The 661,243-nt window shown below is 42.4% G+C and carries 609 protein-coding genes, 13 tRNA genes, 1 other RNA gene, 6 pseudogenes and 1 riboswitch (1 of these 630 cut by a window edge); of the genes and pseudogenes, 288 read left to right on the top strand and 341 right to left on the bottom strand.

Annotated features, from left to right (window positions below; translation table 11 throughout):
* Together NAF17_RS13320 and NAF17_RS13315 are read right to left on the bottom strand one after the other, a co-directional pair.
* Nucleotides 1-297: pseudogene (locus NAF17_RS13320) on the bottom strand (acetate/propionate family kinase); the annotation flags it as partial.
* Between the two features lie 182 nt (nt 298-479).
* Entirely contained in the window at nt 480-1,169 is a 690-nt protein-coding gene (locus NAF17_RS13315; protein ID WP_252758482.1) for a VIT1/CCC1 transporter family protein, read from the bottom strand.
* 304 nt (nt 1,170-1,473) lie between these two features.
* Here NAF17_RS13315 and NAF17_RS13310 point away from each other — a divergent pair, with 304 nt between their 5' ends.
* The 5 genes from NAF17_RS13310 (at nt 1,474) to NAF17_RS13290 (ending at nt 7,613) form a co-directional block, all read left to right on the top strand.
* Nucleotides 1,474-4,110, top strand: a complete 2,637-nt coding sequence (locus tag NAF17_RS13310; RefSeq protein ID WP_252758481.1) for a sensor histidine kinase — start codon at nt 1,474-1,476, stop codon at nt 4,108-4,110.
* Between the two features lie 5 nt (nt 4,111-4,115).
* A complete protein-coding gene (locus tag NAF17_RS13305; RefSeq protein ID WP_252758480.1) occupies nt 4,116-4,532 on the top strand; it encodes a response regulator in 417 nt (138 codons plus the stop codon).
* Between the two features lie 10 nt (nt 4,533-4,542).
* The gene (locus NAF17_RS13300; protein ID WP_252758479.1) at nt 4,543-6,081 is read left to right on the top strand and encodes an ATP-binding protein; all 1,539 of its coding nucleotides are present in this window, start codon (nt 4,543-4,545) and stop codon (nt 6,079-6,081) included.
* Between the two features lie 620 nt (nt 6,082-6,701).
* Entirely contained in the window at nt 6,702-7,238 is a 537-nt protein-coding gene (locus tag NAF17_RS13295) for an MFS transporter (RefSeq protein ID WP_370341175.1), read from the top strand.
* 234 nt (nt 7,239-7,472) lie between these two features.
* The gene (locus NAF17_RS13290; protein WP_252758477.1) at nt 7,473-7,613 is read left to right on the top strand and encodes a hypothetical protein; all 141 of its coding nucleotides are present in this window, start codon (nt 7,473-7,475) and stop codon (nt 7,611-7,613) included.
* On the opposite strand, the pseudogene NAF17_RS13285 reads toward NAF17_RS13290, so the two are convergent.
* The 8 genes and pseudogenes from NAF17_RS13285 to NAF17_RS13250 all read right to left on the bottom strand — a co-directional run.
* Nucleotides 7,596-8,033, bottom strand: a pseudogene (locus tag NAF17_RS13285) (Fic family protein); the annotation flags it as partial. The gene NAF17_RS13290 and the pseudogene NAF17_RS13285 overlap by 18 nt on opposite strands.
* 674 nt (nt 8,034-8,707) lie before the next feature.
* Nucleotides 8,708-10,009 (bottom strand): TolC family protein, encoded by a 1,302-nt coding sequence (locus NAF17_RS13280; RefSeq protein ID WP_252758476.1) that lies wholly within the window; start codon nt 10,007-10,009, stop codon nt 8,708-8,710.
* An 89-nt stretch (nt 10,010-10,098) separates the two neighbouring features.
* Complete coding sequence (locus NAF17_RS13275) at nt 10,099-11,448, bottom strand: HlyD family secretion protein (protein ID WP_252758475.1); 1,350 nt, start codon at nt 11,446-11,448, stop codon at nt 10,099-10,101.
* Nucleotide 11,449: 1 nt separating this feature from the next.
* Nucleotides 11,450-13,126, bottom strand: a complete 1,677-nt coding sequence (locus tag NAF17_RS13270) for a peptidase domain-containing ABC transporter (RefSeq protein WP_252758474.1) — start codon at nt 13,124-13,126, stop codon at nt 11,450-11,452.
* A complete protein-coding gene (locus NAF17_RS13265) occupies nt 13,119-13,409 on the bottom strand; it encodes a hypothetical protein (RefSeq protein ID WP_252758473.1) in 291 nt (96 codons plus the stop codon). Before NAF17_RS13265 ends, NAF17_RS13270 begins: the two co-directional genes overlap by 8 nt.
* A 101-nt stretch (nt 13,410-13,510) precedes the next feature.
* Nucleotides 13,511-14,353, bottom strand: a complete 843-nt coding sequence (locus NAF17_RS13260) for a DUF6671 family protein (protein ID WP_252758472.1) — start codon at nt 14,351-14,353, stop codon at nt 13,511-13,513.
* Between the two features lie 7 nt (nt 14,354-14,360).
* Complete coding sequence (locus tag NAF17_RS13255; RefSeq protein ID WP_252758471.1) at nt 14,361-14,615, bottom strand: hypothetical protein; 255 nt, start codon at nt 14,613-14,615, stop codon at nt 14,361-14,363.
* Entirely contained in the window at nt 14,615-16,051 is a 1,437-nt protein-coding gene (locus NAF17_RS13250; protein WP_252758470.1) for an NADP-dependent isocitrate dehydrogenase, read from the bottom strand. The genes NAF17_RS13255 and NAF17_RS13250 overlap by 1 nt, the downstream gene beginning before the upstream one ends.
* A 1,013-nt stretch (nt 16,052-17,064) precedes the next feature.
* On the opposite strand from NAF17_RS13250, the gene NAF17_RS13245 reads away from it, so the two are divergent.
* The 3 genes from NAF17_RS13245 (at nt 17,065) to NAF17_RS13235 (ending at nt 22,306) form a co-directional block, all read left to right on the top strand.
* Complete coding sequence (locus NAF17_RS13245; protein ID WP_252758469.1) at nt 17,065-18,528, top strand: proton-conducting transporter transmembrane domain-containing protein; 1,464 nt, start codon at nt 17,065-17,067, stop codon at nt 18,526-18,528.
* A gap of 6 nt (nt 18,529-18,534) precedes the next feature.
* On the top strand, nt 18,535-20,889 hold the full coding sequence (locus NAF17_RS13240; protein ID WP_252758468.1) for a DUF2309 domain-containing protein: 2,355 nt from the start codon (nt 18,535-18,537) through the stop codon (nt 20,887-20,889).
* A gap of 70 nt (nt 20,890-20,959) precedes the next feature.
* Nucleotides 20,960-22,306, top strand: a complete 1,347-nt coding sequence (locus tag NAF17_RS13235) for a dihydroorotase (RefSeq protein WP_252758467.1) — start codon at nt 20,960-20,962, stop codon at nt 22,304-22,306.
* A gap of 4 nt (nt 22,307-22,310) precedes the next feature.
* Here NAF17_RS13235 and NAF17_RS13230 read toward each other — a convergent pair whose 3' ends face one another.
* From NAF17_RS13230 to NAF17_RS13215, 4 genes are all read right to left on the bottom strand, one after another.
* Nucleotides 22,311-23,252, bottom strand: a complete 942-nt coding sequence (locus NAF17_RS13230) for a LysR family transcriptional regulator (RefSeq protein WP_256474507.1) — start codon at nt 23,250-23,252, stop codon at nt 22,311-22,313.
* Nucleotides 23,253-23,613: 361 nt separating this feature from the next.
* The gene (locus NAF17_RS13225; protein ID WP_252758465.1) at nt 23,614-23,856 is read right to left on the bottom strand and encodes a hypothetical protein; all 243 of its coding nucleotides are present in this window, start codon (nt 23,854-23,856) and stop codon (nt 23,614-23,616) included.
* 441 nt (nt 23,857-24,297) lie between these two features.
* A complete protein-coding gene (locus NAF17_RS13220) occupies nt 24,298-24,603 on the bottom strand; it encodes a DUF6799 domain-containing protein (RefSeq protein ID WP_252758464.1) in 306 nt (101 codons plus the stop codon).
* Between the two features lie 150 nt (nt 24,604-24,753).
* Nucleotides 24,754-25,098: a four-helix bundle copper-binding protein gene (locus NAF17_RS13215; RefSeq protein WP_252758463.1), complete on the bottom strand. Its 345-nt coding sequence runs from the start codon at nt 25,096-25,098 to the stop codon at nt 24,754-24,756.
* Between the two features lie 649 nt (nt 25,099-25,747).
* Here NAF17_RS13215 and NAF17_RS13210 point away from each other — a divergent pair.
* Nucleotides 25,748-29,284 carry a chemotaxis protein CheB gene (locus NAF17_RS13210; RefSeq protein WP_252758462.1) on the top strand — a complete coding sequence of 1,179 codons (3,537 nt, stop codon included), beginning with the start codon at nt 25,748-25,750 and terminating at the stop codon, nt 29,282-29,284.
* 97 nt (nt 29,285-29,381) lie between these two features.
* Nucleotides 29,382-29,747: a response regulator gene (locus tag NAF17_RS13205; RefSeq protein ID WP_252758461.1), complete on the top strand. Its 366-nt coding sequence runs from the start codon at nt 29,382-29,384 to the stop codon at nt 29,745-29,747.
* Between the two features lie 89 nt (nt 29,748-29,836).
* On the opposite strand, the gene NAF17_RS13200 is transcribed toward NAF17_RS13205, so the two are convergent.
* The 7 genes from NAF17_RS13200 to NAF17_RS13170 all read right to left on the bottom strand — a co-directional run bounded on the left by NAF17_RS13200 (nt 29,837) and on the right by NAF17_RS13170 (nt 39,724).
* Nucleotides 29,837-30,439 (bottom strand): chemotaxis protein CheB, encoded by a 603-nt coding sequence (locus tag NAF17_RS13200; RefSeq protein WP_252758460.1) that lies wholly within the window; start codon nt 30,437-30,439, stop codon nt 29,837-29,839.
* Nucleotides 30,436-31,962, bottom strand: a complete 1,527-nt coding sequence (kaiC, locus tag NAF17_RS13195) for a circadian clock protein KaiC (protein ID WP_252758459.1) — start codon at nt 31,960-31,962, stop codon at nt 30,436-30,438. The genes NAF17_RS13200 and kaiC overlap by 4 nt, the downstream gene beginning before the upstream one ends.
* Nucleotides 31,963-32,316: 354 nt before the next feature.
* Complete coding sequence (dnaE, locus tag NAF17_RS13190) at nt 32,317-35,259, bottom strand: DNA polymerase III subunit alpha (protein ID WP_252758458.1); 2,943 nt, start codon at nt 35,257-35,259, stop codon at nt 32,317-32,319.
* 4 nt (nt 35,260-35,263) lie between these two features.
* Entirely contained in the window at nt 35,264-36,421 is a 1,158-nt protein-coding gene (gene dinB / locus NAF17_RS13185) for a DNA polymerase IV (protein WP_256474506.1), read from the bottom strand.
* Between the two features lie 717 nt (nt 36,422-37,138).
* Nucleotides 37,139-37,384 (bottom strand): hypothetical protein, encoded by a 246-nt coding sequence (locus tag NAF17_RS13180; protein WP_252758456.1) that lies wholly within the window; start codon nt 37,382-37,384, stop codon nt 37,139-37,141.
* A gap of 206 nt (nt 37,385-37,590) precedes the next feature.
* Nucleotides 37,591-37,833, bottom strand: coding sequence for a HigA family addiction module antitoxin (locus NAF17_RS13175; protein WP_252758455.1), 243 nt, complete (start codon nt 37,831-37,833; stop codon nt 37,591-37,593).
* Between the two features lie 988 nt (nt 37,834-38,821).
* The gene (locus NAF17_RS13170; protein ID WP_252758454.1) at nt 38,822-39,724 is read right to left on the bottom strand and encodes an AraC family transcriptional regulator; all 903 of its coding nucleotides are present in this window, start codon (nt 39,722-39,724) and stop codon (nt 38,822-38,824) included.
* 405 nt (nt 39,725-40,129) lie between these two features.
* Between NAF17_RS13170 and NAF17_RS13165 the strand changes: the two genes are divergently transcribed.
* The 8 genes from NAF17_RS13165 to NAF17_RS13130 all read left to right on the top strand — a co-directional run bounded on the left by NAF17_RS13165 (nt 40,130) and on the right by NAF17_RS13130 (nt 55,888).
* Nucleotides 40,130-41,476 (top strand): sugar porter family MFS transporter, encoded by a 1,347-nt coding sequence (locus NAF17_RS13165; RefSeq protein ID WP_252758453.1) that lies wholly within the window; start codon nt 40,130-40,132, stop codon nt 41,474-41,476.
* A gap of 11 nt (nt 41,477-41,487) precedes the next feature.
* Entirely contained in the window at nt 41,488-44,850 is a 3,363-nt protein-coding gene (locus NAF17_RS13160) for a DUF5107 domain-containing protein (RefSeq protein WP_252758452.1), read from the top strand.
* Nucleotides 44,851-45,090: 240 nt separating this feature from the next.
* Nucleotides 45,091-48,207: a SusC/RagA family TonB-linked outer membrane protein gene (locus tag NAF17_RS13155; RefSeq protein ID WP_252758451.1), complete on the top strand. Its 3,117-nt coding sequence runs from the start codon at nt 45,091-45,093 to the stop codon at nt 48,205-48,207.
* 18 nt (nt 48,208-48,225) lie between these two features.
* Complete coding sequence (locus NAF17_RS13150) at nt 48,226-49,791, top strand: RagB/SusD family nutrient uptake outer membrane protein (protein ID WP_252758450.1); 1,566 nt, start codon at nt 48,226-48,228, stop codon at nt 49,789-49,791.
* A 46-nt stretch (nt 49,792-49,837) separates the two neighbouring features.
* Nucleotides 49,838-51,481: a glycoside hydrolase gene (locus NAF17_RS13145; protein ID WP_252758449.1), complete on the top strand. Its 1,644-nt coding sequence runs from the start codon at nt 49,838-49,840 to the stop codon at nt 51,479-51,481.
* Between the two features lie 9 nt (nt 51,482-51,490).
* A complete protein-coding gene (locus tag NAF17_RS13140; RefSeq protein ID WP_252758448.1) occupies nt 51,491-54,223 on the top strand; it encodes a DUF8487 domain-containing protein in 2,733 nt (910 codons plus the stop codon).
* Between the two features lie 1,165 nt (nt 54,224-55,388).
* Entirely contained in the window at nt 55,389-55,565 is a 177-nt protein-coding gene (locus NAF17_RS13135) for a hypothetical protein (RefSeq protein ID WP_252758447.1), read from the top strand.
* 92 nt (nt 55,566-55,657) lie between these two features.
* Nucleotides 55,658-55,888: a hypothetical protein gene (locus NAF17_RS13130; protein ID WP_252758446.1), complete on the top strand. Its 231-nt coding sequence runs from the start codon at nt 55,658-55,660 to the stop codon at nt 55,886-55,888.
* 199 nt (nt 55,889-56,087) lie between these two features.
* On the opposite strand, the gene NAF17_RS13125 is transcribed toward NAF17_RS13130, so the two are convergent.
* A complete protein-coding gene (locus NAF17_RS13125; protein WP_252758445.1) occupies nt 56,088-58,541 on the bottom strand; it encodes a glycosyl hydrolase family 95 catalytic domain-containing protein in 2,454 nt (817 codons plus the stop codon).
* A 681-nt stretch (nt 58,542-59,222) separates the two neighbouring features.
* On the opposite strand from NAF17_RS13125, the gene NAF17_RS18325 reads away from it, so the two are divergent.
* Nucleotides 59,223-59,450 (top strand): transposase, encoded by a 228-nt coding sequence (locus NAF17_RS18325; RefSeq protein ID WP_370341139.1) that lies wholly within the window; start codon nt 59,223-59,225, stop codon nt 59,448-59,450.
* Nucleotides 59,451-59,569: 119 nt separating this feature from the next.
* Here NAF17_RS18325 and NAF17_RS13120 read toward each other — a convergent pair whose 3' ends face one another.
* The 6 genes from NAF17_RS13120 to NAF17_RS13100 all read right to left on the bottom strand — a co-directional run bounded on the left by NAF17_RS13120 (nt 59,570) and on the right by NAF17_RS13100 (nt 63,873).
* A complete protein-coding gene (locus NAF17_RS13120; protein WP_252758444.1) occupies nt 59,570-61,318 on the bottom strand; it encodes a DUF2779 domain-containing protein in 1,749 nt (582 codons plus the stop codon).
* A gap of 240 nt (nt 61,319-61,558) precedes the next feature.
* Nucleotides 61,559-61,756 carry a hypothetical protein gene (locus NAF17_RS13115; RefSeq protein ID WP_252758443.1) on the bottom strand — a complete coding sequence of 66 codons (198 nt, stop codon included), beginning with the start codon at nt 61,754-61,756 and terminating at the stop codon, nt 61,559-61,561.
* 38 nt (nt 61,757-61,794) lie between these two features.
* On the bottom strand, nt 61,795-62,862 hold the full coding sequence (locus tag NAF17_RS13110) for a DUF932 domain-containing protein (protein WP_252758442.1): 1,068 nt from the start codon (nt 62,860-62,862) through the stop codon (nt 61,795-61,797).
* A gap of 11 nt (nt 62,863-62,873) precedes the next feature.
* Nucleotides 62,874-63,044: a hypothetical protein gene (locus NAF17_RS13105; protein WP_252758441.1), complete on the bottom strand. Its 171-nt coding sequence runs from the start codon at nt 63,042-63,044 to the stop codon at nt 62,874-62,876.
* 4 nt (nt 63,045-63,048) lie between these two features.
* A complete protein-coding gene (locus tag NAF17_RS18145) occupies nt 63,049-63,177 on the bottom strand; it encodes a hypothetical protein (protein WP_256474505.1) in 129 nt (42 codons plus the stop codon).
* Nucleotides 63,178-63,246: 69 nt separating this feature from the next.
* Nucleotides 63,247-63,873 (bottom strand): hypothetical protein, encoded by a 627-nt coding sequence (locus NAF17_RS13100; protein WP_252758440.1) that lies wholly within the window; start codon nt 63,871-63,873, stop codon nt 63,247-63,249.
* Between the two features lie 726 nt (nt 63,874-64,599).
* Here NAF17_RS13100 and NAF17_RS13095 point away from each other — a divergent pair.
* Together NAF17_RS13095 and NAF17_RS13090 are read left to right on the top strand one after the other, a co-directional pair.
* On the top strand, nt 64,600-64,947 hold the full coding sequence (locus NAF17_RS13095; protein WP_252758439.1) for a helix-turn-helix transcriptional regulator: 348 nt from the start codon (nt 64,600-64,602) through the stop codon (nt 64,945-64,947).
* Nucleotides 64,947-66,245 carry a type II toxin-antitoxin system HipA family toxin gene (locus tag NAF17_RS13090; protein ID WP_252758438.1) on the top strand — a complete coding sequence of 433 codons (1,299 nt, stop codon included), beginning with the start codon at nt 64,947-64,949 and terminating at the stop codon, nt 66,243-66,245. The genes NAF17_RS13095 and NAF17_RS13090 overlap by 1 nt, the downstream gene beginning before the upstream one ends.
* A gap of 231 nt (nt 66,246-66,476) precedes the next feature.
* Here the strand turns inward: NAF17_RS13090 and NAF17_RS13085 are convergent, their stop codons facing one another.
* The gene (locus tag NAF17_RS13085) at nt 66,477-67,187 is read right to left on the bottom strand and encodes a Crp/Fnr family transcriptional regulator (protein ID WP_252758437.1); all 711 of its coding nucleotides are present in this window, start codon (nt 67,185-67,187) and stop codon (nt 66,477-66,479) included.
* A 95-nt stretch (nt 67,188-67,282) separates the two neighbouring features.
* Here NAF17_RS13085 and NAF17_RS13080 point away from each other — a divergent pair, with 95 nt between their 5' ends.
* The 4 genes from NAF17_RS13080 to NAF17_RS13065 all read left to right on the top strand — a co-directional run bounded on the left by NAF17_RS13080 (nt 67,283) and on the right by NAF17_RS13065 (nt 70,321).
* On the top strand, nt 67,283-67,588 hold the full coding sequence (locus NAF17_RS13080) for a hypothetical protein (protein ID WP_252758436.1): 306 nt from the start codon (nt 67,283-67,285) through the stop codon (nt 67,586-67,588).
* Complete coding sequence (locus tag NAF17_RS13075; RefSeq protein WP_252758435.1) at nt 67,542-67,943, top strand: hypothetical protein; 402 nt, start codon at nt 67,542-67,544, stop codon at nt 67,941-67,943. The genes NAF17_RS13080 and NAF17_RS13075 overlap by 47 nt, the downstream gene beginning before the upstream one ends.
* 70 nt (nt 67,944-68,013) lie before the next feature.
* Complete coding sequence (locus tag NAF17_RS13070; protein WP_252758434.1) at nt 68,014-68,607, top strand: class I SAM-dependent methyltransferase; 594 nt, start codon at nt 68,014-68,016, stop codon at nt 68,605-68,607.
* A gap of 55 nt (nt 68,608-68,662) precedes the next feature.
* A complete protein-coding gene (locus NAF17_RS13065) occupies nt 68,663-70,321 on the top strand; it encodes a SulP family inorganic anion transporter (protein WP_252758433.1) in 1,659 nt (552 codons plus the stop codon).
* A gap of 890 nt (nt 70,322-71,211) precedes the next feature.
* Here the strand turns inward: NAF17_RS13065 and NAF17_RS13060 are convergent.
* Nucleotides 71,212-73,074 carry a chloride channel protein gene (locus NAF17_RS13060; protein WP_252758432.1) on the bottom strand — a complete coding sequence of 621 codons (1,863 nt, stop codon included), beginning with the start codon at nt 73,072-73,074 and terminating at the stop codon, nt 71,212-71,214.
* 242 nt (nt 73,075-73,316) lie between these two features.
* On the opposite strand from NAF17_RS13060, the gene NAF17_RS13055 reads away from it, so the two are divergent.
* Both NAF17_RS13055 and NAF17_RS13050 read left to right on the top strand, forming a co-directional pair.
* Entirely contained in the window at nt 73,317-74,012 is a 696-nt protein-coding gene (locus NAF17_RS13055) for a Crp/Fnr family transcriptional regulator (RefSeq protein WP_252758431.1), read from the top strand.
* Nucleotides 74,013-74,256: 244 nt separating this feature from the next.
* Nucleotides 74,257-74,604 carry a response regulator transcription factor gene (locus tag NAF17_RS13050; RefSeq protein WP_252758430.1) on the top strand — a complete coding sequence of 116 codons (348 nt, stop codon included), beginning with the start codon at nt 74,257-74,259 and terminating at the stop codon, nt 74,602-74,604.
* A gap of 310 nt (nt 74,605-74,914) precedes the next feature.
* Here NAF17_RS13050 and NAF17_RS13045 read toward each other — a convergent pair whose 3' ends face one another.
* From NAF17_RS13045 to NAF17_RS13025, 5 genes are all read right to left on the bottom strand, one after another.
* A complete protein-coding gene (locus NAF17_RS13045) occupies nt 74,915-75,553 on the bottom strand; it encodes a hypothetical protein (protein WP_252758429.1) in 639 nt (212 codons plus the stop codon).
* Nucleotides 75,554-75,727: 174 nt separating this feature from the next.
* Complete coding sequence (locus NAF17_RS13040; protein WP_252758428.1) at nt 75,728-76,489, bottom strand: hypothetical protein; 762 nt, start codon at nt 76,487-76,489, stop codon at nt 75,728-75,730.
* Nucleotides 76,490-76,506: 17 nt separating this feature from the next.
* Nucleotides 76,507-77,349, bottom strand: a complete 843-nt coding sequence (locus NAF17_RS13035; RefSeq protein WP_252758427.1) for a DUF4138 domain-containing protein — start codon at nt 77,347-77,349, stop codon at nt 76,507-76,509.
* Between the two features lie 10 nt (nt 77,350-77,359).
* Nucleotides 77,360-78,631: a conjugative transposon protein TraM gene (gene traM / locus NAF17_RS13030; RefSeq protein ID WP_252758426.1), complete on the bottom strand. Its 1,272-nt coding sequence runs from the start codon at nt 78,629-78,631 to the stop codon at nt 77,360-77,362.
* Between the two features lie 294 nt (nt 78,632-78,925).
* Nucleotides 78,926-78,999: transfer RNA gene (locus NAF17_RS13025), tRNA-Ile, on the bottom strand.
* A gap of 65 nt (nt 79,000-79,064) precedes the next feature.
* Here NAF17_RS13025 and NAF17_RS13020 point away from each other — a divergent pair.
* Nucleotides 79,065-79,730, top strand: a complete 666-nt coding sequence (locus tag NAF17_RS13020) for an HAD family hydrolase (RefSeq protein WP_252758425.1) — start codon at nt 79,065-79,067, stop codon at nt 79,728-79,730.
* An 82-nt stretch (nt 79,731-79,812) separates the two neighbouring features.
* Here NAF17_RS13020 and NAF17_RS13015 read toward each other — a convergent pair whose 3' ends face one another.
* The gene (locus NAF17_RS13015; protein ID WP_252758424.1) at nt 79,813-80,991 is read right to left on the bottom strand and encodes a proline dehydrogenase family protein; all 1,179 of its coding nucleotides are present in this window, start codon (nt 80,989-80,991) and stop codon (nt 79,813-79,815) included.
* A gap of 168 nt (nt 80,992-81,159) precedes the next feature.
* Here NAF17_RS13015 and NAF17_RS13010 point away from each other — a divergent pair, with 168 nt between their 5' ends.
* From NAF17_RS13010 to NAF17_RS12955, 12 genes are all read left to right on the top strand, one after another.
* Nucleotides 81,160-81,366: an RNA-binding S4 domain-containing protein gene (locus NAF17_RS13010; RefSeq protein ID WP_252758423.1), complete on the top strand. Its 207-nt coding sequence runs from the start codon at nt 81,160-81,162 to the stop codon at nt 81,364-81,366.
* The gene (aroB, locus tag NAF17_RS13005; protein ID WP_252758422.1) at nt 81,366-82,424 is read left to right on the top strand and encodes a 3-dehydroquinate synthase; all 1,059 of its coding nucleotides are present in this window, start codon (nt 81,366-81,368) and stop codon (nt 82,422-82,424) included. The genes NAF17_RS13010 and aroB overlap by 1 nt, the downstream gene beginning before the upstream one ends.
* A gap of 48 nt (nt 82,425-82,472) precedes the next feature.
* Nucleotides 82,473-82,655: a hypothetical protein gene (locus tag NAF17_RS13000; protein ID WP_252758421.1), complete on the top strand. Its 183-nt coding sequence runs from the start codon at nt 82,473-82,475 to the stop codon at nt 82,653-82,655.
* A 39-nt stretch (nt 82,656-82,694) separates the two neighbouring features.
* Nucleotides 82,695-83,312 (top strand): hypothetical protein, encoded by a 618-nt coding sequence (locus tag NAF17_RS12995; protein ID WP_252758420.1) that lies wholly within the window; start codon nt 82,695-82,697, stop codon nt 83,310-83,312.
* Nucleotides 83,313-83,642: 330 nt separating this feature from the next.
* On the top strand, nt 83,643-84,020 hold the full coding sequence (locus NAF17_RS12990; protein ID WP_252758419.1) for a nuclear transport factor 2 family protein: 378 nt from the start codon (nt 83,643-83,645) through the stop codon (nt 84,018-84,020).
* Nucleotides 84,021-84,074: 54 nt separating this feature from the next.
* A complete protein-coding gene (locus tag NAF17_RS12985; protein ID WP_252758418.1) occupies nt 84,075-84,992 on the top strand; it encodes a prephenate dehydratase in 918 nt (305 codons plus the stop codon).
* A 139-nt stretch (nt 84,993-85,131) separates the two neighbouring features.
* Nucleotides 85,132-86,262 (top strand): chorismate mutase, encoded by a 1,131-nt coding sequence (locus NAF17_RS12980; RefSeq protein WP_252758417.1) that lies wholly within the window; start codon nt 85,132-85,134, stop codon nt 86,260-86,262.
* A gap of 121 nt (nt 86,263-86,383) precedes the next feature.
* A complete protein-coding gene (gene aroA / locus NAF17_RS12975) occupies nt 86,384-87,697 on the top strand; it encodes a 3-phosphoshikimate 1-carboxyvinyltransferase (RefSeq protein WP_252758416.1) in 1,314 nt (437 codons plus the stop codon).
* Between the two features lie 70 nt (nt 87,698-87,767).
* Nucleotides 87,768-88,859, top strand: coding sequence for a chorismate synthase (gene aroC / locus NAF17_RS12970; protein ID WP_252758415.1), 1,092 nt, complete (start codon nt 87,768-87,770; stop codon nt 88,857-88,859).
* Nucleotides 88,860-88,953: 94 nt separating this feature from the next.
* Complete coding sequence (locus NAF17_RS12965) at nt 88,954-89,421, top strand: hypothetical protein (protein WP_252758414.1); 468 nt, start codon at nt 88,954-88,956, stop codon at nt 89,419-89,421.
* Nucleotides 89,422-89,568: 147 nt separating this feature from the next.
* Entirely contained in the window at nt 89,569-90,822 is a 1,254-nt protein-coding gene (locus tag NAF17_RS12960) for an MFS transporter (RefSeq protein ID WP_252758413.1), read from the top strand.
* 9 nt (nt 90,823-90,831) lie between these two features.
* The gene (locus NAF17_RS12955) at nt 90,832-91,461 is read left to right on the top strand and encodes an HAD family hydrolase (protein WP_252758412.1); all 630 of its coding nucleotides are present in this window, start codon (nt 90,832-90,834) and stop codon (nt 91,459-91,461) included.
* A 91-nt stretch (nt 91,462-91,552) separates the two neighbouring features.
* Here NAF17_RS12955 and NAF17_RS12950 read toward each other — a convergent pair whose 3' ends face one another.
* Nucleotides 91,553-92,068: a DinB family protein gene (locus tag NAF17_RS12950; protein ID WP_252758411.1), complete on the bottom strand. Its 516-nt coding sequence runs from the start codon at nt 92,066-92,068 to the stop codon at nt 91,553-91,555.
* A gap of 119 nt (nt 92,069-92,187) precedes the next feature.
* Between NAF17_RS12950 and NAF17_RS12945 the strand changes: the two genes are divergently transcribed.
* Nucleotides 92,188-93,747: a L,D-transpeptidase family protein gene (locus NAF17_RS12945; protein ID WP_252758410.1), complete on the top strand. Its 1,560-nt coding sequence runs from the start codon at nt 92,188-92,190 to the stop codon at nt 93,745-93,747.
* A 163-nt stretch (nt 93,748-93,910) separates the two neighbouring features.
* On the opposite strand, the gene NAF17_RS12940 is transcribed toward NAF17_RS12945, so the two are convergent.
* Nucleotides 93,911-94,699: a murein L,D-transpeptidase catalytic domain family protein gene (locus NAF17_RS12940; RefSeq protein ID WP_252758409.1), complete on the bottom strand. Its 789-nt coding sequence runs from the start codon at nt 94,697-94,699 to the stop codon at nt 93,911-93,913.
* A 196-nt stretch (nt 94,700-94,895) separates the two neighbouring features.
* On the bottom strand, nt 94,896-95,474 hold the full coding sequence (locus NAF17_RS12935; RefSeq protein WP_252758408.1) for a nitroreductase family protein: 579 nt from the start codon (nt 95,472-95,474) through the stop codon (nt 94,896-94,898).
* A 131-nt stretch (nt 95,475-95,605) separates the two neighbouring features.
* Between NAF17_RS12935 and NAF17_RS12930 the strand changes: the two genes are divergently transcribed.
* A complete protein-coding gene (locus NAF17_RS12930; RefSeq protein ID WP_252758407.1) occupies nt 95,606-96,832 on the top strand; it encodes a dicarboxylate/amino acid:cation symporter in 1,227 nt (408 codons plus the stop codon).
* A gap of 1 nt (nt 96,833) precedes the next feature.
* Here NAF17_RS12930 and NAF17_RS12925 read toward each other — a convergent pair whose 3' ends face one another.
* Nucleotides 96,834-97,367, bottom strand: a complete 534-nt coding sequence (locus tag NAF17_RS12925) for a hypothetical protein (RefSeq protein ID WP_252758406.1) — start codon at nt 97,365-97,367, stop codon at nt 96,834-96,836.
* Nucleotides 97,368-97,379: 12 nt separating this feature from the next.
* On the bottom strand, nt 97,380-99,812 hold the full coding sequence (locus NAF17_RS12920) for an alpha-ketoacid dehydrogenase subunit alpha/beta (RefSeq protein WP_252758405.1): 2,433 nt from the start codon (nt 99,810-99,812) through the stop codon (nt 97,380-97,382).
* Nucleotides 99,813-99,949: 137 nt separating this feature from the next.
* On the opposite strand from NAF17_RS12920, the gene NAF17_RS12915 reads away from it, so the two are divergent.
* The 6 genes from NAF17_RS12915 to NAF17_RS12895 all read left to right on the top strand — a co-directional run bounded on the left by NAF17_RS12915 (nt 99,950) and on the right by NAF17_RS12895 (nt 104,184).
* Nucleotides 99,950-100,351: a DUF1573 domain-containing protein gene (locus tag NAF17_RS12915; RefSeq protein ID WP_252758404.1), complete on the top strand. Its 402-nt coding sequence runs from the start codon at nt 99,950-99,952 to the stop codon at nt 100,349-100,351.
* A 187-nt stretch (nt 100,352-100,538) separates the two neighbouring features.
* Nucleotides 100,539-101,735, top strand: a complete 1,197-nt coding sequence (locus tag NAF17_RS12910) for a pyridoxal phosphate-dependent aminotransferase (RefSeq protein WP_252758403.1) — start codon at nt 100,539-100,541, stop codon at nt 101,733-101,735.
* A gap of 123 nt (nt 101,736-101,858) precedes the next feature.
* On the top strand, nt 101,859-102,920 hold the full coding sequence (locus NAF17_RS12905) for an acyltransferase (RefSeq protein ID WP_252758402.1): 1,062 nt from the start codon (nt 101,859-101,861) through the stop codon (nt 102,918-102,920).
* A 121-nt stretch (nt 102,921-103,041) separates the two neighbouring features.
* Nucleotides 103,042-103,412, top strand: a transfer-messenger RNA (tmRNA) gene (gene ssrA / locus NAF17_RS12900).
* A gap of 398 nt (nt 103,413-103,810) precedes the next feature.
* Nucleotides 103,811-104,029: a hypothetical protein gene (locus tag NAF17_RS18405; RefSeq protein WP_502212830.1), complete on the top strand. Its 219-nt coding sequence runs from the start codon at nt 103,811-103,813 to the stop codon at nt 104,027-104,029.
* Nucleotides 103,981-104,184: a phage integrase SAM-like domain-containing protein gene (locus tag NAF17_RS12895; RefSeq protein WP_252758401.1), complete on the top strand. Its 204-nt coding sequence runs from the start codon at nt 103,981-103,983 to the stop codon at nt 104,182-104,184. Before NAF17_RS18405 ends, NAF17_RS12895 begins: the two co-directional genes overlap by 49 nt.
* A gap of 731 nt (nt 104,185-104,915) precedes the next feature.
* Here NAF17_RS12895 and NAF17_RS12890 read toward each other — a convergent pair.
* Nucleotides 104,916-107,120: a tetratricopeptide repeat-containing sensor histidine kinase gene (locus NAF17_RS12890; RefSeq protein WP_252758400.1), complete on the bottom strand. Its 2,205-nt coding sequence runs from the start codon at nt 107,118-107,120 to the stop codon at nt 104,916-104,918.
* Between the two features lie 797 nt (nt 107,121-107,917).
* Between NAF17_RS12890 and NAF17_RS18140 the strand changes: the two genes are divergently transcribed.
* The 3 genes from NAF17_RS18140 to NAF17_RS12875 all read left to right on the top strand — a co-directional run bounded on the left by NAF17_RS18140 (nt 107,918) and on the right by NAF17_RS12875 (nt 110,223).
* Nucleotides 107,918-108,046: a hypothetical protein gene (locus NAF17_RS18140; protein ID WP_256474504.1), complete on the top strand. Its 129-nt coding sequence runs from the start codon at nt 107,918-107,920 to the stop codon at nt 108,044-108,046.
* Between the two features lie 134 nt (nt 108,047-108,180).
* The gene (locus tag NAF17_RS12885; protein ID WP_252758399.1) at nt 108,181-108,555 is read left to right on the top strand and encodes a hypothetical protein; all 375 of its coding nucleotides are present in this window, start codon (nt 108,181-108,183) and stop codon (nt 108,553-108,555) included.
* A 933-nt stretch (nt 108,556-109,488) separates the two neighbouring features.
* Nucleotides 109,489-110,223 (top strand): hypothetical protein, encoded by a 735-nt coding sequence (locus NAF17_RS12875; protein ID WP_252758398.1) that lies wholly within the window; start codon nt 109,489-109,491, stop codon nt 110,221-110,223.
* 190 nt (nt 110,224-110,413) lie between these two features.
* Here NAF17_RS12875 and NAF17_RS12870 read toward each other — a convergent pair whose 3' ends face one another.
* Nucleotides 110,414-110,698 (bottom strand): hypothetical protein, encoded by a 285-nt coding sequence (locus tag NAF17_RS12870; protein WP_252758397.1) that lies wholly within the window; start codon nt 110,696-110,698, stop codon nt 110,414-110,416.
* A 1,533-nt stretch (nt 110,699-112,231) separates the two neighbouring features.
* Entirely contained in the window at nt 112,232-113,095 is an 864-nt protein-coding gene (locus tag NAF17_RS12865; RefSeq protein WP_252758396.1) for an AraC family transcriptional regulator, read from the bottom strand.
* 201 nt (nt 113,096-113,296) lie between these two features.
* Here NAF17_RS12865 and hxlB point away from each other — a divergent pair, with 201 nt between their 5' ends.
* Nucleotides 113,297-113,887, top strand: a complete 591-nt coding sequence (gene hxlB / locus NAF17_RS12860) for a 6-phospho-3-hexuloisomerase (RefSeq protein WP_252758395.1) — start codon at nt 113,297-113,299, stop codon at nt 113,885-113,887.
* A gap of 45 nt (nt 113,888-113,932) precedes the next feature.
* Nucleotides 113,933-114,565: a 3-hexulose-6-phosphate synthase gene (gene hxlA, locus NAF17_RS12855; RefSeq protein WP_252758394.1), complete on the top strand. Its 633-nt coding sequence runs from the start codon at nt 113,933-113,935 to the stop codon at nt 114,563-114,565.
* Nucleotides 114,566-115,033: 468 nt separating this feature from the next.
* Here the strand turns inward: hxlA and NAF17_RS12850 are convergent.
* Nucleotides 115,034-115,318: pseudogene (locus tag NAF17_RS12850) on the bottom strand (carboxypeptidase-like regulatory domain-containing protein); the annotation flags it as partial.
* 134 nt (nt 115,319-115,452) lie between these two features.
* Nucleotides 115,453-115,561, top strand: a riboswitch (SAM riboswitch).
* Between the two features lie 94 nt (nt 115,562-115,655).
* Between NAF17_RS12850 and NAF17_RS12845 the strand changes: the two are divergent.
* From NAF17_RS12845 to NAF17_RS12825, 5 genes are all read left to right on the top strand, one after another.
* Nucleotides 115,656-116,225, top strand: a complete 570-nt coding sequence (locus NAF17_RS12845) for a TlpA disulfide reductase family protein (protein WP_252758392.1) — start codon at nt 115,656-115,658, stop codon at nt 116,223-116,225.
* 310 nt (nt 116,226-116,535) lie between these two features.
* Nucleotides 116,536-119,724: a SusC/RagA family TonB-linked outer membrane protein gene (locus NAF17_RS12840; RefSeq protein WP_252758391.1), complete on the top strand. Its 3,189-nt coding sequence runs from the start codon at nt 116,536-116,538 to the stop codon at nt 119,722-119,724.
* 5 nt (nt 119,725-119,729) lie between these two features.
* Nucleotides 119,730-121,169 carry a SusD/RagB family nutrient-binding outer membrane lipoprotein gene (locus NAF17_RS12835; protein ID WP_252758390.1) on the top strand — a complete coding sequence of 480 codons (1,440 nt, stop codon included), beginning with the start codon at nt 119,730-119,732 and terminating at the stop codon, nt 121,167-121,169.
* A 43-nt stretch (nt 121,170-121,212) separates the two neighbouring features.
* Nucleotides 121,213-121,284 (top strand) — tRNA-Cys (locus NAF17_RS12830).
* Nucleotides 121,285-121,432: 148 nt separating this feature from the next.
* Complete coding sequence (locus tag NAF17_RS12825; RefSeq protein WP_252758389.1) at nt 121,433-121,756, top strand: hypothetical protein; 324 nt, start codon at nt 121,433-121,435, stop codon at nt 121,754-121,756.
* 160 nt (nt 121,757-121,916) lie between these two features.
* On the opposite strand, the gene katG is transcribed toward NAF17_RS12825, so the two are convergent.
* Nucleotides 121,917-124,181, bottom strand: coding sequence for a catalase/peroxidase HPI (gene katG, locus NAF17_RS12820; RefSeq protein WP_256474503.1), 2,265 nt, complete (start codon nt 124,179-124,181; stop codon nt 121,917-121,919).
* A 168-nt stretch (nt 124,182-124,349) separates the two neighbouring features.
* On the opposite strand from katG, the gene NAF17_RS12815 reads away from it, so the two are divergent.
* From NAF17_RS12815 to NAF17_RS12805, 3 genes are read left to right on the top strand one after another with little or no spacing between them, the layout of a single operon-like run.
* Nucleotides 124,350-126,038 carry an RluA family pseudouridine synthase gene (locus tag NAF17_RS12815; protein WP_252758388.1) on the top strand — a complete coding sequence of 563 codons (1,689 nt, stop codon included), beginning with the start codon at nt 124,350-124,352 and terminating at the stop codon, nt 126,036-126,038.
* 58 nt (nt 126,039-126,096) lie between these two features.
* Nucleotides 126,097-128,079: an HRDC domain-containing protein gene (locus tag NAF17_RS12810; protein ID WP_252758387.1), complete on the top strand. Its 1,983-nt coding sequence runs from the start codon at nt 126,097-126,099 to the stop codon at nt 128,077-128,079.
* A gap of 55 nt (nt 128,080-128,134) precedes the next feature.
* The gene (locus NAF17_RS12805) at nt 128,135-128,692 is read left to right on the top strand and encodes a PAS domain S-box protein (RefSeq protein ID WP_252758386.1); all 558 of its coding nucleotides are present in this window, start codon (nt 128,135-128,137) and stop codon (nt 128,690-128,692) included.
* An 18-nt stretch (nt 128,693-128,710) separates the two neighbouring features.
* Here NAF17_RS12805 and NAF17_RS12800 read toward each other — a convergent pair whose 3' ends face one another.
* Together NAF17_RS12800 and NAF17_RS12795 are read right to left on the bottom strand one after the other, a co-directional pair.
* Nucleotides 128,711-128,944 carry a hypothetical protein gene (locus NAF17_RS12800; RefSeq protein ID WP_252758385.1) on the bottom strand — a complete coding sequence of 78 codons (234 nt, stop codon included), beginning with the start codon at nt 128,942-128,944 and terminating at the stop codon, nt 128,711-128,713.
* A gap of 148 nt (nt 128,945-129,092) precedes the next feature.
* Entirely contained in the window at nt 129,093-129,350 is a 258-nt protein-coding gene (locus NAF17_RS12795; RefSeq protein WP_252758384.1) for an FAD-dependent oxidoreductase, read from the bottom strand.
* 541 nt (nt 129,351-129,891) lie between these two features.
* On the opposite strand from NAF17_RS12795, the gene NAF17_RS12790 reads away from it, so the two are divergent.
* Complete coding sequence (locus tag NAF17_RS12790; RefSeq protein ID WP_252758383.1) at nt 129,892-133,008, top strand: AsmA family protein; 3,117 nt, start codon at nt 129,892-129,894, stop codon at nt 133,006-133,008.
* A gap of 82 nt (nt 133,009-133,090) precedes the next feature.
* On the opposite strand, the gene NAF17_RS12785 is transcribed toward NAF17_RS12790, so the two are convergent.
* Both NAF17_RS12785 and NAF17_RS12780 read right to left on the bottom strand, forming a co-directional pair.
* Nucleotides 133,091-133,675: a fasciclin domain-containing protein gene (locus NAF17_RS12785; RefSeq protein ID WP_252758382.1), complete on the bottom strand. Its 585-nt coding sequence runs from the start codon at nt 133,673-133,675 to the stop codon at nt 133,091-133,093.
* Nucleotides 133,676-133,881: 206 nt separating this feature from the next.
* Nucleotides 133,882-134,322, bottom strand: a complete 441-nt coding sequence (locus NAF17_RS12780) for a winged helix-turn-helix transcriptional regulator (RefSeq protein ID WP_252758381.1) — start codon at nt 134,320-134,322, stop codon at nt 133,882-133,884.
* Between NAF17_RS12780 and NAF17_RS12775 the strand changes: the two genes are divergently transcribed.
* Nucleotides 134,321-135,202 carry an NAD(P)H-binding protein gene (locus NAF17_RS12775; RefSeq protein WP_252758380.1) on the top strand — a complete coding sequence of 294 codons (882 nt, stop codon included), beginning with the start codon at nt 134,321-134,323 and terminating at the stop codon, nt 135,200-135,202. The genes NAF17_RS12780 and NAF17_RS12775 overlap by 2 nt on opposite strands.
* Nucleotides 135,203-135,265: 63 nt before the next feature.
* Here NAF17_RS12775 and msrB read toward each other — a convergent pair whose 3' ends face one another.
* Both msrB and msrA read right to left on the bottom strand, forming a co-directional pair.
* Nucleotides 135,266-135,781 carry a peptide-methionine (R)-S-oxide reductase MsrB gene (gene msrB / locus NAF17_RS12770; RefSeq protein ID WP_252758379.1) on the bottom strand — a complete coding sequence of 172 codons (516 nt, stop codon included), beginning with the start codon at nt 135,779-135,781 and terminating at the stop codon, nt 135,266-135,268.
* A 2-nt stretch (nt 135,782-135,783) separates the two neighbouring features.
* Complete coding sequence (gene msrA / locus NAF17_RS12765; protein ID WP_252758378.1) at nt 135,784-136,410, bottom strand: peptide-methionine (S)-S-oxide reductase MsrA; 627 nt, start codon at nt 136,408-136,410, stop codon at nt 135,784-135,786.
* Nucleotides 136,411-136,694: 284 nt separating this feature from the next.
* On the opposite strand from msrA, the gene NAF17_RS12760 reads away from it, so the two are divergent.
* The 3 genes from NAF17_RS12760 to NAF17_RS12750 all read left to right on the top strand — a co-directional run bounded on the left by NAF17_RS12760 (nt 136,695) and on the right by NAF17_RS12750 (nt 139,386).
* A complete protein-coding gene (locus tag NAF17_RS12760) occupies nt 136,695-136,886 on the top strand; it encodes a cold-shock protein (protein ID WP_129875592.1) in 192 nt (63 codons plus the stop codon).
* Nucleotides 136,887-137,036: 150 nt separating this feature from the next.
* A complete protein-coding gene (locus NAF17_RS12755) occupies nt 137,037-137,894 on the top strand; it encodes a sigma-70 family RNA polymerase sigma factor (protein WP_252758377.1) in 858 nt (285 codons plus the stop codon).
* Between the two features lie 187 nt (nt 137,895-138,081).
* Entirely contained in the window at nt 138,082-139,386 is a 1,305-nt protein-coding gene (locus NAF17_RS12750) for an NAD(P)/FAD-dependent oxidoreductase (RefSeq protein ID WP_252758376.1), read from the top strand.
* 217 nt (nt 139,387-139,603) lie between these two features.
* On the opposite strand, the gene NAF17_RS12745 is transcribed toward NAF17_RS12750, so the two are convergent.
* The 5 genes from NAF17_RS12745 to NAF17_RS12725 all read right to left on the bottom strand — a co-directional run bounded on the left by NAF17_RS12745 (nt 139,604) and on the right by NAF17_RS12725 (nt 147,490).
* Nucleotides 139,604-142,741, bottom strand: a complete 3,138-nt coding sequence (locus tag NAF17_RS12745; protein ID WP_252758375.1) for an efflux RND transporter permease subunit — start codon at nt 142,739-142,741, stop codon at nt 139,604-139,606.
* 127 nt (nt 142,742-142,868) lie between these two features.
* Nucleotides 142,869-143,963 carry an efflux RND transporter periplasmic adaptor subunit gene (locus NAF17_RS12740; protein ID WP_252758374.1) on the bottom strand — a complete coding sequence of 365 codons (1,095 nt, stop codon included), beginning with the start codon at nt 143,961-143,963 and terminating at the stop codon, nt 142,869-142,871.
* A 28-nt stretch (nt 143,964-143,991) separates the two neighbouring features.
* Nucleotides 143,992-145,236: a TolC family protein gene (locus NAF17_RS12735; RefSeq protein WP_252758373.1), complete on the bottom strand. Its 1,245-nt coding sequence runs from the start codon at nt 145,234-145,236 to the stop codon at nt 143,992-143,994.
* Between the two features lie 106 nt (nt 145,237-145,342).
* Nucleotides 145,343-146,716 (bottom strand): sensor histidine kinase, encoded by a 1,374-nt coding sequence (locus NAF17_RS12730; protein ID WP_252758372.1) that lies wholly within the window; start codon nt 146,714-146,716, stop codon nt 145,343-145,345.
* A gap of 96 nt (nt 146,717-146,812) precedes the next feature.
* Nucleotides 146,813-147,490, bottom strand: a complete 678-nt coding sequence (locus NAF17_RS12725; protein ID WP_252758371.1) for a response regulator transcription factor — start codon at nt 147,488-147,490, stop codon at nt 146,813-146,815.
* A gap of 138 nt (nt 147,491-147,628) precedes the next feature.
* On the opposite strand from NAF17_RS12725, the gene NAF17_RS12720 reads away from it, so the two are divergent.
* On the top strand, nt 147,629-148,822 hold the full coding sequence (locus NAF17_RS12720) for an MFS transporter (protein WP_252758370.1): 1,194 nt from the start codon (nt 147,629-147,631) through the stop codon (nt 148,820-148,822).
* Between the two features lie 96 nt (nt 148,823-148,918).
* Here NAF17_RS12720 and NAF17_RS12715 read toward each other — a convergent pair whose 3' ends face one another.
* Genes NAF17_RS12715 through NAF17_RS12700 form a run of 4 tightly spaced genes read right to left on the bottom strand, consistent with a single transcriptional unit; the run spans nt 148,919 to nt 152,939 of the window.
* Nucleotides 148,919-150,451: an FAD-dependent oxidoreductase gene (locus NAF17_RS12715; protein WP_252758369.1), complete on the bottom strand. Its 1,533-nt coding sequence runs from the start codon at nt 150,449-150,451 to the stop codon at nt 148,919-148,921.
* Nucleotides 150,452-150,454: 3 nt separating this feature from the next.
* Nucleotides 150,455-150,841, bottom strand: coding sequence for a hypothetical protein (locus NAF17_RS12710; RefSeq protein ID WP_252758368.1), 387 nt, complete (start codon nt 150,839-150,841; stop codon nt 150,455-150,457).
* Between the two features lie 2 nt (nt 150,842-150,843).
* Nucleotides 150,844-151,770 carry a ChbG/HpnK family deacetylase gene (locus NAF17_RS12705; RefSeq protein WP_252758367.1) on the bottom strand — a complete coding sequence of 309 codons (927 nt, stop codon included), beginning with the start codon at nt 151,768-151,770 and terminating at the stop codon, nt 150,844-150,846.
* 11 nt (nt 151,771-151,781) lie between these two features.
* The gene (locus NAF17_RS12700) at nt 151,782-152,939 is read right to left on the bottom strand and encodes an acyltransferase family protein (RefSeq protein ID WP_252758366.1); all 1,158 of its coding nucleotides are present in this window, start codon (nt 152,937-152,939) and stop codon (nt 151,782-151,784) included.
* A 139-nt stretch (nt 152,940-153,078) separates the two neighbouring features.
* Here NAF17_RS12700 and NAF17_RS12695 point away from each other — a divergent pair, with 139 nt between their 5' ends.
* Both NAF17_RS12695 and NAF17_RS18135 read left to right on the top strand, forming a co-directional pair.
* Nucleotides 153,079-153,357, top strand: coding sequence for a hypothetical protein (locus NAF17_RS12695; RefSeq protein WP_252758365.1), 279 nt, complete (start codon nt 153,079-153,081; stop codon nt 153,355-153,357).
* A 41-nt stretch (nt 153,358-153,398) separates the two neighbouring features.
* Complete coding sequence (locus NAF17_RS18135; protein ID WP_256474502.1) at nt 153,399-153,527, top strand: hypothetical protein; 129 nt, start codon at nt 153,399-153,401, stop codon at nt 153,525-153,527.
* On the opposite strand, the gene uxaC is transcribed toward NAF17_RS18135, so the two are convergent.
* The 8 genes from uxaC to NAF17_RS12655 all read right to left on the bottom strand — a co-directional run bounded on the left by uxaC (nt 153,517) and on the right by NAF17_RS12655 (nt 160,182).
* Nucleotides 153,517-154,923 carry a glucuronate isomerase gene (gene uxaC, locus NAF17_RS12690; protein WP_252758364.1) on the bottom strand — a complete coding sequence of 469 codons (1,407 nt, stop codon included), beginning with the start codon at nt 154,921-154,923 and terminating at the stop codon, nt 153,517-153,519. The two genes, NAF17_RS18135 and uxaC, sit on opposite strands and share 11 nt — an antisense overlap.
* 73 nt (nt 154,924-154,996) lie before the next feature.
* A complete protein-coding gene (locus NAF17_RS12685) occupies nt 154,997-156,046 on the bottom strand; it encodes a glycoside hydrolase family 130 protein (protein WP_252758363.1) in 1,050 nt (349 codons plus the stop codon).
* 162 nt (nt 156,047-156,208) lie between these two features.
* On the bottom strand, nt 156,209-156,712 hold the full coding sequence (locus tag NAF17_RS12680) for a hypothetical protein (protein WP_252758362.1): 504 nt from the start codon (nt 156,710-156,712) through the stop codon (nt 156,209-156,211).
* A 128-nt stretch (nt 156,713-156,840) separates the two neighbouring features.
* Nucleotides 156,841-157,677 carry an oxidoreductase gene (locus tag NAF17_RS12675; protein WP_252758361.1) on the bottom strand — a complete coding sequence of 279 codons (837 nt, stop codon included), beginning with the start codon at nt 157,675-157,677 and terminating at the stop codon, nt 156,841-156,843.
* 70 nt (nt 157,678-157,747) lie between these two features.
* The gene (gene arsB, locus NAF17_RS12670) at nt 157,748-158,806 is read right to left on the bottom strand and encodes an ACR3 family arsenite efflux transporter (protein ID WP_252758360.1); all 1,059 of its coding nucleotides are present in this window, start codon (nt 158,804-158,806) and stop codon (nt 157,748-157,750) included.
* Nucleotides 158,807-158,810: 4 nt separating this feature from the next.
* Nucleotides 158,811-159,227, bottom strand: a complete 417-nt coding sequence (locus NAF17_RS12665; protein WP_252758359.1) for an arsenate reductase ArsC — start codon at nt 159,225-159,227, stop codon at nt 158,811-158,813.
* Nucleotides 159,228-159,238: 11 nt separating this feature from the next.
* A complete protein-coding gene (locus tag NAF17_RS12660) occupies nt 159,239-159,796 on the bottom strand; it encodes a DUF6428 family protein (RefSeq protein WP_252758358.1) in 558 nt (185 codons plus the stop codon).
* Between the two features lie 56 nt (nt 159,797-159,852).
* A complete protein-coding gene (locus NAF17_RS12655) occupies nt 159,853-160,182 on the bottom strand; it encodes an ArsR/SmtB family transcription factor (protein WP_252758357.1) in 330 nt (109 codons plus the stop codon).
* A gap of 96 nt (nt 160,183-160,278) precedes the next feature.
* Between NAF17_RS12655 and NAF17_RS12650 the strand changes: the two genes are divergently transcribed.
* Nucleotides 160,279-160,665 carry a HigA family addiction module antitoxin gene (locus NAF17_RS12650; RefSeq protein ID WP_252758356.1) on the top strand — a complete coding sequence of 129 codons (387 nt, stop codon included), beginning with the start codon at nt 160,279-160,281 and terminating at the stop codon, nt 160,663-160,665.
* Here NAF17_RS12650 and NAF17_RS12645 read toward each other — a convergent pair.
* Nucleotides 160,579-161,523, bottom strand: a complete 945-nt coding sequence (locus NAF17_RS12645; RefSeq protein WP_252758355.1) for a Smr/MutS family protein — start codon at nt 161,521-161,523, stop codon at nt 160,579-160,581. The two genes, NAF17_RS12650 and NAF17_RS12645, sit on opposite strands and share 87 nt — an antisense overlap.
* A gap of 851 nt (nt 161,524-162,374) precedes the next feature.
* Between NAF17_RS12645 and NAF17_RS12640 the strand changes: the two genes are divergently transcribed.
* Nucleotides 162,375-164,267 (top strand): M1 family metallopeptidase, encoded by a 1,893-nt coding sequence (locus tag NAF17_RS12640; protein WP_252758354.1) that lies wholly within the window; start codon nt 162,375-162,377, stop codon nt 164,265-164,267.
* A 371-nt stretch (nt 164,268-164,638) separates the two neighbouring features.
* Here NAF17_RS12640 and NAF17_RS12635 read toward each other — a convergent pair whose 3' ends face one another.
* Entirely contained in the window at nt 164,639-165,004 is a 366-nt protein-coding gene (locus NAF17_RS12635; protein ID WP_252758353.1) for a YtxH domain-containing protein, read from the bottom strand.
* A gap of 141 nt (nt 165,005-165,145) precedes the next feature.
* Here NAF17_RS12635 and NAF17_RS12630 point away from each other — a divergent pair, with 141 nt between their 5' ends.
* Together NAF17_RS12630 and NAF17_RS12625 are read left to right on the top strand one after the other, a co-directional pair.
* Nucleotides 165,146-165,388, top strand: coding sequence for a hypothetical protein (locus tag NAF17_RS12630; RefSeq protein WP_252758352.1), 243 nt, complete (start codon nt 165,146-165,148; stop codon nt 165,386-165,388).
* A 131-nt stretch (nt 165,389-165,519) separates the two neighbouring features.
* Nucleotides 165,520-166,206: a GDSL-type esterase/lipase family protein gene (locus NAF17_RS12625; protein WP_252758351.1), complete on the top strand. Its 687-nt coding sequence runs from the start codon at nt 165,520-165,522 to the stop codon at nt 166,204-166,206.
* 130 nt (nt 166,207-166,336) lie between these two features.
* Here the strand turns inward: NAF17_RS12625 and NAF17_RS12620 are convergent, their stop codons facing one another.
* The 4 genes from NAF17_RS12620 to NAF17_RS12605 form a co-directional block, all read right to left on the bottom strand.
* Nucleotides 166,337-166,531: a cold-shock protein gene (locus NAF17_RS12620; RefSeq protein WP_067057762.1), complete on the bottom strand. Its 195-nt coding sequence runs from the start codon at nt 166,529-166,531 to the stop codon at nt 166,337-166,339.
* Nucleotides 166,532-166,626: 95 nt separating this feature from the next.
* A complete protein-coding gene (locus NAF17_RS12615) occupies nt 166,627-167,766 on the bottom strand; it encodes a GAF domain-containing protein (RefSeq protein ID WP_252758350.1) in 1,140 nt (379 codons plus the stop codon).
* A 359-nt stretch (nt 167,767-168,125) separates the two neighbouring features.
* Nucleotides 168,126-169,337: a diaminopimelate decarboxylase gene (gene lysA, locus NAF17_RS12610; RefSeq protein WP_252758349.1), complete on the bottom strand. Its 1,212-nt coding sequence runs from the start codon at nt 169,335-169,337 to the stop codon at nt 168,126-168,128.
* A 194-nt stretch (nt 169,338-169,531) separates the two neighbouring features.
* Nucleotides 169,532-170,842: an aspartate kinase gene (locus NAF17_RS12605; protein WP_252758348.1), complete on the bottom strand. Its 1,311-nt coding sequence runs from the start codon at nt 170,840-170,842 to the stop codon at nt 169,532-169,534.
* An 87-nt stretch (nt 170,843-170,929) separates the two neighbouring features.
* Between NAF17_RS12605 and NAF17_RS12600 the strand changes: the two genes are divergently transcribed.
* The 3 genes from NAF17_RS12600 to NAF17_RS12590 all read left to right on the top strand — a co-directional run bounded on the left by NAF17_RS12600 (nt 170,930) and on the right by NAF17_RS12590 (nt 175,488).
* Entirely contained in the window at nt 170,930-172,339 is a 1,410-nt protein-coding gene (locus tag NAF17_RS12600) for a phosphohexomutase domain-containing protein (RefSeq protein ID WP_252758347.1), read from the top strand.
* A gap of 234 nt (nt 172,340-172,573) precedes the next feature.
* Entirely contained in the window at nt 172,574-173,974 is a 1,401-nt protein-coding gene (locus NAF17_RS12595; RefSeq protein ID WP_252758346.1) for an alpha-L-fucosidase, read from the top strand.
* Nucleotides 173,975-174,216: 242 nt separating this feature from the next.
* Nucleotides 174,217-175,488, top strand: a complete 1,272-nt coding sequence (locus NAF17_RS12590) for a zinc dependent phospholipase C family protein (RefSeq protein WP_252758345.1) — start codon at nt 174,217-174,219, stop codon at nt 175,486-175,488.
* Between the two features lie 24 nt (nt 175,489-175,512).
* Here NAF17_RS12590 and NAF17_RS12585 read toward each other — a convergent pair whose 3' ends face one another.
* The 5 genes from NAF17_RS12585 to NAF17_RS12565 all read right to left on the bottom strand — a co-directional run bounded on the left by NAF17_RS12585 (nt 175,513) and on the right by NAF17_RS12565 (nt 179,736).
* Nucleotides 175,513-176,250: a 4'-phosphopantetheinyl transferase family protein gene (locus NAF17_RS12585; RefSeq protein ID WP_252758344.1), complete on the bottom strand. Its 738-nt coding sequence runs from the start codon at nt 176,248-176,250 to the stop codon at nt 175,513-175,515.
* 10 nt (nt 176,251-176,260) lie between these two features.
* Nucleotides 176,261-177,019, bottom strand: a complete 759-nt coding sequence (locus NAF17_RS12580) for a thioesterase domain-containing protein (RefSeq protein ID WP_252758343.1) — start codon at nt 177,017-177,019, stop codon at nt 176,261-176,263.
* A 152-nt stretch (nt 177,020-177,171) separates the two neighbouring features.
* Nucleotides 177,172-177,459: a hypothetical protein gene (locus tag NAF17_RS12575; RefSeq protein WP_252758342.1), complete on the bottom strand. Its 288-nt coding sequence runs from the start codon at nt 177,457-177,459 to the stop codon at nt 177,172-177,174.
* 20 nt (nt 177,460-177,479) lie between these two features.
* Nucleotides 177,480-177,770, bottom strand: a complete 291-nt coding sequence (locus NAF17_RS12570; protein WP_252758341.1) for a PH domain-containing protein — start codon at nt 177,768-177,770, stop codon at nt 177,480-177,482.
* Nucleotides 177,771-177,861: 91 nt separating this feature from the next.
* A complete protein-coding gene (locus NAF17_RS12565; protein WP_252758340.1) occupies nt 177,862-179,736 on the bottom strand; it encodes a sensor histidine kinase in 1,875 nt (624 codons plus the stop codon).
* Between the two features lie 558 nt (nt 179,737-180,294).
* On the opposite strand from NAF17_RS12565, the gene NAF17_RS12560 reads away from it, so the two are divergent.
* A complete protein-coding gene (locus tag NAF17_RS12560; protein WP_252758339.1) occupies nt 180,295-180,636 on the top strand; it encodes an LLM class flavin-dependent oxidoreductase in 342 nt (113 codons plus the stop codon).
* Nucleotides 180,637-180,645: 9 nt separating this feature from the next.
* On the top strand, nt 180,646-180,843 hold the full coding sequence (locus tag NAF17_RS12555; protein WP_252758338.1) for a hypothetical protein: 198 nt from the start codon (nt 180,646-180,648) through the stop codon (nt 180,841-180,843).
* 51 nt (nt 180,844-180,894) lie between these two features.
* Here NAF17_RS12555 and NAF17_RS12550 read toward each other — a convergent pair whose 3' ends face one another.
* Nucleotides 180,895-181,764 (bottom strand): glycoside hydrolase family 25 protein, encoded by an 870-nt coding sequence (locus tag NAF17_RS12550; protein WP_252758337.1) that lies wholly within the window; start codon nt 181,762-181,764, stop codon nt 180,895-180,897.
* Between the two features lie 77 nt (nt 181,765-181,841).
* On the opposite strand from NAF17_RS12550, the gene NAF17_RS12545 reads away from it, so the two are divergent.
* The gene (locus tag NAF17_RS12545) at nt 181,842-182,012 is read left to right on the top strand and encodes a hypothetical protein (RefSeq protein WP_252758336.1); all 171 of its coding nucleotides are present in this window, start codon (nt 181,842-181,844) and stop codon (nt 182,010-182,012) included.
* A gap of 130 nt (nt 182,013-182,142) precedes the next feature.
* Here NAF17_RS12545 and NAF17_RS12540 read toward each other — a convergent pair whose 3' ends face one another.
* Nucleotides 182,143-182,283: a hypothetical protein gene (locus tag NAF17_RS12540; protein WP_252758335.1), complete on the bottom strand. Its 141-nt coding sequence runs from the start codon at nt 182,281-182,283 to the stop codon at nt 182,143-182,145.
* 81 nt (nt 182,284-182,364) lie between these two features.
* On the opposite strand from NAF17_RS12540, the gene NAF17_RS12535 reads away from it, so the two are divergent.
* Nucleotides 182,365-182,601: a hypothetical protein gene (locus NAF17_RS12535; RefSeq protein WP_252758334.1), complete on the top strand. Its 237-nt coding sequence runs from the start codon at nt 182,365-182,367 to the stop codon at nt 182,599-182,601.
* A gap of 210 nt (nt 182,602-182,811) precedes the next feature.
* Here the strand turns inward: NAF17_RS12535 and NAF17_RS12530 are convergent, their stop codons facing one another.
* From NAF17_RS12530 to NAF17_RS12520, 3 genes are all read right to left on the bottom strand, one after another.
* Nucleotides 182,812-183,309, bottom strand: a complete 498-nt coding sequence (locus NAF17_RS12530; RefSeq protein WP_252758333.1) for an Arm DNA-binding domain-containing protein — start codon at nt 183,307-183,309, stop codon at nt 182,812-182,814.
* A 135-nt stretch (nt 183,310-183,444) separates the two neighbouring features.
* A tRNA-Arg gene (locus NAF17_RS12525) sits at nt 183,445-183,521 on the bottom strand.
* 60 nt (nt 183,522-183,581) lie between these two features.
* Nucleotides 183,582-183,947, bottom strand: a complete 366-nt coding sequence (locus NAF17_RS12520; protein ID WP_370341173.1) for a BLUF domain-containing protein — start codon at nt 183,945-183,947, stop codon at nt 183,582-183,584.
* A gap of 486 nt (nt 183,948-184,433) precedes the next feature.
* Here NAF17_RS12520 and NAF17_RS12515 point away from each other — a divergent pair, with 486 nt between their 5' ends.
* Entirely contained in the window at nt 184,434-185,294 is an 861-nt protein-coding gene (locus NAF17_RS12515) for an N-acetylglucosamine kinase (protein ID WP_252758331.1), read from the top strand.
* A gap of 146 nt (nt 185,295-185,440) precedes the next feature.
* On the opposite strand, the gene NAF17_RS12510 is transcribed toward NAF17_RS12515, so the two are convergent.
* Nucleotides 185,441-186,136 carry an NUDIX hydrolase gene (locus NAF17_RS12510; RefSeq protein ID WP_252758330.1) on the bottom strand — a complete coding sequence of 232 codons (696 nt, stop codon included), beginning with the start codon at nt 186,134-186,136 and terminating at the stop codon, nt 185,441-185,443.
* A 128-nt stretch (nt 186,137-186,264) separates the two neighbouring features.
* Here NAF17_RS12510 and pfkA point away from each other — a divergent pair, with 128 nt between their 5' ends.
* From pfkA to NAF17_RS12485, 5 genes are all read left to right on the top strand, one after another.
* Entirely contained in the window at nt 186,265-187,251 is a 987-nt protein-coding gene (gene pfkA / locus NAF17_RS12505; protein ID WP_252758329.1) for a 6-phosphofructokinase, read from the top strand.
* Nucleotides 187,251-188,099 (top strand): hypothetical protein, encoded by an 849-nt coding sequence (locus NAF17_RS12500; protein ID WP_252758328.1) that lies wholly within the window; start codon nt 187,251-187,253, stop codon nt 188,097-188,099. The genes pfkA and NAF17_RS12500 overlap by 1 nt, the downstream gene beginning before the upstream one ends.
* 5 nt (nt 188,100-188,104) lie before the next feature.
* Nucleotides 188,105-189,100, top strand: a complete 996-nt coding sequence (gene gap / locus NAF17_RS12495) for a type I glyceraldehyde-3-phosphate dehydrogenase (RefSeq protein ID WP_252758327.1) — start codon at nt 188,105-188,107, stop codon at nt 189,098-189,100.
* Between the two features lie 141 nt (nt 189,101-189,241).
* On the top strand, nt 189,242-191,260 hold the full coding sequence (locus NAF17_RS12490; protein WP_252758326.1) for a M13 family metallopeptidase: 2,019 nt from the start codon (nt 189,242-189,244) through the stop codon (nt 191,258-191,260).
* A 117-nt stretch (nt 191,261-191,377) separates the two neighbouring features.
* Nucleotides 191,378-192,256: a polyphosphate kinase 2 family protein gene (locus NAF17_RS12485; RefSeq protein WP_252758325.1), complete on the top strand. Its 879-nt coding sequence runs from the start codon at nt 191,378-191,380 to the stop codon at nt 192,254-192,256.
* Between the two features lie 140 nt (nt 192,257-192,396).
* On the opposite strand, the gene NAF17_RS18130 is transcribed toward NAF17_RS12485, so the two are convergent.
* The 7 genes from NAF17_RS18130 to NAF17_RS12455 all read right to left on the bottom strand — a co-directional run bounded on the left by NAF17_RS18130 (nt 192,397) and on the right by NAF17_RS12455 (nt 202,315).
* Entirely contained in the window at nt 192,397-192,531 is a 135-nt protein-coding gene (locus NAF17_RS18130; protein WP_256474501.1) for a hypothetical protein, read from the bottom strand.
* A 12-nt stretch (nt 192,532-192,543) separates the two neighbouring features.
* Nucleotides 192,544-192,846 (bottom strand): SDR family NAD(P)-dependent oxidoreductase, encoded by a 303-nt coding sequence (locus NAF17_RS12480; protein WP_252758324.1) that lies wholly within the window; start codon nt 192,844-192,846, stop codon nt 192,544-192,546.
* Between the two features lie 60 nt (nt 192,847-192,906).
* Nucleotides 192,907-193,098 carry a hypothetical protein gene (locus NAF17_RS12475; RefSeq protein WP_252758323.1) on the bottom strand — a complete coding sequence of 64 codons (192 nt, stop codon included), beginning with the start codon at nt 193,096-193,098 and terminating at the stop codon, nt 192,907-192,909.
* Between the two features lies 1 nt (nt 193,099).
* Nucleotides 193,100-195,256, bottom strand: a complete 2,157-nt coding sequence (gene glgB, locus NAF17_RS12470; protein WP_252758322.1) for a 1,4-alpha-glucan branching protein GlgB — start codon at nt 195,254-195,256, stop codon at nt 193,100-193,102.
* Between the two features lie 252 nt (nt 195,257-195,508).
* Nucleotides 195,509-197,989: a glycoside hydrolase family 31 protein gene (locus tag NAF17_RS12465; RefSeq protein ID WP_252758321.1), complete on the bottom strand. Its 2,481-nt coding sequence runs from the start codon at nt 197,987-197,989 to the stop codon at nt 195,509-195,511.
* Nucleotides 197,990-198,148: 159 nt separating this feature from the next.
* Nucleotides 198,149-199,858, bottom strand: a complete 1,710-nt coding sequence (locus NAF17_RS12460) for an alpha-amylase family protein (protein WP_252758320.1) — start codon at nt 199,856-199,858, stop codon at nt 198,149-198,151.
* A 129-nt stretch (nt 199,859-199,987) separates the two neighbouring features.
* Nucleotides 199,988-202,315 carry a family 65 glycosyl hydrolase domain-containing protein gene (locus tag NAF17_RS12455; RefSeq protein ID WP_252758319.1) on the bottom strand — a complete coding sequence of 776 codons (2,328 nt, stop codon included), beginning with the start codon at nt 202,313-202,315 and terminating at the stop codon, nt 199,988-199,990.
* A 292-nt stretch (nt 202,316-202,607) separates the two neighbouring features.
* On the opposite strand from NAF17_RS12455, the gene NAF17_RS12450 reads away from it, so the two are divergent.
* Complete coding sequence (locus tag NAF17_RS12450; RefSeq protein WP_252758318.1) at nt 202,608-203,912, top strand: flavin monoamine oxidase family protein; 1,305 nt, start codon at nt 202,608-202,610, stop codon at nt 203,910-203,912.
* Nucleotides 203,913-204,054: 142 nt separating this feature from the next.
* Here NAF17_RS12450 and NAF17_RS12445 read toward each other — a convergent pair whose 3' ends face one another.
* From NAF17_RS12445 to NAF17_RS12430, 4 genes are all read right to left on the bottom strand, one after another.
* Nucleotides 204,055-204,978, bottom strand: coding sequence for an aspartate carbamoyltransferase catalytic subunit (locus tag NAF17_RS12445; protein WP_252758317.1), 924 nt, complete (start codon nt 204,976-204,978; stop codon nt 204,055-204,057).
* 95 nt (nt 204,979-205,073) lie between these two features.
* The gene (pyrR, locus tag NAF17_RS12440) at nt 205,074-205,619 is read right to left on the bottom strand and encodes a bifunctional pyr operon transcriptional regulator/uracil phosphoribosyltransferase PyrR (RefSeq protein WP_252758316.1); all 546 of its coding nucleotides are present in this window, start codon (nt 205,617-205,619) and stop codon (nt 205,074-205,076) included.
* 152 nt (nt 205,620-205,771) lie between these two features.
* Nucleotides 205,772-207,787, bottom strand: a complete 2,016-nt coding sequence (rpsA, locus tag NAF17_RS12435; protein ID WP_252758315.1) for a 30S ribosomal protein S1 — start codon at nt 207,785-207,787, stop codon at nt 205,772-205,774.
* 212 nt (nt 207,788-207,999) lie between these two features.
* On the bottom strand, nt 208,000-208,677 hold the full coding sequence (locus NAF17_RS12430) for a hypothetical protein (RefSeq protein ID WP_252758314.1): 678 nt from the start codon (nt 208,675-208,677) through the stop codon (nt 208,000-208,002).
* A 228-nt stretch (nt 208,678-208,905) separates the two neighbouring features.
* Here NAF17_RS12430 and tyrS point away from each other — a divergent pair, with 228 nt between their 5' ends.
* Nucleotides 208,906-210,189 carry a tyrosine--tRNA ligase gene (gene tyrS / locus NAF17_RS12425; RefSeq protein ID WP_252758313.1) on the top strand — a complete coding sequence of 428 codons (1,284 nt, stop codon included), beginning with the start codon at nt 208,906-208,908 and terminating at the stop codon, nt 210,187-210,189.
* Between the two features lie 23 nt (nt 210,190-210,212).
* Here tyrS and NAF17_RS12420 read toward each other — a convergent pair whose 3' ends face one another.
* Nucleotides 210,213-210,866, bottom strand: coding sequence for a PH domain-containing protein (locus tag NAF17_RS12420; protein ID WP_252758312.1), 654 nt, complete (start codon nt 210,864-210,866; stop codon nt 210,213-210,215).
* 64 nt (nt 210,867-210,930) lie between these two features.
* Nucleotides 210,931-211,917 (bottom strand): LuxE/PaaK family acyltransferase, encoded by a 987-nt coding sequence (locus NAF17_RS12415; RefSeq protein WP_252758311.1) that lies wholly within the window; start codon nt 211,915-211,917, stop codon nt 210,931-210,933.
* A gap of 145 nt (nt 211,918-212,062) precedes the next feature.
* On the opposite strand from NAF17_RS12415, the gene NAF17_RS12410 reads away from it, so the two are divergent.
* Nucleotides 212,063-212,737, top strand: a complete 675-nt coding sequence (locus NAF17_RS12410) for a lipid-binding SYLF domain-containing protein (protein WP_252758310.1) — start codon at nt 212,063-212,065, stop codon at nt 212,735-212,737.
* A 119-nt stretch (nt 212,738-212,856) separates the two neighbouring features.
* On the opposite strand, the gene NAF17_RS12405 is transcribed toward NAF17_RS12410, so the two are convergent.
* Genes NAF17_RS12405 through NAF17_RS12390 form a run of 4 tightly spaced genes read right to left on the bottom strand, consistent with a single transcriptional unit; the run spans nt 212,857 to nt 216,838 of the window.
* Nucleotides 212,857-213,453: a hypothetical protein gene (locus tag NAF17_RS12405; RefSeq protein ID WP_252758309.1), complete on the bottom strand. Its 597-nt coding sequence runs from the start codon at nt 213,451-213,453 to the stop codon at nt 212,857-212,859.
* A 1-nt stretch (nt 213,454) separates the two neighbouring features.
* Nucleotides 213,455-213,793 (bottom strand): hypothetical protein, encoded by a 339-nt coding sequence (locus NAF17_RS12400; RefSeq protein ID WP_252758308.1) that lies wholly within the window; start codon nt 213,791-213,793, stop codon nt 213,455-213,457.
* Between the two features lie 3 nt (nt 213,794-213,796).
* Entirely contained in the window at nt 213,797-216,229 is a 2,433-nt protein-coding gene (locus NAF17_RS12395; protein ID WP_252758307.1) for a penicillin acylase family protein, read from the bottom strand.
* A gap of 45 nt (nt 216,230-216,274) precedes the next feature.
* Nucleotides 216,275-216,838 (bottom strand): thermonuclease family protein, encoded by a 564-nt coding sequence (locus NAF17_RS12390; RefSeq protein ID WP_252758306.1) that lies wholly within the window; start codon nt 216,836-216,838, stop codon nt 216,275-216,277.
* 186 nt (nt 216,839-217,024) lie between these two features.
* On the opposite strand from NAF17_RS12390, the gene NAF17_RS12385 reads away from it, so the two are divergent.
* Nucleotides 217,025-217,279 (top strand): (2Fe-2S) ferredoxin domain-containing protein, encoded by a 255-nt coding sequence (locus NAF17_RS12385; protein WP_252758305.1) that lies wholly within the window; start codon nt 217,025-217,027, stop codon nt 217,277-217,279.
* Here NAF17_RS12385 and NAF17_RS12380 read toward each other — a convergent pair.
* On the bottom strand, nt 217,276-217,806 hold the full coding sequence (locus tag NAF17_RS12380; RefSeq protein ID WP_252758304.1) for a ferritin: 531 nt from the start codon (nt 217,804-217,806) through the stop codon (nt 217,276-217,278). The genes NAF17_RS12385 and NAF17_RS12380 overlap by 4 nt on opposite strands.
* 124 nt (nt 217,807-217,930) lie before the next feature.
* The gene (locus NAF17_RS12375; protein WP_252758303.1) at nt 217,931-218,296 is read right to left on the bottom strand and encodes a hypothetical protein; all 366 of its coding nucleotides are present in this window, start codon (nt 218,294-218,296) and stop codon (nt 217,931-217,933) included.
* 99 nt (nt 218,297-218,395) lie between these two features.
* On the opposite strand from NAF17_RS12375, the gene pgmB reads away from it, so the two are divergent.
* Nucleotides 218,396-219,046: a beta-phosphoglucomutase gene (pgmB, locus tag NAF17_RS12370; protein ID WP_252758302.1), complete on the top strand. Its 651-nt coding sequence runs from the start codon at nt 218,396-218,398 to the stop codon at nt 219,044-219,046.
* 28 nt (nt 219,047-219,074) lie between these two features.
* Nucleotides 219,075-219,773 (top strand): subclass B1 metallo-beta-lactamase, encoded by a 699-nt coding sequence (gene bla, locus NAF17_RS12365; RefSeq protein WP_252758301.1) that lies wholly within the window; start codon nt 219,075-219,077, stop codon nt 219,771-219,773.
* 296 nt (nt 219,774-220,069) lie between these two features.
* On the opposite strand, the gene NAF17_RS12360 is transcribed toward bla, so the two are convergent.
* The 6 genes from NAF17_RS12360 to bglX form a co-directional block, all read right to left on the bottom strand.
* Entirely contained in the window at nt 220,070-221,632 is a 1,563-nt protein-coding gene (locus NAF17_RS12360) for an FG-GAP repeat domain-containing protein (protein ID WP_252758300.1), read from the bottom strand.
* A gap of 23 nt (nt 221,633-221,655) precedes the next feature.
* Complete coding sequence (locus NAF17_RS12355) at nt 221,656-222,975, bottom strand: vanadium-dependent haloperoxidase (RefSeq protein WP_252758299.1); 1,320 nt, start codon at nt 222,973-222,975, stop codon at nt 221,656-221,658.
* 17 nt (nt 222,976-222,992) lie between these two features.
* The gene (locus NAF17_RS12350; protein WP_252758298.1) at nt 222,993-226,568 is read right to left on the bottom strand and encodes a VCBS repeat-containing protein; all 3,576 of its coding nucleotides are present in this window, start codon (nt 226,566-226,568) and stop codon (nt 222,993-222,995) included.
* 79 nt (nt 226,569-226,647) lie between these two features.
* A complete protein-coding gene (locus tag NAF17_RS12345; protein WP_252758297.1) occupies nt 226,648-228,483 on the bottom strand; it encodes a RagB/SusD family nutrient uptake outer membrane protein in 1,836 nt (611 codons plus the stop codon).
* A gap of 33 nt (nt 228,484-228,516) precedes the next feature.
* On the bottom strand, nt 228,517-231,774 hold the full coding sequence (locus tag NAF17_RS12340; RefSeq protein ID WP_252758296.1) for a SusC/RagA family TonB-linked outer membrane protein: 3,258 nt from the start codon (nt 231,772-231,774) through the stop codon (nt 228,517-228,519).
* A gap of 799 nt (nt 231,775-232,573) precedes the next feature.
* On the bottom strand, nt 232,574-234,883 hold the full coding sequence (gene bglX / locus NAF17_RS12335; RefSeq protein WP_305884170.1) for a beta-glucosidase BglX: 2,310 nt from the start codon (nt 234,881-234,883) through the stop codon (nt 232,574-232,576).
* Between the two features lie 185 nt (nt 234,884-235,068).
* Between bglX and NAF17_RS12330 the strand changes: the two genes are divergently transcribed.
* Nucleotides 235,069-235,830: an NUDIX hydrolase gene (locus NAF17_RS12330; protein ID WP_252758295.1), complete on the top strand. Its 762-nt coding sequence runs from the start codon at nt 235,069-235,071 to the stop codon at nt 235,828-235,830.
* Nucleotides 235,831-236,004: 174 nt separating this feature from the next.
* Entirely contained in the window at nt 236,005-236,865 is an 861-nt protein-coding gene (locus NAF17_RS12325; RefSeq protein WP_252758294.1) for a YitT family protein, read from the top strand.
* On the opposite strand, the gene NAF17_RS12320 is transcribed toward NAF17_RS12325, so the two are convergent.
* Nucleotides 236,862-237,068 (bottom strand): hypothetical protein, encoded by a 207-nt coding sequence (locus NAF17_RS12320; protein WP_252758293.1) that lies wholly within the window; start codon nt 237,066-237,068, stop codon nt 236,862-236,864. The two genes, NAF17_RS12325 and NAF17_RS12320, sit on opposite strands and share 4 nt — an antisense overlap.
* A gap of 216 nt (nt 237,069-237,284) precedes the next feature.
* Here NAF17_RS12320 and NAF17_RS12315 point away from each other — a divergent pair, with 216 nt between their 5' ends.
* Nucleotides 237,285-238,019 (top strand): DNA-formamidopyrimidine glycosylase family protein, encoded by a 735-nt coding sequence (locus NAF17_RS12315; protein WP_252758292.1) that lies wholly within the window; start codon nt 237,285-237,287, stop codon nt 238,017-238,019.
* Nucleotides 238,020-238,138: 119 nt separating this feature from the next.
* Entirely contained in the window at nt 238,139-238,324 is a 186-nt protein-coding gene (locus NAF17_RS12310; RefSeq protein ID WP_252758291.1) for a hypothetical protein, read from the top strand.
* Nucleotides 238,325-238,450: 126 nt separating this feature from the next.
* On the opposite strand, the gene NAF17_RS12305 is transcribed toward NAF17_RS12310, so the two are convergent.
* From NAF17_RS12305 to NAF17_RS12295, 3 genes are all read right to left on the bottom strand, one after another.
* Nucleotides 238,451-239,560 (bottom strand): serine hydrolase domain-containing protein, encoded by a 1,110-nt coding sequence (locus tag NAF17_RS12305; protein ID WP_370341169.1) that lies wholly within the window; start codon nt 239,558-239,560, stop codon nt 238,451-238,453.
* Nucleotides 239,561-239,599: 39 nt separating this feature from the next.
* Nucleotides 239,600-239,770, bottom strand: coding sequence for a hypothetical protein (locus tag NAF17_RS12300; protein WP_252758289.1), 171 nt, complete (start codon nt 239,768-239,770; stop codon nt 239,600-239,602).
* 86 nt (nt 239,771-239,856) lie between these two features.
* On the bottom strand, nt 239,857-240,504 hold the full coding sequence (locus NAF17_RS12295; RefSeq protein WP_252758288.1) for an ankyrin repeat domain-containing protein: 648 nt from the start codon (nt 240,502-240,504) through the stop codon (nt 239,857-239,859).
* Between the two features lie 83 nt (nt 240,505-240,587).
* Between NAF17_RS12295 and NAF17_RS12290 the strand changes: the two genes are divergently transcribed.
* Together NAF17_RS12290 and lolA1 are read left to right on the top strand one after the other, a co-directional pair.
* The gene (locus tag NAF17_RS12290; RefSeq protein WP_252758287.1) at nt 240,588-243,197 is read left to right on the top strand and encodes an FtsK/SpoIIIE family DNA translocase; all 2,610 of its coding nucleotides are present in this window, start codon (nt 240,588-240,590) and stop codon (nt 243,195-243,197) included.
* An 80-nt stretch (nt 243,198-243,277) separates the two neighbouring features.
* Nucleotides 243,278-243,949: an outer membrane lipoprotein periplasmic chaperone LolA1 gene (lolA1, locus tag NAF17_RS12285; RefSeq protein WP_252758286.1), complete on the top strand. Its 672-nt coding sequence runs from the start codon at nt 243,278-243,280 to the stop codon at nt 243,947-243,949.
* A 157-nt stretch (nt 243,950-244,106) separates the two neighbouring features.
* On the opposite strand, the gene NAF17_RS12280 is transcribed toward lolA1, so the two are convergent.
* Nucleotides 244,107-245,168 (bottom strand): polysaccharide deacetylase family protein, encoded by a 1,062-nt coding sequence (locus NAF17_RS12280; RefSeq protein ID WP_252758285.1) that lies wholly within the window; start codon nt 245,166-245,168, stop codon nt 244,107-244,109.
* 112 nt (nt 245,169-245,280) lie between these two features.
* On the bottom strand, nt 245,281-246,414 hold the full coding sequence (locus NAF17_RS12275) for an acyltransferase family protein (RefSeq protein WP_252758284.1): 1,134 nt from the start codon (nt 246,412-246,414) through the stop codon (nt 245,281-245,283).
* Nucleotides 246,415-246,609: 195 nt separating this feature from the next.
* Here NAF17_RS12275 and NAF17_RS12270 point away from each other — a divergent pair, with 195 nt between their 5' ends.
* The 3 genes from NAF17_RS12270 to NAF17_RS12260 all read left to right on the top strand — a co-directional run bounded on the left by NAF17_RS12270 (nt 246,610) and on the right by NAF17_RS12260 (nt 248,129).
* Nucleotides 246,610-246,873, top strand: a complete 264-nt coding sequence (locus NAF17_RS12270) for a hypothetical protein (RefSeq protein ID WP_370341099.1) — start codon at nt 246,610-246,612, stop codon at nt 246,871-246,873.
* On the top strand, nt 246,870-247,631 hold the full coding sequence (locus tag NAF17_RS12265; protein ID WP_252758282.1) for an MBL fold metallo-hydrolase: 762 nt from the start codon (nt 246,870-246,872) through the stop codon (nt 247,629-247,631). The genes NAF17_RS12270 and NAF17_RS12265 overlap by 4 nt, the downstream gene beginning before the upstream one ends.
* A gap of 345 nt (nt 247,632-247,976) precedes the next feature.
* Nucleotides 247,977-248,129 (top strand): hypothetical protein, encoded by a 153-nt coding sequence (locus tag NAF17_RS12260; protein ID WP_252758281.1) that lies wholly within the window; start codon nt 247,977-247,979, stop codon nt 248,127-248,129.
* On the opposite strand, the gene NAF17_RS12255 is transcribed toward NAF17_RS12260, so the two are convergent.
* On the bottom strand, nt 248,126-248,545 hold the full coding sequence (locus NAF17_RS12255) for a hypothetical protein (RefSeq protein WP_252758280.1): 420 nt from the start codon (nt 248,543-248,545) through the stop codon (nt 248,126-248,128). The two genes, NAF17_RS12260 and NAF17_RS12255, sit on opposite strands and share 4 nt — an antisense overlap.
* Before the next feature lie 167 nt (nt 248,546-248,712).
* Between NAF17_RS12255 and NAF17_RS12250 the strand changes: the two genes are divergently transcribed.
* The 6 genes from NAF17_RS12250 (at nt 248,713) to NAF17_RS12225 (ending at nt 254,585) form a co-directional block, all read left to right on the top strand.
* Nucleotides 248,713-250,005 (top strand): alkaline phosphatase family protein, encoded by a 1,293-nt coding sequence (locus NAF17_RS12250; RefSeq protein ID WP_252758279.1) that lies wholly within the window; start codon nt 248,713-248,715, stop codon nt 250,003-250,005.
* Nucleotides 250,002-250,508 (top strand): hypothetical protein, encoded by a 507-nt coding sequence (locus tag NAF17_RS12245; protein ID WP_252758278.1) that lies wholly within the window; start codon nt 250,002-250,004, stop codon nt 250,506-250,508. Before NAF17_RS12250 ends, NAF17_RS12245 begins: the two co-directional genes overlap by 4 nt.
* Before the next feature lie 81 nt (nt 250,509-250,589).
* Nucleotides 250,590-251,081: a hypothetical protein gene (locus NAF17_RS12240; protein WP_252758277.1), complete on the top strand. Its 492-nt coding sequence runs from the start codon at nt 250,590-250,592 to the stop codon at nt 251,079-251,081.
* 52 nt (nt 251,082-251,133) lie between these two features.
* Entirely contained in the window at nt 251,134-252,750 is a 1,617-nt protein-coding gene (locus NAF17_RS12235) for an amidase (protein WP_252758276.1), read from the top strand.
* 227 nt (nt 252,751-252,977) lie between these two features.
* A complete protein-coding gene (locus NAF17_RS12230) occupies nt 252,978-253,328 on the top strand; it encodes a DUF6843 domain-containing protein (RefSeq protein WP_252758275.1) in 351 nt (116 codons plus the stop codon).
* A gap of 339 nt (nt 253,329-253,667) precedes the next feature.
* Nucleotides 253,668-254,585, top strand: a complete 918-nt coding sequence (locus tag NAF17_RS12225; protein ID WP_252758274.1) for a DUF72 domain-containing protein — start codon at nt 253,668-253,670, stop codon at nt 254,583-254,585.
* A 76-nt stretch (nt 254,586-254,661) separates the two neighbouring features.
* Here the strand turns inward: NAF17_RS12225 and NAF17_RS12220 are convergent, their stop codons facing one another.
* Both NAF17_RS12220 and NAF17_RS12215 read right to left on the bottom strand, forming a co-directional pair.
* A complete protein-coding gene (locus NAF17_RS12220) occupies nt 254,662-254,883 on the bottom strand; it encodes a PspC domain-containing protein (RefSeq protein ID WP_252758273.1) in 222 nt (73 codons plus the stop codon).
* A gap of 1 nt (nt 254,884) precedes the next feature.
* Complete coding sequence (locus tag NAF17_RS12215; protein WP_252758272.1) at nt 254,885-256,171, bottom strand: DUF2851 family protein; 1,287 nt, start codon at nt 256,169-256,171, stop codon at nt 254,885-254,887.
* Nucleotides 256,172-256,340: 169 nt separating this feature from the next.
* On the opposite strand from NAF17_RS12215, the gene NAF17_RS12210 reads away from it, so the two are divergent.
* On the top strand, nt 256,341-257,645 hold the full coding sequence (locus tag NAF17_RS12210; RefSeq protein WP_252758271.1) for an MFS transporter: 1,305 nt from the start codon (nt 256,341-256,343) through the stop codon (nt 257,643-257,645).
* A 127-nt stretch (nt 257,646-257,772) separates the two neighbouring features.
* Here NAF17_RS12210 and NAF17_RS12205 read toward each other — a convergent pair whose 3' ends face one another.
* From NAF17_RS12205 to NAF17_RS12175, 7 genes are all read right to left on the bottom strand, one after another.
* On the bottom strand, nt 257,773-258,462 hold the full coding sequence (locus NAF17_RS12205; RefSeq protein ID WP_252758270.1) for a DUF1345 domain-containing protein: 690 nt from the start codon (nt 258,460-258,462) through the stop codon (nt 257,773-257,775).
* Between the two features lie 125 nt (nt 258,463-258,587).
* On the bottom strand, nt 258,588-258,788 hold the full coding sequence (locus NAF17_RS12200; RefSeq protein WP_252758269.1) for a YwbE family protein: 201 nt from the start codon (nt 258,786-258,788) through the stop codon (nt 258,588-258,590).
* Between the two features lie 5 nt (nt 258,789-258,793).
* Complete coding sequence (gene argH / locus NAF17_RS12195; protein ID WP_252758268.1) at nt 258,794-260,128, bottom strand: argininosuccinate lyase; 1,335 nt, start codon at nt 260,126-260,128, stop codon at nt 258,794-258,796.
* Between the two features lie 274 nt (nt 260,129-260,402).
* Nucleotides 260,403-261,467 carry a M20 family metallo-hydrolase gene (locus NAF17_RS12190; protein ID WP_252758267.1) on the bottom strand — a complete coding sequence of 355 codons (1,065 nt, stop codon included), beginning with the start codon at nt 261,465-261,467 and terminating at the stop codon, nt 260,403-260,405.
* 599 nt (nt 261,468-262,066) lie between these two features.
* Entirely contained in the window at nt 262,067-262,240 is a 174-nt protein-coding gene (locus tag NAF17_RS12185; protein ID WP_252758266.1) for a MalT transcriptional regulator family protein, read from the bottom strand.
* Nucleotides 262,241-262,728: 488 nt separating this feature from the next.
* Nucleotides 262,729-263,979, bottom strand: a complete 1,251-nt coding sequence (locus NAF17_RS12180) for a DUF2130 domain-containing protein (protein ID WP_252758265.1) — start codon at nt 263,977-263,979, stop codon at nt 262,729-262,731.
* 223 nt (nt 263,980-264,202) lie between these two features.
* Nucleotides 264,203-265,855 carry a capsule assembly Wzi family protein gene (locus NAF17_RS12175; protein ID WP_252758264.1) on the bottom strand — a complete coding sequence of 551 codons (1,653 nt, stop codon included), beginning with the start codon at nt 265,853-265,855 and terminating at the stop codon, nt 264,203-264,205.
* A gap of 241 nt (nt 265,856-266,096) precedes the next feature.
* On the opposite strand from NAF17_RS12175, the gene NAF17_RS12170 reads away from it, so the two are divergent.
* Complete coding sequence (locus tag NAF17_RS12170; protein ID WP_252758263.1) at nt 266,097-269,117, top strand: DUF2723 domain-containing protein; 3,021 nt, start codon at nt 266,097-266,099, stop codon at nt 269,115-269,117.
* A 30-nt stretch (nt 269,118-269,147) separates the two neighbouring features.
* On the opposite strand, the gene NAF17_RS18125 is transcribed toward NAF17_RS12170, so the two are convergent.
* Genes NAF17_RS18125 through NAF17_RS12160 form a run of 3 tightly spaced genes read right to left on the bottom strand, consistent with a single transcriptional unit; the run spans nt 269,148 to nt 270,889 of the window.
* On the bottom strand, nt 269,148-269,279 hold the full coding sequence (locus NAF17_RS18125) for a hypothetical protein (RefSeq protein WP_256474500.1): 132 nt from the start codon (nt 269,277-269,279) through the stop codon (nt 269,148-269,150).
* Nucleotides 269,280-269,334: 55 nt separating this feature from the next.
* A complete protein-coding gene (locus NAF17_RS12165) occupies nt 269,335-269,826 on the bottom strand; it encodes an isoprenylcysteine carboxyl methyltransferase family protein (RefSeq protein WP_252758262.1) in 492 nt (163 codons plus the stop codon).
* A 4-nt stretch (nt 269,827-269,830) separates the two neighbouring features.
* Nucleotides 269,831-270,889, bottom strand: a complete 1,059-nt coding sequence (locus NAF17_RS12160; RefSeq protein WP_252758261.1) for a type III polyketide synthase — start codon at nt 270,887-270,889, stop codon at nt 269,831-269,833.
* Nucleotides 270,890-271,019: 130 nt separating this feature from the next.
* On the opposite strand from NAF17_RS12160, the gene NAF17_RS12155 reads away from it, so the two are divergent.
* From NAF17_RS12155 to NAF17_RS12145, 3 genes are all read left to right on the top strand, one after another.
* Nucleotides 271,020-271,796 carry a DNA-formamidopyrimidine glycosylase family protein gene (locus tag NAF17_RS12155; RefSeq protein ID WP_252758260.1) on the top strand — a complete coding sequence of 259 codons (777 nt, stop codon included), beginning with the start codon at nt 271,020-271,022 and terminating at the stop codon, nt 271,794-271,796.
* A 146-nt stretch (nt 271,797-271,942) separates the two neighbouring features.
* The gene (locus NAF17_RS12150; RefSeq protein ID WP_252758259.1) at nt 271,943-272,419 is read left to right on the top strand and encodes a ferritin-like domain-containing protein; all 477 of its coding nucleotides are present in this window, start codon (nt 271,943-271,945) and stop codon (nt 272,417-272,419) included.
* Nucleotides 272,420-272,421: 2 nt separating this feature from the next.
* Nucleotides 272,422-272,742, top strand: a complete 321-nt coding sequence (locus tag NAF17_RS12145; RefSeq protein WP_252758258.1) for a hypothetical protein — start codon at nt 272,422-272,424, stop codon at nt 272,740-272,742.
* Nucleotides 272,743-272,805: 63 nt separating this feature from the next.
* Here NAF17_RS12145 and NAF17_RS12140 read toward each other — a convergent pair whose 3' ends face one another.
* Both NAF17_RS12140 and NAF17_RS12135 read right to left on the bottom strand, forming a co-directional pair.
* Nucleotides 272,806-273,186 carry a hypothetical protein gene (locus NAF17_RS12140; protein ID WP_252758257.1) on the bottom strand — a complete coding sequence of 127 codons (381 nt, stop codon included), beginning with the start codon at nt 273,184-273,186 and terminating at the stop codon, nt 272,806-272,808.
* Between the two features lie 38 nt (nt 273,187-273,224).
* Nucleotides 273,225-273,857: an HAD family hydrolase gene (locus NAF17_RS12135; RefSeq protein WP_252758256.1), complete on the bottom strand. Its 633-nt coding sequence runs from the start codon at nt 273,855-273,857 to the stop codon at nt 273,225-273,227.
* A gap of 231 nt (nt 273,858-274,088) precedes the next feature.
* Here NAF17_RS12135 and NAF17_RS12130 point away from each other — a divergent pair, with 231 nt between their 5' ends.
* Together NAF17_RS12130 and NAF17_RS12125 are read left to right on the top strand one after the other, a co-directional pair.
* Complete coding sequence (locus NAF17_RS12130; protein WP_252758255.1) at nt 274,089-274,955, top strand: AraC family transcriptional regulator; 867 nt, start codon at nt 274,089-274,091, stop codon at nt 274,953-274,955.
* A 4-nt stretch (nt 274,956-274,959) separates the two neighbouring features.
* Nucleotides 274,960-275,430, top strand: a complete 471-nt coding sequence (locus NAF17_RS12125) for a DUF983 domain-containing protein (RefSeq protein WP_252758254.1) — start codon at nt 274,960-274,962, stop codon at nt 275,428-275,430.
* Nucleotides 275,431-275,554: 124 nt separating this feature from the next.
* On the opposite strand, the gene NAF17_RS12120 is transcribed toward NAF17_RS12125, so the two are convergent.
* The 3 genes from NAF17_RS12120 to NAF17_RS12110 form a co-directional block, all read right to left on the bottom strand.
* Nucleotides 275,555-275,911 carry a response regulator gene (locus NAF17_RS12120; protein ID WP_252758253.1) on the bottom strand — a complete coding sequence of 119 codons (357 nt, stop codon included), beginning with the start codon at nt 275,909-275,911 and terminating at the stop codon, nt 275,555-275,557.
* 64 nt (nt 275,912-275,975) lie between these two features.
* On the bottom strand, nt 275,976-278,600 hold the full coding sequence (locus NAF17_RS12115) for a PAS domain S-box protein (RefSeq protein ID WP_252758252.1): 2,625 nt from the start codon (nt 278,598-278,600) through the stop codon (nt 275,976-275,978).
* A gap of 435 nt (nt 278,601-279,035) precedes the next feature.
* Nucleotides 279,036-279,416 carry a winged helix-turn-helix transcriptional regulator gene (locus tag NAF17_RS12110; RefSeq protein WP_252758251.1) on the bottom strand — a complete coding sequence of 127 codons (381 nt, stop codon included), beginning with the start codon at nt 279,414-279,416 and terminating at the stop codon, nt 279,036-279,038.
* Between the two features lie 155 nt (nt 279,417-279,571).
* On the opposite strand from NAF17_RS12110, the gene NAF17_RS12105 reads away from it, so the two are divergent.
* The 4 genes from NAF17_RS12105 to NAF17_RS12090 all read left to right on the top strand — a co-directional run bounded on the left by NAF17_RS12105 (nt 279,572) and on the right by NAF17_RS12090 (nt 282,447).
* Complete coding sequence (locus NAF17_RS12105; RefSeq protein WP_252758250.1) at nt 279,572-280,588, top strand: zinc-dependent alcohol dehydrogenase family protein; 1,017 nt, start codon at nt 279,572-279,574, stop codon at nt 280,586-280,588.
* Between the two features lie 334 nt (nt 280,589-280,922).
* Nucleotides 280,923-281,201, top strand: a complete 279-nt coding sequence (locus tag NAF17_RS12100) for an MBL fold metallo-hydrolase (RefSeq protein ID WP_252758249.1) — start codon at nt 280,923-280,925, stop codon at nt 281,199-281,201.
* Between the two features lie 170 nt (nt 281,202-281,371).
* A complete protein-coding gene (locus tag NAF17_RS12095) occupies nt 281,372-281,560 on the top strand; it encodes a sensor histidine kinase (protein ID WP_252758248.1) in 189 nt (62 codons plus the stop codon).
* Between the two features lie 110 nt (nt 281,561-281,670).
* Nucleotides 281,671-282,447 (top strand): enoyl-CoA hydratase/isomerase family protein, encoded by a 777-nt coding sequence (locus tag NAF17_RS12090; RefSeq protein ID WP_252758247.1) that lies wholly within the window; start codon nt 281,671-281,673, stop codon nt 282,445-282,447.
* Nucleotides 282,448-282,564: 117 nt separating this feature from the next.
* Here NAF17_RS12090 and NAF17_RS12085 read toward each other — a convergent pair whose 3' ends face one another.
* The 3 genes from NAF17_RS12085 to NAF17_RS12075 form a co-directional block, all read right to left on the bottom strand.
* Nucleotides 282,565-282,909: a hypothetical protein gene (locus NAF17_RS12085; protein ID WP_252758246.1), complete on the bottom strand. Its 345-nt coding sequence runs from the start codon at nt 282,907-282,909 to the stop codon at nt 282,565-282,567.
* Between the two features lie 93 nt (nt 282,910-283,002).
* Nucleotides 283,003-283,296: a chaperone modulator CbpM gene (locus tag NAF17_RS12080; RefSeq protein WP_252758245.1), complete on the bottom strand. Its 294-nt coding sequence runs from the start codon at nt 283,294-283,296 to the stop codon at nt 283,003-283,005.
* Between the two features lie 5 nt (nt 283,297-283,301).
* Nucleotides 283,302-284,198: a DnaJ C-terminal domain-containing protein gene (locus NAF17_RS12075; protein WP_252758244.1), complete on the bottom strand. Its 897-nt coding sequence runs from the start codon at nt 284,196-284,198 to the stop codon at nt 283,302-283,304.
* A gap of 105 nt (nt 284,199-284,303) precedes the next feature.
* Between NAF17_RS12075 and NAF17_RS12070 the strand changes: the two genes are divergently transcribed.
* The 3 genes from NAF17_RS12070 (at nt 284,304) to NAF17_RS12060 (ending at nt 286,417) form a co-directional block, all read left to right on the top strand.
* Complete coding sequence (locus NAF17_RS12070; protein WP_252758243.1) at nt 284,304-285,389, top strand: acyltransferase; 1,086 nt, start codon at nt 284,304-284,306, stop codon at nt 285,387-285,389.
* Between the two features lie 78 nt (nt 285,390-285,467).
* Nucleotides 285,468-285,803: a cupin domain-containing protein gene (locus NAF17_RS12065; RefSeq protein WP_252758242.1), complete on the top strand. Its 336-nt coding sequence runs from the start codon at nt 285,468-285,470 to the stop codon at nt 285,801-285,803.
* A gap of 104 nt (nt 285,804-285,907) precedes the next feature.
* Nucleotides 285,908-286,417, top strand: coding sequence for a GNAT family N-acetyltransferase (locus NAF17_RS12060; RefSeq protein WP_252758241.1), 510 nt, complete (start codon nt 285,908-285,910; stop codon nt 286,415-286,417).
* Between the two features lie 15 nt (nt 286,418-286,432).
* On the opposite strand, the gene NAF17_RS12055 is transcribed toward NAF17_RS12060, so the two are convergent.
* Nucleotides 286,433-288,454, bottom strand: coding sequence for a PAS domain-containing sensor histidine kinase (locus tag NAF17_RS12055; RefSeq protein ID WP_252758240.1), 2,022 nt, complete (start codon nt 288,452-288,454; stop codon nt 286,433-286,435).
* A gap of 204 nt (nt 288,455-288,658) precedes the next feature.
* Between NAF17_RS12055 and NAF17_RS12050 the strand changes: the two genes are divergently transcribed.
* Complete coding sequence (locus tag NAF17_RS12050) at nt 288,659-289,018, top strand: DUF1493 family protein (protein ID WP_252758239.1); 360 nt, start codon at nt 288,659-288,661, stop codon at nt 289,016-289,018.
* Between the two features lie 313 nt (nt 289,019-289,331).
* On the opposite strand, the gene NAF17_RS12045 is transcribed toward NAF17_RS12050, so the two are convergent.
* Entirely contained in the window at nt 289,332-289,544 is a 213-nt protein-coding gene (locus tag NAF17_RS12045; protein WP_252758238.1) for a hypothetical protein, read from the bottom strand.
* 178 nt (nt 289,545-289,722) lie between these two features.
* Here NAF17_RS12045 and NAF17_RS12040 point away from each other — a divergent pair, with 178 nt between their 5' ends.
* A complete protein-coding gene (locus tag NAF17_RS12040; RefSeq protein ID WP_252758237.1) occupies nt 289,723-290,736 on the top strand; it encodes an ABC transporter ATP-binding protein in 1,014 nt (337 codons plus the stop codon).
* A 158-nt stretch (nt 290,737-290,894) separates the two neighbouring features.
* Here NAF17_RS12040 and NAF17_RS12035 read toward each other — a convergent pair whose 3' ends face one another.
* Entirely contained in the window at nt 290,895-292,160 is a 1,266-nt protein-coding gene (locus NAF17_RS12035) for a metallophosphoesterase (protein WP_252758236.1), read from the bottom strand.
* 441 nt (nt 292,161-292,601) lie between these two features.
* Entirely contained in the window at nt 292,602-293,255 is a 654-nt protein-coding gene (locus NAF17_RS12030; RefSeq protein ID WP_252758235.1) for a Pr6Pr family membrane protein, read from the bottom strand.
* Between the two features lie 134 nt (nt 293,256-293,389).
* Between NAF17_RS12030 and NAF17_RS12025 the strand changes: the two genes are divergently transcribed.
* The 5 genes from NAF17_RS12025 to NAF17_RS12005 all read left to right on the top strand — a co-directional run bounded on the left by NAF17_RS12025 (nt 293,390) and on the right by NAF17_RS12005 (nt 295,618).
* Nucleotides 293,390-293,851, top strand: a complete 462-nt coding sequence (locus tag NAF17_RS12025) for a VOC family protein (RefSeq protein WP_252758234.1) — start codon at nt 293,390-293,392, stop codon at nt 293,849-293,851.
* Between the two features lie 81 nt (nt 293,852-293,932).
* On the top strand, nt 293,933-294,136 hold the full coding sequence (locus NAF17_RS12020) for a hypothetical protein (protein WP_252758233.1): 204 nt from the start codon (nt 293,933-293,935) through the stop codon (nt 294,134-294,136).
* Nucleotides 294,137-294,447: 311 nt separating this feature from the next.
* A complete protein-coding gene (locus tag NAF17_RS12015) occupies nt 294,448-294,600 on the top strand; it encodes a hypothetical protein (RefSeq protein ID WP_252758232.1) in 153 nt (50 codons plus the stop codon).
* A 61-nt stretch (nt 294,601-294,661) separates the two neighbouring features.
* Nucleotides 294,662-295,306, top strand: coding sequence for an HAD family hydrolase (locus tag NAF17_RS12010; protein ID WP_252758231.1), 645 nt, complete (start codon nt 294,662-294,664; stop codon nt 295,304-295,306).
* Between the two features lie 75 nt (nt 295,307-295,381).
* A complete protein-coding gene (locus tag NAF17_RS12005) occupies nt 295,382-295,618 on the top strand; it encodes a hypothetical protein (protein WP_252758230.1) in 237 nt (78 codons plus the stop codon).
* 14 nt (nt 295,619-295,632) lie between these two features.
* Here NAF17_RS12005 and NAF17_RS12000 read toward each other — a convergent pair whose 3' ends face one another.
* The 5 genes from NAF17_RS12000 to NAF17_RS11980 form a co-directional block, all read right to left on the bottom strand.
* Nucleotides 295,633-296,211, bottom strand: a complete 579-nt coding sequence (locus tag NAF17_RS12000) for a YdeI/OmpD-associated family protein (protein ID WP_252758229.1) — start codon at nt 296,209-296,211, stop codon at nt 295,633-295,635.
* 125 nt (nt 296,212-296,336) lie between these two features.
* The gene (locus NAF17_RS11995) at nt 296,337-296,987 is read right to left on the bottom strand and encodes an NAD(P)-dependent oxidoreductase (RefSeq protein WP_252758228.1); all 651 of its coding nucleotides are present in this window, start codon (nt 296,985-296,987) and stop codon (nt 296,337-296,339) included.
* Between the two features lie 21 nt (nt 296,988-297,008).
* A complete protein-coding gene (locus NAF17_RS11990; RefSeq protein WP_252758227.1) occupies nt 297,009-298,208 on the bottom strand; it encodes an ROK family protein in 1,200 nt (399 codons plus the stop codon).
* Between the two features lie 124 nt (nt 298,209-298,332).
* On the bottom strand, nt 298,333-298,836 hold the full coding sequence (locus tag NAF17_RS11985) for a GNAT family N-acetyltransferase (RefSeq protein WP_252758226.1): 504 nt from the start codon (nt 298,834-298,836) through the stop codon (nt 298,333-298,335).
* A gap of 133 nt (nt 298,837-298,969) precedes the next feature.
* On the bottom strand, nt 298,970-301,366 hold the full coding sequence (locus NAF17_RS11980; RefSeq protein ID WP_252758225.1) for a glycoside hydrolase family 3 N-terminal domain-containing protein: 2,397 nt from the start codon (nt 301,364-301,366) through the stop codon (nt 298,970-298,972).
* A gap of 170 nt (nt 301,367-301,536) precedes the next feature.
* Here NAF17_RS11980 and NAF17_RS11975 point away from each other — a divergent pair, with 170 nt between their 5' ends.
* Nucleotides 301,537-301,992 carry a DUF2147 domain-containing protein gene (locus NAF17_RS11975; protein ID WP_252758224.1) on the top strand — a complete coding sequence of 152 codons (456 nt, stop codon included), beginning with the start codon at nt 301,537-301,539 and terminating at the stop codon, nt 301,990-301,992.
* Nucleotides 301,993-302,072: 80 nt separating this feature from the next.
* A complete protein-coding gene (locus NAF17_RS11970) occupies nt 302,073-302,549 on the top strand; it encodes a DUF2147 domain-containing protein (RefSeq protein ID WP_252758223.1) in 477 nt (158 codons plus the stop codon).
* Between the two features lie 70 nt (nt 302,550-302,619).
* Here NAF17_RS11970 and NAF17_RS11965 read toward each other — a convergent pair whose 3' ends face one another.
* The 4 genes from NAF17_RS11965 to NAF17_RS11950 all read right to left on the bottom strand — a co-directional run bounded on the left by NAF17_RS11965 (nt 302,620) and on the right by NAF17_RS11950 (nt 306,476).
* Nucleotides 302,620-303,192 carry a YceI family protein gene (locus NAF17_RS11965; protein ID WP_252758222.1) on the bottom strand — a complete coding sequence of 191 codons (573 nt, stop codon included), beginning with the start codon at nt 303,190-303,192 and terminating at the stop codon, nt 302,620-302,622.
* A gap of 113 nt (nt 303,193-303,305) precedes the next feature.
* Nucleotides 303,306-304,094, bottom strand: a complete 789-nt coding sequence (locus NAF17_RS11960) for an alpha/beta fold hydrolase (protein ID WP_252758221.1) — start codon at nt 304,092-304,094, stop codon at nt 303,306-303,308.
* Between the two features lie 382 nt (nt 304,095-304,476).
* A complete protein-coding gene (locus NAF17_RS11955) occupies nt 304,477-305,580 on the bottom strand; it encodes a Gfo/Idh/MocA family protein (protein ID WP_252758220.1) in 1,104 nt (367 codons plus the stop codon).
* 59 nt (nt 305,581-305,639) lie between these two features.
* Entirely contained in the window at nt 305,640-306,476 is an 837-nt protein-coding gene (locus tag NAF17_RS11950) for an N-acetylmuramoyl-L-alanine amidase family protein (protein WP_252758219.1), read from the bottom strand.
* Nucleotides 306,477-306,684: 208 nt separating this feature from the next.
* Between NAF17_RS11950 and NAF17_RS11945 the strand changes: the two genes are divergently transcribed.
* The 8 genes from NAF17_RS11945 (at nt 306,685) to NAF17_RS11910 (ending at nt 313,330) form a co-directional block, all read left to right on the top strand.
* Nucleotides 306,685-307,017, top strand: a complete 333-nt coding sequence (locus NAF17_RS11945) for a hypothetical protein (protein ID WP_252758218.1) — start codon at nt 306,685-306,687, stop codon at nt 307,015-307,017.
* A gap of 258 nt (nt 307,018-307,275) precedes the next feature.
* The gene (gene mnmC2 / locus NAF17_RS11940) at nt 307,276-307,977 is read left to right on the top strand and encodes a tRNA (5-methylaminomethyl-2-thiouridine)(34)-methyltransferase MnmC2 (protein WP_252758217.1); all 702 of its coding nucleotides are present in this window, start codon (nt 307,276-307,278) and stop codon (nt 307,975-307,977) included.
* A 118-nt stretch (nt 307,978-308,095) separates the two neighbouring features.
* Complete coding sequence (mazG, locus tag NAF17_RS11935; RefSeq protein ID WP_252758216.1) at nt 308,096-308,899, top strand: nucleoside triphosphate pyrophosphohydrolase; 804 nt, start codon at nt 308,096-308,098, stop codon at nt 308,897-308,899.
* Between the two features lie 65 nt (nt 308,900-308,964).
* Nucleotides 308,965-309,390, top strand: coding sequence for a hypothetical protein (locus NAF17_RS11930; protein ID WP_252758215.1), 426 nt, complete (start codon nt 308,965-308,967; stop codon nt 309,388-309,390).
* Between the two features lie 88 nt (nt 309,391-309,478).
* A complete protein-coding gene (locus NAF17_RS11925; protein WP_252758214.1) occupies nt 309,479-310,033 on the top strand; it encodes an RNA polymerase sigma factor in 555 nt (184 codons plus the stop codon).
* A complete protein-coding gene (locus NAF17_RS11920) occupies nt 310,026-311,441 on the top strand; it encodes a hypothetical protein (RefSeq protein ID WP_252758213.1) in 1,416 nt (471 codons plus the stop codon). Before NAF17_RS11925 ends, NAF17_RS11920 begins: the two co-directional genes overlap by 8 nt.
* 66 nt (nt 311,442-311,507) lie before the next feature.
* Nucleotides 311,508-312,314, top strand: coding sequence for a helix-turn-helix domain-containing protein (locus NAF17_RS11915; protein WP_252758212.1), 807 nt, complete (start codon nt 311,508-311,510; stop codon nt 312,312-312,314).
* A gap of 71 nt (nt 312,315-312,385) precedes the next feature.
* Complete coding sequence (locus NAF17_RS11910) at nt 312,386-313,330, top strand: nitrilase family protein (RefSeq protein ID WP_252758211.1); 945 nt, start codon at nt 312,386-312,388, stop codon at nt 313,328-313,330.
* Nucleotides 313,331-313,332: 2 nt separating this feature from the next.
* Here the strand turns inward: NAF17_RS11910 and NAF17_RS11905 are convergent, their stop codons facing one another.
* Nucleotides 313,333-314,553: an ABC transporter permease gene (locus NAF17_RS11905; protein ID WP_252758210.1), complete on the bottom strand. Its 1,221-nt coding sequence runs from the start codon at nt 314,551-314,553 to the stop codon at nt 313,333-313,335.
* Between the two features lie 87 nt (nt 314,554-314,640).
* On the opposite strand from NAF17_RS11905, the gene NAF17_RS11900 reads away from it, so the two are divergent.
* The 4 genes from NAF17_RS11900 to NAF17_RS11885 all read left to right on the top strand — a co-directional run bounded on the left by NAF17_RS11900 (nt 314,641) and on the right by NAF17_RS11885 (nt 318,105).
* Nucleotides 314,641-315,885 carry an exo-beta-N-acetylmuramidase NamZ family protein gene (locus NAF17_RS11900; RefSeq protein ID WP_252758209.1) on the top strand — a complete coding sequence of 415 codons (1,245 nt, stop codon included), beginning with the start codon at nt 314,641-314,643 and terminating at the stop codon, nt 315,883-315,885.
* 40 nt (nt 315,886-315,925) lie between these two features.
* Nucleotides 315,926-316,843: a methionyl-tRNA formyltransferase gene (fmt, locus tag NAF17_RS11895; RefSeq protein ID WP_252758208.1), complete on the top strand. Its 918-nt coding sequence runs from the start codon at nt 315,926-315,928 to the stop codon at nt 316,841-316,843.
* Between the two features lie 4 nt (nt 316,844-316,847).
* Nucleotides 316,848-317,639 (top strand): DUF3050 domain-containing protein, encoded by a 792-nt coding sequence (locus tag NAF17_RS11890; RefSeq protein ID WP_252758207.1) that lies wholly within the window; start codon nt 316,848-316,850, stop codon nt 317,637-317,639.
* Between the two features lie 139 nt (nt 317,640-317,778).
* Nucleotides 317,779-318,105 (top strand): transposase, encoded by a 327-nt coding sequence (locus tag NAF17_RS11885; protein WP_252758206.1) that lies wholly within the window; start codon nt 317,779-317,781, stop codon nt 318,103-318,105.
* Nucleotides 318,106-318,303: 198 nt separating this feature from the next.
* On the opposite strand, the gene NAF17_RS11880 is transcribed toward NAF17_RS11885, so the two are convergent.
* The gene (locus tag NAF17_RS11880) at nt 318,304-319,137 is read right to left on the bottom strand and encodes an aminotransferase class IV (protein WP_252758205.1); all 834 of its coding nucleotides are present in this window, start codon (nt 319,135-319,137) and stop codon (nt 318,304-318,306) included.
* A gap of 172 nt (nt 319,138-319,309) precedes the next feature.
* Complete coding sequence (locus tag NAF17_RS11875) at nt 319,310-320,353, bottom strand: RluA family pseudouridine synthase (RefSeq protein WP_252758204.1); 1,044 nt, start codon at nt 320,351-320,353, stop codon at nt 319,310-319,312.
* A gap of 124 nt (nt 320,354-320,477) precedes the next feature.
* Between NAF17_RS11875 and NAF17_RS11870 the strand changes: the two genes are divergently transcribed.
* The 3 genes from NAF17_RS11870 to NAF17_RS11860 all read left to right on the top strand — a co-directional run bounded on the left by NAF17_RS11870 (nt 320,478) and on the right by NAF17_RS11860 (nt 323,582).
* A complete protein-coding gene (locus NAF17_RS11870) occupies nt 320,478-321,368 on the top strand; it encodes a 1-aminocyclopropane-1-carboxylate deaminase/D-cysteine desulfhydrase (protein ID WP_252758203.1) in 891 nt (296 codons plus the stop codon).
* Nucleotides 321,369-321,585: 217 nt separating this feature from the next.
* Nucleotides 321,586-322,917 (top strand): L-lysine 6-transaminase, encoded by a 1,332-nt coding sequence (gene lat / locus NAF17_RS11865; RefSeq protein WP_252758202.1) that lies wholly within the window; start codon nt 321,586-321,588, stop codon nt 322,915-322,917.
* A gap of 227 nt (nt 322,918-323,144) precedes the next feature.
* Nucleotides 323,145-323,582: a hypothetical protein gene (locus tag NAF17_RS11860; RefSeq protein ID WP_252758201.1), complete on the top strand. Its 438-nt coding sequence runs from the start codon at nt 323,145-323,147 to the stop codon at nt 323,580-323,582.
* Nucleotides 323,583-323,788: 206 nt separating this feature from the next.
* Here NAF17_RS11860 and bshB1 read toward each other — a convergent pair whose 3' ends face one another.
* The 3 genes from bshB1 to NAF17_RS11845 are packed head-to-tail and all read right to left on the bottom strand — an operon-like array spanning nt 323,789 to nt 325,625.
* Nucleotides 323,789-324,514: a bacillithiol biosynthesis deacetylase BshB1 gene (gene bshB1 / locus NAF17_RS11855; protein WP_252758200.1), complete on the bottom strand. Its 726-nt coding sequence runs from the start codon at nt 324,512-324,514 to the stop codon at nt 323,789-323,791.
* A 10-nt stretch (nt 324,515-324,524) separates the two neighbouring features.
* Nucleotides 324,525-325,007, bottom strand: coding sequence for a glutathione peroxidase (locus tag NAF17_RS11850; protein ID WP_252758199.1), 483 nt, complete (start codon nt 325,005-325,007; stop codon nt 324,525-324,527).
* Complete coding sequence (locus NAF17_RS11845; protein ID WP_252758198.1) at nt 325,008-325,625, bottom strand: DUF4294 domain-containing protein; 618 nt, start codon at nt 325,623-325,625, stop codon at nt 325,008-325,010.
* 107 nt (nt 325,626-325,732) lie between these two features.
* On the opposite strand from NAF17_RS11845, the gene NAF17_RS11840 reads away from it, so the two are divergent.
* From NAF17_RS11840 to NAF17_RS11820, 5 genes are all read left to right on the top strand, one after another.
* Nucleotides 325,733-327,955 carry a RelA/SpoT family protein gene (locus tag NAF17_RS11840; protein WP_252758197.1) on the top strand — a complete coding sequence of 741 codons (2,223 nt, stop codon included), beginning with the start codon at nt 325,733-325,735 and terminating at the stop codon, nt 327,953-327,955.
* Between the two features lie 113 nt (nt 327,956-328,068).
* Entirely contained in the window at nt 328,069-328,485 is a 417-nt protein-coding gene (locus NAF17_RS11835; RefSeq protein WP_252758196.1) for a hypothetical protein, read from the top strand.
* 131 nt (nt 328,486-328,616) lie between these two features.
* Nucleotides 328,617-329,087, top strand: a complete 471-nt coding sequence (locus NAF17_RS11830; protein ID WP_252758195.1) for a Fur family transcriptional regulator — start codon at nt 328,617-328,619, stop codon at nt 329,085-329,087.
* Nucleotides 329,088-329,131: 44 nt separating this feature from the next.
* Complete coding sequence (locus NAF17_RS11825) at nt 329,132-330,409, top strand: adenylosuccinate synthase (RefSeq protein ID WP_252758194.1); 1,278 nt, start codon at nt 329,132-329,134, stop codon at nt 330,407-330,409.
* A gap of 75 nt (nt 330,410-330,484) precedes the next feature.
* Nucleotides 330,485-331,765: an anthranilate synthase component I family protein gene (locus NAF17_RS11820; RefSeq protein WP_252758193.1), complete on the top strand. Its 1,281-nt coding sequence runs from the start codon at nt 330,485-330,487 to the stop codon at nt 331,763-331,765.
* A 91-nt stretch (nt 331,766-331,856) separates the two neighbouring features.
* Here the strand turns inward: NAF17_RS11820 and NAF17_RS11815 are convergent, their stop codons facing one another.
* From NAF17_RS11815 to NAF17_RS11795, 5 genes are all read right to left on the bottom strand, one after another.
* Complete coding sequence (locus tag NAF17_RS11815) at nt 331,857-332,597, bottom strand: YqjF family protein (protein ID WP_252758192.1); 741 nt, start codon at nt 332,595-332,597, stop codon at nt 331,857-331,859.
* 116 nt (nt 332,598-332,713) lie between these two features.
* Entirely contained in the window at nt 332,714-333,517 is an 804-nt protein-coding gene (locus NAF17_RS11810; protein ID WP_252758191.1) for a M48 family metallopeptidase, read from the bottom strand.
* Nucleotides 333,518-333,523: 6 nt separating this feature from the next.
* A complete protein-coding gene (plsY, locus tag NAF17_RS11805) occupies nt 333,524-334,174 on the bottom strand; it encodes a glycerol-3-phosphate 1-O-acyltransferase PlsY (protein ID WP_252758190.1) in 651 nt (216 codons plus the stop codon).
* Nucleotides 334,175-334,221: 47 nt separating this feature from the next.
* Nucleotides 334,222-335,070 (bottom strand): carboxylating nicotinate-nucleotide diphosphorylase, encoded by an 849-nt coding sequence (nadC, locus tag NAF17_RS11800; RefSeq protein WP_252758189.1) that lies wholly within the window; start codon nt 335,068-335,070, stop codon nt 334,222-334,224.
* Nucleotides 335,071-335,112: 42 nt separating this feature from the next.
* Nucleotides 335,113-335,511 carry a DUF4783 domain-containing protein gene (locus NAF17_RS11795; RefSeq protein WP_252758188.1) on the bottom strand — a complete coding sequence of 133 codons (399 nt, stop codon included), beginning with the start codon at nt 335,509-335,511 and terminating at the stop codon, nt 335,113-335,115.
* 94 nt (nt 335,512-335,605) lie between these two features.
* Between NAF17_RS11795 and gpmI the strand changes: the two genes are divergently transcribed.
* Both gpmI and NAF17_RS11785 read left to right on the top strand, forming a co-directional pair.
* Nucleotides 335,606-337,129, top strand: a complete 1,524-nt coding sequence (gene gpmI / locus NAF17_RS11790; RefSeq protein ID WP_370341073.1) for a 2,3-bisphosphoglycerate-independent phosphoglycerate mutase — start codon at nt 335,606-335,608, stop codon at nt 337,127-337,129.
* 31 nt (nt 337,130-337,160) lie between these two features.
* Complete coding sequence (locus tag NAF17_RS11785; RefSeq protein ID WP_252758187.1) at nt 337,161-337,676, top strand: hypothetical protein; 516 nt, start codon at nt 337,161-337,163, stop codon at nt 337,674-337,676.
* On the opposite strand, the gene NAF17_RS11780 is transcribed toward NAF17_RS11785, so the two are convergent.
* Nucleotides 337,673-338,296, bottom strand: coding sequence for a tetratricopeptide repeat protein (locus NAF17_RS11780; protein WP_252758186.1), 624 nt, complete (start codon nt 338,294-338,296; stop codon nt 337,673-337,675). The two genes, NAF17_RS11785 and NAF17_RS11780, sit on opposite strands and share 4 nt — an antisense overlap.
* Nucleotides 338,297-339,088: 792 nt before the next feature.
* Between NAF17_RS11780 and lon the strand changes: the two genes are divergently transcribed.
* From lon to NAF17_RS11765, 3 genes are all read left to right on the top strand, one after another.
* Nucleotides 339,089-341,566: an endopeptidase La gene (gene lon / locus NAF17_RS11775; RefSeq protein WP_370341070.1), complete on the top strand. Its 2,478-nt coding sequence runs from the start codon at nt 339,089-339,091 to the stop codon at nt 341,564-341,566.
* A gap of 178 nt (nt 341,567-341,744) precedes the next feature.
* Nucleotides 341,745-342,707 (top strand): lipid A deacylase LpxR family protein, encoded by a 963-nt coding sequence (locus NAF17_RS11770; RefSeq protein ID WP_252758184.1) that lies wholly within the window; start codon nt 341,745-341,747, stop codon nt 342,705-342,707.
* 6 nt (nt 342,708-342,713) lie between these two features.
* The gene (locus tag NAF17_RS11765) at nt 342,714-343,343 is read left to right on the top strand and encodes a hypothetical protein (protein ID WP_252758183.1); all 630 of its coding nucleotides are present in this window, start codon (nt 342,714-342,716) and stop codon (nt 343,341-343,343) included.
* Here the strand turns inward: NAF17_RS11765 and arfB are convergent, their stop codons facing one another.
* Nucleotides 343,344-343,754: an alternative ribosome rescue aminoacyl-tRNA hydrolase ArfB gene (arfB, locus tag NAF17_RS11760; protein WP_252758182.1), complete on the bottom strand. Its 411-nt coding sequence runs from the start codon at nt 343,752-343,754 to the stop codon at nt 343,344-343,346. It lies immediately after the preceding gene.
* 159 nt (nt 343,755-343,913) lie between these two features.
* On the opposite strand from arfB, the gene cmk reads away from it, so the two are divergent.
* Nucleotides 343,914-344,588, top strand: a complete 675-nt coding sequence (gene cmk / locus NAF17_RS11755) for a (d)CMP kinase (RefSeq protein WP_252758181.1) — start codon at nt 343,914-343,916, stop codon at nt 344,586-344,588.
* 32 nt (nt 344,589-344,620) lie between these two features.
* On the opposite strand, the gene NAF17_RS11750 is transcribed toward cmk, so the two are convergent.
* Nucleotides 344,621-345,094 carry a deoxycytidylate deaminase gene (locus NAF17_RS11750; RefSeq protein ID WP_252758180.1) on the bottom strand — a complete coding sequence of 158 codons (474 nt, stop codon included), beginning with the start codon at nt 345,092-345,094 and terminating at the stop codon, nt 344,621-344,623.
* A 104-nt stretch (nt 345,095-345,198) separates the two neighbouring features.
* Nucleotides 345,199-346,809 (bottom strand): MFS transporter, encoded by a 1,611-nt coding sequence (locus NAF17_RS11745; protein WP_252758179.1) that lies wholly within the window; start codon nt 346,807-346,809, stop codon nt 345,199-345,201.
* A 190-nt stretch (nt 346,810-346,999) separates the two neighbouring features.
* On the opposite strand from NAF17_RS11745, the gene NAF17_RS11740 reads away from it, so the two are divergent.
* Entirely contained in the window at nt 347,000-347,656 is a 657-nt protein-coding gene (locus NAF17_RS11740; protein ID WP_252758178.1) for a LysE family translocator, read from the top strand.
* Between the two features lie 155 nt (nt 347,657-347,811).
* Here NAF17_RS11740 and NAF17_RS11735 read toward each other — a convergent pair whose 3' ends face one another.
* A complete protein-coding gene (locus NAF17_RS11735) occupies nt 347,812-349,719 on the bottom strand; it encodes an amidophosphoribosyltransferase (RefSeq protein ID WP_252758177.1) in 1,908 nt (635 codons plus the stop codon).
* A 643-nt stretch (nt 349,720-350,362) separates the two neighbouring features.
* Between NAF17_RS11735 and NAF17_RS11730 the strand changes: the two genes are divergently transcribed.
* On the top strand, nt 350,363-351,151 hold the full coding sequence (locus NAF17_RS11730) for a carbon-nitrogen hydrolase family protein (RefSeq protein WP_252758176.1): 789 nt from the start codon (nt 350,363-350,365) through the stop codon (nt 351,149-351,151).
* Between the two features lie 346 nt (nt 351,152-351,497).
* Here NAF17_RS11730 and NAF17_RS11725 read toward each other — a convergent pair whose 3' ends face one another.
* From NAF17_RS11725 to NAF17_RS11615, 23 genes are all read right to left on the bottom strand, one after another.
* Nucleotides 351,498-352,805, bottom strand: a complete 1,308-nt coding sequence (locus NAF17_RS11725) for an ammonium transporter (protein WP_252758175.1) — start codon at nt 352,803-352,805, stop codon at nt 351,498-351,500.
* 75 nt (nt 352,806-352,880) lie between these two features.
* Complete coding sequence (locus NAF17_RS11720) at nt 352,881-354,395, bottom strand: NADH-quinone oxidoreductase subunit N (RefSeq protein ID WP_252758174.1); 1,515 nt, start codon at nt 354,393-354,395, stop codon at nt 352,881-352,883.
* A 5-nt stretch (nt 354,396-354,400) separates the two neighbouring features.
* On the bottom strand, nt 354,401-356,302 hold the full coding sequence (locus NAF17_RS11715) for a mucoidy inhibitor MuiA family protein (protein WP_252758173.1): 1,902 nt from the start codon (nt 356,300-356,302) through the stop codon (nt 354,401-354,403).
* A gap of 72 nt (nt 356,303-356,374) precedes the next feature.
* Complete coding sequence (locus NAF17_RS11710) at nt 356,375-357,979, bottom strand: complex I subunit 4 family protein (protein WP_252758172.1); 1,605 nt, start codon at nt 357,977-357,979, stop codon at nt 356,375-356,377.
* A complete protein-coding gene (locus tag NAF17_RS11705; RefSeq protein WP_252758171.1) occupies nt 357,979-360,042 on the bottom strand; it encodes an NADH-quinone oxidoreductase subunit 5 family protein in 2,064 nt (687 codons plus the stop codon). Before NAF17_RS11705 ends, NAF17_RS11710 begins: the two co-directional genes overlap by 1 nt.
* Nucleotides 360,043-360,203: 161 nt before the next feature.
* Nucleotides 360,204-361,088 carry a hypothetical protein gene (locus NAF17_RS11700; protein WP_252758170.1) on the bottom strand — a complete coding sequence of 295 codons (885 nt, stop codon included), beginning with the start codon at nt 361,086-361,088 and terminating at the stop codon, nt 360,204-360,206.
* A 1-nt stretch (nt 361,089) separates the two neighbouring features.
* On the bottom strand, nt 361,090-361,641 hold the full coding sequence (locus tag NAF17_RS11695; RefSeq protein WP_252758169.1) for a TonB-dependent receptor plug domain-containing protein: 552 nt from the start codon (nt 361,639-361,641) through the stop codon (nt 361,090-361,092).
* Nucleotides 361,642-361,644: 3 nt separating this feature from the next.
* Nucleotides 361,645-361,950 carry an NADH-quinone oxidoreductase subunit NuoK gene (nuoK, locus tag NAF17_RS11690; protein ID WP_252758168.1) on the bottom strand — a complete coding sequence of 102 codons (306 nt, stop codon included), beginning with the start codon at nt 361,948-361,950 and terminating at the stop codon, nt 361,645-361,647.
* Nucleotides 361,947-362,498: an NADH-quinone oxidoreductase subunit J family protein gene (locus NAF17_RS11685; RefSeq protein WP_252758167.1), complete on the bottom strand. Its 552-nt coding sequence runs from the start codon at nt 362,496-362,498 to the stop codon at nt 361,947-361,949. Before NAF17_RS11685 ends, nuoK begins: the two co-directional genes overlap by 4 nt.
* On the bottom strand, nt 362,495-363,085 hold the full coding sequence (locus NAF17_RS11680; RefSeq protein ID WP_252758166.1) for a NuoI/complex I 23 kDa subunit family protein: 591 nt from the start codon (nt 363,083-363,085) through the stop codon (nt 362,495-362,497). Before NAF17_RS11680 ends, NAF17_RS11685 begins: the two co-directional genes overlap by 4 nt.
* Nucleotides 363,086-363,141: 56 nt before the next feature.
* On the bottom strand, nt 363,142-364,212 hold the full coding sequence (nuoH, locus tag NAF17_RS11675; RefSeq protein ID WP_252758165.1) for an NADH-quinone oxidoreductase subunit NuoH: 1,071 nt from the start codon (nt 364,210-364,212) through the stop codon (nt 363,142-363,144).
* 471 nt (nt 364,213-364,683) lie between these two features.
* A complete protein-coding gene (gene murI / locus NAF17_RS11670; protein ID WP_252758164.1) occupies nt 364,684-365,523 on the bottom strand; it encodes a glutamate racemase in 840 nt (279 codons plus the stop codon).
* A gap of 63 nt (nt 365,524-365,586) precedes the next feature.
* The gene (locus NAF17_RS11665; protein ID WP_252758163.1) at nt 365,587-366,099 is read right to left on the bottom strand and encodes an OmpH/Skp family outer membrane protein; all 513 of its coding nucleotides are present in this window, start codon (nt 366,097-366,099) and stop codon (nt 365,587-365,589) included.
* Nucleotides 366,100-366,152: 53 nt separating this feature from the next.
* Nucleotides 366,153-366,683: an OmpH/Skp family outer membrane protein gene (locus tag NAF17_RS11660; RefSeq protein ID WP_252758162.1), complete on the bottom strand. Its 531-nt coding sequence runs from the start codon at nt 366,681-366,683 to the stop codon at nt 366,153-366,155.
* 21 nt (nt 366,684-366,704) lie between these two features.
* Nucleotides 366,705-369,260, bottom strand: coding sequence for an outer membrane protein assembly factor BamA (gene bamA, locus NAF17_RS11655; RefSeq protein ID WP_252758161.1), 2,556 nt, complete (start codon nt 369,258-369,260; stop codon nt 366,705-366,707).
* Between the two features lie 63 nt (nt 369,261-369,323).
* Nucleotides 369,324-370,064 (bottom strand): undecaprenyl pyrophosphate synthase, encoded by a 741-nt coding sequence (uppS, locus tag NAF17_RS11650; RefSeq protein WP_252758160.1) that lies wholly within the window; start codon nt 370,062-370,064, stop codon nt 369,324-369,326.
* Nucleotides 370,065-370,408: 344 nt separating this feature from the next.
* Complete coding sequence (locus tag NAF17_RS11645) at nt 370,409-370,930, bottom strand: ExbD/TolR family protein (RefSeq protein ID WP_252758159.1); 522 nt, start codon at nt 370,928-370,930, stop codon at nt 370,409-370,411.
* A 136-nt stretch (nt 370,931-371,066) separates the two neighbouring features.
* Nucleotides 371,067-371,855 carry a type IX secretion system protein PorG gene (porG, locus tag NAF17_RS11640; RefSeq protein WP_252758158.1) on the bottom strand — a complete coding sequence of 263 codons (789 nt, stop codon included), beginning with the start codon at nt 371,853-371,855 and terminating at the stop codon, nt 371,067-371,069.
* An 11-nt stretch (nt 371,856-371,866) separates the two neighbouring features.
* Nucleotides 371,867-372,748 carry an NAD kinase gene (locus tag NAF17_RS11635; protein WP_252758157.1) on the bottom strand — a complete coding sequence of 294 codons (882 nt, stop codon included), beginning with the start codon at nt 372,746-372,748 and terminating at the stop codon, nt 371,867-371,869.
* A gap of 9 nt (nt 372,749-372,757) precedes the next feature.
* On the bottom strand, nt 372,758-373,420 hold the full coding sequence (locus NAF17_RS11630; RefSeq protein ID WP_252758156.1) for a CBS domain-containing protein: 663 nt from the start codon (nt 373,418-373,420) through the stop codon (nt 372,758-372,760).
* A gap of 64 nt (nt 373,421-373,484) precedes the next feature.
* Complete coding sequence (locus tag NAF17_RS11625) at nt 373,485-374,246, bottom strand: alpha/beta fold hydrolase (protein WP_252758155.1); 762 nt, start codon at nt 374,244-374,246, stop codon at nt 373,485-373,487.
* 126 nt (nt 374,247-374,372) lie between these two features.
* Nucleotides 374,373-374,822: a GatB/YqeY domain-containing protein gene (locus NAF17_RS11620; protein ID WP_252758154.1), complete on the bottom strand. Its 450-nt coding sequence runs from the start codon at nt 374,820-374,822 to the stop codon at nt 374,373-374,375.
* 121 nt (nt 374,823-374,943) lie between these two features.
* The gene (locus tag NAF17_RS11615) at nt 374,944-375,708 is read right to left on the bottom strand and encodes an SDR family oxidoreductase (protein WP_252758153.1); all 765 of its coding nucleotides are present in this window, start codon (nt 375,706-375,708) and stop codon (nt 374,944-374,946) included.
* Between the two features lie 489 nt (nt 375,709-376,197).
* Here NAF17_RS11615 and NAF17_RS11610 point away from each other — a divergent pair, with 489 nt between their 5' ends.
* Nucleotides 376,198-377,229 carry an aldo/keto reductase gene (locus NAF17_RS11610; RefSeq protein ID WP_252758152.1) on the top strand — a complete coding sequence of 344 codons (1,032 nt, stop codon included), beginning with the start codon at nt 376,198-376,200 and terminating at the stop codon, nt 377,227-377,229.
* A gap of 92 nt (nt 377,230-377,321) precedes the next feature.
* On the opposite strand, the gene NAF17_RS11605 is transcribed toward NAF17_RS11610, so the two are convergent.
* Nucleotides 377,322-378,689 carry a Gfo/Idh/MocA family protein gene (locus tag NAF17_RS11605; RefSeq protein WP_252758151.1) on the bottom strand — a complete coding sequence of 456 codons (1,368 nt, stop codon included), beginning with the start codon at nt 378,687-378,689 and terminating at the stop codon, nt 377,322-377,324.
* 231 nt (nt 378,690-378,920) lie between these two features.
* On the opposite strand from NAF17_RS11605, the gene ubiE reads away from it, so the two are divergent.
* Complete coding sequence (gene ubiE / locus NAF17_RS11600; RefSeq protein ID WP_252758150.1) at nt 378,921-379,652, top strand: bifunctional demethylmenaquinone methyltransferase/2-methoxy-6-polyprenyl-1,4-benzoquinol methylase UbiE; 732 nt, start codon at nt 378,921-378,923, stop codon at nt 379,650-379,652.
* Nucleotides 379,649-380,374, top strand: a complete 726-nt coding sequence (porT, locus tag NAF17_RS11595) for a type IX secretion/gliding motility protein PorT/SprT (protein ID WP_252758149.1) — start codon at nt 379,649-379,651, stop codon at nt 380,372-380,374. Before ubiE ends, porT begins: the two co-directional genes overlap by 4 nt.
* 14 nt (nt 380,375-380,388) lie before the next feature.
* On the opposite strand, the gene NAF17_RS11590 is transcribed toward porT, so the two are convergent.
* From NAF17_RS11590 to NAF17_RS11580, 3 genes are all read right to left on the bottom strand, one after another.
* Nucleotides 380,389-380,862, bottom strand: a complete 474-nt coding sequence (locus tag NAF17_RS11590) for a peptidase associated/transthyretin-like domain-containing protein (RefSeq protein ID WP_252758148.1) — start codon at nt 380,860-380,862, stop codon at nt 380,389-380,391.
* Between the two features lie 65 nt (nt 380,863-380,927).
* Nucleotides 380,928-381,428, bottom strand: coding sequence for a GNAT family N-acetyltransferase (locus NAF17_RS11585; protein ID WP_252758147.1), 501 nt, complete (start codon nt 381,426-381,428; stop codon nt 380,928-380,930).
* A 206-nt stretch (nt 381,429-381,634) separates the two neighbouring features.
* Nucleotides 381,635-382,330: a S24 family peptidase gene (locus NAF17_RS11580; protein WP_252758146.1), complete on the bottom strand. Its 696-nt coding sequence runs from the start codon at nt 382,328-382,330 to the stop codon at nt 381,635-381,637.
* Nucleotides 382,331-382,549: 219 nt separating this feature from the next.
* Between NAF17_RS11580 and NAF17_RS11575 the strand changes: the two genes are divergently transcribed.
* Nucleotides 382,550-382,732, top strand: coding sequence for a hypothetical protein (locus NAF17_RS11575; RefSeq protein ID WP_252758145.1), 183 nt, complete (start codon nt 382,550-382,552; stop codon nt 382,730-382,732).
* A gap of 111 nt (nt 382,733-382,843) precedes the next feature.
* Nucleotides 382,844-383,260, top strand: coding sequence for a hypothetical protein (locus NAF17_RS11570; protein WP_252758144.1), 417 nt, complete (start codon nt 382,844-382,846; stop codon nt 383,258-383,260).
* A 182-nt stretch (nt 383,261-383,442) separates the two neighbouring features.
* Here the strand turns inward: NAF17_RS11570 and NAF17_RS11565 are convergent, their stop codons facing one another.
* The 5 genes from NAF17_RS11565 to NAF17_RS11545 form a co-directional block, all read right to left on the bottom strand.
* Entirely contained in the window at nt 383,443-384,132 is a 690-nt protein-coding gene (locus NAF17_RS11565; RefSeq protein WP_252758143.1) for a VIT1/CCC1 transporter family protein, read from the bottom strand.
* A gap of 262 nt (nt 384,133-384,394) precedes the next feature.
* On the bottom strand, nt 384,395-384,733 hold the full coding sequence (locus tag NAF17_RS11560) for a hypothetical protein (protein ID WP_252758142.1): 339 nt from the start codon (nt 384,731-384,733) through the stop codon (nt 384,395-384,397).
* 100 nt (nt 384,734-384,833) lie between these two features.
* Complete coding sequence (locus NAF17_RS11555) at nt 384,834-385,094, bottom strand: ATP-binding protein (RefSeq protein WP_370341167.1); 261 nt, start codon at nt 385,092-385,094, stop codon at nt 384,834-384,836.
* Nucleotides 385,095-385,115: 21 nt separating this feature from the next.
* On the bottom strand, nt 385,116-385,310 hold the full coding sequence (locus tag NAF17_RS11550; RefSeq protein ID WP_252758141.1) for a hypothetical protein: 195 nt from the start codon (nt 385,308-385,310) through the stop codon (nt 385,116-385,118).
* The gene (locus tag NAF17_RS11545; protein WP_252758140.1) at nt 385,311-385,508 is read right to left on the bottom strand and encodes a hypothetical protein; all 198 of its coding nucleotides are present in this window, start codon (nt 385,506-385,508) and stop codon (nt 385,311-385,313) included. It lies immediately after the preceding gene.
* Nucleotides 385,509-385,595: 87 nt separating this feature from the next.
* Between NAF17_RS11545 and NAF17_RS18120 the strand changes: the two genes are divergently transcribed.
* Nucleotides 385,596-385,724: a hypothetical protein gene (locus tag NAF17_RS18120; RefSeq protein ID WP_256474499.1), complete on the top strand. Its 129-nt coding sequence runs from the start codon at nt 385,596-385,598 to the stop codon at nt 385,722-385,724.
* 457 nt (nt 385,725-386,181) lie between these two features.
* Here the strand turns inward: NAF17_RS18120 and NAF17_RS11540 are convergent, their stop codons facing one another.
* The 6 genes from NAF17_RS11540 to NAF17_RS11515 form a co-directional block, all read right to left on the bottom strand.
* Nucleotides 386,182-386,475, bottom strand: coding sequence for an RNA recognition motif domain-containing protein (locus NAF17_RS11540; protein ID WP_252758139.1), 294 nt, complete (start codon nt 386,473-386,475; stop codon nt 386,182-386,184).
* A 124-nt stretch (nt 386,476-386,599) separates the two neighbouring features.
* Entirely contained in the window at nt 386,600-387,190 is a 591-nt protein-coding gene (locus tag NAF17_RS11535) for a hypothetical protein (RefSeq protein ID WP_252758138.1), read from the bottom strand.
* A gap of 182 nt (nt 387,191-387,372) precedes the next feature.
* On the bottom strand, nt 387,373-388,620 hold the full coding sequence (locus tag NAF17_RS11530) for a BamA/TamA family outer membrane protein (RefSeq protein WP_252758137.1): 1,248 nt from the start codon (nt 388,618-388,620) through the stop codon (nt 387,373-387,375).
* A gap of 208 nt (nt 388,621-388,828) precedes the next feature.
* Nucleotides 388,829-389,332: a hypothetical protein gene (locus tag NAF17_RS11525; RefSeq protein WP_252758136.1), complete on the bottom strand. Its 504-nt coding sequence runs from the start codon at nt 389,330-389,332 to the stop codon at nt 388,829-388,831.
* A 1-nt stretch (nt 389,333) separates the two neighbouring features.
* A complete protein-coding gene (locus tag NAF17_RS11520; RefSeq protein WP_252758135.1) occupies nt 389,334-390,494 on the bottom strand; it encodes a chromate transporter in 1,161 nt (386 codons plus the stop codon).
* Between the two features lie 46 nt (nt 390,495-390,540).
* The gene (locus NAF17_RS11515) at nt 390,541-391,401 is read right to left on the bottom strand and encodes a chromate resistance protein ChrB domain-containing protein (protein WP_252758134.1); all 861 of its coding nucleotides are present in this window, start codon (nt 391,399-391,401) and stop codon (nt 390,541-390,543) included.
* Nucleotides 391,402-391,581: 180 nt separating this feature from the next.
* Between NAF17_RS11515 and NAF17_RS11510 the strand changes: the two genes are divergently transcribed.
* The 6 genes from NAF17_RS11510 (at nt 391,582) to NAF17_RS11485 (ending at nt 396,983) form a co-directional block, all read left to right on the top strand.
* Nucleotides 391,582-392,043 (top strand): DNA-packaging protein, encoded by a 462-nt coding sequence (locus NAF17_RS11510; RefSeq protein ID WP_252758133.1) that lies wholly within the window; start codon nt 391,582-391,584, stop codon nt 392,041-392,043.
* Between the two features lie 68 nt (nt 392,044-392,111).
* Nucleotides 392,112-393,326, top strand: coding sequence for a PBSX family phage terminase large subunit (locus NAF17_RS11505; protein ID WP_252758132.1), 1,215 nt, complete (start codon nt 392,112-392,114; stop codon nt 393,324-393,326).
* A gap of 92 nt (nt 393,327-393,418) precedes the next feature.
* Complete coding sequence (locus NAF17_RS11500) at nt 393,419-394,120, top strand: hypothetical protein (protein ID WP_252758131.1); 702 nt, start codon at nt 393,419-393,421, stop codon at nt 394,118-394,120.
* Nucleotides 394,063-394,251 carry a hypothetical protein gene (locus tag NAF17_RS11495; RefSeq protein WP_252758130.1) on the top strand — a complete coding sequence of 63 codons (189 nt, stop codon included), beginning with the start codon at nt 394,063-394,065 and terminating at the stop codon, nt 394,249-394,251. The genes NAF17_RS11500 and NAF17_RS11495 overlap by 58 nt, the downstream gene beginning before the upstream one ends.
* 163 nt (nt 394,252-394,414) lie before the next feature.
* Nucleotides 394,415-394,855, top strand: coding sequence for a hypothetical protein (locus NAF17_RS11490; RefSeq protein WP_252758129.1), 441 nt, complete (start codon nt 394,415-394,417; stop codon nt 394,853-394,855).
* Between the two features lie 34 nt (nt 394,856-394,889).
* Nucleotides 394,890-396,983 (top strand): hypothetical protein, encoded by a 2,094-nt coding sequence (locus NAF17_RS11485; protein WP_252758128.1) that lies wholly within the window; start codon nt 394,890-394,892, stop codon nt 396,981-396,983.
* 9 nt (nt 396,984-396,992) lie between these two features.
* Here the strand turns inward: NAF17_RS11485 and NAF17_RS18315 are convergent, their stop codons facing one another.
* Together NAF17_RS18315 and NAF17_RS11480 are read right to left on the bottom strand one after the other, a co-directional pair.
* Nucleotides 396,993-397,442 (bottom strand): lipocalin family protein, encoded by a 450-nt coding sequence (locus tag NAF17_RS18315; protein WP_370341055.1) that lies wholly within the window; start codon nt 397,440-397,442, stop codon nt 396,993-396,995.
* Between the two features lie 156 nt (nt 397,443-397,598).
* Nucleotides 397,599-398,090: a hypothetical protein gene (locus NAF17_RS11480; RefSeq protein ID WP_252758127.1), complete on the bottom strand. Its 492-nt coding sequence runs from the start codon at nt 398,088-398,090 to the stop codon at nt 397,599-397,601.
* 35 nt (nt 398,091-398,125) lie between these two features.
* On the opposite strand from NAF17_RS11480, the gene NAF17_RS11475 reads away from it, so the two are divergent.
* Nucleotides 398,126-400,162 (top strand): hypothetical protein, encoded by a 2,037-nt coding sequence (locus tag NAF17_RS11475; RefSeq protein WP_252758126.1) that lies wholly within the window; start codon nt 398,126-398,128, stop codon nt 400,160-400,162.
* A 121-nt stretch (nt 400,163-400,283) separates the two neighbouring features.
* Here NAF17_RS11475 and NAF17_RS11470 read toward each other — a convergent pair whose 3' ends face one another.
* Nucleotides 400,284-400,460, bottom strand: coding sequence for a hypothetical protein (locus NAF17_RS11470; protein ID WP_252758125.1), 177 nt, complete (start codon nt 400,458-400,460; stop codon nt 400,284-400,286).
* 142 nt (nt 400,461-400,602) lie between these two features.
* Between NAF17_RS11470 and NAF17_RS11465 the strand changes: the two genes are divergently transcribed.
* The 17 genes from NAF17_RS11465 (at nt 400,603) to NAF17_RS11385 (ending at nt 415,928) form a co-directional block, all read left to right on the top strand.
* Nucleotides 400,603-401,139, top strand: coding sequence for a hypothetical protein (locus NAF17_RS11465; RefSeq protein ID WP_252758124.1), 537 nt, complete (start codon nt 400,603-400,605; stop codon nt 401,137-401,139).
* Nucleotides 401,140-401,261: 122 nt separating this feature from the next.
* Nucleotides 401,262-401,405, top strand: a complete 144-nt coding sequence (locus tag NAF17_RS11460) for a hypothetical protein (protein WP_252758123.1) — start codon at nt 401,262-401,264, stop codon at nt 401,403-401,405.
* A 249-nt stretch (nt 401,406-401,654) separates the two neighbouring features.
* Complete coding sequence (locus NAF17_RS11455; protein WP_252758122.1) at nt 401,655-402,275, top strand: hypothetical protein; 621 nt, start codon at nt 401,655-401,657, stop codon at nt 402,273-402,275.
* A gap of 103 nt (nt 402,276-402,378) precedes the next feature.
* On the top strand, nt 402,379-404,895 hold the full coding sequence (locus NAF17_RS11450) for a hypothetical protein (RefSeq protein ID WP_252758121.1): 2,517 nt from the start codon (nt 402,379-402,381) through the stop codon (nt 404,893-404,895).
* A gap of 64 nt (nt 404,896-404,959) precedes the next feature.
* Nucleotides 404,960-405,190 (top strand): hypothetical protein, encoded by a 231-nt coding sequence (locus NAF17_RS11445; RefSeq protein ID WP_252758120.1) that lies wholly within the window; start codon nt 404,960-404,962, stop codon nt 405,188-405,190.
* 435 nt (nt 405,191-405,625) lie between these two features.
* Nucleotides 405,626-406,804, top strand: a complete 1,179-nt coding sequence (locus tag NAF17_RS11440; RefSeq protein WP_252758119.1) for a head maturation protease, ClpP-related — start codon at nt 405,626-405,628, stop codon at nt 406,802-406,804.
* A 124-nt stretch (nt 406,805-406,928) separates the two neighbouring features.
* Nucleotides 406,929-408,137: a hypothetical protein gene (locus NAF17_RS11435; protein WP_252758118.1), complete on the top strand. Its 1,209-nt coding sequence runs from the start codon at nt 406,929-406,931 to the stop codon at nt 408,135-408,137.
* Between the two features lie 125 nt (nt 408,138-408,262).
* Nucleotides 408,263-408,847 carry a hypothetical protein gene (locus tag NAF17_RS11430; RefSeq protein WP_252758117.1) on the top strand — a complete coding sequence of 195 codons (585 nt, stop codon included), beginning with the start codon at nt 408,263-408,265 and terminating at the stop codon, nt 408,845-408,847.
* 143 nt (nt 408,848-408,990) lie between these two features.
* The gene (locus tag NAF17_RS11425) at nt 408,991-409,245 is read left to right on the top strand and encodes a hypothetical protein (RefSeq protein ID WP_252758116.1); all 255 of its coding nucleotides are present in this window, start codon (nt 408,991-408,993) and stop codon (nt 409,243-409,245) included.
* A 2-nt stretch (nt 409,246-409,247) separates the two neighbouring features.
* Complete coding sequence (locus tag NAF17_RS11420) at nt 409,248-410,519, top strand: hypothetical protein (protein ID WP_252758115.1); 1,272 nt, start codon at nt 409,248-409,250, stop codon at nt 410,517-410,519.
* An 89-nt stretch (nt 410,520-410,608) separates the two neighbouring features.
* Nucleotides 410,609-411,223 (top strand): DUF6712 family protein, encoded by a 615-nt coding sequence (locus NAF17_RS11415; RefSeq protein ID WP_252758114.1) that lies wholly within the window; start codon nt 410,609-410,611, stop codon nt 411,221-411,223.
* Nucleotides 411,223-413,628 carry an SGNH/GDSL hydrolase family protein gene (locus NAF17_RS11410; protein WP_252758113.1) on the top strand — a complete coding sequence of 802 codons (2,406 nt, stop codon included), beginning with the start codon at nt 411,223-411,225 and terminating at the stop codon, nt 413,626-413,628. The genes NAF17_RS11415 and NAF17_RS11410 overlap by 1 nt, the downstream gene beginning before the upstream one ends.
* A 23-nt stretch (nt 413,629-413,651) precedes the next feature.
* Nucleotides 413,652-414,329, top strand: coding sequence for a GDSL-type esterase/lipase family protein (locus NAF17_RS11405; protein ID WP_252758112.1), 678 nt, complete (start codon nt 413,652-413,654; stop codon nt 414,327-414,329).
* A 200-nt stretch (nt 414,330-414,529) separates the two neighbouring features.
* The gene (locus NAF17_RS11400; protein ID WP_252758111.1) at nt 414,530-414,772 is read left to right on the top strand and encodes a hypothetical protein; all 243 of its coding nucleotides are present in this window, start codon (nt 414,530-414,532) and stop codon (nt 414,770-414,772) included.
* Nucleotides 414,759-415,223 (top strand): lysozyme, encoded by a 465-nt coding sequence (locus NAF17_RS11395; RefSeq protein WP_252758110.1) that lies wholly within the window; start codon nt 414,759-414,761, stop codon nt 415,221-415,223. Before NAF17_RS11400 ends, NAF17_RS11395 begins: the two co-directional genes overlap by 14 nt.
* Nucleotides 415,220-415,471: a hypothetical protein gene (locus NAF17_RS11390; RefSeq protein ID WP_129876519.1), complete on the top strand. Its 252-nt coding sequence runs from the start codon at nt 415,220-415,222 to the stop codon at nt 415,469-415,471. The genes NAF17_RS11395 and NAF17_RS11390 overlap by 4 nt, the downstream gene beginning before the upstream one ends.
* Before the next feature lies 1 nt (nt 415,472).
* The gene (locus tag NAF17_RS11385) at nt 415,473-415,928 is read left to right on the top strand and encodes a hypothetical protein (protein ID WP_252758109.1); all 456 of its coding nucleotides are present in this window, start codon (nt 415,473-415,475) and stop codon (nt 415,926-415,928) included.
* Between the two features lie 13 nt (nt 415,929-415,941).
* Here NAF17_RS11385 and NAF17_RS11380 read toward each other — a convergent pair.
* Both NAF17_RS11380 and NAF17_RS11375 read right to left on the bottom strand, forming a co-directional pair.
* Nucleotides 415,942-416,025 (bottom strand) — tRNA-Leu (locus NAF17_RS11380).
* Between the two features lie 135 nt (nt 416,026-416,160).
* Nucleotides 416,161-416,244, bottom strand: a tRNA-Leu gene (locus NAF17_RS11375).
* 119 nt (nt 416,245-416,363) lie between these two features.
* On the opposite strand from NAF17_RS11375, the gene NAF17_RS11370 reads away from it, so the two are divergent.
* The 4 genes from NAF17_RS11370 (at nt 416,364) to NAF17_RS11355 (ending at nt 418,974) form a co-directional block, all read left to right on the top strand.
* Nucleotides 416,364-416,798: a DUF2147 domain-containing protein gene (locus NAF17_RS11370; RefSeq protein WP_252758108.1), complete on the top strand. Its 435-nt coding sequence runs from the start codon at nt 416,364-416,366 to the stop codon at nt 416,796-416,798.
* Nucleotides 416,798-417,805 (top strand): WD40/YVTN/BNR-like repeat-containing protein, encoded by a 1,008-nt coding sequence (locus NAF17_RS11365; RefSeq protein ID WP_252758107.1) that lies wholly within the window; start codon nt 416,798-416,800, stop codon nt 417,803-417,805. Before NAF17_RS11370 ends, NAF17_RS11365 begins: the two co-directional genes overlap by 1 nt.
* A 131-nt stretch (nt 417,806-417,936) precedes the next feature.
* Nucleotides 417,937-418,009 (top strand) — tRNA-Lys (locus NAF17_RS11360).
* Nucleotides 418,010-418,089: 80 nt separating this feature from the next.
* Nucleotides 418,090-418,974, top strand: coding sequence for a hypothetical protein (locus tag NAF17_RS11355; protein WP_252758106.1), 885 nt, complete (start codon nt 418,090-418,092; stop codon nt 418,972-418,974).
* A gap of 90 nt (nt 418,975-419,064) precedes the next feature.
* Here the strand turns inward: NAF17_RS11355 and NAF17_RS11350 are convergent, their stop codons facing one another.
* Nucleotides 419,065-420,249, bottom strand: a complete 1,185-nt coding sequence (locus tag NAF17_RS11350) for a hypothetical protein (RefSeq protein WP_252758105.1) — start codon at nt 420,247-420,249, stop codon at nt 419,065-419,067.
* Between the two features lie 501 nt (nt 420,250-420,750).
* Between NAF17_RS11350 and NAF17_RS11345 the strand changes: the two genes are divergently transcribed.
* Both NAF17_RS11345 and NAF17_RS11340 read left to right on the top strand, forming a co-directional pair.
* Nucleotides 420,751-421,287: a helix-turn-helix transcriptional regulator gene (locus NAF17_RS11345; protein ID WP_252758104.1), complete on the top strand. Its 537-nt coding sequence runs from the start codon at nt 420,751-420,753 to the stop codon at nt 421,285-421,287.
* Nucleotides 421,287-421,970 (top strand): nucleotidyl transferase AbiEii/AbiGii toxin family protein, encoded by a 684-nt coding sequence (locus NAF17_RS11340; protein WP_252758103.1) that lies wholly within the window; start codon nt 421,287-421,289, stop codon nt 421,968-421,970. Before NAF17_RS11345 ends, NAF17_RS11340 begins: the two co-directional genes overlap by 1 nt.
* Nucleotides 421,971-421,997: 27 nt before the next feature.
* On the opposite strand, the gene NAF17_RS11335 is transcribed toward NAF17_RS11340, so the two are convergent.
* The gene (locus tag NAF17_RS11335; RefSeq protein WP_252758102.1) at nt 421,998-422,402 is read right to left on the bottom strand and encodes a RipA family octameric membrane protein; all 405 of its coding nucleotides are present in this window, start codon (nt 422,400-422,402) and stop codon (nt 421,998-422,000) included.
* 157 nt (nt 422,403-422,559) lie between these two features.
* Between NAF17_RS11335 and NAF17_RS11330 the strand changes: the two genes are divergently transcribed.
* Nucleotides 422,560-422,964 carry a hypothetical protein gene (locus NAF17_RS11330; RefSeq protein ID WP_252758101.1) on the top strand — a complete coding sequence of 135 codons (405 nt, stop codon included), beginning with the start codon at nt 422,560-422,562 and terminating at the stop codon, nt 422,962-422,964.
* Nucleotides 422,965-422,966: 2 nt separating this feature from the next.
* Nucleotides 422,967-423,887 carry an IS3 family transposase gene (locus NAF17_RS11325; protein ID WP_252758100.1) on the top strand — a complete coding sequence of 307 codons (921 nt, stop codon included), beginning with the start codon at nt 422,967-422,969 and terminating at the stop codon, nt 423,885-423,887.
* A 641-nt stretch (nt 423,888-424,528) separates the two neighbouring features.
* On the opposite strand, the gene NAF17_RS11320 is transcribed toward NAF17_RS11325, so the two are convergent.
* The 3 genes from NAF17_RS11320 to NAF17_RS11310 form a co-directional block, all read right to left on the bottom strand.
* Nucleotides 424,529-426,052, bottom strand: coding sequence for a glycoside hydrolase family 53 protein (locus tag NAF17_RS11320; RefSeq protein WP_252758099.1), 1,524 nt, complete (start codon nt 426,050-426,052; stop codon nt 424,529-424,531).
* 478 nt (nt 426,053-426,530) lie between these two features.
* Nucleotides 426,531-426,719 carry a hypothetical protein gene (locus NAF17_RS11315; RefSeq protein WP_252758098.1) on the bottom strand — a complete coding sequence of 63 codons (189 nt, stop codon included), beginning with the start codon at nt 426,717-426,719 and terminating at the stop codon, nt 426,531-426,533.
* Nucleotides 426,706-427,458, bottom strand: a complete 753-nt coding sequence (locus tag NAF17_RS11310; RefSeq protein ID WP_252758097.1) for an MTBMA_p00010-related P-loop-containing protein — start codon at nt 427,456-427,458, stop codon at nt 426,706-426,708. The genes NAF17_RS11315 and NAF17_RS11310 overlap by 14 nt, the downstream gene beginning before the upstream one ends.
* Nucleotides 427,459-427,527: 69 nt before the next feature.
* Here NAF17_RS11310 and NAF17_RS11305 point away from each other — a divergent pair, with 69 nt between their 5' ends.
* Nucleotides 427,528-427,920, top strand: coding sequence for a helix-turn-helix domain-containing protein (locus tag NAF17_RS11305; protein WP_252758495.1), 393 nt, complete (start codon nt 427,528-427,530; stop codon nt 427,918-427,920).
* A 140-nt stretch (nt 427,921-428,060) separates the two neighbouring features.
* Here the strand turns inward: NAF17_RS11305 and NAF17_RS11300 are convergent, their stop codons facing one another.
* The 4 genes from NAF17_RS11300 to NAF17_RS11285 all read right to left on the bottom strand — a co-directional run bounded on the left by NAF17_RS11300 (nt 428,061) and on the right by NAF17_RS11285 (nt 431,087).
* Nucleotides 428,061-428,291, bottom strand: a complete 231-nt coding sequence (locus NAF17_RS11300; RefSeq protein ID WP_252758096.1) for a hypothetical protein — start codon at nt 428,289-428,291, stop codon at nt 428,061-428,063.
* 356 nt (nt 428,292-428,647) lie between these two features.
* Nucleotides 428,648-429,268 carry a hypothetical protein gene (locus NAF17_RS11295; protein ID WP_252758095.1) on the bottom strand — a complete coding sequence of 207 codons (621 nt, stop codon included), beginning with the start codon at nt 429,266-429,268 and terminating at the stop codon, nt 428,648-428,650.
* A 199-nt stretch (nt 429,269-429,467) separates the two neighbouring features.
* Nucleotides 429,468-429,941 (bottom strand): hypothetical protein, encoded by a 474-nt coding sequence (locus NAF17_RS11290; protein WP_252758094.1) that lies wholly within the window; start codon nt 429,939-429,941, stop codon nt 429,468-429,470.
* A 120-nt stretch (nt 429,942-430,061) separates the two neighbouring features.
* Nucleotides 430,062-431,087 (bottom strand): LacI family DNA-binding transcriptional regulator, encoded by a 1,026-nt coding sequence (locus NAF17_RS11285; RefSeq protein WP_252758093.1) that lies wholly within the window; start codon nt 431,085-431,087, stop codon nt 430,062-430,064.
* Between the two features lie 382 nt (nt 431,088-431,469).
* Between NAF17_RS11285 and NAF17_RS11280 the strand changes: the two genes are divergently transcribed.
* The 5 genes from NAF17_RS11280 (at nt 431,470) to NAF17_RS11260 (ending at nt 438,126) form a co-directional block, all read left to right on the top strand.
* Nucleotides 431,470-433,944 carry a glycoside hydrolase family 95 protein gene (locus NAF17_RS11280; RefSeq protein WP_252758092.1) on the top strand — a complete coding sequence of 825 codons (2,475 nt, stop codon included), beginning with the start codon at nt 431,470-431,472 and terminating at the stop codon, nt 433,942-433,944.
* Nucleotides 433,945-434,307: 363 nt separating this feature from the next.
* Nucleotides 434,308-435,288, top strand: coding sequence for a helix-turn-helix domain-containing protein (locus tag NAF17_RS11275; protein WP_252758091.1), 981 nt, complete (start codon nt 434,308-434,310; stop codon nt 435,286-435,288).
* Entirely contained in the window at nt 435,285-436,277 is a 993-nt protein-coding gene (locus NAF17_RS11270; protein WP_252758090.1) for a helix-turn-helix transcriptional regulator, read from the top strand. The genes NAF17_RS11275 and NAF17_RS11270 overlap by 4 nt, the downstream gene beginning before the upstream one ends.
* A 130-nt stretch (nt 436,278-436,407) precedes the next feature.
* A complete protein-coding gene (locus tag NAF17_RS11265; RefSeq protein WP_252758089.1) occupies nt 436,408-436,887 on the top strand; it encodes a hypothetical protein in 480 nt (159 codons plus the stop codon).
* 117 nt (nt 436,888-437,004) lie between these two features.
* Complete coding sequence (locus tag NAF17_RS11260; protein WP_252758088.1) at nt 437,005-438,126, top strand: hypothetical protein; 1,122 nt, start codon at nt 437,005-437,007, stop codon at nt 438,124-438,126.
* 109 nt (nt 438,127-438,235) lie between these two features.
* Here the strand turns inward: NAF17_RS11260 and NAF17_RS11255 are convergent.
* The 8 genes and pseudogenes from NAF17_RS11255 to NAF17_RS11220 form a co-directional block, all read right to left on the bottom strand.
* Nucleotides 438,236-438,559: pseudogene (locus tag NAF17_RS11255) on the bottom strand (transposase family protein); the annotation flags it as partial.
* A gap of 171 nt (nt 438,560-438,730) precedes the next feature.
* Nucleotides 438,731-439,525: pseudogene (locus NAF17_RS11250) on the bottom strand (phospholipase A).
* Between the two features lie 327 nt (nt 439,526-439,852).
* The gene (locus NAF17_RS11245; protein ID WP_252758086.1) at nt 439,853-440,626 is read right to left on the bottom strand and encodes a bestrophin-like domain; all 774 of its coding nucleotides are present in this window, start codon (nt 440,624-440,626) and stop codon (nt 439,853-439,855) included.
* Between the two features lie 826 nt (nt 440,627-441,452).
* Nucleotides 441,453-441,785, bottom strand: a complete 333-nt coding sequence (locus NAF17_RS11240; protein ID WP_252758085.1) for a hypothetical protein — start codon at nt 441,783-441,785, stop codon at nt 441,453-441,455.
* 164 nt (nt 441,786-441,949) lie between these two features.
* Nucleotides 441,950-442,735, bottom strand: coding sequence for an META domain-containing protein (locus NAF17_RS11235; protein WP_252758084.1), 786 nt, complete (start codon nt 442,733-442,735; stop codon nt 441,950-441,952).
* Between the two features lie 16 nt (nt 442,736-442,751).
* The gene (locus tag NAF17_RS11230; protein ID WP_252758083.1) at nt 442,752-443,186 is read right to left on the bottom strand and encodes an META domain-containing protein; all 435 of its coding nucleotides are present in this window, start codon (nt 443,184-443,186) and stop codon (nt 442,752-442,754) included.
* A gap of 743 nt (nt 443,187-443,929) precedes the next feature.
* Nucleotides 443,930-444,775, bottom strand: a complete 846-nt coding sequence (locus NAF17_RS11225; protein ID WP_252758082.1) for an oxidoreductase — start codon at nt 444,773-444,775, stop codon at nt 443,930-443,932.
* A 272-nt stretch (nt 444,776-445,047) separates the two neighbouring features.
* Entirely contained in the window at nt 445,048-447,675 is a 2,628-nt protein-coding gene (locus tag NAF17_RS11220; RefSeq protein WP_252758081.1) for a non-ribosomal peptide synthetase, read from the bottom strand.
* 96 nt (nt 447,676-447,771) lie between these two features.
* Here NAF17_RS11220 and NAF17_RS11215 point away from each other — a divergent pair, with 96 nt between their 5' ends.
* Nucleotides 447,772-447,978, top strand: coding sequence for a hypothetical protein (locus NAF17_RS11215; RefSeq protein ID WP_252758080.1), 207 nt, complete (start codon nt 447,772-447,774; stop codon nt 447,976-447,978).
* Nucleotides 447,979-448,246: 268 nt separating this feature from the next.
* On the opposite strand, the gene NAF17_RS11210 is transcribed toward NAF17_RS11215, so the two are convergent.
* Together NAF17_RS11210 and NAF17_RS11205 are read right to left on the bottom strand one after the other, a co-directional pair.
* Nucleotides 448,247-449,590 carry an outer membrane protein assembly factor BamB family protein gene (locus tag NAF17_RS11210; protein ID WP_252758079.1) on the bottom strand — a complete coding sequence of 448 codons (1,344 nt, stop codon included), beginning with the start codon at nt 449,588-449,590 and terminating at the stop codon, nt 448,247-448,249.
* 86 nt (nt 449,591-449,676) lie between these two features.
* Entirely contained in the window at nt 449,677-450,045 is a 369-nt protein-coding gene (locus NAF17_RS11205) for a plastocyanin/azurin family copper-binding protein (RefSeq protein WP_252758078.1), read from the bottom strand.
* Between the two features lie 201 nt (nt 450,046-450,246).
* Between NAF17_RS11205 and dapA the strand changes: the two genes are divergently transcribed.
* The gene (gene dapA, locus NAF17_RS11200) at nt 450,247-451,125 is read left to right on the top strand and encodes a 4-hydroxy-tetrahydrodipicolinate synthase (RefSeq protein WP_252758077.1); all 879 of its coding nucleotides are present in this window, start codon (nt 450,247-450,249) and stop codon (nt 451,123-451,125) included.
* A 198-nt stretch (nt 451,126-451,323) separates the two neighbouring features.
* Here dapA and NAF17_RS11195 read toward each other — a convergent pair whose 3' ends face one another.
* From NAF17_RS11195 to mraZ, 16 genes are all read right to left on the bottom strand, one after another.
* Nucleotides 451,324-451,500 carry a BF3379 family histone-like protein gene (locus NAF17_RS11195; RefSeq protein ID WP_067190612.1) on the bottom strand — a complete coding sequence of 59 codons (177 nt, stop codon included), beginning with the start codon at nt 451,498-451,500 and terminating at the stop codon, nt 451,324-451,326.
* A gap of 356 nt (nt 451,501-451,856) precedes the next feature.
* Nucleotides 451,857-453,092: an aminotransferase class I/II-fold pyridoxal phosphate-dependent enzyme gene (locus NAF17_RS11190; RefSeq protein ID WP_252758076.1), complete on the bottom strand. Its 1,236-nt coding sequence runs from the start codon at nt 453,090-453,092 to the stop codon at nt 451,857-451,859.
* 118 nt (nt 453,093-453,210) lie between these two features.
* Entirely contained in the window at nt 453,211-454,812 is a 1,602-nt protein-coding gene (ftsZ, locus tag NAF17_RS11185) for a cell division protein FtsZ (RefSeq protein WP_252758075.1), read from the bottom strand.
* A gap of 219 nt (nt 454,813-455,031) precedes the next feature.
* Complete coding sequence (gene ftsA / locus NAF17_RS11180) at nt 455,032-456,384, bottom strand: cell division protein FtsA (protein WP_252758074.1); 1,353 nt, start codon at nt 456,382-456,384, stop codon at nt 455,032-455,034.
* Between the two features lie 4 nt (nt 456,385-456,388).
* Complete coding sequence (locus NAF17_RS11175; RefSeq protein WP_252758073.1) at nt 456,389-457,312, bottom strand: cell division protein FtsQ/DivIB; 924 nt, start codon at nt 457,310-457,312, stop codon at nt 456,389-456,391.
* Complete coding sequence (gene murC / locus NAF17_RS11170) at nt 457,305-458,660, bottom strand: UDP-N-acetylmuramate--L-alanine ligase (protein ID WP_252758072.1); 1,356 nt, start codon at nt 458,658-458,660, stop codon at nt 457,305-457,307. The genes NAF17_RS11175 and murC overlap by 8 nt, the downstream gene beginning before the upstream one ends.
* 198 nt (nt 458,661-458,858) lie before the next feature.
* Nucleotides 458,859-459,968 carry an undecaprenyldiphospho-muramoylpentapeptide beta-N-acetylglucosaminyltransferase gene (gene murG, locus NAF17_RS11165; RefSeq protein ID WP_252758071.1) on the bottom strand — a complete coding sequence of 370 codons (1,110 nt, stop codon included), beginning with the start codon at nt 459,966-459,968 and terminating at the stop codon, nt 458,859-458,861.
* Nucleotides 459,969-460,050: 82 nt separating this feature from the next.
* Nucleotides 460,051-461,196 (bottom strand): FtsW/RodA/SpoVE family cell cycle protein, encoded by a 1,146-nt coding sequence (locus tag NAF17_RS11160; RefSeq protein ID WP_252758070.1) that lies wholly within the window; start codon nt 461,194-461,196, stop codon nt 460,051-460,053.
* A 114-nt stretch (nt 461,197-461,310) separates the two neighbouring features.
* The gene (locus tag NAF17_RS11155; protein ID WP_252758069.1) at nt 461,311-461,589 is read right to left on the bottom strand and encodes a four helix bundle protein; all 279 of its coding nucleotides are present in this window, start codon (nt 461,587-461,589) and stop codon (nt 461,311-461,313) included.
* 49 nt (nt 461,590-461,638) lie between these two features.
* Nucleotides 461,639-462,979: a UDP-N-acetylmuramoyl-L-alanine--D-glutamate ligase gene (gene murD / locus NAF17_RS11150; protein WP_252758494.1), complete on the bottom strand. Its 1,341-nt coding sequence runs from the start codon at nt 462,977-462,979 to the stop codon at nt 461,639-461,641.
* A gap of 62 nt (nt 462,980-463,041) precedes the next feature.
* Complete coding sequence (gene mraY, locus NAF17_RS11145) at nt 463,042-464,283, bottom strand: phospho-N-acetylmuramoyl-pentapeptide-transferase (protein ID WP_252758068.1); 1,242 nt, start codon at nt 464,281-464,283, stop codon at nt 463,042-463,044.
* Between the two features lie 11 nt (nt 464,284-464,294).
* Nucleotides 464,295-465,755 carry a UDP-N-acetylmuramoyl-L-alanyl-D-glutamate--2,6-diaminopimelate ligase gene (locus tag NAF17_RS11140; protein WP_252758067.1) on the bottom strand — a complete coding sequence of 487 codons (1,461 nt, stop codon included), beginning with the start codon at nt 465,753-465,755 and terminating at the stop codon, nt 464,295-464,297.
* Complete coding sequence (locus NAF17_RS11135) at nt 465,752-467,842, bottom strand: PASTA domain-containing penicillin-binding protein (RefSeq protein ID WP_252758066.1); 2,091 nt, start codon at nt 467,840-467,842, stop codon at nt 465,752-465,754. The genes NAF17_RS11140 and NAF17_RS11135 overlap by 4 nt, the downstream gene beginning before the upstream one ends.
* Complete coding sequence (locus NAF17_RS11130) at nt 467,839-468,252, bottom strand: FtsL-like putative cell division protein (protein WP_252758065.1); 414 nt, start codon at nt 468,250-468,252, stop codon at nt 467,839-467,841. Before NAF17_RS11130 ends, NAF17_RS11135 begins: the two co-directional genes overlap by 4 nt.
* The gene (rsmH, locus tag NAF17_RS11125; RefSeq protein WP_252758064.1) at nt 468,249-469,151 is read right to left on the bottom strand and encodes a 16S rRNA (cytosine(1402)-N(4))-methyltransferase RsmH; all 903 of its coding nucleotides are present in this window, start codon (nt 469,149-469,151) and stop codon (nt 468,249-468,251) included. The genes NAF17_RS11130 and rsmH overlap by 4 nt, the downstream gene beginning before the upstream one ends.
* Nucleotides 469,144-469,608 carry a division/cell wall cluster transcriptional repressor MraZ gene (gene mraZ / locus NAF17_RS11120; protein WP_252758063.1) on the bottom strand — a complete coding sequence of 155 codons (465 nt, stop codon included), beginning with the start codon at nt 469,606-469,608 and terminating at the stop codon, nt 469,144-469,146. The genes rsmH and mraZ overlap by 8 nt, the downstream gene beginning before the upstream one ends.
* Before the next feature lie 158 nt (nt 469,609-469,766).
* Here mraZ and purU point away from each other — a divergent pair, with 158 nt between their 5' ends.
* Nucleotides 469,767-470,591 carry a formyltetrahydrofolate deformylase gene (gene purU / locus NAF17_RS11115; protein ID WP_252758062.1) on the top strand — a complete coding sequence of 275 codons (825 nt, stop codon included), beginning with the start codon at nt 469,767-469,769 and terminating at the stop codon, nt 470,589-470,591.
* A 274-nt stretch (nt 470,592-470,865) separates the two neighbouring features.
* Here the strand turns inward: purU and NAF17_RS11110 are convergent, their stop codons facing one another.
* The 6 genes from NAF17_RS11110 to NAF17_RS11085 form a co-directional block, all read right to left on the bottom strand.
* A complete protein-coding gene (locus NAF17_RS11110; RefSeq protein WP_252758061.1) occupies nt 470,866-472,386 on the bottom strand; it encodes a glycoside hydrolase family 32 protein in 1,521 nt (506 codons plus the stop codon).
* A gap of 99 nt (nt 472,387-472,485) precedes the next feature.
* On the bottom strand, nt 472,486-472,908 hold the full coding sequence (locus tag NAF17_RS11105; protein WP_252758060.1) for a hypothetical protein: 423 nt from the start codon (nt 472,906-472,908) through the stop codon (nt 472,486-472,488).
* A gap of 100 nt (nt 472,909-473,008) precedes the next feature.
* Nucleotides 473,009-473,434, bottom strand: coding sequence for a tail fiber domain-containing protein (locus tag NAF17_RS11100; protein ID WP_252758059.1), 426 nt, complete (start codon nt 473,432-473,434; stop codon nt 473,009-473,011).
* 72 nt (nt 473,435-473,506) lie between these two features.
* Nucleotides 473,507-473,824, bottom strand: coding sequence for a hypothetical protein (locus NAF17_RS11095; RefSeq protein WP_252758058.1), 318 nt, complete (start codon nt 473,822-473,824; stop codon nt 473,507-473,509).
* A 43-nt stretch (nt 473,825-473,867) separates the two neighbouring features.
* Nucleotides 473,868-474,281, bottom strand: coding sequence for a VOC family protein (locus tag NAF17_RS11090; protein ID WP_252758057.1), 414 nt, complete (start codon nt 474,279-474,281; stop codon nt 473,868-473,870).
* 213 nt (nt 474,282-474,494) lie between these two features.
* A complete protein-coding gene (locus NAF17_RS11085) occupies nt 474,495-476,351 on the bottom strand; it encodes a CocE/NonD family hydrolase (RefSeq protein ID WP_252758056.1) in 1,857 nt (618 codons plus the stop codon).
* Between the two features lie 228 nt (nt 476,352-476,579).
* Here NAF17_RS11085 and NAF17_RS11080 point away from each other — a divergent pair, with 228 nt between their 5' ends.
* Entirely contained in the window at nt 476,580-476,819 is a 240-nt protein-coding gene (locus NAF17_RS11080) for a hypothetical protein (protein ID WP_252758055.1), read from the top strand.
* A 58-nt stretch (nt 476,820-476,877) separates the two neighbouring features.
* Here NAF17_RS11080 and NAF17_RS11075 read toward each other — a convergent pair whose 3' ends face one another.
* From NAF17_RS11075 to NAF17_RS11055, 5 genes are all read right to left on the bottom strand, one after another.
* Nucleotides 476,878-478,071: a phosphoglycerate kinase gene (locus NAF17_RS11075; protein WP_252758054.1), complete on the bottom strand. Its 1,194-nt coding sequence runs from the start codon at nt 478,069-478,071 to the stop codon at nt 476,878-476,880.
* A gap of 96 nt (nt 478,072-478,167) precedes the next feature.
* Entirely contained in the window at nt 478,168-478,602 is a 435-nt protein-coding gene (locus NAF17_RS11070) for a GNAT family N-acetyltransferase (RefSeq protein WP_252758053.1), read from the bottom strand.
* Nucleotides 478,599-479,597 carry a type I glyceraldehyde-3-phosphate dehydrogenase gene (gene gap / locus NAF17_RS11065; protein ID WP_252758052.1) on the bottom strand — a complete coding sequence of 333 codons (999 nt, stop codon included), beginning with the start codon at nt 479,595-479,597 and terminating at the stop codon, nt 478,599-478,601. The genes NAF17_RS11070 and gap (NAF17_RS11065) overlap by 4 nt, the downstream gene beginning before the upstream one ends.
* 54 nt (nt 479,598-479,651) lie before the next feature.
* Nucleotides 479,652-480,758, bottom strand: coding sequence for an MraY family glycosyltransferase (locus NAF17_RS11060; RefSeq protein ID WP_252758051.1), 1,107 nt, complete (start codon nt 480,756-480,758; stop codon nt 479,652-479,654).
* Nucleotides 480,759-480,814: 56 nt separating this feature from the next.
* The gene (locus NAF17_RS11055) at nt 480,815-481,561 is read right to left on the bottom strand and encodes a glycosyltransferase family 2 protein (protein WP_252758050.1); all 747 of its coding nucleotides are present in this window, start codon (nt 481,559-481,561) and stop codon (nt 480,815-480,817) included.
* 90 nt (nt 481,562-481,651) lie between these two features.
* Between NAF17_RS11055 and NAF17_RS11050 the strand changes: the two genes are divergently transcribed.
* The 32 genes and pseudogenes from NAF17_RS11050 to NAF17_RS10895 all read left to right on the top strand — a co-directional run bounded on the left by NAF17_RS11050 (nt 481,652) and on the right by NAF17_RS10895 (nt 513,876).
* On the top strand, nt 481,652-482,425 hold the full coding sequence (locus NAF17_RS11050; protein WP_252758049.1) for a polysaccharide biosynthesis/export family protein: 774 nt from the start codon (nt 481,652-481,654) through the stop codon (nt 482,423-482,425).
* Nucleotides 482,425-484,845, top strand: a complete 2,421-nt coding sequence (locus NAF17_RS11045) for a GumC family protein (protein WP_252758048.1) — start codon at nt 482,425-482,427, stop codon at nt 484,843-484,845. Before NAF17_RS11050 ends, NAF17_RS11045 begins: the two co-directional genes overlap by 1 nt.
* Nucleotides 484,846-484,860: 15 nt before the next feature.
* Complete coding sequence (locus NAF17_RS11040) at nt 484,861-485,376, top strand: UpxY family transcription antiterminator (RefSeq protein ID WP_252758047.1); 516 nt, start codon at nt 484,861-484,863, stop codon at nt 485,374-485,376.
* Between the two features lie 128 nt (nt 485,377-485,504).
* On the top strand, nt 485,505-487,286 hold the full coding sequence (gene asnB / locus NAF17_RS11035; protein WP_252758046.1) for an asparagine synthase (glutamine-hydrolyzing): 1,782 nt from the start codon (nt 485,505-485,507) through the stop codon (nt 487,284-487,286).
* Nucleotides 487,279-488,400: a glycosyltransferase family 4 protein gene (locus tag NAF17_RS11030; protein WP_252758045.1), complete on the top strand. Its 1,122-nt coding sequence runs from the start codon at nt 487,279-487,281 to the stop codon at nt 488,398-488,400. Before asnB ends, NAF17_RS11030 begins: the two co-directional genes overlap by 8 nt.
* Nucleotides 488,393-489,253 (top strand): ABC transporter permease, encoded by an 861-nt coding sequence (locus NAF17_RS11025; RefSeq protein ID WP_252758044.1) that lies wholly within the window; start codon nt 488,393-488,395, stop codon nt 489,251-489,253. The genes NAF17_RS11030 and NAF17_RS11025 overlap by 8 nt, the downstream gene beginning before the upstream one ends.
* The gene (locus tag NAF17_RS11020; protein ID WP_252758043.1) at nt 489,253-490,500 is read left to right on the top strand and encodes an ABC transporter ATP-binding protein; all 1,248 of its coding nucleotides are present in this window, start codon (nt 489,253-489,255) and stop codon (nt 490,498-490,500) included. The genes NAF17_RS11025 and NAF17_RS11020 overlap by 1 nt, the downstream gene beginning before the upstream one ends.
* A gap of 5 nt (nt 490,501-490,505) precedes the next feature.
* Entirely contained in the window at nt 490,506-491,165 is a 660-nt protein-coding gene (locus NAF17_RS11015; protein WP_252758042.1) for a class I SAM-dependent methyltransferase, read from the top strand.
* The gene (locus NAF17_RS11010) at nt 491,165-491,908 is read left to right on the top strand and encodes a glycosyltransferase family 2 protein (RefSeq protein ID WP_252758041.1); all 744 of its coding nucleotides are present in this window, start codon (nt 491,165-491,167) and stop codon (nt 491,906-491,908) included. The genes NAF17_RS11015 and NAF17_RS11010 overlap by 1 nt, the downstream gene beginning before the upstream one ends.
* The gene (locus NAF17_RS11005) at nt 491,905-492,612 is read left to right on the top strand and encodes a class I SAM-dependent methyltransferase (RefSeq protein ID WP_252758040.1); all 708 of its coding nucleotides are present in this window, start codon (nt 491,905-491,907) and stop codon (nt 492,610-492,612) included. Before NAF17_RS11010 ends, NAF17_RS11005 begins: the two co-directional genes overlap by 4 nt.
* 19 nt (nt 492,613-492,631) lie before the next feature.
* A complete protein-coding gene (locus NAF17_RS11000; RefSeq protein WP_252758039.1) occupies nt 492,632-493,573 on the top strand; it encodes a hypothetical protein in 942 nt (313 codons plus the stop codon).
* A 284-nt stretch (nt 493,574-493,857) separates the two neighbouring features.
* Nucleotides 493,858-494,007, top strand: a pseudogene (locus NAF17_RS18310) (DapH/DapD/GlmU-related protein); the annotation flags it as partial.
* A gap of 8 nt (nt 494,008-494,015) precedes the next feature.
* On the top strand, nt 494,016-494,912 hold the full coding sequence (locus NAF17_RS10990; RefSeq protein WP_252758038.1) for a glycosyltransferase: 897 nt from the start codon (nt 494,016-494,018) through the stop codon (nt 494,910-494,912).
* Nucleotides 494,913-495,923 (top strand): glycosyltransferase family 10 domain-containing protein, encoded by a 1,011-nt coding sequence (locus NAF17_RS10985; RefSeq protein ID WP_252758037.1) that lies wholly within the window; start codon nt 494,913-494,915, stop codon nt 495,921-495,923.
* Between the two features lie 6 nt (nt 495,924-495,929).
* Entirely contained in the window at nt 495,930-496,916 is a 987-nt protein-coding gene (locus NAF17_RS10980) for a glycosyltransferase family 2 protein (RefSeq protein WP_252758036.1), read from the top strand.
* Between the two features lie 13 nt (nt 496,917-496,929).
* Nucleotides 496,930-497,631, top strand: coding sequence for a hypothetical protein (locus tag NAF17_RS10975; RefSeq protein WP_252758035.1), 702 nt, complete (start codon nt 496,930-496,932; stop codon nt 497,629-497,631).
* Complete coding sequence (locus tag NAF17_RS10970) at nt 497,628-498,776, top strand: glycosyltransferase family protein (RefSeq protein ID WP_252758034.1); 1,149 nt, start codon at nt 497,628-497,630, stop codon at nt 498,774-498,776. The genes NAF17_RS10975 and NAF17_RS10970 overlap by 4 nt, the downstream gene beginning before the upstream one ends.
* On the top strand, nt 498,758-499,987 hold the full coding sequence (locus tag NAF17_RS10965; protein WP_252758033.1) for an acyltransferase family protein: 1,230 nt from the start codon (nt 498,758-498,760) through the stop codon (nt 499,985-499,987). Before NAF17_RS10970 ends, NAF17_RS10965 begins: the two co-directional genes overlap by 19 nt.
* Complete coding sequence (locus NAF17_RS10960) at nt 499,984-500,967, top strand: glycosyltransferase family 1 protein (protein ID WP_252758032.1); 984 nt, start codon at nt 499,984-499,986, stop codon at nt 500,965-500,967. Before NAF17_RS10965 ends, NAF17_RS10960 begins: the two co-directional genes overlap by 4 nt.
* Nucleotides 500,964-501,986 carry a glycosyltransferase family 4 protein gene (locus tag NAF17_RS10955; RefSeq protein ID WP_252758031.1) on the top strand — a complete coding sequence of 341 codons (1,023 nt, stop codon included), beginning with the start codon at nt 500,964-500,966 and terminating at the stop codon, nt 501,984-501,986. Before NAF17_RS10960 ends, NAF17_RS10955 begins: the two co-directional genes overlap by 4 nt.
* A 5-nt stretch (nt 501,987-501,991) precedes the next feature.
* Nucleotides 501,992-502,711, top strand: coding sequence for a class I SAM-dependent methyltransferase (locus NAF17_RS10950; protein ID WP_252758030.1), 720 nt, complete (start codon nt 501,992-501,994; stop codon nt 502,709-502,711).
* Between the two features lies 1 nt (nt 502,712).
* Complete coding sequence (locus NAF17_RS10945) at nt 502,713-503,930, top strand: glycosyltransferase family protein (RefSeq protein ID WP_252758029.1); 1,218 nt, start codon at nt 502,713-502,715, stop codon at nt 503,928-503,930.
* The gene (locus NAF17_RS10940; protein WP_252758028.1) at nt 503,927-505,198 is read left to right on the top strand and encodes a glycosyltransferase; all 1,272 of its coding nucleotides are present in this window, start codon (nt 503,927-503,929) and stop codon (nt 505,196-505,198) included. The genes NAF17_RS10945 and NAF17_RS10940 overlap by 4 nt, the downstream gene beginning before the upstream one ends.
* The gene (locus NAF17_RS10935) at nt 505,195-506,346 is read left to right on the top strand and encodes a glycosyltransferase family 4 protein (protein WP_252758027.1); all 1,152 of its coding nucleotides are present in this window, start codon (nt 505,195-505,197) and stop codon (nt 506,344-506,346) included. The genes NAF17_RS10940 and NAF17_RS10935 overlap by 4 nt, the downstream gene beginning before the upstream one ends.
* On the top strand, nt 506,333-507,181 hold the full coding sequence (locus NAF17_RS10930; protein WP_252758026.1) for an FkbM family methyltransferase: 849 nt from the start codon (nt 506,333-506,335) through the stop codon (nt 507,179-507,181). The genes NAF17_RS10935 and NAF17_RS10930 overlap by 14 nt, the downstream gene beginning before the upstream one ends.
* A complete protein-coding gene (locus NAF17_RS10925) occupies nt 507,181-508,581 on the top strand; it encodes an exosortase Y-associated Wzy-like protein (protein ID WP_252758025.1) in 1,401 nt (466 codons plus the stop codon). The genes NAF17_RS10930 and NAF17_RS10925 overlap by 1 nt, the downstream gene beginning before the upstream one ends.
* Nucleotides 508,578-509,723 (top strand): XrtY-associated glycosyltransferase XYAG1, encoded by a 1,146-nt coding sequence (locus NAF17_RS10920; RefSeq protein ID WP_252758024.1) that lies wholly within the window; start codon nt 508,578-508,580, stop codon nt 509,721-509,723. The genes NAF17_RS10925 and NAF17_RS10920 overlap by 4 nt, the downstream gene beginning before the upstream one ends.
* Complete coding sequence (locus NAF17_RS10915) at nt 509,710-510,330, top strand: class I SAM-dependent methyltransferase (protein ID WP_252758023.1); 621 nt, start codon at nt 509,710-509,712, stop codon at nt 510,328-510,330. The genes NAF17_RS10920 and NAF17_RS10915 overlap by 14 nt, the downstream gene beginning before the upstream one ends.
* Nucleotides 510,327-511,193 carry a glycosyltransferase family 2 protein gene (locus tag NAF17_RS10910; protein ID WP_252758022.1) on the top strand — a complete coding sequence of 289 codons (867 nt, stop codon included), beginning with the start codon at nt 510,327-510,329 and terminating at the stop codon, nt 511,191-511,193. Before NAF17_RS10915 ends, NAF17_RS10910 begins: the two co-directional genes overlap by 4 nt.
* On the top strand, nt 511,183-511,764 hold the full coding sequence (gene xrtY, locus NAF17_RS10905; RefSeq protein WP_252758021.1) for an exosortase Y: 582 nt from the start codon (nt 511,183-511,185) through the stop codon (nt 511,762-511,764). The genes NAF17_RS10910 and xrtY overlap by 11 nt, the downstream gene beginning before the upstream one ends.
* Complete coding sequence (locus NAF17_RS10900; protein WP_252758020.1) at nt 511,736-512,287, top strand: WcaF family extracellular polysaccharide biosynthesis acetyltransferase; 552 nt, start codon at nt 511,736-511,738, stop codon at nt 512,285-512,287. Before xrtY ends, NAF17_RS10900 begins: the two co-directional genes overlap by 29 nt.
* An 8-nt stretch (nt 512,288-512,295) precedes the next feature.
* Nucleotides 512,296-513,876: a hypothetical protein gene (locus NAF17_RS10895; RefSeq protein WP_252758019.1), complete on the top strand. Its 1,581-nt coding sequence runs from the start codon at nt 512,296-512,298 to the stop codon at nt 513,874-513,876.
* Here the strand turns inward: NAF17_RS10895 and obgE are convergent.
* The 4 genes from obgE to NAF17_RS10875 form a co-directional block, all read right to left on the bottom strand.
* Complete coding sequence (gene obgE / locus NAF17_RS10890) at nt 513,860-514,876, bottom strand: GTPase ObgE (protein WP_252758018.1); 1,017 nt, start codon at nt 514,874-514,876, stop codon at nt 513,860-513,862. The genes NAF17_RS10895 and obgE overlap by 17 nt on opposite strands.
* Nucleotides 514,877-514,989: 113 nt before the next feature.
* Nucleotides 514,990-515,562: an adenylate kinase gene (locus tag NAF17_RS10885; RefSeq protein ID WP_252758017.1), complete on the bottom strand. Its 573-nt coding sequence runs from the start codon at nt 515,560-515,562 to the stop codon at nt 514,990-514,992.
* A gap of 62 nt (nt 515,563-515,624) precedes the next feature.
* Nucleotides 515,625-515,698: transfer RNA gene (locus NAF17_RS10880), tRNA-Arg, on the bottom strand.
* Between the two features lie 100 nt (nt 515,699-515,798).
* Nucleotides 515,799-516,260, bottom strand: coding sequence for a redoxin domain-containing protein (locus NAF17_RS10875; protein WP_252758016.1), 462 nt, complete (start codon nt 516,258-516,260; stop codon nt 515,799-515,801).
* A 147-nt stretch (nt 516,261-516,407) separates the two neighbouring features.
* Between NAF17_RS10875 and NAF17_RS10870 the strand changes: the two genes are divergently transcribed.
* The 5 genes from NAF17_RS10870 to NAF17_RS10850 are packed head-to-tail and all read left to right on the top strand — an operon-like array spanning nt 516,408 to nt 520,214.
* A complete protein-coding gene (locus NAF17_RS10870) occupies nt 516,408-517,247 on the top strand; it encodes an ABC transporter ATP-binding protein (RefSeq protein WP_252758015.1) in 840 nt (279 codons plus the stop codon).
* Between the two features lie 8 nt (nt 517,248-517,255).
* Nucleotides 517,256-518,053 (top strand): hypothetical protein, encoded by a 798-nt coding sequence (locus NAF17_RS10865; RefSeq protein ID WP_252758014.1) that lies wholly within the window; start codon nt 517,256-517,258, stop codon nt 518,051-518,053.
* Between the two features lies 1 nt (nt 518,054).
* Nucleotides 518,055-518,444, top strand: a complete 390-nt coding sequence (locus NAF17_RS10860; RefSeq protein WP_252758013.1) for a GntR family transcriptional regulator — start codon at nt 518,055-518,057, stop codon at nt 518,442-518,444.
* Complete coding sequence (locus NAF17_RS10855; RefSeq protein ID WP_252758012.1) at nt 518,434-519,174, top strand: hypothetical protein; 741 nt, start codon at nt 518,434-518,436, stop codon at nt 519,172-519,174. The genes NAF17_RS10860 and NAF17_RS10855 overlap by 11 nt, the downstream gene beginning before the upstream one ends.
* A gap of 47 nt (nt 519,175-519,221) precedes the next feature.
* Nucleotides 519,222-520,214, top strand: a complete 993-nt coding sequence (locus NAF17_RS10850; protein ID WP_252758011.1) for an NAD(P)H-quinone oxidoreductase — start codon at nt 519,222-519,224, stop codon at nt 520,212-520,214.
* 42 nt (nt 520,215-520,256) lie between these two features.
* On the opposite strand, the gene NAF17_RS10845 is transcribed toward NAF17_RS10850, so the two are convergent.
* Together NAF17_RS10845 and NAF17_RS10840 are read right to left on the bottom strand one after the other, a co-directional pair.
* Complete coding sequence (locus tag NAF17_RS10845; RefSeq protein WP_252758010.1) at nt 520,257-521,591, bottom strand: SGNH/GDSL hydrolase family protein; 1,335 nt, start codon at nt 521,589-521,591, stop codon at nt 520,257-520,259.
* Nucleotides 521,592-521,604: 13 nt separating this feature from the next.
* A complete protein-coding gene (locus tag NAF17_RS10840; RefSeq protein WP_252758009.1) occupies nt 521,605-522,828 on the bottom strand; it encodes an OmpP1/FadL family transporter in 1,224 nt (407 codons plus the stop codon).
* Nucleotides 522,829-523,031: 203 nt separating this feature from the next.
* Here NAF17_RS10840 and atpD point away from each other — a divergent pair, with 203 nt between their 5' ends.
* Together atpD and atpC are read left to right on the top strand one after the other, a co-directional pair.
* Nucleotides 523,032-524,537 (top strand): F0F1 ATP synthase subunit beta, encoded by a 1,506-nt coding sequence (gene atpD, locus NAF17_RS10835; RefSeq protein WP_252758008.1) that lies wholly within the window; start codon nt 523,032-523,034, stop codon nt 524,535-524,537.
* 95 nt (nt 524,538-524,632) lie between these two features.
* Nucleotides 524,633-524,887 (top strand): ATP synthase F1 subunit epsilon, encoded by a 255-nt coding sequence (gene atpC / locus NAF17_RS10830; RefSeq protein ID WP_252758007.1) that lies wholly within the window; start codon nt 524,633-524,635, stop codon nt 524,885-524,887.
* Between the two features lie 80 nt (nt 524,888-524,967).
* Here the strand turns inward: atpC and NAF17_RS10825 are convergent, their stop codons facing one another.
* Entirely contained in the window at nt 524,968-525,675 is a 708-nt protein-coding gene (locus NAF17_RS10825; RefSeq protein ID WP_252758006.1) for an ankyrin repeat domain-containing protein, read from the bottom strand.
* Between the two features lie 339 nt (nt 525,676-526,014).
* Between NAF17_RS10825 and ilvD the strand changes: the two genes are divergently transcribed.
* From ilvD to ilvA, 11 genes are all read left to right on the top strand, one after another.
* Nucleotides 526,015-527,727 (top strand): dihydroxy-acid dehydratase, encoded by a 1,713-nt coding sequence (gene ilvD / locus NAF17_RS10820; protein ID WP_252758005.1) that lies wholly within the window; start codon nt 526,015-526,017, stop codon nt 527,725-527,727.
* Nucleotides 527,728-527,812: 85 nt separating this feature from the next.
* The gene (ilvB, locus tag NAF17_RS10815) at nt 527,813-529,567 is read left to right on the top strand and encodes a biosynthetic-type acetolactate synthase large subunit (protein ID WP_252758004.1); all 1,755 of its coding nucleotides are present in this window, start codon (nt 527,813-527,815) and stop codon (nt 529,565-529,567) included.
* Nucleotides 529,568-529,618: 51 nt separating this feature from the next.
* The gene (gene ilvN, locus NAF17_RS10810) at nt 529,619-530,269 is read left to right on the top strand and encodes an acetolactate synthase small subunit (RefSeq protein ID WP_252758003.1); all 651 of its coding nucleotides are present in this window, start codon (nt 529,619-529,621) and stop codon (nt 530,267-530,269) included.
* A gap of 111 nt (nt 530,270-530,380) precedes the next feature.
* Nucleotides 530,381-531,439, top strand: coding sequence for a ketol-acid reductoisomerase (gene ilvC, locus NAF17_RS10805; protein WP_252758002.1), 1,059 nt, complete (start codon nt 530,381-530,383; stop codon nt 531,437-531,439).
* A 141-nt stretch (nt 531,440-531,580) separates the two neighbouring features.
* On the top strand, nt 531,581-532,996 hold the full coding sequence (gene leuC, locus NAF17_RS10800; protein WP_252758001.1) for a 3-isopropylmalate dehydratase large subunit: 1,416 nt from the start codon (nt 531,581-531,583) through the stop codon (nt 532,994-532,996).
* Nucleotides 532,997-533,101: 105 nt separating this feature from the next.
* Nucleotides 533,102-533,692, top strand: coding sequence for a 3-isopropylmalate dehydratase small subunit (gene leuD / locus NAF17_RS10795; RefSeq protein WP_252758000.1), 591 nt, complete (start codon nt 533,102-533,104; stop codon nt 533,690-533,692).
* Nucleotides 533,693-533,750: 58 nt separating this feature from the next.
* Nucleotides 533,751-534,539: a class I SAM-dependent methyltransferase gene (locus NAF17_RS10790; RefSeq protein ID WP_252757999.1), complete on the top strand. Its 789-nt coding sequence runs from the start codon at nt 533,751-533,753 to the stop codon at nt 534,537-534,539.
* A 6-nt stretch (nt 534,540-534,545) separates the two neighbouring features.
* The gene (gene leuB / locus NAF17_RS10785; protein WP_252757998.1) at nt 534,546-535,622 is read left to right on the top strand and encodes a 3-isopropylmalate dehydrogenase; all 1,077 of its coding nucleotides are present in this window, start codon (nt 534,546-534,548) and stop codon (nt 535,620-535,622) included.
* A 94-nt stretch (nt 535,623-535,716) separates the two neighbouring features.
* Nucleotides 535,717-536,475, top strand: coding sequence for a class I SAM-dependent methyltransferase (locus NAF17_RS10780; protein ID WP_252757997.1), 759 nt, complete (start codon nt 535,717-535,719; stop codon nt 536,473-536,475).
* A gap of 126 nt (nt 536,476-536,601) precedes the next feature.
* A complete protein-coding gene (locus tag NAF17_RS10775; RefSeq protein ID WP_252757996.1) occupies nt 536,602-537,768 on the top strand; it encodes a 2-isopropylmalate synthase in 1,167 nt (388 codons plus the stop codon).
* Between the two features lie 3 nt (nt 537,769-537,771).
* On the top strand, nt 537,772-539,022 hold the full coding sequence (gene ilvA / locus NAF17_RS10770; protein ID WP_252757995.1) for a threonine ammonia-lyase IlvA: 1,251 nt from the start codon (nt 537,772-537,774) through the stop codon (nt 539,020-539,022).
* Nucleotides 539,023-539,156: 134 nt separating this feature from the next.
* Here the strand turns inward: ilvA and crtID are convergent, their stop codons facing one another.
* Complete coding sequence (gene crtID, locus NAF17_RS10765; protein ID WP_252757994.1) at nt 539,157-540,644, bottom strand: bifunctional phytoene desaturase/3,4-desaturase; 1,488 nt, start codon at nt 540,642-540,644, stop codon at nt 539,157-539,159.
* A 187-nt stretch (nt 540,645-540,831) separates the two neighbouring features.
* On the opposite strand from crtID, the gene NAF17_RS10760 reads away from it, so the two are divergent.
* From NAF17_RS10760 to NAF17_RS10745, 4 genes are read left to right on the top strand one after another with little or no spacing between them, the layout of a single operon-like run.
* Nucleotides 540,832-541,665 carry a phytoene/squalene synthase family protein gene (locus NAF17_RS10760; RefSeq protein ID WP_252757993.1) on the top strand — a complete coding sequence of 278 codons (834 nt, stop codon included), beginning with the start codon at nt 540,832-540,834 and terminating at the stop codon, nt 541,663-541,665.
* Between the two features lie 27 nt (nt 541,666-541,692).
* Complete coding sequence (locus tag NAF17_RS10755) at nt 541,693-542,262, top strand: hypothetical protein (protein ID WP_252757992.1); 570 nt, start codon at nt 541,693-541,695, stop codon at nt 542,260-542,262.
* Nucleotides 542,263-542,946: a lycopene cyclase domain-containing protein gene (locus tag NAF17_RS10750; protein WP_252757991.1), complete on the top strand. Its 684-nt coding sequence runs from the start codon at nt 542,263-542,265 to the stop codon at nt 542,944-542,946.
* Nucleotides 542,946-543,182, top strand: a complete 237-nt coding sequence (locus NAF17_RS10745) for a cytochrome b5 domain-containing protein (RefSeq protein WP_252757990.1) — start codon at nt 542,946-542,948, stop codon at nt 543,180-543,182. Before NAF17_RS10750 ends, NAF17_RS10745 begins: the two co-directional genes overlap by 1 nt.
* A 188-nt stretch (nt 543,183-543,370) precedes the next feature.
* On the opposite strand, the gene NAF17_RS10740 is transcribed toward NAF17_RS10745, so the two are convergent.
* Together NAF17_RS10740 and murB are read right to left on the bottom strand one after the other, a co-directional pair.
* Nucleotides 543,371-543,907, bottom strand: coding sequence for an RNA polymerase sigma factor (locus NAF17_RS10740; RefSeq protein WP_252757989.1), 537 nt, complete (start codon nt 543,905-543,907; stop codon nt 543,371-543,373).
* Between the two features lie 268 nt (nt 543,908-544,175).
* Nucleotides 544,176-545,198 (bottom strand): UDP-N-acetylmuramate dehydrogenase, encoded by a 1,023-nt coding sequence (murB, locus tag NAF17_RS10735; RefSeq protein WP_252757988.1) that lies wholly within the window; start codon nt 545,196-545,198, stop codon nt 544,176-544,178.
* Nucleotides 545,199-545,316: 118 nt separating this feature from the next.
* Between murB and NAF17_RS10730 the strand changes: the two genes are divergently transcribed.
* Nucleotides 545,317-546,285 carry an SRPBCC family protein gene (locus NAF17_RS10730; RefSeq protein ID WP_252757987.1) on the top strand — a complete coding sequence of 323 codons (969 nt, stop codon included), beginning with the start codon at nt 545,317-545,319 and terminating at the stop codon, nt 546,283-546,285.
* Between the two features lie 15 nt (nt 546,286-546,300).
* On the opposite strand, the gene NAF17_RS10725 is transcribed toward NAF17_RS10730, so the two are convergent.
* Complete coding sequence (locus tag NAF17_RS10725; RefSeq protein ID WP_370341021.1) at nt 546,301-546,741, bottom strand: sterol desaturase family protein; 441 nt, start codon at nt 546,739-546,741, stop codon at nt 546,301-546,303.
* A 73-nt stretch (nt 546,742-546,814) separates the two neighbouring features.
* Nucleotides 546,815-548,218, bottom strand: a complete 1,404-nt coding sequence (lpdA, locus tag NAF17_RS10720) for a dihydrolipoyl dehydrogenase (protein ID WP_252757985.1) — start codon at nt 548,216-548,218, stop codon at nt 546,815-546,817.
* Nucleotides 548,219-548,435: 217 nt separating this feature from the next.
* Here lpdA and NAF17_RS10715 point away from each other — a divergent pair, with 217 nt between their 5' ends.
* The 3 genes from NAF17_RS10715 to NAF17_RS10705 all read left to right on the top strand — a co-directional run bounded on the left by NAF17_RS10715 (nt 548,436) and on the right by NAF17_RS10705 (nt 552,973).
* Nucleotides 548,436-550,301 carry a CocE/NonD family hydrolase gene (locus tag NAF17_RS10715; protein ID WP_252757984.1) on the top strand — a complete coding sequence of 622 codons (1,866 nt, stop codon included), beginning with the start codon at nt 548,436-548,438 and terminating at the stop codon, nt 550,299-550,301.
* 134 nt (nt 550,302-550,435) lie between these two features.
* Nucleotides 550,436-552,085: a M1 family metallopeptidase gene (locus NAF17_RS10710; RefSeq protein WP_252757983.1), complete on the top strand. Its 1,650-nt coding sequence runs from the start codon at nt 550,436-550,438 to the stop codon at nt 552,083-552,085.
* Between the two features lie 189 nt (nt 552,086-552,274).
* A complete protein-coding gene (locus NAF17_RS10705; RefSeq protein ID WP_252757982.1) occupies nt 552,275-552,973 on the top strand; it encodes a head GIN domain-containing protein in 699 nt (232 codons plus the stop codon).
* Between the two features lie 105 nt (nt 552,974-553,078).
* Here the strand turns inward: NAF17_RS10705 and trxA are convergent, their stop codons facing one another.
* Together trxA and dnaE (NAF17_RS10695) are read right to left on the bottom strand one after the other, a co-directional pair.
* Nucleotides 553,079-553,399, bottom strand: a complete 321-nt coding sequence (trxA, locus tag NAF17_RS10700) for a thioredoxin (RefSeq protein WP_252757981.1) — start codon at nt 553,397-553,399, stop codon at nt 553,079-553,081.
* A gap of 302 nt (nt 553,400-553,701) precedes the next feature.
* Nucleotides 553,702-557,286: a DNA polymerase III subunit alpha gene (gene dnaE, locus NAF17_RS10695; protein ID WP_252757980.1), complete on the bottom strand. Its 3,585-nt coding sequence runs from the start codon at nt 557,284-557,286 to the stop codon at nt 553,702-553,704.
* 305 nt (nt 557,287-557,591) lie between these two features.
* On the opposite strand from dnaE (NAF17_RS10695), the gene NAF17_RS10690 reads away from it, so the two are divergent.
* From NAF17_RS10690 to NAF17_RS10680, 3 genes are all read left to right on the top strand, one after another.
* Nucleotides 557,592-562,706, top strand: a complete 5,115-nt coding sequence (locus tag NAF17_RS10690) for a translocation/assembly module TamB domain-containing protein (RefSeq protein WP_252757979.1) — start codon at nt 557,592-557,594, stop codon at nt 562,704-562,706.
* Nucleotides 562,703-564,964 carry a translocation and assembly module lipoprotein TamL gene (gene tamL / locus NAF17_RS10685; protein ID WP_252757978.1) on the top strand — a complete coding sequence of 754 codons (2,262 nt, stop codon included), beginning with the start codon at nt 562,703-562,705 and terminating at the stop codon, nt 564,962-564,964. Before NAF17_RS10690 ends, tamL begins: the two co-directional genes overlap by 4 nt.
* Before the next feature lie 71 nt (nt 564,965-565,035).
* Nucleotides 565,036-565,467, top strand: coding sequence for an aspartyl protease family protein (locus tag NAF17_RS10680; protein ID WP_252757977.1), 432 nt, complete (start codon nt 565,036-565,038; stop codon nt 565,465-565,467).
* Nucleotides 565,468-565,469: 2 nt separating this feature from the next.
* Here the strand turns inward: NAF17_RS10680 and NAF17_RS10675 are convergent, their stop codons facing one another.
* The 4 genes from NAF17_RS10675 to gyrB all read right to left on the bottom strand — a co-directional run bounded on the left by NAF17_RS10675 (nt 565,470) and on the right by gyrB (nt 569,041).
* Nucleotides 565,470-565,676, bottom strand: a complete 207-nt coding sequence (locus NAF17_RS10675; RefSeq protein WP_252757976.1) for a hypothetical protein — start codon at nt 565,674-565,676, stop codon at nt 565,470-565,472.
* Nucleotides 565,677-565,688: 12 nt separating this feature from the next.
* Nucleotides 565,689-565,850 (bottom strand): hypothetical protein, encoded by a 162-nt coding sequence (locus tag NAF17_RS10670; protein WP_252757975.1) that lies wholly within the window; start codon nt 565,848-565,850, stop codon nt 565,689-565,691.
* A 651-nt stretch (nt 565,851-566,501) separates the two neighbouring features.
* The gene (locus NAF17_RS10665) at nt 566,502-566,840 is read right to left on the bottom strand and encodes a PadR family transcriptional regulator (protein ID WP_252757974.1); all 339 of its coding nucleotides are present in this window, start codon (nt 566,838-566,840) and stop codon (nt 566,502-566,504) included.
* 242 nt (nt 566,841-567,082) lie between these two features.
* A complete protein-coding gene (gyrB, locus tag NAF17_RS10660; RefSeq protein ID WP_252757973.1) occupies nt 567,083-569,041 on the bottom strand; it encodes a DNA topoisomerase (ATP-hydrolyzing) subunit B in 1,959 nt (652 codons plus the stop codon).
* Nucleotides 569,042-569,223: 182 nt separating this feature from the next.
* Here gyrB and NAF17_RS10655 point away from each other — a divergent pair, with 182 nt between their 5' ends.
* Nucleotides 569,224-569,811 (top strand): OmpH/Skp family outer membrane protein, encoded by a 588-nt coding sequence (locus NAF17_RS10655; RefSeq protein WP_252757972.1) that lies wholly within the window; start codon nt 569,224-569,226, stop codon nt 569,809-569,811.
* Nucleotides 569,812-569,886: 75 nt separating this feature from the next.
* Complete coding sequence (locus NAF17_RS10650; RefSeq protein WP_252757971.1) at nt 569,887-570,366, top strand: nucleoside deaminase; 480 nt, start codon at nt 569,887-569,889, stop codon at nt 570,364-570,366.
* A 105-nt stretch (nt 570,367-570,471) separates the two neighbouring features.
* Here the strand turns inward: NAF17_RS10650 and kdsA are convergent, their stop codons facing one another.
* The 22 genes from kdsA to NAF17_RS10540 all read right to left on the bottom strand — a co-directional run bounded on the left by kdsA (nt 570,472) and on the right by NAF17_RS10540 (nt 595,745).
* The gene (kdsA, locus tag NAF17_RS10645; protein ID WP_252757970.1) at nt 570,472-571,251 is read right to left on the bottom strand and encodes a 3-deoxy-8-phosphooctulonate synthase; all 780 of its coding nucleotides are present in this window, start codon (nt 571,249-571,251) and stop codon (nt 570,472-570,474) included.
* On the bottom strand, nt 571,238-571,978 hold the full coding sequence (kdsB, locus tag NAF17_RS10640) for a 3-deoxy-manno-octulosonate cytidylyltransferase (protein WP_252757969.1): 741 nt from the start codon (nt 571,976-571,978) through the stop codon (nt 571,238-571,240). The genes kdsA and kdsB overlap by 14 nt, the downstream gene beginning before the upstream one ends.
* Nucleotides 571,979-571,982: 4 nt before the next feature.
* The gene (locus NAF17_RS10635) at nt 571,983-572,918 is read right to left on the bottom strand and encodes a KpsF/GutQ family sugar-phosphate isomerase (protein WP_252757968.1); all 936 of its coding nucleotides are present in this window, start codon (nt 572,916-572,918) and stop codon (nt 571,983-571,985) included.
* A 105-nt stretch (nt 572,919-573,023) separates the two neighbouring features.
* Nucleotides 573,024-574,970 carry a polysaccharide biosynthesis protein gene (locus tag NAF17_RS10630; protein WP_252757967.1) on the bottom strand — a complete coding sequence of 649 codons (1,947 nt, stop codon included), beginning with the start codon at nt 574,968-574,970 and terminating at the stop codon, nt 573,024-573,026.
* A 348-nt stretch (nt 574,971-575,318) separates the two neighbouring features.
* Nucleotides 575,319-576,275: an MraY family glycosyltransferase gene (locus NAF17_RS10625; RefSeq protein ID WP_252757966.1), complete on the bottom strand. Its 957-nt coding sequence runs from the start codon at nt 576,273-576,275 to the stop codon at nt 575,319-575,321.
* The gene (locus NAF17_RS10620; protein WP_252757965.1) at nt 576,272-577,204 is read right to left on the bottom strand and encodes an NAD-dependent epimerase/dehydratase family protein; all 933 of its coding nucleotides are present in this window, start codon (nt 577,202-577,204) and stop codon (nt 576,272-576,274) included. Before NAF17_RS10620 ends, NAF17_RS10625 begins: the two co-directional genes overlap by 4 nt.
* Complete coding sequence (locus NAF17_RS10615; RefSeq protein ID WP_252757964.1) at nt 577,204-578,361, bottom strand: glycosyltransferase family 4 protein; 1,158 nt, start codon at nt 578,359-578,361, stop codon at nt 577,204-577,206. Before NAF17_RS10615 ends, NAF17_RS10620 begins: the two co-directional genes overlap by 1 nt.
* A gap of 12 nt (nt 578,362-578,373) precedes the next feature.
* Nucleotides 578,374-579,570: a right-handed parallel beta-helix repeat-containing protein gene (locus NAF17_RS10610; RefSeq protein ID WP_252757963.1), complete on the bottom strand. Its 1,197-nt coding sequence runs from the start codon at nt 579,568-579,570 to the stop codon at nt 578,374-578,376.
* A gap of 3 nt (nt 579,571-579,573) precedes the next feature.
* Nucleotides 579,574-580,713, bottom strand: coding sequence for a non-hydrolyzing UDP-N-acetylglucosamine 2-epimerase (gene wecB / locus NAF17_RS10605; RefSeq protein WP_252757962.1), 1,140 nt, complete (start codon nt 580,711-580,713; stop codon nt 579,574-579,576).
* 28 nt (nt 580,714-580,741) lie between these two features.
* Nucleotides 580,742-581,884: a polysaccharide biosynthesis C-terminal domain-containing protein gene (locus NAF17_RS10600; RefSeq protein ID WP_252757961.1), complete on the bottom strand. Its 1,143-nt coding sequence runs from the start codon at nt 581,882-581,884 to the stop codon at nt 580,742-580,744.
* A complete protein-coding gene (locus NAF17_RS10595) occupies nt 581,853-582,299 on the bottom strand; it encodes a cupin domain-containing protein (protein ID WP_252757960.1) in 447 nt (148 codons plus the stop codon). Before NAF17_RS10595 ends, NAF17_RS10600 begins: the two co-directional genes overlap by 32 nt.
* The gene (locus tag NAF17_RS10590; RefSeq protein WP_252757959.1) at nt 582,299-583,336 is read right to left on the bottom strand and encodes a polysaccharide biosynthesis protein; all 1,038 of its coding nucleotides are present in this window, start codon (nt 583,334-583,336) and stop codon (nt 582,299-582,301) included. The genes NAF17_RS10595 and NAF17_RS10590 overlap by 1 nt, the downstream gene beginning before the upstream one ends.
* Nucleotides 583,337-583,339: 3 nt before the next feature.
* Entirely contained in the window at nt 583,340-584,551 is a 1,212-nt protein-coding gene (locus NAF17_RS10585) for a glycosyltransferase (protein WP_252757958.1), read from the bottom strand.
* 2 nt (nt 584,552-584,553) lie between these two features.
* Nucleotides 584,554-585,750, bottom strand: coding sequence for a glycosyltransferase (locus tag NAF17_RS10580; RefSeq protein ID WP_252757957.1), 1,197 nt, complete (start codon nt 585,748-585,750; stop codon nt 584,554-584,556).
* Nucleotides 585,743-586,942 carry a glycosyltransferase family 4 protein gene (locus tag NAF17_RS18305; RefSeq protein WP_252757956.1) on the bottom strand — a complete coding sequence of 400 codons (1,200 nt, stop codon included), beginning with the start codon at nt 586,940-586,942 and terminating at the stop codon, nt 585,743-585,745. Before NAF17_RS18305 ends, NAF17_RS10580 begins: the two co-directional genes overlap by 8 nt.
* Nucleotides 586,929-588,188 carry an O-antigen ligase family protein gene (locus NAF17_RS10570; protein WP_252757955.1) on the bottom strand — a complete coding sequence of 420 codons (1,260 nt, stop codon included), beginning with the start codon at nt 588,186-588,188 and terminating at the stop codon, nt 586,929-586,931. Before NAF17_RS10570 ends, NAF17_RS18305 begins: the two co-directional genes overlap by 14 nt.
* Entirely contained in the window at nt 588,188-589,540 is a 1,353-nt protein-coding gene (locus NAF17_RS10565; RefSeq protein ID WP_252757954.1) for a lipopolysaccharide biosynthesis protein, read from the bottom strand. Before NAF17_RS10565 ends, NAF17_RS10570 begins: the two co-directional genes overlap by 1 nt.
* A 38-nt stretch (nt 589,541-589,578) precedes the next feature.
* Nucleotides 589,579-590,556, bottom strand: coding sequence for an SDR family oxidoreductase (locus NAF17_RS10560; protein WP_252757953.1), 978 nt, complete (start codon nt 590,554-590,556; stop codon nt 589,579-589,581).
* Between the two features lie 20 nt (nt 590,557-590,576).
* Nucleotides 590,577-591,887 (bottom strand): nucleotide sugar dehydrogenase, encoded by a 1,311-nt coding sequence (locus tag NAF17_RS10555; protein WP_256474495.1) that lies wholly within the window; start codon nt 591,885-591,887, stop codon nt 590,577-590,579.
* A gap of 84 nt (nt 591,888-591,971) precedes the next feature.
* Complete coding sequence (locus tag NAF17_RS10550) at nt 591,972-594,293, bottom strand: GumC family protein (protein ID WP_252757952.1); 2,322 nt, start codon at nt 594,291-594,293, stop codon at nt 591,972-591,974.
* Nucleotides 594,294-594,312: 19 nt separating this feature from the next.
* Entirely contained in the window at nt 594,313-595,131 is an 819-nt protein-coding gene (locus NAF17_RS10545) for a polysaccharide biosynthesis/export family protein (RefSeq protein WP_252757951.1), read from the bottom strand.
* Between the two features lie 221 nt (nt 595,132-595,352).
* The gene (locus NAF17_RS10540; RefSeq protein ID WP_252757950.1) at nt 595,353-595,745 is read right to left on the bottom strand and encodes an RNA-binding S4 domain-containing protein; all 393 of its coding nucleotides are present in this window, start codon (nt 595,743-595,745) and stop codon (nt 595,353-595,355) included.
* Nucleotides 595,746-595,825: 80 nt separating this feature from the next.
* Here NAF17_RS10540 and NAF17_RS10535 point away from each other — a divergent pair, with 80 nt between their 5' ends.
* From NAF17_RS10535 to NAF17_RS10505, 7 genes are all read left to right on the top strand, one after another.
* Nucleotides 595,826-596,641, top strand: coding sequence for a 2,3,4,5-tetrahydropyridine-2,6-dicarboxylate N-succinyltransferase (locus NAF17_RS10535; protein ID WP_252757949.1), 816 nt, complete (start codon nt 595,826-595,828; stop codon nt 596,639-596,641).
* Nucleotides 596,642-596,735: 94 nt separating this feature from the next.
* On the top strand, nt 596,736-597,722 hold the full coding sequence (locus NAF17_RS10530; RefSeq protein ID WP_252757948.1) for a glycosyltransferase family 9 protein: 987 nt from the start codon (nt 596,736-596,738) through the stop codon (nt 597,720-597,722).
* Nucleotides 597,715-598,281 (top strand): L-threonylcarbamoyladenylate synthase, encoded by a 567-nt coding sequence (locus NAF17_RS10525; RefSeq protein WP_252757947.1) that lies wholly within the window; start codon nt 597,715-597,717, stop codon nt 598,279-598,281. Before NAF17_RS10530 ends, NAF17_RS10525 begins: the two co-directional genes overlap by 8 nt.
* Before the next feature lie 55 nt (nt 598,282-598,336).
* Nucleotides 598,337-599,749, top strand: a complete 1,413-nt coding sequence (locus NAF17_RS10520; RefSeq protein ID WP_252757946.1) for a CCA tRNA nucleotidyltransferase — start codon at nt 598,337-598,339, stop codon at nt 599,747-599,749.
* Between the two features lie 35 nt (nt 599,750-599,784).
* A complete protein-coding gene (locus NAF17_RS10515; RefSeq protein WP_252757945.1) occupies nt 599,785-600,432 on the top strand; it encodes an IS1096 element passenger TnpR family protein in 648 nt (215 codons plus the stop codon).
* Nucleotides 600,433-600,485: 53 nt separating this feature from the next.
* Complete coding sequence (miaA, locus tag NAF17_RS10510) at nt 600,486-601,415, top strand: tRNA (adenosine(37)-N6)-dimethylallyltransferase MiaA (protein WP_252757944.1); 930 nt, start codon at nt 600,486-600,488, stop codon at nt 601,413-601,415.
* Between the two features lie 97 nt (nt 601,416-601,512).
* Nucleotides 601,513-602,994 carry a N,N-dimethylformamidase beta subunit family domain-containing protein gene (locus NAF17_RS10505; RefSeq protein ID WP_252757943.1) on the top strand — a complete coding sequence of 494 codons (1,482 nt, stop codon included), beginning with the start codon at nt 601,513-601,515 and terminating at the stop codon, nt 602,992-602,994.
* Nucleotides 602,995-603,046: 52 nt separating this feature from the next.
* Here NAF17_RS10505 and rfbA read toward each other — a convergent pair whose 3' ends face one another.
* The 28 genes from rfbA to NAF17_RS10365 all read right to left on the bottom strand — a co-directional run bounded on the left by rfbA (nt 603,047) and on the right by NAF17_RS10365 (nt 627,728).
* Entirely contained in the window at nt 603,047-603,904 is an 858-nt protein-coding gene (gene rfbA / locus NAF17_RS10500) for a glucose-1-phosphate thymidylyltransferase RfbA (protein WP_252757942.1), read from the bottom strand.
* Nucleotides 603,905-604,009: 105 nt separating this feature from the next.
* Nucleotides 604,010-604,873: a dTDP-4-dehydrorhamnose reductase gene (gene rfbD, locus NAF17_RS10495; RefSeq protein ID WP_252757941.1), complete on the bottom strand. Its 864-nt coding sequence runs from the start codon at nt 604,871-604,873 to the stop codon at nt 604,010-604,012.
* Between the two features lie 32 nt (nt 604,874-604,905).
* Entirely contained in the window at nt 604,906-605,841 is a 936-nt protein-coding gene (gene fcl, locus NAF17_RS10490; protein WP_252757940.1) for a GDP-L-fucose synthase, read from the bottom strand.
* A 152-nt stretch (nt 605,842-605,993) separates the two neighbouring features.
* Nucleotides 605,994-606,305 carry a DUF3467 domain-containing protein gene (locus NAF17_RS10485; RefSeq protein ID WP_252757939.1) on the bottom strand — a complete coding sequence of 104 codons (312 nt, stop codon included), beginning with the start codon at nt 606,303-606,305 and terminating at the stop codon, nt 605,994-605,996.
* Between the two features lie 69 nt (nt 606,306-606,374).
* Complete coding sequence (rpoC, locus tag NAF17_RS10480; protein WP_252757938.1) at nt 606,375-610,661, bottom strand: DNA-directed RNA polymerase subunit beta'; 4,287 nt, start codon at nt 610,659-610,661, stop codon at nt 606,375-606,377.
* Nucleotides 610,662-610,782: 121 nt separating this feature from the next.
* The gene (gene rpoB, locus NAF17_RS10475; protein ID WP_252757937.1) at nt 610,783-614,586 is read right to left on the bottom strand and encodes a DNA-directed RNA polymerase subunit beta; all 3,804 of its coding nucleotides are present in this window, start codon (nt 614,584-614,586) and stop codon (nt 610,783-610,785) included.
* Nucleotides 614,587-614,787: 201 nt separating this feature from the next.
* On the bottom strand, nt 614,788-615,171 hold the full coding sequence (gene rplL / locus NAF17_RS10470) for a 50S ribosomal protein L7/L12 (protein WP_252757936.1): 384 nt from the start codon (nt 615,169-615,171) through the stop codon (nt 614,788-614,790).
* A 58-nt stretch (nt 615,172-615,229) separates the two neighbouring features.
* Nucleotides 615,230-615,748 carry a 50S ribosomal protein L10 gene (gene rplJ / locus NAF17_RS10465; protein ID WP_252757935.1) on the bottom strand — a complete coding sequence of 173 codons (519 nt, stop codon included), beginning with the start codon at nt 615,746-615,748 and terminating at the stop codon, nt 615,230-615,232.
* A gap of 2 nt (nt 615,749-615,750) precedes the next feature.
* A complete protein-coding gene (gene rplA, locus NAF17_RS10460) occupies nt 615,751-616,449 on the bottom strand; it encodes a 50S ribosomal protein L1 (RefSeq protein WP_252757934.1) in 699 nt (232 codons plus the stop codon).
* A gap of 23 nt (nt 616,450-616,472) precedes the next feature.
* Nucleotides 616,473-616,916: a 50S ribosomal protein L11 gene (gene rplK / locus NAF17_RS10455; RefSeq protein ID WP_252757933.1), complete on the bottom strand. Its 444-nt coding sequence runs from the start codon at nt 616,914-616,916 to the stop codon at nt 616,473-616,475.
* Nucleotides 616,917-617,113: 197 nt separating this feature from the next.
* Nucleotides 617,114-617,656: a transcription termination/antitermination protein NusG gene (gene nusG, locus NAF17_RS10450; RefSeq protein WP_252757932.1), complete on the bottom strand. Its 543-nt coding sequence runs from the start codon at nt 617,654-617,656 to the stop codon at nt 617,114-617,116.
* 11 nt (nt 617,657-617,667) lie between these two features.
* Nucleotides 617,668-617,862 carry a preprotein translocase subunit SecE gene (gene secE / locus NAF17_RS10445; protein WP_252757931.1) on the bottom strand — a complete coding sequence of 65 codons (195 nt, stop codon included), beginning with the start codon at nt 617,860-617,862 and terminating at the stop codon, nt 617,668-617,670.
* A 17-nt stretch (nt 617,863-617,879) separates the two neighbouring features.
* Nucleotides 617,880-617,950 (bottom strand) — tRNA-Trp (locus NAF17_RS10440).
* A gap of 124 nt (nt 617,951-618,074) precedes the next feature.
* Nucleotides 618,075-619,262, bottom strand: a complete 1,188-nt coding sequence (tuf, locus tag NAF17_RS10435) for an elongation factor Tu (RefSeq protein ID WP_252757930.1) — start codon at nt 619,260-619,262, stop codon at nt 618,075-618,077.
* A 59-nt stretch (nt 619,263-619,321) separates the two neighbouring features.
* Nucleotides 619,322-619,393, bottom strand: a tRNA-Thr gene (locus NAF17_RS10430).
* Between the two features lie 18 nt (nt 619,394-619,411).
* Nucleotides 619,412-619,484 (bottom strand) — tRNA-Gly (locus NAF17_RS10425).
* Nucleotides 619,485-619,630: 146 nt separating this feature from the next.
* Nucleotides 619,631-619,711, bottom strand: a tRNA-Tyr gene (locus NAF17_RS10420).
* A gap of 64 nt (nt 619,712-619,775) precedes the next feature.
* Nucleotides 619,776-619,848, bottom strand: a tRNA-Thr gene (locus tag NAF17_RS10415).
* A gap of 242 nt (nt 619,849-620,090) precedes the next feature.
* Nucleotides 620,091-620,438 (bottom strand): ribosome hibernation-promoting factor, HPF/YfiA family, encoded by a 348-nt coding sequence (hpf, locus tag NAF17_RS10410; protein WP_252757929.1) that lies wholly within the window; start codon nt 620,436-620,438, stop codon nt 620,091-620,093.
* Nucleotides 620,439-620,450: 12 nt separating this feature from the next.
* The gene (locus NAF17_RS10405; protein ID WP_252757928.1) at nt 620,451-621,368 is read right to left on the bottom strand and encodes a phage lytic cycle repressor MrpR family protein; all 918 of its coding nucleotides are present in this window, start codon (nt 621,366-621,368) and stop codon (nt 620,451-620,453) included.
* An 88-nt stretch (nt 621,369-621,456) separates the two neighbouring features.
* Nucleotides 621,457-621,651 carry a 30S ribosomal protein S21 gene (gene rpsU / locus NAF17_RS10400; protein ID WP_067059690.1) on the bottom strand — a complete coding sequence of 65 codons (195 nt, stop codon included), beginning with the start codon at nt 621,649-621,651 and terminating at the stop codon, nt 621,457-621,459.
* Nucleotides 621,652-621,749: 98 nt separating this feature from the next.
* Nucleotides 621,750-622,430: a peptidase associated/transthyretin-like domain-containing protein gene (locus NAF17_RS10395; protein WP_252757927.1), complete on the bottom strand. Its 681-nt coding sequence runs from the start codon at nt 622,428-622,430 to the stop codon at nt 621,750-621,752.
* Nucleotides 622,431-622,537: 107 nt separating this feature from the next.
* On the bottom strand, nt 622,538-624,490 hold the full coding sequence (locus tag NAF17_RS10390; protein ID WP_252757926.1) for a M1 family metallopeptidase: 1,953 nt from the start codon (nt 624,488-624,490) through the stop codon (nt 622,538-622,540).
* 120 nt (nt 624,491-624,610) lie between these two features.
* Nucleotides 624,611-624,958 (bottom strand): Spx/MgsR family RNA polymerase-binding regulatory protein, encoded by a 348-nt coding sequence (locus NAF17_RS10385; protein ID WP_252757925.1) that lies wholly within the window; start codon nt 624,956-624,958, stop codon nt 624,611-624,613.
* A 214-nt stretch (nt 624,959-625,172) separates the two neighbouring features.
* A complete protein-coding gene (gene pth, locus NAF17_RS10380; RefSeq protein ID WP_252757924.1) occupies nt 625,173-625,733 on the bottom strand; it encodes an aminoacyl-tRNA hydrolase in 561 nt (186 codons plus the stop codon).
* 205 nt (nt 625,734-625,938) lie between these two features.
* Nucleotides 625,939-626,517 carry a 50S ribosomal protein L25/general stress protein Ctc gene (locus tag NAF17_RS10375; RefSeq protein WP_252757923.1) on the bottom strand — a complete coding sequence of 193 codons (579 nt, stop codon included), beginning with the start codon at nt 626,515-626,517 and terminating at the stop codon, nt 625,939-625,941.
* Between the two features lie 44 nt (nt 626,518-626,561).
* Nucleotides 626,562-627,506, bottom strand: a complete 945-nt coding sequence (locus tag NAF17_RS10370) for a ribose-phosphate pyrophosphokinase (protein ID WP_252757922.1) — start codon at nt 627,504-627,506, stop codon at nt 626,562-626,564.
* Between the two features lie 151 nt (nt 627,507-627,657).
* Nucleotides 627,658-627,728, bottom strand: a tRNA-Gln gene (locus NAF17_RS10365).
* A 213-nt stretch (nt 627,729-627,941) separates the two neighbouring features.
* Here NAF17_RS10365 and NAF17_RS10360 point away from each other — a divergent pair.
* Nucleotides 627,942-631,085, top strand: a complete 3,144-nt coding sequence (locus NAF17_RS10360) for a glycosyltransferase family 117 protein (RefSeq protein ID WP_252757921.1) — start codon at nt 627,942-627,944, stop codon at nt 631,083-631,085.
* Nucleotides 631,086-631,314: 229 nt separating this feature from the next.
* Here NAF17_RS10360 and NAF17_RS10355 read toward each other — a convergent pair whose 3' ends face one another.
* The 4 genes from NAF17_RS10355 to NAF17_RS10340 all read right to left on the bottom strand — a co-directional run bounded on the left by NAF17_RS10355 (nt 631,315) and on the right by NAF17_RS10340 (nt 636,243).
* Nucleotides 631,315-632,271, bottom strand: a complete 957-nt coding sequence (locus tag NAF17_RS10355) for an acetyl-CoA carboxylase carboxyltransferase subunit alpha (protein ID WP_252757920.1) — start codon at nt 632,269-632,271, stop codon at nt 631,315-631,317.
* 57 nt (nt 632,272-632,328) lie between these two features.
* A complete protein-coding gene (locus NAF17_RS10350) occupies nt 632,329-632,823 on the bottom strand; it encodes a hypothetical protein (RefSeq protein ID WP_252757919.1) in 495 nt (164 codons plus the stop codon).
* Between the two features lie 160 nt (nt 632,824-632,983).
* A complete protein-coding gene (locus NAF17_RS10345; protein WP_252757918.1) occupies nt 632,984-634,735 on the bottom strand; it encodes a family 43 glycosylhydrolase in 1,752 nt (583 codons plus the stop codon).
* 374 nt (nt 634,736-635,109) lie between these two features.
* Nucleotides 635,110-636,243 (bottom strand): alpha/beta hydrolase, encoded by a 1,134-nt coding sequence (locus NAF17_RS10340; RefSeq protein ID WP_252757917.1) that lies wholly within the window; start codon nt 636,241-636,243, stop codon nt 635,110-635,112.
* A gap of 275 nt (nt 636,244-636,518) precedes the next feature.
* Between NAF17_RS10340 and NAF17_RS10335 the strand changes: the two genes are divergently transcribed.
* Nucleotides 636,519-637,505: an aldo/keto reductase gene (locus NAF17_RS10335; RefSeq protein WP_252757916.1), complete on the top strand. Its 987-nt coding sequence runs from the start codon at nt 636,519-636,521 to the stop codon at nt 637,503-637,505.
* 70 nt (nt 637,506-637,575) lie between these two features.
* Nucleotides 637,576-638,028 carry a hypothetical protein gene (locus NAF17_RS10330; RefSeq protein WP_252757915.1) on the top strand — a complete coding sequence of 151 codons (453 nt, stop codon included), beginning with the start codon at nt 637,576-637,578 and terminating at the stop codon, nt 638,026-638,028.
* Between the two features lie 33 nt (nt 638,029-638,061).
* On the opposite strand, the gene NAF17_RS10325 is transcribed toward NAF17_RS10330, so the two are convergent.
* A complete protein-coding gene (locus tag NAF17_RS10325; RefSeq protein ID WP_252757914.1) occupies nt 638,062-640,491 on the bottom strand; it encodes an AsmA family protein in 2,430 nt (809 codons plus the stop codon).
* Nucleotides 640,492-640,889: 398 nt separating this feature from the next.
* Between NAF17_RS10325 and NAF17_RS10320 the strand changes: the two genes are divergently transcribed.
* The 4 genes from NAF17_RS10320 to NAF17_RS10305 all read left to right on the top strand — a co-directional run bounded on the left by NAF17_RS10320 (nt 640,890) and on the right by NAF17_RS10305 (nt 644,627).
* Nucleotides 640,890-641,684 (top strand): HipA family kinase, encoded by a 795-nt coding sequence (locus NAF17_RS10320; RefSeq protein WP_252757913.1) that lies wholly within the window; start codon nt 640,890-640,892, stop codon nt 641,682-641,684.
* Complete coding sequence (locus tag NAF17_RS10315; RefSeq protein ID WP_252757912.1) at nt 641,662-642,045, top strand: DUF3037 domain-containing protein; 384 nt, start codon at nt 641,662-641,664, stop codon at nt 642,043-642,045. Before NAF17_RS10320 ends, NAF17_RS10315 begins: the two co-directional genes overlap by 23 nt.
* A gap of 252 nt (nt 642,046-642,297) precedes the next feature.
* A complete protein-coding gene (locus NAF17_RS10310; RefSeq protein ID WP_252757911.1) occupies nt 642,298-643,140 on the top strand; it encodes a ThuA domain-containing protein in 843 nt (280 codons plus the stop codon).
* A gap of 26 nt (nt 643,141-643,166) precedes the next feature.
* Nucleotides 643,167-644,627 (top strand): glycoside hydrolase family 30 protein, encoded by a 1,461-nt coding sequence (locus tag NAF17_RS10305; protein ID WP_252757910.1) that lies wholly within the window; start codon nt 643,167-643,169, stop codon nt 644,625-644,627.
* A gap of 39 nt (nt 644,628-644,666) precedes the next feature.
* Here NAF17_RS10305 and NAF17_RS10300 read toward each other — a convergent pair whose 3' ends face one another.
* Both NAF17_RS10300 and NAF17_RS10295 read right to left on the bottom strand, forming a co-directional pair.
* Nucleotides 644,667-644,891 carry a DUF4287 domain-containing protein gene (locus NAF17_RS10300; RefSeq protein WP_252757909.1) on the bottom strand — a complete coding sequence of 75 codons (225 nt, stop codon included), beginning with the start codon at nt 644,889-644,891 and terminating at the stop codon, nt 644,667-644,669.
* A gap of 194 nt (nt 644,892-645,085) precedes the next feature.
* Nucleotides 645,086-645,778 carry a DUF4890 domain-containing protein gene (locus NAF17_RS10295; protein WP_252757908.1) on the bottom strand — a complete coding sequence of 231 codons (693 nt, stop codon included), beginning with the start codon at nt 645,776-645,778 and terminating at the stop codon, nt 645,086-645,088.
* 211 nt (nt 645,779-645,989) lie between these two features.
* Between NAF17_RS10295 and NAF17_RS18110 the strand changes: the two genes are divergently transcribed.
* Nucleotides 645,990-647,252 (top strand): PAS domain S-box protein, encoded by a 1,263-nt coding sequence (locus NAF17_RS18110; RefSeq protein WP_370341002.1) that lies wholly within the window; start codon nt 645,990-645,992, stop codon nt 647,250-647,252.
* Between the two features lie 95 nt (nt 647,253-647,347).
* Here the strand turns inward: NAF17_RS18110 and NAF17_RS10285 are convergent, their stop codons facing one another.
* The gene (locus tag NAF17_RS10285; RefSeq protein WP_252757907.1) at nt 647,348-647,500 is read right to left on the bottom strand and encodes a DUF72 domain-containing protein; all 153 of its coding nucleotides are present in this window, start codon (nt 647,498-647,500) and stop codon (nt 647,348-647,350) included.
* A gap of 47 nt (nt 647,501-647,547) precedes the next feature.
* Nucleotides 647,548-647,982: a DUF72 domain-containing protein gene (locus NAF17_RS10280; RefSeq protein WP_252757906.1), complete on the bottom strand. Its 435-nt coding sequence runs from the start codon at nt 647,980-647,982 to the stop codon at nt 647,548-647,550.
* 85 nt (nt 647,983-648,067) lie between these two features.
* Here NAF17_RS10280 and NAF17_RS10275 point away from each other — a divergent pair, with 85 nt between their 5' ends.
* On the top strand, nt 648,068-648,532 hold the full coding sequence (locus NAF17_RS10275; protein WP_252757905.1) for a hypothetical protein: 465 nt from the start codon (nt 648,068-648,070) through the stop codon (nt 648,530-648,532).
* An 89-nt stretch (nt 648,533-648,621) separates the two neighbouring features.
* On the top strand, nt 648,622-649,524 hold the full coding sequence (locus tag NAF17_RS10270) for a sugar phosphate isomerase/epimerase family protein (RefSeq protein ID WP_252757904.1): 903 nt from the start codon (nt 648,622-648,624) through the stop codon (nt 649,522-649,524).
* Between the two features lie 86 nt (nt 649,525-649,610).
* Here the strand turns inward: NAF17_RS10270 and NAF17_RS10265 are convergent, their stop codons facing one another.
* A complete protein-coding gene (locus NAF17_RS10265; RefSeq protein ID WP_252757903.1) occupies nt 649,611-650,537 on the bottom strand; it encodes an AraC family transcriptional regulator in 927 nt (308 codons plus the stop codon).
* 155 nt (nt 650,538-650,692) lie between these two features.
* Here NAF17_RS10265 and NAF17_RS10260 point away from each other — a divergent pair, with 155 nt between their 5' ends.
* Both NAF17_RS10260 and NAF17_RS10255 read left to right on the top strand, forming a co-directional pair.
* Nucleotides 650,693-652,195 carry an aldehyde dehydrogenase family protein gene (locus tag NAF17_RS10260; RefSeq protein ID WP_252757902.1) on the top strand — a complete coding sequence of 501 codons (1,503 nt, stop codon included), beginning with the start codon at nt 650,693-650,695 and terminating at the stop codon, nt 652,193-652,195.
* Between the two features lie 121 nt (nt 652,196-652,316).
* Nucleotides 652,317-652,691, top strand: coding sequence for a DUF779 domain-containing protein (locus NAF17_RS10255; protein WP_252757901.1), 375 nt, complete (start codon nt 652,317-652,319; stop codon nt 652,689-652,691).
* Between the two features lie 257 nt (nt 652,692-652,948).
* Here the strand turns inward: NAF17_RS10255 and nagB are convergent, their stop codons facing one another.
* The 7 genes from nagB to NAF17_RS10220 form a co-directional block, all read right to left on the bottom strand.
* Complete coding sequence (nagB, locus tag NAF17_RS10250) at nt 652,949-654,868, bottom strand: glucosamine-6-phosphate deaminase (RefSeq protein WP_252757900.1); 1,920 nt, start codon at nt 654,866-654,868, stop codon at nt 652,949-652,951.
* 113 nt (nt 654,869-654,981) lie between these two features.
* Nucleotides 654,982-656,331, bottom strand: a complete 1,350-nt coding sequence (locus NAF17_RS10245; protein WP_252757899.1) for a Gfo/Idh/MocA family protein — start codon at nt 656,329-656,331, stop codon at nt 654,982-654,984.
* A gap of 27 nt (nt 656,332-656,358) precedes the next feature.
* Nucleotides 656,359-657,654, bottom strand: coding sequence for a sugar MFS transporter (locus NAF17_RS10240; protein WP_252757898.1), 1,296 nt, complete (start codon nt 657,652-657,654; stop codon nt 656,359-656,361).
* A gap of 23 nt (nt 657,655-657,677) precedes the next feature.
* On the bottom strand, nt 657,678-658,337 hold the full coding sequence (locus tag NAF17_RS10235; protein WP_252757897.1) for a carbohydrate-binding family 9-like protein: 660 nt from the start codon (nt 658,335-658,337) through the stop codon (nt 657,678-657,680).
* Complete coding sequence (locus tag NAF17_RS10230; RefSeq protein ID WP_252757896.1) at nt 658,337-659,461, bottom strand: phosphotransferase enzyme family protein; 1,125 nt, start codon at nt 659,459-659,461, stop codon at nt 658,337-658,339. The genes NAF17_RS10235 and NAF17_RS10230 overlap by 1 nt, the downstream gene beginning before the upstream one ends.
* A gap of 75 nt (nt 659,462-659,536) precedes the next feature.
* Nucleotides 659,537-661,096: a right-handed parallel beta-helix repeat-containing protein gene (locus tag NAF17_RS10225; RefSeq protein WP_252757895.1), complete on the bottom strand. Its 1,560-nt coding sequence runs from the start codon at nt 661,094-661,096 to the stop codon at nt 659,537-659,539.
* Between the two features lie 24 nt (nt 661,097-661,120).
* A protein-coding gene (locus tag NAF17_RS10220) for a glycoside hydrolase family 31 protein (RefSeq protein ID WP_252757894.1) crosses the window boundary here: on the bottom strand, nt 661,121-661,243 show its 3' portion. It continues 1,482 nt past the right edge of the window; the window shows 123 of its 1,605 coding nt (coding positions 1,483-1,605); its start codon lies beyond the right edge, outside the window — the gene reads right to left on this strand; it ends in the stop codon at nt 661,121-661,123.

Genomic DNA, 661,243 nt, shown 5'->3' with positions numbered 1-661,243 from the left:
CATGCCATGGACTACCCGGTGCCCGATGACTTTTAATGATCCAAAATGATCCTGCTTTTCCAGCCAGTCCATCAAAACATCAACAACTTCCTGACGATCGGAAGTTTTTATACGAATTGTATGTTGTTTGCCCCCGATAGTATCAACGAAATTCAAATTTGTATTTAGCGTTCCGATATTTTCTACAGCACCTGACAATAAGGGCGTAAATGCCGTATCGGCGACGTATATGGCGAACTTAATACTGGAGGAACCGCCATTAATGCTCAATACAGTGCCCTTGTTTAATCTCGCCATAGCAGGTTTTAAATGATGATAATCATGATAGCAGTATTAGACAGGAAAATAGATAATTTAAAGGCCTTTTATGTTTGATTGTAGTTTTATGACCGTTAAACACTATTGACCATATAAGACATAAAAAGATTAAAAGTTTTATATTAAAAATTAATACTTGGCTTAAGCGTATCGTTTTGATCCTACGCGGTCTTTACGCCGAATAAATATCCAACCAAAGCGGTAATGCCCATGGCTATGGTTCCCCAAAAGCAAATCCTGATAATGCTTTTTAACATACTTGAACCCCCTGCTTTTGCAGCAATTGCTCCAGACAATGCAAGAAATACAATGGCTAAAGAATAAAGCAAAATAACCATCATACCAATGGAGGCAAATAAAGAAACCAAAAAGGGCAACAGCCCGCCGGATATAAATGATGCGCCGGAAGCTAAAGCTGCTTGCAATGGCTTTGGCTGCGAAAATTCATTAATACCTAATTCGTCCTTAGCATGTGCTTCCAAAGCATTGTAAATTGAAAGCTGTTTAGCTACCTGCAACGACAATTTACTCTCTAAACCGCGTTTTTCGTATATTTTCGCAAGTTCTTTTAGCTCAATATCTGGTATGGTTTCAAGCTCTTTTTTCTCCCTCTCTAAATCTGCAGTCTCAATATCAGACTGTGAACTGACAGAAACATATTCACCCGCTGCCATTGATAATGCACCTGCAACTAATCCGGCTAACGCTGCCAGAATGATCGGGCTTCTTGTGGTACTGGCCGCAGCTACTCCAATTGCTATACTTGTTGTTGAAAGGATACCATCGTTTGCACCTAAAACAGCCGCCCTAAGCCATCCACTTCTATTGGTATAATGCTTTTCCAGTTCCATTCTTTATTGTTTGACTTTCGTATTTGAATTAACCCATGAGCGAATACCTTTGTTTGATTATTTGGTTTTATCCCAACTAAAGATATTAGGATACTGCTTAACGGATTTTAATATTATGCGCCTTCATAAAAGCGAATTTTTACAAACTATATTGGAATTCTATCCCCCCTATTGGCAGCCATACTAATTAAAAACCAAAGAATTTGCTAATTTTTGGGTTTAAAGCGCTGAAATAAAACATTTTAGGTTTAAATTACTTATAACAATGACACCTTCCTCTTAGTTTCAAGATGCGCGCTTAAAAATGGAAATATCTAATCGCTTAAGCGAACCTTCATATGCTGATCTTATGTTTAATCATTCCGATCAGGGGTATATTGTATTGGAGGTTTTATATGATGCAAATGATCAGCCGGTAGATATTTATTATATAGAAGCTAACCCGGCTGCTAATCGCATGACCGGTTTAGAACTTGCCGGTAAGCGAACAAGTGAACTTGACCCCAATTACGAAAAGCACTGGTTTGAGATAATGGGCCGCATTGCCACAACCGGTGTTGCCGAAAAACACGAACTTTCAGCAAACCCACTTGGCGTTTGCTACCAAGTCCATGCTATTAAAGTTGGGACAACCGACGAGCGAAAAGTTGCGGTAATATATGAGGACGTTACTGAACGGAAACAAGTCGAAAAAACCGCAAGAGCCTTACGAAAGTCAGAAGAACAGTTTAGAATGTTTGTTACTGCCAGTTCAAACATGGTCTATAAAATGAGTACCGACTGGAAAAACATGTATGCCCTTAACGGTAAAAACATGCTGGCTGATACAGATCAGACCACCGGCAATTGGGTAGATAAATATATTCCCGAAGAACACCAGGCCTTAGTTTGGCAAAAAATCGCCGAAGCTATTGATTCCAAAGGAGTTTTTGAATTAGAGCACCAGGTCATACAGGCAGATGGTTCCATCGGCTGGGTGCTTTCACGGGCAGTGCCAGTGGTGGATAGTAAAGGAATGATTACTGAATGGCTAGGTTTGGGTAATGATATTACCGAACGGAAACAAACAGAAGAAGCCTTACGACAAAGTGAGGCTGCTTACCGTCTGCGGCTCGAACAGGAAGTAAGTGAGCGAACCGCTGAGCTCAAACAAGTGAAAGATCTATTGCAAAAAACGGTGGATAGTTCGCATGATATGATCCAGGTGTTCAACGCTGTAAGGGACGAGCACGGAAAAATAATAGATTTTATCTGGATACTAAACAATGCTACATCAGAAAAAATAAACGGAAGTACAACCGGTGAAAGCTTATTAGAACACAATCCAGGCGTAATACTTACAGGGATATTTGATCATTTTGTTCAAGTAACCGAAACTGGTATTCCGCAGCAATATGAAATAAATTATACCTATGAAAATTTCAATGCCTGGTATCAACAGTCGGTTGTCAAACTCAATGATGGGGTAGCTACCACATCATCTGAAATTTCTGGGCGTAAAAAAACGGAAATAGAATTAAATGAATCCCTAAACCTGCTGAAAACCATTTATGATACCACACTTATTGGAATGTTGGTATTTGCACCGGTAAGGAATGATCAAGGTGCGATCACGGATTTTAGATTCGTAACCGTCAATAAAGAGATTGGGCGTACTACTGGCCGTTTTGATCTGGCGGGTAAATTATATGCTGACCTATACCCAGGGATCCGGCAAATGGGCCTTTTTGATTTAATGGTCACAACTATGGAGACCGGCGAAACCGGCAAGATGGAATACCATTATACTTATGAAGGTATCGACAGCTGGTATTCTACCATGTTCGTAAGAGGTGATGATTTTCTGGTCTGTACTAATCTCGATATAACGGAGCGCATGCAAGCGGAGGACGAACGTTTCCGTAATTACACGTTGTTACAACAATCAGAAGGACTGGCAGAAATAGGCAGTTGGGACTATGACCTGTTAACGGGTAATTTTGTCTGGTCCGATGGTATGTACCGCTTGTTTGATCTGCAAAGAGGGATTGAGATACAGCCGGAAATCTACCTGGAATATGCAACGCCGGATAGCCTGACTGTGGCGGAACGGCTCGTTAGCCATATCCGAAACGGCGATCAGGATTTTGAAGAAACTATAACCTTGAATGTGAACAGCAAGGTTAAAATTGTACATATTAAAGCCGCCGTAGTTAAAAATAATGATGGGCAGCTAACCCGCGTATTAGGCGTAGACCTGGATATGACGGCCATTCATGAAGCGGAACGCCGACTTCGCGATCTCGAAGTACGGCAGCAGCAGGAAATCTTCCAAATCACGCTGAACACCCAGGAAGAAGAACGTCGACGGATTTCAGAAAGCCTGCACAACGGTGTTGGACAATTGCTGTATGGCACCCGAATAGCCATGAATTATCTGACCGTTAAAATGGCCACGGAAAATTCGGATAAGTTTAATAAATCTAAAGCATATACGGAGGGACTGTTGACCGATTCCATCAAGGACATTCGACGTATCTCGCATGAACTTATGCCAACGGTACTGGCCGAGTTTGGCCTGAGCGCGGCTATCAAGGAAGTGGGTGAGCAGTTACAGGATAGTATCCAATTTAATTGCCAGGTATCACTCGGCAACGTCAAGTTAGATAACTATGTGGAGTTAGCTGTCTTTCGCACAGTACAGGAGCTGATGACCAATGTAGTCAAACATTCAAAGGCTACCCAAGCAGAGGTAACGGTAGAAGCAAGTAGTACAGAGGTTCAAATTTTGGTGCATGATAATGGCATAGGAATGCAGGCTGCCGAGGGAAATAAACAAGGCATCGGCCTTTCATCTATTCGGAACAAGGTTGCCATGTTGGGAGGCAACATTGCTATGCAATCAGCACCGGCGGCAGGCACAACTATAACAATAAATTTACCACATCAATTAGAGGGATGAATTTAATGGAAACGAAAATGATCAAAATATTAGTGGTCGAAGATAACGCCATTGTGCGGGAACTTTTGACCGATATGGTAGGTATGCAAGATGATTTTGAGGTAGTCGGCACTGCTGAAAATGGATTGGCGGCATTGGGACTAATTAAAGACGACTTGGTGGTAGATATTGTACTGGCCGACCTCAATATGAAAGGAATGGATGGTATAGAACTGACCGAAAATGTAGCCGTGCTTTATGCTGATATCAAGGTGATTATTTTAACCATGCACGCTAAAGGTGCTTTTTTAAAACGGGCTTTAGCTGTCGGTGCCCGTGGTTACTTACTTAAAAACGGTGATATGGATGAGCTTTATAGGGCGATTAGAAAAGTGAATATCGGCGAGGTCGTGGTTGGTGTTGATACGAATATTGATTTATAAACTTTTAGCAATGGATCTTTCTTTTTACGCTTATTTACAGAACGCACCTCCAGCGATTGTTCTTTCACCTGACATACTAAGGTTTACGATCATTACAGCTAATCCCGCGTTTCTTGAAGCGACGAATACTAGACTGGACGAATTGACAGGAAAAAGTTTTTTTAATGTGTTTCCGGAAAATACGCTTGTCCTGCCACCAAAAAAGGTTCATTCTCTAATCGATTGTATGACCGATGCTATTCTTACTAAACAGCTGAAAATATTGGCAAGCCAACGCTATGATGTTCCGGTTTGGGGGACTAATCGCTTTAACACCCGTTATTGGCGGACATCCTGCTCACCGATAGTAAACGAATCTGGCGATGTGCAATGCATCGTCCTAACTATCTTGGATGTCACTGATGATGTAGCATGCTCGCTTAAAAAACGTTTTGTCCTTGAAGTTGCCGAAGAAAGAAGAGAGGCAACCCTGCAAATTGAAGAGAGACTTCGGTTGGCAATCGAATCAGCAGAGATGGGCACTTGGTATATGGATGTAGAAACACGAGGATTTGTCCCTTCGTCGCGCATGAAAGCGTTATTTGGATTCGATTCGCAAGAAGATATGTCTTATGAAGCTGCAATCGCCCAAATTCTACCGGAATATCGCGAAATAGTTACTAAATCGGTAGAAGCGGCTTTATTGAACTGCATACCTTACAACATGGAATACCCCATTATGGGCTATCATGATCATAAAATACGTTGGGTAAGGACAACAGGTAAACGATATGAAGCAGAGGTTGAAGGGGTAGCCCATTTTTCTGGCACCATCATGGATATTACAGAAAGAAAGCTTGAGGAAATTAGAAAGAATGATTTTCTAAGCATTGCCAGTCATGAGCTTAAAACCCCGCTAACCAGTTTGAAGGCGAGTTTACAATTATTGAGCAGGATGAAAGACAATCCTACAGCAGCAATGCTGCCAAAATTGATCAATCAGTCTAATAGAAGCATTGATAAAATTAGTAATCTTGTAAACGACCTACTTAATGTCGGACGTATCACGGAAAATCAGTTCGAATTGAATAAATCCGTATTTAGCATTTCCAGGCTGATTGATGGGTGCTGTGACCACGTGACAAGTGTAGGGACACATCAACTCCTTTTAGAAGGTGACCAAGATCTAAAAGTATGCGGCGACGAGCACCATATTGACCAGGTGTTGGTTAATCTGGTCAATAATGCGGTAAAATATGCCCACGGATCATTTAAAATAACTCTTAGAATAGAATCGGAGTATCCGATGGCAAAAATTTCTGTTCAGGACTTCGGGCCGGGCATCCCTAAAAATCACTTAGACCAACTCTTTAAACGGTATTACAGAGCGGACACAACAAGCATACAAAACTCCGGTTTAGGCTTAGGTTTATATATCAGTACAGAGATTGTAAAAAAGCATGGCGGTCAGATCGGTGTGATAAGTGAGTTAGGTAAGGGTAGTACGTTTTGGTTTACTATACCATTGGCAGAATTCCAAAACGATGGGAACACCAATGTACTGGCTTGATAATAGCTTCAATAATGACGGATTGCGAAAGTAAGTACAGTAAATGAACTGTCAACTTTGGAACGGGGCATAAGAAAAAAGTTAGAATAAATACCTGCAAGTGATTTGACAATAGCTTTTTATCACTTGACTATGCCGTTTGGTGATAGGAAATTTTTAGATATCATGCAAGGGACTTAAATTTATTTCAATAAATCCTTTAACCTCCACTAATTGATTTGTGTCAATACTTTCGACAAGAAGTTTCTTTATCGTTTGGCTTGTAAGGTTCAATTCTTTTATCTTTTGTTCGATCTAGCCGATATTACCATCATTGCTTTCCATCGCTCTTAGTAACTGATTATTATGATAAAGTATCTTATGATTATAAAAACTAAGAATTACAGACCTTGCTTCACTCCTATTGAATACCCCTGAGATAAGCTGACATGTGTTTTGTTTGGACATGATTTTGCTAATATTTTAGTAAAACTAAAATTTAAATGATAATCGTCTTTTTGATGTCCGCCCAATTCTATTTTTTGATTTTATCGTTCATTCTTTTAATTCAAGGGTTGCAGTGATCGCAATATTTAGGTAACCTTTTTTCATTTTTAAATTATTGGAAAGAAAGCCCTGCAATTTACCGGCAGGTAGTATCCGGACTTCTGTGTTTTGCGCTGGTCAATAGCTCAGATGTCTTTTTGCTGTTACTTTTAAAAGCGAGAGGTGTAAGCGATCTGCATTTAATTATGGTTTATATGTTTTATAACCTTTGTTATGCCGCGTTTGCTTTTCCGGCAGGTATTATCTCCGACCGCATCGGATTAAAGAATACATTTATAGCAGGATTGCTGCTCTTCGTTATCGTTTATGGGGGGATTTCATTTGTAAATACCTTACCGTTATTTTTGATATTATTCGGCGTTTATGGGTTATACGCTGCAATGACGGAAGGTGTTAGCAAAGCGATGATCAGTAATATTTCGGATAATAAAGATACAGCTACGGCAATTGGCACCTATTCCGCATTTAGCAGCATTATGGCTTTATTAGCCAGTTCCCTTGCAGGTTTTATATGGTTCACATTTGGAGCAAAACCTTTATTTATTTTTTCTGCAATTGGTGCGTCTTTAACAATCATTTATATGTTAATTGTCAAGATCAATAACCATTAAACCGCAGTTACTACGACTGATACAATCAACACTTTTAGCTGCCGTTAATTACAGTTCAAAGCGGCTATTTAGATTATGATTCTGTGAACGTTTTTTTTATTTTTTTTAGCCCCTGCTTGCGATGTATGCCACGCTTACCGCCCGGATATTACGTGGGTCAGCTACCAATCATTAAGCGTAAACGGCAAAAGACAGGGTATAGATCGTAAAGACCTATTAGAAGTTGCCAAACAAATGATTATAAAAAAACCTCATGAGATCATCAGGCAGATAGAAAGCATCATAAAACTGTGGCCGAATTATGCAAATCAATACGATATAGCAACTATTTTGCAAAAAGCGATAGACGAAACTTTCTTATTTCTGAAAGTTTAACTTTCCTAAAGCCGGTTCCTCAAACGCATCGCATTGCTTCAAATATAGTTCCATCTTATCCATATCTTTCTGATGAACGGTCGCACTAAATTCATAGGCACGTAGTAACATCCTAATGTACGCAGCCGATTCTCCCTGTTTAGTCAACTTCTTTAAAGCACCCATATAATCTTCCCGGTAAACGGTAGGGATAATAATTTTGGATAACCCTTTTGACGTTAGTTCGGCATTCATCATCACCCGGGCTATTCTTCCATTACCATCTAAAAATGGGTGAACTTCACTAATCAGGAACATGATATAGGCCGCTTTTGCAAACGGATTTAATAGGATAGAATACAACTCAAATCCTTTTTTTAGCGTCCCCTGAACTAGTTGCCAATCTACAAATTCCGTACTTCCGGCCCGGTTATTCTTATCTTTAAAATGACCTGGTTTTTTTTAAAGGACGGGCACTTAGCAAAATAGAGTGCCTATGCCGGAAATAACAATCTCTTTGACCCCTCTTCACCAATTTGTAAATCCCCAATAACAAATTGGTTATCAGCAACAAAAGCAATCAAATTAAAATTGGCGAAGAGGGGTCAATATAACGTGGTTTATCCACGCTGGCCCCTTTTGCAGCGGAATGGTGGTATACTTTCCCCGGAATAATCAGCGAGGGACGAGCTAATTCATTATGCCGTAGTCTTTTGCACATGTTTAAGAAGTCTTACAGCAGTGCGGGCAAAACCTTAGCTGCCTTTTTCTCCGTTTCGATCGGAAAATAGCTACTTAAAGTGTCTGATCTTTCAGCAATGAATTAAGTGCACCTTTCAGGCAAGCGCAGCTTTTCCCGGCGTAATGCAATGGAGCGGGTAAACAAGTGCAGTCCTGAATGATGCTCTTGATTGCACCTTCCGGCAGGTTATTGAAGCGGATGCTTTTGCAGCATAGAGAAAATGCAGTAGCGGAGTTAAGAGCAGGAAGTATCCGGGAAGTCACCTGGCAAGGATTAAAATGGCATCCTTTTCATTGAAAGATAAAGTGTAAATCCTGGTCGAAAGGACAAGTATCAAATAAGACGCAAATATAAGATTGTTCTTAAGTATTAATTACCAGTTATAGGCAAGCCATTTCAAGTATTGAATAGTTTTAATTCGTTTCGTGTATATTTCGTTAATTTTCTCTTGTATCTCCAGTAGTTTTTGTTCCCGTGAATTCACCAGGAACAATGAACTTTCACCCATTCTAAATTTCTTCTCTTCTCCATCTAATAGAAGTTTGTTATTATCAATCATACTGGTATGTAGGAGTACCTGTTTATCCAAATTTATCAAATCGTTACGGTAGTTAGTATATTTTACTGACACCATGTTGGTTTTCTCCGCCAAAGCAAACTGAGCTTCCTGAATTTTTATTTTAGTTAAACTATAGGCCGCGCGTTGTTTGGTGAAAGTGAGCGGCATGGCAATGGTAAATCCAATTTTATGATTGCCTTGAAACCAATCGGGATTGATATTATTAAAAATACTCCTTCCCGGGTTTAGCAGCCCCACGTTAAAATTCAAAGTGGGCTTAATTTCTTCCAGTTTCAACCGACGTTCTATATCCAATTGATTCAATTTTAAGCTGTAGCCAGTAACCTCAGGGTTTTGTTTAGCGATTGTTTGCGGGTCGCGGTTAATTAAGCTAACGGGCGGCATGATGTCCAAAAGCGTGGTATCGGGTTTAACATTAAGTTTTTCAGGGGCTACGGGGGTTAAATCATCAAGCCATAAGTAAGCGGCCAATTCATTTTTTTTATTTTGCAACACCGTTTCGTAATCATTTAGCTTTTGCTGGCGGCTTTGAAGCAGGGTCAATGCTTCCAATGTATCGATGGCGGCCTTATCACCGTTTTTGTACAGCAAAGTTGTACTCCTTAGCCTTATTTCGGCCAATATCACCGCTTTTTTATATATCTGTGTATTTAGCCACACATTTAGCCATTCCGCATAACTTTGTGTCGCGTTGATGAACAGATCATTCAATATTTGCTGTTGCTCTGCAACTGCTATGTTTTGATAAATTGCAGCTTGTTTTAATGCCGCTCTGCGTTCGTCCATCAACAGACCCCGGCCAACGGGTACACTTATGCCAAAGTAACCCAATCCCGATTTCGGCGTTTTATTTTCAGGATTTACGTAATCGCCCTGATAAGTAGTAAAGGCACCTTTTAAATCTAAACCGTACCATAGCGGCAATTTTATTTCTGATGTGACATAATCATAATATGTTTTACCTTCGAATATTTTTTTTTCGCCATTTACCTCCAATTTAGGGTCGAAACCACCCAATGCCTGCATGCGTACATACATGGCTTTTTTATTGGTTAAACCGGCTTGTAGTGCCAGTGGATGATAGCGTTTGACCATTGCGAGGTATTCATTTAAAGTAAGCAATTTCTCTTGCCCCTTAACTTGCAAAACTGTTAAACAAAATATAAAAGCTATAACTGATCGCATCATTTTTTCTTTACAGATTGATCTTTAGCCGATATGACCTTTTTATAAAAATCAGGCGGAAAACCATTTAGCTGCCTCCATAGCTCATACCCAACAGGTACGTTATTGAGCAGCGCGATTACCTGGCAACCGGTACCAAAGCGTACAGTTTCGGGCCACTTCCGGTAATCCTCTTTCGGTGTTACCCATACTTTAAACTTACCCGATGCATCGATACGATTATCAATAGCAGCTATTTTGCCGTTAAATAATCCATAAGAGGCTTTTGGCCACCCCGAAAATACAATAGCTGGGAAGCCATCAAATTGAATACGTACTAACTGGTCAGGATGGATCAGTGGTAAATCATTTGGATCGATATAAATTTCAATAGCTTTTTTAAATTGGATCGGAACGATGGTAAGCAGTTGTTCGCCATCTTTTACCGTTTCTCCTATACCTGCCTTAATATTTTGTAATACCTGTCCGCTTTGAGGCGCGATAATGTAATGGAAGCCCTGCCGGGCCTGGTAATTATATAGCTGGTTCCGAAGTTTGGAGACCTCGCCTTCGCCGATAGCTATCTGCGATAAAGCTACGAAACGCTCGCCCGATACCTTTGATATTTTTTCAGTATAATCCTGCGAAGCAGCCGATAATTCCAACTTAATATTAAGCAATTCGTTTTTGCTGGAATAAAATTTGTTTTCAGCACTGATGCGTTTAGCCATCGCGTCCTGATAATACTGCTGCCGCTGCTCATATTCCGTAAGTGATTTCAAACCGGAATTATATAATTCTTTTTGTCTTTTCAACTGCCCCTGGCTAATATTGAACAGATTAGCGGCAGCATTCATGCTGATACTATCTGATTGTACCTGGAGTGCATATTGCTTAACTTTGTTATTGATCTGCTTAAGCTTAAATTCCAAGCTTTGCTGCAGGGCTGCTAATTGCCGGTTTGTGGTAGCCGCCTTATCTTTGTAAAATAAAGTAGCGGCATTTTTTGAGTTTAATTGCTCGGCTGTGCGCTGGGTAAGTTGCGGGTCCAGATAGTCGTCTTTTATTTCAGTAATTTCTAATAAGGTATCGCCTTTTTGAACCATACTGCCGTCTTGCACATACCATTTAACTATACGGCCAGGAATCATCGTATTTACCTCTTGTGGCCGTTGCTGCGGATCGAGGGTTGATACGCTGCCTTTTGAGCGAATATTTTGTGTCCACGGCGCTAACAATGCGATACATATGATTACTAGTCCGGCAGATAGCCATCTTATTTTATGCGTATGATGCCCACCTTGCATCACGGTTTGGAAGGACTGAAAAGCCGAAAAACGTTGAATTTCTGTATTTTTTTCTAAAAACATTTTAGTTGTTTATTGCTCCTTTATCAAGTGATATTACCCTGTCACAGGCTATTGTAAATTCGTCCAGATCTGATATGGCTATCAGGGTAAAGCTTTTATCTTGTATCAACCTGTTGATGATAGGGGTGCGAAATTCTTGTTCAATATCCTGCCAGCCGTTTTCCATTAATAATAAACCGGGTTTCATTAAAAGGCAACGGGCAAGCAAAATCTTTTGAACAACATTGCCTGACAATTTTTGCCCCTGCGGATATAGTAGGGTTTGGTAGCCGTTTTCATGCATTTCTATAAAATGCAGCAATCCAACCAATTCGCAAATTTCAACTACAGCGGCTAAAGAAAGCTCATCATTACCCATGGTAAGATTTTCCCAAAGACTGCCGTTAAACAATTCTTCACGTGCAAAGAATACGCCTATTCGCGACCGCCACAATTTAACAGGTATATGCTGAAACGGCAGGCCATTAACTATGAATTGTCCTGTATACCCGCTATATAAGCCTGCTAAAATTCGCAGCAGGGTAGTTTTACCCGATCCCGATTTACCATTGATACATATCTTTTCGCCTGCGGCAAAATCGACAGATAGCTGATGAATAACTGGTTTATTGTTATTGAACGAAAAACTTAGCTGGCGTAACGACAAACTCAATGCTGCCGGTAATTCTGTTGCAAGTCCCGGCGTATCAAAACTTTGGTTATCCTGAGGTTTTTGAAGGACTTTATCCAGCTTTTCGATAGAGGTTAATACATCGTAAACGGTTTCAAGGCTGATGATCAATTTCTCCACCGAAATTAAAACCGCTATAATGATAATTTCTGCCGCAATAAACTGACCTAAATTAATTTGCTGATTTAGAAACAACAGGGTACCCATAATAAGCATGGCTGCTGTAATGATTACCTTAAAGGCTATCAGGGCACGGTATTGAAAAATCAATACCTTAAAATGTGCTGTGCGAGCGGTAAGATAGCCTACGTTTAGTTGATCGGTTTTTTTTAGGTGAAGCTGATGTTCCTGGGCAAATTTGAAAGTTTTAATAGCTCTTGCCAATTCTTCAAGCCAATGGGCTACCTGGTATTTATAATCGCTTTCCTCCATAGAGGTTGTAAAGCCCTTATGACTGCTGAAATAAAAAATCAAGCATATGATCAGCAATAAAAAAACGCCGAATACTATAAATATGGGGTGATAAAAACTGAGAAGCATTAAACCGAATAAAATTTGAATGGACGCGCCCGGAATATCTAATAATAACTTAGAAAGGCCTTTTTGCAGACTTGCTGTATCAAAAAAACGATTTACCAGTTCAGGCAAATAATAATCATCAACGCTTAACAAATCAATACGCGGTATACGGTAAGCATAAGCAAAGGTAAGCCGGTTAAAAAGGCGCTGCTGTATACTTTCGGTTACTCTCATCTGCATCACCTGTATCATTCCGCTCAATAAAACACCTGCTACCACAAAACTGATTAATACAACCAGCGAAGCCGATAAGGCACCGCCAAAAAGTAAGCCTATAATGGCCTGAATACCTAGTGGCAGCGATAATTGTATCAAACCTGCTATTACCGCGAAAAAGTATAACTCGCCGACTTCTTTTTTTTCGAGATGAATTAATTTGAATAATTTCGATCCAGCATTTCTGATGGAAACTTGGAATTTATCAGCCATTACCTAAGGGATCTAAATTTATCTCAATAAATCCTTTAACCTCTACCAATTGATCTGGTTCAATCCCGTCTGCCAGGAATTTCTTTATTGATTCACTGGTATGATTTAAATCCATTATCTTCTGTTCTATATGGCTCACATTGCCTTCATTACATTCAATTGCCCGGAGTAGCTGATTATTGTGGTAGTTTATTTTATGATTATAGAAGCTAACAATAATAGCTTTGGCCTCGCTGGAATTAAATATGCCGGAGATAAGTTGATACTTTTTTTGTTTAGACATAATTTTCTGATTAATGATTTATAAAATTGTTTAACGACTATTCTATAATTTTAAATGTTATTGATTAATTATGCTTGAATTCTACCTAACATTTTGCAGAATCAAGGATTACAGAAATCACAATATTGTGGATCTTCGGTTTGGATCTGATTAGGATATTGTTCTTCCTTTTCAAACTCACATTGCTGGCACCTATAAATATAGGCCAAGGATGATTGCGTTGGCAGCCCGCATAACCGGCAAGGCAAACCGGGTTTGGCGGCGATGACGCCAAACCCGGGTGCAGTACAATTGGGGCAGCGAGATAAAACTTTATCCACCAATTTCCTGGTCGCCTGCTTTATCACGGCCATTCGCTTAGGATTATGCATGGCCCGCATGTCGGTCTCCACATAGGCACTGCCATACTTTTCCCACAAGGCATCAAAAACGTAAAGCAATTTTTCAGGGGTATGAATTCCTTTAATGACCATTTCATGGTCATTTTTGGCTTTCCTGAGGATCAACCCATGTGAGGGGAAATTCGCTCTTTCGGCGAAATCCAACAAAGCCAGTTTGTCGTTGATTTCTGCCCCATTGAAATTGGTCTGTGTACTGATCATGACCGTGGCTATCTCCAGGTTGTTTTTTTGATCCACGAGTATGACGAGTTCTTCGTCCGCATAGCAAAAGAACGTGGCCGGATGCATTCCAAATGAACCCTCGCTGGCTACAGCCAGCTCACAATCAGACAAGCGCATCGCCAGCTGGCATTTTTTTCGGGCTGTCGTTAGCGGATCATCTTCGCGCTCTACCTCGCCGGAAAAGGTACCCAGCTGATCAGTATCGAGCTCGGTAATTACCAGGCAGTGGACCCCTAATGCTTCTTCCAGCAAAGGGGCCATAACCTGCTGTTTGGCATGTTTGGTAGCAATGATCAATGTTCGTCCCGCAAAGTCAATCATCGGTTGTTTATTGGATTTCGATAGTTGACCGCAGCGAAATAGACTTGCCTTTAGCAGTGATAAAATTTCGGACTTCATATAGATCTTTTTGCAGTTGTTTGATCCTCCGTTCACGGGACTTGATGTCTTCCTCAGTGCATTGGCCGCTGATCTTATTTTCGTGAAATTTGATTTTTACGTGAATCAGTTGGGTTAGCAGCTCCATAGCCTCGTTATTGCTGTATTGTCCTTCGATCAATTGTATTTCCATGTTATTTTTCATTATTGTCCCTGGCCTAATGAAAAAGCTGGCTTACCGTCAAAGGCGTACAGGTTTTCTGTTTTAATGGTATCTATTGCTAATCCGACCGCTCTTGTAAGCAGCCCAATAATATGTTCTTTAGTTAAAGGCTTACCTGCAGCCGATTTGAACCGGCAACGCCAATGATCCGTACAGAAAGTTTCTTCAAATCCTTCAGGCCATACCTTGATACCGCGATTAGTGATCATGGTTAATGAAACTTCTGAAGTTTCTAATCCGCGAACGATAGCTGCCAGTTCATCCGGGTTTGTGCCCTGCCAGTGAACAAATACATCCACTCCAAGCAACTCTTTTTTTGCAGCCGGTTTTCTTTTGTATTTAGGCAGGGTTAAGGCTGAATTTGCGGCATAAGAAACCTCTTTTAAAAGCGTTGGTTTGCTATTCAGGTTTTTAATTACTGCCAGGGCAAATTCCCTGGTTCCCACTTTTTCTTTGCTGTTGCCCTCTTTAAATATATCGTAAGTGTGGATACCGTCTTCTATCGTTTTCAGCCAGGCATTCTGTACTTTCTCAGCGACTTCAGTCTGCCCGATGTGGTTTAGCATCATTATGGCGCCTTGCAGCAATCCGGATGGATTGGCCAGATTTTGACCGGCCCTGCGCGGTGCAGAACCGTGTATAGCTTCAAACATCGCACACTGCTCTCCAATATTAGCCGATCCGGCAAGCCCTACTGAGCCCGCTATCTGGGCAGCAACATCGCTCAAAATATCTCCATATAAATTTGGCATCACTATCACGTCAAACGCTTCCGGTGTGTCGGCTAATTTGGCTGCTCCAATATCCACTATCCAGTGTTCATGTTCTATTTCCGGGTATTCTTTGGCTATCTCTTCAAACACCTGGTGAAACAACCCATCTGTTTGCTTCATGATATTATCTTTAGTAAAACAGGTGATCTTCTTTCTACCGTATTGTTTAGCGTACTCAAAAGCATAACGTACAATCTTTTCACATCCTGGCCGGCTGATCAATTTCAGACATTGTACCACCTCGTCCGTTTGCTGGTGTTCAATGCCTGCATACAGGTCTTCCTCATTTTCGCGGATGATCACTACATCCATCACCGGATGTTTTGTGCTAACAAAAGGGTGTAAACTTGCGCAGGGCCTTACATTGGAATATAGCCCGAGAAATTTACGAGTGGTTACATTAAGACTTTTGTAGCCGCCACCCTGCGGCGTAGTTATTGGTGCTTTAAGAAATACTTTGTTTTTCCGGATACTATCCCAGGATGTGCCGGCAATCCCGGAGGTATTCCCTGAAAGGTAAACTTTTTCACCAACCTCAATTTCTTCAATCTCTATTTTAGCGCCTGCTGCTAAAATAATAGATAAGGTTGCATCCATAATCTCTGGGCCTATGCCATCCCCTTTTGCTACAGTGATTTTTGTCATGTTTTGATTTGTTCGTTTATGTTCACCAAAACTCTACATACTAATGTATAAATTTTCATTTATATTTCTGATGATTAACATAAATAAAACTTATGAATAAAACTTTGCACCAGCTTCATATCTTTTTGAGGATCACGCAGAACAGAAGTCTTACAAAGGTAGCAAGAATTAGATCTTACACAGCCGACAGTGTCTATTCAAATAAAGAATTTCCAAGACCAGTTTGAAATTCTATTAACCGAAGTTATTGGCCGGCAATTGTATGTAACTGATATTGGTAAAGAAATTGCGGTTGCCTCCAAAAAAATATTGGCAGGGTATAGGCTAAAAATTATATAACCTTAGCGTATAAAGGGCCGTTGGCCGGACGCTTAAAACTTTCGGTAGTTTCTACCTATAAATATATTATACCCTATTTCCTTGCTGGTTTCTTAAAACAACACCCCGGTATTGAACTAATGCCTGACGTCACCATTTTCCACAAATCGATAAATTTCATCATCAATTGTTCTGCTTTTCTTGTCGGGGAACGACTCGAACAATTACGATCAACAGAACGTATTAGTAGCGAATCAAATAATGCCCCTGTCCCACTTTATCCACTACGCGAGTTAAAAGGATAAAGCTATCTTGTCATTTCTTCTATGTAAATAGGTTTTAAAAGCTCCTGGTAGTTAACGGTAGCTAATTGCGCGTGGTTTAATCAGGCTATAAGTAGTAACCACGCTAGTATTTTAAATTTCAAACACCCAAGTCCGGTTAATCGAAAAATAATTTTTCGTCTTGAATAAAAAATTATCCTTACGTATTTTTTAGAACAGAGTGAACTGTCTTTCAAGACCAAGTCAGCTTTGAAAATTGCCTCCCAAAATCATTATGTGATTTTTATTCGTACGAGAAATAAATTAATTTCATAAATTTTATTTATGTATTATATATATAATATAAATAAAAACTTATAACCCATTTTTCACAGCTTTGCGGCATCAAATATCCACCATATCCCCATCAATATGAATTTAAAAATAGATACCCCTCAATCTTACCTTCAAAAAACCAAAAAAAGATTTCCCGATGATTTTAGTACACTAATTACAATTTTATTTGCGCTGGTGTTCCTTGCTACGACCTTTATGATCACGTTGGGACCAACATATCCGAACTGGAAATTATGGGGGGTGTTTAGAATAAGCGGTTTTACATTACTGATATGGTGCGTGGTCAGTTTCTTCAGTGCGCTTGTAAGCGAATATGGTTCGACCTACCTTCAAGGATTCAGGCACCGAACACGTTTTGCTGGTCTTTGTCTTGGTTTTACGCTATCGGTTATGATCCTAGTATCAGGAGATCATGTACTGGTATTTTTAATCTCCTGGTTTTTGATGGGTTTTTTTATGGCAAGATTAATAGGAGTAGAATCTGATTGGGAAGCGGCCCGAGAAGCATCAAGCTATGCGCAAAAGTTTTTTCTATGTTCCGGTATTATGCTCAGCGCGGGAACCCTGTTACTTGCCTTTAGCTCGGATAAACTTACCCTTAGCGGGATTATGCCTGCGCTGAACAGTTTGCCGAAACCTATCCTTTTAACATCCGCTCTATTAATCATTATTGCTTCATTGCTACAATCGGCCATTTATCCATTTCATCGCTGGCTGCTCTCTGCAATGACTGCACCAACTCCTGCCTCGGCGCTTATGCACGCCGGATTTGTAAACGGTTCGGGCATCCTGCTTACCATCTTTGCTTCCCTGCTTGTAAATGCCCAGGCCCTATCCCTGCTGTTTGTTATCGGGGGCATCACATCGATAGTTGCCCAGTTCACTAAACTTCTACAAACAAGCATAAAGCAAAAACTGGCCTGTTCAACCATTGCCCAGATGGGTTTTATGATCATGCAGTGCGGGCTGGGGTTTTTCAATGCAGCCGTTACCCATTTGATCCTTCATGGATTTTATAAGGCCTACCTTTTTTTGTCCTCCGGAGAAAATATCCAGGCATCTGTACCTGAGAAACCCACATCCATCCAGATCAGGCCACTGCAAGCACTGATTGTAATCATAAGCGGAATCATGGGCGCTGTGGTCTTCGCCCAGCTGACCGGAAAGGGAACAGCTATGAACAGCGGTGTCTTTCTGACCCTGATTGTGGCGATTACCGTAGGACAGGCAACTTATAATATTGTTAAACAAAACTCGCTCTCGTTTGGACATAAACTGTTGCTTCCACTGCTATTGTTTCCCGCCGGAATAGGCAGCTATGCACTTATATATAACGGGGTGAGCTTTATCATGAAGGATATGCCCGCTGTGGGGACGTCAACTTCTATTTCGCTGATACAAATATTCTTTGGTGTAGTTTTTCTGCTCGGATTTTTCATTATCAAGCTGGGTATCTACAAAAAATTTCCATGGCTCTACGTGAAGCTATTAAACTTATCCCAACCCTATCATAAAACCATTCTAACCTTAAAAAAATAAGTCGATATGATCAATTCAGATTTTAATGCTGAGATTGAAGAGGCATCTTCAGTAATTGGGAAAACCTGGCCGCTTTATGGCTTCGTGACCTCTAATCCATTATCCGGCTATGAGGGTTTATCATTCGGGGACGCCATTCAAAAAGCTAAAAAATACTTTGGTGGTTCGGTGCTGCCCACTGCCTCCATGTTCCAACAGGCCTGGAGTTGTGGAGAAATCAAGGATGATATCCTAAAGGAAATATTAACGGAAGCAGGGCTTTACCAGCAGGCGGAATTTTATCTGAAAGAAATGGATATGGCTGGCGATAGCCATCCAATCAAAGGCAATCCTAAACTGGACAGGATCATGGCTAAATGGCTTGGTATGTTCATGGACGAGGGAATGGCTGAATGGGAAATGCCAGGAAGGTCGGAAGGTTTTTTTGTCTGCTGGCGAAGATTAGCAATTTATGACCAAGAGATCGGAATTATCACGGGTAATAAAATACCGGAAACAGCAGAACAGGCACTTTCGGCATCATTACAAAGTTATTCACCTAAAGAATGTGTAAGCATCTTTGGTCACCACCTCGCCGCTTTGCCGGGCTGGACCGGTTACATTAAATACCGGATGCAGGAAGGCTCCCTCTGGCAGCAGAAATATCCCATTACCCTGAAGGAGTACCTGGCCGTCCGTATGTGGATTGCAGGTCAAATCAATACGGAGATACATACAATAAAACCCGTAGATCACCATGAAACTGACTTGTTCAGCTTACAGCTTTTATGGCTAAGGGCATGGGAAAAGAGTTGGCAAAAGGGCTTGGGAAAGGCCATTAGTGAAAATTTGATACACCTCAAATCTGTACCTTTTATAAAAAAGAACCTTCTGGCCCAATTTGTCTTTTGTATCGACACCAGGTCAGAACTGATCAGAAGGCATATAGAAGCTAAAGGAGACTATGAAACTTTCGGCTATGCCGGTTTTTTTGGGCTTGCAGCAGATTACAGGGACCCCGCGAGCGGGCTGGTTCGCAAATCCTGCCCACCGATCCTGTCTTCGGCCTATACCATTTCAGAGGTTCCGCTACCGGGCAAAGCCTCAGATATGGCGCAGTACTTGAAAAGAAAAAATTATCAAAAATTTGCTGACTTTCTCGGTCAGCGCATGAAGAACATGCTTCCCTCGGCCTTTGGTTATGTTGAGGGGACGGGACTGTTCTACGGCCTCGCTCTACTGAGGAGGTCAATATTCGGTACCCGGCAATTCAATGGTAAAACTACGCATGAGAACAGCTGTACCACCCAAATGGGTTACCATGGCGATGAAAAAATAAACAGTGAAATAGAACTCATTGAAAAGGTGGCGATTGTAAAGTCTGCCTTTGAGCTTCTGGGCTGGAGAAATTTTGCGCCGCTCGTCATCTTTGCCGGACACGGAAGCCAATCTGTTAATAATCCCTTTGCGTCCAGCCTAGACTGCGGAGCCTGCGCTGCAAGCCCGGGCCGTCATAATGCCAGGATGCTGGCGGCGCTGGCCAATCTCCCCGAAGTAAGATCAGCACTCAAAGCGGAATTTGGGATAGACATTCCGCGAGGCACATTCTTTATGGGTGCCGAACACAATACGGCCACAGATGAGCTTGTTCTTTTCGATGCGGAAGTACCCGCATCCCAATCCTTAAGGATTACGCTGCTCAAGTCCGATCTGAAGGAGTTTCAGCAATCTGCAATCGCCGAACGGCAGCAGAAAAAAAACGGGCGGAATATAGCCCGCAGAAAAGTAGCAGACTGGGCGGAAACCAGGCCTGAATGGGGTCTGGCCGGGAATGCTGGTTTTATAGTGGCACCCCGCGTTCTGAGCCAGAATATGGATCTTAAAAGCAGGTGTTTTCTGCATTCTTATGATTGGGAGTTGGACAAAAAGGGACTTTACTTGGAAATGATCATGCAGGGCCCGATGGTTGTTACCCAGTGGATCAATAACCACTACTATTTTTCGACGGTAGATAATGACAGGTTTGGCGGGGGATCTAAGATAACCCATAATGTTACCGGGAGGTTTGGTGTAGTCAGCGGTAACGGTGGAGATCTTAAGGCCGGGCTGCCCTTGCAGTCTGTCAACAGTTCGGACAGCGTAATTTACCACCATCCCATCAGGCTATCTGTAATCATCCAGGCGCCATGTGAGCGGATTGAGCAAATACTTTTAAGAAACGATCAGTTAAAGCGATTGATTGTCAATGAGTGGATATATTTGTTAGTTATTGACCCCTTGGGAGATAATCAGATCAGCCGTTATCAAAAAGATGGCAGCTGGGCACTAATAGATAATGAAGAAATGGCCGCTTCGTCAATGTTGTCCTTTAATCTTGAATGATAGCGCATTGGAAACGGTCATTTAAAGGATTTGGTTCTGTCATCTGACATCATCGTAAATATAGTTCAGCATGGCAAAAAAAACAATTTTAAGAAATGTCCAGCTTATCAACGAGGGAAAGATATACACCTCTGACCTACTAATAGAAAATGGCCCCATTTCAAAAATTGCACCGGTTATAAATGCCGTAAATACTGCTGTCATTGATTGCGATGGAAAGTATCTGATACCCGGGATGATCGATGATCAGGTCCATTTCAGAGAACCCGGCTTCACTGACAAGGCAGATATTAATTCCGAGTCACGAGCTGCAGTTGCGGGGGGAATAACCTCTTTTATGGATATGCCCAACACGATGCCGGCAGTGCTCAGTAAAGAGCGCCTGGAGGAGAAGTTTAGAATTGCCGCAAAAAAATCATTGGCAAACTATTCCTTTTTTATGGGGGTCAGCCGGAGCAACTGGGAGGAAGCATTACGGACTGATCCTGAAACTGTCTGCGGGCTGAGCGATGATGGAATTTACCTCGATAATCAGGAAGTAAGACTTGCAAACGATCCTGAATTTTTGGACTTTTTGTTTTCCCGATGTGATACCCTGGTAGCCCTGCACTGCGAAGACCATGCCGTAATAGGACGTAATACGCAAAAATGGGGAACTGGTAGTGAAATCAATCCCTGTAAGCTGCACGCCTGTATCCGCAGCGAGCAAGCTTGCGTAGAAGCCACCACACGGGTATTAAAATCTGCTAAGCAATACGGAAACAAGGTTCATTTGCTACACATCTCTACCTTAGCGGAAGCAAGTCTATTGGACGCTAAACAGCCTGTCCGGGATAAGCGTATCACGGCCGAGGCCTGCTTGCCACATCTTTACTTTTCGGAGCAGGATTACGAAAAATTAGGCAATAGCATCAAATGGAACCCTGCCGTTAAGACATTAAGGGACAAACGCGGATTGTTGCGTTTGCTGCTAAGCGGACACCTGGACATTATTGCAACTGATCACGCTCCCCATCTTTTCATTGAAAAGCAAGGCAGCTATCTAAAAGCCAAACCCGGAGGCCCCCTGGTCCAGCATGCCCTATTGATGTTGCTGGAACTTTATCACCGGGGGCTGATCAGTTTGCAGCAGATTGTGGAAAAAACCAGCCATAATGTCGCCCAAGCATACCGTATCCAGCAAAGAGGCTATATCCGGGAGGGATATTACGCTGATCTGGTACTATTAGATCTCGACTTGGCAAGCGAGGTAAATCGGGAAAACCTAATTTACAAGTGCGGCTGGTCGCCGGTGATGGATCAAAAATTTCTAAGTGCGGTAACCCATACCTGGGTAAACGGCGAGTTGGTTTTCAATAAGGGCCAATTTGATCAAAGTGTAAAGGGCATGCGTCTTTCTTTCGAAAAGATCCGGTAAATGTTTAGCTGTTCTGGCTGGACACGTACTGTTCAAACCAGGAAAATTTTTCATTGATAATCCTGGCCTTTTCCTTTTGCAGATGCAGCAAAAAAGCAGCCGCTACCGGAGAGAAGGCCTTGTTTTTGAGCCAGATCATATTCCAGACCGAACTCAAAGGCAACCCTTTTACGGGGATAATACACAACTCTCCGTTAATGAGTTCGTTCTTAATGCCGATCAATGGCATGACCGAGTAGCCAAGGCCCGCAATAACGGCCTGTTTTACCGCTTCGTTCGAGGTAAGTTCCATTTTTTTTCTCACGTTTAGACTGTGCGCCGAGATGTATTTTTCCATGGTATACCGCGTACCTGATCCCTGCTCCCTGTAGATAATCGGAAGTTCTTCTAAGATTTGGTGGGTAATAGGTTTAATTGCGTGGGTTTCCCCTCCGGCGCCAACAAGATAGAGTTTGTTTTGCATTAGCTCTATGTTCTCTACAATAAGTTTTTCGGGCAGTACAGATACCAGGGAAAAATCAACTTCGTTTTTTTCAAGACTTTCAATGACCCGTGCCTTATTGGTTACATCAAGCACGAGCTCTATGCCTTGGTGCTGTTTTAAAAAATCGGAAAGAAAGTATGGAATAACATATTTGCCGGTAGAAACTACCGATAGCTTAAGCCTGCCGCTTAGCTGTCCCTTGTAGGCCAAGGTCCTGTAATTGATGGCGTAAACCTCCCCCAAAATCTTTTCTACGGCAATGGCGATTTCAGCACCGAAATCCGTTACATACAATTGTCTTCCAATTACCTCTGTCAGTGGTATTTCAAACTGGTCCTGTAGATTTTTTAATTGTATCGACACCGCAGGCTGGGTCAGGTGTAGTTCTTCCGCTGCCTTTGTAATGCTTTTGGTCTGTGAAATTTTCAAAAATATCTGGAGCTGATGTAAAGTATAATGCATAAATTAATTTTATGTTTTCTATCGTAAAGATAAATTAAAATATACAATAGAAGTTTGTGAAATTAACATCACATCATACATTAAACTTTATGACAAACATTTTGCCCATAATAACTAAAATTGATCACCTTAAAATGAGCTAATTTTAAGGTACAACCCAATATTTGGCATTAACACGTCTTGGGAACTTTATAAGGATTTATCTAACCTTTCAATTTGAGCCAAAGAGACCAAAAATGATAAAAGGCCGCCCGAAATGAAAGATGTGCAGATGCCAAAGCAGCTTTAACGGCTTTGGCTTTGAGAATTCGTTAATGCTTTAACATGAACTTTTAACGCATTATGTTTTGAACATATCTGTTTAGGTTGTTGTAATTTCTTTTTCTAAAATAATAGTATTAATACATTTACCAATGGTCTTTAAGGTATAATCATCCAGGTTATCTTCATTCCGTTGCATCCATTCGTCAGCTAATTTATAAAGCATAACCTCTGTTTTATCCTCAAAAATTATCCGCCACACTTTCCGAGTTTTATAAACGTCGGTGGTAATAAACATAAGCCGTGCAACTCCGTTGGTTTGTATAATTTTAAAAACCATCATTAATATTTAAATAAAACATAAATTGTATTCTTTTAATGAAAACTGTATGTTTTTTAGGCCGGTAAATTGCGTAACATTTATCAACTAACAAATTAATTCGTCTGTAAACAATTCCTTTTGCTCGGTTACTATCAAAGCGCCTAACTGATGGATATACTTACCGGTAAAATGTTTTCTACTATTAATTGTAATTATCCACGTATTGTTGGTTACTTTTTTAAGATCATCTAATTGCGGCCGTAGTTATTCAATTTTGAACGGGTTTGCATTGGGGTCTGTAAGCGTCACAATCAGGCCTAAATTCAACTATAAAACCGGAAGAGTCGCCGTAAAAGTTCCCATTGTCCATTTTGCTTTTGCATTTTGTGTAATACATATTTACAAAAAAAACACTAATAAGAAGCCCAGAAATAGGGCTATTCCGGGCTTTAATGAAGATAACTACATTTTGTTCATAGTGTCTTTCATCATGCTATTCTTCATAGGCATTTTCATTATTTTACCGTCCATCATTACACACTGCCCTTCTTTTAACGTCATAGTTCTGCCGCTTTTCATTTTGACAGTACCGTCGGTCATGACCATAGTGCCGTTTAACATGGTTTTAGTTTCTGTCATTGGCATACTTTTACCATTCATCATGGTCATCATTTTGCCATTCATCATCATGACACTGTTGTCCATTTTTTGCATGCCCATATGGTCCATTTTGTTCATGGATGTATCCGACATCTTTGTTTGTGCCATTGCGCTACAACTCAATGCAACTGCGAACATGGCCATTAGTATTTTTTTCATGGTTTTATAATTTAATGTATGTTATAATTTATAAATTTCGAGCCACAAATATTAATCGTGGCTGATAGCAGCATCTGACCTATCCTATTCAATAAGAGATTAATTCTGAGTAATTAGCTCGTGGTGGGCATGACAGGCATCGGCACAATCTTTACATGCCTGGGCACATTGCTTGCAATGTTCATGTGCATGTTTACCACATTCTGCGGCGCACATCCTGCAAATTTCTTCACATATCAACAGGTATTGATGACCTATTTCTGATTCACGTTTTAATAATCGTGCTGCCTGGATACAAATATCTGCACAATCCCGATCAAGGCTGATGCAACGGGCCATCATTTTAACATCTTCTTCTTTTAAGCAACCGGTAGCGCAGATTTCGCAAGACAAAGCGCAATTTAAAAGTTTTTGAATAAGCTCATGGTGATTTTGATGTAGCATAACTTTTTTTTTAAGTGATTAATATATCATTGTTTTTACTAAAGAAATCATAGTAAAACGGGTCTGTATTTAAAATCAGAAAAGCCGGTTAATTAGCTTCACCTTTTTCAAGTTTTGACTGCCATTTTTGGTAGATTAATTTTACCATTAATAGTATCTTTTATTAAATTTCTGGCGATAACAATCATCCAGGGCAGCAGCTTTCCATTTTGCCGGATGTAAACATTAAAGGAGTTCCAGACTTTAATAAAGGTTTGCTCAAGCACAGCTTCAGCTTATTTTTTTCCAGGGACAATGCGGATGATCACTAACGATAAGACCATAGTATACCTGTCATACAGCACTTCAGCGCCCGCTCTGCTTTTTAATGAAATTAGCCGGACTAACTCTGCATCATCAACTTTCGGTTTTCTAATGATCATTTCCTTGATACATATAATTAGTATATCGAAAATGATGCCGACATTAAAATTCTGATTTAAATTATACCATTTCCGAAAGCTGTAAGTGAAAGGTTTATCTGATAACACAATACGTTCACCAATAAAAACTTATTTACAGAATTATAGTTGTAAGTTAGATTATACCCGCTTTTGTGCTCTTTAAAAATTTTAAAAATTTCTAATACCGCTCTTTAAAATTCTGTCTTATGAAAGATAACCCCCATCATATTATTGCTATTGGTGCCTCTGCTGGCGGCATGGAAGAAATCAATTCCTTTTTTGACCACACACCTTTAGATGGCGTATCCTATATCATTGTACAGCATTTATCTTCTGATTTTAAAAGCAGGATGGTTGAATTGCTGGCCAAGCACAGCAAGCTTGTAGTTGAGGAAGCCAGAAATGGTATGCGGGTCAAAAGCAACCAGGTTTATCTTATCCCCAGCGATAAGTTCATGACCATAAGCGATGATACATTATTTTTAACAAGCAAGGAAAAGGCCCCAGGCCCTCACCTCACGATAAACACATTTTTTAACTCCCTGGCGGCAGATTGCGGTACCAAAGCTATTGCAGTAGTGCTATCGGGCTTAGGAAGTGATGGCACCCAGGGTATAAAGGCTATTAAAAAGGCAGGCGGAATGGTGATGGCCCGCAATCCGGAAACAGCAGAGTTTGCCAGTATGCCATCTAACGCCATAGCTACAGGTATGGTAGATTTTATTTTGGAACCTGAATTAATGCCGGGTGCTATTGAAGATTATGTAAAACACGAGCTGGAATTAATACCTGATACCGTTGACGACCAAAAAAATCTGGAGGCAATTATACATCTGATCAATGAACAGCTACCGCTTGATTTTTCGGATTATAAGCAAACTACTATACTAAGAAGAATTAAAAGAAGGGCGGCTTATAATAATTTTACCAGATTAGAAAATTACATTGACTTTTTGAAGGCCACACCCGTGGAAATAGCAGCATTGGCCAAGGATTTTTTAATTAGTGTCACTTCATTTTTTAGAGATAAAGAGGCCTTTAACTTTATTGAAAAAAAGGTATTGCCTGGCATATTAGAAAATCTTGCACTGGAGGAAGAATTAAAACTGTGGGTAGCGGGCTGCGCTACCGGCGAAGAAGCATATTCACTTGCCATATTAATAGCTGAGCAATTAACCGGCAAACTAAAAAATACCGTTGTAAAAATATTTGCTACTGATATTGATACTGCCGCGTTAGTGCAGGCTGGCAAAGGCATCTATAATTTAAGCATTGCAAAAGAGGTATCGGCAGAGCGGCTGGAAAGTTATTTTCTTAAAGAAGGAAATAATTACAGGATCAGCCCCGAAATCCGCAAAATGGTGATTTTTGCAAATCACGACCTGGTAAAAAACCCTCCCTATTGCAATATGCATTTTATCAGCTGTCGCAACCTGCTGATCTACATGACACCTGTATTGCAAAAAAAGATATTTACCATGTTGCTTTTTGGGCTAAAAAAGGATGGTTACCTGTTTTTAGGTTCCAGTGAAAACCCGATGCCCATCATCAAAAACCTGGAAGTCGCCCATAAAAAATATAAGATCTACAAGAATCTCGAAACAAAGCGGCTTTTACAATTTGATACATTTTCATTACCAGAGGTCGTTGATCCAAAACGTAAAACCTCCTCCTTGTCTTATGAGGATACTTCCCAAAGTGCAAATAATTCTCAGGCAGAAAAAATGTACGTTGGTTTAGCTGAAGACCTGGATTACCTGGCCGTTTGTATTGATGAAAACAATCAAGTGGTAAAATCTTACGGCGATACGACAAAATATTTTTTACAAAAGCATTATACTTCAAACCTGGAAGAGCTTTTGCCAAAGCCACTTGCCGTTGCGTTTAATACATTAAAAACCACCGCCTTAAAAACAAACCAAAAAAACACCCTTACAGGTATAAAAATTAAAAATAACCAATCGGTAATTAAAGTTAGCCTCTCTATACGCCCATTGAACGGAAAGAAGGGTGAGCAAACATTGTTAATGATAACTTTTACTGAGGATAAATTATTGAGCACAGAACATCGGGAAGACATGGTGTTTGATGAAAAAATATATCACGGTGAGTACACCATGAACCTGGAAGAAGAGTTGAAGGAACTAAAAGATAAGCTTCAGTCTGCTCATGAAAAGCTTGATGCTTCCAATGAAAACATGCAGTCTTTTAATGAAGAGCTTCTTTCGGCCAATGAAGAAATGCAAAGTACCAATGAAGAAATGCAATCGGTAAATGAAGAGCTGCATACCATTAATGCGGATTACCAGTTAAAAAACAAAGAACTGCTCGAAATTAATGACGATTTAAATAATTACTTCAGGAGTAACATCAACGGTCAGTTATTTATTGATAATGACCTTCGGTTAATGAAATTTTCGCCGGGTACAGTAAAGCAGTTCAACCTGCTGGAAACAGATGTGGGCAGGCCGCTTAGCAATATTTCTACCAATATCAAATTTGAAACCATTATTGAGGATGTTAAAAAAGTGCTTGCTAATGGCAGCATAATCACCAAAGAAATTGAAACCAATAATGGTAAATGGTACCAAATCATGACGATGCCTTACATACGACAGGCAGATAATAAAAGAGATGGTGCCATTCTTACGTTTAATGATATTACCGAATTAAAAAAGATACAGCGGGAATTAAATGTCAGTAATAAAATGCTGGGTATAGCCATAGATTCGGCAGCAATGGGAATGTGGTCTATAAACTTACAAACGCGCGAATTTATTCCATCCCAACGGCTTAAAGAGATATTTGGTTTTTACCCCCATGAGCAGATGAGTTATGAAGCGGCAATTGCACAAATTGATAGTAAATATCAAACGTTAGTGACCGGTGCAGTAGAAGCAAATATTAACCAGGGTGTGAAATGTGATATAGAATACCCCCTACACGGGTTTCACGACGGAAAGCTGCGCTGGGTGAGGGCCAATGGCGACCTTTCCTATGATCACGAAGATAAGCCGACGTATTTTACAGGGGTAGTACATGATATTACAATCCATAAACAGGATGAGATCCGGAAAAATGACTTTATAGCTATGGCAAGCCATGAACTCAGAACACCGCTAACCACACTGCAAGGCTATATACAAATGTTAAGCGTAAAGTCAAAGAAAACCGAAGACCCTTTTACAGTGGGTGCGCTGGATAAAGCGAATAGTCAGGTTAAGAAAATGACTGCCTTGGTCAATGGCTTTTTAAATCTTTCAAGTTTTGAGGCTGGCAAAATACATTTGAACGAGCAGACTTTCGAAATGAATGCCCTATTGAATGAAACAGTAGAAGAAGTAGTTATAATATCAAATAACCGCAATATAATATTACTGCCTAACCCTCCTATAGTAGTTAAGGCAGACCGGGATAAAATCGGACAGGTAATCAACAACTTTTTAAGTAACGCGTTAAAATATTGTTCTAAAGATAAAAACATAGAGGTTTCTTGCAAAGAATTGAACAATACTGTCCAAGTAAAAGTAAAAGATGAGGGAATGGGTATAAAATTACAGGACCAGGAAAAGTTATTTGATCGTTATTACCGGATAGATAGTATTCGCAATCAATCCATTTCAGGCTTTGGCCTTGGCCTTTACCTTTCTGCAGAAATAATCAAACGGCATAAAGGCAAGGTGTGGGTGGAAAGTGAAGAGGGCGTAGGCTCAACCTTTTGTTTCAGTTTACCGCTATCCTAGCGATTGTTTTCGGAGGTTACCAACTAATTTCAATAAAAAAAAACATAATCTGCTTCAGTGAGTTGAATTACATATAACCCGGATGTTTCTCCATATTATGAGCAAAAAAATATTGATTCTTGACGATGATGCTGATATTTTGGAAATGGTATCCATTCTTTTAGTTGATAATGGATATGCAGTTCGAGAATTATCATCCGGAGAAACTATATTTGAAAATATCAAAGAATTTCAACCAGACTTGATATTAATGGACGTAATGCTTGCCGGCATGGATGGCCGCTTAATTTGTAAGGAGATAAAGGAAAATCATTTGACTTATTTTCTGCCCGTTATTCTAATTTCGGGGACACATGATCTTGCTGAATCATTGCACTTGTCAGGTGCACCCAATGATTTTGTCGCGAAACCTTTTGATATTGATTATTTGCTCCAAGTGGTTGACAAGCAATTGGCAGCGTAAATTTGGATGATGGTTTAAAAACGTTGATAGAACTTATACTATCTCCAATATTTTCCTCTACAACTAAAATTAGTATTGCACTTTCATTTCTAAGTTTCAAGCGCATCTGCCAAACTTTTTAGTTTACCCGGAATTTTGTCGAGGGGGATAACGAAATCAATATTACCCGAATCCCGGGCACTAAGCGGCATAAATTCTACTTCGGCAGACATGTCCTGAGCAAAGGTTTTTCCTCCGTTTGCTTTGATTTGCTTGCATCCCTCGGTACCATCATGATCATATCCGGAAAGTACAATTCCAATCGCGCGCTCCCCCATTGCTTCCGCTAAAGAAATAAAAAACAAATCAACCTGCTTGTTCCTGCCAGAGCGGGGAAAGGTAACTTTAAAGGTATAATTCTCCATTAGCAGATCTGAGTCTGAAGGAATTACATAAACGTTATTTGCCTCAATTGGCATCGCCTCAGAAGCAACCTTTACAATCATTTTCGTATGACGCGACAGTATTTCAGCTAACTGACTATGCGCTGTGGGATTCATGTGAGAAATAATGACAAAGGCCATGCCTGTATTTGCCGGCATGGTATTCAAAAGTGCCTTATATCCGTTAAGCGCACCGGCTGAGCCGCCAATGCCAACAATGAATTTAGGGTGCAAGGCTCGCATATCTACGAAAGATACACCTTTTTTCATTTTCCACCTTTATCTTGTTTAATTAATTTTTGACCCTCAGAAACATTTTTACCGATCTTCCTTTTCTTATCCGCGACCGCTGTAGATTTATTATTCATTGGCACCAATTTAATTCCATCATCACTTAAAATTAATTTATGGACATCACTGTCGTGGCCTGAGCCACGAGACTTAACAATGAAAAGTCCGCGAATCCGTTTTTTACTGACGTCTTCTTCTAATTCTCTCACTACAATCCAAGTGTCTATTAGTGAAGATACCCCGATTTCACCGCTTGTGTCATTTTGTGCTGCGGAAGAAACAAGACTTGTAAAAAAGGTCGTGATGCCATTGGATTTTAAGAGATCAATCATGCGGGTAATCATTGACCGGACTTCACGTTGGTCTCCCTCTCCAATAAGACTTGTCAGTGGATCTATGACAACAGTTTTTGGTTTGAATTCAGCAATCAGTTTATATAAATCAAGTAAATGCATCTCCAAGCCAAAAAATGAAGGCCTGGTAGACACAATTTTTAAGAGCCCTTTTTTTATCATTGGTTCTAAATGAAAACCTATAGAACTCATATTTTGAGTGAGCTGCCCTGCAGATTCTTCATAAGACAAGAAAAGACAGCGTTCTTCACGTTTACAACTTGCTAAAGCGAATGCGGCAGCTAAGCTTGTTTTTCCGGTGCCTGCCGTACCGGAAGCAAGTATCGTACTCCCAGTGGTATAACCTGGTATCCCTCTAAACATTTTATCTAATGATGGTATTCCTGTCGAAACTTTCATAGCCGTGCCTGGTTGATCAAGCCCTGCTGAGGTGATTGGAATTACTGAAAGTCCATCTTTATCAATTACGAAAGGATATTCGTTTGTTCCATGTTTTGAACCGCGAAATTTAACTACACGGATTCTACGAATGGCAATTTGTTCCTTAACCCTGTTATCCAGAAGAATGATGCAATCGGAAATGTACTGCTCCAGGCCATGACGGGTATAAAATTCTTTTTCGGGCTCTCCGGTAACAATCGCTGTTACTTGTTTTTCCTTAAGCCATCTAAAAAGTCTTTTTATTTCTAAGCGAAGAATGCCAATATCAGTGATGCCTGCAAATAGAGATTCAATGGAATCTAAAACAACTCGTTTTGCACCAATAGAGTCAATGGCATGTTCCAAACGAACGAATAGCCCTTCCAGATTAAAGTCAAGCTCTTGTATATCTTTGCGCTCCAAATGAACATGTTCAATCAGGATTTTTTTTTGGGAAACAAGCCCATGTAAATCCAGGTTGAGAGAAGCCACGTCTTTATAAAGTTCATCTTCTGTTTCTTCAAAAGACATTAAGACGCCCGGCTCTTTGAATTTGGTCACACCATTGATTAAAAAATCAATCCCAAAAAGGGTTTTTCCTGAGCCGGTACTTCCACTAACTAAAGTAGTTCTGTTTTTCGGGAGTCCACCTTCCGTAATTTCGTCAAAGCCTTTAATACCGGTGAGACACTTTAGTAGTTGCTTAGGAAGATTAGTACTGGTTTTCATGTTTATATGTTTACAATTTTACTACACGCTTCAGCGGCCATATTTTAATTAAAAAACTTAATGAGATCATTAAATATAAATGAGCATACCTCAGTTTAAACAATTACAGCAAGGGTTTGTGTTAGTGGAGTTGATTAAAACCCAATTTTGTAAATGCACCTCCTGTATTCACCAAAGATCATCAAACAACAAGAAAACAGGGGGTGTTCTTCCGGGCGGCGTAGCCCGCCGCAGGGCAATTTTCACAACAAAGAGGATCGCTCCCCCTTTAAGTCTATTTAAAGAAAATGATGTGTGTAACAGGCTTATATCAATCACCTGTTCGTTATTATCATCAAGTAGGGCTATTTTATACTATCCCATAACCGGGTTACCGTATATTGGGAGTTTTGCAAATTTAAGAACTTCTAAACTTGCAAAACCAAATTCCTGAACAACCTTTCCCTGCATTAAATAACAACCAGCACCTCTAAACGGATAAGCAGAGGTAGCATTTGGAAAATGGACGGTATCAAAGAAATTGCCCTCAACATCTAAAAAGGTTCCGAACCACATTTTTTTGTTTGTTTTAGTGTGAACCGTTTTTTCACAAACATATAACCCAACCATTCTAACCAATTGTCCAACGTGGTTTATCAAATCACTTGCACAAACTTCGCCCCGGTATTCCGTTTCCAAAAGGTCAAACATGGACATGCTCAAGGAAAATCCTAATATTTCTAATTCATGATAGGCGTTTTCTAACTTGGTGTTTATCAACACCGGCAGGCTATAATTCTTTGCTTCCAGACAAAATAGTTCTATTTCATTATCAGGCTTTACTTTATTACCCATTAATAAATGAACGCCCCATAGCAATTCCTTTTTGCTTTTTCCAGTAAACCGCAAAGCACCAACGCGAATCAATATTATCGTCTGTTCCAATCCTAAACCAGTACGTTTTATCAAATCCTCCAGGCTTTGATAAATACCATTTTCGCGCCGTTCTTCGGGAATAAGCATTATAAAAGTATCATTTAAGCCGTGGACACCAACAAACCCCAAATACACATCTACTCCGGTGATGTTAACAATGCTATCGCTGTTATTCACACACGGTAACTGTATGTGGGCCCCTGCTTTCTGCAATTCAAGCACATATAACGCTCGGTTGTAGAAACCTCCATAATTGTTGAGTACGGCCACCATAAATTCCCTGGGATAATAGGTCTTTAAAAATAGGCTTTGGTAACTTTCGACCGCGAAACTGGCAGAATGTGCTTTAGAGAAACTGTAACCCGCAAATGAAGATACCTGTCGCCATACTTCTGCTACAACATCATCCGGTCTGCCTAACTTCTTTGCTTCTTCAAAAAATCGTTCTACCAATCGGTCAAATTCTTTTTTTGAGCGGTATTTGCCACTCATGCCCCTACGCAATATATCCGCATCCGTGCCATCCATGCCTGCAAAATGGATGCAAATTTTAATCACATCCTCCTGATAAACCATTACGCCATAGGTTTCTTTCAGTTGTTCCTCCATTACGGGATGGAGATAGTTAACTGTTTCAGGAGCATGATGGTATTTAATATATGCACCCATCATCCCTGAACTTGCAACACCGGGCCGGATAATGGAGCTGGCCGCAACCAATATCAAATAATTATCGCAGTCCAGTTTCCGGATCAATTGCCGCATGGCTGGCGATTCGATATAAAAACAGCCAATGGTATTTCCGGTTTTTAATTGTGCGTTCACTACCGGGTCTTTCATAAATGATTTTACCTGGTGAATATCAATTTTGCGCTGTTGGTTTTCTTCTACTAATTTAACCGCCATTTTAATATGCCCGATACCGCGTTGACTTAAAATATCATACTTGTCAAAACCTATTTTTTCAGCCTCATACATATCCCATTGCACGGTAGCCATGCCTTTAGGGGGTAAATCAAGGGCTGTGTAGTAGGTGATCGGGTCTTCCGATATAAGCACTCCACCCGCATGAATTGAACGCTGGTTAGGCATATTGGCCATGTGCTCGTAGATAGCTGTGATTTTTTTAAAGGTTTCATTATTTCGGTTGAGATCTGCCCGAGTTTGGTCTGTAAAACCATCAATTTCTGATTTAGGTAAACCCATTACTTTGCCGATTTCCCTAATTATACTGCGGTCTTTAAATGTTGACATTGTACCTAACAACGCTGTATGCTGGCTACCGTACCTTTTAAAAATATAGTCTTGCACATCTTCACGTTCATCCCAGGAATAGTCAATATCAAAGTCGGGTGGCGAAGTACGCTGCGCGTTTAAAAACCGTTCAAAATATAGGTTGAGTTCAATGGGGTCAACATCTGTAATTTTAAGACAATAAGCCACTATACTGTTGGCACCGGAACCGCGTCCTACATGATAATAGCCCTGCGAAGAAGAATACCGGATAATATCCCAGGTGATCAAGAAATAAGCGCAAAAGTCGAGTTCATATATAACTTTCAATTCGTACTTTACTTTTTTTAAAGCTTCTTTGTTGATTTTACCATAGCGGTATTCCATGCCGCTTAGTGCCAATTTTTCAAGCAACTCTTTGTCGTTTTTTTTATTGCCGGTAAATGTTTTACGGTTGAGATTGATACGACCTTTGGGGTAGTCCATTATGCAACGGTTCATCAGGTTGCGGGTGTTATCCAAAATAAAGGCGTAACGGGAAAATTTTGCCTCTAACTGACCGGGGGATAAAAACATATCTGTTGGCATACATTTATCTTCCGGCTTTACCATCGTCAATATCGCATTCAGGTCAATACCACGTAAATATTCATGTAAACGATATTCGATGCGATCTGATACAAATACTGGCTGTAAGGCCAACAACTTGTCTTTTATAGCTGAGATGTCTCTATTAAATAGTTGATTCAACTGATCGAACCGAATACCTAAGTATTCATTATTCTTTAATTCGCCGGGGTATCCATAAGGGTAAACCACAAAAGCGTATTTAAAATCAGGTGAAGTATTTGGTAACGGTTTTTTTTCCAGGTTATGCTCGGTGAGGAAATCATTCAGTTCTTTCATTCCTTCTCTATTCTGAGCAATACCAATATAAAGCAGTTTTTTCCCCCTCCTAAATTCCAATCCACCAATAGGCTTTAATCCTTTTTCGTCACACTCCCGCATAAATTCCATAATGCCGGTGGAATTATTAATATCAGTTAATGCCATTTGCGTTATACCGCGCGCCATTGCCTCATCCACTAATTTAGGGATAGACATTGTACCAAAGCGCAGGCTATATTGAGAATGGACATTGATGTACATGACATTACAAGTTTAAATCCATGCCGGAGGCCAGCTTAATGGAATGAGGGCCGAACCGGCGGCGTATCTTATCCATCGCCTGGCAAAGACTGTATTGTTCTTCGGATGCCGTATATAGATCAATTTGCTCAAATCCGTTCACCAAATTTGACAGCCTAACACCAACCAACCGGATTAAAATTCGCTTTTGATAAGCTTGCTTAAAAAGTTCTTTGGTCTTTTTGATCAATGTACCATCTAATGCAGTATAGGGTATGCTGGCTTGTTTGTTCACATCTTCGCGTGTGGAATAACGCACTGTCACGGTTATACAAGCGGTTTGTTTTTTCTTTTGACGAAGTTCAAACGCTAAATCCATCACCATTGAGGTGAGTAAATAATTAATGGCAACCAAGTCAATACTATCCTGTTTAAAAGTCATTTGGCTGCTGATCGTCTTTTGCTCCTGGTAAGGAATAACCGGTGAATCGTCTATTCCCTTTGCTTTTTGCAATAACCAAATTCCATTCTTGCCTAAGATACTGGTCATATATTCCGGATGCACTTGTGCCAACTCATGTATCCGTTTGATGCCCATATCACTTAATTTTATAAAGGTCTTTTCCCCAAGTCCGGGAATTTTACGGATTGATAGCGGATTCAAAAAGGGTTGTACCCCCATATATTCTATAGAAAGTTCTCCATTGGGCTTACATTCATTGGTCGCCATTTTAGAAACAGTTTTGTTTACCGATAACCCAAAAGAAATAGGTAATCCAGTTTCTTTGATAACTTTTAGCCGTAATTCTTTAGCACATTTCAGTGTGCCATAATGCTTATCCATCCCGGTCATATCAATATAATGCTCGTCGATACTGGCTTTTTCAATGAGCGGCACCTCCTGTTTTAATATTTCGGTGATCTCATGCGAGGCAGTCGTATATTCATCCATATTTCCCCTGATCCAAATGCCGTGCGGGCAAAGCATCCTTGCCATCCGTGCCGGCATGGCAGAATGAATACCGAATTTCCGGGCTTCATAACTACAGGAAGCTACAACACCACGGTCAGACAGACTGCCAATGATAACGGGCTTCCCGATCAATGACGGATTTTTACGTACTTCTACGGACACGAAAAAGGCATCCTGATCCATGTGTATGATTTGACGGTTCGTGTTCATGAGTTTGACAGTTAAAGGGCTATAAAATTATACTAATATTTTTAGCAATTCAATCGTTAACGACAAATAAATTTTCACACTTTTATTAATAGATTGTTATTCAGTAAATTAAAGTTATGGAAACAGAGAATTTTCAGATAGCCATTGGACAAGTCAACGTGCAAACTTTTGAGGTGCGGGACTATTTCCATCACGAAAAAGGTAAATACAAATTTAAAATTTACAAAAATGGGCTGGTTTTGAGCCTTGAGATAGTGTGCCTGTTTTTTAAAACATTGTGTTTTTAATCAGAAAAGGTATATTACATTATTTTAGTAAGCAACCCGCTTACTTGTGATAAGGTTTAGTTAAAGTCTGTTTTCCGCGAGGGCAAGCAGGCTTTCGTTTTTAATACCTTTTAAATTTAAAATTGAGTTTTATACAGAGCTGGCCATTGCAACCCTTAAACAACCACCCGGACTAAGCACAAAAAGCGTCAAGGGAGGGACAATCTATAAAAACAAAAACATAGCACCGTTTATGTACTCTTGACGGTTTTTGTGCGTGGCCCGCCTTTGTGATAGCGGTGCAATAAGAAGCTTGGGGTTGGTGTTGCTCCATCTTTAGAATGGGGTGCGGCATTACGAAACACGGTTGCCGGTGGCGCTTCAAGCGGGTGAAGTAGCTGGTTAAGGGTAGCGTATAAACGGACAAACTGGCTAAATACGCCTTTTTTTCTTACCGGTTAACGAGGGTCTTTATTAATGTTCTTTCACCGTTTACAACGCTGACCAAAACAAGTTCCATTTTGCCGCTCTCATATTCGTGGATGATAAGATTATCGGTTACACATAATTCGTTCCTGGAAGAAATTGGCTCACCGTGATAGAACGCACGTGCTTTGTCTTGCTCGGCTATCGGCTTGGCGAGGTCGGCTATTACCTGATCGGATAATAACCATATGTCTTTATGTTGGTCTTTCATTTATATTTAAAGTCAATACATAAATCTAACGTTATGCGTTAGTAGCCTGAAAGAAAATTAGCATAATTTGTCTTTTAAGACGGGAGCAAAGCGAACTCTGTAAGGGTATGGACATATGGCAACGCCCCCGCTTTATAGGCTTTACTTACTTATGCCAATTCAAAGTGGGTCAATTTAGGTGGGTTGATTAAAAATTTTATCTTTTCTTATATCAGGTCATAGTCCCTTTGCATCCTAAACCAAAAATCAGCATTACCGCCAAAAACGGTTTCAATACGTAAAGTGATATTGGATGTTATCGCTCCTTTGCCATTCGCTATTTTAGACAAGGTTAACCTGGATACAGCCAACAGATCGGTGTCCTCACCAATGCTTAACCCGTTCGCCTTAATTACGTCGTCCTTTAAAATTATACCCGGATGGAAATTTGTCTGGCTAGCTCTTTCCATTGTCATAATTATTAACGCGATTTTAAATAATCTAAATCATAGGCATGGCCGTCTTTAAACCTAAAAATGATACGACAGTTACCCGAAATGTTTAAAAATCAAAAACCTTTAAGTTTACCTTTTAACGGGATAGGTTATTATTTGGGGCTTATGTGAATGATTTGTGATCGTAGCAGAAATAAAAAAGCTATAAATCGTAAATTTAGAGTCTTTTTAAACAATTTGATATTGGTCTTAGCGGTGAGGGAGGGATTCAAATTTATTTAAGGTTGAATATCAGCGCCATAACTTAACTTTTTTTCACCACTTTACGAATTACGCAATGGGGGAAATAAATCTAATTGTTAAAGAATAATTTAAAGTTCCCATTTTCGTCTTTAACTCACGGATATTTCTCAGTGTTGTTTTTTACCCATTTTGGAACGTAACTTGAATAGCCGTTTTTTCTAGCTCCCAAACCATAAAATTACAAGATGAAGGCATTTTCTTCGGGCACCTAAGATCATTCTGTCGATTAATTTAAAGTGGAATTTGTCTTCCGTTGGTTCTAACAATTCCCAATGAACAAGTGCAAACACCGTATTTGCATGTCTTTTCATCATTTTATCTTAAAGCAGGGTTATATACGAGGCAGCGGAGGTGCTAAAGTTATAAAGTTCGCCTCAAAACATTAAAAAAAGTTTTCCCATTAATAATCAATTGCTGCTTAAGCCCTTTGTATTCGAGATGTGGTATGGCATTGTTTTGGAAAAGACTGTCGTTATCAATTATGTAAGAAGCGCGAAAATTAAAGATTTTATTAAATGTGGCGTTTATCGGAAGCTTATCATGCCCAAACTTATTACGTTCCTAAATGCTATGTTGCCAAATTAGAAAATGGTGCCTGTTTAATAGATGAAAATTAAAATTTAATAATCAATACTGTGCCTTAATAACTTAAATATATATTTCTGCAAGCTACTCTAATTAAAAATGGTCTATAGCAGTATCATTTTGGTATCTTGCTGGTTGAATATCTGGTCTCCCTATATTCACGGGGACCAAACCCCATGGTTTTAGTAAATAGCCTGGAGAAATAAAACGGATCGTCGATACCAATCATGAAAGCAATTTCCCGAACTCTCATCTGTGTGAATTGCAAATATTGACAAGCTTTCTGAATTTTTAGATGATTGAAATATTCAATCGGCGAAAAGCCGGTTTTCTTTTTGAAAACTGCTGAATAATGGCTGATTGACAAGTTTACAGATGAGGCTAGTTCAGCAAGGGAAAGACCCTTTCCTAAATTTTTTTGCATATAGATAATGGACTTTTCTAAAACCTCACCATTATTATCAGATACACCGGTAGCCATTCTGTCGCTAAAAATAAAGGAGCTTAAATATTGCAGCAATAATAGGTTAATATAAGTAAGATTCTCCAAGCTATATCCCTGTTCCAAGGAACGGTAAAGACGGTTGAATATTTCTATTCTATCCGGGAAAAAACTCACATTTGATTTGTATCCATCCGTTTTAGTATATAACATTTTTAACAGTGCATCTGATTGCTCTCCCTTAAAATGGCACCAGTATATCGTCCATGGATTATCTTCGCTTGCCCGGTAAGTATGGGTTTTACCCAAAGGTATGGTGAAAAAATCGCCGGATAAAATATTATATTTTATTCCGTCGACAGTTACTTCACCCTGTCCGTCAATGCAGTAGATTAAAATATTCTGTTCTGCACCCTGAGAACGAGTGCGTTTATGTAGCCTGGCTTTGGGATAGTAGCCAATATCTGTAAGATAAGTGCCATTAATCATCGTACCAGCAGCGCAAAACCGATTTAATACACTACGGGGAATAACGATTGCCTTTTGGCCGTCAAAACCATCTTTTTTAAAATTCATTTTTATCAGCTAATTTAAAATAGGGTGCGTTTACCGGAGATCTATCAGTCAGGGTGAATCAATTAAAAAGTGAAAATAGTAAAATAATCCATATAAAACCTAATTTTCTCCATTTCAAAAGGACTGTAATATTTCGAATATTACATCACCATTATAAGACCAATACACCCTTATGACTAACTACCGGTTTATGTACGTTGTTACAGCGATATTTGTTTTTATGCTTACCTTTTAAGATTGCGGATACTTCTGATAAATTTTTCGGTGATGCATATGCAGACAATTAACGATGTTTTTCGATTTTAGAGCAATCGTAAAGATAACGCGATTAATGCAAAATAATCGTTCAACAGACAGATGTTATCATATGTCCAATTCATTATTATTTGACCTATTAGTTATAAGATGCAGACTATAAAAGAAGAATACAATCACTCTTACATTCTTGTAATCTCATTCATATCTGCATTGGGCGGATATCTATTCGGATTTGATTTTGCAGTAATATCCGGCGCGTTGCCATTTTTAAAAGTTCAGTTTCATCTATCAGCTTTGGCTGAAGGATTTCTGACCGGATCACTTGCACTAGGTTGTATGGCCGGCAGTTTGATTGCCGGAAAACTTGCCGATAATTATGGTAGGCGGCCGGCCTTAATCGTGGCTGCATTAATATTTGCCTTATCATCAGTGGCGATGGCGTTATCCGGAACATTAAACATATTTATTTTATTTCGATTCGCCGCTGGTATTGGTGTAGGAATGTCCTCCATGTTAAGCCCGCTTTATATTTCAGAAATATCGCCTGCCGCCGTTCGCGGCAGAAATGTAGCAATCAATCAATTAACTGTCGTATTGGGCATTTTAATTACTAATCTGGTTAACTATTCACTCGCAGGCTGGGGTGAAGACGCCTGGCGATGGATGTTCGGGTTTGGGGTTGTACCATCGTTATGCTTTCTGCTGGGCATGCTGTTTTTGCCCGAAAGCCCTAGATGGCAGGTGGGCAAAGGCCGGATCGAAAAAGCATTAAAAACTTTTAAAAAAATAAGCTCTGAAGCTACCGCCGAGCAATTGGTAAACGAAATCCAAGCCAGGGAGCGCAGCTTTAAAGTGGACAAATCTTCCGGTTTATTTAGTAAGGCAGTTCGTCCCGCCTTGTTGATCGGCGTTACACTAGCTGTTTTCCAGCAACTCTGTGGAATAAATGTCGTTTTTAATTACACATCAGTAATTTTTAGTTCTGTAGGTGCCAGCCTGGATCATCAATTATTGGAAACGGTAATTATTGGCGTTGTAAATACCTTATTTACTTTGATAGCCATGTGGCAGATTGATAAGCTGGGAAGAAAACCTCTAATCATGTATGGATCAATGGCATTATGCGTGAGTTACCTGATCCTGGCTATTTTACTGCGCAATAATGCTGGCATAGTTTGGATTTCATTATTTGTACTGCTGCCCATTGCTGTTTATGCTACATCCCTTGCCCCGGTAACCTGGGTTATTATCTCCGAAATATTTCCAAATCATATCCGGGGCAAAGCTTCATCGTTTGCTATTTTATGTTTGTGGGCAGCTTATTTTATTTTAGTATTTACATTCCCTATACTGGCCCAATCTCTTGGTACTTACGGACCGTTTTATTTATACTCCGGTATCTGCTTACTTGGCTTCCTATTCATTAAATTCAAAGTGAAAGAGACAAAAGGTCAGAGTTTAGAGGAACTCGAATCAAATTTTTCAGCACATTAATACCATAAATCATGCAAGTAAAGGCCTGGATTGAAAAAGTTACTATACCAACCTATGAGGTAGGCACACCTGATAAGAACCCCATGTTTTTTGAAAAAAGGGTTTATCAGGGAAGTAGCGGTGTCGTTTATCCTAACCCCATCATAGAAAAAATATTTGACACCAAAGTGGATAGGGAGTACACCGGACTGTTCCTGGAAAACGCGTATCTGAAAATTATGATCTTTCCGGAATTAGGCGGTCGTGTTCAGATGGCTTTTGACAAGATCCGCAATCGTCATTTTATTTATTACAATCAAGTGATTAAACCGGCTTTGGTTGGTCTTTGCGGGCCCTGGATATCCGGTGGTATCGAGTTCAACTGGCCGCAACATCATAGGCCAAGCACATTTGATCCGGTTGATTATGAGATTGAGCAGAACAAGGATGGAAGCATAACTATTTGGGTAAACGAAGTTGAGCGTATGTTTCATACCAAGGGAATGGCCGGTTTTACTTTGCACCCGGACTTCGCATATTTGGAAATTAAAGCAAAATTAACCAATCCTACCGCTTTACCGCAAACATTTTTGTGGTGGGCTAATCCAGCGGTGAAGGTTAATGACCAATATCAATCGGTATTTCCACCAGATGTCAATGCGGTATTCGATCACGGAAAACGAGATGTATCTTCATTTCCTATAGCTACAGGCACGTACTACAAAGTAGATTACAGTCCGGGTACGGATATCTCCATGTATAAAAACATCCCTGTTCCCACTTCCTACATGGCTGTTAATTCGGCTTACGATTTCGTTGGCGGCTACGAGCACGACACAAATGCCGGTATGTTACATGTGGCTAATCATCATATTTCACCCGGTAAAAAACAATGGACCTGGGGAAATGGCGACTTTGGTGTTGCTTGGAACAGGAACCTGACAGATGAGGACGGCCCATATATCGAACTTATGACAGGAATGTTTACAGACAACCAACCTGACTTTACCTGGCTGATGCCTTTTGAGGAAAAATCTTTTACTCAGTATTTTATGCCTTACACAGAGTTGGGACTTGTCAAAAATGCAAGTAAAGACCTGCTTCTAAACATGGTGACCGAAGGTAATTCTATTACCGTCAAACTATATGCGACCACCATGTTTAAAAATATAACAGTAGTTGTATATAATAACCTCTCGAAGTTGTTTGATGTAGTAACAAACCTTGATGCAGCAAAAATATTTGAACATACCAGAATAATCTTAAAACAATTTGAGGAAGAAGACCTGGCAGTATACGTGACTACTGCCGACGGCATCGAAATACTGAATTATCGCGTAAAACAGCCTGTAAAGGAGATTCCCAGAGCTGCTTTACCTGCCCTTGATGTGGAAGATTTGAATAGTCCGGAAAAACTTTTTTTAACCGGTCAGCACCTCGAGCAATACCGTCATGCGACATTTGATCCGGTTCCTTATTATCAAAAGGCTCTCGAGATAGACCCTGCCGATATACGGAACAATAACGCACTTGGCGGATGGTACCTGCGTCGCGGACGTTTTGAAGATTCCACTGGCTATTTCCGCACAGCGATCAATACGTTGACGGAACGAAACCCAAATCCTTGTGATGGTGAAGCTTATTTTAACCTAGGGCTATCTTTATGGTATCAGGGGAAAATATCAGAAGCCTATGATGCTTTTTTTAAAGCGACATGGAACTCAGCATGGCAGGATGCAGCCTATTATTATGTTGCACTAATCGACTTGCGTCAAAATAATTACGAAAAAGCACTTGTCCATATTGAATGGGCGATCGACAGGAATGCCCGAAACGGCAAAAATTATATCATTAAATCACAAGCGTTGCGACGTGCAGGTAAATTTAAGGAGGCGTTTATGGCTGTAACTACTGCACTTGGCCGTGATCAATTTAATTATGCTGCGCTTTATGAACAATATTTGTGTTTTTCTGCTTTGCAGGACGAGGCACAAGCAGCGTTAACGATACAAATTTTAGTAAAGAGAAGCAGAGGAACTGCACATAATCTTATAGAGTGTGCTATAAGCTATCTGGAGGTCGGATTTTATGACGATGCCGCAGAGCTGCTTTTACTGGCAGAACAAAGTGAATACAATTCGCCACTGATTAATTATTACCTGGCTTATGCGTACGATATGGCAGGATATAAAAATGTGTCGGGCAATTATCTTATGGTAGCAGCTGCTGCTGACCCCGGATGGTGCTTCCCTAACCGCTTACAGGATATTATGATTTTGCAGTGGGCGGCAATCGCCAATCCGGCAGACGGGAAAGCGTTATATCTTTTGGGAAATCTTTACTATGATAAACGTCAATACCATTTAGCTATCAAAAATTGGAAATGCGCCTATGTGCTTAATCCCGACTTTGCAACGGTTAACCGAAACCTGGGTATCGCCTTGTTTAATAAAGTCGGAGATCCTGATAATGCGCTTTATCATTACGAAAAGGCTTTTGATTTGAATATGGCCGATGCTCGTGTACTTATGGAACTTGATCAACTATACAAACGGTTGAATAGGAAGCCTGAAGAAAGACTTGTTTTTTTAGAAACTAATCGGCAAACGGCCATTCAAAGAGACGATATTTACCTGGAAATGGCATCCTTATATCATCTATCAGGTAAGCCAAAAGTGGCATATGATATGTTATCTGACAGAATCTTCCATCCTTGGGAAGGAGGCGAAGGAAAAGTATCAGGCCTGTATGTAAGCAGTCTTACTGCACTGGCAAAAATAGAATTGAAAGCCGAACGTTTCTTATCCGCCATTTATTTGCTGCAGAAATGTTTCCATTATCCCGAAAATCTTGGCGAAGGAAAACTACCCGGGATTCGGGAGAACGAAGCTCATTACTGGCTTGGACTGTCACTACAAGCCAATGGGAGTGAAAATCGCGCATTTGCCGCGTTCCGGAAAGGTTTAAACGGTGACATGGAACCGCGGCAGGCGATATTTTATAATGATTCTCCTCCGGAGAAGATTTTTTATCAGGGGTTATCATTCCTGAAATTTGAAAAAAAACAAGAGGCGTATACAATATTTGAAAAATTGATAAGCTATGGGCACCATCACCTAAATGATGTGATCAAGATTGACTATTTCGCAGTGTCGCTCCCTGATCTAATGGTCTTTGACGGCGACCTTAACCTTAAAAATAAAATACACTGTCTTTATCTAATGGGCCTTGGCCATTTCGGCCTAAATAATAAAACGGAAGCGTCCTTTTATTTTAGGGAAGTTCTGGATAATGAAGCATCTCATGCCGGAGCGCGTAATCATCTTGATCTGCTCGGTGATGAACAACTCCTCCACCTGATCTTCCATACGGAACCGGTCAAAGAAGATCAATAAGGATTTTCAAATGGCAAAAAAAGAACGGAACATTCCGTTCTTTTTTTGCCCAGCAATTTTAAAATATTAATAAAAGTGTATCGCACTTCAGGTAAAAAAGGGGTGAAAATTATGGAATTTGAAAATGTTTTTCTAATGCGTGCTTATCAGGATATAATCCATGTTTTACAAAAGATAGTCTATTCCGTAATTCCATAATGCGCTTAGATTTGTTAAACCAATAATCCTAAAAACCAAATTATGAAAAGAAGATCTACATTAACACTGATGTTGTTGACGCTTTGCTGTAGCCTAGCGTTTTCTCAAAACAGGCTGATCAGAGGGCGAACAACGGATAATGCCAATCAAGCGCTTATCGGGGTAAGCATTAGCTTAAAAGGCACCACAACGGGGACGGTATCAGATACCTCCGGTAATTTCCGTATTAATGCGGCTGCCGGTAACATACTTATCATATCCTATCTGGGATATAAAACACGCGAATTAAGTATTACCGACCGTGACCAATACAATATACAATTATTGTCCGCAGGAAATATGCTTGATGAAACGGTGGTTATCGGTTATCAGTCAATTTCGAGACGGAGTGTCACCACTGCCGTATCGTCAGTTGGTATCAAAGATATTGCTCCCACAACAACCAGTAACGTAGCTGATGCGTTACAGGGAAAGGTACCGGGTTTGCAGGTATTTCAGGGAGGAGGCAATCCTGGAACGCAGCCCAAACTATTGATCAGGGGGTTTGCAACTATTACCGGTTCCAGTGATCCGCTGATTGTTGTAGACGGGGTGATTACCTCTTTCGGTAGCCTGAATGATATTAACCCTTCAGATATTGAGAAAGTCGACGTACTCAAAGACGCAGCTTCAACAGCCATATATGGATCAAGAGGAGGGTCCGGAGTCCTACTGATCACGACAAAACGTGGCAAAGAAAAAACACAAATCAATTTTAATGGAACTACCGGGATGAGCCAATGGGTTAATCCTAATCTTGCCGGAACAGATGAGTTTGTGAACCATTATCGTCAAATCTATGCTAATAATAATCAGACCTTACCTGCTAACGGGGCCGTAACTGGTACCAATACTGACTGGTGGAAAGCGTCTACTAGAAATGCTTACACACAGAATTATAATATAAGCGCGTCGGGATCAAAAAACGGGCTCACTTTTTACGGTAGTGCCGGTTACTTCAATCAGACAACCAATTTTCGTGCACAGCGAAATACCGGGGATTACCGAAAGATTACTACCAGGTTTAATGTTGATTATCAAATATCAAAAGCGGTGAAGATTGGCGTCAGCCTCGCTCCACGTATGGAGGATTATGGAAATGGAGGTGGAACAAGCCTGTTCAATGTGATGTCCATCGCGCCAAATATCGAAGTAATCAAAAGTGCGGCACAAACGCAAACCGATGTGAATGCTTATGCTGCCTCAAACCCAAGTTGGAGCTTCACTGCATATAATCCGGAGTATAGCCAGTTTACACGCTCAAATTTTAATAACATCAATAATCCGGTTGCAGCGATGGCCCGCAATTTCAACGTGACCAAGCTTTTTGGAACCCAGGGGTCCAGTTATATCGAAATTAAGCCCATCAGTGGCCTGACTTTAAGGAGTAGCCTATCCGGCTTTTATAATTCGCAAAATACAACCAACTACGCACCAAAATTCTTTATAGACCCCCAGGATCGTAACGACGTTTCCGGTGTATCACAAGCCTCTGTAACCGATTACCGCTGGCAAATTGATAATACAATCAACTATATTGGCAGCACTGGTAAACATCATTACAATATCCTGGCCGGGCAATCAGCAGATAATTACACTTACAACAACAGTTTTGTTTTCAGGCAGAATATTCCCTACGATGCCGAACCCTACCGGTATGTTGGCTCGGGTGCAACCATCGCTGACGCCAGCGGCACACATCAGCCGGGAGCTGGTCCTTTCGGTAAGATGACTTCTTACTTTTCAAGGGTATCTTACGATTTTAATAATACTTATTTCATCGCCGCCTCTTTCCGTGCAGACGGCTCCTCCCTGCTCTCACCTCAGAACCGGTGGGGCTATTTCCCAACTATTTCCGGTGCTTACGTGATTTCTAATGAACAATTTATGAAAGGCCTCAAGTGGTTGGATTACCTAAAATTAAGAGGCTCATATGGCCGTGTGGGTGGCAACCTTCCCGGTGCACCGGGTGCTTACCAAAGCACGTTAGGATTGTCAGACTATATCAATGGTGATCGGAGCAGGATCTATGGCTATGTACCATCTAACGTACCGGACCCCAACATTAAATGGGAAACTACGCAGGATGTAACCATCGGGTTAGATGCTGATTTCTTTAACAACAAGCTTTCGTTAACGGCAGACAAATACTGGCGTTCGCCCAAAGACATGCTCTTGTATCTTCCTGTGCAGCCCTCTTTGGGTTATCCTCAGGGATTTATCCCTACCGTTTACACCAATGTCGGTAGCATTCGAACAAGCGGATGGGAAATTGGCTTGAATTATAAAGATCGGGTAGGAAAAGTATCTTACGGCATCGGCCTTACCATGCAACATTTTATATCCAAAGCTGTTGACCTGCGTGGCCAGGTTCTATATGATGAAATTTCCAACGATGTGTTCCAGTCAACCCGAAGAACAAAAACCGAAGCGGGAGATATCCTTGGCGGCTATTATGGTTATAAAGTTTTAGGGGTTTTCCAGACAGCGCAGGAAGTACAGGGGTATCAAAGTACAAACGGTACAGTACTGCAGCCTAATGCAAGGCCCGGCGATTTTAAATACGCAAATGTTAATGGCGACAATACGATCGATCTTAATGACAGGACGAACATTGGTAATCCATACCCCAAAATATCATCCGGACTGACCTTGCAGGCATCTTACCACGGCTTCGATATCAGGACCGAGTTTTACGGCTCCTTTGGTAACAAGATCGCAGATGATTACCTGGTTAGAATGAATCCGGTATACGGCTACAACTTTATCAGTGGAAAGGAAAATCAATTTTGGACCGGGCCGGGCAGTACTAATTCCTATCCGATCCTCAGCCTATCCGATCCAAATGGTAATTTTTCAAAAAATTCAAGTTTCTTTATAAAAGACGGCACCTATGTAAGAAATAAGCTGATCCAGGTAGGTTATACGATCCCTTCCAAAACTTTTAGTGGCAAGGCGAACATCAGGGTTTATGCTTCTGCACAGAACCTTTTTACCATTACCAAATATGACGGTCTTAATCCAGAAGTTCCATTTGCCGGTATTTTAAGATATGGCATTGATAGCGGCCAAAATCCTATCCCTAAATTCTTTAACGTCGGCTTTAATGCCAATTTTTAATCTTTAGCATCAACGAAAATGAAATACGTAAAATATTTTTTTCTGGTACTGGTTATAACCGGTATGACAAATTGTAAGAAAGATTTCTTACAGCAAGAACCTTATGGTAACGCAATCCAGGCAAGTACTTTTTATAACAGTGTGGAAGAAGCGACAGGCGCAACGACTACCTGCTATAAATACATTGATTACGATGACTGGTGGCAAACACAATGGTTTAAGCAGGTTGGCGGCGAAGCGGCTTCGGATAACGCTTGGATAGGCATCAACGGCGGACAAGGCACCGCGGTACAAGCTGCACATTATACGTTAAACGCAGAGAATGACCGCATAGAAGCGCATTGGATTATGCTGTATAAAAGCATTTACCTGTTCAACGCTACCATCGAAGGGTTGCAAAACTCGAAAGTGGATGCGGCAGTGGTACAAAAACTTACCGCTGAACTCCGGTTTTTAAGGGCTTTTCAATACTTTGAACTGGTAAAAAACTGGGGAGCGGTGCCATTAATTACCAAAACGCTTTCACCCAAGCAAAATGATTACACAAGGACCAGCGCCGCTGAAGTTTATAATTTTCTTAAAACAGAGCTGGCTAATGCCATTCGGTTGCTTCCCGGTAAATCACAGTACAGCATTACGGATAAGTATCGTATCTCCAAAGGCGCAGCCCAGGCTTTGCTGGCAAAAGTAGATCTGTACACGGAAGATTGGTCAGGGGCACTTGATCAAAGCGGACAGATCCTCAATTCCGGTGAATATACGTTAGAACCTCAATTTGGTAATATCTGGCAAACCGCTAATTACAACGGAAGAGAGTCTTTATTCGAAACACAATTTCAATACTCTGCCCAGTATCCCAATCTAGGTAATATATTTCCGACAACCTCTATGGCTGGTTCTGAAGGTGGCTGGGGATATTTTACTCCGACAAGCGATCTGGAGAATGCCTTTAAGGCACAAGGCGATAGCGTAAGGCTCAATTGGACAATTATGCGTCATCGTTTCCCGGTGGTGGGTGACCCGGCCGTGACCTCGTTTAATGCTAATCCTGCCCAAGAAAAATCAGCCCGCTTTAACCGAAAGGTATACATTCCAAGAACTGAAAGGACACCAAACGGACGTTTTTCGAAGGATCATATCTACCTGAGGCTTGCCGATGTTTACCTGATGAATGCAGAAGCAGCGGCCATGCTGCAGCAAAGCCAACCGGCATTACAATCGTTACGCGTGGTTAGAAACCGGGTGAACCTGACTACCGACATGACACTGACCGGCTGGAACCTGATTAATGCGGTACGTACGGAGCGCCGCTTGGAAATGGCGCTGGAAGGTGACCGCTTATATGATATCCGGAGATGGAAAGATCAGGGCGGACAACCGGTAATTAACAGTATATTCGGACCGAACGGAAGTTTTGTACGGTATAATACCACGCAAAGTCGTGACCCTTATGAAACGACGAACCTGAACGAACCGCAGAATAAAGGGGCAAGCTTTAAGGCAGGTCAGCATAATCTCTGGCCGATACCATCTAAAGAAATCATAGCCTCGCAAGGTAAAATTACACAGAATACTGGTTACTAATATCACCAGCCGCCTGCGTTGAGCAGGTGGCATTTTTTTCCTATCTATGAAAAAATACACAAAATATCCCCTATTCTTTTTGGGTTTGGTTGTCGTAGCTACAGCATTTTGCTGCAGTAAAGTTAAAACAGAAACCACGCCTGATAAAGGATGTATCGTAAGCGGGGTTAATACCTGCCCGCAAGTTGATCCGAAGATTGTAGTTAATTTCTCAGAGGAAAAGCAAACCATTCACAGCTTTGGCGCATCAGATGCCTGGTCAACTAAGTTCATTGGCAAATGGTCCGATGCATCTAAGAAAAACCAAGTGGCGGATTATCTTTTTAGCCTCGAGAATGACAGTGAAGGAAACCCGAAAGGTATTGGCCTTTCTATGTGGCGTTTCAACATTGGAGCGGGAAGTTTTGAGCAAGGCACCGCCAGCGGGATCCCTGATGAATACCGGCGGGAAGAAAGTTTTTTAAAAGCTGATGGAAGCTATGACTGGAGCAAACAAGCCGGGCAGCAATGGTTTCTTACAGCGGCCAAGGCAAGAGGGGTTAATAAGTTCTTGGCTTTCCCCATATCGCCGCCTGTTCAGTTCACACTTAATAATAAGGCATCGGGGCTTCCTAACAGCCATTTAAATTTAAAAGGTGATCAAAAAGCCAACTTTGCAGATTTCCTGGTAAATGTATTGCAACATTTTTCAGCCACCGGAACAACTTTTAACTACCTCAGTCCTTTTAATGAACCGCAATGGAATTGGGGGGAAAACCCTAGCCAGGAAGGCACAGGAGCAACCAATTCGGAAATTGCCGATTTTATCCGGATATTAGGTCCAAAAATCAAATCAGCCGGCCTTTCCACAACTATCGCCCTAGGGGAAGCAAATCAATGGAATTCCCTGGATGCCAATAACAGCGACGGTAGAGGTGACCAGATTAACCAGTTTTTTAACAAAAGTTCAGCGAATTATATCGGCGATGTTCCTTCCATGGAACATCTCATCTCTGCACATAGTTATTTTACGACCTGTCCTAATACGGATATTATTAATTACCGGATGAACGCCCTAAACAAAAAAAATGCGGTAGATCCTTCCCTGCAATTATGGCAATCTGAATTCGGTATTCTTGGCGATATATGCGGACAGTTAAACGGTTTTCCAAAGAACGTCAGCATTGATTATGGGCTATACGTGGCCAAAGTGATTCATCACGATCTTACGGTTGCCAATGTGACCTCCTGGCAATGGTGGCTGGCTGTCGACCCTTATAATTACAGTGATGGCCTGGTCTATATCAATGATCCATCAGGAGGCTATGACCTTAATGCGATGAAAAACGACGGAATTGTCAGCGACTCCAAACAACTCTGGTCTTTCGGGAACTTTTCCCGGTTCATCAGGCCGGGTATGGTCCGGGTGGGCGCTAATCTAAGTGACATAAATGATCCTGTCACTTCTGCCGGAACCCAAATGATCTCTGCCTACAAAGACCCCGCTACCAAACAATTTGTAATCGTCATCATCAACATGGCCGGCAGTCAAAAAACTTATAAATTAGACCCCGGGTTAAAACTCGGCAAACCGGAAATTACATCCTATGTAACCAGCGCTTCGAAAAATCTAAAGAAAATGGTTAGCACCTCTACGGATATTGTACTTGAAACCCGCTCTGTTACCACTCTTACCGGAACCTATCTATAATCGACAAAAATGAAGTACATATATGTTTTTCTGATTTCCATTGCTTCGTTATCAGCAAAAGCACAGCATCGACCCGTTTCGCTGGCCGGAACCTGGAGCGTAAAGCTCGACTCCTCAGACAAAGGCCTGGCTGATAAATGGTTTTTAAAGAATTTAGATGGGCAGATTATACTTCCCGGAACCCTTGATGATGCCGGTTTAGGTATGCCTGTGAAAACGGATACATCGTTATTGTCAAAAGAGATCATGCTGCATTTAGCCCGGCGCTATCGCTATACAGGCGCCGCCTGGTATCAGAAAATAATCCATATAAATAAAGGAATGACCAATGCAGCTATCAGCTTGGAACGCGTCATCTGGAAAGCAGAATGCTGGATTGATGGCCGGCCGGCCGGTAGCCAGGAAAGTTTGATCGCTCCGCATACTTTTTCAATAGGAAAGCTTGCGCCAGGTAAGCATATCATTACGTTAAGGATTGATAACAGGAAACTTCATGATATTAGTTTTAATGACTTCGCCCATGCTTATACAGATGGCACTCAAATCATTTGGAACGGGGTGATCGGGCGTATGGAATTAGTAGATAATGGCCCTGTGGCTATACAATCGGTGATGGTTACGGGTAATCCGGATACCAAACAAATCAGCGCTTCCGTGAAACTGCATCCGGAAACCAATTATAGCCTGTATCTGCAAAGCAGAGTTATCCTCGCAAATCACACTGTTTTAAAGGGCGCGCCGCAACCCATTACAAAAGATTCCGTTCAGCACCTTACAATCAACTTTCCCCACGCTAAGCTATGGGATGAATTTAGTCCGAATGTTTACAAATTAGAGGTAGAAGTTACAGATCGTAAAGGAAAAGTTTTGAGTTCACAGACAGAACGGTTCGGGTTTAGAAAAATTGGCTCCAAGGGTAGCGAATTGCGTATCAACGGCAGGCCGCTATTCCTGCGCGGTACGCTGGAGTGTAACATTTTCCCACTGGAAGGGCATCCGCCGATGGACGCACCGGGCTGGATCAAAGTATTCTCCGCAGCTAAACTATACGGCCTGAACCACCTGCGATTTCATTCCTGGTGCCCCCCGGAAGCTGCTTTCAGGGTGGCTGACTCCCTGGGCTTTTATCTGCATGTAGAATTACCGCTCTGGAGCCTGAACGTCGGTAAGGACAAGCCAACCGTTCAATACCTGGAAGAAGAAGCAGAACTCATGATTAAAAATTATGGTAACCATCCTTCTTTTTGTTTCTGGAGCATGGGTAATGAACTGGAAGGTGATTTTTTATGGCTAGAAAGGCTCGTGCGAAAATTAAAAAAAGAAGATAGCCGGCACCTGTATACCACCACCACTTTTAGTTTTCAAAAAGGACACGGTAAATCACCGGAGCCAGCCGACGATTTTTTTATTACACAATATACGGATAAGGGATGGGTAAGAGGCCAAGGGATATTTAATACCAACACCCCTGATTTTAAAACCGACTATAGCCATGCCGTCAAGGGCACATCCGTACCCTTGATCATTCACGAGGTGGGGCAATACTCCGTGTTTCCCGATCTTACAGAGATTTCCAAATACACTGGAGTATTAGTCCCTGCGAATTTTTCTGCCGTTCATTATGATCTGCAAAAAAAAGGCATGCTGAAGCTCGCTGCATCTTACCTGAAAGCAAGTGGTAGCCTTTCTGCTAATTTGTATAAAGAAGAAATCGAGCGGGCACTCAAAACAAAGGGTGTCGGTGGGTTCCAACTTCTTGACTTGCATGATTTCCCTGGTCAGGGCACTGCGCTTGTTGGTATTCTTAATGCTTTTTGGGATAGTAAAGGTATCATCAGTCCTGCTGCATTCCGACAGTTCTGTGGCCCCGCTGTGCCCCTATTGCGTTTCGACAAAGCGGCCTATACCAACAATGAAATATTTTTAGCGGAAGGCGAATTCGCAAATTATACAGACGAGGCGCTGAACGGTGAACTAATTTGGACAATAAGTAACGACAACCGGAAAGTGCTTTTTAAAGGTAGCTTTGGTTCTAAACCTATCCCTATCGGTAATTCAGAGGTACTGGGTAAAATATCTGTGCCGCTTCATGGGATCAACCGCTCCCAACAACTTCAGGTAACTCTGCAGCTGGCAAAATCAAAATATGTAAACAGCTGGAAAATCTGGGTTTATCCGGATCAGGATAATCAATTACCGGCGAACGTACATTTCACAACTTCCTTAGATACTGCAGTTAAGCTTTTAAACTCAGGTGCATCTGTTATTTTAAATCCCGACACTGCATCTATTAACGGTATTGACGGACGTTTTGCCCCAGTGTTTTGGAGTCCGGTACATTTTCCGGATCAGCCGGGAAGTATGGGCCTGTTGATCGATAATCATCATCCTGCCCTGGCAGATTTTCCGACCAACTTTTATACTGACTGGCAATGGTGGGACTTGATTACCCGATCGCGATCAGTATCATTTGATCAATTAGACCATAAACCAGCCCCCATCGTACGCGTAATTGATAATTTTTTTAAAAACAGAAATCTGGGAAATTTAATCGAATTTCAGGTGGGTAAAGGTAAACTGATTTTTTGCACAATGGATTTGCACAGCGATCTTATTAAAAGACCTGCAGCAAGACAACTGAAAAAAAGTTTGATCTCCTACGCGGCTTCTAGCAAATTCTTACCGATTCAGACCATATCGATAAAAGAATTGGCTACGTTTATGAAAATTCTAAGAAATTAGGTTAAAAGTCCGCTCATAGTAAATATAACATAGCCTAATTGCTATGTCAAGTGTAGCGCCACCTATAAGTATCTTATGGCATGTTCTTCGGGCCGGGCTTAGCTGTATCTCTTCGCAGGATACCGCTGCTTTCTCTCTTGCGGCATATGTTTGATCTGCAGTCTACCTGTCAGTTGATGGGAGCCTTTTAAAACGAAGCCCCTTTGTGAGCTTTAGGTATCTTTTGTTTGTTTTAATAATGGCAAATAGCTCTCTTTTAGAGGTCCAAATAGATTGGTTCCCAAGTTTTATAGGTGATCACTTCTATCGGACGAAACCACTTTTTAATTTTAAGTTTTAAATATTCGACTGACTTTTATAAGTTTACCTTTTTCATCGATCGTATGGGAAATAATGATTTTGTCAGGTCTCATCGTCGCCGCAATCTCTAAAATATTTTAAGGTTTTTATTCAAATGGCTTTAAGTGTAGACGACGATACCTTGCTATACCATTTGCACAGGCATGATTATTCCAATTGATTCAAATTTTCTGTTAAGGATTTGGAACTGTCCGAGCGTTCGAAAACGATTGAAATGGACGAAAACAATCCGGTTTCGTCGCGAAAGGAAATTTTTAAAATAATTCTCAACAAGTACACAACGCCAAACTGGATTTCTACATAGTTTGCTTCTAAATCCTTCTTTTTAATAATTAAGATCAGATTAATTATTAAAAAGAAGGATTTAGAAGCAAACATTATATGATAAGCTTTTCATTAAAATATTTCGACAAAAAAACCTTACTTGTGATTAATGGTTTTTAGCCAGTGATTGTTACGGTAATTAATTAGAGCGTTTTTTCTTAGCATGGTTTTTGAAGAATAATAGATTTAATATAGATTAAACTTTTGAAAATAATCAAAATTAAAGATGCCGCACCCGTTATTACCTCCAGCAGGAGCCTTAAGTAGTTGAAGAGTTTGTTTCTCGGAAAGAAGAAAGTATCGTCCAGCTTAGACATTTGGATATTCAGTTAAGGCACATCATAATGGAGATATAGGCGTAAAAAAAATCAGGCACAGGCACGACATTTTAGTTTATCATTCCCCGATAGCCCTTAAATAATTTAATACACTGAAAAACAGAAATTATAAGCGCAATTAACTCACCATAAGTATCCCTAAAATGAGTAAAGATAAAAAAAATCCGAAAAAAAATAATAAAAAACTAGTTCCAAAACCTTCAAATGATGGAATGAATACGCCGGTGCCGGACCGAACGGCAACTCACGAACCCTCAGCAAGTGAAGCAGCTTTATTAAAACAAGCTGAAAATCCATTAGGTAATCCGAATAAGGTTTAATAGTTTGCCCTTTACAGCTGGGCAAAACATCTTCAGGATGTAAAACATACACAGAATCCAACAGTGTATCTTTTACTGCATTTTTTTAACTCATGTATGAAGCAAAACCCGATATAGTAAAAATTCCGGACTGGAGTAAAGAGCTTAAAGTGATTATCCAAGATCAAATAAACACCAATTTATCATTAAGCTTAACTGCAATCTATAGTGATTTAAACATCAATCCAGCCTATGTATCCAAAGAATTTACAAGTATTTCGATGACTTATCATTTGGTGAATACCTCCGGAAATTACGTATTAGTAAAACAATCTCCTGTTTAAAAAGCTCCAACTACTCGTTATCAAAAATCGGTTATTTAACGGGCTTTTCTAATCAAAGCCCCTTTAAACGGATTTTTTAAAAAGAACATGGAAAATAAAGCGCTCGGGTTATCGAAAATCGGTTGTAAAGGAAAGAGAAAACATTTAGGTTTCTTTACCGCAGAAGTTTACGAAGGCTTAGCAAAGGTCCGTCTTTAGTTTATTCCAAATCTACCACCACTTTTACCTCTTCGTCAGCGGGTAGCGATATCATATATCTTTCTGGATGAACGGGATATTTCATTTTTTTGATCTTTTCAACTGAAATGCTTTCAATGCTTCTTGGAAATTTTAGATCGACATTTTGTGCTACAGCGGATTTTAATACAACTTCAACATGCTTACCATTCCAGCTTAGACTTTTAACCAGAATATGGCCACGAAGCAATAAACCTTCAATTGTTCCTTTGCTCCATTCTTTTGGTAATGCGGGTATCAATGAAACTAAACCCTGTTCTGAGTAAGCCAACATTTGGATAATGACTGCTGGCAACCCACCGCTAATATCTGTGTTAAATAGATTCCCCACATTATGGTAGGAACCCATTCCGGTAGACCAATATTTGCCTGACAACCATTTTACAATTTGATTTGCCTTTTCTCCTTCGCCAATATGAGCAGCAGCCAAACCTAACTGAACCAAGCCGAAAGACATTTCACCCCCATCCTCTTCAATTCGGAATTTCATTTTTTCATCAATTGTACGATTTACGGCTTTTACCAAACGGGGATAATTGGTAATTAATGGATCCTTTTCATCAAACAGGGCATATAACTGAGATGAATGGCGGTGCTTATGGTTCTCCTCTAAATCTGGCCACAGCCATTCACGCAAGGTTCCGTCTGGTGCTACTTTGTATTCAGGAAGTTTTAAAAGCATTTTCTTCCATATCTCAATCTCCCCTTCATCTATCTTTAAAATTACGGCAGCCGCAATGCAATTTCGTAATAATTGTCTGGCTATCATTACGTCCATCGTGGCATTAATTGTTGCCTGCGATGTTCCGTTTGAGGGATTATTTTCCGGAGAATAAGATGGATTAAATACGAGTTTACCATCCTTGCCCGGCTTTAAAAAATCTTCATAAAATTGAGCAGACTCTTTCATAAATGGATAAGCATGTTCAGTTAAAAACTTTTGATCGCCCGTGTACAAATAATAATCATAAAAACTATTTGCTGTCCAACCAGCGCCGCCTGTCCATAATGAAAGGCACCATGTTTCACCGAAATCGGTATCCATACCTGTGTTACTTGTGCTCGCCGGCACGTGAATTCCTCTGGTTCCGAAAAGTAGGCGAGCATTATCGCGGTAGGTAGCTAAATTCCGTTCATGATAATTGTAATAAGCCGACATTAGTTCGGGCATATTACTGCTTAAAACACTGGCGATGGCAGTTTGTATATTTCCGTCATGAGTGAAGCCTGCCGACCATGGCGCTGTCCAAGTGCCGCTCCAAATTCCTTGTAAGTTTGGTGGATTCGTTCCCATCGCACTGATAATGTTATACCTACCGGCATCATATACTTTTTCAATAAGTGCAAATGAAACTTGCTTTTTTGCGTTCGAAAGTAAAGCCTCACTACTTAACACTTTATCAGAATCGGCACCGCCTAAATCAAGCTTGGATCTATTAAATAGTTCACCGTGGATTTGCGCGTGACGAGTCAGCAATTCATCGTAATTTGTTGATTTTGCCGATAACTCAGCTTTTAATAATGGGATTTGTGAAGTTTTATAATTATAGGATGGATTAATTTTTATTAAGAGTAAAACCTCGTCGGCTTGAGAGATAACAAGCTTTCCTTGCTCCACTTTTACCTTTCCTCCCTTTAATGTAATTTTCCCAACACCTTCGTAACCTTCTAACCCTCCAGTATATTTATTTTTAAATTCACTTCGATAGGTAAGCCATTGGCCACTTGCGTTGATTTGCATATTTGCAATTCCCTGACTTACAAATTGCGCCTGCTTGGCTTCAATTGGCCGCTGAGCGAACCGAATAGAACAATTGATTTTGCCGTTCCCTTTAATGGATAGCACAATTACACTGTCTGGCCTGGACACGAAAATAGTTCTTTTATAAGTACCCGAACTATCTTTCCAATTTACATTCGCCTCGCCTGTTTCATAATTCACAGTTCGTAAATAATTTTTTATAGGCAAAATTGGATGTTCAATCCGGATATCAAAAGCTGGAATAAATGGATCTATACCAATATTAAAACCTTCAATATCTCGTTGTTGGGCTGGTATTTTCGCAGCTTCCTTATACCTACCATCTAGTAATAAAGTCTGAATTTCTGTTAGGCGGCTTGCTTGATTGATAAGTTGCTTAGGCTTATTTAAGGGTATGTATAACTTAGCGTGACTTAAAATTATTGTCTCTTTGTAGGGTTGCCCCATTACGAGAGCGCCCATGGTGCCGTTTCCAGTGATTAAAGAATTTTCCCAAATAGTAGCCGGCAGTGAACTTGTAATACCACGCAAAGGTATTTTAAATAAAGTATTAGTTTGAGCATTTAAAGTTGCTGTGCTCATAAATATCAAAACTGGGACTAAAACACATGACAAGCGTTTTGTTTTTACTTGATATAAATTTTTGAAGTTCATTTTATACGATTGGAGCTTTATTAAATGATACATTTAAATGCCATGACTATTAAAATAAGGACATGAAAATTCTAAAGTAATGATAAAAACATAGATGCTTCAGTGTTATTTAAAAGTCCACGAAGTTGTTACATCTCTTAAGTCACGGGAGTTCAAATTTCCACATAAAATTAAATGATTAAACAGAAAAACTAATTAACACTTTATAATAAGGCATTTATACATACTAAAAATATTAGTATATTTTAGCCGAAGAGGTTGAAATATTAATAACAATGTTTAAAAGACTAAACATTATAGAATTTTCTGAAAGATTTGCAACAGATGATGCTTGCAGGAAATACCTTTTGGAATTTAAATGGGAAAATGGTTATCAGTGTGGCCATATACATTTCTATGAAATTAAGTGGTGGGCTCCCGCCAATGTGTTAATGGCAAATATGCAGAGTCGGCTACAGCCAGGACTTTATTTTATAAAGTGAAGTTCCCATTGTGCAAGGCATTTTACATTGTCTTTACAGTGTTAACGAACAAAAAAGGTATGTCAAGTTATGAACTATCCCGAAAATTGGGATGAAGGCAGAAAACATGTTGGTCATTTAGACAAAAAGTAATCGAAGCGATGAAAAGCGGAGGTAATAATCCATTGAAGGGAGATATAGAAGTGGATGAGTTTTATGTGTGTGCCCAGGGAAGGGCAAAACAAGTCGTGGCAATGAAACGAAGCAACGGGTAGTCATGGCTATCCAAGCCGACGGTTTCTGCATACACCGGTGCTATACAAAGGTGATACCCTCTGCCCATGGCGCTGAATTACAAGTGTTTTTTCTTAACCACATCGACACAGATGCCAATATCAGGACCGATAACTGGAAAGGATATACCCATTTAAAGAGAAATCAGGACTAATGAAATATTGGTGTTAACTGATTCCAGTATTACCACTCAAAAACGATAAGCAAAACCAGGACGAGACATAAAGACTTAACAGTAGTTTTCACCGTAATATCGGGTTAGTTTCATCTACTTCAACTAAAAGATCCACGTCGCTTTTGTCTATATCTGTTCCCCACGCTTACCTTTTCACTGAAATTTAAACTCTGATCTTTGGCCTTATAAATGGGACGGCTATACTTTTCCTGGAGAAATGAGCTGGTATTTAATATAGCTGGTAAAATATCTTTAATAGAATTTGATCCTTTGGTTAGTGGAGAATTATAAAATTTCTTAACACAATCCAATAAATCTATCATGTTACGGCTGCCTTCCCATTTTACGGTGCTGTCCCCTGTGGATTTGCTAATAGTTTCGATCCATGAACATAATTTGCTGGCATCCCTTTCGGAAAATTCTCTTAGCTGGCGGTGAATGGCATTAAGTATAGAATTTTCATGAGCAGCATACCGAAAAATATTGCCACTATCTCCATCAAGATCCGCTTTAAGTTTCCTGATAAATTCAAAATTGGGAAAGCTGCCCTCCTCCGTATTTAGCCACTGCCCTGTATGTTCAACAGTGCCGTCTTGATGAAGCACATGGTGTGAAAATTGAAAAGCGATCTGTTCATAAGGTCTGCGGTTCGCGTTAAAAGGGATAGCCACAGCAGAGGTTTCAAAATCTATGAAATGTAGCGGATAGGTAAGGCTTGAAGAAACCTGCTTAAACCCCTCATGATCGAAATAGTGAGATAAGTTATTGTCTTTTGATTTCTGCACCTGTAATTCCTGGCGGTCAACCCGGCTTAGGCCTGGTTCAATATTAACTTTGGGTTTCTGACCTTCCAAATCAATTCTACTTAATTGGGATTGAAAAAATACTTTATTATCCAGGTACTCATTTTTTTTCTTAAAGTCCCAAAGATTAAGAATAGAAGGTATTAAAAAGTCTTCCTCGGTAAAGCCATTCACGCTTTTCCAGCATTCCTTATACCCATTTTTTAAACCTAACGCTTCTTGCTCCGGGGTGGCCCGAAACTCGCAGGTCTTACAATACGCTCTTATTTTGCCCTGTATGCGTTCATCAGCCTTATATTTCTTTGCAAAAAAATGAATCCATTCTCTAAAAGATTTGGCATCATCGTTATACAAAGGGTCATCTTTTAGCAACATTTCTGCAAGTTCATCTATATTGACGCGACACAGGATTTCTTGTCCAATGGCTGCGGGTGAAACATCCCCAGATACCTTGACAGAAACTTTATTATCCTTATTCTTTTGAATACGAAAATGCTGATTTAGACCGTCAACCGATGCTTTTTTACTTTTATCTGCCAACATCAAAAATGCCTTAACCCTTAAATCAGGCCTGGAAAGGGAGATCACATACTTTTGGAAGGTAACATCATAAACGTAGGGTTGCCATTTTGGGGAAATTCCATTGGCATTTGAAATTGAAGCTTTTAAATTCGTCGGATCATATGATTTAGCTTTGACTGCAAATAATTTCAGGCTGTTCCCGTCTTTGACAATGATGTCTGTCCTGATAAAAAACGATTCAAAACAGAACGCAGCCTCATATATCGTTACTTGATCTAAAAGTAACAATTCATTGGTTTTTAGCAGTGCTTTTTCGTAATCAAGTTCGTCAATTTTAATACCGCCCGGAAAATAACATTTCGCAAGTTCACCGACCTGAAATCCACCGTTGGCCAACGCTTCCAAAAAAGTGTCCTGTATCTTTTTATCAGGATATTCTTTTTTTGAATTATAAAAAAGCTTAGTCGGACATTCTAATGCAAGTTTTAATTTGGATTTTGTTAAATACCGTTGACCTGACATTGATTTGGGTTTATATCCAAATTTAACATTAAGTTCAAAATTTAAAAATCCTTATTAAATGCGGTACTTTAAGTAGTCTGAGCACCTTTCAACATCTTTAAAGCACCCCCTGTTTTGACCAAAGATCATCAATAATGGGAAAACAGGGGGTGTTCTTCCGGGCGGGCGTAGCCCGCCGCCGGGCAATTTTCAAAACAAGAGGGATTGCTCCCCCCCGTAGTCGATTTAAAGAAAAATGATCTACGTAACCGGGTTTATGATTATCACCTGCTCGTTATTGTCAATCACGCTCTTTAGCCTATTTATGGCAAGACTAATTTCAAAATCATCCACCTTAGTAATCTTTAGATTTAGATCGTTTATTTCATCAAGCTGTTTAAGGCATTTTGATATAATTTTCAAAACCTTAAAGTCTGTTTTATCTGCTAAAATACTCATGCTATAAAAATTAAAGGGGGATCGCTCCCCCTTGGTTATCAATTATAAATCAACGCCTCGCCTCCGTGCTTTACAAATTCGTTACAAAGGTTAAAAGTAGTTTGCGCCCGTTGTTTGGCAGTTCCATCCATGATGGATTTAAACTTGGCTTCATCACTTTTAAAACTGCGCACATTTTGAAAGTAGCCCGTTACCGCATTGTAAGCACCAAACACCGTTCCGGCTGTAGTTTCTAATTGCTGGGTATGGCTTGCTAAAGCATATTCATACACGTTATCTACGATGTTGGTATAATGGGTAGATAACAATTCGGTTTTGCCTTCGGCTAAGTTGGTCAGCACTTCTTTATTAGGTGCCATTGCTATTTGTATTAATTTTTTCACTTCGGTATCGGTGATACGTGCTTTCGCCCATTGATTAAATAAGCCCTCCATTTCACCCGCTAAAACATGGCTGATCCCCATAAGCGTATGCGCCTGTTTTAAACGCTCCCCTGCGGATGCGGTATGCCGTATTTTAATGGCGTTGCTATTGCTCTGCATAGCAGCGTTTAACGTGTTGTTACAAACTACGCGTATCGGGGTAAAAGCGGCGGTTATGCTCCCTAAACCATCATGAGAGGTGGTTAAAAACAGGTATTGTTCGATCATATCTTTTCTTCCTACTTTGATATAATCGGGCAATTTAGCGGTGATAAATACACGTTCGCCATTGCCTAAAGCCCCGGCTGTTTCGTATAAAATACCTTCGCCACCGCCTACAATAGCATCAAAAAAAGAAAAAGCATCCCGGTTTTGTACCACTTCATAATCATTGCCTACTACACCCAAAACCTGTTCCGTGTCGGCCCTAACGGTCGCAAAGAAATTAGGTACTGTTATTTCAGGGATAATTATACTATCTGCTGTTTTGCCGATATGGTTTGTCGTATCGTAAGTAAACAAAGGTCGTTTTTCAACGATATAATCCAGTCCGGCGTGTTGTATGGCTTCGCTACTGGTCGGGTAACGGTCTATCACCTGCCCGAGATTGTGCCAGGCTTTTTCCTTTACGCTCATAAAGCTGTTTTTACCTGTTTTCTGATTGAAATTTATTTGATGTGCCATGATATATTAATTTAAAGGGTTTTAGTTTTTAACTGCATGATCTCGGTTTTCAAAACCTTAACTTTTTTGGTGCTGCTTACCGTTAATTGCGTTTTAGTTTGCAGTTCCTGTATTGCATCATGTATGTTTTTATGCGTGGTTTTGATGGTTATTTTCAGTAGTAAAAAGATCGTATCTTCCATTACCTTAATTTTGATAGGTGTTTATAAAATCGTTTAACTCGAATTGAAACCTTACCGGGTTTTCCTGTGCTAATTGCTCTGCGTAACCTTCCCAAAATATTTGGTTGGTTAACTCTATAAATTGCTCGTACATTGGATTAACTTTTAAGGTGAAATTTAAAAGTGCCCCGTCCGTTGGCTAACGGAGGGAGCATTAGGTTTATCAGGCATTTGGAAAAACGATATTGGCTTCAATTTCTGCCAGTTTGTCGCTACAAGCATCAAAAATGTATTGAGATACCAAACGGATCAAACCCGGTGTTGTGGTAATAAATTCCCGGTTCTTATCATCTTTGATGATGAGTTTGCAACCCTGATATGGGTTATCTTCCAATTCGTCATTTTCCTGCGCTAAGGCCACCTCAAAAGCGGTTAACTGGTTGATACGGGCAATCAGGTTTATCCGTTGGATGCTCCTGCGGTGCAAATCATCCACCACTTTTAAGGTACTTTCTAAGTTCAAAGCGAATTTTACGGGCTTTACTTCCGCTTTCGGTTCTTCTGCTTTAACCTGTTCGGCTTTGGGTGCTTCGCCTATCCCTTGTCCTGTTGTGTAAGGCGCAACGTGAGCGGGTTTGTGATCCACTGTAGCGGGGCTATCACCCTTAATTTCGACGTTGTGGGTTGCCTCAACTTTCGGAGTTTGGGCGGGTGTTTGATCTGTAGCTTTTGCATCTTCTTTGGCTTCCTTTTGGGTAAGGCTTGGGCGGTTTTGAATTTTGTTGGTTGCTTCGTTGTTTTTTGCTGCTGTACCTTGTACTGCGGTTGCATTTTTTTCTGCTGTTTCCATTTCTACTACTTTTAAAGGGTTAAAAAAATTGTTTTTTTGTTTCCCTCTTTTCCCGAAGACTTTCCTAAAAAGCTATTTTTCAAAAGAAAAAACGGAAAAAAAGAAAGCAATTAAAAGGTGCCTGCAGCAGGCAAAAGGAAACGGAATAATTGGAGGGGACCCTCTGGGGAGGAAACCGTTTATGCCGTAGTCTTTTGCGGATGTTTTAGTAAGTCTTTAAGAAATGCGGGCAAAACCTTAGCTGCCTTTTTCTCCGTTTCGATTGGAAAATAGCTGCTTAAAGTGTCTGATCTATTAGCAGTAAATTAAGTGCAGCGTTCAGGCAAGCGCAGCTTTTCCCGGCGCAATGCAATGGAGCGGGTAAACAAGTGCAGTCCTGAATGATGCTCTTAATTGCAACTTCCGGCAGGTTACCGAAGCGGATGCTTTTGCAGCATAGCGAAAATGCAGTAGCAGGATATTTAGACAGGCAACCTTTTAAAATCTCCTGTCAAGGATAGCAGCGGCATCCTTACCGGGAAAGATATAACTTATAGCCTGGCCGCAGGGACAGTATAAAAACGAATCAGAAGATACTAATGCTTAAAATATCCATCATTAAGCCCTATATTAACTATTAATGATGTAAAAAGCCATCATTATCACTCTTTAATTCGTATTGCTATTTAAAAATATTGTACTTTTGTTTAGAAAAGCAGGCATTAACTCCTATAAAATCATTTAGTGATGGAAAAAGCAAGCATAGATTGGTATTCCATGAGTGACAAGGGGGTTTTAAATCTCATTGGTCAATTCATACAGGAAACCCGTTTACAACAGAATAAAACCCAACAACAGGTGGCTGATTCAGCCGGCATCAACCGCTCTACCGTTGGGCAGATCGAAAAAGGGAACGGCGGTACGCTGCTTTCCTTATTGCAAATCTTGCGAGTATTGGAACAATTACCAGTACTACAATCATTTAAAACAGAACAAAAAATCAGCCCATTACAATTAGCTAAACTGGAACAACAGAAAAGGCAACGCGCCCGAAATAATGATACCTCCACCAACTCCCCTAAAGTAAACTGGTAATGATCAATAGCGCATTTATAAATCTTTGGGGTGAACGTGTCGGCGCGATAGCCTGGGATGCCGATAAGGGGGTTGCAGATTTTGAGTTTGAACCGGCCTTTTTACGCCAGCGATGGGATATTGCCCCGCTCAAAATGCCCGTTGGCGCAGCCAACGGAAGGATTTTTTCTTTTAATGAATTAAGAGGCAATCAAACCTTTAAGGGATTGCCTGGACTGTTAGCGGATGTTTTGCCTGACCGTTATGGTAACACGTTAATTAATACGTGGCTGGCACGGGTAGGCCGCCCTGCGGACAGCATGAACCCAGTAGAGATGTTATGTTTTATCGGGCAGCGGGGCATGGGTGCGTTAGAGTTTGAGCCTGTTGAACCCAAAGGAAAAAACACCTCAACTAAACTGGAAGTGGATAGCCTGGTTGAAATATCCGAAGCTATCCTGTCGGGAAGAAAGGACTTTCATACTGATCTGTCAAAAGATGAAGAAAAAGGATTGCTGGATATTTTAAAGATAGGCACCTCCGCAGGTGGTGCCCGTGCTAAAGCAGTGATCGCTTATAATCCTAAAACGGGTGAAGTGAGAAGCGGACAAGCCGAACCCCCGAAAGGTTTTACGCAATGGCTTATCAAGTTTGATGGGGTACATGATGCGCAATTCGGCACTTCAAGGGATTACGGGCGTGTTGAAATGGCTTATCACCTGATGGCGGTGGACTGCGGAATAGAAATGACCGAGTGCCGGTTATTGGAAGAACATGGCCGGGCACATTTTATGACCAGGCGTTTTGACCGTGTTCCCGAACAGGGCAAAGTTCACGTTCAAACCTTTTGCGCATTACAGCATTTTGATTTCAACAATGTCGGTTCATATAGTTATGAGCAACTCTTTCAAACGATGCGCTCCTTACGGCTGGACTATCCACAAGCCGAGCAAATGTACCGCCGGATGGTTTTTAATGTACTGGCGAGAAACTGTGATGACCATACGAAGAACTTTGCCTTTACAATGGATCAACAAGGAAAATGGGCAATATCCCCGGCTTATGATGTATGCCATGCTTACCGACCTGATAGCCCCTGGGTTAGTCAGCAATCATTAAGTATTAACGGCAAAAGACAGGGAATAGACCGGAAAGACCTACTGGAAGTGGCCAAACAAATGACCATAAAAAAGCCCAATGAGATCATCAGGCATATCGAAGGCATCCTTAAACTGTGGCCGGATTATGCAAATCAATGTGATGTTGAAACTGTTTTGCAAAAAGCGATAGCAGAAACATTTATTAAATTATTTGAATAGTTAAAGCTAAGGGTTCGATTCCCGTTCCGAGTATAAACCCTCGCAACTACCAGCGTATTTGCGAGGGTTTTTCATTTATATTTTTAATTTGCCAAAATTCTTCTTTTATTCAAAACAGGTTAGTGAATGGATATATTGAACACCTCCAGCTGCCAACCGGACGAACATTTTTCATGGATGTTGTTTAGGTGGCTTTTCTGATGAACCTTAACTGAGAAGTAACCAGTATTTTTATTTGTAATTTGATTTTTTGATCAGCAACTTGATGTCCTTGATCCGTATCTTCCGGCCATCCGTTTCCAAAATCCCCTCTGCTTTAAACTCCTTTAATAGCCGAATCACATTTTCCTGGGCGATCCCCGCCATACCAGCCAAGTCCATTCTGGAGATATTTAAAATAATTTCCTTTTCATCCGATCCTTCTTCTTTGTATTTTTCCCGGAGTACGATCAAGGAAATAGCAAGCCGTTCCAGTGCTGTTCGTTGCGCGATCACGGAAATACTGTTCGTTAATACCGTAAATTCATGGCTTAAAGCTTTTAATAACCGCTGTGTAAAAGCAGGGGAGCGGTGTAAAATACTTATAAAATCTTCTTTGGGTATGAAACTAATCAAACTGTCTTCTATAGCGGCCGCCGAATCAGGGTATCTTTCCTCAGATAAAACCGCATGATAACCGATCAGTTCTCCATGATTAGCCACGTAAATGATCTGTTCTTTCGCCAAATTGTCCACTTTGTACTTTTTGACTTTACCGCTTCTTATTAAAAAAATACCTGCGGGTACGGAACCTTCTCTAAAAACAACATCACCTTTCAGATATTTCTGGTCACTTTGATTAGCAACCAAATCTGCATATTCTTTTTCGGAAAGGACATTAAGGATCGATTGCGTAGTGAAATTCCATCGGTCGATAGGGAAAATTCCAGACAAACTCATCATATAAAGGTACGAATTTTTTAAAACTGATAAATATCAGCTTCTGCATTGATTTCTTACGGTAAATCGCTTTGCTGCAACGGCTAAATTTGTAGGTCATGAAAGCTTACCCATTTTCTTATTTCCCGCACGTCCCGGAAGACCATCAGGGCGGACATAGTATAAAACTAAAGAAGGATAATTTAAATACATCCTTATTTACAAATGATGCTGCATTCGACTGGTTGTACCCAGAACATTTCCAATTACTGTCCCTTAAACATTGGACACCACTGGCTATTGCCCGCAAAGCGGCTGAATTTCTGGCGGAACCAGGTGCGAGGGTGTTGGACATTGGCAGCGGTTGGGAAGTTTTGTTTGGCAACGGGCAATCACTTTCCCGAAACTTTTTTTTACGGTGTTGAACAAAGGCATGAATTAATTTACCTGGCCGAAGAGGCTAAAGGATATACAAAGCTATCCAATGTAACTTTTATTTACGCCAACATCACCCAGGTCAATTTTAAGGAGTTCGATCATTTCTACTTTTATAATTCTTTTCATGAGAACATTGACCCCGAAAATCAAATAGATGATAACATAGAATTGTCAGAAAGCCTTTATAACTACTATAATCAATATCCCTGTGCTGCACTAAATAAAAAGCCTTCAGAAACCCGGCTGGTTACCTTTCATAGTTTTGAGCAGGAAATACCACCCGGTTTTAAACTGGCAGATATTTCCTGTAATGGCTTGATGAAAATGTGGATCAAAACCTGACCAAATGAAAACAGTACAATTTTTACGTTCGCGATTTAGAAATTTTCAAACCCAAAGAAAAAACAGAAGAATGCTTAATGAGCTATTAAACCCTACGCTATTCCGTCATGATACCGCTTTTGATGATCTGTACCCCGAACATATCCAGGAACTGTCCCAGATGCATTGGACACCTGTGGACATCGCAAAAAAGGCAGGTGATTTTTTGTCTATTCCCAATAACAGTGTTTTGGATATTGGCAGCGGTGTAGGGAAATTCTGTATTACAGCAGGTTTTTTTCACCCCGAAACATTTTTCTGTGGAATTGAACAGCGGGAAGAATTATACACTTTCGCCGAAATAGCCAAAGCGGAAATTGAATTGCCTAATGTGAATTTTATACACGGGAACCTGACAGAACTGGACTTTAAAAATTACGATCATTTTTATTTTTACAATCCTTTCTATGAAAATATTGAGCCCGATAGCCGGATAGATTATACGGTAAGGACTTCGTTTGAACTATATAACTTGTACAGCAGGTTTGTTTTCCAAATGCTGGAGGAAAAACCTCCTGAAACGAGGCTGGTAACTTTTCATGCCCCGGAAACACAAGTTCCTCCGGGTTATCAATTGGTCAATAATTCCTATAGCAGGGTATTGAAAATGTGGATAAAGAAATAGGACGGGGTGGTTTCATGCCCTGTTATAGAAATAATGATAAGTTAAAATAAAAACCATGTTTAAACCAAAGTTAATTGATACTTTAAAAAACTATCACCGGGATCAGTTTTTTAAAGATGTAATTGCCGGGGTAATTGTCGGCATTGTTGCGCTGCCCTTAGCTATTGCATTTGCTATTGCTTCAGGTGTATCTCCTGAAAAGGGAATCTTTACGGCCATCATTGCGGGCTTGGTTATATCGGTTTTGGGAGGCAGCCGGGTACAGATCGGTGGGCCAACCGGGGCTTTTATCGTGGTGGTATATGGCATTGTCCAGCAATTCGGCATCAATGGTTTGATTATCGCCACTTTTATTGCGGGCATATTGCTGATTATTATGGGGCTAACCAAATTAGGGAGTGCCATCAAGTATATTCCTTATCCCCTCATTATTGGCTTTACCACCGGGATTGCAGTCATCATCCTTTCATCCGAAGTAAAGGACTTGTTGGGATTAAAAATGGGGAACGTCCCGGCTGATTTTATCAGCAAGTGGGTAGCGTATGGCCGGCACCTGTCTGCTGTAAATCTATATGCAGCCGGCATAGGGGGGTTTACCTTATTGATTGCCTTTCTATGGCCCAAAATCACCCATAAGGTTCCAGGATCATTAATTGCCATTGTCCTAACCACGCTGGCTGTTTATTTTTTTAAAATTCCGGTAGAAACCATCGGCAGCCGGTTTGGGGCTATTCCCACCTCCCTACCCAAGCCTGTCATACCCGGAGTGAGCTTCGCCACTTTACAGCAGCTGATCCGGCCAGCATTTACGATTACGCTGCTCGGCAGTATAGAATCGTTATTATCCGCGGTAGTAGCAGACGGTATGATCGGTGGAAATCACCGCTCCAATACAGAGTTAATTGCCCAGGGATTTGCCAATATCTGTTCTTCCATCTTTGGTGGAATTCCGGCAACCGGGGCCATTGCCAGGACTGCTACAAATGTAAAAAACGGGGGAAGAACACCAATTGCCGGTATTGTTCATGCAATTACCTTACTCATCATTTTACTTTTTGTTGGCAAGTGGGCCGCGCTCATCCCGATGGCAACGCTTGCGGGGATACTCATCGTAGTGGCCTGGAATATGAGTGAAACAGAAAATTTTATCGATGTATTTAAAGGGGCAAAAAGTGATGCAGCAGTGTTGATAACCACCTTTGCCCTGACAGTATTCGTGGACCTGACGGTAGCTATTGAAATAGGAATGATAATGGCAGCCTTCCTGTTTATGCGAAAAATGATGCAGGCGAGTTCTGTAAAACAAGCGGTTTCTTCGGCAGATAATACTGACGAAGTGCTTATGCCGGAAGATATTCCTACAGGCGTTGACGTTTTTGAGATCAATGGCCCTTTATTTTTTGGCGCGGCTTATAAGTTTAAGGATGCCATGAAAGTTTTGGAGAGGCCTGCCAGGGTATTGATCATCAGGATGAGGAATGTGCCCGTTATCGATGCCACTGGTATCAGGGTATTAAGTGAAGTAAATAAGGAAATGAAAAGGCAAGGAACGAAATTGATCATTTCAGAAGTGGCCAACGAACAAGTCATGGGCGAACTGAAGAAAGCGCGCTTATTATTTCAAATCGGGAAAGGAAATATCAAAGATACCTTTGATAACGCTTTAAAGCGAGCAAATGACATTTCTCAATCTCGAATTATCGGAAGCATCTAAAGTAGATTCAATAAGGGTAAGCATCCCCAATCTACAGGGGTTGATACGGCTTGGCTATGGGAAACCGAAACCTAATGGTGGCTGGTATGATTTTGGTCGAACATGCCAGTATGGGCAGAGCTATCAGTTAGGGATTAAAATACCCTGATGGATTTTGGCATACTACTTTAAGCACAAAAAGATTTTGGTAGGAAATCGAATTAAAAAACGTCCGAATATCCATCCCGCTACCTATCGCTCTTTATGCAATTAAACTCCTTAATGTCTGTATATCCTCTAAAAAGCGTCCGGTTATTGATACCTTTTGGAGTACGAAAACCTCGCAAGTACAAGGTACTTGCGAGGTTTTTTATTAAAATCTATATTGAATATTATTTACGAAGCCTTAAAATCAAGGATCACATAGCCACTATTTAGCATATAGCATATTAGAGAGTGTCGACAGACGATGATTTGCAGCTACTGTTATTATCCCTTTTATGCCAATATTTTACATGGGCAAACAACAATGAAAGCCCGGTTAAAAAATAAACAACAAACAACCTAATACCTTTAGGGGGCTCCGTAAAATATAAGTCCCGCCTTAAATATATTGAGCTTAAGCATACAGCCCATACAATGATGAATGTAATTTTATAAAGGATCTTTTCCATGCCGTAGCATTTGTAAAACATAAAATAATAAACGGGTAAGATCAGGCCAAATAGCCAGGTTTTATACAGAATGAAATATACAAGGTAACTTATCAGATGTTGTAACTGCATTGTCAATGGTGAGAAATGTAGAATATTATCAACCAGATAATTATAGAGGCTTAAAAAGCTTACCCCTATGTAAACAGCAATCAGATACTGGGCTACAATTTTCATTTCATATAAATTAGTACACCGTTAAGCTTTAGGTTTAAATAGTTCCCTGCCGCGCACGACGACTTTCAAGCGTTGTCTTTTTAATGAAATGTGAGTATTTACCCGGTCATTCTCTTCGTGATAAAATTTGTATGCATTGATAATGTCTTTACAACTGATCACACCGGTTACCTTATTTTGTGCTACAACCGGCAATACTTCAACATTTCTCTCTGCCATTAACTCTACCGCCTTTCGTAAATTATCATTGCTTTTTACTGACTGATTAGACGATTGCAGGATACTTTTCAAAGGGGCAGTACCATCCATGTCATGTTTATTGATATCTGCAGCACTTACGATCCCCGAATAATTTCCCTGATCATCAGCTGCGATAAAATACTGCGTCTCGTTATTTTCAGATTTTATAATATCCCTTACCTCGCGGATTTCCAACCCGATATTGAAAATAAGGTCGTTTGCATTGCTGATTTCCGCTACTGTTAATTTACCCAGTACATCAGGTTCAAAAGAATCGGGTGTCGAAACGCCACGACGAGCAATTTTTTCCGTCATTATCGTATTTTCCATTAAAAAAAAAGATACCAGGTAAGAAGCGGTACATGCACCCAAAAGCGGCAATAAAGCATGGAACTGTCCGGTTGATTCCAAAGCAAAGGTAATACTGGTCAGATAAGCCCTGGACGCGCCTGCGAACATAGCCGACATGCCGATCAGGGCGGCCATAGGTACACTGATACCAACGTTGGGGAAAACGTAAAGAATAATTGCCCCGATTAATGCCCCGCCTGCACCGCCAATTGTTAGTAATGGCGCTAAGGTGCCACCCGAAGTTCCGCTGCCTAAAGCAATAGCCCAAGACAAGAATTTAAAAAAGAATAACCGCAGTAACAGAATGATGGCAACTGACCCGGATAAGACACTGATAATATTGTCATATCCTACACCGAGTGTATGCGGTGCGAAATAGCCAATGAGGCCAACTGCCAATCCACCCAGAGCAGGCCACCACATCCAATGGATCGGAAGCTTTTCAAAAGCATCCTCGATGAAATAAACTATTTTGGTTACACCGATAGACAGAAATCCTATGAACAGACCTATGCCACTGTAAATGGCCAGCGCGCCGTTGGTAGGCGTATCTAAATTGGGCATCGGAAATACCGGCCCAGCTTCAAATAATAAATGATGTCCTGCCGCTCCTGTGATACAGGCCAAAGCAACCGGAAGTATCGATCTCGGGGAAAACTCAAAAAGCAATAGTTCTATCGCTAAAAAAACGGCAGCTATTGGTGTACCAAAAATGGCTGACATGCCCGCGGTTGCCCCGGCAGCCAGGATGATTTTCCGTTCATTGGAAGTGATTTTAAATAATTGCCCGAGCGTTGACCCGAGTGCGCCACCAGTAGCTATAATTGGCCCCTCCGCCCCAAAGGGCCCGCCTGTGCCAATGGCGATAGCAGAAGAAATGGGCTTTAATAAGGTAATTGATGGTTTGATCCGGCTCTGATTGGTTAAAATCTGCTCCATTGCCTCCGGTATACCATGCCCTCTAATCGCTTTTGAACCATACAACGCCATTAGTCCTACCAATACACCGCCGACAGCGGGCACAATGATGACCCAAAGCCCTAAGTGATTACCCGCTGGGCTATGATAAGCCACAGCCAATTTTCCGAAGAAGGAGAGATTGGTAACGATATTGATAAGCGTAATCAAAAATTTGGCGATCAAGCTAATAGCCGCCGCCACCAGGATAGATAGGGCGGATATGCGCAACAACCTGCTTTTAGAAAAATTTATGTTTGAGCCCGGTGAATCTGTACTTATACCGGACAATAATGGAGAAATAGGAATGCCACCTGATTGGTGTTGATTTTTCATGATTTGTAATATGGATACAATGCGAAAATATTTCGGGGCAAAAGTATGAATTATTTAAACCGATATCACAAGAAACAAAAGATTTATATTGCATGTGCAATGTTATTGTTATGAAAAAGGTTTAACTTTGCTTAATTATATTGCATATAAAATCATCATTAGAAAATCTCTCAACTAATAATTACCGTTAGGGAAAGGATTTATTATTTTAGCAATTAGTTATTAAGCCCCACAAAGATCGAATGGAAAAAGCTAAATATAAGTGTGACCTTGATACCTGTTTTTTATGTAAAACCTGTGTTGGTGACTGGAAACCTGCTATCGAATTGAATAAGCAAAACTACAGGGTTAAAAAGGGCCAGGATATTTTCAAGGAAGGCGACCCGGTAACGGGGATATATTTTGTTTATGAAGGATTTGTCAAGGTCCATAAAAAGTGGGATGATGAAAAGGATTTGATCATCAGGTTTGCCAAAAAGGGCGACATTTTAGGTCACCTCGGCTTAGAGGGTAATTTTATCTATCCCGTTACCGCAACCGCTCTGGATAAGGTAACCGTATGCTTCCTTCCGATGGATTTTTTTGAATCCTCCTTAAATATTAACCACGGGTTTGCTGTCAGGTTAATGCGTTTTTTTGCGGGTGAGCTCCAAAATTCAGAAAAGAGAATGCGTAATCTGGCCCATATGCCGGTTAAAGGTCGTGTTGCACAGGCTTTGATTACACTAAAAAAACAGTTTGGCGTAAATGAGGATAGGGTTATTAATATTGAATTGGCGAAACAAGATCTTGCTTCTTTTTCAGGTGCAGCCTATGAATCATTGTTTCGTACCATCAATGATCTGGTGGCCGATAATATCATATCAGTGGCAGGAAAAAGCATATCAATAAAAGATGATGGTAAGCTGTTACAATTGATTCAAAATAATGAGTATTAACTACATGCCATGCCATTAGGGAAAGGTAATATTAACTTAACATTAATCTATAAAGGCGAGAGTTATATCATCCATACTTATGCTAATGAATATTATAGCCTGATGACCCTGATTTCTGACCGGTTGGCAATCACGGGTTTTGGTTTATGCTGTGGCATGGGAAGTTGTGGTACTTGTAGTGTTGAGTTGGGCAATCAATACACTTCTATAACCAAACCTGTTTTATCTTGCGATATTCAAGTGAATGACGAGCTATCAAATAAGCATATCACAATCGCCGATCAGACTTATTGACAACGCCATTCAACTCCCGTTACCACAATACGAAGAAGAGGGTATTGAAATCATGGCCAAAAGCCGCAAGCACATTTTACTTGTAAAGGATAACCAGGAGCTGCGCACCTTCTTAAAACAGGCCTTTGAAAAACATTACCATGTATACGAGGCCGAAGACGGTAACGCTGGAATGCAAGTAGCGACCGAAAAGGTGCCAGACATTATCATTAGTGATGTAATGATGCCCGGGATGAATGGTATAGAGCTTTGTAAGCTTGTTAAAAATACTTTTGAAACAGTCACATCCCTTTTGTAATTCTATCTGCTAAAGACGCCTTAGATACCAAAATTGAAGAAATGGAATCGGGCGCCGACTTTTATTTTGCCAAACCTATAAGCGTAGACCTTTTGCTGCTTACTGTACACAATATTTTTGAGCAGGGCGAAAAGCTAAAACAACGGTACACTAACGATTACCTGGCCGAAGCTACCGAATTGGTACACTCCGAAAAGGACAAAGAGTTTTTTAATAAATTATTAAAAGTAATTGAAGATAACATTCAAGACCTGAACTTGGACGTCGATTTTCTATGCAAGCACCTGTATATAAGCCTTACCAAGCTCTATCAAAAAATAAAAGGTATATCAGCTAAGGCGGCTACGAGTTTGTTAAATTGCTCAAACTCTTTTTTCATATCGAGTTCGTCTGCAACAAGCCTTGCCTCGTCGCGCAAGCTGTTCAATCCATCTTCGCCCCTGATACGAACGATAGCATTCAATTTTTCTTCTATAGCTTCTTTAGATAGAACTTTTGAACTATCCTCTTTTTGTGTAGAAGATTGCATGTTTTCCAGATATGCCCTTGGTTCCTGGGAAACATATAATTCTTTGAAAAACGACGTATCACCATTAACAGGCCCTTTGCCTTTTAACGACCGGATCGTTATACCGGGCAATACCATATTTTTGGTGTATTTATAGGTGATGAAAATTTCGCCCGATAGCGAGGGCTTAAACTCTAACGCGCTGCGGTGGCTTAATAATGCCCCCGGATATTTATGGGCAAGTATTTTATACCAGTTTCTTTTGACCAGCACTTCGGGCTGTTCTGTCAGATTAGAAGTATAAATGCGTGGTGCTATCTTTTTGATCTTACCGGCTTTTTCCAGCCTGCTAATTTGTTGGGAAAGCGCCTTATCAGAACTTCCGAATAGGATCTCGTCTATGGTTGATTGTAGATTTTTTTCTATTAGCTGCTTTGACATATGCTGATGTGTAGATTTTTTTTTATTAAAACAAGATTTATGTAGAAAAAAATAGAATATATCATGTCTATGACCAACTAAACAAGTGCAGCAAGCAATGTTCGCCACTTATCAGTTATTCAAAAAAGAAACAGGTCTGTACAAGACCTGTTCCCGAAAGCTCAAATTAAACTTTCAGTTTCGGTTTACGCGACTGCTTTTTTTTAGCAACTCCTCCGTTGGCTGCTCCTTTTGTTTTAAACTTTTAGTGGCCTTCTGTTCTGGCTGCAAAACTCCTTCCCGTTTTATCTTTTTCATTTGATGGTCGTACAGGTCTACCGTTTTATATTGCGGATTGGCGGCCATAAAATACTTCTGCTCGGCGCCGTCACGGTCAACAGTAACCTGTTGGGCATTACCTTTTCTAAGGGAACGCATTAACTCCTCTTTACTTTTCGGGTCATCCAATTCCTTTATACCCTTGCCCGCAATTACTTTATCTATGTCATAGCCATAATTTTCATGGTAATGCTTGATCTTCTTATTGCCGTTATCGGTCAGATTCTTATCATCAAGCGTTAACCAGGCTTGGTATTTATGCCCTTCCAGGTTGTACAGTTGTTTGTGAACCGCCCTGCCTTCCATTAAATTAAAGGCTTCTTTAGCGGTGATCCCGCTACCTTTATTAATAAAAAATGATTGGTTCAAATCTTTGGCCGGATCATCCTTATGGCTGATCGACGCATCATATTTATTAAAGAAATACATATCATGATTATCCCCAGCCTTAAAATGAAGCGTATAATCAATGGTTTTCTGATTAAACTCATGTTGCATACCCAACTTAAATTCAGGTGTTTTCGCCTCCATTTCTTTGTCCAGATCGGCGTTTAATTTGTCGCCAAACCCCAGGTTCAGCAAGCTTTTTTTCAAAAATTCAGAATTTTGCTCGTTCATGATTACTTTGTTTTAAATTAATAACTACTGTTAATTGATTGGTTTGCAGCAAGAATATCCGCTGCTGCTGACGTAGCCGGATTGATCGTTTTTAGATCGTCCAGGTCTTTTTGTTTGATTTGAAGATAGAGGTGCCTATTACCGTTCCGCTCGTAGAGTTCAATATTCAATGCCTGATCTTCCGACAGGGAGAAACGATGGAAACCAAATACTTTAGCGACCTCCTTACTTTTTAATATGGTGGTGTGTTTATTCAGGTTTGAATAGATGGGAACTATTTCCTGCTCGTGGGTTGCCATCCGGGCAACCGTCTTTAAATCCCTGATATAAAAACGAATGAAATCGACATCGTAAGGCAGGTTTGAGCGGTTGCGAATATCCAGCCTGAAAAACACCTTGTTATTGGCAAGCGATAATTTGTTCACCCAGGCTTTAACACCTCCTGTTTTCTTATGGTCAACCACATCCAAGCGTTTGCCGGATGCAAGCAGGCTACCAATGGCCGCATAGTTACTCATTGGTGATCTGATAACGGTAATAACGGCACTGCTAACTCCAACTTCTATTCTCCGTCCAGCACGGCCAAAAGAATACTGTACTGCTACATGATAAACCTGATTGGTACTTTGATCTTGTATATTCAGCTTGACAGATTTAAAATCAGGGTTTAAGGCTTTTAGTGTTATTAAGCCGTCCTCAATTTGACGGATTTCAAAATCAGGTGGTGTTTTCCCAACGACTTTAACCGATGATTTGAAAAATAAGGCCGTTGTTTTATCCAGGCTAATATATGCGGTGTCCTGCGCATAGGAAACAGTCCCTATGGTGGCAAGAAATATACTGATGATTAATGTTTTCATGATGATCTGTTTAATTGTCTCTTTCGTTGCTATCCTTTAGCAATACTTCGTAACCTGCCTTAATTTTAACTTTGATCTGTTTTACTTTACGGCCAAAAAGCCCTTTAGCGGCTTCAATACCTACTCCGGCAGCTTGTGTGCCTACCGACTGATCCATTGACATCAATTGTACTGATTGGACTGCATCGCCCACACCGTTCTTAGCGGCATCCCTGCCAATAGAACCCGGCACGTATAAACCTTCCATGCCATCCAGGTCATATACGGACAGTGCAACCGGAAGAATACTGTTTAAGTAACGGATGCTCGCGATCTTAATGATCAGCCGTTCGTTATTCAATCCGCAAGTGCCATAAACAAAACTGCCTTTGGGGATCATCCGGCCATTAACATATATACCGTCCACTAAACGCAGTTTGACAACCGCGCCGCTTACCAATGTCTGATCTTGATGCACTACCGCCTGAATGGTATTTCCCGGTGCCTGCCCAGTATTTGCGGTATGATGTTTTTTACTTTTACCCCCACCGTCATAAGCAGCGTAGTTGACCGATGGCTGATCGTTTGATACTCCGTTATCATCTTCGTCCTCCTCTTTAGCGGCCATTACCGGATATGCCCGTTGACGATTTTTTAAAGATTGGCTACGTATACGGCTATTTTCATTCCCCGGATTTTGAATGTCATTGATCTGTTGCAACATTTGATTAAGCTGCCGCATTTCCGGGTCGTTGCCGCCGCTGTTCATTGTTTTCATCATCATTTCCAACCTTTTTACATCCGGCCCCGATTGCTGGTCATGTGTTCCGCCTCCAGTATATTGCGGTGCTTCCGGCTGGCTGATCTGACGGTTGATCTGCGCAAGCTTGGTTTGAATTTTTAACTCGTTGGCATCTGCCATATTTTGCGGGTCCGTAGTGGAAGTTTCGTTATGGTAGATAAAAAGGCGGCTGAGGGTATAAACTTCCTCTTCTGCTCCCAAATACAGATCTTTCACTGCTTTGGCGGAAAGCATTTTACCTTTAAGCTGTAGCTGCTTGTAGTTATTACTAATCGTATTACGGACCTCTCCCAAATAGTTGTTGATGGATTTAACTTCATCCTTATTGCCTTTAGCAGTTCCCTTCCCGCTATCCCAATTTTTGGGATCGACATTATGTTTGAGCGCAATGTAAGCCCTTTGCTTATTTACGGTTACGCATGCGTAAATGGGCTCTTTTCCGTCCCTGGCTTTGTCCGGGCGCGTGGTAAAATGGATACCGAATGACTGTGATGTTTGCATAAAATTTAATTTTTAAGTTTAAAATGCTCAATAAACACCCTGTTTTTAGGTAACAAAAAGGTAACACAGAATCGTCTAAAAAGACTGATTTAAAACAAACTTTTATCGCTGTAATTAACTGTATGTCAATTCATTGAATGGGTTTGTGTTACCTAAGTTAAATATTATAAACAGGTAGTCGGATAGGTAACGAGAACTTTGGCTTTCTTGACGGTTGTTGAGGGGAGAATAAATGAAAAAACCCTCTAAATCAGCGATTTAGAGGGTTTTCGAGGGTGGATAATTTCTACTTTGTGCGCCCACCTGGGCTCGAACCAGGGACCAAAAGATTATGAGTCTTCTACTCTAACCAACTGAGCTATAGGCGCAGAAAATATTTACTATTTTCGAGGCCGCAATATTACGTATTTGAATGCAATTACAAAAGCCAAAAATGAAAAATATTAAAAACTTTATATTCGATTACGGCAACGTTATCTTCACTATCGATTTCCGCAAGGCGCAGCAGGCCTTTAAGCAGTTGGGTATCAGCAACCCCGACGAATTTTTCGGCCATCGCCAGCAGGATCAGATTTTTGACAAGTTTGACCGCGGCGAAGTTAGTGCAGATGAGTTTAGGGCCTACGTAAAGGAAAAGATTGGTAATCCCGCCATTACCGACCAGCAAATTACCGACGCCTGGAACAGTCTTTTACTGGGCATCGCCCCTGGTAATCACGATCTGTTGTTGAAGTTCAAGGCTAAATATCGAACGTTTTTGCTGAGCAATATCAACGAAATTCATTATACATATATCATGAACTATCTAAAAACTGATTTTGGTTTTGATGATAACGAACACCTGTTCGAGCGTACCTATTACTCGCACCTGGTGGGCAAACGAAAACCGCAGATCGATTTTTTTAAGCAGGTACTGGCCGAGAATAATTTAAAGCCTGAAGAAACTTTGTTTATTGATGATAGTCCGCAACATTTAGAGGCCGCCAAAACCCTGGGCATCCAAACCTTTTTAATGACCGCGCCGGATACCTTAGCTGCATTTGCCAAGCGCGAACATTTAGTTTCGGTGGATACGGATGCGATAAGATATAAGTATTAAGTAAAAATATAACAGTCTGAAGTTGTCGAATACTTATTAGGATTGCAAATGGTTAGACAGGCTCACCATGAGACACTTTTTATTACTTACTTCTTCTCTTCTTCTCTTTAACAATTAAACTTAACTCCCTGCTCATTTGCCCGGCAATGGCGGTATTCTCCTGCGCACGGCGAAACAGGTATGGCAAAACGGCTTTGATAGGGCCGTAGGGAACGTATTTGGCAACGTTATAATTTGCGTTGGCAAGGTTAAAGCTAAGGTTATCGCTCATGCCCAGCAGCTGAGAGAAAAACACATGAGGGTTCTTGTGCTCAATTTGTTTCTCGTTCAGCAAGTTGGCAAGCAGGCGGCAGCTGTCTTCGTTATGGGTGCCGGCAACAATAGCAATATTGGCAATGTTATCGGCACAGTAAATAAGGGCGTCGTTATAGTCGCGGTCGGTAGCTTCTTTATTGAGTTGGATAGGCGACGGGTAACCTTTCTCTTCTGCACGTCGGCGTTCCTTTTCCATGTAAGCGCCACGTACAATTTTGGCACCCATTATAAAACCCTCGGTTTCGGCAACGGCATGGTCATGCACCAGTGAAGCCAGTTTATCGTGACGATACAACTGGTAGGTATTGTAAACAATAGCTTGTTCCTTATTAAAAAAGCGCATCATATTTAGCGCAAGGTTATCTATCGCTTTTTGGATCCAGCTTTCTTCGGCATCTATCATTACCGGTACACCCTCAGAATGGGCCATTTCGCAAATAGCCAATACCCTGTCCTGCATGGTTTGCCATTCAATCTGCTCATCAACACTTAGCTTTAGGCCATCATCCAGTTTCTCTAACAAGCCAAAACGGCCAACGCCGGTAATTTTAAATACCGTAAGCGGGATGCTTTTACTTTTTGATGCGGTGATGATGGTACGGATGATCTCGTCGCGGGTGTTATCGAACACCGATTCATCGTCTTCTCCCTCGATAGAATAATCGAGAATAGTACCTACGTCGCCATCAGCAAGGTTTTTAATGGTTTGGGTACACTCCGCAATGGTTTCGCCACCACAAAAATGTTTAAATATCGTCGCCTTGATCAGCCCTTTAATAGGCAAACCAATTTTAACCGCAAAATTGGTTATCGGCGGGCCTATCTTCACTAAAAAATTTACGTTGATAGCCTTAAACAGCCAGTAAGCGCGGTTAAGGTCGGTATTGGTAGAGTGGCTAAAAGCGATCTCGGTATTTTCGAAGGATAATTTATCGTTTGGAGTCATGTGTTTTTCAAGTTCATTATTAATAGTTCATCGCTCATAGCAGCTTCGTGCCGGGTGTAAAATCAAACACCATAAACCATCACCTATGAACTATCAACTCGTTAAAGTATTGTGCAAAATTATAAAATGATAACTCATTATCACACGAATAGTTTAATTTTGACGGCTATGATAGAATTTAAAGTTGAGGGCGACTATATCCCCATGATACAATTGCTAAAAGCGACAGGTTTGGTGCAAACCGGCGGCGAAGCGCAGATAGTTGTTGAACACGGCGAAGTTATCTACAACGGCGAGGTAGACTACCGCAAACGCCTTAAAGTAAAACAGGGCGACCTGGTTGAATTTAGAGGCCAAAAGATCAAGATCACGTAATGAATAACATACAGAGCGACGGATACGTCGTATATTTTAAAGATAGCCTTACCGAACTGCGTAACTTTGTAGAGCTGGGTAATTACTCCAGGGCTTTTATCCTTACCGACGAGCATACCACCGAATATTGCCTGCCCATAGTTAAAGAATACCTGGACGAACTGGATAACTTTGACCTGATTGAGGTTAACGCCGGCGAGGAAAGTAAAACCATTGATTTTTGCATAGGCATATGGAATACCCTGATCGATTTTGGTGCCGACCGCAAAGCGCTGATGATTAACCTTGGTGGCGGTGTAATTACCGATATGGGTGGCTTTGTGGCCTCTACCTACAAACGCGGGATAGATTTTGTACAGGTACCCACTACCCTGTTATCACAAGTTGATGCATCTGTTGGTGGTAAAACCGGTGTGGATATGGATGCGGTTAAAAATATTATCGGCACGTTCACCCAGCCAAAAGCGGTGTTTATGCACGTCAACTTTTTAGAAACCCTGCCCCCACGCCAGATCCTTTCCGGCTTGGCCGAAATGTTAAAGCACGGGCTGATCATAGATGCCAAGTACTGGGATCAGCTAAAAGTTAGCGACCTGAGCTTACCATCTGATGAGTTAGTGCATCGCTCGGTAGCCATAAAGAACGAAGTGGTTATTGAAGACCCGCAAGAAAAAGGCATCCGCAAAGCGCTAAACTTTGGGCATACTGTTGGGCATGCGGTGGAAACTTATTCGCTGATGAATGATAAAGATCCGCTGTCGCATGGCGAAGCAATTGCCATTGGGATGATCTGCGAAAGCTGGCTATCTAACAAAAAGATCGGTCTGCCGGATAGCGAATTATTGGAAATTACCAAAGTGCTTATTCACCTTTATCCGCGTTACAAAGTACAGGAAGATACCTTCCCTACTTTGTTAGAACACATGCAAAAGGACAAAAAGAACCAAAACGGGCAAATAAATTGCACTTTGCTGAAACATATTGGCGAATACAGTATTGATAATATCTGCACAGAGGACGAGCTTTGTGAAAGTTTAAGATATTACGCAACACTGTAAATGCCTTCTATAAATCCACGTTCCTAAGCTGTAATAATATTGGTGAGTTTGCTTGTGCTGCTCGCCCTTGCCGAAATGTGGTTTAGCTACCGCGAAAACAAGCATGACTACGAAAAGCGAGATACGCTTACCAATATTTATTTAACCACGCTTGCCTTTTTGCAAAACCTGGTAATTACCGGCAGCACATTCCTGATCCTCAACTACACTTATCAATTCAGGCTTTTTTAGATCCGCAACAGCTTTTTGTATTAGTTTGTGCTGGTTGTAATGCAGGTTTTTTTATACTGGGTGCTCCACTACACCAGGCACTATTGCCGCCTGTTTTGGGCGATGCACGTCCGCACTACTCTTCCCGGCATTTTAACTTTACAACAGCTTTCCGTTCCACAGTGTTTGAGCCGCATTACAGGCCTGGCAATTTTCATCCTCAAAGAAACTTACGAATTACCTAAAAGCCTGAGCAAGGAAGATGAAGTAAAAATGCCCCCCGCTATGGTTAAAAGGATGACGGCAGCCGCCCGCTTAAACTTGTACAATAAACAAACCGGCTTAATTGAAAGCGGCAAGGATAAACAGGTCTCGTACACGACGCGGATCTGGATGGTGCTTGGCGGTGTGCTCACCAAAACCGAAGGCCAAAAAGTATTGACTAAAGTAACCCGGACCAAAGGTGCAATATATCCCGGTGGCCCGTTTCAGTACCACTATAATATACAGGCGCTAATCAACACCGGGTTAAGGGGTAAAGCAAAAGAAACGGTAGCTACCTACAGGGGCGGCATGGTGAATAAAGGTGCTGATACCTTTTGGGATGTGTATGACTTCAACGACGAGTTTTTATCGCCTTACCCCTTTTACCCGATAAGTAGCTATTGCCACGCCTAAAGCTGTACGCCGGTTTACTTCATCCGCAAGTACCCAGAAATTTTCCAGACTGGCAAATAGCCGTTTTTACAAAATAAAATTCTGTTCGCTATATTTATTTTACAAAAAATAAAATTATCTATTGACAAAATGAATTTTACTTGTACATTTACAACATCAACAACAACATGAAATTACAAGCTACATATTTTTATGGTTTCTATTTTTACTTTAGCAGTAAGAACCGGGACTGATATGTACTAACAAAACATACAAAACTTTAAAAAGTCCCGGCCCTAAAAGCCGGGATTTTTTGCTTTATAACATTTAGCACATTTTATTAAATCTGTTATGAAAAAGACCGAGCAAATAATTAGGGATTACGTAAACGCCTATAATAACTTTGATATCGACGGTATGCTTAAAGATATTGATCCTTCTATATTATTTAAAAACATTTCGGGTGGAAAAACGGATATGACATTGAACGGGATTGACGAATTAAGGCAACAGGCCCTGCAAGCTAAAAATTTATTTAGCAGCCGTAATCAAACTATTACATCAATTAAATATGCTGATAACGAAGCTACTTTTGAAATTGATTATCATGCGGTTTTAGCTATAGACCTACCAAATGGATTGAAAAGTGGCAGCGAACTAAACCTGAAAGGCAGGTCAGAATTTAAGTTTGCAGGGGATAAAATTATTGAAATAACAGATATTAGCTAACAGCAAACAGACACATTTAAACTAATATCCCTTTTCAGAGATATATAACATTTTATGAAAACCGAGAAACCAAGAGTTGCCATACAAGGGATCCGCGCCTCGTTCCACGAAGAGGCTGCATTCAAATATTTTGGGGAAGAGATTGAGACCATTGAGTGCAACTCTTTTAAGCAAACGTTTGAAGCTTTGCAGAATAAAGAGGCCGATTACGTGGTGATGGCCATAGAAAACAGCATAGCCGGCAGCATCCTGCCAAACTACTCGCTAATGATGGGATACAGTTTCCCGGTTGTGGGCGAAGTTTATGTGCCGATACAACTACACCTAATGGCTTTGCCGGGCGTACGGTTCGAGAATATCAAATACGTAACCTCTCACCCTATCGCTATTCGCCAGTGTATTGATTTTTTTGACGAATACCCGCACCTCAAAATTGTGGAAAGCAACGATACCGCCGCCTGTGCAAAACGCATCCGCGATGAGCAGCTGACCGATACCGTTGCCATAGCCAATACTTTAGCCGCGCAGCTATACGGCCTGGATGTGTTAGAGCGCCGTATAGAATCGAACAAATTGAACTTTACCCGTTTCCTGATCCTCACCACGCATGAAAATGCCAAGAAAAAGGGCACACCAAATAAAGCGTCGCTATGCTTCCAGGTAACTAACCAGGTGGGTGCATTGGCAAAGGTGCTAAACATCTTTGCGCAGGAAGAGGTTAACATGAGCAAAATTCAAAGCATGCCGGTTTTAGGCAAGCGTAACGAATACAACTTTTATGTAGACATAGAGTGGGACGAAAGCAAACAATATGATAACGCCATTCGCCAGATCTTAAAATATACACACAACTTTAACATACTGGGCGAGTATCAGCGCTACGAGGAAGATACTACGCCAAAGCCATTAAAGGCCGAGCGACCAAGGCGATATATCAGCATAAAAAAACTAAATGAACAGAAGGATGAGTGATGTAAAGTCAGAAGTCTTTAGTCGGGAAGACCGAAAGACGAAAAAAACAGAAACAGAAATACAATATTAAAATAACAAATAAGTAAAATTTAAAAAGCATCTTCCGGACTTACCGACTTCCGGACTAACAAACAAGAACATGAAACACAATTTAAACATACAGCCCCTTAATACCTGGATCAATCAATCGGGTAAAGCACCTTTGGTTATTGCCGGCCCATGCAGCGCCGAAACCGAAGACCAGTTAGTAGCAACCGCGCATTTATTAGCCAAAACAGGCAAAGTAAGCGCCCTGCGTGCCGGTATCTGGAAACCACGTACCCGCCCCGGAGAGTTTGAAGGCATTGGCAGCATTGGTTTAGAGTGGTTAAAACGCGCTAAAGAAGAAACCGGCTTGCCAACCGCTGTAGAGGTTGCTACCGCTAAACACGTAGAAGAAGCTTTAAAAGCTGGTGTAGACATCCTTTGGGTTGGTGCGCGTTCCACAGTTAACCCTTTCACCGTACAGGAAATTGCTGATGCTTTGCGCGGTGTTGATGTACCCGTAATGGTTAAAAACCCGGTTAACCCCGATCTTTCTTTATGGGTTGGCGCGTTAGAGCGTATTAATAACGCGGGGATCACTAAATTGGCAGCTATTCACCGTGGTTTCTCATCTTACGAAAAATCAGCTTTCCGTAACGAACCGATGTGGGATATCGCGATAGCATTAAAAACATTGGCACCAAACCTGCCTATTATTAACGACCCTAGCCACATTACCGGTAACCGCGACCTGATTGGTTACATTTCTCAAAAAGCGCTTGACCTTGATATGCAGGGCCTGATGATAGAATCGCACATTGACCCTACCGTTGCCTGGACAGATGCTGCGCAACAGGTTACCCCTGCTGCTTTGTATGACATTATTGAACACTTAGCTTTACGTAAACCGGAAGTTAAAGGCGCTGAACTGAACGACAAATTAACCGAACTGCGTAACCAGATCGATAAAATTGACGACCTGGTGATCCAGAAAATGGCCGAGCGTATGAAAATTGTGGAGAAGATAGGTAACTACAAAAAAGACAACAACATCACCATTTTACAGGTAAACCGTTGGGACGAGATCTTACACAAACGTACCTCTTACGCGAAAGCTTTACAGTTAAGCACCGAGTTTACCGAGAAATTGCTTGAGCTAATGCACAGCGAATCTATCCGTAAACAAACCGAGATCATGAACGCGGGCCAGGAAACTGCACCGGCAGAAAAATTAACACACGCGTAGCCTCAAGCCCCACCCAAACCCCTCCGCTGGTTAGCGGAAGGGCTTTAGAACCTTTTTGAAGACTCCCCCTACCGGGAGAGATTTAGAAGGGGCTTATTTAGATGGGGCTACTTATATTATTATGGCAAAACATAACATCATACTTACCAAACAAGGCAAAACGGTAAAGGGTACGGTACAACTCACGGGTTCAAAAAGTGAGTGTAACCGCGCCTTAATTATCGGGGCGCTAAGCGAGGGTAAGGTTAAGGTCGAGAATATGTCGGATGCTGCGGATGCAGTGACGCTTGCCGGGATTCTTCGCGAGTTAGCAGACGGCAGTAAGCAGTTGGCAGTGGCCGGTGCGGATAAATCCGAAATCGAACATCCTAAATCCGAAATCAATATAGGACCTGCCGGTACAGCTATGCGTTTTTTAACGGCATATCTGCCGTTGCAAGGCAAAGAGATAACCCTTACCGGTTCCGTGAGGATGCAGCAGCGCCCAATTGGCATATTGGTAGATGCCATGCGTAAACTGGGTGCCGAGATCGATTACGTGAACAACGAAGGCTACCCTCCTATTAAAATTCACCGTGGGTTTCAGCAAAAAACAGATCGCATCAGCATTAAGGGAGATATCAGCAGTCAGTACATTACCGCGCTGTTGCTTATCGCGTCGAGCTTGCCGCAGGGTTTAAGTTTAGAGATCGAGGGCGAGTTAACCTCCCGCCCGTATGTAGAGATGACCTTAGCAATGCTAAAACAGGCGGGCATCCAGCATAGCTGGACCGATCATGTCATCAGCATCCAAAATCAACCTTTTGCAGAAACAGCGCTATTGGTTGAGCCTGACTGGAGCGCGGCATCGTACTGGTACGCCATTGCCGCTTTAAGCGACGAGGCGGAACTTTTCCTGCCGGGATTAACATCATACAGCCTGCAGGGCGATAGCGTAATTACCGAGCTGATGGCAAACTTTGGCATCACATCGGTATTCAAAGATGGCGGCGTGTATTTAACCAAAGAGCCCAAGCCGATCTTCCGTAAGATCTTTGATCTAAAGGAGTGTCCGGACCTGGCGCAAACCGTTATTGTGGTATGCGCGGCACTTGGCCACGATGCAAGCTTTACCGGCCTCGAAACTTTAAAAATTAAAGAAACCGACCGCATCCTGGCCCTGCAAACCGAACTGGCAAAAATTGGCGTTAAGCTCATAGAAAAAGGGCAGGTTTATAAACTGGATACCAGTGAAAAACAAATTCCGCAGCGTATGTTTGTAAACACGTACGACGATCACCGCATGGCGATGGCTTTTGCACCGCTGGCAATCCTAATTCCCGAACTGGAAATTGAGGATGCCGACGTGGTAGAAAAATCATACCCGGCGTTTTGGAAAGATCTGGTAAATGCGGGGTTTGAAGTGGTTCAACCCTCCCCGAAGGGAGGACTTTAAGAAATAACATTGATAAACAATTTAAATAAAGTTTCTCCGCTAACCAGCGGAGGAGATTTAGAGGGGGCTTATGGCAGGTAATTCATTCGGTCAATTATTCAGGATCACAACATTTGGCGAATCGCATGGCGTAGCTATAGGCGTAATTATCGACGGCTGCCCCGCCGGGCTCGATGTAGACCTGGAGTACATACAGGGCGAACTGGATAAGCGCAAACCGGGCCAGTCTAAGATCACCACGCAACGTAAAGAGAGCGATGTGGTGCAGATCCTGTCGGGCACGTTCGAGGGTAAAACCACGGGTACCCCTATCGCCATGATCATCCCTAACGAAGATCAGCGCTCTAAAGATTACGGCCACAATGTGGATGTTTTCCGCCCATCACATGCCGATTATACCTATGCCACCAAATACGGCATCCGCGATCATCGTGGGGGTGGCCGTTCATCGGCACGCGAAACCGCCGCAAGGGTAGCTGCGGGCGCCTTAGCCAAGCTTTTATTGAAGACGCAGGGCATAGAGGTGCTGGCGCATGTAAGCAGCGTAGGCACCATTAACGCGCCAAATGTGTTTATCGATAGCGCGGCAGAATTTTTAGAGACCCGCGAACAAAACATCGTGCGTTGTGCCGACCCGGCCACTGCCGTAGAAATGATAGAATTTATCGACAGCATCCGCAAGGAAGGCGACACCGTTGGTGGCAAAGTTAGCTGCCACATCATCGGTGCACCCGTTGGCCTTGGCGACCCGGTGTTCGACAAGCTACACGCCGACTTGGGCAAAGCCATGCTGAGCATCAACGCCGTACACGGTTTTGAATTTGGTTCGGGTTTCAGCGGCAGCGAAATGCGCGGATCAGAACATAACGACATTTTTGTAAAGGATGCGCAAGGCAAGGTTGGTACCCGCACTAATTTTTCGGGCGGCATCCAGGGGGGCATCAGCAATGGTATGCCCATAGAGTTTAAGGTAGCCTTTAAGCCCGTTGCCACCATTATGCATAACCAGCAAACCATTGATGGTGAAGGCAACGCCGCCGAAATTACCGGCAAAGGCCGCCACGACCCTTGTGTGGTGCCTCGTGCAGTACCCATTGTAGAAGCCATGGCAGCATTGGTTTTAGCAGATCATTGGCTGAGGAACAGGGTTTCAAAGTTGTAAAGGTGTGCCAATTACCGGTCTAAGTTTTCATGTTAAACCAGTGATATATTTTAAGAAGTGAACTCAAAGAAAAGGACACGCAATCAACTATAATATGCATTATCCAGTAAATCATGAGCAGTTTACAACCGATGTTGAATATTACTCCGAGGTTATTGATTTACATAAAAGAGCCGAAAATTACTTGTTAGGATTTAAATGGTGCAAAAAAATAAATAGCAGTAGTTTATACACTAACCTCGGATCGAAGCTATGTATATTTCTTTTTGAAATAGATAATTTGGCCAGTAGAGAAGATAATATGTTGTGGATAATTACTGGTGATATTCCTTCAATGTATTTAGATATATATGGGCCTAAATCGACGAGGGAAGTTTTAAGGACATATGTGGAATTAGCAGAAGCTTGGATAGAGCATATAAAATCAGGAAAGTCTGTTGATGAGTGCTATCCTTTTAATGCTGAGCCTACAAATCAAGTAGCGAACTTGTTAAAGAATAAAATAACTTTTGTAAAAAATGTAGTCATCGAAAATATTGAAGACGTTTACTTAAAGGTTTAATTATACCGTGTTATAAAAAAAGCGCTCCAAATCTAAGTTTTCAACTTAGACCAGTGTTAGCCCAGTGTTAGCTGTTTTTTACATTTAGTGCATACACCCTAAAACCCATAACACTATTTTTGTAAGTCAACCAACTAAACCTGTATCGTGTCAATAATCCACCTATACAAAAAAGCTTACAGCGGTTTATCGTTAAACAGCTGGTACTTAAGCGTGGTGATGTTCATTAACCGCAGCGGTACTATGGTTGTGCCATTCCTCAGTATTTACTGCATCAACCAGCTTGGTTTTAATGTGATTCAAGCGGGCTACGTAATGGCTTTATTTGGTGTGGGTGCTATACTCGGCGCATTCATCGGCGGCAAGCTTACCGATAGGTTTGGCTTTTACGACCTGCAGGTTTTTACCCTGATCAGCGGCGGAATCATGTTTATTATTTTAGGTTACCAGCGCACGTTTTTGTCGCTGGCAATTGGTACCTTTGTATTAAGCTTTTGCAGCGAGGCATTCCGCCCTGCAAACTCCACAGCAATAGCGCATTACAGCTCCCCCGAAAACAAGACCCGCTCTTATTCATTAAACCGACTGGCGGTAAACCTTGGCTGGGCGTTTGGCGGCGGGTTAGGCGGTTATTTAGCATCTATTAATTATCATTTACTGTTTTGGGTAGATGGCTGCACCAACATTTTGGCGGCGTTGATGCTATTAAAATTGATGCCCCGTGCGGCTATCAAAAGATCGGAAGTTAAACCCGTAGCCATCGGCCCGGTATCATCGGCTTATAAGGATACCACTTACCTTTGGTTTATTTTTCTGTCTACCCTATTTGGCTTGTGCTTTTTCCAGTTCTTTATAATGCAGCCTGTATTCTACAAGTTAAGCTGGCACCTTGATGAACGTTTGATAGGCGCGCTGCTGGCGCTAAATGGATTAATTATCGTGGCTATCGAGATGGTGCTCATCAATTACCTCGAAGGCAAAAGGCATGCCTTAACGTACATTGTTTGGGGGGTATTGATAACCGGTTTTGGTTTTGCATTGCTCAATATTTTACCACCGGGTGTAGCAACGGCTGTACTGGTGGTGGTACTGGTTACCTTGGGCGAGATCATGAGTATGCCCTTTATGAACAGCTTTTGGATAGCCCGTACCAATAACTATAACCGTGGCGAGTACGCTGCGTTGTATACCATGTCGTGGTCGGCGGCGCAGGTATTTGCCCCTGCATTGGGCAGCCAGGTGATCAATTATGGCGGCTTTGCATCCCTGTGGTGGTTGTTGGGCATTTTATCGGCTTTAGCGGCATTGGGTTACTATTTACTTTATCGCAATGGCAACAAAACCGCTATTGAAACAGTTCCTGCCCAAGATATTGCCGCACTGCCCGAACAATTACCTTAAATTACACCCATGAAACGCGTTTTAATTTTAGACCTCGATAATACCATCTATCCTGTCCTTTCCATTGCCGACCATCTTTTTGGCAAGCTATTTAAACTGATAGACGAGAACCTTGGCGAGGCCGACAGGCAAGCCGCCGAAAAGGCAAAGCACGAACTTACCCGCCGCCCCTACCAGCACGTGGCAAATGAATTTGGTTTTAGTAAAGAACTGAAAGAGCAGGGCATGCAAATGCTGCGCCAATGCACTTATGACGAGCCGATGTTTGCTTATGAGGAGTATAACCAGCTAAAGCAAATCCCGATTGATAAATACCTGGTAACAACCGGCTTTACCAAACTGCAAATGAGCAAAGTAAAAATGCTAAACATCGCCGCCGATTTTAAACAGGTTTATGTAGTCGACCCCGATCAATCCACTCTTACCAAGAAAGATATTTTCCAAAAAATAATGGATGAGAATGGTTATTCGGTTGAGGACGTATTAGTAATTGGCGACGATCCAAAATCCGAAATTAAGGCTGCCATCGAATTAGGCATCGACACCTTCCTTTTCGACCCGACAGACAAATACACCAACGAAAATGCAACCTACCACGCCCGCAATTACCATGATGTTGCCGAGATTGTGACGAAGTAAAGGAACGGTCGCCTAAAAACCATATTCAACCATTTGCGCGGTGATTAGGGGCCGTTTTTTGGTGAAAAAAAGTCGGTTTTAGGTCGTGATTTTACCGAGATTTCAACACCGCCACCGTTACAATCAATTGGCCCAAATGCCTCATGGTATGTTCGGCGCTATGGGTGTAAAGCCCGATGATTGTAGATGGCAATTGCGCCCTGCCAACCCCCCTAAAGTCGGTTAATGTAGTTTCATCAACATTACTTAATTGGGTCAGCGCTTCATCAACTTGTTTTTTAAAAACCTCCACTAATTCAATGGCATTGTATATCTTAGTAGTCGGTTTTCCTTCGGTGGATAGGTAGCTGAGTTGCTCTTCATTTAAAGCTTCGGCACGGGCATAAGTAAAAAGCCTATCCAAAACACCGGTCAAATGCTGCAAATGGAAACCCGGAGAGGCCATACCGGCAACTTTGTTCCACAATAGTTCGTCAGGGAAAGCTATCATTAAAGCATTCAATTCCTCCCGGGCCTGTAACAAAGCATATGCAACCGGCTGTAACAAAGCGGGTATATCACTTAACGGGCCTCGCAGCCAAAACTCGGGGAGCTTATTGTTCGCCATAAACAAATATAAATAAAGCTGTGCGGGCATTGCATCAGCCTAAAGTAAATCATCAAATAAATGTTTGCACGGCTTTGTGGTATAGCAATTGCATTGCAGCAATTAAACAATCATAAAATATGACCATATCTACTATAAAAAAATCGGCCATGCCGGTGTTCCTATCGTTACTTTTTGTGCTTGCCCTAACCTTTCAAAGCTGTAAGAAAAAAAGCCGCTCTGATCTGGGTGCAGCGCTTTTCAAAAAAACGCAAAACAAGGTATTTAAAGATGCCACCCCCGAGGGCCTGGCAGAAGTTTTTAAACAGGTTTTGGAAACCAACAAAGGCAAAATGGACAACCCTAAACTAATCACAGCATTTTATGAGAAAAACGATTACGACCCCGTATTTGTGATGGACCATATTTTTAACGGTGATGTAGATATCACAGCCAATTACTTTGAAAAGGCCAGTCAGCATGGTTTAGACCCTAAAATGTTTAAGGCCGACCGAATCAAACAATTGGTTGCCAAATTTAAAGATAAAAAGGGCATTAAAACCATTAATGAAGCTTACCACGATATTGCCGAATTAGAGATATCAATGGCAAACTCGCTTATCACCTATTCAAGCGCATTACAGTTTGGAATGATCAGCCCGCGGAAGATCTATTCACGCTACTTTACCGCCACAAAACGCGCCGATAGCATCTCGATGATGCAGGCTTTGAACACTGCAAACCTTAAAACTTACCTGGATAGCATCCAGCCAAAAGACCCGCAATACCTGATGCTTCAAAAAGCTTTAATAGCAGGTGGCACCGCACAAGGCATGACCAAAGAGGAAACTACCCGATATTTGGTAGTAAACATGGAACGCCTGCGTTGGAAAAACAAGCCAAGCCAGGCTAAATATATCATTGTTAACATTCCCGATTATCGTTTGGATGTAATGGATAATGGTGCATCTATCCTGAATATGAAAGTAGTTGTTGGCGAAGGCCGTAATACCGACAATACCAACACTTTGGTTGAGTATAATGACAGTGATAAAATAGATCGCCCGTTTAGCCGTGAAACGCCGCAATTGAACAGCATGATCCACAGTGTACAGGTTAACCCGGTTTGGAATATCCCGCAAAGCATCGCTAGTAAAGAGATAATGATGGAAGCCGCGCAAGATCCTTATTATCTGTCTAATAAAGGCATCGATGTATATGAAAATGGCAAAAAGGTTGAAGACCCTGAAACCATCAAATGGGGAAGTGTTTCCAAAGATAAATACGAGTTTAAACAACGCCCAAGTGATGATAACTCCTTAGGTAAAATTAAATTCCTGTTTAATAACAATAGCAGCGTTTATTTGCATGATACCCCTGCAAAAAGCGGCTTTGTCAAAACTATGCGTGCCCTAAGCCACGGATGTGTTCGCCTTGGCGACCCAAAGGCTTTAGCTAAAGCGATATTTGGAGAAGGCGCTACCTACGAAAAGATTGCTAAAGCGATGAGCGAGGATAACCCCGAGCCTACAACCATTAGCGTACCTAAGAAAATGCCGGTATATATTACTTATGTTACCTGCTGGGCAGATAGCACACACACATTACAATACCGCCCGGATGTTTACGGTTTAGATATTGTATTGTATGGCCACCTGCAAAAATTTTTAGCTAATACAGGTCAAATCGCTGCGTTGTAGTGATTGAAAATCATAGGTTAAAAATAGTTACTTCATCGATAAAATCAATTTCAATTTTTGAAATTATCTTTATCGATGAATCATAATAAATCGGTGAAATCCGTGTAATAGAGGAGCCCGTCGCATTGCTGCTGACGGGCTTTTTTATAGTTGGTTAGTTTGTTTAAAATTTGTCTGTAGTAACCGCAGCTGTTGTATCTGGCGTAATAGCATTAGCAGGGGCTGTATCATCTAATAATTTAGATGTATAGTTGCTATCATTACCGTTAATAAACAGCATAGAGCCGCCTTTAATGGCATTGATAACCTGATCGGATACCTCGGGAGATACCGCAGGGCAACCAAAACTACGGCCCAAACGGCCAATTTGGTTGATGGTATTCTGGCATACATAATCGGCAGCGTGTATAACAATACCACGTGCACGTGCCGCACTGTTTATGCCCGCATCCAAACCATCCAGCTTTAATGAACGGCCGTGTTTACCCATGTAAACCTCGCTTGCCAAATAAAAACCAAGGCTGCTTTGGTGCGAATCGTTATTATTGGAGAAATGACTTGCCCTATCATCACCGCTACCCTGCCCGTGGGCAACCCATGTGTTTAACAATACCGATTTGTTCAATACGTCGATAATCCACATACGTTTCTCGCGGCTCGATTTATTAAAATCGACAACTGTAATAATATTGCTGTTTGGGGCTAATTTATTAGCCAGTTTAAGGTTTAAATAACCGGTAATTGCTTTTTGGAATACGGCAACATCCATACCTGATTGCTGCAGGTTAGCTGTTGCGTAAATATTAGCCACATACTGTGCAAAGTATTCTTTAGCACCGAATGTTTTAGCCGAAATTTCATTTTTCTTGATCGCGCTTGTCGGTTTCCAACTTATAACCGTAATAGAAAATAACAATAAAGTGCCAATGATCCACCACAAGTGTTTCCTCATAAATATTGGTTTAATCGTTTAGTTAGTTTGGTACAACACACCTAATGATATACTATTAGTTGATATTGTTAAAACAAATATACGAAAAAATACCAAAAATATTGTCATGGTAATCTAATAATCCACTTTAAAGAAATATTGATACTTTAAAGTTAAGTAAAACTACTTTGCAGAAATAAAATTAAAGTCGGATATTCTATTTATTCCAGGTGATCTTTTCTTCTATCGCTGTCTTCCTTTTACCTTCTGGCTGTGCGTCTGTATAGCCCATAAACAAAACACCAAGTACGCTATCCTCAGCACCTAAACCAAAATGCTCGGCATAAGCAGGTTTTAAAACCATACCACCAGTGCTCCAGAAAGCGCCGATATTTAACGCTGTTGCACCTAATAAAAGGTTTTGAACGGCACATGATGCAGCTATCACTTCTTCAAACTGGGGGATCTTTGGCAGATCGCCGCGTTTTTGGTAAGCTACAATAACATGCGATGTATTGTTAGCCTGATTTTGAAAGTTGGTATAAACAGTTGGATTAAAGCTTTCGCCGGAGTTGGCGGCTTTGTACAGCTCGGCATGTTGCTCGCAGTAAACTTTAGGGTCTTCAAATACGATGAAGCGCCAAGGCTCGGTATTGCCGTGGTTAGGCGCCCAGTCGGCAAGTTCAAGTATTGAAGCTATGTGGCCATTCGGGATCTTGTTACCGTTCATGGTAGACGGTTTGATGGTACGGCGAGCCTTAATAATATCTGCTATTGCTGAAAATGTAGTATCCATAGTTGTAATATATAACAGCCTGTTTTAGGCATAAGCAAAAATAGAGAAATAACTTACATGAATAAATATTTTAAGAGGGATATTATTTACCTTTCAAAACGATTAGTTCGCACCAAAAAGTCAGGAAATAAATGAGTAACTGGATAAAAAATTATAGCGGGATGATATGGCTGATAACCGGTATTATAGCAGGTAGCATAGCCGGTATTGTACTTGGTGAACGGGCCGAGGTACTAAAACCAATTGGCGATATATTCCTGAACCTGCTATTTGTTGCCGTGATACCTTTGGTGTTTTTTGCTATTTCTTCGGCCATTGCCAATTTACATGGCTCGCAAAAGCTGGGGCGAATTATGGGTGTGATGTCGGGTGTGTTTTTGGGCACACTGATCATGGCTGCACTCCTCACTATTTTTGCTTTGTGGCTTTTCCCGATAGGGCAAACATCATTTACGGCAGTGGGTGTAACGCCTGCAGCAATAGGCAAGAACCTATCAGGCGATCAGATAACCCAGTTGTTTACCACCAGCGAATTTTTCAACCTGTTATCGCGTAAGAACATGCTGGCAATGATCATATTTGCCATTCTGGTTGGTTTTGGTGCACGCGGCGCGGCAGAAAAAGGACAAGCATTTGTACAATTTTTAAACGCGGGTAACGAGGTATTTAAGCAAGTATTCGGCATCATCATGAAAGCCGGCCCTATAGGCCTGGGCGCCTATTTTGCTTACCAGGTAGCTGTATTTGGGCCATCGCTATTTGGCACTTACGCCCATGTTTTGGGCATAGGTTATGGCGTAAGCTTATTTTACTATGCTGTATTCTACAGCCTCTACGCGTTTATTGCAGGTGGTGTAAAGGGTATTAAACGATACTGGGAAAACAACATCATCCCCTCCGCTATGGCGGTGGGTACCTGCAGTAGTATTGCCACCATACCTGCCAATTTAGACGCTGCCAAAAAAATGGGGATTACAGATGCTATTGCCGGGATAACCATTCCGCTGTTAGGCACTTTGCATAAAGATGGTTCCAGCATTTCCTCTATACTGAAAATGTCTGTTGTGTTTGCCATGTTTGGCCGAAGCTTTGACAGTGCCGAAGTGATCGTACTGGCGCTGGGCATGACGGTTTTGGTAAGTATTGTTGAAGGCGGCATCCCCAACGGTGGCTACATCGGCGAACTGCTCTTTATCTCGGCCTACGGCTTCCCGCCCGAAGCCCTGCCGCCTGCCATTATCATCGGCACATTGATTGACCCGGTAGCCACGCTTTTGAACGCCACAGGCGATACAGCTGCCGCGATGTTGATTAATAGGTTTGCCGGAGAGAAACAGGTTGTGTATAAAGCGAATTAATTTATGCGGCCTGGGTTATATCGTGTTTAGCATTCAATCGCCCTCTAAACAAAATTATAACCGCCCAATACGCCCCTTCAATAATTAATGTTAGTTCACGCTCATAATTGAAGGCTTCATTAACATAGTCCCGATGACTATCGGTCATATATATGACTATAGTTTCAAATAGCCACCCTATATTTATACAGATAGCGACTAATAAAAGAACGGCAATACTTTTTCCAAGTCTTTTAATAAATAATAATAGTGGAACTATGAATCCGCATGTAAGCATAAACCAGTACGAATACTTATAGAGGCCGGTTGCCCTATCGATAAAAAGTTTGTAGCCTACATCGCCTTGAAGTAACGTCAATAAAAAGAACAGGATTGATAAAACAGAAAATGCTATCAGTATCCATTTAATGATAGTGATAACATTTTCAAAATTGTATTTCTTTTTAAAAATCGCTCTTAAAACAATTACAACAAGAATAGTAATAATCAAAGGCCTAATTAAATGCGCTGTGATGAGCGTGATAATAGTCCCCACAATATCCACCTCTTAAAATATCGCAGGATACTTACCCGGGTTAGCTTCATTCATCATTTTGTAAACAGTTTCTATCACATCATCATGTGATGGTTTGCTAAAGTAGTCGCCATCTGAGCCATATGGTGGCCTGTGTTCGGCGCCGCAAAGGGTTTTGGGTTGCGAATCGAGCGAATAGTAGCCGTTTTGCGCCTCGATAACTTTTTGCAGGATGAATGCAGAACCACCACCAGGCAGGTCTTCATCAACCACCAAAAGCTTATTTGTTTTCTGTAGCGATTTACCACAAAGGTTTTCAGTATCGAATGGATAAAGTGTTTGCGGATCTATCACTTCTATATTGATCCCCATTTTGCTAAGCTCCTCGGCAGCCTCCATTACGATGCGCAGGGTAGAGCCGTAGGTAATTACGGTAACGTCTGTACCTTCTTTCAAAATCTCGGCCTTGCCTAACGGCACGGTAAACTCGCCAACGTTGGCAGGTAATTTTTCTTTTAAGCGGTAACCGTTAAGGCATTCAATAACCAGTGCAGGTTCATCGCCACGCAGCAGGGTGTTGTACATGCCGGCAGCCTGGGTCATATCGCGCGGAACGCAGATGTGCATACCACGCAACGCATTCAGTATAAAACCAAGCGGCGACCCCGAGTGCCAGATACCCTCTAAACGGTGGCCACGTGTACGCACAATAAGTGGTGCGCGTTGCCCTCCACGGGTACGGTAGCTTAAACTTGCCAGATCATCACTTAAAACGGTGATGGAATACAGCAGGTAATCCAGATACTGGATCTCCGCAATTGGGCGTAAGCCACGCATGGCTAAGCCCATTCCCTGTCCAATAATAGTCGCTTCGCGGATACCGGTATCGGTAATGCGCAGGTCGGTATATTTGGTTTGTAAACCGGCAAATCCCTGATTAACATCGCCTATGGCACCAACATCTTCACCGAAAGCAACAATAGATTTATCGCGTTCGAAGTTAGCATCAAAGCAGGCGTTCAAAACTTCGCGTCCATCCATTACTTTGGCATCGTCATCATAAGTCGGTGCAATAACAGGCACGTACAATGGCGATTTTGGGGTATCGGTAAATAGTTTTGAGTTAAAGCGTTCGGTATTTTTACCTTTTTCGGCAACCAAATAGTTTACCAGATTTTGGCGGGCATCGCTGTTTTCTTTAACCGTTAAGCGTAATACTTTACGGATGCAGGCAATAGTATCGCGGCGGCCCGGGTCAACACAAGTTTGCAGGCCCGACATTAATCCCATCAACACATCGCGTTGCGGAGATTGCTGCGCGATCTTGTCTATCAGGTCAACAGCCTCTGCCATTTCCGCTTTTATCTCATTCTCTAACTCGCTCCATGCCTCGCGCTGGCAGTTACGAACGTGTTTTTTAGCTTCTGCTTCAATCTCGTCTATCTTCTCGGCAGTGCCAATCGCCGTTTCTATCATCCATTTACGCATTTGCAGCAGAGAATCATGTTCTTCTTCCCAAGCCAGGCGGTCTTTAGACTTGTAACGTTCATGGCTGCCCGATGTTGAGTGGCCTTGCGGCTGGGTCATCTCCACTACGTGGATCAATACCGGCACATGCTCTTCGCGGCAAATTTTGATGGCGCGTTCGTAAGTTTCGCAAAGGGCGACGTAATCCCATCCGCGTACTTTAAATATCTCGTACCCGTTGCCTTTGGCATCCCTTTGGAAACCCTTAAGCACTTCGGATATATCTTCTTTTGTAGTTTGCAGCTTTGCCGGTACAGATATGGCGTAGGCATCATCCCAAACAGAAATAGCCATGGGCACCTGTAAAACACCTGCAGCATTAAACGTCTCAAAAAATAAACCTTCGGACGTTGAACCGTTGCCTATAGTGCCAAAAGCAACCTCGTTACCATTTACCGAAAAGTTCTTCAGGTACTCCAGTTCTTTATTTTGGCGGTATAGTTTTGAGGCATAAGCCAAACCAAGCAAACGCGGCATATGGCCGCCGGTGGTAGATATATCCGCGGCACAGTTCATGGTTTCGGCCTGGTTTGTCCAGTTACCGTCTGCATCAACATAGCGTGTAGCGTAGTGGCAATTCATTTGCCTTCCGGCAGATGCAGGATCTTTCTCAATATCGGGGTTGGCGTATAGCTGAGCAAAAAACTCCTTTAGGTTGCTCATACCGGTGGCAAACATAAAAGTTTGGTCGCGGTAGTATCCCGCGCGCCAGTCGCCCTTTTTAAAAGCTTTTGCCATAGCCAGCTGCGCGACTTCTTTGCCGTCGCCAAAAATACCAAACTTGGCCTTACCTGTTAGAACCTCGCGCCTGCCAATAATACTAGCCTGGCGGCTCTCGAAACCAACGCGGTAATCATCAATTACAATTTTTCTAAAATCGTCAAAACTGAGTTCGGCAGCATTTTCGGTGTTGCCTGTGTTCAATACAGTTTCGGGCATATAAAATTTTGTTTAGGCGGTAAAATTAGGAAATTCTATTTTGTTATTTGTATCGGTTAATGTAAAACATATTGTTTTTGCAATAGTTTTGTATTTAGGTTAAACCTTTTATATTTGTAATAATCAAACAGGTAACCATGAAAAAAATATTACTGATATGCGCGGTGGTTTTAGGCTTTGCCTTTAATGCATCTGCCCAAACCGACACAAAAGCCGAGTTTAAATTCAACGAAGAGAAACACGATTTTGGTAAAATTGCACAAGGAACCCCGGTAACCACTGTTTTTGAATTTACTAACGTTGGTAAAGAGCCCCTTATTTTAACAGAGGTAAAACCTACCTGCGGTTGTACCATTGCCGATTACACCAAAACACCTGTGTTAGCAGGCGCAAAAGGCTCGATCAAAATTACTTACAACGCAGCTGTAGCTTCGGCATTTAACAAAACCATTGTGGTAACATCAAACGCTAAAACTCCAACAAAATATTTAAATATTGTGGGTGAAGTAGTTGCAAAAGCACCGGTTAGCAGCAAATAAGAAGGCAGCCCCACTCAACCCCCCCGCGGAAGAGAGGGCTAAAAAAAAATTAAGGCACCAATAAATGGGTGCCTTTTTTATGACCTCAACCCGACTCATCTCCGAGAGAGAGGGGCTTAAAGAAAATTTTTAATTCTCCCCTCCCGGGGAAGATACGGAGGGGGCTTTTTTTTACTAATTTTGCCCCATGCCAAAAATATCTGAAAAAGGGCAGCGCATGCCCGCCTCTCCTATTCGAAAATTAACGCCCTTTGCCGATAAAGCTAAGCTTGAAGGTAAAAAAGTATATCACTTAAACATAGGCCAGCCGGATATTGAGACCCCGGAAGGTATGCTAAACGCGATCAAAAACATCGATTTTAAGGTGTGGGCGTACACGCCATCTGAAGGCACTTTAAGCTATCGCAAAAAACTAACCGAATACTATAACAAACTGGGCTACAATATTACGCCCGACAATATTATTGTTACCACCGGCGGATCTGAAGCCATTACTATTGGTATGATGGCCTGCCTTGACCCGGGCGACGAGGTAATTATTCCCGAACCATTTTACGCCAACTATAATGGTTTTGCAAACCAGAGTGATATTGTGGTAAAACCAATTTTATCATACATCAATAACGGTTTCGCGTTGCCGCCGATCAGCGATTTTGAGAAATTGATAACAGATAAAACCAAGGCGATCATCATTTGCAATCCCAATAACCCAACCGGCTATTTATACTCGCTGGAAGAACTAGACGCTTTGAAAAAACTTGCCCTGAAATATGACCTGTACCTGTTTAGTGACGAAGCATACCGCGAGTTTTGCTATGATGGCCGCAAGTTTATATCGCCCATGCACCTGGGCGGTTTGGATGAAAATGTGATTGTAATGGATACGGTAAGTAAGCGTTATAGCGCATGCGGCGCCCGTTTAGGTTGTTTGATCACTAAAAACAAAGCTGTATTGGCAGCGGGATTAAAATTCGCCCAGGCACGCTTGTCAGCAGGTATGGTTGAGCAAATTGCCGGGGAAGCCGCCGTTGACACCCCCGACGAATACTTTACCGCCGTAAATAAAGAATACACTAAACGACGCGATACGCTGGTTACCGCTCTTAATAAAATTGAAGGTGTGTACTGCCCCAATCCGGGCGGCGCGTTTTACGTGGTAGCAAAATTCCCGATAGATAACTCGGATAAGTTTTGCCAGTGGATGCTGGAAAGCTTTAGCCACAACAACCAAACGGTAATGATGGCACCTGCAACCGGCTTTTACAGCACAAAAGGCGCAGGGTTAAACGAAGTACGCATGGCTTACGTACTTAATAACGACGACCTGAACAAAGCCATGGAATGTTTAGCCGAAAGCTTAAAGCAATACCCTGGACGAATTTAGTTGGCAGTAAACAGTTGCAGTAGGCATAACAACTAATTATATATAAACGCTAAGCGAAATTTTATGCTGCTTAGCGTTTTGCTTTCATATCAATTATATTGCATTAATTAACTCAAACCTAACTTGAAATTCAGCGACAGCATAACGCAAAGCGGCACCCAAAACATCAGTTGGATAAACAACCTGCGGCTGATAGCCATGTTTGCGGTGATTGTACTGCATACCGCCTCGCCGCTGCTTTTTAAGTATGCTGATAGTCCGCTAAATTGGTGGATGGCAGCCGATATTTATAATGCCGCAGTCCGTTTTGCGGTGCCGGTTTTTGTGATGATAACGGGTGCGCTACTGCTCCATCGCAAATATGAACTGACGGATTTTCTGAAGAAGCGTATTAGCAGGCTCATTATCCCCTTCCTTTTCTGGAGCCTCATCTACATTGCCTACCGCTGGAATAACGAGGAGTTTTACTTCACCAAAGATGCATGGACAAACATCCGAATGGTTTTACATAACCTTAAATTGGGCAGCTACTACCATCTTTGGTATGTATATTTATTGTTTAGCTTGTACTTGTTCATCCCAATCCTAAGCAGTTTTGTGCGCAACGCTACAGAAAAAGAAATCCTGTATTTCCTGGCGATCTGGTTTATTACCATGCTCATCAATAAACCGTACTTTACCAGGTTTGATACCGCTATTGACCTGCATAATTTTGCAGGCTATATTGGCTACCTGGTACTGGGGCATTATCTGGCCTACAAACAATTTTGCATCCGCGGATTGCTGTTTATTACCGTGGTTTTGTTTGTGGCTTTTACGGCTATAATCGCCACGGGCACTTATTATCTTGAAGTTGAGGGTAAGGGCTTAAGCACTTTATTTTACGAACCTATCGGCCCGTTTGTACTGGTGCTATCTGCCAGTGCGTTCCTCATCGCAAAGCATACGGTTGTAAAACTTAACCCAACAGTTAACAAAGTGATGAATAATGCCAGTAAATATACCCTTGGCATTTACTTAAGCCATGCATTAGTACTCAATGGTTTTGAGCTGATGGATGTTCACTATACTATTCTTAATCCTGCTCTTAGCATCCCGCTTATAGCTTTGGTCTGCTTCGCGATAGCATGGCTTTTAATTTATATTTTAAGCAAACTACCTTTAATAAAATACGTTGTGGGATAAGTGTTTTTTGGTTGGCGGCCGGCAGCAAACAATATTTAAATGTGAACTGCAAGCTGCCTACTGCCAACAAAATACTGTATATTTGTGCTCTGCAAACTGTTACAGCAGGCTCAAAAAAAATGGGGTCGACCGGAATTGACAGGATGGAGATAACTAAGTAAGCATGTAGCGCGTTGTGTGAATTAGCGCTTAAAACTGAACGCTCAAACTTACAAATGGCGAAAATAACTACGCCTTAGCTGCCTAATTTAGAATTAGCATAGCTTTTGTCCCGCCGGTTTTCTGTTCTGTTGGATCGGCAACCGGGGCATCGAAAAACGGAAATAGCCTGCTTTAAGGTGTGGAAAGCAAGCGAAACAAAACACCTAAGGATTAAGGTACAGGTAAGCGGTTAACCTTCCATAGTCCCAACAATTAAATAACAGCTAAACATGTAGAAAGCTTTACTTATACCATGTTTGGACGAGGGTTCGAATCCCTCCGGCTCCACTTAATTCGGTATCAAAACCAAAGAAATGCCTGCAAATCAAAGGATTGCAGGCATTTCTTTTATAGTCAAATATTACTATTTACCCATCTTTTCGCATTTGCAAGGTGAGTAATTCGGTGAGTTGACTTTCTGAAAACCTTACTCACCAAAACGGCTTATCATTTAAATTATCAACCTGTTCAATAAATGAACATCTTGTATACAGCAGATTGCAAGCTTAATTTTGTTTCACTTTTAATGCTAAAACATTATGAAAACTAATTTCAGTTTGCTTTTCTATTTGAAAAAGCCAGAAAATTACGAAAATAGCCGTGTTCCAATCTATTTACGTTTAACCATAAACGGATAACGAGCCGAAACTACATCCGGGCGTGAATGTGAACCATCATTATGGAACAGCATTGCAGAACGATTTAAAGGTACTAAAGAAGAAATTAAATCTTTGAATGCTTATTTGTACAACCTGCAATCACAGGTTTGTGAAGCGCACCGTCAATTGACCGAAGTAAAAAGCAGTATTACTGCTGAAACTTTTAGGAATAAATTATTGGGTAAAGCGAAAAAACAAGAATGCTTATTGACATATTTAAGGAACACAATAAGAAAGTTGCCACATTAGTTGGTAAAGAATATGCCGCAGGTACGTCGATTCGCTATCAAACCTCACTAAAACACAACCAAGAATATTTGCAGTGGCAATACAAAGCGTCGGATATAGATACTAAAAAAATAGGCCATGATTTTATTACCAACTACGAGTTTTATCGCCGTTAAGAACGCAATTATGCTAATAACTCTGCTTTTAAATACATAAAGAACTTTAAAAAAATCGTTGGCATTTGCTTATCAAGCGGGTGGGCAGACAATGGTGTGCGAATTTAACAAAACTAAAAAAACCTAACATACAGCGGTAATTGTACTACAGCTAATTCAATTTGCAAACTTGGAAAAGCGACCTTAATTATAAAAATCCCTTATTAAATATTTAATTCATTTACTTGGTCAAACTAAACATATACGCATAATTTTAATTTCTGCAAACGGGGATGTCCAAGAAATAGCCACAAATGCAAATGCTGACGATTTCATTTGTAAACCTTTCGATATGGATGAGCTTTTATAAAAAGTTGAAAAATATTGTAATCTGTAGACAGTCTAATTTAATAGAAATCGTAATTGATTCTGACGCCTTTATTATAAATTAAAACACTTCGATATTTATAAGCTTTTACAAAAGGTAGCATTACCATAATAATTATGGTACATCTAACTAAAAATGGCATTAGATTGTCCCTCCTATTAAAGTAAAACAATGTGGCTAATAACGAAGAATTAAATTTAAATCTATTGTTTCATACAATTCATCATTAATTTGGATGATTTGGTCACCAAATCTAACTTGCCTGAAGCTTTGCCCAAACTACCCTAGCAATAGATTTGTTTATTCGTAATAATAAGTTTCATTGGCCAGCTTACTCAGTTAAATCTATAGTTTGGATGTCGGTTCAATAGATGTTTGCAACCATTTGCAACGGAATCACAAAAAAGAATTTGGTGCCAACGCCTTCTTCGCTGGTTACCCAAATGCGGCCATTACAGTTTTCGATCAGGTCTTTACAAAGCAACAGCCCCATGCCGGTACCAGATTCATTGAGTGTGCCTGATTTGCTGTCTACCTGACTTTTAAAAAGCTTGTTTACCCGCGCCGCCGACATACCCACGCCGGTATCTGTCACAGATACCATCGCATTTTCATCTTGCTCAATTACCGAGACTTCAATAACATCGCCTCCTCCCGAAAATTTGATGGCATTGGTAATTAAATTCCGAATCACTATCCTGATGGAATTAGGGTCGGCCAGCGCCCGTAATTCATAATTGCTGCCGCATACCATAGTTATATTTTTTAATAAAGCCTGTTCGGTCTGATCTCGAACTTCTGATTGGATTACATCGTAAATTAAAAAACTTTTGCCTGAGCTGTTGAAGTTTTCCAGCTGGCTATTTATCCAGAACAAAAGCGTATCTAAGAAATCGGATGTATAGTCAAGCTTTCGTATCACCGTTGGAATCATTTTCAGCATTTCCTGGTGACTGATGGATTCGTCGGACAGGAGATCGAATAAGCCGCGCAAAGTGCTTAACGGCGATCGCAGGTCATGCGCTAAAATGGATATCAGCTTATCTTTTAACTTATTAAGGTCATTTAACTTGTCGGCCTGCTGGTCTATATTGACCTTTTGTTCTAAAACCTCATTGTTTTTGTTCTTAAGCTGAGCATTTATCTGCAATTGCTGCTGCTTTTGCCGGTAATACATAAGAGCGATTAACAATGCCGCGGCTATAATGACAAAAAATATAATGTTTAACAAATCCTTATCATGCAGTTTTTGCTGATACAATAATGCGCTTGCCTTTTGCTGTAAGATTTGCTGCCGTTGTTTTTCGGCATAGTTATATTCGGTAATGTATAAGGTAAACTTCTGAATACTTTCGTCCTTTTTGAAAGTACGCTTCATTTTTTCGAAATCCTTTTGGGCCATAAACGCCTTCTCGTATAATTTCAACCCGCCAAGCGTTTCAATCAATTGAACAGCAGCATTAGTACGCAATAAAACACTGCCTATATGATCGGCAAGAATTTTGGCCTGCCGCGCAAAATTATATGCCTTGGAATAGTCGTGGTTTACGTTGTAATACAAGGCAATATTGATCAGCGTCGCTGCCTTGTTATAATCTATCTTATTATCTGATGATACTTTTAATGCCTGTTGTAGGTAACTTAATGCCTTTTGATTTTGCTTTTTGTAAATATAACATAAGCCCAAATCATTATAGCCCGAACTGATACCATCCTTGTCATCCTGTTTTTGATTAATAGCAAGTGCATCTGTGAGGTACTTAATCCCTTCATCATACTTTCCCTGGGCAATTAACACTTCGCCGATATTTTGTTTGGCTACAGAGATGCCACCATCGGAGTGCATTTTTGTCCATGTTTTTAAGGCCTGGGTAAAATAAGAAAGCGCCTGCGGATAGATCTCCATGTTTTGCAGCATAACGCCGATGTTATTATAATCTGCAGATATAGCTTTCTTGTTATGAAGCTTAGTATCGATATTAAGTGCCTTAAAATAGTAATCAAGCGCTGTGGATGGGTGTCCAAGGTTATCATAATTGTTGCCCATGCTTAAATATAAGCGGGATAAACCCGCCAAATCATTAATTTTAAGTTTTATTGATAGGGTCTTATTATAAAAGATTAAAGCTTTATCATAGGCACTTGACTGGTAATACAAATTGCCGTAAAGCTTATAACAATTGCTGATGCCCAATAAGTCATTTTCCTTGTTGTACAAGGTCATGCTTTCTTTCAGGTTTTTTATGACCGTAGCATATTTTGATTGGTTGATGTATACGGTGGTTGAGGCCAGTAAGCCATCCGCGATACCCTTGCTATAGCTTATATCGCGGGATAAACGGGTAGCCATTTGCCCGTAATAAATGGTACTATCAGGGTAGCTGGAGGTATAGGCGACGGCTAGTTTATTTAATGTGTTTACATGGGCAGTATCATTTAACTGTTTTTTACCAGCTATCGATTTAAGTAATTCGTTCCGCAGGCTATCCGGTTCAACCTTATAGTGATATGCCCAGCACCAATTACCAAAAAAAAGCGATAAAATACTTAGCCATATTTTTGTTTTCATTCAATAGAAAAATAGAATTAGGTTTTTTTGCCTTTGAATTTCCTGCCGTATCGTAACAACGGTACCGTTCCCTGATATTAACACCAATAGACTTTTACGAAAGAACTGACTTTATGTTATAAATTTAATTAAAAATATACTCCATATTATCAAAACGTTCATACATGAGGTTTAAAGATTGCACATTAAATCCTACTATTATTAGGGCAAGTTGGATATTCCGGAACCATTAATCACCTCGTTCCGAAATAGCGAACGGTTGGTTCAGAAACACTTTGACCATGTTAGTTCATTGATTATTAATTGCCATTTTCTAAAGTGGTTACACAAATCGGTGCTCTACATCCTACGGAATCGCCTAGTCAAGCCTTCCGGAATATCCGCACCGTCAATTGACCGAAGTAAAAAGCAGTATTACTGCTGAAACTTTTAGGAATAAATTATTGCGTAAAGCGAAAAAACAAGAATGCTTATTGACATATTTAAGGAACACAATAAGAAAGTTGCCACATTAGTTGGTAAAGAATATGCCGCATGTACGTCGATTCGCTATCAAACCTCACTAAAACACACCCAAGAATATTTGCAGTGGCAATAAAAAGCGTCGGATATAGAGACTAAAAAAATAGGCCATGATTTTATTACCAATTACGAGTTTTATCTCCGTTAAGAACGCAATTGTGCTAATAACTTTGCTTTTAAATACATAAAGAACTTTAAAAAATCGTTGGCATTTGCTTATCAAGCGGGTGGTTAGACAGACCCTTTTATCAATAACAAAATAAGGATTATGCAGGTTGAATAAGTACTCCAAACACTGGAATAAAAAATGGGAAGAGGTAGATAAAAAAGAACGCAAGATCGATGAAAAAGACTTAAAAAAGAAGATAGACAGTGGAAAAGCATCACAAACATGGTGTGATTAAGTAATAACTTCGGCTCTTTTAATTAACGGTATATTTTATCGCCTTCTTCACTAAAATAGTTTATTATCAAACAAAAAGTGCCATAATGCGTTTTAACATGGTTGGAATTAACAATATCTTAACATTATTCTATTATGAAAAAAATAATCGTATCATCGATGGTATTACTTTCTATTTATTCTTGTAAAAAAAGTGATAATAATAAAGGCACCTACAAAGTTAAATATGTTGTAAGCGGCACTGCTGTAGATCAGTTTAAAATAACTATAAATTCATCCGATAAATCAGTATCTACTCCATTTACCGGAACGCATGATACCACACTTTATGTGGCATCGGCCTCAAACATCAAATTGAATGCTAAAGGAAGTGGCACAAGTGTTTTAACCGGGACTATTTATGTTGACGACGCAATTGTTGCAACAGGATCTGATGCCGATGCTAATGGCGATAATAAAACGGAGGTTAAGCTGAATTATGACTTACCCGCCGCACCAGGTAAATACTAAAAATTTATCGCTTTACTTACTAAAAGTAGCGTATAACAACGAAGACCAGTTAAATAATTAACTGGTCTTCGTTGTTATATTTTTTTGCCAAAAATTCGCTCACATTTTAACTTAGTATTTATTTCATCGAAATAATAGTTGTGGCTTTTACAACATTTCACTTCTATAATAGAATTTTGACAAGGCCGACTATTATTGGTATCCTTAAAACGTCATTCTTCACAATTAAAGCCGTTTAAAATTCAATTATTCTGAAAGTTTTCCTCTAAATAGAATTTTATTTTTGCACTTTCAACAATTGGTTTTTTTCACGCTCAGTCTGCAACAGCCTTTCTAACAAAGCAACCTTTTAGTTATAAAGTTCGACGATTTTATCAATTGGATTAAATGAACATTGATAATTTAGCGGCGCTGAGTTATCAATTTATGTATGTATTACAAATAATATTAAATGCATCTTCCTCAACTTCCACACTCTGTTCAATTTTAAAAACAGCTTGCTGGCTTATTTCCAATTAACAATATATTTTCACTACAAGGCAAAAAACCGACACGGCACCCCGGTGTATCTATTAAAAGTGTAAATAACATGCTCGGTCATAAAAACATCAGGACAACGCAGCATTACGCCAAAATACTAGATTCAAAAGTGAGTGAGGATATGCAATTATTAAAGCTAAAACTGGCTAATTGAAGCAGTAAAATTACTTCGCTAAAAATGCTTGGCATGCGAGAAGCCAGATTCGAATCCGTTATTAAACACCTGACAATCAGTATTTTAGATTAAAATCTAAAACTTTATTTTTTTTAATCCAACGTTAGTCCAACACTTTCCTTGATTTTTATTGTGTTTTCATTACCGCAACTGCCTGAAAAAGAAAAACTAAAAATCTTTTTTTTGTTGAACTACGTATAAAAGAGTTTGAATAGCATATGAAAAAAAATAATCAAATCGGCAGTCTAAAAAATACTCCAACCCGGACGTTGCAATTAGGGTTGATTGGTTTAACGATAAGCATCGGCATCGCAATCTACTTCCACACCCTTGGTTTGAGTCTCTCTGCAATTATGGTAGGATGTTTTTCCATCAGCGTTGCCTCTATCCTTACGCTGCAGTTTTTTAAAATAATATTTAATACGCATGTCCTGATTATTGCCGCCGTTTGTATATTACTTATTATAAGTTCGTTCGTTGAGGGCTCATCAACAGGACAATATTTTTATTTTTTCCCCTTAACGGTTGTCATTCCGATTGTGGTTGATAATAAAACTGCAAGTCAATTGGAGTTTGTTTTACTTTTTTTCGCCGTTTTGACCTCATTTGCCATTTGTTTCTATGTGGGGCACACATTTTCTTCTATTGAAAACATTTCTACTCCTGTAGCTAAACAGATAATGTATTCAAACGTTGCATCGGCAATACTTTTAACCATAGTTTTTTCAATTTCAAATATTTTTTATGAGAAGCAATTGATTAATAAATTGAGTGCAATCGCTTATATGCAGTCGCACGAAATGAGAAAGCCGGTCGCCTCCATTATTGGACTTATGGATATTTGGAAAGACGAATCTTACGCTTATAATGAAGAAATTATTAGCATGTTAGAACTAACTGTAACTGAACTTGATAAAAAGATTCGTGTCATTGTAGAAAATAGCACTATTTAACGGAATTAATTTTAAAACACTTCTCTCAAATATTGCAACAGCTTTTTTTGTCTTAAAAATCTTCCCATGAATGGGAGCAGCAAATTTTAGTAACACCAAAACATAACCAGCTCCTACATAGGGGCTTAAGCCCATTGTGAGTCCCGGATAATTCGTTTCCGGGATTTGTACCTTGCCATCTTACCGCTTTTTACTTTATCCGGGCTTTAGCCCGGAGTCTTGCGGTACTACTTACCGCAAGACTTTTCAGGCATTTCTTAACTTCGCCCTGTCTTGGCTTATTAATTAGGTGGCTTTCTTCCACCATGACCTTTTGTTTGACTTCCAATTTGTTCAGTTCCTGTAATTGTTGCTGATATTCTGCAATCTGTTGTTGCTGCCGGGCAATGATTGCACCTTTTTCCGCTATGACGATCTGTGAGGGGCGAGCATTAAACTGGTCTACATTACCCAAATAGGCTACAAAAGTCCGCAAGTGCAGTTTTTGTTTATTAGTTCATTCGTGTTTGGTTTTGAATCGATTTTATCATCGTCAATCAGCTTGGCAATACCGTCTGGGATAATATCCCAAACATGCCTGAAAAACTCCGGTTCTTCGTCACCACGATTGAGTTTAGAAAATAGGACAGGTGGTAATGGTAGAATGCATCGAACTCACTTTCATTACGCTCATAAATTGTATTCAGGAAGTGGCAGTCGTAATGTCCGGGGCACCATGAAAAAGGCATACCGATGTCATAGGGGTGTTCCCGCCGCTTAAAACGTAAGAAAGATTTAAAGTATTCTTTGGATTTAAAGTTTTCTTCCAAGGCAGATAGAAGCTACTTAACTAAAAGTCAGGTATTAGAATTATGCCAAAAAAAACTTAAATATTATGAAAAATAAACAAAAAATTAGATAAGGGTGGTTTTAATAGAGTTGCAAAACTCAGCCATTTTTCTAAACCGCTCCGTTAATTCATTCATCCGGTTAATAAGTTCTTTAAAATCAACTGCCTTTCCATATATCATGCTGTTTCGCGTCAGTCTGTAATCTTCTTCCCTAATAAGCAATATGCCTTTAGGCGGGATAAAATTGATTTGTGATGGCCCAGGCAAATTAATAATCTATACCCCTAAGCATCCCGGCACTTCACGGTCAATGGAGATCAATATCTTCTGATAACCGTTCTATCAAATCTCATGACTTGCTTAAAGAGGTGCTACCCTTATAGACCATGCTGTAATGAACGCCGATTTTAATGCGAAGGTTACCCACCAGTCTTTTTCTATTGCATTTTCTGGTAACCCGGTTTGATTACTGGGTGCATTTAAAATTTAAATGTGCTTCTTTTCTGTTAATTGCAACCATTCAATCGTAGCTATTCATTTTATGGTTTATCGAAATAAGCAACTGCCCAATCCATGCCGGTACCAAATTTGCATCCTCTTATAGAAGATTCTAATCTTCCTTAGTAAACAAGGTAGTAATGCAATCAATTAATTCCGGTGTTGTACCTGTTACGCCCAAGGCTTCCAACGCCTTTATAACAAGGCTACTAATCTGCACTTTAGCAGCAAATTTATTTGTGGGCGGCGGTTTGAAAAAAAATCGTGCGTTTACCAGCTTATAGCGTTTTCGGTTTACCATCCGTCAGTAGGTGACCTATTCGGTGACCTCCGAAGATTATAAAAACTTAAAAATCTGATTAACAGATACAAATTTAACAATAGTGGTTCCCTCCGGCTTCACTTAAAGAAATAACCAAATCGGTTGTTCCCATTTTTTATTTACACCAGAAATTATTAATAGAGAATCAAATTAAAAAATAGTACTTGAAATAGAGTACGATATTTTATATGATTTTGCTTCCTACATCTTAATTATCCGACAAGCGCTTTTATTAAGTATAAATGAAGATTTTGAAATAAAATTTTAAAAAAAACCATCGCGCTTTATACTTTACAGGTACCGGTACATTAATTGCAACGTGTAAATTTTTTTGCATCCACGTTAGTTTAGTTTATGGCTAAATTAACGTATTAGATTTCAGTTTGAAATGATTTTTCGCCTGTTTTTGAAATTCGTCCGGCGTTTGCGCCGTTTGTTTTTTAAAGAACCTGCTAAAGTAGGGCCGGTCGGAAAATCCAAGTTCAAAGGCTATTTCTTTAATAGTATCCTCGCTGTGTATGATCAGCCGCTTAGCCTCCAATATAATGCGGTCATGGATGATCTGGGTACCTGTTTTGCCTAATTTATCCTTCAATATCTGATTAAGTCGCTTGGAACTAATATCCAGTTTGCCAGCATAGAAATCAATATTGCGAACCTGCAGATAGTTTCCTTCCAGCAGCATCAAAAACTCATACACCCTTTTCTGATGAATATCATGCGCAGTAAATTCTTGCTCTTTAACTTTGATCAGTTTTAAAAGAAATACTTTGAGCAAAGTTTTTAAGATCATCAGGTCATCGGACGACTTCTGGTATTCACCGATCAATAAATTGTAAATGCCGCTCAGATCATCTGCTGCAGCTTTGTCTAAACGCAGACATGAGAATTCGCCCTGAACATTAAAGATTTTGAATATATCCAGTAAAAACTCTTTATCCTCTTCTTCCAGGATCTCTCTTTTGAACGATATCAATTCTCCGTTTTTCCCGGCTTTATTCAACTGGTGTACCCGGTATGGCGGAATCAGATAGATCCAGTCTCCTTTAACCTCAAAATCATTAGTTTTTAATGCGTGCAGCGGATCTTCGTTTTTTAACCATACAATCTCAAAGAAGTCCTTTCTACCCGGATCATTCAAATAACTTGGTGGACAGTTATTTAAATTCCTGATGTAGATCATCGCGCTTTCCAGGCGATTGTCATTAGTATCATTCGTCATTACGTAAAGATAGCTACTTCAGCACTAACCTAGTGGATAATCAGATAATTATGGTAGACTATTCAGAAATTACACAATTAAAGCTTTGTATTTATGACTTTTAAGTGATCCTATTTCCAGATAGTCCACCCAATGGGGCTGTTTGTATAACCGTTTGCGCTGGCAGAGGCGATACTTTTGCCTAAGAATTAAACGCTTGAAATGGAGCTATCAAATCAATACAACGAAGATACTGCCGCTGCTGTAAAAGAAAACCTGATACAGGTGTTACACGAGAATAATAAACTGGCAGAAAAGATCGACTATCGCAATTTCGGAGAACTGATCAAAACAATAAATGAGGCGTCTGCCATCTTCCTGATTGCTTCCGGTCGTTCTGGCTTTTCTATGCGTTCAGTAGCGATGCGCTTAATGCACCTGGGACTGAAAGTTTTCTTCGTAGGCGAAACAACCACCCCGGCTATCAAAGCAGGTAACCTGTTATGGGCAGCATCTGGTTCAGGAACGACAAGTACTATCGTGAAAGCAGCCGAAAAGGCTAAACAGATGGGTGCCAAAGTAATCGCGATGACTACTAACGCGTCCTCTTTGCTGGCCGAAATGGCAGATGTGCACATCCTAATCCCGGCAGCTGAAAAAGAGGATCATAACGGAGCGAAATCAAAGCAATATGCGGGGAGCCTTTTTGAACAGGCAGTCCTTTTATTAGGCGACGCTGTATTTATGGAGTTATGGAAAATTGACGGGACGCCTGCTGAAGAGCTTTGGAAACGTCATGCGAACATGGAATAATTAAGTACTAATAAATCATATCAATTCAAATTAATAAATAAAACAATGGCAAAATTACAAGTAGCAATAGATTTATTGACAACAGAGGAAGCATTAGCGCTTGCCGCAAAAGTTGCACCTTATGTAGACATTATTGAACTGGGTACCCCGCTGATCAAAAACATGGGATCGGCTGTAATCACCGCAATGAAAAAAGCACATCCGGATAAACTGGTATTTGCTGATTTAAAAACGGCTGATGCCGGAGAGTTGGAAGCTGATATCGCATTCAAAGCAGGTGCAGATCTGGTTACCGTTATGGGAGCAGCAGGTAACGCCACCATCATTGGTGCAGTTAAAGCCGCTAAAGCGCATAGCAAAGGTGTGGTAGTAGATACAATTGGTTACCCGGACCGTGTGAAACGTGCACAAGAAGTAATTGAATTAGGCGTTGAATTTGTAGAACTACACGCCGGATTAGATGAACAGTGGACAGCAGGATACTCTATCCAGGTACTTATCGACGAAGCAGCCAGAGCAGGTGTACCTGTTTCTATTGCAGGAGGTGTAAATTTAAGCAACATTACCGCTGTTATTAAAGCCGGTGCCCAGGTAGCGGTTGCTGGTGCAGCCATTTACGGAGCTGAAGATCCTGCTGCTGCTGCTAAAGCATTACGCGAAGCTATAGACGCAGTATAGTATCGTTTATCCTATTAACCGCGACCAGGATAAACAAATGACTAATAAACGTGTAACCCCGGATGTTCGGGGTCACGTTTATTACTTCAACCCTATCAGGTAACTTAAACTAAGTTAAGTGTATTTCTTAACGTAAAAAAACTGTAAATGAGATATTTACAAGGTTTTTAAAATTGCATAAAATTCAAGAAGTTTGAATTAATGCAACTTATTTGCAAGGCAATCATTCCATTATTTAAGCAGTTCTGTTTGGTATAAAACCTTTCCCGAAGCATTACAGCTTTAACATTAATTTTTTTATTGTTTACTGCAAAGTATAAAAAGCCGTGGTCTGATGCCTGAAAGCGCCTATATGGCCCCCCGGGTACTAACATCCGTTAACTCCGACCCTGCACCGGAGGGGCCACGTAGTATTGTAGCAGCTTGTTTAATGGGGTCGCCGCTTTTGGTTATATTTAAACCTGCAACTTAACCCTGCAACAATTCGGCAGTGGTAGTTAAAACACCTGCATTAAACTCTTCTGCAACCGAGGTAATAGCACCGGTTACATCCTTTTTACTTGATGTGCCGTAACCTATAACCACAACATCTTTAAGTTGCCTGGCATCGGGCAATAAGTTAACGTTGATGGTATTGTCCGATCCTACTTTTACTTCTTTAGGCTGGTAACCTATAAAACTAAATCTTAAGGTAACGATGTTACCGGTAACCGTTAGGACAAATTTGCCTTTGCCGTCTGTCATTTTGCTTTTATTTGATCCTGAAAAAGCTTGATAACCTTGATAATCAACGAAAAAAACTCAGCAAAGCTGACGCACAAATATATTCTATAAAAACAGTAGACTTTATAGAATATATTATATATTTGCATCGAAATAGTTCTTAATAATTATCAAGAAAGACTGAGGGATAGGCCCGTTGATGTCTTAGCAACCTGTACGCCAAAGGTATAAAGGTGCTAATTCCTATCTGTAGCAATGCAGAAAAGATAATGTTCGCAAGTTATTGCATGCCCGTAAAGGCAATCATTAGATCATTTGGTACCTCTCTTCATTTCGTTGATAATTAAGCCGGCAATTGTTAATCAAAATGAAAAATAAATACTTATTCGTTACCTGCGCTTTACTACTTATGGCAGATGTTGCCGGTGCGCAAACCGTTAAACCAACCGCCCTCGCCAATCAAGATCGGGGTTATATTGTAAAAACGGGTTATGCAGCACCTTCTGATTTTGTACTGCAGCTTGCCGATGGTACTAAAACATCGCTAAATCAACTTGCGGGTAAAATAGTCATCCTACAATTCACGGCCAACTGGTGCAGTGTTTACCGCGAGGAAATGCCACACCTGGAACAAGAGGTTTGGCAGGCTTATAAAAACAAAGGCGTTTTACTTATAGGCGTTGACCGCGATGAGCCGCTGGAGAAAGTTGCCAGATTCCAGAAAGACATGAAGATAACTTACCCCCTCGCGCTTGACCCGGGTGCGGCCATTTTTGGCAGGTTTGCAAACAAAAAAAGCGGCGTAACCCGTAACGTTGTAATAGACCGCGACGGCCGGATAGCTAACCTTACCTGTTTGTATGACCCGCAGGAGTTTTCAGCCATGGTAAAAGCCATTGACGCGCTTGTAAACAAACCTATTGCCGCTCTTAACTAATCATTTTAATAAATTTTTGCTCTAATATTATTACATGAAAACGATCCCTACACTTACTAAACGAAGTCGCTTGAACGCTTTACCCTTCTACACCAATTTAAACCTAATTACCTGCATGCCTGCCATGTGTTGTTGCTTTTAATCTTACAGCAACGTTACCGGTGCAAGCATTCCTGCTAAACCCGGAGAAATTATTACCAATTCATTCTTTACACTTTATAAGCTCACTGGTTAGGTGCCATTCGCCGCAACCCTGCATAGGATTGCTATATTTTATATTGGCATTTTTTATAAAAAAAAAATAAACAACATGTTTAAAATTTACAAACCGATACTGGCAATTGTATTGCTATTACTAACCATACAACAGGCAAATGCCCAGGCTGTAAAAATAAGCGGTGTGGTAACCGCGGCGTCAGACGGGCAGCCGTTACCCGGTGTCAGCATTGGCGTTAAAGGGTCTGCCGCAGGTACCCAAACGGATATTCAGGGCAAATTTACAGTTAGCGCAAACGTAAACGATGTAGTAAAGGCATCTTACATTGGCTTTACCACACAAGAGGTAACGGTTACTAACGACGGCGCACCCCTGCGGATAATTTTACAGGAAGCTCCCAACTCCCTTAATGAGGTGGTAGTAACCGCGTTTAATATTTCTAAAGATAAAAAATCGCTGGGTTATTCTGTACAGGGCTTAAAATCAAAAGATTTTTCGGAAGCTAAAGAAACCAACCTGATCAACTCGTTCGCCGGAAAAATCGCGGGTGTGCAGGTAACCGGCAGCCAGGGCGATATGGGCTCATCCCGCATTATCATCAGAGGGGAAACTTCTATCGCCGGTGAAAACCAACCATTATTTGTTATTGACGGTATTATAGTTGACAATGCGCAACGCCTTGGCACCAATGGCTCACGCGATTTCGCAAACCCCCTGGCAGATATTAACCCCGATGATGTAGAAAGCGTAAGTGTGTTAAAGGGGCCTAATGCTGCCGCGTTATATGGCTCAAGTGCTGCAGCCGGTGTTGTACTCATAAAAACAAAAACCGGCAAAGGAACAGCCGGCCTGGGTATCACCATTAATTCTAACACTTCATTTGCAACCCTCAAGGTTTTTCCGGATTATCAAAACCAATATGGCCAGGGCTCGAACGGAAAATTTAGTTACGTTGATGGTAAAGGCGGAGGCGTAAATGATGGTGTGGACGAAAGTTGGGGGCCGCCTTTGGATGGCAGGCTGATATCTCAATTTAATTCTAACGGGCAACCTGTACCATTTGTAGCCTACCCTAATAACGTGCGCGATTTTTTTAAAACAGGTGTTACCTACAACAATGGCGTTGCATTGGCAGGTAGCGGCGAAAAATTCGACTACAGGATCTCGTATAACAACCTGCATCAAACAGGGGTAGTGCCAAATTCTTCACAGGGCCGTAACACATTTTCTTTTAATGGTACATTTAGGCCAACGCCCAAATTAACAGTTACTACAATAGCTAACTATATTAAAGACGATGCCGACAACCTGCCCGGCGCCTATGGCAGGCGGGCCACCAGTACCATGCTACAGTTTACCTGGTTTGGCCGCCAGGTTGATGTTAATCAACTCAAAAATTACCGCGATGCAAACGGCAACACATTCAACTGGAATAACAGCTATTACAGCAACCCCTATTTTATTGCATACGAAAATACTGTTGGTCAACATAAAAACCGCCTGATCGGTAGCGTGGAATTAAATTACAAAATTATTAGCGGGTTATCGGCCAACTTACGTATAGGTACCGATTATTCTAATGACCGCCGCAAAAGCCGCGTTGCTTATGGTACCAACGGTACGCCATTCGGTTCGTACGAAGAGGATGCTTACGGCGTTACACTAACCAATACCGAGGGCCGTTTACAATACACTAAAAAGCTGAATAAAGACTTCAGTATCGATCTACTGGCCGGTGGTAACATCGCTACTAATTTAAACGAACGCAACTACCAGCTTGCGCCAAAACTGGCGGTAGCCGGCTTATATACGCTAAGCAACTCGCGCGACCCGCTGGTATCATCAAACGAATACTACAAAACAAAAACGTACAGTTATTTTGCATCGGCGCAAATTGGTTTCAGGGATTACGCGTTCCTAAACTTTACCACCCGTAACGATTGGTCATCTACACTGCCGTTGAATAACTTGTCCTACTTTTATCCATCCGTTAACGGTAGCTTAATTTTATCTGAGGCCCTTGATATTAAAAGCGACTTTTTAAGCTATGCCAAACTAAGGGGGGGCTGGTCTCGTGTGGGTAAACCCGCAACAGCCTACCAGTTGATAAACACTTATAATTTTATTGCACCATTTGGCTCAAGCCCGCAACAAAATGCTTCAGGTATATATCTTAACCCCGATCTGAAACCGGAAATAACCACCTCTGGTGAAGCAGGTGTAGAATTAGGCTTTTTAAAGGACCGTGTTAAGCTTGATGTAAGTGTTTATAATACTAATAGCGTTAATCAAATCTTGAGCGTGCTGGTTAGCCCTACAACCGGCTACAGCCAAAAGCTTATTAATGGCGGCCGAATTAATAACAAAGGGCTGGAGGTACAATTAGGCCTTACACCTGTAAAAACAAAAGATTTTTCATGGGATATAAATGTGAATTACGCCCGTAACCGCAGTAAAGTTAATTCGCTTGATGACGAAGGCCGACTGCAAAATTATACCATAGGCACAAACCGTACTGTGCAAGTGCTGGCAGGTGTTGGTAAACCATATGGTACTTTGTTTGGCACCGCTTATCAGCGCGATGTATCTGGCAATATTATTATTGGTGCAAATGGCACACCTGTTATTAACCCCACCAAACAGGACCTTGGTAAATTTACACCAGATTGGCTGGGCGGCATTACCAACAGCTTTAGCTATAAAGGTATAAACCTAAGCTTTTTAGTAGATGCACGTATTGGTGGTTCAATTTATTCTAATACCAACCGTACCGGTACATATACAGGTGTGCTGGCTTCTACCCTTCCGGGCCGTGGTGAAGCAAATGGTGGTTTAAGTTACTACTACCCCGGCAATATCGCATCGGCAGGAGCTATACAGGTAAATACCGGTGCAAGCGCGCCTGCAGGCGAAACCGTTTACGATGACGGTATGATCTTTAAAGGCGTAAAAGCCGACGGTACAGCTAACGCCACTATTTTACCTGCACAGTCGTATTACAAAGGTTTTACCAATGTAGACGAAGCATTTGTTTACAGCGCATCTTACGTAAAACTTCGCGAAGTAAAAATGGGATACACCTTCCCGTCACAATGGGTTAAGGGTATAGGGTTACAATCTGCCACGGTATCATTAGTTGGCCGTAACCTTTGGATCATCCACAAAAACGTGCCCAACATCGACCCGGAAACTGCCTTTAATACCGGTAACGGCCAGGGCCTTGAGGACCTTACTCTGCCAACCGTACGTAACATTGGTTTTAACATTAACCTTAAATTCTAACGATCATGAAACTTAAATATACAACCCTACTATTATTTGGAACGCTTTTGCTAACGGCAGTATCGTGCAAGAAAAGCCTGGTAGAAATTAATCAGAACCCCAACGCGTCGCAAACCGCCCAGCCTGACTATTTGCTTACAGGTGCAATTAAAGCTACTGCCGACACCTACTGGGGCACCGCCAACAACATGGATGCCAGCCTGCTGTTTGTGCAATATTGGGCAAAAATACAGTATACTGACCCCGACAGGTATATTTACACTAACACTTCGTTCCAGGAGTTATGGACGGTGGGTTATGGACGAAGTGTGATCAACTTAAACCAGATCATTAAACTGGCAGACGCGCAGGCTAACCCTAATTATAAAGGTGTAGCGCTTGTACTACGGTCGTGGGTATTTGCATTGCTGACAGATAATTACGGAGATATCCCGTATACCCAAGCCGCAAACATCAGCGAGCACCTCACCCCTGCTTATGACAAACAAAAAGATGTTTATTTTGCCATACTTGACGATTTGAAAACCGCGCAGGCATCGTTAACAGCATCAGGAAAACCTATCCTTGGCGATGTGATCTATAATAATAACATCGCTCTTTGGAAAAAATTCGCTAATTCGCTGCGCCTGCGCATTGCCTTAAGAATTGCAGACCGCGAACCGGATAAAGCAAAACAGGTGCTGGCAGATATACAGGCCGAAAGCAGCGGGTACATCAGCACAAATACGGAGACAGCGCAATTGGTTTACCTGTCTTCTCCAAATCAAAACCCTATTAGCAATCTATTTGATACCCGCGATGATTACCGCATTAGTAAAAGCGTTGTTGATAAGCTTTTCGCTTTAAACGACCCTCGCTTGCCGGTTTACGCCAGCAAAACAAAGGATGCAACTACTAACACTTATGTGGGGATCCCTAATGGTTTATTAATGGGCGATGCCAGCAACCTGGGCTTTACCAAAACATCAAAACCGGGCACCTACTTTTTAGCGCCAAATGCCCCGGCGGTAATCATTAGCTATGCCGAAATATTGTTTGACCGTGCCGAAGCCGCGGCGCGTGGCTTTACTAGCGAAGATGCTGCTGACCTTTACAAGCAAGCGGTTACAGCATCTTTAAAACAGTATGGCATTGCCGATGCGGCTATATCCACTTACACCGCTTTACCTGCTGTACAGTACAATGCTGCAAACTATAAAAAATCTATAGGCGAACAAAAATGGCTGGCCCTGTTTGGGCAGGGATTAGAAGCCTTTGCCGAATGGCGCAGGTTAGATTACCCGCAATTGGCACCAGCAGTTGCAGGTACGCTTAACGGAAAGCTGCCGGTTAGGTTTATATACCCCGGAACAGAGCAATCATTAAATGGTGTAAACTACAAAGCAGCCGTTGCCAGCCAAGGTGCAGATGTGCTTACCACCAAACTTTGGTTTGATGTAAATTAATTAAAAACACAAGGCCATGTATTTAATTACATGGCCTTTATAAGGTGGAGTGGCCGAGTGGTTAGGCGGAGGTCTGCAAAACCTCAAACGACGGTTCGAATCCGTCCTCACACCTCTTAAGAAGTATTGAAAATATTAAAAAAAACGCCTCTGGAGTACAAATAAGGCACAAAACCGTCTGAAAAAAAATACAACGGATTATAAAATTTCATTCCATCGTAGCATGATGATTTAATGGCATGCCTTTTGGAATAACGTATGCGATGACAAAATTCAAAGCAAATGCCTCGGTGATTTTTACAGATAAAAACGGCATAAAAATAGACACCTTTGTAATATTTGATACTGATGAAGTAACCGGTTTAACTCATATAAACCACGAGAATGTGCGTGTTGGTGAGGAAAGTTTGTTACTTCATTCTAAAACAGTTGGGCTTTACCATATGCCACTGGCAGATGCGTTCAGTTTTCAAATGCTTAACAAGCTTAAGGCAAAATATGCCAAGATAGATGCTGAGCGTAAAACGCTACCTATTAAAACAGAAAGACAAAACAGCCTGATGTATCTTTTGGCAAATGCCTCCTGATTTGTGGGTCATAATGCGCTAACGTAATACCGGGCAAATTTACCTAATCAATATATAACTAAAGGCTTCTGTCCAACCGTTTTTTTGTTAACATTATTTACCGGAAACAAAAAGAGGCATCGTTTCCAATGCCTCTTAAAATTATAATTTTCGATCTTAGTTAATTTAGATCAAACCTATCCAGGTTCATCACTTTATCCCATGCGGCAATAAAGTCTTTAACAAACTTGTCTTGTGCATCGGCGCTTCCATAAACTTCGGCAACTGCGCGTAGTTCGGAGTTAGAACCGAAGACAAGGTCGGCGCGGGTGGCCGTCCATTTTGTGGCGCCTGTTGCGCGATCAATCCCTTCGTAAAGTTCACGATCGGCAGATGTTGCTTTCCAGGTGGTGCCCATATCCAACAGGTTCACAAAAAAGTCGTTAGTAAGCTGGCCGGGGCGCGATGTAAACACACCATGTTTAGATCCATCATAGTTTGTATCTAAAGCACGTAAACCACCAACCAACAACGCCAACTCGGGCGCGTTTAGGGTTAGCAGTTGCGCTTTATCTATCAGCAATTCCTCGGTAGCTACAGATCCTTTTACTTTGCGATAGTTACGGAAACCATCGGCAGCAGGCTCCAGGTAACCCATCGCAGCCACATCGGTTTGCTCCTGCGTGGCATCAGCACGGCCGGGTGTAAACGGAACAGCAACGTCATGCCCTGCATCTTTAGCAGCTTTTTCAACCCCTGTCGAACCGGCCAAAACAATCAAATCCGCGAGGGAAACATTTTTACCGCCGTTATTAAATTCTTTTTGAATATTCTCCAACACGCTTAATACTTCCTGCAATTTAGCAGGGTTATTAGCCTGCCAGTACCTTTGCGGTGCAAGGCGGATGCGTGCACCATTGGCACCACCACGTTTATCCGACCCGCGGAAGGTTGAGGCAGAAGCCCATGCAGTAGAAACCAACTGAGAAATGCTTAAACCCGAATCAAGGATATTTGCTTTTAACGTAGCTATATCTTCCTCATTTATCAACTCATTGTCAACAGCAGGGATAGGGTCTTGCCAAAGCAATACTTCCTCCGGTACATCGGGGCCAAGGTAACGGGCACGTGGGCCCATATCACGGTGGGTAAGTTTGAACCAGGCACGTGCAAAAGCATCGCCAAATGCTTCGTGGTCTTCCAAAAAGCGTCTCGATATTTTTTCATAAGCTGGGTCAGCACGTAAAGCGATATCGGTTGTCAACATGGTTGGCTTGTGCTTTTTCGAGCTATCGTACGCATCCGGGATAATATCTTCTGCATCTTTCGCTACCCATTGGTGCGCACCGGCAGGGCTTTTGGTAAGCTCCCACTCAAAACCAAAAAGGTTCTCGAAATAGTTATTACTCCATTGGGTTGGTGTTGTCGTCCAAATCACTTCCAGTCCGCTGGTAATGGTATCTGCACCCTTACCTGAACCATATTTATTAGTCCAGCCAAAGCCCTGCAACTCTATATCAGATGCTTCTGGCTCGTTACCTACGTTATCAGAAGAGGCAGCGCCGTGAGTTTTACCAAAGCTGTGCCCGCCGGCAATAAGGGCAACGGTTTCTTCATCGTTCATAGCCATGCGGCCAAAAGTATCGCGGATATCCCTGGCTGAAGCAATTGGATCAGGGTTACCATCCGGGCCTTCCGGGTTAACATAAATTAAGCCCATGTGTGCAGCCGCAAGCGGATTTTCGAGCGGGCGTGTGTGTTCGTCGCCATTGGCATCTTCGTCAGATACCAACACGCCATGCCCATCTACACCCGGCACCCCGTCTGCATAACGCTTATCGTTACCCAGCCAGGTAGTTTCGGCACCCCAGTAAACAGATTCATCGGCTTCCCAAACATCTGGACGGCCGCCGGCAAAGCCAAAAGTTTTAAAGCCCATAGATTCTAAGGCAATGTTACCGGCAAGGATGATAAGGTCGGCCCAGGAGATTTTGCGGCCATATTTTTGTTTGATAGGCCAAAGCAATCTACGGGCTTTATCAAGACTTACGTTATCGGGCCAGCTGTTAAGCGGCGCAAAACGTTGCAGGCCCGCGCCGCCACCACCACGGCCATCTGTAATACGATAAGTACCGGAACTGTGCCATGCCATCCTGATGAACAGACCGCCGTAATGCCCAAAATCTGCCGGCCACCAATCCTGCGAATCGGTCATAAGGGCATACAGGTCTGTTTTTACAGCTTCAAGATCAAGGCTATTAAAAGCTTCAGTGTAATTAAAATCGCCGCCCATTGGGTCAGATAAGGATGAGTTTTGACGCAGGATGCTGAGCTTTAACTGGTTTGGCCACCAATCGGTGTTACGGGTACCGCCGCCGCCAATGTTATGCTTCATTTCACCGTTTAAAAACGGGCATTTACTGATGTCGTTTGATTCGTTTTCCATTTTTTTTTAGAAGATTATATATTAAAATTGGCTTTAATATATTAATTCTGAAAAGGTATGAATTTAAGATGTGTTTATGTTTACCAACGTATATTTTTAACAAAGAGATGACGGAATGGTTGGCTAAATCCCATCTTCAGATTATATCTGCTATTTTTGTGCCCGTAAATGGATAACAAAGGTCAGTCTTATATTTCTTATTTTAACGAAGGCGAAATCAAAGTTATTGCCTTACCCGAAAAGTTCACCTTTCCGTTTTATTACGAGCCACATCCACTGACGATAGTAGCTGTAGCCGATCTGCAGCAGTACTTAGAAACACAAACCGACCTTGACCATAATTTCGGGTTAGATGATGAGCAGGATGGCCCTGTTATTGGAAAAATGTTTGGCGTTTTGGTGGTGCAGGATGCAGGGGGGAAATTAGGTTATTTATCCGCCTTCTCGGGTAAGATGGCCGGCTCTAACAATCACTCGAAATTTGTGCCCCCGGTTTTTGATATGCTGATAGAGGATAGTTTCTTTTTGAAAGGACAGGATATTATCAACAGTATCAACCAACAGGTGAAGGCTATTGAGAGGGATGAAAACTACAACAGCTTAAAACAAGAACTGGGGCAAGACACTACTCTATCCCAAACAGAAATTTCCGAATTTAAAAAGCTCCTTAAAAGCAACAAAAACGCCCGAAAAGCACTTCGCGAAGCACAAAAAAATGTTTTAAGCGAACAAAATCATGAAGTTTTTGAAACCGACCTGATCAAACAAAGCCTGCGCGATAAACATGAGTTTAATGTACTATCCAATAAATGGGAACAGCACCTGGCAGAACTAACATCGCGCATAGCGCAGTTTGAGGATGAGGTGGAAGAATTGAAAAAAGATCGCAGGGAAAGATCGTCCGCTTTACAACAGCAGCTTTTTGAACAATACGTTTTCCTGAATAAAGGCATGCAGGAGAAAAGCCTGCAGGAGATCTTTAGTGCCACGGTATTTGGCAAACCACCAGCCGCAGCCGGGGAATGTGCAACACCCAAACTTTTACAGTATGCTTTTAAGCATGGGCACAAACCGATTGCCATGGCAGAGTTTTGGTGGGGCACTGCACCCAAATCAGAGATAAGGAAGCACAAGCAATTTTACCCGGCCTGCACCGGCAAGTGCAAACCTATTTTGGCGCACATGCTGGAGGGGATGCCTGTTGATGATAACCCACTTTTAGAAAACTTTCGCGAGAGCTATGAGATAGATATTATTTACGAGGATGATTTTTTTGTGGTGGTCAACAAACCTGCCGAGCTGCGGTCTGTCCCCGGCGTAAACGTTCATGATTCGGTTTATAGTCGATTAAAGGTGAAATTTGGTGGTATTGAGCCACTGATTGTTCACCGATTGGACATGGGTACTTCGGGCTTGATCGTAGTTGCAAAAATCAAAGAAGCACACAAATTCATCCAGGCACAATTTTTAAAACGGACGGTAACTAAGCGCTACACCGCCTTGCTTTCTAAAGTAATCAGGGACTCTGAAGGCGAGATCAACCTACCCCTTCGCGCCGATCTGCTGAATAGGCCAAGGCAATTGGTTTGTTTTGAGGAAGGCAAAAAAGCAGTTACCAAATGGGAGGTAATCCAGCGTAATAAAGATACCACCAAAGTCCATTTCTGGCCACAAACGGGTCGTACGCATCAATTGAGGATGCATTCGGCACATTTGCAGGGGCTTAACGCGCCTATTGTTGGCGATGACCTGTATGGAACAAGCGACGACAGGATGTACCTGCATGCTGCCTACCTGCAGTTTGTACATCCCCAAACCAAACAAACTATTACCTTTGAAATACCCGAAGATTTTTAGTAAAATAATTCATATGCTTACAATTTTAGCAAAATAGAATTATATTTTTGCACCCGTAATGGCAGAGATGAACACGGTGATGCAGTTGGCTTATGATTATTTAGAAAGCACCAATACGGTGGTTTTTTTAACGGGCAAAGCCGGCACAGGTAAAACCACCTTTTTGCAAAACCTGCGGCAAACATCCCAAAAAAAGCTTGCCGTAGTTGCCCCAACGGGCGTTGCTGCCATTAATGCAGGCGGCATGACTATCCACTCCTTTTTTCAGCTTGGCTTTGGGCCGATAATCCCATCAGGCACTGAAAGGCCCGAAGTGCATTTCAACACCGAGAAAAAAGACCTGCTTGCCAACCTGGAACTTTTGGTTATAGATGAGGTAAGTATGGTGCGCCCCGATGTGCTCGACCAAATTGACCTGATACTGCGCAACATCAAAGGCTCGCAATACCCGTTCGGTGGTGTACAGTTGTTACTCATAGGTGATCTTTCGCAGCTTAGCCCAATCATAAAAGATGACGAATGGGGCATATTAAGGCCTTATTATAACACCCCTTATTTTTTTAGCAGCAGGGTGATGCAAAAAGCACCTTACGTACGTATAGAACTTAACCACGTTTTCCGCCAAAAAGAGCAAGCTTTTGTAGATATTTTAAATGAGGTGCGCAACAATACCATCAGCCCGGCAAGTTTGCAAACTTTAAACGACAGGCACGTGCCCGGCTTTAAGCCGACTACCGAAGAGCCTTACATTACCCTCACCACCCATAACAGTATCGCGCAAAAAATAAATAACGAATACCTGGAGGCACTTGACGCCCGCGAGGTTGAATATTCAGCTACGGTTAGTGGCGATTTCCCGAGGGATGCCTACCCTACCGACATCACCCTGAAACTAAAAATTGGTTCGCAGGTGATGTTTGTGAAGAACGATAGCTCAGCCGAAAAGCTCTATTATAATGGCAAAATAGGCACCGTTACCGCATTGGATGATAGCATGGTTTATGTACAATGCGGCATTAATGACATAGAAATTGCCGTAGAAGCCATGGAGTGGACCAACATCAATTACCAGATGGAGGGCGACGAGATCAACGAAACCAACTCGGGTAGTTTCGCGCAGATCCCCTTGAAGCTGGCCTGGTCTATCACCATTCATAAAAGCCAGGGGTTGAGTTTTGATAAGGCAATTATTGATGTGTCCGAATCCTTTGCGCATGGACAGGCTTATGTGGCTTTGAGCCGTTGCCGAAGTTTGGCAGGTATGGTTTTACGTAACCCAATCGCGGCACGCAACATTATTGGCGACCCGGCGGTTACGCGTTTTAACCAACAATCGGCACAAATAGCGCCAGATGAGAAACGACTTGAACAGGATAGGTACCTATACCAACAATACCTGCTAAGCGAGTTATTCAACTTTGGCCCATTACAAACCAAGCTTAAAGAGTTTACCAGCCTGCTGCCCAATTTTGAGCAAGACATCATCGGCGTTGCAGAAAAATTCAACAGGCAGCTAAAAGCCGAACGCAGTCAGCAGGCATCGGGTTATTTCCTGGAGAAACTAACCGAGGCAACCGAAACGCTGCATCTTAACCTTCCTTTCCTGATAGATAAGTCCAAAGAAAAAGCAGCCAAAGCCGACCAGCTAATTATATGGCTGACGAACCGGATACAGCTACTGCAATATTTTGCAGCGAATCAGTTTACTAAACAAACCTATTTGGAACAGGTTAAAAATAAGGCTACCACGCATAACCGTAGTTATCTGAAAGCATTGAACGCCCTGCCTAACGAGGAACTTTACAACGAGCTATTAACCTGGCGCGAAAAGTTGGCAACCTCACAAAAAATAATGCAGAGCATGGTATTCACCGAAAAAACGATGGCTGCCATTGCCGAAAAATTACCAGCAACCCTAAAAAACTTAAGCGGCATAAAAGGCGTTGGCCCACAAAAGGCCAATCAATACGGTACAGAAATTATTACGCTTATCCGCGCTTATCAGCAGGGGCCGGAGAATGACCAGGCGAGTTTGTTTTAATTTTAAACTACGTGCTGTCGGTATTTATTACCTGCAATTTTAAATATTAAGATAGATGAAGTTAGGGGCTTTTAAAATAGCAGCTATATATGTGATTGTAGGGGTGCTGTGGATTATGTTGAGCGACAAGCTTTTGTTTGCCATGCAAAATCATTTCGATCTGGAATTTGTGCTGTTTATTAGCAGCATTAAAGGCGTAACTTACGTACTGCTTACCGGCTTGCTGCTTTATCAACTCATAAAACTGCATACCCGCCGCATTTCCGAAAGTGAATTGCGTTACCGCAGTTATTTTGACGACAACCCCAACCCTATGTGGATCCTCGACCTGCGTACGTTTGCTTTTACTGCCGTGAACGAAGCAGCTATTGTATTTTATGGCTATAGCCGCGAAGAATTTCTCCACATGAATATGCTTGACATTTGCCCGCCTAAAGATGTTGCCGCGGTACACTCCGCCGCACGCGAATTACAGCCAGGCATGAATGACAACGGCGTATGGCGGCATATTAAAAAAGACGGCGATATTATCAGCGTTGCCATAACATCGCACCTCATCCGCAAGCAAAAAAGCGGAAATATTATGGCGATGATAAAAAAGGTTGAACCTTAATTCCTACCCGAAATATTCTTAGGCAAATGCTACTAACGTAGGATTAACCATTACTGGTTCAGATTCCAGTCCGCTTACCCAAAACTGTTCATCAAATTTCTTGAACGATGCCTGCGGAAGTAAAACATCATGCGCCGCTTCATGGTCAAAATGCATAAAGGTTTTACCATCGGCCAGCAACCAGCACCCACATTTAATACCCAGATGGTTTAACTGCTTTACCTCTTCCATAATGGCGGCGATATTAGCCAAGTTAACCAGCGAAAATGTTGTGCTGGTGGTGTATTGTACCCTGTTTACTCTTATAATAATTTATTGTTTATGAGTAAAGATAAGGTGTGCTTTCCAATATTAAAATACTCAATCACGACAGATTGCGGAGTGAATTGCGACAAAGTGTTTATTCCTTACCCTGCATCATATTCACCATAAACTTCACCGCACCTGCCGAATGCAGTAATTCGGTGTTCTTCAGCGTTTCCTCAGCTGTGGCTGATGCCCGCTTAAGCATTTGTGTTTCAAAAGCTTTAACGGCGTTTAGGGTGTCGGGATGGTTTCCGTTTAAAAGGTACTGACTTAATTCCGGCGCATCCGGCATAGCCATATTTACGCCTTCACCGGCGTACGGTGGCATCAGGTGAATGGCGGCGCCAAGCATAACGAGATTTGGTTTAGTTTCCCATATTTAATTGAGCGGCATGCAAAATTGCGGGCGTGGGATAAAATTACCGCTGGTGTTCTCGAATAGTTCATCCCAAGCGTCACTCCAATCGGCGTATTTGTTTTTGAACCATCTAAGCACTTCTGTTTTATTATTGAAATCGATCCCACTTTCTGTGGCCCAACTTTCGGCTGACCGTTCATCAGTAAAAGCCTTGCCAGGGTTAAACCGCCCGGTCCGGCGCCTACAATGGCTATATTTTAAGTTTAAATATTGTTCATTTATAATGAGAAGCTTTTATGTGCTCCCTATTATCGTATAGGAACGTGAGGCGGCTATCTTCTAAAAATATCAGAAGTTTCTTCTAAAATCAACTGTTTGATTTTCAAAGCGATCTTTACTGGATATACCCACCCCGTTAAAATAAATTTCCTACAAAGCACATTATTTAAATAAAGAAGTTCTTTTGGCTTATTCTATTTTCATTTTTAGGGTGATGTTTATTTTATGGCTACCTTCCGCCACCTATCCGTTATTTATGTCGTTTCCTGTCAAAAAGATTCTTCTCAAAACCATTAAAATAAGCGTAATTACCACCGTTTCTTTATTAGCGCTAATGTTTTTGCTCCCTTATTTATTCCCGCAAATGGTTACGCAAAAAATAAAGCAATGGGCAGGCGGCAGTATCAACGGTAAATTGGCATTTACAGATACGCGCCTTTCCTTTTTTAAGAAATTCCCGGCACTTACGCTTACGCTGGATGATTTTTTGTTAAGGGGCCGCGCGCCTTTTGATAACGACACACTGGTATCTGCCAAAGAAATTTCGCTGGCTATCGATCTTTCATCGTTACTAAAAAGCAAGATCAACATCAATAAAATATACCTTAACCAGGCCTATATTAATATCCGGGTAGATAGCGCGGGAAGGGCAAATTACAACGTTTATAAAGGTAAAACCGATAAAACGGCTACACCTGCCGATACTGCAAGCGCATCATTAGGCATCGAACAGATCCTGATAGAGAATAGCCGTTTGGTTTATAACGACCGCTCTATGCCCTTGCTGGTTAATGCCCGCGGGTTTAACTACAAAGGCAGCGGCGACCTAAGCAAAGACGTGTTTGATCTTTATAGCCATACCGATGCATCATCTGTTGATTTTTTCTACGGCAACAAGCCTTATGTGCTCAATAAAAAAGTAAATGCCAACCTGGTAACCAGTATCAACACCAAATCACTGGCCTTTTCATTTCAAAAAAACGACCTGCTTATCAACCGCCTGCCGGTACAGTTTAAAGGTAAGTTTGAGTTTTTGAAGGATGGTTATGATATGGATTTCAGGATCGTGTCCGAACAAAATAACCTGAACGATATTTTTACCGCCCTGCCGTCTGAATATGCTAAATACGTGGAAGGCACCAACTTGAAAGGCAAAGGTAAAATAGAACTGAACCTTATTGGCAAATACATCTCCGCCAAAAACATCATGCCCGATTTGAGCCTTAACCTAAAGGTGCGCAACGGATATGTAGCTAATAAAAATACACCTGCACCGGTTACTAACCTGTATGTGAATATGGATGCCAAAGTGCCGGGACTAAACCCCAATAACCTCAACCTGAATATTGATTCAATATATTTTAATATTGGCAAGGATTATTTCGGCTCGGTAATTAAAATTAAAGGCCTTAAATCGCCACAGGTTTTTGCTAAGATAAATACCGAGATAGACCTGGAGAAATGGTATAAGGCATTCGGTATAAAATCTTTCCAGGTTAAGGGCAGGTACAAGTTAAACCTGCTTGCCGAAGGCAAATACAGTACCGGCATAAAACATACGGGCATCAGGCAAAAGGTGGATACTGTTATCACCAGCATACCTAAATTTACGTTACGGTCATCATTTAGGGATGGCTATTTGAAATACACCCGCCTGCCCGAAGCCTTGAGGAATATTCGTTTTGACTTGAACGCCAATTGCCCCGATAATAACATTGCCCACGCCACCATGGATATGAGCAATATAAACGCCGAGGCCCTAAATAACTACATCAAAGGCCGCCTAAAAATGAGCAACGCAGCAGGATCTTTAATTGATGCCGTAATAAAAGCAAAGTTCCACTTGGCAGACATTAAGAAGTTTTACCCGATTAATAACCTTAACCTGAAAGGCGACCTGTTTGCCGACCTTGAAACTAAGGGCCGGTACATTCCGAAAAGCAGGATCTTCCCGCATACCAAAGCAACCATCAGCCTGCAAAATGGTGATATCCAAACCAAATACTACCCCCACCCGGTACAAAACATAAACGTACTGGTAAAAATTGTAAACAATACAGGTACACTTAAAGGGCTTAAGGTAGATATTAAACCTATCTCCTTTAATTTTGAGGACAAGCCTTTTACCCTGAAAGCCGATCTCAAAAACTTTGACGACCTGGACTATAATATCAGCTCGCGCGGTACTTTAGATATTGGCAAAATTTACAAGGTATTTGCGCTAAAAGGGTACGATGTAAAAGGCCTGGTGCGTACCAACTTTAATCTGAAAGGTAAGCAAAGCGATGCTACAGCAGGGCGATACGCGCAGTTAGCAAACTCGGGCACGTTAAAGGTTAAAGACATAAGCCTGCGAAGTGATCTGTTCCCAAAGCCCTTCTTTATCCGCACAGGCAACTTTAGCTTTAATCAGGACAAGATGAAATTCGAGCAGTTTAGAGCTGATTATGGCAGATCGATAATTTTGCTAAACGGGGCGCTATCCAACGTTTTCGACTACGCGCTTAAACCTAATACCCCGCTAAAAGGTGAGTTTAACTTAAACAGCGACCTGATTATAGCGGATGATTTTATGGCATTTGCCGGCACACCTGCAACAGCCAAACCCACCAAAGCATCGGGCGTAATATTGGTGCCCAACAACCTCGACCTAAGTTTTAACGCCAATGTTAAAAAAGTAAAATATAACGGGCTGAATATTAATGATGCCAAAGGGCAGATGAATATCAGCAACGGGCAGATCATATTGAAACAGGCCGGGTTTAATATCTTAGGCACACCGGTAGTTATGGATGCAACCTACGGCAGCATCAACCCGCAAAAAGCATTTTTTGATTACAGTATAGATGCCAAAGATTTTGACATACAACGCGCATATCGCGAGGTGAAACTATTTCATGATATGGCATCTTCGGCGGCGCATGTGCAAGGGATTATATCGTTAAATTACAAACTAAGCGGCAAACTAAGCGGCGATATGATGCCCATTTATTCTTCATTAAAAGGTGGCGGTATGCTCTCGGTTAAAAAAGTAAAAGTAAAGAACTTTAACCTATTCAGCGCAGTTGGTAAAGCAACCGGCAGGGATAGCCTCGGAGGTAAAAACCACCTATCTAAAGTAGATATAAAAACAACTATCGCCAATAATATCATCACCATAGAGCGCACTAAAATGCGTATGGCAGGGTTTAGGCCAAGGATAGAAGGCCAGGTAAGTTTTAGCGGTGCGCTTAACCTTAAATTTAGGTTGGGCTTACCACCGCTGGGTATTTTCGGCATACCAATGACCATTACCGGCACACAGGAAAAACCAAAAGTGCGCCTTGGCCGTGGCAAAAAACAAGACGAATTGAAAGAGGAAAAAGAAGAATAAAGACAGTCTTTCAAAAACTATAAAAATGCAAAAGCCCCCGATTTCTTCGTCGGGGAGCTTTTGCATTTTTATTTTGGTTATATTATTTAACGGGTGCCAAAACAGCATTTAAGCCATTTACCACACCGTTTGCGCCCACCAAGTCATATAAAACCACCTGGGCGGTATTACCCGCGGCGTTTGCCAACTGCAATTTCTTATCGGCAGTAACTGAAAGCGTTAGCGTTTGCCCGTCGATAGTGGTTAACGTCGCTTTACCTTTTCCGGCATTTAATGCTTTTATGATATCGGCCTTTGCATATTTACCGGTTACTACATGGCCTTTTAGCACGGTAGCCAGTTTAGCAGGGTCTTTACTTAAACTATCAAGCTTTGCAGGCGACAATGCGCTGAATGCGGCATTGTTTGGCGCGAAGATGGTATATGGCCCCCCTGTTTTAAGGGTAGCGTCAAGTCCCGCTGCTTTTACATCAGCAAGGGCGGTAGAGTAATCTGCGTTACTGGCTAATGCGCCAACCACATCAGTTGCACCATCTGCTGGTGCTGCTACAGTAGTAGTTGTTGTTGTCGTGGTTTTTTTGGTGGTATCCTGTACCTGTGCAAATACACGGCCAGCTGTTAAGTTTAAAACGACTAATGCGCCAACCATTAAAACGGATCTTTTCATGTTATTCATGTTTTTAATTCAATTAATTATTTGGTTAAAAGCGTATAAGTTTATCTATATCGTAGTATTAGTTTTAAGTGGGTAACTGCCTTCTATAACGTCCAAAAATCGAAAATTGTTTACAGACGCAATAAAACGCGTCTATAAACATTGCCTATACCCCCATAAAACGCTAAAGTACAAACATTTGCAAACGCTTATTTTTTTTAGTTTTTGTCGATGAATTTAAAGCCCCAGGTGGCTATAGCTTCCATAACCGGGGTTAAACTTTCGCCTGTTTTACTTAATTTATAAGTGACATGTGGTGGTACTACAGGCTCGGATTTACGGATAACCAGATCATCCTCCTGCAATTGTTTCAGGTGCTGTATTAGCATCTTTTCGGTAATGTTTGGGATGGCTTTATTTAATTCGTTATAGCGCTTTGGCCCGCTCATTAGCTGGTACAGGATAATGGGTTTCCAGTGCCCGCCTATTTTGTTCATCACATAACTTACCGGGCAGGCATTAATGGCTATTTCTTTGTTTTCGTTGCGGGTCGAGCTTTCTTTGATGGCGGTCATAGATACATACTTTAGGGTAAGTACTTGTAAAAAAGCAAGTATAAATATACCTTTGTTATCAACCAAAACAAAAAAAATTATCATGAAAATTACATTAACAGGCTCATTGGGCAACATTAGTAAACCACTGGCAACTGAATTGGTACAAGCAGGCCATACCGTAACGCTTATCAGCAGCAACGCGGATAAAGCCGCAGAAATTAAAAAGCTTGGCGCTATCCCGGCAATTGGTTCGGTAGATGATATTGCTTTCCTAACTAACGCATTTAAAGGCGCCGATACCATCTACACCATGATACCCAATAACTTTGCCGCAGCAAACTTACGCGCTTACATTGGCGGTGTTGGTAAAAACTATACAGAAGCGATAAAAGCATCGGGCATTAAAAAAGTGGTGAACCTAAGCAGTATTGGTGCGCACATCGATGGCGGTACCGGCCCTATCTCTGGCATTCATGATGTAGAGCAAACTTACAAGCAACTCGATGGCGTGGCGATAAAACACCTGCGCCCGGCTTTCTTCTACACCAACTTATTGGCGAACATCGAAATGATCAAACACCTTGGTTTTTTGGGTGCTAATTATGGCCATAACTCCCGCATCGTGTTTGTACATCCCAATGATATTGCCGAAGTGGCCTCCGCAGAATTACAAAGCGACTTTAGCGGGACCAGCATCCGCTACATTTCATCCGACGAAAGAACCACCAATGAGGTAGCGTCTATTTTAGGCGCAGCAATTGGTAAACCTGATTTAAAATGGGTTGACTTTACCGATGAGCAGAACCTACAGGGCCTTTTGCAGGCCGGATTACCACCAGAGATTGCCCGTAACTATGTAGAAATGGGTACTGCTGTACGCAACGGTATTTTATGGGAAGACTATGATAAGCATGAGCATACCCATGGTAAAACCAAATTAACAGATTTCGCGGTTGATTTTGCGAAGGTGTTTAATTCATAAAACTTGCTACAGCAAAAAGCCCGGACTGGTAATCAGTGCGGGCTTTTTGCTAACAATATATTTTCAAAATCCGTCGGGTTGAAAATCTAACGAAACAGAGTTCATGCAAAACCTTTTGTAGGTTGGCACAGGGCCGTCGTCAAATACATGCCCCAGATGCGAGCTGCAACGCGCGCAAATCACCTCGGTACGCTGCATCCCTACAGAATTATCCTGTTTGTAGATCACGCTGTTCTTCCTCACCGGCTCGTAAAAGCTTGGCCAGCCACAATCGCTTGCAAACTTGGCATCAGAACGGAATAACTTATTACCACAAACGGCGCAATAGTAAGTCCCCTTAGCACTTTTGTTCCAAAACTGGCCCGTAAAAGGGCGTTCGGTGGCTTGTTCGCGGGCTGTTGCGTACAAGGCTGGTTGCAGTATTTTTTTCCACTGGGCATCCGTAACCTTTAACGGTGTGGTATCGGTATTGGAATAGTATGGGTTATTTTCGTGCCCTTTATTACTCTTTAAATGTTGCGCAAATGTGCTGCAGGTAACACTCAGCAACAATACAGCGGTGATATATATCGCTTTCATTTTTAGCTTTTCAATTTATTTTTAAATACCTTTCTAAATTTTTCCAACTCTGGCTGTATCACATATTTGCAATACGGATTGCTTCCTTTGTTTTGATTAAAATAATCCTGGTGATAATCTTCGGCCTTGTAAAAAACTTTGTAAGGCGTTACCAGGGTAACAATATTGCTTTTGTAGGCTTTCTCGGCATTTAGCTTACCAATATAGTAATCGGCTTTTTGTTTTTGGGCGGCGTTATGGTAAAATATAGCCGAGCGGTATTGTGTGCCCACATCGTTACCCTGGCGATTAAGCTGGGTTGGGTCGTGTGCTACAAAAAACGCAGCGAGTAAATCATCATAGCTAATCTCTTTAGGGTCGTAAACAATGTTGCAGGCTTCGGCGTGGCCGGTGGTGCCGGTGCAAACCTGTTTGTAGGTTGGGTTGGCAACTGTACCCCCGCTAAAACCGGATACCACCTTTTTAACGCCCTTTAATTGCTGAAACTTAGCTTCGGTACACCAAAAGCAACCTGTGGCAAATGTAGCGGTGTCTAATTTAACCTTATCGGTAACAGCATTTTTAGGCGTACCTGCCAGGGCGCTGAAACCTGTAAACAATAGTGCAATTTGAATGATTATTTTCTTCATATAATTTTTGAGAGGTACACGATTTTAAACATGCTGATTAATTAACGTAAAAAACGGTTTTAAGTATTGCCGCTTGGCCGTAAAATATCACGCAAACTTACACGTTTTGTATAATTGTGATGTGCGGATGACAAACGCCCTTTATCGGTCAAATAACAAAAAACAATTCATTGTCATTTTACGTATAAATATTACGGTAAGCCTAACAAAAAGCATATCAATTAATTATTGATACCATTTAATGAATATTAAATGGTATATTTGTCACTATTTAAATCAATATAATGCAACAAGGAACAGTAAAATTTTTTAACGAAGAAAAGGGTTTTGGATTCATCACCCCAAGTAACGGTGGCAAAGAAGTGTTTGTTCACTCATCAGGTTTAGTTGATCGCATCCGCGAAAACGACACTGTACAGTATGAAGTAGAAGAAGGCAAAAAAGGCCCTAACGCGGTAAAAGTTAAAGTAGCTTAATACACTATAATAATAATCGTGAAGCATTCTCCCTAATCCGGAGAATGCTTTTTATGTTTTTTTCGGGCCATATAAAACGCCCGCTCCCGCTCTTTTAAAGTTTATTTATTATTTAATTGCCGGCAAACGTGGCCGCATTATTTCCATTAAATGAGACAACTTAAGATAAGTCAATCTATTACCAACCGCGAAACCCAATCGCTGGATAAATACTTAACAGAGATTGGTAAAGTAGACCTCATTAGCGCACAGGAAGAGGTTATCCTGGCACAAAAAATACGTGAAGGCGACCAGGCCGCTTTAGAGCGCCTTACAAAAGCCAACCTTCGTTTCGTAGTATCTGTCGCAAAACAATATCAAAACCAGGGCATTACCCTTGGCGACCTTATTAACGAAGGTAACCTTGGCCTTATAAAAGCCGCCCGCCGTTTTGATGAAACAAAAGGTTTCAAATTTATATCATACGCCGTTTGGTGGATTCGCCAATCTATTATCTCTGCTATATCAGACCAATCACGTTCGGTACGTTTACCGTTGAACCAGATAGGTACATTGAGCAAGATCCGCAAAACACAATCATCGCTTGAGCAACAGCTGGAACGCGAAGCAACCCCCGAAGAACTGGCTGAATGCCTGGAAACTACGGTTGAAAAGATTGCCGACTCGTTACGTAACTCGGGCCGCCAGGTATCTATGGATGCCCCTTTTCAACAAGGCGAAGAAGGCACATTGCTTGATGTAATGCACAATGATGACCCAACTACCGACAGTGGTTTAATCCACGATTCGTTAGCTACCGAGCTTGGCCGTTCCCTTTCTAAATTAGGTGAACGCGACCGCGAAGTACTGATGCTGTTTTACGGCTTGGGCGACAATCACACCCATACCTTAGAAGAAATAGGCGAAAAATTTGTCCTTACCCGCGAACGTGTTCGCCAAATTAAAGACAAAGCCTTGCAACGTATAAAGCAATCATCGCGTAGTGGCGCGCTACAATCTTACTTGTAACAGCACCATTTGCAGAAATACAAAAGCCGCTTTTAAATCACTTAAAAGCGGCTTTTTTTCGCCCTGAAAACGCCCTTCACAGCCATTATCAAGGCTATGTAAAATTAGATTGATTTTTTAGTGTGCTCTATACACTTTACGTACATTTACGTTGTTATTTATAATGGTGACTAACAAAAAAAAATAAATGAGCGATCTTTCTAACCCTGAAATTTTTACAGGCAGCGCACCTGCAACTATTAAAAAAATTGTGGTTATTGGAGGCGGTTTTGCCGGCATAAACTTTGCGCAAAACGTGGCAAAAAACAAAAACTACCAAGTTACCCTGGTAGATAAAAATAACTTTAACTACTTCCCTCCACTGCTTTACCAGGTGTCAACCAGTTTCCTGGAACCATCAAGCATCAGTTATCCTTTTCGTAAATTGTTCCGTAAGGATAACATCCGTTTCCGTTTGGGCGAACCCGTGAAGGTTGACCCTGCCACGCAAACCATCTACTTAAAGGATGGCGAACTGAACTACGATTACCTGGTGTTTGCATCTGGTGCCAAAACAAACTTTTTTGGGAATGCCAATATCGAGGCAAATGCCATCCCCATGAAAAGCATTGACGATGGCCTGCGCATGCGTAACGCCCTGCTGCAAACCCTTGAACGCGCCACCATTACCCAAGACCCTGCCGAGCGCAAAAAGCTACTCACTATTGTGGTAGCAGGTGGCGGGCCAACCGGCGTGGAGGTATCGGGCATGCTGGCCGAGATGAAGAACTATATCTTTAAAAAGGATTACCCCGAACTGGTTAACCAGCCTGGTGCTATCTATATTATTGATGGCAGCCCTAACCTTTTGGGCGCCATGAGCGAGAAAACGCATAAGGAAGCCTACAAGGTACTTACCAGCCTTGGTATAAAAGTAAAGCTAAACCTGCACGTTAACGATTATGTTGACGGCAAGATCATGCTCTCAAACGGCGAAGTGATTGAATCAAGCACGCTAATTTGGGCGGCGGGGATCACTGCCAATACATTTGACGGCATCCCAACAGCCAGCCTTGGCCCTGGACACAGGATGATAACCGACGGGAACAACAAAGTAATAGGTTTAGATAATATTTATGCTATTGGTGATGCCTGTATCCTAATGACGGATGAAGCTTACCCCAAAGGCCACCCGCAAATAGCACAGGTTGCCATACAGCAAGGCCGTACATTGGCTATCAATTTTATAGCCATGGTTAAAGGCCAGCCTTTAAAGCCATTTAAATACTTTGATAAGGGCGATATGGCTATTATAGGCCGCAACAGCGCGGTGGTAGATCTGTTTAAGCACACGGTACACTTCCGCGGGGTGTTAGCATTGTTAATGTGGCTATTCATCCACCTCATCTCCTTGGTAAATTTCCGCAACAAACTGCGTACCCTTTATAACTGGGCGGTTGCCTATTTAAGCCGAGATCAGTCGTTTAGGATGATATTTAAGTCGGGGGTGTAACAAGCCTGCCTACATGGAAGGCACCAATAGTATTACCCCATGTGCTTTGATTACTATAAAGGAGTATTAAGTTTTATAATAAAAAAGAGGCCGATCATTTCACCAATGATACGGCCTCTTATTTATTATAAGTTAAGCTCAGATCGAAAAATAACATTGCACTCTCTAAGATAATCCCTCGCGGCTCATCTTAGGGTGCAATGTTTCAAACAATAAACTAAGCACTAACCACACCTATCCTTTTTAATAGTTTCCGGTTTTCGCGCCTGTGGATCAACCTGTAAACCATAGCATAAATAACCGGTAATATTAAGAGGGTAAGAATAGTTGAGGTAACCAAGCCCCCTATCACCACAATGGCTAAGGGTTTTTGGGTTTCGGAGCCTATCCCGGTTGATAAGGCGGCAGGCATCAGGCCTATAGCGGCCATCAGGGCGGTCATCACTACCGGGCGCACACGTGATACCACACCCTCTAACAGGGCCGTGTTAAGCGGCATACGTGCCTCTATATTCTTGCGAAATACGGAGATGAGGATAACACCGTTTTGGATACACACCCCAAAAAGGGCTATGAAACCAATACCGGCCGAGATACTGAAGTTAACGTGCGTAATATGCAGCGCCAGGATCCCGCCCATCAGCGCGAACGGTACGTTCATAATTACCAGTACGGCATCTTTGGCGTTGCCAAAAGTAACGTACAGTATCAGGAAAATAACCAGCAAACATATAGGCACCACCCGTGCAAGGGTATTTGATGCACGGATCTGGTTCTCAAACTCACCGTTCCAGGTAAATGAGTACCCCTGGTCAAGCTTTACAGCTTTATCTACCTTTTCCTGGGCTTCTGCTATAGTACCGCCCAGGTCGCGCCCACGTACCGAGAACTTAACCGCTATGTAACGCATGTTGTTATCCCTGTAAATAAATGCAGGGCCGGTTTGTGAGGTAATGCTCGATATTTCTTTAATGGATATTTTAGAACCATTCATGGTAGGTACCATCAGGTTCTCTATTTTTTCCTGCGTATCGCGGAATTGCTTTTGGTAACGGATCCGGATATCAAACTTGCGTTCGCCTTCGTATAACTGGGTAGCCGCCTTACCACCTATCGCCATCTCTATTACCGAGTTCGCGTCAGCGGTTGATACGCCATAAACGGCCATTTTGCGCTGATCGAGCTCTATCCTAAACTCGGGTTGCCCAAGGTTACGCAATACGCCAAGGTCTTCAACCCCTTTTATATTTTTTAGCACCGCCATTACCTGGTCCGCCTTGACATCCAGTGTTTTAAAATCGGGCCCAAATACTTTTACGGCCATGGATGCGGGCACACCCGCCACGGCTTCGGCAACGTTATCAATAATAGGCTGCGAGTAATTGAAAATAATACCCGGGAACTGGCTTAGCTTTTTATCCATTTCGGCAATCAGCTCTTCCTGGGTTATTTTACTTTTCCATTCCTTTTTAGGCAAAAGATCCACCTGGATCTGTACGTTAAAAAAGCCTTTAGGGTCGGTACCATCATTGGTACGGCCTACTTGCGACAGCGTTTGTTTCACCTCGGGGAAGGTTGACAGCACCTGGCGCATTTTATTGGTTACGTTAACAGAATTTTCGAGCGAGGTGCTCATTGGCAGCTGTGCCGTAACCCAAAGCGCCCCTTCGTTTAATTGTGGTAAAAACTCGGTACCCAAAAACTTAGCCGATATAAAGGTAAGCATCATGAAAGATACCGATACGATAAGGCTTAATTTTTGATTACGATAGGTAAAATTGAACATGCGGCGAATGCCGTTCTCAAAAAACAGTACCACAGGGTTATGCTTTTCACGTACGTTTTTCTTAAGCAGGATGCTTGATAATGCAGGCACCAGCGTAAGCGTAAATATCAATGCACCCAACAAGGCAAAACCTAAGGTGTATGCCAGCGGTGAGAACATTTTACCCTCTACCTTTTGGAACGCGAAGATGGGGATCAAACAAGTGATGATGATTAGTTTGGAGAAGAAGATAGCTTTACCCATTTCGGCACCTACGTTCTTAAACAAACCAAGCTTGGCTATCTTGTTAAATTTCTCCATGCCCAGTTCTTTGGCGCGATGGTCGAGCGCTACGAAGATGCCCTCCACCATCACCACGGCACCATCTATGATGATACCAAAATCTATCGCCCCCATCGATAGCAGGTTGGCCGTCATCCCCTTAATGCGCATACAAATGAACGCGAAGAGCAGCGCCAGCGGGATAATAATGGCTACGGTTAGGGTTGTCCTCCAATCTGCCATAAACAGGAACACAATAACAGTTACCAGCACAATACCCTCTAACAGGTTATGGATCACCGTTTCGGTACAAAAATCCATCAGCGTGGTACGGTCATAAAACGTATCTAACTTTACATCTTTAGGGAGTATGTTGTTGTTCAGGTCCTGCACCTTAGCGCGGATGCGGGTCAGCACTTCGGCAGGGTTCTCGCCCTTACGCATTACTACAATACCTTCAATAACATCGCTGTTTTTATCGCGCCCTACCTGGCCTAAACGTGGCAAGCCACTTTCTTTAATTTCGGCAACATTACGCGCCAGTATAGGTACGTTTTTTACGTTTTTAACAATGATGTTCTCTATCTCGCTAATGTTGTTGATTAAACCAATACCACGCACCACAAAGGCCTGGTCGTTCTTTTCAATTACATCGCCCCCTACGTTTATATTACTGCGGCTTATAGCGTTGAATACATCAAGCGATGTCATCCCATATTTTTGCAGCAGCGCCGGGTTAACGCTTACTTCATACGTTTTTTCTTCGCCACCAAAGCTATTTACATCGGCAACACCTGGTACGGCTTTAAACTGCCTGTCAAGCACCCAATCTTGTATAGCGGTAAGCTCGTGTAACGATTTGGTTTTACTTTTTAGCGTGTAACGATAGATCTCGCCTGTTGGGCCATAAGGCGGCTCTACTTCCGGTTTTACACCGTCGGGCAGGTCGGAGTTACCTAAGCGGCTTAGTACCTGCTGGCGGGCAAAGGCATCGTCTACATCGTCATCAAAAATTATGCGGATGTATGATAAACCAAATGATGAGGTTGTACGCAGGTTAACCTTCTTTTGAACAGAGTTTAGTACAGTTTCCATTGGTACGGTCACCATTTTTTCTACCTCTTCGGCACTGCGGCCGGGCCATTGTGCAATAATGATTATTTGCGTGTTGGTAACGTCCGGAAACGTCTCTATAGGGGTATTTAAGTAGCTCCAAACGCCCAATACAGCCAGCACCGCTGTTAAAAAGAATACCATCGCCCGGTGCCTTAGCGAAAAGTATATGATATTTTTAATGAAATTGTTCATTTGTGTATTTTTTGAGAGTCAGGAATCAAAAGCCAAGAATCAAGAGGTCCTTATAAGTCTGATTTGACTACATGTATTAACTTGTTGTTTCTTATCTCGATAATTAATTCAAAATGTCTTGACTCAATTATTCCTGGATCAAGGCATTATAAAGCAACAGCTGATTTTTTGATATTACCTTCTCGCCCGGTTTTAAGCCCGATGAGATGTAAGTAATATCGTCAACCGTTTTTATCATGGTTACGGCACGCACCTGCAGGTCGCATTTGCTGTAATAAACCACCACAAAATATTTACTGTTATCAAACAGCACTGATGATGCCGGGATAGCTATCGAAGTTTGCATATCCTTGTTTGATACAAGCACATTGGTAAACATCTCCGGCTTTAAAAGCATCTCTTTATTCTCTAAAGCGATCCGCACTTTCATTACCTTATTGTCGGGATCAAGCACCGAGCTGATCTCGTCTATTTTGCCGCTAAAAACTTTATCGGGATAGGCCAGGGTTGTTATTTTGGCATCATACCCTTTTTTAACTTTAGAGATGTCAGATTCAAACACATTCGCCCAGATCCATACATCTTTCATATCAGATATGGTGAACAAGCTGCTGGCATTATCCGGGCGGATGAAGTTACCGGCAGAGATATTTTTCTCTACAATGTAACCGCTTCCCGGCGCTTTTATAATAAGCGAGCCGCTGGCGCTGGTATTACCACCGCCGTTAATAGCAATTTGGTCGCGGACTTTGCTATTCGCAGCTACTGCTTTATTATAATTCTCTTTTGCCTCGGTGTAATCACGCTCGCTGGAGATACCATTCTTGTACAGGTATTCGGCTTGTTCTAACTGGCGCTTGTTAATGGCCAGATCAGATTTTGTAGCGCTCAGGTCAGTATAGCTACCGGCAACATCCGCACTGCGGATGATGGCAAGCGTTTGCCCTTTAACCACCTTATCGCCAAGGGAAACCTTAACTTCCATAACCTGCCCGCTGGTGAACGGGAATACCTTTACTACTTTATTTTCATCGAATGATACCTCACCCGAAAGGGTAAGTTCATCCTTCATTGGTGTGCTTTTGGCGGTATCTATCTTGATCATTTTTTGCAACGAATCGCTTACGCAAACCTGTTTGGTTTCCATAGTGCCGGTCTTTTTTTCCTGGCAAGCGCTAAGGCCAATTAAACCCAGGCCTAAGTATATGATGTGCTTTTTCATTATATGTGTTAGTGCTATTGTTTGATTATTATAAAGGGGTTACTACTGTAGTGCCTACCGCGAAGTTGAGGTCGGCAATGGCTTTTTGCAGGTTTAACTGCTGCTGTAAAATTTTGATCTTGGTTTCGCGGTACGAGTCAAAAAAGTCTATATACTCCTGTAGGTTTATCTGTTTCAACTGGTAAGCTTTAGACATGCCTTTAAACAACTGATCGTACTTACTGTAAAAGTCGTTCTCGCGGTTGCCCAACAGTTGCTGGCTTAATTTATACTGTTGCACAGCCGAGTATACATCGTTCTTCACCTGTAGTTCACTATTCTTTAGGGTGTATTCCTGGCTTTGCGCGGCAAGCCTGGCGTTTTTAATATTACCCTGGTTGCGGTTGAAGACGGGCAGCGGCAAGCTGATCTCTAAACCCACAAAGTTGCGGGCGTAGCTGTTGTTTTGGTCAAACGTGCTACCAATGGTAACATCGGGCACGGCCAGCGCTTTTTGTAGCGACAAGTTGTGATTGTTTTGATCTAACAAATATTGGTTGGCTAAATAATCGCCGCGGTTTGCTTTTGCAAGGGCCGACAGATCATTCGCATTCAACGTGGTATCGGTATTATTAAAAGTAATTTGCGGTGCTATAAATTGCTCCTGGTTTGCAACTAACAGGGTTTTTAATTCGCTTTGCAGGCCGTTTATCTGGCGGTCTATCTCAACCAGATCATTCTGCAAACCAAATAACAGGGCCTTTAAACGGATAAGGTCTTTTAAGGAGTTGTTACCTGCCTGGTAAGATTTATCGGTAGCATTTACCATATAGGTAGCCGATATGATCTCGGTTTGGTAAACCTTGCGCTGGTCTATTAGGTTAGCCACCTGCGAAAAATCTAACAGCAGGTTGTAATGCAAGTTCCTTAACAAGTCGTTAAACTGGGCCTGCTGGATATTTACATCATCATTAGCCATTTGTACCTGCTTGCCACGTTTGCCGGCAGTTTTAAAAACCTGGCTTAGCTGAACCATTATCTGGCCGTTACCGTTGCTGTGGTCAAAAAACTTTTTGTTGGCGTCGGTAATATTTTGGTCGGTACTTAATACGGGGTTATCCCAAAGTTTGGCTTGTTTAACCAATGCCTGTGTGGCATCAACATTATACTTTTGAGCTATCAGGCTCAGGTTGTTTTGCAAGAAAAGTTTCTCTGCATCTTTAAAGTTTACCTTAAGGGTGTCGGACTGGGCCGAGGCTTGTTGCCCGCAAATAATTGCCAGGGCAAAAAGCATTAGAATTTTATAATAAGTGCGTAACATTAGTACTTTATTTGATAGTCGCAAAACTATCGCACCTGTATTAGAAGCACATTAAAACTTAATTAGATTAGCATTAGAATTAAAAAGGGGCATTGTTTTTCAAAAATTCAACCACAAAAGTGCTACCCGCGTGTCCTTCAGAAACTACCGTAATAGTGCCTTTAAACAGCTCGATTATTTTGCTGGTGATGTACAGGCCTATCCCGCTGCCGGCTATGTTTTTATCCCTGTTTGCACGGAAGAACGGGTTGAAGATCTTCTCCGCGTTTTCTTTACTGATGCCCGGCCCGTTATCGCTCACCGCAATTTTAATGTGCGATGCATTAGCTTCAAAACTCAAAGTTACCGGGTGCGGTTCTGAATATTTAAAGGCGTTATCGATGATGTTATTCAGGGCGATATACAGCATAGATTTATTGGCCGGGATGGTTAGTACTTCTTCATCTTCGGGCAGGGCAGCCAGCTGGATCTTCAGCATCCCCGCCCCTTTCCTGGCCGACCATTGTTCCTCCAGTTCCCAAACCAGTTCATCAACCCTAACCGGGCTTAGTTTGGCCTGGGTATAGTTAAGGTCTACCTGGGCCAGTTCCATCAAACTGGTAATGGTTTCCTGCAGGCGGGCACCATCAATAGCGATTGATAACAAGATGCGCTCGTATTCGGTTTTATCACGGTCTTTTTCCAGCGCCAATTCCACCTCGCCTATAATACTGGTAAGGGGTGTGCGCAACTCATGCGATGCATTGGCTACAAAGGTTTGCTGCAGCTCAAAAGCGTTTTGCAGGTGGGCAAGCAGGCTGTTAAAATTATCTATCAGCTCGGATATCTCATCCTTGCTTTTTACAGGGCTTACCCGCATATACAGGTTGTTCGAGCGGATATTTCTGATCTGGGAAATGACCTTATCTACCGGCGACAACGCCTTTTGCGCAAACATCCGCCCCGCGAAAAACAAACCCGTACCAAATATGATAAACAGCACCGAAGTGATCTGCAAAAGCAATAACAATCGCCGAGTGGAGTTTTCATCAACCGCGGATGCCAGGATCACAAAATCGCCCTGGTTATCTTTATAGAACTTGCCTACCACCTTGCGGTCGCCTTCCTCATATTCCATGTAACCATCTTTGCGCACCTGGTCTATTATCCCCCGATTCCAATAAATATTATGGTTCATTTTAAAGGCCGACAGGTTATCCCGGTCATAGATCCTTATTACCTCATCGGATAATTTCTCCAGGTATCGCTGCTGAATTTGCAACATACTGTCGGCCGCCAATTCATCAGCTTTTAAATAAAGTTGAGACGCCAGGTTGGTACGGTCGGTAAGGCGGCTATAAAAATCGGCTGTAAAAAAAGAATACACGGCAATATACAACGCCACCAAAACCAGTAGCAACGCCCCCGAACTGATGAGCGTAAAGTATAACGATAGCCGGGTTTTTATTTTCATTAGTAGCCCCCTTTAAATCTCCGCCGCAGGTTAGCGGAGAGAATTTTTTTAAATTTTATTAAAGCCTTCCCTTCCGGGGAGGGTTTGGGTAGGGCTTTAGTCCTTAAGAATATACCCCATACCAATCACCGTATGAATCAATTTTTTCTCGAAACCCTTCTGAATTTTATTACGCAGATAGTTTACATAAACATCAACCATATTGGTACCGGTATCAAAGCTTATCCCCCATACCCGCTCCATAATATACTCGCGCGAAAGTAGCTTGCCAGGGTTGTTCATCAGCAGTTCAAGCAAGCTGTATTCTTTAGCGGTAAGGTTTATTTGTTTGCCCTCGCGCTCGGCAGTTTTATCCCACGTATTTAGTTTTAATCCTCCAAAACTCAGAATATGGGTATCGTCATCGGCAAGTTTTTTACGGCGAAGCAGGGCTTCTATCCGCGCCAGCAATTCGTTAAAATGGAATGGCTTTACCAGGTAATCGTCCGCACCGGAATGCAAACCGTTCACCTTATCATCAATTGTCCCTAATGCGCTTAACATCAGCACGGGCAACTGGGGCTGGTGCTTGCGTACTTCCCGGCATATTTCTATGCCGCTCATATCGGGCAGCATTACATCCAGTATCAGCAGGTTATACTCCAACGCCTGCACCATCTCCAACGCGGTTTCACCAGTATCGGCAATATCCACTTCGTAATCGTGTTCGTTAAGGCCTTTTTTTATAAATGATGAAACCTTTTCTTCATCCTCTACAACACAAATCCTGATCATTATTTAGCGTTTGTTCAAATATGAAAATATTTGGCGGCTTTACGCCCGTTTGTCAACTTACTTTCACAAATATACATTGTAAGGCATATAAACTGTGTTTGCATTTGATAGCATAACCCATTTGCTTAGGTTTGCCGCATGACAGATACCGCTACCCCCAAACTGCACCCCGCAATTATTCCCCTAATGGCCGTTGCGGCCGGTGTTACGGTAGCCAACATCTATTACAACCAGCCTATTCTTAAAGACATTGGCCTGTCTGTACATGCTTCGGGTTCCGAAATTGGTAAGGTATCGATGTTTGCGCAACTGGGTTATGGCCTGGGGATGTTTTTTTTGATCCCCCTTGGCGATAAGGTAAACCGCAAAAACCTGATACTGTTGTTAAGTACCTTATTGATCATAGCCCTTGCCGGGTTTAGCTTTGCTACGCAATTATACCAGGTTTATGCATTGAGTTTATTAGTTGGTTTGCTTGCTACATCGGCCCAGATATTGATGCCTATGGCCGCCACATTAGATAGTGTTAACCGCGGCAAAACAGTTGGTAAAGTATTTAGTGGAATTTTAGTGGGGATATTAGGTGCGCGGGTTATTAGCGGGTTAATTGCCGGCTGGTTGGGATGGCGTTTTGTTTACGGCATCTCGGCTGGGATGGTATTTGTTGTTGCAATATTATTGAAATTATACCTGCCCAACGTACCGCCAAAATTTAAAGGTAATTATGTGGGCTTGCTAAAATCAGCCCTATCCTTAGTGGGTGAATTTAAAATATTGAGACAGGCGGCATTGCTTGGCTTCTTTACCTTCGGCATCTTCTGCTCCTTTTGGACCACCCTAACTTTCCACCTCAGTAACGCGCCGCTAAATTTTTCGGCAAGTGCCATTGGTTTGTTTGGCTTTATAGCCATTGGGGGCGCGCTGGTTGCCCCTTGGTTTGGCAAACTGGCCGACAAGGGCAATACACACCGTTCGTTATTAATTTCCGTTGGGATGATCATCGCCAGTGTGATCCTGCTGAAGATCTTTCCTTATTCGATTGTCGCGCTTATTGTAGCCATTTTCTTCTTAGATATTGGCGTACAGGCTACTCAGATAACTAATTTTGCCCGTATCTACGCGTTGGATGAACATGCTCACAGCCGACTGAATACTATTTACATGACCACCTATTTCATTGGTGGTTCGGCAGGTACCTACTTCGGCCTGCTATCCTGGAAACTTGGCGAGTGGGACATGAGCACCTGGCAAATGTTGCTTTGGGGTGTAATTGCGGTTGGAATTGTGATGTTGAGTAATACCAAAGAGGCCAAGACAAGCGTCCACGCTTAACCTTAAGAAATTTCCAGCATCCACGCTGGCTTTGTATCGCAAACGGGGCCGCTCACGGTTATCATCATTCAAGCGTGCATGCTTGAACGGGCGGTATTAAACCGCCTTTACCTTTTGTTTGATATGATCCGCCAATCGGATAGTCAGCGCTACCAATGTTAACGTTGGGTTTGGCGCGGCGGCAGTTGCATAGCACGATGCGCCGGCCATGTATAGGTTTGCTATGCCGTGCACTTTACAGTTGGCATCCACCACCCCTTTTTTAGGGTCGGCAGCCATGCGGGTTGTGCCCATATGGTGCCAGCCACCACCGGTAAATTCGGGCCAGGTGTTATCGTTTTCATCGCGCAGGTATTCCATTAGCCTAACGCGGCCTGCCTCGGTAATACCAATTTGCTCACCAATAATTTTGTGGATGCCGCGCAGGCTGTGTTTTTCCAGCGGGGTAAGTTCCCAATGCAGCATAGCACGCGGCACGCCTAAAGCATCCCTTTCAGTATCTAACGTAACGCGGCTATCAGGATTTGGCGCTTGTTCTACCCGGGTAAATAATTGATACGAGCTATGCCCCTCCTTTTTCGCGCCATCTTTTTCTGCTTTTTCAAACTTGGCAAAGTTTTTTTTGGTTTGGGCGGTATCTGCCGTCCATATATCTATAAAGGCGGCTTGTTGTTTGGCAATATCCAACGGAATAAGCGATGCAGTGCCGTTCAAGATCTTATGCTTGCGCTGCATTTCTTCGCTGATGGCTAATTCGGCGCGGGCTTTGGTTATCTCCCACTCCCAATGATAAAGTTTTAGCACATCGGGCTTTGCCAACCATAACTCTGCCGATTTAATCTCCAGGTGTTCCATAAAGTAACGGCCCACATTGTCATTTTGGTTACCCAGCCCTTTCGGCATTTGATTGTTTGAAGCCAACAGCAGGCGCGCGTTTTGAATAGAACAACAGGCGATTATAAACTGCTTTGCCTTAACCGTATGCTGTTTACCAGCCAAATTTTTAACCGTAACCTGTGTTATGGCCGATGCATTTTCATTACCGGTAATATCCGTTACGTTTGCATAAGTGTATAGATGGATGTTTGGCGCTTTTATAATGGTATCGCGGTATTTTGTACCGAAGCGGGTGGGCTTACTAAACTGCCACATTTTATTGTAAACGGCATCGCCCTTAAAGGGTAGCGATCTTAGTTCCGGGTCTTTGCCCTGCCAGTATTTTACGTCGTATTCGTACGGGCCAAGGTCGAGGTTTTTATGGGCACGAGGGTAATATGCGTCCAGATCCTGGCGGGTTATGGGCCATCCGCTATGCGGCACCCAGTCGCGTTCCTTAAAATCTATCGGGTCGAAAGTTGAACAAAAGCCCGACCAATGCCCTGTTGTACCGCCAAAGTAATGCAACCTTGCCGAATCTAGCGGGTAATAGCGCTGCCCGGTGGTTTTACCTTTGTACAGGTCTTGCATTTGCTTTTCGTATTCAAAGCCGCCGCCCTCCAGCAGTATCACTTTATAAGGCGTGTTCAAAAACTCGAGCGCTATGCTAATGCCAGCCGCGCCCGAGCCCACTATGCAGATATCGCCCTCTATCAGGCTGTTGTTCTCTATATTTCTTGCATCAATATGCATGGCTTAGGCTTTAAGTAATGAATATAGCGCGCATTGGCGTGCCTCTGTTTGCGACATTACCCAGCCGCTTATCGCTATTACTTTGCCTGCTATAAAGTCGGCTGTTACCTGTTCATCAAGCATCGCCCGGATCTCATCTTTACCTAATGCAGCAAGGTCTTTTCCGCCCAATAACAATTTCGAAAGCTTTTGTTGATCGTTTTCTACAGGGTGCTTTTTCAGGTAATCGGCACCGGCCTCTTTAATAGTTTTGGCATCCACTAAATGCGAGAACAGGAAAGGCTGCGCAACCGCTATTTCTTTTAAACTGCTATTGCAACTTTGCGCCAACGGTAGGGTTAGTACCAATGCCGTAAAGGCAGATAGTTTTACGAACAGCCTCCGTTCCATCGTTAGTTTTTTACGGTTTCCAGTTTCATGGCATCCAGCCCACGCTCTTTGATCAGTTCGGTATAATTAGTCAGTTCAAACTTTAAACCTACCAGCTTTTTAAACTCCGGCGATAACATCATATTCAGTTCTGTTTGGCGGTGCAGGGCGGTAAGTGGCTTACCTGCTTTGGTATTCATTATGCTGCTGTTCATATCAAACAGGGCGTTCATTTCCGGGTCTTGCAGGGCAACGTGTATCACCACCAGGTTGGGCCTGTTCTTGCTTAGTTTATTGGTTACATAAGCCAAAAACGCTATCTTTTTGGTGGCAACCGGTTCGCCCCACATCTCTTTATAGGTTTCACCAAGGTACACCTGCTCGCTAAGGGTTGATATAGCCAGTTTGTATTTGTGCGCCAGTTTTTCGGTCAATGCCCGCAATGCCGGGGTTGATAAAGCGATACCCATGTGCGGGTCTATATAAGAAATTTTTAGTCCGGATGCCAGCGCGCGTTCTATTTGTGCCGATAGCTCCTTTTCAACCTCTTCTATCTTGTAACCGCTTTTGGCAAAAGCGCCCGTGCTTTGCGGGAAATACCCAACCGCATCTACCAAACTCGGTACTGCTTCGCGGCCTGTTACCGGCCCCCAGCGGTAATTTTTCCATTCGGATGTTAGGGTAAGGTGCACGCCAACACTTATCTGAGGGTTTTTCTTTAAAATCTCTACCGCTTCCTGGTACCACGGGCAAGTGAACTGCACCGATGCCGAAAATGGCATCCTGGTGTCAGCCATTTTTTTCATGGCCATGTTTACGGAGTGGTTCATGCCAATATCGTCCAGCCGCAGCATCAATTTGGGCAAGATCTGGATGGACATTTGTGCCGATGCCGTTTGCATCAACCCAACACATAACATTATACAGAACAGGTATTTTATATTTTTCATGATAGATTAATTTACACTTTTAAAAAGGTTTTTTTACGGTATAAGAAGTACAGGAACATCCATTTTATCATCACAAAACAAATGGCCATTACCACAATATTGTAGGGCTCGCCAACCAGCTCGCCCAGCCATCCAAAGAAACCGTTGGTGGCGTAGTTCCAGTTGATGAATTTGCTGGAAATGTAGATGAGGATGGAGTTCATGCCGATGACCTTGAAATAGAACGCCCAGGCCTTGTAGCCCAACACATCTATCACGTAGTAAAACAGCGCCAATAACAGCAAACTTAAACCGCCTACATGCAGCACGAACGAGCTTGTCCACAGGTTTTTATTGATAGGGAAGTCCAGGTTCCAGATCTGCGCCAGCACTAAAAAAATTACGCCTACTGCGGCCAGTATAAATGCTTTGCGGCCTTTATGCTGATGCCCGGTTTTTAGCAATGTGCCTGCCAATACGCCTAATAAACCAGTGCTTATTGCAGGGATGGTAGAGAATAGCCCCTCGGGATCGTGGATGCCTAAGTAAAGTTTCCCCGGTAGTATCAGCCTATCCATATAAGAGGCAAAGTTGCCCGGCATGGTTAGGTCGCCCGGGGCAAAGCCGGGGGCAGCTGTAAATTTCAACAGTAAATAATACCCGATGATGAAAAACCAGAAAAAAGCTATCTGCCATTTACGGTTAGCATACAGGTAAATAATATTAGCGAACATGTAAGCGATACCAATGCGCCCCAATACGGATGCAAAGCGGATCTCCTCGAATGTTTTAAGCGTTTTTAAACCATTATTAACCAGCAAACCAAGCAACACCAAAATAGCCGCGCGTTTTACAACCCGTAAAACCAGCTGACCTTTAGTAGCGCCCTTTTCCAACTCGCGGCCTGTAGAGTATGGGGTTGCCACCCCCGCCAAAAACAAAAACAGCGGGAAGATGAGGTCATACAAATGAAAGCCGTTCCAATCCGGGTGTGTAAACTGGTTGGCGATGGTTTTCCAAAACGGCGAACCGGTTGCCTTGGCAAGGGTATGGAAAATTTCCTCGCCCCCTAAGATCCAGAACATATCAAACCCGCGCAGGGCATCAAGGGAATAAAGCCGCTCGTAAGTAAATGGCGAAGTGTTAACACCATCAGATGCGGGAATGTCATCGGCTTTTTGTACAGTCATTGGTAATGTTAATACGGTTTTAAACAGACCGGCAACAGCCACCGGCATTGGTTTATAGAATTGGTTTTAAATATAAGATACTTTTTAAAGGATTTACAAAAGTTTTTTTATCCTTCCTGTCGCCGCAGGGTCTCACATCGTGCGCCCTGCGGGTGAGGCTACGCAGGTAAAAATGCGTATTTTAAGGTATATGGGTTGCGCCTGCCATTGGTCACCTTTAGATTTTGTGAACAAGATAGATTTGCAGCACCTTAAGGTAAACCTTGAAGCTTACGGGTTGGATGAGCAGCAACTGGATAACAACGTAGAGATTGTACCCTACCGGGTGGTGCAGGAATGCGTTAACAACGAAATAAAACACGCTAAAGCCAACCGGCTGGACATTAATCTACCCCAGGGGAGGATAATATATCCCTAACCATCGAGGATAACGGCATCGGTTTTAACACCAACGGCAAGATGAAATTTGAAGGCATCGGCTTCAAAAATAGCATCGCCCGGGTAGAGTACCTGAAAGGCACGGTTGACACCTCATCCGACCAAAACAAGGGTACGATTATAGCGATCTATATCCCGATTAAAGCTTAAAGTTAAAGTAGCTTTTAGCGTTGTAGTAGCAAATATCCCTTATTACTTTACCTGTCCAATCTACATCATTTGGCAACTCGCCGTTCACAATATCATCTGCAAACAGGTTGCATAAAATACGCCTGAAATACTCATGACGGGGGAACGACAGGAAGCTGCGCGAATCGGTTAGCATACCTATAAAGCGGCTTAATAAGCCCATATTTGATAGCGCGTTGATCTGCCTGGTCATACCTTCCTTTTGATCCTGAAACCACCATGCCGAGCCGTACTGCACTTTGCCTGCGATAGAGCCGTCATTAAAGTTACCGATCATGGCAGCCATCATTTCGTTATCGGCCGGGTTTAAGTTGTAAATGATAGTTTTGGCAAGGCGCTCGTCCTTATCCAGCTTATTCAGAAACTTGGCAAGCGGCCTGGCCTGGCTAAAATCGCCAATAGAGTCGAAACCTGTATCCGGCCCAAGCTGACTAAGCAAGCGGCTGTTATTGTTCCGTAGTGCCCCTAAATGGAACTGTTGCACCCAATCCTTCTCCTGGTTCCACACCGCGAAATTATATAGCATGGCCGATTTAAATTTTACCTTTTCAGAATTGGTTACTTTTTTCTCGGTACGCACTTTTTCAAAAATCTCGCGCATTTCTTCATCGGTATATTCCTCGGCGTACATGTGCTCCACGCCATGGTCTGCCACGGTGCAACCATTGGCAGCGAAGTAATGATGACGGTTTTTTAGCGCGTACAGGTAATCTTCAAATGTATGGATGCTGATGTTTGATACCTCTTCGAGTTTGTTAACGTAAGCGTTTAGCGCTACCACGTCTTCGATATACATGGCCTTATCCGGTCTAAATGCCGGGAATACCTTTGCCGTTGCACCGTCGCGTTTTATCTGATCGTGGTGGCTCAGGTCATCCAGCGGGTCATCTGTAGTGCAAATCACCTCCACATTCATTTTTTTGATGAGCTGTTGTACCGAAAACTCCGGGCTTTGTAGCCTTGCCGAGCAATCCTGGTAGATAAATTCGGCAGTACCTTCTGTAAGTCGCGATGTGATGCCGAAATAACGCTGCAGTTCGAGGTGTGACCAGTGGTAAAGCGGGTTACGCAGTGTGTACGGAACGGTGCTTGCCCATTGCTGAAACTTTTCTTTATCAGGTTTGCTGCCTGTGATGTAGGCCTCATCTATTCCGTTGGCACGCATGGCGCGCCACTTGTAATGGTCGCCCTGTAACCAGGCCTGGGTTATGTTGATAAAGTTGATATCGCCTGCAATTTGGTTTGGCGGCAGGTGGCAGTGGTAATCTATAATGGGGAGGTCTTTTGCGTGGTTGTGATACAGATCGCGTGCGGTATCACTGTGCAGCAAAAAGTCCTCATCTAAAAAGCTCTTCATAATTGGTTAATAAAAAGGCAATGTATTAAACATTTCTGATACATTTTACCTGCAAAGCACGCAAACGTTTTAGTTACACACCCATAGCCGCCAAGATCTCCATAATTGAAAACTTAGCCCCGCAAACAAACTCATCGGCAGCGCCATAATATATGGTGATGTTATCGCCATCAACTATGTGGCCATTAGTAAATACTACGTGGCCAAAAAAGCCGGTGGTTTCATAAGCCTCAGTTGGTTCCATGATAGGGCCGGTGGTGCGGGCGATGACTTTTGAAGGATCATTCAAGTCGAGCAATACAGCACCTAAGCAATAACGGTGCGCTTTAGTAGCACCGTGATAAATCTCCAGCCAGCCTTTTTCGGTTTTGATAGGTGCCGCGCCTGCACCAACACGGCCGCTATCCCACATACCCTCGCGGGTTTTAACAATACATTTGTGGTTTCCCCAATGCTCGCCATCCGGCGATTCGGCTATCCAGATGTAATTACCGCCAATATCTACACTGCTTGGGCGGTGCAGGGTGTAAAACTTACCGTTTATTTTTTCTTCAAATATGGCTACGTCTTTGTTATGCGGAGGCAGGATCATACCATAGGTCTGGAAATTTTTCCAGTCGGTAGTGGTACGCATGCCTACGCCCACCCCGCTATCGCTTACCGCGGTAAAGGTGAGGTAGTATTTATTCTCGAGACGGGTTACCCGGCAATCCTCGATACCAAAGGTTTGCAGCGGGCCGCTTCCAAACAGCCTTCCATAACCTTCAGGTTCGTAAAACTTCACGCCATCATCGCTGCAAAGCAAGCGCAGGTGCGATAGCGTGGTGAGGTAATCTACCCCTTTGTATCTTACCACGCGGGCATCCGTAGCAATCAGGTCGCTATCGTCCAAAGCTATTTCCATAATGGTGGTTTCCCCCGTCGCTGTAAGGATCGGGAAAGACACCTTTACTTCGCTTTGCTCCGGGCGCTCAGCCACCCGCACCAGCAGCCAAACCTTTCCATCAAACCTGAACACGCCGGGGTTTAGCAGGCAGGCAATGTGCAGGCCTTCGGTGGTTGCTTTTAGGTCTTTGGGGGATAATAACGGGTTTTGCGGGAAACGCTTTGCGATATCTGCCATAATATATGTAGTGGTACGATGCTTTAACATCCTGCTTATACAATGGTTTCTGATAAAAATTCTTAAATAATTGATTAACCAAATAAATGCCGAATGTGTAAACAAAAAATGCCGGTGAAACTTTCGCTTCACCGGCATTTCTCACATTTATATTATATGTTATTATTTACCCGGACGCGGCACTACAGGTGCTGCAGGAGTTGTACCGGATGCCGGTGCTGCAGGCGAAGTTGTACGTGGCGCGGTTGGCGATGTACTGCTTGGTATTGCCGGGCTTTGCGTTGGCACAGCTGGTGTTTGTGTGGGCACAGTCGGGCTGGTTGGACTTGTTGATGGTACGGTCGGGTTCGGCATGGTTGGTACCGGCGCTGTTGGTACAGTAGGGTTAGTTGGGCTGGTTGGGGCCGTAGGGTTTGTTGGTGTTGTAGGATAACTTGGGTTAGTAGGGTTTGTTGGCGTCATTGGGCTGGTTGGGCTTGTTGGCGTAGTTGGAGTTGTACTCCTTGTTTTAGTTTTTTGTTTTTTAGGCACGGTATCCTGCTGGGCAGTTAAGTTACCTGTTAACAAAAATGCTTTATTAGCAGATGTGGTTGTGTGTGTTTTTGCAGCAGCGTTGATAGCAAATGCTGCAAAGGCCGTCGCCATTATTAAACTTATCTTTTTCATGGTATATATTATTTAATGGTTTATAACTATTAACTGTAATGCAATTACCATGCCGACAAAAGATAAATTATATTTAAAATAAAAAGGCCCCGCTTTTTCAGGCGGGGCTTGATATGATCTGTGCACAATTATTCCTGCGGGTAATCGGCACCTGTTGTAGTTTCTTCCCAGGCATCAAAATCCTTCTTTAGTACTTCCAGCTTATTGCGGCCGCCTTTTAATGCGGCTGCGCCTAACAGCAGGTGCAATGGTGGGTTAGCATCGTCAACAGCTTTAACAATTGCTTTTGCTGCGCGTACCGGGTCGCCGGGTTGTTTGCCGCTGTACCCTCGGATGGCATCCTTATTGGTACCTGCGGTTGCTTTGTAATCGTCTATCTCTATCGGGCTGTCATTAGCAGATCGGCCTGCCCAATCGGTACGGAAACCACTTGGTGCAACTACTGTAACTTTGATACCTAACGGTGCGATCTCCTTAGCCAAAGCTTCAGAATAACCATCTACCGCAAATTTGGTAGCATTATAAAAACCTACTCCGGGGAAACCAACCAAGCCTCCTATCGATGCAATATTCACTATATGCCCGCTCCTTTGCTTGCGCAAGGTTGGCAATACGGCTTTGGTAACGTTATTTAATCCCCAAAAATTGATTTCGAACATATTGCGAACGGCATCATCCTCGCTCTCTTCTATCGCGCCAAAATAGCCTATACCGGCATTGTTAACCAGTACATCTATGCGGCCAAATTTTTGGTTTACCTGCTTAACAGCGGCAGTAATTTCATCGGCCTTGGTTACATCCAGTTTTACCGCGACGGCGGTGTCGGGGTAATCGGCAATAATATCTTTAATATCGTTGGTATTACGCGATGCTACAGCGGCTTTATTACCTGCGGCCAGCACCTCTTTGGCTAACTCGCGCCCGAAACCGGTGGAGCAGCCTGTTATGAACCATACTTTACTCATTTGTTATAAATTTTATACAAGAGAAATAGCAAGGAGGCGAATTTTGTTTGTCAGGAGAGGTTCATGTTAGCTAATAATACTTATCCCGCAGCCAAATGGCCACTTTTACCAGGATGATCAAGGCAGGCACTTCTACCAGCGGACCAATAACCCCGGCGAAAGCTTCGCCTGAGTTTATACCGAAAACCCCAATTGCTACCGCTATAGCCAACTCAAAATTGTTACCCGCCGCGGTGAAGGCGATGGATGCATTTTTGGAATAATCGGCCCCCATACGCTTGCCGGCAAAAAAGCTCACCAAAAACATGATGGCGAAATAAATAACCAACGGTATAGCAATACGAACCACATCAAACGGGATCTGGACAATAAGTTGCCCTTTTAGGCTAAACATTACTACTATAGTAAACAATAATGCGATTAACGTTACAGGCGAAACTACCGGTAAGAACTTTTGATTGAACCACTCCTCCCCTTTTAGTTTGATTAGTATATACCTGCTAATGATCCCTGCTGCGAAAGGGATCCCAAGATAAATGCATACCGATTTTGCTATCTGGCCGATGGTGATGTTCACCACCTCGCTCTTCATACCAAATAAGGGCAACAGTATAGTAATAAATACATAAGCATAAACGCTGTAAAGCAATACCTGGAAGATGCTGTTTAATGCCACCAGCCCCGCGGCATATTCCCGGTTACCTTCGGCGAGTTCGTTCCAAACAATCACCATGGCTATACAGCGGGCAAGGCCTATCAAAATAAGGCCTATCATATAATCCGGTTTATCATGCAGAAAGATCAGGGCCAGCGCAAACATTAGTATCGGCCCTACTATCCAGTTCAGGAATAGAGACAGGCTTAAAACTTTGGTGTTACGAAACACTTCGCCCAGGTTTTCATACTTTACTTTAGCCAGGGGCGGATACATCATTAATATTAACCCAATAGCTAACGGAATATTAGTTGTACCGCTGGAGTATGAATTGATAAAAGCAGGCGCGGAAGGCACAAAATAACCTATGGCAACACCTATAGCCATCGCCATAAAAATCCATAAGGTGAGGTAGCGGTCTAAAAAGCCAAGTTGTTTTCGGTTGGCCGCCGGGGCGCAATTGTTAGCCGTCATAATTTTATTGGATGTGTTGTTTTACAAAATCTTGCGAGTACACCTTTATCATATCGCGTACGCGTGTAAATTCGGCCATTACCTCATCAGGGGTTCCCGTAGCCTTTGCCGGGTCGGGGAAATTGTGATGAAAGCGCTTAACATCCCCCGGGAAAAACGGGCAGGCTTCGTTTGCGTTGTCGCATACGGTTATCACGCAATCAAACGAGATGTTCAAATACTCATCCACATGGTTTGAGGTATGTGCCGATAGGTCAATCCCATCCGCAGCCATCACCGCGATAGCTTTAGGGTTAACGCCATGTGTTTCTATCCCGGCGCTATAAATAGTCGCATTAACGCCTGCGTAATGGCGCAGGTAACCTTCTGCTATTTGGCTGCGGCAGCTGTTGCCGGTGCATAGTACTAATATATTTTTCATAATAATTTTAATTAACAGCAACCCAATCCCGGCGCACAGCAAGAAGCATCGGCGGCAAGGTTTTGCATTTGTATCTTTGGTTTAACCGCGGCTGTTGGGGTGCAGCATTCCTCCCCTTTATCATTGGTACCACAGCTGCCGCCACGATCAATGGCTTTACATTGTACGGCATCGGGGCGTAGGTCTACCACCAGGTTATCGCCATCTATAAGCAAATTTATAGGCAGCATTTGGCGGGTATCAAATTGTTGGTTACCAAATTCAATTTTAACTATACCATCTGCATCTAAGGTTAAAGTTTTTTCAACCAAATTAATAATAGACAAAGCTTTGCTTACCTCCATTGCCCTCTCCTGCTGTTGATCTTCCGGTTCCCAAAGTTGTACGATGATTTCCGTCCACCTATTCATCACGCCGCCGCAGTCTACCGATGTGATGGGCGCCTGCTTAATTTCGGTGATGTGGTAGGATGCATCTACCCATTTATTTTCGGCATACCTAAACTGCAGTATTAGCTGCGGGTTTGCCTGTAGTTGTTCTTTAAAAGCGCTCCATTTTAAGTGTTCCATAATTATATATTTAATTTTATCTATCGTAATATTACGATAGATTTAAGCAAAAAAATCTAACAACAGGTATTTACATCTTTATAAGATGTAAACATGGTATTTATCTCGTTTTGTAAAGCTTTCCAGGCTTTTAGTTCGATGCAGTAGCATACGCTAACACCCTCTATTGTTCCCTGGATAAGGCCGGCATTTTTTAATTCTTTTAAATGCTGGGAAATGGTGGCCTGTGCCAAACCAAGTTCGTCTACCAAATCGCCGCAGATACAGGCATTAGCATTGATGATGTGCTGCAAAATGGCGATACGGGCCGGGTGTGCAATCGCTTTTAATTGCGTAGCCAATCTATTTTGCTCATCATTAAAATTATCTGTTTTAGTAACGCCCATACCAATCGCAATATTACGATTAATATTCGAGGTTTTTTTAATTTTACATTTAATTATTCAAACGCAAGCGAAGTTAAAATTTTAGTTTATCGTTAAATGGAAAAATTACCTAACATACACCCCGGCAAAATATTACTCGAAGAGTTTTTACTTCCGTTAGATGCAACCCCTTACAGGCTGGCAAAGGAAACGCATATTCCCCAAACACGCATTTACCAAATTATAAAGGGCAACCGAAGAATAGCCGCTGATACAGCATTGCGTTTTAGTCGCTTTTTTTGCAATAGCGCAAAGTTTTGGCTTGGCCTGCAGGATGATTTTGATATTGAAGACGCCATGATCAAGAAGCACGCGGAATTGATAATATCAAACAACTTAAAAGCGCTTAACTTCGTCCTACTTCAACACCACCTTTGTAGCGCCATATCCAAACTTCTCTTTACGGGCATCCATAAAGGTTTGCACCTTGGGGTGCTTGCTTAGCAGTTTATGCAGTTCGTGTTTCAGGATGCCGTTACCCGTACCGTGGATGAACGTGATATCGGGCATCTGGTGAACAATGGCGGCATCAAGCGCTTTTTTAAAATGATCTGTTTGAATATTTAGGATCTCGCTGCTGCTCAGGAACTGGTGGTCGTCGCGCAGTTTTTCAATATGCAGGTCAAGTTCGCTTACAGGCTTGGCTACGGTTTGGGCTTTTTCTTCGGCGGGTTTAAAAAAGCTTTCCTTTAATTTTTCAGCATCTATGATCAGTTCCGGTTCATCCAGTTGAATCATCCAGCCCAGTTGTTTAATATACGGAACAAGCTTTTTAGCGCCCGAAAAATCTTTTGCTTTAAATTGCTCGCTCACATTAAGGGGGCTAACCGACGGCTGGTTTTGCCTGGTATAAAACAACCCCTGGAAGATCAACTTAGGCCACAATTGCAGATCTGATAGTTTAGCCGAATATATTTTTGCTACACCGTTAGCTTCGATAATGCCAGAAAACTCACCTTTAAAATCCTTCTGCTGCTGAGCGGTAACCGAGGTAAGTAATTGATAAGATGTTTCGTTGATGATATACAAATGCACTAAAGCCTGGGCTTTGGCATCGGCCACTACAGCAATGTGCACGCCTTTGCTTTTAAACTCGCCTACAGGTTTTAATTCGGCAATGTATTCCTCATCGTGGCTTTCGGCACCGTGGCCGTGTACGTAGGTAACCTTGCTGGCTAAAACGGGAATCTCAAAATCGTCCTCAACGGTAACGCCTATCATCTGCTCGTCGATGATGCGGGTTACGTAGCCTTCCAATTTTTCGTCAACAAAGCGTACAAAATCACCTAACTTATATCTCATGTTGCAATAATAAGGAGCAATGCTTTAAAAATGATATTAATACTGTCAATTTAACTTCAAATGCGTATTAATCGTTTTTATATTAACTAAATTAAATTGATTTTTGTGTTTCCTTTTCATAGTAATTTAAGCAAGATAGCCCCTCATACCCCACCTGCTCCCGCTGCTGCATTTTTTAAAACAGATCATTTTACATCACCTTACCCGTATTTTCAACGGTAAACGTTTTTTACAGCAGCGTGCAGATGACCTTGTAAAACTGGCATCGTTTAAAGCGCTTAAACTTGCCGTAGGCGAATTTGGCGGCGACGTTGATAAGCAGGTGGAACGGATGGAAGAAATTTATAAACTAATAGGCGAAACTCAATCGCCCCGAGGGTTGCAACCCCATCAGATCTATAGTGAAAAATGGGTTTTATTTGGATGTTGGGCAAAATATACCATTGATTAATGATCTTGACCTAATGCTTTATTTTACAGATTTTAGAGCACATCAATATCACCGCATACCGCATGCTTTTTATGATAGCCAAGTTATTAAAGTATGATGAAATGAAGCAGTTGCTTACGGAGAACTTTGATGGGTAAGCAGATAACGACAAGTTATTTACGCTGATAGCAAAGGAATACATTACCGGTTAACATCAGCCAAAAAGCCCTTAAAATAACAAAACCGGACTATAAAGCCCGGCTTTGTATAGTTATTTAATACCCCTACTAAAATAACTTAATGCAAAGGAATATAAATAAAAGCCGCCAAACAAGCAAGTATTGTAACAATTCGCTTACCAAAATCATCAAAGGTTTATTCTACATTTGTTATGTGTTTTTACAAAAACTTATGATTTATTATGTTTAAAAAAGTCCTGTTTACCGCAATTTGCAGCATAGCGCTGTTACAATTGCAGGCCCAAAGCCTTTACATGCCGCGCGATATTAAAAAAGCGTATGACAACGAAACCCGTAGCCTTGATGGTAAACCCGGCGCCAAATACTGGCAAAACCGCGCGCGTTACAATATCTCGATAACTGCCGCGCCGCCGCTAAGTACCGTAAAAGGTACCGAAACCATTACTTACATTAACAACAGCCCCGACACCTTAAAAAGGCTGAACATGAAACTGATCCTAAACATCCACCGCCCGGGATCTGCCCGTATGGGAGATGCGGGGGCTGATTATTTAACATCCGGCATCCAGATAGATACTTTTTTAATTGCCGGCCAAAAAAAGCCTTGGAACAATGTGCAAAATGCATCTACCAACCAGGCTGTTGGTTTAGGCAAACCATTGATGCCGCATGATTCGGTTAAGATCAACATCTCGTGGCACTTTGATGCATCAAAACAAAGCGGCCGCGAAGGGCAGATAGACAGCACCAGCTATTACCTGGCTTACTTTTACCCACGCGTTTCTGTTTATGACGATTATAACGGCTGGGACCGCATAGCCTTTGTTGACGCGCAAGAGTTTTATAACGACTTTAATGATTATACCTTGAATGTAACCGTGCCTAAAAACTTTATTGTTTGGGCTACCGGTACACTGCAAAACCCAACCAAAGTTTTACAGAAAGAATATGCCGACCGCCTGCAAAGATCAATGACCAGCGACAGCACCATTAATGTGGCTACCATTGATGAAGTGACCGGTAACAAGGTAACCAACCAAAGCGCCAGCAACACCTGGACATGGACCGCAACCGACATCAGCGACGTAGCTGTTGGCCTAAGCAACCATTACATTTGGGATGCCGGCAGTGTTATTGTGGATAGCAAAACCGGAAGGCGATCAAGCATGCAGGCTGCTTACTCTGTAGCCGGTACCGATTTCAAAAAATCGGTACAATATGGCCGTAATGCTTTAGGCTGGTTTAGCCACAACTGGCCGGGCGTACCTTATCCGTTCCCTAAAATGACGGCGTTTCAGGGTTTTGCAGATATGGAGTACCCGATGATGGTGAACGACAGCCAAATGGGCGACCCTGGCTTTGCACAGCTTGTGCAGGACCATGAGATTGCACACACCTGGTTTCCTTTTTACATGGGCATTAACGAAACCCGTTACGCGTTTATGGATGAAGGCTGGGCCACCACTTTAGAATACCTGATAGGTAATGCCGAAAAAGGCAAAGCCAAAGCAGATGAATTTTACAAACAGTTCCGTATCAATGGGTGGATCAACAACCGCTCGAGCAACCAGGATATCCCGGTGATTACTCAGACCAGCGAACTGACCACCGGCTATGGCAACAACGCTTATGGCAAGCCATCATTAAGCTACCTTGCATTGAAAGATATGCTTGGCGATGAACTATTCAAAAAAGCATTGCACGGTTATATGGATAGGTGGCATGGCAAACACCCTATCCCATGGGATTATTTCAACTCGATGAGCAATGTATCAGGCCGTAACCTAAACTGGTTCTTTAACAATTGGTTCTTCACAAATTACTATAACGATTTGGCTATTAAAAACCCGGTAACAGGTAAAGATGGTTATACTTTAACCGTAGCTAACATCGGCGGTTTTGCAATCCCGTTTGATGTGGTTATAACGTATGCTGATGGCACAACAAAAACTATCCACAAAACCCCTGCGGTTTGGGAAGCCAACCAGAAACAAACACTGGTTACCTTTAAAGTTGAAAGAGGTAAAAGTTTAAAATCTATCACTTTGGATAACGGCATTTACATGGATGCTAACACCAAAGATAATACCTGGGCTCCTGCTGCTAAAAAGTAAGCAAGCTTAATTTTATACATTAAAATGCCCGACCAGATGTGGCCGGGCGTTTTAATGTATATGATGTCAGTAAATGCTTTAAAAGAGGCGGATCTGATTAAATTTTTTTTGATCACTATCCTATTGCCAAGCTTTTGCCTTATGCTTAAGATCCCCCCCTTGTCAAGCGGCTGCCAAAACCAACCTTCTTTGTTTTTAGTGTTAACCTTATTGACATAAGATTTATTTAAACTTAACTTGTTATGATAACAATTGTGCCTGTATCACTGCACTTTAGCGAACTATATGGATAATTTTGGATGGCAATATTAAACACAAAAAAGCCTCCCGACATTAGCCGGGAGGCTTTTAAACATTTTATCTTAAAATACTTATGCGTTCTGGATAGAATTATTCCAGTCGTTAGCGGTACTTTTTACTTTTGATTTTACGCTGTCTGCACCGTTTTCGGCATAAATGGTTGCTTTTGATTTTGCATCGTCATAAGCACCTTCGGCATCGTTAACAGCACCGTTAAATTTTGATTTTACCGAATCAACCGTATTACCGGCGTATTCTTTAACGTTATCTGCAGTGTTCTGCGCTTTGTTTTTTGCTTTGTCAACAAGGTCGTTCACATAATCAGCAATGTCGCCTCTTAATTCTTCACCTTTTTCAGGGGCCAATAGTAAACCTAATGCGGCGCCCGCTGCAGCACCCACTAAAAGTGCTGCTATAATTTTTGCTTGATCTTTCATTATTAATTACTTTTTAGTAGATGATTTGTACTTAGACCAACAAATACCATACCGCACTGTTTACTTTTTTTATATTAAGTTTAATTTGCAACCATAGGTGTACTATCCACACAAAGTAAGCACTTTGGCGTTTAGGGTATTATGACTTGGGAAACTTTAACAGACTTATTAAAGCCTGCACACTTTAGGAAAGTATTTTATTTAACAGCCGTTGTACTGGTAGCTATACTCATTGTACTTAAATATAAACTTTTCCCAACTTTCGACCGGAAAGAACATGTGGGCCACCGTATTGGGCGCCATATATTAGATACGCTAATCCCGGTAATTATGGCCATCATCGCGATTGCATCTATAGTTTTTTGGATAAGCGGGAATGATTAAGTAAATCGCCCTGTCTCGCTATTTATTATACAGCTTATTTATTCTTAAAACCCAGAGGGTATAAAGGTACTGTAGCAAATGGCAGTGCTTTAATCACAACGGCTGTTTAATGATATATTTGATCAATAATTATGAAAAGACATTTAATTGCAATTTCTGTTTTAGGTAATTTCATTTTTGCAGGCGCAATAATCAGGCATTTTGTTTTAGCCCCAACCGTAAACCCCAACCCGCCCTTAACATTTTTTTGCAATGGCGACAAGTTGCAAAGCGGCTTGCCGAAATCAACAAATGATGTGTTGTTTTTAGGCGACAGTCAATTTGCCGCGTATCCGGTTGTTGAGTTAAGTGGGATGCCTACGGTTAAAAACCGTGGCATATATTATGATTCGTCAAGGGGAGTATTAAAACGGGTTAAGGATATAGTTTCAGGGCATCCGGCCAAAATATTCATAGAATGCGGTATAAACGATCTTGAAAATTCGGTACCAATAGATCATACCTTTAACAATGTAAAGCTGGCGATCTATATTATTAAAATCAAAAGCCCATCAACCAAGGTTTATATTTTAAGTGTGTTGCCAACTGCTTTGAAATTCGGAGAAAATCCGCGTTCTATTGAAGCAGAAAGAGTTGCTTTAAACAATAAATACAAATCGCTGGCACATGCTACCGGAGGTATTTATATTAATCTGGATAGCACCTTTAAAAGCGGTGTAGCGTTAAATAAAATTTACGACGTGGGCGACCAAATACATTTAAACGCTTTGGGGTATATAAAAATGACTGAACTTCTTAAGCCGCACCTGATTGAATAACTCGTTAAGTAGTCATAATTTAATGGCTTGACAGGCTCACCAAAAAGTAAAAAAATCATAAAGCAAAAAAAAACATCCGCCCTTTTGGGGAGCGGATGTTTTCTGTAACATTTAGTGGATTAATATATAATTAAACAACTTTTACGTTTACTGCGTTTAAGCCTTTTCTTCCGTTTTCTACTTCGAACTCAACTTTATCGTTTTCACGAATTTCGTCGATCAGACCTGTTGAATGAACAAATACGTCGGCACCACCACCATCAGGTGTGATAAATCCAAAACCTTTTGTCTCATTGAAAAATTTTACTGTTCCTTCTTTTTGCATTATTTTATTTATTAAAGTGCGCAAGATAGGTATTTTTATCCATAAAGTGCAAAACCGTTGTAGAAGCGGGTTATGCCAACGCTAAAAATAGCAGTTTACGCTACAACAGCCAAGTGACGGCTGTGCAGGGTATTTTCCGAGTCTTTAACTATCCCGCGGATCTTCTCGTCGAGTTCGTTTACGGTAAGCTCCATAATTTCAAAATAGTTAAAATAAACATTTTCCATTTTTATCAGGTCCATAATGCCAAGCAACGATGCAACCGGCCTGCGTAACTCATGCGATTGGATTATGGCAATACGGTTAAGCGCATCATTTTGCAAGTTAATGTAAGCCTCCTGCTTTTTATGATGTGTAACATCTGTAGAGTTTAGCGCCACACCAATAACCGCTCCCTCTTTGTTCCTAACGGGGATAAAGGTGGTGTTCATCCAGCAGGAATACGGGGTACCGGCCATAATATGCCACTCAAGCTTTACAGATTTACCGCCCATGGCAGCCTTACAATACTTTTTCATTTGCCCTATGGTTTTAGGGTCGGAGTAATCGAGCAAATTATCGCCATTTAGTAAAGCATGGCCGTATACGGTATGTATAAATAATGATGCCGATTTATTAAAAGCCAGCACCTCAAAGTTTTTGCCAATAAGCAGGTGGCTATCTTTACTACTATCAAATATGGCTTTTAACTTTAATTCAGAATCGGTGATAGCTTCGGCCTGGGCTTTTTCTTTATCGCGCTGTTCGGCAAGTACCTTAATGCTCCAGTTAAGTTCCATCAGGTTCACCACCTGTTTAGACATAATTTGGAGGGCTTTCTGCTGATGGACGGTCAGGTCGCGCGGCTCCATATCCACCACGCATAAACTACCAATAGCATAACCATCTTTTGTAATTAACGGCGAACCGGCGTAAAAGCGCACATTTGGATCACCGGTAACAAGCGGGTTTTGATTATGGCGGTCGTCTTTCTGAAGATCGTATATAATATTTACACCTTCCTGCTCAATAGTGTTATTGCAAAAAGAAATGCTCCTGGGGGTGTCGGTAACATCGGTACCTACGGCTGCTTTAAACCATTGTATTTCGTTATCAAGTAAGGTAACAAGCGCGACAGGTGTTCCGCAAATTTCAGATACAAGGGCAACAATATCGTTAAGGTCCTTCGTGATACCGTCGTCGAGGTTTTTAAACCTGTCTACGGCGGAAAGGCGTTGTTGCTCGGTGTAATTCATCGGTAAGGTTAACTAAATTAAAAGTTAAATTAATAACTTCAATGCTTGCATTAATACGGTAAAATGTAAAAAAAGTTTACAAAAAAGCGATAATCAGTATTTATTTTAACAGGTTAAATATAAGTACGCTAAAACTAACTGTAGAGTTTTAATTTCACTCCAAATAGTTTATATAAAAAAGCCCCGAAAGTGTCAACCTGCGGGGCCTTACTAAATACCTTAACATCACTTATAACCACAAAAGCAATATTAATTACTTAGCCACATTGTATATAAGACAACCAACTTATAATCAACCTAAAGAAGCTATTTAATTAATATACGCTTAATAAGCGCCGATGGTTTGCAGTACCTTTAACTTATTCTGAATAAACCGATTGCACATGATCGCGCAGGTTGTAGTTTGATGCCATCACCTCGCCATAAGCACCCGCCGTGCGGATAGCGACCAGGTCGCCACGGTATGATTGCGGCAGGTCTACATCTTTCCTAAAGCAATCCGTACTCTCGCAGATTGGGCCTACCACGTCATATTTGATGGCCTCACCCCACCTTTCTCCAAAGGAGAGGGAGTTATCAGCTTCTGATTTTTCTTGATTCTTGGTTCTTGATTCTTGACTCAGGTTTTGAATAGAATGATACGCCTGGTAAAGCATTGGCCTCATCAGCTCTGTCATACCGGCATCCAGGATCAGGAAATTTTTCTTTTGACCATTCTTTACGTAAAGCACCCTGGAAATTAGCGATGCCGATTGTGCTACCATGGCCCTGCCCAATTCAAAATGCACCTCCTGCCCCGGTTTTACGCGCAGAAATTTGCTGAACACTTTAAAGTAAGCTTCAAAATCGGCAATGCTGTTGGTGTCGGGGTTGTAGTAATCTACGCCCAGGCCGCCACCTGTATTCAATATCTTTATCGCAAAGCCGTGGTCTTCAAACCAATCCTGCATTTCGTTAATGCGGGTACACAGGTTACGGTAAACCTCCATATCGGTAATTTGCGACCCGATGTGGAAGTGGATGCCTAAAAACTTCAGGTTGGCGCATTTGCGCAGCATCTCGGCCACATCATTTAGTTGCCATGTGTTAATACCAAATTTATTCTCATCAAGCCCGGTAGTTATAAAGTGGTGTGTGTGAGCATCCACATTTGGGTTGATACGGATAGCGATACCTGCTATCTTTCCTTTAGCAGCAGCCAGTTCGTTAATAATTTCCAACTCCTGTACCGACTCGACATTGAAGCAGAAGATATCCGCATCCAGCGCCAGGTTAATTTCCTTATCAGACTTACCTACGCCTGCAAAAACCACCTTACCTTTATCAAAGCCATGCTCCACGGCCGATTTTACCTCGTTACCGCTCACACAGTCGGCACCAAAGCCGTACAACTGTATAGTTTTAACCACCTTAGGGTTAAAGTTAGCCTTCATTGCATAATGCACATGGAAACCGTATTTTGATGATGCATCCCTGCAGGCATCAAGCGTGTTGCGCAAAACATCCATATCATAGTAATAAAATGGTGTTTCCGTATCGTTAAAGCGCTGTATCGTATTGTTGTTAAACATTGTTGTAAAGTCAAAATTAAAAAGTCAAAAGTCAAAATTGACTATTCTCTAAGCGTCATTGCGAGGAGCGATAGTGTCGTGGCAATCTTCGATATGCTTATCGCCAACTTGTCTATCAAAGATTGCCACGCTATGCTCGCAATGACGCGTGGTATGCTTTAAGCCCTCCCCTTCCGGGCAGGGTTGGGTAGTGCTTAAAAAAGCCTGCTATGCAAGCTCCTCAATACCTCTACCTTGTCTTCTGTTTTTACCAGTACAGACATATTGTGGTCGCTGCCACCGTATGATATCATCCTTACCGGTACGTGTTTAATCGCTTCCAGTACACGGGCTGCGTAGCCATGTTTCTCGGCAGCAAAATCGCCCACCACACATATAATAGAATGGTTCACGTCAATATCAACCGAACCATAAGCACCCAGCTCTGCAGTGATCTCGCCCAGGTAAGTGGTATCATCAATAGTTAAGGATACAGCCACCTCAGATGTGGTGATCATATCTATCGACGTGCGGTAACGCTCAAACACCTCAAACACACGGCGTAAAAAGCCATGTGCCAGCAGCATGCGGCTACTTTGGATCTTAATGGCGGTAATGCCATCCTTAGCAGCTATGGATTTAATTTTGTCCTTTTCGCTGGTGTTGGTTATCAGGGTCCCTGCAGCCTGCGGATCCATGGTGTTTAATAACCGTACCGGGATTTTATATTTTTGCGCCGGGAACACACTTTGCGGGTGTAAGATTTTGGCACCAAAGTAAGCCAGCTCGGCAGCCTCATCAAACGAAAGCTGGGCGATAGGTTTGGTATTACTTACAATACGCGGATCATTATTATGCATCCCGTCAATATCCGTCCAGATTTGTACTTCCTCGCTGCGGATGCCTGCACCAATTAATGACGCGGTGTAATCGCTGCCACCGCGGCGCAGGTTATCAATTTCGCCAAAAGCGTTACGGCAAATAAAACCCTGGGTGATGAACAAGTTCATATCCGGATATTTTTCCAGCAATGGCGTAAGTTCAGCCGTAATATGATCTACGATGGGCTCGTTGTCCTCATCCGTCTTCATAAACTCCAATGCCGGCAGTAATACCGATGGCACGCCGATCTCTTTCAGATATATATGGTATAACGTGGTCGACAGTAATTCGCCCTGCGCTAAAATAACTTTATCTTCTATGGGGGTAAACAGGTCGTTAGCAAAGCTGCTTAATAACCTAAAGTGATAATCAATAACCTCTTTACCCTGCTCAAATGTTTCGGGCTTCTTTAAAAGCTCCTTTATCACAGCTTCGTACTTTTCCTTTAATGTTGCGATCAAAGTGGCTGCCTTCGCCTTGTCATTTGTAAGGTAGGCCTGGCCTATTTCCACTAAATTATTAGTAGTGCCCGACATGGCCGATAACACTACAATTTGCCTTTCCTGGGGGTTTACGATGTCCAGTAGCTTCTGCATGCGGGCGGCACTACCAACCGATGTTCCGCCAAATTTTAAAACTTTCATTATTTGTTTCCGTTTACCATAAAACATTAATATTCTTGTATTATATTGAGGCGCTAAAAATAGGATTTTAAACCACTTATATCTAAAATGAGCAAAATAAAATTTGGAACAGATGGCTGGAGAGCGATCATTGCCGACGACTTTACTGTTGAGAACGTAAAACGAGTGGCCTATGCAACAGCATTGTGGCTAAAACAAAACTTTGAGAACCCAACTGCGCTTGTAGGCTGCGACCCGCGTTTTGCAGGGCCGATGTTTGCAGATGTGACCACTACGGTACTTGCATCACAGGGCGTTAAGGTATTCCGTGCCGAAAATACTTTCGTATCAACCCCCATGATCTCGTTGGGTACGGTACGTTTAAAAACGTCCGCAGGTATCATTATTACGGCCAGCCACAACCCTCCCGCTTATAACGGATATAAAATAAAAGCATTTTACGGTGGCCCGGCCACGCCGGATGATATTGAGAAAGTAGAATCGCAGATCCCGGATACCATCAGCCTCGAGCTAAAATCGGTTACCGATTATGTTACCGAAGGTTTGGTAGAATACGTTGATCTGGAAGATATGTATGTAGAGCATGCCGAAGCCAACTTTGATATCCCTGCCATCCGCGACAGCGGCTTGCAATGGGCCTATGATGCAATGTACGGTGCAGGCCAGAATGTTATGCGCCGCCTGTTCCCGGATATTACTTTTTTGCATGCCGATTACAACCCAAGCTTTGACGGCCAGGCACCTGAGCCTATCCAGCGTAACCTGCAGGAGTTTGAGCAACTGATCAAATTATCTGAAGGTGAAATTGCATCAGGTTTGGTTACCGATGGCGATGCAGACCGTATTGGTTTATATGATGGCGATGGCAACTTTGTAGATTCGCACCACATATTGTTGTTGCTTATCCATTACATGCATAAAGTTAAAGGCGAAACCGGCGAAGTATATTCTACCTTTTCGTGTACCAGCAAAATTCAAAAACTTTGTGATGCTTACGGCTTAAATAACACGGTTACCAAAATTGGCTTTAAATACATTTGCGACCTGATCGTGAACAGCGGCAAACCATTTATGGTAGGTGGAGAAGAATCAGGCGGTATAGCGGTTAACGGTCACATTCCGGAACGCGACGGCGTTTGGATAGGCTTGATGATATGGGAGTTTATGGTAAAAAGCGGCCGCAGCTTAAAAGACCTTGTACAGGAAATTTACGATGTGGTAGGCAAATTTGCAGTAGAACGTTATGATCTGCATGTTACCGAAGAGAAAAAACAAGCGATCATTAGCCGTTGTAAAGGTGATATCAGCGCGTTTGGCGACCTAAAAGTTACCCGTACCGAAGACCTGGATGGTTTCAAATTCTTCTTTGAAGACGAAACCTGGGTAATGATCCGCCCATCAGGCACCGAGCCAGTACTTCGCGTTTACGCCGAAGCACCAACTACAGCCGAATCATTTAGAATATTAGACACCGTGAAAGCGGACCTGTTGAAGTAATTTAGATTTGACAACTTTTGAAAAGTTGTCAAATCTAAATTATAAAGGCTTGCTTCGGCAAGCCTTTTTTTGGCCTTAATAATTTCCTCCCCTATTCCACCCCGTCAATTCGAGATACGAAGCAATGACGCTTTTTTATTTCATTCCAATTTTCCTGAATAACTTAACAATAACCCTTACTTTTTCGTGCTGATATAATTGCTTACTTTGGGTTAAACATCAAGCGTTCATCTCATGAAGAAATTACTGACAGCCGCATTCCTGTTATCATTCATTATTTTTAAAGCATCAGCACAAAACAATGAGGCGGCTACCACCACGGCCAATTATACCGCATTACAGCAAAAATTTGTCAACCTTAAATTCGGGATGTTCATCCACTTTAACATCCCCACCTACATGGATGCCGACTGGCCCGACCCGGAAGCGCCTGCATCTGCATTCAACCCAAAAAAATTAAACGCCGACCAGTGGGCCAAAGCCGCCAAAAGCGCTAACATGACCTACGGTTGCTTGACAACCAAGCACCACAGCGGTTTTTGTATATGGGATACCAAAACCACCGATTATAACGTAATGAACAGTCCGCTGAAGCGCGATGTGGTAAAAGAGTATGTGGACGCTTTCCGCAAGAACGACTTGAAGGTGATGCTTTATTACAGCATTTTGGATACCCACCATAAGCTTCGCCCGCATAACATCACCCAAAAACATTTTGAAATGGTGAAGGCTCAGCTTACCGAGTTATTAACTAAATATGGAAAGATAGAGGCTATTATTATTGATGGTTGGGATGCGCCATGGTCGCGTATTAGCTATGATGATATTAACTTTGAGGATGTATACCACCTGATCAAATCTATTCAGCCGAATTGTGTGCTGATGGACCTTAATGGCGCAAAATACCCTGCCGAAGGACTTTTTTACAGCGATATCAAAACCTACGAAATGGGTGCCGGTCAGCGTATTTCTAAAGAGAATAACATTATGCCGTCATTGGCCTGTTTGCCTTTACAACAAAACTGGTTCTGGAAAACCAGCTTCCCTACCATCCCGGTAAAGGATGCAGCCAAAATGGTTGCCGAATTAACCACCCTTAACAAGGCCGATTGTAACTTCATCTTAAACGTTGCCCCAAACCGCGATGGTTTATTTGATGATAATGCTTTAGTCGCGCTGAAAGAAATTGGAAAACTTTGGAAAAGCGACGGTCCTGCACCCAAACTGGCTGCAACCGGTGCGCCGATAATTTCAAGCAATATCGCTAAAAACAAACCCTCAAACTCCAGCTGGAGCGATGATTCTGAAATTATGGATTTTGCCAACGATGATGATTTTACAACCTCATGGACGTCCAGCAAAACCGTCGAGAAACCATGGTATGAAATTGATTTTGGATACGATACCGAATTTAACACTATTGCACTTACCGAGCGCAAACCAAATATCACGGCTTACCACTTAGAGTACCTGCAAAACGGCGTTTGGAAGCCCATTTTGAATGGCAACACCACATCCCGCGTAAAGATACACCGCTTTAACCGCGTTTGGGGAACAAAGATCCGGGTGAGCATTGATAAAGCTGAAGGCCAGGTTTCTATCGCGGAGTTTGGGGTTTATAATGAGAGAAGATAAATAGACCCGTACGGCTGTCGCCGCAGGGTATCACATCGTGAGCCCTACGGTTGCCTTGCATGCCTGTGCAGGGTTCTCGTCCCGAAGACCCCGCAAGGATTTTAATATATAAAATTTAAGACGCGAAGTATCGCGTCTCCGTTTGCCAAGCTTAAAGTATTAATTCCCTCAACAAAGGCATATTATAAAACCATTGGGGGTATATTACCGTTCTATGTAAGAATTTATCCAGAATTGAGTTTATGATGCCAGCCACTTTCCGTTCCGCTCTTAAATTTTCCCTCATCTCTGCGCTCCTTACCTTCGCAGGACTGACATCAAAAGCATACTCTATACTTGCGCACGAGGCCATTATCGATGCTTCTTGGAAGCCGGTGCTTATCCCCCTCCTTAAAGAAAAATACCCCGGTATTACCCGCGAGGAGATCCTGATGGCGCACTCCTACACTTATGGCGGCAGCATTATGGCCGATATGGGTTACATGCCTTTTGGCAATGTCTTTTTTACCGACCTGGTGCACTACGTACGCAGCGGCGATTTTATTAAAGCCCTGCTTGCAGACGCCAGAAACTTAAACGAATATGCCTTTGCGCTGGGCGCCCTGTCGCACTACATGTCCGATAAATACGGGCACTCCATGTCTACCAATTTAAATGTGCCCATCATCTACCCAAAACTTAAAAAGAAATTTGGCAACGTGGTTACCTATAATGACGACCATACTTCGCACAGCCGCATGGAATTTGCGTACGATGTAATGCAGATAGGCCAAAAGGGTTACACATCCGAAGGTTACCATGATTTTATCGGTTTTAACATTGCGGTACCTGTTTTAGAACGGGCCTTTTACGAAACTTACGGGCAGGAATTGGGATCGATATTTTCCAATATTAACTCATCCATCAATACCATGCGCTGGGGTGTGCGCAACCTGTTCCCGGTGCTTACCAAATCGGCCTATAAAGCCAACCAAACCGATATTGACAAGATGAACCCCGGCATTACAGCACGTAAATTTCAATACAAAATGAGCAACCGGGCCTTTAACCTGGAGTTTGGTAAACAAAGCCAGGAATCTAAATTCTTCGCGAAAGTGTCGGTATTTTTAATTAAGATCCTGCCTAAGATAGGCCCGCTGAAAACGCTAAAGTTTAAATCGCCGGGCGAGCAAGGACAAAAGCTTTTTGCACAAAGTTTTGAAGCGACATTGAAGAATTACCATATCGCTGTAGACCAGATTGGTAAAACCCAATTAGTACTGCCCAATATTGATTTTGATACCGGTAACCCTACCCGCTGGGGCGAGTACAAACTGGCCGACAATACCTATGATAAACTGCTTAAAGAACTACAGGAACAAAAATATAAAAACGTTACGCCGCAACTCCAAAAAAGCATCCTTAATTTTTACAGTACTGCCGATAGCACGACCCTTGGAAAAAAAGGGTTGAAGCAATGGAAAAAGAACAGCATCAGGATAAAGGAAATTGCCGCGCTAAAACCCGCGCCATAGGATACGCTAAAATCGTTGGTGGTATCAGAATAAATCAGCATCAAAAAACTGTAATTTCTGCCCGGTATTTTCTACCACAACGGTAGCTATATAGCCGGGGTGCAAAAGAAAACTATTAAGCTGCCAGTTTTTATTCGAACCTGTTAACAATGCATCAAGCAAATACGTTCCATCAAGCGCAGGGGTAATGCACAGATGCTCGCCCAATCCTTGTCCCGTGGCTTTCAAGATAGCTTCCTTGCGTGTCCAAAGGGTGAAGAATTTTTTAGATGACGTACCGATATACGCCGCCTCATGTTCACTAAAATTATCCTCTAAAATATCCCGGAAGGGGAATGCTGCGTCAATAAATTCCACATCGGCACCAATTGAGGATGTAGCAATAGCCAACACTACCCAATCCCCGGAGTGTGAAAGGTTATAACGGACGATGCTGCCATCTACTCCTATCAAATGGGGTTTGTTATTTTCACCTAAAACAAACTGCAATTCAACTGGTGGCTGATCTAAATATCGCCCTAAAATAATGCGCTGGGCACCACGGCTAACTATAAACCTGTAAGTGTCTTTAGGCTGTTTATACTTACCGGCGCGCAGTTTTTCATCTGCGGTAAGCAGGGCTTCAAATTTCTCTAAACGTTTTATGTTTTGGCTGATATTAAAGCGCCAGACGTGTACCTCGCTATCATTAATTACAGGTGAAATTGCCGCGGCTTTTTGCCACGTTACATCATTTAAATACCGGTTTATGATAACGCCCAAAACTGCCTGTTTAACAATTGATCTTATCGAGACAAGCCTGTAGTATGTGGGCAAATTCCCTATCATTAGGCTCTTTAAATATGGTATTATGTTCGCCCGGTATGTTGTAGATGTTCACCCCTTTTAAAACGTAAGGTTTCCAGCCCATATAAACATAATCGTCCGGGTAAAATGAGCGCGTTTCCGCGCGGAACAATTCTATCGCGATATCGTAAGGCATTATCCGGTATTGCTTTCGCGAATTGTTATTCATCTCGTCTATCTTATGCGAATAGCCAAAAAAGCCCGTCTGTTTTTGATCGGTGCCAAATTTAAGCTTCCATAAAAGTCTTACCGCGCCGCGTTCAACGGCCTTAGCGCGGGTGGTAATGGTTTTCATAAAGCCATCTTTAAACAACATGGCATGCCATATTTTACGGCCAAAATACATTTCGCGCTTAACATATTTAACCAATAATGGGTCGTAATGTGGTGTGCGGTAGGCATAAATATCAAACATGCCCAGCATGCGTGCTACAGGATCACGTTTAAACTTGGCAAGCTTTTCCAGCAAGTCGTCCCTGTCGGTAGCTAAAAAAAAATTAAGTTCCTTAAAAACGGCACGGGTGGTTTGCAGGGAATAAGCGACATCGGCAATATCAATATCCGGGTTATCCTGTAAATAATTTTTGCCCAGGTTGGCATTAAAATCTTCGGTAATAAAAGTTTGTGCCGGTGCTTTGAACGAGAAAGCCGCCGAAATAACAAAAAGAATTACCCGTTTTTTCATGCCTTAAGATATATTAATATTTACAAAGCAGGAAGAGGAAAGTTTGGCTTTTATGGAAACAACAGTAGTGTATGAATCACTTGTTTTGTCGGCTTAAATACGTAAAAAAGCTTTCCAAACTAATGTTAAAGGGGGGCTTTTGCTAAATATTGCTATAAGTTCTTCCAATAAATCAATAATCCGAAAAGAAAAATACCGCCCATAATAATAGGAGGCCATCCGGCTTTCTTCCAACTTGCAGCATAATAACCATTTTCTGCTTTAAGTATGTAATTCTCTTTTAATTTAAAAGCACTCAAATAATTAAGCCGCCTTACAATCCTCAAATTAAAGTTTGTAATTCTTTCAGGTGACTTTAATGCAAGAGCACCCAAAAAAGTTAAACCTGCACCAAATATAAAACCTAATACAGATGATAAGATAAACGCTAATGAGCCCATGTATTTTACTGGTTGTTACTTTACCCTCTCGCCCGGCTCCTTCCCTGCTCGATAAAGTTTTTAATTTCGTTCACATCGCTTTTTGAGAAGCCGTGGGCTTCTACCTTGTTACCGCTGTGGTAAAAACGAATAGTAGAGTAACCGACAATTGGTGTATCGATCTCCACTGCCGAAATGCTGTCGTAAGCAATGGTAGTGGTATCGCCGCTAAACAGGCCGGGGATTTTTATGGTAATGCCGTTATCTTCGGTTATGATCTCTGCCGGGAAAAGTTTATTACCTTCCGACAGGCGCGATGCTACATATTTCATATTATGGGTTTTAAATGTAAAATATTACAGTGCAAAATGACGCGACCGTTTGACAAAGATAGCGCCCATAAGCTTAACAAATAAAACTTTGTTATTCGCTTGCCCTAAGCGGGATAGCATATGAAAACTCGGCACCTTTACCTGCACTCTTCCCTACCCAAATGCGGCCGCCAAGCTTTTGGATAAACTCGGCGCAAATATTTAGGGCCAGCCCGGCACCCTGGGCACTGTCATTAATTTCAGAGATCTTGCCGGTAAACAGTTCTTTTAACAACTTTTCAGTCAGGCCTACACCTTCATCTTTAATAGTGATGATGATCTCCTTGTTCTTCACAACCGAGAGGGCAGTTATTTTACCCCCTATGGGCGAATACTTGATGGCATTATGTAACAGGTTGCGGTCGATAAAACGGATGATCTCTTGGTCGGTTAGTGGTGCGAGTGTGGCATCTATCTCGTTTACGATGGTGATTTGCCTGGCATTTGCCTGTTCGTGAAAAAAGCTGAATGCCTCGTTTATACTCTCCTTCAGGTTGACCTTAACCGGTTGCAGGATGTAGCCGGTTAGCTGCTTGTGGGTCCACTGCAATATATTATCGAAGGTTAAAAGCACCTCGTTAATATCCGTCTCAATAAGCCTATATAAACCGGCCAGTTCTTCGGGCTCCATCGCTTCATGATCCCTCAGCAACTGCACCATAGATATGGTTGAATTAAGCGGCGACCGGAAATCATGCGCCAGCATAGATAACAACCTGCCCTTAAAAACATCCGACTCTTTTAACGCTTCGTTTTGCACCGTAATGGTTAAATTTTGCTCGCTTAACTTTTTTGCCTGAGCAGTAACTTTCCAATAAAAAAGGATCAGCAATAGGATTACTAAACTACCCGCGCCACAGGCCACAAAAAGCCATACTATCTTTTTATGATTTAACCCTTCAGATAAGCCCAGCTTCTTCAGTTCTTCCTGTGTTTGGTTGTATTGGATGTAATCGCCCAAAAAACTATTATTGGCGGTGTTATCCTGCTCAAGCGCGACGATCAGCAGCTGTGCTGTAGCATACTCGTTGGCTTTATCATTTTTAAATTTATAACATTTGCTAATATCCTTTAAAACATCAATTTTCCAGTAAACGTAGTTATTGGCCTTAGCCTTTTTGTAGATCTCCAGGTAAGCGGCAAGGGCGCTATCTGTTTTGTTTACAGCCAGGTAATAACTCCCAAGGTTATTCAGGCTTTCCATCTCGTGGTAATCCCAATTATTAGCGCGCGTAATGGCCAGTGACCGCATAATAATGGGTAAAGCCATGGCTGGTTGCTTAGCATCAATAAAACGGTTGGCACGTATCTGCCCTATAAATACCAGTGTACGCTGATCATTAAATTTTATAGCTATTTTCTCAGCTCCACTCAAATACCACGCAACAGAATCTTTAGCAAGGCCGCTGTTCAGCTCCACGTAGTTTGCCATAAGCATACTGGCGGCGGAATCGCGCATCAGATATTTGTGGGTAAAATTATTAGCCCTGGTAGCAAACCGGATAGCCTTTGCACTATCGCCAATAAAACTGTAGGTAATGGCTTGGTTCATCAGCCCCTGGGCAATCTCGGGCTTGTTATTATTTGCCTGGTAAATATTGTATGCCTTGCCAAAGTATTGTAACGACTGGCTATATAAGCCCTTTAGGAGAAGCCCCGTGGCAATGTTAGACATGGCATGGGCTTTCTCTTTCGGCGCGTTCAACCTATCGGCTAAAGCGTTGCCTTGTATACCGTAATAAAAACTACTGTCGGCATTTTTGAGGTGGATAAGCAAACCTATTTTATTTAATTTACACAGGTAATCCAAGCTATCTTTAGGATGCTTTAATTGCTGCTGCAGTTGCCTGATCTCGGATAGTTGGGCAAAGCATAGGCAAGGCATTACTAAAACAAAAACGTAAAGTAAGATGAATTTACGGGTCATATAAAAAAAGCCTCTGCTCCGTTATACGATGTAACAACAATTATGTTTAATAAAGCTTAATCTATTCTCCATGCATGAGCAGACTTTATCTTCGCTAAACGGCGTGGTAACCTTTAGGTTAGCTTAACATAACTTATGGCTGACACAATTTTATTAGATTTTTAGCTTATTTGCACCTATAAAAATCAGCACTTTTGAAGAAGTTTACCCGGCAGGCGTTGCGTGTAACGACCGCGCTGCATATAAACGGGTACAGCAATTACTGGACGAGGTTAAACTGGCCTACGAGGTTGGCCTGGATGTTTTTGCCTTTGGCGAGTACCACCGCCCCGATTTTGTCATCTCATAGCCCGAAATTTTTATCGCGGCAGCAGGGGCTATCACTAAAAACATCCGCCTCTCCAGTTCGGTAACGGTACCAAGTTCTGCCGACCTCGTATGCGGCGGGCGGGCAGAAATGATCGCAGGCTGTGGCTCTTTCGTCGAATCGTACCCTTTGTTTGGGTATTACCTAAATGATTAGGAGGAGAGCTGCTTGAAGAAAAGCTTGACCTGCTGATGCAGATCAACAAAACTGTAAATCTTACCTGGAAAGGTAAATTCTGCGCGCCGATAAGCAACCAAGGCATTTACCCGAGGACATTGCAGGAACAGCTCCCCATTTGGATAGGCGTTGGCGGCACACCAAAATCGGCCATACGCGCGGGTAGGCTGGGCTTAACACTAATGATTGCCATACTTGGCAGCGCCCCAAAACATTTTGTGCCGTTTGTAGAGCTGTATCGCGAGACGTCAGAGAAGGCGGGGCATGATGTGGCTAAGCTACAGGTGGATATCTCGTCCCAGTTTTTGGCCGGCGATACTAATGAGGAAGCCAGGGATGCCTTCTGCCCATCGTAATAGGCCCTGATGAACCGTGCTGGCCGCGACAGGGGCTGGTCGCCCATGACTACCGACCAGTTTGAATACCTGCGCGCCCACGGCCCTTTAATTGTTGGCGACGCGCAGGAAACTATCGATAAAATAATGGCACAATACGAGCTGTTTGGCAAAACCCGTTTTTTGCACAGCTGGTTACCGGGCATGCGCCCTACCATAAAACACTAAAGGCTATTGAACTGCTGGGCACTAAAGTAGCGCCCGTGGTGCGTAAGGCAATTAACGGTTAGCGCCCGATATAAAGCGTTTAAACGCGAGGCTATCTCCCTTAAAAACGTCAAAATCTACGGTGTGGCCTATGCCGTTCACGTGGCCTGTTTCCGAGTGTTGCCAAAACTTCCAGTTTGTGCGTGCGCTAACGTTTAATTTATCTTGATTGTAATGGGCTATCCACAAAGGGTAATCGTCAAAATATCCCGCCAGGTAATCGCGGTAAAAGCTAATACCTGTATAAATAATAGGAGTTTCACCGGTTTTATTCTCTACGTAAAGCAGAAAATCGCGCAGTTCCTTTCGCATGGCGGCGGGTGTTTTGCCGTCCAGCCGCTCCACATCGGCAACGGGTGGCAGGCCGCCGCTTTCTATGGATGAATTTTGGACAAAAAACCTTCCCTGCCATAAACCACTCTTTTTAGGGCGAAAGAAATGGTAAGCGCCGCAGGCGATGCCTGCATTTTTAGCCTCTTTCCAGTTACGTTTAAAGTATGGGTCAACCGTAAGCAAGCCTTCCGTAGCTTTGATGAACGCGAAGCGGATGCGTACGCCATCCTCTTCCATTGCAACTACCTTTGGCCAGTAAATTTTACCCTGAGCGTACGATACGTCTATCCCGTGGATCTCGTAATTAGACGGAATTTTGATGCCGAAACTTTTGTAGGTACGATAGTTAGGATCCTGGCCAATGTCCCTTACCCACCGCCAGGTATAGGATGCAGTTTTGATGACATAACCATAATAAAACGGCGATAAAAGCAATGCAAATACAAGCGCTAAGAGGTAGTATTTTAAGCGCGCCGGGGCTTTGGCTTTCTTTTTCCTGCTAGTGGTTTTCCGTTTAACAGGCGACGTAGTTTTCTTTTTGACAGGCACATCCAAAAGTAAGTAATTTGAAGAAGCATGGCGAGGCCGAAACAAACAAACCTACCAAAAGGCATGTTCCATAATATATGAGCAAAAAACATCAAACCATTCCCAACGAACCTGAAGAAATGCTTATCCCAAAACCTCAACTTGAAATACAACAACCTGAAGACCCTAAATCGCCGGAAATACCAAAGGAAAGCCCTGATGAATTACCGAACGAGATACCGCCGGAGAGGGGTAATAATAACAGTTAAATATCTTTCGACAAACCCTTAGGATGATAACCCTCGATCTTATCAGCCAACAAATGTATGATGTCTTCGGCAATATGGCCGGGGTTTTGGCAGATGTGTAAAAGGTAATATTTATCCGGTTCAAAACTGGCTATATAAACGCCATTCTAAAATACACGGTATTTACAACGTCCGTCATCGTAGTGCGGTATTCCCTTACTTCAAACTGGTGCGTTTCGGTATCCCTGGTCACTGCTATCTGATAATTCTCCACATGTGTATAACTATTCAAAAACGCTATTGTTTATTTATAAACGGGGCACGGGTTTTGTATTACCCTGATCATGAACGGACTATAAAATATTTCGCCATTATGACCTCAAATGATTTTAACGCTTTAAAATACTACGAAAAAACAGAAGCTGTTTTAAATGGTACTTTTTTGGCCGACCGCCTTAACGATCATCATTACATTAAACTATACAATCTAAATAGTTTTTACGTGGAAGTTTTTTTTGACGACCGCAGCCACCTCATCACCCACTTACGCGCCTTTGACCACACATTTTTTGTGCTACCCTATTTAAACAACCTGCAGATTGCTGTTTAAGGCGTAAATTACACCAAAGCTTTATTTTTCAAGTCTGCTATAATTATCTACCGGTATTTTCTACCCCCAATCAGCAAGAATCTTAATTATGGTTTGCAATGTTAAAACCATCACCACGGGGGTATATAATATAGGTTTGTAGGCATTTTAGCGCGTTCACCGTTGTATTATAGTCTAACTTTTTACGAAGCCATGTTTGCTAACGCTGGATCAAACCGCTATTGATGTCAGACATGGCAAAGAAAGAGTCAGCACCGGAAATAATTTAAACCGGATAAGGTTTGTACGATGGCGCACCGCGGTATATTCAATAATAACGCCGTCTTTTAAAACTTGTATTATTTTCTCTTCCCAATAAAACAGGAAGTTTTCCCGGCTCTCAAACTGCTCAAATTCCTTTTTAAAAAGCGATATGCTTAAAAGCCGGGTTTCAGTAAAATAGCGGAGTTTTATTCGTGATGCACGTGCCTTGGCCTCGTTAAGTACCATATTAACGGCTTCAACTGCTATATCTTTAAAATGCCTGGGCTTAGCGATTTGCTTTTCATTATCGAAATTTTCAGCCGGCCAGTAAATATTTAATCCAATATCCTTTTTCTTGCGGTCGATGATTACCCGCATAAAAATCAAGTTTTTACCATCAGCGTTGGGCTTGGTATAGCACAATACGTTGTAAGATACCGACTGGTTAAATTGCGTACTCTTCATTTAATTTTTACCGAAACAATAGTACATATTTCCGAAACCAAGAAGAATTTTTACAGGTAAAAATATTCTGAATGAGCATTTTCCGAAACCTAAAAAAAGCCTCTACGATATCGTAAAGGCTTTTTTTTAGGTTGGTGGTGATCCCAATAGGATTCGAACCTATGGCCTACAGATTAGAAATCTGTTGCTCTATCCAGCTGAGCTATGGGACCATCGCTTTTTTTTCGCGGTGCAAATATGCTAAAAATGGTTGGAAAAGGCAATAGCTAAATTCAAATAGGCGGCCATGGTTTATGGCTGTTTAATAATGCTTTTAGCATAACTATGGGTTCGCGGCAATAGTTAGGGTCACAACTGATGTTATGCGGGCTTATAAATTCCTTAACTTGCGAGATCATACCCGAAACGGCAGCAAAAGCCATCGCCCAATCGGTAAAAATGCGCCTTTTCATAGTCTCCCCGGCAGTTTTGATTACGCAGGTATGCCGTTTATCTATCTCAAATTTGTGGTAAATTTGTTTAACAGGGTCTTCATATCCTTCTAAAACCTGCATAAATGCACCATCGTTATAAAGCAGCAAGCCGGTTATGTCCACCCGGATATTATTATCCCGGCTTTCTTTTAAAACATCTTTTATTTATTTGGTTGTAAAGGGGTTTACAGCCGCGCTTACATAAATAATGTAATGCATAACAATAGCATTTAGGCATCGGTAAATATTATCCAAACAAATTTATTGCAGGCTCAAAATCAAACGGATGCAACCCTTTCGTTTAAAACAGGGGTAACAAAACATCAGTAATAAAAATTTTTATCGTCACAAAAAACACCACCCATTATTTTTTGACAAAATATTACATATAATTGCATTCAATTATAAACCGGCGTTGTACAATTAACACAGTGCTTTATATGTAAAACTGACAAGTATTTTTTTATGATTTAACTTATTAATAAGGCCTTTTGCGCAAATTTATTTTTTGATATAAAGTTAAGTATTGTGCACATATCCACAGAATTAACCCTGGCTTTACAACGATTTTACTTTTTAAAGTAAGGAAGTGTTTTTTTTACAATAAGTTAATCATATTTTTAACCTAATTTTTTTTCTAAAACTTATTTTATGATCATAATTGCTGACGGTGGCTCCACCAAAACAAACTGGTGTTTGGTTACCGAAGAAGGTAAAAAGGTGTATTTTAACACCGAGGGTTACAACCCTTATTTTTCGGGCACTGAGTACATCATTCAATCGTTGAGCGAGAGCCTGCCTACCGATCTTGAGAAAGATAACATTACCGAGGTGAATTATTACGGCGCAGGCTGTTCTACCCCCGAGATGCGAAAGATCGTAGAGGATGCCATGTCGGCAGTTTTTACAAAATCTAAAGTTAATATTGGCCACGATCTGCTTGCTGCTGCCCGCGCTTTGCTTGGCAATAACGAGGGCTTTGCCGCTATTTTAGGCACAGGTACAAATACCTGCCTTTACGATGGTAAAGAAGTGATCAACAACATCGACTCGGGCGCATACATCCTTGGTGATGAAGGCAGCGGTTGCCATATTGGTAAAAAACTACTGGTTGATTACCTGCGCGGTTACATGCCCGAGGCTGTGCGTAAAAACTTTTGGGAAACCTTTAAGCTTACACCCGATGATATAAATGAGATTGTTTACACACAACCACGTGCAAACCGTTTTTGCGCAAGCTTTAGCAAATTTGTTTATGATAACATTGTAAATATCGAATACTCGCGCAACCTGGTACGTACCTCTTTCGAGGATTTCTTTAAAAACCTGGTTACGCATTATCCCGATTATCAAAAATACACGTTTAATTGTATAGGTTCTGTTGGTTACAACTTCCGCAACGTGTTAGAAGAAGTTTGTACCGAAAACGGCATGACGGTTGGTAACATCATCCGCTCGCCTATAGATAACCTGGTTAAATACCACTTAGAATTGGCACCAAGCCAGTTATAAGGTTAAAAGAATCAAGATTATTAGAATTAATAGTCAAGAATGATGAGTTAAGATAAAACAAAAGCCGCATCCATACAGATGCGGCTTTTTTATGAACAATATTTTTATTTCAATCTTGATTCCTGATCTCTTGACTCTCTCCCCTCCTATTTATCAAGATTCAGATCATTCTGGAAGATCTTTGTGTACTTGCGGCGATCGAACTTATAGAGTTTGGCGGCACGGTACGATACACCTTTCTGCTTCTCGTCCAGTTCCTTCAAAAAGCCGTAGCTCAACATTTTTTTGCGGAAGTTACGTTTGTCAAGCTTTTTATTTAACACCGCTTCGTAAAGCGATTGAAGTTGGGTCAGTGTAAATTTCTCAGGCAATAACTCAAACGCAATAGGCTGATAATTTAGCCTGCGACGGATCTTATTAAAGCCTGTCTCAAAAATCTCGGTGTGGTCAAAGGCAAGTTTGGGAAGTTCATTAACCGGGTGCCAGAAAGCGCTTTTTGCATATTGGGTAACCGGCTTAACTTCTTTTTGCCCGTTTATACGGATCAGCGCATAGTACGCCACGGTAATTACGCGGCCTTGCGGGTGGCGGTTAACTTCGCCAAAAGTATGAAACTGCTGCATGTGCAGGTCGCGCAGGCCGGTTAGCTCGTACAGGATCCGTTCGGCAGCGTCGTCTATACTCTCATCTTGTTCAACAATATATCCGGGCAGGGCGAGCCAATCCTTAAACGGTTCCTCGTTACGTTCTATAAGTAATATTTTAAGCTCACCAGCTTCAAAACCAAATATGACACAGTCTATAGAAAAAACCGAGTTAAATGTAGGTAACTTTACTTCCAAGGTAAAAATGTATTTAGGTTAATTGTGCTTAAATATATTGCTTAATTTTTAATGTAAAAATAAATAAATAAATTTAATGGTGTAAATTTGACACACTATATTCGCACTTAAATTTACCTAAGTAAATAATGCAAAAAATTTCAAAGATAGCAGTTCTTACTTCGGGCGGCGATGCACCAGGCATGAACCCGTGTATAAGGGCTGTTGTACGTACCGCTATATATAATGGCCTGCAGGTTGCAGGAATCCGCCAGGGATACCAGGGGCTTATCGAAAATAACATGTACGATATGAACACCCGGTCGGTAAGTAATATCTTAAACCTTGGTGGTACTATACTTAAAACTGCACGTTGTCTAGCCTTTCGCACCGATGAGGGTATGGAACTTGCCTACCAAAACCTAAAAGCTAACGGTATTGATGGCATTGTGGTAATTGGTGGCGATGGTACTTTTACCGGCGCGCTACGTTTCTCTAAAAAACACCCGGACATAGCCGTTATTGGCGTACCGGGCACAATTGACAATGACCTTTACGGATCTACCTATACCTTGGGGTTTGATACCGCTACCAATACCGTTATTGAGGCTATTGATAAGATTCGCGATACGGCTGATGCGCACGACCGGTTGTTCTTTATAGAAGTAATGGGCCGCGACTCGGGCGCTATTGCTCTGCGTGCAGGCATTTCTTGTGGTGCAGAAGCTATTTTATTGCCTGAACGTGATACCGCTATTGATATGCTGATAGAGAATTTGAAGGCTGGTCAGTACAATAAAAAATCATCAAGCATTGTAATTGTAGCTGAGGGAGATAAGAGTGGCGGTGCTTATGACCTTGCCGAAGTTGTTAGAAAACAAATCAAGTTTTACGACATAAAAGTTACTATATTAGGCCACTTGCAACGCGGTGGAAGCCCATCAGCATTTGACCGTATTTTGGGCAGCCGTTTAGGCTTTGCAGCTGTTAACGCCATGATAGATGGCTCGACACAAATGATGGTTGGACTTGAAGCCAACCACATAAAATTAACAAGTCTTGAAGAGGCCTTAACCCAGCATCAGTTTAAGTTAGAAGACGATCTGATGCTGATGGCAGATATATTATCAATTTAATGATTGCAGTTGTTTATAGTGGATCAAACAATGCCGGTTGGCGATTAGCCTACAAGGGAAGGACGGTTGCCTCGTTCAATACCAATGCCATTAACCCCTATTTTAACGACGAGAAATACATCGTCCAGCTCTTCAACAAAAACATAAATCTTATACACCACGCCGAAGAAATAAAACGGATCTATTTTTTTGGTGCAGGCGCATCATCAGATGAACTTAAACAGGTGGTATATAACGCCTTCGCAGCATTTTTTAAATTTGCCAAAATTACAGTTGGGCACGATATTGAAGCCGCTGCTATTGCCTGCTGCCGTAACGCCCCGGGCATTGTAAGCATCTGCGCAAGCGGAAGCAACGCCGCCTGGTACGATGGCAAAAAGGTAAAACCAAACAATTACGGCTTAGGTTATATATTGGCAGACGAAGGATCGGGAAACTGGTTGGGCAGGCAGCTCATAAAAGGTTTTATGAACGAAACTTTGCCAGCAGGCATCCGCAAAAAGTTTGTGCAGAAGTATGATGCCGACCGTAAAACTCTGCTTGAAAAAGTATATCGCCAAAAACAGCCGGCTTTGTTCCTGAGCTCGTTCAGCGATTTTTTCCTGGAGAATAAACAAGACCCTTACATAAAAAACGTTATCACTACAGGCTTTAGCAAACTGATACAAACTTACCTGGCACCTCTGAACAAACAGCACCCGGGAGCTTCTGTACATTTTGCGGGATCGGTAGCAGCCAACTTTCAGGATTACCTGTATGAGGCTGCCGAGGGTACCGGTATAACGATAACGGATATTATAAAAGAACCCATAAACCATTTATTGACGTATTATTCTAATAAAAATTAAAAATCATGAAAATAGGAATTAACGGCTTCGGCCGTATCGGTCGCTTAGCTTTTAGGGCCGCAATTGAAAGACCAGATGTTGAAGTTGTAGGTATCAACGATTTAGTTGAGCCCGACTACATGGCTTACATGTTGAAATACGACTCAACCCACGGCCAGTTCAAAGGCACTATCGCTGTAGAAGGCGGCCATTTGGTAGTAAACGGTAAAACCATCCGTGTAACTGCTGAAAAAGACCCTGCAAACCTTAAATGGAATGAAGTAGGTGCAGAAGTTATTATTGAGTCTACAGGCTTATTCTTAACCATAGATACTGCACAAAAACATATTGATGCCGGCGCTAAAAAAGTGGTTATGAGCGCACCTGCAAAGGATGATACCCCTACATTTGTAATGGGTGTAAACCACAAGCTTTTAAAAGCAGATCAAACTATTGTTTCAAACGCGTCATGTACTACCAACTGTTTAGCGCCTATCGCTAAAGTACTGGATGATAAATTTGGTATCGAAGAAGGTTTGATGACTACTGTACACGCGGTTACAGCTACTCAAAAAACAGTTGATGGCCCATCACATAAAGACTGGAGAGGCGGCCGTGGTGCTTATCAGAACATCATCCCTTCATCAACAGGTGCAGCTAAAGCGGTTGGTTTAGTTTTACCTCAGTTAAAAGGCAAATTAACAGGTATGTCGTTCCGTGTTCCGGTTGCTGATGTTTCTGTTGTTGACTTAGTTGTGCGTTTAAAAACTTCTGCAACTTACGAAGAGATTAAAACTGCAATGAAAGAAGCATCAGAAGGCGAACTTAAAGGCATTTTAGGTTACACCGAAGATGAGGTTGTATCTGAAGACTTTAAAGGTGATGCACGCACATCAATTTTTGATGCAAAAGCAGGTATCGCGCTTAACGATCGCTTTGTTAAGGTTGTATCCTGGTATGATAACGAGTGGGGTTACTCAAACAAATTGATCGATCTTGTTCAGGAAATTGGCAAACTATAAGTTTAGCTAACCCTAATATTAAGAAGCCCTCCCAACTAAATAGTTAGGAGGGCTTCTTTGCTTATAAGAATTGCTGTGCGGATTATGAGGATAGTATTTGAGACATCATCTACATTTATTACCTTTAAACAAATCTTATTTATGAAAAAATTATTTACGCTGTGTTTAATATTAGCGCTTTTTAGCGTAGGCCGTAATGCTGTTGCCCAACACAAAACGTTTGTAGATGTAGCCGGCCTAAATCCTGCTATTAAGCCTGGCGACAATTTCTTTAGATACGTTAACGCACGCTGGTATGACACTGTGAAGATAGCTAACGACCAGGCGGGTGTGGGTTCTTACTCATTTCTAAATATTCCGCAAAAACTTTTACTGCAAAACATCCTGGATAGTGTTTCAAAAGCTAAAAATACAACAGGTAGCATTGACCAAAAGGTAGGAGATTTTTACGCTTCGGGTATGGATATGGCAACCATTGACCGTAGGGGATACGAGCCTGTAAAAGCCATATTGGCGCGCATTGATGCAATAAATAGTGTACCGGCGCTACTTAAATTTGTAGCCGTTGAGATGGCATCGGGCAACCGGTCTGTGATCAGTTTCGGCATATCTCCCGATAATAAAAACAGCTCCATCAATATTGCACATTTGTACCAGGGCGGTACCGGCTTGCCGGAAAAGGGCTACTACTTCAAAACCGATTCGGCAACACTACAAGTTCAAAAGGCCTATAAAACTTACCTCAGTACATTATTTCAATTGACAGGAAGTTCGCGCGCTGTGGCAACCAAAAATGCAGATATCACTTATGGTATTGAAAAACAATTGGCCTATAGTAGTAAAACTAATGTCGAATTAAGAGATGTTAACGCTAATTTCAATAAGGTAGCCGTTGCTGCTATAGGCAAAAAGCAGGCTAATATAAACTGGAAGATGTTACTTGGCAATTTAGGAGCGGCCACAGATTCGATCGATATGGCCCAGCCCGCTTATTATGATAAGCTAAATGCAATGCTGAAAGCTGTTAGTATTACAAGTTGGAAAGCTTATTTAAAAGCCGCTACACTACAAAACTACGCCGACAGGCTTAACCAGCCGTTTGTTGATGCCTCGTTCACCTTCAACAAGGTTTTGTCCGGAGAGGACACGCAAAAGACCCGCAGGCAGATTATGACGGCAAATGTAGATAATATGTTGGGGCAAGCTTTGGGCCAACTATATGTAAAGCGATATTTTAATGAAGATGCCAAAAAGCGCGTACTGGCATTGGTCAACAATTTACAAAAAGCATTTGAGAACAGGATAAACCAGTTGAACTGGATGAGCGACAGTACAAAGCAAAAGGCTAAAGAGAAGTTGTATACTTTTACGAAGAAGATAGGTTACCCGGATAAGTGGCGCAACTACGACAAGGTACAGGTCAGCAGGACTAAATTTTTTGAAAATACCCTATCGCTTAACAAAAATGATTTTCAGTTTGAGCTGGCAAAGCTGAATAAGCCGGTTGATAAAACAGAATGGGGAACAACACCATCTACAGTAACAGCATATTATAATCCTCCTGTTAACGAAATTGTGTTTCCCGCGGGTATCTTGCAATATCCTTATTTTGATTTCTCGGCAGACGACGCTATCAATTACGGTGGTATCGGCATGGTGATCGGCCATGAGATGACCCACGCTTTTGACGATCAGGGTGCCCAGTATGATAAAGACGGCAACGTAAAAAACTGGTGGACAAAAGAAGACTTACGCAAGTTTAAAGAAAAAACAACGCAGCTTTCTAACCTGTATAGCTCATTCACCGTTTTAGATACGGTGCATATTAAAGGGCCGTTAACATTAGGAGAAAATACGGCAGACAATGGCGGTGTAGCCATCGCTTATGATGCGTTTAAAATGACTGAACAAGGTAAAAGCGATGACAAGATTGATAGCTTTACGCCCGATCAGCGCTTCTTTTTATCGATAGCCAGGATCTGGCGCGTGAAAACAAGGGATGCTTTTCTGCGCACCTACGTAAACACTAATCCGCATTCACCGGCTATGTGGCGGGTAAACGGCCCGTTGATGAATTTTGCTCCTTTTTACAAGGCTTTTAACATTCAACCTGGCGATAAAAACTATAAAGCCGAAAACGAAAGAGTACGTATCTGGTAAATTAAAGATCAAAAACCGTGCTTACCAAACCCTCAAAACAAATGTTTTGAGGGTTTGGTTTTAAAGGTTTATACTGGTTCAAACATTCTCCCCTTTTTCTAACTTATTACCCTATCTATGAAAGAGATCATCAATCGTTTTAAAATAACCAACACCAAAAACTTCAAATTAAAAGATTTTGATACCGATGACACCGCAGGTTATGAAAAGGATAACTCGGAAGAATTACTGGCCGAACTGATTGAAAAAACGGCTAAACTACAAAACGAGCTTTATGCGGCTAATAGTAAATCCCTGCTCATTATCTTCCAGGCGATGGATGCGGCAGGGAAGGATAGCGCGATAGCGCACACTATGACGGGACTGAACCCGCAGGGTTGCCAGGTTTATAGCTTTAAGCAGCCAACATCCGAAGATTATGAGCACGATTTTTTATGGCGACATTACAAGGCCCTGCCCGAGCGTGGCCGCATCGGGATCCATAACCGTTCGCATTACGAGAATGTACTGGTTACTAAGGTACACCCCGAGTTTATCCTGAAAGAGCATATCCCCGGCATCACAAAAGTAAAAGACATCGGCCAAAAATTCTGGGATCAACGTTACCAAAGCATCCGCGATTTTGAAAAACACCAAAGCGAAAATGGGACGGTGATCATCAAATTCTTTCTGCATCTATCTAAAGAGGAGCAAAAGAAACGCTTCCTGAAACGCGTTGAAGACCCGGAAAAGAACTGGAAGTTTGCATCCGGAGATGTTAAGGAGCGCACCTTATGGGACGATTATATGAATGCCTACGAAACAGCCATCAAAGAAACCAGCACCTACGATAACCCATGGTATGTGGTACCAGCCGATAAGAAATGGTTTACACGGGTAGCTATCTCAACCATAGTTGCGCAAACCTTAAAAGATATGAAGCCGCAGTTTCCAGTATTGCCTATGGAGGAAATGGACCAACTGGCAGAGACTAAGAGGATTTTGGAGGAGGAATAACCCTTTTGCGTCATTGAGGAGCGATAGCGACGTGGCAATCTTCGATAGGCTTGTCGCCGACTTTTCTATCAAAGATTGTCACGCTACGCTCGTAATGACTATTGGTGAATTACCAATGCAGTAACCCCATAATCACTACATTAGCCACCTATTGGGCCATCCTTGTCGATCATAGCGTATTTTACGATTGGTGCTGCAGCATCCTCAACCGTTTTGTAACCCTGGTTATTGTTACAATCTGTTTTGGTGTAACCCGGGTTTACAGCGTTTACCAAAAAAAAATCAACTTATAATACGCTTTTTGATGGGCCGTAAGCCGCGGTTTTAACATCAAAATGCCTCCAGGTCTTATCAGTGTGTAGGCCAAGAGAACCAAGGTCTGATGTATCGTTCACTATCCTTGGGTTTGGTGCCTTTTGCATCAATGGCACAAATGCCTTTGTTACACGGGCAACACCAATCACATTAGCCTCATATACTTCTTTAAAGGTTTCTACAGGGGTTTCTAAGACTAGCTGAGGGATGCTGCCGGGGATACCCGCGTTATTGATCAGCACATCTAAATGGTCATGTCGAGCTTCTCGAAGCACTATTCAAGAGCCTCGTGCACGCTTTTTGACAAGATGACCCACTTTATTTTAGATTTAGGCCTACATCAACTCCCCGTCATTCTTTACATGCCATGTTTTATAGGCCATATAATAAAGTAAAAGTGTTGGGATCACATAAAAAAAAGCGCCGCCGCGGTTAAAATCCGGATAGGCGGCTATGATGCTGTAAACCAATAAGGCAAGGGCAACGGTGCCTCCTATTAGATATAAATAAAAAAACTTACCAGCCATATTATTTAAGCTTTTTAGATTTTTTTGTTTCGGTTGATGCAGGCGCGGTAACGCGTTTAAATATAGCGGCACCCAATGGCGGCGTTTTTACGATGATCGAATTATCTTTTCCGTGCCAGTATTTTTCTTCGGTAGTTATCGGGTCGAAGTTGATCAAACCCGTACCCCAGAATCTTTCGGCATCTGAATTGAATACTTCCTGCCATTGGCCTGCTGCCGGTACGCCTATCCGATAGTCATGATGCACAACCGGGGTCATGTTCAGTACGATTACCAAATCGTTATCCCTGTCAACACCTTTACGCATGTACACAATCACAGAATCATCCATGTTAGCGGCGTCTATCCACTCAAAACCGTTCCAGTCGAACGCTTTCTCATACAGTGCAGGTTCGCTTTTATAAAGGTTGTTAATGGCTTTAACGGCTTCTTTGATGCCGTTATGGCTAGCATGCTCCAGCAAGTGCCAGTCTAACGATTTTTGATAATTCCATTCGGCAACCTGTCCAAATTCGCTGCCCATAAATAGCAGCTTGGTGCCGGGATGCGTGTACATAAAACTATATAACAAACGCAGGTTAGCAAACTTCTGCCAGTCGTCGCCAGGCATTTTGTTCAGCATAGATCCTTTGCCATAAACCACCTCATCGTGCGAGAATGGTAGCATAAAGTTCTCGGTAAAGGCATACACCATACTAAATGTTAGCTGGTTTTGGTGGTATTTGCGGTGGATAGGATCGTGCGCAAAATAATCCAGTGTATCGTGCATCCAGCCCATCATCCACTTCATCCCAAAGCCAAGCCCGCCGGTATAAACCGGGCGACTAACACCTGTAAAAGAAGTAGATTCCTCCGCGATTGTTTGCACATCGGGGAAGTTGCTGTAAACCGTCGCGTTAAATTCTTTCAGGAAAGATATGGCCTCCAGGTTCTCATTACCACCAAATTCGTTGGGGTCCCATTCGCCGTGGTTACGCGAGTAGTCCAGGTAAAGCATAGATGCTACGGCATCCACACGCAAACCATCTATGTGGTATCGCTCCAGCCAAAACAGGGCGTTGCTTATTAAAAATGCGCGAACTTCATTACGCCCGTAGTTAAATATGTATGATTTCCAATCCGGGTGGAAGCCTTTCTTCAGATCGGCGTGTTCGTAAAGGTGCGTACCATCAAAATTGTAAAGGCCGTGCGCATCGCCGGGGAAGTGCGAAGGCACCCAATCCAGTATCACGCCTATTCCGGCTTCGTGGAATTTCTCTATCAGAAACATCAGATCCTGCGGTGTACCATAACGGCACGATGCCGCGAAAAAACCGGTGATCTGGTAGCCCCAGCTTGGGTAGTACGGATGCTCCATCAAAGGCATAAATTCTACATGCGTAAAGCCCATTTCCTTAACGTAAGGCACCAAGGTATCTGCCAGTTGGCGATAGCTCAAAAACTCTTCAGGACTTTCGGGGCTGCGTGCCCATGAGCCCAGGTGCATTTCGTAAACCGAGTATGGTTTATCTAAAGCAGTGTACTGGTAGCGGTTAGCCATCCAGTCCTGGTCTTTCCATTCGTAAAAAGTATCGGCAACAATGGATGCGGTACGCGGAGGCAATTCCCAACGTAGGGCAAACGGGTCGCTTTTTTCCAGGTCTTCCCCTGTTGATGATTTGATGTAATATTTATAGGTTTCGCCAACGCCGATGTTTGGGATAAAACCTTCCCAGATGCCTGATGCATCCCAACGGTAATTCAGCGAGTGCGAACCTTTGTTCCAGCCGTTAAAGTTACCTATTACTGCTACGTACTGCGCGTTTGGCGCCCACACGGCAAAGTAAGTGCCCACAACGGCCTTATGCTCCACCACGTGCGAACCAAATTTCTCGTACAGCTTAAAGTGCTTGCCCGATTTAAACAGGTCGATATCAAAGTCAGTAAAACGGCTGTAGGCTTCAACCGATTTCAGTTCGTTGTTCTCGATGATCTCAAGTGGTTTTGATTTTTTAACGGTGGCAGTAGTTTTGGCAACAGCCGACTTTTTAGGAGCCTTTATCTCTTCTGTCTTCGACGTGGTTTCTTTGGTAACGGCTTTAGGCTTAGTTTCTTTTTTTGCATTTACAGGTACATGCCCTGTTTGTGCAGCATCGGGTTTAATTGTTTGCTTTGCCATAGTTACGGTAGCGACGTTGCGCGTAGGTTAGTTGATTTACAGGATGCATGCTCCTGATGTATCAAATATATAATTATTGAACAGACAATAGTAGCAGATATTTATTATTAAGGAAATATTTGAGTTTTTCAACCACAAAGTACACATAGAAAAACCACAAAGTACATAAAGCTTGAACATTGGTTAAGGGAAAATCCTTTTGACCTTTGTGCAAAAAACTTAGTGTTCTTTGTGGTTAACTATTTAAAAAACCTATTTAAAGATCTCTATTTGTTTAAAGTTCTTACTAAACTTAAACTCGTAGGTTTTATCAGGATTAGAATTAATAGTTGGGATCTCTTTGCCATCGGCCACAATTTTTGATGGCTTAAACGGCAGGCCATTCAGCTTAATATGGTAGCCCTCATAACGTGGAGTGTATAAACCTTCCATACTTTGTTTGATGGTCATCTTTTTTAAATCACCATTCACCACAAATTTTTTCTCGAGATAAATATCCTGCTCATAAGCAAAAGTTTCACCGTAATCTTCAAACAAAAACGAATTCACTTCGTAATCGCTGTAGTAGATATTCAGTTTTACTTCCTCAATTTCCTTTTCTCCGGTGTATTGCATTACAGGATATTCCGGGATCACCGAACCTGCTTTAACGAAGATCGGTATAATGTCAAGCGGCGTTGATACGTTCACCTCGCGGCCGCCGTCAACCATTTCCAGGCTCCAGAAATCGTACCATTTGCCTTTTGGCAGGTATACATTGCGGCTTTTTTGGCCAGGCTCCAATACCGGGCAAATCAGGATCTTGTCGCCATAAGTAAATTCGTCCTGGCGGAAATGGTTAGAAGCAACTTCCTGCTCCTGCATAACCACAGGCCTTAATATAGGGAAACCATAACGGTGGTGCTCCCAAAACGCCGAGTATAAGTATGGTAATAGCTTATAGCGCAGCTCTATAAATTTACGGTTAATGGAGGTGAACGGTTCGCCAAAGCTCCATGGCTCACGCTCTTTGGTATCACCTGCCGAGTGTGCACGCATAAACGGCGAGAAGGTACCCATCTGGATCCAGCGGGTAAACAGTTCACCATCCGGCTCGCCGCTAAAACCGCCAATGTCCGTTCCGCAAAAAGAGATGCCAGATACCGACAACCTTTGCAGCTGGATGTTACCCAATTTTAGGTGCTCCCACGATGCCACGTTATCGCCCGTCCAAACGGATGAATAGCGCTGAACGCCCGAGTAACCCGCGCGGGTAATGGTGAACGGGCGCTTATTTTTCATTTGCTTGCGCAAACCTTCGTAAGTGGCGCGTACCATTTGCATACCATAAACGTTGTGTGCCTTACGGTGCGACCCGCGGTAACCATCGTATTGGTGACGTACATCATCCGGAAAGGTACCCGAGCCAAATACTGCAGGCTCATTCATATCGTTCCAAACACCGGCAACGCCTACTTCAACCAATTCGTCAAACAAACCGCCCCACCAGGCACGTACCTCGGGGTTGGTAAAATCAGGAAACTGGCATCGGCCCGGCCAAACGTGGCCTTCCATAAAGTAATCGTCGCAACGGCGACAGAAATATTTGTTCTCTTTACCTTCTTTAAACACCGAGTAATTATCATCAACACGAATACCCGGATCAATAATCACAACAGTTTTAAACCCGTTGGCAGCCAGGTCGGCTATCATTTTTTTGGGGTTAGGGAAGTATTTAGGGCTCCATGTAAAACAGCGATAGCCGTCCATGTAGTCGATATCCAAATAAATACCATCGCATGGGATCCTGTTCTGGCGGAAACCATTTGCGATCACCCTTACTTTATTTTCGGGATAGTAGCTCCAACGGCATTGGTGATAACCCAAGGCCCAAAGTGGCGGCATTGGGTGTGTACCGGTTAGCAGGTGGTAGTTTTTCACCACGTCCATCATGTGCGGGCCGTGGATGTAGTAGTATTGTAGCTCGCCGCCATCTGCCCAAAAGCTGGTTTTGGTTGTGTCTTCGGCACCAAAGTCGAAGTGTGCTTTAAAGGTATTGTCGAAGAAAATTCCGTGAGCAATATTATCGCTCACGCTGATGTAGAACGGGATAGAGCGGTAAAGCGGATCTTGGTTAAAACCGAACGAATAAGCATCGGTGTTCCAGTTTTTTAAGCGTTTTCCGCGCAGGTTAAACTCGGTAGCCTTATCGCCAAGGCCGAAAAAGCTTTCGTCCTGCTCGCAGGTTTTGGTACAAAACACGTAGTAACCGCCAAACTGGGTGTTCTCCTCCCAGTGCATTGGCACCGCATCGGCGCTGGTCACATGGTCGTTCTTATCCGAAAACGAGATAAAGAAATCCTGCTTACGGATGTGGCAGTTTACAGATGGGGTTGATACCCTAAACTCCTGCTCGTTCTCCAGTAAAGTAAACTCGACTGCTTTTTGAGGCAACTCGGGTACCGCATAAGAAAACTCTTCCAGGAAAACGCTATGGGGCGCCAGGCGTACGCGGATAATCTCGCTGGTTACTATGGTAACCTCAACCTTAGCATTTCCATCGGTAAAAAATATTTTATTGCCTGCTTGTTCAGCATGATTGGGTATGCCCAGGTATTTTTTAACAATGGGCTTTATACCATCGGCGGGGTTATTTAAGTGGTGAAATTCTTCATCCTCTTCTATCAAATCCTCAACCTGCAGCAATTTCGCCGTTATCAGTTCCGGGTTTGGGTCAGGTACATTTTCTGCCATATTCAATTTATTTCAATAGGCCTTACCGGCAAAAGCCCTGTAAAGCAAGATTAATGTATCAGCTAATTAATTTTGTTAACAGCTAATAAACGATTATTTCCTGAAATTTCAAGCCATAATTACGCCAAAGTGCTGCCCTCGCGAGATTTTAAAGCAGAATTACAAATTTAGCAATAAACCACTGCTCGCCCCTACTACAACGGGGATGCCTGTATTGATATCAGCCGTAGAAAAGGTGTTCCCGCTTAACAGATCTGTAAAACTTGCCCCGCCGCCTAAGCCAAGTTGTGTAAGCAATTCCACAGGGATTTGGATATTAATGGCACGTTGGGTACGGTTAAAGTTGGCAATTACCAGTACTTTTTGGGTGGCTGTAAAGCGCAGAAAAATATACAGCATGGTATCAAAACCGGGCTGGTGCTCGTTGGCTATCATCAGCTCATAAAACTCGCCGTTGCTTAGCGCGTCGCTATTTTTTACCACATTCAATAACTTACTGTAAAAACCGCGCAATTCTTTTTGTGCCGACGTGAGGTTTGCGCCATCAAAAGCGCCGTTGTTCATCCATTGCTGGTGTGCAGGTACGCCCCAGTAATCAAAAATAGTGGTGCGGCCGTCATCGCTGCTAAAACCCATGGCACCTGCGGCAGATTCGCCTACCTCCTGCCCATTGTAGATCATAACCGGACCGGTTGCCAGCGTAGCGCTTACAATCATGCCGGGAATACCGTAATGGGCGTCGCCTGCAAAATCTCTGCTGGCTATGCGCTGCTCATCGTGGTTTTCCATAAAGCGGAGCATATGCTCGTCAATTCCGCGGCAATGGTCGTTCCATACTGCGTTTATTTCCCAGGTTGATGCGCCCGGCTCGGCGCAGGTTAATCGGCGAACGGCATCGTATAGCCCTACCTTATCATATAAATAATCGAAACCACCATTGTGGATATAGTTTTTGTACTGGGTTTTATCGTACGCTTCGCCAATGAATACTAACCCAGGGAATTTTTCTTTCAATTTAGGGATAAGCCATGCCCAAAACTCTACAGGCACCATTTCTATCATATCGCAACGGAACCCACCCACGCCCATATAGCCCCAGTACGTTAAAATATGCAGCATTTTATGCCACAGCGGCGGGATATGGTCGAAATAAGATTTTTTACCATCAAGGTAGTAAATCCCATAGTTTAGTTTTATGGTTTCGAACCAATCGTTTATGGAGGGCGCGGGGTTGAACACATCATTCCCCGTGGCTTTCGCCGGGAACTCATCAAATTTACCATCTTTTAAAAGCGAAGTAAATTCATCACCACCGGGATTATAACCGCCCGGCACCACAAACGGCTGACCGGGGATATAGTAATAGTCGTTATCGGGTGCAAAGTGCATGCTGTTGTCATCATGCTCGCCAAAATCATCCACGCCATCGGGCTTTACATCTGAGGCATAGGTACGGGCAACATGGTTGGGCACAAAGTCGATAATAACCTTTAATCCATTTTTATGCGAACGACCAATCAATTCTTTAAATTCCGAGATGCGGAACTCTATATCATCTGCAAGGTCGGTAGCGATATCATAGTAATCTTTGATGGCATAGGGCGACCCCGCACGACCTTTAACCACATCCGGATCGTCCGTTTTGATCCCATGGGCGGAATAATTCGTCATGGTGGCATGTTCGATAACACCCGTATACCAAACGTGACTAAAACCCATCGCTTTGATCTCCACCAAGGCTTTGTCGGTAATATCCTTCAGCTTCCCGGTGCCGTTCTCTTCCACCGAGCCGTAAAACTTATTGGTGGTATTTTTATTGCCAAACAATCGCGGCAGCAACTGGTATATAATTAATTTATGGTTGGGCATTTAGTTGACCGTGTTTGATTTATCTATACAATAATTTTATCGCCAAGTCAAGCGCCCAAGCTTGACTTTAGTGCTTTGGCAGCGTCCACGCTGCCGTATTTTCGTGAGCCTGGACGCTTACATCATCTTTCATTCAAGCGTGGACGCTTGAACGGGCGTTAGTTTTTCTGAATTTGATTTAATAAGCGTATCACTTCCGTAAATCTTTATTAAAATCTCTTTATCGGACAAGTTTTTAACCGTTACCCCATCTGCACTTACCCTTACATTCAGCAATGCGCCCCTAAACCCAACCTGGAAAGAAAACGCCTTCCATTGATGCGGCAATAACGGATTGAATGATAAAACATCATCCTTAACACGCATCCCGCCAAAGCCTTCTACTACGGCCATCCAGGTGCCTGCCATGGATGTGATGTGGCAGCCATCGTCGGTATCATCATTATAGTCATCTATGTCCAACCTTGAGGTGCGGAGGTAAAACTGGTAAGCCCGGTCAATATCGCCCAGCTTGGCGGCTAATATGGCGTGTACGCAAGGCGACAGCGACGATTCATGCACCGTCCGCGGCTCATAGAAGTCATAATTCCTGCGCATGGTATCAATGTCGTAATTATCCTCGAAGAAATACAGCCCCTGCAATACATCTGCCTGCTTAATATAAACCGAGCGCAGGATCCTGTCCCAGCTCCATTTTTTTACTAGTGGCTGTTCGGATGCGGGTAAGTCTTTTACTAAAATTTGTTCCTTGTCCAGGTAGCCGTCCTGCTGTAAAAAGATACCAATCTTATCATCATGCCCAAAATACATTTTGCCGATGATGTCCGCAAATTTCTCGCATTCCTGCTCCTCGCGGAAAGTTATTTTAGTAACCAAATCTTTGTATTTAGCCTGATTTGCTTCTTTTACCTTGCCAATTGCCTCGATGGTATATTTTAAACACCACACCGCGATGGTGCTGGTGTACCAGTTATTGTTAACGTTATTTTCGTACTCGTTTGGCCCGGTTACGCCCAGCATTACGTACTGCTGCCTTTCGGCCGACCAGGTAATCCGCTGCGCCCAAAAGCGGGAAATAGCGATCAAAACTTCTAAACCATAATCGGTGAGGTAGGCTTCGTCGCCCGTATATCGTACATAATTAAAAATGGCAAAAGCAATTGCCCCGTTACGGTGGATCTCTTCAAAGGTTATCTCCCACTCGTTATGGCATTCGGTGCCGTCCATAGTAACCATTGGGTAGAGCGCCGCGCCATCTTTAAAGCCTAATAGTTTGGCATTGTCTATAGCCTTTCCCAGTTGCTTATAGCGATATAACAGCAGGTTGCGTGCTACTTTCTGCTCGGCTGTCGCTAAATAGAATGGCACACAATACGCCTCGGTATCCCAATAGGTAGAACCGCCGTACTTTTCACCAGTAAACCCTTTGGGGCCGATATTAAGGCGATCGTCTTCACCGGTATAAGTTTGGTTAAGCTGAAATATGTTGAAGCGGATGCCCTGCTGCGCGGCGGCATCGCCTTCTATAATAATATCGTTGTGTTTCCATTTTTCGACCCATGCATTTGCTTGCTCCAGCAGCATAACAGCAAAGTATTTTTGGCTGATTTGGGTTACCTGGGCAATTGCTTTATCAGCAAGCTCTTGGGCTTTATAATTTTGTGAGGAAAGGTTTACTACATACTTGTAAAGCGTAAGCGGCTGCCCTGATACTGCATTTACAGTTATTTCGGCTCCTATATACTTTTCTTTTTGGATAGGTTTTGATGAAAACTCTTCAGGCTTACCTCCCCGATTAAGTAATACTTTCATGGCGGTTGCCACCTCGAAGCCGGTCTTTTTAGTTCGTAATTGCACAAAGCCGGTATCGTTGCCTACGTCTTTCTTAACCTCTTCCCAAAACTTCTCGCCATAGTTGGAATCTGCATTGATAATATCGCCATCGATAAACGGGGTGAGTTTGATATCGCCTGTAAAATTAATAGCAGTTACCGTATAAGAGATAGCCCCGGCCTCATCATCTACAATGCTGCAAAAGCGGGTACTCTCTATCCTTATTTCTTTACCCTTGGGACTTTTCACCAGCGTGTTACGCTGCAAATACCCTTCGCGCATATTCAGCTCACGCTTAAAATCAATCACCTCCCATTTGGCCAGGTCGAGTTGTTCGTCGCCTATCCAAACATCTATCCCTATCCAGTTGGCAGCATTCAAAACCTTGGCAAAGTATTCGGGGTAACCGTTCTTCCACCACCCCACGCGGGTTTTATCGGGATAGTAAACACCGGCAACATAGTTTCCCTGCAAGGTTTCGCCGCTGTAGGCTTCCTCAAAATTGGCACGCTGCCCCATGCGTCCGTTGCCCAGGCTAAAAACGCTTTCAGCAACCTTGTTATATGATGGGTCGAACCCTTCTTCGATGATTTTCCACTCGTCAACCTTAAAATATTGTTTCATGCTCTATGGGGTAAAATGTTTGCCGATAATAGTTTCGCTAAAATAGCAGAAACATGGATAAGTAGGTATAGAAATTACACGAGGAAGTTTACTCACCCCGGTCATTGCTACGCTCAACCACCCTCTCTCCGCAAGCGGAAAGAGGGTTAGAATATTATTCCTTTTCCCGTCACCCTCTTTGCAAAGCAGAGAGGGTCGCCAGCGAAGCGTAGTGGGATGAGTAAATCGCCTTGAGCAAAACGCTCTCTTGCATCTTCCACCCAATACTTTTACATTGCGTTACCTATCGTATATGAAAAACAACATTTTAATTATTGGGGCTGGGGCCGCCGGTTTAATGGCTGCGCGTACCCTTAGCAGCGCAGGCAAGCAAGTGACGGTGTTGGAAGCGCGTAACCGTACGGGCGGCCGCATCCATACGTTAAGCGACGAATTGGTTTTTAAGAACACCGAACTGGGTGCCGAGTTTGTACATGGCAACCTGCCCACTACCATCAATTTATTAAAAGAAGCGGGCATTGAATACCATAGTGCCAATGCCGAAATGTGGCGGTATCAAAATGGGGATTTCGAGGAGAATAGCATGGTGATCAAAGACTGGGACCTGCTCATTAAACGCCTCGACGAATTAAAGGAAGATACCAACATCTGGGATTTTTTGAATGAACAATTCCCGGGGGATAAATATGAGGAGCTGCGCAGCTCGGTATGGGCGTATGTATCCGGTTATGACACTGCCGACCCGCGCGATGCCAGTGCCTTTGCCCTGCGCAAGGAATGGGAACATGAAGAAATGGATGCCCAGCACAGGCTTAAGGGTGGTTATTGCAGCATGATAAATTATTTAAGCAACGAATGCAAAAGCAAAAGCGGGCAAATTTACCTGAACGCTGTGGTTAAGACAATCGAATGGAAAAATGGCAGCGTTAAAGCAATTACAAAAGATGGCTCTGTTTACGAAGCCGGACAATTATTGATAGCGATGCCTTTGGGCGTGCTAAAAGCCGCCGAGGGTGAAAGCGGCGTAATAACTTTTAACCCGCCGATACCTAAATATAGCAATGCCATACAACAAATGGGCTTTGGCTCGGTTATAAAACTACTATTTGAGTTTGATAACGCTTTTTGGCTGGATGCAAAAACGCAACAGATGGCGGGTAAAAACGTTGGTAAAATGGGATACCTGTTCAGCGATGAAGAGATACCAACCTGGTGGACACAGGTACCCGAGCACTCCACCGTACTAACCGGCTGGATAGGCGGCCCCGCGGCGGCAGATAAGATCAACACGCCCGATACCGAGGTATTGGAACAAGGCCTGCGATCGTTAGCTAATATTTTTAAGATAGATTTTGAAGAATTGAAAAACAAGTTGGTCGCCTACCGCATCATGAACTGGACGGCAGACCTTTTTACCCGCGGCTCTTACGCTTATGATACCGTTGATGCGCCCGAAGCACGCAAGGTATTAAATAGACCTGTTGAAGACACCATCTTTTTCACCGGGGAATATCTTTACGATGGCACGGCCATGGGCACTGTTGAAGCGGCTTTGACGAGTGGGCTGCAAGTAGCGGAGAGAATATTAAAGAATTAGATAGGTTTGCCCTAATTAGTAATAACATTTACAAGGTAAAAATTTGCTGAGCGATAGAGAAGCATCTAATCATCGCCATGTCGCCTACTTGTAGGTTGTAGATTAGATCCTTGGCTATCGCTCACAGGATGACAAAAACAGATTATGGCGTTTGCCCTGCCAATAAATATAGTACTGCCATACGGATGGCTACGCCGTTCTCCACCTGGTCGAGGATGATTGATTGCTTGCTATCGGCTACATCACTGGTAATTTCTACGCCGCGGTTTATAGGGCCGGGGTGCATTACGGTTATCGCTTTATCAAGGCTGTCCAAGATCTGTTTGTTTAGGCCAAACATCATGGTGTATTCACGCAGGCTCGGAAAATATTTTATATCCTGGCGCTCCAGCTGGATGCGCAGCATGTTGGCTACATCGCACCAGTTTAATGCTTTAATCAAGTTGTGCTCAACCTTAACGCCTAATGAGCCAATGTATTTGGGGATCAGCGTGGTAGGGCCGCAAACCATCACCTCGGCACCCAATTGTTTAAGGCAAAGGATGTTTGACAGCGCCACGCGCGAGTGCAGGATATCCCCTACTATCACTACTTTTTTACCGGCTACATCACCATAACGTTCGCGGATAGAGAAGGCATCAAGCAGGGCCTGTGTAGGGTGCTCATGCGCGCCATCACCGGCATTTACGATCTGGGCCTTTACATGTTTAGACAGGAAGATGCCCGCACCCGCGTAAGGGTGGCGCATTACAACCATATCCACTTTCATGGCCAGTATGTTATTTACAGTATCTATCAGGGTTTCGCCCTTGCTAACTGATGAGGAAGATGCAGAAAAATTCACCACATCGGCAGAAAGCCTTTTTTCAGCCAGTTCAAAAGAAAGGCGGGTACGTGTCGAGTTCTCGAAGAAGATGTTAGCGATAGTAACATCGCGCAGCGAAGGCACTTTCTTGATCGGCCTGTTCAGCACCGTTTTAAAATTATCGGCGGTTTCAAATATCAGTTCGATATCCGAGAGGTTCAAATCTTTAATTCCTAATAGGTGACGTGTGCTAAGAGCCATATTTTTATTTCGAATGTCGTCCCGATAGCTATCGGAATCGAATTTGCTTTTTCTTTATAAAAGTTGACTTCAAATCTGAAATCGTAAATCTAAAATCACTTCGCCTCCGATACCAACACAATCCTGTCCTCGCCGTCGGTTTCCTTCCAGCTTACTACTACTTTTTGTGATGCTATGGAATCCACCTCGATGCCTACATAATCTGCAGAAACCGGGATGTGTCGAGAGTATCTTCTGTCGACCAGTGCCAGCAGCTCCACTTTCTCCGGCCTGCCAAATGCCTGCATGGCATCCATAGCGGCGCGGATGGTGCGGCCTGTCCACAGAACGTCGTCCATCATAATTACCTTTTTGCCTTCGATTATAAAATCGATCTTGGTTTGGTTGGGCACCAGCGGCGAACCCTGGCGGCGAAAATCGTCGCGGTAAAAGGTTATGTCCAAATCGCCTTGTTCTATTTTACTGTCCGGTAAAATCTTTCTTAATTCGTCGGCTACGCGCTTAGCCAGGTATATGCCGCGTGGCTGTATCCCAATTAAAACAGAGCCTGAAAAATCGTTGTGATTTTCGATCAATTGACGACATAAACGCTGAATAGTGATTTGGAATTTTTGACCGTCGAGCAGCGTTAAGTTTTGCATCGTAAGGGTGGATTTGGGCAAAGGTAATTTTTTTTGCTGATTTGTAAAATAGCCAATACACATTACTTGAAAATCAAAACGCAAATACAAAGCTATCCACAAAAAAAGCCTCCCGATAAATCGGGAGGCTTTTGTATGTAAACTTTTAAAGATTAAACTTCTTCGGTTTCTTCAGCAGCAGGAGCTTCAGCTTCCGGTTCTACTTTTTTAGCAACAGGAGCAACAGGGGCTTTTTTAGCCGCTTTGCTTTCTGCACCTTCCATTTGCTCTTTTAACTGAGCAAGAACGCTAAGGTCACCTAAAGTTGATTTCTCTACTGATTCTTTCACTTTCTTAACCGCGTTGTTAGCAGATTTTGCTTCTTTTTTACGGTTTTCGAACTCCTGAACACGGGCATCAGTACGAGCTTCTTCCCAGATACGTGAGTGTGAAATAACGATACGTTTGTTCTCTTTGTTAAACTCGATGATTTTAAATTCAGCGGTTTCTTCAGCCTTTACAGATTTACCGTCTTCTCTTACAAGGTGTTTTGTTGGGCAGAAGCCTTCAACACCGTATGGTAAAGCTACGATAGCCCCTTTATCAGTTACTTTAATAACAGTACCTTCATGGATCGAATCGATAGTGAAGATAGTTTCAAAAGTATCCCAAGGGTTTTCTTCAAGCTGTTTGTGGCCTAAGCTTAATTTACGGTTTTCGATGTCAAGCTCAAGAACTATAACGTCTAATTTTTCGCCAACCTTAGTAAATTCGTTAGGGTGGTTTACTTTTTTAGACCATGATAGGTCAGAAATGTGGATCAAGCCGTCAATACCATCTTCCAGTTCAACAAACACACCAAAGTTAGTCATGTTTTTTACTGTAGCGATGTGTTTAGTGCTAATGGCGTATTTCTCGCCAGCGTTTTGCCATGGGTCAGGAGTCAATTGTTTGATACCTAAGCTCATTTTACGCTCGTCGCGGTCTAAGGTTAATACCTGTGCTTCAACTTCGTCGCCAACTTTAAGGAATTCCTGAGGGTTACGTAAGTTTTGAGACCATGACATTTCTGACACGTGGATCAAACCTTCAACACCCGGGATAATTTCTAAGAACGCGCCGTAATCAGCAACAGTTACAATTCTACCTTTAACCTTTGAACCAATAACTAAATCGGTATTAAGCGACTGCCAAGGGTGTGGGGTAAGTTGTTTTAAACCTAAAGCGATACGTTTTTTCTCGTCATCAAAATCAAGAACAACAACGTTGATCTTCTGATCCAATGCAAGAACTTCTCTCGGATGCTCGATACGGCCCCAAGATATATCTGTAATGTGTAGTAAACCGTCAACACCACCAAGGTCAATAAATACACCAAAATCGGTAATGTTTTTAACGGTACCTTCCAATACCTGGCCTTTTTCAAGTTTGGCCACAATCTCTGTTTTTTGGTTTTCCAAATCGTCTTCGATAAGCACTTTGTGCGATACCACAACGTTTTTGAATTCGTGGTTTATCTTAACAACTTTAAATTCCATTGTTTTGCCCACATAGATATCATAATCTCTGATAGGTTTGATATCAATTTGTGAACCTGGTAAAAAGGCTTCAACACCCATTATATCCACAATTAAACCACCTTTAGTTCTGCTCTTAACAAAACCGGTGATGATCTCATCATTATCCAGTGCCGAATTAATGCGCTCCCATGATTTTTGAGTTTTTGCACGTTTACGAGACAATACTAACTGACCATTAGCATCTTCCTGTGATTCTACAAATACTTCAACGCTATCACCAACCTTAAGGTCTGGTGTATCACGGAACTCAGAAACAGATACCAAACCGTCAGATTTAAATCCGATGTTTAATACCACATCTTTGTTGTTGATATTTACAACAATACCCGAGATAATTTCGCCTTTAGTGATAGAACTGAATGTTCCGTCGTAAAGTTTTTCTAACTGCTCGCGGTCGCTATCGCTGTAGTTACCAAATTTTTTGTCATCTGCATCCCAGTCGAAATCTTGATCTGGTGTAGGTGCAGCTGCAATTTGAGATTTGATCTCTTCGATTGATATTGAATCAGCTTCTGATTCAATTGTTTCTTTTTCTGCGGTTGCCGTAACTGTACCCAGTTCAGCTTCCTTAGCTTTTAATTCTTTTTCTGCTTCTTGTTTTTTTGCCATTAATAAATTTTACTCCTTTTTCCCAATACTTAATTGGGATTGCAAAGGTACGGATATATTTTTTACAGATAAAAATATTTTTAGTGTTAATTATTGAGTTTTAAGCACTTTTATTAAAAAGTTTAAGTTTTTGTGAAGACTTGGGCGCAGATATGAGCTAAGTACGTTAATTAGTTGAGAGATAACACTCTAAACTCGGGCTTTATAAAGGTTTATCCCTCCGGCGAATTTAGCTTGTCCCCTATCTCATTATAAATACTCATAAAGCTATCTATCAATCCAAGGCGGTAATCTAAAAGTATAGTGGTCATGTCGGCCTCTTGCTGCGGCGTAAAAGGGTTACGCCAAACACGCATACAAATTCGCTTTAGGGCATAAGTGATCTGCTCTATATTAACATAGGTATTAAGGTAACGACTACGCTTAAATTCGGTATAAAATTTAAAGAATACATCGGGATTATCCATCCCGGCAAAAACCAAAAACTTGCGGATAACATCATCTTCGCAATTATCCAAATGGTCATAAAAATCACTTACCGTAATTTCGCTGGTGGTGATGAGCAGGTTATCCAAAATCAATTCTATAGCGATATGTCCCAAAAAGAAGGGTTTAACCGGAGATTTGGTTATAACAGGGGACAGCAAATTTTTAAGCACATGCGAATGGGTAAGGAAAAAATCGGCTGAGTGAAAGTATTTGTCAACTAGTAAGTGCTTGTTCCAGCCCTCAATAATGGTATTAACTTTTGGATCTGCATGTATCAATTTCTCGGGGTGTAGAATAATGGATTTATCGGCATTTTTCAAAAGATCGGGCAATACGATACCCAAGATAAAGTAGCAGTTAATGGTACCCCGGTCAAAATAATAGTGCGATAAAAAATTCATAAAGGCGCTTGTACGTCTGTTGTATTTGAACAAAATACAAAAATAGGGCTAAAGCGTAAAGCCCAACTACAGATATTATAATATCACGACGGTTTGATAACTCTGTTTTAACAGGAGTTAGGATGTGCAAATATGCAAATGTGCGAATATGTAGATGTTCAATTTATCAGTTGGCACATGCCTGTTAATGTGCATATTTGTACATTCGCACATTTGCACATTTATAATATGAATTTTGTTGAAGAATTACGCTGGAGAGGCATGTTGCACGATATTATGCCCGGCACCGAAGAAGTATTAAATAAAGGTATGGCTTCGGGATATATAGGTTTTGACCCCACTGCCGATTCGTTGCATGTGGGCCACCTTACCCAGATCATGACGCTGATCCACTTTCAGCGCGCGGGCCATAAGCCTTATGCTTTAGTTGGCGGTGCTACCGGCATGGTGGGCGATCCATCGGGCAAATCGGCCGAGCGTAATTTACTCAGCGAGGATGTGCTGAACTACAATCTGAAATCGGTACAGGCGCAATTAGAGAAATTCCTTGATTTTAACAGCGGCGACAACAGTGCCCAAATGGTTAATAATTACGACTGGTTTAAGAACTTTACCTTCCTGGATTTTATCCGCGATGTGGGTAAGCATCTTACCGTTAATTATATGATGGCAAAAGATTCGGTTAAGAAACGCCTGGAGGGCGATACCGGCATGTCATTCACCGAATTTACTTACCAGTTGGTACAGGGCTACGATTTTTATTACCTGTGGAAGCATAACAACTGCGTATTGCAAATGGGGGGCAGTGATCAATGGGGAAACATTGTTACCGGTACAGAGTTAATCCGCCGTAAGGATCAGGGCGAGGCTTTTGCCTTAACCACGCAATTGATCAAAAAGGCAGATGGCACCAAATTTGGCAAAACAGAAAGCGGCACGGTTTGGCTTGACCCTGCCCGTACATCGCCATACCAGTTTTACCAGTTTTGGTTGAATACAACCGATGTTGACGCCAAGGCCTACATCCGCATCTTTACCTTGTTTGAGCGTGATATTATTGAAGCTATGCAAACCGAGCATGACGCAGCTCCACATACACGTGTGCTACAAAAAGCTCTCGCAAAAGACATCACTCTTCGCGTGCATGATGAAGCCGGTTTTGAGAAAGCTATTAAATCGACCGAGTTTTTGTTTGGCAATACCGGCATCGAGTTTTTGAGCGAACTGAACGACGAAGAGCTTTTAGCCATATTTAGCGGGGTACTAAACTTTACAATAGCTAAAAGCGAATTGGAAGCAGGTATAAATGTATCTGATCTGCTGGCTGTGAAAACTACTGTATTCCCATCAAAAGGCGAAGCCAAGAAAATGATACAGGGTGGCGGTGTTTCTATCAACAAAGAAAAAGTGAATACTGCTGATGATATTTACGGAATTGATAAACTCATCAATAACAAATATTTAGTAGCACAAAAAGGAAAGAAGAATTATTTTTTAATTAATGTAGAATAAATCTCTCACCTCTGATCACTATCTTAAAAATCGCTTAGCAACTCCAATTTCTTGTGGTTGTATTCTTCCTGAGAGATCAAACCACTCTCGAACAGGGTTTTTAGTCTTTTCAGTTTTTCGGTAAGTTCGTCTTTCTTTGGCTCTTCTACCGGGGCAATGGGTGCTGGTGGCGGGGAAGGCACAGCAACAGACTGTTGTGCTACCGGCTGGAAGGCTACCTGTGATGCGTGATCGATGTTTAACGAACCCGATTCGGCACGTTTTTCTTCCAGTTCGCGCAGGCGGCGGGCCTCGCGTTCGGCTTCTTTACGTTCCTGGGCGTATTGATAAAGTTTACGGGCCTGTACTTTGGGCAGGTAATCTACACCCATTTCGGTGCCGATGGTAGTTTTAGCACTAAACACCGCGCCTATAATTTCTTCTTTAGTATAAACGTCAATAATATCTTTCCATACAAAATCAATAAACTTAATAGACAGGCCAAGGTTTGTCGGTGTAAAGAAAAAAAGGCGTTTATTAGTAATGGCAATACAATCCGGAAAAAGGTTTACGATGGGCTTTTTCTGCACTGCTATGTATATGATTTCCTCGCCGGTAGTAAGCAGGTCAACCAAACGGCTGTATACTTTTTCTACGGCCTTGGGGTCTTGTTCGTCGCGTAAGAATTTATCTATCATGATATTGATGTTCTTGATTGGGGCAAAAGTAAGAATATTTATACAACCCTTTTTAAATTAAGATTTAGGCGATCAGCAAATTACAACCGCGGATATCTGAGTTATCAAAGCGGCCCAATACCTCAAAAGAACTATCTTCATAAACCCTCCCCAGATCCTGCGTAGCTATAAACGAGCAAGAATTGATATTAGCCAGGTCGATGATATTTACACCGCCGGTTTTGCCCGTACCAACCAACGTAAAAGGGTCATTGGTATCGCGGGTGATGATCTTCATCCAGGGCGGACAATTGAAGATGCCCCCTCCTTTTGAGTAAGCTTGGGACAAAAGTTCTGTCATCCCGTACTCGGAATGGATAGCGTTTACACCAAAACCTGCGCAAAGCGACGCATGTAGTTCCTCGCGGATCATTTCTTTGCGGCGGCCTTTCATGCCCCCGGTTTCCATTACGATAAGTTTCGGGAAATCCACCTTGTAGGTATCAATAAAATCCAATAAAGCGAAAGTCACACCTATCAATAAGGTTGGTTTACCTAAGGCATTCTGCTGTAGTATTTTAGTATGTAATTCTTCATGATTATACAGGTAAAAACCGCTATCCGCGTTATCCGACTGTGTGATCAGATCCTGCGCCATATAAATGAGTGATGAACCTTCACGTTCCAAATAAGCTGGTAATAAGGCCAATACGGTATAATTTTTTATATCGCCATAAAACAATTGGAATGCCCGGCGAAAGCTTTCCACATACCAGCTTACATCGGTTACATGGTGGCTGCTGGTGATCATCCCTGTGGTGCCAGAGCTGGTGAAAACCACATCGACGGGCTCCGCCGAGGTCACTACATTGTGTGCCTTGAAAAATTCTACGGGCAAAAAAGGGATATTTTCAAGGGATTTTACTACATCCGGATCCGCCTTTAAACCACCAATAAACGCCTTGTAAACGTCACAATTCGCCGCCTGGTATTGAAATACCTGCAAGGCCGTTTTTGTAAAACTTTCCTCGTTATTTATCGCGAATATTTGCTCTTGTCCGGGCTTGATCATGCTGTGGCAAAGATAAGGCGAATAAGCAGATGTGCAGATATGCAATGTGCAGATGAATGTAAATATAAACCGGCTACGTATAAATATCTACAACAATTATTCTGAATTGGAGTTATAACAACATTTATACACAACAAATACGACAATGAAAACATTAAAATTTTTTAGCTTACCATTACTGTTAAGCGCATTTTTTATACTGGCATCTGCCAAACCTGCCGACGAGAAAGGCGTAGCGAAGATCAACGACGCTACCAAGGTTATTAAGGAGTTTAGTAAGATGAAGGAAAGCATCCCGCATGAACTGATCGCCGAGTATGAGGGTATCGTCATTATCCCGAAACTGATCAACGCAGGCTTTGGTATTGGCGGCAAACGCGGGCAAGGCGTTGCTATGGTTAAACTGGCCAACGGCAAATGGAGCGACCCGGTATTCATCACCCTTACCGGGGGCAGTGTTGGTTTCCAAATAGGTGTACAATCGGTTGATATGGTTTTGGTGTTCCGCAACAAAGGCGTTTTAGCCAAGGTAGAAAGCGGCGACTTTACCATTGGTGGCGATGTATCTGCAGCAGCAGGCCCGGTTGGCCGCAGCAGTACCGCCAGCACTGATTATAAATTACAGGCCGAGGTGTACTCTTACTCGCGCAGTAAAGGTTTGTTTGCCGGTATCAGCATCAACGGTTCTAATCTCGCTATCAATAAAAGCGCTAATGAAGCTTACTATGGCGAGGCTACTGCTTCCGCAGATATTTTTGCAAGAGCGGCCGATAAAACGCCTGCCGTTACCGAGTTAAAAGCTGCTTTAAGCGCTTTGTAATTAGGCGACAATATTTATGATTAACAGCCCTGACCAGATAATGGTTGGGGCTTTTTTGTTGGTTAAGCTGAAACTTAACGCATTTTGGGACAAAGTTGAAAACTTCGATCATAGTATTGCTAACTCCCCTTCGTTTTATACCAATTAATATACGCAGGTAATTTTAAAATTGGAATTGCATTCTGTTCTGTAAATTCGTTATCGTTTGCTTTAATGGCCACCTTTTTCACATCTAATGCAAAAGATTTCTCACCTAACACCGTATCCAACATTTTAAACAAACCATTGAAATAATCATCTTCATATTCATAATTATATTTAGGAATATATACTATAATTCCCACGCCTGAATTATTTGAAGGATTAAAATATAAATTTTCAGTATTAAGCTTTATATCTCCCCACTTAGTTTCAAAATGCCCTTTCACCTGCGGTTTTAGAGGTATAAACAACCAATTTGAAATTACAGGAGCGTCATTAATTAAATTTTCTACTACATTAAAGTAATTTACATCTCCTTCGGCTGTAATTATTAACTCATTAACCTCTCCCGGCAAACCACCTATTTCAAAATATATTTTTTCGCAATATTTATGTAAATGCTCTTCAAAATCATCAAGTAGCGTATCGCGCAGTTCAGCATCAATTACATTTAATTCTTCATATTTTACAGCGTTTTGGCTAAACCAATTCCAAAATTCCTTGGTGTTATTCATATCACCCCTTCTCAAACGCCCTTCTCACCAACCATCCCGATAATGCCGACATCCCTCCTGCCAAGCCGCCTATTAAAGCGGTTACGGCCAGTAGCGACCCCCAATTTGGTAAATGGAAAACATGCGCTACGCGGATAGCCAGGATATGTTCGTTAGGGAAACTTTTAAGTAAGGCCAGGGCTATCCAGGCTAAGGCAATGCCGCAGAAACCCGACCAAAATGCCCAACTTGATCTTTTGCCGAAAATAATGGCCGCACCGAATGCCATAATGCAACCCACCCACCACGGGAACAGGTAACCGCAAATAAACGAGAGTAATAATATAACCGGGAATAACATAGCTTATTTGCTTAAGGTTAATGTTCTTTTTATTCTGTTGGAGTTTTGGGTGGCCGATTGCAAGAACAGCAGTTCTTGCAGCTTACCAGCTTGCCAGGTTTTTAGCATATCATCATAAAAGAAGCTGCCGGGGTTGCCCGATTGCCCACCCGGGATAATGCCATACCCCTTAACCTGCGGACCAAGCTGTACCACCATCCGCCATGACGGGCCGTGACCATCTATCAGCGCGTTTACTGTTGAGCCTGTGCCGCCGCTGGCAAAATTGCCAGAACCTAAACCCGGCACATTGCCCAAATGCTTCACTTCAAATTGCTTTACATTGCCCCACTGCCAGGTTTTGCCAATGCCGCCCTGCTCTTTCACCAGCTCGTTTATAGCAGCGGTATAAGATGCCATGATGATATCCGTAGCGGTTTCTTTTACCGGTGTAGCCTTGTTATTAAACCAGATGGAGTTTGGGTCTTTCATCAGCAGGGCTTCTGTCCTGTCCATGGTTGGGGAGTATAAAAGGATCTTATTGTCCTCGAAACTGTCCTGCCAGGTAAAGTTGTAAAATTTAACCCACCACTTGCCAAAGATGCTTGCCCCTACCGATTTGGCTCCACAATATTTATCCCATTTCTTTAGCGTATCTAACGCGGCCAATTGTGTTTCATCCAGTTTAGATGCATCTAAATATTTAATCATAGTTGGCAGAATATCCTGCGCGCGGATGCTGTAATCATCCGTTTGCAATAGGCGCATGCTATCCACCGTGGCCTTGCTCATGGCACCAAGTCTATCGTTTATGCGTTTACCGCGCTCGTAGCCTTCAAACTTCCAGTTGATATAGTACGGATAGGTTTGATCTGTAGACGATTGATTGGCCGAACTCACAAAGCCACGCTGCGGGTTCTTCACCGTTGGGTTTTGCTCGTACGGGATCCAGCCCTGCCAGTCGTTAGCGGGGTCGCCGCCATCCATAATAAATTTGCCCTGGTCTTTATATTTCAACGGTAGTTTACCGTTTGGCGTAATGGCAATATCGTTATCTGCAGATGCGAAAATAAAATTCTGCGCAGGGGCGGTGTAGTAAGTTAATGCTTTGCGATAATCGGCATAGTTGCTTGCCCTGTTTAGCAGGTAAAAGGTTTTAAACTCATCGCTTTCATCATGCGCTATCCACCGCAGGGCATTGCCTACCGGCACATTAATGCGGCCTTTTTTTGCCATATCGGCATTATCATAAACTACCGGGCCGTGGTGGGTGTACAACACGGTATCTATCAATGGTTTTTGGCCGAGGATCTTGATGGTTTCTATCTTGCGGATAACTTTGTTCCATTTCTTGTTATACCAGTATTCGGTGCGGTTGGCATCTTTAAACTTAACCTGGTACCAGTCTAAAATATCGGCATCTACATTGGTTACGCCCCAGCTTACTTTTTGATTGTAGCCGATAACCACACAAGGCGCTCCCGGCAGGGTTACGCCGTAAACATTTACACCCGGCGCGGTCATTTGCATTTGGTACCAAATGGATGGCAGCGTTAAATTCAAATGCGGATCGTTCGCCAATATCGGGTAACCACTCGCTGTCTTACTGCCGCTTACGGCCCAGTTATTACTGCCGATGCCTTCTATCTTTTCCTTATCTTTCATACTCGCCAGCATTTGTGCTTTAAAAGCTGCGGGGGGCCGAGGAACGGGCAATGGTTTAAAATCCCATTTTGTCCCTGCGGGGATAATGGGGTCTTCGTGCGTTGGGTAGTCGGGAAACAAGTCGTTGGTTATTTTCGCGCCGAATTTATTGAGCACATTAGTCATGGCCAACTCGTTGGAACCGCCTGCCAATGTCTCGCTCATCAGCTTTAACAGGTATGCCGAATTGATTGGTTTCCATTCCTCGGGCGCATAGTTCAATAACTTAAATTCTATTGGGTATCCGCCGGGTTTAAGCTGGTTGATGTATGCGTTCACCCCGTCGCTATAGGCGTTGATCACCTGGCTCATTATAGGGTCTTTTAGGATACCTTGCAGGGTATGCTCGGCGCCGTAGGTCATGCCCATTCGGCGGTGGTAACGGTCTATATCTAAAGCCTTGGCACCAACAATTTCTGAGAGCCTGCCTGCCGCACTGCGGGTTTGGATGTCCATTTCCCAAAGGCGGGCTTTGGCGGTTAGGTAACCTTGTACGTAGTAAAGATCGTGGTCGTTCTCTGCGAAAATATGGGGCACCATGTTCTCATCAAACTTAACGGTAACCTTGCCTTGCAGGCCCTTTAGTTTAAGGTATTCTGTGGGGATGATGTTCTTGCTCTCGGCATTTTGCCAAAACCCGGTAGATGGGTTCAGGAACTCACCAAGTGGCGGAATATCGCCAAATTTGGTTTGCAGCGCCCAGATCAGCGCGAGTGTAAATATGGTAGATAGAATGGCCTTAAATACTTTCATTCGGGTTGATGTATTTGTAGGCAAGTTACGTATTACTACGCTAATTTAAAACGCTATCGTATCGCGCTTTTTACGGGCCTTTCGCATTTTATAAGGTCGTTTGGCTTTAGTTGCTTTCTTTTCTACCCGCTGGGTTTTAGCTTCTTTCCTGAAATTCCAAGGCGGCGTTGGGTTGGTATCCTGCCACAGGCCAACACGAGCTTCATGCGCATGCTGTTCCAACATGGCCAGTTCCATGCTTTTGGAATAAGCGCGGTACTGCCAGGCAAAGCCCTGCTTTACTATTTCGTAGTTTACGTTGGTACCATTCTCCAGTTCTATCTGTGCTACGGTGCGGCCATAACGGTCTTTTTGGTTGCCTATCAGTTTTACCTTTTTACCAAAGCACAGGTCTGATGTAAATTGCTTGGCCGCCTGCCCAAAGGCCTGGCTTTTTTCGGGGCAATCTATTTCGGCAAGCCTCACCGTAATGCTTTGGTTATCGGGCGAGAGCAAAACCACCGTATCGCCATCCTTAACCCCTACTACCTTGTAAAGCGTTTCGGTTTTATTACAACCGAGTGTTAGCGCGAAGACAAAGAGGCAAAAGACAAAGGACTTTTTAAGCATAAAGCGAAGATAGAAATTTGGGTTATTTAACAATAACGTTTATAGGCGTAAAAGACGCGAGGGATCGCATCTCTACAGATTATTTTTTCTTGAGAGACGCGATACTTCGCGTCTCTCCGAAAAAATAGCGTCTCTCAAAAATAAAGCTGATATTTGTAAATTAATTATTTATAAAGAAAATACGCGATGGGAAAATTCACTGTACCAGATAAAGTGCTGTTTGTATGTACAGGAAGCAAGTGTGCTAAACGAGGCGGCAAAAGCATGTACAAAACTGCCGAAAAGTTTGCTAAGCACAGCAGCGGAGATATAGAAGTAATACGAATTGAATGTACAGACCGGTGCGATTGGGCGCCGGTCTGTACATTTTCTCCGGGTAACGTTTGGTTAAAAGAATACTCGGAAAAAGATGTTTTAAAGCTTTTGCTTAATAAGGATTAAGCTTCGCTGTCGTATTTTATTTTACCAACGTGCTTGTCAATTTCCCAGTTACCGGTACCTTCTTCTCCAATAACTTCAAATAGCTCAAGAGCACGGCGGGCTTTGTACTCTTCTTCGCGCTGTTCTTTCAAGAACCAGTTTAAAAATTCGTTGGTTACGTAATCCTGCTCGCTTAAGCAACGTGCGTATATATTTTTAATTGATTGGGTTACGCTAACTTCCTGGTCAAGCGCATCTTCAAATACCTCGCGGAACGAATTGTATTCTTGTTTAATGCCGGTTACATCAGGTGATATCGCGTTGCCGCCCATATCCAGGATGTATTTATAAAATTTAAGCTGGTGTTGTCTTTCCTCTTCGGCTTGTTTAAAAAAGTACTCAGACGAGTAATCGAACCCATTACGGTTACACCATGATGCCATGGCTAAATATATAGATGAAGATGTTGCTTCTTTTTTAACTTGCTGGTTTAAAAGCGACTCTACATCGGCAGAGATCAGGCTTCTGATACGGATTAGATCTTTCATGTTGATATTGTTTTAAAACCATCTAAGTAAAACAACAAGCGTGCCGACTTAAATAATTATACAATAATAGGTGTATATACCCGTGTGAAAGAAAATAAAAACAATATGAATTAAGTCTAAATCACTAAACTGCAATACGATACAGGCGATCTTGCAAAATACTGTTCAATTGCAGCATTACAAAGGTGCCTTCCAGTAGTTCTTTAAGGGCGATGATCTGTAGTAGGGTGAGGATGTAAGTGTGGTCGCAAGCGCAGATAAAGATGATTTCTACGTCCGGGTCTTTAACGTTTAAAAGTTTCGCTTCGATATTTACGTTGTAAACCGCTTTTTTTAGCTTAAGTAAACAACGATAATCAAATTTGGCAACCTTACCTGCAAAGTCAACATACCAGCAACGATCCGCATCGCTTTGATATACAGCGCCTTTTGCGGTGGCAAATACATCTGCCCAGGTATTGGTTTGCGGAGTTGTTAAAGTTGTAACCATTTGACCTTACAAAAGACGCCATTATTTATAATTAATCCAAATAATGTGGATGATTTATTTATAATGATTATTAACAAGGCAACTTATATCTTTACACCTATGAATATCAAAGCCTGCATTTTTGACCTGGACGGTGTAATTGTTGATACCGCTGTATACCATTACCAAGCCTGGAAACGCCTTGCCAACACCATGGGCTTTGATTTTACCGAGCATCAAAACGAGCAGCTTAAAGGCGTAAGCCGCATGGCATCGCTCAGCCTGATTCTGGGCTGGGGCAATATCACCAATAAAACCGAGGCTGAAAAAGAGGAATTAGCGGCACAAAAAAACACCTGGTATACCGAAATGATAGGCAAGATGACACCTGCAGAGATCCTGCCCGGCGCCCGCGAGTTTGTACAAACCTGCCGCGACGCGGGTTTAAAAACAGCCATCGGCTCTGCCAGTAAAAATACGCCTACCATCCTCAATAAACTAGAACTTACACACCTGTTTGATGCTATTGTAGACGGCAACAGCGTAAGCATCCCCAAACCCAATCCCGAAGTATTCCTGAAAGGTGCCGAAGCGATTGGTGTTGAACCTGCCCATTGCGTGGTTTTTGAAGATGCCGTTGCCGGGATAGAAGCTGCCATAAACGGTGGAATGAAAACGGTGGGTATCGGCTCGGCAGATACCTTGACCAAAGCACAGATCGTAGTAAGCGGGTTAGATAAAATAACGTTGGATATATTGGAGGAATTGTAAAATGAGATTGCGTACGCTAATAATTTGTTTGTTATTTACTGCCGGGGCTTTCGCTCAAAAAGCGGTTAAAAAAATTGAGATAAAACACCTTACCAAAAACTATTATGTTTGCATATCCTATGGTTACCCGCCGGGCAGCAATGAGCCTTTCCCGGCAAATAGTTTACTTGCGGTTACGCCTAAAGGGGTTGTACTGGTAAATACACCCTGGGGCGACGAGCAAACACAAGAACTGGTAGATAGCGTTAAACGTCGTTTTAATAAAAAGATCATCTTTTGTGTGGCTACCCATTTTCATGACGATTGCGTGGCCGGCTTTAACGTATTAAAAAAGCAGGGCGCAAAAACTTACGCCAGTAAAGAAACCTATGCCCTTGCTAAAAAAGAAAAAAACGAATTACCACAATACACTTTCGCCTGTGATACTACCTTTAATATTGGCGGCGTAAAGCTGCAAACCTATTATCCCGGTGCCGGCCATACGAGTGATAACATTGTAGTGTGGTTGCCACAGGGCAATGTGCTTTTTGGCGGCTGCCTGGTTAAAAGCTTAGACGCCAATACCAAAGGCTTTACCGGCGATGCCGACCTAAACCATTGGCCCGTAGCCATTAAAAATGTAAAAACTAAGTTCCCTACCGCGCAATACCTTGTACCTGGCCACCAGGGATGGCAGGGCGGTACCAAACAGCTGGCTCACACGCTAAAAATTGTAACGGCAAAATAGTTAGTTTTTTAGTTTGGCCCGCGCTTTAACAATCTTTGTTAAGGCTTCGGCTACAAATTCATTTTCATGGAGATCTAACTCGGTAACCGGGCTCGCGCCATCAAACTCGTAGCTGATTTTTCTGTAGCCGTTATCTTTCGCTTTAAACTTGCGGCCGTTCTGTTCAAACTCCAGGTAGCCACGGTCGAATATGCGCTCGATGTTTTTTCCGTTCTCGTCAAAAACCGCCTTGCCCGATGCTTACCCTACCCTGTTGAGTAGCATAAGCATCATCCAATAGTATTAAAGTCTATATTTTATTTCTTCATCTCGTTCTGCAATACAATAAATGGCTGGTGCTCGTCCCAGGTTGGCGTTAAGTTTGGCTGGAACAGGAAACCGCTTGCATAGTTGCCTAAAATTATATCTGGCTTGCCATCTTTGTTGACGTCGCTAACGTCCATATTCATCCAACGGCCATATTTGCTAACGGGCACCGCATGGGCTTTAAACTCCATAGGTTTGCTCTGCTCAAAGTAAATGAACTCTTCAGCAGGGTTATTCTTCATATCGGCAAAAAAGGCTATAGTGGCAATATCCAGGTCGCCATCCTTATCAAAATCTGCAGCGATGGCTTTGGTTGCACCATTTATAGGGTAAAACCAAGTTTGCTTAAATTTATAATCACCGGTGTTTTTGTAAATATACAGGCCGTGATAAGGCTTTAGGATGCGCGAATCGCGGAAGTTGTAGCCACAAGTGTAGATCAGATCGAGGTTACCGTCATGGTCAATATCCGCCAATTGGAAGCTTGTTGAACCGTATACCGGAGGGAAATGTAACAGCTCCCTGCTTTTAAAGCCGCCTTTTTTATCATTCAGAAACAAGGACAAACCTTCGTCGCCACTACCGAACAATACCATCAGGTCGGGGTAACCATCTTTGTTAAAATCCTCCGTTACAGCTTGTACTGCACCCGGCCTGTCGGTAATAGTGAATTGTTTTTGGGCTTTGCCGTTAGCGCCTAATTTGATTAGGAAAACACCGCCTTTTGTGAAACCCTGCCCTAAAACGATCAATTCATTTTTACCGTCTTTATCCAGATCGACACTTAGCGTTTGCACCGGCCTTGGCATATCAATAGCAATTTCTTCGGCGTTTAGCTTACCGGTAAGGTTTGCGCTGTAGATCTTGCCGCTGGCAAAGTCTACAGGGTCTATCCGGCCTATGCACGATAGTATGGCTTGGTCGGCACCACTTGCATCTTTGGTAAAATTAGCATGCACTGCCGGCGATGGCAGGCTGGTAACAGCTTTAACCTTTAACTGGCTATCCCATTCGGTAAGCGTATTTGCAACAACATCGCTGGTGTAAATATTACCTGTGGCCGGGTTAGCGGCAACCATGGTGGTAAAGGTGACATTATTATTTGCTGCCGATTTTTTCATGGTGAAACCTGCCCAATCATTTAGTAACGGGCTTGGCTTTTTAGCCGCCGTTAAGGTATCGGGCGCAATTTTCTGGTAATAATCAACCATTGCCTGCCACTCCACAATGCTTATTAAAGTGGTATCTTTAGTTTCGTTACTTGTTTGTTTATAAAACGACTGCCCGTAGGTACCTATACCAAAATAATGCGCCATCGATGGCATCGAGTGCATGCGCCAAACGTCTTTAGTAAGTGCATCGGCAGGTACAAGCGCGTGGCATTTTGTACAATGGATCTGTACAAGGTGTTCGCCATCGGCAATTACATTGCCGGTAAGGGTATATGCACCTGCTGGTTTACTTTTACACCCCTCTAATATGGTGCTTAATGATAGTAATGCAACCCCTGATAATATAAGAGATGCAAATACGAAGGTCTGCTTTATTTTCATGGATGTGTGGCTAATGCCGTTTCTTAGTTCTGTAATTTTAAATTATTCCAAATGTATTCGCCAATTTTTCGGCCTTGTACCGCGCCCTGGTCTACGCTATTTTTGTAGTGAATACCACCGTAAAAACGACTGATAGATGTTTCGTCCGCCGCTTTCAGGAACGAATCGAAATGGCGCTGCATGCCTATGTAACGCAGGTCGCTGGTATCCATGTAAGAAAAGTTATCGCCAAACAAATGCGTTAATATTACTGCCGATGCGCCGCTGATGTCGCTGTGCCCGCTTGGATATTCCGGAAATGGCGGGGTTTGCAGTAACGGCAACCAGGCATGGTCAATTTTATCGTTAATAACCGTAACAGGCCTTATGTATTCGGTAGTATATTTAACCTGCCAACCGCAAATAAAAGCATCGTACAAAGCAATTGATGTTAAAGCATACGCTTGCGCGGTTTTAACTGCATCAGCCTTTGTTTTTTTACAGGCGATAGCTGCGATACCAATCCAGTGGCCACCGGGCGTTATCTTTTTGTTTACGAACATCATGTGCCCGTTATGCTGTATCACAAAAGGGTTATCGTCCCAAAACTTGGCAATGGTTAGCTCCTCTTTTGTAAGGCTTTTGCTTTTCTCGTAAACGGCGAGGGTCTGTTTAAAGTACTCGCTGTTTTTGTCCTCGCTAAAAGGCGGCGGCGGCGGCAAAGTAAAATCCGATGATGATTTCACCATAAACGTTTCCATTGTGCCCCAGCAAAACTCAACACCATCTAAATAATCGGGTGCGGTTGGGTGCCATTTGCCGTTATCGCTGCTGCCCAAAAACCTTGGTTTACCACGTGTTTTGGCGTAGTTATCGGCTTTAGCACGTGCCAAAACCGCTTTACCAACGCTTTCGCCAAAGGCTACAGAACGGGCAAAGGTGCTGTCATCAAGGTTGCTGGCGTACATGGCAAATACTTTGTCCTCATATTTTTTTAGCGTATCTACAGAAAACGTCACCTTATGTGCCACCGTAAAAAACGCTTTTGTAGCGGCAAGTGCAAAGTTATAATTCAACCCTTTTTTAGGTTGAGGGATTGCTTTAAAACCATGTAGCTGCCCTGCTATTGAATTATATTTTGGGTTTTGAAAACGCATAGCCTCGTACTGCGCCAAACTGGTATAACCATAAATACGGCTTGCCACCGGCGGACTAAACACATCGTATATAATTACCTGGGTAAGCTGGTCTACATTCTCATGCAGTACATCCGCATCGCTTTTTAGGGCTATTTTTTGCTTTTGTTTACAGCTTACTGCCAAAAGGCAAAATACGGCTGCAATTAAAACTTTGTGGCTTCTCATGGGTTTTCGGCTATAAATTAATTTAGAGGTATATTCCTGCTTTGGCCGGTATTGTTGGTTACAGTAACCGACGCCATTGAAGCATCAATATTAAAAAATCTGCCGGATTGTGACAAGAAAGATCCTCCATTATAAAACTCCTGTTTTGCTGTTTTACCGTTTTTATATTTGATGATGGCAAACATATCTAAAGACTGCAGGCTAACTATGCGCACAGGTTTTTTCAGTTCAAACACCTTCATCGCGCCCTTGTACTGGCTGGCCGCAAGCAGATAGCCACCTTTAGCGCTGCGCAATTTAACCAGCGCCTTACCATCACCAGGAATGTAAAGGCCGCTTTGCATAATGGTTAGCGGTTTAAAGCCGCCTTTGCCGTCACCCTTTAACAGCAACCCGTTAAAGGCATCGTAGCGGCCGGTGCTTACTTCGGTACCGTAGTCGTTACCGCTTAGGGCTACATCAAGGTTACCGTCGCCGTCAAAATCATCTATAATAATACCCGCCAATTGCGACGTTTGCGCTTCTATCGGCAAAGGTATTACGGTAAATTTCCCGTGCCCGTCGTTCCGCAGGTAACACGATCTAAGTTCATTAACTTTTAAACGAAGCGCCCCCTTGCGCATTTCAGGTGTTATCACACTATCCATTGTAGCTACGGCGTAAGATTTAAAGTTTTGGAATTTAACCCTCATGCTGATGATCTGCTTCACCATATCCTCGCGCGTATTCGCCGGGAATTCCTTCATCACCCCGTCCCTGTCTTTCAGGAATACCGACGGGATAGCATCGTAACTATCATTATTGTCAAAATCTTTAGCGGTGATGTACGCCGGGTATTGCTCAGTAGCCTTGTAAAAAGTATTTAAACCCGTGTTGCCTACAATGTAATCAATATCTCCGTCGTGGTCAAAATCACCGCCGGCAATGGTATTCCACCAGCCTAATTTATCGGCAACGCCTGTACTTGCGGTTACGTTTTTAAATACGCCGTGGTCATTTTTCATAAATGTAACCGGCATCCATTCGCCGGTTATCACCAGGTCGGGCCAGCCATCGTTATCAAAATCGGTAAAGGATGCATCGCACACCAAACCTAAATTATTTAAGCCTTTAGCTGCTGTTGGTGTAACATCTGTAAACTTAATCTGGCCTTTTTTGCTGTCGTTTCGAAGGATCAAACTCGATACCGGTTTTGGATAATTCCATGGCTCTACCCTGCCGGATACAAACAGATCAAGCGCACCGTCTTTATTATAATCTACCGCTTTTACACATAATTTACTGGTAAAATTGGCAGGTAAAGCGCCAACCTGCAACGTAAAGTTGCCCTTACCATCGTTAGCATAGATCCTGTCCTGGTATGATTTTGAGCCGGGGGCATCTTCATAGCCACCACTGGTAGCGTAAAGGTCCAAATCGCCATCGCCATCGGCATCAAATAATAATAAACCTTCGTCTTTATACTTATCAGTTAAGTTTTGTGCCGATACTAAAAGGTTACGCTGAATAAACTTGCCACTCGCTTGCTGTAAAAACAGTTGCGCCGGATATTTTGATGTACCACCTACAACCATGTCGTCAAACCCGTTGCCGTCAACATCACCTACGGCAATAGCGGGCGCGTATTCAGATAGTTTATGCGGGATCAGTTTCTGCACGTTAAAATCGGCAAAGTCAACATCGTTATGTTTGTAGTTGATGCCTACCGCCCTGGTAACTTCGGTAAACAGCGATTGTGTATTTATCTTAGCCGTATTGAAGCTATAAGGCGATTTAGCGTTATTAATATCAACCTTTACGGTTTGGTCGGCTTTAACATTGGTTAGCGTTTGCTGCCTGCCGTTTTGCCATTTAATCACTACCGAATCCACCTTATCTATTTTACCTAAGCCAAAATGAGCTATATTTTGAATAGTAGACAAATACCCGCGGAACGGTGTATTCTCGTAAACCTGGTGTTTGCCATGGTCGTAATAAATATCAGCCCAGGCGCCTATTCCATCCTTATTCTGCGGGCCACCTTTAAACTGCACCTGCAAATAATGGTTGTTGGCATTATCGTTTGCACGAGAGTTGTTTTTGTACACAAAGGCTTCGTCATCAATATTGTTAATGATCATATCCAGCGTGCCATCGTTATCCAGATCGGCATAGGTTGCTCCGTTAGAAAACGATGGGATATCCATCCCCCATGATTTGGTCACATCCTCAAACTGCAGGTTGCCATTATTGCGGAACGCGTAGTTAGCTATTTTAACGACAGGAATCTGTTGCAGGATCTGCTTTTTAGTAGCAACCGCAAATGATTCGTTCCTGAAGGTGATAAAATCGTGATCGGTAACATCCCGTGGGTAACCATTGGTTATTACAATATCCCTAAAGCCATCGTTATCAAAATCGGTTATCATAGGCCCCCAGCTCCAGTCGGTTTGCGCCACGCCGCTCATAAAGGCAACCTCGGCAAACGCGGGCGCGCCAATAGAATCGTTTTGGCCTAAACGCGGCCCTTGGTTTAACTGTAAAGTGTTATGGTTATATTGGTATTGGTAGCCGTAAAAGTCAAAGTTTTGGTATAGCTGGTATGATGTGGCGGGCATAAACATTTTTTTCCGATAGTTATCCTCCGGATCCATATCCAGTTCAAAAACATCGGCAAGGCCATCATTATTAATATCCTGCACATCCTGGCCCATGGCGCTGGTGGCAGTATGTTTAAAGTATTCTTGTGTACGGTCGGTAAACGTACCGTTGTGGTTGTTTATGTACAGGATGTTGTTTGGTAAAAAGTCGTTGGTTACGTAAATATCTTTCCAGCCATCGCGGTTAATATCTACAATACTGGCCGCATGGCCATAGCCCTCGATCAGGATGCCTGCCTGTTTGGATACATTGGTATAAACCGGATGCTTCAAAGCAGTATTATAATCGTTACGGTAAAGCCTGCCGGTGCTGCGGCTGCTACCATCTTTCAAAAGCGGCCTAAAGGCGCTGGTGTTATCTGTTGATTGTGCCTCGTTAACGGTTAGGTACATATCAAGGTCGCCATCGTTATCATAATCAAAAAACGATGCCATGGTGGAGTGTACGTTTATGTTGAGGCCATACTCCTTTGCCTCTTCTTTAAATATCGGTACGCCGTTTTTATCGGGCCCCTGGTTAATGTATAATAAGTTTACCCTTTTAACGGAATCGTTCAGTAAGGTATTACATACGTATATGTCTTTAAGGCCATCGTTATTTATATCAACAACTGCCACGCCGCGGCCCCAGCCACCTTTGCCGCCTACGCCGGCTTTATCGGTCACGTCCTCAAATTTAAAATCGCCTTTGTTTAGGTATAATCGGTTTGATACCGCATTACCCACAAAGTAAATATCCTGCAAGCCATCGTTATTAAAATCGCCTATGCCAACACCACCTCCGTTATAAATATTTAGCTTATCAAGCGGGTTGATGGTATCATTTTCAACTATCTCATTATTAAATTTTATGCCCGAGTGCGACGAGGAGATCCGCTCGAACATGGTAGCCTTTTTACAAGAAAATACAAAAAGCAGCGCAATAATAAATAGCAGATATTTAAGGGCTTTCATATAGCGATATTAGGAATTTTATTCATAAAAAAAGAGGGAGGGATAAATAATCCCCCCCTCTTTTATAAGTTATTTACTATTAATAACCTTTGTTTTGTTTCAGAGTACCTTTAGAGATATCTATCTGGAACTGAGGTATTGGGTATTGTTCATTTTTGTTTGGAGTGAACTTAGCAACCTTCATAACCGCTGATGTAAAGGTTGGGCCAAAATCACGAGTGTTTTTCAGGAATTTCTCAATTTCTGTTGACATAAATGTACCTGCAGGGCCGCCATTAGTAGCATCCCAACGAGATAAATCAAAGAAACGGTGTCCTTCCATACCTAACTCAATCTTGCGCTCAAAGTAAACTGCTTTGCGGGCATAAACCTGTCCCATTTCAGCAAACTGGCCGGTGTATAAACCTACTTTGTAATTAGCAGCAAACTGCTCTTTATCAACAATTGGTTTAGTAGCATCGCCATCTGTGTAACCAGTTAACTTACCTTTAACCCAACCGCTTTGGTCAGCAGCACGGGCACGTACCTGGTTAACATAACCTTCTGCAACTGCAAGTTGGGTTGCTTCAACAGCACACTCAGCAGCCCATAATAATACGTCAGCAAAACGGATAGCGTTGTAGCTGTTAGAAGTTGCCTGGTTTGCAGCCCAACCACCGTAAGCATCAGAAGTAGTTGCTTGTGCAGCTTTGTAATAAACGTTTTTGATTGGCAAGTACGGACCACCGTTTGGCTGGTCACGTGCCCAGGCAGCACCAGGGCAAATTCCCCAATCTAAATATGGGATACCACGACGGCCTACTGACCAATCTAACCTTGCATCAAGCAATTCATCACTTGGTGTAAAAACTGTAGCTGCAGATACAGCCTGGTCATTTTTAAGGTAATTGTTTTGGTAAGTATCAATTAATGGTAAACCATTAGCGTCAACTTTAAACGAATTTACAAAATCAAACGTTGGCTGGAAGAAACCACAGCAACCTGCAGGGCCACCAGATGGGAAGTTCAATACAGAACCCGCGTTACCGTTTAAGCCATTTGCACCATCGTTTACAGCTGTTTGTACAACAAATACACCTTCGGGACCATTTTTGGTTGACGGGTTAAAGTTGTTTGCATATTTGCCTAAAGCGTAAGATGCTCCTGAGCTTGTTTTACCGTTAGTAATAACATCTTTTAAGATGGTAAAAGCATCCGGATATTTGTGATCGTACATTAGGGTTTTAGCCTGGAATGCCAAAGCAGCCCATTTGTTTGCACGCCCAATTTGAGGCTGGGTAGCAGGCAAGTCTGCTGCTGCCGCAGCAAAATCAGCTGCAATTTTATCCCAAATTGTTTTATCATTCGGCACTAAGTAATTATTAGCCGAGTAGGTAACTGTTTCAGCAACATAAGGAACCATTTTCCAAATTTTTGCAGCTTCCAGGTGATAAAAACCACGCAGGAAACGGGCTTCGGCAACGTATTGCTTTATCTGGTCCGGAGTGATAGAACCATCTTTAACAGCTGGTATCAACCTCAAAACGTCATTTGCACGTTGCACACCGGCGTAACAAATACGCCATTTGTGATCCAGGTAATCGTTTGAACCTGTTGCGCTGAAAGCCTCCAGATTGGCAGCAGCCGGTTGGTCACCAGGGTTAGAACCTTTAAAGGCATCACCAGCTACCACGCTACCGTATACCCAGTTGTCAGTACCGGTTTCCCAGGGGGCACCGCTTTGGCCATTAAAAACGCCATCAACAAGGGAGTACGCTCCAATTAATACACCATCAACACCTGTACGTGTTGCAAGTACCGAAGGGATCAAGGCGCTAATTGGTGCCTGATCAAGGTATTTTTTACATGAATAAGATCCACCAAGCAATACTAGTGTTGCCGGGATAAGGACTTTTAATTTAAAACTTTTTTTCATAACTATTTACTTTAAAAATTACGTTAGTTATTATTAGAAACTAAGGTTTACGCCGAAAATAAATCTGCGCTCATTGTTAGGGTAGTTACCTAAATCTACACCCTGGCTGTTACGGCCATCGGCTGCTTGTAACTCCGGATCAAGGCCACTGTATTTTGTAGCTGTGAACAGGTTGGTACCTTGTACATAAACACGAAGTTTATCAACACCAACACTCTTTAGCAAGTTTGGTGCAAAAGTGTAACCCACTATTACCGACTTTAATTTAAGGAATGAACCACTTTCTACGTAGTAAGAGTTGATCGCATCAGCTGTACTAAAATTCGTTGTTTTTTCAATAACTGGGGTTTTAGCATTTGCATTCTGAGCCGCGGTTTTTGTAGGATCCCAAGAGTTGTTTAACAGGTCTAAACTTTTGTTACCGGTTTGTGAACCGTAAAAGTTAGTCCAGTATTTAACTGTATTGTAGATATCGCCACCATGTGAACCATATAATATGGCACCTAAGTCAAAGCCTTTGTAAGCAACGTTTAAGTTAACACCATAGGTGAAATCTGGAGTTGGGTTACCAATTTTGGTACGGTCAGCATCAGTGATACGGCCATCACCGTTTACGTCATCATAGCGGAAACGGCCAGGGGCTGCATCTGTTTGATAAACCGGTACCGAACCAAAAAGATCTGGTTTTTGCTTTGCGTTAAGCGCGTCAATTTCGGCTTGGGTATTCCAGTAACCTTGTACTTTGTAACCGTAAAATTGACCAATGCTACCACCTACCTGGTTGTAAACTACGCTACCGTTACGAATGCCTGAGGTAAAGAAAGGCGCGCCCAGTTCTGTAATCTTGTTTTTTAATGTTGTTACGTTAGCACCAATTGAGTAAGTTACACCTGAAGTACTACCGTGGTAAGTAGCGCTCATGTCTAAACCGTTGTTAACCACAACACCGTTATTAACCGCAGGCCATGCGCCTTCATAACCACCTGCAAGCGCAGAAATTGGCACATTTACCAAAAGATTTGAAATGGTTTTTTTGTAATACTCGATACTCAGATCCAAATGATTAAATAATGACGCATCAAAACCAATGTTAAAAGTTTTATCAGTTTCCCAAGTCGTTTTATCGTTACCTAAAGAAGTCAAATAATAACCTGGTAATACCGCGCTTGATGAACCAGTAATTGGGTACGATGATGAACCTGGACCACCACCAAATGCGGTGTAGGCGCTATTTGCACCAACGTTACCATTGTAACCTGATGTACCGTAGCTACCGCGGATCTTTAGGTCGTTTAACCAGGTAGAACCTTTAGCAAATTCTTCCTGAGTTACGCGCCATGCAGCGGAAACTGCCGGAAATGTACCGTATTTTCTGCCGGAACTAAAAACTGAACTACCATCACGACGTACAGTTGCGCCAATGATGTACCTGTCATTAAAGGTATAATCTAAACGGCCAAATAATGACTGAATGGTGTTAAGACCATTGAACTGGCTATTTGCAGTAGTTTTGCTAGCCTGCCCGTTAGAAATATTTGCGTAGAATGGATCAAGAGAGAAAAGGTTTATAGCGTTCGCATTTATATTGCGGCCTGTGTAACCTCTTTGCTCGTAACCGGCTAACACGCTAATGCTGTGTTTGCCAAACACTTGTTTGTAATTAATAGTATTGCTCCAGTTAAAGCTGCTATTATATGATGAGCCTTCACTGTAGCTGTTATTACCACCGTGTGCCTCACCGCTATCGTACTGGCGGTAACCAATGTTATAATAGTAATTGTTAGAAATATCAGCACTGTAAGCAGTACGTGCAGTAAAGTGCTTTAGTATGTCGGCCTCTGCAAAAACAGTACCTTGTAAACCGTACTGGTTACTGTGCGTGGTTTTTTGACGCTCCTGTATACCTACCGGGTTAAGCGCGTTACCTAATGCGGCAGGGCCTGCATAAGTACCACCTAAATTACCGGCAATATCACGTACCGGGATGATAGGAAGCGTACGGTAAGTTTCAGAAATTGAGTTACCCTCATTTTGGTTACCACCATTGGGTAAACCACCAGCACCGTTAGGTGAAGCTATATAAGAATAGCTGATGTTTTCACCTAACCTGATGTGATCTTTCACACTAAAAGTAGTATTAACACGGGCCTGGTATCTTTTAAAGTAAGTACCAATAAGTGTACCTTGTTGGTTGGAGTAACCTAAAGATAAAAAGTAAGCGCTTTTGTCGCTCGCGCCGCTTGCGCTTAATGAGTGCTGCTGAATTGGCGCAGATTTGAAGATCTCGTGGAACCAATCTGTACCTGCACCTTTGGCAAATTTTTGGATCAGATAATCTCTCGAAGGATCGTTATCCAGGTGATAGTTTGGCAGGAACGTGCTTGCGTTTGCCTGGTTAAATACACCTTTAGACCCTCCGCCTGACTGGTAACCGTAATCGGCAATTTTACTACCAATTAGTAAAGCGTTACCCGGATCTGTTTTTACTAGCAATTGTTCAAACTGGTCGGCATTTAACGTATTGAATACGTTACCGCCTAATGGTTGAGTAGTGCCGTAAAACGCATCATACGAAATTGTTGCTTTACCTTGTTTACCTTTTTTGGTAGTTACTACAATAACACCGTTACCACCGCTAACACCATAAATAGCTGCAGCACCCGCATCCTTCAATACAGAGATAGACTCGATATCGTTAGGATTTACATTTGACATGCTGCCTGTTTGCAAACCATCAATTACATAAAGTGGAGATGAGCTACCGAAGTTACTTAAACCACGAATAGTAACCTGCGCACCAGCACCCGGTGCACCTTGTGTTACTACGTTAACACCGGCCGCCTGGCCTTGTAGCATAGTTTCTGAACTTACAGATGGTACAGATTTTGCAGCTGCGACGTTTACTGTAGTTACCGAACCGGAAATGTCTTTTTTACGTTGCGTAGTGTAGCCTGTTACTACTACTTCGTTCAACGAGTTATTGCCGGCTTGCAAAGCAACATTTACTGTTTCGCTTGCGCCTACCGTAACTTCATTTGATTGGTAACCCAAGTATGAGATGACCAATACGTCACCCGGGTTAACATTGATGCTAAACTGTCCGTTAACATCAGTTTGTGTACCGATAGTAGTGCCTTTAACGCGCACACTGGCTCCTACTACTGGCAACTTGTCGTCGCTACCGGTAACTTTACCTGTGTGTTTTGTTTGAGCATTAACTACCAATGAAGAAACTAAGCAGCATAGTAGCAGGCATAGTGTTCTTCCCTTAAGGAGTAAACTTTTAAACATGAGATTGAGATTTAGTTGATTAATATATTTGATTTAAGATCGTATAAATGAGGATGACCAAAATGCTTGGTTAGGTAACAATGGCAACCACCTCAAAAAAAAATTTGATTATGGTGCCCCCCTGGCCGGGCTGGGATTATTAGTACGTTGGGTTTGTAAAAGTTTTATCATATAGTTACACTATCCTGTTAAAAATATCATACCGTTTAATTGTTGCTGAACGATACTTAATGCTCATCAATTCTATTTATCCGTTAAATTGTGTTTGCCTGTCTGTAAAAAGAAAGCTTTATAATTGGTATGCCCTAATATAAACAGAGTGTATAGGTTACACAAGCAACTTAATACGAATTATAAATTATTTATTTTCCATTGCATAAATCATTGCAATATTTCAATTTAATAACCATTTGTTAAACACATCTTAATAATTCAATATTTAGTTTAACAAATTCGCAATGTAATATTTTTGTTATAAAGCGTTTATTTAGGTAAAATGCCACATTTACTTTTTATAAAAACCCAAAGAGTCCTTTTTTCAAAAATTTTTAAAAACTTCTTTTATTTTTTTAAGAAGTATACTGTTTAAATAAAGGCTTTGTTAAATTCCTGTTAATTTTACAGTTATTCTACTAAATCACTATACATTTTTTACATTGTTTTACACCAAGTAGTTTTTATAGCCTAATACAACCTTTGTATAAAAAAAATATGCCCTGGTAATATTACCAAGGCATATTGCATTAATTTTTATATAAATAAAATTTAGGCTAATTTATTTGGATACTAACCTTTTAAACTATTTGGCCCAAGCTACTTTCGCGGTTTTAACCTCGGCCGAACTGGTGCCCACCTGTATCACAAATTCGCCGGGCTCCCAGTCGTACTTCAACTGGCTGTTGTAAAATTTCAGTTGGTTCGTTGTGATGGGGAAGCTAACTTCTTTCTTCTCTCCATTTTGCAGGCTTATTTTCCTGAACCCTTTTAACTCCTTAACCGGTCGGCTAATGCTTGCGGCAGGGTCACCTATATATAACTGTACAACTTCTTCGCCGGCGTATGGGCCGTTATTGGTAACCGTTACAGTAGCGGTTAAGGTTTCGTTACCTTTTAGTTTAGTTTTGCTAAGCGTAAGGTTGCTGTAAGTAAATTTGCTGTAGCTTAAACCGTAACCAAACGGGTAAAGTGGGTCGTTGCTGATATCTAAATAGTTCGATTTAAACTTAGTTGGGCCCGATGAATAAGGGCGGCCTGTATTTAAGTGGTTATAATAAATAGGTATCTGTCCTACCGTACGCGGGAAGGTTGCCGTTATTTTACCTGATGGATTGTAATTACCAAACAACACTTCGGCAATGGCGTTACCTGCTTCAGTGCCCGGCGCCCATACATCTAATATAGCTGCGGCATGCTCATTCTCCCAGGTTAGGGTAAGCGGGCGGCCGTTAAATAAAACGATAACAATAGGTTTACCCAATTTGGCAAGCGCTTTAAGCATAAGTTGCTGACTCTCGGGAATGCTGATATCCGAACGGCTTGATGATTCGCCGCTCATGCTTTGCGATTCGCCAACCACAGCAACTATAATGTCCGATTTTTTTGCAGCTTTAACCGCATCCTCAATCATATCATCAGGCGATTGTTTATCTAACGATACCATACCCGGGCCAAAGTTAAGGCGTTTCATAAAGGTGGTATCATCAGTAATGTTACTGCCTTTTGCGTAGTTGATCTTTACGTCGTTACCCACAATATGCTTGATGCCTTCTATAACGCTAACTGATTTTTCCCACTCGCCCCCAATTACCCAAGTACCCAACATGTCGCGTTTGTTATCGGCCAACGGGCCAACCAATGCAATACTGCCGCCCGATTTTTTTAACGGTAAGATTTGGTTTGCATTTTTAAGCAATACAAAAGAATGCTCGGCAGTAACGCGGGCAGCCTTGCGGTTTGCGTCCGTCATTATTTCGGTTTTTTCGCGCTGCGGATCTAAAGATTTATAAGGGTTATCAAACAAGCCCAATTTGTATTTAGCCTCAAGCACACGGCGGCAAGCCAGGTCAATATCTGCCTGGGTTACTTTACCCTGCTGTAACGATTTTTTTAGCGTAAGTAAAAAGCCTTCGCCAACCATATCCATATCCAAACCCGCTTTTAATGCCAGGGCAGATACCGTTTGCAAATCGCCCATTCCATGCTGAGTAGTTTCGTTTAACGCGGTATAATCTGATACCACAAAACCGTTAAAGCCCCATTGCTTGCGCAACAAATCTGTAAGCAGCCATTTATTTGTAGTAGCAGGTACACCGTCAACCACGTTAAACGAGCTCATGAAACTTCCTGCACCTGCATCAACTGCTGCTTTGTACGGCGGCAGGTAATAATTATACATGGCTATACGGCTCATGTCAACCGTATTGTATTCGCGGCCGGCTTCGGCGCCGCCGTAAAGTGCAAAGTGTTTTACACAGGCCATTACGGCGTCAGCATTTTTCATGCTGGTACCCTGGTAGCCCCTTATCATAGCGGCGGCAATTTTGCCACCCAGGTAAGGATCTTCACCGCCACCTTCAGAAATGCGGCCCCAGCGTGCATCACGCGCTATATCAACCATTGGCGAAAATACCCAGTTCAACCCTTCGGCGGTAGCCTCTTTGGCGGCAATGCGCGCGGCATGCTCAACAATTGCCATATCCCACGTTGCCGACATCCCCAGCGGGATAGGGAATATAGTACGATGACCGTGGATAACATCTAAACCAAATATCAACGGAATATGCAGGCGCGATCCTTTTACAGCGGCTTCCTGCATTTTGCGAACACTCTCGGTTCCGTATAAACCAAAAATACCGCCGATGCGGCCTTTTTTAACACCATCGCCAATACCATTATTAGTAACCGAACCGGTGATAGCCATGCCACCTGTTACCAGATTAAGCTGCCCTATCTTTTCGTCAACGGTCATCTTTTTCATCAATGCGCTTACAAAAGCATTCATTTTTGCGGCCTCGGTTTGCTTTTGGGCCATGGCTTTATTTAACGGCATGCAAAACAATGCGGTAGCGCCAAGTATGGCAAAAGGCTTATTGTTAAAATATTTTTTCATTAAATGAGTTTTTTGGAGTGTGATTTTTATCACCATTTAATCAGGTTAATTTTCGCAATATTAAATTACTGTAAAACTTATTAGTTATAATTGGTTTTTAAAATACGATCAACACAAGGTGTAATTGATACACAATTGTAAATATTAAATTTAAACAATCAAAGTAATTTTTATCAACGCGTTAAATGTTTACTAAACAGCAGCTGGAAGATTTTTGGGCCGAGGCCGGCAAGATATATCTTAACCATATATCTATAGACTGCGTGGTATTTGGTTTTCATGAGGGGCAAATGAAGGTTTTAATGCTCAAGAGTTATAACGAGGAGGCCTGGTACCTGCCCGGTGGCTTTGTACGCAAGCGGGAACCTATTGAAAACGCTGCCGATCGTATCCTGAAAGAACGTACCGGCATTGATGAGATATTTTTACAGCAGTTCCACGTTTTTGGCGACCCCGACCGCTCTAAGATTCATAACGAAATGTATAAGAATATGCTGCCCGAAGAACAAAACTTTTTTGGACAGCGCTTTATATCTATAGGCTATTATGCTTTGGTAGATTTTTTTAATGTCACCCCCACGCCCGACGACTTCTCGGAAGTGTGTACCTGGCGCGATCTTAACGACCTGCCAAAGTTTCAACTGGACCATGAACTGATCTTTAGGAAGGCTTTAGATACCCTGCGCCTGCAATTAAACTATCAGCCCATTGGTTATAACCTGATGCCAAAGGAGTTTACCATGCCCGAGCTGCAAAAACTTTACGAAACCATCCTTGACAAAAAGCTTGACCGCCGCAACTTTCAGCGCCGTATGCTGGGCTTTGGCATCCTGAACAAGCTGGAAGAAACCCGCAAAGGCGGTGCCCACAAAGCCCCCTACCTTTATTCTTTCGACCTAGAGAATTACCAGGCGGCGTTAAAGGAAGGGTTGAAGAGTGGGTGGTAAAAGCCCCACCCAAACCCTCCCCGGAAGGGAGGGCTTAAAAAATATAAAGTCTCCCCTACCGGGGGAGATTTAGAGGGGCTCCATTTTGCGGAGGGTTTGGGGTGGGGCTTACCAGCGCCATTAAGTATTTTTTGCTATATTAAGCCCTCATCTATGGTTACTGTTTATAGCATTATGAAATTCAGAGGCGCACTTGTCGATACATTATTAATTATTTTAGGGATATTGGCTGCTGGTATGGGGCTAAAAGGGTTCTTATTATCCAGTCATTTTATTGACGGCGGAGTAACGGGTATTTCTATGCTATTAGCTGCCAGTACTGATACCCCACTGTCTGTGTTGATATTTGTTATCAATATACCTTTCCTTATTTTAGGCCATAGAAAATTAGGCTTGTTGTTTGCATTAAAAAGCGCGGCAGCGATAGCCGGTTTATCATTTTGCATAGCGTTTGTAGATTTTCCGGATGTTACACATGATAAGTTACTAACGGCCATTTTTGGTGGCGCGTTCATTGGTGCAGGTATAGGCATGGCAATACGTGGCGGTGCTGTATTAGATGGTACTGAAATAGCTGCATTACTTGTAAGTAAAAAAACCCAAATAGTACGTGTAAGTGATGTAATATTGATACTTAACGTAGTTATATTTACCGTTGCGGTATTTATATTAGGTGTTATACCGGGTTTATATTCTATATTAACCTACCTCTCGGCTTCTAAAATGATTGATCTGATTTTAAACGGTTTGGAGCAATATACCGGCATGACCATTGTATCTACCAAAGGCGAAGAGATCCGTTTGGCTATCACCCAAAAACTTGGCCGTGGTGTTACCGTTTACCAGGGTAAAAGCGGTTATGGAAAAGACGGGCACATCAATTCGCCCCGCGAAATCATTTTTACCGTGGCAACCCGTTTAGAGGTACCTTTACTTAAGAAAGAAGTGTTGAGGATAGACCCAGCGGCATTCATCGTACAGCAAAGCGTAGATGATACCACCGGTGGTTTGCTAAAAAAGAAGAAAGGGCATTAACCCCCTTTAATATTATTTTGAACCCAGGTTGGTACTTTATCGATTGACTTTTTTGTATAAACAGCTATGTAGTCATAAGATTGGCCGTCTTTTTCCAGCGTTACAAATACGTCAACATTTTTCTCGTTATCGTAATCATCTAAAGAATATAACAACTCCACTGTTTTATCGGCAACCTTAAATACCTGCTCATTTGTATGCATTTGGTAAATGTATGGTTAAATTAATGTAAAATTCAGGGAATCAATTTATTTACACCACCCTGTCATTTTAAACGAAATACGAGGGAAAATCTTGTATGACAACAAGTTGACCACTTATTATTAATAACAAAATTTCTCTTTATCGTTCGAAATGATACGGCTTTGAAATATACCGTTCGGCCTGATATTTGCATCCCTCCCCTAAAAACCAACACCATGCCTGAGGGGCCAAGCATACTGATATTAAAGGAAAAGGTACAGCAATTTAAAGGAGATAAAGTGATCTACGCCAGTTGTAACAACGGCACGCTGGATACCAACATTCTTACCGACCAAACCATTATGGATTTTAAAAACTGGGGTAAGCACTTTTTGATCTGCTTCCCAAAGTTCACCATCCGCATCCACATGATGATGTTTGGCACTTACCGCATCAACGGGCATAACGAAAAACCGCCTCGCTTGCACCTGCAATTTGAGGATGGCGAACTCAACTTTTACGCCTGCCGGCTAAAGCTGATAACCGAACCGCTTAACGACGTATACGACTGGAAAGCCGACATTATGAGCGAGGAATGGGATACCAAACACGCCATCAAAAAAATGAAAGCCGAACCCGAGCTGATGGCTTGCGACGCGCTGATGAACCAGCAGATCTTTTCGGGCGTGGGTAATATCATCAAGAATGAGGCCCTGTTCCGCGCCCGTATCCACCCCGAAAGCCTAGTAGCTGCCATGCCGCCAAAAAAAGTTAAAGAAATGATAAATGAAGCCATAAAATACAGCTTCGAGTTTTTTGAACAGCGAAAGGCAGGGACACTAAAAAAGCATTGGCAGGCATATCATAAAAAGGAATGCCCGCGTAACCATGCGCCATTCAAGAATAAAGATACCGGCAAATCGCGCCGGGCAAGTTTTTATTGTGAATTGTGCCAGGAGAAGTATGGGTAAGCGTTTCATGGTGAGCCTGTTGAACCATTAGCCATTGAATAAGTCTTCGACAAACTCAGACTGACAAATCAAACTTATTAGCTCTTGCCCTGTTCAACTTTTTATAAACCGATACAATTATGAAAACGATAAAAATTGACGGCAACCCTGCAGACCTTACATCTGTTATGGTGCCCCTCGAAGCCGAATATCAGGACCATGAAACCGTACGTTTGGAATCATCTATAGACGGTTCTTCTGTAGAAAAAACCATCTTCCGCGTGGTTGACGGCGGCGAGGATAAATGGGAATTGCAGTTTGAATAATATTCATAGCCACAGCGTCATTCCGAGGAGCGATAGCTACGTGGCAATCTCTTTAGGCAGGTTGGCCATACAGGCTTGTATAATTGCATTAAAGAGATTGCTTCGTAGCTCGCAATGGCGATCTGGTTATTTCTCTTCCCTCACGAATACATACTCCCCACCGCCTTGTTTCAAGGTAAACTCACCCTTATCCGGGCGAAATTCCATTATGATACCGGCACTCTCAAATTCAAAAGTATCAGCAGTTTTCGAGGCATCTAACGACAAAGCTGACTGCCCTGTAGCCTGCGCCAACAGTGTGCCTGCATCTTTAGTAATTGTAATTTTAATAGGGATCTGCTTGCTGGCATACACGCCAATATACTTATCAAGGCCTTTTACTTCCGCGAAATTGGGGATATTATAAGCCTCATTAAAGCAAATGCTAAACACGCCCTGCATTATTTTAGATGGGTCGTATCCACCGCCGTTTGATATATAGCTTATTGCCAGTTTTTGCTCAGGAAAGTAAGCCAATTCAGATCTGTAGGCATCTATCGCGCCACCGTGCCCATAGCTATTTTTGCCCTTTAATGGCAACATAGCCAGACCATAACCCTCCTTAATGGTTTTCATTAACTCCAAGGTAGTTGACTTAACCAGTTTACCGGCAAATAAAGCTTCGATAAATTTATCCAGATCGGCCGGGGTAGATACTATAGAACCTGCACCTGTCGGGATGCTCATATCGGTTTCCATAAACTTCTTCCACTTACCCTCGTAGGTGTAAGAAAGCGCCTCGTTATTGGCAGTATTTGTTTTAACGCCATAATAAGTATCCTTTAAACCTATCTTATTTACAACGCGCTGCCTAACCAGTTCGGGGTAGGTTTTATTGGTGATCTTTTCAATAATATAGCTTAACAGTACAAAGTTGGTATTACTATACTGGGCCTTGCTGCCCGGCTCAAAATCCGATTTCATGGCGGCAATTCTTCCCAGCATTTGCTCGTGCGTTTGCGGGGCAAGCATATAGGTCATAAATGTCGGGTCGTTGGTGAAATTGTGCAGGCTGCTGTGGTGATCTAACATCATGCCGATGTTTATTTTAGCTGCGTTTGGTACTTGCGGATAAAATTTGTTCAGCGTAGTTCCCAGAGTCAGCTTACCCTCCTCTACCAATTGCATCACCATTACCCCCGTAAACATTTTACTGATAGAGCCTATCCGATATTTGGTTTTTGCCGTTGCCGGGATGGTAGACAGGCTATCTATAGCCGCGTTACCGATACTTTTCTAATAAACCACCTTCCCGTTCTGCGAAATAGCAAGGCTGCCCATGCTTTTGTTATTAGCGGCAAGCACATTCTGTAAACTATCTAAACGGGGTTTATTTATCGTTTGCGCTTGTGTAGCTGTTGATAAACCAATTGCAATACATACTAACGCGTAGATCCCTTTTATCATGATGATGGGTTTGATAATTGGATAACCATTCCTGTAGGTTGTTACAAGGTATTTATTGATCTTGTTATGGAATTTAATATTTTCGTTTATTCCAATATCTCCGCTATTTCGTCAAAGCCTTTTTCGCGGGCCAGGTCGGCGGGGAGTTTGCCGCCTTCCATGCGAATATCTGTTTGGGCGCCTTTTTCCAGTAGTAATATCAGCAGTTCAAGGTTACCGTTTTGCGCTGCGGAATGCAGGGGCGTGGTGCCTTTTTGCTGTTTTACATTTACATCGGCGCCGTTCTCTATCAGCATGGTAGCCGTGCTGGTAAAATTACCGGCAGCGGCAGAGTGCAGCGGATAAACGTTAAAGCCGTTATCGCTTGGGCGGTTCACATCGGCGCCTTTTAATACCAAATATCTTGCAATATCATACCGGCCAAAGTAACAGGCCAGGCTTAAAGCGGTAAATCCGTCATCCGCATAAAAATCTATGCGTTCGGGATGGGTGGCAATGATGTAGGCCACATCATCAAAACGGTCGGCAGCGGCGGCTTCAAAAAGGGTAAGGTCGGTGGTGTATTTGAGCAATATGTTGGTTACCGCCGGTTTATGATAATAGCAGGAGAGCATCAATGGTGATACATTCAGGCTTGTTTTCGCTTGGGCAAGCTCGGGGTTGCGGGCAAGCAAAGTTTCTAAAGCTTCGGTATCGGCGTTGGCAATAAACTGTTCTAAGTCGGTTAGGCTCATTTAATTCAATATTACTAAAAAATTAAAAAATATCTGTTTAATCTAATAACTTTATATTTGCAATTAAACGTGTAATTTTCAGGATGCCGATCAAAGGAAACCAGTTCAAATCAAATAGTTTTAGGGAAGAGCCACAGGAAGGGCGATCTGGTTCAAAACCTTCGCAAGGCGGCGCAAAACCCAGTCGTGAAAGGCCTGTGAAACAGCAGACTGAGCGCATGCCGCTCTTCGACCTGCGCGACGGCCGCATCATCAAAATAGCCGGCTTGTTTTGCCTGGTGCTATCGGTATTTTTCCTCATTGCATTCACTTCCTACCTGTTCACCTGGCAGCAGGACCAAAGCTATGTATCTAAAGCCAACGGAGGCTGGGGCAACCTGTTTAAAACCACCAAGGAGCTGTTAGAAAACGGCGTTAACAATCCCTTGGTTGATAACTGGCTTGGCAAATTTGGCGCGTTGCTATCTAACCAATTCATCTTCGAGTGGTTTGGCGTGGCGTCGTTCTTGTTCGTGTTTGTATTCTTCATCATCGGCTACCGCCTGTTATTCAAAATAAAATTATTTTCGGTAAGCAAAATGCTGGCCTATACCCTGTTTGCTATCATATTCTTATCGGTAACACTGGGCTTTTTCCATGCCTTTATACTGGACTATCCCCACTTTTTAGAGGGTGAGTTCGGCTTTTGGACAAACCGCCTTTTAGCCGCGCAAATAGGCCAGTCGGGTACCGGATTTGTGCTGATTTTTTTGGCGCTGACAGTATTGATAATCGCTTACAACATCAACTTTAAGCTACCCGGGCGTAAAGAAAAACTTGCCCCAATGGCAGGTGTAGATGATGTATCACCCGAGCCGGTTGAATTGGTCGACGAAGAAATTTCGCTACCTGTTGAATGGCCGCGCAATGGCGGCAACCGCGTAAAAGATATCCTCACCGCGCAAGGTGCAGCCGCGGCTGCCGATCCTATGCAGCAGGAACGTTTGCAGCAGGAGCCTCTGCAACAGGCACCTGTTTTCCATCAGCCGGTAGTGCTAAAACCCGAGGTAAGCCACGAGCCGCATGAAGAAACCGAGATCCCGCTTACCATTGACGTGGAGCGCCCGATGCCTATCCTCAACATCGAAAAAAGCGACGATGATAAAGCCAAAAGCCTGGTAGATCAGTTTGGCATGTACGACCATAAGCTCGACCTGCCGACTTATAAATACCCAACTATCGACCTGTTGGAGAACTATGGTTCATCTAAAATTGCCGTAAATTCCGAAGAACTTGAAGCCAACAAAAACAAAATTGTTGAAACGCTTAACCACTATAATATCGAGATAGATAAAATAAAAGCCACCATTGGCCCTACGGTTACGCTATATGAAATTATCCCTGCGCCGGGTGTAAGAATCTCGAAGATTAAGAACCTGGAGGATGATATCGCGCTGAGCCTTGCCGCTTTGGGTATCCGTATCATTGCCCCTATGCCGGGCAAGGGTACCATCGGTATCGAGGTACCAAACCAGAACCCCGAGATGGTTTCTATGCGGTCAATACTGGCTACCGAGAAATGGCAAAACAACACCATGGATTTGCCAATCGCCCTTGGTAAAACTATTTCTAACGAAGTATTTATTGCCGATTTAGCCAAGATGCCCCACCTGCTTGTTGCGGGTGCTACAGGACAGGGTAAATCGGTTGGTATCAACGCCATATTGGTGTCGCTGCTTTACAAAAAGCATCCTGCCGAACTTAAATTTGTGCTTGTCGATCCCAAAAAGGTGGAGCTTACCTTGTTCCGCAAGATAGAAAGGCACTTTTTAGCGAAACTACCTGATGAGGCCGATGCCATTATCACCGATACCAAAAAGGTGGTAAACACGCTAAATTCACTTTGTATTGAGATGGACCAGCGTTACGACTTGCTGAAAGACGCGCAGGTACGTAACCTCAAAGAATATAACACCAAATTCGTCAACCGCAAAATAGCCGACCCCGAGAAACACCGTTATCTGCCATTCATTGTACTGGTAATTGACGAGTTTGCCGACTTGATGATGACTGCCGGTAAAGAAGTAGAGCAGCCAATAGCACGTATAGCGCAGCTTGCCCGTGCAGTAGGCATCCACCTGGTAATTGCAACGCAAAGGCCGTCGGTAAACGTTATTACGGGTACTATCAAGGCCAACTTCCCGGCGCGTTTGGCCTTTAGGGTATTGTCTAAGATCGACTCACGTACCATATTGGATGCGGGTGGTGCCGATCAGCTTATAGGTCGTGGTGATATGCTGCTTTCTACAGGCAGCGACCTCATCCGTTTGCAGTGTGCCTTTGTGGATACGCCGGAGGTTGAACGAATTTCTGACTTTATTGGTAACCAGCGCGGCTACCCATCGGCCATGTTCCTGCCGGAATATGTTGGTGAAGGTGAAGCCAACAGCAGTGCCAAAGATTTTGACCCGGACGATCGCGATCCGATGTTTGAGGATGCCGCACGACTGATCGTGTTGCATCAGCAAGGTTCTACGTCGCTTATTCAGCGTAAAATGAAGCTGGGTTATAACCGTGCGGGCCGAATTATCGACCAGTTGGAAGCCGCAGGTATTGTTGGCCCATTTGAAGGCAGCAAAGCCCGCGATGTGCTTTACCCTGACGAGTACAGCCTGGAGCGCCACCTGGAAGCATTGCAAAAACCACGCGATTAAACTAATTTAGTTTACATCACTCTAAACCATTATAAGCCATAATGGTTATTGCCTGTGAGCTTTAAATTGATCCAAAAAACATGAAAAGATTACTTTTATACCTAATATTATCTGCCACTACTATTGCTACCGCGTTCGCCCAAAAAGATGCGGATGCCAAGTTGATACTGAACAAACTTAGCAAGCAGTACCGCACCTACGATGCCGTTAAAACCGATTATTCGTTAACGATAGACAACCAGCAGGCCAACGTTAAGGAAACCTTTACAGGTACGCTGATAGCCAAATCAAAAACCAATAAATACAAGGTGATCTCCTACGCGGCAGGCACCAAAACCGTATCGCAGGATATCATCAGCGATGGTAAAAACCAGTGGACTTACCTTAAAGATGCCAACGAAGTGCAGCTAAGTGCCGCCGATAACAGCGAGGAGGGGTTTAACCCTGCCAAGATCTTCACCATGTACGAGAAAGGTTACAAATATATCTACACCGGCCAGCAGAAGATGGCAGGCAAGGTTTACATGGTTATTGACCTTACCCCCGAAGACAGCAAAAAGACTTTTTTTAAAGTGCGCCTGATGATAGACAAGGTAAAGAACCAACTCTACAGCGCGCAGATCTTTGATAAGAACGGAAGCAAATACACCTATACCCTGCGCACCTTTACCCCCAATTACAAAATAGCCGAAACCGCTTTTGTATTCGATAAAAAAACCTACCCTGGTGTTGAGGTGGTAGATTTGAGGTAATTGTAAGAGATTAGTGAATAGAGATTAGTTAAATAGCTGTCATTTCAAACTTAGAGTAAAATCTTATTAGATATGCACAGCGGACTTTGCTTAACGAACCAATCATCTGCGACGAGCTCCCTTTGGTTGGGTCCCCTCGCACCTCGCTCTTTTTTTATTACTCCTTCCCTATTTTCACCCTCCGCTCCATCACTTCCCGCCAGGTGGTTAAAATAAAGCCTTTTTGTTTGAGGAAAGCGCGTAGGCGTGGATCGGTCATGGCAAGTAGGTCTCCTTTACGTTTTTGGCCCGTGTCTGATATATATTTAAATGTTGCAGATGGCAGCGTGCAGTGCATAATAACCATAGTTAATCCCGGCGAAAGGCGGCCTATGCTTTCAATGTAATGATCGGTGTACCATTGTTGGATCTGTTTATCGGTTTTGTGCGCTATATCGGGCATATTCCAGTCGTAGCTGCTATTGTGCAGGTCGTCCAGTACGGGCAAGCCGTTTTTCCAGATCATTTCCCCTACTTGTTTAGCCTTTGCCAAAGCGGCCGGTTCGGGAATGTCCATACCTACGGTGTATTTGCCTTGTTTCTTTAGTTCTGCGATGATAGCGGCCTTAGCTTCAGCACGGTAAAACAGGTCTTCGCCCCCCGGAAACATCACCGGCACCTGCTTTTCTATCCCCAACTGAATGTATTTTTCCATAAAAGATTCTTTGGCGAACAATGTCCCCATGTGCGAATCAAGGTGCGTTGGTTTAAAACCCATAGCCAAAGCGCGGTCATATTGCGCGCGGATCTCTTTGTCCACCTCATCTGCCTTAGCGGTAAAATAAACGCCGCCAACGCCCGGCCACATCACGCCTTCTTTATCTACCAGGCCAGGCACATTGGCTTTGCCCGCAAGCGGCCCCCAGCGATAGTTTTCCCATTCAGATGTTAACGTCAAATGCAGGCCAGCATCAAGGGTTGGGTGCTTATCCAGGTGCTTTTTAAACTCGGATACCCACGGGCAGGGCATCATCACACTGGTGGAATTGGCAACGCCCTCGCTTGTCGCCATGATCACGCCGTCGTTAGAATCGTGCGACATGCCCGCATCATCCACATGCAGTATAATTACCCTCGCGCCCTTAGGATAGCCCAATTTTTCGGCATAGGTTGGGGGTTGCTGGGCGTTAGCAGCTAAGGCGAAAACGATGGCGAATGAAAGAAAGGTTAGTTTTTTCATGCAAAAGAATTTTGGGTTATCAAAAAAAGGCCGGTGAACATACCGACCTTTAGAATATTTTACCCCCTCCGTCCCGATAGCTATCGTGGCGGAGGGGGTTGGGGTAAGGCGATTAGACCCTAATATAGATCTTCTTATTATCCAGCACCTTACCCACACACCAGCATAGCAACATGTAAGTAATAGCAAAAAGCAGTGAGCCAAAGGCGCCTGGCGCTATTTTTTGGTAAAACACATCGTTTATCCAGCCAACAAAGTTTTTGTCGCCAATTTTTATCATCCAAAAAGAAATGATCAACACTTCCGAAAGGATGTAAATAGCCAGCGGGTTTTTACCTACGGTGGTGAAAAAGGACGTCCAGTTATATTTGTTCCAGGCGCGTACTTCTACTACATAAATAAAGGCAGCTATCATCACCATATCAATACCCGTGGTAAGCAAAGTGAACGGGCTGCTCCATAGTTTTTTACCAATAGGGAAGCTCATGTTCCAGGTAAGGGCTATAAAGATGAACACACAGCCCATTAATGCCAATCTGGCGATAGTTTCGTAACCCTTACCTTTTTCCTGTATAAATTTACCAGCATAATAACCTACAATAACGTTAACAATAGCAGGCAGTGTACTCAATATGCCTTCAGGGTCAAAAGCAACGCCTTCGCCGTGGTAAAGGTGGCTATCGCCCATTACAAATTTATCCAGATATGTACCGGCGTTGGTTAACATGCCGTATGGTGCAGTGGGGTCGCCAAAGCCAAGTAACAATAGTTGGTAACCTACCAAAAGCAATATGCTGATAACGATAACCCAGGTTTTATTTTTTACAAAATGAATAATTAGCGAAGCAAATATGTAACAAAGGCCAATGCGTTGTAAAACACCTAAAATGCGCGTGCCGCTAACAGGCCTAAACGCCCAGCCGTTTGCGCCGTGGTCTACAAACGGGAACCACGACATTAAATACCCAATTAAACAGATCAGTAACCCGCGTTTTAATATCTTATATAAAACGCTCCCGGTACTTTGCCCGTCAAACTTTTTCATGGTAAAGCTCATGGCGTTACCTACGGCAAAAAGGAACGATGGGAACACTAGGTCGGTAGGTGTAAAACCAAACCAGGCGGCATGTTCAAGCGGCGCGTAAGCTGCGGCACCGTTGCCAGGCGTGTTTACAATGATCATAAAACAAATAGTTAGTCCGCGGAAAACATCCAGCGAAAGAAACCGTTCGGGCTTTTGGCTCATAATGGGGGTACAATTGATTAAATTAATTCAGGAGATTTATTGCACCAATATAGTAATTAATTAAAGTGAATTGCAATAGGCAACACAGCTTTATAAATAATTTTAAGAAGTTATTTTACGGATGATCTGCCAATCTATTTGTAACATTTTATCGCCTTAACGTTAAATGTTACTATTTTTGAAGAGATGCTCACGATGACCAATCATACGCTCGAAAAACTGGAGCTGCTGCTTAAAACAGCGGGTTACCGTGTGAGGTATGAGAAGGGCAACTTTAAAACCGGGGCTTGTATGTTACTGAGCAGCCGCGTTATAGTGGTAAATAAATTTGCCAACCTGGAGAGCAAAATAGCCGCCGTTGCCGAATTGGCCCGTACCGTTGAAATTGACTATAACCTGCTTGACGATAAACAGGCTGCATTTTTGCATCAGCTTAAACAAACAACACTGCAGCTGTGACCATAACTTTTTTAGGAACCGGAACTTCGCAGGGTGTGCCTGTTATTGCATGCACCTGCCCTGTTTGCTTATCAACAGATAAGCACGACAAGCGGCTGCGTACGTCTATTTTAATAGAAGCCGAGGCTAAAGTTATCGCCATAGATTCGGGGCCCGATTTTAGGTACCAAATGCTGCGCGAAAAGGTGATGCACCTGGACGCTATTGTTTTTACCCACGAGCATAAGGACCACGTTGCCGGTATGGACGATATCCGCGCGTTTAACTACAAGCAGCAAATGCCTGTAGACATTTATGCCGACGATCGCGTACAGCTTGCCCTTCGCCGCGAGTTCCCTTACATTTTTGATAACAAAGGTTACCCGGGCATCCCACAGGTAAACCTGCACACTGTTACTTTAAAACCGTTTAATGTTGGCGACGTGCACTTTACCCCTATTGAGGTGATGCACTATAAGTTGCCGGTGAAAGGTTATCGCATAAAAGATTTCACGTATATCACCGATGCCAAAACGCTGTCTGAGGTAGAGAAGGATAAAATCCGCGGATCAAAAATACTGGTGATAAACGCATTGCAAAAAGAGAAGCATATCTCGCACTTTACACTGGATGAAGCCATTGCCTTTGCAAGAGATATTGGTGCCAAACAAACCTACCTTACCCACATTAGCCACCGCCTGGGCAAACATGCCGATGTATCTATAGAACTGCCAGCAGGGATCTATTTAGCCTACGATGGCCTGAAGCTGGAAATTTAGTATTCCCTTTTTGTTTATTTAAACATTTTTTTTATGCAAAGAAATTCGGCTACATTGCGGCTGTAGGCAATTGTATGAAAAATATCGTATACTTCAGTTCAGCAGTGAAATTATTAGCCGATGATTTGCTGATATATATCCGGAAAGCCGTGCATAAAAACAACAGTGAACGGAAGGTTACGGGTGTTTTCTATACAACCAAGATACATTTATACAGGTACTTGAAGGCGCCGGTACTGATGTCTATGCTATTTTTTTGCCAAAAAAAAGCATAGACCTTAGACATAAACAATCTTCACTTTTATTAATGAGCCTATAACCAACAGGAGCTTTGGCGATTGGGCCATGGGGTTCACAACCGCGAATGCAGATAACGTTGCCGACTTGCTTGGATACCAAAAATCTGTGGATGGCCTGCACGCTAAAAGCGATAATAACTCGGCCATCATCACCATAAAAACTTTTATAGAAAGTAACAACTTTACGGTTAGCTATTAATCCAGCACTAGGTAGCTTACCTCGTTTATAGTTGCCTTATAGGTGTTTTTATGCCCTTTTTTGGTAATTTCGATGCGGCCTCGGATTGTCATGTGCCGGTCGCTGATCTTGTTGTACTCCCCGTCTTCCGTCTCGAATAAACCTGTGTGTTTGCCCACCAGGTAAAGCGGGCAATCCTGCGTAAAATTCACCCAGAGCGAACTGCCGTTACCATGATTGGTAAAGGTACTGTCATTAACTAATGCAGATTGGTTTTTTCCCTCCACATACTTTCCGGATACTTCTATATATTGTTTATCATAGTATTTGGCACTATCTATCAAGTGCGTGTAGCTAACCTTCTTAAACTTAATATTTGTAGAGCATTCGCTGATGTAGATCTTGCGTTTATTGGTATTACAAGCCAGCAGAGCCATTATAATTAAGAATGTTATGTATGCCCTGCTTTGCGCCATATATAAATGTAGGTGTTTTAACACTCATATTGGTCATGACACAATAATTTTACTAAAAGGCGCCAAATGCAACATTAACGTTAACATCGCGATATCTTAACCTTAAATAGCTATTTTTATCCTCAAATATGAGGATAAAAAAATATAGCTTTTTACTGCTGGCATTGCTGGCTATATCGTTTAAAAGTTTTAGCCAGGATACCACCCAATACATTGTCGCTAACCGTAAAAACAGCTTAGCGCAGCAAAATAAGCCCTATGTGATCTTAATTTCTGCCGATGGTTTCAGGTATGATTTTGCCAAACGTTATAACGCCCAAAATTTACTAAGGCTGGGTAGCGAGGGCATTAGCACCCCTTATATGATGCCTTCGTATCCATCGGTAACGTTCCCAAACCATTATGCGATTGTAAGCGGATTATACCCTTCGCACTCGGGCTTGGTGAACAATACTTATTACGACCGCGCGCGCAAGGACAAATATTTGATGAGTAACAAGGCAAAGGTTGCAGATAGCAGCTGGTATGGAGGCGCACCGCTTTGGGTACGTGCCGAGCAGCAAAACATGCTTTCGGCTAGTTTTTACTGGGTAGCTTCAGAAGCTGCCATACAAGGCGTTCGCCCTACATATTATTACATCTACAACGAAAAGATAGACATGCACAACCGCATTGCCGCCGTTGTAAACTGGCTTAAACTCCCCCCTTCCCAACGCCCTCATTTGATCACTTTTTACTTACCGCAAGTAGACCACGCAGCACATTTAAACGGCCCTGAATCGCCCGAGGCAGAGAAAGAAGTGCACTTTGTAGATTCGGCAGTGAACGAATTGCAAAAAGTGGTTAAAACCACCAGGTTGAAAAACGTAAACTTTGTTTTTGTATCAGACCACGGCATGACCAAAGTTGACAATAAGAATCCTATAGGCATCCCTGCCGCGATTGACACCTCAAAATTTGTAATATCCGGCGATGGCATTTTGGTGGAGCTTTACGCCAAAAATAAAGGCGACATACAAGCCACTTACAACGAGCTTAAAAAGGAAGCTAAAGATTACGACGTATACCTTAAAAGCAACGTACCTGCCCGTTTACATTATGGCACTGCAGACGACTGGCACAACCACATTGGCGATATATTGCTGATACCACGCGCTCCAAAAGTATTTAACCTGTGGAACAACAAAAAAATAAATCCCGGATGGCACGGTTACGACCCAACCGTTGTACCGGATATGCGCGCCAGCTTTACTGCCTGGGGGCCGGCCTTTAAAAAGCATTTAGTTGTAACCCCATTTGAAAATGTTTCGGTTTTTAATTTAATTAGTGAGATATTGGGCCTTAAACATACCGACAAGATTGACGGTACAAACCAATTGGCCAACAAGGTCCTGATCAAAAAAGCATCCAAAAAGAAATGAAAAAAATAGCCCTTAAATTTATAGTACTTTTTATACTCCCTGTTTCGGTTTTTGCGCAGAACCCGGCGGTTGTAAAGCAACAAGCAACCGTGGTTGCCAATGCACTTTTTAAAAGCGATTATAAAACTATTGTAGACCACACCTACCCTAAAGCGGTTGCCATGGGCGGCGGTAAAGAAAAAATGCTACAAATGATGACCACGGGCATTAACCAGATGAAGGCTCAAGGTTTTGTGTTTGAAAAAGTGACCATAGGCGCAGCAGGCAAATTTTATAAAGCAGGTAACGAAATTCATTGTATAATACCGGAGTCACTGGTGATGAAAACACCTCAAGGGCGCTTTGCAACAACAAGCAGCCTGCTTTGCGTAAGCGGCGATGGCGGTAAAAACTGGAGCTTTCTGGATCTGAACCGTGGCACTATTAATTCGGTAAAAACAATTTTCCCAAATTTCAACAGTAACCTTGTTATCCCAACTCCGCAGGTGCCTAAAAAGTTGTAATTACAATTATTGGGATACAATTACGTTATTAAACACAAATAATCCTTTTATTTAATGCCCTGTTATAAGCGATTTATACTGTTGCTGTTTCTTATCCCGGTTTGTTCATTCGCGCAGGATACTACCATCGTAAAAAAACAAGCCAACTGTTTTGCCAAAGCCAGCTTTAACGGCGACTATAAAACGGTGCTCGATCTTACCTACCCAAAATTGATAGCTTATTCGGGCGGCAGGGATACCATGCAAAAATTGATCAGCACCCGCATCAACAGCCTTAAAGAGCAAGGTGTAATTGCATTTGACGGTTACGTGGATGCGCCCGGTAAATTACATAATGCAGGCGGGCAGATCCATTGTCTCATCCCCGAAATAGTAATTATGAAGATGTTTAACGGGCGGTATGTTAACCGTACCTACCTGCTGGGTATTAGTGATGACAAAGGCAAAAGCTGGACTTTTATGGATGTTGGCAAGATGCCTTCCGAAGTATTGCAGCGGCTCGTCCCCAATTATAATCCAGACCTTATTATCCCTACGCCGGTCAAGCCCATGTTTTTTACAGATAAGCTTTAAAAACAGCTATTTATTTTGTTACTTGTGGTGGGCAAAACCAACGCCCTTTACCATGCAACGAAGAAACTTTTTAAAAACCGGTTCATTAGCGGGATTAACCCTATCTACCCTTGTAGCGGCATCGTCGTGCAAGCCATCGGCAACAGATAAAAACCTGAAAGCCGATGAGGTTTTTACCGATGATTTTGAACTGAACGAAACCACTATTGACCAGTTGCAGAAACTAATGGCCGATGGCAAACATACTTCCCGCTCCATTACCGAGCTCTATTTAAAAAGAATTGACGCCATTGACAAAAACGGCCCTAAACTAAACGCCGTTATCGAGCTGAATAAAAGCGCTTTGGACATAGCAGATAACATGGACAAGGAACGCAAGGCGAAAAAAATACGCGGCCCGCTGCATGGCATCCCTGTACTAATAAAAGACAATATCGATACCGGCGACAATATGCATACCACGGCAGGATCCTTAGCCCTGGCTGACAATTTTGCAAAACAGGACGCGTTCATCGTACATAAACTCCGCGAAGCAGGCGCTGTAATCCTTGGTAAAACCAACCTTAGCGAGTGGGCAAACTTCCGGTCATCACGTTCAACCAGCGGGTGGAGCAGCCGTGGTTTGCAAACCAAAAACCCTTACGTACTAGACAGGAACCCAAGCGGCTCAAGCGCAGGCTCCGGCTCGGCAACAGCGGCTAATTTGTGCGCAATTTCTATCGGAACAGAAACGGATGGTTCTATCGTATCACCATCATCGGTAAACGGGCTGGTAGGCATTAAACCAACCGTTGGCCTGTGGAGCCGCAGCGGTATAATCCCAATCTCGAAAACGCAGGATACCGCCGGGCCAATGGCACGTACAGTTAAGGATGCCGCCATAATGCTTGGCATACTGGCAGCAGTAGATACAGCCGATGACGCGACGATCAAAAGCAAACCCGAAAAAGATTATACCAAATACCTGGATGCGAACGGATTGAAAGGCAAACGCCTTGGCCTGGTGAAAATTGAAAAGCTGCCTGCCGCTACTGATAAATTATTGAAAGCAGCTATCGAAACCCTAAAAAAGCAAGGCGCAGAAATTGTAGAAGTTGATCTGGACAGCCGTCTAAAGTCTATAGGTGATGCGGAGTTTAAAGTACTACTGTATGAATTTAAGGATGGCCTTAACCGATACCTAAGCAAGGCTAATTCGAAAGTTAAAACTTTGGCCGATGTGATTGCCTATAATAAGCAAAATGAAGAAAAAGCGATGCCATTCTTTAAACAGGAAACCGCCGAATTGGCCCAAACAAAAGGCGATTTGAAGAGCCCTGAATATTTGGAGGCTGTAGCCAAAACTACCAACATCAGTAGACAGGGGATTGACGGCTTATTGAAAGAAAACAAACTGGATGCTCTGATCGCGCCCACAAACGGCTTCTCGGTTTGTATCGACCTGATCAATGGCGATTATGATAATGGCTTCTCGTTCTCCGGCCCTGCCGCTATGGCCGGATACCCGCACGTTACCGTGCCCATGGGTGCCTGGCACGACCTGCCCATTGGCCTATCCTTTGTGGGTCCCGCCTGGGCTGAAGGAGAACTGATCAAGCTGGCATATGCATACGAGCAGGCATCGAAGAAAAGGCTTGCACCCAAGTTTAGGAAAGATTTGTTTGCGTAGATGATGGAAAGTTCTACTTACAAAAAAAAGACCTTAAATTTTTAGCCGGTGTCATTTTAATCATACTTGATTATTTAATTTGCCTTATGCCCTACTGGTGGATATTTGGAACACCGCTAATATTTTTCACAGGCCTATATTTTTCATGGTCTTCGACAGCTAAATGATTAACAAAGCAAAAATTTACATTTCTCCCTGTAATATTATAGTTGCCGGGTTTTTATGCTTTGATATATTTCGGCACACATCATGTAAAGCCAGCTACTTTTTTGATACCTAATAGCTTTCGCGGAAAGATCATTATTATTTATGGTGAGCCATACGGAATAAAAATCCCGGAAAAAGATGGCAGATATATTTTAAAAGTGCCCGCAAATGGCGTTATGATCGTAAAAAACCCTTTAGAAACAGGAATTATAGATGAACAATATTACTTTGAAGATGCGAGTTATAAAAAAAATAAAAAGATTGAAATATTAGAGCAACAAGACTTTAACGAAGATTATACATTAGAAAAAACAAATAAGAACCTTCAAGAAAAAAGTTGCTGTTTTTTTAGGTGGTACAGGAGGCTGTGAAGTTATAGCTCTTAAAAATAAACGTTATGCTTTTTCTGAAATTTACGTAAATTAATGGGATAGCTTATTCGTTAATAACGATTCAAAAGTCGACTTGACAGCAATAATTTGATTAAAAGTTTGTAGAAATCGTTAACAAATACCCACTCACTTCCTCCAAAAAAATTTACCCGAAGGCACGAGATCTTTGCCGACTTTTTGAAAGAAGTTGAGTGGTGAGTAATTTTTATCGCTTTAATAAATAAAAAGAAGATGGTTTTGATCGGGCCATCCTTTTTTGTAAACCAATTTTTATGGCGATTGTATTAATAGCTTATATTACTACCCTAAATTATTAATATGGAATTTGGCCGCGTTACCGAACATGAATTGCCCCTGGTAGATTTCACCCTACCACCCGACCCTGCCTTTACCCGCGAAACGCTTGCCGCTGCCGATAACGGCCAACCCCTGCAGGTACACGTAGGCTGCGCCAAATGGGGCCGTAAGGAATGGGTGGGCCAGATCTATCCGCCAAAAACTAAGGATGCTAACTTCCTGGATGAATACGTAAAGCATTTCGACTGTATTGAACTGAACGCTACATTTTACCAGGTTTACGGCCCGGATATCATTGACAAATGGAAGCAAAAAGCTGATACCAACCCTAACTTTAAATTTTGCCCAAAGTTTTCGCAAAGCATCAGCCACATCCGCAGGTTAAAAAACGCTGAAGAAATTACTACGACTTATTACGAGGGTATTTTGGCCTTCGGCGATAAACTGGGCCCACTGTTTTTGCAGCTGAGCGATAACTTTACGCCCAAAAGCCTGCCCGAGCTTACCGCTTACCTGGAACAGCTCCCAACAGATGTACCTGTTTATGTAGAACTAAGGCACAAAGATTGGTTTGCCGTGCCCGAAAACCTTAACGTGGTTTTTAGCCTGTTTAAGCGACTGAATATTGGATCGATACTCACAGACGCTACCGGCCGCCGCGATTGCTTACACATGATGCTGCCTACCCCACATGCCTTCATCCGCTTTGTGGGCAACGGCCTGCACCCCACCGACTACGCCCGCTGTGATGAATGGGTTGACCGCATTGCCGATTGGAAAGCCCAAGGCCTACAATCCGTATGGTTTTTTATGCACCAGCACGATGAACGCTACTCACCCGAGTTATGTGATTATGTGATAGATAAGCTAAATAAAAAGCTTGATCTGAAAATTCACCGCCCGCAGTTTATTGGTAAAGAAAAAGGGTTGTTTGATTAATTACTGGCGCAAACTGAAAGCTTGCAATATATTTTCACACAAGTTATGCCGCGCTAAACTTGCGCGAGTGTTTCGATTACATATCTACAGCACGTGTCCTGCTGCGTTTAACGTAGTTGCGGAAATCCAGCACGATACCGGCGAAGAAGTAAAATATCAGCGGGAAACCAACTGCGAGAAATGAAGAGTAAATAAAGAATAACCTGATTTTAGCGATAGAAATATTAAAACGCTCGCCCAGGTAGGTACATACCCCAAAGGAGTAGCGCTCAAAAAAGGTGATAATCCGTTGTAACATATCAGTTGGGTTTTAATATTTTAATACCAACGCCGCATTGCAGGCATTTCTTATAGTCGCAATAATTATTTTTTAGCTCCAACAGGGCCTGCGACTCAAACGCGGTTTTAATATCTACACCTAAGGTAGCAAAATCTGCCGTAATAGTATTATGTTCTGCCGGGATATTCTCCAACAATTTTAATGCACGGCTTACAAAGTGCTGCAATTTCATATGCCGACCGTAGCTGAACAAGAACAGCACTACTGTATTGAGCAATATAGTATCCACCGATCCTTGGCCCAAAGTTTTGCCCGCTGGCTTCGATTCTTTATCGAACCGGTAATGCGTTTCCCAGTAATCGTTTATTTTAATATTGCTGAATAGTTCACGCAAATCTTTCACCTCGCGAATCTCCAATATTTTAGAGAACAAATGATTTGATTGTACCACCAGCGCAGCAAATTGCGCCAACCTTACGGTTGGGAAGTTTTGTGGCCGCATTCGCAGGAATTTCCACAGGTGGTTTTCGATGGGTTGCAGGCTATATTTTTTGGCGAGGTAGTCGTACTCTTTTTTTAGGCTGAGGGGATAATCGTCTTGCAGGTAAACAGTTAGGAAACCTGCTTGCCCGAAGATCAGCGCCTCTATCTGCATGGCGTTATTTTTATTTTTGGCCAGGATGCTTTGAGGCAACGATTTCGCCATCAGCTCGAACGGGAGGGCATTGGTTTTAAAGCCAAAGTTAGCAGAAAGGAACTGGTAAAAAGTTTCTTCCCAATCGCCCCGGTTAAGTGCTAACGCCGCAATTACTGCTTCCGATCGTTTTTCCAATCGCTCCACCAAAATTCTTGTCAGCCAGTTTTGCATCGTGAGACCATCTACTGTGGCGATAGAGCCTTCGCAAGGAATAATTTGCTGGTTGCCAAAAACGAGGTTATGGTAGCGATTATACAACTCGGGCGAGATGCGGTCTTTCAACTCCAGGGTTGGCACAGGTTTACCATCTGTACGGATCAGCGGCTGGTCGTCACGGTAAACCACGTGCAGGATCACATTGTCGTAAGCGTTATCGGTAGTATGCCCATGTTTATGCCAGTCAGACGATGAAATATGCAGTTCCGCATTCCCGGCCCAGGTAGTTTCGCCCACACGGATGCGAGCGTTCTGGAAATCTGCCCCGGCATGGCTGTTATGCATCCCTACAGAATACACTTCCAGTTCTTCGCCACCGGTTGTGCGCAGGTTGAGCCTGTCGAACAGCCGGAACTTCCAGATGTAATGCAAAAAATCTTCGGTGAAAAGCATGAGGGAAGATAAGGATTTTGTCTGAACCTTACCAATCCAATTTAAACTTGTCATCTTAAACGTAGTGAAGGATCTGTTTGCATTATGCATATAAGCGATTAGATGCTTCACTACGTTCAGCATAACAAAAGGGATTTATTAATTATATTGCCTCTTCAAACTATACAATATGAACACCACTACCATTCCTGACTCAATAACTACCCAAAGCCGCGTTTGGTCAATCGTAGGTGGCTCATTGGGGAATTTGGTGGAATGGTACGATTGGTATGTTTATTCGGCATTCTCGCTGTACTTTGCAAGCTCATTTTTCCCAAAGGGCGATTTAACCGCGCAGCTTTTAAATACCGCCGGCATTTTTGCCATCGGCTTTTTAATGAGGCCTATTGGTGGCTGGTTAATGGGGACTTACGCCGATAAGCATGGGCGTAAAAAGGCGCTAACCTTTTCGGTTTTGCTGATGAGTGCGGGGTCGTTAATTATTGCTATAACGCCAAGCTATAAACACATTGGCATTGCAGCCCCTATCTTGTTAGTACTGGCACGCATAATACAGGGACTGAGCGTTGGCGGCGAGTATGGCACCAGCGCTGCTTACCTCAGCGAAATGGCTACCAAAAAAGACCGTGGCTTTTACTCCAGTTTTCAATATGTAACGTTAATTATGGGGCAATTGGTTGCGCTTGGGGTGCTGATACTATTACAACGCGTATTCCTTACCGAAGAGCAACTACACTCCTGGGGGTGGCGCGTACCTTTTGCCATTGGTGCTATGCTGGCCATTATTGTCATGTACTTAAGGCGCAGTTTGCAGGAATCTGTCACCCTTAATAAAAAAGCAGATAGCGTGAGCAAGCATGCCCGTGGTTCGCTTCGTGCATTGGCAGAACACCCAAAGGCTGTATTAACGGTTATTGGCCTTACCATGGGCGGCACGGTGGCATTCTACACGTTTACTACCTACATGCAAAAGTTTTTGGTGAACACCAACGGTTTCAGCAAAAACGAAGCTACGCTAATATCCAGCCTTACGCTTTTTGTTTTTATGCTGATACAGCCTTTATACGGTTTGGTGTCAGACAGGATTGGCCGCAAGCCGATGCTTACCGCATTTGGGGTTTTAGGCACGCTAACCACTATCCCTATATTCACTTATTTAAGTGCAACGCATAACTTTTGGGTAGCCTTCGGGCTGATCATGTTCGCGCTGCTTGTTGTAAGTAACTACACAGCAATTAACGCGGTAGTAAAGGCAGAACTTTTCCCGGCGCATATTCGTGCTTTGGGAGTTGGTTTCCCTTACGCTATTGCGGTGTCCATCTTCGGAGGCTCTGCCGAGTATATTGCCCTTAGCTTTAAGGAGCATGGCCACGAGAACTGGTTTTACTGGTATGTAACCGGTTGTATTTTGGTGTCACTGGTGGTGTACAGTACGATGAACGATACGAAGAAGCATTCGAAGATAGAAGAGTAAAACCTCCTCTAAACGGCGTAGCCCTCATGAACACCATAAAACACACTTCGTGAATAATCTCCCCGGTTGGGGAGACTTCTTAGCACTTTATTAAGCCTTCCCTTCCGGGGAGGCTTGGGTGGGGCTGCTATTTTGATACCAATCCCGATATCACATTAATGCTTAACGCTACAATAGCCGTATTAAATGCGAAAGATATCAAGCCGTGTGCCCACACCAGCCGGCGAATTTGTTTGGAGGATATCTCGACATCTGATACCTGGAAGGTCATCCCTATCACGAAGGAGAAATATATAAAGTCTAAATAATCCGGTTCTTTTTCGTCGCCGGGAAATTCAAGTCCGCCTATTGGGGTGGGTTTACCATCTGCTTTGTTATAGTATAAGTGCGCGTAACGCATGGTAAAAACTGTATGTACCAGCCACCAGGAAACAATAACCGCCGACATTGCTAAAATAATATAACCCGCAACTGCATCGTTCGATTGGTTTTTGGTTGATTTTAACAGCAGTAAAATAGCTATCAGGCTTACCAGTGACGCTACCATTACAAACAAAAAGATCATAAAACGGCTGCTATCTTCTAAATTGGCAATTTTGCGAATATCTTTTGGGTGGGCCCACAAAATGGTTATCCAGTCCAGCACAATAATACTGGCCGCAACGGCTATCCAGGTAATTAACGTAACTGCCGGCGCCGATGGGTTATGCCTCACAAATAAGAACGTGACCGCTCCTATCAGCAATGATATATACAGCCTATAATGCGCGTCAATGCGAAGCAGAAAATTCTTTTTGGGTTCGGTTACTGGCTCCATTAGTAATGGTTATTTCAGGTTCATGGTTGATGGTTCATTGATCATGGTAGATGCGGTTAGTTCATGGTTTATAGTCACTGCTTCTTAATATGAACCATTAACTATGATTCATATGTTGCGAATCCTTAATCCTCTTCAACAATTTCCGCAACACGGCCCACTTGCCCGTCTTCCAGGCGTACTTTTATGCCGCGGGAGTGGTAAGCTGAGCTGGTTAACAGGTCCTTCACCACGCCGCGCGTAAGCTTGCCGCTGCGCTGGTCATTTTTTAGGATGATGTGTACTTCAAGTCCGGGATATATATCTGCTCTATTTTGTCCGTTCATAATAATTATTTCACCAACCAGCTTATTGCTTTCTCAACCTTTTTAAAGCCGAAACTGCTGACCATTTTATCCATGGCCTTGGTAATCTCTTCGTTTTGCAGGTTACCTATACTGCCTTCGTGGGTATGGTTAACAGTTTTTTCGGGGTTAAAGTTTCCGGCCTCGATATCCAGCCCTATTTGTTTATAGGCATCGCGAAACGGTGTGCCATTCAGTACCGATTTGTTTACTTCCTCCACACTAAACAGGTAGGTGTATTTTGGATCGTCGAGTATATTTTTGTTTACGCTGATATTTTGCAGCATAAAGGTTGCCATTTGCAGGCAGTCTATCAGGTCTGTAAACGCCGGGAACAGCAATTCTTTCAGTAACTGCAGCTCCCGGTGGTAACCCGATGGCAGATTAGTGGTCATCAGCGCTACATCATTTGGCAGGGCTTGCAGGCGGTTACATTTACCCCGCATGATCTCCCAAACGTCCGGGTTTTTTTTGTGTGGCATAATGCTGCTGCCGGTGGTCAGGTTTTCGGGATAGCTTACAAACGCGAAGTTTTGGCTCAGGTATAAACATTGATCCATCGCCATTTTGGCTAAGGTTGCCGCTATGGATGATAATGCCTGCGCAATAACACGCTCGGTTTTGCCACGGCCCATTTGGGCGTAAACTACGTTATGGTTCAGGCTTTCGAAACCAAGCAGGTTGGTGGTCATCGTCCTGTTCAAAGGGAACGAAGACCCATAGCCCGCGGCCGAACCCAAAGGATTTTTATTGGTGATCTTCCAGGCGGCTAAAACCATTTCCAGGTCATCAACTAAACCCTCGGCGTAAGCACCAAACCACAACCCGAAAGATGATGGCATAGCCACCTGCAGATGCGTATAGCCCGGCAAAAGCACATCTTTATGTTGTTCGCTCAGTTGAATTAACTGGCGGAAAAGCGTATCAGTTTCAGTAACTACCGTTTGTAGCTGGTGGCGAAAGAATAGTTTTAGATCCACCAGAACCTGGTCGTTACGGGAGCGCCCGCTGTGGATCTTTTTGCCGGCCTCGCCAATGCGGCGGGTAAGCAGCATTTCTACTTGCGAATGTACGTCCTCCACATCAGGCTCGATCTCGAAATTATTATTCCCTATTTCGGTGTAAATGGCTTTCAGTTCCTGCTGTACCAGCGTTAGGTCGGCGGCATCCATTAAACCTATAGATTCGAGCATTTTGGTATGGGCAAGCGAGCCAAGAACATCAAAAGCGGCCATTTGCCTGTCCAGCTCGCGGTCGCGGCCAACGGTAAAATTTTCTACCAGCTTATTAACGTTAGTGGTTTTTTGCCAAAGCTTGCTCATGTTGCAAATATAGAATTAAATGCGTTTTGTCTTGAACCGGGATTACACAGATTTAAATGATTTATTGGATTTGTTATGCCGAACGATTTGAAGCATATAATCACCAACATGCATGGCGTACATTAGATCCTTCGCGATACTCAGGATGACAAAGCAGGTTTTCAATTCTCTCCTTGGGAGGGGTACGATGGATTGTGTAATACCAGGAAGGGGTTTCGCTGCCGAACTCGCGCAAAAACCCCTCCCTAACCCTCCCAAGGGAGGTAATTACTTTCTAAACAATCTTCGATAGCATCTCTATATACAACTCTATCCCCTCGCCTATTTCCTCCACATAAATAAACTCATCGGCCATGTGCGAACGGGCGGAATCACCGGGGCCAATTTTTATGGAGGAGATATCCAGCAATGATTGGTCTGATGTGGTTGGTGAGCCATAGGTGTTACGGCCTAAAAATATGCCTGCCTGTACAAATGGGTGGTTTTTATCTATAGACGATGGTTTTAGGCGAATGCTGCGCGGTTTTACTTCGCAGCTTACATGCCGGCGGATGATCTCAAGGACTTCCTCATTTTTGTAGGCATCCGTTACCCTAACATCCACTGTAAAGGTACAAGTAGCAGGCACTACGTTATGCTGCGAACCTGCGTTGATGATGGTAACCGACATTTTTATCGGCCCAAAAACTTCCGATTCTTTCTGGAACTTATAGTTGCGGAACCATTCAATATCGGCCAGTGCTTTGTAAATAGCGTTGTCTCCTTCTTCGCGGGCGGCGTGGCCGGCTTTGCCAAAGGCGGTGCAATCCAGTACCATCAGGCCGCGTTCGGCAATGGCAAGGTTCATTAGCGTGGGTTCGCCTACTATACCAAAGTCCAGTTTGCCAAGATCGGGGATAACGAGTTCTAAGCCGTTTACACCCGAGATCTCTTCTTCTGCAGTGGTGGCTAAGCAAAAGTTATATTTAAGGTTCTCCTGGTCGTGATAATAAAGAAATACGGCTATAAGCGACACCAGGCAACCGCCGGCATCGTTACTGCCAAGGCCGAATAATTTACCGTCTTCTATCTTGGCGTCGTATGGGTCGCGGGTGTAGCCGCTATTTGGTTTTACGGTATCGTGGTGCGAGTTGAGCAGGATAGTTGGTTTACGCTCATCAAAATGCCTGTTCCAAGCCCAGATATTATTGAGTTTACGATGTGTTTTAACACCGTGCTGCTGCAAAACCTGGTCTATTAAGTCGGCGGTGCGGTCTTCTTCTTTACTGAATGATTGTATAGAGATGAGTTGCTGCAACAGCTGTAATGCCAGTTGCGACAGTGTTGTTTTATCGGCCATATATGTTGCGGATGTTTACACAGATTGTGAACGGCAAAAGTAATGCTTTTTGGTTTATGTTAACAACGGAAGTATGATCAATTCGTGGTCTATTCAATCCAAGTGTCCCACTAAATTATATACAAAAGAGAAAAATATACAAGCAATTGATAATCAATAATATGAAAATTTGACTTACTATGATAAATAGTCAGTATAAAATATAATTAATTGATTATAAGATATTTATAAATTTAAAGGGTTGTCCCACTTTTTTCTGAATGAGACGGAATGGGACACCTTATTTTTGCGCTTTTTTTCGCCTTTTTTTCGCCTTTAAAACGCCAATTATGGTTCTGCTAACCCACTATAAAGAGATAAATTTAGACAAAAAAAAGCCGGTCCAGCCCGGCTTTTTTTTCCTTTTTTTTTTTAAGGTTGGGCTTGTTGGTTGTAATAAACTCGCTCATTATAAAATGAAATAAATCTTATTTCTTAAACCGCTACCGGTACAAGGCCAAGCACTTCAATTTTGTTGGCAATAACTTCCAGGTTGTAGCGCTTTATTCGCTGCTCATCAAAATATGATGTTGTTTAAATCTTCCCTTCAACAAAAACCGTCAGGCCTGGTTTGTGTAACCTTCGGAGATTAGGGTAAGCACTTCGCCCTCGCGTTTAGAGATCTCGATATCAGCAGCCTCCTCCTCAAAACTATTTTCGGGCACACGGATGAGTTTATCCGGTAGTTTAAGGGCATGCTCGATATAAATGTAGCGCTCATGGGTATTACACAAGCGGCGCAGGGCAAAGATCAGTTTATCGGCGTTCGCACTTTTTAGTACATAGCCGATGGCCCCCGCCTTAAAAGCTTGCAGAATAATGAATTTGTTCTGATCTAATATAGACAGTATGACAACTTTTACTGTGGGATAAGTTTGTTTAACGCGGATAACAGTTGGATACCGCTCATTTGGGGCATATTGATGGCAGTTAGCACAATATCGGGCTTGTTGCCATCTTTTATCAGTTACAGGGCTTATTAATCGTTGCTGGCTTCGGCAATTACTCCATATCCGCTTCTTTTAAAGAAGATACCTGGTGCCATTACGCAACACATTTTGGTTTTAGGCCAGTAAAATTTTGATCATTACAGAGAAATACTAAAACTTGGCGGTACGAAAATTAGAACCGGGAAGTATAACGGCTGAGTAGCAATTAAGCCATTATATTACATATAAAAGTTTAGATAGGTGTATTAACATTCTTAATGGTTGTATAAGTACTAATCTAACAATAAGGGTTCGTCGTCGTCGTCAAGGCTTAGGCGAATCACATCGTTACCGGCAATACCTTCTATATTTCCTTTAATACCAGCGGCGTTTAGTAACACTTTATCCAATTGCTTCTCGCGAGATTTCCATAGGCGTTCCATCGCGTCACGTTCTTTAACGATGGATAGCCGCATGCTCATATACCCCTCACGGATAGCCTTCCATTGCTCGGAAAATTCGCTGCTGGTTAGGTAATCATACAATAAATGCATTTTGTCGCCTTTGTTATCCTGGGCTTTGGCCATGTTAGCCAGCTTAATAACCCCATCGCGCAAGATGTAAGATACGGCCTTAACTTCGTCAAAGCTACAAATCCAAACGCCATCCTTTTCGCCGAAGCAATCCATACCTTTTGGGTAGCATTGGGTTACTATAACGGCAACATCAACGCCTTGCGCGCGCATATCTTTTTTAAGCTTATCTATCCAATCGCCGCCGAAAGCGGTGGTGCGTTTACTTTCGTAAATAATACGGCCACACTCCTGCCCAAACTGGTTACGCACGGTTTGCACACAATCTGCCCCGCGTACGCCTTTGCCTACCTCGCTAATTACATCAAACGGAAAATAGCTGCGCAACTGCTCTTCCAGGATCAGTTCCTGCACCTCGCCCTGTAGCTGCATCGAGCCCTGTTCGGCCTTACGTTTCATTTCGTCTACCATGCGTTTTTGATCTTCCAGCTTCATCTCCATTTCTTTCATTTGTAACAGATGCTGGGTATCTTTAGAGGCATATCTCTCGGCTTCCTGTTTACGTACTTGTTCAGAAACCTGTGCACGTTGTTCTTGCAGTTTACGTTCAATAGCTAACTCAAGTTCTTCTTCTTTTTGTTTGAGGGATTGCTCGCGCTGTAAAAACTCCAGTTCCTTTTGGCGCGATTCTTTCAATTTTCCTGCACTGGCGTTTACAGAATTTTGTAGCATCAGCAGCTGGTTCTCAAAATCGGATGCGATGGATTTGCGCAGATTTTCTTCCAACGTTAATTGCAGGGCTTTTTTTTCGCCGGCAAGGCGTTCTTCAAAAGCCTCGTGCTGCTTTTTCTCGCGACTGGTAAAATCCGCCTCTTTTTTTTGGAACTCTTCTTCTTTTTGGCGGGTATAATCCTGCATCTTCAGCCTTAGCTGCTGCTTATATTCCTCGGCCATAACTTCCTCAATAGGGAAACCATGTCCGCAGCTTGGGCACTTAACTTCTGTAGCCATAATAATTATTGTAGATCAAAGATAGGAGTTTTAGCCTCAGAATTTAACCACAGAGTACACATAGGAAAAAAGCACAAAAAACACAGAGGCATATTATTTCGACAGATGAGAAATTCATGTCGCCGCAGGGGCTCACATCGTGGACCCTGCGATGCCTTGCATACGTGCGCAGGGTCTCTTTCAGAAGACCCTGCGTGGACGAAGGTTAACCCAACCGCAAGGTCTAAAAATCGTGATACAGGTTCCTGAAGCTGCTTCTCAATCCGAAGGAAATAATGGTAGCGTTTTTGGTTGCCAGGGTGTTTGATTCTCTGCGATAGATACCGTTAAGTTCCAGGCGCATATTGTATTTGGGGTTTACCATAAATGATACTGTGCCCTCGGCATAATACAGGTTGGTGCCAATGCCCTGGCCTACCGTATTGGTGGTAAGGGTTGGCGCGTATGGTTTGGTAACATCCTTACCATTGTTATCCCCCGCGGCATCCAGGCCATATTTGGCGTACATCAGCTGGCCCTGAAAATCGAACCTGCCCGCGCTGTAGTTCATGATGCCTGTAAGCTCCCTAAAGTTAGCCCCAAACGGATCGCCCAGTGGCTGGCTGTAATAAGTATATGCACTTAAAGCGTTTGTGTTTGAATAGGTATATGGTTTAACGGTGTTGTACTCCAACAGGTAATTTAAATCCTTTACGCCTGCAAGATCCGCCCCGCGGATACCCAACTGGAAGCCGTTGGTGTTATCGGTATTGTTGCTTTTGAAAAAGTTATCGCCCTTAAACCTGTCGATAAGGAACTGGCCATAAATGGCGGTCTTATCAAATATCTTATACTTACCGGTAAACCCAACTAAGGCATTACCCGGCTGCGATGAGGGGCCTAAACTGCTCGAAAAAAGGATAGGGTTAATAAAGTTAACATCAAAACCGCGGCGGTTGCCTTTGGCATCTGCCTCCGGCGCTATGTAAGCGTTAAAGAAACCCAGCGACAGGCTCTTGTTAACGTTCCAATCTAAATAATGGAACAAGCCCCATTTGCGGCGGTTGTTGCCGAAGGTATCAAACTTGGGCAGGTTATGGTCTTGCATATATGTCCACATGATCATGTACTGTACGTTACCAACATTGGCTGTAACGCGTAACAAGGGGGCCGGGGCCGTATTGTCCGACAGTAATATCGACCGGTAACCATCGCCAATAAAGGTTTTATCCTGCCCAAGGGTAAAGTTGAGGTATTTAGATGGGGTGTATGACAGTATAGCGGTAGCATACGAATAATCGCGGTAGCTTTTTGCCGGTAAGCGGTCGTATGCCTGGCCCGGGATAAAGCTTATTTGTTTTACGTAATCGGTAAAATAATTAGGGAAGGCCGCCTGGTTCTCATAAGCGCTGGTGTAGAACGAGAATTTTGTACCCACTGTACCGCCAAATTGGAAACCACGGGTGTTTAAGCCGATCCTTGAATTTGGCCCAAAACCTATGGGCTTAAAGTTTACAGGTGTGGTAGTTTTGTCATTAAAATCGTGCCCGAAGGTGTTTTCTAAAAGGATGTCGCCGTAAAAAGTAAAATCTCTGGCTTTTACAGCTATCAGGTGTTCGTTAAATAATTTGCGCAGGAACCAGTTTTTGCGGCTGCTGTCAACCCCAACATTCATCAGTTGATCGTAACGGCCTTGCAGTGTGCTGTCAATTAAAAAAGGGCGCAGGGCAGTATGCATACTGCTGCCTTTCGAATAAACATCGGCATTAAACTTTTGATAAAACTGATAAGATTGCGGCAGGTAAACAGATTGGGCCTTAATTACCGTAACGGATAACATAATGATGCACAACAGTAAAGAAACTTTACCCGCCAGCCTTGTATAGTTTTTTTGCATACGCAACAAAATAAGTGTTATTTATTGTAACATTAAAATTTAAGGCATTATTAAATTAGCCTCACCCTGCCCTCACCAAAGGAAAGGGTTTTGTAAATTTTTAAAAGTCCTCTCCTTTGTAGAGCATTGGGTGTAGCCAAAGCGTTAATTTCTGTTAAATTTATAAGCTTAGCTATATTATATATCTGTCAAGCTACAAAAAATACTGATATTTGCCGCGCTTAACTATACCCGTTTAAGGATGCAATACAATAAAATTAATAACCTTTTTGGCTGGCTTTGCTTTGTTATCGCTTCAGCAACCTACATCTTAACATTAGAGCCATCAGTAAGTTTTTGGGATTGTGGCGAATTTATTTCGTGCGCATACAGGCTGCAGGTATCGCACCAGCCGGGCTACCCTTTATTTGCCATGCTGGGCAAGGTTTTCTCGTTATTATCCCTGGGCGATAATACCAAAGTGCCCTACTTTACCAATATGGGGTCGGCCATTGCCAGCGGGGCTTCGGTAATGTTTCTGTTTTGGACCATAACCGCTATAGCTAAAAAAATGTTTACCGGGCGCGAAAAGTCTTTCGGCGACGCACAAACCACCGTTATTATGGGCGCGGGCCTTGTGGGTGCGCTGGCCTTTACCTACACCGATACATTTTGGTTTTCGGCGGTAGAAACCATCGTGTTCGCGTTATCACAGCTTTGTATTGCTGTTGTTTTTTGGGCGATATTGAAATGGGATGCCCATGCAGATGAACCCGGTGCCGATAAATGGATCATTTTTATCGCCTACGTAATGGGGCTTTCTATAGGCATCCACCTGTTAAACTTGCTTACTATCCCGGCTATCGCGCTGGTATATTACTTCCGCAGGTATAAAAACGTGACTGCCAAAAGCGCCATTATCGCTTTTTTGGTAAGTATAGCCATACTTGGTTTTGTACAGTACGGCATCAGGGGCTATACTATTAAATTCGCCGCGTTTTTCGATCTGTTTTTTGTGAACACGCTTGGCCTTGGTTTTGGCAGCGGCGCATTGTTCTTTTTCGTGTTGCTTATCGCCGCCATTGTTTTCGGCATTATGTACAGCATCCGTAAAAACAAGCCGGTACTTAACCTAATATTTTTGTGTATCGCGTTCATTTATTTTGGTTATGGTTCATTCGCTTATATCCCTATCAGGGCAACGGCAAATACTAATTTAAATAATTCGCACCCGGATAATGCCTTCACCCTTTACGGGTACTTAAACCGCATCCAATACGGCGAAAACCCGCTATTAAGCGGCCCTTACTTTGACGCCCAGATCACCGACCAGCACGAAGGCAGCACCATTTACCGCAAGGGTGCCACCAAATATGAAATTGCCGGTAAACGGTCAACCTACGATTACGACCATACCACCCTTTTGCCGCGTATGTACAGCACCGACCCAAGCGACGTGCAGTTTTACCGTGGCTGGCTGCAACTGCCCGAAAGCGAAAAACCAACCTTTGCCGATAATGTTAAATGGATGGCCAGCTGGCAGGTTTACCAGATGTACTTCCGCTACTTTTTGTGGAACTACGTTGGCCGCTATAACGACCAGGATGGCCAACAAAGCACCGAAAGCATTGACGGTAACTGGACCAGCGGGATCTTAGACGGAGGCAGGCATTTACCAAAGTATATAGTGGATAGCCCTACTTACACCCCGCTTTACGCCCTGCCGTTTATTTTGGGTGTGATAGGGATGATCTACCATTTCGAACGTAAAAAGAAAGACGCATTGATCATTGCCCTGCTGTGGTTCTTTACAGGATTAGCAGTAGTGCTTTATGTGAACCAGCCCAGTGTACAGCCCCGCGAAAGGGATTATTCGTACGTAGGTTCGTTCTACGCGTTTGCCATTTGGATAGGCCTTGGCGTTATTGCCATTGCAGACGGGATAAGCCGCAAGGTTAATGCCCGCACAGCAGCGTATATTGCTACGGGCATTTGTTTACTGGCAGCGCCGGTGCTAATGGCCTTTAAAGAATGGCCTGGCCACGACCGCTCTACCAAGATGACCGCGCACGATATGGCGTATAACTACCTCATCTCGTGCCCGCCAAACGCTATTTTGTTCACCTATGGTGATAACGATACCTATTCGCTTTGGTACGACCAGGAAGTGGAAGGCATCCGCCCGGATGTACGCATTGTGAACCTGAGCCTGTTTAGCGGCGACTGGTACATCCGCCAGATGCAGAGGAAAATGAACAACTCCGAGCCATTGCCTATTACCATGCCTTTTGATAAATATAAGGATGGCGTTAGGGACGTGATCTATTTTAGCGATGGCAAGATCAACGGCCCGGTTGAACTTAAAGAGGTATTTGATTTCCTGACAAGCGACGATAAGAACGTGCAAGGCCAGAACCAGGCCGGCGAGAGCGCTAATTACCTGCCTACAAAAAGCTTCAAACTAACTATCAACCCCGATGATGTGATGAAGAACAAGGTGATAACGCCCGGGCAAAAAAGCCGGTTAGCTACCACCATGGAGTGGAAATATACTTCCAACTATGTAACTAAAGATAACCTTGCCCTGCTTGATATTTTGGCCCATAACGATTGGAAAAGGCCTATCTGTTTTACCACCACCATTGGTAACAGCAACCTGATAGGCTTACAGCCATACTTGTATAAAGAGGGCTTCACGTACCGTTTACTGCCACTTAAAGCCGATACTGCCAATAAAGATCAGCTGAGCAAAACCAACAGTTTGGTGATGTACGATAACGTGATGAACAAGTTTAAATTCGGCAAATTTAAAACGGCTAAGTATTTAGACCATGAGTCGACCAATATGTTTTACCCCGTAATGCTAACCACCTTTTTAGACCTCGCCCAAAACCTGATAAAAGAAGGCCAACCGGATATGGCACTAAAAGTTTTGCACAAGTGCGATGACGAATTACCGGAAGACCTGTACCCGTACATAGATGTTACCGCCCGTAAAATGTTCCTGGCGCAGTTAGCTTACCAGTTAGGTGATGCCAGGCTGGGCAACAAATTTGTAGCCAACGTAGATAAGTTTTTGGTTGACCAGTTGGATTATAACTACTACCTGCTAAAAGACAACGCCAACCGAGTAAACAGCCGCGATGTACAAATTGGCATGCAGGTTTTAAACGGCATGAGCGAGTACGCCAAAACCGCCAAACAAACCGCAGTTGGCAACAAGCTGGATGCACAATTAAAAGATTACGAAACCAAGTTTTCAGCGCTGTTAGGCCAGCAGTAGGCTTCAATGCTAAAGCAAAAGCCCTGCTGATCATAGTATCAGCAGGGCTTTTTTAGATGTTGTGGCGATGGTAAAAGCAGATAGCATAACAGTTGCTGCTACTGCGATGATCAGTTTTAGTTTGTGTTTGATTTGGATAGCCGCGTTACTGCTTTGATACACAAACAGATCAAAAATTTTGTGGTGGTTAAACTATTTTAATAAACGAAACATACCATCACATCGCCAAAACCTTGTTCTCCTTTTTAATGCGTACATAAAGCATGGCGGTATTCAGCAAAGTAAATACCACTGCCGTATAATATAAACCAAAGGCCAGCGGGATAATTGCTATCTCCAGTATCACAATAATATAGTTGGGGTGCTTAATGTATTTATAGATACCCGTGGCAACAGGGCGTGTGCCGGGAACTTTATAGATCTTGGTATTCCAGTAATGGCCGAGGGTAGATATTACGATGGTTTTGATCACGATCAGCACAAAAAACAACACAATGAGCGGGTAACTTACCACGGTATTATCCCGCCACATGTATTCGGCAATAACAGCAATGATAAACAGCGTATGCATGGTAACCATAAACGGGTAATGCTCTTTCCCATACTCTACAGCACCGTTCTTTAAAAGCCATTTCTCGTTTTTGGAAGAAACGTAAAGCTCGGCAAGGCGCTGAAAGATCAGGAACAGGATAAATACAATAAATATCATCGGTTTAGTTTTTCATATCCAGTAACACCATCTCGCTGCTAAAGCCGGGGCCCATAGCCAGCATCAGGCCGTAGCCATCGGCAAAGCCGGTTGCTACAAATTTTTCCAGCACGTATAGTACGGTAACGCTGCTCATGTTGCCGTTGTCATTCATCACCTCGCGGGTATTCTTTAAAAAATCGCCTTCTATCTGCAAGGCATCTACGTAAGCATCCAACACTTTTTTACCACCGGGATGGAAGATAAAATTCTTAATATCGCTCAGCTTAAGCCCTTGCTTCTCCAGGAAATCTTCAATATCCTGGCTGATGTTGGTGTGGATGAATGTCGGGATATCTTTGGAAAATACCACCTTAAAACCATCTTCCCTAAAATCCCAGCCCATTACATCAAGCGAATCATAATATAGCTTGCTGCTGGCTGCTTTTATGCTAAGCAGTTGTTTTGGTTGTTTGTGATTATCGCCTTTGATGATGCAGGCCACTATACCATCTGAAAATAAACTCGACCCTATGAAATTGCTCTTACTATAATCGCTTTTGATGAGCGTGAGCGAACATAATTCAACCGCTACCAAAAGCACAACCGCATCCGGATTTGCCTTTGCTGCCAAATTAGCTTTTGCCATGCCAGACACGCCGCCTGCGCATCCTAATCCCCAAACCGGCGTTCGGTTTATATGCGGGTTTAAGTGCATTTGGTTAATGATGAGCGCATCGATACTTGGTGTTGCAAGGCCGGTGGTAGAGATGAAGATAATATCCGTAATATCGTCTTTATCAATACCTGCTTTAGTTATTACGCCCTCAACCGCTTGTACCGAATATTGTAATGATAACCGGATGTACTCGTCGTTACGCTCTTTAAAAGTGGTGGTTTCCGCATAATAACTCAGTGGTTTTACAAAATTACGGGTTAAAATGCCTGTATTGTCAAACGCCGGCATCAGCCGGTCGGCCTGCGGGAAATCTTTACTGAACATTTCGCGCGCCTGGGCCTTTACGTCCTGCTGGTTGGTTTTATCAGGAAGGTCAATTTTAGAAACTGCTGCTATATGTGGCATTTTACGTGGTTATTAAATCTTCTATAACAATTACGTTATTATTATAGATTTAGTTTACAACTTTTAATAAAGGCTATTGTTTTATATACCATTAAGCTTTTACATTAGCATACCAATAATACTCAAAACCATGCCCGAACTACCCGATCTGCAAGTCTTCAGCCATAACCTCGATAAAAAACTGAACGGCAAAACCGTAAAGGAAGTTACCATACATAAAGCGCCGAAGCTAAACGTTACCCATAAAGAACTGCAGAACACCCTGCATGGCCAAAAGCTATCGTCGGTTTACCGCGATGGTAAGGAGCTGTTCTTTAAATTTAGCAAGGGCGATGTGCTTGGCCTGCACCTGATGCTGCACGGCAAACTATTTTTGTTTGAAGGCGAAAACGATAACAAATACCCCATCATCGAACTTTTATTTACTGATGACACCGGCTTGGTGCTAACAGATTTTCAAGGTATTGCCGCCCCCACCCTTAACCCCGAAGCTAAAGACGCGCCGGATGCATTATCTGAAAATGCCGGATTGGATTACCTGAAAGGCATTATCGGCAAAAAGAAAACCAACGTTAAAACCGTATTGCTTGATCAAAAGATAATCCGCGGCATTGGTAACGCCTACGCCGATGAGATCCTGTGGGATGCCCGCATTTCGCCTTTCTCGGTTAGTAACAAGATCCCTGCCGATAAGGTTAAAGACCTGGTAAGATCCATCCACGAAGTGCTGAAGAATGCCGAAAAGGAAATCATCAAAGCCAACCCCGATATTATTGCCGGCGAGATCCGAGATTTTATGCTGATCCACAACGCTAAGAAAAAACACAGCCCCAAAGGTGCGCCCATCCTCATCGATGAAAAATCGCGGAAGACTTATTATACAGAGGAGCAGAAGTTGTATGAGTAGAGGCCGCACCCGGCCTTCTTCAAAGGTGAGCCAAAAAACAATGTTATCGCTCCCAATGACGTGATTGAATATTAAGCTTAAATTTTCTACAAACTTAAAACATTTAACTTCCACAATATGTTCAGAAAGTATAAACAGATACTAACATGGGGACATTACAACACATACAACACCAGATTGGCGCACTGAACGATTTGATCAAAATAAATAACGACCGCGTTGAAGGCTATGAAAAAGCCGTTGATGGATTAGAAGATGCCTCGTTAAAATTGATTTTTGAGGGCTATATAGATCAAAGCCGTGGCTCCGTCAACGAGCTTAACGATTACATTCACTTGTTGGGGGGCTCACCTACAGATGGTACAACCCTTTCGGGGAAAGTGCATCATGCATGGATAGATATGAAATCAGCATTTGCCAAAAAAGATAACTACTCGATATTATCCGACTGTGAATTTGGCGAAGATGTTGCCAAAGCTGCTTACCGTAAAGCTTTAGATGATAAAGAACTGATATGGGAGGATGCTAAAGTATCTACCCTGCTTACCAACCACTTAAATGGTTTAAAAATAGCGCATGATGCCATTAAAGCCCTTCGCGATACCTATAAACAAGTAACTTAATTATGGATAGCCCCGATCAGGATTTTTTAAAAGTTTACAAGCCCCTGCACGTACCACATAAGTACGATGCAGGCGCTTCTTTGCAGGATAACGTGGTATTTGCCCTGGCTCACTTAGAATACGCCACCGCCCCGCAAGTAGCTGCCAAAATGGATGAGTTTGAACCCCAAACGGACAAAGCTACCCACTTGCAACAAACCCGAGAGGTATTGGAAGGGTTGTTTAACAAGGGCCGTATTAAAGGTGATGATGAAGCGGAAAGGCAGTATAATTTAAGCAAGATCATCACGCAAAACTCAGGGAAGGCAGATCCGTTGTTTTAGAAATAAAAGAAGCGTTATTGCAAGGCACGAAGCGATAACGGATTGGATTAAACACGTATCTGCTTACGGTGCAGTAGGCGTTGCCGACATCACACTATCAACCACAAAATTACTTACCCCGTGCCATGGCAGCGTGTGCAAATATTCTTTGTAATGAAGTTCCAGCATGGCGCCAGCGCTGTGGTTAAGTTTATCAGCAACTTTATCGTCGGTTACCGAAAACATAAATTCGTTTGAAGAGATATTACCCTGTGTTTGGCTACGGATACCGCTTTGGATCAACCGGCCTTCGTAGGTTTTAAACATATAGCCTTTTTTCACAAAATAATTCATGGTGCCGGCCTTGGTGCCTTCGCCAAAAACAAAATAATAGCGGTAGTAAACCACGCCGGTAATTACCACTGCAAAAACCAAAAATATAATTGTTAAAACGCGACCTTTCATGATATTTAAATTTGATATAAAGCTAACATATTGGCAGCTTATAAATTTATAAAATAGTTAACCAGCGATGTAAAATCGTCGAATTTCAGGTCGTAATCCTCCGTTGTACCAAAACCGTAGCTTACAAACACAAATGGAATGCCTGCCAGGCGGCTTTGCTGGCCGTCGCCTTCGGTATCGCCAACGTATACAGAGGTCTTCAATCCGTGTTTATCCATCAGCAATTTTATGTTGTGGTTTTTGGGCATAAAGTTTACACCGTGGGCCAGCTCGTCTTTAATCAGGTCGTCAATCCCTGCCCAGTCAATAAACTGGCGAATGATACCCTTAGCACAGTTACTCAATATAAACAGCGGGTACTTTTCGGCAAGCAGCTTCAGGCCGTCCTTAACACCATCGTATAAAATACCGCCTTTTTCTGCGATCAGGTTGTGGCGGCGGCCATTCACTAATCCGTAAATTTCAATGCGTTTATCGTGGTCAAACTCTGGCATCAATATCTCTATCACCTTTTTGCCTTCCATACCCACCATCCCGGCCAAAACATCGCGGGTGATGGTTTTGTCAATTCCCAGTTCGGCGAAAACAACATTCCAGGAGTGGGCGTATGTGTCAACGGCATCCCAAAGGGTACCGTCCATATCAAAAATAAGGCTATCGGGCTTTTGCATTTTGTTTTGTTAGAGATGGTGAAATTAATAAAGATTATCTATTTGCGATGATTAACAACAAAGGACACGAAGTTTTTTCACAAAAGGCACAAAGCTTTTCTCTGTGTGCTTTGTGGTTTCATGTTTTTTCCTTTGTGGTAAAAAAGTGATTGTTATCACAATCAGTAAAAAACACCACAACAACCACATCCAACACCATCGCCCAAGGTAATAGTTAAGTATCTTTGTAGCATGAAAAAGGTGTTCCCTGTTTATGATATATGTTCGTTAGCTGATCATCAGCACAACGACCTGCTTATGAGCCGGTTTGCGCCATATCTGCAAAAACATCAGAACCTGAGCCTGCCGCATAAGCATACCTTTTACCACGTGGTATTATTTACCGAAGGCGCCGGCAGCCATTTTATTGATTTCACCGGCTTCCCGGTTAAGCCTTATCAAATTTACTTTATGGTGCCCGGCCAGGTACACCGCTGGGATTTTGAGGGCCCGGTTGATGGCTACATTATCAATTTTTCGGCAGAGTTTTTCCAGTCATTTTTATTACGGCCCGATTATTTGGAAAGCCTGCCATTTTTTACCGGCAATGTAGACGATGAAGTAATAAACCTGAAACCCGAAGTACACCAGCAGACAGTAGCCCTGTTTGAGCAATTGATACAAGAGAGCAGCGAAATTAGCCGCATGGGGATGGATATGATCCGCACGCTGATGCTGCAATTGTTTATTTTAGTGGCAAGGCAAAGCGCGCATAGCAGCCAAAGTACTGCACCCACTTATAACTACACCTTGCTGCAAAGCTTCAGGAAGTTAACGGATAAAAACTTCGCCACCCTGCGTTTACCAAAAGATTATGCCGCCTTGTTGTACATCACCCCTAACCATTTAAATGCGTTGTGTAACGATATGCTGGGGATCTCGGCAGGCGAAGTGATTCGCAACCGCGTGATACTGGAGGCCAAAAGATTGCTTATAAACCTCGACCTCAACATTACCGAAATAGCCGCCAAACTTAACTTTGCCGATAACTCCTACTTTACCAAATTTTTTAAAAAACATAACGGACTTACCCCCGAGGATTTCCGCAAAACCCCATAGCTCAATGACACCATCTGATATAAAACCCGACAAAGAGGTACACGTTTTAGAAGCATTTATAAAGGCCAAATGCCCTCGCTGCCGCCGTGGCGATATTTACAGTACACCTACCTACAGTTTTGGAGGCCAAAAAATGCACGAGCGATGCTCGCACTGTGGCCTGCACTACGAGCGCGAACCTGGGTACTGGTACGTAGCCATGTTTGTAAGCTACGCCTTTAATGTTGCCGAAATGGTAACCTTTGCGGTAGGCCTGCACATGTTAACAGGCTCTAATTCTCCCTGGGTATATGTTGGGGTATTGTTGGGTGTGATATTTTTGTTATCTCCGTTTAATTATAGGTACTCAAGAGTGGCGTTGTTGTACTGGCTTACGCCGGGGCTAAATTACGAGGCTTGGAGAAGTGAGGATAAGTACAAAGCGCCCTCCCAACGCCCGTTAACTAACGGCGAAGATTTTAAAAAGCAGGATTAAGCATACCTCACGCGTCATTGGTACGAAGCAATCCCCGACTTACAGAGCCGCTCGTACCAAAGAGATTGATTCGTGCCTCGCAATGACGTGCTTTTTTAATATTATTCCATAAAAAAAGCTAACCTTAATGGGTTAGCTTTTCTATTTTCTGTAGCAGTACATCCATCTCAAATGGCTTGGCCAGGAAATCGTCGGCACCGGCGGCCATGGCCGATGAGGCAATGTCTCGGCTGGCAGAGATTATGATGACCGGTATATTTTTAGTAAGGGTTTCTGATTTTAGTTTGCGGCAAATGTCGCGGCCGTCCTCTCCGCTCATCCAAATGTCTAGCAGCAACAGGTCGGGCAGTTCTTCTTTCATATCAAGCACGGTGGCACCATCAACGGTAGTTGTTACGCTGTAGCCCTCAAACTCGAGCATCATCTCTATCGCGTCCACTATCCCCGGGTCGTCATCGGCTATCATTATCTTTTTGGGCATCTGGCTTATATCTGCGCAATTTTGAATCCAAAACTGCTCGCGCTTTTAACTTGTTATTAAATAATTATTTCGTTTCATTTATATCAACAGGTAACGAGAAGCAAAAAGTAGACCCTTTTCCTTCTGTGCTGTTTACCCACATCCTGCCGCCTTCGCGTGTTATTATCTCATTGGAGATGTACAATCCTAACCCCAAACCGGGGAAAGTATGTTGCTTGCTCCCGCTTACCCTGTAGAACTGTTCAAACACGAGCTCTTTCTTATCATCGGGTATGCCAATACCAAAATCCTCCACGCTAACAGTTACCATTTTGTCATCCCGCTCGGTACTGATGATAATAAGGTTGCTTTGCGGCGAGTATTTAATGGCGTTGGTAATAAGGTTAGTAATTACCTGCCCTATGCGTTCTGTGTCAGAATAGATCTCACCGGCGTCCTTAAAATCCATCACCAGGGTGTGTTTGTGGGTGGTATGTTGCATATCCTGCACGTTCTCCTGTATCACCTGGTTAAAATCGAACCAGGTTTTATTGAACAGGATCCTACCGGAGTTTATTTTGGTAACATCCAGCAGGTCGCCAATAAGGTTGGTGAGGCGGTTTAGCTGGGCGTCCATCTTCATTACCATGGCGGCTTTTTTCTCCTCGCCTTCTTTACTTAGCATGGCGCCAAGTACCTGCGCATAGGCTTTTATACTTGTAACGGGGGTTTTTAATTCGTGGCTGGCAATACCCAAAAAATCGTCTTTTTGGCGCTGCATTTGTTTTTGCTCGTCAATATCTGTATTGGTACCAAACCAGCGCACAATTTCGCCATCTAAACTAAACGGTAAAGCGCGCACCAGGTGCCATTTATAGTCGCCGTTCTTATCCAGTAACCTAAACTCGTATTGATAAAGGCTTAAACTCGTCAGGGCTTCCATCCATGCTGCAATGCAGCCGTCGCGGTCGTCCGGGTGTAAATTATTCGCCCATTTATCACCAATAATCTCTTCCATTGGCAAGCCGAAGAAATCGAGGGTTTGCTGGTTCACATAATCCAGTTCGCCGTTTGGTTTGGCCGTCCATAATTGCACGGGCATAAAATCGGTCACAAACTCAAACTGCTTTATCTGGTCGTTAAGCTCGCTGTTCTTTAACTGTAGTTCAATATCGGTAATGGTTTTCTCGGTAACATCGGTACAGGCACCAATGTATCCCCTAAAAACACCATTAATATTATATTGCGGGTTGCCCGTGGCGATACAACAGCGCACGCTGCCATCCTTATGCTTAATCCTAAAATCAACCTCGTAAGAGCATTGCGCTTTTAAATCTTCGAGGAATTTTTCGGCGGCGCGGTCGCGGTCTTCATCTAAAATACATTTCAGCCATCCTCTGCCTAAAACTTCTTCGTTAGATTGGCCTGTCCAGTCGGTCCAGGTTTTGTTGGCATAAGTAATATTGCCATGGTCGTCAGACATCCATAAGGCTGTAGGCGATGCACTGGTAATATTTTGCAGCAGGTGTTCGCTATCAATAAGAGCCTGTTTGCTTGCTATTTCTCCCCGAAGATCGCGGGCTATGGTAGCAAGGCCCCGGGCGTTACCGTTAGTATCGTATATAAACATCGACGTACCATGAACCGGGATAGCCTCGCCTGTTTTAAAATTGCGGTACAGCACCTCGCCGTTCCATTTACCTTGTTTGGTTAAAGCTACATTGATATTGTTTTTTAGCTTATCCAGTTCGCCCGGCATAATAAATTCCGAGTTATGGGGCAGCTTATCACCATCCTCCAAACCAACCATTTTACGGCCAACGGCGTTTACATAAGTAACATTACCGTCATTATCGCTCAGGCTAATAAAGTCGGATGTATTATCTATCAGTGTTATCAGCCGCTGTTGTTCTTCTTTATCACGGATCTCGGCACTAATGTCAAGCACGGTACCTGCAAAACGGGTGCACTTACCTTCGGCATCAAAATAGGCCTTACCTTTGCCACGCAGCCACCGTACCTGCTTATCAATTGCACTAACGGTCCTAAATTCGCAATCGTAATTACCGTCTCCTTTACAATCAAGCGCTTTATTAACTTTTCGTTCTATAGTGGCGCGGTCTTCCGGGTGGATGCTCTTTAGCACATCGTTGTATGCCAAAACCTCGCTGCTGGCATAACCATGTAGTTGGTTGCAGCGTTCATCCCAGGTAACCAATTCGTTAACCGGGTCCATATCCCAGGTACCCAGCTGTGCCGACCCGAGCGCGAAACGCACCCGTTCCTCATTCTCGGCCAGTTTTTTACGGGTGAGGACCAGTTCGGTAACATCATTGGCTGTATTTAATATGCCAAATACTTCGCCCTTTTCGTTTTTTAGCGGCTGATATATAAAGTTGAAGTAAAAAGTTTTAAGCTGCCCGCCAGATAGCAAGTCTACCCGCTCAGCTTTAGCTTCGTATGCAATACCGGTGGTGTAAACTTTGTCGAGAATGTCGAAGAAGGGTTGTCCCTCCAGTTCGGGCAGGGCCTGGCGAAAGGTTTTGCCAATTACAGTTCTGTCCTTATCCCATACCTTTAATATGGCATCGTTAGCGAGGGTGATGGTCATACCTTTCCCCACATACAGCCCTACGGGTGATGGCGATTGCTCTACAATGAGCTTAAAAATATTTTCGGTTTGCACGTTCTGGTCAGCGTTGTTTTCCATTTTTAATGTATAAAAAACAGTTTTAAATAGGCCAAGCAGGTATCGGCTAAAAAGGTTTGCCGGGCAATGTTATACAATATTAATTTTTTTGTTCCATTATAGCTAATCCACGATCATAATTTTCACGTAGCGGTATTAATTTTTCACCATTGCGGAATAGATAAATTATACACTGGAACATCAACAGGTGAACGGCCTGTTTGGCTTTGAAAATATGAAAGACTGGCGGCCAAGAATGCCGTTTATGTATGTGTTGCAGAGCTAATATGGTCTTAAACCATTCATTATTAAAACGTTTGAAAACAAGCTTATTAGAAAACTCACTTAGTGTAGTTTGCCCGAAACTTTGTCTTATCCTCTAAGCTTACCGGATTTATCCAAAACTAATGTTCTAGTTTTTTTAGGGTAAATACCTTAAAAAGGTAACGCTTCTCCTTAATTAAAACCAGGCTTCATACGAGTTACGTAAGGTATATGCACTTTACCCCAGGCACACAGTTGATGCATTATATCCGTCAGTTCCAGTCCACTTTCCGTAATTCGATATTCAACTCGTAGGGGTATCTGTTTTAATATTTCTTTTTCAATTAATTTACTATTAACTAACTCGTTTAATACAGATGAAAGTACGTTATCCGAAATTCCATTTAAACATTCTTTTAAGTTTGAAAACCGTGAAACATCCTGTTTTATTAATAGCAGGATTTCTGAAACCCACCTTTTCCCGACAATTTTTAATACCTTATTTAAGGTGCATCGTTCTTCAAGATAAAACTCATTTAAAGTGTTTGTTGAATTGATTTTTTTTTGGCTCATACTCACATTTTTATTAGTAACTCATAATGGGCAAAACATGGTACCCAAGCTTATTTTACAGATACATTTGTCTTTACAAATAAGGGAATAATTTTTAATCACAGGCATATAACTCCAATTATGTCAGCTTTTTTAAAACGGCAAATCATTAGAGTATGAAAACTTATCAAATTACAAAAGAATATAGCGTTGCAAGTTTAAGCTTGGTTGAAACAGATCGGCCGATAATTTTGGCAAATCAAGTTTTAATTAAAATCAATGCTGTGTCTTTGAATTACAGGGATCTTTTGGTAGTTAAAGGAATAGCAGACTGGAGGCCCCCTATTGGAAGGATACCAGTTTCTGATGGTGTCGGAACCATTATTGAAGTCGGGGAAAACGTAACGGCAGTAAATTTAAACGACCGGGTTGCCGGGCTTTTTTTCCCAAACTGGATAGATGGCCCAATGACCATGGAAAAGCTAGTTAATCCTTTGGGAGGGAGGGTCAGAGACGGCCTGCTACAGGAATATGTTGTTTTGAATGAAAACGAGGTCGTAACAGTCCCGGCATTTCTTACCGATGAAGAGGCTGCCACACTACCCTGCGCCGCACTTACTGCCTGGCATTCTTTAATGGAAAAGGGTAAGATACAGCCAGGCAATACTGTTCTTATCCAGGGAACCGGAGGTGTTTCTTTATTTTCAACTCAATTTGCATTAATGGCAGGTGCAAAAGTAATCCTACTATCCGGGAGCGATGACAAGCTGCAAATGGCCAGGCAAATGGGCGTACAGCATTTGATTAACTATAAGCATCTTCAAAACTGGCAGGATGAGGTATCGAATATTACCAATGGCAAAGGTGTAGATCACATTGTCGAAGTAGTGGGAGGCGACAATATTAATAAATCCATCGATGCCATTGCTTTGGATGGAACTATCTCGATAATAGGTTTAATTAACGGATTGAAGGGAAATTTGGATACAGCAAAGATTATGTCCAAGCAAATAAAGTTGCAAGGTATAAACGTAGGCTCAAAAGAAATGTTTGTAAGGATGAATAAAGCAATTGAAACCGCCAATTTACACCCGGTCATCGGAGGCATATTTGAATTTGCGAAAGTAAAGGAAGCACTAACCAAGATTGAACAGTCTTCCCACTATGGCAAAATTTGCATAAGCTATAAATAAAATATTGCAGGGTAAAAAGAAAATAGATCTTTTTGATGAAGGAGCTTATTTCTCTTTTTATATACCTAATAATCAGTTTAACTATGGTGTTGGTAAGTAGGGCGCTAAAAAGCACCTACTTGCCTTACCGGCAAGTGAAGATTAGTTTTAATAAAAATATCACTAAAATGAAAAGACGAGATGCCATCATAGGTGCGGGAGTAGCAGCCGCAACCATGGCCCTACCATTTGCAGCGATAGCGGAAACCTTGGGCACAGTACCGCATTAGAAGAATACAGGCCGAATACGATTTTTGGACAGGTACAAAACCTGATATGAGCAAAAGCCAGGGTGATGCAACTTCCAGCTGGCGGTTACGCTGCAAAATTTCTCGGGGTGATAAAAGACAGACTTAAATTCTTCGAGGATGGTGACACCTTATTTGATTTGTTTATGGTGGAGGTTTTGAAAGGCCGCACCCCCGGTAATACCTTAAGTAAATTTAGTAATAGCGGAGGTGACCTGATTTATATGGGTGATATTTCACATAACCATGCCTTATTATTGGAACATCCCGAATGGGGAGTAACTTTCGACACGGATTTTACACTTGCAGGTAAAGAACAACGGTAGACACCAGAAAAGTTGGCTAATAATAAAAGCCGGGTATTTTCCTGCCATTTACCGTGGCCGGGGATAAGACATATCCGCAAAAAGGGAAGCGCTTTTGAACTGGATAGCGGCACCGCATTGTGTATTATTATTACCGACCTATGCGTTCTCGTTAGAAGCTACGGTAAAGTGTGTCTGTAACCGATAACGGCATCGGCCTGCCTAAAGACCAAAGCAGCCGTATTTTTGAGCGATTTTACCCGGTAGAAGATAAAAAGAACATAACCAGCGGCCTGGGTATGGGCTTGTATATTTCGCACGAGATCATTACCAACCATAATGGTAGCATGGGTGTATATAGCGAACCGTGCAAGGGATAAATATTTTATTTTGAATTACCACTGGCTTAGGGCCTTAGCTATTTGTTTATTGCCTATAATTTGCAGGTTCGTTAAAATTGCGGATATTACCACGTATTTATATCAGCCGAATGATAACCGATAGCACTAACGGAAACGTAATTAGCAATATTGCCGCCAATGGCATAACCACCATTGGCTTTTACCATCCCGCTCAAAACTCACTCCCTGCGCTTTTACTGCAGGAACTAACCGACAAAATAAACCAGGCAAGCGCCGACCCGCAAACTAAAATAATTGTATTGCAAAGCGCCGGCGAACGCACCTTTTGCGCGGGCGCCAGTTTTGACGAACTGCTGCAGATAAAAGATAAAGAAGCAGGTGCCAAATTTTTTTCAGGATTTGCCAATGTGATCAACGCCTGCCGCAAATCGCCCAAGATCATCATAGCCCGTGTACAGGGCAAAGCCGTGGGTGGTGGCGTAGGCCTTGCCGCCGCTGCCGATTATTGTTTGGCTACCGAAGCTGCCTCCATAAAATTAAGCGAACTGGCTATAGGCATTGGCCCGTTTGTGATATCCCCCGCCGTTATCCGTAAAATAGGCTTACCGGCATTTTCGCAGTTAACCATCCGAGCGGTAGATTTTCAATCGGCGCAATGGGCTATGGAAAAGGGTTTATATAACGAAGTTTACGCCAACACTAAAGTATTAGACGAAGCATTATCCCTCTTAACCCAACGGCTTGCCTCCTACCACCCTAAAGCCCTCATAGGCCTCAAACAGATCCTTTGGGAGGGCACCGAAGATTGGGATAAGCTTTTGATAGAACGCGCCGCCATTAGCGGTGAGTTGGTGTTGTCTGAGTTTACTCAGGCTGCTTTAAATGGTTTTTTAAAAAAGCAGTAATAACCCCGCCTTATACTCGCGTCATTGCGAAATACGAAGCAATAACGGGTTGAAGATAAACCATTAAAAAAAAGCCCCTCGTTACCGAAAGGCTTTATAAATTATATCTTTTTAAGCTTAGTGCTTGCCGTGGCCTCTGCCACCGCCATGTCCGCGCCCCCAGCCATTACCACCACCGTGACCTTTGTTATAACCGTAGTCGCCGCGGTAAACTACGTTGCGGTAGACCGGGCGGCTGTAATAACGGCTGCGGTAAACCACCGGGCGGCTGTAATATCTATTGTAAACAACCGGGCGTTCGTAAACTATGGGTTCGTCGTAATCATCGTAAACTACCGGTCGTTCTATATAACGTACCGGTGTGCCCAAATTGATGCCTATGCCTACCCTTACCTGTGCTTTTGCAAGCTGTGCGCCAAGAGTTAATGCTAATGCCAATATTGAAATTTTAAGTGTTTTCATGGTAGTGAATTTTATACACAATTATTGTTTCGTTTACAGGTATGACACCATAATTGTACCATGGTTTAATAAAAATCTACTCTTTTTTAACGGTTACCCTTCGTAAAGGCGCAGTTTACTGCGTAAAACGCTCATTTCCTGTTCCATATCTTCCAACTTTTGCAACAAATTATTTATGGTTGCAATGCCCGGTTCGTTAATTTCTAACTCGTTATGCAGGCGCACCAGCTGTTCTAACTTTTGGATCTCGTCCAGCGGGATGCAATTGGTTTGATTAACGGTGGTCACTTTAACCATCCCTGCGTCAGCCAAATAGTCTACAAATGTATATTCCACATTGTGGTACACACAAAAATCGTTTACGGTTATTAAATTTTCGGTCCTCATATGGTTTATGATTTAGCCAGTTCTTCAAATAACTCTTTTTGCTTATCGGTTAGGTTGGTTGGCAGTTGCACGTTGTAAGTAAGGTACAAGTCGCCAAACTGGCCTTCATTTTTATAAACAGGTACGCCCTTACCTTTAAGCTTCACCTTATTGCCTATTTGCGTACCGGGTGCCACTTTTAGCTTCACTTTGCCCGTTAGGGTATCGGCGGTAATTTCACCCCCTAATACGGCTGTGTACAGGTCAAGGTTGATGTTACAGTACAAATCACTACCTACCCGTTTAAACTCGGCATCCTCGGGGATGTTGAACTTAAGGTAAAGGTCGCCGGCTGGTGCGCCATTGCTGCCTGCGCCGCCATGCCCTGCAATTTTTATAGTTTGGCCGTCGGCAATCCCCGCAGGAATGGTAAGCCGGATATTTTTGCCATTAACGGTAATGGTTTGCTTTTTACTTTCCAGGATCTCGCGCAGATCCAGGCTCAGGCTGGCATTCATATCCTGCCCGCGATAACGAGCCTGCTGCCTGCCGCCACCTCCCCCTGGAGGGCCGCCGCCAAACATCGAATTAAAGAACCCGGAGAAATCGCCGCCGCCACCGCCGAAATCAAAGCCACCGCCGCCGCCAGGGTTACGCTGCCGGCTTTGCTGCCTAGATTGCTGTTCATAGGCCTCGCTGTGCTGCCAGTTCTCGCCATATTTGTCATACTTTTTCCGTTTTTCAGGGTCGCTTAATACCTCGTTGGCCTCATTAACTTCCTTAAATTGTTTTTCGGCCTCGGCGTTGTTAGGGTTAAGGTCGGGGTGGTGCTTGCGGGCCATTTTGCGGTACGCGCTCTTGATCTCTTTATCAGTAGCGGTTTTGCTGATGCCCAGGATCTTATAATAATCAATAAATGCCATAGCTAAATACGATGTATTTGTAAAACGCCTAAATTGGGGCTAAGTTTTAACATATGTACATAATTACACGTGTTTTATATAAATTAGGCCGCCATACAATAAACTATGCCCACCATACAAGCCCCTGCCGTTTTTAAAAGTAGCCCAACTGCCTACCTTAACGTATTAAGAATTTTTGCCTGCTTTATGGTGCTCCTGGTACACTCGGGCGAGTTTTTTTACATCGGCGACAATAGTAGTATTGTGCGCGACAACCATGTTTGGGTAAACAATTACGGCAGTTTTATGAGGTCGTGCGTGCCATTGTTTGTGATGATCTCGGGCTATTTGCTGTTGCCTATAAAAGAAACCGGCAGCCAGTTTTACAAGCGCAGGTTTAGCCGCCTGCTTATCCCCTTTTTGTTTTGGAGCGTGATGTACGCCATAATACCCTTCCTGATGGGCAATACCAAACCCGACCAGATGTGGCACGATCTGTTCATGATTCCCATTAACTTTGCGCCAAGCGCAGGGCATTTGTGGTTTGTATATATGTTTATTGGCGTGTACCTGTTCATCCCCATATTTTCGCCGTGGGTACAAACGGCATCCAAGCGGTTTAAACAATTCTTTTTGCTGATATGGGTTATTACCTTGTGCTTCCCCTACATCAAAACCATCACACCCGAAGTTTGGGGCGAGTGCTTCTGGAACAAATACCATAGCGGGTATTATTTTTCGGGCTACATCGGCTACCTGCTACTTGGCAATTACATTAAGGGGCATGTTACTATCTCTAAATGGGGTGGCTTTGCAGTTGGGGCAGTGTTACTGGTTATAGGCTACATCATCACCCACGTGGTATTTGACCACCAGTTGCCATTCGCTAAAGATTTACCCGAACTGGAGTTGTCATGGGCATTCCCAACCATCAACGTGGCTATGATGGCAACGGGTATGTTCCTGATATTTCGCGTTATCAGCTTTAAAAGTGCCCCGATAGAAACCTTCATGGCTAAAGTATCCGGGCTTACTTATGGCATGTACCTTGCGCATATTTTAGTGCTGGTGCCGCTATTCCCCATCATTAACAATTGGCTGCACGATGTGGTGTTGGTGATACCGGTTCTGGCAATCAGCACGTTTTTGGTGACGTATCTCGGCATCAAGATATTATCGTACTTGCCCGTGAGCAAGTATATAGTTGGATAATACCGGGATTTGTAGGATTTTACTGATTGAAATATTTTTCTTCTCTTTTACTTACCACTTTTTTGTATTTTACCACCTATGAATACCACTTACTTTCGCCAATTTACTGATATCGACACTAAAGAAATCGCCCCGGGCTTTTTCTCAAAACTCATCCATACTGCCAACAATACGATCAATTTTATAGAGGTAAAGGCAGGCAATAGCGTGCCCGATCATCAGCATGTGCACGAGCAAATGTCTTTAGTGCTGGAGGGGCAGTTTCAGCTTACGGTTGATGGCGAGGTGCAGGTTTTGGATAACGGCATGTTTGCGGTGATCCCGTCAAACGTAAGGCACAGCGGCCTGGCTATTACCGATTGCCGGTTGATAGATGTGTTTAGCCCCGTGCGGGAAGATTACCGGAATTTGTAAAATACGCTTATCAGTTTGAGCCTATCGAAGACCTATACTTCCAAATATGGTTTGACAATCTCACCATGTCACTTTTTTTTGTTTCGATTTAATAGATTTGCCGCATGGCTATTACTCCTGCTACCCTTATTGATGTTCCCGAACTTGTTGTGTTGATAAATTCGGCCTACCGTGGCGAAACTTCCAAAAAAGGCTGGACCACCGAGGCTAACCTGATAGATGGGCAGCGCATAGACGCAGACGGCTTAATTGAGCAGATGGACGACCCGAAAGCCATCATCCTAAAAAACACGAATGAGGACAACCAAATAACAGGCTGTGTTTACCTGCAAAAACGTAGCGACAACCTTTACCTTGGCATGCTTACCGTATCGCCTACCCTGCAAGCCGGCGGGCTTGGCCGCAAACTTTTAGAAACTGCTGAAGATTATGCACGAAGCATCAATTACCACATCATCACCATGACGGTTATTACCACCCGCACCGAGCTGCTGGAATGGTACGAACGCCGCGGCTACGCCAAAACCGGCGAAATTATCCCGCTGAATATTACCGAGCGGAACGGCATTTTGAGGCAGCCTGTAGAAATGTATAAGTTGGAGAAGCTGGTTTAACTATAAAGACGTATCTTAATTAAAGGGGATACTGAAGCAAAACGTAGACCCTTTGCCAATTTCGCTTTTCGCCCAAATTTTGCCTTTGTGGCGGTTTATAATTTCGGCGCTCAGGTAAAGGCCAATACCAAAACCAGAAATATTGGTATTGTTATTTACCCGGTAGTAGCGATCAAATAATTTATCTATATCCTTTGCCGAGATCCCCATCCCTTCATCTTTAACGCATACTCGGGCGCATTTATCCGCCACTTGGCACGCTACATGGATAGTACTACCCTGGGGCGAATATTTTACCGCATTACTGATCAGGTTGTTAATAACCTGTCCTATTTTATCGCGGTCGGCATTTACAAATAACTCGTCGACGGGGGAAAATACTACCTTGTGGTTGGCAATGGTTGCTATCGATTCATCTTCAACCTCTTTAAAAAGGCCGGCCATATCAAAGCGCTGTATGCTGATATGGATCTTGCCAGATTCCAGGCGCGAAACATTCAGGAAACCATTGATCATGGTGGTCATTTTATTTACCTGGTTGTTAGATTTACCAAGGGCATTCATCACAAACGTATCATCGTTTTTTTGCGCCTTAATTTCTAAAACCTGCAGGTATGCCTTAAGTGATGTAAGCGGTGTTTTTAATTCGTGGCTTACCATACCTATAAAGTCATTCTTTCGCTGTTCGTCCTTCTTCTGCTCGGTAATATCTATAAACATCCCCGTAAACTGGGCCGACTTTCCGTACAACCCCGGGAATACCCTACCGGTAGCCCGCACCCATTTTTGTTCGTTAGTTTGTAAGTTCCGGATGGCATATTCAATATCGCATGCCTGATGGTTATCGGCAGCATCTTTTAGCGCATTGTTGATGTCGCTATGGTATTCCAGGTCAATGGCCTGCATTATCTTTTCCACCGTAGCCGGTTCATCCGCAGGGATACCCAACAGGTCCTTCACAAAATCAGACATCGTTATCTGCTTCGTATCCAATTCGATACTCCAGGTACCCATCCTGCCGGTCGCAATGGCAACTTTAAGTTTTTCTTCACTTTCCTCCAGCGCCTGGCGGGCAATAACCTGGGCGGTAACATCTATCGCTATCCCCAACACACCGGTAATTTTACTATCATAATACAACGCCCTGTAGCTTACATTATAATAGCCGTGTTCATCGTGCCCGTTACGGTGTATCATTACAGGCATTGCTGTGATATCCAGCTGTTCGCCAGTATGGTAAACATGGTACAGGCTATCTACTATGGGCTGGCCCATAATTTCGGGCACACCTTCAAACAGGGTTTTACCATTAATTTCGGCCGTTTTACCCAAAAACTGCAGCATGGCATCGTTGTTTATTTCGAAGGTCATGTCATCGCCCCGGTAAACCTGCATGGCTATGGGGTTTTGCATGATCAACGATTTAAACTTAGCCTCGCTAATAGCCAGTTCTTTTGTGCGGCTGTGCACTATTTCTTCCAGCCCGGCATTTAAAATGTGCAGGTTGCCCTGTGTTTGCCGTAGTTGATTATTGGCAGAAACCAGGGCTTCGTTAAGTTCCTTTACATGCGCTAATGATTCCTGCTCCTGCAAGCGGCTTTTTTCAAGGGCCTGTTCGGTAAGGACCTTATCGGTAACGTTAGCCGCAAGCTGTATAATGTAAGAAATATTGCCGCTATCGTCCAACACCGGCGTGTGGCTTGGGTCCCAGTATCGCTGTATAAATTTGCCGGGGTTGCTTATATCAGGCACATCATACCTTTGTATGCGCATGTAATGCGGCTTTTTGGTACGCAATACTTCCTGCAGCGATGCATTTATATTTTGCACGCCATCAGCATCCGGCAGATCGGGATTAGCGGGAAAGGCTTCAAAAATATGTTTACCAACTATAGCTTTGCGGGTGCTTTTAGTTGCCTTTAAATAAAGATCGCTGGCGGTAAGGATGTACAGACCGGGAGATAATACCAGGTAAATGTTTGGCGCTGTTTCCAGTGCCTTTAATATCTCTGCAGGTGGCTTTGTTGTTTCTAACATCTGGTTAAATCGCATTTAATGTTATACCGTAAATATAGGAAAGTAACTTTTAAGAATTTTATAGCACAACCAATTAATCAACTCTTTATTGATGTAAGATATGGCCAAAAATCCTACCGTGTTTTTTTTAATCGATTTTTTTTATTTTTAACATGCAACGCCGGCCAAAAAGCAGTGTCCTTTAGATAACTATTAAGGGATTTTATGGACCAAATTCAACCACAGTTAAAAGATTTTATCATCAACTACTGTAACCGGTACAAGTTAAGCCGGTTTGATACCTCGCAGCTGCACCCCAACACCAGTGTAGACCTCGACCTTGATATTTACGATATAGAAATAGACCTTTTCCTGGCAGAGTTTGCCGAACATTTCAACATCGACAATTCAAAATTTAGCTGGTACAAATATGGCTACCCAAAAGGGTCGGCAAGGGTGCGGATGCTTAAATCGGTGTTTGATTACCAGCGCCCGTGGGTTAAAAAAATGGCGGGTTATTGCTACAAGCCAAAATTTAAAGTCGCTGTTTTGCAGGATGCTATCGAGAATGGCAGGCTGATATAATATTGAAGATAACTGTCGTGCCTTCCACCGGCCGGAGGAGGGCATCTCACACTAAATACGGCTGTGACAGGTTAATATTTACGGTGTGGAGCCTGGTTTGGTAGCTAACAAACCGGGATGGCAGTCTTTTATTTATCATTAAACTGTATCCTGTCACCCCAAGCGATAGCGAAGGAATTTTTAGCGAACTTTGCACAAACGATTTGCATAGCGGCGAATAGATGTTTCAATACGTTTAGCATGACAATTTTTTTAGCGTAGCCTTAATTCTTCGACAAATGTTTGGTTCCATTACCGCTAATATACGGCAGGTTTAGGCTTTTTTAGAAGTGGCCACAATAACAATCCCGCCTACTAACAATATCCCGCCCATGTATGGAGGCCAGTTAACGGTTTTTTGCCTGTCGGCCGAGATTTGGATAGGCCCGGCATCTACAATTTTTTCTTTTTTGGTGTAAGTAAAGCCCGTCCAGATCAACATTGCCGCGCCAATAACAATAAGTACTATTCCGATGATTTTATTCATGATGATAGATTTTATATGTGAATGCCGGTTTAGGGCGAATTGTTTGCGAAGTTGGAAATTACTATACTATTGTACCCATCGTATCAACAAGGATTTTTGATTTCCACTTTTTTTTGGCTGATACCGTTTTATAGATTAGGTTTGAAAAAAGTTAACAATCATACGCCCGAGAATAATAATGAACGACGATCTGATACTGGAAACCATATCGGTTACCAAAAACTTTTTTGGCGATAAATCTTCCGGGGTTAATAATATCACCGTTTTTATACCTAAAGGTAAAATTACCGCCATTGTGGGCGAAAGCGGCAGCGGTAAAACCAGCCTGCTTAAACTGTTATCCGGCGCTATGAAACCCGATTCGGGCGATGTGTTCTTCCATGGCCAGCCCCTGCCCGTACGTACGGCCAATTTCACGGCCGCGCAGGTTGCCATTACCATGGTAAGCCAGGATAATACCGATATGGACATAGGCGCCAACGTGTGGGAAAACGTGGGCCGTGGCCTGCCTACCGAGGATGCCAATTACAAGATCCAAAAAACCACCCAGGCGCTAAACTTGCTGGGTATATACGAACTGCGCGACCAGCCCTTTGGTAAACTAAGCGGCGGCGAAAAGCAACGGGTCACCATCGCCAAAGCCCTCATCAACCGCCCGGAAGTGCTGATGCTGGACGAGCCCTTTAACCAGGTTGATGCTGCCTACCGCGAAAGCCTGCAGCACGATATCCGCCAGATCGTAAAAGAATGGGGCGTTACCGTGATCCTTGTATCGCATGACCCTGCGGAATTGCTCTCGATGGCAGATGAACTCATCGTAATAAAAGAGGGCGAAATTGTAGAATATGGCGCCCCCGAAACGCTTTATCACGACCCTAAATTACTTTATACTGCCAAAATTTTAGTCAGCTGCAGCGAACTAACCACAGCACAGGCAAAAGTTTGCGGTATCAAATCCAAACGTGGTACGGTGGTCATATATTCCGAGCATATCACCATAACCGCATTAGGCATGGGGCCAAAATGGGTGATAAAGCAGGTGCTCTTCAAAGGCTTTTTCGAAGAACTCATCATCGAACGCGAGGAGGTTAGCCTCCGCGTTATCAATTACGCCCGCCGCAAACATCCCGTTGGCAGCAAGGTGGGCATCAGCATTAAAAAGTTTTACGAGTTTGGGAAGTGGTTGAATTAAAGAAGCAGGACTTTTAGGGGTAAGAGACAAGATTAAAAAAAGTCCGTATTTGCGAGTTACGAAGCAATCTCTACATAGGCAGAGCCGCTCTGTATAGCAAAGAGATTGCTTCATACCTCGGAATGACACGCGGGTGAAGTGAAACTACTTACCAATCACTAAACGGAACGCTTCTTCTTCAAAGTTATAACTGTAATTTCCGGCCAAATACCGAGGCGGCCCGAGAATGCCAGGAAGCCGAAACCACGGTTCACGTACAGGTAGCGGTTTTTGTTATTGATAAGGCCTGCCCAATCCAGGTAACGGTATTTAACCGGGCTCCATTTCAGGCCGGCGGCTTCTATACCAAATTGCGCACCATGGGTATGGCCAGATAAGGTTAAATGTACATCCACCGGGTGGTAGCGTACTTTCTTTTCCCAGTGAGTGGGGTCGTGAGATAATAAGATCTTAAAGGCGTTCAAATCAGCGCCTTTAAGGGCACGGTCAAGGTCGCCCTTTTGCACGAAGCCTTCGCCCCAGTTCTCTACCCCGACAAGGGCAATTTTTTGTCCCCCTTTTTCAAGCACTACGTTCTCATCAAGTAGTAAACGGTAGCCTAATTCGGCGTGGTGTTGTTTTAGTTTGGCAAGGTTATCGTGCTTGGCTTGCTCACTCTCCCATGCAATGTAGTCGCCATAATCATGGTTGCCCAATATTGAGAACTGGCCGAAAGGCGCTTTTATCGCACCAAAACGGTCTATATATTGTTCAATTTCCCAGGCGGCATTGTTTACCAAATCGCCGGTAAAAACGAACAGGTCAGATTTTTGGGCTTTAGCCAGGTCGATACCGCGCTGCAAGGCTTTTACGTTATCAAAACTACCGGAATGGATATCAGATAACTGAGTGATGGTAAAGCCGTCAAAAGCTTCGGGCAACTCATCGTAAAATATGGTTTGGCGGTGTACCTTATAATCGTACTTGCCGCGCAGCATGGCGTAAAAGAACGCGGTAAACGGGATAGCGGCCAGCAGGATAGCTATCTCACTGATGAATTTACGACGTGATGGAAATACGAACTCGCCCGTTTTGCCATCCTTAGTAACGGCGTGTACAATCCCGGTTATAAATCGGCCCAGGTCCCCCAGTGATAATACTATTACAAATACCAGTTTGGTTATAAAAAAGGTAAGAAACAAGCTTAGCATCCACTCGTGGAAGGGGGTCATCCCTTTAGCACTACTCAGGCTATTTAAGCCTGCCAAAAACACTACGGTTACCCCAACAGATATCAGCAGGAAACCCCAGATGAGGATAAGCCGTACCGGGCGGCTCTGCCAGTCGGCGGTAAGGGTACGCAGTCCGTTAAAAACGTACCAATCCATCAACAAAGTAATGGCCGATATAACCAGGAAAACTTTAAGGAAACCGTCTCTGTGCATTTAAAATATTTGTTTGGCATGCAATATAGAAAAGGAAAGGTAATTAGGATGTAAAAAACATTGACAGCCAATTTTGTTTGGTTATAGCACATAAAAATCCCCCTTGAAAATTCAGGAGGGCTTAATTATTTTATGATTAATGCCTAACCACTACACGCCTGGTATATGCGCGGTAGTAATAAGGCCGGTTCACCACCACGGTGCGGCGGTAAGCCTGGCGTACATATACTTGGCAAACAACCACCGGGCGGCGGTAATATTAATAACGCTAACAATCTCACTATTTCCTTTTTCATAATTTCTATGTTTTTAATATGCTAAATCGTGTTTGTTATAAGTTAAACTACAGCGGCAATGCAAAGTTTAATTCACGGCAGGCAGTATCACTAAGTTAATACAAAGCAAGTTTCTGATGAATGAAGAAGTTTTTTGAGCGATAGGCTATGCAGCCCTGTGTTTAGCCATCAGCTTTGCCAGCCAAACGAACAGCATATCAAAGGCCAGGAAAACTACCATCAGCATCAGGCAGTTTAAGGCAACGCGCGGGTAACCAAAAATGGTAGCGTTCATAAAAAAATATGGATAAATCCAGTAGATGGCACCCCGTACCAGCACATAAACCATATAAAAAAACGGGAACCATAACCATGGCAACGCGCCTTTATAGGTGATGCCCTGTTTAGGCACACATACCAGCCAAAACAATATAAATAGCGGCGGGCAAATAGCATGTAAAAGCTCGTTCACCACCCTATCCCACCCTTGCGGGTTGTAGCCGCTGCGTAATACTAAGTTGTAAACCAGGCAAACAATAGTGATATAAACCGCCGTAGCCGTAAGTACGCTTGCCCGCGAGAAAAACCCTTTATTAAACCCGCCTAATGCCACCGCCGTGAGGCCAAATGCCACCAGTATATTGCTTTCTATCGTAAAAAAGCTAAAAAACTCAACCACTGCCCCACCTAATGTGCGGCCTTTTGCCATATAGGCGTTTATAGATAAGTAGAACTGCAGCCCTATAGCAAACCAGGTAAGCAATGCTAAAATCGCGCTCCAGGTAGTTATGGCTTTACTATTTACAGGTTGGGTGTTCATAGGGTATATATTGATAAAATAAATATACGAACCAATGCAAAAGTTTAGCTGTTGTTTTTACAATTAAATATCAGCAAACATTAATTTAGTATTACATAAGGTGTATATTTATCACCTGTTAACAATCCCTAAATATGTTAAACTACACCCAAATAAAAAACCGTGCCTTTAAAATAGCTGCAATGCTTTTGCTAAGCGCCCCACTTACAAGCAATGCACAAGCTGTGTTTAACCACGCCGCCCTATGCTCTGCCGATCTTAAAAAAAGCAATGCCTTTTACACCTCTGTTTTAGGCCTTAAAATAATTCCCAACCCGTTTAAAGATACCGTACACACCTGGTATAACATTGCGCCTAACGTTGCTATGCACATTATACAGGGCAATTGCTCAACCGCGCCAAAACTTATTGGCGATCATATTTGTTTCAGCGTGCCATCTATCACCAAATTTATTATCACGCTTAAAGAAAAAAAGATCACCTACAGCAACTGGAAAGGTGTTGCCAGCCAGGTAGAGCACCGTGTGGATGGCGTATCGCAAGTTTACATCCAGGACCCTGATGGTTATTGGATAGAAATAAACGACGCCAAATAACAACCTCAAATAAGTTTTTACAGGAATAAAAAAAAATACTAATTTCACAACTTTAAGGAATAAAACCTCCGTTTATTATATATGAAGGGCTATGTTACAATACCCAAATCTATTTATTGCAAACCCTGTAAACAATGCGGCGAACGCCCTATTATAACCCTTATTGGCAAGAGCGAATATGTAGTTAAATGCCCCGCTGATGATTTACACTATCAAACCCAACCGGGCTTGATAGATATTGAGGATTGGAATATCCATAATACGGTATTGTACGAGAATGGGTAGGTAAATCTTTTATCCGATGTCATTTTAAACGATAGTGAGAAATCTTGTTAGATACGATGAGCGAACTTTGCAGGTATAACAAAATTTATCTACGATGAGCTACTTTCGGTCGGTTCTCCTCGTACCTCGTTCGAAATGAAATTTTTTTTTGTTATTCTGAGCTTCTCGAAGACCTCTCTGCGTGACTAAAGGTTCAACCATTACCCCGCTTTCCGCTCTTTCTTTCATCTTTTAATTTTTTACTTCCCAATTAAACCCTACCTCCCCTCGCATAGTCATAATTACAGCAATCACAATTAACACTGTTTACCATGAAAAACGCGATCAACACTATATTAACCGACATTAACCACGTATTTGTAAAAGGCGAATCTGACAAGGTAGAACAGGCGAGGGTATTTTTCCTTTTAGCCGTTCCAATCATGTCTATCATTTTTGGTATTGGTGAGTTCCCCATTTACTAATTACATTTTTGCGACTGTCCGCTAAAAATAATCTGCTACTTTTGCGGCACAAAACGCAGCAATGGATAGCTTAAAAAACACATACGACAGCATCATATTTGATCTTGACGGCACCCTTTGGGATAGTACCGATACCATAACCGGCGCATGGCAGGCAGCCCTTAACCAGGCGCCCTATATGGCTAACGAGGTAATGACCCGCGAGCGGGTTCGTTCCATCACCGGGATGACCTATGATAAGATCTTCGAAAAACTGTTTCCGTTTTTAAGCCACGAACAGCGGGAGGAAGTTAAGCAGCTTTGCTCGGTTAGTGAGCTGGAGATCCTGCACAAACAAGGTGGCACGCTGTACCCAAATCTTGCTGATACGCTTACCTACCTGGGCAAAAATTACAAGCTTTACATTGTAAGCAACTGCCAAAGCGGATATATCGAACTCTTTCTTGATCTGCATAACATGCACTCCTATTTTTTGGCGCACCAATGCTACGGCACCAAGGGCAACCCCAAGGCAGATAACATAAGTGATATTGTTATAGACCACAACCTTAAAAAACCAGTTTATGTGGGCGATACCATGGGCGATTACGAAGCCGCAAGCAAAGCGGGCGTACCTTTCATATTTGCATCGTACGGTTTTGGTGTAGTGGAAAACGGGCAGGTTGCTACCATTAACAACTTTGATGAGTTAAAACAGCTGTTTTAAGCAAAAACCAAACTGATTTTGACAAAACAAACGTTACGATATATTTCATATCTTTAATACAGTAGAAATCCAAAAATGATTAAACTTGTTATTTACGCTATTGTTGTAGTTGGCCTTGTTATCTGGGTTAGAAGGGCCGGCAGGAACAAATCTAAATGGGGCATTAATTTAAACCGTGTAAACTGCCCGGTATGCCAAACCCTACAGCCTGTTGTGCGTGTACCCAAAAGCGGCAAGCAATTTTTATGGGGTGGCACAACCTGCCGAAATTGCCAAACACACCTGGATAAATACGGCGACATCGTATCTTGATAAACACCATCTAACTAATCGTTCAAGCCTTTACCATTCATAATTTGCGGGATGCATTTATCTACCCTTGCCTCGCGGGTTTTGGCTTGCTTGGGTGCCGCAAAATGCAGCAAATAGGCTTTTTGCCTGCCGGGTGTTAAAGCTTCAAAAGCTTTCCGTAATTCATCACTACCGTCCAGTTTGGTTTGAAATTCTTCGGCAAAGATAAAGTCGGCCGTCTTTTTCATTTCTACATGTAGCCCGGCTTTCTCCACTTCAATGGCTTCAAAAACATAGGTTTTTATAATAGCTTCCTGCTCAACAATTTGTTCAAGACCGGTGAACCTGATCTGTCGCGCAGCTTGTACATTCTCCGTTTGTTGAATCAGGATCCCGTGGGTATCGTTCAGCAAAACGCCTTTAAAAAATAGCAGCGCGCAGTATTCCTTAAAATCGTGGATCAGTACAATGTTATCATCCCGGTAGGTGTAGCACGGGCAGCCCCATTTCAACTCCTCGGTAAGCCCGCAATCCAGCATGATCGACCGCAGTTTATTTACCTCGGGTTGCCATTTTTTGTCCTTATTAAAATAAAAATCAACTTTTGGGTTCATGATGTTTATTTATTGGTTATGCCATGGCAAGATAACAAAACAGTTTTTAAAGAGAATGTTGGGTGTGGAATCACGTGGCATTAGTGCATACCCGAGTAAAGCATTATAATACGAAATAGGTAATTTCAATTAAAGATAACAGGCGATAATCCTATAAATTCCGCTTGTTCCAGGATGTCAACAGCAAAGGTGGCAACACTCTTTCTACTTATCAACAAACCAGGTTTAGGCTTATTGCCGATGCTTACTTTAACCTTTTTTGTGCTAAAATTGGTTAAGACTACCGGCCTGATAGCCGTCCAATAAAGGTCGGTTGCGGCAAGCGTGGCCTCTTGTAAGGCATGATCTGTATATGCAGGTGCAATATTACTATTGTCAATTATCAACCTAAACCATGCCGGTATATCTTTTCGGGTTTCGTTTACTCCCCAGGCTGAAATTATAATAACACGCTTTATTTCAAACTGACCGAGAAGCTTAATAACATTTTTCATGGTAGCCGATAGCAGGTTAGGTGGCGTGCGTAATGCAGACCATGGAAAATCATTTTTGCGCGATATATTAAGGGCACTTATAACTGCACAGCAGCCTTTCATTGCTGTGCCAAGTAGGTTTATATCAAGTGTAGAACCCTCAAAAACATTAACTGCCTCAGAATCCAACTTCACTTTTCGCCTATCTCTTACCAGTATGTTCACACTGTGCCCACGTTGAATGAGTTGCTCTAAAATAAGTATGCCTGTTCGGCCTGTAGCACCCAGCAAAAGTATTTTCATAGGCTGTAAACTTATTTTTTATTACCTCGCCTGCTCTTCTTTATCAAAGTTCTCCATCACTAATACGGCAGCGCCAATAAGTTCGGCGTCGAAACCTAATGAAGATATTAATAATTCGGTGCCTGAGGAGAGGCGGGGGATACAATATTTATGCAGGGCCTGTTGTATGGGCGCCATTAGAATCTTGCCAACTTTTGCACCGCGGCCACTTAACACGATGTTTGCCGGGTTCATGATATGAATCAGTATAGCCAGCGCCTTGCCAATTTTGTAACCTGCATCTGTCAACAATTCTATAGCAAACTGGTCGCCCTGGTTAGCGGCCTCCATCAGGTCCTCGCCCATTAATTTAGACTGGCCGTTATGTGGTTTAAGGCTGGTTATACGGCCTTTTTTAATGCCTTCTTCGGCTTTTTCAGCAACTACCAGCATAGATGCTTCGGCCTCTAAACAACCACGTTTACCGCACAAGCAAAGTGCGCCATTGTCTGAAAGCGGGATGTGGCTCAACTCACCCGCGAAGCCATTATAGCCGCGGAAGATCTTACCATCAATGATCATCCCTAAGCCTATACCCCAGCCCAGGTTTATCACCATTACTTCTTGCTGCGAGCGGGCAATGCCAAACTTTTGTTCGGCAAGGGCAATAAGGCTGCTATCGTTATCAATATAGGTGGTAATGCCTATTTCTTTGGTGATGTATTTACTCAGGCTCTCGCCCCCGGCATCAAGGTAGGTGTAGTTGATGCCCTCTACAGCGTTGATAAAGCCCGGCATGCCAATGCCAATACCGGCAATTTTCTTTTTAGAGATGCCGCTTTCTTCCACATAATTATTCAGGTGGCTAATCAGTTCAGCAAGGGCATTATCATTATTGTGGAGTTTCAACTCCACCGTAGCCATTTCGGCAACCGGGTTATTATTCAGGTCGATCAGTTGGATGCGGGCAGACAACTGATCCATAGCCACCGCCAATATAAACATGGCGTTGGTGTTGATGGCGTACATCAACGGCCTGCGGCCACCACTTGAAGGGGCGAAGCCTTGCTCTACCACAAAACCTTCTTTTATAAGTTCGTTTATTGCTTTCGCTATTGAGGGGATGCTCTTGTCAAAAAGCTGGCTTAACGCGGCACACGACATTGCCTTATCAAAATACAGCCGCTTAATGATCATATTTTTTAACCATCCGCTTTTTACGCCATTACTCTTAATTTCCATTCGGTATATGCTTGCCTTTAAATAGTTTAGGTTTGTATTCGGCTATAAATTTATAAATAAAGCACGAAACTACAATAAGTTACTAAACTTTTTAAAATTTTAATTATTGTTGTAGGCAAATGTCCTAAAGCCCCATGCGCATCTCTATCATGTGGCTGTTAAAACCTACTTTTTCGTAAGCCTTAATAGCAGCCACGTTCCCGAAATACACCTCCAATCTAAATTCGGTTATCCCTTGCTGCACCGACCATTCCTTTAGCGCATTAATAACCAATTTATTTATGCCCTTGCCACGGTGCTGGGGCAACACATACATAAAACCCAGGTAGGCATGCTGCGGATGTTGCAGGTAGATCTTAGAAGTTTCGATCCGGGCGTAGCCGCTGCCGATAATCTCGCCGTTAAGTTCGGCAACTACAAGTTGGATATGTGGGGCGATGATAAGCTCGTTAAGATCATAATAGTTAATATGCCCCTCCTTTAAAGTTGGGTCGAACGGCCGCTCGGAGCTGATCACGCCCTGCTCAAATTGAAGCAGCGTGTCCATATCAGCCACGGTAGCCCGGCGGGTGATAATGTTTTCCATAGTTGAATAAGCAGATGGTGTCCAGTCGAAACGTTTTGGCATGATAGCAAATATATGTAATGACACCCGCCGCTTCAAGCGTCATCCGCTTGAAGCAACAATTATTTAATCGTCCACGCTTAAATAATTATAAGCGTGGACACCTGAATGGGCGTTCTCTATCCCAAATTCATCCCTACTCTACCGTAAAACTCTTCTTCAGCTTAATATCCTGCGATGATGTGCCTATCCAAACCTGGAAGGTGCCGGGCTCAACCGTCCAGTTCATGTTTTTGTCCAGCAGGGCCAGGTCATCTGGGTGCAGGGTAAAAGTTACGGTTTTCTTTTCGCTGGGGTTAAGGGTTACACGGTCGAAGCCGCGCAGGTCGTATTCGTAGGTGGTAACGGTACTGATGTCGTCTTTCAGGTATAGCTGCACCACATCGTCACCTTTGCGCTGGCCGGTATTGGTTACATCTACCGTAACGGTTACATCGCCTTGCGACTGCCCTTTTTCGGGCGATACAGTAAGGTTGCTGTATTCAAATTTGGTATAACTTAAGCCGTAGCCAAACGGGTACAACGCACCATTCACGCTGGTATGCCCCCAGCTATTTTGGCCGCCTTGGCCCGCTTGCGAATTTGGTTTGAACGGAAAATTAAACTCCAGCTGACCGGTACTCTTAGGGAACGTAATAGGCAGTTTTCCGCCGGGATTATTATCGCCAAATAAGGTTTCGGCAATTACCTGCCCGCTTTGTACGCTGGGGAACCACGCCTCTAAAATGGCGGGCACATATTTATTTTCCCAGTTGATGGTGAGCGGCTGCCCGTTTATCATCACCATAACAACAGGCTTACCCGTAGCCTGCAAAGCCTGGATTAGCTTTAATTGGCGGCCCGGCAGGTTTAACCCGGTACGCGACAGGCTTTCGCCCACCCTATCGATATCCTCGCCCACAACGGCTATAATTACGTCACTTAGCTTTGCCTGCGCCACAGCCGAATCGATACCGGCCTGTTCTTGCGCGGTTAGCGGCGTTTCGATGATCTCGCTCTCCGGCCAGGTGGCATCCACCATATCGCAGCCTTTGGTGTAACTTACTTTGCCGGCGGTGCCTACATAGTTTTTAACGCCTTCCAGCACGCTGATGATCTTATTATGCGACGGGCCATATCTGCTAATGGTATAATTGCTCTCTACCGCCAGCGGGCCAGTCACCAGTATATTTTTGTATTTGCTTTTATCAAGAGGCAACAGGTTGTTTTCGTTCTTTAAAAGCACCATGCTTTCGCGGTTCATTTTCAGGCTCATTTCGGCATCGGCAGCGGTGTGTACCAGTTTGTCGGCCGCTTTTGGGTCTTTAACATAAGGGCTGTCAAACAAACCCAAACGGAACTTTACCCGCAAAACATCCGCTACGCGGGAGTCAATTACCTTCATCGAGATCTTGTTCTCTTTGATCAGCTCGCGCAGGGGTAAAATAAAAGTTTGAGGCGGGGTGAAATTGGTACGCACATTAAGCCCGGCCTCTACCGCCTGCCTCACGGCTTCTTTATAATTAATGGCTACTTTATGTTTCGAGAACAGGAACTCTACCGCCTCACTATCGCTCACCACATATCCCTGGAAACCAAACTTTTGGCGAAGCAATTCCGTCAGGAAATAATAACTACCGGTAACGGGTACGCCATCCCAATCATTGTAGCTGCTCATCACCCCCATCGGGTGTGCTTCCTGTATCACCCTGCGAAACGGGTAAAGATAGATCTGGTGCATCTCGCGCGGGGCAACATGCGGATCGGTACGGGCGCTACCGTCACGGCCGCCTTTGGGAACGCTGTAAACGGCATAATGTTTCAGGGTTGATGCCACGCCCTCTTCCTGGATGCCCAGTACCATTTGCTTGCCCATTTCGGCGATCAGGAAGGGGTTTTCGCCATAACATTCTACCACACGGCCCCAGCGCTGGTCGCGGGCGGGGTCAAGTATCGGCGCATAAACATTGGTATAGCCAAGGGCTTTTGCCTCCCGGCCTACGGTTTGGCCGGCTCGCCTAACTAAAGCTTTATCCCAGGTGCTGCCAATGCCTATTGGTGCCGGCAGCGGGGTAGCACGGTCGTGATTTAGGCCGTGGATTCCCTCGTTGGTAAAATCGACCGGGATGCCCATGCGGGTTTCTTCTACAAACCACTTTTGCACGGTGTTTATAGCCAATGCATGCTTGCTAAAGGGATACGAATATTGTGTAGGCGCATCGTCGGTTTTGGAGGTAAGGTTATTTAGCTCTTCGTCGATATTGGCGATGCCGTCCTTCCAAATCTCGTTCTTCCAATTAGCGGTGGGCATTTCGTCTTTTAGCACACGCTTGTAGCCATAAAGGGTAGCCATTTGGCAGGTTTTCTCCTCTACGGTCATCTGGCTTAACAGATCGTTAACGCGTTTCTCGATGTTTTGGGACGGGTCTTCGAATACATCCATGCGGCCGTTCTTATTAAAATCGACCCAGCCCTTGTGGTATATATTTTTTTGTTGTGCCGATGCAGACAAGGCAAGCCCAAGCAAAGGAAGCAGCAGTGGCAGTTTTTTCATACTGGTAGAAAAGTAATTATTGGTTTACATCTCAAATATATAAACTACATGGCAGATGCAGCTTTTAGCCTTCAATAATTCAACTATTACGTTTTCGTTGGGGCATTGCAAACAATTACGTATTTATGCGTTATTGTTAAAGCTATTTAAAATAGCAGTTAAATCCCCTTATGCGCTACGTTTTTATTTTACTGTTAACCGTTCTTTGTTCTTTTAAAACCATCAACCCCGATGAGGCCGCCAAAGCCAATCTCATCTGCGGCAAATGGCAATCCAGCGAAAAAAACTTAACGGTTGAGGTTTATCCATACAAAAATACTTTTAAAGCAAAAATCATCTGGTTTAGCGGCGGGGTTTCCAAAACCAAACCCATGGAAACCATTACCGATATTAAAAACCCCAACTCCGCCCTGCGCAATCGTAAGGTACTTGGGCTTAATGTGGTAGAGGACCTAAAATATGATGCATCGTCAAACTCATGGGAAGGCGGCAAGATCTACGAAGTACAAAGCGGTAAATACTGGAGTGCTGCCGCCGGTATCGACAAAACAGGTTTATTAAAAGTAAAAGGTTACTGGAAAATAAAGTTCTTAGGTAAAACCATGACTTTTAACAGGATACTATAAATTTGTTTAATTATTCTGAAAAATAATTTGTAAAGTTGGCATTACTATTGCCTATATTGTGTTGTTAAATTGACACCAATATGGCAAATGTGTTTTTGTGTAGTTTTGTGGCTTTAATGCTTGTTGGTAGTACAAATTACCATACACCTGTTGTAAAAATACCAGTAACATCTGCGGCAGCTGCTGAGAAAGTTTGCGGTAAATGGAAACTTGATGACGACAGGTTAATAGTGCAGGTTTATAAAGACGGCATGGAATTTAAAGCAAAAATTGTGTGGTTTGATGACCACGACGATAGCAGAGAGCTTGATTACTGGACAGACGAGAAAAACCCCGACCCTACCCTGCGTACCCGCAAACTTTTAGGCATGAATGTGCTGGAGAAACTTACCTACAACCAGCAAACCAACAGTTGGGAAGATGGAATGATATATGATGCAAAGCATGGCAAATTATGGAACTCATCTGCCTATATTGATAAAGAGGGCGCGCTTAAAGTAAAAGGGTACTGGCACTACAAATTTATTGGCAAAACGCTTACGTTTAAACGCATCTAAAAAATTTCACCCCATAAAAAAGGCGGCTTTCAATAGTGAAAGCCGCCTTTTCAATTTATTTAGGGGAGAATTATTGTTTCAAGAATTCGCCGCTTGCGTTAAGTTCAACTTCGTCGCTAAGCATTGGTGAGCCATATTTAGCACCGAAACCAAAATCAGAACGTTTGATTGTACCTGTAATTTTGAAACCGGCGTCAGGGCCTTTAGTCATTGGGTTGGTGATGGTACCACGGTAAACAACATCTAAAACAGCCGGTTTGGTAACACCGTGTAAAGTTAAATTACCGGTTACTTTGTATTTGTTTGTACCTGCAGCTTTAACGCTTGTGCTCTCAAAATTTAATTTCGGGAATTTAGCAACATCAAAAAAGTCTGGAGATTTCAAATGACCGTCGCGGTTGTCATTATCAGTACTTACAGATGCCGCGTTTGCAGAGAATGTGTATTTAGCATCGCTAAAATCAGGTTTTGCAGCAACGATGCTTGCGTCGAAATCTTTAAATGTACCGTCAACATCAGATACTGCAAGGTGGGTGATGGTAAATTTAACGTGTGAGTGTGCTTTGTCAGCTTTCCAGGTGCTTTGGGCAAATGCGGTTTGCATAAATAATGCAGTAGCAGCAAAGGTTAAGATTTTTTTCATGGTTTAAATTTTTTCAGTTTGATATTTTAATAAGTCAAATATAGATAAAGGTTTGATATGGGATAATAAAAAAGGTGTTTAAACATCTTTTTTGAATGGGAAATGACCAAGGCCTATTTATGCTGAAAAAACGCGTCGACTTTTTTATTGAACGTATCAGCATGTTCTATCAATGTACCATGGCCCGAATCCTTTACGATCCACAACTGCGAGCCTGGGATATTGGCCTGGATAAGGCGGGTATGTTTATCTGCTATCACATCATGATCGCCGGCTATAATTAGCGCGGGGCATTTAATTCTATGCAGTTCGGTTAGTTTAATATTGGGTTGTTCCCAATCCAGCATAAACATTTTCCAGGCATTTCTTTCTTTGGCGGTGCGCCATTTCCTATTCTTGTTTTGCTCGTAATAATTTTTGGAACCCGGCCAGCCATTAGGGTCGGCATAGCTGGATGCGTCTGGCGTAACGTTAGCCCCTGTGGATGCGAACTTTATTACCTTATCCGGGTGGCGCACGGCCATTAAAATAGCACTAATACCACCATCGCTCCAGCCTAATACATACGCTTTGCTAATATGCAGTACATGTAGTAATTCGGCAAAATCATCGGCCATTTGCTCAAAGGTGATGAATGGGTTAGTATCTACTGACTTACCTTGCGAACGGCTATCCACCAAAATCACACTGTACTTCTTGGCAAAGCAAGGCACATTCTCGCTAAAGGCACTCATATCGCCACCATTACCGTGTATCATCAGCAAAGGTTCACCGCTGCCGTATTCCTCCACATAAAGCTTTATACCGCGCACATCGTAATACTTACCCACAGCGGCATTTTTACCATATGGCACTTTTTGCGCGAAGCTAAACGCGGCTATCAGTTGTGGTATCAGCGCCATTAATATTATTCGTTTTAGGTACATGGGTTGTTTTAATGAGGTAAATATAGTAATCGTATAGCTTTCATTTACCTTTCGTTTTAGGTGATTATATCTGTCTAACCTATTACATGCATTTGTATGCGTACCATCTTCCTAACCTTATTTATTAATTTATTTTTTATTCAAATTTCTAAAGCGAAAAGCGGGTTTGTGATTGGCGTTAGGGACATAACACCATCAGTTAACTTCCTCGATTCCAAATATAACTTTGTTGCGTTTACCTCGGGTACGGCACTACTAATTTTGGCAAGGGGATAAATAAACTTCGCCCTAAATATTACGCGCCCCTAAATTATAGCTTTGGCGGGTTCTTTCTAGGGATGTCGTTCAGGCTTGGGCATTAAACAATATTCACCCATTGGCCACTATCTAAACTACGATAAATAGCATCAACAACCTTCATATCCATTAAACCTTCTTCGCCGGAAACGCGGCTTTGCTTTTTAAGCTGTACGCAGGTGGCAAAATCGTCCATCTGGGCAGCTTGTTGTATAATATTAGGGATATGCATGGGTTTACCGTTTACTTTGCCGTTTAAACCATTATACCCGTAGGCGGGCTGCAATTCAAAATTCCCTTTTTCGGCTTCAACCTGCAGGTAACTCCAATCATTATTATAACTGCTTTTGCCCGTAACTTTTTGTCCTCCGGCGAATTTTAATTCCCAAAAAACGGTCTCGTCAACCTCTTTAAAAAGCTGCGGCCTGGTTTTTTGCTGGGTGGCCTTAACGGCAATTGGTTCCTGCCCCAGCGTATAACGCGCACCCTGTATGGCGTAGATACCCATATCCATTAAACCGCCACCACCCGCCATAGCCTTTTTAAGTCGCCAGGCGTTGGGGTCGCCGTTGTAGGTAAAGCCATTCCCGGTATCAATTTTGGTTACTTTGCCAAATACCTGTTTTTGCCCAAGGCGCATTACCTCCAGCGTGTGCGGCTCGAAATGCAAGCGGTAACCTATTGACAGCAGACGGTTTGCCTTTTTGCAGGCGGCTATCATTTCGCGGCACTCAGCAGCATTAAGGGCCATAGGTTTTTCGCATATTACATGCTTGCCCGCTCGTGCCGCACGGATGGTGTACTCTTTATGCATCGAAACCGGCAGCACTACATAGATAATATCAATATCCGGGTTACGGGCAATGTTATCGAAATTTTGGTAATTGTAAATGTTCTTTTGCGGGATACTATATTTTGCCGCCCAGCTTTTGGCTTTGGCAGGCGTGCCGGTAACTATACCCGCCAGGTAACAGTTTTTAGTATGCTGCAACGCCGGGGCCAGTTGCCCGCTGCTGTAACCACCCAAACCTACCAAGGCAATACCCAGCCGTTTATCGGGTTTAGTTAAGGCAAGCGCAGAAAGAGCCGGGCCAAGCAGCAACGCGCTTGCGCCAATAGTACTGTTGAGGATAAAATCTCTGCGGGATAGTCTTTTGGTTTTCATAATGGCTTTAGTTTAAGGTATCATAATTTAACAGCAAATTTTATACCTGTAAAGGTCATTTACTCAAAACTCTCTTTATATTTCTTTATAGCAACCAAAATAGATTGTACAATATCATTTTGCCCTTTTTCGGAATTCAGGTATTTTTCGTCGGTTGGGTTGTTGATGAAACCAGTTTCCAGCAGCATGCCGGGCATGCTGCTTTGCTGTAGTACAAGCACACCCTGCTCGCGTACACCGAGGCTTTTGCGGCCGTTATTCACTTTAAGTTGGTGGTTTAGCAGGTTACCAAACTGCACGCTTTGCTTGCGGTAACGTTGCTGAAACGCAGCCAATACAATGGCGTTAAGCGCGGCATCATCGCCGTAGCCGTTGTATTTTTTCTTATAATCCTTCTCTATAAATATGGAAGCGTTCTCGCGCAGGGCTTCTAATTGCTCGCCTTTGCGGTGGAAACCATAAACTAACAGCAGCACGCCGCGGTTAGGGCTTACCCGCTCGGGCGATGAGTTGCAGTGAATCGAAATAAAAAGGTTGGCGTTATTCTCATTAGCGATGTTGGCGCGCCTGTGCAGTTCAATAAATTTATCGGTGCTGCGCGTCATGATCACGTTTACACCGCTGATGGCATTATTGATAGCCACTTTCAATTTTTTGCCGATGCTTAGCGCTATGGTTTTCTCGTTGGAGTAAGCGCCGTGCGCGCCGGGGTCTTTACCGCCATGGCCGGGGTCTATAACGATGGTTTTAAACTTGAATGAATGTTCGGGGGCACCCTCTTTTGCAGCTTCGGCCCTGGCCTTGCGTTTGGTTTGTGATACTGCCGGCAATGCAGCCAGCATCAACATAAAAAAAACAGAACTGTATAGGGTAACTTTTAAGTGCCTGGATAACATGCCGCAAAGGTATATAAAACCTAACACGCAGATAATATCCTGCAACCAAATTTTCTAAATAATTAAATATTAAACACTTCCAGTAAGTTGTTTATTAATTTTTTAAAAAACACGCAACCAATTTAAAAGAATATGCGTAATAATTAAAACCGAAGCACACCACTATAAATTGAAAACGAGAGATTAATAACGAAGACGAATAATTTATATGAACGAACTGTTTACTACTTCTACAGCTAACTTTTTTTACTTCCTCGTAATAGGATCTGTTTTGGTGTATTTGATACTAAAATTCGATAAGCAAAACCGTAAAAAACTTGATAAGATATTAATGCAGTCAAAAGATGTACAGCCAATGTACATGCGTAAATCGGCACAGCAAAAAGTGCAGTCGCTAAAAGTTGCCTGCGCCGAGCAAAAGGTTGACCGTGCCATAGTTGAAAAACAACTGGACGAACTGGTGAAAGAATACGACCAGGGCCACATTACCCTACCCGATTATTGTAACCAACTGAACCGACTACTGGCGATGACAGCGTAGCGGAGATTAAAGATTAATTTGCTTTAACATTGAATGTTTATAGAATAATAGAATAGTTTGTAATTAAAGCCCCTTTTTACCGAGGCGCTTTTAAGTTAGACAGGATTTTATTATACCCATTCTACTCATCACATATTTGCTTCGCACGACCACCCTCTTTGTGAAGCAGAGAGGGTCGACGAACGTGATAATGTCGGGGTGAGTAAATTATGCGGCGACCCAGGGTAAGTTATTTTCCCTAAATTTGTCCCGCTAACTATGACAGAAAACACCAATCCTTCCCATCTGCAAATAGTACCTACTGCCGATGGTTCAAATACCATTTACAACGCTCGGGTTGGTGAAAACTACCATTCGCACCACGGGGCCTTGCAGGAGAGCAGGCATGTGTTTTTACATTCGGGGTTGGAATATTTTTTGGCGAACACCGGCATTGGCAATACCGAAGTTTCTGTACTGGAAGTAGGTTTCGGTACCGGGCTAAACTTTTTGCTTACTGCCGATTTTTGCACAATGCAGCAAATAAAATTGCAATACACCGGCATTGAGGCCTACCCTCTCACCAACGAAATGATCAGCCAGACCGGCTATGATCAATATGTAGCCTCTTCTACTTGGGAAAGTTTTTTAGAGCGCTGTAAGGGCTCATTATCCGCAACTGTTAAAATGAATGGTTATGTCGATCTTCATGTAGCGGCATCTACGCTTCAAGATTTTACATCGGCACAAAAATTTGACGTTATTTACTTTGATGCTTTTGCGGCCACCTATCAACCCGAAATGTGGAGCGACGAGGCCATTGCCCATACCCTGCAGTTTTTAAAACCTGGCGGTGTGTTTGTAACCTATGCTATCACCGGCAACCTAAAACGCGCTGTAAAAGCACTGGGTTTAAAAGTGCAGAAAGCACCCGGCGCACCGGGTAAGCGGGAGATGCTGCGCGCTGTTAAAAGTTTATAGTGCAATAGCTGTAGCAGTAATAAATGCTGCCGTTACTACTTCAAATATTAAACTGCTCCTGCAACGGCCACTGCTACTAAAACCGAATACCTTATCTTTGATCATCTAATTTAACAAAATGCCAATTACTGCCCCTATTACCGCATATACCCCATCTGCGGCGTTTGACCGCTTGCTTACCATTATGGACGACCTGCGGATCAACTGTCCCTGGGATAAAAAGCAAACACTGGAAAGCCTTCGCCATTTAACCATCGAAGAAACTTACGAACTATCTGACGCCATCCTGAGCGGCGATACCGACGAGATCAAAAAAGAACTTGGCGATATTATGCTGCACCTGGTTTTTTACGCGCGCATCGCATCAGAAACCGAAAGCTTTAACATCACCGGCGTACTAAACGGCATTTGCGATAAACTGATAAACCGCCATCCGCATATCTACAGTGATACCGTTGTAAGCTGCGAGGAAGATGTAAAACGCAACTGGGAACAGATAAAGCTGAAAGAAGGTAATAAATCTGTGTTGGGTGGTGTGCCTGCATCATTACCAGCATTGGTAAAAGCATCGCGCATACAAGAGAAAGCCCGCGGTGTTGGGTTCGACTGGGATAGCAAGGACCAGGTTTGGGCCAAGGTAGAAGAAGAACTACAGGAGTTTAAAGATGAGTATAATGTGGCCGAAGAAAAGGACATAGACCATGATAAAGCCGAAGGCGAATTTGGCGACCTGCTGTTTTCGCTGATCAATTACGCGCGCTTTATAGGTATAAACCCCGAGGATGCTTTGGAGAAAACAAACCGGAAGTTTATTAAACGTTTCCAGTACCTGGAAAGTAAAGCCGAAGAACATGGCAAACAACTGAAAGACATGAACCTTGCCGAAATGGATGTATTTTGGAACGAGGCCAAAAAAGTTTAATAATTATTGCCTGCCTGTAGCGTTTCAGTATTTTGTACGTATTGATAGGTATAAACCCGAACAAGATGAGAAGATTAATTTATTTTTTACCAACGCTACTGATACTTGCTACAGGTTGTTTTAACAACGATAACTCGGTACCTATTCCTAATCCCGAAGGCACCTTTTCCGGCGAATTCAGGCTTTTAAGAAAATTACCCAATGTTACAAAAATTGATACCACCAAAGCCACTATTCAACTGATTTTAACACCCGGCGTAGGTTTTAAAGTTTTGGGCGATACCATTAAAGTGCATGCAGGCAGCAAAGGCCGTTACGGCATTGCGGGCAACGGCATCCGGTTTGTGGATAGTACCTTTGTAGTTGGTAAATACAATAAAAGACACCTGCAAGGCGATTATCTTTTTGTATACAACGGTACAAATTTGCAAATGGTATTTAACAGCGGCGACAGCTTAAGTTTACAATACGATCTTAAAAAGACCAATTAAAGCATTAATTTTTTAAAATTGGTTGTTATTGTAGCGTTTCGTGTTTTGAGGCGTATTGTAAATATTCAACTAAGCAGTATTACAATTAATGCATGTACTTCACGGCATTACTGAAGATGAAATAGTCAGTAAATGTAAATCTGGAAGCATAAAACATCAGGAGTTACTGTATAAACAGTTTTATGGCTATGCTATGGGTGTAAGTATGCGTTACAGCCTTAACCAGGATGATGCTTTAGAAGTTGTGAATGACGGGTTTATAAAAGTTTTTAATAATATCGGCACCTATAATGCCGATAAACCTTTTAGGGCATGGTTGCGTACAATTGTAGTAAATACCGCTATTGACAGGCGCCGAAAAGAGATTAAACACCAAGCTAACTTAGATATTGAAGACGCCTATAACGTTGGCAGCAACGCTACTGCTATAGATACTTTAAACGCACAGGATATTTTAAAGCTGATGAAGCAATTACCGCAGATACAGCTTACCATTTTTAACATGTACGAAATAGATGGCTATAACCACGATGAGATAGGCAAAATATTGAATTTGCCGGCAAGCTCGTCAAGGGTTTATTTAAGCAGGGCTAAAGATAAATTAAGGCAGCTGTTAACAACCGAAACACAAAACCATGGATGAGCAGTTTGATAAAAAACTAAGCAACCACATCAGGAAGGTGTTTGATAACTACGAACACCACGGCGCTGAGCATGGTTGGGAGCAGTTGAGAAAAAAATTCCCCGCCGAAGAAAAGTACAATAGAGCTGCCTGGCTTTGGTGGAGCAGTGCTGCGGCCGTAATTTTGGTTTTTGTAATTATTTTAGCATGGTACAATAACAACGGCACCCCTGTAAATAACATGGCGGTTAAGCCTATAAAACAACAGCAACAGCCTGTTATAAAAGACACTGCGGCAATTAATAATACTATCGCCCCTGATAAAACAGAATCTTCTATTGCCAATAATAACCCTGCACCTGTATTTAACAATAATATTATTATCCCTACCTATGTAGATCGTACCCGTGGCGCGTCGTCTGCTGACAATACCGGTAACAATCACGCAAGTCAAAATACAAGTACAATTGTGGGTCAGCAGCCTGTTTTAAATGGAGTTCAATCCATTATCATAGCGCAAACAAACCCGGTCGTAAATAATAACGCAAGGCCTGTTATTGATAGCCAAAAAAACATCAATAACATTGCTAACCAACCGCAACTGGCAAATAATAACCTACCTGTCGGAAATAAAGTTTTGCCGGCTGCTGCGGATAACTCGACTAATAGTTTGGCTAATCAACAAGCACCTGTAAGATCAATGGCTGCTATGTTTGAAAACGACAGGCTGAACCGAACCACTAAAACCAATAAACAGGCCGATAAGCAACCCATGAAAAAGGTGAACTTTAGCATATATGCCGCTACTTATTTTAACTATGCCGAGGGCAGCACCAACCAGGTTAACGCCGGCGCGGGTATAACGTCGGATTTTAGGCTGAGTAAAAACCTTAAACTATCTACCGGCGTATCCATTGCGCAAAATTCGTTAAGTTATAATACACAGGCACCGCAAGCGGCCAGCGCGCTGGCCGATGCCGCCCCTGCGTTAAGGTCCGAAAGCCTTTTTAGCACCACAGCTGTTTTACCGGTATTTAAAAATTACAATGCCCGCCTGGTAGGGTTAGATATTCCTATTAACATCAAATATGAGTTTAATCCTCAAAAAACGGATGCTTACATATCGGCAGGTTTAAGTTCGGGCACGTTCATTAACGAAACTTACACTTACCGCTATGGCTACAGTGGCGGCGCGGGTTTTGCAGCAAACGCCGCGCCCGAAGAGCAAACCTCACATAACAGTTTCAACAGCTTTTATTTCGCTAAAACATTGAACTTCTCATTTGGTGTAGGTTATCCCGTAGGCAGCAACAGGTTGGTTATAGAGCCATTTGTTAAATACCCGCTTAGTGGCTTAGGCGCGCAAGATATACGCTTTGGCGCAGGTGGCGTAAACCTAAAGTTTAGCTTTAGAACGCAGAAGAAATAAAAATCACATCTTAAACGTTTTAAAATCAGACCATCATGCTTATGTTTGTAAAACAAGCCCGGCTAAATGCAACTACCACCATCATACGAGTTACGATCTGTAGTTAAGCATTATTTGTTTGTTAATACAGCTTATAGCGATCAATCTTTTTACCGGTTTTTCTCTGACGGCAACCCCGGCATTGTTTTCCACCTTAATACACCTTTGAGCCAGGTAAACAATTTAAATTTAGCTACACAGTTACAGCCAAAAAGTTTTATTTACGGGCAGATCACCCATTACAATAACATCATACTTAACGGCGATCTATCTATGCTGATTGTTGTACTTCAGCCATATGGTATTAACTCACTATTGGGGCTGGCTGCATCCGAGCTGAATAACACTATTGTAAAACTTACTGATGTTTTTAAACAAGATGCCGCAGATCTTGAAGATCAACTTTTAAGCTCGTCCGTTTTGCCAAAATTAATTTCACTGATAGAAAGTTTTCTGTTAAAACAGTTAACCGCTGTTAGCCGGGTTGATAGCTATGTTAAACAAGCTGTAGATATAATTTACCAAAAACGTGGTATGGTGCAAATACAGTACCTTACGAAAGCGTTACTCATTACCGAGCGGCAGCTGGAACGTAAATTTAAACACGACATCGGTACATCGCCCAAAAAATTTGTGGATATTATCCGATTCCAGTTCTTTTTAAAATCACTTCAAAATAGCCCCTCCGATAAAGCTATTAACGATATTATTTACAGCTATGGCTTTTACGACCAGGCACATTTAAACAAGTGTTTTAAAATAAATACCGGTTTAACACCTCTGCAATACAAGGCAAAATTCAATCCGTCGGTGATCAATTTTATGCAGGTTTAGTAAAAAAAGATTGTCGGTTATTTACAATGCATAAGTTATTGGGCAAGATACTTTTGTTAAAAACAAACATCATGAAAGAGAACCTAAAAATAGCGACGGCTCAGTTTGAAAATAAAAACGGCGATAAAACTTATAATTTAAGTATAATAAGGCGATTGGCTGCAGATGCTGCCCGGCAAGGGGCGCACGTTATCGCTTTTCACGAATGTTCTGTAACCGGATACAGTTTTGCAAGGGGGCTATCTAAAGAACAGATGCTTGCTTTGGCAGAGGTTTTACCGCAGGGGCCAAGCATTAATGCACTAAAAGCCATCGCAAATGAACATAATATTGCCATACTGGCCGGGTTATTTGAAAAAGATGAGAACAACAATTTATATAAGGCCCAGGTTTTTGTAGATAAAACCGGGATGATCGCTAACCATAGGAAGCTACATCCGTTTATTAACCCCAATATTTTGCCTGGCAATTCGTATACCGTATTTGATCTGTATGGTTGGACATTTGGCATCCTGATCTGTTATGATAACAATGTAATAGAAAATGTTAGAGCCACCACCCTGCTGGGTGCCGAGGTGATTTTTATGCCGCATGTAACCATGTGTACGCCATCGCCAAGGCCGGGCGCAGGCTTTGTTGATGCTTCGCTTTGGTTGGATAAAGAAACGAACAGGGAAATGCTAAGAAATGAATTTGACGGGCCAAAGGGCAGGCAATGGTTAATGAAATGGCTGCCTGCACGCGCTTACGACAATGCCATTTATGCTGTGTTTTCTAACCCTATAGGCATGGATGACGACCAGCTAAAAAACGGATGTTCGATGATCTTAGACCCTTACGGCGAAGTTATGGCCGAATGCCGATCATTAGGAAATGAAATTGTTATTGCAGAAATATCGCCCGATAAGTTAATAAAAGCCGGCGGTTATAGATACATGAAAGCCCGCAGGCCTGCTCTTTACAAAGATATTATTGGTGCAGATCATCGGTCCGAACAAAAAGTAGCCTGGTTATGATCCTATTTAAACCTAATGGCCTTTACAGGTTGTATCCGCGTAACCAGCATAGATGGCACGATGAGCACCAAAAGGCATACTATTAACGTACCTGCATTTACCCATAAAACATCTGCCCATATAAATCTTATGGGCACAAAAGCCATGTAATATGATGCCTGGTCAAGTTTGAAGAAATTTGTTTGCTGCTGAAAGTATCCTACACCCAAACCCAAAGCATTACCCAATACCAGGCCTACCCCTATCAGATAGGTGGCATTGTACAAAAATATCTTTTGGATCATCCAGTTACCGGCCCCCATGGCTTTAAAAATACCTATCATGGAGGTGCGCTCCAGTATCATTATGAGCAGTGCCGAGATCATATTGATGACCGCGACAGCTATCATCAGCACCAGCATCACTATAATATTTACATCCAGCATATCCAGCCAGCCAAAAATGGTGGGGTAGTTCTGTAAAACAGTGTATGATTTTAGCTTGATAGGCAGCTTATCATCAATATTATTTGCGGTAGAGATGATCTTGTTAAAATCAGCAATACGTACCTCATAGCCACCTATTTCACCGTGGCTCCAATCGTTAAGGCGCTTAATTAGGGTAAGGTCGCCAATTACAAAGGTTTTGTCCACTTCATCAACCCCTATACTAAATATGCCTACAATTTTAAGCTTGCGTTTACGCAGAGGTTCCTGCACAAAATACATCATCACATCATCCCCGGTTTTTAACCGTAAGCGATTAGCGGTAAGCTGCGATATCATGATCTGGGTTTGCACCGCGGCAGTATCCGAATACTGAATAACCGTGCCGGCAACCAGCATCTTTTTAACGTAATCCCAGTTGTAGGTTTTGTCTACCCCTTTTAGCACCACGCCCTCAATTTCGTTATTTGCTTTGATGATGCCGGGCTTGGTAGCATATGGATATAAAGCCTCTACCTGGCTAACCGACTTTATATTTTTAACCACAGCGGCACTGTCGGTAAACGATGCACGGTCGAAAGAGGTATTGTTATCTGTCCGTACAATTTGGATATCTCCGGCAAAGCCTCTAACCTTTTGGCGGATCTCTTGTTTAAACCCGCGGATAACGGCCAGCGAAAGTATCATTACGCCAAGGCCCAGCATAATGCCAATAATGGCTATGCGGACAATTAATTTAGAGAAAGTACGCTTACTCTTAAACGTAATACGACTTGATATAAATCCGGCGAAATTCAATGCTGAAATGATTTTTTGTACCTTCGCAAAGATGCGTTTTTACACTTAAACATACTGCTTTTAAATTTGCTTTAACACCAAAAACTCATGACCGGTATTAAACTGTACACAGCCATAATTGCATTAAGCCTGCTATTTTTAAAATGCGACGACTTTGCGCAAGCACCAAAAGCATCAACCAAAACCATTAAAACGGTGGTGGTAAAAAAAACAACAGCACCCATACAACCCGCTGCCGACAGGTTGGACCTATACCTGCCATATCTTAAAGGCCGCAAAATAGGGGTGCTCATCAACCAAACATCCATCATTGGTACAAATAAAAAACCATTGGTAGATAGCTTGCTAAAACTTGGCGTGGATATTAAAAAGATCTACGGCCCCGAGCATGGTTTTAGGGGCAATGCCAGCGATGGCGCTACGATTGGCAATACCGTAGATGCGGTTACCGGCCTGCCCGCCATATCCCTTTATGGAAAACATTTTAAACCAACCCCCGAAGACCTGAAAGGCATCGACCTAATGATATTTGACGTTCAGGATGTAGGCACCAGGTTTTACACCTATGTATCTACCCTGCATTATGTAATGGAGGCCTGCGCCGAAAACAATATCGAGCTGATGGTATTGGACAGGCCAAACCCTAACGGCGTTTATGTGGATGGCCCGATATTGGACACTGCCGGGTTCCGCTCCTTCGTGGGGATGCACCCTATCCCGGTACTGCACGGGATGACCATTGCCGAATATGCCCAGATGATAAACGGCCAGGGTTGGTTAAAAAACAAAGTAAGGTGTAAGCTAAAAATTGTAAAAGTGGGCAACTATGCCCGTACTATGGATTATGTGCTGCCGGTTAACCCGTCGCCAAATTTGAACACCGCGCAATCCATACTGTTATATCCGCATATCTGCTTTTTTGAAGGGACAAAGCTAAGCCTTGGCCGAGGTACACTATTCCCCTTTCAGGTGGTGGGTAGCCCATGTCTGAAAGATAAGTACAACTTTAACTTTAAACCCGTGAGCATTCCGGGCATGAGCGATAAGCCACCCCTGCAAGATAGCGTTTGCTACGGTCTCGATCTTAAAAATTACAATATGCAAACCATTCGCAACAGCGGAAAACTTAATTTAGCGTGGTTAATTGATATGTATAAAATATACCCGGATAAGGCACATTTTTTTACACCCTATTTTAAAAGGCTTGCCGGTACCGATGAGTTGAGGAAACAAATTGTAGCAGGTAAAACCGAGGCGGAGATACGCCAGAGCTGGGAGCCGGGCTTAAGTAAGTTTAAGGCCATGAGGACTAAATACCTACTGTATAACTAATGCTATCTATCTTCAAAAACATAAAACCAGGAGCGCGCAAATGAGAATTATATTTATGGGTACCCCTCAATTTGCTGTTGCATCGCTTGATGCTTTGATAAAGGCCGGCAGCGATATTGTTGCTGTGATAACCGCGCCCGATAAACCAGCAGGTCGTGGCCAAAAGGTAAATCAATCGGCAGTGAAGCAGTATGCCGATGCCAACGGCATAAAAGTAATACAGCCCGAAAAACTGAAGAACCCGGAATTTTTGGCCGAACTGGAGGCGTTAAAAGCCGATCTGCAGGTGGTTGTAGCCTTTAGGATGTTACCTGAAGTTGTTTGGAATATGCCGCCAAAAGGCACTATTAACCTACATGCCTCTTTGCTGCCGCAATACCGCGGAGCCGCCCCTATCAACTGGGCTATCATTAACGGCGAAAAGGAAAGCGGTGTTACCACCTTCTTTTTAAAACATGATATTGATACCGGCGACATCCTTTTCACCGAAAAAGTGACCCTAAACGGTACTGAAACGGCCGGCGACCTGCACGACCGCCTAATGAATAAAGGCGCAGGCCTGCTGGTAAAAACCGTAAAAGGTATAGAAAGCGGCCGCTACCACGAACACCCGCAAGAAGAACTGGCCGAAAGCATGGAATTAAAACACGCCCCCAAGATCTTTAAAACCGATTGTCTCGTAGATTTCAATAACCCGGCAGAGCAGGTGTATAATTTGATAAGAGGGTTAAGCCCGTCTCCAACGGCATATACCGTATTGAACGATAAGGTATTGAAGATATACGGCGTAAATTTTGAGTCTGGCGAACCGGGGATTGCCGCGGGTGGTTTTGTAACCGATAATAAAACCACGCTGAAATTTGCCACCACAGATGGTTTCATCAGCGTAACGGACGTACAGATGGAGGGCAAAAAAAGAATGGGCATTGAAGAATTTTTGAGAGGGAATAAATTATAATTTGATGAATAGTACTGAAAGAATTGCTCAGCTAAAACAAGAGATTGAGCCGCTGCGTAAACAACTGATTAGCCACGAGCTATACCGCAATATTAACACCATAGATAGCCTGCATACCTTTATGCAGCATCACATATTTGCCGTTTGGGATTTTATGTCGCTGCTGAAAGCACTACAGAAAAACCTTACCTGCACCACCCTGCCGTGGATGCCGGTTGGCAGTGCCAATACCCGTTACCTTATTAATGAGATTGTAACCGGCGAAGAAAGCGACGTGGACCATACCTGTACACGCACCAGCCATTTCGAACTATACCTGAAAGCCATGGAGCAGGCAGGTGCTGATACATCAGCAATAGTTTCCCTATTCCAACAATTAAGCACGCAAAAAGATGTAAACATCGCGTTAGCAAAAGCAGAAATACCTGCCGCCGCACGCGAGTTTGTGAAGCATACTTTTGAGGTGATAGCCACCAACCAAAGCTTTTTGCAGGCAGCAGTATTTACGTTCGGGCGAGAGGATCTGATCCCCGGTATGTTTATAGAAATGGTGACGAGGCTGAATGGGCAGCTGCCCGGCAAAGTTGAGATATTACTTTACTACCTGGAGCGCCATATAGAAGTGGACGGCGACCACCACTCCCAGTTAGCCTACCAGATGACCGCCGAACTTTGCGGCGATGATGACAGCAAATGGGCGCAAGCAACCACCGCCGTTAAGCAAGCGCTGGAAGCACGTATTGCTTTATGGGATGGGATTTTGGCGGAGATAAAAGCGGAACAACTTGTAAATTAATTTACAATGCCTAATATATACACCCAGCTTTATGTATAAAGTTTTCGCAGTAAAAAACCGCGCTGCATTATTGGATATTGATTGGGACGAGCGATTGCGCTTATATATTAAAGCAACAGCTTAAAACAATGGCCATAAGATGTTAGCTATAAATAATATGTTCGACCATGTGCATATGTTTATTGGATTAAATCCTGAATATTCTGTTTCAGACCGGATGCTATTGGTAAAAGGCGACTCGTCCGAGTGGATCAACAAAGAAAAATTGACGCAATTTAAATTTCAATGGCAGGAAGGTTACGGTGCTTTTACATGCAGTAAATCGCAAATTGATAAGGTTGTTAAGTATATCAATAATCAGCAAGAGCATCACAAGAAAACTAATTTTTTAGATGAATACCGTCAGTTGCTTAAAAGCTTTGAAATAGCGTTTAATGAGAAGTATATATTTAAAGAGCCGGAATAAATTTTAGGTGTAAAGGTTAGCTCCTACGAAGCACAATTTTTTTATTATACGTTTTCTGCAAAGCGGTAGCCCCGATGGGGCGTTATACTTTTTACTGTTTATTAACCATGCAAATATATTCCGTTGGAACAACCGCTTTGTAGAAATTTCTACGAAAAGTAGTTTACTCCATAGGAATTACCCTTTCAATAGAAAAAATTACAACTTATTCAACTCATCCATCAGCGTTTTGCTGATGCGGTTAAAGTAGCGTTTTACGCCGTAGCCCATAACCCATTGGATGCCTTTGGTGGCATTGGTTAAAAACACCTCGTCGGCTTCGTTTAATATTTCGGGGTTTATCTGCGCCTCGGTAACGGGGATGTTGTTATCAAGTGCGAGTTGTATCACTACCTTGCGCATAACACCTTCTACACAACCTTCGCTTAGGGCAGGGGTGTATAAATGATTTTGATACCAAACAAATATGTTAGAACTGTTGGCCTCGCATAGGTACCTGTTTTGATTGATCAGGAACACATCATCCAGCTTATTTTGCTGTTTGTAGATGCCCGCCATTACGTATATAAGCGAGCTACAGGTTTTAATATTCGATAACCAGTTAAGCGGCTTTAGTAGTTCGGTGTAAACATCCATGATCAGGCCGCGCTCGTTCAGGAAATAGCGGGGTTCTTCAATCGGCTGGATCTCCAGGCAGTAGGCCATTTTATTTTGGGTAGGCGCATACAAGCCCTCCGCATCGCGAAAAACGGTTAAGCGCAAACGACCATGTTTTATCTTGTTACGACGGGCAAGCTCCTCTACCTTTTCTTTTAAAAACCAGCTATCGGCCTGCGAATAGCCATCAATCTTAAGCGCCTTCATTCCCTTTTGCAGGCGCTCGGCATGCAGCTCGGGGAATTTAAGTTTGCCTTTCATCACACGCATACTCTCAAACAAGCCGTCGCCATACCTGAATGCCCTGTTGGCAATAGTAAGCAACTGGCTATCTGCAGGTGTTATCTCTCCGTTAAAGTTGATATAAACAGGCATTTGTAGATATGAGATTTGAGATGTTAGATTCAAGAAATAACGTTTTTACAAACGTAGATAAAATCCTTAATCCCTACCTAACAACATTTAATAACTTAAAAAAAAATACTTAAGTATAATTTATTTTTTGATGAAACCCCGATAATAGCATTTTGTTCTTCTGTCTCAAATCTCATATTTCTTTTCCCACTTCTGTTTTGATATACTTTCGCCATTTATCTAAAACACCTTCAAAATCAGCAGGTAGCGAGGCTTCAAAGTAAATATCCTTTTTAAGCGAAGGATGCACAAAACCAAGCGATTGCGCATGCAGTGCCTGCCTTGGCATTATCTCAAAGCAATTCTCTACAAACTGGCGGTACTTGCTAAACACTGTTCCCTTTAAAATTTTGTCGCCGCCATACATGGCATCGCTAAACAAAGGGTGACCAATATGTTTCATATGCGCGCGGATCTGGTGGGTTTTGCCCGTTTCCAGTTTACACTCTATCAGGGTAACATAACCCATCCGCTCTAACACCTTATAATGCGTTACCGACCATTTTCCTTTCGCCGGGTCGTCGTATATCGACATCACCCTGCGGTCGTTCACACTGCGGCCTATGTAGCCGGTAACGGTGCCGTCATGCTCAATATCGCCCCAGGCAAGCGCTAAGTATTTCCGGTTGATGGTGTGGTCGTAAAACTGCTTGGCCAGGTAGCTCATGCTGCGCTCATTCTTGCTGATGAGCAGCAGGCCGGACGTATCCTTATCAATACGGTGCACCAATCCGGGGCGGCCATCGTTCCCCGGCAGGGTTGGCAATTGGTTAAAGTGATAAACCAGTGCGTTCACCAGCGTGCCCTCATAGTTATTAAAACCCGGATGCACCACCATACCGGCGGCTTTATTCACGATGAGTACATCGTTATCTTCATAAATAATTTCGATGGGCAGGTTTTCCGGATAAACCTCGGTATCGCGCGGCGGGTGCGGTAACACTACCGAGATCACATCCTGCGGTTTAACCCGATAGCTGGCTTTAATAATCTTATCATTCACCAATACGTTGCCGGCATCGATAGCATTCTGGATGCGGTTACGCGATGCATTCTCTACCCGGTGCATCAAAAATTTATCTATCCGCAACAGCGACTGCCCCTTATCAACAACCACGCGCAGGTGTTCAAACAAATCCTGCTCGTCGCTATCAATTATGGCGGTTTCATCAATCATGTGGCAAAAGTAAGAAAAAAGCCTCACCCCACCCTCGCCATAAGAGAGGGTGCAAATGCTTTTTAAAGTCCTCTCCTTTGGGGAGTACCAGGTGAGGCTCTTTTAATTTCCTTAAATTTACCCCATGCATCTTAACCTTGAAATATATAGCCCCGTACAGCCAATAGAAAACGAACTATTTACAGCCAAAGGCTTACAGGTATCCATCAAGCGCGACGATCTCATCCACCCCATCATCTCGGGTAATAAATGGCGAAAACTTAAATATGTGCTGCAACAAGCACAGGCACAAAACAAAACGCATTTGGTAACATTCGGCGGGGCGTACTCCAACCATTTACTGGCAACAGCGGCTGCTGCGGCAAAATTCGGTTTTAAAGCAACGGGCGTTGTGCGCGGCGAAGAGGTCGTAAATGACACTCTGTTTCTTTGCAAACTACACGGCATGCAACTGATCTTTACAGACCGGGAGGGCTACCGCGATAAACAAGCTCTATTCAAGAAGTTTTTTGCTAATGACAGGCAAGCCTTTTTTATCGACGAAGGTGGTGCATCTGCCGAAGGTGCCAAAGGCGTAAGCGAATTAGTTAACGAACTCTCCCAAACCTACGAAAATATCTTTTGCGCCTGTGGAACCGGAACCACCGCAGCAGGCATCATCAATGGCGTCACCGCTAAAGGCTTACCCACCCAGTTCAATGCTGTGACAGTGCTTAAAAATGGCGATTTCATGCGCGATGAAATTAACCGTTTTTTAACCTCCCCTGCACAATATGCGTTGCATACGGATTACCACTTTGGCGGCTATGGCAAAACCACGCCCGAGCTTATCGGGTTCATTAAGCAATTTGTAACCCAAACCGGCATCCTTATCGAACCCATCTACACCGGCAAAATGCTTTACGCTATTTACGACTTGGCAGCCAAAGACCACTTTGCCCCCGGCAGCAAGATCCTCGCCATACATAGTGGGGGTATCTGGGGGTTATTAGGGATGAAGGATAAATTCTTATAATATGCAGATTTGAATATTAAATTGAGCTATTCCCTTCATCTGCACATCTAAAATTTGCACATCTGCACATCAATTATTGGTATACCAATAATTGCTTTAGTTCAAAAAATAGGTTTAGTTCATTTAAAGTTACTTTTTTGGCAATTGGTATAAAAACCTTTAAAATATTGTTATTTAGGCGTTTTTGTTAGATTTGTATAACCAATAATTCTACTTTATGTACCAATTGCAAGTAACTCCGCAGAACGTTCAGGCTACCCTTAGCAAGCATATTTTGGCCGATGGTTTCGACCTTATCTTTGATATGGAAAAAAGCCAGGGCGTTCATATTTATGACTCCAAAAACAACCGCACCCTATTAGACTTTTTCACCTGCTTTGCATCGGTACCCCTGGGTTATAATCACCCAAAAATGCTAAACGACGAGGGCTTTAAAAAAAACCTGATGCTGGCCGCATTAACCAATCCATCCAACTCCGATATTTACACCGAGCAATACGCCCAGTTTGTAGATACGTTTAGTCGCGTTGGCATACCCGATTACTTGCCCCACGCCTTCTTTATTGCAGGTGGGTCGCTCGCTATTGAGAATGCGCTTAAGGTTGCTATGGATTGGAAAGTTCAAAAGAACTTCGCCAAGGGCCACAAATCCGAAAAAGGTTTTAAGGTGATCCACTTTGAAAACGCATTCCACGGCCGCTCGGGCTATACCCTAAGCTTAACCAATACCCAGCCCGTTAAAACCAAATGGTTCGCCAAGTTCGACTGGCCGAGGGTGTCGTTACCTGAGGTTCACTTCCCGCTTACGGATGCCAATATTGAAGACCTGAAAGATCGCGAAGCAAAATCCATCACCCAAATAAAACAAGCCTTTGCCGATAACCCGGATGACATTTGCGCCATTATCATCGAGCCTGTATTATCCGAGGGTGGCGACAAACACGTTCGCCAGGAGTTTTTAGAGCAATTGCGAGCCATTGCCGATGAGAACGTAGTGATGCTGATTTATGATGAAGTACAAACCGGAGTTGGCCTTAGCGGTAAGTTTTGGCTGCACCAGCATTTTGGCGAAAATGCCCGCCCTGATATTTTGGCCTTCGGTAAAAAAATGCAGGTATGCGGTATACTGGCTGGCAAAAAGGTTGACGAGGTGGAGAACAATGTTTTCAACGTATCATCGCGCATCAACTCTACCTGGGGCGGTAATTTGGTTGATATGGTTCGCTCATCCAAAATCCTGGAAATTATTGAAGAAGATAGCCTTTGCGCGCAAGCCGCCGCAACTGGCGAATACCTGCAAACCAGCTTAGAAAATATCGCAGCTAAAAACAATATCATAACTAACGTGCGTGGTAAAGGTTTGCTAACTGCCTTTGATTTCCCAGATGCTAACACCCGTAACACCTTTATTAATATTGGTTTAGAGAATAATATTATGTACCTGGGCTGTGGCGACAGAAGCATTCGCTTTAGGCCGGCCCTTATTATGGACAACGGCCATATTGACGAGGGTATGCACATGCTGGAAAAGATATTGCCGCAACTATAATACAACTGTAATAATATTGCTACAAGCGCCTGTTTTTACACAAACAGACGCTTTTTTTATTTATCAAATACTATAATTGCAAATTAGCGTTATTATAATATTAATTAATAATTGTGCCTTAATTGCTATTAATTAATAATTGTGACTTAATTGTTATTAATTGAGGTATAGATACGTAACATATAAAACGCATTATTTATATATATACATATAGGACTAGAAATAGAATGAACAGACAAATTGAAAAATTAAAAAAACAACTTACAGAGATTGCTGAAGTTGTTAATTCTTTCCAGTCTGAAGCTGTACAGGTGAGAGTGGTTGACAGGCTTTTAGACGAGATTATGGAAACAGAGCGTGGTGATACGGAAGGATCTGAAATTTTTAATAAAAGAGGACGCAGGCCATCAAGAGAAAATGAAGTGAACCAGGAGCATGGCCGTAAAAAACCGGGTGCCACCAAGGTGTTGAACCATTTGCTAAACAGCGATTATTTTAAAACACCACATTCTATATCATCCATTGCAGAGTACTGCAAAGAAAAATTCGATTCGGAATTTAAAACATCCGAGTTATCAGGCATCCTGCTAAAGCTTGCCAAAGAGAACAGGCTTAAACGCGAACGCAGCAACGAGAACAACCGTTTTGAATACGTAGGCATTTAAAGTTTAATGAATTTAACGAAAGAAAGCCACACAATTTGAATGGCCTTCTTTCGTTATCGGAAATTTTTGGTAACAACACCAACAAAAGCGGGAAATTGAGCGGCCTCTTCAAGTCCTCGCAGGGTCTTCTAAAAGATAGCCTGCGCGCACACACAAGGCATCGTAGGGTCTACGATGTGAGTCCCTACGACAACGAAATCTAATCCTTATCTCAATTCAAACAAATTATCTACCCCTAAGATCTTTCTCGATGTAAAGCCTTCGCCGTATTTGGTGTTGATGCTTTTGCCAAACTCGCGGCCGCGACCATTTATCTGCTCGATGAAATCGGGAGACGAGATGTAGGTTTGTGGCTCGTCCTCATTATAATCCGGGCTGTGGAACTGGGAGCTGTAGGCGTAAACGCTTTCTATCTTTTTACCCCAAAACTCGGTTACATCTACAATAATATCAGGCTTAATGTACCTGTCCTGTATAAAATGAAGTACCTGTGTTGGGCGCCATGGCTCTTGCGCTTTATCATCTGCATCAAAAGTTTCTATCCGTCGCAAGCCCGATAAAAATGCGGATGCTTCTACCAGTTCGTTCGCGCGGCCATGATCGGGGTGGCGGTCATGATAGGCATTGGTGATCACTATTTCGGGCCGAAACTTACGGATAGCTGCTATCACTTTCAGTTGGCACTCTTGCGTATTGGTAAAAAAGCCGTCTGGAATAGCCAGGTTTTCCCTCACGGATAAACCCAATATTTCGGCAGCCTTCGCGGCCTCTTCATCGCGAATCTCGGCAGAGCCACGGGTACCCAGCTCACCGCGGGTAAGGTCTACAATGCCTACTTTATGTCCAAGTTTTATATGTTTTAATATGGTGCCTGCACAGCCCAGTTCGGCATCGTCGGGGTGTACGGGTAAAACTAAAATATCTAATTTCATAAACAGAACGCTATTTAGGCACAGCAGCCAATAGCCGCTGTATCTTTTTCTTTATTTTAGATGATGTAGGTTTTGTGAAAGGGTAAAAGAAATCAACAATCTTGCCGTTTTTATTAATAAGATACTTGTGGAAATTCCAGCGCGGTTTTGATGTTCCTGCTAAATACTTATACAGTGGTATCGCAAACTCACCACGTACACGGGATTTCTCAAACAAGGTGAAGTTATCGCCATAATTATGACAAAAACTTGCAATTTCATCGCCGGCTAAAGGCTCCTGCCCCCCAAAATCATCAGACGGAAAAGCCAGGATCTCAAAATCTTTATCGGCAAATTCTTTTTTAAGGTCGGCAAGGTCTTGCAGTTGCGGGGTAAAACCGCATTGCGATGCTGTGTTTACTATCAGTAAAACTTTGCCGCGGTAGTCGGCAAGGCCTATATGCTCGCCATTCAGTTTCTCAACTGTGAATTGGTAGATGCTGTCGTTATCCATTTAGTTATAGCTGGAAACGTAACCGGCGTCGCGCAAGATCTGTTCAATATCGCGTTGTTCTATCGGGTCATACGTTTCTTTTAGGTTATGCCCAAATATACGGGCTACCGATTGGAAGAGGAAGGCGTTGAAACCGCCCTTAAGTTCTTTTGCTAATGCAAAGCTGGTGTTACCCGTTTCACGGCTAACCAGCTTTATCAGTACCTCACCCTGACTAATTGTCAGATTTTTAATATCGTGGTTAAACAAAGTTTTTATCTCTGTTTCACAGGCCTTCATCAACTCTTTTTGTTTCTTTTTATCGCTGGTAAGGGCAAGGTCGCGCTGTAGCTGGCGATAGCGCTGGCCCGCGAAGCGTGCATATGGCAACACTTTATTCACATTATAGCGTAAACGCATGTAATCAAGCCTATCCTGCTCGCTGGCAAAAATACGTGTATCAACAATGCGTACTTCGCGCCCAACTATCCAGGGCACCAACTCACCGTCAAGCTTGGTCATGTATACCTTTATGGTATCATTTTTGCCAAGAGTAACTGGTGGCGCGGGTTTCTCGTCCTGGGCTTTTAAGCTCCCAAGCGCGCAACAAAACAACAAAAGAGAAACAATAAATTTCATATTTTTACTTGATTCAAAATTAACGCATTTTATTTTGTTATTTTATATAAAACTGCAATAAAATTTAATGTTTTCGGGTTTAATTATAGTAATACCCCATCCCATACATGAAAGATTTAGTGATTGACCTGGAAGCCGAGAAAAAAGAGATCCTGAAAAGGTACCGGGCATTGCTGCGCGCCAGTAAATCTACCCTGCAAAAGGGCGATAAACGCATGATACGCAAGGCCTTTGAAATGGCTTTGGAGAGCCACAAAGATATGCGCCGCAAAAGCGGCGAGCCTTACATATACCACCCTATTGCGGTAGCGCAAATTGCTGCCGAAGAAATAGGCTTAGGTACAACATCCATCGTTTGTGCCCTGCTGCACGATGTGGTGGAAGATACCGATGTTACGCTGGAAGATATTGAACTGGAGTTTGGTAAAAAGGTTGCCAAAATCATTGACGGGCTTACCAAAATATCGGGTGTGTTTGATACCAACAGCTCGTTACAGGCCGAAAACTTTCGTAAGATGCTGCTTACCCTTGCCGATGATGTGAGGGTGATACTGATAAAACTGGCCGACAGGCTGCACAACATGCGTACCATGGAGTTTATGCCGCGTGATAAGCAACTTAAACTATCATCAGAAACAGTATACCTGTACGCCCCGCTTGCCCACCGGTTGGGTTTGTATGCCATAAAATCCGAACTGGAAGATCTGTCCATGAAATACATGGAGCGCGAAACTTACCAATTCATCAAAAATAAACTTAACGAGAAAAAAACCGAGCGCGAGAAATTCATCCGTGATTTTATTGAGCCTGTAAATAAGGTGTTGGAAAGCCAGGATGTGCATGGCGAGCTGTTTGGTCGCCCAAAATCCATCCACTCCATCTGGAATAAGATGAAGAAAAAGGCCATTCCGTTTGAAGAGGTGTACGATCTTTTTGCCATCAGGATCGTATTAGACAGTATACCTGAGAACGAGAAAGCCGATTGCTGGAAGGCCTACTCGATAGTTACCGACTTGTACAGGCCAAACCCCGACAGGCTGCGCGACTGGATCTCATCGCCAAAGGCAAACGGTTACGAGTCGTTGCACACCACAGTTATGGGTCCGCGCGGGCAATGGGTTGAGGTGCAGATCCGTACCAAACGAATGAACGAGATCGCCGAGAAAGGTTTCGCGGCACACTGGAAATACAAGGAATCATCTACGGATAGCGGGCTGGACCTGTGGGTGCAAAAAGTTAGGGATATGCTGAAGAACCCTGACTCCAACGCGCTCGACTTCCTGGATGATTTTAAGATGAACTTGTTTAGTGACGAGATCTTCATCTTTACCCCAAAAGGTGCCTTGATCCAGCTACCGCTAAACGCTACCGCGCTGGATTTCGCCTTTGAGATCCACACCGATGTGGGTGCAAGCTGTATTGGCGCCAAAGTGAACCATAAGTTAGTGCCGCTTAGCTATAAACTGCAAAACGGCGATCAGGTAGAGATCATTACCTCGGGCAAGCAAGTGCCAAAAGAGGACTGGTTAAACTTTGTGGTAACGGCCAAGGCCAAAGCCAAGATCAAATCGGCACTTAAGGAAGAGAAACGCAAGGTTGCCGACGATGGCAAAGAGATATTGGAGCGTAAGATGAAATCGATCAAGATCACTTACAACTCCGAAAATATCCATAAACTGAGCTACTACTTTAAGCTGCCATCCACCCAGGACCTTTTTTACAATGTGGCTAAAGGCCTTATTGATATGAAGGACCTGAAGGAGTACCAGGCATCTGAAAAAGTTATCGAGAATAAACCGCAGGATAAAATTGAGAGCGAGCAGCTGCAGAGCATCGTTCGTAATATAAAAACCAAGGATAGCGACGTATTGCTATTTGGCGAGGACCTGCAAAAGATAGACTATAAACTGGCTAACTGCTGTAACCCTATCCCGGGCGACGATGTTTTCGGCTTTGTAACCGTAAGCGATGGCATCAAAATTCACCGTACCAATTGCCCTAACGCGGCCAAATTGATGGCCAACTATGGCTACCGTATTGTAAAAGCCAAGTGGACCAAACAGCTGGAACTTGCCTTTTTAACTGGCTTGCGCATAAGGGGTATTGATGATGTTGGTTTGATAAACAAGCTTACTACTGTGATCTCAAATGATTTTAAAGTGAACATCCGTTCTATTACGGTTGATAGCGATAATGGTATTTTTGAAGGCGCGATTATGGTTTATGTGAACGATACCGAGCACCTGGATAACCTGATCAGGAAACTGAACCAGGTAAAAGGCATCACATCCGTGAATAGGTTTGATTCGGTGATAGAGAAAGCGTCTTAGGAGAGAGGCAAGACTTTTAGAGTTAAGAGCCAAGACAATTGGATCATTAGAATCGACTTAATTAAAATCCAGGCATCTTTCAATGAAACAAGTATTTGCTCATAATAATATTTTTGATTGCCTCTGTAAATCTTTACGGACAAGAAATAAGGGTAAATAATAGTTTTGTAATTCTTGTAAATGATAAGCTGATGAGGTCAGTATCCGGGGTCAAGTTTGTAACATTTGATGCTAATGGAAAAGAAGACCGGATAGATGGCGGCTACTATCCTGGTGTATTATACGTTTATAATACGCTAACCAAAAATTTACTGTATGCTGATAATTTAAATGGGCTAATCATGAAGTTTGATTATTACGAATATTCAGGTGGAAAACAAACAGTCAATAATTACAGCATTGAACTAAATAAAACATGGCTTAAAGAATCACTAATAATTGTGAAGATATTCGACGTAAATATAAAACGGGGAACTTATAATTATACTTTCGAAGTACCAGGGGTTTCCTTTGGAAAACTAATCAAATAATAAAAAAAGAAATTGGTAATCAAAAACACTACAATACAAGAACAAATCAACTCATTTCTTGGCTCTTGACTTCTTGATTCTGACTCTATTCTCCAAAATATTTAATACCTTTGCAACGTTAATTTAACATTATGCCTGTACAGGAAACCATTGCTTTGGTGAAAAAGATTTTTGAGGCATACCTCGAAAATAAAAGCCTCCGAAAAACCCCGGAACGTTTCGCCATACTTGAAGAGATCTATTCAAGGACAGACCATTTTGATGTGGAATCATTATACATCCACATGAAAAATAAGAAATACCGCGTAAGCCGCGCTACGGTTTATAACACCCTCGAATTACTGGTATCGTGTGATCTGGTAACCAAACACCAGTTTGGCAAAAATATGGCCCAGTTTGAAAAATCATACGGCTACAAACAGCACGACCACATTATTTGCATAGATTGTGGCAAGGTGGTTGAGTTTTGCGATCCGCGCATTCAGCAGATCCAGAGCATGATGGGCGATATTTTAAAGTTCGAAATCAAACACCACTCCCTAAACCTTTACGGTAACTGTACCAAACTGCGCGAAGGTTTTTGCGACAGGAAGGCGCAATAATTCATAATCATTCAAACTTATTTTCAAGATAAAGATATCATTTAATGGCTGTTGACGTATTATTAGGCCTCCAATGGGGCGACGAAGGTAAAGGTAAAATTGTTGATGTACTAAGCGCGGGTTACGACCTGATAGCACGTTTCCAGGGCGGCCCAAATGCCGGCCACACCCTAGAATTTGAAGGCAAAAAATTTGTACTGAACACCATTCCTTCGGGTATTTTCTTTGACAATACCATGAACCTGATCGGTAATGGTGTTGTGATTGACCCAATCACCCTTAAAAAAGAGCTTGATAAACTGAAAGATGCCGGCCACGACCTGCTTGGCAAAAAGAATTTGATGATAGCCAAAAAGGCGCACCTAATCCTGCCAACCCATCAGTTGCTGGATGCCGCGTCTGAAAAGAAAATGGGCGACGGTAAAATTGGTTCTACCCTGAAAGGTATCGGCCCAACTTATATGGATAAAACCGGCCGTAATGGTTTACGCATTGGCGACATCACCCTTCCCGATTTTAAAGAGCGCTACCAGAAACTGGTTGATAAACATACATCGATGCTACAGGCTATGTACGGCGAAGTAGCCGACTTTAGCGAACGTGAAGCAGCGTTTTTTGAAGCGATAGAGCTGATCAAAAAGTTTCCGCTGGTTGATAGCGAGCATTTGGTGAACAACTACATAAAAGAAGGTAAAAAAGTACTGGCAGAAGGCGCACAAGGTGCGATGCTGGATATTGATTTTGGTTCTTATCCTTTCGTTACCTCATCAAACACTACCGCTGCAGGCGCTTGTACCGGTTTAGGTATTGCCCCGCGCCAGATTGGTGATGTGATAGGTATTTTTAAAGCATACTGTACCCGCGTTGGCGGAGGCCCTTTCCCTACCGAATTGAACGACAAAATGGGCGAAGAACTTCGCCGTATAGGACACGAGTTTGGCGCAACCACAGGCAGGCCACGCCGTTGCGGCTGGATAGACCTACCGGCGCTTAAATATGCAATTATGCTGAACGGTGTTACCCAAATGGTAATGACCAAGGCTGATGTGCTAAGCGGTTTCGATAAGATCTACGCTTGCACCCATTACAACTACTTAGGCGAACAGATAGATTACATGCCGTATGATATTTGCTCGGTTGATGCTGTACCTGTTTTAAAGGAAATTGATGGCTGGAAAGAAGATATTACCGGCATTACCAAATTAAATGAGATCCCGGCAAAACTACAATCTTACATCGAGTTTTTAGAGGCCGAATTGGAAGTACCGATCAAATGGTTATCTGTAGGCCCAGATAGAAAGCAGACTTTGGTATTGCACTAAAAGATATTTTAATTAAAAATATAAAAGGCCTCAATTTATCGGGGCCTTTTATATTTAGTTAACTATTTTTGTGACGTGATAACCGAGGTAACCGACGTGAATTTATTTAAACAAAAGGTGCTTGCATGGGCATCAAAATTTGACACCCTGTGCTACCTCGACAGCAACAGCTTTAACGACCCCTACGGCAAGTTTGATACAGTGATAGCAATTGGTGCCAAAGCCGAAGTTACAGCCAATGCAGGAGATGCATTCGTGCAGCTATCCCAATTTAAAAACGCCACCCCCGGCTGGATAACAGGCTTCCTCGGGTACGACTTGAAGAATGAAGTGGAAAACCTGCGATCCAACAATTTAGACCATCTCAACTTTCCCGACCTTTACTTTTTTGCACCCGAGATCCTGATCAGCATCAAAGAAAATACGATTGAGATAATTGGGGAGAATGAAACAGAAATCCTAAAGCTAGTGGAGGCGGAGGGATTCGAACCCTCGTCCAATATACCTGTTAAAACCATCAATATACAACCCCGTTTCAGCAAGGCTGAGTACGTAGAAACGGTAGAAAAAATTCAAAAGCACATTGTACGCGGTGATATATATGTAACCAACTTTTGCCAGGAGTTTTATGCAGAGGATACGGAGATAGACCCACTATCCATCTTTCAAAACCTTAATAGCGTATCACCTACTCCCTTTTCTACCTTTTTTAAATGGAAAGGTAACTACATTATGTGCGCCTCTCCCGAGCGTTTTTTGGCTAAACGTGGTAGCAAACTCATTTCCCAACCCATCAAAGGTACCGCTAGGCGAGATGCGGACGAGGCCATAGATGAAACCATCATCGAAGAATTGCGCAACCACCCGAAGGAATTACAGGAAAACGTCATGATTGTAGACCTGGTACGTAACGATCTTACCCATTCAGCCAAGCCCGGCACGGTTAAAACAAAAGAACTATACGGCATCCAAAGTTTTAAGCAGGTACACCAAATGGTGTCAACCGTAGTTTGCGAACTGAGGGATGATGTATCGACCGTTGATGCTGTAAAAAACACCTTCCCCATGGGCAGCATGACGGGCGCGCCCAAAATAAGCGCCATGCAGCTTATGGAAGAATACGAACGCAGCAAACGCGGAGTATATTCCGGCGCGATAGGTTATTTTAGTCCTGATAGTGATTTTGATTTTAACGTAGTGATTCGCACGCTGCTGTACAACAGTACCAAAAAATATCTGTCGTTCCACGTAGGCGGCGCTATTACCTATCACGCCGACCCGGAACGGGAATACGAGGAATGTTTGTTGAAAGCAAAAGCTATTTTGGAGGTTTTGGGGTTAAGCAGCGAGATGTAAAATATTCCTGTCAGTCGGAGCTTATCGAAGACTTATGAAAGCGACGAATGGTTCGACAAGCTCGCCATGACATACTTTTATTTTATCTCGGCTACACCTCATCCAATACCAACTTATCCCCTATCCTCACCGCGATCTCTGAGCCATTGGCCCAAAAGGCAGAGTATGGTTTAACACTTAGGTACGGCACAAAGGCTTCGCCATATAACTCTTTAATATCTGCTTCAAAAACAAAGTCTTTAACCTCGGCAATTTGCCAGGAAACATGCTCTACCTGGTACTGCATGGTTTTACGATCGGTTAGCCGGTTATAGCCCCAGTAATGCTCAAATATAAATTCTTCGGGGGTGCCCGCCGGTATCGGTGTTAAACTATTGCGTACCGTAGCGCCAAGTTTGTTCCATTTCCCATTCACTTTCCATTCATATAAAAATTGCGTGTGGTTAGGGCCAGATTTCATGATCGAATGCCGCATCGGGCAGGTGCGGTAATGCTCTTTATAAAGCGTATTAGCAATAACCACGATGATACTTTTGGGGACAATCTCACTTACAAACACCGCTCCTCGTTTCCATTTCTTACCATCAAAATGGCGCACATAAAAGCGCAGGTTCACTTCCTCAAAATTGACATGGAATGGCCATTTGATGCCCAGCACCCGCGTATCCTGAAACATAAAACCTACCATACTAACCAATGCCTTTCCCTCCCAAAGATCGATCTCGGTAGCGGCGGGCAGGTAAGGTTTCAATATCTCGGGGTCAACCTCGTAATTAAGCATCACCAGGTTGCGCCATTGGGCAGTAAGAAAACGAGATTTAGAAGTAACCATTATACTAGAACTTATTATTTATTGTTGTGTTTTTGAGCATCTACTAATTTACCTTAAAACAACAAAAGGCCACAACTATATTGTTGCAGCCCTTTAAAACTTAGTCATAAATAACCCTATTTTCCTTTATAATACTTCATCGCCTCAGGTACTAACCTTTGGATATTGGCTATACGGGTAGCATCGCTTGGGTGAGTGCTTAAAAACTCAGGTGGGGCGCCCTGGTTTTGGGCGGCCATACGTTGCCAAAAGCTAACGGCCTGGCGTGGATCGTAACCAGCCATTGCCATAAAGGTTAGACCAAGCCTATCGGCCTCGTTCTCTTTATCGCGCGAATATTTTAGGGTAGCTAACTGGCCGCCTACACCGTAAAGTGTGCCAATAATAGCTTGTGTAGATTGTGATTTATTGCCTGTTGCTGCGCCAATTGCAGTACCGCCCGCCTGTACAGCCATTTGCTGTGAAAGCGCCTCGGCAGAGTGGTGGGCAATAGCATGGCCAATTTCGTGGCCCATAACGGTTGCAAGGCCTGCGTCTGTTTGGGTAACCGGTAGTATGCCACTGTATACGGCAACTTTACCACCCGGCATACACCACGCGTTAATTTCTTTGCTTTGGATCAGGTTAAATTCCCATTGGTAGTTATACTGGCTACCGTAACCGTTTGCTTTTAAATAAGCGTCGATAGCTATTGCAAGCTGGCTGCCTATACGTTTTACGCGCTGGGCATCGGTACCGGTGTTAATAACTTTGGTGCTGGGGTCTGTTAATAGCGTACGATAACTTTGCGCCGCGGCGGGGTTTATCTGGTCGTCGCTTACTAAACTAAGTTGTGAGCGGCCTGTAAGCGGAACGGTTGAACAGGCATAAACTGCAATAGCTATTATAGCCAGTGCCAGTAGGGGTTTCATTCTCTTCATGGTGAGTTAGGTAGTGATTTTCTTTTTAAATAAATTAACTTTCGACTCCTTGCCCTTCAACAATCGCTCTATATTTTTTTGATGCGTTACCAATACCAGTATAAATATACACATCCCATAAATAATGACCGATTTAATACTCACATGGAAAACAAACGTTATCCCGATAGGGTAAATAAACCCGGCTAATATTGATGAAAGTGATACATAACGCGTTATTAGCAACGTTGTAATAAATACAGCAACGCAAAGTAAGGCAGCCGGTAAATTTATAGCTAATATCATTCCAAAAAGTGTGGCAATACCTTTACCACCCCTAAAACCGGCGAATACCGGGAACAAATGGCCCATAACAGCAGCCACACCCAAGGCCAACTGCAAATTAACAAACGCTACCGAATTGAAAGGCCCGGTTACACTTGTACCAACAATATAAGCGAGGTTAGTGGCTGTCCACCCTTTTAAAATATCCAGCAGCATTACGGGGATACCCGCCTTTTTACCTAAAACCCTGAATGTGTTTGTAGCACCGGCGTTACCGCTGCCATATTCGCGTACGTCGATATGGTAGAATGCTTGCCCTATCCATACTGCAGTAGGAATTGATCCGAAAAGATAAGCCGCAATAAGAGCCGAAATCGAGTAGACTGATAGCATCTGCCTGCAATATTATTAAATTGATGTTATACTACCGCAATATATCATTATAATTTTACAGCTTTTAAGCTGAGGTCTAAACTTTTTATAGAATGCGTTAATGCCCCAACAGATACATAATCCACGCCGCAATCGGCATAATCGCGGATGTTATCAATGGTGATCCCTCCGGATGCTTCGGTAATGTAGCGCCCCTGTATCATGTTAACGGCCTGCCTCAAATCGTCAAAATTAAAATTGTCAATTAAAATACGGTTTACATTCCCTGTTTGCAAAACCTGTTCCAACTCTTCAATGTTCCGCACTTCAATTTCAATAGCCAGTTTTTTACCTGTATCGGCAAGGTATTTATTGGCGTTTTCAATAGCCTGGCGGATTCCCCCCGAATAATCTACATGGTTATCCTTGATCAGTATCATATCGTACAAACCAAAACGATGGTTAACTCCGCCGCCAATCCGCACAGCCCATTTCTCCAGATAGCGCATACCGGGTGTGGTTTTACGGGTATCTAAAACTTTGGTATTTGTACCTTTTAAAAGGTCTACAATTTGATGGGTGGTAGTGGCAATGCCGCTCATGCGCTGCATGCAGTTTAGCACCAGGCGCTCGGCCTTTAAAATGGCCTGCGCGGCGCCTTCTACTTCAAGGGCAATATCTTTTGGTTTAACTTCGGCGCCATCATTTAAAAACACGGTAACCTTCAGGTTTGGGTCAACCTCGCTAAAGATCTCTAAAGCCAACTCAACGCCTGCCAGTATCCCGGTATCCTTAACTAATAATTTTGCTTTACCTTGTGTACCTGCTTCAATGGTCGATAGTGATGTGTGGTCGCCGTCGCCAACATCTTCACTTAAAGCATTAACGATGAACTGGTGTACAATTTGTTTGTCCAAACCTTTGTTTTTTTGAATTTCAAAAGTAAGAACAATTGCGCATTAATTAGGCTTTTCTGTTTCAATTCGCAACTCCATTATCTCCATCACCTTATTAACTTCCTTAAACGTGCACGAGACCCTGAACTTACCTTTTTCGGTGGTTAAAACATACACGCCCAAGTTATAGTTAGGATTGGAGTTAACGCGATGTAACAGTTTGGCCGTGTGAGGTTTGTTATCTTTAAAAAACATATTCAATATCATTTCGGCCTGCGTTTTTGAATAGGAATTACTCGCTTTGGTGATACTGATATCTACATTTGGGGCAAAGTATTTGGCAATTTCCTGGGCGTTCCCTATTTTTAAAAGGTCGGTGATCTTATCAATAGTATCCGCTTTTACTACCATGGGCAGTAAAAAAAGCAAGATAAGCAATGGCAGATGTTTTAGTTTCATCATTTATATGACCAATAATTTAAAGAATTGTTGCAACTGTAAAAAATAAAGCGGTGCTTAAACTAAAATTTATAAACGTTGCTTTTATATTTGCATTGTGGAAAAAATAAAAAAAGTTGCTTTAATTATACTTGATGGCTGGGGTTACGGCCGCAACGACAGATCAAACGCTATTGTAGCGGCAAACACGCCGTTCTTCGATTCGATGATAACGCAGTATCCAAACTCCAAACTGGAGGCATCAGGCCTTGCCGTAGGTTTACCAGAAGGACAAATGGGTAACTCGGAAGTAGGGCACATGAACCTTGGCGCCGGCCGCGTGGTTTACCAGGAGCTGGGCCGTATAAACAAAGCCGTTATTGATAACGAGTTTATACAAAATGAAACCATACTTGATGCATTTAAATATGCTAAAGAAAACGATAAAGACCTGCACCTGATTGGCCTGGTGAGCGATGGCGGCGTACATGCCCACATTAATCACCTTAAAGGCTTAACAGATGCTACCAAGGCTTTAGGGCTCGAGAAAGTCTTTATCCATGCCTTTTTAGATGGCCGCGATACCGACCCGAATTCGGGATTAAAATTCATCACTGATCTGGAGAACCACATTGCCGATTCGCCGGCGCGTTTAGCATCAGCCATTGGCCGCTATTACGCTATGGACCGCGATAACCGCTGGGAACGCGTTAAACTGGCTTACGACCTAATGGTTAAGGGCGAAGGTACTGCTACCGACGATATTTTAGCGTCTATGCAAAAATCGTATGCGGATGGTGTTACCGATGAATTTTTAAGACCTATTGTTAAGGTTGACGAGAACGGCCAACCCATCGCAGTAATTAAAGATGGCGACGTGGTGATCTGCTTCAACTTCCGTACGGACAGGGGCCGCGAAATTTCACAGGCGCTTACCCAAAAGGAGTTCCCGGAGTATGATATGAAGCCGTTGGACATCCACTATGTGACCATGACATCGTACGATGAAACCTTTAAAAATGTGAAGGTAGTTTTCCGTAAGGATGACCTTAGCAAAACATTGGGTGAGGTTTTAGAAGGTGCCGGTAAAAAACAGATCCGCATTGCTGAAACCGAAAAATATCCGCACGTAACATTCTTCTTTTCGGGTGGCCGCGAAACGGAGTTTATTGATGAGAAACGCCTATTAGTACCATCGCCAAAGGTGGCAACGTACGATTTGCAACCCGAAATGAGTGCCGAAGGCATCCGTGATGCGATCATCCCCGAACTGGAAGCCGGCTGGCCCGATTTTGTTTGTCTGAACTTTGCCAATACAGACATGGTTGGCCACACAGGCGTTTTTAGCGCGGTGATGAAAGCTGCCGAAACTGCTGATGCCTGCTGTAAAGCGGTTGTTGAAGCCGGTTTAAAAACAGGCTACTCGTTCATCATTATTGCCGACCACGGTAATGCCGATTACATGATCAACGAAGATGGTTCGCCAAATACGGCCCACACTACTAACTTGGTACCTTGTATCATTATCGACAGCGATGTTAAACAGGTAAAAGATGGTAAACTGGGTGACATTGCCCCTACCGTACTGCAAATTTTGGGTGTAACCATTCCCGAAGAAATGACCGGTAATGTATTGGTATAAACCATTCCAAAAATATACTATTTATACAAGCGTGCTGCTGCTTTTATGCGGCAGCTACGCCTGTAATAAGCCCGAAATAAAGGAAACTGGCGCCGAGCTGCAGTACTTTGACCTGAAGGGCTATTTTGGCAAACAGGATACCCTGCTTACCAAACAAAACCCTGAGGTAAACAAATCCGTAGCCCATAACGGCGATACTGAAAGCAAAAAGGTACGCATTGCCAGCTGGAAAAAGGAGCTTAACCTGTTTACCGAAAGCGACATCAACAAACCCGCCTGGAAACAAAGCTACGATGTGCAAAGTAATGCCGACAGCACGGTTTACAAAGCCAAATTCCCGGAGTTAAAAACCCGTGAAATTGTAGTCCGCAAAAAAGCGGGGCAGGTTATTGAGATCGCTATCGTTAATAACACGCACAACATCCTGTACAACACCAGCGAGAAATTGGTTTACGTACCAAATGCCTATTACAGCATTGAAAAGAACCAGAAAGTGAAAGTGATGGGTGCGAACAACTATCGGATAAATGGCAGTCTTATAAATTAATGATGCCCGTTGGCGGTTGCCAGCTTTTCTTTGGATAACTCTATCAATGTAGAGATATCAGACCTTCCGGGGTTATCGGCCAATACTTTTTCCAGATCGGTAATAGATGCTCTTAGCGAGTTTACGCCACGCACTTTATCAAATGTAGCACCAGGCTGCAATTTAAATACGCCGTACTCACGGTAAGCAATACCACGGGTCTGGAAGCATTTACCATGGTCGTTTGGATCAATGGAAATGGCTTTGGTCAAATCGAATATTGCACCCAACAGGTGTTTCTCGCGCTCTTGCGGCGACAGGAAAGTGTCTTTCCCTAAATAACCCTTGGCACGCGCACGGTAATAATATGCTGTGGCATCTATCGGGTTGATAAAAATCACTTTGGTGTATGCCGCTATGGATTTGCGGTAGTTTTCGCTGTGATAATATGAATAACCCAGCATCCAATAGGCATTGGCATTGGTGCTATCTACAATACAGGCTTTCTCCAGCTGTTTTACGGCGGCTTTAAAATTGCCATCCATAAAAGCCTGCTGCCCCATTTTTACATAGGCATTTTGTGCCGATAGTGTCTCCACCGATGTAAACAGGATCAAAGAAATTATAGCCGACAGCCTCATATTTAATTAGCGGGTATTATCCATTAACAATACATAAACTAACAATGTGTTAAAATATTATATCGGGCGTGCAATTTGTTAATAATTTTAGACTTGCATACAACTTATTTGAATAAAAGGGGATTAGCCGAAGACTTTGGTTAAAGCCGGGAACATTTCAAGTTGCCATCCGCCCCATAAATGGGACGGCAATGAAGGGATCTTCAATATCATTGCCGTTGGCTTAAGCCAACGGATAAGCCAACTGTAAAAGCGGCTTTAGCCAAATTATTATCCACTTTCACTTTATGTGCTTTACAAAAACAGCATAGAAACCCCTCCCTCCCCAATGATGGAATTGAAAAACCTTTTTTACCCTCTTTGCGCAGCAGAGAGAATCGACCAGCGTAGCGTAGTAGGGGTGAGTAAAATAGGCGCGCGACCAAATTGCAAACCGCGTAGTCTACTCACCCCCCCAATAGCTATCGGGACTGTTGCTTCGCTCAACCACTCTCTCTACACTGCGCGGAAAGAGGATTTTGGAAAGTTTATCGTCCACAACCCCGCATGACTTTTTTTCCACTTTCCTCAAATCCCACCAAAAACTACCTGCATTTATTTTACCCTCACAAACACCAACAAATCAATCATTTACAAATGTGTGTCATTTACCCGGGGCAATTAACTTATATTGGCATAGCTCTTGAAACTGTATATTTGAATATATAACTATTGGCAATTAACCTGTATTTGCAAGACCGGACTTTCCGTGCCTGCCATTATGACGTTGTTACCAAACATAAAAGGTGATTGATGAGTTTTGATCCATTTGATTTTAAGAATACCATGCCCTCCATTAATGAAGATTCCGAGTTTTTCCCGCTGATGTCGTCAGAGGATGAGGCGGAAATGAATAATGAAGAGGTACCCGATATAATTTCTATACTTCCTTTGCGCAATACCGTATTGTTCCCGGGTGTTGTGATCCCTATTACCGTTGGCCGCGATAAGTCTATTAAACTCATCCGCGATGCTAATAAAGGCAGCCGCCTTATTGGTGTTGTTGCCCAGCAAGATGTTAGCATAGAAGACCCAACTTTTGACCAGCTAAACAAGGTGGGTACCATTGCCCTCATCATCAAAATGCTGCAAATGCCCGATGGTAACACCACCGTGATATTGCAGGGTAAAAAGCGTTTTACATTAAAGGAAGAGGTACAAACCGAGCCTTACATTAAAGCAAGCATCACTCCGTTTAAAGAGGTAAAGGCTAAAGAGGACAAAGAATTTAAAGCCATGGTATCGTCTGTTAAAGACATGGCCATGAACATTATACAGCTATCGCCAAACATCCCGAGCGAAGCAGGTATCGCTATCCGTAACATCGAAAGCACATCTTTCCTCATCAACTTCATATCATCAAATATGAATGCGGATATGGCAGCAAAACAAGCGCTATTACAAACTGCCAGCCTGCGCGACAGGATAAATATGGTGCTGGAACATTTGACGCTCGACTTGCAGATGCTGGAACTAAAGAACCAAATTCAGACCAAAGTACGTGTTGATTTGGACAAACAGCAGCGCGATTATTTTCTGAATCAGCAGCTAAAAACCATTCAGGAAGAGCTAGGTGGCACTTCTCCCGATCTGGAGATCGAGAACCTGCGCCAGCGTGCCCTTAAAAAGAAATGGGACAAAGAGGTTAAAACCCACTTTACCAAAGAACTTGAAAAACTGGTGCGTACCAATCCTGCAGCGGCAGATTACTCGGTGCAAATAAACTATTTAGAGCTGTTACTTGACCTGCCATGGAACGACTTTACAAAGGACAATTTCGACCTTAAAAGAGCCCAAAGGGTATTGGATAAGGATCACTTTGGCCTTGATAAGGTAAAACAGCGCATCATCGAATATTTAGCGGTGCTGAAGTTGAAACATAATATGAAAGCCCCAATCCTTTGTTTGGTTGGCCCTCCGGGAGTTGGTAAAACTTCATTGGGTAAATCTATTGCGAAAGCGTTAGGCCGCAAGTATGTGCGCATGGCTTTGGGTGGAGTGCGCGATGAAGCAGAGATCCGCGGGCACCGTAAAACATACATCGGCGCTATGCCGGGCAGGATCATCCAATCGGTAAAAAAAGCCGGTGCGGCTAACCCGGTATTTATACTGGATGAGATAGATAAGGTAAGCACCGATTTCCGTGGCGACCCGTCATCTGCGCTTTTAGAGGTGCTTGATCCTGAACAGAACAGCACTTTTTATGACAACTACGTGGAGATGGATTTTGACCTGTCTAACGTGATGTTTATCGCTACCGCAAACTCGCTGAGCAGCATACAGCCTGCCTTGTTAGACAGGATGGAGATTATTGAGGTGAACGGTTATACCATTGAAGAAAAGATTGAGATAGCCAAGAAACACCTATTACCAAAACAGCGTGAAGCCCACGGTTTAACGCTTAAGGATGTGGTAGTAAAGGCCGATGTGCTGGAGAAACTGATAGAAGACTATACCCGTGAATCGGGCGTGCGTACGCTGGAGAAGCGGATAGGATCGGTAATCCGCGGCGTGGCTAAAAACATCGCGATGGAAGAGCCTTACAATGTATTGGTCACCAAAAAAGAGGTGGAGAAGATATTGGGCGCACCATTCTACGATAAGGACCTTTACGAAAACAACGACACCGCAGGTGTGGTAACAGGTTTAGCCTGGACATCCGTTGGTGGCGATATATTGTTTATAGAAGCCAGTTTAAGTCCGGGCAATGGCAAGCTTACCCTAACCGGTAGCCTTGGCGATGTAATGAAGGAATCGGTAACCATTGCGTTAGCTTATTTGCGCGCGCATGCGGGTTACTTTAACATCAACCCAAAACTATTTGAGCAGTGGGATATCCACGTGCACGTACCGGCTGGCGCTACCCCTAAGGATGGCCCATCGGCAGGTGTAACGATGCTTACCGCATTGGTATCGGCATTTACGCAGCGTAAAATAAAACCGCATTTAGCTATGACGGGCGAGATAACCCTTCGGGGACGTGTATTACCTGTGGGTGGTATTAAAGAGAAGATATTAGCGGCTAAACGTGCCAATATCAAGGAGATCATCCTTTGTAAATCCAACCAGAAAGATATCCTGGAGATCAAAGAAGGTTACATCACCGACCTGAAATTCCACTACGTTACCGATATGCGCGAAGTTATAAACCTTGCCCTTTTAACCGACCTGGTAAGCGAACCGCTTGATTTGACGGTTAAAGAAAAGGACGTAAAGCCAGTAGTTGTTTAAAGTAAAAAATATAATTGATGGTGGTTTCTCCCTCAGAACGGGTTTTAGCCCTATAATTACATCAGACCGTTTTATTCCCTGGTGGCCTTATTTAAGTTTGGGTTACGTGTTTTAAATATTTGAAAAGCAGGGATAATTTCCCTGCTTTTTTTACATTAGCGCACCGTTAAATTCCACAATGAAAAATAAGCTTTTCCTGATAGCTATTTGCCTGTTCGCAGGCATCAGCACATATGCTCAAAACCGCGGCCACGAAATTGGTTTCCAGGCGGACAACGATTCTTTTTTGGGCCAGGGGTCCGACCGTTATTACACAAATGGATTTTTCCTGTACTATCGCCATGCGGCTGATGTTAAACGCCTTAAACCTAATATGGCTAATGCCGTTTTTGGTTTAGAGTTGGGACAAAAGATCTACAACGCGCAGTCGGGTCAGTTGCCTTCTGCAGATTTTGTGGACAGGCCTGTTGCGGGTTACTTATACCTGGGCTTATCGGGCAATGTGTTGTATAAAAATGAAACTACCGTAAAGCTATCTGCAAAAATTGGCATGGTTGGCCCGGCAGCAGGCGGTTACCTTATCCAAAAATTCATCCACAACACTTTTGGCTTTTACGAATTGAACACCTGGCAATACCAGGTGCGTAACGCCGCTCAGGTAAATGTAAATTTAGAAGTGAACAAATTACTTGCCCGTGCCTCTTGGGTAGATGTTACGGCAGCCGGTTATATTAATGCAGGTACCGGCTTTAATGCAGCTGGGTTTGGGCCGATGGTCCGCCTGGGTAATTTTAACCAGTTATTTAACTCGGTAAGTACGCAAAGTACCGTAAGCAAAAACACAAGTAATAACTTGCTTCATAACCAGGAACTTTTCTTTTACTATAAGCCGCAAATAAACGGAATATTGTATGATGCCACAGTGCAGGGCAATATTTTTAAAGACCACCCGGAACCGGGCACGCAAGAAATAGTTGGCGATATCAATCACTTCGTATTCAGTAACCAGCTGGGAGTAGCTTTTACCACCAGCCGCTTTGTGTTTGATATTGGGGCAGTAGTAAATACCCGCGAGGTGAAGCAGCAGGTTAAAAGTACACACCAGTGGGGATTAATAACGGTACTATATAGGTTTAATTAAAAATCGATGAAGAGTGGTGCGTTAGCTATACTTATGCTTAGTGCGCTATTTTCGTGTAAGCAAAAAGCACAAAATGATATTAAAATTGCAGTAGATACTGCTATTAAAACAGATACAGCGTCATTAAGAAAGCTCCTGGAAAACTCGCAAAAGCAGGACGTTGAAATTCCAGAAATGCTTTTTAATGCGGATACCCTAAAAATAGTAACAGGGATCTCTCACTTATATTACCCGTTTGGCAGACACGGAAATATTCAGGAGATTAAAAAAGCAATTACAAACAAAGTAGTAAAAGATATCCATTTGAGCAATATCGGCGCGCAAGATAGCACATCCATAACGCAAATCACAACTTCAAAAAGTATTGTCAAGTTCTATAAAAGTGATGAAACTAACTATCAGGAAATTATATCTGCCGATATCCGCGATAGCAACTTTCACTTTCTTAATAATATCAGGGTTGGAATGTCGAAAGATGAGTTATTGAAGATACTGTTTAATAAGCCTCCTGCGGTAACTGTAAATACCATCAAACTCATTTCTATTCTGGATGGCATTCAGCATTATTACATTTTTAAGGACGACAAGCTGATCGAAATTAAGATGGTTACCGATTATATGTTTGAGGGGAAATAATTAAAAATCAAAATTCTTTTTACGGTCAGCTTTTTTGATGGACTGGATCTTTTTATTGCCAAGCCGGGCCAGTTTTGCCGCGCGACTAACTTTACTTGGTTTGCGCGCTTTTGGCTTATGCAGAGCGTTGGTGATGAGTACGATCAGGCGTTTTACCGCTATCTCTTTATTTAGATATTGGCTGCGTTCTTCATCGCAAATCACTTGTACCAGGCCATCCTTATTAAAACGGGTTTGCAGCTTTTCGTTCAGCGTTAGTTTTTCTTCATCGATTAACAGGATACTGTCCTCAATGCTAAAAAGCAGTTCCACCTTGGTTGATACCTTGTTTACGTTTTGCCCGCCTTTGCCTCCGCTACGCGATGTTTTGTAAGAAATTTCTTTTTGCAGGTCGGCCTTAGTTAAATTCATGGGTGTAAATATAGTAAGTGGTTGATTGGGTTAAGTGGTGAGTGGTTGTTTTTTATCAACCACTATATTAATCAGCACCAATCCTACCACCCACTTTACCGATAGCTATCGGGACAAAACTACTCACCATTCACCAAAATATTGTAACTTCGCTACCTAATGAACAACAATATTATTGTAGCAATCGACGGCTACTCGTCATGCGGTAAAAGCACATTGGCCAAGGCATTAGCCAAAAAACTGCATTATATTTATGTGGATAGCGGCGCAATGTACCGTGCCGTGACCTTATATTTTTTACGGAACAATATTGATCTTACCAATCACGCCCAAATTGAGGAAGCCCTGAAAAACATCCACCTTAATTTCCACTCGCGCGATTACGAAACTCATATCACTTTAAACGACGAAGAGGTTTCTGAAGAGGTCCGCCAGATGCCGGTATCCGAAAAGGTAAGCGCGGTAGCCGCCCTGAAAGAGGTGCGCCGTGAGATGGTGAAACAGCAGCAACGCATGGGTAAATCAAAAAATATTGTGATGGATGGCCGCGATATTGGCACCGCGGTATTTCCGCATGCACCTCTAAAGATCTTCATGACTGCCGACCCAAAGATCCGTGCCGAGCGCCGTTATAACGAGATCCACGCTAAAAACCCCGAGGTTACTTTAGAGGATATATTTGAGAACATCGCCCACCGCGATTACCAGGACACCACCCGCGAGGAAAGCCCCCTTGTACGCGCCGATGATGCTATTATATTAGATAATACCAACATCACCCCCGAGCAGCAGCTGCAGTTCGCACTGGATAAGATTGAGGCGTTAAAAGGATAAAGCTGAAGGCTTAGTTTCATGCCTCTTGATTCCTAACCTCCTGTTTCTCTTCCCTCCCCTGTAAACTGCACCGCATTCACCCCAAACCTATTCAAAAAATCAACCCCTTCATCGCTGGTTAAGCCTTTATATTGGGCGTATGATTTATCGAAATAGACATGTTTGATGCCTGCAGAAAATATCAGCCTTGCGCAGGGCAGGCATGGCGATAGCGTGGTGTACAACGTAGCGCCTTCCAGGTTAGCACCGTTCTTTACAGCATATAGGATGGCGTTCTCTTCGGCGTGCAGGGCAAGCGAGCAGCTGCCTTTAGAGTCGCGGGCGCAGCCTTGCCCAGGCCACTCCTCGTCGCAGTTATGGGTACCTGCAGGCGGGCCGTTATACCCAATGGATATAATGCGCGTGTCTTTAGCTAAAACGGCACCGACCTGGGCCTTTACGCAGTGCGAGCGTTGGGCCAGGTCGGTTGCCAGATTCATAAAAATATGTTCGAAACTTGGTTTCATGTTGTGTCATTGGTAATCTGAAATCAAATTAATGAATAATTAAGCGAATTAACAGAATCCTAAAATTCAATTAATTCGCTTAATTCGAGTTCAGACAATAAAAATTAGTGTCCTCCGCCTGCTTCCAAGTTGTCAACGTCGATACCTTGTTTTTTAAGGATGGCGCCGGCTTTAAATGCAAAAAATGCAAGGTAAGCAAACCCAATAACCGGGATAATGTATGATTTGTGGATACCAATACCATCGGCAAGGATACCCTGTACCGGTGGAATAATTGAACCACCCAGGATCATCATGATCAAAAATGCCGAGCCCTGGCTGGTGTATTTACCCAAACCGGTAACCGATAATGAGAAGATGGATGGCCACATGATAGAGCAGCATAAGCCACCGCTAATAAATGCGAATACCGCAACCATGCCTGTAGTCATTAAGCCGATCACCATAAATACAGCACCCAGTATGCCGAAAATAGCCAGTGTACGTACCGGTTTTTGGTTACCCATCAGGAAGCCAATAACCAATAAAGCTACACAACCTGCGTATGGGTAAAGCATACTAACATCGGTACCGCTGATACGGTTAACAATAAGTACCACACCAAATGCTACAAATGGAATAACGATGGTTAAGATCAATTTAGTTGCTTTTGAAAGACTGAACGCCGCAATGGCACCCGTCCAGCGGCCTACCATTAAGCTACCCCAGTATAATGAGATAAACGGCGCTACCTGGTCGGTTTTAAAATTACCAAAGGCAGGAGTTTCTAATAACGCACCCATGTTACTTTGGATAGTAACCTCAACACCTACGTAAGTAAATATGGCAAGCATACCGTAAACCAACTGCGGGTATTGCATAGCGCCCCAACCCTGGCCGCCTTTACCGGCTGCAGATGATGTGCCTACAAGAGTGAATAAGATGATGGCTAAAGAAGCATAAACAAAATATTGTTTATGGATTCCTGTAGCTTGTGCAAGCGGGGTTGCAGCTAAAATAAGCAGGAACGCCACAAATATGATACCCAGCGGAGTGTTCGCTTTGTTGCTTGGTTCTATCTTTTCGTCGCTGGTTACGCTTGGTAGTTTTGATAGCCAGAAAAACAAAGCAACTGCCAGGAACAACACAGCAAGGATAATATATAAGGTATTTACCGATGCTATTTTAACCTCAGATGCCGGAATCTTTGCCGATGCCGAGCCAAACAGCACGAAACCCACAATTACCGGGCCCCAGATACTACCAAAGTTATTTACACCACCCGCAAAGTTTAAGCGGTGGGTACCGGTCTCGGGGCTACCAAGCGCCACCACAAACGGGTTGGCAGCTGTTTGCTGTAACGAGAAACCTAATGCGATAACAAAGAAAGTGAATAAGATGAATGCGAACGAACCCGAGTTGATAGCCGGAATCATGATCAGCGCGCCTACAGCCGAGATTAAAAGACCGTAAATGATACCGTTCTTATACCCTATCTTATTAAGTATATCTACTTTGGTTGCCGATGAAGCAAAGTAAAGTATTAACGAACCGATGAAATAGCCACCGTAAAAAGTAAAATCTATCAGTTGAGATTCGAACTGTGTTAAGCTGAAGTGTGCTTTACAAAAAGGGATAAAAATACCATTCGAAGCTGCTAAAAAGCCCCAAAAGAAAAACACGGTAATGATGGTATATAAAGCCGAACCATTACTCTTTGAGTTGTCTTGTGCCATTGTTTAATTAAGGTTAATACTAATTGGTGTGTTTGAAACACTAAACATAAATCAAATTTTATAATTATGGCTATAAAATTTTCAAAATATAAATCCAAGCATTAAGTTTTGTTGTTTAACAGATAAAAGTCGCATATTAGTGTCCTGATTTTTTACCTGTAGGGAAAAACAGGATATATAAGCCTACATAATGATAGAAGCCATTATTTCGGGAATTGGATTTGGATTAGTGCTCACGTTTATAACAGGCCCTGTCTTTTTTGCTCTCATAAAAACCAGTATTGAAAAAGGGTTTCATGCCGGTTTATCACTTGCCCTTGGCGTAGTAACCAGCGATATGGTTTTCGTGGGCGCCATCCTTTTTGGGTCGCAATACTTTGATGTATCTGCATATGATAAAACCATAGCGGGCATTGTTGGCAGTATCATTCTGTTCACCATCGGTATCTACTACATCTTTAAAAAGGCCGATGTTAATTACAACAATACCATCCCCACCAAAATAAACCACGCGGGCTATTTTTTTAAAGGCTTTGTGATGTGCATTTTTAACCCAACCGTGCTACTGCATTGGACGGTGGTTATCGGCGTAGCCAGTACCCAGTTTCACGCAGGCGTTCACCACCGGTCGGCCAAAATAGCGGTCATGTTCCTCACCATACTCATCATCCAATTTGGGCTTGATTCTGTAAAGGCCTTTTACGCCAACAAACTCCGCGAGAAGATCTCCCCTAAATTTGTACACCGCCTAAACGAAGTTGCCGGTATAGCATTGATCATTGCTTCCTTACTTTTGATTGACCGGTTGGTTACCCACTTTATATTTTCGGCACCGGCGGTTAGTTAAGCAACCATTCTGGGGCTTAGAAAAACGAAGTATCGCGTGTCTACGAAAAAACATTGTAAACAAAAAAGAGCAATAGAAATCTATCGCTCTTGATATTTTAAAGATTTGGCAACTAATCTCTTCCCGATAACTATCGGGACACCAACCACTAATCTTTACATATAAGCCCTTTGGTTATTACCTTCCATCCAGTTAACAAAGGCGCGGTTTACTACCTTGTTACCGCCCGGGGTTGGGTAATTGCCGCTAAAGTACCAGTCGCCGGCATGGTCAGGGCAAGCTATGTGCAGGTTATCAAGGGTTTGATAAATCACTTGTACCTTGGCAGTGATGTTTGGCGGAGTGATGATCTTGGCAATACGGTCAGAAATCTCCTGGTTCGTAAATGGCGCGTAGATGGCTTTTACATAGTTCTCTACATCCTCTTTAGCCAGTTTAGAGCTATCCTTACATTTCTGGTAAACCTCAACAATGATGTTCTCTTTGCCCTGCTCTTTTAACAGGCTAATTGCAGCCTCAAAAGCCACAAACTCGCCCATGCGCGACATATCTATACCGTAACAATCCGGGTAACGGATCTGCGGGGCAGATGATACCACCACAACTTTTTTAGGGCCAAGGCGGTCAAGTATCTTCAGGATGCTTTGTTTTAAAGTAGTACCACGTACGATGGAGTCATCCAATACCACCAACGTATCGGCGTCTTTGTTTATTAAACCGTAAGTGGTATCGTAAACGTGGGCAACCATTTCGCTGCGGTCGGCATCCTGGGTAATAAAGGTGCGGAGCTTAACATCTTTAATTGCAATCTTCTCCACACGTGGGGCAAGTGCCAAAACTTCTGTCAATTCTTCTTCGCTAATTTTATCGTCGCGGTTCAGGAGCCTGTCGCGCTGGTATTTTTTGATGTATTTGTGAATCCCCTCCACCATACCATAAAAGGCCACCTCAGCGGTATTTGGTATGTAGGAGAATACGGTGTTCTTAACGTCGTTCTCTACCGCATCCAATATCTGCGGACAAAGCAACCTGCCAAGCTGTTTACGCTCTTTATAGATAGAAGCATCGCTGCCACGAGAAAAATAGATGCGCTCGAAAGAACATGCTTTTTTTTCTAACGGCTCGCTAAACATATCCTCGGTTATCTTACCATCTTTTTTAACAATGAGGGCATGACCAGGTTTTATCTCCTTGATCTCCTCAATAGGGATGTTAAAGGCTGTCATGATAGCGGGGCGCTCAGAGGCGGCCACTACAATCTCGTCGTTATAATAATAGTAAGCCGGGCGGATGCCAACCGGGTCGCGCATTACAAATGCATCGCCGTGGCCCAATATGCCTGCAATCGTATAACCACCATCCCAGTTTTTGGCCGATTTTCTCAAGATCTTGGCAACATCCATATCGTTAGCAATCAACTTGCTAATTTGGGCGTTATCATCAAGACCTTCGCGTTTGTACTGGTCAAACAAGCCCTGTACCTCGGTGTCAATAAAGTGGCCCATTTTTTCAAGAACGGTCACCGTATCGGCCTTTTCTTTAGGGTGCTGGCCAAGGTCGTACAATTGCTGCAGCAGTTCATCAACATTAGTCATGTTGAAGTTACCGGCAATAACCAGGTTACGGGTCATCCAGTTATTTTGGCGCAGAAAGGGGTGGCAGTTTTCGATACTGTTTTTACCGTGGGTACCATAACGCAAATGGCCCAACAACACTTCGCCTGTAAAGCTTACGTGCTCTTTGAGCCATTCGGTATCAGCCATTTTTTCAGGCGTTTCTTTCTGTATCTCAGCAAACTTTTTCTGGATATATTCGAAGATATCAGCAACAGCGTTACTCGCCATTGACCGGTGCCTGCTTATGTACCGCTTCCCAGGCTCAATATCCAGTTTAATGGTAGCAACGCCCGCGCCATCTTGGCCGCGATTGTGCTGTTTTTCCATTAAAAGGTAAAGCTTGTTTAGTCCGTACAGGGCAGTCCCGTACTTTTTCTGATAAAAAGAGAGTGGCTTTAAAAGGCGGATAAATGCCACACCGCATTCATGTTTAATCTGATCGCTCATGATTTGGGATGAGGATGCAAAGGTAAAATTTTATCTTATATAGTGTTTAAACATATTGTCATTAGTTAGTATTTTTTATAGTGTGGAAAAGTAGACCGGGATAAGCGGATTTCAGGGATTGCCTGAACCGGAATTTATGGGATTGGGACGATTATTGTTTAAACCTGATTTACCCGTTAAAAAAATAATAGAGTTTTAAAGAGCGTTGGTCCTCCTGTCAGGGCGGGCGCAGGTGCAGGTATCCGCTCCTATCGGGTTTATGGATGAGCGGTTGTGCCGATAAGGATAACTCCTACGGAGCAAAAAACAAGAAAACGCTTCCTACAAAGCGGTAGCCCCGATGGGGCATTGATGCGTAAACATTAGTACACTCATTAACTAAGCAGATATGCCCCATCGGGGCTACCCAAAAACTGTTATTATGTTAAACAAGCCTTGCGGGTGTTTTTACTCACCCGGTCGTTTCTTCGCCCGGTTACCCATCTTCGCTGTTGGCGGAAAGAGGATAAAGCTTTTAGCGCCCTCTCCTCCGGAGGGGCTTTTTCCCTCACCCTCTTTGCTCAGCAGAAACGGTCGCGCACGAAGTGCAGCGGGGTGAGTAAATTCCGCAAACTATAAAAAACAATTCCTTAAATTCACCTGCATGAAAATAGCCCTTGCCTCTCCTACTTTTCCCACATCCATCCGGGATGGTTTAAACCAGGTTGATCATCTTTCAAGAGATGCAGCGCAGCAAGGCGCTGTAATTGTATGCTTCCCCGAATCATTTATTCCCGGCTACCCGCTTACCGACCATAAACCGGAGAAAGCCACACATCAGCAATTATTGGATGCGTTAAACAAAGTGTGCGAAATAGCGGCTGCTAATGCCATCGCCATTATCATCCCAATGGATTGTTACGAGGAAGACCGGTTTTTAAATACCGCGCATGTGATATCGCCAACGGGCGAGGTGCTGGGTTATCAAACCAAAAATCAGTTAGACCCAAGCGAAGATAATTTTTGGGTGCCTGGAACACAGCGCAGCCTTTTTGAAGTGAACGGCCTTAAATTCGGCATCACCATTTGCCACGAAGGTTTCCGCTACCCCGAATCTGTAAGATGGGCGGCACGTGAAGGCGCGCAGGTGGTTTTCCACCCGCACCTTACCGGCAGCGATGCAACCGGCAAACAAATAACCGACTGGGGCGACAGCCACAGCCCCTACTACGAAAAAGCCATGATGATGCGCGCGCTGGAAAACACCATTTACTTTGCCAGCGTGGGCTACGCCATGAAATTCCAGGAATCTACCAGTTCCATCATTGCGCCCGATGGCGTTTGCGTTGCACACCAGCCCTACGGCCATGCCGGTGTTGTGGTGGCAGATATCGATACCGAAAAAGCAACAGGCCTATTAGCGAAAAGGTTTAAACCTGAGTTATATAAGTAACCACAATTGTGATGGTGAGCCTGTCGAACCATTCGTCGCTATCTTTCCGCGGGTCATTGCGAGCGATAGCGTGGCAATCCTCGATAGAAAAGCCGTCGATTAAAGCTCTATTAGGAATGGCAATTCTAAGTATATAAGCCTATGGATGTTTATTTTTTTGTAATGTGTTTATTTTTGTTTTGGCACTCAAAAAGCTACGCCATTTCTTTGTTTTAGCCACAAAAACGAACCAAAAGTTTCGGCATGTTTAAAGACGCGAAGTATCGCGTTTCTACATTATCGATTTTTGTAGAAACGCGATACTTAACGTCTCCTTGCATAAAAATTTCCGATTGAGTTTTTTTCCTTACAATTTCTCCCCGTGCTGGCTGATATCCAATCCCAAAATTTCATCTTCTTTAGAAACCCGCAATGGCGAGATCATGTCGGTAACTTTTAACAATATTACCGACCCGAAGAACGAGAATATGGAAGTAGCTACCAGCGCGAATAGCTGAATGAAAAACAAATGGGTGTGACCAAAGAATAGCCCGTCGCCGGTTACGTTGGCTGGGTTTACGTTGTGGTTGGCAAATACGCCGGTTAGTAACATACCTACCATACCGCCCACACCATGGCAAGGAAATACGTCAAGCGTATCATCGATAGTGGTACGGGTGCGCCATTCTACAACCAGGTTACTTACCACGGCAGAGATGATACCGATGGCCAGCGAATGCGGAACGCTTACAAAACCTGCTGCCGGGGTTATGGCAACCAAACCCACCACTGCACCTATACAAGTACCCATGGCCGATGGCTTGCGGCCGCGCAGCATATCAAAAAAGATCCAGGTAACACCGGCCGCGGCAGATGCTGTAGTGCTTGTTGCCAATGCGGTTACCGCCAAATGGTTTGCGCCAAATGCAGAGCCCGCGTTAAAACCAAACCATCCGAACCATAGTAAACCCGTGCCTATCATTACATAAGTAATGCGCGCGGGTGCGTGGTTAGCTTCGTTACGGCGTTTTAGGAATAAGGCTGAGGCCAATGCCGCCCAACCTGCCGACATGTGTACTACCGTACCGCCTGCAAAATCCAGCACGCCCAGTTTGGCTAACACACCATCCGGGTGCCAGGTGGCGTGCGCCAATGGCGAGAAGATGAAGATGCTGAACAGCACCAAAAATATGATGTAAGAGTTAAAACGAATCCTTTCTGCAAAAGCACCTGTTATTAGCGCCGGGGTAATAATGGCGAATTTTAACTGGTACATGGCAAATAATAACAGCGGGATAGTTGGCGCAGCTTTCCAGCTGGCGTTGCCCAGCATGCCCTTCATCATAAAAAAGGTAGATGGATTGCCAATTACGCCGCCAATGCTATCGCCAAAGGCTAAACTAAAGCCAAATATGCCCCAAAGCACCGTAATAATCACCATACACACAATACTTTGCAGCATTGTAGATATAACATTCTTTTTATTCACCATTCCGCCGTAAAAAAAGGCAAGCCCGGGGGTCATAATTAAAACAAGGGCGGTAGACATTAACATCCAGGCGATATCGCCGGTATTAAAGTTAGATTTTACGTTTTTATCGTATTCTACGGATGGAAAAACAAACGTAAGTGATAAAATAACAAGAATTACAAAAAAGGGAAAGTAACGTTTCATATCAAATTAAAACCATTTATTAAAACGGGCTCAATTTATACAATTTTAGTAGACATTTTATAAAAAATGAAACAATTACAATAAATTAATCAATTTATCGGGGATAAGTCCAAAAATTATTAGCAATAACGCAACAACAGATGAAAAAATCACCAGGTTACGCGATTGCAAATTTTCGTTCGGGGTAATTTCAACGCGTTTTAAAAATAAGTTCAACGGGATCTTGATGTAGTAGAACAAACCAACAACGGTAGTAATCGCGCCGGTTATCAGCATGCCCATCAGCCAGATATCATGCGTTTGCTGGTATACGCCATACATTGCCGAAAATACCACAACCTTCCCTATAAATCCCGCGCTGATGGGAATCCCCGTTAGGGAGATCAATATTATTACAAATGCTACAGATGCCAGCGGGTATTTAAAGCCGAGGCCTTTATAATCACTTATGTTGGTGATGCCCTCGTTATTTTCAAAATAGTTGGCCAGCATAAGCGCGGCAATATTTGCCAGGCCGTAAACCAGCAGGTAATAAGTTAATGCGGTTAGCCCCTGCCCGCTAAAGGTAACCACGGCCATCAAGGCAAAACCGGTATGCGCTATGCCAGAGTAGGCCAGCATCCGTTTTACACTATTTTGCCAAACCGCTGCAAAATTACCCACCACCATGGTAGCGATACCCACTGCCGATAATACCAGCCTGAAGTTTAACCCCGCCCAGTTAATATACATGCCGCTGGAGGTGATGAATGGTGTGATAAAATTAATCAGTAAGGCAAAGGCTGCTATTTTTGGTAAGGTAGACAGGTAGGCCGTTACCGGAGTTGCCGCGCCCTCATAAACATCGGGCACATAAAAATGCGCCGGCACCAGCGAAAGTTTAAACCCAATTCCCAATAATATCAATGTTAGCGCGAAGGAAACGCTTACAGGATTTACCTGGATCAGCCCCGCCTGCATCTCGCGCGAGAAAATATCAAGCGAACCACAGAAGGCATAGACAAGCGAGATACCATACAGCATTACTGCCGACGCCGCCGCGCCGAAGAGTACATATTTCAAACCCGCCTCGGTGCTTTTGGCGTTATCGGTACGGTAGGCTGCCAACAGGTACGATGCAATGGAAACCATTTCGATAGCCAAATAAATGGACAGAAAATTTACCGCCATGGTCATTAAATGTAAGCCCAATACCGAGCCGATGACAATAGTGTACAAGTCCGACAACCCTTTTTTGTGCGATGCCAGTTTCTTATCCCACGCAAAGTAGAAGAGCAGGACAAGCGCCAGCACATCAATAATCAATTTAAATACAATGCCGGTATGATGCAGCAATAACATGCCGCTAAAAAACCGGGCGGTATCATTTGCGTTGAAGCTTAATTTTTGACTGATGACCTGTACGATCACAATCATCATACCCCCTGTTGCTACCGCGCGGCATAATTTTGCCGAACGTTTACCAAATAAAAGATCTGTTACCAGCACCAAAATAAACAAGGCGGTTAAATATAGCTCGGGCACAAAAAAGCGCAGGCCGCGTAATACTTCGTTTAACTGGGTGGTAACTTCGGGTAACAGATCCTTCATTTATTTTATTGTACTATAACTAACTGGTTTTTTGGATATTTAACCTGGTATTTTAAATGTAATTGTTTCTCTTCCTGCGGTTTCAGGTTCTGGCTCCACGATAATTTACCGGTAAGCTTATCCATCTGCGCACCGCTTACGTCTTGCGTTTCTACCTCAATGGCCGAGTTTTGCGATACCGGCACCTGGTCTTCCAACAATAAATTCACGGGCTGGTTCTTACGGTTCTTCACGGTTATGAGCCAGTCGCGGGTTTCTTTTTTGTTGGAGCCGAAGCCTTGCTTCTCTGTCAAATCTTTTTGCAAGGTACGGGTTACCACAATATTTCTATCGGTACCTAACGATAAATTTAAGGTATCGGCAGTGGCGTGGGTATCAATTAACGATTTACCAATAAACGTGCCCTCAAAAAACAGGTTGGCCTCGCCCGATAAAAAGTTGTATTTGTTCCAGTCGGTGATGCGCGCGGTCAGGAATACATCGGTGCTTAGCTTAGGCGCAACAAAGTATTGGTAGGTAGCATCGGTGTTTACTTCATTTATCTCCACCAGGTATTGTTTTCCGTCACTTGGAACAGAGTATGGGTTAGCGATGTTAAACTCTACGTTGGTTTGGTTCTCTACCTGCTGGACTTCTATCGGGGTGGATTGAATACTGGCAGCACCACGGATCCTTATTTCCGCAGCAGATCCCGGCGAGCTCTGAACATTTACCCCAGCGGCTTTTCCTTGCAAATAGCCTTCTATAGATGAATATCCAGTTACCACAACTTCATTCAATTGCTGCGAAGATGCTTTCAGGCCAATGTTTAACACCGGCACCGTTGCAGTGCGTTCCATTTTTTCGTAACCGATGAAGCTATACTCTAAAATAGCGCTGCTGTTGGGCACCTGTATCGAGTAGTTACCTGCCGCATCGGTTTGTGTACCGATGGACGTCCCCTTAATCCTTATAGCTACGCCGGGAAGTGGCAGGCGATCGTCCTGCCCAAACACCCTACCCGTTACCTTGGTAATTGCCGATTGCTGGCCTGAATAATACATGCCATAATTTAAATAATACGGCGATAGTTCGGGTTTACTGCCGCTAACGGTTGGGTTACCTGTCGATAGGGTAAGCTTTACATTTTTCCAGTCCTCGCCGCTTTGCTGGCTCACGTTGGCTTTATAGGAAATGGTGATCGGGCTGTTCACATTTTTGGCCCTGATATCGTAAGTTGGGTACCAGTTGGCGTTATTAACCAGATAGGTAAGCATAAACTGCGCTTGCGCCGCCACCTTTGATGAAACCGTCACCAATATATTGCTGGTTACGGCGCTGCTGCCACGCAATACGTCATTAATTTGTTTGGCGAAGCGTTGTTGCTGTACATTCAGGTCGGCAACCTGGTTGTTAATAGTTTGCTCTTTCTTTTTGATCTCGGTGAGGCGGATGGTCTGGTAATCCAGCGCTTGCTTTAATTTAAGCACATCCAAATTGCTGTTTTGACCGCTCACCACCTGGTTTTTAACCAGCATATTGTATTCTTCCTGGTTAATTGTTAAAGCGTAATTCAGGAGCGATATTTTGTCATTCAGGGCCTTTTGCTGGGTCTGTAATTCATCTACATGCTTTTGTTTAGCTTGCTCGTTCAAGTAATTCAATTCGTGCTTTACCGACAGGATGGTAAAATCGCCGGCGGCACGTACCTGGATGCTTTGCACATCGATACCAGGAGAAATATTTTCGAACACTAAAGTGGATGTGCCGGGAGCCAAGTTTACAGGCGATGTGCGGGTTACTTGCGCCCCGTTTAAAAACAGGGTAACCTTTTGCACCTTTGATACGATCTTTTGGGAATCATCGGCGTTTGCTACACGCGCAATGCTGATGAACAGGCAGGCAATAAATAATAACTTTTTAGTCATGATATTTAATTTTATCTGTATGATGCGCAAGCCTTAAGTTTTCCATAAACCGATGTAGAAATAAATGAAAATTTATTTCGCCTGGATAAATTGGATCAACGCCAGTACCGAATCGTTCACCTTGCCAAGCACCAGCGATGGCAGGATGCCTAATAGCAATGCGATCAAAGCCAGCGGCAACAAGGTGGCCGTTTCGCGGAAGTTGAGATCGGTTAGGGCTGTCTTCCAAACGTCGCCACCTTTTAGGGATACGGCGCCGAAGAACATGCGCTGCAAGGTCCACAGAAAATAGGCCGCGCTTAACAAAATACCTATTGAGCCGCAGATAGCCATCCAGTAAGGCAACAAGCCGTTAACCGAATGTGATTTAAAAGCACCAGCCAGCGTAAATGCTTCGGCCACAAAAGCCGAGAAACCGGGCAGACCTAAAGAAGCGAAAAATGCCACCATCACATAAACGGTATACCGCGGCATCAATGTACCTAATCCGCGGAAATTATAGATATCTCTGTCGTGTACCCTATTATAGATCACCCCTACCAGGAAGAACAGCATGGTTGATAAAAACCCGTGGCTTACCATTTGCAGTACAGCGCCGCTGATGCCCTCGGCTGTATTGGAGGCGATGCCCAAAAGCACAAAACCCATGTGCGATACAGATGAATAGGCGATCATGCGTTTCAGATCGCGCTGGGCAAGGGCGTTAAAAGCGCCATATAATATGGAGATCACTCCCAATAAGCCAAGCCAAAATGCGCCGGATAAAGCAACCTCAGGGAAGATGCCTATACAGATGCGGATAATACCGTAGCCGCCAATTTTTAGCAGGATGCCGGCAAGGATGATAGATACCGGGGTCGGTGCCTCTACGTGGGCATCAGGTAACCAGGTATGAAAGGGCACTACTGGCACTTTAATAGCAAAGGCAACAAACAGCACCACAAAACCAACGGTACGCGCAGGCATGCCCAAAATGGTAGCGTTGCTGAGTAAGGAGAATACCGATCCATCGATATAATTTGCCGGGTTCATCATGTGGATGATATTGAAGGTGTGGTTGCCCGTAACCGGATCTTTAACCGACAGGTATAAACCCACCATCACCAACAACATAAACACCGAACCGAACAGCGTGTACAGGAAAAATTTAATAGACGCGTACTCTCGCCTTGCGCCTCCCCACATGCCTATCATAAAGTATAATGGCAGCAGCATTAGTTCGTAAAAAGTGTAAAACAAAAAGAAATCCAGCGCGCAGAACACGCCGACTACAGCCATATCCAGCAACAGGAACAGGGCAAAAAAACCTTTCAGGTTGCTTTTTATTTCCCAGGATGCAATGGCGGCTATCACCATTACCAGCGAGGTCATCACCAATAGCGTTACTGAAATACCGTCTATCCCCACAAAATATTCTATCTGCATTTTGCCCATCGAACCAAGATCGAGGCTGATCCACGGGAGTTTTTGAACAAACTGGAACTGATCCTCGTGGTTGATGCCCGCGTGTGCCACCCCTGTCTGAAAGTGCAGGTAAATGTAAATGCTGAAACACAACTGTAAAAACGTAGCCGCCAGCGTAATGAACTTAAAACTCGCGCGCAGTGATGATGGCAGCAGCAGAATAACTAAGCCAAACAAAATTGGGGTAAAAATGAGCAGGGTTAATATATTCATCAGGTCCAGATCAGTTTTAAAATAAATACGGTGATCAGCACTAATAGCATGCTGTATAAATAATATTGAATTTTACCCCCTTGGAAACGGCGGGCAAAACTACCAATGCCGTGCACTACATCTGCAACCAAATGCAGGAAGCCATCCACAATGTTTTTATCAAACCAGGCGGCAATACCCGCAATGGCTAATCCAACTTTTTCGAGTGAATTTACAAAGCCATCCACCACTTTTTTCTCAAACCAATAAAAGGCGTTGCTCAGCCACATTACAAAACGTATGATGACGCGGTTGTAGAACCTGTCGATATACCACTCGTTAAATGAGATGCGATACAGCAGCCCCTTTTGCGGGAACGACCAGGTATTGCGTTTTACATAAATTACATATGCGCCATACATCACCACCACGCTTAAAATCACTACAATTAACGGAATGATGACATGGAAAAGGTTTTGGCGGACAAAAATATTGGTCAGCAAAAATCCTTTGTACAACCATGCATCTTCATAAAACACCGGGCTGTATGAGAACACCGGGAACAAACAGCAGATCGCTAAAAACACCAACGGCAGTTTGTATTGCCAGCCGCCATCGCCCATGTGGATTCGGATATGCGGATTCATCTTTTGAAGGCGGAACTCGCCAAAGAAAACTTTGGTAATAAGCCTTGCTACGTAAAAAGCCGTTAACCAGCTGGTGAGAAGGGCAAAATATGGGATTAATTTTAGTAAGCCTCCCTTATCATCGCTCCAGTCAAACGCCTGGATCAGGATGCCGTCTTTTGACAGGTAGCCAGAGGTGAGCGGCAAGCCGGTCAAGGCGATGCCCCCAATTAACGCTGCGATAAACGTTAGTGGTAATTTTTTGCGCAGGCCACCCATATGCAGGATGTTTTGCGGGTCGGTGTCCAGGTTGTTATCGTCCTTAATCTGTTTCATTTGATGGATGACAATACCCGCAACCAAAAAAAGTAAACATTTAAAGAACGCGTGAGTAGCCAAATGGAACAACGAGGAGGCGTAAGCACCCACCCCCATGGCCATTACCATAAAACCTAATTGCGATATGGTGGAGTATGCTAAAATCCGTTTCAGGTCGTTTTGCGTAAGGGCGATGGTAGCGGCCATAAACGCGGTAAAACAACCAATAACCGCCAGGATGGTTAGCTCGGTACCCGTAAACATTGGGTAAAACCTGCCCAGCAAAAATACCCCTGCCGCCACCATGGTTGCCGCGTGGATCAATGCCGAAACCGAGGTTGGCCCCTCCATCGCATCGGGCAGCCAGGTATGTAACGGGAACTGTGCCGACTTTGCTGCCACGGCCAAAAAGATCCCGCCGAAGGCAACGTATTGCCAGGTTGCCGGGATACTGCCTAAAGTGCTCGTCCATTCGCCATTGGCGATGATGGCATTTTCTATGAGGCCTTTTTCGGCAAAAAGTTGTTCCAGATCAAACGTATGGAACTGGGTGAACAGGATAATAATTGCCGAGAGCAGGCCAATATCCCCTATCCTGTTCATGATAAAGGCTTTTTTATTGGCGATGATGGCACTCTCGCGCGTGAACCAGAAACCTATTAAGAGGTAGGATGAAAAGCCCACCATCTCCCAAAAGGCGTAAAGCAGTATCAGGTTATCTACCACCACCAAAGCCAGCATGCTAAAACAAAACAGACTTAAATAACGGAAATAACGGCTGTAGCCGTCATCATCCTCCATGTAGGCGGTGGAGTAAATATGCACCGGCAAGGCGATCACCGGGACCAGCAACAACAGCAATACCGAAAGGTTATTGAGCAAAACCCCCGCCTGTACTTTAGTAGCGCCAATGGTAAACCAAACCTGTTGCGCATGAATGGTATGGCTGCCCCAAATTTTAAAGAACACATTAGCGGCAAGTACGGTACTTACCAATATTGCTAATGTAGATACCCAGCCCGATACCTTGCTTTTACCTAACAGTAAAAAGTTTACCAAAAAGGCAGCAAAAGGCAAAACCACTGCTATAATAGCAAGGGTTACGGTTTGCGCGTCGGTTTGTGGTAGGGTTGGGTTCAAATTATATCTAATATAAAATTAAGTATTTTTTGTTCCCCTCTTGAGAGGGGAGTGTTGGGCTGCGTTGTTGCAGGGGTGTGTTAGTCGCGCGACTAACACACCCCTTGCCCCTCTCAAGTGGGAAAGTTATCTCATAATATTTACCAAGGCCTACTTTCATCTTAATTTGCCGGTTGGTTTAGTTCAATAATAAGCTTTGCCGGTTTACGTTTCTTGCGAAGGCCGCTTGGGCCGGTGAAGGTGGCGGCTTTAATATCGGCTTTGCTGGCCAGTTCCCACAATTGCAGTTTGTCTTCGCCGGTTAATTCAATACCATCAGGCATCACGTAAGTAACAGCCAGATCTTTACCTCTGCGCGAGCGGATGTATAATTTATAGGCTTTAGACAACGTACCAAATTTCCATTGGTATAGCTTGGTGCCATACTTTTTGGTGGTGACGTTCACCGTGGTATCGTTCACAGTAGCGCCTACAAATTTCGGCTGGATCAGCGTATCAATTTTCAGGATAGTTTCCGGGTCGATATCTGATACTTTTCCAAACGTTGCCTCCTCATTCAGCACAAAGGCTTTTTGGTTTCCTTGTTGCTTTGGCAAAGGCAATAGCGTGCTTGGCAAATCGGCAGGCAAAGCTTGTTTGGTCTTCACGATCAGCGCACCCGCGGCAGCCTTTTGGCCGTACATCATTTTGGCGCCTTTCGGTTTTATAACGGATACATCCAAAATACTTTCAGGCTTCAGGTCCTGCAGGCGGCCGTGGTATTCGTTATCGTTCACCATTACAAACGGGCGGTCGCGTTCTTCGGGCGGGTCTTTCAGCACCAGTTTCTTGGTAACGCTATCCACCGAGAAGAACGGATAGGTTACCCTTTCTTCTTCCTCCACGTGCTCCTCTACACGGGCTCCCCCCCCGCTTGAGCGGTGCCTTGACGAACGTTTTTTTGTGTGCTTGGTAGTCTTGGCCTTCTTTTTTGTCGCATGCTTTTTCCGCTGCGCAAAAGCGCAAACAGAGATCAGCATCAGCAATATTAAAAGCAGTTTTTTCATTTTAGTTTTTCCCTTGTCTTTCGGTTTCGGCTTTTCTGGTAAAATGTTGCTTTTTATAGGCCTCGGTAACGATGATCACCACGCCATTTTTACCGGTATCGCCATATAGGGCAACAGATGAAGCATCTTTTAATACCGATATATTGTCAATATCATTAAAATTAAGAGCCTTCATACCCTCAGTGGTTGCCTTATTACCATCGATAATATAAAGCGCTTTTGCAGCGGTAGAATCGGCTTTAGCCGCAATGGCTACTTTAGTTAAAAGGTTAATTCCCTTACCTTCTTTAGTGGTAATTAAAATAACTCCGTTTAAACCCTCTGCACCGTATAACGATGTTGACGATGGCGTTTTTAAAACCTTTATCTTTTCGATATCATTTGGGTTGATGGTATTAATATCACCAATATATTTTACCCCATTAACCATTACCAAAGGGGGCAAACCATTGTGAGTTAAATTTAGTTTAGTCTCCTTTTTAGCAGTATCCGGCGTTTGCGCGAAAGCGCTTACCGACAAGAATAACGAGAAAACAACAAGTAGTTTTTTCATATCTTAATCTTTTAACTGGTTAATTTTATCAGGATCGATGGTTTTGTATCGGCGGTAAACGTTCAATATTATAGCCAGCGCAACAGCAGTTGTAGCGGCAGCCAAAACTATGGCAAACAGCGCGAATACCTGCCCCCCGTTATTGGTCTTATCGAATTTACCAAAAGCTACCAGGTTTAATATGGCGGCGTTCAGCATTAGCTCTATGCCTATCAAAATCTGAATCGCGTTCTTTTTGGATACGATGATGAATAGGCCGATGCAAAACAACACCACGCTCACCAGCATAAAATCGTTAAGGCCTATCACGCTTCTACCGGCTCCTTTCTGGACAGATGCGCTGCGCCAACCAAAGCTATCATCAGCAATACCGAAATCACCTCAAATGGCAGCAGGTAGCGTGTCATCAAACCTACGCCAATGTCGTTAATACCCGTCCCGTTTACCGGTACCACATTTTTTGTAGCGATGGCCGTTTTTATCCAAGGTAGATTGTTGATATCCGCTTTAAAAACCACATTTAACATCACCACCAAAAACAGAGCGGCCAATATAAATGCAGGTAAATTATGCAGACTGATGAATTTTGTTTTCTGTTGCTCTGCAGTAGCCAAAGCCTCCTTGCCCGAAAGCATAAAAGCGAACAGTATCAGCACCAAAATGCCGCCAACGTAAATTACAATTTGGGTAACGGCTACAAAATCGGCAAGTGCTAAAACGTATAACCCGGCCAGGCCAAACAGGGTAACAAAAAACAAAAAGATGCTGCGCACCAAATTCTTCCCCGCGGCTACAACCAAGGCCGAGCCCACGGTTACAAACGCCATCAGGTAAAACATTGCCTGCACTAAACTCATACCCCTCCCTCCCTTGCTTTCATGGCGGCTAATTTAGCGGCTTGCTTTTCGGCAGTCTGGCGTTCCAGCAGGTCGCGCTTTTCGGCAGCAAACTCGGGCGACATGTCCGAGAATTCGTAGTTCAGGTCTTTCAGTTCAAATACGGTTTTATCGTACTCGTTGGTCATTACAATACACTCCGTTGGGCACACAATAGTACACAGGCCGCAATACATGCACTTGGCCATATCAATATCGAACTGGGCGGCGTAAAGCAACTTTTTAGACCCGTCGGATGTTTCGCCGATGCTGCCTTCGGTCGATTTTATCGATTCGATGGTGATACAGTTTACCGGGCAAATTTTGGCGCAAAGGTCGCACACGATACAGTCGTCAATTTCCACATCCAACTGGTAGCGGCCCACCTCGGGCACAGGCAGTTCCTGCTTAGGGTACTGGATGGTATTAGTATTATTTTGCTGATGGAAGTAATTATCGTTGGCGATTGTCGTAACCTGCCTTTTGGCATTTGAAGCAAATAAGGCCCTGATGGTAAGAGAGAGCCCCTTCCATGCCGTTGTAAAACCGTTTAACGCTCTTCGTAGCAAATTCTAAATAATAAATAATAAATTCTAAACTCTAAAAGCTAAATCGTAAATCAAACTCACATAATCCATAGCCGCCATACGCCCGATATTAGCATGCAGGCAAAAGCCAGTGGGGTTAATACTTTCCAGCACAGGTTCATCAGCTGGTCTACCCGTAAACGGGGCAGTGTCCAGCGGATCCACATCTGTACGCCTATTAAAAGTAAGGTCTTTATCAAGATCCAGATGATGCCCCAGCCCGCGCCGGTTGTCCACGTTGCCAAATGTAGCGAACCTATGTTTGGTAAAGGCGTATTCCATGCGCCTAAAAATAATATTACGCCTACCATCGATACCAAAAACATCATGGAGTACTCGGCCAAAAACACCAGCGCGAATTGCAACCCCGTAAACTCGGTGTGGAAACCTGCTACCAATTCCGAATCCGCCTCGGGAATATCGAACGGTGCGCGGTTACTCTCTGCCAACGATGCGATGAAGTAGATCACAAAGGCCACCATCAAATGAGGCGCCTGGAAGATGTTCCACGACAGGATGCCCCCAATTTGCGATACATCCCAAAAGCCAAAGAACTTCGCCTTGTCTGCCGATAGGATACCCTGCTGCATGGCTATATCCTGCAGGTTAAGAGTCTGCGCTATCATCACAACAGAGATGAGCGCGAAACCCGCAGGAATCTCGTAAGAAATGATTTGCGCGGCAGAGCGCATTGCCCCCAGTATTGAATATTTATTGTTCGATCCCCAACCGGCCATTAGTATGCCCAGGGTTTCGATAGAGATAATAGCGAAAATGTAGTAAAGCCCAATATTGATGTTAGCAGGGATCAATCCCGGCCCCCAGGGCAAAGCGGCAAAGGCAAGGTACACCCCAATAAAAATAATAACGGGTGCGGCCAGGAACAAGATCTTATCGGCCGCTGCCGGGATAATAAGCTCCTTTTGCACCATCTTCATCATATCTGCCAGTACCTGCAGGGAACCGTATTTGCCCGTTTCTGTAGGGCCAAGGCGGTTTTGGATAAAGGCGCTTACCTTACGCTCGGCATATACGCCAAACATGGTAAACAGGCCCACAAAAGCAAATAAACCTGCTGCTACAATAAAATATGTAAGGTAATAATTCAAGGGCGATTGCTTTGGGTTGCAAACTTAATAAATGCTAAGGATAGTTGACTGTTTTGGTAGTTGTTTTTTGCGTTGCGCGATTGGATTGCACCGATGTGGTTTCACTATGGTAAATAAGTAATCTCTGTTCACAAATCACTATTATCTAAAATGGCCGTTGCCAGCGGCCCGGTCCGTTGGCTAACGGATCATACGCCTGCAAGCATTAGGCGCGAGTACGGTATCCGCTCCACTCCCTAACGCTATTGTCTTTACCGGGATTCGCTTGATTTAGGGATTAGTAGGATTTTAAAATGAATCTCCATTTATTATCTGCCCGTTCAAGCGTCTACGCTTGAACGTTGTACGTGGTAAGCGTCTACGCCTAAGTTCATTTTAAGCGTGGACGCTTAAAATAATAAATCTCCAAGCGTGGACGCTTGGAGATTTATTATTTACACATCTACATATTTGCACATCTGCACATCTATTTTAACATACTTCCCTTACATTAACAAACTCACTCTTTACATTATCTGCAAAAAAGAGCGACGCATGGCGGTCAAAATCGGGGGTGTCATCAATGGTGGTATAAAACTGGCGGTTGCCTTGTTTGCTGAGGCGATGCTCCATTTCGGGGTGGCGTTGCAGGTAATCTACCAGGCTGGTGGCTACAATATCGCCCTGTGCAACTACATTAACATTGGCCGGCAGGTGAGCTTTTATTTTCTCCTGCAAAAGGGGGTAATGGGTGCAGGCCAGTAAAATGGTATCAATATCAGGTGATTGTTGCATCAGTTGATCCAGATAAAGCTGCACGTAATAGTCGGCGCCGGGTTTGTTGTATTCGCCGTTCTCTATCAGGGGTACCCAAAGCGGGCAGGCCTGCTGGTAAACTTTAAGATCGGAGAAAAAGTGTTCAATCTCTAACAAGTACGAGCCGGATTGCACGGTGCCTTGGGTGCCCAGTACACCTATCTGTTTGGTTTTGGTATAATTGCCAATAACTTCTGCCGTGGGGCGAATTACGCCGAGCACACGTTTATCGGTATGGAGGCCGGGCATGTCCTGCTGCTGTATGGTGCGCAGGGCTTTTGCCGATGCGGTATTACAGGCTAATATTACTAACGGACAGCCTTGCTTAAACATCCATTGCACACATTCCCAAGTGTACTGGTGAATGGTTTTAAATGAGCGGTTGCCGTAAGGGGCGCGGCCGTTATCGCCTAGGTATAAATAATCGTAACCGGGCATCTGTTCTGCTATAGAACGGAACACCGTTAAACCACCTATACCCGAATCGAATACTCCTATGGGACTGCCTGCCGTCATATTATCAAAAATAAAAAAAGCGCCCCGTAATGGAGACGCTTTCTAAATAATTTAATTTTGAGATTACTTTAATCCTAATTTAAGCTTTACAGCCGGCATCAGGTCATCAGCGTCCGGAGATACTACTAAATACTCGCTGGTGGTATCTAATACGTACCCGTAACCTTTTTCTTTAGCTACCGCTGTAACTGCACCACGTGCTTTATCAATCAATGGTTTACCAAGCTCGCGTTGTTTAGCCTCAACTTGTTGCTGAGACGAAGTTTGGTAATCCTGTAAGCGTTTTGAAAAATCTTGCAATTCGGTTTCTGCTGCGCCACGCGCCGCATCAGTCATGCCTGTACGTTTTGTTTGGTAAGCCTGGCCTTTGGTTTGATACTCGTTATTCATTGAAGTTAATACATCAATGAATTGTTTCTGGTAAATTTCAAGCTGAGATTTTACAGTTTTGGTTTCGGGCATAAAATCGATCAACTGCTGAAAATTAATGTGGCCAATTTTTGATTGTGCCTGGGCAAAGTTGCCTGCAAATAACATTCCTGCTGCAACTAAAGCAACTTTAAATAGTTTTTTCATTTGTGTTCTTCTGTGTTTAAAAAAAAATAGTTCTAATTATAAATATACAATCTTTACTTAGCAAACACGCCCGGTTTTAAACCTAAACGGGTTACTACAGCATCGCTCTTGTTATAACGCGGGCTTGCGTACAACATTATCACTTCGCTGTTTTTATCAAATATCATATCCAGGTTTTCGCTTTCGGCTACACCCTGTACAGCTTTAGACACCCTATCCTGAATTGGTTTAATCAGCGCGTTGCTTTTTTTAGAAAGCTCGCCATCCGGCCCAAATATCTGGCGTTGGTAATCCTTCGCTTGTTTCTCTTTATCTACAATTTCGGCCTCGCGGCGTTTACGCATGTCCGGGGTCATCAACACCTGGTCGGCCTGGTAGGCTTTGTACAGGCGGTCAATTTCCTGGAAACGGACGTCAACATCCTTCTGCCACGATTCTGAAAGTGATGCCAGTTGTTTCTGCGATGAAGCATACTCCGGCATGTGTTTCAAAATATAATCCGAATCTACATAAGCAAAACGCTGGGCAACTGCAGCGGTACATGCTGCAAACGTAACAAATAGTATTAAAATTATCTTCTTCATAATAAATAATCGTTATGCAAATTAATTAAACCCGCCACTTAAGCTTTGCGAAATAGTAAAGTGGAAGTGACCTTTGTTGGCCTCGGGCTGGTTTGGGATCTTGTCGAAACCGTAGCCGTAATCTAAACCAAGCAAACCAAATATCGGTAAAAATATCCTTGCACCAACACCTACAGATTTCCTTATATTAAAAGGGTTAAATTGGCTAAAACCATTCCAAACATTACCACCCTCAGCAAAAGCTAACAAGAAAATGGTTGCAGACTGCCCAGTAATAACGGGATGCCTTAGCTCCATAGTATATTTATTGTAAATAGCACTACCCTGGTTGGTGTTTGCATTTAACATTGAACCCTCGGGCACTATAGAGAAGTTTTCGTAACCACGTAAACCTATAACATCTGTGCCTTGTAAGAACTGGTAGCTTTGCATACCATCGCCACCCAGTTTGAAACGCTCGAACGGAGAAGGCCCAACCAAAGCATTATACTGGCCCAGGTAACCAAAACGCACCTGCGACATTAATACCAGTTTACCGGTTATACGCTCAAACCACTGTGCATCAAACTTCCATTTGTAGTACTCTACAAAGTGGTATCTTTCTTCGGGCGTTGCCACTTTATAGTTCACGTTGTTAAAAAACGAATATGGCGGCGTTGCCTGTATGGTTAATTTTATGTTTGAACCCGATGTTGGGTACAAAGGCGCATCAACCGAGTTACGGCTAAGCTCCTGAGTTAGTTTAATATTGTATGATGTACCATTCTGGAACAGATAACCACCATAGTTATCCAGATCGTAGTGATCTACGTTTAACGAGTAGTTTAACTGGAAGTAGTTATCCGGCCAGTTTAATTTTTTACCTAACGTTACACCTATACCATTAATACGTAATTTGTTGTAGTAAGGGCTGCTTTTAGGATAATATTGGCCTGTTGAGCTACCTTGTGTATAAGCCGATAATGCGAAATAGATAGGTTTTTTACCACCTAACCACGGTTCGGAGAATGTGAACGAGAAGTTTTGGTAAGTACGCCCGCTCGATTGCCCCCTTAGGCTTAGTTTCTGCCCGTCGCCTTTTGGCAATGGTTTGTATGCTTTAAGGTTAAACAGGTTACGTAAGGCAAAGTTGTTAAAGGTTAAACCTAAGGTACCAACTAACTGCCCGCCGCCAAAACCGCCTGATAGCTCTATCTGATCGGATGGTTTTTCAACCACATTGTAAACCAGGTCCACAGTACCATCGGCGGGGTTAATGTTTGTAGGCCTTGGCTCGGTTTTTTGCTCATCAAAGTTACCTAACTGGCCAATCTCACGCGCACTACGTATCAATAGTTCTTTGTTGAATTTTTGCCCCGGTTTGGTACGGATCTCGCGCATTACCACTTTATCATTGGTAACATCATTACCTTTTAATATAACACGGTTAATGGTATACTGCGGGCCTTCATAGATACGGATATCCAAATCCACGGTATCATTATAAACCCTGGTTTGAACCGGGTCTGCATTAAAGGTTAAGTAACCATTGTTTAAGTATAACGATGATACGTCATCATTGCTTGGTGTTGGGCCGGTTAAACGTTTTGATAATTCAACCTCGCTAAATACCATTCCCTTTTCGATACGCAGAATCCTTTCTAATAACTCTGTAGGGTAAGTTGCATTACCCGAAAATTTTACATTACCAAAATAATACTTGGGGCCTTCGTAGATCTTGATTTTTACGTCGACGGTTTTTTCGTCATGTTTGGTTACGGTATCGCTCAATACTTCGGCATCGCGGTAACCTTTGCCTTGTAGTTTTTCAATAAGCGTTTCCTTGTCTTCTTCGTATTTGTCTTTCTTGAATTTTTTTGAACCGAAGATGTTATAGATTTTTTTCTCGCGGGTGTTTTTTAACAGCTTTCGCAACTTGGCATCAGAGAACGCCGTGTTACCCTCAAAATCAACACTGTTAATTTCAACCTTCGATTTTTTATCAACTGCAACATCCAGTATAACGCTGTTGGCATCGCCCGGGTCTTTGGTTTGGGTTATTTTAACGGTAGTATTAAGGTAGCCCTTTTCGTTAAAGTGCTTTTTAATGATGGCAGTTGTAGTACTCAGTAAGTTTTCGTTCACGATCTTACCGGTTTTATCTGCCAGTTTTTTATTTACGTCCTCTATCTCGCCCTTGCGGATGCCTGTAATGTGCAAACGCGATAAACGCGGGCGCTCTGATACTGCAATTTCCAAGTAAATGGTATCCATGTTGATGCGAGTAACATTTAGCTGTACATTATCAAAAAGGCCTTGTTTGTAAAGATCTTTAATAACATTTGCGTTAGCCTCACCAGGAAGGTTTATCTTGTCGCCTTTGTTTAGTTTAGATATAGTAAGCAACACATCCTTATCCAAATATTTTGCGCCGGATACGGTTACACCACCTATAATATAATCTTTAGGATTAAGGTAACTTAAACTATCGGCAGGGATAGAGCCGCCGGATAATGCTGATTGCCTTTGGCCGCCTACCTGAGCCATTGCTGCAGTGCTTATAACAGAGAAGAGTAGAGCAAAAAAAACTTTATTCATTCGAATATTTTAGTGGGCTAAAAATAATTTATACAGTTGTTAAAAAGTGTTAAAAGTAAAAATTTAGTTTACCTGCTCGCTTGTCATCCCAAATCGGCGTTCGCGTTTCTGGTAATCAAATATCGCTTCGTACAAATCCTCGCGCCTAAAGTCGGGCCATAGTTTGGTGGTAAAATATAGCTCGGCATAGGCAATTTGCCATAACAAATAATTACTTATGCGGTATTCCCCACTCGTTCTTATCAAAAGTTCGGGGTTGGGCATACCGCCGGTATATAAATTATCTTCAAACAATTGTTCATCAATATCGGCAGGGTTTAATTCGCCGCTTTGTACTTTGGCTATTATGTTTTTAGCAGCCTGTACTATTTCGCCGCGGCTGCTGTAGCTTAATGCAAGCGTAAGTACCAGCCCAGTATTACCGGCTGTTTTGCTTATGGCATTTTCTAACTCCTGGTGGCATTTGCCGGGTAGAGCCTTAAGATCGCCTATGGCGTTCAGGCGTACGTTATTTTTCATCAGCTTGGCAATCTCCTTGTTAAGAGTGCTGATGAGCAGTTCCATAATGGCGGTAACTTCAAATTTAGGGCGGTTCCAGTTCTCGGTGCTAAAAGTGTATAGGGTAAGGTATTCAATACCCAGCTCGCCGGCGGTTTCCACAATATCGCGTACAGATAGCACACCATTATGATGGCCAAACACCCTTAACTTGCCTTTACCCTTTGCCCAGCGGCCGTTACCATCCATAATAACAGCTATATGACGGGGTAATTTCTGAAGATCTATCTGGTCCTTATAACTCATTTCCCGAACGGTGTTAACAGTTGCTTATGAACCGTAGCGCCTGTAGCCTTGTTAAAATTTAAATCGTTTTTAGCAAAGCCCTCAACAACTTATGCCCTTTTTTTCAGGTGACAAATGTAAAACTTAATTGTATTTATTTTAGTATGCGATAAAAAAGAAATAATTATCAACGGGGGTAGTTTTGGATGGCAGGGATTTACTGTTTGCATAGTTACTCACCCCTACTGCGCTGCGCTGGCCAACCCTCGTTGCTGTGCAAAGAGGGTAAGGAGAATAAACCTTAGCTTCCGCATAAAAAAGCACCGTGGCTTGTACCATGGTGCTGCAATATAATTCAATTCATCTTAATACGCCTGCTGCGCTTTCAACAAACTGATATCCTTTGGGGCGATATCTGCAATGGCGTATTGCTGTGTGCTTGTTATTTTCATTTCATCAAGCGTGTTTACCAGATTGCCATAAACGGATGTTTCGGCGGGTTTTATAATTACCAGCATACTTTTGCCGGTGGTTTGCTGCACATGTTTGCTCATATCAAATATAGCCTTGCGCAAGCCGCTGCCGCTATAATTGGTAACAGTGGCAGGTATTAACGGTTTATCTGCTAAGCCGAGGTAGTACATGGCCTTGTTGTTTTTTCCCAGGCAGATGGTCATGGTGCGGGATTGGGCTACCGGTTCACTCTCCTCGCCTACCGGCATGGCTACGTCCATAGCGCTGGGTTTGCTTAAGGTTGTGGTAAGCATAAAAAAGGTAATGAGCAGGAAGGCAAGATCAACCATTGCAGTAAGATCTACCTTTAACGCGGCTTTTTTCGAGCGGGTTTTGATGCCTGATTTTTCCGGGGATGAATTTAATTCGGCCATAGCAATATAGTTTAAGGTGAAACAATTGGTTACATGTAATAATACATATAAATATAACTGTTAATTTACAATAAACAAAATTAAATTCTGTAATTTTAAAATATAAGATTTTATATTTTGAATTATGGCGTTTTAGTTAATAATAACAGGCCTGCGTTACAAAAGTATAAGATACGGTAAAGCCCACAAACATGTAAAAATCCCGTTGGCGGTAATCGCCACGCTGGGAGCCGGCGTTACCGATGTATACGTTGGTCTTTTCGCCTGAGCGATCTGACAAAGCCCTTGCTGTAGTATTACTGAATGACCCTTTAGCGGCGTAGTTTTTACTTACATCGTCCAAATAATCGGTATTGGTGAAGCGGTACCCAAGGTCAGCAGCAACAGTCCACTTGCCCGAAAAGTTATATTTAAACCCGGCGCCAAACGGCACTACTATGGCCGTGTTTGCGTAGGGGCTGGTTTGCCCTTCGGTTTTTAAGGGCCGCAAGCCAACAACGTTGCCTTTATACATCGCCCTTGGCGCGTACGAGGCTATGCCGGCACCCAGGTATATATAAGGTGTATATTTATTTTTGCCTGCATCGGGGATATAGCTCATAAAGTTGAGCTCGGCCATCAGGCATAATTCTTTTATAGGGGTTGTAAAGCTCAGGTTACGGTCGCGAAACTGCTGGATGCCCGATGTGCTGTCGGCGCCACTTATTTGCCCAAAGGTATAGTTTAGCTTTAGCCCCAGATAGCGGTTAAAGTTTCGTTTTACAAACAGACCCACCTGCCCGCCGCTTGGTTTAATAGGGTTATTGATATTGAGATCGCCGATATAGCCTGCCGCGCCTATATTACCGCCAATTTCCCAAGTTTGCTGGGCCTGTACATTTATGCTGATAAACAGTAAAATACAAAAGGCGTAAAATTTGGGCATCAAGGGATCAGTTAATAATTACGGGCGTCTAAACCCCATAATAGTTTTTTCCTTAACGTAGATAAGTAGCTTTCATTATTCAGGCGTACCAAATTAAGCTTAAAATCGGCTTTGTACACTTTAAAATGCATGGGTTTGTCTACAATTACAGTACGGCTATCGCACGATACAATGTAGTTATTGCCCCGGTAATCAACATCCAGTGTAAGCACGCTGGTATCAGGCAGTACTAGCGGCCTAACGTTTAAGTTATGCGGTGCCACAGGTGTAAGTGCTATACTGTTTGAGTTAGGGAAAATAATAGGCCCGTTACAACTTAACGAATACGCGGTTGAACCTGTTGGCGTCGACACGATGAGCCCATCGCCCCAGTACGAGTTCAAAAACTCGCCATCTAACGCTACATGTGTAGTGATCATGGCACTATCATCGCGTTTGTGGATGGTTACATCGTTAAGCGCGAAGTTGTTTTCGCCAAATATTTTATGTTCAGAATCTATCACCAGTAGTTCACGGGCATCCATTGTAAACTCCTGGTTTACTACAGCGTGTATAGCTGCCGCGATATCGCTTTTGTTGATGCTGGCCAAAAAGCCAAGCCTGCCAAAGTTGATACCGATAACCGGCACGCCCGAATCGCGCACAAGGGTAACCATATCCAGCAGGGTACCATCGCCCCCAAGGGTTATAAAAACATCTACATTACCTTTGATGGGTTCATTGCAGTTAAGGATTGCACAGGTACTTGTATCTACATTACCTTTTAGATTTTCGCTTAATATAGGGTGAACGTAAACCTCAACCTTGTGTTGCGCAAGGTTTTCAAACACCTGGCGGATGTACGGGAACACCGATGGGTCGTTAAACTGCCTGCCGTAAACTGCTATTTTCATATGCTGTGGTTACAGGTTCAGGTAATTCATGAACGAATCGAACCTGTCCATAGAGTTATCGTTATGGTCGGTGAAGTTAAAGGTGGCCTTTACGTCGTAATTGTAGCGTTGAAACGTGGCCAGTATAGTAGAGATGTCCTGTTTATTCACCTTTAGGGTAATCTCCATTTTGGTGCTATCCGGAAAAGTGCGGGTGTACGAACTCAGGATCTGTGCGTTATCTGACTCTACCACTTGCGACATGTGCGCCAGCGAATTATTCTTATTATCAACCTCCAAAACAATAATACCCCCCGGCTCGGATACCGAGGTAAGCTTGGCAAAGTACTCGTTCATGGTGTTGATACTGATGAGGCCCAGGTATTCTTTTTTGATATTAAGCACGGGAACCACGCTTAGCCGGCGCTCATAAAACAGGCGGATCACGTCGTAAATATGCTGCTCTTCCAACACATATGGGTTTACCAGCGATAAGGCTATCGAACCTATGGGCGCGTTGTAGTCTGTTTCTTCGATCAGGTCGTCCTCGCTTATCAGGCCCAGGAACTGTTCCTCATTCACAATTGGCATATGGCTTACGCGAAACTCGGCCATACGGTCAAACACCTTCTGTATACTATCAGAAGTATGTACCGGGGGCATCGCGTCAGATATAAGCTCAATTGCAAGCATAGTTATTATTTTTAAATAGCCCCACCTAAACTCTCCCCGGAAGAGAGAAACTTAGAGGGGGCTCCTATTTTTTTATCTTATCTAAAAACAGTTTTAAATACTCATTAAATTCTACGGGGCGCTCCATCATTGGGGCGTGGCCGCATTTATCAACCCAGTGCAACTCCGAGTTTGGCAACAACTCGTTAAACTCAATAGCCACCTCGGGCGGGGTGATCTTATCGTCCTTACCCCAAATTAACGATACCGGCATGGTAATTTTACGCAGCTCGGTTTTCATATTATGGCGGATAGCCGATTTTGCCATGGCCAATATCCTGATCACCTTATGCCTGTCGTTTATGGTTTGGAATATCTCCTGCACCATATCTTCTGTGGCCGTTGCCGGGTCGTAAAAGGTATATCTTACTTTCTCCCTTACAAAATCAATACTCTCGCGTTTGGGGAATGAACCACCAAAAGCGTTTTCGTACAAGCCCGAGCTCCCCGTTAAAACCAATGCTTTAACATAACCCGGGTGTGCAAGCACATAAACCAAACCAACATGCCCACCAAGCGAGTTACCTAAAAGTACAACATTACTAAGTTGTTTAAACTTGATGAACTTATGTATGAATTTTGACAACGCACGGACTCCCGTAGTTAACAAAGGCAGGTCATATATAGGTAAAACCGGAATTATAACCCTGTAATTAGGGCTAAACTCGCGGATAACATCGTCCCAATTGCTTAAAGCGCCCATTAACCCGTGAAGCAACAACAGCGGTTCGCCCTGCCCCTCCTCGATGTAACTGAAACCCTTTTCTTCTTTAAGCACAAAATCCATAATATAGCTGGTGTAAGTATTTTCGTAAATATATCAGACCGAAATCAATATTAGTCTGATTTGTTGTAAAATTATAATTATTAAGATAGTTTACCAGCTTTAGCTCCAATAATTATTACGCGGCAATTAGCCTAACAGTTGTTTTACCACTTCAGAAACCGTTTTGCCATCGGCACGGCCTGCAAGCTCTTTATTGGCAAGGCCTATAACCCGCCCCATATCTTTTACAGATGTAACACCCAGCCTTTCAATAACTTCCTGTATAAAACCTTCTATCTCAAATTTCGTCATTTGCTGCGGCAGGTATGGCTCTATCACATACATTTCGGCAATCTCAATATCGTACAGATCTTCTCGGCCTTGTGTTTTATAAATGTCGGCAGATTCTTTACGTTGCTTGATCAGTTTCTGTAACACCTTTATCTCGGCATCCTGCGTCAACTCGTCGGCAGCGCCTTTTTCGGTTTTGGCCAGCAGTAAAGCCGATTTTATAGCGCGCAACCCCCTAAGTCTGTCGGCCTGTTTGCTTAGCATCGCTTGTTTTATATCCTGATCTATTTGGGTAAGTAATGACATGATTTTAAGTATTTAGTCCGGAAGTCCGATAAGTCGGAAAGTGCGGAAGTATAATGTACTATAATTGTATATCTATTTTATTTCGTCTTTCGGACTTATCGGACTTTACCGACTTCCCGACTTAAATATTCTTCCGGAAAATATTTGTTGCCGTCGCTTGCGCGGTTGGCATAATTATCAGGTCGTTGATGTTTACGTGCGCGGGGCGCGATGCAATGAACCAGATGGTTTCGGCAACATCATCGGCCACCAGCGGCTCAAAACCATCGTACACTTTTTTAGCGCGTTCTTTATCGCCTTTAAAGCGCACTTCCGAAAATTCTGTTTCCACAGCGCCAGGGTGTACTGCCGATACACGGATGCCTTTATCATTCAAATCTATCCGCATCCCTTTATTTAAGGCATCAACCGCGTGCTTGGTAGCGCAATATACATTCCCGTTAGGATAAACCTCTTTCCCGGCTATCGACCCTAAGTTGATGATATGGCCGTAACCGTTGCCGATCATCCAGTTAGATACCACGCGGCTTACATAAAGCAGGCCTTTTATATTGGTATCTATCATGGTTTCCCAATCGTCGTAACTGCCGTTCTGGATCGGGTCGAGGCCCTGGCTAAGGCCGGCGTTGTTTACCAGCACATCAACCTTTTTCCAGTGCGCGGGCAGGCCTTCCAGGTTCTGGATCACCTGTTCGCGGTTGCGTACATCAAATGATGATACGGCTACCTCTACGTTATATTTGTCGTTTAAGTGGTTCGCGAGTTTCTCCAGCCTGTCCATACGGCGGCCGGTAAGGATCAGGTTATAACCTTCGCGTGCAAATGTGTGGGCACAGGCCTCGCCTATCCCTGCGGTAGCGCCTGTTATTAATGCGATTTTTGCCATAGATAAGTTAACTATCGGCAACTAAATTATGTTTTAATTTTGTCTTATTTTGTCTTTTTAAGGTAGTATTTGGTGAGGTTACTTATGGTTGATAGATCATAGTTGATATTAAACTCAACCACGCATCATTTAGGTACAAAGCAATCTCTTTAGCACAAGTCGCCTGTTAGTTTTCCGTTAGGAATGGCAGTATAAAGTTTAAGGGCCTATATGTCCATTTTTTTTTATATGTTTATTTTGACACTCAAGAGGGCTTTACCGTTCTTTTTTGTCGCAAAAAAGAAACGAACAAAAAAACACGCGGCTGTAAGCTCCCTATGGTCAGTTCTACTCGTACCTCGGTAGAGAATAACAATTTGGGAATGGATGTATTACAATGAATGCTACACCCCCTTTATTCCTTTTATGTTATTACCATGATACAAATCTTAAAACTATCCCCGAAATTTGGATTTCTACAGTTACATCACACCACAAAAACATAAATAAATGGAATACAGACAATTAGGCGGATCGGGATTAAACGTGCCGGTACTTAGTTTTGGTACGGCTACCTTTGGCGGCTCGGGCGAATTTTTTAAGGCCTGGGGCGATACTCAGCTTGATGACGCTAAAAAACTAATTCACCTTTGCCTTGATGCAGGAGTTAACTTGTTTGATACGGCCGACGTTTACTCGGGCGGCATTTCCGAAGAAATTTTGGGCCAGGCATTAGAAGGCCTGCGCGATAAAGTGTTGATTTCTACCAAAGCCACCTTTAAAATGGGCGATGGCCCAAACGATTTTGGTTCATCACGTTACCATTTGGTGAAATCGGCAGAGGATAGCCTGCGCCGCTTAAAAACCGACCATATTGACATATACCACATGCACGGCTTTGATGGTAACACCCCGGTTGAAGAAACCCTGCGCGCATTGGACGACCTGATCCGAAGCGGCAAGGTGCGTTATATCGCGGCTTCCAACTTTTCGGGATGGCATTTAATGAAATCACTTTCGGTTTCTGAACGTTACGGCTGGTCAAAATACGTTGGGCACCAGGCATACTATTCGCTATTAGACCGTGAATTTGAGTGGGAACTGATGCCCCTTGGTATCGACCAAAAGGTAAGCACCATTGTTTGGAGCCCGTTAGCTTCCGGTCAGCTGGGTGGTAAATTTCGTCGTGGGCAGCCTATTCCGCAGGATAATCGTCGCAGTCAGGGTGGCAGCCACGGCCCAGAAACTGACTTTGAACGCCTTTATACTATTGTAGAGGCTTTGGACGAAGTAGCCGAAGAAACCGGTAAATCGGTAGCGCAGGTGTCCATCAACTGGTTACTGCAACGCCCTACCGTTGCCAATGTTGTTATTGGTGCCCGAAACGAGGAGCAGTTAAAACAAAACCTTGCCGCCGTTGGGTGGAACCTTACCACCGATCAAATTAAAAAACTGGACACAGCCAGCGACCGCGACCCCATTTACCCCTATTGGCACCAACGCCAGGATACGAGGTTAAACCCGTTGCCAAAGTTTTATTAAATAGCAAAGGCCCCGAAATCGGGGCCTTTGTTTGTTTTAAACGAGCCCCCTCTCCGGGCGTAATTGCGAGGCACGAAGCAATTACGATTTTGCTACTTACTAACTATCTTCATTTTCTCCGGATCCCAAAACATAGGGGTGTTTTTATAGTAGCTGTCGTTACATAAAAGTGCCGGGGCTGCGGCGCGGTAACCAAAGATGGCATCTTCGGTAATTTTGCCGTTGGTGCGGATGGCCGTGATCCAGTTATTCATGTGATCGTACGGGCCGCCCAGGTAACCTTTTTCTGCATTGTAGATGATTTCTTCGGGAGGCAGAATGTGTTTACGGCCCGCGTCGGTTTGGCCCGCTTTGCGCATTTTTTCGATATAAAATGGATCGTCCGACTGAATAACCTTGTTCCTTTTCAGGGTAACACTATCCCAGGTAATATCCATAGAACCCTCGCTGCCTACCAGTTTAAGGTAAGTAGTACCGCTGGTGCCATCCACAAAATTACAACGTAACGATAGGTTAAACGCCGGGTGCGCAACCGTTTTGCCGTAATCGAAAGTACCTAATAAAACATCGGGCACTTCGCGGCCATCGTTCCAGTAACGTAACCCGCCCGAAGCATAAATTTTATTAGGCCCCATAGATTCGGTGATGAAGTGCAGGCTACTAAACAGGTGCACGAACAAGTCGCCGGCCATACCTGTACCATAATCGGTATAGTTTCTCCAGCGGAAAAACCTTTTGGAATCGTACGCTCGTTTTTGGGTGTTGGCAACATAAGTTTCCCAATCAACTGTTTGGGTTGATGCATCCTCCGGGATCGGATATTGCCAAACCTCTACAGGTGCGCGGCGTGCCCAAAAGCCTTCGGCATAATTAAGTTCGCCAATGGCACCGCTCTTTAACAATTCGTGTGCTTTTTCATTACCAAGCGATGATACGCCCTGGCTACCCACCTGGAAGATCTTACCGGTTTCCTTCTGCGCTTTTATCACCGCAGGGCCTTCGGCAACGGAATGTACCATGGGTTTTTCGCAATACACGTGCTTGCCGGCGTGCATGGCGTCAACAGAAATTTGCTGGTGCCAATGATCCGGCGTGGCTATGATAACCGCGTCTATATCTTTGCGGTTTAGGATCTCTTTATAAATTTTGGTGGTATAAATATCTGCCCCCCAACGAGTTTTGGCTTCTTTAAGGCGGCCGTCGTACAAGTCACACACGGCAACCAGTTTTACGCCGGGCACCTGTAGAGCAACAATGGCATCCTGCGTACCCATACCGCCCGCACCTATGAGGGCGATGTTCACCTGGTCGTTAGGTCCGTATTGGTTATACTTTTGTTTAAGGTAATGAAAGCTGTGCTTATCTGCAGCCAGTAAACTGCTGCCCACGGTTACCGTTGCTGCAGTGGCAGCCAGTTTTTTTATAAAGCCCCTGCGGGATGCTTCGGGATTTTCTTTCATGATGATGAGGTGTATTAGTTTTGTTATTTGTTGAAAAGTGAAGGTATTGTTTTTGTTTGAAAGTTCATAGCGGGAACAAATCTCCCCCCAAATATTAGTATGACTTAGGATTGGGGTTGGCTTAAACCAACGCCGGGTAAGCCTATTATCATAATTTTCACTATCCATGATGAACCATCAACTATGAACCATTAACTATCACCTCCAATACTTATCTTTGCCGCAACACACATGAGCAAAACTGTAAAACCATACCAAAACCAGCAGGGCACCAAAAAAGAGCAGGTGGCCGATATGTTTAACAACATCTCTAAAACTTACGATTTTTTGAACCATTTTTTGTCGCTGGGGATCGATATTATCTGGCGTAAAATGGCGATCAACGAGTTGAAGAACGACAAGCCCCAATTGATACTGGACGTGGCTACCGGCACCGGCGATTTCGCTTTTGAGGCCCTGAAGATCCTGAAACCAAAGAAAATAATTGGTGTGGATATCTCTCGTGGCATGCTGGACATTGCCGACCAAAAAATTGCCAAACGCGGCTTAAGCGATAAGTTTGAAGTTAAGCTTGGCGATTCGGAAAATTTACCTTTTGAGGCTGATGAATTTGACGCGGTTACTGTAGCTTATGGTGTACGCAATTTCGAGAATTTAGAGACCGGACTGGCCGATATTCACCGGGTGTTAAAACCGGGTGGCAAGGCAGTGGTACTGGAGTTTTCTAAACCAAAAGACTTCCCCATAAAACAGCTTTACGCTTTTTACTTTAATTACGTAACGCCCGGTATTGGCAAGCTATTTTCTAAAGACGCGAGGGCATACACTTACCTGCCCGAATCTGTAGCAGCTTTCCCGGATGGTGAGGCGTTTACCACGCTGATGAAAAAAGCAGGCTTTAAAAATACCAAACAGCGCCCTTTGGCGTTTGGTATCTGTTCGATTTATACCGGTATTAAATGATCAAAAACCGCCTCTTCATCACCATAATGTTATTGGGCTGCAGCAATTTGCTGCGTGCGCAGGCATGGGGTGGCGGTGCCGACCAAAACGACCTGAGTTTTGGCTTTTCCTTTTCATACGTACAAAGCAGTTTCAAAATTATTAAACAACCTAACTGGCAAACGCCCTTTGTTGACCCGGGAACGGGCGCAAATGTGAGCACACCGCTTAACGCCATTAATTCTAAAAATATGCCGGGTTTTGCTGTAGGCTTTTTAACTCGTTATCGTTTAACAGATCACCTGGAGGCCAGGATTACCCCGTCACTGGTATTTTCGGATAGGTCGGTTACATATAATTATGTGGACGCATCGCAGGATGTAGATAAGGCTGTGCAAACCACCACGGTTGATTTCCCACTGCAGCTGAAATTAAAATCGGACAGGTTGGGGAACGCTCGTGCTTACCTGATTGGCGGGTTGAAATATTCGGGTGCCATTGGTTCTAAAAAAGACCAGCCTAACACCGCCCCTACCGAGCGCCTGTTGCGCAACGTACGCGGCTACCCATCGTACGAGGCGGGCTTTGGGTTTGACATCTACTTTGAATACTTTAAACTTTCGCCAGAAATAAAACTGACCAACAGCATTGGCAATATGCTTGTTGCCGATAATACGCCTTTTGCTACGCCTATCAGCAAATTATCACTGCACACGTTTACGTTCAGTTTGTTTTTTGAGTAGGCAAGGGTGTGCCTTTAACGATTTGCATTACTTTTATCCTTTACATAAGGAGGTATAAATTCTTGTCTATAACAAGACTTATCCGTTTTAAATATACCTTTCTCAAATGCTTCCTTATGTAATTTTGGTAGTTTCTTGAATGTTTTCATTCGAAGTTTATCTACTCTCTTCAGATGTATAAAATCATAAGTACCGCTTAACATCATTACAACCTCTACTACATCACATTTATCTATAAGCCTTACAGTTGCTTGATCTAATCCGACAGACTCGAATGATATTTTTCTCACGGAAATAGGGATATCTATTTGGAAAAAACCATTTAAATCTGTTTTCCCAACTTTAACTGTGTCATTAATTATAATTGACACGTATGGCAAAGTTTCCAAGTCAGCATTTATAACCCTTCCATGAATTGTTTTATTCTGAGAATAAAGACAACTTGCTGAAACAGCAAGCATAAAACAAATTAATATTCTTTTCAGCATACGATCTTATGGTTTAAATTTAATCATACCCCTTGGGATTGCCTCGCCTACAGCAAGTGATGACTTTAATCCAACCGTTTTTCGAAACAAACAAAGCTTAGGCCGGGCCTAAATTCTAATGTAATTTCTCCTTTCAAACAATAACCCAATTTTGGGAAAAGTTGCTGCGTGGCATAGTTATGCGAATTGGTATCGATCCGCAGGATGCCTATGCCCCGGTCTATGGCTACTACCTCGGCCTGGTATAATAAATCGGCAGCAAAGCCCCTACCTCTAAAATGCGGACTTACCGCAAGGCGATGCGTTACAATAGCTTCTTCGCTGGTATCGAGGCCTACCTGCGCATACTCGGGGTATTGCTCGGTAGTGATGGCGGTTACGCCTGCAATTTGCCCGTCGGCTTCTACTACCCAAAGCTGCCCTGCTTTAATATCGTCTTCAAAAACCTGCGCGTTGGGGTACGTATCGTCCCACTGAAAATTACCTGCCGACCGCATAATGGGTACAACATCGTGTATTACCTGCATTACGGCAGGGATATCGTTTACTGTGGCAAGGCGAATCATTTTGGGTTTACGATTTTGGATTTATTTCTCTGTCATTTCGATGCGATAGCGAGAAATCTTGTTAGACATGAATTGCAGACTTTGCACATCTAACAAGATTTCTCCTCGTACCTCGTTCGAAATGAGATTTTATTTTTATTTCCTCATCTGCACATTTGCATATCTGCACACCTGCACATCTGCATATTCGCACACCTGCACATCTACTAATGATTATGCTTTTTATGGATATCCTTCACCAGGCATAGCTTTTTTATTTCATCTATGCGGATGGGGAAAGGTGCATATTTGAGGCGGCCGGCCACCATTTCTGTTACATTGTCCGAGTGGGCTATCACTTCCTCGGGGTTATCGCTGGCCAGCAGGCGTTTGTACATTCGGTAGTCGCCCCACTCAATATAATATACTTCGCCGGGCAATATCTTTTTATCGTTGATGGTTTTGAGGGCTACCCAGCAGCCGTTCTCCAGGTAAGGGTACATCGAGTGGCCCCAAACCGGCAGTGCGAAGTCGCACTCCTCTATTCCCGGGAAATTCATCCGTCCAACGGATTGCGAATCGTTAATGTCATTATAAACCTCCACGCCCGATGCGGTAGCAATAATATCATACATGGGTATACCTTCCTCGCGGTGTGCGGGTGCGGGTTTGTCCGCATTCCTTTTCGCGCCGCCAAGGTGCTCGGCGTATTTCTCTTTAAAGATCTTTAGTTTTTCAGGGTCGATGTTCTGGCGGCTCTTGATGATCTCGGTAATAGAACTTGCCGAATTAAAATTGAGCGCCTCGGCCAGCTCACTATTGTTATTAAAAGCGCGGCCACGCAACTGGTTGTAAAGGATAATAAATTCCAGTGTTTCAGGGCGTACCGTTTTAATTTTGTTCGGTTTTGATAGATCATCCATAGCAATAAAAAATAATTACAGATTTTTCTTTATTTAATTAAAGATATTTCTTTATATTTGTTCGTTCGATAATTGCTAATTTAAAACTAAAAATCAACAATCCAAATATTATGTATACAGAACTTAAAGAATATACTTTATAATCCCCCTCCAATTCCCCCCCCGGAAGGGGAAACTTTAAAGACAACCATAAATAAACGAAATTATCCATATACAACTATGCATATTGCCCACTACGCCCTGCGCACCAAACAAAAAAACGGCAAAGCCGAACTTAACAACCAGCACCTTACTGAGCGCTATCAGGCCTACCAAACCGCCTGTAATAAATACCGCGCAGAGATTGCCGCCATACAGCAATACATGCCCGGATGGATGCCGCCTTTTGAGCGGAAAGCTTAAAACAGAAAGCCAAAAAGGCTTCTGACTATAAACTATTAACCATCAACTATAAGCCCATTCCCTATGAAACATTAATTATCAACTCTATATCAACCATTAACCAATAACATTATGATAAAAATCGCACAAAAAATCAAAGACCAGCTGTGGTGGCTCATCATCACGGTAGATTACAATTACAGCCGTATCTGCATTGCAGACCACGACCTTACCGACGACCACCTAACCTTATGGCTGGAGGATAAGCAGGATTTCAAAAACTCGCTTGACGAATGCCTGCAATTGGACATCTCGTTGAAGAATTTTGCAAAATTAATCACTACCGAAAACCTGAACAGTTATGAAGGGCGGCGCCTGCACCCCAATAAGCAATTCGTTTACAAAACCCGCGTGCAAATCAACGAGGCTATTACCTGGTACCAGCAGGATGCCACCCTGATAGAACAGCAATGGGCACGTGAAGCGATGTTGAAAGCTATCCTAACGCAATTAGTGGAAACAGAGGCAGCAATAGATAAAAATTGGTAATAATTATGCCAAATAGCATTAAAAACATAAATCTGGGCTTTAAATAGCGGAAATTGTTCTTCGATAGGAATGCAGTGAGTTGTTCTAACCATGTGGGTGTTACTTTTCTTTGCCTTAGCCGCAAAGAAAAGTAACCGATGCTTCCGCCAGGGACGGCGGTGTAGTGATTTTGCAGAAACAACTTATGCTGTCTTCACCCCAAATATATAACCTACCAGCGCCGTAATCCCCATAGCTACTGTTCCCCAGAAGCAAATTCTTATGATACCTTTCGGTATGTTTGCCCCGCCGGCTTTTGCGGCAACCCCTCCTGATAATGCTAGGAAAACAGTTGCAGAACCGTATAAGAAATACACCATTAAACCCACCGGTGCAAACAGGGAAACTAAAAAGGGCAATAAACCTCCGGAAATAAAAGATGCACCCGAGGCTAACGAGGCCTGAAGTGGTTTTGGTGTTGAAAATTCATTAATGCCTAACTCGTCTTTCGCGTGGGCCTGCAGTGCGTCATGCTTGGTAAGCTGCTGAGCAACCCGGAGCGATAACTCGCTGTCCAATCCCCTTTTTTGGTAGATCTTGGCAAGTTCTTTCAGTTCAATTTCCGGCATGGTCTCCAATTCTTTTTTTTCTCTTTCCAGGTCCGCAGTTTCGATATCGGATTGTGAACTGACCGAAACATATTCACCCGCGGCCATAGACAATGCCCCTGCTACCAGTCCGGCTAATGCCGCAAGAATAATAGGGCCTCTGGTGGTGCTGGCAGCTGCAACACCGATAGCTATACTTGTTGTAGACAATATTCCATCGTTCGCGCCCAAAACGGCCGCACGCAACCATCCGCTTCTATTAGTGTAATGCTCCTCTAGTTCCATATGATTTATCTGTAATCTCAAATAACTACGTTAGTAAAATGAAAATGTTTAAATTATAAGCAATTGATAATTAGACCTTTTATTAATAATGATTTAATAAAGGTTAATGGCTGATCTTCAAAATTTAAATAGAATTGAGTGTTACAAAAGGATCTCAATAAAAAGAACTTTTAACGTCACTGTTAATGTTATGACTTACAATATTTAAGATAATCAAGCCGCTGTAGCAGGCTATTAATGACAATATCGAGACGTGAAGGTATTACTTCGTCTTAATTAAATGTTCCTGCTTCTCATCAACCCCTACTAACTCCTCAACCTTACTTACAGCTCCTGCAGGTGCAGCGGCATAATTAAGTTTACGGAAACGCCAGATAGCGAAGGCAGGTTCCTGGTACCGGTTGATAAGGGTGAAGAATTTGGGGAAATTATGTACCTCATCCAGCAGTACACCGGTTACGATGTTGTTGTTATCGAGGATCTCGCGGATGGTATACTCTTTATCTTTGATGATCCAGATCTCAAAATCGCGCCTTATTTCGGTGCTTTTATCCGCATCGATCTTATCATTTACACATATCACTTTATCGCCGACCTTCATAATAAGTCAAAAGTAAAAATTCAAAAGTAAAAAATCTGCTTATCGCATACATTATTACGTAAGTTAAACCAACTTAACATAATCCTGTTTGACTTTTGACTTAATCCCCCGCCGGCATAGATACAAAGCAGGCGATGCCCTCATTGGATACACTTTCGGCCCAGACGCGGCCACCCTGCAGTTCAGTAAACTCTTTACAAAGCAGCGGGCCAAGGCCTACGCCTTTCTCGTTATCGGTACCAAAGGTTGATTGTGCCTGCAGCGAGAACAGGTCGGCTTGCTTATCGGTACCCATGCCGATGCCGCTATCGAGGATGATAAGCCAGCACTCGCTGCCAATTTGTTTAGCCTTGAAGCTTATATGCCGCCTAACAGGGTTAACTTAATGACATTTACTAATGAGGTTGCGGATCACCAGCTGCAACATATCGCTAAAGGGCACGTTGCGGGTATCCCAATCTAACTCGTCGGTAAGGGTGATGTTTTTCTTGAGGGCGATGGCTTTCTCCAGTTCGATGGTGTTAAACAAGGCATTCCGCAGATTAACATAACCAAGTTTAACATTTACGCCGTCCATTTACGCTTTAGACCATACGCTATGATGAACATCAGCTTGTATTTTTTCGGAGTTGATGCGGGCAAGTTCTTTATTCTGCTCGGAAATATGCTTGTTTTGCTGGGAGATGGAATTTGCTTTATCGGCTACCGGGCGTTTTTCGTGATCGTAGTTACGCTTCAGGTAGGTAATGGTGTAATAGATTACAATTACCGCCACCACATAGGCCGGTAAAAGGATCTAAAAGCGACTCTCGCGGTTGTAATAACTATTAGGCACCCATTGGGGATGGTAATACGCTATTACATGCATTATAATAATGATAGCCATTTTGCGCCTATCCAAAACTTGCTGTTCTTTAGGCGCCACACAAGCACCAGCAGGATGGAAAGCCCCATCAGCAGGTCTGTTGGCGCCCAGGTGCCCGAGTTGTAAATAAAGTTTGTAGCAAAAAGCAGGTTACCAATAATGGTAAATATAGTTATGGTGGTTTTAACCTCGCCCAGGTAACCCGATCGGTAATAAAGGAACGAAAAACAAGCATTTTTACAAGGCTTATTAAAGCAATAAAAGGCAACCCTATCAAATAATTAAAAGGAACATTGCAGGCAAGCGCAAAAATGGCAATTAAGCAAAGGAAGTGGAATATCCTAAACTCTAAAGGCAACTCTGAGGTTGAGTCTGTAAGCCTGATCCAAAGGCGGTTGAAATTTCCAAAGGGGCGCAATTCGTTGTTCGTTTAGGGTTCTTTAAATTTTACAAAATAAAAAACTTCAAAACAACCCGCAGGGATGGTTTTTTTTGGAAAAAGAAAAATTTCACGACCGGGAATAATGGCATAAAAAAGCCCCGCATGGCAGGGCGAATTTTATACAAAGAAAAATATTATGGGTTAGTTGCGGCTAAAGCCACCTCTGTTACCACCAGCACCGCCAAAACCTGGACCTTTATCCTCAGCAATGTTAACTGTTATACGTTTACCATAATAGCTTTGACCATTCATGCAGCGGATAGCTTCTTTAGCTTCATCCTCATTTACCATCTCCACAAATCCAAAGCCTCTGCTCTCTTTTGTTTCACGGTCCTTAACGATCCTTAGACTCTTAACCGGCCCAAAATCACCAAAAACCGCATTTAGTTCGGCCTCGCTTACTTCTAACGGAAGGCCTCCAATAAATACTTTCATTAATCTCCTTTTGTTTTTTTGTAAATATACGAAAAATGGCCGGATTTCGGCAGCCGCGGGGCAAATGGGAAGGCCTGTCAGGTGTTTTTTACAATGAGGTGTCATTACGACACAGGGATGGCAATTACTGCTTTTTGAGCTTCAAATTAAAGGTGCCCTCTACTCTGTAAAGCGATGAATTAGGCTCATCGTCCTTCGACAAAAACGTAAAAAAAGTACCTTTTGCAAGCACATCCTTTTGGCGATATTGGTCGAGCATTATTTTGCCTGCATCGCCCGGCTCGGCATATTGAATAAGGGTAAACTGTTTGGTGTGGATCACATCGGCCATCATCAGCAGCTGGCCGCCTGCAACAGGCTTGATAAGGCTATCGGCAGCGGCGCCTTTAGAACTTACACCAAAGCTTAACGTATGGGCCTTGTTGATAGCAGTGATACCAAAGTAACGGTTATCGCCAACGCTCATGTTCACAAACGCTATCGAATCTTTTTGGGCATCAAATGTGTAAACACTATCCTGCATGGTAATGGTAAGCATACCCTCAGTTGCCAGAAAATTATCGGGTGATGTTGCCTTTAAGGTGCTATCGGCAGCAAGGGCTATTTTCTTTTGCTCTACCTGCTGGTCGCCGGTATCTTTTTGGCACGACACCAACAGCACCGAAAGGAGCAGTACAAGTGAAAAATACCAATTAGTAAACCGTTTTGAGCCCATAGGTTAATATATGCTTTAAAGTTAATAAAAATATTAACAATTACGCGTTTTTAATAGTTTCTAAGCCATTATTTAACACTTTTTAACTTTAGCAAGTATACGCATTAAACATACCAAAGATTAGCTAATTTCATTAAAATTTCATCATATATTTTTATTAGATATGGCCTGGTAAAAAAGGTTTAAAATATTTCGCCCACGGTTATAAATACGCCCTTAGAACCCTGGTTACCAAAGCCATAATCAATGGCGATATTTGTCTTGGATACCTTGTTCAGTTTAAGCCTCAAACCCGCGCCATAACCCGGTTGTACCTGTTGCAAACGGGTACCCGGCGCGCCCGAAAACGACTCGGCATTTAGGAACGCTACACCACCCAATAAACCATTTTTAGTGATGCGATAACGGTACTCGCTTTCGGCATAAACCATTTTCGCGCCACGAAAACGGCCCTGTATGTAACCCCTGCCCGTGCCGTTGTATAGGTCCCACGTAATGGCCGGCAGATCCAGGTATGGGGGCTTGCCGTTTAACACCAGCCAGTTGTAGCTCCAAAAGGCGATAACGTTATGCGATGACGCCGGGAAGCGGTAGTATTTGCGTACATCTATCACCAGCGAGGTCCACGGCGATGTGCTGCCCAAAAAGCTTTTGTTATCCCTAAACTGCACCCCGGCGTAAAAGCCACGGGTTGGGTTAATAGGATTATCGCGCATGTCTATCAGCGCGTTAAGCGTTATGCCTGCGGATGTGGTGCTGCTCTTATCTCCATACAAGGCATAGTCAGACACGCTGCCATCCGGGTTGCCCTTTTCAGACACGTTAAAATGATGATCGTATATAAAACCCGCCCCGGCATACAGGTTGCCCACTACCCTGGTCAGGATGGTTTCGTAAAAGCGCACCAGGGTATAATCTACCGGGTTCTCATTACTCGATCTAGAATCCGTACCCAAACCGAATGTGCTTTGCGGGTATTTGTAATATTTAAGGTCGCCGATGAAGTTGAACCTGTCGCCTGTCGTCCAGATGTTGGAGTGGATGGGGATGATGATCTGCTTGTTTTGTGTATAGGCCGTATTGGACGATATGGTAGATATACGCGAGTTGCCCAAAATGCGGAACGCGATATTACCCGACAGCGTTACCGCCAGTTTGGTTTGCAGCGTGTACCCTACAGCCGGCAAAACAGAAAATACGGGTTTTGTACCAAAAACCGTTGTGCCCTTGTTGGCTACCGTTCCTTTTTTGTTGAAGATGGACCTGATGACATCATATAGATCTTTTTGCGCGGAGGTATCCTGCTGGGCAACCACCAGGGTATCGTTAATGCGGGTACGGGTAAGTTTTACCGTACTGCTTTCTTCCTGCGCATGCAGGGCGGCAAAAGGAATAAGAAAAATTGCTATCAGCAATATAGCTAATTTCATTGTTAGGGATGTGAGGGTTAATCGCCGGAGGGGAAGCGCTGCAAAGATAATATATTTGTGATGGATAGACACCTGATTGCAACAGCCTGTTACACATCAAATGTTTTTTTTGATGGAGATTGCAAATAGCATAAGAAAATACCACACTTTCCCAAAGTTGATCTCACAAAATTTACCTCATACCCGAAGCATACAACTATTAGTATTGCTAAAATGATACGCCTAATTGGATTCCCGTACTTACTGATGCTGACTGATCGTTACCAAACCTAATTGGAAACGGTACAGAAACAAAAAGACTGGCATTCCTGCCTTTTTTTATGATCTGGTTAAACACCGGCGTTACCCCAAACCGGCCGCTGGTTTCAAAGGCCATACGGCCAATAAAGGTAAAGCCATGCTTAAAGCGAAACATCGCGCCGGGATGGAATAATACCGAACTCACTTTGGAGATGTTCTTTTCGGTACGGATTACCGGGGCCACTTCAAAGCTTATCCCGAAGTTATCGCTCTTTAAAATGTTCATACCAAACGGAAAACCGATTACGTATACATTACTAAAATTGCTATGGAAATTGCCGCCCGATAAAGTGGTTAATGGTTGCACTATGCTAAAATAGCCCGTTACCCTTGGATAAGTTGCAGGTTGCTGAGCAAAACTTATTTTGACAATTGCCAGTAATAAAACCGTTGTGTAAAAGTGTTTAAACATATTAAAGCGTTTTGATTAGAATGCCGATGATCGCGGCAATCATGATGATGTAAGGTTCTTGTAGTTTTTTAATATATATGAGGGCTAATACGGCAGCTATGCCTATTAGTGCAGTTGGGACATCGATGATGGATCGCAAACCGATGACGATCACCGAGCCAACCAAAGCGCCTATCACGGCGGCGGTTATACCTTCAACAAATGCTTTGATGCTGGTATTCTTCGCTATCTTTTTAAATGATGGCGCCAAAGCTACCGTAAACACATAGCAAGGCAAAAATGTAGCTAAAGCCGCCACGCATGCGCCGGGAAAACCGGCTACTAAATAACCGATAAAGCCCACAGTAATTACCACCGGCCCCGGGGTTATCATAGCCACCGCTACCGCATCTAAAAACTGGTGTTCGTTAAGCCAGCCAAACTCTTTAACTACCCCGCCATGCAAAAACGGAACGATAGCCAGGCCGCTGCCAAATACAAATGCCCCGGCTTTCAAAAAAAACCAGCCAATCTCTTGCAAGGCCTTGCCATCGTATTTCCAAAAGCCAGTGCTGATGAATATACCGGCCGGCATTACCGCGGAATTTTTAAGCCATTTAGGCGGCGCTTTGATCGCCATATATAAAAAACCGCAGGCCAGGAATAGAAGGATCTCTTCGCGTTCGGTAATAACGGTAATTACAATGCCGGCAGCGTAAAATAACCACAACAACCATTTGGCTTTCATGGCTGTTAATTGTAGCTTACTGATGGACTTTATGGTGAGTTTATAGCTACTCATGGCAATAATGCCTATCACTGCCGCCCCTACCCCGTAAAATACGGCCTGCATCCAGGCTAAACCGCCATACAATTGATAAGCCATGCCCAACAGTAATACCATAAAAAAGGATGGCAACACAAAAGCCAGCCCCGTTAAAGTAGCGCCTATCAGTCCATAGTGAACAAAGCCGATGTAAATGCCTAATTGCGCCGCCAACGGGCCGGGTGCCAGTTGCGCTAAGGCCAGGCCCTCTTTGTATTCTTCCTCTGTAAGCCAGCCTTTATCTTCTACAAGGTCGCGCTGCATATAACCTACCAAAGCCACCGGCCCGCCAAAACCCCATGCACCCAGCTTCAGAAAATAGCGTGTAATGTCCCACAAAGAATACAGCTTCGTCATTGTGCAACAATATTACCCAATAAAAAATTTAAAAACTTGTACGGAATTATCTATTTGTATCCGCTTTACTTTTGAGAATGCTTTTTTTGTAAAGAGACGGATTTTGGCCTGTTTGCTTTTTAAAGATGCGGTTGAAATGGCTCTGGTCAGAAAAGCCCGTGAGGTAAGCGATCTCTGTTAATAAATAATCCGTAGTTGCAATCAGGTACATAGCCTTATCAATACGGAGTTTGCGGATATAGTCGCCAAAGGATAGGTTATCAAAGTACTTGGAAAATTCGCGGGATAAATACGTCGGGTTGATCTCCAGTTCATCAGACACCTGCTGCAAACTTAGGGCCATATTGGTATCTAATTGATCCTGGATCATCTCTTTCAGCTCTTTAGCCCATTCAGGCGCTTTCTTTGAGTTGTTTTGTTTGATGTACTTATGGAACACTTCCAGCAACATCTGTTCAACCGGCCCTGCCTGCGTATGTTTTAATTGGTGCAGGTGTTTGGCCCAACTGTATAGCCCATCATAAATGGTCATCCCAAATTCCAGCAGCTCGTGGTCGTCTTTTATGTTATAAGCCAGGCCTGAAAAGATCGCTTCCAATCCGGCAGACTGCGGCGCAAAATCATGGCGGTCGGTATCCGCGCCACGCACAATGGCAGCTAACCGGTTTAGTGCCGCATCCTTCAGCCCGTACTTTTTAATAAAATAGTCGAAAGTGCATTGATCTTCGTAGTGCGTATATTCTATACCGGGCAGGTCAAAAGGTGTGGCGTTTATTTCCTTTGCTATTGCCAACACTTGGTCCAACGGTACAAAGATGATCTCCGCTTCAACATCAATAAACCGCCTGATCAGCCAGGGGCAGGCAATACGGTCAATCTTTGGGCGCTCACGGGTAATCCATTTCATCTTTGTATTATGAGATACAAATGTAATCAAGAAACCTAAAATCCACCTGTAACATCACCCTATGTTATTTACAAGATTATTCAAGAAATTTCTTTAAAAAATTTGTATTATTAAAGAATAAGTATTATCTTTGTATACAACAAATGTCAATCGGCATAATAATCATTAAACGCAAACTTCATGAAAAAACACTTAAGCACCATCAAAGCTTTCAGGGCGCGTATTGCAACATATTTTCGCTTTATAGAGGGAAAATATCATATCGAAAAAGTACCGTCGAAAACTGCTAAAGACAAAAATGATCTTATCGATCAAAAGGTATGGGACCGCCAGCCCGAGCCGGCTACCCTATCCGGCCTGACATTAGCCTTAGGCTTTATTAGTATAACCGAACTTGAGGCGTACGAAAAGGATGGCAAGTTTGCACACCTGGCAAAAAAGGCACGCTTAAGGGTAGAGGCCGAGTATGAAAAACGGCTCCATTTCCAGTCGTCAACCGGGGCGATATTCTTTTTAAAGAACCTGGGCTGGAACGAAAAGGCTGATGATCTTTTTAAGGATCTGCCTAAAACCCTAACTATCGAAATTTCTGATCCGGGGGTAAAAGTGGCATTTAACGAAAAAGAAGTATCGCTTAATTAAGCTTCATAAAAAAAGTTTGTAAAGGCATTATGTATTTGCACCCTTAACCCCCCCTACTAAATAACCTAATGAAAACATCTACCCTATTTAAACATAATTACGAGTCTGCCGCCAATGTGGTGATCAACCAGGGCGGTACAAGTTCGGGCAAAACCTACGCCATTGAACAGGTGCTTTTTTGCCTGGCTGTGGAAACCGAAAAGCTGGTGATAACCGTGGTTGGCCAGGATATCCCCAATCTAAAGTCGGGCGCTATCCGCGATGCGCAGCAGATCTACGATGGTTCGGACGTATTTAAACGCCTCATCAAAAACTACAACAAAACCGACCGGATCTTTGAGTTCCATAATGGCAGCCTCATTGAGTTTAAAAGCTATGCTAACGCGCAGGACGCCAAGAGTGGCAAGCGTGATTACCTGTTTGTGAACGAGGCCAACGGCATTGGCTGGGATGTTTATACCGAACTTGCCCTGCGTACCAAAAAACGGATCTATATTGACTACAACCCCAACAGCGGCTTTTGGGTGCACGAGAAGCTGATAGGCAAGCCCGGCGTGCAGCTTTTAATATCCGACCATCGGCACAACCCCTTTAATGATGAGCCGATGCGGAAAAAGATAGAAGCCCTGAAAAACGAAGACCTGGAACTGTGGAAGGTTTACGCCCGCGGCCTCACCGGCAAAATAACAGGCCTGGTGTTTAGCAACTGGCAGGTTTGCGAGGCCATCCCGCAGGATGCCAAACTAATTGCCGCCGGGCTGGATTTTGGTTACAGTATCGACGAAACCGGCTGCCTGCTGGTGTACAAGCAAAACGGCGAGCTTTGGGTGGATGAGTTGTTTTACGAAACCGGCCTCACCAATACCGATATATCGGGCAAGTTAAAGGAACAATTCATCAGCAAATCGACAGAGATTATTGCCGACAGCGCCGAACCAAAATCGATAGAGGAACTAAAGCGGAGGGGCTGGTTTGTAACCGGGGCCAAAAAGGGTGCCGATAGCATCAAGAACTCGATAGACATCCTGAAACGCTACAAAATAAATGTTACCCGCAACAGCGTAAACCTGCGTAAGGAACTGGGCAAATACAAATGGCGCACCGATAACAGCGGCCGCACCCTAAACCAACCCATTGATACCTGCAACCACCTGATAGACCCCCTGCGGTATGTAGCGTTGAACAAGTTGAATACTAAAGGAAACAGCCAGGTAAAAAGCAGGCTGCCCACCCAACAACACCCACCAGCCAACGGCGGTATCTTAGGCGAACTGATCGGCTAATCGGAAAGATCAATCCATCGGTATAATCAATATAATCGTTCAATCGGTGCAATCAACCTAATCATCTAAATCGGTGTAATCCCACAAATAATATGATAGAAAAAACGCTCATAACCACACATGGCAAGCTGCGGGTAGCCATCCCCTCGCAACTCAACGAAGTAACGCTTGGGCAAATGATGGCCCTGCAGGATAACCCAAACCTGGGCGATCTGGATGCCATCAGCATCCTCTCGGGCTTGCCTGTAGCAGATCTTAAAACGGTACGCGATGCCAACGATTTTATGGCTTTCGCCGATGCAGTGCTCAGCTTATCGCACCAGATAAAATACCTGTACAATAGCGATGAGATCCCGAAGAAGGTAAGCCTGGAAGTAGATCATAAACCTGTTACCGTAAAGGTGATCAGTAACCTGTCGGTAGAGCCCGCCGGTGCTTTTATGGCCGCGCGGGATGTTATTGCCGACGAGATAACCGAACACGTAAAAATTTACGGCGAAGAGAACTGGAAGGACTATTTTAACCCCTCCCTCACCGCCTGCTGCAAGGTGCTGGCCTATTACTTTTATTGCCTTGCCACGGGTAATGTGTATGATGAATATGCCGCCGCCGCCTTTACCGAAACCATTAAAAAACTAAGGGTAACGGAGGCACTGCCCATAGCCAAACATTTTTTTATGAGCTATCCCAACTTATCGAAACCGAGAACCGGCTTTTGGCATCGGCTGCAACGGCTATGGAAAAACGCGCGGGCATCCAGTCGTTCGAGAAGTTTAAATACATCAACACCATAAACGCCCTCGCCGGCGGCGACATCACCAAATGGAACCAGGTACTGGCCATGCCCTACGAACGCGTCCTCACCAAACTGCTCCTCAACAAAACCGAAGCGGAGTACCAGAAGCGGTATAGTGAGATGATGTAGGAGGCCTTTCCTTAGCCCTCTCCAAAGGAAAGGGAAATAAGACCCTTTACATAAAATATAAATTTAAAATTGTAAGTCTGCGCTTGTCGAATACCTGTTTGCCCGGCTAATGGTTCGGCAGGCTCACAATTGCAGGTTCATCCAACCTCTAATCACCAACCCCATGCGCAATCAAATAGAAACCATTACCCAAACCCTCAATGCCTCCCCTACCTTTTTATACGGTACCGAAAAAGAACTGAACACCCTGGCAGATGATACCGCCTTCCCTTGCGTGTTTATGTACCCTATGCAGCCTATTGTGGTGTCGCCACAGGTAAATGGCTCGGTAGATAATGTGTTTACCCTGTACCTCGAGTTTTTGTACAAGACTGAATTTGGTCAGTTCACTGCCGAAAATGAAACTTACATACAGCGGGCGCTGCGCATGGCTAACGAGTTTATGGTAAAGGCGGGTAAATACCGCGATGGCGAGGGCCGCTACTTCCGCATTAGGGCGGGCGAAAAGGCTAAATGCGTGCCGGTGTACAACAAGTTTGATGTAAACACTACCGGTGTTGGCCTAACCGTAACGCTCAACACTATGTATTACGATGTTTATTAAACCCATCACCTACCTAACCAAACAACCATAAAAAATGAGTTTAACAGCACACATAGAAAGCTATAACAAGCCGGCGGTAATTACCGATACCTATGGCAGCATGACGCTTTACGCCAAGGTTTACGCGGCCATATACGATGCCGTAACCGGGCAACCTGCAAACGGCGATTATGCCGCCGTTACCTATAAATTTATAAACGAAGATAATACCACAAGCTTTATAACAACCGAGCCCATCCCCGGGATGAAGCTGCTGATATGGGATGGCGAGATAGGGCATGTAACTTTTAACAGTAAACACAATGTGGTATCTGCCGCCAGTAAGGCATTTGCTTTCCATTCCCTTACCGCGGGTACGGGCACACCACCGCCCGTACCGGCTTACAGCGACCTCGAAATTACAAGCATCCATGTAGACAACCCCGAAACATCACCGGGTACCCGCGACGCGCAAATAACAATTAACGCCAAGGCATCGCAGTATCCAATAGGGTATAATATCGATGGGATATTGTCGCAGGTATCGCCCGTATTTGCAGGCCTGGCCAGTGGCAACCACACCGTTACGATAACCGATAGCGCGGGTAATACGGTAAGCAAACAGGTGTTTATCCCTACGGTAAACAACCTGCTGCAGTCAGACCCGTCGGTAACCTTGCCGGGCGGCAACATCTCCAGGTGGAACGCTGCTTTTAACCCGGTCGTGTTCACTTACCAGCGTAAAGACTTTATAGTTACCGACCTGCAGCTGCACACCGTAAACGGCCTCACCCTCGTATTTACAAATACTGATCTGGGTGCAGTTATACCGGGCGATATGGTTTACATAGAAACCCCCACCTGCACGGGCACTTTTAAAGTGATGGAGAAATATTTTTCTAACGATGTTGCAAACGCCATGGTTATTGATACACCTTTCCCGGGTTACAGCACGGGTTTCATCAATATAAATCGTTTAAGGCCTTACTATAAAGTTACCACCCGCATTACATTTTATGATAAGATAACCGGGCGCGAAAGCACCATTACATCCACCAACCGCCCAAATAACAAGGGCGTTACCCGTGCCGATATCTCCAACTTTTTGCAAAGCCTACTGCGCGCCCGTGATGAAAGCGATTACGCGCTAACCAACTACCGCGACCTAAACCTAAGCGCCAGCTACAAAATTGCCTACGCCGAAGAATGGGACGGGCACACGGCTGTTAACAACACCATCGAGCAACCATATTACGTGCTATACGCCGCCAAACAACTAGGCGAACGTTATGGCGGTAACCTGGCAACCTACGTACCTTTTGCATTGTTGCCAACCGGAGCCGAAAAAGCCGGCTGGATCACCGACTTCGCCGAACCGGCCTACAGCAACGGTTACCCGTTTGATATCGGTTTTATTTATGGCGATGAACTTACGGGCCGCAACTTGTTTGCCGAGTTTACCCCGCTGGATATTAACCGCAACCCATTGCCCGGCGGCCCGCAAACCGGTTATTTGTTAAACGATGATGGAGGGTGGTTACTTAACCGGGATGGCGGCAAACTGGTGATAGCCCGGCAAAGCCAAAGCATGGTGCCCGTGCCTGCGCAGTTGGGTTTAAACCGCTTGCTCATCAACACTAATTTTGCCAATGATGTTTATTACATTAATGTAGCCTTAAAGTATAGGGATGGCGATACCACGCATACGGTTACCAAAACACAAACCATCAGGATAGATGACGCGGTGGACGATCAGTCGGTTTACCTGCGCTGGATAGGCCTAAGCGGCAGCTGGAACTATTACCGCTTTGTGTATAACCAGGAAGTTAGCCTTGATGTGCAAAACGCCGTGATCATCAAAAACTACGTAAGCGATTGGGAACACCAGGACAGCATTGAGGAGGTGATCAGCAAAACGGCGGGCCAAAAAATAAGGGTAATGGCCGAGGACCTGGGCGTTGCAGATATAAAAGGCCTGCAAGCCATCAAGTACTCGCCCAAGGTGCAAATGCTGGTGAACAAAAACTCGGTGAAATGGCAAACCATCGTAATCAACACGGCCACCTACAGCGAGTACGAAACCCGCAACGGCCAGGCGCCATTCAGCTTAACTTTTAACCTGCCGGCAATAAATATCCAGGTGCAGTAAGTGGTTTCACTAATACCCGGCCGGCCTTGTTTGGCTCAACGTTAACACTATTAAGCTATATGATTTGTCCGCGTTAGTTATTTTTACGGTAAGCGTCATGTCACTATCCGACAATTTGTTTATCGTAAACTTGTTATGATTTACGATATGCAGTGATGGCTTAACCATTAATACCGAATTTGAGAGAGAATAAGTAAAGGGCATATAAGAAAAATAAGAGTCCGGGGAGTGTTCCACTCCGCTATTGTTATCGTCGAAAGTGAAATAATACTCGGCTTTAAACCCGTCGGATCTCGCGTCCGTTCCAACATACTCAACCCCATTTTTAAAGGTTGATAATTTGAGTGCTGTAAGATACCATTTACCTTCTATTGACACAGAAGCAGCCTTATCATCTTTTTTACAAGCTGCAAAGCAAACAGCAAAAAGCAATGCCAGTAATAATATTCTAAGGTTCATGTAGTTAGGCGTAAATAAGTTTGGTTGTTAAATAAACCTTTTTTAGGATTTAAATTGCTCGGAGATTATAATTTGGCCTCAGTTCAACCTCACAAAACCCACACTGATAGAGCCGGTTTGATTTTTTAAACGAGGTAAAATACTGGTAAGTCGTAATTAATTTTCCTTAACAATTTTAACATTGGTAACAATTTGGTCGTACTCTTTACCATTCTGTACCACGTGGTTGTAATTATAATCGTTTTGGGTAAAAACTATTTCCTGGCCGGTAAAACTGTTTATAAAAAACATAAAACTGTCAGTATGGATCCAATCTTTTCCATTGTAAGAGAACACGTTTGCAAAATGGATATCTGCATTGGTAAATGTGTATGTAAATTTCCTGATAACCACCCCGCTTACCGACATGTTGCCGGTTCCGTCTGCATTAAATTTAATGTGGTCAACATAGTCACTTATGGCAAGGGGATATTTTATCCCGGTGGTGTTATTTTTAAAAAAGAGTTCCCGGTTAACCGTAGCAGTTTTCCAATTAGCCACTAAACTAATTGCAGCAACTACTTCTTCTTTTTTATCCTCTTTTTTACAAGACGAAAAAGCAAGGCCAATAACTGAAAGGATCAAAATGAGGGAGTAAACGTTTTTCATATAAGGATATTCCAAAGATAATATAAAAAAAAACCATGAACCAACTACAACTATACCTAAACGACGAATTGGTTGACCTGGCAGACGATAGCCCCGTTGCCCTTACCTTCCAGATAAACAACCTGGCCGAGGTAAAAAACCAACAGGGCAATACCAGCAACCAGTTTAAACTGCCGCTTACACAGCGCAACCGCCAGATACTGGGCTTCCCCGATGATGTGGCCTTTACCACCGCCCTGCCATATAATAATTACCAGGCCAAAATAATACAGGACGGGCTGGAAATAGTACCCAGCGGGCTTGCTGTTTTAAATAGTGTTGAACAGGATAGCGCGGCCATTACCATCCTTAGCGGCAACGTTGATTTTTTTGACAGCCTGGATGTTAAGATCTACGACATGGGCGATAGCACCACCCCCATAGGCAAACAAGGCCTTTTTGCCCCGTTTGACCATACCTGGGATGTAGCCACAGTAGTTGCTTCGCAAAGCAATACATCGGGGTGGATATGGCCGGTGGTTGATTATGGCCGCATTGAGCCCTATTTTAGCAACAACCCGCAAGTTGATGTGCGCTACCTGCGCCCCGGCTTTTTCCTAAAAACCGCTATAGACCTTTTTGTAAAAAGCGCGGGGTACCGCATTAACCCCCATTCTTTTTTACTTAAACAGCCTTTGTATGATAAGCTGATAGTACAATTTGCGAATGATAATTTTGAACACGGCGGCAATACCCAAAACAAACCGGATGAGTACGGCATTACCGCCTTTGTGGGCGGCACCCGGGTTATTAACCATAACAACGTGGCCGATAACCGTGGTGTGCTACCCTTTACCGATACCACCACCTACCAGCACAGCCAATTTAACGGGTACGTTTACCGTGCTAAACAAATAACTACAGTTAATGTGGAGGTAAGATTCCAAAAATTTAGGTTATACGGGCGGGTTACGGGTTACCCGGCATATGTAGTTATCCGCATTGCGGTTAAAACAGCGTTGGGTACCGTAAGCGCAAACGAAACAAATTACGATTTTTCGGTATGGGACACGCGCGACAGGGAAAAAGGAAACGGCGGTAATATTTATGGCTGGCATGATTTTGAACCCCGCAACATGGCGGCAGATGTTGAACTTACCGTTGGCGACGAAATAAGCGTGGAGTACGAGTTTTTTGGTAACACCCATGCTAACTTTACGCTTTACAGCGGCTCCTCGCTCATCATTAAATCTAAGGATATAAATGTGCTTTACAAACAGCAGGTGCAATGCGAACGCATCTTCCCCGACATCACCCAAAAAGACCTCCTTAAAGATACGCTGCAGCGTTTCGGTATCATCTGCCAAACCGATAATACAAACCGGGTGGTAACCTTCGCATCGTTCAGGGATATTGTCAATAACATCCCGGCGGCCAAAAACTGGACCGCTAAATGCCTGGACCAGGGTAAAACCGTAGCTTTCCAGCTGGGTGGCTACGCGCAGGTAAACACCATGGAATATAAGCTGGATGAAGCCATACTGCCTAAAGCATTCGGCAACGCGCAAATAAACGTTGCAGATAAAACCTTGCCGGCAACCGCCACGCTTTTCGAGAGCCGGTTTGCCCCTACCCTTAACCGCCCCTACATTGGCGGCAGCATAGCCCAGATCCTAAAGGTTGATACCACGAGCGATATAAACGCCATTGATTTTAACATCGGCACACAGCCCCGGCTGCTTATAGATCAAAAGTTAAACCTGCTTAACCTAAGCAAACAGGTAACCTTTACCGATGGCACAACCAACATAGTAAATAACGATACTATAGCTGTACCGTACTTTTACAAGCCGGGCCAAACCGACAGCCTGCTATGGGAAAACCTGCGCCTCACCTACTACCCCGAACTGGAACTCATACTGCAGCAAACCAAAAAGGTAGAGCGTTATTTTATGCTGAATCCGCGCGATATCCTGGAGCTTGACCTGCTGATCCCTGTTTACCTGGAGCAGGACGGCGCCTACTACTACATTAACAAAATTGACAGCTGGCGCAAAGGCCAACCGGTAAAGGTAGAGTTGGTGAAGCTGTGATAAAGAGCCGGGACTTTTAGAAGCAAGAGTCAATACTTTAGAAACAATGCATATCGCGATAGATTATGCCGTCGCCCGCTTTGTCTTATCTTGATTCTTGACCCTATAATTCCTGATTCTATTACGAGAACATCCCATGCGTTATCTCCTGCACGGCATCATCCGCATAAAAAAATATGGTGAATGACCCTGGAGCCTGGGTAATAACCAATATATCCTCGCGCTTAATGTGGTTTTCATTGATGAAACGGATAAGGCGCTCATGAGCGCTAAAGTAATCGGATTTTAGAATGATCATGATCTTTGTGGTTTTAGGTAGGATTAAGGCGCTAAAATTTTGTTACAATAAATGGCTATTTTTTTTGCAATTAACAAAATGGTTAATTATATTTACCAATATTTTTAGCAAACTTAAACCAATATGGCCTCAGAAAAAAAACTTGACCGATACCGTAACCAACAACACTCCACCTAAAAAGAAACGGTTTAAAAGGACCATCTTAATTATTTTGGGCGTATTAATTATCCTGGCAATACCGGTATATATTTTTCGGGATGTTTTATATTTTGAATATTACAACTTAAGTAACAACCATGCCCATGCAAATGATAAACTTTATGCCGCTGAGTGGATGGGTAAAACAGATGGGAAATATACCATAACACTTTACCGAACTGCAGAACCCGTGAATGGTAATGGCAAAAAAATAGCAATTGACGGTGGCTGGGTGATCAATAGCGATAGCTTAGCTAAGCACAATAGCAACTTTATAGGTTATTACCAGGGCTACAAAATATTAGATACCGAATTTGGCACTAAGATGCTCTACTACCAATTTGGCACCAATAAATTAGGTTTAGAGCGCAGGTATTACGAAAGTGAGATTAAGTTGCCAACAGGATATAAATTTACTGACGAGCCTTTTTACGTACTTGGGTTCGAGGTTTCTACAAATAACCCGGCCGCGGCAAAATAAACGCTAACGTTTAGAGGCGCCCACCCATAGAACATACTTAACACAAATAATGTAGGCCTGATTATTTCAAGCATATTTTTAAACAATAAATTATGCCAAATGGCATATAAAACACAATTCATATGGCAAAGTATAACTCCGTTACCGAAAATGAAATTGAGCAGGCAAAAAAATACAAAGAGGCCTTAGATGAACTACAGAAATCTGTAGTTGGATTAAACAGCAAGCTACCCGCTTTTGCTGATGGTTTAAAAGCCGGCCTGTAAGGCATTGGCGAAAAATTGCCCGAGGTGGTGCAATCTATGATTAACCTAAATAAGCAAAATAAGGAACTGGCTGAAGCTGGCGGCAAACCTCCTACTGGTCGAAGTTTGCAACTTCGACCCAAAATCGAGCAAGAATTCTTCTTGCAAGGTCAATCTAATTTTAAGCAGGTCTGTCTTAATTAAAACTTTTTTTGCTTTTCATAAATCACATTTTTATATTTACCAATAAAATTAGTAATTATAAACCTTATGCAAACTGATACTCAATTAACACCAGGGCAGGCAAAAAAGCCTAAAGGCCTAAAAAAATCAACTATAATTATAATCTTAACTTGTATTACATTACTGGCATTGGCCGCAACGGCATTTTTTAATTGGGAATATTTACGGTTGTACTATTTAAATGCCCGTTACAATAAATTACAAGCCGGCAATAAACTTTATGAATTGCCCTATAATGCCAAGGATACAATGAATGTGGATCTTTATAGCTTGATACGCCCAATAACCGACAAAGATATTGATGATTTACAAATAACCGAACTGGAAAAAGACATAGCAAAAAAGGCGTTGCCAACCTCAAAAACTACTTATTTGTATGTTACACCCTGGCACATAAGCGCCAATATTTTAAACAAACTAAGGTCTACATATATAGGAACTTACCAGGGTAGCGACATTCTGGATGTTTTTATTGACGAAAAAACCTTTAAGGGTTTATATTTTATAATTAAACCTAATAAGAAAGCGCTTGTTAAAGATGATTACGACTACTTTAAACTGCCAAAAGGTTATACGTGGGCCGATGGGCCTTTCTATGTGAGCGTTTATGATATATCTGAACAAGAATCACCTGAGTTTAAAAAGTAGCGGCTTTTAGTAAATAACTAATTTTCAAAATATTTTTTGGCCTGTTTTGCAGGCCAAATTTAAAGATCAAATTATGCCAAATGGCATATAAAACACAATTCATATGGCAAAGTATAATTCCGTTACCGACGATGAAATTGAGCAGGCAAAAAAATACAAAGAGGCCTTAGATGAACTACAGAAATCTGTAGTTGGATTAAACAGCAAGCTACCCTCTTTTGCTGATGGTTTAAAAGCCGGCCTGCAAGGCATTGGCGAAAAATTGCCCGAGGTGGTGCAATCTATGATTAACCTAAATAAGCAAAATAAGGAACTGGCTGAAGCTGGCGGCAAACCTGTAAATATCTTAAAACAGCTTGCCTCGTCCATGTTTTCGTGGAACGGTTTGATATCCGTTGGTGTAACGTTGCTGGCTACCTATGGCGGCGCATTGATAGATTGGGTAAACGACTTGATAAAAGGCGAAACGCGGTTAAGTGCATTTGGTAAAGCCATGAAAGAACAGGCCACTATACGCGAAGCGCTGACCAGAGCCAACCTCAAAGGCAAACAAGACGCCCAGCAGGAACTGGTGCATTTAAAACTTTTGTATGATGCCACCCAAAATAAAACATTGGGAGATGCAAAGCGTAAAGAGGCGGTTGACGCTTTAAAAGCGCAATACCCGCAATATTTTAAAGATGTTAAAGAAGATATTATTTTAAACGGCAAAGCCGAAACGCAATACCGTAAACTCGCCGCCGCAATCACAGCCACTGCACAAGCAAAAGCTGCCGAAGAATTGATGATTGCCAACAGCAAAAGGCAAATAGGTAATAGTTTTAAAGCCCAGCCTTTGGTAACCCAGCTTAATGATTCCGATAAGGAAATAAAGAAAGCACAACAGAGTTATGATAGTATTAAAGACCCTTCATACAGTGCAAGCCGGGGTGATTCTGTCCCGCGTAGTAGTCAACAAAAAGCAGTAGCTTTAGGAAAACTCAATAGATTAAAAAACGAAAAACTGGGAATACAAAAACAGTACAACAATATCAAAACCGATTCCAAATTATTAGAGGGGCAAAATCAACTTTTGATTGGTAAGATAAGAGAAGTTACAAAGCAAAACGGGCTTGAGGTAATAAACGGAAAAAAAAATGTACCTGACGAGCTGAATGGAAAAGGCGGCGGTAAAACGAATAATAATTTTGACATAACAAATAATATAGCACAGGAATCTGAGAACATTTTTGCCGAATACAACAAAAGAGTAAACGAAACCAATGCTTACTATGATAAGCTAAAGGCTAATAAAAAACTTTCTGACAAGCAACAGCAGGATTTGGAAACGCGGCACCAAGAAGCGTTAACTATATTGAAAACAAATTTCCAAAAAAACGATCTGGAGAAACTTAACGATTTTGAACACCATTTACAGCAAATTGTAATTGATAGTACGGAAGACACCAAACAAAAGGCGATACTGCAGTCCGAAGAAGATAGAAATCAAAAACTGCAAGCCTTTGATAAAGAAACCGAGGATATAAAACAAAGAATAATAGATGAGCAAAAGCAGTTAGCAGAATTAAAAGGTAAAGGTACTGCCGAAAATGAGCGATTACTTAACGAATCGATAAAAAAACAGAATGACATGCTTGCCAAAGCGGCAGATGTACGTTTGAAATACGAAGCGCAACTAACCAAACAAGTAGATGCTGTTAAAAACGAAAAAACAAATCAGTCAAATAACGCTGAAGCCAATAATACTACCAATGAGGCACAGCCTGCAAATGGCGAGGGCAAAGCCGCGCAACCTACCGACCCAACAATAAAACAGCAACTTGTGCTATTGAAAGCGCAGCATGATGCTGCTATTAAAAACACCAGGCTAACGCAGGAAGAGGTTAAAAAAATAGAAGAAGATTACGCCAAAAAGAAAGCCGTTCTGGAAGATAAACTGGTTAGCTCAAAAATACATGCCGGCGATAAATATATTGATGCCGTATTAAAAAACACAAAAAAAGATTCCGCCATATACAAAGCCGCCTTTTTAGCAAAAAAAGCTACCTCCATTGCAGATGTTATTATCAGCACAAAAAAGGGAATCATCGGTTCGTTTGAAGGTTATGCGCATTTGCCGTTTATTGGGCAGGCATTGGCTATAGCACAGGCTGCCATTATTGCCGGCCAGGGCGCGGCATCAATAGCAGATATAGCCAAACAAAAGCCTGGTTTTGCAGCGGGTGGTCAGTACACGTCTGACGGTCGTGGCGCCCTCCTGCCCGGCTACAGCCGTACCGACAATACAAACGCCTACCTGCGCAGCGGCGAGGCGGTGGTGGTATCCGAAGCGATGCGCAACCCATGGGCACGTAACCTGGTAAGCGCCATAAACGTAGCACACGGCGGCAGGGATTTTTCGGCACCAAATACCGGCAGGGGCTACGCAATAGGCGGTATATTTACCGATGGCGGCAACGCCAACCGCTATTACAACCAACCCGTTAACGATATAAAGGATATGGCCAACACCCTGGCCTACCAGATGATCAACAACTTCCCCCCTATTTATGTAGACGTGAAAGATGTTAACAACCAGCAAAACATACTGGCGCAAACGGTGAATAGGGTAAACCTGTAAGGTGAAAGGTAAAAGCTTTTAGCAACCACTCACAACTCTCATAATCAACTACTCACTAACTTCAATGAACATCCAAACAGCAAACACACTTTTCGACGAGGGCATTCTTACGGCCATGTATAAAGCCGGTTTAATTAACACCAAGGTATTCACCTACCGCGAGATCTACCTTTGGGTAAACGCCCATGTGCAAACCCGCGGCATCACCAAAAACCAGGCCGTGCTGGAAGCCGAAATAAAATTCGATAAAGACGAGCGCACCATATGGCGGGCGATGAATTGTTTTACGGCGTGATAAGGTGCGGGGATTTTGGTGCGAAGTGCGAAGAAAATAGCTTACTGACAAACCTGTGTCACCATCGCCATCAATAATAGTCCCGATATTTGTATAGTTCAAATCGTCTGAACCGGAATTTGTGGAATTTAAAGAATTATCAAAATGAATTTCACAATTCAAAAATTCGTGTAATTCGAGTTCAGACCGCCCTACTGACACACTACTGCCACCACTACTAAAACAAATTATCCCGACCTTTGATGTATGCCAAACGGCACCCATTGCAATGTCAGTCTGAGCTTGTCGAAGACTTAGCAAAGCGACCAATGGTTCGACGGGCTCACCATGACAAACGGTTTAAAATATGCCAAACGGCATTTAAAACCAACAAACAAACACAATTAGCCTTACGGACTTTCGGACATCCCGACACCCGACTAAAACTAACAAACTATGAAAATATACCTATACGATACCGAAACGGATTGCATAGGCTCGGGGAGCCTGTCGTCCGCCTATGTAAAATCACAATTAGATGCAGCTGCCGGCGCCGATGTTGCGGTACACATCAGTTCGGTAGGTGGTTCGGCCTTTGATGCCATAGCCATTTACGACTTACTGAAAAAGTACCCGGGCAACGTTACCACCCATATAGATGCCCTTGCGGCGTCGGCAGCGTCGGTAGTAGCCATGGCAGGCGGCAAAATAGTGATGAGCAAATACGCCCTGCTCATGATCCACAAACCTATGGTAGGCAGCGGCGGCAATGCCGATGAGCTTTTAAAAGATGTGCAGATGTTAAATGTAGTGCAATCGCGCCTGGCGCAGATTTACATGGACAAGTCCGGGTTGGACGGGGTTACCGTTAATAGTTTGATCAACTCCGTCACCTGGATGACTGCCGACCAGGCCCTGAACCTGGGCTTTGTAGATGCCATTGAAGATTACTGCGAAACCATCATCAACAGCGCATTAATAAAAAAATATACCGATACGGCACCCGCGGTTTACCAGCGTTGCATTAACAAGATCTTAACCCAAAAAACAACTATGAACACAGACAACAGAGAGCTTATTGAACGAACCACCTCAGTTTTAGACAAGATCATGAACTTTTTTAAACGCGTGGTAAACAAACAAACCATTACCGACAAAGGCACCCTGCACCACAGCGGCGAACTATCTGAAGGCGCCGAGGCTTATCAGGACGAAGACCTTACCACCCCCGCCGTTACCGATACTTACACCACCGCCGATGGCGAGCAATTAACCGTTAAGCAAGGCCGGATAGAAAAGCTAACGTCGGTTGCGGTGGATGATGAGGACGAAGAAAGCGCGCCGGCAGCAAAATTTAAATTGCCCGTAAAACCCGGCGAAGTACAAAACCGCCTGCAAGAAGTTAAAGCCCGCTTACACGCCCAAAACGCTTTATTGAAAGAGGCTAAAGCAGCGCTTGAAGAAGCTCAAAGCCGCCTTAGCAAAACCCGCGAAGAAGTGAAGAACGAAATAAAAAGCGACTTCACCCCCGAAGGAAGCAAACGCAGCAGCAAGGCAAAAACCGAAACCCAACCCTTCTTTGCACCTCAAAGCCCGCTGGCACAAAAAGCGGTGAAAAGAGCGGTGGGGAAATAAGTTGTTGTAAAGTTTAAAGGTTGAAATGTTAGCATTTACAGACTTTCAATCGGGCAACGTACAATCACTATTTAAGAAATCAACTTTAAAACTTTCCAACTTTAAAACATTCTAACAAAGACAAATGGCTCAATTTACATTTACAAACAACACCTATGCCGGCGAAGCGCTGGCGGGATTTATGGCAAGTACGCTGCTGGAGGCCGACTCCGTAAAGCGTGGCCTGCTAACCGTTATTAATGACGTTAAACAACGCAAGATCATCCTTGATGTGGACGATGATGTGGTGCTGCAAAATCCATCGGGCATATTTGCCGACCAGGGCACTACCGCCACACAAACCGAAAGCTACTTAGACCCGGTAGTTTACGAGTTTATGAAACAGGAACAATGGGACAAACTGGTACAATCATGGGAGAGTCAGCAACTAAAACCCGGCGCATTCCTTGACTACGAAGGCGTGGTTGACCTGAGCGACTTTATGGTGCAGCGCTACTTAACCAAAATACAAATTGCTAACGAGCGCTTGTACTGGCTGGGTAAGGGTTCCACCAAAGAAGCAGCATTCACCGCACCGTTTACGGGTTTATTGCCATCCATCTCGGCAGCAAGCGGCGTTTATAAAGTTGGCCTGGGTAAATCAGAAACCTCCATGGCGGCAACGGCTATCAGCGGTTTGGGAGTAGTAACCGTAAGCAGCACCGCCACTTTAAGAGATGGCGATGTGGCGACCATCACCAATGTAACCGGCATGAGTAAAGACACTACAAACGGTGGTGGTGGTGTAGATGTGCAGGGTCAGTCTTACTTTATCCAGGTAGCAAGTGCAACTACATTTAAGTTGGTGCGCAACTACAACGAAGTGAACACCCGCAAGGCGGCAACCTTCAGCGGCTCAGCAACCGCGGCAACTGTAAGTTACATTAACGCGAGCAATGTTTTAGGCGTACTAACAGGCATCTATGCCCAGTTGGACCCGGCAGATCGCAGCCAGGAGGATTTTAACCTGCAGATCCCGTTACATGTGGGTTACGCCTACGCACAGGCACAGGCAGATAAGGCAGTAAATGTACTGAATGCTTTTACCGACCCTAAGAAAATGGATTACCTGGGCGTACCGCTACAGTTAATGAACCATTGGCAGGCCAATACTATTTTAGGTGCACGCTCGTCAAACCTGTTCCTGGGTGTGGATCTTTTGGGCGATGCTTCCGAGCTATCAACCGTTTACATGAAGCCCTACACCAACGACAACGTGGTGCGCATGAAAGCCCGAATGAAGGCAGCCGTAAACTTCAAATTCGCTAACGAGCTGTTTTACCTGGGCGCGTAGTGCAGCCCCACCCAAACCTCTCCGCTGGTAAGCGGAGAGGGCTTTAATAACCTTTCACTTAATAAACTATCCTTTTTAAGTTTCCCCTACCGGGGAAGATTTACAGGGAGCTTAAATAAATAAACATGTCAATTTACAATAAAATAAACGCGGGCTTTAGCCTGGGCACATCGGGGCCAATTACTTCAGGTATCGAAGATGTGGTATACATTTTTAACCAGGACGATTTTGTGCTGACGTATGACCCCATCAATCCGCTAATCATTAAAGACATCACCGCCGTAGGCACTGCCAAGGTTTACAAATTTGAAGGCACTAACAACAGCTTTAACACCATGAGCAAGCTGGCTAAAACCCAGGTTGGGCCACGCTACACCGAGGAGATCGACTTTAACATAGCAGGTTTATCTACCGATGTTAAAGCGCAGCTAATGGCCATGGGTTATGGCCGTGTACGTGCCATCTCGGTAAACAACTATAAAGACAGCGACTCGGCAATTGAACTATTTGGCGCTGTAAACGGCCTTATCGTAACCGAAGCTGAACGCAACGCAGCCGACGAAACTTTAGACGGCGGTTACAAGATCAAATTAACCAACCCCGATAAGCTGAAAGAGCCTTACCCACCACGCGCGGTGTGTATCGCCCCTGTAAGTGGCACGGCTACCTACGCAAGCACCATAGCTGCGCTTGAAGAGTTGGTGGCGTAAGCCCCGTGTTTGTCTCCTCCGCTGGTTAGCGGAGAGAATTAAATCACATTTATTATAAATAGTCCTCCCTACCGGGGAGGATTATTCACAAGGCGTTTGTTTATCATGATGTTCATGAGGGCTGCGCCGTTTAGGAGAGGCTTATGAAAAAGTATATTTTAAAACCGGGCGTCCACCAGTTCGTACCAAACTCGTTGGCGGTACACAGTAACGATACCCTTACGGATGAAGAAGCCGAATGGTATCTGCAAAGGTATCCGCACATAGCGGGGCTGTTTACCCAAAGCCCGGAAGACGGAAAGTCGGAAAATGCGGAAGAAGAAAAGCCAAACGCTAAAGCCAAACGGAAGCGAATATCAAAATCGGTGGAATCATCCAAAATCAGTGAAATTCAATAACTATGAAAACCTACTTACCACAAATTGAACGGCGAATACTGGTAAGGCCCAACCAAACCTTCGGCATCTTAAATTACGATATGGATAACGCCTATCCGCAGCGGATGCTGGAGCTGGTTGGCCAATCGCCCACCGCTAAAGATTGCTGGAATAAGCGGACCAAATTCATTACCGGTAATAGTTTCGAAGAACCATTGCTGGGCAAACAGATCATCAACAGCAAGGGCTTAACCATAGCCAAACTGTTAAAAGCCATCGCGTCAGATAAAGCGTTATTCCGCGGGTTTGGCATCCATGTTAACTATAACGCCAATTTTAAGATAGCATCGGTAAATTATGTAAAGTTCGAGGACATCCGCATGGGCGATACCGACAACGCCGAAACCGCGGGCAAGTTTGCCATCTATAACGATTGGGGAAGAAAGACCTGGAAGAACATCATGCGCAGCAAGATCAACTTCCTGGACAAGTATGATCCTGACAAAAAAGCCATTAAACAGCAAGTTAAAGTTGCCGGTGGATGGGATAAATACAAGGGCCAACTATTTTACTTTAACCCCGAGGTGGATGATTACCCGTTGATAGAAGCAGATTCTGTTTGGGAGGATTTTGAGACAGAGGCCGGCATCAAGATCTTTAACAATCGCGAGGTTACTACGGGTTTCCTGCCCTCTACCATGCTGTTCATGCAGTCGCGCCGCGAGGAAGCGGAGAACAGTACAGACAACGGCAAAGCTAACACGCCATCGCAATTAGAAAAAGACCTGGGCAGTTTCCAGGGGGCTAAAAGCGCCCAAAAGATCATCGTGATTGAATATGAGGACGAGAGTTCCAAACCGGAGTTTCAACCCTATGCCATTCAGAACAACGATAAGCTTTTTGAAACAACGGAAAGGTCGGTAGAGGCCCGCATCGTTAAAGGCTTCTCGGTGCCCAAGGAACTGATCAACGCCGAGAAAGCATCGGGGCTAAGCAATGGCGGCGAAAAAAAGGAAGCCATCCGCGAGTTTAACGATAATACCGCTGCCGATAGGCTGGAGCTAAGCGAAACGCTGGAAGAATTGTTCGGTCATTTCTATACCAATATCAACCCTTCGGCAAACTGGGGCATTATACCCGTACCGGCTACAGTTGCAGATGATGTGATCGGCATCAAAGCCGGGGCTGCCATTAACCAGCTGCTACAGTCGGCAATTGCAGTTGAAACCAAGATAGCCACACTGGTGTACGCCTACGGCTTTAAACAAGCCGAAGCTGAGGCCATGTGTGCTTAACACGCCAGCCGGCTAAATAATTTACAAAGTAAGATCATGAAGAATTTAAAAAATTCTCCGCCGGCTGGCGGGGACAGGAGGACCATTGCATGTTAAATTTAATTACCCCCGAAACATTGCAGCGATACCAGGATATCGCCGCGAATATAAAACCCGAGCGCATAAAAGTGTTCATCCAAAAAGCGCAGGAGCTTGACTTGAAACCTTTTTTAGGCTACATACTTTATTATGACCTCATTAAGCAGCTGGATACCGAAGGCAACCTTAAAGACGACGCCCCGCAGCATTACAAAGACCTGCTTAACGGCTGCGAATACCTGGACGATAACGGCCACATTGTTTTATACCAAGGCTTACAACCTGTACTTGCCTATTTTGCATTTGCCCGCTTTATTGAAGCAGATTCGGTGCATTACACCGCTACCGGACCGGTAACCAAACGTTACGATAATGCAGATGCCCTGCCTGCAAAAGATATTGTAAAACTGGTACAGCAGCAACGCAGCACGGCCAATGCCTACGCAAACGAAACGGAACGCTTCTTAACAGATCAAAAGCAGGATTTCCCGGTGTGGCATTACAATCAAAAAAACAAAAGCAGCAGGCAATCCGGCCCGCGCATCCGGTCGGTAGATAAAACCGACTTCAATTTTCCTGCGGATAATTTTAACACCAACCATTTGATCACCGAATTTTTAAACTAATGGCAGCAGACAAAAAAATAAGCGAACTCCCCATACTCAGCGCCGTTACCGCCGCAGATACATCTGTAGTGGTGCACAACGGCACCTACTACCAGTTTTATTTCGACGCGCTTTTAACCTTTATCAACTCGGGGATCAACAGCGGTGCAACGGTATCATTTGGCAGCACCTTACCGCAAAACACCGTGGGCAACAACGGCGATCTGTTCATCAATACCTCTGCAGGCTCGTTCGCCCAAAAAGTATCGGGAAGTTGGCAGGTAAAATATACCTTGCCCTCCACCGATGCCGAAAAAGACGGAACTGTTTTATATGGTTCGGGCATACCCGGCCCAGGCATAGGTAACACTAACGACACCTATATTAACACCAATACCGGCGTATTTTATCGTAAAAATGCGGGCACTTGGGCACAGGTATTCTCGATGCAAACAGGCCCCCAGGGCGCAAGGGGTGAAAAAGGCGACAAGGGCGATACCGGTGCAAATGGCCGCACCGTTTTAAGCGGCACCTCAAACCCCTCAAACCTATTAACCGGTATTAACGGCGATTTTTATATCAACACCAATTCCTTTCAGCTTTTCGGCCCTAAAACAAACGGCGTTTGGCCGGCAGGCATAACAATAGTTGGCATAAACGGCGAACAAGGCGAAACCGGGGCGCAAGGTGATCCGGGCGCAAACGGCGCCAATGGAACTAACGGCCTCAACGGTGAAGGCGTCCCGACCGGAGGTACCGCCGGGCAGGTATTGGCTAAGGTTAGTGATGGAGATTATGATACGGAGTGGGTGGAGATGACAGGCGGAGCACTCCCGGTGCAATCAGACAAGGCTGGGAAGTATTTAAAAACCGACGGTTTAATTGCGAGTTGGGAAACCGTTCCCATAGGTAGTGGTGTAGGCGAATCTAATTTAATGGAAAATCAAATTACATTCGGTGCTGCTAATGGTGAGTTGGCGCAAGATGATGGCTTGCGATATAATCCCGCAACGAAATCTCTTTTGATTGGTAGCCCTGCCCCTTATATTACATCCGGAGGTAGTATATATTTTTATGGAGATACTATTACTCAAGGAACGGGTTCTATTGGAGGAAGCCCTTTTACATCATTAGTTGCCAATTTTCTTGGCTTGACAGGTTTTAATTATGGCGTTTCAGCGTCCTACCTCGAAAAGCGCAGTCCGATTGACCCTGCAGGTGCCTCAAATATGTTAGACCGTTTAAGTCAGATCCCAACTAAAACCTCATCTGATAAATTTTTGGTTTTTGTTTATGGCATAAATGATGTTAACTATGGTGGTGTGAATTACAATCCTACGAACTTTCAGGCCGATTACACAACGATTATGACTCATTGTGTGTCTAAAGGTTGGTTAGGAGAGGATATTCTAATAACTTCAACAACTTATCAAAAATCGTCTTACTACGGTAACGTTGGCCCAGGTGGTAACGTTGCCACGTTAGCAATCCAACAGGCGTTTGATGCAGCGGCGTTAGCTGTTAGCACAGCATTTGGGACCAAATATTTTGATGTGTTTAATTATATTAAGGATAGAGGTGGTGACCTGAATATTTTCGATAGCGTACACCCCAACTCAGCGGGACACTACCTTATGGCACGGGGTATAGTTGCAAAATTAAGGCCAAATATTTTTGAAAATGGGCAATCATTAACTCTTAATGGTACTGCATCAATTAAACAATTGCTGCTCAGCGTAAATAATATTTTAAAGGATGGCAGTTACGTTTTAGGTATAGATATTGATGGCAATGTTGGTATAGTAAATTCGGTAAAAACTGGTATCAGATTAGACGGCAAAACGTATTTCAAACAATTAGTACAAACTGGCGCTGAATTTCCTGACGTCCCCGGTGATAATGATGTTATAATAAAACATCAGACCAAAATAATTGAAAAGGCCATAGATGGTCACGAAGCATTTATTCAACTATCTGATAGTGGCGACGTAATGACTTTATCAGCAATTTTAAGATTGCGCTTATCAGTTTTGGATAAAGAGGTTATGTATATTCCTCATCAGGGTTGGTTGGTTGTAGGTGGTGGTGGTGCTTTTGAATTAGCGCCGGATATTCAAAGGGGCGATGTTGCATTAGGTACAGCTAAAGGAATTTCAGCTTCTGTAGGAAATATTCAGGGAAAGTTTATTCCTCTTACATCCGCTAACAGCACTGTTATTAAAAATGATTATTCGAGCGGTAGAATTCAATTTTTAGTTAGCGGTGGCTCGAATGGTGCTGAGGTGAATTCTTGGAATTTAAATCCGGATGGTTCTTTTGAAAGTGTAATTTCTGGAAAAGGAATAATTTTAAAAAGCCCAAACGGCACACGCTACAAAGTCACCATTGCCGATAATGGCGACTTTGTTAAAACAGTTATAGTTTAATCAAAAAAGAATAATTTTACAAGATGAAAAGACACGTTCTTGTTATCTCAATCCTTGTAAACATAGTGTTTGTAGGTTTAATTGTAAGACATTTTGTTTTATCGCCTAAGAAAATAATAAATCCTCCACTCACTTATTTTGTAAATCGGAACGTTGTTTTAGCCAGGTTGCCAAAAGACACCACAGATGTGCTTTTTGTTGGTGACAGCCAAATGCAAAGTTTTGATGTAGCTGAGTACTTTAAATCTTTAAAAGTTAAAAACAGAGGGGTGTATTACGACACTTCACTCGGCTTTTGCAAGCGCGCAGTAAATATAGCAAGTGGACGCCCATTACAGGTTTTTATAGAGATCGGAGAAAACGATTTGCTACAATCGGTTAAATTGGACAGTATTATTAATAACGTAACCAAGGGTGTTAAAACCATTTTGTCTATAAGTCCAAAAACTAAGGTTTACTTGTTAAGTGTCCTACCGTTAAAGAAAGAAACAAAATCCCTATCCTATGAAAAACCAAGACTACAACTGAACGGCAGGTATAAGGTTGCTTGTCAGAATATGGGCGCATTTTTTATTGATCTTGATAGCTATTTCAACCTAAATGGATTAAATCCCGCTTATGACGTTGGCGATGGGGTACATTTAAATCACGCAGGATATATGCAGCTTTATAAAGCTTTAAAGCCATATACAGCTATTTAAACCACATTTTCACTGCCCCTGTTTTATTTAGTGCCTTTCATTTATCGCTGCATGTTAATCCTTGCCTCCTATATCTTCTATCTACTCATCGAAAAGCCATCAATTAAATTTAGCAGGCTATTTAGATCGGGGCAATCAAAGCTTTCGTTAAAATCGCGCTAAGCAATTTCTTCATTCAATTTTTCAATCTCATCTTCCTCATGCAAAACAAACTAACCCTTTGGCAGCGCGTGCGCAGCGATACGCCTGCATTTTTCAAACGCGCGCAATTATTTGGTATCGGCCTGGTTGGCTTAGGCACTTCGCTTAGCCAGGTGGCGGGCATCTCCGCCAAATTTACTACAGCACTTATTTCTGCAGGCAGTACCATAACTATCATTGCCCAATTCGCAGTAAAACAATACCAACCATTAAATACAAAAACCGATAATGATATTAAGTAAGCGCGGCATCGCTGTCATAAAAAACTTTGAGGGCCTGCGCCTAAACGCCTACCAGGATATTGCCGGCGTATGGACAATTGGCTATGGCTCTACCAGGTATAACGACGGCAAGCCTGTTAAACCCCGCGATATACTGGCGAATGAAGCACAAGCCGAAACCTTATTAAAATGCACCCTAACTAATTACGTTAACGCGGTAAACAAGGGCGCATCAGTGCATTTGTCCCAAGATCAGTTTGATGCCTTGGTTTCATTCATATACAATGTAGGCACGGGTGTTGTAAGATCATCCACCTTGTTTAAAAAACTAAATGCCGGCAATTACCGCGGCGCTGCCGACCAATTCCTTCTATGGAATAAAATAACCGACCCGCATACCGGTAAAAAAGTAGTTTCTAAAACCCTTACCCAACGGCGCGAAGAGGAGCGCGCATTATTCCTATCCGAATGACGTCTATTGAACATCGCCAGTTAAAAGGCATAACTATCAAGAATATCGTGGTCACTATTATCAGCACCGCCAGTATCGTCGCCTCGGTAATGACCACCTATTTTGAGTTGAAAGGCGACATCAACGAAGTAAAGCTCGATCAGCAATCGCAGACACGAGTCAACGAAATCCGCCTGAAAGTGCTCGAAAGCCAGGTTGCGGTACTACAGCGAGAAATGGAAGAAATTAAACCTACAAAACATCAATAACATGAGCATCAAATCATTCCTCACAAAAATATGGGGCACTATTCAATCACTATTTAACAGCATCCCGTCCGAAATTCAATTGGCAGTGCATATTGCTGTTATGCTAACAGAAAATATTAAAAAGTTTATTGATTCGCCAATTGCCGATGTATTAACAGCTATTATCCCAGGCAATATCGATGATAAAATAAAGCAGTTGTTACGCAGCGGGTTGCCGGTTATTTTAAGCAATTTGAAACTCGCGGACGAATGCGGTAATCTTTCAGACCCGGAAGAAATCACTAAGTGCGCTATAAATACACTCCAAAAACTATATGGTGGCCTAAAGAGCGTGTACCTGCACGCGCTGTCTGTTTTACTTACCCAAATAACTGCAGACGGTAAATTAAGCTGGAGCGATGGGGTTTGCGTGGTGGAGTGGTACTACAAAAACAAAATTAAACCAACAGAGCGTTAATTTAACAGGAGAGTGCCCGGAACGAGATTCGAACTCGTACATCCTTACGAATGCCACCCCCTCAAGATGGTGCGTCTACCAATTTCGCCACCCGGGCATTAAAATAAGATCTGAGACGTGAGAACTTAGATTTGAGAAAGCCATTTAATTGCCAACTTATCCAATCAAAAAAAATGCGAGATGTAAGGTTTTCTCATATCTCACATCTCGTATCTCACATCTAAAACGGATGTGCCCGAAGAGAGACTCGAACTCTCAAGAGACAATTCTCAACGGCTTCTGAGACCGCAACGTTTACCAATTTCGCCATCCGGGCATTTACGTAGTTGCAAATATAATTGTTTTACGCAACGGGGCTAAAATAAATGAAAAAATAAGCCGTCGCTTTGTAAAACCGCAGGCAAAAGCTAACTTCGAATACCAATTATAAAATTCATGATAAAAAAAGCATATTTAATATTATTACTGGCAGTATGTTCGGTAACCGCATCTGCCCAAAACCCCGACGCGATCTTAGGACGATGGATAAACCCAAGCGGCGAAGGCCAGGTGCAGATCTTTAAAAAAGGCAACAAATACTACGGTAAGCTTGCCTGGATGAAATTCCCGAACGAAGCTGATGGCAAACCTAAACTGGACAACCAAAACACCGACAAAGCTCTGCAGTCAAGACCGAAACTTGGCATCGAGCTATTAAAAGATTTTGTTTTTGATGGCGATAACGCTTTTGAAAACGGCAATATTTATGACCCTAAAAACGGCAAAACCTACAGCTGCAAAATGACGCTAAATGGCGACAATTTAAAAATACGAGGCTTTATAGGCATTGCACTATTAGGCCGAAGCGAAATATGGAAAAGAGTAAGATAATGAGATCAAAAATCATTTTAGCGTTGGCAACAACTTTATTCTGCGCAAATTTAAAAGCCCAAACTATCACCCCTGTTAAACAAAGCACTACTGCCGGCTTTCGCGGGCTTTCTGTTTTGAACGATAAGGTTGCCTGGGTAAGCGGTACAAAAGGCACCATAGGCATCACAACCGATGGTGGTGCAAACTGGACCTGGCAACAGGTAAAAGATTATGATAAAGCCGACTTTAGAGATATCGAGGCATTATCTGATAAAGAGGCTGTGGTTATTGCATCCGGCTCCCCTGCGTATATTTTAAAAACTACCGATGGCGGCCTGCACTGGGAAACTAAATTTAAAAAGGCCGACACTACCTATTTTTTAGACGCCATAAATTTTACTGATGCTAAACATGGTTTTGTTTTAGGCGACCCTATAAATGGCAAATTCCTGTTATTGGAAACTTTAGATGGCGGAGATAGCTGGAACCCGGTCAAAAATGCGCCCGTAGCATTAAAAAACGAGGCTGCATTTGCCGCAAGTGGTACTTGCATGCGCGCCGATGGCTTTTTGGCTATTGTTACCGGTGGCAGCAACAGCCGAATGCTTATGTCGCCGATTAAGGACTTGGTTTGGGTTGATAAAGCTTTGCCGCTTACCAACGGCGTTTCAAGCCGTGGTGCTTTTTCGGTTGCCTTTGGTAAAAATCAAACTATTATTGTGGGTGGTAATTACGCAAAAGATAAACTTCCCGATTCGGTAGCTTATGTTATTCCCGGTGCCGGTGTAAAGTTTAAAAAGAATATTCCGGTGATCGGCCCGGCGGGTTACCAGTCATGTGTAGAATATTTAAAGGACGATAAATTCCTGTCTACCGGCACCCCGGGCACTAACCTAACAATCAACGGCGGCAAAACATGGATCAAAATTGACAGCACCAGTTATAACGTTTGCCGCAAAGCAAAACGCGGAAACCTCATTTTATTGGCCGGCGACAGTGGTAAACTCGGAATATTTAAATTTTAAAATTGTGTGTTTTAGGCACTTATTATAAACTTTACAATTTATTTAAAATAGGCTTGCACGGTATATCAATTAATCCTATATTTGCACCACTTTAAACGGAAAGAGTAATACGACCGAAAAAGTAAAAAGATGATTCCGTAGCTCAGCTGGTAGAGCATAACACTTTTAATGTTGGGGTCCTGGGTTCGAATCCCAGCGGGATCACTGGAAACGCCTCTCTAAGCAATTAGAGGGGCTTTTTTAATTTCTGTTGTCGGATTTGTAGTCGGATTATAAAGTAAGGTATGAAAGTAAGTCAAAACCTAAAGGAACATATGTTTCACCATTTAAAATGGTTAAGTCAACGGCTTACGCTTGATGTTCATGGTTACCTAGCAATATATAAAACAAATCTGGAGGTATATGATCGCCGGTTTGGTATGAGTGAATTACAGTTTATTGAAGTTGACTTAGTTGAAATCAAAAGATTTATTTGTTATATCCCTTTTGTTAACAACCAATTACCTAATAAACGCACTAAGGATATTGTTTTTTTTGAGCGGATGTATAAAATCTGGCTACCAGTTATTCAAGAGATAATACACAGTAATGAATTAACAATTGAAAACCACAATCGAAGAAAAATAGATTTTTTAGAACGGAGAAAGCTTGAAATAAATAAAATCAATGAAATCGCTTTTAACCATTCATCAGTTACATTACAAGGTTTTGAGCCGATTGTTTTGACAGATAATTTTTCGATTGGAGAATTTGTAAATATATTTTTTCTTTTACATCAGTCAAGAAAAATTATATCGAGCACAATCAATCTTACAAAACTTCTAGCAGCTATAATAAAAGATAATGCCACCATGGGTGATGTTGGTACACATATACGCACAGTTGCCAACTTATTAGAGACAGTCCTTAACGAAAAAGATATCAACAGTTCAAGCAACTCTCAAAACGGCTATGAAGCTCTAATTCTAACTTCAGATTGTTCCATAAATTATATTCCAACTTTATTTTATAATTTAAAAAGGGATAGCAAAATAGATTCTTCAGATAAAAATTTAATCAGAATATTGCTCCATATTCTGAGAGATAAAAAAAACCAACTATTAAAAGAGAATACTTTGAATGACATATTCAACCACAGCAAGACATTGGCGCGGTCTAAAAAAGTTTAAATTACACTTCTTAATTACTACCCTTCTTCATACCCTATAGGGTAGTCTTTATACCATTTCTTTTATTACTTGCGCCATTAATTAATAGGTTTAGTGTACTGCTGATCCCAAGATGATAGGCATAAGTCGCGTTAAAGTTTGTTTCTGATGTTGCGCCGGCTCTTCGATCGTTCCCGGCAGCGCTTTTTTTCGCGATATTTCCTCTTTGACCTTCGCCCTGATTTGGTCTTTGGAGAGCGCAAGTAGCTGGCTCATTTTCCCCGGCTCATCCAGGTAAGAAGAAAGCATATTATTGACGGCTGCGCCTCCCACAGCTACCTGCCTTTTGCTAATCTCCTCATTCAGCATTCTGCGGGCGTAATTTTCTATATTCAGCCCGCCCAAAGCATTCTTCTTCAAATTAGTGAACCGTTCCATCTCGCTACTGAACATTCCCTCCATCTTTGCCGGGCTGAAATCAAATTTAAAAAGGCCGTTATTAAAGGATGGCGACGCGCTAGCATACATTGGTTGTGTGGAATAGTCAATGCTTACAGGCACCCCGAATAGGGAGACCTGACCCCTCAAATTGATTACATTAAGATATTTTTGCCCGCCTGCAATTGCACCATAAGCCGGCGCCTGGTTATAACGCAGTGCGTCTTCCAGGGTAAGGTCAAATTTAACAGGTGCTTTTTTCAGGAAACCCAGCCGTTCCCCGAGCGCACTTTTAAAAGCGTCCACTTTTTTATTCGCAAAAGCTTTGGCATTCGCAGCATTGACCGTTTTAATTCCGGCCCTGGCATTGTCGGTCAAACCTTTGCCTTTAGCCTTCAGCTCGTTTATTATTGGGGAGATATTTAGTAAGCTGTCGCTGGAAAGTAAGCTTTTAGCGGCACTTTTAATACGTGTCAGGTTTTGTTTGGCATCACGAGCGACTTTGTCTTTGTCCAGCATAAGTATGGCCCCTTTAAGATAATCTTGGAGTCCCGCGCCTGCCGACTTCAATGAATTAACCGGATTTAACTTCTTTTTTAAACTGTCGGCAGAAAGATTTCTAACCAACGATCCTTTCACATCTGCCAGTCGCCTTTTGGCATTATCACCCAGGCTCCCCGCAGATGGCACCCCCTTCAGTAGTGGATTACCGGTTCCCAGAATAAGAGAAATTTTCGAAACAAGCGTGTCAGCTTTAGCGCTCTTGGCAAGATCACCTGCATTGCCGCCCGCCTGAGCGAATGCGCAATTAGTGCAGACCAATGCCGGAAAAAAGAGAAGGCGTAGATATCTTCTCATATCGTCCCAAATTGAAAAATTCGGAATAGGTTCAGGTCACTTCTCATCACTAATTAGCAGAGGAAAACAATAACCGGCAAAAGGATAAATCAACAAGGAACCCCTCTCTTTTTAGAAAGTGAAATTTAATTATTGAAGCAACTAATTAGGTAGGTGTTTAAATCTGGAGATAATTTATTAATATGACAAAATTTAGGTTAACTGGTACAAAATTAGCAGATATTACGCTGGTATTGTTTCGTAAAAATATAATAAAGAAAAATAATTTGCAAATAATTTTAAATTATTACAATAAAATAAAAATTTAAGCGTATTAAAGAAATTTTGTAACTTTTATATAGCATCTTACGCATGGAATGTACGCTACCGGCAATATACTTAACCTACACCTAAACCTCAGGCTAAAAATAGTTTCAATAAATTCCAGAAATCTTAAACATTGAAGGCCGGTGAGTTCCTATCAGCAGTTCACATAATATCTACGAAGAAAACTAAAAAAGTTTGCAAACTAAACAGATTTGTTTATTTTTGGATATGGAGCAATGGATAAAGAAATATCGCGGTATAAATCCCGGGGCTGTTTTACGCCATGAGTTGAAGAAGAAAAAGCTAAAGCAAACAGCTTTTGCCCAAAAAATCGATCTTCCCGCTCAAACGCTCAACGCTATTTTGCGCGGAAAGCGAAAAATGACCACAGAGGTAGCACTTCGTATAGATCATGAATTGGGTTTAGAAGCAAGTACAATGGTTATTTTGCAGGCGATATATTATACGAAACTGATTACCCAAAAGACAAATAGTAATTACAAACCTGACACCTCCAGGATTCGCAAGGCCCTATTTTGGGATACAGACTTTGAAAAGATTGACTGGCATCAAAAAAAGAACGCTGTTATACAACGGGTTTGGGAACGTGGTAACGAAGATGAAAAAAGCGAGATCCAGCATTTTTACGGAAGTGATATCATCAAAGAAGCGTTAACCATTCAACGCAAGCCAATGCCTGCGCCTTCTCCATTACGCAAACAGAACCGTTGATGCTATATTGGGAAACAGTTTCGGAGGAGCTTAAGCAAACACTGCTTACTTTAATGCAGGCCAATGTTTTAAAAGAGCACCGCCTTGTAGGCGGAACAGCACTGAGCCTCTATCTGGGTCACCGGATGTCCGTTGATATAGACCTTTTCACAGATGCAGCTAATTATGGCAAGATCGATTATAACGAGATCGAGCAATATCTAGTGGATACTTTTCAGTATGTGAGCGGCGACTTCGGCACTGTGCACGTTTTCGGTAAAGGGTATGTGGTTGGAAAAGATAAAGACAACGCAGTTAAGGTGGATATTTACTATGCGAGCGAATCATTTGTTCAGGAAGCGGTCGAATCTGATGGTATCCGTCTTGCCTCTATTGAAGATATCATTGCGATGAAAGTCGATGTGGTTTCACGTGGAGGCAGAAAAAAAGATTTCTGGGACCTGCACGAATTACTTGACCGTTATAAGATTGAGCAGATGATCGCTTTACATAAGGCTTCCTATGAATACAATCATGATGATGCAGGCATTATCAAAAACTTTACGGATTTTATACAAGCAGATGACGATTTTGATCCCATTTGTTTAAAGGGGAAAGAATGGGCCTTTATAAAAGATGATTTTGAGGAGTTACTAAAAAATGAAAAGGCAAACCTTGCCGGTGAGGAGCCTGACAATAAATGAAAACAATTATAAAGTTATTACTTGATACTAAGGATAAGTAGAATTTAAATATGTAAAATTGTTTAAAGCAACGCTTTTCGAAAAAACCCCATAAGGCATTGAATATTCTTCCCTTTTAAATATCTGCCGTTCGAGATACATAATTATCCCAATCCAGCTTAAAGACCAATAATAATAGCCTCGACAGGTAAGGTTCCAAAACATACAGGTAAGAATGCCTAACCCACCCAATATTAACAAAGTACAATCGGGCATCCTCGCCAAGTTACTTTTACCGAATAAAGTAGTCACCGCTACAAGGATAGCACCATTAGCCACGTAATAAAAAGGTATCCACCGATGATAGTTTTCATTATGCTTGTCCCTGGCATCGATCGCCGCTTTATATTGGCTGCTAAGCAGTGTAGCTTTCTTTTCTTCAAAAGTTGTCATAGCTTTGAATTTAAGCTGTAACGGGCTTTAAACTAATCTTCAATAGCGAAAAGCGCCACAAGCTATTAGCTCGTTAATTTCCCTGAAGTATTAATTTATCTTTTAATCATTGGGTGAGTGTCTTGTCCTGATATAGCTTGTCATTAAAGACAAGAAAATGAAAGTAATTCCAGGAAGGAAAAAGAAAGCAGCGGCGGTCGTAAGACGTAAGCCATTTGACAAGGTCGAAGAACAGACCAAAATAAAGATTGTAGAAGAAATAAAAACGGGGATGATCAGTTGCCTTGGGGCAAGCCGGAAATACCGGGTTTCAAGAAATACCATCAAAGCATGGGCGGGGAAGCTTAATTTGACTACTTTGCTGAATGTCAACAATACATCAGCGCTTCCCGGGATGACCCAAAGTCAGGAATCAAAGTTACTCTTCAAAAAGATACATGAGCTTACTAAGGCATTAGAGCTATCTCAATTGAAGAATCTTGCCTTGGAAACGATGATCGAGGTAGCTGAAAGTGACCTACATATCAAGATCCGAAAAAAGCGTGGTACCAAACAGTCTTAAGAATGCGGCAAAAGCGGCCAGAATATACCCTGGTAGCTATTTGTGCACTGTTTGGTGTAAGTCGTCAGGCTTACTATTTAGCTCATCATAAGGCTGCCAGGACAAGCATAGCACATATGGTTGTGTTGACATTGGTGGGTGAGTTCCGTGCTGATGTTCCTATGCTGGGAACCAGAAAACTATTACACATGCTCATTCCGGAGATGGAAAAGCACGAGATAAAGATGGGACGGGACCTGCTGTATGATCTGTTACGCTTTCACGGCTTATTGATCCGCCGGAGAAGGCGTATGGTTAAGACAACGGATTCCCATCATTGGTTAAGAAAATATCCTAACCTGATCACGAATCTATCATTGTCAGCACCAGAGCAGCTCTGGGTGAGTGATATAACTTATATTCGTACACTGGAAGGCTTCAGTTACCTGAGCCTGATCACAGACGCTTATTCCAGAAAGATCGTAGGATACGCCCTGCATCCCAGTCTGGAAGCAGTTGGATGTATTGCAGCCCTGGAAATGGCAGTAGACGGTAGAAAACGGATATCTCCATTTATCCTGATACATCATTCTGACCGGGGAATACAATATTGCTCCCAGAATTATACTGCCCTGTTAAACGAAGATAGGATCGCGATCAGTATGACCCAAAGCGGCAGTCCCTATGAGAATGCACTTGCTGAGCGCGTTAACGGAATTATCAAGAATGAGTTCTTTCCTAAAAAGGTCTATCAGAACCACAAGGAAGCAAAGAAAAGCATCGCCATTATCATCGGGCATTATAACGAGCGGCGTCCTCATGCAAGTTTGAATTACCATACGCCGGACCAGGCACATGGTATGTCCGTTGAAATTCAAAAACGTTGGAAGGGATATCCGCGCCCTAAAAAAGGAAAGGAGGAAAATCAGGTTACCAACATTTGAGACCGTGCTGGCAAAAAGAAAAAAAGAAGCAAAAAAAGAAAAACGCATTAGGATTTGGAAAACTGAAAGAGTTTCCCACATCCTAACACGCTAATGATAACAATAAGAGGTAAGCTTACAGCTATTAAGAAAATAAAAAGCGTGCCCTTGTAAAGTAAAATCAGGACTAAGGAATATCGGTGTAAACTGATTCCAGTATTACTACTCAAAAACGACAAGTAAAATCAGGACGAGACAATGGGGTGGATATTCCGCTGATATTGACCACCTGATTCATGGATCGGTTGACACCCGATTCCGCTGCAAATTGACCACCCCTTACCATGTGCAAGCGTATACGGTAATGACTTGATCGTGTTTGCAAAGGCTAAACTTTTTAAAAATACTAATAAGGTGATCAGTGATATGTTTTTCATTTAGATTGATGTTACAAGGATATAAAATGACTGGATTCTGCAATATTGCGATCCCAGTCATAAGTATTTAAGTTTTAATTATTCATTCAGATCACTGCACCTAAAAAGTGTCTTAGCCGATATTCTTTATTAATTTCCTAAGTTAGGATTTAGCTGCAGGGTTCAACGATACCGCCGTACGGTCTGGTATCAAATATTTTTTGTTCCTAAACATAACCCACCGAGTTACTTTTTCTGAAGATAGACATTGTCCATACTACACCAATTACCGGCATTTGCATCCGACCAAAGCCCTACTTCCAGGGAGTTGTTGGTTACCTGGATATTGTCAATTACAATCTGTGTCCAACTATTGGTTACAGGCAACGGCGCATCTATCTCCGTATTACCAAAATTTTTGGCATAAAGCTGACAAGTTTTTTGTCCGCCTCCATTTAGTACCCACGCAGTTAATTTGTAAGTCCCGTTTGTAATATTGGTAAAATTCTGAAATGTTGATGCCTGGTAAGCTGTACTTTTCCAATGCGTTAAACGATAATAACCTGTGTAGCCACCGCTTTCAGTGTAAATCGCATCGTAGTTGTTATTTGACCATAATGTCCAGTTTGTAATCGTCCCGGACTGCGCGCCCGCTGCCTCAAAATCCTGATTGCTCATTAAGTTATTCGCAGGATTATACAGGAAAGCGTCCATCCCTAATGTGGGCCGTTTGGTCGTATTGTCCCAGCAACTTAGCTGATAACCTGACCATGAGAAGTAGCCTTCAGGTTCCCAGTAAAAAACACCAAGCCCCTGCGCATTCCCAACCCTGCTTACGCGGTTGATGACATCGTTTACGCCATAGTAGGTTTCCTGTGGTTTCGTGGAATCATTCCCTATTTCTGCAATTATTACCGGTTTTCCGTATCGGCGAACCATATCGTTCATATTTGATGTCAGCAACGGGTCATAAGCGCTGAAAGTTGTATTACTCCAATAGGGATAGCAAGACATCCCGATAATATCAAAATTACCCCCGTAAGTCGTAAGATTGTTAAAGAACGAGACGTAAAAGCCGTTATTATCTCCCTTATCAAGGTGAACAATGACTTTAATCTCAGGATTTACGGCTTTAACGGCTGCATACCCCTTGTTAATCAGCTGGGCGAGCTGACTAAAATTGTTTGTTGATCCATCGGGCCATAGCATACCGTTACTAATTTCATTCCCGGTTTCCACCCAGTCAGGGGTCACTCCGTTTTTTTTGAGCGTATCAATGACGTGGTATGTGTAGTTATATACGTCATTTAATAAGACAGGAAATGAGTGATTTTTCCAGGCGGCCGGCTTTGTTTGAGTTCCCGGGTCTGCCCAGCTGTCGCTATAGTGAAAATCAATTAACAGATGGAAACCCATATTTTTGGCCCTGACAGCCATTCTTACAATATCCGGTGTTCCGCAGAAGCCGTCGGCGGGATTGACCCAGGCACGCAGCCGGATGGAATTAATCCCTTCCTCTTTTAAAATTTGAAGGCAATCTTCCTGAACGCCTAATTTATTGTAAAAAACCTGGCCTTGGGCTTCCATCTTTGACAGCCATCCCACGTCAGCGCCCATTGCAAAAAAAGGGGCTATTCCGCTGACACTTAAATTCGTTTCAACTCCGCCGATTTGTTTTACCTCCTGCACTGTTTTTACCTTTACCATTTCTTTTACTGCGCAACTAGTGACAAAAATTGTACATACGATGAGCATTACTTGTCTTTTCATATTTTGTTTTTTTATTGGTATTCAAATATAGAGGAGAACGCCATCATTATTTTGTCTGAATTCGCATATTATTTATTCAAATCATCATTTCTCTGCACAATTAGCCAGTTATTCTTCTGTGCCTTATAAAGTGTTTGAGGAATAATTTCCGGTGTATAATAGGTAGTGCCTGGCCATTAGTTACACTTCCTCGATTTTATCCAAAAGTTTGTGCATGTAAACCCCGTCATTAAAATCAGGACATATTGGGTGTAGTTTTTGATGTCATTTAACACAGCTTGGTAAGCGTAATAAATTCCGTAAACTGAGTGCTCAGGAACCTTAATGCTTTCTTTTAAATATTCAACCGGGATTTTAAGCGGAGTTAACTTATCGCTGATAGCGGCATATTACACTTAAATAGGTGAAAGTTGGTAATGACCCAGGGTTCCCGTGATCTGGATATCGCCTTTCGTTCCGTTGATCTCTCAAAGGAAATTTATGCCTGCTGACATACCGCTTCGGTAATGTTGGTGTTGAAAAAACTGCCGACACTGACGGATAATGTAGAATTTGGGAACTGTGCCGGAACAGAACTGGCGTTATAATTATGTAATATGGAAACGGTGTTATCGATGTCGTTGGCCGTAATGATATCCGGCTTGCCATCGCGGTCAAGATTGGCCATCGATGTCCCCGAGGCTGACGCCGTTTGGTGAATTACAAATCATCAGCACCAAACGGTTCTTCAATTCCCGCTGGCCGAAGTAGTAAAAGGCGTTTTCGGATAGGGTGGTAATTTCGATCTTTTCTTCTTCGGGCATTAGCCAGCCTACTTTTTCCTGTAAATGCGTTTTGCCTGTGCAGCTGCTGCCCAGGCTTACCACGTGCAAAGGCTGCGCCCGTTTCCTTGATGTAAACACCAGGTACATGATCAGCCGGTTCAATTCTTCGCCCACCACGCCGCTTTGCCCGATCAGCTCGTTTGTACGGGTTAACAGGTTTGAGGAAGTTAGGAAAGCTTCGGCCTGCTCCCGTTCTTTCGGGGTAAGCTGTTTGCGGATATATTGGTCGGCCTGTTGGTTTTTGAGTTGCTGCACCCGGTAAACTTCCAGTTGCTCCGTTAGTTCCGACAGGCTGGCCGCGATCACGCTCGTGCCGATCTCCAACTTTTCCGCTGTCTTCCGTATCAGCTTTTCAAGCTGGTTATCGTTGTACAGGTCAAGGTTATGGCGCAAGGGCGGCCTCGGGCTATCCGGCAGTTCCAGTTTAAGCGTTACCCGCATCCGGTCCAGTCCCTCTAGTTTGATACCGCCTAATACCGTTAAGATCAACATACCGTTTTCATATACCAGTTGCTCGGCGTTGGTGACCTGTAATTTCAATAGCTGCATACTCATTTTATACGCGGTGGTTATTTTCACCACTACAAATGAAATTTTATGTTTCCTTTTTAGCAACTATAAAGTTTACATATTAAACACATATTGACAATAGTGTTATTTAACACTACTTTTGAACTTATGAGCCTGGCAGATAACATCAAAGATATACGGGAAGAAAAGAACCTGAAACAGATCGAGATAGCAACGCACATCGGCGTGGACAAATCTGCTTATAGTAAGATCGAAAAAGGGTTGAGGGCTTTGACCGTGGATGAACTGCAAAAGATGGCGCAGCTCTTTAACCTGACCACCGACCAGGTCATTAATTATGACGGCAAGGTACCGCAGGAAGTGATCTTAGAGGATAAAACAGCCGTTGAACAAATGCGCCTGATACAGCAGCTTGACGATGACGATAAACAAACCATCTTCAAACTTATCGACAAAATGCTCACCAACAAGAAGTTTAAGGACTTCTTTCAAAAGAATGTAGCGACGCTGTAAGCTTGTTGAAAAGTTTTTATTGTTACATATATGTAACAAAAGATACATATATGTAACAATGGCTATATACGGGCATAAAAAGCCCAGTTCTCACCAGGCTGTTATTCATTTTTACTAATACTTTGACAACTACGATCTACTTATTTCCCCCAAACCTTTACAAAAAAATAGGCACATACACCACTTAACAATGAGGCTGCTGCTAAATTGAAAAGAAAAACTAACATACTTTCTTGAATACTGCTAATCATTAATCCACCAATTGCCAGGAAAAGAAAATTAATAAGCACCATGCCACATGAAACAGCAAGATTAATTTTAAATAATCTTACAAAAGTTAATGGAACTTCCTCCTTTTTTGCATAATACATAGCAGAAAAAAGACTTATTATTTACACTAAAGGCACTAATAAACCTGCTATATAGAATAACAGCATTCCCAGATAATGAACGCAGATTAATAGGCTTCCTCCAATTAAACTAAAAGCTATTTTTATTTTATTATCTCTCATTTAATACGTCAATACTTTAGTGCCCTTTTGAGGATGCCCTCTTTCTTTAAAACTCTTTTTTATGCATTGCAAGTTGATTAAGTTTATCAAAAACCTGTTGTACTGTTATCACAAGTTAATATGCAGTTTGGTAAATTTTGTGTCCATTCATGTTATATACTAATAATAAGAATACTCGTCAATAATGAAAATGTAGCAACAATTGAAAATTAATTTTAAGGTTTAAAATAAGAAAGCCATTTATTAAATGTAAAATCTTTAGTTAATCGAATACTATTAGATTCCAAATTGTGAGCTGGCATATCCCTAAATTTTGGCGGCCTATTATTTAGGAGATTTTGTTTGAAATTTAAGGTGTCAGCGTCACTCAAAACTATTTTCAATTGTTTGTAGCTAATTTTATTCGTTATAATTCGAACATCCCATCCGTCCTCAATTTCCAAATACATTGCTAATTCATTTGGTTTAACAACATAATAACATTTATAACTCATATCCTTCCAATAAGGATAAGTGGTCTCATACACACTTATTGAATCTTTGGTAGACACCGAAAGTTTCATATCATAATTGTCTTTATAAGGATTAAGAACTATTATAGAATCTATTCCTAATTCATTATATTTTAACACATAACCAGTTGATTTTTTAACTTGACGATCATAAATATCTCTTTTCGACAACTTATCGATTCCTTTGTTTTTAAAAATGTCAAAATCATTAAAGTAGCTAACATTATTTTGATTTGGAGAGTTACACTTTAAATTTGTGAAACCAATCAGTACCAAAAGTATTATTTGATATGTTCGGAAATTCATCTTAATAAGATTTGTCATTGAATTATATGTAACAGTTATGGTGCGCCTGGTGGCTTATTTTGATTATTTGTATTAGAACTATTGACAGGAGTCAACCGGCCATTTTGGTTTAATGTGACATCACCAATATTGAAGATTTTTCCACTTGGTGTAGCCATAGTCCATTTCCCTTTAAAATTCATCTCATACTTATAATACTTATAGGGTGCCATTTTCCTTAAATTGGGATCCCACACCTGATTAGGGGGGTAGAACTTAAGCTAGCGACGCCAGAAAATTCATTAGCGCCACCATACGTTGCCCCTTGGTTTCCAATTACATTCCTGCCGGTGATTTTGCTAAGTTGTTTTATCAAACTTTCGCCATCCATTTTTATATGCAAAGATGGGTCTGAATACGCATGAGTTGCTTGAAAACAACCCAATAAAATAATACTTTCTTTGGGTTTAACATAATTTCCAATTTCTGTAAGAAAAGGTTTAAAATCATTTAAACTGTATCCAGGGGTATTATCGTAATTAAAATCACCTAATCTCAGAGATGAATATTTGATAGTGCCGTGACCTGTAAACAAAATCTCATTGTATCTCACTCCCTTTTCTCGTAAGTAATAGGCTAATTCATCCAAAATTCGAGTTTTTACAACGTTCATGTTAGATTTCATTGCACGACCATATTCTGCTTTAATCATTTCGTCATTATCAGCTTGCGCGGTGGGAAAAACGATTGTGCCTGTATTTTTTTTATCAAATTTTTAAAACTCCAAACCATCTTCGTCTATATTTCTCTGCGATTACAGGATCTGGTGTTTTTACTTTTTTGTAGAACTCTGCCTCGACATAATTTCCGCTTCAATAATTATTTCTTTTTTAATTTCGGGATTGGATTTTCCGTTTATTAAATGTGTAAAATATACATTAGCGGCACTTCTCCCCATATACTTACTCCTTTGATTTACAGAGGAGAGGGTTGGTTTTACCAGTTCTGTAAAAGCTTCATTCGCAAATCCAAAAACACCCAATTGTTCTGGAATTTTTAACCCCAATTGTTCCGCTGCACTAACAATACCTAAGCATTGGTAATCAGTTACGCTAAAAAATGCATCGGGCGGTTTTGGCAAGGCTAACATAGCAAGAGCTTCATGCATAGCTTCTTCACGTGAAAATGCACAATCAACAATAAAGTTGTAGGGTATGCTTAAGCCAGCTTCTTTTATGGCTTGCAGATAACCCTCCTTACGATTTTTGAATGCAATTATATGTTCAGGCCCCCCAAGGAATGCGATCCGCTCATACCCTTGTTTAATTAGTTGATTTACAGCGCCATAACTAGCTTCTTTGTTGTTATTGACAACTTTCCAGCTATCCACATCTTCCAGATACCTGTCAAACTGGATCAAATGAATATGATTACTTCGTATTTGCTTCAAAAAATCTAATGATTTAGTTTCTGCAGAAATGGAAATGATGATACAATCTACATCTTGATGGATAAGCGTTTCAATAGAAATACTTTCTTTTTTATAGGATTCCTGTGACTGACAGATTATTAAGCTATGGTTATTTTCAAAACAAACTTCTTCTATTCCAGCAATGGCATCAGAAAAAAAATGCTGATTAATATGTGGCACAATAACACCTATGGTTTTTGATGATCCTCTGCGGAGGTTTGCGGCAGCTGAATTATGCTTGTAATCTAATTCAATTGCTTTTTTATTAACCATTTCTTTTAGCTTCTTGCTAGCGCCGTGGTAATTGTTTAAAGCCTTTGATACGGAAGAGGGAGAAATGCCCAATTCTAAAGCGATATCGTATATAGTAATCCTTTTTTTAGTCATGAGTAAGTTGATCAATACAAAGATAACGATTGAATAGCATCAAATAATGGAAATCGATATCAATTATTTTAAAAAAAATAAATAATTGATTATCAAAGCTTAATAAGTTTTAAATAGTATTTTTAATAATTAGTGGAAATCGATATTCATAATTACATATATTTGTTTTAATGTGTAATTTACCCATAGTTTCAAACCTAGTAACAAGTATGTAATAATCAAAAAGTAGTGTGGATGACTGGGCTTTGTATGTAGATCACAGAAAGGCTATGCCTATAAAGATAGATGATGGAAAAATAGTTATTTCAATAAATTACAGCACCCCGGTTATTATATATCAAAATAAAAAAATTGCTGAAATGCATCATTAATATTTTACATCGTGTTAAAAAAAATTTATTTAATTACAATAGTTTTATTTATTTCAATAAATCTTTTATTCGCACAATCAAATACCAAACTCTGGTACAAGCAACCCGCCACAACCTGGACGGAAGCTTTACCCTTGGGTAATGGCCGCTTGGGTGCTATGGTATTTGGAAAAGTGGATGAAGAAATCATCCAGCTAAATGAAAGTACTTTATGGTCTGGTGGCCCGGTTAAAACAAATGTAAATCCTGAGGCGCATACCTACTTACCGCAAATAAGGGAAGCCTTACTTAAAAACCAGGATTATTCGCTTGCAGCAAAACTAAGCAAGAAGATGCAGGGTTTATATTCCCAATCATATTTGCCTCTTGGCGATTTAGTAATTAAACAAGCCTTTAAGGATGCTTCACCCGCATCTTATTATCGCGATTTAAATATTCAGGATGCTATAACAACTACACGGTTTAAAATAGATGGAACAGAATTTACCCGTCAGGTATTTGCATCAGCGCCAGACCAAGTTATTGTCATCCGCCTTACTGCGGATAAACCCAAACAACTGACCTTTAAAGTAGGAACAAAAAGCCTTTTAAACTATAAAAATATGGTAGTCAGTAAAAATGAACTAGTCATGAAAGGTAAAGCGCCATCACACGTTGATCCAGTTTATTACAATCCAAATAAAGAACCGGTTAAGTATGAAAACTCCGATTCATGTAACGGTATGCGCTATGAGTTACGGGTAAAGGCCTTAAGTAATGACGGTACTGTTCAAACAGATACTAATGGTATTGATGTTAAAAATGCCTCAGAAGTGTTAATATTGCTTTCTGCTGCAACCAGTTTTAATGGCTTTGATAAATGCCCTGATTTAGAAGGTAAAGATGAAAGCAAATTGGCACAACAGTACCTGAATGCTGCAACGCAAAAACCGTTTACAAACTTGTTGAAAACCCATTTATCCGATTATCATAAATATTTTAACCGGGTAACTCTTATCATAAAAAACAATCCCCTCAACACAAATTATTCATTGCCTACTGATGAACGATTAATAGGTTACACCAAAGGTGGCCAGGATCCGGGATTGGAAACCTTGTATTTTCAATATGGCCGTTATTTGCTTATTTCCAGTTCAAGGCCTGGGGGTACGGCGGCAAACCTGCAGGGAATCTGGAATAAAGAATTGCGAGCACCCTGGAGTTCAAATTATACCATTAATATTAATACCCAAATGAACTACTGGCCGGCTGAAGTAACTAACCTCTCCGAAATGCATGAGCCATTATTTGACCTGATAAAGGGTATTGCTAAAACCGGAAAAACAACAGCTAAGGAATTTTATAATATGAATGGCTGGGTAGCCCATCACAATTCTGACATTTGGGCGCTTTCAAATCCTGTTGGCGATAAAGGCCAGGGAGACCCCAAGTGGGCTAACTGGGTGATGGGAGGAAACTGGTTGAGCCAGCATTTATGGGAGCATTACCGTTTTACCGGAAATAAAAAATTTCTTAAAGAAACCGCTTATCCATTAATGAAAGGGGCTGCTCTTTTTAGCCTCGACTGGTTGGTGGAAGATAAAGACGGATATCTGGTAACAGCGCCATCTTCATCTCCAGAAAATGACTTCATTTATGCCAAAGATAAAAGTGCAGGCATATCAATGGCGACTACTATGGACATGTCTATCATCTGGGATTTGTTTACCAACCTGATTGATGCTTCCAAAGAACTTGGTATGGACCAGGATTTCCAGAAATTGCTGATAGAGAAGAAAAAGAAATTGTATCCGCTACATATTGGAGATAAAGGAAACCTGCAGGAATGGTATAAAGATTGGGAAGACATTGAGCCGCAGCATCGTCATGTCTCTCATCTGTTTGGTTTACACCCCGGAAGGCAGATATCTCCCATCAGCACCCCGGAATTTGCTAATGCGGCAAAAAAAACACTTGAGATACGTGGAGACGATGGTACCGGCTGGAGTATAGCTTGGAAGATGAATTTTTGGGCCAGACTGCTGGATGGAAACCATACTTATAAACTACTCCGTCAATTGTTAAAAGCGACAAACGTCACCACAACAGAAATGTCTAACGCCGGCGGTACTTATCCTAATTTGTTTGATGCACATCCACCTTTTCAGATTGACGGCAATTTTGGTGGAACGGCTGGAATGGCAGAAATGCTTATCCAAAGCCATTTGAACGAAATACATCTGTTGCCGGCACTCCCGGATGCATGGATGCAGGGAGTGGTAAAAGGACTTAAAGCCAGAGGTGGTTTTAAAGTATCTATGAAGTGGAGTAATAACAAATTGACCTATGCAGAGATAAAATCGCTTGTAGGAAATACATGCAAAATAAGAACGGGTATTCCTGTAAAAGTCAAAGGACTGAACCTCAATACTGAGTTAACAAAAAATGGCTACGTGATGTCTTTTCCTACACAAAAAGGGAAAACATATGAGCTAATAACGCGATAATTCAACTTCACGATACTAATATGGATATTCCGCTGCCATTAACATCTCGTTCCGGAATGTCAGGCAGACGATTCCGGAACCTTTTGATCATATTAAATCCTTGATTATTAATTTCATTTTTTCTACCTGCTTACACAAATCGCTGCTCTGAGGCGCACGGAATCGCATGGTCAATAGATACGGAATCTCCAATCGGATATTTTATTGAATAAGAGATTCAAGAACTACAATAATGGCAAACAATTCAAAATTTACAAAATAGATATCCGCATAATATTTGATACTTTTACAATAAGTGCCGTTAAACTACGGGGCGTTTTTTTGATTTCTTCGCTTTCTTAATATTACTTACCCAATGGCTAAATGAAAGAAATTACTCATGAATATGCCGTTGAATTATTTTGGAAAGAGAATCTGGCTAAACAGCTGGATGGATATATTGATGGCAATTATCTAAAAATCCCTGATGAAGTGCATAGCGGCATTCGCTATGTATTGCCGGTAAGTCCATTCACAACAGTGCAGGTAATCGATGTTACTTATAATCAATCTGTCACTTTTCACCAACGCAATACTAGGGTTGATTTTATTGGGATTTATTATAATCTTACCGAAGGGGATGCAATACATGTGATAGATGAGGTTTCCAGATCAGTTGGCAGATGGGATTACAATCTGACAATTATGGATAGTAGTCTTGACTCGGAATACATCATTAAACAAGGCGCTAAAACTTATATGCTCTGTATTTTTGTTTCCAAGGAAGCATTTAAAAATTATTTGGCACAGTTACCTCAGTTCCAAGATGTAGTAAATGCTATTTTTGATCAGGAGCAAAACACCTTTATCCGGTATGAAAGGATGAGCAATAATGCATGGTGGCTGATTGATGAATTAAGGAAAATGGAAATGGATGATCCCTTGTATGATATCTTTTTGAAAGGTACTGTGTATTGCTTGTTGAACGATTATGTTGAACAAAGTAGCCAGCAAGAAATTTTGATTGAAAAAGTAGTTAAAGAAGACCTTGCAGCTATTATTAGTTCCCAATCCGTACTACTTGATCTAATCACGGAAGCTTTTCCAGGAATCTCTTCGTTGGCCAGTGAAGCCTGCATGTCTGAAACCCGTTATAAATCTTTATTTAAGAAAATCACGGGGCTAAGTCCCAACGCCTTTTTCTTAAACAATAAATTATCTTTTGCCAAAAAAATGTTAGAAAACGGCCAGCATAGTGTTGGGGAAGTTGCAGTTCATTTTAATTTCGCCAATGCCTCTCACTTTACAGAGCTCTTCAAAACCTCTTTCGGGGTGGCACCAAAAGAACACCTGAGTTATCTATGATCAGTATCAGACATCATTACTCGTTAAACCCAGTATGGCAGCAGCAAATTGCCAATGCTTTGGGCGCTAAGCTGATCAATGATAAATTGTTATTGCTACCCAAAGATATTGGCAATGGAGGGTCTGTTTTTTTGGAAGTAATGCCTGGCCTGTCTTTACTGTTTATGGACCTAACTTTTAGTGTGCCAATTTCAATGACCCGTATGGCCGCCAATGACTCATTTTATATTGTTTATTATGATATGAGCGAAGAGATTAGCAGTCACGTCGTAAATGGCACCGATCACAAGATTGGTTATCAGTCAAAACTTGGAATGGGATTTATGGATTGCAGTACGGAAAGTACACTGATTCCAGCCCTTCATCAACGGTATTGTAGTCTTAGGCTTTTTATTAGCAAACATTTACTTAAGTCGCTTATGGGTAAGACTAAACCACAAGCAGTTGTAGAAGATCTTTTTGATGATTCCAAAAACACCCTGTTTTTCTATAGTCATATCGATAGCAATACCAGGATTTTACTACAGCCCTTAAAAGCCTACAGCTTTGATGACTCTTTATTTGAATTGCTACTCAAAGGTACTGCATTAAAGGCCCTCACCTACCTAGTTAAAAGGGTAAGAAACTTTGAACCCATTATTCAAAAACTGTCACCAGCTGATACTTCAGGCATTTTAAAAACCGCCGAATATTTGATGGGTAACTTGTTTTTAGATTTTCCTGGCGTAAGTGTACTTGCTGAAATGGCAGGTATGTCTGAGTCTAAATATAAGCTATTGTTCAAAAAGGTTGTGAAGGGCAGTCCTAACGGTTTTTTTCTCCAAGAAAAACTTCTGCTGGCCCAAAACTTACTTCAAAGCGGCAACTTCAATTCAATTAGGGAAGTGTCCATTGAAGTTGGCTACAGCAAACCTGGATATTTCTCTGAAGCTTATAAAAAGGCATTCGCATCGCTTCCTCAAGAGATATTCATCAAAGCAGGTATTTAGCAGTTCTGTCTTAATCCGGTAGTTTAATGTCTTATTCTGGTATATCTGGCAATATACCAGCCTTACCTTTGTATCAACAAAAAAGATAAAAGAATAATGATTAATTAAACACGAATTAAAATTAGAAATTATGAAAACCAATGTAAGAAAAATGTTAGCAATAGTTGCTTTAACTCTTCCAGTATTATTTACAGCTTGTAAAAAGGATAATGAAGCTGTTCCTGAATCAGTAAATGCAGTAACCAATGTAAAATTTACTTTTAGCAGCAATGCGGCTTCACCAAAATCTGCCGACGGCAAAGCAGTTGACCTAAGTAATGCAACTACTTTAAAAGTAGTATATGGAGTAAAAGACAATGGCATCACTTTGCCTGTATTAAAGGAAGCAGAGTTAATCCTTTCATCAACTGTTGCCAAAGCTACTACCATTGATCAAAAAGTATTTACTTTTAAAGCTGGTACAACTTTAACCATCCGATCTGCGGTTTTACTGAATGCCGAGGGGAAAATAATTGCTACCGCACCTGCTGATGAATTTAAAGTGAGCAGCCCACAGGGAACAATGATAATGGAACGCAAATACGACGTTACCGGAATAGAAAGGAATTAATAAAAAATTCTTTTTACGTTAACCTGCGCTTTAATATTAAAGTGCGGGTTTTTTTAATGTTTAATATTCTATCCTGCATTTGCTTATCTTTAGTTATCTTAATTTATTCTCATAAAAATGAAAAATTTTCTCATATTCTTCTTGTTAGGGCTATTGCTCTCTTCTTGTGTATCCACACAGAAATTATTTGACAAAGGCGAGTATGACAAAGCCTTTTATGCTGCAATCAGTGACCTCAAAAAGAATTCTTCAGATGCAAATGCCAAAAAAATCCTTCCCGATGCTTATAAAGAAGCTTCTTCCAAATATGAACAAGACATAGCGGTAGCAAAGAGTGGTAATGGTAAAAAAGCGGCTCAACTTGCTGGAATTTATAATGGCTACGTATCCCTACAAAAGATGTACGACGCCGTTGAGCAAACTGCAAAAAACATAAATGATTTTAGTCCTAAAGACTATAATGTCGAATTAAATCAGGCAGCTTTAAATGCTGCAAATGCACATTATATTAGGGGACTTGCCTTGTTGCAGCGTAACGATCGAATGAATGCCCGCAAAGCGTATAGCAATCTGAAATTAGCCGATGATTATGTGCCGGGTTATAAAGATGTGATTACAAAGAAACAACAAGCGTATGATGCCGCCATTACCAATGTGATGGTTACCAAAATAGATCAGCGTTTTGGCTATTATACCATCAATGGCAACTTTTTTGAAAAGGACATTTTATGGAACCTCAATATGATTGGCAATTCAAATTATTACCAATTTTATAGTACTAATAATGGACAGGCCGCAAACAGGAGGATTGACCAGTTGATAGAACTTAACATGCATGATCTTTGGTTTAGCAACTTAGCCACTAATAATTATTCTTATACCGTATCCAAAATAATTCCTATAAAAAATGATAAAATGGCCGGCAGCAATAGTACCATTAAGGTATCTGCCACTATCCAGGCCACAAGAAGGGTCATCAATTCCAGAGCAATCATGAATTATCAGATTACAGATGCTGCTTCCGGGAAAATGATTGCTACAGATCATATTCCTGCTCAGTATACTTGGGAAAGTTTAACTGGTAAGTACACAGGAGATTCAAGGGCTTTGGATAATAAAGACTGGAGTCTTGTAAAGGGTAATTTTGATAACAGACCCGGGTATGATGACTTGTATCAGGAACTAACTAGACAAATCATGACCCAATTCAATTTCAGAATGAGGAATATATATCAATAATTCTGTCTTAATCAGGTAGTTTAATGTCTTATTCTAGTACCAGTGGCAATACACTCGCCTTGCCTTTGTATCAATAAAAAAGATGAAGAATAATAATTAACTCAAGTTGTTAGTTAGGTTGTATTTTATTTAGTGGAAAAACGAAAATAAACAGGGTGATTTTTAATAACCAGCTTTTAAAAGTCACCGCGTTAAGCTTTCTAAGGAAAAGCCCTTTGATCTCACTGATGGTTGTTTCCACTCTTTTACGCATATAGTTTTTGATAAAGGCAGCACTTCCGCTGCTTTTCCTTTTTGCATTTAATTTCGGGTGCACTTTTAATGCGATCTGGTCATTTTCCATTGGCAGGTCTTCGATCTTGTAATTGGTATAAGCCAAACCTGCAGACACCTCAATCTCAGCAGGTAACTCAATGGGTAGTTTCTTTAAAGCCAATGCAGCATGCTCGCCCACAGGGAACAATGATAATGGAACCTAAATATGAAGTTACCGGACTAAAAGGAATTAATAAAAAAATCCCTTTTACGATAATTTAGCTTTAATATTAAAGAACGGGTTTTTTTGTGTTTAGAACCATACTGGAAATCTCCGCATTTAAATTTATTACCAATCTACCAATATTACACTTATTCCGAATGTTGTTTGTCTGTGGTTGTAGTCTTGCAAAGTTTCCCCGTAGCCGTCCGAAAACTGTAGTTGTGCACGGAGATTATCTATAACAGGGAATGCCCAACTCAACATGATACTACCTCTTCCTCCATCTTTAAATTTTAAGGAATGAGTAATAATTGATGACAATTGATGCCTGCCCCTATTATATACTACAACTGCTTCACCGCGCCCAGTATAGTCTAATATCGCCGGGTTTTCATCCTCTTCATCTTTTAACCTTATCCAGGGCCGGAGTAAAAGCTGCCAGTTATCCCGTTCAAAGCCTGCCTGAAGTATAATCCTATTCCAACTTCTTGAAAGAGGAAGGGATCTACCATTGGATTGATGGTTCAATATAATTCAAAACATCCGGCCATTCAACCCCAACAGTTTATAATCTGTAGCAAAATTTAAGATTACTTCCGGCTCATAATTTAATTCACGGAAAGGCCTTGATAATTTTGCATTATAAATCTGCCAATGTGCTTTTTGGGTGTAGGCAATCCACAGATCGGCATGATTCCAGATAATCTTGTGAGCTATTTTGATTTTAAAACTAAACTGAAATTTAGCTTCATAGTTGTTATAATTAATAGCTATAGGTTGGGTAAATAGCGGATTCTCGCTGATAGGTTTAATATTTGGATTATTAGACCAGCGACCTGCTGTAATGTACACAGGTTTATAAGGAGTGATCAAGAAAAGTCCTTTATGATTTACACTGTCTAACTCCCATCGTTCGTCCATGCTATAACTTCTATTTAAAAAGCCTCTCTTTTGCGTTTCCTGTGCTTTTAAAATCGAAACTGACATGCATAACAATAAGTATGCAAAAAAGGTATTCTTAATTACTCTTACAACCTCGCTGTCTACCATTATCTCCCTGTTGTCCGCTATTATTTTTTTTGCTGGTAAATCCATAGAAAATCTTGCTGTACCATTCATATCGCCCCAAATCAGAAATGGTACGACTCAAAGTCTCAAATCCCCAATAATTGGTTCAAGTTTATACCATCGAGGTCACGAAAATCTTCACAAATTGTGGGGCTTTTTGGTTCTAATATATTTTGGTTACTATTTGAGCAACTTTTTTAATTCAATTATACTACTATGTGCCTCATCCATATTAATGATACCTCTTCGTGGTCTATCGAGATCTAAAATCAGATAAATTGTAATAGCAGTCATCAATGAAAAACTCCAAACCATTATCCAATTGAATTTACCTTTTGTTCCATAACCAATGATAAAACTCCCTGCCAAAGTTAAAGTAAACAACAACCAGATGATCGATTCTGGTACGTGTGCTTTTCTTTCTGCGTCTCTAGTGCTAACGATATCAATCATTGCATTTAACGCAGGTATCATTTGTTGAGAGCGCAAAGTATTACTTGGATCTTGAGCGAGTTCACTTACTATTCCCCAAAGCAGCGCACTTGTTGTATTCGATTTTTTTAAGCTGATGATAATTTTATTATCATCGTTTGCAGCGTAGTAAGCCATTCTTTCATTAATATAAGTTGACAATAAATCGCGTAACATCAATCTTGCACTGTCTGGATAGAGATCTGTTCTTAAGATTACGGTACCAATATCATTTGCTTCCTCTGTGATCAATTGCCTTCGCTGATCGTTTTTACCAGCAGAAATACTAAAAGTAAATGATAGTAACAGCGCTAGTAACCCTAATAAAGAACCTTCTACTGGCCCTAGCCCTGCTTTTGCAGCGATTGGGTCTTTTTTGTGATTTTGCTTCTTAAAATAATAGCCAATCGCATTTGTAGCTATCATTAACGCGATCATAATCAATGCAATTAACCACGAAGGAATGTTATATAATATATTCATATACAGTAATCTATTAAAATATTGGCTTATTTACTAATTGGTAAATTAAATATTTAAATTATAATCTAATACTTGTTGCATAAACCAGAGTTAGTTGACCCTCATTTGCCAATATTATATATAATCCAATTCACTAAAATTTAATCTGTTAGGGGTTGCTTGATTTTGGCAAGATGCAATCAATTGACATTGGTTTATCTAACCTAGGCAAAATCTAATAATCACAATTTTTGTGCAATAGTAGTGAAATCACAAAAAACTCTGCTAAAGAATTTTCAATATTTGTTATTTAATTCACCAGCCAAATTAATTGTTTGTTTTAAATCTGACACAAAGGTGTTCGAGATTTCGACCATAAGGTTCACAGAAATTTAAAAAACATCTTCAAGGAAACTTACAGATGGTTTTCTGTTTTTTACGATTATTTTAATCCTGCTTAAAATGCTATGAATGCAAATTTTTTGTTCGATGTCTGTAAGGTCAATATTATAGGATAATGAAAAATGAAACTATATTGCATAAACCAATGAGCGGCACGTTCACCAAAATATTAACCTCCATATATCGCTACGCCCTTTTCTTGTAAGACGTAACCTTTCCAAGAGATTAAGGTGTAATTTCAAAAAATCCAATTTCCTTGTTTTGATTTTTTTAGCACAATTACATTATTTGATTTTGGCAGAAAAATTTCAACTTTGCTATTGTCTGAATTGAATGATATATAGGCAGGATTACCATCAGTTTTTGCGCCGTCTTTTAAAGAATTTAGTTTGGTTTTTGAAGTTGCTAACTCTAAACAGGTTTATTTTAATTCGGAATATGCTTTTCAGTTTTCAAAAAAACAAGCTTTTTTTAGACTATTGCAATCGATTTTTGTTAGCGGCATTTTTGATGTAAAATGAATATTGCTTAGGTCTTTAAAAGCTGTGCCATCATTATTTAACTCACCATAACCTTCGGTAAGTTTATCTCCGTCAACTTTAAAAGCGACTTGTCTAATCGACTCTTTTCCTTCTGACTGAAAAGTATAATTTGCTATTAATAAACCCTTTTTTAGTTCTCCTGTGAAATTTCCTGAATTTTTATCTTTTTTTGCTAAAGTATAAGTAAGGTTTCCTTTGATTTCTTTACCGTTTTCGATGATTTCTAAGAGCACCAAACTTTTCCCGTCATTAAAAACATTAAACACTAAATCTAGCGCATTTCCTTTTTTTTCTGCAACTTCCTATAAATCTAAATTTAAGTTTTCTATTTTTTGTTCTTTGTTTTTACACCTTATCGTAGTTAATGCTACGAATGATAATATTATTAGTTTTTTATATTTTAATCGATTTTTTTAAATATCATTTTTACTTCTGATGAATTTGACAAAGTTAATTTGTTGTTTCCTATTTGATAGGTGTTGCTGCTTTGAAGTGCTGTGATGAATTCTGCTTCTTTGTTTGCAGGCTCACACATCATTTTAGTGGTAGCCAAATTGGTAAATAGAAGTTTTTCCTTTTCAAAAAATAATGAACCATTCATTCGGTTGCAGCCTGCAAAACCCAAAAACTTATTTTCACTTGCATGGATTTCTAGCAATGGAAATTCTTTACTAAAATCTTGTTTAGTTATTTTTCTACCATTAAGTTCTTCTAAAACCCAAACGTCGTTCAATCGATAATCTATCACATATTGCCCACAGCCTTTCAGTTTTTCAAATTCAGAGATTGCATTTTTTTTGTATTCAACAGAAACAGTATAAGGCAAAGCATTCCCCGACATTTCGTTTACGCATTTTTGCTGTGAAATTTGAATGTTTAGTTGAGCCGTTTCAGTCTTTGTCCGATACAATTTCACATTTGCATCCATAGCCAAAACAGGCTCCACGTAAGGAGTTACAAGGGAGTCGTTTAATGTTTTTAAAACAATTTTACCATCTGAAATTGTTAAGCTCCAAAAAGGCTCTGTTCCGCTTGATTTAAAATAGATATTTTCAGCATTACCCACTTTCTCAAAGTCGTTCACTTTTGGCGTTTTCGAATTTGAACTTTGATAATTTGGAACAACTGCGGTTCTACAACTTAAAACAGTTAAAAGAATAATTCCAAAACAGGCTATTTTATTCATTAGATCAGATGTGAAATTAGTTCTTACTTTTTTTGAACCGCATCATTGGTACTTCGCCAACATTCAAATTAAGCTTGCCGTTATTGTCGATGGAATAATTATCGACTTTTTTTATCATTTGTAAAAACCTTTGTTCACCTCCGCCTTCACAGAACATCATTGTTGTCGGCCCTGGCTCTCCAAAAGAAATTGTTTTACCATTAGAGGTGTATTTTGCCATATATCCGTTACAACTTGAAGTTCCATTAACTTCATTTGTTGTTGTATTGAATGTAATTTGGGGCTTCTTGTTAGGATATAAACCTTCAAAAGCAATTCGTGTCCCCGAAATATATTCCATTTCCCAAGTTGCACTTGAAAGATTATCCGTGGTCTTAGTGTTTTTAATTGTTGAACAAGAGCTGACAAATATTGCTACAAGAGAGACGAATAACAACGCATTATTTTTCATAATTAAAATTCATTAAGGTTAAATTATTTTTTTCATTTTTTTTCGGTGAAAATTAAATTCCCCAATACGGATAAAAAAAACACCTATAATTAATACATGAATGTAATCAATTTCAGAAACATTTATAAATGTATAGGGATAAAAATTTGAAAAATGACCACTGATAATTACATGGACAAAATAGAGTAATGAAAACCATAGCTCTTTTTACGATTTTGAAATTTTATATCTGAAATATCTGCGAATAACAACCAATACAATAATATAAAAAGAGGAATTAGCGAATGCAATAATTCTTTGGAAACCTGTTGGATTCCAAGTGTTGTGTGAAATTATTTGGTATACTAAACCCATAATCAATATAAATGCCGTTAAAGCTGTTAATGTTCCTTTATCGGATATTTTCTAAAAGATATTATGTTGAATATTGGGATTCAAGAAGTAGAATAATGGCAAACAATCCAAAATTTACAAAATCGATATCCGCATAATATTTTATACTTTTACAATAAGCGCCGTTAAACTATTGGGCGTTTTTTTGATTTCTTCGCTTTCTTACATACTTACCCTATGGGAGATTCCAGAGCCATTGACACCTTGTTCCGGAATGTCAGGCAGACGATTCCGGAACGCTTTGACCATATTAAATCCTTGATTATTAATTTCATTTTTTCTACCTGCTTACACAAATCGGTGCTCTGAGGCGCACGGAATCGCATGGTCAATGGATACGGAATCTCCAATTAATCTTCGAAATTTGTGGTAATGCTCACCTTTTCCCAGGCTTCCAGTTCTTTATACTGCGCATCCAACTCATCGCGAATGATCTTAATGGCGTCTGTTCCCAACAGCAATCGGAAAGGTAAATTAGCTTCTTCAAAAGTTTTAATCAGTACCTTAGCGGCTTTTTTAGGTTCTCCTGGTTGTTTCCCGTTGCTTGGTTCTGTACGCCTTGGTCCAACTGTAGGCTCATAATCAGCAATGATCTTTTTGGAAGTATTTAAAGACCGGCCGCCAAAGTCTGTTCTGAAAGCACCAGGCTCAACTAGGACAATTCTGATACCTAACGAGTCAACTTCTTTGCGAAGTGCATCTGATAGACCTTCAATGGCAAATTTGGTCGCGGAATAATACCCTGAACCTACCGGGCCAAAACGGCCGCCGATAGATGACAAATTCATGATCGTACCTGATTTATTTTTTCTCATTCCAGGTAATACAGCCTGAATCATGCTGACTGTGCCAAAGAAGTTTGTGTCAAATATTTTTCGCATCTCTTCCTCGCTTGCTTCTTCGACAGCCCCACGAAAACCATAGCCTGCATTATTGATCAATACATCTATGCTGGTAAATTTAGCTTCCGCCCGTTTTATAACATCGTCAATTTGGCCTCTATCCGAAACATCTAAAGAAAGTGCTAAAGCCGTGTCGGGGTAAGCGTCTGCGATATCCTGAATGTCTTTAACATTGCGCGAGGTGATAACGGCGCTATAACCGCTTTTCAATACTTCTTGTGCTATACTACTTCCCAATCCGGTAGAGCAGCCGGTTATTAACCAGGTAATATTCTTTTTATTATCGCTTTTCATACTTACAATTATAGGGCTATTGCTTATGACCACATCTGCTTAAAAATTAATTCACTAAGCCAATGATGAAGACAAATCGCGATAGCGTATTGTTTTAATTTAAGCTATAATCATCCCCGGCCAAAGTGGTAAAATAATTTTGTTTGTTTATAAAGCGAAGCAAGTGAGTTTCTGTTCCTAATTACATTTCCACTTAAAACGGTCATTAAAGCCAAGCTGGTTCTTGTTGTTTGATATATAGCCTTATAAAAGCCTAAAAAATGTGCAATTTATTAACGGGCGTTATTTAAGCCCTTTTGCAATACTTCAGCAAATTCCTTGTCGTTTGGAGGTGCAAATATCGAATTGTGCTCACCGGGGATATCATGCACATTAATTCCTTTTAATGCGTATGGCTTCCAGCCTAAATATTTAAAATCTTCCATGTAAAATGTTTTCTTTTTTGCACGGAATAACTCAATGCCAACATTAATTGGCATCAACTTGTAATTGCGCAATGCGGTATCGCTTTTCTCATCTATCTCATTGCCATAAATAGCGAAATTAGTTTTTATGGCCGGTGCTGTTTTGAACAGCTTATTGTAAACCTTAAGCGCCCGTTTTTTTATTTCGCCGCTTTTATATTCGATAGTTCTTTTTGGGTCGCCGGCAAACAATACAGCAGTGTAAGCCACTTGTTTTAATACATGCCAGAAAGCTACTACTACTTTCCCGTGCAATTTTGGGTCCTTTTTTGTATAATCGGTTGAAGCATCAAACATGGCAAGCATCTTTACATCTTTACCCATGTCAATTAGCTGCCGGGCCATTTCGTAAGCAATTATGCCTCCAAGCGAATAGCCTGCTAACGCATACGGGCCAGCCGCATCGCGGTTTATTATTTCGTTTACATAGTTGCGGGCAATGTCTTCCATTACATCCAGCGGTTCGTCTATACCATTAATCCCTTTCGCCTGTAAACCAAAAATAGGTTGTTCGGTATCCATATGGCTTGCCAGTGCATTAAAAAGCAAAACATTAAGCCCCGCACCGTGAACTATATAAAGTGGCATTTTACTGCCTTTGGGCTTAATAGGCACCAACGAATCCCATGTGATGGCTGCAGCATTAATCTCAAGCCGGGCAGCGAGCTTCTCTACCGTGGCATGTTCAAACAAAGTAGCTAAGGGCAGGCGTTTACCCGTTTCCTGCTCCAGGCGGGCCATTATCCTTACGGCCACCAATGACCGCCCGCCAAGTTCAAAAAAATTATCAAATATGCTGATCCTGGTTAGCCCCATTAATTCTTCCCATATATCCACTACCAGTTTTTCATTCGTTGTACGGGGCGCAAAGTAGGCTTCCGTACGGTTTATATGGCTATAATCCGGCTTGGGCAATGCTTTACGGTCAATTTTACCGTTTGGCGTACTTGGCATGGTTTCCATCTCTACAAAATCGTCGGGCACCATGTATTCTGGCAAAGCGGCTAACAATTCGCGCTGCCACTGTTCTGTAAGCGATTTAAAATCAAGCGTTTCCCCATCCTCGGCTGCTAACACGATATAGGCAGCCAAACGCGGGTCGCCGGGGAGGTCTTCCCTTGCAATTACAACCGCTTGTTTAACACCGGGTTGTTTGCCCAGCGCGTGTTCAATTTCTTCCAACTCAATGCGGTACCCCCTAATTTTCACCTGGTGGTCTATACGCCCAAGGCATTGTATCTCGCCATCGGCAATTATCTTTCCTAAATCGCCGGTGCGGTACATTTTATCGCCATGAATGCCGCTAAAAGGATTACTTACAAATTTCTCTGTATTTAACTCCGGCCTGTTTAAATAGCCCACTGCAACACCATCACCGCCTATAACAATTTCGCCAATTTCTCCGTCGGGTACAATACCGAGGGTTTCGCTCAGTATATAAACCGATGTATTTGCCACCGGCTTGCCTATGGTAATTTCGCTATCGTTTGTTATTAGTTTAAGCGTAGACCATATGGTTGTTTCGGTTGGCCCGTACATATTCCATAATTGATAACTACGGGGCAATAATTTGGCGGCCAGGTCTTTAGTTAATGCTTCGCCCCCGCATAATATCTTTAGCGGAAGTTTTTCTTCCCAGCCCATTTCAAGCATCATGCGCCAAGTGTATGGCGTAGCCTGAAACATGGTCACTTTTTTCTCTCTCACTATATCAAGCAGCGCCCGGCCATCTTTGGCCATAATAGAATCTATTAGTACTATTTCGGCACCAACACTAAGCGGCAGGTAAATATCTAACCCGGCAATATCAAAGCACACGGTAGCTGTTGCCATAACCTTGTCTGCCGGGCTGATGCCAGGTGCCTTTTGCAGGCTCAGCATTAAGTTCACCATACTATGATGCGCAATCTGCACCCCCTTTGGTTTGCCTGTAGAGCCCGATGTGTATAGTATATAGGCAAGATCATCGCCTGTTACCGCCACATCCGGCTGTGTGGGCGGGAAATCAGCCGATACCAATAGTGCATCTTCAATTAAAACTTCTTCGGTGTCTGATGCAAAATGACCCTTATACTTTAATGAGGTGATTAGTTTTTTTGCCCCAGAATCTTCCAGCATAAATTCAATACGGTCTTTAGGGTATTCCGGGTCGAGCGGCAGATAAGCCGCTCCCGTTTTCAGGATGGCGATAAGTGCGATGATCATTTCCGGACAACGGTCAAGCGCAAGCCCTACCACATCACCTTTCTTAACTTGCTTATTCATTAGTATTTTGGCAATGCGATTGGCGGTTTGGTTAACCTGGGAATAAGTTAACGAGCGGTCATGAAATGTTATCGCTATATTATTAGGATAGGTTTTTGTACTTTCATTGATCAAATCAAACAATGAAACTTCTTTTGGGTAGTTTACTGTAGTATTGTTTAGGGATGTCATTGTGTAAGGAAATGGAATTTTGAGTTAAATTATCAAACGGCTTTTAAAAATACATTTGTTTTACGAAAAAATAATTTTTTAGTTTGCTTAGTTGAAATGAAAATCACCGAAATCATGAAGCATAATGGCGCAACCGCCTGTCCAAACGCGCGTAGTTGGCAAAACTTGCAAAACATTGATTTTAACAACCCCACAGCTGACCTTCGTAAATCGCTTTCGTTCTTCGAACCGGGCGCGAACCGCAAGTTGTTTTGCAGTGAAACAGGCAAATCTCTATTAAAAAGTTTGAATATAGTACTTTAGGCTAAATAGATTGAGAATCAATAATCTTTAGATTTATTGAGATACAAAGTAGAACTAAAAGGTTCTTTGACGGGCAGAAAATAACCATTACCTGCATTTCAACGACTGGCCTTAAGTCGGTCGTTGAAATCTTAAAAACCGTAATAGCAGGATGATCTGCGCTTAGCATCAGGAACCGCAAGCATTAGATTAAGCGAATTAAGAGAGCTTAAACTAAAAACAGCATCTGATAAACTTGTGTTGGTATATCATAGGAATGTTTGTTTGATTATTTCAAATTAACAGCATATAAATAACCATCCGTACTTCCGAAATAGATAATACTGTTATTTACCACTGAAGAAGATACAATTGGCGCCAACGTGTAAATCTTATTCATCACTATTACACTGGTAGCATACAACGAATTATTCATCCCCTTAGCCAGGAAATTAAAATCAAGATCGCCCTTACGATTAAGTATATGGATTGCATTTTTTACGCGCCCATTTGTAGAAAACTTACTAGTGAGCTTCCCGGTTTTTATATCGACGGCCAATAAATTCCCTGAAAAATCCCCGAAATATGCAATATTACCAGAAACAACTGGCGAAGAATAAATATATCCATTACACCTATAACGAAGTTTTTCTTTGCCAGTTTTAGCGTCAAATGCCAAGAAAAGAAAGGTATCAGAAGTGCCTATATAAACTACACCGCTGTTTATGGTGGCTGTAGCCAGTACCCAGGAGTTATCTGCATTGTATTTCCATACTTGTTTCCCATCAGCTGCATTCAAAGCGTAAAAAAATCCATCTCGAGAGCCAAAGTAAACCATGCCGTCTGCGCAGACGGGGGATGATTGTATACCTTCCAATAGATGGTAAATTGGCTGTTTACCGGTCTCAAATTTCCATTCAAATTTACCAGTGGCTGCATCCAAAGCATACAAAAAGCTATCCCAACTTCCTATGTAAACCTTACCTTGATATACTGCAGGACTTGCATGGATTATGCCGTTGGTCTTAAATGCCCACCTTTTTTTTCCAGTGATGCCGTCTAAGGCATATAAGTTGCCGTCACTGCTGCCAAAATAAACAGTAAGGCCTTTAGAACTAAGGTAAATCACAGGTGAGGAAAGAAAAAAATCATACTGATCTTCCATATATTTATCCTTGGGTGACATGCCCCACAGGCCTTTTGCGCCTATTTTTCGTTCACCAGCTGTTTTAAACTTCCAAACCAATTTACCGTTGGTTGCGTTTAGTGCGTAATAATAGCTGTCATAGCTACCAAAGTATACCAAATTATTGTACACCGTAGGCGATGAGCTAACCGCACCACTAGTAGTAAATCTCCATAAAAGCTTACCCGTTTTCACAACAATGGCATATAAGCAATGGTCTTCACTGCCAACATATGCAACACCGTTACAGATGGCAGGAGAAGAAAACACTTTTCCACGCGTTTTAAACTTCCATTTAATATCACCTAATCCGGTATAATTATTTGAATGATGATAAACCGAATCTGTTCCCGAAGTCTGGAATTTGCCATAAGCCACATTGGTATGGCTTTGGGCATAGGCATTTTGTAGCCCTATTAAAACGATTATAAAAAAATACTTAAACATGTGTTGAATGCTAGTGATAATTTAATAGGATACGGTATTTAAATCATGAATGGCGCTTCCAAATATTCCTGAAGTTCAAAATAATACTATTTAACAACTATTTGTCCCTGCATTGATCCCCAATGTTTGGGAAAGCTGCAGAGATAATTATAAACACCAGGCTTTGCAATAGTAAATTTAATTTCATCTGTTTTTCCTGCACTAACTTGTTTGGTATGTGCAATAATTGATGAGCTGAATTTTGATGGAATATAGCCCTCTTTTTTTGCGTTTCGTGCTTCGTCGGCAAATTTTTTAATGTCCGTACCTTTTTGTAAAATAACCACGTTATGTAACATCGGCATCCCCTTTAGTGATACTATATTTTTCAAACGTAGTACGATTTTCCGATTCCTTTTTATCTTAAATAGCTCTTTATCAAAGCGCAAGTTGAAGATTACGGAGCCATTGACCACCTCGTTCCGAAATAGCAAACATTAATTACGTGTTACTTTGATCATATCAATTCATTAATTATTAATAGCGATTTTCTAAAGTGATTACACAAATTGGTGCTCTACATTCCACAGAATCGCCCGGTCAAGCCTTTCTGAATATCCACTCCAACCTCTAATCACTAATTTACTATCTTAGCGGCCTTATAACATTTCAAGCACATGAACAAATTTCACGGGACAGGAGTTGCGATGGTCACTCCTTTTCATGCAGATGGACAGGTAGACTATGATGCTTTACAAAAGCTGATAGACCACCTGATTGACGGCGGAGTAGAATACCTGGTGTCACTTGGTACAACCGGCGAAAGCGCCACATTGAGTAAGGAAGAGAAGAAGCAGGTTTTCGCCTTTACCGCCAGGGCCGTGAATAAACGTGTGTTGTTAGTTGCAGGTATTGCAGGTAACAACACCCTGGAAACCGTTGCAGAAATTAAAGCTTTTGATACCACAGGCTACGATTCCATACTATCGGCCAGCCCGCACTATAATAAACCAACACAGGAGGGTATTTACCAGCATTACAAGGCAATTGCCGAGGCTACGCCGCTCCCTATAATATTATACAACGTACCAAGCCGTACGGGTTCATCAGTTAGTGCCCAAACTACGGTTAGGCTGGCTACTGATTTTAAGAACATTATCGGCATTAAAGAAGCATCCGGTAATTTTGAATTGCTGAACCAGTTGTTCCGTGATAAACCGGAGGATTTCCTGGTGATTTCGGGCGATGACCCTATCAGCCTTCAAATGGTTGCCATGGGTGGTGTTGGTGTGATATCTGTAGTGGGTAACGCATTGCCAAGGCAATTTAGCGATATGATCAGGAAATGCCTTGCAGGCGATTTTAAAGGCGCACATGCATCGCATTATAGTATGATAGAGTTTACCCGCCTGATGTTTGCCGAAGGCAGCCCTGCAGGTGTAAAATCGGCATTGAAGGCCTTAGGCGTTTGCGACGATCCTTTGCGTTTGCCCTTGGTTAATGTAAGTGCCGATGCGGAGGAAAAGATAAAAGAGCAGTTGGAGTTGGTGAAGTAGATAAAAAAAAAACTCTTCATTGCGAGCGTATCGCGGCAATCTTCTATAGAAAAGTCAACGACAAGTCTATCGAAGACTGCCACGCCGCTATCTCTCCTCGTAGTACCGCGAGGAGAGAACTGTATAAACATAAAAAATCCGGGTAGCTAAGGCTACCCGGATTTTTTATTGAAGGGTAAAATAACCTTTCGACTATAATTACGCTTTGTTTTTCGACTCCTGAACTTCAAGACGGATAGCCTGCGCTAAGTTTTTCAGGTCTTGCATGCCTTTCCGCACACGGGTACCAGCAGCGCTGTTACCTTTGTTATAAAATTTGTCGGCATCAGCTTCCAGCGACGCAACCAGTTCTTTTACTTCAGTAAATTTTTTCATTGTGACTACTCCTTTAATTTTTGAGGTTTATTGTTATAATTAAAGCTAATCTAAAGTGTTTTTTAATAAAAAAAAACTTTAGCCATATAAAAATAGTGCCTTTAAAGTAGTTTTTTTCCACATTATGCGCCAAAATGGGTTAAAATCTACATAGGGGTTTCTACTCTTAAATTCTCAATTTTCAACCCAACAATCATATCATTACAGATTTATTGCATAAGCGGCATTTTTTTTATTTAACGCTTAACAAATTCACATGTTTATTATTAAAACCGTACTAATCAGCCATTTCAACCAAAACAAAAAAGCGCTGCAAATATTTGCAACGCATTTTAATAATGTTGGTACAAATACGTTTATGCCGCAGCCATTTTGTAGTGGCCTTCCATCAGTTTGGTTGATACCGCGTTAAAGGCATCCAGCGTTTGCTCTACGTCTCTAATGGTATGCAAAGCGGTTGGTATCAACCTTAGCATAATTAAGCCTTTGGGGATAACCGGATAAACCACAATAGAGCAGAAGATGCCGTGCTTCTCGCGCAGTTCCATGGTTAGGCTGGTTGCTTCATTCAGGTCGCCTTTCAAAAAAACCGGGGTAACCATACTATCGGTAACGCCTATATCAAATCCCTGTGCTACCAGGCCGCTTTGCAATGCGCGGGCAACCGCCCATAGGTTTTCGCGCAGTTGCGGGTTTGATCTTAACAGTTCGAAGCGCTTTTTTAAGCCAATTACCATTGGCATAGGTAAAGCCTTGGCAAATGTTTGCGAACGCATGTTATAACGCAGGTAATTGATGATCTCCGTATCGGCAGCAATAAACGCGCCTATGCCGGCCATTGATTTGGCGAAGGTGCCGAAGTAAAGGTCTACCCCGTCCACGCAATCCTGCGCCTCGTGTGTACCCGATCCTTTAAAGCCCATGGTACCAAAGCCATGCGCATCATCCACCAATAAACGGAACGTATATTTTCCTTTCAGTGCGATGATCTCTTTCAATTTACCCTGCGCGCCCGACATACCAAAAACGCCTTCGGTAATCACCAGTATTCCGCCGCCGGTTTTCTCTACTATGCGCTGGGCGTGCTGTAATTGCTTTTCAAAGCTATCAATATCGTTATGCTGGTACACAAAGCGCTTGCCCATGTGCAGGCGTACACCATCTATGATACAAGCGTGCGATTCGGCATCGTAAACGATTACGTCTTTACGGTCCACAAGGGCGTCTATAATAGACACCATTCCCTGGTAGCCATAATTAAGTAGAAAAGCGGCTTTTTTGCCAACAAATTCGGCAAGGCTATCTTCCAGTTCTTCGTGGTGTTTGGTGTTGCCAGACATCATCCTGGCGCCCATTGGGTAAGCCATGCCATAATCGGCAGCGGCTTGCGCATCTGCCTTGCGCACTTCTGGATGGTTTGCTAAGCCAAGATAGTTATTGAGGCTCCAAACCAAGTGCTTTTTGCCGTTGAATATCATATGAGGATCGATCTCGCCCTCTAAACGGGGGAAGGAGAAGTAGCCATGCGACCACTTTTGGTGCTGCCCAATGGGGCCGCCCATGTTCGTGTTTATCTTTTTAAACAGGTCCAAATTCTTAAATGTTTCGTAGTGTAAATCTGCTGCAAATATAAAATTTCATGTTTGCTATACCTACAACAAAAAAACCCCTGCATTGTTGCGAGGGGCTTCATATTTGGGTTTAGATCAATTAGTCAACATTATCGTGCAGGAAAGAATTGTTATTCCTGATCTCGGTTTTACCATCACTGTCCGGTAATAATGAGAACCTCGACACCTGGCTTTCGTCAGACGCAGGGGTTTGCTGCAGGGCAATTTCTTTACGTTTGTAAGCCGGGATGTTCTCCAGTTCCTGGATGTTACCGTTACGCAACTTCATGCTCAGGTCTTTTAAACGCATAATACGTTCTCGGGATTTACGCAGTTGCTCTTCTATTGATTCGTCTGTTTTGTTCTCGTCGGCGTTAAAAACCTCCGGTTCAGGCTCGGGGGCTTGTACCCTGGCAACAACAGGCTCAAAGTTCATCACCGTTTCAGTTACCTTAAAAGTAAAATCAGATGGTTCGTTCTCTTCGGCAGCTGCGGGTGTTTCTTCGTTAAGGTCATATCTGATGATCCCGTTATCGGCAGCATCCTGCTCTTCGGCACGGGCAAACAGGTCAAATAACCCGGTTTGTTTTGGCTCGTCTTTAAGCTTCATATATGGGCTGGCATCCATCTCAGCATCCGCTTTAACCGGAGTGATAAACTCATTAACCGGTTTTACCAATGGCTCACTTTCGGGAACCAGCATCGATACTACTTTTTTGTTGTTGTTTTCCTTCTCGCGCTCATCTTTAGTTTGGAAACCTGTCGCGATGATGGTAACAGATAATTTTTCTCCAAGGTTTTCGTCCACACAGTTACCCCAGATCAAATCTGCAGCTAAGCCGGCTTCTTCCTGGATGTAGTCGGTAATAACACTCACCTCATCCATAGTAACCTCTTTTAGGCCCGAGCTAATATTTAATAAAATGTAACGCGCACCTTCAATTTCGTTGTCTTTTAACAATGGTGATGACAAAGCACCTTCCACCGCTTTTAACGCGCGGTTCTCGCCTTCGGCAGTGCAGCTACCCATGATAGATACGCCACTGTCTTTCATTACGGTGCGCACATCCTTAAAGTCGACGTTTATATAACCCGGCAATGTGATGATCTCGGCAATGCCCTTAGCGGCCGTTGTTAAGATATCATCGGCCTGGCCAAATGCCGAACTCATGGTTAAGTTACCAAATATCTGGCGAAGCCTGTCGTTGGAGATTACCAAGAATGAATCTACATATTTCTTCAACTCTTCCATACCGGCATCGGCCTGCATTTTACGGCGTTTGCCCTCAAATGAGAATGGCGTAGTGATGATACCTACAGTAAGGATATCCATTTCGCGTGCTGCTTTGGCAATAATAGGGCTTGCGCCTGTACCTGTACCACCACCCATACCTGCTGTAATAAACAGCATTTTGGTGTTAGAACCAAGCATTTGCTTAATGTCGTCAATGTTTTCGATGGCGGAGTTTTTACCCACTTCGGGTATAGACCCTGCACCCATACCTTCGGTTAGGCTTGCACCTAACTGTACTTTATTGGGGATAGGGCTTAGCTCAAGCGCTTGGGCATCGGTATTACAAATAATGAAATCAACACCGGTGATCCCTTGCCTGTACATATGGTTTACTGCGTTACCGCCGCCGCCGCCAACACCAATTACCTTGATGATAGACGACTTTTCCTTTAACATCTCAAACTGCATAATCCTTATTTTCAGCTATGTATATTCTGGTGAATAGATAGATTTTCTTATTGTAATATTATGACTTTTTCCACAAGGTTTATCCACAAATGTGCACAATGTGGAAAAGTTTATGGATGTGAATAAATAGCTCCTCTCTAAATCTCCCCCGCTAGGAGAGACTTAAAAAAAATGTCCTAAAGCCATCCCTTCCGGGGAGGCTTTGGGTGGGGCTCCTTCCTATTTTAAAAAGTCTTCGTCTTTTATATCGTCCTTAATAAATTTTTTGCCCGATTCCAGGATCTTTCCTAATAAGCCAAACTTCCTGTCGTCGGTATATTTTGTTTTTTCGGCTTTTACGGCTGCTGCTGCTGCAGGCACCTCTTTAATGCCGTTGTATTCCATTTTCTGGATCCCTTTAATCAGCAGGCCTATACCTGTAGCGAAGGTTGGACTTTGCAGGTCTTCATAAATATTTTTCGGTAAAAACTCGTTCTTAGCCAAATGCTCGTTAGGGTAACCTACGCGGCAATCCAAACCGGTTACGTATTCAATAAGTTGGGTTAGGTGTTTTAACTGCGCACCACCACCGGTTACAACGATACCTGCGATCAGCTTCTTTTCGTAGCCCGATGATTTGATCTCGTAGTAAACATGTTCTACAATCTCTTCCATACGGGCCTGGATAACAAAGGCAAGGTTTTTAACCGAGATCTCTTTTGGTTCGCGGCCACGCAAGCCTGGTACACAAACAATTTCGTTCTCTTTATTTTCTTCAGCTAATGCCGAACCGAACCTTATTTTCAACTGCTCTGCAATGTTGCGCATTACCGAGCAACCCTCGCGGATATCCTCTGTTACGCTATTACCACCAAACGGAATAACCGCGGTATGGCGGATAATACCTTCGTGGAAAATAGCCACATCTGTTGTACCACCACCTATATCTACCAAAACAACACCGGCTTCTTTTTCCTCGTCACTCAACACAGATTCTGACGACGCTAAAGGCTCCAATATTAATTCCTGGCTTTCCAGCTGCGCTTTGTTAACGCATTTAACAATATTTTTAATGGCAGTTACCTGGCCGGATATGATGTGGAAGTTAGCTTCCAAACGCACACCTGCCATGCCTATAGGGTCTTTTACGCCCGGCTCGTTATCTACCGTAAACTCCTGCGGTAATACGTGGATGATCTCCTCGCCCGGGGGCATTACCAGGTTGTACATGTCCTCAACCAGCTTGTCAATATCTTTGCGGCTTATTTCGGAGCTCAAATCCTTACGGGTAATTAAACCCCTGTGCTGTAAACTTTTTATATGCTGGCCGGCAATACCTACGTTCACTATCCTGATCTCGACGTTTGACTGCGTGCCCGCGATATCAACCGCCGTGGTGATGCCCTGCACGGTTTTATCGATGTTTGACACCATACCGCGCGTTACCCCTGCCGACTCGGCCTTGCCAATACCTAATACCTCTATTTTGCCGTTTTTGCTTCTGCGGCCAACTATCGCGCAAATTTTAGTGGTTCCTATGTCAAGGCCTACTACAATTGGCGAACTCTTGTCTTGTGTTGAACTTTTGTCCATATAATTAGTTTTTAATAGATGTATTCCCTTTATTGTCTTGTAATATCGGGGTGATATCGCCCGTTCCTGTTGAATCCTTAAACGCCTTAATGGTCGCTTTCTTTACCGAATCGGCCATAAACTGCTTGCGGTGTTTAAGCGAATCTATCAATGTTTCGTTCCTTACCCCTATCACTTGGTTATAGTATTTTATGTTGATCAGTTTATAAGCGTCCCAACCAACCAAAGGTAAAGCCTGCTTATAAAATACTTTTAAGTTGGCAAACTTAATGGCCAGCGAATCGGCATTGCCCAGCAATATACGCTGGTTACCTACGCGTGGTACCAATTCAATCTCGTGATTTTGGTTGATGTATATTTGTGATATCTGCGCATCCCAAAGCGAATCTTTACGGATAAAATCAGCCGTTTTATAGATCTCTTTTGCCAGCGGCGTACGTAATGAATCTACCTTATTGGCAAACAGCTCATCTATGTAGCCATTAACCGCCAATACCCTCGCGGTAAAGTTTTGCGACAGCGGCATTTTTAACCCGTGCTGGTCTATATAAAAATCCTGGTCGAAACGGTTCATCATACGCAGGATGGGATGGCGCTGGCTAACCTCTACCTGTATTACGCCATCCATATCTACATAAACCTTGGCATATTCTACAAAGGGGTTATGCTTCAATTTATTTTCGAGGGCATGGATATCTATGTTCTCTAACCTGCGGCCTATCAGCGAATGGCTGGTGGTTTGCAAGATGTTATCAACCTCTTGCCTGTCTAAAAAATATTGGTTGCCGGGGATGTACACATTTACCTTTTTGCAAACCAACTCGGCTTTTTTTACTTCTATGAAACTCATAAGCACCACCAGGCCGGCCAGGCTAACAAACCAGCCAAAACCAATAAGCAGCGGTTTCCATATGCGTTTCTTAAACATTTTCCAGTACTTGTTTTAAGGGTAAAACTAATGTGTCAATATCGCCTGCGCCCACAGTTAAAAGCAACTCAGGTTTTTCAAACGCCACTATATCAACGCTTTCTTGTTTTCCACATTTGCGTTTATTTAACAATTTCATCCTGTTCAGGATCATGTCGCTGTCCACACCCTCAATAGGCAGCTCGCGCGCCGGGTATATATCCAATAGCAACAATTCGTCGGCCATATCCAGTACCTCGGCAAAGCCATCAACAAAGTCGCGGGTTCGGGTAAACAAATGCGGCTGAAAAATTACCGTCAATTTCTTATCGGGGTACAAACGTTTTACCGATGTTATGGCCGCCCGTAATTCTTCGGGGTGGTGCGCGTAATCATCAATATATATATGCCTGTCGTTCTTTACAATGTATTCGAACCTGCGTTTAACACCTTTAAAAGAGCCTAAAGCTTCATGTATCGCATCCGCAGAAACTTCTACATGCAGGGCAGCCTCGATAGCAGCCGTAGCGTTCTCTATATTGTGCAAACCTGCAATACCCATTTTTATATTGGGGATACTGGTTTTTCCATCTTTAAAATCAAAGTAGAAGTTCCCTTCTTCTATCCGCACATTAGTTGCCATTGCCTGCGCAGCCTCATTCATGGCGTAGGTTAGACCGTTACCTAAAGGCAGGCCTTTGTGATAAATTAATGTGCCGCCTTGTTTTACCTGCGATGCGAACAACTTGAACGAATCCTCCAATTGCGAATGATCGCCGTAGATGTCCAGATGGTCGGCATCCATGGAGGTGATAATAGCAATATCCGGGTGCAGGGTCAAGAAAGAGCGGTCGTACTCATCGGCCTCTACCACTACGATATTGTTAGCACCATACAGCACATTGGTTTGATAGTTGGACGATATCCCGCCCAAAAATGCAGAGCAATCTTTACCAGAATCTTTCAGGATATGCGCTATCATACACGATGTAGTGGTTTTGCCATGCGTACCTGCAACTGCAATAGTGTACATGCTTTTGCTAATGATCCCCAATACCTGCGAGCGCTTCTGCAGATCGAACCCTTTGCGTTTAAAATAATTCAGGATCTCCGAATCTTTTGGAATAGCGGGCGTATAAATAATGAGCGTCTCCTCGTCAACGTTCTGGAAACTCATGGGGATAAGGTCAGCCTTGTCCTCAAAAACCACACAAATGCCTTCGTTATGCAGGTCATCTGTTAACGGTGTGTGGGTTTTATCGTACCCGCAAACAACACAGCCTAAATGGTGGAAATAGCGCGCAAGGCCGCTCATGCCTATGCCGCCTATGCCTACCAGGTAAACTCTTTTTATGTTGTTTAGTTCCATATTGGTGAGTGGTTGAGTAGGTTAAGTGGTAAGTGGTTTTCACTGCACACTTTATCTTTCAACGCGGTTTGTTTTATCTATTTGTTATTCTTAATAATTCTCTCTATTCAATCTTTAACTACTTTCTTTCCCGATAGCTATCGGGCCACCAATTAACTAATCACTTAAAAGCCCCCTGCCCAAAGGCAGGGGCTTTTATTAATTGTTGTTTGTTATTTGGATAACCTCTTTCGCAATAACTTCATCAGCCTCGGGCAATGCCAGTTTACCAATATTATTGCTTAATATTTTTTGCAGTTCTTTATCATTTAAAAGTGCAAGCACTTTATCAATCAATTTTGCTTCAGCATCGCGGTCGGCCACAAATACGGCGGCATTTTCTTCTACCAATGCCAGCGCGTTCTTGGTTTGGTGGTCTTCGGCCACGTTTGGCGACGGCACCAGTATCACCGGCTTTTTGATCACGCAAAGCTCGGCTATGGTACCCGCGCCTGCTCTTGATATAATTACATCTGCAGCGGCATAGGCCAGGTCCATACGGTTCAGGAACTCCACCACGCAAATATCCGGGTGCTTATCCGCCCCTAATTGCTCAATTATGGTTTTATAATAGAACTTACCCGTTTGCCAGATCACCTGCACATCGGCAGCGATTATTTTATCGATGCCGGCCAATATGCTATTATTCAATGTACGCGCGCCAAGGCTGCCCCCGGTTATCAATATTGTTTTTTTGAACGATGAAAGCTTGTAAAGCTCCAGCGCCTGCATGTGCTTACCCGCAATATTTACAGACTCCTTACGGATTGGATTACCTGTTTTTATGATCTTATCGAATGGGAAGAATTTCTCCATCCCGTCAAATGCCACACATATCTTTTTTGCCTTTGCACCCAACCATTTGTTGGTAATACCGGCGTATGAATTTTGCTCCTGTATCAGCGTTGGAATCCCCCTTAACGCCGCCGCGTACAACAACGGACCGGATGCATAACCACCCACACCTACTGCGGCATCGGGCTTAAAATCTTTAATGATCTGGATAGCCCTGCGCACACTCCTTAACAGTTTAATGGGGAACATCACATTTTTCCAAAGCGATTTACGCTGGATGCCCTGGATATCCAAGCCAATAATTTTATAACCTGCAGCAGGAACCTTTTCCATTTCCATACGGCCGCTGGCGCCAACAAATAGTATCTCCGTATCAGGGTCAAGCTTTTTCAAAGCATTGGCAATAGCAATAGCCGGAAAGGTATGCCCCCCAGTACCGCCGCCGCTTATGATTATTCTTTTACTTGATTTCACCGGTTTTATTTTTTGATTTCACCGATTAGATGAAATATTACTTTATTTCTTGTGTCTTGACTCTTAACTTCTTGCTTCTTTTCTAAGCTAAACTTATCTCCCCAACTACAACCTTCTTCGGCTCGTCGATATCCCTGCTTACCGATAGGATGATACCAAAGGCCACGCTGGTGAATAATATGGATGTGCCACCCATACTTACTAACGGCAACGGCACCCCGGTTACCGGGCCTAAGCCTACGGCTACTGCCATATTTGCGAATGCCTGTATGGTTAAACTAAAGCTTAACCCTGCCGCCAGCAACGCCCCAAAGGCTTTTGGCGCTTTGGTTACAATTTTTATACATCGATACAGCAGGAACAGGTAGATCCCCACCAGCATAAACCCACCTATTAAACCATATTCTTCAACAATGGTTGAATAAATAAAATCCGAATATGGGTGAGGCAGGTAATTCCTTTCGGTGCTATTACCCGGGCCTTTACCAAATATGCCACCTGTAGCAATAGCTATCTTAGAGTGATCGGACTGGAACGATTTATCGGGGTTGGCTGTCTCGGGGTGCATAAACGCGTGGATACGCGAAATATAGGTTGTACGGCGAGGGCCTAAAAACACTACGCCCGTTAACAACAATACCCCTGCAAGGCATACTATCGAGATTTGTTTGATACTGATACGGCCTATAATTAACAACAAAATGCTTACCCCAAACAGCATCAAAGCTGTTGAAAGATTAGCCAAAGCGATCAATATAAAAACCACACAAACCGACCCCATGATAGGCACAAAGGAGTTTTTAACGTCCTTAATATTTTCCTGCTTACGCGATAATGTACGAGCCAAATAAGTTATCAAAGCCAGTTTAGCCAAATCGGAAGTCTGGAAAGTAAGGCCTGTGCCCGGTATAGCTATCCAACGGCTTGCATCGTTCACATGGCTACCGAATACCAGTGTATAAACCAATAACGGGATGGTAACTACCATCAATATTTTTGAAATCCCGGCGTAATAACGGTAATCTAACAAATGCGAAAAATACATCAGCGCAATACCGCCTATGATCATAAACATATGCTTCATCAGGTATGATTCTGCACCCTTGTTATGTTTATAAGCAATTGTACCTGTTGAGCTATACACAGCCAGTATGGATAGCACAGAAAGCAGTATGACTATTAGCCATATCCAGCGGTCCCCTTTTACATTACTGAGTATCTGATTCATTTGATTAATGTATGTGCAGATATGCGAATGTGCAGATGTGCAGATATTTTTTTAATGTGTTGATGAAATTATCTTACCTAATACTTTTATTATCGATTTTATATAGTCGACCAGTTATTCTTCAAATGGATAATTCTCCACATGTTTACAAAGCATTAGCCAATATTCTGTTTCCTGTGCTTCCTTGTATGCTATCTTACATTTATGTCTAAAATCTACTTTACTTTCAGCGCCTTGTGCTTCTCTTACATTTGCTCCTATTGATGTACCGCTTCTAAATAGCTGATTTGCCAGATTAAAATTTTTCTGCGATTCAAGCACTTCTGTAAAGGCTATTATCTTCAAAGAAAAATTGAAGGTTAACTCAACAATTAAATTTGGCTTTTCATTCATTTATTTTCTTTTCATCCGCACATCTGCATATTCGCACATCTGCACATTTTTATAGTTCTTTAACAGCGTCTTTAAACTGCTTACCCCTATCCTCGTAATTTTTAAACAAATCAAAACTTGCGCAGGCGGGTGATAGTAATACGGTATCGCCCTTGGTTGCCAGATGGTATGCTACCTGTGCTGCCTCTGCTGCCGACATGGTGTTTACGATCACTTCCACATCATCTTCAAATGCATCGTGGATACGCTTGTTGTCCCTACCCAGGCACACAATGGCTTTTACTTTTTGTTTAACTAACGATTTAAGCATGCTGTAATCGTTGCCTTTGTCTACGCCACCCAATATCAAAACCACATCATTGGTCATGCTTTCCAGCGCGTACCACGTAGAGTTTACGTTGGTCGCCTTAGAATCATTGATGAAACTGATGCCCGATATTTTACCGATCGACTCCAATCTGTGTTCAATGTTCCTGAAGTTACCCATGCTCTCCCTCATCGTTTCATTGCGCAGCTCAAGCACTTTGGCAACAATACCAGATGCCATTGAGTTGTAGATGTTGTGCTTACCCTGCAGGGCCAGTTCGTTTATTGACATTTGAAAATGTGCTTGGTGTACGTTTATAATTAGGTTATCGTCGTCGAGATATGCTCCCGTTTCAATCTTTTTTTCTATCGAGAAAGGCAGCTGCTTTGCCGATATCAGTTTGCCTTCCAACAATTTTTTTGTTTCTGCATCATCCGCGCAGTAAATAAAACAGTCATCAGTACCCTGGTTCTGCGTTATCCTGAATTTGGATGCGGCGTAATTTTCCAGTTTGTATTCGTAACGGTCCAGGTGATCTGGCGTAATGTTCAACAACACCGCAATATCTGCCCTAAACTTATACATGCTATCCAGCATAAAGCTGCTTATCTCCAGCACGTAGTAATTATACTTTTCGGTAGCCACCTGGTAGGCAAAGCTTTTACCAATGTTGCCCGCAAGGCCTACATTCAAGCCGCCATTTTTTAGGATATGATAAGTAAGACTGGCGGTAGTTGTTTTACCGTTAGACCCTGTTATGCATATCATTTTAGCATCGGTGTAGCGGCCGGCAAACTCTATCTCGGATATTACCGGGATATTATTTTCCACCAGCTTCTTCACTATCGGTGCCTTATCCGGTATTCCCGGGCTTTTTACTACCTCGGCGGCAGATAAGATCTCCGCCTCGGTATGTCCGTTCTCTTCAAAGTTTATGTTCCAGTCTTGCAGCTGCTGTTTGTAATGATCTGCAATAGCCCCAAAATCAGACACAAAAACATCATACCCCTGCTGCTGGGCAAGGTATGCCGCCCCAACGCCGCTTTCGCCGGCACCAAGTATGGCAAGCCTTTGGGGTGATATATTTTTGTTCTCAGTCACTATTCTTTTTTGTCTTGTATCTTGATTCTTAACGTCTTTATTATCTACCTCAACTTTAGCGTTATCACCGTTATTATCGCCAAAAAGATACAGATGATCCAAAACCGGGTTACGATCTTGGATTCATGAAAACCTTTCTTTTGATAGTGGTGGTGCAGCGGCGCCATCAGGAAGATCCTGCGGCCTTCGCCAAAACGCTTTTTGGTGTATTTAAACCAGCCAACCTGCATAATTACCGATAGGTTCTCTACCAAAAACACACCACATAATACCGGCACCAATAATTCCTTGCGGATGATAATGGCAAACACCGCGATGATACCGCCAATAGCTAAACTGCCCGTATCGCCCATAAACACTTGCGCGGGGTACGAGTTATACCAAAGGAAACCCACACAAGCGCCCACAAACGCGCCGGCAAAAATTACCAGTTCGCCCGAGTTGGGGATGTACATAATATTCAGGTAATCGGCAAAAAACGTGTTACCGGATACGTAGGCCAGTATAGCCAATGTTAGTCCAATAATGGCCGATGTACCTGTTGCCAGTCCATCAATACCATCGGTAATGTTTGCACCGTTTGATACCGCGGTGATGATAACGATCACAAACAGCATAAATACCAAAAGCGCGTATTGCTCGTATCCTGTTCCTAAAAACTTAAGTACTTTGGCGTAATCAAACTCGTTGTTCTTGTAGAACGGCATGGTGGTTTTGGTCGATTTTATATCCTGTGTGTACACAGGTTTATCGCCACGCATGTGAAAATCTACCGGTACATCATGCTGAACCGGTAACTTAACTTCCTGCCTTATGGTAATATTGGTATGGAAATACATTGTCCACCCGATAATAAGCGCTAAACCAACCTGACCAGTTATTTTAAACTTGCCCGCAAGGCCTTCCTTGTTCTTTTTAAATACTTTGATATAGTCATCCAAAAAGCCTATTGCACCCAACCAAACGGTAGTTACCAGCATCATCACGATGTAAACATTATCCAGCTTGGCAAACAACAAAGTCGGGATAACGATACCCAAAATAATGATGATACCACCCATTGTAGGCGTACCCGATTTTTGCATCTGGCCTTCTAAGCCCAGGTTACGTACTGTTTCGCCTACCTGTTTAAAACGCAGGTAATCAATTAGCCTTCGGCCATAAACCGTTGTTATCAGTAACGATACAATTACCGCCATAGCCATCCGGAACGTGATGTACTGAAACACACCTATCCCCGGGATACTGTAATTCTTACTTAGGTAATTGAATAAATAATATAACATTGGCCTTGTTTTTACTTCAATTCCTTAAATTGTTCCTGCAACTCTTCCATATCGTCGAAATGGTTTTTAACGCCATTTATTTCCTGGTACTTTTCGTGGCCTTTGCCGGCAAGCAAAATAATATCTCCCGGTTGCGCGAACATACAGGCGGTTTTAATCGCCTCGCGCCTGTCGGCAATGCTTACTGTGTGGCGTTTAAAGGCCGGGTCTATACCTTCTTCCATATCCTTTATGATCCGGGCAGGGTCTTCAGTGCGGGGGTTATCTGATGTCAGGATCACCTTGTCGCTCCACTCGCTGGCAACCTTTGCCATAATTGGGCGTTTAGTTTTATCCCTGTCGCCACCGCAACCTATTACGGTTATTACCTTTTCGCTCCCTTTACGGATGTCATGAATAGTACTTAACACATTCTGCACGGCATCAGGCGTGTGGGCGTAATCAACAATTCCAATCACCTTGTTTGGTGCTACGATGTATTCAAACCGGCCTTCGGCACCTGTTAGCTTACTCAGGCTTATTAAAACTTTAGATCTGTCCTGCTCCAACAACATGGCAGCCGAATAAACCGCTAACAAGTTATAGGCGTTAAACGTGCCTACCAGTTTAAACCAAACTTCGTCGCCATCAATATTTAGCAGCAGGCCGCCAAACTGATTCTCAATAATGCGGGCCTTATAATCGGCCATGCTTTTTAGACCATATGTTTTTTTGTGTGCCGATGTATTTTGCAGCATCACATTACCATTCTTATCATCGCCATTGGTTAAAGCGAAAGCGCTTTTTGGCAGATTATCAAAAAATGTCTTCTTGGCTTTCAGGTATAAATCGAACGTTTTATGATAGTCTAAATGGTCATGCGTCAGGTTTGAAAATATGCCTCCCGAGAAAGTCAAACCTTCTATACGGTGCTGCGAGATAGCGTGCGAGCTTACTTCCATAAAGCAGTAATCGCAGCCCTCGTCTACCATGTCACTCAGTAACTTATTTAAAGCAACCGGATCGGGCGTAGTATGGGTTGATGGAATGATGCGGCCGTTCACCTGGTTTTCTACCGTTGATAGCAGGCCGCATTTGTAGCCCATATCAATAAACAGCTTGTATAAAAGCGTAGCGATTGTTGTTTTACCGTTGGTGCCGGTAACCCCAACCAGTTTTAAGTTTGATGATGGGTTCTCATAAAAGTTTGCGGCGATAGTTGCCAATGCTTTCGATGAATCGGCCACCATTAAAAAGTCCACCTCGGTTGCGGTATGTGCAGGCAATTCTTCGCAAATAACAACTATAGCGCCATCTTTAATAGCCTGGTCAATATAATCGTGCCCATCCACAGCAGTGCCTTTAACGGCCACGAACATGCAACCCGGCGTTACCTGGCGCGAATCAAATACGATGGCAGAGATCTCTACATCGGCACTACCCTGTAATTCGGTAAATGCTACACCCTCAATTATGTCGCTTAAATATCTCATTGCAGTTCTATCGTTATTTTTGAACCTTTAGGTATGATACTGCCACCGGTTACCGATTGTGTGCTAACCGCGCCGCTACCTTTTACCGCCACCTTATAACCTGCGTTACCCAGGGCGTAAAGCGCATCGCTTAAACCCATGCCGGTAACGTTTGGCACCGTGCCTGTTTTATATTTATTATCTTCTGATGCTATGCCGCTGCTGGTATCTATACCGCTTGGCGTAGCCGATGCATACAATGGTTTTACACCCAACCTTGCGTACACCTTTTTCAATGCCTTTAGGTTACCTTGTTTAAATTTAGGCAGCGTGGTATTGCCAATTAAATGCGCGGGTGCCTGGTTAAGGTCCATATCGCCGGCGTAAACCTTATCTGCAATCTCCCTAAAAGCAGGGCCTGCAACCGATGCCGCATAGTACCCGTTCTTAGGATCGTTTACAACCACAATCAGCGAATATTTTGGATGATCGGCCGGGAAGTACCCGCAAAACGACGACTGATATTGCTTTTTAGCCTTGTACCCTTTGTTAGCATCGGCAACCTGCGCAGTACCCGTTTTACCGGCTATTTTATATAACGGGTTATAAACGTATTCGCGGCCGCTGCCTTCAATCACAACACCTTCCAGCATTTCCTGGATTTTTTTCAGGGTAACGTCAGAACAGATCTTGTTATTTAACACCCTGGTTTGGAAGCGTTCTACCGTGTTGCCTAATCTCCTGATCTCTTTTACAAAAACCGGGCTTACCATTTTGCCATTATTTGCAACGGCATTATAAAGGCTTAACATTTTTAATGGCGTAAGCTGCATCTCATACCCGTAAGCCATTTGCGGCAGGGTCATGTTTTTGTTCCAGCTGCGGTTATTGGGGTTTTTAACAACAGGTTGTGCTTCGCCCGGGATCTGTAAGCCCATTTTCTCGTTCAGGTGCCAATCGTACAGGTGGTCTGTAAATTTCGACTGATCATTTTTATAGTTGGTATTCACCAGGTAAGCAACGGCAGCGTTTGATGACTTCTCGAAAGCTTTTTTTACAGATACACGGCCAATGCTACCATGCGAATCTGTTATGGTATGCCCAGGAATAGGATACTCACCGGTATTAACCATTGTGCCGGTATCTACCTTATGATCTTCAAGCAGCGCCATATATGATGCCAGTTTGAAGGTAGAACCCGGATCCTGGTTACCCGCAATGGCGTAATTAAATTTCTCTTTAAAGCTATTATCGGGCATGCGGGTATAGTTGGCAACAGCCCTTACTTCGCCGGTGGCTACTTCCATTAAAATGGCGGTACCGTGGTCGGCTTTGGTTATGATCAATTGCTTTTCCAGCGCGTTTTGCACATAGTCCTGCATGTTTACATCAATAGTCGATATAATATCCGCGCCCTCTTTTGGCGCAACCTCGTCATCATCATTAATAGGCATCCAAACACCACCTGCCATACGGCGTTCAAGGCGTTTGCCGCTTTCGCCGTTAATGTAATCAGCGTAAGCACCTTCAAGGCCAACACCGTTTTTTACGTTCGCGTTTTTATAGCCAATGGTACGCTCCGCCAGAAAGCGGAACGGGAAAATGCGCCTGTTCTGCGAAACAACGATCAACCCACCTTTGTATTTACCCAAATTAAAGATCGGGAACTTACGGATGTCTTTCAATTGGTGGTAGGTAACTTTGCGCCTAACCAGCTGGTAACGCGAGCTATCCTTGCGTGCATCGCGGAATATCCTCGTGTATTCACGGGCCGATTTATCGCCAAAATAGCTCGATAGCTTCATCGACAATGAATCTATCTTCTCGTTAAAGATCTTATCATTTTCGATACCGCCGGCAAGCATATCCATGTGCAATTCATACTCGGGTACCGATGTTGCCAGCAGGCTGCCATCGTTAGCGAAGATATTACCCCTTGTTGCCTCGATGTTTTTATAGCGGGTAGACTGCGCCTTTGACATGGCCTGCCATTTTTTACCCTGCACAAATTGCACGCGGCAAAGTTGAAATACCACAGCTCCCGCAAAAAGCAGAATCAACCCAAATGCAAGGTAAACCCTAACCAGTATGTTGGTTCTGATACTCATTCCTGTACGTCCTCCTTTACAGTTATTTTTTGTGGCGGCACGGTCGATTCTTTGATGCCCAAAGTATCGGCGCGCTTGGCAACTTCGGTTAATGTGCTTTTAAAAGCCAGGTCGGCTTTGGTACTTTTGTATTCCCAGCTAAGTTCTTTTACCGCTTTGCTTATTTTATCAATATCGCGGATGTTGTTTTCTGACAGATGCCTGTTGCCAATGTATAGCATACCCAAAAAAGCCACGAAGAAAATAAAGGGCAAAGCGCTGGTTGCATCATCTGTAGTGATGACCCCATTTCTTAAGAATTGGGTAAAAAAGTTATCCGGAAGTTCCTTCTTTACAGGCTTTTCTTCCACGATCACTTCCTGATCCTCTAATTCTTCTTCCTGAATTTCTGTACGTAAACGATTTGTCATTTTTTTACAGCTATCCTTAATTTTGCACTGCGTGCCCTGTTATTTAATACTATCTCTTCGTCGGTGGCTACAATGGCACCTCTGCTAACCCCGTCAAACGGGCGGTTGTTGTTTCCGTAAAAATCCTTCTCTACCTCGCCGCTAAATTTACCTTTGGCGATGAAATTTTTCACCAGCCTGTCTTCCAGCGAGTGGTAAGACATGACCACCAGCCTACCCCCTGTTGCCAGCACATCTGCCGATTGCATCAGGAAATCTTTCAGCGCTTCCAGCTCCTGGTTAACCTCTATCCTTAGCGCCTGGAAAACCTGCGCCAGGTATTTATTTTCTTTCCCCCTCGGGGTGATGTTGCTTATCGCGTTCTTCAGATCGGCTATGGTAAATATCGGGCCGTTAAGCCTTGCCGTTACAATGGTTTTAGCAAGCGATTTCGCGTTTTGCACTTCGCCGTACATACCAAAAATGCGGTGCAGATCAGCCTCGCTATAATTGTTCACCACTTCTTTAGCGCTCAGGTCTGATGCCTGGTTCATGCGCATATCCAGCTCGGCATCAAACCGAATAGAAAAACCACGCTCGGCCTGGTCAAACTGGTATGATGATACGCCCAAATCCGCCAATATCCCGTCAACCGGGATAGCGTCATGCAAGCGGGAAAAATTTTTCAGGTACCTAAAGTTTTGATCGATGAAGGTAAACCTGTCATCCTCTATCAAATTTTGCTGCGAATCCGCATCCTGGTCAAAAGCAAACAAACGGCCGCCTTCGCCAAGGTGTTTCATGATCTCGCGCGAGTGCCCGCCACCACCAAAGGTTACATCAACGTAAGTACCATTTGGTTTAATATTTAGCGCTTCTATGCACTCGGCCAGCATAACAGGGGTATGGTAATTACTCATCGCGCCCCTTTCCTTTATTAGCCATTACTTCTTCGGCCAGTGCCGCAAAATTTTCAGGCTCTTCACTTATCATTTTCTCGTGCGCATTTTTGTCCCAAACCTCTACTTTATTAAGCATACAGGTTAACACAACCTCGTTGGTAATGCCCGCGTAATCCAATAAACTCTTCGGCAGGTTGATCCTCCCAGTGCCGTCCGGCAGCAAATTTGTTGCACCGGCCATAAAATATCTTACAAATTTGATGGCTTTTCTATCGTATTCGTTAAGTTTGCTTAGTTCACCAAGCTTAATGTCCCATTCCCGTTTAGTGTAAATAACAAGATTGTTCTCAAGGCCACGATTGATCACAAGACCCTCTTTCTCAGCTTCTGGAAGCTGTTTCTTAAGGTCCGCAGGGATCATCATCCGCCCTTTGGCATCCAGTTTACAATTAAATTCTCCGGTTAAATAGGACATTCTATAGGGTCAACAACATGTGTAACGTAAAAGTAGATTACTTTTACCACTTTATACCACTTTTTACCACCAAAAGTTTTCAACATTTTTGATGCCTTTTCGGCTATGTTATCTTCTTAATAATTATAGCTTTGAGACTGTATTTTATACAGTAAAACATGATCATTGTAATCCAATGTACAGACCGCGTAGGCCTGGTGGCAGCCATATCGGGCCTGCTTGCCCAAAAAGAGTATAACATTGTTAGCATGCACGAGCATGTAGACAATACCGCCAACCTGTTTTTTATGCGCCTGGAGGTAGATAAAACCGGTGGCTATGAAGGACTTGAAGAAAGTTTAAAAGATATTTTGCCGGATAACGCCCTTATTAAAACAAACCCCGTTCCGGAGAAAAAAGTAATTGTACTGGTAACTAAAGAATATCATTGCCTTGCCGATATTTTGGTACGAAATTATTTTAAAACACTGGGAGCCAGCGTGCAATGCGTAATTGGCAACCATGAGACCTTGCAAGACATTTGCCGCCGTTTCGACGTCCCTTTTTACTATTTGGAGGCCGGGACAGACAAAAATGCCTTTGAGCAAAGCGTTATCGACGTCACCAAAAAATACGAATTTGATTTCCTGGTTTTGGCAAAATTCATGCGCATTTTGTCGCATAATTTTGTGAGCCAATTCCCTTTGCAGATCATCAATATCCACCACTCGTTTTTGCCCGCTTTCGCGGGTGCCAGCCCCTACCGCCAGGCTTATGAACGCGGGGTAAAACTGATAGGCGCCACCGCACATTACGTAACCGATGAACTGGACGAAGGCCCCATCATCGCGCAGCAAATTATTCCTGCCAACCATTCCCTTACCGTACCCGATATGGTAAAGGCCGGCAAGGAGATAGAAACCGCCGTTTTAGCCAAAGCGCTAAAACTGGTGTTTGATGACCGGGTGTTTGTGTTTAAGAATAAAACGGTGGTGTTGGAGTAGCAGATTTGGGACACACGCGACACGCTGCCCCAGCAGTACGAATGTAAGGCGCTTTTGGGGTGTTTAATTGTCAAATAAATCCTAAAAAAAGGTGTCCCATTCCGTCCCATTTAGAAATAAGTGGGACACCCTAAAAAATAATTAACTATTTGACAATGAATTAGATGAGTTTTAAGTCGCCTATTAATTTATACATCTTAAATATATAAAATATTGATTATTAATATTTTATATATTTAAGATGTATTGTGTAATAATAAGCGGGACAGCGATACTACCAAATGGATCTTAAAGGTTGTATTTGTAGCTTCTCTATCTCCATACCGTTGTTTACAATACTTAAACGTGTGTATGGTTTTTTAGGGAAGAATACGCCTGTCATGTTGCTCAATCCACCATCGGCAAATAGCTCTACGGACGAGGCCTCAACCAATAACTGAAAGTTTGAGGTTGGTAACAGCGAGACCCTCGGTACATAGGTTACGCTTGCAAACTGTTTGTTGAACGCGCTTTGCCCTGCCTTGGTACGGTCGATATAATAGCGGGTGTTTTTGGCATCGTAACCCACAACTAACTTTTCGCCGGTTGCATTTGATAGTACTACGGAATAATCCTTTACCGCTTTGGTATTAAACTTTAGGACATATTGCGATGGCGTTTGCTTGATAACCGAAAACACATTGTTGTTTTTAGCCAACAGCAATGCATCAATCTTAATGGTTTTGTTTACGATCTTGTCCAATTCCTCCACCGGGTTCGAGGTTAGGAAAATATCACCCGCGGTTAGTTTTAACGATAACTCGCGTGGGATAGTCATGGCATTGCGCCATTTTACGGTTGGCACCTGGTTAGCATAAAGCCAGTTACCCATCCAGCCTAAAAACACCTTGCGGCTGCCGGTATTGCCAAAGGTTACACCCGCGTAATCATCGGGCCCGTAATCTATCCACTTGGTTTGTGTGCTGCTTGGCGTAAAGGTTTTACCATCAAAATGGCCTACAAAGTATTGCGTAGCCGAGCCTTTATTTGGGCCGCCGGGGTTAATGCTTACCAATAACACCCAATATTCTTTACCATTTAGTTTTAGCGGGAACAGATCCGGGCACTCCCAAACGCCGCCGTGTGCGCCCAGCATCTGGCCAAAATCACTTTCTTTTGTCCAATCCTTAAGGTTTGGCGACGAATAGAAGGTTATTCTGTCTTTAGTAGCCAAGCTCATCATCCATTTTTTATCCTTTGCGTACCAGAACACTTTAGGGTCGCGAAAGTCTTTTATACCCGGGTTTTTAAGCACCGGGTTGCTGGTGTACTTTGCCCAGGTGGTGCCTTCATCAAGGCTGTAAGCCAGGCTTTGATTTTGGTAGACAGATGAACCCGCCTTCTCCCCTTTTGGGTCGTGGTGGGTAAATATGGCTACCATGGCGGGCTTATCATTTGTGCCAAGGCCGGAGGTGTTATTTTCATCAACCACCACACTGCCGCTAAAGATGTAACCCAGTTTATCGGGATACAAAGCGATTGGCAGTTGTTTCCAATGGATCATGTCCTTACTAACTGCATGGCCCCAGTGCATTGGCCCCCAAACAGTGGCCTTGGGGTAATACTGGAAGAAGAGGTGGTAATTACCTTTATAATATACCATCCCGTTAGGGTCGTTAGTCCATTTTTCTTTAGGCGAAAAGTGTGCCTGTAAACGGTATTGTTCGTGGTATAGTTTTGGGGTTGCTTTTTGTGCCTGCGATGCTGTTGCCGCTAAAATAAAGCAGCCGGTAAGTAAAATTCTTTTAATGTCCATGTATGTTACAATTCAGTTTGGGGTATGCTAAAGCATGTATATTGGTGTGCTAAAGCTAAGTACTATAAACTGAATTGTAACAAGGATAGTATGAAATTGTTAGTCGAATTTTATAGTATCAACGCCCGATACTTTGACAACATGGCAATTGCACCCGCCGGATACTTTAATGGTAACCTGTTTGGTTTTGTTGGTTGCCACACTTGTAGCCGTTATACGGATATCGTCGCCCTCGTTAGAGAACGCGCTTTTGGTTTCATCGGTAGCCACAATTATGGCCCCTGGTACCATATTTACGGTAGCCGCATAAGATGTAGCCGGCACAGCTTTACCCGTACGCACATTTATTAATGTTACATCTTTAATTTCCGTTGGTTTCCCCGCGGCATCGGTAAATGAAAAGTTAACGACTGCAAATACTGCTGTACAGGTTTGTGTACCACAGGCCGATTTATTCTCGTTTTTCTTACATGCCGACAGGCTGACAGCCAGCATCATTACTAAAAGTAGTTTCTTATACATAATAGGTTTGTTTGTATCTATTACGCTTAGCACTACCCTATTGCTACATCCTTGAAAAAATAAAAGCAGCACCCATTTGGTACTGCTTTTAAAACGTAGCTTATTTGCTGTTTTTGAGCTGATCTATTTCGGCTCGCAGCTGCTCTATCTGGGCTTGCTGCTCCTTAACCGCGCCAACCAATAGCGGTACCAGTTTTTGAAAATCTACCTCGGTAGTAGTTAAGGCCCGCTGGCTGCCTTTGCCCGCCGTGTACCAATTGTTGTGCGTGGTAATGGCAGATGGCACCACCAGCTTTGCATCGTTTGCTATAAAACCAAACTGCGTACCTGTGGGCAGGTTAAGCTGCTTGTACTCGCTACGGTTATACTGATACGTAACCGGTTGAAGCCTGTTGATATAACTAAGCGAATTGGTTACCGGCGCTGCGTTGGTTTTGATCTGCGCATCGCTAAGGGTTTGTGCCGATGCGCAAAATGCAGACAGCACGATAAGTAAAAACAATATAAATGGAATGTAAATTTTCATGACGTAAAATAGTTTAATGTACATAATAGCCTTACCAATATAGCGGGCATAATAAAAAGACAAATAATTAAACTATGCGTTTGGCGGTGGGGTAGGAACGGGCGGCACCCAGGCTAAATGGGCTGTGTGCTTTTCGTAGGGGTAAATTATTGTTTTAATGGCGATGTAAACCTGTGGCAGGGTTGCAGGGTTTACCGCCCAAAGCTCTTTAGGATTGCCTCCTTTGGTTTCGTTATGCTCTGCAGTATTTTCATCATCATTGGCCAACTGACTATCTGTTTGGCTGATGTGGTGCTCGGCTATGACAGACAGCACAGAGATACCTGTACTTTCCAGCAGGGCAAACACACATAAACAAATCAATAAATGCTTTAACAAGGTAAACCGCATCAATAATAATTTACTATGCAAACATAGCAAATTATTAAAATGTTTAAAGGATCTGGTTAAATTCTAACCGTTCGCCATCCGGCCCGGTAATGTTGAAGTACTTGCAACCCTTAACCCAAAATTGCAGGTATACCGGCTCGGGTTCGATGATGTTGAAGCCCGCTTGTTTAACGGTAGCAAAAGCTTCATCAATATCCGGCACGTTAAATGCCACATGATCTATATTCCCGTTACCACGTGTGCGGATCTCTGATAAGCCCGGCTCGGGGAGCTGGTAAAGTTCGATCATCATCTGGTCGCGCTGCATCATTACGCAGGTGCCGGGTTTGCCGCCATCTGTAAAGCCGGCCTGCATCACATTGGCAAAGCCCAGGCATTCATAGAACGTTTGCGAGGCGATGATATCCGTCACCGGGATGCCGATGTGCTGGATAGCGGTGATGTTGATATTTTGCATAAGTTGATCAAACTATTTTTTTTGTATTAAGGGATTATGCCGATTTTTTTTATTGAATTTATCATCAACACTAATGAAGATACTATTAATGCAATAATTATAAATATCAAATTTTTCTACAGCGATATAATATGTCCGCTTGCATTATACACAGCCAAAAAGAATACTGCAAGCGCAGCAATAGCAATCCTTGTCACTTTAAGAGGTTTCATCTTACAACACCCTCACCTTCAAATAGCTCGGGTTTACCTTTGAGCTATACACTTTGTGGGTTGCCTTTTTAAAGTCGGTATCTTTAGCCTTCATAATGTCCTGAAATTGCTGGGTGTTCCTGTCAATCAGCGGAAACCAGGTGCTTTGAATCTGCACCATTATGCGGTGGCCTTTTTTAAAGGTATGCAGCACATCCTGTAACTCAAAGTTTACAGGGGTTACTTTGCCGGGTACAAATGGCTCTGGTTTGCTAAAGCTGTTGCGGTATTTGCCACGCATCGCCTCGCTGCGTACCATTTGTTCGTATCCGGCCATTTTTACATCCTTACCTGTAAATTTATTAGCGCTTGCGGTATCGGGGTAAACGTCTAAAACTTTCACTACCCAATCGGCATCGGTGCCGGTGGTGCTCACTTTTAGGTTTGCCCAAATGTTGCCGGCAATGGTAATGTCTTTATCCAGCACTTCGGTTTTGTAGGTAAGTACGTCCGGGCGTTTTTCGGCAAAGCGTTGGTCGGCGGTCATGTACTCCTGTTTCATATCGAAGTCGATACCATCAATAAACGGCACCGGGTTCATGGGGTCGGATACGAACTCTTTAAAGTCGTTTTTTGGTGAAACCGGGGCGATAAAAGATAGCTTTCCACCCGGTAAAAGGTACAGGTTTTTCTCTTGTGCCTCCACCGGCGGCCATGCTTTGTAAGTTTTCCATTGGTTTATGCCGGTCTCGAAAGTGTTAACCTTTGCCATGTTTAGATGGGTACCTTTCAAGTAATGGCTAAAGAACGCAAACTCTATCTTCTCCCTGTAAAACGGACCTGTTGGTCCACCAAAATCAGCATCGCCCAAATGGTCGCCATTGCCGCGAGCCCAGCCGCCATGCACCCACGGGCCCATAGCAAAGTAAACAGGTGTGGTTGGGTTCTTTTTCGCTAATACTTTATAGGTGTTAATGGCGCCGTAAAGGTCCTCGGCATCGTACCAGCCTCCTGTAACCAGTACGGCGGTCTTAATATCGTGCAGGTGTGTTAATACATTACGGTCTTTCCAATGTTGATCATAGTCGGGGTGATCCATCATTTCGTTCCACAGGCGGATGGTATCTTTATAATACTTTACGTTGGAGTTGCGCATGCTGCCCATATCCAAAAAGAATTTGTAGCCATCCTCGGTACCAGGGTTAAAGCCATTTGTACGGCGCTGGGTTGGTTTATCATCCTGCCTGTTGGTAAAGCCGGGGTAGAAACCAAAGTTTGCCACCAGCATAAAAGCGCCATTATGGAATGTATCATCGCGGTACAGATCGGCAATTGGTGCCTGCGGTGATGCGGCAACTAATGCCGGATGACGGCTTAGCAAAGCTGTAGTAGTGTAAAAGCCGGGATAAGAGATACCCCATACCCCTACCTTGCCATTGTTATTTGGCAGGTTTTTGATAAGCCAGTCGATGGTATCATAAGTATCGGTTCCTTCATCAACATCTTTATTGGTTTTGTGGGCTTCCAACTCGGGTGTCATTTCTTCGTAGATGCCTTCGCTCATCCAGCGGCCGCGCACATCCTGGTAAACAAATATGTATCCATCGTGCGTAAACCGGCTTGAGGGGCCAAGGCCGCCTTTATATTTATCAACCCCATACGGAGCGACACTGTAGCAGGTGCGGTCCATCATAATGGGATATTTCTTAGTCTGATCTTTTGGTACATATACCGACGTGAACAGCTTTTTGCCGTCGCGCATCGGGACCTGGTATTCAAACTTGGTATAGTTCTCTTTGATGTAAGCGGCATCGCTTTGCGCGAAAGAGCTGAACGCCGGAAGGATAAAGCAGAAAGCTAAAAATAAAGTTTTCTTCATTTTGTGGTTAAATAAGGCATAAATGTAAGAAATAAAACAAAATCATTATACCAGATATAGGCATTAGCGTTACCCAATTAAATTCTTATACCATATTAGGGATAGGTTTTATAAAACAACTGATAACTAACAGATGTTCGACTATTACCCTAACACTGAAGCCGCCCGGTGTGTACTGTTCTTAGCATTGTGTAACCAGTTAAATTTATAAACCAAATAATAACTATTATGAAAGCAACCATTAAACTACCATTGGCCAAAATTTTTGTTGGCCTGTTTTTGGTGATCGCGTCATCCTGTAAAAAAGATGCTGTGCCGCAGACAACAATCGACGAAACAGCTACTATCGCAACACGAAAAAGCACCGATGCCATTGGGGTAAGCGGTTTGCCCGATACTGATGTGCGTACTTACCTATCGGGTATTTCAAACGCCCTTTGTGGACAAGCGACCGTTTACACGCCATAATAAAAACAAAAAGGGCCAACTTAATTAAGCCGGCCCTTTTCATATTAAGTAGTGTATGTTAGTCTTCGTTAATGGCTTTAACACCCGGTAACTCTTTACCTTCCATATATTCAAGCAAAGCGCCGCCACCTGTAGATACGTAGCTAACGTCTTTGGTCATGTCAAACTTGGCTACAGCTGCTGCAGAATCACCACCACCAATAAGCGAGAATGCTCCGTTATCGGTCGCTTTGGCTACTGCTTCGGCAATGGCTTTGGTACCCACTAAAAATTTCTCCATCTCAAATACTCCCATCGGGCCGTTCCAAAGGATAGTTTTTGATTCTTCAACTACCTTGCTAAATATTTTAATTGTTTCGGGGCCAATGTCTAAACCCATCCAATTGTCAGGGATCTCGCCGGTTTTGGCAATATCGGTGTTGGCATCGTTACCAAATTTATCCGCAATAACATTATCAACCGGTAAAAGCAGGTTTACGCCTTTTTCTTTCGCTTTTTTAACCAGGCTAAGGGCAAGGGTAAGCTTATCAGCCTCAACCAACGATGTACCAATTGTACCGCCATCTGCCTTGGCAAATGTGTAGGCCATACCGCCACCAATGATGAGGTTATCAACTTTATCTAATAATTTTTCTATTAATTCTATCTTGTCAGACACCTTTGAACCACCCATTATAGCGGTGAAAGGTTTTGCTGCGCCGTTCAGGATCTTCTCGGCATTGTTCAACTCGGCGGCCATCAGGTAACCAAATACTTTTGCATCCATGAAAAATTGCGCGATAACAGATGTTGAAGCGTGTGCACGATGAGCGGTACCAAAGGCATCGTTCACGTATACATCACCCAGTTTTGAAAGCTTTTCGGCAAAATCTTTGTCGCCTTTCTCCTCTTCTTTATAAAAGCGCAAGTTCTCTAATAAAAGCACTTCGCCTTTTTCAAGTTCTTTAGACTTTTTTACAGCTTCTTCGCCAATACAGTCATCGGCAAATTGAACCTGCTGGCCTAAAAGATCGGCCAGGTGTGATACTATGTGTTTTAAGCTAAACTCATCGGTTGGGCCGTTTTTAGGGCGCCCTAAGTGCGACATCAGGATTACGGCACCGCCATCTTTAAGGATCTTTTTAATGGTAGGCAAAGCCGCGGTCATACGGTTATCATCGGTAATATTATAGTCCTTATCCAAAGGGACATTAAAATCTACACGGATAAGCGCACGTTTACCGTTAAAACTGATCTGATCTACTGTCTTCATATGATGTTATATAATTTACAAACGGGGCCAAAATGGGCAATTTTATTCTAATCACCAACGCAAAAGTTAAAAAGGTGTTTGCTTTTGCGTAAAAATTCATTGTATCTTAACATACATTACATGATGCGGGCCAATGCCGGGCACCTTAAACTCAGGCGATATGATCTCGAAACCAACGCCCAAATAAAACGGGACAGCTTTTTTGCGGGCATTGCACCAAATGTAATTTACTTTTTGCCCGCGCAGGTAGGTAATAGCAAAGTTCACCAGCATATTGCCAAAGCCTTTGCCCCTATCCTTTTCGGTCGTGGCCATACCGCGTAACTGGTAGGCCTTGCCCTCGAAACCTTCATACCCCATTGGGTGGAACGATGCGATGCAGGCCAGTTCCTCATCCTTATAATAGCCTAAATGAAAAGCACCTTCATCATCATCATTAGGGAAACGGCATTCGTTTAAAGTAAGTTTACCTTCGCGTAAAACCTCGTTACGCAATGGCAGCACATCGCCGACAGTAATAAACTTTATCATGCGGGTAACTGGCTAATTTCTTCAACAAGGTCGGCCAAGCGGCTGCTGTATCCCATCTCGTTATCGTACCAACCCACCACTTTTACAAGCCCCCCTACTATCGATGTTAGCTGCGCATCAAAAATGCAGCTGTGCGGGTTATCTAAAATATCTGTAGATACGATTGGATCTTCGGTATATTCCAATACATTTTTCATGGGGCCATCGGCAGCAGCTTTAAACGCCGCGTTTATTTCGGCCACGGTTGGCATTATCTCCAGGCTGCAGGTAAAATCAGTTAATGATCCGTTAAGCACCGGTACCCGGATACCCGCGCCACCTAAGCGACCTTCGAGATGCGGGAAGATATTGGTGATAGCTTTTGCAGCACCCGTTGTTGTTGGGATAATAGATGCCGATGCCGCCCTTGCCCTGCGCAAATCCTTATGCGGCGCATCATGCAGGTTTTGGTCACCCGTCATAGAGTGTACGGTGGTGATGTAGCCGTCTTTAATATGCCAAATATCGTCCAGTATTTTCACCATGGCAGCCACGTTATTAGTTGTACACGATGCGTTTGATAATATAGGCGAGCGCAGGTCTACCGTACCATCATTCACGGCCAATACAACTGTTGGGATACTTTTATCACCCGCGGGGGCAGATATTATAACCTGCTTGGCTCCTGCTGTAAGGTGTTTTGAGGCACCTGCTTCGGTGATGAACTTACCGGTTGATTCTATCACCAGATCGATGTTTAGTTCTTTCCAGGGCAGCAAAGCCGGGTCTGCCTGCTGGTATACCTTTAAGGTGTTGCCGTTAATGTAAAGGTTATTGTCATCATTAGTGACAGTCCCTTTAAACCCGCGGTGTACAGAATCATATTTAAAAAGATGAGCAAGCGTGGGGGTATCAGCCTGGTCGTTTATAGCGACTACTTCGATACCGGGCTTTAGCAGAATTGTTCTTAGAAATATACGGCCTATACGGCCAAAACCGTTTATAGCGATCCTCATTTTACATAAAAATTAAGGATACAAAACTAACAAAATAAAACAGGGTGCTAAATGCTATACGAACAAGTTACGCATTGATAAACTCTCGCGCTCTTTTGAACGCAGGAAGAATGTGATAGCCCAGTTAAAAAGTATAGATACCGAAAGAATAAGTAAAATAAGGGTAAAGTTTCCCAGATCGGCAAATGCCAGCACCATAATAATAAGCAGGATATTTATGCCCGATAATATAAAAGTGGTTTGCAGGTGGGTATAGCCAAGCCTTAAGATACGATGATGAATGTGGTTACGGTCAGCCGTGAACGGCGACTTACCTTGTATAACGCGTAACGTAAATACCCTAAGCGTATCAAATATTGGCCCCATTAATATAGCGAAGGCTAACGCAGGTGCCGATGTGATAGCAGGTGTAACAACTGCTGCGGTTATTTTATTAAGCTCGATAAATTTAACAGCCATAATAGCTGATATGAGGCCGATAAGCAACGAGCCTGCATCGCCCATAAATATTTTTGCGGGGGTTAAATTAAAACGTAAAAAGCCAAACACCGCCCCTACTATGGTTAACGATACTGCTGCCAGTTCGTAATGTTTCATAGAGATAAAAAGGATAGAAAAAGCGCCGTTTACTATAATACATGTAGTGGCGGCCAATCCATCTATACCATCAATTAAATTAAAAGCGTTGATAATAAGGATGATAAACAGGATAGATAATATTGCGCTGGTAACATACGAGATATTATTAATACCAAAAACGCCATACATACTGGTAAAACGGATATTGCCTAAAATAACCAGGATGGTAGCTACTATAAATTGTATTAAAAACTTGGTACTTGAGTTTACTCCGGACAGATCATCCTTTAAGCCCATTATAAACAAAACGATACTGGCGGTAAGCAAATAACTAACCGGTATGGTTTTATCAATTATGCTGAATAAAAGCAAGGTGATGGTAAAGCTTACAAATATAGCTACACCGCCTAAACGTGGGATGCCGTGGTCATGCTGTTTGCGGAAATGGCCAACATCATCATATAAATGCCTGGTGCGTGCTACGTGTAAAATTGAGGGGATAGAAAGCAACGTTATCAGAACTGAAAACGTTACCATTAAAAAATAATATATAAAATAGTAGGTGTTTAAATATTCGGGCATTATATATAAATGTTAGGGGCAATTATATGTAGCAAATGTATCAATAAAATTCACAATTAAAAGAATTGCTTTAATTTTCTTAATGGTTTGAATATTAGTGTTATAGGCGGGTAAAATATCTTATTTTCATACATCGCCTTCATATCAAATAACAAGGCACGGGCTCTGTTTTTAATACTACGGTTACTTACGCCACCTACGCTCATTTGCACCAATACCTTTTTTACGTAATAAGTTGACAGATGGTTACGGTGTATATATCTTAGCATCAATTCATAATCAGCAGCGGTACCAAAAGCGAGGTTATAATTACCAAACCGGCCAAACAATTCGCGCCTGCAATAAAATGTTGGATGGGGGGGCATCCAGCCAAGGTTAAAAATACCTTTTTTATACTCGCCGCTCACCCATTTACGGCTAATGCTGCCGTCAGGTTTTATATAGTTTAGGTCGCCGTATACAATAGCGGTATTGTTATTTTTAAAAGCATCGGCAACAACAGTTAAAACACACTCGTTAACAAAAAAATCATCTGCATTTAAAATGCCTACAACATCGCCCGTGGCCAAAGCTATGCCTTTGTTCATGGCGTCGTAGATCCCTTTATCGGGTTCCGAAACTAAAACTTTGATATGGTCACGATATTTTTCGGCTATTGAAACTGTGCTATCTGATGATCTGCCGTCAATTATTATATACTCAACGTTATCATAATTCTGGCTTATTACCGATTGTATGGACCGCTCAATTGTGCTTTGAGCATTAAAGGAAACGGTTATTACAGATATTTTAAGGTCATGCACTGCGGAAAAATAATTTATTTGTGTGCCAAAATATGTAATTTTGAAATTGCTGCCTAATTTATTAGTAACATTAAGCAGTAATTACCCCATATGCGTGCTTTATACTTAATTTATTTTGTTGGGATTGTTCTGTTAGGTAGCTCGTGCTCGTACAAACAAAACCAGATACTGTTTGAAAAAAAGGCATCAGTTGTTGATACCGCCACGTCGCAGCCTGTGGCTACGGTAAGCTATCAAATACAGCCACAGGACGTATTACAGATACGTAACCTGCAAAACCTGAAGTATATAGTAGACGAAGCCCCCATGGGTACAGGCACAAGCACTACTACCGCCGGGCAGGGTCAAACTTTCCAGGTGGAAGAAGATGGCACTGTTGCGCTACCAGCCATTGGCCACATACAGGTTGCAGGCCTAACGCGTACGCAGGCTACAAAACTAATAGAAGACCTTTATCGTAAAAACCTTTTAAAGGACCCTATAATTGAATTGAAGGTTGTTAATTTAAAGGTGACCCTATTGGGAGAAGTAAAATCACCAGGGAATTTTCCAATATTAAAAGACAACACCACTTTGATTGAAATACTTGGGCAGGCAGGTGGTTTAACACCCGCTGCCAATGAAAAAAACGTAAAGATCATCCGCGGAAGGGATAAAGACCGTAAAGTAGCAGAAATTGACCTGAGCAACATCAACTCGTTATCAGACCCGAGAACGATGCTGCAAAACGGAGATATTATTTACGTGGCGCAAAATAAACGCGCCATACGTTCCGAAAACCTGCAAAGCTTTAACACTTGGGTACAACCTGCCTTACTATTGTTAAATACCGCGCTGATTGTATTTACCCTTAGCAGGCAGTAATGGAAGAAACAGGCAACATCGTAAAAAAATTACCTAACCAGGAAGTTGACTATTTTAAAATAGGCAAAATATTGGTTAGCCGCTGGTATTGGATAGCAGGGTCGCTCCTCTTATTCGTTTTAAGTTCATACGTTTATCTATGGTACACTCCAAAAACGTATGCAACATCGGGCACCATGAAATTGGAAGAAAAAAAGTCGGAGATCGCAGACCTTGCAACAGTGTTAACAACTTCGGATCGCGGCCCGTCAAAAATACAAAGCGAAACATCGGTTATACAAAGCCCTACTGTAATTTTAGCGGCCATAAAAGATCTGAACTTCCCCATAAGCTTTTACATTGAAGGCCGTGTTAGAACAAGCGAGACCTATCCCGAAAAGCCGCTTGATATACAGCCATTACGGTTTGATAGCTTAAACTACATACGCAATGTGATCACCTTTAAGGCCGTTAATAAAAGCACGTTCAATTTATTATATAAAGCCGGTACTAAACAAATACTAAATACCTACCGGTATAACGACCCGGTAACTATCGGGCCAACTACATTCATCATAAAAGCGTCGAATTCAATTGCTACAAACGCCGTATATCTGTTTAGATTTAACACGCCGGAAGACCTTCTTGGCCGTGTAAGAGGCGGATTACGCACCGCCGAGTTGTCAAAAAACTCCAATATACTGCAGCTGCAGCAAACCGATGCAAACCCAAAATTTGCCGCCGATATTTTGAACGCGGTAATGAAGGAGTACCTGCTTTACGACCGTAACCGCAAAACGCAATCGGCTACGCAGATGATCAATTTCATTAACGAGCAGTTGGAATACCTGTCGAGCAAGGTTAAAGGATCCGAAAAATCTATTCTGGAGTTTAAGCAAAAAAATAAGTTAATGCAGGTAAGCACCTCTGCCGAAAGTGCCCTGGCGAAAGCTAAAGATATAGAATCTCAGCAGGCAATATTAAAGCTCCAGTTAATTGCTATCGATCAGTTAAAGGAACAGATAGATAAAGAGAAAAATAACGTAAACCTGAATTTCAATGTAGGTAAGGACGTTGACCCCGCGCTTACCGCGCTGATAGAAAAGCTGGATGACTTGCTTAATCAACGCTACGAGTTGTTAAAAACTTACAATTACAGCTCGCAGCCTGTACAGGATGTAAACCGGTTGATACTGCAAATAAAGAATAACGCTTTAAACAGCATAAATGCTACCTATATAGGTGTAAAACGTAATTATGATTATTTAACGTCGCAGTTGGCGGTAGTTAACAAGCAAATATCTGTTTTCCCGGTGGCCGAGCGTGATCTGATTGCCCTGAACCGCCCTTATGAGGTGAACGAAAAGGTTTTATCATACCTCGAAGAAAAAAAACTATCGGCCCAGATAAGCCGTGCCGGTATTTTGCCCGGCGCTACTATTGTGGAAAAAGCCGAAGTTAACGCATCCCCTGTATCGCCGGATGAACATGCGATTCATCGGACGGCAATAATTTTTGGTGTTCTTACCGGTCTTGGCTTAATTGTTTTATTAAGGATGCTAAACCCTTACATCTATGATAAAGAGACAGTAGAGAGCCTCACATCTATCCCTATCTTAGGTGTTATAAGAGAATTCCCCGAGAAAGTTGACGAAGACAACTCGCAGATACTGGCCATAAGCAAGCCCAAAACCATATTTGCAGAATCGGTTAGGTCGGTACGTACTAACCTAAACTTCCTGGCGGCCGAAAAACACAACAAAGTTATCTGTATCACATCAGAGGTTGCAGGCGAGGGGAAATCTTTTGTTGCGATTAACTTATCCAGTACGCTATCCCTGATAGATAAAAAGGTTATACTGATAGGTGCTGACTTACGCCGCTCTAAACTGCATAAAACATTTAGGGTACCAAATGATGTTGGCCTTAGCACCTATCTTTCGAGGCAGTCTAATCTTGACGATATTATCATAAAAACCGCGCAGGAAAATCTCGACCTGATCACCTCCGGCCCCGTGCCTCCCAACCCATCAGAACTGCTGCACAGCGCACGAATGGCCGAGCTGATAAAAGACCTTAAAACACGCTATGATATTATCATGATAGATACCGCACCAATTGGCTTGGTATCTGATGCTATACCGCTTATACGGGCAAGTGATATTAACATATTTGTGATAAGGTCGGGCAAATCAAAATATTATGCCGCTACAATACCACAGCGCATAGCGCAGGAGTATAAACTGGATAACACGGTAATAGTATTAAATGCTTTTGCCGAAGACCTTTTACATTCGCGTTATTACACCACCCGTTTTACAGGTGAAAATTACGGCAAGTATTATTACTATTCTGATTACAGCGGTTACGAAAGTTCGGGCTATTATATAGAGGATGATAAAAAGAAGTGGTGGAATTTTAGCCGCTGGTTTAAAAAATAAGTGTTCTTTTACAATATGGCTTTAACGGTAAGTAGTAGTGACCTTAAGTGGTATCCCGTTTACACCCACCCTCGCGCAGAAAAAAAGGCTTACGCTGCCCTAACAGAAAAAGGAGTTGAAGCTTACCTGCCTCTTAACCGCAAGCTAAAACAATGGAGCGACAGGAAAAAATGGGTGGAAGAACCGCTTTTAAAATCGTATATTTTTGTGCGTATTGCACACCATGAACAGGCCGCGGTTTTAATGACCAAAGGCATCGCCCGCTTTATATACTTTTCGGGAAAAGTAGCCGCAATGCCCGACAGGCAAATAAACGACCTTAAATTATTACTTACAAGTTCTCTTGAATTAGAGGTAACCGAAGAGGATTTACAGCCGGGAGAAAAAATAACAATAAAAGCGGGCCCATTAAAAGGTATCACCGGCGAAATAATAGCTTACCGGTCACAAAAGCAGTTATTGTTACGGTTAAATAACCTGGGCTGCTCAATAATCGTAAACGTTGCAGCATCTTTAATTAACAGGCTTTAGCTACGATTAATAATTGTAAGTTAATGCCCGTATAAATACATAACGGCAATATTTTAAATTGCTGATAAACAATAAGTTACAATACAATATTGTGACTTACGGGGCGAAGCTATATCTATTAATATACAATGTGCAGGATAGCAGGACTGGTAACTAACCGGCTAAACGGAAAAGAGGCAGAAAGAATTGTAACTGTTATGTGCAATACATTGCAGCACGGCGGGCCTGATGATGCCGGTATTTACCGCAGCGATGATAACATGCTTGTTTTTGGGCATCGCCGGCTTTCTATTATTGACCTTAGCGCAAACGGGCACCAGCCAATGGCAGATGTTGCCGCTAAAGCCTGGATAAGCTTTAACGGCGAAATTTATAACTACATACCATTACGGGCCGAATTACAGGCTTTAGGGGCTGTTTTTAAAACCAATACGGATACCGAGGTTATTATACAGGCCTATTTATACTGGGGCATAAACTCGTTTGGTAAACTGAGGGGCATGTTTGCCTATGCCCTTTATGATACCACCAATCGGGCTACCTACCTGGTACGCGACACCACCGGCATTAAACCTTTGTATTACAATATTGCAGACGGGCAAATTGCATTTGCATCAGAGATCAAAGCTTTTAAGGCGGCAGGTATTGCTACTGCCGAAGATAATCGCTGGCCGGTGTGGCTATTGGCGTTTGGCCACATACCAGAGCCTTTTACAACCTTAAAAGGTGTTTTAAGTATCCCCAAAGGGCACTATTTACGCTGGGAGAAAAACGGCAATTATACCATAACAAAATACACCAGCACTCCTTCGGTTAATTATATTCGCGATGAACAAACCGCGCTCGAAGGTTTAAAAACTCACCTTAAAAACGCCATAAACAGGCAGCTAATTGCCGATGCCCCTATTGGCGTGTTTTTAAGCGGGGGGATAGACTCCAGTTTGATTACCCTTTTGGCGGCCCAAGACAAGCCCGACCTGCAAACAATTTCCATATTTTTTAGTGAAAAAGCTTATGACGAGAGCGCCTACCAGCATGCCGTTCTAAATAAATTGCGTGGCAATAACTTTACCCACCTGGTAAAGCAGGATGATTTTGAAATGCACCTGCCACACATACTCAGCGCTATGGATATGCCAACTACCGATGGCATTAATTCGTGGTTTATTAGTAAATATGCCCACGAGGATGGTTTAAAAACGGTGTTATCCGGTATTGGTGCCGATGAATTATTAGGCGGGTACCCTTCCTTTGACCGGATAAAATATCTGCGCTACCTTAAAATATTACCTGCTGCTTCCTTCACCGTAGGCAAGTTGTTTAATAACGACCACATTAAAAAGTTCGGCTATCTTGAACATAACAATACCGTAGCCGATTATCTTTTTTTACGCGGCCTATATGCACCCATTGATATTGCCAGGCTAACAGGTATGGATGAAGATGAGGTGAACGGCATTCTGTTTGATGATCTGCACATCCCCACACTTGGGAAGTATGATAAGCTAAACGCCGCATGGCTGGAAACCAACATGTACATGCAAAACCAGTTATTGCATGATACCGATGTAATGAGTATGAGCCACGGCCTCGAAGTACGTGTGCCATTCCTTGATGAAGATTTTCAGCAATATGTTTCGCAAATCCATCCATCTATACGGTTTGATGATATGCAACCAAAAAAAATACTGATAGACGCGTTTAAAAACCTGTTGCCAAATATGGTATGGAACAGGCCAAAAATGGGGTTTACCTTCCCGCTGCAAAAATGGATGGCCGCCAATGGAAGCATAAGCAGCGAAACCAATTATAAAGGCACCGAAGCTAAAAAAATCATCAATAAATTTAACAAGGGAAAGATCCATTGGTCCAGGGCTTTCGCGCTATACCAGATTCAGGGGCATGTCTAAAAATATTACGCTTTTCTCGTTACAAACATTCAGCACAACAGGTGGCATCCAAAAAATGACCCGTACCATGGCGCATTCACTAAATGCTATTTGCAACCAAAACAACTGGGATTTTAAACTCGCCACTTTATACGATGAGGATAGCGACCTGATGCCACAATATCTACCAGCCCAAAACTTTAAGGGATTTGGCAAACAGCGCATTCTATTTATTATCAAAACTGTATTTGCCGCAAAAAAAGACGACATAGTTATATTAAGCCACATTAACCTTGCGCTGGTAGGCATGTTAATTAAACTCAGGAGCCCAAAAACAAAAATTTGGTTAATAGCACATGGCATTGAAGTTTGGCGCCCGCTGTCAGCCCATAAAAAATACTTATTAAACCAATGCGATAAGGTTATCTGCGTTAGCAACTTTACAAAAGCTAAAATGCAGACCCTGCATCAAACCGACCCAAACAAATGCGTGGTATTGAACAATGCCCTGGATCCGTTTATGAAACTGCCCGATAATTTTGAAAAACCCGCGTACTTAATGGAACGCTATGATTTAACAAGCGCCGCTCCCATCATTTTCACCCTAACCAGGCTTGCCTCGACTGAACTTTATAAGGGGCATGATATTGTTATAAAAGCATTGTCAGCACTTAAACATAAATTCCCTGGGATAAAATATATCCTGGCCGGTAAGTACGATGAACTGGAAGGCATCCGCGTAAAACAGTTGATTGAAGAAAACGGGGTAACTGAGCAGGTAATTTTAACCGGCTTTATAAAAGAAGAAGAATTACCCGACCATTTTTTAACAGCCGACCTGTTTGTATTGCCAAGCAAAAAAGAGGGCTTCGGCATTGTTTTTATTGAAGCCCTGGCTTGCGGCCTGCCGGTTATTTGCGGCAATGCCGATGGCAGCATTGATGCCATACGTAACGGCGAGCTTGGCACAGCCATAAATACCGATGATGAGCAAGAACTTGAAGATTGTATTACCAACCATTTAGCACAACCCCTAACTTTAGAAAAACGGAAGCATTTAAAAGATACCTGCCTACGTTATTTTAACGAACAAAATTATATAGATAGCCTGCAACAAATGCTGATAAATGACTGAGACCGACGAGTACTGGGACCTTGAAATAAAACCTAAAAGCAGCTTATTTGACCTGAAACTGAAAGATGTTTGGAGCTACCGCGACTTGCTGTTATTACTGGTACACCGCGATTTTGTTTCGTTTTATAAGCAAACTATTCTTGGGCCGGTTTGGTTTTTTGTACAGCCTGTTATAACTATAATAGTATACAATCTTATTTTCAGCAACCTTGCAGGCATCAAAACCGATGACATACCCGGCCCTGTGTTTTATCTTGCAGGCACCATCATCTGGAACTACTTTGCGGAGTGCTTAACCAAAACCTCGACTGTTTTTAAGGATAACTCGGCCATGTTAGGCAAAGTGTATTTCCCGCGTTTAATAATGCCCCTTAGTATCGTGTTCTCAAATCTCATCAGGTTCGGCGTTCAGCTGATCCTGTTTGTTGTATTACTGCTTTATTACATGCTATCAGGCTACCATATCGCGCCAAATATTTACATCGCCTTATTTCCATTCTTAATACTAATGATAGCAGCACTTGGCCTTGGCCTTGGTATGATCATATCCGCCGCAACCACAAAATACCGCGATTTGGCTTTTGTAGTATCATTCGGGGTGCCGTTACTGATGTATACCACCACGGTGATATATCCTTTATCGGAAGTAATTAAAAAATACCCAGCCTATTCCTGGCTTATAAAATTCAACCCGCTAACCGCAGTGATAGAAACCTGCCGATACGGTTTTTTAGGCAAAGGCGCTTTTAGCTGGGACCTGTTATTGTACAGTTCGGCAGTAACCATAGTTATTTTGTTTACGGGGATAGTTATTTTTAACAAGGTTGAAAAAACATTTGTTGACACGGTATAATGGCTAAAGCAATAAAAGTAGACAATCTTTCAAAAGCCTACCAGTTGGGCGATTTTGGCACCGGCACCATATCCCGAGATCTGGAACGGTATTGGGCCAGGCTTAGGGGCAAAGAAGATCCTTTTCTTAAAATAGGCGAAACTAACGACCGCACCACTAAAGGCGAAAGCGACGTGGTTTGGAGCCTTAAAGACCTTAACTTTGAAATAGAACAGGGCGACGCCGTGGGCATAATTGGCCGTAACGGGGCCGGCAAAAGCACCCTGTTAAAAATACTGAGCCGGGTAACATCGCCAACCACCGGCACTATAAAAGTAAAAGGCCGTATAGCCAGCCTGCTTGAAGTGGGAACAGGTTTCCACCCGGAATTGACGGGCCGCGAAAATATTTACTTAAACGGTGCCATATTAGGAATGCGCAAGGCCGAGATCAAACGTAAATTTGATGAGATAGTAGATTTTTCGGGCGTGGAGCGCTATATAGATACACCCGTAAAACGATACTCATCGGGCATGTATGTACGCCTGGCGTTTGCAGTGGCAGCGCACCTCGAGTCGGAGATATTGATCGTAGATGAAGTACTTGCCGTAGGCGATGCCGAGTTTCAAAAGAAATGCTTGGGCAAAATGGGCGATGTAAGCAAAGGTGAAGGCCGCACAGTACTTTTTGTAAGCCATAATATGGAAGCAGTAAGCAACCTGTGTAATACCGGCCTGTTGCTAAACAATGGAGAGATTGCTTTTAGCGGCACCACATATGATACCATTGCCAAATACTCTGTTGTGGCCGATGAGATCTTCAAATCAAAAATAACGGACCATGCTTTAAGCCCCGACGTTAAAGTTGACCTTTTTGAAATAGATAAAAGCGAAATAATTACCGGCAACGACCTGGCATTTAACCTGACTATCAGCTGCACAACCAACAATAATTTCCAGTCGGTAGCCATATTTATATATGACGAGTATGACCAGAAAGTGAGTTTTGCAGACCTGCGCAGTAACGACTTATTTGCGGTAAGCGCGATAAAAAACAAGATAAATATTAGCGGCAGCTTGCTTCACCTGCCATACCTACCCGGCAAGTATAAAATAGGGCTACATGTGCAATCTAATTTGCTGTTAAAAGATTTTTTTGGCCTGCTTCATTTTGAGGTTTTACAAAAACCAATGACGGATGATATACTGCCATACCCGCTACACGTACGCGGCCGTACAGAAATTGATTACAACTTTACTATCAAATAACAAAAATGGATTATAACGACCAGTACAGCCACAAAGACAAAATGTATTATTTGCACCGGCGTACCGAAATACTTCCGTTTGTGCCGCAGGGAATAAAAAGTGCCCTTGATGTAGGTTGCGCCACCGGTGGCTTTGGCGCTTTATTAAAAGAAACCTTTGGTTGTGAAGTATGGGGTGTGGAGCCGGATACAGAATCGGCCGGTGCAGCACAAAAGAATATCGATGTAGTGATCAATGATCTGTTTACAGATAATATGCCACAGCTGGCCACTAAAAAATTTGATGCTATCTTCTTTAATGATGTTTTAGAACACCTGCAAGACCCGGATAAAGCACTACCGGCCTGCAAAAAATTGCTAAACCCAAACGGTGTAATTATAGCATCGATACCTAATATACGCTGGTACCCTGTTGTCCTCTCCCTACTTAGATACAAGGATTTTAAATACGAAGATGCAGGCGTTATGGATAGGACACACCTGCGTTTCTTTACAAAAAAAAGCATGATACGCTTGTTTGAACAAAGCGGCTATAGTGTTACTAACATACAGGGCATTAACGAAAGTAACTTTAGATATTATAAATTATTAAACTTTATACTGTTTAACACGCAACGGGATATGAACTATCCGCAATTTGTAATAGTGGCTAAACTATCAGCATAATGCCTTTAAAGGTTGATATTATAGTACTTAGCTATGCCAAAGACGAAAAGCTGAAGGCATTAACTATACAAACGGTTAAAACCTTATTTGAATCTGAAGACTCAAAAGAGATAGAGTTTACAGTGCTGGTAATTGAGTCAAACAAAGCAATGCAGCCCTACCAGTTTGAAAACACTACAACCATATATCCTACACAAGAATTTGGCTTTAACAAATATCTAAACATTGGCATAAACCATACAGTTAACTCATACATCTGCCTGTGCAATAACGACCTCATTTTTCATAAAGGCTGGGCCACCGGGATATTAAAAGCAATGGAGGTTAACCCTACAATACTAAGTGCAACGCCCTATTGCCCCGCATACCACAAAAGCGCAGGTTTTGACCCGAACGGGCCCACCATAGAAGGCTACTTCGGGACTTTTATAGGTTGGTGTTTTATGGTAAAAAGAGAACTATTTAATGTTATTGGCCCACTGGACGAGAAATTTACTTTTTGGTATAGCGATGCCGATTACTGTAACACACTTGCTAAGTACGGCGTTAAAAATTACCTGGTGCCCCCATCTGTTGTCACCCATATCGGCAGCGAATCGCTTAAGGCAACAGACAGTAAAGAGTACCAAAAATTAACACAGCTTCCGCGCTTTTATTATAGTTACAAATGGCAACACCATAGGTGGTTAAAATATAAAATACAATCTGCCCTGTTTAAACTTAAATTACTGATTGGCTTATGAGCTTAAAAACCAAGTTATATAAATTATTCCCGGCTATCCCTAAAACTAACCTGGCAATAGGGCAAAAGTTATACGCGTTAAAAATAAAACGGAATGAAGGAAATGTTGTAAAAGCGTTAAGCATCCAAACAGATCTATATGGCAATATTGGTTGTGGTGCTGTTGGTTTAGCAACCGGTTGGGTAAATATCGATTTTAGCATTTATGAAAATGTAACTTACGGGTTTGATTGTAGAAAGAACCTTCCTTTTGCCGACAGCTCTGCCAAAGGTTTATATACCGAGCATTTTTTTGAACACCTGGATTATTTCACCGAAGTGCCCTGCTTTTTGGCAAGCTGTTACCGTTCGCTCCAAAAAGACGGTGTATTGCGTATTGTAGTGCCCGATGCCGAAAAGTATTTGCGCGGTTACTGTACAGATAGCTGGGATCAATTAAAGAAAACACGCCCCCTTACCGATAACTTGTATGATGAAACGATGGGGATACAGTTTGAAACCAAAATGCAATTGGTAAACGAAGTTTTTAGGCAGGGCGGCGACCATAAATACGCCTGGGATTATGAAACACTAAAACTTAGTTTACTTAAAGCCGGGTTTAGCCTTACTCATAAAATGAGTTACATGCAATCTAATGACCTCAAACTACAAATAGACCAGCCTGCCCGCGAACCCGAAAGCTTGTATGTTGAAGCAATTAAATAAACTGCCACGCTAAACTATAATGCCAGGAAAGTTTACAGACGATTACTCAGTTATAACGTTTGCTACCAATAAGCTAACCTATGCCCTGTTTGCGCTTAATTGCGCTCAATCTGTAGTGATACACAATGATATTAAGGTTTTCATTGTATCAAATCTTGATTTTGCTATCCCTGCAAGATTTCAAAAAAACATCTTCATTATTCCTGCAAAGGCAGCACACATACCATTGGGGATAGAAATAAAAATGCATATCGACCAATACCTGCAAACTACACATACCCTTTTTATTGATTCGGATTGTATTTGCTTTGGCGACTTGCACGAAGTTTTTGACTCCGCCAAAGGCCAGGATGTAACCGTAGCAGGTAATATTGTACCTGCTGAAAGCTGGTGCGGTGCAGAGCAGGCCGAAACCATAAAAACACATTTTGGTCTTGATAAGCTGATTCGTTTTAACGGCGGAATACTTTACTTCAAAAGATCACTTTTAACAACCGCTATTTATGATAAAGCCCGCGAAATAGCAAAAGATTACGACGCTTACGGCTTTCATAGAAACAATAATAGCGTAAACGAAGAGGGGCTTTTATCTATCGCCATGATGTTTAATCATCAGCAGCCTATACCGGATAATGGCCGCGTGATGACTGATATGCACACCGACCTTAGGCCCAAAACCATCAACGTGTTAACCGGCGCAAGAGTAATGCGTAACCCGGCATATCCATCGCCCCATCACCGGGCATGGTACCCTGCGCAATATTCGCCGCTTGTACTGCATTTTGGCAGTAATAATTTAAACGCGTATCCGTACAGGTCGCAAAGCCTTCTCTTAAAATTAAGGCTAATGGGTTTTTCCTTATCGTTAGCAACAACATTTGTAAATATATTTATTCATTCCCCATACAGAACGTACCATTGGCTAATTGGCTTGTTAAAAAAATTAAAAACCAGTTTCTAAAACTGCAACGAAAGGCCGATGCCATTAAGCTTAAAAAGTTTAAGGCAACGCTAAAGTATTGCGGCGAGGGCACATCTATACAGTTGCCCGTGAGGTTTGAAGGCCCGGAATATATTTCGATCGGTAAAAATGTGTCTGTAAACGCTTTTGTACACATGTGGGGGCATGGCGGTATAACAATTGGGGATGATTGCCTGATCGCATCGCATGTATCTATCACCAGCGTTACCCATGATACTTCAGCAAAACTTTACAGGAACACTGTTATAGAAAAGCCTGTTACCATTGGCAATAATGTATGGATAGGCAGCCATGCTGTTATTTTACCCGGTATAACCATTGGCGATAATGCTGTGATTGGCGCGGGTGCTGTAGTTACGAAGAATGTACCAGCCAGTGTAGTTGTGGTAGGGGTGCCTGCAAAAATTATCAGATCAGTAAATTGAGCATCACTTTATCTTACATCATTTCTACCAAAAATAGGTTGCCCTTTTTAAAAGTTTTGCTTGGTAACTTATTACCCGTACTAAATGCCGGCGAAGAGATAGTGGTAGTTGATGGGAATAGTATAGATGGTACGCAAGATTACCTGCAGGGTCTTTTCAACGCTAATAAAATTCACCAGTACATAAGCGAACCGGATAAGAACCAGGCACACGGTTGGAATAAAGCCCTGCTAATGGCAAAAGGTACTATCATCAAAAAATTGATTGATGACGACGTACATCATATTAACGCGATACGCAAGTGCCGGGATTTTATGATGGCCAACGCGGATGTTGATCTGTGTATTTCTAATCATCTGCAAAGCCATTTGACCCACCCTGATCAAATAAGTATTACAGGCCGGTTGGAAAACTACCGGGATTGGAAGGCAGGTAAAGTAAGATCTTTTACGTTTAGCGATATCTCTTTACTGCAGCGTAAGGCATCCCTAAGTTATTTAGGCCTTTACGATACCCAATTTAAAATGATGGATTGGGAATATGCTTTACGCGTCACTTATCTAAAAGCTAAAATTGCGTATTACACCGGTTATAATTCGCTTTCGGTAGCCACACCCGGTAATGTAACATCAGGTGCAAGTTTGCATCTCCTAAAAAACGAGGGCAAAATAGGCATAGCTAAATATGAGTACGCGGGCGACCAGGCAGGCGTTAGCCGTTTCTCGCGCATAAAAGTTTGGCTTGGCAATACCTGGCATCGTTTAAAAAATAGGCGGGCACCTGTTCAAATAACCGCTTTGCCCGGTGATGCCGACCTGCAAAAAATTTATGCTTCATACTATCAAATACTTGATGAGTATAATAATGCAGGGACATTCCACTTTATAACATAAATGCCTAAAACCATCAGGATAAAATTTCAGAACGGTATAGACAAGCAAATCGCTTTGTATGATATCCTGAATGAGCTTAGCGATGATTTTATATTTGAAGAGAGCGAAACACCCGATTTTATATTATTTGGGCCTTATGGCAATAACATTCCACCGGCGGGCAATTATACAAGAATTGGATATTATTGCGAAAACATACAGCCCGATATGGAGGCCTGCGAATGGGCTTTCGGCGTACCGCGCGAAGAGATAGTAAACAGCCCGCGTTACAAAAGGATCCAGTGGCATGGTTTAAACCCACAGGCTTTGGTAAAACCGGCAAACATTGATGCAGAAGGCGTATTAAAAGAGAAGAAGAATTTCTGCAATTTCTTGTACTCTCACAAGGTACCCTATCGCGAGGAATTTTTCAGGCAGCTATCTAAATACAAAAAGGTGGATGCCCCCGGCAGATCTATGAATAATATGGCAGGTATCGATAGCCTTTACAATGGCGACATCTGGCAGCGTAAAAGGCAGTTTTTAAGCAGTTACAAATTCACTATCGCTTTTGAGAATTACGTTTATCCCGGTTACCAAACAGAAAAACTTTATGATGCTATGCAGGCAAATAGTTTACCGATTTACTGTGGAGACCCTAATATTGGCGACATATTTAATACCGCCAGCTTTATCAACACGGCAGATTTTGTAAAAACCAACAACTCTGCCTTTGTAAACTGGTTGCAACAAAAAAGCCAGCCCAATTTTAAAGATATACTTCCGTCCTACCACAAAGGCCCGCAGTACCGCATTCGGCGGAAATTAAAAACGATAGGCCGGGAATTAAAAATGCATTATCAGTTTCAAAAACTGGACTTTAGCCCACTGATCGACCGCATAATTGAGCTGGATAACGACGATGATAAGTACATTTGCACCTTACAACAGCCTTGGTTTATAAATAACCAACCTCCGGTTAATGCTTCCCTAAAAAACCATTGGATCAAAATATTTAATAGCCGTATTTAAGCGTTAATGCAACAACCTTTAGTTTCTATTATAATACCGGCGTATAACTCGGCAAAATACCTTGCAGATGCGATACAATCTGCATTAAACCAAACCTGGGCCAACAAGGAAATTATTGTGGTAGATGACGGCTCAACGGACAACTCGTTAGCCATTGCTAAAGCTTTTGAGTCTGAAAATGTAAAGATCTTTAGTCAGCCCAACAATGGCGCCGGTGCAGCGCGTAACAAAGGCTTACAGGAAGCAAAAGGGAATTATATTCAGTACCTTGATGGAGATGACCTGCTCAGCCCGGATAAAATAGCAGTGCAGCTTGCGGCGTTAGCGCATAACGAGGGCCGAATTCCGGTTTGCAGTATCATACATTTTAAGGATAATGATCTGACTGAAGCTAACGCACCATCACCCTACGAAGAATCTTTTTTGTATGATGATGATGACCCGGTTCATTTTATAACCGACCTTTTAGGCGGCTATCGCGAAACAGGATCTATGGTTGCCATACATGCCTGGCTTATTTCAAGAGAAATTATAGATAGCGCAGGCCCCTGGAATGAAGAATTAACCATAGATGATGATGGTGAATATTTTTGCAGGGTAATATTAAATTCAAAGGGCATAATAAAAACCCCCGAATTTTGCTACTACCGAAAATATACCGATGCCGATAAGGTATTTGTCTACAGGCAAAATAAAGAGAAGCTATTTAAAAGCGCCCTTAAAGCAGTTTTGCTAAAGAGAGATTACTTACAAGCCCGGATTAATAACCCGGCTATCCAAAGAGCCATATACAGGCAGTTAATGCAACTTGCCGTATTATTTTATATAGAGCAACCTGCTTTATATAAACAGGTAATAGCGGAGTTGAAACACTACCCGGCTTATAAATTTAAGCCGGTGTTGGGTGGCAGGGTTATCAACTTTATATCGGGTGTATTTGGTTGGAAGTTCTCAAAAACCCTGCAATACTACTACGCTAAAATTTTAAGCTAACAATTCAATTGTAATGATAGCCATCGTTTCATCAACCATAAAACCGTTAACCGGGCCACAACAATCAAAAAGTTTTTATACTTATGAGCAAAGGGTTGAACAAACTAAGTTTACTTTGCTACGCCTGCGCGAATGCGGTTTTACCAAAATATTCCTCATTGATAATTCGCCGCTTTTAGATAAGGAACAGATCCAAAAACTATTAACCGGTTTCCCGGAGGTTGAGGTGCACCATTTATTACAGTACCAGTTTAAAAACAAAGGCATAAACGAGTTATTGCTGTTGTTATATTTAATTGAGTACCTGCCGGCTAATCAACCTGTTTTCAAAATAAGCGGCCGCTACTACCCTATTCAGGGCTTTAAGAAACCTACTTTTGCAGATGTTGCCGTAAAAAAATACCGTCACGCCCGCAATAATAACAGCATATCTACCAGGGGGTATTGGGTAAAAGATGCCGATACGCTTCACCGTTTTTTAACAGACTGCCTTTATGAGCATTTTGTGTATTCGGAAAGGATCGTTGGGTTAGGAAGTTTGATTAGGGTGCTATTTCGTAAAAAAGATAAAAACACCCCGCACTTTAGTATCTCTATTGAGTTTGCAGCCGAGCGTGTTTTAAGAAAAGGCAATTATGATGTTACATTTATAGATAAAATTGGCATTGAGGGATTAGTTGCCGGGGCGGAGAATGTAGAAAAGATAACAGAATGAAGATTTTTCTGTCTTTTTTCCAATCGAAAACTAAACATCCAATACCTGCATACAGCTTTTGGGAATATTACATTAAAAACGGTATTGAAGAAGCCGGATATGAATGGATAGAATGCCCGGATGTAGATTGGGCCCTGGGCAGGGTGCCCAAATCCAAACAGGCGCAACTCAACTGGAAACAGGATGCATGGCAAAAAACGGTTGATTTTTTAAAAGCCAACCCTGCCGACCTTTTTTTAAGTTACCTGTATCCCCACCAGATAGATACTTCGGCAATTGAGCAGATCCGGAAAACCGGTACCCCCTGCGTAAATTTCTTTTGCGATCACATCCGCGATTTTACTACCCTTCCAAAAGAATTTGCCGCATTTGATTTAAACTGGGTTCCCGAATACAAGGCCATTCAACAATATAAAAAAGCAGGTTATCCTTACATTAACCTGCCCATGCCAATGTGGGTGGCGCCACAATACCGTATTTTGCAACCCGAGGTAAATTCGCAAATAACTTTTATAGGCTCAAAGGATATCCAGCGTCATTTGATGTTTGAAAGCGTAATTAAACAAGACCCAATTGTCGATTTAGCTATTTATGGCAGCGGGTGGACACCGTCTGCAGATATTCAACAGGAGTTAAAGCCTTACGGGCTTCACAAAAAAATACGGTTTCAATTTCAGCAATTAAACCAATACGGCATTAACGGATATACCGAAAAATTGAAACGGCGAAGTTATACAGGGCAAATAAGCATTGCTCTACAGTCGAAAATACATGGCGTACCGCCTGCAGAAGAATATAACCGGCTAACCTCCGGCAGCATGATAACCGTTGGGGTTAACAGGTATCCTTCTTACCTTTTTCCCCTGGCTAAGCCCGACACCTACTCGCGGCTGCGTGATATTGAAGCCCCTATGCTTGGCGCTTGTTATTTAACTGAGTGGACAGAAGGTATAGAACAACTGTACGATATTAATAACGAAATAGAAACCTATACAACGCCCGAGGATTTTCTGCAGAAAACAGCATTATTAAAAAATGATGTCATTAAACGCAAAAACCTAAAAACAAACGGGCAAAAACGGGTTCTAAACAACCATAGCATACCCGCTTCTTTAAAAGAAATATTGTGTACGCTAAATTTATAAGCTTCTTAAATCAACCGGTTAAATCTCCGGGGCTAAAAAACAAATACAATCCGGCCATTGAACAATATCGCGGACTATGCGCACTTTTAGTTATGATGGAGCATGGTACAGGGCATACCGATATGCTATTTAAAAATTTTACATGGCCGCTGTATGTCAACTATTTTGGTGCAGGCTTTTTATCGGTAATTATGTTCTTTTGTATTTCGGGCTATGTAATTGGTATCACTAACAGTAATACCAATTTTAGCATTTGGCCTTACATCAAAAAACGAATGATAAGGCTTTACCCCATATACCTGATATCAATAGCACTATGCGTAATTATTGCAGGCGGGATTACCGTATATGTATTATTTGGCAATATTTTCTTTCTTCAAAACGATACCCCTTACTTTGGTTTCAAAGTCCCCATATTTATTAATTATGTAACCTGGACTTTAAATAGCGAGGTTTTATATTACCTGTTATTTATCATCATAATTTATCTGAAGCCAAAAGTGTGGAAGCTGCTACTTTTTATGCTGATTCTTACGCTACTTGTTACCATTGCGCCTCCTTCGTTTTTAGCGGGTTATGCAAATGGTTATTACTTTTGGATATTAGGCCTGTTCATTGGCTGGAACCTTATAAAGGGCGATAACGATGTGCCTATACAACCCGTACCTATATTAAGTTTGTTATTCCTGCATTTATGCCAGCATCATTTGGGCATTGGTCAAATGATATTACATACACTTGGTGTGTACACATATTCGGGATTGAACTGGTTGTTTGATATCCCTTTTTGTCTGATGGTAATGAGTATTTTAACCAATCGCGATAACGCCTTTTTAAGGTTTAATAAAATAGTATGTTTCATCCTGCCCGCATTTGTTTTTATATTTTTAATAGCTACCAACCGCATTTTTGAAGATATACGCTGGATGATGTGTTTAATTTATTGGATCTTATCCCTGGTATTTTACTTTGAGAGAAAAGCATCGGCTTTTATTGCTGATAAACTTACCGGCGTAGGGAAAATATCATATGCCTTATACCTGCTGCACGTACCGGTAGCTTTGCTTATTAAAAAATTGATTTCCATAAGTAACCCAACTGCCGAAATAGTGGTTAAATACCTGCTTTGGATAAGTATTACTTTTTCATTGTCGATACTTTTAGAACTATACCTGCAACCGGCCATCAGGAAAACTTTGACCCGAGAATGAACAGGATCCACCTTTATTTCCGTTCACAACCTGCTACCGACCGCTTTTTCCCCGGCGACAGGTATATAATACCCGCGCTGCGTAAATTGATCAAAGGGAACAAGGTCTCTGGTATTGAAAAAGTATTTATAAACCTTTGTAAAGGGTTTGATGAGCTTAGCGTTGACTACGACATAAACCTGCCATTCAAAAAAATACAGCCGGGTGAGCCCGCTGTGGTTTTGGGAAATGGTAGGTATGCATTACAGGGTTACCATCAGCCTAATCCGGTTATAGCGGGTATCGGTTTAATGACCCACCCTTCAGAATGGCCGGGCTTGTTTACCGATTACCCTGTAGCCAAATATTTGCAGCACTCCGTATGGGCTAATAACGTTTATATACCCTATTATGGAACTGCTAATTGCGAAATATGGCCTGCCGGTGTCAATACAGGTAAATGGGCCCCCAGCGCAAACACAACAAAAAAATATGATATACTGGTGTACGATAAAATCATGTGGGATAAAGATGAAACCCGCAAACAATTAAAGGCACCTATTTTAGAAAAACTAAATAAACTTGGGTTATCATATGCAGAAATAACCTACGGCGATTATAAAGAGGCGAAATACTTTGACCTATTGCAACAAAGCAAAGCCATGATATTCCTTTGCGAGCACGAAAGCCAGGGCTTTGCCTGCTGCGAAGCAATGGCTACCAATGTACCCGTATTTGCCTGGAACAAGGGCCAATGGTTAGACCCCAATCGCTTCGCGTGGGGCGAAACAGAACCGGTGCCGGCATCATCCATTCCATTTTTTGATACGAGATGTGGTATGCAATTTAAAAACATGGAAGGTTTTGAAGCATCCATCGATCAATTTTGGCACACGCTAACCACCAATGGTTTTAAACCCCGCGAATATATTTTAGAAAATATCACATTAAAAAAAAGCGCGCAAAAAATGCTGGATATCATTAATAGCGTTTATTCATGAAGATCCTGCTCATCATGGATCCCGGTATCCCGGTGCCTCCCAAATTATATGGGGGCCACGAACGCCTGGTATATCTTTTCGCCGAGGAATACAATAAATTAGGCCACGAAGTAACCCTGCTTGCCGGGCCCGATTCAAATTGCAGCGGCAAAGTTGTAACGTTCGGTATAAATGACCTTAACAGGTCAAAAACGCAGCAATACAAAGAGGTTTTGTTTGTTTGGAAATACCTTATCCAAAACCACAAAGGTTTTGACCTCGTACACAACTTTGGGCGGCTTATATATTACCTGCCTATACTTAACAAACCCGTAAAGAAACTAATGACCTATGGCCGGCCGGTTAGCAGGCGTGGTATACGCATCATAAATGCTTTACCCAATAAAAACCTGGTTTTTACAGGCTGCAGTAACTACTGCGTGGCAACAGGTAATGTGGCAGGCCAATGGCATACCGTTTATAATGCGATAGATTTTAACCAATACCAGCTAAACAAAAACGTAGCCATAGATGCCCCGTTAATGTTTTTGGGCCGGCTTGATAAAATCAAGGGCGTGCATACCGCTATTAAAGCGGCAAATGCAACCGGTAATAAACTACTGATAGCCGGTAACATTTCACATACCGAAGATAACTATCAGTATTTTAAAACCGAGATCGAGCCGCATATTGATAACGACCGCGTAGTTTACTTGGGGGCATTAAATGACAAAGAAAAAAACCATTATTTAGGGCAGGCAAAAGCCTTATTGTTCCCGATTGAGTGGGATGAACCATTTGGCATTGTGATGATCGAGGCCATGGCATGCGGCACGCCTGTGATCGCATTTAACCGGGGATCGGTGCCGGAGGTCGTTGAGGACGGGGTAAACGGCTTTAGGGTTAACAATGCTGATGAAATGATCAAAAAAATAGATGGCATACAGCTTATTGACCGATCTGCCTGCAGGCGGGCTGCGATACAACGGTTTGACGTTAGTATCATAGCAAGCCAATACCTATCACTAAAAACAACGTAATTTATATGACTTTTAAACAAAAGATCGGATCTCTTATCGTTAAAAATGCCCCCGTATCTCCGGAGATATTTTCAATACTAAGGGGCGAATTTCGCGCTTTCAGGAACAGGTTAAATTATCGCCTTAATCCCTTTAAAAAAGCGGCAGTAAAAAAAATCATCAATGCCTCCAACATCAGCTTAAATGTTGGCTGTGGCCCTTTTGGGCACGATGGATGGGTAAATGTAGACCTAATGGCCCTGGAAAATGTTTCTTTTACTTATGATACCCGTAAGCACCTGCCATTTAAAGATGATTCTGTTGAAAGGATAAGGGTAGAACACTTTTTTGAGCACATAGATAAATCATTTGAAGCACCCTTTTTTTTAGAGGAATGTAAAAGAGTAATGAAACCCAGAGCAGTTTTAAGAATAGCGGTACCCGATGTGGAGAAATTTATTAACGCCTATTATCATAACGATGAAGAATCATGGAAAGCCCTTGGTTACAACATCAATAACCTTCCAAATGGTTTTGATACAAAAATTGCTATCCTGAACCACATTTTCAGGCAGGATGGTGAACATAAATATGCTTACGACTGGGAAGCACTGCAGTTCCTTTTAACAAAGCACGGGTTCAAAAATATTACCAGGCAACAGTACAGGCAGTCATTAGACGAACAGCTAGTTGAAGACCAGTTTAACCACAGCAACCATTCCCTATACGTAGATTGCGTAAAATAGCTTGAAAAAAGTTGTTCTTATTTCAGTAGGCCAGCCCTCTACCAACCCCCGGTTAGTAAAAGAAGCTAACGCTTTACAAAATGCGGGGTATGAGGTTTACGTGATCTATACTTTTTGGACACAATGGGCCTGGGAAACAGACAAACAACTGTTCAAAGAAATTAACTGGACTCCGATATTGGCAGGCGGCTCGCCGTTTGAAGCACGATCAACCTATTTTTTTACCCGGTTAAGGGTAAAGGCAGCCCGGTTTATTGCTAAACACATCACACTCAAATTTGGCATTGCAGAAATCGCCCTTGGCAGAACTTACCCGGAATTACTGAAAAAAGCAATTGCTATAAAGGCTGATCTGTATATCGCCCATATACAAGCGGCACTGCCTGTAGCCGTGAAAGCGGCAAAAAAACGTCTTGTAAAATGCGGTTTCGACATCGAAGATTTTCACCGACACGAGGTTACCGATGATACCACTTCATATGAGTATGTTATCTCCAAATATATTGATGATAAATACCTGCCGTTAACAGATTATTTAACGGCAAGCAGTCCGCTTATTGCCGATGAGTACCGCAGGCTGTTTCCAAATACCAACCCGGTCACTATATTAAATGTATTTCCAAAAAGCAGTGCGGTTAATCATCTGCATCAAAACAAAAATGAACCAATAAAACTCTTTTGGTTTTCTCAAACCATAGGTAACGGGCGCGGCTTAAGCAACATCATTAGCGCTTTAAAACTTTTAGAAAACAACCCGTTCGAACTTCATTTATTAGGCCAGACTGATGATGCCTTTAAAGAAAGCTTTGATTTGGGCGGGCTCCCTGTTTATTTCCATCAACCGGTTAACCCAAATAAGCTTATAGAATTTGCCATGCAGTTTGATATAGGTATAGCCGCCGAAAACAACACACCATATAACAGGGATATTTGCCTAACCAACAAAATATTTACATACATGCAGGCCGGGCTTGCTGTAATAGCCAGCGATACCACCGCACAACAGGCGTTACTAACCCAATATCCTGCAATAGGACTGGTGTACCAAAACAATCCTATCCATTCTTTGGCTGCTGCACTAAGGCATTATTCCGAAACTAACAATGCCCTTGCAGATGCAAAGCAAGCCTCGTTTAAATTAGCGCAGGAAAAGTTTAACTGGGAACAGGAAAGTATAACCTTCTTACAAACCGTGCAAAAAACATTGCAAGTATCTTGAAACGCAAAGTGCTCATCATATCGCCATACTTCCCGCCGGTAAACGCTGCGGATATGCAGAGGGTTAGGATGAGTCTGCCTTATTATGCAAATTTTGGCTGGGATGCAGAGGTGGTTTGTGTTGATGAACAATACACCGATATGGCGACGGATCAATTACTGCTGCAAAGTGTGCCCGGCACTATTAAGGTCCATCGTGTTAGCGCATTAAGTAAAAACTTTACGGCTAAATTTGGTTTGGGGAGCCTGGCACTACGTTCTTTATGGTATTACCGTAAAACAGTAAACAAGTTGCTGGCCCAACAAAAGTTCGATCTTATTTATTTTTCCACCACGCAATTCCCGGTTTGTATCCTTGGCAGTTATTGGAAAAAGCGTTTCGGGACCCCGTATGTGATAGATATGCAAGACCCATGGCATTCTGACTATTACCGGGATAAGCCTAAAGAACAGCAACCACCAAAATACTGGTTTTCATACCGGCTAAATAAATACCTGGAACCTTTGGCCATGAAACAGGTGGATGGCTTAATAAGCGTATCAGAAAGTTATATAGCTACACTTAAAGAGCGCTACCCGCAAATACAGAACATTCCGCAGGCTACCATTACTTTTGGCGCTTACCAACCAGATCTTACCATAGCGGCAAATAACGCTCAAAACTTCACATCACTGCTTGACACCAATCATAAAAATATAGTTTATGTTGGCCGCGGAGGTACCGATATGCACAAAGCGGTAAACGCTTTGTTTACCGCGTTTAAACAATGTGCGGATACAAACCCCGGTTTACTGAATAAAATAAGGTTCTACTTTATTGGTACAAGTTACGCCGCGGCAGGGCAAGGCATACCAACCCTATTACCGCTGGCAAAACAGCATGGGATGGAAAGTAACATCATCGAAATTACTGATCGAATTAGTTATTATCATACCTTGCTTACCCTGCAACAGGCTGATGCGCTATTTATCCCCGGATCTGACGATCCGGCATATACAGCATCTAAAATTTACCCATATTTACTTAGCAAAAGGCCCCTTTTGGCAGTCTTTAATCCTAAAAGCCCGGCAATTGCCACGCTTGGCGAATATGGGGCTAAGCATGTTTATACATTTGATAATGTTGACGGGATAGCGGGCTTTATAAATGAAGTTGCCAATGGAGTTGCCATTGCGCAAGATTATAATAATGACGCAGTAGAACGGTACTCGGCCAATAATATGGCAAGCCAGCAATGCCTGCTTTTTAACGCGGTGGTAAGCAAATGAGATTAGCTATTATTACCACACACCCTATTCAATATTACGCACCCGTTTTTAAGCTGCTTAGCCAACGTGGAAACATCAATATACAAGTTTTTTATACCTGGGGGCAGCAATCCCTCGATAAGCACGACCCCGGTTTTGGCAAACAAATAATATGGGATGTCCCCCTGCTGGAAGGCTATCCGTACCATTGGGTACCCAACACAGCCAAACAGCCCGGATCGCATCACTATAAAGGCATTGTTAACCCCGGTCTTATAACGCTTATCGAAAATTACAACCCCGATGCCCTATTAGTTTTTGGCTGGGCATATCAAAGCCATCTAAAGGCTATCAGGCATTTTAAGAATCGCATACCTGTGCTTTTCCGCGGGGATTCTACCTTATTAGATGAAACAGGGGGAATAAGGTCTCTTGTAAAATCAGTATTGCTTAAGTGGGTTTACAAACATGTAAACCATGCCTTTTATGTGGGTACAAGCAATAAAGCATACTTTAAAAAATTCGGCTTAAAAGAAAGCCAGCTAAGTTTTGCACCTCATGCTACCGATAACCTTAGGTTTGCGGCTGACAGAAGCTTAGAAGCACAACACCTCCGCCAAAAACTGGGGATTGGTACAAACGATCTGCTCATACTTTTTGCAGGCAAGTTTGAAAATAAAAAAGCGCCCCTGCTGCTGCTCAAAGCCTTTTTATTGTTAAATAAACCCAACGTACATTTATTATTTACCGGGAATGGTATCTTAGAAGGGCCTTTAAAAGCTGTCCCAAACCAAAACGTCCATTTTATGGATTTTCAGAACCAAACCTATATGCCGGTAATTTACCAGGCCTGCAATTTATTTTGCCTGCCATCAGGCGGGCCCGGCGAAACATGGGGGCTTGCTGTTAACGAAGCTATGGCTTGCAATAAGGCTATATTAGTGTCCGATAAGGTAGGCTGTGCTGTTGACCTGGTTAAACCCGGTTATAATGGCGCTATATTTAAAAGTGGCGATGAAAAAAGCCTGCTTAAAAACCTGATAGCACTAACCGGATCTGCCAACGAATTAACCGAGCTTGGTAAACACTCGGGTATCATCATAAAAGACTGGGACTTTACCAAAATTGCGATTGCAATTGAAAATAAACTATTGAATGAAACGAACTGACCGCATCAAGCTGAATTTTATCCGTAATTGGAATTTGCCCGGTAAAGAACGGCTGGCTCATTTTTTCAGTCCATCAAATCAGCTTAAAACCCAAATTAAGGATGGGATTGTATGGTTAAATACCGAGGATATTGCCATATATACAACTGCCGATAATTATATAGAATGGACCATTTTAAGCACCGGCACTTACGAAGACGAGATAAATAAACTAATCAGGATATCGTTAAAACCAGGCGAGAACGCTTTAGATATTGGGGGCAATATTGGTTTGCAAAGCATCCGCATGTCGCAATGTGTTGGCAATGGCGGTAAGGTTTATGCCTTTGAGCCGCTTAACCACCTGCAGGAAAAATTCAAAAAAAACGTATCGCTTAACAAGGCGGTTAATGTAACACTGCTCCCGTTTGCTTTATCGGATACCGAAACCGAGGCCGAATTTAGCATCAACAAAAATGCCTGGAACCAGGGCACTTTTAGTTTAAATGATTCACAAGTGCATACCGATAAGCAAACCGTGTATGTAAAAATTGCCGATAACCTGTCGGAGGTACAATCCTTAAACCACCTGGCATTAATAAAAATAGATGTTGAAGGGTATGAATACCAGGTTTTACGCGGCCTTACAAATACTTTAAAGCAACATAAGCCCCGCATTATTTTTGAGTACGATAGCAATTACTGGGCTACAATTGGCCAAAGTATAATAGACTGTACAGCCTTTTTACTATCATTGGGCTATACGCTATACCAAATAACATCTGTTGGCTGCGAATTGATAACTGATGTTAAAAAAATTGAAAGTGGAAACCTGTTTTGCATACCGCTTAAATAATGGCTAACAAACAAAAGCTGGAAAGGTACCTGGTACTTTATTTACCCTGGCTTTTAGCATCGATATTTAGGGCCGATGCCGTCTTGTCTTACATTATAGCCTGGCTGGGGTCATTCCTTATATTTTACATAACCTTATCGGGTTGGGTAAAACCGTTACCGCCAGACCGCAGCTTTAGCGAGCAACTAATGCGCCCGCTATTTATTATGCAAATAATATTTGCCGGTTTTATGTGTTGCACATCAATATTTTACTTTTTTGATGTATTGGGCTACAGCGATTTCAAAAAAACAACCAGCCTAATTTTAACCGACCAAACAAGGTTAATGTTTACAGCGCAATGCCAGCGCTATTACAGCCTTGCACACGCATCATTTGTTACCGGGATCTTAGTTTTCATGAAGTATCCCCAGGAAAAAAAATACTACATAGAGAAAGAAGTACTTGCTAATTTACTGTTAAGGGTAGCTTTTATCAGCTTCCCGGTATCTATAGCATTCCTTAGTATACCGGGGCTAACCCAGTTCTACTTCCAACTTAGCTCACTTAGTTTTATCGCGGGTACGCTGGCTTTGGCTTTTGCCATACCGCTAAACAAATCGTTAAACACTATTATTTGTACATTGCTGTATCTGTTTAACCTTTACGAGGCGTTTCATTCGGGGTTTAAAGAACCGGTTATTATCAGCATAATGGTACTGGGTGTATTTTTATACCCCAACTACAAAAAAATAATTACGGTAACGTTTATCCCCTTGTTATTAGCTGCTTTTATACTGTTACCTACCTACGTAACCAATTTTCGCCAAAATGCATGGTCGGGAGATTCTGATGCAGAAGAGTCATCCCAGTTAGCACTGGATGCCACGTTGAATAACGATAATGATGACTCTAACTGGTCGTTTTTTGTTTACCGTTTAAGCGAAATAGATATGTTTATCACCTTCGCGCAATCTACCCCGCAAAATGTAGATTACTACGGGGTTAAGTTACTGGAGCAATCGTTAATTGTAATTGTACCACGCGTATTTTGGCCCGACAAACCCGTTACAGAAGACCTGGTAATGCAGCGCGTGTACGATGCCGGTGTAGCTAACAGGCTGTCAAATGTATCTGCCAAGCCCGCGTTTGTGGTAGATGCTTACTTGTCCGGCGGCCTTATTGGCATATTTATTACGCTATTTGCTTATGGTGCTATAGCTCAGCTTATCTCTAAAAAAGCCGAACAGCTTTTTGGTGGCTATATCCTGGGCTCGGCATTAATATTTAGCGGGCTTTTCCAAATCTTTTGGCGTGGTTTAAGTTTTGAGTTTTTAATTAACTCCGTTTTTTGGAGCTATGTAACGATGGTTGTCATACAAAAAATTTTATTGGGCACTAATTTTCTTAAACGGGTTTGAAGGCACTAAACATTATTGCCGCTTATAAACCGGCCGTTATTTATGGTGGCCCTACAATGTCTGTAGCGATGTTGTGCGAGGAATTAAACCGGGCCGGTTTACACACAGAGGTATTTACCACCACCGCAAATGGCGTTGAAGAACTGCCCGTTAGTATAAATAAACCGGTTAATGTAGATGGCGTAACCGTTACCTATTTTAAACGGATCACTAAAGATCACACCCATTTTTCGCCCGCCTTGCTAAAAGCGTTGTGGAAAAGGGCCAAAGAGTTTGATGTGATCCATATCCATGCGTGGTGGAACCTCGTGTCGGTATTATCCTGCGCTATTGCTTTAGCTAAAGGGGTGCCGGTTATATTATCGCCGCGTGGCACATTAAGTAATTATTCGTTCGCTAACAACAACACCGGTAAAAAAAGGATTATCCATGCCCTGTTAGGCAAAAAATTATTGGCTAAATGCCATATCCATGTAACCGCCGCAAGAGAAAGCGTATCTATACTTGATGTTGTAAAACCCTTAAATATTACCACCATACCAAACTTTGTAAAGTTGCCGACAGCGAATGTTGAAAGACCCGCAGTAGCCGATGGGCCTATTAAACTGCTTTTCTTTTCGCGTATAGAAGAAAAAAAAGGACTGGATATTTTATTACAGGCACTTAATACCGTAACCATCCCTTTTCACGTAACCATTGCGGGCGATGGTGACATTACTTATATCAACAAACTTAAAGCATCCGTAACAGACCCGGCCATTACCGCTAAAATAACCTGGGCCGGGTTTTATAACGATGATAAGTTTATATTACTTAGCCAACACGACTTGTTAGTATTACCATCGCACGATGAAAACTTTGGCAATGTAGTAATAGAAAGCCTTAGCGTAGGCACGCCCGTATTAATTAGCTACAACGTTGGCCTTGCCAATTACGTTAAAGACCATAATCTGGGCTGGATCTGCGATACCGATGCGGCATCGGTAAGTGATGCTATTAATAACATGACCGACTACAATACAAAAATAACTGAAATACAAAAAAAAGCACCGGGTATAATCAGGGCAGACTTTTCGGGCTCGCGGTTACAGCAGCAATACATTAATTTTTATAAAGATATTTTAGCACATGAGCGATTATAAAGATTATGGGTACCACAGCAGTGCCATAACCTACAATTTTGATTACGTATTGCAGCCGCTGCTAAATATGCTGGATATAAATAAAAACCTGTGTATTTTAGACCTGGGCTGTGGTAATGGGTTTCTGGTAAATCATTTGATAACTTTAGGTTACAATGCTTATGGTACCGATGCTTCAGAGAAAGGCATCGAGATAGCCAAACAAAAAAATGCCGACAGATTTTTTGTTCAGGATTTATCGACAGGGAAACTGCCCATACAATTACAGGGGTTAAGTTTTAACACCATTATATCTACCGAGGTTATTGAACACCTATACGACCCGGAAGGCTTTATTAAATTTTGCAGGCAGGCATTGGCTGCAAAAGGCGAAATCATACTCTCTACCCCCTACCACGGGTATTTAAAAAACCTGGTATTAAGCGTTTTTAATAAGTGGGATAGCCATATTAGCCCGCTGTGGCTTGGCGGCCACATAAAAATGTGGTCGAGGGCGACGCTGAGCAAAGTGTTAACAGCTAACGGATTTACAGTAACCCATTTTAAAGGTTGCGGCAGGATCCCTTATCTTTGGAAATCTATGTTGATTAAAGCCCGGTTGAATTGAACACGCAATTTTCTTTTATAATACTCACCTATAACGAAGAAATTCATTTGCCCAGGTGGCTTGCCTCGGTAGCGGGGTTAAACGCGGCAACGTACATTTTAGACTCGGGCAGTACAGATGGTACACTTAAAATTGCAGCTGATGCAAATGCGACCGTTTTACATAATAAGTTTGAGAACCACCCAAAACAGTGGGACTTCGCCTTAAAAAACTTTGACGTTAAAACCCCGTGGGTAATTTGCCTTGATGCAGACCAGGTTGTAACGCCCGAATTATTTACGCTGTTGCAAAACTTTAAAAATGAGGCCTGCCAGAATATCAACGGTATTTACTTTAACCGCAAAAACTTTTTTAAAGGCCGGTGGATAAAGTATGGTGGTTATTACCCGTTCTATTTGCTAAAAATGATCAGGTTTGGTGTAGGCTTTTCAGATACCAGTGAAAATATGGATCATCGCCTTGTGGTGCCAGGTAACACCATGATCTGGAAGGATGGCCACCTGTTAGAAGAGAACCTAAAAGAAAATAAAATAAGCTTTTGGATAGCCAAGCATAACACATACAGCGATTTGCTTGCCACCGAAGAAACAGAACGGATGTTGAACCTAAGGCTACAAACCGTTACGCCAAGGTTTTGGGGTTCGCCGGATGAACGCACCGCATGGCTTAAACGCAAATGGTGGAAACTGCCACGCTATGTAAGGCCCATGCTGTATTTCATTTATCGCGTTATATTTAAACTGGGTATATTAGACGGCCGCACAGGCTTAATTTTTCATTTTATGCAGGCATTTTGGTTCCGGCTTGTTGTCGATATAAAAATTGACGAACTTTTAAAACAACAAAACACTGATGGGAAATAAACCGAAACTAAACCCGGCATTGGTTTTTGTATTAAAGTTTTTATGCTTGTTTGGCCTGTTGTACGGGTTTTACATAGTTTATCTCAGCATCACCACTCCCGGTGGTATGCACATCTCCTTTTTTGAAAAACACCTAAACTTTATAAGCGGCTTAAGGTATATATTGATAGAAAGCAGCGCCAGGGTCTTAAATATACTTGGTTACCAAACGCGCACAAACATTAACCAACTGCTTACCGTTGGCCATAATATATTACGTGTAGGGTTTGATTGCCTTGGTTTTGGGGTAATGTGTTTTTTTAGTTCGTTTGTGGTTTCTTATCCCGGCAGTTTTAAATCTAAATTGTTATTTTGTACAATGGGCTTGGTTACCATACAATTATTAAATATATCGCGGTTTGTTTTACTTGGCCTGTATTGGAAACACAATACCAATATTTATCTTTCTGACCATCATACAATATTTAACATCGTTGTTTACATACTCATCGCTATCAGCTTGTATTTTTATACCCGCTATCAAGACAAAGCCACTACTTTAAATGCAGCAAACAAACCTATCGGTATATAATAATCACCCTTACCACCCGGGCGGCAATGCCTTCAAAAGGCTGTTGTGGTATTATGTGAACGGTTTGTTTTTCAGATCGGGCTGGTTGCCTGTAAGCGGAGTTAAAGTTGTTCTATTGCGCTTATTTGGCGCGAGTGTTGGTAAGGGGGTGGTCATTAAGCCCTGCGTAAATATCAAATATCCATGGCACCTTAAAATTGGTAACCACAGCTGGGTAGGCGAAGCCGTTTGGATAGATAGCTTAACCACGGTTATTATTGGCAGCAACGTTTGTATATCACAGGGCGCAATTTTGCAAACCGGCAGCCATAACTACAAAAAGCCTACGTTCGATCTCGTAACCGGGCCAATCACTTTAGAAGACGGCGTTTGGATAGGTTGCGGGGCAATTGTTAACCAGGGTATTACCGTAGCAAGCCACGCTGTACTAACGAGTGGCTCTGTTGCTACAAAAGATCTTGAAAATTATACCATTTATCAGGGTAACCCTGCCATTAAACTGCGCAGTCGTTCTATCGAATAAAACCTGTTATGCGTTATAAAAACCTACCTGCACATCGTATTATCCTGCTAACAGTATTTATAATTGTTGCTGTACTTGGCGTATTGGTTATCATTACACCGGCAGCAATCTTCCCCGATGCAAGCTGGGGTTTCCAGGTTTTACGATCGATGGAGTTGGGCGGGCCGTTTAATGTGCTTACCAAACCAAGCCAGGCAAATATCGCTTTAAACACCAGCGAGTTTATCTCTTGGTGGTCGCCGGGGCAGTATCTTGTCCCATACTTTTTTAAAACCTTGTTTGGGGTAAATACCGGTCATGCTGCGGCTTTAACCACCATGTTTTGCCAGTTAATTGGCTTAATAGGGTTCTACAAATTCTTTAAGAAGGCAGGTTTTAGCCGGTTCATCAGCGCTTTAAGTTTACTGGTGATCATTTGCCAGCAGGCATTTTTAACCCCATACATCTTTTACATCGGCGGCGAAACTTTGTTGTTCGCTTTCGCGGGATGGTTCCTGTACGGATGCCTCATATTCAATAAACCCGATTGGAAGCTGATCCTTTTTATACTGTTCTCCGGCTGGATAGGTTTTATCTGCAAATCATCATTCATCTGGATCTATTTCGCGGGGTTACTATTTTTGTGGGTACAGCTATCTGCCGGGAACCGTAGCGCAAAAGCATGGCTCTTTAAAGGTTTCCGGATAGGTATCCCGGCCTTAATATCGGTTGTTGCTATCTACTGGCTATATTTTTCAAAAGGCCAAAATCCCGCGTCCAGGTCAAACGGTATCGATCTGAGCTGGAAGGTATTCTCCTTCCCCATCGCCTCGCCAATACTCGCAGGCTTTTCTGCCGACGACCTGGTGAATGGTTTTATTTTTCATAATGATGATGCGGTACTATCTGCGGGCTGGGCGGCCGCCGTGCTAATCCTGCTGGCCATATTGAGCATTGTATTAGTATGTAAGATTATCACCAAAGTGCCCGATAAAAACTATCGCCACATCATCATTATATTTTATGGTGTATCCTTGTTATTCTTTGGCTCAGCATTTTTGCGCCGGTTAGATATTTCTTACGAGGCAAGACACTTTAGAATTATAGGCTTATTGATCACACCGGGGGTGCTGTACTTATTCAGTCAGTACAAGATGGTTTATAGGGCGTTTTTAGGTGTTTTTGTGGCGGTTATTGGCTGTTTTTCGGTCGTGTTTTATTACACCGGGTCGCATGGTTTGCATCAATATACAGCGTACGGAACATCGGGCGTTGGCCAGCAATTTATAGATCAGGAAAGCCTTAATTATGTTAAACAGCTTGACGATAAGTACAGGAATGCCACCTTCGTTTTCTTTAGCCCCGATCTTGGTCTGGAGATTAAGCACAACAGGATAATTACACTTGACGCACTAAATTCCGATATCAATATCGACTTTAACCAGTATATCCACAAAGGCCACGCAGGCCCCCTATATATCATAATGCCAGTATATTATGTAGGCATAAGGGCATCTGTAATCCTAAAATCTTTCCCGGGGTACAAAGGCTTTTCACTTAAAGAAATGAGTGACAACTATGTACTTTACTTTGCTACTGAGGCGCGATAGCGTCTTTGTTAATTTCTTTCCAAAGTAGATCCTTCAATTCAGTAATATTCCGTTGGGCAACCGAGGATATGAATACGTAAGGGATATCTTTAGGCACTTCCTTCTCCATCTCTTCCTGCAATTCAGCGTCAAGCATATCAGATTTGGTTATAGCTAATACCCGCGGCTTGTGTATCAGTTCGGGGTTGTATTCGTTAAGTTCTCTTAACAGGATATCGTATTCTTCTTTAATAGTGCGGTTGGTATCGGCAGGTACCATAAACAACAACACCGAGTTACGCTCAATGTGGCGTAAGAAACGGATGCCAAGCCCTTTGCCCTGTGATGCACCCTCTATAATACCCGGAATATCGGCCATAACAAACGATCTGTTATCGCGGTAGCCAACTATACCCAAATTAGGCACCAGTGTTGTAAAGGCGTAATCGGCGATCTCCGGCTTAGCAGCAGATACTACCGAAAGCAAGGTTGATTTACCAGCGTTTGGAAAACCTACTAAACCAACATCGGCCAATAATTTTAGTTCAAGGATGTTCCAGTCTTCTTCGCCATCCTCGCCGGGTTGTGAGTAGCGCGGGGTTTGCTGGGTAGCCGTTTTAAAGTGCCAGTTACCCTGGCCACCACGGCCACCTTTTGATAAGATCCTGGTTTCGCCATCGGCGCTTATTTCAAAAAGCACTTCACCCGTTTCGGCGTTTTTGGCTATAGTACCTAAAGGAACTTCTAAGATCTCATCGCGGCCGGTTTTACCAGATCGTAACGAGCTACCACCCGAATCGCCGTCTCCGGCAATAACGTGCTTGCGGAATTTTAGGTGAAGCAGCGTCCATAACTGGGCGTTACCTTTTACAATAACGTGCCCGCCGCGGCCGCCATCGCCACCATCTGGGCCACCTTTTGAGGTTAAAATATCGCGGTGTAAATGCGATGAACCCGGACCACCATGTCCCGAACGGCAGCATATTTTTACGTAATCAACAAAATTTGAGCCTTGAGACATAGTTTTATGTTTTGAGTCGGAAAGTTTTTTAGACTGAAAGTCCGAAAGACGGTAAGCAAACTGCTTTACCAACTTCCGGACTTTACTGCCTTGCCTACTTTCGGACTATATGATTAATAAGCGTCGATAACCGAATTTATAGAAGATAATATCTCATCTATAGAGCCAATACCATTGATGCTTTTATATTTATCCTGCTTTTTGTAGAAGCCTGCAACCGGTGCAGTCTTATCATTATATTCTTTAATACGCTTGCGAATTACTTCGGGGTTGGCATCATCCGGCCTGCCCGAGGTTTCGCCACGTTTCAATAAACGTTGCTCCAATTCGCCGTCGGTAACTTCCAGGGCTATCATGCCCGAGATTGCTGAATCTTTTGATTCAAGTAAATTGTCCAACGCTTCGGCCTGTGCAACCGTGCGGGGGAAACCATCAAAAATAAAGCCTTTTGCGTTTTTATTAGCATCAAGCTTATTGCTGATCATACCAATCACAACACTGTCCGGAACAAGCATGCCCTCGTCCATCAGTTTTTTTGCTTCGAGGCCAAGCTCGGTACCTTGCGAAATCTCGCCGCGTAACAAATCACCGGTTGAAAGGTGAATTAAGCCAAATTTCTCGATAAGATTTTGTGATTGGGTACCCTTCCCTGCTCCGGGCGGGCCAAACAGTACTAAGTTAAGCATCCCTTTGTGATTAAAGTTAAAAGCCTTTCAGTTATTCAAAACGGAAAGGCTTAATTTTAGTGTGCACTTGTAGGGATTCGAACCCCAAACCTTCTCATCCGTAGTGAGATGCTCTATCCAATTGAGCTACAAATGCATTTAGATATAAACTGTTACCGACTAAACCGGCAACCGCCCCGTTTTTTACGGACTGCAAAAATAAGATTTTCTACATCCATTGCAAACTTTTTTATCAATTACTTTACTTTTTCGGCAATCGCCTCAAAATTTGGCAGGTCGCCGGCGTTCTCTAACACCTCGGCATAGATCACATTTTGCTCCTCATCTATCACAAAAGCAGCACGTTGCGATACGCCTTTCATACCAAAAGCAAACTCGGCGTATAATGCACCATAGGCTGCAGAAACTTCTTTGTTAAAATCAGAAAGTAAAGGAAATTGGTAAGAATTTTCTTCTTTAAACTTAGCCAGGGTAAATGGCGAGTCGACAGAGATGCCTAAAATTTGGGCGTTTAAGCCATCGTAATAACCAAAGCTATCGCGCATGGTGCAAAGCTGCGTGGTACATACACCAGTAAATGCCAACGGGAAGAAATGAATCACCACTTTTTTGTCCTTAAAGTCGGTTAATGAAACTTCTTTAAGATCTGACGAGGTTAATTTAAAATGCGGTGCGGCCTGGCCTACTGTTATCGACATGTTGTTTTTATGTTTTTGTGCTGCAAATAAAATGATTATTCGCCTATTTATTATAACAGCGATGTTATTTATAAAAAAATATATCTAAAAATTTTGAAATAATAAAAATCATGGTACATTTGTAGTGTACTACTTAACTAATACACTATGATACAATTCAACAATTTATCTTTTGGTTATTCTCGAAAACGACTTCTTTACAAAAATTTAACGCTATCAATCGAAAATGGCAGCATATATGGCTTATTAGGTAAAAACGGAGCAGGCAAGTCTACACTGTTAAAAAACATGGTAGGTACATTATTCCCATTGGAGGGCACAATATCTATAAATGGTAAAGAACCAAAAAGCCGTAAGCCATCTTTTCTTCAAACTATTTATTACATAGCCGAGGATGTATTTGTGCCACCTGTAACTATTAAACAATATGAAAGGCTCTTCGCCCCTTTTTATCCTTTATTTAATAAAGAAAGTTTTTACAAGTATTTATTGGAACTGGAAGTAAGCATTGATGGCAAGTTGAATAAATTATCATTTGGGCAGCAAAAAAAATTTGTTATTGCTTTTGCATTAGCCTGCAATACCGAAGTACTATTAATGGACGAACCCACTAACGGGTTGGATATCCCATCTAAAGCGCAATTCAGAAAACTTATCGCGTCAGTGATGAATGAAGACCGCATCATTTTCATGTCCACCCATCAAATACGCGATTTGGAGAACATGATAGACAAGGTAATGATTGTGGATGACGGCAACCTGCTGTTACACTCTTCTATTACAACTATTGCCGAAAAACTTTGCTTTAAAACTGTAACCTCCCCTCCGATAGGAGTAAAAGTACTATACACAGAAAAAATGCTTAGGGGTACATCGGTAGTTATAGAAAACATAAACGGCGAAGATTCGGCTCTCAACCTCGAACACCTATTTAACGGAGTTACAGAAAACCCAGCGATGGCCAAACAATTATTCCCACTTAACTAACGCCTGATATGAACGATACTTTTAACCTAACCCGGTTTAGCTTGTTGTTAAAGAAAACAGTTTTAGAACGCCCCGTACAACTTATCGGCCTTATGGGGCTAATTTTATGTTTTACACTCATTTTATATTCGCTTGTATTATATAGTATTGATTATGGGTCTGCTCAAAACATCTCTTTTATATGGGGGTTTATTGGCGGCGGTACTGTGTTAGCATCCTTTGTTTTCGGCTATTTTAATACCAATGCAGGTGGCTCTGCTTATTTAACATTGCCTGCCTCGGCGCTTGAGAAATGGCTTTGCAGTGTTTTAATAGCTGGCATATTTTTCCTTGTTATCTTTTTGAGTTTCTACCGGGTTATGGATTATATTTTTGTAACAGCGTACCATAAAGGGTTAGACCATACAAGCCCTCTCTATCAGCGGCTTTACGACCATGTGTACCTATATCCCCTTTACCAAAATAATGTGGTAAACAAGGTATATATAATATGGGCTAATTGCGCCGGAGTAATGCTGATTGGCTCGCTGTATTTTAACCGGGTGGCAATTGTAAAAGTATCCTTATTAGTTTGTGTAGTGCTTGGGTGCATTTACTTTTTAAATTTGGCCGTTGCAAGTGCATTATTTAGCAATATTGATGTCGCCTTTCCATTTTATACGGTGCTGATAAAAGTACGATCGGAGGTTGGTGTGATACAGTTACCGCAAAGAGCATACCAGATGTCAGATATATTTATTAATTATATTTTACCTGCTACATTGTGGATAACGGCCTATATAAGGCTTAGAGAGAAAGAAATTTAGAATGGATTTTAGAGAAAAACAAGCAATATATCTACAAATAGCCGAGTACGTTTGCGATCAGATACTACTAAAACATTGGCAATGCGGCAATAAAATACTAAGCATCCGTGATTTGGCTGTGATGATGGAGGTTAACCCCAATACTGTACAGCGCGCGTACGATTTTTTGCAACAGCGAGAAATTATAACCAACAAACGTGGCATAGGTTACTTTGCTGATGATGATGCAGTAAACCGAGTGGTCAGCTTTCGGAAAGAACAGTTTATAGAAAACGAATTGCCCCTATTTTTCCGCAACATCTATCTTCTTAATGTCCCGATAGAAGACATAAGTGTACGTTACAAATCATTTATAAATCAAAATTTCAAAGATAATAAAGATGAAAAATAAAACAGGCCTTAAAATAAGTACTGCCATATTACTTACGGTTTTAACATTAATGGTGATAGGTGTCTTTGCATCAAATTTAGTATTAAAACATGTATACGACAAAATAGATAAAAGCGACCTTTATTGGAATTACAACCGTATACTGGAACAACCTTACCATCACCTAAAAATAGAAGGCGGAAATATAACCAACATTATTTTCGAACAAAACACGAAACCATCAGTGCGGGTGCTAAACGACTGGAGAGAGTACGAGAAAGATGTTACTTTTAGAGCTTTTGTTAAAAATGACACGCTACACTTTATCTTCCCCAATAAATATAAAAACTTAAATGAACGCGACTGGATGAGCCGCACAGTGTTAGTGCGTTTATTTGCCCAGCAATTACTATCAATAGATGGCAGCAACACCAACCTTGAATTACAAAAGTTGAGACAAGCTAATATCAGCATTAAATTAAACGGAAAATCGCGCCTGGAGGTAGAAAGTTATAATCACAATTTCGACACGCTAAGTGTTACCCAGGCAGATTCGAGCCAGGTATCGTTCGAAATGTCGCCAGAATTAAAAGGCACTCAAAACATGACATTTAAAAACGTTACCGCCTTGTTAAAGGACTATACTTTGCTGGATATTGGGCACGGCTATGCAGCTAAATTAAACCTTAATCTGGCAGATAGTGCAGCAGTTATACTTTCGGGCAAATCACTAAAGGCAATGCAACAATAATATGCATTGCAAAACATTTTTTATGGTTTGATGTGTTACCAATAGATATGAAAGCCATCATCATAACCCAGCCCGGCGGGCCCGAAGTTTTGCAAATTGAAGAAAGTCCTATTCCTGCCTATACCTCAACCGAGGTACTCATCAAAGTGATGGCAGCGGGCATTAACCGGCCGGACGTGGCGCAGCGTAAAGGCAACTATCCACCACCTGCGGGTGCGCCTGTTGACATTCCCGGATTGGAAATAGCAGGTATTGTGTCCGAAGTTGGCAGCGACGTTACCCGCTGGAAAGTTGGCGATAAGGTTTGCGCCCTTGTGATTGGCGGAGGCTATGCGGAATATTGCAATGCACCCGAGGGCCAATGTCTTCCCATACCCGATAACCTTTCATTCGCCGAAGCGGCATCCCTCCCGGAAACCTTCTTTACCGTATGGAGCAATGTGTTCGACAGGGCTAAATTGCAACCGTGCGAAAGCTTGCTTGTACATGGCGGCAGCAGCGGCATTGGTGTAGCGGCCATCCAAATGGCAACTGCCTTGGGCAGCAAAGTTTACGTTACAGCAGGCAGCAAAGAGAAGTGTAAATTCTGTGAAGACCTTGGCGCGATAAAAGCCATGAATTATAACGAAGAGAAGTTTAACGATGTGATAGCCGGGCTAACTGATAGTAAAGGCGTGGATGTAATATTAGATATGATAGGCGGTGCTTACACTTCCCTCAACATTAAAAGCCTTGCTACCGAAGGCCGGTTGGTGCTCATCAATACCATGAAGGGTAAAACAGTAGAGGTTGACCTAAGCGAAGTAATGCGCAAACGTATCAACATAACCGGTTCTATGTTACGCTCTCGCGATGTGGGGTTTAAAGCGGCCATCGCCCAAAATCTCGAAGAGCATATTTGGCCCTTACTGGCATCGGGGAAAATAAAACCTATAGTCTATAAAGTATTTACTGCTGACGAAGCGGCAAAAGCCCACGAGTTAATGGAAAGCAGCGAGCATATGGGGAAGATAATGTTGAAGTTTGAAGAGAGCTTATAGTTGATGGTTCATAGCAAAAACACCATGAACCATCAACTAATATTAATTCGGGAACTTAACTCCGCGGTAGTTTGAAATATTTACGGCCGGTATTGTTGAGCCGTAGTTTGAGTTGATCGCTTTGATGAACTGGTTAGCTACAATAGCATAACCGCGTGGCGTTAGGTGAACTCCATCCAGCGAAAAGATACCACCACTAATATAGCTTGAGTTTGCACTCACACCATCAATTAACAAACCATTTGCTTTAACACCATTAAGGTAAAAATAAGCATCAAATACAGCTAAGCCTTTTGTAGCGGCTACTGCTTTAATAGTTTTGTTGTAGTCGGTAACGTAATCTTTTACTATGGTCACTTCGTTATTATCCAACACATATTGATTTTCGATAGGCGCGTAAGGTGTTAGTCCGTAAGGCACCATACCTACAGGTGAAGTAACCATAGCCCCTATTTTTGCTGTAGGGAAAGTTAATACGATTAGATCTGAGGCAGTCGCGGCACGTGGCGCATAAGTTGTATTAGTAATATCTACAGTAGCACGTGCATTTACATAAAGTGCCTGGGCTTGTGGATTAGCCTTTTGCACAGCGCCTAAAATAGCACCAACTGTAACCGTAGTAAAATATGGTACCGATGTTACGTCCGGAATAGTTGCAACAGCACCTTTAGCGCCCTTTTCGGTTAGTTTTGATATAGATAAAGTATACAGCTGCGCAAATTGTGTTTTATCAGTCAATACATCGCCTGCGCCACCACTGGTAGCATAACCTAAGGCATCGTTATAACCCAACCAGTCGGTAAAAAAGGTGAAATCTTTGGCGGTAACAAAATCAAGGTAAGTAGTATTATTTGTTGGTGGGTTACCCGGCAGCAAACGCTCAAAATATGGGTTTAAATTACCATAAGGCGCGTAAGTTATCTGTTTTAATTTAATACCCGGCACACCGTAGTTATTAAGGTCTCCGCTGTATTTGGTTAATAGAGTAACATCACCAAAACCGGGGATGGTTACTTTACCACGTACCGCATTATTTTCGGTAACAGTAGTAGTAATAGGCGTGCCATTAGGATTAAAGCCGGTCAATTTCAAATAGGTGGAGCCATTTGCCTGTGCTTCGGTAAACAATGGCTGGGTAAATGTACCGCCACCAACTAAAGCCATTTGTTTGGCAATGATGCTTGGGTAGGAGTTTTGCTGGCCTTCCAGGTATAAACCGTTATCGGCAAAACCTGCGGTTAACGAGTTACCTACTGAGATGTAGCGGGTAAAATCGGCAGTTCCTTCGCTTTTCTTGGGGCTCTCGAAAGATGGTTTGCAACCTGCAAATAGTGCAAATGTTGCAGCAAAGTATATATATTTATTAAACGTTTTCATTTTTTTGATGGTATTACCAGTGGTAAGAAAGTGAAACACCCGGGATGTAAACATTGCTTTTGAATGTCCCCGATAAGTTAGATTCGATATTGGTTTGGAAACGAGAGAACAAGTGTTCGTACTCGAAAGAAAAATCCAGATCGAGCTTATTCGTAAGCTTGTAACCCAATCCTGCTGTTAAGTAATAGCGGTTAGCATCCGGCACTTCCGGGGTTACATAACCATCATTTACCGCAGTGCTGGCGTAACCACCACCAAGGCGTACGGCAACCTTACGGCTTGTTTTATATTGCGCACCACCCCTTAAGCTGAATGCATCTTTATAGTTTCGTGGCGAATAGGTATCCTGCAAGGTGGATGTGTTTGATGCATAATCAAACGCCAGGGATTTGTATGAATGCCATCCCACAAAATTCGCGTCGAAGGCAACCGTCCATTTCGCATCCGGGGTATAACCAAAACCGATTGAAGCATTTGCCGGCAACGGGATACCTGCCATAAATGTGTTTGGCTGAGGGAAGTTTGCCTGCAGCGAATTTGCCACACTAAAAAAAGCATCACCCTTTTTTATAGTAGTGTTAACCTGCGAGCGGTAATCTAAACCAATAGTAAATTTGCTGCTTGGTTTAATAAAGATACCGGCATTCCACCCGTAACCGCGGCCGCCGCCTGTTAAACGCGCCTGGCCGGGATTGCCATCAGGGCCACTCACCGGGATAGCGCGTTGTAAGTCAACCGAAGCGTGGTTATAGACAAAACCTGCACCAATACTTAAGTAATCAGTCAGTTTGTAGCTAACCGTTGGCTGGAAGAATATCGCTTTTAGATCCAGGCTTTCCAGCACGTATTTACCTTGCCAGTTGCTGCCCCAGTCGATTAAACCGCCAAACGGGGTGTACACACCAAGGCCTACTTTCCAGCGGGCCGCCTTAGGCCCCCAAACAGCGTAGGCATTAAAAGGGGTAGCAACTTTTTCTTTTACAAATGCTGTACCCGATGCACCCGCACCCTGAAAACCCGACTTAAAAAAGAGCGGACTTATACCTGCCTGCAGATAGTTTTCAGATAACATGGCCATTGCACCGGGGTTAAAAACAACCGAAGCCCCATCCTGCAGCAAGCCGGTGCCGGTGTGGCCCATGCCTATTTGCTTTTGTCCGTTTAGGTTAACCATAAAACCCTGGGCATAGATAATACCAGGCGATAACCATATTAAGAGTAGTAGAGTTTTTTTCATTTAATACGTTAAGAGGCTGTAAAGCCGGTTTTAAATTTGGTAAACAAAACTACAAAATTGTCGCTAAAAAATTCCACGCAAATTTCTTCACATTACTATTTAAATATTTGGCAATAAACCTTAACTTTGCACCTCTGAAATAGTACCGTTTTGTATAGAAGGCATCTGTTTCATTATAAATTATTTAAAACACCAGGTTATATATGCCAAACATTGGAAAAATATCAAGGATCATCGGTCCGGTAGTTGACGTAAGTTTCGCTGATGATGCACATCTTCCTAAGATCTATGATGCGCTTGAGATCACAAAAGACAACGGACAAAAAATCATTTTAGAAGTTCAGCAACATTTAGGTGAAGACCGTGTGCGCGCAATCGCTATGGACTCGACCGACGGTTTGCTGCGCGGCATGAAGGTTTTAGATACCGCTGCTGCTATTAAAATGCCGGTTGGTGAGCAAATCAAAGGCCGTGTATTTAACGTAGTAGGTGATGCAATTGATGGCATCCCTAACCTTGACAAAACCAATGGCCGCTCAATCCACGCAACTCCTCCGCGTTTCGAAGATCTATCTACCGAAACTGAGGCATTGTTTACCGGTATTAAAGTAATTGACCTTTTAGAGCCCTATGTAAAAGGTGGTAAAATTGGTTTGTTTGGTGGTGCCGGTGTTGGTAAAACAGTATTAATACAAGAACTGATCAATAACATCGCGAAAGCTTATGCAGGTTTATCTGTATTTGCAGGTGTAGGTGAGCGTACCCGTGAAGGTAACGACTTATTGCGCGAGATGCTTGAATCGGGCATTATAAAATACGGCGATGCATTTATGCATTCAATGGAAGAAGGCGGATGGGATCTTTCTAAGATAGACCCTGAAGCTTTGAAAGAATCAAAAGCGACATTTGTTTTCGGACAAATGAACGAGCCTCCCGGTGCACGTGCACGTGTGGCACTTTCTGGATTGACCCTTGCAGAGTACTTCCGCGATGGTGATGAAGAAGGTAAAGGCCGTGATATTCTGTTCTTTATTGATAACATCTTCCGCTTTACACAAGCAGGTTCTGAGGTATCGGCACTATTAGGTCGTATGCCATCGGCGGTAGGTTACCAGCCAACACTGGCTACCGAGATGGGTACCATGCAAGAGCGTATCACTTCGACAAAACGTGGTTCAATTACATCTGTACAGGCCGTTTATGTACCTGCAGATGATTTAACTGACCCTGCACCGGCAACAACATTTGCTCACTTAGATGCAACAACCGTACTTTCACGTAAAATTGCCGAGCTTGGTATTTACCCTGCGGTGGATCCATTGGATTCTACCTCACGTATCCTTAGCGCAGCTATCTTAGGCGACGAGCATTACAATACCGCTCAACGCGTTAAAGAAACTTTACAACGTTATAAAGAGCTTCAGGATATCATCGCCATCTTAGGTATGGATGAACTTTCTGAGGAAGATAAGTTAATTGTATCACGCGCACGCCGTGTTCAGCGTTTCTTATCACAACCATTCTTTGTTGCCGAGCAGTTCACCGGCTTAAAGGGTGTATTGGTTGACATTAAAGACACCATCAAAGGTTTTAACATGATCATGGATGGCGAAGTTGATGAGTACCCTGAAGCAGCATTTAACCTTGTAGGCAGTATTGAAGATGCTATTGAAAAAGGTAAAAAATTATTAGCAGAAACTAATAACTAAAGCCCCACCAGACGTCCCCGCAGGGGAGGAAGAAAAGGCATAATAATAATTAAATTAAAATCTTCTCCCTTCCGGGGAGAGTTAGAGAGGGGCTCATGACATTAGAAATTCTTACTCCTGATAAAAAGATCTACGAAGGCGAGGCTACCTCGGTTACCTTACCCGGTACATTAGGGTTTTTAGAGATCTTGAATAACCACGCCCCTATTATTTCTACTTTAAACGATGGCAAATTAACCATCCGCGGTGCCGCAGGTACTAAAGAAGAAGTATTTTTTATCCAGGGTGGTGTGGTAGAAGCCTTAAACAATAAGGTTACTGTATTAGCGGAGGGTATTATTATTAAATAGACTTTGTATATTGATATATGGAAAGTCCGGTCAGTATTGGCCGGACTTTTTTTTTGCTTGTTTTTTGTTCTTTGAAATTTTTATTGCAGCAGGGTACAAATGTCTTTATAGCCGCTACTTTTTGCCGCATCGCAAATACTTTTTACGTCCTTATTTACTAAGGCTTTATCAGCATGATATAGTAGCAGTAGTTTCACTACTTCTGCATTACCTTTTTGGGCCGCCAGATATAAGGCTGTTTCGCTATCACGGTTCACCGGATTTGGATTTGCGCCTTTTTCAAGTAACTGTTTTACAATAGCTAAGTGGCCTTTGTAGGATGCTATTAATAATGGTGTCGATTTATCCTGGGCTTTACAATTAATATCAACCCCTTTAGTAAGGAGTAATTGAACAATTTCTGTTTGTCCGTTCCTTGCCGATATTATCAAAGGGTTCCAGTTATGTTCATCCGGCGTGTTGACGTCCGCTCCATTTTCAATTAGATAACCGGCAACTTCAACATCGGCGCTTTGGCATGCCACCATCAATGGTGTCCAGTTAGATTTTGAGGTTAAAGAAATGTCCGCCCCGTTCTCTACAAGCAACTTTACAGCTTTAATATCATTCCCGATAACGGCTATAAGCAAGGGCGTCATGTTATTTTCGTTACGCTTATTTACATTGCTTTTAGATTTTATCAGCTCGGCAATTTTGTCATAATCTTTACCCTTTATGGCTGTAAAAATCTCCTGCCCAAAACAAGTTGTCGAATAAGCAAAAAGCATAAAAAGTATTATTTTCTTCATATTGTGTGTTTAAGATAGAAAGGTAATAATTCCGGTCAACTTTTTTCCGTTTCTACTCATTTCACGCCGAATTTCGGCAACTTACTATGCATGCATAAAAAACATACCAAATACCGTTTTAAACTTTGGTATAAATTAATAAAAATATAATTTTATATTTACAATATATAAACAAATTAAATATTGATTATTAAAAATAAACAATACAATATGCTTATTTAAAATAACTGTTTAATGTCTTGCTATTCCATAAGGCTATATCTAACTTACGAATACACAATACAACATTAATCGCTAACGCCGGCTTTGGCGGGTACGAGAGATAAAAACGCTTTAAAAATGAGTTCATCATCAAATACTACAACCGCTGTAGAGATAAACAAATACAGTAAAACCTTTACCCAGGATGAAACCCAACCTGCGGCAAAAGCCATGCTGTATGGTATTGGCCTTACTGATGATGATATGCAAAAAGCACAGGTTGGTGTTGCCAGCATGGGTTATGATGGTAATACCTGTAACATGCACTTGAATGATCTTGCCAAATTGGTAAAACAAGGCATTTGGGACGAGGATATGGTAGGCCTGATCTTCCACACCATTGGCGTAAGCGATGGCATGAGCAACGGTACCGAAGGTATGCGTTACTCCTTGATGAGCCGCGATATTATCGCCGATTCGATTGAAGCAGTAACCGGTGCGCAATATTACGATGGTTTAATAACCCTGCCGGGCTGTGATAAAAACATGCCGGGCTCTATCATGGCAATGGGCCGTTTAAACCGCCCCTCTATTATGGTATATGGTGGTACAATTAAACCCGGCCATTGGAAAGGCGAAGACCTTAATATTGTATCAGCTTTTGAAGCTTTAGGTAAAAAAATAGCAGGCCAAATTACTCCTGAAGATTTTATAGGTGTGATTAAAAACGCCTGTCCGAGTGCAGGTGCCTGTGGTGGTATCTACACCGCTAATACGATGGCTGCCGCTATCGAGGCTTTGGGTATGAGCTTGCCTTACTCCTCAAGCAACCCTGCTTTAAGCGATGATAAAAAAGCAGAGTGTTTAGCAGCGGGTAAAGCCATAAAGATCTTATTAGAGAAAGATATCAAACCATCAGATATCATGACGCGCGCTGCTTTCGAGAACGCGATAGTGATCATCATGGTTCTTGGTGGTTCTACCAACGCGGTATTGCACTTAATTGCAATGGCTAAAAGTGTTGGTTTAAGAGTTACGCAGGATGATTTCCAAACCGTAAGTAACCGCATCCCGGTACTGGCCGATATGAAGCCAAGCGGTAAATATATGATGGAAGACCTGCACAACATTGGCGGTGTACCTGCGGTAATGAAATATTGCCTAGCACAAGGCTGGTTGGATGGCAGCTGCCTTACCGTAACCGGTAAAACAATTGCAGAAAATTTAGAAACCGTTCCCGAAATAAACTTCGAGACACAAAAAATTATACTCCCGGCCGAAACACCTATTAAAGCAACCGGGCACTTACATATCTTATACGGAAACCTTGCTGAAGGTGGCAGCGTAGCCAAGATCACCGGTAAAGAAGGCACCAGCTTTGAAGGCCCCGCCCGCGTGTTCGATGGCGAGTTTGAGTTGATCCACGGAATCCAAAGCGGCTTTGTTAAAAAAGGCGATGTGGTGGTTATCCGTAACGTTGGCCCAAAGGGCGCGCCTGGTATGCCCGAGATGCTTAAACCTACCTCAGCAATATTTGGTGCAGGTTTGGGAAGTTCGGTAGCGTTAATTACTGATGGCCGTTTTAGTGGTGGCACACACGGTTTCGTGGTAGGCCACATCACGCCGGAAGCTTATGACGGTGGTGGTATAGCATTTGTAAAAGATGAAGACAGGATCTTTATTGATGCTATAAACCGCACCATTAATGTAATGATAAGCGACGAAGAATTTGCCGCCCGCAAAGCCACCTGGAAACAACCGGCTTTAAAAGTAAGCAGAGGGCTTTTATACCGATACGCCAAAACCGTAAGTAATGCTGCCGAAGGTTGCGTAACAGATGAAATGCCATAGTTTGAACCGGCATTTTTAGAATTAAAGAGTTGTTAGAATAGAATAAAACCGGTGTAATAAAAATCATCGGTGTAATCACAGAATAATGGAAACACAAACAATCACACAACAAATCGGAGGGATCGCAGAGAAATCGGTGAAATCGCCAGTAATACAACTATCAGGATCGGAAGCATTATTAGAAGCCTTGATCGTGGAAGGTGTGGATACCATTTTTGGTTACCCCGGCGGTGCTATTATGCCTATTTATGATGCATTGTACGATTATAGCGAAAAGCTGAACCACATCCTGGTGCGCCACGAGCAGGGCGGCGTACATGCCGGCCAGGGTTATGCGCGATCATCGGGCAAAGTGGGCGTTGTTTTCGCAACCAGCGGCCCCGGTGCTACCAACCTGGTTACCGGTTTAGCCGATGCACAGATAGATAGCACACCATTGGTTTGTATCACCGGCCAGGTTTTCGCGCACCTTTTGGGTACCGATGCCTTCCAGGAAACGGATGTAATAAACATCACTACCCCGGTTACCAAATGGAACTACCAGGTAACCGATGCTACCGAGATCCCTGAGGTGCTTGCCAAGGCATTTTACATAGCCAAAAGTGGTCGCCCAGGCCCGGTTTTGATTGATATAACTAAAAACGCGCAAATCCAGAAATTTGATTACGAAGGCTACGTTAAATGTAACCATATCCGTAGCTACAGGCCAAAACCAATCGTTCGCCCGCAGTATATCCAGGAAGCAGCCGAGCTGATCAACTCCGCTAAAAAACCATTCATATTATGGGGACAAGGTGTAATATTAGGCAGTGCCGAGCAGGAGTTTAAAACTTTTGTAGAAAAAAGTGGCATCCCGGCAGCATGGACCATCCTTGGTGCAGGGGCCATACCTACAGACCATCCACAAAACGTTGGTATGCTGGGAATGCACGGCAACTACGGGCCAAATGTTCTAACTAATGAGTGCGATGTATTAATCGCAATAGGCATGCGCTTTGATGACCGTGTAACAGGCCGCCTTGATAAATACGCCAAGCAGGCAAAGGTGATCCATTTGGATATAGACCCTGCCGAGATCGACAAGAACGTAAAATCTACCGTACCTGTTTGGGGCGATTGTAAAGAAACCATCCCGATGCTTAGCGCATTGGTTGAGAAAAAAGAGCATACGGAATGGCTTGCCAAATTTAACGATTACACCCGCCAGGAAGTTGAGCAGGTGATTTATAAAGAACTTAACCCCACCACGGTCGAAATGACCATGGGCGAGGTGATCAAACAATTAAATGAGATCACCAAAGGTGAGGCAATTATAGTAACCGACGTGGGTCAACACCAAATGGTAGCCTGCCGTTATGCGCAGTTTAATAACACTCGTAGTAACGTTACCAGCGGTGGTTTAGGCACCATGGGCTTTGCCCTGCCTGCAGCCATTGGCGCTAAATTTGGCGCGCAAGACCGTACCGTAGTTGCCATTATTGGCGATGGCGGTTTCCAGATGACCTGCCAGGAATTGGGTACCATAATGCAAAGCGGTATCAATGTAAAGATCATTATCCTTAACAACCGTTTCCTGGGCATGGTTCGCCAGTGGCAGGAAATGTTTAACTCGCGCCGTTACTCGTTCGTAGATATCCAAAGCCCCGATTTTGTGGCGCTGGCAGCAGCATACCGTATCCCCGGCAAAGTAATTGACGACCGCAAAGACCTGCCATCAGCATTAAATGAAATGCTGAGCAATCCGGGTTCATTCCTTTTAGAAGTAATGGTAACCAAAGAGAACAACGTGTTCCCGATGGTACCGCAAGGTTGCAGTGTAAGCGAGATCAGGTTAAAGTAGAAATCAGCCCCTCCCAACCTCTCCGGAGGTGAAGAGTAAAAAAAACAAAAAATGGAAAACAAAACAAATGGCGCTACAAAAGTCTCCCCTGCCGGGGGAGATCTAGAGGGGCCTGAAAAGCAGGAATTTAACATAACGGTTTACACGGAAAACCAGATAGGTTTACTAAACCGTATTGCCATCATATTCACGCGTCGTAAGATCAATATCGATAGTTTAAACACCTCTCCTTCCGAGATCGAGAGCATCCACCGTTTTAACATCGTGATAACCGAATCTGAGGAAGTGGTGCGCAAGCTTACCCGCCAGATTGAAAAACAGGTGGAAGTGCTTAAAGTATATTTCCATACCAATGCCGATGTAATCTGGCAGGAACTGGCTCTATACAAAGTATCTACCGATGTTATTGCCGAAAAGGTAAGCGTTGAGCGTTTACTGCGCGAGAACGGCGCCCGAGTGGTGGTATTGCGTAAAGACTATACGGTATTTGAAACAACCGGCCATCGCGAAGAAACCGATAACCTGATCAGCATCCTTCAGCCTTACGGATTAATTGAATTTGTACGCAGCGCACGCGTAGCCATAATCAAAAACAGCGAAGGCTTTAACAGCAAGCTCCGCGAATTTGAAAGGCTTGAACCGGGCGAAGACGTTATCGAGAACGAATATCTGAACAAGGGGCAAAAAGTGTTCACGATGTAATTGCGGAGAAGCAAGAAATAAAGAATCAAGACAGAACAATTATAAATCACAATAAAAAATAATCGGTGTAAACAATCAAAAGCATCGGTGTAATCACAAAAAGTAAAAACAATGGCAAAACTAAATTTCGGCGGTAGTGAAGAAAATGTAGTAACCCGCGAAGAGTTCCCTTTAGCAAAAGCTCAGGACGTATTAAAAGACGAAGTTGTAGCAGTAATTGGCTATGGCGTTCAAGGTCCGGGCCAGGCGCTCAACCAAAAAGACAATGGCATTAACGTAATTGTTGGCCAGCGTAAAGGCACAAAAACATGGGATAAAGCTGTGAACGACGGCTTTGTACCTGGCGAAACCCTTTTTGAAATTGAAGAAGCCCTTAAAAGAGGAACCGTTATTTGCTATTTATTGAGCGATGCTGCACAGATAGCTTTATGGCCAACCGTTAAAAAACACTTAACCCCGGGTAAAGCGCTTTACTTCTCTCACGGTTTTGGTATCACTTTTAACGAGCAAACCGGCATCATCCCTCCTGCTGATGTGGATGTATTTTTGGTTGCTCCTAAAGGTTCAGGTACATCATTACGCCGTATGTTTTTGCAGGGCCGTGGCTTAAATTCAAGCTACGCTATTTTCCAGGATGCTACAGGCAAAGCTTTTGAGCGTGTTATTGCTTTAGGCATTGCGGTAGGTAGCGGTTACCTGTTCGAAACAGATTTCCGTAAAGAAGTTTACAGCGATTTAACCGGCGAACGTGGTACGCTAATGGGTTGTATCCAAGGTATTTTTGCCGCGCAGTACGAAGTTTTACGTGCTAACGGCCACTCACCTTCAGAGTCGTTTAACGAAACTGTTGAAGAGCTTACCCAATCGTTAATGCCATTAGTTGCAGAGAACGGTATGGACTGGATGTATGCGAATTGTTCAACCACCGCACAACGTGGTGCTTTAGACTGGTGGAAGAAATTCCGTGATGCCACTAAACCGGTGTTCGAAGACCTGTACAAAAGCGTTGCAACCGGTGTTGAATCACAAAAATCAATCGACAGCAATAGTAAAGATGATTACCGTGAAAAATTAGACGCGGAATTGAAAGAATTACGTGATAGCGAATTATGGCAGGCAGGCAAAACTGTACGCAGTTTACGCCCCGAGAACCAGGCTGTAGAAGCATAATTTTCTTTAGTAGCAAGTATTTAGTATCAAATATCAAGATTTATTGATGGCAGATATTAAGTACTTGCTACTTAATAATAAATATGAGTTTTAAGTAGCAGAGTTTTACTTGATACTTGACACTAACTACTTGATACTAAAATGGGACAAACATTATTCGACAAGATTTGGGATGCACACGTCGTCAGTAGCAACGAGGGCTTTCCCGATATTTTATACATCGATACGCACTTCATTCACGAGGTAACCAGCCCGCAGGCTTTTGATGGTTTGCGCTTAAGAGGGTTACCGGTTTTCAGGCCACAACAAACCGTTGCCACGGCCGATCACAACGTCCCTACCTGGGACCAGCACTTACCCATTAAAGAAGAACTTTCCCGATACCAGGTTGATATGCTCACCAAAAACTGCGCGGAGTTCGGCATCGAGCTTTACGGTTTAGGGCATCCATTCCAGGGTATCGTTCACGTTATAGGCCCCGAGCTGGGCATCACCCGTCCGGGTAGCACCTATGTTTGCGGCGACAGTCATACTTCAACACACGGCGCCTTTGGTGCCATAGCGTTTGGCATAGGCACTTCGCAGGTAGAACAAGTAATGGCTACCCAATGTTTACTGCAATCTCGCCCAAAAAGGATGAAAATTGAAGTGAACGGCAAATTGCAAAAAGGTGTTGGCGCAAAAGATATCATCCTGTACATCATCGCGCAGATATCTGCCGCCGGCGGTACAGGTTACGCTGTTGAATACGCAGGCGACACCATCCGCAGTTTAAGCATGGAAGGCCGCATGACCATCTGTAACATGAGCATCGAAATGGGTGCGCGTTGCGGATTGATAGCGCCCGACGAAACTACTATTAATTACGTTAAAGGCCGCGAATTTGCCCCCAAAGGCGAAGAGTGGGACAAGGCAGTAGCTTACTGGCAAACCCTGTACTCTGATGAAGATGCAGATTTTGACAGCGTACTAAGCTTTAAAGCCGAAGATATAGAACCGATGATCACCTATGGAACAAACCCCGGTATGGGCATTGGCGTTACACAGCACGTTCCCGAAACCGCTTCATTTGAGCAAAAGGAACAAGGCTCATACAAAAAAGCCCTTAACTATATGGGCCTGCATGACGATCAGCAACTATTAGGCAAACCTATCGATTACGTATTTATTGGCAGCTGTACCAACAGCCGTATTGAAGACTTACGCGAAGTTGCACAGTTTGTGAAAGGCAAACACAAGGCAGATAACGTTATCGTTTGGGTAGTACCCGGTTCAAAACAAGTACAGGAACAAGCCATCCGCGAAGGTCTGGATAAGATCTTCGACGCGGCAGGTTTCCCGCTACGCGAACCGGGTTGCAGCGCCTGTTTAGGTATGAATGAGGATAAGATCCCGGCAGGTAAATACTGTGTATCTACTTCAAACAGGAACTTCGAGGGCAGGCAAGGGCCAAACTCACGTACTTTCCTGGCAAGCCCACTTACCGCGGCGGCAAGTGCAATTACGGGAGTGGTTACAGATATTAGGGAGTTTTTGAAAGAAGAGGAATTGGTTTAATTACCATGTTATTGCTAGGAATGTAGTGACACGGCAATAGCAGCATATCCGATTGTCCTCTGAGATTGCCACGCTATCGCTCGCAATAACATAAAAGAAAATACAATGAGTACCAAAATATTTAAACATATCCAAACCAGCGTGGTGCCTCTGCCAATCGAGAATATCGATACGGACCAGATCATTCCCGCTCGTTTTTTAAAGGCCACTACCCGCGAGGGCTTTGGCAATAACCTGTTCCGCGACTGGCGTTTTGATAACGACGGCAACCCGAAAGAAGATTTCGTTTTGAACGAGCCAAAATACAGCGGCAAGATCCTGGTAGCAGGTAAAAACTTTGGTTGCGGTAGCAGCCGCGAGCATGCCGCCTGGGCCATTGCCGATTATGGCTTTGATGCTGTGGTAAGCAGTTTCTTCGCTGATATTTTTAAAGGCAACGCGCTAAACAATGGCTTGTTGCCGGTACAAGTGAGCGACGATTTCCTGAAGAGGATTTTTGAAGTTGTTGATGCCGATCCGCATACCGTAATTGAAATTGACCTGGTAGACCAGTTCATTAAAATAGTAGCAACAGGTGAGCAAGAAAGCTTTGAGGTTAACCCTTACAAAAAAGCCTGCATGACCAATGGCTATGATGATATCGACTACATTCTGAGCAAAAAGGAATTGGTTGTAGAGTTTGAAGGAAGAGGGTAAAAGCTTAAAGGCAAAAAGTAAAGGTTGCAAATGCCAATAACTATTGAACCAATGAACTATGAACAAAGAGATAAAACGGGAAGGCAAAGGTACTGCGAAGTTATTTGACGAGCGTAGTCTTGAAGCCGATTATGCCACGTTACCGCCCCTGCTTAAGCAAGGCTTGCGTGTGCTGGATATCGGTTGCGGAACCGGGGCTATTTCTAAGGGCATTGCTCAAATGGTTGGTTCTGCAGGGCACGTAACGGGGATTGATAACACAGCATACTTTATCGAAAGCGGTAAAGAAACTTATGCTGATGTAGAGAACCTGGAGTTACTAAATGCCGACTTGTTCACGTTTGAGCCAAAAGAAAAGTTCGACCTGATAGTATCCGCAAGGGTACTGCAATGGCTGAACAATCCGCAGGAAGCTGTTGTAAAATTAAAAAGCATGCTAAAGCCTGGTGGCATATTATCCGTATTGGATTATAACCACGAAGCTTTGGAATGGCAGCCCGAACCGCCCGCAAGTATGCGCCAGTTTTACGCTACCTTTTTAAGATGGCGCGGCGATGCAGGTATGAATAACCACGTTGCCCAAGACCTGCCCGGTTACTTTACCGAAGCCGGTTTAAGCAGCGTTGAGGTTTTGGATGCAAATGAATATTACAAAAAAGACGAGCCAAATTTCCTGTCGAAGATTGGGATCTGGTCGTCGGTAGCAAAATCCACCCAGATGGTTGAGGAAGGTTACATAACAGATGATGACCGCTTGAAGGCCATCGAAGATTATAACAAATGGATTGAAAGCGACGCGCAACTGATGGTGATGAAACTAAAAGAAGTGCGCGGGACTAACGTATAAATAACAATGGGAGTTAAAAAACACATATTAGTAATACCTGGTGATGGTATTGGCCCTGAGGTTACCACTTGGGGTAAAGCCGTATTAGAAAAAATTGGTTCCGATTTTGGCCACGAGTTCACCTTCGACGAAGCCCTGATGGGCCACGCCGGTATCGAGGCAACAGGCGAGCCATTGCCCGATGAAACACTTGCAAAAGCAAAAGACAGTGACGCCATTTTATTTGGCGCAATCGGCCACATCAAATATGATAATGACCCATCGGCCAAAGTTAGGCCTGAGCAGGGATTATTGAAGATCCGCAAGGAATTGGGCTTGTATGCCAACCTTCGCCCCATTATGCTTTTTGATGAGCTGCTGGATGCATCAAGCTTAAAACCCGAGATCCTGAAGGGAACGGATATACTGTTCTTTCGTGAATTGACCGGTGATGTTTATTTCGGTGAGAAGAAACGCAGCGAAGACCGCAATACCGCGTCAGACCTGATGATCTATCATCGTTACGAAGTAGAACGCATCGCTAAAAAAGCATTTGAGGCTGCCCGTGTGCGTGGCAAAAGGTTATGCTCTGTAGATAAGGCTAACGTGTTGGAGTCATCACGCCTGTGGCGCGAGGTAGTACAGGAGATTGCCAAACAATACCCTGATGTAGAAACTGAGCATATGTTTATTGATAATGCTGCCATGCAGCTTGTTAAAAACCCTAAAAAGTTTGATGTGGTATTAACCGCTAACCTTTTTGGTGATATCCTAACCGATGAGGCTTCGCAAATAGCAGGTTCTATGGGGATGCTGGCATCAGCTTCAATTGGTGATGGTACAGGTTTCTTCGAGCCTATCCACGGTTCGGCACATGATATTGCCGGGCAGGACAAAGCCAACCCGCTGGCTTCTATCCTATCGGTAGCCTTAATGTTAGAGATCAGCTTCGGCCTAAAAGATGAAGCCAAAAAGATAACAGATGCCATCAACAAAACTTTGAAAGACGGTTACCGCACCGGCGACATAGCTGATGCCAACACCGACAAAAGCAAAATATTAGGCACAAAAGCCATGGGGCAAAAGGTATTGGAATACTTGTAGGGTTTCACCCAAGCCCTCCCCGGTAGGGAGGGCTTAATAAAAAAACAAAATAAAAAGTATCCCTTACCGGGGGAGATTTAAAGGTGGTTACACAATGAAATGGAACGCTGAATTATATGACGATAAACATTCCTTCGTATTTCAATACGGCGAGAATGTGCTGGAATTACTTAACGCCAAACCGGGAGAACATATTCTCGATTTGGGGTGCGGCACAGGCTATTTAACCAGCGAGATCCAGAAACTGGGTGCAGTGGCAACAGGCATAGATACCTCGCCGGAAATGATAGCAAAAGCACGTGCCACCTATCTTAACGCCGATTTTTTTGTTGCCGATGGTGCTGACTTTGATTTCGATGATAAGTTTGACGCCGTGTTTTCTAACGCCGCACTGCACTGGATAAAAAATGCGGATGGTGCTATCAAATCGGTTTACAATGCACTAAAATCCGGTGGCCGCTTTGTTGCCGAAATGGGTGGCAAAGGCAACGTACAGCAAATGGTTGCAGCAACCACTCTGGCACTAAACAAGCACGGTTACCAGGTGCCGCAAAACGGTAACCCATGGTATTTTCCGTCAACCGCAGAATATGCAACAAAGCTTGAAGCAGCAGGCTTTAGAGTAACATTTACGGCACACTTCGACCGTAAAACACAACTACAGGATGGGCAGCAAGGGGTAGCAAAATGGCTAACCATGTTTGGTTCATCATTTTTTGCAGAAGTGCCAGAAGACAAATTACCACAAATACTAAACGAAATTACCGACGAACTTGAACCCCATTACAACGATAACGGGCAATGGTACTCGGATTATAAGAGATTAAGGTTTACAGCTGTAAAAGAGATATGAGTATAAAAATGTGAGAAATGTGATTTCACATCATCAGACCAAATCAAAATAAAAAAAATAAAAGAATATAACCCGATGGCAGGTAAGAGGCTCAAATCTCAAATCTAACATCCCAATTTAAAGAATATGTTACACGATCCTAACCGCGTTTATGTTTTTGATACCACACTTCGCGATGGCGAGCAGGTACCGGGCTGCCAGTTAACAACCCCTGAAAAGATCGATATAGCCCGCGAGCTGGAAGTACTGGGCGTGGATGTTATAGAAGCAGGTTTCCCGGTTTCAAGTCCGGGCGATTTCATGAGCGTTGTCGAGATCTCCAAGGCCGTTAAAGAGCCTGTTGTTTGCGCGCTTACCCGTGCTAATAAAACCGATATTGACGTAGCGGTAGAATCATTAAAGTACGCCAAGCGCCCAAGGATCCATACAGGTATCGGCGCATCAGATCAGCATATAAAACATAAATTTAACAGCACCCGCGAAGAGATTTTAGCGCGTGCTGTCGAAGCTGTTAAATACGCTAAAAAATCTGTTGAGGATATTGAGTTCTACGCAGAAGACGCCGGCCGTGCCGATTCTGCTTTTTTAGCGCAGATGATCGAAGCCGTTATTGCTGCCGGTGCTACTGTGGTGAACATCCCGGATACTAATGGCTACTGTTTGCCAGACCAGTACGGTGCCAAGATCAAATATCTAAAGGAGCACGTTAAAAATATCGACCAGGCCATTATCTCGGTGCATTGCCATAATGACCTTGGTTTGGCTACCGCCAACTCTATCGCCGGCTTACAGAACGGTGCCCGCCAAATAGAAGGCACCATCAACGGTATTGGCGAACGCGCGGGTAATACCTCTATCGAAGAAGTGGTGATGATATTGAAAACGCATGCAATTCTCGGCTTACACAGCAACATCAACAGCAAAAACTTTTTTGAAATGAGCCGCATGATCAGCAGCCAGATGCGTATGCCGGTACAACCAAACAAGGCTATTGTGGGCAGCAATGCTTTCGCGCATAGCTCGGGCATCCACCAGGATGGTTTCCTGAAAAACCGCGAGAACTATGAAATTATTCGTCCGGAAGATGTTGGTTTCCCAAGTGCAAGCATTGTGCTGACTGCCCGGAGCGGTCGCCATGCGCTTAAATTCCATTTGGAGAGATTGGGCCACAAATTGGATAAAGATGAACTGTACGAGGTTTACAAAACTTTTTTAACGCTTGCTGATGCTAAGCTGGATATAAATGATGACGACTTGCAAGGCCTTGTGGCTTACAAGTTGGTAAAGAACTAAGTGATGGATACAGCAACAGAAATGCATTTAGATTTTGAAGCGGCCTACCAGCGCCTCAAAGGCGTGGTAAAACATACTCCGTTGGAGTATAACGAGGGGCTGTCGGCAAAATACGAATGCAAAATATATTTAAAACGCGAAGACCTGCAGATAGTACGCTCCTACAAATTACGCGGGGCCTACAACCTGATAGCACAACTAAGCCAGGAACAATTAGATAAAGGCGTGGTTTGCGCCAGCGCGGGTAACCATGCGCAAGGTGTAGCATACTCCTGCAAAAAAAAGGGCGTTAAAGGCATTATTTACATGCCCGAGATCACCCCGAAACAAAAAGTTAAACAGACAGAAATGTTTGGCAATGGTAATGTGAAACTGGTTTTAACGGGTGATACCTTTGACGATTGCCTGCGCGAAGCTTTGATTTACACCAAAGAGCATGACGTGGAGTTTATTCCCCCGTTTGATGATTACCGCACCATTGAAGGTCAGGGAACTGTGGGTGTTGAGATCTTACAAGATCTGCCCCAATTCGATGTTGCTATTATGCCAATTGGTGGCGGCGGACTTGCAGCTGGTATGGGTACTTACCTAAGGCAACAGCTTCCTAATATTACCCTTATTGGTGTTGAGCCGGAAGGCGCAGCATCGATGCTTACGTCGATAACAAATGGCGAAAACACTGCACTAACGAACATTGACCGTTTTGTGGATGGTGCCGCCGTAAAACGTGTTGGCGATAAAACTTTCGCTATTTGCCGTGAGATATTGGACGATATGCTTACCGTTCCGGAAGGAAAGGTTTGTACTACAATACTTAAATTATACAACGAGGATGCCATTGTGGTTGAGCCGGCAGGCGCACTTTCAGTTACTGCGCTAGACGCTGTAAAAGAAAAGATCAAAGGCAAAACGGTAGTTTGTGTGATAAGCGGTGGCAATAACGATATTGACCGCATGCAGGAGATCAAGGAGAAATCGCTGCTATATGAGGGCTTAAAGCATTACTTCATCGTCCGTTTCCCACAACGCCCGGGCGCACTTAAGCTGTTCGTAAATAATGTGCTTGCCCCCAGCGACGATATTACCCGTTTCGAATTCATCAAGAAAAACTCTAAAGAGAACGGCCCTGCCCTGGTAGGTATCGAACTAAAAAATGCCGAGGATTACCCGGCCCTTTTAGAGCGTATGGCCGAGCATCGTTTTGAAGTAATAGAGTTGAACAGAGATAAAACTTTGTTTGAGTATTTGGTGTAGATTAATTAAAGAATATTGCCTGTAACCCCCATGCGTTATTACGAGGCACGAAGCAATCTGTTTGAGCAAATCAATTATGCAAAGTGTATAATTGTACACAAGAGATTGCTTCGTACCTCGCAGTGACGGAATGTTCATTTTTTTCCCTCCAACACCTTCATCGCCTCCAACGCCGCTATTTGCCCTGATATCAACGCCGGCGGAACGCCCGGACCGGGAACGGTTAGTTGGCCGGTAAACAAAAGATTTTTAATGTGCTTTGCCCGCATGCCTGGTTTAAAAAACGCGGTTTGGGCAAGGGTATTAGCCAAGCCATAGGCATTGCCTTTAAAGGAATGGTAATCGGCTTTAAAATCTTTAAGTGCATAACTTCGTTTTACAACAATGCTATCCCGGATGCTTTGGCCGGTGATATCTTCGAACCGTTCTATCATCACATCAAAATATTTTTCACGGGTGGCATCATCATCATCCAGTCCGGGTGCTATCGGCATCAAAAAGAAAAGGTTCTCCCCTCCCTCGGGTGCCGCATCCGGGTCGGTTTTGGAGGTACAGCATACATAAAACAGCGGTTTGCTTGGCCATTGCGGATCTTTATAGATCTCTTTGGCATGCAATTCAAAATCCTCATCAAAAAACAAGCTATGGTGTTGGATGCCCTCTACCTTTTTGTTAGTACCGATGTAGAACAACAGGCTCGAAGGCGACATCGTGCGCTTATCCCAATATTTTTCGGAATAGTTTCTGTCCGGAGCGTCTAAAACATGCTGATCAATATGTTCATAATCGGCACCGGCAATTACAAAGTCTGCTGTGTAGCTTCCATTGTTGGTTTGGATGGTTTTTGCCTGTCCATCCGCAACGTCAATTTTGGTTACCTCGGTATTTAGTTTAATATCAACCCCGTAGCTTTCGGCAACGTTTACCATCGCTTTAACAATTTCGTTCATGCCACCCATGGGGTACCACGTACCAAGGGCAAGGTCGGCATGGTTCATCATGCTGTACATGGCGGGGGTGTCTTGCGGGGTAGCTCCTAAAAACAGCACCGGGAACTCCAGCAGCTTTATCAGCTTGGGGTTTTTGAAATACTGGCGCACATGGCTGCTCATGTTGGTGAGTAACTGCATGCTAAAGCTTTTACGGATAAGGTTAAAATCGATGAACTCCGTAATGGAATGTGAGGGACGAAATACATACTCGCCCATGCCTACTTTATATTTATAAGCGGCTTGTTCTAAAAACTTGCGCAGGCCTGCACTGCTGCCTGGTTCAATTTCATCAAACAATTTTTCCAGTTCGCCCATATTGGCGGGTATATCCAGCACATCATCCTTACCATAATAAACACGGTAACCCGGGTCAAGGCGTTTCAGGTCGTAAAAATCTGTCGGCTTTTTACCGAAGATGGCGAAGAAATTCTCGAAAACATCGGGCATCCAATACCAGCTTGGGCCCATGTCAAACTTAAAACCGTCCTTCTCCCAAATGCGCGCGCGGCCGCCAGGCTGGTCATTCTTTTCTAAAACGGTGACCCTGTAACCCTCTTTTGCCAGCACACAGGCCGAAGCCAGCCCGGCAAAACCTGCCCCGATCACGATAATTTGCTTATTCTTATCCATCAGCAGCCAAATTAAGCAAAAAAGCTTCACCCTGCCCTGCTTCAAGGTAGCTGGAGTGAAATTTTTTAAAGTCGTCTACTTTGTACAGAACTATGCATTATTTAATTATAATTATGGTATTTATGAATGCTGCGCAAATTAGGTGAGGGTTTGAAACAATACAGGTTTGATTTTGTACTTTTGGGTGATGAACCTTTTCGACGAAACATGCTTTGAATGCAGCAAGCTGATAACCACCAAATACAGTACTTCTTTTAGTACCGGCATCAATGCGTTCGACAAACGTTTTAGATACCCCGTTTATGCCATTTATGGCTTTGTGCGCTACGCGGATGAGATAGTTGATACTTTTTACGACCACGACCAACGCCAGTTGATTGACGAATTTAAGGAAGAAACTTTTAAAGCTATTGACCGCGGCATCAGTACAAACCCGGTGCTGCAATCTTTTCAGCAAGTTGTTAACAAATACAATATTGAAAAAGAACTGATAGATGCTTTCCTTACCTCCATGAAAATGGACCTGGATAAAACGGCTTATGATGATGAGGGTTACAAAACTTATATCTATGGCTCTGCAGAAGTAGTGGGGCTAATGTGCCTGCGCATTTTTTGCGAAAACGATGCTGCGCTTTACAATCAGTTGGTATCAAAAGCGCGTAGCCTGGGTTCCGCATTTCAGAAAATAAACTTTTTGAGGGATATCAAGTCAGACTATGAGGAACGTGGCCGCACTTATTTCCCCGAGGTAGATTTCACCAACTTTACCGAGGCGGATAAACAACTCATTGAAACCGACATCAAACAAGATTTTGATGATGCGTTGGAAGGGATAAAGTTATTACCAAGCGGCGGCAGGCTGGGCGTTTACGTAGCTTATATTTACTACCTGCAGCTGTTTAAAAAAATAAAGGCTACTACAGCCCTAACTATTATGCAAAAAAGGATCAGGGTTTCTGATACGCAAAAGCTAAGCCTGTACTTAAAGGCAAAGCTGCATCAAAAACTCAATATAATTTAATACAGCCCGTACCGTTATAAAATACTGATGCTTGTAAGATTTAGATACCTGTTATTACCTGCCTTGCTGCTGTTATTTGCACCACTAAACCGGGGCAATGCCAGCGCTATGCCCGATGATATTGTTGAGCCCAACCTCCATGTTATACGTAAGCTATTGTTAACTGCCATCAACAGCAGTAAAACAACAGATTCGCTTTACCGCAACCTCGGGTCGATTAAAAATCGCACAGGCCTTATAACCGGCTATTTGGGCACACTGGAAGCTTTAAAAGCTAAGCATGCCTGGAACCCCTATTACAAGGTGAAGTACCTCAACGACGCCGAAAAGTCCTTTAAAGGCGCCGTAACCCGCGACCCGGCAAATATAGAGATCCGCTTTATGCGATTTTCGGTTGAGCATAATGTTCCGGGCTTTTTAGGCTACACCAAAAACCTGGTTGCCGACCGTACCGAGATCATCAAACAGATAGACCGCAAGCATTATTCATCGGCAGATGCGGCTTTGGTAAAAACCATCATTGCTTTTTTAATAGATTCTAAACGCTGCTCTCCTGCAGAAAACAACAACCTTTCACAGCATTTAGCCGCCTTATAAGTGAAATACACCTACCTGCTTATCAACATAGCCACTATCTTTTTCCCGGTTGTATTATCGTTTGATAAGCGCGTGGCCTTTGCCAAAAGCTGGAAGTTCATTTGGCCGGGAATGGCTATTACAGGTTTGTTGTTTTTGTTTTGGGATGTGCTGTTTACCATTCACGGCGTATGGTCGTTTAATGATAAATACATAATCGGCCTCAAATTCTTTGGCCTGCCACTTGAGGAGATCCTGTTCTTTTTAACCGTCCCCTTTGCATGTATCTTTATTTATGTTTGCTTAAACCATTATGTTAAATGGCAACTGAGCCGTGATGTATCGCGCAGCATCTCCGGCTTATTGGCGTTAGCGTCGGCATTTATACTGATGGATAATTTTAACAAACTGTATACCGCAGTTACCTTTAGCCTGCTTGCCATTATACTATTGCTTTTATTATTTGTGTTTAAGGCCAATTGGCTGGGTAGGTTTTACATGGCTTTCCTGGTATCGCTTATTCCGTTTTATTTAGTGAACGGGTTACTGACATCTATCCCTGTGGTGCTTTATAACGATAACCAAAACCTTGGCTTCCGTGTGGGGACCATCCCTTTCGAAGATCATTTTTACAGCATGGCCTTGCTGCTGATGAACGTTGGCTTTTTTGAGTATTTTAAGAAAAGTAAAAAGCTTGCTGCATAATGGCCGACCTGCCTTTATATACCAAATTACAACTCGCCCTGCGTAACGGGCAGGATAAACCGCAGATTTGGGTGGCCTACAAAGGCATCATTTATGATGTTACCGAAAGCCGCCTTTGGCGAAATGGCAAACACTACGAGCACTGGGCCGGGCAGGACCTCACCGAAGAGCTCGCTGACGCACCGCATACCGAAACCGTTTTTGAAAAGTTTACGGCTATTGGGAAGTTGGCTTAAAAACTTTTAAATATCCGTCATTGCTGCAAGGGTATGAAGCAATCTCTACATAGGCAGAGCGGCTTTGTATAGCAATGAGATTGCTTCTTACCTTGCAATGACGCGCGGGTGAAAGTTAAAAACTTACCAAAATAAAGAAACCTGCCTAAGGGCAGGTTTCTTTATATATATATTGAGTTTGTTATATTTTAGTTTTCGGCGTAGATTGGTTTTGTAACACCGTTATCGTATGCTTTTAAATTCTTTTTAAGCAGTTTGCGGGCTACGTGGATGCGGGTTTTAACAGTACCGATTGGGATTGTTAAATGATCTGCTATTTCGTGGTATTTATGGCCTTCAAAATACATAGTGAATGGCACGTAGTAATCTGACGGTAAACGGTCTAAAGCGCGTTTAATATCGTCCATTACAAATTTAGCCTCACCTTGATTTTTTGTTGAGCTGAATACCAGGTTCGTAGAAGATATCTCATCGCTTTTTGTAACAAATGTGCTCATTTTAACAAAACGGCGATAGTTGTTAATGAAGGTATTTTTCATGATGGTATATAACCAGCCTTTCAAATTTGTTCCTTCTTTAAACTTGTTATAATAAGTTATAGCTTTCAACATTGTATCCTGAACAAGGTCGTTTGCGTCGTCAGCATCATGTGTAAAATGTAAGGCGTATGACCTTAATGAAGTTGCTTGACGTAATACCAGGGTGTTAAACTCAATCTTTGTCATTCTGTTAATGTTTTGTATAGAGTAGTAGGCAAACATGATACCAGTTTATGAAAAGCGTATGAAATTACAGATGTGCCTGTTTTAGCAGAATAACAGCAAGGAATTTGCTCAAAAAATAGACATTTTAACATAAATAGCTATAAACAAGATATTTATAGCAATTTATCACAGAATTGTCTTATTAGCTTATTATTATCAAATAGTTAAAACAAATAATTTTTTAACTTGCTGTAGATGAGTGGAGTGTAAAATTAAATTATAATTAATTTTATTTTACAATAATATTAACTTCGCGTTGTAGCGTAACGCCAAATTTAGTGTACACACTGTCTATGATTTGCGACGATAGGTTGTATACTTCTTCGCCCGTTGCGCCGCCGTGGTTTACTAAAACCAGCGCCTGGTTCTTCCATGTGCCGGTGTTGCCTATTGTTTTGCCTTTCCAGCCGCACTGTTCAATCAGCCAGCCGGCGGCCAGTTTTACTTGTCCGTATACAGTTGGGTAATTAACAACCTCCGGGAAGTTTTGTTGTAATGTTTCAAATTGCCCTACAGTAATAACCGGGTTTTTAAAGAAACTCCCCGCGTTGCCAATGGTTGATGGATCGGGCAGTTTGGATACCCGGATGTGGGATACTACTTTACATACATCTTCAATTGTTGGGTTGCTGATGCCGCGGTTGGCCAGTTCCTGCTCTATAACCCCATACTTTAAGTTGATGTTTGGCTTAAGCGATAAATGGAACTTTACCCCCACTATAATATACTGCCCGGCAAGTTCTGTTTTAAAAACACTCTCGCGGTAGCCAAATTTACAATCCTCTTTAGTGAAAACACTAAAAGTTCCGGTAGAGATCTCGAACGCGCGGCAGCTTTCAAATACATCTTTCAGTTCTACCCCATAAGCACCAATATTTTGTATGGGCGATGCACCAACCGAACCGGGTATCAGGCTCAGGTTTTCCATACCTGCGTAGTTGCGGTCTACACAGAAGTTAACCAGGTCGTTCCATACCTCGCCCGCACCGGCCTCTACAAATACATCATCGTGACTGATGCGATGTTCTATCCCGCGGATGTTAAGGCGAATAACCAGGCCTTCAAAATTATTCACCAGCAGCATATTGCTGCCGCCGCCAAGCACCAGGCGGTCTATCTGCGCCCATTGTGGGTCGGCAAAAAGTTCAACCAGTTCATCTTCGTGGCTTATCTCGGCGAAATAGCGGGCGTTGGCATCAATACCAAAAGTGTTGAATTTTTTAAGCGATACGTTCTCCTGTATTTGCAGCATGGATAATGATTTTGGAATTGTGGCGAATTTCGGAAATATATTTTAGATGATTAAGCAAATTAAATATGCGTCAGCCGTGTTGTGAATTGATATATTTACATGGTAAACTTGAAATCTATTGAAACAGTTTTTAATTAAATACGCCCCTATATTGCCCGGAGCCTTGTATGGTTTGGTGTTGCGCTTAATATTTAATATCCCATACGGCAATCATTTTAGTTTTACCGATCTTTTTTCGATAACGTTTATTTGGATAGTTCCTTTTATTATGGGCGTTGCACCGTTGATCTTCGCCAAAAAAAGATATCTCGAAAATATAGGTTACACTGCATTTGTGCCGTTACTTAGCATTCTTCTATTCGCCATCATCTGTTTCATAACAAGGATAGAAGATATCATTTGCATAGTCATTATCGCTTTACCGTTTCTACTTTGTGCTATGTTTGGCGGTTTAGCGTTCGGGCGCTTGATCTTAAAATATCGTGAACGCCGAGGTATAGTTTATTCTATATTATTTATCCCGCTTGTTGCTGGGATTGTTGAAGAGCAATTTATAATACCTTCTCAGGCTTTCGAAATAAGAACCGTCAGGATCATTAATGCATCCCCTGATAACATCTGGAAAAACGTAATCCGCGTTAAAGAAATAAAAAATAATGAATACAGCAAGGGCTTTTATAATTATGCAGGTATCCCCAAACCCATATTTGCCGAGCTTGATAAAGACACGATTGGTGCCACACGAATTGGACACTTTGAAGGTGGCTTGCTTTTTAAAGAAACGGTAAGCTACTGGGACAAAAGAAATAAAATCTCATTTAATATTAAGGTAATCCAATCAACCTTACGTAACACCGTTTTTGACCAGCATTTGCTAACAGGCAAACACTTTGAGTTTTTGACAGCGTCTTACGAGCTTAAAAAGATAACCAGCTCACAAACACAATTAACCTTAACATCATCTTATCAACTCGACACACGCATAAATATGTATGCATCTATGTGGGGTAACAGCATGCTGAGCGATTTTCAAGGCAGGTTGCTGGATGTCATTAAAGTTCGGTGTGAAAAGAATCAAACTCCATAGACAGTCTTAACAGAATTACTTCCTAAACCACTTCTTCCCCACCACCAGCAACCCAAACTCTTCCGATGGATTCTTCTTTGTCGATTTATGATGGATCTTGTGTGCCCTGCGAATTGCGGAAAGGTACCAGTTGCTGCTTTTAAAAGCTTTGAAACGGTTATGGATAAACCAATCGTGGAAGATAAAGTAAATAGTACCATAGGTGCTGATACCGGTACCAATCCAGAAGCGGTAATCTAAAGTGGTATGCCCCACCCACATCAGCCATAAAGCCAGCGCGGCAAAACCAATACTGAACAGATCATTCAGCTCGAACCAGCCGTGGCGCTGCTGGTGGTGCGTTTTATGGATAAACCAAAGCGGCCCATGGAATAAATATTTATGCATAGCCCAGGAAAGGGACTCCATTAAAGCAATCGTAAGAATAATAATACCGATGTTGCTAAGGACTTGCATTTAGTTGGCAGTTAAAAGTTTGCATTTGGCCGGGTAGCTTGCAAACTGCCCACTACCAACTGCAAATGGTATCTTAAATATGTATCGCCCTGCTCTCCGTAGCTGCTAAGCAAGCTTCGCGCATGGCTTCGGTGTAGGTTGGGTGGGCGTGGCTGGCGCGGGTTACGTCCTCTGCAGAGGCGCGGAACTCCATGGCAATTACTGCCTCGGCTATCATATCCGCAACACGGGGGCCTATCATGTGTACACCCAGTATCTCGTCGGTAGTAGCATCGGCCAAAACCTTTACAAAACCATCCAGGTCGCCGCTTGCACGGGCACGGCCGCTGGCTTTGAACGGGAACGACCCTACTTTGTATTTTGTACCGGCTTCTTTCAATTGCTCTTCGGTATAACCAACAGCGGCAACCTCAGGCCACGTGTAAACAACACCCGGGATGAGGTTATAATTAATGTGTGGTTTTTGTCCGGCTATCAGTTCGGCAACAAAGGTGCCTTCATCCTCTGCCTTGTGGGCAAGCATGGCGCCTTTAACCACATCGCCAATGGCGTAAACCCCCTTAACGCTGGTTTCCAGGTGCTCGTCAACCGTAATTTTGCGGCCACGCTCTTCAACGGTGATGCCTATTTTATCCAGGCCTAAACCATCAGTATAAGCAACACGGCCGACGGCTACCATACAATAGTCGCCTTTAAGTTCTTGTTTTTCGCCTTTAGGGTTATCAAACGTAACGGTAACCTCTTTGCCTTTGGCAATAGCGCCTGTAACCTTGTGGCCCAGGTAAAACTCCATGCCTATTTTCTTCAACACCTTTTGCAACTCGCGGCCTAAGCCTTTATCCATGGTTGGGATAATTCCATCCATAAATTCAATTACAGATACCTTTGCACCCAAACGCGCGTAAACCGAACCCAGCTCTAAACCAATCACCCCACCACCAATCAATATCAGGTGTTTGGGTATTTCGGTCAACGTTAAAGCCTCGGTAGAGGTAATAATACGTTTCTTATCGATCTTCAGGAAAGGCAGACTTGCCGGTTTAGAACCGGTAGCAATAATCACTTTTTCAGTGGTTAGTTCGGTAGCTTTACCATCGGCAGCGGTAACAATAATGGTGTTTTTATCTTTAAATGAACCTACTCCAACGTGCACTTCAATTTTATTCTTCTTCATCAGGTAAGTGATACCGCTGGTGTTGGCATCAACAACTTCCTGTTTGCGTTTTATCATCTGGCCAAAATCAATACCCAGGTTATCTAATTTAATACCGTGTGCAGTGAAAGTGTGGGCAGCGTTATAGTAATGTTCGGACGAATCAAGCAAAGCCTTTGACGGGATACAACCTACGTTTAAGCAGGTACCGCCAAGGGTGTTATATTTTTCGATAATTGCGGTTTTCATCCCCAGCTGGGCGCAGCGTATTGCCGCCACATAACCACCCGGACCAGAACCTATAACGATTACATCATATTGCATAGTAGTGTATTTTGGTGGCCGAAGTTAAGGAATGTTTGCAGGCTTATAAATAGGTAATTGATTAAAATGTGAGGGGATTGACATAAGCCCCACTCAACCCTCCCGGCAGGGAGGGCTGTGAAGTCTTCCCTGGGGGCTTTGTAACACCTTTATCATTCGTTAGTATATTCCCCATTTACTTACTAAATTAGGCTCATCAATTAATACTGACCCGAACATGAAAAAACTCTCCGCATTAATCTTGTTTATTGCTGCAACCTGCAGCGGCGTGTTTGCCCAAAGCAACTACGTTAAAGAAAATTTTACCAAAAAGGATGTTTACATCACCATGCGCGATGGCGTGAAACTTTTCACCTCCATTTATACGCCAAACGATGCCTCAAAGGATAAAAAATATCCTATTATGATGCAGCGTACCTGTTACAGCATCGCGCCTTACGGCGAAACAAAATATCCCGGACAGGTAGGCCCCTCAAAATACATGATGCAGGAAGGTTACATTTTTGTGTACCAGGATGTGCGCGGCCGCTACAAAAGCGAAGGCACATGGACCAACATGACCCCGGTTATCGACAATAAAAAAAGCAAAACTGATGTTGACGAAGGCTCAGACACTTACGATACCATCGACTGGCTGATTAAAAACTCGGTTGGTAACAACGGCAGGGTTGGGCAATGGGGTATTAGCTATCCGGGCTTTTACACCGCGGCAGGTATCCTGTCAAACCACCCGGCACTAAAGGCATCATCGCCGCAGGCACCAATCTCCGATTTCTTTTTTGACGATTTCCACCATAACGGCGCGTTCATCGAAAGCTACTTTTTCACTTTCCCGGTATTTGGCGTGCAAAAAACAGATACCACTACCAAAGCATGGTACCAAAACACCATGTTTAACCCCGGTACTAAAGATGGCTACCAGTTTTTGCTGGACCTTGGCCCGCTTAAAAATGCCGACAAATATTACAAGGACAACTTTTTTTGGCAGGAAACGGTTAACCACCCAAGCTATGACGAGTTTTGGCAAAAACGTGGTTTGCTGAAACACTTCAACAAAGTAAAACCCGCGGTAATGCTGGTTGGCGGCTGGTTTGATGCCGAGGATCTGACAGGCCCGCTGGCTATTTATAAAACCATCGAAAAGAAAGACCCGAGCGCTTATAACACCATTGTAATGGGCCCGTTTGGGCACGGCAGGTGGTCGCGCGAGACGGGGCACACCATGCACAGCAACGTTTACTTTGGCGATAGTATTGCAACGTTCTATCAAACCAATATCGAGCAAAAATTCTTTAACCACTTCCTGAAAGGCAAGGGCGACAAAAACTCTGGCTTGCCGGAGGCTTATATGTTTAATACCGGTAAAAACGAGTGGCGCAAGTTTGATAAATGGCCGGCTACCGAGGCTACCCACGTTAAGTTTTACCTGAACGCCGATGGCAAACTGGCCGACGCGGCGCCAGGCGCGACAGGAAACACCACCTTTGTAAGCGACCCGATGAAACCGGTACCCTACACCGAGGATAACACCACCACCATGGGCTTTACCCCGTTTAATTACATGAGCGAGGATCAACGTTTTGCAGGCCGCCGTACAGATGTATTGGTTTTCCAGACGGATGTTTTAACGGATGATGTTACCCTGGGCGGCGAAATAATGGCTAACCTTAAAGTTGCTACCACCGGTACCGATGCCGACTGGATAGTGAAACTGGTTGATGTTTACCCTGCCGACGAGCCGAACAACCCGTACATGCCTAACAAGAACATTATTTTGAGCAACTACCAGCAAATGGTGCGTTCGCAAATTATGCCGGCACGTTTCCGCAATGGGTTTGAAAAGGCTGTACCGATGGTAGCCAACCAAAAAACGGATGTGAACTTTCACCTGAATGATGTGTTGCACACCTTTAAAAAAGGCCACCGCATTATGATACAGGTACAAAGCACATCGTTCCCGCTGTATGCGCGTAACCCGCAAAAATTTGTAGAGAACCCGTACAAAGCCGAAGCAAGCGATTACCAAAAAGCAACCCACACCGTATTTAACGATAGCTTTATTGACGTGGAGGTGTTGAAGTAAGAGATTAGAGGTTTCTACACCATGTCATTGCGAGGAACGTAGTGACGCGGCAATCTCAGCATATCCTCTTATCCTATGAGATTGCCACGCTATCGCTCGCAATGACATATTAAAAATTGAAAAATATATAAAAAATGAAATTATGCATTCTTGTTCTTTTAGTCCTAACCGGTTTCACAGCCCACGCCCAGCTCGGCACACATAAAGAAACCTTTACCCGTGCCGATACCTTGCGTGGTATGCTTACACCGCTGCGTACCTGTTACGATATTAACTACTATCACCTGGATGTGAAGTTTGATATCGATAACAAAGCGATTAGCGGCAATGTGCTTTTTAAATACACGGCCACGCAGCATTTTACCAAACTTCAGTTCGATCTGTTTGCTAACCTCAAGATAGAAAAGGTGGTTTATAAAGGTAAAGAAGTGCCCTACACCCGCGAGTTTAACGCGGTATTTGTCACTTTCCCGCAAACGATAAAAAGTGGTAGTAAGGACCAATTTACGGTTTACTACTCGGGCAACCCAACCATTGCCAAAAACGCCCCATGGGATGGCGGTGTGGAGTATAATGTAGATTCGCTTGGGCACAAATGGGTGTCTACTGCCTGCCAGGGCATGGGTGCCAGCGTTTGGTGGCCTACAAAAGACCACCAGGCAGATGAAGTGGATAGCGTGCTCATTAGCATCAGTGTACCAAAAGGATTAAAAGATGTGAGCAACGGCCGACTGCGTAAGGTTACCGATTTAAAGGATGGCTATACCCGTTTCGACTGGTTTGTGGCTAACCCTATCAACAACTATAACATAGAAGCCAACATTGGCGATTATGTGCATTACAGTGATACCTACATAGGCGAAAAAGGCAAACTCACTATGGATTTTTGGCCACTAAGTTACGACCTCGAAAAAGCTAAAAAACACTGGGGCGCAAACGCTAAACCAATGTTAAAAGCCTTTGAACACTGGTTTGGCCCCTACCCTTTTTACGAGGATGGTTATAAATTGGTAGAAACCCACCACCTGGGGATGGAGCACCAGAGCGGTACGGCTTATGGTAACAAATTCCGCAACGGTTACCTTGGCCGCGATATGTCGGGCACCGGCTGGGGTTTGAAATGGGATTACATTGTGGTACACGAGAGTGGGCACGAATGGTTCGCCAATAACATTACCTCAAAAGATATTGCCGATATGTGGATCCACGAAGGCTTTACCACCTACAGCGAATCGCTTTTTGTGGAGGATAACTGGGGCAAGCAGGCCGCGCAGGAATATGTGCATGGCTTACGCACAGGGATCCAAAATGATGGCCCAATCATCGGCCCCTATAATGTAAATAAAGAAGGCTCGGGCGATATGTACCCTAAAGGTGCAAACCTGCTTAACATGATCCGCACGGTAATTAATGATGATGAAAAATGGCGCGGCATCCTGCGTGGGTTAAACAAAACTTTTTACCACCAAACCGTTACTAACGGCCAGATCGTTAACTACATTAACGAGCAAAGCGGTAAAAACCTAACGCCGGTATTTGACCAGTACTTAAAGTATAAGAACCTGCCAACGCTGGAGTTTGCTACCATCAACGATAAACTATACAGCCGCTGGATAGCCGATGTAAACGGTTTTGCTATGCCGGTGCGTGTAAAGGTCAAAGGTGGCGAGTACCAGTATATTACCCCAAAAATGAGGTTTACCCCAATTAATATAGAGGGTGCCACAAAAGATAATATCGAGGTGGATACCTTTAATTATTATATAGGGGTGTTGGTGGATTAATGCTTCCTTTTGTAATGCTAAACGACAGTGAAGCATCTATTCGCCGACTTGTATGTAGCCGGTTGGATCCTTCACTGTCGTTCAGGATGACAAATTTTTTATGTTTTATGTTTTATTTTCAATTTCATGCAACTAACCCAACCAAGGTTGCGTCTAATAACTAAACAAACACTAAAACAACCCCAAAAAATGAGAATATTAAATGCACTTTTAGTAGCTACCGCATTGGTAGTAACAGCAGGCTTAGCAAAAGCAGATACACAAGACCGTCACCTTACCGGCTTTACATCAGTCGCTGTAGCGGGTTCGTACGATGTATTCATCACCCAGGGTTCGTCAGAATCTGTAAAGGTTGATGCCCCGGCGAACATCATTGATAAGATCATCACCGAAGTAAAAGGCGGTGTGTTGGTTATCCACACCAAAGAAGGCAATAACTGGAACTGGGAAAGCGGCAACAAAAAGATGATTGTTTATGTATCTATTAAAGATATCAGCGCGGTTAGCCTTGCAGGCTCCGGCGATGTGGTATTTAAAGATGGCTTAAGGGCAACATCATTAAAGATCAAACTAACCGGCTCTGGCGATATTAGCGGTAAGGTTGATGTGAAGAACTTGGAAAGCAGCATTGCCGGTTCGGGCGATATCACTTTATCAGGCCGTGCAGATAACTCTACCGTTAGCGTAGTGGGTTCTGGTGATTTCACCGGCCAAAATTTGGTGACTACCAACACCCAGGTAAAAGTTGCAGGCAGCGGCGATGCAAGGGTGAACGCGAACGACAAAATTGATGCTTCGGTTGTGGGCTCGGGCGATGTACATTACACCGGTTCTGCCAAAAATATCTCCAGCTCTAAAGCAGGTAGCGGTAGCGTTAGCAGGATGTAATTCCCCGGCGAATAAGAGACGGAAAAAAGTAAGTAAAGGGCGAAAAAAAGCCCACAAAAAAGGCTTCGGGATGTCCCGAAGCCTTTTCATTTATATATGGATTAGTTATGCTAATTGTTTAGCTAACTTTTCTGCAAGTACTGATTTTGGTACAGCGCCAATTTGTTTGTCAACAATTTCGCCGCCTTTAAAGTATAATAAAGCCGGGATGTTACGGATACCGTATTTCATCGATATACCCGGGTTGTTATCTACGTTCACTTTACCTACAACAGCTTTGCCTTCGTATTCTTTAGCAAGTTCTTCAACTACAGGGCCTACCATTCTACACGGGCCACACCACTCTGCCCAAAAATCGATAAGTACCGGTTTATCTGATTTAAGTACAAGTTCGTCAAAGTTTGCATCAGTTATTTCTAAAGCCATGATTTTTATATTTTAATAATTTGATACAAATATATACTATTCAAATAGCTTGCCACAAGTAGGGGCATCACAATGTGACAATTATATTATCAACATCTATAGATATGACAAAGGCAACTTTATTTTGCGCTTAGTAAGGTTATTTTTTGTGTGGAGAAAGCATCAAAAGCTCATCGTTATTTAAAAATTATTTTAGTTCTTCCAATGAGTAGACTTCCATATTCCCCATTTAGTAAGCACGATGACTTTCTAAAATAATCTCCTCTTGTTCTGTAGATAAATCCATATGTTACATCATAAAACTACATCAATACTGCATGCGTGTTGGTCAAGCTAAATATATCAGCCATTAACTCATCGCTTGGGCTTACCTTGTGCGATTTGGACAGCAGGTCAACATACATCGCCTCTTCGCCATCACGGATCTTGAATTTAAGGGTACAGCTTTTGGCTGGATATTTCTCATTATTTGTAGTGATCACCTGCATCAGGCTATCTAATAACTGGTTATTCAGCGCTTTTACATCAAGGCAAACGGTTAAGGATTTGGTAAGTTTATCCCTCATTTCGGATAGTAAACTCATTACGGTAACTCTTAAATCCCAGTTATCTTTCTGGCGAAATTTCTCCTCGATACTCCCTTTAACATGCAGAAAATAGCCATCAACCATCATATTACGGAACTTTACATAGTCCTCACCAAAAAAAACAAATTCGTAGCTTTCGTTGTAATCTTCTAACACAAACGTGCCGAATGGCTTACCCATCTTAGTTGTTTTATGCTGAACGTTGGCCACTAAACCCCCAATGTTGATCTCGCCGCGTTTACGCAGATTAGCCAGGTTTTCCATTACCCCTTCCCCTCCCTCGCCCGAGCGGGCTTTCTGGATGTTCTTTAGTTCGGTAATGCTGGTATTGCAATACTTGTCCATCTCCAGCTTAAAATTATCAAGCGGGTGCCCGGTAAGGTAAATTCCAATTACATCCTTTTCGTATTTCAGCTTTTCTATCAGCGGCCATTCCTCAGCTTCAGGCATAGCCGGCTCGGGGATGTATGATGCTACCGAACCACCAAATAGTGATGATTGCGAGCTGCTTTGCGTATTCTGGTAATCGTTACCATATTTGATCAGGCGTTCTACCCCGCTTAAAATACCATTCTCTGTTTTGGCGAAAAACTGTGCGCGGTTCAAACCAAATTCATCAAATGCTCCGCCATAAACCAAATTCTCGTAAGATTTACGGTTTACCGATCTGGTGTTAGACCGTTGCGCAAAATCATAAACGGTTTTATAAGGGCCGCGTTCTTTACGCTCTTCAATAATACTTTCAACAGCTTTTTCGCCTACACCTTTAACACCGGTCAATCCAAAACGAATAACCCCTTTTCTGTTGGCTGTAAAGGCGAGGTCGCTTTCGTTAATATCGGGGCCTAAAACCTCCACACCCATACGGCGGCATTCTTCCATAAAGAAGGTGATCTTCTCCATGTTATTTTGGTTGTTTAATACCGCAGCCATATATTCTGCCGGGTAATGCGCCTTTAAGTAAGCCGTTTGGTAGGCCACAAAAGCGTAACAGGTAGAGTGCGACTTATTAAACGCATACTGGGCAAATGCCTTCCAGTCGTTCCATATTTTGGTAAGTTTATCTTTAGGGTGGCCATTGGCAATGGCCCCATCCATAAACTGGCCTTCCATTTTGTTGAGTACCTCAATTTGCTTTTTACCCATAGCCTTACGCAAAACATCAGCGTCGCCTTTACTAAAGCCTGCCAATTTTTGCGACAGAAGCATCACCTGCTCCTGGTAAACGGTAATACCATAGGTTTCGCCCAGATATTCTTCCATGTCGGCAAGGTCAAACACAATGGGCTCTAAACCATGCTTACGTTTAATAAAGTTAGGGATATACTCAATCGGGCCAGGGCGGTAAAGGGCATTCATGGCAATCAGATCCTCAAACTTATCGGGTTTCAGGTCGCGCAGGTACATTTGCATCCCGTCGCTTTCAAACTGGAAAGTACCGTTGGTATCGCCACGCTGGTAAAGTTCATAAGTTTGCTCATCATCCAGCGGAATGTAATCTATATCGATGCGTACATCGTGGTTTTGTTTGATAAGCCTTAGCGCGTCCTTAATAATGGTAAGGGTTTTAAGACCCAGAAAATCCATCTTAATTACACCGGCATCCTCAATTACGCGGCCATCATACTGGGTAACCAACAGATCGGAGTCCTTAGCGGTAGCCACCGGGACGATCTCTGTTAAATCGTATGGTGCAATGATGATACCCGCGGCGTGCACACCTGTATTACGTACCGACCCTTCCAGCTTTTCAGCCTCGCGGAGCACAATCCCTTTCAAATCTGTAGATTTGTAGATAGCCTGCAACTCGGGCACCTGCTCAATGGCTGTTTTCAGGTTGATCCCCAAGGTATCGGGCACCAGCTTTTTCATGGCGTTCACATCGCTCAGCGGCATATCCAACACGCGGCCCACATCCTGGATACTGGTACGGGCGGCCATAGAGCCATAAGTGATGATCTGCGCTACCTGGTTTTTGCCATACTTATCAACCACGTAATCGATAACCTTTTGGCGCCCGGCGTCATCAAAATCGGTATCAATATCGGGCATGCTCTTCCTGTCAGGATTCAAAAAACGCTCGAACAGGAGGTTATATTTTAAGGGGTCGATATTAGTGATACCTGTACAATACGCCACCACAGACCCCGCTGCCGAACCACGGCCGGGACCGATAAACACGCCAATATCGCGGCCATGCCTAATAAAGTCAGCTACGATTAAAAAGTAGCCGGCAAAACCCATGGTGCGGATGGTGAACAACTCAAATTCAATGCGCTCCTCAGCCTCGGGGCTAATATCTATATATCGCTCCTTGGCACCCATATAAGTAAGGTGCTTCAGGTATTCCCACTGGTTTAGCGTATCGGCATCTGCAGTGGTGTGGATCTTAAATTTTTCGGGGATAACAAAGTTAGGCAACAGGATGTCCCTTTTAAGTTTCAGCACATCAACTTTGTCTACAATTTCCTGCGTATTATCCAGCGACTCGGGGATATCGCTGAATAGTTTGCTCATTTCGGCCTGTGTTTTAAAATAAAACTGGTCGTTGGTAAAACCGAATCGATAACCCTTACCACCTTCTTCGTCAGTGGCTATAGGGGTACTTTGTAAATCGCCTGTATTTACACAAAGCAAAATATCGTGGGCGTTACTGTCCTGCTGATCCACGTAGTGCGAATCGTTTGAACAGATAACCTTAACATTGTATTTCTTAGCAAATTTTGCCAGCACCAGGTTAACAGTGTTTTGCTCGGGGATGTCATGGCGTTGCATTTCTATATAGAAATCTTCGCCAAAAAGATCCAGCCACCATTTAAACTCAATTTCGGCAGCAGCTTCTCCATCGCGCAAAATAGCCTGCGGTACCGATGCACCAAGGCAGCAGGTGGTAGCTATAATCCCTTTATGATATTTCAGGATCAGTTCTTTATCAATACGTGGCCACTTGCTGTAAAGGCCTTCCATATAACCTAACGAGCACAGTTTGATGAGGTTCTTATAGCCTTCAGCATTTTTGGCCAGCATCAACTGGTGGTAACGCTTGTCTCTTTTCTCTTTGGTAAATTGCTTTTTATGCCTGTCATCCACCACATAAAACTCGCAGCCTACAATAGGTTTTACGTTGTGTTTACCCGCCTCGGCCACAAACTTGAACGCACCAAACATGTTCCCGTGGTCGGTAATGGCCAGGGCTTTCATCCCATCAGCAGCCGCTTTTTTATATAATTTTGATATATCGGCGGCACCGTCAAGTAAAGAAAACTGGGTATGTACGTGTAAGTGCGAAAATTCGGGCATGTGTTATCTCTTTCTGCTGATCCTTTGGAATACAAATTTATCAAAAATTAAAAGTTTAAGCCCACCTTGTTGATAATTACATCGTAATATTCTGTACTTGAAACGATTGAAATATTTTCAATATGGATAGTATTCGCTGCATTTTTTTGTAAGATTTATAATACATACCAATAATCTTATATTTATAGCCAATATATCGTTATAAGAAAAAACAAACGCGTTGTATTTATGTTAAAAATTTGTGCAAAAACCCTTTTTTACGAATAATTGCCCTAACTACAAGTAGTACCCTAACCTTTAAGAATTTGGAACGATTTGGACGCATAGCCCTTAAAACAATACTTTGGATAATTGCAAGTGTCATATTTTTGGTGTTACTTGTGGTTATTTTAATACAGGTACCCGCCGTGCAAAACTTTGCTAAGAATAAGGCGGTTACTTTCTTGCAAAATAAAATTCACACAAAAGTTGAGATTGGACACATCAGTTTGGGGCTGCCCAAACTACTGGTGCTGGAAGATGTTTACTTTGAGGATCAAAAGAAAGATACCCTTATCGCAGGCGACAAACTAAAGGTCGATATCACGCTTCTAAAATTGTTAAAAAACAAGGTTGAGATAAATGAAATAAACCTGGAAGGCATTACGGCTAACATTAGCCGCGGGACAGATAGCCTCTTTAATTTCGATTATATTATTAAGGCATTCGCAGGCGAGCAAAAGAAAGAAGTTAAGCCCGAGGACACTACCTCTACCATGAAGTTCTCGGTAGATAAGATCATACTTGATAAGATCAATATCACATACAAAGATGTAACCACAGGCAACGATGTGAAATTCTTGCTGGGCCACTTTGATACCCGCATTAAGGATTTTGACCCGGATAAGATGAAGTTCACTATCCCTAAAATAAACTTGAGCGGGGTAAATGCTAAGATCATCCAAACACCTGCCGGTTCATCCATTAAGCAAGCTGCTACAATAGACACCACTACCAAACCTTTAAATATGGATCTGGCTTTAGGCGAGATCAATATTGACAAGATTAAAGTTGATTACAAAAGCAGCGAAATGGCCGCCAAGGTTGATTTGGGCAAGTTTTTGGTGAACATGGATAAGATAGACATGAAGAACCAGCACGTGGGCATCAAATCTATCGTGTTAGATAATACCACCGCCTGGCTAACCTTTGCCAAACCTGCAACTGTAGCCAAAGCGGTTGATAAAACCATTAAGAAATTAGATACGCTTACCTCTACCACCCAGGCGAAAGGGTGGACAGCCAACTTAGGTAAAGTAACCTTCACCAACGATAATATTAAGTTTGATAACGATACAAAAAAACCTATGCCAAGCGGTTTAGATTTTTCCCACATGAGTATCAAAAACTTAAATGCCGATGCCGAAAATATTGGCTACACGCCGGATAGCTTATCGGGACGTATCAATTCGTTTACTTTTAGCGAAAAAAGCGGGTTAAAGATCGATAAGTTCCACACTACCTTTTTCTACGGGCCAAAGAATGCTTATTTGAAAGACCTGCTGGTGCAAACACCACGTTCGGTTATCCGGAAAGATCTACAGGTGGGTTACCCATCTATCGAATCGTTAACTAAAGACCTGGGCAAGCTAAACATCAACGCAAATTTAGATGGCAGCAAGCTTGGCTTGCGCGATGTGTTGCTTTTGATGCCTGCCATGGCTTCAATGGAACCGTTCAAATCGTCGCCAAACTCCACCATTAAAATCAATGGCCGTGTTAATGGCACGGTTGATAACCTGCGCATCCCGAACATTGAGATAAGTGGTTTTGGTACTACTTACATCAAAGCATCGGCTAACATGCGTGGCCTGCCCAATGTAAAGAAGTCGGTATTTGATGTTACCATTAATGATTTCCGCACAACACGTAATGATATTGTTCGCCTGGTACCAAAAGGAACCATCCCGCCAAGTGTAATTGTGCCCGAGAATATGGCGCTGAAAGGAACCTTTAAAGGCAGCATGAAAAACTTTAACACCAAAATGGCCCTGCGCAGCAGTTATGGCGCGGTTGACCTGGTGGCAGCCATGAAGAGCGGTGAACGCAAAGGCAGCGAAACCTACACAGCAAATATTAAAGCCAATAACCTAAATGTAGGTGCGTTAACCAAACAACCGCAAATGGTTGGTTTTGTAACCATGAAGGCCAACATTAGCGGTACCGGCCTCGACCCTAAAACCGCCAGTTTGAAATTTAACGGCGATGTAACGAGCGCAAATGTAAAAGGCTACACCTACCGTAATTTAGTGATGAACGGCACGGCACGCAATGGCAGCTATGTGGCTAAAGCCCGCATGAAAGACCCTAACATCAACTTTAGTTTGGATGCAAAGGCTAACATGAACAAAAAATACCCATCGGTAAATGCTACGCTGATGGTAGATAGTATCGATCTGCAAAAACTGCATTTTACAGCTAACCCAATGCGTTTCCACGGTAAAATTGTTGCCGATGTACCAACCGCCGACCCGGATTACCTGAACGCGAAAATATTGGCTACCGATCTTTTAATTAACAATAACGGAAAGCGTATTCAACTGGATACGGTAAGCCTGGTATCTACAGCCACTGCCGATAGCAGCACCCTTTACTTAAAAGCGCCAATGTTTTATGCGCACATGGCCGGTAAATACAAGCTAACCCAAATTACTCCTGCAGTGCAAGATGTTATCGACAAATATTACAACACCAGCCTCGGCAGTAAAACACCTCGTATAAAGGTAAAATACTCGCCGCAACAGTTTACGTTTGATGCCCGTTTGGTTAAAACCCCGCTGGTAACACAGTTTGTGCCCGAACTGAAACAACTTGAACCGGTATTATTCAACGGCCGCTTTAACAGCACCACCGGTGAACTGATCTTGAACGGATCGGCACCAAAAGTTATTTATGGCACCAATACAGTTAACAATCTTAAGCTTGCCATTAATACCGGTAACGCGCTTAATTATAACCTAACGGTTGATGAGATTAAAGTAGGCTCATCGCTTGATCTGTTATTTACCAGTGTATCGGGCAGCGCCCTAAACAACAAATTGGGGATCAGCCTGCAAGTTAGGGACAACCAAAAGAAAGATCGCTACCGTATCGCCGGGCAGTTTATCGCTATGCCAAATGAATATCAATTTAACTTTTTGGAGAATGGCTTATTGCTTGATTATACCGCATGGTCGGTTAATCCCAATAACGCGTTGATGTTTGGCCGCAAAGGCATTTTAGCCCGTAACTTCAGTATTACCAACAGCAACCAGGTATTGAGCGCCAATACCACATCAGGTCAGTATAACGGGCCTATCACGGTCGATTTCAAAAACTTCCGGATCGAAACTTTAACCAAGCTGGCTAAGCAGGATTCCCTTTTAGTTGGCGGTACCATAAACGGTAATGCCGAGGTAAGCAACTTCCAAAAATTACCTGTATTTACGGCAGCCCTTAACGTAAGCGACTTTAACTTTAAAGGCGATACCGTTGGTAACATCGCACTAAAAGTTAACAACCAAACAGCTAATGCCTACGCCGCGCAAATGAGCATAACAGGCCGTGGTAACCAGGTTGATTTAAACGGCATGTACTACACCTTGCCCGAAAGCAGGTTTGACCTGAACCTGAACATTGTAAACCTGGGTATGAAGAGTATTGAAGGCTTTAGCTTCGGCACCATCAAAAACTCCAGTGGTAACATTACCGGTAACCTAAAAATAACGGGGACCACAGCCGCGCCGGCAGTGCGGGGTAATGTTAACTTTAATAAGGTGGGCTTTAATGTCAGCATGCTTAACTCCTATTTTACCATGCCTCAGGAAAGCATTACATTTAATGATGAGGGCATCCGCTTTAACGATTTCACTTTGGTTGATTCGATCAATAATAAGGCCGTTGTATCGGGATCTATCTACACTAAAACCTACACCGATTTTAAATTCGGGATCAATATCCTCGCTAATAATTTCCGCGCGATAAATTCAAACAAAGCCGATAATAAGTTATTTTACGGCAAACTGTTTTTGGATACCGATATTAAGATCCGTGGCAACATGGCCAAACCCGTGGTTGACGCGAGCCTTACCGTAAACGACAAAACCGAAATGGTATTTGTATTACCAACCAGCGACCCGGGTGTTGAAGATCGTAAAGGCGTAGTGGAGTTCTGGAACTCTAAAGACCCTCAAATGGATTCGATACTGATGGCACGCCAGTTAGATTCGTTAAAAAAATCTGAGATCACCGGGCTTGATGTAAACGCTACGGTTAATATTGATAAGAACGCCAAATTCACTATCGTGATTGATGAGCGCAATGGTGACGTTGTTGAACTATTAGGCGAAGCACACCTAAGCGGCGGCATCGACCCAAGTGGTAAAACAAGCTTAACGGGTACCTATATCGTAAATCGCGGTTCATATAACCTATCGTACGCAACGGTATCCCGTAAATTCAATTTCAAAAAGGGTAGCACTATAACATGGACGGGCGACCCAACGAGCGCGAATATTGACCTGACCGCAATTTACGTTGCCAACGTACCGCCGATAGACCTGGTAGCTAACCAACTTAGCGACGAAAACTCGACCCAATACAAGCAAAAACTACCATTTAACGTAAACCTTAACCTGCGTAACGAACTGCTGAAACCAAACATCAGCTTTGACATTACCCTGCCGGATAGCAATTATAACGTTGCCGCCGTGGTTACCAATACGGTAGAAACCCGCCTATCACAAATCAGGCAAGACCCTAACGAGTTAAACAAACAGGTGTTGGGTGTATTGGTGCTTGGCCATTTTATTGGCGATAACCCGCTGCAAAGCCAGGGTGGAAGCGCAGGTGTGCAAGGTGCTATCCGTAATAGTGTAAGCAGTTTATTAACCGACCAGTTGAACAGCCTTGCAGGTGGTTTAATATCGGGGGTTGATCTAAACTTCGGTTTAACCTCCGGGCAGGATTATTCGTCTGGTACGGCCACCAACCGAACAGACTTGAACGTGGGCCTATCCAAACGATTCCTTAACGATAGGCTTACGGTATCGATAGGTAATAACTTTAACCTGGAGGGTGCGCAACAGGGGCAAAAAACATCAAATATTGCCGGTAACGTATCGGTTAATTACAAACTGAGTAAAGACGGCCGCTACACCCTGCGCGCTTACCGTAAGGACGAATTTGTAGTGATACAGGGCCAGATAGTTGAAACCGGTTTAGGTTTCTCGTTAACGGTAGATTATAACCGTTTCCGCGAAATCTTCCGCAAACGTACCGAAGAAGAAAAAGAGATGCGCCGTAAATACAAAGAGGAGCAAAAAGTAAAAAACGAGCAGGAGAAAGCATCGCAGGAAAAAGATAAAGCAGACAGAACTAAGACCCAGACTACCACCTTATGATAAAACGGATAATATATTTACTATCGCTGGCCGTAATATTAAACGCTTGTAGTACCACTAAGTATGTACCCGAGGGTGAAAAATTATACACCGGCGGTACTGTAAAGGTTGATGATAAAAGCATATCAAAAGGTGATGCCAAGGCGCTTAGTGCCGAAATGAAAACGCTTATCCGCCCTAAACCAAATTCTTCATTATTGGGGATGCGCATTAAACTTTGGTTGTATTATAAGACAAAGGGCCGCCATGGTTTTATCCAAAAATTCTTCAGCAAATATGGCGAGCCACCTATTTACGTAAGTCAGGTTAACTTAGCTAAGAACAGCGACATCATGACCAATCGCCTCCAAAACGAAAGTTACTTCCAGGCGTCGGTAAGTGGTGATACTGTTGGTAAAAAGAAAACGGCTTCGGCTCTGTTTACAGCTTTGCCCGGGCCATCTTACACCATTCGTAATGTAACTTTCCCCAGCGCGACAGATAACAACCTGGATACCGCGATCAGGGGCGCCCAAAAGGGAACACTATTGAAAACCGGCGATAAATACAATTTAGACGTTATCAAATCGGAACGTGTGCGTATTGACACCCGCTTAAAGGATGAGGGTTTCTTCTTCTTCTCGCCCGAGCAATTGATTGTAAAAGTTGATAGCACGGTTGATACCCACAAAGTTGATCTGTTAGTAAAGATCAAAGAAACTACGCCTGAGCGTGCCCGTGAAATTTACACCATCCGTAATATTTATGTGTACCCTAACTATTCGTTAAGGGATACTGCGTTAAAGCTAAACCAGGCTAAGCCCTACCGCTGGTACAACATTGTAGACCCCCGTAATACCGCCAGGCCTTACTTGTTTGCTAATACTGTTTTGCTGCATCCAAACGATTCTTACAGCCGCACCACGCATAATAATTCGTTAAACAGGTTCATTAACTTAGGCCCTTACCGTTATGTAAAAAACAGGTTTGAGGATGTGACGCCTGATTCACCAAAACTGGATGTTTACTACTTCCTTACCCCTTACAAACGTAAATCATTACAGGCCGAGATTATTGGCCGTACCACATCTGCCAACTACACCGGTACGCAAATAAACCTGAGCTGGAAAAACCGCAACGCCTTTAAAGGCGGCGAATTGCTAACCGTAACGCTATTTGGAAGTACCGATGTGCAAATAGGCGGGAAAAATAACGGCTTTAACGTGTTCCAATATGGTGTGCAAACCAGCCTTTCGTGGCCACGATTGATAACCCCATGGCGCGTTAGTTCATCAAACGCATATATACCACGTACCGTTTTAAGTTTGGGTTATACCTCTGTTGTGAGGCAAAAACTGTATTCGCTAAACTCATTTACCGGTTCATTTGGCTACCAGTTTAAAACTAATGAACACAAATTGCACGAACTGAATTTACTGGAGGCTACCTTTGTAAAACCGCGTTCTGTAGATAGTTTATACAGGGATAGCATCAATAATCCGAACAACCGTAACCCTTCGCTTAAACATCTTATCGATCCTCAATTTACTTTAGGCCCAAGCTATGCTTATACTTATGATAATACTACCGAAGATTATCGCACCAATAGCATTTTCTTCCGTGGTAAAGTAAGTTTATCAAATAACCTGTATGGCCTTGTTACCGGCGCCGATACACTTGCCGGTAAAGAGAAAAAACTTTTCGGAACTATATTTAACCAGTATGCTAAAGTAGAGAGCGAGATCAGGTTCTTTCATAAATTGAGCACGGGCAGTAAAATTGCTACCAGGCTATTGGTGGGTGTTGGTTTACCTTATGGTAACTCTACCATCCTGCCTTACAATCAGCAATTCTTTATTGGCGGGCCAAACAGCTTAAGGGGCTTCAGGCCACGGTCAATAGGCCCGGGTACGGTTGACCCTACCCCACTTAGCGGCAACAGTTTTATTGCCGACCAAAGCGGTGATATAAAATTGGAAGCCAACATCGAGTTCCGCCAAAAACTATTTAGCATTGTGTACGGCGCCATATTTGCCGATGCCGGTAATATTTGGAATGCCAAGCGACACCAGGCAGGTGGTACATTCGGCCCTAATTTTTTATCTCAACTGGCTGTTGATGCCGGTGCTGGTTTAAGGTTTGATGCTACCATATTGGTATTACGTACCGATCTTGGTTTCCCGCTGATGAGGCCTTATACCCCTGCAGGTGGCACACGGTCAATAAGCCCAAGCTTTAAAAACGCAATTTTAAATATTGCCATCGGTTATCCATTTTAATTATTTAGTGTAATGGTGATTGTAATATTACGAGGTTAGATACGTCTAATCACTATCTACCGAATGATCTAATGACTAAAAACACGATCTCCGTTCCGCTAAACATTATCGATTTGCAAGGCGATGGTTTCCATCCCTTGCTGGATATTGTAATATTTGGCAAGCCTTTTAAAGTGGTGCTGGATACCGGCGCATCGCGTACCGCATTTGATAGAGACTTACTCATTGAAGTGAATGAACAAGCTGCCATTGTAGCGAGCGAAAGATTGTCGACCGGGTTAGGTACCAATACCATGGAATCGGCCACAGCAGTTATCGAAAACATTTGGATAGGTGATCTACTCATACCGGAGTTGGAAGTAGCCGTGCTCAACCTATCTACCATAAACATAGCCTATCACGAAATGGGGCATCCCGAAGTATTAGGTGTTTTGGGTAGTGATATACTGATGAAATATAAAGCCGTTGTTGATTTTGGCAAGAAAAGGTTATTACTGAAGTAAGCTTAAACTACTTGCTTATTTAGAACCTTACGGCAGAGGTCTGTCGTGCTTAAGTTTAATACAGCAAAAAATATCAGGTCAACCATAGGTGCGGGCAATGGCCAATGCTGCATCAGCTTAAAACCGTTATCCCCATCAACCAAAGCCGTAAAAATGTGGGGAGATAAATAATGTTGTTTAGCAACATTGCCGGCAGATAGGTTTGCCATATAAGGTGTCTTTTAAGTAAAGATCGCTTTCCCTTTATGGTTTTCACCCTCCGGGATATCAGCATACAAGTAGATCAACGCCGTAATATCCAGCAAAAAAATCTCCTGGTATTTGACGTCGTAGATCTTCATACGATCTGTAACCCATTGCAGTTCATCGGAGGTTAGTATCATTTGGCGGAATCTATTTTAAATTCCTCTTTATACAATTTGTAAAGTGCAATATTGTACAATACGCCCACCATAAAAAATGTGGTGATTAAATAATAATTATTGTTTTGCCATATCTTATAGCCCCATATGTTTGTAAAAAACAAGGGGATCAACGCTATGCGGATTGGAATCCCAGTGAAGGTTTCAAACAGCTTATCTTTCGCGGATTTACGGGTAGTATTTTAAATATAGCCAGTATTGTATAAGCGCATAAACCAAATAATACACGGTGAAAATATCAATACTGCGAAAATTGCAAAGATTACCACCAGACTAAATTTTATAGTCCAAAAGAAATAGTACGTCAGTAATGCACCCAATACAGTGTATAACATCCCCGGGAATTTAAAGCAGGCTGATAAATAGGTAAAATACTTTCTTACTGTGTCTTTCACCAACGCATTTTTTATACCTTTTTCAATCTTCAGCAAATTTTCAGGGCTACCAAAATCATTCCTTATAATATTATTTACAGCATCCTCAAATTAAATATTGCCCGGTTGAAATTCAACAGCAGATAAAATATGATGATACACTTCCTCATAAATTTCGCGGTATGTAAGCGTTTTATGCAGAAAACCTGCAATACCATTAATTGTCGGTCTGTTGGTTTCATTTGGTTGTAGGTTTAAGGTTTAACAATGTTTGCAACTGCTCAATAAAAGCCTGTGCCTCATTCATTTTACTGGTAACCTCTTTGCCGCCCTGCTCGGTAAGGCGGTAATATTTACGCACGCGGTTATCAACTACCTGGGTGAAAGTTTCTAAAAAACCATCCGCCTCCAGTTTGTGCAACGCCGGATATAATGCACCCTCGGTAAGCATTATTTCGCCTTCAGAAACCTCCTTAACTTTTTGGGTTATCTCGTAGCCGTACATCTGGTGGTTATCTTCCAGCAGTTTTAAAATAATGGTTTGCAGGCTGCCTTTCAGCAATGGATTAGTGCTCATAATTCAAATATAAAAAAAATATTTATATACATAAGAAAACTATGTATATAAATAAAAAAGTATATAATTTTTGATGCTATCGCTTACTTGGCTGTTTTTATACTTAAAAGAAACTTTAAAGGACGAATGAAGGGCGAATAAAGGTGATTAAAATGCTAAAAAAGGCGCTCATAAAATCCAAAAAGTAAAAAAGCCTCCTGTATAGTCAGGAAGCTTTAATATCATAGGCAGAATAGATGCTCTTATGTATCTATACGCGCATAGCGCGCGTTTTTCTCTATAAACTCGCGGCGTGGGGCAACTTCATCGCCCATCAGCATCGAGAAGGTGTGATCGCACTCGGCAGCGTTTTCAATAGCTACCTTTTTAAGTGTACGGTTAGCCGGGTTCATGGTGGTATCCCATAATTGCTCGGCGTTCATCTCACCCAAACCTTTATATCGTTGCACGTGTACGCTATCCTCTTTACCCTGGCCTTTTAGGCGTTGTATGGCGGTGTCGCGTTGTTCGTCTGTCCAGCAGTATTCAAATTCTTTACCTTTTTTAACCTGGTAAAGCGGCGGCGATGCAATGTACACATAGCCGTGCTCCACCAATTCTTTCATATAACGGAAGAAGAAGGTTAAGATCAGCGTGGTAATGTGTGAACCATCTACGTCCGCATCCGTCATGATCACAATTTTGTGATATCGTAATTTATTTAAGTTCAATGCTTTAGCGTCCTCGGGCGTGCCAATGCTTACACCAAGGCCGGTGAACATATTCTTTATCTCTTCGTTCTCATAAATTTTGTGCTCCATGGCTTTCTCCACGTTCAGGATCTTACCACGTAGTGGAAGTATCGCCTGGAACTCGCGGTTACGGCCCTGTTTAGCAGTACCACCCGCCGAGTCACCCTCTACAAGGTAAAGCTCACATAAGGATGGATCGCTGTTGGCGCAATCAGACAGTTTACCGGGTAAACCAGACCCTGTCATAACACTCTTGCGCTGTACCATTTCGCGGGCTTTACGGGCCGCTGCGCGGGCTGTAGCAGCAAGGATAACCTTCTGCACTATCATTTTAGCTTCCCTTGGGTTTTCCTCCAGGTAGTTACCTAAAATTTCGCCTACGGCAACGTTAACGGCGCCACTCACCTCGCTGTTACCCAGCTTGGTTTTGGTTTGCCCTTCAAATTGCGGCTCCTGTACTTTTACCGAAATTACAGCAGTTAACCCCTCGCGAAAGTCATCACCGGTAATCTCGATCTTCATGTTTTTTAACAAGCCCGATTTATCGGCGTAAGCCTTAAGCGTACGCGTTAAACCCATCCTGAAACCTGCAACGTGTGTACCACCTTCAATAGTGTTGATGTTGTTTACATACGAGTGTACATTTTCTGTATAGGTATCGTTGTATTGGAAAGCCAGCTCAACAGGAATGCCTTGTTTAATCCCTTCCAGGTAAATTGGCTCGGGGATTATAGCCACGCGGGTACCGTCAAGGTATTTAATAAACTCTTTTAAGCCGCCTTCAGAGAAGAACTCTTCCAATGGGAAAGAACCGTCATCATTAGTTTCACGCTCGTCTGTTAACGTTAAGCGGATCCCTTTATTTAAGAAAGCAAGCTCGCGTAAGCGAGTGGCTAATGTTTCAAATTTATACTCGGTAGTAAGCGTAAATATCTCCGCATCCGGCTGGAAAGTTTGGGTAGTACCTGTTTTATCAGACACGCCAATTTCCTTTACCGGGAACAATGGTTTACCACGTTCGTACTCTTGCGTAAATATTTTACCCTCGCGGTACACAACCGTTTTTACGTGTATAGATAGCGCGTTAACACAACTTACACCCACACCGTGCAAACCACCCGATACCTTGTAGGTGTCTTTATCAAATTTACCGCCTGCGTGCAGCACGGTCATTACAATTTCTAATGCTGATTTTTGCTCCTTGGTATTGATACCCGTAGGGATACCGCGGCCATTATCTACAACGGTAATAGAGTTGCCTTTGTGGATAGTAACGTTAATGGTATCGCAATAGCCGGCAAGGGCCTCATCTATCGAGTTATCAACTACCTCGTAAACCAAGTGGTGAAGGCCTTTTACGCCAGTATCACCAATGTACATCGAAGGCCTTTTTCGTACAGCTTCTAAACCTTCTAAAACCTGTATATTATCCGCGGAATAATTTGATTTATCCTGATTTTTTTCGCTCATATTTGATTAAAACAATAACTATCAAATTTACGAATTTAGCTTCGCATTAACTCGAATTATGTGCAATATTAGTGCGATTGTGGATAAATATGATCCATAACAAACATCTTAATAAATGGTTAGGAAACTTGTGCCGAAAGATTATATTTGTCAAAAATTTTTTTAAGATAAACCCAATGAAAATGAAGACTTCAATTGTTACAAAATCAGTATTAGCATTACTAATAGCTGCAGGTGTATTTGCTTGTAACCAAAATAAACCAGATGCTAAGCCGGCTGCTGCTACAACCGCAACTGCCGACTCTCCTGAAATTGTTTACATTAACCAGGATTCGTTAGTATCTAAATACGATTACATCAAGGATATGGACAAACGCCTTGGTGATAAAGGTAAAGTTGCGCAGGCTGATGTTGCATCGCGCCAGCAAGCTATCCAACGCGAAATTGCTGAGTACCAAAAAGCCGCCCCTACAATGGCTGCGGATGTGCGTGCCACTACCGAGCAACGTTTACAACGTAAAGGCCAGGAGTTTCAACAATATCAGCAAAATGCCGGTGCACAGGTTCAAAACGATCAGGTGAGCGAACAAACCAAACTTTACGAAAAATTGGTTGAGTTTACCAAGGCCTACGCTAAAGAAAAAGGTTACAAAATGATCTTAACTTATCAAAAAGGTAACGCTACAGTACTTTACGGCGACCCAAGCCTTGATGTGACTAAGGATGTTGTTAAAAGATTAAACGACGCTTACGCTAAAGACAAAAAATAATAATTGTGCTGATGCACAAAATATAAATTAATTAAAACCCCGGCTTATAGTTGGGGTTTTTTAATTTAGAACAATATGGAAGACAAAGGCAACGAAAAGTTTATGCAGATGGCAATTGACCTGTCTGAATATAACGTAACACACGCGCAGGGGGGCCCGTTTGGCGCAGTGATAGTAAAGGATGGCATGGTTATAGCGCGCAGCGCAAACAGGGTTGTACCTACCAATGACCCCACAGCACATGCCGAGGTTTCGGTGATTCGCCTTGCATGCCAGGAGCTGGAAACTTATAATTTAGAGGGTTGCGAGATATACACCAGTTGCGAGCCCTGCCCAATGTGCCTGGGGGCAATATACTGGGCACGCATCAACAAAATATATTACGCTAATACCAAAAAAGATGCAGCCAATATAGGCTTCGACGACCACTTTATTTATGATGAATTAGCGAAACCGATGGAAAAACGCAAACTCCCATTCGTGCAAATGATGCATACCAAGGCGTTTGCCGTTTTTAAGCAGTGGGAGATATCGGAAAGTAAGAAGGAGTATTAAAAATCTCCCAAGCGTCATTACGAGATTACGAAGCAATCTTTACATAGGCAGAACAGCTCTGTATAGCAAAGAAATTGCTTCGTTCCTTGCAATGACGGTAGGTTTTTAGTTTATCAACGATTTAATAAGCTCTTCCAAATCTTTAAGGTAAAGCATATTAGGACCATCACTCATCGCATGATCCGGGTCAGTGTGAGTTTCTATAAAATAACCGCTGGCACCGAATGCTTTTGCAGCGTGCGCCATGCCGGGTACAAATTTACGATCGCCGCCGGTTTTACCACCTGCACCGCCCGGGCGCTGTACCGAGTGGGTACAATCCATACAAACAGGATAACCAAACTCCAGCATATCGGCAACGTTCCTAAAATCAACTACCAGGTTATTGTAACCAAATGAATTACCGCGCTCGGTAAGGATGATCTGGTCATTACCGCTTTCTTTTACTTTTTGCGCAGGGTAAAACATATCCTGACCGGATAGAAACTGTGCTTTTTTAACATTTACAATTTTACCGGTTTCGGCAGCTGCTACCAACAGATCTGTTTGGCGGCAAAGGAATGCCGGGATCTGCAAGATATCTACTACCTCTGCGCATGCTGCAGCCTGGAATGGTTCGTGGATATCTGTAGTAACAGGCAGGTTGAATTTCTCCTTTACTTTGTTCAGCATCTCCATGCCTTTTGCTAAACCCGGCCCGCGGTAAGCGCTTACGCTGGTACGGTTTGCCTTATCAAACGATGATTTAAAAACCACCGTAACCGGGTATTTGGCACCAATCTCGGCAACCTTTTCGGCTACCGTATAAAGCAGTTCCTGATTCTCCATTACGCATGGGCCAACAATAAAAAAAGGTTTTTGGGTGATGTCGTTATATAATGCCATTGTCTTTTATCTTTTTACGTGCAAGCTCAAGGTCTTCGGGGGTGTCTATCCCCTTCTCGATACCTTTCACTTCAATCATTTTAATTTTATAGCCGTTCTCAATCGCCCTTAACTGCTCCAATTTTTCGGTGCTCTCTAAAAACGATACTGGCATAGTAATAAATTCTTTCAGGAATGATGCCTTATAAGCATACACCCCCATATGTTTTTTGTAAACCGATGTGTCCCCTACTTCCTTGTCCCTTGAAAACGGAATAGCGAACCTTGAAAAATAAATAGCATTGCCATTCACATCGGTAATAATCTTAACAAGGTTTGGGTTGTTTAGTTCGGCTACATCCTGTACCGGCGCGCAAACACTTGCCATAACGGCATCGCTTTGCTGCAGGGCGGTTATTAACCTGTCGATGATGCCGGCATCAAAAAAAGGTTCGTCGCCCTGTACGTTCACAACCATATCGCAGGGCACGGTTTCAATCACTTCCGCAATACGATCTGTACCACTTGGATGCTCCTCTTTGGTCATGAGTACGTTTGGAGTAAACGTTTTGCAAACGTTAAACACCTCATCACTGTCAACAGCTATCCAAATTTCGTGATGAAGGGTTGCTTTTAAACAGGCTTCGTAAACGCGTTGTATCACGGGTTTTCCACCCAAATCAAGCAGCATTTTGCGGGGTAATCGGGTCGACTTTAACCTGGCGGGTATAACTATGATTGCCTTCATCTTGCTAAGCCTGGTTAAATATCTGGTAAACCCCCGTTAGAGTATTATCATCATTGTGTACCAACAGAGTGGTTATTTTGCGTTCCATCATCAATTCCTCCGCGTCATAAACCAACTCATGCTCGTTTATTATTCGGGGATTAGTATTCATCAGATCCGTAATTGGCAAATGATGGATGTCTTCATACTTTACAAAGCCCCGTCGCAGGTCACCATCGGTTATTACACCTGCTACTTTATCGGGCGTGCCTACTATCACCATTCCTAATTTACCTTCGCTCATTTGCAACACTAATTGCGTAAACGTTGCACTACTGTCAATAAACGGAAGTTTATCGGTACGCATCAGATCTTTTACTCTCACCAATAATTTGCGGCCAAGCCTGCCTCCGGGATGAAAACGTGCAAAATCTGCCGGTGAAAAATCCCTCGCGGTCATAAGCGCTACTGCCAGGGCATCGCCCATAACCAATGTAGCTGTAGTTGATGATGTAGGCGCTAACTCCAGCGGGCAAGCCTCCTGCTTAACGCAAACATTTAAATGGTAGTTAGCATTGATAGCCAATGTAGATTTGGCGTTGCCTGTTATAGCTATAAAAGTGTTTTTATTGTATTGCAGATATGGAACAATTTTCAGCACCTCTTCGGTTTCGCCGGAGTAGGATACCAATACCACCACGTCATCGGCGCTTATCATTCCCAAATCGCCATGGAAAGCTTCGGCGGGATGCATAAAGAAACTTGGAGTGCCTGTGCTGGTAAAAGTTGCAGAGATCTTACGGCTGATATGGCCGGATTTGCCCATTCCGCAAACAACTAAACGGCCTTTTGACTCCAGTATAGATTCAACAGCCTGGCTAAATTGCTCGTCGATCATCGATGCCACATACTGCAGCGACGCTATTTCTATATCAAATACTTTTTGGGCAATACTTTTCATAAGCTGTGATAGCTCGGGGTACTATTTGTATTGCAATAATACTCAATAAAATCAGATTAGATAAATGACGGGCCGTACTGAGCTACAGCGCGAGATAAAAATTACTTAGTTTTGTAATGCCCTTAGCTTTTTAACCTCTATCTGTACAGGCGGAGCAGGCTTGTTATCAAGGCCTTCGAATTGAGAATTTTTGCTGATAAATTCAGGAACAATCTCTTTCATTTTATTTACCATCGCCATATCATCATTTTGCTGGTTCAACAAAATAAGTTCGTTAATGTCCTCTATAACCTTTTTATAAGGGTAAGATATCACTTCAGAGATCTTTATCTTCTCGTGGTGGGTTGGCATGGTGTGCTCGCCTTGATTTAGTAGTTCCTCGTAAAGCTTCTCGCCCGGTCGCAGGCCCGAATAAACAATCTTAATATCACGCTCGGGCTGTAAGCCTGCAAGTTTTATCATTTTAAGCGCCAGGTCGACGATTTTAACGGGTTCGCCCATATCAAAGATAAAGATCTCGCCACCTGTACCCATGGTACCCGCTTCCAATACCAAATGCACGGCTTCGGGTATGGTCATGAAGTAACGGGTAATTTCCGGATGGGTTACGGTAATAGGCCCGCCTTTTTGGATCTGCGCCCTAAAGCGTGGAATAACCGAACCGTTTGAACCCAATACGTTACCAAAACGGGTAGTTATAAATGCGGTACCTTTATTGATAGGATTATCTTTAAGCGACTGGATATAGATCTCAGCAATACGCTTGGTGGTACCCATTATATTTGACGGATTAACCGCTTTATCAGTTGATACCATCACAAACTTATGTACACCAAACGCAACTGATAAGTCAGCAATATTTTTTGTACCCAGTACGTTCGCCCTAACCGCTTCAGACGGGTTTTCTTCCATCATCGGCACGTGCTTGTAAGCAGCAGCATGGTAAACAACCTCCGGTTTATACTCAGAAAATAATTTTTGCATGCGGTAGTAGTTACGGATATCTCCAATAAAGATTTTAACCGGTACCTGCTCAAATTTTTCTTCAACCTCTAAACGGATATCATGCAAAGGCGATTCGGCCTGGTCGCAAAGAATGACCATTGCCGGTTTATATTGCAATACCTGCTGAACGATCTCTGAACCAATAGAACCGGCCGCACCTGTAATTAACACACGTTTACCTTGCAAATCTTCAGATATACGTGTGGTATCAATTTGTATAGTTTTACGCTGCAGCAAGTCCTCAATTTTAAGATCTTTAATTTGCTGCATATTAAGCTTGCCATAAATCCATTGATCTGACGGCGGCACGGTTAATACCTGTATACCCAATGCAAGGCAAGCCTCAAGGGCTGTTTTTTTAGATTGCTCATCCAAATGATGGTTCATGATGATCATCTTATCGATGGCACGCTTTTCCTTTAGTTTGGCAAGTTTATTAATATCATAAACCCTTACCTGCTGGATCTCTTTGTTGATTTTGTTTGTATCGGCATCCACAAAGCCCACAATAACAAAATTGGTTTTGGCGCTGGCCTCTAAAGCCTGCTTAACAAGCACTGCGCTGGTATCCGACCCGTAGATAAGTACGGATGTTTTTTTTGAGCTCGAATAATTGTTGATATAGTTGAACGCACTTTTTACAGCGCTCCGTAAAAGGATAAGTAACGTACTGGACACCGAGAAATTAACCAACAACACCAAATTTATAGTTGCAGAATTAATTGCCAACACCGGTTTAACCCATAGAGTAATAATTATAATGTAAACCAAGCTGCTAATAAATACCGAACCAAAAATGCGTAATACATCCCTTGTGTTAGAATACCTGATAAGCCCTATATGAACCCGCATTAAAAACATAACAATTGCAGCTATTATACAATAAATGCCTGTATAAATAAAAAAATATCCCCGTAATATATTAGAAAACTCGAAGCGGTTTACGATGAGGTAAGATGAAGCGAAAGACCATGTTATGATAACAAAGTCCAGTAACATTATTATCCACCGTGGTACTACCTTACTGAAAAGCAAATATTTTTTCATAAGTATTTTTGTTGTAGGTAGAGAAGCAAATTTAATAGTTAAACTTTCTGATCAAACTTTTTTACACTGGGCACAAACTTGTAATAATTTGTTACGCGGATTTAATTATCGTCAAATTAATGATTATGTTATAAAATTAAACATAAACTATGAGCATATTGAACGCTTGTTTTTGGCTTACATCTAAAAGTCGCAAATTAAATAAAAAATAATGCAATCTGTGTTTACAACACAATCGGGGGAAATTAGTTGTGACCATCACAAATATAAATTAATTAAATAAATAAATGACAATTTCCGGTAGCTAACAAAAAAATATTACCTGTATTTTGGAATTATCATAAACATCTATTTAAAAGCTTGTATTCTTGTTATCATTAATCGCGGTTTTATTGCGATATATAAAATAGCAAGCGGTGCAACAACCGCAATAAAGACTAATATTACTGAAGCGTCTTTGTATAAAATAATAAGCGCAATAATTAATAATTGGATAAGAGCATAACTTACTGCTACAAACAAATGCGGCATCTTTTGCTCGTTAACAAGTACTTGATAAAAATGAAGGCGATGCGCCTGAAAAATATTTTGTTTTAGTATTAGCCTGTGAACTACAGTTAAGACGGCATCAACCCCGTAAACAGATAAAAACAAAATGTAAGTAAAGTTACCGCTTACCTGTATCAACCTGAATAATAAAAAAACAAGCCAAAATGCAATTGCAACGCTGCCAACATCCCCAGCAAAGCATTTTGCCCTTTTGCGAAAATTAAAAAATAAGAAAACAACGCTGGCCAGCATTGGCAACCATATAAGATCGGCCTCTATAAAAGGTTGCATATTTAAATTAACATATTGTAAGCCTGCAAGTAAAACAAGAGTATATATCCCGGTAATACCGTTTATACCATCCATAAAATTGTACATATTTATAATACCTATAGCGATAATATACAGCACTATACATACGTAAAAATGTAGCATAAATAGTTGCAAAAACATAAACATTAGCGTTACCGCTGCTACATGCACCATTACCCTTAACCTGCTTGACAGGTTTATCCTATCGTCAATAAAACTTATAACACTTATCATAAGTAAACCTAAACCAGGCAACCAATAAACGGAGTGCATTAACACGGCGAAAATAATAGCTATAGCAAATATAACTCCACCTCCGCGAATGGTTACTTCGCTATGGGAGCTTCGTTCATTGGGATGGTCGACAATATTGTAATGATCTGCGATGCGGAAATATAAAAGCATCAAAACTAAAAGAACTAAAAATAAGACAAGGTAAATCATTTACTTAAATTATTGCTATTGATAATTAAATAAATTTTGTCTAAAACAGTTGTGGGATTCCACCCCAATTCTTCTCTGGCCTTATTATCACTAAAAGTTAATGTTGACAAAACTTTACTTAATTTACTTGAGTTTATTGGGGATTTACTGCCTATAAGATCACCTAACCTAGCTATAAACCGAGCCAAGAATAGCGAAATTTTTGGAGGATATGGTTTTTTCAAGGCCTTAGAAATTGCTTTTTCAAGTTCGTTAAAAGAAGGATGGTAACCATCTGTAAGATTATATATACCACCTTTGTTAGCTATTACTGAAATTATCTTAGCTATGTCTTCGGCCCAAACTATGCTTTTACGTGCATTTGCTTTACCAATACTTAAGTATTTGCCCTTTTTAATGCCATTTATCATAGCACCCAAATTACCCGGGGGGCTTGGCCCGGCTATAAGTGGCAATCGCAAAATGCCCAATATCACACCATTTCTACTCGCCCAGTTTCGCAAAAATTCTTCGGCCATTATTTTTGATCGGGCATAAGGGGTATTTCCATTAAGCGGACTGTCTTCGGTAATCAGTTTACCGCTATTTAATCCGTATACGGCAACGGTACTGATGAATATAAAGCTTTTTAGAGCCTTGGCCCTATTTTGTAATGCTTCGCACAGGTTTTTTGTTCCTTGAAAATTAACATCTATAAACTCCTGTATTTCGGTGGGCGTTTTCGGAATAGAATGTGCCTTACCAGCTACATGAACTACAATATTAATATCAGACGGAAGCGAAAGAGAACTACTGCTAACGTCAGCAATTATATCATTATTTACACTTCTTCCTAAAGTTAAAACACTGACATCACGATCGGTTTTAAGATACTTATAAATTTCGTTACCTAAAAAACCATGCCCTCCTGTTAACAATACTTTTTGCATTATAGACTCAATTTTTTTAAATAAAATCCTTTTAGGCGATGCCAAAATTGTTTTTGCTCAAAGTTATCTTCTAAATATTTACGCCCCTTTGCTCCAAACTCAAGCCTTTTGTTTTTGTCATTAATTAAAATTTCACATTTTTCAATTAATTTGATTTCGCTTTTGGTTGGTATGAGATAACCATTAACATCATCAAAAACAATTTCATTACAACCATTTATGTCAGTTGCTATGCATGGTAGCCCAAAAGCACAAGCTTGCATCAGAGATTGTGGAAAGCCCTCCCGGTAACTTGGGAATACAAATATATCGGCCATATTAAGATAAGGTCTTATATCATTCTGATGCCCTGTAGCGATAATAGCATTATTACTCTTTATCTCGTTTAAAGTTTCGGGCATTAATGGGTTTAAATCTTCTAAGGGGCCAACTAAAAATAATTTTATATTAGTATGCCTAAGGCTGAGATTTTTAAAACATGCAACTAATTCATTACAGCCCTTATAATTTGCTAATCTGCCAACAAAAGTTAGTACAACGTCATCTGAATTAATATTGTAAAGCTTTCTCAGATTATCATTTTCAGTAAGGTTATTTTCGGATTTGGAAAAATAATCAAGATCAATACCATTACTGCTTCCTTTTCCAATAATGGTGATCTTATCAGAAGAATCAATATTTGCTTTTATAAATTGGAGCTGTTCTTGTGAATTTGGCAAAACCCAGTCGGCAAAAATATAAGTTAATTTCTCAACACAAATAAGCAATTGGCGTTTTAACCCTGTTTCCTCTACTAAGGGCAGGCCGGCTACAGTATGAATTTTAAGCTTAACATTACATAGCATAGCAGCTAACATTCCAACTATACCGGCTTTAGGCGAATGAGTATGTACAATATCAGGCTTTAGCTTTCTGATTAATTTTATAGTATAGTATAGTGCAACAATATCTTTAAAAACATTTAGTTTTCTATTAAGAGGAATTTGGAAGTGCGGCACTCCTTCATTCATTTCTAAAGTTGATACTGAATTATCTGTAGCACTTGCCATATAAACTTCGAAGTTATGGCAAGCCATGTACTTTATTTGCCCCCGTAATAGTAAATGTAATGAGTGTGGGACTGTTGATATACGTAAAAGCTTTACTTTATCTTTCAAACTGTTGTGCAATTAGTTAACCAATTGTATTTTGTCCTTTTCAACGATATTGTTTTTAATAGCGTCAAGCATCTGAGTTTGAGAAATGTTTTTACCAGATAAATCATAGATTGTTTTAACCTTATTTATGTGGAGTACAGGTCCATATTTATTATATAGGCCATGCCCAAATCCTAACTTATTATTTTTCCACGTAGAATTTATAATATTTATATTACCGCCTATTGGGGCATAATTATAAAACTGTTTATAACCGCTATAGTGCAATGCCGTTTGTGATTGGTCATCAATATGATTTTTTACGCTAATATTAACCTGCTGGCCATTTTTACCAATTAAACCAAGTAAAACTATCATCAATCCACGCTTTGAATTAAAAGTTACTGGTTTATCTATCGTAATATTATTAAGTGAATCTGAATTTTGGTTGGGTTCCATATCAATTCCCGCCATAGGTTCTGTGCCATTGATATTAGAAACAACAGGATGTAAGATTGTAACGTTAGTTGCGCTTACAATAGATATTCCATTGCGCCTGGCGTGATCCACTTGTGGGTAATAAATTTGAATATTACTACTATGCTTAGTTAACTGTCCTATGTATATGCCGTCCCCCCAACACTCATAAACTTTTGGGTTTATAATTTGAATATTTGATGAACTTGCAATAGAAATGCCCATGCCCCATTCTCCCGTAGTGCCGGTATGTTGATCTCTGTCACCCACTAATACCGGAAAATATATTTTAACATTGTTTGCGTTGAATATTCTAAGTATTTGATAATTTGTTAAATTATTTGGTGCCATTATTAATTTTGAATTAGGGCCAAATAATATTATCCTATTGCTTAATATGGATATTCCACTTGAGTTAACAAGAATAGGGAAGTTTGGCATTAGCACATTTGCATTACCATTTATTGCCCGCTGCATATAGGTTGTATAATCTATAGAGCCATCTTTTACATACCCTGGCGGTAATTCTTGAGTTGCATCGTAGGCCCTATTTTTAAAAGAATTTGCTGTTAACTTAAAAGGGGCAAGTTCTTGAACCGATGGCAGATAACTATTCGCTATAGTTTTATATTTAAAGCTTTCCTGAGCTTTACAACTTCCCCAAAAAATAAGTAAGGTTGTAAATACAATAATTGTGCAATTAAACCTCTGTCTAAAGCGATATACTTTATTATAAAATCGTTGTTTTAACATACTCTAAATTTCACGCCACACTACCCTTTTAATGTAATCAACGTAGCTTATTATTATTCTGACCATTTTATCAGACACATTAGGCATAGAATAATCAGCTACTTGCTTAAAATTCCTCTCACTTCCCCTCTTCTGATACTTCAATTGTATTAACGCTTGCATTATACGTTCAGTATTCATGCCAACCATCATTACAGAAGCTTCTTCCATGGCTTCCGGGCGTTCATGTGCATCCCTAATATTTAATGCGGGGAAGTTCAGGATAGAAGATTCTTCAGAAATTGTGCCGCTGTCTGATAATACCGCGTACGAATTCATTTGTAAGGCATTATAGTCATTAAATCCCATTGGCTTTAAAAACTGAATCAGTGGGCTTACTGCAAAATTTTTGTTTTCAATCATTTTTCGGGTGCGCGGGTGTGTGCTTACAATAATAGGGTAGCCATAGGTATCGGCTATATTGTTAAGGCTATTTATTAATCCTTTAAAGTTGGCTTCACTATTTATATTCTCTTCGCGATGCGACGACACTACAAAATATTTATGCTCTTGGAGGTTTAAACACTTTAAAATATCAGAGTTTTTTATTCTTGGTAAATAATGATTCAGTACCTCAAACATAGGTGAGCCTGTTTTTATTATCCTGTCTGGGTGTAATCCTTCTCGTAATAAATACTCTCTGGCTATATCACTATATGTTAAATTAATATCAGCTATATGATCTACAATTTTCCTATTAGTTTCTTCGGGCACACGTTGGTCAAAACACCTGTTTCCAGCTTCCATATGAAAAATAGGAATATGACGCTTTTTAGCAGGTATTGCACATAGACAGCTATTAGTATCGCCTAATACCAAGAAAGCATCCGGCTTTTCACTTTCAAGATAAGTGTCTATTTTTATTATTATTTGTCCAATAGTTTCAGTTGCCGTACCACCTGCTGCATTTAAAAAATGATCTGGTTTACGGATTGATAAGTCATCAAAAAATATTTGATTAAGTTCATAATCGTAGTTTTGGCCAGTGTGCACAATAATATGTTCTATCGCATCAGACGCATCTAAAGCGGCCATTACACGTGCTAATCTTATAATTTCGGGCCGTGTGCCTACGACCGTCATTACTTTTAATTTTGTTTTCATTTATAGGTAGCTGACTTTTGTAATATTATTAAACATTTTCAAAATATGTATCAGGATCTTTCTGATCAAAAAATTCGTTAATCCAAAATATAGTAAATAACTCTTCGGTCCCAGTATTTTTTATGCTATGAGTATACCAAATGGGCATATCAACATATGCAGGTGCATTACCTGACAAATGAAAATCAAATACTTTATCGGTGTTAACTTTTCTGAGCTGAATAAGCGCTTCGCCTTTTATTACTGCAAAACGCTCAATTTTACGGGTGTGATAATGATTACCTCGTGTAATACCAGGTACTGTTGTTGAGAACGAAACCTGGCCGCCAAGGTTTAACCGTATTACCTCAACAAATGTCCCTCTGGGATCTGTATGCCGTGTAAATTTAACCGGAAAATGGCTTTCAACATTTATATATGCCCGGAAAGTATTAAACAAGTTTATCTCAAATGAATCTTTTAATTCAGGTATTATCCCCGCATCCAAATATTGTTCTTTAAATGTGTTAAGCAAGGTTAAAACTTCTGACACTTTGTATTCATCGGTATGCGCAATGGTCAATAAATCATCGCCAGAATTACTTCTTATTTTGTTTACTAATGCCTTTACTAAATCGCCTACATAAACTAGTTTTACGTTGCCATCAACTTCTATTTTAGGTTGCTCGTTATTGATTAGCTGATGGCAAAAGGTAGATACAAATGAATTATAATATGGATGCCCAAATGGGCCGAAAACATTGGGTATTATTAAACCGGAAAATTTCCCTTTTGATTTTTTTGCCCAGTTTATAAAAAGTTCGCGACCTTCTTTTTTACTTTTACCATATAAATTTTCATTATTCTCTTGCGATGAAGATGAAAATATAACGTGTGCGTTACTATCAGTACGTTCTAATGCTCCTATTAACTGTTTAATAAGCCCAACATTATTTTCATATATTACTTGCTGGTCGTTATGCCGGTTCATTGCCGCCAGATGCACAATTACATCACAACCAGACACAAAATTATCCAGAATTGCTTGGTCAACAAAATACGTCTTATTAAAATCTACACGTATAAACTCATCCGGGAAAAGGCCAAGTGTATTATATAAATGCTGACCAACAAAACCTTGCTGACCGGTAATTCCTACTTTAATCATATTTTTCATTTTTTTTCCAATCATACCAAAGTTGTTTATCAAACCTGCATTCATCTGCTGCAGATTGCTCAACCGAAAAGTCGGAAAACACAATTAATTTTGAGTTTGGCTCAAGTGCCTTAAAACCATTAGCATATCCACCCGGTATGTGTAAAATACCTGTTAGCTCTGTAACTGTATATTCATATAAATTATGGATGTGTATAGGATTTTCCCAACCGCTTGGCTTTACAACAACTATTTTAAAGCTGCCTGCTACTACGTAAAACCATTTTTGCTCAAACTTGTGCCCCTGCCATGCTCTAACTATTTCAGTATTAGCGGGCTGAATATGATAAAGTCTTTTTACATCATCTAAAGAGAAGTGATTAACAAATGAAAGACTTCCTCTTTCATCGTTAAAACTGCCCCCATTTATAAATTGTGGAGTTTGCAACATTATAAATTATATTTTACTGCATTTGTATCACCAAATACTTCGCGTTGAATATATGGCTGTTTAGATAACAAAGCTTTCATTCCTTCAACCCCTAATTGTTCTGTATTATGGGAGTGATAATCTTCAATTTTAGAAAGGTTTGTTTCACCTTCAGAAAAATATTGCGCATAGTTTAAGCTGCGATTGTCTGCAGGTATACGGTAAAATTCACCCATATCTTCAGCTTTTTGCATCTCTTCTCTAGTACAGAGTGTTTCGTAAAGCTTTTCACCGTGGCGTGTTCCAATTATCTTGATTTCATTATCGGCATTACACAACTCTTTTAGCGCAATAGCCAAATCATTTATAGTTCCAGCAGGTGCCTTATTAACAAATAAATCTCCTTGATTACCATGTTCAAAGGCAAATAAAACTAATTCAACAGCCTCTTCCAATGACATCAAAAAACGGGTCATATAGGGGTCAGTTATTGTTATTGGAATACCAGCCTTAATTTGCTTTAAAAACAATGGAATTACTGACCCTCTTGACGCCATCACATTACCATAACGGGTTAAACAAACTGTAGTTTCGCCGTTAACAATATTTCGTGATGCAGCTATGGCTACTTTTTCCATTAATGCTTTTGAGATACCCATTGCATTAATTGGATATGCCGCTTTATCTGTACTTAGACAAATAACACGCGAAACCTTATTAGCTACTGCTGCGTCAATAACATTTTGTGTCCCAAAAACGTTTGTCTTAGTAGCTTCAATTGGAAAGAACTCACATGAAGGGACTTGCTTTAACGCAGCTGCGTGAAATATATAATCCACCCCATGCACAGCCTTTTCAATACTGTTATAATCTCTTACATCACCAATATAGAATTTAAGCTTAGGATTGTTAAGCTGGTTGCGCATATCATCTTGCTTTTTTTCATCCCGGCTAAATATGCGTATTTCTTTAATATCAGTATTCAAGAAACGGTTTAAGACCGCATTACCGAATGAACCCGTTCCTCCGGTTATTAATAGTACTTTATTATCAAACATTTCTTATATTTTATTTTCAATTAAATCAACTATTTTTTTACATTGCGCAACCGGGTTTTTATAATTTAAAATAAAATCACGTGCTTTTTTACCTTTTTCAATTAATGTTTTACTATCCATTTGCAGTATGCATTTAATTTTATCTGATAAAGTTTTTATTGATACATCATCTAAACTATAACAATGCTCATAATATTCTTTTGGTATACCTGGTAACTTATAAATGAGCACAGGCACTCCTGATGCCAAATATTCCATTGTTTTTGACGGGAAAGAATATCTGGTAAACTCTCCTTCAGCCGTACGCGGGTTTACGAGTAATGATGCCTGCGTTTGCAATTGCAAAACTCGTGATCTTTCTAAAGATCCATGATAAATTATATTAGGATTATTCTCAGCAGCTGCCTTTATTTCATCTTTGGCATCTCCGTCTCCGCATATAATTAATCTTGCTGTTATATTTTCTAAAACGTTAAATGCAGCCAGTAAATTTAATATCCCATAACGCCGTGCTAAAGTACCCGTATAAAGTATAGTTTTTATTACTAAATCATTAACGTTAGTGGTGCTGCTAATATCCACATTATTAAAAATACCCTCAATTACCGTAAACGGCTTTTTTTCAGGCAATTTTTCCATCATATACGGGGTTAATAATATATACCCGTCTGTTTTTTTAAAAAGCTTTTGTAAAGCATTATATGTATAGTTCTTAAAGATTCTGTAAAAAACATTATTGGGCCCCCCCATAAATTGCGGCAAGTCTGGCAGAATTAAAACCACCTTTAACTCATTAAATAATTCTTTTGAGTTAATTGCAGCTTTTAAAAAAGGTAAAAAAGCGGAATATATTATGATAACTTTTTCGCCGTTTGTATTAAGAGCCCACTTTTTTATCTCTCTTTTTGCACTTAGGTAAATATCAATATTTTTTAGCCCTAAAAGATTAAAATAACCGGGATTTATACCAGTAAAACCCGACATCGAGCCAAACGCTATTCTTTTTACTATCGGTACTTTATACAAAGTAGGGTAAGACCCTACAAATGGAAAGTTTAATACCGTTAAATCATCATAATAGGCACCTAACCCTTTTACAAATGACCATTGCAGGGCATCCGCAGCAAATTGTATATTAAATTTACTGTTTGAAACAATTTCTTCACGTATCTCACTGGGAAACAAACCCGTTAAAAACAGCACCTTTTTTGACATATTTAGCTATGATTATCTTTAGATACGCTGTCTAGAAAACTACTAATAGGTGTTAAATAATTTTTATAATCAAACAAACGCTTTTTTATAATATTATTTTTCATAGTACTAATTTGGAACTTGTTTAGTGATAACGGTATTAGTAGTGAGTTACAAAACAAAAGAGTATTGGTAGTGTCTAAAACGTACCCGGTTTCTCCATTTTTTAAGTAATCTGTAATATTACTTGATGCGTTTGCAAGTATAGGTATTCCGCATGAAAAAGCTTCCACAAACTTGGTTGGAAAACCAGCTGTATTAACCAAATTATTATCCCGGATAAATATGGCATAATCAGCTCTTTTTACTTGCATAAGGGCATCCTCATGAGACAGCCTACCCTTAAAAGAAACAAATTCATCAATATCATTTATAGGTAGCTGTTTGTTAAAACTATTCAGATATTGTTCCTTTGTTAAACCAATAACGTTTAATAATAGTTTATTTTTTATGTTAACTCTTATTGTACTTAATGTACTAATTATTTTATCAATTCTATCTTTTGCCCCCACACCCGGCGAGCCTGCGTAAACAAGTTTGATAGCGTCATCTTCATCGTTCAAAACAATGGCAGCCCATTTCACTGATGCCAAATCTACCATTGGAGGCAACTGGATTACATTTTTCATACGGGGTGCATAATAGTCATATAGATACTTGCTTATGGCAATAACACCGTCAAGTTTGCGTTGCACAACTCTCATTCTTAAAAACGTATCAGCACCTTTTACAATCTTAAAAAGTATGTTTCCCTGTGGCACATACCATTCCGTACAATCTGAGACAAGGGCTATATTATTCTTTTCACATATATATTTTAATCTTAAAAGCGCAAAAGCAGGGTAATTGTAAGCCACAATAAACTTCAAGTTATTGAGTAAATTCATTATTGACTTTACATCATTTATACTTAGCATATACAAAAACCAATCAATAGTATTTACTGGATACTTAAATCGATAATATGTAAACCCCTCAAAAACATCTTTAGTATCTTCCAACTTCGTTATCTTACTAACTGCACGATCGAGGCATAAATAGTAAACAGAATATCCAAGATCTCTGAATGCCTTTCCGTTAGCAATAACACGTTGTGCGGCTGCATTTTTATCAGGTAGTTCAAACCCGCCTATATATAGTATCTGTTTTTGATTATTCATTAACAATGTTATTTAAAAACTGTAATAGCTTTGCACATTGAAATTTATAATCAAAGTTATCATTGACATATTTTTTCGCTTTATCTGCAACTTCTAATGCCGCAGGATAGTTCTCAATAATGTATTTAAGTTTCACTGCATAATCTTGTGGGTCATTAGGTTTTGCTAACCACCCGTTAACCCCGTTAGTAATATAGTTAGGAATTTCGCCTACTGCAGTAAGTAGTGTTGGTACTCCCACTGCCATATATTCACCCAGTTTCGTCGGGAATCCGCCAGCAGCTCTTTTCGTATCAGGTTGAGAAGATACGAGTATATAGCTGTTTTTTAATATAACCGGTACTTCATTATTATTAACTTTACCTTTAAATAATACTCTTTTCTCTAAATTGTATTTTTTTATCAAGGCTATTAACTTTGCTTTATCAATTTGCGACGGTGCTCCGTAGAGATGAAATTCAATATCTATAAATTTATCAGCTATTAGATAAAAGGCATCTATAATATTGTCTACGTTATCTTTAGATAGTTCCATATTGCCCATGTAACACAAATGCTTTTTATTTTCATGTGTATCACGGACATCTGTAAACCTAGAGATATCTACCACACTGGGTAGTATGAAGCTATTTTTTTTGACTATGCCGTTATAAAATTCTTTTAGAGATTGAGTCATGAAAATCATTCCAGATACAAATTTCAAACTATTTTTAAACAATAGTTTACGCCAAAAAGATATACTTGTTTTTAAGTATACTCTGATAGGTACGGGAAACTCATCTGCGATAAACACAATTTTTAACCCGATTATTTTCAGGGCAGGAATAAATGCATACAATATCCTAAACCAATCTGAGCTAATAATGGCTAAGTCAAATTTTTCCTTTCGATTTTCTTTTATTAGTACCCTAATTGATTTATAACAATAAAAAATATGGCTAAGTTTTCTAATAAACTTATTTGAAGGGTACGATCGAGTACCAGGGTAATGGTAATTAATACCATTAACACTTCCGTTAACAGGTAAATTTTTTTCTATGCTATCTGTAGGAAAATAAATAAAAATATGAACCTTAACAGCCAATTCAACCAACCCCTTAGAATAAGTTAATATACGGTTGGTTGGTGCTAACCCATCCGGGAATGAATAGCCGCATATTATTGCAATCCTTTTTAATTTATTGGGAGACACTTTGCTTTTGATAATATTTCAACCTTCTACTAATTTGTTTTATCCGCACATTAGGAGCCATAATAATTGTCCCCCATATTATAATAAAAAAATAAAAATGGCGCACCGTTATATCCTGAGAAAAGGCAAGTATCAGCAAAAGCACAAAGAGGCTATACCCAATGATTTTTCTATTGGAATAAGCCCCCATGATATATATACAGGATCGGCACAACACCATATAGTAAAGCAATCCATATATAACGCCATATTTTACAAAAACGAAAGTAAGCCCGTTGGCAGTAGACTCGGCATCGGTCAAATCTGCAATATATCTTGAAGCACCATCACCTACGCCTGTAAAAGGATATTCACTAATTACCTGATAATGAATTAATGTAGCACCAAAACGGCTTGTCCCTGTTTTATCAGAATATTGATTTAATATTTTGGTCTTTAATATATCAAGGTTGGCAATATAAATAGAAGCAATAACAATAGCCAGCACATATAGCAGGCTTAATTTGGAGTTTGAATAAAAGATGGAATAAACTAAAAAAATAAAAATAAGTGCTATGTAACCTGTTGTGGAAAATGTAGTTACAATTGTAGTTATAAGGATAATGTTACGAATATTAATGAGCTTTTTGCTAATTACTATATTAAAAAATAACGCAACATTTATAAATACAGCAAACATACCGGGCTCCCAAAAGGGCCCTGAATTACGATTATATAATGAAGCATAATTTTTAAAATTATAAATTATAATATTTCTGTTTTCTTCGCCAATGGCTAAATCATTATTATTATCATTCAATGATTTAAACATAGGCGCAATCTTAGTACTTATTATGGCCATAAATGGCTCAACATAAGTCAACGGAAAAAATATAAGGCTAACAATACTAAAAATTAATACAAGTTTTATATATACATGTATGAATTTATCCCCAACTACTTTTGATATAAAACCATACGTCAAAAAAGCGAGTAATAGTGATATTGATGTTAGAATGTTTTTATTATATCCTAAAATTGTTTGAATTAGAGATAATATTAAAAATGGAATAAGTATAACAAGCAAGCCTTCGCTGATTCTGTACCCTCTTTTAGTAAAGAATATTCCTGAAATTACAAAAACAGGCACCAGCAAATAATTTTGTGCTCTATAAAAAAACTCAAACCCGGTTAAAGCCATTATAGCTAAAATCAAAAAGGAAGGAATCCAACCCACAGGTTGCTTAGAGAGCGCTTGTACACTCATTATATTTGTTCATCTAATTTAAACCGTTTGTCCATTGTGCTTTTTAATTCATAATTTAAATAAATACAGCGTATCAACATACCTATTGTAATTATTAACACAACACCTGATGGATCAATATATTTTTTTAGTACGTATACCGCGAATATTGATACCGCAGCTATTAAAATACCATATGTTGCCTGGCCCCTAAAAAGAGACATACCATTTAAAAAAACACATATAATTGTATTCCATACCGATAATATGATAAAAAACACACAAAAAACGGTCATCTGAAAAGATGGTAATACAGCGTAATTATGTGTCCATAACAGTATCAGCCATTTACTGGTAAAAATTAGCAGTAAAAATATAGGTATACCAATTTGAATAAATAACCGGTTAATTCTTTTATATAAAGTATTAAGCCAAACTGTATCCTGTTTTGAGTAAGCATCTGATACGGCAGGCCACAGTGGCATAAACATCATATTAACAAACAGTATAATAAAGTTTAACAAACGCATTAACACAAGATATTTAGCACTTTCTTTCAATCCGTAATTTGATGAAATTATCATCGGGGTAATACTGCTTACCAAAAAAATTGCTATGGCCGCTCCAAGGCCTACAATACCAGTTCTAAAGATTCTTTTAAATAATACTTTATCGACGTTTTTAAACTGGAATACAAGGTAAGGGTACTTTCGATATAATAAAAATATACCAATTGCAAGCATTAAATTTGGCAAACCACTTGATACCAATATGATAATAGAAAGAGACTGATTAGTTTTTACCGCCCAAAACAATAAAGCCAATGATATGACCCTAGATATTACCAATATAATGCGTGAATAATAACCCTGCTGATATGCATCAAAAACACGTTGAACTAATCCTGAAATGATACCAAATGACAATACTATAAATACAGATTGCGTTGTAGGTAAAATTTCTGATGCGATACTATTATCCTGATACTTAAATATTGTAGCCAGATTTATAAATGGCAATACCAAATAAGATATTGCTATCAATACTGTAAATATAACTCCACCAAATGCTAATGTTGTAGCAAACGCTTTAGTAAGCTTATTTTCATCATTTTCGGCTTTTGCGTATGACATAATATTTTGCATGCCTATACCCATACCAAAATCGGAGAACGTCACAAATAGTAATATTGATGATAAGGTCATCCAAAGGCCATACCTTTCATTCCCTACAGCTTTTAAAACTAACGGTACGCTTATAAGTGCCGTTAGCATTTGTATACCCTGTGCTAAAAAAGAAATCGTTGAGGTTTTTATTGCCTGTTTATATCTTTCATCACTAATATTCTTTATTTTTTTTAACAGTTTAATCATTTTTTACTTATAAAGTTCCTAATTTCCTTTAGTAGCAGCTATTGCTGTGCATACCATACTACAGAAATCTCGAGGCCCTTTTTAATAGATATTTGGGGCTTGTAGTTTATCAGACTCTCAGCTTTTTGTATATTAGCTAAACTATGTTTCACATCGCCACGGCGTTCTTGTTGATAATTTGGTTCTATATCAACATTATTTAAATTGCATATATATTTCCACAACTGGTTAAGCGTTGTTCGTTCGCCAACAGCAATATTAATAACTTCATGGTTTTTGGGCTCAATTAAAAGTGCTTTAATATTTGCTTGTACAACATTTTCAATAAATGTAAAGTCGCGGCTAGTTTGTCCGTCACCGTTTATGGTTACGATTTCCTTTTTTGCAGCAGCATTTATAAACAATGGTATTACAGCCGCGTATGCACCACTAGGATTTTGTCGTGGGCCAAAAACATTAAAGTATCGCAAACCTATTGTATGAAAGTTGTATGTTCTGGAAAAAACCGATGCGTATAATTCATTTACATACTTTGTAACAGCATATGGCGATAGCGGATTGCCAATTTTATCTTCTACCTTGGGTAAGCTGGGATGATCACCATACGTGCTTGAACTTGCTGCGTATACAAAATACTTTATACCTTCATCCTTACTTGCCAGCAATATATTTAAAAAGCCACTTATGTTTACATCATTGGTTGTTACAGGATCATTAATAGAACGCGGTACTGACCCTAACGCTGCTTGATGAGATACGCAATCTATACCATTTACAGCGTGCCTGCATACTTCAATATCCCTAATGTCGCCCTCTATAAGTTCAAAAGCTGGGTTTGCTAAGAATGGCTTAATATTTTTTTTATAACCTGTAGAAAAATTGTCTAAAACTCTGACCTTTTTTGCACCGTATTTTAAAAGGTATTCTACTATATTAGACCCTATAAAACCGGCGCCACCGGTAATAAGAAAAGATATATTACTTAAATCTCGGGTATGGTAGGGGGTGGTATACATTTTATGTGTAAAATTAAATATTAAAGCCTTGCAGATACGCTGTTTTTAGGTAAAAGTCCTTTTACATCGTACACTACATTATTATTTTTACATAATGATTGGATATCTAAACTTACAAACTCATTATGTGATACCGCAAGGATAATGGCGTCATATAGTTGCTCGGCAACTATTACTTTTGTTGATTTCCAACCATACTCATGTTCAACTTCAGCGGGGTCTGCCCAGGGATCGTATACGCTAATATTAATATTGTAACCCTTCAACGTATTTAAAATATCTATTACCTTGGTATTTCTTACATCCGGGCAGTTTTCTTTAAACGTTATTCCTAATACAAGTATTTCGGAATTTTTCACGGGGATCTCCTGCTTAATCATCAGTTTGATAACCTCGTGTGCAATATACTCTCCCATGCCATCATTTAATCTTCGGCCAGCTAAGATAATTTCGGGATGATACCCCGCTTCTTGTGCTTTTTGAGCCAGATAATACGGGTCAACCCCGATGCAATGCCCGCCAACAAGACCAGGTTTGAATTTTAAGAAGTTCCATTTCGTAGCGGCCGCCTGTAAAACTTCATCTGTATCTATACCTAAGCGATTAAATATCTTAGCCAATTCATTAACAAAAGCAATATTAATATCACGCTGTGCGTTTTCAATGACTTTTGCGGCTTCTGCAACCTTTATTGAAGGGGCTTTATAAGTACCCGCTGTGATAATTGAATTATATAAGCGATCAACAATATCCGCTATTTCCGGTGTCGAGCCCGAAGTTATTTTAAGAATTTTAGAAACTGTGTGCTCTTTATCTCCAGGATTAATACGTTCAGGAGAATACCCAGCAAAAAAATCGATATTGAATTTCAATCCTGATATTTTTTCAAGCACAGGTACACACTCATGCTCCGTAACACCCGGGTATACGGTTGATTCATATACTACAATATCACCTTTTTTTAATACCTTACCTATGCTCTCGCTGGCTTTATATAACGGGGTAAGATCTGGGCGATTATTCTTGTCAACAGGAGTTGGAACAGTTATAATATAAATATTACAATCAGCGATTTTATCCAAGCTACTGCTAAAGGATAATCCTATTCCACTATTATGAAATTTTGATAAAACAGAGTTAAGTAATTCATCATCAACTTCTAGTGTAGCGTCATGTCCGATACTTAGTTCGGTTATACGTTTTTGGTTAATATCCAAACCTACAACCTTATATTTTTTTGCAAATTCAACAGCCAAAGGTAGTCCTACATAACCTAAACCTATTACTGCAACTCTATATTTTTCTTGTTGATTAATCTTATTAGTTGACATATATATATAGGGAATTATAATTTTAATTCAAACGGTATTTTAACGTTATAAATATCCTTACAAAAATAATTTTTCTTATAGGATTTACTCTTCTTGATAATAGCCACCATACCCGTACCCATACCCATACCCATATCCATATCCATATCCATATCCGCCTTTATTATCAATAGAATTCATTACCATGCTAAGATTCGAAAACTTCTTCGTGCGATTTAAATTTTCTAAATTACGGATATGAGCTTTTGCTGTATAATTATGACGCACTATATAGAGTGTAGCATCTACATACGGTGCCAATATTTGGGCATCTGTTACCAAGCCTACTGGCGGAGCATCTAATAATATATAATCAAAGTTTTCTCTTAACTCATCTATAAGAGTCTTAATCTTACCATTTAAAAGCAACTCTGCAGGGTTAGGCGGGATTGGACCACAAGTAATAATGTAATAATTTTCTTGCTGAGGGATTTTTTTTATAATCTCTTTGCTAGAAATTTCGCCTATCAAATAATTCGATAAACCCTTTGCATTACTAATTTCCAATCCCGCGTGCAATTTGGGTTTGCGAAGGTCAAGTTCAAGGATTATAACTTTTTTTCCTGACATAGCCAAACTTCCACCTAAATTAAGCGAAATAAAAGATTTACCTTCACCACTTATGCTGGATGTAAATAATAAAACTTTTTGAGTTGCTTGAGGAATAATAAAATTAAGATTTGTTCTTAAAGCCCTAATCTGTTCCGCCACCATTGATCGGGGTTTACTTGCAACAAGTAACGCTGATGAATCGTCAGAATGCGATATTTCTGATAATATAGGTACTCTTGTAAAACTTTCAACATCAGATCTTTTGGATATTCTAAAGTTCAAAATATCCTGTATGTAAATAATAATTACCGGAATTACTATTCCCAGAATTATGAATACCAAAAATGTTAATTGCTTTATAGGTTTTACGGGGTTTCTTGAACTTTTTGCGTCGTCAATCGTTCGGCTATCTGCCTCTGTAGAGGCTAAAGAAATTTCTGTTTCCTCGCGCTTTTGCAATAAATAAGTAAACAAATTGTTTTTAATTTCTTGTTGACGCATAACATCTATCAAACCGCGTTCTTTAGCAGGTACATTACTAATAATTCCCTGAAACGATGCATTCTTATTCTCTAAAAATCTTTTTGTACTAAGTAAACCGGCCTTTGTATTTTGTACTGATTGACCTATTGAAGAAACTAACGTTTTAATTTGATCATTTAAAGAAATAATAACGGGGTTGGTGTCAGGTATTGTTTGTAATAAACTTTGTTTTTTAAGTTGAATTTCGCCTAACTGGCTTACTAAACCAAGTAATACAGGATCTTCGATACCTAACATAGATGGTACGCTACTATGTTCGCTAATTGTATTTTGCAGATAATCTTCCATGTTTTTCAACAAACTAAGCTTAATATTTACCTTACTTAGCTCACTGTCATTACCCTGAACCGTCTCTAAAAAAATTTGCGATTGAGCGCTGATATCCGTTATTTGATTGCCTGATTTATAATTTTCCACCTTTTTTTCAGCAGTACCCAATTCATTTTGCAACTTATTTAGTCTGTCTTTAATGAATGCTAAAGTGGTAGCAGTAACTTTGTTTTTGTCTTCAACAGCGGCTTTATTATACTCAAATACCAACCTGTTTAATATATTCTCCCCCTTTTCGGGTATAGCTGATTCAAGTGTGATAATAAGTGCGGTTCCTTGCTTACTAACCGGAGAAACATTTATGGCATTAGAATATTGATCGATTAAGTCGTCTACATTGTTGAATTTAATCTCAACAATACTTTTAGGAGAGTATTTGGTACCGGGGTTAAGGGTAATCAAAATTATCCCGGCATCTATCTTAATTGGCTTATCAATGGCGTAATTTTTACCATTAATTTCTACCTGATTAGGATTTAATAACCGCATCTGATAAATAATAGTATAGTCAACCCAGGATGCTGGTTTCATTAATTCAACTTTAAAAGGGATATCAGCGTATATTTCATGTCGCCTGACACCTGAAGTACTATAATAAGAACTTTGCAGATTTAATCCTAAAATAGCTTTCTTTAAAATAGTTTTAGATTTTAAGATTTGAACTTCATTATCAATTATCTTATCGGAAGAAAAAAGATTTAAATCTTTTAGAAGATCATTTTGCCCTCCTAAATTACCCTTATTATCTTTTATTAAAAGATCCGTTTCGATTTTATATAAAGGTGTACTAAATCTTATATAGACATAGCCTGAAAGTATTGCAATAGTCAATGAAAATGCAAACCATTTCCAATAAGATAAATATTTAAAAAAAAATTCTCTGAAATTTGGCTCGTTTTGATGTTTTTCAAAAAATTCTATGTCCTCTGTGAGATTGGTCATTTATTAGATAATAAAAAGATTATCGACGTGCGTATACAAAAATGATAGATATGAATGAAAGTGCGCTTAATAACACAGGTAATATCTGATAAACTTTATCTGACTGTGATATTTTTCCTTTTCCTGGTTCTACATATACAACATCGTTGGTGTGTAGGTAATAATAAGGGGAAGTATATAGTTCACGCGTACTTAAATTAACGGTACCAAATTCTTTCCTCCCATTATTGTCGCGTATAATTAGTATATTTTCTCGCTTGGCAAAAATTGTAAGGTCTCCTGCCATACTTAGGGCTTCAGGAAGGGTTATTTTCTCATTTGGTATAACATATACAGATGGTCGGGCTACTTCGCCCATTACAGATATTTTGTAGTTAAGAAACCGAACATTTACAGTAGGTTCTTTTAAGTAAGTTTTTAGGCGTTCTTTTATAAGGTCCCTGGCTTCAGAAGTATTTAAACCCACAACTTTTAAAGACCCAACAAGCGGTAATTCAATATTGCCTAAAGGGTCAACAAGAAAACCTGGGGCTACGTTTTGTATGGCTGTGTTGGATCCGGATATCTGAGTTACCGAATTAACATCAGTATTTGGGCTTATAGGCAGTGATGAATATGGATTAAAAAAACTACTCGCCATCGGGTTAAGAGAACCAATATTAATGGCAAGTATATCAGCCTGCTGGATTTTAGGTATGTAGGCTTCAGCTACAGCAATCGTATCCATTTGACCAATGCCTTTTTGAAAATATGCTATTTGTTTACGACTTACACACGATGTCAAAACAGAAATAACAGATAATATCAAAAAAAAATTAAAGTAGCTTTTTTTTTTCATAGTATGGTGCGGTATCGGCGCAAAAGTAGATTTTTTTATTAATTAAACCAATGTAAATAAACAACTTCGACTTAAATGCGGTTGTATTATATTAAAATAATACAAATGAATTAAGGTCATTTTCAAAATAAAACACAGCCAAACACCAATAAAACATAGCACTTTACTAAATACCTGTTTGTATGCGAGGGTAAAACATATTTACAATGTAATTGTTTTATTTAATTAAAAAAATCGTCTTTTAGGTCGTCAATTTCGCGGCGGTCGCGCTTTGTAGGGCGGCCGGCACCCCTGTCGCGCGTTAATAGTGGCGCATGGAACATTGATTTAAATGCGATTGTTTCTTCCTCGGGCGTCACATCCTCGTAAAACATTACGGCGTTTTTTGCATCGGTGCGGCTTTCCAATAAACCGGTAACTTTAAGCACACGTTTATCAGGGCCTTTTGAAACAGTATACACTTCGCCCACCTTTACCTCGTGCGATGGTTTAATATTATTACCCGCCAGTTTAACCCGGCCGGCCTTACAAGCATCAGATGCTAAAGTGCGCGTTTTAAACGCACGGATAGACCATAAATACTTATCAATTCTTAATTTTTCTTTCTCAGCCATGGCGCTCTCTATAATCTTGATACTACAATCAAGCAAATCTCCTTAAAATTCCTTTAATTTGACAAAATTTAAATTCTGTAATGATCGACCTTAAAAAAATGATTGAGGATGCCTGGGATAACCGCACCCTTTTAAGTGAAAACGACTACATTAATGCCATAAATACCGTTATTGAACGCCTTGATAAAGGTGAGATACGTGTTGCCGAACTGATTGGCAGCCGCTGGCATACTAACGACTGGATCAAAAAAGCTGTAATATTATACTTCCCTACCCGCACTATGGAAGAAATTAAATTCGGCCAGTTTGTCTTTCATGACAAAATGAAACTTAAAACCAATTATAAGGAACTCGGTGTGCGCGTAGTGCCGCTTGGTGTTGCCCGTTACGGTGCATACCTGGCTAAAGGTGTTATTATGATGCCCTCGTATGTAAACATTGGCGCTTATGTTGATGAAGGCACAATGGTTGATACCTGGGCTACTGTAGGTTCATGCGCGCAAATTGGCAAGCATGTTCACCTTAGCGGTGGTGTTGGTATTGGTGGCGTGTTAGAGCCGGTACAGGCATCCCCGGTAATTATTGAGGATAACTGTTTCCTTGGTTCACGTGCTATTGTGGTTGAGGGTGTACACGTGGAAAGCGAAGCTGTGTTAGGCGCTAACGTGGTTTTAACAGCATCTACCAAAATTATTGATGTAACCGGCCCCGAGCCAATTGAATATAAAGGCCGTGTACCGGCCCGTTCGGTAGTTATACCCGGCTCGTACACTAAAAAATTCCCTGCCGGCGACTACCAGGTGCCTTGTGCTCTTATAATTGGCAAGCGTAAAGAATCTACCGATAAAAAGACATCGCTTAACGATGCTTTAAGGGAGAATAACGTAGCAGTTTAAGTATGAGATTAGAAGCCCCTCCCCACCCTCCCGAGAAGGGAGGGCTTTTAAATAAAGTTTCCCCTTCCGGCGGAGATTTTAATGGGGCCTATACATGAAAATCCTGATTCGCCTGCCCAACTGGCTTGGGGATGTGGTTATGAGCACAGCGTTCATCAATGCAGTGCGCCAGCTTTATCCCGATGGGTCAATCGATGTTATTATCAAAAAAGAACTGGGCGGCATTGCCTCACTTATCCTCGGTTTAAACAAGATCCATCTCTTCTCAAAACATGAATACAATGGCCTTGGCGGTGTTTATCGCTTTGGTAAAACCTTGCGTGCAGAGCGGTACGACATTTTTTTTAACCTGCCGCATTCCCTATCCTCTTTTGTACTGGCCTGGGCCAGCGGCGCTAAGCGGCGCATAGGTTTTAATAAAGAAGGCGGCCTATTTTTGCTAACGCGATCTTTTAATAAACCTGCTAACCTGCACCGGGTAGATGAGTACGTTTACTTGTTAGAACAATTTGAAGGAAAAACCATCTCTGAAAGGCAGGTTAATTTAAAATTAGACAAATTTACTGATACTAAAGATACAGTTATTATCAACTTTAACTCAGAAGCCTCATCGCGCAGGATGCCGTTAAAAAAAGGACGCGATATTATTAACACGTTAACCAATACCTTTAAAGATATTACCTTTGCTTTTGTTGGCTCCCCAAAAGAGGCTGGCTTTATTGATGATTTATTAATTGGACTTGATAATCCCGACAGGTTACAAAACATTGCCGGCAAAACCAATTTAAAAGACCTCGCCGAAACCATGGCCAACAGCAAAGCTGTTTTGACAACGGATTCGGGTCCGGCACATTTAGCAAATGCTGTTGGTGCGCCTACTGTAGTATTGTTTGGCGCCGGCGATGAAACCAACACCGCGCCTTACAACAAACAGAACCTGCAAGTTATTCGTTACGGCAAGCTGGAATGTGAGCCCTGTGTGCGCAATACCTGCGAATTATACGGTGTGCCAAGGTGCATGGAAATGCTTGATGAAATAAAAATAATAAAAGCATTAAGTTTGCACCTCAATCATGCTTAAAGACGAAGTAAACAAGGCACTAAAAATTGTGCAGGATGGTGGCATTATCCTATACCCTACCGATACCATATGGGGTATTGGCTGCGATGCCACCAATACCGAAGCCGTTAAAAAAATCTACGCCCTTAAACAACGCGAAGAAAGTAAAAGCATGATCATCCTGCTGGATATCGACAATAAACTGCAAACCTACATCAACGAAGTACCCGATATTGCTTACGACCTGATAGAATATGCCGAAAGCCCATTAACACTGGTGATGCCGGGGGCCAAGAACATCTCTTCGGCTTTGATCGCTGAGGATGGTAGTGTTGGCGTTAGAGTGACAAGTCACCCATTTTGCCAGCAACTAATACAGCGTTTACGCAAACCTTTGGTAAGCACATCGGCCAATATAAGTGGTCAGCCATCACCGGAATATTTTGGAAAAATAGACCAGGATATTATTGATGGTGTTGATTATGTGGTTGACATTGAACAATATAGCACTGAAATTAAGAAGCCTTCAACCATTATGCGGTTGAATCCAAATGGCGGTTTCGAATTTATTCGCCGTTAATTTTTATATAATCGCTAAATTTGCAGCGTTATACAAGCCTGTTCGCAGCATCCTTATGAAACAACACCTGCAACATCCGGTATTTTCTGTTATTTCTAAACTTGCTGCCGAACAAAACGTAAAGGCCTATGCAATAGGGGGTTACGTGCGCGATATTTTCCTTAAACGCTCTTCTAAAGACATTGATATTGTAATTTTAGGGAACGGGATAGCGTTTGCCGAGGCTGTTGCCGCAAAGCTAAATGTTAAGGTGTCTGTATTTAAGAATTTTGGTACAGCCATGCTGCGCTACCAGGATGTTGAAGTTGAATTTGTAGGTGCCCGTAAGGAAAGTTACCGGTCCGATTCGCGTAAGCCTATTGTTGAAAATGGCACTTTGGAGGACGATCAAAAGCGTCGCGATTTCACCATAAATGCACTCGCAATCGCCCTTCATAGTTCACAATTTGGGGAATTAATAGACCCATTTGAAGGCATTGCTGATTTGGAGGCAAAACTCATTCGTACGCCCCTAAATCCGGTCGAAACTTTTTCTGATGACCCGTTGCGGATGATGCGCGCGATCCGTTTTGCCAGTCAGCTCGATTTTAAAATTGACGTCGAGGCTATATCCGCCATCAAAAGCAACCTGCACCGCATAAAGATCGTGTCGCAGGAACGCATAACCGACGAACTGAACAAGATCATCCTGTCGCCCAAACCATCAATAGGTTTTAACTACCTGTTTGATACCGGGATGCTGAATATCATTTTCCCGCAGATGGTTGCGCTTTACGGCGTAGAGATCATAAACGGGAAAGGACATAAAGACAACTTTTACCATACCCTGCAGGTGCTTGATAACATCTGCGAAGCTACCGACGACCTTTGGCTGCGCTGGTCGGCTATATTGCATGATATTGCAAAACCTCCTACCAAACGCTTTGAACCAAGCCACGGATGGACGTTCCATGGGCATGAGGATAAAGGCGCGCGCATGGTTCCCAAGATATTCGCGCAGTTGAAACTGCCGCTTAACGAAAAAATGAAGTTGGTACAAAAGCTGGTACAACTGCACTTACGACCTATTGTACTGTCGCAATCTATTGTAACGGATTCTGCAGTGCGCAGGTTGCTATTTGAGGCCGGCGATGATATTGAAGCGTTAATGCTGCTATGCAAAGCAGACATCACCACCAAAAATGAATATAAGGTTAAAAAGTACCGCAACAACTTTGAACTGGTACAACAAAAGTTGAAAGCCGTTGAAGAACGCGACAACATCCGTAACTGGCAGCCACCGGTGACCGGGCTGGATATTATGCAGCTTTTTGGTATTGGCGAGGGCCGCGAGGTAGGGATCATTAAAAATAAGATCCGCGAAGCGATACTGGAAGGTGAGATACCAAACGAGCGCGAAGCTGCAATAAACTTTACAATTGCAAAAGGGCAAGAAATTGGCTTGAAAGTTGTGGCAAACAAAAATTAATTTATCATTACTACTTTTACAAAAACTACTTAAAAATGGCACTATACAGGTTCAGGGTTACTTTTGAAGATTATGACGACGTTTCCCGGGATATCGATGTAAAATCTAACCAAACATTCGAAGATCTTCATAAGGCAATACACCAGAGCACCGGTTACAGCCCTGATTTTCCGTCTTCTTTTTACATCAGTAACGACCAATGGATGAAGGGTGAAGAGATCACCTACATGCCAAACCAAAAACGTACCGACCGTAAGATCCCTTTGATGGAAAAAATAAAGCTGAGCAGTTTTATTGACGATCCGCATCAAAAATTCTATTATACCTTCAATTTCGACAGGCCATTTGATTTCCATGTAGAGTTGATGAAGATCATCCTTGACGACGCACCTGGTGTTACCTACCCTGCTGTTATACGTTCGGTTGGTGAGGCGCCAAGACAATTTGGCAATGAATTTAACCCTGCTGTGGAAGCGGTTGAGGCACCTGACGGCGATTTCGATTTCCTAAACGAGATGGCCTACAACCATGATGATGCCGACGAGTTTTCTGAAGTGACCGATAACGGTGTTGAAGATAATGTTGAAAAGAAAGTTGACAACGAGGAAGAAGAAGACGAATTTGGCTTTGGTGACGATGCCGAATTTGAAGATGAGGACAAACCCGGCCGCGACGACTATTAATAAGTTGATGGCCTGTAGTTCATGGTTCATAGTAAAACAATAAAATATTAAACATGACAGCGATCATGATTTTACCAACCATGAACCATGAACCTTTAAATAATAAAACCCTTATTGTAATTGCCGGCCCTACGGCCTCGGGTAAAACCGCGGCGGCTATTAGTTTGGCGCAGCATTATAATACAGTTGTTGTTTCTGCTGACTCCAGGCAATTTTTCCGGGAAATGTCTATCGGCACGGCTAAACCTACCGATGAAGAGTTAGCAGCAGCCCCACATTATTTTATTAATTCGCATAGTATTACTGAACCATTCTCTGTCGGCGATTTTGAGCGCGAGGGAATGAAATTATTAACGGAGCTTTTCGAAAAGCATGATGTCGTTATTATGGCAGGCGGCTCAGGCTTATATATCCGTGCCATTACAGAAGGCTTTGATGAATTGCCAACCGCTGAACCTGATATTCGCGACCGCCTCAATACCGAACTTACCACAAACGGCATTGCAGCCCTCCAGGAACGATTAAAAAAAGCTGACCCAGCATATTATGCCGAAGTAGATATCAGCAACCCACAACGGGTTATAAGAGCGCTGGAGGTGTTTGAAGCTACAGGCAATCCAATATCATCATTTCGTACAGCTAAATTACATAAACGCCCTTTCAATATCATTAAGTTTGGGTTGGATATGCCCCGCGAACAATTATACGAAAGGATAAACCGCCGCGTGGATCTTATGGTGAAAGATGGCTTGTTAGAAGAAGTAGCCGCTCTTAAGCGGTTTCGCCAATATAATGCGCTAAATACAGTGGGTTATTCAGAACTATTTGACTTTTTTGATGGCAAAACCGATATGGACACGGCAATCGATAGGATCAAACAAAACACCCGCCGCTTCGCCAAAAGGCAACTAACCTGGTTCCGTAAAGATAAAGATATAATTTGGACCATCCCTAACATGATGTTAACATTGCTAGAACATTGAATTAACTTGATACTTATTTTTGATAGTTTAAAGAAATCTTGCTTTCTAATGACTTGACTATTATATATCTTAGCAGTGTAATAAATATAATAAATTAATGACACCCCCTACTATTAACAGAAGAGCCTTTCTTGGTTCTTTGTCAGTTTTTCTTGTGCTTGTTGGCTGCAAAAAATCTGATTTAAAACCAAGTACTACTATACTAACTACAAACGGAACTATCCCACCCGTTATACCGCCTACTGTGTATGATCTGGAGCTATACGGTGCAACTGAGCTGGGCCCTGCTATAGCAATACTTCCTGGATATTTTTCGTTACTGACTTATGGATATAGTGATAAAACTTCATATTATCCGGGCGACGATGTAATCCTGTACCTTACTGGCCCTAAAAGTGAAAGTAAACTTATTATTTTAACTGATATTGCAGGGAAACAAGTATATAGCTTTTCAACATCCATAGAAAGGCAAAGTATTAATAACATAAAGCCATGGAAAAGCGGTTTATTTTTTAATGAAACCACAACTTTTACTTTACCGGTAAATTTAAAAAGCGGGGTTTACAAAATATTAACTGGTCATAATGTTCATGAAAAAATTACTATAATTTGTAAAAGCAAAATTAAAAACACTGATTTGACAGTTGTTTATCCTATGAACACAGACAATGCCTACAATATTTGTGGCGGCAAGTCTCTTTACGGCCCTACCCCTTCAGATAGATCAACCGTAGCATCATTTGAAAGATATTTTCAGTTTCCGGTTGATTACACTACCGGTTTTACAAAATGGGCTAATATGCAGTCGTACTCAATAAATTATATTGTTGATACCGATCTTGAAGACTACAATGTAATTGCAAATTCAAAAACATTAATAATTATAGGGCATAGTGAATATTGGACGCGAAAAGCGAGGATCAATGCAGATAAGTTTGTTGCATCTGGTAAAAACATGTTGGTATTATCCGGTAATACGATGTGGTGGCAAGTAAGGTATGCACAAAACAAAACATTAATGATTTGCACAAAGGATGCGACTTATGACCCTATAGGAAACTCTGTTTACTCAACTATACACTGGTCCGACGAAATTTTAAAATTACCTATAACACAAAGTATCGGTGCAGATTGGAACGGTGGGGGATATGCAAATCAACTGCCAAATAGATGGAACGGTTTTAAAGTTACTAACGCAAGTTCACCATTATTTGAAGGCTTAAATTTGAAAAACGGTGATATTATTAAGCTTCCGTCATACGAGGTAGATGGTGCCCCTGTGGTAAAGACTATTCTGCCAGGCTCATCAGAAATACCGGTAATTGATAATAAAGTTCTTCAATTTAATAAAGTTGAACTTCTCGGGTTCGATTTTGCTACAGGCGGACCTCAAAAAAATGGGTTAGCAACTTTTATTGTATTTAAAAAAACTGCTAGTTCTGGTACCGTGGTAAATGTTGCGACAATGAATTGGTGTTCTCCTACCGGTATGGGTGGCGATGATGCTGATAAAATTTGTCAAATCACCAAAAACATGATCGATAAATCCTTAAGCGATGCTACGCTTTTCACAAGCTAAGCACCCAAGGCTATAGCGCAACAAATTATTACAACAGCTGATTTAAAAAATATCAGATCAGCTGTTGTAAATATTGGCCATATCCGCTTTTAATATACTTGTTGGCCAATACCTGTAATTGTTCGGCATTTATGTAACCCATTAGGTAGGCTACTTCTTCGATACAACCTATCTTTTTAGCCTGGCGTTTTTCAATCACGCGCACAAATTCGGTGGCATCGCTTAACGAGTCGAATGTACCTGTATCAAGCCATGCTGTGCCCCTATCCATTACACCTACATGCAGGTTGCCCTGCTCCAGGTAAACACGGTTTACGTCGGTTATCTCGTACTCGCCACGTGGCGATGGGTCAATATTTTTAGCTATTTCTACAACACTATTATCGTAAAAATACAATCCCGGAACAGCAAATTTCGATTTTGGTTTCAGCGGTTTTTCTTCGATAGATATGGCGATGTTGTCTTTATCAAATTCTACTACCCCATAACGCTCCGGATCCGCTACCGGATAGGCAAATATAGCCGCGCCATTTACATCATTAAAGCTTTGGATCAGCTTACTAAAGCCTGATCCGTAGAAAATATTATCGCCCAAAACCAACGCAACCTTATCATCGCCAATAAATTGCTCGCCAATAACAAAAGCCTGGGCAAGCCCGTTCGGGGTTTCCTGTATGGCATACTCGAAGCGGCAGCCAATCTCCTCCCCGGTACCTAAAAGGCGCACAAAACCAGGGTTATCCTCGGCAGTGGTGATGATCAGGATTTCGTTTATACCGGCCAGCATTAAAACCGAGAGCGGGTAGTAAATCATCGGCTTATCATAAATAGGCATCAACTGCTTACTTATGGCCTTAGTTATAGGGTAAAGCCTTGTGCCCGATCCGCCTGCTAATATGATACCTTTCATTTTTAATTAGTGATATTTTGTCCCGATAGTTATCGGCATAGTGAGTTATTGAATTAGTGATTTCCTATCAACTTTACGTATCGTAAGATTGTTAAAAGTCTCTAATTAATTTTGTTGTTTAAGCCTGCCGATGCAAATTGCAAGGCTTTCTCTCCAATACGGAATTTGCAGGCCAAATGTTTGTTTCACTTTCGTTTTATCCATTACCGAGTAGGCCGGCCTTACCGCGCGGGTCTTGTATTCGCTGGTTGGCACGGGTATTACTTTTACATCGCTGCCCGATAGTTCGAAGATCGCTTTCGCGAAATCGTACCAAGAGGCAATGCCTTCGTTACTGTAATGGTAAATGCCGTAAGCAGTGCTGTCCGACTGAATAATATGTATCACAGTCTCCGCCAGATCGATAGCGTACGTAGGTGTTCCTGCCTGGTCTGCAATTACCTTAAGTTCCTCTCGTTCGGCGCCAAGCTTAAGCATGGTTTTTACAAAGTTGTTGGCAAATTCAGAATATAACCAACCCGTACGTATGGTGAAATACTTATCAAGCAAATGCGGAATAACACGCTCGCCATCCAGTTTAGTTTGGCCGTAAACGCTAACAGGCTTTGCTTCGCTGTTTTCTTTTAACGGGGACGATCTATCGCCTTTAAATACAAAATCGGTAGAGGTATGAATAAGCGTAACATCGTATTTGCTGCATAATCTTGCCAGGTTTTCTACCCCAGTTACATTTACTTTAGCGGCGGTTTCGGCATCGTCTTCGGCTTTATCTACAGCAGTGTATGCAGCGCAATTTATGGCGTAATCGGGTTGATGTGCTGCAAACAGCTTCTCCAAGCCTTCAACATCCAATATATTGGCTTCGCCTTCTTCGGGGAAAATGAAAAAATCTAAACCTTTTTCTATGACAAGCTTTTTAAAACATTGCCCCAACTGTCCGGAAGCACCAAAAACGATTGTTTTACTCATAATGTGTTGTGAGGTTTGATGTAATTAACCTATTAGCGCTCTACATGTTTCACCAAAAAATCCTGGTATGCAAGTTTGATACCTTCTTCTAACTCTGTCTTATAAGTCCAGCCTTTTTCCGCCAGTTTTGATACATCCATTAGTTTGCGTGGCGTGCCATCGGGCTTACTGCTATCAAAGGTTAACTCACCTTGGTAGCCAACTATTTTTTTGATAAGCAGGGCAAGGTCTTTTATGGTTATCTCTTTACCGCTGCCGATGTTGATGAAACCGGCTTCGTCAAAGTTTTGCATCAGGTGGTAACATGCCCCGGCCAGGTCATCTGCAAATAAAAACTCGCGTAACGGCGAGCCGCTTCCCCAAATAACAACCTCGGGCGTGCCAGCCTCTTTAGCTTCATGAAACCTGCGGATCAATGCCGGCAACACGTGCGAATTTTGCGGATGATAGTTATCGTTATACCCATATAAATTGGTTGGCATAACCGATATAAAGTTACTACCGTATTGCGCGCGGTAGGCATCGCACATTTTAATACCGGCTATTTTGGCAATCGCGTATGGCTCGTTGGTTGGTTCAAGCAAACCCGTTAACAATGCATCTTCATGCAGGGGTTGTGGCGCCAGTTTTGGATAGATACAGCTCGAGCCCAAAAACATCAGTTTTGTGACGTTATTTAGATGGGCCGAATTAATGATGTTATTTTGGATCTGCAGGTTATCATATAAAAACTCCGCACGGTAGGTATTATTGGCAACAATGCCCCCTACTTTGGCTGCCGCCAAAAAAACGTAATCGGGTTTTTCCTGTTCAAAAAAAGCGGCTACAGCAGGCTGGTCGCGCAGGTCGAGTTCGGCTGAGGTACGGGTTACAAAGTTTGTAAACCCCTCGGCCTGCAGTTTCCGCATAATGGCAGAACCCACCATCCCCCGGTGCCCGGCAATATATATTTTATCGTATTTATGCATTTTAGTTAATAGTTGATGGTTCATAGTTCATAGTAAAAAATTGATACCATGAAGTGTAGGTCACCTGTGGATAGGATTAATAGTCGATAAATCATCTCATGATAGTGTTCAAAACACTATGAACTTTTAACTATGATCTATTAACTTCCGTACTACGCCTGCCCCATTGTTCCGCCAAAGTTCATCGGGAAACCAGTTGGTTCGTTCTGGATTTTGATGCGACCATTAGCTGCCTCAAACTTTTCTAAATTATCTTCTAAAGCGGCTAACAAACGTTTTGCGTGCTCGGGCGTAAGTATGATGCGCGATTTTACTTTCGCCTTTGGTACACCGGGCATTACACGGATAAAATCGAGCACAAATTCCGAACTGGAATGGGTTATAATGGCCAGGTTGGCATATACACCTTCGGCTACCTCTTCGGTAAGCTCAATGTTGATCTGGTTTTCGCTTTGTTCTTCCATAATGGTATAAAAATAGCAAAGCCTCCCGTTTTCACAGAAGGCTTTGCAAAAGTATTTAAAAAAATCTGATTAAGCTTCCACTTCCTCAGTTTTTGAAGCCATCAGGCGATCAAACTCTTCCTGAGAACCTACACGGATATTTTCGTATTCGCGTAAACCGGTTCCTGACGGAATTAAGTGACCAACAATAACGTTTTCTTTCAGGCCAAGCATTAAGTCTTTCTTACCTGCTATGGCTGCTTCGTTCAGTACTTTGGTAGTTTCCTGGAACGATGCCGCTGAAATGAACGATTTGGTACCTAATGATGCTCTTGTGATACCTTGTAACATCGGGCTCGAAGTTGCTGCAATAGCATCCCTAACTTCAACCAAAGCTAAATCTTTACGTCTCAAGATAGAGTTTTCGTCCCTTAGTTTCCTCAATGATATGATCTGACCAGCTTTTAACGATGCTGAATCACCCGGCTCAACAACAACTTTCTTGTCAAACATCTCATCATTTTCGGTCATGAAATCCCAGCTGTCAACTGCTTCCCTTTCAAGGAAACGGGTATCGCCGGCATCTTCAATGGCAACCTTCTGCATCATTTGGTGAACGATCACCTCAAAGTGCTTATCGTTAATTTTCACACCCTGTAAGCGGTAAACTTCCTGGATACCGTTAACAAGATACTCTTGTACTGCAGCCGGGCCTTTAATTGCAAGGATATCTGCTGGAGAGATAGAACCATCAGACAATGGCATACCTGCTTTAACAAAGTCGTTATCCTGTACAAGGATGTGTTTAGACAATGGCACAAGGTATTTTTTAACCTGGCCGTCTTTACTTTCGATAGTCATTTCGCGGTTACCACGTTTAACACCACCTAAAGTTACCACACCATCAATCTCGGTTACTACGGCCGGGTTAGATGGGTTACGTGCTTCGAATAACTCGGTTACACGTGGCAAACCACCTGTAATATCTCGCGTTTTACCGGTTGAACGAGGAATCTTGGCAATAACTTGCCCGGTTTGTAGTTTCTCACCTTCTTCAACAGAAATGTGGGCACCTACCGGGATGTTATAACCTTTAATGATATTACCTTTTGTATCAGCTATCTGTATAACAGGGTTTTTAGTTTTATCCCTGGTATCGATGATCACTTTCTCGCGGTGACCAGTCTGCTCATCACTTTCCTCGCGGAATGTGATACCTTCCAATACTGCCTCAAATGTAGTGATACCGGCAAATTCAGAGATAATTACCGCATTGTACGGATCCCATGAACATATACGGTCGCCTTTGGTAATGTTAGCGCCATCCTTAACATACAGGTATGAACCGTATGGGATGTTGTTGGTAACAATTACTTTATTTGTACCGGCCTCGATGATACGGAACTCGCCTGAACGACCCAATACCACGTCAACTATACCTTCTTCTGTTTTGTATTCTACTGTACGTACGTTCTCAAACTCAATAACGCCATCAAATTTAGCATTGATCTGAGACTCGGCCGCGATGTTAGATGCGGTACCACCCACGTGGAATGTACGTAATGTTAACTGTGTACCCGGTTCACCGATTGATTGTGCAGCAATTACACCTACAGCCTCGCCCATTTGCACGCGTTTACCGCTTGCAAGGTTACGGCCATAACATAAAGCACACACACCGCGTTTGCTTTCGCATGTTAATACCGAACGGATCTCAACACCTTCTAAAGGTGAGTTCTCTACTTTTTTAGCGATCTCTTCGGTGATGTCCTCACCTGCTTTGATCAATAATTCGTTAGTGATAGGGTCGTGTACATCATGTAGTGTGGTACGGCCTAAGATACGGTCATATAAAGGCTCAACAACATCCTCGTTATCTTTTAATGCAGTTGTGTAAATACCACGCAGGGTACCACAATCAACCTCACCAACGATCATGTCTTGTGCAACATCATGCAACCTACGGGTTAAGTAACCAGCATCCGCAGTTTTTAACGCTGTATCTGCCAAACCTTTACGCGCACCGTGGGTAGAGATGAAGTACTCTAATACCGATAATCCTTCTTTAAAGTTAGATAAGATCGGGTTTTCGATGATCTCACCACCCGAACCTGATTTTTGAGGCTTAGCCATCAAACCACGCATACCTGCAAGCTGACGGATCTGCTCTTTAGAACCACGTGCACCAGAGTCAAGCATCATGTACACCGAGTTGAACCCTTGGTTATCATTCGAAAGGATGTTCATCACATTCGCGGTTAAGCGGTTATTGATACGTGTCCAGATATCGATGATTTGGTTGTAACGCTCGTTGTTGGTGATAAAACCCATGTTATAGTTACCCATAACATCTTCTACTTCTTTAGAAGCCTGGGCAATTAAAGTCACTTTTTCTTCAGGGATATTAATATCCTTCAAGTTAAATGATAAACCACCCTGGAATGCCATACGGAAACCTAACTCCTTAATATCATCAAGGAACTGGGCAGCGCGTGCCATACCGGTTATTTTAACAACCTCGCCAATAATATCACGTAATGATTTTTTGGTCAATAATTCGTTAATGTAACCTACTTCTTCGGGCACGTGCTGGTTAAATAACACACGGCCTACAGTAGTTTCAATTATTTTAGATACGATGATACCATCGCGGTCTTTAATTTTTCCTTTAACCTTGATAAAGGCGTGCAGATCTATCTTTCTTTCGTTATAAGCGATAATTACCTCTTCGGAAGAATAGAAAGTAAGGTCTTGCCCTTTTACAACACGTCCTTCGTCAGTTTTACGGCCTTTGGTTATGTAGTACAAACCAAGCACCATGTCTTGCGAAGGTACTGTAATAGGCGTACCGTTAGCAGGGTTTAAGATATTGTGTGATGCAAGCATTAATACCTGGGCTTCCAAAATTGCTGCGTTACCAAGTGGTACGTGCACAGCCATCTGGTCACCGTCAAAATCCGCGTTGAAGGCGGTACAGGTTAACGGGTGCAATTGTATAGCCTTACCTTCTACCAGTTTTGGTTGGAAAGCCTGGATACCCAACCTGTGCAGCGTAGGCGCACGGTTTAATAATACAGGGTGGCCTTTTAATACGTTTTCCAAAATATCCCAAACTAATGGGTCTTTACGGTCAACAATTTTCTTTGCAGATTTTACTGTTTTAACCACACCACGTTCTATCATCTTACGAATGATAAATGGTTTGAATAACTCAGCAGCCATATCTTTTGGCAAACCACACTCGTGCAGTTTCAAGTTAGGGCCTACAACAATTACCGAACGTGCCGAGTAATCCACACGTTTACCAAGTAAATTTTGACGGAAACGACCTTGTTTACCTTTCAGGATGTCTGAAAGTGATTTAAGGGCACGGTTACCTTCAGTTTTAACCGCGTTAACTTTACGTGAGTTGTCAAATAACGAATCTACAGCTTCCTGTAACATACGTTTTTCGTTACGTAATATAACTTCCGGTGCTTTGATCTCGATCAAACGTTTTAAACGGTTGTTACGGATAATTACACGGCGGTATAAATCGTTTAAGTCGGAAGTAGCGAAACGGCCACCTTCCAATGGTACTAACGGGCGCAATTCTGGAGGTATAACCGGTACGATCTTAACAATCATCCAAGATGGGTTATTCTCTATCCTTGTAGCCGCACCACGGAAAGCCTCAACAACCTGTAAGCGTTTTAACGCTTCGTTTTTACGTTGTTGTGAAGTTTCGTTAGCTGCCTGGTGGCGTAGGTTGTATGAAAGCTCATCCAAATTGATGCGGCGCAACAATTCTTCTAATGCTTCGGCACCCATTTTAGCCACAAATTTTTGTGGATCTTTATCATCCAGGTATTGGTTTTCTTTTGGTAAGGTATCCAATATATCCAGGTATTCTTCTTCTGTCAGGAAATCCATTTTAGAGATACCGTCAGATTCTTTAACACCAGGCTGAATAACTACATATCTTTCGTAGTAAATGATAAGGTCTAACCTTTTGGTAGGTAAGCCCAACAGGTAACCAATTTTATTTGGCAACGAGCGGAAGTACCAGATGTGCGCAACAGGCACCACTAAGTTGATGTGGCCCATACGTTCGCGGCGTACCTTTTTCTCAGTTACTTCAACACCACAACGGTCACACACTATACCCTTGTAACGGATACGTTTGTATTTACCACAGTGGCATTCGTAATCTTTAACCGGACCGAAAATACGCTCGCAGAACAAACCGTCACGCTCGGGTTTGTAGGTACGGTAGTTAATGGTCTCAGGTTTTAAAACCTCACCGCTTGAACGCTCAAGGATAGATTCCGGAGAAGCTAAACTGATGGTAATTGTGGTGAAATTACTCTTAATTTTATTATCCTTTTTGTAAGACATAGTCTACTTGATTTTTTAGTTGTTGAAAAGGTTGAAATGTTGCAAAGTTGAAATGTTGTAAGGTTGGAATGTTATGGCGTTAACCTTTCAACATTCAAACCTTACAACTTTACAACAACCTTTATTCTAAAGTGATATCCAAACCTAAACCTCTTAATTCGTGAACCAATACGTTGAATGATTCCGGTACTGATGGCGTAGGCAAGTTTTCACCTTTAACAATAGCTTCATAAGTTTTGGCACGGCCAACAACATCATCCGATTTAACAGTTAATATTTCCTGCAGGATGTTTGATGCACCAAATGCCTCAAGTGCCCAAACCTCCATCTCACCAAAACGCTGACCACCAAACTGGGCTTTACCACCCAATGGCTGTTGTGTAATTAATGAGTATGGCCCGATAGAACGCGCGTGCATCTTATCGTCAACCATGTGGCCCAGTTTAAGCATGTAGATAATACCTACGGTTGTTTGCTGGTCAAAACGGTCGCCTGTTAAACCATTGTATAAATAGGTACGGCCAGATTCCGGTAAGTTTGCCTTTTTAACCCACTCTTCTACTTCGGTATGGCTTGCACCATCAAAAATAGGAGTAGCGAATTTTACACCAAGCTCTTTACCTGCCCAACCTAATACTGTTTCGTAGATCTGGCCAAGGTTCATACGTGAAGGTACACCCAGTGGGTTCAACACAATATCAACCGGGGTACCATCTTCTAAGAAAGGCATGTCCTCGTCACGTACAATACGCGCAACAATACCTTTGTTACCGTGGCGGCCCGCCATTTTATCACCTACTTTAAGCTTACGTTTTTTAGCGATGTAAACTTTAGCCATTTGAACAATACCTGATGGAAGCTCATCACCTACGCTAATAGCAAACTTATCACGACGGTAAGCACCCAGTTCTTCGTTCACTTTAATATTATAGTTATGAAGCAAAGTTTTTATATGGTCGTTCTTATCATCGTCAGTTGTCCATTTTGTTGGGTTGATACTTTCGTAGCTAAGCTCAGACAATATTTTTTGAGTAAACTTAACACCTTTAGCTACAAATAACTCTTTGTAAACATTGTAAACACCTTGTGATGTTTTACCGTTAACAATCTCAAATAACTTCTCAATTAGCGTGTTTTTAAGATCTTTTACAGCTTTATCATGTTTAGCATCAAGTTTTTCAATTTGCGCTTTTTCTTCCGCTTTAGTGGTTTTTTTAGCACGGCTAAATAATTTTGTATCGATAACAACACCCGCTATTGACGGCGGAGTTTTTAAAGAAGCATCCTTAACATCACCTGCTTTATCACCAAAGATGGCACGTAACAATTTTTCTTCCGGAGAAGGGTCTGATTCACCTTTTGGAGTAATCTTACCTATCAGTATGTCGCCTTCTTTAACCTCGGCACCAACACGGATAATACCGTCTTCGTCAAGGTCTTTGGTAGCTTCTTCTGATACGTTAGGGATATCCGGTGTCAATTCCTCTTCGCCGCGTTTTGTATCACGCACTTCAAGTTCAAATTCTTCAACGTGAAGTGATGTGAATATATCCTGAGATACTACACGCTCAGATATTACGATCGCATCCTCAAAGTTGTAACCTTGCCAAGGCATAAATGCCACCTTAAGGTTACGGCCTAAGGCAAGCTCACCATTCTGGGTTGCATAGCCCTCGCAAAGCACTTCACCTTTAGTAACCCGCTGGCCTTTCTTAACAATAGGCTTCAAGTTGATGGTAGTGCTTTGATTGGTCTTTTTAAATTTAGTTAACAGGTAGCTCCTGGTATCGCCATCAAAAGAGATCAAACGATCAAGATCGTTACGGTCATATCTAATTTTGATCTCGTTAGCATCAACATACTCAACCACACCATCACCTTCGGCGTTGATAAGGGTACGAGAGTCTTTTGCTACACGGCCTTCCAAACCTGTACCTACAATTGGCGCTTCGGGGCGTAACAATGGTACGGCCTGGCGTTGCATGTTAGATCCCATCAAGGCACGGTTAGCATCATCATGCTCCAGGAAAGGAATCAATGAAGCCGCGATTGACGTGATCTGGTTTGGAGCGATGTCCATCAGATCCAGTTTGTCCGGGTCGATAATAGGGAAGTCACCTTCGAAACGTGCTTTTACACGTGGGTTAGCGAAAACACCTTTATCATCGTAATAAGCGTTAGCCTGGCCAATAGTTTTACCATCTTCATCTTCTGCAGATAGGTAAATAACCGGCTCGTTAACCTGTACAATACCGTCAACCACACGTTTGTATGGTGTTTCGATAAAGCCTAAGTTATTGATTTTAGCGTGTACACAAAGTGATGAGATCAAACCAATGTTCGGTCCTTCCGGAGTTTCAATTGTACATAACCTACCGTAGTGGGTGTAGTGTACGTCACGAACCTCGAAACCTGCACGCTCACGCGACAGACCGCCGGGGCCTAAGGCTGACAGACGACGCTTGTGCGTAATCTCTGCCAGTGGATTGGTTTGGTCCATAAACTGTGATAACTGGTTTGTTCCGAAGAACGAGTTAATCACAGATGATAGTGTACGTGCATTGATTAGGTCGGTTGGTGTGAACACCTCGTTATCACGAATGTTCATACGCTCGCGGATGGTACGTGCCATACGAGCCAAACCAACACCAAATTGTGCGTAAAGTTGCTCACCAACGGTACGAACACGACGGTTTGACAAGTGATCAATATCATCCACCTCAGCTTTTGAGTTGATTAATTTGATCAGGTATTTCACAATCGCGATGATATCCTGTTTGGTTAATACTTTTGTTTCGTCAGAAGTATTCAACTTTAATTTACGGTTGATGCGGTACCTGCCCACATCGCCCAAATCGTATCTTTTATCAGAGAAGAATAAACGATCGATGATACCACGAGCTGTTTCTTCATCAGGTGGTTCGGCGTTACGCAACTGGCGATAGATGTGTTCAACCGCTTCCTTCTCAGAGTTTGAAGTGTCTTTTTGTAACGTGTTATATATAATAGTATAATCACCGCTGGTGGCAGCATCTTCCTTGTTAAGGATGATGGTTTTAACACCTGCATCAATGATCATATCGATGTGATCGTCTTCCAATACGGTTTCGCGCTCAAGGATGATCTCGTTACGGTCAATAGATACCACTTCACCGGTATCCTCATCCACGAAATCTTCTACCCATTTTTTAAGCACCCTTGCAGCAAGCTTACGGCCAATGAATTTCTTCAGACCAGATTTGCTTACTTTAACTTCGTCTGCAAGCTCAAACAATTCTAAGATGTCTTTATCAGAATCGTAGCCTATAGCACGCAGAAGCGTAGTAACCGGGAATTTCTTTTTACGGTCAATGTAGGCATACATCACGTTATTAACGTCTGTAGCAAACTCTATCCATGAACCTTTGAAAGGTATAACACGGGCAGAGTATAGTTTTGTACCGTTGGTGTGGCGGCTTTGGCCAAAGAACACACCAGGTGAACGGTGTAATTGTGATACAATTACACGCTCGGCGCCATTGATAACAAACGTACCTTTAGGCGTCATGTATGGGATAGTTCCCAGGTACACGTCCTGTACAATTGTTTCAAAATCTTCGTGCTCGGCATCATTACATGATAAGCGAAGTTTTGCTTTTAATGGCACACTGTAAGTTAACCCGCGCTCAATACACTCGCGTATATCGTAACGTGGCGGATCAATAAAATAATCAAGAAACTCTAAAACGAAGATGTTCCTTGAATCTGAAATAGGAAAGTTTTCGGCAAATACTTTAAACAACCCCTCTTTATAGCGGTTGTCTGACGTGGTTTCCAATTGAAAAAATTCCTGGAAAGATTGTAACTGTACATCCAGGAAATCGGGGTAATCAAGTACCTTTCTGCTGGTTGCAAAGTTTACTCTTTGGTTAATATTGTTTGCCAAGGTGTTATAATTTAATTTTATTAAACCTGTGTTTCAGATATGAGATGTTAGACGTTAGATTGAAGACAATCGCTTAAAGCCTGTTGTAATTACGTAAGATCTCATATCTCTTATCTTACGCCTCAAATCTAATGTGTATAAACGGCAATAGACCCCGACCAAAAATGATCGGAGTCTGATGCTATTTGGTGTTAGGCTAAATTATTTAACCTCAACTACTGCTCCAGCTTCTTCTAATTGAGATTTCAAAGAATGAGCTTCTTCTTTAGTTACGCCAGTTTTTACCTCTTTAGGTGCACTGTCAACTAAATCTTTAGCTTCTTTCAAACCTAAGCCAGTTAAGTCTTTTACTAATTTAACAACTGCTAACTTTGAACCACCTGCTTCTTTCAGGATCACGTCAAATGCAGTTTGCTCAGCAGCAGCAGCAGGAGCATCATCGCCACCACCAGCAGCCGGTGCAGCAGCAACAGCTGCAGCAGCTGGCTCAATGCCATACTCGTCTTTCAAGATCTGAGCTAATTCGTTTACTTCCTTTACTGTCAAGTTTACCAACTGTTCAGCAAACGCTTTTAAATCCGCCATTTTATTTTTTATTTTTTACTTAATTCTTTTTGTTTAATATCAAACTTTAAGGTGTTTGTTAACCTCTTTCTTGTAATGTTTTTACAACACCTGCAAGGATATTTCCGCCTGATTGTAATGCAGAAATAACGTTTTTCGCTGGTGATTGTAGTAAGCCTATTATCTCGCCGATCAATTGCTCTTTTGACTTCAATTTAGTCAAAGTATCTAATTGATTATCGCCAATAAATATCGCTGAATCAATGTATGCTGCTTTTAAAACCGGTTTATCACCTTTTTTCCTTAAAGCTTTGATCAACTTTGCCGGGGCAGTTGCTGATTTTGAGAAAAGGATTGATGAAGAACCTTTTAATACATCATATATCGGGGAAAAATCACCTTCTGCAGCTTCCATAGCTTTTTTGATCAAGCTGTTTTTTGCTACAAGCATGATGATATCAGCCTCGAAACATTGACGACGGATATTATTCACTTTTACAACTGTTAGATCAGCAGTATCAGTAATATAAAAATTACCGTACTCTTTAATCTGATCAGCAAGGGCAAGAACAAGGTCGTGTTTTTCTTCTTTATTCATGATTAGATCCCCGCTACTGATTTAGTTTCAATTGTGATTCCTGGCGACATTGTTGAAGAGATATGTATGCTCTTAAAATATGTGCCCTTTGCTGCTGATGGTTTTAATTTAGAGATAGTTTGCAATACTTCTAATGCATTCTCATAAATTTTCTCAGCAGTGAAAGATGCTTTTCCTATTGAAGTGTGAATGATACCGGTTTTATCAACCTTGAAATCGATCTTACCACCTTTTACCTCAGTTACAGCTTTACCAACTTCTGGTGTTACTGTTCCTGATTTAGGGTTAGGCATAAGGTTACGCGGGCCTAATATACGACCCAAACGACCTACCTTAGCCATAACGCTTGGCATAGTAATGATAATATCAACATCAGTCCATCCGCTTTCAATCTTGGCAATATAATCATCCAAACCTACGAAATCCGCACCTGCATCTTTTGCTTCTTGTTCCTTATCAGGAGTACAAAGCACCAACACACGTACAGTTTTACCGGTTCCATGAGGCAATGTTACAATACCACGTACCATTTGATTGGCTTTACGAGGATCAACACCTAAGCGTACATCGATATCTACAGATGAGTCAAATTTGGTATTGGTTAATTCCTTTACCAGCGATGACGCTGCTTCTAACGTATACGTTTTGTTAGCCTCAATTTTGGAGAGTGCCGCTTTTTGATTTTTTGTTAATCTAGCCACTGTCTTAAACTGATTTGTATTAATTAATTATTCCAGGGTGCCGTACCTGATACGGTTATCCCCATACTGCGGGCAGTACCTGCCACCATTCTCATGGCTGATTCTACTGTAAATGCATTCAAATCAATCATTTTATCTTTAGCTATGGTCTCAACCTGTTCCCAATTTACATTGGCAACTTTTTTACGGTTAGGTTCAGCCGAACCACCTTTTAAGCCTGTAACTTCCAAAAGTTGGATAGCAACGGGAGGGGTTTTGATGATAAAATCGAAAGACTTGTCGACATAAACAGTAATAACTACAGGTAACACTTTACCAGGTTTATCCTGGGTACGTGCGTTGAACTGCTTGCAAAACTCCATAATGTTCACACCTTTTGCACCCAATGCTGGGCCAATTGGAGGAGATGGATTTGCAGCGCCGCCCTTTACTTGTAGCTTTACCATCGCACCGACTTCTTTTGCCATTTTGATTTGTTTTAATTATAACTCAATGTTAGTAAGTGGAAGCTAAGTAACATTTAAGGTTTTGTGAGTGGTTGATTTTGTGAGTGGTAAGTGTTGTCACTCTTATGTTATCAAACGCTCTGTGTATTTAATATTGTGTTTGCTTGGGTCAGGTTTCGGTCAACTATTTATTAATTAACCATTAATCACTCACCAAACTATTCTTTCTCTACCTGCATGTAATTCAATTCAAGCGGCGTACGGCGCCCGAATATCTTTACCATTACTTTTAATTTCTTTTTCTCTTCGTTAACCTCTTCTATTACGCCGCTAAAACCGTTGAATGGACCATCCATTACTTTAACGTTTTCGCCAGCGTAATATGGTACGTTCATAGTTTCGCCTTGTGCGCTCATCTCATCAACCTTACCTAAAATACGGCTAACTTCGGCCTGGCGTAAAGGGATAGCATTACCTTGCTTATCGCCTAAGAAACCAATTACACTGTTCACATTTTTTATGATGTGTTCCAGCTCACCGTCAAGTGAGGCTTCCATCAATACATAACCCGGGAAGTAATTGCGTTCTTTAGCAATTTTCTTTCCATCGCGCATTTGGTAATACTTTTCAGTCGGGATAAGCACCTGGGGTACCAAGTGTGTTATTCCTAACCTGCTTACTTCAGCGTCTATATATTGTTTTACTTTTTTTTCTTTACCACTGATGGCTCTAACTACGTACCACTTTAATTGATCACTCATCTATTGTATAATTAGGTTAGTGAAGTGTAAAACTGATTAAGCAAATAGCCAATGATCTGGTCCATACCAAAAATGACCATAGCAATAATAATTGCAGCTATCAACACCAATACGGCACTGTTTTGCAATTCTGTCCAGGTTGGCCAGGTTACTTTCTCGGTCAACTCGATGTATGATTCTTTAATGTATTCAGCTACGCCTGCCATTTTATTAATTGCTTATGCACGGGAACAAGGATTCGAACCCTGATCAAAGGTTTTGGAGACCTCTATTCTACCGTTGAACTATTCCCGTGTATACTATCTCCAAAAATGGAGAAATTTATTGTGTTTACTTATTGTGAATAAAGTACCGAGACAAAAGTCCCGGTACTTTACACAAAAATTAACCGTTTGCTCTGCCTAAAGGCAGATTGTAATTATGCTAATATTTCAGTTACCTGACCAGCACCTACTGTTCTACCACCCTCACGGATAGCGAAACGTAGACCTTTTTCCATAGCGATAGCGTTGATTAGCTTTACAGTGATAGTAACGTTATCACCTGGCATAACCATTTCTACACCTTCTGCCAATGAAATTTCACCGGTTACGTCAGTTGTACGGAAATAGAATTGAGGACGGTATTTGTTGAAGAATGGAGTGTGACGGCCACCTTCTGCTTTTGATAATACGTAAACCTCTGCTTTAAAATCTGTATGTGGGTTAACAGAACCTGGTTTGCAAATAACCATACCACGACGGATATCGGTTTTTTCAATACCACGTAATAATAAACCTACGTTGTCGCCAGCTTCGCCACGATCAAGGATCTTGCGGAACATCTCAACACCAGTTACGGTTGATTTTAAGTTCTCAGCACCCATACCTAATATGTCAACCTGCTCACCAGAGTTGATGATACCACGCTCGATACGACCAGTTGCAACAGTACCACGACCAGTGATCGAGAATACGTCCTCAACAGGCATCAAGAAAGGAAGCTCAGTTAAACGTGGAGGGATTGGAATGTAGCTATCTACAGCATCCATCAACTCCATAATTTTACCTACCCATTTAACATCGCCGTTAAGACCGCCTAATGCTGAACCTTGGATAACAGGGATATCATCGCCAGGGAAATCGTAGAATGATAATAATTCACGAATTTCCATTTCAACTAATTCTAATAATTCTGGATCATCAACCATATCCACTTTATTCATGAATACAACCAATGAAGGCACACCTACCTGACGAGCCAAAAGGATGTGCTCGCGAGTTTGAGGCATAGGACCATCTGTAGCAGCAACAACGATAATTGCACCGTCCATCTGAGCCGCACCAGTAACCATGTTTTTCACATAATCCGCGTGACCTGGACAGTCAACGTGAGCGTAGTGACGGTTTGCAGTTGAGTACTCAACGTGCGCTGTGTTGATAGTTATACCACGTTCTTTTTCTTCAGGAGCCGAGTCAATTGACTCAAATGAACGAGCTTCTGATAAACCTGCGTCAGATAACACTTTAGTTATAGCTGCAGTTAAAGTTGTTTTGCCGTGGTCAACGTGACCGATTGTACCGATGTTTAAGTGCGGTTTGCTGCGGTCAAATTTTTCTTTTGCCATGATTTATATTTGTTTGTAGGTTAATTTATTCTTAAAAATTATAATCTGTTAAAATTATGAGCCAACAATGGGATTTGAACCCATGACCTCTTCCTTACCAAGGAAGTGCTCTACCCCTGAGCTACGTCGGCTTGTATTAGTTCATTTAGAGCGGAAGAAGAGGTTCGAACTCTCGACCTATAGCTTGGAAGGCTATCGCTCTACCAACTGAGCTACTTCCGCTTATTAATTTCGGTTGGCATTTTTCAGTTGGCATTATGCCTGGCCGATATTGCGTTTCCCGAAAACCTTTATAATCAAGTTAGCAGCTTATCGTTTTCAAGAGGCTTATTGCCAACTGCCAATTATAAACTGCTAACTCAAAAATGTGGGGGGAGAAGGATTCGAACCTTCGTAGCCGAAGCAGCGGATTTACAGTCCGCCCCATTTGACCGCTCTGGTATCCCCCCATTGTTGATTTCGGATCTGTTATGCCTAATTGGAAGCTAAGCATACCATTTCCGAAATAAACAGAGCCTCCTATCGGGATCGAACCAATGACCTACTGATTACAAGTCAGTCGCTCTACCAGCTGAGCTAAGGAGGCTTAAATTGTTGCCATTACCTATTTACCGTTTCGGGCTTTTTGGATATTTGACTGCAATTAATATTGCACTATTTTTTTCTATTTAAAGAACCACCCTTTCAATAATCATAGTGGCGGTTAAGGCCTCTCTGAAAGGGATTGCAAATCTACAAAAAAATAGAGCTGTACAAAATATTTTTGCAAAAAAAATCGGCAGGCTTTAAACCTGCCGATCTGCGCTACAAATCAGCGCTCATATATGCTTAAAAATCATCCTCTTCCGTAATAAGAGCTGCTTTTTTAGCAGCTTCGGCAGCTATAGATTTTTTTGTTTTATGCTTTTCTATCTGTTTGCGAAGGCTCTCAACCACCAAATCGGTAGCCTCTTCAAACGTTTTGCACTTTTCTTTTGCAAAAATTTGGTTTCCCGGCAGCAAAATTTTAATCTCGCTTATCTTGTTTGCCTCATCATCTACATTCTCTAATTTTAAATATACTTCACCACTTATGATGTGATCAAAAAAGGTTTCCAGCTTATCTACCTTCTTCTGAATAAAATCCAACAATTTCTGGTCTGCACTAAAGTGAATAGATTGCACGGTAATTTTCATTTTTCCTCCTTTTTATGCCTTTGGATGGGCTTGTTTATAAATAGATTTAAGTCGTTCTACTGAATTGTGCGTATAAATTTGCGTTGCGCTAAGGTTAGCATGGCCCAATAACTCCTTTATCGCGTTTAAATCGGCACCATTATTTAACAAGCTGGTCGCAAACGTATGCCTTAACACGTGGGGGCTGCGTTTATCCTGAGTTGATATATGCGACAAGTACTTTTGCACTATTAAATATATAAGCTTTGAATATGCGCTTGCTCCTTTATTTGTAACGAGTAACATTAAGGAATTGTTATTAAAATTTTCACTTTTTTTCGCCTCTGCATAACGCTTTAACAGTTGTATAAGTTCGTTATTTAAGGGTATTATCCTCTGTTTGTTGCGTTTACCTAAAACTTTAACAGTGCTTTCGTACCAATTTATATCTTCATCTTTTATGCCCGTAATTTCGGCCAGGCGCATGCCGGTGCCAAAAAGCATTTCAATAATTAGTTTATCGCGCAGGCCGGAAAAGTCGTTTGAAAAAATAGGATCGTCGCCCGTTGCGTCCATCCTGCCATCCAACATGCGGGTAAGTTTATCGCCGTCAACAACGGTTGGCAGGTTCTTGGGTACTTTGGGCGCAGTAATGCGCGATGTTGGGTTAATGGTAACCTCTCCCTCTTGCAATAAAAATTTAAAGTATTTGCGCAGCGTGGCAATTTTACGGTTAACAGAGCGGGCTAATAGTTTATTATCCATTAGGGCAACCATCCAGTTGCGGATGTCGTGATGGGTAATTTCTGATGGGTGGGTAACCTGTGGTATGGCGTTGGGCGGGTTCAAAAAAAGCACGAACTGCTCCAGGTCGCTTTTGTAAGCTAATACAGTATGGGGCGAGTACCTCTTCTCAAAACTGACGTACTGTATAAACTTATCTGAAAACATAAAAACTATTTGAACACCCAATAAATTGAATGTACAAATAGTTTTTTTATAGTGACAAGAAAATCTGTAAATTCTTTTCGAAGAAGAATTAAACAGTAGTTTCTAAATTCATATTTTGCTTGTAAATAGCATGTTTAATTTCATGCCTGCGGGTAATTGATTTTTTCTCGAAAGCCTGGCGACTGCGCAGTTCTCTTAAAACACCCGTTTTTTCAAATTTCTTTTTAAAGCGTTTTAATGCTTTGTCTAATGATTCGCCGTCTTTTACGTTAATAATGATCATAATTCCAAATACCTCCTTTCAGGGACGTCAAAGGTAGGAAATTACTTTTAATTTTGAAATACAATATTTTATATTTTTTTATGCCGATTTAACCCTTATTATTTAAGCGATTGCGGCGCTCTCTTATCTGCCGGTAAAACCATAAATTTTTTATAGCTATCGTTGATATAAGCCACCATAGATTCGCTGTTATTACTGCGAAGGAATGCATAGCTTGGCCTAAACATAGTCATGAAGTTCTCCAGATCGTTACCCCGTAAAGGCACCAGGCTGGTTACGTACGCCGGGCTAAAGGCTGCATCAATATTACGCTCTTCGGCTTCGCGCTGAAAGTAGTGCTTTAACCTGCGGGCCTTTTTACCTTCGTCGCTAAACCAGGTTGATGGCGAAAAAGCGTACACCTTACTTTTCTCGTAAACTTCGGGATATTCTTCCCTTGGGTTAAATGCGATACGGGTAGCTGTAATGTTTACTCCCCTTAATGATATCATTGATGTGGTAAGCTCTATCTTTTTAGGCGACATATCAACCAGGTACAAGGTATCTGATATATATCCCGGCGAATTAAATATAAGCGTTTGCCCTGCCGCGGCCCGGATGCCAAAGTTCCCGTTCTTATCTGTAATGCTTACCTGTTTATTGGTGATGTCCTTTATAAAAACATCTGGCAGGCGTTTATTGGTGCCATGCTCGTATACAGTACCTTTAAATATGGTTTGGGCGTTAGCAAATGTTGCTGTGGTAATTAATAAAATGATGAGGGGAAATAGTTTTTTCATGGCAGATGGATTAGCTAACAGTTAAACCTGTTTTGCCGGGCAAAGGTTTCAATTATAATACTTCAAATCAACAAAAAACCCGGCCTAAACCGAGTTTTTTATTATTGTTACTTTTTCCAAACATTATTGTCCGAATTATAGTCCGGCAATACTTTGTCCGGGTCATAGGTAACAGATTGTATTTCTTCTGTAGACGGGTATCTAACAATAAATGTACTGTTGCGTTCCCAAATTTCAACAGGCAGTTTAATACGGTCAACTTTACCACTAACGGTCTTAATTTCCAGCGTAGCCGGCATAACCAGTTTATCAAGGTTATCTAAAGTGATCAATGCCCCTTTTGACGCATCACCACTTACATATTTAACATCTCTAACGCCAACATCCAGGCGCCAGTTGTTTACATACCAGCCTCTCCAGAACCATTGCAGGGTTTCGCCGCTTGCGTTCTCCATCGTACGGAAGAAATCATCAGGCGTGGGGTGTTTAAATGCCCAGCGTGCTATATAGGCACGGAAAGCGAAGTCGAAACGCTCAGGGCCTAAGATCTGCTCGCGCAGTAAGGTTAAACCTATGCCCGGTTTAAAGTATAACATCCAGCCGGTATTTTCTTCCCTTAAGTTTTCAGGGTAGCTCATTACCGGCTCCATTTGCGAACTGGTTAAGTAAGCACCAACTTTTTGCATGTCCTGTTTTTTACCGGCGTACTCGCCTTTGTTAAAATCGGCAGTGCTTAAAGTGTTGATGAAAGTATTAAAACCTTCGTCCATCCAGCCATATAAACGTTCGTTAGAACCAACGATCATGGGGAACCACGTATGGCCAAATTCGTGATCATTAACACCCCAGAGTGAACCCTTTTTAGCTTTCCAACTACAGAAAACAATACCCGGGTACTCCATACCACCAACTACACCGGCAACAGCCGTAGCAGCAGGATAAGGGTATTCGAACCATTTTTGTGAGTTATACTCAATAGATTTTTTCACATACTCAGTAGAGCGGCCCCATGCATCTTTACCACCGCTTTCAACCGGGTAGGCAGATATTGCTGTCGATTTTTTACCGCTTGGCAAGTCCATTTTGGCAGCATCAATAATAAAGGCTGCTGATGAACCCCATGATGCATCACGGGCATTCTTGACCTTGAATTTCCAGGTTAATTGTTTTTTACCCGCCGGGCGAGATGCCGCATCGGTAACTTCACTTGCAGAACGGATAACCACCGTTTCCTCGCTTTTCTCAGCTAATGCCCAACGCTTCAATTGCTCAGGCGTGTAAACATCCTGCGGGTTTTGTAATTCACCTGATGCAACTACAATATGATTTGCAGGAGCAGTAATGCTCAGGTCGAAATCGCCATACTCCAAATAAAACTCGGCAGGGCCCGTGTAAGGCAAGGTGTTCCAACCCATGATATCGTCATATACATACATACGCGGGTACCATTGTGCAACAGTGTAGATCTTACCATTTTTTGTGTTTTGGATCCCGGTACGGTCAGAACCATACTCAGGCACTACAAATGAATACTCAATATTCAGTTTTACCTGGCCGCCGTTTGGGTTAACCCCAGTTGGTAAAAACACCTGCATACGGGTATCGTTTATTAAAAACTTAACCGGTGTATCGCCTATCTTAACAGATTTAATATTATAACCTACGTTAGCCAGATTACCACGGCCACCGTTACGGCTTCCGCTTGGCGGGATAATAGCTGTACCGCGAGAATCTTGTTTGAATAAGTTTTGATCTAACTGCATCCACAAGAAATCCAGTTTTTGTGGGCTGTTATTGGTATAGGTTAATACTTCGGCACCTGTAACCTCATTGTTTTGATCGTTAAGGATGGCCGATAGTTGGTAGTCGGCACGATTTTGCCAGTATTTTGCACCGGGCTGGCCATCTGCCGCACGGAACTCGTTACCATTTTTGGTGTAAAAGAACGGCGCAAAAGCTTCGTGGTAATTATAGTTACTCACCGGGGCTTGCTGTGCCTGGCTAATGCCCGTAACAGACATAAAAGCCAACGTAAACCCGGCAATTAGTTTCAATTTCATAATTTTTTAATGATTTGGTAAAAACAAGGACAAGTATAGTAATAATTGAATTAGCTACTATGACATTTATTAACTGTAATAATTAAATTACGCTAATTGTTAAGCAATTAGCAAAAGTTACTACGCTAACAATATTTTTTGATACACAGCTTCATCAAAACCAAAAAAAAGGAAATCGCCATTCTCTATCACCGGGCGTTTGATCATGCTGGTTTTTTGTTGTAGTAAAGCCAAAGCATCGTCTTTGGTTTTGATGCCCTCTTTAACAACCGGGTCAAGCTGTTTGTAGGTAAGGCCCTGCTTGTTCATAAACTTTTCGTAGCCAGCCTTGCTATCCCACTCATTCAGTTTTTCGGCGCTAACACCAAGTTTTTTAAAATCGTGAAACTCGTAAGTTACATTATTGGCCTTAAGCCAGTCGAGTGCTTTTTTTACCGTATTGCAATTGGTGATGCCGTAAACTTTCATAGGATATAAATTGTTAAAATGATTTTAAAATAAACACCAGCCCAACAACTATACTCAGAATTGCGTAAATCCAAAATTCAATAAATTGTGGTAATAGCTGTCCATTCCAATTGGTTTTTTCAGAAGCCGGTCTTCTATTTCTAACGTCCAAATACATTAGCAACCCAACTATTACAAAAGCAATACCTATTAATAACAACTTAGTATTCACAACTTATTTATTGAATTTAGTCATGGTCAACTCAGTGCCAATAGTAGCAAAGCTCTTTATCATTTCTATCGAGCGGTCTATCAGGGCAGGTAACTCGGGTTTTTCATCGTCATCAAATCCGCTTAACACATAATCAACCTGGCGGCCTTTAGGGTAATTATCGCTCACGCCAAAACGCAGCCGCGCATATTCGTTATTGCCCAATGTAGCTTCGATGTGTTTTAAACCATTATGCCCGGCAGCACTGCCTTTAGGTTTTAAACGCAGCGTGCCTAATGGCAGTGCAATATCATCAACAATAACCAGTACATTCTCAACCGGGATCTTCAACTCCTTCATCCAATGGTTTAGGGCCTTACCACTAAGGTTCATATAGGTGGTTGGTTTGATAAGCGACAAGGTGCGGCCTTTAAAAGACACTTCGGTATATGCAGCCAGGCGCATGGTGTAAAATTTTGCCCCCTCCTGCTTCGCCATTTCATTAAGCACCATAAAACCGATATTATGCCTTGTATCCGCATACTCAGGCCCAATATTTCCCAGTCCTACTATCAAATACTTCATATTTCCTCTGCCCTTAATAAGGGAAACTTTTACAACCACAATTATACAAAAATTGCGATGGGTTTAACTCCGTTGCTTTTATAGTTTACTCTCTTAATTTTAACCCTGTAATTGTTTTAACGATATGATTAAACAAAAACAGCGATAGGATATCCTATCGCTGTAATCGTTGTAATTACACAATAATCGGTGTTATCACCACAAATTATTTTTTACCTGCTTCTTGTTCAGCCTGGCGTAAAGCACGTGAAGTGGTTACAGATACAATTGTATCTTCTTGTGCATTAGTGATAGTAAGGTTAGGCAAGTTAATCTCGTTAACTTTTACTGATTTACCAACCTCAAGGTCTTCGATGCTCACTTCGATGTTATCTAAGTGATCTTTTGGCAATGCTTTAACACGCAGTTTCCTTAGTTTTTGAACTAATTTACCACCCACTTTAACACCCGGAGAAGTACCTGTTAATTTTACAGGGATCTCGATAGTTACCGGCTTGTTTTGATCTAACAATAAAAAGTCGATGTGGATAAGTTGTTCAGTTAAAGGATGGAACTGCATATCTTTAATAATTGCTTGTGATTTAACACCAGCAACTTCAATGTCGATGAAATGAACAACCGGAGTATAAACTAGGGCTCTCAAATCAGCTGCGGACACTGCAAAGTGGGTTTGTGTTGCACCACCGTAAAGTACTGCAGGCACTAAGCCTTGGTAACGCAGTCCTTTAGCGTCTCTTTTCCCTACGTTCTCTCTTGGAGAACCGCTAATAGCAAATGATTTCATTATTATTTATTATTCAAAACCATACCAACATGGTATGGATATTTTTAGTCTACTTTAAAAAGCTGGCTTATTGAGCCATGCTCGTTTACATTGCTTATTGCTTTTGCAAACAAGTCGGCAGTTGTAAGTACCCTTATTTTAGGGCTGCTGTGCTTCAACGGTATGGTATCGGTCACTATCAATTCCGTTAATGCCGAGTTTTCGATAGTTTCGTAAGCCTTACCGGATAACACCGGGTGTGTACATACCGCGCGAACGCTGCGTGCACCACGCTCCATAATTAAGCCGGCTGCTTTTGCAAGCGTACCTGCCGTATCGCAAATGTCATCTATCAGTACAATGTCCTGATTGGTAACATCGCCAATAATGGTCATGCTTTCAATTTCATTTGCACGCTTGCGGCGTTTATCGCAAATAACAACTTCGGCATTAAAAAACTTTGCAAAGCTACGCGCCCTGTAAGAGCCGCCCATATCCGGCGATGCAATGGTTATATTACCTAAATTAAGGCTTTTTATATAAGGTACAAATATGATAGATGCATCTAAGTGATCTACCGGCACATCAAAAAACGCCTGGATTTGTGCAGCGTGCAGGTCCATCGTCATAATACGGTTGATACCTGCGGCTACTAATAAATTTGCCACCAGTTTTGAGCCTATGGCAACACGAGGCTTATCTTTCCTGTCCTGACGGGCCAAACCAAAGTAAGGTATAACTGCAATAATGTAGTGGGCAGATGCACGGCGTGCGGCATCAATCATCATTAGCAGTTCCATGAGGTTATCGGTAGGCTGATGTGTGCTTTGTATTAAAAACACATCACAACCACGAATACTTTCGTTAAAATGCGGTTGAAATTCGCCGTCGCTAAAACGCGACAAAACCACATCGCCAAGCGGTTGCCCGTATGATGTAGCAATGTGTTCTGACAGATCCTTAGAACCTGATCCTGCAAATAGCTTAACTGTATTAAACTGTAAAGGCATTTTCTTTTGGATTTACGATTTATGATCTCGGCTTTAACACCTCAACCAGCAGTCCCTAGTTCATCAACCCCGGTATAAAAAACAATCGGATTTCGATTTTTATCTTGGAAATAAATCCGAAATGAAAAATCCGAAATCCGAAATTTCAACGTTGCCCGACCAGGATTCGAACCTAGACAAACGGTACCAAAAACCGTTGTACTACCATTATACTATCAGGCAATCTCCTTTGGGTTGTATTCTACCTCGAAAAGGAATGCAAATATAGGATGATTTTTCAAAACTCAAAAGCAAAATTTAAAAAAGTATTTGAAATTGTTTTTACAGCCAAATCATCCGTTAAAAAGTGTTAAGGTTTACTTCTTTTAACCGAAACATCTTAATGTTTTTCTTATTTTCGGCTACTTAAACCTGATTTAGCTTGTAATAAACAGCATGAACTACAATAAGATCAACAATATTTTTGGCTGGGCTGCCGGCATTATTGCATCAATAACCTACATTTTAACGCTTGAACCCTCTACCAGCTTTTGGGATTGCGGCGAATTTATAGCTTGTATTTACCGCCTGCAGGTAGCCCACCAACCCGGTGCGCCCCTGTTTACCATGATAGGTAAAGTATTTTCGCTCCTATCTATGGGCAATAACATGAAGGTGGCCTACTTCACCAACATGGCATCGGCCCTGGCCAGTGGTGCAACTATCCTATTCTTATTTTGGACGATAACCGCATTGGCAAAAAAATTAGTTGTTAAAGTCGGCGAAGAGATCACCCAAACAAACATCATCCAAATTATTGGTGCAGGTTTGGTGGGGGCATTGGCTTATACCTGGTCTGATACCTTCTGGTTCTCGGCTGTGGAGAGCGAGGTTTACGCGCAGTCGTCGCTTTGTACCGCAATTGTTTTTTGGGCGATATTGAAATGGGAAAACCACGCCGATGAAAACCGTGCTGATAAATGGATTATTTTCATCGCCTATGTAATGGGCTTATCAATAGGCATTCACTTGCTAAACTTGCTGGTTATACCGGCAATTGCGTTGGTTATTTACTTTCGCAGGGCAAAAAACGTAACCGCTTCAGGCACTATCTGGTCGTTTGTTTTAGGTGTAATAACCGTTGCACTAATATTATGGGGCGTTATACAGTTTACCGTTAAAGGTGCGGCCTTCTCCGATTTACTATTTGTAAACACCTTAGGCATGGGCTTCGGCAGCGGTGCTATCGTGTTCTTTATATTAGTGATTGGCACTTTAGCATCAGGTATTTATTATACCATCAAACCTACCACTACTTATTTGGGAATAGCGGTATTTTGCTTTGTGGCATTGCTTACCATTAGCGCAGGCATTATAGGCTTTATAGGCGCAGCGGCTATTTTAGCATTGTTAGAATATGTTTTAAAAGTGCGCGAAAGGCGTGTTGCGCTTAACCGCGTACTGATATGTGCTGCTTTCATTTTGTTTGGTTACAGTTCATTTGTGATGATCGTGATCCGCGCTAAAGCGGGTACTAACCTTAATAACAGCGACCCGCAAGACCCATTTGCTGTAAACAGCTACTTAAACCGCGACCAATATGGCGATACGCCTTTATTATACGGCGAATACTTCGACTCGCAGGTTACCGACCAAACAGAGGGCGCTAAAATATACCGCCGCGGCGAAAAGGAATACGAAATTGCCGGTAAAAAACTAAGTACCATTTACGACAGAAACACCCTGTTCCCGCGTATGTTTAGTCAAAAACCCGGCCATGCCGAGTTTTACAAAACGTGGTCGCAATTAGGGCACGAGGAGCACCCTACCATGGCTACCATGGCTACCAATATCGGTTTCTTTACTAGCTGGCAGGTTACACAGATGTACACCCGCTATTTCCTTTGGAACTTTGTAGGTCGCGCTAACGAAATGGACGGGCAAACTGCCCAAGGTGCTGATGGCAGCTGGTTAAGCGGATTTGGTAATAAAGACCTCCCAAGCACGGTTACGCTAAGTAAATCATACAATAGGTTATATTTCTTGCCACTAATTATAGGTTTATTGGGGATGGTTTATCATTTCCAACGCAACCAGCGCGATGCGGGTGTGGTGGTGATACTTTTCTTCTTCACGGGCTTAGCCATTGTGCTTTACCTTAATCAGGACCCTCTACAGCCACGTGAGCGTGATTATGCGTATGCAGGTTCGTTCTATGCCTTTGCGATTTGGATTGGACTGGGCGTATTATTTATCGCTGATTTGCTGAGCAAAAAGATTAATCCTAAAACCAGCGCCCTAATTGCCACCGTATTATGTTTGCTTGCTGCACCAGCACTTATGGCTAACCAGGAATGGGATGACCATGACCGCTCTACCAAGCTTACCCCGCACGATATCGCTTACGATTATTTAAACTCGTGTGCGCCAAATGCTATCCTTTTCACATACGCCGATAACGATACTTACCCGCTTTGGTATATCCAGGAGGTTGAAAACGTTCGCCCGGATGTGCGTATTGTAAACTTAAGCTTACTGGGTACGGATTGGTATATCCGCCAGATGAAGGGCAAAATGAATAATTCGGCGCCACTGCCTATCAGCATGCCTAATGATAAGTTTAAAACAGGCATCCGCGATGTGATTTATTACAACGACGCTAAAATTGCAGGCAATGTAGAGTTGAAGGAAGTATTCGACTTTATAACATCAGACAGTAAAGACAATATGGTGCAGTACCAAAACGGCGAAAGCGCTAATTATCTGCCAAGCAAAAACTTTAAATTAACGGTTAATGCTGCTGATGTTGTTAAATACGGCACCGTACCTGCCGATAAAAAAGACCAAATAGTACCTGAAATGGACTGGACCTACCCGGGTAAATATGTAACTAAAGATAACCTGGCTATGATGGATATCCTGGCACATAACAACTGGAAACGCCCGGTTTACTTTGCATCAACCGTACCAAGCGATAATATGCTTGGGCTTGATAAATACCTGTATAGTGAAGGTTTAACCTACAGGTTGATGCCTTACAAGCCGGATACAACTGCTGCCGCGCAAGAAAATAGCAATACGTTGAAAATGTATGACAACATGATCAACAAGTATAAATACGGCAACTTTAAAAATGCCAGTTACTTGGATCATGAATCGTTAAACCTGTTTTACCCGCTAATAACCCGTTTGTATGCAACCCTTGCCGATAACCTTTTAAAAGAAGGCCACCAGGATTTGGCTAAAAACGCGTTGAAGAAATATGACGATGTAATGCCTGCTGTAATCATCTCATCTGAATTGGCAGTGCGTAAATATTACATGGCAGAAAGCCTGTTCCGTATGGGTGATGCTACTTTAGGCCTTAAGCTTACTAACCAAATTGATGCTTACATAGCAGACCAACTGAATTACAGCTATATCCTTTATCAAAAAAGTGATCGCAGCTTAAACACCCGCGATGTGCAGCTGTTCTTGTCGTTACTTAACGGCATGGTTAACCTAACCAAAACCTATAAACAGGATGCGCTAAGTGCTAAAATAAGCGCCCAGTTGAAAGACTTCGGCACCAAGTTTGGCGGTATGCAAACACAACAATAGAATTTAGATTTTTAGAAACAAGAAAAGCGGCGATGAGCCGCTTTTCTTGTTTAATACCCACTCGTCATATTGACTGGCAAGTGTTCACGTTCACTACGTGAACACCATGAACATTTCATAAAAACCTCATTATCAACAATAAAAGCTTTAACGTATTTCCATTTTCGATGAACACGGAACAAAAAAAGCGGCCATTAAGCCGCTTTTCATTTATCTACTACCTAAAAAATTAATCTTCTTCTACAACACCCATGTTGCAAAATTTGTTGATCCGTTCGGTAACTAATTCGTCAACGTTGCGTTCTGTTAGGTTTTTAAGGTCTTTGATCAGTTGTTTCTTTAGCGTTGCAGCCATAGCAATTGGATCCTGGTGCGCGCCGCCAAGTGGTTCTTTGATTACACCGTCTATCAACTTGTTCTTCAGCATCTCTGTCGAGGTCAGTTTCAGCATTTCGGCAGCGCGTTCTTTTTGCTCCCATGTTTTGAACAGGATGGTAGAACAATTTTCCGGAGAGATAACCGAATACCACGAGTTATCCAGCATCATCACTTTATCGCCAATACCTATACCCAATGCACCACCTGATGCACCTTCGCCAATTACCACGCAAATGATAGGCACCTTTAACACAGACATTTCCAGCAGGTTACGGGCAATAGCTTCGCCCTGCCCGCGCTCTTCAGCCTCAAGGCCGGGGAATGCTCCGGGGGTATCTATAAGGGTAACCACGGGCTTGCCAAACTTCTCGGCTATTTTCATCAGCCTTAAAGCTTTGCGGTAACCTTCGGGGTTGGCCATACCAAAATTACGGAACTGGCGCTCCTTGGTATTACGGCCTTTTTGGTGACCAATAAACATCACTGTTTGACCATTTAACGTCCCAAAACCGCCTATGATCGCTTTATCATCACCTACGGTACGGTCGCCATGCATCTCGATGAAATCATCGCACATCAGCTCAAGATATTGTAGGGTATAAGGGCGCTCGGGGTGGCGGGATATCTGTACTTTTTGCCAGCCGGTTAGGTTGGCATAAATCTCTTTCTTGGTGGCTTCCATCTTGGCTTCCAATTCTGCAACGGTGGCCGACATGTCGAGCTTGTTTTTTTCTTCAACCTGCTTAACCTTTTCTATCTGCCCCTGCAATTCTGCCAGTGGTTTTTCAAAATCAAATGTAATCTTCATACAATTTTATTGGCCGCTAAATTAAATAAATCCATCGGCATATTGTTTTAATTATGATTATTTCAATTTGTTAAGCTTTGCTATCTGCCCCGGCGACAGTAAATAATAGGTATTAAGCGCCGCGTTTAAAATAGCATTCCGCAACTCGCCCTGGTATAAACCATAGCGGTTAGTATAATAGATAAGGTCGCTTTCGTTGATCTTTTTAGCGCGGAACAAGGCATCCAGCTTGGTTTCGTTAGTTACAATAAAGTTGCCCATTTCTATTTTCTTACGCTTTAGCTCCGTGTTTATCTTAATTAAAGATGCAACCTGCGTTGGGCTTAGATCCATCTCCTTTTTAAATTTTAAAGCCTTTTCTGATGACGGATAATTGTTCTGGCTGGCCACCTTATCCATCTCGTAAAGGTCGTTCCCCTTTGTTAATGCGTTATATTGTATATCGCTCAAGGTCTTAACAGGCGATAGCTTGAGTGTGCTGTCCTGAGTTTGGGCTTTGGCCGACAGATTTAAAACAATTATAAAAGCAACGGCAGATAATAGTTTAAGCATACAGATCAGTTTGATATAAAGCGCAATTTTTAAGCCAATATTGCCAACACGTCATTGCGACCGTAGCGTGGTAATCTTCGATAGGCCTGTCACCGACTTTTTTATCTAAGATTGCCACGTCACTGTCGCTCCTCGCAATTGTAAGGGTTTCATTAATACATCACTCCACCCTCATCACCTTCGTCCTTTTACTTATCCCATTCTCGTTAAATGCCTCTATCTGGAAGTAATACGGCAGGCCTTTTTCCATGCCGTTAAAGTAGTACTCGTTTACGTTGTACACCATAATATTGTTGTACAGTTTATCCGGCTCGGTGCCCATGTAAATGGTATAGCCTACCGCGCCGTCGGTTTGGCGCCAGCGGAGCCAGGAATTGCGGCGTTCGGCATCGCCACGTAAAACAATCAGATTTTTAACCGTATCCGGCGCGGCACCAGCCCCTTTTCCAAATACCCTAAAGCCAGATAAAGCAAACTTACCTGTTGGCATATGCAGATTTGTGATCTTTAAATAACGGGCTTTAACCGCGGTTTTAAGCTCGATATAATCGTGGGGCACGTCAGTTTTGTTCCTGCTTTTATCTACCAGAGTTTTCCAGGTTTTTCCATCAGTTGATGAACTGATCACATACTGGTGATATACGCCCAATGATTTCCCCATAAAGGTGGCATCCTGGTCGGCATAGTTTAGCTGGATGGCTTTGATAGTACTTACATCGCCCAGGTCTGTTTTTAGCCATTCCCCTTTGTTTCCTGTTTTAGCGCTCCAGTAAGTTTTAATATCCTCATCAACCGCAAGGTTTGGTACGTAAGCCCCAAGCGTTGACGATACCCGCACGGGCTTATTATAGTTCAGCAGCATCCAGCCTGTAAAATTACTTTTTAGGTGATCTTCCTTACCTGCCGGTAAATAATGCGGGTAATCGCCATAAGCGGTGTTGGCATACAGCACGCCGTCCTTATCAAAACCGGCCGGCCAAAAGCCTATGCGGCGTTCAAAGTTGTTCTTCACATCTATCACCATAGTGCTAATGTGCCAGTAGTTACCAAACTTATCTGCCCAGGTTGCGCCATGCCCCGCTCCTTTTGCAAAGCCGCCCGGTTTATAACTGAACGGGTTATGCTTTTGATAAGTGAACGGACCAAGTGGTTTATCGCCAACGTAAACGCCGTCGCCATAGCCACGGCCTTCGGTACCCGGCGCGGCATATTGCAGGTAGTATTTGCCGTTGTGCTTATTCATCCAGCCGCCTTCCATAAACCCGGTCAGGAATACGTTATCGTTATTCTCGCCGAAACGCTCCCAACCATGCTCTTTCCAGTCCAGTTTTATCATTTCTTTTTTCGGGCCGATGGGTTCAAATGTTTTGCGGTCTATCTCCTGCCCGTACATAGGCAGGGTGTTGCTGCTGCCATGGTAGATGTAAACGCGGCCATCATCATCGGCAAACAATCCCGGGTCCCAGGCGCCTGCTTTAAAGTAATCTTTGGCAGCTTTCCAGGTATCGTGGGTTGGGTCGGTACTCATCCACAACGTAAAATCTTTATTATAAGTGGAGCCGATCACCAGCAGCGTATCGCCCAAAACCAATGTGCCGGGCGCGCAAAGCTCATCCCCTTTTACCTCGTTATAGGGCCTCACAAACTTGCGCGATACAAACTTCCAGTTCAGCATATCGCTGCTCCACCAGTAACCGAACTGATTGGTGCTAAACAGGTAATAATTGCCGTTAAATAACGTCATGGTTGGGTCGGCAGTGGCGCGGTGCTTACCCCAGGCAGCAAAATTCTCGAAGGGCGTGTAGCCATAATCTAAATTTAGCGGGTTACAATAAGTAAGGCGTTTGGTTTGTGCCGATGAATTTATAATGCAGGCAAATATCAGTGCTGTTAACAGGATGCGGAACTTCATAATTGGTAGCTTATTAGGTTAGCACATCAAATATCTGTTTTTATGATGATAAAAGAAGTGACATTATTTAGTCACCATGCTATTGCTTCGCCAGGCCATAACGCCGTTTCAAGCGTCCACGCCAGAAACTAATATCGGGGCAAGCGTTTACGCTTGCGATTATTAAAACATAAGCGTAGGCGCTTACATTATGAATGGTTCAAGCGTGAACGCTTGAACCGGCGGTATTAAAATTGTCATGGTGGGCCTGTGGAACCATTGGCAGGCTATCCCCCCGCGCGTTCTTCGACAAGCTCAGGATGATCCCTGTGCATTTAAAACAAAAAACGCCAGACAAGATGCCCGGCGTTCGTATTATAAGACCAGCCGGAACATTACATCCCGAAAGCTTTTTTAAGCTGATCAACAGCATACATTTCTGCCTCTTTAGCTTGTGGCACTACAGCACCCATTCCAAAAAACTCGTGGGTTACGCCATCCCAGTTTTTACTGTCGACAGTTACGCCGGCAGCTTTTAGTTTCTCAACCAAAGCCATGCCTTCGCTTTGCAACGGGTCTATCTCGTCGGTAATTACAGTAGTTGGCGGCAGGCCTTTAAGGTTTGCGGCAATTAGGTTGATGCGTGGGTCTTTACCCTCTGCCATATTGTTAAGGTAATTTTTCACAAACCACATCATCATTGGTTTATTCAATGGTTTCGCGGCAGCATTTTTTATGTATGATGCAGTAGTCATGTCAGCACCGGCAACAGGGTATACAGCAACAATGGCTGTAGGCACCATAATTTTGCTATCGCGGGCTTTAATGGCGGTATTGATAGCCAGGTTACCACCGGCACTTTCACCTACTACGGCTACCTTTTTAGCGTCGCCTTTCATACCTGCGGCGTTTGCTAAAACCCACTTGTAGGCTGCAAAAGCATCATTATGCGCGGTTGGGAATTTATACTCGGGTGCTAAACGGTAAGCTACAGATACTACAATAGCATCTGTTTTGTCGGCCAGTACATTGGCAGATGCACCGTAAACATCCAAATTGGCTATTACAAAACCGCCACCATGGTAATATACAATTACCGGGTATGATGCTTTGCCTGTTTTAGGCATATAAATACGTGCGTGGATGCTGCCACCTTCAACCGGGATGTCTTTACCCATGGTATCTACATTAAATACCGATTTTGGGATGTTGTTTTCTTTCATCAGGTCCATCACCGCGTCTGTTGGGGTGTGGTTCTTGCGGGCTTCAACAGCGGTTAATTCAGGGATGGGTTTATCGCCATAGCTTACCAGTTTTTCGATAACGGCCTGCATTTCGGGTTTAATATCCGGCGCCCAGGCAGGTGCCGCTCCTTTTGGTTTTAAGGCCATTGACTTAGCGGTATCGGCAGGTGCCGGGTTAGAATCTTTAGCGGTGCTATCCCCGGCGGCTTTTGACCCACTGCCGGTACACGCTGCGGCACCCATCATACAGAATAGCGCTACATAGGTAATTGATTTGATTTTCATTTTTGGTAGATGTTTATTGAAGTTAACATTCCATTAGTTACAACAATTGTGCTACAATTAGCCAATATTTACTTATTAGTTATAATAATAGCAATTGGTTGTAAGCATTTTAATTTTATAGAAACACTGGTTCGATGCCGATTTAGACCGATCTCATTCATGGCTTCTTTTTTGTACGCTACTGTCAGGATATTGAAATATTAACGGGGTCGACGATAAATCTGTTCCTTAAGAGCATTTTCCCTTACCTTCATATAACATTTATACCACATATTATGAAATACAGAACTTTAGGCAATACCGATGTACAGCTATCTGCCGTTGGCTTAGGCTGCATGGGCATGAGCCACGCCTACGGCGAACCTGATGACGCTGAATCTATTGCCACTTTAAACAAAGCCATTGAATTGGGCATTAACTTTTGGGACACTGCCGATGTTTACGGCAGCGGAAAAAACGAAAAACTGATCTCGCAGGTATTAAAACCTAACCGCGATAAGATCTTTATCGCTACAAAATTTGGTTTTACTGCTGATGGCACCGGGAAGCTTTCGGGCTTTGACGGTTCACCGGCCTATATTAAAAAAGCGGTTGAAGCAAGTTTACAACGCCTGCAGATCGACGTGATTGACCTGTATTACGCCCACCGTGTAGACCCCGATATCCCTATTGAAGAAACCGTTGGGGCAATGGCCGAGTTGGTGAAAGAAGGTAAAGTAAAATACCTTGGCCTATCAGAAGCATCTGCAAACAGCATCCGCCGGGCACATGCCGTACACCCTATCAGCGCCCTGCAAAGCGAGTATTCGTTATTAACCCGTGATGTAGAAGCAGAGATACTACCGGTGACTAAAGAACTGGGTATCTCGTTCATTCCGTTTAGTCCGCTTGCGCGTGGTTTAATGACTAACAAGCTCGACTTAACCGAACTGAAAGAAGGTGATTTCCGCAAAACGCTTCCCCGTTACCAGGAAGGCCATGCCGATAATAACAACCAACTTGCCGATGGTTTTGCAGCCATAGCGGGAGGCATTAATGCAACACCTGCACAGCTGGCCATTGCCTGGGTATTGAACCAGGGCGATAACATCATTCCTATCCCCGGCACCAAAAAACGCAAATATTTGCTGGAGAACGCAGGTAGTGTTGGCGTGGAATTAAGCGCTAATACTTTAAATGATATTGATGCCCTGCTAAAGAAATACCCAAACACGGGCGACCGCTATAACGCAGGAAACCTAAAATTTGTAGACAAGAATTGATAAACTGACATTATGCCGAAGATTAGCTAAATACCTATTTAGTATCTTCGGCCCTTTCAAACAATGCACTATGTACAAAAACTTAAGCCGGTTGGCGATGATTGCCATCATTTCATTAGCCTTCGCATCATGCGACACATCAGCCAAAAAAGACAAAACACCTATAACTGATACCATTGCCAAAGCACCGATTGCCCCTGCGGCCCCTACCGCTATTGATACGGGGAAATTAGTTGGTGCATGGCATGATGAAAGTATTAAAACAGAGAAAGGCGAAAGCATTGCTTACGAAGTAGTAAGCAACGGCCATAAAGTATATATACAGGCTATTACGTTTATAGGGAACGACCTGAAACTGAACGACACCCCGCCTATCACCGCTTCCGCATCCGAGATCAGGAAAGAAGGCGAAGGTTATGTAAGTGTAGAACGCCCAGACGAAAGCTATAAAGTTGACAAGAAAGGCAACCTGCTTTTATACGATAAAGGCATATTAGTTGCTACTTGTAAAAAAATCTTGTAATAATAAAGGCCCCGGTGATCGCGGCCTTTATTATTATTTATGATTTTTATTCCACCCTATCTTAATCTTACCGCCTTCTTCGTGCGCGCGGATGTGGAGTACAATTCCCTGGAAGCGCTTTTTGGCAAGTTCTTCCTTATCGGTTATGGTGCTGTCTTTGCCCGGGTTTCTCAGTGGCACATCCAGCGCAATGTCGGTGCCTTTACTTAATCCGTAAACGCCTTCCACATCAGCATTTAACACACTACTGCTTATTTGCAGCGGTTTTATGGTGATCATATTCCCTTTTACCAAAAAGTGACCATCCAATTTAGGGATACTGATGTTTTTAAGGTTACGGAATGGGAACGCGAATTTGCCTACACTTACAAGCGGTTTAAAGTCTATCAACGCGGCATTACGCAGGCTCAAGTCTAAATTACCGTTAATGGAATTTGGCACGAGGTTACCCGCATCGGTAATGCCCCCGGTAATACTGGTTTTGGCAGACAAAAAGCCTTTTAGGTTCGCGGCGGTAAAATCCTTTAACCCAAAGTTATTGAACGCGTCAAAAAACTCGCGCATGTTTACATTGCTTACCACTGTTTTTACGGCAAAGTTATTAAGCGATTTTCCCTGCATCATTTTACCGTTCATCTTTAAAAAACCACCGGCGTGTTTAACCCCAATATTTTGGATGATGACGCCGTTATCTGTAGTCAGCAAGTCGGCTGTAGCATCCGTAGCCAGGAATTTTTTGTAGTAAACCTTGGCAACCTTCATATGCATTTCTGCCTTGCCTTTTTCAAGCACGTTGCTCAGCTGGTCAACAATGTTACCACTGTTTGCCCTACTTTTAGTTGCGGGTGCCTGCGTACGCTGGGCTAAGAAGCCCAAAAATTCGCCAAGGTATAATTGCGGACTGCGGATCTGCCAGGTCAGCAGGATCTTCTCGGGCGAGTTATAGTACAGGTTCAGGAAGTTATTTACGCGCCCTTCCATCGTAACAATACTGCGGCCGCTTTGCAGGCGGATGTTATTTAGTATCAAATCATCCCCAACAAATTTGAGCGATATGGAAGAATTAGTCAGTTTAAGGTTACGCGGTATATAGTGGATATCCGTATTACGCAGCACTATCGCCCCTTTTATGATTGGCTTGTTTATTTTATAATTTACCACATCGGCTGTATAGTAAAGCTTCATATCCGCCTCGCCATTGGCAAATTTAGCCACGTTATCTTCTAACAGATAGTTCAGATCTGCCGCAGGGAAGTTTGACCGTAAGTTACCCGTGGCGATAGGTTTTATAAGATTGATGATGCTGCCCGTATCAATATTAAACGGCAAATGTTTGTAGGTACCCTTCATACCAATAAGTTTAATGGCCGAATTATCATCGCCATAACCTTTATCTTTTACATAGTTATTGGTAAAAATCCCGTTGAAGCTGCACTTATCCAGTTCGCCACCGGGTACGGTTATCTTACTATCCTTAACTTTAGCGGTAACATATAATTTAGGCCCGCCATCGCCGCCACTAAAACTGCCTGCAATGTTACAGGTAACATCCATAGGCTTACTGATATCGAAGCGGTTTAAAACCATGGTGATGTTGGGTGCAAGTAAACCAGATGCCCGTCGCCATAAGATCTGGTCGGCAACAATGTTGATGGCAAAGTTTGCAGATGGTTTATCTTTAGTAGCAAAAACAGCGTTTATTTTAAAAGGGGTTTCGCCAATATTAAGCGGTAGCACCAATACATTTACCTTTCCGCTCTTTTCGTTATAGCCTGCTGCAAAGTTGCCCTCCAGCTTTTGATTTTTAATAAAACTGCCTCGGCGGCTATCAAAAGCCATACTTTTTGCCAGCACATCCAGGTGGAAATCTGCACGCCAGCCGCTATCCGGGTATTGCATTTTGCCGCGCAGGTCATTCACCCCAAAATTAAAAAGCTTGTTGGCCTTGCGGTCGTCAACGGTAAACGTTACGTTATTTAGGGTAAACCTTTTTAACTGGGTAGACGAACTACTTTCCGACGGGTTATCCTTTACCTGTTTATGGTCTTTCTTGAAAACCGCAGTGTTGCTGTAGCCTGTGCTATCGGTAAATAAGTCGATAGCGGCGTTGCGGATATCGATATAGTTGATGTCAATTGTCCCCTTGAAAAGGGCCACTGTGTTGATAGATACATTAAAATCTTTGGCGTTAAGGAGTGTATGCTTGTGCCTGTTATACTGTTTATCGCGGATCACTACGTTCTGCAGTGTAAGTGATACCTCTGGGAAACCTTTGAAAAAATTTGGCTTTATATCGCCGATAACCAGTGTGCCGTCCACGCTTTTATCAAGTTGTTCGTTCACCATCTTAAGCACTTTGGCTTTATTGAAGGTTATGTATAAGGTAGCGCCAACCAGTATCAGCACTACCAGTAACACCAGGCCGGCAAATATTTTTAGAGAAAGCTTTAACCACTTAGGCATATCAACAGTTTTTTAGGTAAATAGTTAAATACATTATTTTGTTTTATTTGTGATAAATTGTTAATGGCAGATGATAATAAACCAGGACGGGGGCAATTAAAATAGCCGGCGAGCCTTGTAAGGTTTGGCAAACTGTTTAAGTAAAGCCTCATCAGCTTCCTTATCATCCATTCTTCTGGAGTTTAGAACAAGTAAAACCCAATAGGAAAAATAAATAGGCATAACATGAAACTTGTAAACCCGCCAATTATGCGACGTGCCCCAATCTTGGCAAAAATAAATGCGATAAAATATTCCCATGTGCAATAAGTGAGTTAAATTTAAAACAATAGTCTGTATTTCCAAAACGTGCCATTTATCAGCTACACGATAATTCCCTATATTAGCCCCATACAACCATGGCTAATACCGTACCCCAATTACGCACCGTTAACGTTACCCGCTATGTTACACCATTGCGAGAGGGAGGCTCGTTGCCGGCCATTGCCGAAGCTGACGATGGCTTCTTGTATGTCCTCAAATTTCGCGGTGCCGGGCAGGGGCCAAAAGCGCTTATTGCCGACCTTATCGGCGCCGAGATCGCCCGTAAACTGGGCTTTAAAGTACCCGAGCTGGTATTCGCCAACCTAGATGAAGCATTTGGCCGTACCGAACCTGACGAAGAAATCCAGGACCTGCTCAAATTTAGCGTAGGCCTTAACCTGGCATTGCATTACCTTTCGGGAAGTATCACTTTCGACCCTACCGTTACTTTTGTAACTACAGAAATGGCTTCAAAAATAGTTTGGATGGATGCCCTGCTGATGAATGTAGACCGCACCGCCCGTAACACCAATATGCTGATGTTTAACCGCGAACTTTGGCTGATAGACCATGGTGCGGCCCTGTATTTTCATCACAGTATGGAGAACTGGGAAGAGCAGGCCAAACGCCCGTTCATTCAAATTAAAGACCACGTATTACTGCGCAAAGCAAGCGAACTGAATGCTATTGACGAACAATTTAAAACATTATTGACGCCAGAATTTATACAATCTGTTGTTGACCTGATACCCGATGCCTGGCTTACCGACCGCTCTTTTGAAACCGAAGATGAGCAACGGCAGATCTACACCAAATTCCTGAACACCCGATTAGCTAACTCAAATATTTTTGTAACCGAAGCACAAAATGCAAGACAGACACTTATTTGAGTATGCCGTTATCCGCGTGGTGCCCAGGGTAGAACGCGAGGAGTTCCTAAACGTTGGGGTAATCCTGTTATGCAGCAAACAGAAATATCTGAAAATGATGTACCATCTAGACCGCAAACGCCTGCGAGCTTTCTCTTATGACCTGGATATTGAAGCACTGGAAGAAAACCTGCTATCGTTACAGCGCATTGCAGAGGGTGCTAAAAACTCCGGCCCAATTGGTGAACTGGATGCAGCGTCACGTTTCCGCTGGTTAACGGCTACCCGCAGTACGGTACTACAAACCTCCAAAGTACACCCCGGCTTTTGTTTAAATGGTGATGATTCGCTTACGCGATTATATGAACAATTGGTGAAGTAATTATTTTTAACCACAAAGAGCACTGAGATTTTTGAGGATTTGAACACAAAGCACACAAATATTAAATAGTCTAAAAATTCATTGGTATGGTCTAACAGGTCTCTGTGGCCTATGTTGTTTTCTGTTAGCGCCCTCTGTAGTTTATTAAGAAACCATTTACGCCGTCGTTTTACCAGCTTTAAATATAGGAGTATGTAAAATGTACACTATATATTTATAAATTAGCTGTTTATTAACCAGTATAACCACTTCATGAACCTATCTGTCAGGATAAAAACCTATGCGCTTTGCACGCTTTGCCTGTGTATATTAAACATCGCGCAGGCGCAAAAAAAGGCGGCATCGCTTAAGTTTAAAGTGATCGCTTTTTATACCGGCAAGGAAGACCAGGCGCATATCAGCTTTGTGCATGAAGCCAACAAGTGGTTCCCGGCTATGGCCAAAAAGTATAATTTCACCTACGACTCTACCAATAACTGGAAAAACCTGAACACTGCTTTCCTGGCAAAATACAAAGTGGTGATCTTTTTAGATACCCGCCCCGAGGATTCACTACAGCGCGTGGCCTTCGAAAAGTACATGAAAGGCGGCGGTGGTTGGATGGGTTTCCACTTTTCGGCATTCGCACTTAACCAATCGGCCGTGCCCCAAAACTGGGACTGGTACCATAATACTTTTTTAGGCTCGGGCGAATACGGCAGCAACACCTGGCGGCCAACATCGGCCATATTAAAGGTAGAAGGTAAAAACCATCCCGCTATGAAAGGCCTTGGCTCAACATTTAAAGCATCGCCAAACGAATGGTACCGCTGGCAGAATGATATTACCAAAAATCCCGACATTCAGATCTTAGCATCAATCGACCCGGTAAGCTTCCCGTTAGGAACAGGGCCAAAGCAAAGCGAGATTTGGCATAGTGGTTACTACCCCGTGGTTTGGGCCAACAAAAATTACAAAATGGTTTATTTTAACATAGGCCATAACGATATCGATTACGAGCATAAAACCAATAAAGACCTGTCGCGTACCTTTGGTAACCCGGCAGAGGATAAACTGATATTAAGTACCCTGCTTTGGCTGGGAAACACCAAATAAACCCATAACATTTAGCAGAACCCCAAATGAAGAAAGTATTTTTAATAGCCGGCCTTTTGTGCTTCACGGTAAGCGCATACAGCCAGGTAAAAACGGCAACAAAAGTGCCATATTCTACAACCAATAAAACGGTAAAAATGTACGTTACCGAAAAAGGCTCGACTAAAAGGCTTGCCCCGGCAGGCGAACTAAAGTTTGTAACCGAAGCACAGCCACCCGAAACAGAAACGCTGGTTTTTGTAGACCCGGAAAAGAAATTCCAAACTATGCTGGGGATTGGCGGTGCCTTAACAGATGCCGTTGCCGAAACATTTTATAAACTGCCTAAAGACAAACAGGCCGAGCTTTTAGAGGCTTACTACAGCAAAACAGAAGGCATTGGCTTCACCCTTGCCCGCACCAATATCCAAAGCTGCGATTTTAGCAGCGGCATCTACAGCTACGTAAGCAACAGCGATAAAAACCTGTCGACCTTTGACGTAAGCCACGATAAAAAATACCGCATCCCGTTCATTAAAGCAGCAACTGCTGCTGCAGGCGGCAAGCTAACCATGTTTGTATCGCCATGGAGCCCTCCTGCTTTTATGAAGGACAACAACGATGTATTACACGGCGGGAAACTGAAAGCCGAGTTTGCGCAGAGCTGGGCAAACTTTTACATCAAATTCATAAAAACGTACGAAAAACTGGGCATCCCTATCTGGGGCTTATCGGTTCAAAACGAGCCTATGGCAACCCAAACATGGGAATCTTGTAAGTACACTGCCGAAGAAGAGCGCGACTTTGTAAAAACCTATTTAGGCCCAACGCTTTGGAAACAAGGTTTAAAAGCTAAAAAACTGATTGTTTGGGACCATAACCGCGACTTACTTTACCAACGCGCAAGTACTATCCTGGAAGACCCTGCTGCTGCCAAATACGTTTGGGGCATTGGTTTCCATTGGTACGAAACCTGGACTGGTGCGGGCCAAAACTTTGAGAACACCCGTTTAACCCATGCCGCTTTCCCGGATAAGAACCTGATCTTCACCGAAGGTTGTATAGAAAAATTCGACTTTACCCGTTTGGATGACTGGAACTTGGGCGAGCGATACGGCCTATCTATGATCAACGATTTTAACGCCGGCACCGTAGGCTGGACCGACTGGAATATTCTGCTGGATGAGAAGGGTGGCCCTAACCATGTAGGTAATTTCTGCTTTGCACCCATACATGCCGATACACGCAGCGGGCAGTTGCTATACACCAACTCGTATTACTACATCGGCCATTTTTCTAAATACATACAGCCGGGTGCGAAACGTATTGCCGCTGCCGCAAGCCGCGACAAACTGTTAACCACAGCTTATCAAAATCCTAACGGATCAATAGCCGTAGTGGTAATGAACCGCACAGACGAGAAAATAGATTACAGCTTATGGATAAAAGGCAAAGCCGCCAAAACCACAAGCGAGCCACATTCAATAGCTACTTTGGTAGTTCAGTAATTATTAAAAAAGCCTTCCGTTATACGGAAGGCTTTTTGTTTATACGCTATCCTCGTTCTTGATGCCTTTTAGCAGGGCATAAATTGCCATGGCGTGGCCGTGGCCTAATTCAAAGTCGGCCTTAAGCCAGTTGGTGATCTCGGTTGCTTTTACAACCAGTTCGCCGCTTTTGGTAAACCCTTTTTCTTCGGCCATCGCCCTAAAATCTGCCGGGCCTTTGCCTGTTTTTTGTTTAATGGTAATTAAATACGCTTGGTATGACATATCGTTGTGTTTAATTGTTTAATAATTATACAACAAATTTACAGTAAAGGCATCCATCCCGTAAGGTGCATATACGACCATTTAAAGGTGATTAGCGACATTCATCCGCGTATTTTCAAAAACTAACACAATAAAAAAAGCGGGCGCCATTTGGACATCCCGCTTTATCACCACTCATCACTCACTCACAAAAATTATCCTGCAGTTGGGGTTTTAGCACCTCTCCTGTTTTTCATATTTTCTTTTAACTGGGTTTTAAACTCAGTATATTTTTTTAATTGATCGGCAGTAAACACTGCTTTCAATTCGCCGTCAGTTTGCATTAATATTACTTTACGGCTCTCGTGGTTTAACTTACGGCCGGTAGTGCTACCGTTAACTTTTAAGCTATCCATCTGCGTAGCACGTTTCAACAAAATGGTATTCACTTTAGTGTACTGGTCCTGGCTAAGCGTTAACTTTTGCTGAAGGATCTTTGACATACGCTGTGCTTTTTGCTCGGGCGCTACATTTTTGTGGCCGCCGCGTTTGCCGTGCATTTCACCTTTAAAGCTTGCTTTCAAAACAGCATATTTTGTTTGCTGGTCGGCAGTTAAAACCGTTTTTAAACTTGCATCCGTTTTAACCATAATTGCTTTACGACTTTCGTAGTTGGCTTTACGATCGGTGCCTTTGGCAGCTTTCAGGCTATCCATACTGGCAGCGCTTTTAGCAAAAATGGCATCCACTTTTTTTGATTGATCTGCCGACAGGGCCAATTTTTTAGTCAAAGCTTCAGTTCTGTGGTTGGCCTTCTGCTCCGGCGATTTCGCCACCTTTTGGGTTTGTGCCCGGGCAAATACTGCTGTACCGGCCAGGAATGTTATCATCAACAATATCTTTTTCATGTTTATTAATTTTTGTAGTATGACAGTGATTGTGGCCTCAGGGTTTAATTAAGGTGGTCGCCATATTGTCATCACAGTAACATTTTCTAAAATTGGCATTGGTCAAGTACAAACAGCACATTAACAATAAATTGGGGGTTTTAATTAGTTATTATAAAACATTATTTATTTATAAGACTTATATTGGCTAATGATTATTAAACCTTAAAATATGCCACCACCGCTTACAGGAATTTTGAAGGCTAATAAATTTATTTTCAGGGCTTTATTAAGGAATAAATTTTTCGCCAAGATAGATGAGAATAGCAACTGGCGCGAAAAGATCTTTAAAAAAATAATACTTTATGCTACCCCTTTAAGCCTTATTGCATTGGTACCAAGCCTTATTATTTTGTTAAATAATGGCTACCAATTTCTGTCCGCTTTTGACGTTTTTGTATTAATAAGTATTCCGCCGGTTGCCTTAAGCAATCATATTAAGCCAAGCTACCAAAAAACATATGTAGCTTTTATGCTTTATACGCTGGCTATAATTAAAACGGACCTGTTAGGCTCGTTTGCGATTGGTGCAATTTATTTATTGGCGTTAAGCGTTTTTATATCATTACTGTTTTCGCGAAAGGCAATCATAGGTTCAGTTATTATTAATTTTTTTATTTATATAAGTTTTGGTTTTGTAATTTACTTTAAGCTTTTTAACTCACGCCTAATTGGCAAATACACATTAGATTTTTGGATATTTCACACATCTAATTTCTTATTTTTAAACCTTGCTATAGTCGTTATTATTCGCCATATAATTATCAGGCTCGAAAAAACGATTTCGCAGCAAGTTAACTTGCGCACAACCCTTCAAAATGAGATACAAGAGAAAAATTTACTTAATAGCAAGCTCATTGAATCCGTAGGCCAGTATAAACGTTTATTTTTTGGCACCCTGTCACCTATGTGGATCTTCGATTTAAAGACACTTAAATTTATGCAAGTAAACGGGGCCGCTATCAGAAAATATGGATATACGCGTGCTGAATTTTGGGCTATGACCATCAAAGATATCAGACCAGCAGAAGATGTAGACGATTTACTGCAAACCCTTGAAAAGAACGGCACTAAGAATGGTTCGGCTGTATCAACTGTTAAGCATAAGTGTAAGAACGGCCGCATTATTTATGCGGAGGTTAGGTGTAGCAATATCATTTTCCAGGGTAAAATAGAACGGCTGGTGATATCCAGGGATATCACAGAGCAAATACAACATACCAAAGCTATTGAAAAACAAAATGAACAACTGCATGAAATAGCTTACCTTCAATCGCACGTTGTGAGAGCACCGTTAAGCCGCATTTTGGGATTGGTTAACTTGTTAAAAATTAGCGAGGATATAAAATCCGAGCATGAAATATTAGAATACCTGGACACATCCGCTAAAGAGTTGGATGAGGTAATCAGAACCATTATAAATAAAACAAAATAGGTTGATCCATCAAACAGTTAGCCTATCTCTCCTGCGCCCACATAGGCGTAAACCCGTTTGCCCTCGGCAAGCCATTCGTTCATGTATTGGGCATACTATCGTAAAAAAGCGTTGGTAAAACTACCGCGATAACCGCCGTTTGGCCCGTGGAAACGCAGATAAAAAAATTCCGTTGCCATATGTATCATGGGCGTTAACAATTTGGGCATATCCTGGATCACCATTCCGCAGGTATAGTTATATAGCATTTCGTAAATCTCATCCTTACACCAGCTCCTGTTGCGAAACTCGATAGCTATATCCCACCATCACTTAAACGGGTATCTTTAATATTTACCAACAGTTTCTCCAACTGACGGATGTTGCTCACATCATTACTCCCCGGGAACTGGATGAACAGGCTGCCCTTTTTATCGCCCGAGGCTTCTATTACCAGCATAAAGCGGTCTACATCTTCGAATTTAAAAAGCAGTTGTTTGTTGTGGGTAATGTCGCGCCAAAGCTTGTAGGTAAAGCGGAAATTATCGGGCACTTCCGTCGTCCATTTTTTTATGTTAGATGCCTGTGGAAGTTTATAAAACGAGCCATTGATCTCGATGCTGTAAAAAAACGAGCCAGAGTAGGTAAGCCTCGGTTTGTCCTGAAACTTAAGCGGATAAAGCGATTTATTGGAAACGGGCAGCATCAATCCGCTGATATCCAAGTAGAAATTTTGCCTGGCATTTTGCATACAATAGCCTAACACACTTGCATTTACTATTGTTGCGCTTATATTAGCGTTTAATTAACCAAATAAACCTCAAAACATAGCTCACATGAAACTTACCGGACTGTTCCTTTTCTCGGCGCTTGCCCTGGCATCCTGCACGCCAAAACCTGCGGCAACTATTACCGAAGATAAAGCCTCACCAATGATAGGCACCTGGAAGCTTGTGGCTGCCGTTACCGTTACCAAAGGCGATACCGTTAAAGATTACCCAATACCCAACCAGGAGATGATAAAGATCTTGAACGCCACCCATTTTGCTTTTATGCGCCATGATCTAAGCAAGGGTAAAGGCAAAAACGCTATGTATAGTGCAGGCGGCGGCACCTACGATTTTAAAGGCGATAAATATACCGAGCACCTGGCCTACCTGAACGCCCGCGAATGGGAAGGCCGCAGCTTCGATTTTACGGTTAAATTTAAAGGCGACACGTTGATCCAAAAAGGCATCGAAAAAATTGACAGTCTCAACATCAACCACGAGATCATCGAAACTTACGTAAAGCAGAAATAATTACGGCCTTTTAACATAAGCACCCGGTTACTACATATTTTACCGGGGTGCATTTTTGTATCTTTTCATTTATATAACTTAAACCACTTATGACAGACAGAAGAACATTTTTAAAACAAACCGGCCTATTATCTGCCGCTATGGCCATACCGGCTATTTCCTTTGCCGCCCCCAAAGCAAAATTCAAACTGGGCCTGCAACTATACACCATCCGCGAAGCGATGGAAAAAGACCTGCGCGGCACACTAACCAGCGTGGCCGGTTATGGCTACCAAGAAGTGGAGACCTATGGCTTTAACTATGGTAATAACAAATACTACTGGGGGCTGGAGCCTAAACAGGCTAAACAGCTGATGGATGATTGTAATTTAACAACATCTGCCGGGCATTATGACCTGGACAGGTTTTTTGCGAAAGACAAGGCAGATGCTCTTACCAAGTATGTAGACCAGTGTATTGCAGGCGCTTTGGTAATGAAACAGGATTACATTGTGTGGCCATGGCTTGCGCCCGAATACCGCAATATGGACGAATTTAAACGCCTTTCGGCAACATTAAACACCATTGGCGGTCAAATAAAAAAGGGCGGCCTTAAGTTGGCCTACCATAACCACGACTTTGAATTTATTGACCACGAAGGCCAAATTGGCTACAACACCATTTTAAATGAAACAGATCCCGATTTGGTTAAAATGGAAATGGACCTGTACTGGGCCAGCCATTCCTCGCCCGTTGCGCCGCTTGAATGGTTTAAAAAGCAACCCGGCCGTTTTGCCATTTTGCACATAAAGGATATGGATAAAAAAGACCGCGAACTGCACACTACCGTAGGCGATGGTTCTATCGATTTTAAAACCATATTAAAAGACCACCAATTGGCGGGCGTAAAGCATATGTTTGTTGAACAGGGGAATAATTACGTACCCGATGCTATGAGCAATGTTAAGCGCAGCGCGGCTTACGTAAAAAATAACCTTTACCCTTTTATTTAGCCCGCTTACGACCAAAAGCCCTGCACTTTTATTTGTGCCGATGGATAGCCCTGCTGTTTTAGCATTTTGCGCAGCTGGGCTATCCATTATCCTTTCACACTTAACCCCGCCTTATAAAAACTCGGCGTAACGCCTTCAATTTTCTTAAAGGCACGGCTAAAGTAATTGAGGTTGTTAAACCCCGCTTTAAAGCAGGCTTCGGAGATGCTGTTGTATGGGTTGTTCATGAATTGCTTGGCCAGTTGGATGCGCTCTTTGATAATATAATCAACAGGCGATATGCCCAGCTCGTGCCTAAACGCGCGGAAGAAACTCGGCTTGCTCATAAAAGCCATCTGGCTCATGGCATCAATGTTCAACTTATCGGTAAGGTGCAGTTTAATGTATTCCAGCACGTGGGCAAAGCGGCTGCCGGTAGATAATTCGTGCATATTATCCTTTACCTCGTGCAGGTTCTGCATCTGCATAATACGGATCAGCAATTCTTTCAGTGTAAAACTTGCCAGCACATCTTTGGTCAGGTTATCCCCTGTGCTGATGCGGATTAGTTTATTAATCAACTGTGCCAATTCGTAATTATTAAAAAAGTGGAACTGCTTATAGTTGAGCTGCCAGGCGTATTTATCCTCGCGCGGAAAGTTTTCGTTCAGGTAATTAAGCGTATTGTTTATCTCCTGCTGATTGATGGCCAACGCCGTGCATTGTGATGGCTGCTGCGCGGTAGCTTCGGGGAAATCAATGGTCATGGTAATGTTGGGGGGCACGATTACCGTTTCTCCGGGCAGGTAATCAAAGCCGGGTTTATCAAACAGGTGCATCACTTTTTTGCCCCGTAGCATGCTGGTAATCACCAGGTCGCTAAAGGTAAGTGGCACCAATTCGCTGCGCTCATAAGTTTCAAAAATATTCAGTTCGCAATGGTTCATGGTATAAGCCTTCCGGTGTTCCACAAGGGTCCGTAGCTCTTTGTTGTTAGAAAGGCCTAAAGGCGTTACCAGGTTTACATTATTCATGGCTGAATATTTAACACAAATTAGGCATTGTAACTATCAATAACAACAACCTAAATATATTGACATTATTGTGCTACCAATTGATAGCATTGTGCAAATGCCTAAGCCTGCACCCCGCTACCTTAGCCTTACCAATTCTAAATAAAACCTACAAAATGAGTATCAACAAAAAACCTTCCTTTAAGGATAAGTACGACAATTTTATTGGCGGCAAGTTTGTAGCGCCGGTTAAAGGCGAATATTTCGACAACGTTTCACCTATTGATGGCAAGGTATTTACCAAAGCTGCACGCTCTACCAAAGAGGATGTAGAACTTGCCTTAGATGCCGCCCACGCCGCTTTTAAAAGCTGGGGTAAAACATCTGCCGCTACCCGTGCAGGCCTACTAAATAAAATAGCCGATACCATTGAAGCTAATTTAGATTACCTGGCAACCGTTGAAGCGATTGATAACGGCAAAGCCATCCGCGAAACCAAAAACGCCGATCTGCCTTTGGTGGTCGATCATTTCCGCTACTTTGCCGGTGTTATCCGTGCAGAAGAAGGCGGCATTTCCGAACACGATGAGTTTACCGTGAGCATTGTTTTAAGCGAACCACTTGGCGTTGTTGGCCAGATCATCCCATGGAACTTCCCGCTGCTGATGGCTACCTGGAAAATTGCTCCTGCGCTTGCAGCCGGTAATTGCTGTGTGGTAAAACCGGCCGAGCAAACGCCAACATCTATTATGGTGCTGATGGAACTGATAGGTGATATTTTGCCCGCCGGTGTTTTAAACATTGTTACAGGCTTTGGCCCTGAGGCAGGTAAACCGTTGGCATCATCGCCACGCATTGCCAAGGTATCGTTCACAGGTGAAACCACAACAGGCCGCTTGATCATGCAATATGCATCAGAGAACCTGATCCCGGTTACCATGGAGCTGGGCGGTAAATCGCCAAACATATTTTTCGAATCTGTTGCCGATGCCGACGATGCGTTTTTTGACAAGGCCATCGAGGGCGCCGTAATGTTCGCACTTAACCAGGGGGAGGTTTGTACCTGCCCGTCGCGCATACTGATCCAGGAAAGCATTTACGATAAATTTATTGCCCGCGTAATAGAACGTGTAAACGCCATTAAAATGGGCGACCCACTTGACGACAGCACCATGATGGGCGCACAGGCATCAAACGACCAGTACGAAAAAATCCAATCGTACCTTAAGATTGGTCGCGAAGAAGGTGCCGAAGTTTTATGCGGCGGCGAAGTTAAAAAATTAGATGGCGAACTTGGTGGCGGTTACTATATACAGCCTACCTTGTTTAAAGGCCATAACAAAATGCGCATTTTCCAGGAAGAGATTTTTGGCCCGGTGGCTTGTGTTACCACTTTTAAAACGGTTGAAGAAGCAATTGAGATTGCAAACGATACCCTGTATGGTTTAGGTGCCGGCGTGTGGACCCGCGACGCACACGAGGTTTACCAGGTGCCGCGCGCTATACAGGCAGGCCGTGTTTGGGTAAACAATTACCATGCTTACCCGGCACACGCGCCATTTGGTGGTTACAAAAAATCGGGCTTTGGCCGCGAGAACCACAAGATGATGCTGGGCCATTACCGCCAAACTAAAAATATGCTGATTTCTTACAATAAAAACAAGCTGGGTTTCTTTTAAGATTTTTAAACCACAAAGCGCACTAAGTTAGGAAAACAGAGAGCATTAAGAGAAGCTTTGTGACCTTTGTAGTTATTCAACAAGCAAATCCTTCGTGTTCTTTGTGGTTAATTAAATTAGCATGGTAAAAAGAGTATTGGTATCACCCGAAGCATCTGCGCTTATCGCCGAATTAAAAGGCCGCTTTGGCGACCTGATGTTTCACCAGAGCGGCGGTTGCTGCGACGGCTCATCGCCCATGTGTTTTGAAAAGGGCGAATTTAAACTTGGCGGCAGCGATGTAAAGCTTGGCGAAATAGACGGCTGCGAATTTTGGATGAGTAAGGACCAGTTTGAATACTGGCGGCATACCCAGCTTACGGTGACCGTTACCAAAGGCCGGGGCTCCAGTTTTTCTATCGAGATACCCACCGGGTTTAGATTTATGATAGATTCGCGCCTGTTTACCAATGCCGAGTTGCCCGATTTAGAACCGTTATCCTATATAGAAGACTAAGAATTTTTGAGGTTTATGTTTTAAGTAAAGCCTCGGCACGAAAGTACCGGGGTTTTTTATTTGTCTTTGAACCGGGATTTACGGGATTAAAACATATGTCATTCTGAGGAACAGAGTTACGTGGACAACCGACCATAGGGTGCTCATTAATTCCTTTAAGATAAATTAAACACATTAATAATCTCAGAGGACAAGCGGGCATGCTGAGATTGCCACGCTACCGCTCGCAATGACATTGGTTTGTATTAGCATTAAAATTAATCAAATTTCCAGCGCACAAAGGCTTCAATGGCTTCATACTCGGCAAGGCCAAGCTCGTTATAAAGGCGGGCGGTTTCCTGTGTGCGGTCTTCTGCCCTAACCCAAAATTCGCGGGCATCATCACCGGGAAACACCGGGATATCTTTTTGTGACTGGTGTTTAAATATGGCCAAACGTTTACGCTCCACTTCCTGCGGAGATAGCGGTACAGCCATTTCAATCTCATGGATCTCAAACTCGTGCCATGCCCCACGGTACAGCCAAATCCAGCAATCTTTTGTCCAGTCCTCAATTTTTCGCAGGCGGCTAAATGCCTCCAGCATAATCTCGAAACAGATCTTGTGTGTACCATGCGGATCTGCAAAATCACCTGCGGCGAAAATCTGGTGAGGTTTTACATCCTGCAATAGCTGCATGGTTTGTTGGATGTCGTCCTCAAAAGATATGTTTTTCCCTATTTTACTTCGGTCGTAAAACGGCAGGTCCATAAAGTGAATGCGCTGGTTTTGCAACCCGGCAAGCCTTGCCCCTGCAATAGCCTCGCCCTTACGGATCAATCCTTTAACGGTGCGGATGGCTTCGGTATCGTTTTGGTTTGGAGTTTTGGTTTTCAGAAAGGCGGTCATACTTTTATAAAGCCCTTCCAGATAAGCGGCGTCCTGCGATTGCGATTTGGCAAAGTCCATCGCAAACTCTACATAGCGCAACATTTCATCATCCCAAACGGCGGTATTGCCCGATGTTTGGTAAGCCACATGCACCTCGTGGCCCTGATCGGCCAGGCGAATGAAAGTACCACCCATCGAGATCACATCATCATCCGGGTGCGGCGAAAATACGATAGAACGTTTCACCTTTGGGTTGGCACGCTCGGGGCGCTGGCTGTCATCGGCATTAAACTTACCACCCGGCCAGCCGGTAATGGTGTGCTGGATATTGTTAAATATGCTGATGTTGATATTATAAACCGGTCCAAACTGAGTTGCCAGCTGCGCCATGCCGTTGTTGTTATAGTCGCTTTCAGTAAGTTTCAGGATAGGCTTGCACAACGTTTTAGCCAACCATATTACGGCCTTTTTAATGAACATACTGTCCCAAACACAATCCTTAACCAGCCATGGAGTATCAAAACGGGTAAGGAGTACCGATGCGTCGCGGTCAATAACAAACTCAACGTGATCTGAATTTTGCAGGTATGTGGCGGGGATATCCGGCGAGATCACACCTTCAATTGCTTTCTTAATAATGGAGGCTTTTTTTCCGTTCCATGCCATCAGTATAATTTCGCGGGCCTTAAATATGGTACCTACACCCATCGTAATGGCTTTTGTCGGTACGTTCTCCTTACCACCAAAATCTTTGGATGCGTCGCGGCGGGTAAGGTCGTTCAATGTAACCAAACGCGTGCCCGAATTTGGGGCAGACCCCGGCTCATTAAACCCGATGTGGCCCGTACGGCCAATACCTAATAGCTGCACATCAATGCCGCCGTAGGTATTTATCTTTTGCTCGTAAGCCATGCAAAAAGCTGCTATATCCTGTTCGGCAAGTGTACCATCGGGGATATTAACGTTGGCCATATCAATGTCGACATGGTCGAACAACTGCTCTTTCATGAACCTTACATAGCTCTGCGCAGAGTTTGGTTGGATGGGGTAATACTCATCCAGGTTAAAAGTTACCACGTTTTTAAAGCTCAGGCCTTCTTCCTTATGTAACCTAATCAGTTCCTGATAAACTTTAATAGGCGATATACCTGTTGCCAAACCTAAAACTGCGGTTTTACCTTCGGTTTGCTTTTGTTTGATAATGGTGGCAATACGCTTGGCAACATCAAGGCTGGCCTCACTGTCGGTTTCGTAGATTTTTACGGGTACTTTCTCGTACCGGGTTTCTTCTAATAAATTGAGTAACATGTTGGGGGTATATTTTATTTTAATTTGGGCATAACAATTCCACAACCGTGCCGAGGCCTGCTTTTCAGCAGGCCCGCCGGTTTATGATATTTATGTTTGTTAGGGTCTTGTTTTTAGAAGCCGCTATCGTCAAGCGCGAAGGTATTCTTGCGCTCTTTCCACTTGCCCTTTGTAAAGTCGGGGAATTTTTGCGGGGCGTTACCGTCTTTAAGCGATTTTTCTGATAGTGGGGTAATTACACTCATGGTTAACGAATCGTAAACGTCTATCGGGGTTTGTTTCTTTTGTTTTACAGCTTCAATAAAACCGTTAAAAACAAACCAATCCATACCGCCGTGGCCTGCGCCTTCGGCAAACTTTTCAAATTTCTTCCAAAGCGGGTGGTCGTATTTCTCGAACCATTCGCTGGCTTTATCCCACTGATCGTAGTTTTTTGATTTCCCCTCTATGTAAACCGATTCGGCAACATCCATCCAGATTCCTTCGGTACCCTGTACCCTAAAACCTAAGGAGTATGGGCGGGGCAAGTGTGTATCGTGGCTTAATACCACAGTTTCGCCATTGGCACAATTGATCATGGTGGTGGTTACATCACCATTTTTGAATTTCACTTTCGAGTTTTTATTACCCGGGGATACTTTATCGATATAGTTGTGCAACCCTATCGATTTTGACGAGAACGATACTAAGTTGGTAAAGCTGTTACCGCGGTTAATATCTATATAATTCATCACCGGGCCTGCGCCGTGGGTTGGGTAAATATCGCCATCGCGGTCAACATTCCATTGGGTACGCCATTGGGCTTCACCAACTGTTGCAGGGCCAAACTCGGCACCTTTGCCGCTAAAGCTTTTACCATCGTTAAATAATACGCCACGTAAGTCGTGCTGGTAACCACCCTCCAGGTGTACCAATTCGCCAAATATATTCTGGCGTGCCATGTTCAGAGCCGCCATAACATCGCGGCGATAACAAACGTTCTCCAAAGTCATGTATGGCACTTTGGTTTCGTCGTAAACTTTTAAAATATCCCAGTGGTCTTGCTCGGTAATACCGGCAATAACCTCGCAGCCAACGTATTTACCGGCGCGCATAGCAGCAATAGATTGCTCTTTGTGAAACTGCCACGGGGTGGCAATTATAACACCGTCAATATCTTTACGGTCAAGCAGTTTTTTGTAAGCATCCAAACCGCCTGTGTATTCTGCAGGCAGTTTCTTTTTAGCTTTTACAAATTGAGCGCGACAGTATTTAAGGGAACTTTCCTGTATGTCGCAAATGGCTACTATCTCCACATCATCGCGAAGCAAACCCTCACCTATATGGTTACGGCCACGTAAGCCCACACCTATATAACCCAACCTTACCTTATCTGCATTTTTTGCAAATAATAACCCTGAAGGCAAAATTGTTAAACCGGCCATTCCTACGGCACTATTTGTAACAAATTGTCTGCGATCCATAATTTTAAAATTTTATTTGTTGATAATTTATAATTGTACTTGCTGAATTTTGGTCTTCCCAAATTTATGCCCGCTAATGGCATAATAAAGTATGAAAAGATAAGCCGGGATCAAAACGATGTAACCAAGGCTTGGGTTTAAGGCCTGCGCCAATGCACCATAAGCCAACGGCACAATTGCACCGCCTGCTATGCCCATAATTAATAATGATGACCCTATTTTGGTAAACCTGCCAAGCCCCGATAATGCCATTGGCCAGATAGCCGGCCATACCAGCGAATTTGCCAGCCCCAATAAAGCAATAGCTGCTACTGATATATATCCTGTTGTTAGTATCGCTACCGCAGATAATATTATGCCTAAACCTGCAGACAGCTTCATAGCTTTTTCCTGACTCAGGTATTTGGGGATACAAAGGATGCCTACACCATAACCTACCAGCATAAATACAAGTGTGCCCGTGGTGAAAAACTTGGCCGTACCCAGCGCTATGCCTTGCGTGCTGCCATAGTTAATAATGGTATCGCCGGCAATAACCTCTACTCCTACATAAAAAAACAAAGTTAGCACGCCCAATAGCAAATGCGGAAATTGTGTAATGCTTGTTTTACCGCTATTGTTAATAGCCGTTGTTTCATCTTCCTGGTCGGTATCTATCTCGGGCAGGCTCGAGTAATAGATGATAACGGCCAGTATCAGCAACACAATAACGATGATGATGTATGGGAGGATAACCCGTGATGCCAGCTCATTCAGCTCGGCAATTTTTACGTCGGCAGCCATGGTGGCTAAACGTTCTTTAAAGCCGTCGGCATTTTTCAGGGTAATAGCACCAAGTACTATCGGGGCTAAAGCACCTGCAATTTTATTGCTGATACCCATAATACTAATCCGTTTGGCGGCGCTCTCGGGCGGGCCTAAAATGGTGATGTATGGGTTTGACGCGGTTTGCAATAAAGCTAAACCCGAACCTTGGATAAATAATCCAAGCAGGAAAAGCCCGTAGTAGCGCGTTAACGCTGCAGGGATAAATATTAGCGCGCCCATGGCAATTACCGCAAGCCCAACTGACATACCCTTCTTAAAACCTGTAACCTTCAGGATCCAGGCCGATGGGATAGCCAGTACAAAATAGGAAATGTAAAACGCGGTGGTTACCAAATATGCTTCAACAGTTGTTAGCTCACAGGCCAGTTTTAAATAGGGTATCAAAACCGAGTTTAACCAGGTAATAAAACCGAAGATGAAGAATAGCATCCCAATGATAAAAATGGGGTTGAGGGTTGCTTTTTTGTTACTGATCACCGCTGTTGTCTCTGACATATATTGGGATTTAAAGTTTTAAACTATGAAGCCTGCCGGCTAAAAGTAATCTCTTTAAAAAAGCTGCTGAGGTGAAATTCGGGCTGTTGGGCCTCTATCCTGTTCCAGCATAAAAAGTGCGGTTCGGGCAGGCCGTCGCCGCATTTAAAGAGGTTAATCTTAGCCTTGCTTTGCTCTAACGACAACGCCGGGTGAAACTTAAATATCGTTTTTGGGATGCATAACGTAAGTTCCCATTGTATATCTCCAACCACGTTGCTTTTAACAAACGTTTGGTGCCTGATGGTTTTCAGCAGGTTTACCGGTATAAACGTACGCCCGGTTTTGTACTGCCCGTACTGCGCCCTGCTGGTGCCTATGCAATTAAACTCCAGGTTATAATAGCTGGCATCATCATCAAAAGCGATAAAAAATTCTACACAACTATCCTCAAACACCGGATCGTTAAAATTACTGTACTCGGCCTTTAAGCTATTCTCGTGCACATAGTATTTAAGATAGATGTCATCGTTACCATAAGCAAGTGCAAATGAAACCTGTGGCTGCTTTGCCCCTGCCGACCATGGCGCGTGTTGGATAGGCCTGCGTTCGTGAGCATCCAAAACATTAGATATGTCTTCGACCGAACGCTGGTCATCTAAGCCATTAAGGTAGGGAATTTTTACCAATATAGCTGCATCCATTAGTATTGAGCGGTTTTATAGCTATCCATTTCGTTCAATATGGTTTGGTGCATCAGCGCTGCGCTGGCATCCAGCATTTTTACCAGCTGGAACTGTGCACTTGCCCTTTGCAGGTTGTGGCCCTCAAACTTTATCTTGAAATAGGTATCGCCGTTGATATGATCGGTTAAGAAACGTACTGCCTGCATGTAGGGCAGCAACAGCGCGCCCTTGATCAGCGAGTTAACCTCGGCATCTGTCAAAAACTTCGAAGCTTCTTTCAGGTAGCCTTTTACGTAGGCATCAAACAGCGGCATATTCAGTTGAATTTTGCTCAGATCGGCCTCATCCTCGGTTGTGGTATTGATGATAGTGCGGATAGCGTCGCCAAAGTCATAAGCTACATAACCATCCATTACCGTTTCCAGGTCTATTACACATTGTGCTTCGTCGTTACTATCCAGCAGCACGTTGTTAAACTTGGTATCGTTATGGATAACACGTTTTGGCAAAGTGGCAACCTGCTTTGGCTGCTGAAAGTATTGCATCTCTTCGGCATATTTTTTCACAATCTGCAGCTCGGCTTCAACAGAAGCCACACGCCCATGTGCATCCTTTGCAATTGCTTCATCTAAATGCTGCAAACGCTTTTGGATGTTATGAAAATCGGGGATCACCTCAAACATCTCGCCTGCGGGTATATCCGATAACATATGCTGAAACTTGCCAAATGCCTTGCCACCCTCGTACGCCTGCTTTTGGGTTTCTACCACATCGTAGCTTTTGGTATCGTTTAAAAAGTAGAACATGCGCCAGTAATCGCCGGCGCTGTCCTGGTAAAAAAAGCGGTTGCCGTCTGTAGGTATCAAAGTCATCACTTCCTTTAACGGGTCGCCGTAACCCATCCCCTTAATTTTACTTTTAAGGTGCTCGGTTACCTTGCGCATGTTATCTGTAAGCTTCTCTACATTGGTAAATATCTTATGATTTATACGCTGCAACAGGTAGTCGGCGCCACCGGCAGTTACATTCGTTAATTTGAACGTATCGTTTATATGACCCGACCCATAAGCTTTTTGCGAACCCACATCAGCCGCACATTTAAAGTGCGATACAACCTCAGCTATGTTTTTAGAACTTTGCACTATACTTTAGAATTATAAGTGTTATATATTACCCACACCATGTGTGGATCATTTATTAAATTTAGAGATAAGCCGTTAATAAACAGACTCATCCGCCCCAATATCTACCCGTGAATTTACTATCCTTGCTGCTTTGTCAATATCCAGTTCGCCTGTTTGCAAGGTGTAGCTGGGCAAGCCGGCATTAACACAAGCCGAGGTATTGGTTAAATGCAGGTTTGGACTTGGCAGCGAATTAGATACAAATCCCGGGTTACCATAGGTTGAGTTCGTATCCAAGCCTGTTGCAGTTTTATAAGCCGCCAGTGTAGAATAACTTGTACCATTATTACCGCCCCAATCGAATGTAATGTTTGTTGCCACACCTGATAAGGTATAGTATTTATTGTAATCGAAACTTAGCGCTGTAGAAGTATAACCCAGCAATACAATGGTTACGATGTTGCTGCGCGACTGGATAATGTTGTCAATGAACTTAACGTTATTGGTGTTCTGTAAAGATATTTCGCCACCATAACCACCTTTTGAATAGTTTTTAAACACGGTATTATTGCTGATGGTTGAATTGATCACCTTACTGTTTGGCTGGTTAGAGCCTATAAGCAACCCTGCTTCAATACTGTTATAAATAACGTTGCTGCGGATGTTTATACCTTCGGTAGTGAAGTTGTTATTTTCGCAACCGGCACTAATACCGGCGTAATTGCCGTAAACGGTGTTACCTTCAATATTGATCCATTTACCGCCATCAACATAAATACCTGCCGAAGTGGCTATTGGCGAGATACAGTTATAAACCGTATTGTTTTTAACATTACCGTTGCGGGCATAGTTAACCGCGGCAGGCGCACCTGTCCACGAGTAATTGCCGGACATATCCATACCGATGTTTTTAATATCATGAACGGTGTTCATTTCTATCAGGAAGTTCTCTATGTTACCGGTTAAGGTTAAACCTTCGCTGTAGCCGGTGTTGCAATTGAAAATTTCGTTGCTGCCGATATAAATTTGAGAGTATGAAGTTGATGTAGAGCCCACGATGATGAACGGACTTGCATTATCGGTACTGGTTGGTGTAGCGCTGCCGTTGGTAGTCCAGCCAATGTTAGAGATCTTACAGTAGGTAACCTGTATATCGGTACCGTTGCCTACAATATAAATACCTTTTGCATTTGCCCTGGTATTATTGGTGATATTAATATGGTCGATACGGATGTAGCTCCTGCTTGGAATAGCCAGCATCTCGTTTTGCGCGTTGTTGGTAGCGTTAACGCCATCCAGGATTACCACGCTGCCGTTGTAATTTGTTAAGGTAATAGGTGCCGCGGCCGATGCGCCCGAAGTTGGCCAGTAAAGCCTTTCTTTATAAGTACCCGCCAATACATAAATGTTAGCCCCAACGCCGTTTGTTGTTTTGTATAAGGCCGCCTGGATGGTTTTTAAAGCGGTAGCGGTAGAAGTACCGGCGTTTGCATCATTCCCCGATGTAGAGTCTACATAATAATTGGCTAAAGCCGAGATTTTACGCACCGTTTCTATCTTCCCGGTAGATGGGTCGATAGCTTTAATTTCGTTGTTCTTAGAACACGCGGACAACATGAACGCAAATAGTCCGATTAAAAATAAGTTTCTCATAGTGATATGTTTTAAAGTTTGTTTCTATTTAATTAACTCAAACACCGGCAGCCTGTCGGCCGCTACATCCATCTCTATCTTCGCGGGGCCTTTAACGGTTTTGCCCAAATCACTTTTCCATTTTCCTTTTGGCAGGTATATTGTTTT

This window comes from Mucilaginibacter aurantiaciroseus (assembly GCF_024055595.1).
GTDB lineage: Bacteria > Bacteroidota > Bacteroidia > Sphingobacteriales > Sphingobacteriaceae > Mucilaginibacter > Mucilaginibacter aurantiaciroseus.
The sequence above is the reverse complement of the archived record's forward strand: the minus strand, read 5'-3'. Positions and strand labels throughout refer to the sequence as shown.

What these genes read in the sequence shown, in the direction of transcription:
- NAF17_RS10780 (WP_252757997.1), top strand. Translation starts at nt 535,717, where the DNA reads ATGAAATGGAACGCTGAATTATATGACGATAAACATTCCTTCGTATTT.
- dinB (WP_256474506.1), bottom strand. Translation starts at nt 36,421, where the DNA reads ATGAACACGAACCGTCAAATCATACACATGGATCAGGATGCCTTTTTC.
- NAF17_RS12310 (WP_252758291.1), top strand. Translation starts at nt 238,139, where the DNA reads ATGAAAACGATAAAAATTGACGGCAACCCTGCAGACCTTACATCTGTT.
- dapA (WP_252758077.1), top strand. Translation starts at nt 450,247, where the DNA reads ATGAACAAATTTCACGGGACAGGAGTTGCGATGGTCACTCCTTTTCAT.
- NAF17_RS12675 (WP_252758361.1), bottom strand. Translation starts at nt 157,677, where the DNA reads ATGAGTAAAGTATGGTTCATAACAGGCTGCTCCACCGGTTTCGGGCGC.
- NAF17_RS11910 (WP_252758211.1), top strand. Translation starts at nt 312,386, where the DNA reads ATGAAAGAGAACCTAAAAATAGCGACGGCTCAGTTTGAAAATAAAAAC.
- NAF17_RS12315 (WP_252758292.1), top strand. Translation starts at nt 237,285, where the DNA reads ATGCCTGAGGGGCCAAGCATACTGATATTAAAGGAAAAGGTACAGCAA.
- NAF17_RS11105 (WP_252758060.1), bottom strand. Translation starts at nt 472,908, where the DNA reads ATGTATAAGAAACTACTTTTAGTAATGATGCTGGCTGTCAGCCTGTCG.
- fcl (WP_252757940.1), bottom strand. Translation starts at nt 605,841, where the DNA reads ATGCATAAATACGATAAAATATATATTGCCGGGCACCGGGGGATGGTG.
- NAF17_RS12250 (WP_252758279.1), top strand. Translation starts at nt 248,713, where the DNA reads ATGAGGATAAAAAAATATAGCTTTTTACTGCTGGCATTGCTGGCTATA.
- NAF17_RS12780 (WP_252758381.1), bottom strand. Translation starts at nt 134,322, where the DNA reads ATGATAATTTTTTTTGTTTTGGTTGATAACAAAGGTATATTTATACTT.
- NAF17_RS10555 (WP_256474495.1), bottom strand. Translation starts at nt 591,887, where the DNA reads ATGTCAACTAATAAGATTAATCAACAAGAAAAATATAGAGTTGCAGTA.
- NAF17_RS12010 (WP_252758231.1), top strand. Translation starts at nt 294,662, where the DNA reads ATGGATAGCTTAAAAAACACATACGACAGCATCATATTTGATCTTGAC.
- NAF17_RS10650 (WP_252757971.1), top strand. Translation starts at nt 569,887, where the DNA reads ATGGAAGACAAAGGCAACGAAAAGTTTATGCAGATGGCAATTGACCTG.
- NAF17_RS10715 (WP_252757984.1), top strand. Translation starts at nt 548,436, where the DNA reads ATGAAAAAACTCTCCGCATTAATCTTGTTTATTGCTGCAACCTGCAGC.
- NAF17_RS13315 (WP_252758482.1), bottom strand. Translation starts at nt 1,169, where the DNA reads ATGGAACTGGAAAAGCATTATACCAATAGAAGTGGATGGCTTAGGGCG.
- NAF17_RS12000 (WP_252758229.1), bottom strand. Translation starts at nt 296,211, where the DNA reads ATGAACCCAAAAGTTGATTTTTATTTTAATAAGGACAAAAAATGGCAA.
- ilvN (WP_252758003.1), top strand. Translation starts at nt 529,619, where the DNA reads ATGGAAAACAAAACAAATGGCGCTACAAAAGTCTCCCCTGCCGGGGGA.
- NAF17_RS11415 (WP_252758114.1), top strand. Translation starts at nt 410,609, where the DNA reads ATGTTAAATTTAATTACCCCCGAAACATTGCAGCGATACCAGGATATC.
- NAF17_RS12805 (WP_252758386.1), top strand. Translation starts at nt 128,135, where the DNA reads ATGAAGTTAGGGGCTTTTAAAATAGCAGCTATATATGTGATTGTAGGG.
- NAF17_RS12025 (WP_252758234.1), top strand. Translation starts at nt 293,390, where the DNA reads ATGTTAAACTACACCCAAATAAAAAACCGTGCCTTTAAAATAGCTGCA.
- NAF17_RS12890 (WP_252758400.1), bottom strand. Translation starts at nt 107,120, where the DNA reads ATGAAAACAAAAATATGGCTAAGTATTTTATCGCTTTTTTTTGGTAAT.
- atpC (WP_252758007.1), top strand. Translation starts at nt 524,633, where the DNA reads ATGACATTAGAAATTCTTACTCCTGATAAAAAGATCTACGAAGGCGAG.
- NAF17_RS10845 (WP_252758010.1), bottom strand. Translation starts at nt 521,591, where the DNA reads ATGAAAACGTTTAATAAATATATATACTTTGCTGCAACATTTGCACTA.
- NAF17_RS11290 (WP_252758094.1), bottom strand. Translation starts at nt 429,941, where the DNA reads ATGATTAAAGCAGAATATGGTCGTGCAATGAAATCTAACATGAACGTT.
- NAF17_RS12600 (WP_252758347.1), top strand. Translation starts at nt 170,930, where the DNA reads ATGAGCAAAATAAAATTTGGAACAGATGGCTGGAGAGCGATCATTGCC.
- msrB (WP_252758379.1), bottom strand. Translation starts at nt 135,781, where the DNA reads ATGAAAGCGATATATATCACCGCTGTATTGTTGCTGAGTGTTACCTGC.
- NAF17_RS12590 (WP_252758345.1), top strand. Translation starts at nt 174,217, where the DNA reads ATGATGCCAGCCACTTTCCGTTCCGCTCTTAAATTTTCCCTCATCTCT.
- porG (WP_252758158.1), bottom strand. Translation starts at nt 371,855, where the DNA reads ATGCCCAAATTTTACGCCTTTTGTATTTTACTGTTTATCAGCATAAAT.
- NAF17_RS12460 (WP_252758320.1), bottom strand. Translation starts at nt 199,858, where the DNA reads ATGCCCAACCATAAATTAATTATATACCAGTTGCTGCCGCGATTGTTT.
- NAF17_RS18110 (WP_370341002.1), top strand. Translation starts at nt 645,990, where the DNA reads ATGCCACCACCGCTTACAGGAATTTTGAAGGCTAATAAATTTATTTTC.
- NAF17_RS11860 (WP_252758201.1), top strand. Translation starts at nt 323,145, where the DNA reads ATGAACAGACAAATTGAAAAATTAAAAAAACAACTTACAGAGATTGCT.
- NAF17_RS11075 (WP_252758054.1), bottom strand. Translation starts at nt 478,071, where the DNA reads ATGAAGACAGTAGATCAGATCAGTTTTAACGGTAAACGTGCGCTTATC.
- NAF17_RS10915 (WP_252758023.1), top strand. Translation starts at nt 509,710, where the DNA reads ATGAGCGATTATAAAGATTATGGGTACCACAGCAGTGCCATAACCTAC.
- NAF17_RS12660 (WP_252758358.1), bottom strand. Translation starts at nt 159,796, where the DNA reads ATGGAACACTTAAAATGGAGCGCTTTTAAAGAACAACTACAGGCAAAC.
- xrtY (WP_252758021.1), top strand. Translation starts at nt 511,183, where the DNA reads ATGGGAAATAAACCGAAACTAAACCCGGCATTGGTTTTTGTATTAAAG.
- NAF17_RS12150 (WP_252758259.1), top strand. Translation starts at nt 271,943, where the DNA reads ATGGGGACATTACAACACATACAACACCAGATTGGCGCACTGAACGAT.
- NAF17_RS12720 (WP_252758370.1), top strand. Translation starts at nt 147,629, where the DNA reads ATGACAGATACCGCTACCCCCAAACTGCACCCCGCAATTATTCCCCTA.
- NAF17_RS11320 (WP_252758099.1), bottom strand. Translation starts at nt 426,052, where the DNA reads ATGAAAAGACAAGTAATGCTCATCGTATGTACAATTTTTGTCACTAGT.
- NAF17_RS12270 (WP_370341099.1), top strand. Translation starts at nt 246,610, where the DNA reads ATGACCAATCATACGCTCGAAAAACTGGAGCTGCTGCTTAAAACAGCG.
- NAF17_RS12145 (WP_252758258.1), top strand. Translation starts at nt 272,422, where the DNA reads ATGGATAGCCCCGATCAGGATTTTTTAAAAGTTTACAAGCCCCTGCAC.
- NAF17_RS12255 (WP_252758280.1), bottom strand. Translation starts at nt 248,545, where the DNA reads ATGGCTCTGCTGGCTTGTAATACCAATAAACGCAAGATCTACATCAGC.
- NAF17_RS11295 (WP_252758095.1), bottom strand. Translation starts at nt 429,268, where the DNA reads ATGACAAATCTTATTAAGATGAATTTCCGAACATATCAAATAATACTT.
- leuB (WP_252757998.1), top strand. Translation starts at nt 534,546, where the DNA reads ATGGGAGTTAAAAAACACATATTAGTAATACCTGGTGATGGTATTGGC.
- NAF17_RS11720 (WP_252758174.1), bottom strand. Translation starts at nt 354,395, where the DNA reads ATGAAGGATCTGTTACCCGAAGTTACCACCCAGTTAAACGAAGTATTA.
- NAF17_RS18315 (WP_370341055.1), bottom strand. Translation starts at nt 397,442, where the DNA reads ATGAACCTTAGAATATTATTACTGGCATTGCTTTTTGCTGTTTGCTTT.
- NAF17_RS10260 (WP_252757902.1), top strand. Translation starts at nt 650,693, where the DNA reads ATGAGTATCAACAAAAAACCTTCCTTTAAGGATAAGTACGACAATTTT.
- NAF17_RS13255 (WP_252758471.1), bottom strand. Translation starts at nt 14,615, where the DNA reads ATGAAAAATAACATGGAAATACAATTGATCGAAGGACAATACAGCAAT.
- NAF17_RS10350 (WP_252757919.1), bottom strand. Translation starts at nt 632,823, where the DNA reads ATGCTTAAACTATTATCTGCCGTTGCTTTTATAATTGTTTTAAATCTG.
- NAF17_RS10985 (WP_252758037.1), top strand. Translation starts at nt 494,913, where the DNA reads ATGCCTAAAACCATCAGGATAAAATTTCAGAACGGTATAGACAAGCAA.
- NAF17_RS11025 (WP_252758044.1), top strand. Translation starts at nt 488,393, where the DNA reads ATGACTGAGACCGACGAGTACTGGGACCTTGAAATAAAACCTAAAAGC.
- traM (WP_252758426.1), bottom strand. Translation starts at nt 78,631, where the DNA reads ATGCAAACATCACAGTCATTCGGTATCCATTTTACCACGCGCCCGGAC.
- NAF17_RS12300 (WP_252758289.1), bottom strand. Translation starts at nt 239,770, where the DNA reads ATGATAAAAGGGATCTACGCGTTAGTATGTATTGCAATTGGTTTATCA.
- NAF17_RS12625 (WP_252758351.1), top strand. Translation starts at nt 165,520, where the DNA reads ATGAAAAGACATTTAATTGCAATTTCTGTTTTAGGTAATTTCATTTTT.
- NAF17_RS11730 (WP_252758176.1), top strand. Translation starts at nt 350,363, where the DNA reads ATGAAAATAGCCCTTGCCTCTCCTACTTTTCCCACATCCATCCGGGAT.
- dnaE (WP_252758458.1), bottom strand. Translation starts at nt 35,259, where the DNA reads ATGTACATCAATGTCCATTCTCAATATAGCCTGCGCTTTGGTACAATG.
- NAF17_RS10390 (WP_252757926.1), bottom strand. Translation starts at nt 624,490, where the DNA reads ATGAAATTGAAACTAATTGCCGGGTTTACGTTGGCTTTTATGTCTGTT.
- murB (WP_252757988.1), bottom strand. Translation starts at nt 545,198, where the DNA reads ATGCTGCAAATACAGGAGAACGTATCGCTTAAAAAATTCAACACTTTT.
- NAF17_RS10665 (WP_252757974.1), bottom strand. Translation starts at nt 566,840, where the DNA reads ATGAGCACTAATCCATTGCTGAAAGGCAGCCTGCAAACCATTATTTTA.
- NAF17_RS10305 (WP_252757910.1), top strand. Translation starts at nt 643,167, where the DNA reads ATGAAGAAAGTATTTTTAATAGCCGGCCTTTTGTGCTTCACGGTAAGC.
- NAF17_RS11840 (WP_252758197.1), top strand. Translation starts at nt 325,733, where the DNA reads ATGAAAGATTTAGTGATTGACCTGGAAGCCGAGAAAAAAGAGATCCTG.
- NAF17_RS11330 (WP_252758101.1), top strand. Translation starts at nt 422,560, where the DNA reads ATGAAAGTAATTCCAGGAAGGAAAAAGAAAGCAGCGGCGGTCGTAAGA.
- NAF17_RS11610 (WP_252758152.1), top strand. Translation starts at nt 376,198, where the DNA reads ATGGAATACAGACAATTAGGCGGATCGGGATTAAACGTGCCGGTACTT.
- NAF17_RS18135 (WP_256474502.1), top strand. Translation starts at nt 153,399, where the DNA reads ATGAAATTTGAAGGCATCGGCTTCAAAAATAGCATCGCCCGGGTAGAG.
- NAF17_RS10655 (WP_252757972.1), top strand. Translation starts at nt 569,224, where the DNA reads ATGAAGACTTCAATTGTTACAAAATCAGTATTAGCATTACTAATAGCT.
- NAF17_RS12450 (WP_252758318.1), top strand. Translation starts at nt 202,608, where the DNA reads ATGAAAAACAACATTTTAATTATTGGGGCTGGGGCCGCCGGTTTAATG.
- kdsB (WP_252757969.1), bottom strand. Translation starts at nt 571,978, where the DNA reads ATGAAGGCAATCATAGTTATACCCGCCAGGTTAAAGTCGACCCGATTA.
- ilvD (WP_252758005.1), top strand. Translation starts at nt 526,015, where the DNA reads ATGAGTTCATCATCAAATACTACAACCGCTGTAGAGATAAACAAATAC.
- NAF17_RS12715 (WP_252758369.1), bottom strand. Translation starts at nt 150,451, where the DNA reads ATGCATATTGATGCAAGAAATATAGAGAACAACAGCCTGATAGAGGGC.
- NAF17_RS13205 (WP_252758461.1), top strand. Translation starts at nt 29,382, where the DNA reads ATGAGCAAAAAAATATTGATTCTTGACGATGATGCTGATATTTTGGAA.
- NAF17_RS12400 (WP_252758308.1), bottom strand. Translation starts at nt 213,793, where the DNA reads ATGTTATTCCCGGTTATATTATTACTCTCGTTTATTTGCGGTTACCTG.
- NAF17_RS11930 (WP_252758215.1), top strand. Translation starts at nt 308,965, where the DNA reads ATGAGAAGATTAATTTATTTTTTACCAACGCTACTGATACTTGCTACA.
- NAF17_RS13250 (WP_252758470.1), bottom strand. Translation starts at nt 16,051, where the DNA reads ATGACAAAAATCACTGTAGCAAAAGGGGATGGCATAGGCCCAGAGATT.
- NAF17_RS13085 (WP_252758437.1), bottom strand. Translation starts at nt 67,187, where the DNA reads ATGATGAGTTTGTCTGGAATTTTCCCTATCGACCGATGGAATTTCACT.
- NAF17_RS12760 (WP_129875592.1), top strand. Translation starts at nt 136,695, where the DNA reads ATGCAACAAGGAACAGTAAAATTTTTTAACGAAGAAAAGGGTTTTGGA.
- NAF17_RS11715 (WP_252758173.1), bottom strand. Translation starts at nt 356,302, where the DNA reads ATGACTAAAAAGTTATTATTTATTGCCTGCCTGTTCATCAGCATTGCG.
- NAF17_RS13080 (WP_252758436.1), top strand. Translation starts at nt 67,283, where the DNA reads ATGAAAGCTTACCCATTTTCTTATTTCCCGCACGTCCCGGAAGACCAT.
- NAF17_RS12180 (WP_252758265.1), bottom strand. Translation starts at nt 263,979, where the DNA reads ATGGCTACAGAAGTTAAGTGCCCAAGCTGCGGACATGGTTTCCCTATT.
- NAF17_RS12755 (WP_252758377.1), top strand. Translation starts at nt 137,037, where the DNA reads ATGAGACAACTTAAGATAAGTCAATCTATTACCAACCGCGAAACCCAA.
- NAF17_RS12015 (WP_252758232.1), top strand. Translation starts at nt 294,448, where the DNA reads ATGAAAAACGCGATCAACACTATATTAACCGACATTAACCACGTATTT.
- NAF17_RS13100 (WP_252758440.1), bottom strand. Translation starts at nt 63,873, where the DNA reads ATGGAAACAGCAGAAAAAAATGCAACCGCAGTACAAGGTACAGCAGCA.
- NAF17_RS13310 (WP_252758481.1), top strand. Translation starts at nt 1,474, where the DNA reads ATGGAAATATCTAATCGCTTAAGCGAACCTTCATATGCTGATCTTATG.
- NAF17_RS12865 (WP_252758396.1), bottom strand. Translation starts at nt 113,095, where the DNA reads ATGACGAATGATACTAATGACAATCGCCTGGAAAGCGCGATGATCTAC.
- NAF17_RS10225 (WP_252757895.1), bottom strand. Translation starts at nt 661,096, where the DNA reads ATGAGAAACTTATTTTTAATCGGACTATTTGCGTTCATGTTGTCCGCG.
- NAF17_RS13090 (WP_252758438.1), top strand. Translation starts at nt 64,947, where the DNA reads ATGATCAATAGCGCATTTATAAATCTTTGGGGTGAACGTGTCGGCGCG.
- NAF17_RS10760 (WP_252757993.1), top strand. Translation starts at nt 540,832, where the DNA reads ATGAACCTTTTCGACGAAACATGCTTTGAATGCAGCAAGCTGATAACC.
- NAF17_RS10545 (WP_252757951.1), bottom strand. Translation starts at nt 595,131, where the DNA reads ATGAAAAAAAAAAGCTACTTTAATTTTTTTTTGATATTATCTGTTATT.
- NAF17_RS12665 (WP_252758359.1), bottom strand. Translation starts at nt 159,227, where the DNA reads ATGAAAAATATATTAGTACTATGCACCGGCAACAGCTGCCGCAGCCAA.
- NAF17_RS12815 (WP_252758388.1), top strand. Translation starts at nt 124,350, where the DNA reads ATGGATAACAAAGGTCAGTCTTATATTTCTTATTTTAACGAAGGCGAA.
- NAF17_RS10485 (WP_252757939.1), bottom strand. Translation starts at nt 606,305, where the DNA reads ATGGAAGAACAAAGCGAAAACCAGATCAACATTGAGCTTACCGAAGAG.
- NAF17_RS10245 (WP_252757899.1), bottom strand. Translation starts at nt 656,331, where the DNA reads ATGGATCGCAGACAATTTGTTACAAATAGTGCCGTAGGAATGGCCGGT.
- NAF17_RS12845 (WP_252758392.1), top strand. Translation starts at nt 115,656, where the DNA reads ATGAAAAATAAATACTTATTCGTTACCTGCGCTTTACTACTTATGGCA.
- NAF17_RS12650 (WP_252758356.1), top strand. Translation starts at nt 160,279, where the DNA reads ATGGAAAAATTACCTAACATACACCCCGGCAAAATATTACTCGAAGAG.
- NAF17_RS11270 (WP_252758090.1), top strand. Translation starts at nt 435,285, where the DNA reads ATGATCAGTATCAGACATCATTACTCGTTAAACCCAGTATGGCAGCAG.
- NAF17_RS11780 (WP_252758186.1), bottom strand. Translation starts at nt 338,296, where the DNA reads ATGAGGCTGTCGGCTATAATTTCTTTGATCCTGTTTACATCGGTGGAG.
- NAF17_RS12340 (WP_252758296.1), bottom strand. Translation starts at nt 231,774, where the DNA reads ATGTTTAAAAGTTTACTCCTTAAGGGAAGAACACTATGCCTGCTACTA.
- NAF17_RS12345 (WP_252758297.1), bottom strand. Translation starts at nt 228,483, where the DNA reads ATGAAAAAAAGTTTTAAATTAAAAGTCCTTATCCCGGCAACACTAGTA.
- NAF17_RS11850 (WP_252758199.1), bottom strand. Translation starts at nt 325,007, where the DNA reads ATGGATAACGACAGCATCTACCAATTCACAGTTGAGAAACTGAATGGC.
- NAF17_RS11560 (WP_252758142.1), bottom strand. Translation starts at nt 384,733, where the DNA reads ATGAAGGTCGGCGATAAAGTGATATGTGTAAATGATAAGATCGATGCG.
- NAF17_RS12060 (WP_252758241.1), top strand. Translation starts at nt 285,908, where the DNA reads ATGGCTATTACTCCTGCTACCCTTATTGATGTTCCCGAACTTGTTGTG.
- NAF17_RS11770 (WP_252758184.1), top strand. Translation starts at nt 341,745, where the DNA reads ATGAAAAATAAGCTTTTCCTGATAGCTATTTGCCTGTTCGCAGGCATC.
- NAF17_RS12635 (WP_252758353.1), bottom strand. Translation starts at nt 165,004, where the DNA reads ATGAAAGATCAAGCAAAAATTATAGCAGCACTTTTAGTGGGTGCTGCA.
- NAF17_RS12005 (WP_252758230.1), top strand. Translation starts at nt 295,382, where the DNA reads ATGATTAAACTTGTTATTTACGCTATTGTTGTAGTTGGCCTTGTTATC.
- NAF17_RS11470 (WP_252758125.1), bottom strand. Translation starts at nt 400,460, where the DNA reads ATGATCATTCTAAAATCCGATTACTTTAGCGCTCATGAGCGCCTTATC.
- NAF17_RS10755 (WP_252757992.1), top strand. Translation starts at nt 541,693, where the DNA reads ATGCTTGTAAGATTTAGATACCTGTTATTACCTGCCTTGCTGCTGTTA.
- murC (WP_252758072.1), bottom strand. Translation starts at nt 458,660, where the DNA reads ATGGAACTAAACAACATAAAAAGAGTTTACCTGGTAGGCATAGGCGGC.
- gap (WP_252758052.1), bottom strand. Translation starts at nt 479,597, where the DNA reads ATGAGGATCGCTATAAACGGTTTTGGCCGTATAGGCCGTATATTTCTA.
- NAF17_RS12430 (WP_252758314.1), bottom strand. Translation starts at nt 208,677, where the DNA reads ATGAATTTTTTATCGCACTATTATTTTGACCGGGGTACCATTAACTGC.
- NAF17_RS11535 (WP_252758138.1), bottom strand. Translation starts at nt 387,190, where the DNA reads ATGGGCTCAAAACGGTTTACTAATTGGTATTTTTCACTTGTACTGCTC.
- NAF17_RS12090 (WP_252758247.1), top strand. Translation starts at nt 281,671, where the DNA reads ATGATAACCGATAGCACTAACGGAAACGTAATTAGCAATATTGCCGCC.
- NAF17_RS12080 (WP_252758245.1), bottom strand. Translation starts at nt 283,296, where the DNA reads ATGAGGACCGAAAATTTAATAACCGTAAACGATTTTTGTGTGTACCAC.
- NAF17_RS10520 (WP_252757946.1), top strand. Translation starts at nt 598,337, where the DNA reads ATGAAACAACACCTGCAACATCCGGTATTTTCTGTTATTTCTAAACTT.
- NAF17_RS12475 (WP_252758323.1), bottom strand. Translation starts at nt 193,098, where the DNA reads ATGGCTGGTAAGTTTTTTTATTTATATCTAATAGGAGGCACCGTTGCC.
- rplJ (WP_252757935.1), bottom strand. Translation starts at nt 615,748, where the DNA reads ATGAATAAAGAAGAAAAACACGACCTTGTTCTTGCCCTTGCTGATCAG.
- NAF17_RS11960 (WP_252758221.1), bottom strand. Translation starts at nt 304,094, where the DNA reads ATGGCGCTGATACCACAACTGATAGCCGCGTTTAGCTTCGCGCAAAAA.
- NAF17_RS10580 (WP_252757957.1), bottom strand. Translation starts at nt 585,750, where the DNA reads ATGAATAATCAAAAACAGATACTATATATAGGCGGGTTTGAACTACCT.
- NAF17_RS11815 (WP_252758192.1), bottom strand. Translation starts at nt 332,597, where the DNA reads ATGGTTACTTCTAAATCTCGTTTTCTTACTGCCCAATGGCGCAACCTG.
- NAF17_RS11160 (WP_252758070.1), bottom strand. Translation starts at nt 461,196, where the DNA reads ATGAATCAGATACTCAGTAATGTAAAAGGGGACCGCTGGATATGGCTA.
- NAF17_RS11015 (WP_252758042.1), top strand. Translation starts at nt 490,506, where the DNA reads ATGGATTATAACGACCAGTACAGCCACAAAGACAAAATGTATTATTTG.
- NAF17_RS11740 (WP_252758178.1), top strand. Translation starts at nt 347,000, where the DNA reads ATGATAGAAGCCATTATTTCGGGAATTGGATTTGGATTAGTGCTCACG.
- NAF17_RS11925 (WP_252758214.1), top strand. Translation starts at nt 309,479, where the DNA reads ATGCATGTACTTCACGGCATTACTGAAGATGAAATAGTCAGTAAATGT.
- NAF17_RS12685 (WP_252758363.1), bottom strand. Translation starts at nt 156,046, where the DNA reads ATGGCAGATATCGCAAAGCGTTTCCCGCAAAACCCGTTATTATCCCCC.
- NAF17_RS10595 (WP_252757960.1), bottom strand. Translation starts at nt 582,299, where the DNA reads ATGTTGCAAACTCCACAATTTATAAATGGGGGCAGTTTTAACGATGAA.
- NAF17_RS12570 (WP_252758341.1), bottom strand. Translation starts at nt 177,770, where the DNA reads ATGAAATATGTAGCATCGCGCCTGTCGGAAGGTAATAAACTTTTCCCG.
- NAF17_RS10515 (WP_252757945.1), top strand. Translation starts at nt 599,785, where the DNA reads ATGGCACTATACAGGTTCAGGGTTACTTTTGAAGATTATGACGACGTT.
- katG (WP_256474503.1), bottom strand. Translation starts at nt 124,181, where the DNA reads ATGGAAAACGAATCAAACGACATCAGTAAATGCCCGTTTTTAAACGGT.
- NAF17_RS10405 (WP_252757928.1), bottom strand. Translation starts at nt 621,368, where the DNA reads ATGTTTTCAGATAAGTTTATACAGTACGTCAGTTTTGAGAAGAGGTAC.
- NAF17_RS12410 (WP_252758310.1), top strand. Translation starts at nt 212,063, where the DNA reads ATGAAAACATTAAAATTTTTTAGCTTACCATTACTGTTAAGCGCATTT.
- NAF17_RS11195 (WP_067190612.1), bottom strand. Translation starts at nt 451,500, where the DNA reads ATGAAAAAATTTACTGAAGTAAAAGAACTGGTTGCGTCGCTGGAAGCT.
- tamL (WP_252757978.1), top strand. Translation starts at nt 562,703, where the DNA reads ATGATAAAACGGATAATATATTTACTATCGCTGGCCGTAATATTAAAC.
- NAF17_RS10850 (WP_252758011.1), top strand. Translation starts at nt 519,222, where the DNA reads ATGAAAGCCATCATCATAACCCAGCCCGGCGGGCCCGAAGTTTTGCAA.
- NAF17_RS12530 (WP_252758333.1), bottom strand. Translation starts at nt 183,309, where the DNA reads ATGAAGAGTACGCAATTTAACCAGTCGGTATCTTACAACGTATTGTGC.
- NAF17_RS13065 (WP_252758433.1), top strand. Translation starts at nt 68,663, where the DNA reads ATGTTTAAACCAAAGTTAATTGATACTTTAAAAAACTATCACCGGGAT.
- NAF17_RS10620 (WP_252757965.1), bottom strand. Translation starts at nt 577,204, where the DNA reads ATGCAAAAAGTATTGTTAACAGGAGGGCATGGTTTTTTAGGTAACGAA.
- NAF17_RS11130 (WP_252758065.1), bottom strand. Translation starts at nt 468,252, where the DNA reads ATGACAAATCGTTTACGTACAGAAATTCAGGAAGAAGAATTAGAGGAT.
- NAF17_RS12140 (WP_252758257.1), bottom strand. Translation starts at nt 273,186, where the DNA reads ATGAAAGGTCGCGTTTTAACAATTATATTTTTGGTTTTTGCAGTGGTA.
- NAF17_RS12280 (WP_252758285.1), bottom strand. Translation starts at nt 245,168, where the DNA reads ATGAAAAAACTAACCTTTCTTTCATTCGCCATCGTTTTCGCCTTAGCT.
- NAF17_RS11585 (WP_252758147.1), bottom strand. Translation starts at nt 381,428, where the DNA reads ATGATTCGCCTTGCCACAGTAAACGATATCCCTGCCGTAATGCAGGTA.
- NAF17_RS10860 (WP_252758013.1), top strand. Translation starts at nt 518,055, where the DNA reads ATGGATTTTAGAGAAAAACAAGCAATATATCTACAAATAGCCGAGTAC.
- rpoC (WP_252757938.1), bottom strand. Translation starts at nt 610,661, where the DNA reads ATGTCTTACAAAAAGGATAATAAAATTAAGAGTAATTTCACCACAATT.
- NAF17_RS11710 (WP_252758172.1), bottom strand. Translation starts at nt 357,979, where the DNA reads ATGAATATATTAACCCTGCTCATTTTTACCCCAATTTTGTTTGGCTTA.
- NAF17_RS12790 (WP_252758383.1), top strand. Translation starts at nt 129,892, where the DNA reads ATGTCGTTTCCTGTCAAAAAGATTCTTCTCAAAACCATTAAAATAAGC.
- NAF17_RS10745 (WP_252757990.1), top strand. Translation starts at nt 542,946, where the DNA reads ATGGCCGACCTGCCTTTATATACCAAATTACAACTCGCCCTGCGTAAC.
- murI (WP_252758164.1), bottom strand. Translation starts at nt 365,523, where the DNA reads ATGACGGCAGGCAGTCCCATAGGAGTATTCGATTCGGGTATAGGTGGT.
- NAF17_RS11155 (WP_252758069.1), bottom strand. Translation starts at nt 461,589, where the DNA reads ATGAATGAAAAGCCAAATTTAATTGTTGAGTTAACCTTCAATTTTTCT.
- NAF17_RS12220 (WP_252758273.1), bottom strand. Translation starts at nt 254,883, where the DNA reads ATGTTACAACGGATTATCACCTTTTTTGAGCGCTACTCCTTTGGGGTA.
- NAF17_RS12055 (WP_252758240.1), bottom strand. Translation starts at nt 288,454, where the DNA reads ATGTTAGAAACAACAAAGCCACCTGCAGAGATATTAAAGGCACTGGAA.
- NAF17_RS13270 (WP_252758474.1), bottom strand. Translation starts at nt 13,126, where the DNA reads ATGGCTGATAAATTCCAAGTTTCCATCAGAAATGCTGGATCGAAATTA.
- NAF17_RS10330 (WP_252757915.1), top strand. Translation starts at nt 637,576, where the DNA reads ATGTACAAAAACTTAAGCCGGTTGGCGATGATTGCCATCATTTCATTA.
- NAF17_RS10355 (WP_252757920.1), bottom strand. Translation starts at nt 632,271, where the DNA reads ATGAAGATTACATTTGATTTTGAAAAACCACTGGCAGAATTGCAGGGG.
- NAF17_RS12645 (WP_252758355.1), bottom strand. Translation starts at nt 161,523, where the DNA reads ATGAGATATAAGTTAGGTGATTTTGTACGCTTTGTTGACGAAAAATTG.
- NAF17_RS11430 (WP_252758117.1), top strand. Translation starts at nt 408,263, where the DNA reads ATGTCAATTTACAATAAAATAAACGCGGGCTTTAGCCTGGGCACATCG.
- NAF17_RS11885 (WP_252758206.1), top strand. Translation starts at nt 317,779, where the DNA reads ATGTTAGCTATAAATAATATGTTCGACCATGTGCATATGTTTATTGGA.
- NAF17_RS12955 (WP_252758412.1), top strand. Translation starts at nt 90,832, where the DNA reads ATGAAACGCGTTTTAATTTTAGACCTCGATAATACCATCTATCCTGTC.
- NAF17_RS13145 (WP_252758449.1), top strand. Translation starts at nt 49,838, where the DNA reads ATGAAAAAATACACAAAATATCCCCTATTCTTTTTGGGTTTGGTTGTC.
- NAF17_RS10980 (WP_252758036.1), top strand. Translation starts at nt 495,930, where the DNA reads ATGCAACAACCTTTAGTTTCTATTATAATACCGGCGTATAACTCGGCA.
- NAF17_RS12205 (WP_252758270.1), bottom strand. Translation starts at nt 258,462, where the DNA reads ATGGAGCCAGTAACCGAACCCAAAAAGAATTTTCTGCTTCGCATTGAC.
- NAF17_RS10315 (WP_252757912.1), top strand. Translation starts at nt 641,662, where the DNA reads ATGCAAGACAGACACTTATTTGAGTATGCCGTTATCCGCGTGGTGCCC.
- NAF17_RS12260 (WP_252758281.1), top strand. Translation starts at nt 247,977, where the DNA reads ATGGGGTTCACAACCGCGAATGCAGATAACGTTGCCGACTTGCTTGGA.
- NAF17_RS13140 (WP_252758448.1), top strand. Translation starts at nt 51,491, where the DNA reads ATGAAGTACATATATGTTTTTCTGATTTCCATTGCTTCGTTATCAGCA.
- NAF17_RS11725 (WP_252758175.1), bottom strand. Translation starts at nt 352,805, where the DNA reads ATGAAACGTTACTTTCCCTTTTTTGTAATTCTTGTTATTTTATCACTT.
- pgmB (WP_252758302.1), top strand. Translation starts at nt 218,396, where the DNA reads ATGAATATCAAAGCCTGCATTTTTGACCTGGACGGTGTAATTGTTGAT.
- lon (WP_370341070.1), top strand. Translation starts at nt 339,089, where the DNA reads ATGAGTTTTGATCCATTTGATTTTAAGAATACCATGCCCTCCATTAAT.
- NAF17_RS11955 (WP_252758220.1), bottom strand. Translation starts at nt 305,580, where the DNA reads ATGAAAACCAAAAGACTATCCCGCAGAGATTTTATCCTCAACAGTACT.
- NAF17_RS10840 (WP_252758009.1), bottom strand. Translation starts at nt 522,828, where the DNA reads ATGAAAAAAACTCTACTACTCTTAATATGGTTATCGCCTGGTATTATC.
- NAF17_RS12555 (WP_252758338.1), top strand. Translation starts at nt 180,646, where the DNA reads ATGAACCGTGCTGGCCGCGACAGGGGCTGGTCGCCCATGACTACCGAC.
- NAF17_RS12355 (WP_252758299.1), bottom strand. Translation starts at nt 222,975, where the DNA reads ATGAGAAGCCACAAAGTTTTAATTGCAGCCGTATTTTGCCTTTTGGCA.
- NAF17_RS12735 (WP_252758373.1), bottom strand. Translation starts at nt 145,236, where the DNA reads ATGCTTTTTGCCCTGGCAATTATTTGCGGGCAACAAGCCTCGGCCCAG.
- NAF17_RS11445 (WP_252758120.1), top strand. Translation starts at nt 404,960, where the DNA reads ATGAACATCCAAACAGCAAACACACTTTTCGACGAGGGCATTCTTACG.
- NAF17_RS12535 (WP_252758334.1), top strand. Translation starts at nt 182,365, where the DNA reads ATGACCTCAAATGATTTTAACGCTTTAAAATACTACGAAAAAACAGAA.
- NAF17_RS10340 (WP_252757917.1), bottom strand. Translation starts at nt 636,243, where the DNA reads ATGAAAATCAAATCAATTACCTATGTAGCGCTATTCTGTATGATGGGT.
- NAF17_RS12910 (WP_252758403.1), top strand. Translation starts at nt 100,539, where the DNA reads ATGCCAAAAATATCTGAAAAAGGGCAGCGCATGCCCGCCTCTCCTATT.
- msrA (WP_252758378.1), bottom strand. Translation starts at nt 136,410, where the DNA reads ATGAAGAAAATAATCATTCAAATTGCACTATTGTTTACAGGTTTCAGC.
- NAF17_RS13275 (WP_252758475.1), bottom strand. Translation starts at nt 11,448, where the DNA reads ATGTTTTTAGAAAAAAATACAGAAATTCAACGTTTTTCGGCTTTTCAG.
- NAF17_RS10935 (WP_252758027.1), top strand. Translation starts at nt 505,195, where the DNA reads ATGAGATTAGCTATTATTACCACACACCCTATTCAATATTACGCACCC.
- NAF17_RS11750 (WP_252758180.1), bottom strand. Translation starts at nt 345,094, where the DNA reads ATGAAACCAAGTTTCGAACATATTTTTATGAATCTGGCAACCGACCTG.
- NAF17_RS11520 (WP_252758135.1), bottom strand. Translation starts at nt 390,494, where the DNA reads ATGACGAAGCTGTATTCTTTGTGGGACATTACACGCTATTTTCTGAAG.
- NAF17_RS13020 (WP_252758425.1), top strand. Translation starts at nt 79,065, where the DNA reads ATGAAAAATATTAAAAACTTTATATTCGATTACGGCAACGTTATCTTC.
- NAF17_RS11420 (WP_252758115.1), top strand. Translation starts at nt 409,248, where the DNA reads ATGAAAACCTACTTACCACAAATTGAACGGCGAATACTGGTAAGGCCC.
- NAF17_RS12500 (WP_252758328.1), top strand. Translation starts at nt 187,251, where the DNA reads ATGATTGCAGTTGTTTATAGTGGATCAAACAATGCCGGTTGGCGATTA.
- NAF17_RS13010 (WP_252758423.1), top strand. Translation starts at nt 81,160, where the DNA reads ATGATAGAATTTAAAGTTGAGGGCGACTATATCCCCATGATACAATTG.
- NAF17_RS12075 (WP_252758244.1), bottom strand. Translation starts at nt 284,198, where the DNA reads ATGGCATTTATTGATTATTATAAGATCCTGGGCATCAGCAAAACCGCT.
- NAF17_RS12420 (WP_252758312.1), bottom strand. Translation starts at nt 210,866, where the DNA reads ATGATAGATAAATTCTTACGCGACGAACAAGACCCCAAGGCCGTAGAA.
- NAF17_RS12565 (WP_252758340.1), bottom strand. Translation starts at nt 179,736, where the DNA reads ATGACCCGTAAATTCATCTTACTTTACGTTTTTGTTTTAGTAATGCCT.
- NAF17_RS10855 (WP_252758012.1), top strand. Translation starts at nt 518,434, where the DNA reads ATGAAAAATAAAACAGGCCTTAAAATAAGTACTGCCATATTACTTACG.
- NAF17_RS12875 (WP_252758398.1), top strand. Translation starts at nt 109,489, where the DNA reads ATGAAAAAAAATAATCAAATCGGCAGTCTAAAAAATACTCCAACCCGG.
- asnB (WP_252758046.1), top strand. Translation starts at nt 485,505, where the DNA reads ATGTGCAGGATAGCAGGACTGGTAACTAACCGGCTAAACGGAAAAGAG.
- NAF17_RS12245 (WP_252758278.1), top strand. Translation starts at nt 250,002, where the DNA reads ATGAAAAAAATAGCCCTTAAATTTATAGTACTTTTTATACTCCCTGTT.
- NAF17_RS13265 (WP_252758473.1), bottom strand. Translation starts at nt 13,409, where the DNA reads ATGTCTAAACAAAAAAAGTATCAACTTATCTCCGGCATATTTAATTCC.
- NAF17_RS10955 (WP_252758031.1), top strand. Translation starts at nt 500,964, where the DNA reads ATGAAGATCCTGCTCATCATGGATCCCGGTATCCCGGTGCCTCCCAAA.
- NAF17_RS13290 (WP_252758477.1), top strand. Translation starts at nt 7,473, where the DNA reads ATGATTATAAAAAAACCTCATGAGATCATCAGGCAGATAGAAAGCATC.
- NAF17_RS11045 (WP_252758048.1), top strand. Translation starts at nt 482,425, where the DNA reads ATGGAAGAAACAGGCAACATCGTAAAAAAATTACCTAACCAGGAAGTT.
- hxlB (WP_252758395.1), top strand. Translation starts at nt 113,297, where the DNA reads ATGGAGCTATCAAATCAATACAACGAAGATACTGCCGCTGCTGTAAAA.
- NAF17_RS12965 (WP_252758414.1), top strand. Translation starts at nt 88,954, where the DNA reads ATGCATTATCCAGTAAATCATGAGCAGTTTACAACCGATGTTGAATAT.
- glgB (WP_252758322.1), bottom strand. Translation starts at nt 195,256, where the DNA reads ATGGCAAAGCAAACAATTAAACCCGATGCTGCACAAACAGGGCATGTA.
- NAF17_RS12320 (WP_252758293.1), bottom strand. Translation starts at nt 237,068, where the DNA reads ATGCATACAAATGAGCAGGTATTTAAGGTTGCCGATAAAACAGTGGAG.
- NAF17_RS12415 (WP_252758311.1), bottom strand. Translation starts at nt 211,917, where the DNA reads ATGATCAAGCCCGGACAAGAGCAAATATTCGCGATAAATAACGAGGAA.
- NAF17_RS13015 (WP_252758424.1), bottom strand. Translation starts at nt 80,991, where the DNA reads ATGACTCCAAACGATAAATTATCCTTCGAAAATACCGAGATCGCTTTT.
- NAF17_RS12290 (WP_252758287.1), top strand. Translation starts at nt 240,588, where the DNA reads ATGCCGATCAAAGGAAACCAGTTCAAATCAAATAGTTTTAGGGAAGAG.
- NAF17_RS10775 (WP_252757996.1), top strand. Translation starts at nt 536,602, where the DNA reads ATGTTACACGATCCTAACCGCGTTTATGTTTTTGATACCACACTTCGC.
- NAF17_RS12065 (WP_252758242.1), top strand. Translation starts at nt 285,468, where the DNA reads ATGAATACCACTTACTTTCGCCAATTTACTGATATCGACACTAAAGAA.
- NAF17_RS11550 (WP_252758141.1), bottom strand. Translation starts at nt 385,310, where the DNA reads ATGGACGGCGTAAATGTTAAACTTGGTTATGTTAATCTGCGGAATGCC.
- NAF17_RS12575 (WP_252758342.1), bottom strand. Translation starts at nt 177,459, where the DNA reads ATGGGCTCATTAGCGTTTATCTTATCATCTGTATTAGGTTTTATATTT.
- NAF17_RS12935 (WP_252758408.1), bottom strand. Translation starts at nt 95,474, where the DNA reads ATGGATACTACATTTTCAGCAATAGCAGATATTATTAAGGCTCGCCGT.
- plsY (WP_252758190.1), bottom strand. Translation starts at nt 334,174, where the DNA reads ATGCTATCAGTCTACTCGATTTCGGCTCTTATTGCGGCTTATCTTTTC.
- NAF17_RS12210 (WP_252758271.1), top strand. Translation starts at nt 256,341, where the DNA reads ATGAACACCACTACCATTCCTGACTCAATAACTACCCAAAGCCGCGTT.
- NAF17_RS10265 (WP_252757903.1), bottom strand. Translation starts at nt 650,537, where the DNA reads ATGAATAATGTAAACCTGGTAACGCCTTTAGGCCTTTCTAACAACAAA.
- NAF17_RS10960 (WP_252758032.1), top strand. Translation starts at nt 499,984, where the DNA reads ATGAACAGGATCCACCTTTATTTCCGTTCACAACCTGCTACCGACCGC.
- cmk (WP_252758181.1), top strand. Translation starts at nt 343,914, where the DNA reads ATGAACAACAATATTATTGTAGCAATCGACGGCTACTCGTCATGCGGT.
- NAF17_RS11100 (WP_252758059.1), bottom strand. Translation starts at nt 473,434, where the DNA reads ATGAAAATTTACATTCCATTTATATTGTTTTTACTTATCGTGCTGTCT.
- aroC (WP_252758415.1), top strand. Translation starts at nt 87,768, where the DNA reads ATGGCAGGTAATTCATTCGGTCAATTATTCAGGATCACAACATTTGGC.
- NAF17_RS10280 (WP_252757906.1), bottom strand. Translation starts at nt 647,982, where the DNA reads ATGCAAAATGCCAGGCAAAATTTCTACTTGGATATCAGCGGATTGATG.
- ubiE (WP_252758150.1), top strand. Translation starts at nt 378,921, where the DNA reads ATGAGCAAAACTGTAAAACCATACCAAAACCAGCAGGGCACCAAAAAA.
- NAF17_RS10505 (WP_252757943.1), top strand. Translation starts at nt 601,513, where the DNA reads ATGACACCCCCTACTATTAACAGAAGAGCCTTTCTTGGTTCTTTGTCA.
- NAF17_RS11460 (WP_252758123.1), top strand. Translation starts at nt 401,262, where the DNA reads ATGGCAAAGTATAACTCCGTTACCGAAAATGAAATTGAGCAGGCAAAA.
- NAF17_RS12825 (WP_252758389.1), top strand. Translation starts at nt 121,433, where the DNA reads ATGACAAAATTCAAAGCAAATGCCTCGGTGATTTTTACAGATAAAAAC.
- NAF17_RS11400 (WP_252758111.1), top strand. Translation starts at nt 414,530, where the DNA reads ATGCAAAACAAACTAACCCTTTGGCAGCGCGTGCGCAGCGATACGCCT.
- NAF17_RS11920 (WP_252758213.1), top strand. Translation starts at nt 310,026, where the DNA reads ATGGATGAGCAGTTTGATAAAAAACTAAGCAACCACATCAGGAAGGTG.
- NAF17_RS11235 (WP_252758084.1), bottom strand. Translation starts at nt 442,735, where the DNA reads ATGAATAAAATAGCCTGTTTTGGAATTATTCTTTTAACTGTTTTAAGT.
- NAF17_RS12990 (WP_252758419.1), top strand. Translation starts at nt 83,643, where the DNA reads ATGAAAAAGACCGAGCAAATAATTAGGGATTACGTAAACGCCTATAAT.
- NAF17_RS11210 (WP_252758079.1), bottom strand. Translation starts at nt 449,590, where the DNA reads ATGTTTAAGTATTTTTTTATAATCGTTTTAATAGGGCTACAAAATGCC.
- NAF17_RS11225 (WP_252758082.1), bottom strand. Translation starts at nt 444,775, where the DNA reads ATGAAAAGCGATAATAAAAAGAATATTACCTGGTTAATAACCGGCTGC.
- NAF17_RS12030 (WP_252758235.1), bottom strand. Translation starts at nt 293,255, where the DNA reads ATGAACACCCAACCTGTAAATAGTAAAGCCATAACTACCTGGAGCGCG.
- NAF17_RS12295 (WP_252758288.1), bottom strand. Translation starts at nt 240,504, where the DNA reads ATGAGCCTAACCGACTTAGAACAGTTTATTGCCAACGCCGATACCGAA.
- NAF17_RS11975 (WP_252758224.1), top strand. Translation starts at nt 301,537, where the DNA reads ATGCGCTACGTTTTTATTTTACTGTTAACCGTTCTTTGTTCTTTTAAA.
- NAF17_RS10790 (WP_252757999.1), top strand. Translation starts at nt 533,751, where the DNA reads ATGAACAAAGAGATAAAACGGGAAGGCAAAGGTACTGCGAAGTTATTT.
- NAF17_RS10385 (WP_252757925.1), bottom strand. Translation starts at nt 624,958, where the DNA reads ATGAAAGTTTACGGCATCACCAATTGCAATACGGTAAAAAAAGCACTC.
- NAF17_RS11455 (WP_252758122.1), top strand. Translation starts at nt 401,655, where the DNA reads ATGCAAACTGATACTCAATTAACACCAGGGCAGGCAAAAAAGCCTAAA.
- NAF17_RS11500 (WP_252758131.1), top strand. Translation starts at nt 393,419, where the DNA reads ATGATAGAAAAAACGCTCATAACCACACATGGCAAGCTGCGGGTAGCC.
- NAF17_RS13260 (WP_252758472.1), bottom strand. Translation starts at nt 14,353, where the DNA reads ATGATTGACTTTGCGGGACGAACATTGATCATTGCTACCAAACATGCC.
- NAF17_RS12175 (WP_252758264.1), bottom strand. Translation starts at nt 265,855, where the DNA reads ATGCAAAAAAACTATACAAGGCTGGCGGGTAAAGTTTCTTTACTGTTG.
- NAF17_RS11620 (WP_252758154.1), bottom strand. Translation starts at nt 374,822, where the DNA reads ATGTCATTACTTACCCAAATAGATCAGGATATAAAACAAGCGATGCTA.
- NAF17_RS12225 (WP_252758274.1), top strand. Translation starts at nt 253,668, where the DNA reads ATGGAATTTGGCCGCGTTACCGAACATGAATTGCCCCTGGTAGATTTC.
- NAF17_RS12165 (WP_252758262.1), bottom strand. Translation starts at nt 269,826, where the DNA reads ATGATATTTATTGTATTTATCCTGTTCCTGATCTTTCAGCGCCTTGCC.
- NAF17_RS11580 (WP_252758146.1), bottom strand. Translation starts at nt 382,330, where the DNA reads ATGGATGATCTATCAAAACCGAACAAAATTAAAACGGTACGCCCTGAA.
- NAF17_RS12710 (WP_252758368.1), bottom strand. Translation starts at nt 150,841, where the DNA reads ATGGAACGGAGGCTGTTCGTAAAACTATCTGCCTTTACGGCATTGGTA.
- NAF17_RS11325 (WP_252758100.1), top strand. Translation starts at nt 422,967, where the DNA reads ATGCGGCAAAAGCGGCCAGAATATACCCTGGTAGCTATTTGTGCACTG.
- NAF17_RS12980 (WP_252758417.1), top strand. Translation starts at nt 85,132, where the DNA reads ATGAAACACAATTTAAACATACAGCCCCTTAATACCTGGATCAATCAA.
- NAF17_RS11450 (WP_252758121.1), top strand. Translation starts at nt 402,379, where the DNA reads ATGGCAAAGTATAATTCCGTTACCGACGATGAAATTGAGCAGGCAAAA.
- NAF17_RS11350 (WP_252758105.1), bottom strand. Translation starts at nt 420,249, where the DNA reads ATGAGAAGATATCTACGCCTTCTCTTTTTTCCGGCATTGGTCTGCACT.
- NAF17_RS13055 (WP_252758431.1), top strand. Translation starts at nt 73,317, where the DNA reads ATGGAAAAAGCTAAATATAAGTGTGACCTTGATACCTGTTTTTTATGT.
- NAF17_RS11515 (WP_252758134.1), bottom strand. Translation starts at nt 391,401, where the DNA reads ATGAAATGGATTACCCGTGAGCGCCCAAAGATTGACCGTATTGCCTGC.
- NAF17_RS10630 (WP_252757967.1), bottom strand. Translation starts at nt 574,970, where the DNA reads ATGAAAAAATATTTGCTTTTCAGTAAGGTAGTACCACGGTGGATAATA.
- NAF17_RS12580 (WP_252758343.1), bottom strand. Translation starts at nt 177,019, where the DNA reads ATGAAAAAACGGGTAATTCTTTTTGTTATTTCGGCGGCTTTCTCGTTC.
- wecB (WP_252757962.1), bottom strand. Translation starts at nt 580,713, where the DNA reads ATGAAAACAAAATTAAAAGTAATGACGGTCGTAGGCACACGGCCCGAA.
- NAF17_RS10825 (WP_252758006.1), bottom strand. Translation starts at nt 525,675, where the DNA reads ATGAAGAAAATAATACTTTTTATGCTTTTTGCTTATTCGACAACTTGT.
- NAF17_RS13105 (WP_252758441.1), bottom strand. Translation starts at nt 63,044, where the DNA reads ATGGAAGATACGATCTTTTTACTACTGAAAATAACCATCAAAACCACG.
- NAF17_RS11060 (WP_252758051.1), bottom strand. Translation starts at nt 480,758, where the DNA reads ATGCCCGAATATTTAAACACCTACTATTTTATATATTATTTTTTAATG.
- NAF17_RS12985 (WP_252758418.1), top strand. Translation starts at nt 84,075, where the DNA reads ATGAAAACCGAGAAACCAAGAGTTGCCATACAAGGGATCCGCGCCTCG.
- NAF17_RS10635 (WP_252757968.1), bottom strand. Translation starts at nt 572,918, where the DNA reads ATGAAAAGTATTGCCCAAAAAGTATTTGATATAGAAATAGCGTCGCTG.
- NAF17_RS10885 (WP_252758017.1), bottom strand. Translation starts at nt 515,562, where the DNA reads ATGCTTAACTTAGTACTGTTTGGCCCGCCCGGAGCAGGGAAGGGTACC.
- mraY (WP_252758068.1), bottom strand. Translation starts at nt 464,283, where the DNA reads ATGTTATATTATTTATTCAATTACCTAAGTAAGAATTACAGTATCCCG.
- NAF17_RS10255 (WP_252757901.1), top strand. Translation starts at nt 652,317, where the DNA reads ATGGTAAAAAGAGTATTGGTATCACCCGAAGCATCTGCGCTTATCGCC.
- NAF17_RS11095 (WP_252758058.1), bottom strand. Translation starts at nt 473,824, where the DNA reads ATGCGGTTTACCTTGTTAAAGCATTTATTGATTTGTTTATGTGTGTTT.
- NAF17_RS12155 (WP_252758260.1), top strand. Translation starts at nt 271,020, where the DNA reads ATGCCCGAACTACCCGATCTGCAAGTCTTCAGCCATAACCTCGATAAA.
- NAF17_RS12130 (WP_252758255.1), top strand. Translation starts at nt 274,089, where the DNA reads ATGAAAAAGGTGTTCCCTGTTTATGATATATGTTCGTTAGCTGATCAT.
- NAF17_RS11385 (WP_252758109.1), top strand. Translation starts at nt 415,473, where the DNA reads ATGAGCATCAAATCATTCCTCACAAAAATATGGGGCACTATTCAATCA.
- NAF17_RS11090 (WP_252758057.1), bottom strand. Translation starts at nt 474,281, where the DNA reads ATGCAAAATATCAACATCACCGCTATCCAGCACATCGGCATCCCGGTG.
- miaA (WP_252757944.1), top strand. Translation starts at nt 600,486, where the DNA reads ATGACAGCGATCATGATTTTACCAACCATGAACCATGAACCTTTAAAT.
- NAF17_RS12115 (WP_252758252.1), bottom strand. Translation starts at nt 278,600, where the DNA reads ATGGAAAACAACGCTGACCAGAACGTGCAAACCGAAAATATTTTTAAG.
- nagB (WP_252757900.1), bottom strand. Translation starts at nt 654,868, where the DNA reads ATGTTACTCAATTTATTAGAAGAAACCCGGTACGAGAAAGTACCCGTA.
- NAF17_RS12560 (WP_252758339.1), top strand. Translation starts at nt 180,295, where the DNA reads ATGCAGATCAACAAAACTGTAAATCTTACCTGGAAAGGTAAATTCTGC.
- NAF17_RS11110 (WP_252758061.1), bottom strand. Translation starts at nt 472,386, where the DNA reads ATGGACATTAAAAGAATTTTACTTACCGGCTGCTTTATTTTAGCGGCA.
- NAF17_RS12350 (WP_252758298.1), bottom strand. Translation starts at nt 226,568, where the DNA reads ATGAAAGCCCTTAAATATCTGCTATTTATTATTGCGCTGCTTTTTGTA.
- NAF17_RS11645 (WP_252758159.1), bottom strand. Translation starts at nt 370,930, where the DNA reads ATGGCCGAATTAAATTCATCCCCGGAAAAATCAGGCATCAAAACCCGC.
- NAF17_RS12920 (WP_252758405.1), bottom strand. Translation starts at nt 99,812, where the DNA reads ATGCCCGAAACTGTATTGAACACAGGCAACACCGAAAATGCTGCCGAA.
- NAF17_RS11495 (WP_252758130.1), top strand. Translation starts at nt 394,063, where the DNA reads ATGGAAAAACGCGCGGGCATCCAGTCGTTCGAGAAGTTTAAATACATC.
- arfB (WP_252758182.1), bottom strand. Translation starts at nt 343,754, where the DNA reads ATGAATTTAACTAAGGCCGACCTGCAAAAAGAAATTTCTTACAAAACA.
- NAF17_RS11950 (WP_252758219.1), bottom strand. Translation starts at nt 306,476, where the DNA reads ATGTTATCCAGGCACTTAAAAGTTACCCTATACAGTTCTGTTTTTTTT.
- NAF17_RS11565 (WP_252758143.1), bottom strand. Translation starts at nt 384,132, where the DNA reads ATGGAACTAGAGGAGCATTACACTAATAGAAGCGGATGGTTGCGTGCG.
- NAF17_RS10295 (WP_252757908.1), bottom strand. Translation starts at nt 645,778, where the DNA reads ATGAAAAAGATATTGTTGATGATAACATTCCTGGCCGGTACAGCAGTA.
- pyrR (WP_252758316.1), bottom strand. Translation starts at nt 205,619, where the DNA reads ATGCAAAACTTAACGCTGCTCGACGGTCAAAAATTCCAAATCACTATT.
- dnaE (WP_252757980.1), bottom strand. Translation starts at nt 557,286, where the DNA reads ATGCCCGAATTTTCGCACTTACACGTACATACCCAGTTTTCTTTACTT.
- NAF17_RS13220 (WP_252758464.1), bottom strand. Translation starts at nt 24,603, where the DNA reads ATGGCACAAACAAAGATGTCGGATACATCCATGAACAAAATGGACCAT.
- NAF17_RS11830 (WP_252758195.1), top strand. Translation starts at nt 328,617, where the DNA reads ATGCCTGTACAGGAAACCATTGCTTTGGTGAAAAAGATTTTTGAGGCA.
- NAF17_RS10240 (WP_252757898.1), bottom strand. Translation starts at nt 657,654, where the DNA reads ATGTCAGAGACAACAGCGGTGATCAGTAACAAAAAAGCAACCCTCAAC.
- NAF17_RS11795 (WP_252758188.1), bottom strand. Translation starts at nt 335,511, where the DNA reads ATGATGAAACTAAAACATCTGCCATTGCTTATCTTGCTTTTTTTACTG.
- crtID (WP_252757994.1), bottom strand. Translation starts at nt 540,644, where the DNA reads ATGGATAAGAATAAGCAAATTATCGTGATCGGGGCAGGTTTTGCCGGG.
- NAF17_RS11410 (WP_252758113.1), top strand. Translation starts at nt 411,223, where the DNA reads ATGGCAGCAGACAAAAAAATAAGCGAACTCCCCATACTCAGCGCCGTT.
- NAF17_RS12235 (WP_252758276.1), top strand. Translation starts at nt 251,134, where the DNA reads ATGCAACGAAGAAACTTTTTAAAAACCGGTTCATTAGCGGGATTAACC.
- NAF17_RS10300 (WP_252757909.1), bottom strand. Translation starts at nt 644,891, where the DNA reads ATGTCATACCAAGCGTATTTAATTACCATTAAACAAAAAACAGGCAAA.
- NAF17_RS12050 (WP_252758239.1), top strand. Translation starts at nt 288,659, where the DNA reads ATGGACCAAATTCAACCACAGTTAAAAGATTTTATCATCAACTACTGT.
- leuD (WP_252758000.1), top strand. Translation starts at nt 533,102, where the DNA reads ATGAGTACCAAAATATTTAAACATATCCAAACCAGCGTGGTGCCTCTG.
- NAF17_RS12105 (WP_252758250.1), top strand. Translation starts at nt 279,572, where the DNA reads ATGAAAACTTATCAAATTACAAAAGAATATAGCGTTGCAAGTTTAAGC.
- NAF17_RS10325 (WP_252757914.1), bottom strand. Translation starts at nt 640,491, where the DNA reads ATGCCTAAGTGGTTAAAGCTTTCTCTAAAAATATTTGCCGGCCTGGTG.
- NAF17_RS11485 (WP_252758128.1), top strand. Translation starts at nt 394,890, where the DNA reads ATGAGTTTAACAGCACACATAGAAAGCTATAACAAGCCGGCGGTAATT.
- NAF17_RS12405 (WP_252758309.1), bottom strand. Translation starts at nt 213,453, where the DNA reads ATGAATAACACCAAGGAATTTTGGAATTGGTTTAGCCAAAACGCTGTA.
- ftsZ (WP_252758075.1), bottom strand. Translation starts at nt 454,812, where the DNA reads ATGCAGTTTGAGATGTTAAAGGAAAAGTCGTCTATCATCAAGGTAATT.
- NAF17_RS11745 (WP_252758179.1), bottom strand. Translation starts at nt 346,809, where the DNA reads ATGGCACAAGACAACTCAAAGAGTAATGGTTCGGCTTTATATACCATC.
- NAF17_RS13070 (WP_252758434.1), top strand. Translation starts at nt 68,014, where the DNA reads ATGCTTAATGAGCTATTAAACCCTACGCTATTCCGTCATGATACCGCT.
- NAF17_RS13225 (WP_252758465.1), bottom strand. Translation starts at nt 23,856, where the DNA reads ATGATGGTTTTTAAAATTATACAAACCAACGGAGTTGCACGGCTTATG.
- NAF17_RS11530 (WP_252758137.1), bottom strand. Translation starts at nt 388,620, where the DNA reads ATGAAATTAGCTATATTGCTGATAGCAATTTTTCTTATTCCTTTTGCC.
- NAF17_RS11175 (WP_252758073.1), bottom strand. Translation starts at nt 457,312, where the DNA reads ATGTTTAAGAAACGCATATGGAAACCGCTGCTTATTGGTTTTGGCTGG.
- NAF17_RS13110 (WP_252758442.1), bottom strand. Translation starts at nt 62,862, where the DNA reads ATGGCACATCAAATAAATTTCAATCAGAAAACAGGTAAAAACAGCTTT.
- NAF17_RS12945 (WP_252758410.1), top strand. Translation starts at nt 92,188, where the DNA reads ATGACCATATCTACTATAAAAAAATCGGCCATGCCGGTGTTCCTATCG.
- NAF17_RS12325 (WP_252758294.1), top strand. Translation starts at nt 236,005, where the DNA reads ATGAAATTCAGAGGCGCACTTGTCGATACATTATTAATTATTTTAGGG.
- argH (WP_252758268.1), bottom strand. Translation starts at nt 260,128, where the DNA reads ATGAGCAAGCTTTGGCAAAAAACCACTAACGTTAATAAGCTGGTAGAA.
- NAF17_RS10585 (WP_252757958.1), bottom strand. Translation starts at nt 584,551, where the DNA reads ATGTCAAAAAAGGTGCTGTTTTTAACGGGTTTGTTTCCCAGTGAGATA.
- NAF17_RS11945 (WP_252758218.1), top strand. Translation starts at nt 306,685, where the DNA reads ATGAACGAACTGTTTACTACTTCTACAGCTAACTTTTTTTACTTCCTC.
- NAF17_RS13060 (WP_252758432.1), bottom strand. Translation starts at nt 73,074, where the DNA reads ATGAAAAATCAACACCAATCAGGTGGCATTCCTATTTCTCCATTATTG.
- NAF17_RS10870 (WP_252758015.1), top strand. Translation starts at nt 516,408, where the DNA reads ATGATACAATTCAACAATTTATCTTTTGGTTATTCTCGAAAACGACTT.
- NAF17_RS12330 (WP_252758295.1), top strand. Translation starts at nt 235,069, where the DNA reads ATGTTTACTAAACAGCAGCTGGAAGATTTTTGGGCCGAGGCCGGCAAG.
- kdsA (WP_252757970.1), bottom strand. Translation starts at nt 571,251, where the DNA reads ATGGCATTATATAACGACATCACCCAAAAACCTTTTTTTATTGTTGGC.
- NAF17_RS12445 (WP_252758317.1), bottom strand. Translation starts at nt 204,978, where the DNA reads ATGGCTCTTAGCACACGTCACCTATTAGGAATTAAAGATTTGAACCTC.
- NAF17_RS18145 (WP_256474505.1), bottom strand. Translation starts at nt 63,177, where the DNA reads ATGTACGAGCAATTTATAGAGTTAACCAACCAAATATTTTGGGAAGGT.
- NAF17_RS11845 (WP_252758198.1), bottom strand. Translation starts at nt 325,625, where the DNA reads ATGAAATTTATTGTTTCTCTTTTGTTGTTTTGTTGCGCGCTTGGGAGC.
- NAF17_RS12035 (WP_252758236.1), bottom strand. Translation starts at nt 292,160, where the DNA reads ATGCACAGAGACGGTTTCCTTAAAGTTTTCCTGGTTATATCGGCCATT.
- NAF17_RS10930 (WP_252758026.1), top strand. Translation starts at nt 506,333, where the DNA reads ATGAAACGAACTGACCGCATCAAGCTGAATTTTATCCGTAATTGGAAT.
- NAF17_RS12125 (WP_252758254.1), top strand. Translation starts at nt 274,960, where the DNA reads ATGACACCATCTGATATAAAACCCGACAAAGAGGTACACGTTTTAGAA.
- mraZ (WP_252758063.1), bottom strand. Translation starts at nt 469,608, where the DNA reads ATGTCCTATTTAACCGGAGAATTTAATTGTAAACTGGATGCCAAAGGG.
- uppS (WP_252758160.1), bottom strand. Translation starts at nt 370,064, where the DNA reads ATGAGTTATAAGGACCAGATAGATCTTCAGAAATTACCCCGTCATATA.
- NAF17_RS11085 (WP_252758056.1), bottom strand. Translation starts at nt 476,351, where the DNA reads ATGAAGAAAACTTTATTTTTAGCTTTCTGCTTTATCCTTCCGGCGTTC.
- NAF17_RS12215 (WP_252758272.1), bottom strand. Translation starts at nt 256,171, where the DNA reads ATGCTTTTCACCGAAGATTTTTTGCATTACATCTGGAAGTTCCGGCTG.
- NAF17_RS11435 (WP_252758118.1), top strand. Translation starts at nt 406,929, where the DNA reads ATGGCTCAATTTACATTTACAAACAACACCTATGCCGGCGAAGCGCTG.
- NAF17_RS12375 (WP_252758303.1), bottom strand. Translation starts at nt 218,296, where the DNA reads ATGGTTACAACTTTAACAACTCCGCAAACCAATACCTGGGCAGATGTA.
- NAF17_RS13160 (WP_252758452.1), top strand. Translation starts at nt 41,488, where the DNA reads ATGCAAGTAAAGGCCTGGATTGAAAAAGTTACTATACCAACCTATGAG.
- NAF17_RS12545 (WP_252758336.1), top strand. Translation starts at nt 181,842, where the DNA reads ATGAGCAAAAAACATCAAACCATTCCCAACGAACCTGAAGAAATGCTT.
- NAF17_RS10725 (WP_370341021.1), bottom strand. Translation starts at nt 546,741, where the DNA reads ATGCAAGTCCTTAGCAACATCGGTATTATTATTCTTACGATTGCTTTA.
- NAF17_RS11970 (WP_252758223.1), top strand. Translation starts at nt 302,073, where the DNA reads ATGGCAAATGTGTTTTTGTGTAGTTTTGTGGCTTTAATGCTTGTTGGT.
- NAF17_RS10950 (WP_252758030.1), top strand. Translation starts at nt 501,992, where the DNA reads ATGACTTTTAAACAAAAGATCGGATCTCTTATCGTTAAAAATGCCCCC.
- bshB1 (WP_252758200.1), bottom strand. Translation starts at nt 324,514, where the DNA reads ATGAAATTAGATATTTTAGTTTTACCCGTACACCCCGACGATGCCGAA.
- NAF17_RS11370 (WP_252758108.1), top strand. Translation starts at nt 416,364, where the DNA reads ATGATAAAAAAAGCATATTTAATATTATTACTGGCAGTATGTTCGGTA.
- NAF17_RS10535 (WP_252757949.1), top strand. Translation starts at nt 595,826, where the DNA reads ATGATCGACCTTAAAAAAATGATTGAGGATGCCTGGGATAACCGCACC.
- rpsU (WP_067059690.1), bottom strand. Translation starts at nt 621,651, where the DNA reads ATGATCATTATTAACGTAAAAGACGGCGAATCATTAGACAAAGCATTA.
- NAF17_RS10670 (WP_252757975.1), bottom strand. Translation starts at nt 565,850, where the DNA reads ATGATACTAACCTCCGATGAACTGCAATGGGTTACAGATCGTATGAAG.
- NAF17_RS10395 (WP_252757927.1), bottom strand. Translation starts at nt 622,430, where the DNA reads ATGAAAAAACTATTTCCCCTCATCATTTTATTAATTACCACAGCAACA.
- NAF17_RS13200 (WP_252758460.1), bottom strand. Translation starts at nt 30,439, where the DNA reads ATGAAAAAAGGTGTATCTTTCGTAGATATGCGAGCCTTGCACCCTAAA.
- NAF17_RS10895 (WP_252758019.1), top strand. Translation starts at nt 512,296, where the DNA reads ATGCGTTATAAAAACCTACCTGCACATCGTATTATCCTGCTAACAGTA.
- NAF17_RS12885 (WP_252758399.1), top strand. Translation starts at nt 108,181, where the DNA reads ATGAAAAAAATAATCGTATCATCGATGGTATTACTTTCTATTTATTCT.
- NAF17_RS12085 (WP_252758246.1), bottom strand. Translation starts at nt 282,909, where the DNA reads ATGAAAACACTTAAAATTTCAATATTGGCATTAGCATTAACTCTTGGC.
- NAF17_RS12040 (WP_252758237.1), top strand. Translation starts at nt 289,723, where the DNA reads ATGAACGACGATCTGATACTGGAAACCATATCGGTTACCAAAAACTTT.
- NAF17_RS11570 (WP_252758144.1), top strand. Translation starts at nt 382,844, where the DNA reads ATGATAAAAATCGCACAAAAAATCAAAGACCAGCTGTGGTGGCTCATC.
- rplK (WP_252757933.1), bottom strand. Translation starts at nt 616,916, where the DNA reads ATGGCAAAAGAAGTCGGTGCGATGGTAAAGCTACAAGTAAAGGGCGGC.
- NAF17_RS11040 (WP_252758047.1), top strand. Translation starts at nt 484,861, where the DNA reads ATGGCTTTAACGGTAAGTAGTAGTGACCTTAAGTGGTATCCCGTTTAC.
- tyrS (WP_252758313.1), top strand. Translation starts at nt 208,906, where the DNA reads ATGAATTTTGTTGAAGAATTACGCTGGAGAGGCATGTTGCACGATATT.
- NAF17_RS12110 (WP_252758251.1), bottom strand. Translation starts at nt 279,416, where the DNA reads ATGAGCCAAAAAAAAATCAATTCAACAAACACTTTAAATGAGTTTTAT.
- rsmH (WP_252758064.1), bottom strand. Translation starts at nt 469,151, where the DNA reads ATGAGTAATTACCATACCCCTGTTATGCTGGCCGAGTGCATAGAAGCG.
- NAF17_RS18120 (WP_256474499.1), top strand. Translation starts at nt 385,596, where the DNA reads ATGCATTATAATAATGATAGCCATTTTGCGCCTATCCAAAACTTGCTG.
- NAF17_RS12100 (WP_252758249.1), top strand. Translation starts at nt 280,923, where the DNA reads ATGCAACTTCCAGCTGGCGGTTACGCTGCAAAATTTCTCGGGGTGATA.
- NAF17_RS13170 (WP_252758454.1), bottom strand. Translation starts at nt 39,724, where the DNA reads ATGAATTTTAAAAAAGATGGTTTTGACGGCCAAAAGGCAATCGTTATT.
- NAF17_RS11625 (WP_252758155.1), bottom strand. Translation starts at nt 374,246, where the DNA reads ATGGATTTTGTGCTTAAAGAAGAAAAGGGTTTCAGTTACATCGAGGAG.
- fmt (WP_252758208.1), top strand. Translation starts at nt 315,926, where the DNA reads ATGAGAATTATATTTATGGGTACCCCTCAATTTGCTGTTGCATCGCTT.
- kaiC (WP_252758459.1), bottom strand. Translation starts at nt 31,962, where the DNA reads ATGAAAACCAGTACTAATCTTCCTAAGCAACTACTAAAGTGTCTCACC.
- NAF17_RS11735 (WP_252758177.1), bottom strand. Translation starts at nt 349,719, where the DNA reads ATGAGCGATCAGATTAAACATGAATGCGGTGTGGCATTTATCCGCCTT.
- NAF17_RS10900 (WP_252758020.1), top strand. Translation starts at nt 511,736, where the DNA reads ATGCAGCAAACAAACCTATCGGTATATAATAATCACCCTTACCACCCG.
- NAF17_RS11030 (WP_252758045.1), top strand. Translation starts at nt 487,279, where the DNA reads ATGTCTAAAAATATTACGCTTTTCTCGTTACAAACATTCAGCACAACA.
- NAF17_RS12775 (WP_252758380.1), top strand. Translation starts at nt 134,321, where the DNA reads ATGAAAATTACATTAACAGGCTCATTGGGCAACATTAGTAAACCACTG.
- NAF17_RS11995 (WP_252758228.1), bottom strand. Translation starts at nt 296,987, where the DNA reads ATGAAAATACTTTTGCTGGGTGCTACAGGCCGAACAGGCATACTTATT.
- NAF17_RS12705 (WP_252758367.1), bottom strand. Translation starts at nt 151,770, where the DNA reads ATGAAAAATATAAAATACCTGTTCTGTATAATGTTATGTGTTGGGTTG.
- NAF17_RS11890 (WP_252758207.1), top strand. Translation starts at nt 316,848, where the DNA reads ATGAATAGTACTGAAAGAATTGCTCAGCTAAAACAAGAGATTGAGCCG.
- NAF17_RS12120 (WP_252758253.1), bottom strand. Translation starts at nt 275,911, where the DNA reads ATGCCCAAAAAGATAATGATAGCCGATGACGACCCGGGGATAGTGGAC.
- NAF17_RS11265 (WP_252758089.1), top strand. Translation starts at nt 436,408, where the DNA reads ATGAAAACCAATGTAAGAAAAATGTTAGCAATAGTTGCTTTAACTCTT.
- NAF17_RS10375 (WP_252757923.1), bottom strand. Translation starts at nt 626,517, where the DNA reads ATGAAATCATTTGCTATTAGCGGTTCTCCAAGAGAGAACGTAGGGAAA.
- NAF17_RS11510 (WP_252758133.1), top strand. Translation starts at nt 391,582, where the DNA reads ATGAAAAAACACTTAAGCACCATCAAAGCTTTCAGGGCGCGTATTGCA.
- NAF17_RS10975 (WP_252758035.1), top strand. Translation starts at nt 496,930, where the DNA reads ATGATAGCCATCGTTTCATCAACCATAAAACCGTTAACCGGGCCACAA.
- NAF17_RS11335 (WP_252758102.1), bottom strand. Translation starts at nt 422,402, where the DNA reads ATGACAACTTTTGAAGAAAAGAAAGCTACACTGCTTAGCAGCCAATAT.
- NAF17_RS12045 (WP_252758238.1), bottom strand. Translation starts at nt 289,544, where the DNA reads ATGAATAAAATCATCGGAATAGTACTTATTGTTATTGGCGCGGCAATG.
- NAF17_RS10610 (WP_252757963.1), bottom strand. Translation starts at nt 579,570, where the DNA reads ATGTTAAAACAACGATTTTATAATAAAGTATATCGCTTTAGACAGAGG.
- NAF17_RS10270 (WP_252757904.1), top strand. Translation starts at nt 648,622, where the DNA reads ATGACAGACAGAAGAACATTTTTAAAACAAACCGGCCTATTATCTGCC.
- NAF17_RS12615 (WP_252758350.1), bottom strand. Translation starts at nt 167,766, where the DNA reads ATGAATTACACCGAGCAACAACGCCTTTCCGCCGTAGACAGGTTTAAA.
- NAF17_RS13210 (WP_252758462.1), top strand. Translation starts at nt 25,748, where the DNA reads ATGAAAGATAACCCCCATCATATTATTGCTATTGGTGCCTCTGCTGGC.
- NAF17_RS12745 (WP_252758375.1), bottom strand. Translation starts at nt 142,741, where the DNA reads ATGAACAATTTCATTAAAAATATCATATACTTTTCGCTAAGGCACCGG.
- NAF17_RS13165 (WP_252758453.1), top strand. Translation starts at nt 40,130, where the DNA reads ATGCAGACTATAAAAGAAGAATACAATCACTCTTACATTCTTGTAATC.
- gyrB (WP_252757973.1), bottom strand. Translation starts at nt 569,041, where the DNA reads ATGAGCGAAAAAAATCAGGATAAATCAAATTATTCCGCGGATAATATA.
- porT (WP_252758149.1), top strand. Translation starts at nt 379,649, where the DNA reads ATGATCAAAAACCGCCTCTTCATCACCATAATGTTATTGGGCTGCAGC.
- NAF17_RS13045 (WP_252758429.1), bottom strand. Translation starts at nt 75,553, where the DNA reads ATGTCAAAGCAGCTAATAGAAAAAAATCTACAATCAACCATAGACGAG.
- NAF17_RS12995 (WP_252758420.1), top strand. Translation starts at nt 82,695, where the DNA reads ATGCAGGTTTTTTTATACTGGGTGCTCCACTACACCAGGCACTATTGC.
- NAF17_RS11050 (WP_252758049.1), top strand. Translation starts at nt 481,652, where the DNA reads ATGCGTGCTTTATACTTAATTTATTTTGTTGGGATTGTTCTGTTAGGT.
- NAF17_RS11665 (WP_252758163.1), bottom strand. Translation starts at nt 366,099, where the DNA reads ATGAAAAAACTATTTAAAGTTGCTTTAGTTGCAGCAGGAATGTTATTT.
- hpf (WP_252757929.1), bottom strand. Translation starts at nt 620,438, where the DNA reads ATGAAAATTACCGTGCAATCTATTCACTTTAGTGCAGACCAGAAATTG.
- NAF17_RS10570 (WP_252757955.1), bottom strand. Translation starts at nt 588,188, where the DNA reads ATGAGTGTACAAGCGCTCTCTAAGCAACCTGTGGGTTGGATTCCTTCC.
- NAF17_RS12020 (WP_252758233.1), top strand. Translation starts at nt 293,933, where the DNA reads ATGAAGGGCTATGTTACAATACCCAAATCTATTTATTGCAAACCCTGT.
- NAF17_RS13215 (WP_252758463.1), bottom strand. Translation starts at nt 25,098, where the DNA reads ATGCTACATCAAAATCACCATGAGCTTATTCAAAAACTTTTAAATTGC.
- NAF17_RS12605 (WP_252758348.1), bottom strand. Translation starts at nt 170,842, where the DNA reads ATGAAAGTTTTAAAATTTGGCGGAACATCGGTTGGTAGTGCCGCCCGC.
- NAF17_RS11390 (WP_129876519.1), top strand. Translation starts at nt 415,220, where the DNA reads ATGACGTCTATTGAACATCGCCAGTTAAAAGGCATAACTATCAAGAAT.
- atpD (WP_252758008.1), top strand. Translation starts at nt 523,032, where the DNA reads ATGCCAAACATTGGAAAAATATCAAGGATCATCGGTCCGGTAGTTGAC.
- rpsA (WP_252758315.1), bottom strand. Translation starts at nt 207,787, where the DNA reads ATGGCAAAAAAACAAGAAGCAGAAAAAGAATTAAAAGCTAAGGAAGCT.
- NAF17_RS13245 (WP_252758469.1), top strand. Translation starts at nt 17,065, where the DNA reads ATGAATTTAAAAATAGATACCCCTCAATCTTACCTTCAAAAAACCAAA.
- NAF17_RS13040 (WP_252758428.1), bottom strand. Translation starts at nt 76,489, where the DNA reads ATGAACGAGCAAAATTCTGAATTTTTGAAAAAAAGCTTGCTGAACCTG.
- NAF17_RS10590 (WP_252757959.1), bottom strand. Translation starts at nt 583,336, where the DNA reads ATGTTTGATAATAAAGTACTATTAATAACCGGAGGAACGGGTTCATTC.
- pth (WP_252757924.1), bottom strand. Translation starts at nt 625,733, where the DNA reads ATGAAGTATTTGATAGTAGGACTGGGAAATATTGGGCCTGAGTATGCG.
- NAF17_RS11660 (WP_252758162.1), bottom strand. Translation starts at nt 366,683, where the DNA reads ATGAAGAAGATAATTTTAATACTATTTGTTACGTTTGCAGCATGTACC.
- NAF17_RS11005 (WP_252758040.1), top strand. Translation starts at nt 491,905, where the DNA reads ATGAGCTTAAAAACCAAGTTATATAAATTATTCCCGGCTATCCCTAAA.
- NAF17_RS12135 (WP_252758256.1), bottom strand. Translation starts at nt 273,857, where the DNA reads ATGCAAAAGCCCGATAGCCTTATTTTTGATATGGACGGTACCCTTTGG.
- NAF17_RS10550 (WP_252757952.1), bottom strand. Translation starts at nt 594,293, where the DNA reads ATGACCAATCTCACAGAGGACATAGAATTTTTTGAAAAACATCAAAAC.
- NAF17_RS11070 (WP_252758053.1), bottom strand. Translation starts at nt 478,602, where the DNA reads ATGATAAAGTTTATTACTGTCGGCGATGTGCTGCCATTGCGTAACGAG.
- NAF17_RS11685 (WP_252758167.1), bottom strand. Translation starts at nt 362,498, where the DNA reads ATGAGTTTAGTGCAGGCAATGTTTTACCTGATGGCGTTTGTAACCGTG.
- NAF17_RS13095 (WP_252758439.1), top strand. Translation starts at nt 64,600, where the DNA reads ATGGAAAAAGCAAGCATAGATTGGTATTCCATGAGTGACAAGGGGGTT.
- NAF17_RS12070 (WP_252758243.1), top strand. Translation starts at nt 284,304, where the DNA reads ATGCCCACCATACAAGCCCCTGCCGTTTTTAAAAGTAGCCCAACTGCC.
- nusG (WP_252757932.1), bottom strand. Translation starts at nt 617,656, where the DNA reads ATGAGTGATCAATTAAAGTGGTACGTAGTTAGAGCCATCAGTGGTAAA.
- NAF17_RS10625 (WP_252757966.1), bottom strand. Translation starts at nt 576,275, where the DNA reads ATGATTTACCTTGTCTTATTTTTAGTTCTTTTAGTTTTGATGCTTTTA.
- lysA (WP_252758349.1), bottom strand. Translation starts at nt 169,337, where the DNA reads ATGTTTAACAACAATACGATACAGCGCTTTAACGATACGGAAACACCA.
- NAF17_RS12740 (WP_252758374.1), bottom strand. Translation starts at nt 143,963, where the DNA reads ATGAAAAAGCACATCATATACTTAGGCCTGGGTTTAATTGGCCTTAGC.
- NAF17_RS12385 (WP_252758305.1), top strand. Translation starts at nt 217,025, where the DNA reads ATGGGAAAATTCACTGTACCAGATAAAGTGCTGTTTGTATGTACAGGA.
- ilvC (WP_252758002.1), top strand. Translation starts at nt 530,381, where the DNA reads ATGGCAAAACTAAATTTCGGCGGTAGTGAAGAAAATGTAGTAACCCGC.
- NAF17_RS10370 (WP_252757922.1), bottom strand. Translation starts at nt 627,506, where the DNA reads ATGCCTTTACAGTTTAATACAGTTAAGCTATTTGCAGGATCAGGTTCT.
- NAF17_RS10540 (WP_252757950.1), bottom strand. Translation starts at nt 595,745, where the DNA reads ATGGCTGAGAAAGAAAAATTAAGAATTGATAAGTATTTATGGTCTATC.
- NAF17_RS13150 (WP_252758450.1), top strand. Translation starts at nt 48,226, where the DNA reads ATGAAATACGTAAAATATTTTTTTCTGGTACTGGTTATAACCGGTATG.
- pfkA (WP_252758329.1), top strand. Translation starts at nt 186,265, where the DNA reads ATGCAAAAAATTTCAAAGATAGCAGTTCTTACTTCGGGCGGCGATGCA.
- NAF17_RS12455 (WP_252758319.1), bottom strand. Translation starts at nt 202,315, where the DNA reads ATGAAACAATATTTTAAGGTTGACGAGTGGAAAATCATCGAAGAAGGG.
- NAF17_RS11080 (WP_252758055.1), top strand. Translation starts at nt 476,580, where the DNA reads ATGAAAGCAACCATTAAACTACCATTGGCCAAAATTTTTGTTGGCCTG.
- NAF17_RS12465 (WP_252758321.1), bottom strand. Translation starts at nt 197,989, where the DNA reads ATGGCAGAAAATGTACCTGACCCAAACCCGGAACTGATAACGGCGAAA.
- NAF17_RS12515 (WP_252758331.1), top strand. Translation starts at nt 184,434, where the DNA reads ATGATCATAATTGCTGACGGTGGCTCCACCAAAACAAACTGGTGTTTG.
- uxaC (WP_252758364.1), bottom strand. Translation starts at nt 154,923, where the DNA reads ATGAAGAGCTTTTTAGATGAGGACTTTTTGCTGCACAGTGATACCGCA.
- NAF17_RS11285 (WP_252758093.1), bottom strand. Translation starts at nt 431,087, where the DNA reads ATGACTAAAAAAAGGATTACTATATACGATATCGCTTTAGAATTGGGC.
- NAF17_RS11275 (WP_252758091.1), top strand. Translation starts at nt 434,308, where the DNA reads ATGAAAGAAATTACTCATGAATATGCCGTTGAATTATTTTGGAAAGAG.
- NAF17_RS11525 (WP_252758136.1), bottom strand. Translation starts at nt 389,332, where the DNA reads ATGTTTAAACACTTTTACACAACGGTTTTATTACTGGCAATTGTCAAA.
- NAF17_RS10360 (WP_252757921.1), top strand. Translation starts at nt 627,942, where the DNA reads ATGAACTACAATAAGATCAACAATATTTTTGGCTGGGCTGCCGGCATT.
- NAF17_RS11215 (WP_252758080.1), top strand. Translation starts at nt 447,772, where the DNA reads ATGAAAATCACCGAAATCATGAAGCATAATGGCGCAACCGCCTGTCCA.
- NAF17_RS10865 (WP_252758014.1), top strand. Translation starts at nt 517,256, where the DNA reads ATGAACGATACTTTTAACCTAACCCGGTTTAGCTTGTTGTTAAAGAAA.
- NAF17_RS12700 (WP_252758366.1), bottom strand. Translation starts at nt 152,939, where the DNA reads ATGACTGTACAAAAAGCCGATGACATTCCCGCATCTGATGGTGTTAAC.
- lpdA (WP_252757985.1), bottom strand. Translation starts at nt 548,218, where the DNA reads ATGCAATATGATGTAATCGTTATAGGTTCTGGTCCGGGTGGTTATGTG.
- NAF17_RS13135 (WP_252758447.1), top strand. Translation starts at nt 55,389, where the DNA reads ATGAGTAAAGATAAAAAAAATCCGAAAAAAAATAATAAAAAACTAGTT.
- NAF17_RS11700 (WP_252758170.1), bottom strand. Translation starts at nt 361,088, where the DNA reads ATGAAAAAACTGCTTTTAATATTGCTGATGCTGATCTCTGTTTGCGCT.
- NAF17_RS11340 (WP_252758103.1), top strand. Translation starts at nt 421,287, where the DNA reads ATGCTATATTGGGAAACAGTTTCGGAGGAGCTTAAGCAAACACTGCTT.
- NAF17_RS11965 (WP_252758222.1), bottom strand. Translation starts at nt 303,192, where the DNA reads ATGAAAAAAATCTTAACCTTTGCTGCTACTGCATTATTTATGCAAACC.
- NAF17_RS11405 (WP_252758112.1), top strand. Translation starts at nt 413,652, where the DNA reads ATGAAAAGACACGTTCTTGTTATCTCAATCCTTGTAAACATAGTGTTT.
- NAF17_RS12630 (WP_252758352.1), top strand. Translation starts at nt 165,146, where the DNA reads ATGACTTGGGAAACTTTAACAGACTTATTAAAGCCTGCACACTTTAGG.
- NAF17_RS10560 (WP_252757953.1), bottom strand. Translation starts at nt 590,556, where the DNA reads ATGTATACCACCCCCTACCATACCCGAGATTTAAGTAATATATCTTTT.
- NAF17_RS13035 (WP_252758427.1), bottom strand. Translation starts at nt 77,349, where the DNA reads ATGAAAACATTAATCATCAGTATATTTCTTGCCACCATAGGGACTGTT.
- NAF17_RS10275 (WP_252757905.1), top strand. Translation starts at nt 648,068, where the DNA reads ATGAAACTTACCGGACTGTTCCTTTTCTCGGCGCTTGCCCTGGCATCC.
- NAF17_RS12395 (WP_252758307.1), bottom strand. Translation starts at nt 216,229, where the DNA reads ATGAAAGTATTTAAGGCCATTCTATCTACCATATTTACACTCGCGCTG.
- NAF17_RS10530 (WP_252757948.1), top strand. Translation starts at nt 596,736, where the DNA reads ATGAAAATCCTGATTCGCCTGCCCAACTGGCTTGGGGATGTGGTTATG.
- NAF17_RS10705 (WP_252757982.1), top strand. Translation starts at nt 552,275, where the DNA reads ATGAGAATATTAAATGCACTTTTAGTAGCTACCGCATTGGTAGTAACA.
- NAF17_RS13125 (WP_252758445.1), bottom strand. Translation starts at nt 58,541, where the DNA reads ATGAACTTCAAAAATTTATATCAAGTAAAAACAAAACGCTTGTCATGT.
- NAF17_RS11985 (WP_252758226.1), bottom strand. Translation starts at nt 298,836, where the DNA reads ATGCCAAAACGTTTCGACTGGACACCATCTGCTTATTCAACTATGGAA.
- NAF17_RS11000 (WP_252758039.1), top strand. Translation starts at nt 492,632, where the DNA reads ATGCCAGGAAAGTTTACAGACGATTACTCAGTTATAACGTTTGCTACC.
- NAF17_RS11505 (WP_252758132.1), top strand. Translation starts at nt 392,112, where the DNA reads ATGAAAACATCTACCCTATTTAAACATAATTACGAGTCTGCCGCCAAT.
- NAF17_RS11395 (WP_252758110.1), top strand. Translation starts at nt 414,759, where the DNA reads ATGATATTAAGTAAGCGCGGCATCGCTGTCATAAAAAACTTTGAGGGC.
- NAF17_RS12275 (WP_252758284.1), bottom strand. Translation starts at nt 246,414, where the DNA reads ATGAGCCAAAAGCCCGAACGGTTTCTTTCGCTGGATGTTTTCCGCGGA.
- leuC (WP_252758001.1), top strand. Translation starts at nt 531,581, where the DNA reads ATGGGACAAACATTATTCGACAAGATTTGGGATGCACACGTCGTCAGT.
- NAF17_RS11875 (WP_252758204.1), bottom strand. Translation starts at nt 320,353, where the DNA reads ATGATTGATGAAACCGCCATAATTGATAGCGACGAGCAGGATTTGTTT.
- NAF17_RS11475 (WP_252758126.1), top strand. Translation starts at nt 398,126, where the DNA reads ATGAACCAACTACAACTATACCTAAACGACGAATTGGTTGACCTGGCA.
- NAF17_RS10285 (WP_252757907.1), bottom strand. Translation starts at nt 647,500, where the DNA reads ATGCTATATAACTATACCTGCGGAATGGTGATCCAGGATATGCCCAAA.
- NAF17_RS11440 (WP_252758119.1), top strand. Translation starts at nt 405,626, where the DNA reads ATGAAAATATACCTATACGATACCGAAACGGATTGCATAGGCTCGGGG.
- mazG (WP_252758216.1), top strand. Translation starts at nt 308,096, where the DNA reads ATGCCAATTACTGCCCCTATTACCGCATATACCCCATCTGCGGCGTTT.
- NAF17_RS12895 (WP_252758401.1), top strand. Translation starts at nt 103,981, where the DNA reads ATGCTTATTGACATATTTAAGGAACACAATAAGAAAGTTGCCACATTA.
- arsB (WP_252758360.1), bottom strand. Translation starts at nt 158,806, where the DNA reads ATGACGGCTAACAATTGCGCCCCGGCGGCCAACCGAAAACAACTTGGC.
- NAF17_RS11220 (WP_252758081.1), bottom strand. Translation starts at nt 447,675, where the DNA reads ATGACATCCCTAAACAATACTACAGTAAACTACCCAAAAGAAGTTTCA.
- mnmC2 (WP_252758217.1), top strand. Translation starts at nt 307,276, where the DNA reads ATGACAGAAAACACCAATCCTTCCCATCTGCAAATAGTACCTACTGCC.
- NAF17_RS13230 (WP_256474507.1), bottom strand. Translation starts at nt 23,252, where the DNA reads ATGCATTATACTTTACATCAGCTCCAGATATTTTTGAAAATTTCACAG.
- NAF17_RS10675 (WP_252757976.1), bottom strand. Translation starts at nt 565,676, where the DNA reads ATGGCAAACCTATCTGCCGGCAATGTTGCTAAACAACATTATTTATCT.
- NAF17_RS11010 (WP_252758041.1), top strand. Translation starts at nt 491,165, where the DNA reads ATGCCTTTAAAGGTTGATATTATAGTACTTAGCTATGCCAAAGACGAA.
- NAF17_RS13120 (WP_252758444.1), bottom strand. Translation starts at nt 61,318, where the DNA reads ATGTCAGGTCAACGGTATTTAACAAAATCCAAATTAAAACTTGCATTA.
- NAF17_RS10740 (WP_252757989.1), bottom strand. Translation starts at nt 543,907, where the DNA reads ATGACAAAGATTGAGTTTAACACCCTGGTATTACGTCAAGCAACTTCA.
- NAF17_RS11300 (WP_252758096.1), bottom strand. Translation starts at nt 428,291, where the DNA reads ATGTATTATGCAAAAAAGGAGGAAGTTCCATTAACTTTTGTAAGATTA.
- NAF17_RS10565 (WP_252757954.1), bottom strand. Translation starts at nt 589,540, where the DNA reads ATGATTAAACTGTTAAAAAAAATAAAGAATATTAGTGATGAAAGATAT.
- NAF17_RS11990 (WP_252758227.1), bottom strand. Translation starts at nt 298,208, where the DNA reads ATGGAAATTAAGAGTAATGGCGTAAAAAGCGGATGGTTAAAAAATATG.
- NAF17_RS11540 (WP_252758139.1), bottom strand. Translation starts at nt 386,475, where the DNA reads ATGAAAGTATTTATTGGAGGCCTTCCGTTAGAAGTAAGCGAGGCCGAA.
- NAF17_RS12200 (WP_252758269.1), bottom strand. Translation starts at nt 258,788, where the DNA reads ATGAACGGACAAAATAGAGCAGATATATATCCCGGACTTGAAGTACAC.
- NAF17_RS11915 (WP_252758212.1), top strand. Translation starts at nt 311,508, where the DNA reads ATGCAACTACCACCATCATACGAGTTACGATCTGTAGTTAAGCATTAT.
- NAF17_RS10970 (WP_252758034.1), top strand. Translation starts at nt 497,628, where the DNA reads ATGAAGATTTTTCTGTCTTTTTTCCAATCGAAAACTAAACATCCAATA.
- lolA1 (WP_252758286.1), top strand. Translation starts at nt 243,278, where the DNA reads ATGAAAAGATTACTTTTATACCTAATATTATCTGCCACTACTATTGCT.
- ftsA (WP_252758074.1), bottom strand. Translation starts at nt 456,384, where the DNA reads ATGGACAAAAGTTCAACACAAGACAAGAGTTCGCCAATTGTAGTAGGC.
- rplL (WP_252757936.1), bottom strand. Translation starts at nt 615,171, where the DNA reads ATGGCGGATTTAAAAGCGTTTGCTGAACAGTTGGTAAACTTGACAGTA.
- NAF17_RS12930 (WP_252758407.1), top strand. Translation starts at nt 95,606, where the DNA reads ATGAGTAACTGGATAAAAAATTATAGCGGGATGATATGGCTGATAACC.
- NAF17_RS11900 (WP_252758209.1), top strand. Translation starts at nt 314,641, where the DNA reads ATGACCGGTATTAAACTGTACACAGCCATAATTGCATTAAGCCTGCTA.
- NAF17_RS13280 (WP_252758476.1), bottom strand. Translation starts at nt 10,009, where the DNA reads ATGGTCAAACGCTATCATCCACTGGCACTACAAGCCGGTTTAACCAAT.
- tuf (WP_252757930.1), bottom strand. Translation starts at nt 619,262, where the DNA reads ATGGCAAAAGAAAAATTTGACCGCAGCAAACCGCACTTAAACATCGGT.
- NAF17_RS11140 (WP_252758067.1), bottom strand. Translation starts at nt 465,755, where the DNA reads ATGAGATATTTAAGCGACATAATTGAGGGTGTAGCATTTACCGAATTA.
- NAF17_RS11575 (WP_252758145.1), top strand. Translation starts at nt 382,550, where the DNA reads ATGCATATTGCCCACTACGCCCTGCGCACCAAACAAAAAAACGGCAAA.
- NAF17_RS11635 (WP_252758157.1), bottom strand. Translation starts at nt 372,748, where the DNA reads ATGAAAATAGCAGTTTACGGCAGGCAGTTTAACGACCCATCGGTGTTC.
- bamA (WP_252758161.1), bottom strand. Translation starts at nt 369,260, where the DNA reads ATGAATAAAGTTTTTTTTGCTCTACTCTTCTCTGTTATAAGCACTGCA.
- NAF17_RS11630 (WP_252758156.1), bottom strand. Translation starts at nt 373,420, where the DNA reads ATGCTTGCAATTGAGCTTATATCTGACGCGATGCCCCCGGTACATACT.
- NAF17_RS10320 (WP_252757913.1), top strand. Translation starts at nt 640,890, where the DNA reads ATGGCTAATACCGTACCCCAATTACGCACCGTTAACGTTACCCGCTAT.
- NAF17_RS11260 (WP_252758088.1), top strand. Translation starts at nt 437,005, where the DNA reads ATGAAAAATTTTCTCATATTCTTCTTGTTAGGGCTATTGCTCTCTTCT.
- NAF17_RS11245 (WP_252758086.1), bottom strand. Translation starts at nt 440,626, where the DNA reads ATGAATATATTATATAACATTCCTTCGTGGTTAATTGCATTGATTATG.
- NAF17_RS10525 (WP_252757947.1), top strand. Translation starts at nt 597,715, where the DNA reads ATGCTTAAAGACGAAGTAAACAAGGCACTAAAAATTGTGCAGGATGGT.
- NAF17_RS10345 (WP_252757918.1), bottom strand. Translation starts at nt 634,735, where the DNA reads ATGAAGTTCCGCATCCTGTTAACAGCACTGATATTTGCCTGCATTATA.
- lat (WP_252758202.1), top strand. Translation starts at nt 321,586, where the DNA reads ATGTACCAATTGCAAGTAACTCCGCAGAACGTTCAGGCTACCCTTAGC.
- NAF17_RS12485 (WP_252758325.1), top strand. Translation starts at nt 191,378, where the DNA reads ATGAAAGAGATCATCAATCGTTTTAAAATAACCAACACCAAAAACTTC.
- NAF17_RS10710 (WP_252757983.1), top strand. Translation starts at nt 550,436, where the DNA reads ATGAAATTATGCATTCTTGTTCTTTTAGTCCTAACCGGTTTCACAGCC.
- ilvB (WP_252758004.1), top strand. Translation starts at nt 527,813, where the DNA reads ATGGAAACACAAACAATCACACAACAAATCGGAGGGATCGCAGAGAAA.
- NAF17_RS12840 (WP_252758391.1), top strand. Translation starts at nt 116,536, where the DNA reads ATGTTTAAAATTTACAAACCGATACTGGCAATTGTATTGCTATTACTA.
- NAF17_RS11490 (WP_252758129.1), top strand. Translation starts at nt 394,415, where the DNA reads ATGCGCAATCAAATAGAAACCATTACCCAAACCCTCAATGCCTCCCCT.
- NAF17_RS10310 (WP_252757911.1), top strand. Translation starts at nt 642,298, where the DNA reads ATGAACCTATCTGTCAGGATAAAAACCTATGCGCTTTGCACGCTTTGC.
- NAF17_RS12490 (WP_252758326.1), top strand. Translation starts at nt 189,242, where the DNA reads ATGAAAAAATTATTTACGCTGTGTTTAATATTAGCGCTTTTTAGCGTA.
- NAF17_RS12915 (WP_252758404.1), top strand. Translation starts at nt 99,950, where the DNA reads ATGAAAAAAATATTACTGATATGCGCGGTGGTTTTAGGCTTTGCCTTT.
- NAF17_RS11135 (WP_252758066.1), bottom strand. Translation starts at nt 467,842, where the DNA reads ATGAGTATCAGAACCAACATACTGGTTAGGGTTTACCTTGCATTTGGG.
- NAF17_RS10235 (WP_252757897.1), bottom strand. Translation starts at nt 658,337, where the DNA reads ATGGATGCAGCTATATTGGTAAAAATTCCCTACCTTAATGGCTTAGAT.
- NAF17_RS11315 (WP_252758098.1), bottom strand. Translation starts at nt 426,719, where the DNA reads ATGGCCAATCTTGACCGCGATGGCAAGCCGGATATCATTACGGCCAAC.
- bglX (WP_305884170.1), bottom strand. Translation starts at nt 234,883, where the DNA reads ATGAAAAAATATTTTAACAATAAGCCTTTTGCCATACTTGGCGCTACC.
- NAF17_RS11355 (WP_252758106.1), top strand. Translation starts at nt 418,090, where the DNA reads ATGAAAGTAAGTCAAAACCTAAAGGAACATATGTTTCACCATTTAAAA.
- NAF17_RS12170 (WP_252758263.1), top strand. Translation starts at nt 266,097, where the DNA reads ATGCAATACAATAAAATTAATAACCTTTTTGGCTGGCTTTGCTTTGTT.
- NAF17_RS13235 (WP_252758467.1), top strand. Translation starts at nt 20,960, where the DNA reads ATGGCAAAAAAAACAATTTTAAGAAATGTCCAGCTTATCAACGAGGGA.
- NAF17_RS11880 (WP_252758205.1), bottom strand. Translation starts at nt 319,137, where the DNA reads ATGCCTGTTTATATCAACTTTAACGGAGAGATAACACCTGCAGATAGC.
- NAF17_RS13305 (WP_252758480.1), top strand. Translation starts at nt 4,116, where the DNA reads ATGGAAACGAAAATGATCAAAATATTAGTGGTCGAAGATAACGCCATT.
- NAF17_RS12680 (WP_252758362.1), bottom strand. Translation starts at nt 156,712, where the DNA reads ATGAAAAAGATAAGTTTAATAATGGCGACGGCCTTTGCAGCATTTGCT.
- NAF17_RS13300 (WP_252758479.1), top strand. Translation starts at nt 4,543, where the DNA reads ATGGATCTTTCTTTTTACGCTTATTTACAGAACGCACCTCCAGCGATT.
- NAF17_RS13155 (WP_252758451.1), top strand. Translation starts at nt 45,091, where the DNA reads ATGAAAAGAAGATCTACATTAACACTGATGTTGTTGACGCTTTGCTGT.
- NAF17_RS13180 (WP_252758456.1), bottom strand. Translation starts at nt 37,384, where the DNA reads ATGAAAGACCAACATAAAGACATATGGTTATTATCCGATCAGGTAATA.
- NAF17_RS13050 (WP_252758430.1), top strand. Translation starts at nt 74,257, where the DNA reads ATGACGAGCTATCAAATAAGCATATCACAATCGCCGATCAGACTTATT.
- NAF17_RS10925 (WP_252758025.1), top strand. Translation starts at nt 507,181, where the DNA reads ATGGCTAACAAACAAAAGCTGGAAAGGTACCTGGTACTTTATTTACCC.
- NAF17_RS12725 (WP_252758371.1), bottom strand. Translation starts at nt 147,490, where the DNA reads ATGATCAGGATTTGTGTTGTAGAGGATGAAGAAAAGGTTTCATCATTT.
- NAF17_RS12835 (WP_252758390.1), top strand. Translation starts at nt 119,730, where the DNA reads ATGAAACTTAAATATACAACCCTACTATTATTTGGAACGCTTTTGCTA.
- NAF17_RS12620 (WP_067057762.1), bottom strand. Translation starts at nt 166,531, where the DNA reads ATGCAAAAAGAAGGAACAGTAAAATTTTTCAATGAGACAAAAGGTTTT.
- aroA (WP_252758416.1), top strand. Translation starts at nt 86,384, where the DNA reads ATGGCAAAACATAACATCATACTTACCAAACAAGGCAAAACGGTAAAG.
- NAF17_RS12595 (WP_252758346.1), top strand. Translation starts at nt 172,574, where the DNA reads ATGAAGAAATTACTGACAGCCGCATTCCTGTTATCATTCATTATTTTT.
- NAF17_RS11020 (WP_252758043.1), top strand. Translation starts at nt 489,253, where the DNA reads ATGGCTAAAGCAATAAAAGTAGACAATCTTTCAAAAGCCTACCAGTTG.
- NAF17_RS12795 (WP_252758384.1), bottom strand. Translation starts at nt 129,350, where the DNA reads ATGCTTGGCGCCGCCATTCACCTGATGCCACCGTACGCCGGTGAAGGC.
- NAF17_RS11615 (WP_252758153.1), bottom strand. Translation starts at nt 375,708, where the DNA reads ATGGCAAAAATCGCATTAATAACAGGCGCTACCGCAGGGATAGGCGAG.
- NAF17_RS10335 (WP_252757916.1), top strand. Translation starts at nt 636,519, where the DNA reads ATGAAATACAGAACTTTAGGCAATACCGATGTACAGCTATCTGCCGTT.
- NAF17_RS11870 (WP_252758203.1), top strand. Translation starts at nt 320,478, where the DNA reads ATGCATCTTAACCTTGAAATATATAGCCCCGTACAGCCAATAGAAAAC.
- hxlA (WP_252758394.1), top strand. Translation starts at nt 113,933, where the DNA reads ATGGCAAAATTACAAGTAGCAATAGATTTATTGACAACAGAGGAAGCA.
- NAF17_RS12190 (WP_252758267.1), bottom strand. Translation starts at nt 261,467, where the DNA reads ATGGCCGATAAAACAACACTGTCGCAACTGGCATTACAGCTGTTGCAG.
- NAF17_RS11980 (WP_252758225.1), bottom strand. Translation starts at nt 301,366, where the DNA reads ATGAAAAAACTGCCACTGCTGCTTCCTTTGCTTGGGCTTGCCTTGTCT.
- NAF17_RS13130 (WP_252758446.1), top strand. Translation starts at nt 55,658, where the DNA reads ATGTATGAAGCAAAACCCGATATAGTAAAAATTCCGGACTGGAGTAAA.
- NAF17_RS11765 (WP_252758183.1), top strand. Translation starts at nt 342,714, where the DNA reads ATGAAGAGTGGTGCGTTAGCTATACTTATGCTTAGTGCGCTATTTTCG.
- NAF17_RS13175 (WP_252758455.1), bottom strand. Translation starts at nt 37,833, where the DNA reads ATGGAAAGAGCTAGCCAGACAAATTTCCATCCGGGTATAATTTTAAAG.
- NAF17_RS12940 (WP_252758409.1), bottom strand. Translation starts at nt 94,699, where the DNA reads ATGAGGAAACACTTGTGGTGGATCATTGGCACTTTATTGTTATTTTCT.
- NAF17_RS12390 (WP_252758306.1), bottom strand. Translation starts at nt 216,838, where the DNA reads ATGCTTAAAAAGTCCTTTGTCTTTTGCCTCTTTGTCTTCGCGCTAACA.
- NAF17_RS12640 (WP_252758354.1), top strand. Translation starts at nt 162,375, where the DNA reads ATGTTTAAAAAAGTCCTGTTTACCGCAATTTGCAGCATAGCGCTGTTA.
- NAF17_RS11480 (WP_252758127.1), bottom strand. Translation starts at nt 398,090, where the DNA reads ATGAAAAACGTTTACTCCCTCATTTTGATCCTTTCAGTTATTGGCCTT.
- NAF17_RS11810 (WP_252758191.1), bottom strand. Translation starts at nt 333,517, where the DNA reads ATGAAGAGAATGAAACCCCTACTGGCACTGGCTATAATAGCTATTGCA.
- NAF17_RS11695 (WP_252758169.1), bottom strand. Translation starts at nt 361,641, where the DNA reads ATGAAAAAACTACTTGTTGTTTTCTCGTTATTCTTGTCGGTAAGCGCT.
- NAF17_RS11825 (WP_252758194.1), top strand. Translation starts at nt 329,132, where the DNA reads ATGGCTGTTGACGTATTATTAGGCCTCCAATGGGGCGACGAAGGTAAA.
- NAF17_RS11365 (WP_252758107.1), top strand. Translation starts at nt 416,798, where the DNA reads ATGAGATCAAAAATCATTTTAGCGTTGGCAACAACTTTATTCTGCGCA.
- gap (WP_252758327.1), top strand. Translation starts at nt 188,105, where the DNA reads ATGAAAATAGGAATTAACGGCTTCGGCCGTATCGGTCGCTTAGCTTTT.
- NAF17_RS12730 (WP_252758372.1), bottom strand. Translation starts at nt 146,716, where the DNA reads ATGAAAATAAAAACCCGGCTATCGTTATACTTTACGCTCATCAGTTCG.
- NAF17_RS12360 (WP_252758300.1), bottom strand. Translation starts at nt 221,632, where the DNA reads ATGAAAATAAAGCAGACCTTCGTATTTGCATCTCTTATATTATCAGGG.
- NAF17_RS12655 (WP_252758357.1), bottom strand. Translation starts at nt 160,182, where the DNA reads ATGGGCGTTACTAAAACAGATAATTTTAATGATGAGCAAAATAGATTG.
- rfbD (WP_252757941.1), bottom strand. Translation starts at nt 604,873, where the DNA reads ATGAGTAAAACAATCGTTTTTGGTGCTTCCGGACAGTTGGGGCAATGT.
- NAF17_RS13115 (WP_252758443.1), bottom strand. Translation starts at nt 61,756, where the DNA reads ATGAGTATTTTAGCAGATAAAACAGACTTTAAGGTTTTGAAAATTATA.
- NAF17_RS13240 (WP_252758468.1), top strand. Translation starts at nt 18,535, where the DNA reads ATGATCAATTCAGATTTTAATGCTGAGATTGAAGAGGCATCTTCAGTA.
- aroB (WP_252758422.1), top strand. Translation starts at nt 81,366, where the DNA reads ATGAATAACATACAGAGCGACGGATACGTCGTATATTTTAAAGATAGC.
- NAF17_RS11590 (WP_252758148.1), bottom strand. Translation starts at nt 380,862, where the DNA reads ATGCTGAAAAGAATATTAATTTGTTTTATGCTTGCTGTTTCAGCAAGT.
- obgE (WP_252758018.1), bottom strand. Translation starts at nt 514,876, where the DNA reads ATGTCTCAAGGCTCAAATTTTGTTGATTACGTAAAAATATGCTGCCGT.
- trxA (WP_252757981.1), bottom strand. Translation starts at nt 553,399, where the DNA reads ATGGCTTTAGAAATAACTGATGCAAACTTTGACGAACTTGTACTTAAA.
- NAF17_RS12160 (WP_252758261.1), bottom strand. Translation starts at nt 270,889, where the DNA reads ATGCCACATATAGCAGCAGTTTCTAAAATTGACCTTCCTGATAAAACC.
- NAF17_RS12785 (WP_252758382.1), bottom strand. Translation starts at nt 133,675, where the DNA reads ATGAAAAGATCCGTTTTAATGGTTGGCGCATTAGTCGTTTTAAACTTA.
- NAF17_RS10875 (WP_252758016.1), bottom strand. Translation starts at nt 516,260, where the DNA reads ATGTCGATAACAGTAGGCCAGGCCGCACCGCATTTTAAATTAACCTCG.
- secE (WP_252757931.1), bottom strand. Translation starts at nt 617,862, where the DNA reads ATGGCAGGCGTAGCTGAATACATTAAAGAATCATACATCGAGTTGACC.
- ilvA (WP_252757995.1), top strand. Translation starts at nt 537,772, where the DNA reads ATGGATACAGCAACAGAAATGCATTTAGATTTTGAAGCGGCCTACCAG.
- NAF17_RS11230 (WP_252758083.1), bottom strand. Translation starts at nt 443,186, where the DNA reads ATGAAAAATAATGCGTTGTTATTCGTCTCTCTTGTAGCAATATTTGTC.
- NAF17_RS12750 (WP_252758376.1), top strand. Translation starts at nt 138,082, where the DNA reads ATGAGCGATCTTTCTAACCCTGAAATTTTTACAGGCAGCGCACCTGCA.
- rfbA (WP_252757942.1), bottom strand. Translation starts at nt 603,904, where the DNA reads ATGAAAGGTATCATATTAGCAGGCGGATCGGGCACAAGGCTTTACCCT.
- NAF17_RS10600 (WP_252757961.1), bottom strand. Translation starts at nt 581,884, where the DNA reads ATGATTGGAAAAAAAATGAAAAATATGATTAAAGTAGGAATTACCGGT.
- purU (WP_252758062.1), top strand. Translation starts at nt 469,767, where the DNA reads ATGATCATTGTAATCCAATGTACAGACCGCGTAGGCCTGGTGGCAGCC.
- NAF17_RS11425 (WP_252758116.1), top strand. Translation starts at nt 408,991, where the DNA reads ATGAAAAAGTATATTTTAAAACCGGGCGTCCACCAGTTCGTACCAAAC.
- NAF17_RS10680 (WP_252757977.1), top strand. Translation starts at nt 565,036, where the DNA reads ATGACTAAAAACACGATCTCCGTTCCGCTAAACATTATCGATTTGCAA.
- NAF17_RS12810 (WP_252758387.1), top strand. Translation starts at nt 126,097, where the DNA reads ATGGCAGAGATGAACACGGTGATGCAGTTGGCTTATGATTATTTAGAA.
- NAF17_RS11605 (WP_252758151.1), bottom strand. Translation starts at nt 378,689, where the DNA reads ATGAAAGAAAATCCCGAAGCATCCCGCAGGGGCTTTATAAAAAAACTG.
- NAF17_RS12380 (WP_252758304.1), bottom strand. Translation starts at nt 217,806, where the DNA reads ATGAAAGATCTAATCCGTATCAGAAGCCTGATCTCTGCCGATGTAGAG.
- NAF17_RS12950 (WP_252758411.1), bottom strand. Translation starts at nt 92,068, where the DNA reads ATGGCGAACAATAAGCTCCCCGAGTTTTGGCTGCGAGGCCCGTTAAGT.